Source organism: Pseudonocardia sp. UM4_GMWB1, from assembly GCF_017312155.1.
Taxonomy (GTDB): domain Bacteria; phylum Actinomycetota; class Actinomycetes; order Mycobacteriales; family Pseudonocardiaceae; genus Pseudonocardia; species Pseudonocardia alni.
Map to the genome: position 1 here is coordinate 1,469,600 of NZ_QJPN01000001.1, position 906,149 is coordinate 2,375,748.

A 906,149-nucleotide genomic window follows, 5' to 3' on the forward strand; every position below is an offset into this window, starting at 1 on the left:
CGCAGGCCGTCGGCATCGCGCAGGGCGCGCTCGACGTCGCGACGCAGTACATGAAGGAACGCAAGCAGTTCGGCAAGCACCTGGCCGAGTTCCAGGGCCTGCAGTTCATGCTCGCCGACATGGCGATGAAGGTCGAGGCCGCGCGGCAGCTCTGCTACGTCGCCGCCTCGCGGGCCGAGCGCAACGAGCCCGACCTGGGCTTCATCTCGTCGGCCGCCAAGTGCTTCGCCTCCGACACCGCGATGCAGGTGACCACCGACGCCGTCCAGCTGCTCGGCGGCGCGGGCTACACCCGCGACTTCCCGGCCGAGCGCATGATGCGCGACGCGAAGATCACGCAGATCTACGAGGGCACCAACCAGATCCAGCGCATGGTGATGGCGCGTTCCCTGCTCAAGTGACACCCTGACGCCCCATGGACGGGGCCGTCGTGGACCGCGCACTGCTCGACCGGCTGCTCGACACCGACCCGGCGTTGCGCTGGCAGGTCGAGCGCGACCTGGCGGGTGCGCCTCCCGAGGTGTGGGAGGCCACCCGCGCCCGCGTCGCGGCCGAGGGGATGGGCGCGCGGCTGCTCGCCCGCCAGCACTCCGACGGCACCTGGGCGAACGGGGCGTACTTCCCGGCCGCACCGTCCACGGTGGAGGGGCAGCCGTGGGCGGCGACCACCTGGTCGCTGAACGCGCTGCGCGAGTGGGGCCTGGACCCGGCGGCGCTGGCGGGCACGGCGGAGAAGCTCGAGTCGTGCCGCTGGGAGTACGACGACCTGCCCTACTGGGACGGTGAGGTCGACGTCTGCATCAACGCGTTCACCGTTGCCAACGGACTGTGGCTCGGCCGCGACATGGACGCCCTCGCCGCGTGGTTCGCCGAGCACCGGCTCGCCGACGGCGGCTGGAACTGCTTCTGGGTGGACGGCGCGCAGCGGTCGTCGTTCCACTCCACGCTGAACGCGCTGTACGGGCTGCTCGCCCACGAGCGGGCCACCGGTGGCACCGCCGCGACGCGGGCCGCCCGCCGGTCGGGTGAGGAGTACCTGCTCACCCGCGGTCTGCTGTACCGGCTCTCGACCGGCGAGCCGGTGGCGCTCGAACGGGACCCGGCCGAGCTCGCCTACCCGTTGCGCTGGCGGCACGACGTGTTGCGCGGCACGGAGTACTTCCGCCTCGCCGCCGCGCTCGACGGGGTCCCGCCCGACCCGCGGCTCGCTGACGCCGTCGTGGCGCTGCGCGCGTCGCGACGGCCGGACGGGCGCTGGGTCCAGGGCGTCCGCGACCCGGGTGAGATGTGGTTCGAGGTGGACGTGCCGCCGGGGGAGCCGTCGCCGTGGCTGACCCTGTACGCCACCCGGGTGCTCGCCTGGTGGGACGCGGCGGCCTGACGATCAGTGCATGAGCGCGGTACGGGGCCGCGCGGACCGCGCCCAGGTGCTGGTGATCATGGACGCGGCGGGGTGCGGATGACGAGCACAGCCGCGGCCGGTGCCCCGGCGAGGGCGGTGTAGGTGTGCTCGCCGTCGGCGGGCCAGCGGGTGGTCTCGCCGGTGCCGAGGTCGGCCTCGCGCCCGCTGCGTCCGGCCCGGACGGCACCGCGGGTGACGAGCAGGTGCTCCACCACCCCCGGACCGTGCCCGGGGGACACGTGCACCGCCTCCGGGACGAGGGCCAGGGCGTACACCTCGACGGTGCCGTGGTGGTCGGTGGCCGTCTCCAGCAGGCGCGCGGTGATACCGGGGCCGGCGACCTCGGCCCCGGGGTGGTCGGCGAGCAGCCGCGACAGCGGTACGCCCAGGGTGTCCGCGAGCGCATAGAGGGTGGAGAGGGTGGGGTTGCGGCTGCCGTTCTCGATCTCCGACAGCGAGCCCTTGCCGATCCCCGCCTGCTCCGCGAGCGCTCCGAGGGACAGACCGCGTGCGGTCCGGGCCGTCCGCAGCCGTGCGCCGACGGCCGTCCGCAGCGCCCCGTCGTCCACCGGGCGACTGTAGCCGGGGCCGGGTCGGCCGCAGGGCCCCGTGCCCGCGCCACCCGGGCCGAACCACTCGGCCGGGCCACCCGGGCCGGGCCACTCGGGCCGGGCCACTCGGGCCGGGCCACTCGGGCCGGGCCACTCGGGCCGGGCCACTCGGGCCGGGCCACTCGGGCCGGGCCACTCGGGCCGGGCCACTCGGGCCGGGCCACTCGGCCGCGCTACCCGGACGGGGTGCCCGGGCGACGTGGGGGACCGGGTGTCCCGGGGTCGCGCACCGCGGTCGCCGCGGAGAAGCGTGCCGGGAGCGCCGTGACCTGGTCCCGGAGATCGTCGAGGTCCCAGAGGTCACGGCCGTCCGGCTCCCGGAAGGCCGGTGTCACCAGGCCGGCCCTGGCCCAGCGGTGCAGTGCCCGCGGGCTCAGGGCCAGTCTGGTCGCGGCCTCGCCGGTGGTCACCAGTCGCACCGGGCGCCGCCGCCGGTCAGGCCGCGGCGGGTGCCGCGGTGCGGGCGGTCAGGCGGCCGACGACCAGGCTGCAGCCGTAGCCCAGCACGACCGAGCCGACCACGAACGACAGCAGCATCACCGTGAACGGGCCGGTGGGCAGCGAGAAGTCGGTGCCCGACGCCCCGCTGAGCAGGCCGAACGCCGCCGTGGTGGCGAACCCGACGACCGAGCCGGGCACGAACCCGAGCTGCGGCACGAGCGCACCGAGGATGAACACCGCGGTCATCCCGCCGATGATCAGGCCCAGCAGGGCGGGGTTCGTGGTGAGCCCGGCCAGGACCAGCATGACGGTGCCGGTGACGATCCCCCAGATGTTCGTGGCGAGGGCGGTGACCAGCGCGGGCCGGTCACCGCCCGCCGCGAAGAACGTCGCGGCACCCAGGAACGTCGCCGGTACGAACAGGCCGAGCCCGGAGAGCGGACCGAGGTAGAGGTAGGCGATCACCGCCCCGGCGACGCCGATCACCAGGGCCAGAGCGACGGGCAGCTTCATGAGACGGGCCTTCCGGTAGAGCCGCGCCCGACGGGTGCGGCGGCCCACGCAGGATGGGGCGCCGCCGGTGCCCGTTCCAAGATCGCCGGGCCGGACGTCACCGCCTGTTTTCCGGACGACACGGTTCGGTCATCTTTGGTCGGGTCGGCGGCGCCCCGTGTATCGGCTGCAGAACATCCTGCTTACCGCCCGGGGTGGGTTCTGTTTACAGAACGATGCGGTTAGGGTGAGGCCGTGGATCGTTCCTGGGCGCAACCGGTGTCGGTCGGTGTCGTCTCCGCGGTGATCGGGGTGACCAGCTCGTTCGCCGTCGTCCTCGCCGGGCTGACGGCGGCCGGTGCCGACCCGGCGCAGGCCGCGTCCGGGCTGGTGGTGCTCACCGCGCTGATGGGGGTGGCGACGATCTGGCTGTCCCGCCGGTTCCGCCGCCCGCTGACGGTCGCCTGGTCCACCCCCGGCGCGGCGTTGCTGGCCTCCACCGGAGCCGTCGCGGGTGGGTGGCCCGCCGTGGTCGGCGCGTTCGTCGTCGGCGGTCTCCTCATCGTCGCGACCGGGCTCGTGCGCCCGCTCGGGCGGCTCGTCGGCGCGATCCCGGCGCCGATCGCGCAGGCGATGCTGGCCGGTGTGCTCCTGCCGCTGTGCCTGGCGCCGGTCCGTGCGCTGGTCGAGCGGCCGCTGCTGGTGGCGCCGATCGTGGTCCTGTGGGTCGTCCTGTCGCGGTTCGCGCCGCGCTGGGCGTCCCCGGCCGCGTTCGGGCTGGCCCTGGTGATCGTCGTCGTTCTCGCCGACGGCTGGTCGTGGCTGCGCCCGCCGGAGATCACCCTCACCGTCCCGGCCTTCTCGGTCGCGGCCCTGGTGGGGGTCGCGCTGCCGCTCTGGGTGGTCACGATGGCCTCGCAGAACGTGCCCGGCGTCGCGGTGCTCGCCGCGGCGGGCTACCCCGTCCCCTGGCGCCACGCGATGGTGCTCACCGGCGCCGGGACGGTCCTCGGGGCCCCGGCCGGTGCGCACGCGATCAACCTGGCCGCGATCACCGCGGCGCTGCCCGCCTCGCCCGAGTCCCACCCGGACCCGGCGCGACGCTGGGTCGCCTGCCAGGCCAACGGCGTCGCCTGCCTGCTGCTGGCCCCGCTCGCGACGACGATGGCCGCCCTGGTCGCGGCCGCGCCGCCCGGGGTCGTGGAGTCCGTCGCGGGGCTCGCCCTGCTCGGGACGTTCGGTGCCGCGCTCGCCGGGGCCCTCGCCGTCGCCGACCCGACGCCGGATCCGGCCGTCGCGCGGGTGCCCGCGGCCGCCGCGTTCCTGGTCTCGGCGGCCGGGGTCACGATCGCCGGGATCGGCGGGGCGTTCTGGGGGCTGCTCGCCGGGGTGGCGCTGCACCTGGTGCTGCGGCGGCGCCCGGCCGCCGCGTGACGCCGCGCCGCGGCCGCCGCATCACCGCAGGACCCGGCGGCGTCAGCGGCGGAAGCCCTCCACCCGCACCTCGTCGGTCGGGGCGAACCGGCCCGCGGCCGCGTCGATGAGCGCGATCGTCCGCGCCGACTGCGCGCAGCCGAACCCGTACTTCGCCCGCACCCGCGCGTCGGCGATCTCCATGCAGGTGCGGCTGCGCGTGACGAACTCGGCCACCGGGTAGGTCGTGCCGGTGTCCAGGTGTTCGGTCACCACCAGCGACGGCGAGTAGTAGCTGACCTCGGTGCCGTCCGGCCAGCGGACGTCGAACATCATCTCGGGCACGGTCGTGCACGGTAGGCGGCCCGGATTGCCGCCGTGTTGCGCGCGGCGTCTACAGGATGAAGCCGAACAGCGGGCTGTCCGGCGGGATCGGCTCGATGTGCGGGGGAGCCTCCTGCATCCGCTTGAGCAGCGCGGGCAGGTCGTCCGGCGAACCCAGCTCGATGCCGACCAGGGCCGGGCCGGTCTCCCGGTTGGAGCGCTTGGTGTACTCGAACAGGGTGATGTCGTCATCCGGGCCGAGGACGTCGTCGAGGAACCGGCGCAGCGCGCCCGGCTCCTGCGGGAACTCGACGAGGAAGTAGTGCTTGCGGCCCTCGAAGACCAGGGCGCGCTCGACGATGTCGGCGTAGCGGGAGACATCGTTGTTGCCGCCCGAGAGCAGGCAGACCGTCGTGGCGTCGCGGGGGATGTCGAGCCGGTCCAGCGCCGCGGGGGACAGCGCGCCCGCCGGCTCGGCGATGATCCCGTCGGACTGGTAGAGCGCGAGCATCTCGACGCAGATCCGGCCCTCGGGCACCGCGAGCAACTCCACGCCCGCGTCGCGCACCACGTCGAAGGTGGCCGCGCCGACCTTGCGCACGGCGGCGCCGTCGACGAACGGGTCCAGCGATCCCAGGTCGACCGGCTCGCCCGCGGCGACCGCGGCCGCCATGCTCGCCGCCCCGGCGGGCTCGACGCCCACGATCCGGGTCGACGGCGCGTGCTCGCGCAGGTAGGTGATGGCCCCGGCGAGCAGTCCACCGCCACCGACCGGCACGACCAGCACATCCGGCGGGTCGGCCAGCTGGGAGACGATCTCGCGGGCGATCGTGCCCTGGCCCGCGACGGTGCGCGGGTCGTCGAAGGCGGGCACCTGGGTGGCACCGGTGGAATCGGCGTCGGCGCGGGCGGCCGCGGCGGCCTCGTCGTAGGTGTTGCCGACCACCCGCACCTCGACGGCGTCGCGGCCCAGCCGCGCGACCCGGTCCCGCTTCTGGCGCGGGGTCGTGCCGGGCAGGTACACCCGCCCGGTCACGCCGAGGCGCTGGCAGGCGAACGCGACGCCCTGGGCGTGGTTGCCGGCGCTGGCACAGACGACGCCGGCGAGACGGTCGGCCTCGGGCAGCTGCGCGATGAGGTTGTAGGCGCCGCGGATCTTGTACGAACGGACCGGCTGCAGGTCCTCGCGCTTGACCCAGACCTCGCCGCCGAGCGCGTCGGACAGGCGGGGGTTGAGCTGCAGCGGGGTCGGGCCGATGACGGCGCGGAGCCGGGCCGCCGCGTCGTCGACGTCCCGGGCGCTCACAGAGGGGGTCACGGTCGACCAGGGTGTCATGACCCCCGCACGGGGTCGCCGCTCACCCCAGGCGCAGGGTGACCCGCTCGGACTCCGCGCGGCGGTCGAGGGTCGCCGGGTCCTCGGCGGCGTTCACGGTCTGGACCAGCGAGGCCCCCGCCGCGAGGACGGCGAGCAGCCCGTCGCGCAGGCCGTCCGCGCTGTCCCACCCGGTGCTCGACAGCACCCGGGCGCCCGCGGTGATGCCGAGTGCGTCCGCACGCTCCCGGGCCGCGGCCAGGACCTGCTCTCCGCTCGCGCCGTCCCAGGCCGGGGCCGCGCCGTCCACCGGGTCCCACGGGACGAACTCGTCGCCGTGCACCCGCACCTCGGTCGCGAAGTCGACGGTGCCACCGGGGAGGTCGCCCAGGCCGCGGCCGAAGAAGTCCAGCGAGAACGCGACGACCGTGCCCGCCCCGGCCGCGAGCGCCACGTCGAGCCGCGCCGCGTCGGCGAGCACGACGTCCGCGCCCGCCGGGTCGCCGATCAGCTCCGCGCCGCAGGACCACACGGCCAGCAGCGCGGCGACGGTCTGCCAGTGCGCGGGCAGCAGCGCCGCGACCCGGGTGCCCGGCTCGACGTCGACCTCGTCGCGCAGCAGGTTCGCCGCCTTCGCTGTCCAGTTCGCGGTGGTCGTGCCGGACAGCTCGGTCCGCTCGCCGGTCGCGTCGTCGTAGTGGGTGACCAGCGGTCGCGGGGCGGCGGCGCCGAGCGCCGGGCCGAGCAGCGCGTCGGTGAGGAACAGGCCGGAGCCGAAGACGGTGTCCATCACGCCGGAACGCTACGTCAGTCGATGCAGGGGACCCCGCCCGCGGTGATCGGCGGGGTCGAGGGAGCCGGGGCGGCGGCGGGCGCGGCCGCCGCGGAGGTCGACCGGCCGCCGTTCGCGCGGTCGGTGCCGAGCAGCACCTGGACCCGGCCCTGGGCGACGGCGTCGGACTGCTCGACGCCGATGCCACCCAGCGCCTCGGCGACCCGGCGGGCGGCGGCGTCGCCGTCGGCCTGGCTGTAGCGGACCACCGAGGTGGTGCGGTCCGGGGCGTTGCCGACCTCGCCGGGGGTGAACCCGGTGCGGCCCAGGGTGTCGGCGACCTGCGCGGCCAGCCCGGTCACCCCGGACCCGTTCGCCACGTCGGCCACGACCGGCGCCGCCGCCTCCGTGGAGGTCGCGGGCGCCTCCTCGGGCTCGGGGTCGGTGTGGTGGGCGACGAAGTCGCGGACCTCGGCGGGGTCGACGAGCAGCACGTCCTTGCCGCGGGTGGTCTCCGGGCCGCCGGTGGGGATGGTCAGGAAGTCCATCCTCCCGGCCGCGATCGACGACGCCTCGCGGGCGAAGCCGAGCAGGTCCCAGCCGCTGTCGATGACGACCGACTGCTGGATCACCTCGATGAGCGCTCCGAGCTTGGTCGGGTCGGTGAGCGTGCCCGAGGACAGGACCTTGTTGGCGACCGCGGCGAGGAACACCTGCTGACGGTTGATACGCGACAGGTCCCCGCCGGCGAGCCCGTGCCGCTGCCGGACGAACGCGAGCGCGTCGGCACCGGAGATCGTCTGCGGGCCTGCGGGGAAGTCGGCGCCGGAGAACTCGTCCCTGGCCGGGGCCTTGAGACAGACGTCGACGCCGCCGACGGCGTTGGTGAGGTTGTAGAAGCCGAGCAGGTTGACCTCGGCGAAGTGGTCGATGGCCAGCCCGGTGAGGTCCTGCACGGTGTCGATCAGGGCCTGCCGACCGGCCTGCGACGAGTCCTGGTCGATCTGCCGGGGGTCGCGCACGCCCTCGGCGACCAACCGGGACGCGGTCTCCGCCTTCGTCTGCGGGTAGGCGGCGTTGATCTTGTTGCGGCCGATCCCGGGGATCGACACCTCGGAGTCGCGCGGGATGGAGAACGCGGTCGCGCTGCCGCCGTCGGCGGGCAGGTGCACGACGATGATCGTGTCGGAGTTGAGGACGCCGGACTCGGCGCCGCTGCGCAGCTGGGCCAGGACGTCGGCCGGCAGCGGGTTGCCCTGCGCGTCGGTACGGCTGTCCACGCCGACCAGCAGGATGTTCTGCTCGCCGCCCGCGGAGCCGCCGAACAGCAGGTTCGTCGTGGTGATGCCGCCGGTGACGTCGCGGTAGAAGGTCCACACGGCGCCGGTGAGCAGCACCGTCAGCGCCGACAGCACGGCGACGGCGACCCGCAGCCGGGCCAGCAGCCCGCGGGCCCGGGGCGGTCCTCCGCCGGTGCGCCCGCCCCGCGCCGGGTACGGGGGGTGCTCGTCGGGGCCGGTCGCGGTCCCGGCCCGGCTCCAGCCCGCGGAGCCCGCGGGGCGTCCGCGTGCGGCGCCGGTGTCCGGGCGGACCCGGGGCGAGCGGGACCGGTCGCCGGGGGCGGCGGGGCGGCCGGACCGTCGCGCCGCGGCGCGCTCGGCGGCCGACGGGCGGGAGCGGTCCCGGTAGCCCTCGCCCATGCTCGCTCCCCTCGGGGTCCGTCTCGTCCGCGCCGCTGCGTCTCACCCGGACGGGGGAGTCCGGTGAACCCGAGCACGGCTCGTGCGTCTCTGGGACCGGACACCCCGGTCGGGGACCAGGGTGCAGCATCCGGGCCCCCGCGGTGGGTCGTACAGGCCTGCGTGTCGGGTTGCTCGCCCGGTCGTCGTAGGGGGTCGGGACTTGAGGGTGACACACGGGTACGGCGTGTCGTCGCTGCTCGGGGACGGTCCGAACGTTGGAGTGAGGGTATCGCGATCATGGTCGCGGTGACGGAGTGTGATCTTCGCGGGCGCGAACGGGCGGTGCCGGACGGAGCCGCCGGGCGCGGGTGTGCCCGTGCTGACTAGGTTGCGGGACATGCGCGGGGTGGACGAAAAGGACGGGGAGGCCACGTGACCGACGACGCACGGTCCTACGGCGACGGGGTCGCCGTCGTCACGGTGACCTACTCGCCGGGCGCGCTGCTGGACACCTTCCTCGACTCGCTGCGGGGCGCGACGACCCGCACGGACGTGCCGGTCGTCCTGGCCGACAACGGATCCGTCGACGGCGCCCCCGAGCGCGCGGCCCGCGAGCGCGACCACGTGACGGTCCTGCCGATCGGGGAGAACGTCGGCTACGGTGCCGCCGCCAACCGCGGCGTGGCCTCGCTGCCCGACCGATACGGCTGGGTCGTCGTCGCCAACCCGGACCTGGAGTGGGGTGCCGGTTCGCTGGACATCCTGCTCGACGCCGGCCGTCGCCACCCCCGGGCCGGGTCGCTCGGCCCGCTGATCCGCGAGCCGTCCGGCGAGGTCTACCCCTCGGCGCGCGAGGTGCCGTCGCTGACGGCCGGGGCGGCGCACGCCGTGCTGGCCCCGGTCTGGCCGGGCAATCCCTGGACGGCGGCCTACCGGCGCAGCCGGGAGGACCTGACGGAACGCGCGGCCGGCTGGCTGTCCGGGTCGTGCCTGCTCCTGCGGCGCACCGCGTTCGACTCCGTCGACGGTTTCGACCCGCGCTACTTCATGTACTTCGAGGACGTCGACCTGGGGATGCGGCTCGGTCTCGCCGGATGGCGAAACGTGTACGTCCCCGGCGCCGATGTCGTACACGTGGGCGGAGCGTCCACGGGCAAGCCGGAGGTGTCGGCACGGATGCTCGCCGAGCACCACCGCAGCGCCTACCGCTACCTGGCCGACCGCCACCGCGGTCCGGTGCACGCGCCGCTGCGTGCGGCCCTGCGCGCCGGCCTGGCCGTGCGCTCGGGTCTGCTGCGGCGGACCGGCTGAGCGCGAACGAGAAGAAAGAACCTGAGGGGGAACCTGCGTTGCAGGACGTCGAGGCGGTCGTGCTGGTCGGGGGCAAGGGCACCCGGCTGCGGCCACTGACCCTGTCGGCGCCCAAGCCGATGCTGCCGACGGCGGGGGTGCCGTTCCTGGCGCATCTGCTGTCGCGGATCCGCGAGGCGGGCATCCGGCGGGCGGTGCTGGGGACGAGCTACCTGGCCGAGACCTTCGAGGAGCACTTCGGCGACGGCTCGTCGCTGGGGCTGGACCTCACCTACGTCACCGAGACCGAGCCGCTGGGCACCGGCGGGGGCATCCGCAACGTGGCCGGCAAGCTCTCCGCCGAGCACGTCATGATCTTCAACGGCGACGTGCTGGCGGGCACCGACCTGACCGCCGTCGCCGACACCCACCGCAGCACCGGTGCCGACGTCACGCTGCACCTGGTGCGGGTGCAGAACCCGCGGGCCTTCGGCTGCGTCCCCACCGATCCGACCGGCCGGGTGCTGGAGTTCCTCGAGAAGACCGAGGACCCGCCGACCGACCAGATCAACGCCGGGTGCTACGTCTTCCGCCGCGAGGTCATCGACACCATCCCCGAGGGCAGGCCGGTGTCGGTGGAGCGTGAGACGTTTCCCGACCTGCTCGCCTCCGGGGCGCACGTGCAGGGCCACGTCGACGTCGCCTACTGGCGCGACATGGGAACCCCCGGCGACCTGGTGCACGGCTCGGCGGACCTGGTCCGCGGGGTCGCGCCCTCGGCGGCGCTGCCCGGGCCGACCGGCGAGTCGATGGTGCTGGAGGGGGCCGAGGTGGCCTCCGACGCGTTCGTGTTCGGCGGGACGACCGTCGGCCGTGGCGCCCGGATCGGCTCCGGCGCCCGGGTCGAGGGCTCCATGCTGTTCGACGGCGCGATGGTGCAGGCGGGCGCGGTCGTGGAGAACTCGGTGATCGGGGCCGGTGCGGTCGTCGAGGAGGGCGCGAGCGTCCGCGACACCGTGGTCGGCGACCGGGCCGTGATCGGCGCGCACTGCGAGCTGCGGCACAACATGCGGGTGTGGCCGGACGTCACGCTGCCGCCCCACGGGGTCCGGTTCTCGCCCGACGTGTGACCATCGGGGGCGTGGACACGGCCGCCGTGGTGGTGGACCGGGAATGGCGGCCGCCGTTCCCGCTCGACCTGTACGGCGTCCTCGCCCCGCTGCGCCGCGGCCGCGGCGACCCCACCTGGCGCACCGCCGTCGACGGTGCCGTGATCTGGCGGGTCTCGACGACGCCGGCCGGCCCCGCCACCGTCGCGATCCGCCGCCGCGCCGACGGCGGTCCGCACGGCACCGTGCGCGCGACCGGCTGGGGGCCGGGCGCGGCCTGGGAGGTCGACCGGCTGCCGTCGCTGCTGGGGGCCGACGACGACCCGTCGGCCTTCGTGGCGCACCACCCGCTCGTCGCCGACGCGCACCGGCGCCGTCCCGGGCTGCGGCTGGGCTCCACCGGCCGGGTGTGGGACGCGCTGCTGCCCGCGGTGCTGGAGCAGAAGGTCACCGGCACCGAGGCGCACCGCTCGTTCCGCGAGCTCGCGTGGCGGTTCGGGTCGCCCGCACCGGGCCCGGCCGGGGTGGTGCCCGCCGGCATGCGGGTGCCGCCGACACCCGGGCAGATCCGCGCGGTGCCGGAGTGGGAGTGGCACCGGGCCGGCGTCGACCACGCCCGGCGGACGGCGATCCTGCACGCCGCCGTCGTCGCCCACCGGCTGGAACGGGCCGCCGAGCTGGGCGGGGAGCAGGGCCGGGTGCTGCTGCGCCGGGTCCGCGGCATCGGGGTGTGGACGGCCGCGGAGATCGCCCAGCGCGCCTGGGGCGACCCGGACGCGGTCAGCTTCGGCGACTTCCACGTGCCCAACACCGTCGGCTGGGCGCTGCTCGGGCACGACCTCGACGACGCGGGGATGCTCGAGGTGCTCGCTCCCTACGTGCCGCAGCGCCAGCGCGCGGTCCGCTACATCGAGGCGTCCGGGTTCCGCCGTCCCCGGTTCGGGCCCCGGTTCTCCCCGCGCGACTACCGCTCGTTCTGACCGACGTAGGGTCGCCGTGTGAAGGTCACCGTTCTGGTCGGCGGCGTCGGCGGAGCCCGCTTCCTGCAAGGCGTGAAGCACGCGCTCGGACTGCCCCCCGTGGGGTCGGGCGAGTCCGCGCACGAGGTCACCGCCGTGGTCAACGTCGGCGACGACATCTGGCTGCACGGGCTGCGGGTCTGTCCGGACCTCGACACCGTCATGTACACCCTCGGCGGCGGCATCGACGTCGAGAAGGGCTGGGGCCGCTCGGACGAGACGTGGTCGGTCAAGGCCGAGCTGGAGGCCTACGGCGCCGAGGCGACCTGGTTCGGGCTGGGCGACCGCGACGTCGCCACCCACCTCGTCCGCACCCGGATGCTGCGTGCCGGCTACCCGCTGTCCCAGGTCACCGAGGCGCTCTGCCACCGCTGGCAGCCCGGGGTGCGGGTGCTGCCCGCCTCCGACGACCGCGTCGAGACCCACGTCGTGATCGACAACCCGGACCCGGCCGCGGTCGAGGAGACCCCGCAGGTCGCGATCCACTTCCAGGAGTGGTGGATCCGGCACCGGGCCGCCCCGAAGGCGTACCGCTTCGCCTCGGTCGGCGCCGACCAGGCCGCGATCCTGCCCGACGCCCGGGCCGCGATCGCCGGGGCCGACGTCGTGCTCGTCGCCCCGTCCAACCCGGTGGTGTCGATCGGCACGATCGTCTCGGTCCCCGGGATGGCCCAGGCCCTCGCGGCGACGCCCGCGAAGGTCGTGGGGCTGTCCCCGATCGTCGGCGGGGCGCCGGTGCGGGGCATGGCCGACGCCTGCCTGACCGCGATCGGCGTCGAGACCAGCGCCGAGGGCGTGGGCCGGCACTACGGCGGCCGCGGCGAGGGCGGACTGCTCGACGGCTACCTGGTGCACACCGGCGACGCCGCGACCGTGCCCGGCGCGACCGTGCGCGAGGTGCCGCTGCTGATGACCGACCACGACGCGACCGCCGCCATGGCCCGCGCCGCGTTCGAGCTGGCGGGCGTCGGTGTCTGAGGGTTTCCCCGACCACGCGTCGCAGCGGCTGGAGATCATCGGAGTCCCGGGGCTTCCGGAGTTCCGCCCCGGCGACGACCTCACCGCCGCGCTGGCCGAGCGGATGACCTGGCTGCGCGACGGCGACGTCGTGGTGGTCACCAGCAAGGTGTTCTCCAAGGTCGAGGGCAGGCTGGTGCCTGCCCCCGCCGACGAGGAGGAGCGCGACGCGCTGCGCCGCAGGCTGGTCGACCAGGAGACCGAGCGGGTGGTGGCCCGCAAGGGCCGGACGCTGATCGTGGCCGGGAAGCTCGGCATCGTGCAGGCCGCCGCGGGCATCGACGGCTCCAACGTCCGCCGCGACGAGCTCGCCCTGCTGCCGGCCGACCCGGACGCCAGCGCGGCCGGGCTGCGCGCCGGGCTGCGGGAGCGGCTCGGGGTCGAGGTCGGCGTCGTCGTCACCGACACGCTGGGGCGCAGCTGGCGGGTCGGCCAGACCGACATCGCGATCGGCTCGGCCGGACTGCCGGTGCTGCACGGCTACTCCGGCGCCGTCGACGGCCAGGGCAACGACCTGGTCGTCACCGAGATCGCCGTCGCCGACGAGATCGCCGCGGCCGCGGACCTGGTGAAGGGCAAGCTCGGCGGGCTGCCGGTCGCGGTGCTGCGCGGCGCGGCCCTGCCCGACGACGGCTCGACCGCCCGTGACCTGATCCGGCCCATCGAGGAGGACCTGTTCTGGCTGGGCACCGAGGAGGCGATCGCCCGCGGGCGCAGCGAGGCGGTCCTGCTGCGTCGCAGCACCCGGGACTTCGCCGACGAGCCGGTCGACGACGACGCCGTGCGCCGCGCCGTGGGCGTCGCGCTGACCGCGCCCGCGCCGCACCACAGCACCCCGTTCCGGTTCGTGTGGCTGCGTGACGCGGCGCGGCGCACCGCGGTGCTCGACGCGCTGCGCGAGCGCTGGCGCGCCGACCTGGTCGCCGACGGGCGCCCGGCCGACGAGGTGGAGCGTCGCCTCGCCCGCGGGGACCTGCTGCGACGCGCCCCGGAGCTGGTGCTGGCGTTCCGGTCCACCGCGGGGATGCACGGCTACCCGGACCCGGCCCGGGACGCCGCCGAGCGGGACATGTTCACCGTCGCCGGCGGGGCGGCGGTGCAGTCCCTGCTGGTCGCGCTGGCCGCGGAGGGGCTGGCGTCCTGCTGGGTCGGCTCGACGATCTTCGCCGCGGACGTCGCCCGCCGGGTCCTGGACCTGCCCGACGACTGGGCGGCGCTCGGTGCGGTCGCCGTCGGCGTGCCGGCCGAGCCGATCGCCCCGCGCGCTCCCCGACCGGCCGGCGACGGCCTGCTGGAGCTGTGAGCCCGTGGTGGCCACGGCGACGGCCGCCCGCGAGCTGGGCGCCTGGACACCGCGCGACCCCGGCCAGCGGGCCCTGCAGCACGCGCTGCTGGCCTTCCTCGACGCGCGCCCCGACGACGCCTGCGACCGCTCCTGCGTGCCCGGGCACCTCACCGCGTCGGCGCTGCTGCTCGACGCGGGCGGGGACCACACGCTGCTGACCCTGCACCCGCGGGTGGGCCGCTGGATCCAGCTGGGCGGGCACTGCGAGCCGGGCGACGACTCGCTGCGCGCCGCGGCGCTGCGCGAGGCCACCGAGGAGTCCGGGATCGACGGCCTGGAGATCGACGAGCACCCGCTGCACGTCGACGTCCACCCCGTCACCTGCTCGCTCGGGGTCCCGACCCGCCACCTGGACGTGCGTTACCTGGTGCGCGCCCCCGCGGGCGCGACGCCGCGGATCAGCGACGAGTCGCTGGACCTGCGGTGGTGGCCGGTGGACGCGCTGCCCGCCGACGACGACACCGTCGCGACGATGGTCGCCGCCGCCCGCTGAGCCGGGCTCAGAGGTTGCGCCAGAAGAACATCGCGGAGTATCCGAGCCGGAACAGCTCCTGGTTCCCGCCGGCGGCGCCGAACAGCAGCTGGGTGGCGGCGAAGAACAGCGCGCTCACCCCGGGCACGAACAGCAGCAGGGCGAGCAGCACGAACGGTGCCCAGGGCCGGACCCGCTCGCCGAGGCGCCGAGCCGGCGCGGACAGGTACGGCTCCAGCGCCCCCCAGCCGTCGAGGCCGGGCACGGGCAGCATGTTCAGCACGAACGCGATGATCTGGAAGTACGCGAGCGCGGACAGCCCGGCCGCCACCGGCAGCGGCATCCCCGGGAACGCGGCCACCGTGATGATCAACACGATGCCGAGGGCCAGGTTCGCCGCGGGGCCCGCCAGCGAGACCGCGCTGCGCCGGGCCCGCGACCGCAGCGCCCACTGGTTGATCCACACCGCCCCGCCGGGCAGCGGTAGCCCGCCGATCAGCAGGATGATCAGCGGCAGCACCAGGGACAGGCCGGGGTCGGCGTAGCGCCGCACGTCGAGGGTCAGGTATCCCTTCGCCGCGACCGAGGTGTCCCCGCCGCGATAGGCGGTGATGGCGTGCCCGTACTCGTGCAGGCACAGCGACACCACCCAGCCGCCGAGCACCAGGACGAAGATCCCGGAGGTCGCCAGGACCCCCGATCGGGTGGGGACGGCGGCGGCGGCGAGAACGCCACCGAGAAGGGTGACGCCGAGGATCAGCAGGAACCAGGGGCTGATGCGGCGTGTCAGGGACGGCACGTACCCATACTCCATGTCGGAGGAAACGCCCGCGCGCGACCCTTCACTCAATCGGCAGAGCCGGCTTGCACAGAGCGAGTGTCAGCGCTGTACTTACAGCGGTGTCATTCGCCAGTGCGTTGCGGGGAGGTGGGCGAGTGGACGACGTCGAGGGGTTCATGCGGATGCTGCGGCCGGTGGAGGCCGAGCCGGTGGGCACGGTCGAACGGCCCGATCACGAGATGGCCGACTACGACCAGGTCGCCCAGATCCTGGACCTGAAGGGTCTGCTGGACGACGGTTCCTCCGAGGAGGTGCCGGACTGGCAGGAGCGTGCGCTCTGCGCGCAGACCGACCCGGAGGCGTTCTTCCCCGAGAAGGGCGGCTCCACCCGTGAGGCCAAGCGCATCTGCTCCGGCTGCGAGGTCCGGGCCGAGTGCCTGGAGTACGCGCTGGCCCAGGACGAGCGTTTCGGCATCTGGGGCGGGCTGAGCGAGCGGGAGCGCCGTCGCCTCCGCCGCGCCGCCGTGTGAGACTCCGCGGGGGGAACAGGAACACGAGGGCCGGTCGCCGTCACGGTGACCGGCCCGTCGTCGTCCTCGGGCCGTGTCGCCCCGCGGGGGCGCTCAGCCGCCGTCGACGGCGTCGGGCTCGATGTTGAGGTACTCCGCGACCTGCTCGACGAGCACCTCGTGCACGAGGTCGGCGAGGTCCTCGCCGTTGCGTGCCCTGGCCTCGAGCGGGCGGCGGTAGAGCACGATCCGCGCCCGGGTCGGCATCCCGGCGGAGTCGACCCCGGCCGGCACGAGGTGCGCCAGCGGGACGCCGACGTCGGCCAGCACCCCGGTGCCCCACACGATCTCGTCGGGCGACGTGCGGTCGACCGACGGCACGTCGTCGACGGCGAGGTCGAGGTCGACCAGCTCCGGGCCCCAGCGCGCCTCGATCGGTTCGAGCGCCTCCAGCACCTTCGCGTCGAAGCGTTCGGCGCGGGTGCGGAAGGCCGGCGTCGACACCGGGTACATCAGGCCGCGCAGGCCGCGTCCTCGCCGGTCCCGCCGGCGCGGGCTGCGCGGCGACCGGCGGTCGTTCTCGGGACGAGCGGTGGGCACCAGGGCATTCTAGGACCCCCGCGCCCCACCCGGGGGTGACCCGCGACCGCGGCGGGCGGACCGTCCGCCGAGCGGGGTGCGCGTCGCAGTGCGGCGGCGGGCCCGTGACGGGCTATCGTCGGCGACGTGTTGAGTGTGCGGAGATGTTCACGGACGGGCTGCACCGAGCTCGCCGTCGCCACGCTCACCTACGTCTACGCCGACTCGACCGCCGTCGTCGGCCCGCTGGCCACGCAGGCCGAGCCGCACTCCTACGACCTCTGCACCGGGCACGCGCACAACCTCACCGCCCCCCGCGGGTGGGAGGTCGTCCGGTTCGAGGGCGAGTTCGCCCAGCCCCAGCACAGCGGCGAGGACCTCACCGCCCTCGCCGATGCCGTCCGCGAGGCGGGTCGGGTGGACCGGCCGGTCGAGGTGGTCGCACGGCCCGGTGGCACGGGGCGGCGCGGGCACCTGCGGGTGCTCCCGAAGCCCGAGGACGGCTGAGCCGCCCCACGGGGTGAGGAGACCTGCGCGGACGGGTGACACGGCTGCGCTAGGGTCGTGCGTCGTGCCCGACCTCTCGGCGATCGTGAAGGCCTACGACATCCGCGGTGTCGTCGGCGACCAACTGGACGAGCCCACCGCGCGCGCACTGGGTGCGGCGACGGCGCGGCTCGTGGCGGGCGACGACCCGGCGCCGTCGGCGGTGGTCGTCGGGCGGGACATGCGGGACAGCTCGCCCGCGCTCGCGGCGGCGTTCGCCGACGGGGTGACCGGGCAGGGGCTCGACGTCGTCGACATCGGGCTCGCGAGCACCGACATGCTCTACTACGCCTCCGGCACGCTGGACCTGCCCGGCGCGATGTTCACCGCGAGCCACAACCCGGCCGCCTACAACGGCATCAAGCTGTGCCGCGCCGGCGCCGTCCCGGTCGGCCAGGACTCCGGCCTCGCGACGATCCGCGACGAGGCGGGCCGCTTCCTCGACTCCGGGGTCCCCGAGGTCCCGTCGCCCGGTGCCGTGCGCACCGAGGACATGCTCACCGGCTACGCGCGCTACCTGCGCGGCCTGGTCGACCTGACCTCGCTGGACGCCTCGCCGGAGCTGACCGTCGTCGTCGACGCCGGGAACGGGATGGGCGGGCACACCGTCCCGACCGTGTTCGACGGTCTGAACGTGCGCGTCGTGCCGCTGTACTTCGAGCTCGACGGGAACTTCCCGAACCACGAGGCGAATCCGCTGGACCCGGCGAACCTGGTCGACCTGCAGAAGCGGGTCGTCGCCGAGGGCGCGGACCTCGGCCTGGCCTTCGACGGCGACGCCGACCGCTGCTTCGCCGTCGACGAGCGGGGCGAGGCGGTGAGCCCCAGCGCCATCACCGGGCTGGTCGCGGCCCGTGAGCTCGTACGGGCGCACGCGGCGGGGGAGTCCGACGTCGCCGTCATCCACAACCTGATCACCTCGCGGGCGGTCCCCGAGCTGGTCGCCGAGCACGGCGGCCGCGCGGTCCGCACCCGGGTGGGCCACTCGTTCATCAAGCAGACGATGGCCGAGACCGGCGCGGTGTTCGGCGGCGAGCACTCCGCGCACTACTACTTCCGCGACTTCTGGAAGGCCGACTCCGGCATGCTCGCGGCGCTGCACCTGCTGGCCGCGCTCGGCGAGCACCGGGCGGCCGCCGCCGGTGCGACGGTGTCCGGGCTGATGGCGGGCTACGACCGCTACGCCGCCTCCGGGGAGATCAACTCGACGGTCGACGACCAGGCCGCGCGGGTCGCCGAGATCGAGGGCGTCTTCGGCCCGCGCGACGGCGTCGAGCTCGACCGGCTCGACGGCCTGACCGTCTCGCTTCCGGACGGATCGTGGTTCAACCTGCGGGCCTCGAACACCGAGCCGCTGCTGCGGCTCAACGTCGAGGCGGCCGACGACGCGGCCGTCCGTGCCCTGGTGGACGAGGTGCTGGCGGTCGTGCGCGCCTGATCGCGCGGCCCCGCACACCTGCGGTGATGGCGTCCGTACCCGGTCGGCTGCCGCGGAGTGTCGGTACCGGGTGGCAGCATCGAGAGCGCGACATGACGACGAGGAGAACCGTGGCCCTACAGCTCGACCCCCAGCTGCTGGAGATCCTGGCCTGCCCGTGCGACGCGCACGCGGTACTGACCCCGGGTGAGGACCGACTGACCTGCACGGCGTGCGGTCGCGCGTTCCCGGTGACCGACGGGATCCCGGTGCTGCTCCTCGACGAGGCGCTGCCCGGGACCGGGCCGGCGGGGGACGGACGGGACGACGGGTGAACGGGGTGCTCGACGACACGCTGCTGGCCGATCCCGAGGGGCTGGCGGCGCGGGACACCACGGGCGTCCTGCGGGCCGCCGCGACCGCGGGCGCCCAGGTCCGCTCCGCCCTCTACACCGCGGGCCAGGCCGGGCTGGACCGGCTGCGCGGGCACCGTCCGCGCGCGCTGGTGCTGCTGCGCCGGCCCGGTGTCTCCGGGGTGGTGGCCGACCTCGTCACGGCCCTGCTCACCGACCGCTGCCCGGTGCCGGTCGTGACCGCCGAGCGGCTGCCGGGCTGGATCGGGCCGCTGGACGTCGTCGTCGCGCACTCCGCGGACCCCACCGACCCGGAGCTGGCCGAGTCGGTCGCCGTCGCGGTGCACCGCGGCGCCGAGGTCGTGCTGTCCGCGCCGGACTCCGGGCCGGTCGCCCAGGCCGGCGCCGGGCGCGCCCGGCTGGTCGAGCCGCGCATCCCGCTGCCCGAGGGGCTCGGGTTCGCCCAGGCGCTGACCGTGGCGCTGGTCGCCGTCGCCGAGCTGGACCTGCTGCCCGGGATGCGCAGCGAGGAGGTCCCGGCCCGGCTCGAGGCGCTCGCCGACGCGCTGGACGCCGAGGCCGAGCGCTGCCAGCCCGCGCACGAGCCGTTCGTGAACCCGGCGAAGGCGCTCGCGTTGCGGCTGGCCGAGCGGACGCCGCTGCTGTGGGGCGTGGACCCCGCCGCCGCCGCGGTGGCCCGGCACGGCGCGCTGGCGCTGGCCACCCACGCCGGTGTCGTCGCGCACGCCGACGGGCTCGCGCAGGCGGGCACCCTGGCCGGTCTGCGCGTCGCCGTCGACCTGTCCGAGCGGGGCGGGGGCGACATCTTCCACGACCCGTTCGACGACCCGGCCCCCGGTGGCGACGCGCCACCGCCGCGGCTGGTGCTGCTCGGCACGGGGGAGGAGGACCCGCAGTCGGTGAGCCGCCGGGTGCTCGGCAGGGAGTGGCCGAACGCCGACCTGGCACACCCGGTCGACGAGATCCCGCGCGGCACCCGCGACGCGGCGCTGCTGCGGGCCGGTGTGCTCGCCCTGCGCGCCGACATCGCCGCCGTGTACCTCGGCCTGGCGACCGGCGCCACCCTGATCACCTGACCCCGCGCACCTGACACCGGGAGACCCGTGGAACTGCTGGAGAACCCGATCCGCACCTACGCGTGGGGCTCGCGGACGGTCATCGCCGAGCTGCTCGGCGAGCCCGTCCCGTCACCGCACCCGCAGGCGGAGCTGTGGCTGGGCGCGCACCCGGCCGCCCCGTCGACGGTCGGCGGGGGCACCCGCCCGCTGCACGAGCTCATCGCCGCCGACCCGGTCGCCGCGCTGGGCCCGGGCCGCGACCGCTGGGAGGGACGGCTGCCGTTCCTGTTGAAGGTGCTGGCCGCCGAGGAGCCGCTGAGCCTGCAGGCCCACCCGAGCCTGGAGCAGGCCCGTGAGGGCTGGGAGCGGGAGAACGCCGCGGGGATCGCGGTGGACGCGCCGGACCGCAGCTACCGCGACGCCCACCACAAGCCGGAGCTGATCTGCGCGCTGACCGAGTTCGTCGCGCTGGTCGGGTTCCGCGAGCCGGCCCGCACGGTGGAGCTGCTGCGCGCCCTGGACGTCCCCGAGCTCGCCGCCTACACCGAGCTGCTGGCCGGCCAGCCGTGCCCGGACGGGCTGCGCGCGCTGTTCACCACCTGGATCACGCTGCCCCAGTCGGTGCTCGACGGGCTCGTCCCGGCCCTGCAGGACGGTGCGGTCCGGCTGCTGGAGCGCGGCACCGCCCAGGAGTGGACCGGCGAGGCGAAGACCGCGCTCGACCTGTCCGAGCGCTACCCCGACGATGCGGGCGTGCTCGCCGCGCTGCTTCTCAACCGGATCACCCTGGCCCCCGGCGAGGCGCTGTTCCTGCCGGCCGGGAACCTGCATGCGTACCTGTCCGGGGCGGGCATCGAGGTGATGGCCAACTCCGACAACGTGCTGCGCGGCGGGCTGACGCCCAAGCACGTCGACGTGCCGGAGCTGCTGCGCGTCCTCGACTTCACCGCCCCGCCGCCGCCGGTCCGCGCCCCGGTCGCCGACCCCGGCGCCGACGGCTGGCACCGCTACGACGTGCCGGTCGAGGAGTTCCTGCTCCGCCGCGCGGTCACCGACGGCCGGGACAAGCTCGACGTCCCCGGCACCGGCGCCCGCATCCTGCTGTGCGTCGACGGTGACGCCGCGGTCGACGCCGGCGGCGTCACCGTCGAGCTGCCCCGCGGTCGCGCGGTGTTCCTCTCCGCGGCCGACAGCGGCGCCGTGCTGACCACCGGCGAGGACGGGGCCACCGTCTTCCTGTCCGGCGACGCGCTGTAGCCCACCTGCTCTGACCCGCTCCAGCCGCCGCCGTCCAGCGCTCCGGCCCGTCGGGCTGCACGCCGCCGGGTGGTGGCCCGCCGCGCTGCAGGCCACCGCGTTCCGGCTCACCCGGTCCGGCGGGCCGCGGCGGGGTCGGCCCCTCCGGCGTCGCTGTGCGCCCCGGTCGCGGCCATCGCCTCGGCGAACACCGCGACCGGGTCGGCGGCCGCCTCCGCCGAGAAGAAGCGCTCCAGCCCCTGCGCCGCGCCGGCGGCGTTGTGCTCCGCCCGCGGGAACATCGTCGCCTCGTAGCGGGCGACCGCGCCGGTGAGGTCGTGCGGGGTCGCCGCGACCTCGCGGGCCAGGTCGGCGGCGTCGAGCATGGCCGAGTTGGCGCCCTGCCCGGAGAACGGCGACATCAGGTGCGCCGCGTCGCCGATGAGCGTGACCCCCGGGACCGGGTCCCAGCGGTGCCCGACGGGCAGCATCTCCAGCGGCCGCTCGACGATCCGGTCGTCGGCCCGGACGATCAGCTCGCGCAGCTCGGGGGCGAACCCCGCGAACGCGGTGAGCAGCACGGCGCGGGCCGCGGCCGGGTCGTCGAGCACCCCGGCGGTGGTGGTGAGGCCGTGCACGGCGGCCCAGCCGGGCGGACGGCGGAACCCGGCGTAGACGCGGGCCGAGCCGTCGCCGAGCCGCTGGCAGAACAGGGCCCGCCCGGTGGTGCGGGTGGTCATCCCCCCACGTCCGACGAGCGCCTCCAGGCCCGGGAACGACGCGGGCGTGACCCGCAGCTCGACGAAGGTCACCCCGGTGTAGGACGGCGTCGCCGCCGACAGCAGGGGTCGCACCCGCGAGCGTGCCCCGTCCGCCCCGACGACGAGGTCGGCCGTGAGGTGCTCCCGCGTGCCGGGGCCGGTGCCGTCGGGTGGTCCGGCGAGCACGGCGTCGAGCCCGCCGTCGTCACGGTGCTCGACACGGTCCAGCCGCGTGCCCCAGCGCACGGTGCCGGGGGCCAGGGACCCGAGCAGCAGCGCACGCAGGTCACCGCGGTCGATCTCGGGGTTGAACAGCTCGCCGGGGGCGGCCCGCTCGTCGAGCAGGACCGAGCCGTCCGGGGCGAGCATCCGCATGTCCTGGCCCTCGGGCCGGGACACGCGCAGGAACTCCTCCAGCAGCCCGGCGGCAGTCAGCGCGACCTGGCCGCTGTCGCGCTGCATGTCCAGGGTGCCGCCCTGGTCGCGGGTGGTGATGTCGGCCTCGCGTTCGAGCACGGTGACGGCGATGCCGTGGCGCTGCAGGACGCGGGCGAGGGTCAGTCCGCCGGGTCCGGCTCCGGTGACGAGGACGCGCGGTGGGGTGGTCATGGTGGCCTCCGGGTGGGGAGTGCGAGTGGGTCGGCCACGACTGTAGGTGAAGTCGATTGAAAAGTGGAGTGACTACACTTTCAGAGTGACTGCGCTAATCTGTCGTCGTGACCACGCCCGGACGCCGCGAACGCAAGAAGGCCGCCACCCGCCAGGGCATCGCGGACGCCGCACTGCGCCTGTTCCTCGATCGGGGCTTCGACGAGGTGACCGTCGCCGAGATCGCCGAGGCCGCGGACGTCTCGGTCACCACGCTGTTCAAGCACTTCGGCAGCAAGGAGGCGTTGCTGTTCGACGAGGACACCGAGCAGGAGTCCGAGCTGGTGGCCGCGGTGCGCGACCGCGCGCCGGGCACCGATGTCGTCGACGGGCTGTACGCCTGGCTGCTCGCGCGGGTCGACGGCCCGCCCGCCGCGCGACGGCCGTCGGCGGCCGAGCTGGAGCGGTTCCGCGAGCTGACCGACGCGGCACCGAGCCTGCGCGACCACGCGCGCCGGATGTGGGCCCGGCACGAGGCGGCGCTGGCCGCGGCACTCGCGGCGGACGCCGGGCGCGCCGAGCCGGCACCGGCGGACCGGGTGCTGGCGCACGTCGTCGTCGGGATCCCGCCGCTGCTGCGCGAGCAGGCGGGCCGGGCCCGCGAGCACCTCGACGCGGCGTTCGCCCTGCTCCGCCACGGCTACGACGGGGCTCAGTAGGTGTCGGGTGCCCGGTGGTGCTCGAAGATCAGCGATGTCCGGGTGCCCGCGACCTCCGCCCAGGCGTTGAGCGTCCCGACCAGGTCACGCAGTGCCACGGTGTCGGCGGTCGCAACCCGGATCATGTAGTCGTCGTCGCCGGCGAGGAAGTAGACGTCGCGAACCTCGGGGCGGCGGGACACCCGGGTCACGAACTCGGCGAGCCGGTCGCGGGCGTCGGACTGCAGGCGGACCGAGATCATGGCCTGCAGGGGGTGGCCGGTCGCCGCCGGGTCGACGTCGGCGTGGTAGCCGCGGATCACCCCGTGCTCGCGCAGCGCCCGGATGCGGCCGAGGCACGTCGACGGCGCGATCCCCGCGCCCGCGGCGAGTGAGTTGTTCGGTGTGCGGGCGTCCCGTTCCAGCTGGCGCAGCAGGGCCCGGTCGACCCCGTCGAGCCGAACAGGGTTCGACGGTGACGGCCTGATCCGCCGCGGCTCCGAAGATTCATCGTTCACGAAGGCCCTCCGAGAATCTTGTTCAGTTCTGTTGGCACACTATCGATGTTTCTTCACCATTGACGCAGTTGGCGGGCCGAGTGGAGGAGAAGGACATGCGTGTCGCAGTGCCGAAGGAGACCAAGGACAACGAGTTCCGGGTGGCGCTCACGCCCGCCGGGGTGCACGAGCTCGTCGGGCGGGGGCACGAGGTCGTCGTCGAGCACGACGCCGGCGCCGGGTCCGCGATCTCCGACGCCGACTTCAAGGAGGCCGGGGCGCAGATCGTGTCCGACACCGCCGAGGTGTGGGGCTCGGCCGAGCTGCTGCTCAAGGTGAAGGAGCCGATCTCCTCGGAGTACGGCCACCTGCGCCCGGACCTGACGCTGTTCACCTACCTGCACCTGGCCGCGTCGCGCGCCTGCACCGACGCACTGCTGTCGGCGGGGACGACCTCCATCGCCTACGAGACCGTCACCGACTCCCGTGGCCGGCTGCCGCTGCTCGCCCCGATGAGCGAGGTCGCGGGCCGGCTCGCCCCGCAGGCCGGCGGTTACCACCTCATGCGCTCGGCGGGCGGGCGCGGCATGCTCCTGGGCGGCGTCCCGGGCGCGCCGGGCGCCGACGTCGTCGTGCTCGGTGCCGGGGTCGCGGGGGCGAACGCCATCGCCATCGCCGCCGGCATGCGCGCGACGCTGACCGTGCTCGACGTCGACGTGGACAAGCTCCGCGTGATCGACGAGCAGTACGCCGGTGCCGTGCGCACCCAGTACTCCACCGCGCTGTCCGTGCGCGAGGCGGTGACCGGTGCCGACCTGGTGATCGGCGCGGTGCTGCTGCCCGGGGCCAAGGCGCCCACCCTGGTGTCGAACGAGCTCGTCTCCCAGATGCGGCCCGGCGCCGTACTCGTCGACATCGCGATCGACCAGGGCGGATGCTTCGAGGACTCGCGGCCCACCACCCACGCCGACCCGACCTACCGGGTGCACGACACCGTCTTCTACTGCGTCGCGAACATGCCCGGTGCGGTACCGCACACCTCGACCCGCGCCCTCACCAACGCGACGCTGCCCCACGTGCTGCGCCTGGCCGACCAGGGCTGGCGGGCCGCGACCGAGGCCGACCCGCACCTCGCCGCGGGCCTGTCGACCCATCACGGCGTGCTCCTCTCCGAGGAGGTCGCGCAGGCCCACGGGCTGGAGCGCGGGACCCTCTGAGGCCGGACGTGTCCTTGCGCAACCGCATCGTGACCTCAAATCCGCGTTGCATGGCGTGACGCAGACCGCATCGCGGACGTAGTTTCACCGCTCATGACGGTCACGAGCCGTGGTGGCGGCATGTTCCGCACCAAGACGGTCGAGCAATCCATCCGGGACACCGACGAACCGGACACCCGGCTGAAGAAGGACCTGGGGACGATCGACCTGATCGTCTTCGGGGTCGCGGTGGTCATCGGCGCCGGCATCTTCACCCTCGCCGCCAGCACGGCCGGCAACATCGCGGGACCCGCGGTGTCGCTGTCGTTCGTCTTGGCCGCGGTGGCGTGCGGTCTGGCGGCCCTCTGCTACGCGGAGTTCGCCTCCACGGTGCCGGTCGCCGGCAGCGCCTACACCTTCTCCTACGCCACCCTGGGCGAGTTCATCGCCTGGATCATCGGCTGGGACCTGGTCCTGGAGTTCGCGGTCGGCTCGGCCTACGTGTCGAAGGGCTGGTCGGAGTACCTCGCCCAGACCCTCGGCCTGATCGGCATCGAGGTCTCGACCTCGTTCGAGCTGGGGAGCTTCTTCTCCTTCGACTGGGGTGCGCTGCTGCTCGTCGTCGTCCTGGCGTTCCTGCTCTACCGCGGCACGAAGCTGTCCAGCAGGGTCAGCCTGGTGATCACCACGATCAAGGTCGCGATCGTGCTGTTCGTGATCATCCTGGGCGCCTTCTTCATCAACGCGGCGAACTACACCCCGTTCGTCCCGGAGCCCACACCCGGCACCGTCGAGACGGGCACCGGCATCCAGCAGTCACTGCTGTCGTTCTTCGGGGGCGCCTCGTCGAGCGTCTTCGGCGTCTACGGCGTGTTCGCCGCCGCCGCGATCGTGTTCTTCGCCTTCATCGGCTTCGACGCCGTCGCCACGACCGCGGAGGAGACCAGGAACCCGTCGAAGGCGCTGCCCCGCGGCATCCTCGGCTCGCTCGCGATCGTCACCGTGCTCTACGTCGCCGTCGCGCTGGTGATCACCGGCATGGTGCCCTACACCGATCTGGCCACGAAGCCCGACGGCACCCGCGCCACGCTGGCCACGGCGTTCGCCTCGCTCGGCATCAACTGGGCGGCGACGATCATCGCCGTCGGCGCGCTGCTCGGCCTCACCACGGTCGTCATGGTGCTGATGCTCGGCCAGATCCGCGTCATCTTCGCGATGTCGCGCGACGGGCTGCTGCCGACCGCGCTGGCGAAGACCAACCGCTTCGGCACCCCGGGCCGGGCCACCTGGCTGATCGGTGTCGTGATCGCCCTGGTCGCGACGTTCTTCCCGGCCCAGGACCTCGAGCAGATGGTCAACATCGGCACGCTGTTCGCGTTCGTGCTGGTCTCGATCGGCGTGGTGGTCCTGCGCCGGACCCGGCCCGACCTGCCGCGCGGCTTCCGCACCCCGCTGGTGCCGCTCGTGCCGATCCTGGCCGTGCTCGCCTGTGTCTGGCTGATGCTGAACCTGTCGGTCGAGACCTGGCTGCGGTTCGTCATCTGGATGGTCATCGGCGTGATCGTGTACTTCGCGTACTCGCGGAAGAACTCGATCCTCGGCCGCCGCGAGCGCGGCGACCTCCCCGCCCAGGCGACCTCCTCGGACTGAGACGGCCCCCGACACGGATCGACCGGTACCTGACCGGTGTCACGGCGCGGCCGGGCAGCGCTCAGGTACCGGTGATCATGCGTTCGGCAGGGCGTACCCGGCGAACCGCTCGCGCAGGGTCTTCTTGGAGAACTTGCCGACGCTGGTCTTCGGCACCTCGTCGACCAGCTCCAGCGCGTCGGGGAGCCACCACTTCGCGACCCGGTCGGCCAGGAACTCCCGCAGCTCCTCGAGGGTGAGGGACTGCCCGTCCTCGACGACGACGCAGGCCAGCGGCCGCTCCACCCACCGCGGGTGCGCGACGCCGATCACCGCGGCCTCGGCCACCTTCGGGTGCGCCATGATCTCGTTCTCCAGCTCGACGGTGCCGATCCACTCGCCGCCGGACTTGATCAGGTCCTTGGTGCGGTCGACCAGCCGGAACGAGCCGTACGGGTCGACGGTGGCGACGTCGCCGGTGCGCAGCCTGCCGTCGTCGGTGAACTGGGCGCCGCCGCCCTCACCGCGGTAGTACTCCTTCGCGATCCACGGCCCCGACGCCTGCACCTCACCGGTGGCGTGGTCGTCCCAGGGCATCTCCTCACCGGTCTCGGGGTCGACGATCCGCATCTCCACCAGCGGCATCGGCCTGCCCTGGCGGACGCGGGCGGCGGCGAGCTCGTCGTCGGAGGCGCCGTCGAGGTGCGAGCCGAGCACGCCCATCGTGCCGATCGGGGAGGTCTCGGTCATGCCCCAGATGTGCAGCAGCGGCACCCCGAGCCGGACGCGGTACTCCTCGCACAGCGCCTTCGGGACCGCCGAGCCGCCGCAGAAGATCGTGCGCAGCGACGACAGGTCGTGGTCGCCGAGCAGCGGCAGGACGTTCATCCAGATCGTCGGGACCCCGCCGGTGACGGTGACCCGGTGCCGCTCGACGAGGTCGACGACGGCGGCGGGGGACAGGTCCGGGCCGGGGAAGACCAGGTCGGTGCCCGCGAGCAGACAGCCGTAGGGCAGGCCCCAGGCGTTCGCATGGAACATCGGCACCACCGGCATGACGACGTCGCGCTCGGCCAGCGCGGGACCGTCGGCGATCAGCGTGACGAGCGAGTGCAGCATCGTCGAGCGGTGGCTGTAGACCACGCCCTTCGGGTTCCCGGTGGTCCCGGACGTGTAGCACATCGCGGCGGCGGTGTGCTCGTCGTCGACGACGAACCGGCCCGCGTACGGCTCGGCCGCGGCCAGGAGCTCCTCGTAGGACCGGATCCGCGGGTCGTCGGGGACCGCGACGTCGGCGCCGTCGTCGAGCACCACCACGTGCGCGACGCCGGGCAGCCGGTCGACGTGCGGCCAGAACAGCGGCAGCAGGGACCGGTCGACGAAGACGACCTCGTCGCCGGCGTGCTCGGCGACGTAGACGAGCTGGTCGGGGTGCAGCCGGATGTTGAGCGTGTGCAGCACCCGGCCGGTGCACGGGGCGGCGAGGTAGAGCTCCAGGTGCCGGGAGGTGTTCCAGCAGAACGTGCCGACGCGGCCGTCCGCGGAGACGCCCAGGGTGTCCAGGACGGTCGCGAGCCGCCGTACCCGTTCGGCCCACTGGGCCACTGTGACGACGTCCTCGGTGCCGTCCGGCCGAGCGGTCACCATCCGTTTGCGCGCGAACAGCTGCTCCGCGCGGTGGAACACGTGCGGCAGGGTCAGCGGGCGGTCCTGCATCAGTCCGAGCACGTCGGTCAACCTACCGGCGGACGTGACCGCGATCACCCACCTCTCGGGCAGGTACGGGTCGCAACGGATCTTCCGCGGACACTCCCTGTGACCGCCCGACCGCAGTACGCTCGCCGTCCATGACCGACGCGTCGCCGGACGACCCGCACTCGCCCGCGGTCTGCCTCGACGTCGGCTCCTGCTGGACCAAGGCCGTGCTGGTGCTGCCCGACGGGACCCCGGCGGGGTTCGCCGAACACCCCACCACGCCCGACGTGCTCACCGGGGTCGACGCGGCCGTCGCCGCTGCGGCGGCCGCCGCGGGCCGGGGCAGGCGTGCGGCGCCGCGGGTGCTGGCCTGTTCCTCGGCGGGCGGGGCGCTGCGCCTGGCCGTGGTCGGGGCCGAGACGTTGATCGCCACCGAGGCCGGGCACCGGGTCTGCCGCTCCGCGGGGGCCCGGGTGGTCGGGGTGCACCCCGGGCCGCTGGAGACCGACGCGGTGCTGGAGCTGTCGAGCCGCCGCCCCGGGGCGGTGCTGCTGCTCGGCGGTGCCGACGGTGCCGACCCGGCGGTGCTGCTGCACAACGCGGGCAGGCTGGCCCGCACCCGCGGGCACTGGCCGGTGCTGCTCTCGGTCGACGACGACGACGCCCGCGCCGACGCGCTCGGCCTGCTGCTGGCCGGTGGGCGGGCCGTCGCGACCTGCCCCAACGTCACGCCGCAGCCGGGCCGGATCGTCGCCGGGCCCGCGCGGGACGCCGTCGCCGCGCTCTACGCCCGGCACGTCCTCGGGGCGGGCACCGGCCGGTTCGGCGCGCTGGTCCACTCCGCCACGCACGCCGCGGTCGGCGCCGGAGCCGGGGTACTGGCCCGGCTGACCGGGACCGGGGTGCTCGTCGTCGACGTCGGGTCGGCGACCACCGACGTGCACCGCGGCGGCCCCGGGCCCGGCCCGGCGGCCGCGACCGTGGAGGGCGATCTCGGGGTGCGCGACGGCGCCGTCGGCGTCCTGACGGAGGCCCAGACCGAGGGCATCGTCGACCCGGTGGAGGCCGACCTGCTCGGCCCGGCCGTCGCCGCGCTGCAGGAGTCGCGGGCCACCGTGCCCGCCGACCGGGGCGCGGCCGCCGAGGACCGCAGGCTGGCCGCGATCGCGGCGGTGGTCGCGCTGCGCAGGCACCTGCGCCACATCGGCGTCCTGGCCGACCCCGCGCACCCCGGGACCGGCCCGGACACCCCCGTCGACGCGGGTGAGATCGGTCTCGTCGTGCTCACCGGGGGCGTGTTCCGCCAGCGCGACGCGGCCGGGCTGGCCGCGGCGGCCCGCACGGTGCGCCATGACGCCGTCCTGGCGCCGCTGCTGGCCCGGGCGGAGGTGCGGGTCGACAGCGAGTCCGTGCTCGCCCCGGCCGGGCTGCTGGCCGCGCACGGCCGCGAGGTCGCGGCGGGCGGGCTGCTCGCCGAGCACCTGACAGGCTGATCACCCCTGAGTTGACACCCCCGCGGTGGCTCGGAACCATGGAGGTCGCGACATCGCCGGGCGCCGAGAGGCGCTGCAGCGGCCGTCACCGGCCGCCACGCTCGGGCCCGGCCGGCACGGACGAGAAAGGGCGCCTGTCTCCGACGAGGAGGGAGGACGCCGTGACCCGTGTACGCCGCTCCTCCTCCCGGTCGGACCGCACCCGTCGTGCCGACGAGTACGACTCTTACGCCTGAGGAGGCGCACCCACCCCATGACCGATCACCCGAAGCTGCAGCACGCCGGCGGCCTGGACTTCGCGATCGCCGACATCTCCGAGGCGGAGTACGGCCGCAAGGACATCCGGCTCGCCGAGAACGAGATGCCGGGCCTGATCGACCTGCGCCGTGAGTACGGGGAGTCCAAGCCGCTGACCGGCGCGCGGATCGCCGGCTCGCTGCACATGACCACCCAGACCGCGGTCCTCATCGAGACCCTCGTCGCGCTCGGCGCCGACGTCCGCTGGGTGTCCTGCAACATCTTCTCCACCCAGGACTACGCGGCCGCCGCGACCGTCGTCGGCCCGCACGGCACCGCGGAGGAGCCGCAGGGCGTCCCGGTCTTCGCCTGGAAGGGCGAGTCGCTGGAGGACTACTGGTGGTGCACCGAGCAGCTGTTCAAGTTCCGTGACGCCGACGGCAACGTCGTCGGCCCGAACATGATCCTCGACGACGGCGGCGACGCCACCCTGCTCGTGCACAAGGGCGTCGAGTTCGAGAAGACCGGCGTCGTGCCGAGCTTCGAGGACGACGACCTCTCCGTCTCCGACGAGGAGCGGGTCGTGTTCGACACCCTGCGCCGCAGCCTTGCCGAGGACCCGCAGCGCTGGACGACGATCAACTCCGACATTCGCGGCGTCACCGAGGAGACCACCACCGGCGTCAACCGGCTGTACCAGCTGGCCGAGCGCGGCGAGCTGCTCTTCCCGGCGATCAACGTCAACGACTCGGTCACCAAGTCGAAGTTCGACAACAAGTACGGCATCCGCCACTCGCTGATCGACGGCCTGAACCGGGCCACCGACGTGCTGCTCGGCGGCAAGGTGGCCGTCGTGGCCGCCTACGGCGACACCGGCAAGGGCTCGGTCGAGGCGCTGGCGGGCCAGGGTGCGCGCGTCATCGTCGCCGAGGTCGACCCGATCTGCGCGCTGCAGGCGCTGCTGGAGGGCCACCAGGTCGCGACCCTGGACTCGGTCATCGAGCAGGCCGACATCATCGTCACGGCGACCGGCAACAAGGACATCCTCACGGTCGACCTGCTCAAGCGGGCCAAGCACCAGGCGATCGTCGCCAACGTCGGTCACTTCGACAACGAGATCGACATGGCGGGCCTGTCCCGCGTCGAGGGCATCAAGAAGATCAACATCAAGCCCCAGGTCGACGAGTGGATCTTCCCGGACGGCCACTCGGTCATCGTGCTGTCCGAGGGCCGCCTGATGAACCTGGGCAACGCGACCGGCCACCCGTCGTTCGTGATGTCCAACAGCTTCTCGAACCAGGTGATCGCCCAGATCGAGCTGTTCACCAAGCACGAGGAGTACAACAAGGACGTCTACCGGCTGCCGAAGCACCTGGACGAGAAGGTCGCGCGGATCCACGTGCAGGCCCTCGGTGGCGAGCTGACCAAGCTCACCAAGGACCAGGCCGAGTACATCGGCGTGGACGTCGAGGGTCCGTACAAGCCGGAGCACTACCGCTACTGAGCGAGAAGCTCGCGGATCGCGCATCGGTACCGCGTTCTCCGTTCCGACGGCGCGGTGGCCCCTTCCCGGGGCGCCGCGCCGTCGGCGTACCAGGGGGTCACCGTCGGGATGACGATCGAGATCGGGTCGGGTGACGGCTGGGTGCACTGCGCCCGGGGGCACCGGCACTGGGGTCTGTTCGGCGCGGCCGGGCTGCTCGTGCGCCACCGCGACGACGCCGACCCGGCGGGCGTCGACCGGGTGCTGTTGCAGCACCGGGCGTCCTGGAGCCACCACGGCGGCACCTGGGGGATCCCCGGCGGTGCCCGGGACCGGGGGGAGTCCGCGGTGCGGGCGGCGCTGCGCGAGGCGGCCGAGGAGAGCACCCTCGCCGTCGCCGGGCTGGCGCCGGTGGAGGAGTTCGTCGACGACCACGGCGGCTGGAGCTACACCACGGTCGTCGTGCGGACGCCGGACGCGCCGCCGGTCCGGGTGCGCGGCGCGGAGAGCACCGAGCTGCGCTGGGTGCGCACCGACCGGCTCGGTGAGCTGGACCTGCACCCGGGCTTCGCGACGACCTGGCCCACCGTCTCGGAGTTGGGTGCCTGACCTAGGCTCGACCGCCGTGGGGGAACTGGTGGTTGTCGAGGGACTGGACGGTGCGGGCAAGCACACGTTCACCACGGAGCTCGTCGCCGGGCTGCGCGCACACGGCGCCTCGGTCACCACGACGGCCTTCCCCCGCTACGACGACGACGTGCACGCCGAGCTGGCCCGCGACGCGCTCTACGGCCGGATGGGCGACCTCGCCTCCTCGGTGCACGCGATGGCGGTGCTGTTCGCGCTCGACCGCCGGGCCGCCGCGGCCGGGCTGCGTGCGGCGCTCGCCGCGCACGACGTCGTGCTCGTGGACCGCTACGTCGCCTCCAACGCCGCCTACAGCGCCGCCCGGCTCGGCCAGGACGCCGGCGGCGAGGTCGTCGGCTGGGTCCGGGCGCTGGAGATCGACCGGTTCGGCATCCCGGTGCCCGGCCACCAGCTGCTGCTGGCACCGCCCCGGGAGGTCGCCGCGGAGCGGGCGAGGTCGCGCGCGGCCACCGAGCCCGGCCGCGCCCGCGACGCCTACGAGAGCGACGACGGCCTGCAGGCCCGCACCGACGCCGTCTACCGGGAGCTGGCGGCGCGGTCCTGGCTGAGCCGCTGGACGGTGCTCGACGACCCCGCCGCGGCACCGTCGGCCCTCGTGCCCGCCCTGCTGCACCGGTGCTGATCACGGGGCTGGGATAGTGATGTCCATGAAGTCGCGCGTACTGGTGGTCGACGACGACCCGGCCCTGGCCGAGATGCTCACCATCGTGCTGCGAGGCGAGGGCTTCGAGACAGCGGTCGTGTCCGACGGGACGCGGGCACTGCCCGCCGTCCGGGACACCCAGCCGGACGTGGTGCTGCTCGACCTGATGCTGCCCGGCATGAACGGCATCGACGTGTGCCGGGCCATCCGGGCGGAGTCCGGCGTCCCGATCGTCATGCTGACGGCCAAGAGCGACACCGTCGACGTCGTGCTCGGGCTGGAGTCCGGCGCCGACGACTACGTCGTGAAGCCGTTCAAGCCCAAGGAGCTCGTCGCGCGGATCCGGGCCCGGGTCCGCCGCAACGACGCCGAGCCCGCCGAGCAGCTGTCCATCGGCGAGATCGACATCGACGTGCCCGCGCACCAGGTCACCCGGGAGGGCCGGCCGATCGCGCTGACCCCGCTCGAGTTCGACCTGCTCGTCGCGCTGGCCCGCAAGCCGCGCCAGGTGTTCACCCGCGAGGTCCTGCTCGAGCAGGTGTGGGGCTACCGGCACGCCGCGGACACCCGCCTGGTGAACGTGCACGTGCAGCGTCTCCGGTCGAAGGTCGAGCGCGACCCGGAGCGCCCCGAGGTGGTCCTGACCGTCCGCGGGGTGGGGTACAAGGCCGGTCCTCCGTGACCGGCGCGCCGCGGGTGCACCGGCCGTGGTGACGCGTCGCCGCGGACTCCGCACCCGGCTGGCCCGGCTGCCCGGGGCCCGGCGGGTCGCCCGCGCGCTGGGCCCGCTGCGGGTGCAGGCGCACGAGCTGGGCATGCTCATCGCCGCGGCCTGGCGGCGGTCGCTGCAGCTGCGGGTGGTCACCTCGACGCTGGCGCTGTCGTCGGCGGTCGTGCTGGTGCTCGGCCTGGTGCTGCAGAGCGAGATCGCCGAACGGCTGCTGCAGAGCAAGCTCGACGCCGCGATCTCCCAGTCGGATGCGAACCGGCAGGTCCTGGAGGGGCAGCTGGCGAGCGTCGACCCGGACCGCGAGGGCGTGCAGGAGATCCTGGACACCGCCCTGGAACGGCTGACCGACACCACCGGCCCCGGCCGGGCCGGGACGGCCGGGGAGTTCAGCGCCGCGCTGACCACCGGGTCGGCGAACGGGCCCGAGGTGTCCGCCGGCGACGTCGGCCAGATCACCGCGCGCCAGCAGGACATCACCGCCCGCGGGTCGCTGGACAGCCTGAACCGCCAGTACACGACCGTCGACGGCGTCCCGAACCTCGTCATCGGGCAGAAGATCGCCACCGCGGGCCGGGAGCTGCAGTTCTACCTGCTGTTCCCGCTCAACGGTGAGCAGCTGACGCTCGGGCTGGTGCAGAGCACGCTGATCGTCGGCGGGCTGGTGCTGCTGGTGCTGCTGGCCGCGATCGCCAGCCTCGTCACCCGGCAGGTGGTCCGCCCGATCCGGCACGCCGCCGACGTGGCAGAACGCTTCGCCGGGGGACACCTCGACGAGCGGATGGCCGTGCGCGGCGAGGACGAGGTCGCCCGGCTCGCCGAGTCCTACAACGAGATGGCGGGCAGCCTCGCCGCGCAGATCGCCCAGCTCGAGGAGTTCGGGGCGCTGCAGCGGCGGTTCACCTCCGACGTCAGCCACGAGCTGCGCACGCCGCTGACCACCGTGCGGATGGCCGCCGACGTCCTCTACGCCTCCCGCGACGAGCTGCTCCCGGCGCTGCGCCGCAGCTCCGAGCTGCTGGTCACCGAGCTCGACCGGTTCGAGGAGCTGCTCGCCGACCTGCTGGAGATCTCCCGCCTCGACGCCGGCGTGGCCGAGCTGGGTGCCGAACGGGTCGACCTGTCCGCGGTGGTGCGGCGGGCGACCGACGCGGTGCGCGGCATCGCCGCCGACGCCGGCACCGACCTCGTCCTGGACCTGCCGGCGGGCGAGCTGATCGAGGCCGACCCGCGCCGGGTGGAGCGCATCGTGCGCAACCTCGTCGCGAACGCGATCGACCACGGCGAGGGCCGCGCGGTGGAGGTGACGGTGGCCGGCGACGACGCCGCGGTCGCCGTCGTCGTGCGCGACCACGGCGTCGGGCTGCGGCCCGGCGAGGCCGACCTGGTGTTCAACCGGTTCTGGCGGGCCGAGGAGTCGCGGGCCCGGCGCAGCGGCGGCACCGGGCTCGGGCTGTCGATCAGCATCGAGGACGCCCGGCTGCACGGCGGCTGGCTGCAGGCCTGGGGCGAGCCGGGCAACGGCTCGGCGTTCCGGCTGACCCTGCCGCGCGAGGTGGGCGGGCACATCGCCGCCTCGCCGCTGCCGCTCGGCCCGCCCGCCGCCGCGGCCGGGGACCGGCGCAACGGCAGCTCGGTGCCGACCCCGCCGCAGGGGATCGGCCGCGACCTGCGCGAGGAGGACCTGTGGCGGCTGCGCCCCGAGGAGCACGCGCCGATGCAGCCCGCCGAGCGGGCCATCATCGACCCGGGCGGCGACCGGTGACCGCCCGCCGTGCGCTGGCGGCGCTGGTCGTGACGGTCGCCGCCGCCGTCGTCGCCGGGTGCGCGACGGTGCCCCAGCAGTCCGACGTGCAGGTGCTGCGCCAGGGCGAGCAGGCTGCCGAGCAGAACCTGAGCGGCCCGATCGAGGACGACGAGCCGCTCGGCCTGGTCCGCGGGTTCGTCTACCGTTCCGGCTCGCCCGACGACCGGCACGCGCAGGCCCGCCGCTACCTGTCGGCGTCGGCGTCGGACTGGGACGACGCGGCGTCGCTGACCGTCCTGGACGAGCGGTTCGACACCGTCGTGTCCCCGGACAACGGCACACCGGGGCCGGACCGGATGACGGTGCGGGTGCGGGGCACCCGGCTGGGCACGGTCGGGCCGGGCGGGGCGTTCGAGTCCTCCCCCCAGCGGGTCGAGGTCGACGTCGGCGTCGTCCGGGAGGGCGAGCACTGGCGGATCGACCGGCCACCGCCCGGGGTGATGGTCCGGCTGTCGGACTTCCGCTCGCACTACCGCGAGCTGCAGGCCTGGTTCGTCGACCCGGTCCGCCGGATGCTGCTGCCCGACGGGCACTACATCCGCAGCGGGCGTCCCGGCGAGCTCGCGATGGACGCCGTCGACGTACTGTTGCGCGGGCCGTCCACCGGCCTGGCCGGGGCGGCGGTGACGATGTTCCCGGCGACCGCGCGGATCCGCTCGGCGACGACCGACCCCGCGGCGGGCACCGCGTCGATCGAGCTGACCGGGGTGTCGGGGCTGTCCCCGCAGGACCGGGAGCTGCTCGCCGCGCAGGTCGCGCAGACCCTCGGCGGGGTGGGCGTGCCGCGGGTGGAGCTGCTGGCCGACGGCGGACCGCTGGTCCCCGCCACGCCGACGGTGTCGGCCGCGGACCAGGCCGACCTCGTCGCCGGCCCCGGCCGGGCCCCCGCGTTCCCCTACGTCGTCGACGGCGGCCGGGTCCGTCAGCTCAGCGCGACCGGCGTGGCGGCACCGGTCGCCGGGCAGGCCGGGAACGGCTCGTTCGACATCACCGAGGCCGCCGCGTCCGCGCGCAGCGGGCGGATCGCCGTCGTGTCCCGGGAGTCGACGGGCACCCAGCGGCTGCTCACCGGCCCGCTGGGCGGGGAGCTCACCGCCACCCCGGTGTCCGGCGCCGACGTCCGCTCGCTGAGCTGGAACGGGGCGGGCGACGAGATCTGGGCGGTCGTGAACGGCAGGCTGCGCCGGGTCCTCGTCCCGCCGTCCGGGCCGCCGGTCGAGGGCGCGGTGGACGCGGGCCGGCTGACGCCGCTCGGCCGGATCGGGGACATCGCGCTGGCGCGTGAGGGCGGCCGGATCGCCGTCGTCGCCGACGGTGCGCTGCTCGTCGGCCCGATCGTCCCGCTCGACGACGGCGAGGTCGCCGTCGGGCCGCTGCGGCGCCTGCGCCCCGGGGAACTCGACGACGTGGTGTCGATCGACTGGCACTCCGCGGACCGGATCGTGGTCGCGTCGGACTCGGACCGCCCCATGTCCGAGGTGAGCGCCGACGGTCTGCGCCTGGACCAGATCCCCGGCACGAACCTGACCGCGCCGCTGGGGGCGCTGGCCGCCGCCGAGGGGCGCCCGCTGTACGTGACCGACCGGACCGGCCTGTGGAGCTACTCCGGTGGCGAGTTCGACGCCTGGCAGCAGGCGGGCGGGACGGGCGCGGCCGCACAGCCGTTCTACCCCGGCTGAGCGGGTCCCGGTGGCCGGATCCCCGGCCTGTGGACAACTCCGGTGGTTGTGGACAACCCGGCTCGGGCGGACTCCGGCGGGGCCGCGGCGACGGTGCCGGGGGCGAGTATCGGAGCCGTGACCCCGACCCGAGCCCCGTCCCCGGCCGCCGCCCTGCTGGACCTCCTCCTGCCCCGGACCTGCGGTGGCTGCGGTGCCGGGCCGCCCGGCAGCGGGGGCTGGTGCCCGGCCTGCGCGCAGGACACCGCAGGCCCGGTGCCGGTCCGCGTGCCCGGCGCCGGCCGGGTCGCGGCGGCCGGGCGCTACCGCGGGCCGCTGCGCCGGGCCGTGCTGGCCTACAAGGAGCGCGGCCGGCGGGATCTGGCGCCGGATCTGGCCGGGCTGCTGGTGGGCCCGGTGTCGGCGGTGCTCGCGCCGCGGGCCGACGGGACGCCGGACCCGGCCGCGGTACGCCTGGTGCCGGCCCCGTCCCGGCCGTCGGCGGCCCGGGTGCGCGGCGGCGACCACGTGCTGCGGCTGTGCCGGGCGCTGGCGCCGCTGCTGACCGCTGCCGGGCTGCCTGCCCGCACCGACGCGGCCCTGGCCCTGCACCGTCGCGCGCGGGACTCGGTGGGGCTCGACGGCGCGGGCCGGGCGGCGAACCTGGCCTCGGCGCTGCACCCGGCCCGCGGCCGCGAGCCGGTGCCTGCGGCCCGGGGGGAGGCGGTGCTGCTGGTCGACGACGTCGTGACCTCCGGGGCGACCCTGCGGGCCTGCGGGGCGGTGCTCGCCGCGTCCGGACTGCCCGCCGTGGGCGCGGTGGTGCTCGCCGACGCCTCGGCCCGCCGCCGCCGACCGGACGGTCGATTGTGACGGCGGTCACATAGACGGCGGTCTGCCGATCTCCGGTCCGCCATCCACAGTGGTCGCCGGAAGCGCGATCCGGAGGTGAGCGCGCCGCTCCGCGCGCGGCGGGTCACCCGGGTGCCACAGGGTCGTCGCACACCGCGTCCGAAGGCACCAGGGTGTCCACCCGACGGGTCGGCGAACGACCTGTCCCGGAGGCGGATTTCCCGATAACGTCCGCTGAACTCCGACCGCTACCACATCAGGAGGAACGACCGCGAGCCCACCCCCCGGGGCCGTCGTCGGGTCCCGGGTTCAGCACGACTGAAGCGAGGGATGTTCGAGTGGAGATCGTCGTCACCGGCCGGAACGTCGAGGTGCCGGAGCACTTCCGTGGCCTGGTTCAGGACAAGCTCAGCCGCCTGGAGCGCCACGACCACAAGATCGTCGGAATGGAGGTGGAGCTCTTCCACGAGCCGAACCGCCGTCAGCAGAAGTCCTGCCAGCGCGTCGAGATCACCGGGCGCGGCGGCTGCGGAGCCGTCGCCCGCGCCGAGGCCTCCGCCGCCGACTTCTACGCCGCGCTCGACATGGCCGTCGGCAAGCTCGCCGAACGGCTGCGCCGCTCCCACGACCGCCGCAAGCCCAGCCGCCGCGACCGCGTGGCCGCCTCCCGCGCCGCCGCCGACGCCTCGGCCGTCGCGCTGATGGAAGCGGCCCCTCCCGTCACCGACACCATCCCGGCACCGCGCAGCCACGACGAGTCCCTGACCGACGACGAGCTGCTCCGGCTGGAGGAGCAGTGGGAGGCCGAGTACCGGCCCGGTCGGATCGTGCGCGAGAAGACCCACCCGGCCACCCCGATGACCGTCGACGAGGCGCTCTCGCGCATGGAGCTCGTCGGTCACGACTTCTACCTATTCTCCTGCAGTGACACCGGTCGCGCCTCGGTCGTCTACCGCCGCCGCGGCTACGACTACGGCGTGATCCGGCTCGACGGCTGACGGCACACGACCGGCGGTGGCCGCGCCGCGACGGGGTGAGCTGTCCCCGCCGCGGCGCGGACCTGCCACGGCGTGCCCGTACCATGGTCGGCGGGGTCCGCCCGCCGCGCCGCGCCGGTGCCGCGCCGGTGCCGTTCACGGCGCCGACCGGGTGCCGGGCGTGCGCGGAGACCGTGGTGGGGCCCCGTGACCTGACCGCGACGTGAATGAGGTCGGCAGTGCCCTTCCTGAGTCGACTCCTCCGGGCCGGCGAGACCAAGCTGGTGAAGCGGCTCGCGAAGATCGCCGCGCACATCGACGGACTGGAGCCCGATTTCGAGGGCCTCACCGATACGCAGCTGCGCGCCAAGACCGACGAGTTCCGCCGTCGCCACGCCGACGGCGAGTCGCTCGACGAGCTGCTGCCCGAGGCCTTCGCCACCGTGCGCGAGGCCGCCCGGCGCACGCTGGGTCAGCGTCCGTTCACCGTGCAGCTGATGGGTGCCGGTGCGCTGCACATGGGCAACGTGTCGGAGATGGGCACCGGTGAGGGCAAGACCCTGACCTCGACGCTGGCCGTCTACCTCAACGCGCTGCCCGGCGACGGCGTGCACGTGGTCACCACGAACGACTACCTCGCCAAGCGCGACTCCGAGACCATGGGCCGCATCCACCGCTGGCTCGGTCTCACCGTCGGCGTGATCCTGTCGGAGATGACCCCGGCGCAGCGCCGCGAGCAGTACGCCTGCGACGTCACGTACGGCACGAACAACGAGTTCGGTTTCGACTACCTGCGCGACAACATGGCGTGGAACACCGCCGACATGGTCCAGCGCGGGCACAACTTCGCCATCGTCGACGAGGCGGACTCGATCCTCATCGACGAGGCCCGCACGCCGCTGATCATCTCCGGCCCGGCCGAGCAGAGCGCCCGCTGGTACCAGGAGTTCGCGCGGCTCGCGCCGATGCTGTCCAAGGACATCCACTACGAGGTCGACGAGCGCAAGCGCACCGTCGGCATCACCGAGGAGGGTGTCGCGCTGATCGAGGACCAGCTCGGCATCGACAACCTCTACGAGTCCGCGAACACCCCGCTGGTCGGCTACCTGAACAACGCGGTCAAGGCCAAGGAGCTGTTCAAGAAGGACAAGGACTACATCGTCAACGACGGTGAGGTCCTGATCGTCGACGAGTTCACCGGTCGTGTGCTCGCCGGCCGTCGCTACAACGAGGGCATGCACCAGGCGATCGAGGCCAAGGAAGGCGTCGAGATCAAGCCGGAGAACCAGACCCTGGCGACGATCACGCTGCAGAACTTCTTCCGGCTCTACGACAAGCTCGCCGGCATGACCGGTACGGCCCAGACCGAGGCCGCCGAGCTCCACGAGATCTACAAGATGTCGGTCGTCTCGATCCCGCCGAACCGGCCGCGGGTGCGCGCCGACCAGGCCGACCTGATCTACAAGACCGAGCCCGCGAAGTTCGAGGCGGTCGCCGACGACATCGCCGAGAAGCACGAGAAGGGCCAGCCGGTCCTGATCGGTACGACGAGCGTCGAGAAGTCCGAGTACCTGGCGACGCTGCTGTTGCGCCGCGGTGTGCCGCACGAGGTGCTCAACGCGAAGAACCATGCGCGTGAGGCGCAGATCATCGCCCAGGCCGGGCACGCGGGCGCCGTCACCGTCGCCACGAACATGGCCGGTCGCGGTACCGACATCATGCTCGGCGGCAACCCCGAGTTCCTCGCCGACCTGGAGCTGCGCAGCCAGGGCCTGGACCCGGTCGAGACCCGTGAGCAGTACGAGGCCGCGTGGGACGCGGTGCTCGACCGCATGCGCAAGCAGGTCAAGGCCGAGGCCGACGAGGTCCGCGCCGCGGGCGGGCTCTACGTGCTCGGCACCGAGCGCCACGAGTCCCGCCGCATCGACAACCAGTTGCGCGGCCGGTCCGGCCGTCAGGGCGACCCGGGCGAGTCCCGCTTCTACCTGTCCCTCGGCGACGAGCTGATGCGCCGGTTCAACGGCCAGGTCGTCGAGTCGATCATGAACCGGTTCAACCTGCCGGACGACGTGCCGATCGAGGCGGGGATGGTCACCCGCGCGATCCGCAGCGCGCAGACCCAGGTCGAGCAGCAGAACTTCGAGATCCGCAAGAACGTCCTCAAGTACGACGAGGTGCTCAACCAGCAGCGCAAGGTCATCTACGACGAGCGCCGCCGGGTCCTCGACGGCGAGGACGTGCAGCGCCAGACCCGCAACATGCTCGAGGACGTCATCCACGCCTACGTCGCCGGCGCCACCGCCGAGGGCTACTCCGAGGACTGGGACCTCGAGAAGCTCTGGACGGCGGTCAAGGGTCTGTACCCGATCCAGCTCGACTGGCGCACCGTCGCCGACGACATCGACGACCTGTCGGCCGAGGAGCTCGAGCGGGTCATCCTCGCCGACGCCGAGGCCGCGTACGCCCGGCGCGAGGCCGAGATCGACGCGTTGATCGGCGCCCAGGGCGGGATGCGCGAGCTCGAGCGCCAGGTCCTGATGCAGGTCATCGACCGCAAGTGGCGCGAGCACCTCTACGAGATGGACTACCTCAAGGAGGGCATCGGGCTCCGGGCCATGGCCCAGCGCGACCCGGTGATCGAGTACCAGCGCGAGGGCTTCGACATGTTCTCCGCGATGCTCGAGGGCATCAAGGAGGAGACGATCGGGCACCTGTTCAACGTCGTCGTCCAGGTGCAGCAGCCGGCCGCCCCCGTCCAGGAGGCCGAGCCGGAGACGACCGAGATCCCGGTCGTACGCCGGGTCCCGGCCGAGGACCCCGCCGAGTCCACCGTGGTCCTGCCGAACCTGTTCCGCACCAGCCCGCCGCAGAACCTGCAGTACAGCGGCCCGGGCGAGGACGGCGGGGTCGCGCGCCGCGGCGAGGGCGGTACGGCGGCTCCGGGCACCGGTCGTACCGGTCGCCACCAGGTCCCGGCCCGTGGCCGCGGCGCGTCCCCGAACGGCGACGACGGCGTCAACCGCGCCGAGCGGCGCCGCGCGGAGAAGGCCCGCCGGCGGCGCTGAGCTCCGGGCGCCGCCCGGCGGGGGGGGCTCCCGCCGGGCGGCGCCGGTTCCCGCGGTCGCGCCCCGCGGTCGCGCCCCGCGGTCGCGCCCCGTGGTCGCGACGCCCCGTGGTCGCGACGCCCCGCACGGGTCAGGGCACGCAGCAGGTCCGCCGCGACGGGGAACCGCACCCGGCCGGGGTCGGCCGCGCCGCGCCTCACACGAGCCGGACGGCGGTGGCGAGCCACCGGCCGTCCGGCGCCCGGTCCAGCCGCAGCGCCAGGGCACGCACCCGACCGGCGACGGTGACGGTCGCGCACACCTCGGCCACGTCCGGCCGGGGCAGACCGACGTGCACCCGCGGCGTCCGGCGCGCGGTCGAGCCGCCCGGGCTCCCGCAGCCGGGGGCACCGACCCGTCCTCCGGGGCCCGGCCGGCCACGGGACGGGCGCGCCGGGTGCACGATCCGGGCCGCGGTCAGGTAGCGGCGCACCGCCGGGGTGGTGACGGCGGTGACCCCGTCCGGCGGGCGGCGCCCGGCGAGCACCTCGGTCAGCAGCCGGACGATCCCGTGGGCCGGGGCCCGGACCCGCTCGGCGTCGGCCGGGGAGGCGTCCTCGGGCACCGTCGGCGCCGGGACGGGGCGGACCGCCTCGCGCGGTGCGGGCGCCGGTCCGGCGGACATCCGGAACCCACCCGGCAGGACGACGACGACCCCCGGTGCGAGCGGTTCCGGCACGTCGGCGGGGGTGCGGACCAGGAGCTCCCCGGGGCCGGGCGGCGGCGGAGCCTGCCCGTCCACGGCCCCGGCCTGCACGGACGTGACCGGGGAACCGGACGCGTCGACGGCACCGGTATCGGCGCCCGGTGCCGGGGCGACGGCGGGCGCCGCCGTCCCCATCTGCGAGGACGCGTGCCGCGCGTGACCGGCCGCAACCGGGGCGGGACGGGTCCGGTTCCCGGGAGGTGGTGGCGTGGGTGCGGCCTGCGTGCCGGGGGCGGTGTCGGTCCGTGGGCCGGAGGCACCCCCCGCCGGGGCGGTGCCGGTCGTCGTCGGGGTCACGGCGCCAGACTGCGACGGCCCCGGCGGCCGCGGCGGGGCCCGGCCCGGATCCGCCACCGGACCGTCCGGCTCCGCACGATGCGGTACCGCACGATCCGAGGGCGCAGATGAGGCCGGCGTGGTCCGGCGCACCGACGGAGCCACGGAGGCGAGCGGCGCCGGCGCCGCCGGTCGTGAGCCGCCCTCCGATGGGGCCGGTGTTCACGAACGCGACCGGCCCCGCCCGACCGCCCCCGCCGGGCCCCGCCGCGTCCTACCCTCCCGCGATGCCCGCACCCCACCCACCGGGACGCATCGACCTCACCCCGCCCCGCCTCGTGCCGGCTCCCGACCCGGTGGACGGCCCCGCGGAGTCGCTGGCCGACCTCGTCGTCCGAGCCGGGGCGGCGGTGCTCGCCGAACGCCGTCGGCGGACCGGGGGCCACGGCCTCGGTGTCACCGGGTTCGCGGTCCTCGACGTGCTGGAGCGGTGCGGCGGACTGGCCCAGCGCGAGCTCGCCGCCCGGGTCCGGGTCGCCCCGACCAGCCTGACCCCGGTCGTCGACGTGTTGGAGGCGGCGGGGCTGGTGGTCCGCCGCGGGGATCCGGCGGACCGGCGGGTCCGGCTCGTCGCGCTCACCGGCGCCGGGCGGGACCGGTGGCGCGACGCCCGCTCCGACGGGCGCGGACCGTGGCTGCGGGAGCCGTCGGACGGGCTCGACGACGCCGTCCGCGCTTACCTGCTCGCGGTGATCGCCGACCTGGAGCAGGATCGGCCCGACGTGACGTGATCGGCGGGGGAGTGCGATGGGACGGACCGCGGTCGAGGTGGTCGACCTGGTGAAGCGGTACCCGAAGGCGAAGGGCAACGCCGTCGACGGCCTGTCGTTCTCGGTGGCCGAGGGTGAGGTGTTCGGGCTGCTCGGGCCCAACGGCGCCGGGAAGACCACGACCGTCGGCGTGCTGACGACCCGCGTGGTGCCGACCTCGGGCACGGCCCGGGTCGCCGGGCTCGACGTGCGCGCCGACGCCGTCGCCGTCTGCGCGAAGCTGGCCGTCGTCCCGCAGCGCCAGAACCTGGACCGTTCCCTCGGTGTCCGCGACAACCTGGTCTTCCACGCCGCCTACCACGGCGTCGGGCGGGCGGAGCGCAATCGCCGCGCCGACGAACTGCTGGAGCGGATGGGGTTGACCGACAGGGCGAAGGCTGTCGCCGACGACCTGTCCGGCGGCCAGGCCCAGCGCGTCATGATCGCCCGCGGACTCATGCACTCCCCGGAGGTGCTGTTCCTCGACGAACCTTCGACCGGCCTGGACCCGCAGGCCCGGCTGTTCGTCCACGACCAGATCAGCGGGCTGCGCGACGAGGGCGTGACCGTCGTGCTCACCACCCACGACATGGACGAGGCGCACAAGCTGTCGGACCGGATCGGGATCGTCGACCACGGGCGGCTGCTCGCGCTGGACACCCCGGACGCGCTGGTCCGGTCGCTGCCGGGCAGCGCGACCGTGGAGATCGTCGCCGACCACGGGCCCGGTGCGGCGGAGACGCTGCGCGTGGCGCTGGCCGGGCTGGGCGGTGTCGCACGTGCCGAGACCCCGCCGGGCCGCGGCCCGGGGGAGAACGGCACCGCGTCGGCGTTCCGGCTGTCGGTCACCGCGGAGCCGGCGGCGCTGCTGGCACCGGCCGTCGACCTGCTCGGGCGGCACGGCGCCACGGTGCGCGACGTCAGCCTGGGGCAGGCGACGCTGGAGGACGTGTTCATCGACCTGACGGGCAGGGACCTGCGATGACCGGGCGTGCCTTCCTGGCGGTGCTGCGCCGCGATCTGTTCGTCACCGGCCGGGAGCTTCCGTCGTTCCTCGCGCAGACGCTGGTGCAGCCGTTCTTCTTCCTGCTGGTGTTCGTCGTGGTCCTCGGCCGCGGCGGCTTCGTGTCGCCCGAGTACGGGCAGATCATGCTGCCCGGCCTGATCGCGCTGAACGCGATGTTCGGCGCCCTGCAGGCGGTGACGCTGCCGCTGGTGTTCGAGCTGTCCTGGACGCGGGAGATCGACGACCGGCTGCTCGCGCCGATGCCCGTGTGGGCCGTCGCCGTCGAGAAGATCGCCTTCGCGGGGATGCGCGGCCTGCTCGCCAGTCTGCTGATGGTGCCCATCGGTTTCGCGATGATCGACATCCGGTGGCCGGCCGAGGGGCTGGCCCCCGCGCTGCTGATGGTGGTGCTCGGGAGCCTGCTCGGTGCGGCGATGGGGCTCACCATCGGCACCGCGGTGCCGCCGCGGCGGATCAACATCCTGTTCGCGGTGATCTTCACGCCGCTGCTGTTCACCGGCTCGGTGCAGTACCCGTGGCTCACCCTGGCCGACCTGCGCTGGTTCCAGGTGCTGTCGGCGGTGAATCCGCTGACCTACGTCAGCGAGGGGATCCGCGCGTCGCTGGTGCCGCAGGTCCCGCACATCCCGCTGTGGGTGTGCGTGCTCGTCCCGGTGGCGGCGATCGTGCTGTTCACCCTGCTGGGGATCCGCGGCTTCCTGCGCCGGGCCCTCGACTGAGCCGCGGCGGTCGAGCGGGCCGCAGCAGCACCGAGCCGCGGCGGTCGGTCGAGCGGCGACGCAGCAGCACCGAGCCGAGTGGTCGAGCGGCGAGCCTGCAGCACCGAGCCGCGGCGGAGCCCCGGTGCGCCCCGGGAGGCGGCGACACTCGGTACCGTCGGCCGGGTGGCGGACACCCGGACCCTGCGTGGCCTGATCGTCGACTACGGCGGGGTTCTCGACGACCCCGCCGACGGGGCCCTGCTGCTCGCCTACGCCCGTCGCGCCGCGGCCGCGGGGATCCGCACCGCGCTGTTCTCCGGCGCGCACGCGGTGCCCGACGAGGTCGCCGCGGCGTTCGGCACGGTGCTCCTCGGTGCGGTCCGCGGGGCCCGCAAGCCGAGCCCGGACTCCTTCGCCGCCGCCGCGGCCGAGCTGGGCCTGCCCGCGGGGGACTGCGTCGTCGTCGACGACATGGGGGCGTGCGTGCGCGGCGCCGCCGCGGCCGGGGCGGTCGGGGTGCGCCACACCGGCGCCGAGACCACCCTCGGCGAGCTGGAGGTCCTGCTCGGGGTGCCCGCCCGCGACTGAGCTCCGGGCGACCCGCGACGCAGCGGGGCACCCCGGACATGCGGAGGCGCCGCCCGCAGCGTGCGGACGGCGCCTCGTGGGCAGCCCGGCGGTGGCCGGGCCGGTCGTGCCCTGCTTACTGCTGCGGGGGCGGCGGCGGGGCCTGCCCCGGCGCGGGCGGCGGCGGGGCCTGGCCGTCCGGCCCCGGCTGACCGGGGGGCGGCGGCGCGGCGGTGTCACCGGTACCGGTCCGCTCGCGGGCGAACTTGGTCGCGGTGTCGATCTGACCGTCGTGACCGTACTTCTGCTTGGCCGCGTCGCCGACCTTGTTCAGGGCCTGGTCGACCTTGTCGTCGTGCTTGCCGAGCAGTTCCTTGGCCTTGTCCAGGAAACTCATGCGCCCCATGCTGGCCCCGTCAGCGCCGGGGCGCAGTGCCGGGCCGTCGCTCGTTCGGGTGGTGGTGGCCGCCGGTCGCCGAGCGGAGCCGGGCGTGCTCCGGGCGGAGGTCGTCCACCCGGGTCACGCCGAGCAGCTGCATCGTCCGCTCCACCTCGGCGCGCAGGATCTCCACCGCGCGGGACACCCCGGCCTCGCCACCGGCCATCAGCCCGTACAGGTAGGCGCGGCCCACCAGCGCCGCGCGGGCGCCGAGCGCGGCGGCGGCGACGACGTCGCCGCCGTGGGTGATCCCGGTGTCCACCAGGACCTCCGCGTCGTCGCCGAGCTCCTGCACCACCGGCTCGATCAGCTCGGCGGGCACCGGGGCCCGGTCCAGCTGCCGTCCGCCGTGGTTGGACAGCAGCACGCCGTCGGCGCCCGCGTCGGCGACGCGGCGGGCGTCGGTGACCGACTGGACGCCCTTGACCACCAGCTTCCCGGGCCAGGCCCCGCGCAGCCAGGTGACGTCGTCGAGGGTCAGCGCCGGATCGAACACCCGGTTGATCACCTCGTAGGGGCTGCCGCCGCCCGCGGCGAGCGACTCGAACGTCAGCGGCTCGGTGGTGAGCAGGTCGAACCACCAGCGGGGGTGGCGGGCGCCGTCGACGAAGGTCCGCAGCGACAGCGCGGGCGGGATGGACAGGCCGTTGCGGGCGTCGCGGCGCCGGTTGCCGCCGACCGGGGTGTCCACGGTGAGCAGCAGCGTGTCGTAGCCGGCCTCCTGCGCCCGGGAGACGAGCTCGTGGGCGACCGAGCGGTCGCGCCACAGGTAGAGCTGGAACCAGTGCCGCCCGCCGCGCCCGGCCTCGGCGACGCCCTCGATCGTCGTCGAGCCCATCGTCGAGAGCGCGTAGGGGATCCCGGCCCGCGCGGCGACGGCGGCGACCGCACGCTCGCCCTCGGTGTGCATCATCCGCGTGAAGCCGGTCGGGGCCAGCGCGAAGGGCAGCGACGAGCGCCCGCCCAGGATCTCCCGGCCGGTGTCCACCCGCGAGACGTCGGTGAGCACGGTCGGCGAGAACTCCACCGACGCCCACACCTCGCGGGCCCGGCGCAGGCTCACCTCGTCCTCGGCGGCCCCGTCGGTGTAGTCGAACACCGCCCGCGGCGCGCGCCGCCGCGCCAGCTCGCGCAGGTCACCGATGCTCGACGCGCGGGCGAGCCGGGCCGCCGTGCGGTCCAGGGTGAACGGGGCCGGCCGCAGCAGCGGCGCCAGCTCGGACGGGCGGGGAATGCGACGGCGCACCATCGCCCCGACATTAGGTGACCGGTCAGCGTCGGCGCAGCAGCTCGTAGGCGGCGACGGCTCCGGCGGAGGCGACGTTGAGCGACTCCACCCCGCCGTACATCGGCAGCGAGAGGATCCCGTCGAGCCGGGAACGGACGTCCTCGGTCAGCCCGTCGGTCTCGTTGCCCAGCACCAGCGCGACCCGGGACGGGAGCGACGCCTCCAGCAGCGAGTCGCCGCCGGCGTCGAGCCCGAACACCCCGAACCCGGCGGCGTGCATGAGGTCGACGCCCTCGGTGGCGGTGGCGCAGCGCAGCACCGGCGCGGCGAACGCCACCCCGGCCGACGCCTTGATCACCAGCGGGTCGATGGCGGGCACCCCGCGGCGGGGCAGCAGCACGCCGTCCAGACCGGCGGCCGTCGCGCTGCGCAGGATCATCCCGACGTTCGACGGGTTGGTGACGGCGTCGAGCACCAGCACCGACGCCGGCCGCCGGGTGCCCAGGTCGGACAGGAAGTGTTCCAGCGGCGACATCCGCGGGGCGACGACGTCGGCCAGCACGCCCTGGTCATGGCGGCCGTTGCCGGCCAGCACCTTCACCCGCTGCGCGGTCGCGCGCTGCACCGGCACCCCGCGACCGCGGGCGGCCGCGGTGATCTCGCGCTCGCCGCCACCGCGCACCGTGTCGGCCAGCACGACCTTGTCGACCTCCAGGTCGGGGTCGGCCAGCGCCTCCAGGACGGGCTTGCGGCCGTAGACCGTGATGAACCGGTCCTTCGGGGAGACCGCACCTGCATCGCTCACGAGGAGAAGCGTCGCACGTAGGATCGCGGCCATGCCGTCCCGGCTCTCCGCACTCGACGCGTCCTTCCTGTACCTGGAGGAGGCGACCACACCGATGCACGTCGGCGGGGTCGCCGTGTTCGACCGCCCCGACGACGGCTTCGACTACGACCGGCTGGTCGAGCTCATCGAGCAGCGCATCGCGCTGGTGCCGCGCTACCGGCAGAAGGTCCGCCACGTCCCGGGCAACCTCGCGCGCCCGGTGTGGGTCGACGACCCCGAGTTCGACATCGCCTACCACGTGCGCCGCTCGGCACTGCCCCGTCCGGGCAGCGAGGAGCAGCTGACCGAGCTGGTCGGGCGCCTGATGTCGCGCCCGCTGGACCACACCCGCCCGCTGTGGGAGATGTACCTCATCGAGGGCCTCGCCCCCGCCGGGGACGGCCGCGGCGGCGACGGCGGACGCGTCGCGATCCTCACCAAGACCCACCAGGCGATGGTCGACGGCATCTCCGCCATCGACATCGGCCAGGTCATCCTGGACGTCTCCGCCGAGCCGCGGGACACCCCGGACGAGCTGTGGATGCCGCGCCCGGAGCCGACCGACGGCCAGCTCGTGCTCGACGCGATCTCCGAGGCGGTCACCCGCCCCACCGAGATCGTGGACAACGTCCGGGTCGCCGCGGGCGACGCGCTGGCCACCGTCGGCAAGCTCGCCGGGGCCGCGGGCAAGGTCCTGAACATGGCCCGCACCGCGGGCCGCCGCGCGCCCGGGCTCCCGTTGAACGCCGAGATCTCCACCCAGCGCCGGTTCGCGATGGCCCGCACCGACCTGGAGGACTACCGCAAGGTCCGCGCCGCCTACGGCTGCGACGTCAACGACGTGGTGCTCGCCGTCATCGCCGGTGCCCTGCGCACCTGGCTGATGTCGCGCGGCGAGCCGGTCGCCGGGTCGTCGTCGGTGCGGGCGCTGGTGCCGCTGTCGGTGCGCGGGGAGGGCGACGTACCCAGTTCGGCGACCGGCGGGTCGCTCGGGAACCGGGTGGCGTCGTTCCTGGTGGACCTGCCCGTCGGCGAGCCGAGCCCGCTGGTGCGGCTGCACCAGGTCACCCACCAGATGCGCGAGCACACCGACACCGGCGACGCCGTCGGTGCGGACACGCTGGTGCGGATCGGCGGGTTCGCCCCGCCGACGCTGCACGCCGTCGGCGCCCGCGCCGCGAACGGCATGGCCCGGCACTTCTTCAACCTGGTCGTGACCAATGTGCCCGGCCCGCAGTTCCCGCTCTACGCGGCCGGGGCGCGGATGCTGGAGATGTTCCCGGTGGTGCCGCTGGCGAAGGGTCAGGCCGTCTCCATCGGCCTGACCAGCTACGACGGTGGTGTGTACTACGGACTGAACGGGGACAGGGGCGCCATGGGCGACCTGGACGTGCTCGCCGGGATGGTGGACGAGTCACTCGAGGAGCTCCTCGAGACACTGCGACAGACACCGATGACACCCGTCAGAGGAGACGACCGTTGAGGATCTACCTCCCCGCGACCTGGCCGATGCTGGCCCGCACGGTGAAGACCGGGAACTTCGAGCCGCTGGGCGGCACCGCGTTCGCACTCACCCCGAAGCTGCGCGAGTCCTACACCGCAGGCGACGACGAGGAGCTCGAGTACGCCGCGATGAACGAGGCGGCGCGGGCGTCGCTGCGGCTGCTCTCGGTCGAGTTCGGGCTGGGCGAGGACGACACCCCCGCCCGCCGGGTCGTGGTGTCCGCCGACACCGACGACGTCACCCTGCGCCCCGACCTCGACGACGGCGCGGTCCGGGTCACCGGCCCGGTGCCGGTGTCGAAGATCGCCGCCGTGCACGTGGACCTGCCGGAGGCCGAGCACGCCGTCCGGGAGGCGGCCGGCGCGGTCGACAAGGCCGACCTGGGCGACATGGACGCCGAGTTCCTCGTCGGTGAGGCCGAGGACCACGAGCTGGCCTGGTACGACGGCACCGAGCTGCCGTTCCTCGTCGAGCTGGGCTGAGCCCCGGCGGTCGGTCAGCCCGTCCCGGCCGGCGGCCCCGGTGCGGGATCGGCGAACACCGGGTCCCGCCCCTCCAGCCGCGCGGTCACCGCCTCGCGCTGGTTCGGGCTCGCGATCAGCGCACCGATCTCGGCCTGTTCGGCGGCGAGCTGCTCGGCGGGTGGGCGGGGCGCCGCGAGCAGCCGCTTCGCCGCACGCACGGCGTGCGGGTTGCGGGCGGCGATCTCGTGCGCGGTCGCCAGCGCGGCCGCCCGCGGGTCCTCGGCGGTGCGGGTCGCGAGCCCCAGCGCGACGGCCTCGGTGCCGGACACCGTGCGCCCGGTGAAGGTCAGGTCGCGGGCGACGTCGCGCCCGACCAGCTGCGGCAGCAGCAGCGTGCCGCCCATGTCCGGCACCAGGCCCCATATGATCTCCAGCACCGACAGCGTCGCGGTGGGGGCGACGATCCGCAGGTCCGCCCCCAGCGCGATCTGCAGCCCGCCGCCCAGCGCGTGCCCCTGTACGGCGGCAATCACCGGCACGTCCAGCTCGGCCCAGACATACGCTGCGCGCTGCCCGGTCGCGTGCGCCGGGGAGCCCTCGCGCGGCGGGGGCAGCTCGGCGGTGGCCGAGCGCCGTTCACCGGAACGCATCGCGCGGAACATGTCGCGGTCCAGCCCGGCGCAGAAGTCCGGCCCGTCCGCCGAGAGAACCACCGCGCGGACGTCCGTGCGGTCGCGCAGCGCCTCCGCGGCGTGCACGATCGCGGTGAACTGGGCGACGTCGAGGGCGTTGCGGCGCTCCGGGCGGGTGAGCCGCACCTCGGCGACGCCGTCGTCGACGGTGGTCCGGACACGCTCGCTCATGCACCGGACCGTAACCCGGATCGGAGGCCGGTATGGCGTTCGTCGCGCCGCAGCTGCACGAGGTGACCCGTGGGCTCGCGTTCCCGGAGGGCCCGGTGGCGCTGTCCGACGGGTCGGTGCTCGTCGTCGAGATCGCGGCCGGGCGGCTGACCCGGGTGCTGCCCGACGGCGGCCACGTCACCGTCGCCGAGACCGGGGGTGGACCGAACGGCGCCGCGATCGGCCCGGACGGCGCCGTCTACGTCTGCGACAACGGCGGCTTCACCTGGCACACCCGCCCCGACGGCACCGTGTACCCGGGCAACCAGCCCGAGGACTACCGCGGCGGCGCGATCCTGCGCGTCGACCCCGACACCGGCGGCTCCTCGGTGCTCCACGACGGCCTGCGCGGCCCCAACGACATCGTCTTCGCCGCCGACGGCACCTTCTGGTTCACCGACCTCGGCAAGCGCCGCCCCCGCGAGGTCGACCTCGGCGGGCTGTACCACGCCCGTACCGACGGCTCGGCGCTCACCGAGGTCGTGCACCCGCTCATGACCCCGAACGGCGTGGGTCTGTCCCCGGACGGTTCCCGGCTCTACGTCGCCGAGACCGCCACCGGCCGTGTCTGGTGCTGGGCGGTGACCGGACCCGGCACGCTCGCCGCGCCGCCGGAACTGCCCGGCCCGCCCGGCCCCGGTGACGCCCGCCTGCTGCACGGCTTCGCCGGGTTCCGCAACCTCGACTCGCTCGCCGTCGACGGCGACGGGAACGTCTGCGTCGCCACCCTGGTCTCCGGCGAGGTCAGCGTGCTGTCCCCGGCCGGGGAGCTGCTCGGCACCGTCGCGCCGCCCGAGCACGACCCGCACGTCACGAACATCTGCTTCGCCGGCGCCGGGTCGCGCGACGCCTGGGTCACCTCGTCGGGACGGGGTCGGCTCTACCGCTGCACCTGGCCGGTCGACGGTCTCGACCTGGCGTTCCGCCGCTGAGGGCCCCGGGTCAGCCGCGGACCGGCGGTTCGATGGTGATCGGGGCGCCCCAGCCGTCGTAGCGGACGAGGGCGTCGAGCGCCGCGCCGTCGGGGAGCTGCTGGCGGACCCGGCTGCGCAGCGGCCTGCGCTCGGCGTCGACCCAGATCTCCGCGCTCAGCCGGGTCAGTCCGGCCTGCTGCTGGGCCTGCAGCGCCGTGCGGCGCGCCGGGTCGGTCTCGGTCGCCGCGGCCCGGACCAGGTCGACGACCAGTGTGTAGTGCACGGTCGGGGTGCCGTCGACGGCGTCGTCGGCGGCGTCGGCGACGAGCACCGCGTCCGGGTAGCGCGCGACCGCCCCCAGCGGGTCGAGTCCGGCGGCGACGTTCGCGGCCAGCGTCGCGTGGGACATCTGCTCCGGGGGCAGCGAGACCCGGCCGGCCTCGCCCCAGCCGCCCTCGCCGGGGCGCAGCCAGGTCCGGCCGTCGATCCGGATGATCTCCGTGCTCTGCGCGACCGCGCCGGACGGGCCGGAGCGCAGCAGCAGCCGCACCGCGGGGGCGTCCCCGTCCTGGTCGACCCGCAGGGCGCCGTCGCCGGTGACCGGGACGGTCGTGCCGCCGTCGGTCAGGGTGCCCGCCACGGACAGCGTCGAGCCGCCGTCGAGCCGGGTGCGGGCCCGGACGTCGGTGATCAGCGGCGCCGGGTCGTAGTACTTCGGCAGGGCGGCGGGCGCGGCGGCGGGCGGTGCGGGGGTGGCACCGAAGGAGCCGGGCCAGGCGCAGCCGGTCAGCCCGGGCACCAGCACCGCCCCGCACAGCAGCAGCGTCATCGCGCGCCGTCCCGGCACTACCCGCTCCCCGGCCGTCGTCGTGATGGTCAGAACCTGTCGCTCGCCAGCGCCACCAGCACGCGGCGCAACGCCTCGAGTCTGCCTCCTCCGAGTGCGCCGGAGGCGACCAGGTCGTCCAGTGCGCACTCCGGGTCGGCGGGCGGCCCGAGGTGCCCGCAGCCGCGCGGGCAGTCCTCGATCGCGGTCGCCAGGTCGCCGAACGCGGCGACGACGTCGTCCGCGCCGACGTGCGCGAGCCCGAACGAGCGCACCCCGGGGGTGTCGACGACCCAGCCCTCGGCGTGCGGGAACGCCAGCGCCGCGGTGGTCGTGTGCCGGCCCTTCCCCACGCCCGACACCCGTCCGATGGCCTGGGTCGCGGCCGGGACGATCGCGTTGACCAGGGTGGACTTGCCGACCCCGGAGTGTCCGACCAGCGCGCACAGCCGCCCGGACAGCTCCTCCCGCAGCGCGTCCAGCCCGGACGGAGGCCCGGACTCCGAGCGCCCGGTCACCAGCACCGGCACGCCGAGCTCGCGGTACTGCGCCGCGAACGGCTCCGGGTCGGCGAGGTCGGACTTGGTCAGGCACAGCACCGGCTGCAGCCCACCGGCGAAGGCCGCGACCAGGCAGCGGTCGACGAACCCGCTGCGCGGCACCGGGTCGGCGACGGCGGTGACCACGATCAGCCGCTGCGCGTTCGCGACGACGATCCGCTCGTAGGGGTCGGTGTCGTCGGCGGTGCGGCGCAGCACGGTGTCACGCTCGGCGACCCGCACGATCCGGGCGAGGGTGTCCGGCTCACCGGACAGGTCCCCGACGAGGTCCACCCGGTCCCCGACGACGACCGGCGTCCGGCCCAGCTCGCGGGCCCGCATGGCGACGACCTGGGGCAGCCCCGGGTCGGCGTCGACCGCGCAGGTCCACCGTCCCCGGTCGACGGCGGTGACCATCGCGCGGGTCGCGTCGGCGTGCGCGGGCCTGCGCTTGCTGCGCGGCCTGCTCCCGCGCCGTCCGGGGCGGACACGGACGTCGGACTCGTCGAGCCTGCTGATGTCGCGGGGCATGTCAGTTCCCGACCAGCGCCGCCCACCGGCCGGGGAAGTCCGGGATGGTCTTGTCGGTGCTCGCCACGTCGTCGACCTCGACGCCCGGCACCACCAGCCCGATGATCGCGCCCGCGGTCGCCATCCGGTGGTCGGCGTAGGCGCCCCACGGCCGGTCGGACCTTCCGGTGAGCGGCTTCGGCTCGATGACCAGGCCGTCCTCGGTCTCGGTGACGGCACCGCCGAGCGCGGTGATCTCGGTGGCGAGGGCGGCGAGCCGGTCGGTCTCGTGGCCCCGCAGGTGCCCGATCCCGCGCAGCCGCGAGGTGCCCGACGCCAGCGCGGCGACCGCGGCGACGGTGGGGGCGAGCTCGCCCGCGTCGTGCAGGTCGACGTCGACGCCGGTGAGCCGGTCCGGCCCGGTCACGGTGAGGCCGTCGGCGGTGTGCGTGACCGTGGCGCCGAACTGCTCCAGCACCGGCAGGACGTCGACGCCGGGCTGGGTGGTCTCGGCCGGCCAGCCGCGCACGGTGACCCGCCCGCCGGTCACGACGGCCGCGGCGAGGAACACCGAGGCGTTCGACAGGTCGGGCTCGACCGACCAGTCCCGCGCCGCGACCGGGCCGGGCTCGACCCGCCAGGTGTTCGGCTCGGCGTCGTCGACGGCCACCCCGGCGGCGCGCAGCATCTCCACGGTCATCGCGATGTGCGGCTGCGACGGCAGCGGCGTCCCGTCGTGGACCACGGTCACGCCGCGCTCGAACAGCGACCCGGACAGGAGCAGCCCGGACACGAACTGCGACGAGGCCGACGCGTCGATCGTGACCTCGCCGCCCCGGACCGGGCCGCCGTCGAGCACGAACGGCAGCGCGTCGGCGGCGCCGTCGTAGGACACGGTGGCCCCGAGTGCGCGCAGCGCGTCCAGCACGGTGCCCATCGGGCGCTCCCGGGCGCGCGGGTCGCCGTCGAAGCGGACCGCACCGGACGCCGTCGCCGCGGCCGGGGGGACGAATCGCATGACCGTGCCGGCGAGCCCGCAGTCGACCCCGGCGGGCGCCTCGGGGGTCCCGCCGCGCAGCCCGGGGTGCGCGCCGATCTCCACCGTGTCCCCGAGCGTGGTGACCGGGACGCCGAGCGCGGCGAGCGCCCCGGTCATCAGCGCGGTGTCGCGGGTGGGCGGGGCGCCGTCGACCCGGACGTCGCCGCCGGACAGGCCGGCGAGCAGCAGCGCACGGTTGGTCACCGACTTCGACCCGGGGACGGTGACGGTGCCGGTCACCGGCGACCCGGGCGTGGGGGCGGTCCAGTTGCTCACGCCTCCATCCTTCCCCACGTGGGAGGATGGGGCGCATGTGCGGCCGTTACGCCTCCACGAAGGCCCCCGCGGACCTGGCCGACGAGTTCCACGCCGTCGACGCGACGCAGGAGACCTCGCAGCGTCCGGACTACAACGTGGCGCCGACCAAGGACATCACCGTGGTGGTCGAACGCCACCCCCGCGACGAGAGCGGCGAGCCCGACCGGGGCGCCACCGAGCGGTCGCTGCGCACCGTGCGCTGGGGGTTGGTGCCGTTCTGGGCGAAGGACCCGTCGGCGGGTGCGCGGATGGTGAACGCCCGATCGGAGACGATCACCGAGAAGCCCGCGTTCCGCCGCGCGGCCGCGTCGCGGCGCTGCCTGTTCCCGATGGACGGCTGGTACGAGTGGCAGCGCCACGACGCCGTCCCGAAGTCCCAGGGAGGGACCGGCAAGCCGACCAAGCAGCCGTACTTCACCCACTACGCCGACGGCGCCACGATGGCGATGGCGGGCATCTGGGAGTTCTGGCGCCCGCAGGGCGACGAGCTGACCGAGAAGTACCCGGACGGGCTGGTCACCGCCTGCGTGCTCACCACCGACGCGGTCGGCCCGCTGACCCAGGTGCACGACCGGATGCCGCTGCTGCTGCGCCCCGACGACTGGTCGGACTGGCTCGACCCGGACCGCGGCACCGGCGACGAGGGGGTGACCCGGCTTCTGGTCCCGCCGTCGCCGGAGCTGGTCTCGACCCTGGACATCCGGCCGGTCTCGCCGCAGGTCAACAACGTCCGCAACAACGCGCCCGAGCTGCTCGACCGGCTCCCCGACGACCAGGTGACCGAGCCGATCCAGCTCGACCTGCTCTCGTGACCGCGGCGCGCGAGGTCGACACCCCGCGCGGCCCGGCCCGGGTCACCCTGCACCGGGCGGGGTCCCCGCGCGGGCTGCTGCTGCTCGGGCACGGCGCGGGCGGCGGCGTCGACGCACCCGACCTGGTCACCGCGACCGCGGCGGCCACCGCGGCCGGGTTCGACGTCGGCCTGGTCGAGCAGCCCTACCGGGTCTCGGGCCGGCGGGCCCCCGCCCCGGCCGGGCACCTCGACGAGGCGTGGCTCGCCGTCGTCGCGGCGGTGCGGCCCGGCCACGACGGCCCGCTGGTCGTCGGCGGCCGCAGCTCCGGCGCGCGCGTCGCCTGCCGCACGGCGACGACGGCCGGTGCCGCCGCGGTGCTGTGCCTGGCCTTCCCGGTGCACCCACCGGGCCGCCCGGAGCGGACGCGGGCCCCGGAGCTCGAGGCGGCCGGGGTGCCGGTGCTCGTGGTGCAGGGCCGCAGCGACCGCTTCGGCGTCCCCGGGGACGGTCCGGACCGCCGGGTCGTCCTGCTCGACGGCGACCACGGCCTGACGAAGCAGCACGACCTGCTGGGGTCCGCCGTGGGGGAGTGGCTGGCGACACTCACCCGGAGTTCGTGAGGGTTGCCTACCCTCAATTCCGGCCTATGTTCAGTTCGTGATGATCAGACCGTTCGCCCGGTTCGTGGCGGTGCTGCTGGTATTCGGGGCGGCCGTCGGCTGCGGTGCGGGCTCCGGCCCCGGGCCCGAGGCGCCGGGTGGCTACACCGTGACCCACGCGATGGGTGAGACCCGCCTGCCCGCCCGGCCCGCCCGGGTCGTCGTCCTCGACTCCCCGCACCTCGACGCGCTGGTCGCGCTCGGGACCGTCCCGGTCGGCGCGAGCGTCTCCGCCGCCGGCGCGGGCTACCCGCCCTACCTCGCGGACCGGCTCACCGGCACCGAGTCCACCGGGCTGATCGCCGAGCCGGACCTGGAGGCGGTCGTCCGGCTGCGCCCCGACCTGATCATCGGGTCGGCGGTCCGGCACCGCCCGCTCTACGAGCAGCTGTCCCGGATCGCCCCGACGGTGTTCTCCGTCGGCAGCGGCACCGACTGGGAGGAGCAGGCCCGGGTGACGGCCGACGCCGTCGACGCCCGGCCCCGGATGGAGGAGTTGCTGTCGGGCTGGCGCGGGCGCGCGGTCACGGTCGGACGCGAGGTCGGCGCTCCCGGCCGGACGGCCTCGATCGTGCGGTTCCGCCCGGAGTCGTTCCGGCTCTACGGCCCCCGCAGCTTCTCCGGTTCGGTGCTCACCGCGATGGGCTACGACCTCGGCGACCGTCCGTGGAACGAGTACTCGATGATCGAGAGTGCCCCCGAGCTGGCCGGGAGCATCGACGGCGAGGTGGTGTTCTTCACCGACCGGGCGCAGGACCCGTCGTCGGGCTCCCGTGCCGCGGTCGCACGGCTGTGGGGCCCGCTGCCCGCGGTGCGCGCGGGCGCGGTCCACGAGGTCGACGACGAGACGTGGATGGTCGGGATCGGCGTGCTGGGCGCCGAGCGCGTCATCGACGAGGTCCGGGAGCGGGCCGCCGCGGGCTGAGTCCCGGGTCGCCGCCGGGCGCGGTGAGCCGGGCGGCGATCTCCGTGGCCGGGACCGGGGAGCCCAGGTGCCAGCCCTGCCCGATGTCGCAGCCCAGCTGGTGCAGCCGCCGGGCCTGGCCCTCGGTCTCCACCGACTCCGCGACGACGGTCAGCCCCAGGGTGTGGGCCAGCTCGATCATCGCCGAGAGGATCACCGGGCTGTCGACGTCGTGCGGGACGCCGTCGTCGCCCGGGCAGGGACCGCCCTGCCCGGTGACGAACGACCCGGCCAGCTTGAGCACGTCCACCGGCAGCCGGTGCAGGTAGACCAGGTTGGAGTAGCCGGTGCCGAAGTCGTCGATGGCGATCCGCACCTCGAGCTGCGAGAGCTCCTCCAGCGCCTGCACCGGGCGCCCGGCGGCGGACATGAGGTCGCTCTCGGTCAGCTCCAGCTGCAGCGACGACGCCGGCCACCCGGTCCGCTCCAGCACGTCGGCGATGCGGGCGACGGCGTCGGGCCTGCGCAGCTGCTGGCCCGCCACGTTCACGCTGAGCACGAGCCCCGCGTCGGCGCCCGCGTCCACCCAGCACCGGGCGTCGGTGCAGGCCCGCTCCAGCAGGTGCAGCCCCAGCGGCACGATCAGGCCGGTCTGCTCGGCCAGCGGGATGAACACGTCCGGGCCGAGCCGCTCGCCGTCGGCGGTGCGCCACCGGGCCAGCGCCTCCACCCCGACGACCGAGCCGTCGTGCAGCGACACCAGCGGCTGGTACTCCAGATGGAACTCACCGCGGTCCAACGCGCCCGGCATGCGCCCGGCCAGCTCGAACAGATGCACGTCGTTGGCGTGACGGGCCGGGTCGAACACCGCGATCCGGTCCCGGCCGTCGCGCTTGGCCCAGTACATCGTGGTGTCCGCGGCCTGCATCAGCTCGGCCGCCCCCTCGGCACCGGCGGTGCCGGAGTCCACCGCGAACGGACGGTCGACGATCCCGATGCTGGCCGAGACCACGACCTCCCGGCCGCGCACGTGCACCGGCCGTCGGACGACCGCCAGTGCCTGCTCGGCGACCGCGGTCAGCTGCTCGACGCCGGCGCAGCGCTCCACGAGCACGACGAACTCGTCGCCGCCCATCCGGGCGACGGTGTGCCCGGCCGGCCGGAGCTCGGCGTCGAGGCGGTGCGCGACGGTGCGCAGGAGCTGGTCGCCCGCGTCGTGGCCGAGGGTGTCGTTGACGGCCTTGAAACCGTCGAGGTCGAGGTAGCAGACCCCCACCGGGGCGGGGGAGCCGTACGGGCCGGCGAGCGCGGTCTCGAGCCGGGTGAAGAACAGCGAGCGGTTCGGCAGACCGGTGAGCGGGTCGTGCTCGGCCTGGTGGCGCAGCCGTGACTGCAGGCGGCGCCGCTCGGTGACGTCGGAGACCATCGCGACGAGGTAGCGGGGCTCGCCGTCGGGGGAGCGGACCAGCGAGACGGTCAGCTCGGTCCACACCTGGTCACCGTCGGCCCGGAAGTAGGACTTCTCCATCCGGGCGTGCCCGATCCGCCCGGCGAGCATGGCCTCGATCTGCGGCCACATCTCCGGGGTGTCCTCGGGGTGGATGAACTCGAACACCGAGCGGCCCACGAGATCGCCCGGCCGGTAGCCGAGCATGGCGGTCAGCGTGCGGTTGGCCTCCAGGATGCGACCCCCGGTGTCGGCGACGCTGATGCCGAGCACGGAGCTCTCGAACACGACCCCGTAGCGCGCCTCGGACTGCCATCGGGCGTCCTCGGCGGCGGCGCGCGCCGCGAACGCGGCGGAGCTGATCCGTTCCTGCTCCAACCGGGTGCGATCGCGCAGCGTCCGGGCGTACCCCGTCGACAGCGCCCCGACCGCCGCGGTCCAGCGGCGGAACCGTTCCGGGTCCGGGTTGAGCCCGGCGAAGTGCTGGGCCAGGACGTCGATCGAGCAGCGCAGCGCGGCCGGGTCGGTGAGGTGCGCGGCGACCAGCTCGGCCCCGACGTCCTCGGCGACCGCCTCCTCGGCCCGCCCCTCGACGACGGCGGTGAACCACCAGGCCGCGCCGGACAGCACCGCGTACAGGTCGGCGCGGGCGGCGGAGACGAAGCCTCGTGCCTCGATGGCGCGCACCCAGGCGTCGGCCAGCGCCGACGGCCCCGGCCCCTGCCCACCGGGCAGGAGGGGGACGGGCTTCGCCACGACGGCTCTCCCTCCGACGGTCAGATCCCGGGCTGCCCGGCGTGACGGGCGACGGCGGCGAGCCCGGGGTAACGCTGCGCCTCGGGGCCCACCGGGGACTCCGGACGCCAGAGCGGGATCCGCACGACGCCGGGCTCGACCAGCTCCAGATCACCGAACAGCGCCGCGACCTCCTCGGTGTCGCGCATCCGCATCCGGTTCGGGGACCTGTCCCTGTTGTAGAGGTTCTGGGCCCGGCTCGCACCGGAGAGGCCCCCCTCGTCACTCGCGTGGCTGACGACCACGTGGCTGCCGGGGGCTGCCGCGCCGGCGTAGGCGGCGATGATCCCGGCCGGGTCCGCCTCGTCCGGGACGAAGTGCAGCACCGAGACGAGCAGCACCGCCACCGGCCGGGACAGGTCGAGGTGGGTCCGGGTCACCGGGTCGTCGAGGACCCGGCGCGGGTCGGTCAGGTCGGCGGCGAGGACGGCCGTCGACGGGTCGCCGTCGAGCAGCGCACGGCTGTGCGCGACGGCGATCGGGTCGTGGTCGACGTAGAGGACCCGGGCGTCGTCGCAGGCGGTCGCCGCGACCTCGTGCACGTTGCCGACGGTCGGGATGCCGGATCCGAGGTCGAGGAACTGGCGGATCCCGTGGGCGCACAGGTGGTGCACGGTCCGGCGCAGGAACGCCCGGTTGGCCTGCGCGACGGCCGCCATCTCGGGCAGCGCGTCGAGCACCTTCTCGGCGAAGGCGCGGTCGGCCTCGAAGTTGTGCGACCCGCCCAGGTAGTAGTCGTAGACCCGGGCGACGCTCGGGCTGGTCATGTCCACTTCGTCGGGCGCCCATGCCGGTCGGTCCACGCGTGCTCCCCGTAGCTCGTCTCGATCGAAGGCGACGGCGTCCTGCTGCCGTCGGTGATCGACCCTACTGGCGCGGAGCCCGGATCGGACCCGTCCGGGTGACTCTCTGCGGTCAGCCGGTTGCGATCGGTGCGACGACGGCGCCGGTGAGCGCCACCAGGTCCGCCGGGGCGAGCTCGATCTCCAGGCCACGTCTGCCCCCGGAGCAGAACACCGTCGGGTGCTCCTGCGCCGAGGCGTCCAGGACGGTCGGCAGCCGCTTGCGCTGGCCCAGCGGGGAGATGCCGCCCGCGACGTAGCCGGTGGCCCGCTCGGCGTCGGCGACGTCGGCCATGACGGCCTTCTTGCCGCCCGCGGCGGCGGCCAGCGCTTTGAGGTCCAGCTGGGCCGACACCGGCACGATCCCGACCGTCATGGCCCCGTCGACGAGCGCGACGAGGGTCTTGAACACCCGGCGCGGGTCCTGCCCCAGGACGGCGGCGGCCTCCTCGCCGTAGCCGGCACCGTCGTGGTGGGTGTAGGTGTGCAGCTCGTGCGCCACGCCGCGCCTCGCCAGCAGCGCCGTCGCCGGGGTGCCCCTGCCCGCCATGGTCGTCCTCCCATACCCGTCCCCGGGGCCGTGCCCCGGGCGCCGACGGGAACCTACGGGAATGCCCTCCGGCGGCGCACCGTTGTTCCGTACGTGACGACATCAGTGATGGAGAGGCCCGGGGCCGCGCCGCCGGACGGCCGTGAGCGGCCGGGGCGCGTACCCTCCGACGCGTCCGCCGTGCCGGTGACCCGCACCGGTGCGCGACTCGTGTCACTGGAGAGGGAACCTTTGTCAGTACAGCCGGATCAGCCGGGTCAGCCGGAGACGGGCGCGGCAGGGACCGATCCCGCGGAGCTCGCCGCCCTGGTCGGCGTGGCCGACGCCGACGGCAACCGTGCGCCCGAGGACGAGAGCGTCTCCGACCGCACGGCCCGCTTCGAGCGCGACGCGATGCCGCTGCTCGACCAGCTCTACGGCGCCGCGCTGCGCATGACCCGGAACCCGGCCGACGCCGAGGACCTGGTGCAGGAGACCTTCCTCAAGGCGTACTCGGCGTTCGGGTCGTTCCGGCGAGGCACCAACCTCAAGGCGTGGCTGTACCGGATCCTGACCAACACCTACATCAACGGGTACCGCAAGCGGCAGCGTCAGCCCCTGCAGTCGCCGACCGACGAGATCACCGACTACCAGCTGGCCCAGGCCGGTGAGCACAGCTCGACCGGTCTGCGCTCGGCCGAGGTGGAGGCCCTCGACGCGCTGCCCGACAGCGACGTCAAGGAGGCCCTGCAGGGCCTGCCGGAGGACTTCCGCATGGCGGTCTACCTCGCCGACGTCGAGGGGTTCGCCTACAAGGAGATCGCCGAGATCATGGGCACGCCGATCGGCACCGTCATGTCGCGGCTGCACCGCGGCCGGCGTCAGCTGCGCGACATGCTGACCGACGTGGCCCGCGAGCGCGGATTCGTCCGCGACGGGGCCGCCGGCGCGACCGGGGACCGGGAGGTGACGGCATCGTGAGCGCCGCCGAGGGCTCGGGCGCACCGCTCGAGCGCAACCCCATGATCCAGGACCCGCCCGCGAACACCGGGTGCACCGAGGTGCTGGCCGAGGTGTGGCTGTTCCTCGACCACGAGTGCGACCAGGAGCGACGACGCCTGCTCCAGCAGCACCTCGACGAGTGCGCGCCCTGCCTTGCCGAGTACGGCATCGACGAGAAGCTGAAGGCGCTGCTGGCCCGCAAGTGCGGCGGCGAGGCGGCCCCGGCCGGGCTCAAGGACCGGCTGCGGTCGCAGATCCGCTCCGCGGTGCTCGAGCAGGCCCAGGTGACCGTGGAGAGCGGCCCGGACGGCACGAGCGTCTCGGTGTCGCACCAGCGCACCGAGTACCGCCGCTCCGGCGGCTGACCGGCACCGCCGCTCCGGCGGCACACGCGAGAGGGCGGGCACCCCACCGGGGTGCCCGCCCTCTCGCGTCGGTGTCGCCGAACTCAGCAGTTCGGCTTCTTGCCGTGGTTGGCGCCCTTCTTGGCGCGGTCACGGCGCTTGCGTGCACGCTTGGACATCTCGACCCTCCTTCCCGTCCGGGTCACGGTTCCGCGGCGTTGCCGCGGGAGCTTCGTACGCGCGATTCTCGCATGTGGTGGGATGGGCGATCGTGACCACGCTGAGCGAGCTGCTCGCCGAGCACACGACGATGGACGGCGAGACCGCCGATCACCTCCAGCGCGTGGTCGGTGAGTGGCAGTTGTTGGCCGACATGTCCTTCGCCGACTTCCTGCTGTGGGTGCCGCTGGACGACCTCCACGCGGGGACGGGCGGTGCCTCCCGGGCGGCGACCGCGCAGTTCCTGTGCGTCGCCCAGGCCCGGCCGACCACCGCACCGACCGCCCACCCGGACGACGTCGTCGGCCGCCGGGCGGTGCCGGTGGAGGTCGGCCAGCTGCGCCGGGCGGTGCTGGAGGGCCGGATCTGCCGCGACGACGACCCCCGCTGGCACCTGGAGGTGCCGGTGCGCCGGGAGACCATCCCGGTGCGCTTCAAGGGCCGCACGGTGGCGGTGCTGTCCCGGGACACCAACCTGTCCACCCCGCGCGTCCCGAGCCCGCTGGAGATCGCCTACCTCGGCAGCGCATCGGACCTGTGCCAGATGATCGTCGACGGGACGTTCCCGCCGCAGTCCGGTCCGCCCGGCTCGGCCGAGGGCAGCCCGCGCGCCGGGGACGGCCTGGTCCGCCTCGACGTGCACGGCAACGTGGCCTACGCCAGCCCGAACGCGCTGTCGGCGTACCACCGCATGGGCCACGCCAGCGACGTCGCCGGCGCCGACCTCGCGACCGTCACCAAGGCGCTCGTGCTGGACCCGTTCGACGCGAAGGACGTCGCCGGCCGGATCAACGAGGCCCTCGACGGCGCCCCGTCCACCCGGATGGAGGTCAAGGGCCGCCGGGCGACGATGCTCGTGCGCGCGCTGCCGCTGCGGCCCCGCGGTGACGCGGCGGGCGCGCTGGTGCTCGTCCGCGACGTGACCGACCTGCGTCGCCGGGACGCGGCGCTGATGAGCAAGGACGCCACCATCCGGGAGATCCACCACCGGGTGAAGAACAACCTGCAGACGGTCGCGGCGCTGCTGCGGATGCAGGCTCGGCGCAGCGAGAACCCGGAGGCGGGCCGGGCGCTGGAGGAGTCGGTCCGCCGGGTCACCTCGATCGCGCTGGTGCACGAGGCGCTGGCCTACTCCGTCGCCGAGGTTGTCGAGCTCGACGAGCTGCTGCCGAAGGTGCTGCCCGCCATCCGCGACGGCGCGACGACCGAGTCCCGCGCCCGGGTGCGCGTCGATTCCGGGTTCGGGGCGCTGCCCGCGGCGAAGGCCACCCCGCTGGTGCTGGTCCTGGCCGAGCTGACCCACAACGCGCTGGCGCACGCCTACGACCCCGGCACGGCGGGGGAGGTGGTCGTCAGCCCGGTGCGCTCGGCGAGCCGCCTGGAGGTGTCGGTGGCCGACGACGGCCACGGCATGCCGGTCGACTTCGACTTCGAGAGGTCCAAGGGGCTGGGTCTGCAGATCGTGCGGACACTGCTGACCTCCGAGCTGGAGGCGACGATCGAGGTGCGGGCCCGGGAGGGCGGCGGCACGGTGGCGGTGGTCCGGGTACCACTCGGCGGCTCCTGAACGCCCCACCGCCCTTCGGGCGTGCTCCCAGGGGAACTCTCGTGGCGTAGAGCGCCCCGAAAGTTCCCCTGGGGGCAGGCCGGCGGAGCCGCGCAGGACGGCTCGGAGAGGGCCCAGGGACGGCGCGGACGACGGCGGCCAGAGGCAACCGGGGACATGCTCGTCGTCCCCGGGCGGTCGCTGCGGTGCGGCGGGTGACCGATCCCGGTCACTCCCGGTGACCCGGGGCGTGGACGGGGGCCCGGAGGGCACCGGATACGCTCGTGCCGTGACCGTTGATCCCGGTGCCGTGGTCGCGCCGGCACCGTGGTCGACCCTCACACCGGGGTGGCAGATCACCCCGAACGCACCTCGGGCCCGTGGCCGGTGGCGTCCGGCTACGGGCCCGAGGTCGGGGAGCTACTTCTTCTACTGTTCGGAGCTGCTGTCCGGGACAGCTGTTCCTGCCGCATTCCGGGCGAGTACCCGGGCGGGGCTGCCTACGCGGTGCGAGCGCGCGGACGGGTGCTGCGCCGCTTCAGGGCGCGCCGCTCGTCCTCGCTCATGCCGCCCCAGACACCGGCGTCCTGGCCGGACTCGAGAGCCCACTGCAGGCACGACTCGGTGACCGGGCAACGCCGGCACACGCTCTTGGCCTCCGCGATCTGCATCAGGGCAGGGCCGCTGGTGCCGACCGGGAAGAACAGCTCCGGGTCCTCGTCGCGGCAGATCGCGTCGTGACGCCAGTCCATGATCACTTTCTCCTCTGATGCGCGATCGGGGTCGCGCCGATCGTCTGTGCGCTTGGTGTTACGTGCGTGTTTCGCAGCTTGTGAATACTTTCACGAGCCACCGCGGTCCTCAATGGGAAACTGCTCGCGGGATGCGTGAGCGCCCTCATAGGGAACGCACGCAGACAGACCAGTACCCGGGACTTCGAGCCGCCCTGGGCCGGTTCCACGATCCAGTGTCCCTGTCCCAGCCGGAATCGGCCACCCGAAAACGATGTCGACCCGGACACCCTCTGAGTGAGGGGTCCGGCCCGGTGGGACGGAACCTCCACGAGCGGCGTTGCTCGTGGCCTCGCTTGCGTAGGGACCACCTTGGATCACGGGTTTGGCCTGGTGTAAGCCCCAACGGGACCGACGGTCCGCTCACATCGGTGAATGGCGCGGTTGCTCACTCCGGCGTGTGAGAGCGCCCGCACGATGCGCGACGAACCGTCCGTCTCACACGACGACGCGTAACGCTCCGGGCACGCTGAGGAATTCCACGTCGGTGCGCATTCCGAGGTGGTCGCCGTCGAGCTGGAGAGCGAGAGGCTGTTCCGACGTGATCCGCACCCGGCCGACGGCGTCGTGCCGGACGATGTGCCGCCCGTGCGGGTCGCCGTCGGCGGCCAGGATCTGGCGCAGGGTCGAGGCGATCGTCCGCGGGCTCAGCCCGGTGAGCGCGAACAGCCCCAGCCCGCTGCCGAACGACGAGCGGGGGTTGGTCCGCACCGCGCGGCCGGACAGGAAGGTCCACGGGTCGGTGTTGGAGACGAACGCCAGCCGCACCCCGGTCAGCGGTGCCGCGTCGGGGAGCTCCACCGTCATCGACGGGGGACGGCGCAGCTGCGCGAGGTACTGGGCGATCGCGGTCAGCGCGTAGCGGCCGGGGCTGGCCTCGTGTCCCTGCGCGCGGGCGCGCTCGACCGCGGCCACCACCTCGGCGTCCCAGCCCATGCCGGCGTTGAAGGTGAACCAGCGGTCGTCGGCCCAGCCGAGACCGACCAGCCGTCGCCGCCGGTGGGCCAGCGCGGTGAGCACGTGCCCGGTCGCCTCGACCGGGTCGCGCGGCATGTCCAGGGCGCGGGCGAACACGTTCGCCGAGCCGCCGGGGACCACCGCGAGCATCGCGGTGGCGTCCGGGTCCGGCCGCGGGGCACCGCTGCCCGAGCCGGTCTGCGCGGCCAGCAGCCCGTTGACGACCTCGTTGACCGTCCCGTCGCCCCCGAGCGCGACGACGAGCTCGACGCCGTCCGCCACGGCCGCCGCGGTCGCCTCCGCCGCGTGGCCCCGGTAGCGGGTCTGCAGGACGTCGAGCTTCAGCTCGCTGGCCAGGGCCTTGGTCAGCACGTCCCGGCCGGCGGCGGTGGTGGACGTGGCCTGAGGGTTGACCACGAGCAGCGCGCGCACGGGGCGACTGTATCGACCGCGCACCGGCCGGTCCGTCGGCCGCCCGGCGGTGGCCGCCGCGGCGGGCGGCCTATCCTCGGTGGGTGGCCGATGACCGCGACGACCGCCCCGTGACGCGGGAGCGACCGCCGGAGAACGTGCGGGTGGCGGGGGTGCTCGTCGCGGCCGAAGGGCTCGTCGGCGCCGTCCTCGCGGTCGTGCTGGGCGTACGCGCGCTGGAGGCCGGTGGCGCCCGCCTCTACTACGGGCTCGCCGAGGCCGGGATCTTCGTGCTCCTGGCGGCCGCCGTGGCCGGTGTCGGCTACGGGTTGGTCCGCGGGGTGCACGGCTGCCGCACCCCGGCGATCGTCGTGCAGCTGCTGCTGTTCCCGGCCATCTACTACGCGCTGGGCCCCAGCCGTCAGCTGGTGTGGGGCATCGTCTGCGGACTGTTCGTGCTGTTCACGTTCCTGATGCTGATCAGCGAGCAGGCCCGGCGCTGGTCGATGGGCGACGAGTACCCCGAGGACTAGCGGGCCGCCGCCCCGCCGTTCCGCCCGGCCAGCGCGACGAGCGGGTCGCCGGTGAGCCGGTAGGTGGTCCACCCCTCGTTCGGCACCGCGCCGACGGAGCGGTAGAAGCCGATGGCCGGGGTGTTCCAGTCCAGCACGTTCCACTCCAGGCGCTTCCAGCCGCGGCGGGCCACCTCGGCGGCCAGCTCCGCGAGCAGGGCCGCGCCGTGCCCGCCGCCGCGGGCGCCGGGGGTGACGTAGAGGTCCTCCAGGTGGATCCCGGCGACGCCCTCCCAGGTGGAGAAGGTCCGGAACCAGATGGCCGTGCCGACGACCGCGCCGTCGTCGCCGGTGGCCACGAAGGCCCCGGCCGAGGGGTCCGGGCCGAACAGTGCGGCGTGCAGCTGGTCCTCGGTCAGCCCGCACTCGTGCGCGGCCTTCTCGTAGTCGGCCAGCTCGTGCACGAGCCGGACCACGACCGGCACGTCGTCGGGGGTGGCCGTACGGACGCTCACTGGTCCTCCGCGGGGGTGGGGCGCTGGTTGACGTGGTCGAGGCGGGGGACCCCGCGCTCGAACCCCAGCACGCTGACCCCGGCCGGGTCCATGCGGAAGTGCACACCGCCACTCGCGGGCAGCCCGATCCAGCGCGCCGTCAGCACCCGGGAGAAGTGGCCGTGTCCCACGAGCACGACGTCGCCGCCGCCGAGCAGGGCACGCGCGTCGGCGAGCACGGCGTCGGCGCGCGCGGCGACGTCGCCGGGGGTCTCGCCGCCGGGCCACGGCCCGTCCCAGATCGTCCAGCCCGGCTGGGACTCGCGGATCTGCGGCGTGGTCCAGCCCTCGTTGTCGCCGTAGTCCCATTCGACGAGCCGGTCGTCGACCGCGTCCACGCGCAGCCCGGCCAGCTCGGCGGTGTCCCTCGCGCGCGTGCGCGGGGAACAGAGCACCCGGGCGGGCGGGGCGTCGTGGCGGACCAGGGCCAGTGCGTCGCGCACCCGGCGGGCGGCGGCCCGGCCCTCGTCGGTCAGCGGGACGTCGGTGCGGCCGGTGTGCTTCCCGGTGCGCGACCACTCGGTCTCGCCGTGGCGCAGCAGGAGGATCCGTCCGTCCGGATCGGCGTCGGTGCTCACGGGCGGCGACGCTAGTCGCGGACGCTGCGGGACGCTCGTGGTGATCAGGTCACCCGGTCGGGTCGGATCCGGACCCGACCGGGCAGTCCGCCGGGCGCGCCGTACCCGCAGGGTGGCCGGATCGGATGGGATCCGTGGCGGACCACGAGCCGAGGAGCGTCATGTCGCCGCAGTTCTCCCGCCGCCCCGCGCGGCGGCGCATCGCCGGGATCGCCGCCGCGGCCGGCCTCGCGATCACCGCCGCGCTCACCGCGCCCGTCGCCGCGGGCACCGCGACGGCCGCCCCGGCGGTGCAGGCCGGGGCGATCGGCCCGGGCGTGCAGATCGCCACCCCGGTCACCGGCGGCGCCGAGCTGTGCACCGCCAACTTCCTCTACACCCCGGCCGCCGGGCAGGACGGGAACCGCGACGAGCCCGGCGGCCGCGGGGCCGAGCACCAGGCCGCCCCGGCCGGGGTGCTCTACCTGGGCGCGGCCGCGCACTGCATGGCGGGCGAGGACGCGATGTCCTCGGTCGACGGCTGCAGTGAGCCGGTCATGCCGGAGGGCATCGAGGTCGGCATCCGCGGCCGCGACGGGAAGAACTACACCGGACGGGTCGCCTACAACTCCTGGGCGGTCATGCAGGACCGCGGCGAGACCGACCCGCAGCTGTGCCTCTACAACGACCTCTCGCTGATCCAGCTGAGCCCGGCGGCCGTCGCCGTCGCCGACCCGACGGTCCCCGGCTTCGGCGGCCCGACCGGGCTCGACACGGACGGCACCGAGCAGGGGGAGAAGGTCTACAGCTTCCAGCCCAACCAGCTCGTGGCGACGCCGTACAAGCAGGGCCTGAGCCTCGGGCAGCCGGAGGGGCCGCGCACGCACGTCGTCTCCACCACGCCGCCGGGGGTGCCGGGCGACTCGGGCTCGGGCTACCTCGACGCGCGCGGCCGGGCGTTCGGGCTGCTGTCGAGCCTGATGCTGCCGACCAACACCAACGGGGTCACCGACATCGCCCGGGCACTGGCCTACGCCGAGCGCTACGGCGAGGTCGGCGCCCTGAAGGTCGTCCCCGGCCGGGTCCCGTTCACGCCGGGTGTGCTGCCGCTGACCGAGCTGCCCGGCGGCCCGTCGCTGCCCGCGCTCCCACTGCCCGACCTCACCCCGGCGCCGCTGCGCTGACCCGGGCCCACGGCTCCCGGGACGGGCGTGCGGCGATCCGTCCACCCGTCGGTGTGCGGGTGGCCACTCCGGACGCGCCGGGTGACCGGTTCCCGGCGTCCACCCGGTTAGACTCGCCGCCAGATCCGACAGCTCGTCCCGGCTCGGCGCCCCTATCCCGGCGCTGCGCGCGGGATGGCCGTCCGGCACCGCGAGCAGGTCGACGTCAACCCGCGACGCCCGGTGCAACGGCAGGCGCGTCCGTGCGCCGCTCTCGTACCGCACCACCCGTGGAGTCTTCCCATGACGCTCGCCCAGGACCCGACCACCCGTTCCGCCCCCGACCGGCACGAGGTGTTCGGCGCGCACGAGGGCGGCAAGCTCGCGACCGGTCTGACCGCGCCGCTGGCCGACGAGCGCGACCTGTCGATCGCCTACACCCCCGGTGTCGCCGACGTCTGCCGCGCCATCGCCGACGACGCCTCGCTCGCCGCCCGTTACACCTGGGCGCACCGGCTGGTCGCCGTCGTCAGCGACGGCACCGCGGTGCTCGGCCTCGGCGACATCGGGCCGCGCGCGTCGCTGCCGGTGATGGAGGGCAAGTCGGCGCTGTTCAAGTCCTTCGCCGGGCTCGACTCGATCCCGCTGGTCCTCGACACCACCGACGTCGACGAGATCGTGGAGACCCTGGTCCGGCTGCGCCCGACCTTCGGCGCGGTCAACCTCGAGGACGTCGCCGCGCCGCGCTGCTTCGAGCTGGAGCGCCGCCTGGTCGAGGCGCTCGACTGCCCGGTCATGCACGACGACCAGCACGGCACCGCCGTCGTGCTGCTCGCCGCCCTCGACGGCGCCTGCCGGGTGCAGGGCCGCTCGCTGTCGGACCTGCGCATCGTGATCTCCGGGGCCGGCGCGGCGGGTATCGCCTGCGCACGCATCCTGCTGACCGCGGGTGCCTCGGACGTCGTGCTGCTCGACTCGCGCGGGGTCGTCGACGCCGGCCGCGGTGGGGAGAAGGCGGCGCTGGCCGCCGTCACCAACCCGCGCGGGGTCACCGGCGGGATCGCCGAGGCCCTGGCCGGTGCGGACGTGTTCGTCGGGCTCTCCAGCGCCACGCTGCCCGAGGACCTGCTGGCCACGATGGCCCCGGAGTGCATGGTCTTCGCGCTGTCCAACCCCGACCCCGAGGTGCACCCGGACGTCGCGGCCCGGCACGCCGCGATCGTCGCGACCGGTCGCAGCGACTTCCCGAACCAGATCAACAACGTGCTGGCCTTCCCGGGGATCTTCCGCGGCGCACTGGACGCGCACGCCCGCCGCATCACCGACGACATGAAGGTCGCGGCGGCCCGCGCCATCGCCGACGTCGTCGCCGACGAGCTGTCCCCGCAGAAGATCGTGCCCGGCCCGTTCGACCCGCGGGTGGCACCGGCCGTCGCCGCGGCGGTGGCCCGCGCCGCGGGCGACGCCGGCGTGACCGCAGACTGACGACCGTCCATAACCCCGGTTACGAAACGTGTGCAATCGGGGTCTGCGCCGAACGGCACGGCGCGCTGTGAGCGGTCGGACACACACGGTCGGATCGGTTGTCACCGCTCGCCGAGCACGTCACACCCTTCACCCTCCGGCGACTACCTGTCACCACCCGTGAGTGACGGGCAGAGCAACGACGTTGGGCCGAACGGTCCCGTCACTCGCTGTGTCGGGTGGCTCGATCGGTCTACCCGCCCGGATCGCCCGGCACGGTGGCTCGTTGTTCCCCACGGAGCTGCCGAACGGAACGGAGGCGGGCGTGTCGGAGCAGGAATCGCGGGCGGGACACCGTCCGGGTGCATCGGTCGGGGACCCGGCCGGTGGACGCGCGGAGCAGGCACCGGGTGTCCGCCGCGACAGGGACCGGGACCCCGGTCTCGCCGGTGACCTCGCCCGGGCCTTCGCCGGTCCCGGCGGCACCCCGGCGGGCCGCGCCCGGCCCGGTCCCGACGACGAGCCGCTCCTCGACCGGGCGGAGGCCCTGAACCTCGCCGCCGCACCGGACGCCGAGATCTCCGGCGCGGGCTTCGGGGAGCCGCCGTTCGGCAGTGCCCGCCGCCTCCCCGGTGCGCCGCGTCCGGCCGGCCCGGTCCCGTCGGTCGCCGAGGCGGCCCCCGGCCCGGGGGCCCCCGGGACCGGGGCCGCGGGTGCCGACGGTGCCGACCACTCCGCGGTGCAGCTCCCGCCCTCGCCCGCGATGGTCTGCGACGCCGGGGGCGTCGTCGTCCACACCAACGCCGCACTCCGCCGCCTCGCCGGCTCCGCCGACCCGACCGGCATGCGGCTCCCGCAGCTGCTCGTCGGCCCGGACTCCGACGCCCGTCTGGTCCGTGCCGACCGCCGCCTGGCCCGGGTCAAGGTCGTCCGCTGGAACCAGCCGGGTGACCGCACCGTCGTGCTGCTCACCCCGTTCCCCGACGCCGCGCCCGCGCCGTCGGACGAGGCCCCCGCGCTCGACCTCGAGCGCGCCACCCGCTCCGGCACCTGGACCTTCGACCTGCAGGCCGGAACGCTGACCCGCAGCGAGGGGCTCGTCGAGCTCTACCGCGCGCTCGGCGTGCGCCCCGACGGCCCCGACGGGCCCATCGAGGGCGAGCAGGTCGAGCGGGTCTGCCGGATGCTGCGCCGCGGCCCGGACGCAGCGCCGGAGCCCACCACCGCGCACAGCTCCGAGATCCGCCCCCAGGGCGGCGCGGTGCTGTCGTGCCGCACCCGGATCGACCGCACCCCCGGTGGTGCCCCGCTGCGCCTGATCGGGACCGTGCAGGACGTGTCTGACCGGCGCCGGGCCGAGTCCCGCGCGCAGCGCTCCGGGCAGCGGTTCGCCGATCTCGTCGCCACCATCACCACCGGCGTCGCGATGCTCGACGGACGCGGACGGATCGTCGACGCCAACCCGGCGCTCTGCCAGCTGCTCGACGCCGACCTGGAGACCCTGCGCGGCGTCCCGGCACGCAGCCTGTCCGCCGAGCCCCAGTCCGACCTGCGCGGCGGACTGCCGGACTGGCTGCGTGACCCGTCGCACCCCGAGCCGACCTACCGGATCGAGTCGCTGCCGCTGCTGCGCGCCGACGGGACCCGGGTCGACTGCGAGGTCGTGGTCAACGCCGCGCCCTCCGACGACGGCCGCCCGTTCTGGCTGCTCGTCGTCACCGACGTGGGGGAGCGCCGCCGCGCCGCCGACGTGCTCCGCGAGGCCGACACCGTCGACCCGCTGACCCGGCTGCCCAACCGGGCCGGGCTGCTGGAGCTCGCCGACCGGCTGCTGGCCGGGCCGGACGCCGCCCGGGTCGCCGTGGTCTGCGGCGACGTCGACGACTTCGCCCGCGTCAACACCGGCCTCGGCCACGACGCCGGCGACACCCTGCTCGTCGAGCTGGCCGGGCGGCTGCAGCGCGAGCTGCCGTACCACTGCACGGCCGGGCGGCTGTCGGCCGACGAGTTCGCGGTGGTCTGCGCCGACGTCGACGAGGTCGGCGGACCGCAGGCGCTCGCCGCCGTCGTCGCCGGGTTGCTGCGCGGCGACGTCACCGTGGCCGGCAGGCCGATCACGCTGACCGCCTCGGTCGGCGTCGCCGGGCGGGACGCCGCCGTGGCCGGCCCGCAGGCCGACGCCCGCGGCCCCCGCGGCGACGACCTGCTGCGCTCGGCCGAGGTCGCGGTGCGCGAGGCCAAGCAGCGCGGACGCGGCACGGTCGCCGTCGCCGAGCGGGGCGCCGTCGCCCCGGCGCGCCGCCAGCTGGAGCTGGAGGCCGAGCTGCGCGCCGCGATCGAGGGCGACGCGCTGCGCCTGGAGTACCAGCCGGTCGTCGCGCCGGACGGCACCGTGCTGTCCGCCGAGGCACTGCTGCGCTGGTCGCACCCGGTGCACGGCGAGGTCTCGCCCGGCGAGTTCCTGCCCGTCGCCCAGCGCGGCGGCCTGCAGCGCGACCTGGACCTGTGGGTGCTGCGCACCGCGGCCACCGAGGCCGCGACCTGGCCCCGTGCCGGGCAGGCCGTCGGCGTCGCGGTGAACCTGGCCGGGCTGCTGCCGGCCGACCCGTCGTTCCTGGCCGACGTCACCGCCATCGTCGAGGGCGCCGGGCTGCCGTGGAACCAGCTGGTGCTCGAGCTCGTCGAGACCAGCCTGGTCGCGCTGCCGCGCCCCGCGCTGGACGCGATGAGCGAGCTCGTGCGCCGCGGCGTCCGCTTCGCCGTCGACGACTTCGGCACCGGCTACTCGTCGCTGGCCCGGCTCAAGGAGCTCCCGGCGCAGACGGTCAAGGTCGACCGCGCCTTCGTCACCGGCGTCGGCACCGACCCGGCCGACTTCGCGCTCGCCCGCGCCGTCGTCGAGGTCGCGCGCGCGATGGGCCGCAAGACCGTCGCCGAGGGCGTCGAGACCGCGGAGCAGTTCCACGTCCTGCGGGGCCTCGGGGTCGACGCGTTCCAGGGCTGGCTGTTCGCCCGCTCGCTGCGCCCCGACGACCTGCACCGTGTGCTGCGGGGCGGCGGCCTGCCCACCCCGGCGACGAGCGCGACCCCGGCCGACGGGACCCCGGGCGTCTGGTGAGCCGGTCGCGCCCGCCCACCGCGGGCGCGACCGCGGACGTCACCGCACGAACGCGCTCTGCCCGGTGATCGCCTTCCCGACGATCAGGGTGTTCATCTCCCGGGTGCCCTCGAAGGAGAACATCGCCTCGGCGTCGGCGAAGTACTTCGCGATCCGGTTCTCCAGCACCACCCCGTTGCCGCCGACGAGCTGACGCCCGAGCGCGACGGTCTCGCGCATCCGGGTCGCGCAGAACTCCTTCACCAGCGACGAGTGCGCGTCCGAGCCCCGGCCCTCGTCGAGCAGCTGGGCGTTGCGGACCGCCATCCCCAGCGAGGCGCTCACGTTGCCGAGCATCCGCACCAGCAGGTCCTGCATCAGCTGGAACCCGCCGATCGGGCGGCCGAACTGCTCCCGCTGGGCGGCGTAGGACAGCGCCAGCTCGTAGGCGGCCATCTGCACCCCGACCGCACCCCAGGCGGCGTTGGCCCGGGTGCGCTGCAGGACCAGGCCGGCGTCGCGGAAGGTGCCCGAGCCGCCGGAGAGCCGGTGCGACTCCGGCACCCGGACCCGGTCGAGCAGGATGTCGGCGTTCTGCACGATCCGCAGCGACTGCTTGCCCTCGATCTTCGTGATCGTCATGCCCTCCGACGGTGACGGCACGACGAACCCGCGGACCGCGCCGCCGGCGTCCGGGTCGGTGTCGCGGGCCCAGACGATGACCAGGTCGGCGAAGGTGGCGTTGCCGATCCAGCGCTTCTCGCCGTCGAGGACCCACTCGTCGCCGTCGCGGGTGGCGGTGGTCTCCATGCCACCGGCCACGTCGGACCCGCCGTGCGGCTCGGTCAGCCCGAACGCACCGATCGAGTCCATCCGGGACATCGCGGGCAGCCAGCGCTCGCGCTGCTCGGGCGTGCCGCCGGCGTGGATCGAGCCCATCGCGAGACCCGTGTGGACGCCGTAGAAGCTGTTGACCGACGGGTCCACCCGGGAGATCTCCGCGTGCAGGAACCCCAGGAACAGCCGCGACGCCGGCGGGTCGGCGTAGCCGGCCCCCGCGAGATCGAGGCCCGCGAAGCCCTTCACGAGCTGCATCGGGAACTCGGCCCGGTCCCAGGCCTCCAGCACGACGGGGGCGACCTCGGCGCGCAGGAACTCCCGCACCCGGCGCAGGTCGGCGCGCTCGGCGTCGGTGAGCAGGTCGGCGTAGTGGAACCAGTCCGCGACGTGCGGGTGGTCCGGGTCGAGGTCCAGCTCGGGCTTCGGCAGACGCGTGGGCTCCTTCGGCATGGCCCCACTGTTGCGCCGCGCCGCACCGTCCGCACGGCAGAACTCCTACCGCAGGGCGTGCAGCAACGCCGCGCCGGCCGTCGGGTCCCCGACCGGGCTGAGCACCACGTGGTCGGCGCCCGCGGCCCGGTGCTCGGCGCCGGCAGCCGCTCCGACGCGGGCAGCCCGGGTGCGGCGACGGCCGACGCCGGATACAAGCCGGTCGGCACGATCCCCGCGACGACGACGGCGACCCGCGTGCCGTCGAGCAGCGCGGTCAGCCGGTCGGGCCGGTCGATCGCGCCACCGGCGAGCCACAGGGTGCGGGCACCGGCGTCCTCCAGGGCCGCGGCGTCGGCGGGAGCGGGTCCGGTGGAGACACCGGGCGGGCCCAGAACAGTGGTCAGGGTCATGTGCGCAGCGTCGGTGCTGAACCGGACTGCAGGTCAAGCGCGACGGGGTGCCGGTGACCTGCGGTCGACCGCTCGCCCGTCGCGCACGACCGGGTTAGTGTGCTGCGACCAAGCGGGGAGCAGGGGTCCCGCGCGACGGCAGGGGGAACCGCCGATGATCGAGTTCCGGGGCGTCACGAAGCGCTTCCCGGACGGGACGGTCGCGGTCGACGAGCTCGACCTCGTCGCGGAGCAGGGGCGGATCACGGTCTTCGTGGGCCCGTCCGGCTGCGGCAAGACGACCTCCCTCCGCATGATCAACAGGATGATCGAGCCGACCGGCGGCGAGCTGCGCGTCGACGGGCGCGACGTGCTGTCCGCCGATCCGGCCGAGCTGCGCCGGGGCATCGGCTACGTCATCCAGCAGGCCGGGCTGTTCCCGCACCGCACGATCGTCGACAACATCGCGACCGTGCCGATGCTCGTCGGGAGCAGCAAGAAGGCCGCGCGGGACCGGGCGATGGAGCTCATGGAGATCGTCGGCCTCGACACCTCGATGGCCGGGCGCTACCCGGCGCAGCTGTCCGGCGGCCAGCAGCAGCGGGTCGGCGTGGCCCGCGCGCTCGCCGCTGACCCGCCCGTGCTGCTGATGGACGAGCCGTTCTCCGCGGTGGACCCGATCGTCCGGGAGAGCCTGCAGGAGGAGCTGCTGCGGCTGCAGTCCGAGCTCGGCAAGACCATCGTGTTCGTCACCCACGACATCGACGAGGCCATCAAGCTCGGCGACAAGGTCGCGGTGTTCCGGGTCGGCGGCAAGCTCGCCCAGTACGACGAGCCGGGCGTGCTGCTGTCCCGCCCGGTCGACGGTTTCGTCGACAACTTCGTCGGCCGCGACCGCGGCTACCGGGGCCTGGGCTTCCTGTCCTCGGACACCATCCCGATCGGGTCGCTGCCGGTGCTCTCGGTCGGCGACCCCCTCCCCGACGACGGCTGGTCGGTCGTCGTCGACGGCTCCGCCCGGCCGCTGGGCTGGGTCGAGGCCGGTGAGGGCCGGGTGACCGAGGAGGTCATCGTCCCGGGCGGTTCGCTCTACGCCGTCGAGTCGGGCTCGCTGCGCGGCGCGCTGGACGCGGCACTGTCCTCACCGTCCGGTCAGGGCGTCGCCGTCGACGCCGACGGCCGGGTCGCCGGCTCGGTCACCGCCGACTCGGTGCTCGAGGCGCTGCCCGCGGCCCGCGACTCGCACAACGCCGCCTGAGGCCGCCGTGACCTGGGTGTTCGACAACCTCGACTCCGTGCTCGACGCGCTCGCCGAGCACGTCGTGTACGCCCTGATCCCGGTGCTGCTCGGGCTGGTGTTCGCGATCCCGCTGGGCTGGGTCGCCAACCGCAACGCGACGCTGCGCACGATCATGACCAACGCCGCCGGGCTGCTCTATACGGTCCCGTCGCTGGCGCTGTTCGTGTTCATGCCGCCGCTGCTCGGCACCCAGATCCTCGATCCGGTCAACGTGATCGTCGCGCTGACGGTCTACACCGTCGCGTTGCTCGTGCGGACCGTGTCCGACGCGCTGTCCGCGGTGCCGGGCCACGTCGTCGACGCGGCGAACGCGATGGGCTACACCCCGGTCCGGCGCTTCGTCGGCGTGGAGCTGCCGCTCGCCGTGCCGGTGATCGTGGCCGGCCTGCGCGTCGCCGCGGTGTCCACGATCAGCCTGGTCACGGTGGGTGCGGTGATCGGCTTCGGCGGGCTCGGTCTGCTGTTCACCGAGGGCTTCAACCGCAGCAACGACGCGCAGATCGTCTCCGGCATCGTGCTGGTGCTGCTGCTCGCGCTCGTCGTCGACTCGGCCCTGCTGCTCGGCGGCAGGCTGCTCACCCCCTGGCAGCGGGCCCGTACCGGGAAGGCGGGGGCATGACCTACTTCGGCTGGCTGTTCGACGGCGGGAACTGGGAGGGATCGACCGGCATCCTCGCCCGGCTCGCCGAGCACCTCGGCTATACCGCCCTGACCCTGCTGGTCGCGGTGCTGATCGCGGTGCCCCTGGGCGCCTGGATCGGGCACACCGGCCGCGGCGGCTTCCTCGTCGTCGGCCTGGCGAACGGGCTGCGCGCCCTGCCCACCCTGGGCCTGCTGGTGCTGATCACCACACTGGTCGGGCTGTCGCTGGTCGGCCCGATCATCACCCTCATCGTGCTGGCGGTGCCCGCGGTGCTCGCCGGCACCTACGCCGGCATCCGCAACGTCGACCCGGCCGTCGTCGACGCCGCCACCGGGATGGGCATGCGCGGGCCCGAGGTGCTGTGGAAGGTCGAGCTCCCCAACGCGCTGCCGCTGATCATCGGCGGGCTGCGCAGCGCGACCCTGCAGGTCATCGCGACCGCGACCATCGCCGCCTACGTCTCGCTCGGCGGGCTCGGCCGGTTCATCATCGACGGCCTCGGCCAGCGCGACTTCGGCATGATGATCGGTGGCTCGATCCTGGTCGCGCTGCTCGCGATCGTCGCCGACCTGCTCCTGGGCGGGTTGCAGAAGCTGATCGTCTCGCCCGGCCTGCAGGCCACCGGCCGGACCGCGCCGCGCCGGCTGCGCGCGGTGCCCACCCGTCCCGAACCCGTCCGCGAAGCGGCCTGACCCACCCCGCACGTCCCCGAGAGGACACCCACCATGAGACGCACCCGTCTGCTGACCGCCGTCGCCGCGACGGTGACCGCCGCGTTCGCGCTGACCGCCTGCGGCGGGGGCTCCGACCCCCTCGCCGGGGGCGGCCAGTCCGGCAGCGACGACCAGAACACCGTCGTCGTCGGCGCCGCGAACTTCACCGAGAGCCAGATCCTGTCCTCGGTGTTCGCCCAGGCGCTGCAGGCCAAGGGCGTCACGGTCGAGACCCGGCCGCCGATCGGGTCCCGCGAGGCCTACGTGCCGGCGCTCAAGGACGGCTCGATCGACCTGATCCCGGACTACAGCGGCACGTTGCTGCAGTACCTGGACAAGAACGCCGCGCAGACCGAGCCGGACGAGGTCTACACCGCACTGCAGTCCACGCTGAACACCGCGGCCCCGACGCTGACCGTGCTGAACCGGGCCGAGGCCGAGGACAAGGACGCCGTCGTCGTCACGAGGGAGACCGCGCAGCGGCTGAACGCGACCTCGATCGCCGACATCGCGTCGCGCTGCGGTGAGCTCGTGTTCGGCGGCCCGCCGGAGTTCCAGACCCGTCCCGACGGCATCCCCGGCATCCAGAAGACCTACAACTGCTCGTTCAAGTCCTACCGCTCGCTCGACGCCGGCGGCCCGCTGACCGTCGCAGCGCTGAAGAACGGCGACGTGCAGGCCGCGGACCTGTTCACCACCGACGCGGCGATCCCGGAGAACGACTTCGTGGTCCTCACCGACCCGCAGAACAACTTCGCCGCGCAGAACGTCGTACCGCTGATCAACAAGGAGAAGGCGACCCCGCAGGTCACCGAGATCCTGAACGCGGTCTCGGCGAAGCTGACCACGCAGGAGCTGCTCGGCCTGAACGAGGCGGCCGCCGCGCCGGACAAGCCGTCGGTCGACACCGTGGCGAAGAACTGGCTGACCGCACAGGGCCTGCTCTGATGGCCGGCGAGGTCCTGTCCCTGCACCGCTACCCCGTGAAGTCGATGCTGGGGGAGGACCTCGCCGCCCTCGAGCTCGACACACACGGCGTCGTCGGCGACCGGGCGCTCGCCCTGACCGATCCGGACACCGGCCGGGTCGCGACGGCCAAGCAGCCCCGGCACTGGCGACGCCTGTTGACGTGCGCCTCCGCGGGCGTCGGCGACGACGTGCGGGTCACGCTGCCCGACGGCCGCACCGTCGACGCCGGGCAGGCCGCCGGGCCGCTCGCCGAGCTGCTCGGCCGGCCCGTGGTCGTCGCTCAGCAACGGGCCGACGGCGCCGTCGTCGAGCGGCCGGACCCCGAGGACGTGCTGGCCCACGGCCTGGACGCGGACGTCGACGCGCCGACCCTCGAGATCGCCCAGGGCGCTCCCGGTGGCCGGTTCGTCGACCACTCGCCGGTGCATCTGATCACCACCGCGACGCTGGACGCGCTCGGCGTCGAGGCGCTGCGCTACCGGCCCAACGTCGTCGTCGCGACGCCGCCGGGTACCGAGCCGTTCGTGGAGAACGGCTGGCTCGGGCGCCGGCTCACCCTCGGCGAGGTCGTACTGGTCCCGACCCTGCCGACCCCGCGCTGCTCCGTGCCGACGCTGGAGCACGGCGCCCTGCCCCGCGCACCGCACGCCCTGCGCGGTCCGGCCGACCGCAACCGCGTCGAGGTCGACGGCTTCGGGGTGCTGCCCTGCGCGGGCCTGTACGCCCGCGTCGAGCGCACCGGCACCCTGCGCGTCGGCGACCCGCTCGACGTGACCTGACCCCCGGGCGCACGAACGGGCCCCTCGTACGAACCTGTCGTACGAGGGGCCCGTTCGTGCGACGAGGACGAAAGCTGCGGGCGCCGCGGCGGGTCAGGTCAGGCGCGAGTACACGTCGGTGACCAGCAGGACCGCGAACAGCACCGACGAGGTCCCCAGGACCGCGTTGGACAGCCAGCGCGATCGCGCCTCGCGGGCCACCATCGAGGTGTTCAGCAGCAGGAGCAGCGTCACCGCCAGGAACGGCATGAAGAACGAGCCCAGCACCCCGTAGACCAGGGTCAGCGCGAACGGCCGCCCGATCAGCAGCAGGGCCATCGGCGGGAACGTCAGCCACAGCAGGTACCCGCGGAAGGGCAGCGAACGCTCGGCGCGTGCCGCCTCGTAGGCGCCCGGCCGCCCGGGCCCGTCGCCGCGCTCGTCCCCGGCAGCGGCCGTGCCCCCGACGGCCGTACTCCCGGCGCCCCCGGCGGCGGTGCGCTCCTCCCCGGCGACGACGGCGTTCTCGACGTCCGGCCCGATCGCGGCCTTCTTCCCGTGCGGCAGCCGGATCGCCCGCACCCAGTCGGTGAACAGCAGCGACACGCCGTTCCACACGCCCAGCAGCGAGGTGAAGGTGACCGACAGGAAGCCGACCAGGAACAGGATCCGCACCGGCTCGCCGTAGAGGGCGCCGAGCCGGTCGGCGAGAGTGAGCAGCCCGCTGTCGGACTCGGTGAGGTTCTCCCCGAACAGGATCGTGGACCCGACGACGAGCATCGAGACCACGAAGATGCCGGTCATGATGTAGCCGGTCGCGTTGTCCAGCCGCATCATCGACAGCCACTTCGGGCCCTTCCAGCCCTTCGCGAACAGCCAGTAGCCGTAGGCGGCCATGGTGATCGTCCCGCCGACGCCGCCGATGAGGCCGAGCACGTAGACCGTGGACCCCTCGGGCAGCCGGGGGACGAGGCCGTTCGCCAGCGCGGGCAGGTCCGGGCCGACGAGGATCGCGACGAACACGACCGTCGCGAACTTGATCAGCACGAGCACCGTCATGAACTTCTCGAATGCGTGATACCGCTGCACCCACACCAGCACCAGCCCGACGACGCCCGCGATCGCCGCCCACCCGCCGACCGGCAGCCCGCCGAACAGCGCGTTCAGCGGCAGTCCGACTGCCGACATCGCGGTGGCGCCGTAGACGAAGCCCCACACCACGATGTAGACGCCGAAGAAGCCGGTCGCCCAGTAGCCCAGCCGACGCCAGCCGTCGAGCATGGTCGCGCCGGAACCGAGGTGCCAGCGTCCGACGGCCTCGCCGAGCGCGAGCTTGACCAGGGTCCCGACGACGGCGGCCCACAGCAGCACCGTCCCGAACGACGCCCCCGCCACCATCGTCGCGACGAGGTCGCCCGCGCCGACGCCGGTCGCCGCGGCGAGCAGGCCCGGCCCGATCGAGCGGATCTTCCGCGCGCCGGTGGGGGGTTGGAGGAAGTCCGTCTGCGGACCGGGGGAGGCCATCGTCACAGTCTCCGATCACGGCGTCGTGGGAGGGATCGCGCGGGTTCGCCGAGCACGCTAGGCGAGCGGGGCGGCGCATTCCAGCGCGGAAGGGTCACGAACGGACGTATCGGACCCCCCGATCGCGGCGACGGGCTACGACGCACGGCGCACCCGCCGTTGCAGGCGGTGCACGCCCGGCGCACCATGAACGGGTACCGGGACCGGCCGATAGATTGGCCGCGGCGTCGGCCGGGTCACGGTCGCCGCACGCGCACGCACGGAGGGTGGGCATGGCGAACATCGACGAGATCCGGGCCGGGATCGGGCGGGCCAACCAGCAGGCCACCGAGAGCCTCGGCGCGCTGCGGCACGCCCGCCAGGCCATCGAGGAGGCCGGCGCCGCGTTCTCGCAGAACATCTACGGCACCGCCCAGAACGACGCCGACGACGCCCGCGCCCGCTTCGCCGCCGCGTCGGAGAAGATCGACGAGGTCGAGCAGGCCCTGCACATCGCCATGCAGTCCGCCGACGACGTCGCCTCGCGGCTCTGACCGCGCCCGCCCGCCCCTGATGGCACGTCGTCCGAACCGTCGCGAGCGGATCCGGTCCGCCTTCGACGGGTTCCACCGGGCGGCGTCGCGGGCCCTGGGCGCTGCGGAGGGCCGTCGCGACCGGGCCGCGGCCCGGCACGCCGAGGTCATGGCGGAGCTGTGGCTGCGCGAGACCGGGCACGACGCCGCGCGCCGCGATCCGGGGCTGGCCCGGGTGCTCGGCAACCCCCGGCTCGCGGGCGTCCTCGCCCGGGTCGCCGAGGACCGGGCGCACGTGTTCGACCGCTGGCAGGGCGACTCGCCGCAGACGCTGTCGGAGATCGTCGCCGACGCCACCCCCGGCGCGGCCGGGGACGACCCGGCCGACTGGAGGCCGGTCGCGGGCACCGTCGAGCCGACCGGCCCGGTCCCGGAGATGTGGGTGCTGGGCACCGGCTCGGTGGAGGGCGGTGCCCCGTTCCGGGTCGCGGTCCCGCTGCTCGACGGCGCGCACCTGCAGGTGGTGTCGACGCCGCGCTCCCGCGACCGGGCCGAGGCGATGGTCGAGCAGCTGGTCCTGCGCACCGTGCGGCACTTCCGGCCCGGCGCGGTGAACGTGCACGTCTGGGACGTCGGCCAGCTCGCAGGCGCCCTGCCCGGGCTGTACCCGCTGACCCGCACCGGGCTGCTGACCGTGCACGACCCGACCCGGCTGGGGCGGCTGCTGGACCAGCTCGCGGACCGGATCCGCCGGGTGCAGACCCGGGTGCTCGCCGACGGCGCGACCTCGCTGCGCGAGCTCGCCGACCGCACCGGGGAGCGGCCCGAGGCGTGGCTGGTGGCGGTGCTGGTCGGCAACGGCCGCGAGCTGCCCGAGGCCGAGCTGCGCCAGCTGCAGCGGGTGGCGCGCGGCGGCGTCGCGGCGGGGGTGCAGCTGGTGCTGCTCGACGTCCCGGCGGCCCTGCCGCGCCCGGTGGAGACCGTCGACTTCGGGGACCCGCCGGGCCTCGACCCGGCCGACGACCGGCTGCCGGTCCCGGTGCGGACCTCGGTGACCGGGCCGCACGTGCTCGTCGAACCGGACCCGCCGGTCCCGGCCGACGACGTCACCGCGGTGTGCGAGGCGATCGCCGCCGGGCACGAGCAGTGGCGCGGACGGCTGGGCGCGTTCAAGGACATGCTGCCCCGCCGGCGCGGCGAGGGCCGCTCGCACGACGGGCTCAAGGTCGTCGTCGGGCACGAGGACGGCATCCCCGCCGAGCTGAGCCTCGACGACCACTCCCCGCACGCGCTCGTCGGCGGGCCCAGCGGGTCGGGCAAGACGAACCTGCTGCTGGCCTGGATCGCCGGTCTCGCCGCGCACTACGGCCCGGACGAGGTCGAGCTGTACCTGCTCGACTTCAAGGAGGGGGTGTCGTTCACCCCGTTCGCCCCGGACCCGGAGGGCCACCGCGCCGACCGGCTCCCGCAGGCCCGGCTGATCGGCGTCAACATCAACACCGACCGGGAGTTCGGACTGGCACTGCTGCGCCACTTGTCCGAGGTCATGCGCAGCCGCGCCGAGGCCGCCCGCCGGCACGGCGCGACCAAGCTGGCCGAGCTCCGGGTGGAGCGTCCCGACCTGCGGCTGCCGCGGATCGTCGCGGTCATCGACGAGTTCCAGTTCCTGTTCACCGGTCGCGACGCCGTCAGCGCCGAGGCGACCGCGCTGCTGGAGGACGTCGCCCGGCGCGGCCGCTCGCAGGGCGTGCACCTGGTCCTGGCCAGCCAGGACGTCTCCGGCATCGACGCGCTGTGGGGCCGCTCGGCGATCTTCGAGCAGTTCGTGCTGCGGATCGCGCTGCCCCGCGCGCGGCGGATCCTCGCCCAGGACAACGAGGCCGCGCTGGCGCTCCCGCGCTGGCACGCGATCGTCAACCACGACTCGGGCGTCGCGCACGGCAACCACGTGGTCCGGCTGCCCGAGGCGGGCGGCCCGGTGGTCCGCGACGTCCAGGTCACCGCGTTCACCGACTTCCCCGACACCCCGGAGCCGGTCGTCTTCGACGGCGCCCGCGCCCCCTCCCACGACGCACTGGCCGCCCGGCTGCCCGCCGACGGCGTGCCCCGCGCGCTGGTCGGGCAGTTCGTCGACGTGCACGGCAGCCCCGCGGCAGCCGAGCTGTCCGACGGCCCCGGCCGCAACCTCGGGGTGATCGGGCCCGACGCCCGTGTCGCGGTCCCGCTGCTGTGCTCGGCCGTCCGCGCGGTGGCGGCGTCGCTGCCCGACCCGGCCGGCGCGCAGATCCTGCTCGTGCCGCTGGCCCCGGACGCGGCGGCGGCCGCAGGCGCGCTCGCCCCGGACCTGCCCGGCACGGTGGAGAAGGTGTCCGCCGACGGGTTCGCCGCCCGCGTCGCCGAGCTGGCGGCGACGGTCCGCGCCCGGGCCGCGTCGGGCGGCGGTGGGGGACACGCGTCGCTGCTGGTCATGGTGTTCGGCGCCGACGCGGCGGAGTCGATGCTGGACCGCACCGGCACCGAGGACCTGCGGGCGCTGCTGCGCCACGGGCCCGGGGTCGGGGTGCACGTGCTGGGCTGGTGGCAGGGCGCGCAGCGGCTGAAGACGCTGCTGGCCCCGCCGGGTGCGGCGATCGACGACCTGGGCGCCTGGGTGGCGACCGGCGTGCAGGGCACCGACCTGGTGCCGCTGCTGGGCGGACAGCCGCTGGACTGGACGCCGACGCCGGGGCGCGCGCTGTTCCTCGACCGCTCCCGGCACGGCCGCCCGCAGCTGGTCATCCTGACCGACGCGGGCGGCGGCGGCCCGGACACCGTCGCCGGAGGTGGGGTGTGAGTGCCGTGGAGCGCTACCGCGCGGTCGTGGCCGAGCTGGCCGGCGCCGTCGTCGACCTGCGGGAACGCGACGCCCGGCGGGCCGAGGAGCTGCGCCGCGAGCTGCGCGGCACCGAGCGGGAGCTGCGCGACGCCGCGGATCGGCTCACGCTGGCCCGCGGCATGTTCGAGCTGCGCTGGGAGGCGGCGTTGCAGCTGATGTGGTCGGCCGAGGAGCCGGGGCGGCCCCGGCCGCGCCCCGACCTGCGGGCCGACCCCGACGAGCACGCCGCGCTGGAGGAGGCCGCCGACGAGGCCCTGCGCGAGCTGCGCTCCTCGGGCGACCGGCGGCTGTTCCGCCTGCGCCGCGACGACGACTGACCCCGTCCCGCACGCCGCACCCGCCCGGCCAGGCCCGGCCGCACGGGCCGGACGCGCCGAGATGCAGTCCGGGGCCTGCCCCGCGGGTGGCGGGCCGCCCCGAGCTGCATCTCGACGGTCGTGCCGGGGGTCCGGGGCCGGTGGTCGCCGTCCGCCCCTCCCCGGCGTACCGCCTGTGCGGCACCGGATCGTGGGAGGGCGGTCAGCCCAGCGGGACGACGCCCAGCAGCAGCGCGACCCCGAGCATCACCAGCGAGCAGAGCGCGGCCCGCCAGATCACCCTGCGGTGGTGGTCGGCCAGGTCGACCTTCGCGAGCGAGACGAGCAGCAGCAGCGCCGGGACCAGCGGGCTGGTCATGTGCACCGGCTGGCCGATGATCGAGGCGCGGGCCATCTCCACCGGGTCGATGCCGTAGTGGCCCGCGGCCTCGGTCAGGATCGGCAGGATGCCGAAGTAGAACGCGTCGTTGGTGAGGAAGAACGTCAGCGGCATGCTCAGCACACCGGTGATCACCGCGAACCAGGAGCCGACCGACGGCGGTACGGCCGAGACGATCCCGTTCGCCATCGCCGTCACCATGCCGGTGCCCGACAGCACCCCGACCAGGACCGCGGCGGCGAACACCATGGACACGACGCCGACGATCGAGGAGGCGTGCGAGGTCACCGCCCGGAGCTGGTCCTCGGGCTTCGGGAAGTTCACGACCAGGGCGACCGCGGCGGCCGCGACGAACACCAGCGACAGCGGCAGGACGTCCATGCCCAGCAGCACCAGCAGCGCGACGGTGAGCCCGAGGTTGAACCAGATCAGCGTCGGCCGCAGCGTCGGACGGTTCGGGTCCAGCGTGCCCTCCAGCGCGCCCCCGGCGTCGGCTCCGTCGGCGGGGCCCCCGCCCGAACCGGTGGCCGGGCCGTCGGTGCCGGCGCCCCCGCCGATCAGGGCGGGCTCGCGCACCGCCACCATCTCGTCGGCGACGACCGACAGCGTGCGGCCCGAGGCGAGCAGCCGCTTGCGCTCGGAACGGCCCAGCTGCCAGGCCAGCAGCAGCACGGTGGCGATGCCGGCCACCATGCCCGGGACCATCGGGTTGAACAGCTCCGAGGGCGACACGTTCAGCACCGTCGCGGCGCGGATCGTGGGGCCGCCCCAGGGCAGGATGTTGAGCACGCCGTTCGCGAGGTTGGCGACGAGGGTCAGCACCACCGGGCTCAGTCCGAGCCGCAGGTAGATCGGCAGCAGCGCGGACACCGTGATGATGAAGGTGGTCGAGCCGTCGCCGTCGAGGGAGACGACACCGGCGAGCACCGCGGTCAGCACGACCAGGCGCACCGGGTCGTTGCCCACCGTGCGCAGCACGGAGCGGATCAGCGGGTCGAACAGCCCGACGTCGATCATCGTGCCGAAGAAGATGATCGCGAAGAACAGCAGTACGGCCGTCGGCGCGAAGTCGGAGAACGCCGACGAGATCGAGTCGACGACGCCGTCCTCACCCGGTTCGGACAGGCCGGTGCCGGTCGCCACCAGGGCGAAGGTCAGCGGGACGAGTACCAGCGCCAGCGTCGGCGCGAGCCGCTTCGCCAGGATCAGGTACATGAAGACCGCGATCATCGCGGACCCGAGAACGATGAGCATCGGTGCTCCTCCTCGACGGACGTGTCGAGGAGCAACGCTAGGTCCGGGCCCCGGCCCCGGTCCCGCTTGCGGACACAGCCCACGTAGTGGTCGCTGCGTGCCCTGTGGTCGTTGTGGTCACGCGGCTACTCGTCGTCGGCGTCGTCCCGGGCGAGGAAGCTCGACAGCCGCTCGACGGCGGTCTCGAACTGCGGGTTCGCGTCGACGAAGGCGCGGAGCCGGTCGGCCAGCCACTCGACGCTGACCTGCTCGTCGCCGCGCCGGTCGACGAGCTCCTCGATGCCGCGGTCGGTGAAGTACATGCCGGCGAGGATACGGCGGCCGCCGCTTGACCCGGCCGCGACGGCATCGTTTCCGATGGGTCTCCCACCGCTCGTGAGGAGATCCCATGCCCACCGCGCCGCCCGCCGCGACCGTCGCCCCGACCCCGGTGAGCGACCGTGCGCTCGCCCCCGACCTCGCCCGGGGCGCGATGCTGCTGCTGATCGCACTGGCCCATGCGCCCTGGTTCGCCTACACCTCGCAGCTGGGGGCCACGCTGCTCCACGCCGCGGACGGCGGGCCCGCCGACCGGATCGCCCAGGTCGTGACCATCACCGCCGTCGACGGCCGCGCCTGGACGTTGTTCGGGTTCCTGTTCGCCTACGGCATCGGGCAGCTGTACGCCCGCCGGATCGCCGGCGGCGGCACCGACGCGCAGGCGCGGCGGCTGCTGCGCACCCGGCACCGGTGGCTGCTCGTCCTCGGCCTGCTGCACGCGGCCCTGCTGTGGCAGGGCGACATCCTGGGCACCTACGGGGTCCTGGGCCTGGTGCTGGTGCCGCTGTTCCTGCACCGCAGCGACCGCACCCTGCGGATCGGGGCCGGGGTCCTGGTCGGTCTCGCCGTGGCCGTCCCCGCGGCGACGGGCGTGCTGGCGCAGTTCACGGGTGGCGCGACGCCGACGTCCGCCGCGCAGCAGCTCGCCCTCGCCACCCCGGACTGGTTCGCGACGCTGCCGCTGCGGCTCGCGCTGTGGGTGTCGGCGATCCCCGGGGCGTTCGTGACGCTGGTGATGCCCGCCGCGGTGCTGCTCGGGCTGCTCGCCGCGCGGCACCGCGTGCTGGAGGAGCCGGGCGCGCACCTGCCCCTGCTGCGCCGCACCGCCGCCGTCGGCATCGCCGTCGGCCTGTCGGCCGGGCTGGCCCAGGCCCTCGTGCACGTCGGCGTCATCGCGCTGCCGGACCCGGGTGCGTTCGCCGGCCTGCACATCGCCACCGGGATCTTCGCCGCGCTCGGCTATGCGGCGGTGTTCGGCCTCGTCGCGCACCGGCTCGGAACCCGTCCGACGGCACCGCTGCCGGTCCGGGCCCTGGTCGCGCTCGGCCGTCGCTCGCTGAGCGGCTACCTGGCGCAGTCGCTGCTGTTCGTGCCGCTGCTCACCGCCTGGGGCCTCGGGCTGGGCGCGCACCTGTCGGGCTGGTCGGCGTCGCTGGTCGCGGTCGGGGTGTGGCTGCTGACCGTCGTCGTCGCGTACCGGCTCGACCGGGCCGGCGTGCGGGGGCCCGCCGAGACGCTGCTGCGCCGCCTGACCTACGGGCCGTCGCCGCGGAGCGCTCGGTAGCGTCGACGGACCGCCGCGCCCGCGGCCCCCGCCGCCCCCGTTCCGGAGTTCTCATGGCACTCACCCCTCCCGTGGCCCGCACCCTGCACGACGTCGGCCTGGCCGCCTGGTTCGGCGGCTCGCTGATGGGCGTCACCGGCCTCAACGGCGCACTGGACGCGGTCCGCGACCCGGCCGAGCGCGAACGGCTCGCCGGCGCGGGCTGGGGCGGGTGGGGCCGGATCGGCACCGCCGCGACGGCGGCGCACCTGCTGGGCGGGGCGGGCCTGCTGGCGCGCGACGCGGTCCGCCGGCGCGAGCCGGGCGTCGCGGCCGCGGCGGCGACCCGGACCGCCCTGACCGGCGCCGCGCTCGCCGCGAGCGCCTGGGCCGGGGCGCTGGGCCGCCGCGCCGCGACACCGGAGGGCCCGGATGCCGCACTGCGCCGCCGGATCCGGGTGGCGGAGTGGGCCGTGCCGGTCGTGACCGGCGCCGCGGTCGTCGCCGGGGCCCCGCGCCGCTCCTGACCCGTGGGACACGGACGGCCCGGCCGGGGAGATCCCCGACCGGGCCGTCGTCGTGCGTGGTGTTACCCGGCGAACGCCTTGTCGATCAGCTCGGCCTGCTCGACCTCGTGCACCTTCGACGAGCCGGCGGCCGGGGCCGCCATCCGACGCCGGGACACCCGGGTGAAGCTGCCCTGCAGCTGGGGCAGCTTCTGCGGCAGCTCCAGGCCGTAGTACGGCCACGAGCCCTGGTTGGCCGGCTCCTCCTGGACCCAGCGGACGTCACCGGCGGCCTCGGGGTAGCGCTCGAGGACGGCGGCGATCTCCTCGGCCGGCATCGGGTAGAGCCGCTCGACGCGGACCAGCGCGGCCTCGTCCACCGTGGTGTCGCCGTTCTTGCGGCGCTTGTCGCGGGCCGCGGCCAGCTCCCAGTAGATCTTGCCGGAGCAGAACAGCACCCGCTTCACCCCGGAGACGGTGTCGCCCTTGCCGGCGTGCTCCGGGTCGTCGATGACCGGGCGGAACCTGCCCTCGGTGAAGTCGGACAGCGGACTGACGACCTGCTTGGCACGCAGCATCCACTTCGGCGTGAACACCACCAGCGGCCGGCGCACCCCGTCGAGGGTGTGCTGGCGCAGCAGGTGGAAGTAGTTCGCCGGGTCCGACGGCAGCGCGACGGTCATCGAGCCCTCGGCGCACAGCTGCAGGAAGCGCTCGATGCGCCCGGAGCTGTGGTCGGGGCCCTGGCCCTCCAGGCCGTGCGGCAGCAGCAGCGCGACGTCGGAGAGCTGGCCCCACTTGGCTTCACCGGAGGAGATGAACTCGTCGATGATCGACTGGGCGCCGTTGACGAAGTCGCCGAACTGGCCCTCCCACATGACGAGCGCGTCGGAGTTGGCGACGGAGTAGCCGTACTCGAAGCCGACCGCGGCGAACTCCGAGAGCGCCGAGTCGTACGGCAGGAACCGGCCCTGCCCCTCGGCCAGGTTGCGCAGCGGGAAGTACTCCGCACCGGTGTGCCGGTCGATCAGGACCGAGTGCCGCTGCACGAAGGTGCCGCGACGCGAGTCCTGACCGGACAGCCGGACCAGCCGGCCGTCCATCGCCAGGGAGCCGATGGCGAGCAGCTCGGCGAAGGCCCAGTCGACGTCGCCCTCGCGGGACATCTTCTCGCGCTTGCGCAGCACGGGCTCGACCCGCTTGTGCACGGCGAACCCCTCGGGGAGGTTGGCGTGCACGTCGCCGATCCGGTGGACGACCTCGAGCGGGACCGAGGTGTCGAGGTCGGACGGGACGAGCTGCTCGGACTCGATCGACGGCGAGATCACCGGCGGGGTCTTCTCGAGCTCGCGCACCTCGTTGAAGACGTGCTCGAGCTGGTTGGAGAAGTCCTTGAGCGCCTGCTCCGCCTCCTCCATGGTGATGTCACCACGGCCGATCAGCGACTCGGTGTAGATCTTCCGGACGCTGCGCTTGGCGTCGATGATGTCGTACATCGACGGCTGGGTCATCGAGGGGTCGTCGCCCTCGTTGTGGCCCCGGCGCCGGTAGCAGATCATGTCGATCACGACGTCGTTGTTCCAGCGCTGGCGGTACTCCACGGCCAGCTTGGCGACCCAGACGCAGGCCTCCGGGTCGTCGCCGTTCACGTGGAAGACCGGCGCGCCGATCATCTTCGCGACGTCGGTGCAGTACTGCGAGGACCGCGAGTGCTCCGGCGCGGTGGTGAACCCGACCTGGTTGTTGACGACGACGTGCACGGTCCCGCCGGTGCGGTACCCGCGCAGCAGCGCGAGGTTCAGCGTCTCGGCCACGACGCCCTGACCGGCGAAGGCCGCGTCGCCGTGCATCAGCACCGGCAGCACGGTGAAGCCGCCGTCGCCCTTGTCGAGCAGGTCCTGCTTCGCGCGGACGATGCCCTCCAGCACCGGGTCCACGGCCTCCAGGTGCGACGGGTTCGCGGTCAGCGAGACCGCGGTCTCGCCGTCGCCGAACATGCGGAAGTACTTGCCCTCGGCACCGAGGTGGTACTTCACGTCGCCGGAGCCGTGCGCCTGGCCCGGGTCGAGGTTGCCCTCGAACTCGCGGAAGATCTGGCTGATCGGCTTGCCGACGATGTTGGCCAGCACGTTGAGCCGGCCACGGTGCGGCATGCCGATGACGACCTCGTCGAGCTCGCGCTCGGCGGCCTTGTCCAGCACGGCGTCGAGCAGCGGGATGACGGTCTCGCCGCCCTCCAGCGAGAACCGCTTCTGCCCGACGTACTTGGTCTGCAGGAAGGTCTCGAAGGCCTCGGCCGCGTTCAGCCGGGACAGGATGTACTTCTGCTCCGAGGAGTCCGGCTTGACGTGCGCGACCTCGATGCGCTCCTCGAGCCACTTGCGCTGCTCGGGGTCGGCGATGTGCATGTACTCCGTGCCGATGGTGCGGCAGTAGGAGTTGCGCAGCAGGCCGAGCACGTCGCGCAGCTTCATGTGGCTCTGCCCGCCGAACCCGCCGACCGCGAAGTCGCGGTCGAGGTCCCACAGGGTCAGGCCGTGGCTGAGGACGTCGAGATCGGGGTGCCGGCGCTGGCGGTAGTTCAGCGGGTCCGTGTCGGCCATCAGATGGCCACGGGTCCGGTAGGACTCGATCAGCTCCAGCACGCGGGCGGTCTTGTCGACCTCGCCCTCGGGGAAGTCCTGCACCCAGCGGACCGGCTCGTACGGCACCCGCAGCGACGCGAAGATGTCGTCGTAGAAGCCGTCCTCGCCGAGGAGCAGCTGGTGGATCCGGCGCAGGAAGTCGCCGGACTCGGCGCCCTGGATGATCCGGTGGTCGTAGGTCGAGGTCAGTGTGATGATCTTGGAGATGCCGAGCTCGACGAGCCGCTCCTCCGACGCGCCCTGGAAGGCGGCCGGGTACTCCATCGCGCCGACGCCGACGATCGCGCCCTGGCCCACCGACAGCCGCGGCACCGAGTGGTTGGTGCCCAGCGTGCCGGGGTTGGTCAGGCTGATCGTGGTGCCCGCGAAGTCGTCGGCGGTCAGCTTGCCGTCACGGGCCTTGCGGACCATGCCCTCGTAGGCCTGCCAGAACTGCGCGAACGACATGTTCTCGCAGCCCTTGATCGACACGACGATCAGCGAGCGGCTGCCGTCCTTGCCCGGCATGTCCATCGCCAGGCCCAGGTTCACGTGCTCCGGCGTCGCGACCGAGGGCTTGCCGTCGGTCTCGGCGAAGTGCCGGTTCATGTTCGGGAAGTCGGTCAGCGCCCGGACCAGCGCGTAGCCGATCAGGTGCGTGAACGACAGCTTCCCGCCGCGCGTGCGCTTGAGGTGGTTGTTGATGACGATGCGGTTGTCGGCGAGCAGCTTGGCGGGCACCGCACGCACGCTCGTCGCCGTGGGCAGCTCGAGCGAGGCGGTCATGTTCTTGGCGATGGCGTTCGCGGCACCGCGCAGCGGGGTGGTGGTCGCGCCACCCCCGTCCTGCGTCGGCTTCGCGGCCTTGGAACCGCTGCCCGCGGCGGGCTTGGCCGGTGTCCCGTTCGACGACGACGCCGGGGCCGGTGCGCTCGCGGTGCGCAGGCGCTCCTCGGCGGGCGGCGGCTCGGCCTTCGGGGTGACCGGCGGCGGGACGTCGCGGGAGGTGGCGGTGCCCTTGCCGCCGGCCTTCCCGCCGTTCGTCACGGCCTTCTGGGCCGGGGCGTCGCCGGAGCCGGCCGCGCCGGTCTCCGTGCCGCTCCCGCTGCCCTGGTCGTCCTCGGTGGCCGCACCTCGGGTGACCCCACCCGAGGAGGCCGCCGGGGCGGACCCGTTGCCGGAGGAGGTGTCGGCCGGCTCCTCGGTCCCGACGGACGACGAGGAGGCCTTCTCACCGTCCTTGCCGTAGTCGGCGAAGAACTCGTGCCAGGCCGGGTCCACGGCCGACGGGTCCTCCTGGAAGCGCTGGTACATCTCCTCGACGAGCCACTCGTTCGGACCGAAGTCGCTCGCCTGATGGGAGGTACTGCTCGATGACACTCTGCGTCAACCGCCTTGATAGCTGCTCGATTTGTCGCGACCGGCTACCAGGTTAGTCCCCTCGACGCGAGACCGGGCAGTGTGCCGGGTCCCACTTCGTGATCGTTTCGTGATCGACCGCACGCGGACGGCGAGCGGCACGATTCAGAAGCCGGGCGGGGACCCGAGGACGCCGACCACCGCGGTCTGCGTCGCCGTCTCGGCGACGACCGTCCCGACCGGCGGGCCGACGCGGGCCGGGCGGCGGACGGTGTCGCGCTCGCCGGCGTACTGCCCGTCGACGGGGGAGATCAGCAGCTCGGTGCGGACCGGCCCGTCGTCGTGGACGAGGGTGGGGTGCCGCTCGCCGTCGAGGTTGTCGGTCTCGCCGAGGGAGACGGCCGGCATCCGGCGCAGCGCGGCGTAGAGCACCGCGCGCAGTTCAGCGGGGACCCGGCAGGTCCGCAGCGCGTCGACCGCGCTGGGGAACGGGCCGGTGTAGCCGCGGCCCGGCGGGCTGTCGGCGATCAGCCGGTCCAGCATCGCGGCCGGGTCGCGGGGCAGGCCCGCGAGGAACGCCTCGGTGGGGTTGGCCCACGAGCCGACCTTCGCGGCGGGCCGGTGGCCGTGGAGCGCGGCGTAGAAGTCGCCGTGCGGGGCGCGGAAGCGGCCGGTGGGCCACTGGTCGGCGATGTCGAAGCCGTCCTCGATCGCGGCCACGCCGTCGCCGGACAGCCAGTGCACGCGGCCGGTCAGCTCGCGGTCGAGCAGCCAGTCCTGGGCCGGGTCGAGCGGGGTCCACTGCTGGAGCAGGTGCTCGCTGTAGTGGACGCAGAGCTCGTCGCGGGCGAAGCAGGTCCCCATCCACCAGGCGTGCGTCGCCGTGTGCCGGTACTGACCGGGGGAGATCGGCTCGTCGGAGGTCCGGATGGCGAGCTCCAGCAAGTCGGGCTCCTCGTCATGTCGCGAGTCCTGTCGCGGGTGCCCCGGCAGGGGTTGCCCGGGGCGCCGTGAACCGTGGATGACGTCACACATTCTCTACGCCCTGCCTACGAGCCGTGACACGACCCCCCGGTACTGGGCCGAACGGCGCAATGCCGCAGGTCCCCTCGTCGGGGGGTGGCGTGGTGCTCACGCGGCCGGGCCGCGGCCGGACAGCCGGAACCCGCGGTAGCCGTCGGCGGCGACGTCGGCGCAGGTCGCGGCGTAGCGGGCGAACCCGCCGGCGTAGGGCATGAACACACTCGGCTTGCCCGGCACGTTCGCGCCCAGGTACCAGGACGACGCGGCCCGCGGCAGCAGTGTCGCGTCGGCGGCGGCCCGGTTGTGCTCGCCCCAGTCGCGCTCGGCGGCCGGGTCGGCCTCGATCCGGTCCCGGCCGGTCGCGCGCAGGTGCGCCAGGCAGCCGGCGATCCAGTCGACGTGCTGCTCGATCGAGGTCGGCATGTTCGTGAGCACCGACGGGCTGAACGGCCCGGTGACGGTGAACAGGTTCGGGAAGCCGGACACGGCCAGTCCCAGGTAGGTCCGGGGGCCCTCGCGCCAGGCGTCGCTCAGCGCGGTGCCGTCCGGGCCGACAGGGTCCAGCCGCAGCAGCGGACCGGTCAGCGCGTCGAAGCCGGTGGCGAACACCAGGTCGTCCAGCTCGTGCAGCGCGCCCGAACGCAGCCGCAGGCCACCCGGCTCGACGGCCTCGACCGGGTCGGCCCGGACGTCGACGAGCGTCACGTCGTCGCGGTTGTAGGTCTCGAAGTAGTGGGTGTCGATCGGCGGGCGCTTGGTGGCGAAGCCGTGGTCGTGCGGGAGCAGCGCCTCGGCGGTCGCCGGGTCCTCGACGACCTCCCGGATCCGGTCGCGGATGAACTCCGAGGCGGTGGCGTTGGCGGCCTCGTCGGCGAGCAGGTCCCGGTAGGCCGCGCGGAACCGCAGCCCGCCGCGCTCCCAGGCGGCCCGGTAGACGCGATCGCGCTCGTCGTCGGGGTCGTCGAGGGCGGAGCGGTCGTCGATCGTGAACGGGTGCCCGTTGGTGGATCCGGCCTGGATCCCGCGGATGCGGTCGTAGTCGGCCTTGTAGGCGCGCGACTCGTCCTCGGTCAGCGGGCCGTTGCGGGCCGGGATCGAGTAGTTCGGGGTGCGCTGGAAGACGGTCAGGTGCGCGGCCTGCTCGGCCAGCACCGGGATCGCCTGGATCCCGGTCGAGCCGGTGCCGACGACGCCGACCCGCCGCCCGGCGACGTCGACGCCCCCGTGCGGCCAGCTGCCGGTGTGGAACCAGCGCCCGGCGAAGTCGTCCAGGCCCGGCAGGTCCGGCACGTTCGCCGCGGACAGACAGCCGACCGCGGTGACCAGGAACCGGCAGCACAGGTCGGGGCCGTCCTCGACGGACACGGTCCAGCCCCGGCCGTCGGCGTCGGCGCGGGCCCCGGTGACGGTGGTCGAGAGCCGGATGTCACGGCGCAGGTCGAACCGGTCGGCGACGTGGTCGAGGTAGGCCCTGATCTCCGGCTGGCGCGGGTAGCGCTCGGTCCAGGTCCACTCCTGCTCCAGCGCGGAGTCGAAGGAGTAGCAGTAGTAGTAGCTCTCCGAGTCGCACCGCGCGCCCGGGTAGCGGTTCCAGTACCAGGTCCCGCCGACGCCGTCGGCGCGTTCCAGCACGACGGCGGACATCCCGAGCCCGCGCAGACGGTGCAGCATGTAGAGCCCGGCGAACCCGGCTCCGACCACGACCGCGTCGAACTCCTCGGGGGCGACGTCCTGACCAACAGCGCTGTCGACCATGTCACCCAGATGAGCACGCCCGCGCGGGCCCGGCAAGCCCGGACCTACGACATCCAGGTCTTGAGCTTCTCGAACGTGTGGTTCACGTCGTCGGTCATCGGGTTCACGTGCAGGTGGGTGATCCCGTTCTCCTGCAGCGCCGCGATCCGCTCGCGGACGTGGCCCTCGGAGCCGATCAGGGTGACCTTGTCGATGAAGTCGTCCGGGAGCGCGGCCATGGCCTCCTCCTTCTTCCCGTCCAGGTAGAGGTCCTGCACGGTCCTCGCCGCGTCGGCGTAGCCCTGCTTGGCGAAGACGGTGTTGTAGAAGTTCTTGCCGCGCGCGCCCATGCCGCCGATGTAGAGCGCGTAGAGGCCGCGGGCGGCCTGGCGGGCCGGCTCGAAGAACTCCTCCTCGAGCGCGACGATCCCGCCGCCGGTGATCTGCAGGGGGCCCAGCTCGGGGGCGCGCTTGGCGTAGCCGGCCTCGAGGGCGGGCCCGAAGACCTCCTGGATCTTCTCCGGCAGCACGACGTGCGGCAGCCAGCCGTTCGCGAGTTCGGCGGTCATCTGCAGGTTCTTCTCGCCCAGCGCGGCCACCCAGATCGGGATGTCGGCGCGCTTGGGGTGGTTGATGATCTTCAGCGGCTTGCCGAGGCCGGTTCCTCCGGGTAGCGGGATCGGGTAGAGCCCGTCGTTGGTGAGCTTCTCCTCCCGCTTCCAGACCTTGCGGCAGATCTCGATGATCTCCCGGGTGCGCCCGATCGGCTTGTCGTAGGCGACGCCGTGGAAGCCTTCGATGACCTGCGGGCCGGATGCGCCGAGGCCGAGGCTGAACCGGCCGTCGGACAGGGCGTCGAGGCCGGCCGCGGTCATCGCGGTCAGGGTCGGGGTGCGCGAGTAGATGGGCAGGATCGCCGAGCCGATCTCGAGCCGCTCGGTGCGTGCGGCGAGGTAGCCGAGCAGGGAGACGGCGTCGAAGGAGTAGGCCTCGGCGGCCCAGACGACGTCGAGGCCGGCGCGTTCCATGTCGGTGACGGCGTCCGCGTTGCGGATCGGGTCGTCGCCGTAGGGGAGGACGGTGGAGAGCTTCACTCCCCGTTCAGTACTCACAAGTTACTCGTCGGTCAAGTCCGGACCGGGGCGGAACCCGAATCCCAACAGGGGGGTTAACCGCACTGCCCGCGGGGTACGGGTTCCGCGACAGTGGGACGCATGACGCTCGAGGCCGCACCCCCCCGCAGCACGTCCGCGAAGCGGACGCCCGCGCCGATCGTCGACGGGCAGCGCCCGCCCGGCGCGATGTTCCTGGTCGGACTGTTCGTCGTCCTCCCGACGCTCGCGCTGTTCGCCGCCGTCCCGCTCACGTGGGGCTGGGGCCTCGGGTGGGTCGACGTCGCGCTGTTCGTCGTGTTCTATCTGGTCAGCGGCCTGGGCGTGACGGTCGGTTTCCACCGCTACTTCACCCACGGCTCGTTCAAGGCGAACCGGCCGCTGCGGATCGCGTTGGCGATCGCCGGCAGCATCTCGCTCCAGGGCAGCGTGCTCGACTGGGTCGGCGACCACCGCCGGCACCACGCGTTCTCCGACAAGGAGGGCGACCCGCACTCGCCGTGGCTCTACGGCACCGGCGCGAAGGCGCTGGTCAAGGGCTTCTGGCACTCGCACATGGGCTGGATCTTCAACCGCGACCTCACGAACATGAAGCGGTTCGCCCCGGACCTGCTCACCGACCGCGACATGATGCGCGTGGAGAAGGCGTTCCCGTTGATCGTCGTGTTCAGCCTGGCGGGCCCGGCGCTCGTCGGCGGCCTGGTCACCATGTCCTGGTGGGGCGCGTTCACCGCGTTCTTCTGGGCCGGCCTGGTCCGCGTCGCGGTGCTGCACCACGTCACCTGGTCGATCAACTCGATCTGCCACATCTGGGGCGAGCGCCCCTTCGCCTCCCGTGACAAGTCCGCCAACGTCTGGTGGCTGGCGGTCCTGTCCTTCGGCGAGTCCTGGCACAACCTGCACCACGCCGACCCGACCTGCGCCCGGCACGGTGTGAAGAAGGGCCAGATCGACATCTCGGCCGTCGTCATCCGGGGCTTCGAGAAGCTCGGCTGGGCGACCGCGGTCCGCTGGCCCACCACGCGCCGCCTCGAGAAGCTCTCGAAGAAGCCGGCCGCCACCGCGGCCTGACCCCTCCGCGTCATACGTCCGACGCCCCCGGTGCCCCGTGCACCGGGGGCGTCGTCGTGTCCGGGGTCCTGGGGCGTGTCTCCCCATCCGCCACCGTCGCTCCCGGCGCCCACGCCGCCGTCGGCGGCGTTGCCGGACCGCCCGAATACGCCCGGTACGAGGGCGGCCCGGCTGCCTTGCCGGCGGCGACGTGGATCACCGGGCCCGGCGGCGCCGGATGGGGAGACACGCCCTAGCGGCGACGCCGGGCCGGTCGCCGCTTCCCCGCCGTCGACGGGGTGCGCGGTGCCGGTGCCGCCGGGGCCTCGCTGCGGCGGGTCCGGGTGCTGTGCGCCGAGCGGCCGCGCACGATCCCGATGAACTCCTCCATCAGGTCGCTGTTCTCCGCGTCCGGCCAGGTCAGCGCGACGCCGGAGCCCGGGGCGTCGACCAGCGGCCGGTAGGTGAGGTCCCGGCGGTGGTGCAGCCGGGCCAGCGACTGCGGGACGACCAGCACCCCGACCCCCGCGGCGACGATCTCGACCGCCTCGGCCGTCGTCGGCGGGGCGTACTCCGCGGCCCGGCCGGGCGGCCCGCCGGGCCAGTCGAGCGTGTCGTCGCCGGTGCGCAGGACGATCTCGTCGGCCAGGTCGGCGACGGTCACCTCGTCGGCGGCGGTCACCACGTGCTCCTTCGGGACGACCACCACGGTGGTCTCGGTGTAGAGCGGGATCGCGTGCAGCCCGGTCCGGTCGATCGGCAGCCGGGCGACGGCGGCGTCCACCGTGCCCGCGCGGACCAGGTCCGCGGCCTCGGCGGCGGTCACCGTGTGCAGCTCCAGGGGGACCCCGGGGCGGCGCTCGGCCCACATCCGGGTCCACTTGCCGGGCGTGACGCCCGGGACGTATCCGAGGTGGAAGGACGTGGCGGTCACCGGTCGAGGCTAGCCGCATAGCCTGGTGACATGACGCGCCAGAGGTCCGCACAGACGATGAAGCCCGCGACCGCGGCGAAGAAGCTCGGCGTGCTCCTCGACGCCACCCCGGCGGACTTCCGCGAGGGGGTCGTCTCGCGCGACGAGCTCGACGCCCTGCAGGCCGACCCGCCGGAGTGGCTGCGTGAGCTGCGCACCACCGGGCCGCACCCGCGCCCGGTCGTCGCCGATCGGCTCGGGGTGTCGATCTCGGGGCTCGCCCGCGCCGGGATCACCGAGCCGCTGACCACCGAACAGATCGCCGCGATCAAGTCCGAGGAGCCGGAGTGGCTCGCGCGCGAGCGCGCCACCCGCGCCGAGAGCCAGCGCGAGGCTGCACGGTTGAAGGCGCAGCAGCAGAAGAAGTAGGACGAGGACCGGAACCGTCCTCATCCGCCGCCAGGCTCGCGGCATGACGAGCTACCTCCTGGTCCCCGGTTTCTGGATCGACGCGACGGTGTGGGACGCGGTCGCGGACGACCTGCGCGCCCGCGGGCACGACGTGGCCGCGCTCGACCTCGGCCACGATCCCGGTGCGACCGCGGAGACCCGCGTCGACGAGGTGGTCACCGCCCTCGGTGACGCGGGCGCCCCGGTCGTCCTGGTCGCCCACAGCGGCGCGGGCCCCGTCTGCGCCGCGGTGGCCGAGCGCGCCCGGGGCCGGCTCGCGCACCTCGTGTTCGTCGACACCGGCCCGCTGCCCGACGGCGTCGCGCAGATCGACGTCACCCCGCCCGACGCGCAGGCCGCGACCCGGGGGGCCCTCGCCGAGCACGGCGCACTGCCCATGCCGTCCCGTGCCGAGCTCGACGCCGCGGGCAGCAGCACCGCGGGAATCCCCGACGCCGTCTTCGACGACGTCCGCGCCCGCTCGGTGGCCGAGCCGCCCGGGGTGGTGCTCACCGGCGCGCGTCGCGGGACGCCCGACCCCTCGCTGCCCAAGACCGTCGTGGCCTGCAGCTTCGCTCCCGATGACGTCCGGGGGCTGATCGACGCGGGCGTGCCCGGGTTCGCGGAGATGGGCGGTCCGGAGTGGACGATCGTCGCGCTCCCGACGGGGCACTGGCCGATGCTGTCCGAGCCCACGGGGCTCGCGGGGGTGCTCGGCGGGCTGGGGTGACCCGCCGCCTCCGCGCGTGCCGCCGGCACTCCGCCAGGGGGCCGGGCCGCGGGTCGAACGCCGAGATGCAGCTCAGCGGGAATTGTGGATCTCCCCAGCCCGCTGAGCTGCATCTCGGCGTCCGGAAAGCGTCGATAGGCAACTCAGGGTCGTGCGGGGGCGCGCCGCAAGCCTTCAGCTGCGTCTCGACGGAGGTGTACGGCGAGGGCACAGACGCGACGACGCCCGGACCGGTGACCCGGCCCGGGCGTCGTGACGCGCTGCTACGCGACGATCAGACGTCGTAGCGGTCGGCCATCATGACCTTGTCCCACGCGGCGACGAAGTCGCGGACGAACTTCTCCTCCGCGTCGTCGGAGGCGTAGACCTCGGCGACGGCGCGGAGCTCGGAGTTCGAGCCGAAGACCAGGTCGGCGCGGGTGCCGGTCCACTTCACGTTCCCGGAGGCGTCGACGGCCTCGAAGGAGTCGTCGTCACCGGCGACCGAACGCCACTGGACATCGGAGCCCAGCAGGTTGGTGAAGAAGTCGTTGGTCAGCGTGCCGACCTTGTCGGTGAACACGCCGGCCGTCGACCCGCCGGTGTTGGCGCCCAGCACACGCAGGCCGCCGACCAGCACGGTCATCTCCGGGGCGGAGACGCCGAGCAGGTTCGCGCGGTCGACGAGCAGGAACTCGCCGGGCAGGGTGTGGCCCTTGCCGCGGTAGTTGCGGAAGCCGTCCGCGGTGGGCTCCAGGTAGGAGAACGACTCGACGTCGGTCTTCTCCTGGGTGGCGTCGGTGCGGCCCGGGACGAACGGCACGGTGATGTCGTGCCCGCCGTCCTTGGCGGCCTTCTCCAGCGCCGCGGCACCGGCCAGGACGACCAGGTCGGCGAAGGAGATCTTCTTGCCGCCGGTCAGCGAGGCGTTGACGTCGGACTGGAGCGACTCCAGCCCCGAGACGACCTGGCGCAGCGTGTCGGGGTCGTTGACCTCCCACTGCAGCTGCGGCTCCAGGCGGATGCGGCCGCCGTTGGCGCCACCGCGCTTGTCCGACTGGCGGAACGACGAGGCCGCGGCCCAGGCGGTCTTGACCAGGTCGGTGACCGACAGGCCGGACTCCAGGACCTTCGCCTTGATCGACGCGACGTCGTCGGCGTCCACCAGCGGGTGGTCGACGGCCGGGACCGGGTCCTGCCACAGGAGCTCCTCCTGCGGCACCCAGGCGCCGATGTAGCGCTCCTTCGGGCCCATGTCGCGGTGGGTCAGCTTGTACCAGGCGCGACGGTAGGTGTCCTCGAACTCGGACGGGTTGTCCAGCCAGCGGCGGGTGATCTCGCCGTAGGACGGGTCGACGCGCATCGCGACGTCGGTGACCAGCATCGTCGGCTTGCGGTTCGGGTAGCCGGGCTCCGGGTCGGGGATGATCTCCGGGGCGTCCTTGGCGATGAACTGCTTGGCACCCGCCGGGGACTCGGTCAGCTCCCACTCGTAGGCGTAGAGGTGCTTGAGGTAGTCGTGGCTCCACCGGTTCGGGGTCCGGGTCCAGATGACCTCGAGCCCGGAGGTGATGGCGTCACGGCCCTTGCCGGACCGGAAGTTCTGCTTCCAGCCCAGGCCCTGCTCGGTGATGTCGGCGGCCTCCGGCTCGGGGCCGACGTTGCCGTTCTCGTCCGGGTTGGCGGCGCCGTGGGTCTTGCCGAGGGTGTGGCCGCCGACGATCAGCGCGGCGGTCTCCTCGTCGTTCATCGCCATCCGGCCGAAGGTCTCGCGGATGTCGCGGGCCGCGGCGATCGGGTCACCGCTGGCGTCGGGGCCCTCCGGGTTGACGTAGATCAGACCCATGTGGGACGCGCCGAGCGGCTTCTCCAGCTCGCGGTGGGCGAAGTCCTTGCTGCCGCCGTAGCGCGCCTCGTTGCCCAGCCAGACGTTCTCCGAGCCCCAGTACACGTCCTCCTCGGGCTCCCACACGTCGGCGCGACCGCCGGCGAAGCCGAACATCGGGAAGCCGGAGATCTCGTGCGCGCGGTTGCCCGCGAAGACCATCAGGTCGGCCCAGGAGACCTTGCGGCCCCACTTCTGCTTGACCGGCCACAGCAGCCGGCGGGCCTTGTCCAGGTTGCCGTTGTCCGGCCAGCTGTTCAGCGGGGCGAAGCGCTGCATGCCGGCGCCGGCGCCGCCGCGGCCGTCGTAGGTCCGGTAGGTGCCGGCCGAGTGCCAGGCCATCCGGATGAAGAACCCGGCGTAGCTGCCGTGGTCGGCGGGCCACCAGTCCTGCGAGGTGGTGATGACGGCGTCGACGTCGCGGGCGAGCTCGTCCAGGTCGACGGTCGCGAACTCCTTCGCGTAGTCGAAGTCCGGCTCCATCGGGTCCGAGGCGGGGGCGTGCTTGCGCAGGATCTTCAGGTTGAGCTGGTTCGGCCACCAGCTCTGGTTGCCGCCACCCTCGGTGGGGTGCGCGATGCGGCCGGCGGCGACGGGGCAACCGCCGTCCTGCTCGCGGTTCATCTCGCTCTCGACGGTGGGGTGCTCGTCAGACACGGGACATCCTCTCGGGATCAGTGGATGAGCAGTCGGGGCACCGGCCCCAGTAGACGACCTCGGCCTCGTCGATCACGAAGCCGTTGTCGTCGGAGGCGGTGAGACAGGGTGCGGAGCCGACGGCGCAGTCGACGTCGGCGATGGCGCCACAGGACCGGCACACCACGTGGTGGTGGTTGTCACCGACCCGCGCCTCGTACCGCGCGACGGAACCGGTGGGCTGGATCCTGCGGACCAGCCCGGAGGAGTGCAGCGCACGCAGGACGTCGTAGACGGCCTGGTGCGACACCTCCCCGAGGTCCTCCCGCACGACACGGATGATCGACTCCGTGTCCGCGTGCTGGTGGGAGTGCACCGCCTGCAGCACGGCCAGGCGAGGACGCGTCACGCGCAGCGACGCTGCGCGCAGCATGCCCTCGTAGTCCGATGCGTTCGACACGGCGGCGAGCCTGCCCGCTTTTCTTGAGTCGGTCAAGTTTTGGCGTGTCTCAGTATGAGACCGGCGCCACGTCAGACGGTGCTGCGCTCCCGGCCCGCCCAGAACGGTGCCCGGAGATCCTTCTTGAGGATCTTGCCGGTCGGGTTGCGGGGGAGCTCCGGCAGGACGTCGACGGTCTTCGGACACTTGAACGACGCCAGGTGGGCGCGCGCGTGAACGAGCAGCTCCTCGGGGTCGACGGTCGCCCCCGGCGCGGCCACCACGCAGGCCTTCGGGACCTCGCCCCACCGGTCGTCGGGCACTCCGATGACGGCGACGTCGCCGACGGTCGGGTGCTCGGCGAGCACCCGCTCGATCTCGGCCGGGTACACGTTCTCCCCGCCCGAGACGATCATGTCCTTGATCCGGTCGGTGACGTAGACGTAGCCGTCGCCGTCGATGTGGCCGCCGTCGCCGGACCGCAGCCATCCGTCCGGGGTGATCGCCGCCGCCGTCGCCTCCGGCTTGTCCCAGTAGCCGCTCATCAGCTGGTCGGTCCGCACCCAGATCTCCCCGGGCTCGTCCGTGCCGAGCCGCTCGCCCGTCGCCGGGTCGCGCACCTCGATCGTGCAGCCGGTGATCGGCCTGCCCGCCGACACCAGCCGGTGCTCGACGGCCGGGTCCCCGTGGTCCTCCGGGCCCAGCGAGCTGACCACGCCGCAGGCCTCGGTCATCCCGTAGACCTGGTGCAGCTTCGGGCCGAACAGCGCCAGCGACGCCCGCATCACCGGCAGCGGCATCGGCGAGGCGCCGTAGGAGATCGCCCGCAGCGACGCGTAGTCCCGGTCGGCCGCGCCCGGCACCTGGGTCATCGCGCCCATCAGCGCGGGCACCCAGAACGTGTGCGTGATGCCCTCCGCGGCGACCATGTCCAGCAGCGCCGCCGGGTCGGGCATCCGGGCCATCACGATCCGCGCGCCCTGGGCGAGTGCGAGGAAGGCGTAGCTGGTCCCGCCGACGTGGAACAGCGGCATCGCGACCTGCACGACGTCGGTCGGCGTCAGCTCGAAGTCCGCAGCGACGTGCGCGGCGTGCGCCAGCATCGCGCCGTGGGTGAGCATCGCGCCCTTCGGGAACCCGGTGGTGCCCGAGGTGTAGAGCTGCACGAAGCAGTCGCCGGGGCCGGCGTCGTAGGGATCGGTGTCCGGCTCGTGCGCAGCGAGGAACGCCTCGTACTCGTCGGCCTCCCCGCCCACGTGGAGCACCCGCTCCACCGCGCCGAGCTTCTCCCGCAGCTGCCCGACCGCCCCGGCGAACTCCGGGCCGACCAGCAGCAGCCGCGTCCGCGCGTCGCCGATCACGTAGACGATCTCCGGCGGGGCGAGCCGGAAGTTCACGACCGCGTTCGCCGCCCCGATCCACGCGCACGCCAGCGACAGCTCCAGGCACGACGGATGGTTGAGGTCCAGCACCGCGACCCGGTCGCCCGGGCCGATGCCCTCCGCGCGCAGGGCCGCCGCGAGCCTGCGCACCCGGACGTCGAGCTCGGACCAGGTGCGGCGGACGTCGCCGAAGCGCAGGGCCTCGTCGTCCGGGCGCTCGGTGGCGTGGCTGCGCAGCAGGGAGGACACGGTGCTGGTCGGGTCGATCACGGGGCGGCTCCTCGGGGCTCGTCGCTGAGCGTGTGACGCACGCCATTCAAGTCCGTTTCGTCGGTCTCGCGCCAGTGCCGACCGGACCGGACACGCCCCCGGGAGACGTCGGTGGCGGGCGCGGAAGGCGGGGCGCGGGTCGAGGGGATCGATGTCGTCGCGGTACGCACGACGAGGTCGCCCTCGACGGTCGCCACCGCGACGGAGGAGATCGCGGCCGGGGGCCGTCGGCGACGTGGCCGGTCGACGACCATTCGGCGGTCAGGGTGTCGGCACCCTCGTGGATACGCAGGTCGGGCATGCCGCCGTCGAGGGTCAGGAGGTCGGGCACGGTGCGCATCCAGGCCCCGACGGCCTCCCGGCCCGGACGCGCGTCGGCATCCCGTCCGGGGCGAACGGGAACTCGTGGACGTCGACCCCGCGGTCGACCTCCTGATCGCTCCGCTGCAGTTCCGGGTGCCGGTCACCGGGGCGGCGTGCGACGACGCGTACCTGGACACGCTCACCGCGGCGGTCGAAGCGGCGGTGCGCGCCACCGCGTAGCGGTCGTGGTCCCGGCCGCCGCCGTCCGGCCGGTCCCGCGCCGGGGCCGCCTCCCGGTGGGATCCCGGGCTGGGCGAGGATGGCCGGCAGGCGATGCCCCGGTGCGAACCGGGGCGCGACGCGAGAACGGCGGGAGGCCGGAGTGCAGGAGACCGCGTCCACGGACCCGGTGACGGCGGCCGGGAGCGGACGGATCGTCGTCGAGGGTCTGGGCAAGAGGTTCGGCCCGGTCGAGGCCGTGCACGACCTGTCGTTCACCGTCGAGCCCGGCTCGGTGACCGGGTTCCTCGGACCCAACGGCTCGGGCAAGACGACGACGCTGCGGATGATCCTCGGCCTGGTCGTGCCCAGCACCGGGCGAGCGCTCGTCGACGGCGTCCCGTTCTCCGCGCTGACCTCGCCCGGCCGCGTCGTCGGCGCGGTCCTGGAGGTCCAGGGCGTGCACCCGCGGCGCACCGCGCGTGCGCACCTGCGCGCCGCGGCCGCCGCGATCGGCGTCCCCGACTCGCGGGTCGACGAGGTCCTCACGCTGGTCGGCCTGGCCGCCGCCGCGGACCGCTCGGCGGGCGGGTTCTCGCTCGGCATGAACCAGCGCCTGGCCCTGGCCGTCGCGCTGCTCGGCGACCCGCGCATCCTCGTGCTCGACGAGCCGGGCAACGGCCTCGACCCCGACGGCATCGCCTGGCTGCGCTCGTTCCTGCAGGCCTTCGCCGCGTCCGGGCGCAGTGTGCTCGTCTCCTCCCACCAGCTGGCCGAGATGGAGCTGACCGCGCAGCGCCTGGTCGTCATCGACCGTGGTGCCTGCCGTTTCGACGGCACGGTCGCCGAGCTGCGCGCCGGCCACGGCTCGCGGGTGCTCGTGCGCGCCGCGGACCCGGCCCGGCTGGCCGAGGCGCTCGCCACGGACGGGATCACCGAGATCGACCGCGTCGACGACGGCGTGCTGGCCGTCGGCGGGGCCGACGCGGTCCGCGTCGGGGACCTGGCGCTCGCCGCGGGCGTCGCCGTGTACGGCATGAGCGAGGAGCGGGCCGGGCTGGAACAGATGTTCCTGCGCCTGCTCGCCGGGGAGGAGCAGCGCTGATGGCGACCGTGAGCCTCGACCGCTTCCGCGCGGTCCTGACCGCCGAGGTCCGCAAGACCCTGTCCACCCGGGTGTGGTGGCTGCTGTTCCTGCCGGTGCTGCTGCTCGCGCTGGCCCAGAGCCTGCTCGGCAGCATCCTGCAGCTGCTCGTGCCGCAGGCCACCGACACCTCGTCGATCCTGATGCTCGCGGGGCTGGCGTCGGCGCTGACCATGACCGCGATCGTCGGCGGCGCCTTCGGGACGCTGCTGGGCACCGGCGACTTCCGGCACCGCACCGTCACGCTGGCCTACCTGACCGGGTCCCGCGGCCAGGTGCTCGCGGCCAAGGCGCTGATCGCCGCCGTCGTCGCCGGGCTGTACGCGCTGTTCCTCGTCGTGGTCGGTCCGCTGCTCGGCGGTGCGGCGCTCGGCGGCCAGCAGCTGCCCGACCTCGGGCAGCTCGCCGGGCTGGGCGCGATCGGCATCCTGGTGTGCGCGCTGTGGGGGGTGCTCGGCGTCGCCGTCGGGACCCTGGTGACCAACCAGGCCGGGGCGATCGCCCTCACCGTCGGCTACCTGCTCATCGGGGAGAACCTGATCGCCGGGGCGCTGCGCGCGGGCGACGGGTCCTCGATCGGCGACCCGTCGGTGTTCGCCCGGCTGACGCCGTTCCTGCCCGGCAACGCCGGTGACCTCGCGATCTGGGAGCCGGTCGTGAGCTCGGCCGGGCTGGGGGCGCAGTCGCAGTTCGTCCTGGAGTTCCTGGCCGGGGTCAGCGCCCCGCCGCCCGGCTGGGTCGGGCTGCTGGTCCTGGCCGTGTGGACGGCCGCGGGGATCGCACTGGCCGCCGTCGTCGGGGCGCGGCGGGACATCACCTGAGACGAGCAGCGCCGGACCCCGGGTCCGGCGCTGCTCGGTCCGACGTCGCCCGCTCCGGCGCCGCCGCGCGTACGGGACGCCGGTCCTGCGCCCGCCTCCCGCGGGGAGCGCCGCTGCGGGCATCGTCGATCAGTACCTGAGCGTCGTCCACCCATATCCTGGCAGCGCTCATGTACTGATCGACGGGTGGTGCGGCGGTGCCGAGGCGGTGGCCGGCAGCCCGGCCCACCTCGCACGGGTTCGCTCCACCTCGCAGCCTCTGCACGGTCTGCGACGTCGCCGGAACCCGTGCGAGGTGGGCGGTGCGGGGGCGGCCGCCGTCGACGGCGGGTGCCCGCCGGCTCCGTGCCGGGCGGCGTCGCCGGGCCGGTTGTCGGGGGGCGGGCATAGCCTGGCGACGTGCCCTCTCCCCACCCCTCCGCACGCCCCGGCTGGATCCGCAGACTGGCCACGGCCTGCATGCGGCACCGCCGCGTCACCGTCGGTGCGCTCGTCGCGTCGATGCTCGGCGTCGGGCTGGAGGCGATCGGTCCGCTGCTGATCCGCGAGGGCGTGAACGGCGCGATCGGCGGGGACACCGGCGTGCTCGCGCCGGTCGTCGGCGGGCTCCTGGTGCTGGGCGTGCTGAAGTTCGTCGGTGCGTTCGTGCGCCGCTACCTCGGCGGCAAGATGGCGCTGAACGTGCAGCACGACCTGCGGCGCGCGGTGTTCGGCGCGGTACAGCGTATGGACGGCGTCCGCCAGGACCGGCTGCGCACCGGCCAGGTCGCCTCGCGGGCCATCTCCGACCTGCAGCTGGTGCAGGGCTTCCTGTCGATGGTGCCGCTGTCGGCGGGCACCGTCGTGCTGGTGGTCGTCGCGATCATCGCGATGCTGTACCTGTCGCCGCTGCTCACCGTGGTCGCGCTGGTCATGCTGCCGCTGGCGTTCCTGGCCACCAACAGCATCCGGCGCAGGCTGTTCCCGGCCACCTGGTCCGCGCAGCAACGGGCCGCCGAGATCGCGCAGCAGGTCGAGGAGACCGTCACCGGCGTGCGCGTGGTGAAGGGATTCGGGCAGGAGGCCCGCGAGACCGCCACGCTGGAAGGACGGGCCCGCCGGCTCTACGGCGAGCGGCTGCGGGCCGCCGGGCTGACCGCGCGGCTCAACCCGATGCTGCTCGCGCTGCCCGGCCTGGGACAGGTCGCGGTGATCGGCGTCGGTGGCTGGATGGCCGCCCGCGGCACGATCGACCTCGGCACGTTCCTGGCGTTCACCACCTACGTCGGGATGCTCGTCGGGCCCGCCCGGCTGATCGGCGCGCTCGTGGTCACCGCGCAGCTGACCCGGGCCGGGGCGGAGCGTGTCTTCGAGATCGTCGACGCCGCACCGGGGATCGTCGACCCGGAGCGTCCGGCCGCGCTGCCCGAGGGCCCGCTGACCGTCGAGCTGGACGACGTCCGGTTCGGCTACGAGCCCGCGGGCTCCGGTCCGGACGGCGACGCCGCCCCCGACCCGGTCCTGGACGGGCTCTCCCTGCGCGTCGAACCCGGCGAGACCCTCGCCCTGGTCGGCCCACCCGGCTCGGGCAAGTCGACGGTGGCGCTGCTGCTGCCCCGCTTCTACGACCCGCAGGCCGGGCGTCTCGCGATCGGCGGGGTGGACCTGCGCGACCTGCGGCTGCACGACCTGCGCGCCGAGCTGGGGGTGGTGTTCGAGGAGGCGTTCCTGTTCTCCGACAGCATCCGCAACAACATCGCCTACGGCCGGCCCGACGCCGGCGAGGACGAGATCCGCGCCGCCGCCGAGGCCGCACAGGTGGCGTCGTTCGTCGAGGACCTGCCGGACGGCTACGACACCGAGGTCGGCGAGCGCGGCCTGACCCTGTCCGGCGGTCAGCGGCAGCGGATCGCGCTGGCCCGGGCGATGCTGACCCGGCCGCGGGTGCTCGTGCTCGACGACGCGACCTCCGCGGTCGACACCGCGACCGAGGCCGCGATCCACGAGACCCTGCACGAGCTGACCGCCGAGCGGACCACGCTGCTGGTCGCGCACCGCCGGTCCACCCTGGCGCTGGCCGACCGGATCGCGGTGCTGGACAAGGGCCGGGTCGTCGACACCGGTACCGAGGACGAGCTGCGCGGCCGGTGCGCGCTGTTCCGGGAGCTGCTCGCCACCGGCCCCACCGACGAGCTCGGCGGCGGTACCCGGGAGCCCACCGCCCACGAGGCGGCAGCCGGCAACGGCACCGGCAACGGCACCGGCAACGGCACCGGCAACGGCACCGGCACCGGCAACAGCACCCGCGTCCTCGACGATGTACCGGCGGGCCCGGCCGTCACCCCGGAGCTGTGGCCGCGGGTCAGCATCGAGGAGGACCCGGACCGGGCCCTGACCCGCGACGGCGGCGGCGGCGCGGCCGGCTGGGCCGGGGGGATCAGTGCGACCCCCGAGCTGCTCGAGTCCGTCGCGAAGCTGCCCCCGGCGAACGAGTCCCCCCGGCTGCGCGGCGACGACGACCCGACCGCTCCCGATCCCGCGTTCCGGCTGTCCTCGCTGCTGCGCCCCGTGCGCTGGCTGCTGGTGCTCGGCGTCGCGCTGATGACCGCGGACGCGCTGGCGACCCTGGCCCTGCCCAGCATCGCCCGGATCGCCGTCGACGACGGCATCGCCGACGGCGCCACCCGGGTCCTGCTGCTGGCGGCGCTGGCCGGGCTGCTGATCGTCGTGCTGGACGCGGTGGTCGTCGGGTTCCAGACGCTGGTCACCGCCCGGGCCGGGGAGAGCCTGCTCTACCTGCTGCGGCTGCGCAGCTACGCGCACCTGCAGCGGCTCGGCCTCGACTTCTACGAGCGCGAGCTGTCCGGCCGGATCATGACCCGGATGACCACCGACGTGGACGCACTGTCCACGTTCCTGCAGACCGGGCTGGCGCAGGCCGTCGTCAGCCTCCTGACGATCGGCGGGGTCGCGACCGCGCTGGTGCTCACCGACCCGCAGCTCGCGCTGTACGCGCTGGGCTGGTTGCTGCCGCTGCTCGCGGTCGGCACCGTGGTGTTCCGCCGGTTCTCCTCCCGCGCCTACGCCGAGGCCCGCGAGCGGGTCAGCGTGGTCAATGCCGACCTGCAGGAGAACGTGTCCGGGGTGCGCATCGCGCAGGCCTACGTCCGCGAGGAGCTGAGCTACGACCGCTTCGGCGAGCGCTCCGACGCCTACCGCCGGTCGCGGCTGCGCGCGCAGCGCTACATCGCCACCTACTTCCCGTTCGTGGCGTTCCTGTCCGACATCGCCACGGCGGTCGTGCTGTTCGTCGGCGGGACCCGCATCGTCGGCGGGGACATCACCCCGGGGGTGCTCACCGCGTTCCTGCTGTACCTGACCCTGTTCTTCGGCCCGGTGCAGCAGCTGTCGCAGGTGTTCGACGGCTACCAGCAGGCCCGGGTCGGCCTGAACCGGATCTCGGAGCTGCTGCGCACGCCCACCTCCGTCCCGGACGAGCCCGAGCGGCCGGCGCCCGTGCCGTCGCGGCTGCGCGGCGAGGTCGAGCTGGACCACGTGACGTTCCGCTACCCGGGGGTGGACGCCCCCGCCCTCGACGACGTGTCGCTGCGCGTCGGGGCGGGCGAGACCGTCGCGCTGGTGGGCGCCACCGGTGCCGGCAAGTCGACGCTGATCAAGCTGATCGCCCGGTTCTACGACACCGGCGACGGCCAGGTCCGCGTCGACGGCGTCGACGTGCGCCGCTTCCCGCTGGCCGGGTACCGCGCGCGGCTCGGGGTGGTCCCGCAGGAGGCGCACCTGTTCACCGGTGACGTCGCCTCGAACATCGCCTACGGCCGCCCGGACGCCCCGCCGGAGCGGATCGAGGCCGCTGCCCGCGCGGTCGGGGCGCTGGGCCTGGTGCGGTCGCTGCCACAGGGGTTCCGCACCCCGGTGGGTGAGCGGGGACAGGGCCTGTCGGCGGGGCAGCGGCAGCTCGTCGCGCTGGCGCGGGCCGAGCTGGTTGACCCGGACGTGCTGATCTTCGACGAGGCGACCGCGGCACTGGACCCGGCCACCGAGGCCACCGTGCTGGCGGCGGGGGAACGGGTGGCGTCGCGGCGGACCGCGTTCGTCGTCGCCCACCGGCTGCAGACCGCGCGGCGGGCGGACCGGATCGTGGTGCTGTCCGGCGGTCGGATCGCCGAGGAGGGCACGCACGACGAGCTGGTCCGCGCGGGCGGTCGCTACGCGGCACTCTGGCGCGCGGGAGAGCTGGAGCCCGAGCCGGACAGCCCGCTGGCCGCACAGACCTGAGCCCCGCCCGGCGGGGCGGGTCAGTCCCGCAGGTGCTCGGCCCGTGCGGCGACGGCGGCGCGGCGCGGGTCGTCCCGGTCCAGCAGGTCCAGCAGCAGCTCGTGCGCCTCCAGGTCGTCGGTCCCCAGCGGGTGCACGACGAAGCGGTGCAGGAGCGCGACGTCGTCCGAGGCGAGCACGGCGTGCCGCAGCCCGACCACGAGCTCGTCGCGCAGCTCGCGCACGGCGGGCGCGTCGGAGCGGGGCAGCAGCTCGCCGTGGCAGGAGTCGAGCGCGTCGGACACCCGGCCGTCGCGCAGCGCCGCGCGGACCCGCAGGAAGTCGGCCTGGGGCCCGGCCGCCAGCCGGTAGGGGCGGGTGAGCAGCAGCTCCGCGCCCAGCGACGACCGCAGCCGGTGGATCTCGCCGCGGACGGTGGTCGGGTTGCCGTCCTCGCCGTAGAGCATCAGGGTCAGCTGCTCGCCGGAGAGCCCGTCGGGGTGCAGCGCCAGCGCGGTGAGGATCTCCGCCGGGCGCAGGGTGGCGGCGAACTCCTCGCCGTCGAGGGTGACGCGCGGACCGCCCCCGCCGGTGAAGCGCAGCTCCAGCGGGCGGGGCGCACCGGTCGGCGCCGCCGGGACGACGCGCCCGCGCCGCCGCGACGGCGGCACCAGCAGGTAGCCCTCGGCCAGCCTCTCGACGGCCATCTCCCGGCCGTCGCCGAGCTGCACCCGGTCGACGCCGTCGTCGAGCCGGATCCGCTCGGGGAACAGACCGTAGGGCTCGCTGGCGATGACCCGGCCGCTCGCGGACAGCAGGGCGCCCTCGGAGCCGCGCAACGCCGCGAGGTGCGGCATGTTCTTGACCCGCAGCCGCTCGTCGGCGATCGCCAGCCGCACCCGCAGCTGGTTCTCCGCGAGGTGCGCGGTCGCCGTCACCAGCTGCACCAGCGCGGGGTGCACGGTGTGCAGCGGCCCGGAGATGTCGATCGCGCCGATGGTGTCGCCGGTGTCGGGGTCGTGCACGGGGGCCGCGACGCAGGTCCAGTCGTGGTAGGTGCGGACGAGATGCTCGGCGGAGTGGATCCGGACCGGCTCGTCGACGGCCAGCGCCGTCCCCATCGCGTTGGTGCCGATCGTCTCCTCGGCCCAGCGGGTGCCCTCGACGAGCCCGACGTCGTCGGCGGAGTGCAGCAGGCCGTGTGCGCCGTCGCGCCACAGGACGGTGCCGTCGGCGTCGGTCACGAGCATCACGTGCATCGCCTCGTCGGCGATGCTCACGAGGGTGGAACGGAGCAGCGGCATCACCGCGTGCAGCGGGTGGCCGGTCCGGACCTCCTTCAGCTCGTCGGCGAGATAGATGAGCGGGGGGAGTCGGCCCTCCGGGTCGACGTGCGCGGCCAGGCTGCGCTGCCACGAGTCCGAGACGACCGGGCGGGGGATGCCCGCCGAACCGCCGGCGCCGAGCCCGTCGTCGTAGATGCGCCGCAGGCGATGTGCGTCGGCGACCATCTCCTCGGCGGACGTCCCGCCCTCGGCTCCGCTCACGTCGCCTCCCGTCACGGCTGGGGGCACGTCGTGCCCTGCTCCCACGTGATGTCCCGCGCCGGCGCGGGTCCGTCCCGGAATCGGTGGTCGGTCCGGGGTCGTGAGCATACCCGCTGCTCGGGGGGCTCGACCCCTCGTGACCGGGCCGGGATGCGACGTCGCTCGATCGCGCGCAACGTGGGGGCAACGTGGCGCTCCTTACGGTTTGCCGCATCGGGACGCCGGGTGGCGTTCCTGCGATGACGCAACAGATCCACCGGAGGACAGCGATGACGCTCGAAGCCGTTCGTGAGGCCACCGATCTGCGTGCCGGCCGCGGGGCCGACGGCGCGGATGTGATCCGCCGCGCGGCCCGGGTACTCGTCGTCGACTCCGAGCCGGTCGTCCGGCACGGGCTGCGCGCCCTGCTGACCGCCGAGCCCGACCTGGCCCCGGCCGGTGAGGCCGCCTCCCCCCGCGACGCCCTGATGGCCGCCGAGCGCGCCCGCCCCGACGCGATCGTCGTCGACATCGAGTTCGCCCGTGACGAGCGGCCCGGCCTCGACCTGGTGCGCGCGCTGCTGGAGCGCTGCCGCGGGGTGAAGATCCTCGTGCTGACCGGCTGCCGTGACCGCGACTCGATGATGCGCACCGTCCGCCTGGGTGTCCACGGCTACCTGCGCAAGGGTGCCGACACCGCCGAGATCGTGCGGGCGCTGCGCACGGTCCTGCGCGGCGAGGGCGTCTTCGACCCGGGCACCGCGAGCGCCGGCCCGCTGCAGGTGCTGCGCGACACCGACCCGGCGCCGTCGCCCACGCCGGACCTCTGCAAGACCTCGCTGCTGACCGACCGCGAGAACCAGGTCCTGCGGCTGCTCGCCGTCGGCCTGTCCAACCGCGAGATCGGGACCCGGCTGCGGATCTCCGAGGCCACCGTGAAGTTCCACGTGCGGAACCTGCGCGACAAGCTCGAGGTCCGTCGTCGCACCGAGATCGTCTACACCGCCGCCCGCCAGGGCATCGTCTGATCCCGCCGGGCCGGGGCGAGGCAACCGCCCGCCCCGGTCCGTGCCCTCGTCCAGCACACGCGCGACCGGCGCGGTCACCCGTGGGGTGGCCGCGCCGGTCGCGTTGCGTGGTCGACACCACCCCTTCCGGGGACGCGTTCACCCGGCGGCCATTTTCTCCTCACCCCACGGGAGAACGGGGGTGTTGGGATGCGGAGGAAACGGACGGTTCCGAACGGACCGGACCGGACCGCGTCATCCCACCACGACCCCAGGAGGACGACCGTGGCCCACAGCTGCCCCGGCGACGCCCCCCAGGCCGGCCCCCGCCGTGCCCTCCCGCTCCTCGACCGCGTTCGGCACGGACGTCAGGGCCTCACCTGCCGCTACCGGTGCGGCGACGCCTGCTCCCGGCCCGAGCCCAACCCGTCGTCGAACGCCTACTTCGGTGACGTCATGCAGGCCGTGCTCGACCGGCGCGGGATGCTCCGCGCCGGTGCGGTGATCGGCCTGGGCGCCGGGGCCGGTGTGGCCCTGGCCGGCACCGCCTCGGCGGCCGAACCCACCCCGGCCGCGCCGGCCCACCCACTCGGTGCCGACGTGGCCGCGCCGGCGCAGGCCGGGCCCCCGCGCGGGCTGCAGTACGAGACGGTCGCACCGAACCTCGACGACGCGATCCGCGTGCCGGTCGACTACGCGAGCAACGTCGTGATCCGTTGGGGCGACCCGATGTTCCCGGACGCGCCGGAGTTCGACTTCGAGAACCAGACCGCCGCCGCGCAGGCCCGCCAGTTCGGCTACAACAACGACTTCTGCGGGATCCTGCCGATCGACGGCCCCGGCCGCCGCTACGTCATGTTCTCCAATCACGAGTACACGCTCGAGCCGCTGATGTTCCGCGGGTACGACGAGGACGCCCCCACCCCCGAGCAGATCCGGATCGGCATGGCGGCGCACGGCGGCGGCGTCGTCGAGGTGACCCGCGACCTGCGCTCCGGCGAGCTGCGCTACGACCGCGACGGGAAGCTCAACCGGCGCATCACCGCCGACACCGAGATGGTGCTCGACGGCCCGGCCGCCGGAGCCGAGGTGCTGCGCACGAAGGCCGACCCGACCGGGCGCAGCGTGAAGGGCATGATCGGCAACTGCGCCGGTGGCACCACCCCGTGGGGCACCTTCCTGTCCGGCGAGGAGAACTTCGACGGCTACTTCGCCTCCGGTCCGGTCACCGACGAGCGCGCGAAGCGCTACGGCTTCTCCGAGGGCGCCTCGGAGCGCCGGTGGGAGCGCGTCGACCCGCGCTGGGACCTCGCGCAGGAGCCGAACGAGGCCAACCGGTTCGGCTACATCGTCGAGATCGACCCGCACGACCCGCGCTCGAAGCCGGTCAAGCACACCGCGCTCGGCCGCTTCAAGCACGAGGGCGCCACCGTCGCGCTCACCCGTGACGGGCGCCCCGTCGTCTACATGGGCGACGACGAGCGCTTCGACTACGTCTACAAGTTCGTGTCGGACAAGCGGATGCGCCGTGGTCACAGCCGGGCCGCCCGCGAGCACAACGCCACCCTGCTGTCGTCGGGCACGCTCTACGTCGCGACGTTCACCGGGGACAGCCCGGCCGCGGAGATCACCGGCACCGGGGCGCTGCCGCGCGACGGCCGCTTCGACGGCTCCGGGCAGTGGAAGCCGCTGGCGTCGACCACGAAGTCCTACGTGGACGGCATGAGCGTCGCCGACGTCTTCGTGTTCACCCGGCTCGCCGCGGACAAGGTCGGCGCGACGAAGATGGACCGCCCGGAGGACGTGGAGCCCAACCCGCGCACCGGGAAGGTCTACATCGCCTGCACCAACAACTCCGACCGCGGCAAGGCGGGCGCCAAGGCCGGTCCGGACGAGGCGAACCCGCGCAACGCCAACCAGCACGGCCACGTCATCGAGCTCACCGAGACGCGCGACGACCCGGCGGCGACGACGTTCGCCTGGAACATCCTGCTGGTCTGCGGGAACCCCGACGACCCGTCGACCTACTTCGGCGGGTTCGACAAGTCCCAGGTCAGCCCGATCACCTCGCCGGACAACGTGGCGTTCGACCCCTACGGCAACCTGTGGGTCTCGACCGACTCCAGCCAGGCGCTGGAGATCAACGACGGCCTCTACGGCGTCGTGCTGGAGGGGCCGCAGCGCGGCTCGACCCGGCTGTTCGCCAGCGTCCCGGTCGGCTCGGAGTGCTGCGGGCCGGTCGTCACCGAGAACTTCGTGCTGGTCTCGGTGCAGCACCCGGGCGACGTCGACGACGCGTCACCGGAGCAGCCCGCGTCGCACTGGCCCGACGGCGGCGCCGCGCAGCCGCGTCCGGCCGTCGCCGCGATCCGGCACCTGAAGGACGGACGCCCGGCGAAGATCGGCGTCTGAGGCCACCGCCGCCCGGTCCGTGCTCCGCCGCGGACCGGGCGGCGGGTCAGGCGCAGCGGCCGAGGTCCGGCTCGCCGGACCCGGCGCGCTTGTCGAACGAGATGTGCACGTGGTCGTAGTGGTTCGCGGTGTCGCCGCCGCGGTCCTCCATCGTCGACCACCCGGAGCCGTCGTTCATCCGCTGCTCCCAGATCACGTACTTCACGCCCAGCTCGTCGGCGTTGGCCAGGGCGCAGTCGGCGATCCGGTCGCCCTTCTGCCCGCGCACCATGATGTCCAGTGCGTGCCCGGTGGGGTGGTCGGAGGCGTTCTCGCGCTGCGCGACGCCGATCAGGTCGGTCTCGCCGTAGGCGCAGCCGAGGAACTCCGCGGCGTCGGACACCCAGGTCTTGACCCGGCCCAGGTCGTCGAGGTCGAGCCCGCACGACGGATCGCCCAGCCCGCGGGCGGCGAGCTCGGCGGCGGCCCTGGCCTGCTCGGCGGCCTCCTGCGCCAGGTCCTGGGCCTTGCGGGCCGCGGCGAGGCTCGCGTCCGCGGCCGGGTCGAGCAGGCCCGCGTCGCGGACGATCTCGGCGCCGAGGACGGGTGTGTCCCGCAGTCCCTCGGCGGCGGCCGCGGCCTCGGCGAACGGCGCGCCGGGGGTGTCACCGTCCCGGCCGTCGGACACGTCCTGTGCGGCCAGGCGCAGGTCGGCCTCGGCCGGTCCGACGCCGAGCCCGGTCACGGGCGTGACGACGGCGAGCGTGCCGCTCGCGACGGCGGCCGCGGTGGCGACGTGACGCAGCCCGGGCCGCAGCCCGGCCTGCGCCCGATGTCGGTGTCGGGGCACGACGGTCTCTCCTCCGGCACGCGGACCGGCCGGGCTGCGGGGGAGCGTCGGGATCGGGGGATCCCGGCCCGTCGGGGGGTACCGGACCGCGTGTTCAGTGATCGGACGGTAGCGAATGTCCCGTGATGTCCGATCTTCGCGGGCCGTTCGTGGCGGCGACCGCACCCGGCCGTGCGACGAGTGGCACGGATCGGGCACCCCGCACGTCTTTACCCGACCGGACGTTCGGTGCAAAAGTGGCGCGGTCCGGGACACCGCCGCCCCGGGTCAGGGGAGGACGCATGACCGAGCAGCAGGCCGGGCCCGGCGCGGGCCCGACGAGCGCCGCCGACACGACCGGCTCCGCGCCCGCGCAGGTGCGCCGGGTCGCCGCGACGAGCGCGATCGGCACGACGATCGAGTGGTACGACTTCTTCATCTACGCCACGGCCGCGGCCCTGGTGTTCAATAGCCAGTTCTTCACCACGATGTCCGCGGCCTCGGGCACCCTGGCCGCGTTCGCGACCCTCGGGGTCGGGCTGGTGGCGCGTCCGCTCGGCGGCATTGTGTGGGGGCACTTCGGCGACCGCCTCGGCCGCAAGAAGATGCTGGTCCTCTCGCTGCTGCTGATGGGCGTGGCCACCGTCGGCGTCGGCCTGCTGCCCACCTACGGCCAGATCGGCGTCGCGGCCCCGGTGCTGCTCGTCGTGCTGCGCCTGCTGCAGGGTCTCTCGGCCGGCGGTGAGTGGGGCGGCGCAGCGCTGATGGCGGTCGAGCACGCCCCGCCCGGCAGGCGCGGACGCTACGGCTCGTTCCCGCAGATCGGGGTGCCCGCCGGGCTGATCCTGGCCCAGCTGGTGTTCCTCGTCGTGTCCAACCTGACCACCCCCGAGCAGTTCGCCGCGTGGGGCTGGCGGATCCCGTTCCTGCTGTCGATCCTGCTCGTCGTCGTCGGGCTCGTGATCCGGCTGCGGGTCGAGGAGAGCCCGGTGTTCGCGATGCTGCGGCAGAACCGCGGCCGCAGCCGCGCCCCGATCCTGGAGGTGTTCCGGCACCGTCCGCGCGAGCTGGTGCTGGCCTCGGTCAGCTTCGTCGCGAACAACGCGATCGGCTACATCTTCCTGGCCTACCTGCTCTCCTACGGCACCCAGGTGCTCGAGGTCCCGCGGAACACCATGATCGTCGTCGTGATCATCGGCTCGCTGAGCTGGCTGGTCAGCATCGTCGGCGGCGCGGTCTGGTCCGACCGGGTGGGCCGCAAGCGCGCCTATCTGGTGGGCTCGGTACTGCTCGTGGTGTGGCCGGTGCCGTTCTTCCTGCTGCTCGACACCACCGGGTTCGCCGCGATGGTCGTCGCGGTCGTCGTGCTCACGGTGGGGCTGGGCCTGTCCTACGGCCCGCAGTCCGCGTTGTTCGCGGAGATGTTCGAGGCCCGCTTCCGCTACAGCGGCGCCTCGTTCTCCTACGCCGTCGGCGCCGTGCTGGGCGGTGGGTTCGCACCGCTGATCGCTGCCGCCCTGCAGCAGGGCTACGGCACGTCGATGGCGGTCGCGGCCTACATGGTCGTCGTCGCCGTGATCTCGCTGGTCGCGGTGCTGCTCATCCGGGAGACGCACCGCCCGGCCGCGCCCGCCCGGCTCTCCTGACGACGGCGGTGCCCCGGACGTGGTGTCCGGGGCACCGGAGCGGCCTAGATCGAGCGGTGCCGGCCGTTGCCGAGCGGGGCCGAGAGGTCCCGGGCCCGGCGACGCCCGGCCACGGCGCCCTCGGCGGGCCGCTCGTCGACGGTGCCGGGGCCGTCGGAGGACATCGAGCGGGCCTGCTCGGCCAGCTCGCGGGTCACGCAGGGCCAGGTGGCGCTGACTCCCGTCGCGTCCCGGCACTCACGGCAGAAGCCCTGCGCGTCGGGGGTGTGTTCCGCCAGGGTCCGCTCCAGCAGATCCGGCATCTCGGACAGGATGTTCGCGAGCGCCACGACTCACCTCCAGGTCGAATGCAGGCGACAGTAGTGGTCGGGTTCACCCGCCCCCGGCGGGGCGGGGGGCCCGTCGGCCGGTGTCCGCCGGTCCACTCAGGACCCGGCGTTCCCGCTGCTGGCGAGGGGTGTGCGGGATCGAGCCGAGGAACTCCGGCGGTCCAGTCGCCCGGTGTGACGCCGCCCCGTCGGCACAGGGCTGCCCCGTCCGCTCGGTGAACCGTGTCACCGATCGGCGACCGGTTCCGGCGACACGACGACACGCACCACCGCTGCGCCGGACGTGCGATCGGGTCACTCCTCGGCACCGCCGGAGGGCTCAGTGGGTCACCCCCGTCCGGACCCGAGGCGCTGCGGCGTCCGCGTCGCGCCCCGCGGCCGGCCCGCCCTCAGCCTGCCGGGACCTCCCGTTCGATCTCGTCGAGCCAGATCGTCGCCGACAGGTCCGAGGGGGCCCGCCAGTCCCCGCGGGGTGACAGCGCGCCGCCCGCGGACACCTTCGGGCCGTTCGGCAGCGCGGAGCGCTTGAACTGCGCGAACTGGAAGAACCGCCGCGCGAAGACCTGCAGCCAGTGCCGGATCTCGGCGGGGGAGTAGGCGGGCCGCTCGTCGTCGGGGAACCCGGGCGGCCACTGGCCCGCGGCGGCGTCGGACCAGGCGTGCCCGGCCAGGAACGCGATCTTCGACGGCCGGAAGCCGTGCCGCAGCGTGTACCAGAGCGTGAAGTCCTGCAGCGCGTACGGACCGACGGTGGCCTGGCTGGACTGCACCTCGGTCGTCCCGTCCGAGGGCACCAGCTCCGGGGTGATCTCGGTGTCGAGCACCGAGCGCAGCACCGCCGACACCCCGGGCGGGAACTGCTCGGAGGAGACCACCCAGCGGATGAGGTGCTGCATCAGCGTCTTCGGGACGCCGCCGTTGACGTTGTAGTGCGACATCTGGTCGCCGACGCCGTAGGTGGACCAGCCGAGCGCGATCTCCGACAGGTCCCCGGTGCCGAGCACGATCCCGCCGCGCTGGTTCGCCAGCCGGAACAGGTAGTCGGTGCGCAGCCCGGCCTGGACGTTCTCGAAGGTGACGTCGTAGACGGGCTCGCCCCGGCCGAAGGGGTGGTCGATCTCCGACAGCATCGTCCGCGCGGTGCCGGTGATGTCGATCGTGGCGAAGGTGACGCCGAGGGCCTCGGACAGCGCGACGGCGTTGTTGCGGGTGTGGTCGGAGGTGGCGAAGCCGGGCATGGTGAAGGCGAGGATGTCGGTACGCGGGCGGCCGAGACGGTCCATCGCCCGCGCCGCGACGATCAGGGCGTGGGTGGAGTCGAGCCCGCCGGACACGCCGATCACGACCTTCGGCTGGCCGATCGCCCGCAGCCGCTGCTCCAGCCCGGCGACCTGGATCGAGTAGGCCTCGAAGCAGTCCTGCTCCAGGCGCGCCGGGTCGGCGGGCACGAACGGGAAACGCTCCACGGTGCGGCGCAGGCCGATGTCGTGGCCGGGCGGGTCGAGCCGGAACGCCACCGTGCGGAAGGCGTCGGTGCGGGCGGCGTGGGTGCGACGGTTGTCGTCGAAGGTGCCCTGGCGGCGGCGCTCGCCGGCGATCAGGTCCAGGTCGACGTCGGCGACCGCGTGCCGCGCGCCCTGCGGGAAGCGCCCGGACTCCGCGAGCAGCACACCGTTCTCGTAGATCATGGTCTGGCCGTCCCACGAGACGTCCGTGGTCGACTCGCCCTCACCCGCGGCGGCGTAGACGTAGGCGGCCAGGCAGCGCGCCGACGCCGAGCGCGACAGCAGGTGCCGGGTGTCGGCCCGGCCGACCGTGATCGGTGAGCCGGACAGGTTCGCCAGCACCGTCGCCCCGGCCAGCGCCGCCTCCGCCGACGGCGGGATCGGCACCCAGTAGTCCTCGCAGACCTCGGCGTGGAGCACGAAGCCGGGCAGGTCCTCGGCGGCGAAGAGCAGGTCCGTACCGAAGGGGACGTCGGTGGCGCCGAGCCGGATCGAGGCGCCGCGGACGTCGTCCCCGGGGGCGGTCTGGCGACGCTCGTAGAACTCGCGGTAGGTCGGCAGGTAGGACTTCGGGGCGACGCCCAGGATCCGGCCCCGGTGGATCACGATCGCGCAGTTGTAGAGGCGGTGGCGGTACCGCAGCGGTGCCCCGACCACGAGGACCGGCAGCAGGTCCGCGGTCGCCTCGACGAGGGAGAGCAGTCCGGTCTCGACGGTCTCCAGCAGCGTGTCCTGCATCAGGACGTCCTCGATGGAGTAGCCCGAGAGCGTCAGCTCGGGGAACACCACCAGCCCGACGCCGTCGTCGGCGCAGGTCCGGGCGGTCTCCAGCACGGCGGCGACGTTCGCGGCCGGGTCGGCCATCGTGGTGTGCAGGGTCGCCGCGGCGGTGCGCAGGAAGTGGTGGCGGTAGACGGAGCGGAAGTCCACGCCGTCATTCTGACCGGTGGGTGCTCAGCTCCGCCGACCCGCCAGCATCCGCGCCGCCGCGCAGGCGACCCCGGTGGCGACGAGCAGCCCGAGCAGCACCGCCCAGCCCGCCCCGACCGACCCGCCGGCCAGCACTACCCCGAGCGAGCCCAGCCACGCCAGCGGCACCAGCAGCCACAGCGCCAGGCCGTGCAGCACCTTCGGGATCTCCCCGACGCCGGCCGCGATCACGATCCACACCACCCCGGCGAGCAGCCCGCCGACGAGCAGCAGGGTGCCGACTCCCTCCCAGACCACGTGTGTCTCCTTCCTAGGGGTCGGGCACCGGCAGCACACGCTGCGGCACACCGGGCCCGTCGTCGATCGTGACACCCGCCGGCGTCGCGGGCGGGACCAGCGGCCCCAGCAGGTGCGCACCCAGCCAGTCCACCAGGTCCGGCAGCTGCGCGCGGACGGCGTTCTGGTTGTGTCCGCCACCCGGGTAGAGCCGGGTGTCGACGGTCACCGGTGGCGCGGCGGCCGCGCGGATCCGGTCCGCGGCGGCCCGCTCCTCGGGCTCGTCGGTGCCCGCGGTGACCAGCATCGCCAGGGGCGCGGGCCGCTCGCCCAGCAGCGCGACGACGTCGTTGGCCGCGGCCAGGTCGGGCCGCCCGGCGAACAGATCCCCGGTGACGACGTCGTCGGGGGTGCGGTCGTAGCCGCTCTGGCTGACCGCGAGCGCGTAGGTGCGCGGGTGGCGCAGCGCCAGGTTCATCGCGCAGTAGCCGCCCGAGGACCAGCCGGCCAGCGCCCAGGCGCCGCGGTCGGGCCGCACCCGCAGGTGCCGGGTCGTCCAGTCGACGAGGTCGGTGGTCAGGTAGGTGTCGTCGGCCGCGCCGTGCTGGGCGTCGACGCACTCCTGGTCGTGGCCGAACCGGGGTTCGCCGTTGATGTCGGGGACCACCAGCACGACCGGCGGGATGCGGTGCGCGGCGATCGCGGCGTCGAGCACGTCGGGCACCGTGAACAGCGCGGCCACCTCGCGGGGCTCACCGGGGAACCCGGGCAGCCACTCGACGACCGGGAAGCGGGCCCGCGGGTGCTCGGTGTAGCCGGGCGGGAGGTAGACGTCGGCGTCGCGGTCGATGCCGGACACGGCCCCGTGCAGGGTCATGTGCAGCGTGGAGCCCAGCCCCTGCGCCGAGCGGGCGGCGACCAGCGGCATCGCCGCGTCGAGGCCCGCACCGTCCGGGCCGATGTCGGCGACCGAGCCCTCGCCGGGGTCGGGGGAGGACCCGATCAGCGAGCCGACGGTGGGGAAGAAGCCGCCGAGCAGGTTCGCCCCGGCCGCGGCGGCCGCGAGCACGGCCACGGCCGAGACGACCACGAGCAGCGTCCGGGCCACCCGGCGCAGCCGGTGCCACACCCCACCGGTGAGGGCGAGCAGCAGCACCGCCGCCACCGTCGGCACGACCACCGCGGCGACGACGTCGAGGCGCAGCTCGGAGGCGTGGATCACGGCGCCGCCCCCGCGCGGACCCGGCTCACCGGCGCAGCAGCCGCAGCAGCGCCGGCGGGCGGCCGCCGAAGCCCTCGGCCTCGAGTACGACGAACAGCACCCGCGGCAGGTCGCGGACGGCGGGGAACAGCACGTAGCGCGGGTACCAGCTCGGGCGGAACTTCGCGTTGAACCGGTAGAGCGAGTCGATCTGCCACCAACGCGACGCGATCCGCAGTACCCGGGCCCAGCCGCGGGCGACCGGTCCGGCGCCGATCCGCTCGCCGCGCTCCAGGGCGGAGCGGAACATCGCGAAGTTCAGCGACACCCGCTTCACACCATGGTCCTTCGCGGCCGCCATCAGCTCGGCGATCATCAGCTCGTTGACGCCGTTGTCGGCGTCGGCGTCGCGGACCATGAGGTCCAGCGAGAGCCCGTCGCGGCCCCAGGGGACCAGCTGCAGCATCCCGGACGGCTCGCCGTCCCGGAGCGCGGTGACGATCACCGCGTCCGGGTCGGAGGGGTCCGCGACCCGCGAGGACGCCATCGAGAATCCGCGCTCGTCCTCGGCGCCGCGCCAGCGGTGCGCGCGCTCGGCGACCCGCATCCGTGCGGTCTCGTCGAGGTCCCGCAGCCGCGTCACCTCGACGGTGTGCCCGCTGCGCTGCATCCGGTTGACGGTCTGGCGGACCCCGCGCATGGGGCGTCCGTCCAGGCTGAACGACGCCGTCTCCAGTACCGCCTCGTCGCCGAGCTCGAGGGCGTCGAGACCGGCCTTGGACCAGGCGGTCGCGCCGCGCTCGGAACAGCCCAGCACCGCGGGCGACCAGCCGTAGCGGGTGCAGATGCCGAGGAAGGCCTCGATCGCGCCGGGCCAGGCGCCGACGTCGCCGACGGGGTCGCCCGAGGCCAGCGCGACCCCGGCGAGGACCCGGTAGGACACCGCGGACTTGCCGCCGTGGGCGAACACCGCGGCCTTGTCACGGCGCAGGGCGAAGTACCCCAGCGAGTCGCCGTCGCGCTGGTCGAGCAGGGCGCGCAGGCGCTGCTCGTCGTCGGGGTCGAGCGACGGGCGCGGCTCCGGCGAGCGCAGCAGGTGGTACCCGGCGACGACGAGCGCGACCACCCCGAAGGTCAGCCCGATCGCCGAGGTCAGGTCGTCGAGCCACACGGCGCGCTGCTCGAACTCGACCGGTCCGGTCACCCCGATCAGCGACAGCGCCGCGTGCGCGGCCTGCGCGGCGATCGACGGGTCGCCGACGAGCCGGCGCGGGTTGAGCGCGAGCAGCACCCAGACGATGAGGAAGCCGGACAGCCCGAACTGCAGCAGCGACCGGACCGACCGGCCGAGCCCTCCCGGGTCCTGCCGGGCGACGAAGTAGCGGCGCGTCGCGATCAGCGCCGCCAGCAGCGCGACGACCAGCACCGCGGGCCCGATGCCGCGCCGCTGGTCCAGCACGTGCAGCAGGTTGACCACGACGAGGAACGTCGTCGTCGCGGTCGCCACCCACCAGGCGCGCTTCTTGCGCCGGCGCAGCCCGGTGGCCAGCAGCAGCAGGCCGACCCCGGCGAGCGCGGTCACGACCAGCGACGCCAGGCCCAGACCCGCGGGCAGGCCCAGGGTGCTGCGCAGCTCGCTCCCGATGACCCGGCGGGGCGCGGGCAGCACCGCCGCGACGACGGTCAGCGCACCGACGATCCGGGCCGCCCAGACCACGGCGCGGACGACGGCGGCCTCGGACAACCGTCGTCTGCGGGCCTCCGGGTCCGGCGCCGGGGCCGCTCCGCGCGTGCGGACGTCCCCGTGCTCGTCCCGGTGCTCGTCCCCGGTGGTCCCGGGCGGGCCGGAGCCCTCAGAGCCCGTCACGCGTTCCTCCTGTCGATCCCGTCGCCGGTGGCGGACCACCGGCGACGCCCGAGCGGGCCACCGGACCCGGCAGCCGGGTGCCGAGCGCGTCCAGCTCCGCGGCGACGACGTCGGCCGCCGGTGTCCCGGGCGCCGCGGTCACCGACCCCGACGCTAGCGCCGGGCCCGGCGGTGGCGCGCCCGGCACCGGGTCATCCTGCGTCGCCGCGGTGCGCACGACGACCAGGTCCAACGGATCGGGCGAACCGGACGCGGGGGCGGGGCAGCCGTCGCCGCCGGGCGGCCCGGCCGCCGTCGCGACGTCGGCGCGCTCGGCGAGCGCCCGGCCCAGCGGGCACCCGGGGCCCTCGGGCGGACCGGCGAGGGCCCACGCGGCCCGGTCGGTCCGCAGCACCGGCGAGCCGGCCGCGACGGCGGCGACGCGCAGCCGGGACACCGGCACCCGGTCGGTCCACAGCACCACCACGGCCGGCATCCGGCCCGCGGTGACCGCGGCGTCGACGGCGGCGTCGACCGCGGCCGATCCGTCCCCGGACCCGGTCCACACCAGGACGGGGTGGGCGAGGTGCTCGTCGTAGCCGGGCGGCAGGTGCGCGGGCACGTCGACGCCGTCGACGGTCAGCACGGTGTCCCTGCCGGGGCCGGTGACCGGCGGGGCGGGTGGCGCGGGCAGCCCGCCGCGGTCCGGTCCGGCGGCCAGCGAGGCGGGCGTCGGGTAGAAGCCGAACCAGGCGTTCGTCCCCACCGCGAGGGCGAGCACGACGAGCGCGACCACGGCCGGCAGCGCGGCCGCCCGCACCGCGGGCCGCCGGCGGGCCCAGTGGCGCACGAGCAGTACGAGGGTGAGCGCGGCCGTGCCCGCGACGGCGGTGACGGTGACGGCCGACCCGAGCGGGAGCAGTGCGGTCCCGGCGAGCACGTCACCACGATTCCACGCCGGTCCCGGGGACCCGGTGGCGGGATGATCCGTCCCCGTCGTCGGGAACGTCCTAGATCAAGTCCAGAACAGACTGTCCCAAACATGCCGTCCGGGGTCGCCCGCGACGGGAACGCGCTACACCCAGCGTTGTCGCACAAGCGATCCCGTGGGGCCGGGTGGATGACGGCGGTCACACGGACGACGGGGAACGCGGCGTCCGCCGCATGCCGGGGCGGTTCCGGGTCGACCCCACCGGTGTTCGACAGCATTCGTACCGAGCCACGGACGACAGCAGCATGATCACGAAGGACATGACCCGGGAGCTCATCGGTCGTCAGGTCGTCGACAACCACGGCGAGAAGGTCGGCAAGATCGGCCAGATCTACCTGGACGAGCGCAGCGGTGACCCGACCTGGGCCACGGTCAACACCGGGCTGTTCGGTACCAAGGAGAGCTTCGTGCCGCTGCAGAACGCCGACGTGCACGACCGCGACGTCGCGCTGGGCGTGGAGAAGAAGGCAGTCAAGGACTGCCCGCACGTGGGCCGCTCCGACGAGCGCCTGACCGGGTCGGAGGAGGACGAGCTCTACCGCCACTACGGCATCGGGCACGGTAACGGCAACGGCCGCACCGACGCCCGCCACGCCACCGGTGAGCGCACCGACCGCGACCGCACCGACCGCACCGACAGCACCGACCGCACCGCCCGTACCGGCGACGACGCGATGGTCCGCCACGAGGAGAACCTGCGCGTCGGCACCGAGACCGAGGAGACCGGGCGCGTCGCGCTGCGCAAGTACGTCGTGACCGAGGACCAGACCGTCACCGTCCCGGTGTCGCACGAGGAGGTCCGCCTCGAGCGCGAGCCGGTCGACGGCACCGAGGCCGAGGCCCGCCCGGGCGCCATGGGCGAGGCCGAGCACGAGGTGACCCTGCACCGCGAGCGCCCGGTCGTCGACAAGACCACCGAGGCCGTGGAGAAGGTGCGCCTCGGCACCCGCACCGTCACCGAGGACGAGAAGGTCTCCGACACCGTGCGCAAGGAGCGCGTCGAGGTCGACGACCCGCAGCACGCCCTGCCCCGCGACGAGCGCCGCAGCTGAGCGACGCACCGCGCCACCGGCGCGTCACCGGAGCCCGCACCTCGGGCCCGGTGACGCGCCGGGCCCATGTCGGGGGGCCGGTCAGGTCGCGCCGAGCAGCGCGAACGCCGTCCGTAGCGCGCCGGCGGCCTCGGCGACGGCCTGCCTCGGGCGCACCCCGATCCCGAGCGAGGTCGCGAAGCCGTGCACGAGGTCGGGGTGACGGCGCAGCGTCGCCGGCACGCCCGCCTCCCGCATGCGGGTGACCAGGTGCTCGCCCTCGTCGCGCAGCGGGTCGAACCCGGCGGTCGCGACGTAGGCGGGCGGCATCCCGGACAGGTCGCCCTCGGCGATCCGCAGCCGCGGGTCGTCGCGCATCGTCTCGGGCACGTACCAGCCGGCCATCGCCTCGATCGCCTCGCCGGTGAGCAGGAAGCCGTCGCCGAACAGCTCGCGTGAGCGGGTGTGCCCGTCGAGCTCGGTGACCGGGAAGAACGCCAGGCAGAACACCGGACGCCCGGCCGGGGCGGCGCCGTCGCGGCTGGTCTCGCGGGCCACCGTCAGCGCCAGGCTCGCCCCGGCGGAGTCCCCGCCGACCGCGATCCGGCCCGGGGCCGCCCCGAACTCCTCCGGGTGCGCCGTGACGTGCGCGAACGCGGCCAGACAGTCGTCGACGGCGGCCGGGAACGGGTGCTCGGGCGCCAGCCGGTAGTCGACCGACAGCACCCGGGCGCCGGACTCGGCGGCCAGCGTCGCGCACAGTTCGTCGTGGGTGTCCAGGTCACCGGCGACGAAACCGCCGCCGTGCACGTAGACGAGCAGTGCGCCGTCGGCGACGTCGGGTCCCGGCGGCGGCACGTACAGCCGCGCCCGCAGGTCGGCGACTGCACCGGGGACCGTGCGGTCCTCGCGGCGCACCCCCGGCTCCTCGGGCCCGGCGACGACGCGGTCGACGAACGACTGGCCCGCCCGCATCTGCTCCGGCGGCGGGACGGGCTGCGGCCGGCGCGGGGTGAGCAGCCGGAGCAGGAGCTGGATGTCGAGGTCGAGCTGCTGGCCGTCGCGACGGACGGGCGGACCGGCGATCGCCCGCTTCACCGGCGTCGGCAGGGCCAGCACACCGCGCAGAGCTCCTCGTGCGACACGTACCCGATGATCCACGGTGACCTCCCGCGTATACCCGATCTCCTGTGTCGATAGTGGCACCGGGTGCCGTTCGCTGCCGCTGTACGCGGCACGGATCACCGGGCCGCGCGCCGTCGCGGCCGTTTCGCAACCTCGGTCCCCGTTCCCGGCGGGGTGGCCGCTCGTTCAGCTCGGTGGAGATCATCTGCGGAGGGGGACGGGCATGAGGACGAGGCTGCGTGCGACGGTCGTGGCGGGGGTGGTGGCGGTCGTCGCGGCGGTGGTCGCGGTGCCGCAGGCACTGGCCTCGCCGGACGGACCGGAGCCCGACGGGGCGCCGGGCGACGTCGTGTCCGCGGAGCGGGTCCTCACGCCGACGGTGCCCGCCGCGACCGCGACCCGGATCCTCTACCGCAGCCTCGACACCGACGACCGGCCGGTCACGGTGAGCGGGATCGTCCTCACCCCGCTCGTCCCGGCGCCGGGGCCCACCCGGGTCGTCGGCTTCGCCGCGGGGACCCAGGGCCTCGCCGACCGGTGCGCGCCGTCGCGCCAGCTGCAGGCGGGCACCGAGTACGAGGCACCGGCCCTCACCGCGCTGCTGGCCGCGGGCAACACCGTGGCCGTCACCGACTACGAGGGTCTGGGCACCCCCGGCGAGCACACCTACGTCAACCGGGCCGCGCAGGCGCACGCCCTGCTGGACGTCGTGCGCGCGGCCCAGCGGGCCGGCGTCGGCGTGCCGGAGGACGCCCCGACCGCGCTCTACGGCTACTCCCAGGGCGGCGGTGCCTCGGCCGCCGCGGTCGAGCTGGCCCCCGACTACGCCCCCGAGCTGGACATCGTCGGCGCCTACGCGGGCGCGCCGCCCGCGGACCTGGCCGCGACCGGCCGAGCCCTGGAGGGCGGCGCCGCCGTCGCGCTGCTCGGCTACGCCGTCTCCGGGTTCGACGCCGCCTACCCGGATCTGGGGGTGCCGGATCTGCTCAACGACCGCGGCCGTCAGGTGATCGCCGAGCTGCGCGAGCAGTGCACCCAGGACTCCGTGCTGCGCTACCCCGGCCTGCGCTCCGAGCAGCTGTCCGCCGACGGGCGGCCGATCTCCGCCTTCCTCGACGAGGAGCCCTTCGCGAGCAGGGTCGACGAGCAGCTGATCGGACGCCGCACCCCCGAGGCGCCGGTGCTGATCGTGCACAGCGTCGCCGACGACATCGTGCCGTTCGACCAGGGCAGGGAGCTCGCCGAGCGCTGGTGCGCCCGCGGTGCCGACGTCGAGTTCCGGCCGTCGCCCGTCCCCGGGCACGTCGGCGGGTACCCCGACGGTCAGGCCCGCGCGCTGGCGTTCCTGCAGGCCCGCTTCGCCGACCTGCCGGTCACGTCGACCTGCGACTGACGGGTCCGTACGGGACGGTGTGACCGTCCACCACGGACCGGACCCGGGCGCCCACCCGCCGGGATGTGAGGCGGGCGCGTCGCCCTCCCGCCATGGTCAACGTATAACGCAACGGGGGACTTGCGGCAAGACCCCGGGACCGCGTCAGACTCTGCGCCCGGCGCCGTGACCTGCGGCGTCGTGGTGACACGGGGGCGGGAGTGCACGACGTGCTGCTGCAGTTGGGCGAGGTCGGCCGGGACCGGCTCGCCGTCGTCGGGGGGAAGGCCGCGCACCTGGGGGAGCTGACCCGGACGGCGGGGGTCGCCGTCCCGGGCGGCTGGTGCGTGACGACGGAGGTCTACCGGGCCGCCGTCACCGGTGCGCCCGGGTTCGACGCGTTGCTGGACCGCCTGGCCGGTCTGCCCGCCGATGACGCCGACGGGAACGCAGTGGTCGCCGCCGAGATCCGCGGGCTGGTGGCGTCCCGGCCGGTCCCCGACGACGTCGCGGCGGCGGTCACCGCGGCGGTCGGCCGGGCCCCGGCCGGGACGGCGTGGGCGGTGCGCTCCAGCGCGACCGCCGAGGACCTGCCGACGGCGTCGTTCGCCGGGCAGCAGGACTCGTATCTGAACGTGGTGGGCGCCGACGCCGTGCTCGACCGGGTGCGGGACTGCTGGGCGTCGCTGTTCACCGACCGCGCCGTGGCCTACCGCCGGCGGCGCGGCCTCGACCACCGCGCCGTCGCGATGGCGGTGGTGATCCAGGAGATGGTCGTCCCGGATGTGTCCGGGGTGCTGTTCACCGCCGACCCGGTGACCTCCGACCGGACCGTGACCGTCGTCGAGGCGGTGCCCGGGCTGGGCGAGGCGCTGGTGTCCGGCCTGGTCGCCGCGGACGCGTGGACGGTCCGCGCCGACACCGTCGTCGACACGCGGATCGCACCGCGGACGGTCGCGGTGCAGCCGGCGCCGGGCGGCGGCACCCGCACCGAGCGGCTCGACCCGGACGGCCCGCCCCTGCTCACCGAGGACCGGGTACGGGAGCTGGTCCGGCTCGGCCGGACGGTCGAGGCCGGGCTGGGGAGCCCCCAGGACATCGAGTGGTGCCTGTCCGGCGGCCGGTTCCAGGTCGTCCAGAGCCGCCCGATCACCACGCTGTTCCCGGTCCCCGACACCGGCGACGACCGCCTCCACGTCTACCTGTCGGTCGGCTACCAGCAGATGATGACCGACGCGATGCGCCCGCTCGGGCTGTCGTTCTGGCAGATGACGACGCCGCGCCCGATGGCCGAGGCCGGCGGGCGGCTGTTCGTCGACGTCACCGCCGCGCTGGGCACCCCCTCCGGTCGCGACGGCCTGCTCGCGGTGATGGGCCGGTCGGACCCGCTGATGACCGACGCGTTGCGCACTGTGCTCGACCGCGGCGCGGTCCCGCTCGGCGAGGACCCGGCGACGCCCGCCCCGGTGCACGGCGCGCCGACCACCGAGCCGCTGGACCCGGACCCCGCGCTGGTCGCCGAGCTGGTCGCCGAGGGACGGGCGTCGGTGGCCGACGCGGCGCGCAGGATCCACGGCCGCGTCGGACCGGAGCTGTTCGTCGCGATCCGCGAGGACATCCCCGAGCTGCGGGCGCGGCTGAGCGACCCGCGCAGCACCCGGGTGTTCATGACGGCGATGGACGCGGCGTACTGGATCGACGAGCACGTCGGCGAGTGGCTGGGGGAGCGGCCGTCGGACGTGCTGACCCGGTCGGTGCCCGACAACGTGACCTCGCAGATGGGGCTCGCGCTGCTCGACGTCGCCGACGCTGTCCGCCCGCACCCGGCGGCGGTGGCGCTGCTGCGCGGGGCCGGGGACGACGTGCTCGACGCGCTGGGGTCGGTCGAGGGCGGCACGGTGGCCCGCGACGCGATCGTCGCCTGGCTCGACGCCTACGGGGCCCGCTGCGTCGGTGAGATCGACATCAGCAGGCCGCGGTGGCACGAGCGCCCGGCCGCGCTCGTGCCGCTGATCCTCGGCCACGTCGACGGTGAGGAGCCCGGCGCCGGGCGCCGCCGGTTCGCCCACGGCCGTCGGGAGGCCGAGGCGACCCGCGACGACCTGCTGGCCCGGCTGCGCGCCGGGGTCGACGGGGAGGCCCGCGCCGCGGAGACGGCGCTGATGATCGAGCGGTTGCGGACCTTCATCGGCTACCGCGAGTTCCCCAAGTTCGGCATGGTCTCGCGCTACGCGGTCTACCGGGCTGCGCTGCTCGCCGAGGCCGACCGGCTCGTCGCCGCACGCGTGCTCGACGACCGCACCGACGCCTACTACCTGCGGTTCGACGAGCTGGAGCAGGTCTCGCGCACCGGGCACGCCGACCTCGCGCTGGTGTGTGCCCGGCGGGCGGAGTTCGCCGCGTACGAGGCGCTGACCCCGCCGCGGGTGCTGACCTCGGACGGTGAGTGCCTGCAGGGCTCCTACCACCGCGACGACGTGCCGCCCGGAGCGCTCGCCGGGCTCGCGGTGTCGGCCGGGACGGTCGAGGGCCGCGCCCGCGTCGTCGCCGACCTGTCCGGCGCCGCACTCGAACCCGGGGACGTGCTGGTCACCGCCTACACCGACCCCAGCTGGACGCCGGCGTTCGTCACGATCGCGGGGCTGGTCACCGAGGTCGGTGGGCGGATGACCCACGGCGCCGTCGTCGCCCGCGAGTACGGCCTGCCCGCCGTGGTCGGGGTGGAGGGCGCGACCCGGCTGATCCGGGACGGCCAGCAGGTCCGGGTGGACGGCGGGAGCGGGCTGGTCGAGATCCTCGACCGGGACGTGTCGAGAACCGGGGACCGGCTCCGTCCCCGGGACACGCACACCACGGACGGGAGGACACCATGACGGTCCTGCGGATGGACAACGTCGGCGTCGTCGTCGACGACCTCGATGCGGCGGTCGCGTTCTTCGCGGCCCTCGGGCTGGCGGTGGAGGGCCGGGCGACGGTGTCCGGCCCGGACGTCGACCGGCTCGTCGGGCTCGACGGCGTGCGGTGCGACATGGCCGTCGTGCGGACGCCCGACGGCTACGGCCGGCTGGAGCTGATGCGGTTCGGGTCGCCGTCGTCGCCGGTGGGGGACCCGGGCGCCGCGGTGAACGTGCTCGGCATCCGGCGGGTCATGTTCGCCGTCACCGACCTGGCGGAGACCGTGGAGCGGCTGCGTGGCCACGGTGCCGAGCCGGTCGGCGACGTCGTGACGTTCGGCGCGCACACCCTGGCCTACCTGCGCGGGCCGGGCGGGATCCTCGTCGCGCTGGCCCAGGAGGGCGGCTGACCGCGGGCCTCCTCAGCCCCGGGGGTCCGGGCCCGGCGCACCGGGGCACCGCTCGACGGGGAGGGCCTCGCCACGGTCCGCGACGCCGCTGACCGGTGCCGATCGGCGCCATCACGGTGGTCGCCGAACCGGTCGCACCGACGGCGACCCCTCAGCCGTGGTGTCCGGCACCGGTCGCACCCCGGCCGAGGTGGGCGTGTTCCCCCTGCAGGCTGAACAGCGCGAGTGTCTCGGCGGGCCGGTGGTCGGCGCTGCCGATCCAGTGCGGTGTGCCGGTGTCGAACTCGACCACCTCGCCGGGGCCGAGGAGGTGCTCGGTGTCGTCGAGGACCAGCCGCACCCGGCCGTCGAGGACGTAGAACCACTCGTAGCCCTCGTGGGTCTGCAGGGCGGTCGTCGGCGACGCGGCGGCCGGCGGGTAGACCACCTTGAAGGCCTGGACCCCGCCGCCGCGACGGGTCAGCGGGACGAACACCAGCCCGCGGTGGCGCACCGGGCGCAGGTGGATGCGGGGGTCACCGGTCGGCGGTGCCTGCACGAGGTCGTCGAGCGGGACCCCGTGCGCCCGGGCCAGCGGCAGCAGCTGCTCCAGCGTCGGCCGCAGCTTCCCGGTCTCCAGCCGGGACAGGGTGCTCGCGGTCAGGGCGGTCTCCGCCGCGAGCTGGTCGAGGGTGGCGCCGCGGCGACGGCGCAGGTCCCGCAACCTCGGGCCCACCCCGGCGAGCACGTCGTGTCCGGTGTCGTCCACCCCGTCAGATTGCCGATCGGCAAGATTTCTTGCAACCTGGGACGGCGGGTGTCGATGCTACGGAGGTCCCGACGTCGGCGACGTCGATGACGCCCGCAGACCGACACCTCCCGGAGGAACCACCGATGGAGCCCATGCCGACCGCGTCCGACCCCGAGACGTTCTGGGACGAGCTGTACCGCCGCCGCGGTGGGGGAGAGGTCCGCGCCAACCCCCTGCTCGCCGAGGTCGCCGGCCCGCTGACACCGGGCACGGCCCTGGACCTCGGATGCGGTGCCGGGGGCGACACGATCTGGCTGGCCCGGCGGGGCTGGCACGTCACGGCCGTGGACATCTCCGCCGCCGCCGTGGACGGGCTCGCGCGTCGCGGCCGCGCCGAGGGGCTCGCGCCGCAGGTCCGCGCCGAGCGCCACGACCTCGCGACGACGTTCCCGGCCGGGGCGTTCGACCTGGTCTCCGCCCAGTACCTGCACACCCCGTTCACGCTGGACCGCGACGCGGTGCTGCGGACCGCCGCGCGCGCACTGCGACCGGGCGGGCTGCTCCTCGTCGTCGACCACGGGTCCGTCGCCCCGTGGTCGTGGAACCAGGACCCGGACGCCCGCCACCCCACCGCCGCCGAGATCGCCGCCGGGCTCGGCCTCGATCCCGACGGATGGGCCGTCGAGCGCGCCGACGAGCCCCGGCGCCTCGCGACCGGCCCCGACGGCCGCACCGCCACGGTCGTCGACACCGTCCTGGTCCTGCGCCGCGCCGGCGCCGCCGCCACCCACCGGAGCTGACGTGCCCCGCCGCGACACCGCCCTCCCGTCCGACGCCGCGGACGAGAAGAGCGTCCTGACCGGGTTCCTGGGCCACCTCCGCGGCGCGGTCGCGGCCAAGGCCCTCGGCGTCCCGGACGCCGCCGCCCGTGAGCCCGGCGTCCCCTCGGGGACCAGCCTGCTCGGCCTGGTCGCGCACCTGACGCACGTCGAGCGTCACTACTTCCTCGGTGAGGCCGTCCGGGACTGGCCCGCGACCTTCCGGCCGCGGGCGGAGGACACCGCCGAGGACGTCGTGGCGGCCTACCGGGAGGCCACCGTCCGGGCCGACGCCGTCGTCGACACCTGGTCCGACCTGGACCGGGCGGCGCCGGTGCCCGCGGGACGGAGGTCGGCCCCGTCGCGGCGCTGGCTGCTGGTGCACATGATCGAGGAGACCGGGCGCCACGCCGGGCACGCCGACATCCTCCGCGAACGCATTGACGGGCGCACCGGGCGCTGAGGCCCCGGACCCGCTGAGCGGCCCCCGCACGGAGATCTCGATCGGCCCACTACTTGCCGCACTGGCAAGCGATCTCTAGACTTGCCATTATGGCAAGTGCTGCCGGCTCGGGTTCGCCCGTCGAACGGGGAGTGTTCGACGAGGTCGTCCACTCACCGATCCGGTTGCAGGTCTGCGCCATTCTCGCCGCCGCTGACACGCTGAAGTTCGCAGAGGTGCAGGCGGAGTTGGGCATCACCGACTCGCATCTGTCGAAGAACGTGCGCGTGCTGGCTGATGCTGGATACATCGATCAGGTGAAGCATGCCGAACGGGTGGGCCACCGTCAGCGTTCGGTGACAGTGCTGACCCTGACGCAGCAGGGCCGAACCGCCTATCGACAACACGCTGCATGGCTCGACCATCTCACTCGCGGTCGCACGCCCTCATAGGCCGTCACCCCGCCAGGACAAGGAGGCACGATGCCCACCCTCGACGACGCACTGCATGCGACCCTCTCCGCGGAAGCCGTGGAGGCTTCGTTCGTCCATGCCGTCGCGGGCATCCGGACGACCGACAACGCCTACGTCAGCCCACGTGACGGTGTGACCCACTCGCGCACCCGTTTCGAGATGCCCGATCTCGACGGCGCCGACACCGGGAGCCGCGCGGAGACGATCGTCCGTCACGGTGCGCTTCACACCCGTGCCGCAGACAGCGACGAGTGGGTGACACTCGACATGCCTCGACCGGTCCTCGGGTCGTTGGCTTTCCTGACTCTCCTGTACGGGGCAGAGCCCGAACGGTTCACGTCCACCGAGAACGCGACGATCGAGGTGGAGATCTCCGCGTCCCGCGCAATCGAACGAGTACCGGATGAACTGCGTAGCACTCTCGAGGACATCCTTGCCGGTCCGATACGGGAAGAGTCCGGGCAGTTCCCTGAGGTGAGCACGGCCCGTCTGAGTATCTGCGACAACCCGCTCCATATCGCAGAGATGACGGTCACCACGCTCCGTGGCGGGATGACGGAGACGTTCGCGCTGGAGATCCACCCCGTTTCGAGGAGGGTCATCGACAGTGCCATCGCCGCTGACGACACGAGCCGGTGAGGGCTTGCGGCGTCGCCCGACGCTCTCGGCGCCCACGGACGTCGCGTGTGGTCGACCAGTGGGTGTCGTACAAGGGGCGTGGTCCCGCCGAGCCGCTCACACACCGGGGACGGTTCGTCCGCCGGTCGTGTGCTTCGTTCGGCGAGCAGCCGGCGCACTGGCGTCCGGGCTCGCCTGCGTGGTTCGACCCGGCGGGGACGGCTCTCTGCGGTAGCGTCGTCCGTGGGAACGAGGCCGAGCCCGGCGGCGGCTCCGGAACGTTCGCGAGGGCTGCTCTGCGCGACCCGGAACTCCGCACACGAACTCGGCTGGACCAGTCGCCGACGGCCACCCATGGCCGGTGACACCCGGAGAGAACGAGACAGGCCCCTCGCCCTGCGTCAGCAGGTGAGGGGCCGATCTTCGCTGTGGGTACTCGTGGTGCCCCCGGCAGGATTCGAACCTGCGCTCCCGCCTCCGGAGGGCGGTGCTCTATCCCCTGAGCTACGGGGGCCGTGCGATGGGAGAAAGATAGCGCATCGCACCCGGGCCACCCGCGCGGGGGTGCCGATCATGCCCGTCGCCGGGCCCCGTTCACGCCCACCGCGTCACGAAAGCCAGGGCCGCGGCGTCGACCTCCTCCGGGTTCGAGGCGCTCAGGAAGTGCTGCCCGCCCTGCACGATCTCGAGCTCGGCGTGCGGGGCACGGGTGAAGCGCCCGATGCCGTCCTCCGCGTTGGCGACGGAATAGACCGTGTCGTCGGTCCCGTGCAGCCACAGCACCGGGCAGCGGACCTCGTCGAGCCTGCCGTGCAGGCCGTCGCGGTCCCGCAGGTTGACCGTGCAGACGCGCAGGCGGTGGCGACCGTCGTCGCCGGTGTAGGTCTCGCGGTAGGTCCGCCGCCAGAACGCGCGGAACTCGTCGTCGATCCCCTCGCCGAGCCCCGCGCCCAGGACGGCGTCGACGAACTCCTCCGGTACCACCCAGTCGTCGTCGACCGGGGCGGCCAGCGCGTCGACCGACGGCGTGCAGAACTCGATGCCGTCCCAGCAGCCCCGCTCGCGACTGGCCGGGCTCTCGAAGTCCATCGAGGTGCCGAGCGGGAGGATGCCCTGGATCCGGTCCGGGGCGAGCAGCGCCATCCGGGCGGCGACCCAGCCGCCCTGCGAGGTGCCGAGCACGAAGGCCCGGTCGACGCCGAGCGCGTCCATGGCCTGCAGGTTCGCCAGGGCGCTGTCCCAATAGGTGAAGTGCGGGTAGGTCGACCTCGTCGCGCCGTGCCCGTAGGGCTCCAGGGCGAGCAGGTTCGCCGCGCCCGAGAGGGTCGTGTCCTCGAACTGGGGGCGGTAGAGGTCGACGGTCGTGGTGAAGGAGTTGACCATGACGACGGTCGGGAGCGACGGGTCGTGCGGCCTACCGGACCGGTACCCGATCCGGGATCCGCCCAGGTGGGGGACGTCGACGGTCGCGGTGCTGCTCACAGGGCCTCCTCGGCTGCGGATGGCCACGGGGTGGCGCCGGCGTCCGCGGCAGCCCTTATCAGAGCGCTCCGCGGTGCCGGTCGTCCAGCCCCGGCACCCGGGGCGGTCAGCCCAGGGGCAGCGGGGCCGCGCCCCGCTCGGCGAGCAGCCCGCGCATCAGGTCCGCCTCGGAGTTCTGCGAGAAGAGCATCTGTCCGGCGAGGTTGCGGACCTCGGCGGTGTCGGCGTGGTCGCGCCCGTACTCCAGCATCGACACGCCGCCCTGGTGGTGGCGCAGCATGAGCTGGAGGAACTCGACGTCCAGCGCGGTGCCGGGCGGGGTGGCCCGCAGCCGGGCGAGGTCGGCGGTGCTCGCCATGCCCGGCATCGTCGCGACGCCGCCGGAGGTCCCGGACATGCCGGACATGCCGGCGTGCGCGGGGTCGTCCATCCAGGCCATGTGGCCGCCGCCGGGCAGGCTCGGCGCGTCCCACAGGCCGAGCCAGCCCTGCATCCGGCCGACCTGCTGGTTCTGGGTGGTCTCGATGTCGAACGCCAGCTGCCGCACCCGCGGGTCGGTGGCGCGGTCGCGCTCCCAGGACGCCATCTCGACGGCCTGACGGTGGTGCACGGTCATGTCCTGGGCGAACCCGACGTCGACCGAGCCCGGCTCGGGCACGAACGGGCCGAACGCGCCGCGTACCGCGAACCCGGCGACGAGCACCGCGACCAGCGCGATCACGCCGAGCGTGATCGTGATCGGGTTCCGCCAGAGTGGGGTCTCCTCGGCCGGGGTCGTCATCGCGACGTCACTGCCCGGGGGCCGGTGCGGGCGCCGGGGCCTGCTGCCCGGGTGCGGACTGCCCGGGGACGGTGGGGTCGGGCGCCGGGGCGCCGCCGGGGGTGGCGCCCTGGTTCTCGGGGAGGATCGTCTGCCCGTCGACGGCGGACTGCTCCGGGATCGGCTGGAAGGCCGGCGGGTTGTCCTGGTCGAAGCCCTGCGCGCCGAGGGCGTCGCAGGAGGCGCCGACCTCGGGGTGGGTGAAGCGGTTGAGCCGCAGCGCGCGGATGAACTGGTCGATCCGCTCGTCGTCGGCGGTCTGGACCTTCAGCTGGTTGCCCCAGGACTGCAGCGAGATCGGGGCGTCGAGGCCCGGGTAGGGCGACATCACCGTGTACGGCTGCCCCTCGACCCGCTGGGACAGTGCGGCCTTGCCCGCCTCGTCGAGGGTGTCGGGGTTGTAGGCGATCCACACGGCGCCGTGCTCCAGGGAGTGCACGAGGTTCTCCGAGCGCACCGGGTTCGGGTAGACCACGCCGTTGCACGCGGCCCAGAAGCCGTCGTGCGCGCCGCCGAAGGGCGGGCTGTGGGTGTAGGCGACCCGCTGGAAGCCGAGCACGTGCTGCAGACCCGGGTAGTCCTGGCTGACGATGCCGGGGATCGCGAGCGCCGGGTTGCGGTTGTCGTCGGTGGGCTCCCAGGCCCGGTTCTGGTTGCGCTGCACCAGCGGGTAGACGATGAACGCCCCCGCGAGCAGCACCAGCACGGTGATCGCGGCGACCATGCCCCAGGGGAACTGGCGCCGGCCGACCGAGGTCGGCATCGACGGTCGCTTCTTGCCGGACTTGCCGCTGGCCATGGGGGAGTCCTGTTCGTGGTCGGCGGGCGGGTTCGCCCGAGTCTAGGAAGGCGCCGTCAGCGGCTCGCCCACCACCCGTAGGAGCGGTAGTCGGGGTAGGGCGCGAGCAGCGGTGCGACCGGACGGGTGGTCACCGTGACGCGGTCACCGGTCACCAGCTCTCCGGGCACCGTGAACGACGCCTGCGCCCACGGCTGCGCGTCCGGCAGCGTCCACTCCCCGGCGGGGCGGCCGTCGACGTCGACGGCGACCACCCGGGTCCGCTCGCCGGGCAGCGCGGGACCGGCGCCGATCCGCCCGGTCAGGGTGACCGGCCGGCCGGGGACGGTGCCGCCGAGGGTGAAGCTCTCGCCGCCGACGACGTGCCGGCCGCTGTCGGCGACGAGCCGTCCCGGCGCGACGACGGACCGGTCCAGCACCGAGTCCGGCTGCACGCCGAGCACCGGCGGGTCGGTCGTCCAGCCGTGCGCGGCCTCGTCGGCGGTGTCCCCGACGTTCAGGTGGTCCACGATCCGGCCGGGCACGGGTGCGTCCGGTGCCTGCGTGGAGTCCGCGGCGGACCAGTCCGCGCGCCAGATGCTCACCCGGTCGCAGCTGCGGTCGATCTGGCAGGTCTGCGGTGCGGACGCCGAGATCGGCCGGGCGGGCCCGGCGAGCCCGAAGGTGATGACCGGCTCGGTGCCGAGCAGTCCGGCGCGGCCGAGGTCGGCGACGGGGACCCCGCCCCACCGGTCGAACACCGCGAACCACTGCGGCCGCTCGTCCGGCGGCAGCGCGCGCAGCGCCTCGTAGAGCGTCCCGGGCCCGTTCAGTGCCGGCGCGGCCATCCCGTTCGTGGTCAGGCCGACCAGGTCGACGGTGCGGTGACCGCCGAACCATGCCGCGGCGCCGACGTCGTTGACGGCGACGACGTCGCCCGGCGGCACGTTCCCGGCGATCCACTGCGCGACGCTCACCGGCCCCTCGCGCATCGCCGAGGCCTGCTGGCCCAGCCGCAGCGCCCAGGCGGGCGTCGCGGCGACGGTGAACAGCAGCACCACTGCGAGCAGCCCGCCGCGCGCCGCCCGGTGCGGCACGAGACCGGCGCCCAGCACCACGAGTAGGAGCAGCAGCGGCAGGAACGGCTGCAGGTAGCGCAGGTCCTGCCACATCGCCGTCGTCAGGGTGGCGACGGCCGCCACCACCAGCACCAGCCCGCCGCCGAGCGCGACCGCGAGGGTCCGCTCCCGGCGCGCGGCGAGCGCGGCGACCCCCAGTACCGCGACGACGAGCGCGAGCGGCGCCAGCACGTCCTGCCCGGACAGCCCGGCCAGCGAGGCGAGCAGCGCCGCGACGTTGCGCTGCACGTGGTCGGCGATCTCCAGCGGCTGGTGCAGGAACCCGGTGTGCAGCCACGACTTCGCGAGCACCCCGTTGGCCTGGGAGCTCCCGGTGAGCACCCGGAACAGCAGCAGCTGCGCCGCGAACACCACCACCGGCGCCGCGACGAGCAGCCCCCGCGCCGCCGCGCGCCCCGAGGGGAACCCTCGTTGCCACCTAAGCCACGACAGTTCCCCTGGGGGCGTCCCGGGGCAGGACCGCAGCAGCGTCCACGCCATCGCGGCGGTGAACGCGGCGGCGACCAGGAAGCCCTCGGGACGGGTGAGGGCCAGCAGCGCCGCGACCACCGGCGTCCACCGGAAACGGGGACGTTCGCGCAGGTAGGACAGCAGGGTGCCGGTGACCAGGGCCGCGAGCAGGCCGACCTCCATGCCGCTGGCCCCGCCCCACAACAGCGGCCCGCACAGCGCGGTGAGCAGTCCCGCCCACCATCCCGCGGCACGCCCGCCCAGCCGGGTCGCGGCGGCCGAGGTGAACGCCGCGGCGAGGGCGACGCCGACGACCCCGCCCGCGACGGCGACGGCGAGCAGCCACCGGCCGTCGAACCCGACCGCGTGCGCGGCGCCGAGCAGGACCATCCAGAGCAGGCTCGACGCGCCCGTCGTGATCTCCGCACCCGGCTGGTAGCGCAGCGGCTCGCCGTCGCCGAGCTGCCGCGCGTACTGCAGGTGGATGTAGACGTCGTCGAGCGGCGGGACCAGGCTCCCGCGGTTGTAGGCCACCGACACCGCGACGAACCCCGCCCCGAGCAGCAGCGCCGCCGCCCCGGAGACGACGGGCGCGCGGGTACTCCGGTCGGTGGAGGGGGGCGTCACGCCCCGCATCGTCGCCGGTCGGGGTGCGGATACCTGCATGAGGGTGCCGGGGGTCCCTCCGTAGAATCCGGGTGGTGAATCCCGACGTGCTCGCCGACCTGGTCCGTGACGTCGCGCGGGACGTGCTGCTCCGACGCGACCTGGACGTCTCCGCCCTGCCGTCCGATGCGGGTGTCGAGCGTCCCCGCAACCCCGACCACGGCGACTACGCGACCAACGTCGCGCTGCGGACCGCCAAGAAGGCCGGCGTGAACCCGCGCGAGCTCGCGACCTGGCTGGCCGAGGAGCTGGCGACCCGCGACGGCGTCGCCAGCGCCGAGATCGCCGGGCCCGGGTTCATCAACCTGCGCCTGGCCGCCGACGCCCAGGGCGCGATCGTCGGGGAGGTCCTCGCCGCGGGCGCGGGCTACGGCACCGGTGACGAGCTGGCCGGGCGCAACGTGAACCTCGAGTTCGTCTCCGCCAACCCGACCGGCCCGCTGCACCTGGGCGGCACCCGGTGGGCCGCGGTCGGTGACGCGCTGGGCCGGGTGCTGTCCGCGCGCGGCGCGAAGGTCACCCGCGAGTACTACTTCAACGACGCCGGCGCCCAGATCGACCGGTTCGTCGGCTCCCTGGTCGCGGCCGCGCAGGGCGAGCCCGCCCCGGAGAACGGCTACGGCGGGGACTACATCGCCGAGATCGCCCAGCGGGTCGTCGCGGCCGAGCCCGGCATCCTCGACCTGCCCGACCAGCAGCGGGACGAGGCGTTCCGCCGGATCGGCGTCGGCTACATGTTCGCCGAGATCAAGCAGAAGCTGGGGGAGTTCCGCGTCGAGTTCGACGTGTGGTTCCACGAGCAGTCGCTGCACGACTCGGGTGCGGTGGAGACCGCCGTCGCCGCGCTCAAGGAGAAGGGCTCGCTCTACGAGGCCGACGGCGCCTGGTGGCTGCGCTCGACCGACCACGGCGACGACAAGGACCGCGTCGTCATCAAGTCCGACGGCCGCCCCGCCTACATCGCCGGCGACATCGCCTACCTGCGCGACAAGCGGGCCCGCGGGTTCGACCTGTGCATCTACATGCTCGGCGCCGACCACCACGGCTACGTCGCCCGGCTCAAGGCCGCCGCGGCCGCGTTCGGCGACGACCCGGCCGTGGTCGAGGTCCTGATCGGGCAGCTGGTCAACCTGGTCAAGGACGGCACCCCGGTCCGGATGAGCAAGCGCGCCGGCACCGTCGTGACGATGGACGACCTGGTCGGGGCCGTCGGCGTCGACGCCGCCCGGTACTCGCTCGTGCGGTCCTCGGTGGACTCGGGCCTGGACATCGACCTGGACCTGCTGGCCAGCCGGACCAGCGAGAACCCGGTGTTCTACGTCCAGTACGCGCACGCCCGGCTGTCCTCGCTGGCCCGCAACGCCGCCGACCTCGGCATCACCCCCGGCGAGGACTACGGCCTGCTGTCCCATGCCCGTGAGGGCGACCTGATCCGCACCCTCGGCGAGTTCGGCGACGTCGTGCGCACCGCCGCCGAGCTGCGCGAGCCGCACCGGGTCGCCCGCTACCTGGAGTCGCTCGCCGGCGCCTACCACAAGTTCTACGACTCCTGCCGCGTCCTGCCCCAGGGGGACGAGGAGGTGTCCGACCTGCACCGCGCGCGCCTCGCGCTCTGCGTCGCCGCCCGCACGGTGCTCGCCAACGGCCTGGCGCTGCTCGGCGTCGACGCCCCGGAACGGATGTGACATGAGGGCACACCCCGCAGGCCCGATGCACGCGGGCCTCACCCCCGCGCCCGAGTCGGCCGGGCCCCGCCCGGAGAGCGCCGCGGCGCTCGACGAGCTGGCGCCCGCGGTCTGGCCTCGACACGCCGCCCGCGGCGCCGACGGCGCGCTGCGCCTGGCCGGGGCCGACGTCCGCGACCTCGCCGCGGCCCACGGCACCCCGCTGTTCGTGCTCGACGAGGACGACTTCCGCGGCCGCTGCAGCGAGTTCGCCGCCGCGTTCGGGGCCGAGGCCGTGCACTACGCGGCGAAGGCGTTCCTGTGTACCGAGATCGCCCGCTGGGTCGCGCAGGAGGGCCTGTCGCTGGACGTGTGCTCCGGCGGCGAGCTGGCCGTGGCGCTGCGCGCGGAGTTCCCGCCCGAGCGGATCGCGCTGCACGGCAACAACAAGTCCCTCGCCGAGCTGGAGGCCGCGGTCGAGGCGGGGGTCGGCGGGATCGTCGTCGACTCCTTCGACGAGATCGCCCGGCTCGCCGACGTCGCCGCCGCACGGGACACCGTCGCGCCGGTGCTGATCCGGCTCACCGTCGGTGTCGAGGCCCACACTCACGAGTACATCGCCACCGCGCACGAGGACCAGAAGTTCGGGTTCTCCATCGCCGGGGCCGACACGAAGGACTCGGCGGCGCTGGAGGCCGCCCGCCGTGTGCTCGCCGCGAGTCATCTGAGCCTGGTCGGGCTGCACAGCCACATCGGCTCGCAGATCTTCGAGACCGAGGGCTTCGAGGCGGCCGCCCGGCGCGTGGTGAAGGTTCTCGCCGACCTGCACGCCGAGCACGGCGGCGAGAACCTGACCGCGCTGCGCACCCTGGACCTCGGCGGCGGCATCGGCATCGCCTACCGGCCGGGGGACACCCCGCTGTCGATGCCGGCGCTGGCCGAGGAGCTGCGCGCGATCGTCACGCGCGAGTGCGCCGCCTCCGGGCTGGACGTGCCGGCGATCGCCGTCGAGCCGGGCCGGGCCATCGCCGGGCCGGGCACAGTCACCGTCTACGAGGTCGGCACCGTCAAGGACGTCCCGCTCGGCGGGTACTCCCGGCGCTACGTCAGCGTCGACGGCGGGATGAGCGACAACATCCGCACGTCCCTCTACGACGCCGAGTACGACGTACGGCTGGTGTCCCGCGCCAGCGGGCACGACTCGGTCCCCGGCGGGGACGTCCCCGTGCTGTCCCGGGTGGTCGGCAAGCACTGCGAGTCGGGTGACATCGTGGTGCGCGACTGTTGGCTGCCGGCCGATCTCGCGCCGGGCGACCTGCTGGCCGTCGCGGCGACGGGGGCCTACTGCTACGCCATGGCGTCGGGGTACAACCGGCTGCCGCGACCTGCTGTCGTCGCGGTCCGTGACGGGGTCGACCGGACCCTGTTGCGTCGCGAGACACTGGAGGACCAGTTCCGATTCGAGGTGTGAGCGCACCCGGGTGAGAACCGCCACCCGGACCTGTCCGCACCCGTCCGACCAGGAATGATCGGCGCGCGCCCGAGGGGTGCGCGCACGCGAGGAGGACACGTGGCGAGCGAGACCGGCGCCGTCCGGGTGGCACTGCTGGGCTGCGGCACCGTCGGCACCGAGGTGGTCCGGCTCATCACCGAGCAGGCCGACGAGCTGGCCGCGCGGGTGGGAGCCCGCATCGAGCTGGCCGGGGTCGCCGTGCGGCGACCGCACCGGCACCCCTGGCTGACCGAGAACTTCCCGGACCTGGTGACCACCGATGCCGGCGAGCTCGTGACCCGCGACGACGTCGACGTCGTCGTCGAGGTCATCGGTGGGATCGAGCCGGTCCGCGGCTGGCTGCTGGAGGCGCTCAAGTCCGGCCGCTCGGTCGTGACGGCGAACAAGGCGCTGCTCGCCGAGGACGGCCCGACCCTGGCCGAGGCCGCCGACGCCTCCGGCGCCGACCTCTACTACGAGGCCGCCGTCGCCGGAGCGATCCCGCTGCTGCGCCCGCTGCGCGAGTCCCTGGCCGGGGACCGCATCACCCGGGTCGCCGGCATCGTCAACGGCACCTCGAACTTCATCCTCTCGGCCATGTCCTCGGGCGGGACGTCCTACGCCGACGCGCTGGAGGAGGCGACCCGGCTGGGCTACGCCGAGGCCGACCCGAGCGCCGACGTCGACGGCTACGACGCCGCCTCGAAGGCCGCGATCCTGGCCTCGCTGGCGTTCCACACCCGCTTCACCGCCTCCGACGTGCACCGCGAGGGCATGCGCGGGGTCAGCTCGGCCGACGTCGCCGCCGCCCGCAGGCTCGGCTGCACGATCAAGCTGCTCGCCATCTGCGAGCGTGTGGTGGCCACGGACGGGACCGAGTCGGTCTCGGCGCGCGTCTACCCGGCGATGGTCCCCGACTCGCACCCGCTGGCGGGCGTCGACGGCGCGTACAACGCGGTGTTCGTCGAGGCCGAGGCCGCCGGCCAGCTGATGTTCTACGGCCAGGGCGCAGGCGGCGCGCCGACCGCCTCCGCGGTGCTCGGCGACCTCGTCGCGGTGGCCCGCAACCGGGTCGGCGGCGGCCGCGGGCCGCGCGAGTCGGCCTACGCCAGCCTGCCGGTGCGCCCGATCGGCGAGGTGCCCACCCGGTACCACGTCGACCTCGAGGTGGCCGACCGCGAGGGCGTGCTCGCCACGATCGCGAGCGAGTTCGCGCGGAACGGCGTCTCCATCGCCGCGGTCCGCCAGACCGGCGGGGTGAACGGCTCGGTGGACCGGGCCGACGGCTCGGACCGCAGCCAGGCCCGGCTGACGGTCGTCACGCACTCGGCGCCGGAGGCCGCGCTGTCGGCCACGGTGTCGGCGCTGCTGGACCTCGACCACGTGCTCGGCGTCGCCGGGGTGCTGCGGGTCGAGGGGCTGGGCCGCGCGGTGAGCGCACTGGGTATGGGCGAATGACCACAGGTGGGGGATCAGGGAGTGGACCGGTTGTGACGGGCAGCGTGCGAGGAGTCCGGGGGCCGGCGTCCGGTCCCTTCGGTCCGGTGACCCAGGTCGCCGGTGCGGTCGCGCCGCCGCCACCCGGCCAGTGGCCGGGTGTCATCGAGGCCTACCGCGACCGGATGCCGGTGCAGCCGGACTGGACCGTGGTGACGCTGGGGGAGGGCGGCACGCCGCTGCTGCCGGCCCCCCGGTTGTCGGAGCTGACCGGCTGCCAGGTCTACCTGAAGGTCGACGGCGCCAACCCGACCGGCTCGTTCAAGGACCGCGGCATGACGATGGCGGTCACCGCCGCGCTCGCCGACGGCAAGTCCAGCGTGCTGTGCGCCTCCACCGGCAACACCTCGGCGTCGGCGGCCGCCTACGCCACCCGTGCCGGGATGACCTGTGCGGTGCTCGTGCCGACCGGGAAGATCGCGCTGGGCAAGCTCGCCCAGGCCGTCGCGCACGGCGCCCGGATCCTGCAGATCGACGGCAACTTCGACGACTGCCTGGAGCTGGCCCGCAAGACGACCGCCGACTACCCGGCGATCGCGCTGGTCAACTCGGTGAACCCGACCCGGATCGCCGGCCAGGCCTCGGCCGCCTACGAGATCTGCGACCAGCTGGACCGCGCCCCGGACGTGCACTGCCTGCCGGTCGGCAACGCCGGCAACATCACCGCGTACTGGCACGGCTACCGCGGCTACCACGCCGACGGCGTCATCTCCGCGCTGCCGCGGATGTTCGGGTTCCAGGCCGCCGGCGCCGCACCGCTGGTGCACGGCGCCCCGGTGAGCGACCCCGAGACGATCGCGACCGCCATCCGGATCGGTGCCCCCGCCTCGTGGAAGGGCGCGACCACCGCGCGCGACGAGTCGAACGGGAAGTTCGCCGCCGTCACCGACGACGAGATCCTCGCCGCCTACCGGATGCTGTCCGCGCAGGAGGGCGTGTTCGTCGAGCCCGCATCGGCGTCCAGCGTCGCCGGGCTGCTGCAGAGCCACGCCGACGGGTCGCTGCCCCCCGGCTCCCTCGTGGTGTGCACGGTGACCGGGCACGGCCTGAAGGACCCCGACACCGCTCTGCTCACCGCGCCGGACCCGGAGATCGTCCCGATCGACCCCGGTGCGGTCGCGGCGGCGCTCGAGCTGGCCTGATGGGTCGCCCGACGCGCGTACTGGTGCGGGTCCCGGGGTCGACGGCCAACCTCGGCCCCGGCTTCGACTCCCTCGGCATGGCCCTGGCGTTGTACGACGAGATCGAGGTCGAGACCTTCGAGACGCCGGGGGTGTTCGTCGACGTCGCGGGGCAGGGCTGCCGACACGTCCCCCGCGACGAGCGGCACCTGGTCCTGCGGGCGATGCGTCTGGCCTTCGAGACGTTCGGCGGGGCGCCCGCGGGGCTGCGGCTGCGCTGTCTCAACGCGGTGCCGCACTCACGCGGTCTCGGCAGCTCCGCGGCGGCCGCCGTCGCCGGGGTGACGGCCGCCGCCGTGCTGGCCGGGCGGGACCCGGAGCTGGAGCGCGATGCGCTGCTGCAGCTCTCCGCCGGCATGGAGGGCCACGCCGACAACGCCGCGGCCAGTCTGCTCGGCGGGTTCGTGGTGGCCTGGGAGGCGGCGGGGTCGGCCCGGCGCTTCCACGCCGAGAGGTTGGAGGTGCACCCCGACGTGCACCCGGTCGCCTGTGTGCCCGACGTCGAGTCCTCGACCAAGACCACCCGGGGGCTGCTGCCCGAGCAGGTCCCGCTGGCCGACGCCGCGTTCACCGGCAGCCGCTGCGCGCTGGCGGTGCTGGCGATGACCCGGCGGCCGGACCTGCTCATGGCGGCCACCGAGGACCGGCTGCACCAGCCCTACCGGCGGCCGGCGTACCCGTCGTCGCTGCGGCTGGTCGAGGCGCTGCGCGAGCACGGCGTACCCGCCGCGATCTCCGGCGCCGGGCCGACGGTGCTGGCCCTGACCCGCGACGGCGTGCTGCCCGACGGCGTCGACACCGACGGTTTCGCGGTGCAGCGGCTGCCGGTCGACGCCACCGGTGTGCAGGTCGAGGTCCGCTGAGCACCGGTGCCCGCCGGGAACGTGAGGTACGCGACCCCGTGTGTCGGCGCGTCGCCCGAGGGGGGTTGTTGCCGCCCCGGGGTGTACGGACTAGTGTCGCCCGTGCATGGCGATCCACGCGACATCGGCGTAGTCTTGCGGCCGGGCCCGCTCGCCCGATCTCCTTTCTGAACTGGACTCGGAATCCCGAACGGGCGGCCTGACTCCCGCGACGTCGTCGTGGGACTCCATCTGTGAATGCTGCCGATACGGGGTCTCCGTATCGGCCGAGCGTGTGACATCCCCTGACCTGGACAGGTAACCGGGTCGGTCAGGAAGGAACTCTGTGAGCGAGACCGATCTCGCCGGTACCGGGACCGCGTCGGCCGAGGCGGCGCCCCGCCGACGCGGCGGCCTGTCCGGCATGGTGCTGGCCGAGCTGCGCCAGCTGGCCACCGAGCTGAACGTCCCGGACATCTCCGGCATGCGGAAGGGCGACCTGATCGCGGCCATCAAGGAGCGTCAGGGCGGAGCGGCGGCGGCCCCCGCGAAGAAGCCGAAGGCGAAGGCGGACCCCGCCGCCACCACCGGCTCCGACGGTGCGGGCGCGCCGCAGCTCGCCCTCGGCGACACCGCCGCGGCCCCCGCCGGCAACGGCTCCGCCGCGCCGGCCGCCCCCCAGGCACCTGCCGAGCAGGCCGGTGACCAGGGCGGACAGGCCGCCGAGCAGGCCGAGGCCCCCGCGCCGCGCACCCGTCGTCGCCGTGCTGCGACCCGTCCGGCCGGCGCCCCCGACGCCACCGTGACCGACGCCGCCACCGGCGACCCCGGCACCTCCACCGGCAACGGTGCCGCCCCGGCCGCCGCCGGGAGCGCCCCGGCCGCCGCGCCCGAGCAGGCCGCCCCCGCCGCGAGCGCGCCGGAGAAGGCCGACAGCACCCCGGCCCCGGCCGAGGAGCGCCGTGAGGACGCCGACGGCGCCGGTCGTCGTGGCCGGACCCGCCGCCGCGGGCAGGGCGACGACAACGGCCAGAAGGACAACGGCCAGAAGGACAACGGCCCCCAGGGCGCCCCGAAGGACCCCGCCACGGACGCGGGCCAGCGGGACGCGGGCCAGAAGGACGCCCCTCGCGACGCCGACGGCGACGACCCCGGCACCGACGGCGACCGCCGTCGTGGCCGTGGCGCCGACCGCAACGCCGAGCGCGGTGGCGACCGCAACGGTGGCGACCGCACCGGTGAGGGCCGCGACGACAACGGCCGCGGCAACGGCGACAACGGCCGTGGCGGGCGCAACCGCGACGGTGACGACTCCGGCCGCGGCAACCGCGGGAACCGCAACAACGACCGGACCGGCGACCGCGGTGACAACCGTGGTGAGCGGAACAACGACCGCAACGGCGACCGGAACAACGACCGGAACAACGACCGCGGTACCGACCGGAACGACTTCCGCGACGACGACGGTGACGACGGTGACGGCCGCGGCCGCCGCGGCCGCCGCTTCCGCGACCGCCGTCGCGGCCGGGACCGCGAGCGCACCGGTGGCGGCGCCACCGGCGGTGGCGTGGACACCGAGATCCGCGACGACGACGTCCTGCTGCCGGTCGCCGGCATCGTGGACATCCTCGACAACTACGCGTTCGTCCGGACCACCGGCTACCTCTCCGGCCCCACCGACGTCTACGTGTCGATGTCGATGGTCCGCAAGAACGGCCTGCGCCGCGGCGACGCCATCACCGGCGCCGTCCGCCAGCCCCGCGAGGGCGAGCAGCAGCGGCAGAAGTTCAACCCGCTGGTGCGCGTCGACTCGATCAACGGGCGGGACCCGGAGGCCGCACGCAACCGGCCCGAGTTCACCAAGCTGACCCCGCTCTACCCCAACGAGCGGCTCCGCCTGGAGACCGACCCGACGCAGCTGACCACCCGCGTGATCGACCTGATCATGCCGGTCGGCAAGGGGCAGCGTGCGCTGATCGTCTCCCCGCCCAAGGCGGGCAAGACGACGATCATGCAGAACATCGCGAACGCGATCACCACGAACAACCCCGAGTGCCACCTCATGGTCGTCCTCGTCGACGAGCGGCCCGAGGAGGTCACCGACATGCAGCGGTCGGTGAAGGGCGAGGTCATCGCCTCGACCTTCGACCGCCCGCCGGCAGACCACACCGCCGTCGCCGAGCTGTCCATCGAGCGGGCCAAGCGCCTGGTCGAGATGGGGCACGACGTCGTCGTCCTGCTGGACAACATCACCCGCCTCGGCCGCGCCTACAACCTGGCGGCGCCCGCGTCGGGCCGGATCCTGTCCGGTGGTGTCGACTCCACGGCGCTGTACCCGCCGAAGCGCTTCCTCGGCGCCGCGCGCAACATCGAGGACGGTGGCTCGCTCACCATCTTCGCGACCGCGCTGGTCGAGACCGGGTCCACGATGGACACGGTGATCTTCGAGGAGTTCAAGGGCACCGGCAACGCCGAGCTCAAGCTGGACCGGAAGATCGCCGACAAGCGGATCTTCCCGGCCATCGACGTCGGCGACTCGAGCACCCGCAAGGAGGAGCTCCTGATGTCGCCCGACGAGCACGCGGTGATGGTGAAGCTCCGCCGCGTCCTCGCCGCGCTCGACGACCAGCAGGCGCTCGACCTGGTGCTCGGCCGGCTCAAGAAGACCAAGACCAACATCGAGTTCCTGATGCAGGTCGCCAAGAACGCCCCCGGCAACGACGAGGACTAGTCGTCGCCGTGCCGTCCGGGCCCCGGTGGGAATTCCGCCGGGGCCCGGATGGTTGAATGGACCGTCAGCTTCCCGGCACCGGTTCACCCTGGTCGTACCAGGGACCCGGCGGCCAACGATGAGGAGAGAGCCATGCGCGAGGGAATCCACCCTCAGTACGTCGACACCCAGGTCACCTGCGGTTGCGGCAACCAGTTCACCACCCGCAGCACCAAGAACAGCGGCGCCATCAGCGTCGAGGTCTGCTCCGCCTGCCACCCGTTCTACACCGGCAAGCAGAAGATCCTGGACTCCGGTGGCCGCGTGGCCCGCTTCGAGGCCCGCTACGGGAAGCGCGAGCGCGCCGCCAAGTAGCTCCCGACACGGCGCCCGTCGCCTCGCCGCACGCGAGGAGGCGGGCGCCGTTTCGCGTTCCCGCCCCAGCGCCTCGAAGGAATCTCCGATGAGCACGCAGTCGGTCGACGCCCTGCTCGACGAGCACGCCGAGCTGGAGCAGCGCCTCGCCGACGCGGGCGTCCTCTCCGACCAGGCGCAGGCCCGCAAGCTGGGCCGTCGCTACGCCGAGCTCGGCCCGGTCGTGCGCTGCGCCCGCGAGCTCGCCCAGGTCCGCGACGACCGCGACGCCGCCCGTGAGCTCGCCGCCGAGGACCGCGCCTTCGCCGCCGAGGCCGACGCCCTGGACACCCGCATCGTCGAGCTCGAGACCGAGCTGACCGAGCTGCTGCGCCCGCGTGACCCGCACGACGGCGACGACGTCCTGATGGAGGTCAAGTCCGGCGAGGGCGGCGAGGAGTCCGCGCTGTTCGCCGGCGACCTCGTGCGCATGTACAGCCGCTACGCCGAGAGCCGCGGCTGGAAGGTCGAGGTCCTCGGCGCCACCCCGTCCGATCTGGGCGGGTACAAGGACATCACGCTGTCCCTGCGCAGCAAGGACCCGGTCGACGGGGTGTGGGCCGCCTTGAAGTTCGAGGGCGGCGTGCACCGCGTCCAGCGCGTCCCGGTCACCGAGTCGCAGGGCCGCATCCACACCTCCGCGGCCGGTGTCCTGGTCTTCCCCGACGCCGACGACACACCCGACGTCGAGATCCACGACGCCGACATCCGGGTCGACGTCTACCGGGCCTCGGGCCACGGCGGGCAGAGCGTCAACACCACCGACTCCGCCGTGCGGATCACGCACCTGCCGACCGGCATCGTCGTGACCTGCCAGAACGAGCGCTCCCAGCTGCAGAACAAGGCCCGTGCGATGGACGTGCTGCGGGTCCGGCTGCAGGCGAAGGCCGAGGCCGAGGCGGCCGAGGCGGCGTCGGAACAGCGTCGCTCGCAGGTCCGCACGGTGGACCGCTCGGAGCGGATCCGTACCTACAACTACCCGGAGAACCGGATCTCCGACCACCGTGTCGGGTTCAAGGCCTACAACCTGTCCGCGGTGCTCGACGGCCACCTCGTCGACGTCCTCGCCGCTCTGACCGCGGCCGAGCGCGCCGAGGCCATGGCGGGGGAGCAGGAGCAGGAATGATCCCCCGCTCAGGTGATGCTCCGGTCACCTGCGGTGTCCCCGCGCCCCGCAGCCGGGACACTGGAGCCGTGACCGAGACGACGGCGAGCCCCACGACCGGCAGCCGGCTGCCGCTCCGGGTGGCGATCGCGGAGGCCGAGCGCACCCTGGCCGCCGCCGGTGTCGCGTCCCCGCGCGTCGACGCCGAGCTGCTCGCCGCGCACGTGCTCGGCTCTTCGCGGTCCACACTGCTGATGACCCCGCTGGTGGACCCACCGGTCGTCGAACGGCTGCAGGCCCTCGTGGCCCGCCGCGCGACCCGCGAACCGTTGCAGCACATCCTCGGCACCGCGGTACTCGGCCCGGTCGAGGTCGCCGTCGGACCAGGGGTGTTCACCCCGCGCCCGGAGACCGAGCTGCTGCTGGAGTGGGGCCTCGCCGCGATCCGCGACGTGAGCCGCCCCCGGGTGCTCGACCTCTGCACCGGCTCCGGCGCGCTCGCGCTGGCCTTCGCGGTGTCCCGGCCCGACGCCGAGGTGCACGCTCTCGAGGCCGACCCGTCGGCACTGTCCTGGACCCGGCGCAACCTCGACGCGCACGTCGCCGCGGGCGGGCGCCCGGTGACCCTGCACGTCGCCGACGTCCGGTGGACCGACCTGCTCATCGAGCTGGAGGGTGCGGTCGACCTGGTCGTCTGCAACCCGCCCTACGTCCCGGACGGGACGCCGGTGCCGCCCGAGGTGGAGCGGTGGGACCCGCCCGGCGCCGTGTTCGGCGGGCCCGACGGCACCCAGATCATCCAGGCCGTCGTACGCGGGGCCAGCGGATGGCTGCGGCACGGCGGGCACCTCGCGATCGAGCACGACGACACCCACGGCGAGACGGTCCCGGCACTGCTGCGTCGCCGGCGCACGCTGGGTGAGGTCACCGAGCACGACGACCTCACCGGCCGCCCGCGCTTCGTCACCGCCCGCCGCGTCCCCTGCCCCTGACGCCCGTCCCACCCAGCGGGGAGCGGTCGTCCGGACGTCCCGCCGGCGCCGCGGATGTGAGCCGCCCCGCACCCCCGCGCGGCACGGTCGTATCCTCGCGGATCGTGAGTGCACCGCAGACCCAGCCGCTGTTCGACTGCAGCGTCCCCGCCGAGCGCACACGCGGTCTGACCGCCGCCGCGCGCGCCGTCCGGGCGGGTGAGCTGGTCGTCCTGCCCACCGACACCGTCTACGGCATCGGCTGCGACGCGTTCAACGGCACCGCCGTGCGCGCGCTGCTCGCCGCCAAGCGGCGCGGCCCGGACATGCCGGTCGGCGTGCTCGTCGGTTCCTGGACCACCATCGACGGCCTCGTCTCAGGAGTACCGCAGTCCGCCCGGGCGCTGATCGAGGCGTTCTGGCCGGGCGAGGTGTCGCTGGTGCTGGAGCACGCGCCGTCGCTGGCCTGGGACCTGGGCAGCACCCGCGGGACGGTGATGCTGCGCATGCCGCTGCACCCGGTCGCGCTGGAGCTGCTGCGCGAGGTCGGGCCGATGGCGGTGTCGAGCGCGAACACCTCGGGCAACCCGCCGGCGTCGAACGTGACCGAGGCGATCACCCAGCTGGCCTCGAGCGCGCAGGTCTACCTCGACGGCGGCCCGTCCGGTGACCCGGTCGCCTCCACGATCGTCGACCTCACCGGCGCCCGGCCGCGCATGCTGCGCGAGGGCGGGGTGACCGCAGAACAGGTCGAGGAGGTCGTCGGCCAGGAGGTCGACCGGGTCTGAGGGGGCCACCCGCGGGTGTGATCACGCCTGCACGGCCGCGGCCTGCGGGGATGGCAGCGGGTAGCGTGTCCCGGCGTGAGCGAGCAGACCTTCTGGGGACCGGACTTCCACGCACTGCAGCAGCAGGACCCCGAGATCGCGGGCGTCGTGCTGGACGAGCTCGAGCGCCTGCGCGGCGGACTGCAGCTCATCGCGAGCGAGAACCTGACCAGCCCCGCGGTGCTGGCGGCGCTCGGGTCGACGCTGTCGAACAAGTACGCCGAGGGCTACCCCGGCCGCCGCTACTACGGGGGCTGCGGCGTCGTCGACGTCGCGGAGAACATCGGCAACGCGCGCACGAAGGAGCTCTTCGGCGCCGAGCACGCCAACCTCCAGCCGCACTCCGGCGCGAGCGCGAACCTCGCCGCCTACGCCGCGTTCGCCAAGCCCGGCGACACCGTGCTGGCCATGGACCTCAAGCAGGGCGGCCACCTCACGCACGGCAGCAAGGTCAACTTCTCCGGCCTGTGGTTCAACGCGGTGTCCTACACGGTCCGCGAGGACACCGAGGTCATCGACTACGACCAGGTCCGGGACCTGGCCAAGCAGCACCAGCCGAAGATCATCATCGCCGGTGCGACCGCGTACCCGCGCCTGATCGACTTCGCGGTGTTCCGCGAGATCGCCGACGAGGTCGGCGCCAAGCTCATGGTCGACGCCGCGCACTTCATCGGCCTGGTCGCCGGCAAGGCGATCCCGTCGCCGGTGCCCTACGCCGACGTCGTCACCGCCACCACGCACAAGGTCCTGCGCGGCCCGCGCGGCGGCATGGTGCTGTGCCGCGAGGAGCACGCCAAGGCCATCGACAAGGCCGTCTTCCCGTTCTCCCAGGGTGGCCCCCTGATGCACGCGGTCGCCGCGAAGGCCGTCGCGATGAAGGAGGCGGCGCAGCCGGAGTACCAGGCCTACACCCGCCAGGTCGTCGCGAACGCCCGGGCGCTGACGACGAGCCTGGAGTCCGAGGGCATGCGCGCCGTCTCCGGCGGCACCGACAACCACCTCGCGCTGCTGGACCTGCGTCCGATCGGCGTCACCGGGTCGGAGGCGGAGACCCGCTGCGACCGCGCCGGCATCACGCTGAACAAGAACGCGATCCCCTACGACCCGGCGCCGCCGATGAAGCCGTCCGGCATCCGGGTCGGCTCGCCCAGCGTCACCACGCAGGGGATGACCGAGGCCGACATGGCCGAGGTCGGCGCGCTGCTGGCCCGCGCGGTCAAGGCCGAGCACGACACCACGGCCGGCGACGCCGAACTCGCCGACGTCGCGAAGGCGGTCACCGCGCTCGTCTCGAAGGCACCGGCCTACCCTCGGGGATGACCTGAGACCCACGGCGGAGGCGGAGAGGCGCTCGCGACGTGCCCACTGACCAGTTCACGTACGGACTCCCCATCCGGGAGCTCCTGCTCGTCGGGCTGGTCGCCGCCGTCGTCACGCTGCTGCTGACCGGGCCGGTCCGGATGCTGGCACTGAAGGTCGGCGCGGTCGCCTGGCCGCGGGGACGGGACGTGCACGTCACCCCGACCCCGCGGTGGGGCGGCCTCGCGATGTTCGGCGGGGTGCTGGCCGGGCTGCTGCTGTCGCTGCAGCTCCCGGCCCTGCGGCTGGCCTACTTCGAGCAGAGCACCGAGGTCGTCGGGGTCGTCGTCGCGACCGGGTTGCTGGTCGGCGTCGGGATGCTCGACGACCGCTACGACCTCGACGCCCTCACCAAGTTCGCCGCGCAGGTCACCGCGGCCGGGCTGTTGGTCCTGTACGGGGTCCAGTGGCTCCAGATCTGGATCCCGATCGGCGGCGACTCGTTCCTCAGCGGGTCGGTGCTGGCGCTGGGGCAGAGTCAGTCGGTGCTGCTGACGGTGCTGGTCACCGTCGTCCTGGTGAACGCGATGAACTTCGTCGACGGGCTCGACGGGCTCGCCGCGGGGATCGGGCTGATCACCACGCTCGCGACCGCGGTGTTCTGCATCGGGTTGATCAGCGAGAACGGCAACGATCCGGCCACGTTCGTCCCCGCGCTGCTCGCGGTGGTGCTCGCCGGGTCCTGCCTGGGGTTCCTGCCGCACAACTTCCACCCCGCGCGGATCTTCATGGGGGACACCGGCTCGATGATGGTCGGGGTGATGCTGGCCGCCGCGATCACGAGCGCGTCCGGCCGCGTCCCGCAGTCGGACACCCCGTCGGCCGGGGATCTGCTGGCGCTGGTCTCCCCGGTGGTCGTGCTGGTCGGGATCGTCTTCATCCCGTCGCTGGACCTGCTCATGGCGGTCGTGCGCCGGACCCGGGCCGGGACCAGCCCCTTCAGCCCGGACAAGATGCACCTGCACCACCGCCTGCTCCAGGTCGGGCACAGCCACCGGCGCGCGGTGCTGCTGGTCTACCTGTGGGTCGCGGTGATCGCCTTCGGCGCGGTCGCGCTGGCCCTGGTCCCCCGCACCGGGCTGGTGCTCGCCGCGACCGGGATCGCGTTGGTCGTGGCGTTCGTGGCCTCGGCGGTGCCGCACCGGTCGCGGATGCGCAACGCCGCCTCCGCGGCGCCGGTCGCCGCGGGGGAGACGGCGATCGCCTCGACCGACGACCTCCCGGACGCCGGGCCCGGGCGCCGGGCGCCCCCGGCCCGGCCGTCCGCCGGTGGTCCGGTCGAGGACGGCCCCGGACCGCCGGGCCCCGCCGCGGCGGCACCGGTGCCGGGCCGGGTCGTGCCGAGCGGGGACACGTCCGGTCGGGAGCCGTCACGGCGGGACACATCGGGTCGGGACGCACCCGGGGGGCCTGCGCCGTGGACGCGGGGCGCGCACCGGCCGAGCGGCGGGCGTGGCCCGTCGCGGACCGGGACGCGACGCGCGCCCGCCGGCACCGGGGGACCGCTGGTCGCCGGTACTGCGGGACCTGCGCCCGCCGGACCCGGACCCACCCGGCTCGCGGGCACCCCGACCGGGGGGCCGGAACACGTCGGCCCGATGACGTCCGCCGATGCCGGGCCGCCCACACCACCGACCCCGCCCCGGCCCGTCGCCGCCCGTCCGCGGATGCCACGCGGCACGGCCGCCGGACCGCCGACGCCGGCCCCGACCGACCCCGGGCCGGTCCCACCCCGCCCGCAGCACCCGCGCGGCACCGGCCACCGCGCCCACCCCGCCGCGACACCGGGGCCGGACCAGCCGACCGTCCCCACCCCCGCGCACCACCCCGCCCGGGACCGCGACGCCTGACCGGCGCCGGTCCTGGCCCTGGGGAGAGGTGTCCGCGCTCACGGATCAGGCCCGCCCGCCCCGTACGTCGCCCGGTCCCGGGGCCGTCGAGCGCGTCGAGAAGCACCTGGGTGCCGCCCGACGGCGGTCCGACGACGCTCGGGAGCTTCTCGACGCGGGCCGGGCGGCACGGGACACCGCGGGGGACGGCGCCGGTCGGGGCGCCGGACCCGCCGGTTACCGTGTGCGCGGAGCCGTACCCGCTGGTGGGGCGGCCGGTGAGCCGGGAGGCGGACGCACCGTGTGGCGATGGGACCGCTGGGGGACCGTGGAGTACGACGGTCCCGCGCTCGGTCAGGCGCAGGTCGTGCGGCGGCTGTCGGGGTCGATGGCCCGCGGCGCCGCCCTGGTCGGCGTGGCCACCACGGTGGTCTGCGCCGTCGGCGGGATCGTCGCAGCCGGGGTCCCGGGCCTGTCCGCCGCGGCCCTCGGTGGTCTGCTGGCCATCGGCTCGGCCCTGCTCACGCCGGTGCTGATGCTGCGTACGACCCATCTCGAGCCGGGCGCTGTGATGCTGGCCGCATTCGGCGGCCTCGCGATGAAGGCCATCATTCTCCTGCTCGCCCTGTTCACCCTCGGGGGTGCGCCGGGTCTGCACCGCATGTCACTGGCCGTCACCATGCTCGTCGTCTTCATCACGACGACGGCGGCGGAGGCCTGGGCAGGGCAGAAGCTCCAGATCCTGATCGGCACCGATCCGGGGTCCACAGATGCCTGACCTGGGGTTCGACGACCGTTTCGTCCGTTCCTGCGGCGCCCTCGCGGGCGTCCGCGGGGGCTGTCGAGGGCGTCGGGCGGATGGCCGGGCGGCGACCGCCGGGGGAGTTAACGGTGAATCACCCGACGCGACCCACCGGACCCGATCAAGATCGTTTCGTCGGACGAACGCGCAGGTGAGGTGCGTACGAGCCCCCGACATCGTGTAGAAGTACGGCTGATAGCATCCGCCACGTAGGCGATGTGGGTGACTTCCGGTGTTTCGACCCGGCCGCCCGGAAACACATCGCGCCACGAGGCACCTTGCAGGCGATCCCCCGTTCCGCGTGGATGCGGAACGGGAGCACCGGAAGGACCCCCATTGGGCACGTTGGTACTGGCGGCCGAGGAGTTCACTCCGCCCGGCGCAGGTCTGTTCGAGTACCCGCCGATCTTCGGCGCCGTCACCAAGCCGATGGTGCTGGCGGTCCTGTCGCTGATCATCGTCGCGGCCGTCTTCACGCTGGGCACGCGCAAGCTGTCCATCGTGCCGAGCCGATTCCAGTTCGGACTGGAGTCCTTCTACAACATCCCGCGCAACACGATGGCGCGTGACCAGATCGGCTCCGAGGACTTCAAGCGGTACATCCCGCTGATCCTCGGCCTGTTCAGCTTCATCCTGGTCAACAACATCTTCGCGATCATCCCGGTGATCCAGTTCCCGACGCTGTCGCGGATCGGGTTCCCCATCGCGCTGGCGTTGTTCGTCTACGTCTTCTACCACTACGCCGGGTTCAAGAAGCACGGGTTCTTCGGCTACATCAAGCACGCCGCGCTGCCGCCGGGCGTCCCGGTCTTCATCGCGCCGCTGATCATCGTGATCGAGCTGCTGCAGAAGTTCCTGGTGCAGCCGCTCTCGCTGGCTCTGCGTGTGTTCGCCGCGATGTTCGCAGGCCACCTCATCCTCGCCCTGACCGCCGTGGGTGCGGCGTTCCTGGTGTCGGCGGGCTCCGCGCTCGTCATCGCGTCCCCGGTGGTGTTCGCCGCCGGGATCGCGTTCACGTTCCTGGAGGCGCTGGTCCAGGTCATCCAGGCCTACGTCTTCGCCCTGCTGGCAGCCGTGTTCATCGGCGCGGCGATCTCCGAGGACCACTGACAGCACCACCGAGACCTCGGTGCCGCCGGCACCGCGCTCGCACCACCTGCTTCATCCGCCGGCCCGTCCGGGCCGATACACCGAACGACCCGCATCCCGCGGACCCGACGGAAGGAAACCCGAAGTGAACGTCACCCAGGTTCTGGCCCAGGAAGCCGCCAACATCAACCCGGGCCTCGCGGCCATCGGGTTCGGCGCCTCGGCCATCGGCGCCGGTATCGGCGTCGGCCTGATCTGGTCGGCCGTCATCAGCGGCACCGCCCGCCAGCCGGAGGCCCGCGGCCAGCTGATGGGTATCGGCTGGACCACCTTCGTCCTCGCCGAGCTGGTCATGCTGATCGGCCTGGTGCTCTTCTTCATCGCGCAGTAAGAGCCGGCAGATCACTCTCATGCCGGTCCCGGTACCGGCGGCCATGTCAGGGAAGGACACACGGTGGAACTGATTCTCGCCGCCGAACAGCCGCTTCCGATTCTCCCGCACCTCGATGAGCTCGTGCTCGGTGTGGTCGCGTTCGCGATCCTGCTGTTCCTGCTCTGGAAGTTCGCGGTCCCGCGCTTCGAGACGCTCTACGAGGAGCGGACCGACGCGATCGAGGGCGGCCTCAAGCGTGCTCAGGAGACCCAGGAGCAGGCGGACCGGCTGAAGAAGGAGTACGAGGAGCAGCTCGCCGGCCTCCGGGCCGAGGCGGCGCGCATCCGCGACGACGCCCGGGCCGAGGGCCAGCAGATCAAGGCCGAGCTCCGCGAGGAGGCCGAGGCCGAGGCCGCGCGCATCAAGGCCCGTGGCGAGGAGCAGGTGGCCGCGTCACGCGACGCCGCCCAGCGTGCTCTGCGCAGCGAGGTCGGGGGCCTGTCGGTCCAGCTGGCCGAGCGCCTGCTGCGCGAGCAGCTGGCCGACGACTCGCGTCGCTCCGCGACGATCGACTCGTTCCTCGGTGAGCTCGACCAGCAGGGCGTGGCCCAGCGGAGCGGGGCGAACTGATGGCGGCTGTCCTGCAGCCCGCCAGCCGTGAGTCCCTCGCGGCGCTGACCGAGCGGTTGGACTCCTGGACCGACTCCGCGTCGGCCCGGGACCTGACCACGACCGCGGACGAGCTGTTCGCGGTGGCCCGGTTCCTGGACTCCGAGCGCTCCGTCCGGCGCCTGCTGGCCGACGCGTCCTCCCCCGAGGACGCCCGCGCGGACCTGGTCCGCCGGCTGTTCGGGTCCCAGCTCTCGCAGCCGACCGTGGACCTCGTCTCCGAGCTGGCGGGCAAGCGCTGGTCCACCCCCCGCGACATCGTCACCGGCGCGGAGGGCCTGGCCCGCCGCACGGCCATCGCGATCGCGGACCGCAACGGCTCCCTCGACGAGGTCGAGGACCAGCTGTTCCGGTTCGGCCGGGTCGTCGCCCGCGAACCGCAGCTGGCGAGCCTGCTCGGCGACGCCGCCCGGCCCGTCGAGGGTCGCGTCCAGCTCCTGGACTCGGTGCTCGGCGAGAAGGTCTACCCGGTGACGGCGACGCTGCTCCGCGAAGCGGTCCGGCTGCCCCGCAGCCGGCACCTCGACGTCGTCGCCGAGGAGCTCGCCGAGCTCGCGGCGGCCCGCCGGGACCGCTCGGTCGCCAAGGTGCGCACACCCGTCGAGCTCTCCTCCGAGCAGGAGACCACGCTCGCCGAGACACTGGGCCGTATGTACGGCCGCACGATCTCCCTGCAGGTCGAGCTCGACCGGAGCCTCCTCGGAGGCCTGGTCGTGCAGGTCGGCGGCGAGGTCATCGACGGCAGCGTGGCGGGTCGACTCGCCGCAGCTCGCCGATCCCTGCCCAGCTGACCTGCTTCGGACGCGATCGCCGGACCCCGGCGGAACGACCCGAAGACCCCGTTCGAGAGAAGGAACGACGCAGCCATGACAGAGCTGACGATCTCCTCCGAGGAGATCCGGAGTGCGATCTCCAGCTACGTCTCGTCGCTGGAGAGCGGCACGTCCCGCCGTGAGGTCGGGACCGTCGCCGACACCGGTGACGGCATCGCCCACGTCGAGGGTCTGCCCTCGGCCATGACCAACGAGCTGCTCGAGTTCGAGGGCGGCGTCCGCGGCGTCGCGCTGAACCTCGAGCAGAACGAGATCGGTGCGGTCGTCCTGGGCGACTACACCGGCCTCGAGGAGGGCCAGCAGGTCACCCGTACCGGCGAGGTCCTGTCCGTGCCGGTCGGCGAGGGCTACCTGGGCCGGGTCGTCGACCCGCTGGGCAACCCGATCGACGGCCTCGGCGACGTCGAGAGCGACGCCCGCCGCGTGCTCGAGCTCCAGGCGGCCGGCGTGATGGACCGCCAGTCCGTCGGCGAGCCGCTGCAGACCGGGATCAAGGCCATCGACGCCATGACCCCGATCGGCCGCGGCCAGCGCCAGCTGGTGATCGGCGACCGCAAGACCGGCAAGACCGCGGTCTGCGTCGACACGATCATCAACCAGAAGGAGAACTGGGAGTCGGGCGACCCGAAGAAGCAGGTCCGCTGCATCTACGTCGCCATCGGCCAGAAGGGCTCCACGATCGCCGGCGTCCGGCAGTCGCTCGCCGACGCCGGTGCGCTGGAGTACACGACGATCGTCGCGGCCCCCGCGTCCGACCCGGCCGGCTTCAAGTGGCTCGCGCCCTACACCGGCTCGGCCATCGGCCAGCACTGGATGTACCAGGGCAAGCACGTCCTGATCGTGTTCGACGACCTGTCGAAGCAGGCCGAGGCCTACCGCGCGATCTCGCTGCTGCTGCGCCGCCCGCCGGGCCGTGAGGCCTACCCGGGCGACGTCTTCTACCTGCACTCGCGTCTGCTGGAGCGCTGCGCGAAGCTCTCCGACGAGCTCGGCGCGGGGTCGATGACCGGTCTGCCGATCATCGAGACCAAGGCGAACGACGTGTCGGCCTACATCCCGACCAACGTCATCTCGATCACCGACGGCCAGGTCTTCCTCGAGTCCGACCTATTCAACCAGGGTGTCCGGCCGGCGATCAACGTCGGTATCTCGGTCTCCCGGGTCGGCGGCTCGGCGCAGATCAAGGCCATGAAGACGGTCTCGGGCTCGCTGCGTCTGGACCTGTCGCAGTTCCGTGAGCTGGAGGCGTTCGCCGCCTTCGGTTCCGACCTCGACGCCGCGTCGGCCGCAGCCCTGGGCCGTGGCGAGCGCCTGGTCGAGCTGCTCAAGCAGGCGCAGTACGCGCCGGTCGCGGTGCAGGACCAGGTCGTCTCGATCTGGCTGGGCACCTCCGGCAAGCTCGACTCGGTGCCCGTCGCCGACGTGCAGCGCTTCGAGTCGGAGTTCCGCGAGTACTCGCGTCGCCACGCCTCCGGCGCCCTGAACGAGATCACCGACACCGGGAAGCTCTCCGACGACGCCGTCGAGACGCTGACCAAGGCGGTCGACGAGTTCAAGCGCAACGAGTTCACCGCGTCCGACGGTTCCTCGGTCGTCCCCAAGGAGAAGGCCGAGAAGGCCCTCGACGAGGACGATGTCGAGCAGGAGACCGTCACGGTCAAGAAGAACTGAGGCTGATACCCGATGGCGGCACAGATCCGGGTGCTGCGCCGGCGTATCCGGTCGACGCAGTCCATCAAGAAGATCACCCGTTCCCAGGAGCTGATCGCGACCTCTCGGATCGCGAAGGCCCGGGCACGGGTGGACGAGGCACGTCCGTACGCCGAGCTGATGACGAGCACCCTGTCGGAGCTCGCGTCGAACTCGGCGCTGGACCACCCGTTGCTCGTCGAGCGGGAGCAGCCGAAGCGGGCCGCGGTCCTGGTCGTCACCAGTGACCGCGGTCAGTGCGGCGGCTACAACGCCAACGTCCTCAAGGAGGCCGAGAAGCTCCAGGCCCTGCTCCGTGAGCAGGGCAAGGAGCCTGTGCTCTACGTGATCGGCCGCAAGGGCGTCTCGTACTACCGGTTCCGCAACCGGGACGTCGAGCAGTCGTGGACCGGTTTCTCCGAGCAGCCCGGTTACGAGCACGCGGCCGAGGCGGCGAAGGCCCTGGTCGACGCGTTCATGGCCGGTGAGGACGACCACGACGGCAACACCGACGGTGTGACCGGCGTGGACGAGCTGCACCTCGTCTACACCAGCTTCAAGAACATGATCACCCAGGTGCCGCAGGCCCGGCGGATGGCTCCGCTCGAGGTCGAGTACGCGGCCGACAGCGCCTCCTCGAGGCCGGTCGGTGCCGGGTCGGAGCTGCCCTCGGTCGCCCGCGACGCCGACGCCGACACGGCCGAGAGCCAGCGGGACCACCCGGAGAGCAAGGGGCTCCAGCCGCTCTACGAGTTCGAGCCGGACCCGGACACGCTCTTCGACGCGCTGCTGCCGAAGTACATCGGGGCCCGCCTCTACGCGGCCCTGCTGGAGTCGGCGGCGTCGGAGTCGGCGAACCGGCAGCGGGCCATGAAGGCCGCGACGGACAACGCCAACGAACTGATCCGTAGCCTGACCCTGGAGGCCAACCAGGCTCGCCAGGCACAGATCACCCAGGAGATCAGCGAGATCGTCGGTGGGGTCGACGCTCTCGCCAGCGCAGGAAGTGAGAGCTGATGACCACGACCGCCGAAACTTCGGCCGGCCCGATCACCGGGCGCGTCGTCCAGGTGACCGGCCCGGTCGTCGACGTCGAGTTCCCGCGTGACCAGGTCCCGAACCTGCTCAACGCCCTCACGCTGGAGGTGGACCTCTCCGGCGACAAGCGCAAGCTGACGCTGGAGATCGCCACGCACCTGGGTGACAACCTGGTCCGGGCCATCTCCATGCAGCCGACCGACGGTGTCGTGCGCGGCCAGGAGGTCACCGACCTCGGCCGCCCGATCTCCGTGCCGGTGGGCGACCAGGTCAAGGGCCACGTGTTCAACGCCCTCGGCGACTGCCTGGACGACCCGTCCATCCAGTTCACCGGTGACCTCCGGTCGATCCACCAGAAGGCCCCGCGCTTCGACGAGCTCGAGGGCAAGACCGAGATGCTGGAGACCGGCATCAAGGTCCTGGACCTGATGACGCCCTACGTCGTCGGCGGCAAGATCGGTCTGTTCGGTGGTGCCGGCGTCGGCAAGACCGTGCTGATCCAGGAGATGATCCAGCGTGTCGCGCTGAACTTCGGTGGCACCTCGGTGTTCGCCGGCGTCGGTGAGCGCACCCGTGAGGGCAACGACCTCATCACGGAGATGACCGAGTCGGGCGTCATGAAGAACACCGCCCTGGTGTTCGGTCAGATGGACGAGCCGCCGGGCACCCGTATGCGCGTCGCGCTCTCCGCGCTGACCATGGCGGAGTACTTCCGCGACGTGCAGGAGCAGGACGTCCTGCTGTTCATCGACAACATCTTCCGGTTCACCCAGGCCGGCCAGGAGGTGTCGACCCTCCTCGGCCGCATGCCGTCCGCGGTGGGCTACCAGCCCACCCTGGCCGACGAGATGGGTGAGCTGCAGGAGCGGATCACCTCGACCCGCGGTCGTTCGATCACCTCGATGCAGGCGATCTACGTCCCCGCGGACGACTACACCGACCCGGCTCCGGCGACGACGTTCGCGCACCTCGACGCCACCACCGAGCTCTCCCGGCCGATCTCCCAGAAGGGGATCTACCCGGCGGTGGACCCGCTGACCTCGACCTCGCGGATCCTGGACCCGCAGTACGTCGGCGACGAGCACTTCCGCGTCGCCAACGAGGTCAAGCGGATCCTGCAGAAGTACAACGACCTGCAGGACATCATCGCCATCCTCGGCATCGACGAGCTGTCCGAGGAGGACAAGCAGCTGGTCGGCCGCGCACGGCGGATCGAGCGCTTCCTGTCCCAGAACCTGCTGGTGGCCGAGCAGTTCACCCAGCAGAAGGGGTCGACGGTCCCGCTCAAGGAGACCATCGAGGCGTTCGACAAGATCGCCAAGGGCGAGTTCGACGACGTCCCCGAGCAGGCGTTCTTCCTCTGCGGCGGTCTCGACGACCTGGAGAAGAACCGCAAGAAGCTCGAGGGCTGATCACCGATGCCTGCTGAGATGACCGTGGAGCTGGTCTCCGTGGAGCGCCGGCTGTGGTCGGGCGACGCACGCTTCGTGCTCGCCCGGACCACGGTCGGCGAGGTCGGCATCCTGCCCGGCCACCAGCCGATGCTGGCCCAGATGGAAGAGGCCGGGGTCGTCCGCATCGACTCCACCGACGGCTCGAAGCGCACCATCGCGGTGCACGGCGGGTTCCTGTCGGTGTCGGCGGAGCGGGTGTCCATCCTGGCCGAGTTCGCCGAGCAGGCGGACGAGATCGATGTCGAGCGGGCCCGGCGGGCGCGCGACGGCGCCGACTCGTCCACCGACGAGGGCAGATCGGCGATCGCCCGGGCCGAGGCCCGCCTTCGGGCGGCCGAGGCGAACTAGCACGGGGACCGGGCAGGCAGTGGAGCTCATCGCGGCGTTCGTCGGAGTTCTGCTGCTGTGCCTGGTCGTCCCCTTGGTCTGGCTCGCCGTACGGCGGGTACGACTCATGCGCAACGGCGGTGTGGACCTGTGTCTGCGCCGCCGTTTCGCTGTCACGGACTGGCACTTCGGCGTCGGGCGCTACGAGGGCGAGCGGTTCGCCTGGTACCGCCTGACCAGCTTCCGGATCGGTGCGACCGTCGTGATGGACCGGGCCGACCTGGAGATCGTGGACCGGCGGCCGCCGCACCGGTCGGAGGAGTTCGCGATCCCGATGGCGGTCGAGGTGCTGCGCTGCCGCGGCCGCGACGCCGCGGGCCGGGGCATCGACGTCGAGCTGGCGATGTCGGCGGGCGTCCGCACCGGCTTCATGGCCTGGCTGGAGTCCACCCCGCCGGGGCAGGGGCACGGCTACCGCGAGGCGTCCTGACCTCGCCGGATCGGTAGCTCTACGGACCTGTCGTCCGTTCTGTCCGTTCTATGCTGCCGCCGTGGATCTGGTCCTCCTGGCGTTCGCGGGCATTCTCGGCCGGCTGGCGTGGACGTCGTTCCGCGAGGCCCGCGACGGGCATGCCCGCTGGACGCGCGGCCTGGCCGCGACTCCGGTGACGGTCGCGGAGCTCGTCGCCATGGCCGGGTCCGTCCGCGACGAGCTCGACGCCCCGGCGTTCCGCCAGGTGGTGTCGCTGTCCGGCACCGTCGAGCCGCTCGACGACGAGGCCCGCCCGGCCCCGCTGACCGGGGTCGACTCGGTCTGGTTCCGGTTCGTCGAGGAGGCGCTCTCCCGCGGCCGGGACGACCGGGAGGAACGGCAGGTCGTCGCCGAGCAGCGGCGGGAGCGGCCGTTCCGGCTGACCGACGGTGGCGCGGAGGTCGTGGTCGACCCCCGTGACGCGCGCACCGAGATCCCGGTCGCCGAGCGCCGCCGGGTCACCGACGACGGCGGGGGCCGCGAGTTCGGCCTGTTCCGCCTCGTCGACCCGACGGTGGCCCGAGAGCGCACCGAGTGGCGGATCGAGCCGGGCTCCCGGCTCACCGTGGTGGGGGAGGCCCGGCTGTCCGGGGACCGGGTACGGCTGTCCGCCGCGGCCGGCCACCCGCTCACGCTCACCGTCGCCGAGCGCGGCGACCACCTGGAGCGCAGCCGGAGGCGCAGCGGCACCGCGATGCGGCGTGCCGTGGTGTTCGGCTGCGGCGCCGTCGTCGCGCTGCTGGTGGCGGTGCTGACCTGAGCGGGCCGTCCGGAGCGGGTCCGGTCAGGTGTCCGTGGTCGGTGCTCCGTGCGGGCCGCCCGGCTGCCACAGGACGTCGCCGTCGGGGTTCGCGACCCGGCCGAGGATGAACAGCAGGTCCGAGAGCCGGTTGAGGTACTGCGCGGTCAGCGGGTTGGTGTGCTCCCGGTCGACCTCCAGCAGGCCCCACACCGACCGCTCGGCACGCCGGGTGACGGTCCGGGCGACGTGCAGGTACGCCGCGCCCGGGGTGCCGCCGGGGAGGATGAAGGAGTTGAGCTTGGGCAGCTCGGGGTTGAACTCGTCGCACCAGCCCTCGAGCCGGGTCACATAGCCCTCGGTGACCCGCAGCGGCGGGTACTCGGGGTTCTCGACGATCGGGGTGCACAGGTCGGCACCGACGTCGAACAGGTCGTTCTGGATCTGTCGCAGCGGGTCGACGACCCGTTCCGGGAGTCCCCCGACGGTCACGGCGACCCCGATCGCGGCGTTCGCCTCGTCGGTGTCGGCGTAGGCCGCCAGCCGGGCATCGGTCTTCCGGACCCGGCTGAAGTCGCCCAGGGCCGTCGTACCGTCGTCGCCGGTCTTCGTGTAGATCCGCGTGAGATGCACCGCCACCCCGACAGGCTAGGGGCGCCGGTGCCTCGGCGACCAGATGCGGGGGTGCGTCGGACGGTCCGAAGGGTCAGGGCCGTCCGGGGCGGGCATCCGGCGTGGTGACGGTCCCGTTACCGTTCCGGTCGTGGTGGAGCATTTCGCGGTCAACGGCGGGGCCCGGCTGAGCGGGTCCGTCGACGTCGTCGGGGCGAAGAACAGCGTGCTCAAGCTCATGGCGGCGGCGCTGCTGGCCGAGGGACGGACGACGCTCGAGAACTGCCCGGAGATCCTGGACGTGCCGCTGATGGCCGACGTCCTGCGAAGCCTGGGCTGCACGGTCGCGATCGAGGGGTCGACCGTGCACATCGACGTGCCCGCCGACCCCGGGGCGGAGGCCGACTACCGTTCGGTCTCCAAGCTGCGCGCGTCGGTGTGCGTGCTCGGGCCGCTGGTCGCGCGCTGCCGGCGGGCGGTCGTCCCGCTCCCCGGGGGCGACGCGATCGGTTCGCGGCCGCTGGACATGCACCAGAACGGGCTGCGCAAGCTCGGCGCGACCACCGACATCGTGCACGGCAGCGTCACCGCGACGGCGGGCGACCTGCACGGCGCGCAGATCTGGCTGGACTTCCCGAGCGTCGGCGCGACCGAGAACATCCTGATGGCCGCGGTGCTCGCCGAGGGCACGACGGTGATCGACAACGCGGCCCGCGAGCCGGAGATCGTCGACCTCTGCGTGATGCTGCAACAGATGGGCGCGAAGCTCGAGGGCGTCGGGAGCTCCACGCTGACCGTGCACGGCGTCGCGGGGCTGCAGCCGACCACGCACCGCGTCATCGGGGATCGGATCGTCGGTGCGACCTGGGCGTTCGCGGCCGCCATGACCCGGGGCGAGGTCACCGTGCGCGGCGTCGACCCGCACCACATCGACCTGGTCCTCGACAAGCTCCGCAGCGCGGGCGCCGAGATCGCCACCGCCGAGCAGGAGTTCTCGGTCGCGATGCCCGGTCGCCCGGAGGCGGTCGACTTCGTGACACTGCCCTACCCGGGGTTCGCGACGGACCTGCAGCCGATGGCGATCGCGTTGTCGGCGATCGCCGAGGGCACCTCGATGATCACCGAGAACGTGTTCGAGGCCCGGTTCCGCTTCGTCGACGAGATGGTGCGCCTGGGCGCCGACGCCCGCACCGATGGGCACCACGCCGTCGTACGGGGGCGGCCGGAGCTGTCCAGCGCGCCGGTGTGGGCCAGCGACATCCGGGCCGGCGCCGGGCTGGTGCTGGCCGGGCTGTGCGCACGGGGCACGACCGAGGTCTGGGACGTCGCGCACATCGACCGCGGCTACCCGCGGTTCGTGGAGAACCTGTCCGCGCTCGGCGCCGACATCCGGCGGGTCGCGGGCGAGCCGGAGCGGTAGACGCTCGGCCCCGCAGGGGCGCCGACGGCGGCTCGCCGTGGCGGCGCCGGTACCCGGCGGCGAACCGGCCGGGGTGGGCGACACCCCTCGGCGCGACACGGCCCGGGTGCGGCCTCGCCGTTGCTCCGAACGGCCCACCAGCCCGGCGGACCGGTCCGCGCCGTGCCACCCTTCGCGTCGACTCGACGAGGAGGCCCGTCATGGTGAGCACCCCCGACGCCGCGGACGTCTCGCAGGCCGGCCGCAGAGCGGGCCGCGGGGCGCGGGACGCCGCGCACTCGACACCGGTGCGCGTCGCCGCCCGGGTCGGCATCGCCGCGAACGGGGTGCTGCACCTGCTGATCGGCTGGCTCGCCGTCCAGATCGCGCTCGGCTCGGGCGGGCAGGCCGACCAGAGCGGCGCCCTCGGGGCGATCGCCGCCGAGCCGGCGGGCCGGGTGTTCCTGTGGGTGCTGGTGGTCGGGTTCGCCGCGGTCGTCCTGTGGCGGACGGTCTCGGCGGTGTGGGGCTTCCACTACGTCGGCGACAGCACGAAGCGGACGGTGAAGCGGGTCGTCGCCGGCGGGCAGGCGGTCGTCTACGCCGTGCTGGCCGTCACCGCGGCGACCACCGCGGTCAGCGGGCGCGCCTCGAGCGGCGGTGGTGGGCGGGCGACCGCCGGACTGCTCGGCCTGCCGGGCGGGCAGGTCCTCACCGCGCTCGTCGGGCTGGGTGTGCTGGTCGGCGGCGGCGTGATGGCCTGGAACGGCTACCGGAAGAAGTTCACCGAGGACCAGGACCTCGGCGGCGCCGACAGCCGGCTGCGGCGGATCAACGCCCGTACCGGGCAGGCCGGGTACATCGCCAAGGGGATCGCGATCGGTGCGCTGGGCATCCTGCTGGGCGTCGCCGCGCTGACCTTCGACCCGCAGCGCGCGAACGGGCTGGACTCGGCGCTCAAGACGCTGCGCGAGCAGCCCTACGGGGTGTTCCTGCTGGTCGCGGTGGGCGTCGGGATCGCCTGCTACGGGGTGTTCTGCTTCCTCGACGCCCGCTACCACCGGGTGGACTGAGCGCTCAGTCCAGGGAGCGGCGGCTCAGCACCACGCGGGCGTCCTTCACGTCGCGGGGGAAGACGAGCAGCGCCCAGCCGCCGCCGTCGGCGCGCGAGGTCGTCGCGCGGATGCCCTCGGAGCGCAGCCGGTCGCGCAGCACGCGGGCGGCCTCCTGGCCCGGTACCCGGGAGACCTCGGTGAGCAGCCCGGTGGCCACCGGGTCGTCCGGGTCGTCGGTGGGCAGCGCGTGGTGCTTCTGGTGGCCGTAGGTCCAGCGCAGCAGCAGCCCGAGCACCAGCAGCACCACCGCCAGGCCGATGACGGCGCCGAGCCGCGGGACCAGGTCGAGCTCCATCCGCCGATGGTCGCACCCGGACGGGCGACGCGCCCTGTCCGAGGGGTCGGGTGGTGAACCGATCCAGCGCTCGGTTTCCCGCGCGCGTCGCGTACTTTGCCGAACACGCCGACTGTGACGAGGGACGACTCCGTGCCCGTCGCCGGCTACTGACGAGTAGTCTCTGTCCGCATCACAGGCAGTGCCGACTGTGCTCCCGCGACGACACGGAGGTTCCGGTGCCGTACCCCACCGATCGTGAGCGCGACCGTCCGTGGGTGATCCGCACCTACGCCGGTCACTCCTCGGCGGAGAAGACCAACGAGCTCTACCGCCGCAACCTGGCCAAGGGGCAGACGGGTCTGTCCGTGGCCTTCGACCTCCCGACCCAGACCGGCTACGACCCGGACGACGAGCTCGCCAAGGGCGAGGTCGGCAAGGTCGGCGTGCCGGTCAGCCACATCGGTGACATGCGCACGCTCTTCGAGGGGATCCCGGTCGCCGAGGCCAACACCTCGATGACGATCAACGCCCCGGCGATGTGGCTGCTCGCGCTGTACGTGGCCGTCGCCGAGGAGCAGGCGGAGCAGTCCGGCCTGGACTACGCCGAGGTCCGCGCGAAGCTGGCCGGGACGACCCAGAACGACATCGTCAAGGAGTACCTGTCGCGGGGCACCTACGTGTTCCCGCCCGGGCCCAGCCTGCGGCTGATCACCGACATGGTCGCCTGGTCGGTCGGCGAGATCCCCAAGTGGAACCCCATCAACATCTGCAGCTACCACCTGCAGGAGGCCGGGGCCACACCGACCCAGGAGCTGGCCTACGCGCTGTCCACGGCGATCGCCGTCCTCGACTCGGTGCGCGACTCCGGGCAGGTGCCGCCGGAGAAGTTCGGCGACGTGGTCGGGCGCATCTCGTTCTTCGTCAACGCGGGCATCCGGTTCGTCGAGGAGATGTGCAAGCTCCGGGCGCTGGGCAGGCTCTGGGACGAGATCACCCTCGAGCGCTACGGCGTGCAGAACCCCAAGCAGCGGCGCCTGCGCTACGGGGTGCAGGTCAACTCGCTCGGCCTGACCGAGGCACAGCCGGAGAACAACGTCCAGCGCATCGTGCTGGAGATGCTCGCCGTGACCCTGTCCAAGGACGCCCGGGCCCGTGCGGTCCAGCTGCCCGCCTGGAACGAGGCGCTGGGCCTGCCGCGGCCCTGGGACCAGCAGTGGGCGCTGCGGATGCAGCAGGTGCTGGCCTACGAGACCGACCTGCTGGAGTACGAGGACATCTTCGACGGGTCCCGCGTCGTCGAGGCGAAGGTGTCCGAGCTCGTCGAGGGAGCCCGCGCCGAGATCGACCGGGTGCAGGAGATGGGCGGGGCGGTCGCGGCCGTCGAGTCCGGCTACATGAAGGGCGAGCTGGTCAACTCCCTGGCCGCCCGCCGTCGCCGGCTGGAGTCCGGCGACGAGGTCGTGGTCGGGGTCAACAAGTTCGACACGACCGAGCCGAGCCCGCTGCAGGCCGAGGGCGCCGAGGCGATCTTCACCGTCGACCCGGCGACCGAGCGGTCCGCCGTCGAGGCGATCCGCGAGTGGCGCGCCGCGCGGGACCAGGACGCCGTCGACGAGGCGCTGCGGGCCCTGCGCGACGCGGCCAAGACCGAGCAGAACCTCATGCAGGTCTCGATCGACTGCGCCAAGGCGGGCGTGACCACCGGCGAGTGGTCGGGAGCGCTGCGCGAGGTGTTCGGCGAGTTCCGGGCCCCGACCGGGGTGGCCGGCGCCAGCATGTCCGGCGAGGGCGCCACCGAGATCTCCGAGGTCCGCGAGCGGGTCCGCGCCACCGGTGACGAGCTGGGCCAGCGGTTGCGCATGCTGGTCGGCAAGCCGGGCCTGGACGGCCACTCCAACGGCGCCGAGCAGGTCGCCGTCCGCGCCCGCGACGTCGGGTTCGAGGTCGTCTACCAGGGGATCCGGCTCACTCCGTCGCAGATCGTGGCGGCCGCGGTGCAGGAGGGTGTGCACGCCGTCGGGCTGTCGGTGCTGTCCGGGTCGCACCTGGAGGTCGTGCCCGCGGTCGTGCAGGGGCTGCGCGACGCCGGTGCCGGGGAGGTCCCGGTCGTCGTCGGCGGGATCATCCCGCCCGAGGACGAGAAGCGGCTGCGCGAGGGCGGGGTCGCGGCGGTGTTCACGCCCAAGAACTTCCGGCTGACCGGGATGATGGACGAGATCGTCACCCTGATCCGGCGGTCCCAGGGTCTGGACTGAGTCAGCCCAGCCGCGTGCGCGCGGTACCGGCGAGGCGGGCGGCCAGGTCGCACAGCTCGCCGGTACCGAGGCCGCCCTCGGCGGTCGTGACCCGCAGCACCTCCGACATGGGCCGCCCGTTGGTGCCGACGAAGTCCCGGACGGGCACCTCGGCGTTGCAGGCGGTGTCGCCGTCGGCGCGTGTCCAGGTGCCGGTGCCGGGACCCGGCCGGCGTCGGTGCCCCGCGGGTCGTCGTAGCGGTCGGAGGACAGGGTGATCTGCAGGGCGTCGTCGGCGTCGCCCGCGTTCCAGCCGCACCGCCGGCCCGCGACGTCGCGGAAGAACCCCGAGCGGATCGGCCCGGGCAGCACGGTCAGGTCCTCCGGACGCAGCAGGGTGCACCCGTCCGCAGCCCACAGCGCGCTCGGCGTGGGCGGTGTGCGGCGGGGTACACCGTGGGCCAGGGTGGCCGCCGCCGACGACGCGGCCGCTTCGGCGGGGGCGCGCGGTCCGGGGCCACCTGCGCCCCGATCCGGGCGGCGACGCCGGACGGCAGCGGTCCGGATCGGAGGAGCAACGCCGTGAGGCTCTCCGCGGGCACGTTCTCCATGATCAGCAGCGGGCCGCCGTCGAGTTCCAGGACGTCGAAGACGGTGACGATCCGGCCGTGGTGCAGCTGCGCGGCGACCGCGGCCTCCCGGCGCAGCCGCCGGGTCGCCGCCGGACCGGACCCGTCGGACCCGCTCGGGTCGCGGTCGTCGGGGAGCAGGACCTGCTCGAGCGCGACGTCGCGCGGCAGCACGGTGTCCCGGGCCCGGTGCACGACGCCCGTCCCGCCGGCGCCGAGCCGCGGGCCGACGGTGTAGCGCCCGGCGAGGACGGTGCTCACGGTGTCTCCCTGTTCAGTGCGTCGAGGTCGGCCGCGGTGATCGTGCGGCTGCGGACGAGCTCGGCGACGAGGTTCTCGTCCAGCGCGTCGCCGACCGGCGGCTCCACCTCCTCGGCGAGGAGCTCGGCGACACCCGCGGAGGAGCGCCGCTCGCGGACCGCACGCACGGTGTGCTCGGCCCGTCGGTGGGTCCAGCCCGCCTCCGGGGCCAGCGCCTGCATGCCCTCCCCGACCTGCCGCCAGCGCTGGGGCGTGGGGCGGGAGTCGCCCTGCAGATGGCGCCGGGCCGGCAGCACGACGACCCGGCGCTCGTCGGGTTCCAGCGGCCAGACCGGGGGCTCATAGGTGTGCGCGTCGGGTGGGAGGGCGCCGGTGCCACCCGGTTCCGGGCCGCTCACCCGAACCTCCAGGGCGTGCCCGCGCCCGGGGGAGCCGAGCACGGTCAGCAGCGTGTGGCCGGCCGCCGGCGGCACGGGTGGATCGCCCGGGCGCAGCTCCGTGCCCGCGGGCAGCCGGATCGCGGTCGGCCGCCGTCGTGCACCCACCACCGGCCGTCGTCGAAGCACAGGAGGCCGTGCTCACGGCTGATCCGCAGGTCGCCGAGCGCCAGGTGCACCAGCGGCCGCTTGCGGCCGAAGACGACCTCACGGCCCTGGCGCGGACCGAACGTCGCGTTGCTCTCGAGGGTCCGTGCGTACAACGTCTGCTCGCCGCAGATCCGGTCCACGCCCGGTCCTCCCGGTGGGTCAGCTCTCGTCCTTCTCACTGCCCCGGCGGCTCAGCAGCTTGAAGCCGGGAATCCCGATGATCGCCTGCCGGACCTCCTTGAGCACGTCCAGGAGCTCGTGCACGTCCGGTCCGACACGGTCGAGCGTCGTGAGGATCGGCATGATGTCCTCCTCCATGTGCTCGGTGAACTTCGGCAGCTGGTCCACCAGCCGGATCGCGGCGCGCACCTCCTCCTCGGAGAGCTCGTCGACGAAGCGCTGGGCCAGCGGAGCCGCCCGGCGGGCCAGCGGGCCGTAGAGGTCCAGCAGCTCACCGGCCTGCTCGCTGGCGCCCGCGGCCTGCCCGACGACCTCGCCCGCCCGGTCGGACACCGCCTTCGCCGCGGTGACGACACCGGTCGCGTCGGTGGTGACGGTCTCGACCTGCCCGATGAGGCCGCCGGCGCGCTCGCTGATCTCGCCGACGGTCCGGATGAGTCCGCCCGCCTCGCCGGTGACCGTGTCCACCCGCGCGAGCAGCCCGCTCGCGTTCCCGGTGACCACCGATACCTGCTCGACGATGCCCTCGGCGTTCTGCGAGACCGTGGTGACCCGCCGGACCAGGTCGCCCGCCTCCTCGGACACCGTGGTGACGCGCCGGACCAGGTCGCCCGCCTCGTCGGAGACGGTGGTGACCCGGCGGACCAGGCCGTCGGCCTGCTCGGACACGGTGGTGACCTTGCGGACCAGGGTGTCGGCCTCGTCGGCGACGCCGGTGACCCGCCCGACCAGCTCCTCGGCGTTCCCGGCGACGCCGGTGACCCGCCCGACCAGCTCCTCCGCGTTCCCGGCGACGCCGGTGACCCGGGCGACGAGCGCCTCGGCCTGGTCCGCGACCGGCCGGACCCGGGCCACGAGTTCGGTCGCCTCCCCGGCGACGGTGTCGACGGTCCCGATCAGCCCCTCGGCCCGGTCGACGACGCCGTCCACCCGGTCGAGCAGCTGCTCGGCGCGGGTCGCGATCGTGCCGATCCGGCCGACCAGCGAGCCGACCTCCTCCAGCAGCTCCCCGGCCCGGGCGGGCAGCCCGGCGACGGTCCCGGCGAGGTCGCCGGTCGCCTCGACCACGGAGGCCGCGCCGGAGAGCAGGTCGGACGGGCCGGGAACGTCGATACCCGCGATGCGCAGCGCCATGGCCCGGATCATTCCAGTCCGGCGGCGGCGCGGCTCAGGAGTCGGGGGTGCGGGCGCAGAGCTCGTCGACGGTGAGGTCGCGTGGCGGCAGGTTCGCCGCGGTGAACCCGAACGGCGCGGCGAGCTCCAGCCAGCGCCCGGAGTCCTGCAGCGCGGTGAGCCCGCGGTCGAACTCGTCGCGGAAGGCACCGTCGGCGGGGCGGAACGCGAACGCCCCTGCCCCGACGACCGGTCGCCCCGCCACCTCGGGGGCGAACGCGGCGGTCACCTCCAGACCGATGCCCGCGTTGCGGCGGACCTCGTCGAGCAGCGAGATGCGGGTGAGCGCCCCCACCTGCGCACCGCCGTTCGCGACCTCGCGCACCAGCGCGCCCTGCGAGTCGACGGTGACGATGTGCTCGGCCCGGATGCCGGCCGCGAGCGCGTACTCCTGCTCGGCGCTGCCGTCGAGCACCGCCAGCGTCGCCCCGGACCGGCGGACCCCGGCCAGTGTCGCGACGCCCAGCGGGTTCCCGGCCGGGACCACCAGGCCGGTACCCGCCACGTAGTCGGGGCGGGAGAACGCGACCTGCTGGCAGCGCAGCGCGGTGATCGTCAGTCCGACCGCGATGACGTCGAAGCGGCCGTCGAGCAGGCCGGGGACGAGCTGGTCGAACTTCGTCTGGACCGCGGCCAGGCCGCTGCCGCCGAGGTCGGTGACCACCGCGCGGGCCACCTCCGGGCTCTCCCCGGTGGCCCGGCCGGAGCCGTCGGTGTAGCCGAACGGGCGCTCCCCGGACAGCCCGACGACGACGTCGCCGCCGGCTCGGAGCCGGGACAGCGGGTCCGACGGCCCTCCGCAGCCGCCCAGCAGTGGCCCGGCCAGGGCTGTCCCGCCGAGGGCGGCGGCCGCCCCCAGCAGGCGCCGCCGGCTCAGCCGGGTGGTGGTGCGGATCTGCATGGTCCCGCGAGCCTAGGTGTCGATCAGTCGGTCCACTCGGGGGCCCGCTTCTCCAGGAACGACGCCATGCCCTCGCGGGCGCCCCCGGACTGCGACATCGACGCCATGACCTCGGCCGCGACACTGTAGGCGTCGGCCTCGGGACGGTCGAGCTGGGCGTAGAGGGTCTGCTTGCCGACGGCCTTGGACAGCCGGCTCCCGCGGGTCGCGCGGGCGAGCAGCTCGTCCACGCGGGCGTCGAGGTCGTGGTCGGGGACGGCGTAGTTGACCAGGCCCCAGTCGGCGGCGGTCGCCGCGTCGATCGGGTCCCCGGTCAGGGCCAGCTCCATCAGCCGCTTGCGGCCGATGTTCCGCGCGACCGGGACGGCCGGGGTGTGGCAGAACCAGCCGCCCTTGCCGCCGGGCAGCGCGAACGTCGCGGACTCCGCGGCGACGGCGAGGTCGCAGGACGCGACGAGCTGGCAGCCCGCGGCCCAGGCCGTCGCGTGGACCCGGGCGATCACGACCTGCGGCACCTCCTGCACGGTGCGCATGACCGTCGTGCACAGCCGCAGCAGGGAGCGGACCCCCGCGAGGTCGCGGGCGGCGACGTCGCCGAAGTCGTGGCCCGAGGAGAAGGCCTTGCCCTCCCCGGCGAGCACGATCCCGGTCGCGTCGCTGCGTCCGGCGCTCTCGAAGGCGTCCAGCAGCTCGCGCAGGTGGTCCTCGGTGAGGGAGTTGCGGCGCTGCGGGCGGTTCATCGTGATCCGGACCGTGTCGCCGTCCTGTTTCACCAGGAGGTGCTCGTAGTCGGTCATGGACCGACGGTAGCCCGGAATCCGCTCGTCGCCGAGGGGCGGACGCGCTACGGTGACCTGGTGACCGAATTCGTTGATCCGGTCACGCCGAGGAGCGGGGGAGCGGTGGCGGTACCGGACGTGGTCGCGGCGGAGGGCACCACGCGGATGGAGCGGGTGCTCGACGCGGCGGCCGAGCTGCTCGTGCGACGCGGCTACCGGGGTGTGACCGTCGAGGACGTCGCGCGCCGGGCGGGGGTCGGCAAGGGCACCGTCTACCTGCACGTCCGCACCAAGGAGGCGCTGTTCCTCACCGTGCTGCTGCGTTCGCAGCGGCGGCTGTTCGCCGACCTGGCCGACCGGATGCTCGTCGAGCCCGTCGTGGCGCTGCCCTGGGGCATGTCGCGCGAGCTGTACGAGCGGCTGCGCGCCGACGAGGTGGCGCGTGCGCTGTACCTGGGCGACGGTGAGGTCCTCGGCCGGCTCGCGCACGAGGCCGCCGGGACCCTCGGGGAGCTGGGCCGCCGCCGGGACGCCGTGGTGCGCGAGCACTTCCGGGTGCTGCGGTCGGCCGGCCTCGTCGACGACGCGCTGTCCCCGGACGAGCAGATCCACGCCTGGGGTGCGCTGACCTGGGGCTACCTGTTCACCGAGAGCGCGGCGAGCCCGTTCGTCCCCACCGATCCGCGGCGCACCGCGGAGCTGATCGAACACGGTGTGGCCCGCCTGCTGACCGGGCCCGCCCCGGTCGCCCCTGCCTCGGAGGTCGCCGCGGCCGTCGCCGGTCTGTACCGGCCGCTCGTCGAGCACATCGACGCGGAGTGGAGACGTCGCGTCCGCTGACCCGGGCGCGCGAGGAGAGGAGTCCCGAGATGGCCGCACCGAGTGCCGTGGACCTGATGGACCCGGCCGTCACCGCCGACCCGTACACCGCCTACGGGCGGATGCGCGAGCAGGCGCCCACCACCACCGTGACGATGCTGGGCAGCCCGCCCGCCGTGCTCGTCACCCGCTACGACGACGTCCGCACGGTCCTGACCGACCCGCGGTTCGTGACCGATCCGGCGCTCGCCGGCGGGCCGGACACCCGCGAGCAGATCATGGCGACGATGGGGGTTCCCGACGACGTCGCGGGCTACCTGGTGCGCAACATCCTCACCACCGACGGCGACGAGCACACCCGGCTGCGCAAGCTCGTGTCGCGCGCGTTCACGGTGAAGCGGGTAGCGGCGCTGCGCCCGCGGGTGGAGGAGATCACCGCCGCCCTGCTCGACGAGGTCGCCGCCGCCGGGGCCGGTGGCGCGCCGGTGGACCTGGTGGAGGCGCTGGCCTACCCGCTGCCGATCACCGTGATCTGCGAGCTCGTCGGGGTACCCGAGCCCGAGCGCCCGCAGTGGCACGAATGGGGAGCGGTGCTGACCACGATGGACCGCGAGCGGACCGGGCCCGCGCTGCGGGCGGCGATCGCCCACGTGCACGCCCTCGTCGACGCCCGCCGGGCCGAGCCCGCCGACGACCTGGTCAGCGCCCTGATCGCCGCCCAGGACGACGACGGCGACCGCCTCTCGGACCGCGAGATGGTCACGATGATCTTCGCGATCGTCATGGCCGGGCACGAGACGACGGCGCACCTGGTCACCAACGGCGTGCTGGCGCTGCTGGGCGCCCCGGACCAGCTCGCCGCGCTGCGGGCCGACCCGGCGGGCTGGCCGGGCGCGGTACACGAGCTGATGCGCGCCCGCGGCCCGGTGCAGTTCACCCAGTTCCGGTACCCGACCGTCGACGTCGAGCTGGGCGGCACCGTCGTGCCCGCCGGGACCCCGGTCATCGCCGGGCTGCTGCCGGCCAACCACGACCCGCGCGCCTACGACCGGCCCGACGAGCTCGACGTCGCCCGGGAGACCGGGCGGGGCGAGGGACACCTCGGGTTCGGACAGGGCGCGCACTACTGCCTGGGCGCGGCGCTGGCCCGGCAGGAGGGCGAGGTGGCCTTCCGGACGCTGTTCGAACGCTTCCCCGGCCTGCGGCTCGCCGTGCCGGCCGCGGAGGTCGCCTGGCTGCCCCGTCCCGGGTTCAGCCGGGTGGCGGCGCTGCCGGTGCTCACCGGGTGATCAGGTGCCCGCGTCGTACAGGGTGAGCAGTGTCCAGGCGGCGAGGGACTGGGCGTCGGTGAGCTCGCCTCGGCCCACCATCGCCGCCAGCTCGGCCGGTGTGAACCAGGCGGCGCGCATGTCCTGCTCGGAGTGCTCGCGGCGCGGCGGGCCCGCGGTCAGCCCGGTCGCGAGGTAGACGTGACCGCGCTGGCTGGACATGCCCGGCGCGCAGTCCAGCGTGCCGAGCAGGGTCATCCGCGCCGCGGCCAGCCCGGTCTCCTCGACGAGCTCGCGCACCGCCAGCTCGGCCGGGTCCACGTCGGCCCGGTCGGGCGCGGTGCCCGCCGGGAACTCCCAGCGGCGGCCGCCCACCGGGTAGCGGTACTGCTCGACCAGGTGCAGACGGCCGTCGTCGTCGCGGGGGATCACCAGTGCGTAGGTGGGCTTGTCGACGACGCCGTAGATCCCCCCGGTGCCGTCGGCACGCCGGATGCCGTCCTCCCGGACGGTCATCCAGTCGTTGGCGTACACCCGGCGGCTCGAGGTCTGCTCGATCACCCGCCCAGGATGATCCCTCCACCCGGCCTTACAGTGAGCAGGGTGCGTCTCGTCATCGCCCGCTGCCAGGTGGACTACGTCGGACGGCTGACCGCCCACCTGCCCATGGCCCCCCGGTTGCTGCTGGTCAAGCGGGACGGCTCGGTGAGCATCCACGCCGACGACCGCGCCTACAAGCCGCTCAACTGGATGTCGCCACCGTGCTGGCTCACCGAGGAGCCCGGCGTGTGGACGGTGAAGAACAAGGCCGACGAGTCGCTGGTCATCACCATCGACGAGGTGCTGCACGACTCCAGCCACGAACTCGGCGTCGACCCCGGCCTGGTCAAGGACGGCGTCGAGGCGCACCTGCAGGAGCTGCTCGCCGCGCACCCGGAGACCTTCGGGGAGGGCCACACGCTGGTCCGCCGCGAGTACATGACCGCCGTCGGCCCGGTCGACCTGCTGCTGCGCGACGGGAACGGCGCGCACGTCGCGGTGGAGGTGAAGCGCCGCGGCGAGATCGACGGCGTCGAGCAGCTCACCCGGTACCTGGAGCTGATGAACCGCGACCCGCTGCTCGCGCCGGTGCACGGGGTGTTCGCGGCCCAGCAGATCAAGCCGCAGGCCCGTACGCTGGCCGTCGACCGCGGTATCCGCTGCGTGACCGTCGACTACGACGCACTGCGCGGGATGGCGCGCGACGACCTGCTCCTGTTCTGAGGCGGCCCCGCCGGGCCAGCGCGGGCCCGGCCGGGCCCTGCCACGGCGTCTAGCCTGACCACGTGAGTGCCACCGCCGCTGACTCCGCCCCCACGACCGCCGCCGTGCCCGCCTCGGGGGACTTCGCGTCCCTCTCCCCGCGCACCGGGGAGGAGCTCGCCCGCTACCCCGTCCACGACGGTGAGCACGTGCGTGCCGCCGTCCGTGACGCCGGCGAGGCCGGGGTGTGGTGGGACGGGCTCGGGTTCGCCGAACGCCGTCGCCGGCTCGCGGCCTGGAAGAAGGTGCTGGTCGCGCAGCTCGACCGGGTCGCCGGTGTCGTCGCCGCCGAGACCGGCAAGCCGCTCGACGACGCCCGCCTCGAGGTCGTGCTCGCCATCGACCACCTGGACTGGGCCTCGGCCAACGCCGCGAAGGTGCTCGGGAAGCGTTCGGTGTCCCCGGGCCTGCTGATGGCGAACCAGGCGGCGTCGGTGGCGTACCGGCCGCTGGGCGTCGTCGGCGTCATCGGGCCGTGGAACTACCCGATCTTCACACCGATGGGCTCGATCGCCTACGCGCTGGCCGCCGGCAACACCGTGGTGTTCAAGCCCTCGGAGCTGACCCCGGGCGTCGGGCACGAGATCGCCCGCACGCTCGCCGAGGCCGTTCCCGAGGTGGGTCGGTACCCGCTGCTGACCGTCGTCACCGGGTTCGGGCCGACCGGCGCCGAGCTGTGCCGCGCCCCCGGGGTCGGCAAGATCGCGTTCACCGGGTCCGCCGCGACCGGCCGCCGGGTGATGGCCTCCTGCGCGGAGAACCTGGTGCCGGTGCTCATGGAGTGCGGCGGCAAGGACCCGCTGATCGTCGACGCCGACGCCGACCTCGACGCCGCCGCGGACGCCGCCGTCTGGGGCGGGATGTCCAACGCGGGCCAGACCTGCGTCGGGGTGGAACGGGTCTACGTCGTCGAGTCCGTCGCGGGCCGGTTCCTGGAGAAGGTGCGGGCCGCGGCGTCGAAGCTGCAGGTCGGCACGGCCACGAACGAGGGCGACCTCGGGCCGATGACGATGCCGTCGCAGACCGAGATCGTGCGCCGGCACGTCACCGACGCCCTGGAGCGCGGCGGCCGCGCGATCGTCGGCGGCGCCGACTCGGTGCCCGCCCAGGGCGGGTCGATCTCGCCGGTCGTCATCGCCGACGTGCCCGAGGACTCCGTCGCGGTCACCGAGGAGACCTTCGGCCCGCTGGTCGTGGTCAACCGGGTGCCCGACGTCGACGAGGCGGTCCGCCGCGCCAACGCCACCGGCTACGGCCTCGGCGCGACCGTGTTCTCCGCGAAGCACGGCGAGCGGATCGCCGAGCGGCTCCGCTGCGGGATGGTCTCGATCAACGGCGTGATCTCCTTCGCCGGGATCCCGTCGCTGCCCTTCGGCGGGGTGGGGGAGTCCGGCTTCGGACGCATCCACGGCGCCGACGGCCTGCGCGAGTTCACCCGCGCCCAGTCGATCGCCCGGCAGCGGTTCGGGATGCCGATCGTCGTCACCAGCTTCAAGCGGACCGCGCGCACGATGCAGACGCTGGTCGGGATCGTGAAGGCCCGCCACGGGCGCTGAGGGGCCCCTCACCCGACGACCAGGACCGTTCCCGCACGTCGGGGTGGTCCTGGTCGCATGTTACCCACTGGTAGCGCTTCCGGATGACAGGATGCGCGACGACGCGGAAGACAGGGTTGTCGAACCAGGAGGTTGCAGCGTGGCACGTGAGTTCCGGACCGTCGGAGTGGTCGGCCTCGGCACGATGGGGGCGGGCATCGTCGAGGTCTTCGCCCGCAACGGTCTCGACGTGGTCGCCGTCGAGGTGGACGAGGCGGCGGGGGAGCGTGGCCGGGCCCACCTGGCGGCCTCGACCGACCGCGCCATCGAGCGCGGCAAGCTCACCCGTGAGCAGGCCGACGAGCTCCTCGGTCGCATCACGGTGACCACCACCCTGGCCGACCTGGCGCCGGCGCAGCTGGTCGTCGAGGCCATCCCGGAGAGCCTGGACGCCAAGACCGCGCTGCTGGCCGAGGTCGACAAGGTCGTCGCCGAGGACACCATCCTCGCCTCGAACACCTCGTCGCTGTCGGTCACCGAGCTGGCCGTGCGCACCACGCGCCCCGGCAAGGTCGTCGGGATGCACTTCTTCAACCCGGCACCGGTGCAGAAGCTGGTCGAGGTCGTGCGGACCGTCGTCACCGAGCCCGACGTCATCTCCGACGTCCAGGCGTTCGCCGACTCCCTCGGCAAGGTCCCGGTCGTCATCGGCGACCGCGCCGGCTTCATCGCCAACGCGCTGCTGTTCGGCTACCTGAACCACGCGGCGAAGATGTACGCCGAGCGCTACGCCAGCCGCGAGGACCTCGACGCCGGCATGCGCTACGGCTGCGGCTACCCGATGGGCCCGCTGGCCCTGCTCGACCTCATCGGCCTCGACACCGCCTACGAGATCCTCGAGACGATGTACGGCGAGTCGCGCAACCTGATGCACGCGCCGAACCCGGTGTTCAAGCAGATGATCACCGCCGGGCTGCTCGGCCGGAAGACCGGGCGCGGCTTCTACACCTACTCCGCCCCGCACAGCTCCACCGTCGTCGCCGACGGTGAGACCCCGGCCTCGGCCGTGCCCGACGACGTGACCCTGCGCGACGTGGCGCGGGTCGGCGTGATCGGCACCGGCACCATGGCCTCGGGCATCGTCGAGGTGTTCGCCAAGGCCGGCTACGACGTCGTCGTCCGCGGGCGCAGCGACACCAAGGTCGAGGGCTCGGTCGCGCTGGTGCGCAAGTCCCTGGACAAGGCGGTCGCGCGCGGCAAGCTGGACGAGGCGGGCCGCGACGCCGTCCTCGCCCGGATCAGCGGCACCACCGCGCTGGAGGACATGGCCGAGGTCGACCTCGTCGTCGAGGCCGTCGCCGAGGAGCTCGACGTCAAGCGGGCGATGTTCGGCGCGCTCGACGAGATCTGCAAGCCCGGCGCGATCCTGGCGACGACGACGTCCTCGCTGCCCGTCGTCGAGTGCGCCGCGGTCACGAGCCGCCCCGGCGACGTGATCGGCATGCACTTCTTCAACCCCGCACCGGTGATGAAGCTGGTCGAGGTGGTGTCCACGATCGGCACCTCGCGCGATGTGGCCGCCACGGTCCTCGACGTGTGCCAGAAGCTGAAGAAGGTCCCGGTCAGCTGCGGTGACCGGGCCGGGTTCATCGTCAACGCGCTGCTGTTCCCGTACCTGAACGACGCGGTCAAGATGCTGGAGGCGCACTACGCGACCGCCGACGACATCGACGCGGCGATGAAGACCGGCTGTGCGCTGCCGATGGGCCCGTTCGAGCTGCTCGACGTCGTCGGTCTCGACGTGTCGCTGGCGATCCAGCGCTCGCTGCACGCGGAGTTCCACCAGGCCGGGTTCGCCCCCGCGCCGCTGCTGGAACACCTGGTCACCGCGGGCCGGCTCGGGCGCAAGACCGGTCACGGCTTCCGGGACTACACCAAGCGCTGAGGGATCCCGACACCCCTGGGACACTGGGGGACATGGCAGGACGGCGTGCGCGACGGCCCCGCCCCTCGGAACGGGGGCGGGGCCGTCCCGTCGCACCACCGCTGGGCAGCGGCATGACGACCGACCTGGAGAGCGGCCGCGACGGCGAGCACTACGTCCGCCGGGTGCCGGGCGGCACCACCGTGAAGCACTACCGGTGCCCCGGCTGCGACCAGCTGCTGCCCTCGGGGATGCCGCACGTGGTGACCTGGCCGGCCGAGGACGGCCGCGGGGTCGAGGAGCGGCGGCACTGGCACCTGCCGTGCTGGAACGCGCGCGACCGTCGGCGGGCGGGCTTCCGGCGGCACTGAGCGGCGCGGTGCCGCTTCCCGGCGGTACCGGGCGGCGCGGTGCGGCTCCCGGCGGTCCCGCGCCGCGCGGACGGGTCCCGCTCAGCGGGTGCGTGCGGTGCGCTTGCTGCCGCCGTAGCTGCTGCGGGCCCGCGGCGAGGGCCGGGGGCGGCCGGACCCGGAGCTCCCGCTGCCCGCCGGCCCGGCCGGGGGCTCCGGCTCGCTCTCCGCGGCGGCGGACCGGCGCTCCTTCGCCGTGACGGCCTCCTCGACCGTGCGGGGCGTGCTCGCGGGGGTGTCGGCCGCGCCCGGCGCGGCGGGAGCCACGGTGGTCCGCGGCTCGGTGATCCCGGCCGGGGGCTGCTCGACGGGGGCCTGCCCCGCGGGCGGCTCGTCGGCGGGCAGGTCGGTCAGGGCCGGGCCCGCATCGAGGTCGTCGACGCCGGACTCGATGAGCGACCGCGCGCCACGCAGCTGCTCGGCGACCCGGGCGCGCAGCCCGATGAGCTGCTCGACGCGGCGCTGGGCGGCGGAGGTGGTCTCCTCGGCGTCCCGGCGGGCGTCGGACCGGATCTTCTCGCCGTCGGCGCGGGCCTGGTCCAGGTCGCGGCGGATCCGCTCCGCGGCCTCGCGCTCACGGCGCGAGATGTCGGCCTCGAGCGCGTCGCGCTCGGCGAACAGCGAGGTCAGCGCCTCGGTACGGCGCTGGTCCATCGCGATCCGGAAGTCGTGCTCGACCTGCTCGCGGTTCTCCCGCGCCTCGGTGTCGGCGCGGGTGATCCGGGCGGTGACGGTGCGCTCGGCCTCGGTGAGCTCGCGCTCGGTGGAGCTGCGCTGCTCGGCGAGGTCGCGCTCGGTCGTCGTGCGCTGCTCGACCAGTTCGGCCTCGGTGACGCGTCGCCGTTCGGCGAGCTCGGCCTCGGTGCGCTCACGCAGCGCGGCCAGCTCCCGCTCGACGCGGGACTGCTTCTCCTCGACGGCGCGCTCCCGCTCGGCGGACCGGTGCGCGGCCTCCGCGGCCGTGGCCTCGGCCTGCGCGAGGGTCTGCTCGGCCCGGACGCGCGCGTCCTCGACGACGGTGCGGGCGTGCTCCTCGGCCCGGCGGCGCTTCTCGGCGATCTCGCGGTCCGCCGCGGCGTGCATCTCGGCGACCTCGTCCTCGGCGAGACGCAACATCGACCGGAGCCGCTCGCTCATGCCCTGCACGCTCTGCGGCGGGCCGGCGAGCCGGTTGACCTGCTGCTGCATGGCCTCGGCGCGGGTACGGGCGTCGTCGAGCTCGCGGCTCAGCCGGGTGTTCTGGGCGACCGCCGCGTCACGGTCGGCCGCCAGCATGCGCACCTCGGCGTCGAGCCGGCGCAGGTGGCTGTCGACCTGCGCCTGGTCGTAGCCGCGGCGCGCGATCGAGAAACCGGTCCGGGGTACGGGCACATCGTGGTCACCGGCCATGTCGTTCACCGTACCGTCGCCGACGTTCCACAGCCGTGAGTTCGCACCGAGGGTCACGGGGTTCACCCCGCTATGGACAGAGGCCCCGTCCGTGTGACACGGACGGGGCCTCCGGACGACCGATCGGGGGTCAGACGCCCCGGAACCGGTTGATGCCGGACAGGTGCTTCTCGCGCTTCTCCGGGTTCGTGACACCGAGGCCCTCCTCGGGAGCCAGCGCGAGCACGCCGACCTTGCCCTGGTGGAGGTTCTGCTTGACGTCGTTGGCGGCCTGGCCGGTCTCGGTCAGCGGGTACACCCGCGACAGCGTCGGGTGGATCATGCCCTTGGCGACGAGCCGGTTGGCCTCGTAGGCCTCGCGGTAGTTCGCGAAGTGCGAGCCGACGATCCGCTTGAGGTTCATCCACAGGTAGCGGTTGTCGAACTCGTGCATGTAGCCCGAGGTCGAGGCGCAGGTGACGATCTGGCCGCCCTTGCGGGTGACGTAGACCGAGGCGCCGAAGGTCTCGCGGCCCGGGTGCTCGAAGACGATGTCGGGGTCCTCGCCGCCGGTGAGCTCGCGGATCTTCGCGCCGAGCCGCTTCCACTCCTTCGGGTCCTGGGTGGTCTCGTCCTTCCAGAACTTGTAGCCCTCGGCGTTGCGGTCGATGACCAGCTCCGCGCCCATGTCGCGGCAGATCTGGGCCTTCTCCTCCGAGGAGACGACGCAGATCGGGGTGGCGCCGCCGTTGAGGGCGAACTGGGTGGCGTAGGAGCCGAGGCCGCCGGAGGCGCCCCAGATCAGCACGACGTCGCCCTGCTTCATGTCGGCGCCGTTCTTCGACACCAGCTGGCGGTAGGCGGTGGAGTTGACCAGGCCCGGGGACGCGGCCTCCTCCCAGGTGAGGTGGTCCGGCTTCGGCATCAGCTGGTTGGACTTGACCAGGGCCAGCTCGGCGAGGCCGCCGAAGTTGGTCTCGAAGCCCCAGATGCGCTGCTCCGGGTCCATCATCGTGTCGGAGTGCCCGTCCGGGCTCTCCAGCTCGACCGAGAGGCAGTGCGCGACGACCTGGTCGCCCGGCTTCCAGCTGTTCACGCCCGGCCCGGTCCGCACGACGACGCCGGCGAGGTCGGAGCCGACCACGTGGTAGGGCAGGTCGTGCCGCTTGGCCAGCGGCGAGAGCTTGCCGTAGCGCTTGAGGAAGCTGAACGTCGAGACCGGCTCGAAGATGGAGGTCCAGACGGTGTTGTAGTTGATCGCACTGGCCATGACGGCCACGAGCGCCTCACCGGGGCCGAGTTCGGGGACCGGGACGTCCTCGACGCGCAGGCTCTTGCGCGGGTCCTTCTCCTTGGTGGTCAGACCCTCGAACATGTCCGCGTCCTCGGCGCGGACGGTGACGCCCTGGTAGTGCTCGGGCACCTCCAGGCCTCCGACGTCGGTGAACTGTCCGGCGAGGATGGCGTCGCGGATGTCCTTCACTGCTGGCCTCCGATGGCGACGTTGTCAGGGGAGTCGGGTGGGCTCACCCGATGATGCTTGGGATACCGCAAGTTACTGCGTAGTATCTTAACCGTAGGTCGCCGGTGAGGGTGATACCCGAAGTGCGCTTCGTGATGCACCCCACCGGACGTGCGTACTGTCCTTCGGGACGGGGTCGTGCCTCGTCCGTCAGTGCGCGTCCGCGGCCGGCTCGACGAGCTCGACCAGCACTCCGCCGGCGTCCTTCGGGTGCACGAAGTTGACCTTCGAGTTCGAGGTGCCGCGGCGCGGGGCGTCGTAGAGCAGGCGCAGGCCCTTCGCCCGCAGCGCGTCCGCCGCGGCGGCGACGTCGGTGACCCGGTAGGCGACCTGCTGCAGCCCCGGGCCGTTGCGCCCGATGAACTTCGCGATCGTGGAGTCCTCGTTCAGCGGGGCGAGCAGCTGCACCTTCGTGGCGCCGGCCGCCTCGCCGGGCGCCCCGAGCATGGCCTCGCGCACGCCCTGCTCGGTGTTGGTCTCGGTGTGCACCGCGACCAGGCCCAGGTTCTCCGCGTACCAGCGGATGGCCTCGTCCAGGTCGGGCACCGCGATGCCCACGTGGTCCACGGCCACGACCAGCGGCGACAGGGCGTCCTCGGTTGTCGTCATGGGGGCACAAGCTACCGGTTCTACTCGTCGGTAGGTGCCTGTGCCACTGGTCACCCCCACCGTTCGGTGCGTCCGGACGGGTCGTGGCCGTGGGTATGGTGGCGGCCCACCTGACAACGAAGCCTGATGGAGGACCCCGTGTCCGGAACCGTGATCGTCGCCGGCGCCCGCACCCCGATGGGCCGTCTGCTCGGCTCCCTGAAGGGCTTCTCCGGGGCCCAGCTGGGCGGCGTGGCCATCAAGGCCGCGCTCGAGCGCGCCGGTGTGGCCCCCGACCAGGTCCAGTACACGATCATGGGTCAGGTCCTCACCGCCGGCGCGGGACAGATCCCGGCGCGTCAGGCCGCCGTCGAGGCCGGCATCCCGATGGACGTCCCGGCGCTGACCATCAACAAGGTCTGCCTGTCCGGCGTCGACGCCATCGCGCTGGCCGACCAGCTCATCCGCGCCGGCGAGTTCGACATCGTCGTCGCCGGTGGCCAGGAGTCGATGACCCAGGCCCCGCACCTGCTCACCAAGTCCCGCGAGGGCACCAAGTTCGGTGACGCCACCCTCACCGACCACATGGCCTACGACGGTCTGTTCTGCGCGTTCGACCAGGTCGCGATGGGTGCCTCCACCGAGAAGTACAACGAGCGCTACGGCCTGACCCGCGAGGAGCAGGACGCCTTCTCCGCCCGCTCGCACCAGCGCGCCGCCCGCGCCGCGCAGGACGGCACGTTCGACCAGGAGATCGCCCCGGTCGAGATCCCGCAGCGCAAGGGCGACCCGGTCGTCTTCTCGACCGACGAGGGCGTGCGCGGCGACACCACCGCCGAGAGCCTCGGCAAGCTCCGGCCCGCCTTCGCCGCCGACGGCACCATCACCGCGGGGTCGGCCTCCCAGATCTCCGACGGCGCGGCCGCCGTGGTCGTGATGAGCAAGGCCAAGGCCGAGGAGCTGGGCCTGGACTGGATCGCCGAGATCGGCGCCCACGGCGTCGTCGCCGGTCCGGACGCCTCGCTCCACGAGCAGCCCGCGAACGCGATCGCCAAGGCGTGCGAGAAGGAGGGCATCCAGCCCGCCGACCTCGACCTCGTCGAGATCAACGAGGCCTTCGCCGCGGTCGGCATCGTCTCCGCCCGCAAGCTCGGCATCGACGAGGAGAAGGTGAACGTCGACGGCGGCGCCATCGCCCTCGGCCACCCGATCGGCATGTCCGGCGCGCGGATCGCGCTGCACCTGGCGCTCGCGCTCAAGGCGCGCGGCGGCGGCGTCGGTGCGGCCGCGCTGTGCGGCGGCGGTGGTCAGGGCGATGCGCTGATCGTGCGCGTCCCCCAGGCCTGATCTCCGTGTGATGCACGTCGGCCCCCGCCTCGGCGGGGGCCGACGTGCATCCGCCCCCCCGACAAGGAGGCCGACCGTGCCCGGACCGCCGGACCCCCGCGACCTCGTGGAACGCGCTCGCCGCGGCGAACAGCTCGCCGTCGCCCGGCTCATCTCGATGGTGGAGAACGCCGGCCCGCAGCTGCGGGAGGTGTCGGCGGCGCTGTCGCCGCACACCGGGCGCGCGCACGTCGTCGGGCTGACCGGGTCCCCGGGGGTGGGCAAGTCGACGTCGACGTCGGCGCTGGTCACCGAGCTGCGGACGCGCGGACGCCGGGTCGGGGTGCTGGCGGTGGACCCGTCCTCACCGTTCAGCGGCGGGGCGCTGCTGGGCGACCGGGTGCGGATGGGCGACCACGCCGACGACGACGGCGTCTTCATCCGGTCGATGGCCACCCGCGGGCACCTGGGCGGGCTGTCCTGGGCGACGCCGCAGGCCCTGCGGGTACTCGACGCCGCGGGCTGCGACGTCGTGCTGATCGAGACCGTCGGTGTCGGGCAGTCCGAGGTGGAGATCGTCGGGCTCGCCGACAGCACCGTCGTGCTGCTCGCGCCCGGGATGGGCGACGGCATCCAGGCGGCCAAGGCCGGGATCCTGGAGATCGGCGACGTCTTCGTGGTCAACAAGGCCGACCGCGAGGGGGCCCGCCGCACGGTGCGGGAGCTGCGGAACATGCTCCACCTGCGCACCCCGGACGGCGCCGGGAGGAGCGCAGGCGGAACGAGCATCGGCACCGAGCCGTGGGAGCCGCCGGTGCTCTCGACGGTCGCGTCCCGCTCGGAGGGGATCGGGGCCGTCGCCGACGCCCTCGACGAGCACCTCGCCTGGGCCGAGAAGTCCGGTGAACGGGAGCGGCGGCGCCGCGAGCGGGCGCGCCGTGAGATCGAGGGCATCGGGATGGAACAGGTCCGGGCCCGGATGGAACGGGTGCGTGGCGGCGACGCGCTCGACACCCTCACCGAGCGGGTGCTGGGCGGCGAGCTGGACCCGTGGGCCGCCGCCGACGAGCTGCTGGAACAGTCGGGCTGAGCCGATGCCCCCCCGGTCAGGGGGGCGTGGCCCCGGGCAGCGTCGCGAGCCGGTCGAGGACGCGCTGCGACCCGCTGCGCAGGGCGAGTGCCCGGGCCCGGGCGTGGGCGGCCCGCGCGGCGGGGCCGTCGCCGTCGCGCAGGGCGGCGAGCACCTCGTCCAGGGCGAGGTCGGTGCGCTCGCGGACCGGGCTCTGCGGCGGGCCGTCGGCGACGGTGAGCCACGCGGGGGCGGTGTGGACGTCGATGGTCGGGCAGGGCCCGGGGCCGGCCCGTCCGGTCCCGCCGCTGTGTCCGGTCCCGCCGCTGTGTCCGGCCTCGCCCCCGGGGGCGGCCTCCCCGGGCCCGGCGGCGCCCGTCGAGGTGGTCGCGCGCCGTCCGGTGGCGCCGTGCGCTCCGACCGGATGCGGAGCACCGTCCTGCGCGTCGACGGCCGGCAGCTCGGCCAGCAGCCGCTCCCGCCGGTGCCGGGCCTCGTCCGCGGTGCCCGGGTCACCGGCTCGCAGGGCGGCGGACTCCGCCTCGACGTAGGCCGCCCACGCCCGGTCCGGGGCGGCACGGTCGCGTTCCTGGTCCCCGAGCCGCAGCGCGGCCGCGGCGAGCAGCCCGGTGAGCGCCCGCACCCGGCGCGGGTCCCGCGCGTGCGCGGCCGGCTCGCGCAGCTGGGCGACCACGGCGGCCACCGCGTCGTGGGCGGCGGCCGTGCCCAGCCGGTCGTCCAGCGCGGTGGTGGCGGCCCACTGGGCGCGCAGCAGGTCCAGCTCCTCCTCCCCGACGGCGGCGGCCCGCTCCAGCGCCGCACGCAGCCGCGCCGCCCCGTCGAGGGGGTCCGGTCCGGTCGCGTCGGCGAGGCCGAGCCCGGCGGGGGTGCTGTCGTACAGCTCGGCCAGGAGTGCGCGGTGCGCGGCGTCCGGGACCGCGTGGCCGTTCTCCCAGCGCGACAGCTGGGTCTTCAGGCTCGCGGCCCGCGCGGTGCCGCCGCTCCCGGCGACGAGCGCGGCCAGCGCGCGGGCCGCCTCGGACTGGGACCAGCCCCGCCGGTCGCGCGCCGCCCGCAGCGCCGCGCCGGTACCGGGCCGGGCGGGGGAGGGCCGGTCGGCAGAGGGCGGTGGAGCGTGCACGCGACCGATTCTGTCGGTGCCCCGTCGTAGGGTCAACACCGTTGACGCAACCCGCGTCACCACCACCCCCGAAACCTCCGGAGCGTGCCCGTGGACCTCATCGACTACCTGGCGTGCGTGGGTCTGTCCGGCCTCAGCGGAGCGCTGGCCGGGCGGGCCGCGGTGCGGCGGATGCTGTGGCCCCGGCCGCCCCGCGGATCGGTGATGCGCAGCTGGCGCGGCCCGGGACACGGCGGTCCGCCACCGGGCGGGCCGCGACGGCGGAGACGGGCCGGCTGAGGTGCGCGGATCAGGCGAAGTCGCCGGCGGCGCGGCGCACCGAGCGCAGCAGCGCGGTCAGCTGCTCCTCCTCGGCCGGGTCCAGCCCGGACAGGCCGAAGTCGATGCCGGTCACCGCGGCCGTGGCCTTCTCCAGCCGGGCACGCCCCTCGGTGGTCAGCTCGACCAGGGTGGCGCGGCGGTCGGTGGGGTGCGGCACCCGCCGGACGAGGTCGTCGCCCTGCAGCCGGTCGACGATGTTGGTCACGCTCGTCGGGTGCAGCTGCAGGCGCTCGCCCATCACCCGCATCGGGAGGCTGCCGCGGCGCGCGAAGTCCAGCAGCACCAGGGCCTCGTAGCGGGCGAAGGTCAGCCCGTGCGGCCGGAGCGCCGTGTCGACGGCGGAGAGCAGGATCTGCTGCACCCGCATCACGCTGGTGACCGTCGCCATCGTGCGCGCGGGGCCGACCCGCTCCTCCCAGAGCTCGGCCGCACGCTGGATCGGGTCGAAGGGGAGCGACCCGCGGGATGCCATGGCCCGACGCTAGCAAGTGCCGTGACCGGATCCGTTCCGCACGCCGGGCGTGGCACGGTGTCGGCATGCTCTTCGCCTTCAGCATCGCCCCGTCCGGATCGGACTCCGGGGACGGCAGCGTCGGTGCGGCCGTCGCCGAGGCCGTCCGGGTGGTCCGCGAGTCCGGTCTGCCGAACGAGACCACCTCGATGTTCACCACGATCGAGTCCGAGACCTGGGACGAGGGGATGGCGGTGGTCAAGCGCGCCGTCGAGGCCGTCACCGCCGTGTCGCCGCGGGTCAGCCTGGTCCTCAAGGCCGACATCCGGCCCGGGTACCAGGGGCAGCTGCAGGCCAAGGTGGAGCGGGTCGAGGAGCACCTGCGCGGGGGCGGCGCGTGAGCGCCCCGGCCGGACCGGGGGCCGGGGGACCCGGTCCGGCACGGGTCGTGCTGGTCCACGGCGCCTGGCACCGCGGGGTGTCGTGGGCGCCGGTGGCCGAGGCACTGGCGGCCCGGGGTGTGGCGGCGGTCGCGCCGGACCTCCCGTCCGACGAGCCGGGGGTCGGCCACGCCGAGCTCGTCGGCGCGGTCCTGTCCGGGGCCGGCGACGGGCCGGGCGGGCCCGGTCCCCGGGGCGACGGTCCGCCGGTCGTGCTGGTCGGCCACTCGCTCGGCGGCCTCGTGGCCACCGCGGCCGCCGACCGGATCGCCGACCGGGTCCGGGCGCTGGTCCTGGTCGCGGCGCTCGTCCCCGAGCCGGGTCGTCCCTACCGGGACCGGATGCGTGCCGAGCGCGACCTGATGGTCGCCGGCTACGACGCCGAGGTCCGTCGCGGCCCGGGGGTCAGCACGTACTGGCCGGACGCACGGGCGGTCGCCGACGGGCTCTACCGGGGCGTCGCCGACGAGCTCGACGCGGCGGGACGCGACGGGCGGGCCGTGGTCGCGGACGCGGCGGCGGAGCTGCGCCCGCAGGACTGGTCGCTGCTCGCCGAGCCGTGCCCGGTGTCGTCGTGGCCCGCGGTGCCGACGGTGTCTGTGGTGTGCGCGGAGGACCGGGTCGTCAGCCCCGTCGCGGGACGGCGGGAGGCGGACCGGGTCGGGGCGCGGCTCGTGGAGCTCGCGGGCGGGCACTTCCCGATGCTCACCCGGCCGGAGGAGACGGCGGAGCTGCTGGCCGGGCTCGCCGCGCCGGCCTGACGACGGGCCCCGCCGGCCGACGCGCACCGGGGCGGGGTCACCGGAGCGCCGGGGGCCGGGACGACGACGGCCGGTGACGGGAGACCCGTCACCGGCCGTCGGGCATCCGGACCGGGTCCGGAGGCCGTGTCGTCGTCGCGGCGTACCGCGAGGAGGGCCGTCGTCAGCCCGCCATGATCGTCGAGAAGTAGTACACGCCCGCGAGGATGCCGACGAAGCTGACGGTCATGCCGATCTGGGCGAGCTTGGCCATGCCCGGCTTGCGGTAGGCGAGGAAGCCGGCGACCAGGCCCGCGGCACCCAGGATCCAGGCGGCGATCGGGACGAGGAACGCGGCGATCGCGATGATGCCCAGCGCCAGCGACGCGTAGGCCAGGGTCGGCTTGTCGGTCGTCTGCATGTTGCTCATCGGGTTGGAGCCCTCCGTTGTGCGCCGGGGTGCCGGCGGTCGTTCTGTCGGGGAAGGGAACCGCGGGGTGGGGCAACCGGGGGAACGCCCCGCCGCGGTCACGCAGAGTCAGCATCGAGTCCCTGCAGGGTGTTCAACGAGTGACGACGCCCGGTGTTGCTCCGCCGGTCCGGTGATCGTGGGAGCACCGTCGTCCTCGCCCCCGGTCGTGCGGCCCCGTACCGCGGGCCGGGCCGGCGACCGAACGGCACAGGGGCGGCCGGCCGGGGAGCGTCGCCCGGGGGTGGGGAGGGAACGGGCCAAAAGCGGACAGGGCCCGAGTCGGCGAGGGGATGACGCCGACCGGCCGGGGCGCACGCGTCGCGCGGGGGCGCGTGTCACCGGGCGGGGCGTGTCACGCCGGACACACGGACGTGCCAGGATGGACGGCGTGTCTCGCCCAGATCCTCGTCAGGCGGCCCAGCGTGCGGCGATGTCCTCGGCCATGGCCGGGGCGGTCGACCTCTCCGGGCTGAAGGCCCGTGCCGATGCGGCGAATCGTCCCGCCCCGTCCGGCGGTGCCGCGGGTGGTCCACCCGCGACCGGCGGGGGCGAGGGCTCCTGGGTCGTCGACGCGACCGAGCAGGGCTTCCAGAACGAGGTCCTCGAGCCGTCGCTGCAGGTCCCGGTCGTCGTCGAGCTGTGGGCCAGCCGCTACCCGCGCGAGGAGCAGCTGTCGGCCGAGCTGGAGCGGCTCGCCTCGACCGGCGGCGGCGCCTGGCGCCTGGCCCGGGTCGACATCGACACCCAGCCCCGGGTCGCCCAGGCCTTCGGCGTGCAGCAGGTCCCGATGCTGGTCGTGCTCGTCGGCGGTCAGCCGGTCGACGCGGTCAACGGTGCGATCCCCGAGGACCGGGTGGCCGAATGGGTGACGTCCCTGCTCGACGCGCTGCGCGACCGGATGCCGGCCATCGCCGAGGGTGAGCGCCGGGCGGCCGCAGCCGGTTCGGACGAGCCCGTCGAGGAGCCCGAGGACCCGCGCTTCACCGCAGCCGAGGACGCCCTGGAACAGGGTGACTACGCCGCCGCCGAGGCCGCCTACACCGGGATCCTCGACTCCGAGCCCGCCAACGAGCAGGCGAAGGCGGCGCTGGCGCAGGTCCGCTTCCTCGCCCGTGCCGAGCAGGCCGACCCGTCGTCGATCGAGCGGGCCGACGCCGCGCCCGACGACGTCGACGCCCAGCTCGCCGCGGCCGACGCCGAGCTGGCCGCCGACCGGGTCGAGGCCGCCTTCACCCGGCTGGTCGGCACCGTCGCCCGGACCGGGGGCGAGGACCGTGACCGGGCCCGCGGGCACCTCGTCGGGCTCTTCGAGCTCTTCCCGGCCGACGACCCGCGGGTCGCCACGGCCCGGCGCGCGCTCGCCCGCGCCCTGTTCTGAGCCGGGTTCCTCCCCGATGACCCACCGGCCGCCGGTGGTCCGCCCGCGGACCCCGTGGCCGCCGGATCCGGCGCCCACGAGGACCGGGGCCGCATCGGCCGCGGCCGGCCGGCGGGCCACGCGGTGACCGCGGACCTCCGGTCGGGCCCCGCCGCGGCGGACCCCGTGCGGACGGGGTGGACCGGGCGGACGGCGCGGCGGGCGCACGCGGCGCGCGACGCCGTGCACCGCCTCGCCCGGGCGGGGGCGCCGATCGTCGCCGTCGCCGCGCTGGTGGCCGCTGCACTGCTGTTCCTGCTGGGCGGCCCGCCGTTGCTGCGCTGGATCCCGGCGACCGACATCGCGCGGATGCACGTCGACTTCGACACCTTCCGGGCCTCGGCGCACGCGCTGGTCCAGCACGGCCCGGGCAGCGCCGCGATCTACGACACCGGCGCCCGCCTGCACAACCTCAACCCGCCGCTGCTGTCGGTGCTGCTCGCGCCGCTGGCCCTGCTCGACCCGGTCACCGGCTACCGGCTGCTGACGGCCCTGTCGGTGCTGCTCGTCGCCGGGTCGGTGCTGCTGGTCTGCCGGGAGCTGCGGCTGGGCCGCCGCTGGACGACCGGCGCGCTCGTGGTGGTGCTGGCGTCGTCGCCGTTGCACGGGACGCTGCTGCTGGGCCAGATCTACCCGCTGCTGCTGGCCGGGCTGACCGCGGGCTGGGTCGCCGAACGGCGCGGGCACCCGGTGCTGGCCGCCGCCTGCTACGGCGTGACGGTCGCCCTCAAGCCCTCGCTCGCGCCGGTGCTGCTGCTCCCCGCCGTGCAGGCCCGGTGGCGGCCGTTCGCGGCCGGGATCGCCGCCGCGGCGGTCGCGACGCTCGTCGGCGTCGCCGTCGCCGGGTGGCCGACGGCGTTCCAGTGGCTGGCGATGGCGCTGGCCGAGCCGGTCGGCCCCACCCCGGACAACGCGTCGCTCCCGGGCCAGGCGTTGCGTTGGGGGATCCCGACCGTCGTCGGGGCCCTCGTGGGCGCGGCGGTCGCGGCCGGCACGCTCGTCCACCTCGGGCGGCGTACCCGCCGGCACGGAGCCGGCCCGGCCGTGGGCACCGACCCGGGCGGGACGGCGCTGTTCGCGGTGCTCGCCACCGGTCTGCTGGCCGCGCCGATCGCGTGGCACAACTACCTGCTGCTGCTCGTGCCCGGGCTGCTGGCGCTCGTCGCGTCCGGGGAGGCGGGGGACACCCGCCGCCGGGTCGTCGTCGCGATCGGGTGTCTCGCCGTCGTCCCGGTGAGCTGGTCGGACCTGTGGGCCGACGGCGGCTGGGCGACCCCGCTCGGGCGGGCGCTCTACACGGCGGTGCTCCTGGTGACATGGTGGTCACTGCTGCGTCCGGCGACCGGACCGGTCCCCGGCGGGTCCTTCCGCTCTGCGGAAGAGTCGGCCCGCGCACCGGCCTGACGGTCCAGACTCCGCGCCACCCGAGACGCAAGGAGGCTCCCGGATGGCGCAGACGTCACGGCCCGACCCCGCCCGCGGACCCACCACCGCCCCCGGCGCCGTCCGCCACGGGGGCTGGGTGGCCCCACTGTGCTGGGCGGCGGTGGCGCTCGAGGGCTTCGACCTGGTGGTGCTCGGCGTCGTGCTGCCGTCGCTGCTGGAGGAGCCCGCCTGGGGCCTGACCCCGGCGACGGCGTCGCTGGTGTCCACCGCCGGGCTGCTCGGTGTGATGGCCGGCGCCCTCTCCGCGGGCCCGCTCGCCGACCTCGTCGGACGGCGCCGGGCGATGCTGGCGACCGTCGTCGCGTTCTCCGTGCTGACGCTGCTGTGCGCGGTCGCGACCGGCCCGTGGACGTTCGGCGCACTGCGCTTCCTGGCCGGGCTCGGCCTGGGCGGGGTGCTGCCGGTGGCGCTGGCGATGGTGAACGAGCACAGCGGACCCGGGCGCGGCGGCAGCGCGACCACGACCCTGATGACCGGCTACCACGTCGGAGCCGTCGCGACCTCGCTGCTCGGGATCCTGGTCATCCCGGTCTGGGGCTGGCGGCCCATGTTCGTGCTCGGTGCGCTCCCGGCGATCGTGCTGGTCCCGCTGCTGGCCCGGTACCTGCCGGACACGCTGCCCGCCGAGGCCCGCGCGACGGCCGCACCGGCCGGGCCACGGTCGCGCAACCCGGTCGCCCAGCTCGTCCGCGACGGCTACCTGCGCTCATCGGTCGCGTTCTGGGTCGCCTCGTTCATGGGGCTGCTGCTGGTGTACGGCCTCAACACCTGGCTGCCGCAGATCATGCGGGTCGCCGGGTACGGGCTCGACGCGGCGCTGGCCCAGCTGCTCGTGCTGAACGTCGGCGCGATCGTCGGTCTGCTCGTCGCGGGCCGGGTCGCCGACCGGATCGGGCTGCGCACGGCGACGGTCGGCTGGTTCGTCGCGGGCGCGGTCTTCCTGGCGCTGCTCGCGGTGCCGCTGCCCGGCGGCGGGATCTACGTGAGCGTCCTGCTCGCGGGCGTGTTCGTGTTCAGCTCGCAGGTGCTGGTCTACGCGTTCGTCAGCCGGCACTACCCGGACCACGCGCGGGCCTCGGCGCTCGGGGCGGCCAGCGGGATCGGCCGGCTCGGCGCGATCTGCGGGCCCCTCCTCGGCGGTGTGCTGCTCACTGCGGGCCTCGCCTACCCGTGGGGCTTCTTCGCGTTCGGGGCGGTCGCCGCGCTGGGGGCCCTGGCGGTACTGGCCGTACCCGGCGACCGGCGCGTGACGGGGTGAGCCGATGGCGCGCGTCTGGATGGGCCCCGACGACGAGCCGTCGCGCAGGTCACCGGTCGACGGCGACCGTCCGCCTGCCCGCGACCGGCCCGGCGAGGGGCCGGACCGGTCGCACGGCGGAGATCAGTCGCCCGCGGTGGTCCCGGTGTCCGACGCGCCCGTCCCGGAGCTCCCGTTGACGAACGTCCCGGTGCGCACCGCCCGGACACCGACGGTGCCGGGTGCGGGCGCGACCGAGGTGGACACCTGACCGGCGTCCGGGACGTCACCGGAGTCGTCCGGCCCCGGGTCGACGAGGTCGGCCGGGTCCGCCGGGGCGGCGGAGACCCGCAGGTCGTCGTCCGGGGTCACCGGCGCCTCGACGTCGGTGTCCTCCGGCTCGTCGGGCAGCGCGGCGGCCGGCAGCGGCGGCGGGACCGTCGCGGCCGGGGCCGCCTCCTGCGTCGGGGCGGACAGCACCGGGCCGCCGGTCTCCTCCGGCACCAGCCACAGCACACCCGACGGCGGGAGCCGCAGCACCGCCGAGGCGGGCTGGCCGTGCCACATGACCTGCTCGCCCCTGACCCGCCCGAGGTTGCCCACCCCGGACCCGCCGTAGGCCGACGCGTCGGTGTTGACGACCTCGGTCCAGTTCCCGGCGAACGGCAGCCCCACCCGGTAGTCCTCGCGGGGGGAGCCGGAGAAGTTCGCGACGCAGGCCAGCACGGTGGCGCGGCCCTCGGCGTCGACGCCGTGGCGCAGGAACGAGAACACGTTGCCCTGCGCGTCGTTGGCGTCGATCCAGCCGAAGCCGTCCGGGGTGGTGTCGCGCGACCACAGTGCGGACTGCGCGCGGTAGGTCCGGTTCAGGTCCCCGACGAGGGTGGTGATCCCGCCGTGCAGCGGGTCGTCACTCTGCAGGTGCCAGTCCAGCGACCGCTGCTCGGACCACTCGCGCGGTTGCCCGAACTCGCCGCCCATGAACAGCAGCTGCTTGCCCGGGTGCGCCCACATGTAGGCCAGCAGTGCGCGGACCCCGGCGGCCTTGTTCCAGTCGTCGCCGGGCATCCGGGTCCACAGCGACCCCTTGCCGTGCACGACCTCGTCGTGGCTGATCGGCAGCACGTAGTTCTCGCTGAACGCGTACATCAGCGAGAAGGTCATCTGGTTGTGGTGGTAGCTGCGATGGATGGGGTCGCGCCCGGTGTAGTCGAGCGTGTCGTGCATCCAGCCCATGTTCCACTTGAGCCCGAACCCGAGACCGCCCATGTAGGTGGGCCGGGTGACGCCCGGCCAGGCGGTGGACTCCTCGGCGATCGTGACGACTCCCGGGTGCTCCCGGTAGACCGTCGCGTTCATCTCCTGCAGGAACGCCACCGCGTCGAGGTTCTCCCGGCCGCCGTGGACGTTGGGCAGCCACTGGCCGTCGGCACGGGAGTAGTCCAGGTAGAGCATCGAGGCGACCGCGTCGACGCGCAGGCCGTCGATGTGGAACGACTCGAGCCAGTACAGCGCGTTCGCGACGAGGAAGTTGCGCACCTCGTTGCGGCCGAAGTCGAACACGAGCGTGCCCCAGTCGGGCTGCTCGCCGCGGCGCGGGTCGGCGTGCTCGTAGCAGGCCGTGCCGTCGAAGCGGGCCAGCGCCCACTCGTCGCGCGGGAAGTGCGCGGGCACCCAGTCGACGATCACGCCGTAGCCCGCGCGGTGCAGCCGGTCGACGAAGTACCGGAAGTCGTCGGGCGTGCCGAACCGCGAGGTCGGGGCGAAGTACGAGGTCACCTGGTAGCCCCAGGACCCGCCGAACGGGTGCTCGGCCACCGGCAGCAGCTCGACGTGGGTGAACCCGGTGGTGTCCAGGTAGGCCACCAGCCGCTCGGCGATCTCGCGGTAGTCCAGCCCCGGCACCCAGGAACCGAGGTGCATCTCGTAGACGCTCATCGGTTCCGCGTGCGGTCGGCGCTGCGCGCGGTCGGCCATCCACGCGTCGTCGGTCCACTCGTGGACGTCGCGGGTCACGACCGACGCCGTCTGCGGCGGGATCTCGGTGGCGAAGGCCATCGGGTCGGCCTTGTCCCGCCACCGGCCGTCGGGGCCCAGGATGCGGAACTTGTAGCGGTCGCCGACGCCGACGCCGGGCAGGAACACCTCCCAGACCCCGGAGCTGCCCAGCGAGCGCATCGGCAGCGTCCAGCCGGCCCAGCCGTCGAAGTCACCGGTGACCCGCACACCGCGGGCGTTCGGCGCCCAGACGGCGAAGCTGGTCCCGGCGACCGGGCCGGAGGGGGTGTCGTAGTCCCGGACGTGTGCGCCGAGGACGTCCCACAGGCGTTCGTGCCGTCCCTCGCCGATGAGGTGCAGGTCCATGTCGCCGAGCGTCGGCAGCCAGCGGTACGGGTCGTCGACCGTCTGCTCGGTCGTGCCGCCGGCGCCGTCGCCGTAGGTCACGAGCAGCCGGTAGTCGCCGCCGGAGCCGGGGACGAGGCCGGAGAACAGTCCGGCGTCGTGCACCCTGGTCAGCTCGCAGGCCTGCGCGCGGTCACCGTTGGGCAGCACCGCCACCGAGACGGCGTGCGGCCGCAGGACACGGACCACGGTGCCGTCGACGTGCGGATGCGCGCCGAGCACCGAGTGGGGGTCGTGGTGGGCACCGCCCAGGAGCCGGTCGGTCGTCGCCTGGTCCGGTGCGTACGCATCGGTCTCGGAGCGGGTCGCTCGGGTCTCCTCGGAGGTCACTGCGGAACCGTACTGCGGGTGACGAACGCCCGCCGCGCGCGGTCGCACAGTGTTGCCGGATCGCAGTCGAGCGTGAGCGGGGGCGCGTCATCCCCGCCCGCGCCGGCGCCGGTGACGGGCCAGCGCCCGTTCCAGGACCGCCTGCAGCGCGCCGGCGGCGCCGTCCCAGGTCTGCTCGGCGGCCCGGGCGCGCACCGCGTCGGAGCGCTGCGTCCACGTCGTGTCCAGCGCGCGCACGGCGGCGGCGAACCCGGCGTCGTCGCCCGGCGCGACGAACACCCCGGCGTCGCCCGCGACCTCGCGGAAGGCCGGGATGTCGGTGACGACGACGGGGCAGCCCCGCGCCATGGCCTCCAGCACCGGGAGCCCGAACCCCTCGTCGCGGGAGGCGGAGACCAGCGCGGTGGCGCCGTCGAGCAGGGCGCGGTAGCCGTCGTCGTCGACGCCGTCGTGGAACACCGGCCGGGCCGGCGCGGCGAGCCGCTCCAGCTCCGTGCGCACCCCGGGCGGGACGGGGGAGACCAGGTGGAGCTCGTGGCCGGGCAGCCGGGCCGCGGCCCGGGCCAGGGTCGCGACGTCCTTGTAGGGCATGAACGACCCGGCGTAGACGATCCGGTTCCCCGGCGGCCGGGACCGCGTCGGCGTGCCGGGCGGCAGGTGGAAGTCGGTGGCGTCCGGGACGACGGCGACCTCGCGGCGGGACAGCCGGTGCGCCGCGATCAGGCCCGCGGTCGCGCCGGACACGCATGCGACGGCGTCGGCGCCGGCCAGCAGCAGTCGCTGCGGCCACCACGACAGGTGGTAGGCCCGCCACACCGCCCGCACCGGCGCGGGCAGCCACGGCGGCGGCGCCGGGTGCCGGTAGTAGATGAGGTCGTGCACGGTGAGCACCACCGCGTAGCGGCGTCCGAGCGTGCCCATCGTCTGCATCGGGCTGAAGACGACCGCATCGGGTGACCCGGCGACGATCCGGTTCACCCGCCGCGCGACCAGCGGCTCCCCGGCCCCGGTCGGGGCGGGCAGGGTGTGCGCGGGCCGGTCGGGCAGCCCGTCGCGCTGGCGCGGGTCGGACACCAGCAGCTCCACCGGGGCGATCCGGTCCAGCGCGCGGACCAGCCCGGTGGTGTAGCGGCCGATGCCGTCCGGGCGTCCGGGACGGATGTAGCGGCAGTCGACGAGCACCCTCACCGCGCCACGAAACCCCGGATCTCGCGGGCCGCCCACGCGGGGGCCTCGTAGTGCAGGAGGTGGCCGGTACGCGGCAGCAGGACCAGCCGGGCGTCGGCGAAGGCGGCGGCGAGCGCGTGCTGCCCGGCCGGTGGGGCGACCCGGTCGCGGGCCCCGGCCAGCAGCAGTGTCGGCACCGTGATCCGGGGCGCCCAGGGGCGCACCGAGCCGGAACCGGCGGCGCGGAGGCACTCCAGCAGCGACGCCGTCGTGGCGAAGGTGCCGAAGTGGGCGCGGTGCTCGTCGGAGATCCAGTGACGCAGCAGCGGGTCGCGGGTGGTGGTCATGGAGACGGTCGCGGCGTCCGCGAGCAGCCGGTGGCGCAGCAGGCCGTCGAGGCCGAGCCGGGCGGCACCGGAGTGCAGCAGCGCGGTGGCGGCCGTCCCGAGGCCGGTGACGCCGCCGGCGTCCGAGGCGGGCTCGGCGATCGGGTTGACCAGGACCAGCGCCCGCGGGGTGGTCGCGGCGGCGGCGCAGACGGCCGCGGCCACGATCGACCCGAACGAGTGCCCCAGCAGCACCGTGTCCGGGCCGAGGTCGGCGAGCAGCGCCGAGGCCCAGCGGGCGTAGCCGTCGACGTCGTGGGTGCGGTCGGTGAACGCCGGCGACGCCCCGAACCCGGGCAGGTCCGGCACGACGACGCGGTACCCGGCCAGTCGCGACGCCAGCGGCGCGAGCCCGTGGTGGCTGCCGCGCAGCCCGTGCAGCGCCAGCACCGGCGCCCCGTCCGGGTCCCCGAGGGTGTGCACGACGGTGGGCGCGCCGTCGACGACGTGCACGGGAGAGGCCACCGCGAGGGCGGGCGACGGCGTCGCGGTCACCGCCGGGTGTCCGCGTGCCGGCGGGCGCGGCGTGCCGAGCGGAACGCGCGCACCGGCACGACCGGGCGGGCCTTCGTCCGGTACAGCTCCTCGAAGGTGTCCACCGTGGTCGCCAGTGAGTGCTCGGAGGCGATCTGCAGGCTCGCTGCCCCCAGCTCGGCCGCGCCGTCGGGGTCGTCGAGCACCCGGGCCAGCCGGTCGGCGAGCGCGGCGACGTCGCCGTGGGGGTAGCGCCAGCCGTTCACCCCGGGGCGGGCCAGGTGCGGCAGCGCACCCGCGTCGACGGCGACGACCGGCTTCCCGGTCGCCATCGCCTCCAGCGTCACCAGGCTCTGCAGCTCGGCGGTGCCGGCGTTCACGAACACGTCCAGGGCCGGGTAGACGTCGGGGATCTCGTCGTCGGTGAGCCGGCCGGTGAACGTGACCGCGTGCTCCAGGTGCTCGGCGCGGACCAGGGCGCCCAGCCGGGCCCGCTCCTCGCCGTCGCCGACGACGACCAGCTGCGCGTCGGGCACGGCACCGGCACGCAGCAGCGCGGTGGCGCGGACCAGCTCGTCGACGTGCTTCTCCCGGTCCAGCCGCCCGACGAAGCCGACCAGCGGCACCCCCTCGGCGATGCCGTGCCGGGCGCGGAACGCGGGCCCGCGACCGGTGGTGTCGGGCCGGAAGCGGCCCAGGTCCAGGCCGTTGGACACGGGCAGCACCGGGCCGGGGACGCCGCCCTGCTCGGCCATCGACGCGGCCAGCGGGGTGGGTGCGGTGACCAGCCCGGCCCGGCTGAGCACGCGCACCGCGTCCCACCAGAACAGCTTCTTGAGCCCGGACTCCGGCAGGTGCAGGAAGCTGATCGCCGGGATGATGTTCTCCGGGATCATGTGCGTGGTCGCCATCGACGGGACGCCGAGGTCGGCGGCCGCGGTGAGCAGCATCCGCCCCAGCACCATGTGGCTCTGCACGTGCACGACGTCGGGCCGGACCCGGCGCAGGATCGCGCGGCAGGTCCGGCGCAGCCCGGGCGGCGGGCAGAGCCGGAAGTCCGGCGGCTTGGGGACGCGGCAGGAGCGGACCCGGTGTTCGGTCACCGGCCCGACCCGGCGCGGCGGGAGGCTGCGCAGGCCGCGCGACGGTGCGACCACGTGCACCTCGTGCCCGCGGGCGGCGAGCTCGGCCGCCAGCCGCTGTCCGGCGTAGCTGGCCCCGTTGACGTCCGGTGCCCAGGTGTCGGCCCCGATCAGGACGCGCACACGTTCTCCTTCCGCGAGGTCCTGGCACGCACCCACAGCGCGCGCCCGGCCACGAGCACCAGGCCCACGCCCAGCCCCACCGCCACGATGATCCACGGCCGGTCGGCCAGCTCCGCGGCGAACCGGCCCCCGACCACCCAGCCGATCCCGACCAGCAGTGCCGAACGCACCGCCGTCAGCGGGACCACCCAGGCCACGAATCGCCGGTACGACACCCCGGCCAGGCCGATGGCCAGGAACGCGGGGATCGCGCCGACGTCCACCAGTTTCGCGCCCAGCACCAACCGGCCCGGACGGCCCCCCACCTTCGCGCGCAGTGCGTCCCAGCGACGCTCGGTCAGACCCAGCCGGACCAGCAGCGGAGCGATGGCCGGGCGGCGCCCGCCGCGGCCGAGGACGTAGAAGGCGGTGTCGGCGACGACGTCGGCGGCGAACGCCACCAGCCACACCACCCACCAGTCGAGCAGCCCGGCGCCCGCGAGTGAGCCGGCGACGACGCTGACGACCGGCCCCTCCACCAGCACACCGAGGAAGAGCACGGCCAGCGTCACGCCGAGCGTGGGCCCGTCGGGGCGCTGGACGAGGCCCAGGACGCCGTCCAGACCGTCCGCACCGAGCAGACCGGCCGGGGTCACGAGAGGTCCTCGGGCCGGGTGGGGGGTGGTCGTCTCACGGTGGGTGTCCTCCTGGTCGGGGAGGATTCCACGATCCCGCGCCAGGCCGCCCGGGGAGTCGGGCGTCGCCCCGGCGTCGTCGGCGGGAAGGTCCGGTGACCACCGGGTGTCGCCGACGGCCCGGACGTGCTAAGCGGTGCCGCGCGCGATCGCGGTGAGCGGGATCGGCAGCCAGGTCGGACGGCTGCGGGTCTCGTAGAGCACCTGGTAGACGGCCTTGTCCAGCTCGTAGGCGCGCAGCAGCGCGGCGTGCACGCGCGGGTCCTCGCCGGCGCGGGCGGCGTAGCCGGCGCAGAACGCGTCACGGTTCGCGGCCGACCAGTCGTGAGCGAGGCGTGCCTCGGTGGTGTCCGAACCGAGACCTGCCCCGGGCGTGTCGGACCGGGTCAGCAGGTGGTGGAAGGCGGCGTAGTCGAAGGAGAACAGCATCCCGACGACGTCGCGCACCGCGGAGTCCGGCGCGCGCCGCTCCTCGGGGGAGGCGGCCGGCTCGCCCTCGAAGTCGATGACCAGCCAACGCCCGTCCGGGCGGCGCAGCGTCTGCCCGAGGTGCAGATCGCCGTGCACCCGCTGCACGACGACGGGCGCGCCCAGCGCGGCCACCTCGTCGTAGACGGCGCGGATCGCGGGCACGTGCGGGGCGAGCACCGGCACCTGGTCGGCGACGTCGGCGCACCGCCGGGTCCAGTACGCCGCCAGCTCGCGCGGGTCGGCCTCGGAGGTGCCGAGCTCGGCGCGCAGCGCGACGTGCACGTCGGCGAGCGCCTCACCGAGCGCGCGGGCGTCGCCGGTGAAGTCGGTCCGGTCGCGGACCGCCGCGGTGGCCCGCTCCCAGCCGTCGTGCGAGCCGGCCGCGAACTCCTGCAGGAGCGCGAAGGTGGCGGGCTCGCCGCCGAGGACACCCTCGATCCCGCCCTGCAGCGCCGCGACCGACGTCGACCCGGCCGCGCGCAGCGCCCGGTGCAGCTCCAGATCGGGGTTCAGACCGGGGGACAGGCGCCGGTAGACCTTGAGGATGGAGCGCTCGCCCCAGCGGACGGAGGTGTTGGACTGCTCGGCGTCGACGACGCGGCCGGTCTCGGTCAGCGGCAGGTCTGCGCCCGGCTCGGGCACGAACGACAGGTCATCGACGGTCGCGCCCTCGGCGATCAGCCGCAGCAGCAGCGCGGTGACGCGCCCGTCGTGCAGGCCGTCGTAGAGGACCTGCCCGTCGTGGTCGCCGATCGGGGCGGCCCCGGCCGGGGCGTGCGGGGCGCGGGCCAGGAGCAGCTGGTAGTGGCGGTCCGGACCGTCGGCGAAGGACACCGCGAGGATCAGCACCTCGAGCCCGGTGACACCCTCGGCGGCGGGCAGCGGGTGCCGTGACGCGACGGCGACGCCGGTCAGCGGACGCCCCTTCTCGGCGAACCAGCGACGCCCGGGCAGCCAGTCGCGCAACAGACCCGGGAGCGCCGTCAGGTCCTCGGAAGCTCCGGTCGGCCGCACGCGTCGTCCCCCTCCTGCCGGGCGTCCGCCCGGCCTGTGAACACCACCGCGGACCGGTCGCGGCCACCGCCCGCACCACGTCGGGGTACCGGTCGGCGCCACCCGGGCCCGCAGGCGAAAACCCTAACCGGGACAGGCCGACCCGGCCGGGTCAGGAGGTCGGGTGGGCGGTACTGTCCGTGTCGGATCGACCACCCGTTGGTCACGGGCGGTGATCACGCCTCTGTCCGGCATCCCCGTGCCGGGAAACCCATACTGGACGCGGTGCCCGCGGGTACCCCGCGACGGTGCGCACGCGCCCGCGTGCGGATCGCCGTCGCAGGGCGCACCGTGGGCCGGACATGCCCAGAACCTGCCCTGACCTGCCCCCCACAGCGACCGGAGGACCGGCGGCGTGACCGAGCGAGAGCCGAAGGCCGACATCCCCCCGACGATCCCGGAGACCCAGGCCCGGATCGCACCGGCCGATCCGCTCGCCGCCGTCGAACCGGTGCCCGCCGAGGCCGAGCACGTCCCGGAGCCACCGGACGTGAACTTCGCCGAGTACTACCACGAGGCGCGTCCGCGCACGCTGCGTCACCGCGCCCGGGTGCGGTCCACGGTGCGGCGCCGGTCGGTGTCGCAGGACGGCCCGGCGTCGGGGGAGAACCCGGTCTACGTGTCGTGGCTGCTGTCCCAGTCGATGCTCGGCCACGCCGACGAGCTGGCCCGCCAGTTCTCCGGGCAGGGCTCGATGTGGCAGAACCCCTACGCCAGCCCCGGCCCGCGGCACGCGGTCGAGACGGCGTCGGTGTGGTTCACCGCCTACCCGATCTCGCTGATCACCGCCTCCGGCGAGTCGTTCCTGGCGGCGCTGGGCAACGAGGAGCTGTGGCAGGCGTTCGAGACGATCGGCATCGAGGGCGTCCACACCGGGCCGGTGAAGAAGGCGGGCGGACTCTCGGGCTGGCAGCCCACCCCGAGCGTCGACGGCCACTTCGACCGCATCTCCAACGAGCTCGACCCGGCCTTCGGCACCGAGGACGAGTTCCGCGCGATGTGCGCGACCGCCACCTGGCACGGCGGCACGATCATCGACGACATCGTCCCCGGCCACACCGGCAAGGGCCCGGACTTCCGGCTCGCCGAGCTCGCCTACGGCGACTATCCGGGCATCTACCACATGGTGGAGATCGAGCAGTCCGACTGGGGGATGCTGCCGGACGTGCCGCCGGGGAAGGACTCGGCCAACCTCGACGCCGCGACCGAGGAGGCACTGGAGAAGGCCGGCTACATCGTCGGCCGGCTGCAGCGGGTCATCTTCTACCGCGAGGGCGTGAAGGAGACCAACTGGTCGGCGACCGGCGAGGTCACCGGCGTCGACGGCGTCGTGCGGCGCTGGGTGTACCTGCACTACTTCAAGGACGGCCAGCCGTCGGTCAACTGGCTGGACCCGACCTTCGCGGGCATGCGGATGGTCATCGGCGACGCCCTGCACTCGCTGGCCGACCTCGGCTCGGGTGCGCTGCGCCTGGACGCGAACGGCTTCCTCGGCGTGGAGAAGGCGGGCTCCGGGGACCCCGGCTGGTCCGAGGGGCACCCGCTGTCGGAGGCCGCGAACCACCTCATCGCGAGCATGGTGCGCAAGGTCGGCGGGTTCACCTTCCAGGAGCTGAACCTGACCGTCGACGACATCAAGGTCACCTCCGAGGCGGGCGCGGACCTGTCCTACGACTTCATCAACCGCCCCGCCTACCACCACGCGCTCGCGACCTCGGACACCGAGTTCCTGCGGCTGACCCTGCGCACCGCGCTGGATCTGGGCGTCGACCCGGCGTCGCTGGTGCACGCGCTGCAGAACCACGACGAGCTGACCTACGAGCTCGTGCACTGGACCGCGGGACACACCGACGAGCTCTTCCACTTCCGCGGCGAGGACATGCGCGGCGGGGATCTGGCCGACACGATCCGCCGCGACCTGTGCGACGTCCTCACCGGAGCGGACGCGCCCTACAACCTGATCTTCACGACGAACGGGATCGCCTGCACCACCGCGACCGTCATCGCCGCCTCGCTCGGCATCTCCGCGCTCGACGACATCGGCCCCGACGACGTCGAGCGCATCCGGCGGGTGCACCTGCTGCTGGTCATGTTCAACGCCTTCCAGCCCGGGGTGTTCGCGCTGTCGGGCTGGGACCTGCTCGGCATGCTGACGCTGCCGCCGGACTCGGTCTCGGACCTGCTGAACTCCGGGGACACCCGGTGGATCTCGCGGCCGGCGCACGATCTGATGGGGCACCGGCCGGACGCCGAGAGGTCCTCGTCGGGCATGCCCCGCGGGCGCAGCCTCTACGGGTCGCTGCCCGACCAGCTGACCGAGGAGACCAGCTTCGTCCGCCAGATGCAGGCGATCCTGGCCGTGCGCAAGCGCTCCGGGGTGGCGACGGCCCGCCAGGTCGACGTGCCGGACGTGTCGCACCGCGGCCTGCTGGTGATGGTGCACCTGCTCGACGACGACCGGACCAGCGTGACCGTCCTGAACTTCGCCGACGAGCAGGTGGACGCGTTCGTGCGGTCCGAGCACCTGGCGCCGGGAGCGACGGTCACCGACCTGTTCTCCGGCGAGACCGTCGGCACCGTCGACGACCTCAACGGGTTCCGGATCGGGATGGCCCCGTTCCGGGCGACCGCCGTGGTCCTGGAGCCCCCGGCGGACGACGCCGACGAGGACTGAGCGCCCACACCCGTCCGCCGCCGTCCACACCCGTCGCGACGGGTGTGGACGGCGGCGGACGGGGCGGGTCAGAGCAGCGGGGCCTGCGCGGGCAGCGTGATCACGTGCGCGACGTGGTCGGTCGGGACCAGCCGCACGAAGTTGTACTCGCCCCAGCGGTAGGTCTCGCCCGACACCTCGTCGTGCACCTCGACGACGTCGGTGTACCGCAGCCCCAGCGCCGGCATGTCCAGCTTGAGGGTGCCCTGCTGCGGCGCGTGCGAGTCCAGCGTGCACACCACGAGCACCTGGTCGCCGGTGGACGGGTCCACCTTGGAGAAGGCGATGATGTGCTCGTTGTCCACCTCGTGGAAGTGGATCTCGCGCAGCTGCTGCAGCGCCGGGTGCGCGCGGCGGATCTCGTTGAGCCGGGTCAGGTACGGCTCCAGCGAGCGCCCCTGGTTCAGGGCGGACTCGAAGTCCCGCGGCCGCAGCTCGTACTTCTCCGAGTCGAGGTACTCCTCGCTGCCCGGCTTGACCGGCGTGCCCTCGTAGAGCTCGAAGCCGGAGTAGACGCCCCAGGTCGGCGCCATCGTCGCGGCCAGGGTCGCCCGGATCGCGAACATCGCCGGGCCGCCGGTCTGCAGCGACTCGTGCAGGATGTCCGGGGTGTTGGTGAACAGGTTCGGACGGCACTCGTCGGCGTGCTCGGCGTGCATCGTCGCGAAGTCGGCGAGCTCCTCCTTCTCCGTCCGCCACGTGAAGTACGTGTAGGACTGGGTGAAGCCCAGCCGCGCGAGCCCGAACAGCCGGGCCGGGCGGGTGAACGCCTCGGCCAGGAACAGCACCTCCGGGTGGGTCCGCTTGACCTCCCAGATCAGCCAGTGCCAGAAGTTCGGCGGCTTGGTGTGCGGGTTGTCGACGCGGAAGATCGTCACCCCGTGCTCGACCCACTTCAGCACCACGCGCAGGCACTCGGCGTAGATGCCCGCCGGGTCGCGGTCGAAGTTCAGCGGGTAGATGTCCTGGTAGCGCTTCGGCGGGTTCTCCGCGTAGGCGATGGTGCCGTCCGGGCGGACGGTGAACCACTCCGGGTGCTCGGTGACCCACGGGTGGTCCGGGGCGCACTGCAGCGCCAGGTCGAGCGCGACCTCCATGCCCAGCTCGTTCGCCCGCGCGACGAACGCGTCGAAGTCGTCGAAGTCGCCCAGCTCGGGGTCGATCGCGTCGTGCCCGCCCGCGGCCGAGCCGATCGCCCACGGGGAACCGACGTCGCCCGGCTCGGCGTGGGTGGAGTTGTTGCGGCCCTTGCGGTGCACCGTGCCGACCGGGTGGATCGGCGGCAGGTAGACGACGTCGAAGCCCATCCGCGCGACGCGGTCGAGCTCCTTCGACGACGTCGCGAACGTGCCGTGCACCGGCCGGCCGGTCTCGTCCCGCCCGCCGGTGGAGCGCGGGAAGAACTCGTACCAGGAGCCGTAGAGCGCGCGGGGCCGGTCGACGAAGATCGTCCGCTCCGGGCCGCGGGTGATGAGCTCCCGGACCGGGCGCTCGGTCATGATCGCGACGACGGCGTCGAACAGGGCGGGGGCGACCCGCGCGCGCAGCGGCAGCGCGGTGTCCCGCAGCGTGTTCGCGGCACCGAGCAGCAGGTCGCGGCTGTCCTTCTCGGCCGGGCGACGCCCGACCCTGGCGAGCAGCCGGGCGCCGACCTCGAGGTCGTTGGCCAGCTCCTCGGCCGTCTGGCCCGCGGCGATCTTCTTCTCCACACCCGAGCGCCAGGTCGCCCACGGGTCGCTCCACGCGTCGACGCGGAAGGTCCAGCGACCCTCGGCGTCGGGGCGGACCCAGGCCACGAAGCGGTCGGTGCCCACCCCGTCGGGCTGCATCCGCACGTACTGCGCGTCGCCCGGCGTCCCGTCGGCCGACAGCGGGGTGAACACGACGTTCGCCGCGACGGCGTCGTGTCCCTCCCGCCACACGGTCGCCCGGATCGGGACGACCTCGCCGACCACGGCCTTGGCCGGGTCTCCGCTCTCCACGAACGGGGTCACGTCGTCGATTCCGAGCCGACCGGTCATCGGCTGCACCCCCAGGAAATTGTCACCGTCGGTAGAAGTCCCACCAGAGTCGAGACGGTCAGTCTGACGCCGCCACGTCACCTGTCGCCACACCCGCGGGACCATCGGCGTGAACGGATCGGAACGGATGTGGACGGAACCGATTCGACGTGCACGGACCCACTGATCCCGCGGCAGTGCGACCCTACCGGTGGGACCCCGTCCCGGCCGGGCGGGACACCGCGTGCGTGTCGGTGTTCCCGGCTACCCTCGCGGCCGTGAGAGCCCTCCGTCGTTTCACCGTCCGTGCCCAGCTCCCCGCTCCGCTCGCGCCGCTGCAGACACTGGCGACGAACCTGCGGTGGACCTGGCACGCGCCGACCCGGGACCTGTTCGCCTCCCTGGACCCCGACGCCTGGGACGCCAGCGGGCAGGACCCGGTCCGCCTGCTCGGCGAGATCCCCACCGGTCGGCTGGCCGAGCTCGCCGCGGACGACGCGGTCGCCGCCGAGGTCGCCGAGCGGGCCGCGGAGCTGGAGGCCTACCTGTCCGAGCCGCGCTGGTACGACGAGGCCGACGGCGCGGGCCGGCCGTCGGCCGTCGCGTACTTCTCGATGGAGTTCGGCGTCTCGGAGGTGCTGCCCAACTACTCCGGCGGTCTCGGCGTGCTCGCCGGCGACCACCTGAAGGCCGCCTCGGACCTGGGCGTTCCGCTCGTCGCGGTGGGGCTGCTGTACCGGTCGGGGTACTTCCGTCAGTCCCTGTCGCTCGACGGCTGGCAGCTCGAGCACTATCCGGCGATCGACCCACAGGGGTTGCCGCTGCAGCTGCTCACCGACGCCTCCGGCGCGCCGGAGCTCGTCGAGGTCGCGATGCCGGGGGACCGCACGCTGCACGCGCGGATCTGGCAGGCCGCGGTCGGGCGGGTCCCGCTGCTGCTGCTCGACACCGACATCGAGGAGAACGCCGGCTCCGACGGCGGGGCCGACCTGCGCGGGGTCACCGACCGGCTCTACGGCGGCGACCAGAACCACCGCATCCAGCAGGAGATCCTGATCGGTGTCGGCGGGGTCCGCGCGGTCCGCGCGTTCTGCCGGCTCACCGGGCACCCGACGCCGGAGGTCTTCCACACCAACGAGGGCCACGCCGGGTTCCTCGGCTGCGAGCGGATCCGCGAGCTGTGCACCGGCTCGGCGGTGTCGTCCAACGGCGCGGGACCGGCGACGGCGTCCGCGTCGTCCGGCGGGCTGGACTTCGACGAGGCGCTCGCCGCCGTCCGCGCGGGCACGGTGTTCACCACCCACACCCCGGTGCCCGCCGGCATCGACCGGTTCGGCCTGGACCTCGTGCGGCACTACCTCACCGACCGGCTGCTGCCGGGCCTGCCGACCGACCGGCTCCTCGCGCTCGGCGCCGAGGAGGATCCGGAGACGTTCAACATGGCGCACATGGGTCTGCGCCTGGCCCAGCGCGCCAACGGTGTCTCCCGGCTGCACGGGACGGTGTCGCGGGAGATGTTCGGCGGGCTGTGGGCCGGGTTCGACCGCGAGGAGGTGCCGATCGGCTCGGTCACCAACGGCGTGCACGGCCCCACCTGGGAGGCCCACCAGGTCACCGAGCTGCTCGGGGAGCCCGGCAGCAGCACCGCCGCGGTGTCCGACGCCGACGTGTGGGGCCTGCGCAACACGCTGCGGTCCCGGCTGGTCGACGAGGTCCGCCGCCGGGTGCGCGCCGCCTGGCTGGAGCGGGGTGCGTCCGAGCCGGAGCTGGGCTGGACCGACCACGTCTTCGACCGCGACGTGCTCACGGTCGGCTTCGCCCGCCGGGTCCCGACCTACAAGCGGCTCACGCTGATGCTGCGCGACGCCGACCGGCTCCGCAGCCTGCTGCTCGACCCGCACCGGCCGGTGCAGCTCGTCGTCGCGGGGAAGTCGCACCCCGCCGACGACGGCGGCAAGGCGCTCATCCAGCAGATCGTGCGCTTCGCCGACGACGCCGGCGTGCGCCACCGCATCGTCTTCCTGCCCGACTACGACATGTCGATGGCCCGCTACCTCTACTGGGGCTGCGACGTCTGGCTGAACAACCCGCTGCGCCCGCTGGAGGCCTGCGGCACCTCCGGCATGAAGTCCGCGCTCAACGGCGGGCTGAACCTGTCCATCCGCGACGGCTGGTGGGACGAGTTCTACGACGGCGCCAACGGCTGGGCCATCCCCACCGCCGACGGCGTCGAGGACCCGACCCGGCGCGACGACCTCGAGGCCAACGCCCTCTACGAGCTCATCGCCACCCAGGTCGGCCCGGCGTTCTACGACCGCGTCGACGGTGTCCCGCACCGCTGGGTCGAGATGGTCCGCCACACCCTCACCACCCTGCGGCCGAAGGTGCAGGCCACCCGGATGGTGCGGGAGTACGTGCAGGACTGGTACACCCCGGCGGCCCGCGCCGCCGCGGACGCGGCCGCGTCGGACTACGCCGTCGCCCGCGACATCGCGCAGTTCCGGGCCCGGCTGAACAAGGCGTGGAACCACGTCCGGATCACCGGTGTCGACGCGTCCGGGCTGCCCGACACCCCGGTCGTGGGGTCGCCCATGACCGTCCGGGCGGGGGTGGACCTGGCCGGGCTGGACCCGTCGGACGTGACGGTCGAGGCCGTCGTTGGGCGGGTCGACTCCTCCGACGAGCTGGCGGACCCGGTGACCGTCGCGATGGAGCACCGCGGCGACGGATCCTGGGAGGTCGCCGTGCCGCTGCCGCACGCGGGGCTGACCGGGTACACGGTGCGGGTGCTGCCGCACCACCCGCACCTGGCGTCGTCGGTCGAGCTGGGGCGGATCGTCCTGGCGGGCTAGCGCAGCGTGGTCCGGCTCGTGGTGCGCTCACCCCGCGGGGCGACGGTGGTCAGCGTGAGCTCCCGCGGTCCCGGGGGCAGCGCGCCGACCACGATGTCCTGGGTGGCGGCGTAGCCGCCGCAGGTGCCCGACCAGAGCACCCGGCCGGCCGTCGCGAGCGTGCACGGGCCGGACACGAAGGGGTCGACCGGCGCCTCGCGGGTGGCACGCACGTGCACGCGCCCGTCGGCGGCGCGGGCCGCGGTGATCGACATCGTGAGGGCGCACGGGGCCTGCTCGCCGTACGTGGTGAGGACGGCGGGCCCCGGCTCGGACCGGCTCTCGTCGACGTCGCGGCTCACCGCGCGCACCGACACCGTGAACGGCGCGACGCAGTAGTCGCCGTACACCGGGGCGCTGGTGGTGGTCTCGGTCGAGGCGGAGTGGAGGACGGCGCCCGCGTGGTCGCGGACCTCGACGTCGTAGTGGGTGCGCAGGGCGCCCTCGTTCCGGACGGGCGGGGACCAGGACACCTGCAGGCCGAGGCCGCGGGCGCCGCCGCCGGGTACGGGGGAGACCTGCAGGGCCTGCACCGGGCCGGGCGCCGTGAGCGCCTCGGCCGGCGGTGACGGCGGGGCGGGGATCGCCGCCGTCGTGAGCAGAGCGGTGGTGGCCACGGCGGCGACGGCGGTGGCGGCACGGAGAAGGCGGGGGAGCGCTCGGGGCACGTGGACTCCAGTCCCACGGGGACAGATGCTCTCGGCGTATCGGAGCAGTGTTGACGTACGTCACACGTTCGAGCGGAATACGCCCGTCCGGCCCAGTAATGGTGTGGCGGTCAGTCGCCGCAGACGGGCAGCGGGGTGTGGGCACCGGGGATCTCGCCGTGCTGGGGGAAGTACCAGGTCAGCGTGCGGTAGGCCGGACGCCCGGCGCAGGTGCCCGGGTCGGCCGCGACCACCGTCGCCCGTTCCCGGGTCGCGGCGGCGAGCGGCTGCCCGGGGGCGGCGTAGGCGGCCGTCCCGGTGCCGGTGGCGGTCGGGCCGCCCCAGCTCTGCCACGTCAGGTCCTCGACGATGCCGGTGGAGCTCGCCCTGCCGAGGCCGACCAGCGGCGGCCGCGCGGTCCCGAGACCGCGGGCCTGCGGCCGGTCCGGGCTGCCGAGCACGATCGTCACCGGCGGTCCGGTGCCGGTCGACGCGGAGTCCGACGGTGCGGCGTCGGCGGACGCGCTCGGGCCCGCCGCGGTCTCCGCGCCGCGGGTCGGGGCGAGCGGGGAGGAACCCGCACAGCCCGCGCCCAGGACACCGACCAGCAGGACGGCCGGGAGCACGAGCACGACGCGCCGGGCCGCCCGTGACCTCCCACCGCCCGCCGGACCTCCGCCCGCCGGACCGTGGTCCGAGGGGGCGGGACCCGTCGTCGGCACGGGTCAGCCGCCGCAGCACCCGCCGCCGCAGCAGCCCCCGCCGCCACCGGCCGGGGTCATCGCGGGCCGGGGTGCGGCACCGGACCGGCCGCCGAGCGCGATCGTCGAGAGCAGCTTGACGGTGTCCGCGTGCCCGTGCGGGCAGTCCGCCGGGTCCGACGACGCGGCCATCGGCCGTTCGACCTCGAACGTCGTGGCGCACTCGCGGCAGCGGAACTCGTAGCGCGGCATGCGCGGAGCCTACGCTGCCCGGCCCGTCGGACCCAGCTCCCCGAACCCGGCTGGCCGGGTCCGGTCAGCGGCTGCGCAGCAGGCGTACCGAGCGGGGCGGCAGGACGATCGTCGCCCCGGCGTCGAGCGGGGTGGTGTCGGCGGGGGTGCCGTCGGGCGCGGTCGAGTCCAGGACCGGGTCGAATCCGTGGTCGCTGGGCAGCACGCAGTCGGCGGGCTCGTCGCCGGCGTGCAGGACCAGCAGCCAGTAGTCGGCCAGCAGCAGCGCGAGGGTGCGGCGGCCGCCGTCGTGCCAGTCCCCGGGCTCCATCGGCCGCCCGGACGGGTCCCACCAGAGGACCTCGCCGTCGACGTAGAACTGGTCGCGGTGCAGCACCGGTGACTCGTGGCGCAGTGCGGCGACCTTGGCGGTGAACGCCTCCATCGCCGTGGTCTCGTCGGTGCGGGTCCAGTCCACCCAGGAGGTCTCGTCGTCGCGGCAGTAGGCGTTGTTGTTGCCGTCCTGGGTGCGCCAGCGCTCGTCGCCACCGGTGATCATCGGGGTGCCGATCGACAGCAGCAGCGTCGCCATCATCGCCCGGGCCGTGGCCTGCCGGGCGGCGCGGATGCCGGCGTCGTCGGTCGGGCCCTCGGCGCCGTGGTTCTGCGAGCGGTTGTCGTCGGTGCCGTCGCGGTTGTTCTCGCCGTTGCCCTCGTTGTGCTTGTGCTCGTAGGACACGAGGTCGCGCAGGGTGAAGCCGTCGTGGGCGGTGACGAAGTTGACCGAGGCCCACGGGCGACGCCCGGAGTGCTGGTAGATGTCGGAGCTGCCGGTCAGCCGCGACGCCAGCTCGGCGACGCCGCCGTGGCCGCGCCAGAAGTCGCGCACCGCGTCGCGGTAACGGCCGTTCCACTCCGACCACGCCACGCCGAACCCGCCGACGCGGTAGCCCTCGCCGGTCGCGTCCCACGGCTCGGCGATCAACTTGGTCGTCGACAGGGTCGGGTCCTGGGCGATCGCGGTGAGCAGTGCGGAGTCCGGGGAGAACGGACCCGACCGCGGGCGACCGAGCACCGAGGCGAGGTCGATCCGGAACCCGTCGACGCCGTAGGCGTGCACCCAGTGCCGCATGGCGTCGCAGACCAACCGGATCACCGTGGGGGAGCCGGCGTCGAGGGTGTTGCCGGTGCCGGTGATGTCGGCGTCGTGCCCGGACCCGCCGAGCGAGTAGTACGCCGGCGCGTCGAGGCCGCGGTAGGACAGGGTGGTGCCGCCGACCCCGCCCTCGCAGGTGTGGTTGGGGACGATGTCGAGGACGACCTCGATCCCGGCCGCGTGCAGGGTGTCGACGAGGTAGCGGAACTCCGCGACCTCGTTGCCGGGGTCCGAGGCGTAGCCGGCGTGCGGGGCGAGGAAGCCCAGCGTGGCGTAGCCCCAGTAGTTCGGCGCGCCCCGCTCCAGCAGCGGTGGCTCGGGGGCGTTGGCCTGCACCGGGAGCAGCTCGACGGCCGTCACCCCGGTCCGCTGCAGCTGCGCGATCACCGCCGGGTGGGCCAGCCCGAGGTAGGTGCCACGGTGCGCCTCGGGCACCTCGGGGTGGAGCTTCGTCCAGCCGCGCACGTGGATCTCCGAGATCACCGTCTCCGACCACGGCACGTCCGGGCGGGGTGGGCGCGGCGCGGCGTCGGTGGCGGTGACGACCGACAGCGGCACCGAGCCGAGCGAGTCGACGGTGCTGGGCCGCCCGGACATCGGGTCGCCGTCCCACCCGCGGGCGGCGACGACGTCGGTGACGGTGCCGGTGATCCGCGCGGCGTAGGGGTCGACGAGGATCTTGTGCGGGTTCGCGCGCAGCCCGTGGAACGGCCGGTACTCGCCGTGCACCCGGTAGCCGTAGCGCTGACCGGGCCGCACCCCGGGCACGTGGCCGTGCCACACGCCGAAGGTGTGTTCACGCAGCTCGACGCGCCGCTCGGTGAGACCACCGCCCTCACCGTCGGCGGCGCCGTCGATCAGGCACACCTCGACGGTCTCGGCGCTGGTGGTGGCGACCGCGAAGCGGGTCCCGTGGTCGTCGGGGTGGGCACCGAGGGGGAAGACAGGCACGATCGGCCAGGATAGGGGGGTGACTTCGCCCCGAACCCCGTCCGCGCCCGGTGTCACACCCGTTTCCACCCCGATCGACGACGAGGACGTGGTCGTCAGGATGGACGGCGTCACCGTCCGCCGCGGCGACACCATCCTGCTCGATGCCGTCGACTGGCGGGTGGAACTCGACGAGCGCTGGGTCGTCCTCGGCCCGAACGGCGCCGGCAAGACGACCCTGCTCCGGCTCGCCGGTGCGGAGCTGCACCCGACCGCCGGCACCGTCCATGTGCTCGGTGAGCGCATGGGCCGGGTCAACGTCTTCGAGCTCCGCACCCGGATCGGTCTCACCTCGGCGAACCTGGGCGTCCGGATCCCGGGCGACGAGATCGTCTCCGACGTCGTCGTCTCCGCGGGCTACGCGGTCCTCGGGCGCTGGCGCGAGGAGTACGAGCGCGACGACACCGGCCGCGCCGAGCAGCTGCTGGGCCAGCTCGGCATGGCGGGGTTCGCCGGGCGCGCGTACGGCACGCTCTCCGAGGGCGAGCGCAAGCGGACCCTGATCGCCCGCGCGCTGATGACCGACCCGGAACTGCTGCTGCTCGACGAGCCCGCCGCCGGGCTGGACCTCGGCGGCCGCGAGGACCTCGTCACCCGGCTCGCCGACCTCGCCGACGACCCGTACGCCCCGGCGTCGGTGCTGGTCACCCACCACGTCGAGGAGATCCCGCCGAACTACAGCCACGGGCTGCTGCTGCGTGAAGGGCGTGTGGTCGCCGCGGGGCTCCTGGACGAGGTCATGACCTCCGAGCCGCTGTCGGAGACGTTCGGGCTGCCGCTGACCGTCGAGCGCCGCGGCAACGGACGGTTCACCGCCCACCGGCGCGACTGATCCGCCGCCGGGCGCCGGTGCCCGCACCCGCGTGGGGCGACCGTCGCGCGGGTCGCCGCGAACCGGGACGGGACGCCACGCGGGCCGAGGCGGCCGGGTCGGATCACTGCGCGCTCCAGGGCGCCGGAGGCGACTAGGGTCCGCAGACGTGACCGAATTCGTGAGCCTGTCCGTGGACGAGGGCGTCGGGACGATCCGGATCGACCGCCCGCCGATGAACGCCCTGAACCGTCAGATCCAGGGTGAGCTGCTGGAGGTGGCCGACGAGGCCGCCACCCGCGCCGACGTGCGTGCGGTCGTCGTGTACGGCGGGGAGAAGACCTTCGCCGCGGGTGCGGACGTCAAGGAGATGGCGTCGATGTCCTACTCGGACATGGCGCCGCAGGCGCGGCGGCTGTCCGCCGGGCTGGGGGCCGTCTCGACGATCCCGAAGCCGACCGTCGCCGCGGTGACCGGTTACGCCCTCGGCGGCGGCCTGGAGGTCGTACTCGGGGCCGACCGGCGCATCGCGGGGGACAACGTCAAGCTCGGCTTCCCGGAGATCCTGCTCGGCATCTTCCCGGGTGGCGGCGGCACCCAGCGCGCCGCGCGACTGATCGGGCCGTCGCGCACCAAGGACCTGATCTACACCGGCCGCATGGTGAAGGCCGACGAGGCGCTGGCGATCGGGCTGGTGGACGAGGTCGTCCCGGCCGACGAGGTCTACACCCGCGCCGTCGCCTGGGCGCAGCAGTTCACCGCGGGCCCCGCCCTGGCCTACGCCGCCGCCAAGAAGGCGATCGACAACGGCCTCGACACCGACCTGCGTACCGGCCTGGACATTGAGTCCGAGCTGTTCGCGGGCGTGTTCGCCACCGACGACGCGAAGGCCGGCATGGCCAGCTTCGTCGAGAACGGCCCCGGCAAGGCCACCTTCACCGGCCGCTGAGCCGTCCGCCCCCGCCCGGACGCGCGACGCGCCCGGGCGGGGAGCAGGTCGGCGGCCGTGTTCTGCGAAACTCCTACTCATGAGTTCGGACCCGGCGCCCACCCCGCACGCCACCGCCGAGCAGGTCGAGGCGGCCTGGCACGACCCGAAGCTCGCCAACGTGCTCTACCACGACTGGGAGGCGGGCACCTACGACGAGAAGTGGTCGATCAGCTACGACGAGCGCTGCATCGACTACGCCGCGGGCCGATTCCGTGCCGCGGCCCCGTGGGACGGCCGCCCCTACCTGCGCGCCCTGGAACTGGGCAGCGGCACCGGGTTCTTCCTGCTGAACCTGATGCAGGCCGGTGTCGCCGAGCGCGGCGTCGTCACCGACCTGTCGCCGGGGATGGTCGACGCCGCCACCCGCAACGCCGAGCACCTCGGGCTGGAGGTGGAGGGTGCCGTCGTCGACGGTGAGCACATCCCGTTCCCCGACGACAGCTTCGACCTCGTCGTCGGGCACGCGGTGCTGCACCACATCCCCGACGTCGAGGCCGCGTTCCGTGAGGTCCTGCGGGTGCTGGAGCCGGGCGGGCGGTTCGTGTTCGCGGGCGAGCCCACCACCGTCGGCGACGCCTACGCCCGCACGCTCGGCCAGTGGACCTGGAAGGCAACGACCACCCTGACGAAGCTCCCGGCCCTGCGGGGCTGGCGGCGCCCGCAGCACGAGCTCGACGAGTCCTCCCGGGCCGCCGCGCTGGAGTCGGTCGTCGACATCCACACCTTCGACCCGGCCGACCTGGAGCGCACCGCGACCCGGGCCGGGGCAGAGGGAGTGCGGGCCTCCACCGAGGAGTTCGCCGCCGCCATGCTGGGCTGGCCGGTGCGGACCTTCGAGGCGGCCGTCCCGCCCGGAAAGCTCGGCTGGAACTGGGCGATGTTCGCCTACCACGGCTGGCAGCGGCTGTCCTGGCTCGACGAGCACGTCCTGAACCGGGTCGTGCCGCGCAGCTGGTTCTACAACGCCCTGATCACCGGTACCAAGCCGAGATGAGCGATCGGCCCCGGCGCGGCGCGCTGTCGGTCAGCATGGACGACGTGGAGCACCCGCTGGAGCCGTTCTGGCGCGGCGTCATCGCCTACCGCCTGCTCACGCTGCTGACGGTCGTCGGCGTGACGCTCTACCACCTGCCCACCGGCTACGAACGTCCGCCGGCCGCGGTCGGCGTGCTCGTCGTGATGGCGGTGTGGACGGCCGTGACGTCATGGGGCTACCTCGGCGGGCTGCCCGGCGCCCCGGACCGCCGCGGCCTGCTCGCCCTGGCCGACCTCGGCGTCTGCGTCGCGATCATGGCGACCACGCCGCTGGTCGTCCGGGTCGCCCACCTCGACGAGGGCGGCCCCGGCATGGGGTCGATCTGGACCTCCGGCGGGGTGCTGGCCTGCGCGGTCGCGTTCCGGATCACCGGCGGGGTGCTCGCCGCCGCCGTGATCTCGGTGGCGCTGGTGCTGTCCAAGCAGCGGTTCGGGGTGCTGGAGCTGGGCGACATGCAGCTGCTCCTGCTGGCCGGGCTGACCGTCGGGTTCGCCGCGCACGTGCTCGACCGCACCGCCGCCCGGCTGCGCCGCCTCGTCGCCGAACAGGCCGCCACCGCCGAACGCGAGCGGCTCACCCGGGCCGTGCACGACGGAGTCCTGCAGGTGCTGGCGCACGTCCAGCGCCGCGGCGCCGAGCTGGGCGGCGGGGCGACCGAGCTCGGCGTGCTCGCCGGAGAGCAGGAGACCGCGCTGCGTGCGCTGCTGTCCGGGCCGGGGACCACCGACGCGTCCGGGTGCCGCGACCTCGCCGCCGCGCTGCGGATCCTCGCCTCGGACCGGGTCACCGTCTCGGCCCCCGGACGTCCGGTCGAGCTGGGCCGGCCGGTCGTCGACGAGGTGGAGGGCGCGGTGCGGGCCGCGCTCGCGAACGTGGCGCTGCACGCCGGGGCGGACGCGCGCGCGTGGGTGCTGGTCGAGGAGCTGCCCGGGGCGGTCGAGGTCAGCGTCCGCGACGACGGCCCCGGCATCCCCGAGGGCCGCCTCGCCGAGGCCGAGGCGCAGGGCCGGATGGGGGTGTCCCGCTCCATCCGTGGCCGCGTCGGCGACGTCGGCGGGACACTGACGCTGGACACCGGACCGGACATCGGGACCGAATGGGTCATCCGGGTCCCCAGGGAGGACACATGAGCATCCGGGTGATGGTCGTCGACGACCACCCGATCTGGCGCGAGGGCGTGGCCCGCGACCTCGCCGAGCGCGGCCTCGACGTCGTCGCGACGGCCCCGGACGCGCCCGCGGCCGTCCGGATCGCGACGGCCGTGCGGCCGGACGTGATCCTCATGGACCTCAACCTGGGCGTGACCTCCGGCGTGGACGCGATCGCCGGGATCGGGCAGCAGAGCCCGGACAGCCGCGTACTGGTGCTGTCGGCCTCCGGTGAGCACGCCGACGTCCTGGAGGCGGTCAAGGCCGGTGCGCTCGGCTACCTGGTGAAGTCCGCCGGGGTCGACGAGCTGCTGGAGGCCATCCGGCGCACCGCCGACGGCGTCGCCGTGTTCACCCCGGGGCTGGCCGGGCTGGTGCTGGGGGAGTACCGGCGGCTCGCCGACGCCCCGCGTCCCGCCGACGGCGCGCCCGCCGTCCCGGCACTCACCGACCGCGAGACCGAGGTGCTGCGCCTGGTCGCGAAGGGCATGACGGCCAAGCAGATCGCGGCGAAGCTCGTCGTCTCGCACCGGACCGTCGAGAGCCACGTGCAGAACACCCTGCGCAAGCTGCAGCTGCACAACCGCAGCCAGCTCGTCCGGTACGCCATCGAGCAGGGCCTCGCGGACTGAGCAGGCGGGGCGGTGCGTTCCCTGCGGTGAGCGGAGTGAACCCGTAACGGGGGCCACCCCCATCACGAACAGGTCACGGGACCGGGCAGACTCGGCTCCGCCCCCGACGCTCGACCTCCGGAGAGCCCGTGACCGACCCGAGCGCCCTGATCGGGTACCTGCTCCAGAGCCCCTGGCTGGTGCCCCTGCTCGCCGTCGCCGTGATGTGCGACGGGCCGCTCCCGTTCCTGCCGAGCGAGCCGGTGCTGTTCAGCGCCACGGCCGCCGCACTGGCGGACGGCGACCGGTGGCGGATCGTGGCCCTGTTCGGTGCCGCGGTGGTCGGGTCGCTGCTCGGCGACGCGGTGCTCTACGGCGCGGGACGCAGCTCCCACTCGGTCGTCCGGGGCACCCGTCGCGGTGACGGGACCGGCGCCTGGGTCCGCCGCCACCTGCATCGCCGACCGGTCGCCGCGCTGGTCGCGACCCGGCTGCTGCCCGGCGGACGGCTGGCGAGCGTGTCCGCGGCCGGCCGGGTCCGGCTGCCGCTGCGCGCGTTCCTGCCCGCGACCGTCGCGAGCGCCCTGGTGTGGAGCACCTGGATGACCGGCATCGGCGTCCTGGTCGGGCCGATCACGCACGGCGACCCGCTGATGTCGGTGCTCGCCGGGTTCGTCCTCGCGGCGCTCGTCGCCTCCGCGGCGGCCGCGGCCAAGGCGCTGCTGCGGCTGCGCCGCCCCGTCGTCGCGGTCTGAGCCCGCCCGGCCCGTTCGCGCCGAACCGGCGGGTTCCGCGCCGTTCGGACGGCCTACTGTGCTGCGGCACATGGCAAGCTGGGCCGTCCGGACGAACGGGGCGGGGAGAACTGAGGACGTGCACGACGACGGCGACCGGGTCTCGGCGGTGGCGGTGGGGCGGCCGGTGGTGCCGCCGGGGGTCGAGGTCGTGGCCCACGTGCCGCCCGCGCCCGCCGAGGGGGCCGCGGCTGCGGTCGACCGCGCCCGGCCCGGTCTGGTCCTGGTCGACCTGACCGGCCCCGAGGGTGTGGCGCCCGCGGTGATCGCCGCCGTGCTCGCCCGCGTGCCGGACGCGGCGGTGCTCGCCGTCGCCGGTGCGGTCGCCGACCACGCCCGGGTCCTCGACGCGGTACGGGCCGGGGCGACCGGCGTCGCGACCGGTGCCGACCCCCGGGAGCTGGCCGCCGTCGCCGCCGCGGCCGCCGCCGGGCGTCCCGCGTTCTCCCCGGGGCTGGCCGACGTCGTCCTGGAGTCGGTCGCGGCCCCCACACACGCGGTGCCCGAGCTCAGCCCGCGCGAGTCCGAGGTGCTGCGGCTGGTGGTCGAGGGGCTCACCGCCAAGCAGATCGCGGCCCGGCTCGTGCTGTCCCCGCGCACGGTCGAGAACCACGTGCAGCGGCTGCTGCGCAAGTTCGAGGTGCCCGGCCGTGCGGCCCTCGTCCGGCACGCGATCGAGTACGGGCTCGCCTGAACGTCGTTTGTGCGTTTCCACGTACTTCCGTATTTTGAGGTGCGTGAGCGGCATCGAGGAGCGGCTGCGCGCCGTCGAACAGGCCGTCGTCGAGCTGCAGGAGGCCCTGCGGGCCGCCGACCGACCGGACGCCGTCGGGCCCGCGGACACCTCCGTCCCCGACGACGACGCGCTGTGGGCGCTGACCGGGCTGGAGGCCCGCAGCCCCGGCGCGGTGCTGATGGCCGGCAGCGTCGGGCTCCCCGGCGACGAGGGCACCGTCCGCTGGCAGTACGCCCGCCCGGGCGAGGTCCTGCTCGACGCCGACTGGCCCGAGCTGAGCGCGACCCTCGACGCGCTCGCCCACCCCGCGCGGCTCGCGATCCTGCAGCACGTGCTGGGTGGCGTGCACAGCACCGCCGAGCTGCTGGAACAGCCCTCGGTGGGCACGACCGGCCAGCTGCACCACCACCTGCGCCAGCTCGTCGCCGCCGGCTGGCTGGCCTCGACCCGGCGCGGCCACTACGAGGTCCCGGCCGCCCGGGTCGTCCCGCTGCTGGTCACCGTCCTGGCCGCGCACCGCTGAGAGGACCCGCCATGACCGCCACCACCTCCGCGCCCGCCGGGGTCGGACGCCGCATCGGGACCGTCGCCGCTGTCGCCGCCGTGTTGGCGGTGCTCGTCGGCGTGGTCGCCGGCCCCGAGCACCGACGGCTCGGGCCGCAGACCACCGGCGATCCGGCCCTGGCCGAGCGGGTCCGGGCCGCCGCGGGCGGGCACGGCGGCTACCGGTCGCTCGCCGTCGCCGAGGTCACGCCGACGACGGTCACCACCTCCGGGCTCGGCCCCGCGGACATCGGGGCCCCCTTCGAGATCGGGTCGGTCACCAAGACGTTCACGGCCGCGTTGTTCGCCGACGCGGTGACCCGCGGCGAGGTCCGCCCCGACGACCCGCTCGAGCGCGCACTGCCGGAGCTGACGGGCACCCCGGCGGGCGCGGTCACGCTCGCCTCGCTCGCCCAGCACCGCTCCGGGCTGCCGGCGCTGGGGGCGACCGCCGCCGCCCGGGCCCTGGCCACGACGGTGAACCTGAACCCGTACGCGTCGACGACCACCGCGCAGCTCCTCGACGACGCCCGCGCCGCCGCGGTCGACCCGCAGCAGCCGCCGACGTACTCCAACTTCGGCGTCGCGCTGCTCGGGACCGCGGTCGTCCGCGCCGCCGGCGCCGACGGGTACCCGCAGCTGGTCGCGGACCGGATCACGGGGCCCCTCGGCATGACCTCGACGAGCTTCGCCGCCACCGGCGCGCAGGTCCCGGACACCGCGGTCCCCGGGCACCGCGACAACGGCCGCCCCGCGCCCCGCTGGGCCGGCGAGGGCTACCTGCCTGCCGGGAGCTCCACGTTCTCGACCGTCGACGACCTCGCGCGCTGGGCCGCGGCCCAGCTCACCGGCGCCGCACCCGGCACCGGCGCGCTGGTCCCGACCGCGCAGGACGACCCCGGCACGTCGATCGGCTGGATCTGGGTCACCAGCGGGGCCACCGGCGCCGACGGCGCCCGGTACCCCTACGTCTGGCACAACGGAGGCACCGCCGGGTTCAGCAGCATGCTGGCCCTCGACCGCGAGGGCGGGCGGGCGGTCGTCGTGCTCGGCGACACCACCGCCGGGGTCGAACCGGTCGCCCGCACCCTGCTGTTCGGCACACCCCCGTCCGACGAAGGCGCGGACCTGCTCGCGTGGGCGCCGGCCGCGATCGCGGCGTTCTTCTCGCTGCTCGCGCTGCGCCGCGCGCTGCGGGAGGGTGCGCTGCTGCCGATCGCCGACGGCCTGCTGACCGCGGTGTTCGGGCTGGTGCTGCTGTGGAACCGGGGCCCGTGGGCCTCGGTCGGCGGCTGGGTGTGGGGGCTCGCGCTCGCACCGGCCGCCGCAGCGCTGGCGGTCGCGGTGCTGCGGGGCCGGGGGCTGCCGCTGCACCCGGCCGGGCGCACCGTCACGGCATGGGCCGGGCCCGGTGTCTCGGCACTGCTGGTCGCCGTGGTGGTGTGGGCCGGCTGAGCTGCGGGCGCGCGCTGCACGGAGGCGAGAGGCGCGCCGCGCAGTGCTGCCGCCGCACCGACCCGCGGGTGCCGGGTGCGGGGACACACCGCGTCGGGCCGTCGCCGCGCCGGCTACGGGCGCGCGGTGAGCCGGGCCAGCGCCGCGTCGAGGACGGCCGGCACGTCCGGCGCGGACAGCACGTCCACCGGGCGGGTGCCGGGTCCGGCGGGCACGGTCGCCCCGCGGGCGGGGCCGAACCCGGTGTCCACGGTCAGCGCCGTCGGCGTCGGCGTCAGCGACCCGGGTGCGACGCACTCCAGCAGCGCCGTCGCGTCGTGCAGGGCGACCGCGTCGCGGCCGTAGCGTTCCCGGTAGAACCGCATGTACGGGGCGATCATCGCGGCCAGCTCGGCGCCGACCGGGTCGGCGTCGCCCAGTGCGGCGACCCACTCCGGGCCCGCGGCACAGCCCAGCGTGGTCTCCAGGGGCACCAGCGCGACCGGCACGGAGCCCTCGCCGGGGTCCTGGGCCAGGACACGGTGGGCGGCCTCCGGGTCGGCGTGGACGTTGAACTCGGCGGCACCGGTGACGTTCCCGCCGCCGATCGCCCCGCCCATGACGACGACCCGCTCGATCCGCCCCACCAGATCCGGGCGGGCGGCCAGCAGGATCGCGGTGTCGGTGAGCGGGCCGATCGAGGCGATCGTGACCGGCTCGGTCGCCTCCTCGAGGACCCGCGCCATCAACGCGGCCCCGGACCCGGGCATCGGTGCGGCGGGGCCGGGCAGCGACGCAGCGCGCCCGCCGAGCCCGTCGGAGCCGTGCACGTGCCCGGCCCGCCGCTCGAGCCGGTGCACCAGCGGCCGCGCCGCGCCGACCCCCAGCGGGACGTCCGGGCGCCCGGCGAGGGCGAGCAGGCGACCCGCGTTGGGCAGGGTGGCGTCCAGTCCGACGTTGCCGAAGGTGGCGACGACGGCCCGGACGTCCACCTCGGGGCTGCGCAGGGCCAGCACGAGCGCGACGGCGTCGTCGACGCCGGGATCGGTCGAGATGATCAGGGGGCGGGGCACACCGGCGAGCCTACGACCGGCCCGCCGGGGTGATCACTCGCTGCGGGTGGGCTCGTCCTCGTTGTCCGCCTCGACCTCGCGGGCGGCCGCCCCGGTGGCCCCGGAGTCGTCGGTCGTCGCGTCGGGCCGCGGGTTGCCTGCCTTGTCCGTGTCGACGCGGGAGGTGCCGCCTCCTCCGGAGGTCAGCTCGTCGGTGCCGACGTCGGTGCCGTCGTCGGGCTGGCGGTGCTCGCTCACAAGCGGACCTCTCGGGTGGGGTACGGGTACTCGCCGGAGGTACCCGTCGCCGGTGGGGTGCACACGCCTAGTCTCTGCCGGGTGCGACGTCCGCCGATCCCCGACGCCGACCCGGAGCAGGCGAAGCTGTTCAGCCTCACCTCGCTGCGCTGGATCCTGCGCCACCGCGCGTACAGCCCCTGGTACCTGCGGCGGTACTGGCGGCTGGCGAAGCTGCGACTGCGGCACCCGCACGTCGTACTGCGCGGCATGGTGTTCCTGGGCCGGGACGTGACGATCGAGGCCCGACCCGGATTCGGGCGGCTCGAGATCGGCCGCTGGGTGCACATCGGCGACGGCACCGCCCTGCGCTGCCACGAGGGTTCGATGCGGATCGGCGACAAGGTCGTGTTCGGCCGGGACAACACCGTCAACTGCTACCTCGACGTCGAGATCGGCGCGACGACGCTCGTCGCCGACTGGGTCTACGTCACCGACTTCGACCACCGCACCTCCGACGTCCGGCGCCCGATCAAGGACCAGGGCATCGTGAAGTCGCCGGTCCGGATCGGCGAGGGCTGCTGGCTCGGGGTGAAGACCTCGGTGCTGCGCGGCACCCGGATCGGCCCGGGCAGCGTGCTCGGGGCGCACGCGGTCGCGCGGGGGGACATCCCCGCGGAGTCGATCGCCGTCGGGACCCCGGCCCGGGTGGTGCGCGACCGGCGGGCCGACTACGAGGCCGCCGCCGCCGAGCGCGCCGCGGTCGCGGACATGGCACGCAAGGCCGACCGGGCCCTGCAGGCCCGGCTCGACCGGGCCTGAGCCGCGCCGCGGGCTCAGGCGCTGAACAGGTTCCCGGTGGGGATCTTCGGACGGGGGAGCTCCCGCGGCCCGGCAGCGGTGGCGCCGGCGTAGATGCGGGCGGTGTGCCCGGCGATGACCGGCCAGGCGAAGTCGGTGCGCAGCCGGGCCCGGGCCGCGCGGGCCCGGCGGCGGGCGGCGGACGGGTCGGCCAGCGCCCGGTCGACGGCGTCGGCGATCCCGGGGACGTCGCCGGGGGCGAACCCGAGGCCGGTCTCGCCGTCGCGGACCAGCTCGCCGAGCCCGCCCGCGGTCGAGGCGACGAGAGTCGCTCCCACCGCGGCGGCCTCCAGCGCGACGATTCCGAACGGCTCGTAGCGGCTCGGCAGGACGACCGCGTCCGCGCCGCGCAGCAGGGCGGTCAGCTCGCCGTCGGGCAGGTGGCCGAGGAAGGTCACCGAGCGCGTCACCCGGTGCTGCGCCGCGCGCTCGGCCAGCATCTCCTGCTGCGTCCCGCTCCCGGCGACGAGCAGCCGGGTCCCGCGGTGCCGCCGCCGGATCCGGGGCAGTGCCGCGATCAGGTCCTGGACGCCCTTCTCGTACTCCAGACGTCCGAAGTAGACGATCCTCGGCCCGTCGCCGGCGTGCGCGGGAGCGGCGGCGCGGGACCGCCAGCGACGCGGGTCGATGCCGTTGTGCACCACATGGACGGCGGCCGGGTCGAGGTCGTGCAGTGCCGACACCTCGGTGCGCATCGCGCCGGAGCAGGTGATGACCTCGTCCGCGCGCTGCGCGAGCCACCACTCGGTGGAGTGCACCTGCCGGTTCAGCGGCCCCGGCAGCCAGCCGGAGTGCCGGCCCGCCTCGGTGGCGTGCACGGTCGCGACCAGCGGGACCCCGAGGACGTCGGCGAGCGCGATCGACGGGTGCGCGACGAGCCAGTCGTGGGCGTGCACGACGTCCGGCCGCCAGCTCGGCAGCAACGCGGTCAGTGCGTGGCGCAGCATCGCGTGCCCCATCGCGAGCGTCCACGCGACCAGGTCGGTGCCGAACTCCAGCTCCGGCGGGTCCTCGGCCACCCGCAGCACCCGCACCCCGTCGACGGTCTCGGTGCGGGTCGGGTGGGTCTCGGCGTCGGTGCCGGTGGGGGCCCGGGACAGCACGACGACCTCGTGCCCGGCCGCGACGAGCTCGCGGGACAGCGCGTGCACGTGCCGGCCCAGCCCGCCGACGACGACCGGCGGGAACTCCCAGCTGACCATCAGCACCCGCATCGCTAGATCCTGACAAACACCGGACCGGCGGTAACCCCCGGGGCGCCGTCCGCGCACCGGGTGAGCGAGTTCGTGGTCAGACCCGTCCCAGGTCCCGGGCGTCCACGTGCCCGAAGGTCGGCAGCGGCGTGTCCGCCCACGCCGCGACCCGGCGCTGTGCGGCCCGCCGTCGCCCGGCGCGCAGCAGCCCGGACAGCTCCGCCACCCGTCCGGCGTGCAGGTCGGCGCGGGAGCGGGCGTACCCGGCTGCGGAGTCCTTGCTGACCATGAACGCCCAGTCGCTGGACAGGGCGTGCAGCGCCTGGTCGGCGAGCAGGTCGGCCAGCGGGTCCCGGAGGGGGCCGGGCAGCGGGGCGGCGAGCAGGTCGGACTGGACCGCGGCGTTCCGCGCGACCAGGTCGGCGACCTGCGGCCCGGCCCAGACCCGCCAGTCCTTGCCCGAGCCCCAGGACGACTCCCGCAGGTCGACCGGGTCGCCGACCAGACCGTCGTCGACGGCGTCGCCGAGGGTGCGCACGGCGACCCCGGCCTCGGGCAACCTGCGGAGCACGGCGGCCAGCCAGGCAGGTCCCTCGTGCCACCAGTGCCCGAACAGCTCGGTGTCGAACGCGGCGACGGTCAGCGCCGGGCGGCCGTGCTCGGCGCGCAGCGCGGTCAGCCGTGCGACGACGGTGTCGACGAAGTCGTCGGCGTCGCGGGAGACGGCGCGGGCGGCGAGCGCGGGGGTGTAGGGCTTCTTCCGCTCGGTCGGTACCCGCCGTCCGGTGACCCGCGCCGGTTTGAGGCCGGACTCGTGGTCCCAGGTGTGGAAGTCGCGGTACTCGGCCGAACCGGGGTAGCCCTTGCGGGGCGACCACACCCGGTAGGTGATCTCCAGGTCGCGGCCGACGCACACGACGTCGGAGGTCCCGACCGGCCTGGCGAACGCGGTGTCGCCGCGCAGCGCGGGGCCGTCGACGAGGAAGCGGCGCACCCCGGCGGCGGCGTAGCCGTCCTCCATCCCGGGTGCGAAGCCGCACTCGGGCGCCCAGATCCCGGCCGGCCGGGCGCCCAGGCGCAGGGCGTGGTCGTCGAGCCCGGCGCGCAGCGAGAACGCCCGCACCCGCGGGTCGAGCAGCGGCTGGAACGGGTGCGCCGCCGGCCCGCCCAGCAGCTCGACGGCGCCGGAATCGCGCAGACCGCGCAGGGCGGGCGACCCGCCGTGGCGCCAGTGCCGCTCGAACTCGGCCGTCGCCGCCGTCGACACCCGGTGCTCGTGCGCGGCCAGGTCCGGCAGCCGGCCCGCCGCCGAGTGCGCGCGCAGCGTCCACCCGCCGAGCCAGTCGTGCACCCCGCGCAGGCAGTGCGGGTCGTCGAGCTGCGCGGCCAGCACCGGCGTCACCCCGAGGGTGGCCAGCCCGGTGCGGCCCTCCTCGGCCAGCTCCCGCAGCATCGCGACGACGGGCAGATAGGAGTGCGCCCAGGACTGGTAGAGCCACTCCTCGCCGACCGGCCACCGGCCGTGCCGGGCCAGCAGCGGCAGGTGCGAGTGCAGGACGAGGCAGAACGTCCCGACGGGCGCGCCGCTCACGGCCGGGTCGCCGTGACCAGCAGGTCGAGCGAGGCGTCGAGGTCGGTGTCGTCGCCGGTGCGCAGCACGAAGTGCGAGCACCGCACCCCGGCGACGTCGACGGCCAGCGCGTGCGGCCACGGCTCCCCGGACAACGCCAGCCGGGTCTGCGCCTCGATGAGACCACCGTGGCGGGCGTCGAGCTCGCGCAGCCGCGGACCGTGGTGCAGCCCCTGCACGACGACACGGCCGAACCCGGCGTCGTCGACCAGGCCGGCCAGTTCGCGCGGGTCGAGCTCGCGGGTGTGGAACGGGTTGAGCGGGGTGTCACGACCGGGGGAGAAGGTGATCCGGTTCGGCGTCGACACCATGAGCCGCCCGCCGGGACGCAGCACCCGCCTGCACTCGCGCAGGAACCGCTCCTGCTCCCACAGGTGTTCGATGACCTGCAACGACACGACGACGTCGACGCTCCCGTCGGGCACCGGCAGCGCCACGAGGTTGGCCCGGGCCACGCCCACCCGCGGGTAGCGGGCACGGACGTGGGCCACGGTCGTCGCGTCGTAGTCCAGCGCCAGCACCGAGCGGGCGGCCCCGGCGAGCAGGTCGGCGCCGTAGCCCTCGCCGCAGCCGGCCTCCAGCACGGCCACGCCCGAGCAGTCGGCGGCGATGGCCGCGTAGACCACCTCGTGGCGGCGGAACCAGTAGTTCTCGTGGCTGACGCCCGGGACGGTGCGCTCTCCGGTGAGGGGCAGGCTGCTGGTCACCCACCGACTTCACCACGCCCGTCGGAGGGAGTTCGCACCGGTCCCCTCGCGTGCGCTACCGCTCGTCGACGCGGAGCAACGCAGTGTCACCACGGACGTCTGATGACGTGGAGCCCGACCGACATCCCGCCAGGCACGACGGAGGGGGACACATGAACGACATCGCGACCGACGAGGACACGGTGACGCTGACCATCACCGGCCGTAGCGGATCCTGGCTGGTGTCGGGTGTGCTCGGCCGGGAACCGCTGCCGCTCAAGGGGCTGGACGACGGCGCACTCGCCGAGATGCTGTGGGCGATGCTGCCGGTGGCACCGTCGTCAGCGCACGGGCCCGCGTACCCGGCCCCCGCGCCCGGCCGCCGTCACGCGGGCTGAGCCGCAGTCCGGTCGCGCACGTCCGTTTCGCGGTCGGCGCACGGTTCGTGCCGGTCGGCGTGCGGTCGGCCCCCGGACGGGTATCACCTGCCCACCGACGGGTATCCGCCATACCCCGGGCCCGTGCGGGCCAGGGGTGACGCCGACGGCGTCGTGCCGAGAGGAGCCCAGGATGAACGACCCGGTGGACGAGAACGAGACGCTGTCGCTCACCATCACCGGGCGGTCCGGGTCCTGGGTGGTGTCGGGTGTGCTCGGCGACGAGCCGGTCGAGCCGCGCGCGATGGACGACGAGGCACTCGGCGAGGTGCTGTCGATGGTCGTGCCCGAGGAGGACCGCGTCCCCGCCGAGCCCCCGCCCGGCCGCCGCGTGAGCTGAGCAGAGGCGTCGGACTACAGCCGTCCCCGCAGCAGCGACGCCGCCAGCAGCGCCACCTCGACCTGCAGCCGGTCCTCCCCGACCGGGCGCCCGAGCAGTTCCTCGGCCTTGCGCACCCGGTAGTGCACCGTGTTCTTGTGCAGGTGCAGCCGGGCCGCGGCCTGGATGTAGCTCCCCCCGGCGGCCAGGAACACCCGCAGCGTCTCGCGCAGCTGGTCGGTGCCGGGCTCGTCGGCGGTCAGTCCGGACAGGGTCCGGGCGACCCAGCGGCGCAGGTCCTCGGACCGGTCGGTGAGCAGCGCGGCGACGGCGACGTCGTCGAACCGGACGACCGCGGGCCGGTCCTCGGCGGTCTCGGCCACCGCACGGGCCCGCTGCGCCTCGGCGAGCGAGCCGCGGAACCCGTCGATCCCGGCGGCCGACCCGCCGACGGCGATCCGCACCCCGGCCGGGAGCCGGTCGCGGAGCAGGCCGACGTCCAGCCGCACCTCGTCGGGCCCGGACAGCCACGCCCACAGTGTGCGGCTGTCCGCGAGCACCGTCAGCGGGGTCCGCCCGCACGCCTCGTAGAGCAGCCGGGCCCCGGCCTGCAGCGCGTGCCCGTCGGCGGGGCCGTCGCCGGACGCGGGGGCCCACACCAGCGCCGCGGTGTGCCGGCCGGTCACCGGGATCCCCAGCAGCTCCGAGGCGGCCGCGTCGGTCAGCGGGTCGGTGTCGAGCACCATCCGGACCCGGGTCGCGAGCCCTGCTCCGGACCGGGTGCTCCACCGCCGTCGCTCGGCTTCGTAGATGTCGATGAGTCCGGCGATGACCTCGTCGATGTAGCGGTTCGTGCGCTCGCTCAGCACCGACACCGCGTCGAGCACGTCCGGGTCCCCGTGGTGCGGCCCGGCCCGCAGCGCGTCCAGCGCCCACTGCGCGAACATCTGCTCGCCGAGCCGGTAGGCCCGCAGCAGCGCCTCCAGCGACAGGTCGTGCTGGGCGAAGCGGCGGGCGTACTCGGCGGCCGCGGGCGGCACCGTGATGCGGTCCATCGGGATCGAGTGGACGAGCATGTCCATGATCGCGACGAGGTTCGCCGAGGTGCTCGCGACCATCAGACTGCGCAGCGTCTCGTCGTGCCGGAACTCGGGGATGACCTCGACGAACCAGTCGGTCATCGCGGTCGTCAGCTCGGGCAGCCGGGCCTCGACGTCGCGGGCGACGGCCGCCACGACCTCGTCGACGTGGGCGGACACCCGCGCGACGCTAGCGGGTCGGCCGGGCCCCGGACCGGCGGGTACGTCCCGGTTGTGTCCCCGGCACAACGGGCCGCCCGCGATTCGTGATCGCCGTACATGGCGTCGGTCACACCCGGGGACCTACGTTTCCCCGACACCGATCCCGACGGCGGCCGGCGCGCCCGCGCACCGCCCGGCCCCCGTACCCGGGGCACCCACCGACCTCCCGCGGACCCGCACGGTCCGGCGGGGGAGCCGTCCTGCCCGGACACCGCCCGCGGACGGCCACCGAACCTTCCACCGGAGAGGACCGCACGATGGGGTTCAAGACGGGGGACTTCCCCCCGGTCGATCTCGACACCTTCCTCGACAGGCCGTTGTTCGAGCGGACCAAGGCGCTCGCCCTGCACTGGACGCAGTACGGCTTCGGGTCGCCGAAGATGATCCCGGCGACCTACGTCGTGAAGCTGCTCGTCCTCTACTGCGTCATCGGGACCGCGCTGATCACCTGGACCTCCGGCGTCGGCCCGTTCTGGGACGTGTCGGGCTGGTGGGACCAGCCGGTCGTCTACCAGAAGCTGGTGCTCTGGACGGTGCTGCTGGAGGTCGTCGGCGTCGCCGGGTCCTGGGGGCCGATCGCGGGCAAGTTCAGGCCGATGACCGGCGGCATCCTGTTCTGGGCCCGCCCCGGCACCATCCGGCTCCGCCCGTGGAAGGCCGTCCCCGGTACCGACGGCGACACCCGCACCCTGCTCGACGTCGTGCTCTACCTGGGCCTCGTCGCCTCGCTGCTGACCGCGGTGGTGCTGCCCGGCGTGCCGCGCGCGTCGCTGTCGGCGGTGCTGCCCGACAACACCTCCGGGCTGGTCGCGCCCTGGCTGATGATCGCGCCGATCGTGCTGCTGGTCCTGTGCGGCCTGCGCGACAAGACGATCTTCCTGGCCGCCCGCGGCGAGCAGTACCTGCCCGCGATGGTGTTCTTCGGGACGCTGCCCTTCGTCGACATGATCGTCGCGGCGAAGCTGCTGATCTGCATGGTGTGGATCGGTGCGGGCGTGTCGAAGTTCGGCAGGCACTTCACCAACGTCATCCCGCCGATGGTGTCCAACAGCCCCTGCATCCCCTCGAAGTGGATCAAGCGGGCGCACTACCGGGACGCCTCGGGCGACCTGCGGCCGTCGCGGCTCGCGACGTTCATGGCCCACGTCGGCGGCACGACGGTGGAGATCATCACCCCGCTGGTGCTGCTGTTCTCGACCGACCACCGGCTGACCCTGGCCGGTGTGGTGCTCATGGTGGTGTTCCACCTGTTCATCACCTCGACGTTCCCGCTCGCGGTGCCACTGGAGTGGAACATCCTGTTCTGCTACCTGGCGGTCTTCCTGTTCCTCGGCTTCCCCAACGGCGACGGCTTCGGCATCGGCGACATGTCCTCCCCGGTGCTGACCGTCGCGATCGTGGCCTGCCTGGCGTTCTTCCCGGTGCTGGGCAACCTGCGACCCGACCTGGTGTCGTTCCTGCCCTCGATGCGCCAGTACGCCGGCAACTGGGCGTCGGCGCTGTGGACCTTCACCCCCGGGGCGGAGGAGAAGCTGAACCGGCTGCCGCACCGGCCCACCACCAACCAGGTCGACCAGCTGCAGGCACTGGGCTACCCGCCGGCGGTCGCCGAGGTCACCATGCAGCAGACGATCGCCTGGCGGTCGATGCACTCCCAGGGCCGCGGCCTGTTCTCGGTCCTGGCCGCCCGGCTCGACGACCTGGACTCCCGCACCGTCCGCGAGGCCGAGTTCGGCTGCAACTCCGTCATCGGGTTCAACTTCGGCGACGGCCACCTGCACGACGCCCAGCTCATCGCCGCCCTGCAGAAGCGGATCGGGTTCGCGCCCGGCGAGTTCGTCGTCTGCTGGGTGGAGTCCCAGGCCATCCACTCGTCGGTGCAGCACTACCAGCTGATCGACGCCGCCTTCGGCGTGGTCGAGCGCGGGTACTGGAAGGTCGCCGACGCCGTCGCCGAGCAGCCGTGGCTGCCGAACGGGCCGATCCCGCTGACCGTCACCTGGCGCGCCCCGCAGCGGGCGACGGCCGGCGACGGCGTCGAGGCCCCGGCCCCCTGAGACCCGCGGGACGGGCGGAGACACCGCAGCCCGCCCGTCCCGCCGGACCGACACCGCACGACGAGAGGGACACGACATGGGAGACGCACTGGACGGCCGCGTCGCGCTCGTCACCGGCGCGGGCAAGGGCCTCGGCCGGGCGATCGCCCGGCGCTTCGCCGAGGAGGGGGCGACCGTCGTCGTCTCCGACATCGACGGCGACGCCGCACGGCGCACGGCGCAGGAGATCCCGGACGCCACGCACCTGTCCTGCGACGTCCGCGACGAGGAGCAGGTCCAGGAGCTCGTCGCGCACACCGTCGAACGGCACGGCGGGCTGCACGTCCTCGTCCCCAACGCCGGGGTCGGGCGCCCGCAGCCGCTGCTGGAGATGAGTCTCGCCGACTGGCGGGAGGTCACCTCGGTCAACCTCGACGGTGTCTTCCTGTCGATCCGCTACGCCGCGCCCGCGATCATCGCCTCCGGTGGCGGCACGATCGTCACGCTCGCCTCGGTCACGGCGACGGCGGGCTCCCCGCTGATCGGGCACTACGCCGCGGCCAAGGCCGGCGTGGTCAACCTGACCAGGACCGCGGCGACCGAGCTGCGGCCGTACGGTGTGCGGGTCAACGCGTTGCTGCCGGGTTTCGTCGACACCGACCTGGTGACGTCGGCCCGCCCCGGCTTCGAGGCCGCGCTCGGCCTGCCCGCCGGTGGCTTCGACGGGCTGATCGAGCAGAAGCAGGGCGGCTACGGCACCCCCGACGACGTCGCGGAGGCCGCGCTCTTCTTCGCGAGCGACCGGTCCCGCTTCTGCACCGGCAGCGGGCTCGTCCTCGACGGTGGCCTCGACGCGTCGCTGCTCTGACCCGGTACCCCAGGAGGACGCCATGACCACCGCGACCGTCGTCGGATCCGGGCCGAACGGGCTCGTGGCCGCGGCCCTGCTGGCCCGCGCCGGGGTGGCGGTGACCGTGCTGGAGGCCGCCGACGAGATCGGTGGCGGCACCCGCACGGTGGAGGCGATCGTCCCGGGGCTGCTGGTCGACCACTGCTCGGCGGTGCACCCGATGGCCGTCGGCTCGCCGGTGCTCGAGGAGCTGGGCCTGGACCGGTACGGGCTGCGGTGGCGGCTGCCGGAGGTCGACTGCGCCCACCCCCTCGACGGCGGCGACGCCGGCGTCCTGGTCCGCTCGGTCGCCGGCACCGCGGCCGGCCTCGGGGCCGACGGCGCGCTGTGGCGTGCGCTGTTCACCGGACCGGTGCGCGACTACGACACCTTCTCCCCGGACTTCCTCGGCCCGCTGGTGCGGATCCCGCGCCACCCGCTCCTGCTGGCCCGGTTCGGTGCCCCCACCGTGCTCCCGGCGGAGGTGCTGGCCAGGGCGTTCCGCACCGAGCGCGGGCGGGCGCTGTTCCTGGGGTCGGCGTCGCACGCGTTCCGGCCGCTGAACCGGCCGCTGTCCTCGGCGATCGGGCTCGGCCTGTTCACCGCCGGGCACCGGCACGGCTGGGGCGTCGCCGAGGGCGGGTCGCGGGCGATCTCCGACGCGCTCGCCGCGGTGCTCGCCGAGCACGGGGCGAAGGTCGAGACCGGGGTGCACGTGCGGACGGCGGACGAGCTGCCGCCGTCGGACGTCGTGGTGTGGGACGTCGGCCCGGATCGGCTGCCCGCCCTGCTGGGGGACCGGCTGCCGGCACGGGTCGCGCGGGCCTACCGGCGCTTCCGCCACGGCCCGGCCGCGTTCAAGGTCGACTACGCGGTGGCGGGCGGCGTGCCCTGGACGCACCCCGACGCGCGACGGGCCGGGACGCTGCACGTCGTCGGGTCGGCGGCGGAGAACGCACTCGTCGAGCGCGAGGTGCACGCGGGCCGGATGCCGGAGCGGCCGTTCGTCCTGGTCGGGCAGCAGTACCTGGCCGACCCGTCCCGGTCGGCGGGCGACGTCCACCCCGTGTGGGCCTACGCGCACGTCCCCCGCGGGTACACCGGCGACGCCACCGAGGCGGTCACCGAGCAGATCGAACGGTTCGCGCCCGGTTTCCGGGAGCGGGTCGTGGGCACGATGGTCACCGACCCGGCCGCGTTCGCGGGCAACCCGAACTTCGTCGGCGGGAACATCCTGACCGGGTCCAAGGACCTGCGGCAGCTGCTGCTCGGGCCGCGGACGACGCTGCAGCCCTACGACACGGGGGCGCCGGGCCACTTCCTCTGCTCGGCCGCGACGCCGCCCGGCCCGGGTGCGCACGGGATGTGCGGCGCGCACGCCGCGCGTCGCGCGCTCGCCCACCTGGGCCGCTGAGGGCGGCTCAGACGGGTTCGGGCTCCCCGCTGACGGCCACCACCCCGCCGATGTCCTGGCGCAGCCACGCCAGCAGCGTCGCGTCGTCCAGGGTCAGCGGGACCTCCGGCCCGCCCCACCCCAGACGTGTGGTCGGCCGGTGGACCAGCGCGTCCTCCAGCATCGCGGCCAGACCGTCGGTGGCCCGGACGGTGCGACCGCCGTGCTCGACGGTCCGGCTGCCCGGTACGTCCTCGTCGGCGTGCGGCCCCGTGCTGAGCACGTAACCGGTCCCCAGACGGTCGTCGAACCCCGTCACCTGCACGACGGCTCCCTCCTGCCGAGTGCGCGAGGTGCCGACGGTAGCGAAACCGGACCCCCGATCAGGGGTTGCGGCGTGTGACCTCGTGCGCGCACCAGGTGAGGAGTCCCGCGCGTGAGTACGGTCACGAGCTGCCCCGGTTTGCCGGGACGCTACTCGTTGGTAACAATGAACGTCACAGTGGCACGGCGTGCCGTTACGGCACGAGCAATGGCAGAGTCACCGGCTACGACGGGCGCGACGCCGCGGCCCACCCCCGCTCCGACCAGAGCGCGCGGCGCAGCACCGTCACGGTGACGCGAGACGACCCGGCCCCGGGACGACCGGGACGGGACGCGACGAAGGACGACGCGGTGTGCGCGTGGGCGCAGGCCGCCGCGGCAGGAGGTCGAAGAGGTCCTATGAAGATCGTGACCCTGGTGAAGCAGGTGGCCGACACCTACTCGGAGCGGAAGCTGTCCGACTCCGACCACACCCTCGACCGTGAGGGTGCCGAGGCGGTGATCGACGAGATCAACGAGCGCGCGGTGGAGCAGGCCCTGCTGCTGAAGGAGGCGAACGACGGCTCCGAGGTCGTCGTCGTGAGCATGGGCCCGGACCGGGCCACCGACGCGATCCGCAAGGCGCTGTCGATGGGCGCGGACTCCGCGGTGCACCTGTCCGACGAGGCCATCCACGGCTCGTGCGCGGTGCAGACCGCGAAGGCGCTGACGAAGCTGATCGGCACCGTCGACGGCTGGGACATGGTCATCGCGGGCAACTCGGCGTCCGACGGCCAGATCGGTGCGGTCCCGGCGATGATCGCCGAGCTGCTCGGTGTGCCGTCGCTGACCCACGCCAACGAGCTCTCGGTCGAGGGCACCACGGTGAAGGCCAAGCGGGAGACCGACGAGGGCGTCACCCACCTGACCGCGGAGCTGCCGGTCGTGGTGTCGATCGGGGAGAAGTCCAACGAGCCGCGCTACCCCTCGTTCAAGGGGATCATGGCGGCGAAGAAGAAGCCGGTGGAGACCCTCGACCTGGCCGGCGCCGGGATCGACGCCTCCGAGGTCGGTCTGGCGAACGCCCTGACCACGGTCGTCTCCGCGGCGCCGAAGCCGCCGAAGCAGGCCGGCGAGAAGGTCACCGACGAGGGCGACGGCGGCGCGAAGATCGCCGAGTTCCTGGTCGGCCAGAAGCTGATCTGACCCCGGTTCTTCCTGGCTTCCCTCTTCGTTTGGAGATAGAGAATCATGGCTGAGGTTCTGGTCCTCGTCGACCACGTCGACGGTGACATCAAGAAGACCACCTACGAGCTGCTGACCGCCGCCCGCGCGCTGGGCGAGCCGTCGGCGGTCGTCGTCGGTGCCGCGGGCACCGCGGACACGCTGGCCGACGGCCTGACCGAGCACGGCGCCGAGAAGATCTACGTCGCCGAGACCGACTCCACCGACTTCCTCTCCCCGGAGACGACGGTCCTGGAGTCGCTCATCGGGTCGGCGTCCCCGGCCGCGGTGCTGCTCGCGGCCACCGGCAACGGCAAGGAGGTCGCCGGTCGGCTCGCCGTCCGGACGAACTCCGGGCTGCTGTCCGACGTCGTCGGCGTCTCGGCCGAGGGTGTGTCGCACTCGATCTTCGGTGGTGCCTACACCGCCGAGGCCAAGTCGAACACCGGGCACCCGGTCATCACCGTGCGCCCGGGCTCGATCGAGATCGAGGCCGTCGCCGGTGCGGGTGCCCGCGAGACCGTCGAGGTCCCGGCCCCGTCCGGGCGTGCCGCGACCGTGACCGGCCGCGAGCCGATCCAGGGCGGGTCCCGTCCGGAGCTGACCGAGGCGACCGTGATCGTCTCCGGTGGGCGCGGCGTGGGCTCGGCCGACGACTTCACGGTCGTCGAGGGCCTGGCGGACTCCCTCGGTGCCGCCGTCGGTGCCTCGCGCGCCGCGGTCGACTCCGGCTACTACCCGCCGCAGTTCCAGGTCGGCCAGACCGGCAAGTCGGTCTCGCCGCAGCTCTACATCGCCCTCGGCATCTCCGGCGCGATCCAGCACCGCGCCGGCATGCAGACGTCGAAGACGATCGTCGCGGTGAACAAGGACGAGGAGGCGCCGATCTTCGAGATCGCCGACTTCGGCATCGTCGGCGACCTGTTCAAGGTCGCGCCGCAGCTGCAGGAGGAAGTGGCCAAGCGCAAGGGCTGAGCCCTTCCGGTCCTCCACCGCGTCGACGCCCGGGTGCCGCCTGCACCCGGGCGTCGTCGTGTGTGCGGGGCCTGTTCACCCGCTCCTGCCTGCGACGACACCTGTCCGGGTCCGTTCACCCCGATGCCACCGACGTGTCGGTCCGCAACCGCCCGGGTGTCGCACCCGGCCGGTACCAAGCCGGGTGTGAACCAGGTGATCGTCTCGACCCCCGAGACCGCGGCCCGGCGGTACTCCCTGCTCCTCACGACCGACGACGGCGACGTCGCCGCGGCGCAGGCGCTGCGGCACCGGGTGTTCGCGGGTGAGCTGGGCGCCCGGCTCGACAGCCCCGTCCCCGGCCGCGACGTCGACCGCTTCGACGCCCACTGCGACCACCTCGTGGTCCGCGAGGACGCCACGGGCGAGATCGTCGGCACCTACCGGATGCTCCCGCCGCAGCGGGCGCGCGCCGCGGGCGGCCTCTACGCCGACGGCGAGTTCGACCTCACCAACCTCGACCCGCTGCGCCCCGGCATCGTCGAGACCGGGCGCTCCTGCGTGGACCCCGACCACCGCGGCGGCGCCGTCGTCGGGCTGGTGTGGGCCGGGCTCGCCCGCTACATGCTGCTCACCGGGCACCGCTGGCTGATCGGCTGCGCCAGCGTCTCCCTCGCCGACGGCGGCACCCGGGCCGCCGCGGTCTGGGACCGGGTCCGCGCGAAGCACCTCGCGCCCGAGGAGTACCGCACCGTCCCGCACCGCCCCTGGGACCCGACCGGCGCCCCCGTGGGCCGGGGCGGCGGCATCCCGCCGCTGCTGCGCGGCTACCTGCGCCTGAACACCTGGGTGTGCGGGCCGCCCGCGCACGACCCGGACTTCGGTGTCGCGGACTTCCCGGTGCTGCTGGGGATGGACCACATCGACCAGCGCTACCTGCGCTTCTTCCTGGGCGAGGACGCCGCCGGGGTGACGGGCGCATGACCATCGCCGCCGGGCCGGAGGGCGACGCCGGCGCGCCCCTCCGCCCGCGCCGCCGGTTCCGGCCGCGCGGCCGTGCCTCCACCGTCCCCGTCCCGTCCGTCGGGCCCGCGGTGCTGTCGTCCGCTCCGCCAGGAGCCCCGGTCGCCCCGGTCGTCCCGCCGGCCCCGGCTGTCCCGGGGGATCCCCGTGGTGCCGTGCACCACCCGGCCCGCGCCGCCCTGCGGACCCCGGTGCACCCGCTCGTCGACCACCCCACGCACCCGCCGGCACCGCCCGCGTCGCGGCGTCCCGGCGGGCCGTGGGCGGCCTGGTCGCCGTGCACCCCGCGGGAGTGCCTGCCCCCGCGTGCGACGACAGGCACGCTGCGCCTGGCCCGCCGTACCGCGGTACTGCTGTCGGTGCTGGCGGTGGCCGTGACCGTCGTCCCGGTCGCCGCGCTGTTCGGCGCCCGCGTGCTGGACCCGGTCCTGCGGGCGCTGCACCGCGCGGTGCTCCGCGCCGCCGGGGTCCGGCTCGTCGTGCGCGGCGGGCCGCTCGCGCCCGCGGACGGGCGGGGCGCCCTGGTCGTGGCCGACCACACGTCGTGGATCGACATCCCGGCGCTCGGTGCGATCGGCCCGGTCACCATGCTCGCCAAGCGGGAGGTCCGGGACTGGCCGCTGATCGGCGCGCTCGCGGCCCGCATCGGGACCCTGTTCGTGCACCGCGAGGGCCTGTCCCGGCTCCCCGGCACCGTCGCGACCTGCGCCGACGCGCTGCGGGACGGCACGCTGGTCGGTGTCTTCCCCGAGGCGACGACGTGGTGCGGCGCGATCTCCGGGGACTACCGGCGGGCCCCGTTCCAGGCCGCGATCGACGCGGGTGCCCCGGTCCGGCCGGTCGCCGTCGCGATCACCACCCCGGACGGGCGGCCGACGACGGCCGCCGCGTTCGTCGGCGAGCAGACCCTCGGCGACACCGTCGGCCGGGTGCTGAGGCTGCCCGGCCTGGTCTGTGAGGTCACCGTGGGCGAGCTCGTCGAGCCGGGCCCGCACACCGACCGGCGCGCGCTGGCCGCCCGGGCCCGCGACCGGGTCCGTCACCCGCCACCGGTCACGACCGCCACGGCCGTGTGAGACGGACGGTCGTCCACGACGGGTTCGGCACGCACCGCTGTCACGACGGGGTCTACCCTGGAGGCCGATGACGTACCTGGACCACGCGGCGACCACACCGATGCTGCCCGCCGCCGTCGCCGCCATGAGCGACGCGCTCGGCCGCACCGGCAACGCGTCGTCGCTGCACTCGTCGGGCCGCCGCGCCCGGCGCGCGGTCGAGGAGGGGCGCGAGCGGATCGCCGAGGCGGTCGGCGCGCGCCCGTCCGAGGTCGTGTTCACGACCGGCGGCACCGAGAGCGACAACCTCGCGGTCAAGGGCCTGTTCTGGGCCCGCCGGGCCGCGGACCCGCGCCGCACCCGGGTGCTGGTCTCGGCCGTCGAGCACCACGCGGTCGTCGACGCGGCGGAGTGGCTGGCCACCCACGAGGGAGCCCGGCTGCGGATGCTCGAGGTCGACGCGACCGGCCGCGTCCACCCGGAGACGCTGCGCGCCGCGCTCGCCGAGGACCCGGACGGGAACGCCCTGGTCTCGGTCATGTGGGCCAACAACGAGGTCGGCACCGTCAACCCGGTGCGCGAGCTCGCCGCCGTGGCCCACGAGTTCGGGGTGCCGTTCCACACCGACGCCGTGCAGGCCGTCGGGATCCTCGACGTCGACTTCGCCGCGAGCGGCGCCGACGCCCTCACCCTCACCGGGCACAAGCTCGGCGGCCCCTACGGCGCGGGCGCGCTGCTGCTCGGCCGCGAGGTCACCTGCACCCCGCTGCTGCACGGCGGCGGCCAGGAGCGCGACGTCCGCTCCGGCACCCTGGACGTGCCGTCGCTGGCCGGGCTGGCGACGGCCGTCGTCGAGTCGGTGGCCGCCGCGCCGAGCCGCCGCGTGCACCTGGCCGGGCTGCGCGACGAGCTGGTCCGCGTCGTGCGCACCGAGGTGCCCGACGCGGTCCTGAACGGTGACACCACCGACTCCCGGGTCGACGGCGGTCCCGGCAGGCTGCCCGGCAACGCGCACCTGTCGTTCCCCGGCTGCGAGGGCGACAGCCTGCTCATGCTGCTCGACGCCCACGGCATCGACTGCTCGACCGGCTCGGCCTGCACCGCGGGCGTCGCCCAGCCCAGCCACGTGCTGCTGGCGATGGGCGCCGACGAGTGCACCGCCCGCGGGTCGCTGCGCTTCTCCCTGGGGCACACCAGCACCTCCGCCGACGTCGCCGCGGTCGCCGGGGCCATCGGGTCGGTCGTGGAGCGCGCCCGCAACGCGAGCCGTCGCACCCCCGCGTCGGTCACGGGCTGAGCCGTGCGGGTCCTCGCTGCGATGAGCGGCGGCGTCGACTCCGCGGTGGCCGCCGCGCGGGCGGTCGCCGCCGGACACGACGTCGTCGGGGTGCACCTCGCGCTGTCGCGCACCCGGGACGCCATGCGCTCCGGATCACGGGGCTGCTGTTCCAAGGAGGACGCGGGCGACGCCGCCCGCGCCGCCGACGTCCTCGGCATCCCGTACTACGTCTGGGACCTGTCCGAGGAGTTCACCCGCGACGTCGTGGACGACTTCGTCGCCGCCTACGCGGCCGGGGAGACGCCGAACCCCTGCCTGCGCTGCAACGAGAAGATCAAGTTCGCGGCCGTGCTGGACCGGGCGCTCGCCCTCGGCTTCGACGCCGTCTGCACCGGCCACTACGCGCAGCTCGACCCGGCCGGGCCGGTACTGCGCCGCTCGGCCGACGCGGGCAAGGACCAGTCCTACGTGCTGGCGGTGCTGCGCGCCGACCAGCTGCGGCACGCGATGTTCCCGGTCGGCGACACCCCGAAGCCGGAGATCCGGGCCGAGGCCGCCCGGCTCGGGCTGCGCGTCGCCGGGAAACCCGACAGTCACGACATCTGCTTCATCCCCACCGGCGACACCCGCGGTTTCCTGGCCGACCGCCTGGGCACCACTCCCGGCGCGCTGGTCGACGCCGCCTCCGGCGAGACCCTCGGCACCCACGACGGCGTGCACGGCTTCACCGTCGGGCAGCGCAAGGGCCTCGGGATCGACCGGCCGGCCGCCGACGGCCGCCCCCGCTACGTGCTCGGCATCGAGCCGGTCAGCGGCACCGTGCGGGTCGGACCGGAGGCCGCGCTCGACGTCACCGCGATCACCGCGCGTACCCCCGTGTGGACCTCGGGCGCGGCGCCGGACGCACCGTTCGGCTGCGTCGTGCAGGTCCGCGCGCACGGCGGCACCGCACCCGCCACCGTCACCCCGCTCGACTCCGCCGTGCAGGTGGAGCTGTCCGAACCGCTGCGCGGTGTCGCCCCGGGGCAGGCCGTCGCCTTCTACCGCCCCGACGACGACGGCGACGTCGTCCTGGGGTCGGCGACGATCACCGGGACGGCCTGACCGAGATCGCCGGCCGCGTCCGCCCGGCGGCACCGACCGACCCGGGCCCGCCCGGCGGCGCCTGACCGGCCCCGGAGCACGCCCCCCCGCCGGCGCCGCGAGTGGCCTGGTCCGGCATCGCCTCTCCGCCGAGATGCACCCCAGCGGGCTGCGCGGAGCCGTTCGAGCCCGCTGACCTGCAACTCGGTGCAACCTGCACGCCGCACCGACCCCGACGAGAGCACTGCTCTTGCTCTTGTGCGACGGATAGTGAACACTGCTCTCATGACGAACCAGCGCTCTCGGCTCCACTACATCGCCCCCGGCCGCATCACCCGCCGGGTGATGAACCCCCTGGTCGCCGGGCTGACCCGGCTCGGCCTCCCGCTCGCCGGCTCCGCGGTGCTCGGCGTCCGCGGCCGCCGCTCCGGCGAGGTCCGCACCACGCCGGTCAACCCGCTGCGCCACGACGGCGCCCGCTACCTCGTCGCCGCGCGCGGCGAGACCCAGTGGGTGCGCAACCTGCGCGTCGCGGGGGAGGCGGAGCTGACCGTCGGCCGTCGCACCGAGCGGGTGGCCGCGACCGAGCTGACCGAGCCGGCCGCCGTCGTCCCGGTGCTGCGGGAGTACCTGCGTCGCTGGGCCTGGGAGGTCGGGACGTTCTTCGACGGTGTCGACGCGTCCTCGTCCGACGCCGAGCTCGCCGCCGTCGCCCACTGCCACCCGATCTTCGTCCTGGCCGCGTGATCCTTCTCCGCGGAGCCGGGAGCGCCCCTCGGTCGCGTGGGCTCCGGGAGGAGGGATCACCGGAGCGACGGACGGCGTGATCGGTGAGAGGCTGTCGCGGTGAGCGACCGTGACTACCGAGCACCCGGCATGCTGGTGCGCCGCGTCCTCAACCCGCTGGTCGGGGCCCTGGCCCAGCGCGGCATCACCCCGGGTGACACCGCCGTGCTCGCCGTCCGCGGCCGGCGCAGCGGCAGGATCCGCACCGTCCCGCTGACCCCGGTCCTGCTCGACGGGACCCGCCACCTCATCTCGCCGCGCGGTGAGACCGACTGGGTCCTCAACCTGCGCGCGGCCGGCGGGAGCGCCGAACTGCGCGGTCGTGGGGGAGCGGAGCCGGTGTCGGCCGTCGAGCTCGACGCCGCGGCGGCCGTCCCCGTGCTGCGCGCCTACGTGCGCGGACTCGGCCGGGCCGCCGGGATGCTGTTCGACGACGTCGATCCCGCCTCCACCGATGCCGAGCTCGCCGCCGCCGCACCCCGCCACCCGGTGTTCGCCCTGCGGTGACCACCAGGAGCGGAGCACCGGGCGCAGCCCACCCGCCGCCGCACTCCACTCCCGGCGACCACGCCCGCCGACGCCGGACCGGGGCCGCACGCACCCGGACGGGACGGCGGAGGACACTGGGGGTGTGACCGTCCCGGATCCCACCGACCCGCTGGCCGCCGCGCTCGCCGCCGCCGGACTCGGCGACGTGCGTCCCGGTGAGACCCTCCCGCCCCCGCCGCGCATCGAGGTCGTCGACGACGCCCCCGCCGAGCCCGCCGCGCCCCGCGCCCTGTGGCCCGCGGGCGTCGGCACCGGCGTCGGCTCGCTGCCCGGCGTCGACGTCCGCGAGGCGTGTGCGCTGGTCACCGGCGAGACCCCGGAGTTCCCGGCGCTGCCCGAGCTGCCCGCCCGCGGTGTCGGCGCGGACATCGTCGGCCGCACGGCCGGGCTGCTCGTGGACCTGGCCGTCGAGGTCGTGCCGACCGGCTGGCGGGTCGCCGCCCACCCCGGGCGCGACCTGCGCCGGGCCCGCGACCTGATGTCCGGAGACCTGGACGCCTTCGACGACGCCTGCGACCGCATCCGCCCGTCCTGGGTGAAGGTCCAGGTCGCCGGCCCGTGGACGCTCGCCGCCTCGGTCGAGCTCGCCGCCGGGCACCGGGTGCTCACCGACCGCGGCGCCGTCCGCGAGTTCGCCGCCAGCCTGACCGAGGGGCTGCGCGCCCACGTCGCCGAGGTGGCGCAGCGGACCGGGGCGACGGTCGTCGTCCAGCTCGACGAGCCCGGCCTTCCCGCCGTGCTCGCCGGGTCGCTGCCGACCGCGTCCGGCTACGGCACCGTCCGCTCGATCGCCGCGCCGGACGCCCAGGACGTGCTCCGGGACCTGATCGCCGGCATCGACGCCCCGGTCGTCGTGCACTGCTGCGCGGACCGCCCGCCGATCCGACTGCTCGCCGGGACCGGTGCGGCCGCGGTCGGGATCGACGCGACCCGACCGGCGTTCGCCGGGGCCACCGCCGAGCCACGCGCTCTCGACGCGATCGGCGAGACCTGGGACAGCGGTGTCCCGCTGTTCCTCGGGCTGCTGCCCGGCACCGCGCCGGCCCGCGAACCGGCGGTCGGCGACCTCGCCCGGATCGGCTACGACCTCGCCGACCGGCTGGGCTTCGACCGGCCGCGGCTGGCCCGGCTCGCCGTCCCGACGCCCGCCTGCGGGCTCGCCGGGGCGACCCCGGCCTGGGCGCACCGCGCGCTCGCCCTGTCCCGGGAGCTGGGGAAGGCCTTCGCCGACCCCGACGAGGTCCCGCCCGCCGACGAGCGCTGACCCCCACGCGCTCTGCCCCCCGGCGATACAGCGACCTCCGTGAGCTGATCCACTCGTCGCGCGGTGATCCGCTCCACGCTCGTGTCCGGACGCGCGCGCCGGGTGGATCACCGCGCGCCGGAGGGAGCACAGCGCGGCGGGGACGGACCCGCGCCGGTCAGCGCTGCCCGTCCACCTGCTCCGGGCGCACCGCGGGCACCAGCAGCCCACCCGCGACGAGCAGCCCGCCGAACACGTACAGGCTGCTCGCGGATCGACCCGGTGGCGTCGGAGGGCAGCTCGGAGCCCCCGACGCACGCACCGCCGACCAGGTGGCGATGCGCGTCGACGGGCAGTTCGTCCCGGCCGCGGCGGGACCCGGCCGGGAAGTGACGACGACGCCGTCCAACGCGGGCGCGCCGGACATGGGAGACCGAGGGCCGGCCCGGTCGCCGCTCAGTTCAGCTTGCGGGTGCCCTCGGGCAGGCCACCACCGGCGTAGACGTCGGTGGCGAGGTCCTCCAGCGCGGTCAGCGCGACGTTCTGGCTCCACGGGCCGTAGGAGACGCGGGCGACGCCCAGCTCCTGCGCGCGCTTCAGCGGGATCGACCCGGGGATGCCGATCAGGTTGACCCGGCGCTCGCCGAGCACCTCGACCAGGCGTCCGACCTGGGTCTCGTCGAGCTTGCCCGGCACGAAGAAGTTCGACGCGCCGGCGTCGAGGTAGGCCTTCCCGCGCTCGATCGCGTCGGCCAGCACGGCCTCGGGGTCCTTGTCGCCCGCCTTGAGGAACGCGTCGGTGCGGGCGTTCAGCACGAAGTCCACGCCCGCGGACTCGGCCGCGGCGACGGCCGCCTCGACCGCCTTCACGGCGTCGGCGAGCGGCTTGACCTGGTCCTCCAGGTTCGCCCCGACGATGCCGACGTCGATCGCGCGGGCCACGGTGCCGCCGGGGTCGCCGTAGCCGGCCTCCAGGTCCGCGGTGACCGGCAGGTCGCCCGCGACCTTCGCGATCAACCCGACCTCGGCGATCATCAGGTCGCGCGGGATGTTCTCGCCGTCCTCGTAGCCGCGGGAGGCGGCGATGCCGTGGCTGGCGGTGGCGAGGGCCTTCGTGCCCGGCGTCTCGGCGACGACCTTCGCGGTGATCGCGTCCCAGACGTTGACGACGAGCAGCAGCTCGGACGCGGCGTGCAGCTCCTGGAGCTTCGTGGCCTTCTCGGCGGTAGAGGTCATGCGGTCACCGTAGGGCGGTTGCGGGACCGCCGCCGCGTACCCAGAACTGAGGATCTGTCGTGTCCCTGACAGCGGTGGGGCCGCCCGGCCCCGATTCTGGGGCCGTGCTCCGAGACCGGTCCGACACCCGACACCCGACCGCCCCGCGGGGTGGCCTCGGGTCGTCCGCGCTCGTCCTGGGAGCGCTGGGCTCGGTGTTCGTCGCCGTCGCCACCGCGCTGTCCGCGGTGTCGTCACCGACCGTCGCCGGTCTCGCCCTCGCCTCCGCCGGGGTGGTCCTGGCCATCGGCGGTCTGGTGCTCGGCACCCTGGGCGCGGTCCGCTCCTGCCCGGGCCGGTCCCGCACCCCGATCGCCGCCGCGGGACTGTCGGTGGCCGGGCTGGCCGGCGGGCTGATCTGGCTGGCCGCCTTCGTGATCCTCGCCGTCACCGGGCCGGGACCCGCCCCGCTCGACGGCACCGACACCACACCGGCCTGTGCGCCGGACGTCTGCCACATCCACTGACCTGCGGGCCGGCCGCCCGGCCCGCTCGCCGCGGGGCCTGCGCGGCATGGTCGGCACGGGGCGTCGCTCGGCGGAGATGATGGCCTCGACGCGCGAGCACGGCGCCGAGCTCGCCCTCACCCTCGCGCCGTCGTCGGCGGCCGGCGACGTCGTGACGGGTAGCTCGTGCCGGTGCCGGGGGATGGGCGACCTGATCACGGGGTAACCGGTGGTGTGCCACCGATTCCCTGCACCGACGCCGTCGCACGGCGGCAGCCCGACGTGCACGAGCCGGGCGCCTCCGGCGAGCTCGCGACCACTGCCACCGTCGCGACGCCGACGTTCCTGCCGCAGCACGCCCACGCGCCGCGGCGCCGGGTGCCCGCCGGCGACCCGATCGCGTTCCGGCCGTGGCACGGGCTCGCCGCGCACCGCCCGACGGGACCGGTGAACCGGCTCCGCCGGCGCCCCTGCCACGAGCTCGGCGCGCGGTGCGGCGGTAGGGACACCGTCGTGGTGACCGGGATGCGGTCCGCCTCGGAACTGCCCGACTGATGGCCGCCGTGTTCGTCGTCGGCGCGGGGCCGGGCATCGGCCGCTCGGTCGCCCGCCGCTTCGCCGCCGCCGGCCACCCCGTCGGGGTGCTCGCCCGCTCGTCGTCCACGGTCAACGGCCTGCTCGCCGACCTCCCCGGCGGGGCAGCCGGTGCCACCGCCGACGTCGCCGACGAGGCGGCGCTGCGCACCGCGCTCGGCGGCCTGGTCGAGCGGCTCGGGGTGCCCGAGGTCGTCGTCTACAACGCCGGGGTGATCCGTGCCGACACCGTCACCGGGCTCGACGCGGCGACGCTGCGCGACACCTGGGCGGTCAACGTCGGCGGCGCGGTGACCACTGCCGCGGCGCTGCTGCCGGTGATGGCCGACGGCGACGGCGGCAGCTACCTGATGACGGCCGGCATGCCGCACCCACTGCCGCAGCTGACGAGCCTGTCGCTGGGCAAGGCCGGGCTGCGCGCGCTGGCCGAGCTGCTCGACGCCGAGTTCGGGCCGCGAGGGGTGCGGTCGGCGACCGTGACCGTGTGCGGGCCGGTCGCGCCGGGAACCGCCTACGACCCGGACGACATCGCCGAGCACTACGCCCGGTTGCACCGGCTGCCCGCCGGGGCGTGGCCGGTGGACGTGCGCCACGGCGACCCGGCCGACGCGGCGGGCTGACCCCCTCCCTGCCCTGTGGCGTCCTGCTCGGTCGCGCCCCGCGCGCTGTACCCCGCCGCGTCGGGTGGCGGGCGCGCCGCGTCGGTTCGGTAGCTGGTGGGGCGCGGCCCGCAGAACGGTCGTGCACGATTGATCATCGGGTGGAACGGGAACCCAGGACATGCACGTCCCGCTATGCGATCCGGAGGTCGTCCCGTGCCCGAGTTCCCCGCCATCCACCACCTCGCCCTCTCGGTCACCGACCTGGAGGTCAGCGAGGCCTGGTACTCGAAGCTGATCGGCTCCGAGCCGGCGATGACGTTGTCCGACGGGCCGTTCCACCGCCGCGTGTTCGCGCTGCCCTCGGGCCAGCTGCTGGGCCTGACCCGGCACGACTCCGTCGACACCGGTGACGCGTTCGCCCCGGACCGGCCGGGCATGGACCACGTCGGGTTCGGCGTCGCGGACCGGGCGGAGATCGAGCTGTGGCGCGACCACCTGGACTCGGTCGGGATCGCCCACGACGGGATCGTCGAGGCCGACTACGGCCTGGCGCTGTCGTTCAAGGACCCCGACGGCAACGCGCTGGAGTTCTTCGTCCTGGCCTCCTGACCTGGCCGGCCGGACCGCAGCGCGGCCCGCGGCGGGGCCGGGTGTGCCCGGACCGGGCTTGACCCGGAGCGGGGTTCAGTTCCGACGATGGGTCCATGACCACCGAACCGGCCCGCTGGGCCTACCTGGTCGAGCACCCCGGCGCCGACCCCGACCGTGATTGCCTCGTGCTCGAGTCCGGTGGGCAGTGCTCGATGGTCGTCGCCGTCGCGTCGACCGCGGACGCGCCCGCCGTCGCCGCCGGCCTGGTCCGCGACGAGCGGGTCACCCTGGTCGAGCTGTGCGGCGGCTTCGGGAGCGGCGACGTCGCCGCCGTCGGGCACGTCGTGTTCGGCGCCGACCAGATCCCGGCCGCCGCCTACGCGACCGCCGCCGGTTCCGTCACGGGCCGGCCCCGATGAGTCGCAGCGCGGGGAGCGGGAGACCCTGCTCCCCTCGCGGTGCAGAAGCGTCGACGCCCGACGCCGTCGGGTGTCGCCCGGAGCGGGGGCCGTGTCCCACCGGCCGACGGTCGCGGTTCCTTCTCCCCGGCGCGGCGCGTCACCCGGATCCGGACCCGTCGGCGCCACCGGCGATGTCGCGCAACGCGCCGACGTGGACCTCGACCTGCCGTCGCCCGTCCGGGCTGAGCCGCAGCCACGTCCGGCGCGCGGGCCCGTGCGGCTCCCGCCGCGAGGTCACCACGCCGGCGTCGGACAGGGCCTTGACCTGCTTCGACAGCGCGGAGTCGCTCAGTCCGACCCTGTCGCGGACGAACGCGAACTCGACCTCGCCTGCGGCGAGGAGTGTCGCGACCACACGCAGGCGGGTCGGGTCCAGGAGCAGCGGGACCAGTCGGGTGTCGGGAGAGTCCTCAGACATCGCGACCGGCGCGTGGCAGGATCCGGGTGACGAGGACGCTCCCGAGCGGGCGTGACACGCCGAGGAGGATCCCGGCGGCGGTGTTCGGGCGGCGCAGCCGGCTGCGTCGTAGGAGGGCGACGGCCACCCGCTCGGCCGCGAACCAGCCGATGGAGGCTCCGAACAACGCCGCGGCCCTGCCCGGGGCGGGTCCGTCAGCGGCCGCATAGACGACGACCGGAGTGGAACGCACGTCGGCGAGTGAGACGCCGAGCACGCCGGCGAGGGCGACCGCGGTGACGACCCGCTGACCGCGTCGCGGCAGGTGGTCCTTCGCAGCGAAGTCGAGGACGGTGAGCGCGGCGGTGGCGATCAGGACCGCGGGCCGAGAGCGCCGGTCTGCGGCGTCCACGGCCCGTCGTGCCGCCTCGATCTCCTGAAGCGCCTCGGTCGCTCGTCGTGCGTCCGGAGTGTCCATCCGAGCCCCCATCGGTGTCGTCGGGGTCGAGCGTGCCAGCTAGTTGCCGCTCAGGCAAGTAGTTCCGATGCGAGATGGTTCGGGTCCTCCGGCGGTGTGGTGGGCGATGGCGCGGCGGGAGGCTGCGCGCAGGTGGCCCGGGTCGCGCACCCTGCCGTGCCTCGGAGGTGTGTCGCCGCGATCGCCGGTACGTGACCGACGGGTCGGTGGTGGCCAGGCGGATGTCCTCGGCTGCCCGGTCCATCACAGGCCCGGCGGTAGATCGTCTTCCGCCGGTCCGCGAGTCCGCGACGCGTGCTCGCCGGCCTCAGCCGCGCGCTCATGCTGTCCCCGGCCGCGACGACCCACCGGCTCGACCACGCGCAGCCTCGACCCGGAGAACCTCGGCAGCATCCTGGCCCGCCTCACCGACCCCGGCCGCGAGCTCGTCGACCGGGCCGTCGCCGACCACGTCGACGACGAGCGGCGGATCCTCGGCCCGCTCGGCCCGGACGACCGCACTCTCCTCGACGGGTTGCTACGACGCCTGCTCGCCGGTGTCGAGGACCCCTGACCGCTCCCCGGATCCCGCGCTCGCCCGCGCCAGCGCGACCGTCGCCACCACGAGCACGACCACCAGCACCGCGACGAGCAGCCACCCCGCCCCGCCGGTGGCCAGCCGCTCGTCGAGCACGGTCACCCCGACGACCGCCGCGACCACCGGTTCCCCGACGACCACCGCCGGCAGCGAGGCCCCGAGCGCGCCGGCCTGGAACGCGGTCTGCTGCAGCAGCGTGCCCCCGACGACGGCGACCGCGAGCGCCCAGGTCTCCCACGACGTCAGCAGCGCGACGAGCCCGTCGGACAGCGTGTCGACCACGCCGAGGGTGAGCGCGGCGACGACGCCGTAGGCGATCCCGGTCGCCGCGGCGAGCAACAGCGCCCGGGCGGTACCGGTCGCGCTCCGGGCCGCGACGAGGCACGCGACGAACAGCACGAGCAGCACCGACCCGGTCGGCGCCCAGGCCGCGAGGCCCGCCCGGTCGACCCCGGCGGTCGGCTCGCCGACGGTCACGAACAGCACCAGCGCCACCACCAGCACCGCGGCCCAGACCAGCTCCCGGCGCGACGGGCGCCGCCCGGCCCACCACGCGGCCAGCGGCAGCGCGAACACCAGCTGGGTCACGATGAGCGGCTGCACCAGCAGCAGCGACCCGAACCCGAGCGCAACGGCCTGCATCGCGAACGCCACCGTGTCACCCAGCGAGCCGGCGAGCCAACGTGGGTCGCGGACCAGCCGGGCGAGCATCGCCGTGCCGCGGTCGTGCGGGTCCGCCGCCGCCGAGGTCTGCTGGGCGACGGCGGCGAGCGCGAACAGCAGCGCCGCGAGCAGCGCGGCCCCGACCGCGGCGACGGTGCTCAGCGGATCAGGAGATCGACGACCCGGCGGGCATGGCCTCGAACCGCATGTCGGGGAACTTGCGCTGGATGATGTCCATCCGCCACTTGTTGGTGAACAGCGCGAGGTGCTCGCCGTCCGAGGCGCGTCGCAGGACCTCGCACTCGGACTGCCCGGCCAGCGCCTCGACCGCCTCGGGGTCGACCAGGCGCGCGATCTGGTACGGCAGCCGGTCGAGGGTGACCGGGGCGTTGAACTCGGTCTCCAGCCGCGTGGTGACGACGTCGAACTGCAGCGGCCCGACCGCGGCGAGCACCGGCGCCTGGTCGCCGCGCAGGTCCGAGCGCAGGATCTGGATGACCGCCTCGTTGCCGAGCTGCTCGATCCCCTTGCGGAACTGCTTGTACTTGCCTGCGTCCTTCGCACGGATCACCGCGAAGTGCTCCGGGGCGAACGCCGGGATCGACGGGAACTCGACCGGGTCGGCGGCGTAGAGGGTGTCGCCGGGGCGCAGGGCGGTGGCGTTGACCAGGCCGACGATGTCGCCGGGGAAGGCCTCCTCGACGGTCTTGCGCTCGGCGCCGAACACCGACTGCGCGTACTTGGTGGCGAACGGCTTGCCGGTCGCGGCGTGGGTGAGCACCATGCCGCGCTCGAACCGGCCCGAGCAGATCCGCAGGAACGCCATCCGGTCGCGGTGCGCCTTGTCCATGCCGGCCTGGACCTTGAAGATCAGTCCGGAGGTGGGCGCCTCGAGCGGGCGGTCGTCGCCCTTCACGTCCGGGCGGGGGGCGGGCGGCGGGGCCAGGTCGACCAGCGAGTCGAGCAGCCGGGCGACGCCGATATTCGACAGCGCCGACCCGAACAGCACCGGGGTGGCCTTGCCGGAGCGGAAGCCCTCCTCGTCGAACCCGGCGCCGATCTCGTCGAGCAGGCCCAGCTCGTCCTGCGCGTTCTGCCAGTACTCCGGCTCCTGCGCGGCGATCGTCTCGGCGTCGACGACGTGCGCGGTGGCCTTGGTCGCGCCGCCCGCGGCGCGGGTGAACGCGGTGTACTCGCCGGTGGTGCGCTCGATGAGCCCCTTGAACTGCCCTGCGATGCCCAGCGGCCAGGTCAGCGGCATCGGGCGCAGGCCGATGGTCTGCTCGACCTCGTCGAGCAGCTCCAGGGCCTCGCGGCCGGGCCGGTCCCACTTGTTGACGAAGGTGACGATCGGGACACCGCGCGAGCGGCAGACGTCGAAGAGCTTGAGGGTCTGCGGCTCGAGGCCCTTCGCGGCGTCGAGCAGCATCACCGCGGCGTCGACGGCGGCGAGCACCCGGTAGGTGTCCTCGGAGAAGTCGCCGTGGCCGGGGGTGTCGAGCAGGTTGATCACACAGTCGCGGTAGGCGAACTGCAGCACCGCCGAGGACACCGAGATGCCGCGGGCGCGCTCCATCTCCATCCAGTCCGAGGTGACGCCCTTGCGGCCGGACTTGCCGTGCACCGCACCCGCGGAGTCGATGACCTCGGCGTGCAGCGCCAGCGCCTCGGTCAGGGTCGACTTGCCCGCGTCGGGGTGGGAGATCACCGCGAACGTGCGCCGGCGGGCGGTCTCGCCGACGACGCGTGCGTCGGTGGCGGATCCGGGCTGCCGGGCGTCGCTCTCGGTGGTGCTCACACCCGCATTCTAGGCGCCGCCACCGACAGCCTCCGAGGACGGCGCCCGGCTCAGGTCGACCACGCAGAACACGTTGCCGTCGGGGTCGGCGAGGACGACGAAGTCGGGCTCGGCGGGGTAGCCGTCCCAGTCGGGCAGGGTCGCCCCCAGCGATCCGAGCCGCGCGACCTCGGCCTCCTGCTCGTCGGTGGTGTCGACCAGGAGGTCCAGGTGCAGGCGGGGCCTGGGCTCGGGTGGGGAGGCACTGTGCATCAGGCCGAGTACCCGGCCGCCGCCGGGGCCGGTCAGGGTGCGCCAGGAGGGGCTCGCCCACTCCTCGGAGACCTGCAGGTGCAGCGCGGCGGCCCAGAACGCGGCGGCCCGGTCGAGATCGGCGACGCCGACGACCGGGAACCCCAGCCGCAGCACGGCTCAGGCCCCCGCTTCCAGCAGCGCCCGCATGTCGGGCAGGTCGAAGTGCTCGACGGTCGCCCACGCCGACGGGCTGCCGTGGTGCGGGTCGGCGCCCGCGGCGAGCAGCGCGGTCACCGACGGCGCCGACCGGGCGAACAGCGCGGCGGCGAGCGCGGTCTGGCCGCGGTCGTTGGTGTGGTCCGGCGTCGCGCCGCGGGCCAGCAGGTCGGCGACGACCGCGTCGTGGCCGTAGTAGGCGGCGAGGATCAGCAGGGTGTCGCCCTTGGGGTCGGTCAGCCCGACCGGGACGCCTGCGTCGAGGTAGGCGGCCAGCTGCTCCGCCGCACCCTCGCGGGCCAGGTCGAACATCCGGTGCGCGAGTTCCACGGCGGCCTGGTCCACCCCGCCACGGTAGGGGTGCCGCGGCCACCCCGCCGGGCGGCGACCGCGGTACCGGACCCGGCCCGCCACCCGTCCGGGAACCCTCGGCGACGGGTGGCTGTCGGGGGTCGCCGCTAACCTGCGCGTCGTGAGCTCCCAGTCCGACGCCCCGCAGGCCCGCGAGCGCCACGCGCAGCTGGCGGCCGAGGTGGCCGACCACCAGTTCCGGTACTACGTGCTGGACGCGCCGGTCGTCTCCGACGGCCAGTTCGACGAACTGTGGCACGAGCTGCTCGCGCTGGAGGAGGCGCACCCCGAGCTGGTCACGCCGGACTCGCCGAGCCAGCGCGTCGGCGGCACGTTCTCCACCGACTTCACCGCCCACGACCATCTCGAGCGGATGCTGTCGCTGGACAACGCCTTCTCGCCCGACGACCTGCGCACCTGGCAGGAGCGGGTGACGAAGGAGGTCGGCGAGGACCTGCACTACCTGTGCGAGCTCAAGATCGACGGACTGGCGGTGAACCTGCTCTACACCGACGGGCGGCTCACCCGCGCGCTGACCCGCGGTGACGGGCGCACCGGCGAGGACATCACGCTCAACATGCGCACCCTCGCCGAGGTGCCCGAGCAGCTCACCGCCACCGACGAGTTCCCGGTGCCGGGACTCGTCGAGGTCCGGGGCGAGGTCTACTTCCGGCTGGAGGACTTTGAGCGGCTCAACGCCTCGCTGGTCGAGGCGGGCAAGGAGCCGTTCGCGAACCCCCGCAACACCGCGGCCGGCTCGCTGCGGCAGAAGGACCCCCGGGTCACCGGCTCGCGCAACCTGCGGCTGATCTGCCACGGCCTCGGCAAGCGGGAGGGGTTCACCCCCGACACCCAGTCCCACGCCTACGACGCGCTGGTCGCCTGGGGCCTGCCGATCTCTCCGCGCACGACCGTGCTGCGGGGCATCGAGAAGGTGATCGAGTACGTCGAGCACTGGGGCGAGCACCGGCACGACGTCGAGCACGAGATCGACGGCGTCGTGGTGAAGGTCGACGAGGTGGCGCTGCAGCGCAGACTCGGTGCGACCTCCCGGTTCCCGCGCTGGGCGATCGCCTACAAGTACCCACCGGAGCAGGCCACCACGCGGCTGCTCGACATCCGGGTCAACGTCGGGCGCACCGGCCGGGTCACCCCGTTCGCGGTGATGGAGCCGGTGAAGGTCGCCGGGTCCACGGTCGAGATGGCGACCCTGCACAACGCCGACGAGGTACGCCGCAAGGGCGTGCTGATCGGCGACCGGGTGGTCATCCGCAAGGCGGGCGACGTCATCCCCGAGGTGCTGGGCCCGGTCACCGACGTGCGCGACGGTTCCGAGCGCGAGTTCGTGATGCCGACGCACTGCCCCGAGTGCGGCACCGCGCTCGTGCAGCAGAAGGCGGGCGACGTCGACCGGCGCTGTCCGAACGCCCGCTCCTGCCCGGCACAGCTGCGGGAGCGGCTGTTCCACGTCGCGGGCCGCGGCGCGTTCGACATCGAGGGACTCGGCTACGAGGCCGCGGTGGCGCTGCTGACGTCGGGCGTGCTGACCGACGAGGGTGACGTGTTCGCCCTGACCGAGGACGACCTGCTGCGGACCGAGCTGTTCCGCAACCAGAAGGGCGAGCTGACGGTCAACGGCCGCAAGCTGCTCACGAACCTGGAGGCGGCGAAGGACCGGCCGCTGTGGCGGGTGCTGGTGGGACTGTCGATCCGCCACGTCGGGCCGACCGCCGCGCAGGCGCTGGGCCGTGAGTTCGGCTCGATGGAGGCCCTGGAACGCGCCGCGGCGCAGGCGAAGGCGGACACCGAGGCGGCCGGGGTCGCGATCGTCTCCGACGGGACGGCGGGGGAGGACGACGCCGCGGCCGAGGCCGCGGCGCCGACGGCCGAGGGTGCCGCCGCCGAGGCGGCCGGCGACGTCGAGACCGCGGAGGCGGAGGCCGCGGCCGGGGCGGCGGACTCCCCGCAGGCCGTGGACGGCGCCGAGGGTGTGGACGGCGCGGAGAACGCCGACGAGAACGCCGACGAGGCGGACGCCGCGGACGCCGAGGCCGCGAAGCAGGAGCGGGCGGCCGCGCGCGCCCGGGCGAAGGCCGTGGCCGAGGCGCTCGCCCCGATCGCCGGGGTCGACGGCGTGGGCCCGACCATCGCGGCGGCGGTGCGGGACTGGTTCTCCGTCGACTGGCACCGCGAGGTGGTGCAGAAGTGGCGGGCGGCGGGCGTCGCGATGGAGGACGAGGTCGACGACTCGGTGCCCCACTTCCTAGAGGGCCTCTCGATCGTGATCACCGGCTCGATGGAGAACTGGTCCCGCGACGAGGCCAAGGAGGCGATCATGGCCCGCGGCGGGCGCGCGGCCGGGTCGGTGTCGAAGAAGACGGCGTTCGTCGTGGCGGGGGAGGCACCCGGCTCGAAGTACGAGAAGGCCGTCGAGCTCGGGGTGCCGGTGCTGGACGAGGCCGGGTTCTCGGTCCTGCTCGACCGCGGTCCCGACGCGGCCCGCGAGCAGGCCGCCGACGCCTGACCGCCGGCCCGGGCACCCGGCCGGCCCGTCCCGTCCGGCGACACGGCGTGCGCCACGCCGACGGTGAGCGACTGCTCACCGGGCGTGTTCGACGTCCGGCGCGGCCCGGTAGCCGGACGTCGACGTCCCCCGCCCGCGCCCGCGCCCGGCCGCGGGCCGCGGTCGATCACCGCCTACTCTCGGTCGCACGGCGGGGTCCTCCCGGCCGGAGGACGACCACTCGGATCGGGGAACACACGGTGTTGCAGGCGGCGCTCAACGGCTCACGACCGGCGGACGCGCACCCGGCGCTGCCGACCCTGGCCCGCCACCTCGCTCGCGACGCCCGGGCCGTCGCCCGGCTCGGCGTCACCTCGGTGCACGTGCACCCGCGCGACGACAGCGGTGCCGAGTCGATCGAACCCGCCGTGGTCGGCGACGTCGTGTCGCTGATCCGCCAGGAGGCCCCGGGCATCGAGATCGGCGTCCCGACCGGGCGCTGGATCCAGCCCGACCCGAAGGACCGTGTCGAGACCGTCCTGTCCTGGGGCCGGCTCGGCTCCGGCAAGCCCGACGTGTGCGGCGTCAACGTGCACGAGCTCGGCTGGACCGAGGTCTGCCACGCCGCGTGGTCGGTCGGCATCGCCGTCGAGCTCGGCGTCTGGACCAGCGGCGACGCCGTCACCCTCCGCCAGAACGGGCTGCCCCCGGGGACCCGGCGGGTGATCGCGGAGTCGACGGTGATCGACCCCGAGACCGCCGTCGCCGAGGGCATCCGGATCCTGCGCGCCCTCGGTCAGCCCCCCGTCCCCGTGCTGCTGCACGGCGAGGAGGAGGGCGCCTGGCCGGTGCTGGAGTACGCGACCCGGGTCAACATCGACACCCGGATCGGCTTCGAGGACGTCCTGGTGCGTCCCGACGGCTGGCTCGCGACCGGCAACGACGACCTCGTCCGCACCGCCCTGTCGATCCGGGTCTGACCCGCCGCGCCGTCGCCCCGGCCGCTCGTCCACTCCCGGCGCTGCTCCCAGGGGAACTCTCGTGGCTTAGAGCGCTACGAAAGTTCCCCTGGGAGCAGGCCCCCGGGCCCGGGGCCTGCGGAGGGGTGCGGTGGCGCGGCGGGTCAGGCCTTCAGGACCGTCGCGACGATCCCGGCCAGGTGCGCCAGCCGCGCCAGCTCCGACGGCCGGAACACCGGCCCACCCGGCCGCCCGACCACCAGCGTCTTCGGTGGTACCCCGGTCCCGAACGGCGCGGCGGCCAGTTCGGTGTCCATCGCCCGCCAGGGCTCGGGCACCCAGTGGCTCTCGTCGAGGGCGATCGCCCGGTCCAGCGGCAGCCAGGGCAGGTCCCCGGACCGGGTCTCGGGCGCCGCGGAGCTCTCCGCGATCCGGTAGGAGCGGCCGTGCTCGCTGACCGCGACGAGCGCCCACCCTGCGCGGAACAGTCTCGGTACCTCGGCGGCGAGCAGGTCGAGCCCGTGCGCGTGGTCGCCGGCGATCTCGTCGAGCAGCTCCAGCTCGCGGTGGGTGTCCAGCTGCCCGGTGTGCGGGCGCACCGACTCCACCGACACCCCGGGCACCGACTCGGCAGCGGTGATGAGCACGTCCGGCGGCCGGTTGGTCGGCAGCTCGACGGCGATGTCGTCGACCGCCTGGCCGTCGCCACGCTCCACGACGTCCACGCTCAGGATGTCCGCCCCGGCCCCGCCGAGTGCGGACGCGACGGCGCCGAGATTGCCGGGCTTGTCCGGGAGGACGACCCGGAGCAGGAACGACACGGAGTGGATCCTCTCCCTCGACAGCGGGCGCCTCGTCGGCACGCGCATGCACCGCACCGGAGCGGCGGGGAGCGGTTCCGGGCGGGAACGATGATCCTGCCACCCACGGGGCCCTCGGTCACCCGCCACCCGCAGCGGGGTGTGCGCGCCCGGTCACCGGGGGGCGATCGGCCGGTGGACCGGCGGGAATAGACTCGGTGGGTAGACCGGCGCGCGCGGGAGCGACCGGGTCGTGTCGGCAGCCGGACCGGCGGTCGCACCGTCGTCGCCGCTGCCACGGCACCGCCACGACCGTCCACCCGCCGTCGTCATCATCGGACACCATCTCGAGGAGGGGCATGACCGCCGATTCCGCGGAGCGGACGGGTGGGGTCATCACCCGGGACGAGGTCGCACACCTCGCCCGGCTGGCCCGCCTGGCCGTCACCGACTCCGAGCTGGACACCTTCGCGTCCCAGCTCGACGTCATCATCGGGTCGGTGGCCCGGGTCGGGGAGGTCGCCGCCGACGACATCCCGCCGACCTCGCACGCCGTCCCGCTGGAGAACGTCTTCCGCCCGGACGAGCGCCGCCCCGGCCTGAGCCAGGAGCAGGCGCTCGCCGGCGCCCCGGCCGCCGAGGACGGGCGCTTCCGCGTCCCGCGGATCCTGGGGGAGGAGCAGTGAGCGACCTGATCCGGCTGACCGCCGCCGAGCTCGCCGAGAAGATCCACTCCCGTGAGGTCTCCGCCGTGGAGGCCGCGCAGGCCCACCTCGACCGGATCGCCGCCGTCGACGGCGAGGTGCACGCGTTCCTGCACGTCGGAGCCGAGTCCGCGCTGGCCGGCGCCGCGCTGGTCGACGAGCGGATCGCCGCGGGCGAGGCGCCGGAGTCCCCGCTGGCCGGGGTGCCGCTGGCGCTGAAGGACGTGTTCACCACCTCCGACATGCCCACCACCTGCGGCTCGCGGATCCTCGAGGGCTGGCAGCCGCCCTACGACGCGACGGTCACCGCGCGCCTGCGCGCCGCCGGGATCACGATCCTGGGCAAGACCAACATGGACGAGTTCGCGATGGGCTCGTCCACCGAGCACTCCGCGTACGGCGTCACCCGCAACCCGTGGGACACCTCCCGGGTGCCGGGCGGCTCCGGCGGCGGCTCGGCGGCCGCGCTGGCCGCGTTCGAGGCGCCGCTGGCGATCGGTACCGACACCGGTGGCTCGATCCGTCAGCCCGCCGCGTTCACCGGCACCGTCGGCGTCAAGCCCACCTACGGCCAGGTCTCCCGCTACGGGCTGGTCGCCTGCGCGTCGTCGCTGGACCAGGGCGGGCCGTGCGCGCGTACCGTGCTGGACGCGGCGCTGCTGCACGAGGTCATCGGCGGCCACGACCCGCGCGACTCGACCTCGATCGACCGGCCGGTCCCGGCCGTGGTCGAGGCCGCGCGCCAGGGTGCGACCGGTGACCTGTCGGGGCTGAAGGTCGGCGTCGTGCGCGAGCTGGGGGGCGAGGGCTACCAGCCCGGCGTCCGGTCGGCGTTCGACGCGTCGCTGCGCAGCCTGGAGAAGTTGGGCGCCGAGATCGTCGAGGTCGGGTGCCCGCACTTCGAGTACGGCATGGCCGCGTACTACCTGATCCTGCCGAGCGAGGTGTCGTCGAACCTCGCACGGTTCGACGCCATGCGCTACGGCCTGCGCGCGGCCGAGGGCCGCTCCGCGGAGGAGGTCATGGCCAACACCCGCGAGCAGGGCTTCGGGCCCGAGGTCAAGCGGCGGATCATGCTCGGCACCTACGCGCTGTCCAGCGGCTACTACGACGCCTACTACGGGCAGGCGCAGAAGGTCCGCACGCTGATCAGCCGGGACTTCGACGCGGCGTTCGCCCAGGCCGACGTGCTCGTGTCGCCGACCGCGCCGACCGTGCCGTTCCCGATCGGGGACAAGGTCGACGACCCGCTGGCCATGTACCTGAACGACCTGGCCACCATCCCGACCAACCTGGCCGGTGTGGCGGGCATGTCGGTGCCCAACGGGATCTCCGAGGGGCTCCCGACCGGTCTGCAGATCATGGCGCCCGCGCTCGGCGAGGCCGTCATGTACCGCGTCGGGGCGGCGTTCGAGGCCGCCCGCGACGCCGACGAGGGCGGTCCGCTGATCGCGCGTGTTCCGGAGGTGACCCGGTGACCACCACCGAACCCGAGCTCGTGGAGTTCGACGACGTCGTCGCCCGCTTCGACCCGGTCCTGGGCATCGAGGTGCACGTCGAGCTGTCGACGAACACCAAGATGTTCTGCGGCTGCCCGACGGAGTTCGGCGCCGAGCCGAACACCCAGGTCTGCCCGGTCTGCCTGGGCCTGCCCGGCGCGCTGCCGGTGGTCAACCGGGCCGCGGTGGAGTCGGCGATCCGGATCGGCCTGGCGCTGAACTGCTCGATCGCGCCGTGGGGCCGGTTCGCCCGGAAGAACTACTTCTACCCGGACATGCCGAAGAACTTCCAGACCTCCCAGTACGACGAGCCGATCGCCGTCGACGGGTTCCTGGACCTGACCCTCGACGACGGCGAGGTCGTCCGGATCGGCATCGAGCGCGCGCACATGGAGGAGGACACCGGCAAGTCGCTGCACGTGGGCGGTGCCGACGGCCGCATCCACGGCGCGGACCACTCGCTGCTCGACTACAACCGCGCCGGCGTCCCGCTGATCGAGATCGTCACGAAGATGATCCCGGACACCGGCGCCCGCGCCCCGGAGGTGGCGCGTGCCTACGTCACCGCGCTGCGCGACCTGATCCAGTCCCTGGGCGTCTCCGACGTCCGGATGGACCAGGGCTCGATGCGTGCCGACGTGAACCTGTCGCTCTCGCCGAAGGGCGGCGCGCTGGGCACCCGCACCGAGACGAAGAACGTCAACTCGCTGCGGTCGGTCGAGCGCGCGGTCCGGCACGAGATGAGCCGCCAGGCCGGCGTGCTGGACGCGGGCGGCGAGATCGTGCAGGAGACCCGGCACTTCGACGAGTCCACCGGCCACACCCGCGCCGGGCGGCGCAAGGAGACCTCGGAGGACTACCGGTACTTCCCGGAGCCCGACCTGGTCCCGATCGCGCCCTCGGCCGAGTGGGTCGAGGAGCTGCGCGGCACCCTGCCCGAGCTGCCTTGGGAGCGCCGCAAGCGCATCCAGACCGAGTGGGGCATCTCCGACGAGGAGATCCGCGACCTGGTCAACGGCGGCGCGCTGGAGCTGGTCGAGGCCACCGTCGCGGCGGGTGCACCGTCGCAGGAGGCCCGCTCCTGGTGGGTGTCCTACCTCGCCCAGCAGGCCAACACCCGCTCCGTCGAGCTCGTCGACCTCGCGATCACGCCGGAGCAGGTCGCCCGGGTGGTCGAGCTGGTCGCCACGGGGGAGCTGACCAACAAGCTCGCCCGCCAGGTCGTCGACGGCGTGCTCGACGGCGAGGGCGGCCCGGACGAGGTCGTCGCGGCCCGCGGGCTGAAGGTCGTCTCCGACGAGGGTGCGCTGATCGCCGCCGTCGACGCGGCGCTGGCCGAGCAGCCCGACGTCGCGGAGAAGATCCGCGGCGGCAAGGTCCAGGCCGCCGGGGCGATCGTCGGTGCGGTCATGAAGGCGACGAAGGGCCAGGCCGACGCCAAGCGGGTCCGGGAGCTGATCGTCGAGCGGGTCGGGGCCTGACCTGACCGGGGCCCGCCGGGGCGCGAACCTGCCCCGGATCGGCGACGTCAACCAGGCGGTCGTGCTGGACGCGCTGCGGCGCGCCCGGCACGACCTGTCCCGGGCGGGGCTGTCCACGGCCACCGGGCTGTCCGCACAGTCGATCACCGACATCGTCTGCAGGCCGGTCGAACGCGGCCTGGTCCACGAGCGGGAACCGGTCGGGTCGCAGGGGCCGGCCGGCCGCGTCGTGGACGCAGGATCGGTACCGGGTGGTGTCAGATGGCGCTGGCGCCGCCGCCGGTCGGCGGCTGGATGCGTACGACCCGGTCGTCGGTGGCGCCGGGGGCGCCGCCGTCGCGGTTGACCGTCCCCAGCCACAGCAGGCCGTCCGGGGCGAGGGTGACCGGGCCGATCCGGCCGTAGGTGCCCTCCAGGACCGGCTTCGGGTCGCCGGTGAAGGTGCCCTCGGCGCCCGGGTTGAGCACGAACAGCGCTGTGCCGGTGCTCTGCGCGACGACGACCGCGCCCGGCAGCACCGTGCACCCGGCGACGCCCGGGCGGTCCGGCCAGGTCCAGGCGGGCGCGCCGAGCGTGCCCGGCGTGACGCGGTGCAGGACGTCGCGGCCCGGGGTGCGGTCGGTGACCCAGGTGGTCCGTGCCGCGGGGTCGACGCACACCCCGCCCGGCGCGGTGAGCCCGCGGGCCAGGACCGGCGAGGCACGGTCGGGGTTGCCCGGGGCCGGACGGCCCAGGGTGTCGATCCGCAGCACCGCCCCGGCGAGCGGTCCCGCCCCGGCGGGCGTGGCGACGAGCAGCGAGGAGCCGTCGGCGTCGACGGCCAGCGCCCCGCCCGGCGGCAACCCCTCCAGCACCGGCTTCGGCGCCTCACCGGGTGCGATCCGCCAGACCCGTCCCTCGGAGAGGGCGTAGAGCAGGCGGTCCTCGGCGTAGCCGGGGGACAGGACCAGCCCGGTCAGCCCGCCGGCCGGGTCGACCGGCACGGTCGCGACCGGCTGCGGGGTGGCGTTGCGACGGACCTCGAGCACCCGCCCGGTCCGCCGCTCGGCGACGAGTGCGCGGTCGCCCTGCGGGAGCACCGCCACCGCCCCGACCGGCCCCAGACATGACGCGACGACCTGCGGGTCCGGGTCGACGCACGGCTGCGGCGCCGGCGCGGACCCCTGCTGCTGCGGCGACGGCGCCCCGCTCGGCGGCGGTGTCCGCTCCTCCGGCGCCATCTGCGGCGGCCCGCCGAGCTCGCCCTCTCCCTCGGCCTGCGGGCGCCAGTCGCGGGAGCCCGCGTCGGGGAAGGTGGCGCAGCCGCCCAGCAGCACGACGAGCGTCGCGACGATCAGCAGCAGCCGGGCGGTCACGAGGAACCAGGCTAGGCCCCGCGAGGTGAGTGCCCGGTGAGTACGGTCGGGCGTCATGAGCAGCCCCGTGACCGTCCTGGTGCCGCACACCGTCGGCGCCGAGATCCTGTCCGGTGTGGACGGACTGGACCCGGTTGTCTACGACCCGGAGAAGCCGCTGCCCGACGAGGCCGCCCACGCCCGCGTGCTGGTCGCGCCGTTCCTGGCGGGCTCCGACGCCGTCGGGATCGTCGAGCGGGTCCCGAACCTGGAGCTGGTGCAGCTGCTCACCGCGGGCGCCGAGACGTGGATCGGGCGGCTGCCGGAGGGCGTCGGCCTCTCCGACGGACGCGGCGCGCACGGCGGCGCCACCGCCGAGTGGGTGGTGTCGGTGCTTCTGGCCGTCTACCGGCACCTGGACCGCTTCGTGCGTGCCCAGGACCGCGGCGAGTGGGACTACCACCAGACCGAGGAGCTGGCCGGCAAGAAGATCCTCATCGTCGGCGCGGGCGATGTCGGGCAGAGGACCCGGGCCCGTCTGGAGCCCTTCGAGGTGGAGACCACGCTGGTCGGGCGCACCGCCCGCGACGGCGTCCACGGCTGGGACGAGCTGCCCGCGCTGCTGCCGCACCACGACGCGACCGTGCTGATCGTCCCGCTCACCGACGAGACCCGCGGCATGGTCGACGCCGGCTTCCTGGCCGCCATGCCCGACGGATCGCTGCTCGTCAACGGCGCCCGCGGGCCGGTCGTGGACACCGACGCGCTGGTCGCGGAGCTGACCTCGGGACGGATCCGGGCCGCCGTCGACGTCACCGACCCCGAGCCGCTCCCCGCGGGCCACCCGCTGTGGTCGGCGCCCGGGCTGCTGCTCACCCCGCACGTCGGCGGCAGCGTGCCACTGGCGATGCGTCGGGCCTACGGCGTCGCGGCCGAGCAGCTCGCGGCGTTCGCCGCCGGTGACGCGCCGCCGAACCTCGTGACCGGCGCCTACTAGGCGCGCGCCGGTACTGTCGCCGACCATGAGCGGGCCCACGCAGCAGTACGACTGGGGCAACATCTCCGGCGACGAACCGGCGGAGAAGACCCGCCCGGAGCGCATGCCGGTCCCCGCCCACCTCTCCTCCGACATCGGGCTGCTCGTGCTGCGGCTGGTCGTCGGGGCGTCCTTCGCCGCGGCGGGGGCACGCACGCTGTTCGGCGTCGCGGGCGGGATCGGCCTCGACGCCAGCGCGACCGCGCTCGCCGACGCCGGGTTCACGTCCTTCGCCGGCCCGCTGGCCTGGGTGCTCGCGGTCGGCCAGCTGGTCCTCGGCGTGCTGCTCGTGCTGGGGCTGCTGACGCCCTTCGCCGCGGCGGGTCTGCTCGCGTCGAAGGCCGTGGCCGTGGTGGTGGCGCTGGTGCCGGCCCTGTCGGTGCCGCTGTTCGCCTCGGACGGCGTGAACTCCTTGGAGCTGGACCTGCTGCTCGGTGCCGGGGCCGCGGCGCTGGTGTTCGCCGGGGCCGGGCGGATCGCCCTCGACGCCGGGCGTACCTACCAGCGACGCCCGCTGCCGTGGTCGGTGCTGTCGCTGCTGGTCGCGGTCGCGGTGGCGCTGCTGGTCCTGTTCGTGCTGCGCCGGTGACCCCTGCCGACGACGTCTGGCTGCGCCCGCTCGCCCGGCGCCGCCGTCGCGACCTCGCGGTGCGGGCACGCACGCCGCTGACCGGCGGGTACGCCTCCGGCGGGGCCGAGCGGATCGACCTCGACGACGGCACCGCGGTCGTCCTGAAGCGGACCGGGGCGGTGGAGACGGCCGCGCTGCGTGCGGTCGCGGTGGTGAACGGGCCCGTCCGGCTGCCCCGGATGCTCGGCTCCGGCGACGGCTGGGTGCTGCTCGACCACGAGCCCGGCGCGCCGCTGCCGGTCGGGGCCCCGGTACCCGACGACGTGTGGCGCACCCTCGCGCTGGTCCACGCGCACTGGCGGCGCAACCGGCCACGCGGCGTCCCGGTCGTCGACGACGCCTGGTGGGCGCGGCTGTGCGGGCACGCCGCGGAGCGGCTGACGGCGGCCGGGCACGACACCGCGGCCGCGTCCGTCGTGGCCTGGGCCGGGGACGACCGCGCCCGCACCGCGCTGCGCGCCCTGCCCCGCACCCTGTGCCACGGCGACGCCCACCGCGGCAACGTCGTCGCCGGTCCGGCTGGTGCGGTACTGCTGGACTGGGGCAACGCCCGCGTCGCGGTGGGGTCGCTCGACGTCGTGGTGCTGGCCGCGCCTCCGGCAGGGGGTCCGGCCGACGCGCCGTCGGCGCCGGTGCCCGCGGTCTACCGGGAGACCCTGCACAGCGCGCTCGGCGCGCCGGACCCGCCCGCCGTGGTCGCGGTGGAGACGGCGTGGGCGCGGGCGGCGGCGCACGTGCAGTACCTGCCGTTCGCCGCCGACCACCAGGACCCCGACCGGGTCACCTCGATGGTCCGGGTGGCCGCCGCGGCCCTCGACGAACTGGGCGCCCTGCTCGCCGAGGCCCGCCGCGGCTGATCCCGGCGAGGACCGGAGCGTCAGCCCCGGGGCTTCGCCGTGCGACGCAGCCGGGTGTTGACGAACTCGCCCATGCCCCAGCGGCCCAGCTCGCGACCGAAGCCGGAGCGCTTCACCCCGCCGAAGGGCAGCCCGGGCAGCGTCGTGCCGTGCTCGTTGACGTAGGCCATGCCCACCTCGAGCCGGTCGGCGATCTCCTGCGCGCGCTCGATGTCACCGCTCCACACCGACCCGCTGAGCCCGTAGCTCACGTCGTTGGCCAGTGTGACCGCCTCGTCGACCGAGTCGACGCCGTACACCACGGCCACCGGTCCGAAGATCTCCTCGGAGTAGGCGTCCATGTCCTTCGTGACGCCGGTCAGTACGGCCGGGCGGAGGAACGCGCCGTCGCCGTCGGGTACCTCGCCGCCGGTGTGCAGGGTGGCGCCCTGCTCGACGGCGCGGCGCACCTGCTCGGCGACGCCGTCGCGCGCCGCGACCGAGGACAGCGGGCCGAGCCGGGTGCCGGAGTCGGTCGGGTCGCCGTGCTCGGTGGCCTCGAACGTCGAGACCAGCACCGACACGAACTCCTCGACCTTGTCGGTCGGCACGATCATCCGCTTCGGGGAGTTGCAGGCCTGACCGCCGTTCATCAGGCGGGCCCGGGCGGCGACCTTCGCGGTGCGGGCGACGTCGGCGTCGTCGAGGACGATGAACGCGTCCGACCCGCCCAGCTCCAGGACGGCCTTCTTCAGGTTGCGCCCCGCCGTCTCGGCGACCGAGGCCCCGGCCCGCTCGCTGCCGGTCAGCGAGATCCCCTGGATCCGCGGGTCGGCGATCATGTCGGCGATCTGCTCGTTGGTCGCGTAGACGTTGACGTAGACGTCGTCGGGGACACCCGCGGTGTGGAAGATCTCGTCCATCACCTCGGCCGAGGCGGCACAGATCGGGGCGTGCTTGAGGACGATCGTGTTCCCGACGACCAGGTTCGGCGCAACGAACCGCGCCACCTGGTAGTACGGGAAGTTCCACGGCATGACCCCGACCAGCGGTCCGATCGGTTCGGTCTGCACCACCGACTCCTGCGCGCCCTGCGGGTCCAGGGTCTCCCGGGTCAGCAGGTCCGGGCCGTGCTCGGCGTACCAGCGGTAGATCGACGCGGCCAGTGCGACCTCGCCCGCGGCCTCCTTGACGGGCTTGCCCATCTCGGTCGCGATCAACGCGGCCAGCTCGTCGCTGCGGGCCTCGTAGGCCTCGGCCACCCGGACCAGGATCTGTGCCCGGTCGGCGGCCGGGGTCGCGCGCCACCCGGGGTAGGCGTCGGTGACGCGGCCCAGGACGTCGGAGACCGCCGCGTCGTCGAGCTCGGGGAACGTCCTCTCGGTCTTCCCGGTGGCGGGGTTCGTGGTCACGTAGGCAGTCATGGTGTCCTTCCGTCGCGGGGTGGCGCGGGTCGCGCTCCTGCCCGACGGATGTCCGTCGCAGGGGGTCCGGCAAACATCGGGTCCGCCTCGTCACTCCACGCCGGCCGCGGGGCACCGCCGCGCCGCGGCCACCGCCTCCGGCTGAGACGGCGGCCGGGAGCGCTGCTCAGCGGCCGACGTTGCGCTGCAGGTGCGCCGGGTAGCGCTCCCCGGCCACCGCGGACGCCGGTGCGGCCGCCTCGATCTCGGCCAGCTCGTCCGCTGACAGCTCCAGCGCGGCGGCCTCGACGTTCTGCTCCAGGTAGGTCCGCCGCTTGGTCCCCGGGATCGGTACGACGTGCTCCCCGCGGCTCTGCACCCAGGCCAGCGCGAGCTGCCCGGCGGTGACCCCGCGGCGCTGCGCGATGGCGGTCAGCGCCTCGACGATGGCCAGGTTCGCGGCCATGTTCTCGTCGGAGAAGCGGGGCAGGCCGCGGCGCATGTCGCCCTCGCCGAGCTGCCCGGTCGAGGTGATCGCGCCGGTCAGGAAGCCGCGCCCGAGCGGGGAGAACGGCACGACGCCGACGCCCAGCTCGGCGCACGTCGGAGCGACCGACTCCTCGATGTCGCGTGTCCACAGCGACCACTCCGACTGCACCGCGGCGGGCGGGTGCACGGCGTGGGCGCGGCGGACGGTGTCCGCGCCGCACTCGGAGAGCCCGTAGTGGCGGATCTTCCCCTCCTCGATCAGCCCGGCGAGCGCGCCGACGGTCTCCTCGATCGGCGTGTCCGGGTCGACGCGGTGCTGGTAGTAGAGGTCGATGTGGTCGACGCCCAGGCGCTGCAGCGACTCCTCGGCGCACCGCCGCACGTAGGCCGGGTCGCCCTGCGCGCCCTGGTTGCCCTGCGCGTCGCGCACGATGCCGAACTTCGTCGCCAGGACCACGCGGTCGCGGCGGTCGGCGATCGCGGCGCCCACGAGCTCCTCGTTGGCGCCGTCGCCGTAGACGTTCGCGGTGTCGAGCAGGGTGACGCCCAGGTCGAGGGCGCGGTGGATGGTCGCGATCGACTCGGCGCGGTCGGAGGTGTCGCCGTAGGCCTGGCTCATGCCCATACAGCCCAGGCCCTGGGCGGAGACGGTGAGATCGCCGAGTCGACGGGTTCCGAGGCCGGTTCCGGTAGCCATGACAACCAACCTAGACGCGAACGGCCCCGGTCCGCAGGAGAGCGGACCGGGGCCGTCGTGCGTGCCGGGGTCAGGGGATGCGGCGGACCGCCCCGGTGTCGGCGCTGGTCGCCAGGTGGGCGTAGGCGCGCAGCGCCTTCGACACGACGCGCTGCCGGTCGACCGGCTGCCACGGCCGCTCCGAGGACTCCATCTTGGCGCGCCGGTCGGCGAGCGTCTCGGCATCGACCAGCAGCTCCAGCGACCGGGCGCGGACGTCGAGCCGGATCCGGTCGCCGTTCTCCACCAGGCCGATCGTGCCGCCGGCGGCCGCCTCGGGGGAGATGTGGCCGACCGAGATGCCCGACGAGCCGCCGGAGAAGCGGCCGTCGGTGATCAGGGCGCAGACCTTGCCCAGCCCGGCGCCCTTGAGGAACGCCGTCGGGTGCAGCATCTCCTGCATGCCCGGCCCGCCCGAGGGGCCCTCATAGCGGATGACCAGCACGTCGCCGGGCTTGATCTCCTTCTTGAGGATCGCCGAGACGGCGTCCTCCTGGCTCTCCAGCACGACGGCCGGGCCCTCGAACTCCCAGATGTCCTCCGGGATGCCCGCGGTCTTGATCACGGCGCCGTCGATCGAGAGGTTGCCGCGCAGCACGGCCAGGCCGCCGTCGGCGGAGTAGGCGTGCTCCAGGTCGCGGATGCAGCCGCCCGCGGCGTCGGTGTCCAGGCTCGACCAGCGGTTCTCCGTCGAGAACGCCTGCGTGGTCCGGACCCCGCCCGGCGCGGCGTGGTAGAGCTCGACCGCGGTCTCCGACGGTGCCCCGGAGCGGATGTCCCACTCGGTGAGCCACTGCTCCAGCGACGGCGAGTGCACCGTGTGCACCCCGGTGTTGAGCAGCCCGGCCCGCCACAGCTCGCCCAGCAGCGCGGGGATGCCACCGGCTCGGTGGACGTCCTCCATGTGGTAGTCCGAGTTCGGCGCGACCTTGCTCAGGCACGGCACCCGCCGGGAGACCGCATCGATCGCGGCGAGGTCGAAGTCGATCTCGCCCTCCTGGGCCGCGGCCAGGATGTGCAGCACCGTGTTGGTGGAACCGCCCATCGCGACGTCGAGCGCCATCGCGTTCTCGAACGCCTCGCGGGTGGCGATGTTGCGGGGCAGCGCGGACGCGTCGTCGTCGCGGTACCAGCGGGTGGCCAGGTCCATCACGGTGCGCCCGGCGTTCAGGAACAGCTCGCGGCGCGCGGCGTGGGTGGCCAGGGTGGAGCCGTTGCCCGGCAGGGAGAGCCCGAGCGCCTCGGTGAGGCAGTTCATCGAGTTCGCGGTGAACATCCCGGAGCACGACCCGCAGGTCGGGCAGGCCGAACGCTCGACCTCGGCGAGCCCCGCGTCGTCCACCTCGGACGACGCCGACGCCGAGATCGCGGTGATCAGGTCGGTGGGTGCCTGCGCGACCCCGCCGACGACGACCGCCTTGCCTGCCTCCATCGGCCCGCCGGAGACGAACACGGTCGGGATGTTGAGCCGCATCGCGGCGTTCAGCATGCCCGGGGTGATCTTGTCGCAGTTGGAGATGCAGACCAGGGCGTCGGCTGCGTGGCCGTTGACCATGTACTCGACCGAGTCGGCGATGATCTCGCGGCTGGGCAGCGAGTAGAGCATCCCGCCGTGGCCCATCGCGATGCCGTCGTCGACGGCGATCGTGTTGAACTCCTTGGCGACCCCGCCCGCCTCCTTGATCGCGCCCGCGACGAGGTCACCCATGTCCTTGAGGTGCACGTGGCCGGGGACGAACTGGGTGTAGGAGTTGGCGATCGCGACGATCGGCTTGCCGAAGTCGTCGTCGCCCATGCCGGTCGCGCGCCAGAGCGAACGCGCTCCGGCGGCGTTGCGGCCGTGGGTGGTGACGCGGGAACGCAGGGCGGGCATCGGTCTTCTCCAGCCGGGTCTTCCGTGGTGGTTCCTGAGGGCCCCCGGTGGGCGCGTCGCGAAGCGTGGGCACGAGCCGCCCGGGGGGTGCGGCGCGACGGCGGCGGGGCGGGTCGCGTCCCGCCGGCCGGCGGGCCGATCGCCCGCAACCGTACGCCCCGCGACGGGCGTCAGTGACCCTCGGCCGGGTCCTCCGGGTCGGTCACCGCGGCCGGGTCGGCGAACCGGCCGCCGCTGGCGACCGAGAGCGCGGGCAGGTCGCGCGCGTGCACCGCGGGCAGGACGAGGTCGTCGTCCTCGCCCAGCACCGCGCTGACCCGCGAGCGCGAGCCGATCCGCAGACCGCGCACGTCGTCCCAGTCCACGGTGCGGGAGGAGAACGCGCCGCGGACGGTCAGCGTGTCCGGGTCCACGGTGGTGCGGACCCGCAGGATCCAGGCGATCGCCGCGACCGGGGCCACCAGCACGACCCAGAACCACGGCAGGCTGAACACCAGCGGCGTCGACCCGACGACCGCGACCAGGATGGCGAAGATGGTCAGCCGGCTGGGCTTGAACACCAGCGCGCGCGAGCCCACGCGGAGCTTGCGGCCCTCGTCGCGGACCCGGGGGGTCCACGCCAGCTCGCCGTCCACCTGCTGGGACGCCCCCGGGGCCGACTGCGGATCGGCAGAGGTGGGGTCGGCGGGGACGGCGCGGTCGTCGGTGCTGCTCACGACCCCAGTGTGACAAATCCGGACCGTGACCCCACGGCCCGGACGGGTGGGGTCGTTTGACTCCGTCCGTGGGACGCGTGCTAGCGTCGATGCATGTTCGCCGTTCGAATTCTCGTACTTCTTGGGCGCGTCGTCGCCTGAGTTCGACCTTCTCGAACGACGACGCGCTCACCCTCGCAGCGCCCGGAGTACCGGGCGGCGGGGGTTTTTTCATGTCCAGCTCCGAGCTCAGCCCATGTCCGGCATCTGATCGACACGATCTCCAGCGAGGCAGACCCAGATGACCACCGTCCCCGCCAAGCCCGGCTCGTCCGGCCCGAAGCCGGGCCCGCCGCCCGGCCGGTCCGCGGCCTCCGGCACGTCCCGCAGCGCGGCCCCGGCACCCGGTGAGACCACCGTGCCCGGTCCGCGCATCGTGGACGAGCCCATGACCGGCGCCCAGTCCCTGGTGCGTTCGCTCGAGGAGATCGGCTGCGAGGTCGTCTTCGGGCTGCCCGGCGGGACGATCCTGCCCGCCTACGACCCGCTCCTGGACTCGACGAAGGTGCGCCACATCCTCGTCCGCCACGAGCAGGGCGCCGGACACGCGGCGACCGGCTACGCGCAGGCCACCGGCAGGGTCGGGGTCTGCATGGCGACGTCCGGGCCGGGGGCCACGAACCTGGTCACCCCGATCGCGGACGCCCACATGGACTCGGTGCCGCTGGTGGCCATCACGGGTCAGCAGACCCGGCCGCTGATCGGCACCGACGCCTTCCAGGAGGCCGACATCACCGGCATCACCATGCCGGTGACCAAGCACAACATGCTGGTGACCGACGCGACGGAGATCCCGCGCGCGATCGCCGAGGCCTTCCACCTGGCGTCCACCGGCCGGCCCGGCCCGGTCCTGGTGGACATCCCGAAGGACGTGCTGCAGGAGCAGACCACGTTCTCCTGGCCCCCGGAGCTGCAGCTGCCCGGCTACCGGCCGACGACCCGGCCGCACGGCAAGCAGATCCGCGAGGCCGCCCGGCTCATCCGCGAGTCGGCCAAGCCGGTGCTCTACGTCGGCGGCGGTGTTCTCAAGGCCGAGGCCGCCGAGGAGCTCAGGGAGCTGGCCGAGCTGACCGGGGCGCCCGTCGTCACCACCCTGATGGCGCGCGGTGTGTTCCCCGACAGCCACCCGCTGCACCTGGGCATGCCCGGAATGCACGGCACCGTCGCCGCGGTCGCGGCGATGCAGCGGTCCGACCTGCTCGTCGCACTCGGCTCCCGGTTCGACGACCGGGTCACCGGCAAGCTGGAGAGCTTCGCCCCCGGGGCGAAGATCATCCACGCCGACATCGACCCGGCCGAGATCTCCAAGAACCGGCGCGCCGACGTGCCGATCGTCGGGGACTGCAAGGAGGTCCTGGCCGACCTGGTCGAGGCCGTCCGTGCGGACCGCGCCGAGCACGGTGAGCCGGACCTGTCGTCCTGGTGGAAGCAGGTCGGCGGCCTGCGCGACCGCTACCCGCTCGGCTACGACGAGCCGACCGACGGGGCGCTCTCGCCGCAGTACGTGATCGAGCGGATCGGCGCGATCGCAGGGCCGGACGCGATCTACACCGCGGGCGTCGGCCAGCACCAGATGTGGGCCGCGCAGTTCGTCAAGTACGAGAAGCCGCGGACCTGGCTGAACTCCGGCGGGCTCGGGACCATGGGCTACGCGGTCCCGGCCGCGATGGGCGCCAAGGTCGGCGAGCCGGATGCCGTCGTCTGGTGCATCGACGGCGACGGCTGCTTCCAGATGACCAACCAGGAACTCGCCACCTGCGCGATCGAGGGTATCCCGATCAAGGTCGCCGTCATCAACAACGGCAACCTCGGCATGGTCCGCCAGTGGCAGAACCTGTTCTACGGCGAGCGGTACTCCAACACCGACCTCAACACCCACAAGCTGCGCATCCCGGACTTCCCGATGCTCGCGCAGGCGATGGGCTGCGAGGGACTGCGGGTCGAGTCCAAGGAGGACGTCGACCGGGTCATCCACCAGGCCATGGAGATCAACGACCGGCCGGTCGTCGTGGAGTTCGTCGTCGGTGCCGACGCCCAGGTGTGGCCGATGGTCGCCGCGGGCACGAGCAACGACGAGATCAACGTCCGGCGCGACATCCGGCCGGAGTTCGAGCACGACGAGCTGGCCGCGTCGGTCGATGCGGTCGCCGACGTCACCGAGCAGGCCCTGGAGGTCGAGAAGTGAGCGAGCTCCACACCCTCTCGGTCCTGGTCGAGGACAAGCCGGGTGTCCTGGCCCGGGTCTCCGGGTTGTTCTCGCGGCGCGGGTTCAACATCAACTCGCTCGCGGTCGGCCCCACCGAGCACCCCGACGTCTCCCGGATGACGATCGTCGTCGAGGTGGACGAGCTCCCGATGGAGCAGGTCACCAAGCAGCTCAACAAGCTGGTGCACGTCATCAAGATCGTCGAGCTGGAGCCGGACGCCTCGGTGCAGCGCGAGCTGTTGCTGGTCAAGGTCCGGGCCGACGCCACGGTGCGCAGCCAGGTCGTCGAGACCGTGCAGCTGTTCCGCGCCAAGGTCGTCGACGTCTCCCCGGAGGCGGTCACGGTCGAGGCCACCGGGTCGTCCGACAAGCTCAACGCGCTCCTGCGCATGCTGGAGCCCTACGGGATCCGCGAGATGGTGAAGTCCGGGATGGTGGCCGTCGGCCGCGGCCCCCGGTCCATCACCGCCGCGGCCGTCCGCTAGACAGTCGTCGCTACACAACCTCCGAGAGGAACCGTCCCAGAGCCATGAGTGTCAACATCTACTACGACGCCGACGCCGACCTGTCGATCATCCAGGGCCGCAAGGTCGCCGTGATCGGCTACGGCTCCCAGGGGCACGCGCACTCGCTGTCCCTGCGTGACTCCGGGGTCGAGGTGAAGATCGGTCTGCCCGAGGGCTCCAAGTCCCGGCAGAAGGCCGCCGACGAGGGCCTCGAGGTCGGCACGCCGGCCGAGGTCTCCGCCTGGGCCGACGTGATCATGGTCCTGGCGCCCGACACCAAGCAGCGCTTCATCTACACCCAGGACATCGAGCCGAACCTCAAGGACGGCGACGCGCTGTTCTTCGGCCACGGCTTCAACATCCGCTACGAGCTGATCAAGCCCCCGGCGAACGTCGACGTGGCCATGGTCGCGCCGAAGGGCCCGGGCCACCTGGTCCGCCGCCAGTTCGTCGACGGGAAGGGCGTCCCCGCCCTGATCGCCGTCGAGCAGGACGCCTCGGGCAACGCCAAGGCGCTCGCGCTCTCCTACGCGGCCGGGATCGGCGGCGCCCGCGCGGGCGTCATCGAGACCACCTTCAAGGAGGAGACCGAGACCGACCTGTTCGGTGAGCAGGCCGTCCTCTGCGGCGGTGCCGCCGCGCTGGTCCAGACCGGCTTCGAGGTGCTGACCGAGGCGGGCTACGCCCCGGAGATCGCCTACTTCGAGTGCCTGCACGAGCTCAAGCTGATCGTCGACCTCATGTACGAGGGCGGCATCGCCAACGAGCGCTTCTCCATCTCCGACACCGCCGAGTACGGCGACCTCACCCGCGGCCCGCGCGTCATCACGCCCGCGGTCAAGGCCGAGATGCAGAAGATCCTGGGCGAGATCCAGGACGGCACCTTCGCCCGCGAGTGGGTGGCCGAGGACGAGGCCGGCCGCGGCAACTACACCAAGCTGCAGCAGCAGGGCGCCGAGCACCCGATCGAGCAGGTCGGCGAGAAGCTCCGCGGCCTGATGAGCTGGGTCGGCGAGAAGGCCAAGTGATCGACTGCCGGATGCGTCCGGCAGGATGAATCGCGCGGGCCCCAGACGGCCCGCGGATGCCCGGGCCCGGACGCACCCATCCGGACCAGGCGACGTGGAACCCCCGTACCGGCGACACCGGGCGGGGGTTTCGCGCGTCCGGTGGCTGTGCCGCGCAACGACCCGTCCGCCCGTCCGGGTCCACGAGGGCCCCCACGGTCCTAGGATGGTCGACGTTCGCGCACCGACCTCGGGGAGCACTCGCACACCGTGAGCACCGCAGCCACCGACCACCGTCCCGTCGTCCTGCTCGCGGAGACGCTCGCGCCCTCCGCCGTCGAGCTGCTCGGGGACGGCGTCGAGATCCGCCACGTCGACGGCACCGACCGCCCCGCCCTGCTGGCGGCGCTCGCCGACGCCGACGCGCTGCTGGTCCGGTCCGCCACCCGGGTCGACGCCGAGGCGCTGGCCGCGGCAGGCCGCCTCAAGGTCGTCGCACGCGCCGGGGTCGGCCTGGACAACGTCGACGTCCCCGCCGCCACCGCGCGCGGGGTGATGGTCGTCAACGCCCCGACCTCGAACATCGTCTCCGCCGCCGAGCACGCCATCGCGCTGCTGCTCGCGACCGCGCGCCACATCCCGCCGGCGGACGCCGCGCTGCGCTCCGGGGCGTGGAAGCGCTCGTCCTTCGGCGGCGTCGAGCTCAGCGGCAAGACCGTCGGCATCGTCGGGCTCGGCAAGATCGGGCAGCTCGTCGCGCAGCGCCTCGCCGCGTTCGGCATGACGCTGGTCGCCTATGACCCCTACATCGCGCCGTCGCGCGCCGCACAGCTCGGCATCGAGCTGATGGGCCTCGACGACCTGCTCCGCACCGCGGACATGATCACTGTGCACCTGCCGAAGACCCCGGAGACCCTCGGCCTGATCGGCAAGGACCAGCTCGCGCTGACCAAGCCGGGGGTGCTCGTCGTCAACGCCGCCCGCGGCGGCCTGATCGACGAGGACGCCCTGGCCGAGGCGGTCCGCTCCGGGCACGTCGGCGGCGCCGGGATCGACGTCTACGTCACCGAGCCGACCACGTCGAGCCCGCTGTTCGAGCTGGAGAACGTCGTCGTCACCCCGCACCTGGGCGCCTCCACCGCCGAGGCGCAGGACCGGGCCGGGACCGACGTGGCCCGCTCGGTGCAGCTGGCCCTGGCCGGGGAGTTCGTGCCGGACGCGGTCAACGTGCAGATCCACGGCGCCGTCGGCGAGGAGGTCCGGCCCTGGCTGCCGCTGGTGCAGAAGCTCGGCACCACCCTGCACGCCGTCGCCGGGCGCACCCCGACCTCGGTCACCGTCGACGTCGCGGGCGAGCTGGCCACCGAGGACGTCCAGGTCCTCGGCCTGGCTGCGCTGCGCGGGGTGTTCACCCACGTCGTCGAGGACCAGGTGACGTTCGTGAACGTGCCGCAGCTCGCCGAGGAGCGCGGCGTCGCCGTGGAGATCACCACCAGCCCGGAGAGCGCCAACCACCGCAGCGTAGTGCAGCTGCGCGGCGCCATGCCCGACGGGGAGAAGGTCACCGTGTCCGGCACCCTGACCGGCCGCGCCGAGGTCGAGAAGCTCGTCGAGATCAACGGACGGCACTTCGACCTGCGTGCCGAGGGCGACGTCGTCCTGCTGGAGTACGCCGACCGGCCCGGCGTGATGGGCCGGGTCGGGTCGCTGCTGGGGGAGGCCGCGGTCAACATCGAGGCCGCCCAGATCTCGCAGACCACCGACGGCACCGACGCCGTCATGCTGCTGCGGGTGGACCGCCAGATCGACCCGGCGGTGCTGGAGCCGATCGGTGCCTCGGTCGGCGCCCGGACGATCCGGCTCATCTCCTTCGACGACTGAGCGACCGGGCCCGGTCCCGCACTGCGGGAAACGGCTGCGCGGACCCGGTCGGTCGTGGGATCGTGTCTGCTCGCCACGAGCGGAGGGGGATCCGGTGAGCTGGCTGCGGGCACTGGTGCTGGCGGGCACGACGGTCGGCGTGGGGTGCCTGGTGCTGCTCGGCGTCGGCTTCGTCACCGGGCTGTCGCTGACCGTGCCCTACGTCGTGTCGGTGATGGCGATCGTGACCGGGCCGCCGTCGGCGACGATGACGATCGGCCCCGGCATGCTCGTGGTCCTCGCCGCGCTCGTCGCGATGATCGAGGCCCCGGGCCGGGTGCGGGCCCGCCGGGCGCTGCCCCGCGCCGGGCACTGAGCCCGGCGCGACGGTGCCGCGGCGGCCGGGTCAGCCGCGCGGCGCCCAGCCCAGCGCGGGTCCGAGCGCCCCGGCGATGTCGGTGACGATCTGGACGTAGTCGTCGTGCGGGAAGCCGAACGGCAACGCGAACACCGCCTCGTCGACCTCGCGGAACCCGGCGTCGGCCCACAGCCGTTCGGCGATCTCGGCGGAGCTGCCGACCAGGTCGCGGGCGAACAGCAGCCCGGCCGGGCCCTGCGGGACGCCGACCCGGGCGTCGCGCTCGCGGGCGTAGGCGGCGTAGCGCCGGCGTTGATCGGGCGTCGCCGAGTCGGTCGGCACGACGACCAACCCCTGCGACACGCGCCCGGCGGGGTTCGCCTCGCGGTAGGCCCGGATCTGCCGGGACTGGATCGCGGCGAAGTCGGTCTCCCCGCCGGAGCGCACCACGTTGCTCGTCAGCAGGTTCAGCCCCTGCCCTGCGGCCCAGACGGCGGAGGAGTCGCTGCCCGCGCCGTACCACATGCGCCCGGCCAGACCGGGGGAGTGCGGCTGCACCCGTTCGGAGAACGACTCGATCCCGACCGTCCCGGAGAAGGTGCTCGCCCGCTCCCCGCGCACCAGGCGCAGCAGCCGCGACACCCGCTCGCGGCCGAAGTCCTCGACGTCGGCGGTGTCCGGGTAGAGCGCGTCCCGCACGTGCTCCCACTGCATCGGCGGCCCGACCGAGACGCCCGGGTTCAGCCGGCCGCCGGAGAGCACGTCGACCGTCGCGAGGTCCTCGGCGAGGCGCAGCGGGTTCTCCCAGCCCAGCGGGACCACGGCCGTCCCGAGCTCGATCCGCGTGGTCCGCTGGGTCGCGGCGGCGAGCACCGCGACCGGCGAGGAGATGCCGAACTGCAGGTGACGGTGCCGGACGAAGGCCGAGTCGAAGCCCAGACGCTCGCCGAGGGCGATCATCTCCAGGGTCGTCTCGTGTCCGGGGCGGGGGTCGTCGCCGTCGAACGAACCGATGGTGAGGAAGCCGAGTCGACGCAGCGGGCGGTCGGGCGTGGGCACGCCCGGGGCAACGACGTCGTCGTCGCGCTTCTTCCCCACCACCACCCGGACGGGTGGCGGCCGCGGCGGCCGTCCCACCCCTCGGAACGGGCCGGAGTCCCCGGAACGGCCGCGTGTCGCGGGTACTCCGACCGCGTGCGGCGCACGCGTCACCCGGACGGGACCACCCCACCGGGTGGCCGAACGATGACCCTGCGTCGGCAGGCGGTAGCGTGCGGCCAGCAGTACGACGAGAGGACGAGGTCATGCGCCTTGCGGTCATCCCCGGTGACGGCATCGGCCCGGAAGTGATCAACGAGGCACTCAAGGTCCTGGGCGAGGTCGCCCGCGACGTGGAGACGACCGAGTACGACCTCGGTGCCGCCCGCTGGCACTCCACGGGCGAGCTGCTCCCGGAGACGGTGCTGACCGAGATCAAGCAGCACGACGCGATCCTGCTGGGCGCGGTCGGCGACCCGTCGGTGCCCAGCGGCATCCTCGAGCGCGGCCTGCTCCTGCGTCTGCGCTTCGAGCTGGACCACCACGTGAACCTGCGCCCCGCGCGGCTCTACCCGGGGGTGCGCGGCCCGCTGGCAGGCAACCCGGAGATCGACCTGGTGGTCGTGCGCGAGGGGACCGAGGGTCCGTACGTCGGCACCGGCGGCCTGCTCCGCAAGGACACCCCGCACGAGATCGCGACCGAGGTCAGCCAGAACACCGCCTTCGGCATCGACCGCGTCGTGCGCGACGCGTTCGCCCGCGCCCAGCGGCGGCCGAAGAAGCACCTGACGCTGGTCCACAAGACCAACGTCCTGGCCTTCGCCGGTGCGCTGTGGTCGCGGATCGTCGAGGAGGTGTCGCTGGAGTACCCCGAGGTCTCGGTGGCCTACCAGCACGTCGACTCGACCACGATCCACCTGGTCACCGACCCGGGCCGGTACGACGTGATCGTCACCGACAACCTGTTCGGCGACATCCTCACCGACCTCGCGGCGGCGGTCACCGGCGGCATCGGCCTGGCGGCCAGCGGCAACATCGACGCCAGCCGTACCAACCCCTCGATGTTCGAGCCGGTGCACGGCTCCGCCCCGGACATCGCGGGCCAGGGCATCGCCGACCCGACCGCCGCCGTGTTGTCGGTCGCGTTGCTGCTCGACCACATGGGCCATCGCGACTCGGCCCGGCGCATCGAGGCCGCGGTCGCGTTCGACCTGGCCACCCGGGACCACGCGGCGACGGGCAACACCTCGTCGATCGGGGACCGGCTCGCCGCGCTCGTGTCGAGCCGCGAGGTCGCCACCAACTGACCCACGCACACGCCGACGGGGTGGCACCGGATCTCCGGGGCCACCCCGTCGTCGTGTGCGGGCGGGTCAGACCTGGTTCGACGGACCGGTCAGCAGGGTCACCCCGGCGCCGGCGAAGTTGTCGAGGTCGGCGACGGCGGCCTGTCCCTCGGTGCCGCCCATCCCGGACTGGAACGCCGCCGCGTCGGGGAACTCCAGCACCGCCACGAGGTGGTACGGCGGCTGCGCCCCGTCCGGTCCCGGCGCGGGCCGGGAGACGGTGAACCGCTGCACGCCGGGGATCTTCTTCGCCAGCGGGGCGTGCACGGTGTCGTAGTGCCGGTCGAACGCGGCGGCGTCCTCGGGGTGGTTGTACAGAGCGGTCAGCTGGAACACGGGGTTCCTCCTCGCCTCGTCCCGCGACGCTCCGGTGCGTCGCGACTGCCGTCCACCATGGTCCATCCGGCGCCCGCGTGCACCACCCCTCCGTACGGGGTCGATACGCTGGACCGACCATGAGTACTCCAGCCCAGGTCCGGGTGCGGTTCTCCCCGTCGCCCACCGGTACCCCGCACGTCGGCCTCATCCGCACCGCCCTGTTCAACTGGGCCCACGCCCGCCACCACGGCGGGGCCCTGGTGTTCCGGATCGAGGACACCGACGCCTCCCGCGACTCCGACGAGTCCTACCGGGCCCTGCTCGACGCGCTGGAGTGGCTCGGCCTCGACTGGGACGAGGGCGTCGAGAAGGGCGGCCCGCACGGGCCGTACCGGCAGAGCGAACGCGGCGAGGTCTACGCCGACGCCCTGCGCCGGCTGATCGACGCCGGCGAGGTCTACGAGTCGTTCTCCAGCGCCGAGGAGATCGAGGCCCGGCACCGCGCCGCGGGCCGCGACCCCAAGCTCGGCTACGACAACGCCGACCGCGACCTCACCGAGGACCAGCGCGCCGCGTTCCGGGCCGAGGGTCGTGCCCCGGTCTACCGGCTGCGCATGCCCGACCACGACATCACCTTCACCGACCTCGTCCGCGGCGAGATCACGTTCCGGGCCGGGCAGGTGCCCGACTTCGTGCTGGCCCGCGGCGACGGCACCCCGCTCTACCCGCTGACCAACCCGGTCGACGACGCGCTGATGGAGATCACGCACGTCCTGCGCGGGGAGGACCTGCTGGCGTCCACACCGCGGCAGATCGCGCTGCTGGAGGCGCTGGCCCGGGTCGGCATCGGCCACGGCCCCTTCACCTACGCCCACCTCCCGCTGGTCACCGGTGAGGGCAACCGCAAGCTGTCCAAGCGGGACCCGCAGTCGAACCTGTTCCACTACCGTGAACGCGGATTCGTGCCGGAGGGACTGCTCAACTACCTCGCGCTGCTCGGCTGGTCGATCGCCGAGGACCGCGACGTGTTCTCCCTCGACGAGATGGTCGCCGCCTTCGACGTCTCCCGGGTGTCGAGCAACGCCGCCCGCTTCGACCTGAAGAAGGCCGAGGCGATCAACGCCGCACACCTGCGCCTGCTCGCCCCCGACGACTTCGCCGAGCGCGTCGTGCCCCATCTCGCCGCCGAGGGGATCACCGACCCCGACCGCTCGGTGCTCGCCGCCGCCGCGCCGCTGGTGCAGGAGCGCAGCCAGGTGTTGTCCGACGCGGCCCGGATGCTGGCCTTCCTCTTCCGCGACGAGGACACCTTCACCCCCGACGACGACGCCGCCGCGAAGAATTTGGGCGCCGACGCGGCCCCGGTGCTGGAGGCCGCCGTCGCCGGGCTCACGGACCTGCCGGAGTGGTCGGCCGCCGCGATCGAGGAGTCGCTCAAGACCTCGCTCGTGGACGGTCTGGAGCTCAAGCCGCGGAAGGCGTTCGCGCCCGTCCGCGTCGCCATCAGCGGCCGCACGGTGTCCCCGCCGCTCTACGAGAGCATGGAGCTACTGGGCCGCGAGCGGTCGCTCGCCCGCCTGGGGGCCGGTGTCAGACGCTCCCAGGGCATGGGTTAGAGTACCTACATCAACGGAGAGCGGGCCTCGCTCCGGAACGGGGCCCGCTTTTCGATGGGGTATGGTGTAATTGGCAGCACGACTGATTCTGGTTCAGTTAGTCTAGGTTCGAGTCCTGGTACCCCAGCGGAAATCACGACTTCCTCGGAATGATGATTTCTGACAATCGGCACGGTCTCGTCCAAGGTCCCGTCGTCTAGCGGCCTAGGACGCCGCCCTCTCAAGGCGGTAGCGCGGGTTCAAATCCCGTCGGGACTACCACGGACTCCCGCGCAGGGGGTCCGCAATCGAGATCGAGCCGAATGTCCTGGTCCCGTCGTCTAGCGGCCTAGGACGCCGCCCTCTCAAGGCGGTAGCGCGGGTTCAAATCCCGTCGGGACTACTCCACGAAGGCCCCGCTCCACGGAGCGGGGCCTTCGTCGTGTCCGGGGTCGTTCTCTGCACGGTGCACAACATCCCCGGTGCTCCCAGGGCCTCACTAGCTGGGCAGAGCGCTACCGGAATGCACCTCGGGCACCGGAGTCGGGCAGCGCTGCCGACGAGCGGAGGCCGATCGACTCCGGGCCCGGGATCCGAGGGCTCAGAGTGGGGCTGAGCATGGGCGGGGCGGGGCCGTCTCCCGGGAGACCGTCGGGCACGGAACGCGCCCACGGTCGGTTCAGGGGGCCGGTCGATTGTTCTCGTTCGAGGGCGTCGACGGAGCAGTCGATGGAGAAGACGGGCTGGTCGACGGCTCCGGGTCCGGCGGCGGTGTCGACGGATCCGGCGGCCGCGGCGTCGTGGTCACCACCGGTGGCGGAGCGGGGGCCGGGGCGTCGGTCGTCGTCGGGGCGACCTCGGTCGGCCGGTCCCGGGTCCGTTCCGGCTCGCGCACCGGCTCCTGCTCGACGGTCGTCGGGGGCGGGGCCTGGGTCGTCGTCGGGATCGCCGGCAGCTCGGGGGTCGCATTGCTGATCGTGCGGTCCTGCGGCCAGAAGAACACCGTGCCGAGCACGGCCAGCGCCGCGACGACCCCGCCGGCGCCGATGAGCAGCGCGGGGGAGCGGCGGACGGGTGCGGGCCCGGGGGCGACGGTGGTCTCCCCGTCGTCGTAGCCGCCGTACCCGCCGTAGCCGTGCACGGCGGTCTGGTCGTAGCCCATCGGCGGCACGACAGGGATGCGGTCGGTGGGCGGGTCGGCGCGGGCGCCCTCGAGGTAGGCGGTGCGGTCGCCGTCGAGCTGGGTCGTGCCGCCGGTCGGCATCCGATCGGTGACCGGGTCCGGGTTCTCCCAGGGCAGCGGGCCGGGGTCGGGGGCGAGCGCGGGACCGCCGCTCGCCGCCACCGCGCCGAACCCGCCCGAGCCGGTGCCGGGAACCGGGTCGGCCGGCCCGAGCGCGACGACGGCGCCCTTCGCGATGGTGTTCTTCGGGTCCGCGTCGACCTGTACGGGACGCCCGAGCCCGGTGGAGACGAGCTCGGCGACCAGCGGGACCCGCGAGGACCCGCCCACGAGCAGTACCACCGACGGCCCGGACGCGGCCAGCCCGGCCGAGGCGATCGCCCGCTGCAGCGCCTCGACCGACTCCTCCAGCCGGGGCCGGATGCGCTCCTCGAAGTCGCTGCGGTGCAGGCGCACCGTCGTGCGGACCTCGCCGAGCCACACCGGGATCGAGACCTCGGTGTCCGCTGACAGGCCCTCCTTGGCCTCGCGGCAGTCGCGGCGCAGCCGGGCCATCGCGGACAGGACGTTCGGGTCGGTGTCGTCGAGCCCCTCGAAGGCGGCCGGGACGGCGTCGCGCACGTGGTCGACGACGGCCTGGTCGAAGTCGGCGCCACCGAGCTGCTCGACGCCCTCGGGCCTGCCGAGCAGCGTGAACCCGCCGCCCGCGGCCTCCTTGCGCACGACGGCGGCGTCGAAGGTCCCGCCGCCCAGGTCGTAGACGGCGACGGTCGCGCCGGGCTCGACCCGCTCGCTCGTCGCGTAGTGCAGCGCGGCGGCCTGCGGCTCGGTGAGGAAGGTGACGGTCAGGCCGCGCTCGGCGAGGGCCGCGGCGAACAGGTCGCACTTGTGCGTGCCCCAGGACGCCGGGTGGGTCACCGCGATGCGCTCGGGCGCGCCGCCCTCGGTGCGCGCGACGACGTCGACGACGTGCTCGGCCAGCAGCGCGGACAGCTGCTCGGGGGCGAAGGACCGCTCGCCCAGCGGGATCGGCGTGGGGTCGCCGATGCGCCGCTTGAACTCGCGGGCGACGCGGTCCGGCTCGGTCAGCGCGCGGCGCTCGGCGGCCTCGCCGAACAGCAGACCGCCGTCGGGCGCCACGTAGACCACGGACGGGATGTCGACCGAGTGGTCACCGAGGGTGACCATCTCGACGGTGCCGGAGCCGATGACCGCAGCCGCGGTGCGGGTGGTGCCGACGTCGATGCCCAGCAGGTAACCCATCGTCTCCCCGGTGTGCCGACCATGTCCGAAGGGTCCGGCCCGGTGCCGGACCTCCACACGGTAGTGGAGCCCGGAACCGTCACCTCAGTCGCGTCGGTACGGCAGGCAGGAGCCGATCAGGTGAGCCGGTGCTGCAACGCGTCCGCCGCGGCGAGCAGGTCGGCGGCCCAGCGGACCCCGGGACGGCGCCCGATCCGGTCCACCGGTCCGGACACCGAGACGGCGGCGACGACCTGGCCCGCCGCGTCGCGCACCGGGGCCGACACCGACGCCACCCCGGCCTCACGTTCGGCGACGCTCTGTGCCCAGCCGCGGCGGCGGACGTCGACGAGCACGCGCTCGGAGAAGCTCGCGTCGGCGAGGACGAGGCGCTGCGTGGCCGGGTCGCACCAGGCGGCGAGCACCTTCGCCCCGGAGCCCGCGGTCATCGGCAGCCGGGACCCGACGGGCACGGTGTCCCGCAGGCCGGACGGCGGCTCGGCGTGCGCGATGCAGATCCGGTGGATCCCGTCGCGCCGGTAGAGCTGGACGCTCTCGCCGGTGATGTCACGCAGCCGGGGCAGGACGGCGGCCGCGGCGTCGAGCAGCGGGTCCGGCCGCCCGCCCGCGAGCTGGCCGAGGGTCGGGCCCGGATGCCAGCGCCCGTCCGGTGTGCGCAGCAGCATCCCGTGCGCCTCGAGCCCGACGGCGAGCCGGTGGGCCGTGGCCCGGGGCAGGCCGGTGCGCTCACAGAGCTCCGCCAGGCCGCACGGCCCCTCCGCCGTCGCCCGGAGAACCCCCACGGCCTTGTCGAGCACGCCGATCCCGCTAGACTGTCCCACGTTCCGATACTAACTTCCCACGATCTGGGAAGTCCACCGCGATCAGATCACAGAGGAGGCGGGCGTGACCACCGCAGAGAAGCCGCGCACGCTGGCCGAGAAGGTCTGGGACCGGCACCTCGTCCGCAAGGGCGAGGGCGACGAGCCCGACCTGCTCTACATCGACCTGCACCTGGTGCACGAGGTCACGAGCCCGCAGGCGTTCGACGGGCTCCGGCTCGCGGGCCGTCCGGTGCGCCGTCCGGACCTCACCATCGCCACCGAGGACCACAACGTCCCGACCCTCGACGTCCTCGCCCCGATCGCGGACGAGGTCTCGCGGACCCAGGTGGAGACCCTACGTCGCAACTGCGAGGAGTTCGGCGTCCGCCTGCACCCGATGAACGACCCCGAGCAGGGGATCGTGCACGTGGTCGGACCGCAGCTGGGGCTGACCCAGCCGGGCACCACGGTGGTCTGCGGGGACTCCCACACCTCCACCCACGGCGCGTTCGGCGCGATGGCGTTCGGCATCGGCACCTCCGAGGTCGAGCACGTGCTCGCCACCCAGACGCTGCCGCTCAAGCCGTTCCGGACGATGGCGATCGAGGTGACCAGCGCCGACGGCACGCTGCGCCCGGGCGTCACCTCCAAGGACGTCATCCTCGCCGTGATCGCGCGGATCGGGACCGGCGGCGGGCAGGGCCACGTGCTGGAGTACCGGGGCAACGTCATCGAGAACCTCTCGATGGAGGCCCGGATGACGATCTGCAACATGTCGATCGAGGCCGGTGCCCGTGCGGGCATGATCGCCCCGGACGAGACGACCTTCGCCTACCTCAAGGGCCGCGACCACGCCCCGGCCGGCGACGACTGGGACGCCGCCGTCGCCGACTGGCGGTCCCTGCGCACCGACGACGGCGCCGAGTTCGACCGGGTCGTGCGGATCGACGCCGACGAGCTCACCCCGTTCGTCACCTGGGGCACCAACCCCGGTCAGGGTCTGCCGCTGGGCGGGTCCGTGCCCGACCCGGCCGCCATCTCCGACGACGGCGAGCGCGCCGCCGTGGAGAAGGCGCTGTCCTACATGGGCCTCACCGGTGGGACCCCGCTGCGGGAGGTGCCCGTCGACGCGGTGTTCGTCGGCTCCTGCACCAACGGCCGGATCGAGGACCTGCGCTCGGTCGCGGAGGTGCTCGACGGGCGCTCGGTCGCGAAGGGCGTGCGGATGCTCGTCGTTCCGGGGTCGATGCGGGTGCGCTTCCAGGCCGAGGACGAGGGCCTGGACAAGGTCTTCACCTCCGCGGGCGCCGAGTGGCGCTCCGCGGGCTGTTCGATGTGCCTGGGGATGAACCCCGACCAGCTCGCGCCCGGTGAGCGCTGCGCGTCCACCTCGAACCGCAACTTCGAGGGGCGGCAGGGCAAGGGCGGCCGTACCCACCTGGTGTCGCCGCTGGTCGCCGCCGCGACCGCCGTGCGCGGCACGCTGAGCAGCCCGGAGGACCTGGACTGATGGAGAAGTTCGACACCCACACCGGGATCGGCGTGCCGCTGCGCTGGTCCAACGTGGACACCGACCAGATCATCCCGGCCGTCTACCTCAAGCGGGTCACCCGCACCGGCTTCGAGGACGGCCTGTTCTCCGCCTGGCGCGACGACCCGTCCTTCGTGCTCAACAACGAGCCCTTCGACCGGGGGTCGGTGCTCGTCGCGGGTCCGGACTTCGGCACCGGCTCCTCGCGTGAGCACGCGGTCTGGGCGTTGATGGACTACGGCTTCCGGGTCGTCATCTCGTCGCGGTTCGCCGACATCTTCCGTGGCAACTCGGCGAAGGCGGGGTTGGTGGCCGCCGAGGTCGCCCAGCCCGACGTCGAGCTGATCTGGAAGAAGCTCGAGACCGAGCCCGGCACGGAGATCACCGTGGACCTGGGTGAGAAGACCGTGCAGGCCGGCGACCTGACCGTGCCGTTCGAGATCGACGACTACGCCCGGTGGCGGCTGCGGGAGGGTCTCGACGACATCGGACTCACCCTGCGGCACGAGGCCGACATCACCGCGTTCGAGGGCACCCGGCCCGCCCGGATGCCACGCACTCTGGCCTGACCCGAACACGGGTGGTCACCATGCTCCGACAGATGTCGTGGTGATCACCCGTTCGGACCTGTACTGATGGACGGTATGCGACCTGGACTCGCGTCGGGATCTGGTGCGCGGCAGGGGCGCAGCCTTACCTTTCGTGACCATGAACAAGGCTCAGCTCGTCGATGCGCTGACCGCCCGGCTCGGAGACCGTCGTGCCGCCACGTCGGCCGTCGACGCGATGGTCGAGGTGATCGTGGACGCCGTCGGCCGCGGTGAGACCGTCACCCTGACCGGGTTCGGGGTGTTCGAGCCGCGACGACGCGCCCCGCGCACCGCCCGCAATCCGCGGACCGGGGAGACGGTGCCCGTCGGGGAGACCGTGGTGCCGTCGTTCCGGCCCGGCGCCGCCTTCAAGGAGCGGGTGGCCGCCAGCGAGGCCGCCGCCGCGAACGCGACCAGCGCCCCCCGCCGTACCGAGCGAGCCGCGACGGGCACCGGTCGCAGCACCGCGACCCGCACGACGATCCCGCCGGACACCGCGGCCGCTCCGGCCGCCGCGGCCGCTCCGGCGAAGAAGGCGGCTGCCCCGAAGAAGGGGGCCGCCTCGGCGAAGAAGCCGGCCCGACGGAAGGCCGCTGCGGAGAAGTAGCCGCGCCACCGCGCCGCCGTGGCCTGCCCTGCCCCGCGGTGCCGCGCCTCCCCGCGCCCGTGCCGCCCCGCGCCCCCTCTCCCTCCCTGCTACGCCGTCCTGTGCTCGCCGCCCATCGCCGTCCACGAGTGCGTCGATCAGTACATGACTGCTGTTCGAGCGGAGGTGGACAGCGCTCAGGTACTGATCGACGGTCCTCGTCCCGGTGTGCACCCTGGCTCGGTGCGGCCCGCCGAGCGCGGCGGGCGTAGGGCCGCGCCTCGCTGGACTGCCCGCTCTGGGCTGCCTCCCCAGGGGCGCGCCGCGCCGTCCGAGCCCCTCGCACGTCGATCAGTACGTGACTGCTGTCCGACCGGAACGCAGCGACGCTCACGTACTGATCGACGGGGGGACGTGGACGAGAGCGGGGGGCGGCGTCGAGTGGGGCCCGGGACGCCGCGCCGGTGCGGGTCAGGGCGAGGTGAGGTGGGTCCGTTGGGCGAGCAGGGCGCGGACCGTCCCGACGGTGCGGCGGGCGTTGCGGGTGAGGCCGTCGGCGGTGATCCGGAGGGTCTGCCATCCCAGCGCCGCGGTGCGGGTGTCGCGGATGCGGTCGAGCGGGTCGTCGTGGTGGGCGCCGTCGTACTCGATCGCGAGCAGGGCGTCGGGGTAGGCGAGGTCGAAACGCGCCCAGGGGTGGCCGCGGGCGTCGTACAACGGGAACTGGACCTGCGGGACCGGGAGCCCGGAGAGCACGAGCAACAGCCGTAGCCGGGTCTCGGGTGGGGACTCCGCCCGGGGGTCGGCGAGTGCGACGACCCGGTCCAGCCGGGCCGAGCCCCGCACGTGGGGGTACAGCGACCGCAGGACCAGGAGGTCGGCGGGGTCGAAGCCGGGGCACGGCGCCGTCATCCTGGACAGTCTCCGCTGCTCGGGTGCCGGTGTGCCCTGTACCGGTACGAACACCGGCCGATCCCGTCTCCGGGCGGCGAGTGCGTCGAGGGCGACGACGGCGTCGACGAGCTCGAGCCGCCGGCACAGCTCCCACGCCGTGGCGCGGGGTGAGGTGACCCGGACGCCGTCGCAGAGACCGGGTTCGAGCGGGACGCCCTGGTGGGCGAGCAGGTCCGGGCGGGGCCGGATCCGCCGTGGCGCGACGAGCTCGGCGGGCGCCGTCCACGGCCCGCAGGACGCGCGCAGGATCTCGGCCGCCGAGTAGGCCGATGCCGCGCCCCGGGGTCCGGCGTAGACCGATGCCGCCCGGGCCCGGAGCACCGGCGTCACGGGGGCCGCGGCGGACACGTACACGTCGGGGAACAGACGCACGAACCGTGGCCCGCGCAGCCGCGCCGGCGTGACGATCCCGCGCGCGACGGCCTCCGACCCCCGGAACGGCTCCTCCACCCGCGCACCCTGCACCCCGGTCCGTGCCTGGCGGGCCCGAACCGGTGCGTCCGTTCGCAGTCGCACACGCCGCCGCAGAGGAGGGCACACCGCCACGGCTCCGGTCGATCAGTGCACCAGTGCTGCCGACCCGGGGCCGAACAGCTCTCAGGTACTGATCGACGATCGGACCGGGGCCGGGGCCGGGGCCGGGGCCGGGGACGGCGGGTGCGGGGCGCGGGGAGTGGCTGCGCGCGAAAGCGACGAGTACACGGAACGACAGGCCCGCGGAGTGGTGTGCGGACGGCGTCCGAGGTGCGGCGCGGGCGGGTCGGTGGGCGCGGCAGGGAGCGGGGAAGGGAGGCGCTGAGCGGCGAGGCGGGTCAGGAGGGCGGGCGGCGGTAGTAGTCGGCCGACAGCAGGGCGCCGTCGTCGCCGAAGCCCAGGACCCAGGTGCTGGCCTTGTGCGAGGGCAGGTCGGGGTCGGGGGACCGGCCCGCGGCGGCGAGCAGGTGCCCGACGACGTCCGGGATGACCCCGCCCTGGCTGCACAGCAGCGTCACGCCGGGCTGCGCCGCGAGGGTGCGGAAGCGGGCCAGGCCGTCGACGGGGGAGACCCAGTAGCCGTGCTCGCCGAGCAGCGGCTCCACGTCTGGTTCGCCCGCGCCGGACGCGTGGGCGTACGGCTCGATCGTCTGGCCGCAGCGCAACGGCGGGGCGGTCGCGAGCCGGTCCGGGCCGAAGCGGTCGAGGAAGTCCGCGAGCCGGTCGGCCTGGGTGAACCCGGTACCGGACAGGGGGCGCAGATCGTCGTCGCCCTCCCAGGCGGTCCGGCTGCCTGCCTTGGCGTGCCGCACGAGCACCACCGTCGACGTCGGCGGCCCCACCCGGTCGAGCCGGTCCAGCAGGTCGGCGTCGGTCGGGCGGGTGAGGAGCGCGGCGGCCTCGTCGCGGGGCAGCCAGCGCAGGTCGTCGGTCTCGTCGGTGACGGAGAAGCCGTGGTCGCGGACGGCCTCGGCGGCCCAGTAGTGCACGACCTTGTGGCCCTTGCCGGGCACGGCGTACGCGGTGTGGCCGAGCCGGGCGCCGAGGCGGCACCCCAGGTGTGCCTCCTCGGCGGTCTCGCGCAGCGCGGTCAGGGTCAGCGCCTCGCCCGGGTCCTGGTGTCCCTTGGGCCAGGACCAGTCGTCGTAGCGGGGGCGGTGGACCAGGGCCACCTCGACGGTGCCGTCGTCCGCGCGGCGCCACGGCACCGTCCCGGCCGCGACGACGTCGGCGATCCCCGCCGGGTCGACCTCGGCGCCGTCGGTCCGGAGCTGTGCGGACAGCATCAGTCCTCGCTGCTGCCGCGGCGGGAGTTCATCATCTCGACCTGGTGGTCGCGGACCCGGATGTTCTCCGAGCCCGGCGCGGGCGACGGCGACCAGGTCCCGTCCGGCCCGAGCGTCCAGCAGCGCGTCGCCGGGTCCAGGCAGGAGTCGAACATCGCGCCGAGCTGGTCGGCCAGCTTCGGGTCGGCGACCCGCAGCATGACCTCGACCCGGCGGTCCAGGTTGCGGTGCATCATGTCCGCCGAGCCGATCCAGTACTCGTCGGCCGAGCCGAAGTGCAGCACCCGGGAGTGCTCCAGGAACGGCCCGAGGATCGACCGGACGGTGATGTTCTCGCTCAGCCCGGGGCGGCCGGGGACGATTGCGCAGATGCCGCGCACCACGATGTCGACCGGCACGCCCGCCTGCGACGCCCGGTAGCAGGCGTCGATGATGGCCTCGTCGACCAGTGAGTTCGCCTTGATCTGCACCCGCGCGCCGGACTCGCCGGACAGGTGCGCCTCGATCTCGTCGTCGATGCGGCGGACGATGCCGCGGCGGATCCCGTACGGCGCGACGAGCAGGCTCCGGTAGGAGGTCTGCCGCGAGTAGCCGGTGAGGGAGTTGAACAGGTCGGTGAGGTCCGCGCCGATGGTCGGGTCGGCGGTGAGCACGCCGACGTCCTCGTAGAGCCGCGCGGTCTTCGGGTTGTAGTTGCCGGTGCCGATGTGGCAGTAGCGGCGGATCTCCGACCCCTCCTGGCGGACGACCAGGCAGGTCTTGCAGTGCGTCTTGAGCCCCACCAGGCCGTAGACGACGTGCACGCCGGCCTTCTCCAGCTCGCGTGCCCAGCGGATGTTGGCCTGCTCGTCGAACCGGGCCTTGATCTCGACCAGGGCGACGACCTGCTTGCCCGCCTCGGCGGCGTCGATCAGGGCGTTGACGATCGGGGAGTCGCCGGAGGTGCGGTAGAGGGTCTGCTTGATCGCGAGCACGTTCGGGTCGGCCGCGGCCTGCTCGATGAAGCGCTGCACCGACGTCGAGAACGAGTCGTAGGGGTGGTGCACCAGCACGTCGCCCTCGCGCAGGGTCGCGAACACGCTGCGCGGGGTCTCCCGCTCCGCGAACGCGGGGTGCGTGGCGGGGCGGAACGGCTCGTCCTTCAGGTCGGGGCGGTTGACCCCGTGCACCTGCCACAGGCCGGTGAGGTCGAGCAGCCCGGGGACGGTGACGACGTCGTTCGGGTCGACGTCGAGCTCGCGCAGCAGCAGCTCCAGCACGTGCTCGGACATCGTGTCGAGCACCTCGAGGCGGACCGGCGGACCGAACCGGCGCCGGGCCAGCTCGCGCTCCAGGGCCTGCAGGAGGTCCTCGTCGCGGTCCTCCTCGACCTCGAGGTCGGCGTTGCGGGTGACGCGGAACGGGTGGACCTCGGTGACCTCCATGCCGTTGAACAGGTCCCCGAGGTGCGCGGAGATCAGGTCCTCGATCGGCAGGAACGTGCACTGCCGGTTCCCGGCGCGGGTGTCGGTGTCCGGCGGGTCGACCGACACCAGCCGCGGCACGTTGTTCGGTACCTTGACCCGGGCGAACCGCTCGGTCCGGCCCTCGGGGTCGCGGACGGTCACCGCGAGGTTGAGCGACAGCCCGGAGATGTAGGGGAACGGGTGCGCCGGGTCCACCGCGAGCGGGGTGAGCACCGGGAACACCGTCTCGGTGAAGTAGTCCGACAGCCGCAGGCGCTCGGCGTCGGTCAGGTCCTCCCAGCTGCGCAGGTGGACGCCGGCCGCGTCGAGCTCGGGGAGCAGCTCGTCCATGAACACCTCGGCGTGCGCCCGCGACAGCGCGCGGCTCCGCTCGGTGATCCGGGCCAGCTGCTGGCGGGGGGTCAGGCCGTCGGCGCTGCGCACGGACAGGCCGGTCTCGTCGCGGCGCTTCAGACCCGCGACCCGGACCATGTAGAACTCGTCGAGGTTGGAGGCGAAGATCGCGAGGAACTTCGCGCGCTCCAGCAGCGGCTGGCTGGAGTCCTCGGCCAGGGCCAGCACCCGGGCGTTGAAGTCGAGCCAGGACAGCTCACGGTTGAGGTAACGGTCCTCGGGGAGCAGCTCGGCCATCGTCGACGCCGGGGTGGTCGCCCCCGCGGGCGGCGCGATCGGGGCGGCTCCCTGCACCTGCGACGGCGCGGCGGCCGGCGGCGCGGGCGGTGCCGCGGGGCCCGGCGGCACGTGCTGCTGGGCCGGGATCTCCGCGGCCGGTGCGTGGTCGGCGACGCTGCGGCTCGCGGTGTGCAGCCGCCGCGATGCCGGACGCGGGGCGCGGCGCGACGCCGACCGGGGACGGCCCCCCGGGTGCGCGGAGGTGCCGTTCCGTCCGTCCGGGGTCGCCGAGTCGTCACTCACGTCGCGATTGTTTCGTACCGCTCCGCAACCGTCCACGTGGACACGGCCCCGTCCGGCGATGTCACGTACGTGGTGTGCCACACCGTCGGGCGACGGCGTCACCGGGCGGGGGACATCCGGGTGGGTGAGGTGTGGCGGGCGGCCCGTGCCGGGCGTCGACCACGGCCCGGGTCCACACCCCCACCCCGAGGGCGACGGCGTCGTCGAGGTCGGCGGCGGTGTCGACGTCGCGGCGCAGACCGGGACGGACACCGGGCAGCGGGCGTGCCCCGGAGGCGCTGTGCCGGGCGGCCGACCCGCGGCCGAAGTGCGGGTCGAGGTCGTGGCCCGGCGCGACGAGCAGCAGCGTGGTGCCCTCGCCGGGGGCGTCGGGCTGGAAGGCGCGGGTCGCACCGGCGGCGAACAGCACGGCGGCCGCGGCGACGGCGTCGTCGAGCTCGGCCGGGCGCAGCGCGGGCAGGTCGGCCTGCAGCGCCCCCAGCGCGGCGTGCGGGTCGCGCGATCGCAGCAGCGCGGCACCGTGGCGCAGCGCGCCGTTGAGCCGGCGGCCGGGGTCGGTGACGACCTCCGCGCCGAGCGCGCCGACCTCCATCGCCACCGCCGGGTCCGAGGAGATCACCAGCACGTGCCGGACCGCCGTCGCGGCGACGGCGGCGGCCACCGTGTCGCGGGCCAGGGCCAGCGCGAGCCGCTGGTGCGCGTCGAGATCACCCACCCCGCCGTCGGCGGCACCGCGCAGCCGGGTCTTGGCGCGGGGCAGCGGTTTCACCGGTACGACCAGGTCCACCCGCAGGGTCACGGCCCCAGTCTGGCACCCCGCGTGACACCGTGGGGCCTCTGTGGGGAGACTCCACGGACGAGATCCGGATCATCCCGATCCGCGACGACCCCACGACCCGCCACCGAGGCGGGCAGGAGGAGGCCGCCGGTGGCACGCGAGAAGGGCGGATTCTGGGTCGGTTTCGCCGTCCCGTTCTTCTACTCGATCGGCTGGCTCACCGGCCGGCCGCGCTACCAGGGCCGTGAGCACCTCCCGGCCCGGGGCGGCGCGCTGCTGGTCGGCAACCACATCTCGCACCTGGACCCGATCCACACCGGGACCTACGTGCACAGCGCGGGGCGGGTGCCCCGGTTCCTGGCCAAGAGCAGCCTGTGGCAGGTGCCGGTGCTCGGGCAGGTGCTGCGCGGCTCGGGGCAGATCCCGGTCTACCGCGACTCCGCCGACGCCCAGCAGAGCCTGGCCGCCGGGACGCAGGCCCTGGCCGACGGCAAGATCGTCATCATCTACCCGGAGGGCACCATCACCCGCGACCCCGACGGGTGGCCGATGCGCTCGCGCACCGGCGTCGCGCGGATGGCGCTGGCCTCGGACGTGCCGGTCATCCCGATGGTGCACTGGGGGACCCGCGAGGTCCTGAACGGCTACGAGAAGAAGTTCCGCCCGCTGCCGCGCACCGATGTCGTGCTGCGCGCGGGGGACCCGGTGGACCTGAGCGCCTACCGCGGGCGCCCGCTGGACGCCCACATCCTGCGCGAGGTCACCGACCTGATCATGGGACGGGTGCGGGAGCTGCTCGCCGAGGTCCGCGACGAGGACGCGCCGGAGGAGTTCTACCGCCGCCGCCCGGAGAGCGAGGCGGGCCGATGAGCGTCCCCCCGGCCCCGTCGTTCGGGGAGCGTCCGGTCAACGAACCCGTGCACTCGATCCACCGCGTCGCCGTGCTCGGCGCGGGCAGCTGGGGCACCGCGTTCGCGAAGGTCCTCGGCGACGCCGGTCGCGACGTGCGGCTGTGGGCCCGCCGGGCGGAGGTGGCCGAGGCGATCAACGCCGACCGGCGCAACCCCGACTACCTGTCCGACGTCGCGCTGCCGGACACGCTGCGGGCCACCCACGACGCGGCCGAGGCCCTCGACGGGGCCGACGCGGTGATCCTCGCGGTGCCGTCGCAGTCGCTGCGCGACAACCTGGAGCGCTGGCGGGACCTGGTCCCGGCCGGGGTCACCCTCACCAGCCTGGCCAAGGGCGTCGAGCTGGGGACGCTCAAGCGGATGACCGAGGTCATCGACGACGTCACCGGCGTCGGGGTGGACCGGCTCGCCGTGGTGTCCGGGCCGAACCTGGCCGCGGAGATCGCCCACGAGCAGCCGACGGCCACCGTCATCGCGTGCGAGGACCACGACCGTGCGGTGGCGCTGCAGACCGCCTGTGCGACCGGTTACTTCCGCGCCTACACCAACACCGACGTCGTCGGGGCGGAGCTGGGCGGGGCGGGCAAGAACGTCATCGCGCTGGCCGTCGGCGTCGCGTCCGGGATGGGGCTGGGCGACAACTCGCGGGCGTCGCTGATCACCCGCGGGCTGGCCGAGATGTCCCGGCTCGGGATGGCGCTCGGTGCCTCGCCGCTGACCTTCGCCGGCCTGGCCGGCATGGGCGACCTGGTGGCGACGTGCAGCTCCCCGCTGTCGCGCAACCGCACCTTCGGCGAGCAGCTCGGCCGCGGCGCGAGTCTCGCCGAGGCGGAGAAGGCCAACCACGGCCAGGTCGCCGAGGGCGTGAAGTCCTGCCTGTCGATCTGCGAGCTCGGTGAGCGCGCCGGGGTGGAGCTGCCCATCGCCGACGCGGTGCGCCGGGTCTGCCACGAGGGCATGACCGCCCACCAGATGGCCAAGGAACTGATCTCCCGGGCCCCGAAGCCGGAGTGAACCCCATGCTCGGAGACGGCACCCGCTGCGTGCGCGGCGGGGAGCACGACGCCCACGCCGTCGGCGATCCGGTGCACCGAGGGCCGGTGCTGACCAGCACCTACCACCTCGGCCGCCCGGAGGAGGCCGACCAGGGCGCGGACTTCTACGCCCGCGCGGACAACCCGACGTGGCGGATGTTCGAGGCCGCCGTCGGCGAGCTCGACGGCGGGCCGTGCACGGTGTTCCCGTCCGGGATGGCCGCGATCGCCGCGGTCCTGCGTGCGTTCACCGGCGCCGGGCGCGGCGTGCTGCTGCCCAGCGACGGCTACTACGTCGCGCGCCTGCTCGCCGACGAGGAGCTCGCCCCGCTCGGGGTGCCGGTCGCCTACTGCGCGACCGCGGGCGACTGGGCCTCGGCGATCGCCCGGCACCGGCCCGCACTGGTGATGCTGGAGACGCCGTCGAACCCCGGCCTGGAGGTCTGCGACGTCGCCGCGGTCGCCGCCGCCGCGCACGCGGCCGGGGCGGTCGTCGCCGTCGACAACACCACGTGCACCCCGCTCGGGCAGCAGCCGCTCGCGCTCGGCGCGGACCTCGTCGTCGCCAGCGACACCAAGGCGCTGTCCGGGCACGGGGACCTGCTGCTCGGGCACGTGTCCGCGGCCGACCCGGTGCACCACGAGCGGGTCCGCGCCTTCCGCACCCGCGGCGGCGCGATCGCCGGGCCGATGGAGACCTGGCTGGCGCTGCGCGGGCTCGGCACCCTGGACCTGCGGCTGGCCCGGCAGGCCGAGAACGCCCGCGCGCTCGCCGTCGCGCTGCGGGAGACCCCGGGCGTGCACGACGTGCGCTGGCCAGGGCTGGCCGACGACCCGTCGCACGTGCTCGCCCGGACCCAGATGCGGCGCTGGAACGGGATCCTGCGGTTCACCCTGGCCGACACCCACGCCGTCTCGGAGTTCCTGGCCCGCACGACGCTGGTCGACTCGGCGACGAGCTTCGGCGGGCTGCGCACCGCTGCGGACCGGCGGGCACGCTGGGGCGACGCGGTGCCGGACGGTCTGGTGCGGCTGTCCTGCGGTGTCGAGGACACCGACGACCTCCTCGCGGACGTGATCGGCGCACTCGGGGGCTGATCCGCGCCGCGGAACCGACGGGACACCCCGCGTCGGTCGCGCTATCACACTCGCGTAACCCGGGTTCCGTATGGTCGACTACATCCGGACCTCGAGCGTTCGCGGAGGTGGTCGCGTGCCGTACCGACAACCCGTCCCCCATGGTGCCGAGATGATCGTCCCTGGCGAACTGAGAGCGGTCGACCCGCTCCCCGACGATCCCGTCCCGGCACCGGGGGCCGAGCTGCCGACCACGGCTCGGATCCCATCGGGGTCCCGGGTCCTGCTCCTCAACGCCAGCTTCGAACCGCTGGCCGTGGTCACGTCCAAGCGCGCCATCTGCCTGCTGCTCGCCGGTAAGGCCGAGTGTCTCCAGGAGGCGCTCGAGGGCGCGGAGTTCCGTTCCGAGAGTCTCGCTCTCCCGGCACCGTCCGTCCTGCGGCTCTCCCGCTACGTCCGGGTGCCCTACCGCCGATCGGTGCCCATGACCCGGGCCGGTGTGCTCCGTCGTGACGCCCGACGCTGCGCGTACTGCAGCAGACGCGCCGACACCATCGACCACGTGATCCCCCGCAGCCGCGGAGGGGCGCACAGCTGGGAGAACTGCGTCGCGGCATGCAAGGCCTGCAACTCGAAGAAGGCGGACCGTCTCATCGAGGAACTGGGCTGGACCCTGCGGACGGCGCCGGCACCGCCCGCGAGGAACGGGGCGGGGGTGCTCGTCCTGGCGGTGGAACCACTGCCCGCCTGGGAGCCCTGGCTGGCCGCCGCGGCCTGACGACGGACACGCGAACGCCCCCGCCTCACGGGAGGAGGCGGGGGCGTTCGTGGAACGTCTCCCGGCGGACCGTCCGGGGACGGAGCGCAGGGGTCAGCTGCGCCGCAGCAGGGCCGAGGTGAGACGGGCGGCGCGACCGGCCGAGCGGCCGGCGGCGGTGCGGGCGTGGAAGACGCGGCAGGCGGTGCCGCAGACCCCGCAGTCGGTGCCGGCGCGGTAGTGGTCGTGGGCGTCGCGCTCATGCCCGCAGCGGCACAGGTCGACCGCGACCGGGGTGGCCGCGACGGGCGGCAGCGCGCCGTTCTCCGCGGCGCCGCGCGGCGCCGGGATGGCGACCGGAGCGGTGCCGGTGCCGACGGTGGCGGGGGTCTCGGGCGTGACGCTCATGGGTCCTCCTCGGTCCGCGACGGCCGTGCGGCCGTTCTGCCCCGTGAGTTCACCTGGTCCGTCCGGACCATTAGCGAGAGGGCCGTCGGTTCCCCACATCTGATGACACAGCACCCCTCTGTGACTGCGCTGTGTGCGCGCCGAGCCGCTGACCTGCGACGACCGGTGACGTTGCGCGGCACCGGGAGTGGGACCGTGCGGTGGCACGTAACGGCGGACGCCCGGTGGCGACGAACCGGACGACCGTCCACGGAGATCCAGGAGACCCGATGCGCATCGCCGTCCCCCCGCCCCGGCACGACGCCGTCGCGCCCGGCCTGCGCGACGGACGGCTCCGGCGTCGCGGGCGGCGGGTGCTCGCCGTCCTTCTGGCGCTCGTCCTCGTGCTGCTCCTCGCGATCGGGGGTGTGGTCGCCTACCTGACCTCGAGTATCGGCGGTGGCATCGCTCGCATCCCGGACGCGTTCCGCGGGATCGACGCCGGCAGCCGTCCGGCGACGTTCGGCGGCACCACGTTCCTGCTCGTCGGCACCGACTCCCGCGCCGAGGCCCCCACCACCGGCATCGACGCCGCCCCGGGCGTCGACGCGGGCTCCCAGCGCTCCGACGTGATCATGCTCGGCACCCTCGCCCCCGACGGCGAGCACGCGAGCGTCGTGTCGATCCCGCGCGACTCCTGGGTCGACATCCCCGGCCGCGGCATGAACAAGATCAACGCCGCCTACGCGTTCGGTGGCGCCCCGCTGCTCATCCGGACCGTGGAGAAGCTGACCGGGGTGCGGGTGGACCACTTCGGCGTCGTCGACTTCGCCGGGTTCACCTCGCTCGTCGACTCCGTCGGCGGCATCGACGTGAAGGTGGCGCAGGCGACGAGCAATGCCGGTGTGGACTTCCGGGCGGGGGAGAACCACCTGGACGGCGCCCAGGCGCTGGCCTACGTGCGCCAGCGCTACGGCCTCCCGAACGGCGACATCGACCGCGCCGCCCGCCAGCAGAACGCCATCAAGGCACTGCTCGCGACGGTCCAGGAGAAGGCCACGACCGACCTGACCGCGCTCTACGCGTTCGCGACCAGCGTCGGCGACGCGGTGAGCGTGGACGACTCGCTGTCCAACACCGGGCTGGTGCAGCTGGCCCTGGAGAACCGCAACCTGCGCGGCTCGGGTGTGGCGTTCGTGACCGCGCCGGTGGCCGGGCTGGGGCGCGAGGGGGAGCAGTCGGTCGTCTACCTCGACGAGCGGCGCAGCGCGCAGCTGTGGGGGGCGGTGCGCAACGGGTCGGTGGCGCAGTACGCGGACCTGAATCCGACGGAGGCGCTGAGCGCGACGCCGTCCTGAGTATATCGTTCTTCGGTGTACTGTTCTTCGACGTATCGAAGAACGATGCATCCGGGGGGATGTCATGACAGTGGATTCGTGGATGCTGAGCGCCGTCCGGCTGGTCGCGAGGCTCTACTTCGTGCTGCTGGCGGTCGCGCCGGCGTTCCTGGCCGCGGCCGCGGTCGGGAAGATCGGGCAGGCGCTGGCCGGGGAGCCGACGTCGTACGTGTTCGAGCTGGGATACGACCGCCCGCCGCTGGCGGACTCCGCACGGATGATCGAGGGATCGCCCCTGGTGATGGGACAGGACTCGCCGCGCCTCGGCTCGGTGCTCGCCGAGCTGCCGCAGCTCCTGCCCGCCCTCTGCGGGGCGGTGGTCATCGGCCTCGCGCTGCGGGCGCTGGACCTGGCGCGGGAGCGGGGCCTGTTCTGCGACGGTCTGCCGCGCCGGGTGGGTCTGCTGGGCTGGGCGCTGGTCGGGCAGCCGGTGTGGGCCCTGGTCGAGGTGTAGCGGTGCCCGCGGAACCGGAGTCGGCGATCGAGATCCATCTCGACACGCTGCTGGCCGAGCGGGGGATGACGCTCACCGAGCTCGCCCGCCGGGTCGGGGTCACGCACGCGAACCTGTCGGTGCTCAAGAACGGCCGGGCCCGCGCGATCCGGTTCTCGACGCTGTCGGCGATCTGCGAGGCGCTGGGCTGCCAGCCGGGGGACCTGATGAGCCACCGGGCCGGGGAGTCGTCGCTCCCCGATCCCCGGTGACGGCCGGTCAGGCCCAGATCTTCCAGGGCGCCTGGTCGCGCGCCCACAGGCTGTTGAGGTACTCGAAGTCCTTGAAGGTGTCCATCGCCGACCAGAAGTCCTCGTGGCGGTGCACGTTGAGCTGCCCGTCGCGGGCCAGGCGCTGCAGCGGCTCGTGCTCGAGCCACACGCCGTCGTCGTCGGGCTCGCCGAGGTAGGAGTCGAGGAACTCGCGGCGAAAGGCGAAGTACCCGCCGGAGACGAAGCCGGTCACCTGGGTGGGCTTCTCGTTGAACTCCACGACCCGCTCGCCCTCGACGTTCATCTCGCCGAACTTCGACGTCGGGTGCACCCCGGTGACGGTGCCGATCTTCCCGGACTGCTCGTGCTCCTTGGCCAGGGCGGTGATGTCGACGGTGCCGACGCCGTCGCCGTAGGTGAGGAAGAAGTTCTCGGTGTCGACGTACTGGGCGATCTTCCGGACGCGCGAGCCGGTGGCGGCCTCCAGGCCCGTCTCGGCGAAGGTGATCTCCCAGTCCTCGTCGACGCCGTTGTGGAAGTCGATCCGGTGCCGGTCGGACATGGACAGGGTGAAGTCCGCGGAGCGGGCCCGGTAGTCGAGGAAGTACTCCTTGATCGCCCAGCTCTTGTACCCCAGGCACAGGACGAAGCGCCGGAAGCCGTGCTCCCGGTAGGTCTTCATGATGTGCCAGACGATCGGCCGGTCACCGATCTCGACCATCGCCTTGGGCAGGCTCTCCGATGCCTCGCGGATGCGGGTGCCCTTGCCTCCGCAGAGGATGACGACGGGGGTCTGGGGGTCCATGGGGGCCTTCCGTTCCTTCGTGGGGAGCGTGGTGGGGCGACGGCGTCGTAGTGGTGCAACCGAACACCACTACCGCACTGTTATCGCCGTCGGGCTGTCTCCCGCCTCACATCGGGCGAAACCGGACAGCGCGGGTCGCCCCGCCACGACCTGTCCGCAGGTCATCCAGGGCTCCGGTGCGGACGGGATTGATCGGCCGGTCGTTTCCGTTTCGGAAACGACGGCCGCCCCGCCGGAGGTCAGGTGCGGGTGTCGACGAGGTCGAAGACCCGGATCCGGCCCGCCGGGCGGGCCGCACACGTCAGCGGCCGGTCCACCTCCACGAACCGTTCCCGCACCTCGATCACGCAGTCCGGGTGGTGGAACGTGACCCGCCAGGACGTGTGCCCGGGGGGCCGGCCGTCGGAGTCGACGTCCGCGACGCCCAGGTCGTCCACCCCGGTCGCGCCGGTGACGGCACGCGCGTGGTGCTGGGCGGCCTGCACGGCGGGCGGCAGCGCGGAGCGCCCCCGCAGCAGACCGGGGACGACGAGCCCGCGGCCGTACTCCCGCACGACGGCGGGCCCGTCGGCCGGGGTCACGCCGCCGTAGGTCAGGCCGTGGGGGAGCAGCACCAGGGCGGGGGCGAACCGGCAGCCGCCGATGTGGCTGCACTCCCAGGTGCCCTCGGGGTCGTCGGCGACGAGTGCGGCGGCGAGCGGCCGACCGCGGACGGCGCAGCAGGCGTCGTGCCGGCCGTGCGCGCAGACCAGCACCAGCGGGTCGGGGTGCGGGTCGCCGTCGGAGTGGACGGCGGCGGCCAGCTCGGCGGGGGAGGACCAGATGCCGGTGCGGACGTCCTCGTGCCCGGGCCGGGCGTCGACGCGGAACCAGCGCCGCCCCGGTGCGACGGCGTCGCGGTCCCGGCGCCCGGGCCGGCGCACGAGCACGACCCGCGCGCCCTCCTCCCCGGCCCAGGCCCCGAGCGCCGACGCGGCGGCGGGATCGAGCCCGGCCAGGGCCTGACGCGGCCACGGCCCGGGGTGCTCGACGAGGAACCAGTGCCGCGCGGGCGGCGCGGTGCCCTCCGCCGGGTCACCGGCCGTCCCGGCGAGTTCCGCGCAGTGCTGGTACTCCCGGGCCGCGGTCACGCCGTGGCCGGGACGAGCACGCCCTCGCGCAGCAGCCGCCGGACGAGGACGACCTGGTCGTCGGCGTCCAGCCCGGGCAGGTCCCCGACGGTGTGGGTGCCGCCGCCGAGCAGGGCCGCCAGCGCGGGTGCGACGACGGCGGGCAGGGTCAGCGTCTTCTCCGCCAGTTCCAGCACGACCCGATCATCGCCCGGGACGAGGCGGTGGTGCACCCCGAGGCGCCGGCGCACGGTGTCCCCGGGCGCGAGATCGCGGGCGAACGCGGCGGCGGCGACCGGCCGGACCGGCTCCGGGCGCCCGCCGGACCACATCCGGCCCCGGACCCGGCGCGACACGTCCTCGGCGGGGACGGCGGCGAGGGCACCGGTCAGCGCGGCGCGCACCGCGTCCAGGTGCGGGGCGAGCTGTTCCGGGTCGGCCAGGTCGACCCCCAGCGGCAGGCTCGCGCGCAGCCGCTCGTCGGAGGCGACCAGCGCCAGCAGCGACTCGACCAGCGCGTACCGGGTCACCACGTGGACGCCGACGGTCAGGTGCGCCGAGACGTCGCCGAGCGCGGTGGCGGAGTGCAGCCAGCCGCGGGGGAGGTAGAGCACGTCACCGGGTTCGAGGACCCGGTCGATCACGGGCTCGTCGTCGCGGGCGCGGGCGGCGACGGCGTCGCCGTGGTCGCTCCAGGGCTGGCTGCGCAGCGGGTCGGTGTGGACCGGTGCGTGGACGCGCCAGTGCTTCTGCCCGGCCAGCTGCAGCACGAACACGTCGTGCACGTCGTAGTGGGCGGAGAAGCCCTGGGACTGGGGCGGGGTGATGTAGGCGTTCGCCTGCACCGGGTGGCCGAGGTCCTCGGCGAGCGCGGTGCAGAAGTCGATGACGCCGGGCCAGACGCGGTGCAGCGCCTGCAGGACGACGGTGCTGCCGTCGCCGAACAGCGCGGCGACCTTGTCGTCGCGGACCTGGTCGCCGACCTCGGCGCCCACCCCGCCCGGGCCGGTGAAGTCACCCGAGCCGACGACGGACCCGTTGCGGGCCAGCCGCAGGAACGGGGTGCGCAGCCCGCGACGGGACAGCAGCTCGTCGACGCCGTCGAGGTCGAGCAGGTCGCGGAACGCGCCGGTGTCCGCGCCGGTGCGCAGCAGCGCGGTGGTGCCCCAGTTCCGGGCGCCGAACGTGTCGGTGTCCGAGCCGACCAGCCGCGCGAGGGCGCCGTTCCCGGACGCCGCACGTGCGCCGGCCGGTACCGGGGCGCCCGCGGGGGGCGATCCGGCACCGGCCGTCGGCTCGCTCAGCTCAGTTCGCACCGCTGTCGGCGCCACCGTCGGCGCCGCCGTCGTGCTGGCCCGGGGTGCCGTCGCCGGCACCGGAGTCCGCGGGGCCCTCGGCGCCGGAGTCCGCGCCGCCGTCGGCGCCGCCGTCGTGCTGGCCGGGGGTGCCCTGGCCGGCACCGGAGTCGGCCGGGCCCTCGGCGCCGGAGTCCGCGCCGCCGTCGGCGCCGCCGTCGTGCTGGCCGGGGGTGCCCTGGCCGGCGCCGGAGTCGGCGGGGCCCTCGGCGCCGGAGCCGCTCGAGGTGGTGATGTCGTCGTCGTTCAGAGCCATGGTGGTCTCCTGGTGTCGTCGGGACTGTCGCGAGCGGCTACCCCGGGCCGGGCCCGGCCATGCACGTTCCCCTCCGGAACGACGACGGCGGGGGCGGTCACCGGGTGGGTGTCCGCCCCGCCGTCGCGGAGGACCGGGACCGGGGTCAGTAGGCGCCCCCGCCGCGGGTGACCGCACCGGCGGTGCAGGCGAGGATCGACAGGTCGAGCATGGGGGACCAGCGCTCGAGGATGCAGCCGACGCGGGTCTGGCGGAAGAACACCCCTGACCGCGGGCCCGCCGTCTCGTCACATCTGATGAACCGCCGAACGGCCGATAACGGGCTGGTCCGTGCGGAGCGATCCAGCGGAGGAGAGGGCCGCGTCGACGGCCCGCCGGACCAGGGGAGACCGCACGATGACGTCGCACCGCCGCCCACGCCGTTCCGTGTCCCGCGCCCTGCTGGCCGGGCTGGTGCCGGCGACGACGGCGGCCGCGCTCTGCGTCGCGTCCGTCGCCTCCGCCGATCCGGTCGTCGCGATCGTGGCCCCGGCTCCCACGGGTCCCGGTGTGGTGGCGCGGGAGTTCCCGGCGCCGCTCGTGCCGGGGATCGTGCCGGCCGCGCCGCTCTCGTCGTTCGTCGAGGAGGAGCCGGAGCCGGTGCTCTACACCTGCGAGCCGACGGCGGACCCGGAGTTCGAGGACCCGGCCCACCCGCACTACATCACCAACAAGAACTGCCCCGACCTGATCGCGGCCAAGGAACAGGCGCAGCGGGAGTACCTGGAGCAGCTGCAGGCCGAGGAGCACGAGGTGAGCGGGGACGGGCTGGAGTCCGCCTGCTCGGACCCCGCCGGCAGCTACTACGGCACGGCGGCGTGCGGATCCGACCTCGACGGCGACGGTGTCATGGACGGTTTCACCGGCTGACCGCTCGCCGCTGCCCGGCGTCCGCCCAGCTCAAAAAGCTATAATCGAACGTATGGTCGAGTAGGGTCGGATGCGTGGACGATGTCTGGCAGGCCGGTGACGAGGAGCTCCTCCTCGCAGTGGCCGACGTCCAGGAGCGGATCAACCGCGAGTCCGCCTCGCTCGTCGCCCTGGTCGCCGAGATCGCCACCCGCGGGGTGGCAGGGGACAGGGGATTCCGCGACACCGCGGACCTGCTGCGCACCGTGCAGAACGTGGCGCTGTCCACCGCCCGCGCCCGGGTCGATGCCGCTCGGAGGCTGTCCCCGCTGTTCCTCATCACCGGCGAGCAGGTGGACCCGGAGCTGCCCGAGCTGGCGGCGGCGTTCGCCGCGGGCGCGGTCGGCCCCGAGCACGTGCGGGTGATCCTGCGCGTGCTGGCGATGCTGCCGCCGCACCTGCACGAGCACCGTCCGGTGCTGGAGGCCGACCTGGTCCACCACGCCCGCACACTGGATCCCGACGCCGTCGAGAAGCTCGGCCGGCGGGCGATCGCCCTGCTGGACCCCGACGGGCCGCGCCCGCGTGAGGCGAAGCCGTCGCGCAACCGGTTCGTGCTCCGCCCGCAGGGCGCCGGGTACGAGGCGCGGGGCTGGTTCGACACCGAGTCCGCGGCGATGCTGCGCACTGCACTGTCCCCGCTGACCGCGCCCGTCCCGGCGGACGGACCCACCGGGGCGCGGGACGAGCGATCCACCGCCGAGCGCTCCGGCGACGGTCTGGTGGAGCTCGCGCGGCGGATGCTCGGGACGGGGGACCTGGGCGTGGAGAACGGGCAGCCCGTCACGCTGACCGTCACCGTCCCGCTCGACACCCTCACCACCGGCACGGGTGCCGGACTGCTCGGCTTCGGGGCCGGTGGGCTGTCCGCCGCCGTCGCCGCCGGGGACGCGCTGCGCCTGGCCTGTGACGCGCGGATCGTCCCGGTCGTGCTCGGCACGGCCGGGGAGCCGCTGTTCGTCGGACGGGAGGCCCGGCTCGCGACCCGCGGGCAACGCCGCGCCCTCGCCCAACGCGACGGCGGATGCGCCCACCCCGGATGCGAGGCGCCGCCACAGTGGTGCGTCGCGCACCACGTGCGGCACTGGGCCGACGGCGGCGCCACCGACCTGGACAACCTGGTCCTGCTCTGCGGGCACCACCACCGGTTGGTCCACCACGGGGACTGGAGCATCACGATGGACGTCGGGTTCCCGGTCTTCCACCCGCCGCCCTGGGCGCCGGGCGGGTCTCGGCGCAACCCGCTGCACCGGCCCGACCTGATTGGCTGCGGACGGGGCGACCCACCGGTGCCGCTGGACGCGGTCGTCGACGCGACCGCGGGCCGGGTGCTGGTCCCGTGACGCGCCATATCCGCGGGATGCGGGGCGGGCGCCCGGTCGGCGCGCGGGCCGCGGTGCCGCGTGCGGCTGGGGGTGCCGCCGAACCGGAGCCGGATCCGGCGGGCCAGACCGTGCGCCGGGCGCTCCGCAGCCCGGAGGAACACCTCCGCCACCGCGCTGGCCGTCCAGGTCGGGCACACGGGCGGGTGTGGTGATCCCCCCCGAAGATCTCGGCTCCGCCGGGCGACCGTCACCGGATCCGGCGCGGGCACGGGGGCGACCCGGGTCACACCGTCTCATCAACCCTGGGGATGTCCGCCGCCCGCGGCCGTTCGGCGGAAATGGACAGGGGCTTCCGTGCGACTGAACGGACGACGGACCGTCGGGGGAGGGCCCATGACATCGCTGGACGAGCGTGCCGAGGCACACGAAGTGGTGCCCGTGCCACTCCGCGCGTTCCACACTGCGTCCATGGCTCGCCGGCCGCAGGCCCCCACGCAGCCCGGACCGGACGACCGGTTCCGGGTCCTCGTGGTGTGCACCGGCAACATCTGCCGCTCTCCGGCCGCCGAGCTGCTGATGCGTAACCTGCTCGTCGGGCGGCTCGGTGGGCGGGAGGCCGCACGGGTGGAGATCTCCAGCGCAGGCGTCGCCGCGGTCGTGAACGGCCCGATGCACCCGCTGTCCCGTGCCCAGCTCGCCCCCTGGGGACTCGACACCCGCGCCGAGGATTTCCGGTCCCGCCAACTCGACGACCGCGTCGTCGCCGGGGTCGACCTGGTGCTCGGCGCCAACGTCCGGCACCGCTCCACCGTGCTCGAGCGCTACCCGCACCTGCTCGACCGCACCTTCGCGCTGCGCGAGTTCGCCCGGCTGACCGCGGCCGTCGACGACACCATGCTGCCGCCCGACCTGGTCAAGCGCGGTCGTGTGCTCGTCGAGGCCGCACAGGCGCGGCGCGGAACGATCCCCCCGGCCGACGACACCGTCCCCGACCCGATGGGCGGACCGGAACAGGCGCACCGCGAGGCGGTCCGCCTGATCTGGCAGGCCGTGCACGGGATCGTCGACGCGCTCGCCCCGCGGGTGGGTGTCCGTCGTTAGCGGAAGGTCGGTGAGGTTCGGGGGCTAACGCCCGATCCTCGGGTTGCGAGTGTCGTCACGACGTCGCAATCGCCCTGTCAACGGCGGGTTAGAAGTGACCCCCTGGCGACGGTTTGGGATTGACCCCTGTGTGCCCGGTTCGTGCTAGTTGTCGCGGTCTTTGGCGAGGAGTTCGCGGCGGGCGCGTGTGCGGTAGGAGTCGCCGGAGAGGGTGAGGACCTCGGCGTGGTGGACGAGGCGGTCGATCATCGCGGCGGCGACGATCTCGTCGCCGAAGACCTCGCCCCAGCGTCCGAAGGGCAGGTTGCTGGTGACCATGACCGAGCCCTGTTCGTAGCGAGAGGCGATGAGCTGGAAGAACAGGTTCGCCGCGTCGTGGTCGAAGGGGATGTAGCCGACCTCGTCGATGATGATCAGCTTGTAGCGGCGGATCTTGCGTAGCTCGGCCTCCAGCTGCCCGGCCTGGTGCGCGGCAGCGAGGCGGGTGATCCAGTTGCCGGCGGTGTTGAAGAGCACCGAGTGCCCGGACTGGGTGGCTTTGACCCCGATCCCGATCGCGAGGTGGGTCTTCCCGATCCCGGGCGGTCCGAGCAGGATCACGTTCTCGGCCTTGGCCACGAACGTGCCGGTCGCCAGATGGGCGAGCAGGTCTCGGCGCAGAGAGGGCAGATGGTCGAGGTTGAACTCCTCCAGCGTTTTCACGGCCGGGAAGTGGGCGGTGCGGATGCGCATGGTGGTGCCGGCGGACTCACGGTCGGCGACCTGGCGCTCCAGGACCGCGGTCAGGTACTCCTCGTGCGACCAGTTCAGGTCGCGGGCCTGGGCGGCGAGGTCGTCCCAGACGCGGGCGATCGTGGGCGTCTTCAACACGCGAGTCAGGTAGGCCAGCTTCGAGCCGAGCTCGGTGCTCACGCCACCGGTCTTCGTGGCTTCCGTGGCTGCTGTCGTGCTGGTCGTCGCGGTCGTCTTCGGGGTGGTCATCTACTGCCCTTCAGCGGTGGCGGTCGGGTCGGGTGCGGGGTCGAAGTTCACGCCGTAGAGCGCGTCGTAATCCGGCAGCGCGCGCAGGGCCACGACGTGCCCATCGGTGTGGGAGCGCGTGTCATGGCGGGCGCGGTCACGGGCGGCGGTGAACGCAGTGCGCAGGGCGCGGGCGGTGGCCCGGTGCTCGGGATCGGTCACCGTGGCGCCGCTGGCCCAGACCCGCTCGTGGGTGGCCGCGATCTGCCCGGCGCAGGTGACCGCGACCAGGGCGGGAGTGGCGATCCAGTCGACGAACCGGCCGATCGCGGCCGGGTTGACCGAGTAGTCGTTGCCGTCGACGCGCACGTAGTAGTCACGCGCCAGCCGAACCCGCCCGGTCAGCCCGACCTGCGGCGCCACCGGCGGCAGGGCGACCATCGCGGCCCGGTCGATCGGCCACCGCGTGGCGGGGGTGGTCCCAATCGAGCGCAGGTGCCGGGCGCCCGCCACCTCGGTCAACCAAGTCTCGATCTGGGCGTTGAAGTCGAACGGCGAGACGAAGCTGCGTCCGGGCAGAAAGGAGGTCTCGAAGTAGCCGTTGCGCCGCTCCACCAGTCCCTTCGACTCCGGGTCCCGTGCCGGGGTGAGCTTGATCCGCACCCCGAGCGTCCCGGCGAACGCAGCTGCCTCGACGCCGGGTCGCCCGGTGCCGCCGATCGCGGCCTCGCGGTCCCAGACCAGCGTGCGGGGACAGCGGCCCCACCCTGCGATGATCTCCCACATCCCGGCCAGGATGTCGCCGGCCTTGCGGGACGGGATCATCACAGCGTCCGTCACCCGGGAGAAGCCGCAGGTCATCGCCAACACCGGCAGGACCCGCGCCCCGCTGGCACCGACCGGGATCGGGACCGGCGGGAACCACAGGTCGCACTGCGCGAGCTCACCGGGGGCGTACTCGATCCGGTCCGCCGGGTCGGGAGGGGCGAACAACGGCCGCAGCTCACGCACCCGGTCCTTGAGGATGGTCAACGAGTGTGTCCAGCCGATCCGCTCGGCGATCACCGTCGCCGGCATCCTCGGATACTCGGCCAGCAGGGCCCGGACCTGCGGCTCCACCTTGTCCACCAACGACCCGCGCGGTCCACGCTCCCGCGAGGGCGGCGCGTCGGCCCGCAACGCCGCCCGCACCGTATTTCGCGCCAGTCCCAGCCGGCGGACGATCTCCTTGATCGGCACGCCCTCGGCGCGGTGCAGACGACGGACCTCAGCCCACTCTTCCAACGTGATCACCCCTCCAGCCTCGATGGAGGGGTCAGTCCCAACCCGTCGCTAGAGGGTCAGTCTCAGCGCGTCGTCGACACGCCCGATTGCGGCGCCTGTGCCCACGCCCCGGGAGACCGGTGCGACGGAGGAGGCCGCAGGTGCGGATCTGCCAGCTGTCCAGCGTCGAGTCCGCCTTCGCCTTCCTGGTCCCGCTGTTCCACGCGCTGGACGCGGACGGCCACGAGGTGGTCGCGGCCAGCATCATGGACCGCGACGGCGACACCCTGCGGCACCACCTCGGCAGCTCCTACGCCCTGCACCGGATCCGGGTGAGCCGCCGCATCACGGGGCGGGCGTTCAGCACCGAGATCCTGGCGCTCGTCCGCTACCTGCGCCGGGAGCGGTTCGACGTCGTCCACCTGCACGGGCCGCTGGCCTCGATCCAGGGGCGCATCGCGGCCCGGATCGCCCGGGTCCCCTGCGTCGTCAACCACGTGCACGGCTTCTACTTCCACGACGGCATGGCGCGGCGGACGTGGCTGGTGCACACCACCGCGGAGCGCCTGCTGAACCGCTACTTCGCCGACTACGTCGTGACCGTCAACTCCGAGGATCTCGACTTCGCACGCCGGACCGGTTTCGCCCGGGACCCCGACCGGGTCGTCGGCACACCGGGCGTCGGGGTCGACACCGCCCGGTTCGCCCCCGACCCGGAGCGCCGGGCCGCCGTTCGTCGTGAGCTCGGTATCCCGGCCGACGAGTTCGTCGTCGTCTTCGTCGGCAGGCTGGTGACGGAGAAGGGCGTCCTGGAACTGCTGACCGCGTTCTCCGACCTGCTCGCCGATCGGCCGGCCTGGTTGCTGCTGGTCGGCGACGCCGCACCCAGCGAGCGCGACCAGTCGGTGCGCGCACGGCTCGAGCAGGAGCACCGGCGGGACCCGGCGGCGGCCGCGCGCACCCTGCGGCTCGGGCTCCGTACCGACGTGCCCGACCTCCTGACGGCCGCCGACCTCGCCGTCCAGCCGTCGTACCGGGAGGGGATGCCGGTCGCGGTGCTGGAGGCCATGTCGGCCGGCGTTCCACTGGTGGCGACCGACATCCGCGGGAGCCGCGAGGCCCTCGACGGGGGCCGCGCGGGAGTGCTCGTGCCCCCACGGGACGCACCGAAGCTCAGCGCCGCCGTCCGTGCGCTGGCCGCCGACGACCGGGAGCGGACCCGGCTCGCGGCGGCCGGTCGGGCGCGGGTCGAGGACCACTTCGCGATCCCGCACGCCCTCGCGCCGCTGATGTCGCTCTACCGTCGGATCGAGGCGTCGACCCCCCGGCACCGGTTCAGCCTGCGGGCCCGGCTGCGCCCTCTGGTACGACGCGTCGTGCCGACGGCGCTGCGGGGACCCGCGACCGGGACCCCGCGGTGGCGGCTCGCTGTCGAGCACACGGCGGACCCGTTGTCCCCGGTCGGCCCGGTGCGACGACCGGTGTTCTCCGACGACGAGCTCGCCCGCCTCGGCATCACGATGGTCGCCGACCCGTTCGCGATCCAGCGGGACGGCATCTGGCACCTGTTCTTCGAGCAGGTGCGCCACGGCCAGGGACGCGGCGAGATCGGGCTCGCCACCAGCGACGACCTCGTCGACTGGCGCTACCACGGTGTCGTGCTCAGGGAGGACTTCCACCTCTCCTACCCCCAGGTGCTCGCCGACGGCGACGAGATCCTGATGGTCCCGGAGAGCTGCGCGGACGGGAACGGGACGGTGCGGCTGTACCGGGCGGTGGACTTCCCCCACACCTGGGAGCTCGACCGTGTTCTGCTCCGGGGCCGTCCCTTCAAGGACAGCACCGTCCTTCGGCACGAGGGCCTGTACTACCTGTTCACCGAGATCAGCGAGCGCCACACGCACGACCGGCTCGACCTGTTCGTCGCGCCGTCGATCCGTGGGCCCTGGGAACCGCACCCCTCGAACCCCATCGTGCTGGACGACGCGTCGATCTCCCGACCGGCGGGCCGGGTCATCGAGGTGGGCGGACGCCTGGTCCGGCTGGCGCAGGCGTGCCACCGGTCCTACGGCGACGGGGTGTGGGGCCGGCCGATCCGCACGCTGACCTCCGAGGAGTACCGGGAGACGCCCGAGGAGGTCCGGCTGTACCCGTCGCGGGGGGTCGGCGGGACGGGCCATCACATCGACAGCCATCGGGTCCCCGGTGGCTGGGTGCGGTTCGTCGACACCCATGAGTGAACCCGGTCGGGCCGGTACCGGCGGCGAGGGAACGGCGCGCCGGGTGTGGACGCCCGAGCTGGTGCTGCTCGCCGCCTACCTGTTCACCATGCCGATCCAGGTCGAGGTCGGCGACTACCGGCAGATCGCGCCGGCCGACGCGTTCATCGCCTGTTACCTCGCGGTGCGGTCGACCCGGCTGCGGCACATGTCCGGGGCGTGGACGGTCTGGCACACGGCGCTGGTCCCGCTGCTCGGTCTCGGCTGCCTCGTCGCCGTCGTGCGGACCGGCGAGCTGACCTCCTACGCCCTGCTGCAGAAGTACGTCGGGCTGATCGCCCTGCTGGCGACGGGCGCCTGCTTCATCGACTACATGCGCGACGTCGAGCGGCTCCGCCGGATCCTGCGGCTGTTCGTCGGCGCGGTCCTCCTGCACGCCACGCTCGCGCTCGGCGCGCGGCTGCTGAACCTCGCCGGTGGCCCGGTCCTGCCCCTGATGAACGATCCCTGGCCGACCGACCGGATCTCCGGCCTCGTGCTCGATGCCAATGCTTTCGGAGGTCTCGTCGCACTCGCCCTGGTGCTGCACCACGTGACCGCCGGCACCCCCTCGGCGCTGCTGCCCGGGCGGTGGGCGGTCGCCGGCTACGCCGTGCTGCCGGCGACGCTCCTGCTGACCTTCTCCCGGTCGTCCTGGATCGGGCTGACCTGCGGCTTGGCGGCGCTGCTCCTCGTCCGACCGGCTCTCGGCGGCCGGACCCTCGTCCGCGGCGCGCTGCCGGTCGTCGTCCTCGTCCCGCTGGTGCTGCTGCAGGTCCCCGACGCCGCCGCGCTCGTGACACGGCCCAGCGAGATCTCCTCCCGTCTGGTGATCGGGTTCGAGGCGTTGCACGACTACGTGGAGAGCCCGGTGTTCGGGATCGGACTCGGCGTGTACGTCGCCGAGTACCGGATCGTCGTGCACAACACGGCGCTGTGGTTCCTGTCCGATCTCGGGTTGATCGGCCTGGCGGTGTTCCTGGCGCTGGTCGTGTCGGTGGCGGTACGACTGTTCTCCGCGCTGCCCGTCGCGTCCGGTGAGCTGCGGCCGATGGTGCTCGCACTGCTGTGCGGGCACGTCGTGATGGCCGGTGTGTCCCTCGGGATCGAGGCGTTCTACCAGCGGCACTGGTGGCTGGTCTTCGCCGCCGCGGGTGTGGCGACGGTGCTCGCCCTACGGTCGTCGGACGCCCGTGCCGCTCCGCGGTCCGCGACGGAGGTGCTCGTCCGGTGAACGGTCCGACCAACCTCCGCCAGGCCCACTGGGGGTTCCTGTCGCAGATCGTCAACACGGGGACGAACTTTCTGCTCACCCTGCTCGTCGCCCGGGTCACCGCGCCCGACGCGTTCGGTGCCTTCGCGGTGGTCATGGTCCTCTACACGATCGGGATCGGGGTCGTGCGTGCGACGTCCAACGACGTGCTCGCCGTGCGCCGCCGCCGCGACCGGGCGGACCCGGCGCGCGAGGAGAGCGAGGCACTCGCGCACACCGTCGCGTTCGGGATCCTGCTCGGACTCGCGGCCGCGGCCGTCGTCCTCGTCATCGGGCACGGGACCGGCCCGTTCCTGCTGATGGCGCTCGTGATGCCGATGCTCCTGCTCCAGGAGGGGCTACGGGGGATCGCGATGGTCCGGGCCGTCCCGAAGGAGGCCGCGCTCTCCGACGTCCTGTGGGCGGTGGCGCAGTTCGGCACGATCGGTGTCGCCGCCGTCCTGGACGGCAGGGTGTCCGAGATCGCCGCCGTGCTCGGATGGTGCGCCGGCGGCAGCCTCGGCGCCGTGACGGCTCTGGTCAGGCTGCACATCCGGCCCCGGTTCCGCGCCGCGCTGCGGTGGTTCGTGTTGCACCGCGCCCTCGCGGCTCCGTTGCTGGCCACCCACATGCTCACCGGGATCCCGGTCGACGCCTCGTTCCTGCTGATGCCGTTGGTCACGGATCTGTCCGAGGTCGGTGCGCTCCGGGCCGCGTTCCTGTTCTTCGGTCCGCTCGGCATCCTGATCCTCGGTACGCGGTCGATGCTTCTGCCCGACGCGACCCGGCTCGGCTCCCCCCGCGAGGTCCGCCGGCTCGTCGGCCGGGTCACGGCGGTGCAGGCGGTCCTCGCCGCGGCCTGGGGCGCCGGGGTCGTCCTGCTGCCCGACCGGGTCGGGCGGTGGCTGCTCGACACGAACTGGGACGGCACCCAGGGGCCGCGCACCTTCCTCGCCGTGATGCTGGTCGCCGAGGCGGTGCTGGTCGGGGCGATCGTCGTCGCCTCGGCACTCGGGCAGCTGCGCCGGGCACTGCTCGTCCAGGCGACGACGGTCCCGATCGTCCTCGTCCTGGTGCTCGTCGTGGCCTCCGGGCACGGGGCGACCGGCACCGCCGTCGTCCTCGCCGGCGGTTACGCGGTCAGCGCCGTGCTGGCCTGGCTGCTGTTCCTGGTCCGGAAGGACACGGATCAGAAGGACACGGACCGGCTGACCGGAGCCCCCACCGACCATCGCACAGAATCGGGGACCGCATGAACCAGACCGCATCGTCCGACGAGCTGGAGATCTCCTTCTGGCGCCGGGCCCTGCGCCGGCACCGGATGCTCGTCCTCATCGTGGTCGTGCTGTTCGTCGCCGTCACGGTCGCGGCCGTGCTGTTGCGCCCCGCGTCCCACTCGGCGACCACCGAGGTCTTCGTGTCCGGCGCCGACGTCGCTCCGGAGGTCCAGTTCGTCCGGAGCCGTTTCGTCTCCGAGGCCGCCGCGGCCGAGCTGGGCTCCCGGCCCGATGTCGACGTCGGGTCGGGCGACTCGACGTGGATCCTCACCGTCACCGCGTCGGCGGCGACTCCCGAGGAGGCCGCGAGGGTCGCGACGACCTACGCGACCACCTACGTGCGGTTGCGCGAGCAGGCCACCACGGACGCCCGCCGTGCGGGGGAGGCCGACCTCGAGCAGTCCATCGCCCGCGCCCGGGCCGAGCTGGACGCCCTGCCCCCGAACGCGCCACCGCAGGCCGGGGCACGGCTGGAGAACGAGATCACCGCGTTCCAGGACGCGCTGACCAGCACGACGTCGGCGACGATCCAGGCCGGGCCCCGGCCGGTCGTCCTGGACACCACGGTGGCGGACGGGCAGGCGAGCGGGACGGTGTGGCTCTACGCCGCGGCGGCCGCCGCGATCGGGTCCGTCGCGGGTGCCGGGCTGGCCGGGGCCGCCGGGGGGCTCGACCCGCACGTGCCGGGCCCTGCGTACGCCACCAGAGCCCTGCGGGTCCCGCTGTTCGGAACAGTCGCGCCGTCCGGCACCCGCGGTGGGTGGCGGTCGTCGCGGGCGCGGCGCCGGGCACGGATGCGCACCGCGCCGGGTGAGGTGATCGCGATGATCCGTGCCCTGGTGCTGCCCGCGGACCGCGACAAGCTCAGCGGCAGCGTGCTGGTCTGCGGCGCCGGCCGGGGCGACGGCGCCGAGACGGGCAGGATCGCGACCGAGCTCGCGACCGGCTTCGCCCGGGCCGGCGCGTCGACGGCGCTGGTCCGGGCCGATTTCACCGCCCCGGAGGCCGACCTCGGCGCTCCGGGCCTGTCCGCGGTCGTCGCCGGACGGGTGGCCCTGTCCGATGCGCTGACCGTCACCGACGACGCGCCGGGCCTGTCGGTCATCGCCGCGGGCGCCGCGCCCGACTCGACTGTCGACCTCCTCTCCGGCCGGGAGTTCGGCCGGATCGTGGAGGAGCTGGAGCGGACGGTCGACGTCGTCGTCGTCCACTGTGCCCCGCTCGGCGACGACCCGGGCGCCGCACTGGTCTCGCGGACGGCGGACGCCACGCTGCTCGTCGTGTCGGACCGGACCCGCCGTGACGAGCTGAGTCGCGTGGAGCAGACCCTGCACGCGACCGGCGGCCGCGTCGAGGGCATCGCCTACGTCGGCGAGCCGGGGGCATGACCGGACGGCACCGGGCACTCGCCACCGCGGTCGGCGTCATCGTCGTCGCGGCCGTCGTGCTGTTCGCCGGTCCGCTGAGACCGGGTCCCCCGGCCCCGTCCGGTCCTCCGACGGCGTGGGTGGAGGACGCACTCGTCCGGGTGTCGGCACACGACCCGCCCGGTCCCCGGACCACGGCGCAGATCACCGCGGCACGGGGTGAGACCGAGTCGTTCCAGATCGTCACGACCGGTGGTGGCCGGCCCTTGCGCGGCGTGGACCTGGAGGTGAGCAGACTCGGAGGGCCAGGCGGTGTCTTCCTCCCGGCGGGTGCGGTCTCGCTGTTCCGGGAACAGTTCGTGACGGTCCCGGCGACGCTGCCGGTCGCGGGCTCCGCCGGGCCGGGGGACTACGCCGACGGCCTGGTGCCCTTCACCGATCCTGCGACCGGTGCACCGCTGCACGGCGACATCCCCGCCCGCGGGGTATCCGTCGATCCGCACCGCGCCCAGCCGTACTGGGTGGACGTCGCGGTCCCCCGGGATGCGGTCCCCGGGGTGTACCGCGGCGGCTACACCCTGCGCACCGCCGGCGGCGACGTCAGCGGGCAGGTCGAGCTCACGGTCCTGGACCTGGTGCTGCCCGCCCGTCCGGCTCTGACCGGGGCCTTCCTGAACAGCGGCGGTCGACCCGCCGTCGACGCGGAGCTGCTCCGCAACGGCGCCATGCCCGGCAGCCCGGTGGGCGGACTGGACCCGGCGCTGCGCGCCTCGGGCCGGCTGAACGCGGTGAACACCGGCTTCTACAGCGGAGCCGACCGCGACACCTGCGCGATGCGGCCACCGCCCACACCGGGGGAGGTCGACGCCGCCGTGCGGGAGGCTCCCGCGGGCACGTCGCGCTACAACTACACCGCCGACGAGATCGCCGACTGCGATGACCACACGACCCTCTACCCGGCGCTGCGGGACTGGTCGCGAGCCCTGCACCGGGCCGGAGTGCGGCAGCTGGTGACGATGGCACCGGACCCGGTCCTCTTCGACGACGGCACCGGGGCACCGGTGGTCGACGTGTGGGCGTCGTTGCCGATGGACCACGACCCCGCGCTGGTGGACGCGGCGGTCGGGCGCGGGATGGAGGTCTGGTCCTACACCGCCCTCGCCCAGGACGACTACTCGCCGAAATGGCTCATCGGCGCTGACCCCGCCGGGCTGAGGGCGATGCCCGGATTCTTGAACCAGAGCCTCGGCTACACCGGGCTGCTCTACTGGCGGGTCGACGGATGGGGGACTGTCGACCCCTGGTCGACGGCGGTTCTCTACGACGACCGGTACGCCGGCGACGGGATGCTCGTCTACCCGGGCGACCGGGTCGGCCTCCCGGGTGGCGCCGCGCCGTCGCTGCGCCTCAAGTGGATCCGGGACGGCATCGACGACTACGCCTACGCCGAGCTGGCCCGTCGGGCGGCCGGTGACGCCGCGGTCGACCGGGTCGTGCGCACGGTGGCACCGGACTGGCGCGGCTGGAGCCGCGACCCGGCGGCGCTGGCCACGGCGCGCGCAGCGCTCGCGGAGCTTGCGGCGGGCGGCCGATGACACCGCCGCCTGCCGCGAGGCCGTTCAGCAGAGGTGCGCGACGACGTGGTTGCCGTACCGTGGGTCGCCGGGACGGACGTCGGTGAAGATCCCCGCCCGGACGGCGGAGACCAGGTCCCCCACGTAGTCCTGCACGCAGTGCCGGGACCGGTATCCCAGCACCGTGGCGATCTTGTCGAACGCGACCCGGTAGTTCCGCGGGTCGGTGTCGCCCTCGCGGTAGACGACCCGTGCCCCGTCGACGTGCTTGAGGGCCTCGTCGACGAGCATGCGCTTGGTGAACTGCTGGTCGGCGTCACCGACGTTGAACACCTCGCCGCGCACCAGCCCGGGGGGTGCGTCGAGCACCGTCAGGACCGCCGACGAGAGGTCCTGCACGTGGCAGTAGGGGCGCCAGGTGTCGGCGTCGTACACCACGAGCTCCTCGCCCGCGGCGAGGTCACGGGTGAACTGGGAGACCGTGAGATCGAACCGCGCCCGTGGCGAGAGGCCGTAGGCGGTGGCGACACGCAGGACGGTGCCGACGGTCGTCGTCCGCGACGCGCCGGCGAGCACGTGTTCCTCGACCGCGATCTTCGTCTCCGCGTAGAGCGACTGCGGGTTCAGCTCACTGGTCTCGTCCGCGAAGGACGACGGGTCGTGGATCCCGTAGTTGCTGCAGGTGGAGGTGAACACGAACCTCCGCACACCGAGTCCGGCCAGCATGTCGTGCAGCTGTACCGCCGCCTCGTGGTTCACCTGTTCGGCGAGCTCGGGGTAGCGCCTGCAGACCGGGTCCCCGACGAGCGCCGCGAGCAGCACGACATCGGTCGTGCCGGTCGCCGCCGCGGTCACCGACGCCCGGTTCCGGAGGTCGCCACGGGAGAAGCCGAAGCGAGGGTGGTCCAGCAGGTGATGCAGGGCGAAACCGTTGTCGTAGATCAGCTGGTCGAGCACGCGCACCCGAGCACCGGCGTCGAGGAGCCGTGCGCTCAGGACCGAGCCGACGTAGCCGGCGCCGCCCACGACGAGGACGGTGCGCTCGCTCAGATCCGGGGTCATCCCGCTGTCCTCTCCGTGATGGGCGCCGGAACCGTCGTGGTCGCGGTGTCGGGGGCCCCGGTCGTGGCCAGGGCGTCGGCGAGAGTCCTGACGACGCGGCCGACGTCGTCCGGGCCGAGCCGGGGATGGAGCGGAAGCGTCAGCTCCCGGTCGTGGAACTCCTCGGTACGGGCGAGCTCGACGTCGCCGAACCGCTCCCGGTAGTAGGTGAACCGATGGACGGGCGGGTAGTGCACGCTGGTCTGCACCCGGGCGGCCCGCATCTCCGTGGCCACGGCTGTCCGATCGGTGCCGACGGGCAACAGCACCGGCAGCAGGTGTGCGGCGGTGGGGTGCTCCGGCTGGAACGGGACCCGGCAGTGCGGCAGGACCTCGGCCAGGAGACTGCGGTAGCGCCCGCTCAGCATTCGTCGCCTGGCGTTCCACCCGAGGAGCCGGGGGAGTTGGACCAGCCCCAGCGCCGCACGCAGCTCGTCCATCCGGAAGTTGTAGCCGCGGTCGACCACGTCGTAGCCGACCCGCTGCCCCCGGTCTCGGTCCAGGGTGCTCGCGGTCATGGCGTGTGCGCGCAACAGGCGCGCCCGCTCCCGTGCGATCGGATCGGCGACGACCAGCATCCCCCCCTCCGCGGTGGTCATGTTCTTGTTGGAGAAGAAGCTGAACGCGGAAGCGTCGGCGACACCGGCGACGTGGCCCGGCAGCCCTGCGGCGTGCGCGGCGTCCTCGACCAGGGCCAGCCCGTGATCGTCGGCGAAGCGCCGCCAGGTCGCGCCGTCGACCGCGTACCCCGCGTAGGGCATGACGACCACGGCCGTCGTGCGCGGCGTGAGCCGTGCCCGCGCGTCCTCGACCGACAGGTGCGGCAGGTCCGGGGACTCGATGTCGACGAAGACCGGTGTGGCCCCGGCCTGCACCACGACGCTCGCCGTCGCCACGAACGTCAGCGACGGGACCAGCACCTCGTCACCGGGACCGACGCCGACCGCGTGCAGCGCGAGCTGGAGAGCCGACGTCGCGGAGTGGACGGCGATCGCGTCGGCGACACCGTGCAGCTCGGCGAAGGCCTGCTCGAAGCGGCGCACCCGGTCGCCCATGGTCAGCCAACCGTCGTCGATGACCTCGTGCAGCGCCTGCTTCTCGGCCTCGCCCAGCACCGGCGACCCGAGCTCGATCGTCGGGAGGTCGGCGAGGGGTGTCACGCGGGTGCTCGCATGGCCAGCTCGGCGTGCTCCTGGGCGCGGCGCAGGTCCTCGACCCTTCCGATGTCGATCCAGGAGCCGTGGTGCTCGTAGACGTTCACCGGGACACCCCGGGCCAGCATGGTCCGCATCAGCTCGTCGAAACCGAAGGGCCCCGACGGCGGGATGTGGTCGAAGATCGACGGCTCCATCAGGTAGATCCCGGTACTGACGGAGAACTGCTGGCTCGGCTTCTCCCTGAAGTCGGTCACCACGCCGCTGTGGTGCTCGAGCACCCCGTAGGCGATGTTCACGACCTGTCGTGTCACGACCACGGTCAGTGGTGCACCGTGTTCCCGGTGCTCGCTCAGGACCGAATCGAGATCCACATCGGCGAAGACGTCGGAGTTGGTGACGAAGAACGGGTCTCGGACGGTGTGCCGCAACGCATTCAGCGGCCCGATGGTCCCGAGCGGTTCCTCCTCGAATATGTATTCGATCTCCAGTCCCCATCGTTCCCCGTCGCCGCAGTAGCTGCGGATCAAGGGGCCGAAGGCGCTGACGGTGATCGACACCGTCTTCACTCCCGCCGCGGAGAACCGGGCGAGCAGATTGTCGATGACGCAACCTTCGCCCACCGGCATCAGTGCTTTGGGTAGAACGGTTGAATACGGAGCGAGACGGGTGCCGCGGCCGCCGGCCTGAACCACGGCGTGAAGATTCGGCATCTTTCCTCCTTGGGGCGCTCGGGGTGAACAATCACTCGAAAGTGTCTCGACGGTCGTTACGGGCCACGTGTGATTACCGAGAGCAGTGCAGGCGTTCCTTCTGGGGGAACCCAGACCTGGACGCTGTAACACGATCGTGTGAATATCGACCACTCACGCGTCGAGCAGATCGCAACGCCGCCGGTGAGGTGTCATGTCGAACGCACTCCTGAACCGATCGTTCGCCCACGTCCGTCCGGACCCGATCGGTCACCGTGGGTACATCGCGGCAGCGGTCGCCGGGGACGCATTCGGCTGGGTCGTGGCCCTCGTCGTGGCCGTCCTGCTCCGGTACGAGCTGGACCTGGCCGAGATCGACGTGTCGGGTCTGCTGTGGACGGCGGCGGCAGCCGCCGTCGCGCAGATGCTCGTCGGATGGCTCGGCCGCTCCTACACGAGCGGGAGGGCCGCCTCCGCGACCGACCCGGGCGGGCTCACCCTGTCGGTGTTCCTGGTCGGGCTGACGACGTTCGTCCTGGTGACCCTCCAGGACCCGCCTCCGGTGCCCCGCTCGACGCCGCTGCTCGCCATTCCCATCGCGGCGTTGTTGCTGGTTGGGGTCAGAGCGGGTCTGCGTGCCCGGATCGAGCGGCCCGATCCCACCGACCCGCGGCGCACCCGTCGTGCGGTCATGGTCGGGACCGGCGAGGACGCCGACCACCTGGTCCGCTCGATGCTGCGTGACCCGAGCTGGGGCATCCTGCCGGTCGCGACGGTCGGTTCGGACGGTGCGCGGCGTCGCATCGCCGGACTCGGGACCGCCCGGTCCGGGGAGCGGCCCGCCGCGCTCGCCGAACGGTTCGGCGCCGACCTGCTGGTCATCGCGACCTCGGACGGGGCCGCGGCGGGGACGGTGTCGGCGGAGGCGGCCGCGGCGGGCATCCCGACGCTCGTGGTGCCGCCGCTGGCGGAACTGGTCCGGTCACTGGCTCCGGCCGACCTGCCCGGCCCGACGCCGGCGGCTCCGTCGCGGGGCGGGACCCGTGGCCGGGCCCGGACCGCGGGCAAAAGGGCGTTGGACGTCGTGCTGTGCCTCGCGGGGTTGCCACTGGTGCTGCCGGTCCTGCTGACGGTAGGACTGGTCCTGCTGCTCAGCGGCGGGGAGGTGCTCTATCGGGCGCCGAGGGTCGGGCTGCACGGGCGCCGGTTCACGATGTTCAAATTCGCCACGATGCGTCCCGGGGACTCCGGCCCGCGGGTGACCCGGGAGGGCGACCCCCGGATCACCCCCATCGGCCGGGTGCTGAGGTCGACCAAGCTCAACGAGCTGCCCCAGATCGTCAACGTGCTGCGCGGTGACATGAGTGTCGTCGGCCCGCGTCCGGAGGACCCGCGCTACGCGCGTGCCTACACCCCGGAGCAGCGGGCGGTCTGGTCCGTCCGGCCCGGGATGACGAGCGTGGCCTACCTCGACTTCGGCGACGAGCAGGTCTACATCGAGCGGGCCCGACCGGACGACGTCGAGTCGTTCTACCTGGGCGAGCTGTTGCCGGCCAAACTCGAGATCGAGATCGGCTACGTCCGGAGCTGGACGGTCGGCAGTGACATGGTGATCATCGCGAGGACACTGGGCCGTCTCCTGGCGCGACGCTAGGTCCGACCCGACCGGGTGGTTCTCGCGCCTCGCGCGGCGTGATCGGGCAGACCGGGGAACGGTCTCCCCCATGAACCGTCACCGCACACCGTTCCTGATCGGACTGCTGTCGGTCGGACTGCTCGTCGCCGGGTGCGGCGGAGGTGCCGCCCCGTCCGAGGCCCCGGCCGCGCTGTCGACCGCGCCCACCACGGCCGCGCAGCAGCCGACGGGGGAGACGTCGTCGTCGGAGGCAGCCGAAGTCGCCCGCTGCACCAGCAGCACCGTGCAGGCGTCGGTCGGCACCACCCTCGGCGACAACCAGAAGGACACCACCATCGTCTGGCGCAACACCTCCGACGCGCCCTGCACCATGACCGGGTTCGGCGGCGTCGACCTGCGCGGCCCGGACGACCCGCAGTTCGGGCCGTCCTACTCGCTGCCCCGGGCGGGGGAGGAACCCACCGCGGTCGTCGTCAAGCCGGGCGGGACCGCGCACACCGTGATCACCTGGCTGCCCGGGGACAGTTGGACGCCGACCGACGTCGTCGTGACCGCGCCGGACGAGACGACGTCGACGACGCTGAAGTGGGACCAGGGCCCGGTCTCCCGTCAGGACGGCGCGACCCGCCCCGGCACCTACATCCACCCGGTGGCGCCCGGCTCCGTCTGACCCCGTCGCGGTCACCCCGTGCAGTGGGTGACACACACCCCGTCACGGCCGGAGTCGTGTGCGCCACCCCCGCGGGGGTACCCGATAACGGTCGATCAGCTCTGGCCGATGATGCCGGGCGTGGAGATTCACCAGACCCCGCTCCCCGGATCGGCTCTCATCGACCTGAAGCGACTCGAGGACGACCGCGGCTTCTTCGCCCGTGCCTTCTGCGAGCAGGAGTTCCGCGACGCCGGGCTGGACCCGACGATCACCCAGTGCAACCTCTCGTACAACCACGAGGCGGGCACCCTGCGCGGCTTCCACTACCAGCTGGAGCCCAACGCCGAGGTCAAGGTCATCCGCTGCGTCCGCGGCGCGATCTTCGACGTGATCGTCGACCTGCGCCCGGACTCCGACACCTACCTGCAGTGGTTCGGTGCCGAGCTGTCCCAGGACAACTACCGGGCGATGTACGTGCCGCGGAACTTCGCGCACGCCTACCTCACCCTCACCCCGGACGCGACGACGATCTACCAGGTCTCGACGCCCTACACCCCGGGCGCCGAGCGCGGCCTGCGCTGGAACGACCCGGCCCTGGATGTCGAGTGGCCGCACGCGGTCGACCACGTCTCGGACAAGGACGCGAACTGGCCGCTGCTCGCCGACAACGCCGACTTCCCGTCGGTCACCGGAGCCCGCTGATGCTGATCCTCGACACCGCCCTCGCGAAGCGCGCCGCCGAGAACCGCCCGATCCGGGTCGGCCTGGTCGGCGCCGGGTTCATGGGCCGCGGCCTGGTCAACCAGATCGTGAACTCCACCCCCGGGATGGACGTCGTCGCGATCGCGAACCGCACCGTCGCCACCGCCGTGCGCGCCTACACCGAGGCCGGGCTGGAGCCGGTCGAGGTGTCGACGACCGCGCAGGTCGAGGCGATGGTCGCGAAGGGCGTCCCGGCCGTGCTCGGCGACGCGTTCGCGCTGCTCGCCGCGGAGAACATCGACGTGCTCGTCGACGTCACCGGGGCCGTCGAGTTCGGCGCCCGGGTCACCGTCGCCGCGATCGAGCGCGGGCTGCCCGTCGTCACGATGAACGCCGAGCTCGACGGCACCGTCGGCCCGCTGCTCGCGCACCGCGCCCGCGCCGCCGGGGTCGTCCTGACCGGTGCCGACGGCGACCAGCCCGGCGTCCAGGCCAACCTGCTGCGCTTCGTGCGCGGCATCGGGGTCACCCCGCTCGTCGCCGGCAACATCAAGGGCCTGCAGGACGAGTACCGCACCCCCACCACCCAGCAGGCGTTCGCGGAGAAGTGGGGGCAGGACCCCTACATGGTCACCAGCTTCGCCGACGGCACCAAGGTGTCGTTCGAGCAGGCGATCGTGGCCAACGCGTTCGGCTTCACCGTCGGCCGGCGCGGCATGTACGGCCGCGACCACACCGGGCACGTCGACGAGCTGACCGCGGCCTACGACGTCGACGAGCTGCGCGAGCTGGGCGGCGTCGTCGACTACGTGGTCGGCGCCAAGCCGGGGCCGGGCATCTACGTGCTCGGCACCCACGACGACCCGAAGCAGCGCCACTACCTGAACCTGTACAAGCTCGGCGAGGGCCCGCTGTACAGCTTCTACACCCCGTACCACCTGTGCCATTTCGAGGTCCCGAACACCATCGTGCGGGCCGTCGACTTCGCCGACGCCGCACTGAGCCCGCCCGCGGGACAGCGGGTCGACGTCGTCGCCACCGCCAAGCAGGACCTGAGCGCCGGGCACACCGTCGACGGGCTGGGCGGCTACGACACCTACGGTGTCGCCGAGTCGAGCCCGGTGACCCGCGCCGAGCGGCTGCTGCCGATGGGCGTCGCCGAGGGGTGCACGCTGGTGCGCGACGTCGCGAAGGACGCGGTGCTCACCTACGACGACGTGACCCTGCCCCCGGGCCGGCTCGTCGACGCGCTCCGCGAGGAGCAGGACAAGCTGTTCGCCTGAGCGGCCCGCAGGCCGCGGCGCCGGGTCAGTGGGCGCCGCGGCTGCGGAGCACCGCGCCGACGGTCTTCCACAGGATCAGCAGGTCCAGTGCGGGGATCCAGTTCTCGACCTCGGCGTCGACGCACATCGACCGGCACTTCAGCATCCCGAGGTGCGCCCGTGCGTACCGACGCGCTCCTGGCGGAAGAACACCGGGCCGCCGTCGCCGAGCTTCACCGCGGCCGCCAGGACCAGGAACAGCGGCCCCACCAGAAGCATCAGCAGCGCGGCGACCGCGCGGTCCGCGACGTACCTCACGATCGTCGACGCGCCGGAGAACCGCGGCTCGGACAGCCGCAGCAGCGGCATGCCGTCGACCGGCGTGAAGTGCATGCGCGGGCCGGCGAGCTCCATCAGGCCGGGGTCGACGGCGAGCTCGGTCTCCGAGCCCTCCAGGTCCCGCTCCCTCACCCGCGCGCACGTTGCGCCGTTCGTCCTAATCCATGCGAGGGGTTGTCATCAGGAGTGACGATCGCGGCGTCTCATCAGAATTGAGTAACGCCGACGCCGCCGGATGCGACAGGTGATCGAACGATCATCCTGCGTGAGGAGGCAACGGGTGCCGTTGCGCCGCTTCGACCGGACGTCCTGGCCCGAGCACGGCCCGCACCGGGACCTGCTCGACCTGCTCGACGACGTCCACGTGCACCACGGCTGCCCGTCGGAGCGTGTGCTCGCGCGCCGGCTGCGGACCTCGACCGCGCGGGTCCGCGACGTCGTCCGCGGCCGTGCCCTGCCCGGCGACGCCGTCGGGATCAGGGACCTGGTCGCCGCACTCACCGCGCAGGGCCGCGCCGATCCGGCGACGGCGGACCGGGCCGAGGCCCTCACGGTCGCGGCCCGCCGCGAGCGCGACGGTGCCGGACCCTGGCCCGCAGGGCGCCGGACGGGCCGACCGCTCTGGTCACCTCCGGGCGTCGCTCCGGCGACAGGTCCCGCGACGACGGGCACCCGCCGGACCGCGGTCGCCGCGCTCCTGCTCGTGCTCACCGCGGCGGTCGCGACGGCCGTCGTGCTCTCGGGGCACCTGCCCTTCTGACTCCCCGGCCGGGCCCTCCGGTCAGCAGGACTGCCGAACCACGGCCGATCCGGGCGCGGCCCGACGAGGCTCATGTCCCCGCGCAGGGGGTTCCACAGCTGGGGCGGCTCGTCGAGCGAGATGCGGCGGATGAGCCTGCCGACCGGACCGACCTGGGCCAGCGCGGACACCACGACGCAGTCGTGCCCGATCGGCGCGACCACGACCGCGGCGGTCCCGACGGCGACGACGTCGGTCGGCACCGGCACCGTCCGGACGAGGCCGACCCGGGCTGCCTGCCTGTGACCGGCGCCGGGGAACGGCCGTCGCTACGACCTGAACTGATCCGCGACGGCCATGACGTATTCGCCGTAGCCCGAGCCCGCCTGCTGCGCCCCGAGGGCGTGGCAGGCGGCGGCGTCGATGAAGCCCATCCGCAGGGCGACCTCCTCGACGCAGGCGATGCGGATGCCCTGGCGGTTCTCCAGGACGCGGACGTACTGGCCGGCCTCCATCAGCGACTCGTGGGTGCCGGTGTCGAGCCAGGCGAAGCCGCGTCCGAGGTCCTGCAGACGGGCGCGGCCCTGTTCGAGGTAGGCGCGGTTGACGTCGGTGATCTCGAGCTCGCCGCGGGCCGAGGGGGTGATGCGCGTGGCGATGTCGACGACGCGGTCGTCGTAGAAGTAGAGGCCGGTGATGGCACGGTCCGAGCGGGGGTGCTCGGGCTTCTCCTCGATCGAGAGCAGGGTGCCGTCGGGGGCGGCCTCGCCGACGCCGTAGCGCCGCGGATCCCGCACCGGGTAGCCGAACAGCACGCAGCCCGCGTCGCCGGAGGCGACCTCGGCGGCGCGGCGACGCAGCAGGTCGCCGAACCCGGCGCCGTGGAAGATGTTGTCGCCCAGCACGAGCGCCGACGGCCCGCCGCGGACGTGGTCGGCGCCGATGACGAACGCCTCGGCCAGGCCGTTGGGGTGCTCCTGGGCGGCGTAGGTGATCTGCAGGCCGAGCCGGCCGCCGTCGCCGAGCAGGCGCTGGAACCCGGGCAGGTCGTGCGGGGTGGAGATGAGCAGGATCTCCCGGATCCCGGCCAGCATCAGCGTGGTCAGCGGGTGGTAGATCATCGGCTTGTCGTAGACCGGCAGCAGCTGCTTGGACACCGCCGCGGTCAGCGGGAACAGCCGGCTGCCGGTGCCACCGGCCAGGATGACGCCCTTCACCGGGCGGTCCCGAGGTGGGCGCCGAGCCCGTCGCGCCACGGCGGCATCGTCACCCCGGCGCGGGTCGCGCGGGACAGGTCGAGCACGGAGTTCGCCGGTCGGCGCGCCAGGTGCGGCCTGTCCGCGGCGTACTCGGCGGTCGACACCGGGCGGACGTCGCCGGGTTCGCGGCCGCAGCGGGCGAACACCTCCCGGGCCAGTCCGTGCCAGCTGACCGGCTCGCCGTCGCCGGTCACGTGGAAGGTGCCGTGCCGTCCGGACCCGGCCAGCACGAGCAGCGCCGCGGCCAGGTCGGGGGCGAACGTCGGCCGCCCCACCTGGTCGTCGACGACGGCGGGGGACACTCCGTCGCGGGCCAGCCGCGCCATGGTGGCGACGAAGTTGCCGCCGTCACCGACGACCCAGCTGGTCCGCACGATCACGTGCCGCTCCGGCAGCGCCGCCCGCACCGCCAGCTCCCCGGCTGCCTTCGACGCGCCGTACACCCCGAGCGGGGACGGCGGGGCGTCCTCGGGCACCGGACCGGGCGCGGTGCCGTCGAAGACGTACTCGGTGGAGACGTGGACCAGCAGGCAACCGTGCTCGCGGGCCGCCGCGGCCAGGTGCGCGGGGCCCGCCGCGTTCGCCCGCCACGCCGCGCCCGGTTCGGTCTCCGCCCGGTCGACGGCGGTGTAGGCGGCGGCGTTGACCAGCACGTCGACGCCGGTGAAGTCGTGCGCGGCGACGGCGTCGGCGTCGCCGATGTCCAGCGCCGCACGGTCGAGTGCCACCGCGCCGGGCAGTGCGGCGACCAGCGCCCGCCCGAGCTGCCCGTTCGCCCCCAGCACGCACGCGCGCACGCGCCCACCTCCCGATCGTCGGGGCCGACTCTGACACGCTGGCGGGGCCGGACAGTGAGCGGGGAGGGCACGTGCGCATCGTGGTGACCGGCGGGGCCGGGTTCATCGGGTCCTGTTTCGTCCGGGAGGTGCTCGGCGGGGAGCACCCCGAGCTGGCCGGGGCCGGGGTGACCGTGCTCGACGCGTTCACCTACGCCGGCCGGATCGAGAACCTCGCGCCCGTCGCCGACGACCCGCGGCTGACGGTCGAGCGCGGCGACATCCGTGACCCCCGGCGCGTCACCGAGGTGCTCGACGGCGGTGCCGACCTGCTCGTGCACTTCGCCGCCGAGACCCACGTGGACCGCTCCATCACCGGCGCCGCGGACTTCGTGACGACCAACGTCGTCGGCACCCAGGTCCTGCTGCAGGCCGCGCTGGACGCGGACGTCGGCCGGTTCGTGCACGTCTCCACCGACGAGGTGTACGGCTCGATCGCGTCGGGCTCGTGGCCCGAGACCCACCCGCTGGAGCCGAACTCGCCCTACAGCGCGGCGAAGGCGGGCAGCGACCTGCTGGCGCGCAGCTACCACCGCACCCACGACCTCGACGTGGTGGTCACGCGCTGCTCGAACAACTACGGGCCGTACCAGTTCCCGGAGAAGGTGGTCCCGCTGTTCACCACCCGGCTGCTCGACGGCGGCACCGTCCCGCTCTACGGCGACGGCCTCAACGTCCGTGACTGGCTGCACGTCTCCGACCACTGCCGCGGGATCGTCCTGGCCGCCACGGCGGGCCGGGCCGGGGAGGTCTACAACATCGGCGGCGGCACCGAGCTGACCAACCTGGACCTGACCCGCGCACTGCTCGCCGCCGTCGGCGTGGGGGAGGACCGCATCGAGCGGGTCGCCGACCGCAAGGGGCACGACCGCCGTTACGCCGTGGACTGGTCGAAGATCCGCGACGAGCTCGGCTACGCCCCCCGGGTGCCGTTCGACGAGGGCCTGGCCGCCACCGTGGCCTGGTATCGCGACCACCGGAGCTGGTGGGCGTGAAGGCGACCCCGCTGTCGATCGAGGGCGCCTGGCTGTTCGAGCCGACCACCTTCGCCGACCACCGCGGCTCGTTCACCGCGCCCTTCCAGGGCCCGGCGTTCCGCGACGCGCTCGGGTTCGACCTGACCGTCGCCCAGACCAACCAGTCGGTGTCGGCGCGCGGCGTCGTGCGCGGCGTGCACTACGCCGACGTGCCGCCCGGCCAGGCCAAGTACCTCTACGTGGCCGCCGGCGCCGTCCGCGACGTCGTGGTGGACCTGCGGGTCGGGTCGCCGACGTTCGGGCGGGTCGAGGCCGTCGACCTCGACGCCGCCTCGATGCGGGCGGTCTACCTGTCCGAGGGGCTCGGGCACGCCTTCCAGGCGCTCGCCGACACCACCGTCGTCGGGTACCTGTGCTCGACGTCGTACACCCCGGCGGCCGAGCACGGGATCAGCCCGCTGGACCCGGCCCTCGCGCTGCCCTGGGCCGAGGGGGTCGAGCCGGTGCTGTCCGACAAGGACCGTGCCGCGCCCACCCTGGACGAGGCCCTCGCCGCGGGCGCCCTGCCGGCCTGGGAGAGCTGCCGCGCCCGCCTGGCGGAGCTGCGCGGGTAGCGGCTCAGTTCCCGGCCCACCCGGACCGCACCGCGAAGTAGGCCCGGACGAACGGGTCGCGCGCCGCCCCTTCCGCGACGAGCGCCGCGCGGTGCTGCGCGACCCCGCGCGTCTCCGCGTCGATCTCCGGCGGCAGGACGTCACCGGCGAGGTCGGTGAGCCCCAGCAGCGCGAGCAGCAGGCCGTCGTGCCCGCCCGGCGCCGTCTCGGTGACCAGCAGCGACGCCAGCCGGGTGCGCAGCGCCCGGGCCGGCTCCGGGTCCTGCTCGGTGAGCAGCACCCGGCGGAACAGCCCGAACCGGCGGTACTCCTGCGCGGCGAGGACCCCGTCGGCGACCAGCTGCCCCACGGCGCCGCCCGCCGAGCCCGCCGGGGTCCGCGCGAGGTGTGCCGCGGTGGCGGCCACGGCGTGCGAGCCGGTGTCGGTGCCGTCCCGGGTCACCGCGGCCAGCGCCGCGGCCAGGGCGGGGTGGTCGGGCTCCCCGCCCGACGGCGTCACGGTGTCGCCGCCGTCGGGGCCGTCCCCGCCGTCGAGGTGCAGTGCGCCGGCGTCGACCAGGTCGCGCACCAGCGCGACGGGCAGGACCCGCCCGTCGAACCGGTCACCGATCCGGCCGGTCGAGCGGTCGAGCCCCAGCAGGAGCAGTTCCTCGGCCAGCAGCAGGGTCCGCACGGGCGAGGACGTTAGTGCCGGCGCGACACCTCGGCGTCACCGGGACGCACACTGCCCGACGTCTGCGACAGCCCGTCCGGGGCGGCAGCTAACCTCCGGCCATGTCGGAGAACACCACCCCGCTGAAGCTGTCGGTCATCGGGTGCGGCTACCTCGGAGCCGTGCACGCGGCCTCGATGGCGGAGCTGGGCCACGAGGTCGTCGGTATCGAGGTCGACGTCGCGAAGGCGGAGTCGCTGGCCGCGGGCCGGGTCCCGTTCTTCGAGCCGGGCTTCGAGGAGCTGCTGCGCCGGTCGCTGGACTCGGGGCGGCTGTCGTTCTCCTCGGACATGGCCGACGCCCGGGGCGCCGCGGTGCACTTCGTGTGTGTCGGCACCCCGCAGCGTCGTGGCGAGTACGCCGCGGACCTGACCTACGTCGAGGCGGCGACGGCGTCGCTGATCGAGGTGCTGGGGCCCGGCGAGCTGGTCGTCGGCAAGTCCACGGTGCCGGTGGGCACGGCCGCCCGGCTGGCCGAGCAGGTCGCCGCCCGCGTGCCGGGTGCCGCGCTGGCGTGGAACCCCGAGTTCCTGCGCGAGGGCTACGCGGTGCAGGACACCCTGCACCCGGACCGGCTCGTCTACGGCGTCCCGTCGCTGTCCGGCGCGGACACCGCGGTGGACGCGGAGAAGGTCCTGGACGCCGTCTACGCGCGGATCGTCGCCGACGGCACGCCGAAGGTCGTCACCGACTACGCCACCGCGGAGATGGTCAAGACCGCCGCGAACTCCTTCCTCGCCACCAAGATCTCCTTCATCAACGCGATGGCCGAGCTGTGCGAGGCCACCGGCGCCGACGTGAAGCAGCTCGCCGACGCGATCGGCCACGACGACCGGATCGGCCGCAAGTTCCTCAACGCCGGGCTCGGCTTCGGCGGCGGCTGCCTGCCCAAGGACATCCGGGCGTTCATGGCCCGCGCCGGCGAGCTGGGCGCCGACCAGGCGCTGACGTTCCTGCGCGAGGTCGACAACATCAACATGCGGCGCCGGATCCGGATGGTGGAGCTCGCCCGCCAGGTGTGCGACGACTCCCTGCTCGGCAAGCGGATCGCGGTGCTGGGCGCGGCGTTCAAGCCCGACTCCGACGACATCCGCGACTCCCCGGCGCTGAACGTGGCCGCGCAGCTGCAGCTGCAGGGCGCGAACGTCCGGGTGACCGACCCGCAGGCGCTGCCCAACGTGCGGCGGCACTGGTCGCAGCTGGACTGCGTCGACACCCCGGAGGAGGCCGCCGAGGGCGCCGACGCCGTCCTGCTGCTGACCGAGTGGAAGCAGTACCGCGAGCTCGACCCGGGCTCGTTCGGGAAGGTCGTGAAGACCCGCCGGGTGCTCGACGGCCGCAACGCCCTGGACCGCGAGGCGTGGGAGTCCGCGGGCTGGACCTACCGCGCGCTGGGCAGGCGCAACGTCTGAGCCCGGGCCCACCGCGCGGGCTCCGGGGCCCGCCGTGCGGTAGAACGCAGGCGTGACCTCGCACCCCGTCCTCGCCGGATCGGACCGCGCGGCGTTCGGCTCGCTGCAGCGCGCCTCCACGCCCCGCGCCGAGCGCTACCGCATCGGCAAGGGGCTGCGGAAGGTCGCGCCCCGGTCCGGGCTCGCCGAGTGGTCCGCGCAGCTGCGCCGGGCCGACCCGGTCGACGTCGTCGAGGCGCAGAACGCCGGGCGCGTGCACGAGCTCGTCCCGCTGCGGATCCAGCGGATGACCGCATCCCCGCACGCGTTCCTGCGCGGCGCCGCCGCCCTGCACGCCGCGGACTTCGCGGTGCTGCCCGAGACCGGCGTGCACCCCGTCATCTGCGGCGACGCCCATCTGGGCAACTTCGGCTTCTACGCCTCGCCCGAGCGCGACCTGGTCTTCGACCTCAACGACTTCGACGAGGCCCACCCCGGCGCCTGGGAGTGGGACCTGCGACGTCTGGTGTCCTCCACCTGGGTCGCCGGCCGGGACTCCGGCGCGACCGAGGAGCAGTGCGGCGAGGCCGCCACCCGCTGCGTGACCTCCTACGCCGAGCACCTGCGCCACCTCGCCGACGAGCCGCTGCTCGCCCGCTCGTTCGACATCATGGACATCGACACCCTGCGCTCGGACGCCGACCACAAGACCTCGCGCCGGGTCATCGACAAGGCCGCCGAACGGGCGCGCCGGCGCACCAGCGACCGTGCGCTGCCCCGGTTCGTGACCGAGGAGGGCGGTGCGCGGCGGATCGTCACCGAGCCACCGCTGATCACCCACCCCGACGGCGAGCACACCGCGCGCATCCTGGCCGCCCTCGACGGGTACCTCGCGACGCTGCCGCCGCACTGGAGCCGGATCCTCGGCGGCTACCACGCCGTCGACGTCGCCCACAAGGTCGTCGGGGTCGGCTCGGTCGGGCTGCGCGCCTACCTCGTGCTCTGCGAGGGCTCCAGCCCCGACGACGTGCTGTTCCTGCAGCTCAAGCAGGCACGCCGGTCGGTCGTCGCGCCGTGGGTGCACGGCGGCGAGGCCTGGCACGCCCACCAGGGCCAGCGGGTCGTGGAGTACCAACAGGCCCTGCAGACCGTCTCCGACCCGCTCCTGGGCTGGACGACGATCAACGGCCGCCAGTACTACGTCCGCCAGTTCCGTGACATGAAGGGCGCGATCGTCCCCGACACCCTCGACGCCCCCGCGCTGGCCGACTACGCCGACGTCTGCGGCAGGCTGCTCGCCAAGGGGCACGCTCGCACCTCGGGGGCGTCGATGATCGCCGGCTACCTGGGGAAGGGCGGCAAGGTGGCCGCGGCGCTCGCGACGTTCGCCAGGGCCTACGCCGACCAGACCGAAGCCGATCATGACGCGCTGGTCCGCGCGGTGCGGTCCGGGCGGCTGTCGGATCGGACACCTGAGCAGGTGCCGGGCACGGCGATCGGCTAGGTTCTGGCCCCGTGACCGTCGTCGAAACCCTGCTGGTCTTCGTGGTCGCGCCGGCTGTCCTGTACTTCGCGATCTGGGGCTGGATCGCGGTGCGGAACCGGAGCAACCGCCCCCGCTACAACGCGGGTGACCCCTGGCCGTACGAGCCGCTGTTCTGGATCGCCGAGCCGTCCGCCGCGGGGCACCACGCCGCGCATGCCGGACACGGCGACACCGCCCCGTCTGAGGGCGGCGACACCCGAGGAGGTACCGGTGGCAAGTGGTGACCTCGCCGTCTTCACCGGCAACGAGGAGGACCTGCCCGAGGGGTCGGTCGTCACGAACTCCGGTCGCCTGTCGGTGGCCGAGAACTTCGTCGAGCCGTCCGCGGCCGCGCACCCGTTCACCCCGGTGCAGCTGACCCGCCTGGACGAGGCCCTGTACCTGGCCAGCCGCGAGACCGGCCTGCGGTTCGCGCTGTACCTGGGCGACCTGGGTGCCGACGCGCGGGCCACCGCGGTCGACCTGCACGGGCGCGTCGACGACCACGAGGACGCGGTGCTCGTCGCCGTGAGCCCCGAGCAGCGCCTGCTGGAGATCGTGACCGGCGCCGAGGCGAAGGTCCGCCTCCCCGACCGCGGCGCCAAGCTCGCTCTCATGAGCATGGTCGCGTCCTTCAAGGAGGGCGATCTGTTCGGTGGAATCCTGTCCGGACTGAGGATGCTGGCGGACCAGGCCGGCAGTCGCCCCTGAGCTGGGGTTTCCCATCGGTGGACACCACGGGCGGACACCCCGTCGCGTCCGTGGACAGTGCGGTGCCCGCGTGTCCGTCACTCGCGGGCCACCACGATCGGCGCACCGGCTCTAAGGTGTCCCCCATGGTGCCCAGCGGGAGGACCGAGCGGTGAGCGGCCCCACCGGCAGCCCGATCCTGATCGTCGACGACCACGAGCTGGTCGGGTCCGCTCTCGCCCTCAACCTGCGCGCCGAGGGCGAGGACGCGACCTTCCAGCCGGTCCGCTCCGCCGCCGCGGTGCTGGAGCACGCCCGGCGCGTCACGCCCGGGCTCATCGTGCTCGACCTCGACCTGGGGCGTGACCCGGAGGGCAACCGCATCGACGGGGTCCGGCTCGTCGGCCCCCTCTGCGAGGCGGGCTGGCGGGTGGTGGTGCTGTCCGGCAGCTCCGACGCAGGCCGGGTCGGCGCCGCCCTGGACGCGGGCGGGTTCGTGTTCGTCCCCAAGAACGCGCCGTTCCCGGCGCTGCTCAGCGCCATCCGCGAGGCCCACGCCGGGCGCTCGATCATGCCGCCGGGCCGCCGCGAGCAGTTCATCCGGCTGCACCGCGACCGGGAGCACGAGCGTCGCGACCTGCACGAGAAGCTGGGCAGGCTCACCCAGCGCGAGCGCGAGGTCCTCGCCCTCCTAGCGGGTGGCAAGCGTGCGCAGTCGGTGGCCGACCATTTCGTCGTCTCGCTGGCGACGGTCCGGACGCAGATCCGCGCGGTGCTGACCAAGCTGGAGGTCGGCTCCCAGCTGGAGGCCGTCGCGCTCTACCGCAAGGCCGCCGGGATCTGACCCGTTCGGCCCACAACGCCGCCACCGAACGTCATCGAGAATGACGAGTCCTATCATCGCAATCTCATCAGTCCGGCGACATCTTCGGAGCGGAGGGGACGTGGCGTCCGGTTTCCTCGGCGCGCTCCTGGGCCCGCAGCGGCGGGCCCGGTTCCTGGCCGGACACCTGACCGATGTGCTCGTCGTCGCGGTCCTGGCCGTCCTCGTGGTGGCGGTGAGCCGCCCCGCGGTGGTCGACGGACGGATCGACCTGTCCGACGCGACAGCGGTGCTCACCCTCGTGGCGGCCGCGGTCGGCTCGGCGGCGGCGATCGTCGCGCTGGTGACGGGGCGGCTGTCCGGAGACCCCCGTCCGTCGTGGTTCGGGGCCGCCCTCCTGCTCTACGGCGTCGTGCTCCTCCCGCTGTCCGCACTGGTCCTGCCGCAGTACCCGGCGGGCACCCCGCGGCTGGCCGTGCTGACCATGTTCGTGATCAGCCTGTGCATCCTGGTCGCCGCGCTGCGGCCGCCACCGGCCCTCGGGGCCTGGGGCGGCTGGGCGCTGGCCGCGGTCGCCCTCGTCATCGGCGGGGTCGTCGCATCGCAGGCGGAGAGCCCGTTCACCCGGATGGTGGCGACCTCGCCCCTCTACTCGATCGTGGTGCAGAGCGGCTGGGCGCTGGTCGCGGTGCTGTTCCTGCTCGACGGCTACCGGCGTCCGAGCCGGATCCGGGCCCGGATGGGGCTCGGCCTGCTGATCGTCGCGGTGTCGCAGCTGTACCGGGCGATCGTGCCCGGCCGGGAACCGACGGACGGCCTGGTCTACCCGTCGCTGCGGGTGCTCGGGATGGGCGTGGTGCTCACCGCGCTGCTGACCATGGCGTTGCGTGCGGTGACCCAGATACAGGACGACTACGACCAGCTCCAGGAGACCCTCGGCGAGGCGTCGGCGCTGCTCGAACGGGCCACCGGCCAGACCGCCGAGCGCGACCACGAGCTGCGCAACGGCCTGGCGGGCCTGGCCGGCGCCGCGCAGCTGCTGACGACCCGCCCCGGTGACGACCCGCAGGTCGCCCGGATGCGGGAGGCGGTGCTCGCCGAGCTGAACCGGCTCCGCCAGATGCTGCAGACCCCGGTCACCGTCGAGGACTCGGTGGCCGGCCCGATGGTCGACGGGCGCGACGCCGCCCTGCTCGACTACGGCCCGGCCTACGCCCCGGTCACCCCGTCGCCGGGTGCGGGCCCCGGCGGCGAGCACGACGTCGGGGAGGCCCTGCGCACCCTGGTGGACCTGCGCGACGGCCGCTGCATCACCCTCGACACCCAGGACGACCTGCCCCCCGTCGCCGCGCCCGAGTCGCTCACCCGCCAGGTCGTGACGAACCTGCTGGCCAACTGCGACCGGCACGCGCCCCGGACCCCGGTGGTGGTGCGGGCCCGCCTCGCCGACGAGCCGGGTCTGGTCGCCGTCGAGGTCCGCGACCACGGCCCCGGCCTGCCCGACGGGCAGGAGCAGCTCGAGATCGTCCGCGGGCGGCACGACGAGGCCGCCGGCGGCTCCGGGCTCGGGCTGCACATCAGCGCCCAGCTCGCTCGGGAGCACGGCGGCACCCTGGTGCTCCGTACGGTGGACGCGCCCCGTGGCTGTCTTGCCGTGCTCACACTTCCGGTGGCCCGCTGATCGGGTGGCGAGGTATCCACGACCTGCCGTTCCGTCCACGGCAGGTCTTTTCGTCGCCGCGAGCCATTCCCAGGCGTCCCACCCGATCTCATACTGGTGACGCAACGGCACGGTGCGATGACGCGATGGTCGTCCGCGCTGCCGTTCGCCGGCACGAAGGAGGTCACCATGGCGCACGAGAACGACGGCACCGACCGCAGGACCCCCGCCACCCCCACGGCCGCGGTCCTGACACCGCCGACGGGCCTGGAGCCCGTCCCGGCGCTGCCCCGGCCGCGCACACCGTCCGAGCCGAAGACCCCGGCCGGTCCGCCCGCGCCCGTCGTCCCGCAGGTGGGACTGTGCACCTGCGGTCACCCGGAGGACCTGCACGACCACTACCGACCGGGCACCGACTGCGGCAGCTGCGGACCGCGTGTCTGCGCCGGCTTCCGCCCGGCCGACGAACCGGCGTCGACGAACCCGCTGCGGCGGTGGCTGCGCCGCCGCTGACCACACCCCGACACACGAACGGCGCCCCGGGAGCACGGACTCCCGGGGCGCCGTCGTGCGTGGGTCAGGGCTGCTGGACCGCGGTGGTCCGCTCCGGGGCAGGGGTGGCCTGACCGTCGAACTCACGGGCGGCCAGCGCGCGCACGATCCCGGCGCGCCCCTCGGACACGAGCCGGCGCAGCGACGCCGGCTTGGACTCGTCGGCGAGCCAGGCGTCCGCCGCCGCGACGGTCGGCTCCGCGACCGCCCAGGACGGGAACAGCCCGACGACGACGTTCTGCGCCAGCTCCGAGGTCCGGCGCGCCCACACGCCGTCGATCTCGTCGAAGTAGCGCTGGACGTAGCCGTCGAGCAGCCCGGGGCTCACCGCCGCCAGTGCGGGGTGGGAGAACCCGGAGATCGCCGACTCGTTGATCGCGTTCGGCAGGGAGTCGTCGTGCACGGCACGCTGCCACGCCCGCTCCTTGGCCTCCGCGGTCGGGATCAGCGCGCGGGCCCGCTCGGCCTGCCGCGCCCCGGTGGAGGTGGCGTCACGATCGGCCTCCTCGGCGATCTCGGTCTCCCCGGCCTTCCCGTGCGCGACGAGCGCGTGCAGCAGCCGCCAGCGCAGGTCGGCGTCGACGGTCAGCCCGTTCGGGACGTCGACGTCGAGCAGCCAGCCCTTCATCCGGTCCAGGGTGTTCTCCGGCAGCACCGAGGCGGTCAGCGCGTTGACCACGGCCAGCTGGACGTCCGATCCGGGCGGGGCGGTGTCCAGGCGGAACCGCAGCGCGTCGGTCAGCAGCGGCCAGCCGCGGCCCTGCGCCCACTCCGGGGTGCAGTACGACGCCGTCGCGGTCTGGGCCTGCAGCAGCAGCCGCGCCGCGACGCCGATCTCGGACTCGGTGTCGAACCCGCCGGCGACCAGGGTGACGAAGTCACGGGCCTTCAGCTCGGCCTCACGGGTCATCTCCCACGCCGAGGACCAGCACAGCGTGCGCGGCAGCGACTCGGCGATGTCGCCGATCCGGTCCACCAGGGTCGCGAGCGAGCCCGGATCCAGGCGCAGCGCGCAGTAGGTGAGGTCGTCGTCGTTGACCAGGACGAGCTTGCCGCGGGACAGCCCGACCAGCTCCGGGACGGCCGTGCGCTCGCCGGAGATGTCGAGCTCGACGCGGTGGGTGCGGACGAGCTTGCCGGTCTCCGGGTCGTCGTCGTAGACGCCGACGGCGATCCGGTGCGTGCGCAGCTCACCGGCACCCGGCCGGGCGCCGCCCTGCACGACGTCGAACGACGTGAACGTCCCGGCCTCGTCGACCTGGAACGACGGGCGCAGCAGGTTCAGGCCGGTGGTGCGCAGCCACTGCGCGCCCCAGTCCGACAGGTCCCGGCCGGACGCCTTCTCCAGCGAGCCCAGCAGGTCGTCGAAGGTGGCGTTGCCCCAGGCGTGGGCGGCGAAGTAGTCGCGCAGCCCGGCCAGGAACGGCTCCAGACCGACGTAGGCGACGAGCTGCTTGAGGACCGACGCGCCCTTGGCGTAGGTGATGCCGTCGAAGTTGACCTCGACGGCCTGCAGGTCCGGGATGTCCGCGGCGATCGGGTGCGTCGAGGGCAGCTGGTCCTGCCGGTAGGCCCAGGACTTCTCGAGGTTCGCGAACGTCGTCCAGGCGCCCGTGTACTCGGTCGCCTCGGCCTGGCACAGCACCGACGCCCAGGTCGCGAACGACTCGTTGAGCCACAGGTCGTCCCACCAGCGCATGGTCACGAGGTCGCCGAACCACATGTGCGCCATCTCGTGCAGGATCGTCTCGGCGCGCCGTTCGTAGAGCGTGCGGGTCACCCGCGACCGGAAGACGTAGTCCTCCAGGAACGTGATCGCGCCGGCGTTCTCCATCGCACCCGCGTTGAACTCGGGCACGAACAGCTGGTCGTACTTGCCGAACGGGTAGGTCACGCGGAAGTTGCGGTGGTAGAAGTCGAAGCCCTGCCGGGTCTCGGTGAAGATCCGCTCGTGGTCCATGTGCGGGGCCAGCGAGGCGCGGCAGAAGATTCCCAGCGGGATCTCGGCGTGCTCGTCGCGGTAGGTGTCGTGCCAGCTCGCGTACGGCCCGGCGATCAGCGCGACCAGGTAGGTGGAGAGGATCTCGGTCCGCTCGAAGCGGTGCACCCCGCCCTCGACCGTCGCCGGGGCGTTGGAGATGACCTTCCAGTCCTCCGGCGCGGTCACGGTGAGGGTGTAGCGGGCCTTCAGGTCGGGCTGGTCGAAGCAGGGGAACAGCCGCTTGCAGTCGGCCGTCTCGAACTGCGAGTACAGGTAGACGGCCTGGTCGACGGGGTCGACGAAGCGGTGCAGGCCCTCACCGGTGTTGGTGTAGAGACCGGTCGCGACGATCGTCAGCTCGTTGTCGGCGGCGAGACCGGGCAGCGCGAGGCCGTCCTCCTCGGTCCACGCGGCGGCATCGAGCTCGGTGCCGTTCAGCGTCGCCGAGGTGATGCCGTCGCCGACCCACTCGATCCACGTGCTCCCACCGGGCTCGGCGGCGGTGAAGCGCACCGTGGTCGTCACCGCGAACGTCCGCTCGGAGGGGGCTCCGGCGCCGTCGGTCAGGTCGATCGTGACGTCGTAGGTGGAGACGTCGAGCAGCGCCGCGCGCTCCTCGGCCTGGGCACGGGTGAGGTTGGGCGGGGTCACGTCGTTCGGGGTCCTCTCGGGGGAGTGGTGTCGTCGGCATCCAATCACGGTGCCCGGGGCGCGGCCCGTGGAATCCGCGGCCGGTGCCCGGTGTTGCGCCGGGTATGACGACTCCTGCTGCCGACGGCCGTGCCCGCATCGACATCTGGTTCGACCCGCTGTGCCCCTGGGCGTGGCTGACCTCCCGCTGGGTGCTGGAGGTGGAGAAGGTCCGCGACGTCGACGTCACCTGGCACGTCATGAGCCTGTCCGTACTGAACGAGGGCCGTGAGCTGCCCGAGCAGTACGTCGAGCTCATGTCGAAGGGCTGGGGCCCGGTGCGCGTGTGCATCGCCGCCGCCGAGCTGAAGGGCCCGGAGATCCTGGCGCCGCTCTACACCGCGCTCGGCGAGCGCATCCACAACCAGGGCAACAAGGACTTCGACGACGTCATCGCGGGCGCGCTGAAGGAGCTCGGCCTGCCGGAGTCGCTGGCCGAGGCCGCGCACTCCACCGAGTACGACGAGAAGCTGCGCGCCAGCCACCACGAGGGCATGGACCCGGTGGGTCTGGACGTCGGTACCCCGACCATCCACGTCGACGGCGTGGCGTTCTTCGGGCCGGTCATCTCCCGGGTCCCGAAGGGCGAGGACGCCGGCCGCCTGTTCGACGGCGCCCGGCTGCTGGCCGAGAACCCGCACTTCTTCGAGCTCAAGCGCACCCGCACCGAGGACCCGTCCTTCGACTACTGAGCCGGTGACGGCGTGATCGCCGCGATCGAGGGGTCCGGTGCCGGATGGGGCACCGGACCCCTCACCCGTGACGATCACCCGGCGGTGCCGCTCGCGATCGCGAACGGGATCGCCCGTTCGGCCGTGGCGGGCGCCGCGGGGGCGCACAGTGCCCGGCCGTGGACACCTGGTTCTCGCGGCGGACGACGTCGGTGCTCGGAGCGGTGGCGCTGGTCGCCGGGACGCTCGTGGGCGGGCAGCTCGCGGTCGGCGCAGTGCTGGACCGGGGCGCGCTCGCCGACGCGGTGCCCCGGACGTCGCTGAGCCCGTACTCCGACGGCGCGTTCACCGTGCGGGCCGCGGCGGTGGACAGCCGGGTCGACATCGCCGGGGCCGAGGACGGGTCCTACGTGCTCGGCCACACCCCGGCGGGCAGCGACGTGGTCCTCGACCTCGACCTGCTCTCCGGCGACACCGCGCGCCCGTGGTGGGTCCAGCCCGCGACCGGGACGACGCTGGAGCTGGCCCGGCTCGCGAGCTCGGGGATCGCCCGGTTCCCGGCCCCGCAGGGCCCGGACGGGAGCCGCGACTGGGTCCTGGTCGTCGACGACGTCGCCGCCGGGTACGGCGCGCCCGACGCCGACGCCGTCGCACGGGCGGTGGGGGAGCGGGTGCGGTCCGCGGCGGCGCGGGCGGGGTCCGGCCGGGGCGGCGGGGCGGACGGTTCCGGCTCGGACGGCTCGGCCGGAGCACCGGACCCGGCGGGGGCCTCCGGCGGGTCCGACGACGGCCATGGAGCCGGCGGGTCCGGCGACGGCCATGGCTCCGGCGGCGACGGCGGCACCGGTGGCGACGGGGGCGGGGGCGACGACGGCTCCGGCAGCGGCTCCCCGTCGGGCTCCGGCGGTTCCGGCCACCCCTCCGGCGGCAGCGCCGGCGACGGCCCGGCCTCGGGATCGGAGCCGGAGGACCGCGACTTCCGCGGTTCCGGCGGCGACGGAGCCCCTCCCGGCGGGAACGGTGGATCGTCCGATGGCGACGACTCCGCCGAGGACGGCAGCGGCGGCTCCGGTGGCGACCGGTCCGGCGGCGACGAGGGCCGCGGCGACAAGGGCGACAAGGGCGACGGGGGAGACGAGGACCGCGGGAACGGGAGCGGCGGGGGAGACGCCGACGCCCCGGCCCCCGCGGCCCCCGCCCCGAAGCCGGAGACGAAGAAGGAGCCGGCGCCGTCGTCGTCGGCGAAGGCGGCCGAGGGCACCTGGGACGAGCTGGCGCAGTGCGAGTCCTCCGGCGACTGGTCCATCTCGACCGGGAACGGCTACCACGGTGGTCTGCAGTTCGACAAGGGCACCTGGAGCGACTTCGGCGGCACGACGTACGCCCCCACCGCCGACGGAGCCACGAAGGAGCAGCAGATCGAGATCGCGACCAAGGTCCGCGACGCCCGCGGCGGTTACGGATCGTGGCCGGCATGTGCCAACAAGTTGGGCCTTCCGAGGTGATCGGTGGTCCTGTGGTGTGGCGTACGGTCGCTGGCTGCGCGACCGGTGGTCGCGTAGGGTCCGTGGTCCCTCTCCCGGTCGTTCGCAGCACCTGCCCTGCCGACGGCGGCCCGGCCTCGATTCCCTACCCTTGGACCTCATGAGTTCGCCCACCCCCGACGCCCACCGGATCGGGAACCGCTACCGGCTCGACGAGCGGATCGGTGCCGGTGCGATGGGTGCCGTGTGGCGGGGGACGGACGAGCTGCTGAACCGCACGGTGGCCGTCAAGGAACTGCTCGCGGCGGCCCTGCCGTCCGACGAGCAGCTGGAGGAGTCCCGCCAGCGGATCCTGCGCGAGGGCCGGATCGGCGCCCGCCTGCAGCACGCGCACGTGATCAGCATGTTCGACGTCGTCGTCCACGACGACCGTCCGTGGCTGGTCATGGAGTACCTGCCGTCGCGCTCGCTGGCCGCGGTGCTCGCCGAGAAGGGGCCGATCCCGCCGCGGGAGGCCGCCGCGATCGGCCGTCAGGTCGCCGACGGGCTGGCCGCCGCGCACACCGCGGGCGTCGTGCACCGGGACATCAAGCCGGGCAACGTCCTGATCGCCGAGGACGGCCGGGCCAAGATCACCGACTTCGGCGTGTCGCGCGCCGTCGACGACGTGCAGCTCACCCGTACCGGCGTCATCGCCGGCACCCCGGCCTTCCTGGCCCCGGAGGTCGCCCGAGGCCAGGAGCCGACGGCCGCCTCGGACGTCTTCGCGCTCGGCGCGATGCTCTACGCCTCGGTCGAGGGCGAGCCGCCGTTCGGCCTCGACGACAACGCCTACGCCCTGCTGCACAAGGTCGCCACCGGCGCGATCACCCCGCCGCAGGATGCGGGCCCGCTGACCGCGCTGCTGATGCGCCTGCTCGCCAACGACCCCGCCGAGCGGCCCAGCTCCGCCCAGGCCCGCGAGGCGCTCGCCCGGATCGCCGCGGGCCAGTCCGTCGCCGGTCTCGCGACGCCGTCGACGGCGACCGCGGTGATGGACACCGGCGACGGCGCGGGTGCGTCCGACGGGCGCGAGGCGCAGGGCGGCGGGACCGTCGTCGACGCGCCGGCCGTGCCCGCACCGCAGGTCATCCCCGGCCCCGGCGGCCGTGGTGGCCGACGGGGCGGTGCCACCCGCTCCCGGGACGGGCGGGGTCGTCGCACCCCGGTCGTGCTGGGCGCGGTGGCCGTGCTGCTCGTCGTCGGTGGCGGTGTCGCGTTCGGCGTCTACTCGACCAGCCGGCAGCAGGACGCCCCGCCGGTGATCGCCGCCCCGCCGACGAGCGGGTCGCCGACGCCGAGCGCGGCCCCGACGACCACGCCCGCGCCGACGACCACCGCGACGCCGACACCGACCACCGGCACCGGGCAGGTGCAGGACCCGGTGTCGTTCGTGCAGAACTACTACCGGATGCTGCCCGGCGACATCGACGGCGCGTTCGCGATGCTCAGCCCGCAGGCGCAGGCCCAGAGCCAGGGCATCCAGGGTTTCCGGACCTTCTACAGCACCGTGCGGAACGTCTACGCCGAGAACCTGCGCAACGCCGGCCCGAACACGGTCACCGCGACCGTCGTGTTCATGCGCAACGACGGCACGACGACCCGGGAGAACTACCGGTTCGTCGTCGGCACCGACAGCGAGGGCCAGGAGATCCTGCAGTCGTTCAGCACGGCCTGACCGTCCCGACCGGTCAGTCGGGGCGCAGCGACGTCACGACGTCCGTGGTCGCGGCGACGATCTGCCGCTGTGCGGTCGCCCGGTCCACGCCCGCCTCGCCGTCGCCGGTCTGCGGGCCGTAGTCGCCGAAGTAGGCGTGCACCCCTCCGTCGACGACGACGAAGCGGGTCCCCGCGGGCAGCTGCGCCCAGGAGTCCGCGATCGCGTCCGGTGTGGCCAGCGCGTCGCGGGAGCCGGACACCGACAGGGCCGCGACCGGCGCCCCCGACACGTCGGCGGCCGGGTAGGACGCCCACAGCACCAGCCCACGCACCCCGGGCACGTCCAGCGCCCGCGCGGCCGCCACGCCGCCGAGGGAGTGCCCGCCGACCGCCCAGGTACGGATCTCGGGCGCCGAGCCGACCGCCCGGCCGACGGCCCCCGGATCGGCCGGTGCGACGCCCAGCGGCGGCGCGGTCACGATCACGCGCACCCCCTGCTCGGCCAGCGGGCGCAGCAGCGCCAGGTAGGCCCGCGGGTCGACCAGCGCCCCGGGGACGAACACCAGGCCCCGGCCGGACGGCGCGGTCGGGCGCAGCTCCCACGTCGTCGCGGTGTGCACCACCGCGACCCGGTCCGACGGCGTGGTCGCGGCGAGCGCGGTCTCGTCGGCCGCGTAGGGACGCAGCCACAGCACGGCGGCGACCAGCGCGACCAGCAGCACCGCACCGGCGGCCCGCCCGGTCGTCCGCAGCCGTCCGGGCCGCGCCGGGCGCCCCGAGCGCACCACCAGGACCAGCCCCACCAGGGCGACGACGGCGAGCAGCACCGGGTAGGCCGGGTGCCCGGCCAGCAGCACCGGGCCCGCGACGACGACGATCCCCACCACGACGACCACGGCCACGATCCCGACCAGCGCCCGCACCGCGACCGCCCACCCGGGCCGGGGCGCCCGGTCAGCCACGGGCCACCGTCGCGGTCACGAACTCCACGATGCGGGCGTTCGCCGCGGCCCGGGTGTGCCGGTCGTGCACCTCGTGGCCCTCGTCGGGGATGCGCAGCAGCTCCACCGGCGCACCGCGCCCGGCCAGCGCCGCGTGGATCGCGAGTGCCTGCGCCAGCGGGACGTTCGTGTCGTGCTCGCCGTGCACGACCAGCAGCGGTGCGGCGATGCGGTCCGCCGCGCGCAGCGGGGACAGCTCCTCCAGCAGCGCGCGGTCCCGGTGCGGGTGTCCGTACTCGGTGGTCGCGGGCCCGCTGATCCACGGCTCGGAGTCGGCGTAGAAGGCGGTCATGTCGGACATGCCGCACACGTCGACGCCGGCCGCGAACAGCTCCGGGAACCGGGTCAGCGCGGCCAGGGTGAGGAACCCGCCGTAGGACCGGCCGCCGACGACGATCCGGCGCGGGTCGACGTCGGGCACCCCCGCCAGCAGCCGGGTCGCGGTCCGCACGTCGGCGATCGAGCCCGGCCGCAGCGGGCCGTCGTCGAGCCGGGCGAAGGCCCGCCCGCGACCGGACGACCCGCGCACGTTCGGCGTGAGCACGGTGACCCCGGCGGCGACCAGGCCGTGCAGCAGCGGCGCCCAGCCGGGCCGCTCCTCGGACTCGGGCCCGCCGTGCAGCCACACGAACCCCACCCCCGTCGGCGACGACGGCCGGTGCAGCCATCCGGCCAGCCGCAGCCCGTCCTCGGCCGGGAAGCCGACCGCCTCCGGGCGCGGGGGCCGCGGCGTCACCGGGGTGCCGCCGAGCAGCGGTGTGGCCGGGCGCGCGTCGAGCGGCATCCGCACCACGTACGGCGCCACCCCCGGCGCGTGCCCCGCCACCAGCAGTGACACGCCGTCGCGGGCGAAGGCCACCCCGGTGACGACGTCGCACGGTGCGGGCAGCCGCTCCGGCCTGCCGCCACGCAGGTCGGCGATCTCGACCTGGCTGCGCCCCCCGACGTTCCACACCAGCGCGGCCCGCGGACCACCCGGGTCCAGCGCCACGACCTCCAGGTCGGCGCCGGGCCGGACGGCGACCGGGCGGGCGGGGGACAGGCGGTGCTCGCCCGCGGGGCCGAGCGCGACGGCGAGCAGCGCGGTGTGCTCGCGGTCGGCGTCGGTGTGCACCCAGAGCGTGCCGGGGGCGCTGCCGAAGCGGGCGGCCGCGGTGAGCGCCCCGCCGGGCCCGCCGATCACCCGGTCCCGCGTGCCGCGGTGCAGGTCGACCAGCTCCAGGGCGCGCTCCCCGCGGCGGCCGGTGCGCAGCACGACCCGTCGTCCGTCGGCCGACACCGCCTGGACGACGGCCGACTGCCCGGACCCGAGCACGGTGGAGGAGCCGTCGCGCACGTCGACCAGGCAGGCGGTGCCGTCGCCCGGTTCGGCGCCGCGCGGGGTCGCGTCGGATAGCACGGTGACGCCCAGCGACCGCCCGCTCGGTGCCCACGCGCCCAGCACGACGGCGGTGGCGTGGGTCGCGATCCCGACGGCGGGCCCGCCGTCGGGGTCCAGCAGCGCCACCCGGGTGCGGTCGCCGCCGCACGGGGCGACCTGCACCGCGATCCGGCTGCCGTCGGGGGACCAGGACAGCGCGGTCACGTCGGCGTGCGGGCCGGGGGCCTCCAGTACCCGCGCCCCGTCCGGGTCGACCGGTCCGTCCGCCGGCAGCGCCGCGACGTGCACCCGCGGGCGCCCGGTGCGGTCGGAGATCCAGGCGATGCGGGTGCCGTCGGGGGACACCGCGGGCGAGTGGTGCCCGGGTTCGGCCCCGGCGGAGGACACGGACGCCGTGTCCGGGGCGGGTGTGCCCTCCCGCACGGACCTCACCCGTCACCACCCCCGTTCGTGCCGCTGCGGACCGCGGACGCGGGCACGGGACACCGGTGCACGCCCCCGGCGGGGTGGCGCCCCGGCCCCCGGTGCCCGGCCGGAACGAGAAGATACCGGCCGGGCGGCGTGGCCCCGGCGTCCGGGACCGGCCCCGCATCAGAGGTGTGGCCGTCGATCCGGATACCGCCCACGACGCCGCACATGGGACCACCTCACGTGGATCGTGGTCCCGCCGCAAGACCCGACACGTTTCCGGGGGGTGACAACCGTCGCGATCAGCAGGGGACGACCCGGACGTCGACGATCCGCCGGTCGGTGACCCGGACCTCGTGCACCGGGCCGACCAGCTCGACGGCGCCGTGCAGCACCGGGTCGGTGCAGGAGGTACCGACGAACAGCTGGACGGCGCCCGGCTCGACGACGTGGCACATCCTGCGGTCGTGCAGCGCGAGCCGGCGGGCCGGCACGTCGAACACGACGTCGGCGGCGGCGCCGGGCTCGAGCGGGACCCGTGCGTACCCGAGCAGCGCGCGCTGTGGCCGGGTGACCGAGGCGACGGTGTCGGTGCCGTAGAGCTGGACGACGTCGGCACCCGCGCGGTCACCGTCGTTGCGGACCCGGCAGGTCACGGTGAATGCTCCGTCGGTGGGTACCCGTGCCCGGTCGATCCGCAGGTCGGAGTGGCTGAACCGGGTGTAGCTCAGCCCGAACCCGAACGGCCGTACCGGTGCGGTGTCGATCGCGGTCACCGGGCTCGCCGCGCCGAGCCGGGGGTGCAGGTAGGAGTACGGCTGCGCCCCCGCTGACCGGGGCAGGCTCACCGGGAGCCGCCCGGACGGGTTGATCCGGCCCGACAGCACGCCGGCCACCGCGCCCGCGCCCTCCTGACCGGGGAAGAACGCCTGCACCACGGCCGCGCACCGGGCCAGCGCCCAGTCCAGCACGTAGGGACGGCCGGTCAGCAGCACGAGCACCACCGGTGTGCCGCCGTCCAGCACGGCCTCGACGAACTCCCGCTGCACCCCCGGCAGCTCCAGGGTGTCGGTGTCGCAGCCCTCGCCGGAGGTGCCACGGCCGAACAGCCCGGCGCGGTCACCGGCCACGACGACGGCCAGGTCGGAGCCCGCCGCGGCCCGCACCGCCGCGTCGAAGCCCGACCGGTCGGACGTGTCGACGTCGCACCCCCGCACGTGGACCAGCTCGGCGTCCGGCCGCTCACGGCGCAGGGCGTCGAGCACGGTCGGTACGTCCAGGCCGAGCTCCGTGCCCGGGTGCTGGGGCAGGACGTGGTTGGCGAAGCTGTAGCAGCCCATCAGCGCGGCCGGGTCGTCGGCGTTCGGGCCGAGGACGGCGATCCGGCGGGTGCCGGGCGCGAGCGGCAGGACGCCGTCGTCGTGCAGCAGCACGACCGACTGCTCCGCCAGCCGCGCGGCGATCGCCCGGTGCTCCGGCGGGTCGAGGTCGACCGGCGCCGCGGCGCGTGCGGTGGCCTGCTCCGCGGCGCGGGCCGCGGCGCCGTCGTCGAGCAGCCCGAGGTGGGCCTTCTGCTCCAGCACCCGCAGCACGGCCCGGTCGACGACGTGCTCGGGCAGCCCGCCCGAGCGGACCCGCTCGGCCAGCGGCTCCAGGTACGCGGTGCCGGTGGGCAGCTCCACGTCGATCCCCGCGACCAGCGCCTGCTCCGCGGCGGCGCCGAGGTCGCCCGCGGTCCCGTGCAGGGTGTGCAGGAACGCGATGGAGAAGTAGTCGGCGACCACGGTGCCCGTGAATCCCCACCGGTCACGCAGCACCCCGGTGAGCAGTCCGGCGTCGGCCGCCACGGGGAGCCCGTCGACCTCGGCGTAGGAGTTCATGACCGAGCCGGCACCGCCGTCGAGCACCGCCATCTCGAACGGCGGCAGCAGCACGTCGGCGAGTTCACGGGGCCCGGCGTGCACCGGGGCGAGGTTGCGCCCGGACTGCGAGGCGGAGTAGCCGACGAAGTGCTTCAGCGTCGCGACGACCCCGGCGGACTGCAGCCCGCGCACGTAGGCCGTGCCGATCGTGCCGACGAGGTAGGGGTCCTCCCCGATGCACTCCTCGACCCGGCCCCAGCGGGCGTCGCGGACGACGTCGAGCACCGGGGCGAGGCCCTGGTGCACCCCGAGATCGGCCATCGTCGTCCCGATCGCGGCCGCCATCTCCTCGACGAGGCCCGGGTCGAACGCCGCGCCCCAGCTCGGTGGCGCCGGGAACGTCGTCGCCCGCCAGGCGGCGAGCCCGGTCAGGCACTCCTCGTGCACCAGCGCCGGGATCCGCAGCCGGGTCGCGGCGCCCAGCCTGCGCTGCCGGTCGGCGAGGTGGGTCAGGCCGTCGGCGGGCTCCACCGGGGCGGTGCCGAACACCCGGGTGAGCTGGCCGAGGCCGTCGCGGGCGAAGGAGTCGAAGCCCGCGTGGCCGGACTGCATCGAGTCCTGCATCGGCGCGACGTCGCCGTCGGTGTCGGTGTCGGCGGCGTGGTCACGCCCCTCCCACAGCCCGACGAGCTGGGCGAGCTTCTCCTCCAGGGTCATCCTGGCGAGCAGGGCGGCGGGGCGCGGGTCGGAACCGGTGGTCGTGGACGGGGACAGATCCGTGCTCATGAGGGCCTTTCACAGGACGGGAGGGGGCTCAGCGGCCGGCGCCGGCGGTGAGGCCGGCGAGCAGGAAGCGGCGCCCGAGCAGGTAGACGACGAGCAACGGCAGCAGCGAGAGCAGCACCGCGGCGGTGATGAGCGGGACGTTCGTGCCGTACTGGCCCTGGAAGTCCCACAGCCCCAGCGTCAGCACGCGCACCGAGGCGTCCTGGGTCAGGACCAGCGGGAACAGGAACCCGTTCCACGCCTGCAACGCGGTGAAGATGCCGATCGTCGCGAGCCCGGGGCGGGCCAGCGGCAGCACGAGCGACACCAGCACCCGTCCGGGGCCCGCCCCGTCGAGCACCGCGGCCTCGAACAGCTCGCCCGGGATGTCGCGCAGGCTCGAGGACAGCACGACCACGGCGAGCGGCAGGGCGAACGCCGCCGTCGGCAGGATGATCGCGAGCAGGGTGTCGTAGAGCCGCAGCTGGGTGACCATCAGGTACAGCGGGACGATCACGGCCTGGGCGGGCACGGCGAGCCCGAGCAGCAGGACGGTGAAGCCGCGGGCGACCCAGCGGCTGCGGCTGCGGACGATCGCGTACGCCGCGGGCAGGGCCAGGACGAGCACGATCGCGACGCAGGCCGCCGCGACCAGGACGTTGTTGAGGAAGTAGCGCGGGAAGTTCGAGGACAGCACCTCGAGGTAGTTGTCGGTCGTCAGGCCCGACGGCACCGCGAGCGGTCCGTCGGAGAGGTAGTCCGACGACGCCCGGAAACTGGTGACGAGCAGGAAGTACAGCGGGACGGCGACCACGACGAACCAGACGCCCGCCCCGAGGCCCCCCACGAGGTTCGGACGGGCGCGGCGGACCCGGCCCGGCCGCGGCGGGCCCGCGGGCGCGGGGGGTACGTCCCGCCCGGGCGCGGGACCGGTGGTGGTGGCGGACATCGTGCTCACATCCCCTCCCGTTGGCTGGTCATCCGGCGATAGCCGGTCACCCGGGCGATCACCAGCGAGAGCGTGGTGCCCAGCACCAGCAGCACGACGGCCAGCGCGCTCGCATAACCCATGTCGAAGCTGCGGAACCCCTCCAGGTACATGTGCAGCGGGAGGATCCGGGAGGCGGTGCCGGGCCCGCCGCCGGTCAGGATCAGCACGACCTCGAACGTCGTCATCGAGCCGACCACGATCAGCACGCCGGAGGTGATGATCGTGTCCCGCAGCTGCGGGACGGTGATCGAGACGAAGGTCCGCCAGCGTCCGGCACCGTCGATCAGGGCCGCTTCGTAGAGCTGCGCCGGGATCGCCCGGGCCGCGGCCTGGTAGAGCAGGGTGTGGAACGGCATGTACTGCCAGGCGATCACCGCGATCACCGCGGCGAAGGCGTACCGGTTGCTGCCGATGATGTTGCCGTCGTCGATGCCGACCAGCGGACCGAGCACCGACGCCAGGCCGAAGTTGGGGTCGAACAGGGTGCCCCACAGCACCGCGATGGCGGCGCTGGACATCAGCAGCGGCACGAAGAACAGCGCCGCCAGCACGGCCCGCGACCGGCCGCGGCCGGCGAGCCAGACCCCCAGCGGCAGCGCGACGGCGGTCTGCGCCACCCAGGAGACCCCGGTCAGGACGAACGACAGCTGCAGCGACTCGGTGAACAGCGGGTCCGACCCGAGCCGGACCCAGTTGTCGAGCCCGGTCCACCGCGGCGCGGACAGGCCGTCGTAGGCGGTGAAGCTGAGGACGACGACGGCGAGCATCGGCAGCAGCGCGAAGAGCGCGAAGAAGGCCAGGGCGGGGGCGGCCCAGACGAACCCGGGCCGCCCCGACCCGGTCACCGACGTGGTGCTCATCGGCCTGCGCTGTCCATCGCCTCGGCGAACTGCTGCGGCGTCAGCTCCTTGGTGAAGACCTTGGAGAGGTTGGTCAGCATGGTCTGCGCCTCGGCGGCGGGCAGCGCCTGGTCCCAGGACTGGACGAACGTCGCGGCGTTCTTCGTCTGGTCGTAGGTGTAGGTGTTGAAGTCCGCGAACGGCCCGGCCGAGGCGACCTGCTGCTCGATCCCGGTCAGGGCGGGGACCTGCCCCTTCTCCAGCATGCCCTGCACGTACTGCGGGTCGGTCATCTGCGTGAGCAGGAAGTCGGTCGCCGCCGGGACGTCGGCCGACCGCGCGCTGACCGAGTAGTAGTTCGACGGGTTGCCGATCACGGTGCTGGGGTCGCCCGCGCCGCCCTCGACGGCCGGGAACGGCGCCCAGCCGAGCTTGCTCTGCTCCAGGAAGTCGGGGAAGTTGTCGTTGAGGCTGGTGACCTGCCAGGACCCCATCAGCTCCATCGCCGCGCGACCGCTCGTCAGCAGCGCCTGCGAGGCCTGGTTGTCGTAGTCGACGGCGGTGAAGTTGGTGCCGAACGCACCGCGGTCCACCAGGTCCTGGACCATCGTCATCGCCTGCACCACGGCCGGGTCACGCCAGGCGCCGGGCTTGCCGTCGGCGATGGCCTGGAACTTCTCCGAGCCGCCGACCCGGTCGAGCAGGTACTCCGGGTACATCATCTCGGTCCACGACTGGGCCCCGGCGAGCGCGATCGGCTGCACCCCGGCGGCCTTGAGCCGGTCGACGGTGTCGAGGAAGCCCTGCCAGGTGGTCGGGAACTCGGTGATGCCCGCCTGCGCGAACACGTCCTTGTTGTAGAAGAACGACAGCGGCTGCACGCCCTGCATGGGGATGCCGTAGACCTTGCCGTCGATCGTGCCGGTCTCCAGCACCTGCGGGAGGAAGGCCTGCTTCACCTCCGGCCGGGCGTCGAGCGCGGCGGTCAGGTCGGCGGCCTGCCCGGCGTCGGCGTAGCCCTTCAGGTTGCCCCCGCCCCAGTTGTAGAAGACGTCCGGTCCGTTCGGGGAACCGATGGCGGTCTGCAGGGCGGACTTGTAGGGGTCGTTGAGGTAGGTGGTCAGGTCGATCTGCGGGCCACCGGTGTCGTTGAAGCGGTCCACGGCGGCCTGCTGGACGGAGTTGATGCCCTCGTTCTGCAGGGTCCAGAGGGTGAGTTGGCCGGCCCCGCCGCCGGCCTGTGGACCGGCGGTACCCCCGCAGGCGGCGACGGCGGCGAGGCCGGTGGCGAGTGCCGCCGCGAGGACGGTCCGGCGGACGCGTGACCAGGTCGACATGGGCTCTCCCTTGAGCAGTCGATCGAAAGTTTCCGAGACTTGCGAACGCGATGAACGCAAGTTAGAGCGCTCGTACGGGGCCGTCAAGGTGCGATGTGTCGACGACGATCTTTGAAACTTTCGATAAGGTGCGGGCGTGAAACGCAGCCGTGTGACGATCGCCGAGGTCGCCGAACAGGCGGGTGTCTCGGTCCCGACCGTCTCGAAGGTCCTCAACGGGCGGGCCGACGTCGCCCGGTCCACCCGCGAGCTGGTGCAGCAGGTCGTCGCCGAGAGCGGCTACCGCCGTCGCGGCGGGGCGTCGCGACGCCGGACCGGGCTGGTCGACGTGGTCGTCGACCGCCTCGACTCGTTCTGGGCGATGGAGGTGCTGCGGGGCGCCGAGGCCGAGGCCCGGCGCACCGACCGGCAGGTCGTGCTCAACACCACCGGCTACGACGACCCCGGCTCGCGGGCCTGGCTCGACCGGATCGCCGGGCGGGGCAGCGACGGTGTCGTGGTGGTCGTCGGCGACCGTGACCCGGAGACCTCCGACCGGCTGGCCGCCCTCGAGGCGCCGGTGGTCCTGCTGGACCCGGTGGGTGACGCCCCGCCCTCGTTCCCCACGGTCGGGGCGACCAACTGGGCCGGCGGGCTGGCCGCGACCGAACACCTGGTGGCGCTGGGGCACCGGCGGATCGGCATCGTCTCCGGGCCGCCACGGCTGAGCTCCAGCCAGCAGCGGGTGGACGGCTACCGGGCGGCGCTGCGGCGCGCGGGCGTGGAGGCCCACGAGGAGCTCGTGCGCCACGGGGACTTCCTCGTCGGGGGCGGGCGGGCCGGGGCCGCGGCCCTGCTGGACCTGCGCGACCCGCCCACCGCCGTCTTCGCCGGGTCGGACATGCAGGCGGTCGGGGTGTACCAGGAGGCCGACCGTCGTGGCCTGCGGGTGCCGGAGGACCTGTCGGTGGTGGGGTTCGACGACATCACCGTCTGCGAGTACCTGAGCCCCCCGCTCACCACGGTGCGCCAGCCGCTGGCCCGGATGGCGGGGGAGTCCGTGCGGCTGGCACTGGACGAGCCGCGGGCCGACGTCACCGGAGCCGCGGCCCGCCTGGAGCTGGCCACCGAGCTCGTCGTCCGTGCCAGTACGGCCGTCCCCGGCGGCTGAGCCGCGCCGTCGCGTCACGGTGCCGGGTCGCCGGTGATCCAGGCCCACGGGTCGGCGATCACCGGGGCCAGCGCGGCCCGTCCGGCGCCGCGCAGGGCCGCGTCGGCGCCGAGCACGGACGGGACGACCCGGTCCGCCGGGATGCCGTGCCGGTGCAGCTCGGCTGTCACGGCGGCGACGAACGCCGGTCCGGCGGCGGCGAACCGGCCGCCCAGCACCACGCGGTCCGGGTCGCTGGGGGCGGTGAACCCGGCGAGGACGCGCCCGAGCAGCCTGCCCGATCGGCGCGGGTCGGACTGCACCTCGGGTCGGGTCTCGACGGCCAGACAGCCGCGCCGGCCGCACGGGCACGCGGTGCCGCCCGGGCGGGCGACGAGGTGCCCGAACCGGGTCGCGGCGCGGCCCTGGGACCGCCGGTCGCGCACCAGGGTCACGCCGATCTCGCTGCGCCCGCCGATGTGCACCGTCGTCGTGCCCGGCGGTCCGGTGTCCGGTTCGGCCTCCGCGGCCAGTGCGGCGCCGCAGCGGACCGCCAGTGCGATCCCGCCCGCTCCGAGCTGCTCGGCCTCGGCCGCGACCAGCGTGCCGATCGCGGCCGCGTCCCAGCCCAGCGCCGGAGAGGTCACCGCCGTGGTGGCGGCGGAGCCGGACACGACACCGGGCACCGCCAGCACGATCCCGGCAGCGGGCCGGTCCCCGCCGGCTGCGGCGAGCAGGAGCTCACGCAGGACCGGTGCCAGGGCGCCGGCGGCCCGCTGCGGCGGGGTCCCGGTGATCGCGGCCGGGTGCCATCGGCGGGCCCCGGCCCGGCCGGCCAGGTCGACCAGGCAACCGCCGACGCCGTCCTCCTCGATCTGCAGGGCGATGCCGACCGGTCCGGCCGGGTCGGGGACCAGACGGCGGCCGGGGCGTCCCGAGGTGCCGCCCGGGCCGGCGCCGATGTCGCGGACGAGGCCGCCGGCGAGCAGCTCCGCGATGAGCCCGGAGACCGTCGACCGGGTCAGTCCGGTCGCCGCGGCGATGCCGGCGCGGCTGATCGCGGACCCGTGGACGACCTCGCCCAGCACCAGGCCCAGGTGGTGTCGCCGCAGGTCACCGGCGGCGATCCGGCTGCTCGCGTCCATGCATGCTCCGGTGTTAGTTCGTATGGAAGACGAACAAACTCTAGGCATGTGGTTGTTCGTGGGCCAGGGTCGGAGGGGCCGGCAGCGGAGCCGGTTCCCAGCGAGAGGACGACGATCATGGCCGAGGTCGCCTACCGGGCCGCGTCCCGTGTCTATCCGGGGCCGCCCCCGGTGCGCGCGGTCGACCGGCTCGACCTGGACATCGCCGACGGGGAGTTCCTGGTGCTCGTCGGCCCGTCCGGGTCCGGCAAGTCGACGGCACTGCGGATGCTCGCCGGGCTGGAGGACGTCGACGAGGGCGGCATCGAGATCGGGGGCCGCGAGGTGTCCGGCGTCGCGCCCAAGGAACGCGACATCGCGATGGTGTTCCAGAACTACGCGCTCTACCCGCACATGACCGTCGCGGAGAACATGGGCTTCGCCCTGCGGCTGCAGAAGGTCGGGAAGAGCGAGCTCACCCGGCGGGTCCGTGCGGCCGCCGAGCTGCTCGACCTCACGCCCTACCTCGACCGCAGGCCGAAGGCGCTCTCCGGTGGCCAGCGCCAGCGTGTCGCGATGGGCCGCGCCATCGTCCGCGAGCCCGCGGTGTTCCTCATGGACGAACCGCTGTCCAACCTGGACGCCAAGCTGCGGGTGGAGACCCGTGCGCACATCGCCGCCCTGCAGCAGCGGCTCGGCACCACGACCGTCTACGTCACCCACGACCAGGTCGAGGCCATGACGATGGGGCACCGCGTCGCGGTGCTGCGCGACGGTCTGCTGGAGCAGTGCGCCGCGCCTCGCGAGCTCTACGAGCGGCCCGCGACCGCCTTCGTCGCCGGGTTCATCGGCTCGCCCGCGATGAACCTGCGCACCGCGGTGCTCACCCCCGGTGGTGCCGACCTGGCCGGGGCCGCCGTCGCGCTGCCGCGGGACGTGCTGGCCGACGCGGCGGGGGCCGGGCTGTCCGAGGTCCTGCTCGGGGTCCGTCCGGAGGGTCTGCGCCCGGCCGACGACGCCGAGCCCGCCCTCGAGCTCACCGTCGAGCTCGCCGAGGAGCTGGGGTCGGACACCTTCGTGCACGGGCGGGTCGGTGCCGACGCGCAGCGGTTCGTCGTCCGGCTCGACGGCGGGGCGGGACCGGCCGTCGGTTCCCGGCTCCGGGTCGCGGCCCGTGAGGGCCGCACGGTGCACGCGTTCGACCCGGCGAGCGGCCGGCGGCTCGGCGGATGACCACGTATCTGCCCGAGGGGCTCGTGCTCGGCGCCGCCACCGCCGCTTATCAGATCGAAGGGGCGGTCGCCGAGGGCGGACGCACCCCCAGCATCTGGGACACCTTCGCCCACACCCCCGGTCGGACCGCGGACGGCGAGACCGGCGATGTCGCGGCCGACCACTACCACCGGGTCCACGAGGACGTGGCGCTCATGCGCGAGCTGGGCCTGCAGTCCTACCGCTTCTCCGTCAGCTGGAACCGGGTGACCCCGCAGGTCGGACCGGACGGCCTCGGACCCGTGTCGGCCCAGGGGCTCGCCTTCTACTCGGAGCTGGTCGACGCGCTGCGGGCCGCGGGGATCGCCCCGGTGCTCACGCTCTACCACTGGGACCTGCCCCAGGCCCTGGAGGACGCCGGTGGCTGGGCGGCACGGGCGACGGCGTACCGGTTCGCCGAGTACGCGGCCGTCGTCGCCGCCGCGCTGGGTGACCGGGTGGAGCTGTTCACGACGCTCAACGAGCCGTGGTGCAGCGCCTTCCTCGGCTACGCGGCCGGGGTGCACGCACCCGGTCGTACCGAGCCCGCCGCGGCACTGGCCGTGGTGCACCACCTCAACCTCGCCCACGGGCTCGCCACCACGGCGATCCGGGAGCTGCTCCCCGGCGCCCGGATCGCCGTCAGCCTCAACCTGGCCTGGGTGCTGCCGCAGACCGGGTCCGACGCCGACCGCGACGCCGCCCGCCGGGTCGACGGTCTGCAGAACCGCCTGTTCACCGGGCCGATGCTCGACGGCGGCTACCCGGCCGACGTCCTCGCCGACACCGCCGGGGTCACCGACTGGTCGTTCGTCCTGCCCGGCGACGAGCGGCTGGTGCACGCCCCGCCGGACGTGCTGGGGGTCAACTACTACACGCCGACCGTCGTGCGGCACTGGACGCGCGAGCGGCCGAAGGAGACCGCCGACGGGCACGGCGACGGTGCCGCCACCCCGTGGGTCGCCTGCGAGGACGTCGAGTTCCCGCGGCCCGCCGGTCCGCTCACCGACATGGGCTGGGGGGTCGACGCCCGGGGCCTGGGCGCGTTGCTGCGCCGGCTCGCCGCCGAGCATCCCGGCCTGGACCTGGTGGTCACCGAGAACGGCGCCGCCTATCCCGACGTCCCCGCCGCCGACGGCGCGGTGCAGGACCACGACCGCGTCGCCTACCTGCACGACCACCTCGCCGAGACCGCCCGGGCCGCGGCCGACGGCCTACCGGTCCGCGGCTACTACGTCTGGTCACTGCTCGACAACTTCGAGTGGGCCCGCGGCTACGCGATGCGCTTCGGCATCGTCGCCGTGGACCCGGTGACCCACGCCCGCACCCCCAAGCTCAGCGCCCGGTTCTACGCCGGCGTCCTGTCCACCGGCTCGCTGCCGGACCGTCCCGCACCCCCGTCCCAGGAGTCCCAGCCCATGTCCGTTCCCGCCCCCACCCCCGCCGACCGGTTCTCCTTCGGACTGTGGACCGTCGGCTGGACCGCGGCCGACCCGTTCGGCTCGCCCACCCGCCCCGAGCTCGACGTCGTCGAGGCCGTCGAGGAGCTCGCCGCGCGCGGCGCCTGGGGTCTCACCTTCCACGACGACGACCTGTTCGGCTTCGCGCCGGACCCGGCCCACCGGGACCGGCAGATCGCACGGCTGCGGAAGGCGTGCGAGGCGACCGGCATGACCGTTCCGATGATCACCACGAACCTGTTCTCGCACCCGGTGTTCAAGGACGGCGGGTTCACCTCCAACGACCGGACCGTGCGGCGCCTCGCGCTGCGCAAGGTGCTGCACAACGTCGAGCTGGCCGCCGAGCTCGGTGCCCGCACCTTCGTGCTGTGGGGTGGACGGGAGGGTTCGGAGTTCGACTCCGCCAAGGACGTCCGCGCCGCCCTGGACCGTTACCGGGAGGCCATGGACCTGCTCTGCGGGCACGTCCTGGAGCAGGGGTACGACATCCGGTTCGCGATCGAGCCGAAGCCCAACGAGCCCCGCGGGGACATCCTGCTGCCCACCGTCGGGCACGCGCTGGCCTTCGTCGAGCGCCTCGCCCACCCCGAGCTCGTGGGCGTCAACCCCGAGGTCGGGCACGAGCAGATGGCCGGGCTCAACATGACCCACGGCGTCGCCCAGGCACTGTGGGCCGGGAAGCTGTTCCACATCGACCTGAACGGCCAGCGCGGCATCAAGTACGACCAGGACCTGGTGTTCGGCCACGGTGACCTGCTGAACGCGTTCTCGCTGGTCGACCTGCTCGAGACCGCGGGCTACGACGGGCCACGGCACTTCGACTACAAGCCGGCGCGCACCGAGGACCGGCGCGGGGTGTGGGACAGCGCCGCCGCGAACATGCGCACCTACCTGCTGCTGCGCGAGCGGGCGGCCGCGTTCCGGGCCGACCCCGAGGTCGTCGCCGCGCTCGCCGAGGCCGGGGTGCCCGCACTGTCCGAGCCGACGCTGGGGGCCGGGGAGACCGCGGCGGACCTGTTCGCCGACCCGGCGCTGGACACCGTCGACCCGGACGCGCTGGGCCGTCGCGGGTACGGCTTCGTCCGGCTCCACCAGCTGGCACTGGAACACCTCGCCGGAGCACGATGACCCCGTGCACGACCGACCGGCTCCCCGCCCGCAGGCCCCGCCCGCGCGCCCACCGGCGGTGCGCCGGCACAACCTCGGCCTGCTGCTGGGGGCGCTGCGGGCGGCGCCGTCGTCGCGGGCGACGCTCGCCGCGGCGACCGGGCTGACCCGCGGCACCGTCGCGGGGCTGCTGGACCCGCTGGTCGCCGCGGGCGTGCTCGCGGAGGGCGAGCCCGACCGCAGCCGGGTCGGCCGGCCCGGCACCCCCCTGGTGTTCGCCGGCAGCGGGCCGGTCGTGCTGGCCGTGTCGGTCGAGGTCGACGGCGTCGACGCGCTGGTCACCGGTCTGGACGGGCAGGTGGTGCACCGGTCGCGCCGGCGCCGCGACCACCGCGGCCTCGACCCGGATGCGGTGTTCGGGCGGGCCGCGCGGACCGCGGCGAACCTGGCCGCGCGCACCGGCCGAACGGTCGCCGGGGCCGGGATCGCCGTCCCCGGACCGGTGCGCGGCTCGGACGGCGCGGCGGTACTGCTGCGGGCCCCGAACCTGCCCCGGCTCGACGGCTGCCGCCCCGCCGAGCACGCCGGTGCGCTCGGTGAGGTGCCGCTGCTCGTCGGCAACGAGGCCTCGCTCGGGGCGCTCGCGCACCTGGGGCAGGCCGACGACTTCGTCTACGTCTCCGCCGACGTGGGGATCGGTGGCGGGATCGTCGTCGACGGGCGGGTGCTGCCCGGTGCCCGCGGCGTCGCCGGGGAGATCGGGCACGTCGTGATCGAGCGCGCCGGGCGGCTCTGCGGCTGCGGCGGCACCGGCTGCGTCGAGGTCTACGCGGGCCTGCCCGCCCTGCTCGGCGACGCGGGCGCCGCCGACGTCGCGGCGCTGCGGACCGCCGCCCGCGCGGGGGACCCGGCCGCGACGGGGGCGCTGGCCCGGGCCGGTGCCGCGCTGGGTACGGCGCTGACGTCGGTACTCCACGTCGTCGACGTCGGCACCGTCGTCCTCGGTGGCAGCTACGCCGAGCTGGGCACCTGGCTGGTCCCCGCGGTGCACGCGGAGCTGGTGCGCCGCGGGGTCGCGACCGGGCCGGACGTCGCCGTGCTCGTGTCCCCGCACGGCCGGGCGGCCACCGTCACCGGGACCGCCCGCGCCGTGGCCGACCGGGTGCTGGGCGAGCCGGACCTGCTGCTCGCCGGCTGAGCCCGGCTCAGGCCAGCACCCAGGTGTCCTTCGCCCCGCCGCCGCGCGAGGAGTTCACGATCATCCCGCCGGGCGGGGCGACCCGCGACAGCGCCGCGGGCAGCACGTCGACCTCGGGCACCCCGCCGGCGCCGGGGGACTGCACCGCGAAGACCCGCAGGTCGACGGCCTGGGGCCGGAGGGCGCCGTCGGTGAAGGTGGGATGGGTGGAGATCCCGACGAGGTCCTGGGCGACCCAGCCGGCCGGGGTGTCCCGGATCGCCGCGGCCATCCGGTCCAGCTCGGCGCGCCCGGCGTGCGGGCCGATCACGATCCCGGCGCCGCCGTAGCCGTCGACGGGCTTGAGTACCAGCCGGTCGAGCCGGTCCAGGACCTGCTCACGGGCGAGCGGGTCGACGCAGGGCAGCGTCGGCACCGAGGCCAGCACCGGCTTCTCGCCGAGGTAGTAGCGGATCATCTCCGGCACGTAGGCGTAGACGAGCTTGTCGTCGGCGACGCCGTTGCCGGGCGCGTTGCGCAGCGCCACCCGCCCGCGGGCCATCGCCGCCCACAGCGCGCGGCCGAGCGGGCGGTGGTCGGCGCCGCGGGCGATCGCGAGCTCGTTCTCGTCCATCCGACGGTAGAGGGTGGTGATCCGGCGCCGCCGCCCACCGCCGACGAGGAACAGCGCGCCGTCGGTGACCTGCAGCCGGGCCGGGGTCACCAGCGGGACGTCCATGGCCTCGGCGAGCAGCCGGTGCTCGAAGAACGCCGGGTCCACCTCGCCCGCGGTCAGCAGCGCGGCCTCCCCGTCGGGTCCGTCGGGGTCGCCGGCCGCGAGCGCCGCCCGCAGCCGGTCCGGCACGTCGTCGAGGTGGCGCACCTCCGAGGGCGACTCCAGGTCGGGCAGCACGCTGCGGATCAGGCGCCGGCTCATCATCGAGAACCCGATGCCCGACGGGACGCGCAGGTTGTCCTCCAGCACGACCCAGCCGTCGGCGTCGTCGCGGACCAGGTCGATGCCGCCGACGGCGATCCGCACCGCGTCCGGCGGCACCAGCGCGCCCGAGCGGGTGCGGCCGGGGGCCTGCTCGACCACCGAGGCCGGGACGACCCGGTCGCGCACGATCTCGCGCCGGCCGTAGACGTCGCGCACGAAGCACTCCAGCGCCCGGATCCGCTGCTCCAGCCCGGACGCGAGGTGCGCCCAGTCGTGGCGCTCGATGATCCGCGGCACCAGGTCCAGCGGGAACAGCCGCTCGCCGTCGTGGCCGGGCTCGACGCCGGGGACCGGGAAGGTCACCCCGCGGGCGCGCTGCTCGGTGCGCAGCGCGTTCTCCGCCGCGGCCAGCCCGCGCGGGCCGAGCCGCTCCAGCGAGCGGAACAGCCAGCCGTAGCCGGGCCGGACGGCGCCGGTCGCGTCGACGGCCTCGTCGTAGCGGGGTGGGACGTAGCCGTCCAGCAGCTCCGGCGCGGACGGCACGGTCTCCGCCGGTGCCGACGGCGGCCGCTCGCCGTGGGTGCGGGCCAGCAGCTCGTCGACCACGTCGGTCAGCGACCCGCGACGCCCGAACGCGCGCCGTTGCGCCGCCGCGCCCGATCCGCGGGCCAGGACGCCCTCGGCCAGCTCGGCGACCTGCTCGTGGTCGCCGACCTCCTCCAGCCACGGCCGCAGGTCCTCCACCAGCGCGCGCAGCTGCACCGACGGGGAGCTCAGTGTCGGGGGACCGGCAGGGGCCCGGCCGATCTCGACGAGGTCGCCCTCCAGCCCGGACCGCGCGGCCCGCCAACCGGCCGCACGCAGCAGCTCGTACCGGGCGCGGGGCAGCGGCCTGCCCGCCTCGGTGTCGGCGCGGGCCCGCCCGACCAGCGCGCGGAACAGACCCGCGACCAGCACGACGTCGTCGACGTCGGGACAGGCGTCGCACAGCCGCAGCTCGACGGTCGGCAGGTGTGCGCTGGGTCGGACGTCGAAGTAGAGCATCCCGGCGTCGCTGATCGTCCCGGACGCGATGAGCTCGTCGATCATCGTGTCGTACTCGGCGGCGGTGGTGACGTCGCCGGGCGGCCCGGCGGTGGGCCAGCGCTGCCAGATCATGCTGCGGTAGCTGGCGTAGCCGGTGTCGTGGCCGCGCCAGTACGGCGAGCTGGCGGTGATGGCGAGCAGGGTCGGCAGGGCGGGGGAGACCCGGCGCGAGACCTGCACGGCGGTGTCGCGGTCGGGGACGTCGACGTGCACCTGCACCCCGCAGATGTGCTGCTCGCGCACCAGCATCTGGTACTCGTGCTGCATCCGCTCGTACCGGGCTCCGGCGGAGATGTCGTCGCCGGACAGGTCGACCAGCGGCACCGTCCCGGCCGCGACCACACCCAGCCCCAGCGGTTCGGCCGCCTCGCGCAGCCGGGTACGCAGGCGTCGCACGTGGGTGCGCAGCTCGTCCAGCGACGGCGTCGCGGGCGAGTTGGTCTCGACCAGCGACCGTTGCAGCTCGGGGAAGAACTCCGCCCCGTCCAGGTGCTCCAGCAACCGTTCCGCGTCGGGCGCGGCCCGGCGGTCGGCCAGGCCGACCACGTGGAACTCCTCCTCGACCCCCACCAGCGGCACGTTCCCCACGGCCGGTGACGCTAGGTGTCCGCTGTTACGTCCGTGTGTCCCGCGGCGATCGCGCCCGACGCCACTCCGTCCGGTGGTCCGTACGGCGGTATCCGGACGTCTGTCCGGACCAGTTCCCACCGGCTGTTCTCTCCAGCGTCTCCGGATCCGCCGACCCCACGGAGCCGCCCATGTCCGCCGGCCGCCGCGCGCGGGCCCGCAGCTTCGTCGAACCTCGCCACGCCGATGGGCGCCCCACCGCGGTCCGGCACCGGCGCGGCCCCATCACGGCGGGCTCGACCGGACGGGTGACGTGTGCCGACCACTGCGGCCGATCACCGCTGCCGCGGGCAGAGGATCCGTGAACTCGCTTACCGGGTAAGCGGATTCGTAGAGCGAACCGTGCCCACCCCGATATCGGGGTACACCGGCTCACGGCTCGGCCTGCACGGCCGACACGCGGTGGTCGGCAGACGGTCGGCGCGTGGAATCGCCTACCGGTCGAGCGAGTTCTCCGGGAGAGCACCCGGGACCACGGCGGCGGAGGCCTCGGCCGCCCGGGCGATCCGCAGCAGGTCCGCGTGCTGTGCCGCTGCCTCGTCGGGCGACAGGGGATCGCCGTGCCCCGGGACGAACACCCGTGTCCCGGTGGCGGCGGGGGCTGCGGCGACGTCGAGCAGCAGCCCCACGGCGGCCGCCCAGTCGCGGCGGTAGGAGTCCGGCCCGAACGACGGCGGTGCCCCGTTCTCCAGCAGGTCCCCGGCGAAGAGCACGCCCGCGTCCGGGACGTGCACCGCCAGGTCGTGTCCGGTGTGCGCGGGGCCGGGGTGCACGAGCTGCACGACGCGTCCGCCCAGGTCGAGCGTGTGCACGGAGGCCGGGCGGGGGCAGACCGGGCGGTCGGGGAGGACCGGGACGGTGGCGGCGAGCGCGTCGGCCGTCGCGGCGGCGGAGCTGCCGGATCCCCCGGAGCTCCCGGCGCTCCCGGCGTCACGGTAGTGCCGGGACCAGTGGGCGCGCTGGGCGGCGGCCGTCGCCAGCAGTGCACCCGCGCAGCCGGCCTGGGCGTACACCGGGGCGCCCGGGAACGCGGCGGTGCCGAAGCAGTGGTCGAAGTGGGCGTGGGTGAGGGCCACGACGGCCGGCAGGGCGGTCACCGCGCGCACCGCGGTGGCGAGCTCGGCGCCCTGGGCGGTGTCGCCGCGGGTGTCGATGACCAGGGCGGCGGACGTGCCGAGCACGAGACCGGTGGTCAGGTCGAGCTCGTGGTGCCGGCGGGCGAGTACCCCGTCGGCGAGCTCGAGCCAGCGCCCGTCCGACCGCTGCCCGCCCGACCGCTGCCCGTCCATCCGGTGATCCTCGCGCTCAGACCGCGATCGCGGTGGACCGGCCCAGGGCGTCGGTTCCCGGGCCGAGCAGCTCCGCGGTCCCGTGGGCCACGCGTTCCGCGGTCCAGGCGCAGGCCAGCGCGTCGAGGACGTCGTCGAGCCGGGCGGCGGTGGGCAGGTCACCGAGCGACGCGGCGGAGGGGACCCACTCCGACAGCGCCGCGACCCGCTGGCCCGCCCCGCGCGCGGTCTTCTTCGCCGCGAACGCACGCGACGGTGCCATGGTGCGGAACGTCAGCTCCGGGTGCGCCTCGACCACCGACGACGGCAGCCGCACCTGCTGGAACTCGCGGATCTTCCCGACGATGTACCAGGTCTGCAGGCTGATCTTCTTCCCCGTGACGGCCTGGGCGGCGGCGCAGGCCTCGTCGTAGGAGCCTGCGTCGAGCACCGGGGCGGGCGGGGTCGGGAACAGGGAGGACCGCGCCCGGCCCAGCCGCGCCGACGCGAGGATCTCGGCCTCGCGGCGCTGCGCACCGGCCGGGACCGACAGCGGGATGTCGATCCCGACGGCGTCGCACCCGGCCGTCGCGGCGAGTACCGACGCCGCGTCGGGGACCACCGTCCACGTCACCTCACGTGTCCGTCCGCTGCCGGAGAGCACGCACACCACCCAGCCACCCGGGACCCCGTCCACGCCGCTGATCCGCATGGGGGAGGATCGTGCCCCGTGCGCGTCTACCTGGGCAGTGACCACGCCGGTTTCGAGGTCAAGGGCAAGCTCGTCGAGTACCTGACCGAGCAGGGGATCGAGGCGATCGACGTCGGGGCTCCGACCTACGACGCCCTCGACGACTACCCCGCCTGGTGCATCGAGACCGCGCGGCGCGTGGTCGAGGACCCGGAGTCCCTCGGCATCGTGCTGGGCGGGTCCGGCAACGGCGAGCAGATCGCCGCCAACAAGGTGCAGGGCATCCGCGCCGCGCTGGCGTGGAACGAGGCCACCGCGACGCTCGCCCGCGAGCACAACGACGCCCAGATCATCGGTGTCGGCGCGCGGCAGCACAGCTTCGACGAGGTCGTCGCGATCGTCGACGCCTTCCTGGCCACCCCGTTCTCCGGCGACGCGCGCCACCAGCGGCGCATCGACCAGGTCCTCGACTACGAGCGGACCGGCGAGATCGAGCTCCCCGCGTCCTGACCCGGAGCCGGGATGCCCGAGGGACACACGCTGCACCGGCTGGCGCGGCTGCACCGGAAGCTGTTCGTGCGCCGGCCGGTCGGCGTGTCCAGCCCGCAGGGCCGTTTCGGAGCCTCTGCGGCGCTGCTCGACGGTGAGGTGATGACCGGGGCCGAGGCCCACGGCAAGCACCTGTTCCACCGCTACGGCCGCGACCGCGTCGTGCACGTCCACCTCGGGCTGTACGGCACGTTCGTCGAACAGCCGCTGCCCGCGCCGGAACCGGTCGGGCAGCTGCGGATGCGCCTGGTCGGGCAGACCCACTACGCGGACCTGCGCGGCCCGACCGCCTGTGAGCTCCTCACCTCGGCCGAGGCCCGCGCCCTGAGGGCCCGGCTGGGTGCGGACCCGCTGCGTCCCGACGCCGACCCGGACACGGTCTGGGCCCGCATCTCGGCCTCGCGCAGCCCGCTCGCGACGCTGCTGATGGACCAGAAGGTGCTCGCCGGCGTCGGGAACGTCTACCGCGCCGAGGTGCTGTTCCGGCACGGCCTGGACCCGCAGCTCCCGGGCCGGTCGCTGGACCGGGAGACGTGGGACGCGATGTGGGCCGACCTCGTCGTGCTCATGCGCGACGGCGTGCGGACCGGCCGTATCGACACCGTGCGTCCCGAGCACGACCCGCGCCGGCGCGGGCAGGCCGGACGGAAGGACCGGCACGGCGGCGAGGTCTACGTCTACCGCCGCACCGGGATGGACTGCCTCGTCTGCGGCACGCCGGTACGGCACGCCGAGCACCAGAACCGCAACCTGTTCTGGTGCCCGGCCTGCCAACCGTCGCGGGTCTAGGGTCGGACCCGTGGAGCAGAAGCCGATCGAGTGCTGGATGACCGACATGGACGGCGTCCTCGTCCGCGAGGGCAGCATCGTCCCGGGTGCGGACACGCTGCTGTCGCGGCTGCGGGACAAGGGCGTGCCGTTCCTGGTCCTGACCAACAACAGCATCCACACCCCCCGCGACCTGCGCTACCGGTTGCAGGCCACCGGCCTCGACGTGCCGGAGGAGTCGATCTGGACCTCCGCGCTCGCCACCGCCGCGTTCCTCGGCGAGCAGCGCCCGCAGGGCAGCGCCTACGTGATCGGCGAGGCCGGGCTGACCACCGCGCTGCACGACATCGGCTACGTCATCACCGACCGCAACCCCGACTACGTCGTGCTCGGCGAGACCCGCACCTACAGCTTCTCCTCGATCGCGACCGCGATGCGCCTGGTCGAGCAGGGTTCCCGGTTCGTCGCCACCAACCCCGACGCGACCGGCCCGTCCCCGGAGGGCATCCTCCCCGCGACCGGCTCGGTCGCCGCGATGATCTCCAAGGCCACCGGGGTCGACCCGTACTTCGTCGGCAAGCCGAACCCGCTGATGATGCGGGCCGCGCTCAACCGGCTCGGCGCGCACTCGGAGTCCACGGTCATGATCGGCGACCGGATGGACACCGACATCCTGGCCGGACTGGAGGCCGGGATGCGCACGGTGCTGGTGCTCTCGGGCATCACCAGGGAGCACGAGATCGACCGGTTCCCGTTCCGCCCGACGCGGGTCGTCTCCTCGGTCGCGGACCTGATCGACGACGTCTGATCCGCCCCCGGACCTGCGGGGTTGCGAACTACACCGATGTGGTTCACCCTCGAACACATGTACGGAGAACTGGTGTCCTGGCAGCGGTGCGCCGGCTGCGGCGCGGAGGCCGAGCTCCCCGGTGACGAGACGGCGGGCGTCGCCGTCCCGTGCCCGGACTGCCCCGGCTCGATGACCGAGGAGTTCAGCTGGGACTCGGTCGCGGCCTGAGCGGCCCGCTCAGACCTTGAACCCCAGTGCGCTGGGCTCGCCCCGGCGCAGCGCCGCGACGTGCTCGACGACCGTGGTCAGCGAGTGCAGGTCGTGGCCGTTGCGCATGGCCGAGACCAGCGCGCGCTCGGCGGCCTCGATGCCCTCGGCGGCGTCGACGACCTCGGCGAGCCGGTCCGGCGCGGCGATCAGCAGGCCGTCGTCGTCGCCGCACACCAGGTCGCCCGGGCTCACGACGAGCCCGCCGAACGACACCATCTCGTCGACGGTGCCCGGGTCGCTCGTGCTGCCCGAGGCCGGGCAGGTCCCGCGGGCGAACACCGGCAGTCCGATCCCGCGCAGCCCGCGGACGTCGCGGACCAGCCCGTCGACGACGATCCCGGCCAGCCCGCGCCGCTTCGCCTCGGTCGCGAACAGCTCACCGGACACGGCGCGGTGACCACCCCCTCCGGCGACCACGAGCACCGAGCCGGGGCGGGCCGCGGACAGCGCAGCGAACATCGGCAGGTGGTCGTCCACACAGGACACCGTCACCGCGGGCCCGGCCATCGACACGTCCGGCACCAGGGCCCGGATCGCGGGGTCCACCACGGGGAGCGACTTGTCGGCGTCGCAGATGGCGGACACCTGCAGCTCGCGCAGACGGTCCAGGAGGTCGGTCATGGACGTCATCCTGTCGCACCGTCCGCCGTTGCGCGCCGTCGAGCGTCCGCGGCGCGCGCGGCGATCTCCGAGCGGCGCACCTTCCCGGCGTCGTCGCGCAGCGGGTGGTCGACGACGTCGATGCTCCGTGGCTGTTTCGCCCTGCTCAGACGCCCGTCGAGGAACTCGCGAAGATCGTTCTCGATGCCCGGTTCGGCCTGTACGACGGCGTGCACGACGTGCCCGTAGTCGGAATCCGGCAGCCCGACGACGACGGCGTCCCGTACCCCGGGATGCGCGGTCAGCGCCGCCTCGACCTCCGCCGGGTACACGTTCGCGCCGCCGACGAGGATCATGTCCGAGCGCCGGTCGGCCAGGTACAGGTAGCCGTCGGCGTCCAGTGAGCCCATGTCGCCGAGCGACTCCCAGCCGTCGCGCTCGTGGGCGGAGGCGCCCAGGTAGTGGTACGTCGGCGCCCCGCCCGACCGCATCCAGATCTCACCGGTGACACCGGGGCCGAGCTCACGGCCGTCGTCGTCGCGGACGGTGATCTCGCCGCGGGTGACCCGCCCGACCGACCCCGGGTGGGCCAGCCAGTCGTGGCCGTCGATCGCGGTGCCGGCCTGCGACTCGGTGCCGGAGTAGATCTCGAACACCGTCTCCGCGCCGACCCGGTCGATCCAGCCGCGCTTGACCTCCGGCGGGCAGGGCGCGCCGACGTGCAGCACGGTCCGCAGGCTCCCGGTGTCGCAGGCGGCCCAGTCGGCGTCGGGCAGGCGCAGCATCCGGCTCATCATGGTCGGCACCGCGTAGAGCCAGGTGACGCCGTACGCGGGGATCATCGCGAGTGCGCGGGCGGCGTCGAACCGGCCCATGAGCACGACGTGGTGGCCCTGGAGCAACGCCATCAGCGTGAACATGAAGGGCGCGTTGTGGTGCAGCGGCGCGGTGCAGCCGAAGACGCCGTCGCGGTCGATGCGCAGCCCGTCGGCGCGGGCCAGGACCTGTTCGACGCAGGCGGCCTGACCGGCGACGATCACCTTCGGGGTACCGGTCGACCCGCCCGAGGTGGGGGCCTTCCAGCTGGGCCCGACGACGTCGGGGAGCGGGCCGTCGTCGTAGGAGCCGGCGTCGACCGGGGTGTCGACGACGAGCGCCGGCGCGGCGACGGCGAGCACCGCGTCGCGCTCGGCGGCGGGCAGCCGGGCCGACAGCGGCTGCGGCACCGCGCCGACCTTCCACGCCGCGACCGAGCTCTCGAGGTGCGCGGCGCTGTTCGGCAGCGCGATCGACACCAGGTCCCCGCGCCGCACCCCGCGGTCGGCGAACGCCCTGGCCAGACGGTTGGTGCGGGCGTCGAACTCCGCGCGGGTGCGCACCACACCGGGGCCGTCCGCGGTGTCCTCGGTGACCAGCGGGCGGTCCGGGTCGGCGGCGACGAGCGCCCGCAGCCGGGCGGCGAGCGCGGTCGCGCCGGCGGGCACCTCGGGCTCGGGGAAGCGGGGCTCGCGGAGTCGTGCGGTCATGCGGTCCTCCCGGTGGTGCCGGTGACGGCGGCGTCGAGACGCTCGTCGTCGGGGACCGGTCCGCGGGCCAGCACGTACCGGGCCGCCAGCAGCGAGACGAGCACGATCACCAGCGAGTACCCCACGACGGGCACGATCGACCCGGTCGCGGCCAGCAGCGACTGCCCGACGAGCGGGGCGGTGCCGCCGAACAGCGTGCCCGCCAGCGCGTAGGACAGCGAGATCGCGGTGTAGCGCATCCGCGCGGGGAACGCCTCGGCCAGCATCCCGGCGAGGATCGCGTAGTACATCGTGTGCGGCAGCGTCGCGAGCGCCATGCCGAGCGCGGCCAGCCCGAAGCTGCCGGTGGAGATCAGCCAGAACATCACCGGGAACAGCGGCAGCTCGATCAGCAGCAGCGCGGTGACGACCTTCCGCGGGTTCCACCAGGTCGCCATGAACGCCCCGAGCGGCTGGGTGAAGAACTGCACGGTCGAGCTGATCAGCACGACGTTGAGGAACACCTGGCGGTCGAAGCCGAGGTCGTTGACCGCCCAGGACAGCGCGAACGTGTTCTTGAAGTACGCGGCCGCGGCCACCAGTGCGCACGCTCCCACCGAGACGACCACCAGCATCGTCCGCTCCCGCAGCAGCTCCGCGAGCGGGAACCGCGCCGTCGTGCCGCGCGACCGCATCGCGACCAGCGCCGGGCTCTCCTCGATCCGCAGCCGGATCACCAGCCCGACGACGACCAGCGCCGCCGACACGAGGAACGGCACGCGCCAGCCCCAGGACAGGAAGGCGTCCTCCGGCAGCATCGCGACGAGCGCGAACGAGCCGGTGGCGAGCATCTGCCCCGCCGGACTGCCCTGCTGGGCGAAGGCGCCGTAGAGGATCCGGCGGTTCTTCGACGCGTGCTCCGAGGCGATCAGCACCGCGCCGCCCCACTCCCCGCCGACGGCGAGCCCCTGTACGAGCCGGGCCACGACCAGCAGCACCGGGGCGAGGACGCCGATGTCGTCGTGGACGGGCAGCAGCCCGATCGCGAGCGTCGAGACGCCCATCAGCAGCAGCGTCGCGACCAGCGCGGTCTTGCGGCCGAGCCGGTCACCGAGGTGGCCGAAGACGATCCCGCCGATCGGCCGGGCGAGGAACCCGACCCAGAACGTGGCGAACGAGGCCAGCACACCGGCGGCGGGGGAGGCGTTCGGGAAGAACAGCGGCCCCAGCACCAGCGCGGCGGCGGTGCCGTAGATGTAGAAGTCGTACCACTCGATGGTGGTGCCGACGAACGAGGCGATCCCCGCCTTGCGGCGCATCGACGGTGTGCTCGTGCTCAACCCGGTGCCCCCTTGCACTCGTCGTGGAGCGACGGTCGCGACCACGCCGTCGTGACCACCGCCACGCAACGGTAGAACAGCATTGGGACTCCATCGGGACGCTCTTGCTTCCGTTCCTGTCGTCGGATCGACATGATCGGAGGGTGGAGCTACGGCAGCTGGAGTCGTTCGTCGTCGTCGCCGAGGAGCTGCACTTCGGTCGGGCCGCGGCCCGCCTGCAGGTCTCGGGCCCGCCGCTGTCCCAGCAGATCCGCAGGCTCGAACGCGAGGTCGGCGCCACGCTGTTCGACCGCCACACCCGCGCCGTCGCCCTCACCCCGGCGGGGGCGGCGTTCCTGCCCCGGGCCCGCCGTGCCCTCGCCGCCGCGGACGAGGCCGTCGAGGCGGCGCGCGAGGCCGCCGCGGGCGGCACCGGCTCGGTCCGCCTCGGGTTCGCCGGACCCAGCTCCAACGCCTGGCTGTACCGGACCGCCCGCCGCTTCCGCGCGCACCGGCCGCAGGCCCGGCTGGTGCTGGTCACCGGCCGGTTCTCCGGCGAGCTGGCCGAGGACCTGCGCACCGACCGGGTCGACGCCGCGCTGATCCGCACCCCGGTCGACGACGACGGCCTCGTCGTCCACGAGATCGACCGGCACCGACTCGTCGCCGCGCTGCCCGAGGAGCACCCGCTCGCCGGGCGGGACACGATCGACCTGGCGGAGCTGGCCCACGACCCGTTCGTCACCTACCCGGTCCGGCGGATGGCGGTCATGCGCACGTCGGTCGACGCGGCCTGCCTGCACGCCGGGTTCCTGCCGCGCATCGAGCAGGAGGCTCCCGAGACGCACACCCTGCTGTCCCTGGTCGGGGCCGGTGTCGGGGTGGGGCTGGCGCTGGACGCGACGGCGGAGCTGCGCACACCGGGGGTGGTGCTGGTGCCGCTGACCGACCCGCCGGAGGTGCCGCTGGCGCTGGCGTGGAAGGCCGGTGCGGTGAACCCGGTGCTGGCGGGGCTGCTGGAGGCGGCCGGTGTGGGTGGGGCGGTCGTGCGGGGGGTCGGGTCGGTCTGACCCCTGCCCTCCCGCCCCACCCGCTCAGCCGGTGGCCCCGGCCCGGTGCGGTGTCCGCACGGTCAGCCCGGTCACCCGGGCCGGCTCGCCCACCTTCACCGGAATCCCCTCCTGTCGGGCCGCCACGTCGTGGCGGCATGATGGACGGTGTCGTCTCACGTCGCGTCAGGTGCAAGCCCGGACGCCACGGTCCCGCCGCGACACGCCGGGGCCCGCGACACGCCGGTCACGGATTCACCCCCGCGGGTGGTCGGCCCCCGCCCACGGTCCGGTCGGTCGATCACCCTTCGCATCGGCCGCCCCGGACGTGGGGACGGAGGGTGTCCGGCGTCCTGGGAGAACCGGTTCCGTCCGTTTCACACCACACTTTTGGTACCCGTGGTGATCGGATCACTCGTTGGTGTCGCCGCCGTATCCCCGCCGGTGAGCGGCTGCCTACTGTCCGCTTGCCGTGACGCACAGGCGTCCCGGTGGTGCTCACGGGAATCGTGAGACACGTCCGTCCCACCGGACACGATCGGGGAGAAAGACATGCGCAGGAAGCTTGCGGTCACCGGCGTCGCCGTCATCGCCACCATGGTCGCCTTCAGCCCGCTGGCGTCGGCTGCGCCCGCGCCGAAGGACGACGACGGTGACTCCTTCGTCCAGGACGTCGGCAACACCCGGGGCGACCAGTTCGGCCTGGTGAACCTCGACGACGTCAACGTCCTCAACAACGCCAATGTCTGCCCGGGCGTCAACGCGGCTCTCGGCAACGTCCTCGGGATCCTCGGCGGCGGGGCGGCGCAGAACCGCGACAACCCGACGTCCTGCGACTGATTCCCGACGACGGCCTCCGCCCCCTGCCTCCCGCCGCCACGGGACGCAGGGGGCGGTTCCATCCTGCCCGACGCCGGCCGGGACTCAGTGGAAGACGTAGTCCGACGGCTCGACGCGCCGGGTGCGCTCGTCGTACTCGCGCATGTAGCCGGGCCAGTTGGTGACGATGCGCCCGGTGTCGTCGCGGTACCAGGAGTCGCAGCGGGTCCACGCGGTGCCGGGGAAGCGGGCCTGGACCTCCTCGTCGTAGGCCTGCTCGACCTCGGGTCGGACCTCCACGCCGGACGCGCCGCGGCGGGCGGCCTCCTGCAGGGCCTCGCGGACGTAGCGGACCTGGTGCTCCAGGTACCGGACGATCGAGCCGCCGGAGGTGTTGGTGTTCGGGCCGTAGAGCACGAACAGCGACGGGAACCCGGGGACGGTCATGCCGAGGTAGGCGTGCGCGCCGTCGGACCACTCGGTGCGCAGCGACCGTCCCCCCGGGCCGCTGATCTCCATCGGGAACATGAAGTCGGTCGCCGCGAACCCGGTGCCCCAGATGATCGTGTCGACCTCGTGCAGCGTGCCGTCCTCGGTGCGCACCCCGGTGGGCTCGACGGCCGCGATGCGCGACGTCTCGACCTCGACGTTGGGCCGCTGCAGCGCGGGCAGCCAGTGCGAGCTGAACAGGATGCGCTTGCAGCCGAAGGTGTAGTCCGGCCAGACCTTGCGGCGGACCTCGGGGTCGCGCAGCTGGGCCCGCATGAACAGCGTCGCGTAGAGCCGCCCCAGCCGGCCCCAGGTGGCGGGGTGGCGGATCATCAGCGTCAGTGCCTCGCAGTACTCGGTGATGAACCGGCGTCGCGCGGCCTGCAGGCCGGGCACCCGCGCGATCGCGGCCCGCCACCACGCCGGGAACCTCCGGTTCCGTCGCGGCAGGAACCAGTTCCCGGACCGCTGGAACACCGTCATGTGCCCCACCTCGGGGGCGATCGCCGGCACGAACTGCACGGCGCTGGCTCCGGTACCGATCACGGCGACGCGACGGCCGCGCAGGTCGTGGTCGTGGTCCCAGCGCGCGGAGTGGAACATCGTCCCGGCGAACGAGTCGACGCCGGGCAGGTCGGGGGACACCGGCCGGTTCAGCTGCCCGGTCGCGACGATCAGCACGTCGGGGGTCCAGGTGCGGCCGTCGTCGGCGGTGACCGTCCACGGTCCGTCGGCCTCGTCGCGCCTGGCGTCGACGATCCGCACACCGGTCTGCACCAGCTCGTCGACCCCGAACTCGGCGACGACGCCCCGCAGGTAGGCGAGGATCTCGGGCTGCGGTGAGCAGAGCCGCGACCAGTCGGTGCGCTGCGCGAACGAGTACGAGTACAGATGGCTCGGCACGTCGCAGGCGGCGCCCGGGTAGGTGTTGTGCAGCCAGGTACCGCCGATGCCGTCGGCGGCGTCGACGATCGTGACGTCGCGGATGCCGTGGGCCCGCAGCTCGATCGCGGCGGCGATGCCGCCGAACCCGGCGCCGACCACGAGAACGCTCGGTGCGTGCACGGGACCTCCCTGTCTCCGGAATGCAGCAGCGATCACCGTAGCGAGGCGGCCCGGGGCCCCGGGTGCCCGTCCCGGCCCGTGCGGGCCGTCTCCGACCTCACACGACGGGGCCGTGCGACCCTGCCCGCGACGGAGCACAGTGGAGGGCGAACGGCCGACACCGGGCCGGCCGGGAACGGAGCACAGTGATGAGCACCGTCGTCGTCGGCGTGGACGGATCGGACGCGGCCCTGGACGCCGTCGCGTGGGCGGCCCGCGAGGCCGCCGCCCGGCACGCCGACCTGCTGCTCGTGCAGGCCTTCGACGTGGCCGGGCTGTACGCGGACGCCGCCGTCGCACCCCTGCTCGACGACGTCGAGGAGTCGATCCGCGAGGAGTCCCGTGCGACCCTCGACGCGGCCCGGCACGCCGCCGCGCAGGCCGCACCCGAGGTCGCGGTCGACCTCGCGGAGGACCGGCGGGCGCCGTCGACGGCACTGGTCGAGCGGTCCGCCACGGCGGAGCTGCTGGTACTCGGGTCCGCCGGGCGCGGGGCGATGGGCACCGCGCTGGGGTCGGTGACCCTCGCCGTGGCCTCGCACGCGGGCTGTCCGGTCGTCGTCGTCCGCGGCACGTCGTCCGACGGGCCGGTCCTGGTCGGGATCGACGGTGGCCCGCTGTCCGACGTCGCGCTGGAGCACGCCTTCGCCGCGGCCGCCGAGCACGGCACCGGGCTGGTCGTCCTGCACGCCTGGCACGACGGCCGGTCCCCGGCCCTGCGTGCGACCGGTGCGTTCGACCGGCTGCGCGAGGCCGAGGAGCGGGCGCTGGCCGAGCGGCTCGCCGGCTGGTCGGAGCGCTATCCCGACGTCGCCGTCGAGCGGGTGATCGAGCGCGCCGAGCCGGGACGGGTGCTGGCCCAGCGCAGCGGGGCGGCGCGGCTGGTCGTCGTCGCCACCCGGGGGCGGGGCGGGTTCACCGGGCTGCTGCTCGGCTCGACCGGGCTCGCGCTGGTCCAGCGCGCGAACTGCCCGGTGATGCTGGTCGGGCCCGCCGCGACGGCCTGAGCGGCTACGACCGGAGCGCGGGGTCCAGCGCGGCGGTGAGCGCGGCGACCGTGACGTCGCCGCGGTACTGCTCGCCGTTGACGAACAGGGTCGGCGTGCCGCGCACGCCCGAGCGCACTGCCGCGTTGAACCCGGCCTCCACACGGTCCTCCGCCAGCCGCGTCGCCGGCCAGACGACCCGGTCCGGCCGCACCCCCGCGGCGACGGCGTGCTCCCGCAGGTCGTCCTGGCGCAGCCGCGGCGGACCGGGGGCGAACAGGGTGTCGTGCATCTCCCAGAACCGGCCGTCGAACCCGGCCATCTCCGCGGCGAGGGCGGCTGCGATGGCGTGCGGGTGCACCTCGTGCAGCGGGAAGTGCCGGAACGCGAACCGCAGCCGCCCCTCGAAGCGGTCACGGACCTCCTCCAGCACCGGTGCGGCGTCGCGGCAGTAGGGGCACTCGAAGTCGCCGTACTCCACCAGCGTCAGCTCGGCCTCGGGCGGGCCCAGGACGTGGTCGTACGGTCCGACGGGTGGGTCCAGACTGATGGCGGCCTCCTCGTCGTGACCCGCGCAGGGCAGGATCAGCACATGGCGGTGGTGACCCTAGCCGAGCGCGGCGATCTCTCCGATGCCGCGAGGCGCTTCCTCGGGACCGAGTCCGGATCGGCGGTCCTGCTGGTCGGGGCGGCCGTCGTCGCGCTGCTGTGGGCCAACCTCGGCGGCGGGTACGAGACGTTCTGGCACACCCCGCTGGCCGTGTCGTTCGGGGAGTCCGCGCTCGACCTGGACCTGCGGCACTGGGTCAACGACGGCCTCATGGTGCTGTTCTTCCTCTCCGTCGGGCTCGAGATCGCCCGCGAGACGACGCTGGGCGAGCTGCGCGGGGTCCGCGCCCTGGCCGCACCGGCCGCGGCCGCGCTCGGTGGACTCGTCGTGCCCGCGCTGTTCTTCCTCGCGCTCAACGCCGGTGGCGAGACGGCGGGTGCCTGGGGGATCGCGATCTCCACCGACACCGCGGTGATGCTGGGTGTGCTCGCGCTGCTCGGGCCGCGCTGCCCCGACCAGCTGCGGGTGTTCCTGCTGGCACTGGCCATCGTCGACGACATCGGCGCGGTGCTGGCCATCGCGCTGTTCTACACCGACGAGGTCGACCTGCTCGCGCTGCTCGTCGCCGTGGTGCTGCTCGCCGGGCTGCTCGCGCTGCGCTGGGTGCGGTTCTGGCGGACGCCGTTCTACGCCGTCGCCGGGATCCTGTGCTGGGTCGCGGTGCTGCGGTCGGGGGTGCACCCCAGCGTCGTCGGCGTGGCGCTCGGGCTGCTGGTCAACGCCTACGCGCCGCGTCGCACCGAGATGGTCGAGGCCGTCCGGATCGGGAAGAACTTCCTGCTCGACCCCACCCCGGAGCGGGCCCGCACCGCCCGCGCGGTCGCGGTCGCCGCCGTCTCCCCGAACGAACGGCTCCAGCAGGCCATCCAGCCGTGGAGCAGCTACGTCATCGTGCCGCTGTTCGTGCTCGCCAACGCCGGTGTGGTGCTGTCGTCGGAGACCCTGTCGGCCGCGGCGACGTCGATGCTCACCTGGGGCATCATGCTCGGCCTGGTCGTGGGCAAGCCGATCGGCGTCGCCGCCGCGACCTGGATCGCGCTGCGCACCGGGCTGGGCCGGGTGCCCGACACGCTGCGCTGGGGTCAGCTGATGGGCGGTGCCGCGCTGTCGGGCATCGGGTTCACCGTCGCCCTGTTCGTCACCGAGCTCGCGCTCACCGACGAGCTGCTCGTCGCCGAAGCCAAGATCGGGATCCTGGCCGGGTCGGTGCTGGCCGCGCTGTCGGGCTGGCTGGTGTTCCGGCTGGCCGGGGAGCGGGGCGGGCAGTGCGCGCCGAGCGGGCTGCCGACGCTGCCGCCGCGTCCGTGGCGGCCGGCCGACTGAACTCCGTGGTCCTACGGAGGTCCGCCGGGTCCGCGCGGGCCAGGGTGGCGGGGAACCGAGGAGAGGGGGCTCCCGTGTCCGGCGCACTGCGTGCCATCCCGGTGGGGCTGCTCGCCGGGACCTGCGCGGCCGTCGTCGCCTGGTTCCTGATCGGCGACGTCGGCCCCGCAGCCGACCTCGCCGACGGGATCCGGGCGTACGACCCGCCCGCGCTGCCGTGGCCCGTCGGGGTGCTCGCCGGGGTGGGGCTGGTCTGCTGCGTCGCCGCCGTCGTCCGCCGGTGGGCCGCGGCGTCACCGGTCGTGCTGTGCGTGGTGGCGGGTCTGCTGGTCGGGTGGGCCGGACGCGTCATGACGGCGGCGTCGATCGGCGCGAACATCGGTGGCGGCCTGATGCTGCTGATCGGGCTGCCGCTGTCCGGGATCCTGGTCCTCGCCGCGGTCGTGACCGCGCTCGTCCTCGCCCGGAGGTCTCAGAGGGACGCGAGGATGTCGAAACCCGACCCGTCGGCGACGGCCATGTAGATGCGCTGCTCGGCGCGGCCGTCGCGTACGGTCACGGGTCCGCGCGGGCCGACGTAGTGGCACCGTCCGGCGGCCTCGGACAGTCGGACCGCGTCGGTGGTGCCGACCCGGTTCGCCAGAGCGGCGAGGACCCCGACGCCCTCATAGCAGGACTCGCCGGGCGCGCACGGCAGCGGTGCGCCGGGGCCGAACCGGCGGGCGTAGCGGGCGCCGAAGGCCAGGCTCTCCGCGGTCGGGAGGGCCTCGAAGTAGCCGGCGGCGGTGAACACGTCCTGCGACGCCCCGGCCCCGGCGCAGGCCAGCATGCTCTCGTCCATCAACGGGGAGAACCGGGCGTACCGGCTCTCCAGCCCGCGCCGGGCGAACTCGCGGTGGAACGCGACGGCGTCGGAGCCGACGAGCAGCGTCAGGACCCCGTCGACGTCGAGGTCGGCCAGGTCGTCCAGCACCGCCCGGTGGTCCGAGGTGCCGAGCGGCACGAAACGGGTGTGGTCGAGCGTCGGCCCGCCGGACCCGTCGAGCGCGGCCCGGGTCCGCGCGATCGACCGGTGCGGCCAGCGGTAGTCGTTGCCGATCACCGCCCAGCGCCGGACGCCGATCTCCTGGGCCATCCACCGCAGCGCCGGGGTGAGCTGGATGTCCGGTGTCTCACCGATCGGGACGACACCCGGCGTGGTCTCACCGCCCTCGTAGAGCGCGGTGAACACGTACGGCACCAGTCCGCGCAGCGCCGACGCGAGCCGCACCCGCACCGGGGAGATGTGCCAGCCGACGACGGCGTCGATCGCCCCGGTCCGCGCCGCCTGCGCGACCGCCGTCGCCACCTGCTCCGGCGCCCCGGACCCGTCGAGGATCCGCAGGTGGACGGGGCGGTCGAGGACCCCGCCCACCGCGTTCAGTTCCTCGACGGCCAACCGGGCGCACAGGATGCACGACGGCCCGTAGATGCCGTCGGAGCCGGCCGAGGGCACGACGAGGCCGACGGTGAACGACGGTCTCGCAGTCGACGGCATCGGACGCACCCCCACGGACGCTTCGACGACCGGAACGCCGGCGCGGGGCGGGGTGTTCCCGCCGTCACACCGCGCGGGCCCACGGTCCTTCGGCCCTGAGCGGACCGGCGCCGCCCCACGAGGATCGACGGCGAGGAGGTGGCCGACGATGACGACCCGACGGACGGTCCCGGTGGTGCTGGCGGTCGCGGCGATGATGACGGTGCTCGCCGCACGGATGGCCCGCCGGACCGGGGCGTCCCCGGCCGAGGCGCGCGTGCCGCGGCCCGGCGACACCCTGCTGCCCCGTGCCGATCTGCAGTACGACCGCGCCCGTACCCTCGCCGCGCCGCCCGCCGAGGTGTGGCCGTGGATCGCGCAGCTCGGCCAGGACCGGGCCGGGTTCTACTCGTTCCAGGCCCTGGAGAACCTCGCCGGGTGCCGGATCACCGGCGCCGACCGCGTGCACCCGGAGTGGCAGCACGTCGAGCCGGGGGACCGGTTCCGGCTGCACCCCGACGTCGCGCTGCGGGTGGCCGCCGTCGAGCCCGGCGCCCACCTGGTGGTGACCTCCCGGGGCGGTGACGCACCCGGCCGCACAGACACCGCGATGACCTGGCTGTTCCACCTCGCGCCGGTCGCGCTGCCCGACGGCACGCCGGGCACCCGGCTGCACCTGCGTGAACGCTACGAGACCGGGGGTCTCGTGGAGCGGGCGGCGGCCCGGCTGACCGGCGTGGTCAGCGCGGTCATGACGTGGCGGATGCTCGGACGGCTCGCGGTGCTCGTGACCGGGGCGCCCGCGCACCCGTCCGGGTGGTCGGGGCCCGGCGTGCCGCTCGGCTCCCGCCTGCCGGCCTGATGCCTGGCAGGGTGGTCGGCCCAGAGGCGCTGAGCCGACCGGACCCGAAAGGACCTCGATGTCGCAGCCGTACACCTCCGACTCCAGCCGGATCGCGGCGATCCTCGCGCACCTCTCGGCGCCGATCGCCGCGATCCTCAGCGCCGGGCTGCTGAGCCTGGTCGGCCCGCTGCTGGTCTGGCTGGTGAAGAAGGACGACCCGTTCGCGCGGCGGGCCGCCGCCGGGGCGTTCAACTTCAACCTGTCGTTCTGGGTGCTGTTCATCCTCTGCTGGATCCTGATCTTCACCGTGGTCGGGATCGTGGTGGCGCTGCCGCTGATGCTCGTGCTGTTCGTGGTCTCCGCGTGGTGCCATATCAAGGGCGCGGTGCGGGCGTCGAACGACCGGCCCTACGACTACCCGTTCCAGCTGCGCGTGCTGTCCTGACGGGGTGGCCCTCAGGCGGCGTGGGCGGGAGTGAACGTCTCCCGGTGGATCAGGCGGGGGGCCATGCGGCGACGCTTGAACGCCCTGACCCCGGCCTCGACCATCCCCGGTGGCCCGCAGAGCCAGCCCGACCAGCCCCGGGCCGATCCGACGTCGTCCAGGAACAGGTCGGTCGGGAGTCCGGTGCGGTAGAACGTGCCGTCGGGCGGGCTCTCGTGGGAGAGCACGGGAACGACGTTGACGTTCGGGTGAGTCTCGGACAGACGGGTCAGGAGGTCCAGGTCGTAGAGATCGGCCGCACCGCGGACCCCGTGGTAGAGCAGGATCTCACGGCCCGGTCGACGGGCCAGTGCGGTCCTGACGACGCCCAGCAGGGGGGCCAGCCCCGTGCCGCCCCCGATCAGCACCATCGGCTCGCCGCCGTCGTCGTCCTCCGGGTCGAGGAAGAAGTCGCCCAGGGGCCCCGCGGCCCGGACCCGGTCGCCGACGGCGAGCCCGTCGAAGATCCAGCGTTCGGTGGCCGTCCCCCCGGGGACGAGGCGTACGTGCAGCTCGAGGACCTGGTCGTCGTCGGCGACGTTCGCCAGCGAGTACTGCCGACGAGCACCCGAGCCCGGGACCGTGAGCTCCACGTACTGTCCCGCGTGGAAGGCGAGCGGTTCGGTCAGATCCAGCCGCACCCGGCGGGTGTCCCGCGCCATGTCCTCGATGTCGACGACGACGGCGTCCAGATCACGCAGGGGGTGGGTCCGACGCCCCGCGCTCCCGCCGCCCGGCCCCGACGGTGCGACCTCCGCGTCGGAGCGGAGCCGGGCCTGGCAGGCGAGCGCCAGACCGGCGGCCCGCTCGTCCTCGGTCAACGTGCCGAGCGGCGAGTCCCGGTGGTCGACCTCGCCGCTCAGCACGCGTACCTTGCAGGTGCCGCAGGTGCCCTGGTTGCACGAGTTCGGCATCCACGCCCCGGCGCGGAGGAACGCGTCGAGGACCGACTGGTCCGGCCCGCACGCCACCCTCCGGCCGGAGACGGTCGCGGTGAACGCCATGCCCTCACACCTCCCACACGGTGTGCAGGGTGGTCGGACCACGGAATCCCCATCCCCAGAACTCGACGTCGGAGGACGTGTCGCGTTCCAGGTTCGGGATGGCCTCGAGCAGCTCCTCGAGCGCGATGCGCATGACGTGGTTGGCGTAGTAGATCCCGGCGCAGGCGTGGTTGCCCGCCCCGAAGGCCAGGTGCGGGAGCGGGGGCCGGTCGATGTCGAACCGGGTCGGCGCCGCGTACCGGTCGTCGTCGTGGTTGGCGGAACCGTAGGAGAGGATGACCGGGGTGCCGGCCGGGAGGTCCACGCCCGCGACCGTCACGGGCCGGGTCGAGATGCGTGCGGTGGCCGACCAGATCGGCGACGTCCAGCGCATCCCCTCCGAGACCGCTCGCGGGATCAACGCGGGGTCGTCGACGACCCGCTCCATCTGCTCGGGCTCGCCGAACAGCCCGACGAGGGTGGACGCGATCCCGTGTCCGGGCTCCTGCATCGCGCCGAGCAGGTACACGTAGACGGTCGGATAGATGTACTCGCGGTCGCGGGTGCGCCCGGGGGGCATGCCGTCGTGCAGCCAGTGGGAGATCGCGCTGTCGTCGGGGTGGGTGATCCAGTGGTCGATCAGCGGGTCGACCACGGCCTGGATCTCGGCCTTCGCCCGGTCACCCTCGACGAAGCCCTCGGGGTTGGCGAACTCGCCGCTCTCGGTCATGGCCGCGTTGGTGAACGAGCGGTTGAGCTTCGCGAACCAGTCGCGCAGGACGTCGGACTCCACGTCGTGGAGCCCGAGGAGGTCACCGAGGGACCGCACACTGACCGGTTCGCAGTACTGCGCGACCAGCTCGGCGCGGCCGTCGTTCTCGAAGCTCTCCAGGTAGCGGCGGGCGATGGGACGGACGAGGTCCTCGACGTAGCGGTCGACCTCGACCGGTTGCAACGCGGGCTCGACCATCCCGCGCAGGTCGGCGTGGACGTCCCCGTTGACCCCGATGATCGCCGGGTGGCCGAAGGTGCGCCCGCCCGCCGGGGTGATGACGGCCTCGAAGGCGGCGCTCGTGGCCACCTCGCGGCAGACCTCCTCGGTGGACGCCACGTAGGAGCCCAGTACCGGGACGTAGGCGAGTGGTGCCTCGGCACGCAGACGCTCGTAGGTCGCGTACGGGTTCCGCTCGAGGTCGGACATCGTCACGTCGTCCAGCCACGAGAGGTCCGGGGTGCGGGCGTCGTTCACCGCCGTCATGGGGGTGGCTCCTTCACTGCGTCGGTTCGGGACGGCGAGAAGGTAGGCGGGGTCGTCGGGGGCTGACGACACCGATCGCGCGGTTTCGGTACCGATCGCGCGAGGAGTTCGAGCGTGATCGGTGTCGGATACGATCGAGGGCATGGCCGCACACAGGGGTGCGCCACCTCGGGACTGGGACCAGGTGTCGCAGAGCGTCGCTGACGTGTACTTCCCGCACGAGCTGACGCCCATCGGTCCTGGGAGCAGGCCTCGCCTCACCCTGCAGACACTCGATCTCGGCCCGGTTCTCCTCGGCTACGTCGGCTGGGGCGCCGACATCGCCATCGACTGCGACTATCCCGGGGCGTACGAGGTCAACATCCCGTTGACCGGTCACTTCGTCAGCCAGACCCGTCGCGGATCCTTGACCTCCGTCTCCGGCCAGGCGGCGGTCTTCCGGGCCGACAGCGCGTGCCGGATCACGCACTGGGACGCGACGTGCACCGTGCTGGGGGTCAAGTTCGACCGCACCTGGCTCGACCTCGAGGCGGAACGTGTGCTGGGCAGCGACCCCGTCCGGGTCGCCGGTGTCCTGCCCGACCAGCTCGATCTCGACCGGGGTGGAGGTGAGGACTGGCGGAGGCTGGTGAACAGTCTCGCCAGCCACCTTCGTCGCCCGTCGCTGTTCGCCGGCTCTCCCGTGGTCTCCGAGCAGCTGGCCGGCGCGGTGGCCGCGGGGTTCCTGCTGACGAGCTGCCCCGACCTGGGCACCGGGTCGCCCGCGCGGCCGCGCACCGTGTCCCGGGTCGTGGACGCGGTTCGGGACGACCCGGCCCGGCCCTGGACCGTGGCGGACATGGCGGTCCTCGGGGGCACCACCGTGCGACGACTGCAGGAGGGCTTCCAGGAGTGGATCGGATGCTCCCCGATGGAGCACCTCACGACCGTCCGCCTGCAACGGGCGAAGGCGGACCTGGAGAGCCGGACGTCGCACTCGGTCAGCGATGTCGCGGCGAACTGGGGGTTCTCGAGTCCGAGCCGGTTCGCAGCCGCATTCCGCCGTCGCTACGGCCTGTCGCCCTCGGAGTTCCGTCGGTACCACCGCCACGGCGGCTCCCACTGAGCACGTCGCCGCTGCGGGGGACGGCCGGACCACGGCTCGGTGCGGGCGCCGGCCGGGACCACCGGCCGTTGCCGGACGCTGTCGGATGCCGCTGTCGACCGCTTCCGGACCGCCGCGCACGGTGACGTCTCCGCTGGTCGGGGTGGCGGGATTTGAACCCACGGCCCCTCGCTCCCAAAGCGAGTGCGCTACCAAGCTGCGCCACACCCCGTCGGCCGGAGTCTAGCCGGGGGCGTCACCCCACCGCGCAGCGCTCCACGCGAGGTGGTCGGGCCCGCACGATCGGGTGACACGTGAACGCGGCCACTGCGAGGTCCGTAGAGACGGGCAAGAACGACGAACCTCGTGAACCTCTCGGAAAGGACCCACCCCGATGCGTCGCACCCTGCCCCGTCTCGCCGCCGTCACCGCCGCGACCGCCCTCGGCTTCGCCGCGACCGCGGGCGTCGCCTTCGCCCAGCAGGCGGACGTGCCCGAGCCGGACTCGTTCACCAGCATGTACACCGTGATGGCCACCCCTGACACCATCATCAACAACGACGGCGCGTCGGTCCCCGGCCAGCCGGGTGCCACCGGAGAGTTCAACTTCCGGATCAACTCCGACGACGAGGTCATCTGCTACGACATCACGCTGCGCGGCGTCACCGGCGAGTACCAGAGCCCGGCCGCGACCGCGACGCACATCCACGAGGCGGCCGCCGGCCAGCCCGGCCCGCCGCGGATCTCGTTCCCGAACCCCCAGGGTGACGGCGACGTCCGCACCTCGTCCGGCTGCATGCAGGGCCCCTTCACCACCGGGCTCGAGGGTGACAACGGCCAGGACACCGGCACCGGCTTCTCGCTCAAGCAGATCGAGGCGAACCCGGCCGGGTTCACCGGCGACACGCACACCGCCGAGTTCGCCGCGGGCACCGTCCGTGGGCAGCTGCAAGAGGTCCCGATGGGTGGCGTCGAGACCGGCGCCGGTGGCGCGTCCGACTCCACCGCTCTCTACGCGATCGGCGCCGCCGGCGTCGCCGCGGCCGCCGGTGCGGGCATCGTGATGGTCCGCCGGGGTCGTGCGCAGAGCTGAGACCGCGCGTGACCGGCGCCCGGGAGCCCTGCTGCTCCCGGGCGTCGTCGCGTTGCTCCTCCTCCTCGCAGGCTGCGCCGCGCCGGCCGCACCCGCCGCGCCCGAGCGCCCGGCAGGCCCGGTCACGCAGGAGCCGGTCGTCGCCGAGCCGGGGGAGGCCGCGGTGCCGACCTCGGTGCGGATCCCGGCCATCGGGGTCGACGAGCCGGGTCTGGTGCGTCTCGGCGTCGCCGCGGACAACACCGCCGAGGTCCCGCAGGACTTCGACCGTGTCGGCTGGTTCGACCGCGGCGGCAACCCCGGACCGACTGTCCTGATGGGACACGTCGACTCGCGCAGCGGGCCCGCGGTCTTCTTCGACCTGCGCGACCTCGGACCGGGTGACGTCGTCGAGGTCGGTCGCAGCGACGGCACGACCCTGCGCTACGCGATCGAGCGGACCCAGCAGGTTCCGAAGGACGCGTTCCCGACCTTCGAGGTGTTCGGCGCGGCGTCCCCGGACCTGCTGCGCCTGGTGACCTGCGCGGGCGACTTCGACCGCGGCGAGCGCAGCTACGTCGACAATTTCGTCGTGCACGCCCGCATGCTCTGACCGTTGCCCGACGCGCCGTGCGGTCCGGTTCCGCCCGTTGTGCCCGGTCCGGCGCGACACTGATCGGGTGACGGTGCCGAGACAGCGCGACGCGCGTGCAACGGGCGGGACGCCGCGACGCCGTCCGGCGTCGCGGCTCGCCCGGCTGCGTTCCGTACCGCCGCTGCACCTCGTGCTCGGCGCGACGGGGGCCCTGCTGGCCGTCGGTGTGGTGATGGTGCTGTCGGCGTCGGCGGGCGGGCGGACCGTCGCCGACGGCATGGTGCTCACCGTCTTCGTCCGCCACCTGATCTTCCTGCTGCTCGGGATCGGCGCGTTCGCACTCGGGATGTGGGTGTCACCGGCCCGGCTGCGACGGTGGACGCCGTGGCTGCTGTTCGCCTGTCTCACCGCGCTGGTGCTGGTGCTGGTCCCCGGCATCGGCGAGGTCCGCGGCGGTGCCCGCCGGTGGATCTCGGTCGCCGGGTTCACCGTGCAGCCGGGCGAGGCGGCGAAGGTCGTGCTCCTGCTGTGGGGCGCGCACGTGCTCGCATTGCGCGGGCGCGCCGTGCGCCACGGCCGCTACGCCGTCCTCCCCCTGGTGCCGGTCGCCCTGCTGGCCGGGGCACTGCTCATGCTGCAACCCGCGCTCAGCACGACGGTGGCGCTCGGAGTCATCGTGCTCTCGCTGCTGTTCTTCGCCGGGGCGCCGCTGGTGCTGCTCGGCGGCCTGTCCGGCGGGGCGCTGCTCGGCGTCGCCGTCCTGGGGCTCACCGCGGACTACCGCCGCGACCGGATCAGTACCTTCCTCGGCGCCGGCGACGAGCTCGGCGCCGGCTACCAGTCCCGCCAGGCGCTGCTGTCCCTCGCCGACGGCGGCGTGCTCGGCACCGGCCTCGGGCAGGGCCGGGCGAAGTGGGACTACCTGCCCAACGCCGCGAACGACTTCATCTTCGCCGTCATCGGCGAGGAGCTCGGGCTGGTCGGCGGGCTCGCCGTGTTGGCGCTGTACCTGCTGCTCGCCTGGGTGGGGCTGCGCGTCGCCGCGCGCACCCGGGACCCGTTCCTGCGGCTGGTGACGGCGGCGACGGTGACCTGGGTCGTCGTGCAGGCCGCGATGAACGTCGGCTACGTCGTCGGCCTGCTGCCGGTGACCGGCCAGCAGCTCCCGCTGGTGTCCGCGGGCGGGACGGCGCTGGTCAGCACCCTGTTCCTGCTCGGGCTGGTCGCCAACGCCGCCCGCCGGGTCAGGTAGCCAGGCTGCCGCGCAGCACCGTGGACCCGGCGACGTCGACGACCCGGAACTCCTCCGCGTCGGCCCGCAGCACCGAGGAGTTGAGGTTGCAGACCATCGGCGCCGCGCCGGTCCCGATGAACTCGCCCGCGCTCACCTCACGCCCGTCCTCGGCCTCGACGACGACGCGGTAGGTCGCACCGGAGCGGAACCCGTCGCCGTCGAGCACGATCTCCACGCCCCAGGTGTGCGGGATCGCGACCGCCGTGGCCTGCACCGTGGGATCCATCGCCTGGACCGCGACCGGCTCGCGGGGAATCCCGTCGTGGTCGCCGACCAGATACCCGGCGACGCCGCCGACGAGCAGCGCGGCCGCGGCCGCCGCCGCGACCGGAGCCCACCGGTTCCGTGTCCGGGCCCCGGCCGATGCCGGGCGCTCGGCCCGCGCCGCCGCCACGATCCGGTCGCCCAGATCCGGCGGGGGAGCGGGAGTGTGGTCGAGCCGGCCGGGGTCGACACGGCCCAGCGCGGGCAGCACACTCGCGACCTCGGCCAGCTCCTCGCGGCACGCCGGGCAGCCCTGCAGATGGGCCTCGAGGGTCGCCAGCTCGTGGCCCTCCAACCGGCCCATCGCGTGGTCGCCCAACGACTCCCGCATCGCCCGGTGCTCGTCCGGAGTCACGGTTCCACCCCCATCTCGTCCATCGCCAGTCGCAACGCCTTCAGCCCGTAGAAGACCCGGCTGCGGATCGTCCCGACGGGCACCCCCGCCTCCGCGGCGATCTCGGCGTGTGGACGCCCCCGCAGGTATGCCTCGACGATCGCCTGCCGGTGCTCCGGACGGAGCCGCCGCAACGCCTCCTCGACCAGCCAACCGTCGACGAGGGCGTCGTCGGCAGGGCCGATGTAGTCGTTCCCGGTCTCGGGCTCGTCGGTGAGCCCGCGGCGCCAGGGCCGCGCCGCGACCCTACGGATCTCGTCGATGACCACGTTGCGGGCGATGGCGAACAGCCACACCCGCAGACTGGCAACCGACGGGTCGTACGAGTCGGCACGACGCCAGGCGCGCAGGAAGACCTCCTGCACGGACTCCTGGGCCGCACCCTCGTCGCCCAGCTGACGCAGGGCATAGCGGTAGAGCTCGGCTCCGTGCGCGGTGTACGCGGCGCGGAGCCCCGGCTCGGAGTCGAGCCCGGGTTCGGCGGGGCGCGCGTCGACGGAGCGCAACCTGCGGTGGGGCGCCTTCATCGGTGTCTGCGAACCTCCTGAACGTCCCTGTCCCAAGTGTGTACGCACCCGGGGGCGGGGGTGTTCACAGGGGCGGAGTGGGATACGCTGCGGGGGTCCTGATCGACGAGATCGGGGCATGCGGGCGTAGCTCAATGGTAGAGCCCCAGTCTTCCAAACTGGCTACGCGGGTTCGATTCCCGTCGCCCGCTCCACCACCTGACCAGCGTAAACACTGATCAGCTCTGATCTTGAGACAGATTTCGTGCATCAAACGTGGTGCGAGTCGGTCCTAGCGTTGACTGCATGGCAGGTCGACAGCCCGCGAGCACGGCTCGCGCCCGGGGCAGCATCACCACGCTTCCGCGTGGCACCATCCGCGTCCGGGTCTACGCCGGGATCGACCCGGTGCGCTTGAGCACCTCATTGGCCCGGTGCAGTTCGCGGACCTCTTGCTCGAGCTCGCGTACCCGGGCTGCCTCGTCGGTGGTCACACCGGGCTGGTGGCCGTCGTCGAGGTCGGCTTGGCGCAGCCACAACCGCACCGACTCTGCGCCGTAGCCGAGCTGATCGGCCACCCCCTTCACTACGCCGTGATCGTGTCCCAGCTCGGCGCGCAGGGTGCGGACCATCCGCACCGCCGCGGCCTTCTCCTCCCGCGAGTACCGCCGCGTCGTCGGCTTCCCCGCAGTTCGATCTGACGACATGACTCCATCCTCGTTTCCAAGGCCAAGAGTCTCTACAGCACCCAGGGCGGCTCACACCTAACTATAGGGCCGGGACCAGCTTCGTAGCCCCTCCGCTACCAGTCATCGCTCGGCGCGTTCCCCTAGCGTGACCGTACGTCGAGAAGCGTACGACGGACGGTGCCTCACAGACGATGCTGACGCACCTGGGCGCTCCTAGTTTCGGCTGAGAACCGGATATGTGGTTCTGGACGATGTGGAGGGTCCATGAGGAGCAGACCAACCCTAGCCGTGTCGTTGGTGTTCGTCTGGGTGGCGATCACAACCTTTAGCGGGGTGCTGATCGAGACACTGTTGATCTATCCGAACATCTTCGGAGACGTGCCAGCGTCACTCGTGCGCAGTACCGAGTTCTTCTCCGAGGTCGGGCCAGGTGACGTCTTCCCGGTGCTCGGCATGGCGACGCTGGTGACCGGGCTGCTGACGGTCGCGACGACCTGGCGTCTGAGGCCCGCGCGGTCCTGGGCGCTGATGGCGGTGGCCGCGGCGGTGGTCGGTGAGTTCGGTTTCTCGGCGTGGTTCTTCTGGCCGCGTAACACGCTAATGTTCGTCGAAGGCCCGGCATTTCATGCGACCGACGAGTTGGTCCGTGTCGCGTGGGAGTTCGAGACCGGGCACTGGCTACGGCTGGTTCTGTGCGGTGTGACGGCGGTGCTGGCGTTCGGAACGCTTCTCCGATTATTGACCCCGGCGCAGGTGAGCAGATCGATTGAGCAGGTCGTGTGATGTGGCGGCTCGGATTGTCCCCGACCGCGATTCTCTTGCTGGCCATGCTCGGGGTGCCGCGGGCGGTGGCGCACGACATGGGTCCTGTCGGTGCGGTGCTGAACGCTCTGCTGGTGTTCGTCCCGATCGGCGTCTGGCTGGGCGTGGTGGTGTGGCGAGAGCTGCCCCGGCCGTTCCTGACGTTGCTGGTGATCGGCCTCACCTACGGTGTGTTCGTCGGCCTGGCCCACCAGCTACTGTGGCCGTGGGCATTCGACAGCCCGCCCCGGCTCGGCGGGAACCTTGCCGGGACCCTGTCCTCGACGGCGGAGTCGACGGTGTTGCGCCTGTTCGCGTTCGGAAGCAGCGTGCTGACCGGTCTCGGTGTGGGCGCGCTCGTCGGTCTGGTCGGATGGGGTGCGCTCCGGCTCCGAGGATCGCGTCCCCGCGCCGCCGGGTGACCCGTGCGCGGGCAGCGATGACAGCAGCCGAGACCGGCCACGAGGCATGCCGCGCGCGGGGGCTCGACGTCGTGCTCTCCGGGGTGACGATCGTCCTCGTGGGGCTCGCAGCCTCCGCCGATCTCGGCGAGGGTGTCGGGCCGGGGCCCGTCGCGTACGGCTTCGCCGTCGGCCTGGGCGGATTGTTGCTGATCCGTCGCAGGTTCCCTGTGACGGTCCTGGTGGCTACCTCGGTCGGCCTGATCATCTACTACCGGCTCGGACAGCCGCCGGTAGGCCTCGCCGTCCCGATGGTGGCCGCGTTGTTCTCCGCTGCTGAGCAGGGGCGTACCCGGTGGGCGACCACCGTCGCGGCCGTACTCCTCGTGGTCTCTACATCGGTCCGCACCATGCAGGGTGACGACCCCGGGCTGGTCCTCGGCTACGAACTGCCCTCGTCGGCTGCCTTGATGGCGGCCTCGATCGCCTGCGGAATCGCCGTCCAGGCACGGCGGGAGTGGCACGCCGAGCGGCAGCGGCGGGAGATCACCGCGCGGTGGGAGCGCGAGCGGGAGGCCACGCAGCGGGTGGAGCAGGAGCGGCTGCGGATCGCTCGCGACCTGCACGACCTGCTGGCCCACACGACGTCGGTGATCGCGCTGCACGCCGATGTCGCCCGCGAGACGCTGCACGACGATCCGGCCGCAGCCGACCGCTCGCTCCGCACCGTGCGCGGTGCCTGCTCATCGATCACCCGGGAGCTGCGTGCGACGCTCGGAGCGCTACGTCATCCACCGGAGTCCGGTGGGATCGAGCCGGACACACTACGTGAGCGACTTGGGGTGCTCGTGGAGGAAGTCGCTGCCGCCGGTCTCACGGTTACCCTCGACGGAGGTCACCGGTTCGACACCCTCCCGGCCGTCACCGCGACCACAGCCTTCCACGTCGTCCGGGAGGCCCTGACCAACGTCCTGCGCCACTCCGGTGCATCGCAGGTGGAGGTCGTCGTGCATGTGAGAGCCGAGCAGGTCAGGGTCCGGGTGTCCGACAACGGCGAGGGCGAGCACGCCGCACACTCGCAGGCACCAGGGTGGGGGATCATCGGTATGCGGGAACGGGTCGAGCTGACCGGCGGCAGGCTGACCGCAGCGCCTGGATCCCGCGGCTTCGTCGTCGACGCGATCCTGCCGGTACCGACCGGCGGAGGTGAACCGTGACCAGCGTCCTCCTGGTCGACGACCAGGAACTCGTGCGGGCGGGGATGCGCGCGCTCCTGGAGCGAGCCGACGACATCGAGGTCGTCGGCGAGTCGGCCAGCGGATCCGGCGGAGTCGCGCTTGCCCGAGCCGTCCACCCGGACGTGGTTCTCATGGACATCCGCATGCCTGGCATCGACGGGATCACCGCCACCCGCACGATCGTCGAGGACCACTCGCTCGCGAGCAGCTCGGTCATCGTGCTCACCACCTTCGACACCGATCAGAACGTCCTGGACGCGATCCGTGCCGGCGCCGCCGGTTTCCTGCTGAAGGACACCGGGCCGGAAGCGTTGCGCGAGGCTGTTCGCATCGTCGCCGCCGGCGAAGCGCTCTTGTCCCCGGCAGTGACCCGGCGAGTGATGCAGGCTGCGGCGGCGTCCGCCCAGCCGTCGCCCGAACGCCTCGACGTGCTGACCGAGCGGGAACGGGAAGTCCTGGTCGAGGTAGGAGCGGCCCGCTCGAACACGGAGATCGCCGCACGTCTGCTCATCAGCCCGGCGACCGTGCGGACCCACGTCGGGCGGCTGCTCGGCAAACTCGACGCACGGGACCGGGCACAGCTCGTGGTGATCGCGTACGAGACCGGCGTGATCCGACCAGGGGCTGAGCCGGATCCTCGACGCTAGATATCTGTGGCGGGTGCGATTTCGTCATCCAGGTTTCCTCCTCGGGCTCTTGCTCCCTGAAGGAAAGCCTCGTTGCCATGTCCTTCGAAATCCGGACATCGTGCAGTGGAGATCCTGGCTCGCACATCAACGCGACATCCGGCTGAGCGCCTACTCAACACTGAAATGGGGGCGCCGCTCTACGGCGCTCCTGAACAACCGGTCCAGATGTGCGTCGATCGCGGTGAGAGCGTCCTGGGGTTCGATCACGTCGAGCTCGATGAGGGGGGTGAAACCGGTGAGGGCGAGGAGCAGGTTTGTCTCGGTTGCCGGGTCGCGGTCGGTGTCGATGTGCCCGTCGGCGATGGCCTGGCGGACCAGCTGCTCGACGAGGGTTCGCCCTTGGGCGAGGCCGTGGCGTGCCTGCTCGTGTACGGCGTCGTCGTGCAGTGCCTCCAGGACGTAGGCGGCGCTCATGCGGCTGGTCGCACGGGCATCGGCATGCAGGGGGAGCATTTCCGCGAGTGTCACCTGCAGCACGTCGCGGGGGTGCGGCCGTTCACCGAGTTTCTCCAGTCCTCGGCGTATGCGTGCGGAGGTCTGCTCGGATGCGAAGTCCATGGCGAAGGAGAGCATGGCGGTCCGGGAAGCGAAGTAGTGCTGCAGCTGCCCGAGCGACATGCCCGCCTCCTGTGCCACCACGCGCATCGTCAGCTGTGTGACGCCGCGTTGCTCCACCACCCGCCACAGCGCGCGGGCGATCGTCTCGCGGCGCCTGCGGTGGTCCACCTGCTTGGGCATGCCGGTTCCTCCCTCGTGCCCGGGGCTCGCCAATACGGTTGACATAATACACTTGACCTATAATCCTGGTTCTACCCGCGGGAAGCGGAGCTCGTGTCCGAGCGGACACGGGTACGGATCGCGGAGGGGCGTGCAGGAGCGCCGGGGGAGGGACCTGTGGTGGCCAGCGGCATTCATGACGACCGACTCCGCTCAGGACTCTCCGCTTCGTCGTGCCCGCCCCTTTGACCAGGTGGTCTGGGACGCGGTGATGCCGGGGCCAGGCGTGAGGTGTCCGTCGCGATAGGGGGATTGCAGTGGACGGGGTGGTGAGGACGAGGTCCGGCGCGGTGAGGGGTGTGCCGGATGTCGATGTGGTGGCGTATCTGGGGATCCCTTATGCCGCGCCGCTGCACGGGGCATTGCGGTTCCAGGCGCCGCGACCGGCACCGGGGTGGGCTGGTGTGCGGGAGGCACGCGAGTTCGGGGCGTGGGTTCCGCAGCAGGCGATCCCGTCCGCTGTCTCCGGGGCCACCACCGGTGAGCTCGCCGATGTGCGTGGTGCGTCCGGCGCGGAGTGTCTGACGCTCAACGTCTGGACACCGCGAGCACGAGACGGTGCCGGCGGTGACGGGTTGCCGGTGCTGGTGTGGGTGCACGGCGGAGGTTTTGTCGGCGGCTCGGCGAACTCTCCGGGCTTCGACGGCACACAGCTGGCGCGGGACGGGGTGGTCCTGGTGTCGGTGAACTACCGGGTCGGCTACGAAGGATTCGGCTGGGTGCGCGACGCCCCCTGGAACCGCGGGGTACTCGACCAGCTCGCCGCGTTGCAGTGGGTGCAGGACAACATCGTCGCGTTCGGCGGTGACCCGGGTCGGGTGACGGTGTTCGGACAGTCTGCAGGTGCGACCTCGATCGCCGCGGTCCTCGCCGGGGGCCGCGCGGACGGGGTGTTCCATCGCGGGATCGTCCAGAGCCCCGGCCACGTGTTCGTCCCGCCGGAGGAAGCGCGCGCCGTCTCCACGATGATCACCGAGGAGCTCGGTGTCGCCTCGACTGCCGAGGCCCTCGCCGCCGTCCCCGCTGAAGCGATCCACGACGTGCATTGGAACCCGGTGGCGCTGATGTCCGCTGATCCCGATGCATGGAGTCATCCGAACAGTCCCTACGGCGTGGTCCTGGACGGTGAGCTGCTCAGCGAGTTGCCGTGGGCGACGATGCGGCGGGGCGTCGGCCGCTGCATCGACCTGATCTGCGGATGCACCGCGGCTGAGGCGCGCATGTTCACGGCGAACCTGGACCCGGCCGCTGCCGATCCGGCCGGTGTGGCCCGTGGTGTCGGCCTGGATCCGGCCGCGGTGGACGCCTATCGCCACGCCCGACCCGGTATCGGCGACAGTGACCTGTCCACGTTGGTGCTCTCCGATGCGTTCTTCCGGCTGACCGCGCACCAGGTTGCCCGTGCCCACGCCGAGGCCGGCGGTCGCACGTTCTTCTATGAGTTCGGCTGGGTCGGGGATCCGGTGTTGGGCGCCTACCACGGTCTCGACCAGTCGTTCGTGTTCGGTCTCCCGACCGGCCCGCTCGGCTGGGACCTCGGTGCCCGACCCGGCGAGTTCGTCACGCTGTCCACCGCGATGCGGTCGGCCTGGACGCAGTTCGCCGCCAGCGGGGATCCGGGCTGGCCGCGGTACCGGCCCGACGAGTGGCTGACCCGGATCTGGGACCTCCCGCCGACCGTCGGCGCGGACCCGACCGCGGTCTCGGCCGAGATCTGGCAGCGACACCACCGCACCACGACATCGCAGTGAGGAGGTGCAGGTTCCACATGGCCGCAGTGAACGCGACCGTTCTGGCCGCGCCGGGGGCCGCCGAGCCACCCGCGGTGTTCGTGCACGGTGTGCTGTCCTGGGGCACCGACGACCGCTACGGGTTCGGCCACCAACGCCCACTGGCCGCACACCGCCGGCTGATCCTGATGGACCGCCGCGGTCACGGCGACAGCCCCGACCTCGAGGGCCCGTACCGGACCGACTACGCGGTCGACGCCGAGGACGTCATCGCGCTCCTCGGCGACGGCGCCCACCTCGTCGGACACTCCTACGGCGGGGTCGCCGCGATGCTCGCCGCCTCCGCCCGGCCCGATCTCGTCCGGTCGCTGTGTCTGATCCAACCCGGGGCGCTGCGTGTCGCCGAGGACGAACCGGTGGTGCGGGACATGCTCACCCGGGCCCGCTCCTCCACCGCGTCACTCCCTGCCGACCTCACCGCCGCGGACTACCTGCGCCTGTCCACCGAGCCGCTCGGGATGCCCACACCGCCCGCGACTCCGCAGCGGCTGCGTGTGGCCTGGACGTCCATGGGGGAGCGGCCCTGCTGGGACGCCGAGATCGAACTGGACCCGCTCGCCGCCGCATCGTGGCCGGCCTCGGTGATTGTCGGCGACTGGGCTGGGGCACCCGCAGAGTATCGACGCCTGGCCGGCGAACCGTTGACGGCGGCGGCCCGCGTCCTCGCCGAGCGCATCGGCGCCGAGTTGCTCACCGTGCCGGGTTTCTACCCGCAGACACAACAACCGGATGCGATCAACGACGCGCTGGCCACCCTGTGGGCCGTGGCGTCGTGACCACACTGCACTGTGGCACCCGCCGGGAGACGGCCGAGATGCGCCGCGTCGTCGCCGATGTCTCGGCCGATCCAGCGCTGCGTCGAGGCTCCGCGCAGCCGGCAGGTGTTCGAAACTCCCACCGTACGGCGCCCCGAACGGGCGCAACCGGGCCGACAGGCCTCGCCCGCCGAGCTCGGCCGCGCCACAGCGGCGCTCTCCGCGAATCCGGCCACCACTACCCGCCAGATGTTCGTCCACCACCGGAGATGGAGCAGATTTCATGACGCAGTACTTCCTGACCCTCCCGCACGACACCGCCGACGAGCCGACGATGGAGTCGATGCAGGACATGGACCCGGCCGAGCTGGAAGCGCTCATGACCGCCGTGGAGAAGTTCAACACCGACCTGAACGAGGCCGGCGCATTCGTCACTGCGGGCGGTCTGGAGCCGCCGTCGACCGCGGTCACGGTCGAGGTGACGAGCACCGGAACGACCCGGACCCCGGGGCCCTTCGTGAAGGCCGACCAGTACGTGGGCGGCTTCTGGATCATCGAGGCGGTCGATCAGGAGGCGGCACTGGTCTGGGCCGAGCAGGCCTCGGCCGCTCTGCAGTCCCGGGTCGAGGTTCGCGCTCTGCAGTCGGCACCGGAGTAGACCCCGCCCCGACACCAGAACGCGCCCGCCGGACCGCAGGACGGTCCGGCGGGCGCGTGTGCAGGACCGCGCCTAGCTCGCCGACCCGGTGCGTGCCCCCCTCGCCCCCCGCTGCCCTGGGTACACGCCGAGTCGTCGCCCCGAACGGGTCTCCGGGCTACTGAGACGGGTAGAGGAGCCGCCGGGAACGTCCGGGAGGTCGATCCGTGGGGGCTCCGTGCCCTGGTGTATCGCCGTACCTGGCGACCGATGCGGCGGTGAGGACGGTCCAGCGTCTCATGGTCCCTCTCGGTCCCGCGCGGTGGTGGCCGACGTGGCGGTGGTGGCCGACGTGACCGAGCGGTGCGCTCGCACGGGATCGTCCCCGTAGCCCAGGCAGAGCCGCTCGGCCATGTCCTGGAGCACGAAACGGACCTGAGCGGGCTCCGCGGTGTCGGCAAGCGCCAGCGTGGCCATCCCGTGCTGCATGGACCACAGCTGTGCGCTCCACACCCCGACGAGGGTCGAGTCGCCACGGAAGCGGCCCGCGTCGAGGCAGCGCCGGACGTGTCCGGTCAGTCGGGTGAAGACGGCCTCCCCGGGGTCGGGATCGGTGTCGTGCTCTTTCGGCGGTGGCCGGTCGATGGTCATCGTGCGGTAGAGGTGAGGCTCACCGACGGCGAAGTCGAGGTAGGTCAGCGCCGCGGCGACGAGGTCGGCCACCGGGTCGTCAGTGGCCGGTAGCGCCTCCAGCACAGCCCCGAGTCGGGCGAATCCGTCCGCCCGGACGGCGCGATGCACGTCGAGCAGACTGCCGAAGCGGGTGTAGACGGCCATGGTGGAAGTCCCCGCCGCCGCCGCAAGGCGCCGCGTGGTCAGGGCGGACGGACCCTCAGCTGCCAGCAGTCTGGCTGCTCCCGCCAGCATTGCTGCGCGCGCGTCGGGATCGGTGGACCGCGGACTCATCCCATCGACTCCTCGCGTTGTGTAACGTCATTATATAACAGCGGTACCCTCAGCTTCGGGAGGTCGGCATGAGGCGACGAGAGACGGGCGGGGAGCGCTACTTCGCACTGCGGACGTTCGGTGTCGGCGGTCGTGGTCGTGTGACTCCGGTCTGGCTCGCCGCGGGCAGCGACGGCCGGCATTACCTGCTCACGCCGGAGCGCTCCCACAAGATGAGACGGCTCCGGCGGGATCCTCGGGTGCAGGTCGCCCCGTCGGACTTCGACGGCACGGCCCGGGGAGAGTGGCGCCGTGGCCGCGCTCAGGAAGTGGACGGGGCGGAGCGCACGGAGGGCCTGTCGCTGCTCGCTGCGCGTTACGGACTGTCCTTCCGGTGGTTCCGGCTGCTGCTCGCGCTCGGGCGGCCGCGCAGCGCAGGTGGGCGCGCCGTCGTGGTACGCCTGGATCTGGACGCTGCCCCATGAGGCGCGGCCGGGTCGAGGAGCTCGCGGCCTCGGCGGTGCCCTCCGCAGTGTTCGTCGCGGTCACGGCCTGGTCCTGCCTGGTCGTCGGACTCCTGGCCGGAGTCTCCGCAACACTGCTGCTCACCCTTCTCGCCAGCCTTACCGGTCGGTCGGTCGTGCGCGTGGCCTCAGGACTGGTCGGGATCGGCGTCACCGCCGCGATCGCCTGGTCGACCGGGTCGGACGCGGGGATCTTCCTTCCCGACATCTGGTGGAGCCTCGCCGCGGGCGCGGTCCTGCTCGGATCCGTGATCATCGGGTTCCCGCTGGTCGGCGTGTTCTGGAGCGTCACTCGCCGCGAGCCGATGGTGTGGCGCGGCGACCGGCCGTCCCGCCGTGCACTGACGACGGCGACCCTGGTCTGCGCCGCGGTGTTCGGCGCGCGCTTCACGGCCCAGCGCGGACTCCTCGAAGCCCACGAAATCGGCAAGCTCGCCGCAGTGAAGATCGCGATGGGTCTGCCGTTGACTCTCGCCGCGCTCGGCGTGGTGGCGTGGGCGATCCGCACGGCGGAGCGCCGCCGCAGGTCGGCGTGGCGGTCGTGATCGTGCTGGCGATCGGCGACGGGATCGGCGGTCTGGCACTGGCACAGTGCCGTCGCTGGCCCGTTGCTGTGGGAGCGCGGAGGTTCGGCGGGTCGGGCCTGGATCTCCTTGACTCGCCGGACGAACCGTCGCGCAGTTCGAGTGTGCCGGCTTCGGAGCCGGGTTTGGTCGCGGTCATGGCGCTCGGCGTGGTGCGGCGATAGACGCCGGTTGACCGCCCTGGGGAGTGCCGGAAGCACGACGGGGACGGCACAGGTGTGGAGGGGCCCCGCGCGGTGTGGGGCGCGGTTCAGCGCTCGAGGTGGTGCCCACCGGACCTCGGCAGGCATGGTGCTTGCAGTATCGGGCTGTCCTCGACGGCTTGCGTGGGCGAGGGCTTTCTGCCCGGACGTCCGCCGTGGCGCTCAGTCGAACGCTGACGTGGTACCGCCGGAGGGACGCGAGATGGAGGGGTCATGCTCGATCCGAACTGGGTCTTTCTCAGCGCTGCGCTCGGGCTGGCCGGCAGCACCCGCTACGCCATCGCGACGCTCACCGGGACGGCCCGCCCCAACCTCGTGACGTGGGTTCTCTGGGCGGTCGCACCGCTGATCGGCTTCTTCGCACAGCTCTCGGCTGGAGTCGGCCTCGCCGCCGTGCTCACTCTGGCCGCAGGACTCGGTCCGCTCCTCGTCGTCGTCTCCGCCCTCGTGACCGGACACCCCCGTTCGACGATCGGCCCCTTCGACATCGTCTGTGCGGTGATCGCCGTCGCGGCACTCGTCGTCTGGATCGGCTTCGACGCGGCTGCCACCGCGGTGGTATTCGCCGTCGGAGCCGACGCGACAGCGGCGCTACCCACCATCCGGAAGGCCTGGAGCGACCCGGACTCGGAGAACCTGCTGTTCTACGTCCTTGTCGGCCTCGGAGCCACGATCACGCTCCTGACGCTGGACAGCTGGGCCCCGTCCGACTGGGCGTTCGCGGTATACATCCTGGCTCTGAGCCTGGTCCTTGTCGGGGTTGTCGTCACGACGCGGCGCGCCGCGTGTGTCCGTGCCAGTCGTCGGTCCTAGTTCGGCAACTTGCCTGTGCCGACTACATGTGAAGCTTAACGACCGAGCCGCCTGCACGAGTGCCTCACTACCTCACGGCCCAGCGGCGTCCGGGCGCATCGAGGAGATCGTCATCCTGCACGGATTGGACACGAGTCCACACCCGCGAGCGGGTCGGCTGAGATCTTGTGCGTTGCTAGTCCGTGGCCTGGTCGACCAGGGCGGCCTGGAGCTCGGGGTAGGGGAGCCCGGGCGGTGGTGTGCTGCCGTCGCGCACGGCTGCTGCGACGTCGAGGGCGGCGTGGAGGGCCGCTCGGTAGGGCAGTGACCCGGTGCTGACGCGCCGCACACCGAGGTCGGCGAGCTGGGCGAGGGTGAGGCTGGGACGACGAGGGTGTTGACCGGTAAGGATAGGGATCGGGCCTCGCGGACGACGGCGGGGTCGGTGAGTCCGGGCAGGGACGCGCCGTCGGCGCCGGCACGGACGTAGGCCTCGGCGCGGGTCAGTGTGTGCTCGGGTGTGGCGTCCTGGCCGAGCCAGTAGGTGTCCACTCTCGCGTTGAGGAACAGAGATCGGGGCAGTGTTGCTTGATCGCGGTGATTTTCGCGCTGTGGCGCGCGGGGTCGATGAGGATGTCGGCGGTGCTGTCCTCGATGTTGATGGCCGCAACTCCGGTGTGGGACAGGGTCGCGGCATAGTCCGCGACGGCGTCCGGGTCGTCGTCGTAGCCGTCTTCGATGTCCACGCTCAGCGGGATCGGGAGATGGCGCAGAGTTGTCGCGAGGGTCTGGTTGGCCTTGCGGGTGGTGCGGCCGCCGTCGGGCCGACCGGCGCTCGCGGCGACGCCGAAGCTGGTGGTGGCGATGGCCGGGTAGCCGGCGCGCACGAACGCGAGAGCGGAGGGTGAGGTCCCATGCGTTGGGAGCAGCAGCGGCGTTGGCCCGTCATGGAGGCGGGCGAACGTTGTCGTCACGGGCTCGCAGGTCGAGGGGGCGTTCCCGGTCATGGCGGGCCTCTCGTCGAGAGGTCTGGTCGTGGGCCTCTTCGCGGCGGCGCTCGTCGCACCGCTGCCCTGACACGCTCCCGCGTCGCCCTCGGACGCCGGCGCGGTCAGGATTCCTGCCGGCGACCATCCAGCTGACGCAACTCCTTGCGCCGATCCTCGTATGTTCAGACGATCCTGCGATGGCCGGGTGTCACGGCGTTGCACCTGGCTGGCGAGAGGCCGTCCGCCCTTGGCGCGGGGATTCTTCCTCCGCCGAGTCGATCGCGATCATCGCTGGCACCGACCGCATCGTGAGCGAGGGCCGCTCCCTCACAACGTCATCGGCGACGCCGTCGCGACGATGGTCATCGCAGGTTGGCGGGCCAACGCGGACGACGAACGCTTCTACGCGTCGGCGTCTGCGCGGTGAGCGGGCTGACGCTCAGGCGGCGCCGGGCGTCACCCGAATCGCGCCGGAAAGCTTCTTCCACGTCAGGTCGGCGGGATCCGCCGCCATCAGACCGGGGGAGCGGGCCACGAGGATCTCCCGGGCTATCGGCCCGAAGTCCCCGCGGAAGTGCACGGAGCTCTTCACCACGAGCACTCGCTGCTCCTCGGGTTCGATACCGACCATCCGGAAGAGGTTACGGTCGAACACCTGTGTCCGGCCGGTCGTCACGGCGATCAGCACGGAGCCGGAGCGCAGGCGTGCCGAGGCTCCGAGGTCCACCTCGGTGCCGTGTAGCATCGGTCCGTCAAACCGGCAGCGGCCATCGGACCGCGCCTCGACGACGAACCTGCCCCGCACCGGCTCGTCGCCGGGCACCGCCGCCTCGCCGCCGAGTGCCAGGTCCACGCTCGCCCCGACCCCGGCCGACAGGGCCGCCGCCACGGCGGCCGGGTCGGTGATCAGGCCGATGGCCTTCGGCTCGTCGCCGCGCGCGGCGAGCAGCGCCCGCAGCAGTCCGGTGGTGCGGGCGGAGCCGCCCACTCCCGGGTTGTCCTGGGTGTCCGCGATGACCACCGGTCCGGTACCGGGGGTGGTGAGCGCGCGGTCGACGGCCTCGACCGGGTCGAGCAGCGACACGGCCCACCGGGACTCGTCCCGGACGACCTCCGCGTAGAGCTCGTCGACGACCTCGGCGACCGCCGCGGCGCCGCCGGTCCCGTACGCCCATACCGACGGCCCGCAGTCCGCGATGTCCGCGGCGGGGAACCCGGCGGCGAAGGACGGGAAGGCCGTCGCCCCGCCGAGGGCGTCGAGCCCCGAGTAGACGGAGCGGGCGGGGTCCAGGTCGGTGCAGCCCGAGTTGACCGGGATGAGGAACGGGATCCGCCGCCAGGCGAGCTCGAGGCGCTCGCCCGCGGCGAGCCTCGCCAGCAGCCCCGCGGCGCGGGCCCCGGTCTCGGCCATGTCGACGTGCGGGTACGTGCGGTAGCAGACGAGGGCGTCGGCAACCGCGAACATCGCTTCGGACATGTTCGCGTGCAGGTCGAGGCTGGCCACGACCGGTACGTTCGGCCCGACGGCGGCGCGCACCCTGGTGAGCAGCTCGCCCTCGCCGTCGTCGTGGTGCTCGGCGACCATCGCCCCGTGCAGGTCCAGGTACACGGCGTCGGGCGCGGAGGACCGGGCTGCGTCGACGATCTCGCCGACGATGCGTTCGTAGGTCTCGGCCTCGACCGGGCCGGACGGACTGGCCGCCGCCCAGATCACCGGCAGGACGGCCCAGCCCCGCCGGCGCGCCTCGGCCAGGAACCCGCCGGCCGGCAGGTTGACCTGCTCGAGGTCGAAGAGCGCCGTGCCTCGGCGCAGAGCCGGGAAACCTTCCCCGTTCTCGAAGTTCGCGTAGGTGGCCGGGGCCGGTGCGAACGTGTTCGTCTCGTGCTGGAACCCGGCGACCAGGATCCTCATCGTGCCTCCTCCTCGGCTGCGACGGCGACCGTCGTACCGGTGGTAGCGGGCGTGGGGTCGGCCGTCCGGATCCTGGTCACGGCCAGCGAGATCGCGCCGACCACGAGCAGGCCGACCAGGGTCAGCAGGCCGATCTCGGCGCTGCCGGTGCCCTGCCTGACGAAGCCGATGAGCGTGGGGCTCACGAATCCGCCCAGCAGCCCGATGCTGTTGATGAAGGCGATGCCGCCCGCGGCGGCGTCACCCTGGAGGAAGGAGCCGGGGACCGACCAGAACACCGTGTACGCCGCCCACATGCTGGCGGTCGCCACGATCAGGGCGATCATCGACACCCCGAACGTCGACGCGGTGAAGGCCGCGACCGCGAGACCCGCGGCGCCGACGATCGTCGGGATCACGATGTGCCAGCGGCGTTCGCCGGTGGTGTCGGAGTGCCGGGCCAGACCCCACATGAGCACGAGCGCAGCGACATAGGGCACGGCCGACCACAGACCGATCTCCACCGTCGATCCCACGCCGGTGTCGGCCAGGATCGTCGGCAACCAGAAGCTGATCCCGTAGAGCCCGCTGATCAGGCAGAAGTAGCCGATCGCCAGCCCATAGACGCGCGGGTCCGTGAGCACCTTGCGAAATCGGTGCTCTCCCCGCTCGGTGGTGGCCGCCAGGTCCTGCGCCAACAGCGCGCGCTCGTCGGCGGACAGCCAGCGGGCGTCGTCGGGGCCGTCGGGGAGGCACCTCCACACGACGAACGCGAGCAGCACGCACGGCAGGCCCTCGACGAGGAACATCCACTGCCACCCCGCGAGGCCGAGCTGCCCGTCCAACCCGGTCATCAGGAAGGAGGAGACCGGGCCGCCGATCATCGACCCCAGCGGGCCCGGGATCATCAGCACCGACATCGCCGCGCCCATCCGGGCCTTCGGGAACCAGACGGTGAGGTAGAAGATGATGCCGGGCGCGAAGCCGGCCTCGAACACCCCGAGCAGGAAGCGCAGGACGTAGAAGCTCATGGCGTCGTGCACGAACAGCATCGCCGCCGACGTGACGCCCCAGAGCAGCATGATCCGGAAGATCGTCTTCCGAGTGCCGATGCGCCGCAGCAGTAGGTTGCTGGGCACCTCGAAGATCACATAGCCGAGGAAGAAGATCCCGGCCGCGAGCCCGTAGACAGACTCGCTGATCCCGATGTCCTCCGACATCTGCAGTTTCGCGAAGCCGATGTTCACGCGGTCGATGTAGGCGAACAGGTAGCAGATCACGAGCAGCGGCAGGATCCGCCAAGCGATCCTGCGGTAGAGCGCAGGGAGGGCTGCGGTCGGCGGTGCGGCGCTCTCGATGCTGGCCATGTCACGCTCCTCGGGGCCACGCTGGCCCGGCGTCGGTGTCCGTCGTTGCCGGTACGCTGCAGGAGGTCGTCGTATCCGCCTCGATATGGTGGAAAAATGACCCTGAGGCCCGCTCCAATGTTCGATACCGACAGCCTGAGGTCGGGGTCACCCCGCCGTTGACGTGCTGGACGAGACGGATCTGGCGCTCGTCGATGCGCTGCAGGTCAACCCGAGGATGAGCTGGTCGAGCCTCGCGCCCGTGCTGGACCTGGCGCCGATCACGCTGGCCCGCCGGTGGCAGCGACTCGTCGACGCCGGGTCGGCGTGGGTCACGGTCGCGCTGACCAACCGGCAGATGCGCGGCGCGGTGATCGAGCTGTCGTGCCGGCCGGGGGCAGCGCACCGGGTCGCGCTCGCCCTCGCCGAACAGCCGAACGTGAGCACCGTCGGGATCACCACCGGCCGGTTCCAGGTGTTCGCTCTCGTGCTGGCGCCCTCGCTGCCGTCCATCGCAGAGGTCCTCGTGCACTCCCTGCCGATCCCGGAGGAGGTGACCGCGCTGCACTCGTACCTCTACAGCGGTCTGTTCGGTGGCGTCGTGTGGCGCCTCGGGGTGATCAACCGCGTGCAGTCCGAGCAGGTGCGCGAGCCGGTGGCGTCGCCCCCGGCGCAGATCCGCCCGTTCGGGCAGGGGGACCGGGCGCTCTTCCTCGCTCTCGGACACGACGGGCGGCGCGCCTACAACGATCTCGCCGACGAGCTCGGGACATCCCCGCAGGCCGTCCGGCGGCGGCTGGACCGGCTCTGCCGGCACGGCGACATCACCTTCCGGTGCGACGTCGCCCGCCCGCTGACGGGCTGGGTCTCGATGGCCTTCCTGTGGTTGTCCGTGCCGGAGAACGACCTGGCCGCGGTCGGGCGGGCGCTCGGAGCATTGCCGGAGACGCGGCACTGCTCGGCCGTACCGGGGCCGGCCAACCTCGCGCTCGTCGTCAGTCTGCGCTCGCTCGAGCACCTCGACGAGACCCTCGGCCGGATCGTGCGGGAGCACCCGACCGTCGCAGTCGTGGACCGCCGGGTGGTGCTCCAGCAGGTGAAGGTGCACGGCCGGATCGTCGACGAGCAGGGTCGCAGCGTGCGGGTGATCCCCGTCGACCCGTGGGCCGCGGGGGCCGCCGGGGTTCTGCCGCCCGGCCCCGCCCGTCCGGCGCGGTAGCGAACCGTCCGGTGCGGACGGCGGTCGCTCGCGGTCAGGCCGCCGCCCGATCGACGACCCAGCTCGCCAGCGACACGAGGGTCGCCTCGACGCTGTCGATCGTGGCATCGCGCAGGGCGTCCAGGTCCCGGTAGGTGCCGCCGAGAACGGGGTCCGCGGCGAGGAGCCGCCAGGTCTGGGTCACGTGCGTTCCGGAACCGTAGGGGGTGAACGTCCAGCGCCACCGGACGATCGGGACGGGAACGGAGCCGAGCACGGTGTAGGTGAACTCGGAGCCGGGTTCGGCGACCTCCACCCGCGACCGGCTGTCCCACTCGTTGCCCGACCTGCGGTTGCGGCCGCTGAACCAGGCACCCGGCCGGAGGCCTGCCCCCTCGTCGTACCGGGCCCGGATCGCGTTCGGGCTCCAGCGGCTGATGTGGGACACCGTGCTGATCAGGTCGTACACCTCGCCCGGTCGGGCAGCCACCCAGGTCCGTCGGGTGAAGCCGTAGTCGGAGACGCCCAGGGTCGGTGGCGTGGTCTCGGTGGTCACGTGGATCCCTTCGTTGCGTGGCGGGGCCGGTGCGTGCCCGGTCAGGTGCGGGAGAACGGCGCCCAGGCGGCGACCCCGTAGCCGCCCGGCCTGCGCCGCAGCTCGAACGCGCCGTGCCCGGGAAGGTGAGCCGGGAGCACGAGCGCGCGGTGCTCGGCGGCATGGGCGAACATCCGTGCCCGGCTCGCGCGGGCGCCGTCCTCGTCCTCCTCGAAGCAGCTGTTGATGTGCGGCTCGTGGACCTGGATGGCGCCGTGCAGCAGGTCGCCCGCGAAGATCGCACGCTCGCCCGCCGACTCCAGGTGGATGATCGAGGCGCCCGGGGTGTGGCCCGGCGCGAGCTCCAGGCGGAGGTTGGCGTCGATGACGTGGGACTCGTCCCACGTCGTGACGAGTCCGGCCTCGATCACCGGGTCGATGCTGTCCTCGTAGACGTTCTGGTTGCCCCGGCCGAACTTGGTGTTGTGCAGGTTCTCCGGCTTCCAGTACTCAAAGTCGCGTTGCGGCATGAGGTAGGTGGCGTTGGGGAAGGTGGGCACCCAGTCCCGGCCCTCGAGACGGGTGTTCCAGCCGACGTGGTCGTCGTGCAGGTGGGTGTTGACGACGATGTCGACGTCCTCGGGGCCGACGCCGGCCGCCGCGAGGTTGCCCAGGTAGTCGGTGTCCATGTAGGACCAGATCGGCTGTAGCGGTCGGTACTTGCCGTTGCCGGCGCCGGTGTCGATCAGGATGGTCTTGCCCTCGCTGCGCAGCACCCAGGTCTGGGTCGCGGCGCGGGTCAGGTCGGTCTTCGCGTCCCAGTGGTGCGGGTCCAGGACGGCCGCATGGCGCTGCCACTCCTCCGGCTTGCTGTTGGGGAAGAACACGTCGGTGGTCATGGGCGTGGTGTCGGAGAACTCCATGACGCGGGTGACCTGGACGTCACCGAGCTCGATGGTCGTGACGCGCGGCGCGGCGGGGTCGGGTCGAGACGACCCGGATCCGGTGGGCATGGCTCTCCTTCGATCGGCTCCAGACTCCTCCAGCTTCGGCGCGCCGGGGTAGAAGCGGTATCGGACACATGACTGCAGTCGGCCGGTCGGCCCTGCGGCAGCTCGGCGGCGGTGCCGCGGGTATGGTGCAGGCGGTCCGTGATGCTGGAGAAGTGATGTCCGATCGCGCCCGGGGCGTGGGCACCGACAGCCCTCCGTGCGACCTCTCCGATGCGGATACCGCTCACCCCGCCGAGCTGCGTCGACTTCTCGAGGCGAGCACCGACCCCCACTCGCGAGCCGTCGTCCTGACGGGGCCGCCGGGGATCGGCAAGACCACGCTCCTGGACCAGGTCGCCCGGCGTGTGGGGACATCGGGTGGACGCGTGCTGCGCGCGGGTGGCAGCCCGGCGGAGGCCGACCTGCCCTTCGCCACCCTGCACCAGCTGCTGCGCCCGGTCGCCGGCGTGATCAGCGAGCTGCCCGCGCGCCAGCGCACGGCTCTCCAGGCGGCCTTCGGCTCCGGAACGCCCGGCGACCCGCCCGACCCGATGCTCATCGGGGTCGCCGTCCTCACGCTCCTGTCCGACCTGGCCACCGGGGCGCCGGTCCTGGTGTTGCTCGACGACGCCCAGTGGGCCGACCACGCGTCGCTGGACGTGCTCGCCTTCGTCGCCCGGCGGACCGGCGACGATCCCGTGTCGATGGCGATAGCCACCGGGGAGCCGGCCGCTCTCCCCGGCGTCGACGGGCACTGGACGACGCTCGAGCTCGCGCCACTCGAGCGCCCGGCCGCGGAACGGCTCCTGGACCGACTGCCTCGGCCGCCGGCCGGCGAGACCCGGACGCGCGTACTCGATCAGGGCGAAGGCAACCCGCTGGCTCTCGTCGAACTCGCCAGAACCGCCGGCTCTGACGCGGGACCGTGGACCAGCGGCAACCCGCTGCCCATCGCGGCCCGACTGGAGCGTCGGTGGATCGGGCGGCTGAACGGGCTGGAGCCGGCCGCTCGGCAGTGGCTGCTGGTACTGGCGCTCGCCGCCGACGACCCCGCCGAGACCGTCCTGACCCTGTTGCCCGGGCCGGTCGACCCGATGTGGACGGCCCTGGAGGGAGCCGGCCTCATCGACCGCACCGGCAGCCGTGTCTCCTTCCGGCATCCGCTGGTCCGCTCGGCGGTCTACCAGGCGGCATCGTTCGACGAGCGGCGTGCCGCCCACCACGCTCTGGCGTCCGCGCTGGCGGAGGACCCCGACAGGCGCGCCTGGCACCTGGCCGCCGCCACCACCGGAGCGGACCCCGAGGTGGCCGCCGCGCTGGAGGACAGCGCCGGGAGGGCACGGCGCCGCGGCGGGTACGCCGCGGCGGCGCGCGCGCTCGAGCGCGCCGCGGAGTTGAGCGCGGACCGGGCGGATCGCGTCCGGCTGATCGTCGCGGCGACGGACATGGCGGTGATGACAGGGCAGCTCGTCTGGGTCGAACGGCTCGCCGCGCGCACCCGCGCGTGGACCGACGAGCCGACGCCGCTGGCCGTGGCCGCGCTCCAGACCGGGCGGCTCATGGCCCTGACCAGTTCCCCGACAGCCGCGTTCCAGCAGCTGATGTCCGCAGCGCGGCAGTTGACGACCGCGCACCCGGAAGGTGCGCTGCAGGCGCTCGCCGCTGCGGCCGTGGTCCGCTTCTACTCGGGTGCGGAGTCGCAACGCGAGGAGATCGGAGCCGCGCTGTCCGACGTCCTGCGCGCGCAGTCCGCCACGTCGGTCCCGTTCCTGGGACGCTGGCTCACGGCGGTGGCCGATCCACGCGAGGGCGCCGGGCTGAGGGCGGAGCTGGCCCAGCTGATCACCGCCGCTCGGCAACACCCGGAACAGCTGCACCTGCTGGCGATCGCGGCGTGGATCCTGGACGAGACCGCCCTCGCCGTCCGAGCCTTCGAGGCGTCGTTCGCCCTCTGGTCGTCCGCGGGTCCCCTCCCCGACGGACTCGGTGGCGTTGCGGCACTGAGCCTTTGCCAACCTGATCATCCGTTGGCGATCATGAGGGTCTGAACTGCGGCGACGAGCTCGGCGGCCCGGGCCGGGCAGGATCTGATCTTGCGCAGAACCTTCCAGTTCTTCAGCTCGGCGTTGACCCGCTCACCCGGCCCGCGTCGGCGGGCGTGTGCGGCGTTGACCTCCCTCTGGTTGCGCGACAGGCGCCGGTAGCGCCCGGTGTCCGGGTCGATGCGCCGACGCCGCTGCGGCACGGCCACCATCGGACCGGCGCCTTGGTAGGCGGTGTCGGCGACCGCGGGGATCTCATGCGCGGTCAGCGCCTCGATGATCCCGTGGTCGCGGGCGGCTCCCATGTCGTGCCGCGCGCCAGGCAGCGGCGGGGAGATCCACACCAGCCTGCCGACCGGGTCGGCGATGACCTGCACGTTCAGCCCGTGGGCCTTGTGCTTGCCGCTGTAGTAGGGGCGGTCTCGGCCGGACGCCATGCCGACCCGGTCGATCCGCAGCAGGCTGCCGTCGACGATCACGAACGCCTTGCGTGAGGCGACCTCGATCGCCTGCTCCAGCGTCGGGGCCATCGCCGCGAGCAGGGCGAGCGCTTCGCGCACGTAGCGGTAGACCGTTGACGTGCCGATCTCGAACCCGCAGGCCAGGTCGGCATAGGTCTCGCCCTTGCGCAGATAGGCCACCACCAGCAGGGCCTGGCGGCCGGCGGAGAGCTTGCGCCAGCGTGTAGCCCGCTGGTTGCGGTGCGCGCGCAGCGCGTCGGCGAGCAGGCCGAGCGCGCGGCTGGACACGGTCATCCCGGACGGGTAAGACAACACTCTGAAGCTCCTGGTCAGGCGGATTGATCTAGGCAATCGCCCGCCTACCAGGAGCTTCACCCTTTCGAGGTCACGCCACGCCGCACGCCAGCTGACCTGCTCGTCCATCAGGTTGGCAAAGGCTCACTGGCCCACCTGGAGCACGGCCGGGTGGCGCGGGCGCAGGCCTTCTGCACGGAGCTCGCGGCGGTCGCCGACACCTACGGACTCGACCACGCGGCGGGGTGCGCAGCCGCCGTCGACGCACTGGCGACAGCGGTGCGCGGGGACACCGCGAACGCGCACGAACTGGCCGCGCGCGCGTTGTCGCTGATCGATCCTGCCGAGAGCCGGTCCGTCGCTGTCTACGCCTACCGGGCACTGGGGGTCTCCGCGGCCGTCACGGGGAACCACGAGGACGCCTACGCCTGCTTCCGTGCCGCCTTCGGGGCCGACGGCGGACCGGTGCACTACCACGCCTCCGTGGCCGCCCTGCCGGAGCTCACTGCGGCGGCGGTGCGCAGCGGACGTCACCACCAGGCAGCCGATGTCGTCGAGTGCACGGTCCGCTCCGGGGAGACCCACTCCGTACGCGCCCGGGTGCTCATCCACCACAGCCAGGCGCTGCTCGCCGACCCGGACCACGCGGAGACGCACTTCCGCGCCGCCTTGACGCTTTCCGGGCCCGCTGATCGGCCGTTCGAGCATGCGCGGATCCTGCTCGATCTCGCCGAATGGCTACGTCGCCGCCGCCGCATCGCGGAGGCCCGTCCACTCCTGCACGAGTGCCACAACGTCTTCCGTCGACTGGGAGCCCGACCGTGGGCGACCCGCGCCGAGGCCGAACTGCGGGCGAGCGGAGCGCAGATCGCCGCCGCGGAACCCGCGGCCTTCGGTGAACTCACCCCGCAACAGCAACAGGTCGTTCGCCTGGCCGCGCTCGGCCGGACCAACCGGGAGATCGGCGAGAGCCTGTTCCTCTCCCCCCGGACAGTCAGCTCGCACCTCTATCGCGCCTTTCCCAAGCTCGGGATCACGTCGCGCACTCAACTGCGGGACGTCCTCGACGCGGCGGTGATCAGCTGCACCTGATCGCGGATACCCGTCGTCCGGCCGCCGAACGTGCTCGCTGCGTCACTCCACGATAGAGGGCGCCGCGACCTTGACCACGGTCTTCCCCCGCGTCTCTCCGGACAATGCCTGGTTGAGAGTGGTGCGCGCGTTCTCCAAGCCGTCCACAACGGTTTCCTCGTATGACAGCGAGCCCTCTTGCAACGCCGCGGCGAGCTTTCCGATGATCTCACCGTAACGTTCGACGTGGTCAGTGACGATGAACCCTCGCAGAGTGGCGCGCTGCATCAGCAGCTGGTGCACGTTTCGCAACCCCAGTTGGTCGCTGCGGTCGTTGTAGTTGTCGTACTCGGAGATCAGACCGCACAGCGCAACGCGCGCTCCGACGTTGAGCCGGCCCAGGACGTGATCCATGATCGGGCCTCCCACATTCTCGAAGTCGACGTCGATGCCGTGGGGGGTCGCGTCGTCGAGCGCCTTACGCCAGTCCTTTGAATGCCGGTCCACGCAGGCGTCGAAGCCGAGCTCCGCCTCGAGGCGGCGGCACTTCTCGGCGCCGCCGGCTATGCCGACCACCCGAGCACCACGCTGCTTTGCCAGCTGGCCGGCGATCGAACCAACAGCCCCGGCGGCGGCTGAGACCACGAATGTCTCGCCCGGTCGAGGGTCGCCCAGTTCCACACCGATGAACGCTGAGATGCCGGTGTGTCCAAGCAATCCGAGGAACGCAGACAGCGGCGCCGGGAGAGGGTCGGGAAGGACGGTGAAAGGAGCCTCGAGAACGAAATCGTCGGCAACGCAGTATTCTTGCCAGCCGGTGAAGCCGAGCACGTACGCGCCGACAGGCAAATCCGCGCGCCGACTTTCGACGACCTGTCCTACGCCGAGCCCCCGCATGACCGCACCGAGCTCGACCGGCGCAATGTAGGACCGTACCCGACTCATCCAGACGCGATTCGTGGGATCAAGCGAAAGGTAGAGTGTGCGGACCAACGCCTGCCCATCGCCGATCTCTACAACGGGCTCCTCGCCCCACTCGAGATCCCCCTCGCCGACTCGGCCCCGAGGTCTGTTGCGCAAACGGAAGAGCCGGTTGATGGGTGAGTTCATGATCGATCCCCGTTGGTCGAGAGCAGTGACGTAGGTGGTCGGACACGCAGTGCGAGCGCCGCAGCACGGGGTCCGTAAACCTGTCGGCAGGCTAGACCCACCGTTGACGATAGTCAACACACTGTCGGAACACGCAATGACCTGGTCCCGCGCCTCGGGCGCCTTCGGACGAGGAGGATCGACGCGATGTAGTCGACAGGGCGTTGACTCTGGTCAACGCTTCGTGCACTATGTCATCCGACACCGGCTGAGCATCAGCCGACGAGAAAATGGAGGCGGTGTATGAGCGCACAGGCGGATAACCGTGCGACGGTCGAGCGCTTCTGGGGGGCTCTCGATGACGGCCCACCTCGCGGCCCAGCCTTGGAGGCTTGGAAGGAAACGTTCGCTGAGGACGGCGTGTGGGAGATGCCATTCGCGCCCGAGCCGCTAGCCAAGAGCGTGCCGGGCCGACACCTCATCGGACATTTTATCGACTGGTTCTTTGATTCGGTGCCGGACTTGCGCATCGACTCGTTGACGGTGCACGACACCACCGATCCGGAGCTCTTCGTCCTCGAGCTGCATGGCAGAGCGACGGTGTCGCAGACGGGAAAGATCTACGCGAATACCTACTGCACCCACATGCGGATCCGGGACGGCAAGATCGTCCTTTTCCGCGAGTACTTCAATCCCGACGTCGTCCTCGAGGCGTTCGGGCACGACGAGATTGCCAAGGGTATGTCTGCGGTACTCGCTGCTGCTGGAGTGGAGGTCAGTCAGTGAAGTTGGAACCGGAGTTCAGTTACACCGCAGAGCTCGCCGAGCCCCAGGTCGTCGGCCCGGGGCCCTACGGGCTGCGTCAGGTCCTCGCCGTCACGGGAGGCAAGGTCACGGGCAAGCGATTCAGTGGGACAGCAGCCCCCGGTGGCGGTGACTGGCTGCTGGCCGGGGACGACGGCTTCGGTCGACTCGATGTGCGCGCGCAGTTCTACACCGACGACGGCGCGGTCATCTACATGAGCTACCAGGGCCTGGTCCAGGTGACCGAAGCGGCCGCGGGCGCACTTGGAGGGGGCGCAACGGGCACCGACTACGGAGACCACTACTTCGTCACGACACCACGCCTGGAGTGCGGCGACCCCAGGTACTCCTGGGTCAACCAGACCGTCTTCGTGGGTCAGGGGCGCATCCAGCCCGGGCCGATCGTCGAGTTCCAGGTCTTCCGGGTCGACGCATGAGACCCGCCGGCCGCTTCGGCGGGTCCGTCCAGTTCCGGGGGTGACCGATCGCATGAGCGTGCTGCATGCGCAGGTCGAGCAGTTGTTGCGGTCCGTATCCGCGCGCCCGACTCCGCATCCGTGGGAGATGTCGGTCGCCGCCTACAGGCAGGCCGGCGAGAACATGACGGCGTTGTCGGGCTCCGTTGACGAACGCTGCACAGTGGAGAACCTCACGATCCCGAGTCGTGAGGGGGCGCTTGCCGCACGGTGTTACCGCCCTCCCGTCGCTGGACCCAGCCTGCGCTCCGGTGTTGTCTATCTACACGGCGGGGGGTTCGTACGCGGGAGTCTGGACAGCCACGATCGACTCTGCCGAGAACTCTGCGTGCAAGGCGACCTAATCGTGGTCTCCGTCGCGTACCGACTGGCACCTGAAAACCTTTATCCTGCTGCTCAGGACGACGCCGGAGACGCATTCTTATGGGTGAGCGAGCACGCCGATAAATTAGGCATCGACGTCGATTCCATTGCCGTCGCCGGTGACTCCTCCGGGGGCGCGCTGGCGGCGGGCGTCGCCCTTGCCTCGCGAGCGCAAGGCCCGCCGGTCAAGGCACAGGGCCTACTGTGTCCCGCTCTCGATGCCACCATGAGCAGCGACTCCGTGGAGCGGTACATGGACGGCCCCTTCCTTACCCGAGCCGCGCTCGAATGGTCATACGACCAGTACATCCCGGATCCAGCTGACCGTCGTTCAAGTTTCGCCTCACCATTGCTGATGCCAGATCTCGCAGGTGCGCCACCTGCCGTCATCATCAGCGCCGAGGTTGATCCCGTTGCTGACGATGCTCGCCGGTATGCGGCAATGCTCGCGGCGGCGGGGGTCGGCGTCTTAAATTATGAGTACAAGGGCATGCCGCACAGCTTCCCGCTGCTGGCGGGGGTGCTGGACGACGGCGGTCACGCCATCACCGTATTCGCGCGATGGCTCTCGGACTTGCTCCGGGGAGATTCTCCATACTCGCAATATGCGGGACAACGTTGACTATGAACCACAGCGGATTTAGCGTCAGCGCTTTCGCGGGTTTAATCCCGATGATGCCCAGAACATCACAACACAAAGGACGAACGAGGACCGACATGGCCAATGCAGCGGAAGTCGACCAGATCCAGCCTTCTGCCTCTCGCGATGGCGAGAGCTACGTCTCGCACCGCGACGAGATCCACTTCAAGATGACCGGCGATTTCATGACGGGCGTGGACTTCTGGATCCACGCGACGGGCGAGACCACCAACGGCCAGTTGATCATCATCGAGACCAACTGGGTCCGCGGTACCGAGCCGGTGTGGCATATCCACCACCGCGAAGAGGAGGGGTTCTTCGTGATGGACGGTGAAATCAAGATCCACACCGAGGCCGGTTCGTACAGCGCGAAGCAGGGCCAGTTCGTGTGGGGCCGCAAGGACCAGCGGCACACGTACGAGGTGGTCGGTGAAGAGGCCCGGATCCTCGTGGTGTTCGTGCCCGGACCCGACAGCAAGGGTTTCGAGCCCAACGGCGGTATCGACAAGTACTTCTACGAGGCCCGCGACCGGGAGCTCCGGACGCCCGAGCAGGTGGAGACGGAGGTCGAGAACCTGAAGGTCAACTACGGATTGGAGATGTTCCCGGACCTGCCGCACCCGCGTGACCGGGAGGGCGAGGCCTGACCTGTCCCTCGGATATCCGGCCATCGCTGAGTAACGGAGTTGCTGTGACCATCGACGTATCCCTCGACACCGTGACGCACTGGATCGCTGGCACTGCCGTCCCCCCGACGGACGGGCCGCGCGCAAACATCCTTGATCCCGCCACGGGGCGCGTGATCAGAACCGTCGTACTGGGCGGTGCTGATGCCGTCGAGGAAGCTGTGGCCGACGCCCGAACCGCAGCGGAGGCCTGGGCCGCCACCCCCGCCCCGGCGCGCGCATCGGTACTCCATCGGTTCCGCGCGCTGTTGCACGAGCACACAGACGAACTAGCTTCGCTCATCACAGCCGAACAGGGCAAGACGATCGCGGATGCCCGCGGAGAGATCGCCCGTTCCATCGAAGCTGTCGATGTGTCGCTCTCGGTGGTGCAGCAGCTCAAGGGCGAGTACGCCGATCAGGTGGCGAACGGCGTCGACACGTACTCCTTCCGGCAACCCCTCGGTGTGTGTGTGGGTATCACGCCGTTCAACTTTCCGGTCATGGTGGCGGTGTCGATGTTCACGGCCGCGATCGCCTGTGGGAACGCATTCGTCCTCAAGCCGAGTGAGCGGGTGCCGTCGGCGTCGGTTCGGCTGGCGCAACTAATGAGCGATGCCGGCCTCCCCGGCGGTGTGCTTAACGTCGTCCACGGTGACTCGGAAGCGGTCGAGGCACTCCTCGATCACCGCGATGTCGCCGCGGTGTCGTTCGTCGGGTCCACCCGCGTCGCCCGCATCATCTACCAGCGCTCGGCTGCGGCTGGCAAGAAGGTCCAGGCGCTCGGCGGCGCGAAGAACCACATGGTGGTGATGCCCGACGCAGACCTCGACGCCGCTGCCGATGCGCTGGTGTCCGCGGCCTACGGCGCCGCGGGTCAGCGGTGCATGGCCGTGACAGTAGCCGTCGCCGTCGGCGAGGCGGGAGAGGCTCTGGTCACGAAGACCGCCGAGCGCGCGAACGCGTTCAGGGTGGGCCCGGGGAATGCGGCGAGTGTCGACATGGGGCCGCTGATCTCCGAGGATGCTCTCGATCGGGTCCGTGGCGCACTGGAACTCTCCGTCGAGCAAGGAGGCCAACTGGTCGTCGACGGCCGCGAGCGGCCTCCTCCCGGAGCTGGCTACTTTATCGGTCCCAGTCTCGTCGACCACGTCAGCGTCGAGAGCGACCTCTACCGCGACGAGGTATTCGGCCCCGTACTGAGTGTGCTGCGCGCCAGAGATCTGGAGCACGCCTTGCAGATCGTAAACGACAATCCCTACGGAAACGGTGCCGCCATCTTCACCAGCAGCGGTGCGGCCGCACGTCGGTTCAGCCGGGGCGTGCTGGCCGGAAGCGTGGGGGTCAACATCCCTATCCCCGTACCGACCTCCTGGTTCGGTTTCGGCGGCTGGGGGGACTCGCGATTCGGTGACGACGGCCTCAACTACGACGCCTACCGCTTCTACACGAGGTCCAAGGTCGTCACCCAGCGCTGGACGGAGCCTACTCCGGGTCTTGCTCCGCATTTCGTCGCGGCGGCACGTCAGTAGCGCGGCGATCGAGGAGCTTCCATGCCTGAGAACAGTTCTACCGCGTCTGCCGCTTCCCGCGGCCCTCGACTCGATCACGTCGGAATACTTGTGCGCGATCTGGAGTCTGCCGTCGCGCACTGGTCCAATCGGTTCCGGGTCGAGGTCGCTCGAACGGTCGAGGCGCCGGCCATGAGCATCAGCGCGGCGTTCCTCGACGTGTCGGGGGCACCGGTCGAGTTGTACACCGTCCACGACGCCGATGCGCTCGATGCGGCCCTCGACGGCGCACCGGCAAAACTCGACCACGTAGCACTACGACTGCACCATGCCGACGGGTCTGAACTCGCCGGATGCGCTATCCGGGGGCCTGGTCGGCCGGACCCGATCGCCGCACCCATTCTGATGGGAGACGCGACACACGTGTGGATCGAGCCTCCCGGGATCGATGTTCTGCTCCAGCTGATCAGGCCCAGCGAATGATCCGAGACTCAAACGCTAACGAAACCACGCACAAGGAGGAGCGCAATGGGGCGCATGGAAGGTAAGGTCGCGCTGGTCACCGGCGCGGCCCGGGGCCAGGGTCGGGCACACGCGATCCGGCTGGCCCAAGAAGGTGCAGACATCCTGGCGTTCGACTGCCCGGCCGATGGGAGGGTGCCGTACCCCGTTGGCACGGCGAGTGATCTCGCGATTACGGTCAAAGAGGTAGAGGCACTCGGCCGCCGGATCATTGCGCACGAGGGCGACGTCCGCGAGCAAGCCGCGCTGGACGAGTTGGTGGCTTCGGGCATTCAGGTTTTCGGCGGGCTCGATGTCGCAGTGGCCAATGCTGGTATCTGGACCGTGCACCCTTTCGCCGATGTTCCCGAGGACGAGTTCCTGGACGTTCTCAACGTCAACATCATGGGGGTCTGGCGCACCCTGAAGGCGGTGACTCCCGCCCTGAAGTCGCGCGGCGGCGGGTCGGTAATCGTCGTCTCGTCCGGCAACGGCGTCGAAGGATCGCCGCATTACGTCCATTACGTCGCATCGAAGCACGGCGTACTCGGCCTGGCGAAGAGCGCGGCGCTCGAGTTCGGCCAGTTCGGTATCCGTGTCAACTCGTTACTCCCCGGACCTACCGACACCCCCGCCCTCGACTGGCAGGGTGGCTACGATCTCTGCTCAGGAAAGGGTCCGGGCCAGGGTGTCAAGGCGGATCTGCAGGGCGCGAAGTACTGGTCGGTCCTCCGGGATGTGGGTCTCCTGCCGACACAAGCCATGAGCGAGGCGGTGCTGTGGCTCGCGTCCGATGAATCACGGTGGACGACCGGACTCGAGATGCTGGTCGACGGCGGTCACATGCTCATGCCGGGGCTGAACATGGCGAAGATCGCGTTGGACAGCCAGTAGCGTCCGAGCAGGTGTTCACCGGTGCACCCACTCGCGACCATAGAGCGTCCGCAGTCAAATGGTCGTCATGGTCTTGACCGTGCCGGCGAACGAGAGGGCGTTTTCGCTGCGCAGGCTCGTGAACGAAGAGTACGTTCTTCCGCCATCTTCTCGCATCGACGCGGCAGCGAGTGACCTGGCGTGGCGATCCGGCGATCGCCACGCCAGTGACTCGTCTCGCGCGATGCCGGCGGCTGCAGCGTCGATGAACCTACCGATGATCGAGTCTCATTGCGTCGGCGCGGCCCGCTCCGGTCGCAGCGGACGTCGACTATTCCACGCAATATGTCCGTGTTTCCCGCACCTGGATGACCTCGTTGACGGCCTGCTCGATCGCCGCCTCCGGCGGCATGCCATGCGGACGCTAGTCATAGGCATCCTCGAAGCGCGGGCTGGCTCGCGCCTGCCGACCTTGAGGTTTCGTCGGCCCCCTCGTTTCCGCTGCCCTCCGGCTTAACGAAGGGTTGGTCGCGACAGGCGGCATGCTAGACCAGGTAAGCGACCTTGCGCGGCCACGACGTGGAGTTGGACACCCTGCGCATGCCGCGATCAGTCCTCGGCTGTCGTCCGAAGTCGCGCGGATTGCGCTTGCCGGGTCCGGTCCGGCAGCCACACCACGGTGGCCCCAGGCGTAGCTCAACGCGATGATTTTCGTGCGATTCGGCCAGTGCGTCAGCGTCGGTCTGGAAGTCCGCTCCGGCGGGCGCCTGATCAGTCCAGGCACGCCGCTGCTCGTGTTCGGCGAAGGTATGCAGGTTCGCGAGCAAATGCGGCTCGAGAAGATCATTCAAACAGGAGTAGCAGTGTCGAACCTCGCTGAGAATCTGGTCGCGGCCGCGGCCAATTATGGAGACCGCCCGGCCGTGAAGCTTGACGAGTACCTCCTGTCCTACCGCCAGCTGCATCGCCAGGCCGCGGCCGTGGCCGGTGACCTGCGGGCCCGTGGCGTGCAGCAGGGTGATCGCGTGGGCCTCATGTTGCCGAACGTCCCGGCATACGCAGTCCTCTTCTACGGCATTCTGTTGACGGGCGCGGTCGCGGTGCCGATGAACCCACTGCTTAAGTCGCGTGAGGTCGAGTACTACCTCAACGACTCAGGCATGACACTGGTGTACGGGTTGGACGGTAGCGATGCTGTTGCCCCAGCTGTGGCAACGAAGGTCGGGATCCAGTCGGTCTTGGTACCTCCTACTGGTCCGACCAACTTGTCCGGCGACCCGGTCCTTGAAGCCACCGATCGTGCCGATGACGACACTGCTGTGATCTTGTACACCTCCGGGACCACAGGACGTCCCAAGGGGGCAGAGCTCACTCACCGGAACATGTCGACCAATGTTGCGACGACAGTGGACACTCTGATCGAAGTTGGTCCGGACGATGTGATCCTCGGCTGCTTGCCGTTGTTCCACGTTTTCGGCCTCACCTGCGGGCTCAATGCAGCGGTGAGGGCGGCTTCGCTCCTCACTCTTGTTCCCCGCTTCGATGCGGCCAGGGTATTGCAGGTTATGGCGCGCGATCGAGTGACGGTTCTTGAGGGTGTGCCCACGATGTACGCTGCAATGTTGCACTCTCCGGATGCTGGCGACATGGACACGTCGTCGCTCCGCACCTGTATCGCTGGCGGCGCCGCCATGCCAGTCGAAATCCTCAGGGCGTTCGAGGAGAAGTTCGCGTGCGAGATCTATGAGGGTTACGGGCTCTCCGAGACGGCGCCGATCGCCTGTTTCAACCAGCCTGGGCGGGAGCGCCGACCCGGCACGATCGGAATACCTGTGCGCGGCTGCCGGATGCGGCTCGTCGACGACGACGGCGCGGACACGCCCTACGGTGAACCGGGCGAGATCGCTATTCAAGGCGAGAATCTCATGAAGGGATACTGGAAGCGACCGGAGGCCACTGCCAAGGCCATCCCCGACGGGTGGTTCCGCACCGGGGACATTGCCACCCGCGATCGCGATGGATACTACACCATCGTGGACCGAAAGAAGGACCTGATCATTCGCGGCGGATACAATATTTACCCCCGCGAGGTCGAGGAGGTTCTTTACGAGCATCCCGCTGTTGCCGAGGCGGCGGTGATTGGCATTAAGCACAAAGACCTCGGAGAGGAGATCGGCGCGGCCGTGGCCCTCAAGCACGGAGTACGTGCAGATGCCGAAGAATTGAAGGATTTCGTTCGCGGTCGACTTGCCGTCTACAAGTACCCGCGCGAAGTGTGGATCGTCGACTCCTTGCCGAAGGGGCCGACAGGAAAAATCCTCCGGCGAGAGGTCGAGCCACCGGATCCTTCCTCCGCCGCGGCGCAGTAGTGAGGCCTGGCAGCCAGCCGCCGCTACGACCGTCCAGACGGGTGTGTGAGCGCGCGGTGGGCAGGTCAACGCGACCCCTTTGGAGCTGAAGTGAACACGTTGCACGGCCGCACCATCGTCATGCCCGGAGGCTCGGGCTGGCGGTTCTCGTCGCGGCGGCGATGGCGGGCGCCCGGGCGGTTCTACCGTCCGCCGGTGACTGAGCAGCAGGCGTTGGCCTAAGACCACGGCCGTAGGCGTCCGCCACGTTGCCCGGCCTTCAGCACGTCGGCGCGGGTGCCCCTCCGGCACGCACCACCGCCAGATCCGCACCCGCGCACCTTTGCAGGACAGCGCTGCCGGCGGGTAGCCCGCCTGATCGATACCACCCATCGCGTGGCTGGGCGGGGAAACCCGCGCAGCCACGCGAGGTCATGGTAGCCGGACCACGGTGGGAGCGGAGCCCTACGAGGCCGGCTGGCTCTTCCGCATCGGGGGACCCCGCCTGGACCGACGATCCGCTCGACGCCGAATCCTGCCGAGGGCTCAACGAGGGCTGATGCGGATAGCGGCGGCACGGCCTTCCACGCTCAGGGGCGAGTCCGATGTGGGCCCGTACGTGATGAGGAAGGCCGCGCCGACCGCCCGGAGCACCGCCTTCCCGTCGGGATGCGCGATCCGCACCGCATGCCGTGCTCTCGGCCCCGAAGGCTCCTCGTAGGAAGTGTCGGTCGCCCGGCACCCTCCTCGACGACCACGCCGGCATCGCCCACGCCGAGATCCACGACAACGAAACCGCCGCCACCGCCACCGCCGTGCCGCGCCACGCGGTGGCCTGATCCGCCGCCCGCAGGGTCAGCACCCGCCGGGTCCTGTCGGACAACGGTTCTGCCTACCGCTCCCACACCTGGCGCGACACCTGCACCGAGCTCGGCATCACCCAAGGCACACCGGTCCCTACCGCCCGCAGACCAAGGGCAAGTCGAACGGTCCCACCGCACCCTCGCCGACGGCTGGCCCTTCGCACGCCTCTACACCCGGGGAGGCACAACCCCGCAAAGCGCTACCCGGATGGTTGCACCACGACAACCACCACAGGCCCTACACCACCATCGGCGGACCCCACCACTCAGCAGGTTGACCAACCTGTCCGGACTGTCCGATCTTCGGTGTAACTGGTCCGACACGCGAGACCTGCTCGGCGGGAAGAGCAGTCATGACCGACACGATCGAGCCAGCGCCGGATGGGATTGATCAGCAGCAACTCGCCCAGCAGCTTATCGACACTGCCCCGTGCTGCAGGGATAGAGCTCGTAGGCTCGGGTGGGTTGCTCTTGGGCCTGACCAAGACTGTTTTGGAGACCGCTCTGGAAGCCGAGATGAGCGACGACCTCGGCTATGAGCCGCCGCGATCCAACCGGTCGCCGCGGCGAGAACTCGCGCAGCGGCACCAAGACCAGGACGGTGCTGACCGAGATCGGCCCGGTCGAGATCCAGGTCCCCCGGGCTCGGGACGCGAGCTTCTCCCCGACGATTGTGCGCAAGCGCCAGTGCCGCCTGGACGGGATCGATGAGATCGCGCTGTCGCTGACGGCCCGTGGTCTGATCACCGACGTCGAGGTCGCCGAGTTCTGGCTCGCCGTGCTTACAGAGATCAAGAACCGAGGCACCGCGGACGTGTGCATCGCGGTCTGCGACGGCCTGGCCGGCCTCGGTGAGGCCATCACCGCGGTGTGGCCGGCCACGGTGGTGCAGACGTGTGTCCCGCACTTGACCCGCCACACCTTCCGCTACGCGTCGCGTCGCGACTGGGAGGCCATGGCGCGCGAGCTGCACCTGGTCTACACCGCACCACCGAGCAGGCCGCCGACGCCCGATACAGGGAGTTCGCCGAGCGGCGCTGAAGTGTCTCTATCTGGTGGCCCGGTCCCTGGACCCGACCGGGACGGGCAGGGCCCGGTGGCCGATGTGGGTGCGGTCAAGTGATTTGGCCCGCTTCGTAGTCTTCGTTTCTGGCCCCGCTTGCGTCATCGGGGTCCTGAGGGATTGCCTGAGGGGCGATGGTGAGTCGGCTCAGGCGGTCTGGGTCGGTGATGACGTCGAAGCTGTGGATGAATTTCTGGGCGATCATAAAGGTGATTGCTAGGACGGGGCGCCCGTCGCGCTCCACGAATGCGCCGAGGTCGCCGTCGATGAGGGCTGGGCTGGCTTCATGGGCGGGGCGGGAAAAGCTGCGTGCTTCCTTCGCAATAGCATGGGCGCCTCTGATCGTCGTGTTTTGCCCTGGCGCGAGCAGGGCCGGGTCGACGTAGCGGGTGGCGTCGGGGGCGAGGATGTCGAGCATCGCGTTCGTGTCGCCCTCACGGATCGCGTTGAGGAATCGGACAATGAGGGCGCGGCGGCCGGCCAGATCCGGAGGGGCGTTCTCGGCGCCGAGTCGAGCTCGGCGGCGGGCCCGGGCCGCTAGCTTCTTGGTCGCGTCGGTGGACCGCTCGAGGACCGGTGCGATCTCTTGGAAGGGGATCGCGAAGACGTCGTGGAGCACTAGGGCGACCCGTTCTGCGGGCGAGAGATTCTCGAGGACTACGACCAGAGCTCTGCCGACTGAGTCGGCAAGCGCCGCGTCGTCGGCGGGGTCGTCGGAGTTCGCGCGCAGCAGGTTGTCAGCGTCGAGGGGCGATTCGCGTCGTGCTTGGCGTGCCCGAAGGCGGTCCAGGCAGAGCCGTGAGGTGACTGTGGTCAGCCAGCCGCCGAGGTTGTCGATCGTACCGGCATCTGTGTGAGCGAGCCGTATCCAGGCGTCCTGAACGGTGTCCTCTGCGTCGACAGGCGAGCCGAGCAGGCGCGCGGCGAGCGCCTGCAGGCGTGGGCGGTGCTGGCCGAAGCGTGCAGCGATGGTGTCGATCTCGTCGTTTCCCGCACGGTGATCCATGTGTCCCCTCTCTGCTGCGTGCTTCGTCATAGGTGATGACGACTCGCGCAGCGGCTGCGGGACGCAGTACGCGACCTGATCGGGTCGAGCGCCACCCCTGGGGAAACGATATGACGGTGTTGATGGTCCAGTTCTCGGTCGAACCGGCCGATGTCGGTGAGATCGAGCCTGCTGCCGAGAAGGTGCGCGGCGCGCTCAAGCACGCCGAGGTGTCGGGAGTGGGGTTTGCGGCATGCAACCTGGTTGACGGGGTCTTCTTCGTCAGTATCCTCCAGCTCGAGGATCAGGCGCTCAACCCGCTGCCTGGCTTTGAGGCCGCTCGTGAGTTCCAGCAGCTCATGGCAGCTCGCGCGACCGGGCACCAGCCCCCGGTGGCTTCCCGAGCGACCGCGCTGGGCTCGCGCCACCTGTTCTGGTACTCATCTCCTCTTTCCTCGGACTGATCGCATCATGGTTCTTGCCTATGTCGGTGTGACGGTCGCCGCGATCGTCGCGAACGCCTTCATCGCCGTCGCGGACTTCACCCGCGCGAGATTTGTCCTGGAAAACTCCGCTTCGGTCGGGGTGCCAGAGTCCTGGCTGACTCCGTTGGCTCTTCTCAAGGCGGCGGGAGCGGTGGGGCTGCTACTCGGGTTGCTTGGGGTCCCGTTCGTCGGGCTCCTCGCCGCAACCGGACTCCTCCTGTTCTTCATCGGGGCGGTCATTACTCACGTGCGGGCCGGGGACTACTCGGTCTCGCTCGGGTTCCCTATCTTTTACTTGCTCCTTGCGGCTGCATCGCTCGTTCTCGGCATCGCGGTGGGTTGACAGCGTTGCGCGGGTCGGTCAACGACCGTGATGGATGTCGGAGCCCAGTGGCCTGGACGACACCGCCGGCGACGCGGAGCTTGACGACTCAGTCGGGACTACTTCCAGAGCTCTGGAAACGGACTCGCGAGATCTCAATCAACTAGTCTGCTGCGTCCGGGCGCAGGCGAGTCGGTAGGACTGGGTGCCGGTCTCGATGATGTTTCCGGTGAAGGTTCGGCGGTCGATGAATCGCCGCGCAGAGTCGTGGGTCGGTGAAGGTGCGGGTCCAGCCGGAGAGCGGCTGGTTCGACGCGATGGCGATCGCGTTGGTCTCCTCCCCCTCGGTCAACACCTGGAAGAGCAGTTCGGCGCCCAGGCGGTCGAGTTCCATGTAGCCAAGCTCATCGACGCAGAGCAGATCGCCCCGGCCGTAACGGGCGATGGTCTTCTCCATCTGACGCTCGTCGGCAGCCTCGAGCAGCTCGTTGAGGAGCTTCGTGGCCAGGGTGTAGCGGACCTGGATCCCCTGGTGAGTGGCTGCGGCGCCCAGCGCGATGAGCAGGTGGGACTTCCCAGTCTCGCTGTCGCCGATGAGGCAGAGCGGCTCACCGGACTTGATCCAGGCCCCTGTCGTGAGGGTATCGACGGTGGCCGGGTCCAGTGTCGGGTTGGCGTGACAACCGTCAAACACCACGCCAGCGGACTTGACCTGCGCCGCTGGCGGCAGCGGCGGCGGCTCTGGCGAGACCCGGGGGAAGGTTGACCCGTCCTGCAACGGCGATGGCGAGCTGGACCGGATGCTGGACGACCGCCACCCCATGATCCAGTCGGCCATCCTGCGGGGCGACATGCCGTCGGGCAACGGCTGATATCTCACCGACCCGTCGACCGCTGCCTGTTTTTGCCGAACCGGCAAGACAGTTTGCCGATGGGTCGAGGTGGGCGGTTAGTGTCGAATCATGGTCAAAGAACGGCTGGAAACGGACTACGAGGCGTGGCGGCGCGACCGCTGGGACGAGATTGCCGGACCTTCCGGGAAAGCCGGGGTCGTCCAGCTTGCGACGATCACCGGGTCGGCTCAGACGGTCGAGGGCGTGCCCGGAGGATGGGACGCGAGCGACCCGGACGGGCTGAAGTTCACCGCGGCTGGCGCGGACGGCGTGTCGCTGGACGGCCGTCCGGTGAATGGCACGGTCACGTTGACCGGGGGCAGCAGGCTGCGGTTGTCGGGTGAGCGCACCGTGGCCATCTCCGGGAGCGAGGGAGTCTACGGGCTGACCGTATGGGACCCCGCAGCCTCCTCCCTGGCGCGGCTGCGGGGGATCGCCGTGTTCCCGGTGGATCCGACATATGTGGTAGATGCCGAGTACCGGAGGACGCCGGGACGGGAAGTGGAAATCGAGCGACTGACCGATCCGCCCACCAAGCACATTCTCCCGGCGCCCGCCGATCTGGTATTCGAACTTGCTGGGCAGCAGTTCTCCCTGATGGTGATCGAAACGTTCCCCGGCAACCTGCTGGTGGTGTTCACCGATTCCACCACTGGCGCTGAGACGCCGGACATTGGGAGGTGGGTGGTGCTGCCACCGGTTGCGGGCGACGCCGTCCGGGTCGATTTCAACGAGGCCTTGCTTCCCCTGCATGTCTTCTCACGCGCTTTTCCGTGCCCGCTGGCACCGGAGGGTAACCATTTACCTGTGCCCGTACCGGCGGGTGAGCGCGCACCTGTCCACGGAGAATCGATAGGAGTACGTGAGGCAATGAGCACCGATCTCAAAGACACCGCTACCCGCTACCTGCGACGGCTTGAAGCGGGCGACTACGCAGGGATGCGTGCGCTATGCACGGACACCGCGACCGTCTGGCACAACGACGGCAAGGGGCAGCAAACCATCGACGAAAACCTCGCGATGCTCAAGGATGGTCCTGCGGCGGAGGCGTCCCTGCACTACGACATCATCCGCCAGTTAACCGAAGCGGACGAGATGCTCCAGCAGCACGTTCTGTGCATCATCAACGCCGACGGGCCGGTCGGCGAAGTGCAGGCGGCGATGTATTTCCGCTTCCGGGACGGACTCATCGACCGGATCGAGGAGTACGCCAACTTCATCCCGGCCGCTAACTGACGCTGAGATGAAGGTGGTGGTGATCGGTAGGTGGCGTGGCTGGCGGGATGTCAGCGGCCACCCGCCTGCGTCGACTCGACGAGAAGGCTGAGATCGTGGTGTCGAGAAAGGTGGGTATGTTTCGGTCGTCAATTGTGGCCTACCCCACCGCATCGGCGGCATGATCGGTGAACAGTCGGCGCTGCTGCCGCATAATCTGGACGTGTTGAGGGAGAGGTTCGCGCTCGACGTGCGAGTAGGTCAGGAGGTGCTGGCGCTCGACTGAACAGCCCACACGCTCACGGTGCCGGGGACACTGGTCCGGTGTGGACTACGCACAGCACTGGGATCACCTCGTCTTCAGCATGGGCGAGGAGGCGGTGGTGCCGTCCGCGCCTGAAGTGAAACGCGCGCATGTATCACGGATGTCGTCGATGCTGACGCCACCGTCCAGGCTGCCGAGCGCGCCCGTACCTCTGTGGTGATCGGCGCCGGGTTCATCGGACTGGAGATGGCCGAGAATTTCCACAGTAGGGGTCTGCCGGATGCGTTGGCTGAACCCCCCGGGGGGGGGCGAGGTGTCTCGTCCCCGGGTTTGATGGAGACAAGGGACGCCCCGAAGTCAGCGCAGTCGCTTGGGTGCAACTTCTAGGCCACGACGATCTTGTTGTGTGTCTCGGACTCTAGCGGTGACAGCCAGCCCGGGGCGCTGTACCGACGGCGCCGGTTGTGCCAGATCGCGAGGTACTCGAAGATCGGGTTGGCCAGCTCGGTCCGGATCTTCCACCGGTCGCCTGTCGAGCAGCTCGATCTGCATGCGCGACCAGAACGACTATGGGACTCGTACCCATGCCCTCACCGTCGTGGGCGCCGATCGAGGACGGATCGCGCAGCACCGCTCGGTCATGCACGGTGAGCCCGGGATCAGCGCCGCGCCAATGGCCGCATTGACGACGGCCGATGTACGGCGGACCAACCTTATCCGGGGGAGGCAGCCGCGAGCCCGGGTCACGACGCGCCCTCCCTCCGACGAGCACAGATCACGGCGTCCACCCCGCTCTTCGCGGCGGGCCGCCGACGGTCCTCGGCGACGGCGATGTCCCACTGCTCGGAGCCGAGGGCGGCGCGGGCCTCGTCGACGGAGACCTGCACTTGCCCGGCCGCGGGCGTCTCGGCGCCAGTGTCAGGATCGATCGGCCGGTGGCCGACCAGGAACAGCGTCCCACCGGGTATTACTCCGGAGGCCATGCGTTGAATTAGCTCGTGGACAGCACCTGCGCTGTGGACGTAGAGAAAGACGACGAGATCGAAGTACCCCGGCTCCGGTGCCCAAGTGGTCAGGTCCCCCTCGATGAAGTCGATTCGCCCGGCGATCTCGGCCCCGAGAGCCTCCTCGGCGGTCGCGCGGGCGTGCTCCAACACAGCAGGAGAAAAGTCGAGTGCGGTGACCGTCCAGCCGCGAGCGGCGAGCCACATCGTCTCCGCCCCGTGACCACAGCCCGCGTCCAGCGCTCGACCAGCCGGAAGGTCACCCACCTCGGCGGTGAGGTGTGCGTTCGGAGGCATCCTCGCGACCGTGTCACCGTGCTCGTCTAGCACCTCCGTCCACCGTCGTTCCCAAAACTCGCGATCCAACGTCATGGTCTCGACCACCTCCGCCGAGCATGATGCCGCGATCCCTACCGGGGCTGCGAAGAGGTCAGCGGCGACCGGTGCCGACCGGTCGAGTCCATTCACGCGGTCGACACGCTCGGCCGGCGGTCGGGGTGCAGGTACCATCGCCGGTGGCTGGTACTCGTCGGCAGCCGTGCCGACGAGTACCAGTGCGAGCACCGGCGTCGGCCTTGGTACGCCCGGTCGCCGGGGGCCAGGCCGGATCCGCCGCCCGGGCTGCCCACAACATGCCGAGGTGCTGGTGGTCAGGTCCGCGTCGCGCCTCGCCGACCAGCTCGCCCTGGCGGTCGCCCCGGACGGTGAGGCAGGTCGCGAAGGTCGCCATGGTGGGCGAATAGGTCGAACGCGCCCAGACGTCTTCGGCGGTGGGAGAGGTCAGCGCGGTGAAGCCGACTCTGCCGTTGCGAAGGGGCGACCAGCCCGTCGTCGATGACGGTGTCGGCGGGGAGTTGCGATGTTGCCGCCGGTGAGCATGCCCTACGCACCCGCTACTGGGTATGTTTTCGAGAGAGCGATATTCCCATAGACTGGTCACCATTGCAGGCACCAGATTCGGTCGTGAGCAGCTGCTAGCTACGGCACTACGAGCCATTGACCGACAGGTGATCCTCGGCGATGAACAACGCCGATGTCTCAGGGGTTCAGGCCGTCGGGCTTGCTGCTGCGCCCGCTCGGCAACAAGGACGGTGGGCGGACTGAGGTCACGACGCACCCGGCCGACCGCGTCGGTGACCGCGTTGACGTCCGTGACGTCGGCGGCGTGGCGATCCCTCCGCGAACTGGCGGTCGAGTCGCCGGTCGCCTCTGCGGCCGTCCCGTCGAGGTCCAACACGGCGACGTGCAGGCCGTCGTCGGCGAGTCGCCGGGCGGTCGCCGCGCCGATGCCCGGGCTCCGGTCACGATCGCGACGGCCGGGTGGGCCGTGGATGCCGCCCCGCCCGCGATCGGCGGCTCCACCGCGGCGGGACTCATGACCGCGCCACCGCCCGCCGCACGAGCCCGCCGCCGACGATCAGACGCTGGATCTCGCTGGTGCCCTCGTAGAGCCGCAACAACCGGACGTCGCGCTAGATGCGCTCGACCGGGATCTCGCGCATGTATCCGGTGCCGCCATGGACCTGGACGGGGCGCTCACCGCGGTCATCAGCCTGATCGCCGCGTTGACCCTCCGCAGTCCCTACCGCCCGGACGAGGTAACCGAATCACCCGCCTCGCCAGCCGAGCCTGTGGCGAACGCGTAGCGCGCTTGCAGCACTCTCAGCGGATGACTCCCCTGGGTTGCGTGGCCGGGGGCCCGGCAAAGCCGTGGTAGGCGGCCGCCGAAATGCGGTAGCACACGGCCGCGGACGAGAGAAGCGCAGTGACCTCGGTGACCTGCGGCGCGACGTCTCTGACTTGCGCGACGAAACACGGACCGGACTCACTAGAGGCGCGGAAAGCTTGATCTGTCGACCGCTGGGCAGGCGCAGATCGTAGAGCTACTAATTCGCTAATCGGTCGGAAAGGCCAAGTCGAGTAGTAGAATGCAGTCGCCGCGCCGTGGGTGCCCAAGCCGATTTCCCCCGAATCGCGGCACCGGATCGCCGATGCCGGGACGGCTACTGCTGCGGATCGCCAGGTGGGCCGCTTCGGTGATCAGAACGGCGGACGCGGCATCGGCGTGGGGCCTCGGGGACGGCAGGGCATCTCCTCGGTCCTGCGAACGTAATGATCAGTCGCACAGTTGCCTGTGATCACGCCGCCCGGGCGTACGACTCGTCGTCAACCAATGCGCGACAGAGTGATGCCCGGACCGTGCCCAGGAGCCTTCGTGGCGGTAGAGGGACTCGCCGGCTGGTCTGTCTCATCGAGATCGCGTGGAGATCGGTCACGACCCCCCGCGGCATACGGGTCCAGTGACGTGAACGGCATCCGCTGAGCGATATCCGGGGGTGAAGCCTGTGGAAGGGGGCGCCGCCTAAGTCTCGAACCTCGATGCGTCGCACGCGACTACGAACGCAGGCCCGCTTAACGTCGAGGCTATGGCCGCGGTGTCGGGACGATTCGATTGGTGTCGGCACTGTCGGGGGATTAGCAGTTTTCGAGCCTTACAATGGGGACTGAACGAGGAGATCGAGGCCAGCGACCGGAGACTTCGAGACTCGATCATAGGCTTTCGCTACGCGTTGTGAGGCCGCAAGGGAGCTCGAACGAGGCGCTGGGTTACCATGTAACTGTGGCGACTACTTCCTCATCCGGCCCTGCCCGGTCGGACGTTAAAGTCGGTAGGCGGCGGCCGACGAAGGGTGATCGGCGCGAGCAGGCGATCCTCGACGGTGCGTATGAGCTGCTGCGTGACACGCCACTCCGCACGTTGTCTATCGACGACCTTGCCAAGCGAGCTGGTCTGTCTCGGTCGTCGTTCTACTTCTACTTCGAGTCGAAGTGGCAGGTTCTGTTCGCGATGCTCGGACCCATCACCGAAGATGTGTTCACCGCTTCGCGGCTCATCTTCGAGCGTCCCGTGGACATGGACCCGCAAGAGGCGATCGAGCAGGCCTCGGCGGAGGTCGTGACTGTGTGGCATCGGCACGGTCACATCCTCCGGGAGGTCGGAGACGCTGTGGGCGCCGAGCCCGACCTGCGGTCGCAGTGGGATTCGATGCTGGGGCAGTTTATTGAAGCCGCGGCCGCTGCCATCGAGCGCGACCGGGCGGCCGGGGTAGCCCTCGACGGACCACCTCCGCGGGCGCTGGCAGCGGCGCTGATGTGGATGGGCGAGCGCAACCTAGGTCTGATGAGCATGCGCAGCGGGAATGCGATTCCTAGCGAGGACGCTGTTGACACGATTGCCACAGTGTGGCTGCGCACCATTTTCGGCGTCGGAACACGAGCTCAGCAGGACGGTGAAATTGCTACTTGACCCGGAGCTACCTGTCGGGTCGACTCATCGATTTCGGGTGGTTGCATGCACCGCTGAATAAGGCGATGTCCGCACGCCGATGCAGCGAAACCTGTGCCGTGCCCAGACCAGGCACTTCTAATATTGTTTTTGTAAGAGCAGAATTTGGTTGGGCCGCTAAGCTGTCACGGAACTTGCTTGAATTGTCGAGTTGAATGTGCCTAAGCCCGAGGGGGAGATGTGCGACGCGATCTCGGCCTTCGGCGTGAACGGATCGGGACGTGGTGGCCGAACTGCGCGGGACGCTCGACTCCCGGATATTTTTGCCGTTTCGATGAAGTCCACAGCGGTACGATTTGTGCTGCGGCCGCGGCGGAGAGGATCTGACCCAGCAATTGCTCGTCCCGGGAGGCGGTGACCCCAGAGCTCAAACCGTCGCGCTTCTAGTCGACCGCGCCGATAATGCCGCTGGCGATGCCCATGACGTCGGGATACCGGACGACCGTACTCGTACAGGACATTGTCTGTGCAGTCGTGGTCAAGCTGATTGTCCGCAGCACCGACGATCGCCTCGGCCCGCATGTCGCCCGCCAGTTGCGCGGTGAGGATTCCGACCACCGTGCACGGGCAAGGGCGTCGACAGCGGCCACTAGCTGTGGTGACCCAGGACGTTGTTGACGGTGCCAGGGGCGTGTCGGGTTGATCGAGGGGAGGACCTCCGGGCGAAGTGGGTGTGTCTGACGCACTCACCTCGAGACACCGGAGGTCCTCGGTGGCACACCGTAATGCCCGCACGACCCTCTACGCCCGCCGCCTGATCGTGCAGCGCCAGCAGGCTGGTTGGCCTGCGGCCCGGATCGCTGAGCAGCTCGGCATCTCCCGGGCGACGGTGCACAAGTGGATCAACCGGTTCCGGGTCGAGGGATGGGACGGACTGCACGACCGATCCTCACGCCCGCACCACAGCCCCACCCGAACCCGCAACGACACCGAGGGCCAGGTCCTGGCCCTGCGGGCGACAGCCCGACGGGGCCCGGTGTTCCTGGCCCATGAACTGGGCATGGCCGCCTCTACGGTCGGCCGGATCCTGCGTCGTCACCGGGTGATGCCGCTTCGTGCGCTCGACCCGATCACCGGAGGACCGGTCCGCCGACAGCAGTCCGCACGACGCTACGAGCATCCCCGGCCCGGTGATCTGGTCCACATCGATGTCAAGAAGCTCGGCCGAGTCCCCGACGGCGGTGGCTGGCGCCTGCACGGTCGCAGCGAAGAAGTCCGCGGCCGCAAGGTCCACGGCCGGGCGCTGGGCTACGACTTCCTCCACGTTGCCGTGGACGACCACTCCCGACTGGCCTACGCCGAGGCCCTACCCGACGAGCGTGCCCCGACCAGTGCCGGGTTCCTCCGCCGCGCCACCGCCTGGTTCGCCGATCACGGCGTGACCCTCGCGCGGGTCCTGACCGACAACGCCCGTGTCTACCGGGCCGGCCGCGGCTGGACCCAGGCCTGCATCGACCTCGGGATCAGCCGCCGGTTTACCCGCCCGCACTGCCCCTGGACGAACGGGAAAGCAGAACGGTTCAACCGGACCCTGCTCGACGAGTTCGCCTACGCCCGCCCCTGGCTGTCCAACACCGACCGGCTCGCCGCACTCGACGACTGGGTCCATGCCTACAACACTCAACGAGCCCACTCCGCCATCGGCGGTCACCCACCCATCACCCGACTCACCAACTAACCCAGCCGCCAACAACGTGATGGGTCACCACAACTAGCGCCTGGCCAGGCGTCCAGGCTGCCCAGCCCCCGGCGAGTGCATTGGGACCCGTCGATGTCGAAAACGACCATATGCCCGAGCCCGAGCCCGAGCCCGAGCCCGAGCACGGCGAGACGGCGACCGGACGGATTCCGGCCCGGCCCGATGTGCACACTGCGTAGATCGGGGCGGTGACACCGAGCGTGGTCAGACCGGGCGAGCCCCGCGCGCCCACCGAACGTGGTTCGCTGAACCGGCTCACGCGGTCCATTGTGGGATTGATTGAGTGCGCGTCAACGAAAGCGACGAGGAACACTTCCAGGCCTGTTCGAGCAGGTCGACGATGAAATCGACGTCATCTGCGGCCAGCGTGAACGGCAACCGGATCCACCGGTCGGCCGTACCGTCGACGGTGAAGCGCGGCCCGGGGAGATGCGGAGGCCGAGCTCGAGCGCCGGCGTCGCCAGGCGTGTTGCGCTCGGCCGAGGAAGCTCGATCCACAGGGCCATACCGGCTTTCGGCGAGGACCACCGCCAGTCCGGGAGCCGGGTACGCAAGGCGTGCTCGAGCACGGCGCGGGAGCGGCGTAGCTGCTCGCGCCGTTCGGCGAGGATGGCGGTCGCGTCGTCGAGGAGATGTACGGCGACCAGCTGGTCCAGCACGGGCCTGCTGAGGTCGAGGGACGCGCTCGCGGGCGAGGCGGGATCAGCGCGCACCCAGCCGACGCGCAGGCCTGTCCAGAACAATTTGTTCATCGATCCGAGCGTGACGACGTCGGGTCGCAGGACGGCCGCCGGCGGGGGAGCGGGCCCGTCCATGACCAGTTCGGCAAAGATCGCGTCAACGGCGACGACCACGTCCCGCAAGCCGTGAGGACCTGTCACCGAGCGGCTTCGTCGGCGACCAGCCCGGTGGGATTCTGACCGTCCGGGGTCAGGTGGGCCATGGTCGCGCCCGAGGGCGGCAGGTCCCAGCCTGCGGCAGTGACCGGGAGCGGGACCGGGCGCAAGTGGTGGGCGCGGAGGGTGTCGAGCACGGCAGGATAGGTGGGCTGCTTCACCAGAACCGGACGTCCGGGAGCGACGACGGCACGGAGAAGGAGATCCGGGCCTTGTAAAGCGCCGCTGGTCACGAGTATCTGCTCGGTGCCGGTCGCGATATGCCGCGCCCGGCGAGGTGCCGCGCCGCGCAGCGCGAGCACGCCGAAGGATGCAGGCCGTGGCCGGCCAGCAGCGACGGCAGCCCGGCCGACGCCGCGACGAACGCATCGACGAGCTGGCTGGGAGCGGCCAGGGCGTGTCTCCTAACGCGCGTAGCCAGGTCACGATGGTCTTCAGGACGACCCCGCCGGGGAGTGTCCGATCAACGGTGTAACCGGCGTTGAGAGGTCTCAGGTGGTGCCGGTGGAGACGATACGTCCCTCGAAGGTGATCGCGAACGCGTTCAGTGCCGGCTTCCAGCGCATCGCCCACCGGGCCCGTCCCTTCCCAGTCGGGTCCAGCGAGCGAGTGACCAGGTAGAGACACTTCAGGGCGGCCTGCTCGGTCGGGAAGTGCCCCCGGGCGCGCACCGCGCGCCGGTATCGGGCATTCAGGCTCTCGATCGCGTTCGTGGAACAGATGACCTTGCGGATCTCCACGTCGTAGTCGAGGAACGGCACGAACTCCGACCAGGCGCCTCGCCACAGGTTGGTGATCGCCGGGTACTGGGCGCCCCAGCGCTCGGTGAAATCGGCGAACCGTGCCTCGGCCGCCGCCTCGGTGGGCGCGGTGTAGACCGGTCGCAGGTCCTTGGCGATCTGGTCCCAGTACTTGCGGCTGGCGTAGCGGAAGCTGTTGCGGATCAGGTGCAGCGTCTGTACCACCGTCTGGGGCCAGACCGTGGTGATCGCCTCGCCCAGACCCGACAGGCCGTCGCAGACCGCGATGCACACGTCGGCGGTGCCCCGGTTCTTGATCTCGGGGAGTACGGCCAGCCAGTACTTCGCGCCCTCTCCGCCGTCTCCGGCCCAGATCCCGAGGATGTCCCGGCGCCCGTCGACGGTGACCCCGATAACGACGTAGAACGGCCGGTTGGTGACTTGGCCGTCGCGGACCTTGACGTGGATCGCGTCGACGAAGATCACCGGATACACGCGGTCAAGGGGCCGGTTCTGCCACTCGGCCATGTCCTCGAGCACCGTGTCGGTGATCCGCGAGATCGTGTCCTTCGAGACCGTCGCGCCGTAGACCTGCTCGAAGTGCGCGGCGACTTCCCCAGTCGTCAACCCGCGTGCGGTCAGCGACAGCACGATCTCGTCGATGCCGTCCAGGCGGCGCCGGCGCTTGGGCACGATAGTCGGGCTGAAGCTGGCATCCCGGTCGCGGGGCACCTCGATCTCGACCGGGCCGATCGGTGAGCACGGTCTTGGGGCGGGTGCCGTTGCGCGAGTTCCCGCCGTCGCGCCCGGCCACCTCGTGATGCTCGTAGCCCAAGTGCTCGCTCATCTCCGCGTTCAGTGCGGCCTCGAGCACCGACTTGGTCAACCCGTTCAACAACCCGTCCGGGCCGACGAGCTCGACCCTGTCTGCGCGGGCCGCCTCGACGAGCTGCTGAGCCATCTGTTGCTGATCGATCCGGTCTGGCATGGGCCCGATCGTGTCGTCCATGACTGCTCCTTCCACCGAGCCAAGCTCGGCGTGTCGGAGCAGTTACACCGAAGGTCGGACAGTCCCTCCTGGGTCTCGGCGCCGCCGTCGTCCTAGGACCGTGGCGTCATCGGGCGACCGAGGGCCCCGTACGTCAAGTCGACGAGGTAGTCATTGAGTCTCAGCGCGCTCGTGACCGCGGCCTGCTCATCGCTGTGCGCGACGGCCTGGTGCACGTCCCGGTGGAGGTCCGCCGCGGTGCGTAGCTCGCGGGCGACGTCAGGCAGGTTGGCGAACCAGAATCGGCGGGAGAGCGACTGCAGCGGGGCCATCGCAAGCTCGAGGAACTCGTTGTGGGCGGCCTCGACGATCAGCTCGTGAGAGCCCTTGAGTAGCACGGCGAACCGACGGACGTCGGTGCCGCTGAACTCCTCGAGGTCAGCGGAGAGCCGGAGCATCTGCTCTTTCTGGGCGGTCCGCGCACGGAACGTCGCGAACCGCACTGCCATCTCCTCGACGCCCCGGCGGAGCTCGAGGAGCCGAAAGTGCGCCTCGACCGAGACCGGTGCGACGAAGACCCCGCGGTTCGGGTGGATCTCGACCATCCGCTCGCGCGCCAGCCGCTGCAGCGCCTCACGTACCGGCGTGCGCCCGAACCCGGTGCGGGCCATGAGGTCGGCCTCCGACACGGCCTCGCCCGGCGCGAGGTCCTGGAACGTGATCATGTCTTCCAGCAGGGCGTATACCTGCTCGGCCTTGTTGATCTGGAACGCCATTGTGGCCCACCCCCGAGCACCATCATCACCTACCGCCAGGGCCTCCTGGACAGCAGGCCCATATGCAATGTACAACCAATATATGGGCGATCATAGCGGCGAGTTCCCCAGCTGGAGCCTCGACACCGGAACCGATGCTGCGGCCGGGCTACCAGTGCTGGCCGACGTCGACGTGCTGGTCGTCGGCGGTGGTGCCGCGGGCGTGGCAGCGGCCACGGTCTGCGCGGAGAGCGGGCTCTCCGTTGTGATCGTCGAGAAGTACGGTTTCTTCGGCGGGGCCGCGGTGGCCGGGATGTCCGGCACGATCTGTGGCCTGTACCTGGCGACTGAGTCCGGCGGTCCTGAACAGGTGGTGCACGGGTTCACCGAGCGGTTCCGGAGCGTCCTGGATGAGCACGGCGGAGTCACCGGTCCGCAGCAGTACGGAAAGACCTGGACGGTCGCGCACGACCCGCTGATCTGGCGGGAGGTCGCCGACCGCCTACTCGACGATGCCGGTGTGCGGATCCTGCTGCACACGACGGTGACCGGTGTCCTCGTCGAGAACGGCGTGCACACGGGTGTCGTGGTCGAGTCCAACGCCGGTCGCTCCGTGGTGTGGGCCGCGCGCACCATTGACGCGTCGGGCGACGCCGCCGTCGTCGCCCGGGCCGGACACGCCACTCGCTTCGGCGACGACGGCCGGATCCAGAACCCGACGATGTTCTTCCGAATTGGCAACGTCGACGTCGACGTCTTCCGGGAGGGGTACGGGGCGGACACGATCTGTCCGCCGTGGGTCGGGGATGCGATCAAGTCGGCCCGTGACACGGGGCTCGACCTGCCGCGCTCGCACGTGTGGCTGTTCGACACGACCCGGCCCGGCGAGCTGCTCGTCAATGCCACCCGCGTGGTCGGGCGGGATGGGCGGATGCTCAACGTGGTCGACCCGGAGGACTTCACCGAGGCGGAGATCGTCGGCAGGCGCCAGGTCCGCGACTACACAGCCTTCATCCGGCGGAACCTGCCGGGCTGCGCGGACGCGTTCGTCGTCGACACCGGGGTAGAGGTGGGGATCCGGCAGACCCGGAGCATCGAGGCGGTCACCACGCTGACCAACGACGACGTCCTCACCTGCCGCAAGCGCAGCGACGGGGTCGTCCGCTCACCCTGGCCGATCGAGATGCACTCGGGCGATCGGCCGAGGCTGCACTGGCTGCTCGATGACTACTACGAGGTGCCCTACCTCTCGCTGGTGCCGCGCACCGGGGAGAACATTGTCGTCGCGGGCCGGTGCCTCGGCGCGCAGCACGAGGCGCTCGCCTCGGCGCGGGTTACCGCGCAGTGCTTCGAGTACGGCAACGCCGCGGCCGTCGCCACCGTCATTTCGTTGCGCAAGGACTTCGCCTACCGCTTGGTGCCCGGGGCCGAGGTCCGCGTGGCCATGCGCGCCGCCGGCAGCAGCATCTGATCCTGAACCGACGTTCTCTCCCGGGAGCCCACCACCATGTCCGAACTACCCGACCTTCCTGACGGCGACCGCTTCCGCAGTGGCGTCCTCCGCAGCGAGTTCACCCCCGGGACGACCCGCTGGGCCGTCCGCCGCGCCCAATGGACAGCGATGGGGCTCGCCCCCGAGGACCAGGGCCGCCCCAAGATCGCCGTCGTCAATACTTCGTCACGGCTCGGGATCTGCTTCTCTCACCTCGACGGAATCGCCGAACTCGTCGCCGAGGCGATCTGGGAAGCGGGCGGACTGCCGTTCGAGATCCGGACGACGGCGCCGCTGGACTTCGTGACCAGCGCGGGCCGCAAGGCGCGCTACCTGATGCCCACCCGCGACCTGATCGTCAACGACATTGAGGCCGCGGTCGAGGGCGCGGTCCTCGACGGGATGGTGTGCCTGTCGTCCTGCGACAAGACCACGCCGGCGCACCTTATGGCGTCCGCCCGGCTCGACATCCCCTCGATCATCGTGCCAGGCGGTTACCAGCGGGGCGGCAAATACAGCGGCTGCTCAGTGGACATCGACACCGTTTACGAGTCAGTCGGTGCCGTGAATGCCGGATCGATGAGCGTCGACCAGCTCGGGCAGCTCGCCGACTCGGCGATCCAGGGCCCGGGGGTGTGCGCAGGGTTTGCGACGGCGAACACCATGCATGTCCTGGCCGAGGCGCTCGGGATGGCGCTGCCGGGCGCCGCACCCATCCGTGCCGACTCGAAACGGATGCGGGCGCTGGCTGTGGATGCCGGGACACGGATCGTCGGGATGATCCACGAGGGGCTCACCGCCCGGCGGGTCCTCACCGTCGAGGCGATCGAGAACGCTGCCCGGGTGGCGATGGCGCTCGGGGGATCGGTCAACTGCGTGCGGCACCTGGCCGCGGTCGCGAACGAGGCGGATCTCGGCATCGACGTCGTCGGGCTGTTCGAGAGCCTGGGCAAGGACACCACACAGCTCGCGGCCATCCGGCCCAATGGCACAGCTCAGGTGTGGGACCTCGAACGCGTCGGCGGGGTGCGTGCGGTGCTGCGCACCATGCTTCCGATGTTGCACGGTGAGGTGCTCACCGTGACCGGCCGGACGATCAGCGACCACGCGGTCGAGGGGCCCGAGGCCGACGGTGCGGTGCTGCGCGGCCTCGACGACCCGGTGCGGCCCGAACCCGGTCTGCTGATCGTGCGGGGTTCGCTAGCGCCGAACGGCGCGGTGGTCAAGGTGGCTGGCGCGGGCAACGCCCGCCGCCGGTTCACCGGCCCCGCTGAGGTGTTCGCCGGTGAGGACGCGGCCATCGCGGCCCTGAGTACCGGCGGCATCGCGGAGGGCAGCGTGATCGTGCTGCGCGGCATGGGGCCGCGTGGCGGCCCCGGGACCGTCTTCGCGGCCAGTTTCGTCGCGGCGCTCAACGGTGCCGGGCTCGGCGGGAAGGTGGCCGTCCTGACCGACGGCGAACTATCCGGGCTGAACCGTGGGCTCGTCGTCGGTCAAGTAATGCCCGAGGCGGCCGACGGCGGCCCGCTTGCCGGCGTGCGGACCGGCGACACGATCACCATCGATCTCGACACCCGGGTGGTGGATGCTGATCCGGTCCGGCACGGCGAGCCGGTCACCTCGGGCAGGCCGGAGCATGAGCGCGGCTGGCTCGGCCAGTACGCGGCCCTCGTCGGGCCGGTGGAGCAGGGCGCCGTGCTGCGCCGCCCGGCTCCAGCTGACTGACCCGGGGCCCGTGTCCCCACCCTGACCCGACCCCGGTGAAGAACCTCTGTCCACAGCCAATATATAAGCGATCGGGTATCGATATCCAAATGTTCCGTCAGAAGGAGCCACCGATGTCCACGCAGTCCGCCGCACCGGGAAGAGGGCAGTCACGCCGCGCCTCGCTCGCGGCATTCGTTGGGACCGTCTTGGAATGGTACGACTTCATCATCTACGGAATCGCCGCGGCGATCGTGTTGAACGACCACTTCTTCCCCTCCGACGACCCGCTGATCGGAACGCTCGCCGCGTTCGCGACCTACGCGGTCGGCTTTCTGGCGCGGCCGATCGGCGGCCTGGTCCTGGGGCGCCTCGGCGACCGAGCGGGCCGCCGGCGGGTCCTGGTACTTACCCTGCTCCTGATGGGGGTGTCGACAACGGCGATCGGGCTGCTGCCGACCTACCAGCAGGTGGGTGTGCTGGCCCCGATCCTGCTCGTGCTGCTCCGACTGGTGCAGGGCTTCGGTGCCGGTGGCGAGTACGCCGGCGCGGTGGTGCTGTCGGTCGAGCATGCGGACCCGGGGCATCGCGGGCTCGCCGGTTCCGCCGCACCGCTGGGCTTCGCCGCGGCGACGCTACTCGGCAACGGCGTGTTCGCGCTGTTCCTGCTACTGCCGTCCGAGCAATTCGCCTCCTGGGGCTGGCGGCTGCCATTCCTGCTCGGTGCGATCTGTCTGATCGCCGGGTATCTTATCCGGCGCCGGATCGAGGAGCCGGAAGCATTCGAGAAGGTCGCGGCAGAGGCCGATAAGTCCGGGAAGGCCGTCGGTGGCGTGTTCGCGGCGATCCGCCACCAGCCACGCAGCTTCTTCATCGTTGTCGGCACCCGGGTGGGCGAGAACGGATTCGCCTACCTGCTTCCGGTCTTCGGCGTCTCCTATGTGGCGACCACGCTGGGGATAGGGGACTCAGCCGGACTGTGGGCCGTGCTGATCGCCTCCGCGGTCCAGGCTGTGCTGATCCCGGTCTTCGGGATGGTTTCCGACCGGGTCGGCCGCAAGCCCATCTACACGGTGGGCGTCATTGGTTCGGCGGTGTGGATGGTCCCGTTCTTCCTGCTCACCGATACCAAGGGGATCGGCTGGGTGATCCTCGCGTTCGTCATCGGGCTGGGCGTGTTCTACCCGGCGATGCTCGCCCCGCAGGCCGCCTGGTACGCGGAGCTGTTCGACACCGAGTTCCGGATGTCGGGATTTGCGTTCTCCCGCGAGATCGGTTCGGTCCTCGCGGGTGGCCTCTCGCCCTTCATCGCCACCGCGTTGTACGCCTGGGCCGGACACTGGTGGCCGATCCTCGTCTACATGGGTGCTATGGCCGTCCTGACCCTTGTCGCCCTGGCCATCGCACCGGAGACCGTCCAGCGCTCGCTGAACCGGTTGGAGGCCGGGACGCCGGCCCGGGCGACGGGCACCGGCTGAGCGATGCCCGTCGTGGTACTGGTGCTACTGCTCGCGCCGGTACCGCCGGGCCCCGACGCCTGGTCGCCCGGCTTGAGCACGATCTGGCCCTCCGGGGCGTTTCAGTGTTGCCGACGTCGCGATCACGCTGGCCAGCAGCGCCGCTACCGGCCGCGGAGGCCGGCTTCGGCGGGCGGGCTGGCCCCGCGCCGGTGCCGGCCGGGCCATCATCTTCACCCTTTCGCTCACGTGTGCTGCATCCTCGACCTCCTCCGGGGCGGGATGAGCGTAGGGGAACCCGTGTCTCTGACCGGCTGCCCGCGCGATCGGGGTCCGCTCATCGATGAAGCTTGGCGAAGCTGGTCGTCCATGATGCTCTGCCGATCGCCGAGGCCGCGCAGCGGCCCGGCCGCCTTGCCCACGGCGAACGCTGGGCCGAGCGCTGCCGCCGTCACAGCACCGCGGGGATGACAGATCGACTCAGCAGCCCGCACCGCAGCCCGCGCACGACACCGCCGAAGCTAGTGGCGGCCGGATCGTGCGGGACCGGATGCGACTGGGTCTGGGCCCGGTTGACATCGGCGCCCGCCGGGGTGTGTTCATCCTGACCCGCTGCAGGCTGCACCGCCTGGCCCACGTCGACCGGGTCACCGGCGAGGCCGTACGCCGCTACCAACACCCGGACCCCGGGGATCTGCTCCACGTCGACGCCAAGAAGCTTGACAGCATCCCTGAGGGCGGCGGCTGGCCGTTCACCGTGCCGCCGATGTCGTTGACCACGACGCGTGCGCCGCGGGCGGCGAGGGCGAGGGCGTGGGCACGGAGGCCTCCGCCCGCGCTGGTGACGACGGCGACGCGTCCGGCGAAGTCGAGGGGCATGTGTTGTTCTCCGTGGTCGGGAGCACCGCGTGGTCGGCGCCCTGGGGTGGGGGATGAGGCCGGGGGTGGGCGAGCGTGTCGCTTGCCCACCCCCGACTCGTGCTACCCGGCGGTGACCGTCAGCCGTCCGAGGGTGGTGGCGGCGTCCGGGTGGTCAGGGGGAACCACCGCGGAGGACAACGCGGTCCAGCAGGATGGGCAGCTGTACTGACGGAAGACCACCGGCGCGTCGACGTAGTCGCCGGCGGTCGCGATGATCTGCGGGCCGGCGTCCGTGGGAGCGCCGTCGTAGACCGCGAGTGCCAGCGGGCCGTCGGCGGGGTCGCCCAGGACCTCGCCGCAGTGTCCGCACGCGACCACGGACCCCACCTCGACGAGGTTGTCGTCGATGCGCTTCCTCGCCCCGAGGTCCGTCTTCCCGCGGGACTCGCCGACGATCCGGGAGCGGTCGCGACGCGCGTTCCGCAGCCGCGACCGCTCGGATTCGGTGGCGGTGGTGTCCACCGAGTCGCCGCACAGGGCGACGCCGTAGACGGACTTCGCCGCGGGCCCGGTGATCTTCTCCTCGCGGACGTCCCGGGCGACCGCCTCGGGATCGCGGGTGAGAGGGTCACCGTATCCGCCGCCGCCCTGCCAGGTCATGGCGAAGACCTCGCCGGGGGCGAGGTAGCTCGACGCGTAGTTCTGGCCGGGCTCGAGGGCGTCGGACACTTCTTCCAGGGAGGACGGCATCCTTCCCGACGCCAGGATCTCGGTGATCCGGCTCTGGCGGGCCAGTACGTCGAGACCGGTGTTGCCGGGGTGCCCGCCCGACAGACCGGCGTTCTGCGCGACCGCCTTGCCGTTGGAGGCGAGAACCAGGCCCATGGGGATGCTCGTGCCGTGCGGGGTGAAGGCCAGCGAGGCGCCGAGTCCGCCGCGGTGGCGCCCGGGACCACCGGAGTCCGGCACCTCGCGCCGCCACAGGGTGAGTAGCGGGTACAGGAACTCGGTCATCTCGACGTCGGGCACCCGGCCCATCGGGATGCAGAACAGCCCGCCGGTGTCGATGCCGTCGGCGTGTGGGCGGGCGCCGTATCCGCCCGCCATCGGCTCCATCATGATCGACAGAAAGGGCGCCGGCTGCTCGCCGCGCTCGTCCAGCCCGGCGATGACGGCGGTGTCCCAGGTGCCACAGCAGGTGGCCTGGACGTTCTTGCCCAGCTCCAGATCGCGGTCGAGCATCTGGGACAGGCACTCTGCGATGAGGCTGCCGGTCAGCCAGGCGGGACCGATCGGCCCGCGTCCCACGGCGGCGGGGAAGGTCGCGTTGTTGAGCGTGCCCTCCTCGGTGACCAGGTCGAAGCAGCGCATGAGTCCGCCGGCCGACCAGGGGATGTCGTTGGCCAGGATCGGCAGCAGCGCCAGCATGACCCCGCCGCGCATGCCCGCGTAGGTGCAATTGACGACGCCTGCCTGCGGGTCGGTGCCGGTGAAGTCGAAGGTGAGGTGGTCGCCTGTCTTCGTCGTGGTGACGGTGATCTTGTGCAGGCCGCGGTCGCCCTCGTGGGACTGGTCCTGGTAGCCGGTGGCGCTCCAGCTCCCGTCGGGGATGCTCGAGAGCTTGCCGCGCAGGCGGGACTCGGCGTCGGACATCATCCGCTTCATCACGGCCTTGACCGTGTCCGCGCCGTACTGGTCGATGAGCGCGTGCAGGCGCTCGCCGCCGACGTTGTTGGCGCCGATCTTGGCGCGCAGGTCCAACCCGATGAGCATCGGGACCCGCGAGCGGCGCACCCACAGGTCGGCGACGTCGCGCTGCAGCGTCCCGCCGCGGACGACCTTCACCGGCGGGGTGGGCAGGGACTCGGAGAAGACGTCCTGCGCAGCGGGGGAGAACGAACCCAGCCCCACGCCCCCGAGATCCGGCTGGTGCGCGATGGCACTGGTCCAGGCGAACAGCTTCCCTTCGTGGAAGACGGGCTGATAGACCATGACGTCGTTCTGGTGCAGCCCGCCGCCGACCCACGGGTCGTTGGTGAGGAACATGTCCCCGGCCTCGATGCCAGGGTTCTCGGCCCGGTTGCGCAGCGTCCAGTAGATGGCCAGGTCGACGGCGCCGACGAGCATGGTGTTGTAGAGACCGACCTGCACCTCCTGGCCGAGCTCGTCAGAGATCGCGAAGTCGAAGTCGTTGGCGTCAGTGACGATCGGCGAGCCGGACATGCGCTTGAGCGCCTCGCCCATCTCGTCGGTGACCGACCAGAGCCGGTGTCGGATCACCTCGTAGGTGAGCGGGTCGAGTCCGTCGATCTGCTCCTGGGTGACGGTGTGGACCTCGAGGCTCGACGGCAGGCTGCGGGCCAGCTCGTCGGGGTCGACGGGGCGGCTGGAGAAGGCCTCCGAGCCGGGGATCGGCATGGTCATCAGGCGCTCCTGCGAATCGTGAGGTTACCCAGGTGGTCGACGGTGCCGGTGGTCCCGCCGGGGACGACGACCGTGGTGGTCGGCACCTCGACGATCGCCGGGCCGGCCAGCACGTGACCGGCGCGGAGTTCGCGGTAGTTGTAGACCAGGGTGTCGACGTAGCCGGTGGCCGCGTCCAGGCACACCGGGCGGGTGGTGAACGGGGTCGCGTCGCCGTGCGCCGCGGAGACCTCCGGGAGCTCAGGGCTGAACGGCAGCACGCCGACGGCCCGGACCCGGAAGGTGATGGCCTGGATGCCGGCCTCGCGGAATCCGGCGTCCTTGCCGTACAGCTCGGCGTAGCGCTTCTCGAAGGCGGCTGCGGCCTCCTCGACCTCCGGCATACCCAGCGGGCCGCTCGCGACGGGTGCGGTCACCTCGGCGAGCTGCATCGAGTACCGCATGTCGATCTCGCGGTGCAGCTCGACCTTCTCGAAGGTCACGCCCTGGCGCTCCAGCCCTGCGCGGACCCGCTGCTCCAGCTCCGCGAAGCTGCGCTCGGCCCGCTGCGGGTCGAACGGGACGACGGTCGGGTCCGAGAGCTCGGCGGCCAGCACGATGTCGCTCGACGCGAGCCCGAACGCGGAGAACGCGCTGGCCACGGGCCCCAGCGGGACCACGACGGTCTCGCATCCGACCTCCGCTGCGTACCCGGCGCAGTGCGCGGGCCCGGCGCCGCCGAAGGCGTAGAGCACGAAGTTGCGGGGATCGTGGCCGGACTCCACGACGGTCTTCCGCAGCAGGTCGCCGGTCTGGGCGTTCTGCACGGTGTAGATCGCAGCGGCGGCCTCCTCGACACCGAGTCCGAGCGGCTTGGCGATCTGTGTGTCGATGGCCTGGCGCGCCAGCTCCAGCGACAGCGGCTTGCGCCCGCCGAGCAGACCCTTCTCGGGCAGGATGCCCAGCACCAGGTTCGCGTCGGTGTTGGTCGGTTCCGTGCCCCCGTTGCCGTAACAGGCCGGGCCGGGCACGGCCTGGGCGCTGCGCGGGCCGATGCGGAGGTTGCCACCCGCGTCGAGCCAGGCGATGGCGCCACCGCCGGAGCCGATCGCGTCCACCCGCAGGGTCGGGACGTTGATCGGGTGGTGGTTGATCACCGTGGTGGTGTCGCGGACCGGCTCACCGTCCACGATCAGGCCCGCCAGGAACGTCGTGCCGCCGACGTCGGTCGAGATGATGTTGCGGTGGCCGAGCTGACGTCCCAGCGCCACACTCCCTACGACACCGCCGGTCAGCACGGACCCGACTGTGCTGATCGCGGCCGCGGGAGCCTCCTTCGCCGCCACGGCACCACCGTTGGACTGCATGACGAGCAGCGGCCCGGTGAGCCCGTTATCGCGCAGCGAACTCTCCAGCGTGCCCAGGTAGTCCCGCAGGCCCGGCCCGATCTGGGTGGACATGATTGTGGTGGCGTTCCTGGCGAACTCCCGGATCCGGGGGCTGACCTCGGACGACAGTGCCACGAACAGGTCGGGGGCCTCCTCGGCGATCAGCTCCCGCAGTCGGCGCTCGTGGACCGGGTTGCGGAAGGACCACAGGAGCGAGACGGCGATCGCGCTGACCCCGTCCGCGACGAGCGAGCGGATCGCGGCGCGGGCCTCCTCCTCGTCCAGCCCGACGACCACGGTGCCGTCCCGGTCGACCCGCTCGGTGACCTCGAGGGCGTGCCGCTTCGGCAGCAGTGCGTGATCCTTGGTCTGGCCGAGGACGTGCTGCAGCTCGTGCGGGGAACGGCCCAGATAGCGGCCCTCGACGTTCATGATGAAGATCGAGTCCCGGTGCCCCTTCGTGGTGAGGAACCCGACCGGGGGCACGTTGCCCATCACCAGGGCGTTGAGCGACGACGTGGTGCCGTGCGCGATGTGGTGAGTCTGCGCCAGCATCTCGGGCAGGCTCTCCCCGAGCTGCTCGGCCAGCAGTTCCAGGACGTCGAGCACCCCTCGCGAGTAGTCCGGCGGGGTGGACGGGGATTTCGCGGCGAGCACGGTTCCGGCGTCGTCGTCGAGCACGGCGTCCGTGAACGTGCCGCCCACGTCCACTCCGATGACATAGGCCATGGCTGGCGCTCCTTCGCGCAAGTGAGGTGGCTGACGGTTGCGTAGACTATTAAACGAGCTAGATAAGAGTCAACGTTGACTTCGGGTGCCTCGTTGTCGTCGAATAGTCGACGCAATAGTCAAGAAGCCATCGGAGGTTCGGTGATGCAGCCACGACGGGTCGCGGTGCTGGGCGGGGGGCCGGGTGGGCTCTACGTCGCGCGCCTGCTGAAACTCGCGTACCCCACCTGCGAGGTCCGCGTACACGAGCAGGGTGATCCCGGCACGACGTTCGGGTTCGGTGTCGGGCTCGCCGCGGGCACGCAGCGCAAGCTGGAGGCCGCCGACCCGGACACCCTGCGCGACATCGTCGCGGCAGGTCTGGCGCATGACATGACGATGCAGGTCGGATCGCACTCGACCCGGGTGCGCAACGACCGGCTGATCGGCGTCGCCCGCACCGATCTCCTCGACGTTCTCCGGCGCCACGCCGAGAAGGCTGGCGTGGAGCTCGAGTTCGGCGTTCGACGCACCGCCGAGGAGCTCGACGCAGACGTGGTGGTTGCCGCGGACGGCGTCAGCAGCGCCACCCGTGAGAACGGTGCGTTCGGCGGGCGAACCGAGATCGGCAAGGGCCTCTACCTGTGGGCCGCGACCGAGTTCGCGCTCGACGCCGCCGTGTTCGCGCCGATCGAAACCGATCACGGCACGTTCGTGACCCACGCCTACCCGTACACGAGTGGTCGCTCCACCTTCTTGATCGAGACCGACGAGCAGACGTGGCGGCGCGCGGGATTCGACGCCACGACCAGGTCGCTGGAGGCTCCTGGCGCGTCGTTCGCTGCCTCGGACGAGACCTCCCTGCGGTACCTGGAGCAGGTCTTCGCCGAGCAGCTGGGGGGGCGGCCACTGATCGGCAACCGCACCCGCTGGCTACGGTTCCGCACCGTCCGCTGCAACCGTTGGTCGGCGGGGAACACGGTGCTGCTCGGCGATGCCGCCCACACCGCGCACTTCTCCATCGGCTCCGGCACCAAGCTGGCGATGGAGGACGCGATCGCCCTGGTGGAAGCGCTGCGTGAGACGCCGGAGGCCGGCGCCGCGTTCGCCCGGTACGAAGAGGTCCGCCGGCCCGCCGTCGAGCGGCTGCAGGAGCTGGCCCGGCGCAGCCAGCTGTGGTGGGAGTCGTTCCCCGCGCGGACCGGGCTGCCCGTGGAGCGGCTGATGGTGGCGTACATGTCCCGGGCCGGGAACGTACCGCTGGACCGGTTCGGGCAGAGCAGTCCGGATGTCGTCGGCGAGGCCCTGCGTCAGTACGGCGGTGGGCACCCACCCGTGGACGACCTCTCCGGCTGGGTGCTGGACCGACCGCTCACCCACGGGGGTCGCGCGTTCCCGAACCGCACCACCCTCCCGGAGCTGGAGCGGCTGTGGGTCGACCTGCACGACCCCTGGTCCTCGGAGGGGGACACGCTGGTCGCGCGAGCCCAGGAGACCGACGGCGTACTGGTCACCGGTCCGGCGGCCCGTCCGTCCCTGCTCACCCGTCTCGACCTGGCCGAACGGGTCCGCCTGGAGACCGGCGTGCTGACCGCGGTGGAGGGGGCGGCCGCCTTGCGCGACGACCTCGCCGCCGGGCTGGTGAGCGGCCGCGCCGACCTGGCGGCGCTCACCGAGGAGACGCCATGACACTCGTCCCCTACCCCGAGGACGCGGTCAGCCGCTACCGCGGTACCGGCTTGTGGGGCGGCGACACGATCGCGACCGAGTTCCACCGGATCGCGCTCCGCCATCCGGGTCGCGACGCCGTCGTCGCGATGGAGGGGCGGCTCACCTTCGCCGAGCTCGACCGGAGCAGCGACCTTCTCGCCGCCGGGCTGGCCGGACTGGGGCTGCGGCCCGGTGACCCCGTGCTGTTCCAGGTCACGAACCGGCTCGATGCCGTGGTCGCCTGGTACGGGGTGCTCAAGGCCGGACTGGTTCCGGTCGCCACGCTCGCCGCGCACCGCGGGTACGAGATCGGTGAGATCAGCCGCCGCGTGGGCGCGGTCGCGCACCTGGTCGAGGCCGGCCTGCGCGGCTTCGACCTCGTGGGCTTCGCCGAGGAGCAACGACGCGACCACCCGACGCTGCGACACGTCCTCGTCCTGGGTGACGACCCGCGCGGAGTGTCGCTCACCGCGCTCGGCCGTGACCGGGAGACCTCGGCGGCCCGCTCCCTGGTCGAGCGGGTCCAGGCGGACATCGACCCCGACGCCGTCGCCGCCTTCCAGCTCTCCGGCGGCACCACCGGGGTGCCGAAGGTGATCCCCCGTCTGCATGCGGAGTACTGGTACAACGGCGCGGAGTACGCCCGGTCCTGGGGCTGGACGGCGCAGACGCGGGTCGCACACCTGATCCCGATCATCCACAACGCCGGCATCGTCTGCGCGGTCCACGGGCCGCACAGCGTGGGCGCCTGCCTCGTCCTCGGTACCCCCGACCTCGACGAGTCGCTCCCGCTGATGGCCCGCGAGAGTGCCACGCACGTCCTGCTGGGACACGGCCACTACCGTGCGGTCGCCCATCCCGAGTTCGACGCCGCGACCACGGCGGTGACCCAGGTCGTCCTGTCCGGCAGCAAGGTGCCGCCCGCGCTGTTCGAGGCACTCGAGGCCCGCGGACTCTGGTCCGGACAGCTGTTCGGGATGGGCGAGGGGCTGTTCCTGACGACCCGGCCCGGCGCACCGCGGGATGCACGCCTGACGACGGTCGGCACCCCGCTGTCCGCGCTCGACGAGGCACGGATCCTGGAGCCCGGTTCGGAGGTCGACGTCGCGGAGGGCGAGGTCGGCGAACTGTGCGCGCGCGGACCGTACACGCTTCCCGGCTACTTCGACGCCCCCGAGCACAACGCCCGCGCCTTCACCTCGGGCGGCTTCTATCGCACGGGTGACCTGGCCTCGTTCGTCAGGATCGACGGCGAACGCTACGTCTCCATCGAGGGCAGGCTGAAGGACCTGATCAACCGCGGCGGCGAGAAGATCAACGCCGAGGAGGTGGAGCTGCTCCTGCTCCGGCACCCGCGGATCACCGCGGTCGCGGTGGTGCCGATGCCGGATCTGCGGCTCGGCGAACGGACCTGCGCCTACGTGGTGGTGGACGGTCCCGAACTGACTCTGTCCGAGGTGCAGGAACACTTCGCCGCCCTCCAGGTCGCCAAGTTCAAGTGGCCCGAACGTCTCGAGCACCTCCCCGACATCCCCCGCACCCTCGTCGGCAAGACGGACAAGAAGCGCCTGGCCGCCGACATCGCCCGGAAAGTGAGTGCCGTCCCGTGACACACCGGATCGGACTGGTCGTCCCCAGCTCCAACGTGACCGTCGAGACCGAGGTCCCGGCCCTGCTCGCCCGCCATGCCGACGGCTTCTCCTTCCACTCCAGCCGGATGCGGATGCACCAGGTGTCGCCCGAGGAGCTCACGGCGATGAACGCCCAACGGGAGCGCTGCGTCGACGAGCTGGCCGACGCCCACGTCGACGCCCTGCTCTACGCCTGCCTGGTCGCGTTGATGGCGCAGGGTCCCGGCGAGCACCGACGTGTGGAGAAGGCCGTCCGCGACCAGCTGCAGGACACCCCGATCCTGTCCAGCGCCGGTGCCCTGGTCGACGGACTCGCCGCGCTCGGGGCCCGTCGGATCGGACTGGTCACGCCCTACATGCGGCCTCTCGCCGAGCAGGTCGTGGCGTACCTGGAGGCCGAGGGGTTCACCGTCGTCGACTGGGAGGCACTCGAGGTCGGGGACAACACCGCGGTCGGCTGCATCCCCGGGCACCGGGTGATGGAGGCGGCCCGAGGACTCGACCTCACCCGTGCGGATGCCCTGGTCATCTCCGCGTGCGTGCAGATGCCCTCGCTCGACCTCGTCGTCCCGGCCGAGGCGGAGTTCGGGCTTCCGGTGCTCTCCGCCGCCACCGCCGGCGCGTACGCGCTGCTCACGAGCCTCGGCCTCGACCCCGTGCTGCCCGGGGCCGGACGACTGCTTGCCGGGGCGGAATGAGACCGGCCCGTACCATCGGCGCATGAGCGGCAACGGGACCGGGCGCAAGCGCGGTGCGGCGAGCACCGCTCGCCGGGAGCTGGTGGAGAACGAGCTCTACGAGCACGCGACGCGGCTGTTCGCCGAGCGTGGATTCGCTGGTACGAGCCTGCAGGACATCGCCGACGCCTTGGGCATCACCAGGCCCGCGCTCTACTACTACGTCAAGAGCAAGGACGAGCTGCTGGCCAAGCTGGTCACCGAGGTGACCAGCGGGCCACTCGACGAGCTCACCGCGCTGGTCGCGCGGGACCTAGAGCCGCTCGTGACCCTGCGGGGCATCGTCGAGGTCCTCGTGCGGCGCAGGGTGACCCAACCCGAGCGGTTCCGGTTGCTGATCCGCTCCGAGGCCGAACTCCCCGGAGAGCTGACCGCGGCGTACGACGAGGGCCGCCGGGCGGTGCTGAAGACCGTCGCCGGCGTGATCGACAACGGGGTGCGCTCCGGCGTGCTCCGGCCGGTCGACGCCCGGGTCGCGGCGCTCGGCGTACTCGGCATGTGCAACTGGGTCGCCTGGTGGTTCCACCCAGGTGGCCGCGACACCGCCGAGAGCGTGATCGAACAGCTCGCCGACATGGCCGTCGCCGCCCTGCAGCGCCCTGAGCACCAGGTTCCCGGGGACGAGGGCCCTGCCGCGGCGATCAAGCTCCTGCGGCAGGACCTGGATCACCTGGAGCGCGTCCTCGATCTCTGAAGGCTCGCGACGACGGGCCCGGGTCCCCGTGCGTCCAGAGAATCGTCTGCTGCGTCAAACTATGGACTCATCCGTCAGTCGGACGTAGGGTCGTGGGTGAGCACCGCGCGACCGACATGGAGGTACTGATGAGCGAGCTGGACCACCTGGTGCGGGGGGTCGACCACGTCGCGTTCCCGACGTTCGACCCCGCGGCCACCGTGCGCTTCTACCGGGACGTCCTCGGTTTCCCGGTGGTGCACTCGATCTGCGCCGCGGGGTGGGGTCCGGAGGACCACCCGGACTTCATCCACTTCTTCTTCGACATCGGCAACGACGACCGGATCGCGTTCTTCTACTACTTCGGTGCAGACCCTTCGGTCGGCGGCGAGCTCCGGGAGAAGGGGGACGTCTACGGGCGGTTCGACGCCGACGTCCCCGAGTACTTCGTGCGCTCCCGGCACCTCGCGATCCACGTCGAGAACGAGGAGGACCTGCTGGAATACCGCCGTCGCCTCGACGCCAGCGACTGGCCGGTCGAGATGCAGATCCAGCACGAGACCATCGAGTCGATCTACACCCACGACCCGAACGGCTACTTCTTCGAGATCACCCGCGCCATGCGTCCGGTGACGCCGCAGGAGGACCTCGACGCGGAGCTCACCATCGACGCGCTGATCGACGTCGTGTCCCGGCCGGAGCCCACGTTCGGCAAGCTGCTCGCCCGCAAGGCGGAGCTGATCGTGGAGCGGGCCGCAGGCTGGGAGACGGTGGTCCGGTGAGCACGCTGTACGTGCTCGACGTCCCGGAGAACACCGCCGTCGCCACGGTCGCGGCGGAGGATCCCACGGTGGTCGTCGACAAGATCGGGCCGTACTTCGAGATCCGGGGGGACGGACCGGTCGTGATCGACCGCCGCGCCACCGGCTGCAGGCACGCCGTCTGGTACTCGTGCATCGCCGGTGTCGCGCCCGGCGACACGATCACCCAGCACGACAAGAACGCGCTGCGCGTGGAGCCGGTGTGACCGGGGGAGGCGGTACGGGGCTCGGTGCGGGGCGCTACCTCACCGCAGGAGAGCGGCCCGCAGAGACGGTCACCAGCGTTCACGAGCTGTCCACCTCGGACGGGGCCACCGTGCGTGGCGTGCTGGCCACCGTGCCCGGCGCGCGGACCGTGGTGTGCCTGATGCACCCGCGCCAGGACGTCACTCACCACGCGCTGGTTCCGCTGCTGCTACGGGCCGGGGCGGCCGTGTGGACCCAGCACCCCCGTTCGGTGAACAACGATCTGAACCTGCTCCACGAGCAGGCGCTGCTGGACGTCGCCGCGGGGCAGGTGTTCCTGCGCGAGCGTTTCGACGCCGTCGTGGTGCTCGGGCATTCCGGCGGCGGCACGCTGTTCGCGTTCTACCTGGAGCAGGCCGCGCTGGCGCCGTCGGAGCGGATCTCCCGGACCCCGGGCGGTCGGCCGGTCGACCTCGCGGGCGCGGACATGCCGGTCGCGGACGGTGCGGTCTTCCTCGCCCCGCATCCCGGCCAGGGCACGCTGCTGCTGGCCTGCATCGACCCCTCGGTCGCGGATGAGACGGACCCATTGTCGGTGATCCCCGAGTTGGATCCGTGGAACCCGACCAACGGGTTCGCCGAGCCGCCCACGAGCTCCTCGTACTCCGCGGAGTTCCTCGCACGCTACCGCGAGGCCCAGCGCGACCGGGTCGCCCGGCTCGACGCACTCGCCCGTGAGTCGTTGGCCCGTACCGCCGCGGCTCGTAGAGCACACAAGGAGTCCGGCGCGGCCGCCGACCGCCGCCGGGCGCTGGCCCCCACCATCATGACGATCTTCCGCACGGACGCCGATCCGCGGAACGTGGATCTCTCCCTGGATCCGAGCGAGCGGCCCTACGGTTCACTGTTCGGCAGACGCCCTGACCTGATCGACTACGGGCAGGTCGGCTTCGGACGGCTCACCACGCCCGAGGCCTGGCTCTCCACCTGGTCCGGACTGTCGAGCAAGGCCGACTTCGTGCGCTGCGCCCCGGGAGTCACCGTCCCCACGCTGTTCCTGGAGCTGACCGGCGACCAAGCGGCCTTCCCGGCGGACTCGGACCGCATGATCACCGCCCTGGGCGCGGCGGACCTGACCACTGCGAAGGTCCGCGGCCTGCATTTCGGCGCCGCCATCACCGAGGGGGAACCCACAGGCAACGAGCTGGCCGCCGACGAGATCCGCGGCTGGCTGGACAAGCGCTTCTCCCTCGCATCGCCTGCCTGACCACCCGTCACCCCGGGGTCCGCATCGTCCGTGGCACACGCTGTGGGCTCCGGGTCGACGATGCCCCGCTCCGAAGGCAGGCCCGGAGATGCGCCAGGGCACGACCGAAGCGGGGAACCCCTGGAGGACGGTGCCGATCACGAATCCGCCGGCTGGCTCGTTCGTCGCCGTCACCGCTGCGAGGAGCTTCCCGGGGTGCGGCCCCGCGCGGGCACCCCGACTACGTTCGTCGCCCGGGCATCGTGTGCCGCCGGTCGGTACGTATGTGCCGGAGGAAGAGGATGAGCGCTGCCGCTTCGGCACTGACGAGGCTGACGAGGAGCTCACCGTCGTAGGGCCCCGGCGGACCGATCCACAGCCGGAGCACGGCTGCGACGAGCGCGATCAGCAGGATCGCGGCGAGGAGAACGAGCAGTCCACCGTTGCGTGACCACCACGAGGGCCGGCGCATCAGCACGGGTCATCTCCGTTCCGGGCCGGGCCGGGCCGGGTCGGCCAAGGCGGTCGAGGCGGTGTCGGGGCGGAACCGGTGCCGTGTCAGGACCGCGGAGCGCGCCAGCAGTACGCCGCCGACGGCGGAGGTCACCAGCTGCAGGACGACGGCGAGCAGGACCGTGAGGCCGTCGACCACACCGGGGGAGACGAGGAACGCGCCGACCAGCACGAGGGTGATGCCGCTGCCGGTGGCGGTGGCGACGGCGGATGCCCGCATGAAGACGTCGCCGAAGCGCAGCAGCCCGACCGCGGCGAGCAGCAGGACCAGTGCGCCCGCCACGGTGAGGACCTGTCCGAACACGGTCATCGGGCACCTCCGGTGAGGGCACGGGCGAAGGAGACAGTGGCGAGGAACGCGACCATGGTGGCGACCAGGACGATGTCGAACGTCGACGTGCTGGCGGTCCGGACACCACCGAGGGCGATCATCGCGACGACGGCGACGGTGAGCAGTTCAGCGCCGACGACCCGGGATCCGCGGTCGGGCCCGCGCACGATGCGCATCACGGCGAGCAGTGCGACCAGACCGCACAGGACCAGGGCGATGTCGATGCCGATCACAAGTGCACCTCGCTGCGGCCCAGGGCATGCAGGAGCCGTGACTGCAGGTCGTGCAGTTCGGCGAGTGCCATGTTGTCGTCGGCGTGATGCATCGAATGCACGAGCAGGGCGTCCTGACCGTCGACGACGCCGAGGGTCAGGATGCCCGGTGTCATGGTGATCAGAGCTCCGAGGGTCGCGGCCGCGGTCCGGCTGCCGCCGGTCAACGGCAGCCGCACCAGACGTGGGGTGGCCGAGGAGCCGGGAGTGAGGACGTCGCCGAGGACGTCGCGCGCGGAGCGGGCGATCTGCCCGGCGAACCAGGTCAGGAACGCCACGACGCGCAGTGGGCGGGTGAGGACGTCGGTCATGAGGTGAGCACCGCCTCCACATAGGGGTTGGTGTCGAGCAGGCCGGCGGCCGCCGTGGCCGAGAGCCCGTAGAGCAGTTCGGCGCCGAGCCCCAGACCGAGGGTGACCGTGGCCAGTACGAGGGCGGGAAGGGTGAGCCGGATACCGACGCGGGGGACGGGCGGCGCCAGGACTCCGGTGCCGCCACCGCTCCCGTCCTGGTCGTCCTCGTCGGATCGCCGGACCAGCGCAGTCGCCGGACAGCCCGGACTCAGCCACGGCGAGAGGCCCGCCGACGATCTCGTCGGCCGGTATCGCGCCTGGATCGACGAGGTGCTGGCCGCGGTCGGGACCGAGCCGGCGACGATCGTCGGCGAGTCCCTCGGCGCCGCTGTCGCGCTCTGCGCCGGGCCCGGCCCGGCGGTCGCCGGGCTCGTCCTCGTCGCCCCGGCCGGTCTGGTCCCCGCCCGGGTCACCGCGAGTCTGCGCCCGGCCCTGCCGTGGCTGTGGCATCCCACCGAGGCCCGCACCGAGCGGGTGCTGTCCTTCCTCTCCGGCGGTGCACCGCTGCCCGACCGGCGCCACCTCGTCGAGTGGATGACGCTGGTCCCCGAGCACACCCGCAGCTCGCTCGCGCCGGCCCCCCTGCCCAACGCGGTCCTCACCGCCTGGCGCGACACCCCGTGCGTCGTCCTGGCCGGCCGTCGCGACCCGATCTTCCCGGCGGAGGAGCTGACCCGCCCCGCCCGGATGCTGCTCGGGGCCCGCGTCGAGTTCGTCGCCGACGCGGGGCACCTGCTCGCCCACTCCCACCCCGACGCCGTCCGTCGCGGGATCACCGCGCCGGCCGGCCCCGGGGCGGGGTGAGACGGCTCAGAACTGCAGGCCCAGCGCCCATCCGCCGAGCAGGAACGCGAACCCGGTGATCAGCACGACCCCGACCACGTTGAGCAGCAGACCCCCGCGGGCCATCTGACCGATGGTGACCACACCGGACCCGAAGACGATGGCGTTGGGCGGGGTGCCGACCGGCAGCATGAACGCGCACGTCGCGGCCAGCGCCGCCGGGATGAGCAGCGTCATCGAGTCGGCGCCGATGCCGATCGCGACCCCGCCGAGCACCGGGATGAACGTCGCCGCCGTCGCGGTGTTGCTGGTGACCTCGGTCAGGAACAGCACGATCGTCACCACCGCGGCCACCAGCAGCAGGACCGGAAGTACACCGAGGCCGGCGACGCTGGTGCCGATGAACTCGTCGAGCCCGCTGGAGGCGACCGCCCCGGCCAGGGCGAGCCCGCCCCCGAACAGCAGCAGCACGCCCCAGGGCAGTCCCGCCTGGGCGTCGGGCCAGGCCAGCAACATCCGGTACCCGCCGCGGCGGCCGGTCGCGGCCTCGTCGGGCGGGGTGGTCGCCGACGGCAGGAAGAACAGCGCGACACCCGCGGCGATCGCGATCGCGGTGTCGTTCAGCCCGCCCAGCCACGGCAGCGCGGCGTCCACGGCGTCGAACTCGGTGAGCAGGCCCGGCACGATCCACAGGAACGCCGCGGAGGCGAACACCGCGAGTACGCGCTTCTCGGCCGTACTGGCCGGGCCCATCTCCCGGAGCTGGTCGTCGATCATCTCCCGGCCGCCGGGGATCTCGGTCAGAGTGGTCCGGAACAGCACCCGGGTGATCAGCAGCCACGCGACGGTCACGAACACCACGACGATCGGGACCCCGAGCTGCATCCAGCCGACGAAGCTGATGTCGCGGTCGAGCTCGTCCTGTACGTAGCCGGCGACGATGGCGTTCGGCGGGCTGCCCAGCAGCGTTCCGAGTCCGCCGATCGACGAGGCCCACGCCACGGAGAGGATCAGCCCGATGCCGAACGAGCGCACAGCCGGGTCGCGGATGGTCTCACTGAGCGGGGCGCCGCGACGGACCTCGTCGCCGCCGCCCCCGGCACGCTCGGCGACCAGCGCCAGGACCGACAGTGCGATCGGCAGCATCATCAGGGTGGTCGCGGTGTTGGACACCCACATCGACAGGAACGCCGTCGCCACCATCATGCCGAGCACGATCCGGGTCGGTGTCGTGCCCACCGCCCGCAGCGTCAGCAGCGCGATCCGCCGGTGCAGGTGCCACTTCTGCATGGCGATCGCGATGAGGAACCCGCCCAGGAACAGGAAGACGATCGGGTCGCCGTAGCGGGCGGTCGTGTCCCCGACCGACACCACCCCGAACGCGGGGAACAACACCACCGGCAGCAGCGCGGTCGCCGACAGCGGGATGGCCTCGGTGACCCACCACGTCGCCATCAGGACACCGATCGCCGCGACCATCCGCGCCTCGGGGGGCAGTTCCTGCGCCGCTCCGAGCAGCAGCCACGTCAGCAGGGCGAGCGCCACGCCGAGCAGACGCAGCGACCACGTCGCCCGCGGGGTTCTGCCGTCGGCCGCGGTCGCCGCTCCCGGAGCCGGAGGATCCGCCGTGGCCGTGCCGGGCTCGGGACCGCTGTCATTCGTCGTCATCGTCGGAACCCCTGTGTCGTACGGCCGCTGTGCTGCGTCGCGGACCGTACCCGAATTATCCCCATTCGGGTCGTTTGTTCTCGTTCGAACGCATGACCGAGCGAACGGAGGAACGGCATGGGCTCGACGGCGTGGTACGTCGGGACGGCCACGACGCGGGTCACCCGGGCGGCGTCCATCGGGAATCCCTGCGATCGACGATGCCGTCACGGCACCTGCGCCCTGCGACCGTGGAACGGCGCCGCACGATGCCCCGGGCGGACCGCCTACGCGACGAGCAGTACCCAGGTCCGCCCCGGGTGCAGGGGCACCTCACGGCCGTCGGGTGCGGTCAGTCGGGTGGGGTCGCCCACAGCGGGACGGGACCACCGGGCGGGGAACGAACGGCCGTCACGCAGGACTTCGGCGTCGCCCGCGCCGACGGTGAGCGCGATCGGGGAGGCCGAGCCGGCGCTGTCCCGGACCGAGGACTCGACGACCCCGACCCGTTGCACGACCACCGTGTCCGCCCGCACCGGCCGCCGGTCCGGACCGGCGACGGCGATCTCCTCGCCGGTTGCGATCGTCCAGGCGTCGTCGGGTGCGCTCCAGGTGACGGTGACGGCGGTGGAACCCACCCGGACGGTGCGCTCCGGGGCGGGGGCACCCCCGTCCGGCGCGGGCCCGAAGCGCAGGCCGATGTCCTGGACCGGCCCCGCCTCCGGCACCCGGCCGCGGAGGTCCGCCAGGTCCACGTAGACGTTCACCGGCGCCGGCCGCCGGTCGTCACGCCGGAACGCCGCCGGGAACTCGCGGGGCACGGCCGGGACCAGCGGCGCGGCGACGAGCTCGTCCATGACCGGCGGTGCGGCGCCGGAGAAGACGAGGGCCGGGCGGCCGTAGGCGCCGAGCACGCCCATGTCGGTCTCCCGGGCACTGCGCACCGGCCCCACCGAGCCCGGTAGCTGCGAGGCGAACACGGCGAGCAGCCGGGTGAGGCCGCCCTCGACCGGCTCGACGTAGACGACGTCGGCGAACTCGACGCCGTCCCACGGGCGCGCCTCCGCGGTGTTGTCGATCTTCACGGCGAAGACTCTCGCTCCGGGCTCGGAGGGCAGCCCGGTCAGCGGGGACAGGAGCGGCGCCGGCGGCGCCGGAGCGGTCGCCGGTGGCGGTACCGGCACGGACGGAGCGCATCCGACGGCGCCCACCAGCACCAGTCCGACGAGGGCTCTCACCGCCGGGTTCCCACGCACCGGCGCACCGTACTCCGCCACGTCGCGCCACGGCCGGTCGCACGCCAGGGCGCGAACCACACGGACCCGCTGGACCGCGACCACGGCGGACCCGGCCATGGCATACGACCTGGTGGCGTCACCGGAGGGCCGGGCGGCGGCCGCCGACCTGGAGAGCTCCGCCGACGGCGGAGCCACTCTGTTCGTCGCGCACGACTGACCCGCGGTCAGTAGAACCCGTCGCGGGTGGCGCCGAACCGGGCGCCCGAGGGCCGTCCGAGGCTCCGGCTCAGGCGTTCGGCCGTGGCCAGTACGTGCGGCAGGACGGTCTCGACCAGCCTCTCCGGTGAGCACCGGCCGACGCTGGTCGCGGACGCCAGCGCCGCGACGACCGCTCCCGTGTGGTCCCGCACCGGGACCGCCACGGCCATGAGGTCCGGGTCGAGCTCGCCGACGGCCAACGCCCAGCCCCGGGTATGCACCTCCCGGAGGATCCCGCGCAACGCCTTCGGATCGGTGACGGTCCGCGGGGTGCAGGCCGGGGGGCCCGCGGCGAGCACCCGGGCGATGGTCGGTTCCTCGGCCCAGGCCAGCAGGACCCGCCCCATCGCGGTCGCCGTGGCCGGGACCCGGGTGCCGGGGGAGACGTCGACCTGCAGGATCCGGCGTACCGGCACCCGGGCGACGTAGACGGCGTCCGTGCCGTCCAGCACGGTCAGCGAGGCGGACTCGTCGGTCTGTTCGGCCAGCTGCGTCAGGTAGGGGCGGGCGGCGTCGACGATCGAGTGCGTCGCGGTGTACCGCTGTCCGACCGACAGCACGCGCGGCGTCAGCCGCCAGTGGCCGTGCGCCTGCTCGACGTAGCCGAGGTGCTCCAGGGTCAGCAGGATCCGCCGGACGGCGGGCCGGGACAGGCCGGTCGCCGCCGCCACGTCCGAGCTGGTCGGCCGGGGCCGGTCGGCGTCGAAGGCGAGCAGCACGGCGAAACCCCGCTCGATGCTCTGGATGCGGTCCCGAGCACCGGCACCGTCGGCCACGTCGGTCATTGGGACGGGATTCCTCTCAATTGATCGTGAGCCGGTCCGTGCGGGCGCCGCAGGGGCGTTGACCAGCGCGAACCCACTCGACACAGTGAGCGTGAACGCAAAGCGGTCAGTGTGTACGCAGAGCGTACAGAGAGGAGCGATCGATGGCGATCGACCCGCGAGAGCTGCGCCGGTGCCTCGGGCACTTCGCCACCGGCGTGACCGTCATCACCTGCCAGGGGGCCGACGGCACGCCGCACGGCGCGACGGTGAACGCCTTCACCGCGGTGTCGCTCGACCCGCCGCTGGTGCTGGTGTCGCTGGACCGGCGGTCGCGCCTGTGCGCCCTGGTCGAGCAGGAGCGGCGGCCGTTCACCGTGAACGTCCTCGCGGCGGGGCAGAAGGAGCTGGCGCTGCACTTCGCGGGCCGGCCGAACCAGGACGTCGCGTGGCTGCCCGACAGCGCGTGCGGTGCGCCGCGGCTCGACGGCGCCCTGGCGCACATCTCCTGCACCCCCTGGCAGGCCTACGACGGCGGTGACCACGTGCTCTACCTGGGCGAGGTCCAGGAGTTCCTGATCCACGACGGCGCCCCGTTGCTGTTCCACACCGGCCGCTTCCACCATCTGGGCGACGACCACGAGCCGGTCCTGTGGGGCGACTCGGCCGACGGCCCCGCGGGGCAGAGCTGGATCACCCCGGCCGCGGCCCGCTGACCACCCCCCGTACATGACGCCGTGCGCACGCACGGCTCGACCCCCGAGCCCGAACGACAAAGGAGTCGATGATGACCCTGCAGCAGGATTCGGTCGCCACCCCCACCGACGCCGACGGCCGCGTCACCCGGCCGATGACCGGCGACGAGTACATCGAAAGTCTCAAGGACGACCGTGAGGTCTACCTCTACGGCGAGAAGGTCGCCGACGTGACCACCCATCCGGCGTTCCGCAACGCGGTACGGATGACCGCGCGGCTCTACGACGCGCTGCACGACCCGACCCGCGCCGAGAAGCTCACCGTCCCCACCGACACCGGCAGCTCCGGCGTCACCCACCCGTTCTTCCGGACCCCGCACTCGGTCGAGGACCTGCGCAAGGACCGCGAGGCGATCGCCGAGTGGGCCCGGATGACCTACGGCTTCATGGGGCGCAGCCCCGACTACAAGGCCGCGTTCCTCGGCACCCTGGGCGCGAACTCCGAGTTCTACGACCCCTACGCCGCCAATGCCCGGCGCTGGTACGAGGAGTCGCAGGAGAAGGTCCTCTACTGGAACCACGCGATCATCAACCCGCCGGTCGACCGGCACCGCCCGCCGGACGAGGTCTCCGACGTGTTCATGCACGTCGAGGAGGAGAACGACAACGGTGTCGTCGTCTCCGGGGCCAAGGTCGTCGCCACCGGTTCGGCGATCACCCACTTCAACTTCCTCGCCCACTACGGCCTGCCGATCAAGAAGCGCGAGTACTCCCTGGTCTGCACCGTGCCGATGGGCGCGCCCGGGATGAAGCTGATCTGTCGCCCGTCCTACGCCCAGCAGGCCTCGATGATGGGCACCCCGTTCGACTATCCGCTCTCCTCGCGGATGGACGAGAACGACACGATCTTCATCCTCGACAAGGTGCTCATCCCCTGGGAGAACGTGTTCATCTACGGCGACGCGGAGAAGGCGTCGACGTTCTTCCCCGGGTCCGGCTTCCTGCACCGCTTCACCTTCCACGGCGTCACCCGGCTCGCGGTCAAGCTCGACTTCATCGCCGGCCTGCTGATGAAGGGCCTGGAGGTCACCGGCTCGAAGGACTTCCGCGGCGTGCAGACCCGGGTCGGCGAGGTCATCGCCTGGCGCAACATGTTCTGGGCGCTGTCGGATGCGATGTGCGCCAACCCCGACGAGTGGGTGGGCGGGGCGAAGCTGCCCAAGCTCGACTACGGCCTGGCCTATCGCTGGTTCATGACCCTGGGCTACCCGCGGGTCAAGGAGATCATCATGCAGGACCTGGGCGCCTCGCTGATCTACCTGCCCAGCCACTCCGCGGACTTCCTCTCCCCGGAGGTCCGGCCCTACCTGGACAAGTACGTCCGCGGCTCGAACGGCTACGAGGCCGTCGACCGGGTCAAGCTCATGAAGCTGATCTGGGACTCGATCGGCTCGGAGTTCGGCGGGCGCCACGAGCTCTACGAGCGCAACTACTCCGGCAACCACGAGGGCGTGCGCGCCGAGCTCCTGTTCGCCGCCGAGGCGTCGGGCACCGCGTCGGCGATGAAGGGCTTCGCCGAGCAGTGCCTCGACGAGTACGACCTCAACGGCTGGACCGTGCCCGACCTGATCAACAACGACGACGTGCGGCTGTTCGGCCGCAGGGTCGCGGAGGGGGACGGGTCATGACCACCACCGACCAGGGCACCGCACCGTCGAGCGCCGAGCTCGCCGGGGCCAACGCCACCGAGTCCGCGCGCCTCGGTCTGTCCAGCACGCGGGAGACGCCCGGGACCGGCGCCGACGCCGACCGCGTCGCCGCCGTCGTGGGCGCCGCGCTGGAGGGGATCCGGGCGGCGATCCGCGACCACAAGGTGACCTACTCCGAGTTCGACGCGTTCAAGCGCTGGCTCATCGAGGTCTCCGACACCGGCGAGTGGCCGCTGTTCCTCGACGTCTACCTCGAGTTCGAGGTCGAGCGGGTGGCCGCCGAGTCCCGGCAGGGCTCCACCGGCACCATCCTCGGCCCGTTCTGGCTCGACGGCCAGGTCCGGCTGCAGTCCCCGGCGACCCTGCCGATGCGCGAGGACGAGCCCGGCACCCCGCTGGTCCTCGCCGGCCGTGTGACCGGCACCGACGGCACGCCGCTGCCCGGGGCGACGGTCGACATCTGGCACACCGACGACGAGGGCTGGTACTCCGGCTTCGCGGAGAAGCCCCCGGCCGGGAACCTGCGCGGCGTGGTCGCCTGCGACGAGCAGGGCCGGTTCGAGATCCACACCCGCAGGCCCGCCCCGTACACGATCCCGCTGGACGGCCCGACCGGGAAGCTCACCGCGATCGCGGGATGGAGCCCGTGGAGACCGGCCCACCTGCACCTCCTGGTCTCCGCCCCCGGGCATCGCACAGTCACGACCCAGCTGTTCTTCACCGGTGACCCCTACCTGGACTCCGACGTCGCCTCGGCGACCAAGCCGGAGCTGGTACTCGACCCGCAGCCCACCGGCGACGGCGGCGGGGTCCGCTCGGACCACGACTTCGTCCTCGAACCCGAGTAGTCCGAACGGGTGGGCGGGCCCCGGTACGGGGTCCGCCCCCACCCGTCGGCGCAACCGTGACGTGGAGGTCCCGGTCATGACCGCCGCCGCCCAGGCACCCGAGCGCACCCCGAGCCGGCCCGTCGTCCCGCTGTGGTGGGGCGTCGACGCCGTCCCCGACTCCTTCGGCCCCTGCGTGGTGACCGTCGGTGTCTTCGACGGCGTCCACCGTGGTCACCGACGCCTCATCGACCACGCCCGAGCCGTCGGGCGGGCGCGGAGGCTCCCGGTCGTGCTGCTCACCTTCGACCCGCATCCGGCCCGCGTGCTCGGGATCGACCGCGACACCGCCGTGCTGACCACCGTGGACCGCCGCGCGGAGCTCGCGGCCGCCGCCGGCGTCGACGCGGTCTGCGTACTGCGCTTCACCGCCGGGCTGGCCGCCCGGACCCCGGACGAGTTCGCCCGCGACGTCCTGGCCCGCGGGCTGGGGGCCGCGGCGGTCGTCGTCGGCGCGAACTTCACCTTCGGCGCCCGCGCCGCCGGCGACGTCACCACGTTGGCGACCCTGGGGACGGGGTTCGGCTTCACCACCCACGTGGTGCCGCTGCTGCGCGTGGTCGACGCCCCGTGCTCGTCCACCCACGCCCGGCGGTGCATCCGGTCGGGCCGGCTCGACGCCGCGGCGCGGGCCCTCGGCCGCCCGCACCGGGTCGACGGCGCGCGCCGCGGTGACGTCGTCCGTCCCGAGCCCGGGACGGCGCTCCCACCGCCCGGCCGCTACCACGGCCTCGTCGACGGCAGGGCGGCCGACGTCGAGGTGCTGCCCGACGGGCAGGTGCGGATCGTCGCGGCCGCGGGGGACCGGCCGTCACCGGACGGCCCGGTCTCGGTCGTCTTCGCCGGGGACGGCGGCGCGCTCCGATGACCACCGCGGAGCAGCGCCTCGCCCGGCTGGAGGCCATCGAGGAGATCCGGGCCCTCGACGCGCGCTACTGCCGGGCCCTCGACGACGGCGACTGGGACACCCTGGTCTCGCTGTTCACCGACGACGGCGAGTTCGTCGGCCTCCGCCACGTACGGGGCCCGGTCGGTCTGCGCCGCTTCTTCGCCGGCCTGGCCCGTGAGGGGCTCACCTCGTTCTGGCACCACGTGTCCAACCTGGAGGTCGAACTGGACGACGCCGTCGACGGCGAGCCCGCGGCGGCGCGTGTCCACTCGCTGCTGTGGCAGCCCTGCGTCCGCGACGGGGTGCCGCACGTGGCCGCCGGTCGCTACGACGACCGCGTCGTGCGACTCGACGGTGAGTGGCGCTACCGGCGCAAACGCGTCTCGTTCGACTACTTCGCCCCACTCGCCGACGGCTGGGAGAAGGGCGTGTTCAGCGTCGACGACGCCGCCGCGACCTTCCGGACGGGCGCGCCCGAACCGGAGGTCGAGTTCGTCCACGCCCCGATCGACCTCGCGCACCGGATCGACGGCCGCGAGGGTGCCCCCGTCCTCGTGCTCGGACCGTCGCTGGGCACCGACCTGCACCTGTTCGACGAGCAGGTCGACACCCTGGCCGACGACTTCCGCATCGTGCGCTACGACCTGCCCGGGCACGGTGCGAGCCCGGCACCCGCCGGGCCGTACACGATGGCCGGCCTCGCGCGCGACGTCGTCGCGCTGCTCGACCGGCTCGCCATCGACCGCGCCCACTACGCGGGTCTCTCCATCGGCGGCGCCATCGGCCAGCAGATCGCCCTCGACCACCCGGGCCGTCTCGAGACCCTCACGGTGATCGCCTCGGCCGCACGTTTCGCCGAACCCTCCAGCTGGCCGGCGCGTGCGCAGGAGGTCCGCGCGAAAGGGACGGCCGCGATGATCACGAGCCGGGCCGGGGTCTGGTTCACCCACGACTTCGTGCGCACCCGCAACGAGGAGGCCGTCCGTCTGCTGCGGATGCTCGGAGCGACCGACCCGGAGGGCTACGCCGGATGCTGCGAGGCGATCGGCGCCTTCGACGTCCGGCGACGGCTGGCGGAGATCACCGTCCCGACACTCGTGATCGCCGGTGGCGCCGACCCGGCCACGCCGCCGGAGATGGCGAAGATCGTCGCCCACGGGGTGGCGGACGGGCGCTACGTCGTCATCGACGGGGCCGCGCACCTCACCAACGTGGAGGCGCCCGGTCGGGTCACCGCGCTGGTGCGGAGCTTCGCCTCCGGCCTGCGCGGCGGCACCGCCCCGATACCGGGCGGGGGAGAGATTCGAGGAGGTCGGCGTGCGAGCCACTCCTGATCGTGGCGGGTACCGTCGCCGCGTGCTGCCGCTGGCCGCGGCCCCTCCGCACGACCAGGACCCGGTCCGCGATGCTCGGTCCGGAGGGGCCCGCCGTCGTCACGCGCTGGACGGCGTCCCACCGGAACGGCCGGGTCGGTAGGCCGGGATCCGGGCGGTCAGGTCGCGGCGAGCCGGTCGGCCAGCTCTCGGCACACCTCGTCCAGGGTCGCCAGCCCGGCGGCCACCGTGGGCCGGTGCCGCGCACCGGCGCGGACCGCGGCGACCACCCGGCGGATCGGCACCGGCGGCGTGCCGATCCGGATGCGCCGGGTCTCGTGCCGGGCCGGGACGTCGGCCAGGCGGGGGACCAGCGCGACGCCGAACCCGCGGGAGACGAGCGCGGCGCCGGTGTCCCACTCGTCGGCGTGGTGGGCGATGTCGGGCGTGAACCCCGCGCCGGCGCAGGCCATCGTCACGAGCTGGTGGTAGGCGCGTCCCGGGTTGCTGCAGACCCACCGCCCCGCGGCCGTGTCGGCCAGCGCCACGTCCGCGCGTCCGACCAGCGGGTGGTCCGGGCCGACCAGCAGGTCCAGCGGCTCGTCGAACAGGGTCCGCTGGTCGAACGCCGGGTCGGTCACCGGCGGGAGGCTCGACGTCGCGACGACCACCACGATGTCGGTGTCACCCGCAGCGAGCAGGTCGAACGCCCGGGCCGGCTCGCACTCCCGCAGCTGCAGCTCCCACCCGGGGTGGGCGGTGCGCAGCCGTCCCAGCACCTCCGGCACGACGGCCGCCGCCGCGGTGGAGAACCCGCAGAACCGCAGCGCCCCGCCGGTGTCGCCGTCGCGGTGGGCCGCCAGGTCGGCCTGCGCCCGTTCCCACTGCGCCCGCAGCGTCTCGCCGTGCGCCAGCAGGGTCCGCGCCGCGGCGGTCAGGCGCACCCGTCGCCCGTCGGGTTCGAGCAGCGTCACCCCGAGCTCGCGGGCCAGCGCCTGCATCTGGTGCGAGGCGGACGACGGCGTCATCCGGCACACCTCGGCCGCCGCGGTCACCGTCCCGTGCCGGGCGATCGCGGCCAGCACCCCCAGCCTCCGGTCGATCATTCGCGGAACGTACAAGATTCCGGGTCCGATTCTGTGATGGACCTGAATGGTTTCCGGCGCCCACCCTGTCGTCGTCAGCACACCGCGGAACGGCAGGAGCACGACGGATGGGTGCGTACCGCGCGATCGTCATCGGCCTCGGGGGGCTCGGCTCGGCCACGCTGCACCGGCTCGCCACCGAGCTCGGGCCGGGGGTACTGGGCCTGGAGCAGTTCGCGCTCGGACACCACCGGGGCGCCTCCCAGGACCACTCGCGGATCATCCGGCTCGCCCAGCACCAGGACGCCTACGCCGCCCTGGCCGCACCCGCCTACCGGGCCTGGGCCGCCGTCGAGGAGGAGTCCGGTCAGCGGCTCGTCACCCGCACCGGCGGGCTGGTGATCGAGGACCGGGTCGCCCGCGCGGGCACCGCGACCGGCACCCGCAACATCGAGGGTTACACGGCGCTGTTCGACCGCCACGGCGTCGGCTACGAGCTGCTCGACGCCGACGCCCTCACCGGGCGCTGGCCCCAGTTCCGGACCTCCGGTGGTGAGCAGGCCCTCTACCAGGAGGAGTCCGGCATCGTCGACGCCGCGCGGGCGAACGCGGTGCACGTCGCGCTGGCCCGGGCGCACGGCGCCGAGGTCCGACCGCACACCCCGGTCCGGTCGATCCGGGCCGACGGCGGCGGGGTCGCGGTCGTCACCGACGGGGGCACCCTGCACGCCGACCGCGTCGTACTGGCCGCCGACGCCTGGACCAACCAGCTGCTCGCCGGGGTCGGACTGCGGCTGCCGCTGACCGTGCTGCGCGAGCAGGTCACCTACTACGCGACCCCGCATCTGGCCGAGTTCTCGCCCGGCCGGTTCCCGGTGTTCATGTGGCACGGCGAGCACAACTTCTACGGCTTCCCGGTGTACGGCGAGGTCGCGACCAAGCTCGGTCAGCACATGGGCGGCGAGGAGACCACCGCCGACGGCCGCTCGTTCGATCCCGACCCGGTCCGCCGCGAGCGCTACGACGCCTTCCTCGCCCGGCACCTGCCGCGGTTCCGCGGTCCGGAGCTGTACTCGAGGACCTGTCTCTACACCGTCCCGCCGGACCAGGACTTCGTCCTCGACACCCTGCCCGGCACCCCGCAGGTCGTCGTCGCCATCGGGGCGGGGCACGCGTACAAGTTCGCCGCGCTGATCGGTGCGCTGCTCACCGACCTCGCTCTCGGGAAGGAGCCGGCGCATCCGGTCGACGCCTTCTCCGTCACCCGGCCCGCACTGACCGACCCCGCCTTTCCGCGCAGCTTCCACACCTGAGCCCGTCCGTCCCGCGACGAGAGGAGACCCCCGTGAGCATCGACCTCCCGGTCACCCCGGGCCCGGCGCCCGCCCCCCACGACGCCCTGCCCGCCCGGCCGGTCGACCCCGCCACGTTCGGCGACGAGGCCACCTACCGGCACACCCGCCTCCCCGTGGACCAGGCGTCGACCCTGCTGCCCGACGCCTACACCTCACCGGAGTTCTTCGCCCTCGAACGGGAGCGGGTGTTCGCGACCGGCTGGGTCGCGGTCGGCCTCACCGCCGACGTCGACCGGCACGGCGCCTGCGTCGTCGTCGAGGTCGCCGGGCGGTCGGTGATCGTCACCCGCAACCGGCACGGCGAGCTGCGCGCCTTCCACAACGTCTGCCGCCACCGCGCCACCCGGCTGCTCGACGCCGGGGCCCGCGAGGTCGGCAGGCGCGGCCGCATCCGCTGCCCGTACCACAGCTGGACCTACGACACCGACGGCGCGTGCCTGGGCACCCCGCTGTTCGAGGGCTCCGACGTCCCGGCCGGGCAGGAGCCCGTGTTCGACACCTCGGTCGCCACCGGCTTCGACCGCGCCGACCAGGCGCTGCTCCCCGTCGCCGTCGACAGCTGGGGGTTCCTGCTGTTCGTCCACCTCGGCCGCGACCCGGGCCCGCTGCGCGAGCAGCTCGGTGACCTGCCCGCCCGGTTCGCCGGCCACCGGCTGGAGACCTGGTCGCCCCGCCGTCGCCGCCGCTACGACGTCGCGGCCAACTACAAGCTCGTCGGCGAGAACTTCATGGAGTACTACCACCTGCCCTGGGTGCACCCCGAGCTCAACCGGGTCTCGCGGTTCTCCGACCACTACCGCTGGCAGGGCCCCGGCATGTACACGGGCATGTGCACCACCCCGGTGTCGCGCAACACCGAGGCCGGCGGCTGGGACGGCCCGGCGCCGCTGAGCACGCTCGGCCCCGGCGACGCGGACAGCGGCCGCTTCGTCTGGCTGTTCCCGAGCTGCGCGCTGGTGGTCCTGCCCAACCACGCCTTCGTGCTGCTCAACCGCCCGGTGGCCGCCGACCGGACGGAGGAGACCGCGGTGCTGCTCACCCACCCCGAGTTCGTCGACGACGAGGAGGGCCGGGCGGGGCTCGACCAGCTCGAGGCGTTCTGGGACCTGGTCAACCGCCAGGACCTGGACATCGTCGAGCGGGTCCAGCAGGGCCTGGCGGACCCGGCCTTCCGCGGCGGCCGGATGTGCTTCCGCTTCGAGGAGCCCGTCCACCGCTTCCAGAACATGGTCGTCGACCGCATCGTCGGCCTCGACCGGGTCCCGGCCGGCGACGACGTCACCGCCGTGCGGATGTTCCCCGACCCGAACACTGTCGTCTGATACCTGTCGTGTGACAGCTATTGGATGTACCGTGACGGCGTGGACGACGACCAGGAGACCCGGCTGTTCGAGCTGGCCGACCGCATCCTCGCGGTCGGCAGGCTCATCCACGCGTCGAAGGAGCCCGCGTTCGCCGGGCAGAGCTGGACCCCGCTGGAGAGCGCGGTGATGCGCGTGGTCGACCGGGAGCCGGGCATCACCGCCGGTGCCGTCGCCCGGGCGACCCGGCTGATCTCCAGCAACACCAGCCGGGCGCTGCGCAACCTCGAGGCCAAGGGCCTGGTGCGGCGCGTGTCCGACCCCGACGACGCGCGCCGGGTCCGGCTGTACCCGACCGACCGCGCCGAGCAGAACCTGCGCGAGCTGCGTCGCATCTGGAGTGAGCTGCTCGCCGGGGTCGCGGACGAGCCCGCGGGGATCGACACGGCCGTCGTCCTGCTGCGCCGGATCGAGAACGGGCTCGCCGGCGACCCCCGCACCGACACCCAGGAGCAGACATGACCGACCGCACCGCACTCGTCGTCGGGGCCTCGCGCTCACTCGGGCTCGCCCTGGCGGGCGAACTCGCCGAGCGGGGGTTCGACGTCGTCGCCACCGTGCGTGGTGAGACCCCGGAGGCCCTCGCGGCACTCGCCGACCGGACCGGGCGGGTGACCGTCGAGCACCTCGACATCACCGACACCGGGCAGATCGACGCGCTGCGCGAGCGGCTCGGCGACCGCCGGATCGACCTGTTGTTCGTCAACGCCGGCATCACCGACGCCGACGTGCCGGCCGCTCAGGTGCCCACCGAGGTGTTCGTCGAGGTCATGGTGACCAACGCGCTGAGCCCGATGCGGGTCGTCGAGGGGCTCGCCCCGCTGGTCCCGCCCACCGGCACGATCGGGGTCATGTCGTCGCGGCAGGGCAGCATCGGGTTCAACACCCGGGGCGGGCACGAGGTCTACCGGGCGAGCAAGTCCGCGCTCAACCAGCTCATGCGCAGCTACGCCGCCCGGACGGCGCAGGACCCGCGCACCCTGCTGCTCCTGCACCCGGGGTGGGTGCAGACCGAGCTGGGCGGCCCCGGGGCCCGGCTGACCGTCGCGGAGAGCGCGCGCGGGGTGGCCGAGGTCCTGGTGGGCCACGCGCACGACGGCGGCCTGCAGTTCCTCGACCACACCGGAGCGGTCGTCCCCTGGTGAGCCCCGGCACGCCTCACGGTCAGGACAGGTGCGACACCTCCGGCCGGGACTTGTGGCCGTCGTCGTCGCCGACCGCTCCCTGGGCGCCCCGCGGGTCGCACTCCTCGCTCCCGGCCACGCCGAGCCGGACCACCACCGACTTCGACGCCGGCTGGTTGCTCTTCAGCGCGGTGGCGTCGAGCGGGACCAGCGGGTTCGTCTCCGGGTAGTACGCCGCCGCGGTACCCCGCGGGACGTCGTAGGCCACCAGGCGGAAGTCGGACGCGCAGCGCACGTGCTCGTCGCCCTCCCAGCGCGTGATCAGGTCCACGTGGTCGCCCTCGGAGTACCCGAGCGCCGCGATGTCCTCGCGGTGGCAGAACACGACCCGGCGCCCGCCCTCGATGCCGCGGTAGCGGTCCGACAGGCCGTAGATGGTGGTGTTGAACTGGTCGTGGCTGCGCAGGGTCTGGAGCAGCAGATGCCCGTCGGGCACCTCGAGCACCTCGATCGGCGACACCGCGAACTCGCCGCGCCCGGACCCGGTCTCGAAGGTCCGCGAGTCCCGCGGCGGGTGCGGCAGCACGAACCCACCGGGGCGACGGACGTTCACCTCGTAGCTCTCGCAGCCGGTCACGACGCGGGAGATGTGGTCGCGGATGCGGCGGTAGTCCCTGCGCATCGCCGCCCAGTCGATGCCGTACCGGTCGCCCAGGGTGGCCTCGGCGATCCCGGTGAGGATCGCGACCTCCGAGCGCAGGTGCGGGCTCGCCGGCGGCAGCGGGCCGCGGGACGAGTGCACGGAGCACGTGGAGTCCTCGACCGAGACGAACTGCGGTCCGGACTCCTGGACGTCGCGCTCGGTCCGGCCCAGGGTGGGCAGGATCAGCGCGGTCCGGCCGCCGTGCAGGTGCGACCGGTTGATCTTCGTCGAGATCTGCACGGTCAGCCGGGTGCCGGTCAGCGCCGCGGTCGTGACGTCGGTGTCCGGTGCGGCCTGCAGGAAGTTGCCGCCGAGGCCGACGAAGACCTTGACCTTCCGGTCACGCATGGCCCGGATGCTGTCGACGGTGTCCAGGCCGTGCTCACGGGGCGGGTCGAACGCGAACTCGGCCTGCAGGGCGTCGAGGAAGGAGTCCGGGACGCGCTCCCAGATGCCCATCGTCCGGTCGCCCTGGACGTTGGAGTGGCCGCGGACCGGGAAGAGCCCGGCGCCCGGACGGCCGATGTTGCCCTGGGCCAGGGCGACGTTGACGACCTCCTTGATCGTCGCGACGCCATTGCGGTGCTGGGTCAGACCCATCGCCCAGCAGAAGACCGTCTTGCGCGAGTCCCGCAGCAGGGCCGCGGCCCGGGTGATGTCGGCCCAGGACAGCCCGGTGGACCGGGTGACGGCGTCCCGGTCGATCGAGGCGACGTGGTCGCGCCAGGCGTCGAAGCCGCTGGTGTGCCGGTCGAGGAACTCGTGGTCCAGGGCGTCCCACTCGACGAGCAGTGAGCCGATGGCCTGGAACAGCGCGAGGTCGCCGTTGACCCGGACCGGCAGGTGGAGGTCGGAGATGTCGGTGCCGCGTCCGAGGACGCCCGTCGGGGTCTGCGGGTTCTTGAACCGCATCAGCCCGGCCTCGCGCAGCGGGTTGATCGTGAGGATCGTGGCGCCGTTGCGCTTGGCGTGCTCGAGCTGGGTCAGCATCCGCGGGTGGTTGGTGCCCGGGTTCTGCCCGGCGATGACGATCACGTCCGCCTCGAGCAGGTCGGGCAGCGTCACGCTGGCCTTGCCGATCCCGATCGACTCCTGCAGGGCGATCGAGGTCGACTCGTGGCACATGTTCGAGCAGTCCGGCAGGTTGTTGGTCCCGAACGCCCTGGCGAAGAGCTGGTAGACGAACGCGGCCTCGTTGGACGCCCGGCCGGAGGTGTAGAAGGTGGCCTCACCGGGGCCGTCCAGGGCGTTCAGCTCGTCGCCGATCAGCCGGAACGCCGCGTCCCAGCCGATCGGCTCGTAGTGGGTCCCGCCCGGTCGCCGGACCATGGGATGGGTGATCCGGCCCTGCTGGCCGAGCCAGTACTCCGACCGCTCGTCGAGTTCGGCGACGCTGTGGCGGGCGAAGAACTCCGGGGTCGCGCGCCGCGTCGTCGCCTCCTCGGCGATCGCCTTCGCGCCGTTCTCGCAGAACTCGGCCACCGAGCGGTGCCCGGGGTCGGGGTCCGGCCAGGCGCAGCTGGTGCAGTCGAAGCCCTCGGCCTGGTTCAGCTTGAGCAGCGTGCGCGCGGTGCGGGACGGTCCCATCCGCTCCAGCGACCGCTTCATCGACACCGCGACGGCCGTCGCCCCGACGGCGTGGTCCTCGGGCGTGCCGACCTCCAGGTCGGCCTCCGAGTAGTCGTCGCTGTGTCCATCCATGGGGCAACCTCCACCGTCGACTGCTGGTGCCGCCGTGCCGGCGCCACACCCGTTGTGGAGGCCCTACCCGGCCGGTGGGATCCCAATCGTCCGAGGGCCCGATCGTGACTGCGTCGACGAGGTCTGCCCGGGCCGCCCAGCCGCCACGGCGACCGGGTCGTCGTCCCCGACACCATGCGACGCGCGGGCGGCGTCCGGCCTCATGGGCACGCCGTGCGCGGCGCGGACGTGGGTCCCGACCTGCGGCGCGCGACCGGCGAGGTGCCGCTGAGCGGTGCGCTGCACGACGCCCGCCGTGAGTGCGTCCCGGGCTGCGGCGACGATCCCGCATGTCCGGGCGCTGCCGGAGGGCCCGCCCGCCGAGGTGCCCGACCGCCTGCTCGCGCACGCCGAGCACGAGCGGATCGACGCCGAGTCCGTGGATCAGCCGCAGGCGGCGAGCACACCGGCTGCTGCCAGCGGTGCGGTGGCCTCGCCGACCGTCGCGAAACCATCGCCGCGGGTGTCGCCGCGCAGGTGCCGGGCATGGATGCCCTCGGCGATGACGGCGACCTTGAGGTAGGCCAGGCCGCGGTGGAACGCCCAGTCCCGCGGCTCGCGCCCAGACGACGCGGCGTAGCGCTCCACGAGCTCGTCGGCACCCGGCATCCGGGGGCTGGTGGAGGCCGCGGCCCCGGCCAGGACCGGGGCGAACACGGGGTCGCCGTAGACGACGTGCAGGGCCAGGTCGGCCAGCGGGTCGCCGAGGGTGGCCATCTCCCAGTCGACCAGGGCGCGCACCACGGTGGGGTCGTCGCGGTCGAGGATGGCGTTGTCGATACGGAAGTCCCCGTGCACGACGGCGTGGTCGCTCTCGGCCGGGCAGCTCGCCTCGAGCAGGCCGTGCAGGGTGTCCACGTCGGGCAGCTCGCGGGTGGCGACGCGCTGCCACTGGCCGTACCAGCGCTCGACCTGGCGGCGCAGGTACCCGGCGGGGCGGCCCAGCTCGGACAACGGACCGGTGGCGACGTCGACGGCGTGCAGCGCGGCGAGGGTGTCGACCAGGGAGAACGCGGTCGCCCGCACGTCTGCGTCGTCGAGGGCGGCGAGGTCGTCCTCGCTGCGCACCACGATCCCGTCGACGAACCCGGTGAGCGCGAACGGCACCCCCAGCACCGACTCGTCGGCCAGCGCGACCGCCGGTGCGACCGGGACCCCGGACCCGGCGAGGGCGGCGACGACCCGGTACTCGCGGCCCATGTCGTGCGCGGACGGGGTCAGCGTGCCGAGCGGGGGGCGGCGCAGGATCCAGACGTGCTCGCCGTCGGTGACCCGGTAGGTGAGGTTGGACCGCCCGCCCGAGACGAGTTCGGCGGTGACCCCGCCGCGGTAGCCGTCGACGTGCCGGCGCAGGAACGCGTCCAGCGCGGTCAGGTCCAGGCCGTCGGGGCTCATCGGGTGGCCCGCGCGACGGCGCGGCGGGCGATCGACCAGCGGTGGGTCTCCGAGGGGCCGTCGTAGATGCGGAACGGGCGCACCTCGCGCAGGAACCGGCCCAGCAGCACGTCCCCGGAGACGCCGCGGCCGCCGTTGAGCTGCAGGGCCCGGTCGACGACCCGCCACACGGCCTCCGCGGTGAAGGTCTTGGCGATCGAGACCTCCATCCCGGCGGGGCGGCCCTGGTCGAGCTCCCAGCAGGCGTGCAGGATCAGCCCGCGCGCGGCGGCGATGTCGATCTCGTTGTCGGCGATCATCGCCTGCGCCATCCCGAGGTCGGCCAGCCGCGACCCGAACACCTGCCGCTCCGCCGCCCAGGCCACGGCGATGTCCTGGGCGCGGCGCGCGATGCCCAGCCAGCGCATGCAGTGGGTCAACCGGGCCGGGCCGAGACGGACCTGGGCGTAGCGGTAGCCCTCGTCGACCTCACCCAGCACGGCGTCGTCGGTGACGCGGCAGTCGGAGAACTCGACCTCCAGGTGCCCGCCGTAGAGCGACTCGTCCAGCGTCGGGATGTGGCGGCCGATCGTCATCCCGGGGTTGTCGGCGTCGACGAGGAACATCGTCGCACCACCACGGTCGCCGGGCACGCCGCTGGTGCGGGCCATGACGATGGCGAACGCGGCGCCGTCGGCGCCGGTGATGAACCACTTCCGGCCGTCGATCCGCCAGCCGCCGTCGACCCGGGTGGCCGTGGTGGACAGCGCGTCGGGGTCGGACCCGGCGCCGGGGGAGGGCTCGGTCATCGCGAAGCACGAGCGCACGTCCCCGGCGGCGAGCGGGGCGAGGTAGCGGACCTTCTGGTCCTCCGAGGCGATCCGCTCGAGCAGGTGGATGTTGCCCTCGTCGGGGGCGGCGATGTTCAGCGCGATCGGGCCGAGCAGCGAGTAGCCGGCCTCGGTGAACACCGCGGCGCGGCCGCACATGTCCAGGCCGTGCCCGCCGAACTCGGGGGCGGCGTGCGGGGCGAACACGCCCGCGGCGCGGGCGGCGTCCTGTAGCCGGACCCGCTCCCCGTCCGACGGCAGGACGCCGCCGTGGGCCTCCTCGACCGGGACCACCACCTCCCGGACGAAGCGTGCCGTCCGCTCCGCGAGGTCCTGCACGTGCGCGTCCTGGGCGAGGTCGACCGCCATGTCTCCTCCATCGGCTAATGATTGTTAGCCATCTTGTAGCAGCATCGCGGCAGCCGAGGACAGCGTCGGGAGCCACATCTCACATTGCGGCTATAGACTGCTAGCCGTGCGGAGCGATCAGATCCGGTCGGCGGCGCTGGCGGAGTTCGCCCGCCGCGGCTACGAGGCGACGACGATGGCCGACATCGGAGCCGCCGTCGGGATCCGCGGGCCGAGCCTCTACAAGCACGTCCGCTCCAAGCAGGAGCTGCTCGCCTCGGTCATCGACGCCACCATGGACGCGCTGATCCGCGATCACGACGCCGCGGTGGCCGGGATCGACGACCCGGTCGAACGGCTGCGCCGCGCCGTCGAGGCGCACGTGCGCTTCCACGCCCGGAACCGGGTGGAGGCCTTCGTCGGCAACCGGGAGCTGCGCAGCCTGACCGAACCGCACCGGTCGGAGATCCTCGCCAGACGCGCCGACTACGAGCAGCGCTTCCGGCGGCTGATCGCCGACGGTGCCGACGCCGGGGTGTTCTCGGTCGCGTCGCCGCAGCTCGCGTCGTACGCGATCCTCGACCAGGGGATGGGCGTCGCGGTGTGGTTCCGCGACGATGCGGGCCCGGGGGAGAACGAGGTCGCCTGGCAGCTCGCGGAGTTCGCGCTGCGCCTCGTCGGGGCCGGGCCCGCCGCGCTCAGGCCCCGGTGAACCGGGGCCGCCGGCGCTCGGCCAGCGCCCGCGCGCCCTCCAGGAGATCGCTGCCGCGTCCGGCCTCGACGACCGAGTCCTGCTCGTCGGCCAGGTGCGTGTGCAGGTCGGTGTCGCCGCTCCGGCGCAGCAGCCGCCGCACCGCGCCGAACGCCCGCGTCGGCCCCGCCGCGACCGACGCCGCGTGGTCGCGTGCCGCCGCGTCGACCTCACCGTCGGGGACGACCGTCGTCACCAGGCCCCAGTCCAGCGCCTCGGCCGCGGTGAGCCGGCGCCCGGTCAGGAACATCTCCTGCGCCCGGCGCAGGCCCACCAGCCGGGGCAGGAACCAGGACACCCCGGCGTCGGAGGTCAGCCCGATGCCGGCGTAGGCGGTGGTGAACACCGCCTCCTGTGCGGCGACGACGACGTCCGCGGCGCACACCAGGCCGAGCCCCACCCCGGCGGCGGCACCGTGCACCGCGGCGACGACCGGAGCGTCCATCGTGGACAGCCGCTCGACGGCGGGGTGGTAGAGGTCGGTGAGGTCGCGCAGCAGCGCGGGCAGCTCCTCGGGCGGGCAGCCGGTGAACAGCCCGACGTCGCCGCCGACGCTGAAGACCTTCTCCCCGCCGGTCAGCAGCACCGCGCGCACCGCCGTGTCCCGGGCGAGCGCGTCCACGGCCCGGGCGAGCTCGGCGCCCATCGTCCCGTCGACGGCGTTGTGTTTCTCAGGCCGGTCCAGCCGCACGGTCGCGACGCCGTCGGCGACCCGGACGTCGAGGGTGGTGTACGGCGGCGCCGCCGCGGCCCACCGCGCGGTGTCGGTGAGCTGTTCCAGCCGGGTGAGCCTGCCGTCGGCGACGGTGACGACGTGGGTGAACGCCGCGTCCAGCTCGCCGCCGCCGCGTCGCCCGCGCCCCCGGTAGCGCCCGCTCACCAGCATCCGGCCGTCGGCGGTGGGGGTGAACCGCTCCGGCTCGGCGCGAGCGGCGAAGTTCCGGGCGATGCCGCCCCAGCCGTCGCGGCGCATCGCCTCGGCACCGCGGTGCTCACCGCCGACGCCGCCGGGCATCCCGTCGGCGAGCACGCCGACGAAGCCGGGGTGCAGGATCGCGTCGAGGGTCTCCCGGTCGCCCTCGGCCAGCGCCGGGTAGAGGCGGCGGACCACGGTCTCGTCGTCGGTCGTGCCCATCGTGTCCTCCCGCGCGGTCATCGGCCGTCGAACTCCGGGGCGCGGCGCTCGGCGAACGCGGTGATGCCCTCCCGGACGTCGGCGCGGCCGGCGCCGGCTGTCATCAGCTCGTACTCGGCCATGAGCTGGTCCGCGTGTGTGCGGTCGCCACTGTCGCGCAGCAGCTGCTTGATCCCGCCGTAGGCCCAGGTCGGCCCGGCGGCGAACTCCCGGGCGAGCGCCCGGCCGGTGTCCTCGAGCTCGGCGCCGGACACCACCCGCGAGACCAGCCCGCACTCCAGGGCCTCGGCGGCGCCGACCGGTGTCGAGCGCAGCATGAGGTCCTGTGCGCGGCGCAGGCCGACCAGCCGCGGCAGGTACCAAGAGCTGCCGCCGTCCCCGGTCATGCCGAGCCGGGTGAAGCCGGTCGCCAGCTTGGCGTCGTCGGCGAGGACCACGACGTCGGCGCCCCACAGCAGGCCCAGCCCGCCGCCGCCGACCCCGCCGCGGGCGGCGGCGACGACGGGCACCGGCAGCGCGGACAGCCTGCGCAGGGCCGACCGGTGCCAGGTGCTGATCATCGAGTCCAGGTGCTCGGGCAGCGCGTCGAGGTGGCTGCGGAAGAACCGCAGGTCGCCGCCCACGCAGAAGGCCGGGCCGTCGGCGGTCAGCAGCACGCACCGCACGGTGTCGTCGGTCTCCGCGGTGCGGATCGCGGCGTCGAGCGCCTCGACCATGGCCGGATCGATCGCGTTCCCCGCGTCCGGGCGGGTCATCCTGATCTCGGCCACCCCCTCGCTGACCCGGTAGGTGGCTCGGTCTGCGTGCATCGCGTCCTCCCGAACGGCGTCCCCGGCGTTGACGTCGAATCTCGCATAAGTTTATTCTCGATTCAAATCTGGTCGACGAAAGGTGCTGCGATGCCGCCGCGTTCCGGTCCCCGTCTGGTGGTCGTCGGGGCGTCCCTCGCCGGTCTGCGGGCCGTCGAGGCCGCCCGCGACGCCGGCCACACCGGCCCGGTGACGCTGGTCGGCGCCGAGCCGCACCTGCCCTACGACCGGCCGCCGCTGTCGAAGGCCTTCCTCGAGGACGGGGAGGCTCCCGACGTCCGCTTCCGCGAGGAGGAGCACCTGCGCTCCGACCTCGGCGTCGACCTGGAGCTGGGTGCGCCCGCGACCGGGCTCGACGCCGACGCCCGCGAGGTCGTCGTCGGCGACCGCCGGATCGGCTACGACGCCCTGGTGGTCGCCACCGGTGCGCGGGCCCGCAGGCTGCCCGGCGACCTCGCCGGGCAGCACACCCTGCGCACCCTCGACGATGCCGCGGCCGTGCGTGCCGCGCTCGACGCGGGGGCCCGCACCGTCGTCGTCGGCGCGGGGTTCATCGGCTCCGAGGTCGCCTCCGGCGCCCGTGGGCGGGGACTGCCCGCCACCATCGTCGAGGCGCTGCCCACCCCGCTGGTGCGCGCGGTCGGCGAGCAGATGGGCGCGGCGCTGTCCCGGCTGCACGAGGCCCACGGGACCGACCTGCGCTGCGGCGTCGGCGTCGACGCCGTGGAGGGGACCGACCGGGTCACCGGTGTCCGGCTGAGCGACGGCACCGTGCTGCCCGCCGACCTCGTCGTCGCCGGGATCGGGGCCACCCCGGACACCGGCTGGCTGGAGGGCTCGGGCGTCGGGCTGCAGGACGGCGTCCTGGCCGACGAGACGCTCGCGACCGCGCTGCCCGGGGTGTACGCCGCGGGCGACGTCGTCCGCTGGCGCAACCCGCTGTTCGCCGACCTGCCGACCGGTGGCCTGATGCGCATCGAGCACTGGACCAGCGCCGCGGAGCAGGGAGCCCGCGCCGCGCGGAACGCACTCGCCCCGGCCGCGGCGACGCCCTACGAGACGGTGCCCTACTTCTGGTCGGACTGGTACTCCAGCCGCATCCAGTTCGTCGGGGTCGCCACCGCCGACGAGATCCGGGTCGTCTCCGGCTCGGTGGAGGAGGGCCGCTTCGTGGCCCTGTACCGCACCGGGGACCGGCTGACCGGCGCGCTGACGCTCGACCGTCGCGCCGACGTCATGAAGTACCGCGTCCGAATCGGACGCCGCACGAGCTGGGCGGACGCACTCGCGTTCGCCGGGGAGCGCAACGCCGCGGCCGTCGCGGCGGGCCACTGATCGACGCAGGAAGAGGAACCCATGGGCGAGGCCTACATCGTCGACGCCGTCCGGGCCCCGGTGGGCAGGCGCAAGGGCGGCCTGGCCGCGGTGCACCCCGCGGACCTCGGCGCGCACCCGATCCGGGCGCTGGTGGAGCGCACCGGCGTCGACCCGGCCGCGATCGACGACGTCGTCTACGGCTGCCTGGACGCCATCGGCGCCCAGGCGGGGGACATCGCGCGCACCGCGGCCCTGGTCGCCGGGCTGCCCGAGTCGGTGCCCGGCACCACCGTCGACCGGCAGTGCGGGTCCAGCCAGCAGGCGGTCTCGTTCGCCGCGCAGGCGGTCATGGCCGGCACCCAGGACCTCGTCGTCGCCGGTGGCGTGCAGGTCATGTCCCAGTACCCGATCCTGTCCTCGTTCGGCGCGGGCGAGCCGTTCGGGGCGACCGACCCGTGGACGGGCAGCGTCGGCTGGGAGGCCCGCTACGGCTCCCAGGAGATCAGCCAGTTCCGCAGCGCGGAGATGATCGCCGAGAAGTGGAACCTCTCCCGTGAGGACATGGAGGTCTTCGCGCTGGAGAGCCATCGCCGCGCGCTCACCGCGATCGAGGAGGGTCGCTTCGACCGTGAGATCGTGCCCTTCGGCGAGGTGTCCCGCGACGAGGGGCCGCGTCCGGACACCTCCCTGGAGAAGCTCGCCGCCCTGAAGACCCTGACCGAGGGCGGCCGGCTCACCGCGGGCGTCTCCAGCCAGGTCTCCGATGGCACCGCCGCACTGCTCATCGCCTCCGAGGCCGCGGTGCGCGACCACGGATTGACCCCGCGGGCGCGGATCCACCACGTGTCGGTCCGCGGCTCCGACCCGGTGTGGATGCTGACCGCGCCCATCCCGGCCACCGAGTACGCCCTGCAGAAGACCGGCCTGACGATCGGCGACATCGACACCGTCGAGATCAACGAGGCGTTCGCCTCGGTCGTGCAGGCCTGGCTGATCGAGACCGGCGCCGACCCGGCGACGGTCAACCCCAACGGCGGGGCCATCGCGCTCGGCCACCCGCTCGGCGCCACCGGCGCCCGGCTGATGACGACGATGCTGCACGAGCTGGAGCGCACCGGCGGCCGCTACGGCCTGCAGACCATGTGCGAGGGCGGCGGCCAGGCCAACGTCACGATCATCGAGCGGCTCTGATGGGTACCGCCGTCGTCGTCGAGGCGATCCGGACCCCGGTCGGCAGGGGCAAGGCCGGGGGAGGGCTGTCCGGGGTGCACCCGGCCGACCTGCTCGCCGGTCAGCTCGTCGCGCTGGTCGAGCGGGCCGGCATCGACCCGGCGCTGGTCGAGGACGTCATCGTCGGCTGCGCCCAGCAGGTGGGGGAGCAGGCCGGCAACATCGGCCGCAACGCGGTGCTCGGGGCCGGGTTCCCGGAGAGCGTGCCGAGCACCACTCTCAACCGGCAGTGCGGGTCCAGCCAGCAGGCCGCAGCGTTCGCCGCGCAGGCGGTCATGGCCGGCGTGCACGACGTCGTGATCGCGGCCGGGGTGGAGTCGATGAGCGCGGTGCCGATCGGCAGCGCGCGCGCCGGCGCCGGGGCCCGGCACGCGGCCCGCTACCCGGACGGGCTGGTCAACCAGGGCATCTCGGCCGAACTCGTGGCCCAGCGCTGGAAGCTCGACCGCGACGAGCTCGACGCCTACTCCGCCGAGTCGCACCGCCGGGCCGCGGCGACCTGGGCCGAGGGCGGCTTCGACGCCGAGGTCGTCGCGGTCCCGGAGGCACCGGACCTGGTCACCGACGAGACCGTCCGCGGTACGACGACCGCCGAGGGCCTGGCCGGGCTACGGCCGTCGTTCCGGACCGACGGGGCCCTCGCCCGTTTCCCGGACGTCGACTGGAAGATCACCCCGGGCAACTCCTCGCCGCTGACCGACGGCGCGTCCGCGGTGCTGGTCATGAGCGAGCGCCGCGCCGTGGAGCTGGGTCTGCGGCCGCGGGCCCGGTTCCACGCGTTCTCCGTGGTCGGCGACGACCCGCTGATGATGCTGACCGGGCCGATCCCGGCCACGCACGCGGTGCTGGCCCGCAGCGGCCTGGGCATCGGCGACATCGACGCCTACGAGGTCAACGAGGCGTTCGCGCCGGTCCCGCTGGCGTGGGCCCGCGAGTTCGGCGCGGACCCGGCCCGGCTCAACCCGCGCGGCGGGGCGATCGCGCTCGGCCACGCGCTGGGCTCGTCGGGGACCCGGCTGCTGGTGACGATGCTGCACCACCTGGAGGCCACCGGCGGCCGCTACGGCCTGCAGACGATGTGCGAGGCCGGTGGCATGGCCAACGCGACGATCATCGAGCGGCTCTGAGGGGACGGCGGGCCGCCCACGCGGGTCAGCACCCGCGGAAGACGGCCCGCCGCTTCTCGACGAACGCGGCCCGGCCCTCGGCGTAGTCGTGGGTCGTGGCGTGGCGCTGCTGGAGCGTCGCCTCCAGCTCCAGCTGGTCGGCGAGGCGGCGCTGCGCTGCGGCGCCGAGTGCCTGCTTGGTGCTCGCCAGCGCGACGGTCGGCGCCTGCGCCAGCCGTCGCGTGAGCGCCTCGGCCGCCGTGGCCAGCTCGTCGCGCGGGTGCACCGCGTTGACCAGGCCCCAGCGGTGCGCGGTCTCCGCCGGCAGCCGGTCACCGAGCATGCACAGCTCGGCGGCCCGGGTCAGCCCGATCCGCTCGGCCAGGAACGCGGTCGTCCCGCCGTCGGGCATCACCCCGATCCGGACGAAGGCGAGCAGCAGGTAGGCGTCGTCGGCGGCGAGCAGCAGGTCGCAGGACAGGGCGAGGGACACCCCGAGCCCGGCGCAGGCGCCCTGGACCGCGGCGACGAACGGCTTCGGCGCGGCCCGGATCTCCGTGACGATCGGGTTGTAGATCTCGCGCAGCCGGCTCGACAGGTCCGGGTCGCCGTCGGGGGTCAGGTCGCGGGCGTTCTTCACGTCGGCGCCCGCGCAGAACGCGCGGCCCGCACCGGTGACGAGCACCGCCCGCACCGTGTCGTCCGCCGACGCGCGGCGGACCGCGTCCAGCAGCTCGGAGCCCATCTGCGGGGTCCAGGCGTTCAGAGCGTCCGGCCGGTGCAGCTCGATCCGGGCGAGCCCGTCGCCGGTCGTGTACCGCAGGTCCTCGTAGCGCGGGGTCACCCCCGCAACCTACATTGAACTCAGATTCGAAAACAGAGGAGACCGTGTGACCGTGGAGCTCGCCGAGCAGACGCAGGACTGGACCGACCCGGGAGCGCACCCGGTGTTGCCGGGCGTGCACCGCATCCCGCTGCCGTTGCCCACCGACGGCCTGCGCGCGGTCAACGTGTACGTGATCGAGGGCGCCGACGGCCCGACGCTGGTCGACTCCGGCTGGGCCGGTGCCGACGGCGACGCCCTCACCCGTGGGCTGCGCGCGCTCGGGTACGCCCCGGCCGACGTCGCGCAGGTGGTGGTCACCCACGCCCACCACGACCACTACACCCAGGCGCTGACGCTGCGGGCGGAGCACGGGACCCGGGTCCTGCTGGGCCGCGGGGAGGAACCGACGGTCACCGCGCAGACCCACCCGCTCGACCACCCGGCACCGCAGCCCCCGCTGGTGGCCCGGGCCGGGGCAGCGGACCTCGCACGCGAGTACGCCGCGCTGGTGGCGGCGATCGAGCGGTCCGACACGACCCCGTGGGGTCCACCGGACGTCTGGCTCGACGACGGCGGGACCGTCCCGACCGGGCAGGGGGACCTGGAGGTGCGGGCCACCCCGGGGCACACCCGCGGACACGTCGTGCTGCGCGACACCGCACGAAGCGCGCTGTTCGCCGGCGACCACGTGCTCCCGCACATCACGCCCTCGATCGGCTACGAGCGCGCCCCCGAGCCCGCCCCGCTGCGCAGCTACCTGGACTCGCTGCGGCTGGTCCGGGACCTGCCCGACGCACTGCTGCTCCCCGCACACGGGCCGGTGACCCGCAGCGTGCACACCCGGGTCGACGAGCTGCTGGCGCACCACGAGCAGCGCCTGGCCGCCGCGGCAGACCGGGTCCGCGCCGGGGACGACACGGCCTGGGCGGTCGCGGCGGCGCTGCCGTGGACCCGGCGCGCGCAGCACGTGTCGCAGCTGGCGACCGAGCACGCGGCGCTGGCGGTGCTGGAGATCGCCGCCCACCTCGACGTGCTCGTCATGGCGGGGGAGCTCGTCGCGGCCGACGGTACCGACGGCGTCCGCCGCTACGCCACCGCCTGACCCTGCGCCGTCGGCGCCGGAACGACGACGCGCCGCCACCCGGGCAGGGGCGACGGCGCGTCGGCGGGGAGCGGAGGTCAGACGCTCGCGGTGAGCGGGAAGTCCGCGAGGATGCGCTCGGTGACGAGCTTGGCGGTCTCCGCGCAGGCCGTCGTGCCACCGTTGGCGTACTCCTTGACGCCGTCGCCGACGTTCCAGAGGTTCGCGATCGGGGTCTCCGAGGTCAGGTCGTACCCGGCGACGGCGCGCTGCGGCGGCCAGTCGTCGCGCATGACGGCCACGGACAGGATGCGGGCGCCGTCGAAGCCCGGGACCTGCTCCTGGAGGTCCTTCTTCAGCAGCGCCACCTCGGCGTCGGCGTCGAAGTCGCCGACCGAGGGCTCGGGCACCGACGCCGCGACGTAGAGGTTCCACCCGTCGGGGGCCATCTCGGGGCAGGTGTCGGTGAAGTTCGCGACGTAGCAGAGCCGCTCGGACTTCGAGAACAGCAGCATGCCCGGCACGTCCACCAGGCGCTCACGGCTCGCGAAGTTCACCGCCAGCATCGAGCACGGACGGTCCTTGATCCGGACCTGCTCGCGGTAGTCGGCCGGCAGGTTCTCCTCGCCGACCATGGCGACGGTGCCCGCGGGACCGGTGTCGCTGACCGCGACCCGGCAGGTGACCTCGACCCGCTCGCCGTCGCGGACGACGGTGGCGCCGGTGACCCGGCCGTCGGCGACGTGCAGCCGCTCGACCTCCGAGGACAGCCACACCTGTCCGCCGTTGCCGACGACGGAGTCCGCCAGCGACTGCCAGACGCCGATGGTCCCGGCGGGGCAGAACCCGAACCGCTTGAACGCGGACTTGCGTGTGAAGTAGGTGAGGAACACCCGTGCGGGCAGCTCCTCGGAGCCGACGGCGAACACCGAGGCGCACATGTTGCGGAACACGCCCTGGACGGCCTCGTTCCTCGAGTACTTGCCGACCCACTCCGCGGTGGACATCTCGCTGCCGGGCAGCGCGTCGTCGTCGGTGCGGGCGGCGCCGATGCCCGAGAGCAGCTTCGCGCCCTGCCGGGTGAGCTGGGAGAGCAGCATGCCCCAGCCGCCGCGGGTGACGTCGAGGTTCTTCCCGCCGACCCGGTACAGCACGGGGACCTGCGGGGTGCGGACGTCGAACTCGGCGCCGACCTCGGCGAAGGTCTCCTCGGTGATCCCGCCGACCTCGATCACGATGGCCCCGTCGTTGACGAGGAAGCCGTCGATGTCGGTGGTCGAGGCGCGACCGCCGACCTTGTCGAGCCGCTCCACGACGAGGGTGCGGTAGCCGGCGTGGGCCAGCCGGGCGGCGGCGAACAGGCCACCGGCCCCCGCTCCCACCACGAGCGCGTCGAACGCGGTGTCGGACTCGATGGGCGCCACGGGTCATCTCCTTCGGTTGCTTCTTTTAATCGACAGTAAATTAATGACGTGGCCGGGTCAACCGCCCGGTGCGAGACCCTCCCGCACGATCGTCTGGGCGGTGCGCACGATGTCGGCGAGGTCGCCGCGGTCGGGGCGCCACCACTCCGGCGCCCAGTTCAGCGCCCCCATCACCAGCATCCGCGCCGCGTGCGGGTCCAGCTCCGGGTCGAGCTGCCCGGCGGCCTGTGCGTCGTCGACCAGGCCGCGCCACAGGGCGCCGTAGCGGCGCTGGTCGCGCAGCTGGACGTCGCGGATGCCCTGCGGGAGCTGGGCGGCGTTGCGGATCGCCGCGGCGGCGTACTCCGAGTCGCGCAGCACGATCTCCAGGTGGGCGCGCACCGCGGTGGCGATCCGGTCCATCGGCGGCGTCCCGTCCGGGAGGGCGGCGAGCTCGTCATGGACGTGGGCCATCGTGCGCCGCAGCCCGACCTGCACGACCTCCTGGATCAGCTCGTCGCGGGAGGCGAAGTGGTAGTAGATCGCCGGGGCCTGGAGGCCGGCGAGCCCGGCGATGTCGAGCAGTCGGGTGCCGGCGTAGCCGCTGCGGTTCAGCACGACCGCCGCGGCGTCGAGGATCCGTTCGCGGGTCCGCGCCGAGCGCGGCGCGGACCCGGTGCCCCCGCGGCGCGGCCCCTGTCGCCGGTCCGGTCCGTCCGTCATCGCGTCAGGCTAATGTCTAACCGCAATAAGAAAAAAGATCAGGAGGCGTGGCATGGACGAGGTGGAGCGCGGTCGTGGACCGCTGGCCGGCCGGACGGTCGTCGAGCTGGCGGGCATCGGGCCGGGGCCGTTCGCCTGCATGGCGCTTGCCGACCTCGGCGCCGAGGTGATCCGGATCGACCGGCCCGCGGCCGGGCCGCTCTCGACGGCGCCGCCCGCGGCCGACGTGCTCAACCGCGGCAAGCGGTCGGTCGTGCTGGACCTCAGGCGTCCCGAGGTGGTGGAGGCCGTGCTGACCCTCGCCGGGCGCGCGGACGTGCTGGTCGAGGGGAACCGGCCGGGCGTCGCCGAGCGGCTGGGGGTGGGGCCGGACGCGGTGTGGGCGCGCAACCCCCGGCTGGTCTACGGCCGGATGACCGGCTGGGGTCAGGACGGCCCGCTCGCCCACACCGCGGGCCACGACATCGGCTACATCGCGCTGACCGGCGCCCTGCACGCGATGGGCGAGGCGGGCGGCCCGCCGCAGATCCCGCTCAACCTCGTCGGGGACTTCGGGGGCGGGTCCACCTACCTGGTGATCGGGGTGCTCGCGGCGCTGCTGGAGGCCGAGCGCACGGGGCGCGGCCAGGTCGTCGACGCCGCGATCGTCGACGGCGCGTCGTACCTGCTCGCCGCGATCCACGCCATGCTCGGCTCCGGCCGCTGGGAGGACCGGCGCGGGGTCAACATGCTCGACGGCGGCACCCCGTTCTACGCGGTCTACGCGACGGCCGACGGCGGGCACATGGCGGTCGGGGCGCTGGAGCCGAAGTTCTACGCCGAGCTGCTGCGGCTGCTGGAGATCCCGCGCGAGGTGGCGGCGCCGGAGAACCAGCAGGACCGGAGCCGGTGGCCCGCGCTGCGGGCCGCGCTCGCCGCGCGCTTCGCCACGCGCACCCGCGACGAGTGGACCGCCGTCTTCGACGGCACCGACGCCTGCGTCGCACCGGTGCTGGGGCTGCGCGAGGCCGCCGCCCACCCGCACGTCGCCGCTCGGGGGAGCGTGGCCGACACCGGCGGGGTGCTGCAGCCCGGCCCGGCGCCCCGGTTCTCCGGCCACCCCGTCGCCGCGCCCGCCGCGCCGCCGGCCCGCGGGCGCGACACCCGCGCGGTACTCGCCGGTGCAGGCCTCGACGTCGACGCCCTGCTCGCCTCCGGCGCGGCGCAGGAGGCCTAGGGGCGGGTGGGCCGTCCGGACGATTGTCCGCTCCGTCCGTTCTCTCTAATCTACGAGCGATTAAGCAACGAGGAGGAGGTCGACGATGCCCGCCCCGATCGCGCACCGCCGAGCGGCTCTGGAGGCGCGCCACCCGGCGTGGCAGCCCCGCACGCTCGACGGGTTCCTGGACGACTGCGCCCGCGAGTTCCCCGACCGGCCGCTCGTCGTCACCGACGACCGCACCCTCGACTACGCCGGCGCCGCCGAGTGGACGGCCCGGCTCGCCGGCGGGCTGGCCACGCTCGGTGTCCGCCCGGGTGACCGGGTCGGCCTGCTCATGGCCAACCACCTGGAGTTCGTCCCGCTGAAGTTCGCGGTCGCGCGGGCCGGCGCGGTCGCCATCCCGTTCAACTTCCTCTACCGCCGCGACGAGCTCTCCTACGTGCTGCGCCAGTCCCGCTGCACGGTGCTCGTCACGATGACCGGCTACGGCGACCTCGACCACCTCGCCCTGCTCGACGAGGTGGCCCCCGGCTGGGAGCACGGCCCCACCGCCGAGCTCCCGGACCTGCGCGCGGTCGTCCAGCTGCCGACGGTGCACCCGGCCCGGCCCGGCGTGACGACGGTGGAGGAGCTGGGTGCCCTCGGCGAGCCGGTCGCGGCCGGATCCACCGGGGCCGCCCCGGACGACCTGGGCGACATCCTCTACACCTCGGGTACCACGGGGTCGCCGAAGGGGGTGATGGTCACCCACGACGCCGTCCTGCGCACCGGCTACGCGTCCGCGCTGACCCGCGCCTTCGAGGACGGGCGCCGCATCCTGTTCTCACTGCCCTGCTACCACATGTTCGGCTACGTCGAGGGTCTGGTCGCGGCCATGTTCGTGGGCGGGGCGATCGTCCCGCGGCTGGCGTTCTCCGCGGCCGACTACTTCGACGGCATCGAGCGGCACCGCGCGACCGAGATCCTCTGTGTGCCCACCATGACCGTCGCCCTGCTGGAGCACCCCGACCGTTCCGCGCGCGACCTGTCCTCGGTGTTCGCCGTGCTCTCCGGCGCCGCGCCCGCGCCGGTGTGGCTGTGGGAGCGGGTGCGCGCCGAGCTGGGGATCTCCGAGATCACCACCGGCTACGGGATGACAGAGTGCGGCGGCGCGATGACGATGACGCTGCCCGAGGATCCCCTGGAGCGGCACTCGACGACCGTCGGGCGGGTCAAGCGCGCCGGGGTGGCCGGGCTGCCCGACCACGACGGCGACCTGTGCCACTACCGGACCTGCGACCCGATGACCGGCGAGGAGCTGCCGGCCGGGACGGAGGGGGAGCTGGTGTCGTCCGGGCCCACCCACATGCTCGGGTTCTGGGACAAGCCCGAGGAGACCGCCGCCGCCCTGCGCGGGGGCCGGGTGTTCTCCGGCGACCTGGGCCGGGTCCGCGACGACGGTTACCTGGAGATCACCGGCCGCAGCAAGGAGCTCTACAAGAGCGGCGGCGAGCTGGTGATGCCCAAGGAGATCGAGGAGCTGATCACCCGCCACCCCGGGGTCAGCCAGGCCTACGCCGTCGGCGTCGCGGACGACCGGTGGGGCGAGGTCGGGTGCCTGTGGATCGTCCCGGAACCCGGCGCGACCGTCGATCCGGACGCGGTGCTGGCGCTCTGCCGGAAGAAGCTCGCCCGGTTCAAGGTGCCCAGGCACGTGCTGGTGACCACCGCCGAGGACCTGCCGACCACCCCGACCGGCAAGGTCCAGAAGTTCCGGCTCGCCCGGCGCGCCGCCGAGGTGCTGGGCTGAGGAACGGGCCGGGCCCCGGGGCCACCCCGGTGCCCGGTCCCGACCTGTCGGTGCGCTCAGCCCTCGAGCCGGTCGCGCAGCACGAACTTCTGGACCTTCCCCGACGGCGTCATGGGCAGCTCGTCGACCAGGAACCAGCGCACCGGCACCTTGTACGGGGTGAGCCGCTCCAGGCAGTGCGCGGCCAGCTCGTCGGTGAACCCGGGCTCCTGCGGCTCGTGGGTCACCACCGCGGCGGCGACGATCTCGCCCCAGGTGGGGTCCGGCAGGCCGACCACGGCCGACGCGGCTACCGCCGGGTGCTCGGCCAGCGCGACCTCGATCTCGGCGGGGGCGATGTTCTCGCCGCCGCGGATGATGAGTTCCTTCAGCCGGCCGGTCAGGGTGATCATGCCGCGGTCGTCCATCGAGCCGAGGTCGCCGGTATGTACCCAGCCCTCGTCGTCGACGGTCGCGGCGGTGGCCCCGGGGTCGTCGTAGTAGCAGAGCATCTGGTTGTAGCCGCGGGCGCAGACCTCGCCGACGGTGCCGAGCGGCACGACCCCGCCGGTGGCGGGGTCGACGATCCGCGCCCCGGTGTGCGGCAGCGGGCGGCCGACGCTGCGGACGAGGTCGTCGGCGGTGTCGGAGCGCCGCGTCAGGCTCAGCACGGGGGAGAGCTCGGTCTGGCCGTAGAGGTTGTGCACGAAGGCGCCGAAGGTCTCCCGGACGGCGGTGATCATCGAGCCGGGCACGGTCGCGGCGCCGACCAGGACGGTGTCCAGCGCCGGGGCCTGGCCGTCGCGGCGGCGCGCCTCGTGCAGCACCGCGCCGAGCACCGTCGGCACGCTCATCAGGATCGTCGCGCGCTCGTCGCGCATCGCGTCGAGCACGGCGCCGGGCTCGAACCGCTCGATCAGCACCACCGTGCCGCCCAGCACCGCGGGGCCCAGCGTCGAGATGACACAGCCCGCGGTGTGGAAGGTCGGCAGCGGCGCGACGGCGACGGCGCCGTCGCGGGCCTCGGCGGTGTGCATGGTGAGCCGGGCGTTGTTCAGCAGCGAGCGGTGCGCCAGCAGCACGCCCTTGGGGTGCCCGGTGGTCCCCGACGTGAACTGCATCATCGCCGGGGAGCCCGGCGCGCTGCGCTCCGGCATGTCGGGCGAGCCGCCGTCCAGCGGCGTGCCGTGAAGCCGGGCGGTGTCGGACAGGCTGACCACGTGGGCGAGACCGGCCACCCGTGGCACGACGTCGGCGACGACGCCGGTCAGGTCGTGGTCGCGCACCCGGTCGGCGTGCAGCAGGACCGTCGAGCGGGACAGGGTGAGCGCGTACTCCAGCTCGCCCGGGCGCAGGGCCGGGTTGAGTGCCACCAGCACGACCCCCGCCAGGCCCGCCGCGTACTGGACGATCGTCCACTCCGCGACGTTCGGCGCCCAGAGCGCGACGTGCCCGCCGGGCCCGGCGAGCTCCAGCAGTGTCCCGGCGACCCGCCTCGCCTCGTCGAGCAACTCGGCGTAGGTCCAGCGGCCGGCGGTGCCGTCGTGCCGGGTCGCGACGAGCGCGACAGTGTCGGGGTGCGCGGCGGCCTGCTCGCGCAGGAGCCCGCCGACCGTGCCCTCGACGAGGCCGGGCCCGGGGCCCTCGAGCCACTCGGAGCGACCGGTCGCCGGGGTGGGGGAGGTGGAGCTGACGGCCTGCGTGCTCATGACGGGCCTCCGTGGGGCGGGAGAGGGCGTGGACCGATCGGGCGATTGAACGTAGATAAGATTCGGGCCGGGTCAACCGCCGGTCGGGGCCGACAGCCCGCGCCGGACGATCGTCCGGGCGGTCCGGACCAGGGACCTCAGCGAGCCGCGGCCGGGGCTCCACCACTCGCACGCCCAGTTGAGCGCGCCGAGCACCAGCATCCGGGCCGCCCGCGGGTCGAGCCCGTCCCGCAGCTCGCCCGCGTCCCGGGTGGCCTCGACGAGCTCGCGCCAGAAGTCGCTGTAGCGCTGCTGCTCCGCCAGCTGCCGGGTGCGGACCTCCGGGGGCAGCTGCTGGGTGTTGCGGATCGAGGCGACCGTGTAGTCGGAGATGCGGAGCACGACCTGCAGGTGGGCCTCGACCGCGCAGCAGATGCGGTCCATCGCCGTCGCCCCGGCCGGCAGCTCCTGCACCCGCGCCCGCACGTGCTCCAGGTTGCGGACCATGCCCGCCACCACGACCTGTTCGACCAGGTCCTCGCGGGAGTCGAAGTAGTAGTAGACGGCCGGCGGCCGGACCCCGGCCAGCCGCGCGACGTCGGCGAGCCGGGTCCCGGCGTACCCGCGCGTCGCGAGCAGCGACGCCGTCGCGTCCAGGATCCGGCGCCGGGTCCGCGCCGACTTCTCGCCGGGGCCCCGGACGCCCGCCGTCCGGACCGTGTGGGCGCGGGGCACGGCGTCAGTACGACGCGGGCAGGCCCAGGCTGCGCTGGGCGACGAAGTTCAGGACCATCTCCCGGCTGACCGGCGCGGTCTTGAGCATCCGGGCGACGAACCACAGGTCGGCCAGGCCGTACTCGAGCGACAGGCCGTTCCCGCCGTGGCTCTGGATCGCCTGGTCCAGGGTGCGCAGCGAGGAGTCGGCCGCGGCGAACTTCGCGATGTTCGACGCCTCGGCGGCGTCGGCGCCCGCGTCGAACAGCTCGGCGGCGCGGTAGGTCATCAGCCGCGAGAGCTGCGTGCCGATGTAGGCCTCGGCCAAGGGGTGCGCGACGCCCTGGTGTGCGCCGATCGGCACGCCCCACACCTGGCGTTCGCGGGCGTAGCCGGTGGCCTTGTCCAACGCGTAGCGGGCGATCCCGTTGGAGATGCAGGCCGCGGTGATCCGCTCCGGGTTGAGCCCGGCGAACACCTGGCGCAGGCCGTTTCCCTCGTCGCCGATCAGCGCCTCGGGACCGACCCGCACGTCGTCGAGGAACACGGTGAACTGGTGCTCGGGCTGCTGCAGCGCCGCCGGGATGGTCTGCCAGGTCAGCCCCTCGGCGTCGGTCGGCACGACGAACAGCGACAGCGGGTGGCGCCCGTTCGGGCCCGGCTCGGGGCCGCGGGTCACGACCAGGACGGCGTCGGCCTCGTCGATGCCCGAGGTCCAGTACTTCTGCCCGCGGATCCGCCAGCCGTCGCCGTCGGGGTGGGCGGTGGTGGTGATCTCGTGGCTGTTCGAGCCCGCGTCCGGCTCGGTGATCGCGAACGCCATCTTGAGCGAGCCGTCGGCGATCCCCGGTAGCCAGCGCTCCTTGAGCTCGTGCGAGCCGTGCGCGTCGATGATCGACCCGCAGATCGCGGGGGAGATGACCATCATCAGCAGCGGGACGCCCTGCGACGAGGCCTCCTCGACGACCACGGCGAGGTCGCTCATGGTGCCGCCGCCACCGCCGTAGGCCTCGGACAGGTGCACGCCCAGGAACCCGGCCGCGCCGAGCTCCTTCCACAGCTCGGTCGGCTCCTCGTGGGCCTTCGCCTTCTCCATGAAGTAGCTGTGGCCGTAGCGACCGACCAGGGTCGCCACCGCGTCGCGCAGCGCCGCGCGCTCCTCGGTGTCGGCGACGATCAGCGAGCTGGGCATCGGTGTCTCCTCGGGGCCCGGACATTTTTTCTAATTCAGAATAGGTAGCAGGGGAGGCCCCGTCAACGCGGCCGGAGCGGCTCAGGGCATCGACGAGCCGCCGCCGACGGCCACGACCTGGCCGGTGACCTGGTGCGCCGCGGTCTCCGAGGCCAGCCAGGCGACCGCGTTGCCGACGTCGGCCGGGGTGGTGCGCCGGCGCAGCGCCTGGGTGCGGACGATCGCGTCGACCTGGTCCGGCGCGAACAGCGCGTCCGCCCCGCCCGCCCAGACCGAGCTCGGGCCCACGTGGTCGTCCTCGGGGGGCAGGACCAGTCCGGGGGCGACGACGTTGCTGCGGATCCCGAACCGGCCGTTCTCCCGCGCCACCGTGCGGGCCAGCGAGATCAGCGCCGCCTTGGTGCTGCCGTAGATGCCCTGGCGGACGGCGCCGTAGGCGGCGTCGCTGGACAGGAACACGATCGCGCCCCGGCCGGCCTCGCGCATCGGGCCGAGCACGGCCTGCGTGCAGTCGATCGCGGCGAACAGGTTCACCCCGACCGTGCGCCGCCAGAGGTCCCGGTCGGTCTGCTCGGCGAACCAGCCGGGCCTGCTCCACCCGGCGTTGTTGACCAGCACGTCCACCCCGCCCCAGGCCGCCACCGCCTGCGCGGTCACCCGGGCGCCCGCGCCCTCGGCGGTCAGGTCGGTCGCGCACGCGGCTGCGTCCGGCGCGCCGAGGTCGCGCAGCTCGCCCGCGACCCGTTCGGCCTGCTCGCCGTCGATGTCGACGACCAGTACCCGTGCCCCCTCCGCCGCGAGGACCCGGGCGATGCCCCGCCCGATGTTGGCGCCCGCCCCGGTGACGACGACCCGTGCGTCGCGCAGTCCCAGATCCACTGTGCCTCCCGTTCTCCGGCCCGGTCTTTCGACGCGGGATTCAACACCGGTTCGACCGCGGCGTCGCCGTCTTGACACCGGGCGGACGGCCGTGATGTCCTCTTGCGCGAGATTAATCAATGTTAAAAACGAGACCGTCCTGGGGGAGCAATGGTGCAGTCCCGGCCCGACCACGACCCGGTATCGGTGGGGTCGCTCGAGTTCTGGTCGCTGACCCCCGAGGGACGCGAGGAGCGGCTACGGATCCTGCGTGACGAGCGTCCGGTCAGCTGGCAGCGCCCCGCCGAGGGGTCGATGCTGCCGCAGGAGGACGACGCCGGCTTCTGGGCGATCACCCGGCACGCCGACATCCAGGCCGTCAGCAAGGACCCGGCGACCTTCTGCTCCGGGCAGGGCGTGATGATCGAGGACGTCCCGAGCGACATCCTGGAGGCGGCCAGCTCGTTCCTCGCGACCGACGCACCACGGCACACCCAGCTGCGCCGGCTCGTCAGCGCCGCGTTCACCCCACGCCAGGTCAAGAAGATCGAGGACCAGATCGCCGACCAGGCCCGCCGGATCGTCGACGACCTGATCGCGACGGGGGACTGCGACTTCGTCGACCAGGTCTCCCGGCGGCTGCCGATGTGGACGATCTACGAGATGTGCGGCCTGTCCCCGGAGTGCCGCGACGCCGCCGCGCACGCCGCCGACGGCATGGTGTCCTGGTCGGACGCCGACGTCCGCGCCGGGCTGGAGCCCGCCGACCTGCTCAACCAGTCCCTGGTCAACCTCATCACGATCGGCCTGGAGCTCGCCGACGACCGGCGCGAGAACCCCCGCGACGACCTCATGACCAGCCTCGTGCAGGCCGAGGTCGACGGCGAGAGCCTCAGCGAGGAGGAGATCGCTGCGTTCTTCGTGCTGCTGTCGGTGGCGGGCAACGACACCACCCGCAACACGATCAGCCGCACGATGGAGGCGCTGACCCGGTTCCCGGACCAGCGCACGATCCTCCAGGCCGACTTCGACGGCACGATCGGCACCGCGACCGACGAGTTCGTCCGCTGGGCCAGCCCGGTCATGACCTTCCGCCGGGTCGCCACCCGCGACGTCGAGCTGCACGGGCAGCAGATCCGCGAGGGCGACTGGGTCGTCATGTTCTACGCCTCGGGCAACCGCGACGAGCGGGTGTTCACCGACCCGCACGTCTTCGACGTCACCCGCTCGCCGAACCCGCACGTGGGGTTCGGCGGCGGTGGGCCGCACTTCTGCATGGGCAACATGCTGGCGCGGACCCAGCTGCGCGCGCTGTTCGGCGAGCTGCTGCACCGGGTGCCCGACCTGCGGACCGGCGAGCCCGTGCAGCTCGTCGGCAACTTCGTGGACGGCGTGAAGTCCATGCCGTGCACGCTCAACCTGTGAGGAGGAACCACCGATGCGTGTGGTGGTCGACTACGACAAGTGCACCGGGCTGGGACTGTGCGAGTCGTTGGCCCCCGACTTCTTCGAGGTCGCCGACGACGGCTCGCTGAACCTGCTGCAGGCCGAGGCCGACGAGGCGCAGCGCTCGGAGCTGGAGGAGGCCTGCCGGGCCTGCCCCACCGAGGCGCTGCGGATCGAGGGATGAGTGCGATGGCCAGGGTGTTCGACTCCGTCGAGGAGCTGCTGACCGCCGAGGGCGAGTCCTTCGGGCCCACCGACTGGACCGAGATCGACCAGCGCCGGGTGGACCTGTTCGCCGAGGCCACCGGCGACCACCAGTGGATCCACACCGACCCGGAGCGGGCCGCGTCCGGCCCGTTCGGCCGGACCATCGCGCACGGCTTCCTGACCCTGTCGCTGCTGCCGCGGCTGCTGAACGAGCTCTACACCGTCGACAACGTCCGGATGGGCATCAACTACGGGCTCAACAAGGTCCGCTTCCCCGCCCCCGTCCCGGTCGGTTCGAAGGTCCGGCTCGCCGCCGAGATCGCGTCGGTGCGCCGTGGCGAGGGCTTCGTCGAGGTCACCGTGCGCTCGACGCTCGAGGTCGAGGACTCGGCCAAGCCCGCCTGCGTCATCGAGAGCGTCGGCCGGCTCTACCCCTGACCAGCTGTGAACGAGAGGAACCGACAGTGACCCCGACCGCCCCCGCCGGCGCGCCGCGTCCCCCCGCGGCTCCCTACGCGGAGCTGATCGAGCCCCGGCGGGTGCACGGTTCGCTCTACACCTCGTCGGAGATCTTCGCCGACGAGCTGGAGCGCATCTGGTACCGGACCTGGGTCTACGTCGGCCACGTCAGCGAGATCGCCGCCCCGAACGACTACGTCCGCAAGTCCATCGGCCCGCAGGACGTCATCATGACGCGCACGGCCGACGGCGAGGTGCACCTGCTGCTCAACCGCTGCGCGCACCGCGGCAACCTGGTCTGCGAGGCCTCGGCGGGCAACTCCAGCTCCTTCCGGTGCCCGTACCACGGCTGGACCTACCGCAACGACGGCCGGATGCTCGGCTACCCGTTCCCGCAGGGCTACGGCGGCCGCGGCAAGCTCGACCTCGGGCTCGGCCGCGTCGCCCGGGTCGGGGTCTACCAGGGCTTCGTGTTCGGCAGCTTCGCCCCCGACGGCCCCACGCTCGACGAGCACCTCGGCGAGGCGAAGGGCGAGATCGACCGGCTGGTCCGGCTCTCCCCGGACGGCGAGATCGAGCTGACCGCCGGCTTCCTGCAGCACCGCGCGCAGGCCAACTGGAAGCTCCTCGCGGAGAACGAGACCGACGGCTACCACCCGCAGTTCGTGCACGCGTCGATCTTCAGCGTCGCCGAGAGCGGGATCGGCGCCCTCTACGGCGAGAAGTCCACCGCCGTCACCCGCGACCTCGGGGGAGGCCACAGCGAGAACGACCTGCGCCCGGAGTTCCGCCGCCTCGGGACGCCGCTGGGCTGGTTCGGCACCACCGAGGAGAAGGTCCCCGACTACTCCGCCCGGATGCGCGAGACCTACGGCCCGGACGCCCACGACATCCTGGTCGAGGGCGGACCGCACGTGATGATCTTCCCGAACCTGTTCATCGCCGAGATCCAGCTGTTCACGATCCAGCCGCTGGCCGCGGACCTCACCGTCCAGCACGTCACCGCCGTGCAGCTCAAGGGTGCGCCGGGAATGAACCGGCGGATGCTCCAGCAGTGCATCGGCTCGGTCGGGCCCGCCGGGATGCTGCTCGCCGACGACACCGAGATGTACGAGCGCAACCAGGCCGGCGTCGCCGAGCTGCGCCCGGAGTGGCTCGACATCCGCCGCGGCGCCGACCGCGAGACCGTCGACGAGCGCGGCCTCACCGTCGGCGGCGCCACCGACGAGACCGGTATGCGCGGCTTCTGGCGGCACTACACCCGGCTGATGACGGAGGGCCGATGACGATGGCACCGACCACCACCGAGCTGGACCTGCGCACCGTCGAGCAGTTCCTCTACCGCGAGGCGCGCTACGCGGACGAGCACCGTTATGAGGACTGGGAGGCGCTCTGGACCCCGGACGCCCTCTACTGGGTGCCCGCCAACGACGACGACGCCGACCGCATGACGCAGATGTCGATCATCCACGACAACCGCAACCGGATCGCCACCCGCATCAGGCAGTACCGCACCGGGCGCCGGCACTCGCAGGTGCCCGCGTCCCGGCTGCGGCGCGTGGTGTCCAACGTGGAGATCCTCGGGACCGTCCCGGACACCGGGGACACCGAGGTCGGCGCCAACTTCGTCCTCGTCGAGTCCCGCGAGCGGGGCAACCGGCTGTGGGCCGGGCGCACCACCTACCGGCTCCGCGTCGTCGACGGCGAGCTCGCCCTGTCCTACAAGAAGGTCGCCCTGGTCGACAACGCCAGGGCGATCGCGACGCTGTCGTTCCTGATCTGATGGAGATCGCTCCCGACATCGTCGGCAACGAGTTCGCCGAGGTCGCCGTCCGGGTCGACGACGACGCCAACAGCCGTCGCCTGCGGATCGAGGACCTGCGCACCGGCCGCGTCCGCTTCCTCGACGCCCTGGAGCTCGAGACGCTGGTGTGGCTGCCCGCGGGGCACCTGCACAAGCTGCTCGACCCGTCCGCGGACCGCTGGCGGGAGGACACGTGAGCACCGTCCTGACCCGGTTCGACGACCGCGCCGACGGCCGCGTCGCGACCCTGACCCTCAACCGGCCGCAGGCCCGCAACGCGATCACCGTCGAGCTGGCCCGCGCCCTGCACGACGGGCTCGCGGCGGCCGCGGAGACCGCCGACGTCGTCGTGGTCCGCGGCGCGGGCGGCCACTTCTGCGCGGGCGGGGACTTCCACGAGGTCTCCCGGCTCCGCGAGCAGGGGCCCGAGGCGCTGCGGCCGCTGTTCGAGACCTTCGTCGGCGCCTGCGAGCTGATCGCGACGCTGCCGGTGCCGGTCGTCGCCGTCGTCGAGGGGTACGCGATGGCGGGCGGGTTCGAGCTGCTCCAGTCCGTCGACATCGCCCTCGTCCGCGACGACGCGGTGCTCGCCGACAACCACGCGAACTTCGGGATGATCCCGGGCGGCGGTGGGTCGCAGCGGCTGCCCCGCATCGTCGGGACGCCCCGCGCGCTCGGCCACATCCTGCTCGGCGAGCGGCTCTCCGGCCGCGACGCCGTCGACTGGGGGCTGGCGTGGGCCTGCGCGCCGGCCGCCGAGCTCGACGCGCTCGTCGAGCGCACCGTCGCGAACCTGCTCGGCAAGGACCGCGACGCGCTCGCCCGGATCAAGCACCTCGTCCGGGGCGGGCTGCACGGGACCCTGACCGACGGCCTCGCCGCCGAGCTGTCCTCGACCCTCGCCCACCTGGGCGGGGAACGGGCCGGCGCGGGCATCGACCGGTTCACCGGAAGGACACGGACGTGACGACCACCGACACGACCCACACCGACACGACCCGCACCGCACAGGTGCTCTTCGACCTCGCCGAGGACGGCGTCGGCCGGCTGCGGCTCAACCGGCCCGAGGCGTCCAACGGCATGAACGTGCCGTTCCTGCGGGCGCTGCACGAAGCCGTCATGACCGCCACCGGCCGCCCCGAGCTGCGGGTGCTCCTGCTGACCGGGGAGGGGAAGAACTTCTGCGCGGGCGGGGACGTCAAGACCTTCGCCGCCAAGGGCGAGGCGCTGCCCGACTACCTGCGCGAGGCCACCGCCTGGCTGCAGAACGTCGCCCAGGCGCTGCTCGCGCTGCCCGTCCCGGTCGTCGCGGCCGTGCACGGCTTCGCCGCGGGCGGCGGGGGACTGGGCCTGGTGTGCGCCAGCGACATCGTGCTCGCCGGGGAGTCGGCGAAGTTCATGTCCGGCGCCGCGCGGGTCGGGATGGCGCCCGACGCGGGCTCCTCGGTGACGCTGCCGCAGCTCGTGGGACTGCGCAAGGCGATGGAGATCCTGCTGCTCAACCCCACGCTGACCGCGGCCGAGGCCGCGGAGATCGGCCTGATCACCCGCGTCGTCGCCGACGACGCGCTGCACGACGAGGCACTCGCCGTCGCCCGGACCCTGGCGGCCGGGGCGCCGCGCGCGCTCGGCGCGGTCAAGCGCCTGGTCTGGTCCGGGCTCGGCAACCGGGTCGAGGCCCAGCTGCCGGAGGAGGCCCGCACGGTCTCCGAGCTGTCCGGCACCGCCGACGCCCGCGAGGGGCTGGCCGCCGTCCTGGAGCGGCGCAGCCCGCGCTTCACCGGCCGCTGACGCGGTCGCACCCATCCATCCACGACGAAGGAGCACGGCAGGCATGGCAGGAGTCGAGGGACGCGTCGTCGCGATCACCGGGGCGGGCAACGGCCTCGGTCGCGAGTACGCGCTGGTCCTGGCCCGGGCGGGCGCGAAGGTCGTCGTCAACGACCTGGGCGGGTCCCGCGACGGCACGGGCAGCGGGTCGACCGCGGCGGACGCCGTCGTCGCCGAGATCCGGGCCGAGGGCGGCGAGGCCACGGCGAACCACGACAGCGTCGCGACCCCCGAGGGCGGCGCGGCGGTCGTGGCCACCGCGCTGGACGCCTACGGCCGGATCGACGGTGTGGTGGCCAACGCCGGCATCCTGCGCGACCGGTCGTTCCACACCATGACCGACCAGGACTGGGACGCCGTGCAGCAGGTGCACCTCTACGGTGCGTTCCACGTCGTCCACGCGGCCTGGCCGCACTTCCGCGAGCAGGGTCACGGCCGCGTCGTCGTCGCCACCTCTACCTCGGGGATCTACGGCAACTTCGGCCAGGCCAACTACGGCGCCGCCAAGGGCGGGCTGATCGGTCTGATCAACACCCTGGCCATCGAGGGCCGCAAGCGCGGCATCACCGCCAACGCGATCGCGCCGATGGCGGCGACCCGGATGACGGAGGACATCGCGCCGCCGGAGATGCTGGCGAAGCTCTCCCCGGCGCACGTCGCGCCGGTCGTCGGCCACCTGCTGACCGACGAGTGCACCGAGACCGGCAGCGTCCTGGTCGCCGGCGGCGGCGAGGTGCACCGCGTCGCCCAGTTCCGCACCAAGGGCGTCACCTTCGCCGAGGTGCCCACGATCGACCAGGTCGGCGACCGGTTCGCCGAGATCGTCGACCTCGACGGCGCCGTCCCCGGCACCAACCCGGTCGGCTGATCCGCCGTGACCAGCACCGTGACCCACGTCGAGGGCGACGCCGCGGCCACCGTGGCCCGGCTGCACAGCACCTTCGCCTCCGGTCGGACCCGGCCCCTGGCGTGGCGGCTGCGCCAGCTGCGCGGTATCGAGCGTCTCGTGACCGAGCGGGAGCCGGACATCGCCGCGGCCCTCGCGCAGGACCTCGGCAGACCCGCCCCGTACGCCTGGCTCGGCGACATCGCGTCGACCGCGGCCGAGGCCGCCTTCGCGCGCACGCACCTGAAGCGGTGGATGCGCAGGCGGCGGACCTCGCTCCCGCTGTCGATGCTGCCCGGTCGCGGCTTCTACCAGTACGAGCCGCTCGGCACGGTGCTGGTCATCGGCCCCTGGAACTACCCCGTCTACCTGACCCTCGGCCCCCTGGTCGCGGCCGTCGCGGCCGGGAACACCGTCGTGGTCAAGCCGTCGGAGCACGCGCCCGCGACCTCGGCGCTGCTCGCCCGGCTGATCCCGGAGTACCTCGACCCGGACGCGGTCGCGGTGCTGGAGGGCGACGCCGCAGTGACCCAGGAGCTGCTCGCGCAGGGCCTGGACCTGGCGTTCTTCACCGGCGGGCCGGGGATCGGGAAGAAGGTGATGGAGGCGGCGTCGGCGCACCTCACCCCGGTGGTGCTGGAGCTGGGCGGCAAGAGCCCGGTGATCGTCACCGCGGACGCCGACATCGACGTCGCGGCCCGGCGGATCGCCTGGGTCAAGCTGCTCAACTCCGGGCAGACCTGCATCGCACCGGACTACGTGCTGGTCGAGGCCGGGGTGCGGGACCGTCTGGTCGCCGGCATCGTCGCGACGCTGCGGGAGTTCCGGGCCGGGGAACCGGCCGCGCAGCCGATCGTCGACGACCGGCAGTTCGGCCGCCTGGCCGCCCTGCTCGACGGCCACGGCGGCGAGGTGGCGGCCGGCGGCGGCACCGACGCGGCCACGCACTCCATCGAGCCGACCGTGGTCGTCGACCCCGACCCGGACTCCGCGGTGATGGCCGACGAGATCTTCGGCCCGATCCTGCCGGTGCTCACCGTCGGCTCCCTCGACGAGGCGATGCGCTTCGTCAACGCCCGGCCCAAGCCGCTGGGCCTGTACCTGTTCACCGGGTCGAGGGCCGCCCAGGAGAAGGTGCTCGCCGGCACCAGCTCGGGCGGCGTGGTGATCAACCACCTGGCCATGCACTGCCTGGTGCCGCAGCTGCCCTTCGGCGGCGTCGGCACCAGCGGGATGGGCGCCTACCACGGCGAATGGGGCTTCCACGCGTTCAGCCACCGCAAGGCGGTGCTGGCCAAGCCCGCGAAGCCGGACCCCGCGCTGATGTACCCGCCCTACACCGACCGGAAGATGGCGTTGCTGCGCCGCTTCTTCTGACCGGGGGACACCGTGATCGAGCCCGTCCACGGTGCGCAGCTCGTCCGCGTGCCGGGCGTCGGGCACGTGCCGATGGGCGACGCGCCCCGGCTGGTGTCGTCGCTGGTCCTGCGGTTCACCGCCCGGGCCGACCGTGCGGCCCGGGCGGTGGAGGTGCCGGGACCGGTCAGTGGCGCAAGCCGGCCTGCTTGAGCAGCGGCATGACGTTGTCGCCGAAGTACTTCAGCTCCTCGTTGTAGTCGACGAGGCCGAAGATCATGCCCTCCATGCCCGCCTCGTTGAGCCTGCCGAGCTCCTCGGTGACCTGCTCCGGGGTCCCGACGATCGGGTAGCCGCCCCACCCGGCGATGAAGCGCTCCTGCATCTTCTTCACCGCGTGGTCGAAGGACTGCGACGCACCGGAACCGGCGATCTTGATGACGTTGCCCGCCGCGCCCCAGTCGCCCTCGTCGACGACCTGCTGGAAGTCGCGCTTCGCCTCCGCCTCGGTGTCCCGGCAGACGACGAGGCCGTAGGTCATGGCGTGGATCGTGCGCTGGTACTCGGTGCGGGCCTTCTCCTTCAGCGCCGTCGTGTAGGCCTTGATGTTCTCCAGGGTGTCGAGCGAGGCGAAGTTGACGTCGACGTTGCGGGCGGAGAACTCGATGCCCGACGGGCTGTTGCCCGCGTTGATCAGCGCGGGCCGCGGCCCCTGGTGCGGCTTGGGATAGGCCTCGAGCAGCTCGGCGTCGAAGTACTTGGAGTGGATCGCGAAGGTGCCCTCCTCGGTCCAGAGCTTGCTCACGAAGTCCAGCCACTCCTGGCCGTAGGCGTAGCGCTCGTCGTGCTCGCGCTGCTCGGAGCCGAACATCTCCATCTCCGGCGGCACCCAGCCCATCACCATGTTCAGCGCGAACCGGCCGCCGGAGATGCGGTCGACGGTCGTCGCCTGCTTGGCCGCGACGATCGGGTGCATGGTCGGCAGGTGCGAGGTCGCGGCGACGGCGATCCGCTCGGTCGCCTCGGCGATCCCGGCGGCCCAGGTGTAGGTCTCGAAGCAGTTGCCGTTGAAGTTGGTGGACCCGCCGAAGCCCTTCCAGCGGGCGACGGGGACGAGCACGTCGAACCCGAGCCGGTCGGCGCGCTGGGCGATCTCCCTGGTGTGCTCCCAGGTGACCTCGTAGCTGGACGGGGCGTGGCTCATGATCAACCCGTACGAGCAGTTGCTGCCGAACAGGCCCAGCTTCATCTTCTGGTCGCCGAACAGCGGGTTCGTCGTCGTGCGGTCGGCCGCGGGCCGGGTCTCCGAGGCGGGGCGGGGATCGGTGGGGGCGAGCCCGAGGCGCTCGTTGGCGGTCACGGTCATGGTCGTCTCCTTCGACGTCGTGCGGGGGAGTCGTGGGCGAGCGTCAGCCGAGCTGGAACGGGTCGCGCGTCCCGCCGGTCAGCTCGACGAACACGGACTTGTTCTCGGTGTACTCGTTGACCGCGTCGACGCCGTTCTCCCGTCCGATGCCGGAGGCACCGAAGCCGCCGAAGGGCATGTTCGGGGCGATCACGCGGTAGGCGTTGACCCAGACGGTGCCCGCGCGCAGCTTCCTCGCGACGCGGTGGGCGCGGTGGACGTCCTTGGTCCACACGGCGCCGGCGAGCCCGTACGGGGTGTCGTTGGCGAGCTTCAGCGCCTCGTCCTCGTCGGTGAAGGTGTAGGCGGCGAGGACCGGCCCGAACACCTCCTCGCGGACGATCGTGTTCTCCGGGGACACGTTCGTGACGACCGTGGGCCGGACGAACAGCCCGCCGCGCTCGGCGTCGGGCTCGCCGCCGCAGGCGAAGGTCGCGCCCTCGGCGGCGGCGCCCTGCAGGTAACCGAGCACCTTCTCGTACTGCGGCCGGTTCGCGACCGGGCCCATCTCGGTGGCGGCCTCGGTGGGGTCGCCGAGCACGATGGCCTCGGCCCGCGCGACGACCTTCTCCACCAGTGCGTCGTGCACGTCGGCGTGCACGATCAGCCGGGAGCCGGCCATGCAGGTCTGCCCGGTGGCCGCGAACACGCCCGCCACCAGGCCGTTCGCCGCGGCGTCGAGGTCGGCGTCGGGGAAGACGATCTGCGGGGACTTGCCGCCCAGCTCCAGGGTGACCCGGTTGTAGTTGGCCACCGCCGCCTGCGCGACCTTCGCCCCGGTCGCCGACGAGCCGGTGAACGCGACCTTGTCCACTCCGGGGTGTGACGCCAGCGCCTCGCCGCAGGCGCGGTCCCAGCCGGTGACGACGTTGAGCACCCCGGCGGGCAGCCCGGCCTCGTGCAGGATCTCGGCGAACGCGACGGTGGAGGCCGGGGCGTGCTCGGACGGCTTGACGACCATCGTGCAGCCCGCGGCGAGCGCGGGGGCGAGCTTGAAGGTCAGCAGCAGCAGCGGGCTGTTCCACGGCGTGATCGCGGCGACGACGCCCACGGGCTCGCGGGTGGTGAAGCCGAAGTAGTTCGGGTTCACCGGCGGGACGGTGCGGCCCTCGATCTTGTCCGCCAGCCCGGAGAAGTAGTAGTACCACTGGGGCAGGGCGTTGAGCTGGCCGAGCATCTCGCGCAGCAGCTTGCCGGAGTCGCTGACCTCCAGCCGGGCCAGGCGCTCGGCGTTCGCGGCGATCGCGTCGCCGCACCGGCGCAGGATCGCGGCGCGCTGGAAGCCGGTCATGGCGCCCCACTCGCCCTCGAACGCGGCGCGCGCCGAGGCGACGGCCTCGTCGACGTCGTCCGCGCCGCCGTCGGCCAGCCGCGCCCACGGTTCCCCGGTGTAGGGGTTCAGCGACGCGAACGTCGCACCGGACCGGGCGTCCACCGCCCTCCCGTGGATGAACTGCCGGAACTCCTGCAGCGGCGATGTCATCGTCGACCTCCTGGCGCGTGCCCCGTCCTGACGGGTGGCGACGCTACGAGCGGCCCGGGGCCGTCGACTATCCGCGCGTGGCACACGTGGAGCCGTTCCGCGCGAGCTTCCGGGAACGGCTGACCGGCCGCGGTGATCGGCTGGGCAGGGCGCCCACCAGGCTCTATCGTCAGGGGACTCTTCGACCGCTCGCCACCGACGACGGGACGGCATCAGGAGGAGCCGATGGACGCCCTCGACGCACGCGCGGCCGCTCACCATCTCGGCCGCTACCCGGTCCTCGACACGCGCAACCTCGAGCAGGCGCGCGAGGCGGTGTCCCGGGTCTATCTCGACCACGACCTGACGGCACCGACCGACCAGCTCGAGATGACGCTGAACGCCACCTCGGACCGGATGTTCACCGTCGGCTTCCTGACCTACAAGTCCGCGGCCAAGCTCGTGATGCCGCCGACCGAGGACGCCTACCACATCAACCTCACGGTGGCCGGGAACACGATCGCCCAGCGCAGCGACGGGTCGCGGGCCGCCACGGCCGCCGGGGCGTCCGGGCTCACGCTCCTACCGGACCGGACGACGACGGTGCGCTGGTCACCCGACGCCGAGCAGTACATCCTCAAGATCCCGCGGCGCAGCCTGGAGACCCACCTGAGCGAGCAGCTGAACCAGCCGGTGCACGACGTGGTGGAGTTCGACTTCGGTCTCGCCTTCTCCTCGCCCGCAGGGCGGACCCTGCTGTCCTCGGTGCAGTTCCTGGCCCGGGAGCTGAACCGGCCGGGAGGTCTGGCCGAGATGCCCATCGCCCGTGAGCAGCTCGAGGCGTTCGTGATGAGCCAGCTCCTGTACGCGGGCCGCCACCAGTACTCCGACGCCCTCGCCGCGCCGGACAACCCGGTCCGCCGGGGGCGGCTCGGCCCGGTGCTCGACTACATGGAGCAGCACGCGGACGAGCCCCTGACCCCGCAGGAGCTCGCGCGGGTCGGCTGCATGAGTGTCCGCACGCTGCACGCGTCCTTCGCCCAGGAGCTCGGCGAGTCCCCGATGGCCTACCTGCGCCGGGTGCGGCTCGACCACGTCCGCGGGGAGCTGCTGCGCAGCGATCCCACCGTCACGGGGGTGAAGGAGATCGCGCTGCGCTGGGGCTTCTTCCACCCGAGCCGGTTCGCCCAGCAGTACCGGGAACGGTTCGGGGAGCTCCCGCGCGACACGCTACGGGGCTAGGGCGCCGTAGCCGCCGCGGTGGAACAGCAGCGGCGCGCGGACGGGGTCGGCGCCCAGGTCGTGCACCCGGGCGACGACGACCGTGTGGTCCCCGCCCGGGTACTGCGCCTCCAGGGTGCAGTCGATCCACGCGGCCACGCCGGCGAGTACCGGTGCGCCCGACGGCGCCGGGTCCCAGGTGACGCCGGCGAACTTGTCGGTGCCCGAGCGGGCGAAGGCGGAGCTCAGCTCGCGGTGGCCGTCGGCCAGCACGTTCACGCAGAACGCACCCACCTCGCGGATCCGCGGCCAGGTGGTCGAGGTCAGGGCGGGACAGAAGCTGACCAGTGGTGGCTCCAGCGACAGCGAGCTGAAGGACTGGCAGGTGAACCCGACCGGCCCGTCCGCGGTGAGCGCGGTGACCACCACGATCCCCGACGCGAAATGACCCAGCACCGAGCGCATGCGGCCGGGATCGATCGGGGGCACCTCGGTGTGCGGGGTCTCGTCCATGGACCGAACGGTAGGGCCGCGGCGCGGCCGCCCGATATCCGCGCGTGGCCGCGGTAGAGCCGCCGACCGCAGGCCGCGCGCAGCGGCTGTGCGCCGTCCGCCTGCGGATATCGGTCCGTCGCCGTCGCGTCCTACGGTCGCCCGGCCCGATGACGTGCCCGATGTGAGGAGCCGGACGTGAACCCGAACCCGATGTCCCTGCCAGGTGCCGCCGCCGTCCGGCGTGCCGTGGCGGCGCTCGCGGCAGGCGGCATGGTGATCGTCACCGACGACGCCGACCGGGAGGACGAGGGCGACCTCGTGCTGCCCGCGGCGACCGCGACGGCCGAGCAGATCGCGTTCGTCGTCCGGCACACGACCGGCATCGTGTGCGCACCGATGCCCGCGGAGCGCGCGGACGCGCTGGGGCTGCCCCCGATGGTCGAGGACAACGCCGACGCCCACGGCACCGCGTTCACGGTGTCGGTCGACCACGACGGGGCCGGGACCGGGGTCTCGGCCGCCGACCGTGCGGCGACGCTGCGGGCGCTGGCGGACCCGGCGACCCGGCCCGCTGCCCTGCGCAGGCCGGGGCACGTGTTCCCGCTGCGCGCCCGCGCGGGCGGGGTGCTGGTCCGGGCCGGTCACACCGAGGCGACGGTCGACCTGCTGCGGCTCGCGGGGCGGGAGCCGGTCGGGGTGATCGGTGAGATCGTCGCCCCGGACGGGTCGATGGCCCGGGGCGGGGTGCTGCGGGCGTTCGCGGCCGAGCACGACCTGCCGGTGCTCGCGATCGCCGATCTCGTGCGGCACCGGCGGGCGACCGAGCGGCTGGTCGAGCAGGTCGCCTCGGCCGCCATGCCGACCGTGTTCGGCGAGTTCCGCGCGGTCGTCCATCGCTCCGTGACCGACGGCACCGAGCACCTCGCGCTGGTCCACGGTGACGTCGCCGAGGCGTCCCGACGTCCGGGCGGCGCGCTCGTGCGGGTGCACAGCGAGTGCCTCACCGGCGACATCATCGGGTCACTGCGCTGCGACTGCGGTCAGCAGCTGGAACGGGCGCTGCGCGCGATCGCCGACGAGGGCGCGGGAGCCGTGGTCTACCTGCGTGGACACGAGGGGCGGGGGATCGGCCTGGCCCACAAGATCCGGGCCTACGCCCTGCAGGAGACGGGCCTCGACACCCTCGACGCCAACACCGTCCAGGGCCTGCCCGTCGATGCGCGCTCCTACGGCATCGGTGCGCAGATCCTCGCCGATCTGGGGATCACCCGGCTCCGGCTGATCACCAACAACCCGGCCAAGTACGGCGGGCTCGACGGGCACGGCCTGGAGATCGTCGGCCGTGTGGAGCTGCCGTCCGAGCCCACCGCACAGAACCTGCGCTACCTGCGCACCAAGCAGCAGCGGATGGGCCATGCCCTGGGGCTGGGCGAGTACACGGGCTAGATCTCCGGGGCGGGCACCAGCCCGGCCGCGACCGCACCGGTGATGCCGCCGTCGGCGGTGACGGTCGACCCGTTCAGCCAGCGCGAGTCGCGCGACGCGAGGAAGACCACGGCGGGCGCGATGTCGTCGACCGTCGCGTGCCGGCCCAGGAACTCCCGCACCCCGTCGAGGGTGTCCTTGCCCATGCTCTCCTCGAAGTCGGCGAGGATCGGCGTCTCCACCGGGCCGGGCAGCAGCGCGTTGATGCGCAGCTCGTTCATCTCGCGCACCGCCCCGCCCATGGCCAGGGTGTAGACGGTCGCCGCCTCCTTGGAGAAGTTGTAGGCGTTGCCCTGCTGTGGGTGCGCCGCGAACCAGGCCGCGCCCTCGTCGAAGGTGTCGGTGGCCATCACCTCGCGGATCGTCTCCAGCCGGGCCGGCCAGCCGAAACCGGCGGTCGAGGACACCACGACGATCGACCCGCCGGTGTTCATCCGGTCGAACATCGACTCGGTCAGGTGCCGCATCCCGAGGAAGTTCACCTTGAACACCACGTCGCCGGGGGCGGTACCGGGGACGCCCGCGATGTTGGCGAGGACGTCGAAGGTGCCCTCGATCCGCTCCAGCGCCGAGTCGATGCTCGCGGGGTCGGCCAGGTCGACCTCGACGTGCTGGTCCACCTCGGCGGAGGGCTTGTTGCGGTCGAGGCTGACGACGGTCGCGCCGCCCTCGACGAGCCGTCGGGTGACGGCGTCGCCGATCCCCGACGCGGTGCCCGTCACCAGGCAGCGCAGTCCCTGTACGTCCATGTGATCCCTCCGATGTCGCCGGTGACGCCCGTTGTTTTTAAACTAGATTAATCACCGAGGAGGGTCAACGACCCTCGACCACGACCCACCGAGGGAGACGTCGATGCGGACGCGATTCACCGAGCTCGTCGGGGTGGAACACCCTGTGGTCCAGGGCGGCATGCAGTGGGTCGGCCGGGCGCCGCTGGTCGCGGCGGTCGCCGAGGCGGGCGGGCTGGGCTTCCTGACCGCCCTCACCCAGCCCACCCCGGAGGACCTGCGGGCCGAGATCCTCCGCTGCCGGGAGCTGACCGCGAAGCCGTTCGGCGTGAACCTGACCATCCTGCCGACCATCGACTCCCCGCCCTACGACGAGTACCGCCAAGTGATCATCGACGAGGGTGTCCCGGTGGTGGAGACGGCGGGCGCCAACCCGGTCGCCCACCTGGGGCCGCTGCACGACGCGGGAATCGTCGTCGTGCACAAGTGCACCTCGGTCCGGCACGCGCAGAAGGCCCAGGACCTCGGCGTCGACGCGCTGTCGATCGACGGCTTCGAGTGCGCCGGGCACCCCGGCGAGGACGACGTCCCCGGACTGGTGCTGCTGCCCGCCGCGGCCGACGTCCTCGACGTCCCGTTCCTCGCCTCCGGCGGCATCGCCGACGCCCGCGGCCTGGTCGCGGCGCTCGCGCTCGGCGCGGACGGGGTCACCATGGGCACCCGCTTCCTGTGCACGCGGGAGTCCGGTGTGCACGACGCGGTCAAGGCCCGCATCGTCGAGGCGGGCGAGCGCGACACGGCGCTGATCTTCCGGCAGCTGCGTAACACCGCCCGGGTGGCGGCCAACGCGGTGTCCGCCGAGGTCGTGGAGAAGCTGGCGGCGGGGGCCCGGTTCGACGACATCCGGCACCTGGTCGCGGGCAGCCGCGGCGCGACCGTCTACGAGACCGGCGACCTCGACGCGGGGATCTGGTCGGTCGGGATGGTGCAGGGGATCATCCGCGACGTGCCGACCTGCGCCGAGCTGATCGGCCGGATGGTCGCCGAGGCGGAGGAGATCATCGCCGGTCGGCTGGCCGGGATGGCCGGGGCCCGATGAGCGGGCCCCGCCCGGCTCAGCGCAGCACGTCGAAGGTCTCCATGTCGGCGACGAAGCGGGCGATCCGCTCGATCGCCCACATCATGTGGCCCTGCGGCTGGAGCTTGTTCTCGAACCGGGTCCCGCCGATCGAGAACAGCGCCAGGGTCAGTGCGTGCAGGGGCTGCCGCCGGTAGGCGAGCATCGCCTCGTCGAACGACGGCGGCTCGGCCACCCCGTGCGCGCGCAGCCGGTCGAGGTAGTGCCGCAGCAGGTCGGCCTCCCAGGCGCGGCGGTCCTCGATCGGCAGCGCGACGCTCAGCGCGTAGGACACGTCGAGGGCCCAGTTCCCGCGCGCGACGCACTGCCAGTCGTAGAGACCCATCGCGCCGTCCGGGTCCCGCAGCCAGTTGCCCAGGTGCACGTCCTGGTGCAGCAGCGTCTGCGGCGCCAGGTCGTGCAGGTGCAGCGCCCGCATGAACGCGTCGTGCATCCCGCCGCGCCGGGCGTACACCTCGTCGGGCACCACGTGCCGGGCGCGTTCGAGGCCGACCAGGGTGCGCTTGCGGTAGGAGATCGGGTTCAGCTTCTCCTGCCACGCCGTCGCCCCGCGCAGCCCGGCGAGGTCCCCGCCGGCGCGCAGCCGGGGGCTGTCCCACAGCCCGCCGTGGTAGGTCGCGAGCTGCTCCACCATCGTCTCGGCGTCGCGGCGGGTGACGGTGGTGGTCATCGGCGCCGGGAACGTCCAGCCCTGCGGGCCGAGGTCCTCCAGCAGCAGCAGCGAGCGGTAGGTGTGCGGGTCGTAGCCGGCGTAGAAGGCGCGGGGGCTGCGTAGGTCCAGGGTCGGCCGGGCACGGTTGTAGAAGATCGCCTCGCCCTCGACGATCTCGGTGACGCCCATCAGCAGCCGTGAGGTGAACGTCGACGTGGCCTTGGTGAACAGGCTGGTCGGCAGGCCGGTGGTCTGGCCGACGGAGTTGTACACGACCCGCAGCGGCAGCCGGGCGCTGGTCCCGTTGTGGCCCTCGCCGGCCTCGACGTCGATCACCATCGCGCCCGGGACGTCCCGGCAGAGCACGCCGGTCAGCCACTGCGGGGTGACCGCCCGCGCCGACGGAGGCACGACGGCGGGGTCGGCGGTCCGGCGGTCCGCGCCGAGCCGTTCGCGGGTGATGTGGACGACGACGCGGCCGATCGAGCCGGCGATGTCGGTCAGGGGGCTGGTCATCGGGGGTCCTCCGGAGGCGGTTCGGGGTCGTCGGGGCGGGGGGGCGTGGGCACCACCTCGCGGATGACCGGCCCGAGCTCGGGGCCGGTGTCCCACGGGACGGAGCCGAGGCGCCGGGCGGCGCCGAGCACGGCGGTGACGAGGGCGGGCCTGCGGGCGGCGAGCCGGTCGTCGGCGACGCAGACGCTGACGGCCGCGACGACGCGCCCGGAGCCGTCACGCACCGGGGCGGCCACGCAGCCGACGCCCAGGAAGGTCTCCTGCGCGTCCACGCCGACGCCGTCGCGGACGATCCGGTCCAGTTCGGTGTGCAGGGCGTCCAGCCGGTGGATCGTGTGCGGGGTGAACACCGAGAAGCCCTGGTGGGCGCGTTCGACCGCCTCGCCGCGCGGGCGGTGGGCCAGGATCGTCTTGCCCAGCGCGGTGGAGTGCGCGGGCAGCCTGCCGCCGTTGCCGACACCCGGTAGCCGGACCCCGCCGTCGGGGTGCACCGCCGACACCGGGACGACGTAGCGGCCGTCCCAGACGCCGAGGCGGCTCGTCGCACCCGTCGCCGCGGCCAGCTCGCGCAGCACCGCACCGGCGCCGCCGTCGAAGCCCGCGCCGTGTACGAGGGTGCGCGACAGCGCCAGCAGCCGCCAGCCCAGCCGGTAGCGGCCGGCGGCGGTGCGCTCCAGCAGCCCGATCCCGGCGAGGCTCGCGAGCAGCTCCTGCGCGGTGGAGCGCGGCAGCTCCAGCCGCGCGGCGACCTCGCGGGGACCCCACTCCGGACGGTCGTGGGTGAACAGCCCCAGCACCGATCCGGCTCTGGCGATCGTGCTCAGCACGGGTCCTCCCTGGCGGTACGGCTCCGCGTCGAGCCGGCGCTGCGGAGCGTGGCGGAACCGGACCGGCGACGACGAGCGCCGTCCGGGATAACCGGACGATGGTGCGTCGCCGGTGCTCCGGGCCGCTAGACCTCGACCATGACCCCGACGCCCGACCCGGCCACGCAGGACCTGCTCGACCGCATCGACCGCTTCGCCGCCGACGAGCTGGCCCCGCTCGAACTCGAGCACCCGCAGTTCTTCGACCACCGCCGCGAGTTCGCCCGCACCGACCTCGACCACGGCGGGGTCCCGGCGCGGGAGTGGGAGGAGCTGCTGACCGAGATGACCCGCCGCGCGGACCGGGCCGGGCTGTACCGGTTCGCGCTGCCCGCCGCACTCGGCGGCGCCGACGGGTCCGACCTCGCGATGGCGCAGGTCCGTGAGCACCTCGCGGCCAGGCCCGTCGGGTTGCACAGCGACCTGCAGTCCGAGACCAGCTGCGTCGGGAACTTCCCGCTGGTGGAGCTGCTGTGGCGGGCGGGCACCGCCGAGCAGCGCGAGTGGATCGAGCCGCTGGTCCGGCGCGAGGTGAGCGGCGGGTTCGGGCTGACCGAGCCCGGCCACGGCAGCGCCGCGACCTGGATGGGCACCCGCGCGGTGCGCCGCGACGGCGACTGGGTGATCGACGGGGCGAAGCGGTTCAACACCGGCATGCACCGCCCGGGGATCGACGTCGTCTTCGCCCGCACCGGCGGCGAGCCCGGCGACGCCCGCGGCATCACCGCGTTCGTCGTCCCGACCGACACACCCGGGTTCCGGGTCGAGCGGCACGCCTGGACGATGGCCATGCCGACCGACCACTCCGACGTGACCCTCGACGGCGTCCGCGTCCCGGACTCCGCGGTGCTCGGCGAGCCGGGCGCCGGGCTCGACCTCGCGTTGCTGTTCGTGCACGAGAACCGCATCCGGCAGGCCGCGTCCAGCCTCGGCGCGGCCCGGTTCTGCATCGACGCGGCGGTGACCTACGCCCGCGAGCGGGAGGTCTTCGGGCGCGCGCTGGCGTCGAACCAGGCGGTCCAGTGGCCCCTGGTCGAGCTGCACACCGAGGCCACCCTGGTGCGCGCGCTGGTCCGGGCGACCGCGGCGGCGATGGACACCGACGGCAAGGTCGCGCTGTCGGAGCTGGTGTCGATGTGCAACCTGCGGGCCAACCGGCTCGCCTGCGAGGCCGCCGACCGGGCGATGCAGGTGCACGGCGGGCTCGGCTACACCCGCGACGTGCCGTTCGAGCACATCTACCGCCACCACCGCCGGTACCGCATCACCGAGGGCACCGAGGAGATCCAGGTCCGCACGATCGCCCGCGAGCTGTTCGGCTTCGGCCGGCGGGCGGGCACGTCGTGAGCGGCCCGGATCCCGACGCGCTCGCGCGGTGGCTGGGCGACCGGGTCGAGGTCACCGGGCCGCTGCGGGTCGACCGGGTCGGCGACGGCCAGTCCAACGTCACCAGCCTGGTCACCGACGCGGCCGGTCGCGCGTGGATCCTGCGCCACCGCCCGGCCGGGGCGGCCGCCGACGACGCGCTGCGGGAGGCCGGGGTCCTGCGCGGGCTGGCCGGCGGACCGGTCCCGGTCCCGGCCGTCGTCGCCTCGGGATCCGGTGTCGACGGCGTGCCGGGGGAGTTCGTCGTGATGGAGCGGTCGCCGGGCACGGTCCTGGCCCGGGAGGCCGACGCCGACGCACTGCCCGTGCCCCGGCGACGGGCGCTGGCCGGTGACGTGGTCGCGGTGCTGGCCCGGCTGCACGCCGTCGATCCGGAGCGGATCGGGCCGGTCCGCGGCCACGCCGACGACCTGTTCGCGCGCCGGGTCCGGCGCGCCGCACGCAACTGGGAGGCCTGGGCGGGGTCGGCGCCCCGGAGCGTCGACGCGGCCTGGCGCGAGGCCCACCGGCGGATCGCCGCCGCGCCGCCGCGGGCCCAGCGGCTCGCCGTCGTCCACGGGGACTACCGGCTCGCGAACCTGCTCGTCGCCGGCGGCCGGGTCACCGCCGTCCTGGACTGGGAGCTGTGCACCCACGGCGACCCGCTGGTCGACCTCGCCTGGCTTCTCGACGACTGGCGTGGCCCCGGCGAGCCCGCCGTCGCGATCCCGAGCCCGACCCGGGCCGGCGGCTTCGGCGACCGCGCGGAGCTCGCGGCCGACTACGCCGCCCGCACCGGTCTCGACCTGTCCGGGCTGGACCGCTACCGGGCGCTGACCCACTGGACGGCGGCGACGCTGCTGCAGGGGGTGCTGGTCCGGCGGCGGTCCGGGGCGCTCGGGGGGCACGGGGTGCTCGACCCGGCCGCGGTGGAGCGGTCGGTCCGCGACCTGGTCGAGGGCGCCCTCAGCCTGCTGCCGGGGACCGGGTCGGGGACCCGATCCGTGCCCCGACCTGGTGCAGCACGCTCGCCAGGTCCCAGTAGTCGTCGTGCGAGGTGAGCAGGCCGTCGTCGCCGTAGGTGCCGACGGCGACGCCCGGTACGGAGAACCGCGCGCCCGCCACGTCGACGAGCTCCCCGGACCGCAGCCGCAGCGGTCCGCGGACCGTGCCCGACCACTCCCACCGCGAGGTGAGCCGTCCGTCGCCGGCCCAGGTCTCGCCGAAATCGATGTGCGAGTCCGGGGCGAAGACGAGCATGAACCGGTGGAACCGGGCGATCCCGTCGCGGCCGCGGTAGGTGCCGTCGAGCGCGATGTCGCGGTACACGCCGTCCGGCGCGAAGAAGGACAGCAGCGCGTCCGGGTCGGCGGTCCACGCGGCGCCGTAGGCCGAGGCGAAGGCCGGGTCGGCGGGGTGCGGGGTGCTCACGGCCGGGCCAGCCGCTCGGTGGCCTTGCTGGTGCCCGAGCGCAGCCGGTCCAGACCCTCGGCGATCCGCCGGGTGAACAGCCCGCGCTGGAGCAGGTCGTGGGTGACCCGCAGCTCGTAGGCGGTGGCGGCGACATGGTCCATGTGCGACGCGCGCAGCGCGACCTCTTTGAGCACCGTGGTCAGCTCGCTGCCGTGCTCGGCGATCTGCGTCGCCAGCGTCAGGGCCGACTCACGCAGCGTCCCCACCGGCACGACCTCGTCGACGAGCCCGCAGCGCAGCGCCTCCCGGGCGTCGATCGGGTCGCCGGTGAAGAACATCCGGCGGGCCCGCTGCGTGTTCGTCTTGCGCAGGATCGCGTGGTAGAAGCCGTTCATCGCGTACTTGACCTGCGTCGACCCGAACGCGGCGTTCTCCGAGGCGATCGTGATGTCGCACATGTTGGCCAGGTCCATGCCGTAGCCGGGAGCGACGCCGGCGACCGCCGCCACGGTGGGCTTGCGGTAGTCGTAGATCGCGACCATCAGCTTGTGGGCCAGGTCGGTGAACCGGGTCCGGTCGTCGCCGGTGGTGTCCTGCAGGACGTCGAGCGCCCAACCGGCGCAGAAGAAGTCCTCGTTGCCGATGAGCAGGACGCAGGCGACGTCGTCGTCCTCGGCCCAGGCCGCGAGCGCGTCGACGATCTCCTCGTGCAGCTCCCAGCCCAGCGCGTTGCGCTTCTCCGGGTGGTCGAGCTGCAGGATGCCGACCCCGTTCTCGACGGAGGTCCTCAGGTAGCGGTACTCGGTCACGCGTGTCCTTCCATGTCGCCCGCCGCGCTCAGCAGCAGGCCTCGGTCCCGGGTCGGGTGGCGCCGGCCCCGCGGGCCGCGTCGCAGGCGGCGGCGAGGGAGTCGGCAGTGGCGGTGGGGTGGTCGGGCGGGTGACCGGCGAAGTCGGTCACCCCGGCCCAGTGCGCGGCGACGTCGGCCGGTCCGGGCGGCCGGCCGTCGGAGCCGGTGAGGCGGACGCCGTGCGAGCGCTCCCAGCGCAGCACCGAGGCCCAGCCGCCGCCGGTCTCGACGACCTCGCCGGTCAGCGGGCACGACGGCAGCGCCAGTGCGACGACGACCGGGGCGACGTCGGCGGCCCGCAGCGCCTGCGCGGGACGGTCGCGGAAGACCTCCTCGGTCATCGAGGTCAGCGCCATCGGGGCGACGGCGTTGACCCGGATCCCATACCGGTCGCCCTCGGCGGCCAGCGTCCGGCCCAGCCCGAGGACCCCGGCCTTCGCCGCGGCGTAGGCGGCCTGGCCGGGGTTGCCGTGCAGCCCGGCGCCCGAGGTGGTCAGCACGATCGCCCCGCCCCGGAGCCGCAGGTGCGGCCAGGCCGCCGAGCAGGCCGTCCAGCTGCCGCGCAGGTGCACGTCGACGACGGAGTCCCAGTCGTCGTCGGTGAGCCGGGAGACCGCGCGGTCGCGGGTCGCCCCGGCGTTGACGACGAGCACGTCGAGCCGGCCGAGCGCGCCGACGGTGTCGGCGACCAGCGCGCGTCCGTCACGGGCGTCGCCGGTCACCGGGTGCGCACGGCCGCCGCCGGAGCGGATCCGCGCGACGACGGCGCCCGCCGCGTCGGCGGTGCGGGCGTGCACGGCGACCGTGGCACCGGCCGCGGCCAGCGCGGTCGCGTACTCCGCGCCCAGCCCCCGGCCGGCGCCGGTGACCAGCGCGACCGTGCCCTCGGCGAACCGGGCGGTGTCCGTCGTGCTCACGCGGGCGCCGTGCGGTGGGCGGACCAGAGGTCGAGCTCGGGCAGACCCGCCAGGGTGTGCTTGCGGATCTTGCCGGTCGCGGTGACCGGGATGTCGGCGACGACGTGCCACTCGACGGGGGTCTTCGCCCGTGCGAGCCGCTGCCCCGCGACGTGGTCGAGCAGCGGGTCGACACCGGCCGCGCGGGCGTCGTCGTCGAGGACCACCCAGGCGCCGACGGCCTCCCCGAGACGCTCGTCGGGCACGGCGGTGACCGCGACCCGCCGGACCCCGGGGGCCGAGGCGATCGCCAGCTCGATGTCCATCGTGGAGAACTTCTCGCCGCCCCGGTTCACGATGTCCTTGGTGCGCCCGACGATCTGGACCCAGCCCTCGTCGTCGACCCGGCCGACGTCGCCGGGGGAGAACCACCCGTCGTCGTCGAGCTGCTCGGCGGTGACGACCGGGTCGGTGTAGCACTCCAGCAGTTGGGGGCCGCGGATCAGCAGCCTGCCGACGGTGCCGGGTGGGACGAGCGCCCCGTCCTCGTCGACGACGGTCATCTCCATCCCGCGCAGCAGCCGACCGTCCCAGGCCCGCCTGCGCTCCAGCGGGTCGTCCGCGGCGGCGATCGCGAGGACGCCCGCGGTCTCGGTCATCCCGTAGGCCCGCACCACCCGCACACCCGCCTCGGACGCCCGGTCGACGACCTCCGGGGCGATCGCGGCGCCCGCGCAGGCGTAGGTGTCGAGCCGGTGGCCCTCGGGCCGGGTCCGGTAGCGCTCGACGAGGTCGGCGACGAACACGGTCGCGCCCATCATCAGCGTGACCCGCTCGGCCTCGATCAGCTCGACGGCGTCGTCGGGCCGCCAGCCGGACATCACCACCGAGCGGCCGCCCAGGAAGACCGGGAACACCACTGCCGCGACGAAGCCGCCCAGGTGCGACAGCGGCGTCGCGGCGAGGGTGACGGTGTGCTCCCCGGCACCGAGCGCGTCGCGGAAGTTGACCAGGTGCGCGACGACGGCGCGGTGCGACAGCAGCGCCCCCTTCGGCGCCGCGGTGGTCCCGGAGGTGTAGAGCAGCAGCGCCGGGTCGGCGGGCCCGCGGGTGACCGTGAGCGGCTCGTCGACGGCCGTCGCCGCGTCGGGGACCGCGACCCAGCCGGGGCGCCCGCCGCCGACGAGGTAGCGCACCACCGGGTCGAGGCCCGCCTCGTCGAGCAGCCCGTCGAGCTCGGCGGCCGGGTCGCGCGGGCCGAGGGCGTCGACGGTGCACACCACCGCGGGGCGGCAGTCGGCGACGATCTGGCGCATCTCGTGCTCGCGGTAGATCGGGATGACGGGCACGTCCACCGCGCCCGCCCGGAACGCCGCGACCTGCACCGCGAGCGCCTCGAGCCGGTTGGGCAGCTGGACCAGGACCCGGTCGCCCGGGGCCACGCCGCGCCGGACGAGGTCCTGGGCGATCGCGCGGGTCCAGCGCTCGAACTCGCCGTAGCTCACGCGGCGGCCCTCGAAGCAGAACAGCTCCCGCTCGGGGTGGCGGGCGGCCGCCCGGGGGACCAGGTCGGCCAGTGTGGTCGCGGTCCACAGACCCGACGCGCGGTAGCCGGCGTACCGGTAGGCGGTGATGGCGGAGGGGGTGGCAGTCGTCATCGACGTGCTCCTACGGCTCGAACCGACGTGATCCGTCACCTAGTGACGGATCACTTGGTCAGGGTCCGAACGGCCGATCAGCGGCGGCGGAGGCGACCGAACGCCTCGCCGATCCGCTCCAGCACCTCGGGGTGGCGGATGACCTCGCGGTAGGCCGAGGTCTCGAACGACAGCGCGCTGATCGGGTCCATCGTGGGCGAGCGCAGCGCCAGCTCCTTGTTGATCATCGCCGAGCGCGTGGTGGTGGCCGCGATCGACCGGGCCAGCTCCGTCGCGGCGCCGACCACGCCACCGGTGGGCACCAGGCGGTCGACCAGCCCGATCCGCAGCGCCTCCGCGGCGTCGATCCGGTCCCCGGAGAAGGTGAGCAGCTTGGCCTGGCTGAGCCCCACGATCTTCCACAGCGGGGAGAAGTACGGCGTCAGCCCGAACTTGATCTGCGGGAACCCGAACACGGCGTTCTCCGCGCCGATCCGGATGTCGCAGAACACGGCGATGTCGCAGCCGCCGCCCAGGGTCGGGCCCGCGCAGGCGGCGATGGTGGGCTTGGCGTAGTCGAGCAGTGCGCCGTAGACCCGCAGGCACATGGCGGAGTACTCGTCGCGGGAGTCCTCGGTGAACGCCGACTGCAGGTCGAGGTCGAGGCCCGCGGAGAACGCCTCCTCGCCCCCGGTGACCACGACCGCGGCGACGTCGTCGTCGGCCCGCCACGCGTCGAGCTGGTCGCCCAGCGCGGCGAACAGCTCCAGGCTGAGCGCGTTGCGCCGGTGCATGCGGTTGAAGGTGATGGTGCCGACGCCGTCGGCGACGGTGGTGCGGACGGCCTCGTCGTCGGCCATGGGGGTACTCCTCGGGTGCGGGGAACGGTGGGGGAGGGGCCGGGTCAGCGGGTGGCCGCGGGGCTGCGGCCCAGCAGCGACAGCAGGTAGGCGCCGCCGATGCGGTCCTCGCGGGGCGGGAGCGCGCCGAGCTGGCGCATCATCTCGGTGATCTCGTACTGGGCGAGGTAGGACGACAGCAGCCCGTCGGTGAACTCCAGGAAGATGTCGCAGCCGTAGGTGCTGAAGGTCGCGCCGGGGGCGAGTTTCGCCGGGCCGTGGCCGTACTGGCGGAACAGGCACAGGGCCCGGCCGTCCTCCGGTGATGTGAAGGTCTGGACCTCGTCGAAGGCGACGTCGGGCATGACCTGCCAGATCCGGTCGACGTAGGCGCGCATGCCGTCACGCCCGTCGATCACCTCCGGCCAGAAGACGGTGTCCTCCCAGCGGATGCCGGGGTGCAGGATCTCGAGCACGCGCTCGGTGTCGTGGGAGTTCCACGCCGCCAGCCAGCGGCGAGAGAAGTCACGCAGGAAGGCCTCGGTCTGGGGTGCCGGCACGGCGGCTCCTCGTCGGTTCGGAGGCCCGCGCCGATGCGGGCCGCGTGACATCACCCTAGCCGTGATTAACTTGCGGCGGAAGTGCGGACCAGCTCGACGAACCGGGCGAGCAGCCGGTCCAGCGCGTCGACGTCGACCGGGCGGTGCAGCAGCTGGGCGCCGACGATCATCGACAGGCACAGTTCGGCCAGCTCGTCGGCGTCCGCGCCCGCCCCGGCCTCGACGACGGCGGCCCGGACGACCTCCCGGCGGCGGCGGTCGACCTCCCGCTGTGCCGTCGCGACGGCCGGGTCGCCGGTGCTCCAGACCCGGATCGCGGCCTCCGCGTCGTGCGGGACCGTCCGGGCGAGCCGGCGCAGGAGCTCCAGGCGCTCCAGCGGCGCGAGCGGTGCCGCGGCCTCGCGGGCGATCTCCTCGGTCCGCGCGGCCCAGTGCTCCAGGAACTGCGTGACGAAGTCCGGCCAGTTGCGGAACCAGTTGTAGAACGACCCGCTCGACACCCCGAGGTGGCGGTGCAGGGCGGTCATCGACAGGTCGCGGGAGCCGGATCCGGACAGGATCTCGACGGCTGCCGCGTAGTAGTCCTCGCGGCCGACGTACTGCGGCACGGGCGGCTCCTCGGGTGCGGGTCGGGCCGGGTCAGCATCGCAGCCGCGCGCGGATCCTTCCGACATAGAGGCCTCTATGTTAACTTCCGCTAGGTCACAGCCGCAGAGATGTCGAGGGAGACGTCATGGGTGGGTTCCGGTCGCCGGACGAGGTGCACGAGTTCCTGGGTGGGATCTTCGAGGAGGCGATGGCCGACGGGACCATCGGACCGAAGCTGGCCGCGACCGGCATGAGCCTGCGGATGGACTACACCGATCCCGAGACGACGGTCCGTGTCGACTTCGCGACGAAGGAGATCACCACCGGCCCGGCGGCCGCGGTCGACTCCGACGCGACGCTGGCGATGAGCGCCGACACCGCCAACCAGTACTGGCAGGGAAAGGTCAGCCTCCCGCTGGCGATGGCCCGCGGGAAGATCACCGTCGGCGGCTCGGCGGCGCAGCTGCTGAAGCTCTCGCCGATCGCGAAGAGCCTCTACCCCCGCTACACGGCGATGCTCACCGACCGTGGACGCGCCGACCTGGTCGTGAGCTGACGTGGCCGGGCCCGCCGCGCCCACGACCGGGCGCACCCACCACGACGTCGACATCTCGTCCGACGCGTTCTGGCGGCTGGCGCCGGAGGACCGCGAGCCCGCGTTCGCCCGCCTGCGGGCCGAGGCCCCGGTGTCCTGGCAGCGGCCGGTGCACAGCCCGCTGATGGACGGCGACGACGGCCCGCCCGGCTACTGGGCGGTCGTGCGGGCGGCGGACATCGCGACGGTGAGCCGCCGGGCCGACGTCTTCTCCTCGGCCACCGGCGGGGTGCTCGTCGAGGAGTTCCCCGAGGAGGTCCTGGAGATGGCCTCGTCGATCCTCACCATGGACGACCCCCGGCACCGCAAGGTCCGTAGGTTGGTCGCGTCGGTGTTCACCCCGCGACGGGTGCAGCGGATCGAGGAGCAGATCGCCCGCCAGGCCCGCGAGATCGTCACGGCGGTGCAGGGCCGCGGCGAGATCGAGCTGGTGTCGGACGTGTCCGCCCGGCTGCCGCTGTGGACGGTGTCGGAGATGATCGGCATCCCGCCCGACCGCCGCGACGAGGTGGCCACGGCCGCCGAGTCGATGGTGGCCTGGGGTGACGAGGAGGGCACCGCCGGCTCGGACGCGGCGACGGTGATGCTGAACGGGATCGTCACACTGCACGGCGCCTGCCAGGACGTCATCGACGCCCGCCGGGAGGCTCCGCAGGACGACCTGATCAGCGCGCTGGTGGCCGCCGAGGTCGACGGCGAGCACCTCACCGACGACGACATCCGGTCGTTCTTCGTGCTGCTGTGCGTGGCCGGCAACGACACCACCAAGCAGACCACCACGCACACGGTCCGCGCCCTGACCGAGCACCCGGAGCAGCGGGAGTGGCTGTTCGCCGACTACGACGCCCGCATCGGGACGGCGGTCGAGGAGTTCGTGCGCTGGGCGAGCCCGGTGATGACGTTCCGGCGGACCGCGCTGGAGCGCGTCGAGCTGGGCGGGCAGGTGATCGAGCCCGGGGACAGGGTCACGCTGTTCTACGGATCGGGCAACCGCGACGAGCAGGTGTTCGAGCGGCCGCTGGAGTTCGACCTGTCCCGCACGCCGAACCCGCACCTGGCCTTCGGCGGCGGCGGGCCGCACTTCTGTCTCGGCTCGCACCTGGCGAAGGCCCAGCTGCGCTGGATCGTCCGCGAGCTCTACGACCGGCTGCCCGACCTGCGCACCGACGGCGAGCCGGACCGGCTGGTCAGCACGTTCATCAACGGGATCCGACGGCAGCGGTGCGTGTTCACACCGCGATGAAACCCGCGGCGGGCCGGGCGGGGTCAGTCGCCGTCGCGCAGCACGGCCAGCGCGACCGCGGTGACCTCCGCGCGGACCGCCGGTCTGCCTTGTGCCGACGAGGTGAGCCGGGTCAGGTCGCTGACCGCCGACACCGCCGCCCGGACCCGCAGACGCGCGGTCGGTTCGTCGAGGTCGAGGAAGTAGGCCAGCAGCGATCGGGTCCAGTCGCGCAGCTCGGTCCGGACCGCGGCGGCGGTCCGTTCCCGGGCGTCGGAGGGCAGGTGGTGGAACTCCGAGACGTAGACGCCGAGCAGCGCGCGGTTGGCCAGGCAGAACCCCACGTAGCGGTCGACCAGCCCGGCGAGGTCGACCGAGCCGGGGTGGGCGCGCCGGGTGCGCTGCTCGGCCCGCAGCCGTTCCGAGCCCAGGTCGTACGCGGCGCCCAGGATGTCGGCCTTCGTCGCGAAGTGGTGCAACAGGCTCGGGCCCGCCATCCCGACCGCGGCGCCGATGTCGTCCAGGCTCACCCCGGCGTAGCCGCGGGTGTGGAACAGCTCGACGGCATGGTCGACGATCTCCTGCGGCCGCGAGACGGCATCACCGTCCGGCGCGACGGTGCCCTCGTCGACCGGCGCGCCGCCCGGCGGACTCCCGGCGGGCGGGGTGGAGCGCAGGCAGGCCAGCGCGGCCGACACCAGCACGGCGCGCACCTGGTCGCCGTCGAGGCTGGTGCCGGTCGACGACGGGGTGGCCAGCACGCCCAGCGCCCCCGTCACGAGCACCCCCGCGGCACGTTCGGTGAGCTCCGGACGGTCGCGTCGCAGGCGGTGCGACAGCAGCTCGAGCCGGCTGCGCAGCCGTTCCCGCACCGTCTCGCGGGTCTCCGGGCCCAGGAACCGGACCTCGCGCTGCAGCAGCGTCCACAGATCGGGCCGGTCCAGTGCGACCCGGGTCAACGCATCGACCAGGTCTTCGAGCGGACTCTCGAGGTGCAGTTCGACGGCCGCGGCGACCTCGTCGATCCCGCCGTCGAGGGCTGCGGCGAGCAGCGCCTCCTTGTTGTGGAAGTGCCGGTAGACCGCCGGGCCGGTGAGCCCCACGTCGGCGGCCACGTCACCGAGGGACACCTGGTGATAGCCGACCAGATGGAACCGGGCGGCAGCGGTGCGGGCGAGCTGGGCGCGGCGCTCGGCAGCCTGCATCCGGCGTCGCGGTGCTGCATGCGGTGCGGCCACGTCCCACCCCCTCCGGCCGGGACGACTCTAGAAGACCCGGCACCGCCGGACCGTTGCCGGTGCGGCCCGTCCACACTATTTTATCCGAGTTAGAAACTGTCGTCGTCGACGGCGACCACACCGACGTGGAGGATCCGTGACCCACCCCGGCGCCCATGCCGCACAGAACCCGGACAAGATCGCCGCGATCCTCGCCGAGACGGGTGAGCGGGTGACCTACGCGGAGCTGGAGGAGCGCTCGGTCCGGCTCGCGAACGTCCTGCGGGAGGCCGGCCTGCGTCCCGGCGACGTCGTCGCCCTGCTGAGCGAGAACAACCTGCGGGTCTTCGAGGTCTACTGGGCCGCGATGCGCTCGGGGCTCTACGTCACCGCGATCAACCACAACCTCGTCGCCGAGGAGGCGGGTTACATCGTCGCCGACTCCGGGGCGGCCGCGCTCGTCGTCTCGGCGGGCAAGGCCGACGTCGCGAAGGCGGTGCTGGCCACCGGCGTCCGGCCCGGGCTTCTCCTGTCCTACGACGGCCCGGTCGACGGCTTCGGCTCCTACGAGGAGGCGCTGGCCGCGGCGTCGGACGTCGCGCCGGCCGAGCAGCCGCACGGCGCCCCGATGCTTTACTCGTCGGGCACGACCGGGCGCCCGAAGGGCGTGCGCCCGCCGTTGCCGCCGGTGCCCTTCACCGAGATCGGGGACCCGCTGGTCGGCCTGATCGGCCAGGCGTTCGGCGTCGGCCCGGACACCGTCTACCTCACCCCGGCCCCGATCTACCACGCTGCGCCGCTGCGCTGGTGCGGCGCCGTGCACGCGCACGGCGGGACCGTGGTGATGCTGCGCCGCTTCGACGCGGCCGCCGCTCTGGACGCCATCTCCCGGCACCGTGTCACCCACGCCCAGTTCGTGCCGACGATGTTCGTGCGCATGCTGCACCTGCCGCAGGAGCAGCGGGACGCGGCCGACGTCTCCTCGCTACGGGTGGCCGTGCACGCGGCGGCGCCGTGCCCGGTCGACGTCAAGCAGGCGATGATCGACTGGTGGGGCCCGATCCTGGTCGAGTACTACGCCGGGACCGAGGGCAACGGCCTCACCATGATCGACAGTGCGACCTGGCTGACGAAGCCGGGCACCGTCGGCAGGCCGCTGCTGGGTGTCCTGCACATCTGCGACGACGACGGTCGCGAGCTGTCCACCGGCGAGATCGGCACGGTCTACGTCGAGCGCGAGACCATGCCCTTCGAGTACCACAACGACCCGGAGAAGACGAAGGCCGCGCAGCACCCCGAGCACGAGACCTGGACGACGCTCGGCGACATCGGCTACGTCGACGGGGACGGCTTCCTGTTCCTCACCGACCGCAAGTCGTTCATGATCATCTCTGGCGGGGTGAACATCTACCCGCAGGAGACCGAGAACGCCCTCGCCCTGCACCCGGCCGTGCACGACGTCGCCGTGATCGGGCTGCCGGACCCGGAGATGGGGGAGCGGGTCACCGCGTTCGTGCAGCCACGGGCCGGCGTCGCGACCGGCCCGGAGCTGGAGCAGGAGATCATCGCGTTCGTGAAGTCGCGGATCGCCGGGTACAAGGCCCCGCGCAGCGTCCGGTTCGTCGACGACCTGCCGCGCACCGAGACCGGCAAGCTCGTCAAGGGCGAGCTGCGCGCCCGCTACGCGACCACCTGAGCGGGTCCGCTCCACCGCAGAGGTGGGATCAGGGGCGCAGCGAGTAGAGGATCATCGACTGGGCGACGGCGATGGTCCGGTCGATCTCGCCGCGCTCCGGGTCCCACCACTCCACGGTCCAGTTCAGCGAGCCCAGGATCAGCATCCGGCCGATGACCGGGTCGACGTCCGGGCGCAGCTGCCCCGCGGCGCGCAGGTCCTCGATCAGTCCACGCCAGATCTCCTGGTACTCCGCCATCTGCACCATCGCCCGTGCGGACAGGTGCTCGGGGAGCTGGTTGGCGTTGCGGACGACGGCCCGCGCGTAGTCCGAGAGCTGCAGCTCGTGGCGGAGCTGGGCCTCGACCGCGGCGGCGAGCCGGTCCGCCGGAGGCGTGCCGGCGGGCAGCGCCTCCAGGACGGCGATCAGGTGCTCGCGCATCGACGCGGCCCCGGTCGCCACCACGTCCTCGATCAGGTCCTCACGGGACGGGTAGTAGTAGTAGATGGCCGGTGCCTGGATCTTCGCGACCTGCGCGATGTCCGACAGCCGGGTCCCCGCGAAGCCCTTCTGGCTCAGCACCTGTGCCGCGGCGTCCAGTAGTCGTGCCCGGGTGCGAGCGGACTTGCTGTCGCCGCTGTCGGTGCTGTCGGTGCCGTCCGGCTCGGCCGGTGCGACCGCGTTCGTCTTCCGTGCCACCGGTGAAGAATAGTCCGAGCCGTTCCCGCCGGCCGGGATCGGCGCACCCGGCCGGTGCCGCCGACGGCCGGTGGCCCGGCCGCCGGTGACCCGCTCAGCCGCGGTAGCGGGCGGCGATGTCCCGCCCGACGATCTCCTTCATGATCTCGGTCGTGCCGCCGTAGATCGTCTGGATGCGGCCGTCGGCGAAGGCACGGGCCACCGGGTACTCGAGCATGAAGCCGTAGCCGCCGTGCAGCTGCACGCACCGGTCGGTGATCCGCTTCTGCAGCTCGGTCAGGTACCACTTGCCCTTCGCGGCCTCGACCGGCGTCAGCTCGCCCCGGTTGAAGGCCAGCACCGCGCGGTCGGTCCACGACTCGGCGACCTCGAGCTCGGTCTCCATCTCGGCCAGTACGAAGCGCGAGTTCTGGAAGTCGCCGATGGCCTGCCCGAACGCCCGGCGCTCGAAGCAGTAGCGGGCGGTGTGCTCGTAGACCGCCCGCGCCGCGGTCACAGCGGAGGCGATCAGGCCGAGCCGCTCCTGCGGGAGGTGGCTCATCAGGTGCATCAGGCCGTGGCCCTCGATGCCGATCAGGTTCTCGGCGGGCAGCCGCACGGAGTCGAAGAACAGCTCGCCGGTGTCCTGGGCGTGCAGACCGACCTTCTCCAGGCGGCGCCCGCGCCGGAAGCCGCCCATGTCCCGCTCGACGACGAACAGGCTGAACCCGCGCGAGCCCGCCTCCGGGTCGGTGCGCGCGGCGACGATCACGAAGTCGGCCGACAGGGCGCTGGAGATGAACGTCTTGGAGCCGTCGAGCACCCAGCCGTCGCCGTCGCGGCGGGCCGAGGTGCGGATGCCCTGCAGGTCACTGCCGGTGCCGGGCTCGGTCATCGCGAGCGCGCCGAGCATCTCGCCGCGGGCGAACGGGACCAGCCAGCGCTTCTTCTGCTCGTCGGTGGTGAGGTCGAGCAGGTAGGCGAGCACCAGGTCGTCCTGCAGGCCCAGGGTCATCCCGAAGGAGGTCGCACCGACCCGCGCGACCTCCTCGTTCACCACCATCCGGTACCGGTAGTCGGTCTCGCCGACACCGCCGAACTCCTCCGGCACGGAGAGCGCGTAGACGCCCTGCTCGGCGGCGGTGCGGAACACCGCCGGGTCGATGGCGTGCGCGCGCTCCCAGTCCAGGTAGTGCGGCTCGACCTCGCGGGCCAGGAACTCGCGCACGGTGGCGCGGTACTGCTCGTGGTCGTCGGTGTAGAGCTCTCGGCGCATGGCGTCTCCTCGGTCGGCGGGCGGGGCCCGGTGGTGTCGCGGGCCGGGCCGGGGCACCGGCACCCGATCCGGCGAACCGGAGCACCACTATTCTAATGTAGGTTAACAAAAGGGTCGATCATCGGCGACGGTGCCGGGGCCCGTCCGGAGCGGGGAGGCGTGACCGCCATGACCGACGTGCGACGCGTGCAGCTGCTGTGCGCCTGGGGCGGCCCGGCGACGCTGGTCGTCGCGCTGGGTGGCTGGGTGCTGGCCGGGATCCTCCCGCTGCCACCCGGGCCCACCGACGGCCTCGCCGAGATCGTGGCCTTCTACGGTTCGCCGACGACCCGGGCCGGTCTGGTCGTGACCTCGGTCGGGATGTGCCTGCCCGCGCCGTTGCTGGCGGCGATCTCGGTGCAGATGCTGCGGATGGAGGGGCGGGTGCCGATCCTGTCGTTCCTGCAGCTCCTCCTGGGCGCGGTCACGGTCGTGCTGCTGCTCGTGCCGATGCTGCTGCTGGGTGTCGCCGGGCTGCGCGCCGACCGCTCGCCGGAGCTGGTGCAGCTCCTGCACGACACGGCCTGGCTGCTGTTCCTCACCCCGGTCGCGCCGTTCGCCCTGCAGAACATCACGATCGGTCTCGCCGTCCTCGGTGACCGCCCGGGAGTGCAGGTCTTCCCACGGTGGAGCGCGTACGCGAACTTCTGGGCGGCGTTCCTGTTCTGCCCCGCCGTGCTCGCCTACTTCTTCCTCCGCGGCCCGTTCGCCTGGAACGGCGTCTTCGTCTTCTGGCTCGGCACCGTCGTCTACGCGGCCTGGCTGTTCGGCATGTTCCTGCTCGTCCGCCGGGCCGTGCTCGTCGACCCGACCGGCGTCGTGGCGCCCGCCCCGGCCGCGACGGCGCCCGCGTCGTGACCGCGGACCTCCCCGACTTCCTCCTCCCGGCCGGAACCCCACCGGCCCGGGCCGCCGCCGCGGCGACGGCGCCCGCCGAGGCGCCGCGGGCGGACGGACACGTGCCCGGTGAGGCCGGGCTCTGGGTGTTCCTGCTCGGCGACATGACGCTGTTCGGTGCGTTCTTCGTGGCCTTCGTCGTGCAGGGCCGCGCCGACCCGTCCGGGTACGCCGACGGCGCGGCCGCGCTGGGCACGACGACCGGTGGCGTCAACACGCTGGTCCTGCTGACGAGCTCGCTGCTCGTCGCCTACGCGGTGCGCGCGGTCCGGGAGGGACGGTCCGGCGTCGCCCGCGTCCTGCTGGCGGGCACCGTCGCCTGCGGTGTGGGCTTCGCCGTCCTCAAGACCGGCGAGTACGCCGCCGAGGTCGCCGCGGGCAACACGCCGAGCACGTCGCTGCTGTTCACCTACTGGTTCGTGCTGACCGGGATCCACCTGTTCCACGTGGCGGTCGGGCTGGTGCTGCTCGGCGTCGTGTGGTGGCGGTTGCGCGCCGGGACCGCAGGCCGGGTGCGCACGACCGAGGGCGCCGCGGCCTACTGGCACATGGTCGACCTGCTGTGGCTCGTGCTGTTCGCCCTGCTCTACCTGGGCTTCCCGCGATGAGCGCCGCACGACCGGCACTCGTGTGGGCCGGGCTCGTCGTGGTGACCCTGCTGTCCTGGTGGGCGGGGGCGCACCACCCGGCCGGCGGCGACGACGCCCGTGCGGTGTTCGCCCTCGTCCTGGCGGTGGCGTTCGGCAAGGCATGGGTCGTCGGACGGGAGTTCATGGAGCTGCGGCACGCACCGGTGGCGCTGCGCCGCGCCTTCGACGCCTGGGTGCTGGTGTTCGGCGTCGCGCTCGGTCTGCTCGTCCTGCTCTGACCCGTCGTCGGTTAATCAGCACTAGGTAGTCGTCGGGAGGGTGTCGCGTCCGCGCGGGGTGACATCGGCGCCGGCGCGATCCCCGGCCGGGTTCCCCGCCGTGCCGTCCGCCGTCGTGGGCCGCCGTCCCGGCTTTCGTTCCGCGCAGAGGCTCCGAGCTGCGGGAACGTACACATCTCCAGTGTGGGGCCCGGGATGTCCGAGTCCGCTCGCCGGACCGGCGACCCGTCGCGCGACACCGTCGGGTGAACACGCGGCCGCACGGAAAAACCTCCGCGACCCCCGTAACCACCGAATCTAATCCTCGTTTAAGAAGTCAGGACTAGGCCGGGCCGATGACGGAGGTCACTCGATGACGAGGACGCGTACCGCCCCCACGGGGACTCCCCGCGGGGCGACGACGGGAGGTCGCCGGTGAGTGGCACCCGGGCGCCGTCGCTGCGGGGGATCGTGCAGACGACCGGCAGCTTCACCGCGTTCGTCCTCGACACCGCTCGCACGGTGACCAAGCGGCCGTTCCCGCTGGGGGAGTTCCTGTCCCAGACGCGGTTCATCGCCTCGGTGTCCCTCGCGCCGGCGATCATGGTGACTATCCCGTTCGTCGGCGTCGTCATCCTGCTGATCAACCAGCTGCTCGCCGAGATCGGCGCGCTGGACGTGGCGGGCGCGGTGACCGGCCTCGCGGTGCTCCGGCAGATCGGACCCGTCGCCGCGGTGCTCGTCACCGCCGGCGCCGGCGCCACCGCGATCGCGGCGGACCTGGGCGCCCGGAAGATCCGCGACGAGATCGACGCCATGAACGTGATGGGCATCGACCCGCTGCACCGGCTCGTGATGCCCCGCGTGCTGGCCTCGGCGGTGGTCGCCCTCTGCCTCAACGCGGTGATCACCGTGGTCGGCGAGATCGTGGCCTACGTGGTGTCGGTCGGGCTGCAGGGCGCCTCGGCCGGGCAGTTCGTCGCGACGCTGACCCTGCTCACCGACGAGGGCGACTTCCTGGTCAGCTCGTTCAAGGCGCTCCTGTTCGGGACCCTGGCCGGTCTCGTCGCCTCCTACCGCGGGCTCAAGACCGAGGGCGGCCCGAAGGGCGTCGGCCAGGCCGTCACCGAGACCGTCGTCATCTCCTTCGTCCTGCTGTTCATCATCAACGCCCTGCTGACCGCGGTCGACATCCAGCTGAAGCTGGAAAGGATCTGAGGACCCGCTCGTGAACACATCCGAAGGCTCCGCCCTGCGGCGCGCCGTGGACCGCCCCCGGGCCGGCCTGCGCGTCGTCGGCGAGCAGGTCGAGTTCTACCTGAAGGCCTACGCCGGCATCCCGGTCGTGGTCCGCCGCTACCTCGGCGAGGTGCTGCGCCAGCTCACCGCCATCAGCTTCGGCACCGGCGCGCTGGTCCTGATCGGCGGCAGCGTCGTCGTCGTGTCGATCCTGACCGCGAGCGCCGGCGCGATCGTCGGCCTCCAGGGCTACGAGGCCCTGAACGCCGTCGGCACCGACGCCCTGACCGGCTTCCTCGCCAGCTACATCAACATCCGGCTGGCCGCCCCGCTGATCGGCGGGGTCGCCCTGGTCTCCACGATCGGTGCCGCGTTCACCGCCGAGATCGGCGCCCAGCGGATCAGCGAGGAGATCGACGCGATCGAGGTCATGGCGGTCCCCGCCGTGCCCTACCTGGTCACGACCCGGATCCTGGCCGGCACGATCGCGATCGTCCCGCTCTACGCGCTGGCCCTGATCGCCTGCTTCGCCACCACCCAGCTGATCGTGGTGCTCGGCTACGGCCAGTCGGTCGGCACCTACGACCACTACTTCTCCACCTTCCTGGTCCCGACCGACGTGCTCACCTCGGTCCTGCAGGTCACCCTGATCGCCTTCGTGGTGATGTCGATCCACGCCTTCTACGGCTTCACGGCCTCCGGCGGCCCCGCCGGCGTGGGCGCCGCGGTCGGGCGCGCGGTCCGGCTGTCGCTGATCGCGGTCATGGTGACGGCGCTGGTGACCGCGGTCCTGCTCTACGCGGACCCCGAGACCCTCCACCTGTCCCGATGAGCGGGGCGGAGACACGGCACGAGGTCCGCGGCCTCGCCGCAATCGGGGTGCTGCTGCTGTGCGCCGCGCTCGTGGTGGCGTCCTACCTGGACGTCTTCACCCCGGGTGTACCCGCCACCGTCCGCACCGACCGGGCCGGTCTGCTGATGCAGCCCGACGCCGACGTCGCGCTGCGCGACGTGCGGGTCGGGCGCGTCTCGGCCGTCGAGCCGGACGGGAACGGCGGCGCGGTGGTCAGCCTCGCGATCGACCCGTCCCAGCTGGACCTCATCCCGGGCGACGTGACCGCGCAGATCATCTCGCCGACGGTGTTCGGTCCCAAGTACGTCGACCTCGTCCCGCCGGCCTCGCCGTCGACGACGACCCTGGCCGCCGGTGCCGTCGTCCCGGCCGCCGCGGTGCAGACCGAGGCCAACCTCGTCTTCGACAACCTGAACCGGCTGCTCACCACGATCGACCCGGCGAAGGTCAACACCGCGCTGGGCGCCCTGTCGACCTCGCTCAACGGCCGCGGCGACAAGCTCGGCGCCACGCTGGTGTCGTTCAACCGGTACCTGGAGCGGATCAACCCGTCGCTGCCCGCACTGCAGCGCGACCTGCAGGCCGCGGCCCCGGTGCTCGACACCTACGCCGACGTCGGCCCGCAGCTGCTCGACGTGGTCCGCAACGTCACGACCACCGGCGGCACCATCGTCGAGAAGCAGGCGGGGATCGACGCCACGCTCGCGTCGCTGTCGATGTTCGCGACCGATGTCTCCGGGGTGCTGGAGGCCAACACCGACGGCCTCGACCGGACCCTGGAGACGCTCCGCCCGACCACCGAGGTGCTCGGCCGCTACGCGCCGACCTTCCCCTGCACCTTCGACAGCCTCAACTACCTGCAGAAACTGCTGCTGCCCACCTTCGGCGGCGCCCAGCCGGGCCTGCGCTCGCTCACCACGTTCCAGCCGGGCGAGCAGGGCTACACCCCCGAGAACGCGCCGTCCCTCGGCATCGACCGGCCCAACTGCGGCAGCGGGATCCCCGCACCGGGCACGTTCCCGCGGCACGCCTCCTACCCCGACGGCTCTCCGCGTCTGGACACCCGCGACGCGCCGGTGCAGGTCCGCGACACCCCGATCGCGGTCCTGGTCGGCGGGGACGAGCTCGGCCCGACCATCCAGGAGCGACTCGGAGGGGCCCCGGCCGCGGCCGGGGCGCTCACCGCCCCCGCCGACCCGACCGCGGAAGGAGGAGGCCGATGAGCGGCATCCGGGGCAACCTCGTCCGGGTCGTGGTCTTCGCCGTGGTCGCGGCCCTGTGCGCGGCGTTCGTCGTCGTCGCCTACGGCTCGGTCCGGTTCGGCGAGACGGCCCGCTACACCGCCGAGTTCGTCGACGCCTCCGGCCTGAAGGCCAAGGACGACGTCCGGGTGGCCGGCGTGACCGTCGGCCGTGTCGAGTCCGTCGACGTCGGTGCCGACAACCTCGCGCGGGTCGAGTTCTCGCTGCGCTCCGACGTCCCCGTCGAGCAGGCGTCGGAGGGCGCGGTCCGCTACAAGAACCTGCTCGGGCAGCGCTACCTGGAACTGCTGCGGGGCGCACAGCCGACCCCGCAGCTGGCCGATGGCGGCGTGATCCCGGCGTCCCGGACCCGGCCCGCGATCGACCTCGACGAGCTCTACAACGGCTTCACCCCGCTGTTCGAGGGCCTCCAGCCGGCGCAGGTCAACCAGCTCGCCGAGTCGCTGATCTCGGTGCTGCAGGGGCAGGGCGGCTCCGTCCGCACGCTGCTCGGCCAGATCGGCACGCTGACCGGCACCCTGGCCGACCGCGACCGCGTCATCGGCGAGGTCGTCACCAACCTCAACGGTGTGCTCGGCACGCTCGACGCGCGCAAGGACAACGTGCACGAGCTGGTCACCCAGCTGCAGACGCTGGTCAGCGGGCTCGCCGCCGACCGCGGCTCGATCGGGCGGTCGCTGGAGCGCGCCGACCACCTGGCCGGCACCGTCGAGAGCCTGGTCCGCGAGGCCCGGCCCGACGTCGCCGGCACCGTGCACGAGCTCGACCGCCTGACCCGGCTGGTCAACGACGACTCCGACCGGCTCAACGTCTACTTCCAGCAGCTGCCCGGCTACTACCAGCTGCTCGGCCGCGCCGGGATCTACCAGCAGGGCTTCCAGTTCTACCTCTGCGGCGTGCAGGTCCGCCTCGACCCCGGGGTCGGCCCGCCGATCATGACCGACACCATCGCGAGCCAGGAGGCGAGATGCCAGTTCTGACCCGCCGCCGCGTCGAGGAGATGAACCTCTTCAGGATCGGGGCCGTCGCGCTGGTGATCGCGGTGGTCGCGACCGCCATCGCGCTGAACTCCGGCTACCTCTACCGCCAGCTCACCTCCGGCACCTACTCCGCGCTGTTCTCCGAGGCCGCGGGCCTCAAGACCGGCGACGAGGTCCGGCTGGCCGGCGTCGTCGTCGGCAAGGTCGACTCCGTCGAGCTCGCCGGCAAGACCGTCGACGTCGGGTTCACCGTCTTCGACGGCAGCACCCTCGGCGAGTCCACCGGCGCGTCGATCAAGACGGCGACGGTGCTCGGCGCGAAGTTCCTCGAGGTCCGCCCGTCGGGGCCGGGACGGCTGGACGACGGGGCGCAGATCCCGCTCGACCGGACGTCCGCGCCCTACGACGTCCAGGAGCTGCTGGACACCCTCACCCGCAAGACCGAGGACCTCGACGTCCCCCGCGTCGCGGAGTCCCTGAACACCGTGGCCGACACCTTCGCCGACACCCCGCCGGAGCTGCGCTCGGCGCTGGAGGGGCTGGGCAGGCTGTCCCAGACGATCTCCTCGCGGGACGCGGAGCTGCGGGAGCTGCTCTCGCACACCGCGAGCGTCTCCGGCGTCCTCGCCGAGCGGAGCAGCTCCGTCACCACGCTCGTCTCGGACGGGAACCTGCTGCTCGAGGAGCTGCGGGCCCGTCGCGAGGTGATCCGATCGCTGCTGCTGAACGTCACGGGCGCCGTCCAGGAGATCGAGGGGCTCGCCCGCGACAACCAGCAGCAGCTGCGCCCGATGCTCGACGAGCTGGAGAAGACCCTCGACCTGCTGCGGGCCAACGACCGCAACCTCGCCGCCGCGATCACCGGCCTGGACACCTACGCCGGCAGCCTCGGCGAGGCGATCTCCAGCGGACCGTGGTTCTTCGCCCTCGTGCCGAACCTGGTGCCGACGAACCTGGCCCAGCAGAACCTGCCCTCGGTGCTCGACCAGCTGACCCCGGTCTCCCCGGCCGTCGGCCCGGCACCGGGTACCCCGCAGGGAGGCGGGAACTGATGGCCCTCGTGACCCGCAACCGCGTGCTGCTGCTCGTGGTGGTCCTCGTCGTCGCGGCCGGTGCGGCCGTCTGGGCCCTGGCGAGCCCCGGTACCCGCACCGTCACCGCGTACTTCGACCAGACCGTGAACCTCTACCCGCACGACGAGGTCCGCGTCCTCGGCGTGCAGGTCGGCACCATCGACTCGGTGGAGCCGCGGCCGGACGCGGTGAAGGTCGTCATGAGCTACGACGCCGACCTCCCGCTCCCGGCCGACGCGACCGCGGCGATCATCTCCCCGACACTGGTGGGAGTCCGGTACGTGCAGCTCGGACCGCCCTACGACGGCGGCCCGCAGCTCGCCGACGACGCCGAGATCCCCCGCGAGCGCACGGTCGCCCCGGTCGAGTTCGACCGGATCAAGACCGAGGTCGCCGGGCTGGCGAAGGCGCTCGCGCCGCAGTCCGCCGAGACCGAGGGTGCGCTGAACCGGCTCCTCGACACGACCTCGGCGAACCTGCAGGGTCAGGGCCCGCTGATCCGCGACACCATCCGGAGGCTCTCCGACGCGGCGTCGACGCTGGCGAACGGACGCGAGGACATCTTCGCCACCGTCCGGAACCTGCAGACCTTCGTCACCGCGCTCAAGGACGCCGACGCCCAGGTCCAGCGCTTCCAGAGCCAGCTCGCGGACGTGTCGGGGATCCTCGCCGACAACCGCGACGCGCTGGCCAGGGTGCTGGAGAGTCTCGACCGGGCCGCGCCCGTCGTGCAGCGCTTCGTCGCCGACAACCGCGACCAGCTCACCGAGGACCTGCGCAAGGCCGACGACGTCGTCCGCACCGTGTCGCAGAACCGGCAGGCGCTGGGCGACCTCCTGCAGAAGGCGCCGTTCCTGGTGTCGAACTTCGCCAATTTCATCGACGAGAAGACCGGCGCGGTCACCGCGAACGTCGCCGTGACCAACCTGCGCAGCCCGGCCGCGTTCGTCTGCGACGCGGCGGCCGCCGTCGCGCCGTCCCGCGAGGCCGACCCGGCCGCGGCCTACGCCTGCCGGGCGGGCCTGGGCCCGCTGCTCGACCTCGCCCGGGTCGACTCGCCGCCGGTGGCGGTCAACCCGCTGCAGTACGGCGACCCGTCGGCCCCGGCGCTCCCGTCCGTCCCGTCGCTGGGAGGCAACTGATGACGCGCCGAGCCGCGCGCACCGCCCGGGTGGTGGCGGCCCTGGCCACCGTCGCCGTCGCGACGAGTGCCTGCGGGTTCTCCAGCCTGGGCGAGCTGCCCCTCCCGCTGCGTGCCGGGACGGGGCCGGACGCCTACCAGGTCACCGTGGAGATGGAGCAGGTCGCGAACCTCGTCCCGAACGCGGAGGTCATGGTCGCCGACGTGCCCGTCGGGTCGGTCGTGCGCACCGAGGTGAAGGACTGGAAGGCGGTCCTCACCGTCAGCCTGGACAAGGCCGCCGTGCTGCCGGCCAACGCCGTCGCCCGGGTCGCGCAGAAGAGCCTGCTCGGCGCCGAGTACCTGGAGCTGGCCCCGCCGGACGGGGCCGCCCCCGAGGGCCGCCTCACCGACGGCGCCGTGATCGGGCTCGACCGGTCCGGGCGCTACCCCGAGACCGAGGAGCTCCTCGGCGCGCTGTCGGTCGTGCTCAACGGCAGCGGGCTGCAGCAGGTCCGCACGATCACCACCGAGCTCAACCGGGTGTTCGACGGTCGCCAGGACGACCTGCGCTCCCTCGTGGGGAACCTGGAGCGGTTCGTCGGCGGGCTCGACGCCCAGCGCGACGACATCGTCCGCGCCCTCGACGCGGTGAACCGGCTCGGCGGCACGCTGAACGCCGACAACGCCACCCTCGCCCGCGGCATCGACACGATCCCCGGGGCACTGAAGGTGCTCAACGAGGACCGGGAGAACCTGGTCCGCACCCTGGAGCAGGTGCAGCGGCTCGACTCCGCGGTCGGGACGCTGTCCGACCGGTCCAAGGAGGACCTGCTGGCGAACCTGCGGCAGATCCGGCCCGCCGTCGCCCGGCTGGCCGACGCGGGCACCGACCTCACCCAGGGCATCGAGCTGCTGCTCACCTTCCCGTTCCCGGCGTCGACCGCGTTCCCGGGGATGTTCAAGGGCGACTACGGCAACCTGTTCCTGACCCTGGACCTCACCCCGGAGGTCCTGCGGCGCAACCTGCTCGACGGCTTCCAGCTGCCCGGCCCCGACGGGCCCGGCGTGCTGGCCGTCCCGCCGCTGGGCGCGCCGCCGGCCCTGACGGCGCCACTGGCCCCGTTCCAGGACCTGACGAAGCCGCTCGACGGCGTGCTGCCGCTACCGGGCGCCGACCGGCCCGCGGACCCGCCGGACGGGTCCGGGTCCGACGGCATCCTCGGCGGACTCCTGGGAGGTGGCCGATGAGGGCCTCGTCGGTGCGGATCACCCGCACGACCGCACGCAAGCTGGTCGCCTTCCTGGTGATCGCCGCGATCGCCGTCGGCTGGGGCGCGGTCACCTACCTCAACGTCCCGCGGATGCTGGGCATCGGGCGGAACGCGGTCACCGTCCAGCTCCCCGCCGGCGCGGGCCTCTACGTCAACGGCGTGGTGAGCCTGCGCGGGGTGACCGTCGGCCAGGTCGACGCGGTGCGGCTGACCCGCGACGGTGTCGAGGCCGACATCCAGGTGCTCGACGACCACCCGATCCCGGTGGACTCCGCGGTCGAGGTCCGCAGCATCTCCGCGGTCGGCGAGCAGTACATCAACTTCGAGCCGCGCACGACGGGTGGCCCGTTCCTGACCGACGGCGCGGTCGTCCCGGTGCAGCAGGTCTCCCTCCCGACGACGACGGGGGAGCTGCTCTCGCAGGCCAACGCGCTCGCCGCGTCGGTGCCGGGGCAGAAGCTGAACACCACGGTCGGTGAGCTCGGTGAGGCGTTCGCCGGTGGCGGCGAGGACCTCGGCCGCCTGATCGACTCCTTCGACCTGCTGACCCGGGAGGCGACCGCCAACCTCGACCCGACGGTGCGGCTGATCGACGACCTCGACCCGGTCCTCGCCACCCAGAACGCGACCTCCGGCGACATCCGCACCTACGTCGCGAACCTGGCGTCGTTCACCGGGCGGCTGACCGAGGCCGAACCCGCGCTGCGCGGCACCCTCGACCGCTTCCCGCCGGCGCTCGACGAGGTGGCCGGGTTCGTGAAGCAGATCGGGGACCCGCTCCCGGACCTGCTGAACAACCTGACCTCGGTCGGCGAGGTCGCCCGCGTCTACGTCCCGCACCTGGAGCAGACGCTGACCCTGCTGCCGTCGACCTTCGACGCCTCGATCGGCGCGGTCAGCGGCTCGCCCGTCCCGGGCACGATCATGATCAACCTGCAGACGCAGGTGAACGACCCGGCGCCCTGTGTCAACGGGTTCATCGTCGACCGGCGGCCGCCGACCGACGTGACACCGGCCCGCCCGGGCACCGGGGTGCGCTGCACCGACCCGGACCCGCTCAAGGCGGCCCGCGGCGGGAAGGCCTACCTCTGCCCGCCGGGCTCGCCGATCCCCGACGGCCGCGGCCCCGACGCCGCGTCGTGCGGGTTCCGGTTCCAGAGCCCGGAGGAGGCGGCCGCCGCCCGCGAGGCCGCGGTCGCGACCATGCTGGACGTGGCGGGCACCCAGTCCGACCGCGTCGCGGACAACCCGTTGCGGCCCGGGAACCTGCCGACCACCGGTGACGGGAACACGAACCCGGAGGAGAACCAGCCGTTCGCGCCGGGGGAGGAGGGCTACACCCCCTCCGACGCCGCGTCGCTGGACGGCGTCTTCCTCGCCCCCGGCAGCAACACCCCGATCGTCGACGGGAACAGGGTCCGGTCGTCGAACCGCGGGTGGCAGGCCATCGTGCTCGACCCGCTGGGGGTGGAGGGATGAGCCGCCCCCGGTTCCGGCTGCCGCCGCGGTCGCTCGCCCTGCCGATCGGGCTGGGCGTGGTCGCGCTCCTGCTCGCCGCGCTGGTCACGGTGCTGGCCGTCCGTCTCGCCGGCGGGACCGGCGACGACGAACCGGCACTGGTCGCGGCCAGGCAGACCGCGACCGACCTGCTCACCATCGCCCCGGACACCGCGGACGCGACGCTGCGCCGGCTGGAGGACGGGACGACGGGGGAGTTCCACGAGCAGCTGGGCAGCCGGTCCGGGACCTTCGCCGGGACCATCCGCGACGCGAAGGTGAGCTCGACCGGTGAGGTGTCCGCGGCCGGCGTCGCCGAACGCGGACCGGGCCGCGCGGTCGTGCTGGTGTCCGCCGACTCCACGGTGCACAACGCGCAGGTCCCCGACGGCGAGCCCCGCCAGTACCGGATGCGGATGACGGTCGAGCAGGAGGACGGACGATGGCTGGTGTCGAGGCTGGAGTTCGTCCCGTGACCGGCGCGGACACGACGGGCACGGACACCGCGGGCGCGCCGGACACCGACGCCGCGGACACCCCGGGCCCGGGGGCGCGGCCGCGCTCGCGACGGGGCCTCGTGGTGGCGCTGCTCGTGGTGATCGCGCTGCTCGCCGTCGCCGCCGGGGTGTGCGCGTGGCTGCTCGTCGCGCGGTCGGACGACCAGCGCACCCGCGACGACGTCCTGGCCGCGGCCACGGCCGGCGCCCAGACCCTGCTGTCCTACGACGGACGAAAGCTCGACGCGGCGTCCACCGTCGTCGACGACACCACGACCGGGAACTTCCACGACGACTACCGGCGTCTGTTCGACGAGAAGGTCCGGCCCAACGCGGAACGGCTCGGTGCGCGGACGATCGCCCGGGTCGTCGGCGCCGGCTGGGTCGGCTGGTCCGGGTCCGACGCCCAGGTGCTGGTGTTCCTGAACCAGAGCACGACGACGAACGCCGGCGAGCGCGTGGACACCGTCCAGGCGACGCTCACGATGCGGGAGGTGGACGGCCGATGGCTGATCGCCGGACTGGACCAGGTGTGACCGACACGGCGACCGACCCCGACACAGCGGACCCCGACACGGCGGACCCCGACACGGCGAACCCCGACACGGCGGACCCCGACACGGCGGACCCCGACACGGCGGACCCCGACACGGCGGACCCCGACACGGCGGACCCCGACACGGCGGACCCCGACACGGCGGACCCCGACACGGCGGACACCGCGCCCGCTGGCACCGGCCCGGCCGGTGCGGAGCCGGACGGGTCCGCACCCGCGGACGGCCCGCGACGGCGCGGTCGGCTCGCCCTGGTGGCCGTCGCGCTCCTGCTGGTCGTCGCAGTCGCCGCGGCGGTCCTGTCGGTGCTGGCGTGGCGGGGCACCGCCGGCACCGTCGCCGACCGGGACGAGGCGACCGCCGTCGCGTCGCAGGTCGTGCGGGACTTCATCGGCATCGACGCCGACAACGCCAAGGGCAACGTCGACAACATGCTCGCCGTCGCGACCGACCCGTTCCGGACCGAACTGGGCCGCTTCTCGGAGGTGTTCGGGGCCATCCTGGCGCAGGGGAAGGTCAGGGCCGAGGGAGGGATCGACGCGGTGGGCATCGAGCACATCGACGCCGACACGGCGACCGTGCTGGTCAGCGCCAGCACCACGGTCCGCAACACCGAGGTCCCCGACGGCGCCCCGCGCGACTTCCGGCTGCTCCTCGGGCTGCGGCACGAGGACGGGGCGTGGAAGGTGTCGACCGTGGAGGTGGCCCCGTGACGCACGACGACGAGACCGGCACGGACCGCGCCGGTGCGGTCGCGGTGACCGACCCCGGGCCCGCCACGCCCCCCGCCACGCCCCCCGCCGCGGACGCCGGTGGGGACACCACCGGGACCGGGCCCGGCCGCGGTGCCCGCCTGCGCGCCGCGCTCGGCAGCGTCCGGCGCGGCCTGACCCGGCGTCGCCGGACGCTGCTGTGGACGACGACGGTGGTCTCCGTGCTGCTGCTCGTGGCCGCGGCGGTGCTGTACGCCGCCGTCGTCCGGCCGGCGCAGCAGACCGAACAGGCCCGGGTGGACGGACTGGCGGCGGCCCGCACCGGTGTCGAGCAGGTCCTCAGCTACCAGCCGGCGTCGAAGGACACCGACGTCGCACGCGCCCGCGGCCTGGTCACCGGCGACTTCGGACGCCAGTTCGACTCGGTGCTCGACTCCGTCGTCCGACCGGCCCTGGACCGCGGGGTGGGGACACGGACCGTCGTCACCCGGGCCGGCGTGGTGTCCGCCGACGCCGACCGGGTCACCGCCCTGCTCTACTTCACGCAGGAGGCCGCCCGCACCGGCGAGCCGCCGCGCACCACCGCGGGCCGCGCCGAGGTGACGGTCCAGCGGGTCGACGGCCGGTGGCTCGTGTCCGACCTGCGCAACTTCTAGGCGAGAAGGAGACGTGACCCCATGACGGGTGTCGAGGTGAAGGTCGAGGGGCTGACGAAGTCCTTCGGTCGGGCCAACATCTGGTCGGACGTGACCCTGACGCTGCCCGCGGGCGAGGTGTCGGTGCTGCTCGGACCGTCGGGTACCGGTAAGTCGGTGTTCCTGAAGTCCCTGATCGGGCTGCTCAAGCCGGAGCGGGGGTCGATCGTGATCGAGGGCGTCGACCTGTGCAAGTGCTCGGAGTCCGAGCTGTACGAGATCCGGAAGCTGTTCGGGGTGTTGTTCCAGGACGGTGCGTTGTTCGGGTCGATGAACCTGTTCGACAACATCGCGTTCCCGTTGCGGGAGCACACGCGTAAGTCGGAGTCGGCGATCCGCGACATCGTCATGGAGAAGATCGACATGGTCGGTCTGGTCGGTGCCGAGGGCAAGCTGCCGGGTGAGATCTCGGGCGGTATGCGTAAGCGGGCGGGGCTGGCGCGGGCGTTGGTGCTGGATCCGAAGATCATTCTGTTCGACGAGCCGGACTCGGGTCTGGACCCGGTGCGTACGGCGTACCTGAACCAGCTGATCATCGATCTGAACGCGATGACGGACTCGACGTTCCTGATCGTCACCCACGACATCAACTCGGCGCAGACGGTCCCGGACAACATCGGGCTGCTGTACCGCAAGCACCTGTCGATGTTCGGTCCGCGGGAGGTGCTGCTGACCTCCGACGAGCCGGTCGTGGCGCAGTTCCTGAACGGGCGTCGCGAGGGGCCGATCGGGATGTCCGAGGAGAAGGACGCCGCCCAGGCCGCCCGGGAGATGGAGGAGGCCGGCGGTGAGCTGGAAGGGCGTCCCGAGATGAAGCCGCAGCTCGTGGCCTCGACCGGGATGCCGGACCGGCAGGCGGTGCACCGCCGCCGTGAGCGGGTCCAGGCGATGCTGCACGAGCTGCCGGAGTCGGCGCAGGAGGCGATCCGGGAGCAGTACGCCGACGCCGACGCCGCGTCCACCGGCCCGGCGCGGGACGGGACGACCCGGCAGGAGGCGCGCGGGGCGTCGGACGACAATTGGCCCACCGACGTCCACCCGCGGGTCAGCGGCTGACCGCAGGCGGACAGGAGTGATGTTCCGGACATCCGGGAACGGTGGCGCCCGCACCACACCGTGACATATGAACAGTTCGTCAACTTTCGGCTGTCGCCGACCGACGAGGAGCTGCGATGTCCGTCCCCCGCCGGGTCCTGCCGGTCGCCGTCCTGTCCGCCGCGGTGCTCGCCCTGTCCGCCTGCGGCGGGCCGCCCGCCCCGGCGGCCGCGCCGGACGCGGCCGGCGCCGTCACCGAGGTCAACTGCGGGATCGAGGTGACGGTCCCGGCGCCGCCCGAGCGCATCTACGCGCTCTACCAGCCCGCGATCGAGACCGTCCACGCCCTGGGACTGGCCGACCGGCTGGTGGGCACCGCGTTCCTCGACGCGCAGGTCGTCGAGCCGTACGCCGCGGCACAGCAGGGAAAGCCCTACACCCAGGGCCTGCCCCAGCGCGAGGCACTGCTCGCGGCGGAGCCGGACTTCGTGCTCGCCGGCTACAACAACGTGTTCGCTACCACCGGGGACGAGTCGATCAGCACCCGGGCCGACCTGGCGGCGCTGGGCGTCCGGACCTGGGTCAACGCACCGCTGTGCCCGTCGGCGGACGGGCTGTCCGACGAGGCCATCGACCCGGGACAGGTGTCGATGGAGACGGTCTACGCCGACCTGCGCTCGCTCGGCCGGGTCCTCGGCGCCGGGGAACGGTCCGAGGAGCTGGTCGGCGAGCTGCAGGCCAAGGTCACCGCGGTGCAGGAGCGGGTGGCGGGGGCGCCGCGGCCCCGCGTCGCGATCCTGCTCGACGACGACGACGGCAGCTACCGGGTCGCCTCGGGCATCGACTTCGGCACCCGGGTCCTCGAGATGGCCGGTGCCGAGAACGCCTTCGGCGACCTCACCGAGCGCCGGCACGTCGCGGTGTCCAAGGAGGAGCTGATCGCCCGGGACCCGGACGTCATCCTGACCTCGACCTGCTGCGACGCCACCACCACCGTCGCCGACGGCGAGGCCGACGTGGCGCAGATCCGGGCCGACCCCGCGCTCGCCGGGAGCACGGCGGTCCGCGAGGGACGCGTGTACCCGTTCCTGTTCGCCGACCGTGCCGCCGGCATCCGGGGGCCCTACGCGGCGGAGCGGGTCGCCGACCTCGTCCATCCGGAGTGAGCCCGGCGTCCGCGGTCCGGGCCCGGTCCGCCGCGCCCTGGGCGCTGCCCGGCGCGGTGGCCGTCGTCCTCGTGGCCACGGTGCTGTCGATGAAGGTCGGGGCCCGGCCACTGACCTGGTCCGAGCTGTCGACCGGCCTGCTGCACTTCACCGGGAGCCGGACCGACTTCGTCGTCCGGCACGTCCGGCTGCCCCGCACCCTGTGCGGTCTGCTCGCGGGAGCCTGCCTCGGGCTCGCCGGCGCGGTGGCCCAGGGCATCACCCGCAACCCGCTCGCCGGCCCGGACACGCTCGGGATCAACGCCGGCGCGGCGGCGGCGATGATCGCGACGATGACCGCCGGGGTCGGGTCGCTCACCGGGTACGTGTGGTTCGGCTTCCTCGGCGGGGCGTGCGCCGCGGTGGCCGTGTACGCGATCGGCGGGTCGGGCCGCGACGGCGTGACACCGGTCAAGCTCGCGCTGGCCGGTGCCGCGGTCTCCGCGCTGCTCACGGCCATCACCTCGGCGTTCGTGCTGCTCGACCGGGACCTGTTCGCCCGCTACCGGTACTGGGTGATCGGGTCGCTGGCCCGGGCGGACCTGCCCACCGTCGGCCAGGCGCTGCCGTTCGCCCTGGTGGGGGTCGTGCTGGCGGTCGCACTGGTCCGGCGCCTCGACGCCGTGGCGCTGGGGGAGGACGCCGCGCGCGGCCTCGGCGCCCGTCCCGGCCCGACGCGGGTGGCCGGTCTCGTCGCCGTCGTCGTCCTGGCGGGGACGGCGACCGCGCTGGCCGGGCCGGTCGTGTTCCTCGGGCTCGTCGCCCCGCACGCGGCGCGGGCGCTGGTCGGCGCCGCCCACCGGTGGGTGCTGCCGCTGTCGGCGCTGCTCGCGGCCGGCGTCGCGCTGCTCGCCGACGTCGTCGGCCGGGTCGTCATCGCCCCCGAGGAGGTCCACCTCGGGGTGACCGCGGCCCTGCTCGGCGGGCCCGCGTTCCTGTACCTGGTCCGGACCCGGAGGGTGGCGGCCCTGTGAGCGCGACCCTGGTCCTGCGCCGCGGGCCGGTGTCGGCCCGGATCGGCGTCCGTGGCCTGGTCCTGGGCCTCGCGACGTGGACGGCGGGGGTGGCCGTCGGGCTGGTCGCGGTCACGGTCGGGGAGTACCCGCTCCCGCTCGGGACCGTGCTCGACACCCTCGCCGGGAACGGCACCCTGATCTCCTACGACCTCGTCGTCACCCACCGGCTCCCGCGGGCGCTGACCGGGGTCCTGGTCGGCGCGGCCTTCGGCGTCGCCGGGGCCGTGCTGCAGCGGCTCGCCCACAACCCGCTGGTCAGCCCGGACGTCATCGGGATCAACGCGGGGGCGTCCGCGGGCGCCGTCGTGATGATCGTCGTGTGGGGGGCCTCGGCGGCGTGGGTGACCGGCGGTGCGCTCACCGGTGCGCTGCTCGCCGCGCTCACCGTGTACGCGGTCGCCTGGCGGGGCGGGTTCTCCGGCTACCGGCTCGTGCTGGTCGGGATCGGCGTCGCGGCGATGCTGGGCTCGGCCGCGACGTTCCTGCTGAGCCGCGCCGACGTCAACGTGGCCTACTCGGCGGCGGTCTGGCTGGTCGGCAGCCTGTCCGGCCGCTCGTGGCCGGACGTGGCGCCGGTCGCCGCGGGGCTGTGCCTGCTGCTGCCCGTCGTGCTCGCCGCGGCCCGCCGGCTCCAGGTCCTGGAGCTGGGGGACGACCTGGCGAGGTCGCTGTCCCCCCGCGCGGGGCGGGCCCGCGCCGTGATGCTGGCCGCGGCGGTGGGGCTGTCCGCGCTGGCGACGGCGTCGGCCGGGCCGGTCGGGTTCGTCGCGCTGGTCGCACCGCAGATCGTGCGCAGGGTGCTCCGGGAGCGCAGCCCCGGCCTGCTCACCTCGGCCGGGACGGGCGCGCTCGTGGTCGTCGTCGCCGATCTCGCGGCCCGGACCGTGTTCGCGCCGCGGGAGCTGCCGGTCGGGGTCGTCACCGCCGTCGTCGGGGCACCCGTACTCATCGCGCTGCTGGTGCGCGCCAACCGGATCGGAGCGAGCGGATGACCCTGTCCGGTGAACGGCTGACCCTCGGCCACCACCCGGGGCAGGTCGTGATCGACGACCAGTCCGTGACCGTCCCGGCGTCGCGGATCACCGTGATCGTCGGGCCCAACGCCTCGGGCAAGTCCACCCTGCTGCGGGGGCTCGCCGGTCTGCTGCGTCCCGCCGCGGGACGTGTCCTGCTCGACGGCGCCGAGATCGCGCGGCTCCCGGCGACCGACCTGGCCCGCCGGCTCGGGGTGCTCCCGCAGCAGCCGACGACCCCGGACGGCATCAGCGTCGCCGACCTCGTCGGACGCGGGCGCCATCCCCACCAGCGCTGGTTCCGGCAGTGGTCGGCCGAGGACGAGGCCGCTGTCTCCGGGGCGCTCGCGGCGACCGGCCTGACCGGGCTGGCCGACCGGCCGGTCGCCGAGCTCTCCGGCGGGCAGCGGCAGCGGGCCTGGATCGCGCTGGTCCTGGCCCAGGGGCCCGGGACGATGCTGCTCGACGAGCCGACCACCTTCCTCGACCTCGCCCACCAGCTCGATGTGCTCGACCTGCTGCGCGCGGTCAACGCCGAGCAGGGCCGCACCGTCGTGATGGTGCTGCACGACCTGGAGCTCGCCGCCCGCTACGCCGACCATCTGATCGCCGTGCGCGACGGGCGGATCGTCGCGGAGGGGGTGCCGTCCGCCGTCGTGACCGAGGAGCTCGTCTCCTCGGTGTTCGGGGTGGACGCGCTGGTGATGCCGGACCCGCTCACCGGGACCCCGCTGGTCCTTCCCCGCCCGGGAGGCCGCCGCTCCTGAGCGGGGTGCGGGAGCCCCGACCGCAGGGCCTGGGCCGCCTCAGCCGACGTAGTTCGCGACGGTCCTCCGCAGGACGTCGGCGTGGCCGTAGATGTCCTGCGGGGACCCGATGGGCAGTCGCGTCTCGTTCTTGTTCTCGTCGAAGACCCCGAGGTACTTCTGGTTGCGGTTGAACCAGAGCCGGGCGATGGGCTTGCGGTTGTTGTCGTCGAGCAGCACGCCGAAGTAGGTCTGGGTGTCGCGGGCGGCGACCCGGTCGGCATCGACGTCGCTGCACACGATCGCCCGCACGATCTGGAAGCCCTCGATCTCGTCGTCGGTCGTGACGACCAGCTTCGTCGACCTCGACTCCTCGACGTCACCGGCGGGCGCGCCGTCGGCGACCGCGACCGCAGTGGTCCGGGCGGGCACGGCGGGCACGCTCGCGGTGTCGTCGCCGAGCGCGGTCTTCAGTCGCGCGTTGACCTGCTCGTTCAGGAACTGCGTGGCGGCCTTCGGCACGAGCGTCTCGAACTGCTCGCGCACCTTCGAGGTCACGTTCTTCTCGTAGACGCGTGAGGCGAAGAACTTGACCCAGTCGGTGCTCGGGTCGCGGAACTCGGCCGCGAGCGCGCGCTTGATCTGGCCGATGTACTTCAGCTCCCCGGCCGCGTTGATGACCGAGTCGAGGTCGAAGGACTCCCGCGTCAGCTTCCCCAGCTCGGGCAGCAGGGTGGCGTCGACGGAAGCGAGATCGAGGACCAGGAACGGCTTCTCGTCCATCTTGTTCGGGGCGTCGAGATCCGTGTAGAACTCGTACACCTCGCCGTTGGTCAGCACGGCGACGCGGGCATTGGTGACCGAGAAGTACCGGAACAACTGGGACGAGTGCTCGAGCCGGAGCGGTGCCCCGACCTTCTTGGCCTCGACCAGGATCTGTACCTGGCCGCCGTGGACCAGGGCGTAGTCGATCTTCTCGCCCTTCTTGACCCCCACGTCGGCGGTGAACTCGGGGATGACCTCCGAGGGGTTGAAGACGTCGTAGCCCAGGACGGCGCCGATGAACGGCATCACGAACGCGTTCTTGGTCGCCTCTTCGGTCTCGATGGCGGCCTTCTGCTGACGGACCTTGTTCGCCAGTTCGTAGACGCGTTCGCTGATGCTCACCGAGTGGCCTCCGCCTCGTCGCGGCTCCCCGGGCGAGAGCCTGTCGCAGAAGGAATCGGTGCCACGTCCCGTGTCCGTTACGTCGCTCTCCGCGCATCATCAGGATTGACGAGCCGGTGCGTCGGCCGTCGCCGTTCGCGTTGTCCCACAGACCATCGCAGCGACGATGTGCGGGCCCCCGACTTCGCACCCTTCGCAGATCGGCCCGGCTACCCGGTTCGGATTCACCACGTACACGTCCTGGCCTCCCACCTCCCCGCTGCGCGAGTGTCGGTCCCACGGCCGACCGGCCGTTCACGAGGAGGAGCCCGCATGACCGTCGACCACAAGGTCCGGGTGCACCGCAGCGAGGAGAACCTCGCCCGCACCGACCAGCTCGCCTGGAAGATCGCGGAGGTGGCCGCCGACCCGGTCGCGCCGCCCGCCGAGGTCGCCGACATGGTCGTGAACCGGCTCGTCGACAACGCCGGTGTGGCGACGGCGTCGCTGGACCGTAGCCCGGTCGTCGCCGCCCGTGCGCAGGCGCTGCGGCACGCGGCGGCCGGTGACCGTGCGGGCTCGGTCGTGTTCGGCACCCGGGAGCGGGTCTCACCGGAGTGGGCGGCGTGGGCGAACGGCGTCGCGGTGCGGGAGCTGGACTTCCACGACACGTTCCTGGCGGCCGACTACTCCCACCCCGGGGACAACATCCCGCCGCTGCTGGCCGTCGCCCAGCACACCGGTGCCGACGGCGCCGCGCTCACCCGGGCGATCGCGGTCGCCTACGAGGTGCAGGTCGCGCTCGTCACCGGGATCTGCCTGCACCAGCACAAGATCGACCACGTCGCCCACCTCGGCCCGTCGGTCGCCGCGGGGATCGGCGCGCTGCTCGACCTGCCGACCGAGGTCACCTACCAGGCCGTGCAGCAGGCCCTGCACACGACGACCGCCACCCGGCAGTCGCGCAAGGGCGAGATCTCGTCGTGGAAGGCGTTCGCCCCCGCCTTCGCGGGCAAGGTCGCCATCGAGGCCGTCGACCGGGCGATGCTCGGGGAGGGCGCGCCGTCGCCGATCTACGAGGGTGAGGACGGCGTGATCGCCTGGCTGCTCGACGGCCCGGACGCCGGCTACACCGTGCCGCTCCCGGCGCCGGGCGAGGCGCCGCAGGCGATCCTGGCGACCTACACCAAGGAGCACTCCGCCGAGTACCAGAGCCAGGCGCTCATCGACCTGGCCCGCCGGCTCGGCCCGCGGCTGCGCGAGGCCGGTGGCCCGGACGCGGTGCGCAGCATCGTCATCCACACCAGCCACCACACCCACTACGTGATCGGCTCCGGCTCCGGGGACCCGCAGAAGTACGACCCGCAGGCGTCCCGGGAGACCCTGGACCACTCGATCCCCTACATCGTCGCGGTCGCCCTGCTCGACGGCGGCTTCCACCACGAGCGCTCCTACCCGCCGCACCGTGCCGCCGACGGCGAGCTGGTCCGCCTGTGGCACGCGATCTCGACCGTCGAGGATCCTGAGTGGACCCGCCGCTACCACTCCCACGACCCCGCGGAGAAGGCGTTCGGCGGCCGGGTGGAGATCACCCTCACCGACGGGTCGACCCTGGTCGACGAGATCGCCGTCGCCGACGCGCACCCGCTCGGCGCCCGCCCGTTCGGCCGCGAGCAGTACGTCGGCAAGTTCCGCGACCTGGCCCGCGACACCGTCGACCGCGTCGAGCAGGACCGTTTCCTCGACCACGCCCTGCGGCTGCCGGAGCTGGACGCGGGCGAGCTGGGGGAGCTGACCGTCGTCCCGGCGTCGCTCGCGGCCGCCCCGGGCCGCGGGGTGTTCTGATGCTCGGCACGACCACCACCGCCCACGGGCGCCGGGTGGCGTTCCGCGAGGCGCTGGCGAGCGGGCGGCTGCTGCAGTTCCCCGGGGCGTTCGATGCGCTGTCGGCGATGCTCGTCGCCGAGCAGGGCTTCGACGGCGTCTACGTCTCCGGTGCGGTGCTGTCGGCGGAGCTGGGGCTGCCCGACGTCGGGCTGACGACGGCCACCGAGGTCGCCGCCCGGGCCGCGACGATCGTCCGGCAGACCGACCTGCCGACCCTCGTCGACGCCGACACCGGCTGGGGCGGCCCGGCGTGCGTCGCGCGCACCGTGCAGTCCTTCGAGGACGCCGGCGTCTCCGGCCTGCACCTGGAGGACCAGGTCGACCCGAAGCGCTGCGGCCACCTCGCGGGCAAGGAGCTCGTGTCCACCGAGGACATGTGCATCCGGATCCGGGCCGCCGTGCGGGGCCGCCGCGACGACGCCCTCGTGCTCTGCGCACGCACCGACGCCCGCGCCGTCGAGGGGCTCGACGCCGCCGTCGCCCGTGCCCGGTCCTACGTGGACGCCGGCGCGGACATGGTGTTCGTCGAGGCGCTGACCTCGGAGGGCGAGTACGCGGCGTTCCGCGACGCGCTCGACGTCCCGCTGCTGGCGAACATGACCGAGTTCGGCAGGAGCCCGCTGCTCACGGCGGACACCCTGGCCCGGCTCGGGATGAACGTCGTCATCTACCCGGTGACCCTGCTGAGGCTGGCCATGGGCGCCGCCGAGGCCGGGCTCGCCGAGATCCGGCGCACCGGCACCCAGTCCGGCGTCGTCGACCGGATGCAGACCCGCGCACGCCTCTACGAGCTGCTCGGCTACGACGAGTACGCGGCCTTCGACGCCCGCCTCGCCGGATACCAGGAGGAGGACCCCGCATGACCGTGATCGACACCCCGCCCGAGGTCCGCAAGGGACTGGCCGGCGTCGTCGCCGACACCACGGCGATCTCGAAGGTCGACGCCGACACGAACTCGCTGCTCTACCGCGGCTACCCGGTGCAGGACCTCTGCGCGCATCGCGGCTTCCTCGACGTCGCCCACCTGCTGTGGCACGGCGAGCTGCCCGACCCGGCGGCGCTGGCCCGGCTGGAGGCGCAGGAGCGGGCACTGCGCCCGATCGACCGCAGCCTGCAGGCACTGCTGCTGTCGACGCCCACCACCTGCCACCCGATGGACACCCTGCGCACCGCGGTGAGCTGGCTCGGCTCGGAGGACACCCAGGAGGACGACCCGACCGCCGACGCGCAGAAGTCGCTGCGGCTGCTGGCCGCGCTGCCGACCGTCGTCGCGCTCGACCAGCGGCGCCGGCGCGGCTTGGACCCGATCGCGCCCGACCCGGACCTGGGCTACGCGGCGAACTTCTTCCGGATGACCTTCGGGGAGGTCCCGGAGCCGGAGGTCGTCCGGGCGTTCGAGGTCTCGATGATCCTCTACGCCGAGCACAGCTTCAACGCCTCCACGTTCACCGCGCGCGTGGTGACCTCGACGCTGTCGGACCTCTACAGCGCCGTCGTCGCCGGGATCGGTGCGCTCAAGGGGCCGTTGCACGGCGGCGCGAACGAGGCCGTGATGCACATGCTCGCCGGGATCGACGGCCCGGACGCCGCGCAGGAGTGGCTGGCCGACGCGCTCGCGCACCAGAAGAAGATCATGGGTTTCGGGCACCGTGTCTACAAGCGCGGCGACTCGCGGGTGCCGACCCTGCAGGCGGCGCTGGAGGAGGTCGTCGAGCTCCGCGGCGCCGGCACGCTGCTGGCCACCCACTCGGCGCTGGCCGCGGCGATGCTGCGGGAGAAGGGCCTGCACCCCAACCTCGACTACCCGGCGGGCCCGCTGTACCACCTGATGGGGTTCGACATCCCGATGTTCACGCCGCTGTTCGTGATGTCGCGGATCACCGGGTGGACCGCCCACATCTCCGAGCAGCTGGCCGCGAACTCGCTGATCCGCCCGCTCGCGGCGTACGAGGGCGCCGCCCGCCGCGAGGTGCCCGGCCCGGCCTGACCCGGAGCCGTCAAGCCACCGGCCGACCGCCGGTTCCCCTCACCCCGGCCCGCCCGTCGATCACGGGCGGGCCGGGGTGCCGTCGCCCGGAAGGTGCCCATGAGCCTCCACCCGACCGCCCCGACCGAGTACCCGGTGGACCCACCGGGGGTACGACTGACCCGTGACGGCCCGCACGTCGCCGTCCTCACCCTGGACCATCCGCCCGCCAACGCGCTCTCCGCCCCGGTACGGGCGGCGGTCGGGCGCGCGCTCGACGCGGTGGAGGCCGACACCGCGGTCCGGGCGCTCGTTCTCACCGGTGTCGGCCACTTCAGCGCGGGCGGGCACCTCGGCGAGGAACGACGGGCCCGCGACGACGGCACCTCCGCGGACTTCCTGGACGGGGTCCTGCGGCTCACCGACCGGATCGAGGACCTGCGGGTCCCGGTGGTCGCCGCCGTCACCGGGGGAGCGGTCGGCGGTGGGCTCGAGCTCGCGCTGGCCTGCGACATCCGCGTCGCGGCCGACGACGCGTTCTTCGTCGCGGCGGGCGTGAACGTCGGGCTGATCATGAGCGTCTGGCGGCTGCCGCGGCTCATCGGTCTCGGACCGGCCCGGGAGATGCTGCTGACCGGGGAGCGCTGCGACGCGGCGACCGCGCTGCGGACCGGGCTGGTCGGCACGGTCGTCCCGGCGCGCGACCTGCTGCGGACCGCGTGCGGGCGCGCGCACCGGATCGCCACCCGGGCACCGCTGGCGGTCGAGGCGACCAAGGCCGCGGTCGGCCGTGCGCCCGACCTCGACGCCGATGGCGCCCGCGCGCTGCAGGCCTCGCACTTCACCCGGCTGGCCGGGACCCGCGACCACCGCGACGCGGTGCGTGGTGTGCTGGACCGCAGGCCCGCGGTGTTCACCCGGCGCTGACCGGCCGGCCGGGCGCGCTCAGGGGGAGAGCACGACCAGCGGGCAGTCCGCCGACGGATGGTCCAGCACCGTCGCGGTGACGCCGTACACCGCGGAGATCCGCTCGGGTGTCAGCACCTGGGCGGGGGACCCCGTCGCCACGGCCCGGCCGGCGTCGAGCAGGCACAGCCGGTCGCAGTAGCGCGCGGCCAGGTTCAGGTCGTGCAGCGCCACCAGGGTGGGCAGGCCCAGCTCGCGGACGAGCTCCAGCAGCGCCAGCTGGTGGCGGACGTCGAGGTGGTTGGTCGGCTCGTCCATGACCAGCAACGCGGGCCGTCCGACCAGCGCCCGCGCGACCAGGGTGCGTTGCCGCTCGCCGCCGGACAGGGTGGCGAACCGGCGCCCGGCCAGGGTGGTGAGGTCGAGCAGCTCCAGGGCGGAGCCGACCAGGGCGTGGTCGACGGGGTCGTCGGCGGCCAACGGCCGCTTGTGCGGCGAGCGCCCCATCGCGACGACCTCGCGCACGGTGAGCGGGAAGTCCGACGGCATGTCCTGCAGGACCACCCCGACCCGCTGCGCCACCCACCGGGCCGGGCGGCTCCGGACGTCGGAGCCGTCGACCAGCACCGAGCCGGACGCCGGGACCCCGACCCGGTAGACGGTGCGCAGCAGCGAGGACTTGCCGCTGCCGTTCGGGCCGAGCAACCCGACGACCTCGCCGGCCCCGACCGACAGCGAGACCCCGTCGACGAGGGTCGCCTGCCCGGCGACGACGTGCACGTCGCGGATCTCCAGCGGGGTCACCGGGCGTCCTGCCTGCGGCCGTCGCGGCGCAGCAGCCACACGAAGAACGGTCCGCCGACCAGCGCGGTCACGATGCCGACCGGCAGCTCCTCGGGGATGACGACGGTCCGGGCGACGAGGTCGGCGAGCACGGTGAACAGCGCGCCGACCAGCACCGCGACCGGCAGGCCCCGCCGGTGCCCGGAACCGACCAGGAACCGCACGACGTGCGGCAGCATGAGGCCGACGAACCCGATCACCCCGCTGACCGCGACGGTCACCCCCACCAGGACCGCGACGACGACGAACATCGCCTGCCGGAACCGGTGCACGTCGAGCCCCAGCGCACCGGCGCTCTCGTCGCCGGCCAGCAGCAGGTCCAGGTCGCGGGAGCGGGAGACCAGCACCGTCACCCCGGCTGCGAGCACGACGGCCGGGACGACCAGCACCTCCCAGCGGGCGGCGCCGAACCCGCCGAGGGTCCAGAACAGGACCTGGGAGGCCAGCGTCGGGCTCGGCGCGGTGAGCACCAGCAGGCTGGTCAGTGCGGACAGCACCGACCCGACCGCGACCCCGCCGAGGATCAGCCGCAGCACGGTGATCCGCCCGGCCGAGCGGGCGACCGCCAGCACGACGGCGAGCGTGAGCAGCGCCCCGGCGAAGGCGGCCACGTTGAGGGTGAGCGCCCCCGCACCGAGCAGCCCGAACCGCATGACGACGACGGCGCCGGTCGCCGCGCCCGACGACACCCCGATCACGCCCGGGCCGGCCAGCGGGTTGCGGACCACGGCCTGCAGCACCATCCCGGCCACGGTCAGCGCCGCGCCGACCAGCCCGGCGAGCAGCACCCGGGGCAGCCGGGTGTCGGCGATGATCAGGTCCTCGGCCCGGGACCAGTCCGGGTCGGGCACCAGGGCGGTGCCACCGAGCCGATGGGCCAGGATCCGCCAGGTCTGCGACCACGGCACCGACACCGATCCCGTCGTCAGGGCCAGGCCTGCGGCGAGGACCAGCAGCACTCCGAGGACGGCCACCGCCGCCGTCGTCGACACACGGCCGTGCCCGGCGGTGCCGCGTGCTGCGGGCCCGGCCGCGGGGAGTGGACCGTCCGGGCGCAGCGCCGCGACCAGCTGCTCCCGCCGGGTCACCGGAACCGGTCGGGGTGCAGCTCGCGGGCCAGCCGCTCGACGGCGTCGACCGACCGCGGGCCGGGCTGGGCCTCCGACAGCGGGACGGTGGGGAAGGGGCGCGTCAGCGCGGGCAGTCCGGCGACCGCGGGGGTCGCCCGCAGCGTGGCGATCTTCGACTCGACGCTCGGGTCCAGGTAGTCGTAGATCAGGACGACGTCGGGGGCGCGCCGCGCGACCTGCTCCCACGACACCTCGCCCCAGCGCTGGTCGAGGTCGGCGAACACGTTGCGGCCGCCGGCGCGCTCGATCATGTCGGTGAGCAGGGCCCGCCCGCCCGCGGTGCGCGGGGCGTCGGTGCCGCTGTTGTAGACGAACACGTCGACCGGCTCGACCGTCCCCAGCCGCTCGGCGACGGCGTCGAGCCGCGTGCGCAGGGCGTCGACGCTGCGTCCGGCCCGCTCCGGCACCCCGAAGATCGCCCCGATGCGGGTCATCTCCCCGAACAGGTCCTCGAACCCGGAGCGTCCCTCGCGGCAGGACTCGGGGTTGAGGTGGGTGTCGATCCCCAGCTCCGCGAGCCGGGCGCGGGTGTGTCCGTTCGACTCGGAGAAGCCGTCCGGGTAGCCGGAGTAGACGAAGTCGGGCTCGGCCGCGAGCAGCTGCTCCAGCGACGGTTGACCCGGCGCGAGCACCGGGACGGTGGCGTACGCCTGCGCGTAGCGCTCGCCGATCGGCCGGTTCTTCAGGTACGCGGTGCCGACCATCGACCGCTCCACGCCCAGCTCGAGCAGCAGCTCGGTGGCGTTCGAGGTCAGGGTGACCGCGCGGGTGGGCGGCGCCTGGTAGGTCGTGGTAACGCCGCAGTTGTCGTCGACGACGGGGAACCCGGCGGCCGGGGCGCCCGCGGTGGGGACATCGGTGACCGCGGCGCCGCAGCCGGTCAGCAGGAGGGCGGTGAGCGCGGCGGTCGCGGCGCGGAGTCGGGGGCGGGACACTGGTCCAATGTATGAAAGTCTGCTCAGATGTCCACAGTGTCTGGTGTGAGATGGGGCGTACTCACCCACGGCGCGGGCCCCCGCGACGCCGCGTCCGAGCTGGACGACACCGTCCGGCTCGCGGTGCTCGCCGAGGAGCTCGGGTTCTCCTCGTTCTGGGTCGCCCAGCACCACCTCGGCGCCCAGCAGGGCCACGTGTCCTCGCCGCTGGTCGTCCTCGCCGCGGTCGCGGCGCGTACCGCGCGCATCCGGTTGGGTACGGCCGTCGTCGTCGCGCCGCTGGAGCACCCGCTACGGCTCGCCGAGGACGCGGCCACGGTGGACGTGCTCAGCGGTGGCCGGCTGGAGCTCGGGCTGGGTGCCGGGTCGGACCCGGGGGTGTGGGAGGCCTTCGGGGTCGACCCGGCGCAGCGGTACGTCCGGCTCGACGAGGCCCTCGACGCGCTGACCGGTGCCGTCACACCGGCGGCACCGGGGCTGCGGGACCGGATGTGGCTGGCGACGTCGTCGGCGGGTGGGGTCGACACGGCGCTCCGGCACGGCCTGGGGCTGCTGTCCGGTCGCCGTTCCGGGCCCGCGGGCCCCGACGACCACCGCTCGGCCCGGCTGCTCGGGCGGTTCCGCGCGGCCGGGGGAGCCCGGGTGGGGCTGTCGCGGCCGGTGCTGCCCGGCGCGTCCCGTGCGGCCGTCCACGCCCTGCTCGCCCCGCACGTCGCCCGGCGCGGGCACGACCCGTCGGCCTGGTTCGCCGCCGGGAACGTCCACGCCGGGACCGGCCCCGAGGTCCTCGCCGCGCTGGCCGCCGACCCGTGCCTGCCCCACGTCACCGAGCTGCTCTGCCACGTGCAGCCCGCCCGGCTGACCCTCGACGAGCTGCGCCCCGTCCTGCGGGGGCTGGCGGCGGTGGCGGCCCGGGCCGCTCAGCGGCCGGCCGACACCGGATAGGGCACGAAGGTGCTGCGGTCCTCCAGGATCTGGGTCGCGTGGTCGAGGCGCGGGAAGGCCCGCTGCGGGCAGCGGGTCCGGCTGCAGACCCGGCACCCCGCGCCGATCGGGGTGGCCGCCGCGGGGTTGTCGAGGTCGAGCCCGTCGGAGTAGACGAGCCGGTGGGCATGGCGCAGCTCGCAGCCCAGCGCGATCGCGAACGTCTTGCCCGGCCGCCCCCAGCGGCGCTGCGAACCGGTGACGGTGCGCGCGACCCAGAGGTAGCGGGCGTCGTCGGGCATCGCCGCGACCTGCACGTCGATCTCACCGGGGGAGGCGAAGGCGCGGTAGACGTTCCACAGCGGACACGTCCCGCCGCCGCGGGAGAAGTGGAAGCCGGTCGCGGACTGGCGCTTGGACATGTTCCCCGCCCGGTCCACCCGCACGAACGAGAACGGGACCCCGGGCTCCGACGGGCGCTGCAGCGTCGACAGCCGGTGCGCGATCGTCTCGAAGCCCTGTCCGAAGTGGTCGGACAGGCGCTCGATGTCGTAGCGGAAGGTCTCCGCCGTCGTGCGGAACTCGCCGTAGGGCAGGGTCAGGGCGGCGGCGAAGTACCGGGCCAGGCCGATCCGGGTCAGCGTGTGGGTGTCGGCGTCGACGGGCTCCCGCGCGGCGAGGGCCTCGATCGTGTCGTCGTGCTCCAGCAGGGCGAGCTGGGTCGCCATCCGGAACGCCTGCTGTCCGGCGCGCAGTGTGGGCGAGAGCCGCAGCACCCGGTCGACGGGGTCGTAGCGGTGCAGCTCGCCGGCGCCGCCGCGGTCGTCCTCCAGTCCGGCGATGCCGACGCCGTGCACGCTGCGCAGCCGCTCCGCCAGCGCACGCCGCACCTCGCCGCGCCGGACCCCGATCGCGGTGGCCAGGGACTCGGCGGCGTCGTCGAGCTCGGCGACGTGGTTGCGGCGCCGGTAGAAGTAGTCGCGCACCTGCTCGTGCGGGGACGCCGACCGGACCCGGTCGCTGCCGTCGCGCGGGCCGTCGGCCGCCGCGGCCAGGTGCTCGTCGGCGCGCCGCCAGCGCCGGTACAGCTCCAGCACCGCGTCGGCGGCCGAGGGCAGCTCCGCGGCCAGCCGTTCGATCTGGCCCACCGGGACCGACCCGGCGGCCGAGGTGGTCTCGGCGAACACCTCGTGCAGCTCGGCGACGAGACGCTCGGGCCGCCGGGCCGCGAAGAACGCCGCGTCGACGCCGAACACCTCGGTGATCCGTAGCAGGACCGGCACCGTCAGCGGGCGTGAGCCGTGCTCGATCTGGTTGAGGTAGCTGGGCGAGATCTCCAGGGTGCGGGCCAGCTGGGCCTGGCTCATCGAGCGGGTCTCGCGCAGCGCGCGCAACCGGGTCCCCGGGATGCCTGACGTCGCCATGCCGCGGACTGTAGCCGAGGACACCCTTCGCAACCTTCGCAGAATCCGGTCGGAAGATGTGCAGGAGTTGGCAGGTCGCCACCGTCGCCGGACCCTGGTCCCGGCTCCGATGCTGGTCGCACCCCGTTCGGGAGATCGCCACACCCTCCGGTCACCACCGGCCGGGCCGTGAGCGCAGACACGGACGAGACCTTCGCAGAGGAGCACGACATGACCGGGACCCACCGCCAGGAGCGGATCGACGAGCTGGAGCGGCAGTGGGCGCAGGACCCGCGCTGGGCCGGGACCACCCGCGGGCACTCCGCACAGGACGTGGTGGCGCTGGCCGGCAGCGTCCGCGAGGAGCACACCCTGGCCCGTCTGGGCTCCGAGCGGCTGTGGCGGCTGCTGCACGAGCGCGACTACGTGCACGCACTCGGCGCGCTGACCGGTAACCAGGCGGTGCAGAGCGTGCGCGCCGGGCTGGAGGCGATCTACCTGTCCGGCTGGCAGGTGGCCGCCGACGCCAACCTGGCCGGGCAGACCTACCCCGACCAGAGCCTCTACCCGGCGAACTCGGTGCCGTCGGTGGTGCGCCGGATCAACAACGCGCTGCTGCGGGCCGACCAGATCAGCACCCTGGAGGGCCGTGCGGCCGCCGACGGCGGGGACGACCCGCACTGGCTGGTGCCGATCGTCGCCGACGCCGAGGCGGGCTTCGGCGGTCCGCTCAACGCCTTCGAGCTGATGCGGGCCATGATCGCCGCCGGGGCGGCGGGCGTGCACTGGGAGGACCAGCTCGCGTCGGAGAAGAAGTGCGGGCACCTGGGCGGGAAGGTGCTGGTCCCGACCTCGCAGCACGTCCGCACGCTGAACGCGGCGCGGCTCGCGGCCGACATCGCCGACGTGCCGTCGGTGATCGTCGCCCGGACCGACGCCCAGGCCGCCAACCTGATCACCTCCGACGTCGACGAGCGGGACCGGCCCTACCTCACCGGCGAGCGCACCGCGGAGGGCTTCCACCGGGTCACCGGCGGCATCGAGCCCTGCATCACCCGCGGTCTGGCCTACGCGCCGTACTCCGACCTGCTGTGGATGGAGACCTCGGTGCCGGACCTGGAGCTGGCGCGCAAGTACGCCGAGGCGATCAAGGGCGAGTTCCCGGACCAGCTGCTCGCCTACAACTGCTCGCCGTCGTTCAACTGGCGCAAGCACCTCGACGACGACACGATCGCCCGCTTCCAGCGGGAGCTGGGCGCGATGGGCTACGCGTTCCAGTTCATCACCCTCGCCGGTTTCCACGCGCTCAACCACTCGATGTTCGACCTGGCCAAGGGCTACGCCGCGAACGGCATGACCTCCTACGTGGCGCTGCAGGAGCGCGAGTTCGCCGCCGAGGCCGACGGCTACACCGCGATCAAGCACCAGCGCGAGGTCGGCACCGGCTGGTTCGACGCGGTCTCCACCGCGGTCAACCCGGAGTCGTCGACGACGGCGCTGGCCGGGTCCACCGAGTCCGAGCAGTTCCACGGCTGAACGGGTGCGCTGATGCTGCAGACCGACGTCCCCCCGGTCCGCAGGCGGACCGGGCTGCGCGCGGCACTCGGCCGTGCCCGGCCGGGGGCGCGACCACTGCGCTTCCAGACCGTCACCACCACCGCGGCCGCCCGCCAGGTCGCCGCGCTCGGCCTCGACGGCGTCCACGTGACGGCGGCGACCGCGGGCCTGGAGGAGCCGGTCGCGCTGACCGCGCGGATCGTGCGGGCCACCCCGCTGCCGGTCCTCGTGGACCTGGGCGGTGCCGGCGACGCCGACGACGTCGCCCGGTTCGAGGCCGCCGGCGCGTCCGGTGTGCACCTCGACGACACCGATCCCACCGACCACGCGGCCGACGACGTCGCGGCCCGGGTCCGCGCCGCCGTGCGGGCCCGCCGCGACCCGGACCTCCTCATCGGGGTCCGTACCACCGTCGGCGCCGCCGGCGGCCTGATCGAGACCATCGACCGTGCCCGCGCCTGTGTCGGCGCCGGTGCGGACGTGATCGTCGTCGAGGCGCCCGTGTCGCGGACCGCGTACACGGTCCTGCGCGAGGCCCTCGCCGTCCCGCTGCTCGTGACCGCGACCACGGTCACCGGCGGCGACCCGACCCCCGTCCTGCTGCCCACCGTCACGCAGCTCGCCGCCCTCGGCATGGACGTCGTGATCCACCCCGTCACCGGCCCGTGGGCCCCGACCGCCACCGACCGTGGCCGCCGGGACCCGCGCGACGCAGGAACACCACGAGGTCCCGCCGGCGCGCTCCCGCCCGGAGCCCACGGCGGCGACCGCACCCGGGACCGCGCCGCGGCTCCCGCCGGAGGAGGACACCGATGACCGAGAACCCGAGGGACACCCACGTCCGGCGCGGCCTGGTGGGGGTCGTCGCCGACACGACGTCGATCTCCGACGTCGACCCCTGCCGCAACGTGCTGCTCTACCGCGGCTACCCGGCGCCCGGACTGACCGAGCGCCACACCTTCCTCGACGTGGCGCACCTGCTGTGGACCGGCGAGCTGCCGGACGCGGCGGAGCTCGCCGCGCTGGAGCGTCGTGAACGGTCGCTGCGGGCGCTGGACCCCGCGTGCGAGGCGATGCTGCTGTCGCTGCCGACCGACTGTCACCCGATGGACGTGCTGCGCACCGCCGTGAGCCGGATCGGTGCCGCCGACCCCGCGACGGCGGACCGCTCCACCGACGCGAGTGCGGACAAGGCCGTGGAGCTGCTCGCGGTGCTGCCGACGGTCGTCGCGCTGGACCAGCGGCGTCGCCGCGGCCTGGACCCCATCCCGCCGGACCCCGGCCTCGGCCACGCCGAGAACGTGTTCCACATGACCTTCGGGGAGGTCCCCGAACCGGAGGTCGTGCGGGCGTTCGAGATCGCGATGATCCTCTACGCCGACCACGGCTTCAGCGCCTCCACCTTCGCCGCCCGGACCGTCACCTCCACCCGGTCGGACCTCTACAGCGCGGTCGTCGCCGCGCTCGGAGCGCTCAAGGGCGAGCTGCACGGCGGGGCGAACGAGGCCGTGATGACCCAGTTCGCCGAGATCGGCGACCCCGACCACGTCGACGACTGGCTGGCGGCCCGGCTCGAGGCCGGCGAGCGAATGATGGGCTTCGGGCACCGGGTCTACAAGCGCGGCGACTCGCGGGTGCCCGCGCTGCACGCGCAGATGCGGCGGGTCGCGGAGCTGCGCGGCGGCCGGGACCTGATGGCGCACTACGAGGTTCTCGCCGGCGCGATGCTCCGCGAGAAGGGGCTGCGCCCCAACCTCGACTACGCCGCGGGTCCGCTGTTCCACCTCATGGGGTTCGACACCCCGCTGTTCACCGCGCTGTTCGCGATGTCGCGGATCAGCGGCTGGACCGCGCACGTGATCGAACAGGCCGCACACAACGTCCTGATCCGTCCCGTCGCGCAGTACGACGGGAAGTCCCGGCGGGAGGTGGACGTCATTCGATGACACCCTGAATACGCGTCAGAGAACCGGACGGGTCCGATGCCCTGTCCGGTTCTCGGCGTGCCCGGAATTCGACGAAGAATGGTGTTTCGGAACACATCATCCCAGGTGGTGGACATAGATGGACGTCCGACTTTATGGTCGTGGGGCCAAGGCGGACGCTGTCGCGGACGCCGTTCCGGCTTCTCTCCCATCTCGTCGAACGGGGCACGCCCATGTCCGAAGTCATCGACCATTTCGTTTCCGGAAAACCGTGGACGGGTGCGTCCGTGCGATTCTCCGACGTCTTCGACCCCAACCACGGAACCGTCCGCAGCCGGGTCCGGCTCGCCGGTGCGGGCGACGTCGACGACGTCGTGCGCACCGCGGTGGCCGCGCAGCGGGAGTGGGCGGCGTGGAACCCCCAGCGCCGGGCGCGGGTCCTGCTCCGCTTCCTGGCGCTGGCGAACGCCCACGCCGACGAGCTGGCCGCGCTCCTGTCCTCCGAGCACGGCAAGACGCTCCCCGACGCCCGCGGCGACCTGCAGCGCGGGCTCGAGGTCGTCGAGTTCGCCGCCGGGGCCCCGCACCTGCTCAAGGGCGAGTACTCCACCGACGCCGGGCCGGGCATCGACGTCTACTCGATGCGCCAGCCGCTCGGCGTGGTCGCGGCGATCACGCCGTTCAACTTCCCCGCCATGATCCCGCTGTGGAAGGCGGCACCCGCACTGGCCTGCGGCAACGCGGTGATCCTCAAGCCTTCCGAGCGCGACCCGTCGGTGCCGGTCCGGATCGCCGAGCTCTTCGCCGAGGCCGGGCTGCCCCCGGGCGTGCTCAACGTCGTGCACGGCGACCGCGAGGCCGTCGACGCACTGCTGGTGCACCCCGACGTCGCCGCCGTCGGGTTCGTCGGATCCACCCCGATCGCCCGGCACGTGTACGCGACCGCCACCGCGCACGGCAAACGCGCGCAGTGCTTCGGCGGGGCGAAGAACCACCTCGTCGTGCTGCCCGACGCCGACCTCGACCAGGCCGCCGACGCCCTGTCCGGCGCCGCGTTCGGCTCGGCCGGACAGCGCTGCATGGCGATCTCGGTGGCGGTCCCGGTGGGGGAGGAGACCGCCGACCGGCTCGTCGCCAAGCTCGCCGAACGCGCCCGTGGCCTGGTCCTGGGCCGCTCGGACTCCGAGACCGCGGACCTCGGGCCGCTGGTCGGGGCCGACGCCGTCGATCGGGTCACCGGCGCGATCGACGCGGGCGTCCGCGAGGGCGCCGAGCTCGTCGTCGACGGGCGCGGGGTGCCCGCGCCCGAGGGCGCCGAGGGCGGCTGGTTCGTCGGCGGGACGCTGTTCGACCGGGTCACCACCGACATGGGCCTCTACCGCGACGAGATCTTCGGCCCCGTGCTGTCGGTGGTCCGGGCCGCCGACTACGCCGACGCGCTGCGGATCGCGAACTCCCACGAGTACGGCAACGGCGTCGCGATCTTCACCCGCGACGGCGACGCCGCCCGCGACTTCGCGGCGAAGGTCGAGACCGGCATGGTCGGCGTCAACGTGCCGATCCCGGTCCCGATCGCCTACCACACCTTCGGCGGCTGGAAGGCCTCCGGATTCGGCGACCTCAACCAGCACGGCCCGGACGCGTTCCGCTTCTACACCCGCACCAAGACCGTCACTTCGCGCTGGCCCTCCGGGATCAAGGACGGCGCCTCCTTCGTGATCCCGACGATGTCGTGACCGCCCGGTACGCCGAGACCGCCGAGCTGACCGACCTCCAGCGGGACCTCGTCGCCACGGCCGAGACCTTCGCCGCCGAGCGACTCGCACCGCACGCGGTGGCGTGGGACCGCGACAAGCACTTCCCGGTCGACGTGCTCCGCGAGGCCGCGAAGCTGGGCATGGCCGCGCTGTACGTCGCCGACGACCACGGCGGGACGGGGCTGTCCCGGCTGGATGCCGCGCTGGTGTTCGAGGCGCTGGCCACCGGCTGCCCGTCACTGGCCGGGTACCTGTCGATCCACAACATGGTCACCGGCATGGTCGACCGGCACGGCACCGCCGCCCAGCGCGAGCGGTACCTGCCCGCGCTGTGTGCGATGGACGAGCTCGCCTCCTACTGCCTCACCGAACCCGACGCCGGCTCCGACGCCGCGGCCCTGCGCACCACCGCCGTCCGCGACGGCGACGACTGGGTCCTCGACGGCGTCAAGCAGTTCATCTCCGGTGCGGGCACCTCCGACCGCTACCTGGTGTTCGCCCGCACCGGCGGGCCCGGCGCCGCCGGCATCAGCGCGTTCCTCGTCGCCCGCGACCTGCTCGCGTTCGGCCCGGACGAGCCCAAGATGGGGTGGAACGCCCAGCCCACCCGGCAGGTCGTGCTGCGCGGGGTGCGGGTGTCCGACGACGACCGGCTCGGTGCCGAGGGCGAGGGCTTCCGGATCGCGATGGGCGGGCTCGACGGCGGCCGGCTCAACATCGGCGCCTGCTCGCTCGGCGGGGCCCGTGCCGCGCTGGACCGGGCCGTCGCCCACCTCACCGACCGCACCGCGTTCGGGGCGCCGCTCGCGCGGCGCCAGGGGCTGCGGTTCCGGGTCGCCGACGCCCACACCGAGCTCACCGCGGCCCGGCTGCTGCTGCACCGCGCTGCCCGGGCCCTCGACGCGGACGAACCCGGGGCGACCCGGCTCTGCGCCATGGCCAAGCGGCTGGCCACCGACACCGGCCACGACGTCGCCGACACCGCCCTGCAGCTGCACGGCGGCTACGGCTACCTCGCCGAGTACGGCATCGAGAAGATCGTGCGGGACCTGCGCGTGCACCGGATCCTCGAAGGCACCAACGAGGTGATGCGCGTGATCGTCTCCCGCGGACTGATGGGAGCGGACCAGTGACCACCTTCGGCGACGTGCGCCTCACACGCACCGGCCGGATCGGGCACATCGAGCTCGACCGGCCCCGGGCGATCAACGCCCTGACCCACGACATGGTCCGCGCGATCGCCGCGGCCCTCGACGACTGGGAGCACGACGACGGGATCGGCGCGGTGCTGCTGACCGGCGCGGGCGAGCGCGGCCTGTGCGCGGGCGGCGACATCCGCGCCATCCACGACGACGCGCGGGCCGGCGGCACCGCGACCCGGGACTTCTGGCGCGACGAGTACCGGCTGAACGCCCGGATCGCCCGCTACCCGCGGCCGTTCGTGGCGGTCATGGACGGGCTCGTCATGGGCGGCGGGGTCGGGGTCTCGGCCCACGCGAGCCACCGGATCGTCACCGAACGCACGCAGATCTCCATGCCCGAGACCGGGATCGGGTTCGTCCCGGACGTCGGGGGCACCTGGCTGCTCGGCCGTGCCTCCGGTGAGCTCGGCACGCACGCCGCGCTGACGGGGTGCCGGCTCGGCCCGGGCGACGCCCTGGCCATGGGCCTGGCCGACTGGTACCTGCCGACCGACACCGTCCCGGCGCTGCTCGCCGCGCTCGGCGACGTCCGGGTGACCGGCGCCGCGTTCGACGAGCACCTCGGGCACCTGCTCCAGCACCTCGCCGCCCCCGAGCCCGAGGCCGGGCTCGGCGCGTCGCGGTGGTGGATCGACCGCTGCTACGCCGACGGCACCGCCGAGCAGATCGTCGCCCGGCTCTCGGCGTCCGGCGTGCCCGACGCCGAGGACACCGCCAAGACGATCGGGCAGCGCTCGCCGTCGTGCGTGAAGGTTGCGCTGGAGTCGGTGCGCCGGGCGCGCCGGCTCCCGTCGCTGGAGCACGCGCTCGACCAGGAGTTCCGGGTGTCGCTGCGCTGCCTCACCGAACCGGACATGGTCGAGGGGATCCGCGCGCAGGTCGTCGACAAGGACCGCAACCCGCGCTGGAACCCACCGGTGCTCGAACAGGTCGACGACACCCTGGTGGACGGCTATTTCGCGCCGCTCACCGACACCGACGAGCTGGGGCTGGGGGAGGACCGATGAGCCGGATCGCCGTCGTCGGACTGGGGAACATGGGCGGCCCGATGGCCGCCAACCTGGTCGCCGCCGGGCACGAGGTCACCGGGTACGACCCGGCCCCGGCGGCCCGCGACACCGCGGCCGCCGCCGGGGTGACGGTGCACCCCACCGGCCCCGACGCCGTCCGCGACGCCGAGGTGGTGATCACCATGCTGCCCACCGGCGGGCACGTGCTGGCCGTCCACGACGAGCTGCTCCCGGCCGCTCCGGACGGTGCGCTGTTCGTGGACTGCTCGACCATCGACGTCGCCTCCGCCCGGGCGGCCCACACGCGGGCCGCCGCGACCGGGCACCCGTCGGTCGACGCCCCCGTCTCCGGCGGCGTCGTGGGTGCGGCGGCCGGGACGCTCACCTTCATGGTGGGCGGTGAGCAGGCCGCCGTCGACGCCGCGGGGCCGGTCCTCGCCGTGCTCGGGAAGCGCACGGTCCACTGCGGAGGGCCGAGCGCGGGCCAGGTCGCGAAGATGTGCAACAACATGGTGCTCGGCGCGTCGATGGTCGTGGTCGCCGAGGCCTTCGTGCTGGCCGAGCGTCTCGGGCTGGAACCGCAGGCCCTCTACGACGTGCTGTCCACCTCGTCCGGCCGGTGCTGGGCGGTCGACACCAACTGCCCCGTGCCCGGGCCGGTGCCCACCAGCCCGGCCAACCGGGACTTCACCGGCGGGTTCGCCGCCCAGCTCATGCTCAAGGACCTGCGGCTCGCCGACGCCGCGGCCGCCGAGGCCGGCGTCGACACCGCGGTCGGCAGGCGCGCCACCGAGCGCTACGCCGAGTTCACCGCGCGCGACCCGCGCACCCAGGACTTCTCGGCGATCATCACCGACATCCGGAGGGAACAGTCGTGACCGGGTACACCACGATCGTCGTCAGCACCCCGGCCGAGGGGGTCGGGCTGGTCCGGCTGGACCGGCCGAAGGCGCTCAACGCGCTGAATCAGGAGCTCATGCACGAGGTGGTCACCGCCGTGCGGGCCTTCGACGCCGACCCGGCCGTCGGGGCGGTGGTGATCACCGGTTCGGACCGGGCGTTCGCCGCCGGGGCCGACATCGCCGAGATGGCCGGGCTGTCGCACGCCGAGGTCGTCGCGACCGACCTGTTCGCCGGCTGGGACGGCCTGACCGGGCTGCGCACCCCGCTCGTCGCGGCCGTCGCCGGGCACGCGCTCGGGGGCGGCTGCGAGCTCGCGATGCTGTGCGACGTGCTGGTCGCCGCCGACACCGCCCGGTTCGGGCAGCCCGAGATCCGGCTCGGGGTCATCCCCGGGATCGGCGGCTCGCAACGGCTCACCCGCGCGGTGGGCCGGGCGAAGGCGATGGACCTGTGCCTCACCGGGCGCACCATGGACGCCGCGGAGGCCGAGCGGTCCGGCCTGGTCAGCCGGGTGGTCCCGGCGGACACCCTGCTCGACGAGGCCCTCGCCGTCGCGTCCACGATCGCGGGGATGTCGCGCACGGCCACCGCCGCGGCGAAGGAGGCCGTGGCCGTCGCGCTGGAGACCTCGCTGGCCGAGGGGCTGCGGTTCGAGCGCCGGACCTTCCACGCCCTGTTCGCCACGCCGGATCGGACGGAGGGGATGGCGGCCTTCCTGGAGAAGCGGCCCGCCGTGTTCAGCCGTCCGGACCACCCGGGGGCAGCGCCGGATCGGCCTTGAGGGCGACCCCGGACAGCTTCAGCCGCCGCGCCTCGCTCATCAGCAGGGCGAGCGTGGTCGCGGCGGCGGCGTAGCCGGTGCCGTGCGGCGGGCGGACGTTGGAGATGCAGTTGCGCTCCGAGTCGCGGCGGCCGCGGTGGGCGTCGTAGGTGAAGTACAGCCCGAGCGAGTCGACCGAGCTCATCCCCGGCCGCTCCCCGACGAGCACGACGACGTGCCGCGCCCCGACCGCGGTCGCGATCTCGTCGCCGAGCGCGACACGGGCCTGGGTGGCGACGACGACCGGCGCCACCCGCCACCCGTCGAGCCGGTCGAGGATCTCGGCCAGCATCCCCGGGGCGTGCTCGGCGACCGCGCGGGGCGAGAGCCCGTCGGCGACGACGAGCACCACGTCGTGCTCCCCGCGCGGCAGGTCGGCGCCGCCGGCGAGACGACGGCCCAGGTCGGGCCGGGTCAGGTACTCGGTGCGGTCGACCGGGGCCCCGGCGGCGCGCAGCGTGTCCACCCCGAGCGCGGCGATCCGGTCGATGAGCGCGTCGACGTCGAGCGGGGTGTGCACGGCGTCGCGCGCCGCGGCGTGCGCGGCGCGCAGCTCCAGCAGCCGCGCGGTCGGCAGTGCGTCCCCGGCCCGGCCGAGCGCCACCCGCGCCCGGGTGGAGGCCCGCAGCAGCTCCAGCGGGTCCGCCGCGCTCACCCCACACCCGCCGTCAGCGCACGGACCGCCGCGGGGGCCAGCTCCTTGAGCCGTCCGTCCGGTGCCAGCATGTCCATGGTGGACAGCCACCCCTCGAACTCGGGGGCGGGACGCAGGCCCAGCACCTGACGGGCGTAGAGCGCGTCGTGGAAGGACAGCGACTGGTAGTGGAGCATCACGTCGTCGCCGCCGGGCACGCAGATCACGAACGAGCAACCGGCCGCGCCGAGCAGGGTGAGCAGGGCGTCGGTGTCGTCGGCGTCGGCCTCGGCGTGGTTGGTGTAGCAGACGTCGACGCCCATCGGGACACCCAGCAGCTTCCCGCACAGGTGGTCCTCCAGACCGGCGCGGGTGATCTGCTTGCCGTCGTAGAGGTACTCCGGCCCGATGAACCCGACGACGGTGTTGACCAGCAACGGGTCGAACGCGCGGGCGACGGCGTAGGCCCGCGCTTCCAGCGTCTGCTGGTCGACGCCGTGATGGGCGTCGGCGGACAGCGCGGAGCCCTGCCCGGTCTCGAAGTACATGCAGTTCGTGCCGACGGTGCCCCGGCCCAGCGACAGCGCCGCGTCGTGCGCCTCGCGCAGCATCGCCAGGGTCACCCCGAACCCGGTGTTCGCCGCCTCGGTCCCGGCGACGGACTGGAACACCAGGTCCACCGGGGCGCCGCGCTCCATGATCTCGATGGAGGTCGTGACGTGGGCGAGCACGCAGGACTGGGTGGGGATGTCGTAGCGGGTGCGCACCTCGTCGATCAGGTGCAGCAGGTCGGTGGTGCGCTGCGGCGAGTCGGTCGCCGGGTTGATGCCGATGACGGCGTCGCCGCAGCCGAGCAGCAGCCCGTCGACGATGGACGCGGTCACCCCGGACGGGTCGTCGGTGGGGTGGTTGGGCTGCAGCCGGGTCGCCATCGTGCCGGGCAGCCCGACCGTGGAGCGGAACGCGGTGACGACCGGGGTGCGCCGCGCGACGGCGATCAGGTCCTGCAGCCGCATCAGCTTGGCCGTCGCCGCGACCATCTCCGGGGTCAGGCCGGGCGCGAGCGCGGTGGTGTCGGTGGACGGGTCGAGCAGGTGCTCACGGAACCCGCCGACGGTCATCGACGCGACCGGGGCGAACGCCGCGCGGTCGTGCGAGTCGACGATCAACCGGGTCACCTCGTCGTCCTCGTAGGGGACGACCTGCTCGGTCAGGAACGTCGCGAGCGGCAGGTCGGCGAGCACCGTCTGGGCGGCCACGCGCTCGGACTCCGAGCGGGCGGCGACACCGGCCAGCACGTCCCCGGAGCGTTCCGGGGTGGCGGCGGCCAGCAGCGCCCGCAGGTCCGCGAATTCGTGGGTGTGCCCCCCGACGGAGGCCCTGCGGGTCGTCACGTGAGCTCGGCCTCCGCCTGTGCCAGCGCCGCGAACTCCTCGTCGGGGGCCGCGGCGACCAGGTGGTGTCGGGAGTAGAGCGCGAAGTACAGCATGAACAGGGCGAAGGCGCCGAGGGTCGCGCCCGCCGCGACCGGGTCGACGAGGAACGTCGCGATGACGGCGAGCACGGCGACGACCAGCGCGAACCCGGTCGTGACGACGCCGCCGGGGGTCCGGTAGGGCCGCGGCATCTCCGGCGCGGTCCGGCGCAGCACGATGTGGCTGACCATCATCAGCACGTACGACAGCGCGGCCCCGAACACCGCCATGTTCAGCAGCACGTCCCCCTGCCCGGTCAGCGAGAGCAGGAACCCGATCGCGCCGGGGACGATCAGGGCGAGGGTGGGCGCCTTGCGGCTGTTGGTCACCGACAGCACCCGCGGCAGGTACCCGGCACGCGACAGCGCGAAGGTCTGGCGGGAGTAGGCGTAGATGATCGAGAAGAAGCTCGCGACGAGCCCGGCCAGACCGACGTAGTTGACGACGACCCCGGCGGTCGACCCGCCGAGCGCCTCGACGAGCGGGTTGCCCGACTCCGACAGCGTCTGCGCGCCGAGCGCGCCGGTCGCGAGGACCAGCACCAGCGCCCCGGTGACGAGCAGGACCAGCATCGCGGCGACGATCCCGCGGGGCACGTTGCGCTCGGGGTCGCGTGCCTCCTCCGCGGCCAGCGGGACGCCCTCCAGCGCGAGGAAGAACCAGATCGCGAACGGCACCGCCGACCAGATCCCCAGGTAGCCGAACGGCAGGAACGGTGACGCCCCGGCGGCCGCGGTCGGCGCGATGTCGACGAGGTTCGCGGCGTCGAACAGTGGCACGGCGGCGACGGCGAAGATCAGCAGCCCGAGCACGGCGATCGCGGTGATCACGAACATGACCTTGAGGGCCTCGCCGACCCCGGCGATGTGGATACCGATGAACACCAGGTAGGCGGCGAGGTAGACCCACCAGCCGTCGGTGATCCCGAACAGGCCGAGTGACTCGACGTAGGCGCCGATGAAGGTGGCGATCGCCGCGGGGGCGATGGCGTACTCGATGAGGATCGCGGTGCCGGTCGCGAACCCGCCCCACGGGCCCAGCGCGCGGCGGGCGAAGGTGTAGCCGCCGCCCGCGGCGGGCAGCGCCGAGGACAGCTCGGCCATGCCCAGCACCATCGCGAAGTACATGCCCGCGATGACGACACCGGCGATCAGCAGCCCGCCGAACCCGCCCTGGGCGAGGCCGAAGTTCCAGCCGGAGTAGTCGCCGGAGATGACGTAGCTGACGCCGAGCCCGGCGAGCAGGACCCAGCCCGCCGCCCCGGTCCGCAGCTGTCGTCGTTCCAGGTACTCCGACGGATCGTGGGCCATGGCGTCCTCCCGGGGCACGTCCTCGCCGACGGAACCGTCGGTGTGGGGACAAGCTAGGGAGTGCGGGCCGGACCGGGGTAGGGCCGCGCGGGGTAACCGTGTGAAGAGTGTGTGTCCGCCCCGCACCGGGGTGCTCAGTCCGCGAGCTTGCTGATCGCCTGCGCCCAGAGGAAGAACTTGTTGGTGCCCAGGTCACGGACGGTCGTGATGTTGAACGCCTCCTTGAGGAGCTTCGCGTCGCCCTCGGAGACGCCCTTCAGCGAGTCGACGGGGGCGTCGGCCAGCTCCTCGACGCCCTTGCCCTCGTACGCCTTGTCGAACTTACCGGCGATGTCGCCCACGACTGCTCCTTCCCGATGCGGCCCGGGGCCGCGTCCTACGGATGTGCGTGGGCCAGCCTGGCAGTGATCGTTGCGGGACCGAACGACCGACACCCGTGACTCGGTGAACGGGCGAGCGAGCCGCCGAGCGTGACCCCGCGGCGGTCAGTTCCCGCCCTGGCCACCCCCGCCGGGCCCGCCGCCAGGACGGCCCGGCGTCGCCTCGACGGTGGCCTGCGGCAGCAGGACCTGCTGGCCGTCGTCGAGGCCGGACCGCACCTCGGTGAACTGGTCGCCCACCAGGCCGGGACCGAACTGCCGGGTCACCGCGGCGCCGTCGTCGCCGGGCACGTCGACGACCGAGCGGCCGCCCTCCTGCCGGACGGCGGTGTTCGGCACCCGCAGCACCCCGTTGCGGGCCTCGGTACGCACGTCGGCCTGCGCGGTCTGGCCGTCGCGCAGCTGCGGGTCGGTGCGGTTCAGCACGACGGTCGCGTAGTAGCTCACGACGCCCGACAGCTGCGTCGCGGTCGGCGCGACGGCGACCACGGTCGCCGGCAGGCTCACCCCGGGCAGCGCGTCGACGGTGACGTCGACGGTCTGGTTCGGCGCTACCCGGGCGGCGTCGCTCTCCTCGAACGGGACGACCAGCTGGTAGGTCTGCAGGTCGTTGAGGGTGAGGAACGGCGCCCCGCCCGCTGCGGACGCGCCGCCACCGGTGGCCCCCGCGCCGCCCGAGGCCGCCGACGCCGACCCGACGGCCTGCGGGATCCGGGCGTCGGTGCCGGGGGCGAGCGCGGTCGCGGCGCTCGCGGCGGGCACGACGTCACCGACCGCGCCGTTGATCGCGGACACGGTGCCGGCGACCGGGGCGCGCAGCAGGGTGTCGTCGAGCGCGCGCTGGGCGTCGGCGAGGGTGTTGCGGGCGTCGGCGACCACGGCGTCCTGCACCGCGACGTCGGCAGGTGCGTCGTTGTTCGCCCCGGTGAGCTGCGAGCGGGCGTCGGACACCGCACTCTCGGCGTTCGCGATCGAGACCCGGCCGGAGGCGGCGCCGGTGTCCCGGGTGCCCTCGGCCTGCGCCAGCGCCGTCTGCGAGGTGATGACCTGGCCCTTCGCCGTCGTCACGGCCTGCTCGTCGGTGGCGACGGCGGTGCAGGCCGGGTCGGTCGTCGCCGCGCCGAGGCCGGACCCGCCCGAGGTGCCGGACCCGCCGGACAGACCGCCGAGCAGCCCGCCGCCGGACGGGTCGGCGGTGGGCTCCGGGGTCGCGGACGCGGTGCTGCCGCCGGAGCGCTTGCAGGCCCGCCGGTCGGTCTCCAGCTTCTCCTGGGCCGCGGCGAGCTGCTTGCGGTCGAAGGCGAGCTGGACCCTCGCCCGCTCGACGGCGGTGTCGTTCGCCGCGTTCTGCGCCCCGACCTGGTCGCGGGTCGCGGCCAGTACCGACTCGGCCGAGGCCAGCGACGCCTGCGCGGCCTCGACGGTGTTCGCGCCGGTCAGCTTGCCCAGCGACGCCTGCTGCTGGTCCAGCCCCGCCTGCGCGGCGGCGACCTGGGACAGGGCCTCGGCGTCGTCGAGCCGGGCGAGCGGCTGCCCGGCGGCCACGGTCTCGCCGACCTCCACGAGCAGCTCGGTGACCCGGCCGCCGTCGGTGAACCCGAGGTTCTGCTGGGTGATCGACACCAGCGACCCCGACGCCGACACCCCGGTGGAGACCACACCCCGGTCGACGACGGCCGTCGGCGGCGGCTGGTCCCCTCCGGTGCAGGCCGTGAGGCCGACGAGTCCGGCGAGCAGCAGGCTGCCCGCGAGCCGCAGTCGGGTCATGAAGTGCTCCTCGGTGCTGTCGCGGGCGCTGTCACTGGTGCCGCAGGGCGTCGATGGGCCGCATCCGCGCGGCCCGGTTGGCGGGGAAACCGCCCGCGAGCAGCCCGATCAGCAGGCTCACCCCGAAGGCGAGCACCACCGATCCGGCCGACACCGTCGGGGCGGGGAAGTCGGGTACGAGGCGGGGCAGGACGATCCCGGCCAGCACGGACACACCGACGCCGACCAGGATCCCGATGACCCCCCCGATGCCGGTGAGGACCATCGCCTCGATGAGGAACTGCTGCAGGATCGCGCGGCGGCGCGCGCCGATGGCCTTGCGGATGCCGATCTCGCGGGTCCGCTCGGTCACCGTGACCAGCATGATGTTGGCGACGCCGATGCTCCCGACCAGCAGCGAGATGCCCGCGACCGCCGCGACGAAGATCGTCACGAAGCTCAGGACCTGCGAGGACTGGTCGAGCAGGCTCTGCAGCGCGGTGACGGTGTAGTCGCGGTCCTGCGGGTCGTCGATGCGGTGCCGGTCGTCGAGGACCGTCGTGACCTGCTCGACCGCCTGCGGCACCGCGTCGGTGGACACCGCGCGCACGGTGATCTGGTCGACGACGTCGCCGCCACCGGTCAGGTAGGCGCGTGCGGCGCCCAGCGGCATGACGGCGATGTCGTCCTGCTGGCCGTTGGCGGCGAGCACGCCGATCACCCGGAATGAGGTGCGGCCGATCCGCACCTCCGAGCCGAGCGCCTCGCCGGCGCGGCCGCCGAACAGCGTCGCCACCGGGTTGGGGCCGAGCACGACGACCTTCGCCCGGGTCGTGGCCTGGCGGTCGTCGAAGAACGACCCGACGACGAGCTCCCGGTTGGTGATGTCGAGGTAGTCGGCGTCGGCGCCGGTCACGCCGCTGCGGACGCTCCCGCCACCGGCCAGCTGCAGCTGCGCCGAGCCGGTCACCGTCGGGCTGACCGAGGCGACCGCGGGTGCGGAGGCCCGGTCCCGCAGGGCGCGGACGTCGGCGTCGGTGAGGTCGCGCGGCGTGCCGCTGCCGCTGATGCCACCGCGGTCCGGGGTGATCTGGATCTGGTTGGCGAGCGGGCCGAACGCGTCGGCGACGAAGCGCTGCAGACCGTTGCCGAAGGCGACCAGCACGATCACCGCGGCGACCCCGATGATGATCCCGAGCATCGTCAGCAGCGACCGCAGCGGCCCGGCCCGCAGGCCCCGTACCGCGATCCGCGCGGACTCCCAGATCGTCATCGGCGCTCGTCACCCACGATCCGGCCGTCGCGCAGGGTCACCACGCGCTTGGCGAACTCCGCGACCTCGGGCTCGTGGGTGATCAGCACGACGGTGCGGCCGCTCTCGTTCAGCTCCACGAACAGGTTCATGACGTCGGTGGTCGAGGCGGTGTCGAGGTTCCCCGTCGGCTCGTCGGCCAGGATCATCGAGGGGTCGGTGACCAGGGCACGGGCCACCGCGACGCGCTGCTGCTGGCCGCCGGAGAGCTCGTTGGGCCGGTGGTCGCCGCGGTCGCCGAGCCCGACCCGTTCCAGCGCGCGCCGCGCCCGGCCCCGGCGGTCGCGCCCGCCGGCGTAGACCAGCGGCAGCTCCACGTTGGCCAGCGCCGAGGTGCGCGGCAGCAGGTTGAACGACTGGAAGACGAAACCGATCTTCTGCAGCCGGACGTCGGCGAGCCTGTTGTCCGACATCCGGCCGACGTCGATGCCGTCGAGCCGGTAGGCGCCGGAGCTCGGCACGTCGAGGCAGCCGAGGATGTTCATCATCGTGGACTTGCCCGAGCCGGAGGGGCCCATGATCGCGACGAGGTCGCCGTCGTCGACGTGCAGGTCCACGGCGTCGAGTGCGCGCAGCTCGAGGGCTCCGGTCCGGTAGACCTTGGAGACCCCCTCCAGCTCGATCACGATTCCGGAGATTACGCACGGGGCGGTTCCGGGAAATCGTCGGGTCGCCGTCGGGAATGGTGCGCAGAAATATGGCGTCACCCGATCGGGTGGAAGGTTGCGCAGGGCCGTCACCTGCGGGTCGTCGATCAGTTGATGCGGATTCATTCCCATTCGACGGTCGAGAGCGGGGAGGTGTCCCCGAAACGGCGTCGCGAATTCGTGACCACCTCGTGACCGGTCCTGCCGCGGCTGCGGCCGGGCCCGTCCGGCTACGGTGCCGTGGACCGACGCCGGGAGGCCGCATGGGCGAGCGACGACACCTGCTGGAGGGGCTGGCCGGCCCGACCCTCGCGCTGGAGGCGGTGAACCGGGCGACCCACGAGTTCACCGGCAGGCAGGCCCGGCGGGCGGGGCTGCACCCGACCGACCTGTGGGCGTTGCGGCTGCTCGACGTGCACGACTCGCTCGGGCCGACCGAGCTGGCCCGGCGGCTGGACCTGCGGCCGGCCTCGACCACCGCGCTGATCGACCGGCTCGAGGCGGCCGGCCACCTCGAGCGTGTCCCCGACCCGCACGACCGCCGCCGGGTCACCGTGCGCTCGCGGGAGGAGTCCTTCCGCGCGCGGCTCGCGCAGTGGGAGCCGGCCGTCCGGGCCCTCGACGACGTCGCCCGCCGCCTCTCCGCCGACGAGGGCGAGGTCGTCGAGCGCTACCTGCGCGCGGTCGTCGCCACGCTCGACGAGCTCGGCGCCGGGTAGTCCGGGAGCCGGAACGCGTCGACCGCGCCGGTCGGGGTGGCCCCGAGCAGCCCGGTCACCCGCTTCCCGACCGGGCTCGCGACGGCCCGGAACGCGGTGCGCAGCGTCCGGATCCCGGCCCGGGTCCGCGGGTTGGCCAGCGTCAGCGGCGGCAGCTTCTGCGCCTGCTCGGTCGCGGGCCTCAGCAGCTCCTCGTAACGGTGTAGCGCACCCGCGGTGTCGCCGGGGCGGGAGGCCAGCTCCCCGGCCAGTACGTAGGCACCGATCAGGGCCAGGCTCGTGCCCCCGCCGCCCAGCGGCGACGGGCAGTACGCGGCGTCGCCGAGCAGTACCACCCGTCCCGAGCTCCAGCGCGGGGCCGTGACCTGCCCGACGGCGTCGAAGTACATCGGGGCCCCGCCCGGCCCGTCGCCGAGCTCCCGCATGATCCGCGGGGCGACCCAGCCCGCGTCGGCGAAGGTCCGCCGCAGGACGGTGCGGACGTCGGCGTCGCCGAGGGTCTCCAGGCCGCGCACCCCGGACAGGAAGGTCAGCATGGCGCGGGTGGTGCCCAGGTTGTCCGGGCGCAGGTGCACCCCGCGCGAGCCGGTCTCGTGGAACCAGTTCCACCAGGCGTCGTCGTCGGCGGTGCGGGGGATCGTCAGGTAGGCGCCGTACAGGCCGGTCTCGCGGACGGTGACGTCGTCGAACACCAGGTCGCGGGTGCGCGACCGCAGCCCCTCGGCGACCACGACGAGGTCGGCGGTGACCGTGGTGCCGTCGTCGAGGGCGACCCGGGCCGGGCCGTCGCCGGCGCCCCGGTCCTCGACGCCGGTGATCCGGGTGCCGAACCGGAACGCCGTGGACCCCGGCGCGGCCCCGATCAGCACCCGGGTCAGCTCGCCGCGCAGGATCTCCAGCTCGGCGGTCGGACCGTCGGCCGACCCGGTCGGGTCCATCGGGATCTCGGCGACCGGGCGCCCGTCGTCGCCGATCACGCGGAAGCCGACCTCGCGGGTGCCGGCGGCCCGCACGGCGTCCTCCAGGCCCATCCGGCGCAGGACCTCACGAGCGGTGCCACGGACGTCGATGTTGTGCCCCTCGTCGCGCTGCCGCGGCGCGCGCTCCAGGACGGTCGTCCGCCAGCCGTACGCGGCCAGGCGCAGGGCGAGCGCGGAGCCGGCGATGCCGGCGCCGGAGATGAGGGCGTGCCGGGAGGAGGCCATGGTAGTTAGATGACCGAACTATCCGGTCGGCTAAACCTGCGCGACGATCTCGTCGGCCACCCAGCGGGCGGCACCCTGCGGGAACGGGGCGGGCAGCCCCAGGACCACGTGCCCGAAGCCCGCGCCGACGGCGGCGGACACCCGCTCGCGGGCGTCCGCCGGGTCGTCGTAGGAGACGCCCAGGTGGATCGACCGGGTGATCTCCGCCGGGTCCCGGTCGATGTCGGCGCACAGCTCGTCGAGCAGCGCGCTGCGGGCGACGGCGTCGTCGAGGTCGCCGCCGGGGATGTTCCAGACGTCGGCGTGCCGGGCCGCGATCCGCAGCGTCGCCCTGGCCCGTCCGCCGATCACGATCGGCGGGTGGGCCTGCACCGGCTTCGGGCTGCCGAACGCGCCGGTGAGCCGCACCTGCTCGCCGTCGACGTCGAACGGCTCGGTCTCGGTCCACAGCCGCCGGATCACCGTGCAGGCCTCGTCGAGCGCGGTGACGGCGTCGGCGGTGGCGGCGAAGGGCAGGCCGTGCGCCTCGTACTCGCGGCGGGCGAGCGGGTGGTCCGGGCGGGACCCGACGCCGATGCCCAGGTCGAGCCGTCCGCCGGAGACGACGTCGACCGTCGTCGCGATCTTGGTCAGCACCGCGGGCGGGCGGAACCGGTTGCTGGTGACCAGCAGACCCAGACGCAGCCGTCGGGTCCGAGCGGCCAGCGCGGACAGGGTGGTCCAGCCGTCGAGGGCCGGCCCCAGCGGGTCGCCGCCGATCGGCATGAGGTGGTCGAACAGCCAGGCGTGCTCGATGCCGGGCAGCTCGTCGGCCTCCAGCCAGACGCGCAGCAGGTCGTCGTAGGTGGTCTGCATCTGGGCGGTCATGATGCCGATGGACGCTCGGGACACGGGAACTCCTGTGCGGGACGACGGCGGACGATGAAACGGAACAATGTTCCGAGTACGATACGGAACAGTGTTCCGGTCAGCAAGGGAGTGTGCGGTGGGTGTGCAGCGGGAACCGGTCCGGTCCGACGCCCGGCGGAGTCGTGCCGCCCTGCTCGAGGCCGCCGCGGCCGAGTTCGTGACCGCGGGCGTCGACGCGCCGGTCCGGGCGATCGCCGCCCGCGCAGGGGTCGGCGTGGGGACGGTCTACCGGCACTTCCCCACCCGGCCCGACCTGGTCGTCGCCGTCTACCGGCACCAGGTCGAGGGGTGTGCGGCGGCCGCACGGACCTGCCTGGACGCCGGTCCGACGCCGTTCGACGCCCTCGTGGCCTGGGTCGGGGAGTTCGTCGACCTGCTCGTCACCAAGCACGGGCTGGTCGCGATGCTCGTCCACGACGACGGCCGCTCCGCCGCGCTGCACGAACTGTTCCTGGAGCGGCTCCTGCCGGCGGGGGAGGGGATCGTCCGGGCGGCGCAGGAGGCCGGGCAGCTGCCGTCCGACGTCACCGCCTACGAGGTGCTGCGGGGGATCGGCAACCTCTGCTTCGGCGCCGAGGCCGACTCCGCCTACGACGCCCGCCGCGCCGTCGGCTTCTTCCTCGCGGGCCTCCGGGTTGCGTAACCGGAACAGCGTTCCTATATTTCCGGAGGAGGCTCCGTTTCGAGCTCTCCACTCCGTCTCCCGAAGGAGCGCACCATCGTGGACTCCACGATCTCCCTCACCGTCGACGGCCGTCGCCACGAGCTGACGGTCGACACCCGGACCACCGTCCTCGACGCGCTGCGTGACCGGCTCGGCGTGACCAGCGCCAAAAAGGGCTGCGACCACGGCCAGTGCGGTGCGTGCACCGTCCTGCTGGCCGCACCCGGTGAACAGGGGCCGGGCCGCCGCGTGCTGTCCTGCCTCTCGCTCGCCGTCGCCCACGACGACGCCGCGGTCACCACCGCCGACGGCCTCGGCACCGGTGCGGACCTGCACCCGCTCGCCGAGGCCTTCGTCGCGCACGACGCCTACCAGTGCGGCTACTGCACCCCCGGCCAGATCTGCTCGGCCGTCGGGATGCTGGACGAGGCCCACGCCGGGCACCCCAGCGCGGTCACCGCCGACCTGTCCGGCGACGGACCGGCCGTGCTGGACCGCGCCGAGATCGCCGAGCGCCTGTCCGGGAACCTGTGCCGCTGCGCCGCCTACTCCGGCATCGTCGACGCCGTCGGTGCCGTGGGCACCGGGACGGGGGCGTCGCGGTGAAGCCGTTCGCCTACACCCGTCCCGGCGACGCCGCGGCAGCGGTCGCGGTCGTCTCCGCCGACCCGTCCGCCGCCTACCTGGCCGGCGGGACCAACCTCGTCGACCACCTCAAGCTGGGCCTGGTCGAGCCGGGCACGCTCGTCGACGTCACCGGCCTGCTGCCCACCGGGATCACCCCGACCCCCGACGGCGGCCTGTCCATCGGCGCGGGCGCCCGCAACACCGACGTCGCCGTGGACCCGCGGGTCCGGCGCGACTACCCGGCACTGTCCGCGGCGCTGCTCGCCGGGGCCTCGGGGCAGCTGCGCAACATGGCGACGACCGGCGGGAACCTGCTGCAGCGCACCCGCTGCTCCTACTTCGCCGACCTCACCGCGCCCTGCACCAAGCGCGACCCCGGGCAGGGCTGCTCCGCGCAGCACGGCTGGGCCCGCCACCACGCGATCCTCGGCGCACCCGAGGGCGGCTGCATCGCGACCCACCCGTCGGACATGGCGGTCGCGCTGGCCGCGTTCGACGCCCGCGTGCACGTCCTCGGCCCGGACGGGGAGCGCACCGTCGCCGCCACCGAGCTGCACCGGCTGCCCGGCGACGACCCGGGCCGCGACACCGTGCTGGAGCACGGGGAGCTGATCACCTCGGTCGAGCTGCCCGCGCTGCCGGTCGCCGCGCACTCCACCTACCGCAAGGTCCGCGACCGCGCCTCGTACGCGTTCGCGCTGGTGTCGGTCGCCGCGGCCCTCGACGTCGCCGACGACGGCACCGTCCGCGACGTGCGGATCGCCCTCGGCGGGGTCGCGCACCGGCCGTGGCGGGCGCGCCGCGCCGAGCAGGCGCTGCTCGGCGGGCCCGCCACCGACGAGGCGTTCCGCGCAGCCGCGACGGCCGAGACCGCCGACGCCCGCGCCGTCGACACCGCCGTCGGCGGCAACGCCTTCAAGATCCCGCTGGTGGCCGGCACGGTCACCGCCACCCTGCGCGGCCTCGCCGCGCACCGGACGGAGGCCGCATGACCAGCACCGTCACCCCCGGCACCCGGACCGACGGCGCCGCAGGCACGTCGCACACCCGGATCGAGGGCCCCGCCAAGGTCACCGGCAACGCCGTCTACGCCTATGAGCAGGACGCGGTCGACCCGCTGCACCTGCGCGGCGTCGGCGCGACGGTCGCCCGCGGCCGGGTCCGCGCCGTCGACACCACCGCCGCGGCCGCGGTCCCCGGGGTGGTCGCGGTGCTCACCCCGGACACCGCGCCCCGGATCGACGGCAGCGCCACCACCGAGCAGTCGGTGCTGCAGTCCGGCGAGGTGCACCACCGCGGCCAGTACGTCGCCGCGGTGCTCGCTGAGACCGCCGAGGCGGCCCGGGAGGCGGCCGACCTCGTCGTCGTCGGCTACGACGCCGAGCCCGCCACCACCGCGTTCGACCCGGGATCGGCCGAGGCCTACACCCCCGAGGTCGTCGTCGCGTTCCCGCCGGACACGCGCACCGGCGACCCGGAGACGGCGTTCGACGAGGCTCCCGTGCAGGTCGACGCCACCTACACGACGCCGATCGAGTACCACCACCCGATGGAGCCGCACAGCACCGTCGCCCGCTGGGACGGCGACCACCTCACGCTGTTCGAGGCCTCCCAGGCGGTGTGGTCGGCCCGGCGCGAGCTCGCGCAGATGTTCGGTATCGGCGACGACGACGTCACCGTCGTCTCACCGCACGTCGGCGGCGGGTTCGGTACCAAGGGCACGCTGCACGGCGGGTCGGTGCTGGCCGTCGTCGCCGCCCGGGCGGTCCCCGGACGGTCGGTCAAGCTGGCGCTGACCCGCCGCGAGATGACCGACCTGACCGGCTACCGCCCGGCGACCGTGCAGCGGGTCCGGCTCGGTGCCGGGACCGACGGGCGGCTGCACTCCCTCGGCCACGACGTCGTCGAGTCCGGGGCGCGGATGGCCGAGTTCGGCGAGCCGACCGCAGTGATCAGCAGGCACCTCTACGCGTCGCCGCACCGGCGGACCTCGCACCGGGTCGTGCCGCTGGACCTGTCCACGCCGACGTACATGCGCGCACCCGGCGAGGCGCCCGGCAGTTTCGGCGCGGAGTCCGCGCTGGACGAGCTCGCCGTCGCGCTCGGGATCGACCCGGTCGAGCTGCGGATCCGCAACGAGCCCGACGTCGACCCCGACACCGGCAGGCCGTTCTCCAGTCGCAACCTCGTGGCCTGCCTGCAGCGCGGCGCCGAGCGGTTCGGCTGGGCCGACCGGGACCCGCGCCCGCGCACCCGGCTCGTCGACGGCTGGTGGCACGGCACCGGCGTGGCCGCCGCGTTCTTCCCGAGCTTCGCGATGCCCGGCTCCGCCGCCGCGATCCGGTACGCCGACGGCGGTGCCGGTGCGCCGGGCCGCTACCGGGTGGACATCGCCGCGGCCGACATCGGGCAGGGCGCCCGCACGGTGCTCACCCAGATCGCCGCCGAGGCGCTCGGGGTGCCGCCCGCGCAGGTCGACCTGAACCTCGGCGACACCGGGCTGCCGCACGCGACCATGGCCGGTGGGTCGGCGGGTACCGCGTCCTGGGCGACGGCGATCGTCGAGGCCGCCGACCGGTTCCGCGACAAGTGGGGCACCGACCCCGAGGACGCGGCGGAGGCCGACGGCGTCGCCGGGCACAACCCGGCGATGGCCGAGTACGCGATGGGTGCGCACGGGGCGCACTTCGTCGAGGTCGCGGTGCACGCCGACACCGGCGAGATCCGGGTGCCGCGGATGCTGGGGGTGTTCGCCGCGGGCCGCATCCTCAACCCGCTGACCGCGCGCTCGCAGTTCCTCGGCGGGATGGTGTGGGGGCTGTCGATGGCGCTGCACGAGGAGGGCGTCGTCGACCCGGCCCGCGGGCACGTCGTCAACCACGACCTCGCCGGCTACCACGTGGCGGCGAACGCCGACGTCGGCGACATCGACGCCGAGTGGGTCGACGAGGACGACCCGCACGTCAACCCGGTGGGCGCCAAGGGGATCGGGGAGATCGGGATCGTCGGGGTGGCCGCGGCCGTCGCGAACGCCGCCCACCACGCCACCGGCGTGCGGGTCCGGTCGCTGCCGATCACCCTGGAGCACTTCCTGGGGGCCTGAGCGCGAGCGCCAGGACCCGCTCGGCCCGCTCGGCGAGCCGCTGCGGGTCCTGGGCCGCCGTCGCCGCCCGCAGGGCCCGCGCGTCGAGGCCGTCGGGCACACCGAGGGTGTACCAGCGCTCCAGCAGGTCCACGGTCATCTCGGGGTGGAACTGCACGCCCACGCTGCGACCGGCCACGAACGCCTCGTGTCCGGCCCCGCCGGCGGCGAGCAGTTCCGCCCCGGTCGGTGCGACGAGCTGCTCGGCGTTCCAGCAGAACCACGGCCCGGCCGGGAGGCGGCCATCGGCCGGGTCGACCGGGTGCCATCCGATCCGGGCGGCCGGCAGCGTCGTCCGGGAGCCGCCGAGCGCCTCGGCGAGGAGCTGGGCGCCGAAGCAGATCGCCAGCACCGGCACACCGGCGTCGTGCGCCCGGCGCAGGAACGCGACCTCACGGACCGCCCACCCCGCGATCCGCTCCCTCGGCCACGGCGCGCCGAGGGTGACCACCAGGCCGGCCCCCGTCGGGTCGGGGAACCCGGCGTCGACGTCCGGGGTGTCGTACCGGTCCGCGGGCACCACCGTCGTCCACTCCGGACGGATCCCGCGTCGTTCCAGGGCCGGTCCCAGCGCCCCGAGGCCGGCGACGTGGTCGTGGCCGATCACGATGGCGCGCACCGGCACATCCTGCCACCGCCCGGGTTTGCGCCGCGCGGTCGTGGGTAGTCCTCCGGCGGCCCGCGCCCATGTGCGCACGGCGCCACCCCGGACTCCACCGCGTTCCCCGCGGCCGTCGGGTGGCCAGGGCTCCTCCGCGGTCGAACAGCCGGCCCCGCTTCCCGCAACATCTGCACGACCGACGGAGCCGTCGTTGATCCCGCACCACCCGAACTCCCCGGCCTCCCCGTTCACCGAGGGGCTGCGCCACCGCATGCGACTGGCGTGGCGGGCCGGCGCCGCAGCCGGCGCGGCCTGGTACCTCGCCACCCTCGTCCCCGGTGTGCTCGGCCAGTACCCCTACTACGCACCGCTCGGTGCCCTGCTCGTCTGCTATCCGACCGTCTTCGACTCGCTGCGCCAGAGCCTGCACGCCGTGCTCGCCACCGGGCTCGGTGTCGGTCTCGGCGCCGCCGCCCTGCACCTGGGCGGCGCGCAGTGGTGGGCGGTCGCCGCGGCCGTGCTGGCCGGGATCGCGGCGGGTGCCGCCCCCGTGCTGGCCACCGCCCGGGACCTGATCCCGACCGCGGCGTTGTTCACCATCCTCATCGGCGCCACCGACCCGTCCGGGTTCATGGCCGGCTACCTGGGGCAGACCCTGCTGGGGGTGCTCGTGGGGGTCGCGGTCACCCTGGTCCTGCCGCCCCCGCCGCAGAACGCCCGCGCGCACCGCGTGGTGGCGCGGCTGCGTGACGGCATCGCCGACCACCTGCAGGAGATGGCCGAGGTCCTGGCCGAGCAGTGGCCGCCGGAGCGCGAGGAGTGGACACGCCACCGCCACCACTTCGAGCCCCTGATCGATGCGACCCGGGAGGCGGTCCGTTCCGCCGACGCCGGCCGGCGGGCCAACCTGCGGGCACGTGCCTACCGGGCCCGCGGCCAGCAGCTCTACGAGGCCGCGCAGACCCTGGAACAGCTCGCGGTGCTCGTCCGCGACATCAGCACGGTCCTGGCCCAGACGGCGTGGGCCGAGCGCACCGTGCTCGTCCTCGACCCCGCGCTGCGCACCCCGGTCGCGGAGGCGATGGGCGACCTGGCCACCGCGATCCGGTCGGCGGAGCTCGCGCACCTGACCCGCGGCCCCGCACCCGCCGGGCTCGACGGGCACCGCCGCCACCTGGCCGCCGCCCGGGACGCGCTGGACCGGGTCACCGACCGGCTCGACTCCCAGCGCGCGGGCTGGGAGGACAGCCTCGCCGCGTCGGGGATCGTGCTGCACCTGCGGCGTTGCCTGGACCACGTGCACGCCGGACCGGCCGACCGCAGCCCGGATCTGCATCCGGCGGAGCGGTGACGTGTGGCCGGCCGCCGACGGGGTACGTCAGGTCCACGTCGGCGCTCGTACCCGGGGCGTACGCCGGCTCAGGTCCTGTCGGTTGAGATCCTGCAGCCGGCGGGGCCGCCCCCAACACCACTCCGATCACCGCGCACGCACGACGAGCGCCGACGACCTGTCGGAGGGCGTCGTCGGAGTTCCGCACCGACGACGCCGAGCAGGGGTCAGTCCGCCAGCGGGCGGAACCGGCGCAGCCGCAGGCTGTTGAGCACCACGCACACCGAGCTGAACGCCATCGCCGCTCCCGCGATCATCGGGTTGAGCAACCCGAACGCGGCCAGCGGGATCGCGGCCGTGTTGTAGGCGAACGCCCAGAACAGGTTGCCCCGGATCGTGCCCAGGGTGCGCCGGGAGAGCCGGACGGCGTCGGCCGCGGCCCGCAGGTCACCCCGGACCAGGGTGATGTCCGACGCCTCGATCGCCACGTCGGTGCCGGTGCCCATGGCCAGGCCCAGGTCGGCCCGGGCGAGCGCGGCCGCGTCGTTCACCCCGTCGCCGACCATCGCGACGACCCGGCCCTGCTCCTGGAGCCGCTCCACCACGGCGAGCTTGTCCGCAGGCAGCACGTCGGCGATGACGGTGTCCGGGCCGGGCTCGATGCCGACCTCACGGGCCACGGTCTCGGCGACGGCCCGGTTGTCCCCGGTGAGCAGCACCGGGCGCAGCCCGAGCCTGCGGAACTCCGCGATCGCCTCGGCCGACGTCGGCTTCACGGTGTCGGCGACGACGAACACGGCACGGGCGGCCCCGTCCCACGCGACGGCGACCGTCGTACGGCCCCGCGCGGCCTCGTCCGCGGCGACCGCGGCGAGGTCGTCGGGCAGCGGGACCGACCACTGCTCCAGCAGCCGCGGACGGCCGACGAGCACGGCGTGGCCGTCGACGACGCCCTGCACACCGAGGCCCTCGTGGTTGGTGAAGTCCGTGACGGCGGGCAGGTCACCGACCCGCTCGGTCGCCGCACCGGCGATCGCGGCGGCCACCGGGTGCTCCGAGGCGCTCTCGAGGGCCCCGGCGAGGCGCAGCACGGTCGCCTCGTCGGTGCCGTCGGCGGTGTGCACGCCGGTCAGCGCCATGGTCCCGGTGGTGACGGTGCCGGTCTTGTCGAGCACGACGGTGTCGACCCGCCGGGTGGACTCCAGGATCTCCGGGCCCTTGATCAGGATGCCGGTCTGGGCGCCGCGCCCGGTGCCGACCAGCAGCGCGGTCGGCGTGGCCAGCCCGAGCGCGCAGGGGCAGGCGATGATCAGTACGGCGACGGCGGCGGTGAACGCCGTCGAGGCGAGTGCGCCGGTGAGGATCCAGACCAGCAGTGTCGCGGCGGCGATCACGGCGACGACGGGCACGAACACCGCGGAGATCCGATCGGCCAGGCGTTGCACCTCGGCCTTGCCGTTCTGCGCCTCCTCGACCAGTCGCGCCATCTGCGCGAGCGCGGTGTCCGAGCCGACCCGGGTGGCCCGCACGACGAGCCGCCCGCCGGAGTTCACACACCCGCCGACGACGGCGTCGCCTGCCCGGACCTCGACCGGCACCGACTCACCGGTCAGCATCGAGACGTCGACCGCCGAGCGGCCGTCGACGACCTCGCCGTCGGTGGCGACCTTCTCCCCGGGACGCACGACGAACTCCTCGCCCACGGCGAGCTCCTCGACGGCGACGCGCACCTCGGCGCCGTCACGGAGCACGGTCACGTCCTTCGCACCCATCTGCAGCAGCGCGCGCAGCGCGGCACCGGCCCGGCGCCGGGAGCGGAGCTCGACGTAGCGCCCGGCCAGCACGAACGTGACGACCGCGGCGACGACCTCCAGGTAGATGTTCCCGCTGCCGTCGGTGCGCGAGATCGTCAGCTCGAAGGGGTGCACCATGCCGGGCATCCCGGCGGTGCCGAGGAACAGCGCGTAGAGCGACCAGGCGAGCGCGGCCGTCGTCCCCATCGAGACGAGGGTGTCCATCGTGGCGGCGCCGTGGCGCAGGTTCGTCCAGGCGGCGCGGTGGAACGGCGCGCCCGCCCAGCCCCAGACCGGCAGTGTCAGCAGCAGCGACACCCACTGCCAGCCGACGAACTGCCATGCGGGCGTCATCGCGAGGACGACGACCGGCACCGACAGCACGGCGGCCCCGATGAGCCGGTTCCGCAGGTCGCGCAGGTCGCGCTCGGGGTCCTCGTCGGCCCCGGCGCTCGGCGGGGTGGCGGTGTAGCCGGCGGCCTCGACGGTCCCGAGCAGGGTCTCGAGCCCGACGCCGCCCGGGGCGCTGATCCGCGCCTTCTCGGTGGCGTAGTTGACGGTCGCGCTGACGCCGTCGAGCTTGTTGAGCTTGCGCTCGATCCGGTTGGCGCAGGACGCACAGGTCATGCCGCCGACGGCGAGCTCGATCTCGGTGACGGTGCTGTCGGCATCGCTCTCGGCGACGGTCCCGGTCGCGGCTGCGCGGGGCAGCGCGGTGACGGGTCCGTGGGCCGGGGACGTGTCGCTCATGGTCGGTCCTCCGGGGGTGACCCGGCGCGGGTGGCGGTGGCGACCCGCGCCGGGTGGGCGGTCAGGGGGGTGCTCAGGCGAGCTGGTAGCCCGCCTCGTGCACGGCGTCACGGACGGCGTCGGGGGAGACCTCGCCGTCGCTGATGACGGTGACGGCGCCGGTCGGCAGGTCGACGGCCACGTCCGTGACGCCGGAGATCTCGCCGATCTCCTCGGTGACCGAGGCGACGCAGTGCTGGCAGGTCATGCCGGTGACGGTGTAGCTGGCGGTGCTCATCGTGCTCTCTCCTGGGTGCGGGGTCTCAAGAACGTCGGGTGTCAGGAACGGACCAGCCGGGCGATCGCCGCGCTGGCCTCCCGGATCTTCTCCTCGGCGACGGGGCCACCCTCGGTGGCGGCGTCGGCGACGCAGTGCTTCAGGTGTTCGTCGAGCAGGCCCAGCGCGACGGCCTCGAGGGCCTTGTTGACCGCGGCGACCTGGGTCAGCACGTCGATGCAGTACTTGTCGGACTCGATCATCTTCGTGATGCCGCGGACCTGGCCCTCGATCCGGCGCATCCGCTTGACGTGCGCGTCCTTGGTGTCGGCGTAGCCGGGCATCGCGTCCTCCTCGGGGTCCACCGTCACCATACCCCTAGGGGGTAATGGTATCTACCGTGCCTGTAGCGTGCGGGGTGTGACGGACCGGACCCGGCTGCTCGTGCTCGTGCTGCCGGTGCTGCTCGGGCTGCTGGGGATGCACGCGCTCGCGGCGCCGCCCGTGTCCTCCGGTGTACACCACGCTCCCGCCGCCGCACCCGTCGTCACGCACGGGGGCACGCTCCACGACGCCCCGGGGCCGGCGCATCCCGGCCCGCACGGGGTCGCGCCCGCCGGGGCTCAGGGGGCCGCGCATCCCGACCCGCGCGGCGTGCCCCACGACGGGGCGTCGCACCTGCTGCACCTGTGCCTGGCCGTGCTCGCGGCCGGGGTCGTCCTGGCTGCGGCGGTGCTGCTGGCCGGGTTCGCGCCGCTGCCGTCGTCGCGGGGGCCGGCCGGCCCGGGGAGTCCGCGGACCGCACCGGTGGCCCGTCCGCCCCCGGTCCCGCGACGGCTCGCGCTGCTCTGCGTGTCGCGGACGTGACCGGCCTCCGGCGCGGGAGAGCGCCGGAGCCGCCGAGCACCCACGACACGGGAGTACCGACACATGACACGCACGAACGTGGCGCTCGCCGCCACGGCACTGGCCGCTGCCCTCGTCCTGACCGGCTGTGCCGGCGGGGGAGCGTCCGCCCCGCCCGCGGCCTCGTCGAGCAGCGCCGACGTCGCCTTCGCCCAGGGCATGATCCCGCACCACGAGCAGGCGGTCGCGATGGCGCGGCTCGCCGACGACCGCGCCGGAGCCCGGGTGCGCGACCTCGCCGCCCGGATCGAGGCGGCCCAGGGCCCGGAGATCGGCCGGCTCCGGGGGTTCCTGGCCGACTGGGGCGCCGCACCCGCCGCGGACCACCACGGCGGTCACGGCGACATGGCCGGGATGGCCGGGATGATGTCCGACGAGCAGATGGCCGCTCTGGGGCGCGCGTCCGGCGCCGCGTTCGACCGGTCGTTCCTCCAGATGATGATCGCCCACCACGAGGGGGCGGTGACCATGGCCCGCGCCGAGCTCGACGCCGGGGCGGACCCGCGGGCGCGGGAGCTGGCGCAGCAGATCGTCGACGCCCAGCAGGCGGAGATCGCGGAGATGCGGACGCTGCTGGGCTGAGCGGAGATCGTCACGGCTGAGGGGTCCGGTGCCGGGAACGGCACCGGACCCCTCGGACGCGGCGATCGTCGTCGAGACGTCAGGTGAACGAGATGTGCACGTGGTCCATGTGGTTCGCCGTCGCCCCGCCCCGGTCCTCCTGGGCCTTCCAGCCGCTGCCGGTGTCGATGCGCTGCTGCCAGATGATGTAGGAGATCCCGAGCTCGTCCCGGTTCTGCCGGGCGTAGGCGGCGAGCCGGTCGCCCGTCGCCTTGTCGACCATGAAGTCCAGAGCCTTGCCGCTGGGGTGGTCGGAGGCGTTGCCGCGGCTGCCGATGCCCAGCACGGAGTCGACGCCGAACAGGCAGCGCAGCTTCTCCCCGGCCGTCGCCACGTTCGCGGCGACGCCCTCCATGCCCGCGGTGCCCAGGGCACACGTGGTGGACCCGGTCGGGCCGTCATCCGAGGGGGCGCCGGAGGTCCCGGCCGAGGACCGCGCGGAGTCGGCGGCGCGGGCGGCCGCATCCCGTGCCTCGCGCGCGGCGGCACGGGCGCGCTCGCGCGCCTCGTCGCGGGCCTTCACCGCGGAGCCGACCGCACCGTCCGCGGCGCCGACGATCGCGTCGACGTCGACCGGGGGCGGCGGCTCGGCCAGCGACCGGGCCGCGCCGGCGTGCGCCGTCGGTGTGGCCGGGACCGCGTCGGCGAGCGAGGCGTCCGCGGCCGGGGTGCTGAACGCCTGCAACGCGAGGTCGTCGACCCGGGGGAGCCCACCGCCGGTCGCGGCGTGCGCGGCGACGAGGCCGCCACCGGCGAGCGCGGAGGTGAGTGCCTGCAGGGTGCGGGCCCGCCCCGCGCGGCGGTGCCTCCCGCCCCGCTCCGGGCCGACGTCACGGGTGACGACGGTCGTCGACGGCAGGGGTCGGCTCGGGTCGGTCCGGCTCGGGGAGCGCCGGGCCGCCACGGAGCCGGGGATGTTCCTCGGCACGCAGGGCGTCCTTCCTCGTCGGAGTCGGCTGCGCCCGGGTGCCTGGGGAGCGGGGCGCGCGGGTCCTGCTGGGGATCAGGACCGTGACCGTTCCGTGATCGACCGTACGGATCGGGTTGTCCGCGTGGGGCCGGTCCGCGACCACCGGCCGTCGCGGTGCTGCGAGTGGCGGGCCGCTCGGCCGGAAGGATCAACCGTGATCCACCTGTTGCCGAGGTCGGGTCAGACGTCCTGGACGTCCCAGGTGCCCGCGGCGTAGTCGAGGGTGACCCGCAGGGCGCCACCGTCGCCGTGGCTGACGTAGACGAGCCGGTCGTCGGTGGCCTCGGCCACCTCGGTCCGCGCGTCGTACAGCCAGGGGTGACGCCTGCGCAGGCCGATCAGCTCCTGGTGCACGGCCAGGACGTGCGGGTCGGCGCCGGAGGGGAGGGACCCGTCGGCGGGGAACTCGGGGCGTACCGCGTCGTCGCCGCCGGCCCGCTCCTCCTTGACCCCGGTCAGGCCGAGCTCGTCGCCGGCGTAGACCGAGGGGGTGCCGCCGACGGTGCACAACACGGCGACGGCCAGCTCGATGTGGCGGCGGTCGTGCAGCTGCGACGCGAGCCGGGTGACGTCGTGGTTGCCGACGAAGGTGTTCGGCACCGCGGCGGCGACGAACCGGTCGTGGCGCTGCAGCGCCCACGCCAGCTCGTGCGGGTTGCCGTCGTTGAGGCTCGACCAGATCGCCTTCCACAGCTCGTACTGGGTGAGCGCGTCGATCGTGGTGGCGGCGGTGACCGCGTCGTGCTCGCCGTGGATGACCTCGCCGAGGAACCAGGCATCCGGGTGGCGCTCGCGGACGCGGGGGAGCACGTCGGCCCAGAAGTCGTCGGGGACGGTGTAGGCGGCGTCGAGCCGCCACCCGTCGGCGCCGCGGTCGAGCCAGTGGCAGAGCACGTCGGCGACGTGGTCGCGGACGGCGGGGTTGTCGTGGTCGAGGGTGTGCAGGCCGGGGTGGCCCTCGAAGACGGCGATCTCCCCGTCGTCGGTGTGCCGGAACCAGGCGTCGTCCGGCCCGCCGGGGTCGGCGCGGGCGGCGAGCAGCCGCGGGTGCTCGGGGCCGACGTGGTTGAACACGCCGTCGAGGAGGATCCGCAGGCCGCGTCCCTTCGCCTCGGCGACGAGCGCGTCGAAGTCGGCGTCCGAGCCCAGGCGCGGATCGATCCGCAGGTGGTCGGTGGTGTCGTAGCCGTGGGTGGCCGAGGCGAACACCGGGCCGAGCAGCAGCCCGTTCGCCCCCAGCGCGACGGCGTGGTCGAGCCAGCCGACGATCCGTCGCAGCGAGTGGTCCGCGCCGTCGCCGCGGTCGGGGTGGGCCCCGGTGAACCCCAGCGGGTACACGTGCCACCAGATCGCGTGCCGTACCCAGTCCATCCGCGCGACCCTAGTCGTCGAACGGGTCCCCGGCGCGCGCCCCGCCGAGCGCCCGGAGCAGCGAGGCGAACCCGCCCGCCACGTGCTCCTCGGTCGCGGCGGCGGCCCGGTCGGCGTCGCCTTCGGTCACCGCGTCGAGGATCGCCCGGTGCTCGGCGGCCGAGGCGGCGGCGCGGTCGTCGTCGTGCAGGGTCAGGTCCCACGGGAACGCCTGCCACAGCGCGGCGATCCGTTCCGGCAGTGCGGGCACGCCGCACCGGTCGTAGAGCAGGAAGTGGAACTCGCGGTTCCGCTCGCGGGCGGCGGCCGGGTCGTCGGCGGGGCGGTCGAGGACGGCGCGGGCCCGGGCGAGGTCGTGCCGCGAGACCCGCGGCGTCGCGCGGCGGACCGCGTGGGCCTCGGTGAGCCGGCGCACCACGTAGGTCGCGGTCACCCGGTCCACATCGACGCCGGCGACCCGCACCCCGCGGTGGTGCTCGGCGACGACCAGCCCCTCCGCGGACAGCAGGCTCAGCGCCTCGCGGACCGGGGTGATGGACGCGCCGAACCGGCGGGCCAGCTCGTCCTGGCGCAGCGGCGTCCCGCGGGCGAGGCCGCCGCCGAGGATGTCGCGGCGCAGCTCGTCGACGATCCGGTCGCGTTTCGTGCTCACCGCTCGTCGAGCCAGGCGAGGACGGCGTCGGTGTGCTCGCCGACGGCCGGGACCGGGTCCATCCGCGCGGTCCGTCCGGCGACGGTGATCGGCGGCCGCAGCGCGCGCAGCGGCCCGACCGGGCTGCCGACCTCGGTCCACCGGTCGCGCGCGGCGAGCTGCGGGTGCTCCAGCACCTCACCGACCTCGCGCTGCCGGGCGTGCGCGATCCGCGCCTCCACCAGCCGCGCGACGAGCTCGTCGCCGGTCAGGCCCGTGAACACGGTGTCGATCTCGGCGTGCAGGTCGGGCCGGTTCTCCACCCGGGCCCGGCCGCTCGCGAACCGCGGGTCGGTCGCGACCTCCGGGCGTCCCAGCACGACCTCGCAGAACGTCGCCCACTCCCGTTCGTTCTGGATCGACAGGACGACGTCGGTGCCGTCCCCGGCGGAGAAGGTGCCGTACGGGGCGATCGCGGCGTGGCTGGTGCCGGTCCGCTTCGGGGCGGTGCCGCCGTAGCCGGCGTAGTAGAGCGGGTAGCCCATCCACTCCACCAGCGAGTCGAACAGGCTGACCTCCAGGTCGGTGCCCTGCCCGGTGCGTTCCCGCTCGTAGAGCGCGGACAGGATGCCGGAGAAGGCGTACATGCCGGCGCCGATGTCGGCGGCCGGGATGCCGCTCTTCGCGGGCGCGTCCTCGGTGCCGGTGATCGAGACCAGGCCGGCCTCGGACTGGATGAGCAGGTCGTAGGCCTTGGCGTCGCGGTACGGGCCGGACGAGCCGTAGCCGGAGATCGAGCAGGTCACCAGCCGCGGGTACCGCTCGCGCAGCGCCGCGGCACCGAGCCCGAGCCGCTCGGCGGCGCCCGGGGCGAAGTTCTGCACGAACACGTCGGCCCGGTCCAGCAGCCGCAGCATCGTGGCGCGGCCGTCGTCGGACTTGAGGTCGAGGGTGACCGACTCCTTGGACCGGTTCAGCCACACGAAGTGGCTGGACATGCCGTGGACGGTCTCGTCGTAGTCGCGGGCGAAGTCGCCCGAGCCCTCGCGTTCGATCTTGATGACGCGGGCGCCGAGGTCGGCGAGGTGCCGGGTCGCCAGCGGTGCGGCGACGGCCTGCTCGCAGGACACGACGAGCAGCCCGTCCAGGGGGAGCGCCATCAGATGCTCCGCCTGTCGTCCCGGCCGATGCCGGACGCACCCCCGGTGACGATCGCGACCTTGCCCTGCAGTGCGCCCGCGGCCATGACGGCTCCTCGACGTCGAGACGGTGCCTGATCGCCGGAATAATGCACGATCCGGCGAGGTCATGCATCTCTCGAGGGCTGCCGCTGCACACGCCCCACCCCGCCACGCCGTCAAGCCACGTCGATCAGCACGTTGCGGCCCCCGGTGGGGCGGAAACGTGCTGATCGGATCGGCCGCGCGGTCCTCAGCCCACGGCGCGGGCGGCGGCGACGAAGTCGCGGATGCGGGCGTGGTCCTTCACACCGCGGGACGACTCGACGCCGCTGGAGACGTCGACGCCCCAGGGCCGGACGCGGCGCACCGCGGTGGCGACGGTGTCCGGGTCCAGCCCGCCCGCGAGCAGCCACCTCCCGGCCGGTCGCGGGTCGAGTGCCTCGGCGTCCCAGCGCTCGCCGGACCCGGCGACGGGGGAGTCGAGCAGCAGCACGTCCTCGCCGTACAGGCCCACGGTGAGGTCGGGGTCGTGGGCCAGCGAGGTCGCCCGCCACAGGGTGATCGGCGCGCGGGCGGCCGCGGTGAAGTCGTCGCGGGTGTAGCGGCCGTGCAGTTGCAGCACGTCGGCGCCGGCGTCGGCGGTCACCGCCGCGGCCCGGTCGGCGGGCAGGTCGGCGACGACGACGACCGACCGCACGCCGTCCGGCACCCGGGCGACGAGCGCACCGAGGTCGGCCGGGTCGACGTGGCGGGGGCTCGGCGGATACACGACGAACCCGACCGCGTCGGCGCCGGCGGCCACGGCCGCGTCGACGTCACCGGGGGTCCGCAGCCCGCACACCTTGACGAACACGCGCCCGACCCTACGGGGCGCCCGGCCTCAGAGCTCGAGCACCAGCCGCGGCGACCGGGAGCGCGACACGCACAGCATCATCACCTCGTTCGACGCCTGCTCCTCCTCGGTGAGGAGCGAGTCCCGGTGGTCCGGCTCGCCGGCGAGGACCCCGGTCTCGCAGGTCCCGCAGGTCCCCTCCCGGCACGAGGACAGCGTCGCGATCCCGGCGCCCTCCAGGGCGTCGAGGATCGAGCAGCCCGCCGGGACAGCGACGACCGTCCCCGACCCCGACAGCTCCACCTCGAACGCCTCGTCCGGGCCGTCGAGCGCGCCGGGCCGGGCGGAGAACCGCTCGACGTGCACCGGCACGCCGAGACGCTCCCCCTCGGCCTCGACGGCGGCGAGCAGCCCCTCCGGCCCGCAGCAGTACACGGGTCGCCCGGCGGCCGCGGCCAGGATCCCGGCGACGTCGAGCAGCCCGGCCTCGTCCTGCGGCACCAGGGCCACCCGGTCGGGGTGACGCCCGGCGAGCTCGGTGAACGCCATCGACGCCCGGCTGCGCCCGCCGTGGACGAGCTGCCAGTCCGCGCCCGCGGCGTGCGCCGCCGCGATCATCGGGACCAGCGGGGTGATGCCGATCCCGCCGGCGACGAACACGTAGCCCGGGGCGTCGACGAGTGCGAACCGGTTGCGCGGCCCGCGGACGAGCACCGTGTCGCCCTCGGCGACGACGTCGTGCACGTGCGCCGAGCCGCCCCGCCCGGCGGGTTCGCGCAGCACCGCGACCCGGTAGACCGAGCGCTCGCCGGGGTCCCCGCACAGCGAGTACTGCCGGACGAGGTCCGCGGTCAGGACGAGGTCGAGGTGCGCACCGGGCGTCCACTCCGGGAGCTCGGCGCCGGACGGGTCGCGCAGGGTCAGCAGCACGACGTCGTCGGCGAGGAGCTCCTTCTTCTCCACCTCGAGGCGCAGCTCGGGTTCGGTCACGACGTACTCCAGGTCTCGTGGTCCACGGGGCAGCCCAGCAGCCAGTCCCACAGCGGCACCGGGTCGTCGAAGACGCGTTCGGCGCCGCAGTGACACACCGCGCGCAGCAGGTCGGTGCCCAGCACCCAGTGGATGCGCTGGACACGGTGCCCGTGCAGGACGGGCGGGGCCTCGGGGATCGCGCTCACCGGGCGGGCGCCGGGGACGGGACCGCCGGTGCCGCGCCGGCCATCCGGGCGAGCATCCGGCGCGCGGCGAGCCCGCCGGTGTCGATGTTGACCGACAGCTCCTGGTAGCCCGCCGGCTCGGTGGCGATCACCTTCTCCAGCACGTCGAGTGCCTCGACGTCCTGCAGCACGACGGTGCGGTTCTGCTCGGCGAGGAACGCCGAGACCTCGACGTCGGCCAGGGCGAAGTCGCGCGCGACCATCCAGAAGTCGTGTGTGGAGTGCTCGGTCTCCGGGGTGATGGCGTAGACGACCTCGACGTGGAAGGCGTCCGGGTCGGAGCCGTCGGCGTGCGGGACGGAGTCGACCGGCGCGATCCGGGAGTGCAGCTTGTACAGGCACGGCGGGGTGTACTCGATGTCCTGCCAGCGCGAGATCCGCCCGGACAGGCCGGTGGAGCGCTCGTAGAACGGCGGGCACTCGGCGTCGGCCATGTGCCGGGAGACGTAGACGACGCCGGCGTCCTCGTCGACCTCGGTGGAGATCGGGGTGGCGGCGACCTCGGGGGTGCCGATGTAGCCGCCGTGCAGGTAGGTCTCGTGGGACAGGTCGAGCAGGTTGTCCACCAGCAGCGAGAACCGTGCGGCCAGCGGCTCCATCCCGCGCACCGTGGTCCACGCGGCGTCGTCGAGGTAGGTCGCGCGGGGGATGCGCAGGGGGTCGGCGCGCTCCGGGTCCCCGATCCAGACCCAGATCAGCGAGTCCTGCTCGACGACGGGGTAGGCCGCCAGCCGGGCCGTGCGCGGCACCCGGTTCTGCCCCGGCACCGCCACGCACTTCCCGTCCGCGCCGTAGGTGAAGCCGTGGTAGCCGCAGACGACGGTGTCGCCGACGAGCCGGCTCGGGGCCTGGGACAGCGGGAACCGGCGGTGCACGCAGCGGTCGGCGTGCGCGGTGACCTGGCCGGCCTCGGTGCGCCAGAACAGGATCGGCTCGTCGCAGATCGTGCGGCCGAACAGCTCGCGGCCGATCTCGGCGGAGTAGGCGGCGACGTACCACTGGTCGCGGGGGATCGAGCTCATGCGGGGACTCCCTGGGTGGTGGGGGTGTCGGATCGGCGGAGCAGCAGGACGAGGGCGGCCGCGCCGACGAACACGGCCGCGAAGAGCAGGTAGAGCGACTGCGGGGTCGCTCCACCGTCGAGCAGCGACCCGGCCAGGGTCGGCGCGAGGATCGCCCCGGACCGGCCGACCGCGAGCGCGGTGCCGACGCCGGTGGTGCGCACGTCGGCGCCGTAGGAGGTCGGTGCCATCGCGTACAGCCCGGCGACGCAGCCGTTGACGAACAGCCCGACCAGCGCGGCGACGACGAACGCCACCGCGAGCGAGGAGGTACTGGCGATGAACACGGCCAGCAGCACCGCGGTGGCCAGCAGGTATCCGGCGAGCACGTGCCGCAGCGCGAACCGGGCGGCGAGCAGGCCGAGCCCGGCGGCACCGAAGATGCCGCCGACGTTGAGCAGGGTGCCGCCGGCGATGCCCGCGTCCGGGGAGAGCCCGGCCTCGACCAGCAGGGTCGGCGTCCAGCTGGTGACGAAGTAGAACCCGGCCATCACGCAGAAGAAGCTGATCCAGAGCAGCACCGTGGTGCGGCGCAGCGCCGGGCGCAGCAGCGCCCCGTACCCCGCGGCGACGCCGGTCCGCACCGGAGCGCCGTCGGGGAGGGCGGGCAGCGCCGCGTGCCCCATCCGCGCCAGCAGCGCGTTGACCCGCTCCAGCGCCCCGGCCGGGCGGCGCACGAGCAGGAAGTCCAGGGACTCCGGCAGCCGCCACCAGACCAGCGGGACCGCGGCCAGGGTCGCCAGGCCCCCGGCGAGGAACACCGACCGCCAGCCGAACTGCCCGATCAGCGTGGCCGCGAGCACGCCGCCGAGGACGGCCCCGATCGCGTAGCCGGTGGAGTTCAGGCTGACCGCGAGCCCCCGCCAGCGGGCCGAGGCGTACTCCGCGGCGACGACGTTGCTGGTGGCGAGGATGCCGCCGACGCCGAGCCCGGTGATCAGTCGCAGCGCGCCGAGCTGGCCGGGGGACTGCGCCGCGGCCGAGCCCAGCATGGCGAGGCCCGCCACGACCAGGCAGCCCAGCACGATCGGCCGCCGCCCGACGCGGTCGGCCCACGGTCCGATGAGGACCGAACCGGCGGCCATGCCGACCAGGCCCGCGGACAGGAGCAGCCCGAGCTGGCTGCCGGACAGGTCCCACTCGGTGGCGACCGAGCGGCCCGTGAAGGCCATGACCAGCACGTCGAAGCCGTCGAGGACGTTGAGCAGGACGCACGCCGCGACCGCGCCCCACTGGTACCGGGACATCGGTGCGTCGTCGAGCAGGCGGCGGACGGTGTCCGCCGCGGGGGATGGGCGCATGGTGGGACTCCGTCGTCTCCGCGCGGTCGTGGTGGTGCAGCGAGGATGCGGGGCGACGGGGGCCGCGCCGTACGTTCCTTCCGGATAATGGAAGGGTTTCAGCGCGTGGAGGTGCTGAGCGCGCGGCTGATCCCGGCGGCGGTGGTGCGCACCAGCGGGGCGAGCGCGCGGGCGGACACGCTGCCGTGCCGCACGACGAGCGAGACGGCCGCGACGACCTGACCACGGGCGTCGGAGACGGGGGCGCCGACCGACAGCGCGTCGTCGGTGACCTGCCGGTCGCTGACCGAGTGGCCGTCGCGGCGGACGTCGGCGAGCATGCGGCGCATCCGCTGCGGGTCGGTCACCGTGAACGGGGTGTAGCGCTCGATCCTTGCGCCCAGTACCTCGTCCTGCAGCTCCGGCGGCGAGTGCGCGAGCAGTACCAGCCCGACCCCGGTCGCGGTGAGCGCGAAACGCCCCCCGACCCGGGTCTGCACCGGGACCGCGCCGGAGCCGGCGAGCCGCTCGACGAACACCACCTCGGCGCCCTCGCGCACCGCGAGCTGCACGTTCTCCCGGGTGACCCGGGACAGGTCCTCCAGGAACGGCAGCGCCGTCTCGCGCAGCGCCTGCCCGCGCGGGGCGAGCGCGCCGAGCTCCCAGACGCGCAGCCCGATCCGGTAGCGGCCCTCGTCGTCACGTTCCAGCGCGCCCCACGCCGCCAGGTCGGCGACGAGCCGGTGCGCGGTCGACAGGGGGACGCCACCGTGCCGGGCGAGGTCGCTGAGCGACAGCGCGGGCCGGTCGGGGCCGAACGCGTCGAGCAGGCCGAGCGCGCGCACCACGACCGACCCGGTCGGTCCGACCGGGTGGCCGCGCCGCGACGTGGTCATGCCCGCCAGTATCAGGCGTCGTAGTCGACCGTGGCGGTGTCGGTCACCGGGCGGGACTGGCAGGTGAGGACGAACCCGGCGGCGACCTCGTCGTCCTCCAGCGCGTAGTTGCGCCGCATGGTCACCTCGCCGCCGGTCACCTTCGCCCGGCACGTCCCGCACACCCCGCCCTTGCAGGCGAACGGCAGGTCGCCACGGACCTTCTGGGCGGCGTCGAGGACGTACTCGCCCGCCGGGACGGCCAGCGTCGTCGACCGTCCGTCGAGGACGACCGTGACCTGCGCGCCGTCGCCGTCCCGCTCGGGCTCGTGGCGGTCGACCTCCGGCGGCGGCTCGTCGACGTAGAACAGCTCGCGGTGCACCCGGCGCCGCTCGACGCCCCGCTCACCGAGCACCGCGACCGCGGCCTCGGTCATGCCGAGCGGGCCGCACAGCCACCAGTCGTCGACGTCGCCGGTGTCGACCAGCGCGGTGAACAGCAGCCGCAGCCGGTCGGCGTCCAGCCTGCCGTTGACGATCTCGGCCTCGGTGGGTTCGCGCGAGAGCACGTGCAGCAGATGCAGCCGCGGGCCGTAGCGGTTCTTCAGGTCGGCGATCTCCTCGGTGAACATCACCGTGTCGGTCCGCCGGTTGCCGTAGACGAGGGTGACGCGGGTGTCGTCGTGCGCGGCCAGCAGCGACGCCGCGATCGACAGCACCGGGGTGATCCCGGACCCGGCGGCGACGAGTCCGTGGTGCGTGCCCGCGGTCAGCTCGGGGGTGAACGACCCGGCCGGCGGGCCGACCTCGACGACGTCGCCCGGGCTCACCTCGTCGACCAGCCAGGCGGAGAACAGGCCGCCGTCGACCCGGCGCACCCCCACCCGCGGTGCGGTCCCGGCGGCGGAGCAGATCGAGTACGACCGGCGCTCCTCGCCGTCGGCGGTGTCCTTCCGGAGGGTCAGATACTGGCCGGGCCGGAAGTCGTAGTGCCCGCGCAGATCCTCGGGGACGTCGAAGGTGACGGCCACGGCGTCGTCGCACAGCCGGTCGACCTCGGTCACCACGAGCCGGTGGAAGCCGGCGGGCAGCGCGTCGTCCTCGGCCAGCAGGGCCTCGATCTCGTCGTCCAGGGCGAGCGTCGTCCGGCCGTACGCCTGGTTGGCCCGGGCCTGCCACGCCGCCGCGCGCCGCTCGCTCATCGGATCTCCTCGCCGGTCCGGTCGATCACCGGGCACGCTCCGCTCCTCGCTCGCCAGGGCTCGCTGCGATGCTCACGCACCCTCAGATCTCCTTCATGTGCTCGAACGGCTCACGGCAGGTGGTGCACCGCCGCAGCGCGGTGCACGCGGTCGGGCCGAAGCGCGACAGCTCCTCGGTCGCCCGGGACCCGCACTGCGGACAGGGCACGACCGTCGACGGCGCGTCCAGCGTCAGCGGGATCGGTCCGCCCGTCCGCGGGGCGCTCCCGGGTGGCGCGACGCCGGCCTCGGCGAGCTTGCGCCGCCCGGCCTCGCTGATCCAGTCCGTGCTCCAGGCGGGGGAGAACACCGTCCGCACCTCGACGCCGGTGTACCCGGCCGCGGCGAGCGCGCCGCGGATGTCCGCGCGCATCTCCTCGATCGCCGGGCAGCCGGAGTAGGTCGGGGTGATCGTGACCGTCACCGTGTCGTCCTGTTCGGACACCGAGCGGATCACGCCGAGGTCGTCGAGGGTGAGCATCGGCATCTCGGGGTCGACGACCTGCGCGACGACCGTGCCCGCCCCGCTCACCAGGACGCCCCGGGGTGCCGGCGCGCGAGGCTCTGCAGCACGACGAGCGCGGGCTCCAGCTTCTCGGTGTGCACGCCCTGGCGGCCGCCGCGGCCCCCGATCGTGCCGGTCGGCGGCACCTGCGGCACGGTCAGCGTGGCCCGTCCGATCACCTGCGCGAGCACGGCGTCGACCTCCTCGCGGGTGTCCGCCGGGTCGACGGCGACACCGGCGGCGACCAGGCGTCGCTCGGTGTCGGTGGTGCGGAACAGCTCGCCGAGGTGCGGCCACACCCACTCCAGCGCGTCCTGCATGCGCCGGTGCGACTCCGGCGTGCCGTCGCCGAGGCGCAGCGTCCACCGCGCGGCGTGGTCACGGTGGTAGGTGACCTCCTTGACCCCCTTCGCGGCGACGGCGGCGACCACCGGGTCGGCGGAGTCCGTGAGCCGGTGCAGCAGCGCGAGCCGCCAGCTGGAGAACACCAGCAGCCGGGCGATGGCGCGGGCGAAGTCCAGGTCGTCGGACGGCTCGACGAGCCCGACGCAGCGGAACTCCGACACCTCGCGCCAGTAGGCCAGCGCGTCCTCGTCGCGGCCGGTCAGGTGCCCGGCGCGGGACAGCAGCACCCGGGCCTGGCCGAGCAGGTCGAGCGCGGTGTTGGCGAGCGCGACCTCCTCCTCCAGCTCCGGGGCGTTCGAGACCCACTCGGTCAGGCGGTGGGACAGGATCAGCGCGTCGTCGCCGAGCATCAGGCAGTACTCCGCGAGGTCCGCCGGATCGGTGCCCGCGGGAACCGGCGCGACGATGTCCGCCTCGCTGTCCTCGAACCCCGAGCCGAACGCCCAGCGCGGGTCGTCGCCCTCCTCGGTGAGGCCGTCGTAGACGGAGCCGCTCACAGGTGCGGCACCTCCTCCGGGATCGCGTAGAACGTCGGATGCCGGTAGATCTTGTCCCCGCTCGGGCCGAAGAACGGGTCCTTCTCGTCCGGGCTGGACGCGGTGATCGCGTCGGCGCGGACCACCCAGATGCTCACACCCTCGTTGCGGCGGGTGTAGACGTCGCGGGCGTTGTGCAGGGCCATCTCGTCGTCCGCGGCGTGCAGCGACCCGACGTGGACGTGGTTGAGCCCGCGCTTGCCGCGGACGAAGACCTCGTAGAGCGGCCAGGCGCGACGGCTCGGCTTCGCACCCCGCCCGGTCTCGACACCCGTCGTCGGGACGGCGCCGTGGCCGCCCTCGGCGTTCATGCTCGTTCCGCCTGCGCTGCTCTCGGTGTTCATGCTCGTTCCGCCTGCGCTGCGCTCGGTGCTCATGTCCTGCTCGCTCATGCCCGTGCCCCCTGCTTCTCCGCGTAGGCCTGCGCCGCCTCGCGCACCCACGCCCCGTTCTCGTGCGCGCGACGCCGGTGGTCCAGCCGCTGCCGGTTCGCCGGCCCCGCCCCGGAGACCACGGCGGTGAACTCCGACCAGTCCGGTTCGCCGAAGTCGTGCGCCTGCCGCTCGTCGTTCCAGCGCAGGTCCGGGTCGGGCAGCGTGACGCCCAGCACCGCCGCCTGCGGGACGGTCATGTCGACGAAGCGCTGGCGCAGCTCGTCGTTGGTGTGGCGCTTGATGCCCCACGCCATCGACTGGTGCGTGTTGGGGGAGTCGCCGTCGGCCGGGCCGAACATCATCAGCGACGGCCACCACCAGCGGTCCACCGACTCCTGCACCATGCGCTTCTGCGCCTCGGTCCCCGCGGTCAGCGCGAGCAGCGACTCGTAGCCCTGACGCTGGTGGAACGACTCCTCCTTGCAGATGCGGATCATCGCCCGGGCGTAGGGCCCGTAGGAGCAGCGGCACAGCGGGACCTGGTTCGCGATCGCCGCGCCGTCGACCAGCCACCCGATGACGCCGATGTCCGCCCAGGACAGCGTCGGGTAGTTGAAGATCGAGCTGTACTTCTGCTTGGAGTCGATCAGCTTCTCGGTGAGCTCCTCGCGGTCGACGCCGAGGGTCTCCGCGGCCGCGTAGAGGTACATGCCGTGGCCGGCCTCGTCCTGCACCTTGGCCAGCAGGATCGCCCTGCGCCGCAGCGACGGCGCACGCAGCAGCCAGTTGCCCTCCGGCTGCATCCCGATGATCTCCGAGTGCGCGTGCTGGGCGATCTGCCGGATAAGGCTTCTGCGGTAGGCCTCGGGCATCCAGTCCCGCGGCTCGATCCGCTGGTCCGCCGCGATCGTCGCGTCGAACCGCTCCTCCAGCTCCGCCGGGGATGGCGCGGTGCTCGTCACTGGACACCTCCGTACCGAATGTTCGTTCGGCTACGAGTGTGGCGGATGAGCGGGGGATCCCGCAACCCCGGCACCGGGTGTCGCGTTCCGGTGGTCGCGACCACGCGGACGCGACGCTCGGCGATGAGGGGAACCGCTGAGCCGCCGGTGTCGTCCAAGGCGCATGGATCTTTCGCGGCCCTTCTGCGGTGCGACGGCGGTCCGTGCCGGGCTGGTCACCCCGAACCAGCTGCGCGGCCCACGCTTCCGGCGTCTGGTGCGCGGCGTGCACGTCCGCGCCGAGGTGCCGGTGACCTACCTGTTGCGGTGCGAGGCCGCGGCCCTGGCGGTCGGAGCGCTCGCCGTCACGGGGGCCCCCGTGCCCGGCGGCGGTTCCGTCGCGCTCGCGGGCTGGGCGGCGGCGGAGGTGCACGACGCCCGGTGCGCTCCGAAGGATGTCCCGGTCGAGATCGTGGCGCCGGGTGGCAGCCGGCGGATCCGCGGCGGCGTGCTCGTCCACCGCGGCCTGCTCGCGCCGGACGAGCTGGTGCCGGGGGTACGGATCCCGGTCCCCGGAGGCCGCCGACCGAGGTTCGTACCCGGCCGGACGGTCACCGCCACCACGCCGCTGCGCACCGCCTTCGACCTGGCCCGCCGGGTGCCGCGGGTGGAGGCCGTGATCGCTCTCGACGCCCTGGCCCGGGTCGGTGGCTTCACTCCGACCTCGGTGCTCGACCTCGCCGGGCGGCGTCCGGGCGCGCGCGGGATCCGGCGGCTCCCCGGCCTCGTCGCGCTGTCGGATCCGCTCGCCGGGTCACCGATGGAGACCCGCGTCCGGCTGGCGCTGCACGACGGCGGGCTGCCGCCACCGGTGCTGCAGCACCCCGTCGGCCCCTACCGGATCGACCTCTCCTACCCGCACGTACGACTCGGGATCGAGTACGACGGCGAGCACCACCGCGATCCGGCGCAGGCCCGCAAGGACCTGGAGCGTCAGCAGTACCTGTCCCGCGCGGGCTGGACGATCCTGCGCCCCTCCGCCGTCGACGTCCTCCTGTACCCGGAGTCCCTCGCCCTCTCCGTCCGGGCCCACCTCGAGCGTCGCGAAGCCGTGGTGCCGGGCACCGGTTCGTCACGCTCGGCGTGACTCAGCGGTGCAGGCGGAGCAGGCCGGCGTCGGTGGGTGGGAGGGCGCAGGAGCGGTAGAAGGGGATCAGGTGGGGGGCGAAGTCCACGTGCAGCCAGGTGCAGCCCGCCGCGGTGGCCTGCTCCACGGCCCCGGCGACCAGCGCCCGGCCGATCCCGCGGCGGCGGTACCCGTCGGCGACGACGAGGTCGAGCAGGAACGCGTGCCGGTCGCCGTCCCAGGCGAGGTTGACGAACCCGGCGAGCGCCTCGCCGTCGCGGGCGTCGAGCCAGCTCAGGCTGTGTGCGGCGAGCTGGGTGGACCAGCGTCGCAGGCGTGGGGTCTCGCCGAACCCGGCGGCGTGCAGCGCGGAGAGCGCGACGTCGTCGACCTCGGGGCGGACGCGGACCCGGACGTCGGTCACGGGGCCGGGACGATGCCGGAGAAGGCGGCGCGGACGACGTCCTCGGGCAGGGTGGCGGTCCCGGGGCGGCCGGGGCGGTACCACTCGACGATCGAGTTGATCGTGCCGGACAGCAGCCGTGCGGCCAGGGCGGGGTCGACGTCGGAGCGGACCTCGCCGGCGTCGACGGCGTCGCGGACCAGGGCGCGCACGGCCGCGTCGAACGCACGGCGGCGTTCCAGTGCCCAGCGCTCGGTCTCGGTGTTGCCGCGCACCCGGAGCAGCAGGGTGACGTACGGCAGCTCGGCCATCAGCACCCCGACCTGCGCGGCGACGATCACCCGCAGCCGGTCGGCGGGGGAGCCGGTGCGGGCCTCGGGGAGGTCGAGCACGCCGAACAGCCCGTCGACGGCGCGTTCCAGCGCCGCGCGCAGCAGCGCCTCCTTGCCCGCGAAGTGGTGGTAGAACGACGACTTCGTGATCCCGGCGGCCCGCGAGAGGTCCTCCATCGACGTCGCGTCGTAGCCGCGGTCGATGAACTCCCCGACCGCGGTCTCGAGCAGCGCGTCGCGGCCGCCGCTGGGCCGCCGGGCCCGCTTGACCGGCGAGCTCATCGGCCCTCGAAGACGGGCTTCTTCTTCGCGAGGAAGTCGCTCACGGCCTGCTGGTGGTCGCGCGTGGTCGACAGCCGGACCTGGGCGTCGGCCTCGTACTCCAGGACGGCGGGGAGCTCGTTGACCGCGCCGAAGCGCAGCGCGCCCTTCACCTCGGCGTAGGCGCGGGTGGGTCCGGCGGCCAGCCGGCGCGCGAGCTCCAGTGCGGTGCCGAGGACCTCATCGGCCGGGACGACGTCGCGCACCAGGCCCCAGTTGCGGGCGTCCTCGGCGGTGAACTGCTCGTTCAGCAGCACCAGTTCGGTCGCCCGGGAGACGCCGACGGCGTGCGCGAGCGACGCCGCGAGGCCGCTGTCGGTGGACAGTCCGATGCCGGTGAACGCGGTGGAGAACTTCAGGCCCTCCGCAGCGATCCTCAGGTCGGCGGCCAGCGCGATGCCGAGCCCGGCGCCCACGCACGGTCCGTTGATCGCGGCGATCACCGGCTTGGGCGCTTCGTTGAGCGCGCGGATCAACGGGTTGTAGTGCCGGCGGACGGTTCCCAGGGCGTCGACGGGGTCGACCTCGAGCGCCGCGGCGTGCTCGCCCAGGTCCTGGCCGACGCAGAACGCCTTCCCGGCCCCGGTCAGCACGACGGCACGCACCGTCTCGTCCGCGGCGACCTCCACGGCCGCCGCGAGCAGCGCCTCCTTGAGCTCGACGGTGAGCGCGTTGTACTTCGCGGGGCGGTTCAGCGTGACCACTGCGACCGACGGGTCGGTCTCGTCGCGGGTCACGAGGACGGCGGGATCGGTGCCGGTGGCGGGGGAGGACATCCGGTGAGCCTAGCGGCCGACCGAACGATCGGTCTCCCCTTCCTGCCGGCGTCCGGACGGACCCTGGTGCGGTTCCGTGGACCGGTGCTAGGTTCGCCCGAACGAACGGTCGGTTCAATTGCTGACCCGCGACGACGAAGCGCGACGGAGGCTCGCCGATGACCCTGCTCCGCAGTCACCTCTCCGGTACCTGGCAGACCGGGAGCGGCGAGGGCCGCCCGCTGTACAACGCGGTGACCGGCGAGGAGGTCGCCCGTGTCTCCGCCGAGGGCCTGGACCTCGGCGCGGCCCTGGCCCACGGTCGCCGCACCGGTGGCCCGGCCCTGCGCGAGCTGACCTTCCACCAGCGCGCCGCACTGCTGAAGGCACTCGGCGGGCACCTGCGCGAGCACCGTGAGGAGCTCTACGCCGTCTCCGCGCGCACGGGGGCGACCCTCGACGACTCGACGTTCGACATCGACGGCGGCATCGGGGTTCTGCTCGCCTACGCCTCGAAGGCCAAGCGTGAGCTGCCCAACGACACCGTGTTCGTCGAGGGCGCGGTCGAGCCGCTGAGCCGCGGCGGCAGCTTCCTCGGCCAGCACGTGCTGACCCCGCGTCACGGAGTCGCGGTGCAGGTCAACGCGTTCAACTTCCCGGTCTGGGGGCCGCTGGAGAAGCTCGCCCCGGCGTTCCTCGCCGGTGTCCCCACGCTGATCAAGCCGGCGTCGCCGACCGCGTTCCTGACCGCGAGGCTGGTCGAGCTGATCGTGGACTCGGGTCTGCTGCCCGACGGCGCGGTCCAGTTCGTCGCCGGGTCGTTGGGGGACTGCTTCGACCACCTCACCGGACAGGACCTGGTGAGCTTCACCGGCTCGGCGTCGACCGCTCAGACCCTGCGCAGCCACCCCGGGGTCGTCCGGAACTCCGTGCGGTTCTCCGCCGAGGCCGACTCGCTGAACCTGGCCGCGCTCGGCCCGGACGCGACGCCCGGCACCGAGGAGTTCGACCTCTTCGTGAAGGCCCTGACCACCGAGATGACGGTCAAGGCCGGGCAGAAGTGCACCGCGATCCGGCGCGCGTTCGTGCCGCGCGCACACGTCGACGCCGTCGTCGAGGCCGTCACCGCGCGGCTCGCGAGGGTCGTGGTCGGCGCCCCCGGCGCCGAGGGCGTCCGGATGGGGGCGCTCGCGAGCCTCGACCAGCGCGAGGAGGTGCGCCGCAGCGTGAAGGCCCTGCGCGATGCCGGCCGGATCGTGTTCGGCGACCCCGACCACGTCGAGGTGACCGGCGCCGACGCCGACCGTGGCGCGTTCGTCTCCCCGCTGCTGCTGGTCGGTGACCCGGACCGCGCCGAGCCGCACGAGGTCGAGGCGTTCGGCCCGGTGTCGACCGTGCTGCCCTACGACACTCCTGCGCAGCTGATCGACTACGCCGCCCGCGGTCAGGGGTCGCTCGCCGGGTCCGTCGTCTCCGCCGACCCCGGGTTCGTCCGCGAGGTCGTGCTCGGTGTCGCGCCGTTCCACGGCCGCGTGCACGTGCTCAACGCCCGCGACGCGGGCGAGTCCACCGGGCACGGGTCGCCGCTGCCGCAGCTCGTCCACGGCGGCCCGGGCCGCGCCGGCGGCGGTGAGGAGATGGGCGGCGTGCGCGGGGTGTTCCACCACATGCAGCGCACCGCGGTCCAGGCCGACCCCGACTCGCTCGCCGCGATCACCGGCCGCTGGGTCACCGGTGCGCAGCGCCACACCACCGACGTGCACCCGTTCCGCAGGCATCTCGAGGAGCTGCGCCCCGGCGACTGCCTGGTCGCCGGTCCGCGCCGGGTGACCCGGGAGGACGTGGAGCACTTCGCCGAGTTCACCGGCGACACGTTCTACGCGCACATGGACGAGGCCGCCGCCGCGGCGAACCCGCTGTTCGGGCAGCGCGTCGCGCACGGCTACCTGGTCGTCTCGCTGGCCGCCGGCCTGTTCGTCGACCCGGACCCGGGCCCGGTGCTCGCGAACTTCGGCGTCGACGGGCTGCGGTTCCTCACCCCGGTCCGCTTCGACGACGAGCTGACCGTGACCCTGACCTGCAAGCAGCTCACCCCGCGCGAGTCCGCCGGCTACGGCGAGGTCCGCTGGGACGCCGACGTCACGCGGCAGGACGGCGAGTCCGTCGCCCGCTACGACGTACTCACCCTCGTCGCGAAGAAGGACGCGTGATGACGGCGGCGACGAGGCGCCTCGGCGACGCGCCCCCGGCCGAGCTGCTGGACCCCGCCGAGCGGATGTCGGTCGACGAGCTGCGTGCGCTGCAGCTGGAGCGTCTGCAGTGGTCGCTGCGGCACGCCTACGACAACGTGCCGCACTACCGCGCGAGGTTCGACGAGCACGGCGTGCGCCCCGCCGACTGCCGCGAGCTCGCCGACATCGCGAAGTTCCCGACGACGACCAAGGCCGACCTGCGGGAGACCTACCCGTTCGGCATGTTCGCGGTGCCGCGTGAGCGGATCGCGCGGATCCACGCGTCGTCGGGCACGACGGGGCGCCCGACCGTCGTCGGCTACACCGCGGGTGACCTCGACCGGTGGGCCGGGCTCGTCGCCCGGTCGATCCGGGCCGCGGGCGGGCGCCCCGGCCACCGCGTCCACGTCGCCTACGGGTACGGCCTGTTCACCGGCGGGCTCGGCGCGCACTACGGCGCGGAGAAGCTGGGCGCGACCGTCATCCCCGTCTCCGGCGGGATGACCCCGCGCCAGGTGCAGCTCATCGGCGACTTCGAGCCCGAGGTCATCATGCTGACCCCGAGCTACATGCTCACCCTGCTCGACGAGTTCGAGCGCCAGGGTGTCGACCCCCGGTCGACGAGCCTGCAGGTCGGGATCTTCGGTGCCGAGCCCTGGACCGAGCAGATGCGCGCCGAGATCGAGGAGCGGGCCGGCATCCACGCCGTCGACATCTACGGGCTGTCCGAGGTCATGGGACCCGGCGTGTCACAGGAGTGCGTGGAGACCAAGGACGGTCTGCACATCTGGGAGGACCACTTCCTGCCCGAGGTCGTCGACCCGCTCGACGGCACCCCGCTGCCCGACGGCTCCGAGGGAGAGTTGCTGTTCACCAGCCTCACCAAGGAGGGGCTGCCGATCATCCGCTACCGCACCCGCGACCTCACGACATTGCTCCCGGGTACCGCGCGGCCGCAGATGCGGCGGATGGCCAAGATCACCGGCCGGTCCGACGACATGATCATCCTGCGCGGGGTGAACGTCTTCCCGACCCAGATCGAGGAGATCGTGCTCCGCACGCCCGGGCTCGCGCCGCACTTCCAGCTGGAGCTGACCACCCAGGGCAGGCTCGACGCGATGACCGTGCGCGTGGAGGCCCGCGGCGACACGCCCGCCGACCGTCGCGACCCGGCCGCCGCGGAGCTCGTGCGCGCGGTGAAGGAGACCGTCGGTATCTCCGTGACCTGCGACGTCGTGGACCCCGACACCCTGGAGCGCTCGGTCGGGAAGCTGCAGCGGCTCAAGGACCACCGGGAGCCGAGGAGCTGACCTCCTCGGCGGGGAATGCCGTGGGTCGCGCGCGGGTTGCGACCGGTCGTGAAGCTCGAGATCTGGTCCGACGTCGTCTGCCCGTGGTGCGCGATCGGGCGGGCGCGTCTGCAGGCGGCGTTGTCCGGTTTCGCACACCGCGACGCGGTGACGCTGCGGTGGCGCAGCTTCGAGCTCGATCCGGCCGCGCCGCGCAAGCAGCCCGGTGACCGGGCCGAGCACCTGGCGGCCAAGTACGGCGTGAGCGTCGCGGCGGCCCGCCGGATGGAGGGCCAGGTCACCGCCACCGCGGCCGCGGACGGGTTGGAGTTCCGCTTCGACCGGGCCCGCCACGGCAACACCGCCGACGCCCACCGGCTGCTGCACCACGCCTGGGAGACCGGCGGCGCCACGGTGCAGGACGAGCTGAAGGGCCGGCTGCTGCGGGCCTCGTTCACCGACGGCGAGCCGATCGGTGACCCGGAGGCGCTGGTCCGGATCGCCGTCGGCGCCGGGCTCGACGAGGACGGCGTCCGCGCGGTGCTCGGCTCCGACCGCCACCTCGACGACGTCCGCGCCGACGAGGACCTGGCCCGCCGCCTGGGCATCACCTCGGTGCCGTTCCTGGTGATCGACGACCGCTACGGCGTCGCGGGCGCCCAGCCGATCGAGGCGCTGCGCGAGGTGCTGGACACCGCCTGGGCCGAGGGCACACCCGCCCGCGGCTAGCTGTACTGCCCGGACAGGTTGGTCAACCTGCTGATCGGTGGGAGACCACCGATGGCGGTGTGGGGCCTGTGGTGGTTGTACTCGTGCAGCCACCCGGGTAGCGCCTTTCGGCGTTGCGACTCGCCGGTGTAGAGCCGGGCGAAGGCCCAGCCGTCGGCGAGAGTGCGGTGGAACCGTTCGATCTTTCCGTTGGTCTGTGGGCGGTAGGGACGGGTGCGTTTCGGGGTGATCCGCAGCGCGTGGCAGGTGTCGCGCCAGGCGTGGGAGCGGTAGGCCGAGCCGTTGTCGGACAGGACTCGGCGGGTGGTGACCCCGCGGGCGGAGAACCAGGCCACCGCGCGGCGCAGCACAGCGATCGCGGTGGCGGCGGTCTCGTCGTCGTGGATCTCGGCGTAGGCCAGGCGGGAGTGGTCGTCGAGCACGGTGTGCACGAACGCCGTGCCCATCTTCGCCTGGTGGTGGGCGTTGCGAAGTTTCCCAGGGGTCGCGGCCCGGTTGCGGTCTCCCTGGGCGCGCCCGACATAGCGCCAGCCGCCGCCGTCGGGGATGTTGCCCAGCTTCTTCACATCCACGTGCAGCAGATCCCCGGGGGCGGGGTGTTCGTAGCGACGCACCGGTTCTCCGGTGGCGCGGTCGACATGGGCGAGGCGGTTGATCCGACACCGCACCAGCACCCGGTGCACGGTCGAGGCAGCGACACCGACCCGGTCGGCGATCTGGACCGGGCCCAGGCGCTTCTTCCAGCGCAGGTGCACGATCCGGCGCACCACCGGTGCCGGCGTCGCCCGCGGCGAGTGGTGCGGCCGGCTGGAGCGATCGGCCATGCCGGCCGGGCCGTCGAGGCGGTAGCGGTCGGCCCAGCGTTTCGCGGTCGGCCAGGCCACCTGGAACCGGGCAGCGGCCGCAGCGATCGGCACGTCGCCCTCGACGATCAGACGCGCCAGGCGCAGTCGGCCGCGTTCGGACAGTGGAGCGTTAGCGTGGACCACGAGGACCTCCTGTGGTTGTGGGTGCGGGTGCCTTCGACAGCTCCACACCCTCCGCAGGAGGTCCTCACCCTTCAAGATCAGCTAGATCGTGTCGTCACACGAGTTCGACCAACGTCTCCGGTCAGTACAGCTAGCGGGACTCGTCCTCGAAGATCAGGATCGTCCGGGTCGACACCACGGCCGGCAGCGCCTGCAGGCGTTCGAGCACGACGCTGCGCAGCGCGTCGTTGCCGGTGGTGCGCACCAGCAGCAGTACGTCGAAGTCCCCGCCGACCAGCGCCATGTGCCGGACCTCGGGGATCGCGCGCAGCTGTTCGCGCAGCTCGCGCCAGCTGTTCTGGCGCACTGTCAGCGTCACGTACGCCGAGGTGTGCAGCCCCACCTTGTCCTGGTCGACGAGCGCGGTGAACCCGGTGACCACGCGATCGTCGACGAGCCGGGCGAGGCGGGCGTAGGCGTTCGCCCGCGAGATCGTCAGGCGCTCGGCCAGCGCGCGCCCGGTCAGCCTGCCGTCGCGCTGCAGCTCCCCGACCATCCGCCGGTCGATGTCGTCGAGCACCGGCCCCTCCGTTCGTCTCGCCGCGCCCCGCCGGACACCGGTGACCCGGACCACTCGTCCGGAGCGGTGCCGCGCTGCGGGCCGATCGTCTCGGCATCTCCGCTTTCCGAGTCGATCGTACGGATCATGCGCCATTCTCGAGGCACTGTGTCCGCACGGAGGGGAGTCATCGTGGACGACCGGCGCGAGACCGTCCGCCTGCTGGAACCGGACGGCACCACGGTGCCCGGCGCTCAGCTCCCGCCGCCGGACCGGCTGCTCGACGGCTACCGCGGCCTGGTGCACGCCCGGCGGCTCAACGAGCAGGCCGGCGCGCTGGTCCGGCAGGGGCGTCTGGCCGTGTACCCGTCCTCGCGCGGCCAGGAGGCCTGCCAGGTGGCCGCGGCGATGGTGCTGGGCGACGACGACTGGCTCTTCCCGACCTACCGCGACACCGCAGCGATCGTCGCGCGCGGTGTCGACCCGGTGGAGGTGCTCACGATGCTGCGGGGGGACCGGCACTGCGGCTACGACGTCGCCGGCCACCGCGTCGCCCCGCAGGCGACCCCGCTCGCCACACAGCTGCTGCACGCCGTCGGCGTCGCCCACGCCGCGCGGCTCAAGGGCGAGCCCGACGCCGTCCTGGCGCTCTGCGGCGATGGCGCGACCAGCGAGGGCGACTTCCACGAGGCGCTGAACTTCGCCGCGGTGTTCCGGGCGCCGGTGGTGTTCCTCGTGCAGAACAACAAGTACGCGATCTCGGTGCCGCTGCATCGGCAGAGCGCAGCCGCCGACCTCGCGGACAAGGCGGTCGGCTACGGCATGCCCGGTGTGCGGGTCGACGGCAACGACCTCCCCGCGCTGCTCACCGTGCTCGACGGCGCCGTCTCCCTGGCCCGCTCCGGTGGCGGCCCGACGCTGGTGGAGGCCGACACCTACCGCATGGAGGCCCACACCAACGCCGACGACGCGGGCCGCTACCGCGACGAGAGCGAGGTCGCCTCCTGGGCAGGCCGCGACCCGCTGGTGCGTCTGCGCGCTCGGCTGCGCGCCGACGGCCTGCTCGACGACGACGCCGAGCGCGCGCTCACCGACGACGCCGAGCGGATGGCCGCCGCCCTGCGCGCCGGCATCGCGGCCGAGTCCCCGGTGGACCCCGAGGACCTGTTCGCCCACGTCTACGCCCACCCCACCCCGCAGCTGCGCGAGCAGCGCGCCCAGCTGCGCGCCGAGCTGGAGGTCACGCCGTGAAGACCGGTCCCGTGAAGCTCACCATGGCGCAGTCGATCAACACGGCGCTGCGCGAGGCGATGGCCGCCGACCCGACCGTCGTCGTGTTCGGGGAGGACGTCGGTCCGCTCGGCGGGGTCTTCCGGGTCACCGACGGGCTCACGGCCGAGTTCGGCGAGCACCGCTGCTTCGACACCCCGCTCGCCGAGTCCGGCATCGTCGGCACGGCGGTGGGGATGGCGATGAACGGGCTGCGGCCCGTCGTCGAGATGCAGTTCGACGCGTTCGCCTATCCGGCGTTCGAGCAGATCGCCAGCCACGTCGCGAAGTTCGGCAACCGCACCTCGGGCCGGATGCGGCTGCCGATGGTCATCCGGGTGCCCTACGCCGGCGGGATCGGCGGCGTCGAGCACCACTGCGACTCCTCCGAGGCGTACTACGCCCACACCGCCGGGCTGACCGTGCTCGCCCCGGCCACGAACGCCGACGCCCACGGCCTGCTCCGCGCGGCGATCGAGTACCCGGATCCGGTGGTCTTCCTGGAGCCGAAGAAGCACTACTTCATGAAGGAGGAGGTGGACACGACCGTCCCGGTGCCGCCGATCGGACGTGCCGTCGTCCGCCGCCCCGGGGTCGACGCGACGCTCATCGCCTACGGCCCGACGGTCCCGGTCGTGCTCGCCGCCGCCGAGGAGGCCGCCCGCGAGGGCCGTGACCTGGGCGTGGTCGACCTGCGGTCGATCGTGCCGTTCGACGACGAGACCGTCTGCGCGCAGGTCCGCCGGACCGGGCGGGCGGTCGTCGTCGCGGAGGCCCCGGGGTTCGCCTCGGTCGCCTCGGAGATCGCCGCCAGGATCTCCGAGCGGTGCTTCCACCACCTCGAGGCGCCGGTGCGCCGGGTGACCGGATTCGACGTGCCCTACCCGCCGCCGAAGCTGGAGCAGCACCACCTGCCCGGGGTGGACCGGGTGCTCGACGCCGTCGACTCGCTCGGCTGGGAGGACGCGGCGTGAGTGCGCAGGTGTTCACCCTGCCCGACCTGGGGGAGGGGCTGACCGAGGCCGAGCTGGTCCGCTGGCTGGTGGCCGACGGGGACACCGTCGGCGTCGACCAGCCCGTGGCCGAGGTGGAGACGGCGAAGGCCGTGGTCGAGGTGCCGTCGCCGTACGCGGGCACGGTGCTGACCCGGCACGGTGCGGAGGGCGAGACGCTGCGGGTCGGGGAGCCGCTGGTGTCGGTCGGGGACGCCGGGGACACCGGATCGGGGAACGTCCTGATCGGGTACGGCACGTCCGGCGGGCACGAGGGGGCCCGCCGGCGTCGCCGGGCCGCGAAGCGCGCCGACCCACCCGCGCCCGCCCCTTCGCCCGTGCCCGCCGACTCACCCGCGCCCGCCGGCCCGGCCGCGCCCGCGGTCCCGGCGGCGACGTCCGCCGCCGACCGCGCGCGGGGGGAGCGTCGGCCGGTGCAGTCGCCGGTGGTGCGGCGGCTGGCCCGCGACCACGGCATCGACCTCGCGACGGTCGAGGGGACCGGGCCCGGCGGGATGGTGCTGCGTCACGACGTGGCGCTCGCTGCCGCCCGCTCCGCGCCGCCGGCCGCCGCCGAGCCCGCTGCCGCGCCGCACGCCACTGCACCGCCTGCCGCTGCACCGCCCGCTGCCGCGCCGCCCGCCGTTGCACGGCCTGCCGCCGCACCGTCCGCTGCGACGACCGCCGTCGCGCCGGAGCATGACCCCCGCACCGGGCTCGCGGTGCGGGCGATCGTGCCGCTGCGCGGGGTCCGCCGCGCCGTCGCCGAGACCCTGACCCGCAGCCGCGCCGAGATCCCCGAGGCCACGACCTGGGTCGACGTCGACGCCACCGACCTGCTCGCCCTGCGCCCGCAGCTCACCGGCACCGACGGCCGCCCGGTCGGGCTGCTCGCGATCCTGGCCCGGTTCGTCGTCGCCGGTCTCGCTCGGTTCCCCGAGCTCAACGCCCGGGTCGACCCGCAGGCGGGGGAGATCGTGCACCTCGACGGGGTGCACCTCGGCATCGCCGCGCAGACCGACCGTGGTCTGGTCGTCCCCTCGGTCGCCGACGCCCACCGCCTCGGGATGCGCGGCCTCGACACCGAGATCCGCCGGCTCACCGCGGCGGCCCGGGACGGCTCGGTCACCGCCACCGAGCTGACCCGCGGGTCGTTCACCCTGAACAACTACGGGGTGCTCGGCGTCGACGGCAGCGCCGCGATCATCAACCATCCCGAGGTCGCGATGCTGGGCGTCGGGCGGGTGCTGCCGCGGCCGTGGGTCGTCGACGGCGCGGTCGTCCCGCGGTCGATCACCCAGCTGTCGCTGGTGTTCGACCACCGCGTCTGCGACGGCGGCACCGCGGGCGGGTTCCTGCGGTTCGTCGCCGACGCCGTCGAGTCGCCGCTGTCCGCGCTGGCCGACCTGTGACGCCCGGCGCCGCCCCGCGGCTCAGCGCGCCGGGACGACCGTCCAGGCCGGGGCCTTCGCCGGGCGGCCGTCCCCGGAGGACCGGCCCCGCAGGCGTCGTCCGACCCAGGGCAGGACGTGGGCGCGGTAGTAGGCGAGCCCCGCGGCCGGCCCGGTCGGCGAGGTCGTGGCGACGGTCGTCGCGGGCGTCGCGCCGCGCACCCCGAGTGCCTCCAGCACCAGCCCGGCGGCGCGCAGGTGCCCGGGCGTGCCCAGGTGCAGGCGGTCGTCCGACCAGTAGCCGGGCCTGCGGATCTCGGCGTCGCCGAACACGTCGACGAAGGTGAGCCCGTGTGCGGCGGCGAGCGTGCGCACCGTCGCCGACAGCTCGGCGCCGCGGCGGTGGACGACCCGTCCCAGCGGGAGCCGGTCCGACGGGTCGGCGCCGCTGAGCAGCACCAGCCGGACCCCCGCCGCCGCGCAGCGGTCGACGGCGCGGGCGGTCAGCGCGGCGAGCCCGGCGACGTCGGTGCGGGGGCGCAGCATGTCGTTCCCGCCGCCGTTGAGCGTGATCAGCGTCGGTGCGGGGTCCAGCGCCAGCGCGGCGTCGAGCTGCGGCCCGACGACGTCGGCCAGCAGCCGGCCCCGTACGGCCAGGTTCGCGTAGTGCACCGGTTCGCCGGAGGCGCCGGCCAGCCCGGCGGCGACCCGGTCGGCCCAGCCGCGCGGGATGCCGGCGGCGTCCTCGTCGCCCACGCCCTCGGTGAAGCTGTCCCCGATCGCCACGTACCGCACGGGGTCAGCATCCGCGTCGCGATCGCCGCGGCTCGGCCCGGGGGTGGTGACGGCTGTTACCCTCGTCCCGTGCGCGGTCGGACCATTACACGGCGCGCCGGCTGAAGCCAGGGAGCCGGCGCGTGGCACGTCGTGCCCGCCGGACCTGGCCGGATCCTGACGTTCGCCCTCGAACACCGGAGATCCGATGAACGCCCCCACCACCGAGCGCACCCGTACCGGAAGCGATCCCGCCGAGCACGGTCACGTCGTCTCGCTGCTGCTGACCGACGCCGACGACGGCCTGTACAAGGTCCTCACCACGCTGCGGTCGCGCCGCTGGAAGGTCCGCTCGCTGCGGGTCGACATGTCCGGCGAGATCGGCCGGGTCGACCTCGTCGTCACCCGCGACGGCCGGGCCGCCGACCTGCTCCTCGAGCAGCTGCGCCGGGTCGTGCCGGTGGTGCGCGCCGACCTGGGCTGATCCAGGGCTACCCCCGAGGCGTCAACCGCGCGTTCGGCAGCTCCGGCGCCGGCAACGTCGACTCCCAGGCGTCCGGGAACACCCCGAAGCGCCCACCGTCCCACCCTCCGGCGGCACGCTCGTCCTGCCACTGCTCCCGGAAGGCCGCGATCTCGTCGTGGGTGGAACCGACGAAGTTCCACCACATCACGATCTGCTCGCCCAACGGCTCCCCGCCGAGCAGCACCAGGCGGGCGCCGTCGTCGCCGGCGTGCAGGTCCAGGGTCGTACGGCCCGGCGGGAGGTACACGAGCTCGGCGGACGCGGCCGCCGTCCCGCACACCCGCGCCGCGCCGGTGTCGACCAGCACGCCGTGCTCGAACCCGGCGTCGACGTCGAGCGTCACCGCCGCGCCGGCGGGCAGCACGACCTCGGCGCCCAGCAGCGGGGTGAACGTCTCCACCGGCGACGACGACCCGGCCAGCGACCCGAGGAACACCCGCAGCGCGGCGTCCCCGGCCCGCACCCGGGGCGGTGCGTAGTGCTCGAAGCGGGGCGCGGTGTCCCGGTGCGCGGCGGGCAGCGCCAGCCACAGCTGCACCCCGTGCAGCACCTCGGTACCGGGCGTGGAGAACTCCGAGTGTGCGATGCCGGACCCCGCGGTCATCAGGTTCAGCTCGCCCGGGCGCACGACCGCGTGCGCGCCGGTGGTGTCGCGGTGCTCGACCTCCCCGGTGAACAGCCACGACACCGTCGCCAGCCCGGTGTGCGGATGCCCCGGCACGGCCATCCCGCCGGTGTCGGCGACCCGGTCCGGGCCGTAGTGGTCGAGGAAGCACCAGGCCCCGATCAGCGACCGGGTGCGGCGCGGCAGCGTGCGGCGCACCGTCATCGCGCGCGGCCCACCCAACGGCACGTCGCGCGGGGTCACCAGCTCCGCGGCGGCGGTGTCGCCCCCGCAGACGACCTCCTCCGGCACGGTCTCGACGTTGCTCACCGCGCCCTCCGCCGGACGGTGGCGACGGCGTCGGGCGTCACCGGGTCGAGGATGTCGGCGTAGCCCTGGTGGGTCGACACCCAGCGCCGCACGTACGGGCAGACCGGCACGATCCGCTTCCCGGCGGCGCGGGTGTCGTCCAGCGCGAAGCGGACCAGGGTGCTCGCGAGCCCGCGCCCGGACAGCTCCGGGTCGACCTCGGTGTGGTGGAAGATCCGCTGCTCGTGGTCGTCGACGTACTCGGCCCGGCCGACCACGGTGCCGTCGATCAGGATCTCGTAGCGGTGGTGGCCGGTGTCGTGGGTGACCACGGTGTCGTCGGTGTCGCCGGGCATGTGGTCAGCCTCTCAGGACGCCCGGCGCCGCACCACGCGGCCGTCGGCGTCGCGCTCGGGGACGGGGTGCGCCGACAGGATCGAGACCCGGTTGAACGCGTTGATGGTGATCGCCGCCCAGACCAGCACCGACACCTCGTCGTCGGTGAGGGCACCGCGGACGGCGGCGTAGGCGTCGTCGTCGAGGTGGGTCCCGGCGGTCCGGGTGACGGCCTCGGCGAGACCGAGTGCGGCGCGCTCGCGGTCGTCGTAGAGGGCGCTGTCGCGCCAGGCCGGGAGCAGCGCCATCCGCTGCGGGGTCAGTCCGGCCGCCAGCCCCGACCGCCAGTGCGTGTCCAGGCAGGTCTCGCAGCCGTTGATCTGCGAGACCCGCAGGTTCACCAGCTCCAGCAGGTCCCGGTCCACCCCGGCCGCGGCGGCGCGCTCGCGCACGACCGCGACGACGTCGGTCATCGCCCGGAACACCTCGGGGGTCTGCTTGTCGATCCACACCCGGCCCATGTCACCTCCGAACCCGTCACGCGGCGACGGTGTTCCGGGCGGGTGCCGTCTCGACGGTCACGACCACCGCCACCATCACCACCGCGGCGACGACCGGAGCGAACGCCGACAGTCCCAGCAGCCCCGCCAGCACGACGACGGCGGCGCTGCGCCCGGCGGTGAGCGTGGGGCGCAGCGCGAGCGCCCACACCCCGAGGACGAACAGCGCGACTGGCACGGTCAGCGTCGCCCCGGCCGCGGCGGCGGACAGCCCGGTCGCGGTGGTGTCGACGTCGACGGCCACCTCGATGCCCGCCGAGAACGCCCCGGCCGCGGCGAAGACGAGGTAGTGGCCGTAGCCGTGCACCAGCGCCCGTGGCATGGCCCGCAGGTGCTCGTGCTGGTCGCGGGCGAAGTAGACCCACCACATGCCCGCCGCCAGCACGAGCCCGCACGCCGAGAGCAGCAGCAGCGGGCCCAGGTGCTCGGCGGAGGACAGCGCGTCGACCACCGCCGTCGTCGACGCCAGGACCGACTCGCCCAGCAGGATCAGGGTGAACAGGCTGTAGCGCTCGGCGATGTGGTGCGGGTGCCACGGTGTCGTCCGCGCCCGCTCGGCGACCACCGGGACCGCCAGCTCGGCCAGCGCCAGCACGACGAACCCCACCGGGTGCGGGTCCACGAGCACCCAGGTGATCCACAGCAGCTGGACGACGACGATGCCGCCCGCGTAGCGCAGCGCCGTGACCCGCAGCTCCCGGTGCGAGCGGGCCGCCCGCAGCCACTGCGTGACCATCGCCAGGCGCATCACCACGTAGCCCGCGACGAGCACGCCGTAGCCCTCACCGGCCATCGCCGACGGGGTCCCCGCGGCCAGGACCAGCGCCCCCGCCATCTGCACCAGGGTGGTGACGCGGTAGAGCCAGTCGTCGACGTCGAAGGCCGAGGCGAACCAGGTGAAGTTCATCCAGGCCCACCAGATGCCGAAGAACACCAGCAGGTACGACCCGACCCCGGCACCGATGTGCCCGCCGGACTCCGAGTGGTGCAGCGCGGCCGACGACAGCGACACCGCCACCACGAACACCAGGTCGAAGAACAGCTCCAGCGGACTGGCCGCCCGGTGGGGCTCGTCCGGGTCGCGGGGGCGCATCGCGCGCAGACCGAGGTTCACACCGGCCATCGTTGCGCGCCGCACTACCCTTCGGCTGCGCCGACACGGGGAAGGACCCACCGATGACCACACCGGACACCACACCGGACACCCGGCCACGGGTGCTGCGCCGGGCGGGCGACTCCGAGGTCGCCCCGATCGAGCTGTTCTTCGACCTCGTCTACGTGTTCGCGATCGTCCAGGTCTCGCACACGCTGCTGTACCACCTGACCCCGGTCGGGGCGCTGGAGACGGCGGTCCTGTTCGCCGCGGTCTGGTGGCTGTGGAACTACTCGGCCTGGGCGATGAACTACCTGGACCCGGCCCGGCCGTCGGTCCGGATGCTCAACGCCGGGCTGATGCTCGCGGCACTCGGGATGGCCCTGGCGCTGCCGGGCGCGTTCGGCGACTCGGGCCTGCTGTTCGCGCTGTGCTTCGCCGCCGCCCAGATCGGCCGCCCGCTGTTCCTCGTCGTGACCATGCGCGGGCACGTCATGGCCCGCAACTACCGCAACCTGCTGGTGTGGAGCACGGCCGCGTCGGTGCTGATGGTCCTCGGCGCGTTCCTCCCGCCGGTGGCGCGGCTCGTGGTCTGGGCCGTCGCCGTCGCCGTCGACATGGCGGGCCCGCGGTTCGAGTTCCGGGTGCCGGGGCTCGGCCGCACCCCGATGGAGGAGTGGCCGACCGACGTGGAGCACCTCGCCGAGCGCAATCGGCTGGTGTTCATCATCGCGCTCGGCGAGTCGATCCTGATCATGGGTTTCACGCTGTCGGAGATGGAGGTCGTGACCCCCTACGCGGTGGTGATCACCCTGCTCGGGTTCGCCGGCCTGGTCGCGCTGTGGTGGTCCTACTTCGCGCTCGCCGGACACGGCACCCGGGCGGCCTCCGGCGACGGGTCGACCCGCGCGGCGCGGGCCGCGTTCGCCTACGCACACGGCCTGATGGTGGCCGGCGCGGTGCTGTTCGCGGTCGCGATCGACCTGCACCTCACGCACCCGGAGAACACCCCGGCCCTGGTGCTGACCTCGGTCGGCGGTCCGCTGCTCTACCTCGTGGGCAACAAGCTCTACCTGCAGGGCCGCACCGGGACGGTCGGGTGGTCGCGCTACGCCGCCGCGGCCGTGCTGGCCGCGGCCGCGGCGGTCGCGCTCGTCGCCGGGCACGCGCTGCCCGCCATCGTGATCGGGCTGGTCGTGCTCGCCGTGGTGGTCGGGCTGGCCGTGGTCACCGAGCTGGCCGAGCGGCGCGCCTAGTTGTACTGCCCGGACAGGTTGGTCAACCTGCTGATCGGTGGGAGACCACCGATGGCGGTGTGGGGCCTGTGGTGGTTGTACTCGTGCAGCCACCCGGGTAGCGCCTTTCGGCGTTGCGACTCGCCGGTGTAGAGCCGGGCGAAGGCCCAGCCGTCGGCGAGAGTGCGGTGGAACCGTTCGATCTTTCCGTTGGTCTGTGGGCGGTAGGGACGGGTGCGTTTCGGGGTGATCCGCAGCGCGTGGCAGGTGTCGCGCCAGGCGTGGGAGCGGTAGGCCGAGCCGTTGTCGGACAGGACTCGGCGGGTGGTGACCCCGCGGGCGGAGAACCAGGCCACCGCGCGGCGCAGCACAGCGATCGCGGTGGCGGCGGTCTCGTCGTCGTGGATCTCGGCGTAGGCCAGGCGGGAGTGGTCGTCGAGCACGGTGTGCACGAACGCCGTGCCCATCTTCGCCTGGTGGTGGGCGTTGCGAAGTTTCCCAGGGGTCGCGGCCCGGTTGCGGTCTCCCTGGGCGCGCCCGACATAGCGCCAGCCGCCGCCGTCGGGGATGTTGCCCAGCTTCTTCACATCCACGTGCAGCAGATCCCCGGGGGCGGGGTGTTCGTAGCGACGCACCGGTTCTCCGGTGGCGCGGTCGACATGGGCGAGGCGGTTGATCCGACACCGCACCAGCACCCGGTGCACGGTCGAGGCAGCGACACCGACCCGGTCGGCGATCTGGACCGGGCCCAGGCGCTTCTTCCAGCGCAGGTGCACGATCCGGCGCACCACCGGTGCCGGCGTCGCCCGCGGCGAGTGGTGCGGCCGGCTGGAGCGATCGGCCATGCCGGCCGGGCCGTCGAGGCGGTAGCGGTCGGCCCAGCGTTTCGCGGTCGGCCAGGCCACCTGGAACCGGGCAGCGGCCGCAGCGATCGGCACGTCGCCCTCGACGATCAGACGCGCCAGGCGCAGTCGGCCGCGTTCGGACAGTGGAGCGTTAGCGTGGACCACGAGGACCTCCTGTGGTTGTGGGTGCGGGTGCCTTCGACAGCTCCACACCCTCCGCAGGAGGTCCTCACCCTTCAAGATCAGCTAGATCGTGTCGTCACACGAGTTCGACCAACGTCTCCGGTCAGTACACCTAGTCCTCCTCGACGGCGCCGCGCAGCGCGTTCTCCAGCACCTCGGTCAGGGCGGGGTGGATCCAGTACTGGACGTCGGCGAGCCGCTCCGCGGTCACGCCCAGCGCCATCGCCTGCACCAGCTGCTGGACCATCGTCGACGCCTGCGGGCCGAGCAGGTGCGCCCCCAGCAGCGTGCCGTCGGGGGCGACGAGGACCTTGCAGAACCCGCGCTGCTCCTCCAGCGCCCAGCCGAAGGCGACATCGGCGTACTCGTGGAGCCCGACCCGGAACTCCAGGTCCTCCTCGCGGCACTGCTGCTCGGTGCGCCCCACGGAGCCGATCTGCGGGGTGGTGAACACCGCGGCCGGCACGAACCGGTGGTCGACCTCGCGCAGGTCGTCGGGGTGGGCGAGGTTGTGCCCGACGACCTCGGCCTCGTGGTTCGCGACGTGCTTGAGCGGGTGCGGGGTCGAGATGTCGCCCAGCGCCCACACCCCGTCGGCGGTGGTGCGGCCGTGGGCGTCGACGACGACGCGGCCGGCGTCGTCGGTGTCGACCCCGGCGTGGTCCAGGCCGAGCCGGTCGGAGTTCGGACGGCGCCCGGCCGCGACGAGCAGCCGGTCGGCCCGGACCTCCGTGCCGTCGTCGAGGTGCAGCCGCACGTCGCCCTCGCCGCCGGTGACCTTCTCCACCGTCCGGCCGGTGTGGACGGTGAAGCGCTCGCGGGCGGCGTCGGTGAACCGCTCCACGACGGTCTCGTCCATCCCGCCGAGCAGTGTGTCGGCGCTCTCGATGATCGTGACCGCGCAGCCCAGCCCGCCGAACACGTGCGCGAACTCGGCCGCGATGTAGCCGCCTCCGATGATCGCCAGGTGCTCGGGCAGCTCGTCGATCCGCATGATCGTGTCGGAGGTGTGGAACGGGACGCCCGAGTCCGCGACCGGTGGCGGGACCACCGGCCGTCCCCCGACGGCGAGCACGATCCGGTCCGCGGTGAACTCCGCGGTGCCGCCGTCGCCCAGGTCCACGGTCATCGCGCGCGGCCCGGTGAAGCGGGCCACGCCGTCGTAGACGGTGCCGTCGTGTCGGCGGTGGTCGCGGCCCTCGTCGCCGATCGGGTCGAGCCGGGCGAAGACCCGGTCGCGGATGTCGCTCCAGCGGATCCGGTCGATCCGGGCGTCCACGCCGTAGGACGACGCCGCCCGCACGGTCTCGGCGACCTCGGCGGTGTAGGCGAGCATCTTGGTCGGGATGCAGCCGACGTTGAGGCAGGTCCCGCCGAACCGGGTCGCCTCGACGTGGGCGACATCGAGACCGTCGAAGCGGTCGTCGACGATCATGTTCCCGGATCCGGTGCCGACGATTGCGAGATCGTGATGGGCCACCCGCCGAGCGTAGGAAGACCGGCGGCGTGCCGCGCGTCGACGGGGCGACGACGCCGCCGTCATCGGGCGATCGGTGTGCGGTACTGGCACTCTGGCCCCGGCGGTGGCGCGGCGCCCCGCGGGAGGCGGCCGGTGATGACCGATCCGACGGACGGCCCGGGAGGAGTGCCCGGCCTGTCCGCCGCGACCGCGGAGGGCGGCGGTCTGGCCCTGGAGGCGGTGCCGCACCCGTCGGGGCCGGTGGCGCTGCACGCCGTCGGCGACGTCGACGTCGCGACCGCGCCGTTCCTGGCCGAGCAGGTGGGCGCCTGGTTCTCCGCGGCCCCGCGGGTCGTGCTGGACCTGTCCGCGGTCGGCTTCCTCGGCTCGGCCGGGATCGCGGCGCTGCTGGACTGCCACCGCGACGCCGCCGCGGCCGGGGTGGTGCTGGAGCTGTACTGCGGCGCGGCGCGCCAGGTCCGCCGGGTCCTGCAGGTGACCGGGACGTGCGAGCACCTGCGGGTGCTCGACCCGCACCCGCCGCCGGAGGGCCCCGGGGGCCACGCCCCGCTGTTCCCGGTGCCCGACTGACCCCGGCCCTCAGCCGAGCAGCTCCCGGCCGGTCCGGTGCCGGTGCAGCACCTGGACGTCGGTCATGCCCTCCCGCAGCGACGCCGAGGTGTCGGACATGTGCTCCAGCAGCGTGTCCGCGAAGGCGATGACGGCCGGGGTGGGGGCGATGTCGGACCGCCGCGCCAGCGCCACCGTGCGGTGGATCGCCGGGTTGAGCACCGTGCGCCGCAGCCGCGGCCGCCCGATGAACGTCAGGTCCGGCACCACCGCCACCCCGGTGCCGGCCTCGACCATGCGCAGCACCGCGTCCATCTGACCGCCCTCGACGGCGATCCGCGGCGTGACCCCGGCGACGGCGTAGGCCCGCAGGGTCACCTCCCGCAGGTCGTAGCCCTGGCGCACCATCACCAGATCGTGCCGGGCGAGCTCGGTCACCGTCATCGACCCGCGCGGGGTCAGCGGCCTGCGCGCCCGCGGCGAGGCGACCGAGAGCCGTTCGCGCAGCAGGGGAGCGGTGTGCAGGGTCGGGTCCACCCCGTCGGGGGGCACGATCACCAGCGCGACGTCCAGCTCCCCCTGCACCAGCGCCGCCTCCAGCGGCTGCGAGCCGTCCTCGGCGAGCTCGACGGCGATCTCGGGGTGCCGGGCGTGGAAGACCCGCAGCACGTCGGACAGCACGCCGATGCACAGCGACGGCGTCGCCCCGACCCGCACCCGGCCGCTGCGCAGGCCGACCATCTCGGCCACCGTCGTGCGGACCATGTCGGAATCGGCGAGCATCCTGCGTGCCAGTGGCAGCACCGCCTCACCGGCCGGGGTCAGCGTGACGGCCGACCCGCGGTTGATCAGCGGGGAGCCCAGCTCGTCCTCCAGCGCCCGCAGCGCGCGGCTCAGGGTCGGCTGGGCGACCCCCACCTGGTCGGCCGCCCGAGTGAAGCTGCGCACGTTCGCCACGGCGACGAAGTACATGAGCTGCTGAAGTGTCACGTGCATAGCTTACGGCTATGAGCGGAGACCGTTTCATGCATTGGACTGCCTTACCCGTTGGTATGTCCACTGGAGGACGTGGTCACGATGTCCGAGAAGTCCCGGGCCGGCGGCGGAGCCGAGCCCGCCGCACCCCGGCGCCCGCGCACGCCCAGTGCGCTGCTGAAGTTCGTGATGGCGGTGAGCGGCGTCGTGCTGCTCGGCTACGTCACGCTGCACATGATCGGGAACCTGAAGATCTTCTTCGGCCCCGAGGCGATCGATCACTACGCGGCCTGGCTGCGCACCATCCTGGAACCGGCGCTGCCCTACTCGGGCATGCTCTGGATCGTCCGCGTGGTGCTGGTCGTCGCGGTGGTCGCCCACATCTGGTCGGCGACGATGCTCGCCCTGCGTGCGCGCAGGGCCCGCCCGATCAAGTACGCGGGCGGCTCCTACCAGGTCAAGGGCAGCTACGCGGCCCGCACCATGCGCTGGGGTGGCGTGATCATCGCGCTGTTCGTGGTCTACCACCTGCTCGACCTCACCGCGGGCACGCTGAACCCGAACGGCGTGCACCTCGCGGTGGCCGACAACCTCGCGGCCGACTTCACCCTCGCCCGCTGGTACGTCACCCTGTTCTACGTCCTCGCGGTGGTCGCGCTGGGCTTCCACGTCCAGCACGGCATCTTCTCGGGCATCCAGACGCTCGGGTGGTCGTCGAACAGCCGTGAGCGCACCATCAAGGTGGTGTCGACGGTCTTCGCCGCCGTGCTGACCCTCGGCTTCATCTCGGTGCCCCTCGCCGTCACGTTCGGAGTGGTCTGATCCCATGACTGACAGCACTGACGCCTCGTCCCACCACGTTTCCTACGCCGACTACGCGACCGGTGAGCCGGTCGTCGACAAGGCGGTCCCCTCGGGTGCCATCGAGACCCGCTGGGAGCGCCGCCGGTTCGGCGTCAAGCTGGTCAACCCGGCGAACAAGCGCTCGAAGAAGATCATCGTCGTGGGTTCCGGCCTGGCCGGCGGCTCCGCGAGCGCGACGCTCGGCGAAGCCGGCTACCACGTCAAGACGTTCTGCTACCAGGACAGCCCGCGGCGCGCGCACTCGATCGCCGCGCAGGGCGGCATCAACGCGGCGAAGAACTACCGCAACGACGGCGACAGCGTGTACCGGCTGTTCTACGACACCGTGAAGGGCGGCGACTTCCGTGCGCGGGAGTCCAACGTCCACCGGCTCGCCGAGATCTCCCGCCAGATCATCGACCAGTGCGTCGCCCAGGGTGTCCCGTTCGCCCGCGACTACGCCGGTCTGCTCGACAACCGCTCGTTCGGCGGCGTGCAGGTCTCCCGCACCTTCTACGCCCGCGGCCAGACCGGCCAGCAGCTGCTGATCGGCGCCTACCAGGCGCTGGAGCGCCAGGTGAAGGCCGGCACCGTCGAGATGTACGCCCGGCACGAGATGCTCGAGCTGATCGTGGTCGAGGGGCGCGCCCGCGGCATCGTCGCGCGCGACATGGTCTCCGGCGAGATCGAGGTGCACACCGCCGACGCGGTCGTGCTCGCCTCCGGCGGCTACGGCAACGTCTTCTACCTGTCGACGAACGCCAAGGGCTGCAACGTGACCGCCGGGTGGCGGGCGCACCGCAAGGGCGCGCTGTTCGCGAACCCCTGCTTCACCCAGATCCACCCGACCTGCATCCCGGTCTCCGGCGACCATCAGTCGAAGCTGACCCTGATGTCGGAGTCGCTGCGCAACGACGGCCGCGTCTGGGTCCCGAAGAAGCTCGGCGACGACCGCGGGCCGAACGAGATCCCGCACGACGAGCGCGACTACTTCCTTGAGCGCAAGTACCCGGCGTTCGGCAACCTGGTGCCCCGCGACATCGCGTCCCGGGCCGCCAAGGAGGTCTGCGACGAGAAGCGCGGCGTCGGACCGTCGGGCCTGGGCGTGTACCTGGACTTCGACGACGCCATCCAGCGGCTCGGCCGCAAGGCCGTCGAGAACAAGTACGGCAACCTGTTCGAGATGTACGAGCGGATCACGGGTGAGAACCCGTACGAGGTCCCGATGCGGATCTTCCCCGCCGTGCACTACACGATGGGTGGCCTCTGGGTCGACTACGACCTGCAGTCGACCGTCCCGGGTCTCTACGTGGCGGGCGAGGCCAACTTCTCCGACCACGGCGCGAACCGGCTCGGCGCCTCCGCGCTGATGCAGGGCCTGGCCGACGGCTACTTCGTCCTCCCGGTCACGATCGGCGACTACCTGGCCAAGAACGAGCTCGACGCCGTCCCGGACGACGCGCCCGAGGTCGTCGAGGCCGTGCAGTCGGTCACCGACCGGATCGACCAGTTCCTGTCGATCAACGGCACCCGCACGGTGGACTCGTTCCACCGCGAGCTGGGCCAGATCATGTGGGACTACTGCGGGATGGAGCGCACCGAGGAGGGTCTGCGCAAGGCGCTGGACCGCATCCCCGAGCTCCGTCGCGAGTTCTGGAACAACGTCAAGGTGCCGGGTACCGGCGCGGAGCTCAACCAGAGCCTGGAGAAGGCCGGCCGGGTGGCCGACTTCCTCGAGCTCGGCGAGCTCATGTGTCTCGACGCGCTCGTGCGTCGCGAGTCCTGCGGCGGTCACTTCCGCGGGGAGAGCCAGACCGAGGACGGCGAGGCGCAGCGCGACGACGAGAACTTCTCCTTCACCTCGGCCTGGGAGTACACCGGCCGCGGGCAGGCTCCGGTCCTGCACAAGGAGGAGCTCACGTTCGAGTACGTGCACCCGACCCAGCGCAGCTACAAGTAAGGCGAGGACCCCGTGAAGCTCAATCTGAAGGTCTGGCGCCAGCGCGACGCGGTCGACAAGGGTCGCCTGGTGAACTACACCGTCGACGCCGACGAGGACATGTCGTTCCTCGAGATGCTCGACGTGCTCAACGAGAAGCTGATCCTCTCCGGCGACGAGCCGGTCGCGTTCGACCACGACTGCCGCGAGGGCATCTGCGGCTCGTGCAGCATGGTCATCGACGGCCGGCCGCACGGCCCGCAGCGGGCGACCACCACCTGCCAGCTGCACATGCGGCACTACTCCGACGGCGACACCATCGTCATCGAGCCGTTCCGTTCGGGCTCCTTCCCGGTCATCAAGGACCTCGTCGTCGACCGCGCCGCGTTCGACAAGATGATCCAGGCCGGCGGCTACGTCTCGGTGAACACCGGGTCGGCGCCGGAGGCCAACTCCAACGCCGTGCCGAAGGTCGCCGCGGACCGCTCGTTCGCCGCGGCGAACTGCATCGGCTGCGGTGCCTGCGTCGCGGCCTGCCCGAACGGGTCGGCGTCGCTGTTCCTGGGCGCGAAGCTGACCCACCTGGGTGAGCTGCCGCAGGGCCAGCCGGAGCGCTACGAGCGCGTCGTCAGCATGGTGGAGGAGCACGAGGCCGCCGGGTTCGGCGGCTGCACCAACACCGGCGCCTGCGCCACCGCCTGCCCGAAGGAGATCCCGCTCGACGTGATCTCCCAGCTGAACCGCGACTACCTCGCGGCCACGGTGGGCGGCCGCAAGAAGTAGCGGACCCGCGACGACGGCCGGGGCCCGGTCACCACCGCAGTGGTGACCGGGCCCCGTTGTCGTCGGCGAGCCGGTCGCTCAGACCAGGCCGAGCGCCAGCATCGCGTCGGCGACCCGGGCGTAGCCCGCGATGTTCGCCCCGGCGACGTAGTCGCCCGGTCGTCCGTACTCCTCGGCGGTGGCGTGGCAGCGGTCGTGGATGTCGGTCATGATCTCGCTCAGCCGGTTCTCCGAGTACTCGAAGCTCCACGAGTCGCGCGAGGCGTTCTGCTGCATCTCCAGCGCCGACGCCGCGACACCGCCGGCGTTCGCGGCCTTGCCCGGGGCGAAGATCGCGCCCCCCTCGCGCAGCACCTCCACCGCGTCCGGGGTCGTCGGCATGTTCGCGCCCTCACCGACGAACAGGCATCCCGAGCGCAGCAGGGCGCGGGCGCCGTCGGCGTCGAGCTCGTTCTGGGTCGCCGAGGGCAGCGCGACCTGGCAGGGCACGTCCCAGATGGAGCGGTCGGTGGAGAACTCGGCGCGCCCGATCTTGTCGGTGTAGACGTGCAGCCGCTCGCGCCGGACCTCCTTGATGTCCTTGAGCAGTTCCAGGTCCACCCCCTGGGGGTCGTGCACGACGCCGTCGGAGTCCGACACCGCGACGACCCGGCCGCCGAGCTGGTGGACCTTCTCCACGGTGTAGAGCGCGACGTTGCCCGAGCCGGACACCACGACGTCCTTGCCCTCCAGCGAGTCCCCGCGGACCTCCAGGGCGCGACGGGCGAAGAACGCGCTGCCGTAGCCGGTGGCCTCGCGCCGGACCTGCGCACCGCCGAAGGCCAGCGCCTTCCCGGTCAGCACACCGGACTCGTAGCGGTTGGTGATGCGCTTGTACTGGCCGAACAGGTAGCCGAGCTCGCGGCCGCCGACACCCATGTCCCCGGCGGGGACATCGGTGTACTCACCGAGGTGGCGGTAGAGCTCGGTCATGAAGCTCTGGCAGAAGCGCATGATCTCGCGATCGGAGCGCCCCCGCGGGTCGAAGTCCGATCCGCCCTTGCCGCCGCCGATCGGCAGCCCGGTCAGGGCGTTCTTGAAGATCTGTTCGAAGCCGAGGAACTTGACCGTCCCGAGCAGCACGGTCGGGTGGAACCGCAGACCGCCCTTGAACGGGCCCAGCGCGCTGTTGAACTCCACCCGGAAGCCCCGGTTGATGTGGATGTCCCCGTCGTCGTCCTCCCACGGCACCCGGAAGATGATCTGCCGCTCGGGCTCGCAGATCCGCTCGACGATCCGCGCCTCGGCGTACTCCGGGTGCTTGTCCACAGCCGGGCCGATGCTCTCCAGCACCTCGTGGACGGCCTGGTGGAACTCGGTCTCGCCCGGGTTGCGGTCCAGGACGCGCTGGTGGATGGGTTCGAGGGTGGGGTGCATCGGTGCTGCTCGTTCTCCTCTCGGCGACCGGCAGGGCGCCGGCGGCCGGTCACGGACCGGGGATGCCCGGGATCGGCCGGGTCGACTGTTCATGAGACCACCGCGGCCGTTCCGCGGAGGCATCGATCGGATCACAGACGGTGTGACCCCGGCCGCTGTGAGCCACATCTCCATCCGGGACCGAATCGGGCACCGACGTAGATCACATGTGATCCGCGTCGTATTCTCTGGCGGTCCCGCGCCCCCGCGTGGTGACGAGTTGGACACGGCGCTGTGTCCGGGCCCGCACCGGGTCATGGTGCCGGTGAGACGACAGGAGCTCCCGCGCGTGTCATCCACCACTGACACCGGCGGCCGGGCCGGCTCGGGCCGGGCAACCATCGCTGCACGCACGCTGCGCACCGACCGATGGTGGCTCCCACCGCTCGCGACCTTCGTCGCGTTCGTCGCCTGGGTCGCCTACGCCACGGTGCGGGCCTTCATGCAGGACCACTACTTCGTCGCCGAGTACGGCTATCTGACGCCGTTCTACTCGCCCTGCGTCTCGATGGGCTGCGTGGAGGAGGCCTCGCACTTCGGCCGGTTCCTGCCCGACGTGTGGTGGCTGCCCTACGCGGCGGTCTCCCTGCCGTTCCTGCTGCTGTTCCGGCTGACCTGCTACTACTACCGCAAGGCCTACTACCGGGCGTTCTGGCTCTCCCCGCCGGCCTGCGCGGTCGCCGAGCCGCACCGCCGCTACACCGGTGAGACGCGCTTCCCGCTGATCCTGCAGAACGCGCACCGCTACTTCTTCTACATCGCCGGGATCATCACGCTGATCAACGCCTACGACGCGGTGCTGGCCTTCGCCAAACCCGGCGGCGGGTTCGGCCTGGGGCTGGGCAACATCATCCTGGTCGTGAACGTGGTGCTGCTGTTCGGCTACACGCTCTCGTGCCACTCGTGCCGCAGCGCCGTCGGCGGGCGGCTCAACCACTTCTCGAAGCACCCGGTCCGCTACAAGCTGTGGACCCAGGTCTCGAAGCTGAACACGCGGCACAACCAGTTCGCGTGGGCGACGCTGGTGAGCCTCGCCGTCACCGACTTCTACGTCATGGCCGTCTCCGCCGGCTGGATCAGCGACCTGCGGATCGTGGGGTGAGCACCGAGATGGACGAACAGATCGAGCGGCACGACTACGACGTCGTCGTCATCGGGGCCGGCGGTGCCGGTCTGCGGGCGGCGATCGAGGCGCGGCTGCAGGGCAAGCGGACGGCGATCATCTCCAAGTCGCTGTTCGGCAAGGCGCACACCGTGATGGCCGAGGGCGGCTGCGCGGCGTCGATGGGCAACGCCAACCCGAACGACAACTGGCAGGTCCACTACCGCGACACCATGCGCGGCGGGAAGTTCCTCAACAACTGGCGGATGGCCGAGCTGCACGCCAAGGAGGCCCCGGACCGGGTCTGGGAGCTGGAGACCTACGGGGCGCTGTTCGACCGCACGAAGGACGGAAAGATCAGCCAGCGCAACTTCGGCGGGCACACCTACCCGCGGCTGGCGCACGTCGGCGACCGGACCGGCCTGGAGCTGATCCGCACCCTGCAGCAGAAGGTGGTCTCGCTGCAGCAGGAGGACCTCGCCGAGACCGGTGACGCCGAGTCCCGCATCCGGGTCTTCCACGAGTGCACGATCACCGAGCTGTTCACCACCGACGGCGCGATCTCGGGCTGCTTCGGCTACTTCCGCGGCGACGGCCGGTTCGTGCGCTTCGACGCGCCCGCGATCGTGCTCGCCACCGGCGGGGTCGGGAAGAGCTACTCGGTCACGTCGAACTCCTGGGAGTACACCGGCGACGGCCACGCGCTGGCCCTGCGCGCCGGCGCGACGCTGATCAACATGGAGTTCCTGCAGTTCCACCCAACGGGCATGGTGTGGCCGCCGTCGGTGCGCGGGCTGCTGGTCACCGAGTCGGTCCGCGGCGACGGCGGCGTGCTGCGCAACACCGACGGCAAGCGGTTCATGTTCGAGTACGTGCCGGACGTGTTCAAGGAGCAGTACGCCACCTCCGAGGAGGAGGGCGACCGCTGGTACACCGACCCGGACAACAACCGGCGCCCGCCGGAGCTGCTGCCCCGCGACGAGGTGGCCCGGGCGATCAACTCCGAGGTCAAGGCCGGGCGCGGGACCGAGCACGGCGGGGTGTTCCTCGACGTGTCGACCCGGCTGAAGCCCGAGGAGATCCTCAAGCGGCTGCCGTCGATGCACCACCAGTTCAAGGAGCTGGCCGACGTCGACATCACCAAGGAGCCGATGGAGGTCGGCCCGACCTGTCACTACGTGATGGGCGGGGTGGAGGTCGAGCCGGACACCGCGATGTCGAAGGTCCCCGGCCTGTTCGCTGCGGGCGAGGTCGCGGGCGGCATGCACGGCTCCAACCGGCTCGGCGGCAACTCGCTGTCGGACCTGCTGGTGTTCGGGCGTCGCGCCGGGCTGCACGCCGCGCAGCACGCCGACACCGGCCGGCCCGCCGTGGCCGAGTCCGACGTCGCCGCCGCGTTGGAGCGGGCGATGCTGCCGTTCTCCAGCGCGACCGCGGGCGGGGAGAACCCGTTCGTCGTGCAGCAGGAGTTGCAGAAGACGATGCACGAGCTCGTCGGGATCATCCGCAAGGGCGACGAGATGGAGCTCGCGCTGAAGAAGCTCGAGGACATCGCCACCCGCACCCGGACGGTCTCGGTGGAGGGGCACCGCCGGTTCAACCCGGGCTGGCACCTGGCCCTGGACCTGCGCAACATGCTGCTCGTCGCGCTCTGCACCGGGAAGGCGGCGCTGGAGCGCCAGGAGTCCCGGGGCGGGCACACCCGCGACGACTTCCCGGTCATGGACTCGGACTGGCGGCACCTGCTGCTGGTGTGCCGGGCGATCGGCGAGGACGACGTCGAGCTGACCCGTCAGGAGCAGCTCCCGATGCGGTCGGACCTGTTCGACCTGTTCGAGTCCGACGAGCTGAAGAAGTACTACACCGGAGACGAGCTGGGCGGTCACCGTGCCGACTCCGCGGAGGGGAACCAGTGAGCAGTCACCTGCACCACTTCCGCGTCTGGCGCGGCGACGACACCAAGGGCGAGCTGGTCGACTACCCGGTGGAGGTGAACGAGGGCGAGGTCGTCCTCGACGTCATCCACCGGCTGCAGGCCACCGAGGCCGGCGACCTGGCCGTGCGGTGGAACTGCAAGGCGGGCAAGTGCGGCTCGTGCTCGGCGGAGATCAACGGCCGGCCGCGGCTGATGTGCATGACGCGGATGAACACCTTCGACGACGAGGAGATCGTCACCGTCACGCCGCTGCGCAGCTTCCCGGTCATCCGCGACCTCGTGACCGACGTGTCGTTCAACTACACCAAGGCCCGCGAGATCCCCAGCTTCACCCCGCCCGAGGGCGTGGCTCCGGGCGAGTACCGGATGGCGCAGGTCGACGTCGAGCGGAGCCAGGAGTTCCGCAAGTGCATCGAGTGCTACCTGTGCCAGAACACCTGCCACGTGGTCCGCGACCACGAGGAGAACAAGGAGGCGTTCGCCGGGCCGCGCTACCTGATGCGGATGGCGGAGCTGGACATGCACCCGCTCGACGCGCACGGCAACCGCGCCGTCGAGGCCCAGGAGGAGCACGGGCTGGGGTTCTGCAACATCACCAAGTGCTGCACCGAGGTGTGCCCCGAGCACATCAAGATCACCGGCAACGCGCTCATCCCGCTCAAGGAGCGCGCGGTGGACCGCAAGTACGACCCGCTGGTGTGGCTGGGGGACAAGATCTTCCGGCGCTCCGGGAGCTGAGCGTGCCGGCGCGCCCCGGCGGCGGGCGGCGCACCCGCCGCACGGGGTGCGGGGACCGTGCCGGGGGTGCGACGGGTCGCTCAGCGCTCGATCGACCGGCGGATCTCGGCGAGCCGGTCGGCGGCCTTGCGCTCGCGCTCGGCGAACGCGTCCTCCGCCTCCGCGGCGCGCGCGTCGCCGCCCGCGAGCTCCTGGGCGGCCGCCGCGGTGGCGGCGCGGCCCTCGATGCGGTCGCGCACGTAGGAGAACGTGGGGACGCCGTCGTCGGTGTAGTCGGTGACGGGCTCGACCGGCTCGGGGACGGCAGGGTCGGGCAGGGCCGGTTCCGGGTCGGGGACGGCGGGCAGGTGGGTCGGGTCGGTCATCGGGCCTCCTCGGTTCCGCCCTCGACGGTAGGCGATGAGAACGCCCCCGGTGGGCGGTCCTCACCGGTATGACGACCTTCGCGCTCGTCCCCGGGGCGGGGACCGACACCTGGTACTGGCGTCCGCTGGAACGGGAGCTGACCCGGCGCGGCCACCGCGCGGTGCCGGTCGAGCTGCCCTGCGACGACGACGCCGCCGGGCTAGAGACCTATGCCGACGCCGTCGTGGCCGCGGTCGGCGGTGCCGACGACCTCGTGGTCGTCGCGCACTCCTTCGGCGGGTTCAGCGCACCGCTGGTGTGCGACCGGGTCGCGGTGCGTGGGCTCGTCCTGGTGACGGCGATGGTGCCGCTGCCGGGCGAGTCCGCGGCGCAGTGGGGCGACGCGACCGGCGCCGGGGCGGCGCTCGCGGAGCAGGACGCCCGCGACGGGCGCGACCCCGACGACGTCGTCGGGCTCTTCTACCACGACGTCGACGAGTCGGTGGCGAACGAGGCACTGCGTCACGAGCGCGACCAGTCCACGACGCCGTGGACCCAGCCGTGGCCGCGTGCGGCCTGGCCGGACGTGCCGACCCGGTATCTGCTGTGCCGCGAGGACAAGCTGTTCCCGGCCGCGTTCGTCCGGACGATGCTCGCCCGGCGGCTGCGCGGCGTCGTGCCCGAGATGGTCCCCGGCGGGCACCACCCGATGCTGTCGCACCCCGGCGCGCTGGCCGCGGCGGTGCTCGGTCGCTGACGGCAGGCGATGATGGCGCCGTGGCGCGCACGCGGATCCGGGAGCTGGTGGTGGTGCACGACGCGGCCTGCGCGCCGTGCTCGCGGATCGCACGGGAGCTGCCGGGCTGCGTGACCGTCCGGGTCCGTGCGCGGTCCTGCCACGAGCCGCGGCTGGCAGAGATCTACCCGAACCTGCCGGCCGCCGTCGCCGGGTGCCGGGCGCCGGCGGTCGGTGTGCTCCGCACCGACGGGCAGGTCCGCTGGTGGACCGGGATGCGCGGGATCGTCGGGCTGGCGCCGGTCCTGCGGCCCGGGGCGCTGCCGGTCGCGGTCCGGCTGCTGCGGGAGGCGGCCGCGGTGCGGCGCTGAGGTCCGGCCCCGGTGAGCCGGTCACGGCCGCACCGGAGATCCTGGTCGGGTCAGACGCGCCGACCGACCGGAGGGCCCACCCGTGGACACCGCCGCCAGCCCGCTCGACCACGGGCCCGCCCTGCTGTTCTGCCCCGGCAACCGGCCCGATCGGTTCGCCAAGGCGCTCGCCGCCGCCGACGCCGTCATCCTCGACCTGGAGGACGCCGTCGGCCCGGACGACAAGGACGGCGCCCGGGACTCCGTCGTCGCCGCGCTGGCGGAGCTGGACCGCACCCGGGTGGTCGTGCGGGTCAACGCGCCCGGCGCCCCCGCCCACGACGGCGACGTCGCCGCGCTGGCCGCCTACCCCGACCTCACGCTGATGCTGCCGATGGCGACGAGCGCCGCCGCGGTGGAGGCGCTGGCCCCGCACCCGGTGATCGCGCTGTGCGAGACCGCGCACGGAGTGCTGGAGGCGCCGTCGATCGCCCGGGCGTCGAACTGCGCAGGCCTGATGTGGGGCAGCGAGGACCTGCTCGCCGACCTGGGCGGGCGCACCGGGCGCGCGGCCGGCGGCGGTTACGGCCCGGCCCTCACCGAGGCCCGCACCCGGATCCTCTACGCAGCCCGCGCCGCGGGCCCGGCCCCGGTCGACACCGTGCTCACCGACATCGCCGACACCGACACCCTGCTCACCGACACCGCCGACGCGGCGGACGCGGGGTTCGCGGCGAAGGTGTGCATCCACCCGTCGCAGGTGGAGGTCGTGCGCCGCGGGTTCCGGCCCGGCGACGCCGAGACCGAGCACGCCCGCGCCCTGCTCGCCGAGGCGGAGCGGCACCCCGGCGTCTTCCGGTTCGGCGGGGAGATGGTCGACGCACCGGTGCTCGCCCGGGCCCGGGCGACGCTACGGCTGGCCGAGGCATAGACGGCGCCGATCGCAGCGCTCGGATGCATCGACCTACGGGCACGGCGGCCCGGCGATGACTACCGTGGGCGCCGTGACGATCTCCGGGTACGGGTCGTGGCCGACACCGGTCACGTCCGAAGTGGTGGTGACGGCCGCGGTGCGGCTCGGGGAGGTCCGCCCCGACGGTGCGCCCGGCACCGAGGACACCGGCGTGGTCTGGGCCGAGGGCCGCGCCGCGGAGGGCGGCCGGACCCAGCTGGTGCGCCGTACCGGCGGCGACGCCGCGGGCTCGCGCACCGATCTGCTGCCCGAGGGCGCGAACGCCCGCTCGGCGGTCCACGAGTACGGCGGCGGCGCGTGGTGGCTGCACGCCGGCAGCCCCGGCGTCGTCTGGTACGTCGAGTGGGCCGACCAGCGCCTGTACCGGCTCGACCGCGGCGCCGCCCCGGTCGCGCTCACCCCGGAGCCCGCGGTGCCCCGCGGCGACCGCCACGCCGACGGCGACGTCGCCCCCGACGGCACCTGGATGGTCGTGGTCCGCGAGCGCCACCACGCCGCGCACACCCCGGCCGCCGAGGTCGTCAACGAGATCGTGCGGCTCGACGCCCGCGCCCCGTCGGAGCCGGAGGTGCTGGTCGGCGGCCCGGACTTCGTCGCCGCGCCGCGGATCTCCCCGGACGGCGGCACGCTGGCCTGGCTGTCCTGGAACCACCCGTCGATGCCGTGGGACGACGTCGAGCTCACCGTCCGCGACCTGGCGTCCGGGGTGGACACCGTCGTCGCGGGCGGGCCGGGGGAGTCGGTCACCGAGCCGCAGTGGCAGTCCGACGGGTCGCTGACGTTCATCAGCGACCGGACCGGCTGGTGGAACCTCTACCGCTGGCTGCCCGGCCACGACATCGAGACCCTGGTGCGGATCGACGCCGAGATCGGTGTCCCCGGCTGGTCGCTCGGCGGCTCGCGCTACGCCGTCCTCGACGACGGCCGCGTCGTGTTCGCCCGCTCCTCGCGCGGCTTCGACGCGCTGGTCGTGCGTGAGCTCGACGGCCGGATCATCGAGCTGGACACCCCGTTCACCGCGATCGGCTCGGTGCGCGCCGACGGGCCCTACGCCGTGGTCTGCGTCGCCGGGTCGCCCACGGCCGAGCCGGGCGTGCACCGCGTCGTGCCCGCCCCGGACGGTGCGGGGGAGCCCGGCGCGGCCGGGGTGCAGACCCTGCGCGCCCCGCGCGACCTCGGCCTGCACCCGGAGACCGTGTCGGTTCCCGAGCCGATCACGTTCCTGTCCTCGGACGCCGCGGGCAGCCCGCGCACCGGCTACGCGCTGTTCTACCCGCCGCCGGCCGGTCACGACGCCCCCGAGGGCGAGCTGCCGCCGCTGCTCGTCGTCATCCACGGCGGGCCGACCGGCTCCGCGACCCCGGTCCTCTCGGTCGCCGTGCAGTACTGGACCAGCCGCGGGTTCGGCGTCGTCGACGTCGACTACGGCGGCTCCACCGGCTACGGCCGCGCCTACCGCGAGCAGCTGAAGGGTGCCTGGGGGGTCGTCGACGTCGCCGACTGCCTCGCCGCGGCCCGCACGCTCGCCGACACCGGCCGCGTCGACCCGGCCCGGATGGCGATCCGCGGCGGCTCGGCGGGCGGGTTCACCACCCTGGCCGCCCTCGCCCGTGACGACACCCCGTTCTCCGCCGGGGCCGACCACTTCGGCGTCGCCGACCTGGCCGCGCTCGCCCGCGACACCCACAAGTTCGAGTCTCGCTACCTCGACGGCCTGGTCGGGCCGTGGCCCGCGGCGGAGGCGGTGTACACCGAGCGCTCCCCGCTCACCCACGTGGAGCGCTTCCGCACCCCGCTGATCGTGCTCCAGGGCGACGAGGACGCGATCGTCCCGCCCAACCAGTCGGAGATGATCGTCGACGCGCTGCGCGGGCGCGGGGTGCCGGTCGCCTACCTGCTGTTCGCCGGGGAGCAGCACGGCTTCCGGCAGGCCGCGAACATCCGCCGGGCCCTCGACGCCGAGCTCGCGTTCTACTCCCGGGTGTTCGGGTTCGCGCTGCCCCCGGAGGAGGGCATCGAGCCGGTGGACATCGAGAACCTGTGAGCGCCGGGCACTTCGTCGCCCGTGTGACCCTCGACCCCGACGCGCCCGCCGACGGCTACCCGTTCGACCTCGGCGTCGTGCGGTGGCTGCGCGCGCACGGCGGCCTCGCGCTCTACCCGGGCGTCACGTTCCTGGTCGGGGAGAACGGGTCCGGTAAGTCCACCCTGCTGGAGGCGCTCGCCGTCGCGCTCGGGCTCAACGCGGAGGGCGGCTCGGCGTCGTTCCGGTTCGCGACCCGGGCCAGCGAGTCCGACCTCGGGACGCACCTGCGGACGGTGCGCCGGCCGGGGCGGGAACGGACCAGCTTCTTCCTGCGCGCGGAGTCCTACTACAACGTGGCGACCGAGGTCGAACGCCTCGACCGGGAGGGCGGCGGCCCGCCGCTGTCGCCGGCGTTCGGGGGCTCGCCGCACGAGCGCAGCCACGGCGAGTCGTTCGTTGCGCTGCTGAGGAACCGGTTCTCCCCGCGCGGGCTGTACCTGCTCGACGAGCCGGAGGCCGCCCTGTCGGTCACCGGGGCCCTGGCCGTGCTCGCCCGGATGACCGACCTGACCGAGCGGGGCAGCCAGTTCGTCGTCGCCACCCACTCGCCGGTGCTGCTCGCGCTGCCCGGGGCGACGATCCTGGAGATCGGCGACGACGGCGCGGTCCGCCGCGTCGGGTACGACGAGGCGCTCCCGGTCGTGCTGACGCGGGGGTTCCTCGCCGACCCGGACGCATTCCTGCGGCACTTGTAGACGACCTCGGCCCCGGGAGGACAGGACGTCCTCCCGGGGCCGTGTCCACGAATGTCAGGCCGCGCCGCCCCCGTACCCGGCGCCGGACGGCACCTGCGGCGCGGTCAGCTCCGGGTCGGCGGGCTTCGCCCCGCCGCTGCGCGGCCCCTGCGACAGCCGCCGCTCCACCAGCCGCGAGATCCCGGTCAGGATCAGGCACAGCCCGATGTAGATCACCGCGATGACCAGCGCGACCGGCAGGATCGGCGAGCCCAGCTGGTTCTGGCTGCCCAGGAAACGCGCCTGGTAGAGCAGCTCGGGGTAGAGGATGATGAAACCGAGCGCGGTGTCCTTCAGGACCACGACGAGCTGCGACAGGATCGTCGGCAGCATCGAGCGCAGCGCCTGCGGGAGCAGCACGTTCGTCATCACCGGGGTCTTGCGCATCCCGAGCGCGTAGGCGGCCTCGCGCTGACCGCGCGGCACCGCGTTGACACCGGCGCGGAACACCTCGGCGAGCACCGAGCCGTTGTAGAGCATCAGGCCGAGCACGACCGCCCAGAAGGCGTCGATCTCGATGCCGAGCCCGCGGGAGAGGCCGAAGTACAGGATGAAGATCAGCACCAGCAGCGGGACGGCGCGGAAGAACTCGACGACCGTCGTCGCCGGGACGCTGACCCAGCGGTGGTCCGAGAGCCGTCCCGCGGCGAAGAACGCACCGAAGGCCAGCGACAGCACCGCGGCCACCGCGAAGGCGCTGATCGTCGCCCAGAGCGCGCCGAGCAGCAGGTACTGGATGCGGACGTAGGTGATCCACTCCCACAGCCGCGGGGAGAACTGCCCGGCTTCGTAGAACCGCCAGACCACGAACCCGACCAGTGCCAGGACGACCAGCGTGCCGACCACGCCGAGGGTCCGGTTGCGCCGGATCGCGGCCGGTCCGGGCACGTCGTAGAGGACCGAGCTCATCGGGCGACACCCCACTTCGCGTCGAGCCGCCGCTGCAGCAGCGTCAGCGGGACCACCAGGACCACGAAGATCGCCGCGATCCAGAGCAGGCCGATCATGACGTTGTAGCCGCGCTCGGAGAGCACGCTGTAGACGCTGCCCAGCTGGAACACCGCGAACCCGGAGGCGATCGTGGTGTTCTTCAGCAGCGCGATCTGGATGTTCGTCATCGGTGGGACGACGGCCCGCACAGCCTGCGGGAGCACGATCTGCCCCAGTGTCTGGGTGAAGGTGAAACCGAGCGCCCGGGCCGCCTCGGCCTGGCCGACCGGCACGGTGTTGATGCCCGACCGGACGATCTCGCAGACGAACGCCGCGGTGTAGAGGGCCAGGCCGATGCAGGCCAGGGTGAAGAACGAGAACTCCACCAGCTCCAGGCGCGGGTAGGCGAAGGCGAAGAAGAACAGCACCAGGGTGAGCGGCGTGTTCCGCAGCAGCGTCACGTAGAGGCTGCCGAAGCTGCGCAGCACCGGCACCGGGCTGACCCGCAGACCGGCGATCAGGGTGCCGAGGATCAGCGAGCCGATCGCCGAGACGACGAACAGCCCGACGGTGCCGAGGATCGCGCGCCAGTACACGTCGGCGTTGTCCAGCAGGACGTTCACCGCGATGCCCTCCTTCCGTGCTCATGGACGCGGCCGGTCCCCGGGACCACCCGGGGACCGGCCGCGTCACGGAATCAGTAGCGGTCGATCGCCGGCGGCTGGGCCTGGGTGCCGGACTTGCCCAGGGTGCCGTCGTAGATCGTCTTCCAGGTGCCGTCGTCGATCGCGGCCTGCAGCAGGTCGTTGACCTTGGTGCGCAGCGCGGTGTCGTTCTTGGGCAGGCCGATGCCGTAGGGCTCGGAGGAGAACTTCTCGCCGACGACCTTCAGCTGCTCCGGGTTCTGCGAGGCGTAGCCGAGCAGGATCGCGTCGTCCGTGGTGACGGCGTCGACCTGGCTGTTGATCAGCTGGTCGACGCACTGGGTGTAGGTCTGGAACTCGACGATGTTCGACGCCTCGGTGAGGTTCTGGTCCCGGACCCGCTGGATCGGGGTCGAGCCGGTGACCGAGCAGACCTTCTTGCCCTGCAGCGTCTGCGGGCCGGTGATCGCGTTGTCGTCGGCGCGCACGAGCAGGCCCTGGCCCGCGGTGTAGTACGGCCCGGCGAACCCGACGCGCTGCTTGCGCTTGTCGTTGATCGTGTAGGTGCCGACGTAGTAGTCGACCTCGCCGCGCTCGATGACGTCCTCACGTGCCGCGGACGGGACGACCTTGTAGTCGATCTGGTCCGGGGAGAAGCCGAGACCGCCGGCGACCATCCTGGCGATGTCGATGTCGAAGCCGGTGAACTGGCCCGTGGTGGCGTCGCGGAAACCGAGGCCCGGCTGGTCGTCCTTGACGCCGACGATCACGCGGCCGCGCTGCTTCATCGCCGCGAACGTCGGCGAACCGGCGACCTCGACGTTCTGTGCGACGGTGGGCTCGTAGCCCGAGCCCTCGGCGCCCGGTGCGCCCTCCTGGCCGCAGCCGGCCAGGGCCAGGGTGGCGGCCAGGGCGGCCGCCACCAGGATGCGGGTTCTCTTCACGTTCGCTCCGCTCGTCGGGGTGGGGTGGGTCAGTGGGAGAGGATCTTGCCGAGGAAGTCCTTGGCCCGGTCGCTGCGCGGCGCGGTGAAGAAGTCGTCGGGCGTGGAGTCCTCGACGATCTCGCCGTCGCTCATGAACACGACGCGGTGCGCGGCCCGGCGGGCGAAGCCCATCTCGTGGGTCACGACGACCATCGTCATGCCCTCCTTGGCCAGCGAGGTCATGGTGTCGAGCACCTCGTTGACCATCTCCGGGTCCAGCGCCGAGGTCGGCTCGTCGAAGAGCATCACCTTCGGCTTCATCGCCAGCGCGCGGGCGATCGCCGCGCGCTGCTGCTGGCCGCCGGACAGCTGCGCCGGGTACTTGTCGCGCTGGTTCGCGATGCCGACGCGCTCCAGCAGCGCCAGCCCGGTCTTCTCGGCCTCGGCCTTGGAGGCGCCGCGGACCTTGAGCGGGGCCAGCGTGACGTTCTCCAGGATCGTCTTGTGCGCGAACAGGTTGAACGACTGGAAGACCATGCCGACGTCGGCGCGCAGGGCGGCCAGCGCCTTGCCCTCCGCAGCCAGCGCGGTGCCGTCGATCTCGATCGTGCCGGTGTCGATCGGCTCGAGACGGTTGATCGTGCGGCAGAGTGTGGACTTGCCGGAACCGGAGGGGCCGAGGACGACGACGACCTCACCACGGGCGACGTCGAGATCGATGTCGCGCAGCACGTGGAGGTCGCCGAAGTGCTTCTGCACCCCGGCCATCCGCACCATGGGAGTGCTGGACGCGGGCGGGCTGGTCATGCTGCCTCCGGACATGGCGAGAGCCTGGACGGAACGGACATGCGAGTCCACCACCTTGAGGAACCTTTAGGGTCTCGGCCACGTAACGGAAAGGGCGGGCAGCGGTGCACATCCTGCTGATCGAGGACGACGACCGGGTCGCCGCCGCGCTGCGCCCGGCGCTGCACCGGCACGGGATGACCACGACCCGCCTCGACCACGGCCGCGGCGCCGTCGACCACCTCGACGGCGTCGACGTCGTGCTGCTCGACCTGGGCCTCCCCGACGCCGACGGGCTCGACGTCTGCCGTGCGATCCGCGCCGTCTCCGAGGTCCCGGTGCTGATGGTGACCGCCCGCGGCGAGGTCACCGACCGCATCGCCGGTCTGCACACCGGCGCCGACGACTACCTGGTCAAGCCCTACGACATCGGCGAGCTCGTGGCCCGGGTGCACGCGGTGCAGCGCCGCCGCAAGGTCGGTGACGACGGCACGGTCGCCCCGGCCGGGTCGGCCCCGGTGACCGTCGGCGACGTCCGCGTCGACCCCGAACGGCACGAGGTCACCGTCGCCGGGGAGCAGGTGGTGCTCACCCGCAAGGAGTTCCAGGTGCTGTCGCTGCTCGCGCGCGCCGACGGCGCCGTCTGCACCCGCGCCCAGATCGTCGCCGAGGTGTGGGGGCGCGGCTGGGCGGGCGCGAACCGGACCCTCGACGTGCACGTGGCGACGCTGCGGACCAAGCTCGGCCGCCCCGAGCTGGTGCGCACCGTGCGCGGCGTCGGGTACCGCTTCGCCGCCACCGAGGACTGACCCGTGCGCAGCCGGCTGCTGCTGGTCGTGCTCGTGCTCGTCGGGCTGCTCGCCGCCGGGCTGGGCGTCCCGCTGGCGTGGACCGCCGCCCAGCGCGCCCAGGAGGAGGTCTTCACCGACCGGCTCACCGACACGATCTCCTTCGCCTCCACCGCGCAGCGCCCGCTCATCGAGGCCCCCGCGGGCAGCTCCGCGCTCACCACCTTCACCGACGAGATCACCCGCTACGACGACGTCTACGGCGTCGCGGTGCTCGTGGTCGACCGGACCGGTCGGACACTGACCGCGTCCCGCCCGGCCGACCGGCTGCCCGAGCTGGGGGACTACGCCACCGAGCGGACCGCGGTCGCGCTGGCCGGGCGCCGTTCGTCGACCTACCCGCTGCTGATGCCGTGGGACGCCCGGCCGCTGGTGCTGGCCGAGCCGGTGCTCGTCGACGGCGAGGTCGTCGGCGCGGTGGCGACGGTGTCACCGACCGACGCACTGCGGGCCGAGGCGGTGCGCACCTGGTCGCTGATCGCCGGGGCCGCGGTGTTCGCGCTGCTCGCCGGCACCCTGGTCGCGCTGCCGCTCACCGCCTGGGTGCTGCGCCCGGTCCGCCGGCTCGACGAGGCGATGGGCCGGGTCGGGACGGCCGTCGTCGCCGGGGGGCCGCCCGGTCCGCCGTCGCGGCGCAGCGGCCCGCCGGAGCTGCGCTCGCTGGCCGGGTCGTTCGACCGGATGACCGAGACGGTGCGCGAGGCGCTCGCCGCGCAGCGCGCGTTCGTCGCCGACGCCTCCCATCAGCTGCGGAACCCCCTCACGGCGCTGCGCCTGCGGCTGTCCAACCTCGACGGGCACGTCGACCCGGCCGCCGCCGACGACCACCTCGCGGCGATGGAGGAGGCCGAGCGGCTGTCCCGGGTGCTCGACGGGCTGCTGGCGCTGGCCCGCGCCGAGCGCGCGGTGGAGGATCCGGGTGACGCCGAGGACACCGACCTCGACCTCGTCATCGCCGAACGCGTGGACAACTGGCGGCCGCTGGCCGAGCACTCCGGGATCGAGCTGCGCCGCAGCGGCCCGCACGGTCTGCACGCCCTGATCGGCGAGCCCGCGCTGGAGTCGGTGCTCGACGCGCTGCTCGACAACGCGCTCAAGTACACCCCGGCCGGGCGACGGGTGCGGGTCGCGACGCTGCGCACCGCGGACCGGATCGGCGTCAGCGTCGTCGACGGCGGGCCCGGCCTGGCGCCGGAGGACCGGGCGCGGGCCACCGACCGGTTCTGGCGGGCGCCCGGTCAGACCAACGTCGAGGGCAGCGGGCTGGGTCTGGCCATCGCGGTGCGGGCCGCCGCCGCGGCCGGCGGGAGCCTGCAGCTGGGCGCCGCCCCGGGCGGCGGGCTGCGGGTCACACTGTGGCTGCGCCCGGGTGCGGCTCAGTAGCCCTTGGTGGCCCGGTAGAACGCGACGGCGCCGTCGTGCAGCGGGATCGGCTGGGTGCCGATCGCCGAGCGGGAGTCGACGGTCACCGCGGCCGGGCTGGCCTGGGCCAGCCGCGGCTGCTCGTCGAAGGCGGCGCGGATGAGCGCGCCGGCCAGGTCGGCGTCCATCCCCTCGGTGACCAGCAGCGCGTTGCGCACCGACAGGCACGACACCGGGCCGGGCAGGCCGTAGGTGTTCGCGGGGACCGTCGCCACCGAGTAGACGGGGTACCGGTCGCGCATCCGGTCGAGCACGCCGCCGAGCTCCAGCAGCCGGATCGGGACCTGCGCGGCCAGCTCCCGCACGCCGTCGGTGGGGACCCCGCCGGACCAGAAGAACGCGTCGAGAGTGCCCTCGCGCAGCGCCGCCGTCGCGTCCGTGAGGCCCAGCTCCGCGCGGGTGCCCAGACCCGCGAGGCCGATCCCGGCCACGTCGAGCAGCCGGACCGCGATCGGCTGGTATCCGCTGCCACCCGGGCCGATCGACACCCGCCGCCCCCGCAGGTCCGCGATGCTGCGCAGGCCGGAGTCGGCGCGCACGACGATGTGGGTGACGTCGTCGTAGAGCCGGGCCAGTGCGCGCGGCTCGGCCGGGCCGGTGGTGCGGGCGGCGACGTCGGCGGCCACGTCGACCTGGCTGATCGTCACCGCGGCCGTACCGGTGGTCAGCAGCTCCATGTTCTGCGCGCTGCCCGCGGTCCCCAGCACCTGCGGGGCCGCGGCGAGCCCGAGCCGTTCCCGCCAGATCTCCGACAGCGTGCGCGCGAGGTTGATGTACACCCCCGGCTGCACCCCGCCGGCGATCACCAGCGGGGCGGCGGGCCGCGGCCCGGTGCAGGCGGCCAGCCCTGCCCCCAGACCCAGCACCGCCCCCGCGCGCAGCACGGTGCGCCTCGTCAGCGGGGGCCCGGGCCGGTGCACCGGCCCATCATCCCCGACGGCCCCGTCCCGGCGTCGTCGCACCGGGCGCCTACCCTCGGGTGTGTGAGCCGCAGCTACACCGTGCGCACCTACGGGTGCCAGATGAACGTGCACGACTCGGAGCGGATGGCCGGTCTGCTGGAGGACGCCGGGTACGCCCGGGCCGAGGACCCCGACACCGCCGACGTCGTCGTGTTCAACACCTGCGCGGTGCGGGAGAACGCGGACAACAAGCTCTACGGCAACCTCGGGCACCTGCGCCCCCGCAAGGTCGCGAACCCGGACATGCAGATCGCCGTGGGCGGCTGCCTGGCCCAGAAGGACCGCGACACGATCACGCGGCGGGCCCCGTGGGTCGACGTCGTGTTCGGCACGCACAACGTGCACGCCCTGCCGACGCTGCTGGAGCGGGCCCGGCACAACGAACAGGCCCAGGTCGAGATCGCCGAGGCGCTCGAGGTGTTCCCCTCGACGCTGCCCGCGCGCCGCGACTCCGCCTACGCCGGCTGGGTGTCGATCTCGGTGGGCTGCAACAACACCTGCACGTTCTGCATCGTGCCGTCGCTGCGCGGCAAGGAGCGCGACCGGCGCCCCGGCGACGTGCTCGCCGAGGTGCAGACCCTCGCCGCGGACGGCGTGCTCGAGGTGACCCTGTTGGGCCAGAACGTGAACGCCTACGGCTCGGACATGGGTGACAAGCAGGCGTTCTCCAAGCTCCTGCGGGCCTGCGGCGAGGTCGAGGGGCTGGAGCGGGTGCGGTTCACCAGCCCGCACCCGCGCGACTTCACCTCCGACGTGATCGCCGCGATGGCGCAGACCCCGAACGTCTGCCCGCAGCTGCACATGCCGCTGCAGTCCGGCTCCGACGGCGTCCTGCGCCGGATGCGCCGCAGCTACCGCTCGGAGCGGTTCCTGTCGATCCTGGCCGAGGTCCGGGAGTCGATCCCGCACGCGGCGATCACCACCGACATCATCGTCGGTTTCCCCGGCGAGACCGAGCAGGACTTCCAGGACACCCTCGACGTCGTCGAGCGGGCCCGGTTCGCCGCGGCGTTCACCTTCCAGTACTCGAAGCGCCCCGGTACGCCCGCCGCGGACCTGCCCGACCAGCTGCCCAAGGCCGTCGTGCAGGAGCGCTACGAGCGCCTCGTCGCGCTGCAGGAGCGGATCTCCTGGGAGGAGAACCGCAGGCAGGAGGGCACCGAGGTCGAGCTGCTGGTGTCCACCGGCGAGGGCCGCAAGGACGCGGCGACCGCCCGGCTCACCGGCCGCGCCCGCGACGGGCGGCTCGTGCACTTCGCGCCCGGGGACGCGACCGGCATCCGGCCGGGCGACATCGTCACCGTCCGGATCGACCGCGGTGCCCCGCACCACCTCGTCGCCGACGGCGGCGTGCTCACCCACCGCCGCACCCGCGCCGGCGACGCCGCCGAGGCCGGCGAGCGCCCGTCCGGGGCACCGACCACTCTGGGTCTGCCCGCGTTCGGGGCCCCGGCGCCCGAGCCGGCACCCGCCACGCCGTCCTGCGGCGTCCCCGCCACCACCGGAGGTGCCCGATGAGCGACGTGTCCCCGGAGACCCGCGCCGAGATCGACCGGGCCGGGCGCGGTGTCGCCCGCCGGATCGACCCGGGTACGCGCGCCATGCTGATCGCGGTGGCGATCGTCGCCGCCGTCGCCGCGCTGCTGCTGCCGTGGGTGGCGGGCACCCCGGGCTGGCAGGTGCTGGCCTCCGGCACCTCCGGGCCGCTGCCGACGCTGTTCTCGTTCACCATGACCGGGTTCGCCGTCGTGGTGTCCGCGGCCGCGCTGCTGACCCGGCTGTGGGCGCTCGCGTGGCTCGCGGCCTTCGGCTGCGGGATCTCCTCGGTGAACGGGCTGTGGGCGATCTGGTCGCAGCAGACCGGCGCCGGGGCCGGCCCCGGGTTCGGGATGGTCCTCGGCGTGATCGCGGTCGTGCTGCTGACCTTCGTGTGGGCGGGCGCCGCGCTGCAGCGCGACTGACCCCTACCGCTCGTCGACCGCCTGTTCGGCGGCGGTCAGCCACTCCCGCCACTGCGCCGCCTGCGCACGGGCCTGCTCGGCGCGCCTGCCGTCACCGGCCGCCTCGGCCTTCTCCGCCTGCGCCTCGAACTGCTCGACCCGCACCCGGAACTGCTCCACGCGGGCCTGGGCCTCGGGGTCGGTGCGGCGCCACTGCGCGTCCGCGGCGGCGGCGACCTTGTCCTCGATCCCGCGCAGCCGCCCCTCCAGGGTGCGGATCTCCTCGCGCGGGACCTTGCCGATGGCCTCCCAGCGCTCCTGGACCTCGCGCAGCCGGGCCCGTGCGCCGTCCGGGTCGGACAGGTCGATCGTCTCGGCCTCGGCGAGCAGGGCCCGCTTCGCCTCGGCGTTCTCGGCGAACTCGGTGTCGCGGGCGGAGAAGTACTCCCCGCGGCGGGCGAAGAAGCGGTCCTGCGCGCCGCGGAAGCGGGCCCACAGCGCGTCGTCGGCCTCGCGGTGGGCGCGGCCCGCGGCCTTCCACTCGGTCATCAGGTCGCGATAGGCGGCCGCGGTCGCGTTCCACTCGTCGGAGTCGGCCAGGGCCTCGGCCCGGTCGACGAGCTCCTCCTTGCGGGCCTTCGCGGTGACCCGCTGGCGGTCGAGGTCGGCGAAGTGCGAGCCGCGCCGCCGGTTGAACGCCTCCCGGGCCTTCGAGAAGCGCTTCCACAGCTGCTCGTCGGTCTTCTTGTCGACGCCGCGGACGCTGCGCCACTCGTCGAGGATCGCCTTGAACCGGTCCCCGGCCTGCTTCCACTGGGTGGAGTCCGCGGCCATCTTCTCGGCCTCGACGGCGAGCGCCTCCTTGCGGGCGACGGCGTCGTGCCGGGCGCGCTCGCGCTCCTCCTTCGCCGCGCTGACGCCCTGCTCGGCCCGGCCGACCAGCTCGTCGAGCCGTTCGCGCAGGGCGGGCACGTCCCCGACCACGTGCGCCTCGCCGAGGCCCTCGCGCAGCGCGGTGAGCGCGGTCAGCGACGCCTTCGCGTCCCCGCCGCCGGCGATCCGCGCGGCGAGCACCTCGGTCTCGGTGACCAGCGCGTCGAACCGCTTCGCGTAGTGCTCCAGGCCCTCCGCGGGCGGTCCGGCCTGGTAGGAGCCGACGACCCGCTCGCCGTCGGCGGTGACCAGGGTGATGGTCCCGTCGTCGTCGGCGCGGCCCCAGCGGCCCGGGTCACCGGCCGCCGAGGGCACCGGCGACGGCAGCGCGGCGGGCGGCGCGGGCGGTGCGACCGCGGCCGGGGTGGGCGCGGGGCGCGCGGCGGGCGGCGGTCCGGGCCGGGGCGGCCCCGGCTTCGGCGGGGTGGGCCGGGTGGGCTCGGCACCCTGTCCTGCAGCGTCGGTCGCGTGGGTCTCGGACACCGGTAGGTCCTCCTCGTTCGGCCCGCCGCGGGGGCGGGCGCCCCGGTGCGGATGTCCGTCCGGGGCCGTGCGCGCACCGGGCCCCTCGCGCGGTGCGGAGGCCGGAACGGCGATTCAAGCAGGTCCACCGCCCTCGGGGGAACCGCGTGCCCTCCGGCCGGGTACGGGCGTCGCGGCGGGGGAGCGCTGATTACCCTCGGATCCCGTGCCCGCCGCGATCGCCGTCCTGCCCCAGCCCCCGCTCCTCGTCCCCGCCCTGGGCGGCGACGCGGCGGTCGAGACCGAGGGGCTGCGCGAGGCCGTCGCCACCGCCGTGGCGGGTCTGGCCGCGGCCGCGGACCGCTGGGTCGTCGTCGGCGCCGACCCCGGCGGGCGGCGCACCGTCGCCCCGGGTACCCGCGGCACCTTCGCCGGCTACGGCCGCGACGTCCCCGTCGCGCTGCCCGGCCCGGCCGGCCCCGACGAGGGCGCGGAGCTCCCGCTCCCGCTGCTGGTCGCGGCCTGGGCCGCGGCGCCGGCCGGGGTCGGGTCGGTGCGCGGCGAGCTCGTCGCGCCGGACACCCCGGTCGCCGACTGCCTGGCGCTGGGCGTGGAGCTCGCCGGCGAGGGGGTCGGGCTGGTCGTCGTCGGTGACGGCGCGGCCAAGCACACCGCGAAGGCCCCCGGCGGGTTCGACGGCCGCGCCGAGGCGTTCGACGCCGTCGTCGCCGCCGCGTTCGACGCCGGTGACCCCGAGGCGCTCGCCCGGCTCGACCCGGACGGCGCCGCCGCGCTCTGGGCGTCCGGCCGCGCGCCCTGGCAGGTCCTCGCGGGTGCCGCGCGCGGGCGGGCCTGGACGGCGGCGCACCGGCACACCTCGATGCCCTACGGCGTCGCCTACCACGTGGCGCTGTGGGAACCGGCGTGAGCGCCCCTCCGTCGACGGCACCGCCGCTCGTGGTCGTGGTCGGGCCGACCGCGACCGGCAAGTCGGACCTCGGGCTGGAGCTGGCACTGGTGCTGGGCGGGGAGGTCGTCAACGCCGACGCGATGCAGCTCTACCGCGGCATGGACGTCGGCACCGCGAAGCTCACCCCGCACGAGCGGCGCGGCGTCGTCCACCACCAGCTCGACGTCCTCGACGTCACCGAGACCGCCTCGGTCGCGGCCTACCAGCGCGAGGCCCGCGCCGTCGTCGAGGAGCTGCGCGCCGCCGGACGTACGCCGGTGCTCGTCGGCGGCTCGGGTCTCTACGTGCAGGCCGTGCTGGACGAGCTGGAGTTCCCCGGCACCGACCCGGAGCTGCGCGCCGCGCTGGAGGCCGAGCTGGACCGCGACGGGTCCGGCGCGCTGCACGCCCGCCTCGCCGCGGTCGACCCGGTCGCCGCGGAGCAGGTGCTGCCCTCGAACGGGCGGCGGATCGTCCGCGCGCTCGAGGTGATCGCGCTGACCGGCAGGCCGTTCCGGGCGACGCTGCCCGGCGCGGGCACCCCCCGCTACGACGCCGTGCTGCTCGGCGTGGACCGCGACGTCGCCGAGCTCGACGAGCGCGTCGCGCTGCGGGTGGACCGGATGCTCGACGGCGGTCTGGTCGACGAGACCCGCGCCCTGCTCCGCCACGGGCTGGCGCAGGGCCGCACCGCGTCCCGCGCGCTGGGCTACCGGCAGGTGATCGAGGCCCTCGACCGCGACCCGGCCCACCCCGACCTCGCCGGTGTCCGGGAGGAGACGGTCCGGGCGACCCGGCGGTTCGTGCGCCGCCAGCGCTCCTGGTTCCGCCGCGACCGCCGCATCCACTGGCTCGACGGCGCCGACCCGGACCTGGTGGCCTCGGCGCGCGCGGTGCTCGCTCGTAGGCTGGTGGCATGACCGGCGGTATCGCGTTCAGCAAGGGGCACGGCACGCAGAACGACTTCGTGGTGCTGCCCGACCCGGACGCCGCGCTCGACCTCACCCCGGCCCGCGTCGCCGCGCTGTGCGACCGCCGCCGCGGCCTCGGCGCGGACGGTGTGCTGCGGGTCGTGCGCTGGACGGAGCTCGCCGGGGAGCCCGGCGTCGGTGAGCCGGCCGACGGCGTCGAGTGGTTCATGGACTACCGCAACGCCGACGGCTCGCTCGCCGAGATGTGCGGCAACGGCCTGCGCGTGTTCGCCCGCTACCTGCACGAGTGCGGCTGGGCCACCGGCGGGCCGGTCGGCACCCGGAACGGGGTGCTCGACACCGCGGTCGGGCCGGACGGGGTCTCGGTCGGGCTCGGCACGGTCGGCGTCGGCCCCGCGTCGGTCGCCACCAGCGGCGACGCGCGTTTCGACGGCATCGCCCTCGACGTCGGCAACCCGCACCTGGCCTGCGTCACCGCGGCCGACCCGGACACCCTCGACCTGACCCGTGCGCCCTCGTTCGACCCGGCGCTGTTCCCGAACGGGGTGAACGTCGAGTTCCTGACCCCGCTGGACGGTCCCGCCGACGGCGGCCACATCCGGATGCGGGTGCACGAGCGCGGCGTGGGGGAGACCCGCTCCTGCGGCACCGGGACCGTCGCCGCCGCCGTCGCCGCGCTGCGGCACGCCGGGCACTCCGCCGGCGACGTGCAGGTCACCGTCCCGGGCGGGCTGCTGCGGGTGACGGTGGAGGCGGGTACCGACGAACGGACCGGGCCCACGACGCTGCACGGCCCGGCCGTACTGCTCGCGTCCGGGGAGCTGGACCGGGCGTGGTGGGACGCGCCCGCCTGAGCGTCGCGAATCCGGGCGGACACGGGCCCCGCGACGTGGGAGGATGGGGTCAAGATGACTGATGCCCACACGCACCCCTCCGTGACCCCCTCCGCGTCGAACCCGGTTCCGACGGGTGGCGAGCTCGACCTGGAGGAGCGCACGTCGCTGCGCCGGATCCACGGGCTGTCCACCGAGCTCACCGACATCACCGAGGTCGAGTACCGCAAGCTCCAGCTGGAGCGGGTCGTGCTCGTCGGCGTCTGGACCGAGGGCACGGCCGAGCAGGCCGAGAACTCGATGACCGAGCTGGCCCGCCTCGCCGAGACCGCCGGTTCCGAGGTGATGGACGGCCTCGTCCAGCGCCGCTCCAGCCCGGACCCGGCCACGTTCATCGGCTCCGGCAAGGTCGAGGAGCTGCTCGGAACCGTCCGCGCCACCGGCGCCGACACCGTGATCTGCGACGGCGAGCTGTCACCCGGTCAGCTCCGCCAGCTGGAGGAGCGGCTCAAGGTCAAGGTCATCGACCGGACCGCGCTGATCCTCGACATCTTCGCCCAGCACGCCCGTTCGCGGGACGGCAAGGCCCAGGTCGAGCTCGCGCAGCTGTCCTACCTGCTGCCGCGGCTGCGCGGCTGGGGTGAGGCGCTGTCCCGGCAGGTCGGTGGCCGCGCCGCGGGCGGTGTCGGTATCGGTGGCCGTGGCCCCGGTGAGACGAAGATCGAGCTGGACCGGCGCCGGATCCGCGCGCGCATGTCGAAGCTGCGCCGCGAGATCGGTGCGATGCGCCAGGTCCGCGAGACCCAGCGCGGCAGCCGTCGCCGCAACGAGATCCCGTCGGTCGCGATCGTCGGCTACACCAACGCGGGCAAGTCGAGCCTGCTCAACCAGCTCACCGACGCCGGCGTGCTGGTGCAGGACGCGCTGTTCGCGACGCTGGACCCGACCACCCGCAAGGCGCAGACGCCCGACGGGCACGAGTACACCCTCACCGACACCGTCGGGTTCGTGCGGCACCTGCCGCACCAGCTCGTCGAGGCGTTCCGCTCCACGCTGGAGGAGGCCGCCCGGGCCGACCTGCTGGTGCACGTCGTCGACGGGTCCGACCCGCTGCCCGACGACCAGATCGCCGCGGTCCGCCAGGTGCTCGTCGAGGTCGGTGAGGCTGCGGGCGACACGATGCCGCCCGAGCTGCTCGTGATCAACAAGACCGATGCGGCCGGTGACCTCGCGCTGGCCCGGCTGCGGCACGCCCAGCCGGACGCGGTGTTCGTCTCCGCGCACAGCGGTGACGGGATCCGCCGGCTCCGGGAGCGCATCGCCGAGCGACTGCCGCGCCCGGAGTACGAGGTCGACCTCCTGCTGCCCTACACCGAGGGTGCGCTGGTCGCGCGGCTGCACGACGACGGCGAGATCCTCGCCGAGGAACACACCGCCGACGGCACCCGGATCCGGGCGCGGGTGAAGCCCGAACTGGGCACCGCGGTGCTGCCGTTCGCGGTGGCGGGCTCGGCCCTGCCGACGGGGGCCGGCACCGACCTGCCGGCGACGGCGGCGGGCCACTGAGCGTCCCACCGGCCGGGCGGCCGGGCCCCGGGATCGTGGCCCGCCGCCTGGCCACGGTCCTCTGCCTGACCGGTGCGCTCACGGGTGCGGCCGCGTCGCCGCCCGGGGCGATCCCGGCCTGCTCGATCGGCGACCCGCGGCTGGCGGAGCTGTCCGGGCTGGTCGCCGAGGGCCCGCCCGGCGCCGCCCCGCAGCGTTACCACACCATCGTCGACGGCGGCGGGACCGCGCGGGCGTTCACCCTGGACCCCGTCGGCTGTGCGGTCACCGGGACCCGGCAGGCCGACGTCCCGGTCACCGACGTCGAGGACCTCGGCCTCGGACCGGGCGGGGAGCTGTGGCTCGCCGACACCGGCGACAACGGGGCGCGGCGCGGCTCGGTCCGGCTCGTCGTGCTGCCCCCGGCCGGGCCGCCACGGGTGCACGACCTCGTCTACCCCGACGGTCCGCGCGACGTCGAGGCACTGCTGGTCGGCGACGACGGCGTGCCCTTGCTGGTCGACAAGACCACCGGGGCCGCCGGGGTCTACCGGGCCGCCGCGCCGCTGCACGACGGCGGGGACCCGGTGGAGCTGCGCCGGGTGGCACAGGTCGTGCTGCCCTGGTCCGGCACCGGCGGCGGGCCGCTCGGGGCCGCCGGGGCGCGCACGGTCACCGGCGGCGGGGTCTCGCCGGCCGGGGCCGACGGCGGGCGCGCCGCCGTGCTGCGGACCTACACCGACGCCTGGGTGTTCCCGCTGCCCGCCGGCGGACCGGCGACGGCCGACGCGCTGGTCGCGGCCCTGGACGGGGCACCGCTTCCGGTGCCGTTGCCGGGAGAGGCCCAGGGCGAGGCGGTCGCCCCGGACGGCCGGGGCGCGCTGCACTCCGGGAGCGAGGCGCGGAGCCTGACCGCGGCGGCGATCACGGTCGTCCCGGGCGCGGTGACCGCGGCGACCGTTCCGCAGGCACCGGTCGTCCCTCAGCCCGCCGAGGTGCCGGAGTACCGCACGTACCCGTCGTGGCTGCCTGCCGCGGGCGGGGCCGCGGCGCTCGGGGCGCTGCTGATCGCCGGCGCCGTCGCGATGTCCCTGCACGGACGGCGCCGCCGGTCCCGCTGATCGCGGGGCCCGGGGCGCCGTCCGAGGCGGTCAGAGGCGGCGCAGGACCGCCACGACGCGGCCCAGGATCGACGCGTCGTCACCCGGGATCGGGTCGTAGGCGTCGTTCGCGGGCATCAGCCAGATGTGCCCGTCCTTGCGGCGGAACGTCTTCACGGTCGCCTCACCGTCGATCATCGCGGCCACGACCTCGCCCTGCTCGGCCACCGGCTGCTGGCGCACGACGACCCAGTCGCCGTCGGTGATCGCGGCGTCGACCATCGAGTCGCCCTTGACGTTGAGCAGGAACAGCGTGCCCTCGCCGACGATCTCGCGCGGCAGCGGGAACACGTCCTGCACGGCCTGCTCGGCCAGGATCGGGCCACCGGCGGCGATGTCGCCGATGAGCGGCACGAACGCCGGCGCCGGCCGCGCGGAACGCAGATCGGCGGTGTCGGTGTCGGAGTCCGCCCCGTCGGTACCGGCGATCTGCTCCGGGCTGCGGACGTCGACCGCGCGGGTGCGGTTCGGGTCGCGCCGGAGGAAGCCCTTGCGCTCCAGGGTGCGGAGCTGGTGGTGCACCGACGAGGTGGACGTGAGGCCCACCGCGTCACCGATCTCGCGGACGCTGGGCGGGTAGCCGTACCGGTCCACCCAGTCCCGGATGACGGCCAGGACCTTCTTCTGCCGCGGGGTCAGGCCGCGGGTGTCGGCCGCGGGGTCGGGGAACTCCCGGACCTTCGCGGATCCCCGGTCCGCGGCGGTGCCGGTCACGCCGGGACCACCGTGTCCGGTGTCGTCCGCTGCCATCGCATTCGCCTCCTCGGGGTACTTACGGCGACGACCCTAGCCGCCACGATCCCGTTCGCCAAACATGCGTTCGAAGTCGCCCGGGGCGTGTCGTGGATTCCGTCGGGCCGCGGTGGTACAACATCGCACAGGCGTTCGATCGAACGCGGGTTCGATCGGACGCGGTCCGCGTCGCCGTCCGGCCGCGCGGGGGCGACCGGCAGCGGGAACGGCAGCGGGGGTGGCGATCGTGGGTTCGGCGGTCATCGGGGACGTGACGGTCATCGGGCGGGTCGCGGTGCGCACCACGACCGACGGAGTGCGGCCCGGCCGGGCGCCGGGCGTCGTGCGCCGTGCGGTGGGCGCATCGGGTGTCCTGCTCGCCTCGGCGGCCGCGGTCGTCGCGCTCGGGGTGCTCGCCGACGTCGCGGTCGCCACCCACGGCCCGGCCGGGCCGCCCGCGGCCGCCGCACCACGCTGAGAACGTCCCCGGCACGGGGGAGGGCCTGCGGGAACGCGGTCGTTGTCGGTGTCGGGTGCTACACCGCTCGTACGCCCGTTCGACCGGGCTCGGGGAAGGGCCGGTCGGGAGCGGGGGAGACGAGACCCGCCCGGGGGACGGGCGGTCCGACGGCAGGAGGAACCATGCGAGAGCTCGACGAGCGGATCCGCGACCACGGCGCGGTCGGCTGCCTGACCGGCGCCCCGGCGCCCGGCACCCCCACCTCGCGCGCCCGGCGCGCCGCCCGGGAGCGGGTGCGGGCCGCCGACGGTCTCGCCGGTGTGGCCGGTGCCGGCCCGTCGGCCGCCGCGCGCGCGGCCCACCGGTGGGCGGCCCACGGGGCGCACGAGCGCGCACTGGCCGAGTCGGTGGCCCGTCATCCCGCCGCCCGTTCCCGGCGCGCTCCGGCGTCCGGTGCCCGAGGGGCCGGTGTCCCGGTGTCCGGTCCCGCCGGCGGTCCGAATCTCGCGGTCCGGACGCCCCGCTGCACCACCGCGGACCCGGCCCCGAGTGCGACGGCGACCCTGACGCGGCCCGCATCGACCCTGACGCGGCCCGCGCCGGCCGTGGCGCCGCCCCGTCCCCGGTCGGTGGCCGTGCCGGCACCGCGTACCGTCCGTCCGCCGTCCCGGCGCTGCCTGGTCCCGGCGCGGCCGCGCCCGGCCCGCAGCCGCGCCGGCGGGCGCCTGGAGCGGTTCCTCGCCGGGGTCGCGGCCCTGCTGTGCGCGACGACCGCGGTGGTGGCGCTCGGGCTGCTGGGCGACGCGGCGGCGGGCTGGAACGCCCCCGCGGCGGCCGTGCCGTCGATCGGCGCCGTGCGCTGACGTCGGCCGGCGCCGCGCAGCGCGACGCCGCACCCCGTGGTGCGCACGGTTGTGCGCTGCGGGCGGCCCGAGGTGGTGACGGTGCGGAGCGCCGGACGCGGTGTCGGCGGCGCATCGGGTGACGGCGTGCACGGGGGTGGTGCGCGGGTGTCGGACGTGGTCGCCGGGATGTCGCCGGGGGAGTCGGCGACGTGCCGCCGGGCGCGTCCGCAGGGCGTGTCCCCGCATCGGGTGGCCGCCGGTCGCGGTCCCTCCGGCGCGACGGGCGGCGCTGCCCGCGACGTTTCTCCGCGCCACCAGCGCCGATGCCCCGCTGCATGATCGTCGGCGACGGACCGGTCGCGGAACGTGGTGTGCGAGGCTCGGATCCCGATCGGGCGAAGCTCGGCGTGGCACCGGGCCCGGGATGGCGTACCCCTAGATGTAGGGGTTACATTGGTGTCGTTCCGCCACAGCTTGGGGGGACAGATTGCTGCGGAGAGTTTCCGGAACGTCACGGAAGAGGGGTGTGAGCGTCCATGCGCTGCCCGTTCTGCCGACACCCGGACTCCCGCGTGATCGACTCCCGGACCGCCGACGACGGGACCTGTACCCGCCGGCGCCGGTCCTGCACCTCGTGCGGACGACGGTTCACCACGGTCGAGGAGGCCGTGCTCGCCGTCGTCAAGCGCAGCGGGGTGACCGAGCCCTTCAGCCGGCAGAAGGTCGTCGGCGGGGTTCGGCGGGCGTGCCAGGGCCGGCCGGTCGACGAGGACGACCTGCAACAGCTCGCTCACCGGGTCGAGGAGACGGTGCGGGCGCGCGGGGCGGCGGAGCTTCCCAGCCACGAGGTCGGGCTGGCGATCCTCGGGCCGCTGCGTGAGCTCGACGAGGTCGCGTACCTGCGGTTCGCGAGTGTCTATCGGTCCTTCTCCTCCATCGAGGACTTCGAGAAGGAGATCGCCGACCTGCGTTCGGCGGCTGCCGGGGAAGCAGCCGACGACGAGGCCGGTCACCACCCGGGCGGCTGAGCGGCGCGTCGTCGTCGCCGGTCGTACCGGGAAGAGAGCCGTCCGCGCACCCCAGCGTGCGGGCGGAGAAGCGTCGGATGTGCGGAGGCAGTTCATGACCGAGACCGTCGGGGGCCCGACGACAGACACCGGTGACAGCGCGGCGGCCAAGCCGTCGCGTGGCCGCGGGAAGACCGGTGCCAAGCGCGCGCCCGGCCTGACCGTGCAGCGTGTCTTCACCACCGAAGGGGTCCACCCCTACGAGGAGGTGGAGTGGGAGCGCCGCGACGTCGTCATGACGAACTGGCGCGACGGCACCGTCAACTTCGAGCAGCGCGGCGTCGAGTTCCCGCGCAGCTGGTCGGTCAACGCCACCAACATCGTCACCAGCAAGTACTTCCGCGGCGCGGTGGGCTCGGACACCCGCGAGTCCAGCCTCAAGCAGCTCGTCGAGCGGGTCGTCGGCACCTACAAGCGGGCCGGTCTCGAGCACGGCTACTTCGCCACCGACGGCGACGCCGAGATCTTCGACCACGAGCTGACCTGGATGCTGATCCACCAGGTGTTCAGTTTCAACTCACCGGTGTGGTTCAACGTCGGGACCGCCAGCCCGCAGCAGGTCAGCGCCTGCTTCATCCTCTCGGTCGACGACACCATGGAGTCGATCCTGAACTGGTACCGCGAGGAGGGCCTGATCTTCAAGGGCGGCTCCGGTGCCGGCCTGAACCTCTCGCGCATCCGCTCGTCGAAGGAGTTGCTGTCCTCCGGCGGCACCGCCTCGGGCCCGGTCTCGTTCATGCGCGGTGCCGACGCCTCCGCGGGCACCATCAAGTCCGGCGGCGCCACGCGGCGCGCGGCGAAGATGGTCGTCCTCGACGTCGACCACCCCGACATCGAGGAGTTCGTCGAGACCAAGGCCAAGGAGGAGGCCAAGGTCCGCGTCCTGCGCGACGCCGGCTTCGACATGGACCTGGGCGGCTCCGACATCACCTCGGTGCAGTACCAGAACGCCAACAACTCCGTCCGCGTCACCGACGAGTTCATGCGCGCCGTCGAGGGGGGCACCGACTTCGGGCTGCGTGCCCGCATGACCGGTGAGGTCATCGAGCGCGTCGACGCCCGCAAGTTGTTCCGCGGCATCGCCGAGGCGGCCTGGAACTGCGCCGACCCCGGCATCCAGTACGACGGCACGATCAACGACTGGCACACCACTCCGGAGTCGGGGCGCATCAGCGCGTCGAACCCGTGCTCGGAGTACATGCACCTGGACAACTCCAGCTGCAACCTGGCGTCGCTGAACCTGCTGAAGTTCCTCGACTCCGACGACCGGTTCGACGCCCGGACCTTCGCCAAGGCCGTCGAGCTGATCATCACCGCGATGGACATCTCGATCTGCTTCGCGGACTTCCCGACCGAGCCGATCGCCGACACCACGCGCAGGTTCCGCCAGCTGGGCATCGGCTACGCCAACCTCGGCGCGCTGCTCATGGCGACCGGCCACGCCTACGACTCCGAGGGCGGCCGGGCGCTCGCCGGGTCCATCACCTCGCTGATGACCGGTGCCGCGTACAAGCGCTCCGCCGAGCTCGCCGGTGTCGTCGGCCCGTACGAGGGCTACGCCCGCAACGCCGAGTCCCACCAGCGCGTCATCCGCAAGCACGCCGCGGAGAACGACCGCATCCGCACCTTCGCCTCCAGCACCCCGGTGCAGAAGCTCGCCACCGAGGTCTGGAAGCAGTGCCAGGACATCGGGCAGGTCAACGGCTGGCGCAACGCGCAGGCGTCCGTGCTGGCCCCGACCGGCACGATCGGCCTGATGATGGACTGCGACACGACCGGCATCGAGCCGGACCTGGCGCTGGTCAAGTTCAAGAAGCTGGTCGGCGGCGGCTCCATGCAGATCGTCAACCAGTCGGTGCGCCGCGCCTTGGACAACCTCGGCTACCAGGCGGAGCAGGCCGAGGCGATCGTCGAGTACGTCGCCGAGCACGGCCACGTGGTCGACGCCCCGGGCATGAAGCCCGAGCACTACGAGGTGTTCGACTGCGCCATGGGCGACCGGACGATCGCCCCGATGGGCCACGTCCGCATGATGGCCGCCGCGCAGCCGTTCCTGTCCGGTGCCATCTCCAAGACGGTCAACATGCCCGAGCGGGCGAGCGTCGAGGACGTCGAGCGGATCTACCTCGAGGGGTGGCGCCTCGGCCTCAAGGCCCTGGCGATCTACCGCGACAACTGCAAGGTCGGCCAGCCGCTGTCCGCGGGCAAGGGCGGCGACACGAAGGCCGACGCCGAACCGGAGAAGCACGTCGTCGTCGAGCAGCGACCGGTTCGCAAGCGTCTGCCGAAGAAGCGGCCCAGCGAGACCGTGTCGTTCACCGTCGGTGGCGCCGAGGGCTACCTCACCGCCGGCAGCTACCCCGACGACGGCCTCGGCGAGATCTTCGTCAAGCTCGGCAAGCAGGGCTCGACCCTGGCCGGCGTGATGGACGCCTTCTCGATGTCGATCTCGGTGGGTCTGCAGTACGGCATCCCGCTGGAGTTCTACGTCTCGAAGTTCTCCAACCTGCGCTTCGAGCCTGCCGGGATGACCGACGACCCGGACGTGCGGATCGCGACCTCGGTGCTGGACTACCTGTTCCGCCGTCTGGCGCTGGACCACCTGCCGTACGAGAAGCGCGCCCAGCTGGGCATCTTCTCCTCCGACGAGCGGTCCGCCCAGGTCGAGAACGACTACGGCACCGGCGAGAAGCTCGACATGGAGGAGTTCCGCTCCTCCGTGCCGACGACCGAGGAGCGCAAGGAGACCGGTGTCGATCCGGCGCCGGTCGAGGTCGGCAGCTCCACCGAGCTGCTCGAGCTGCGTCTGGGCAAGGCCGCCGACGCTCCGCTGTGCATGACCTGCGGGACGAAGATGCGCCCCGCCGGGTCCTGCTACCTCTGCGAGGGCTGCGGCTCCACCAGCGGCTGCAGCTGAGCGACACCGCACCACACCGGGGCGGCTCCGACACCGGAGCCGCCCCGGCGCGTGTGGTGGAGGCAGGGATCGGGGACCACGTGACCGAGGACCGCACCGCGGAGGTGGCCGGGCGCCTCCGCGTCGACCCGCGGGTGCTCGCCGTACTCGTCGCCGCCCCGTGGCGCGCCGCGGACGGCCACGACACCGGGCCCGTCGCGGAGCCGGCGGGGGAGCGCGGGACCGTCTATGTCGGCGTCCCGTCCCCGGCGGAGCTGCGCGAGCTCGACCTGCCCGCAGACGGGCTGCGGCACTTCGGGCTGACCCCGGCCGACCTGCGTCGCGGCGGCTGGACCGACGCCGACCTGCGCTCGGCGAGGCTCCTCCCGCCCGGCGCGACGCCGGAACCGGTGGCCTGGTTCGTCGCCGGGGAGCCGCCGCAGCTGATGCTCGGGTTCGCCCCGGCGGGTCCGGTGCTGCTGGCCCGCCCGGAACCACGATGGGACGGCCACCTCCCGGTGCTGGACCCGGCGGACGCGGTGGAGGTGCCCGTCCTGCCCGGCTGCGACGACCCGGACGGCGACGCCGGGCTCGCCGTCCGCCAGGTGCGCGACGGTCTGCTGCGCCGGGCCCGGCGCCGGCTGACCCACTGCGTGATCTGCCTGCGGCCGGTGCACCGCGCCGCGACGACGCACGGCGCCTGCCACGGCTGTGCCGGCACCTGGCTGGGGTTCGTCTTCTGACCCCGGGCCCGGGTCAGGTCGCCGACACCGGTCCCGGCCGCGCCCCGGCGACGCCGGCGGGCGGGGGAGCGGGGCAGCGCAGCAGCTGACGCCACTGCTCCGGGCTCCACCGCGCCGGGTCGGTGGACCCCAGGAACTCCTCCAGCACCCCGACGAACCGGGCCGGGTCGCTGTGGTGCGGGAAGTGCCCGGCGTCGTCGAAGACCTCCAGCCTGCTGCCCGGCATCGCGGCGTGCGCGGTGCGGGCGTGCGCCAGCGGCACGACGTCCCGGGCGCCCCACACCAGCATGGTCGGCATCCCGCGGGTCAGGTAGCAGCGATCGAGCATGGTCACCACCTGCCCGCGCCAGTCGACGACGGCGCGCAGCGTCCGGATGAACGCCGTCCGCGACGTCGCGTCGGGCAGCGCGTCGACCAGCCGGAGCAGGTCGGCGGCGTCGCGGCCGAGGTCGGCCCCGACCAGACGCAGTGCGTCCAGGGCCCACCCGAGCTGCCACCGCAGCAGCGGCAGCTGCGAGGCCGCCAGCACCGCGTGCGCGCCGGGCAGGCTCACCGCGCGCAGCAGCGGCGTGACCTCCGGCCCCGCCCCGCCGGTGCCGACCAGCACGAGACGCTCGGTGCGTTCGGGGTACTGGTAGGCGAACTGCATGGCGACGCCGCCGCCGAGCGAGTGCCCCACCAGCGTCGCGCGGGGCACCCCGAGGACTCCGAGCAGGTCGCGGACCCCGTTGGCGTAGGCGGCGACGGAGTAGTCGGCGCGCGGCTTGTCCGAGTGCCCGTGTCCGAGCAGGTCCGGGGCGATCACCAGATGCCGCCGGGCCAGTGCGGGGAACACCGCCTCCCACGTCGCCGAGCTGTCGCCGATGCCGTGCACGAGCACGACCGCAGGCCCGGAGCCGGCCACCCGGAACGCCCGCCGGTAGCCGTGCACGGTGCGGAACCGCAGCTCCGAGTCCCGGGGCGGCACGACGCCGAGCCGGTCGCCGACCGGTGCCGGGCGCGAGGTGGGGGCCGCCATCCGCCGACGGTAGGACCGACGGGTTACCCCGGTGTTGCCGTCGGCGAACGGCGGCGTGGGCGCCGGGAGCGACGGTGGCGGATGGGGAGACGCGCCCTAGGGTCGACGGCGTGAGCGAGCGCTACCGGGTCGTCCCGGCGTCCTACGTCCTGCTGCTGCGCGGCACCGGTGAACGCACCGAGGTGCTGCTCCAGCTGCGTGCGGGCACCGGGTTCATGGACGGCCACTGGGCCGCCGCCGCGGCCGGGCACGTCGAGGCGGGCGAGGACGCGGCGGCCGCCGCGGTGCGCGAGGCCCACGAGGAGCTCGGCGTCACCGTCGATCCCGCCGACCTCGTCCCGCTGACCGCGGTGCACCGCACCCAGCGCAACGGGAACCCGGTCGACGAACGCGTCGACTTCTTCTTCACCTGCCGACGCTGGGCCGGCGAGCCACGTCGCGCCGAGGACGGGAAGACCGCGGGCCTGGACTGGTTCGCCCTCGCCGACCTGCCCGCCGACACGGTCCCGCACGAACGCGCGGTGCTCGAGGACCTGCGCGACGGCGGCGTCGCCGCGGTCCGCAGCCACGGCTTCCGGTAGCGGACTACTCCGGGTCGACGAGCTGGATCTCGATGGTGACGTCCGGGCTGTCGGTGTCGTCGGGGTCGACCGCCCAGTGCAGCACCCAGTCGACCTCGTAATCGTCGCGCCGCCGGCCGGGCGGGGCGAAGTTGACCCACTCGCCGGCCCGGGGCAGCGTCTGGAACAGGCGGACGAAGTCGGGCTGCTGCCCGATCCTCACCCGCGCGGTGATCGGTGTCTGTGACGACGGGGAGCCCACGGCCGCGATGCTGCCCGACCGGCTCCCCGCGCGCCACGCCCGCCGGCTCAGGGCCGGACGGCACCCAGGAACCAGCGGTCCACCGAGAACGGCTCGTCGCCGCAGGACGCGACGCCCGACGCCCACGCGTCGACGTCGGCCCGGGTGAGCCCGCACCGGCCCGGCGCGGCGTCGGCGACCATCTCCCGCAGCGCGGCGCCGTAGCCGGTGGAGGCCGGCCCGCGCATCGGCATCCGGCGCGTCCACTCCCCGTCGAACCCGGCGCGCTGCAGCAGCGGGCCCAGCTCGTAGGGCAGCCGCGACCGCGGCACCGTGGTGCACCATGCGTCGCGGATGCGGCGGTGCCGGTCCTGCCCGGGCCCGGGCCAGTGGAGCGAGGTCCAGTCCGTGTCCAGGACCAGCAGCCGCCCGCCCGGGCGCAGGACCCGGTACAGCTCGGCGACGGCCGCCGGCAGGTCCTCGAGGAACTCGAGCACCTGCAGACAGGCCACCGCGTCGTACGGCCCGCCGGGCAGCGAGCCCGGACCGGCCAGCGCGCGCTGCGTGACGACGGCCCGGGTGCCGCACCGGCGTCGCGCCAGCGTCACCATCACCGGGTCCGGGTCGACACCCGTGGCGCCCGGACCGACTGCCCGCGCGACCTCGTCAAGCAGCTGTCCCGGCCCGGCCCCGACGACCAGGATCTGCTCACCGGCCCGCGGATCCAGCAGCTCCAGGGTCCGCTCCCGTTCGGTGCACGCCTCGGCGGTGTCGTAGGTGTCCGCGACCCGCCGCGCGCTCGCGGCGTTGACCGGCAGCATTCCGGTTCCGTATCTCACCCGCCGGTGTAGCGCGCCGACTCGATCAACGCCTCCACCGACTCGGGTGGTACGCGGAACGAGCGTCCGAAGCGCACCGCGGGCAGCTCCCCGGAGTGCACCAGCCGGTACACCGTCATCCGGGAGACCCGCATCCGGTCCGCCACCTCCGCCACAGTGAGGAACGGCGCGTCCTGCCCGGACCGTTGCTCCGGGATCCCTGCCGCCATGCTGCGCCCCTCCTTCGCCGACCCGCCCCCAGGTCGACCTCTGATCACCGAACGCAGGGACGGTAGCGCGGATCGGACCACCCTCCCGGTGCGAACGTGTCCCACCCTCGGGTGGACTGTCCGAAAACTGTCGGCTCTCGGTGGCCGTCCGGATACGCGGAGTGATGATGTGACCCCGTGGAGGGTGCCGCGGGCCCGGACGCGCGTGCACGGTCATCTATCGTCGGGAGGTGACCGCCGCTCCCACCGTGACCGATGACGACCCGGACGGCGACTGGACCGCGCCGGGCGTGTTCCGCAGTGCCCCCGGCGTCTACCGGATCCCGTTGCCGCTGCCCCAGGACGGGCTGCGTGCCGTGAACGTGTACGCGCTCGCCGACGACACCGGCTGGACCCTGATCGACTCCGGCTGGGCGATCGACGAGGCCCGCGACCTGCTCGGCAAGGCGATGGCCGCGCTGGGCTCCGGTTTCGGCGACGTCCGTCGCTTCCTGGTCACCCACGCCCACCGGGACCACTACACCCTGGCCGCAGTGCTGCGCCGCGAGTACGGCACCCGCGTGCTGCTCGGCGCGGGGGAGCGGCCCAACCTGGAGGTCATCACCGATCCCGACCGCCCGCAGGGCGAGCCCGATCGGACCCGGCTGCTGCGTGCCGGTGCCGCCGGCCTGGTCGACGAGCTCGGCCGGGCCGGGCCGTGGCCGCGTCCGCTCCCCGAGGAGTGGGAGGCCCCGGACGAGTGGATCGCCGACCGTGCCGCCATCGCCGTCGCCGACCCGGCGGGTACCCGCACGCTGACCGCCGTGGAGACTCCGGGGCACACCCGCGGGCACCTCGTGTTCGCCGACGAGGCCCACGAGCTGCTGTTCGCCGGCGACCACGTGCTGCCCCGGATCACCCCGTCGATCGGCCTGCAGCCGTCGCCGGTGGCGAGCCCGCTCGGGCAGTTCCTCGACTCGCTGCGCCTGGTCCGGTCCCGGCCGGACGCGACCCTGCTGCCCGCACACGGCCCGGTGGGTGGCAGCGCGCACGTCCGCACCGACGAGCTGCTGGCCCACCACGACGTCCGACTCGCCCAGTGCCGCGACGCCGTCGCCGCGGGCCACCCGACGGCCGACGCCGTCGCCCGGGTCCTGCGCTGGACCCGGCGGGAACACCGGCTGGAGGACATGGACCTGTTCAACCGGACCCTCGCGGTCCTGGAGACCGGGGCGCACCTCGACGTGCTCGCCGACCTCGGCGAGCTGCGCCGGACCGAGGTTCCCGACGCCGCCACCGGGGTCGCCGTCGCCATCTACACCGCCTGACCCGCGCGCCGGGCCGCGACACGCCGGGCGCCGTTCACCCGGTCGTCGTGTCGGGGTGGCTCCCCGGAGCGGAATCGGGCAGAGTGAGGCCACTGAAGGCCACTCACGCCACGGAGGTCACCACACCCACATCCAGCACATCAGTACCGCGGGTCCGAGCACCGGCCGCGCTGCGCCGAGGACGTAGGGGAAGACGATCCTCGTCGACGACAGCGGAGGTTGGCAGTGAGCACACGCGGAGTGGTGTTCGTCCACTCGTCGCCGACTGCGGTCTGTCCGCACGTCGAGTGGGCGCTCTCGGGCGTTCTCGGAACGCGGGTCTCCCTCGAGTGGTCCGCGCAGCCGGTGGCGTCCGGTCAGATGCGGGCCGAGTGCACCTGGAGCGGTCCCGCCGGTAGCGGCGGAGCTCTCGCGGGGGCGCTGAGGGCCTGGTCGATGCTGCGGTTCGAGGTGACCGAGGAACCGAGCCCCGGCGTGGACGGGGAGCGGTTCATGCACGTCCCCGGCCTCGGCATGTGGCGCGGGCGCACCAGCGCCAACGGTGACGTCGTGTTGCCCGAGGACCAGCTGCGCACGGTCATGGCCGAGCACGGTGGCGCCGGGCTGTCCCGGCGTCTCGACCAGCTGCTGGGCACGGCCTGGGACGACGAGCTGGAGTCCTTCCGCTTCGCCGGCGACGGCGCGGCGGTGACACTGCTGACCCACCGGGTCGGCTGAGCCGAGCCGGGCCGGGCACACTGTCGTCCCATGGGGGGCGAGGAATGAACGGCCGGGCCGCGATCACGGTCGGCGTCCTGCTGGTGGCGCTCGTGGCCGTCGGCGGTGTCGCGTGGACGGTGTCCGGGACGACCCGTTCCGGCGTCGCCCCCGCCTCCGCGCCGCAGACCGTGCCCGACAGCGGCGCGGGCAGCAGCGAGGTGACCATCAGCGCGGGCGCGGCCGAGCATCCGGCCGCCCAGCTGGTGATGCAGCAGGTGCAGCTCTACTTCAACGCCGTCAACGGCCGCGACCATGCGACCTGGGCCCGCGTGGTGAACCCCGAGACCGCCGACCGGCAGCCCCGCGAGACGTGGCTGGAGGGGATCGGCTCCACCACCGACGGCACCATCCGCATCGACCGGATCGACTCCGCGACCGGCGGCGCTGTACTCGCCCTGGTGCGCTTCATCAGCGTCCAGGACCCGAACGACGGCCCGCCCGGCCTGCACGTCGGCCGGATCTGCTGGCAGATCGCCTTCCCGATGGCGGGCTCGCCGCCGCGGATGGACGTCGGCAACCCCGACGGGATCCTGCGCGCCCCCTGCTGAGCGGGCGTGCGGGTCCCCGGCCGGGGACCCGCACGGAACCGTCAGGCCTTGGTGAACACCAGCGAGGCGTTGTGCCCGCCGAAGCCGAACGAGTTGTTGACGGCGGCGTCCACGGTCATCTTCCGCGGCTCACCGGCGACGACGTCCAGCTCGACCTTCGGGTCCTTGTCGGTCAGGTTGAGCGTCGCGGGGACGATGTCGTCGCGCACGCTGAGCAGCGCGATGATCCCCTCGACGGCCCCGGCCCCGCCCACGAGGTGCCCGAGCGCCGACTTCGGTGCGGTGAGCACCGGGTGGTCGCCGAACGCCCGTTTCACGGCGGTCGCCTCGCCCACGTCGCCGACCACCGTGGAGGTGGCGTGGCAGTTGACGTGGACGATGTCGGAGGCGGTCAGACCGGCCCCGGCCACGGCCTTCTGCATCGCCCGGATCTGGCCCTCGCCCTCGGGGTCGGGCCCGGTGATGTGGTACGCGTCGGACGTCAGACCGATCCCGGCGAGGCGGCCGTGCACGGTGGCGCCGCGGGCCTTGGCGAACTCCTCGCGCTCGAGCACGAGCACGCCCGAGCCCTCACCGAGGACGAAGCCGTCCCGCCCGGTGTCGAACGGCCGGGAAGCCCGCTCCGGGTCGTCGTTGCGGGTGGACAGCGTCCGCGACTGCACGAACCCGGCCACGGTGATCGGCACGATGCAGGACTCGGCGCCGCCCGCGAGGACGACGTCGACCTCCCCGTCGCGCAGCAGCTTGTAGGCCCAGGCCAGTGCCTCGGCGCCGGTGGCGCACGCCGAGGCGGGGGAGTGCACCCCGCCCTTGGCCTTGTACTCCAGGCTCACCAGCGCGGCCGGACCGTTGGGCATGAGCATCGGCACGGTCAGCGGCGAGACCTTGCGCAGCCCGTGCTCCTCGAGCAGGTCGTCCTGCGCGAGCAGCGTCGGCGCGCCGCCGATGCCGGCGCCGATGACGACGGCGAGCCGCTCCGCCTCGACCGCGGCCCCGTCCTCGCCGGGGATCGCGCCGAGCCCGGCGTGCGCCCAGGCCTCCTTGGCGGCCACCATCGCGACCTGCTCGCACCGGTCCATCCGGCGGGCCTGCACGCGGGGCAGGACCTCGGTGGGCTCCACGGCGAGCTGGGCCGAGATGGACACCGGCAGGTCGAACCGCTCGGTCCAGTCGGCCCGGGTGGTTCCCACCCCGGACTTCCCGGCGAGCAGCGCCTCCCAGGTGGAGGCGGCGTCCCCGCCGAGCGGGGTGGTGGCCCCGAAACCGGTGACGACCACTCCGTCGGTCATGACGTCTCCTTCTCCCCGGCGGACAGCGCTACCGGTGCGTGCCCGCCGGTACGGGTCACTGGTGCTTGGCGATGAAGTCGACGGCGTCGCCGACGGTCTTCAGCTCGGCGAGCTGGTCGTCCGGGATCTTGGCGCCGAACTTGTCCTCGGCCTGCACGGCGATCTCCACCATCGACAGCGAGTCGATGTCCAGGTCGTCCACGAAGGACTTCTCGGGTGTCACCTCGGCGGTGTCGATGCCGGCGACCTCCTCGACGATCTCGGCCAGCCCGGTGAGGATCTCGGCGTTGTCAGCCACGATGGTTCTCCTTGCGCGGTGGATGGGTGCGGGTGCCAGGTCTCCGGTGCCCCGTCAGGGGCAGACGACGACCTGTCCGGCGTAGGACAGTCCTGCGCCGAAGCCTACGAGGAGCAGCACGTCGCCGGACCGTACCCGGCCGGCCGTGCGCATGTGGTCCAGCGCCATCGGGATGGACGCGGACGAGGTGTTGCCGGAGTGCACGATGTCGTCGGCGACGACCATGTCCTCCCGGGCGCCGTGGCGGCGCAGCTTCTTCGCGATCGCCTCGACGATGCGCAGGTTCGCCTGGTGCGGGATGAGCACGTCGATGTCGGCGGGGGTGAGCCCGGCCCGCTCGACGGCGTCCAGCGCGACGGGGGAGATCGCCGTCGTCGCCCACCGGAAGACCGCCTGGCCCTCCTGGTGCAGCTTGTTCGTGGTCTCACCGAGGATCCGGATGGTCGACGCGTGGTCGCCCGCGCTGCCCCAGCTGACCGGGCCGACGCCCACCTCGTCCTCGCCGTCCGCCGGTCCCAGCAGGGCGGCGCCCGCGCCGTCGGCGAAGATGATGCAGGTCGAGCGGTCGTCCCAGTCGACCCAGTCCGAGAGCTTCTCGGCGCCGATGACCAGCACGTGCCGGGCCGAACCGGCCCGGATCATGTCCGAGGCGACGGCCGTGGCGTAGCTGAAGCCGGCGCAGGCCGCGTTGAGGTCGAACGCGGCGACGCCGTTCGCGCCCAGGCCGGTCGCCACCTGGGCGGCGGCGTTCGGGATCGGGTTGGGCATCGTGCAGGTCGCAACGATCACGGCGTCGAGCGCGGCCGGGTCGAAGCCGGCGTCGGTCAGCGCCGCTGCCCCGGCCGCCGTCGCCATGGACGTCAGCGACGTGTCGGCGTCGGCGATCCGGCGCTCGGCGATCCCGACGCGGCTGCGGATCCACGCGTCGTCGGTCTCGACCCGCTTCTCCAGGTCGGCGTTGGTGACCACGTGCTCGGACTGCCAGCTGCCGAGGCCCAGGAAACGGGCCCCCGCGACGGTCGGGGTCGCTCGCATGGGGCTCACTTCCCGTGCTCGGAGATCAGGTCGACGGCGGCGTCGAGCTGCTCGGGGGTCTTGAGCGCCAGCGTCGGGGTGCCCTTGACGGCGCGCTTGACCAGCCCGGTCAGCGTCGCGCCCGGGGGCAGCTCGAGGGTCGCACCGGTCCCGCGGTCCGCGAGGGTCTGCATGCAGGCGTCCCAGCGGACCGGCCGGGTGACCTGCGCGACGAGCCGGCGCAGCGCCTCGGCGCCGGTGTCGACGGTCGCGCCGTCGGCGTTGGACAGCAGCGTGAGCGTCGGGTCCGACACCGGCACCGACGACGCGTGGCTCTCCAGCGCGGCACGCGCGGGCTCCATGTGCGCGGTGTGGAACGCCCCGGCGACCGGGAGCTCCTTGACCCGTGCCTTCTCCGGAGGCGACGCGACCAGCTCGGTGATCGCCTCCTTCGCCCCGGCGGCGACGATCTGGCCGGCCCCGTTGCGGTTGGCCGGGTCGAGACCCAGCTCGGCGAGGCGGGCCAGCACGACCTCCTCCTCGCCGCCGAGCACGGCGGCCATCGACGTCGGCGCGACGGCGCAGGCGGCGGCCATCTCACGGCCGCGGACCCCGGCGAGGGCGACGGCGGCGTCCTCGGTCAGCACGCCCGCGATCGCGCAGGCGGTGATCTCGCCGATCGAGTGCCCGGCGACGACGGTCCCGGACGGCAGCTCGACCCGCTCTCGCAGGCGGTGCGCGGCCAGCAGGCCCAGGGTGACGATCAACGGCTGGGTGACCGCGGTGTCGGTGATCTCCTCGGCGTCGGCGGTGGTGCCGAGACGCACCAGGTCGAGCCCGACGGCGTCGGACCAGCCGGCCACGGCCTCCGCCGCGGCCGGGTCCTCCAGCCACGGAGCGAGCATGCCGGGGGTCTGGGCCCCCTGGCCGGGTGCGAGCAGGGCGATCACGGGGATATCACACACCTCTCGGGGGCGGCGCCGGGATACCGGTTACGACGAAGTCGGACCACCGAAGTTGTAGGAAACCTACGAACCACAGGTGTGACCGGGGCCTCGTTACCGATCCGTAGGGGCCGGTGTTTGTAGGGTTCACGACAACGCCCCGCCCACCGGGACACGGACGCCGTCGACCTCCTGATCATGCTCCCCGGTCGGGTCCAGAGGAGTCAGCGGGGTGTGCGCGGCGACGGCCGGGCCGTCGGACGCGCGGGCGGTGCGGTCGGCGACGAGCGCGGCGCGCAGCACGAACGCCTCCCGCGGGTCGGTGGGGGAGCGCCCGACGAGCTCGCCGATACGGCGCAGGCGGTAGCGCACCGTGTTGGGGTGCACGTAGAGCGCGCGGGCGCAGCCCTCCAGGCTCGCCCCGCCCTCCAGGTACGCGGCCAGGGTGCGCAGCAGCTCGCCACCGGTGTCGTGGAGCGGGGCGAGGACGTCCTCGGCGAGCCGGCGCCGCGCGGCCGGGTCGCCGTGCAGCGCGCGCTCGGGCAGCAGGTCGGCGGCGTCGACCGGGCGCGGGGCGTCGGGGTGGCCGGGGGCGGCGGCCAGCCCGGCCAGTGCCTCGGCGACAGCGGCACCCGCGGTGGCCAGGTCGGTGCTGGGCGGGCCGGAGACGACCGGTCCGGGCCCGAAGCGCGCCGCAACCTCGGCGAGCACCCGCGCGGTGACCGCGCTCGTCCCCGGGGCCGGCCCGGGCCCGGTCGGCGCCGCACGTGCCGAGGTGGTCTCGGCGAGCCGGTCGGCGACCCGGCGCGCGGGCCGCCCGGTCAGATGCAGCAGGACCACCAGCCGTCGCCCCTGGACGCCGACGAGCACGTCGTGGCCGAGCCGCGCGGCGACCCGGCGCAGCTCCACGATCAGCTGCGGGGACTCGGGGCCGGAGCCGGGGGCGGAGCCGACCAGGCAGTGCACCGGGGCGGCGGGGTCCCAGCCGAGCGCGGCGGCCCGGGACACGAGCGCGCCGTCGGTGTCACCGCGCAGCACGGCGTCGACGACGAGCGCCTCCAGCCGGGCGTCCCAGGCGCCGCGGGACTCCGCGGCGCCGGCGTACACGGTGGCGGCGGCGAAGGCGATCTCCCGGCCGAAGCGCAGCACGGCCTCGGTGAGCTCGTGGCGCTCGGTGCCGTCGTCGGCGAGCGGGGGCAGGTGCTCCTCGAACACGTCCGCGGCGATACGCACCAGCTCGACGGTCTGGCGCAGGCTGATCCTCCGCGCCAGGTCGCGCGGCGCGATCCGGAACGCCTCGGCGGTGAGCGGGGTGGTGCGGGCGGGCTCGCGCAGCCAGGACACGAAGTTCGCGACGCCGGTCTGGGTCACCAGCGCCACGCCCGCGCGCTGGTCGGCGGGCAGCCCCGCGAACCACGGGCAGCGCCGCTCCATCTCCGCCAGGCATGCCGCGGCCAGCCGGGACGAGGCGAGCTCGAGGCGGCGCAACGTCGCGTCCGCGACCGGGTGGCGGTGCACGTCGGGCAGCATGACACGACGATGGACGCACCCACAGGACACGTCACGCTGTACCGCTCCGGCTCGCGGGCGCGCACGGAGACCGGCTGGCTCGACTCGCGGCACAGCTTCTCCGCCGGGGCGCACTACGACCCGGCCAACACCCACTTCGGGTTGCTGCTGCTGCACAACGAGGACCGGCTCGTCCCGGGGCGCGGCTACGACGAGCACCCGCACCGCGACACCGAGATCCTCACCTGGGTCCTCGACGGCGAGCTGGAACACCGCGACAGCACCACCGGGCGGACCGCACGGGTCGGGCCGGGCGGGGTGCAGTACCTGGGCGCAGGGTCGGGGGTGCGGCACTCCGAGCACGCGACGCCGGACGGGGGCGTGCGGTTCGTGCAGATGTGGGTGGTGCCCGAGGAACCGGGCGGAGACCCGCGCCACCTCGTGCGTGCGGCGGACGCGGGGGAGCGCAGGGACACGGTCGTCCTGGCCTCGGGCCTGGAACGGCACCGTGAGGCGACCCTGCTGCCGCTGCGTCAGCGCGCGGCGGCCCTGTCGGTGGCACGGCTCGCGCCGGGGGCGGCGACGGAGCTGCCGACCGCCCCGTTCGTGCACGCCTTCGTGGCACGTGGGGGCGCGACGCTGGAGGACGTGCCCGGTGACGAGCTCGGTACGGGCGACGCGGCCAGGATCGTCGACGACGGCGGCCGGCGGATCACCGCCGGACCGGACGGGGCCGAGATCCTGGTGTGGGAGATGCACGCGGCGCTGGGGTGGTGACACCCGGGCGCCGCGGAACCGGCCGGGGCACGCGGGGCCTCGGCCGTGACGGTCTGCTGCCGGTCACCACGACGGACGGGTGACCGGACGGCTCAGAGCGGTGTGACCCCGCTGGCCTGCGGCCCCTTCTGCCCCTGCTCGATGTCGAACGACACGCGCTGCCCCTCGTCGAGGCTCTTGTAGCCGTTCGTCTGGATTGCCGAGTAGTGCACGAACACGTCCGCACCACCACCGTCGGGGGCGAGGAAGCCGTAGCCCTTCTCGCTGTTGAACCACTTGACGGTGCCTTCTGCCATTCCTGCTCCCTGGAGATCATCGGCCCGGAGCACCTCGCCCCGGGACCGCTGGCCAGCGACGCACACGGTCGACGCCCTGGTCAGGACGGCGAGTCGCGAGGACGAGTGATCACCGCCACCGCCGTCGCGCGGAGCCTATCGTGATCTGCGTCGCCCTGGGAGGGGCGAAAATCGGCGACGGCCCGCCGCCCCGTGCGGGGCGGCGGGCCGTCGTGTGCCGGTGGGGTCAGGCGGCCCCGCCGTCGCCGATCTGCGGGCCGGCGGCCTGCGGGTCGTCGATCTTGTAGCCGGCCGCGGCCTCGGCCGCGGTCTCGGTCTTCACCAGGCCCTGCTTGGCCAGCACCGAGAGCGCGCCGACGACGATCGACTCGGCGTCGACCGCGAAGTGGCGGCGCACGGCCGGACGGGTGTCGGACAGGCCGAACCCGTCGGTGCCCAGCGACAGGAACGGCGCCGGGGACCACTGGCGGATCTGGTCGGGGACCGCACGCATCCAGTCCGAGACCGCCACGACCGGGGCGTCGCCGTGCTCGCCGTCGCCCAGCTTCTGGGTCACGTACGGCACGACCGGCTCGTCACCGGGCTTGAGCAGGTTGGCGTGCTCGGCCTCGACGCCGTCGCGGCGCAGCTCACCCCAGGACGTCACCGACCAGACCTCGGCACGGACGTCCCACTCGTCGGCCAGCATCTTCTGCGCGGTCAGCGCCCACGGCAGCGAGACCCCGGAGGCGAGCAGCCGCACCACGGGGCCGTTGCCCTCGGGCGCGGCGGCGAAGCGGTGCATCCCGCGCAGGATGCCCTCGCGGTCCACGTCCTCCGGCTCGGCCGGCTGGCGGTAGGGCTCGTTGTAGACCGTCAGGTAGTAGATGACGTTCTCGGGCTTCTCACCGACCATCCGGCGCAGCCCGTCCTGGACGATGTGCGCGACCTCGAAGGAGAACGCCGGGTCGTAGGCGACGACCGCCGGGTTGGTCGCCGCCAGCAGCAGCGAGTGCCCGTCGTTGTGCTGCAGCCCCTCACCGGTCAGCGTCGTGCGGCCCGCGGTGGCGCCGACGAGGAAGCCGCGGGCCATCTGGTCCGAGGCGGCCCAGATCGAGTCGCCGGTCCGCTGGAAGCCGAACATCGAGTAGAAGATGTAGACCGGGATCATCGGCTCGTCGTGCGTGGCGTACGACGTGCCCGCCGCGGTGAACGACCCGACCGAACCGGCCTCGTTGATGCCCTCGTGCAGGATCTGGCCCTGCTCGGACTCCTTGTAGGCGAGCATCAGGTCCGCGTCGACCGAGGTGTAGTTCTGGCCGTTCGGGTTGTAGATCTTCTGGCTCGGGAACATCGAGTCCATACCGAAGGTACGGGCCTCGTCCGGGATGATCGGCACGAAGCGCGGGCCGATCTCCTTGTCCTTGATGAGCTCGCGCAGCAGCCGGACGAACGCCATCGTCGTGGCGACCTCCTGCTTGCCGGAGCCCTTCTTGACGAAGTCGTAGACCTTGTCGCCGGGGAGCACCAGCGGCTTGCCGGTGGTCCGGCGCGACGGCAGCGGCCCGCCCAGCTGGCGACGGCGCTCCCGCAGGTACTGGATCGCCTCGTCCTTCTCGCCGGGGTGGTAGTACGGCGGCAGGTACGGGTCGGCCTCGAGCTGCTTGTCCGAGATCGGGATGCGCTGCTCGTCGCGGAACTGCTTGAGGTCGTCGAGCGTGAGCTTCTTCATCTGGTGGGTGGCGTTGCGGCCCGCGAAGTGCGTGCCCAGGCCGTAGCCCTTGATGGTCTTGGCCAGGATGACGGTCGGCTGGCCGTGGTGCGCGGTCGCGGCGGCGTAGGCCGCGTGCACCTTGCGGTAGTCGTGCCCGCCGCGCTTGAGCTTCCAGATCTCGGCGTCGCTCATCGGGTCGACGAGCGCCTTGGTCCGCGGGTCCCGGCCGAAGAAGTGGTCGCGGACGTAGGCGCCGTCGTTGGCCTTGTAGGTCTGGAAGTCGCCGTCCGGCGTGGTGTTCATCAGGTTGATCAGCGCGCCGTCACGGTCGCCGTGCAGCAGCGAGTCCCACTCGCGGCCCCAGATGACCTTGATGACGTTCCAGCCGGCGCCCCGGAAGAACGCCTCCAGCTCCTGGATGATCTTGCCGTTGCCCCGGACCGGACCGTCGAGGCGCTGCAGGTTGCAGTTGACGACGAAGTTCAGGTTGTCCAGGCCCTCGTTGGCCGCGACGTGGATCAGGCCGCGCGACTCGGGCTCGTCCATCTCGCCGTCGCCGAGGAAGGCCCACACCTGCTGCTGCGAGGTGTCCTTGAACCCGCGGTCGCCCAGGTAGCGGTTGAACCGCGCCTGCATGATCGCGTTCATCGGCCCGATGCCCATCGAGACCGTGGGGAACTCCCAGAAGTCCGGCATCAGGCGCGGGTGCGGGTACGACGGCAGGCCGCCGCCCGGGCCGGCGTGGCTGAGCTCCTGGCGGAAGCCGTCGAGCCGGTCCTCCGACAGCCGCCCCTCGAGGAAGGCGCGGGCGTAGATGCCGGGGGAGGCGTGGCCCTGGATGTAGATCTGGTCGCCGCCGCCGGGGTGCTCCTTGCCACGGAAGAAGTGGTTGAAACCGACCTCGTAGAGCGTCGCCGAGGAGGCGTAGGACGAGATGTGCCCACCGACACCGATGCCCGGGCGCTGCGCGCGGTGCACGGTCATCGCGGCGTTCCAGCGCAGCCAGCGCCGGTAGGTGCGCTCGACGTCCTCGTCGCCGGGGAACCACGGCTCGCGGTCGGTCGGGATGGTGTTGACGTAGTCCGTCGCGGTCAGCGACGGGACGCCCACGTGCTTCTCACGGGCGCGCTGCAGCATCGTCAGCATGAGGTAGCGGGCGCGCTGCTGCCCGGCGTTGTCCAGGACCGCGTCCAGGGAGTCCAGCCACTCGGCCGTCTCCTCGGGGTCGATGTCCGGCAGGTGGGCGGCCAGCCCGTCCCGGATGACGTTGACGCGGCGCTTGTCGTCGCCGGGCGTGCTGCTCTGCGCGGTCAAGGGTTCTCCCTGCCTGATTCCGTCGGTGGCCGGGATCGCCCGGCCCTGTCTTTCCGCCGCCGGCTGTGGGGCGACGTCGCCGGCCGGACTCGACGGTCGTGGCCGTGGCTCGGTCCATCGTGCCTGTTCCGGCGCGGTCCCGAAACTCGTCGTTCACGAAGTCGGGCTCTGGCCGCGAGGATAGGTACTACTCGTACGTAACTGAACGGAGGGCGGGGTGACCTGCGCGTCACCGCGCCGCGCACCACGAGCCGGTTGCATCCGGTCGTGCCCCCGTGATCGGATGCCCCATCCGATTTCGCGCGAAGGGTGGCGCCCGCACGCGGAACCGAAGACGATGGACTGCGTGAGCAGCGTGAAAGGGGAACGAGTGGTGACCGCGGCAGATGCCGGTGCGTCCGACATCGCGGCAAAGCTCGGCATCGAGCCGGGCATGATCGTCCAGGAACTCGGGTACGACTCCGACATCGACGACCAGGTCAGAGAGGCCGTCGAGGACACGACAGGTGAGGAGCTCCTCGACGAGGACGCCCAGGAGGTCATCGACGTCGTCCTCCTGTGGTTCCGCGACGGGGACGGCGACCTGATCGACACCCTGGTCGACGCCCGAACGCCCCTCTCGGACGAGGGCTTCGTGTGGGTCCTGACACCCAAGACCGGCCGTGACGGCCACATCCAGCCCTCCGAGATCGCCGAGGCGGCTCCGACCGCCGGACTGTCGCAGACGTCCAACGCGACGCTCGGGGACGACTGGGTGGGGTCGAAGCTCGTGCCGCCGAAGCAGGGGAAGGGCAAGCGCTGAGCCCAGTAGTCGAGGGTGCGGCCGCCCCGGACTTCGAGCTCCCCGACCAGAACCGACAGCCGGTCTCGCTGGCGTCGGTCCTCGGGTCGGGGCGCTCGGCGCTGCTGGTCTTCTACCCGTTCGCGTTCTCCGGGATCTGTGGCGGGGAGCTGTCGGCGGTGCAGGCGTCGCTCCCGGAGTTCCAGAACGACGCCACCCAGGTGCTGGCGATCTCCTGTGACCCGACGTTCTCGCTCGGGGCCTGGGCCGCGTCCGCGGGGTTCAGGTTCCCGCTGCTGTCCGACTTCTGGCCGCACGGGGCCGTGGCGTCGGCCTACGGGGTGTTCGACACCGCGAAGGGGAGGGCGCTGCGGGGGACGTTCCTGATCCGCCCGGACGGCACCGTCTCGTTCGCCGAAGTGAACCAGCCGGGGGAACCGCGGGACCAGGACGGGTGGCGTCGGGCCCTGGGGGCCGTGTGAAGATGTCCGTCCCGGGCGCGTAGCTCAGCGGGAGAGCACTCGGTTTACACCCGAGCGGTCGCAGGTTCGAACCCTGCCGCGCCCACATATCTGACCAGGGCCTTCTCTGGCCCCATGATCGCGTAGCTCCGCTCGTGGAGCCTTTCGTGGTGCGAAGCCCTCGTATCCTGCTCCACGTGACGGCAGCCGGGAGGCCGCGCGGACGACCGCGCGGGACGATCGAGGAGCTGCCCAGCGGCGCGCTCCGGGTCTCCGTCTACGTCGGGAAGGACCCGATCTCCGGTCGGCGGCACTACCTGCGCGAGACCGTCCCGGCCGGGGCGGGCGCGAAGAACGAACGTCGATCGGCATTCGGGGACGTTGACGATCCGCCGGGCGATCGCCCAGGACGGGCGGGCGTTGCAGGAGGACACCAAGACCACCAGCAGCATTGAGATCACGGACTCGACCACCGCCGCGCTCTGGCTGCTGTCCGACGAGGCCCGCTTCCTTACCGGACTCGAGCTGCTCGTCGACGCGGGCGGGAGCACGAAGTAGCGCCGTTGCGCACGTGCGGGCCCGTTGGTTCGTCGTCCACCCACGACCCGATCCTCAGCCTCACGTCGACTGTGGATCCGAGCTCGATCAGACGTAGTTCGCGGCGGAGCGGATCTCCCTGTCCGCGTCCGGGCGGATGGCGCCGACACCCGCCAGCGCGCGGATCTCGCCGGGGACGAAGCCGAGCTCGGCGAGCACGTTCTCGGTGTCCTGGCCGAGGGCGGGGACCCCTCGCCCGGTCTGTGCGCGACTCCGCGACATGCGCACGGGATGGCGGGGCAGCTGCGCGGCCGGCTGGCCCGCCACGTCCACGTCGACCAGGAGTGGGCCGGCCCCGACACTCGACCCGTCGAGGAGCGTCCGGAGCCCGAGCCCGGGAGCACAGGCCAGTCCTGCGGTCTCGAAGACCTCGAGAGCCTGCAGGTTCGTCAGCTCGGCGACGGCTGGCGCGAGAAGAGCTGTTGCCGCCTCCCCGTTACGCGCCTGGAGGTACGGCGTCGAGAACTCTGCCCGCTCGGTGAGGTCGTCGACGCCGAGTTCCCGGCACAGCGGGCCGAGTGCGTCCGCGTCGACGACACCGACCACGGTCACGGTTCCGTCGCGGGTCGTGAACGTGGCCCAGTACCCCAGGTCGTCCCATCCGGGGCTCCGCCCGTACATCGACAACGATGCGACCTCCGATCCCTGCATGGCGAGTGCGGTGTCGAACAGGCTCACCGTCACCTCCTGTCCGCGGCCCGATCGGCCTCGCTCGAGGAGCGCTCCGAGGATCCCCTGAACCAGCAGCGCCGAGGCCGCGTAGATGACCGGCGTGCCGGGAAGGGATCGCGGGAGGTGACCACCCCGGCCGCAGCCGGTGTGGGTGAGCCCGCTCGTGGCCTGCGCGAGTAGCTCGTGTCCCGCCGGGGCGGCTGTGGAACCGATGGAACCGGCGCTGCTGATCGAGGCGTGGATCAGGCGTGGGTGGCCTCCGGCGAGATCGGCGTGGCCCAGCGCCAGCCGCTCGATGCACGGCGCCCCGTGGTCGTGGAGCAGGACGTCGGCGCGCTCGACCAGACGGCGCACGACGTCCTCGCCACCGGGCGTGGCGAGGTCGACGCAGATGCTGCGCTTGTTGCGGTTCGCGGCGGCGAAAGCCGGTGCCATGAGGTCGTTGTCGACCGCCTGCCGGTCGACCGGGCGAAGGGCGCCCCCCCGGGCGCCGTGCTCCACCTTGACGACCTCGGCTCCGAGGTCGCCGAGCGTCTGCCCCGGCTGTGGGCTGAGCGCACCGCTGCCGAGCTCGACGACGCGGATCCCGTCCAACACCGGGCTCACGGGCGCTGGACCCTCGGTGAAGTGAGACGCCTACCGCTCACGCCAGCGGCTCCGGGGTGAGCACGCCGTCGACACGGCGGGGGATGCCCAGCGGGTTGGCGTCCGCCAACGCTGCCGGGAGCAAAGCGTCCGGAATCGACTGGTAGGCGATCGGGCGCAGGAAACGGCGCATGGCCGTGGCGCCCACTGATGTGTGGATCGATGTCGTCGACGGGTGGGGGCCGCCGTGGTGCTGTGCCCAGGTGACCGCGACACCCGTCGGCCAACTGTTCCACAGGACGCGGCCGGCGAGCGGAGCGAGGAGAGGAAGCAGCGCTGCCGCGTCGCCGTCGTCGGGCCCCGCGGCATGTACCCCTGCGGTCAGCGACCCCTCCAGCAGGGCGACGGCGGACCGCAGCTCGTCGGCGTCGCGGTAGGTCACCACGAGGGAGAAGGGTCCGAAGCGCTCCGCCAGCAGTTCGTCCCGGAACCCGGCGAGCTCGACGATCGTCGTCCTGGCCAACACGGGGCGGACGGTCCGGCCGTCGCCTTCCGGGGCACCGGCAAGGATCCGCACCGCGGGATGCGTCGCCAGGGTCCGCGTCCCGTCCACGTAGGCGTCGCCGATCCCGTCGTGCAGCAGCGTGACCGGTGCGGTGTCCGCCTCGGCGGCGACGATCTCGGCCATCCCGCTGTCCTCGGGCACGAGCAGCAGGCCCGGCTTGGTGCAGAACTGGCCGGCGCCGAGCCCGACCGAGGCCAGGTAGTCGCGGACGATCCCCTCGCCCCGCGCGGCCGCGGCCGCCGGCGTGACGAACACCGGGTTGAGGCTGCCCAGCTCACCGTAGAAGGGAACGGGGGAGGGGCGACCGGCGGCCAGGTCCGCGAGCGCCCTCCCCCCGGAGGTGGAGCCGGTGAAGCCGACCGCGGTGATCCGCGGGTCCATGACGAGGGCACGGCCCGACTCGAGTCCCGACACGACCCCGAAGGTGCCCTCGGGAGCACCGGCTGCGGCCAGCGACTTCGCGACGACCTCGGCGTAGGGGCCGGAGAGCCGCGGTTGGGCGGGGTGCACCTTGGCGACGACCGGGCAGCCCGCGGCCAGGGCCGACGCGGTGTCCCCGCCGGCGAGCCCGAACGCGAACGGGAAGTTGCTCGCCCCGAACACGGCGACCGGCCCCAGAGGCACGAGCATGCGGCGCAGGTCGGGCTGCGGGCCGAGCGGGCCCTCGGGGTTCGCCCGATCGATCACGGCCTCGAGCCAGGAACCCTCTTCGACCGCTTCGGCGAACATCTCGAACTGCACCGCGGTGCGCTCGACCTCGCCGACCAGCCGCGCCTCGCCCAGGGCGCTGTCCGCATCCGCGAGCGGGACCAGCTCGTCGCGCCGGGCCCGCAGGCCGGCCGCGACCGCGCGCAACAACCTGGCTCGCTCCCCGGGCGACATCGCGCCCAGTGCGGGCGCCGCCGCGGCCGCGGATTCCAGGACCTGCTCGAACTCCGCCGGGCTGGTGCTCGGCTGCTCGACGCCGGACATCGCCGTCTCCCTCGGTCGGGGTGGCCCGTTGCCACGCTCGGCGGACACCGTCGCGCCGTCGTCGGGAAACCGGCACCTCCTGGTGGAGGTACCGAGGCGGATGAGGGCGGCACAGGATCTCGAAGCAACGCGAGGCGACCACAACGAGGAGGAGCGTCCTGCTGTGCCATCCCTGACGTCCACATCGGAAAGTTCCGGTCCGCTGACCGGCATCCGCGTGCTCGACATGACCCGCCTGGCTCCGGGCCCTTACGGAAGCATGCTGCTGGCCGACCTGGGGGCCGAGGTCATCTCCGTCGGTGGCGGCAGGTCCGGGCTCCCCGTCCCCGCCCTGGCGCGCGGGAAGCAGTTCGTGACCCTCGATCTCAAGACAGCGGACGGCCGTGCGGCCCTGCACCGGCTGGTCGAGGTCTCCGACGTGCTGATGGAGGGCTTTCGGCCCGGCGTGGCCGACCGGATCGGGGCGGGTTACGAGGAGCTGCGCCGGATCAACCCGCGGCTGGTCTACTGCAGTGTCACCGGATACGGGCAAACCGGTCCGCTCGCGCAGGCCGCCGGACACGACATCAACTATGCCGCCGTCGGCGGCGCCCTGGGGACGTTCGGGCCCGCCGACGGGCCACCGGTGCCGCCGCTCAACCTGCTGGCCGACTTCGCCGGTGGCGGCCTGCTGGCGGCGTTCGGCATCGTGTCCGCGCTCTACGAGCGGGAGCGTTCCGGGGCCGGCCAGTACCTCGACGCGGCGATGGTCGACGGCGTCCTGTCCATGATGGGCATGAACTTCGCCGACTGGGGCCACCGCTCCCTACCGGCCCGGGGGGAGGGCGTCCTCACCGGCAGCATGCCGGCGTACCGGTGCTATCCCTGTGCGGACGGTCGCCACGTCGCGGTCGGCGCGCTGGAGAACGCGTTCTTCGCCAACCTCTGGGCTGCGCTGGAACTCGGTGAGGTCCCGGACCACCTCGACCCCGAGAACTGGACCGAGATCGGCGAGCGCCTGACCGCGGCGTTCGCCACCCGCGACCGCGACGCCTGGGCGGAGCGCTTCGCCGGCGTCGACGCCTGCGTCACGCCGGTCCTCGAGCCCCACGAACTCGCCGGCTTCGGGCAGATCAAGGAGCGCTACGACGGATTCGACCCCGGCTCCGTCCCGCCCGTCCCGGTGTTCTCCCGCACCGCGGCCCGGGCCGGGCACACCGACACCGCAGACGCCACGGAGGCGGTGCTGACCCGGCTGGGCGTCTCCGCGGACGCCGCCCGCCGTGTCACGGCGGGCGGCGGGGGTCCCGCCGTCACCGGCCTCAGCTGGCCACCGCTGTGAACCACCTGCACGATCGTCGAAGGGAAGACGACATGGACACCCAGTACGACGACTTCCGGGACATGGTCCGGAGGCTCGCCGCCGATCGCATCGCCCCGCATGCCGGCGATGTCGACGACAAGGAGCGCTTCCCCGAGGAGGGCTGGGCGGCGCTGCGCGAGGCCGAGGTCGCGGGCCTGCCCTACGCCGGGGCGCTCGGTGGCGGCGACGGAGACCTGTTGTCGCAGGTCATCGCAGTCGAAGAGGTTGCCGCCGCCTGCGGGAGCACCGCGCTCGTGCTGCTGGTCAACTGGGCCGGTACCTCGACAGTGGTCAGCCACGGCTCGGACGAGCTCAAGGCCGAGATCGTGCCGCGCGTCGCGGCCGGTGATGCGGGGGCCGCCTGGTGCATGACCGAGCCGACCGTCGGCTCCGATCTCTCCGCGATCGCCACCACAGCGCGTCCCGACGGCACGGACTGGATGCTCACCGGCCAGAAGCGCTTCATCAGCAACGCGCCGTGGGCCGACTGGTACGCCGTACTCGCCCGGTCCGGGGGAACGCAGGACTTCGGCGTGTTCATGGTCCACCGGGACGACCCGGGCGTGTCCTTCGGCCCGCACGAGAAGAAGATGGGCATGCGGGGCAGCCCGACCGCCGACGTCAACTTCGACGGTGTGCGGTTGCCGGCGAGCCGCGTCGTGGCCGACCCGGTGCAGGGCTACCGCTACATCAACGGTGAGCTCAACACCAGCCGCGCGCTCATCGCCGCGCAGGCCCTCGGCGTGGCGCAGGGCGCCTTCGACGCGGCGGTGGCCTACACCTGCGAGCGGCACCAGTTCGGTCAGCCGCTGTCACGCTTCCAGATGCTGCGCGGGATGGTCGCCGATATGGCGGTCAAGATCGAGTCCGCCCGCGCACTGCTGTACGACGCCGTTCGTCTGATCATGGACGGGAACCCGCGGGCTCGCGGCAGGATCTCGATGGCGAAGCTGCTCTGCAGCGACAACGCCATGTCCGTCACCACGGACGCGGTGCAGCTCCACGGCGGGTACGGCTACGTCCGCGACTACCCGGTGGAACGCATGATGCGCGATGCCAAGATCACCCAGATCTACGAGGGCACCAACCAGATCCAGCGGCTGCTCGTGGCGAAGTCCGTCTACGAGGGTCGGTGATCGGCGTGTCACAGCCGCTGAGCGGGATGACCGTGCTCGACCTCGGCGAAGTGGTGCAGGGCCCCGTCGCCGCGCAGGTGCTCGGCGACCACGGCGCCGACGTGATCAAGGTCGAGCGCGGTGTCCGGGGCGACATGCTGCGCTCGCTGGACCGCCCGGCGGTCGAGGCAGGGGAGCCGTCGTCGTACTACGCCGGCGTCAACCGCAACAAGCGCAGCATCGCCCTCAATCTGAAGACCCGGGAGGGCATGAGCGCGCTGCACCGGCTACTGGCCAGGGCCGACGTTCTCGTGCACAGCTACCGGCCGGCGGCCGTGGAACGCCTGGGTCTGGCGTACGAGCTGCTCGCCGAGCGCTACCCGCGGCTGGTGTACGCCTCGGCGTCCGGCTTCGGCGAGAGCGGCCCCTACGCGCACAAGGCCGGGCAGGACATGCTCGCCCAGTCGCTGAGCGGGATGGCCCGGACCGTCGGGGACCGGACGCTGTCCGCGCACCTCAATCCGGTCCCCGCGGTGGACTACGCGTCCGGGATGTTGCTGGCGCAGGGGATCCTGGTCGCGCTCTTCGAGCGCGAGCGCTCCGGCCGGGGGCAGAAGGTGAGCGTCAACCTGCTCGACACGGCACTCGCTCTGCAGACGCTGGAGAGCGCTTCGTTGCTGATGTACGACCACGAGACCAACTGGGTCACCGACTGGTACCACGGGGTCTTCCCCACCGCGGACGGCATGGTCACGGTCCTGGGCCTGTTCCGCGACAACGCCCTCGGCATGCTGTGCAAGGCGCTGGAGGTCGAGGACCTCAGCCGCAGGCCGGAGTTCGCCACCGCCGACCTGCAGGCCCGCAACGCCGCCGCCGCCAACGAGTTGCTGCGCGACGCGGTCGCCGCACTCACCACGCGAGATGCCACCGAGCGGTTCGACGCCGTCGACCTGCTGTCGGCCCCGCTGCTCACGTTGCGCGAGGCGCTGGAGGATCCGCAGGTTCTGGAGAACGGCACCGTCACCACCGTCGACGTCGAAGGCCGGCGCACGACCAGGATCCTCGGCAACCCCGTCCGACTGTCGCGTACTCCCGCGAGCGTCGGCCGCGGGGTGTCCGGGGTGGGCGCGGACACCGAGGCGGTGTTGCGCGAGGCGGGCTTCGACGACGACGAGCTCCGTGCCCTCCGCGAGAGCGGAGCGGTGCGATGAAGGAGGACACCATGGGCGATCGCGTCGCCGTCGAGCTGACCGCATTCGGCGAGGACCTGCAGGTGGGTCACCGTCCCGCGAGCGCACCGCAGCCGGGCGCCGTGACGGTCGACGTCACCCACGCCGGGGTCTGCGGCACCGACATGCACCTGCAGCAGGGCCGGATGGAGATTCCGCTGCCGATGATCCTCGGGCACGAGGCGGTGGGCCGGATCAGCGCGCTCGGGAACGAGGTGACCACCGATGTGCTCGGCGCCCCGTTGCAGCCGGGCGACGCGGTGTCCTGGGCGTCGAACATCCCGTGCCACGAGTGCTTCCACTGCACGAGCGACGAGCCGTCGCTCTGCGAGACGCGCAAGGTGTACGGCATCAACCAGAGCAGCGGGGTCTGGCCGCACCTGTCGGGCGGCTGGGCCGAGCAGATCTATCTGCAGCCGGGCTCGACGATCGTCAAGATCCCGGAGGGCGTCGGCCCGGAGCAGGTGATCGCCCTGGGCTGCGCGGGCCCGACCGCCGTGCACGCCGTGGGCATCGGAGGCCCCCGACCCGGTGACGTCGTGATCGTGCAGGGGAGTGGGCCGGTCGGGCTGGCCTGCGCCATGCTGGCGACGCTCGCGGGCGCCGTCAAGGTGATCATCGTGGGAGGGCCTGCGGGACGGCTGGACGCCGCACGCGCCGCCGGCATCGGTGACGTGCACGTCGACATCTTCACCGAGTCCGACTCCGTCGACCGCGCCGCGAAGATCCGGGCCGAGACGCCCGACGGGCGTGGTGCGGACCTCGTGATCGAGGCGACGGGCGTTCCGGCAGCGGTCGCCGAGGGCATCGACCTCACCCGCCGCGGCGGTACGTACCTGGTGGTCGGCCAGTACACCGACCACGGCACGACCCCGATCAATCCGCACCACATCACCAAGAAGCAGCTGAGGGTGCTCGGCAGCTGGGCATTCTCGCCGCGCAACCATCTCGACTATGTACTGAGCGTGCCCGAGCTGGCGAGGCGGTTCGACCTGGAGAAGCTCGTCACCACGTACCCGCTCACCGATGCCGGGCGCGCGCTGGCGGACATGCGACGCGGAACCGTCCTGAAGCCCGTGCTGCTGCCCGGCCAGGTGAGCTCGTCATGAGGACCTACGACCACGACGAGGCCGTCCGACTGCTCGTCGAGCGGACCGACGCCACCTTGGCGTCGGATCAGCCGGGCTACCCGCACTACGCGGACCCCGCTGACGGCACCTGGCGTCGGACCCCCGATGGATTCTGGACCGGCGGCTTCTGGGGCAGCCTGCTGGCGTTGGCGGCGGTGGCAACCGGCGAAGAGCGTTACGCCGCGGCGGCCGACCAGGTCGCGATCGGGCTGACCGGACGTGCCGAGTCCGACACCGCCTTCCGCGGGTTCCTCTTCCATTACGGCGCGCTGCTGCCCCATCTGCTGACCGGCAGCGGTGCGGCTGCCGAGTCGGCGCTGGCCGGGGCGCGTGGTCTGGCGAGCGCGTTCAACGGCGACGCCGGGTTGATTCCGCTGGGCAGCCAGGCGGAGGAGGCGGGCGACGTCGGCGCGGGCGCGGCCAACATCGATGCCGTTCCGGGCACGGTCGCGTTGCTGTGCTGGGCCGCCGAGAGGACGGGCGAAACCGGTCTGGCGGAGATCGCGCGCCGGCATGCGGCACGGCACGTGGAGTACTGCGTCCGGGACGACGGGTCCGTCGCCCAGTCCGCGGCCTTCGACGAGCGCACGGGTGAGCTGAAGTGCCGTTACACGCACAAGGGACTGTCCGACGGCAGCACCTGGGCCCGGGCCCAGGCCTGGGCCATGCTCGGCTTCGCGCAGGCTGCGCACTGGTCGGGCCCGGAGTTCCTCGACCCGGCTCTGCGCGTCGCGGATCGATGGATCGAGTGGCTGCCCGATTGTCGGGTCGCCCCCTGGGACTTCGCGGCCGGCGTCGACGCCCCGCGGGACACCTCGGCCAGCGCCATCGCCGCTGTAGCGCTTCTGAGGCTGGCCGACCAGTCGACCGATCGTCCGCACTACCGCGACCATGCCACGGCCACGGTGCGGAGGCTCGTCGTGGACCACCTCACCCCCGTGACGGAGGACGACCCCCGCCCTGCGGGGATCCTCACGGCCGGATGCTTCGACCAGCGACGGGGAGAAGCGACCGCGCACGAGCTGATCTGGGGCGATCACTTCCTGCTGGAGTCGTTGCTGCGGCTTCGGGGTGACGTCGCCACCTCCATCCCCTGACCTTCGACGAACGGGGGAACGATGCCCCGGCGGATACGCTTCGAGGACCTCGACGAGGAGAGCGCCCATGCGTCGCAGTACCGAGCCGAACCGAGTCGTGCCCGGCGACGCGGTGCTGGACCAGCTTGCGCTGCGACACAGCGAGCTCCTGGTCCTGCTCGACGAGTCCGCGGCGATGAACGCCGTGGCCCGGAGAATCCGCGAGGTCGGTGGGTTCGACATGTCGCTCGTCGGACGGGTCGAGTACGACGGCGCGATGGTGCACCGCAGTTGGCTCGGGACGCAGAGCACCGCGCTGCATCGGCTCCTGGTCCCTGAGGGACACGGTCTCGGGGGCAAGAGCCTGCTGCAGCGGCGCCCGGTCTGGGTGCGGGACTACCTCGCGTCGAGCGCGATCACCCACGAGTTCGACGAGCTCGTCGCCCGCGAGGACCTGCGGGCGATGCTGGCGGTACCGATGATCTACGACGGCGAGGTGCTCGGCGCCGTCTACGTCGGCGTGCGGGGCAAAGTCAGCTTCGGGGAGCAGGTCGTGTCGCTGGTCGAGGAGGCGGCATGTGCCGCGTCGGCGACACTGGTCAGTGCACGCCGTGCCCAGATCCAGACCCGAGTCGCAGTCCAGGCCGACCGGCGGCGCAAGGCCGCCGAGCTGCACGACTCGGTGAGCCCGGTGCTCTTCCGGATCGGCGCAGAGCTACGGAGCCTGCGTGCCGTGACCGGGGCCGAGTGCGTCCGTGCACGGGTCGAGGAGCTCGAACGCCAGGTCCAGGACGTCACGTCGATGTTGCGCTCCACGCTCGCCGAGCTCAACGAGCAGCCGCCGGACCGACATCTGGCCGTGAGTATCCAGGAGGACTGTGAGGCGTTCGAGGAGCGGACCGGGACCCCGGCGCGGTACGTGCCGCTGGCGGTGATTCCGGACCTGGGGCCGGGCCGCAACGAGGCGCTGCTCGGGGTGGTGCGTGAGGCTCTCGTCAACGTCGAGAAGCATGCGCACGCCTCGGCGGTGGTGGTCACCGTTTCCGTCGTCGGCGACACGCTGAGTGTCGCGGTCGCCGACGACGGATGCGGGTGGTCCGAAGACAGGGCCGACCCGGCTCCTGGTCATCTCGGCCTCTCGCTGGCGGCGCAGCGGATGCAGCGGCTCGGGGGCGGCGTCGTCATGAGCGCGAACGACGACGGCGGCAGCACGGTGCGGGCGTGGGTGCCGTGCTGCGCGGGGGACCGCAATGGGTGAGCTCCGTCCGGTGCGGGTCTTCGTCATCGACGACCATCCGGTCGTACGCGGCGGGGTGGAGCTGCTGGCCGCAGAGGACCCCTACATCACAGTCACCGGCGGTGCGAGCACCGCTCGTGAGGCGATCGACGCCCTGCGTCGCATCGAGAGCGACTTGGTCCTGGTGGACCTGCGGCTCCCGGACATGCCGGCGCCGGAGCTGGTGGGGCAGCTCCGGCGCACCCAGCCGCGAACCCGGATCATGCTCTTCACCGGCTACGCCGATCACGGCGCGATCGACCTGCTGCTCGGGGCCGGCGCGGACGGGTGTCTCGTGAAGGACGTCACGGGAAGCGATTTCTCCACCGCCGTGCACCGCGTGATGAGGGGCGTGCGGGTCGTCGACCCGCGGCTGGCCGGTACGCGATGCTCGGCCGGCCCCGAACTGCTGAGCCGGGTGGGACTCACCCGGCGCGAGTACGAGGTGCTGCGATTCGCGGCGATGGGGCACAACAATCCCGAGATCGCCGAGCAGCTGGAGCTGGCCCGCAACACCGTCAAGGCTTATCTGAAGACCGCCATGCAGAAGCTCAACGCCCGGAACCGGGTGGAAGCGATCGCGAGGGCGCACGAGCTGCGCCTGCTCTGAGCTGGGCCGGCCCAGAGCGGAGCCGAACCCGAACAGACCACAGAGGACACCTGGCCCGTCGTGCGCCGGGTGGTCCCGGACGGCCTCGGCCGGCCCGCACGTTCCGTCGCATCTTCACGAAGGAGTGGACATGTCAACGACCTCCCGGACCCGCAAGGCGGGTCTGGCCAGTGCTGTCGGGACCACGTTCGAGTGGTACGACTTCTTCATCTACGGCACCGCGGCCGGTCTCGTCTTCAACAAACTTTTCTTCCCGCAGTTCGATCCGCTGATCGGGACGCTCCTCTCCTTTGCTACGTTCTCAGCCGCGTTCGTGGCGCGCCCGATCGGTGGCGTTCTGTTCGGGCATTTCGGAGACCGGGTCGGTCGCAAATCCGTGCTCGTCCTCACATTCAGCATCATGGGTGTCACGACGTTCCTGATCGGATTGCTGCCGAGCTACGCCACGATCGGGGTGGCCGCGCCGATCATTCTGGTGACCTTGCGATTCATCCAGGGACTCTCCCTCGGCGGTGAGTACGGCGGCGCCGTGCTGATGGCGGTCGAGCACGCGCCGCCGAGACGTCGCGGCTACATCGGCAGCTGGGTCCAGATGGGCGTGCCCGCCGGCCTGATCCTGGGCAACGGCGTGTTCCTGCTCCTCGGTGGAATGGCTGAGGACGCGTTCATCGAATGGGGATGGCGGATACCGTTCTTGATCAGCGGCCTGTTCGTCATCTTCGGACTGGTCGTCCGTCTGCGGCTGGCGGAGAGCCCGGACTTCGCCGAGCGCAAGGAGCACGGCGGGGTTGTCAAGCTGCCCATCGCCGTCATCATGCGGCAGTACCCGAAGGAGGTGGTGCTCACCGCGGGTGCCTACCTCGCCATCGGCGTCACCTTCTACATCACGACGGTGTTCGGTCTCAGCTACGGGGCACAACAGCTCGGGTTCAGCCGCAACGCCATGCTCGTCCTGGTGCTACTGTCCATGGTCCTCGCTCTCGCCGCCCTGCCCTACTTCGGACGGATGTCCGACCGATTCGGGCGCCGACCGGTGTTCCTCGGCGGCGTCATCGCCATGGGTGTCCTGGTATTTCCGTGGTTCTGGTTGCTCAACGCGGGATCCTTCGTGCTCGCCCTCATCGGGTATCTCGCGATCACCTGTGGCTTCGCCGCTTCGTTCGGACCGCTCGCGGCTTTTTTCGCAGAGAGCTTCGAGACGAGGGTTCGCTACTCGGGAATCTCCTTCGGCTACACCCTGGGGACCCTTGCGAGCAGCGCTGTCGCACCGATCATCGCGGCGTGGCTGCTGGAATGGACCGGACACTATTCGGCCGTCGGTTGGTACATGATCGCGATGATCGTGCTGTCGGCGGCCTGCACCCTGCTGCTCCCGGAAACCTACGACCAGGACCGACTCGAGGAGACCCGGTGCGCCGCCGATCCGGAGCGAACCAACACCGAGGCGCGATAGCGTATTCTTGCCAGCGTGTTCTTGTCAGGATTGCTCGATGCGGGGACACGAACGACCCGGGATGCCTCGACCTCCCGTACGGCGCACATCTGGACGTCTCCTGGCTGGTGGTGCTTCTCATGAACGACGTTGTACAACACACATCTCTGGAGGCAACCGGAGGAAGAAGCAACGCCTGGCCGACGCGCTGCTGTGACGACGGGCCCACACTGATCTCCCGGCGTCCGGGGTGGTTCGCGGCAGTGGTCGCAACAAATGATCAAGAATAAGTGTTTGTGTTGCCGTCCCGTCGTGTCCGCAAGGGTCGTCCTGGCAACCGTGCGCAGTCGGAGAAGCGTCAGTGGTTCCTGTGGCTGATCACCGAGGGCTGGTCGGTGTACGCCGCGCGGCGCGAGGTCGGTGTGTCCCGCACGACCGGCGCGAACTGGATTCGCGGCTACAAGATCCACAGAGATGGCCGGGGCGTGGGGCATGTGCCTGCGCTCGATCCGCTGATGTTTGCCTCGCTCAGCACTCGCTTCCTGTCGCTGTCGCAGGACGGGAGTGTGGAGATCGCCGATCTGCGTCAGGCCGGCCCGACGTTCGGCCAGATAGCCGCCGAGATGGGGCGGTCGCCGTCGACGATCAGCCGGGAAATGCGTCGTGATTCCCGCACTGATGGCCAGTACCGACCCTTCGACGCGCACCGCGCACCGCGCACCGCGCACCGCGCACCGCGCAGCGGCGACGACGTCTGGCCAAAGTAGCGGCGAGCCCTGAGCTGCTGGCGTTCGTGGCCGATCGGCTACGCCAGCGCTGGCGCCCGCAGCAGATCAGCCGGGAGCCGCGGCCGCAGTTCCCCTCCCGCACCGAGTGGGCAGCTGTGCGCGGAGTCGATCTACCAGGCGGTCTACCGTTCCGACAGCCCACTGCTGCGCGCGCCCGTGGTCACAGAGCCCGACCGCTCGCCACTGCGCATTGGCCGAGAATACCGTCGTGCTCAGATCCCGGTCCGGCGACGGATCCGGTTAATCGGGGCCACGCTCAGCATCCACGACCGGCCGTTCCCACCCGAGGACCGCTCGAAATCCCGGCCATCGGGAAGTCAATCTACTCGTCGGGCCGCTGCACCGTTCGGGGATCATCGGTGAACGATTGGCCAGTTGATTTTGTGGACTGGATTGGTGTCGCCGTCAGGATGTTCGTCGTCCGTAGGCTGGGAGTAGTGCGACCCGCTCGGTGTACGGTCGAGGCCGTCATCTGCGGCGCGTTAGCAGAACCGGTTTTGAGTGGACCTGCCCTCCGAACTTCCAGTGTTGCGTCAAAAGAGCGTTGCTTGCGAGATGGAGCTCGCGGATATCAACTGACGAAGTTCCTTCCGGCGGAGACTCTTGTGAAACTTCACAGCCGGCAGAAATGTGCTTGGGTTTACGTGGCTGTCGATTGCCGGTTCGAGGTTGCTGAGTGAGTTGACGAGTGCGCGTCCGCGAGGTTCGCGATGATATCCCGCTCGACATCGCGAATATGTTTCACAGCTGCGGTGCGCGCCTCGCGGACCCGCTTTCCGACCACCGCGTCGACGATCGCGCGGTGCCCGATGTCCGCGGTCTCCCGACGCCCCGGCAATCCGATGACCTGGCGGGAGTAGTCCACGAAAAGAGGTTCGATCGACGAGTGGAGAGTTAACAGGATCGGGTTTCTCGTGATCTTTGTGATCGTCCGATGCAGGTCGGCGTCGAGCGCAACGAAGTCGTCGTCGCTCAGCTCGGGATCCGCCATCGCCGTGATGATGTCATGCAGCACGGTCGCATCGTCCGGGGTGGCGCGTTGAGCGGCGAAGCCCGCTGCGTCGCGTTCGAGGGTGATGCGGGCCTCGAAGAGTTCCGGCACCGTGTACTCGCCAAGTATCAGCAGTTGTGACAGGTCGGGCGTCCGCCGCGTCTTGCTGACCACGAAGACGCCGATTCCGTGGTCCGTCCGGAGCATCCCGTTCGCCTCGACGATCCGGATCGCTTCCCTCATGGAACTGCGGCCGATGCCGAATTGCTCCGCGAGTACACGCTCCGGCGGCAATTTGTCCCCCGGTGCTAGATCTCCGCGGCCGATCATCGATTCGAGTTGCTCGGCAACGGAGTCGGCGACCTTCAGGCGGCGGACGGGTTCGATCTTGCCGTGGCTCATGCCGACCGTTCGGCCCCTTCTTGACAATAGCGCTTGTGGTCAGTGGTCTGAAGAGTAGTGGTCTGGTCTCCTGGTCCGCCAGCGCGGCCTTAGACGGCGTCCGGAGGGGCCTTCGCCTGCTCACGCCGTGGGATGACCCCGTCGGGCAGGATCGCTCCCGATCCACCGACGACCTGAGCGGCGAGCAGATGGGCTGACTCGGCTGCCCGCGGCCGCGCTTCGCCTCGCAGGCGCGCGGCAATATACCCGGCGTTGAAGGAATCGCCTGCTGCGGTCGTGTCGACGACGGGGACATCGTGTCGTGCGGGTACGGACACGACGCCGCCGTCGGCCAGCACCAGGCACCCACGTTCCCCATCCTTGATGACGCATTCCGGGAGTCCGAGGCCCGCGATGCGCTGTGCGCACGCGGGGCCGTCGCGGTCGCCGAAGACGATCTGTTCGTCTGCCAGGGTGGGAAGGTAGAGGTCGGTCAGTTCGACCGTGCGCTCGATGGCCGTACGCGCATCGCCGACCGTCGGCCACCCCCGCCGCCTGAAGTTGCTGTCGAACGCGATCTTCGTGTCTCGGGCGCGGGCGGTCGAAAGGATCGACCAGAGTCGCTCTCGCGCCGACGCGGAGAGGATCTGAAGTGTGATCGCGGACAGGTAGATCAGGTCACTCGCGCCGATGGCGCGGTCGATCCGTTCCGGCCAGCCGTTGTCGAACAGGTGTCGTGCCGCGGACTCGGACCGGTGGTAGGTGAAAGTGCGTTCTCCCCGGTCGTCGGTTCGAACGAGATAGAGGCCCGGGGAATGGCCGGGTATGCGTTCGATCAGTTCCGTACCGATACCCTCGGTCTCGATCGCTGAGACGAGTTCGTCGCTGTACCAGTCGTCGCCCACGGCGGTGACGTAGTCGATGCACACATCTCGGGCCGGCGTGCCGCGTGCCAGATAGACCGCGGTGTTGAAGGTGTCGCCGGCGAAGTCGAGTGCGAGCGTGCGGTCGCTGTGGTGGGTGAGCTCGACCATGCATTCGCCGATGACGGTCACTCGGGTCGCCGGGGTGTTCACGGAGGTGGGTCTGATGAGGTCGGTCATGAGCGTCCCGGGCCGACGAGTTCCCGCAGCTCCGACATCTTCGCCTCCAGATCGTCGGCCGCGTACAGGTCGCTACCGACTCCTACGGCGAACGCGCCCGCGTCAAGCCAGGTGGGGACCTCGCTCACGGTGATGCCGCCGGTGGGGATGATCCGGGCCCCGGGCAGGATCGAGAGCAGGGACTTCAGGTAGGGCGGTCCGCCGAGGTGGGCGGGGAATACCTTGGCGACACCACGGTCGGTGGCTTCGCCGATCTCGGCCGGCGTGGTTCCGCCCTCGACGAACAGCACGTCCTGTGCGTGAGCGGGTGCTCGGGCTGCAGCGACCGGATGCGGACTGACCAGGAAGTCGGCGCCTCGCGCCAGCGCGCGCTCGGCGTCGGCCTCCGTGCGGACGGTGCCCAGGCCCACCAGTGCGTTCGGTGCCTCGGCCTTCACTGCGGCGAGGAGGTCGTGCCAGCCGGGGATGGTCGCGGTCACCTCGAGAACGTCCAGGCCGGCCGCGACCAGCCGTAGGGCGACGGCGTGACCGGTCTCGGCATCGGAGGTTCGCAGGACCGGAACGATCCGGGCTCTGCGTATCCGCTCGGCGCTGCGTTCCATCGCCGGGGAGAGGGGCATGAGGTCCTCTTTTCAGAACGCCCGGATTCCGGGAACCCGGGTCCGGAATCGATGGAGCGTGGTGCTGGCACAGATATAGAGGGTGCGCATGTCGTCGTCGCCCCAGGTGAAGTTGGCCGTCACCTCGGGAACGCGGATGACCCCGAGCGCACTGCCCGCGGGGTCGAAGACGTGGATGCCACCCGGCCCGCAGCTGAACAGGTTCCCGGCGCTGTCGATCTTCAGGCCGTCGGGTTCACCGGTGCCGGGGCCCGTCAGCCGCGCCCAGACCGCACTGCCGGCGACGCCGCTCTCGGTCAGCGCGAACCGGCGGATGTGCATCCGCTCGGTGTCGGCCACGAAGAGATGTCGCTCGTCGAGTGACAGGCACAGCCCGTTGGGCCCTTCGACGTCATCGGTCAGCAGCTCGAGGCCATGGGCGCCGAGCCGATAGACCCCGCAGAAGGGCAGCTCCCGCGACCGCGGCACGCCGTAGGGCACGGCGCGGCCGTAGGCGGGATCGGTGAAGTAGATCGTCCCGTCACCAGCCACGACCACGTCGTTGGGGCTGTTCAGCTCTCTGCCACGGAAGCGGTCGGCCAGGGTGACCAGCGAGCCGTCGGGCTCCTGTCGGACCAGCCTGCTCGTGGCGTGCTCGCAGGTGAGCAGCCGGCCCTGCCGGTCGTAGGCATTCCCGTTCGCCATGCGGCTGGGGTCCCGCAAGACCGACAGCGCGCCGCCTGCGGACAGCCGCGACATCCGAGCGGCGGGGATGTCGCTGAACACGAGCGACCGCTCGACCGGATGCCACACCGGGCCCTCGAGGAACCGGAACCCCGTGGCCACCCGGCGCAACGGATCGTCGGCCACCACCTCGTGCAGCCGGGGGTCCCGGACCTCGAGTGCGGGCACGCCAGGGCTCACTGCGCGCCGGCAGCCGGCGTCCCGGAGGCCGACGGTCGGGCGGTGTCCGGCGAGAGGGCGAACCGCTCGTCGGCGTCCGGGGCGAGCTCGACGCCCAGCCCGGGCGCGTCCAGCGCGGACAGGTACCCGTCCTTCACCACCAACGGGTCGATCAGCATCCCGTCCCAGCCCGGCCCGCCGTAGGCGTCGACCTCGATCAACGGGGTGTTCTCGCAGGCCAGGATCATGTGCAGACCGGCGGCCAGCGCGATCCCGGTGCCGGAGGAGCAGGCGATGTGCGGGATGCAGCTGAGGTTCCAGGTGCTGGCCATGTCGGCCACCCGCTTGGCCTCGGAGATCCCGCCGACGCTCGTGGCGTCGGGCTGCAGGATGTCGAAGGTCCGCCGGGTGAGCAGATCGATGAACTCGAAGCGGGTCAACAGCGATTCGCCGCCCGAGAGCTGCAGCGACACCCGGTCGGCCAGCCACGTGTGGTCGTCGGCGTACTGGGTCAGGCTGCGCGCGAGGATCGGCTCCTCGAGCCACGCCACCTGCAATCCCTCGAGTTCTCGGGCGAGCTGCAGCGCCCCGCGCCGGTCGTAGGACATGTTGGCGTCCACACCGAGGTCGATGCCGGCGCCGACGGCGTCGCGCACCGAGCCGACCAGCTCGACGGCGTCGCCGATGTCCCCGAGGACCCGCAGCTTCATCGCGGTGTAGCCGTCGGCCACCGCACGTCGAGCCTCCTCGACGATCTGGTCCACCGGCTTGACCGAGGGCGCGAAATAGGCGCGCACCGTATGCTTGGAGGATCCCAACAAGCGGTGCACCGGCTGGTCGGAGATCTTGCCCAGCAAGTCCCACAGCGCGATGTCGATGCCGCTGAGCGCGTAGGTCTCGATACCGCGGCGGCCCCACATGTGGGTTGCGTCGAGCATCTGCTGCCAGAGGGCCCCGATGTCGCGTGGGTCCTGGCCGACGAGCATCGGTGCCAGTTGCTGGTTGATGATCGGGCCGACGGTCGGGAAGTACTCCGAGGAGAATCCCGCTTCTCCGATCCCGACCAGACCCTCGTCGGTGGTGACCCGTACGACGATGCCGCCCTTCGAGGTGACCACCATGGCGCCCCACCGAAGTGGTTCGTCCAGCGGTGTCCCGAGTGGCCTCGCCTCGACACTGGTGATTCGCATCAGCCGACCTTTCCGAGATGCGGGACGAGCTCGTTCCAGTCGTAGTCACCGACATGGAAGAACTCCGTCGTGCTGTAGGTGCCGTCCATCGTGTCCTTCAGTGTCGTGGGGCCGGGAAAGCCGATGACGTCCCAGCCGACTCGGTTGCGGTTGCCGCCGTAGACGGGGTCGCAGTAGAAGCCCTGCCGGGTGTGCAGGCACAGCGCCTCGAAGAAGGGCAGCCCCTGGTCGAACACGCCCTGCAGGAAGGTCCGGACCGCCTCGCTCGTGCCCAGCGTGACCGGCCCGGGCTTGGCAGAACCGGACAGCGCTTCCAGCACGGTGTCCTGCTCGGACTCCGTGAGCGCGACGAACCGCCGGTCGAAGTGTTCTTCGGCGAGCGCGTCGAGTGTCCGGATGCCCTCGCGGTAGGTCCGCTGCATGTCCGACATCCGGGCCCGCCACGCGTCGGCGAACTTGCCGGTCAGCTTGAGGAACCCGCTGCCGTCGGCGGCGGCGAAGATGTAGTCGATACCCGAGAGGTAACGGTCGAGGAACACGACCACCCGCGCCTCGCGGGCACCCGGGTCGTGGTCCGTGGGGATGATGCGGGCGGTGGCCGCCTCGATCGTGTCCCACTCGTGGTCGGTGAAGAACAGCCGCTCGTCGGAATCGGGATCGATCGGGGAACCGACGACCTCCCAGTCGGCCTTCAGCGTCATGACGTCCTCCTTTCCGTGGGTGGAGCTTCGGGAGTGGTGGATTTCAGTCGAGCGTGATGTGCTCGTCGCGGCCTTTGGACCAGATGTCGCTGATGTATTCCGACACGCGCCAGGCGTTGGCCATCATCGTCAGCGTGGGGTTGACCCCGGTGGAGCTCGGGAAGCAGGACCCGTCGACGACGAAGAGGTTGTCCACGTCATGGGACTGGCACCACTCGTTCAGCACGGTCGTGGACGGGTCGGTTCCCATCCGGGCCGTGCCGTGCTGGTGGCAGGTGTTGCCGGTCATCCGGTCCAGGTAGACCGGCACCGTCTTGCTCGCGCCGGCGACCTGCAGGATCTCCGCGTTCTTGTCGACCTGCCACTTGCTCATGGCCACGTCGTTGGCGTGGGGCTTGTGCGTGATCCTGGCGACCGGCAGGCCCCAGGCGTCCTTGACCGTCGGGTCGAGGTCGACACGATTCGACTCGACCGGCATGTCGTGCAGGATCGCCCCGATCTTCATCGCGAAGTTGAAGTAGCTTCGGTCGGCGTCCTTGAGCGACTGACCCCACGTCGGCCGGCCGGGAAAGACCCAGTTGATCGGATGACAGGTCTGCGAGGCAGAGATGAGGCAGCCGCCGATGTGGCCGCGATTCTCGTCGGTCTCGTAGAACTCGAAGGTGCCTCCCGAGATGTAGTTGCCGGCCCAACCGTGCAGCGGGTCGTCGATCTCCTGGTCGAACAGGCCCACCGCGAAGACGTACTCGTGGAAGGTCGCGTTCTTGCCGACCATGCCGCTGGAGTTGCCCAGGCCGTCGGGGAACTGCGGGGACGTCGACATCAGCATCAGCCGGGCGGACTCGATCGCGCCGAGACCGAGCACGACCACCTTCGCCTCCTGCGCGGTCTCGACGCCGTCCGGGTCCACGTAGACGACACCGGTGGCCCGGCCGTCCTTGCCGACGGTGATCTCGCGGACGAAGGACTCCGAGCGGAGCTCGAAGTTCCCGGTGGCCACGGCCTCCGGGATGAACGTGGTCAGCGTGTTCGAGCGCGCGGTACTCGGGTCGCCGTACTGATTCCAGAAGCTGGTGGTGTTGAACGGGTCCCGGCCCTTGTGGTCGTGGGTGACCATCGCGTGCGGGATCGGGAAGCCGTTGACGCCCATCTCGTTGCAGGCGTCGTAGAAGCGCTTGCCGAACTTCGTCGGGCGCAGCGGCACACTCGGGTAGCCCTTGCTCCGGAAGGGCTCGTACTTGTCCGCCCCGGCGATGCCGGAGATCCCGAACTCCCACTCCACCTTGGTCAGGTAGGGCTCGAGGTGCTCGTACCGAATCGGCCAGTCCGCCAGGCTCGCACCGTCGAGGTCCCCGTGCAGGCTGCGCTGCAGGAAGTCCGACTCGCGCGGCCGCGGCACCCAGCCCGCCCAGTGGTTCGTGCCGCCGCCGACGAGCTGCGGGGTGGGCGAGAACGGGAAGCGCTCGGCCTCCGAGGTCTCGTCGTGGCGCAGGGTGCGGGGAAACAGGTTCGGGTCCGGCCACAGGTAGTTGCGGTTGACGAACTTGAGCTCGTCGCCGGAGTAGTGGTCCTTCGCGGACAACCACGGGCCGCGGTCGAAGCCGACGACCTTGAGGCCGGCCTCGCTGAGCACCTTCGCGGCCGTGGCACCGGTGGCCCCGAGCCCGACGACGATCGCGTCGACCGGCTCGGGTTTCTTGGCGTGATGCACGTGCCTTCCTCTCCACGCCGGCAGCGGTGCCGGCGCATGATGGCGTGCGCCGGCCCGAGGGAGATCGCCCTCGGGCGCGGGAAACGGGTGGGGCGGACAGCGGCGCTACAGCGCGGGCGCGTCCGCGTTGCTCGGGGTGATCGTCTGCGACGCGATGTCCCGGTGGCGGCGCGTGATGTACTCCGCGGCGCGGACCGCGACGGCCTGCAGCGTGCTGGTGGGGTTGACCGCGGCACCCGTGGTGAGCGAGCTGGCATCGGTGATGAACAGGTTGGGCACGTCCCAGGTCTGGTTCCACTTGTTCGTGACCGAGTCCTCGGGAGTGTTGCCCATCCGGCAGGTACCCATGATGTGCCAACCGGGCGGTGGCGCGTCGATCCCGCCGATGCCGCTCGTGGTGGTGTCGATGACGCCACCGGCGGCGTCCGCGGCCTCGCGGGCGCGCTGCTGGCCCCACTCGACGAGCCTGCGGTCGTTCTCGTGCAGCTCGTAGTGGACGTGCGGCGCGGGCAGCCCGCTGGAGTCCCGCACGTCGGGATCGAGGGTGACCCGGTTGGTGCGCACCGGCAGGTCCTCGCCCTGCACGTAGATCAGCGCGTGCCGGCCGAAGTGCTCGTCGAAGAAGCTGCGGTGCCCGGCGCCCCAGGGCGCGAGGTTGCCGGTGTTCGTCCCGAGCGCGCTGGTCGCGGCGCCCAGAGAGGTACCGACCTGGAGCGAGAAGCCGTTGACGAAGCCCCGGGACGGGTCGCTGTCGTAGAACTCCTGGCTGTAGAGCACGGCGGGCTCCGGGCCCTTGAAGCCCTCGAGCGGCTCGTCGAACCAGAAGTCCACGAAGGACCAGCTGTGGTACATCAAGTGCGTGCCGACCAGGCCGTTGGAGTTGGCCAGCCCGTCCGGGTGGCCCTGCTGCGCGGACATCAGCAGCAGCCGGGGGGTGCCGATGGAGTTCGCGGCGACCACCACGATCCCGGCCCGCACCTCGTGCCGCTGCCCGGTCACCCGGTCGATGTAGGTGGCGCCGGTGGCCCGGCCGTTCTTCGCGTTGATCTGCTCGACCCGGGCGTTCACGCGAAGGTCGACGCCGTTGCGCAGGGCCGCCGGCCAGTACGACACGTCGGTCGAGGCGATCGAGTGCCGGGGGCAGCCCGCGAGGCAGAAGCCGCAGTCGTTGCACGCGAGCCGGTTGTCCTTGGCGCGGGTGAGGATCGCGTTGTCGGCGGGCCACCAGTGCCAGCCGAGTTTGTCGAAGCCCGAGCCCATCTTGTGCCCGACCTTGCCGCCGCGGCTGGCCGGGCCCCACCCCTCGGGGCGTGCCGGGTTGCCGGGGTCGCCGGTCCGGCGGGCCACGCCGATTTCGGCGTCGTTGATCGCGTAGAACGGCTCGAGCTCCTCGTAGGAGATCGGCCAGTCGATGGTGCCCTCGACGCCGTGCTCGGTGCCCTTGCGGAAGTCGACCGGCTTGAACCGGGGCCAGGCCGCCGCATAGTGCAGCGTCGAGCCGCCCACCCCGGTGAAGGTGTACGGGGTCGTGTTGCCGGTGACCGGGTAGTCCTCGGGGAACTTCCGGACGTTGGGCTCGAACGACCAGCTTCGCTTGCGCTCGAGCTCCCAGCCGTCGTACATATGCGGGTGGTCCATCGCGTGGACCCAGTCGCCCTGTTCGAGGCAGACGACCTTGATGCCGGCGTCGCTGAGCCGCTTGCTCACCGCTCCACCGCCGGCGCCGGCCCCGATCACCAGGACGTCGGTCTCCGTGTACGCCGCCATCAGTTCTCTCCTGCTTCCCGGGCCTGCCGTGCCGAACACATCGGGAGGTCGGCGGGGATCGCGACCCGTCGCACCTCCTCGGTCCGGATGTAGGTGCCGCGCACCCGGCTCAGCAGCTCGTCGTCCCAGTCGTCCATGACGTCGGAGTAGCCGTAGGGCTGGGGGCTGTTGCGGTAGTCCCGGCCCGCGGGCAGGCGGTTGACGGCCCGGATGACCTCGGGCCGGGAGTAGTACGCGTGGTAGACGACGTCCCGCAGACGCGTGAAGAACTCCTGCTCGTCGCGCTCCAGCCCTTCCAGGACCGTCACGCGCTGCGCCGAGGTGGCGTCGGCGAACTCCTGCCCGAGCCCGTCGAGCCGGGCCCGGAAGTCGTCCTCGCCGAGGAACGGGAACCACCTGGGTTCCAGCCCCGACGGCGTCACGTACCGGCCGATGAACGAGATCACGTCGACCTCGCTGGGCGGCGGGAAGCCGTCGCCACCCGGGATGAGCTCGTCCGCCGCGGCGTTCAGCACCGCGGCCTGCGTCTCGGTCAGCCGGACCCCGGGCAGCCAGCCGCCCAGGGGCGGCTTGGCGTCGCGCGCGGTCACGCTCAGATCCGTCACGTTCCCTCTCCTTTGCGGGACGTCGTCGACCCCCTCGGGTCAGGCGCGCTCGAGATAGCTGACGATCGCCCGGCCGAAGTCGGGCAGGTCGACCGGCGTGCGGGAGGTGATGACGTTGCCGTCCTCGACCACCGGCGCGTCGACCCAAGTGCCTCCGGCGTTCTCGACGTCGGTCTTGATCGGCAGGTAGCCGGTGATCTTGCGGCCCTTGGTGGCGCCCGCGGAGGCGAGCATCCAACCGCCGTGACAGATCGCGGCGACCAGCTTGCCGGACTCGTAGGCGTCCTTCACCAGGTCGATCATCTCCGGGTGCAGGCGCATGTTGTCCGGCGCGAATCCGCCGGGGATGACCACCGCGTCGAAGTCGGCGGCCGAGACCTCGGAGGCAGCAGCGTCCGCCTCCATCGGGTAGTGCTCCTTGCTCTCGTAGCTGCCCTTGGTGCCGCTACCGATCACCTTCACATCGGCACCGGCCTCCTGGAGACGCAGGTGGGGATACCAGCCCTCGAGAATCTGGTACTCGTCCTCGATCAGCAGGGCGACCTTCTTACCGGAAATCGACATGTCACGTCCTCGCGTTCGTCGTTCGTCGGGGGAGTACGAAGTCTCGTGTCCCGCTCAAGCGTCGATCATCTTCAGGAACTCGATGCTGGTGCGCACGTCGCCGTGGTTGGCCTGGATCTGGCGCAGCGCCTCCCAGTGCTGACCGAAGCCCATCGGGTCGTCCTTGCCGGACGGAATGGCTGCCGTGGTGTCGGCCAGTACGACGATCTTGAAATCCTGGTTGGCCCCGTCGATCGCGGTAGCGATCTGACAGTTGCCGGTGGACAGGCCCGCGACCACGAGGGTGTCGCAGCCGGCCTTGCGCATGTATTCGGTCAGCGCTGTCCCGTAGAACGAGCTGAAACGGTGCTTGCGGAACACCGGCTCGTCCGGGAGCGGCTTGAGCTCGTCGACCAGCTCATCGCCCCCGTTACCCCAGGCGCCCGGGAACTGCGCCAGCGCGCCCTGCAGGCCCCACTTCACGTCGGCGAAACCGGCGTCCTTGCCGTCAGGGCGCAGCCCCCACAACGACCACACCACGGGAATGCCCTTGGAACGGCAAGCTTCCAGGACGTTGACGACCGGCTGCACGACGTCCTTGCCCTCGGGGGCCCCGCCGGTGCTGGGGATGTACATGGCACCACCGGGCTGCGCACAAGCCTTCTGCATGTCCAGGACCAGAAGCATCGTCTTCGTCGGATCGATCACCGGCGCTACCCAGGCCGAGCGGTCGATGTGCGTGTCGATGTGGGTGTAGGTGTAGTCGAGCGAGGACATCGTTGCTCCTTTGCATTGACTCGGAACGTCGAGAGGACGAGGACGGCAACCGAGCCGAGCCTGCCTCGCGCACTGGATCGAGTAGTTTCAGGTGACCAGGTGGTCTGACCACACATAACCGGATCAGCACCAGCGATGTCAACAGTCAAGCCATCCAGTCAGTCCGAGCGGTGGGGTCACCCGGGCGAACTTCCTGGCCACGGCAACGGCGATGAAGTAGAGGCGCAGCCAGCCGCCCGACGGAGCCGGCCCTCGACCAGCAACTCGATCTAGGTGTGCCGACCGGAGACGTTGGTCGAACTCGTGTGATGACACGACCTGATCGGTCTTGAACGGGGAGGACCTCCCGTGGTTGGTGTGGAGCTGTCTGACGGCATCCACCCCTGACTACCGGAGGTCCTCGTGGTTCACGCTAACGCCCCGCTGTCCGAACGCGGCCGATTACGCCTGGCCCGTCTGATCGTCGAGGGCGACGTTCCGATCGCTCAGGCCGCCGCCCGGTTCCAAGTGGCCTGGCCGACCGCGGAACGCTGGGTCGACCGTTACGCGTCGACGGTCCTGTCGGCATGGCCGATCGTTCGCGCCGCCCGCACCACTCGCTGCGGGCGACGCCGGCGCCGGTGGTGCGCCGGATCGTGCACCTGCGCTGGAAGAAGCGCTTGGGCCCGGTCCAGATCGCCGACCGGGTCGGGGTCGCACCCTCGACTGAGCCGCTCTGGGTCTGATGGAGACTCGCGCTATGGGATTCCGACCGGCTGTTGGTCGTCCCAGTGGGCAGCGTAGAACGTGCGCTCGTACTCGGCCGGTGGGCGGTCGCCGAGGTAGCCGTGCAGGCGCTGCTGGTTGTGCCAGTGCACCCAGCCCAGCGTCGCGAGCTCGACGTCCTCCACGGTCTTCCACGGACCGTCTCGGGTGGGACCGCGGATCAGCTCGGCCTTGTAGTAGCCGTTCACGGTCTCGGCCAGGGCATTGTCGAACGAGTCCCCGACACTGCCGATCGACGGAACCGCACCGATCTCGGCGAGCCGCTCGCCGTACCGAACTGATGTGAATTGAGCTCCGGCATCGCTGTGACACCGCAGATCCGGCAGCCGCGTGCCGCGCGACCAGCGGGCCATCTCCAGCGCGTCGAGCACCATCGACGTGCGCATGTGCCCTGCGACTCGCCAGCCCACGATCATCCGCGAGAAGGCGTCGACGATGAAACACACGTAAGCGACCCCGGCCCAGGTCGGCACGTAGGTCAGGTCGGTGACCCACAGCTGGTTCGGCGCGTCAGCCCGGAACCGGCGCTTCACCAGGTCCGGATGGCGGGCCGCGACTGGATCCGCCCGGGTGGTGCGAACCCGTTTCGTCCGTTGCGCGCCCTCGATCCCCGCCGCCCGCATCAAGCGGGCGACCTGATCGCGGCCGACGTCCAGGCCGGCACGGCGGGCGGCCTTCTAGAGCTTGCGGACTCCGTAGACGCGGTAGTTGTCCACCCACAACCCGACCAGCGCAGGAACGAGATCACCGTCGCGCCGGGCCCGCGCCGAGGGCAGACGAGTCTTGGCGGCGTAGTAGCTGCTCGGGGCCACCTGCATCACGCGGCAGATGAGCTCGACCCCGAGCCGGCGCCCCTCCACCACGTCCTCGCGGTGGGCGTCGATGAACTGCACTATCTGCGGTACTGGCGGTCGAGCTCCGCCCCGAAGAAACTCGCAGCCCGCTTGAGTACCTCGTTCGCCCGGCGCAGCTCCCGGACCTCCTGCTCGAGTTCACGCACCCGGGACGCCTCGTCGGTGGACACGCCGGGCTGGTGGCCGTCGTCGATATCGGCTTGGCGAACCCACAACCGCACCGACTCTGCGCCGTAGCCGAGCTGATCGGCCACCCGCTTCACCACGCCATGGTCGTGGCCCAGCTCGGTGCGCAGGGTGCGGACCATCCGCACCGCCGCGGCCTTCTCCTCCTGCGAGTACCGCCGCGTCGTGGGCTTGCCCGCAGTTCGTTCTGACGGCATGACTCCATCCTCGTTTCCAAGACCAGGAGTCTCCACCGGACCCAGAGCGGCTCACCCGGTCGTCGTCGCCGCACACGGGCTGGCCGTGACCGGACCGCTCACCCTCGGGCTGGCGGTGTCGGGGCTGCTCGCGCTGCTGCGCGACCCGCAGTGGCGGCCGCTGCGCTACCTGGCAGTGGCCTACCTGCTGTTGTTCATCGCGGTCCTGGTCTCCGCGGGCCGGCACTACTACCTGACACCGATCTACCCGGTCCTCGGTGCCGTCGGTGCCGTCGCGCTCCAGCGCCGCCGGGAACGCCGCGGGCCACGCCGCGCCTGGCCGGTGGTCACCGCCGGCGCAGTGCTGGCCACGGCCGGTGCCGCGTCGTCGGTGCTGCTCGCGTCCCCGGCCTTCGCCGCCCCGCTGGCCACCAGCACCGCAGCCACCTGGTCGGCGTTACCCGACGAGGACCGCGCGCGCACCGCACTCGTGGCGGTTCCCTACGTCCACGCTGCGCTTCTCGACGCCGCCCCACCCGACCTCGGCCTGCCGGCGGTCCACGGAACCAACAGGGCGTACGGCTGGTTCCCGCCCCCGCCGGACACATCCGACGCGATGCTGCTCGTCGGCAGTCCCGACCTCTTTCGCCCCTACTTCACCTCCGCCCGCCCACTGCGGACAGTGACGGCGTCGACCCCGCTGGGGACCTACGGGGGCCTGGTGGAGGAGAACACGACCATCTGGCTGCTCGAGGACCGGACCGTCACCTGGCAACAGATGTGGTCCGAGCTCAGAGACCTCTCAGCCATCGGCCGGTGACACCCGGTCCCCACTGGGCCGGTGCCGACCCGGAGCCCGAGCACGTCTCGCGCGCCGTCGCAGTTGATGTCGATCACGACGTAGATCGGGTGGTCGGCCACCTGGCCCTCGCGGATCTGGACGTACAGCGCGTATATGAGCACCACGGGTCGGCCCGATCGAGGGGGCGGCTCCGTCGGGCGGTGATTCCGTCGACGACCTTGTCGGTGACCTCCGAGGCCAACCCCTGCGGCACGGTGGCGCCAAAGACCTCGCCGAGTTCCGCGGGACCTTCACCTCGACGGGCCCGATCTCGATGCGCACCGTCTTCGCGAACTCCCATTGCGGTGGTTGTCGCCGCGCAGGTTCTGCTGATCAACGGTCGTCTCCGCTGGCGGTGGTCGCTGGGGACGAGCACGGCACGGGTGCGGTCGCCCTGGAGGCGACGCAGGGTTGGTGATGCGAGGTCGGCGGCGTAGTGGCAGAGCCGGTGTGCCGAGAGGGCCGCGACGGTGGTCCGGTGGGCGAGGGTGATCTCAAAGCGTGGGGGTCGCGGTGGCGCCGGGGTGTAGTGCCGTGCCGGGCCGGTTCTGCCGGGTCGTGCCGGTCAACGCTCGTCGGTGATCGTGATCGCGAGCGGCGACGGATGGAGGCGGTCGGTGACCAGCAGGGCCCGCTCGGCGGGGCTGCCCCGCCCGATGATCAGTTGCAGGGCGGTGCCACGGCTCGCGGCGTGGGTGTGCGTGGCGGTGAGCATGGTGATGGCGCGGACGGAGAGGAAGATGACCTCGCGCAGGTCGAGCACGACCCGGTCGGTGGTTCCGCTGTAGTCGCGTAAGCGGCGTTCCAGTGCCGGGCTCGTCGCGGCGTCGATCTCGCCGTGGATCGTGAGCAGTACGGCTCCGGTGGGGTGCTCCCGCTTCTCGACGAGCATGACGTGGGTATGTGGCCGGGGCCGGGTCACGGGCTCACCACTCGCGGCGGGACGGTGCAGCTGGTCCGGGGCCGGTGGTGTCCGGGCTGGAACCATCGGGCTGTTCCGGTCACCGGCGGGTTCGGCGGCCGATGACCAAGCGGTAGATCACGAGCAGGACGATTGAGCCGATCAGCGCGATGATCCAGGTGCGGAGGTCGAAGAAGGCGCCGGTGCTGATCCCGAAGAGCCGGGAGCTGACGAATCCGCCGAGCAGCCCGCCCAGGATGCCGAGAATGACCGTGACGAGGATGCCGCCGGGGTCCTTGCCCGGCATGACCTATGTGGCCAGGGCGCCGGCGACGAGGCCGACGACGACCCATCCGAGGATTCCCATGATGTGTCCGTATCTGTGAGCGCACCACGCTGATGGCGCTTCGTGCGGAGTGCTGCGTTCAGGGCTGTGTGTCGGTGACCGGCCGCGGCTGCGGCTGCTGGGGGGTTCGGTCCGGCGCCGGTGCGTGGGTTCCGTGTGTCCGGTCGCCGGTACCGGGGGGCGTGGTGCCGGTGGCGAGCGGACCGCGGGCTCGGCGGGCGAGCAGGCGCTGTGCCCAGGTCAGGACGTGGGTCAGCGCGGAGGGGCCGTGGCGGCGTTCGATGGCGCGTCCGAGTGCGCCCAGGACGCGGCTGAGCAGCGGGACGGCGATCGCGAAGATCGCCCAGGTGCGTAGGTGGCGGGACAGCAGGACCCACATGCTGCAGCTCCTCGGGTGTCGGTCGTGGTCGGTGGTCATGGGCTCGGACATCGCGCGGGACCGGTCCTCACGCCGCTCACCGATGACGTGGGTCACGATGACCGGGTCAGTCGAGGACGTCGTCGATGATCACGATGATCTGGGTGGGATCGAGGTCGGTGAGCTGTCGTACGCGGTCGGTCACGGCGCGGCGGACGTCCGCGGCCAGCTGGTGCAGTGAGCGGCCGTAGTCGGCGGCCAGAGTGATCTCGATGACGGTGCTGGTGCCGGCGACTCCGACGTGGACCTCGGAGTCGGTGTCCTGGTGGGAGCCGGTGAGGTCCCTGCTCAGCGCGACGCGGACGCCGGGTACCTCCTGGGCGCTGTGACGGGCGGCGACGACCACGACCCGGGCCGCGACGCGGGTGGTGCCCTGCGGGCCGCGCAGGGTGGCGTAGTCGGTGACCTCGACCGCTCCGCGGATCCGCGCGAGTGCGGCGTCGATCCCGGCCTCGGGGGTGTCGACCTGTTCCGCGGCGAGCTCGCGCATCGGTGACCACAGCCGGTCGAACTCGGCCAGGGCCGCCTGGCAGTGGACACAGTGGTTCTGGTGGGGGTCGAGGGTGGCGGCGTCGCCGCGGGCGACCTGGTCGAGCAGATCGTCGCGGGACCGGGCGCAGGGCAGCAGGTCCGGTCGCAGAGGGATGTGTCCGCCGCCGGAGGCCTGGTCCCCTGTGCGGTCGTGCTCGTGGCTGGTCATGTCCACTCCCGCATGGTCTCGGCGAGCTGTCGGCGCCCACGGGACAGGCGTCCCCGGACGGTCGGTTCGGAGACGCCGAGGATGCTCGCCGCCTCGTCGTAGCTGAGCTGCTCGATGTCGATCAGCACGATCGGGGCGCGCTGGTCGGCCGGGAGCCCGGCGAGCGCGGCGAGCGCCGCGCGCAGGCGGTCGCGTGCCTCGGCCTGGGCGTCGGCGCCGGGGGACCTGACGAGGTCGGGATCCTCGAGGGGGGTGTCATGGCGGCGGCGCTTGAGGTGGGTGATGCAGCGGTTGACCACGATCCGGTAGAGCCAGGTGGTGAACATGCTGTCACCGGCGAAGCCCGCCAGCGCGGTCCAGACCTGGATGACCACGTCCTGGGTGATGTCCTCGGCGTCGTCGCGGTTGCCCAGCATGCGCAGCGCGATGCGGTGGATGCGGTCGCGGTGGCGCCGGATGAGGACCTCGTAGGCCTCGATGGAGCCGAGCTGGGCCTTGCCGACGAGCCAGGCGTCGGCCTGGTGGTCGATCTGGTCGGCGTTGCGGCCGGGGCCTGCGCCGGCAGGGGACCGGCCGGGGCGTGCTGGTCGATCGGTCTCGGCGACGGCGCGGTCGGTGCGCCGGTGGTCGGGGTGTGGTCGGGAGGCGCCGGTCATCGCGGCGGGCCGTTCGGACGGCGGCGGTGGCTATGCGCACGCTGGCGCCGTGGGTCCGGGTCCGGGTCCGGGTCAGACATGACACCTCTCCTGGATGATGGCCGAGTGGTCCTCCGCCTTCTGCCGCATCCGGAGCCCTGCAGGTGACGGGCGTGCGGGCCGGGTCCCTGGGTCCGCGGTCGTCGGTCGGCAGGCCGGTGCGGAGAGCGGCGGGCCGTTGCGGCGCGCCGGTCGCGGTGGCGGAGGGCTGCACCCGGCGGGGTGTGGGCGGTGCCCGTGCGAGGCCGGCGGCGAGACCTGGTGTTCGGGCGCGACGGGCGAAGGCGGTGGCGGGGCCCGTGGTCCCTGGAGAGCACGGGCCCCGTACCGCGAGAGGAATGCCGCAGGCCGAGCTTCGGTCCCGGGTGGCTCCGTCGGAGCGAAGGGGATGTGCGCTGCTCGGAGGTGTCGCGGTCAGTCCTTGGTGAAGGTGTCCTTGACGTTCTTGGCGGTGTCCTTGGCCTTCTCGCCGGCCTGCTTGGCAGCGGCCTCGGCCTGGTCGGCCTGCCCGTCGCGCTTGAGGTCGTCGTTGTTGGCGACGTCGCCGACCTTCTCCTTGGCCTTGCCGACCGCGTCCTGGGCCTTGTTCTTCGCCTTGTCGGTGAAGCTCATCGTCGTTCTCCTGTCGTCTGACGGATGTGTCGCCGGTCCCCGGACCGATCGAGCCGGGTGACGGTCGTGCCACGGCAGACAGCGCAGGCGTCCGCGGCGGTGGACGACGGTGCGGGCGCTCGGGCCGGCGTCGTGTGCGATGCCGGCCATCTCGTCCGCAACGGCCATCCGACAGTTCTGACGACTCCCGGCCCCCGATCCTCACGCGCCGAGATGGTGACTCGTGTCACGTACCGGTGAGGGTGAGTGCAGAAGCCGCCGGGCTCACCGACGTGCCGTCGATCGGGATGGCGACCGGATGAGCCACGCTCAACACGACACCGATCGCGATCCCCGTTCTCGCCCAGCCGCGGAGGGGCCGAACGCGAGAGCGACACCGAGGTCTCCCACGGTGTCCCCGGCGATCACGGCGGTGCCGACTCCTCCGATGACGAGCAGGGCGGTTCCCAGCGCCTCCGCGGCGCTGCTGCGCAGCAGGGTGGGCGGGTGCGGATCGGTTCCGACCGACTTCTTGTCCTGGGGATCCGAGGTGGCTCCGGAGGTGGACGCCCCGGCAGAGGATCCGATGTCCGATGCGGTCGCACTCTGCGGCGAGACGATCTTCGGCACGCTCACCCGCCTCTGCAGCGTTCTCGGCGCCTCGGGCCGGTGACCTCGGCGTCGTTGTCGAGTGACGGTGTCGGCCGCGCGGCGCGCGGTGGCGGCGACCTCGCCGCGGACCTGGCGTCCGGTCCGCGCCAGCGAGGCGGCGGTTCGGGCCGTGGTCTCCCGGACGGTGTCGATGGCGGAGTCGAGCGCTTCGGCCGGGGCGTCCGTCGCTGCCGCCCTGACCGGACTCCTCCTGTTCGCGACCGCGGTCCACTCCGGAACCCCACTCGACGCCGACGCCACCGTCGTCGACCTCATGGTGAACCTGCGTGCAGACCGCGACATCCGACAGAATCCGTCGTGACCGTCGGTCACGACACTGTCCTCCACATCCGGTCGACTCTGCGCCGGGCCGCGCGCGTGATCGATGAGCACGACTCCGGACTGCCGTGGCGTGCGGCGGGACGAGGAGCCGGGAGCGCGACCGGGCAGGCGAGGTCGCTGATGACGGTGGTCATTCCGGCCGGCTCAGCGGATGCTCGTCGCGGGGATCGGCAGCCGCGGCTCTCCGCCGCCGGAGATGCTCGGCGAGACGTGCCAGCAGGTACACCTGTGTCACGATCGCGACCGAACCGACGAGTGCGGCGGTCGGTGACGCGGGCATCATGAACGCGGTGTGCGACACGAGGATGCCGCCGATGAGCCGGATCCGGTGCCGGTCACTCCACCCGGGCGATGCCTGCCAACGCAGGAGCAGCCAGCCGAACGGGACGGCGGTCATCAGTCCGACGACCAGCCGCTGGGCGGGGGACATCAGGTCGCCGAGCAGCATCGTGGGGCCGAGGCCGAGCGGGAGCAGCGTGGTGAGGAACGCCATGGTCAGGTACCCGGACACGACTCCGACCAGGGTCGGGTGGGGCGTCTTCCGGGCCCCGCGAACGCGGGCGGTGACGCCGCGGCGGGGGAGGACCAGCAGCGCGACCACGCCGAGCGTCGCGATGAGTGCGAGGAACAGGAGCGTGAAGCCCCAGGGGGTCCGGTAGCCGGGGTCCTCGGTCGCCGAGATCAGGTGGCGGAGCCCGAGCACGCCCAGGACCGCGAGGGAGCCCGCGCCGGCCAGGCCCCGGTTGCCGAGGTAGGGCCGGTCCCGTTGTGCCGGGAAGAGGAGGTCGGTGAGGGTGATCGGAACGAGGACGCTGAGCACGACGTGCACGCCGACCTGGGATTCCCAGTAGGTCCAGTTCACGCCGAGCGCCCGGAATCCCCAGTCGGCGGCGCCGTACATCCGGGGGCTGGTCAGGGCCTGCAGGCCCAGGCCGTCCTCCGCGACCTGGTAGGCCACGCCCAGCAGTACGAGGCTCGGCCAGGTGCCACCGGCCCGCACGGTCGCCTCACGGAGCACGAGGACACCGGCGCCGTACATCACCATCAGCAGCGGCACCAGCAGCCAGGTGAACGGCACCGCGACCGCGGTGAAGGTGAGCTCCGCGCACACCGTGGTCAGCAGTGCGAGCGTCCAGGGCGCCCGGTTCCACCGCCGGTTCCCTGACCGGTTCATCCAGTGGCCGCCTCTCTGTGTGTCGGGTGGTGCGGTCCCGGTGGGGTCAGCGACCGTCGTGTGTGCAGGAGCTCGTCGAGCTTCGCGTTCTGGGCCTTCGCCATGGCCGTGGCCGCCTGTTCGACGACCGCGCGTTCGGCCGGGTCGTCCGGCATCGGCGGGGCGAGATCCGGATGCAGACGGGAGGCGCGCAGCCAGGCGTCGATGTCCGGGTTCGCTGCCCAGCGCAGCTGTTCCGCGTTCGCCGAGAGGGCGAACCGGAGCCAGTCCACGTCGCTGCTCGGGTAGGGGGTGACGGGGCAGAGTTCGTTGCGCACGGTGTCGTCGGGACCGGTCACCTCCACGTGTGCGACGAGTGCGGCGCTGAACACCGGCTGGCACGCGCGGACCGGCTGCAGGGTGATCAGTCCGTCCTGGAAGATCGGTACGACGGGCAGCTGCTTCACGGCGTCGGCGGTGCAGTCCACGTGCAGCACCTGGGGGCCGGTCGGGAGCGTGCCGCCGTCGAGTTCGATGGCCGTCGGGTCGATGCGTGTGACCCGGCCGAGGCGGACGACGTCGGTGATCCTGCGCAGCTGTTCCAGCTCGGCCCGGGAGACGGTGGCGCAGCGGAACGCCGTCGGCCGCTCGTCCGGGGAGATCCTCAGCAGCGCTCCCGCCGCGTCGAGCCGGTCGAAGAGGTCGCCTACCGACTCGGCGCCCATGATCGCGGAGTGCTTCGCGGCGTGGTCCGCCGCGATGTCCGCGGGGCGGCGCAGCGGCATCGGCTGCACCGTCGCACGGTCGATGAGCCACGGCGCTCGGGGCATGATCCAGGTCAGGTCGGCGGGGTCGACGCCCTGCTCCAGCAGCCAGAGGCAGGCGTCGATCCCGGTCTTGCCCGCTCCGACGACGACGTATCGGTCGGAGGACTCGCGAACGGCGGGCAACTCGTTCGGCGGCACGACTCGGATCCCGTCGGCGACCGGGAACGCCGGCGGCCGCATCGCGGGCACCGTGACGCCCTGGTAGGTGGTGTCCACGATCCTGCGCCGCACGGTCACCCGGTACCGGGTGACCGAGGTCGTCACGTGGAACCGTCCGCCACCCCGGTACTCGGCCATCGGGAAGTAGGAGACCCGCCCGGACGGCAGGAACGTCCGGCGCATCACCTGGTCGAAGTAGTCGCAGATCTCGGCGGCGCCCGCCAGCTCGTACATCCCGGCGTTCCAGCCCGTCCGGTCGACCCGGTCCTCGCCGAGCGGGCGGGAGTTCACGCCGTACATCGCCGACGGTTGGTGCAGCCGTACGAAGGGGTAGGCGATGGTCCAGTGCCCGCCGGGTCGGTCGTAGCGGTCGACCATGGTGACGGTCGCCCGCGACTCGGTCAGCACCGTGTCGACGAACGCCATCGCGGTCGCACCTGCGCCGATCACGAGGTAGTCGGTGTCGATGTCGGTCACCATCGTGTCGCTCCTGTCTGTCTGTCTGTCTGTCCGGCCGGTCGGCTCAGCCCGAGGCGGCCATCGCAGCGACGGCGCCCTTCGTCCGGGCGATCGCCGTGCGCACTGCGGGACCGACGGCCTGCCCCGTGGCGATGTCGCCCATCCGGGTGCGGACCTGCCTCCGGTGACCGGTGGGCAGCGCGCGGCGCCACAGCCTCGCGGCGTGCAGCACGCCGATCAGGGCAGCGGTGCGCTCGTCGGGCTCGTGCCCGTCGAGGACGGCGTCGGCGAGCCTGCTGCGGATCTCGGATCCGGCCGAGGAGTCCTGTGTGGGGTAGCGATGCGCCGGGACGAGACCGAGCAGCCGGCCGCGTCGGCGCCGGAGCACACCGCGTTCGACGAGCGCGGCGATGGCGCGCCCCGGCGCCCCGGCGCGCGTCCGTCGCAACAGCGTCGAGACCTTCACCCGGCCCGCGACCTCGGCGAGGACGGTGTCGAGGTGCCCGGCCCCTGTCGGAGCCGGGTCCACGACCGTGACGACGTCGTCGTCCCCCACGGCGATGCGCTCGGCGAGGGCCAGCTCGACGACGACCGCACCGGCCACGGCCCAGTCCAGGCCGAGGCGGGTCCCGCCCCTGCCGGTGTCCTCGTCGAGGGCGATGAGGACGACTTCCTCGGCGACGGTGAGCATGGGGATGTCCTTTCCGGTCCGGCGGGTGGTGCGGGGCGGACCGCCGGGTGGCGAAGCCCCGGTCGCTGACTGCGTACGCTGTAGCGAACTACGCGTACACTGTCTCCACGAGGATGTGAGACGGTCAACAAATCGTGCTCAAACGCCTCTGCGAAGTGAACTAGTGCGGCGGAAGTGAACTAGTGCACTTCCGCCGCTGTCGACGACGACGCTCAGGAGGTCCGCATGTCGGAGGACGCTCAGCCGGAGCCGCTCTACCGGCGGATCGCCGGGGAGTTCGCCGCCCGGATCCGATCCGGTGATCTGAGGCCAGGGGACCGGATCCCGTCCATCCGGCAGATCGCCGACCGGTGGAACGTCGCGATCGCGACCGCGACGAAGGTTCTTGCTGTCCTGCGCGACGAGGGCCTGGTCGAGGCGAAGGTGGGCTCCGGCACCGTCGTCAGCGCCCCCACGAACGGGCCGCGCCGGCCGGGCCGGGCGCAGCCGTCCGCTTCCCGGCCGTTCCGGCCGCGTCCGGCCGGCGGAGCGAGGCAGGCGCTCAGTCGCGAGCACGTGCTGCGGACCGCTGTCGCGATCGCCGACGTCGAGGGTGCGGGCGCGGTGTCCATGCGGCGGGTCGCCGCCGAGCTCGGCGTGGGGGCGATGTCCCTCTATCGCCACATCGCGAACAAGGACGACCTGATGACCGAGATGGCCGACCTGGTCTTCGGGGAGCTGGGACTCCCCGACCCGGGACCCGACGGCTGGCGAGCCAGACTGGAGCTGATCGCGCGGTGGCAGTGGGGGCTGTGCCGGCGACACCTGTGGCTGCCCCGAGCGGTGTCGTTCACCCGGCCCTCGATGGCGCCGAACATGATGGCGCACACCGAGTGGACCCTGCGGGCGCTCGAGGGTCTCGGCCTGTCACTGCGCACGCGGATGCAGGAGGCGCTCGCGCTGCATTCGTTGGTGATCAACGCTGCACTGTCCACAGCGGACGAGGTGGAGGCCGAGCAGGAGACAGGTGTGTCGCTGGGCCGGTGGCGGCAAGCGCAACGTGCACGGAGCGACGCGCTGTTCGCCGGCGGGCGCTTCCCCTTGCTGGCGCAGGTCCATGAGCAGGTCGTCCCCGACGTCGACGAGCTGTTCGACTACAGCCTGGCCCGGCACCTGGACGGGTTCGCGGTCCTGGTGGGGGAGCCACCGTCGAGCAACTCGCGGTCGGCCCCGTGACCGCCGGCTCCGTGCCGGGACTCCTCGACGGGTCAGTCCGTGACGGGTTCGAGCAGCACCACCGGCACCTCCCGGTCACCGGTCAGGACGGCGCGCTCGCGCAGGTCGGCGAAGAACGGGTACAGCCCGTCGGCGTAGGCGAGCCAGTCCGCGCGTTCGGTGCCCTCGGCGACGCGCGCGGTCATCAGCGCCCGGCGGGCCCCGTCCTGCAGCTGCACCGTCGGGTGGGCGGTCAGGTTGTGGAACCAGCTCGGGTGCCGGGCCTGCCCACCGGCCGACGCTCCGAGGGCGTAGACGCCGCCGCGCTCGATCCGCATCAGGGGGGTCTTACGCAGCGTGCCCGACCGTGCCCCGCGGGTGGTCAGGACGACGACGGGGCCGCCCAGCATGGTCGCACCCTCCCGGCCGTCGGTGCGTTCGTAGAGCTCGACCTGGTCGCGGGTGGTGGGATCGGAGCTGGGGACGTACTCGCCGTCCAGCAGGTTCGGTGTCATGCCGGGTCGTTCCTTCCGTCGGTGGGTCCCGGACCCTGCGGGCCGGGGTCAGAGAGTGATCACGGTCTTGCCGACGCTCCGGCCGCTCTCGACGAGCGTGTGTGCGGCCCGCATGGCTTCGGGGGTCAGTCCCTGCAGCGTCGTCGTCCCGATCGGACGCAGGCGGCCCGCCACGACGTCGCCCGCCGCGCGGGCGAGGATCCGGCCCTGACGGGCGGCGTCGCCGCCGGTGACGATCGTGCTGAACACCATCTCGCCGTGCAGCGACAGCGACCTGACGGCGACCGCCTCCAGGTCCCAGCGCCCCGGCGCGTCGACGAAGGAGAGGTGTCCGAACGGGCGCAGCAGCTCGACGTACGAGGTGAGCCGGCTGCCGGTGTCCGAGGTGGACAGCACGAGGTCGACGGGGCCGACCCCGGCGTCGCGCAGCTGGGCGGCGAGGTCGCGGTGGTGGTCGACGACGAGGTCGGCCCCCAAGGCGGTGGTCCACTCCCGTGACTCGGGCCGCGACGCCGTGCCGATCACGAATGCCTGCGTCCACGTCGCCAGCAGCTGCGTGGCCATCGAGCCCACACCGCCCGCGGCGCCGACGACCAGGACGTTCCCGACGCCGGCGGGCAGTGCGTCGCCATCGCGGACGAGCGCCTCCCACGCGGTGAGCACGCCGATCGGCAGGGATGCTGCGTCGGCGAACGTGAGCTCGTCGGCGATCGGGGCGACGACCCGGTGGTCGACCGCGACGCGTTCGGCCCAGCTCCCGTCGCGGGTGATGTCGCCGGTGCCCATCACCCGGTCCCCGACCGCGAACCCGGTGGCCGCGGGCCCGGTCGCGACGACGACGCCCGCGAACTCCCAACCGAGGACGACGCGACCGCCCGGCGGCGCACTGCGGGTCCGCCGGATCGCGGCCTCGCCGGGGTTGATACCGATCGCCCGCACCTCGACCAGCAGGTCACCGGCCCGCAGCCGCGGTTCGGCGACGTCGACCAGATCGATGGCGAACGCGTCGAGCAGGTGCGCCCGCTCGTAGGCGAGTGCCTTCACCGCGCCTCTCCGTCCGGGTCCTGGCGCAGGGCGTGCAGGGCCGAGAGGGCGCCGCCGACCTGCATCAGCCGTCCGCCGTCGCGCAGCGGTCCGGCGTCGACCGGGGCGAACCCGATGCGGTCGGCGAGCTCGTGGAACGTGGCCTTGGCCGCGGTGTCGTCGCCGGCGTGGAACAGCAGCTGCCGCCCTGCCGGGTGCCGGGGGTCGGCGGCGATGTAGCGGGCGTAGAGCGTGTTGAACGCCTTGACCACGCGTGCGCCGGGGGCCAGCGCCGCCACGAGCTCGCTCGGCGTCGCCGCACCGGGATCGACGTCCGCAGACTCCGGCATCCGGTTGGTCGTGTCCACCAGGATGCGGCCGTCCCAGGGTGGGAGCCCGGCCAGTGCGTCGCCGACCCGCGGCCACGGCACGGTCAGGAACACCATGTCGGCCCGCGCGGCGTCCTCGACCGGCGCCGCCCGCACCGACGCCCCCAGCCGCGCCACGACATCGCGCAGCGAGTCGGGGCCGCGGCTGTTGCTCAGGGTGACGGTGTGCCCCGCCCTCACCAGCTGACCGGCCACGGCCTGCGCGACCGTCCCGGCGCCGATGGTTCCGAACCGCACGAGAACCCCTCCTTTGATGATGAACGACATCAATAACTACACGACCGGAGGTGGGTGCCGTCAACCCGGACGGCCAGTTTTGATGTTGGCCATCATCGAAAGTCGGCTAGACTCGGCCGGGTCCTGGCCTGGGAGGTGGTCGACATGCCCCGCGTCACACGGGAGCAGAAGCAGCGCAACCGCGAGCGGATCCTGGCCGCGGCGGGCGAGGGGTTCCGGCTGCGCGGCATCGACGGGACGGGCATCGACGGACTGATGAAGTCGGCGGGCATGACCCACGGCGGCTTCTACAACCACTTCGCGTCCAAGGGCGATCTCGCCGTCGAGGTCCTGCACCAGGGCTTCATCGACTCGCTGGCGGTGCTCGACGGCCTCCGTGCGGCACACCCCGGCTCGGCGCGCGCCGCCCTGGACGGCATGATCGACCAGTACGTCGACGCCGAGCACCGGGACCACCCCGAAGCCGGATGTCCCTCGGCCGCACTCGTCTCCGACGCGGGACGGCACGGCGCCGGCGCGCAGGCCGAGTACCGCCGCGGTCTGGACGGCTACTTCGACGCCATCGCGGAGATGGTGATCGAGTGCGGCCGCGAGATCGGTACCGAGATCACCCCGGCCGAGGCCAGGGAGCAGGCGGTGGCACTGTTCAGCCAGATGGTCGGCGCGCTCCTGCTCGCCCGGGCGGTGGCCGACGTCGCCCCGGACCTGTCGGACGAGGTCCTCGCGGCCAACCGGAACCGGCTCAAGGACCGGTGAGCGCGCGGCGCAGCGGGCTCACGGGCCGATGATGCGCCGCTCGCCCGCGTGGTGATCGTCGGCGGCTCAGGTCCCCGAGCGCTCCACCGGCGCCTCCCGCCGAGGTGGGTAGGCATCACGGATGCGGTGCAGGGTGTCCGTGACGACGGCGCGGACGTCGGCCTCCTGTAGCGGGGCCGGGCTCAGTGCCGAACCGAGCGAGAAGCCCTCGACCAGGGTGAGCAGCAGGAGCGCTTCGCGGTGCAGTGCCTCCTCGTCGATCACGCGGTCGGCGAGTGCCGCGCGCAGGAGCGACCGGATCGCCTCCGCGGCCGCGAGCGAGGTCGCGGCGACCTCGGCTGCGAACCCCGGGTCCGTGCGCGCCATCACCCTGTACTCGACGAGTGCGATGTTCTCCTTGCGTTCCTGCTCGCTGGTGGGTGCGACGAGGACGACCAGCTCGGCGACCCGGCTCGCCGGATCCCCGGAGAGCCCTGGGTTGCGGTGCTCCGCGCGCTGGAGCAGGACGCCCAACGTGAACGACATGACCTCCCGCAGGTTGTCGCCGAAGTAGTGCCGGATGCTCCCGATGGCCAGGCCGGAGCGTGCGGAGATCCGGGCGAGGGTCACCGAGCGGAGTCCGTGCGCGGCGATCTCGTCGATCACGGCGTCGGCGACCTGCGCTCGCCGGGCATCCGGGTCCACGCGTCTGGGCATGGCCCCACTCTATCGCCCGATGTGGCATGAGCATGCTACGTTTCTAGCACGTGCATGCTAGAAACCGCGTCGGTCCGGGCGTAGCACCCACCCGGCCGCGCCGCCGTCGAGCCCACAGCGGTCCGCGTCCGGCGCATCCCGGTCACGGTCGGCAGGTCCTTCCGCACCTGCAGGCCGTCGACCCGGCCGGACGCACATCGCCGCCGCACCCGGACCCGCCCCAGGAGAGACATGTCCTCGTATCGCCGACGCCCGCACCGATCGCGACGGACCGTGCCGCGTCTCGCCGTGGCCCTCACCGTCATCCCCCTCGTCCTGTCGGCGGCCTGCACGTCGGCGACCCCGCCGGAGCCCGCTGGGCAGGCGGACATGGCCGCCTACCTGACGCAGGAACCGGACTGGGGCAGCTGTACGGACACCGCGACCAACGCCGCGGACGCCGAGCTGTTCGCGAACCCCGCACTGGAGTGCGCGTCGGTCGAGGTCCCACTCGACTACGACGCCCCGGCGGGGGAGAGGGCGCGGATCGCCCTCACCCGTCTTCCCGCCCGGGGAGAGGCCGAGGGGTCACTGCTGATCAACCCCGGCGGCCCCGGCGGATCCGGCACGAGCTTCGTGGCGTCCTTCCTGCCCCAGTGGCAGAACGGTCCCGTCGCCGAGCGCTTCGACATCGTCGGCTTCGACCCGCGCGGGATCGGGGCGTCGACCCCGGCCCTCGACTGCTACACCGACGAGGAATACGACGCAGGGGACGTGCCCCGGTTCGGCGCCGTGTACGACATCACCAGCGCCGAGCAGGCGGTGGACCACGCGCAGCGCTGCATCGACGGCTCCGGAGGCGTCGAGAACCTCGTCAACGCCGGATCGGCGAACGTCGTGCGGGACATGGACATCATGCGGGAGGTCCTCGGCGACGAGCGGCTGACCTTCCTCGGCTACAGCTACGGCTCCGAGATCGGCGCCATGTATCTCGCCGCGCACCCCGACAAGGTCCGTGCCGTCGTGCTCGACAGCGCCGTCGGGCCCGACTGGACACCGAGCGAGCTCCGCCTCGCCCAGTTCACCGCCTCCCAGGCCCGGTTCGACGAGGTCGCCGCGCTCTGCGCCCAGTCACCCGACTGTGTCCTCGGGCCAGATCCCGCGGCGGCGAACGAGCGTCTGCACGAGATCGTCGCGCCGCTGGTCGGGACGCCGGTGCCCACCGCCGACGGCAGGGACGTGAGCGTCTGGGACGTCTACCTCGGGATCACGGCGGGCCTGGCGGCGGAGGCCCACTGGCCCACGCTGATCTCCGCTCTGACCGCGCTCGACGCGGGGCGGGCCGAGGAGATCCTCGCCCTGCGCGACGGCTTCTACAGCCGTACCGCCGACGGCGTCTACACCACGGACATCGATACGAACATCGCCGTGCGCTGCATGGACTGGCCCCGCCTGACACCGGAGGGGCAGACCGCGCACGCGCGCGAGGTCGCGAACGTCGCGCCGATGTTCGATGTCGACCTGCTGACGGGCGGGACCTTCCACGGTGAGTGCGAGGGCTGGCCGGCGCCACCGACCCGCGACGACCCGTGGCTGCCCGCCGAGGTCGAGGGCCTTCCCGAGACGCTCGTCGTGGGGGTCACCGGTGACCCGGCGACGCCGTACGAGGGCAGCGTCTCCATGGCACGAACCCTCGGCGCGAGCCTGCTCACCGTCGACGGCAAGCAGCACGGCGCCTACCTCCTCGGTGGCAGCGCGTGCGTCGACGATGCGGTCAACGCCTATCTCCTCGACCTCGAGACCCCTCCGGCCGATGCCCGATGCAGCCTCTGACCCGCTCGGGACCCCGTTCCCGCAGACAGGAGAAGGTGACGATGGCCCTCCGACCCGTTCGGCTCCACCAGGCACTGAGCCGCACCGTTCACACGATCACGCTGCCGGACCCCGACGGCCCAGCCGTCTGGGCCGTCGAGACCCGCACCACCGAGGACCACCGCGCCCGGCTCTACCGGGACGGGCAGCGCACCAGCACGGCCGAGATGCCCGCCACCTTCACCGTCCCCGGAGGGAGGATCGAGGTCGACGCCGGGTTGTACGGCGTCACCCGGGTCCATCTCGTCACCCCCGACGGACGGGAACGCAGACTGGCCCCGGCCCCGGGGACCCTGGAGCACCGGCGCGCAGCCCTGACCCGGGACCGCCCGCGTACGAGCCGGGCGATCGCCGTCACCGCCGTAGTGATCCTGCTGGTCAATCTCGTCCTCGCCACACCCGTATGGCTCGAGATGGTCACCTCGATCCCGGAGGTGGCGGACCGGGTCGGGACGTTCACCTCACCGGTGCTCCTGCCCGGCTGGCTGCTCGGGACCCTCACGGTCGCCGGTGTCGCCGCCGCCGTGGAACGAGCAGTCACCTGGCGGCACCACCGCATCGTCGACGCCGAGACCATCTGGACCTCGCTCTAGCTCGCACCTCCACCTCGTGACACCCCACCGACCGGGGAGACGACCGGCGTCTGGTCCGGCATCCTGTCGGCCCCGGACAGGAGCCGCACCGACGTCCTGGTGATCGGCGCCGGCCGTCCCTGCCGCAGTGGCTCGCACACGTGCACGTGTGCGGGCCACCACGCCCCATCCGACTCGTCGAAGTTCGCGACCCGGTTCCCCGAGTCCGCGGTCACGACCTACCGCGAGGGGAACGCCGCCGTCCTCCGCTGACGATCCGGTCCCCGACGAGGGAGGGGGACGTCTACGCGGTACCCGGTCAGCGGCGACCGGTCATCGCCGGTCCTGGACCTGGGAGGGGCCCAGCGGTCCTGATGCTTGTGCGTGATTCTGCTCGATCCATGCCGGCCATGGTCCGGATGTCGCTCGGGAGGGTTCCCGAGAACGAGGCGTGGGCAGGCGCCCGTCAGCTCGCTGCCGGGGTCGCGAGCCGACACGCCAGGCGGGTCGCCTCCGGACGCGACAGCTTTCCCACCCGGTTCTGGGGCAGGGCGTCCACGACGAGCACGTGTTCGGGCCACTTGCCCTTCGCCAGCCCCTCGGCGTCCAGATGCGCCCGGACGGCCTCGAGGTCGATGCCGGGCCGTGACGTCACGAGCAGGGCTGCCACACGTTCGCCGAGGACGTCGTCCGGGACGGGCACCACGCACACCTGCTCGACCGACGGGTGCCGGGCGAGCGCGCTCTCCACCTCGTGGATGTCGATGTTGCGCCCGCCGCGGATGATGATGTCCTTCTCCCGGCCCCGCACCGACACCCGGCCGTCGGCGTCGACGGACATCAGGTCGCCGGTCGTGAGGTAGCCGTCCGCGGTCAGGTCGGGGGGTGCGAGCCTGCCCGCCCCGGCGTACCCGGCGAACAACGACGGGCCTCGGACCTGGGCGCGCCCGACCGTGCCCGCCGGGACCCCGGCTCCGTCGGCGTCGACCACGCGCAGGTGGGTCCCCGGGAACGGCACACCGTCGGTCCCGAGCCGCACCTCCTCGGGGTCCGACGGCGAGGACGTCGTGTGGCCCAGGCACTCGGACATGCCGAACACCCGCAGGAACCGGGTGCCCAGCCGCTGCTCCGCACGGGCGAGAGCACCGCGGTCCATCGGGCCGCCGCCGACGGTCATGGCCGTCATCGCCGACAACATCCCGGCCTCGGGGGCCTGCATGCCCATCTGCAACGCCATCGTGGGCACGCACATCGTCCACCGGGCCCCGTGCGCGGCCAGGAGCTCCACGGCCTCCGGCGGGCTCCAGCGCCCGGCGAGCAGGATCGGTCCGCCGAGCATGAGCGGCAGGTAGAGCCCGAAGCAGACGGCTGCGGCCGAGGACAGAGGGACGAGGGCGCCGACCGGATCGCCCGCCCGCAGGCCGACCGCCTCGACGGTGGCACGCCCGGCATAGCGCAACGCCGCCTCGGTCTGGACCACCCCCTTCGCACGGCCGGTCGACCCGGAGGTCAGGCCGATCACCACTCCGTCGCCCCACCGGCCCGGCCGGGTCTCCACCCGGCCGGTCAGGGTCCACCCGTCCAGCACCGTGACCCGGGCAGGCCCCACCGAGCCGGTGTCCCAGGTCGAGGCACTCTGGGGTGAGGCGATCGCGACGTCCGGGTCCAGATCCTCCTGCGCCGCGGCGAACTCCGGCGCGGTCGCATGGCCGCTCAGCAGGGCGAGCGTGCCGTCCACCCGTCCGACGGCGAGGGCACAGACCACGGTCCGCCAGGTGTTCTCGGCCTGGAGCAGGACGGTCGGGCGCGGGCCGGTGCAGCCCGCCAGCACCTCGGCGAGCTCCCCGGCCGCCGCGAGGGTGGTCGCGAGGTCGTGCGGGCCGGCGCCGTCGATCGCGACGACCTGGCCGGGGTCGGCCCCGGCCCGGCGGTCCAGTTCGGTGACCAGCGCGCGCATCTCAGCCCTGCACCATCTCGCGCTCGTCGCCGAGCAGGGCGATCCGCCTGCCCCGCATGGACCCGACGTGTGCCACGGCGGCCTTCCACTCGTCGCTGGCGAGGGCCGCCCGGGCCGACTCCTCGTCGTCGAAGCTCAGGACCGACAACCCGTCCCAACCCTCGGAGCGTTCCTCCAGTGCGCTGCTCACGGCCGTGTGGCGCCACGCGCGCAGGCCGGGCAGCGGGTAGGTCATCTCCGCGTGCTCGCCGCGCCACCAGGTGATGAACTCGTCGTGGGTCCACTCCGGTGGACGAGCGGCGAGCAGGACGAGATTGAACATGACGCCTCCTTGCGCAATGGCCGGCGGTGCCGCCGGCTCAGATCGACTCGATGTCCAGCTGCGGCGAGCGACCGATCATCAGGGCCGCGACCCGGTCGTCGGCGTCGAGCCGGGCCGAGGCGACGAAGGTCGACTCGAAGGCGCCGGCGCGCCGGGCCTGGCCGAGGACCAGCTCGTCCCGGCCGACGACGGCCTCGGACAGGACGTGGTGGGTCAGTACGCCCTTCTCGCGCTGGTCGAGGTAGCCCTCCAGCTCGGCGCGCCCACCGTGGAAGTCGGTGGCGGCCCCGCCGCCGGTGCCGAACACGATCGAGAACCGGAACCCCGGTGCGATCAGGTCGAGGATCCGCTCCGGGGTGTCGGAGTCGATGGTGCCGAACCAGCGGGACAGCACGCTCCGAGTCGCTGCGCTCACGCCGCCACCTCCGGCTGCGGATACAGGGAGAAGCTCGGGTGGAAGAAGACCTGGTAGCGGGAGATCAACCCGCCCGGTGAGACGAGCGCGACCCCGGAGAACGCCCCGGTCCGGCGACCGTCCTGTTCGGTCACGACGCCGTACACCATCTCGAGGTCGCCGTCGACCGAACTCCGGAGCACCCCGTGACGGCGTCCGACGGGTGGACGACCGGAGATGTAGGCGGCGAGGTCGGCACGCCCGGACCCCGTCACCTCCCCACCCGGGAGCGCGATCAGGAACTCGATGTCCGGCTCGACCAGGTCGAGCCCGCTGAGCGGCTCGGCCCCGTCCAACCGGGAGTAGTAGTCGACGATGACCATGCGACCGTCCTCTCCGACGGGGGGATGTGATGCAGCGAAGCAACGACTTGAATTCAGTTCAGTACGACCATACGGCTCGGTCCCGGGCGGGACAAGACCGTCGGCCGGCGCTCGGCCTCAGGACCCGGAGGGCCCCTCGTCGACCATGCGGACGCAACAGCCCCCGATGAACCCGGCGATCGCCGGCAGCTCCAGCGAGCCGTCCGGGCGGTACCACCGCCAGACGCTCACGACCAGGCCGAGCAGGCTGCGCGCCATCATCAGCGGGTCGTGCCGGGCGAACTCGCCCCGGTCGATGCCGTGCTGCACGAGGTCGGCCCAGTTGCGTTCGATGCGCGCCACGAGCTTGCGGCACGCCTGGCGCTCGGACTCCTCCCGCTCCGAGGAGCGGCGACCGGCCAGCAGCGCGATGTTCGCCTGCAGGATCCGGTTCTGCTGCACCTCCTGCGGTGACACCTCGAAGGCCGCCCGCACCGCCGCACGCAACCCGTCGTGCGCCGTCGACGACTCGGCGACCGCGGCCCGGAACGCCTCGTCGGAGTTGCGCAGCCCCAGTCGCATGATCGTCAGCAGGCAGTGCGTCTTGGACTCGAAGTAGTGGTAGAGCGCCGGCTGGCCGATACCCACCCGGGTGGCGACCTCGGACCACCGGGTGGCCTCGAAACCGACCTCCCCGAAGCACTCGACGGCGGCGGCGAGGATGGCCGGCCGCTTCGAGCGGGGACCGTCGTCGGGCTCGGTGAGCGCGGCGATGCTCATCGTCGGGCCCCTTTCGCGTGGCGGTCGCGCCAGCGTAGCCGTTCGCCCGAACCGGCTTCGGGTCACGTCCGCGCGGCACCGAGCACCTCGTCGAGCAGGGCCGCGGCGCCGGCGGGCTCGCCGTCCGGCAGCACCCGGCTGGTCGCGGCCCGCCGGACGTGCAGGTGGGCCGGATGCTCCCAGCTGAACCCGATGCCACCGTGCACCTGGACGTTCTCGGCCGCCACCCACGTGTACGCCCGGCCGCAGACCAGCGCGGCGGTGCGGGCGGCGATCGGGAGGGCGGCCTCGTCGTCCGCCGCGCAGGCCGCCGCCCAGAGCGACGCCGACCGGGCCGCCTCGAGCTGGACCAGCATGTCCGAGCACCGGTGCTTCACCGCCTGGAAGGTCCCGATCGGCCGGCCGAACTGCACGCGGTCGCACGCGTGCCGCACGGCCATGTCCAGGGCCGCACCGGTCCCGCCGGTCTGCTCGCAGGCCAGCGCGGCGAGGGTGCGGTGACGGGCCCCGGACAGGACCGCGGCGGCGGTGTCGGGGCCCGCGACGAGCCGGGCCGGGCTCTCGTCCAGACCGACCTCGGCGAGCGGCCGGGTCGGATCGAGCGCGCGGACCCCGGCGGCCGTCGTCCCTGGGGACCCGGCGTCGACCGCGAGCACGACCGGCCCGTCCGGCGAGGACGCGGCGACCAGCAGGACGTCGGCCTCGGCCCCGTCGACGACCAGGTCCTTGCGACCGGTCACCCGCCAGCCGTCCGGGGTCCGGACGGCCCGCGCCGGGGCGTCGGCCGACGCGTCGTGCACCGCGACGGCCGCCGTCGTCGCGCCCGACACCAGCCGGCCGATCAGCTCGTCCTCGCCGGTCCCGGCCAGCACACCCAGCGCCGTCACCGACGTCGACAACCAGGGGAGGCGGGCCAGCGAGCGGCCCATCTCCTCGGCGACGACGGCGACCTCGCGGAACCCCGCGCCGGAACCGCCGAGGCGTTCCGGGACGTCGAGGCCCGCGGCGCCGAGCTCCCCGGCGAACCGCCGCCAGACCGTCCGCCGGTCCTCGGGGCCGGCCGGGCGGCCGTGCAGGACCCCGTCGGCGTCGCCGTGGCGGGCGAGGAAGTCGCGGACGACCTCCCGCAGCGCCTCGGCGTCGCCGTCGGGGGTCAGGGTCGGGATCGGAGCCCGGGCCGGGGCCGGAGTCGGCGCCGCGGTCATCGGACGGGCTCCGCGTCGTCGACGACCTCGGCGATCACGTCGGCGAAGCGCTCGCGGGCCCGGGCCCGCAGCGTCGGCCGGATGTAGGGCGGGAAGAGGCCGTCGTCGGGCTCGGTCCCGCGCAGCAGCGCCTGCGCGAGGTTGATCTTGTGGACCTCGGTGGCGCCGTCGGCCAGTCCCATGTGGAACGACTCCATGACCCACTTGCCGAACGGGAGCTCCTGGGAGATCCCCAGCGACCCGTGGATCTGGATGGCCCGCCCGGCGATGTCGGCGAGGACCTTCGGCATCGCGGCCTTGACCGCCGAGATGTCGGCCCGGACCCGCTTGTAGTCGTCGTAGCGGTCGATCCGCCACGCGGTGCGCAGCACGAGCAGCCGGAACTGCTCGAGCTGGATCCACGAGTCGGCGATCATCTCCTGGACCAGCTGCTTGTCCGCCAGGCGCGTGCCCTTGCTGCTGCGCGACACCGCACGGCGCTTCATCATCTCGAAGGCCGACTGCACCAGACCGACGGTGCGCATCGCGTGGTGGATGCGGCCGCCGCCGAGCCGGGTCTGGGCGACGGCGAACCCCTCGCCCCGCCCGCCGAGCAGGTTCTCGGCCGGTACCCGCACGTCGGTGTAGCGCAGGTACTGGTGGGTGCCGACCGGCTCGTCGTGGCCCCACACCGACACGTCGCGCACCCGTTCCAGGCCCGGCGCGTCGGCCGGGACCACGAACATCGACATCGACCGGTGCGGCGGAGCGTCCGGCTCGGTCACCGCCATCACGATGAGGAACTCGGCGAACAGGGCGTGGCTGGAGAACCACTTCTCGCCGTTGATCACCCACTCGTCGCCGTCGAGCCGGGCGGTGGTCCGGAACCCGGTCGGGTCGGACCCGCCGTGCGGCTCGGTCATCGAGAAGCAGGACACGATGTCGCCCTCGACCAGCGGGTCGAGGTAGGTCCGCTTCAGGTGGTCGGTGCCGTAGTGCGCGAGGATCTCGGCGTTGCCCGAGTCCGGGGCCTGGCAGCCGAACACGACGGGTCCGGAGTGGGTCCGGCCCAGCTTCTCGTTCAGCAGGGCGAGACGCAGCTGCCCGTAGCCCTCGCCGCCGAGCTCCGGACCGAGGTGGCAGGCCCACAGCTTGCGCTCCCGGACCTGCTGCTGCAGCGGTCTGATCAGCGCGTTGCGGACCGGGTCACGCGGGTTCCACGCGTGCTCGACCACCTGGTCGACGGGCTCGACCTGCTCCCGCACGAACGTCTCGACCCAGTCGAGCTCGGCCTGCCATGCCTCGTCGGACTCGAAACCCCACGACATACCTGGTCCTCCTCAGCGTGTGAGCACCGTGCAGGCGGAGATGCCCGGTGCCCCGTAGACGTGTGTGAACCCGACCCGCGGCCCGCCCGGGACCTGTCGGAGGCCGGCCTCGCCGCGCAGCTGCAGCACGTTCTCGTGCACCTGCCGCAGGCCCGACGCCCCGATCGGCTCCCCGTTGGCCAGGCAGCCGCCGTCGGTGTTGACCGGCAGCCGGCCGTCGATCGCGGTCGCCCCGGACCGGATGAGCTCGTCCTGCTCGCCGTCGGCGCACAGTCCGGTCTCGGCCATGTGCATCAGCTCGGCCCCGGACTCGGTGTCCTGGACCTGCGCGAGGTCCACCTCGGACGGCGCGACGCCGGCCTGCTCGAACACGGCACGGGCGGCCTCGACGGTGGGGGAGTCGGCGCGGTCGGTCGCCAGCCACGGGGAGAAGACCTCGAACGAGCCGTAGCGCCGGCTGCGGAACGCCGCGCCGCGCAGGAACACCGGGCGGTCGGTGTGCTCGCGGGCCCGGTCGGCCCGGCACAGCACCAGCGCGACCGCTCCCTCGCCCGGCGAGCAGTACATGTACTGGGTCAGCGGGTCGGAGATCATCGTCGAGGCGGCGATCTCGGCCGCGCCGAGCTCCTTCCGGCGCCAGGCCATCGGGTTGGCGGCCCCGTTGCGGAACGCCTTCTCCGCGACCATGGCGAGCAGGTCCGGGTCCATGTCGTGCTCGTGCAGGTAGCGCTGGATCTTCATCCCGAAGAACTGGGTGGTCACCATGAGCCCGGTCTCGCCGTACCAGGAGCCGATGCCGTGGTCGGCCGGGTCGGTGTCGAACGCGCCCCGGGGGTGCTTGTCGAAGCCGATGACGATGCCGAGGTCGTGCGCCCCGGAGGCGATCGCGGCCTGGGCGGCGATCAGCGCCGAACCGCCGGTCGCGCAGCCGTTGTGGACGTTGATGAACGGCAGGCCGGTGAGCCCGAGCTCGGACACGAGGGTGTCGGCGTCGCCGGCCGAGTGCGAGCCCCCGAAGCCGAAACCCATGTCGGAGAACCGGAGGCCGGCGTCGGCGAGCGCCGCGCGCGCGGCGTGCACGGCCTGCGCCCGCCCCGGGACGCCCTCGGTGCGGCCGAACCGGTGCATCCCGGCCCCGATGATCGCGACTCCGGTCATGAGAGGTCTCCCGCGGGGGCGAAGGCGAAGGTGTGCGTCGGTCCGTCGTCGGCCTGCCGGAACGGGACGATCGCGAGCTCCATCGGCATGCCGATCCGCAGCCGGGCCGGGTCGGACTCGGTGAGGCGGGCCTCGACCAGCAGCTGCCCGTCGAGCTCGACGTAGCCGACGCCGTAGGGCTCGTGGCCCGCGGTCCCGGTGTAGGGCGGCTTGGGCCGGAACCCCTGCACGGTCCAGGTCCACAGGGTCCCCGTGCGGTGCAGCGGCACGTCGGCCATCCGGGCGCCGGAGCAGCGCGGGCAGCCGGTCTGGCGGGGGAAGGTGTGGGCCCCGCAGTCGGTGCACCGGCTGCCCAGCAGCGCCGGGCCGTCGGGGGTGTCGGTCAGCAGCCCGTCGTCCACGAACGTCACGGCGCGGCCAGCCGTCCGCCGTCGACGGCCAGCAGGCTGCCCGTCGTGTAGCTCGCCGTGGGCCCGCACAGGTAGAGCGCGGCGCCCACGATCTCGGACGGTTCGCCGACCCGCCGCGACGGCCAGCTCCGGGCCATCTCGTCGACGGCCGCCATGTCCCAGGAGGCGCTGATGTCGGTGCGGAACGGCCCGGCCACGATGGTGTTGACCCGGACCGTCGGGCCGTACTCCTGGGCGAACCCCGCGGTGAGCGTGTTGAGCGCCGCCTTGGCCGCGGCGTAGGGGAGGTCGCCGGCGGTGGGGCGGCCCGAGGCCATGGAGGAGATGTTCAGCATCGCGCCGCCGCCCCGTGCGGCCATCCGCCTGCCGGCGACGGCCATCATCCGGAACGGGCCCTTGAGGTTGACCGAGACGATCTTGTCGAACAGCTCCTCGGTGACGCCGTGCAGGCTCGGGTACACCGGCGCGATCCCGGCGTTGTTGACCAGGACGTCGACCGGCCCGAGGCCGTCCTCGACCTCGTCGAGCAGACCGTCCAGCCGGTCCCACTCGCCGACGTGCGCGCCGTGCCCGGTCACCCGCCGCCCGGTGGCCTCGGCCAGCTCGGCGGCCAGCCCGGTGCAGGCGTCCTTCTTCCGGGAGACGATCGCGACGTCCGCACCCGCGGCGGCGAACGCGATCGCGATCTCCCGGCCCAGGCCGCGTGAGCCGCCGGTGACCAGCGCCCTCCGCCCGGTCAGCGGGGCGCCTGCGGCGCGCGCCCGAGCGACGGCCTCGGTGACGGTGCTACCCGTCGCGGTGGTGCTCATCGGGGGACGTCCTTCCATGCCACACCGCGGTCGGCGCGGGGTTCCGGCGGGAGGCCGAGCAGCCGCTCGGCGATGATCGTGCGTTGCACCTCGTCGGAGCCCCCGGCGATCCGGTAGCCCGGTGCGCCGAGCACGTGCTCCACCCAGCGGTGGGTGCCGTCCCCGGCGTCGGCGACCAGCCTCGGGCCGAGGACCTGCGCGGCCGCGTCGGACACGAGCGCCAGCCGCTGGGCCCAGACGAGCTTGCGCAGCGAGCCGACGGCTCCGACGTCGGTGCCGGCCAGCCGGGCCTCGCGGTCGCGCTGGGCGGAGAGCTCGGCGATCCGCTCGGCGACCCAGACCTCGCCGAGGATCCGGCGGACATCGGGATCGTCGGTCCGGCCCAGCGCCCGCGCGTCGCCGAGCAGGTCGGCGAACCCGCCGCCGAGGTCGGCGTTCGCGCCCGAGTGGCCGCGTTCGAAACCCAGGGTGGCCAGGGTGACGCCCCACCCGCCGCCGACCTCGCCGAGGCGCAGCGTGTCGGGGATGCGGACGTCGTCGAGGAACACCTCGCAGAACGACGTCCCGCCCGACATCTGGCGGAGCGGCCGGACCTCGACGCCGGGGGTGTCCATCGGGAGCAGGAACGCGGTGAGGCCGCGGTGCTTGACGGCGTCGGGGTCGGTGCGGCAGATCAGCTCGCCCCAGCCGGCGAACTGCGCCCCCGAGCTCCAGACCTTCTGCCCGTTGACGACCCAGCCGTCGCCCTCGCGGACGGCCCGGGTGCCGAGCCCGGCGAGGTCGGAGCCCGCCGAGGGCTCGGAGAACAGCTGGCAGGCCAGCTCGTCGCCGCGCAGCAGCGGGGTGACCAGCAGCTCGCGCTGGGCCGGCGTGCCGAACAGGCGCACGGTCGGGGCGACGAGTGCGGTGCTGACCGAGGTGAGCTCGTGCTGGCCCGGGGTCTCGAACTCGCGCTCGACCTCGGCGAACACCTCCTCGTGCAGGTCGCTGAGCCCGGCGCCGCCGTCCTCGACCGCCCAGGTCAGGGCGCCGTACCCGGCGTCGTACCGGGTCCGCGTCCAGCCCTGGACGCGTGCGATCAGGGCCCGTTCCTGCTCGTGCGGCAGATCGTGGAACACGGCCACCGAGCGGTCGTGGCGCTCGCGGCGCGGGGGCAGGTGCCCGGCGACCCAGGCGCGGGCGGTACGACGGAACTCCTCGAGCTCCGCGCGGCTCGGCGGGGCGGTCGGCGTCATCGGGCGGTCCACCCCCCGTCGACGGTCAGGACCTGACCGGTCAGGTAGGAGCTCGCCGGCGTCGCCAGGAACAGCAGGGCGGTGTCGAGCTCGTGCAGACGTCCTGGACGTCGCAGCATCGTGTTCCTCCCGATCCAGCGGACGGACCGCTCGTCGGCGAACAGGTCGGTGTTCATCTCGGTCGCGAACCAGCCCGGGGCCAGCGCGTTGACCCGGACCCGGTCGCGGCCCCAGTGGCCGGCGAGCTCGCGGGTGAGCCCGAGGAGCCCGGCCTTGGAGGCGGCGTAGCTCGCACCGCCGAGCGGCGCGGCCGACACGAGCCCGAGCACCGAGCCGATGTTCACGATGGACAGGCCGTCCGACCCCGGGTGCCGGGCGGCGAGCTGGGACAGGTGGAAGGGGGCGACGAGGTTGGTGTCCAGCACCCCGGCGAAACCGGCGGCGGTCTCCTCGGCCGGCGGGCCGGAGCCCTCGACGCCGGCGTTGTTGACCAGGACGTCGACCGTCCCCGAGCCGAGCGCCCGCGCCGCCTCGATCAGGTTCTCCCGGTCGGCCCCGTCGGCGACGTCGGCGACCACCGGGTGCAGGCGGTCGTCGCCGTCGGCGACCTCGGCCAGGCGCCCGGCCCGCCGCGCGGCGACGACGACGGTCGCGCCCGCCGCGGAGAGCACGCGCGCGAACCGTGCGCCCAGCCCGGAGGACGCCCCGGTGACGACGGCGGTCCGGCCGGTCAGGTCGAACAGCTCCGCCGGGGCGGGGGCCCGGCCCTCGGCGGTCACGACGGGCTCCGGTCGAGCAGGGCGGCGGCCGAGCCGATGAGCGCACGGATCGTGGGCGGCAGCTGCTCCTGGACCGGGTCGTGGTGGCGGCCCTCGCGGTGCCGGCGCAGGTTGTGCCCCATGATCGCGGCCATCTTCAGCCGCCCGAGCGCGCGGAACCAGGTCGTGCCGGCGGCGGTGCCGCCGTCGTCGCCGCGGGCGGCCCGGTAGGCGTCGTCGAGCTCGTCCTCGTCCGGGAGGCCCGAGACGACACCGCCGACGCCCGGGAACAGCGCGCCGTCGGTGAACACCCCGAACCAGCCGAGGTCGACGCGCGGGTCGCCCAGCCCCCAGATCTCCCAGTCCACCAGCGCGGTGGGCGTGGTGCCGGTGCACAGGAGGTTGCCGAGCCGGAAGTCGCCGTGCACGAGCACCGGGGGAGCGGGCTCGGGCACGGTCGCGGCGAGCCGTTCGAGGAGCTCCGCCGCTCCCGGGCGGATCCCGGCCGGGACCGCGTGCATCGTCCGCGTCCAGCGGGCGAGCTCGTCGGCCGGCCCGGCGACCTCGGGCCGGACGCCGCCGGCCCGGACGACCCCCGCGACGAGCCGGTCGACCGGGACGGCGTGCAGCGCCCCGAGGACACGCGCGGCCGCGAGCATCCGCAGCCGGCCGAGCACGTGATCGGTGTCGGACGGCTCGAGGACGGGCTCGGACGCCGTACCCTGCGCGAACTCCATCGCGAACCAGGCCGGTGCCTCGTCGCCGCGGGCGACGACGGCCGGCACCGGTACCCCGCTGCCGGCCAGCGCCGAGAGCACGTGGGACTGGCGCAGGACGTCGTGGCGCCCGACCGGTTCGCGGCCGGGCGGCACCGCCTTGACCACCAGCGGCATCCCGCCGGCGTCGATGCGGTAGGTCAGGCCCGAGCGGCCGCCCTCGAGCGCCGTCAGGGGGCCTGCGGCGCCCGCGCCGAGCTCGGCGCGCACCCGGGCGGCGAGCTGCGGATCGGCGTCCGCCGGGGTGTGGGTCCGGGGCATCGCTGTCCTCCTCCTCGAGGTCGGTCCACCGGGACACGGGCGCCGACGACCAGCGCGGTGCGCCGGACCGCCGACACCACTCGCGTGCGGGTCAGCGGCCCGTCCACTTGGGCTCGCGCTTCTCCAGGAACGCGGCGACGCCCTCGGCGGCGTCGTCGGAGTTCAGGGTGACGCCGACCGCGAGGTGCTCGAGCACCATGAGGGACGCGATGTCGGCGTCGAGGCCGCGGTCGACCGCCATCTTGGTCAGCTTCATCTGGAACGGGCTCTTGTCCGTCAGGTGGCTGATGAACTCCTCCACGGTCGCGTCGAGCTCGTCCGCGGGAGCGCTGGCGTTCACCAGGTCGAAGTCGGCGGCCTCGGTGCCGCTGAGCAGCTTGCCGGTGAGCATCAGCTCCTTGGTCTTGCGGATGCCGAGCATCCGCGGGAGCCGGTAGATCGGGCCGGCGCCGCCGAACAGGGCGCGGCGGATGTGGAAGTCACCGATCTGCGCGGTGTCCTCGGCGATCGCGAAGTCGCAGGAGATCATGACCTCGAACCCGCCCGCGGTGACGTAGCCCTCCAGGACCGCCACCGACGGCGTGGACATGTTGTAGAGCCGGTCGCAGACCTTCGCCGAGACGACGGCGACGTCCATCGCGGTGCTCGTCCCGATGAAGTCCGCCTGCAGGCTGTCGAGGTCGAAGCCGGAGGAGAAGGTGTTGCCGCGCCCGCGCACGACGGCCACCCGCAGCTCCGGGTCCGCCTCGATCTCGGTGATGATCTCGTCGAGCCGGTGCAGCATCGGGACCGTGATGCAGTTGCGCTTGTGGGGGCGGTTGAGCCAGATCCGCGCCACGTGACCGTCACGCTCGAACTGGATGTCGTCCTCGACCGTCATGCCGTCCTCCGTAGTTGAATTGAACTCAGTTAAGGTTGCGTGACCGATCCGGTCGTGTCAAGGGGTCGGGCCCGGCCGGTCGGGGTCCAGCAGTCCCCGGACCGGTTCCGGACCTGGTCGGCCCGTGTTCCAGCCGTCCCAGTGCACGACCTCGTCGGGTCCGGGGCGGGCGGCCGGCCGGAAGTCGGTTCCGACGGTGAACGCCAGCGGCGTGAGGCAGACCTGCTGCACCCGGTCGAAGGGGATGTCCAGGATCTCGGCGACGTCCCGTTCGCGCGCCAGGTGCATCGTCGTCCAGCAGGTGCCGAGGCCGCGGGCGCGGGCGGCCAGCATGAAGCTCCACATCGCCGGGAGCACCCCGCCGAGCAGCGAGCTGCTCGTCATCGCCGCCGCGCCGTCCAGTCGTGCCCCTTCCAGGCAGCCGATCACGATCGTCCCGACCTCGTGCAGGGCGCGTTCGAGGGCGTCGGCCGAGCGTGCGGTCCGCTCCTGCATGCGCTGCTCGGTCGGGTCGGTGCGGGGCACCCGGCCGATGTAGCCCGCCGACTCGCGGTAGCTGTCGCGGTAGACCTCGGAGTAGATGCGGGCCACCGCTCGCCGCCGTTCCGGGTCCCGGACCACCACGAACCGGGTCCGGGCCACCGCCGACCCGGCAGGAGCCTGCATCGCCAGCCCGACGCACTCCCGGATGAGCGCGACCGGTACGTCGCGCGTGGTGTCCAGCCTCCGGCGCACGGCTCGGGTGGTGGACAGTGCCTCGTCGATGAGCATACCTTGAACCAATATCAGTTCAAGTTGTGTGTCAAGTGTGCGGAGGAACGGATGACCGAGCGTCGGTTCGAGGGCTCGACGGTGCTGCTGACCGGGGCGACCGGTGGTCTCGGCGCGGCCGTCGCCGAGCGGCTGGTCGGCGAGGGGGCGGAGGTCGTGCTGACCGACGTCGACGAGGCCGGCTGCGTCGCGCTCGCCGGGCGTCTGGGTGGGCGTACCCGGACGGCGGCGCTCGACGTCTCCTCCGAGAGCGACTGGGAGCGCGTCGTGGCCGGCGCGGGGCCGCTCACCGGGCTGGTGAACAACGCCGGGATCGGCAGCCTGGGCACCGTGGTCGGCGAGTCCCGGACCCGGTGGGACGAGGTGGTGGCCGTCGACCAGCTCGGCACGTGGCTGGGAATGCGGCACTGCGGGCCGGTCATCGAGCGGTCCGGCGGGGGCTCGATCGTCAACGTGGGGTCGATCCTGGGCACCACCGGCGGCCTCGGCAACAGCTTCGCCTACGCCGCGGCCAAGGGAGCGGTCCGGTCGATGACCCGCAACGCCGCCCTGCACTGGGCGGGGGCCGGGGTACGGGTCAACGCGGTCGTCCCCGGCTTCGTCGGCACCGACCAGCTCCTCGGTCGCTTCGCCGGCACCGACCGGCACCGGGCGATGCTGGCGAACACCCCGATGGGCCGGCTGGGGCGGCCGGAGGAGGTCGCCGCCGCGGTCGCGTTCCTGCTGAGCCGCGAGTCCGGCTACACGACCGGGTCGGAGCTGGTGGTCGACGGCGGGTGGTCGGCCCGCTGACCGGTGGCGGGGTCCGACCCGGGCCGGTCGGGCACGAGCACGGCCCGCCCGAGCACCCGCCCGGCGCGCAGGTCGTCCAGCGCGCGGGTCACGTCGGAGAGCGGGTAGGTGGTCGTCCGGGAGCGGATCCGACCCTCCCGGGCCAGGCCGACGGTCGCGACCAGCTCGTCGCGCGACCCCCAGAACGGCAGGCGCAGCCGGGCCCCGGACGGCAGCGGACCCGGCTTGCTCACCGGCAGCACGCCCCCCGCCCCGCCGACGACCACCAGCTCGCCCGCGGTGCGCAGCAGCGGCCCGGCCCCGTCCAGGGTCGCCTGGGCGCCGACGAAGTCCAGCACGACGTCCGCGCCGCGTCCGTCGGAGACGACGTCCACCACGGACACCACCTCGGCCGGCCCGCAGACCGCGTGTGCGCCGCACTCGCGGGCGAGGTCGAGCGCCGCGGCGCGGGTGTCCACCGCCACGACCCGGGCGCCGGTCAGGGCGCGCAGCACGCCGACGGCCAGGTGCCCGAGCCCGCCGACCCCGATCACGACCGCGACCGCCCCGGGATCGCCCAGGAGGTCCACCGAGCCGGCCACCGCCCGGTACGACGTCAGGCCGGCGTCGGTGAGCGCCGCCGCCTCGGCGGGGTCGAGCCCGTCGGCGTCGACCAGCCGGGCTGCGTCGACGGCGATCTCGTCGGCCATCCCGCCGTCGACGCCGAGCCCGAGCCCCGCCGGTAGCTCCCGGCGGCGGTCGCAGTCGTTCGTGGCCCCCGAGGCGCACCGGCGGCAGCGCCCGCAGCCGTACGGGGCGTGCACGACCACCTGTCGGCCGAGCAGTCCCGGGTCGGTCCCGGCGCCGAGATCGGTGACCGTCCCGCAGATCTCGTGCCCGAGGGTGAACGGGGGCTCCCACATCGCGGCCGGCGCGTCGAGGACGTGCAGGTCGCTGTGGCAGACGCCCGCGGCGAGGACCCGCAGCCGGACCTGGTCGGGACCGATCGGCGGGGGCGGCAGCTCGACGAGCCGGGCCGTCCCCGTCGCCGTCATCCGGTAGGCACGCACGGTGGCTCCTGAGGTGATCGGTGGTGGTCGGTCATACCGCGGTGTACCCGCCGTCGACCGGGACGGCCGCCCCGGTGACGAAAGCGGCGGCGTCGCTCAGGAGGAACACCACCACGTCGGCGACCTCCCGTGGGTCGGCCGTACGAGCCTGTGGCGGCGACACCCGGCCCGGCACGCCGGTACGGGAGTCCGGGGCGAGCCCCAGGTGCCGGGTGCTGTTGCGGGCGAGCCCGGTCCCGACCGGGCCGGGGCAGACGCAGTTGGCCCGCACACCCCGGTCGGCGTACTCCGTGGCGATCGACCGGGTGAGGGCCAGGACGCCCCCTTTCGACGCGTCGTAGGCCGCCGACCGGCCCGCCGCCACCAGCGACGCGACCGAGCCGACGGTGACGACGGAGCCCCCGCCCGCCCGGACGAGGTGACCTGCTGCGGCGCGCACGGCGAGGAACGTGCCGGTCAGGTTGACGCCGACGACCGTCTCCCAGGTGGCGAGCGTGGTCTCGCCGGTCGGCGTCCCGTCGGTGACGCCGGCACAGGTGACCAGGCCGTCGATCCCGCCCAGCTCGCGCGCCGCCCGGTCGAACGCCTGCGCCACCGCGTCCTCGTCGCGGACGTCGCACCCGATGTGCCGGCGGCCGCCGACCGCCGGGGCGTCGCCGTCGATGTCCAGGCCGGCCACGGAGGCACCTGCGGCACAGAGCCGGTCGCAGACGGAGCGCCCGATACCGCTCCCGGCGCCGGTGACGACAACCCGGCGACCCGCCATCGGCAGGGTCACGCCGGCTCCGCGGCCCGGCCGGTCACGTCCTCGGCGAGCGTGCCCCCCGAGGTCTCCCGCAGGACCGCGATCACGCCGATCCCGACGAGCGCAGCGAACACCAGGTAGAACGCCGGGGCCAGGGTGTTGCCGCTCAGCGACACAAGCGAGGTCGCGATGACCGACACCAGCCCGGACCCGATGACCCCGCCGATGTTGAACCCGATCGAGACACCCGTGTAGCGGACCCGGGTGGGGAACAGCTCGGAGTAGAGCGTGTAGATCACGCCCTGGCAGATCCCGAACGGCACGTTCAGCACGAGGGCGGCCACCACGGCGAGCCCGATCGACCCCTGCTGCATCACCCAGTAGCAGGGCACCGCGAGTACGGCGAAACCGACGAGTCCGGCGGTCAGGACGGTCCGCCGGCCGAAGCGGTCGCTCAGCGCGCCCGCCCACGGGATGAGCCCGATCGGGAGCAGCACGATGAGCACGATCAGCCACAGCGCCCCGGTGAGCGAGTACCCGAGCACGGCCGAGAGGTGGACGAGCAGGTAGACCGAACTGAGCCCGCCTGCCGTCATCGTCGCGTAGGCGACGCCGATCACACCGAACACCGACCGCCGGTGGTCGCGGACGACCTCGGTGATGGGGGCCTTGGGCGGCTCGGAGGTGTCGATCATCTGTTGGAACAGCGGCGAGTCCTCGACCCGCATCCGGTACAGGACCGCGCCGACCAGCAGCGGCCCGGCGATGAGGAACGGGATGCGCCATCCCCAGGCCGCCAGCTGTTCGGGCGTGGTCAGCGCGGTCACGGTGCCCACGACGGCCGCCGCACCGGCGAGACCGAGCGCGATGCCGACCGAGGTGGCCGATCCGAACAGGCCCCGTCGTCTCGACGGGGCGGATTCGGTGGCCAGCGAGGCCGCCCCTCCGATCTCACCACCGGCGGAGAAGCCCTGCCCGATCCGCAGCACCGTGAGGAGGATCGGGGCGAGTACCCCCACCTGTGCGTAGGTGGGCAGGAGCCCGGTGAGCACGGTGGCGACGCCCATCACGGCGACGGTGACCATCAGCACCGTGCGGCGACCGCGGCGGTCACCCAGGCGGCCGAAGAACAGCCCACCGATGGGCCGGGCCAGAAAGCCGCTGGCCACGACCGTCAGCGTCGCCAGGACCCCGATGAGCCCGTCCTGGGAGGGGAAGAACAGCGGGGCGAGCACCACCGCGAGGTAGCCGTAGATGGCGAAGTCGTAGTACTCGATGGCCGTGCCGACGGCCGCGGCCGTACTGGCCCGGCGACCGATCCGGGCGGCGTCCTGGGAGGTCGTGCTCGACATGGCGCTCCTTTGCGCGCTGGAGGGATCCGGGGGTGATGGTGCGGTCAGTGCGGGGCGGTGCCCGGTGGGAGGTGGGCCCGCTCGCGGGCGGCGTCCGCGGCGGCGAGCCCGAGGACGACGGCCGGTGCGAGGCCGCCCGCATAGGCGTTGCGGTAGAGGCCGCCCACGTCCGCGCCCGCGGCGTACAGCCCGTCGATCACACCGCCGCCGGAGGACCGGACCCGCCCGTGTCCGTCGGTGTCGATCCCGGCGAACGGGAAGGTGATCGCCGCGGTCGCCTCGACGACGTAGTACGGCGGTTCGTCCAGCAGGCGGGGGAGGACCGACCGCGGCGGGTGGGGGCGCCCGCCGGAGGCGAGCCGGGCGATCTCCGCCGCGATCCGTGGGCCGTCGTAGCCCCACTCCGGCGGCACGTGGGCGAAGTCCTCCGCCGATCCGGCCACCACGCAGCGGGCGCCGCGCCGCCGGGCCAACTCGAACTTGTCGTTCGCCGGGCCGCCTGCGACGTAGGGCGCCCGGACGCGGTCGCGGTGGCCGCGGGCGTCGGTCACCAGCAGGCCCCGGCACTCCGGCTGCTCCACCAGGGCGATCGTGGTCAGGTGGTCCCCGAGGCTCTCGTCGACGAACCGTTCGCCCGCGAGGTTGAACAGCAGGGCGTGCTCGCTGTAGTAGAGCGCCGCCTCGACGTACAGCTCGGGCGTGAGGTGGACGCCGGCCGGTACGAGGTGGCCGTAGAAGCCGCCGCCGGAGTTCGTGATCCGGGCGCCGGCGGCCGTCGCGAGGCGCAGGCCGTCCCCGGTGCTCCACGGGTTGGACCGTGCGGCGATGTCGCGGGCCTGCGGGTGCACGTGCTCGGCCCGCAGGTCCGGGTCGGCGGGGAACCCGCCGGTGGCGAGCAGCGTCGTCGTCGCGATGATGTCCTGCCGGGTGCCGTCCGCGGTCACGATCCGTGCGCCGGCGACGCGGCCGGTGGAGTGTGTCAGCAGCCGCTCGGCGCGGACGCCCAGGAGGATCTCACCGGCGCCCGCGACGCGTCGGCGGCAGGCGGCGACGAACGCGCCCGTGTCGACCCGGTGGCCGATGCCGTAGCGCAGCACGGGCACCGCGGACCCGAGGTCGACCCCGAGATCACGGACGAAGTCGAGAGCTGCGGGGAACCCCGCGACGACGGTGTCCCGCAGCTCGGGGGAGCCGCCGGGGTTGACCTCCGCCATGACCTCGGGGGTGGCGGCCGTCCACAGGTAGCCGGCGTACCGCGCGGACCCGCCCAGGTCCGGGGCGCAGTCGACCAGGACCGCCCGCAGGCCGTGTCCGGCGGCACGCGCCGCCGCCGACAGGCCCGCCATGCCGCCGCCGAGGACCAGGAGATCGGCCCGGGATGCGGTCCGCGGCTCGTCCATGGTCCCCCCGTCGGCACGTCGTACCGGAAGTGCAGTACCGGAAGTGAAGGTGAATTGACTTCAGTTAGGCTAGAAGCCCCGCGAGTGGGCGTCAAGCGATCGGGCTCGACCGCCGTCGGCGGGACGCCCACGTCGTGTGGACACGAGACCGAGCGCAACGCGAGCGGACGGCCTGCGGCGGCATCGCCTCGCGAGGTTTAGCCGCGCCCACGAGGGGTCACCCCGCCGGGTGGAGTTGACGCGACCAGAGCCGATGGGGACGCCGGACGAGTCGGAGCGCAGCACCGACGGCGCGTGCCCCGCCCCGTACGCCGCCACGGTCGACGCCGACGCTGACGTCGTCGGGCAATTCCGACGTCTCGCACCGGCGCTCCTGGACTGTGCGACGGTCGCCGAGGTGCTGGACCGGGTGCTCGATGCCGTAACACGCGTCGTGCCCGTGGCGGCGATGGCGAGCGTGACGATGCGCGACGACGCAGGCCACTACTACACACCGGTGTCCACCGGCGGGCCGGCCGAGGAGATCGACGTCGTGCAGTACCGCAGCGGTCGCGGCCCCTGCGTCGACGCCGCCCGCGAGGACGGCCCCGCGTCCGCGGTGTCGGACGACCTGCGGCACGAGGAGCGGTGGCCCGAGCTGGCCGGTACCGCGGTGGGTCACGGGTTCCTCTCGGTGGCCGCGGTCGAGCTGCTCCCCGACGCCCGGCCGCCCCGGCTGCCGGGCGCGCTCAACGTGTACGCCTCCGGACCGCGGGCCTTCGGCCGCGCCGACCTCGACCGCCTGACCATCCTGGCCGGCTACGCCTCGCTCGCGCTGGCGACCACCGACGCGGTCTCGGCCGCGGAGCTCAAGCAGGCACATCTGCAGACGGCGATCGAGACCCGTGATGTCATCGGCCAGGCCAAGGGCATCCTGATGGCCCGCCGCGGGCTGGACGCCGACCAGGCCTTCGACCTGCTGCGGCGGACCTCGCAGGACATCAACGTGAAGCTGGCGCGCCTGGCCCGCACGGTCGCCGAGCGTCCCCAGGACATCGACTCCCTCTAGTGTCGGCGGTCCGGCGTTTGGGCATCGGCGCAGCGGGCAGACGCGCCGCATCCCGAGCGTCGACCCGGGGCGATGCGAGGGTCAGGCCGGGGCGGTTGAGTTCGTACAGCCGTCCCGGCCGACAGCACGTACTCCTACGACGGCAGCCCTGACCGCACCCGTAGTCGGTAGGGGGTCTCCGTGAGGGCCGGCGTCGGGCTGATCCGGTGAGACCGTTGCCGAGCCGAGATGACTCCTGGTCACACCCACCGCGCATGGTCCGGCAACGATCTCCGCAGCCCCCGACAGGTGGACATCAAGGGCTTTATCGGACATCTTTGCGCGACTGCGTCGTCGCCGTCCGCCCTGCCTCCGACGACCCGAGGCGAACACCACCACTGGGCGGACCGGTCGGCGGCCGGAGGAGGAGCGCGACGTGCAGGAACTCGCGCGCAGGCTCGGCCTGCGCACCCACCCGCAGATCTTCTTCTGGTCTGCAGGTCTGATCATCGCCTTCCTCGTGGTGCTGCTGCTCGCGCCCGGCCCCATCGGCGCGGCGTTCGACGCGGGTCGTGGGTGGATCACGACGAACCTCGGCTGGTACTTCGTCGTGGGCGTGACGACCTGGCTCGTGTTCCTGATCTGGGTGGCCCTGAGCCGCTACGGCACCCTGCGCCTGGGCGGTGACGACGCGCGTCCCGCCTACTCGAACGTGTCCTGGTTCACCATGCTGTTCGCCGGGGGGATCGGGACCATCCTGATGTTCTGGGGGGTCGCGGAGCCGATCTCGCACTTCACGGCGCCCCCGGTCGACGGTGTCGAGCCCTACAGCGCCCAAGCCGCGCAGGACGCGATGTCCTTCGCGCTGTACCACCTGAGCCTGCACACCTGGGCCATCTTCACGCTGCCGGGGCTGGCCTTCGGCTACTTCATCTACCGCTACGACCTGCCGATGCGGGTCTCGTCGGTGTTCTATCCGTTCCTCAAGGAGCGGATCCACGGCCCGATCGGGCGGGCGATCGACATCTTCGCGGTGCTCGGCACGGTGTTCGGCGTCGCGGTGTCGCTGGGCCTCGGCACCTCGCAGATCAGTGCCGGGCTGAGTGCGCTGCTGGGGGTGCCGGACTCCGTCGGTGTGCGGGTGGCGGTCATCACCGTCCTCACCCTCGTGGCGACGGGGTCGATCGCGGTCGGGCTGGACAAGGGCATCCGTCGGCTGTCGAACCTCAACATCGGACTCGCGGTGGGTCTGATGTTGTTCGTACTCATGGCCGGTGAGACCGTCTTCCTCCTCCGACAGATGATCGAGACGACCGGGCTCTACCTGTCGAGCCTGCCGAGGCTGTCCTTCTGGAACGACTCCCTGGCCCCCTACACCGACGAGGACGGCTGGGGCTGGCAGGCCGGGTGGACCGTCTTCTACTGGGCGTGGACGGTGACCTGGGCCCCGTTCATGGGGGTCTTCCTCGCCCGCATCTCGAAGGGGCGCACCATCCGCCAGTTCGTCGGCGGGGTGCTCGTGGCCCCGGCGACCTTCACGGTCGTCTGGTTCGTGATCTTCGGCTGGTCGGCGATGGCGATCGACGGCATCGGCGGGACCGGGGGGCCGATCTCGGCCGCCGTCGCCGACAGCGTGCCGCTCGCGATGTTCGCCTTCTTCGAGAACTTCCCGGCGGCGACACTCGTCTCCGGTATCGCGGTCGTCGTGGTCGCGTTGTTCTTCGCGACGTCCGCGGACTCGGCCGCCCTCGTCGTCGACATGCTCTGCACCGGTGACGACCGGCCCAGCCCGATCCGGCAGCGGGTGTTCTGGGGGCTCACCATCGGTGCACTGGCCGCCTCGCTCATCGTCCTGGGCGGTGATGCCGCGCTGGATGCGCTGGAGCAGGTGATCACCGTGGTGGGGCTGCCGATCTTCACCATGGTCTTCGCGATGGTCTTCGCGCTCGTCGCCGGGCTCCGTTCCGAGGTCCCGCCCCGGATGGTGACGGTGCGGGGGCATCTCTCCGAGCAGCCGGTGGACGGGACCGGGACGGATGGCACGGCCGCCACGCGTGACGTCGCCGGACGGCCTGCGTCATCGACCGACTGACGTGCGACATCCGGCCGGACCCGGACTCCGTGTCCGGTCGGACGTCGTCCGGGACTCACCAGGGCCCCGGTCGACGCGGCGGTGGACCAGGTGGTCACGGACCCATGGATCGGAGCGAGCGAACGACCCCCGACAGGGCCGGTGCTCAGTCGCGCGGGTCGCGCTCGGCCCGCTCGCGACGGAGCCGGTCGAGTTCGTCGTTCGCCAGCGCGCTCCAGAACCGCAGGGCGGCGTGCTCCATCTCCAGGCCCAGCTCGATCGTGATCATGCGCGGCTCGGCCCACTCCTCGCGGCCGTGCCGGGCGACCATGTCCTCGTAGTCGGCGATCCGGCTCTCGTGCTGGCGGATCTGCTCGCGGGCGAGCTTCTCGACGTCGTCGGAGGATCCCGCCTCGTTGAAGAACAGCTTGAGCTCGGCGATGTCGCGCATCTGGAAGTGCTCGGCGGTGGGTGCCGCCAGCCACTCGCGCAGGGCCGCCCGGCCCTCGTCGGTCAGGGAGTAGGTCTTGCGCCGCCGTCCGTGCTCCTCGGTGTCGAGGGCGAGCAGGCCTGCGTCGGCGAGCCGGTCCGGCTCGGAGTACAGCTGCGCGTGCGGGAAGTGCCAGAAGTAGCCGACGGAGCGGCTGACCGCCCGCTTCAGGTCGTACGGCGTCGAGGGCCCGCGCAACGCGATCATGCCCAGGACCAGATACGACGTCGTGGACAGTCGCATCCGCGCTCCTCTCATGCCGGCCGGTGCTCCGCGGACTCTAGACGAGGCGGGTCGTCGATCCGCGGATGCGGCTCGACCCTCGCACGTGCGTCCCGTCACCGATGACCGCCCCTCCTCCCGGCGGATGCCACCGGACGGGGTCGCTCCCGAGGCCGGTGGAATCCGGGGCTTCCCCTCTGACAGTATGAACCGTATGGTCTGAAACAGACTAACGACGAGGGGGTCGGATGGACCTGGTGACGACGCTGCGATGGGCGGTCGAGCGCAACCCCGACCGGCCGGCGGTACGAGGAACCGGCAGGTGGCTCTCCTACCGGGAGTGGGACGCGCGGACCGACCGGCTGGCCGGGGCCCTGCGGAGCCTCGGCGTGGAGCGGGGGGCCCGGGTGGGCCTGGTGATGCACGGCGGCGAGCAGCTCGCGAGCCTGCACCTGGCCGTGCAGAAGCTCGGCGCGGTCTCGGTGCCGCTCTCGACCCGGTTCGGGGTCGAGGAGCTCGGCTACTGCCTGGGCGACGCCGACGTCCGCCTGGTGGTCGCCGACGCCGCGCACGCCGAGCGGGTCGCCGCCGCCGGCCTCGGGGACCTGCTGCGGGACGTGGCAGCCGTCGACGAGCTCGCCGAGCGTCTCGACAGCCCCGTCTGCGTCGCCCCGGACGAATCGGACCTCAGCGTCATGCTCTACACGTCGGGGACCACCGGGAAGCCGAAGGGCGTCCCGCGTACCCACCGGGCGGAGCACCTGGCAGCGGTCGCGCACGTGATGCAGACCCGGCAGCGGCAGGGGGTCGCGACCCTCGGGGTCATGCCGCTGTTCCACACGATGGGCCTGCGCACGCTGCTGGCCTCCGTCGTCGTCGGCGGCACCTGGGTGGGTCAGCCCGCCTTCGACGCCGACGAGTCGATGCAGCTGATCCTCGAGGAGAACATCGGGTCCCTGTACCTGGTGCCGACGATCTACTGGTCGTTGCTGCGCACCGGACGGCTCGGTGACGCCCGTGCGCTCGACAACCTCGCCTACGCCGGTGCCGCCATGACCCCGTCCCTCGCCGAGAAGCTGGTCGACCAGGTCGCGCCCACCTCGTTCGTCAATCACTTCGGCTCGACCGAGATCTACACGTTCACCATCGGGCCCGACGTCGCCGCCAAGCCCGGCTGCGCCGGCCGGGCGGGGCTGTTCTCCCGGGTCCGGCTGATCGCGCCCGACGCGGGCGCCCCCGTCGACGAGGAGGTCCCGCGCGGGACGCAGGGTCAGGTGATCGTCTCGATGGCCTCGCCCGAGGCCTTCGGCGGCTACCGGAACCGGCCGGACGCGAACGCCAAGGCCATCCGGGACGGGTGGTACCACACCGGTGACCTCGCCGTCGCCGACTCCGACGGCGACCTCTGGGTCTCCGGCCGCACCGACGACATGATCAACTCCGGTGGCGAGAACATCTACCCGGACGAGATCGAGTCGGTCCTGACCCGCTGTCCCGCCATCGACGACGTCTGCGTGGTCGGACTGCCCGACGAGCGCTGGGGACACGCGGTGACCGCGTTCGTGGTCCCCGCCCGCGGGACCGACCCGCTGGCCGCGGCCGAGCAGGCCCTGGCCTGGGCCCGGGAGCAACTGCCGTCGCTGAAGCGGCCGAAGCGGGTGATCGCCGTCGACTCGATCCCGCGGTCCGGGGTCGGCAAGACGCTGCGCCGCACGCTCGTCGCGGGCGAGTACGACCTGAGGGGAGAAGCACGTGTCTGATGTGTCCGAAGTGTCTGTGGCCGCCCGCACCTGGGTCCCCAGCCGGGACGAGGACGCCGCGCTGGTCACCGGCCGGGGCGCGTTCCTCGACGACCTGGACCCGCTGCCCGGCACGCTGGTCGCCACCGTCGTGCGCTCCACCCGTCCGCACGCCCGGTTGCGTTCGGTCGACCTGAGCCGGGCCCGTGCCCATCCGGGGGTGGCGGTGGTGATCGGCCCCGACGAGGTGCGCGCCGCGCTGCGGCCCTTCCCCCTGTCGACCGGCGCGGTGATGCCCTACCTGCCCACCGGTGTGGACAAGGTGCGCTTCGTCGGCGAGCCGATCGCCGTCGTCGTCGCCTCGGACCGCTACGTCGCCGAGGACGCCGCCGAGCTCGTCGCCGTCGAGTACGACGACCTGGGTGCGGTCACCGCGGCCCGCGCCGCGCTGGAGCCGGATGCGCCGCTGCTGCACGAGGACGCCGGGTCCAACGTCGCCACCGACCGAACCTTCTCCTTCGGTCCGGTGGAGGAGCGGTTCCGCGACGCCGCGCACGTGGTGACCGGCCGCTACGACTTCCCGCGCTACTCCTCGGTGCCGATGGAGTGCTACTCGGTCATCGCGCAGTGGAACGAGGGCGACGCCGGCCCCTCGGTCGAGGCCTGGGCGAACTTCCACGGACCGTTCTCGATGGTCCCGGTCATGGCCGGCGCGCTCGGGATCCCGACGTCGCGGGTGCGGCTGCACGTCCCCGCCGACATCGGCGGCAGCTTCGGGATCAAGGCCGGCATCTACCCCTACGTGGTGCTGATGGCGCTGGCCTCCAAGCACTCCGGCACGCCGGTGCGGTGGGCCGAGGACCGCGTCGAGCACCTGATGGCGAGCTCCACCGGTGCGGACCGGGCGATGACCTTCTCCGCCGCGGTCGACGCCGACGGCACCGTGACGGCCCTGCGCACCGACCTGATCGACAACGTCGGCGCCTACCTGCGCCCGCCGGAGCCCTCCACGCTCTACCGCTGCTACGGCAACATCACCGGGCCCTACCGCATCGACGCCGTCGAGATCCGGGCCCGCGCCGTGGTCACGAACACCATGCCGACCGGGCTGAACCGGGGCTTCGGCGGCCAGCAGCTCTACTTCGGGCTGGAACGGCTGATGGACGCGGTCGCCGCGGCGACCGGGCGCGACGTCGTCGAGGTGCGGCGGCGCAACCTGGTGTCGACGTTCCCGCACGAGACGGCAACCGGGGGCGTCTACGACTCCGGCGACTACGCCGCGGCGCTGGATCTGGCCGTGAAGAACGCCGACCTCGCCGAGCTGGAGCGCCGGCGCGAGGCGGCCCGGGCCGAGGGCGCCTTCTACGGCATCGGCACCGCACTGGTCGTCGACCCGTCCGGCACCAACATCGGCTACGTCGGCCTGGCCACCCCCGCCGAGGACCGCAAGCCGGGCCGGGACAAGTCCGGCTCCACCGAGCACGTCCGGATGTCGGTGGACCTGCAGGGGATCGTCACCGTGCTGCTCGGGTCGGTCCCGCAGGGCCAGGGCCACGCCACCGTGGCGCGGAAGGTCGCGGCGCAGCGGCTCGGGCTGCCGATCGCGCAGGTACGGGCGGTCGTCGACATGGACACCGCGACGACCCCGTGGACGGTCACGTCCGGGTCGTACTCGTCGCGGTTCGCGCCGCTCGTCACGAGCGCGGTCGTCGCCGCCGCGGACACCATCGCCGCCACGGTGAAGGCGGCCGGGGCCACGCTGCTGGAGGGGGCCGACCCGGGCGAGCTCACCCTCGCCGACGGGAAGGTCGTCCACCCGGACGGTCGTTCGGTCGCCTTCCGGCACGCCGCCGGTGTCGTGCACTGGGACCCGGCGTCGCTGCCCGACGGCGTCCCCGCCCGGCTCTACGCCGAGGCCGAGTTCTCCCCGCGGGAGACCCGCGCGGCCACGGCGGACGACCGGATCAACTCCTCGCTCTGCTACGGCTTCGTCGCCGAGATCGTCGCGGTGCGGATCGACCCGGACACCCTGGAGATCGAGGTCGACCGGGTGTCCTCGGTGCACGACGCCGGGACCGTCCTCGACCAGACCCTGCTCGACGGCCAGGTCTACGGCGCGCTCGTGCACGGCCTCGGCGGTGCCGCCTACGAGGAGTTCACCCACGCCGACTCCGGGCAGCCGACGGCGGCGACGTTCCTCGACTACCTGTGCCCGACCAGCGCCGAGGCCGGGTTCGACCTGCGAACCGACCACGTGGTGACCCCGTCACCGCTGACCCCGCTCGGCGCCAAGGGCTGCGGCGAGGGGTCGTCCATGAGCTTCCCGGTGGCCTACGCCAACGCCGTCGCCGACGCGCTGGCCCCCCACGGGATCGAGATCACCCGCCTGCCGCTGCACGGCGAGGTACTGCACCGACTGCTCACCGAGAAGGAGAACTCCTGACATGGCACTCACCGGCGGCGACGTCGTCCTGGAGCGCGCACACGACGGGCGGGTCGCGTACCTGACCCTGTCCCACGGCAAGTACACGGTCGTCACGATGGAGATGCGCCGGCTGGTCGCCGAGCGCTTCGCCGAGATCGACCGGGACCCGCAGGTCCGCGTCGTGGTGATCCGCTCCGACGGCCAGCACTTCACCTCCGGCGGCGACATCGCCGGGTTCATGGAGGTCGACCCGATCGACCTCACCGACCTCGGCCAGGACGTCACCGCCCCGGCCCGCAGCACCAAGCCGGTCATCGCCGCGATCGACGGCTACTGCTTCGGCGTCGGGCTGGAGATGGCGCTGTCCTGCGACATCCGGCTCGGCACCGGCCGCACCCAGCTCGCGCTGCCCGAGATGAACCTCGGCATGATCCCCGGCTCCGGCGGCACCCAGCGCCTGGCCCGGCTGATCGGCCTGTCCCGGGCGAAGTTCCACATCATGACCGCGACCCGGATCCAGGCCCAGCAGGCGCTCGACTGGGGCATCCTGGCCGGCCTGTACGACGACCGCGACGCGCTCTACGCCGAGGTCGACGCGCTGGCGCTGAAGATGGCCGGGTTCTCCCCGGCCGCGCTGCGCACCGCCAAGGAGGTCCTCGACCGCGGCGTCGACGGCCCGCTCTACACCGGCATCGAGCTGGAGCGGAAGGCCTACTCGATGCTGCGGGCGACCGAGGACTTCGCCGAGGGCGTGAAGGCCTTCGGGGAGAAGCGCACCCCGAACTTCACGGGCCGCTGATGAAGGCCGCACCGTTCGCCTACGTCCGCCCCGGCCGGCTCGACGACGTGCTCGGCGAGCTCGCCGGCGGCGACGGCAAGGTGCTGGCCGGCGGCCAGTCCCTGGTGCCGGTCCTCGCGATGCGCCTGGGCCGCCCCGGCACCCTGGTCGACATCACCGCCGTGCCCGAGCTGACGGCAGCGGGACCGGAGCAGGACGGGTACCGGATCGGCGCGGCGGTGCGGCAGCGCACGGTCGAGCACGACCGGGCGGCCCACGCGGTCCCGCTGATCGGGATGGCCATGCCCTTCGTCGGGCACCGGGAACTGCGCAGCCGGGGCACCGTCTGCGGCAGCCTCGCCCACGCCGACCCGGCCGCCGAGCTGCCCGCCGTCGCCTGCTGCGCGCAGGCGACGGTCGAGCTGGCCGGCCCGGCCGGGCGGCGGAGCATGCCCGCCGAGGAGTTCGTGACCGGCGCGATGACCACCGCGGCCGGGCCGGAGGACGTCGTCGTCGCGGTGACGTTCCCGCACGCCCGGCCGGGGGAGGGCTTCGGGTTCGCCGAGATCGCCCGCCGGCACGGCGACTTCGCGCTCGCCGGGGTGGTCACCCGGGTGCGGGTCGGCGACGACGGCGCGGTGACCGAGGCCCGGCTGACCGGGTTCGGGATCTCCGACCGCGCCGTGACCCGCGACGTGACACCGCTGCTCACCGAGCACGAGGACGACCTGCGCCCGGCCACCGCCGCACTGGCCGATGAGGTCGTCGACACCGGCGGTGACACCCACGGATCCACCGGCTACCGGCGCCGGTTGTTCGGGGTGCTCGCCGCCCGCGAGCTGTCCCGTGCGCTGCACCGCGCCCGGGACCGGAAGGAGCATTCATGACCACGGTGGAGCCGAGGCGAACAGGTACTGCGGAGCCGCGGGACCGCGTCGCCGCCGACGAGACCGTCGGGATCACGATGACGGTGAACGGCACCGAGACGACCGTCACCGTGCCGCCCCGCGCCCACCTCGGTGACGTGCTGCGCGAGCAGCTCGGCCTCACCGGCACCCACCTGGGCTGCGAGCACGGCGTCTGCGGCATGTGCACCGTGCTCGTCGACGGCGAGGCCGCCCGCGCCTGCCTGCTGTTCGCGGTGCAGTGCGAGGGCGCCGAGATCGTGACCGTGGAGGGCCTGGGCACCCCCGAGGACCAGCACCCGCTGCAGCAGGCGTTCTCCGCCCACCACGCGCTGCAGTGCGGGTTCTGCACCCCCGGGATGCTCATGAGCAGCTACGACCTGCTCAGCAACACCCCGGAGGTGGAGAGCGAGGAGCTGCCCGAGCAGATGTCCGGCGTGCTCTGCCGGTGCACCGGCTACCGCGGGATCCTCGCGGCCGTCGACGACGTGCGGCAGAGCCACCCGGACGGCGTCCCCGGGCCCCGGGCGTGCGGCGCGCGGACCCTGGTCGGGCGGGGGACCGGTGGCGGCAGCGGCGCCGGCGCCCCCGCCGAGGACGTGCCGGCGGCGGCGCTCGCGCAGGAGGTGCGGCTGCCCTCCGGTCCGCCGTCTGCGGTCGTCGAGGTCACCAGCGCGCTCCGGCAGCCGGTCGAGCGGGTCTGGGCGGTGCTCGACGACTTCGACCTGCTCGCCCGCTGCCTGCCCGGCGCCCGGCTGACCGAGGTGCTCGACGGCGACCGCTACCGGGGCCGGGCCGTCGTCGCGCTCGGCCCGGTGAAGCTGTCCTTCGACGGTCTGGCCCAGGTCGTCGAGCGGGACCCAGCCGCGCACCGGCTGCGGTTCCACGCCCAGGGCGCCGACGCCGGCGGCAGCGCCACCCAGGCCGACGTCGTGCTGGCCGCCGAGGCCGGACCGGACGGCGGCACGGTCCTGACCGCGCACGCCGACGTCCACCTCACCGGCCGCGTCGCCCAGTTCGGCCGGGCGTTGGCCGGGGACGTCTCGCGGCGGCTGTTCGAGCAGTTCGCGACGAGCGTCGACGAGGCCGCCGAGACCGGGTCGGTCACCGAGCCCGGCCGCGGTGCGCAGCTCCGCCTGGTGCTGGGGACCGTCCGGGACACCGTCGGCGCGCTCGTCCGCCGGGGCCTCACCCGCGTCCGCACACTGCGGCGCCGGTAGCCGCCCGCTCCCTGCCCGGTGAGTGATCGCAAGGAGGCGACACCATGACCGCATCGACCGACGAGCCCGCCGAGGGCCCGGCCGCCGCACCGCCCACCCCGCCGGCCGAGCCGCGGCCGACCCGCCGTATCGAACCCGGCCCGGGGATCCGGTCCGGGCTGCGCGGCCTGCCCCGGCGGCTGAACCCCGCAACGGTCGGCGCCGGGGTGGTCGCGGCCGTGTTCGGCTGCACCGGGCCGGCGCTGATCGTGATCGACGGTGCCGCCGCGAACGGCCTGGACAGCCGGATGATCGCGTCGTGGATCTTCGGGATCTACGTCTTCGGCGGCCTGATCTCGCTGTTCCTCGCCCTGCGCTACCGGATGCCGGTCGTCGGCGCCTTCTCCATCCCGGGGGCCGTCCTGGTGGTGGGGGCGCTGGGGACGTTCCCGTTCTCCGCCGTCGTCGGCGCGTTCCTCGTCGCGGGACTGCTCGTGCTCGTGCTCGGGCTGTCCGGCCTGATCGGCACCGTGTCCCGGTGGCTGCCGCAGCAGATCGTGATGGCGATGATCGCCGGGGCGCTGATCCGGTTCGGCACCGGGGTGGTGACCGCGGCCGAGTCCGCGCCGTGGATCGTCGCGGCCGCGGTGGCCGGGTTCCTGCTGCTGTCCCGGTTCGTCCCGGCGGTGCCCGGCGCGCTCGGTGCGCTGGTCGCCGGGCTGGCCGCGGCCGCGGCCACGGGCGGCTTCACCACGCAGGCCACCGCCGTCGAGGGCTGGACGGCGCCGGTGCTCGTGGCGCCGACGTTCGACCTCGCCGCGATCCTGGCCGTCGGGATCCCGCTGGCGGTCCTGGTGATCGCCGCGGAGAACGCACAGGCCTACGGCGTGCTGCTCAGCCAGGGCTACCGGCCCCCGATCAACGCGATGACGGTCGCGAGCGGCGTGGGCGGGCTGCTGGCCCCGCTGACCGGCGGCCACAACGCCAACGTCGCGGGCCCCATGACCGCGATCTGCTCGGGTCCGCAGGCCGGGCCGGACCCCGACGCCCGCTACGCCGCGAGCGTGGTCAACGGCGTGCTGTTCATCGCGTTCGGCGCCCTCGCCGGGATCGCGGTCACCGCGGTCACGGCGCTGCCGACCGAGCTGGTGGCGGTGGTCGCGGGGCTCGCCATGATCGGGGTGCTGGTGTCGTCGTTCCGCGGCGCGTTCGGCGACGGCCGGTTCCGGACCGGTGCGCTGACGGCCCTGGTGGTCGCGATGAGCGGGGTCGCACCGCTGGGGATCTCCAGCCCGTTCTGGGCGCTCGTCGCGGGGGTCGCGATCTCCGCGGTGGTCGAGCCGGGTGACTTCAGGGTGCGGTCCGAGGCCGGATGAACGCGTGCACGCCGGCACGGTGACACGGTATGGAACAGATGGTCCGGGGTGATCTGTGGAGCTTCATCAACTTCGGTACTTCGTGACGATCGCGCACGAGGGGAGTTTCACCTCCGCGGCCGCCCGTCTGTATCTGTCCCAGCCGTCGTTGTCGGTGCAGATCCGCAAGCTGGAGCAGGACGTCGGTGCTCGGCTGTTCGAGCGGACCGGCCGGCACATCGTGCTGACCGCGGCCGGATCCGCGCTGCTCGAGCACACGGAGATCGCGCTCGCCGAACTCGAACGCGGCCGGGAACGGGTGGCCGAGGTCAGCGGTCTGCGCGAAGGTGAGGTCCGGGTGGGCGTGTTGCCCAGCATCGGCGCGCGGATGCTGCCCGAGGTGCTGGCCCGGTTCCGGCGCGCGCACCCGCTGGTCGGGGTGCGGATCGTCGAGCACGACATCTCCCGGGAGTTCGAGCAGCTCGTGCGCTCCGGGGAACTGGACCTGGCGATGACCCGGATGCCGCTGACCCTGAGCGGGCTGTGCGTCGACGTGCTGGTCCGCGAGCCGGTGCTCGTGCTGGTTCCCGCCGCGCACCGGCTGGCCTGCCGTGCGGAGGTCGCGCTCGCCGAGCTGGCCGGCGAGGATCTCGTCGGGATGCGTACCGGGTACGGGCTGCGCGACCTCGCCGATCAGTTGCTGGCCGAGGCCGGCGTCCGTCCGCGGGTGGTGCTGGAGACCGGACAGTTGGCGATCGTGCACGGGATGGTGGCCGCCGGCATGGGGGTCGCGCTGCTGCCGAGGATGGCCGCGGGCGAAGGCCCCACGGTCCCGATCGCCGACTCCTGTGCGTTCCGTGAGCTGGGCGTGGTGTCGCGGGCCAGCGCGCACGTGTCCCCGCCGGTACAGGCGTTCCGACGGTTGCTGCTGCGCACGGCGCGCGAATGAGCGCGGAGCTCGGCCGCACGTCTACGACCGGTGCACGACAGCTCGTCCGTCCCGCTCGCCGGTCCAGCGGGCGACCGCGTCGGTGTCGACGTCCAGGAGGTCGAGCGCCCGACCGGTGGTGTGCTCGACGATGTCGGCGACGCTGTGCGGGTGTGCGTAGAAGGCGGGCACCGGCGGCATCACGATCGCGCCGGAGGCGGTGACCTCGGACATCAGCCGTAGGTGGCCTGCGTGCAACGGGGTCTCCCGCAACAGGAGCACCAGGCGCCTGCGCTCCTTGAGCACCACGTCCGCGGCCCGCACCACGAGCGACTCGTCGTAGCTGGCGGCGATCCCGGACAGCGTCTTCACGCTGCAGGGCGCCACCAGCATCCCGGCCGTGCGGAACGAGCCGGAGGAGATCGGCGCGCCCAGGTCGCCGTCGGAGTGCACGACGTCGGCGAGTGCGCGCACGTCGGCGACGCTGTGGTCCGTCTCGTAGCCGATGGTCGCCCGCGCCGCCTTCGTCAGCACCAGGTGCGTCTCGACGTCGGGCACCTCGCGCAGCAGCTCCAGCGCCCTGATCCCGTACACCGCCCCGGACGCCCCGGTGAGCGCGACGATGATGCGTCTCATCGGAGGTCCCCCAGCTCCGCGAGATGGCGCTCGAGAGCCGACGGGTCGGCCGGGGCCACCGTCATCTGCCGGTAGCGGTCCCGGTCGGCGGCCGGGACGGTGGCGTCGAGGCCCAGCTTCGCGGTGAGCCCCTGCTCGGCCGAGGGATCCAGGCTGCTGCCCTTCGCGTTCGGCACCACCAGCAGGTCCCGGTCGGGTTGGGTCCGGGTGGCCACCGCCCAGGCCACCTGCTCGTCGTCGGTGATGTCCACGTCGTCGTCGACGACGGTGACCTGCTTGATCGTGGACGCGGTGAGGAACAGCGTCATCATCGCGGTGGTCGGCGCTCCCGGCGTGGGCCCGCGGAGCGCCACGACGGCGGTGAGCCGGCACGAGCCGGACTCGGGTAGCCGCAGCGCCGCCACGTCCAGCCCGGCCCGGCGCAGGGCCCGCAGGCAGGCCGCCTCGCGCGGTACGCCGCCGGCGTAGAAGTGCTCGCGGCCGCCGGAGAGGATCGTCTGGAACACCGCGTCGTCACGGTGCCAGCCGTCCACCAGCTCGATCACCGGGGCGGGGCCGCCGGGACCGTAGGTGCGCGGATACTCCCCGAACGGCCCCTCGGCCTCGCGGCGTCCGGCCCGGAATCGGCCTTCCAGCACGAACTCCGCCCGGGCCGGCACCAGCGCGTCCACGGTCGGGGCGGCGACCAACTCGACCGGAGGGGCCAGCGCGTTGGCCACGGCGTAGTCGTCGAGCTCGCGGTCGGCGGGGGACTGGCTGGCGAGAACGAGCGCCGGGTGCACCCCGACCACCAGGGCGACGTCGAGGTCGCGCCCCGCCGCCTCGGCCTCGGTGAAGATCCTCCGCAGCCGCCCGGGCAGCAGCAGCGCACGCAGCTCCCGCTCGCCCGCGGCCAGCAGCCGGTTGATCGAGAGGTTCATCCGACCACTGACCGGGTCGCGGACCGCCAGCAGCGCCGAGGTCAGGTACCTGCCGCCGTCCTCGGAGTGCTGACGGGTCAGCGGCAGCACCGAGAGCATCCGGTCGCCGTGCATGCGGTTCGCCAGCACCGGGGCCCCGGACGCCTCCACCTCCGGGCAGCGCTCCGGGGCGTCCAGGGCGGCGGCGAAGCGGTCGGCCACCCCGGCCGGTTCGCAGCCCAGTACCAGGCCGAGGTGCGTCCGGCTCGGCACGGTGTTCCCCACCAGCGGGAACCCCGCGCCGATCACGTCGCCGAACCGCACGGCGCGCCGCCCGTCGGCACGAGTCAGCACCGCGGCGACGTCCTGGTCCGGGTCGATCGGGGACCTCAGCCGGGCGAGCTCGCCGCGGCCGTCGAGCACGTCGAGCCAGGAACGCAGGTCGGAGCTCACGTGAACACCCCACCGCCGTCGACGACGACGGTCTGGCCGGTGACGAACCCGGACGACGGCGAGGCCAGCCACATGACGGCGCCGACGAGGTCGCCCGGGGTCATCTCGCGGCCCAGCGCCCGCCCCTTCGCCGCCGCGGCGATGTAGTCGCCGGTGTTGAGTGTCCGGCTGGCGGCGTCGCTGACGAGGCCGGGCGCGACGCCGTTGACGGTGATCGCGTCGGATCCGAGCTCACGTGCGGCGGCCCGTGTGAGCCCGTCCACGGCCGCCTTGGAGGCCACGTAGTGCGCGAACCCGGGCGCACCCATCCGCGCCACGGTGGAGGAGATGTTGACGATCCGTCCGCCGCCGCGGGCGCGCATGGCCGGGGTCACCGCTTTGATCGCCTGCCAGGTGCCGCGCACGTTGACCGTCAGCACCCGGTCCCAGGCCTCGGTGGTGAGCTCGGTCAGGTGCGACTTGGTGCCCAGGCCCTGATAGATCGCGGCGTTGTTGACCAGCGCGTCGATCCCGCCGAACTCGGCGCCCGCGGTGGCGACGACGGTCTCCCAGTCGGCGTCGGAGGTGACGTCGGCCGTCACGAACACGACCTTCCCCGCGCCGGCGGAGCTCACCTCGTCGGCCAGGGCGAGCCCCGCGTCGGCGGCCCCGGCGACGTCGGTGGCCACGACGTTCGCGCCCGCCGCCGCGAACGCGGCGACGTAGTCGCCGCCGATCCCGCCGCCGGCGCCGGTGACGAGGACGGTGCGGCCCAGGTGCTCGCCGCTGCTCTGCTCGTTCGTGCTCATTGTGATCCTCCCGGGAGGGGCTCCGGCCGGTCGGCCGTGGCGGTGGGTGACGGACTGGGAACGGCGTCGCGCGGGTCCTCGCGGTCGAGCGCGCCGCGCGTCTCGGGGACGAACGCCGCCCCGAGCAGGAACAGCGCGACGACCACGGCCAGGAACAGCGCCAGCCGGCTGGGGATGTCCGGCACGGTCGGGCTGGCCAGGCTGACGAACGTGGTGGTCAGCCCGCCGATGGCGAACCCGCCGTTCCAGATCAGGGCGGTCGCGGTCGCACGCAACCGGGTCGGGAACAGCTCGTTCAGGAAGATCGGCACCGCGGCGATGGGGGCGTTGGCCAGCATCGTGATCATCAGGCCGTAGCCGAGCAGCGCCCCGGTGTCCTCCGGCCCCAGCCCACCCATGGCCAGCGCGAGCAGCGGCAGTGCCACCAGGTTCACGATGCCGGTGGCCAGGAACACCGGGCGACGGCCGAACCGTTCTGAGGCGTGCCCGGCCAGCAACGCGATCGGCAGGATGGCCAGGCTCGTCCAGACCAGCAGCAGCCCACGCGCGCCCGCCGGAAGCTGGTTGATCTCGTCCAGGAACGTGGGCAGGTAGCCCGAGGTGAGGTAGTACTGCGCGCCCGCGCCGGTCACCAGCGCGGCGGCCGCGACCAGCGTCCGCGGCCTTACCGCGGTCGGCAGGTCCCGGGCCCTGGCCGGCGGCTCCGGCACCGCACCGGCGGCCCGCGCCCGCGCGGCGGACCACACCGGGGACTCCTCGAGCAGCCGGAAGAACGCGAGGCTCGCCAGCGAGGCCACCAGGCCGGTGAAGAACATGACCCGCCAGCCCCACGCGTCGAACGCGGGTCCGGGGAACGCCGAGGACACGGCCAGGAACACCACCGACGCGATCACGGCGCCGAGCCCGGGCCCGCCGCCGGCGACCAGTCCGGAGACCAGGCCGCGCCAGCGCTGGGGCACCGTCTCGGTGCCGAGGGTGTGGGTCGAGGCGACGACGCCGCCGACGAGCAGGCCCTGCACCAGGCGGAGCGCGACGAACACCAGCGGTGCGGCGACACCGATCGCGGCGTAGGTCGGCAGCGTTCCCATCAGGGCGGTGGCCAGACCGACGCCGCCCACGGTGACCAGCATGGTCTGCTTGCGGCCGTGCCGGTCGGCGTAGCGGCCGAACACCGCGCCGCCCAGCGGGCGCATCACCAGGCTCACCCCGAACGAGGCGAACGTGGCCGCGAGCGTGAGTGTGGGGCTGTCGGTGGGGAAGAACAGGGGGCCCACCGTGGAGGCCACGTAGAGCAGGATGAACAGGTCGAACAGATCGAACGCGAAACCGACCGTGGACGCGGTGCCCGCGGTGACCATCTGACGGGTCGTCGGCGCGGGGGCCGGGGCCGGGCCGGGCACGGCGGCGCTCACCAGGTCACCGGCAGCCGCCGGACGCCGAGGTGACGCCCTCCGCCCTCGAGCGGGTCGGTCCGCTCGACGTCGCCGTCCACCCGGAACCCGGGGATGCGCTCCAGCACGACCTGGACCGCCGTGCGGATCTCGAGCTTGGCCAGGGCCATCCCGGGGCAGGTGTGGATCCCGGCGCCGAACGCGAGGTGCCGGTTCGGCCGCCGGTCGATGACGATCTCGTCGGCGCGGTCGAAGACCTCGGGATCGCGGTTGGCCGAGGCGAACAGCAGCAGCACCCGTTCACCCGCCTTCATCTGCTGACCGTGCAGGCAGGTGTCGGCCGTGAGCTGTCGCGGGAACCAGTGCAGCGGGGTCTCGTGGCGCAGGATCTCGTCGATCATGGAAGGGATCAGCTTCGGCTCGTCGAGCAGCCGCTGCTGCACATCCGGATGCTCGGCCAGGTACAACAGCGTGTTGCCCAGACCGAGCGCCGTGGAGTCGTGCCCGGCGTAGGTCAGGATGAACATCATGTTGGCGAGCTCGTCGTCGGTCGCCCCGAGTTCGCGGTTGGCCTCGACGAGTCCGGTGAGGAAGTCCTCGCGTGGGTTCTCGCGCCGGTCGGCGAACAGGCCGACCCAGTACCGGCACACCCGGTCGATGATCTCTGGGCCGCGGGAGCCGGAGGCGTGGGTCAGGAACTCCTCGGAGTAGCCGCGGATCTCCTCCGTGTCCTCTGGACCCAGGTCATAGAGCCGGGTGATGACCTCCAGCGGTAGCGGAGTGGCGAGCTCGGCGGCGAGCTCGGCGCGGCCCCGTCCGGTGAACCCGTCGACGAGGCGTTCGGCGATGGCGCGGACCGCCGGTTCCATCGTCTTCGCCGCGGCGCCGCTCGTCAGCGGCGCGATGAGCTCGCGGAACCCGGCGTGTTCGGGCGGGTCGTGGTCGATCGGGGGGAATCGGCTCCCGGACACCGGGGGCAGGTAGACCCCGCCGGTCGAGGAATAGGTCGTGTGGTCGGTAGCGGCGTCGCGGACGTCGGCGTACCGCGAGATCGACCAGTAGCCGCCGTGGCGCTCGCCGTGCGAGACCGGGCAATGTCGGCGCAGCTGCGCGTAGGTCGCGTAGGCGCGCTCGGGGGACAGACCGGGATCGTGCGGATCGAAGTGCGGGAGGACCTCGCGCGGACTGTTGTCGGGCACCGTTGCCTCTTCTCTACCCTCGGCTCTCCACCCGCTGGTGCGGTGTGCCCCGAGTCTGCGCGGCAGCCCGCCGCCCGACGATGCGCAGCTGGCTATGCCAGCGATAGTCGTCCGGCCAGGTCCCGACCACCGGGTGCGGGTGCAGCCCCGGCGTCCCGGCGGGACCGCCGTGCGGGATCCACCGGGCGAGCAGGTCCCGGCCGGACGATTCGTCGGTGACCGGCAGGAGGCCGGCCTCGGTGGGTCAGGGCGTGGCGGCCGGAGCCGGCCAGAGGAGGCGGTCGTCCTCGGCGTAGTCCTCGCACCGGACCTGCAGCGCCGCGGTGACCTGGTCGGGGGCGTCCGCCCCGACCAGGAGCCGGAACGGGCCGTCGGGTGCGTGGACGTGCCGGCGCAGGGCGTCGACCGCCTCCGCGACGGGCGCGCCGAGCGGCCCCTCGGCCCGCCACGGCACCTCGGCCGTCCGGAAGAGCTCGCGGCCGCAGGTCGTCGTAGACGGCGGACGGGGTCGCGAAGTGCATCCCCGCGCCGGCCCAGTCCGTGTCGAACCCGCCGAGCTGGGCCACGGAGACGCGGACACCGAACCGGGCCACCTCACCGGCGAGCGCCTGCGAGAAGCCCTCCAGCCCCCACTTGCCCGCGTTGTAGAGGCCGAGGGTCGGCATGGCACCCACCGCGCCGGTCGTGGAGATCTGGATGATGTGTCCCGCTCCGCGGGCGCGGAGATGGGGCAGCACCGCCTGGGCGACCGGTGGCAGCTGCGGACCGGGGCGCTCGACCACGCCTACGCCGACGCCGTCGTCCGGCGCGCATGCCGCGCTCTCGCGCCCGTGGCTACGACGGGAAGCGGGGGTGCGGCGTCGGCGCGCTCCGGTCGTACTCCGCGAGCCACTCCCGTCCCGCGGGGGTGAGCCGCACCCGTCGCAGGTCGCGGTCCGGCCCGCCGGCGGGCTCGACGTGGCTGCTCCCGCACGGTCGCGGCGAACTGCAGCGCGATCGGCTCCTGCACCTCGGAGGCCTCGCCCGCCCCGACGACGACGGCGGCCGGAGCGGCGTCGTCGCCGCTCGCCTCCACCCGGCGCAGGAACTCGGCGAGCCGGGAGTCGGACTCGGCGCTCAGGGGTCGACGAAAGCCGCCGGCACCTCACCGCGCGACGACGACGATCCCGTCCTCGTCGGAGTAGAGGATCCCGCCCGGGGTGAAGTCGACCCCGCCGAACGTCACGGTGCCGTCGACCTCCCCGGCCCCGGTCCTGCTGCTCCTGCGGGGATTCGTGCCCAGCGCCTTGAGGCCGAGGGGGAGCGCGGCGAGTGCCACGCTGTCGCGGACGACCCCGTAGACGACGATCCCGGCCCAGCCGTTCGCCACCGCCAGGCCGGCGATGACATCGCCGATGAGCGCGCAGTGGGTCGAACCGCCGCCGTCGACGACCAGGACCGCCCCGTCACCGGGGCCGTCGAGCGTGGCGCGGAGCAGGGCGTGGTCGTTCTCGCACCGCACGGTGCGCACGGGACCGCCGAAGCGGGAGTGTGCGCCGAAGGAGCGGAACCGGACGTCGCAGGAGCGGACGGCGTCGCCGAGGTCGTCGGCGAGGTCGGCGGTGGTACGGCGGCCCAGGAGGAACTGCGGGTCGATCGACATGGTGCCCACTCTCGTCCGGACCGGGCCCGGTGCCAGCGGGGGGTCCGGCGCGTCCGAACGGGGCGGCGGAAGGGCCGAACGGGACCCCCGCTCTGTGACCGTGACGCGCTCCGTAACCGGCGCGCGTCCGAATCGTTGAATCGGCACGGCTACCAAAGGGGGGCGTCGTGCCAGGACCGAGATGGGACCCGGACTCGGGTCGCTGGGTGCTCGGGGACGAGTCGTCCCCGGTGCCCCGACGTGGACGTCGCCGATCGGTCGAGGTGATGGACCGGTCGGACGACGTCGTCGAGGCGTCGGCCCGGGACCTCTCGCCCGAGGACCTCGTCGCCGGGATCGTCTTCCCGTCCACCCGGGAGCCCGAGCCCCGCCCGGCCGCGCCCCGTGGCCGTCCCCGGTCGATCACGGAGCGTGACGATCTGGCCCAGTCAGGAGCGGACCGGGCCGACCACGGCTCCCGGCGCGGGCGTCGCCGCGTTCCGGAGACCGCCGGACCGGACGCGCTCTCGACCGCTCGGCACCCCGGGGACCCGTATGCCGGGGAGCCGCGCCCGAGCGCGACGACTCCGCCCCGGCCGCTCCCGGTGCGCCGGCCGCCGGCGGTCGCGTCGCCGCCCGGGTACGACCACGGCGGTCGTCCCCGGCACGGCGGACGGCGTCGGGCCGAGGACCGCGACGCCGGGCCGTACGGCGTGGACGGGTTCGCGGTCGCCGGTCCCGGCGACACCACCGCCCCGTGGGACGGCCCGGAGGCCGGACCGGGCCCCGACCCCCGCGACGGCCGGGCCCGGCCGGTGGACCCGCACGACCTCGGGTACGACCCGCGCGACCTCGACCTCGATCCCGACGGGGACGGAGCGGAACCCGACCCGGCCCCCGGTCCCGACGACGTCGTCGAGGACCCGCCGCGCCGTGGGCGCCGCCGCGCCGTGCAGGAGGACCCCCGTCGACGCCGATGGCCGTGGGTCGTCGGCGTCGCCGCGGCGGCTGCCGCGGCCGTGCCGATCGGGCTCGCCGTGTTCGGTGGCACCGGGGACGAGACCCCGGCGGCGTGGCGCGAGGGCTCGGTCGCGTTCGGTGCGTCGACCGGTGGCGGCCAGCCCGGCGTCGTCCCGGCCACCGAGGTGTCCACGGCACCCACGGCACCCACGGCGCCCGCGGCGGCCCAGATCACCTACGAGGTCACCGGGTCCGGCTCGGGGGTCACGATCACGTTCGGCCGCGGCACCTCGGTCGCCCAGGTCTCCGGCACGGATCTGCCGTGGGAGCGCACCGCCCCGGCCGCCGGCGAGCCCACCGACTACTCGGTCACCGCCGCAGGCGGGTCCGGTGAGCTCTCCTGCCGGATCCTCGTCGACGGCGCCGTGATCTCCGAGGAGTCGGCCGACGGCGACTACTCCGCGGTCTCCTGCAACGGACGCCGCTGACGGCGGGCGGTCACCGGGGCCGCCCGCCCCGGAGTGCTCAGTGCGGCGTCTCCCGGAACCGCTTCCGCGACGCCTCCAGCTCCGCCTCGGCCGCCGCCCGGTTCGCCCAGTCGGCGCCCTCGACGCTCTTGCCCGGCTCCAGGTCCTTGTAGATCTCGAAGAAGTGCTGGATCTCCCGGCGGTGGAACTCGGGCAGGTGGTGGATGTCGCGCAGGTTCTCCAGACGGGGGTCGTGGGCCGGGACGCAGAGCAGCTTGTCGTCGCCGCCCGCCTCGTCGGTCATCCGGAACATGCCGATGGTGCGCACGAGCACGAGGACGCCGGGGAACAGCGGCTCGCCGGTGGTGACGAGCAGGGCGTCGAGCGGGTCGCCGTCCTCCCCGAGGGTGTCCTCGACGAAGCCGTAGTCGCCCGGGTACTGGGTGGCGGTGAACAGCGTGCGGTCGAGCCGGATGCGCCCGGACTCGTGGTCCACCTCGTACTTGTTGCGGCTGCCCTTCGGCACCTCGACCAGCATGTCGAACTCCACGGGGTCCTCCTCGACGCGGCAGCGGAACGGCAGGTCCAGTCAGTACACGGTCGGCCGCCCCGATGCACGTCCCGGCGCGCCGGACGGCCGGGTCAGGGGCGATTCGGCTCCCACGACTCCCATGCGGAGAAGTCGCCGAGCCCGGCCCGGGTCAACCGTCGGGCGAAGGCGAACAGCGCCGGGCAGTCGTCCGGGTACACGTCCAGGGACTCGCGCAGCTGCGGCCCCAGGCACGGCAGGTCGGTGAACAGTCGTCGCGTCCACACGGTGCGCACGGCGTCGTCGGCACCGGTCAGGGGGCCGAGATCACGGACTCCGGTGAGCAGCGCGACGAGGGCGTCGTGGACGGCGACGGTGCGGGCCGCGGCGGCGACCTCGCCGAACCCGGCCCAGGCCAGTTCCTCCAGACGGTCTGCCGGGCCGTCCCGGTGGGCCCGGAACGGCGCGGCGAACCGGGCCACCGCGGTGTCCCGGTTCGCCCGTCCGCCGATGAGGTCGGCCACCACGTCCCGGAACAGGACCGCGTCCTCCGCCATGGGACGAAGCCTAGGCGCCGTGGTGCGCCCCCCGGATGTGCGCTGCCAGCCGGGCCCGGACGTCCGCCACGACGCCCGGAGGGCCACCGCGCAGGTCGTAGGCGTGGTCGGCGCCGGGGACGTCGATGTGTTCGACCAGCGCACCGGCCGCCCGGAGACGGTTCGCGTACCGGACGGCCTCGTCGCGCAGTGTGTCCAGCTCGGCGGTGACGACGACGGCCGGCGTGATTCCGGTGAGGTCGGCGTCGTCGCCCGGAGCGGCCGGGGAGGCCAGCGGGTTGCGGGCGGCCTCCGGCGCCGGGAGGTAGGCGGCGTTGAACAGCCGGGAGATCCGCGGTCCGATGAGGGGCTTCGCGGTCCGCGCCCGCTTCGTCCCGGGCTCGCTGGCGAGGTCGAGGGGCGGGTAGTGCAGCACCTGCAGTGCGATCCGGGGTCCGCGGCCCGTGGCGAGGACGTGGCGTGCGGCCGCGGCGGCCAGACCGCCGCCCGCGCTCTGTCCGCCGACCGTCAGGCGGCCTCCGTCGCCGCCGTGCGCCGTCTCCGGGGCTGCGGCCCAGGCCAGGACGTCGAGCGTCTGCTCGACCGCAGCCGGGAACGGATGCTCGGGAGCGAGGACGTACTCGACGTCGAGCACGGTCACTCCGGTCGCGGCGAGTGTCCGGCACCATTCCTGGTCCTGGTGACGGCCGGGCAGGACGTAGCCGCCGCCGTGCAGGTTGACGTGCACCAGGCTCCCGTCCCCGCCGGGGTACACCGTCACCGGAGCCGCACCGTGCCGGGTGGGCGCGCTCAGCGTGCGGGTCCCGGCGGGCGCGACCCGCGACCGTGGTCCACCGGGCGCGTGGCGGAGCAGTCCGATCGCGGCCCGCACCAGCAGCGGATTCACGCGTGCACCCGGTCGGATCCGGGATCGGTGCGCGCGGCGAAGCCGGGGGGCAGCTCGTCGGGGCCGACGGCGATCACGGTCTCGTCGTCGACGCCGACGAACTCGAACAGGGTGATCTCGGCGAACTCGGGGATCGTCTCGATCGGGTGGGTCGGCCCCGCGTCGCGCAGCTCCCGCATGCGGTCGAGGTGGTCGTTCTGGAAGCAGACGGTCTCCGTGCCGTCGTCGGCGACCCAGCGCGGGAAGAAGATGGTGCCGTGCAGACGCCGCCGGGCCGGCATCACGCAGACCACGACCGAGGTGCCGGTCGGCTCGTTCCAGGACAGCTTGTAGACGCCCTCGTCGAGCCGGACCAGGTCCACCTCCTGGTCGCGCACCCAACGCCCGCCGACGTGACCGCTGTGGATCCGGTAGTCGATGGTGTGGTCGTTCTTGACGTACATCTCGTACTGCCAGCCGGTGTCGTAGGTGTAGATGAACCGGTGCCCGACGACGGCGGTCAGATCCTCTTCGTCCATGGCGATAGTATTGCAACAAAACTATTTTGTGGGCAATGCGTCGTGCGATACTGCCCCGGTGACGACGACCGCCGCGCTGATCGGCCGCGAGCTCGGCCCGCTGCGCCGGACCCTGCTGCGCCGCACCCGTATCGCCGCCGATCTGCCGGACCTGTCCGAGGCCCAGATCGAGCTGCTCCGCACGCTGGCGGCGGAAGGGCCGCTCGCGCCGAGCGAACTGGCGGCGGCGCTGCGTCTGGCACGGTCCACGGTGAGCAACCTGCTGCGCACGCTGACCGCCGCCGGATTCGTCGAGCGGCGGGCGGGGGCGAACCAGCGGACGGTGGTCGTCGCCGTCTCCGCGCGCGCGGCCGGGGCGCTGGAACGCTACGACGCGGCGGCCGAGGCCCTGCTCGGTGCGGCGCTCGACCGCCTCGCCCCCGCCGAGCGCGCCGCCCTGGCCGCCGCCGCTCCTGTACTGGCCCGGCTGACCGGCGCGCTCGACGCCGGCTGACCCCGCCTCCTCCCTGCGGTGGAGACACGGATCGTCCTCCGGACCGATTCGCCGGGCCGCGCCGACGGGCAGGCTCGCAGGTGTCCGTCCCCGAGCCACCGGCGAAAGGCCCCACGATGACCACCGAGAGCCCGGCCATGGTCCGCCTGCGCGACGCCGTCGGCCGCACCGTCGCGGCCGGCACCGCCCGTGCCATCCTGCTGATGGACATGTCCGGGACCCGCGCCGTGGGCGAGGCGCTCCCGCGGCGGCGGCGCCCGCTCCCGGCCCTGGCGCGGGCCGTCCTGCGCCGGGTGCCGCGGGAGGTCGTCACCAGCGGAGTCCTCGACCTCACCCGGCGCCGCGCCATGGTGGGCCACGACCACATCGCGTTCGTGCAGATCGAGGACCGGGTCTGGAGCGGGCGGCCCGGCCGCAGGCTCGACCGGCTGGGCCTCACCGATCCCGGCCGGATCGTCACCCCGCTGGCGGCCTTCGACCGGCTCGCCGACGTCACCGAGGCCCACGACCACGGCGTCGTCGCCGACCGCGGCGAGCGGTGGCGACGGCTGACCGTCACCACCGGCGACGGTGAGCCGGGCGAGGTGTGGCTCGACGGCGCCCACGTGCGCCGGATCCGGCTGCCCGAGCAGCGCCAGGACTCGACGACGGTGACGCTCGACGCGTTCGGCACCGACGTCGACGACCGCGACTGGACCCGGCTGCCCGGCTGAGAGCCCGGGTCAGCCGGCGGCCGCGGTCATCCGCTCGTTGTCCCGGCGCACCGTGCGGGCGGCGAGGAACAGCCCGGCCGACGCGATCGCCATCGACAGCGGCACGATCACGGCGAGGGCCTGCCGCAGCCCGTTCGCCGCGGCGTCGGCCGGGCTCGCGCCCGCGGCGAGGGCGTCCGCGGCGAACGCGTCCGACAGGGCACCGGCGATCACCGGCCCGACCGCGCCACCCAGCAGGTAGAACGCGGCGAAGAACACCGCCGTCGCCGTCGACCGCAGCCGCGGCCCGACGACGTCGGCGACGGCCGGGTAGGCCGAGGTGTAGTAGAGGTACTGCAGCAGCCAACCGGCGCCGAACAGCACGACGAACGTGCCCGTCGCCTCCGGTCCCACGGACAGCGCGAACCAGGTCAGGGGGACCGACACGAGCGTCGCCACCGCACCGACCAGCACCCGCGCACCCGTCGAGCGACGGGCGGCCCGGTCCGACACCCAGCCGCCGACGAGCAACCCGGCCAGCCCCGTCACGCCGACGACGACGCCGGTCAGCACCGCCGCCCCGGTCAGGGACGCGCCGAAGTAGCGCTGGAACAGCGGCACGGTGAACGTGTTGACCGAGTAGGCGGCGAGGTTCGCGCCGATCCCGGCGACGATCAGGAACCACATCGTCGGGACGGCCAGGATCCGCCGGAACGGCCGGTCGACCGGAGCCGGCGTCGCCTCGACCGTGGTCGTCGACGCCGGTTCGGACGCCCCGCGGCGGGGCTCGCGCACCAGGAAGAACCCGGCCGCGATGAGCAGCCCGGGGATCGCGGCCAGCACGAACGGGGCCCGCCACGTCCCGAACGCCTCGGCGATCGCACCGACCGAGAAGTAGGCGAGCACGAGCCCGACCGGCAGCCCGAGCTGGAACAGCCCGAACGCCCGCGCCCGCTTCCCCGCCGGGTAGAGGTCGGCGATCGTGGAGTTCGCGGCGGGCGCGTAGCTGGCCTCACCGATACCGACGCCGACCCGCATCAGCAGCAGCGAGACGTAGTTCCAGGCCGCGCCGCTCGCGGCCGTCAGCAGGCTCCACGCGACGATGCCCCACCCCATGATCCGGGCCCGCGAGCGGTGATCGGCGAGGCGCCCGAGGGGGAGCCCGCACAGGGCGTAGACGACGGTGAACGCGGCGGCCAGGACGCCGATCTGCAGGTCGGAGAGCCCGAACTCGAGTTTGACGGGCTCGGCGACGATCGCCGGGACGGCCCGGTCGTAGAAGTTGAACGTGTTGGCGGCGAACAGCAGCGCCAGCACCCGGCCGGCGTTGGGGGCCTGTTCGCCCTGCTCGGTGGGCAGGAAGCGTTCCCGTTCGGTCGTCATGTGACCCCCCGGTCTCGGCGTGGCCGCACCGTTGCGGCCACGCCGGTCAGACTGCCCGACGGGGACGAATCCGTCACCGTCCACGGCTCACGCCCCGGTCGGGGCCACCACCATCGACCGGGTCCGGTCCGCGGGTGGTCGCCCGGGTGCAGCCCGACGGGCGACCGGGAGCGCGCCGTGGCCACGGCGAGCGCCGTCGCGGCCGCGACCAGGGCCACCGGCACCGCGACCACTCCGACCGGGAGGACCCGGTGCAGCGAGCCCGTCGCCGCGACGGCGAGCACGAAGACCGCGATGCGGGCGCCGGCGCCGGGGTTCCAGCTGCGCCCGGCCGGGTCGACCATGCCCGACACCCAGTTCGTGACGACGCCGGTGAAGTAGTTGGTGGGGGTGCCGGCCGGACCGATCCGGCGCAGCGCCGCCCCCTGCAGTCCCATCGCCAGAGTCGCCGTCCCGATCATCGGCTCCACGGGGAAGGCGTGTCCCTGCCCGCCGAGCAGCCACGCGAGGCCGAACGCGGACAGGACCGCGAGCTCCAGGCCGAGCGTGACACCCACGGCGCCCCGGGCCGGCAGCCTCCGCTCGGCCAGACCCGCCGTCACGGTGCCGGCGACCAGGCCCAGCACGTAGCCGCCCAGCGCCCAGACCGCGGGGGCGAGCGCCCCGACCGACCCCAGCCCCCGGCCGAGCGCGACGAAGCTGCCGGTCATGGCGCTGACGACCACGTCGTGGAACGCCGTGAACGAGGCCCCGTCCAGGGCGCCCGCCGCCGCGGCCAGCAGTAGCGGCACCGCCGCGAAGATCCGGGCCGTCTGCTTGTCATGATCTGTGGCGAGCACGGCGGCAGCATTCGGCCGTTCGGCCTAAGGCGACGCTAAGCGGTGGGCAATGATCAGCTCGCCCCCCCGGCCGAGTCCCCGCCCACCCGGCCTGCGCGGTGTGCCGAGGACTCGGATGGTTCGATCACCCCATGCTGCGTGCCGAGCGGACGAGCGTATGGCGCCGCGACTACGAGTTCACACTGGACGGCGCGCCGGTCAGCACCTTCAGCTCGCACTGGTGGCGCTCCGGCGGGCAGATCCAGGTCGAGGGCCGCGAGTACCAGATCGGATCGACCGTCTGGGGCAGGACCTACACGATGACCGACTCCGCAGGGACCGTCGTCGCCACGGCGGAGCGGGCTGGTCGCAAGCACTGGACCGTCACCGCCGACGGCCGGTCCTACCGCTTCCGCCGGGCCTCGGTGTGGAGCTCCGAGCAGCACCTCGTCGAGGGCGACCGGACCGCCGGGACGATCCGGAAGTCGAGCTGGTGGCGCGGCGGGGCCGAAGCGGCCTTGCCGGGTCTGAGCCTGCCGGCGCAGCTGTTCGTCGTCGCGGTCGTGCTCTCGGTGTGGGAGCAGCAGAACGCGGCCGCCGCGTCGAGTGGGGGAGGCTGAACCGGTGGGCGAGTCCCCGGACGGATCTGTCCCCGGCCGGCGGTGCCGCCTCCGGCACGATGCCCGCTCCGGGTCAGGACGCCACGACGCTCGCCGCCCGGAACGTCTCACCCGGCATGGGGCGGCGCAGCTTCCAGGTGATCGCGATCGGCTTGCGGCCCTCGTGGGACACGTAGGTGCAGGCGCCCAGGCACAGGAACGGTGCGCCGGGGCCGACGTCGTCGCCGGGGGAGTCCCGGACGAACAGCACCACGTGGCTGCCCTGTTCGGCGTGGGTGAGGTAGCGGCGCCCCATCCCCGTCTCCGGAGTGGCCGCGTTCTGCGACTCCCAGTGGAAGAGGTCCGGCTGCAGCGCGAAGTCGCGGTACATCGTGGTGGGTGAGAAGTCGCGTTCGGTCTTGTGCAGGTTGACCAGCAGCGCGTCGACCCGGGTCTGCTCGGCCCACACCACCCCGGTGGCGTGCCCCGATGCCTTGCGCGTCATCGACGCCCAGTCCAGCGCGGCGAGGATCTCCTCCCGCCGGTAGTGGGCGTGGCTGTGCAGCGGCACGTGCTGCAGTCCCTCGCCGAGCGAGCGCGGCAGGTGCCGGGCCTGATCGAGGGTGAACGCGGTCAGCTCGCCGATCTCGGCGCACACCGCCGGGTGGCGGCGGAGGTGGTCGATCCCGGCCTGGTAGTTGTCGAAGCCCCCTCGATCGGGCCAGAGCTGGAAGAACAGCATCCGCGCCAGCCACCGGTCGCGGTCGGTCAGCTCGGCGTAGGCAGGGCCCGCCGGGTCCGCGACCCGCGCGTAGACCGCGGCCCGCTCCGGGTCGTCGACATGGGTGAGTGCGGCGAGCCGGCGCAGCAGCACGGTCTCGTCCGGGCCGGGGCCGGCGACGGTGAGTCCGGCATCGCGACGCAGCATCGTCCAGGAACCCTTGCCGCGGTAGACGTCGGCCAGCTCGCCGCCGGACTCGTGCAGGTAGCGGGCCAGGGCCGACTCGCCGTGCGAACGGACGTCGGCGATGAGGTCCCTGCGGGACAGGCGGAGCCGGCTGCGCACGTTGTCCAGCACGATGTCGCGGGCGACCGGGTCCAGCACCATCGCCGAGCCGGACGGCAGGAACGGGAAGCCCTCCTCGACGTCGCGGACGACCCCGGCCCGGCTGCTGCCGGTCAGTGCCCGGAAGCGCAGGTCGAAGCGGAACTCGCGGCGGTGCTGGCCGATGAAGTCCAGGACGGTGAGCACCGCCTTGTCCGGAGCGCGTCGCAGCCCGCGGCCGAGCTGCTGGAGGAACACGGTCGCGCTCTGGGTGGGGCGCAGCAGCAGGACGGTGTCGACCTGCGGCACGTCGAGCCCCTCGTTGAACACGTCGACGGCGAACAGACAGTTCACCCGACGGTCCCGCAGCCGCCGCAGGGCGCCGTCACGGTCGTCGCGGGCGGTCTGCCCGGTGACCGCCTCACTGGGGATGCCGGCCGCGGTGAACACCCGCGCCATGTACTCGGCGTGCGGGACCGAGACGCAGAACCCGAGCGCCCGCATCGCGGTCACGTCGGTGACCTTGGCGCGGGTCTCGCGGACGACCTTGGCGGCGCGGGCGTCGTTACCGGTGTAGAGGCCGTCGAGGGAGGTGATGTCGTAGCTGCCGCGCTTCCACTCGATCCCGGTGAGGTCGACGTCGTCGGCGACCCCGAAGTAGTGGAAGGGCACCAGCAGGTCCGCCGACAACGCATCCCACAGGCGCAGTTCGGCGGCGGTACGCCCCTCGAAGAACAGGTCACGGACGTCGACGCCGTCGGAGCGTTCGGGGGTCGCCGTCAGACCCAGGAACTCGGCGGGCCGCAGGTGGTCGAGCAACGCGCGGTAGGTGGGCGAGGCCGCGTGGTGGAACTCGTCGATCACAACGACGTCGAAGTGGTTGGACGGGATGTTCTCCACCCCGTAGGACGCCAGTGACTGCACCGAGGCGAACACGTGGTTCCAGCGCTGCGGACGGTCCCCACCGACGTAGGTCTCGCCGAAGGCGCCGTCGGCGAGCACGTTGCGGTAGGTGCGCCGGGACTGGTCGAGGATCTCCTTGCGGTGCGCGACGAACAGCAGCCTCGAGTGCGCGTGGCGCAGCCGCGCGTAGTCCAGCGCCGCGACGACGGTCTTGCCGGTCCCGGTCGCGGCGATGACGAGGTTGCGGTGCCGGTCGTGCACCTCGCGCTCGGTCGCGAGGGCTTCGAGGATCTGCTCCTGGTGCGGGAACGGGCGGACCTCCAGCCCGGACAACGGGGTGGTGTCGTCCTGGTGACGGCCCAGGGCGTCGGCGAGACGCTGGGAGTCGGCGGGCAGGTCCGGGTCGTAGGAGACGAAGTCGGGCGCAGCCCAGTAGGAGTCGAACGTCGAGGTGAACTTGCGGATCAGCTCCGGCGTGGCCACCGAGGACAGCCGGACGTTCCACTCCAGACCGTCGACCAGGGCGGACCGCGACAGGTTCGAGCTCCCGACGAACGCGGTGTCGAAGCCGGAGTCCCGGCGGAACAGCCACGCCTTCGCGTGCAGCCGGGTGGTCGCGCTCGCGTAGCTGACCCTCATCTCGGCGCCGTGCCGCCGGACGAGTTCGTCGACCGCCCGCTGCTCGGTGGCGCCCATGTAGGTGGTGGTGATGACCCGGAACGGGACGCCACGCTCGTGCAGGACGTCGAGCTGGGTCTCCAGGAGCCGGATGCCGTGCCAGCGGATGAACGCGCAGAGCAGGTCGACCCGGTCGGCGCTGGACAGCTCGGACTGCAGCGCGGTGTGCAGCTTCGGTTCGCCGGCGGCGTTGGTGAACAGCGCCGCGTCCGACAGCGGGGTCAGGGGACGCCGGACCTCGTGCACCCCGGGTGCGATCTCCCGGGTGAGCGCGATGAGCTGCTGCAGGTCGGCGGAGAGCAGTTCCTCGCGCTCGACCTGGGCGAGCAGCCGGTTGACCAGCGCGACCCGCTGCTCCGGATCCCGGTCGGCCAGCGCCTGCTCGACGACCTCGGCCACGTGCCGGGACAGCACCCGCGGCTGGGTCGCCTCCTCCACCTCGTCCCAGCGCGGGGTCAGGTCGCCGACGGCGGCGAGGGCGGTGTCGAGCCGGGCGGTGCGCAGACGTTCGTGCGCCCCGGCGCGCAGGGGTTCGCTCACGCCGTCAGCGTGCCGGGTGACCCCGGCGGACACGCGGCCGTCGCGCATCGTCGCCGGCCAGCCGGCGTGTCATCCTGCCGTCCCCTCCCCGGCCCGCGCGCCGGCCCCGCCGCCCACCCGCGGGGGCCAGGAGGCACGCCGCGTCCGCACCCGCACCCCGTCGGTGACCCGGCCGCCCGACAGATCCCCCGCGCGCAGGCAGAAGTGGGTCCACATGTGCAGCTGGACCTCCTTCCCGACCCGCAGCACGTCGAACACCAGCGCCGAGGGCCGGTCCCCGGGCCGCGACCACGTCTCGATCCGGAACGCGACGCCCCGACCGGTGTCGTGGGCGGAGAACTCGATCTGCCCGGCCTCCAGGTGCCCGGCCAGTGTCGCGAACCGGAACGACGTCGCGTCGCGGTGCACCACCCGTACCGGCCCGTTCCACGGCGCCGGCATGTGCACGACGTACTCGTCACCGACCGCGACCTCGCCGAGCCGCCCGCGCTTCTTGCGGAAGGTCACCACCTCCGACGGGGCGGCACGGTCGAGATCGGCGCACACCCGGTCCATCAGCGCGGCGGCGTCGAGGCCGCTGTCCCGGACGTCGACGGTGAAGATGCGGTGCAGCAGGGGACCCGAGCCCTCGCCGACGGTCTTGAGGTGCGCGTCGACGAACTCCTCCGGCAGCGGCGGCGGGAGATCGGAGGCGTCACCGGTGTCCTCGGCGCGGTCGACGTGCGGGAGGCGTCGCAGGTAGCGGGTGGCGGTGAGTGCGAGGCCCGCGGGGTAGCGGAGTACGGCCCCGGCGCGGGCCACCGGGCCCGGCTGGGGGGTCGGCTCCGAGCGCCGCGCGGTGGTGAGCCGGGTCTGCGTGGCGTAGTGCTCCACCGCAGCGACCAGCCGCTCCGGCTCGGCGACGGTCACGGTGACCCCGGGGTGGCGCAGCGCACCGAGGGGGTCGAGCGCCGGGACGGGGCGGTGGAACCGGATGCACGCCCCACGCTCGGTGGTGCTGCCGAAGGTCACGCCCCGGTCGGCGAGCGACAGCCGCGCACCGAGGGCCTTCGCCGCCCGGAACGGGCCGGTGACCTGGGCGCCCGCGAGGTTGCGGACCGGCGTGACCAGCGAGAAGTGGCCGAAGCGGACCCGCAGGCCGTCGTCGTCGAGGTCGACGTGGGCGTCGGTGGGATCGCACACCCCGAACGGCAGCAGCACCGCGCCGAAGCGCGGGTCGAGGTCGAACGGGTGGCGTCGTGGCGACGCGGCGAAGTCGGGCACGCCCGCGGGTACCCGGTGCGCGCGGATCGACGCGGGCCGCCGAGGTCACCCCCGCGCCCGCTTGAGGATCACCCCGATCTCGATGGTCTGGCCCGCGCCGACCGCGGGCACGATCGTGCCGACCGTCTCCCACCCCTGCGCGCCGAGCTCGTTGAGCTCCTTCTCCATCCCCGGGTAGTCGAAGCCCTTCCAGCCGAGCTTGTACTGCAGCACCTTGTGTTCGAACATCGGTCGTTCCTCTCCGTGAACGGGTGGTCAGTGGGGGGCCCGCAGCAGCGCTGCGAGGCGGACGAGGACGTCCACCTGGGCCGGGTTGTAGAGCTCCCGCATCGCCGCGCTCGTCGTCTCCGCGAGGACCTGTGCTCCGCGCGGGGCGTCGTCGTCCGGGCCGACCAGGCCCGGATGGGCCTCCCGTATCCGGCGCACGTGCGGCGCCATCCGCTCGGCGAGGCCGGCGCGGACCTCCTCACCGGAGTCGGCGGGCAGGCGGTCGAACTCGCCGTCGGTCGGGTCGGCCGGCAGGTCACGCAGCAGCTCGCCGTAGGCGGTCAGCTTGCGCGGCCCCATGAACCGGCTCATGAGCAGCATCACCGACCGGTCGGACTCGGTCAGCGCGGCCGCCTGCGCCGGCGCCATGGCCACCGGCAGGTCCGCCGGAGCACGTCGGTCGATGATCGTGGCGAGCTCGAGGCGGGCCCGCTGCAGCCGTTCGATCGTGGCGGCGAGCTCGGCGTCGAGCGTGCGCAGCGCCTGCTCGGGGTGGTTGCGGTCGTCGAGGGTGTCGGCGATCTGCGGCAGCGAGAACCCGAGGTCGGCCAGCCGCTTGATCCGCAGCAGCCGCACGAGGTGCTCGACCCCGTACTGCTTGTACCCGTTCGCCCGTCGTGCGGGCTCGGCCAGCAGCCCCACCTCGTGGTAGTGCCGCACCGCCCGCAGGCTGGTGCCGGCCAGCTCGGCGATCTCCCGGGTGCTCCACGTCATGGGGCGAGCCCACACCGTGCCGTCGCGGCACGGTCAAGCCGACAGTGACCTGGACCACACGACGGGCCCTCGGGCTTGAGTGTGCCGTGGCGGCACGGCCTTCCCTCGTTGCAGCACATCACGACGAGGGAGGACGGCATGACCATGACCGAGCCGCAGCACGACCGGACCCGCGACCGCGCCACCCCGAGCCTGCTCGACCAGATAGGCGGGACCGCGGGGTTCGTCTACTCGACGATCCCGGTGATCGTGTTCGTGACGGCGAACGCCTTCCTGTCCCTGCCGCTGACCATCGGCATCGCCGTCGCGACCGGCCTGGCCCTGTTCGGGTACCGGCTGCTGCAGCGGGAGAGGTTCAGCTCGGCGGTCGGCAGCCTGCTCGGCGTCGCGCTGGCGGCCGGGATCGTCGCGTGGACCGGGTCGGCGCGCGACTTCTTCGTGATCGGCATCTGGGCCTCCTTGGCCGGGTTCGTCGTCACGGCCGGGTCGCTGCTGGCCCGCCGACCGATCACCGGCGTGATCTGGAACGCCGTCCACGGGGGCACGCACCCCTGGCGTTCGACGCCCGCGGTCCTGCGCGCCCACGACCTCGCCACCGGTGCCGCGGCGCTGGTGCTCGGCGCGCGGTTCGGGATCCAGCAGTGGCTCTACGTCGCCGAGGCGACCGGCGGGCTGGGCATCGCCCGGGTCGCCATGGGCACCCCGCTGACCGTGCTTGCCGCGCTGGTGGTCGTCTGGGCGTTCCGGCGCAGCACCAAGGCCCTGGTCCGGTGAGCACGCTGCGACGCAGCCCGGCGCTGTGGCTCGCCGCCTACGGGCTGACCCTGCTCGGCGGCGGGATCATGGCGGCGGTCCTGCCGCTGCTGGTCCTGCAGCGCACCGGGGACGTGCTGGCCGCGGGCGTGCTGGCGACGGTGACGACCACGGCGTCCGCGCTGACCGGGCTGGTCTCGGGGCTGGTCGTCGACCGCATCGACCGCAGGCTGGTGACCGTCGTCGCCGGGGTCCTGGGGGCCGCGGTGGTCGCGGCGCTGCCGGTCGTCGACGCGCTGTGGGGGCTGGGCATGACCGCCTTCCTGGTGCTCGGCGTGCTGGGCGCGGTCGTGCGGGTGCCCGCGATGACCGCGCAGGAGGTCCTGCTCCCGGCGCTTATCCGGCTCGACCCGCGGCCGGGCCGCCTCGACCGGCTGATCGCGCTGCGGGAGAACCTGTCCAACGTGCTGCTGCTGGCCGGCCCGGCGATCGGCGGGCTGCTGGTCGCGCTGGCCGGCCCGGCGTCGACGGTGCTGGTGGTGACCGCGTCGACGAGCCTGCTCGCGGCGCTGACCGCGGCGCTGCTGGACCCGCGGGCCGGACGGGTCGAGGGGGTTCTGCGCACCGCTCCGGGGGGTGTGGTGCGCAGGGCCGTGCGGGATCTCGCGGTGTCGTGGGTGTTCCTCGCCGGGCAGCGGCTGGTGCTCGGGGCGACGCTGGTGTCGGCGGTGCTGGTCGCCGTCATCGCGGCCCTGCAGACGACGTTGATGCCCGCCTACTTCACGGCGCTGGACCTTCCCGCGCTCGCCGGGCTGACGCTGAGCGCGCTCGCCGCGGGCGGGCTGGCCGGCTCCGTGCTGTACGCGGCGCTGGTGAACCGGGTGCGGCGCCGGACCTGGTTCGTGGTCGGGATGCTCGGCTTCGGCGCCGGCTTCGCGCTGGTCGGGAGCCTGGCCTCGCCGTGGGTGGTGCTCGGCGCCGCCGCGCTCGTGGGGTTCACCAACGCCCCGGTCGGCGCGGTGCTCGGTGTGCTGACCATCGAGGCCACCCCGGACGCCCTGCGCGGCCGCGTCCTCGGGGCGCAGAACACCCTGCTGCTCGCCGCGCCCGCACTGACCGCGGCGCCGGTCGCGGCGCTGGCCTCCGCGGTCGGCCTCGGCGCCGCCGGGATCGCGCTCGCCGCGGTCGCGGTCGGCACCGCACTCGTCGCGCTGGTGGCGCCCGCGTTCCGTGACCTCGGCGAACCGGGTACGGCCGACGCCGCCGCGCCGGCCCCGGCGACGGCGGGTGCCCGGTGAGCCGGCGGCTGCGGCCGCTGCGCCGCCACCAGATCCTGACCCGCTCGCTGTACGCGGCCCCTCTCCCCGAGCCCGGCGGGCCCGGCGCGATGTGGACCGTCGAGGTCGACCAGGCACGGGACTGGGACGCACGCCTGTACCGCGACGGCGAGCAGGTCGCGCGGGCGGAGATGCCGGCGTCGCTGCCGGTGCCGGGCGGCCGGATCGAGGTCGACGCCGGCCTCTACGGCATCACCCGGATGCACCTGGTCACCGACGACGGCGGAGAGCGCAGGCTGCCCCCGGTGCCCGGCACGCTGGAGTACCGCCGCGCGCGGCTGGCCCGCCGCTCACCGGCGGTGAGCCGCACGATCGCGACGGTCGCCGTCGTCGTGCTGCTCGTCAACCTCGTCCTGGCCGTCCCGGTGGCGCTGGAGCTGCTCACCGGCATCGACGCCGTCGCCGCCCGGTTCGGGACGTTCACCTCACCGGTCGCCCTGCCCGGCTGGCTGAACACGGGCCTGCTGGTCGCGGGCGTGATCGCCGCGGCCGAACGCGCCCTCACCTGGCGCCGCCACCGCGTCGTCGACGCCGAGACGATCTGGACCGCGTTGTGACCGCCACCCCTACCGCCGCCCCGACCCCGGAGTCCACCATGGCCCTGCCCGACCCGATCCCCGCCCGCGACCTGCTGCGGATGCCCGACCGCACCGCCGCCACGATCTCCCCGGACGGCACCCGCATCGCCTTCCTGGCCCCGTGGAAGGGGCGCCTGAACGTGTGGGTGTCCGACGTGGACGGCGGTGGCGAGCGATGCGTCACCGCCGACGAGACCCGCACCGTGCTCCGCTACCACTGGACCGACGACCCCCGCTACCTGCTCTACCTGCAGGACACCGGCGGCGACGAGAACTGGCACGTGTTCCGCGTCGACCTGACCGCGCCGGAGGCACCCGCGGTCGACCTCACCCCGTTCGAGGGGGCGACGACGTTCGGCGTCGAGCAGCGCCCGGAACGCCCCGGGAAGCTGCTGCTGCAGAGCAACGCCCGCAACCCCGTCGAGTTCGACCTGTGCGAGCTGGACGTCGCGACCGGGGAGATGACGGTGCTCGCGCAGAGCCCCGGCGGTGGCGACGGCTGGACCCTCGTCGGCGACGAGCTGCTGCGCGAGACCCTCACCGCGGACGGCGTCGCGCAGGTGTGGCGCGGCGAGGAGCTGGTTGCGACCTTCGACGGTGATGCCCACCCGATCGGCGTGTACCCCTACGAGCCGACCCCGGACGGCACCGGCATCTGGATCGGCACCTACGGCGACGGCGACCGGCTGCACCTCGGCCGGCTCGACACCACCACCGGCGAGGTCACCGAGGTCGACCGCCACCCCGAGCACGACATCGACATCCGGGCCCAGATCTTCCCCAGCCTCCCGTCGGCGCTGATCCGCCACCGCGGCACCGGCGAGCTGCTCGGCGTCCGCTACCTCGGTGCGCGCCAGGAGATCCGGGCCGTCGACCCGGACTTCGCCGAGGTGCTCGTCGCGCTGCGCGGCCTGTGCGACGGGGACCTGTCCGGGGTCTCCGGCGACGTCGACGGGCGCCGCTGGGTGGCGACGTTCGCCCACGACCGCGACCCGCAGACCTGGTTCCACGACCGCGCCACGGGGGAGTCGCGGCTGCTGTTCCGCCCGCGCGCCGACCTCGACCCGGCCGCGATGGCGCCGATGGAGGCGGTCACGGTCACCGCCCGCGACGGCCGGGACATGCTCGCCTACCTGACGCTGCCCGTCGGCGTCGCACCCGAGGGCCTGCCGCTGGTGCTGATGCCGCACGGCGGGCCGTGGTCGCGGGACTGGTGGGGCTTCGACGCGAGCGTGCAGCTGTGGGCGAACCGCGGCTATGCGGTGCTGCAGCCGCAGTTCCGGGGGTCCTACGGGTTCGGTCGCGCCCACATGGAGGCCGCGGTCGGGGAGTTCGCCGGCGCCATGCACGACGACCTGATCGACGCCGTCGACTGGGCCGTCGCCCGCGGGTACGCCGACCCGGACCGGGTCGCGATGTTCGGCGGCTCCTACGGCGGTTACGCCACCCTGGTCGGGGTCGCGTTCACCCCGGGCCGGTTCGCCGCGGCGGTGGAGTACGTCGGCATCTCGAACCTGGCGGACTTTCTGCGCACCGTGCCGGAGTTCACCCGGCCCGGGCTGGTCAACAACTGGTTCCGCTACGTCGGCGACCCGGCCGACCCGGCGCAGGAGGCGGACATGCTGGCCCGCTCGCCGCTCACCCGGGTCGACGACATCCGCACCCCGCTGATGGTGGTGCAGGGCGCCAACGACGTCCGGGTGGTGCGCGCCGAGTCCGACAACCTCGTCGCGGCGCTGCGCGGACGCGGGGTCGACGTCGACTACCTGGTGTTCGACGACGAGGGGCACGCCATCGTCAACCCGGAGAACCTGGCCACCATGTTCGAGGCCGCCGACCGCTTCCTCGCCACCCACCTCGCGCCCCGCGCGGACCGATGAGTCCGCACACCCGGCGCGGTCCACCCCGGTGGACCACCCACCCCGCCGGAAGGACCCGTCCATGACCACCCCCGAGCTCCTCGAGGTCACCGCCTGCCCCACCGCCGTCGTCCGCGGCACGGTCCCGGTCACCGACCTGCCCGCGTTCTTCGACCGCGCCTACTCCGTCCTCCCCGGGACCGTCTCGGGGCAGGGGGTGACGGTGACCGGACCGGCGTTCGCGCTGTACCGGGGGCCGCTGACGACGACCGCCGACCTCGAGACGGGGTTCCCCACCGACCGGGAGGTCACCCCGGACGGCGACGTCGTCGCCGGCTCGCTCCCCGCCTGCCGGGTGGCCCGCGTCGTCCACGCCGGGTCGTTCGACGGGCTCGGCGCCGCCTGGCAGCGGCTGGGGGAGTGGGTCGCCGCGCAGGGCCTGCGCGGCGGCGACGTGTTCTGGGAGGTCTACCTGACCGAGCCGTCGCCGGACATGGACCCCGCCGACCTGCGCACCGAGCTGAACATGCCGGTGATCTGACCGGAGCGGCACCGGTGGGCAGGAGTAAGACCGCGGATCGCGGGTAGGCGTAGTGCGACCCTGTCGCCGCCGCAAGAGGACGTGTTCGTGACCGATACCGCCGCCGTGGTCGCCCAGCTCCGTGTGCTGGAGCAGCTGACCCGCACCGAGAACCGGATCGCGCGCCTGCGCACCGTGCAGGCCCGCACCGACGAGACCCGCCGCGAGCTCACCGACAACGCCCGCCGCGCCGAGGACCGGCTCGGCCGCATCCAGGACGCCCTGCGCGAGCTCGACGCCGTACCCGACCTGGTCGGCGCCGTCGGCGGCCGGATCCTCGCGTTCGTGAAGAGCCAGGTCGAGCAGGCCCAGCGCTTCGACGAGGCGCTGCTCGGGGACCTCGCGCTGGAGCGGCAGCTGCAGGACCGCGCCCGCTACCTGCAGGCGCTGACCGCGTCCGGGCCGGAACGGGTGCACCGCCTCGCCGGTGAGCTCGTCGAGGCCCACAGCGAGACCGTCGAGTGGCTGACCACGGTGCTCGCCGAGGAGGCCGTCGGCGGTCCCGCGCCGCTGCGGGCCACCCCGCTGCAGATCGCGCGCGGCGCCGTCACCGACGCCGTCCGGCTCCCGGCCCGCCTCGGCGCCGTCGGCCTGAACCGGGCCGGGCACGAGCTGACCCGGGCCGGGGAACGGGTGCGGCGCACCGCGTCGGCACTCGGCGACGGCGCCGACCGCGCCGGGCGCGACGCCGCCGACGTCCTCGGCTCCGGGCTGGACGCCGCCCTGGAGCGCGCCGAGGACATCGCCCGCCGCGAGCGGGCCGGCGACGCCGCCCGCGCCCTGCACGACACCCGTCGGTCCCGCGGCGCGCTCGGCGCCGGCGAACTCCCGGTCGACGGCTACGACGACCTGTCCGTCCCCGACGCGGCCCGCGCCGTCCGCGAGCTCGACACGCCCGAGGACGTGCAGGCCGTGCTGCGCTACGAGGAGCAGCACAAGAACCGGGCGGGCGTGCTCACCGCGGCCCGCACCCGGCACGCCGAGGTGGCCCGCGAGACGGTCGCGCACTGACGTGGCGCCCATGCTCCTGACCCCGCCCGGGGTCTACCGGCCCCAGTCGGACTCGCAGATGCTGGCCCGCGCCGTCGCCGTCTCCGGGCGGGCCCGCGGGGCCGTGCTCGACCTGGGCACCGGCACCGGGACCGTGGCGCTCGCCGCGGCCCGCTGCGGTGCCGGCGCGGTCACGGCGGTCGACCTGTCACGGCGCGCCGTGCTCGCGGCACGGGTCAACGCCCGGCTGCACCGCACCGCGCTGACCGTGCACCGCGGTGACCTGTTCGGCCCCGTCGACGGCCGGCGGTTCGACCTGGTCACCGCCAACCCGCCGTACGTGCCGTCGCACACCGACCGGCTCGTCCGGCACCGCCGGGCCCGCAGCTGGGACGGCGGCCGCGACGGCCGCGCCGTGATCGACCGCATCTGCGACGGCGTCGCCGCCCACCTCGGACCGGGCGGTGCGCTGCTCATGGTGCACAGTGCCGTCTCCGGGGTACAGGCCTCGCTGGACCGGCTCACCGCGGCCGGGCTCACCGTGCGGGTCGCCGACCGGTCCCGGATCCCGCTCGGCCCGGTGATGCGGGCCCGCACCGCGCTGCACGAGGCCCGCGGCCTGGTCGAACCCGGCGCCGCCGACGAGGAGCTCGTGGTGATCGAGGCCGTCCGTGGGTCGTGAGACCGGCGCCGGGCCCGCCCGGGTGCGGCTCACCGACGACGGCCCGGTCCTGGTGACCGGCCCGGTGGAGGTCGAGCTGCCCGACGGCACCCGGGTGACCTCGCGGCGCCCGGTCACCGCGCTGTGCACCTGCCGGCGCACCCGCCGCCCGCCGTTCTGCGACACCAGCCACCGCACCCGCGTGCGACAGGAGGACCCGACGTGACCGCACCCCCGCACCCGGGCACCGGGACCGCGCCGCTGCCGGCGGCGCGCGGCCCGCTGTCCGGCGCCGTCCTGGCCCGGCTCGGCGGCGATCCCGCCGCGCTGCCCGCCGCGGGCGACGCCGACCCGTGGGGCGAGGACCTGCACCTGGCCCTGCACTGCTGCTACGAGCTGCACTACCGCGGCTTCGCCGGGGTCGGCGACGAGCACGAGTGGGACGTGGCCCTGCTCGGCCTGCGCGTGGCCTTGGAGGACCGGTTCCTGGCCGCCCTGCGCGCTGCGGTCCCGCCCGGCGACGACGTCGACGCGACCGTCGCCGAGCTGCTCGTCGAGCCGGTCGGGCCGGGCGCGGAGACCGGCGTGACCCACCACCTGCTGCGCCGCGGCGAACTGTGGCAGCTGCGCGAGTACGTCGTGCACCGCTCGATCTACCACCTGAAGGAGGCCGACCCGCAGGCCTGGGTGATCCCGCGGCTGCCCCCGGCCGCCAAGGCGGGCCTGGTCACCGTCGAGCACGACGAGTACGGCGCGGGCGACGCCGCGGGCATGCACGCCGTGCTGTTCGCCGACATGATGCGCGACCTCGGACTGTCCGACGCCTACGGCGCGCACGTCGACACCGTCGGCGCCGAGACCCTCGCCGAGGTCAACTTCATGTCGCTGTGCGGGCTGCGGCGCAGCCTGCGCGGCGCGCTGGTCGGGCAGTTCGCGCTGGTCGAGCTGACCTCCTCGCCCGGATCGGAGCGCCTGGTCCGCGCGATGCGCCGGCTCGGCTGCGGCCCCGCCGCGATCCGCTTCTACGACGAGCACGTGGAGGCCGACGCCGTGCACGAGCAGGTCGTGCGTCGCGACGTCCTCGCCCCGCTGCTGCGTACCGAGCCCGGCCTGGCCGCCGACGTCGTGTTCGGGATCCGGGCCGCCGGGCTGCTCGGCGACCGGCTCGGCGGGCACGTGCTGGCCCGCTGGGCGGCGGGGGAGTCGAGCCTGCGCCGCCCGCTCGATGACGGGCCGGGCCGGTGACCGCCGCCCCGGTCGAGCTGGAACAGGGCTCCTTCTGGGACGACACCGACGAGCTGCGCGCCCGCCTCGCCGAGCCGCTGCCGCGGATCCCGCCCTGGTTCGGCTACAACGCGCTCGGCTCGGAGCTGTTCGAACAGATCACCGAGCTGCCGACCTACTACCTGACCCGGTGCGAGCGGGCGCTCCTGGAGCGGTACGGCACCGACATCGCGGCCCGGTTGGGCTGCCCACGCGTCGCCGAGCTCGGGTCCGGGAGCGCGAAGAAGACGCGGCTGCTGCTCGAACACTGCTCGGCGGCCCGGCCGACGACCTACCTGCCGATCGACGTGAGCCGCGAGATGCTCGTGCTGAGCGCCGAACGCATGGCGGACCTGCCGGGGCTGACCGTCACCGGGCTGTGGGGGCGGTACGAGGCCGGCCTCGACCGGCTGCGCGACGACGGCGGCGCCCCGGTGGCGGTGCTGTTCCTCGGCGCCAACATCGGCAACACCACCACCGGTGAGCGCGCCGCGCTGCTGGCACGGATCGGCGCGACCCTGCGCCCCGGTGACGCCCTGCTGCTCTCGGCCGACCTGGTCAAGCCCGCCGCGGTGTTCGAGTCCTGCTACAACGACCCGCCCGGGTACGACGCCTTCGCCCGGTTCCGGCTCAACCACCTCGACCACCTGGCACGCCGGTTCGGCGGGAGCGTCGCCCTCGACGCGGTGCACCCGGCGGCGCACTACGACGCCGCCGCCGACGTCGTCGACGGGCGGCTGTGGGCGCGCCGGGACCAGACCGTGGTGCTGCCCGGCCTGGACCGGACGCTGGAGCTGCGTCGCGGCGACAGCGTCAACGTCGGGTTCTCGGCGAAGTTCGAGCCCGACCGGCTGCGCACCGACGTGGCCCGGCACGGGTTGCGGGCCGAGGCCGAGTGGGTCGACGACGAGCACCGCTACGGGCTGTTCCTGTTCCGTCGGGACTAGAGCACCAGGACGACCTTGCCGGTCACGTGACCCTGTTCGACCAGGGCGAGCGCCGCCCCGGCCTCGGCCAGCGGCCGGACCTCGCGCACCAGCGGGTCGAGTTCCCCGGCCGCGACGAGTGCGGCGAGCGCGTCGAGCACCGCGGTGCTGCGGTCGCGGGTGACGTCGCGGCCGCCCAGCTGCGCGACCAGCGCCTTGTCCGCGATCGAGTACAGCGCCGCGGCCGGGACGAGCCCGGCCACCGCGCGCAGCGCGTCCCCGCCGACCAGGTCCAGGGCGCCGTCGACACCGCCGGGCGCGGCCGCGCGGATCCGGTCGGCGACGCCGTCGCCGTAGGCCACCGGGACGGCGCCGAACCCGGCGAGCAGGGCGTGCTTGCCGGGGCTCGCCGTGCCGACGACCGCCAGCCCGCGGCGGCGGGCCAGCTGCACCAGCGGCACGCCGACCCCGCCGCCCGCCCCGTTGACCAGCAGCGTCGCCCCGGCGGGCAGGTCGAGGTTCGTGAGGGTGTCCCAGGCGGTGCCCGCGGCGACCGGCAGCGCCGCCGCCTGCTCGGGCGAGACCCCCGGCGGGCGGTGCGCGGCGAACCCGGCGGTGACCCGCGCCCGCGGCGCCCAGCCGCCCTGCATGTCCGGGCAGCCGCCGAACACCTCGTCGCCGGGGGCGAACCCGGTGACGCCGTCGCCGACCTCCAGCACGGTCCCGGCGACCTCGCGGCCGAGGACCGCGGGCCCGGCGACGCCGTAGTCGCCGTCGCGCATCCGCCGGTCGCCCGGGTTGACCCCGGCCGCCCGGACCCGCACGAGCAGCTCACCCGGCCCGGGCCGCGGCTCCTCGACCTCGACGAACGCCTGCTGCTCCGGGCCACCCGCCGCCACGAACCCGTACCCGCGCACCCGCCACCTCCGTGATCGGTCCCGGTCTCCCACGCTACGTCCGGCGGGCCCGGGATGCGCGAAGATCACGATCCGGTATATCGTTAGCATATGCAACGGACTGTGCCGACCGCGTCCGACCGCCTCCTCCGGGCCCGTGACCGGTTCGTCGCCTCCGACCCCGGCCTCGTCCGGCTCGTCTCGGCGGTCCGCGCCGTGCTGGCGATCGCCACCGCGCTGGGCGTGGAATACCTCGTCGCGACGGTGACGGGCACCCCGCCGCTGGTGCCGATGATGCTCGGGGCGGTGGTGGCGATGCTGGCCTCGTTCGGGGTCGTCGACGCCACCCGCGCCGGGCAGGCGGTCACGCTGTGCTTCCTGGCCCTGTCGATGCTCGCCGGGATGGGCGTGGCGCTGCTCGTCGACCGGAACCGGCTCGCGTCGCTGACCGCGTTCGTCGTCGTGGTCTTCGTCGCGGTCTGGGTGCGCCGCTTCGGGCTGCGGTACTTCGTCTGCGGCATGGGCGGGTTCATGGGCTACTTCTTCGCCCTGTTCCTGAACCTGCGCCCGGAGATGCTGCCCGGGGTGGCCTTCGTCGTCGCGGTCGCGATCGTCTGGGTGATGCTGCTGACGCTGGTGCTGCTCCCGATCCGCAACGACCGGGTGCTCCGCCGGATGCTGCGCTCGTTCGAGGCGCGGCTCGCCGGTCTCGCCGGGACCGTGCTCGCCCTCGACGGGCACGCCCCCGGCACCGCGGAGCGGGAGCGCGCCGAGGCCCGGCTGGCGAGCCGTCTGGTCCGGGTGAACGAGGCCGCGCTGGTCATCGACGGGCAGCTGGGGACCCCGGCCGCCGTCGCCGACGACGACGCCGCCCGGATCGTCCGCCGGGCGGTGTTCGACGCCGAGCTGGCCGTGACCGCGCTGACCCGGGTCGGCCCCGGAACCCTGGACTGCGACGACGCCCGCGCGGTCCTCACCGCGCTGCACGGCGGCCGCTGGGACGCGGTGCGCGAGCGGGCCGGACGGGTCGCCGACCGGGTGGCGGCCCCGGGGCCGCGCCGGCTCGCCGTCGACGCCACGGTGCTCGCCGACGCCCGCGCCGACTGGACCGCCGCCCTCGCCACGGTGCGGGAGGGCGACTCCGGCACGGTGCCGGAGGACACCGCCGCCCCGACCGTCGGGGAGACGGCCGCGTTCGCCCCCGCGGTCCAGCTGTTCGGGGGCAACCTGCCCGGCTCGGCGGGCACGGTGACCCGGCTGCACCGCCCGCCGGACCCCGGCCGTCCCGCCTCGCGGCTGTCGCTGACCACCCGCCAGGCCGTGCAGGTCGCGGTGGCCACCGCGGTCGCGATCGCGGTGGGCGACGCACTGTCCGAGCAGCGCTACTACTGGGCGGTGCTGGCCGCGTTCATCGCCTTCACCGGCACCGCGACCGTCGCCGAGACGGTGCGCAAGGCCGCGCACCGCATCGTCGGCACCATGATCGGCCTGGTCGGCGCGATCGCGCTGGTGCCGGTGCTGGGACCCGACGTCGCCGTGGTGCTGCCGGTGATCCTGCTCAGCATCTTCGGCGCGCTCTACCTGTTCCGGCTCTCCTACGCGCTGATGATCTTCTTCATCACGCTGATGCTCGGCGAGCTCTACGCGCTGCTCGGCACCTTCACGGTGGACCTGATGGTGCTGCGCCTGGAGGAGACCGTGGTCGGTGGTCTGATCGGCTGCGCGGTCTCGGTGCTCGTGCTGCCCACCCGCACCCGGTCCGCCGCCGAGGAGGCCCGCCGCGGGCTGCTCGACGCGCTGGCCGAGCTGCTGGGCACGGTCGACCGGGCGCTGCGCCGGCCCGGCCCGTGCGAGGACCTGCGTGCCGGGTCGCGCGCACTCGACGCCGCACTGCACCAGACGCTGCTGCTGGGGCGTCCGCTGACCCGGACCTGGCTGGGCTCCACCCACCGCGACGTCGTGCACGGGCTGACCGCCTGCACCGCCGTCGCCGAACACGCGCGGCGCCTGGCCCGCTCCGCCGAAGGGGTGTCCGGGACCCCGGCGCTGACCGCGGGCTGTGCGCGCCTCGCGCAGCTCACCGCGGACGCCGTCGCCGGGCGGCCGGTGCCCACCGGTAGCTGCGCGGCCGTGCTCGACCTGCTGATCGGTCCGGCCGGCGGGACCGGGCGCGGCGCCGCGCTCGCCCGCGAGGCCGGGCTGCTGGCCGCCGAGCTCCCGGCGCTGCTGGAGACCGGCGACGACGGGCCCGTCCCGGCCACGGTCGGGCGGGTCCGCGGACCCGACGGCGTACCCGCTGCGGCGACGGTCACCGTCGTCGACGGGGCGGGCCGTCAGCTGGACCGCGTCACCACCGGCGACGACGGCGGATTCGCCGTCCGCGTGCCGGCCGGGACGCACCTGCTCGTCGCCGCACCGGCCGTCGCCGGGCCCGCGCCCTTCGGCGAGCACGTGCACCTCGGGCCGGGGACGGTGCTGCCGGACGTGGTGCTGGCCGCGCCGGCGTCGCGCCCGGTGCCGGTCACGGCGCAGGGGCCCGCACGTGGCCCGGCGCGGGTCGTCGGGCGGCGCGGCTGCCTCACCCACGGCTGACCCGCGACCCGCGGCCGGCCCGGTCAGCCCTGCGACTCGCAGCCGATCCCGTCGGAGTCCGCGTCCAGGCGGTGCCGGTCGGTCCCCACGACCCGGAACGGCCCGCCGGACAGGTCCCCGCAGTCGAGGTCGGTCGCCGAGAGCGGCACGCAGGGGGTGTAGTTCGGGTCGCAGCCCCCGCCCGCCGGAGCGGCCGCCGGGGCGACCGGGGCCGGGGCGGGCGCGGCGGCGGGACGACGCCGCTCGGCGGCGGCGTCGCGGGCCGCCTGCTCGGCGGCGGCCTCGGCGCGGGCGGCCTCCTCCCGGGCGACGCGGTCGCGCTCGGCCTGCTCGGCGGCCAGGCGCTGGGACTCCCGTGCCGTCGACGCCTGCTCGGAGAAGCGGACCTGCAGTGTCCGCGCGTCGTCGGAGGCGGTGTCGAGGACCCCGGTCAGACGGGCGCGGTCGAGTTCGGACAGCACCGCCCAGGCCACACCCGCCCGGTGTGCCCGGAAGTCGGCGTCCAGCCCCGCCAGCACGGTCAGCGCGTCGACGGCCTCCCGGCCGGCGGCGTCGAGCTGCGCCGGGTCCGACGACGGCGACGACGCCCGCTGTGCCAGCCCCGCGACGGTGCCGCGGGCCCGCTCCACCTGCGCGGGGACGGTGCAGGACACCGTCGTCGCGTACAGCCCGCGGCCCGCTGCGCGCGCCTCCTCCTGGGCCTCGGTGACCTCGTCGAGGTAGCGGTCGTTGCCGCCGACCACCATCGCGGTGCCGAGTCCCTCCCGGGCGAGCTCGGCGTTGACCAGCCGGCCCCCGGTGTCGTGCACCCCGGCCAGGGTGCGGCCCCAGCCGTCGACGCGCTCGTCGTCGTAGGACAGGTCGACGGTGCTGCCGACCGGGATGAGCGCGGCGAGCCGGGCGGCCGCCTCCGGGCCGAGGCACTGGATGGTGGAGTCGGGATCGACGGTCTCCGGGGTGTCGATGTTGAGCAGCCGGACCGTGGTGGGGCGGCCGTCCAGGGTCGCCTCGAACGTGTCGCCGTCGACGATGCGGGTCACGACGGCCTGGTCCGACCCGCCGCTCGCCACGAGCCCCACACCCGCGACGGTCGCGGTGACCGCGACCACCGCGGCGATCATCTTCCCGAGCACGACCCACCCCTGTTCCCGTGCGCGCCTGCGCGCATCGGACCGATCCGACGGTGCACACGGCGCATCGCGGAACGGACGGGGGCGTTATCGGTCGGCCGGGCCGATCCCCACTACTGATGATCGCCGGCGGTGGGCCCGGTTCAGCCGTCCCCACGCTCCGCGGCGAGAGCCTTCCCGGCGCGCACGAGCACGTCGAGCTGGGCGCGGTTGTACAGCTCCCGCATCGCCCGGCCCAGGGTCTGCTCCGCCCGCTGCTCACCGACGGGTGCGTCGGTGTTCGGCGCGACCAGGCCGGGATGGGTCTCGTAGAGCGCGCGCATGTAGGGCACCATCCGGTCGGCGAGCTCCTGGCGGGTGGCCTCGTCGGCGTCGGCCGGGAGCGTGTCGAACCGGTTCTGCGTCGGGTCCGGGCGGGCGTCGGCCAGCATGTCCGCGACGGCCTGCAGCCGCTCCGAGCCCAGCACCCGCGGCAGGACGAGGGTGAGCGACCGGTCGGCCTCGGACATCGGCTGGTCGGCGGCCGCGGCGAACTCGGTGGGCAGGTCGGTGGGCGCGGCACCGTCCAGGATCAGGGCCAGCTCGGTGCGGGCCTGCTGCAGCCGCTCGATGGTGGCGGCCAGCTCGGCGTCGAGCGCGCGGGCGGCCTCCTCCGGGTGGGCGTCGGCGTCGTTCATCTCGGAGATCTGGGCCAACGAGAATCCGAGGTCGACGAGCCGCTTGATCCGCAGCAGCCGCACCAGGTGCGCGACCCCGTACTGCTTGTAGCCGTTCGCGCGCCGATCGGGCTCGGTCAGCAGCCCGATCTCGTGGTAGTGCCGCACCGCCCGCAGGCTGGTCCCCGCCAGCTCGGCGACCTCACGGGTGCTCCAGGTCACGACGTCCCCCTCGTCCGATTCCTGCTCCGTCCTCCACCCTGCCGTATCCGGCGGGTCAGCGTCCGGAGTGGGCCACGGCGTCGTGGTCGAAGTACAGCGAATCGCGGCAGCGTCGGCGGGCTGACCGGACGGTCCCCGGGATGCCAGACTGCGCCGGAGGAGGTCGGCATGGCGGTGGTGGTGATCGTCGGCTGCGGCGCGATGGGCTCGGTGTACGCCGGGCTGATGGTCGACGCCGGGCACGAGGTGCACGCCGTCTGCCGGCGCGCCGGGCACACCGCGGCGGTGCGGGAACGCGGCCTGCGGGTGACCGGGCACAGCGGTGACCGCACGGTCGCACCCGCCTCGGCGGTCCTCGACGCCGCCGACGTCGCCCTCGACCGGCCCGCGGACCTGGTGGTCGTCGCGACCAAGGCCTACGACGTCGCGGTCGCCGCGCGGTCGTGCGCGCACCTGGTCGGCCCGGGCACGGTCGTGCAGACCATCCAGAACGGGCTCGGTTCCCCGGAGGTCGCGGCCGCCGAGCTGGACCCGGGGCGGATCGCGGTCGGCGTCGTCGGCGGGTTCGGGGCGTCGCTGCCCGAGCCGGGCGTCGCGCACCACAACGGCATGGAGATGGTCCGGTTCGGCCCCTACGACGGGCTGCCCGCGGCACAGCTGGAGGCCTCGGCGGAGATCTGGCGCTCGTCGGGCTTCGCGGTCGCGCTCGACACCGACCTGGGCCGGATGGTGTGGGAGAAGCTGGTCATGAACGCGGCGTTCTCCGGCTCGACCTGCCTGACCGGGCTCACCATCGGCGGGGTGCTCGACGACCCCGACGCCTGGGCCGTCGCCCGCGCCTGCGCGGCCGAGGCCGTCGCGGTGGCGGCGGCGTCCGGGGTGACCCTGCAGGTCGGCGACCCGATCGAACACGTCCGCCGGCTCGGCGGAGCCATCCCACACGCCCGCCCGTCGATGCTGCTCGACGCGCTCGCCCGGCACCGCTGCGAGATCGACGCCATCAACGGGGCGGTGGCCCGCGAGGGCGCCCGGCTCGGCATGCCGACCCCGGTCAACGACACCGTCGCCCGGACCATCCGGGCCCGCGAGAGGACCTGGCTGTGACCGAGCACCTCATCCGCTATTCCGGCCGCGGCGGCTTCACCCCCGGCGTGATCGCCCGGGCCCAAGGGAGCGCCGTCACCACCGAGGACGGCCGTGAGCTGCTCGACTTCACCTCCGGGCAGATGAGCGCGATCCTCGGGCACTCGCACCCGGAGATCGTCGCGACCGTCCGCGACCAGGTCGGACGGCTCGACCACCTCTACAGCGGGATGCTGTCGCGGCCGGTGCTGGAGCTGTGTGAGCGGCTGTGCGCCTCGGTCGGCGGCGGCCTGGAGCGGGCGATGCTGCTGACCACCGGCGCGGAGTCCAACGAGGCCGCGATCCGGATGGCCAAGCTCGTCACCGGCCGGCACGAGATAGTCTCCTTCGCCCGGTCCTGGCACGGCATGACCCAGGCCGCGGCGAACGCGACCTACGTCGCCGGCCGTGCCGGGTACGGTCCCGCCGCCCCCGGCAACTTCGCGCTGCCGGTGCCCGACCGCTACCGCCCCGACCTCGTCGACGACGCCGGGGAGCTCGACTGGCGCCGCCAGCTCGACCTCGGGTTCGCCCTGATCGACGCCCAGTCCGTCGGCAGCCTCGCCGCCTGCATCGTCGAGCCGGTCCTGTCCTCCGGCGGGGTCGTCGACCTGCCGCCGGGCTACCTGGCGGCGCTGCGTGACAAGTGCCACGAGCGCGGCATGCTGCTGATCCTCGACGAGGCCCAGACAGGTCTGTGCCGCACCGGCGACTGGTACGCCCACCAGCGCGACGGCGTGGTCCCCGACATCCTCACGCTGTCGAAGACGCTCGGGGCGGGCCTGCCGCTCGCCGCCGTCCTCACCACGGCCGCGATCGAGCAGGTCGCGCACGAGCGCGGCTTCCTGTTCTTCACCACCCACGTCAACGACCCCCTCCCGGCGGCGGTCGGGCTCACCGTGCTCGACGTGCTCACCCGCGACCGGCTCGACCTGCGCGCCCGCGAGCTGGGCACGCTGCTGCAGGACGGCCTGCGGGACCTGGCCCGCACGACCGGGATGATCGGCGACGTCCGCGGCCGCGGCCTGCTGGTGGGCCTGGAGCTGGCGGGCTCCGACACCGACGCGCTCGGGGCGGCCGTCACCGCGCGGTGCGCCGAGCTGGGGCTGCACATGAACATCGTGCAGCTGCCCGGCATGGGCGGGACGTTCCGGATCGCGCCGCCGCTGACCGCGACCGAGGCCGAGATCCGCCGCGGCGTGGACATCCTCGGCACGGCCCTGGGGGAGGTGGCTCAGCCCTCGACGGCGGCCGTGCGCCGGTCCGGCGTCGCAGCGACGTGACGGCTCGCGCTCGGCGACCTCGCGGTCACGGGGTCCGGACACCCGTCAGCGCGGCGTGACGATCGTCAGCTTCCCGTCTGGCCGGACCCGTACCGCCGCCCCGGCCGGGTCGCCGGCGAGCAGCTCCGGCAGCTCGTCGTCGCGACCGCACCCGATGAACCGCGCACCGCCGTCGTCGAGCCGGCCGACGACGACCGCGTGCCGGCTGCCGTCGCGGTCGTGGCGCACCGTCCAGGTCTCGACGGTCGCCGCGCCGTCGGCGGCGGTCGTCGTCGGGACGGTGGGAACGGCGTCGAGCCGGGCCTGGAGCGCGGCGCTGTCGTCGTCGCGCCAGGGGGCGGGGCGGGTGGAGTAGACCCCGGCGGAGTACTTGGACAGGAACCCGCCGTTCGCGCCGACCAGGCCGTACGTACCCGGGTCGGCCCGCAGGCGTCGCACGACCTCGGCGACCGCGTGCATCGAGTAGTCGTTCCCCGGCCCGCCGAAGAACGGCAGCCCACCGGTGACGGTGAGCCCGCGCGGGTCGTCGGCGGCCAGCCCGAGGGGGTCGGCGACCGAGGACACCGCGATCGGGAAGCAGGAGTACAGGTCGATCGCGGCGAGGTCGTCCACGCCGGTCCCGGCGCGGTCCAGGGCGTGCCGGACGGCGGCCTCGGCGGCCGGGTAGGCGCCCAGGTCGGGGCGGTCGAGCACGGCGTGCTCGGTGAGGTCGGCGTGGCCGTGCAGGAACACCCACCGCTGCGGGTCGATCCCCAGGTCGTGTGCGGTGCCGACCGAGGTGAGGACGACCGCGGCGCCCTGGTTGACCTGGTCGCGCGAGACGAGGAACCGCGGGTAGGGGTCGGTGATCATCCGGTTGCGGTCGTCGGTCGTGACGAGCTCGTCGGGCTCTCGGACCCGCGGTGCGGCGGCGTGCGGGTGCCCGGCGGCGACCCGGGTGAACGGCGCGAACAGCTCGCCCATCCCGTGGGCGTAGGCGTCCCGTGCGAGGCCGAGCCGGGCGCGGCGGGCGTTCTCGCACAGCGCGTAGTAGGCGGCGGGGGAGAGCACACCGTGCGCCTCGGCGGCCGGGCTGCGCAGCTCCGAGCCGTACCCGCGGTCCTCCAGCGTGCCGCCGACGTGCTCGCCGTGGTCGGGTCGCTCGGCCTCGGGGCGCGACATCAGGTCCCGCACGGTCGACATCGCCTCGGCCCCGACGAGCAGCACCGCCCCGGCCTCCCCGCGGGCGATCGCGCCGGCGAACTCGCTGACGAGCCGTTGCGGGGACTGCCCGCCGACGACGTCGAGCACCGCCCGCCGCGGGTCGGCGCCGACGCGGCGGGCGACCGCGCGCGGGTAGTTGTCCGCCCGGCCCAGCGGCGCGACCGCCCCGGGCACCGACATCTCGAACTGCCGCACCCCCGCGACGACGGTCAGCGCCGCCGCCACCGCGGCCGGGTCCGCACCGGTGTCGGCGAGCGCCGCGGCCGCCGCGGCGGCACCGAGCCCGACCGGTGACAGCGCGGCGTAACCGGGCTCGCCGATCCGCTCGGAGGCCTCCCCGACCCCGACGACGACGGGTGTCCGCGGGTCGAGGCTCATCGGACCAGCCCCGCGAGCGCGGCGATGCGGTGCTCGCAGTCGCGCGCCATCTCCCGGGTGATCTCGCCCGCGCCGCGCAGCTCGGTGAACGCGCCGACGACCTGCCCGACGAAGAACGACTGCAGCTCCTGGGCGCCGGGGTTCCCGGCGTCGGCTGCGGCGTCGATGCTCGACCAGGCCTGCAGGGTCAGCAGCGGCTGCAGCGGCATCGGCAGCGGCGCCGGCGCGCCGGGTGCGGACCACGCGTCGTGGTAGGCGCTGCGCAGCTGCCGGGCGGGCTTGCCGGTCCGGGCGGGGGAGCGGACGGTGTCGCCGCTGCCCGCGGCGAGGAACTTGCGCTTCACCGACTCCGGCGCCACGTCCTCGACACTGCACAGCCACACCGAGCCGCACCACACCCCGGCCGCGCCGAGCGCGAGCGCGGCGGCCATCTGGTCGCCCGAGGCGATGCCGCCCGCGGCCAGCACCGGACGGTCCCCGGCGACATCGACGATCTCCGGGGTGAGCACCGTCGTCGCGATCGTGCCGGTGTGCCCACCGGCCTCGGTGCCCTGCGCGACGAGCACGTCGACCCCGGCCGCGAGCTGCCGCTCGGCGTGCCGGCGGGTCCCGACCAGCGCGGCGACGGCCATCCCGGCGTCGTGCGCGCGCTCCACGAGGTGCGGCGGCGCGGTGCCGAGCGCGTTCGCGACGAGCGCGGGCCGGTGGGCGAACACCGCGTCGAGCTGGGCCTCGGCGCCGCGCCGGCTCATCCCCGCCGCGATCGCGTCGCGCCCGGGGTCGACCGGCACCCGCGGGATGCCGTAGCGGTCGAGCAGGTCGTCGACGAAGGCGAGGTGCTCGGCCGGGAGCTGCGCACGCAACGCGGCGACGAGGTCCTCCCGGTCGGCCCCGGTGTCGGCGGTCTTCTCCGGGACGAGCAGGTCGACCCCGTAGGGCCGCCCGTCGAGCTGCTCCTCGATCCAGGTCAGCTGCGCATCGAGCTCCTCGGCGGTGTAGGAGACCGCGGCGAGTACCCCGAACCCGCCGGCGCGGCTCACCTCGGTCACCACCGCGGGGGACCGGTTGAACCCGACGATCGGGTGCTCGACGCCCAGCAGATCGGTCAGCGCTGTCCTGATCACACCGGTGAGCGTATTACGGACGGACACCGTCCAGAAGTGGGTCGGTGGTCACAGCACCGTCTGGCAGGATCGCCGCCGTGCCCCCGCCGTCGCGCCGCAGCGGACGTCCGCGCGACCCGGACGTCGACCGTCGCGCCCTCGCCGCCGCCCGCGAGGTCTACGGCGAGCGAGGCTGGTCCGGGCTGTCGCTCGAGGAGGTAGCCCGCCGGTCGTCGATCGGGAAGGGGTCGCTGTACCTGCGCTGGCCGACCCGGGCGGCGCTGCTGGTGGCGGCGGTGCGCGACCGGGCCCGCTTCGTCGCCGACATCGACACCGGCTCGCTGCGCGAGGACCTGGTGACCTTCGCCGAGCTGTGGACGGCGTTCGCCACGAGCGACGACGGCCGGCTGGTCGAACGGCTGCTCGTCGACTCCCACCGGGTCCCGGAGATCGCGGGCGCGCTCGCCGACGACGCCTACCCCGAGCACGTCCGCGGGGCGCGCACGATGGTGCGCCGCGGCATCGAGCGCGGTGAACTGCCCGCCGGGACGTCGGTGGCGCTGGTCGCGGACCTGGTCGCGGGGGCGGTGCGCAACCACGTCGCGACCACCCCCGCGCACCTCGCCGCCCGCGACGACGCCCGGGGTTACGCGGCGGCGGTCGTCGACACCGTCCTGGCCGGGGTACGGGCGCGGGCTCAGCCCTCGCCGTAGGCGGCGGCGATCTCCTGCGGCCCGGCCCACCGGCTGTAGGTGGGGCCCTGCGGCCAGCCCTCCGGCGAGTCCTGCCAGACCTCCTGGCGGCCGTAGGGCAGCACGTCGACCAGCGGGAACAGGTAGGACAGCTGCTCGGTGCCGCGGCCGTCGGTGTGCCAGGTGCGGAAGACGCGGTCGCCGTCGCGCAGGAACACGTTGACCGCGAAGCCGCCCCCGGGCGGGGCGCCGACGTCGGTGCCGAAGCTGCTGTCGGCCGTCGAGTACCAGGCCATGGTGTTGCCGACGCGACGCCGGTAGGCCAGCGCCTCGTCGATCGGGCCCTGGGTGACGACCACGAAGCGGGCGTCGAACTTCTCCAGGCCGGCGAGCCGGGTGAACTGCGAGGTGAACCCCGTGCACCCGCCGCACTGCCAGACGGCGCCGTCGTGCCACATGTGGCTGTAGACGATCAGCTGCGGGTGGCCGTCGAAGATCTCGGCGAGGCGGACGGGGCCGTTCTCGCCGCGCAGGACGTAGTCGGGCATCTCGACCATCGGCAGCCGGCGACGGGCGGCGGCGATGGCGTCCAGCTCGCGGGTGGCGGCCTTCTCCCGGACGCGCAGCGCGGCGAGCTCGCGCTCCCAGGTGGCGGTGTCGACGACGGGTGGCAGGGCGGCGGTGATCGGCTCGGTCATGTGAGGCGTGACCGGCGTCGCGCCCGGAACTCATCGCTCACAGACCGCGCACAGCGACCGGACAGCATCGCGACAGTGCCGGCGTCGACGGTGGGGTCCTACCGCCACGACCCCTGAGGAGATCATCCGTGAGCACTGCGACCCCGGTCCGGCCGGGACGGGACCGCGCCGGCGCGCCGCCCGTCCCGGCGCAGACCGCCGCCCCGCCCGCCGTCCCGCCGGGGCGGGTGGCCCGCCTGCTGCGTGGCCCGGCCGGTGACCCGGGCTGGGCGCGGCCGGGGCTGCTCGTCCTGCTCGCCGGGACGGCGTTGCTGTACCTGTGGGACCTGTCGGCCTCGGGCTATGCCAACGACTTCTACGCCGCCGCGGTGCAGGCCGGGACGCAGTCGTGGAAGGCATGGCTGTTCGGGTCGCTGGATTCCGGGAACGCGATCACCGTCGACAAGCCGCCCGCGGCGCTGTGGGTGATGACGGCGTCGGCGCGGCTGTTCGGGTTCTCCTCGTGGAGCCTGCTCGTGCCGCAGGCGCTGATGGGTGTGGGCGCGGTGGCCCTGCTGCACGCGACGGTGCGGCGGTGGGCCGGGCCCGCCGCGGGGCTGCTCGCGGGTGCGGTGCTGGCGCTGACCCCGGCGGCGGTGCTGATGTTCCGGTTCGACAACCCGGACGCGCTGCTGACGCTGCTGCTGGTCGTCGCGGCCTCGGCCGGCTCGCGCGCCGTCGACGCCGCCTCGGTGCGGGCGTCCACCTGGTGGCTGGTCGCGGCCGGGTCGGCGGTCGGGTTCGCGTTCCTCACGAAGATGGGGCAGGCGCTGCTGGTCGTCCCGGCGCTCGGGCTGGTGTACCTGGTCGCCGGCTCGCCGCGGCTGCGGACCCGGATCGTGCAGATGGGCGCCGCGGTGGCGGCGATGGTCGTCTCTGCGGGGTGGTTCATCGCGCTGGTGGAGCTGTGGCCCGCGTCCGACCGCCCCTACATCGGCGGGTCGACGACGAACTCGCTGCTCGAGCTCGCGCTGGGCTACAACGGCCTCGGCCGGCTGCTCGGCGGCACCGGCAACGGTGGCGGTCCCGGCGGGGGAAGCGGTGGTGGCAACACCGGCTTCGGTGGCTCGGCCGGTCCGTTGCGGCTGTTCACCGGTGAGCTCGCCTACGAGATCTCCTGGCTGCTGCCGGCCGCGCTGATCCTCCTCGTCGCCGGGCTGTGGGTCACCAGGCGGGCGCCGCGGACCGACCGGACCCGCGCGGCGCTGCTGCTGTGGGGTGGCTGGACGCTCGTCACGGCGGCCGTGTTCTCGATGATGAGCGGCACGATGCACCCGTACTACACGGTGGCGCTGGCCCCGGGGCTCGACGGAGTGGTGGCCGTCGGCGGGGCGGCGCTGTGGCGGGATCGGGGTGCCCGGTGGGCGCGGATCGTCGCCGCGACGACGGTGCTCGTCACCGGTGGCTGGGCGGTCGCGCTGCTGGTGGTGAGCCCGGAGTCCTTCTCCTGGCTGTCCCGGCCGGTCGGGGCGGTCACGGTGGTCGCGGCGGGGCTGATGCTCGGGCCCGGCCGGGGGCGAGCGGTGGTGCGGTCCGGTCTGGTCGCGGTGCTGGTGGCGGGGATGCTCGGGACCGGGGTGTACGCGGTGGCGACGGCGTCGACCGGGCACACCGGCAGCATTCCCTCGGTCGGGACGGTGTCGAGCTCGTTCGGCACGTCGTCCGGTTCGTCCGGTTCGTCCGGCGGCCTCGGTCGCGGCCCCGGCGCGGGCGGTCCGGATGCGCCCCCGGCCTCGGACACCGCCGCCCCGGGCAACGACGGTGGGCCGGGCGCGGCCGACGAAGTGGGTGGGTCCGGTGGTGTCGACGGAATCTCGGGCACCGTGCCGGACGGTGGGGGTTCCGGTGGTCCGGGTTCCGGTAGCGCGACCTCGGCGGAGCTGACCTCACTGCTCGCCGCGACGCGGTCCTTGCCGGGGACGACCTGGTCGGCCGCGGTCGCCACCTCCCAGACCGCCGCCTCCCTGGAGCTGTCCAGCGGCACCGCGGTCATGTCGACCGGCGGGTGGAGCGGCAGCGACTCCGCCGTCACCCTCGCCGAGTTCCGGTCCGACGTGGAGCAGGGCCGGATCGCCTACTACGTAGCGGGCGGCCAGGGCGGTGGGCCCGGCGGCCCCGGTGGGCAGAGCGACTCGACGAGCAGCCGGATCGCGACCTGGGTCGCCGAGCACTACACGGCGACGACCGTCGGTGGTCAGACCGTCTACGACCTGTCCGCCCCGACCTCCTGACACGCTCGTCACCACCGCGCGCACCCCACCGGATCGGTGGGGTGCGCGCGGCGTTCCGCCGCGGAACTGCCCGGGCGAGGGGCTGTAGCACGCCCGGGCAGTTCCCGGCCGAGCCCGGCCCGATGCAGCCCGGCCCGACGCAGCCCGGCCCGCCGCAGCCCGGCGTGCACGTCGGTGCTGCGACGGGCCGGTGGTCGGCGTCGAGTCAGGTCGGTGCGCGCGGTGGTGGTGCGGTCGGCAGCGGTGGTTCCGGACCGCAGTACCTGTGTCCGGTCGGTGTCACGGTGACCACGATGCCGTCCGGAGCGCGGAAGATCCGCCAGCCGGGTTGTTCGCGGACGTGGTTGTGGAACTCGCACACCCCACGCCCGTTCCCCAGCTCCGTTCTCCCACCGTCGGTATCCCGATGGATGTGGTCGAGGTGGCGGACGGGTGCGTCGCAGTAGGGCTCGGTGCACCGGTTCTGCGCCCGGGCTCTGACGAGGGTGGCGAGCAGCCCGGTGAAGGTGCGTCTGCGGGAGTCGCCGCCGATCACGATGCCCTGGTCGGTGAGCAGGCGTCGCAGGGACTTCCTGCCCTCGCTGGTGGCGAGCAGGTCGGCGGGGACGGGGCCGAGGCCGGGGATCTCGGCGGGGAGCGGGGAGGTGGGGTCGAGCAGGGCCTGGACCGGGACGGTGCCCTGGACTTCCAGGTTGACGGCGGTCGCGGTGGCCTGGCCGGTGACCCGCTCGACGAGGGTGTCGGCCAGGACCTGCCCGCGGGTGCGGGTCAGCGGCTGCGGGTGGACCTGGATCTCGACGAACGCCTTCTGCAGCGCGGCCAGGCAGGCGGCGCCCTGCTCGACCGGGACGTAGGCGGTGAGGTAGCTCATCGCGTCCGGCGCGGGTCGCAGGGTGACCCGGCGTTCGGCCTTGGCGGCGTGGACGCGGGCGCGGAAGCGCTCCTGGGCGATCTCGGCGACGAGCCGGCGGGTCATGGCGCGGAGCCGTCCGATGCCGTACCGGGTCAGGTCGTGCACGGCGAGGCGGGCATCGACCTGCCTGCGCCGGCGCGCATCGAGGTCACGGCATTCGACTGCGATCGCGGAGACCTTCGCGGCGCTGAGCTCACCGGCGATGTGCAGGTCCCGGACACGCCCGAACCCGGCGTACAGGTCCCGGGCGTTCGCCACCCGGGTGCGGGCCTCGGCCGTGGAGACGCGGCAGGCGAGCTGGACCTGCGCGACCACACTGCGATGGAGCCCGTCGGCGTCGGCGCGGTCGTCGGTGAGCCTGTTCTCGACGTGTGCCTGGGCGAACGCCCGGATGCGCGTCGCCTGGAGCGCGGCGAGGGACGACTGCAGGGACTCGATCTGCCGGATCTGGTCGATCAGGTCGGCCTCGGAGAGCACGGTGGTGTCGTCGCCGACGACCTGGTCGACCAGGAGGCGGAGCAGGGCCAGGTCACCCGACGTGAACCCGCCGCCCGGCACGCCGGTGGCGTGGACGGGTGGTTCCTGGGTCGCGGTCACACCATCGAAGATACTCGAACAGGTGTTCGATGTCTAGTTTCCGTTCGCGATCGCGAATTCGTGGCCTGCGGCGATGCGGACCGTTCGCGACGGTGCCTCGTGGTGTGGTGGCTGCGCGCCGAAGGGGACAATGGGATGGCGACCGGCTGCATCGCGAGGTGGCTCGAGAGGGACGGCCGCACCATGTGCCCGTCGTGACGGCGTGGCTGCCACCGGCAGGAGGTGGCGAGGACGGATCGCGGACGGTCCCCGGGGGCGTCGTCACCGAGGACCGGTCATCGGGTGGCGTGCCATCGGCTGCTACCCGGTCGACGCGACCCGGGACCGCGGCGCCCGACAGGGACCTCAGCCCCACTTCTCCCGCACCGAGGTGAACACCTTCTGCCCGTACGAGAACTCCACGACGTTCCCGTCCGGATCGGTCAGCGCGCAGATGTACCCCACCGGCCCCGGCATCTGCCGCGGCTCCCAGTGCAGGCACCCCGCGTCCCGGGCGCGGTCGGCGGCGGCGTCGACGTCGTCGCGGGTCGGCACCTCGATCCCCAGGTGGGCGAAGGGGCGCAGCAGCCCCAGCTCGCCACCCTGCTCGGCGTCGAACGACACCAGGACCAGCACCATCGGTGTCTCCACCTGACCGGCGTTGGACAGCCAGGCGCTCCGCCCGGCGTCGTCGGAGAAGCGTTCGACGACGGTGAGGGGTGTCATCGTCGTGTAGAAGTCGATGGCGGCGTCGAGGTCGCCGGTGGGCAGCGCGACGTGGGTCCACCGCGCCTCGGTCAGCTGTGCGTCGGTCACGGGGATTCTCTACCCGACGACGCCGCGGTCGTGCAGCCCGCCGATGGTGCGCTCGTCGAGACCGAGGACGTCGGCGAGTACCTCGTCGGTCTCCCGGCCCAGCTCGGGGGCGGCACCGGGGTCACCGTGGTCGGCGTCCCACCGGATCGGCGAGCGCGCGGTGATACCGGTGGCGCCACCGGGCAGCGCCAGATCGGCGAGCAGCGGGTGCCCTCCGGCGCGGTGCTCGGCGACGACGTGGGTCATCCCCTGGTAGCGGCCCCACAGCACGCGGGCCCGGTTCAGCTCGGACTCCACGGTCGCCGAGTCGCGCGCGGCGAACCACGGCCGCAGCACCGCCGCGATCGTCTCGCGCAGCCGGTAGCGCTCGGTCTCCGAGGTCAGATCGGCGTCGAGGGCGGGCTCCAGTGCGGCGAACACGTCACCGGTCCCGGTGACCGACACCAGCGCGTTCCACTGCGCCGGGGTCAGCGCGACGACCATCACCCGGTTCCCGTCGGAGCAGGCGAAGTCGACGCCGAAGCTGCCGTAGACGTGGTTGCCGTGCCGGGGCCGCTCGTGCCCGCGCTCGTCGGCCTCGGAGAGCCAGCCCAGGTTGGCGACGCCGGCCAGCGCCACGTCGGACAGCGCGATCTCGGAGTACACCCCGGCGCCGGTACGGGAGCGCTGGTACACCCCGGCGAGCACGGCAGTCGCGACCGACATGCCGGTGACCAGGTCCCACGCGGGCAGTACGTGGTTGACCGGGGCCGCGCCCTCCTCGCTACCGGTGATCTGCGGGATCCCGACCTCGGCGTTGACGGTGTAGTCGACGGCGGGCCGGCCGTCCGGGTAGCCCTGCACGCGCACGTGCACCAGGTCCGGTCGACGCGCGACGAGCGCGTCGTTGGCCATCCAGCGGCGGCCCACGACGTTGTCGACGAGGACACCGCGGTCCGGGCCCGGCGCCGTCGCCAGGCCCAGGACGAGCTCGCGGCCCTCGTCGGAGCGCAGGTCGATGCTGATCGAGCGCTTGCCCTTGTTCAGCGAGGCCCAGTAGTAGGAGTCGCCGGTACCGTGCCCGGCGGCGGGCCAGCGACCGTGATCGGGGCCGCCCCCGAGCGGGTCGATGCGGATGACCGAGGCCCCGAGCTGCGCGAGCGTCATGCCACCGGTGGGACCGGCGACGAAACTCGCGCACTCGACGACGTGCAGACCGGACAGCGGACGCGACATGGCGACCATCCTGCCCGGCGATGCGGTCGGACGGATCAGAGGTGTTCGATCAGCCGCTGACGGGCCAGGCGCTCGACCATCTCGGGGAGCGCTGCGGCGGAGACGACGTCGAGGTCGCGGCGGGAGCCGCGCACGACGTGGTCGACGAGGTCGGGGGAGAAACGGCCGGCGAACTCGGCGGTGAGCCGGTCGACGGCGCCCCGGACGGTGGGGTCGGTGACGGGTGGGTGGACGGAGGCCTGCACAGGAATGGTCGTTTCGGTCGAGGTGGTGTCCGGTACGCGGCGGGGTGCCGCGCCGCGCGGGATCGCGCGGTGCCGGTACGGGGTCGGTGGCACCGGCCGTGGCCGGGGCGCCGGGTGGGCGCCTCCCGGGGACGGTCCGGGCAGTTCGTCGCGGCCGGCGTGTCACCGGGCGCGATCGACTGGCATCACCGTATCGGACATACGGGCTGCGCGTCGACCGATTACGCGGGTCCCGGCTGATCGCGGTCGAGGTGGACCTCGCGGTCCGGCTCGACCGCGGCGACCCCGGTGACCACCCGCAGGGCGTCCGGGTCGTCGCACGTCCCGACGACCACCCCGACCCCCGTGAGCACCTTCTCCACCTGCAGCCCGGCGGCCGCGCAGGCCCGCGCGACGTCGTCGGCGACGTGCCCGTCGGCCACCGACACCAGCAGCCTCCCGGTCGTGCTCATCGGCCCGGGGCCCGGACGAGGCCCGCGCCGACGTCGCCCGAGGGCAGCGGCAGCCGCTGGGCGGCCTGCGTGAGCTGGGTCCACAGGTCGCGCCCGCGGGCGCCGGTGCGCTGCGACCACAGCGCCGCGATCCCGGAGACGTGCGGGGTGGCCATCGAGGTGCCCGAGATCGTGTTGGTGCGCTGGGGCATCGGCCACGACGAGTAGACGTCCACGCCGGGACCGGCGATGTCGATCTGCCCGCCCTCGACCGCGGAGCTCGCCGCGGAGAAGTCGGCGATGGCCAGCGCGGCGTCCACCGCGGCGACCGCCATGATCGACGGGCTGTTCGCCGGGACGCCGACGAAGCCGACGTTCCCGGTCGAGCGCTCGGCGTTGTTGCCGGCCGCAGCGACGATCAGGGTGCCCGCGTCGAGCGCGCGCCGCCCGGCGTTCTCGTAGGCGGCGGAGACCTCGTCGAGGTCCGCGCCCAGCGACATCGAGACGACCTGCGCGCCGGAGGAGATCGCCCACTCGATGCCCTCGAGGATGCCGGCGTCGGTGCCGGAGCCGTCGTCACCGAGCACCTTGCCGACCAGGATCCTCGCCTCGTGGGCGATGCCGTAGCGGCGTCCCGAACCGGGGGCGAGCGGCCCGCACGAGGTGCCGATGCAGTGCGTGCCGTGCCCCTGCACGTCGGCGACCTCCTGGCCGTCGACGAACGAGCGCGACTCGATCCGCCGCCCGGCGAAGTCGGGGTGGCCGAGGTCGAGGCCGGTGTCGAGGACGGCGACGGTGATCCCGGCGCCGGTCTCGGCGGCGACGTCCGCGCCGGTGGCCTGCAGTCCCCAGGTGACCTGGTCGTTGTCGGCGAACCGGGCCGCGACGGGCGCGTCGGCGGTCTCCGAGGCGGCGGCGCGCTCGGCCAGGAAGCCCGCCGCGTCGGCGAACCCGCGCAGGTAGTCGGCGCTCAGCCCGGGCCGGGACAGGGCGCGCAGCACGCGTTCGGGCTCCACCGACAGCACCCGGCGGTCGGCCCGCACGGTGCGCAGCCGGGCCGGGTCCAGCTCGGCGACGGCGACGCCGAGCCGGGCGAACAGCGTCGGGTGGACCCCCGGGGTGTCGTCGCGGCTGCTGGTCACCTCGGACAGGCCGGTCAGCTCCGCCACCGCCGAGCGTGCCGTGTCGTGGTCGGCCAGCAGCTCGTCGCTGAGCACCAGCAGGTACCGGCCGGTCAGCGTGCCTGCGGTCCGGCCCGGGACGGCCGCGTGCGGGTCCACCATGTCGCCTCCGTCGATCGACTCGTGACCACCCATCGTGCCCCAGTGATCGCGCTCCGGCACGGTCTGCGGGCGAACGGGTGATGACGGCTCAGTGCCGCTGCCCGACCGTGTCCGCCAGCAGCGCCTCGGCGACCACGTGCAGCTTCCGGTTCGTCTCGTGCGGGAGCCGGCGCAGCAGGGTGAACGCCTCGTCGGCGGAGCAGCCGCGCTGGGCCATGAGGGCCCCCTTCGCCTGCTCGATGCTGACGTGCCGGGCGAAGCGGGCCCGCAGGTGACTGTTCTCGGTGTCCAGGGCGCGGGCCAGCGCCGCGGCGGCGAGGTCGCTGCCCTCGGCGCCGGGGCTGATCAACCCGGTGACGTCCTCGATGTGGTGCAACACCCCGATGACCCGCCCGTCCGGGGCGACCAGCGGGGAGTTCACCGTGACCCACACCCGTTCGACGAAGCCGGGCGTGCCCGTCGCCGCGGGCACGTCGTGACGCTGCACCGGCAGGTGGTCGCGCAGCCCGAGGCACAGCACCCGCGACAGCGACGCCGTCAGCCTCGCGACGCCGTCGGCGCCGGGCCGGTGCGGGTTGTCCGGCAGCGCGGCCGTCAGTGGCCTGCCGACCGGCTCGCCGGGCGCGTGCAGGGTCGCCGCACAGAAGGCCGCGTTCGCCCCCACGACCGTGAGCTCCCGGTCGACGACCAGGTACGGGGAGCGCGTGACACGGAACGCGGGATCGTCGCAGCAGGCGCGCAGGATCTGCGCGTCCGAGGACCCGGAGAACATCTCGACCTCCGCCGCGCCGGAACGCGACGGTTCGGCGGGTGCCGCGGCGAGCGGCACCGGAGACCTGGCCCGGCGCGTCCGGCAGATGATGTCCGCGGAAACGGTTCCCGGGGCGGACCCCGCGATGCCGGGCCGGTTGCTTGACCCTGCGTGCTCGTGTCCGGAACCTGACGGTTCGCGGACGTCGGGAAGAACGTCAGGACAGTGCGTCACGCCTGCTGACAGCGGGTGTCCGATTACTCCGGACGCCGCGTTCGCGACCCCCGGATGCAGTGACCGGATAGTCCAATCCATATCCGGAGTTACGGTAGGGTCGCGTCGACCCCACCCCGGAAGCCCCCAGGAGCAACGATGCTCGGTCTGATGCAGGACCGTCCCCTGACGCTGCCGCACGTCTTCCACCGTGCCGAGCAGTACTTCGGACACAAGGAGATCGTCACCGCCACCCCGGCGGGGACGGTCCGCACCACCACGGTCGCCGAGTGGGCCGTACGCACCCGCCGGCTGGCCTCCGTGCTCGACACCCTCGGCGTCTCCGCCGACGGCCGGGTCGGGACGTTCTGCTGGAACACCGACCGGCACCTGGAGCTGTACCTGGCGGTGCCGTGCACCGGCCGGGTCCTGCACACGCTCAACCTGCGGTTGTTCCCCGACCAGCTCGTCTACGTGGCCGACCACGCCGAGGACGAGGTCGTGTTCGTCGAGCGCTCCCTGCTCGGCCTGTTCTGGCCGCACGTGGACCGGATGACCACGGTGCGCCACGTCGTCGTCATCGACGACGGCGCGCCGACCGAGATCCCCGACGACCCGCGCATCCGGCTCTACGAGGAGCTCCTGGCCGCGGCCGAGCCGTTCGCGGGCCGGTTCGTCGTCTCCGACGAGAACACCGCCGCCGCCATGTGCTACACCTCCGGCACCACCGGCAACCCCAAGGGCGTCGTCTACTCGCACCGCTCGACGCTGCTGCACTCGCTCGCGACCCTGTTCGCCGACGGCGTCGGGCTCTGCGAGCGCGACGTGGTCCTGCCGGTCGTCCCGATGTTCCACGCCAACGCCTGGGGCCTGCCCTACGGCTGCCTGCTCGCCGGCACCTCGCTGGTGCTGCCCGGGCCCGGCATGACCCCGGACGCGGTCCTGACGCTGATCCAGGACCACCGGGTCACCGTCGCCGCGGGCGTCCCGACGATCTGGATGGGCCTGCTGCCCAAGCTCGGCGAGTACGACTGCTCGTCGCTGCGGATCCTGCTCTGCGGCGGCTCGGCGGTGCCGAAGTCGATGTCGGAGGGCTTCCGCACCGCGATCGGCCTGCCGGTCCTGCAGGGATGGGGGATGACCGAGACCTCGCCGGTGGCGACCCTGGGCGTGCTGCGCTCCCAGCACGACGACCTGTCCGACGACGACAAGGCCACCGTGCGCGCCCTGCAGGGCCCCCCGGTCCCGCTCGTCGACCTGCGCATCGCCGACCCCGAGACCGGTGCCGAGCAGCCCTGGGACGGCACCACCAGCGGTGAGGTACAGGTGGCGGGCCCGTGGATCGCCTCGGAGTACTACCGCGGCGAGGGCGGCGGCACGCAGTTCACCTCCGACGGCTGGCTGCGCACCGGCGACGTCGCCGTCGTCGACGGCTCGGGCTACGTCAAGCTCGTCGACCGCACCAAGGACCTGGTCAAGTCCGGTGGTGAGTGGATCAGCTCGGTGGAGCTGGAGAACGAGGTCATGGCGCACCCGAAGGTCGCCGAGGCCGCGGTCATCGCGATCCCGCACGAGCGCTGGGTGGAGCGCCCGATGGCCTGCGTCGTGGTGAAGGACGGCGAGACCCTCACCGCCGACGAGCTCCTCGCCTTCCTGACCGACCGGGTCGCCAAGTGGTGGCTCCCCGATGCCGTCGAGTTCATCGACGAGGTGCCCAAGACGAGCGTCGGCAAGTTCTCCAAGAAGACCCTGCGGGAGAAGTTCGAGGGCTACTCGCTGAGCTGAGCGGCCGCCTCGCGGTCCGTGGTCCCGGTGCGTGGCGCCGGGACCACCGCCGCGCCGCCCTGCTCGGGGATGACACCGTCCGGGACGGCCGCGGCGGCCCCGGCGAGCAGGTCGAGGCAGTGCACCTCGCCGCACCCGTCGCCGACGACCACCGTCCCGCCCCCCACCGCGACCGCGGTCAGCGGCGCGTCCAGCGGCACCCGGCCGAGCGCCGTCGCCGAGGTCAGGTCCCACAGCACCGCCGTGCCGTCCGAGCCCGCGGTCACCGCGCGGCACCGGCCCGCACCGGCGGCCGCGGTCAGGTGCGCCGCGTCGGCGCGCACCGTCGTCACCGCGGCCGACCCGGCCCGCCAGACGTGCACCCGGCCGTCGGCGTCGCAGACCACGCCGTGGCAGCCGTCGTCGTCGACGGCGACGGCGGTGACCAGCCCGGCCGGCAGCGCCACCGTGACCACCTCCGCCGCGGCGGGCCGCCAGCAGGCCAGCAGGCCGTCCGCGGCGAGCAGCACCGTCGCCCCGCCGGGGGTCGGCGCGGCCACCCGCGGTGCCGACGGCAGCCGGGTGGTGCGGAAGGCCCGCCCGCTGCGCGCGTCGCGCACGGCGACCGTGCCGTCCGTCTCACCGGTCACCACCAGCGCGCCCCGCCCGGCCAGCACACGACCGGGCAGCGACACCGCACCGGCCCGCACCCCGGTCGTCGCGTAGCGCTCCTCGACGGCCGCGGTCCCGGTGACGGCGAACAGCCTCGTCCCGGACGGGTCGAACCACAGCGGGCCCGCACCGGCCGGGACGCCCCAGCGACGCGCGCCGGTGGCCGGGTCGTGCGCGAGCAGCCCGTCGGAGCGGCGACCGGCCGAGACGACCAGGCCGGTGCTCGCGGCGACCGCACCGACCGCGGGGGAGACCCCGGTGTGCCCGCCGGCACCCGGCCGGGCCCGTGCCGGGTCCCAGACCAGGACGCGGCCGTGGTCGTCCCCGGTCGCGACGACGGTGCCCGCGGCGTCGGCGGTGACCGCCCGCACCGCGGCGCCGTGCCCGGCGAGCTCGGCGACCGGGCCGGGGCCGGTGGTCGGGACGAGCTGCACGGTCCCGTCCACCCGCCCGACGACGACCCGGCCCTCACCGGCGCACGCGGCCGCGGTGACTGCGACCCCGTCGCCGGGGACGTCGAGCCGCACCGCGTCCTGCGGCACCCCGTCGACCAGCGCGAACACGTGCAGCGCACCGTCGGCGGTGGCCGCGAGCAGCTGCCCCGCCGCCGGCACCACCACGGCGACCACGGCGGGCCCGCCCTCCAGCAGTCCCAGCGGGGCCCCGGTCGCCGGGTCCCAGGACCGCAGCGTGCCGTCCACCCCGCCGGACACGACGGTGCCCTGGCCGGTCGCGGTCAGCGCGGTCACCGGGCCGGCGTGGCCGCGGGCGACCGAGACGGCCGCGCCGCTGGTCACGTCCCACACCCGCACCGCGCCGTCGGCGCCGCCCGCGACCACCCGGGTCGGGGCGGTCCCGGTCACCGCGAGCGCGGTCACCGGGCCGGGCCGCCCGGCCAGGGTCGTCACCTCGGCGCCGCGGGCCGGGCCGTCGGTGGCCAGCACCCGCACCACGGGGTCGTCACCGGCGAGGGCGACCAGGCCGCCGTCGGGGGACAGGGCGACCGTCCGGGCGTGGACCGCGGAGGCCGGGGGCCGCGGACCGCCGGGCCCGGCGAGCGGGTCCGGGACCGCGTGTCCGGTCCCGGCGTCCCAGGCACCGCTCTCACCGGAGGCGTCGAGCGACAGCAGCAGGCCGTCCGGTCCGGCGAGCAGCGCGACGACCGCGTCGCCGTGACCCTCCAGGACCCGGCTCAGCGCCGCCGACGGTGGCCGGGTGCGCCAGCGGGTGGTCAGCGCGGGGACGCCCTGGGCGGTGAGCCGGGCCCGGGCTGCCCCGGCCAGCGCGGCCTCCCCGGCCAGGACGGCCCCGGCGAGCAGGTGTTGGGCGACCGGCGCGGTGCCGGAGCGGCGCAGGTGGTGCGCCTCGAGGTCCAGGACGCGGCGCAGCGCCTCGGGCGTCACCCCGTCCGGCGCGACGCCCGGGTGCTCCCCGTGTGGCGGTTCGCCGGCGGCGATGCGCCGTTCCAGCCCGTCCCAGAACGTCTCGACGGCCATGCGTGTGAGCCCTCCCCGGGGTCGCGTTCGGTTACGTGTCGTGGGGTCCGCGCCCCATCGTTAACGTGGGAGGGGGTGTCGCCACCCGAAGCGGCGGTGACCGGCGGCGAGCCCTCGGTGACCGGCGCGCGGCCCGTGGGTGTCGGGGGCAGGGGCTACCGTCCGTCCCGTGCCCGCCACCACTCGTGCCGTCCTCTCGCTCGCCGAGATCGCGGTGTTCGCGCCGCTGGTCATCGCGCGTCGCACCGCCCGGATGCTCACCTCGGGCTTCCCGCCCCCGGCGCGTGAGGTCCGCGAGTTCCACCGGATGTGGGCCGAGAAGGTCGACGGGTTCTCCCGGGCCGCGGTCGTCCTGGTCACCTCGAAGCCGGGGCCGGAGACCCTCGGGCGGGCGCTGGAGCCGATCCGCACCCGGGTGCGGGCCAACGCCCGCCGTCTAGGCTGACCGCCCGGCGAGCACTCGGGGGTGCGGTGTGACGGAGGGGACGGCGGTCCGGCGCGGACGGCGGCCGATGAGCGACCGTCGCCGCACCCTGCAGCGCCTGGAGATCTCCCGGGCCGCGATCCGGCTGTTCCGCGAGCACGGCGTCGCCGCGACCGGCGGGGAGCAGATCGCCGAGGCGGTCGGGCTGTCGGCGCGCACGTTCTGGCGCTGGTTCCGCACGAAGGAGAGCTGCGTCGAGCCGGTGCTGAGCCTGGCCACCGACGCGTTCACCGCGAGCCTGACCCGCTGGCCCGCGGGCGTCGGGCTGACCGAGCATCTCGCCGGGGACTACGCCGAGCACCCCGACGCGGGCCCGGACGACTTCGACCTCGTGCTCGCGGTGATCCGGATGAGCCGCGACGAGCCCGCGCTGCGCGCGATCTGGCTCGTCGTGCAGGAGCGGGCGGAACCGGTGCTCGCCGGGATCCTCGCCGGCCGGTTCGGCCGCGCCGCGGGCGACGTCGCCGTGCGGGTGCAGGCCGCGGCGCTCAACGGGGCGCTGCGGGTCGCGACCGAGGACATCGCCGCCGCCACCGCCGGCGGGCGCCGCCCGCCGGCCACGCAGCTGCGCGAGCGCCTCTCGGCGGCCGTCGACGCCGCGACCCACGGCGTCGACGGCGAGCGGGCGGCCGGTCAGGGACCGACCCGCAGCACGTAGCCCGCGCCGTTGACCGCGACGAGCACGGAGCCGTCGTCGGCCGCGGCGACCCCGGCGAACGGGGCGGGCCGGGCGGCCGCGCCGCTGCGGCGGTCCGCGGGAACGTGCGGCGGCCGCACGTCGAAGGGCAGCCCCGACGCCGCGACGGTGACCGTCCGGCCGGCCGGGTCGATGCGCAGCAGCCGTCCCGCGGCGGCCTCCGCGCACCACAGCACGTCCCCGGCCACGGCGACCCCCTCCGGCCGGTGCAGACCCGCGGCGAGCACGGTGGCGTCGCCGTCGCGGGTGAGCCGCACGACCTGCCCGCCGCCGGTCAGCGTGGCGTAGGCGGCCCCGGTGCCGTCGACGGCCACGTCCACCGGCCCGTCGAGACCCGTGACGAGCACGGTGGCGGTGCCGTCGTCGGCGAGGTGCAGGACCCGCCCGGCGCCGGTCTCGGCGACCAGCAGCCCGTCCCGGCAGGAGGCGACGCCGGTCGCCCCGGCCAGCCCGTCGGCCAGCGGGGTCCAGGAGCCGGGATGCCCGCGCCACACCCCGGTCCCGGTGGTCACGACCGTGTCACCGCGGTGCCGGGCGAGTCCGCGGACCCCGCCGCGGACCTCGGTGACGACGTCGCCGAGCACGGTGACGGCTCCGTCGGCCACCCGGGCCAGGGAGAAGTGGTCGGCGACGAGCGCGCCCGCACCGTCGGCGGCCACGCCCCAGGGGCCGCACAGGCCCGCCGGCAGCGCCGTGGTCACCGTGCCGTCGACGCCGGCCCGGACCAGCCCGCCGTGGAAGGCGCCGGTCACCCAGGCCGCGCCGTCGGCGGTGAACACGACGTTGTCCGCACCGCCGACGCCGGTGTCGAGGGTGGTGGTGACCCGCCCGCCGTCGGCGGTCCACAGGGCGCCGCGGTCGCCGTTGGACAGGATGCGCAGCCGTCCCGCGGGGTCGAAGCGCACGGCCACCGGCCGGTCCAGCCCGGTGAGCAGCCGTTCGGGGGTGCCGCCGTCGGTGTCGACCCGCCACACCTCGCCGGAGAGCAGGTGCGGGTAGTACAGGAGCCCGTCCGGGCCGACCTCCATCGCGTTGCCGAGCGCGAGCCCGGTCGCGAGCACCCGCGGCGGCCCGCCGGCCGGGTCGATCTCCAGCAGCCGGCCGTCCGGGCACAGCTCGTTGACGAACAGCCGCCCGCGGTGCCAGGCGATCCCGTCCGGGGCGGTGATCCCGTCGGCGACGACGGCCGTCGCCCCGTCGGACGCCCGGCGCCACACCAGCCCGGCGGGCAGGTCGACCACGAACAGCTCGCCGTCGGCGCCGAACACGAGGTCGTCAGGTGCGGTGAGCGGCCCGTCCGGCCCGAGCACCGTCTCGAGCCCGCCGGTCGCCGGGTCGAACGCGGACACGGTCCCGCCGAGGAACTGCGCGATCCACAGCCGGCCGTCCGGACCGGCCACGATCCCGTTGGACGCCCACAGCGGGTTCGGCGGGCAGAGCGGCTCGGCGCGCAGCCCGGGTGCGGTCCGCACGGGGCCCCGGTCCGGCCCCGCGACCGGGCGCACGGTCACGCGTCCCCGCCGGAGAGCACGTCGTCCATCCCACCGGCGCGCCAGTCGCGCAGGATCTCGTGGAACTCGACGGGGCCGCCGCCGAACTGCTCGCTGCGCGTCCGCGGGCGGCCCTCGAAGTTGTAGTAGCCGGGCGTGCACCCGGCGAGGAAGGCGTGCTGGTCACGGGCCCGCTCGCGGATCGTCGCGACCCAGGCCGCCTCCGCCGCAGCTGTCGGCTCCACGACCCGCACCCCGCGCCGCGCGGCCTCGGCGCAGACCGCCGCGATGTGCCCGGCCTGCTCGTCGAGCACGTGCGCGAAGTTCACCGACGCCGAGTTCTGCCCGGCGCCCACGTGGAACAGGTTGGGGAAGCCGCGGCTGACCCAGCCGTGCAGGGTGGACAGCCCGTCCGCCCAGTGCTCGGCGAGGGTGACGCCGTCGCGGCCGCGGATGTCGGCCCCGGCCCGGGTGGCGGGGTCCGCGCCGAGCTCGAACCCGGTGGCGAACACGATCGCGTCCACCGGGTACTCGACGCCGTCGACCACCAGGCCGTCGCGGGTGATCCGCTCGACGCCCTGCCCGGCCGTGTCGAGCAGGGTCACGTTCGGCCGGTTGAAGGTCTGCAGGTAGGTGTCGCTGAAGGTGGGCCGCTTGCACATCTGGCGGTACCAGGGCTTGAGCGCCGCGGCCGTCGCCGGGTCGGCGACGATCTCGTCGACCCGGGCCCGGATCTCGTCCATCTTCTCGGCGTCGGCGATCTCCAGCGCCTCGGCCGGATCCTCGGTGCCCCGGGTCCGGGCCAGCCGCTGCGCGCCCCGGATCGGGGCGGTGTCGGTCCACCTGTCCGCGACGCCGTCGGGGCCGGACGAGCCGTGCGGTGCCGGTCGCATGTCCATCAGGTGCAGGAAGTCCTCGCGGCGGCGGCGCTGCCAGCCCGGGGTCAGTGCTCGCCACCAGGCCTCGTCGTAGGGGGCGTCGTCGCGGGTGTCGACCGACGACGGCGTCCGCTGCACGACGTAGAGGTGCCGCGCGGCCCCGGCAAGGTGCGGGACGCACTGGATCGCCGTCGCCCCGGTGCCGATCACGGCAATCGTGCGGTCGCCGATCCGGTCGAGCGGGCCGCCCCGCCCGTCGCCGCCGGTCCAGCCGTAGTCCCACCGGCTGGTGTGGAAGGTGTGCCCGGCGAAGTCGGCGATGCCGGGGATGCCGGGCAGCTTGGGCCGGTTGAACGGCCCGGAGGAGATCACGACGAACCGGGCGGTGACCGCGTCGCCGCGGTCGGTGCCGGCCTGCCAGGCCCGCGCGTCGTCGTTCCAGACCAGGGTGGTGACCTCGGTGTGGAACAGGGCGTCGCGGTAGAGATCGAAGCGCTCGCCGATGGCGCGGGCGTGCGCCCGGATCTCCTCGCCCGGCGGGTAGCGACGGCTGGGCATCCCGCCCAGCTCCTCCAGCAGCGGCAGGTAGATCGAACTCTCGATGTCGCAGGCGATGCCGGGGTAGCGGTTCCAGTACCAGGTCCCGCCGAGGTCCCCGGCCACGTCGACGATCCGGATCCGCTCGTGGCCGGCCTGCCGCAGCCGGGCCGCGGCGACCAGCCCGCCGAAGCCGCCGCCGACGACCAGCACGTCCACCTCGTCGCGGACCGGGTCGCGGTCGGCGGGCTCGGACCACGGGTCGTCGGCGTAGAAGCCGAACTCCCCGGTCGACGCCCGGTACTGGGCGGTGCCGTCGGGGCGCAGCCTGCGGTCGCGCTCGGCGTGGTAGCGCTCCCGCAGCCGGTCCAGGTCGGCCGCGGTGGGGTCGGTGGTCCCGGTCGTCGTCACGCTCGTGGCTCCCTCGACGTTGCATGATCACGTGCTCGACAAGCGTGGCACGAACTGCCAAATAGGCACTGTGAGACGAGTGTCTCGTGGTCGGTACCGGCCGATCTCATTACTGTCAGGCAGTGACATGAAGACACTCGACGACACCAGACGCGGGCGTGCGCCGATGAGCGACCGCCGGCGCGAGCTGCAGCGCCTCGAGATCTCCCGTGCGGCTGTGGCGCTGTTCCGGGAGCACGGCGTGCACGCCACCAGCGGCGAGCGGATCGCGGAGGAGGTCGGGCTGTCCGGCCGGACGCTGTGGCGCTGGTTCCGCACCAAGGAGAGCTGCGTGGAGCCGCTCCTCGCACGCAGCATCGACGCCGTCGTCGCGACGTTGCGGCGCTGGCCGGCGGGGGTGGGCCTCGACGAGCACCTGCTCGCCGAGTACCGCCCGCCCCAGGACCCGGTCGACGCCGCCGACGCCGACGCCGCGATGGCCGTCATCGCGCTGTCGCGCACCGAGCCCGGTCTGCGGGCGGTGTGGCTGGCGGTGCACGAGCGGGCCGAGCCGGTGCTCGCCGAGGTGATCGCGGCCCGCGCCGGCCGCGAGCCCGGCGACCTGGACGTCCGGGTGCACGCCGCCGCCGTCGCCGCCGCCCTGCGGATCAGCGGCGAGGACCTCGCCGTCGAGCTCGCCGCGGGCGTCCGGTGCACCGACCCCGTCGACCGACTCGGCCGCGCCCTGCGCGCGGCCACCACGACCCTTCCCCGGGCAGGAGATCCCGCGTGACCACCACCCCGTCCCGTACCGAACCGGTAGCGGCCGACCGGACCGGAGCGTTGATCGCCGTCCTCGTCGGCGCCGCGTTCGTGATGATCCTCAACGAGACCGTGCTGAGCGTCGCGCTGCGTGACCTGAGCGTCGACCTCGGTGTTCCCGCCACCACCACCCAGTGGCTGACCAGCGGCTTCCTGCTGACGATGGCCGTGGTCATCCCCACCACCGGCTACCTGCTCGACCGCTTCACCCCGCGGCAGGTCTTCCTCACCTCGCTCGGGTTGTTCACCGCGGGGACCGCGATCGCCGGGTTCGCGCCCGGGTTCGCGGTGCTGCTCGTCGGCCGCATCGTGCAGGCCGGCGGCACGGCGATGATGATCCCGCTGCTGATGACCACGATCCTGCGCTTGGTGCCGGCCGAGCGGCGTGGCGCGACGATGGGCACGATCACGATCGTCATCGCGGTCGCGCCCGCGGTCGGCCCGACGATCGGCGGCGCGATCCTGTCCGGTCTGGGCTGGCGCTGGATGTTCTGGCTGGTCCTGCCGCTGGCCGCGCTCGCCATGGCGGCCGGCGCCCGGTGGCTGCGCATCGACGGCGGCGGCCGCCCGGTCCCGCTCGACGTGGTGTCGGTGCTGCTGTCCGCCGTCGGGTTCGGCGGCCTGGTCTACGGGTTGTCCTCGCTGGGCGGCCACGGCGGCGGGGGGCTCCCGCCGTGGGTGTCGGTCGTCGTCGGGCTGGTCGCGCTGGCGGTGTTCGTGCTGCGCCAGCTGCGGCTGATGCGCTCCGACCGCGCGTTGCTGGACCTGCGCCCGTTCCGGCGCCGACAGTTCGTCGTGGCGCTGGTGCTCACCGCGCTGGTGCTGCTGTCGCTGATCGGCGTCGCCGCGGTGCTGCTGCCGCTCTACCTGCAGACCGTGCTCGGGACGAGCACGCTGGTCTCCGGGCTCGTGGTGCTGCCCGGCGGGCTGCTGCTCGGACTGCTCGGCCGCCCGGTCGGCGCGCTGTTCGACCGCGTCGGCGCCCGCCCGCTGGTGATCCCCGGCGCGGTGCTGATGGCGACCGGTCTGCTGCTGTTCTCCACCCTCGGCCCGGGCACCCCGCTCGGCGTGGTCGTCGGCTTCCACCTGGTCCTGATGGGCGGGCTCGCGCTGATGATGACGCCGCTGATGACCGAGGCGCTCGGCTCGCTGCCCGACGAGCTGTACTCCCACGGCAGCGCGATCCTGTCCACGCTGCAGCAGGTCGCGGGCGCGCTGGGGACGGCGCTGTTCGTCACCGTCGCCGCGCTGGGCTCGTCGAGCGCCGCCGGGGCCTCTCCGGACGCCGACGGGCTGCACGCCGCGTTCGCCGTCGCCGGCGGGGTCGGGGTGCTGGCCGTCCTGCTGTCGCTGCTCGTCCGCCGCCGCACCGTGGCGGAGGCCCCGGTCAGCTGAGGGCGGCGCGGTGCTCGCGCTCGGTGGCGGCGCTGAGCACCTGCACCGTGTCCCCGACCCGGAGCCCGGCGAAGAACTCCTCCGCCGGCTCCGGGTCGAGCTTCACACACCCCGCCGACGCCCGGTCCCGGTCGCCGCCGTGGAACGCGACCCCGCCGTCGGCGAAGAACACCGACCACGGCATCGGGGCGGGCTCCCCGTCGGGTGTCTCGAACTCGCCGCTGCGGTGGTCGGCGGCCTTGCGGTACACCCGGAACGAGTGCCCGACCGGCGTCTCCTGGCCCGCCCCGCCGGAGGCGACCGGGACCGGGCCGTAGGACACGGCGCCGTCGGTGACCAGCCAGGCACGCTGTGAGTCCAGGTCGACACACGCCCGCGCCGACACCGAGCACGGCGTGCCCGGCACCTGCGCCTCGGCGTGCGCCTGCCGCGCGACCTGGCTGTTCTCACCCTCGGTGGCACCCGAGGAGGTCTCCGAGGCGGCGGTCGCGCCGGCGACCCCGGCGCCCGCGACCCCGGCCAGGACGACCAGTCCCGCCACCATGCCCGCCGCCCGCCGGCTGATCGGATCCGTCACCGGCGCTCCCCGCTCGTCGAAGTCCGTCACCTCTCCAACGCACGGACGGGGATCCCGTGACGGTCGGCAGGCATTCTGCGTCACCGACGGGTGACCGTCGGTGACCGGACGGGTCACGTCCCGGCGGGCATGTGCACCGGGTCGCCGACGGCGATCGCGCCGGAGGTCAGCACCCGGCAGACCGCGCCGCCGCGGTCGTGCAGCGCGCGGCGCGCCCCCGGCCCGACGGCGGTCTCCATGACCCGGCACGGTGCGGCCCTCCGCACCACCTCCAGCTCGACGTCGCCGAGCCGCAGCAGGGTGCCGGGCGTCGTCGGGACGGTGCCGTGGTCGACGGTGACGGTGCGCCGGGTGCCGCCCGAGGGCACCGGGGCGCCGAGCGCGTCGGCGGCGGCGTCGAGCTCGTCGCGGCTCTGCACCGAGACGTGCCGGTGCCGGGTGCCGAAGTACCGGTCGCCGACGACACCGCTGCCCGCGACCACCTCGACCCGCTCGACGTCGTGCATCGGCGCACCCCGCTCCGCGGCCACGTGCAGCCCGAGGACCCTCACTCCACCGTCACCGACTTCGCGAGGTTCCGCGGCCGGTCCACGTCGCGTCCGAGCGCGACGGCGGCGTGCCGGGCCAGCAGCTGCAGGGGGATCCCGAGCAGGATCGGCGCCAGCTCCGGCTCGGTGCGCGGCACCCGCAGCACGGCGTCGGCGAGCCCGGCGGGCAGCTCGGCGTCGGTCACCGCGATCACCGGCCCGCCCCGGGCCCGGATCTGCTCGATCGTGCCGACGTTCTTCGCGAGCAGCTCGTCGTCGGGCACCACGACGACGCTGGGCATGTCCGGGGTGACCAGTGCCAGCGGGCCGTGCTTGAGCTCGGAGGCGGGGTAGGCCTCGGCGTGGCAGTAGGAGATCTCCTTGAGCTTCTGCGCGCCCTCCCGCGCGACCGGGCTGCACCGGGTGCGCCCGACGAAGAACATCGACGACGCGTGCGCCCAGCGCTGCGCGACCGCGGCGACCGTGCCGTGGGCGGCGTCCTCGGCGAGCACGGCCTCGACGTGGCGGGGCAGCGCCGCCAGGCCGTCGAGGAGCCGCCTGCCGTCGGCCACCGAGAGGTCGCGCACCCGGCCCAGCAGCACCGCGAGCATCGCGAACGACACGCTCATCGTGGTGACGGCCTTGGTCGAGGCGACCGACACCTCCGGCCCGGAGTGCAGGAACACCCCCGCGCCGCACTCGCGGGAGATCGCCGAGCCGATCACGTTCACCGCGCCGATCACCCGGCCGCCCTTGCGGCGCAGCTCCTGCACCGCGGCGAGGGTGTCGGCGGTCTCGCCGGACTGGCTGACCGCGACGTAGAGGCAGTCCGGGTCGACGACCGGGTTGCGGTGGCGGAACTCGCCGGCCGGTTCGGCCGCCGCCGGGATCCGGGCCAGCTGCTCGACCAGCCCGGCGCCGATCTCCCCCGCGTAGTACGCCGACCCGCAGCCCAGGAACAGCACCCGGCGCACCCCGCGCAGCTCGCGCGGGTCCATCCCGAGCCCGCCCAGGCGGGCGGTGGCGAACCGGGTGTCGAGCCGCCCGGCCAGAGCGCGACGCAGCGCGTCGGGCTGCTCGGCGATCTCCTTGGCCAGGAAGTCGGGGTGCCCGCCGAGCGCGTAGTCCTCGGAGCCGGTGTCGACGGTGGTCGGGCTGATCCGGGTGGAGCCCTCGACGCCGTCGGCGCGCACGGTGACGATCTCGCCGTCGTCGAGGAAGACGACCTTCTGGGTGTGCCGCACCACCGCGGCCAGGTCCGAGGCGACGACCATCTCGCCGTCGCCGATGCCGAGCACGATCGGGCTGCCGTTGCGCGCGACGACGATCTCGTCGGGGGTGCGGGCGTCGAGCACCGCGAGGCCGTAGGTGCCCTCGACGCCGGCGAGCGCCGTGCGGACCGCGTCGGCGAGGGTCGCGGCCCCGCCGTCGAGGGCCTCGGCGACCAGGTGCGCGAGCGCCTCGGAGTCGGTGTCGCTGCGCAGCACGACCCCGCGGGCGGTGAGCGCGGCACGCAGCGCCTCGGCGTTCTCGACGATGCCGTTGTGCACGATCGCGACCCGTCCGGACGCGTCGGTGTGCGGGTGCGCGTTGGCCTCGCTCGGCTCGCCGTGGGTGGCCCACCGGGTGTGTGCGACGCCCGACCGGCCCGGTGGAGGGGCGTCACCCAGCAGCGTGCGCAGGTCCTCCACCCGCCCGGCGGTGCGCCGCACCGTCACCTTCCGGCGGTGCGCCACGGCCAGGCCCGCCGAGTCGTAGCCCCGGTACTCCAGCCGGGACAGCCCGTCGAGCAGCACGCCCGCCGCCTCCCGCGGCCCCACATAACCCACGATCCCGCACATGCACGTTCCCCCGTCGTCCGCTCAGCCGTAGACGATCCGGCGCAGCCGCCGCTGGGAGACGTCACCGGGGCCGACCACCCGCGCGGCGAGCTCGGCCGCGATCCGCGGCCAGATCTCGTCGTTGCGCCGGTCGCGGGCCTGCAGCTCGCGGTGCCGACGGCGGACGAACTCCTCGGTGGTCTCGCCGAAGTAGGCGACGACGTCGGCGACCACGCGGGCCGCCACCGGCTCGGCGAGCCCGGTGGTGGCGGCCACGTGCCGCACGAGATCCGGATCCACGCCGCCGATCCTGACCCGCCGCGGGGCGAAAGACCAGGAATCTGCCCGGAATCGGGCAGGAATCAGCGGTCGCGGGCGATCCGGAAGGTGAATTCCAGCAGCCGCCACTGCCCGTCGGGCTCGACGCCGTCGGGCATCGGGCCGCTGCGCGGGGCGAAGTCCACGACCAGGTCCTCCTTCACACCGAACACCGTGTCCGAGTCGAGGTGCTCCCCACCGGCGACGAACAGCTGCGTGATCAGCTGCCGGTGCCCCGGCGCCTGGATGAGGAAGTGCAGGTGCGGCGCCCGGAAGGGGTGCCGTCCGGTGGCGTGCAGCATCTCCCCGACCGGTCCGTCGGCCGGGATCGGGTAGGCGGCGGGCAGGATCGAGCGGAACCGCAGCCGGCCGGCGTCGTCGGTACGGAACCGGCCGCGCAGGACGGGGCCCTCGGTCTCGGGCAGCTGCAGGTCGTAGAAGCCGTCCTCGTCGGACTGCCAGATGTCGACGACCGCCCCGGCGACCGGCTCGTCACCGGTGTCGGTGACGACCACGTCCACCCACAGCGGGGTGCCCTTCTTCCCCGCGGAGACGTCGGTCCCCTGGTCCAGCTCCGGCGGGCCGTCGGTGTAGAACGGCCCGAGCACGGCCGAGGACGTGGTGTCCGGGGTGCGGGAGTTGGTCAGCACGTCCACCACGCTGGACAGCCCGAGGGTGTCCGAGAGCAGCACGAACTCCTGGCGCCGCTCGTCGGTGAGGTGCCCGGTGCGGGTGAGGAAGTCGATCGCGGCCTGCCACTCGTCCTGGGTCAGGTCGTGCTCTCGCGCGTAGCCGTGCAGGGTGGCCGCGAGCGCGGCCAGCAGGGTGCGGAGCCGCTCGTCGGGCCCGCCGAACGACGCGGTGACCTGCGCGGTCAGCGCGTCCAGGGTGGCGCGCACCGGGTCGCCCGGCCGCTCCCCGGCCCAGGCCCGCCCGAGCAGGGCGCGCACACCGTCGCGGGTGACCGGCACCGGGTTCGGGTACGGCCGGGCGACGGCCTGCTCGGCGAGCCGGTCCAGGTCGGCCTCGTCGACACCCAGCCCGGCCAGCGACGTCGGCCCGCCCGCGGCGACGAGCAGGTCGAACACCGTCCCGGCCGGGTCCGGTCCGAGCGCCTCGGCGATCCGCGGTGCGGCGGCGGCGTTGTGGGCGATCACGTGCGGCAGCAGTACCGCGTGGGTCGGGGCGTGCGGCAGGTCCAGGGAGCCGCCGACGGTGTGGGCGAGCTTGTGCTGCAGCGCCATCCCCGCCCGGTCCAGGCAGGTCCCGGCCAGCCACGCCCCGCGGAGCAGCGCGTCGGTGTCGCCGTCGCGCAGCCCCGCGGTGAGCAGCCGCACCGACTCCAGCGCGGCGGCGTCGGTCAGCGGGTCGCGGTCGACGCTCCACAACGCCTCGACGGCGTGTGCCAGCGCGTTCACCGCGCTCGGCACCCCCACCTGCGACGGCAGGTCGGCGACGAGCGTCGTGTCGTAGACGACGGTCTCCGGCCGGATCGCCGGGTCGGTCCGGGTGGTCTTCACCCCCGGCGTGTCCACCCCCAGCTCCCCGAGCACCGCGGTGCACTCCGAGCCCGAGTACGTCGTGGGGACGACGACCTGGTCCGCACCGGTCCGCACCGCGAGCGCCTTGGACAGCCCGATCTGCGAGCCGCCCCCGATCGCGACGACGCAGTCCGCCCCGGCCGCGGTGAACGCCGCCAGCGCCTCGTCGGTCACCGTCACCGGGGTGTGCACGGCGGCCCGGTCGAACCGCCCGGCGAGCAACGACCCGAGCGCGGCCCGCGCCCGGTCCGCCGCGCCCGCGGGGTGGCGGCCGCCGACGAGGAACACCCGCGACCGGCCGAGCCGCGTCACCTCCGCGGCGAGGTCGTCGAGCGTGCCGGGGCCGAACACCACCCGCGCGAGGGAGGGTTCGTGGACGAAGCCGGTCATGCGGTCACCTCCGGGGTCCGGTCCAGGATGCGCCCCAGCACCCCGCGCAGCGCGGCCGCCGGGTCGGCGACGAGCGCGTCGCTGCGCCAGGCGACGTGGGCGTCCGGGCGGACGAGTACGCAGCCGTCCTCGCCGACCTCGCGCAGCCGGGCCCAGTCGTCGTAGAGGTCGGTGTGCTCGCGGCCCGGGCCGACCACGTGCGCGGCCAGGTCGATCCCCAGCTCGGCGGCGACGGTGTCCGCGGCCGTGGCCCAGGCCCCGCCCGCGATGCCGGTGAGCAGGGCGAACCGGCCCTTGCCGGTGATGTCGTGGGTGGAGACCCGGTGCCCGTCGCGACCCAGCCAGCAGTGCGGCAGCCGGTGCCCGGGCCGGGTGGTCGGCCGGTAGAACAGCTCCGGGTCGCGCCCGGGCGGCGGCTCGGGCGTGCCGTCGGCGACGACGCCGGGGCCGGTGTAGGCCTGGCCCATCTCGACGCCGTGCGCGTTGAACTCGTAGTCCTTGGCCTCCAGCGCCGCCTGCAGCGCGGCGCGCCGCCGGGCCCCGGTGGGGGAGTCGTCGGCGCGGGCCGCCATCGAGGCGCGCATGGCCTCGGGATCGGCGCCCGGGGTGAGCCCGAGCGCGGTGAAGATCGGGCCGAACTCCTCCACCGAGCGGTTGGCGCGACGCACGATCTGCTCGCCGACGGGGGCGCGCTCGGCGTCGTAGGAGTCCAGCAGCCCCGGCCCGGCGGTGCCGCGCAGCACCATCGCGAGCTTCCAGCACAGGTTGTAGGAGTCCTGGATCGAGGTGTTGGAGCCCAGCCCGTTCGACGGCGGGTGACGGTGCACGGCGTCACCGGCGCAGAACACCCGGCCCGACCGGTAGCGGGTGGCCCACTGCTCGTTGACCGTCCACACCGAGGTCGAGCGGATCGTCACCGGCACGGAGTCGTCACCGATCAGGTCGTGGACGATCGCCGTCGCCGCGGCGTCGTCGAGCTCCGGCGGAGGGCCGGCGAGGTCGTAGCCCCAGATCGCCATCCACCGGGTCCACGGCCGCACCATGCGCAGCACGCCCATCCCGATGCCGCCGACGTCGGCACCGGGCTGCAGCACCCAGTACAGGACACTCGGCCGGTGCTCGACCAGCGCGGTCAGGTCGGCGTCGAAGACGATGTTCATGCTGCCCGCGAGCTCGCCGCGGCCGTCGAAGGGCAGGCCCGCGTCCCGGGCGACGGCGCTGCGCCCACCGTCGGCGCCGATCACGTAGCGGGCCCGGATCGTCAGCTCCGCCCCGGTGAGCCGGTCGCGCGCGGTGACGGTGACGCCGTCGTCGTCCTGGACGTGGTGGCTGTACTCGGTGTCGAAGCGGACCCGGCTGCCGCGCTCGGCGGCCCGGCCCACCAGGATCGGCTCGAGGATGTTCTGTGGCAGGTCGCAGTGCGACGACGGGCTGGCCAGGGTGTAGTCGGCGCGCCGCGCGGGGTGGGTGCCCCAGGTCCGGACCCGGCCGAGTTCGTCGCCGGCGAGCGCGGTGCAGAACACCGTCTCGCCCATGAGGTGCGACGGCGTCCCCTCGGCGACGACGTCGGCCTCCACCCCCTGGTCGCGCAGGATCTCGACGGTGCGCTGGTTGGTGATGTGCGCCCGCGGGGTGTCGGCGGTCCACCGGTACTTGGTGATCACGAGGTGGTCCACGCCGAGACCGGCGAGGAACAGGGCGGCCGAGGAGCCCGCGGGCCCGCTGCCGATCACGAGGACGTCCGTCGTCACGGTGCTCACCGGCGCATCATCGTTGAAGAGTCAACGATCGTCCAGGTCCGTCGTCCGGATCCCCATCGCGCGTCCGGCCTCGGGGGAGATGTCGTCGGAGATCCGGGTGATGAAGGCGTCCATCGCGTCCTGCATGCGCGAGCGGAACGACGACAGCAGCGCCAGCGTCGCGACCGGCTGCAGCTGCTCGACGGTCTGCTGGATCCGGGGCGCGTCGCCGGCGGGCAGCCCGGCCTCGACGTGGTCGTCCCACACCTGCCGGGCGAACAGCTCGACGAACATCTCGGCGACGGCGCCGGTGTGGTCGTCGAGGCGCCGGCGCAGCCCCACCAGCGCGGCGGGCGGGATGCCCAGCCGTACGGCCTCCGCGGCGGCCCGGGCGAGGTCGGGCCGCAGGATGCGCAGCCGTCCGTGCGCCGCGGTCTCGACGACACCCGTCGCGCACAGGTGCCGGACCAGCTCGTCGGCCGACACCGCGTCCGGGTCGAGCCCGAGGTGGGTGGGCAGCTCCGTCCCGTCGACCTCGACGGGCTCCTCCGGCTGCCACGGGGCGAGCATCCCGCGGTAGAGCCGCAGCGCCTCCTCGGCGGTCCGTTCGGGGTCCTGGGTGACGAGCACCTCGATCGCCCCGAGGGAGAAGCCGCGCCGGCGCAGCCCGTTGACCAGGTCCAGCCGGGCGAGGTGGGTGTCGGTGTAGCGGGCGGCCCGGCCGGCCCGCTCGCCCGGCGGGAGCAACCCGCGCGTGATGTAGGACCGCACCGTCCGCACGGTCATCCCCGCCCGGCGGGCCAGCTCCTCGATCGGGAAGTCCGCCACCCGGACGATCCTAGACAGTCGATCTCGACATCGTTGATGGAGAAACCGATGTAACGTTCCCGCAGGTCGGAGGCCGACGACGTCGTCACTGGTGACGGGGGTGTCGCCGTCCCAACTTGCCGTCGCCACCGAGATCGGGTCCGATGGTCCCCGACCGCGACGACGAGGTGGGTCATGACCGACGCCGTACTGCCGAGGGGGCTGCGCCGCGTACGCAAGGCGGCCGCCCGTTTCACCACGCCACTACTGCCCGACGACTACCTGCTGCTGCTCAACCCGCTGTGGTCGGTGCGGGAGCTGCGCGGGCGGGTGGTGAAGGTCGTGCCCGAGACGGCCGACGCCGCGACACTGGTCATCCGGCCCGGCCTGGGGTGGTCGTTCGACCACCGCCCCGGCCAGTACGTCGGGATCGGCGTCGAGGTGGAGGGCCGTTTCCACTGGCGCTCCTACTCGCTGACCTCCGAGCCGCGCCGCGACCGCAGGCACATCTCGATCACCGTGAAGGCGATGCCGGAGGGCTTCCTGTCCCGCCATCTCGTCGACGGCGTCGGGCCCGGAACGGTGGTGCGCCTGGCGCTGCCGCAGGGCGAGTTCGTGCTGCCCGACCCGCCACCGGAGCGGCTGCTGTTCCTCACCGCGGGCAGCGGCATCACCCCGATCATGGCGATGCTGCGGACCCTGGACCGTCGCGACACCGTCACCGACGTGGTGCTCGTGCACTCGGCCCCGCGCGACGGCGACGTCATCTTCGCCGACGAGCTCGACGCCCTGTCCGCGCGGCACCCGTCGCTGCGGGTGCAGCTGCACCTCACCGGTGAGCACGGCCGGCTCACCCCCGACGGGCTGGCGGAGTACTGCCCGGACTGGCGCGAGCGCAGCACCTGGGCGTGCGGCCCGGAGGCGATGCTCGACGAGGCCGAGGACCTGTGGGAGTCCGCGGGCCGCGGCGCGGCGCTGCACGTCGAGCGCTTCTCCGCGTCGTTGCGCGGGGGAGAGGCGGAGGGCGGCACGGTCACCTTCGTCCGCCGCGGCTCCGCCGCCACCTCCTCGGGCGACGGCGACACCACCGTCGACATCGACGGTGCCACCACCCTGCTCGACGCCGGGGAGCAGGCCGGCCTCGACCTGCCCTACGGCTGCCGGATGGGCATCTGTCACACCTGCACCGTCGGCCTGCGGTCGGGCTCGGTGCGCGACCTGCGCGACGGCACCGAACGCCGCGGCGACCCCGACACCCCCGCCGAGAGGATCCAGACCTGCATCACCGCCGCCGCCGGTGACTGCGTCCTGGAGATCTGACACCGAGACCCGACACCGCTCACACCCAGGAGGAACGTCGTGGCCATCTCCGACGTCAAGGAGTTCGCCCACCTCACCGAGGCCGACGTGGAGGCGATCGGGCACGAGCTCGACGCGATCCGCGCCGACGTCGAGGAGCGTCGCGGCCAGTACGACGCCGACTACATCCGCACGATGATCACCTGGCAGCGGCGGCTGAACGTCGCCGCGCGGGTCACGCTGTTCGGCAGCCGGATCCCGCCGCTCTGGCTCGCCGGCACCGCCATGCTCTCGGTCGCGAAGATCCTGGAGAACATGGAGATCGGGCACAACGTCATGCACGGCCAGTGGGACTGGATGAACGACCCGGAGATCCACTCGTCGACGTGGGAGTGGGACAACGTGTGCCCCGCCGAGCAGTGGCGGCACTCGCACAACTACCTGCACCACACGTACACGAACGTGATCGGCAAGGACAAGGACGTCGGCTACGAGATCCTCCGGGTCCGCGCCGACCAGCCCTGGCACCCCGCCTACCTGGGGCAGCCGTTCTGGAACGTCCTGCTGATGCTGCTGTTCGAGCACGGTGTGTCGCTGCACGACCTCGACGTCGACGGCCTGCTGAAGATGCAGCTGGAGGACCCCGAGGAGTTCCGCCGCAAGCTGCTCGACGTCGGCCGCAAGCACGCCCGGCAGATGCGCAAGGACTTCCTGCTGTTCCCGCTGCTCACCGGCCCCGCCGCGGTCTCGACGCTGACCGCGAACGCCACCGCGAACGTCGTCCGCAACATCTGGTCCTACGCGATCATCTTCTGCGGGCACTTCCCCGACGGCGCCGAGGTCTTCACCGAGGAGGAGCTGGAGGGGGAGACGCGCGGCGAGTGGTACCTGCGTCAGCTGCTCGGCTCGGCCAACTTCACCGGCAACCGCCTGATGCACGTCATGTCCGGCAGCCTCGGCTACCAGATCGAGCACCACCTGTTCCCCGACCTGCCGTCGAACCGGTACCCGGAGATCGCGGTGAAGGTCCGGGCGCTGTGCGAGAAGTACGACCTGCCCTACACCACGGGCCCGTTCCCGCGGCAGTTCTGGCAGGCCACGCGGTCGATCTGGCGGCTGTCGCTGCCCGCGCGCGGGATCCGCGAGTCCGAGCACCGCCGGGAGCGCCGCGGGCTGCGGCGCCGCCCGGCGGCGGCCCGGGCGGCCTGACTCAGCGCGCTCGCGGCCGCCGTCCGGCGGCCGCGAGCGACACCGCCAGTACCGCGACGAGCACGAGCATCCCGGCCGGTGCCAGCACGGCCCAGGGGGCGCGCTCGACGTAGGGCATGCCGTCGGCCAGCAGCCGTCCCCACTCCGGGCTCGGCGGCTGCGGGCCGAGGCCGAGGAACCCGAGCGAGGCCAGCGCGAGCGCGGTGCCCGGCAGCCGCAGCACCGCGTGCCGCACCAGCGGGCCGGCCGCGGCGGGCAGCACGTGCGCCTCGAGTGCGCGGGCGGGCCCGACCCCCAGCACGGGCAGCACCCGCACGTGCGGCTGCGCCCGGATCTCGGCCACCAGCGACGCCGCGTGCGCGGCCAGCGGCGCCCAGCTCACCAGGGCGACGCCGACCGCGGCCCCGACGGCCGACGGGCCGAGCACCGCGGCGACGACCAGTCCGGCGAGCACCGGCGGCGCCGCGTTCGCGACCTCGGCGAACCCGGTCGCGATCCGTGGTGCCAGCCCGATCAGCACGCCGACGACCAGCGCCACCAGCACGACCAGCAGCGCGGTCCCGGTGGTGAGCAGCGCCCCGTGGGCGACCCGGGCGAGCAGGTCGCGCCCGACGGCGTCGCTGCCGAGCGGCAGGGCCGCCGAGGGCGACGCCAGCCGCGGGTGGGCGGAGGTGAACGGGTCGCGCGGCAGCCCGGCGAGCACGACGAGCGCGAGCACCCCGCCCGCGACCCCGGGCACGACCCAGCGGGACCGGCGCACCGCCGTCACCGCGGTGGGGACGGGCACGTCGCCGGTGCGGGCGGCCCGGCCGAGCACCGCACGGCGAGCGGCCCCCGCCCCCGCGCCGGCGAGCACGGCGACGGCGAGCAGGGCCAGCACCCCGCCCTGCAGCAGCGGCAGGTCCAGGCCGGCCGCGGCGCCGAGGGTCGTGCGCCCGAGCCCGGGCACGGCGAAGACCTGCTCGACGGCGACGGCCCCGCCGGTGAGCCCGACCAGCACCAGCCCGATCTGGGGCAGCACCGGCGCGGTCGCGCGGCGCAGCACCGCTGCGGCGGTCCGCCGGCGCGGCAGCCCGGCGGTCTGCCAGGTGCCGACCCACGGTTCGGTCGCCGCGGACGCGACGGATTCGGCGAGCAGGCGTCCGACCAGGCCGCCGGCGGGCAGTCCCAGTGCCAGCGCGGGCAGGACCGCGTACCGCGGGCCCGCCCAGCCGTAGGGCGGCAGCCAGCCGAGCCAGACCGCGACGACGACCAGCAGGAACGTCGCGAGCAGGAACTCCGGCAGCGCGGTCAGCGTGGCGCCGGCCGCGCCCGAGCCCCCCGCGGTCCCGGCCCGCGCGCCGCGCACACCGCGGTGCAGGGCCGGGACGATCAGCACCGCCGCCACCAGCGCGGCGACGACGAGCGCGAAGCCCACCAGGGTCAGCGACACCCCGAGCCCGGACAGCACCGACCCGAGCACCGGCGCACCGGAGGCCCACGAGGTGCCCAGGTCCCCGGTCGCGACACCGGACAGCCAGCGTCCGACGACCACCCACGGCCCGGCGTCGAGCCCGAGCTCCGCGCGGATCGAGGCCAGCGCCGCCGGCGTCGCCTCCTGCTCGGCGGAGCGGGCCCGCAGCACGGCGAGCTCGGGGGAGCGCTGCGACAGCCAGGGCAGCACGCCGACGCCGGCGACCACCGCGGCCCCGGCCAGCACCCGCGACAGCGCGACGACGGCGCCGTCGCGCGGCCCGGACCGCCGCGGCCGGACCGGCGCCGGGACGGCCACCGCGGTCACGGCGCCCCCAGCACCGTGTCCGTGGTGACCAGATCGCGTTCGCGGGGGTCGCGGGCGACCCCGCCGACGCGCGCGGACTCGCCCTGGATCACCCGCTCGTGCAGCAGCGGGACGGCGGCGTCGGCGGCGAGGACGGCGGCCTCGGCGCGGGCGGTCGCGGCGCGGCGCTCCGGTCCGGCCTCGGTGCCCGCGGCGCGCTCCAGCGCGGCCTGCACACCCGGGTCGCAGAACTGGGAGATGTTGAACCCGCCGCCGCAGCCGAAGTCGCTGGCCAGGTAGGCGACGGGGTCGCCGGAGTCGAGCACGGTCGCGCGGGACAGCACGAACGCGTCGAACGCGCCGTCGAGCGCGTCGGCCTCGATCGCCGCGTACTCGCGCACGTCCTGGGTGACGACGAACCCGGCCGCCTCCAGCTGCTGCTCCAGCAGCACCGCGACCTCGGGCAGCTCGCTGCGGTCGGTGAAGGTGCCCAGCGTGATCGGCACGCCGCGCACCGCCGCGGGCGCGGGGCGGGCGGCGAGCGCCTGCGCGTAGGAGGGGTCGTCGCGCAGCGGCGCGGCCCACGGCAGCGCGGGCCCGAGCAGGCCCTGCGCGACGTCGGCGCGCCCCTCGTAGGCGCTCGCGACCAGTGCGGCGCGGTCGACGGCGGCACGGGCGGCGGCGCGCACGGCGGGGTCGGCGAACGGGCCGCGGGCGGTGTTCAGGTAGAGCGTGTTGGTACGCGGCATGGGGACCTCGTGCACCAGCGCGGGGTCGAGCAGCGGGTACTGGCCGGGCGGGACGGCCTCGACGACGTCGGCGGTGCCGGTGCGCAGCGCCGCCGCGCGGGCGGTGCCGTCCGGGACGAACGTGACGTCGATGCCGGCGACGCGGGCGGGCTCGCCCCAGTAGCCGTCGTGGCGGTCGAGGGTGGCCGAGGTGGTGCCCTGCACCGCGGTGAGCCGGAACGGGCCGGAGCCGTGCCCGACCGGGTCCACGCGGTCCCCGGTGTAGGCGGCGGGGGCGAGCACGGACAGCTGCGGGCTGGACAGGCGCTGCGGGACCAGCGGGTCGGCCACGCCGGTGGTGACCAGCACCGCGTCGTCGCCGTCGGCGCGGGCGGCCAGGTCGACGCCGTCGAGGATCCGCGGGGGCGGCGAGGCCCGGGTCGCACGGGTGAGCACGTCGGCGACGTGCGCGGCGGTCAGCGCGGTGCCGTCGTGGAAGACGACGTCGTCGCGCAGCGTGAACCGCCAGGTCGTGGGGTCGGCGCGGGACCAGGAGGTGGCGAGCATCGGCACGGCGTCGCCGGCGGCGTCGAGCTGCACCAGGGTCTCGGCGGTGCGCCAGCGGGACAGCTTGAACGCGTCGTCGCTGAAGGGGGTCAGGCCGGAGCGGGGCGGCTGCAGCATCGCGACGGCGACGCGGTCGCCGACGGCGCCCGTCCCGGCGGTCTGCGGTGGGGCGGCGAAGCATCCGGTGAGCAGCAGCGCGGACGCTCCGAGCGCGAGGGCTGCCGCGATGCGGCGGGGTCGGGACACAGGTGTCCTCCGGGTTCGTGGGTGGCGGGACGGTTCAGACGGACAGGGGGGCCGTGGCGCCGACGAGCGCGGCGACGGCGGGGTGCTGCGGCGCGGCGAGCAGCTCGGCGGTCGGCCGGTCCTCGACGACCAGGCCGTCGTGCAGGACGACGGTGCGCGGGCAGAGCGCCGCCGCGACCGCCAGGTCGTGCGACACCAGGAGCAGCCCGGTGCCGCGAGCGGCGCAGGTGTCGGCGAGCAGGTCGACGACCTGGTCGCGCAGCGCCGGGTCGAGCCCGCTCACCGGCTCGTCGGCGAGCAGCAGGCGCGGCCCGACGACGAGCGCGCGCGCCAGCGCGACCCGCTGGGCCTGGCCCCCGGACAGCTCGCCCGGACGCCGGTCGGCCAGCGCCGCGGGCAGGCCGACGTCGTCGAGCGCGGCCGAGGCCGCGCGGGCCCGCCCGGCCGCGGACCGGGCGGCCGGGCCCCCGAGGCGGCGCAGCGGTTCGGCGACGAGGTCGCGCGCGGTCATCCGCGGGTCGAGCGACCCGGCGGGGTCCTGCGGGACGTACTGCACGGTGCGGCGGAAGGCACGCAGCCGCCGCACGGGTCCGGGACGGACGTCCGCGCCGTCGGCGGTGACCGACCCCGCGTCGGCGGGCTCGAGGGCGAGCAGGATCCGGAGCAGCGTGGACTTCCCCGCCCCCGACGTCCCGGCCAGGGCGACGCGCTCGCCCGCGTGCACGGTGAGGTCGACCCCGCGCAGCGCGGCCACCGGCGCCGGGCGACGCCGTCCGGGCCCGGGGTGGACGCGGTGCAGGCCACGGGCGACGAGCAGCGGACGACCGGGACCGGCGGACGCCGCGGGAGCGGGCCGGGGAGTGCGCGCCGGGAGGGGGGCGGGATCGACGACGCGCCCCTCGCGCAGGTGCACGGCGCGGTCGCAGAGCTCGTGCGCGGCGGCGGTGTCGTGGCTGATGAACAGCAGAGCGGTCCCGGTGCCGGCCAGGCCGGATGCCAGCAGGTCGAGCACGCGCCGCCGGTTGACCGGGTCCAGGGCCGTGGTCGGCTCGTCCGCGACCAGCAGGTGCGGGCGGCAGGCCAGGGCGAGCGCCAGCTGCACGCGCTGGCGCTGCCCGCCGGACAGCTCGCCGGGGTGCCCGCCCAGGACGCGGCCGGGGTCCTCGATGCCGGTCGCCGCGAGGGCCTCCCGCAGGGCCCCGGGCCGCTCGTCACCCCCGTTCGCCCGCACCGCGGCACGCAGCTGGGTCCCCACCGCCACCAGGGGGTTGAGCGCGGTGCGGGTGTCCTGCCCGACGGCCGCCAGTCGGACCGCGCGGTCCCGCCGCGCGGCCGGGACCGCGCCGACGTCGGTACCGCCCAGCAGGACGCGGCCCCGCAGCGACGCGACGGCGGGGAGGCGCCCGAGCACCGCGGCCGCGGTCAGCGACTTGCCGGACCCCGACGGGCCGAGGAGCGCGACCCGCTCACCCGGTCCGACCCGCAGGCCCACCCCGTCGACGACGTCGCGACCGCCGACGGTCACCGTCAGCGCCTCGATCGCGAGCAGGGGGGTGGCGGAGCCGGGTCCGTCCGGGTGAGTCGACATCACCAGAACGATAACCACGACGGTTATCGTTTGTCCCCGACGTCCCGGTCACACGCGCCGGCCTGGTCCCGGACGGAGTGCGACGACGCCGCGCCTACGGCCCGGCGGCCCAGCGTGCCGCGGGTACGGCGCCACGAGCCCGCTGACCTGCGACGATACGGAAAACCGACCCCCCTGTGAACGGCGTCCGACGGACCGTGTATCTTTCTCCCCGTCAGCGAGTGAGCCGGACAGAACGGGCCCTGAGAGGCCCGGTCAACAGGCCCCGCGGACAGCGACCCCCGGTGGTTCGCCGAGTTTCTCGGTGTGGTTGTCTTGGTGGGTCAAGGCGATCCGTCTTCAGGATCCCGCCTCTTTTTCAGGGGGTTGGGTGAGTGCGGTGCGGGTGTCTTTTGAGAACTCAACAGTGTGTCGAGCTATTTTGATTCGGTTTGGCGTTTTGTGCCAAATTGTTTGTTTGGTTGCAGCATTCGATCCCGTCGGGTGTTGTGGCCAGTTGTTTGTTGCAAGTCAGGGTTTTGTTGGAGAGTTTGATCCTGGCTCAGGACGAACGCTGGCGGCGTGCTTAACACATGCAAGTCGAGCGGTAAGGCCCTTTCGGGGGTACACGAGCGGCGAACGGGTGAGTAACACGTGGGTGACCTGCCCTCCACTCTGGGATAAGCCCGGGAAACTGGGTCTAATACCGGATAGGACCACTGATCGCATGGTTGGTGGTGGAAAGTTTTTTCGGTGGGGGATGGGCCCGCGGCCTATCAGCTTGTTGGTGGGGTGATGGCCTACCAAGGCGGTGACGGGTAGCCGGCCTGAGAGGGCGACCGGCCACACTGGGACTGAGACACGGCCCAGACTCCTACGGGAGGCAGCAGTGGGGAATATTGCGCAATGGGCGGAAGCCTGACGCAGCGACGCCGCGTGGGGGATGACGGCCTTCGGGTTGTAAACCTCTTTCGCCAGGGACGAAGAGCAATTGACGGTACCTGGAGAAGAAGCACCGGCCAACTACGTGCCAGCAGCCGCGGTAACACGTAGGGTGCGAGCGTTGTCCGGAATTATTGGGCGTAAAGAGCTCGTAGGCGGTGTGTCGCGTCGGCCGTGAAAACTTGGGGCTTAACTCTGAGCGTGCGGTCGATACGGGCATCACTTGAGTTCGGCAGGGGAGACTGGAATTCCTGGTGTAGCGGTGAAATGCGCAGATATCAGGAGGAACACCGGTGGCGAAGGCGGGTCTCTGGGCCGATACTGACGCTGAGGAGCGAAAGCGTGGGGAGCGAACAGGATTAGATACCCTGGTAGTCCACGCCGTAAACGTTGGGCGCTAGGTGTGGGGACCATTCCACGGTTTCTGTGCCGCAGCTAACGCATTAAGCGCCCCGCCTGGGGAGTACGGCCGCAAGGCTAAAACTCAAAGGAATTGACGGGGGCCCGCACAAGCGGCGGAGCATGTGGATTAATTCGATGCAACGCGAAGAACCTTACCTGGGTTTGACATGCACCAGACATCCCTAGAGATAGGGCTTCCCTTGTGGTTGGTGTGCAGGTGGTGCATGGCTGTCGTCAGCTCGTGTCGTGAGATGTTGGGTTAAGTCCCGCAACGAGCGCAACCCTTGTTCCATGTTGCCAGCACGTAATGGTGGGGACTCATGGGAGACTGCCGGGGTCAACTCGGAGGAAGGTGGGGATGACGTCAAGTCATCATGCCCCTTATGTCCAGGGCTTCACACATGCTACAATGGCTCATACAGAGGGCTGCGAGACCGTGAGGTGGAGCGAATCCCTTAAAGTGAGTCTCAGTTCGGATCGGGGTCTGCAACTCGACCCCGTGAAGTTGGAGTCGCTAGTAATCGCAGATCAGCAACGCTGCGGTGAATACGTTCCCGGGCCTTGTACACACCGCCCGTCACGTCACGAAAGTTGGTAACACCCGAAGCCGGCGGCCCAACCCTTGTGGAGGGAGCTGTCGAAGGTGGGACTGGCGATTGGGACGAAGTCGTAACAAGGTAGCCGTACCGGAAGGTGCGGCTGGATCACCTCCTTTCTAAGGAGTCCCATCATGTGATGGGGCACCACACGCTCTTTATTGGGTGTCTGTGGTTCCTTCATTGAATCGCATTTGCGGCCCCGTTCGTGGGTCGGGTGCGTTGGGTGGAACGCAGCACGTCGGACCGTCTGGCTTGGCACACTGTTGGGTCCTGAGAGGACATCCTGGGTTCTTCGGAACTGTGGGTTGTTTTCTTTGGCCGCTCTGGTCGAGGGCTTCCTAACGCTTCCTTGTGTGGGTGGTGGTGGTTGTTTCTTGGTCGGGTGTGGTTGTGGGTTGAGTGTTGCATAGTGGATGCGAGCATCTTGTTGTGGTCAAGTTGTTAAGAGCACATGGTGGATGCCTGGGCATCAGGAGCCGATGAAGGACGTGGGAGGCCGCGATAGGCCTCGGGGAGCTGTCAACCGAGCTGTGATCCGAGGGTGTCCGAATGGGGAAACCCAGCGCCCGTCATGGGGCGTTACCCGTACCTGAATTCATAGGGTGCGTGGAGGGAACGTGGGGAAGTGAAACATCTCAGTACCCACAGGAAGAGAAAACAATAGTGATTCCGTGAGTAGTGGCGAGCGAAAGCGGAAGAGGCTAAACCGTGTCCGTGTCAAGCCGGCAGGCGTTGCGGGTGCGGGGTTGTGAGACGTGTCGTTCATCTTCTGCCGAGGGTGGGACAGCAAGTGCCTGTGTTAGCGGAACGACTCTGGGATGGTCGGCCGTAGTGGGTGATAGCCCCGTACGCGAAAACACTGGGTTCTGTTGTGGGCGTGTTCTCGAGTAGCAGCGAGCCCGTGAAATTCGCTGTGAATCTGGCGGGACCACCCGTCAAGCCTAAATACTACCTGATGACCGATAGCGGACAAGTACCGTGAGGGAAAGGTGAAAAGTACCCCGGGAGGGGAGTGAAATAGTACCTGAAACCGTGTGCTTACAAGCCGTCAGAGCCTTTCGGGGTGATGGCGTGCCTTTTGAAGAATGAGCCTGCGAGTTATGCTTCGTGGCGAGGTTAACCTGTGTGGGGTAGCCGTAGCGAAAGCGAGTCCGAATAGGGCGTGTGAGTCGCGGGGTGTAGACCCGAAGCGGAGTGATCTACCCATGGCCAGGGTGAAGCGTCGGTAAGACGTCGTGGAGGCCCGAACCCACCAGGGTTGAAAACCTGGGGGATGAGCTGTGGGTAGGGGTGAAAGGCCAATCAAACTTCGTGATAGCTGGTTCTCCCCGAAATGCATTTAGGTGCAGCGTCGTGTGTTTCTCACCGGAGGTAGAGCACTGGATGGCCTAGGGGGCCGACAAGCTTACCGAAGTCAGCCAAACTCCGAATGCCGGTGAGTGAGAGCGCGGCAGTGAGACTGCGGGGGATAAGCTTCGTGGTCGAGAGGGAAACAGCCCAGATCACCGGCTAAGGCCCCTAAGCGTGCGCTAAGTGGGAAAGGATGTGGGATCGCCCGGACAACCAGGAGGTTGGCTTAGAAGCAGCCACCCTTGAAAGAGTGCGTAATAGCTCACTGGTCAAGTGGTCCTGCGCCGACAATGTAGCGGGGCTCAAGCGCACCGCCGAAGCCGTGGCAATGACACTTAGGTGTTGTTGGGTAGGGGAGCGTCCTGCATCTGGTGAAGCCCGGGAGTGATTTACGGGTGGAGGGTGTGGGAGTGAGAATGCAGGCATGAGTAGCGAATGCAGAGTGAGAATCTCTGCCGCCGGATGACCAAGGGTTCCTGGGCCAGGTTGTTCCGCCCAGGGTGAGCCGGGACCTAAGGCGAGGCCGTCAGGCGTAGTCGATGGACAACGGGTTGATATTCCCGTGCTCGTGATAGTGCGTCCATGCCGAGGCTGGTGATGCTAACCATCCGAACCCACCTTCGCTCCTTCGGGAGTGTTGTTTGTGGGGGAGCGTGGGATCCGATCTGGTAGTAGGCAAGTGATGGGGTGACGCAGGAGGGTAGCTCCGCCACGCGGTGGTTGTCGTGGTGTAAGCCTGTAGCCCGAGTCCTAGGTAAATCCGGGGCTCATCGAAGGGTGAGAGGTGATGCGTAGCCGATTGAGGCGAAGAGAGTGATCCCATGCTGTCGAGAAAAGCCTCTAGCGAGTGCTGTTGCGGCCCGTACCCCAAACCGACACAGGTGGTCAGGTAGAGAATACCGAGGCGATCGAGCGAACTGTGGTTAAGGAATTCGGCAAAATACCTCCGTAACTTCGGGAGAAGGAGGGCCGGTTGTCTTGAGGCTCCTTGCGGGCTAGGGACGGCCGGTCGCAGAGACCAGGCCCAAGCGACTGTTTACTAAAAACACAGGTCCGTGCGAAGTCGCAAGACGATGTATACGGACTGACGCCTGCCCGGTGCTGGAACGTTAAGAGGACCTGTTAGCTCTTCGGGGCGAAGCGGAGAATTTAAGCGCCAGTAAACGGCGGTGGTAACTATAACCATCCTAAGGTAGCGAAATTCCTTGTCGGGTAAGTTCCGACCTGCACGAATGGCGTAACGACTTGGGCGCTGTCTCGACCACAGACTCGGCGAAATTGCACTACGAGTAAAGATGCTCGTTACGCGCGGCAGGACGGAAAGACCCCGGGACCTTTACTATAGCTTGGTATTGATGCTTGGTTCGGCTTGTGTAGGATAGGTGGGAGACTGTGAAGCTATCACGCCAGTGGTGGTGGAGTCGTTGTTGAAATACCACTCTGGTCGAATTGGGTGTCTTAACCTCGGGCCATGATCTGGTTCAGGGACAGTGCCTGGTGGGTAGTTTAACTGGGGCGGTTGCCTCCCAAAGAGTAACGGAGGCGCCCAAAGGTTCCCTCAGCCTGGTTGGCAATCAGGTGTTGAGTGTAAGTGCACAAGGGAGCTTGACTGTGAGACTGACGGGTCGAGCAGGGACGAAAGTCGGGACTAGTGATCCGGCACCACCTTGTGGAAGGGGTGTCGCTCAACGGATAAAAGGTACCCCGGGGATAACAGGCTGATCTTGCCCAAGAGTCCATATCGACGGCATGGTTTGGCACCTCGATGTCGGCTCGTCGCATCCTGGGGCTGGAGTAGGTCCCAAGGGTTGGGCTGTTCGCCCATTAAAGCGGTACGCGAGCTGGGTTTAGAACGTCGTGAGACAGTTCGGTCCCTATCCGCCGCGCGCGTTGGAGACTTGAGGAAGGCTGTCCCTAGTACGAGAGGACCGGGACGGACGAACCTCTGGTGTGCCAGTTGTCCCGCCAGGGGCACGGCTGGTTGGCTATGTTCGGGAGGGATAACCGCTGAAGGCATCTAAGCGGGAAGCCTGTTCCAAGATGAGGTCTCCCACCACCTTCGAGTGGGTAAGGCTCCCAGTAGATGACTGGGTTGATAGGCCGGAGATGGAAGCCCTGTGAGGGGTGGAGTTGACCGGTACTAATAGGCCGAGGGCTTGCCACAACGAGTTGTTCGCATCCACTGTGTGACCCTGAGTCCACAACCATCCACATTTCCCCGGTGATCCGGGGGATTTGTGGGTCGGTGTGTGTGCTCGACCCCTGTCCCGGGTTCGGGGTGGGGTGATAGTTGGATAGTGTTGTCGGTGGTCATTGCGGTAGGGAAACGCCCGGTCCCATTCCGAACCCGGTAGCTAAGCCTTCCAGCGCCGATGGTACTGCACTCGCCAGGGTGTGGGAGAGTAGGTCGTCGCCGACATTCAACTTCATGGGATGTGCCCCGGACTGTCGAGTCCGGGGCATTTCTCATTTCCGGATTGTTTTCGGTCCGATGCGTGATGCCGGCCCGGCCGGGCATGAGTGTGTCCGTTCGTGGTCCCTGGCGCGGGTCCCTCGGGGCTGGTGGTCGGGGCGTGGAGCTCTCTGGGGGGAGTCGCATCCGGTCCTGTCGTGCCGGTGGGGTCGGCGCACCTCGCATGCCTTCCTGTGACCTCGCACCCTCTGCAGGGGCTGCGAGGTCGCAGAAAGGTGTGCGACGTGGGGTGCGAGGAGGGGGGCCGGCGGGAACACCGGCCGCCGCAGGCGTCAGAGGTCGGCGCCCACGGCGTCGTCGACGCATGAGAAGCCGTCGGCGCGCAGCAGCGCCGCGAGCTCGCGGCGGCTGCGCAACGTCCTCACCGCGCATGTCGTCGGTGTCGGGACGCGCGGGCGGAACACAGACGGGGGTCGGGTGGAACCGGACGGGCCTCGTGTACGACAGTGACGGTATGGACTGTCAGGGCTACCGCGAGGTGCTGTCCGCCCGTCTCGACGGTGAGGCGGGCGACGACGAGCGCGCGGCGGCCGAGGACCACCTCGCCGGGTGCGCGTCCTGCCGCGCCTTCGCCGACGGCGCCGACCGGCTCGGACGGCTCGCGCGGGTCGGTCCGGCGGACCCGCTCCCCGATCTCACCGACCGGGTACTCGCCGCGCTCGGCGTCTCCGCCCCGGCACCGGCACCACCGCTCCCGGCCGTCCCGCGGCTGAGCTGTCTCGACGGCGGCTGCTGCAGCGGGGCGGCGGGACGTGCCCCGGTGGGTGTGGTGCCCTCGGCCTGCGGGTGCGCGAGTACCTGCGGCTGCGGTTGCCAGCAGGGCGCACCCTGCCGCTGCGCCGTGCGCGCCGCCTAGGGGAGCGGTGCCGACCGGGGCAGCCGGTCCGGTGCGGCCGGAACCGCCGGGCGGTGCGCGCGGCGGGCTCGCCGACCGGCCCCCGGTGCCACCCCGTCGGTGCCACCCCGTCGGTGGCGCCGCGGCCGGCGCCGTCGTGGTGCAATGGCCGTCCCGACATCCCGGCACCAGTGACGACGAGGGAGCCGCATGAGCGCACCGCGTACGCCCGGCCCGGTCCCGCTGTCCCCGCAGGCGTCACCCGAGCTCGCCGACGAGCTCACTCGCATCGCATGGCGGGTCGACCGCTGGATCGACCCCGGTCCCGCCTCGGTCGTCGCCGGGGCGGGGGTCGCCGCCGTCGTCGCCGCCCTGCTCATGCCCTGGTCCACCCGCGGCGCCGGGTGGGAGGTCCTCGTCGGCCGGGCCGCGATGGGGCCGCTGCCGTGGCTGTTCACCGTGGTCGCGGTCGTCGCGGTGGGGGCGTCGGTGCTCGCCCTCCTGACCCGGCTCTGGCCGCTGGCCTGGACCGCGGCCACCGTCACCGGCGTCGGCGCGGTCACCGGGCTCTGGGCGGTGTGGTCGCGGCAGACCGCGGTCGCCGGCACCGACGACATCGGGCCGGGCCTGATCGTCACCGTGCTCGGGGTGCTCGTGCTGTTCGGCACCTGGGCGCGCACCGTCGTCGCCTGCGGGCCGCGCGTCCCGCACGGCCCGCCCGCCTGACCCGGCAGGTCAGGCCACGAGCGCGGGGACCCGACGCGCGGCCAGGTCCTCCAGGACGCCGACGGCGTCCTCCACCGGCGGCAGCGCCAGCATCGCGCGCTGGGCCGAGCGCATCCGCGCGCGGACGTCGTCGTCGCCCAGGAGCCGGGTGCACGTCGCGGCGATCTCGGCGGCGTCGGGCGTGCAGTGCGCGCCCAGCCCGAGCTCGGCGATCCGGCGGGCGTTGTGCTCCTGGTCCCCGAACTGCGGCAGCACCGCCAGCGGGACGCCGTGCCGCACGGCCTCGCGGACGCCGTTGTAGCCGCCGTGGGTCAGGAACAGGTCCGCGACCTGCAGGAGCAGCGGCTGCGGCACCCACGGCGCGGGATGCACGTGTGCAGGCAGCGCCAGGTCGTCGACCGGGAGGCCACCGGTGGACAGCACCACCTCGGCGTCGAGCCGGGACGCCGCCTCGGCCACCGTGCGCAGCGCGGCGTGCGGGTCGACGGGGGCGCGGCGCTCGGCACGCCCGGCCATCGCCGGCATCGCCGTCCCCAGCCCCGCGACGACCAGCGGCCGGCTCCCGGGCAGCGCGCCGACCCAGCCGGGCAGCGTCTCGCCGCGGGAGACCTGGTCGTCCTGGCGGAACGCCCGCGCCGGCGCGATCTGCGGGCCCGCCAGCGAGAACTGCGGCGGCATGCAGTCCAGCCGCCCCCACCGGTGCAGCGCGGCCGGGTCGTCCGGGGCGGCGAAGCCGAGCTCGTCGCGACGCTCCGCCAGCGCGTCGGCCACGACGTCCGGCGAGAGGACGTTGCCCGCACCCGACGGCGCCGCCACGCACGGCACCCCCAGGTGCTCGGCCCCCAGGAACCCCGCGGTCTCGCCGCCGTCGCGCAGCACCAGGTCCGGCGTCCCGTGCGACTCCACCAGCCCGAGCAGCGCCCGGGCCGAGCCCGTCACCTGCGGACCGGCGAACAGGGTGGGCAGGAGCGCCGTCGTCACCTCGGTCGCGGTCAGCGTCGCCAGCGCGGCGGGACCACCGAGCCGGGCGACGGCCGGGCCGAGGTGCTCGGCGGAATCGGCCATCGTCGCGAACACCGGCTCGACGACGACCGGCGCACCGTCGAACACCCCCGCGACGTCGGGCGGGCACGCCACCACGACCCGGTGGCCCGCGTCGCCCAGCGCGCGGGCGAAGGGGAGCACGGCCCGGCCGTGCGAGGGGGAACCGGTGACACTGCAGAGGACGAGCACCCGATCATGATCGACCCGATCGTTGCGGTAAGCAAATGATCAGGTGCGGGTCCAGCGGCCCAGCACCATCAGCGTCCGGGTCCCGGTGACCGTGCCGTTGCGCCGCAGCCGGTCGATCACCTCCTGCAGGTGCGCGAGATCGCGGACCCGGACCTGCACCAGGGCGTCGAGGTCACCGGCCAGGGTGTAGACCGCCTGCACCTCCGGCTGGCGCGACGCCGAGTCGACGATCTCCGAGACGCTCGCGGTGCCGGCATAGCGGATCTCGCTGAACGCCTCGACCGGCCAGCCCAGTCTGGCGTGGTCGACCTGCACGGTGAACCCGGTGATCACCCCGGACTCACGCATCCGGTCGACCCGGCGCTTGGTCGCGGCGGTGGACAGCCCGACCCGCTCGGCCATGTCGGCGTAGGTGCGGCGTGCGTCCTCGTGCAGCAACCGCAGGATCGCGTGGTCCAGGTCGTCGACCTCGGGCTCGGGCACGGCACCTCCAGCGCAACGGATCCACGTTCTCGTGGATCGTCGACGGTATCTGTTGCGTATCCGCGGCGATCACCACCGCAGGCATTGTGTCGGGGCCGTCGTCGCGCTGTCCTGGTGCGGACGCGCCGCCCGACTCGCCGAGGAGCCGAGAATGACCGTGCTGGACGACAAGTACCTCGCCGCCCACGGTCGGGCCCCGATGAGCGGGATCCAGGCGCTGGTCCGCCTCGTGCTCGAGCAGGCCCGCCTCGACACCGCCCGCGGGTTCGACACCGCCTCGTTCGTCTCCGGCTACCAGGGCTCCCCGCTCGGCACCTTCGACGCCGAGCTCGGGCGCGCCCGTGCCCACCTCGACGCCGAGCGCGTGGTGTTTCGGCCCGGGCTCAACGAGGAGCTCGCCGCCACCGCCGTCGCGGGCACCCAGCTGCTCGACGCCGTCCCCGGCCGCCGCCACGAGGGCGTCGTCGGCTGGTGGTACGGCAAGAACCCCGGCCTCGACCGGGCCGCCGACGCGATCCGGCACGGCAGCCTGGCCGGCACCGCCCGGCTCGGCGGCGCCGTCGCCATCATCGGGGACGACCCGTCCTGCAAGTCCTCCACCGTGCCCAGCTCCTGCGAGCCGATGGCGCAGTCACTGGCGATGCCGCTGCTCGCGCCCGGCTCGGTGTCCGAGGTGATCGAGTTCGGGCTGCACGCCGTGGCGCTGTCCCGGGCCACCGGCCTCTGGACCGGCCTGAAGATCATCGCCGACGTCGCCGACGCGTCCTGCACCGTCGACCTCGGCGCGCTGCGCCCGGAACTGGTCGGCGTCCCCGCCCCGCCCGCCACCGACCGCGCGCAGTCCGGCCCGCTCGTCGGGCCCGCCGCCGTCGAGGCCGAGCACGACCAGCTGACCCGCAGGCTCGACCTGGCCCGCCAGTACGCCCGCGAGACCGGGCTCAACCGCGTCACCTTCACCTCCCGCGACCCGCACCTCGCCGTGCTCGCCTCGGGGACCGGCTACGCCACCGTGCTGCGGGCGTGCGAGGACCTGGGCCTGGGCGAGGCCGAGCTCGACGCGCTCGGCGTACGCCTGATCCGCCTCGCCATGCCGTTCCCGGTCGACGCCGACGCGCTCGCCGGGCTCGTCGCGGGCTGCGCGGAGGTGCTCGTCGTCGAGGACAAGGTGCCGTTCCTGGAGGGCCACCTGCGCGACGCGCTCTACGGGCGCGACCACCGGCCCACGGTCACCGGCCGTCGCGACGAGCGCGGCCGTCCGCTGCTGTCCGCCCGCGGCCAGCTCGGCGCCGAGGACGTCGCCCGTGCCCTCGCCGCCCGGCTCACCGCCGCCGGGCGGATCCTCCCCGCCGCGGCGACCGCGCACCTGGAGCGCCTCGCACCGCCCAGGCCGTCGCGGATCGGGCTGGACCTGCTCGGGAACCGGACGCCGTACTTCTGCTCCGGGTGCCCGCACAACACCTCCACCCGCACCGGCGACGACACGCTCGTCGGGGCCGGGATCGGCTGCCACGCGATGATCGCCCTCGACGGCGAGCACCGCGGCCACCAGATCGGGCTGACCCAGATGGGCGGCGAAGGGGCCCAGTGGATCGGCCTGGCCCCGTTCACCGACGACCGCACCCTCGTCCAGAACCTCGGCGACGGCACCTTCCACCACTCCGGCTCGCTCGCGATCCGCGCCGCCGTCGCCGCCGGGGTCACCATGACCTACAAGCTGCTCTACAACGACGCCGTCGCCATGACCGGCGGGCAGCGCGCCGAGGGCCGGATGAACGTCCCCGACATCACGCGCTCGCTCGCACTGGAGGGCGTGCGCCGGATCGTCGTCACCACCGACAGCCCGCGGGACTACCGCGGCATCGCCCTCGACCCGATCGCGAGCGTGCGTCACCGCGACGAGCTCTCCGCGGTCGAGGAGGAGCTGAAGGCCCTCGACGGCGTCACCGTCCTGATCCACGACGACCGCTGTGCCGCCGAGGAGCGCCGCCTGCGCAAGCGCGGGAAGCTGCCGGCCCCGGCCGAGAAAGTGCTGATCAACGAGCGGGTCTGCGAGGGCTGCGGTGACTGCGGCGAGGCGTCCACCTGCCTGTCGGTACTGCCGGTGGAGACCGAGTTCGGTCGCAGGACCGCCATCCACCAGGCGTCCTGCAACACCGACTACTCCTGCCTCAAGGGCGACTGCCCGTCGTTCCTCACCGTGGTGCCCGGCACCCGGCCCCGCCGGGAGATCCCGGCGCTGCCGGTCACGCTCGTCGCCCCCGAGCCGCGGGTCGACCCGGACGCGACCCTGATCCGGATGCCCGGCATCGGCGGCACCGGCGTCGTCACCGCCTCGGCGATCCTGCAGATGGCCGCCCACCTCGACGGGCTCTTCGCCGCCGGGCTGGAGCAGGTCGGGCTCGCGCAGAAGGGCGGCCCGGTCGTCTCCGACGTCCGGATCTCCAAGCAGCCACACCACGGGATCCTGCGCGCCTCCCGCGGCACCGCGGACGTGCTGATCGGGATGGACCTCGTCGGCACCGCCTCCGACGCGACACTCGCGGTCGCCCGGCCCGGGCACACCGTCGCCGTCGTCAACACCTCGCTCGTGCCGACCGCGGCCATGGTCACCGGCCGGGTCGTGCTGCCCGGCTCCACCGACGACGCCGTCGAGCGGATCGGCGCGGTCACCCGGGACCTGCTCGCCGTCGACGCCCAGACACTGTCCGAGGCGCTGTTCGACGACCACCTCCCGACCAACATGCTGCTGCTCGGTGCCGCCTACCAGCACGGGGTGCTCCCGGTGTCGGCCGACGCGCTGGAGGAGGCGATCCGGGTCAACGGCGCGGCCGTGGAGATCACGCTGACGGCGTTCCGCTGGGGCCGGGCCGCCGCGATCGACGCCGCCGCCGTGCGCAGCGCGCTCGTCACGCCGCAGGCGGCCCCGGTCGCCGTCGACGAGGCGTCCGCGGCGCTGGCCCGCTCGGTCGCCGCGGGCACCGGGTTCGCCGACCTGCTCGCCACCCGGATCGCCGACCTCACGGGCTACCAGGACGCCGCCTACGCCCACCGCTACGCCGAGGAGGTCCGCCGGGTCGCGGCCATCGCCGCCGCGCGGGCCGGGGACGCGGCCGGGGAGCGCGTCGGCGCCGCCTACGCCCGTGGCCTGCACCGGCTCATGGCCTACAAGGACGAGTACGAGGTCGCCCGGCTGCACCTGGACCCGGTGGAGACCGCCCGCCGCGACGCCGCGTTCGGGCCCGACGCCCGGGTGTCGGTGATGCTGCACCCGCCGGTGCTGCGCGCGCTGGGGATGAACCGCAAGATCGCCCTCGACGGACGGCTGGCCGCACCCGCGTTCCGGGCACTGCGCGCGGCCCGGAGGCTGCGTGGCACCCCGCTGGACGTGTTCGGCCGGGCCGGAGTCCGCCGCGTGGAGCGTGAGCTGGTGGGGGAGTACCAGACGCTGGTCCGCGCGGCGCTCGACCACCTGGTCCCCGACACCGTCGAGGCGGTGGTCGAGGTCGCCGGGACCGCGGAGCTGGTGCGCGGTTACGAGGACGTCAAGCTGGGCAACGTCGAGCGGTTCCGCGAGCAGGCCCGGGCCGCGCTCGATGCCCTGACCGGCTGACTCTCAGCGACTCGCGCGGGCGGGTCTCAGGCGCCCCTCAGCGTTGCGACGCACAATCGTCGCCGTGGGGGAACGCGCGACGGCACGGCAGTGGTTCGACCGGATCCCGGGGGCGGCCCGCCTCCGGCGTCACGCCCGGGGTGGGCACGGGAGTACCTGGGAGCGGGGCCGTCGCCGGGGCGGGGCGTCCGCGGCCGCGGGACGGCCGTGGCGCGCCCGGGGCGACGGCCGGACCGCGCGGCGGCTCGGCGCGGCGGTGCTGGTCGGGGGACTGGTGCTCGCCGGTTGCGCCGCACCGGCCGCGGCCGGCCTCGCCGCGGTCGCGTCCACCGTCCCGGACGGCGCCACCGGGGACCTCCCCGACGCCGCGACACTGCCGGCCGCGACCGTCCTCACCGACCGCGACGGCACCCCGATCGCCTACCTCGACGAGCAGTACCGGATCCCCGTGTCCTACGACCGGATCGCCCCGTCGATGACCGCCGCGATCGTCGACGTCGAGGACCGCCGGTTCTTCGACGAGTCCGGTGTGGACCCCGTCGGCACCCTGCGCGCGCTGGTCACCGACGCCGCGGGCGGCGCCGTGCAGGGTGGCTCCACCATCACCCAGCAGTACGTGAAGAACTGGCTGGTCGACGTCGTCGACCGCGACGACCCCGCCGCCCAGCGGGCCGACCACGCCGACACCCCGACCCGCAAGATCCGCGAGGCGGTGCTCGCCCAGCGCCTGGCGCACGGCACGTCCAAGCAGGACGTGCTCGCCGGGTACCTCAACACCGTCGAGTTCACCGGCAACGTCTACGGCGTCGAGGCCGCCGCGCGCGCCTGGTTCGGCACCGACGCCGCACACCTCACGGTCCCGCAGGCCGCGCTGCTCGCGGGCGCGGTCAACAACCCCACCCTGTTCGACCCGTTCCGCCACCCGCAGGCCGCGACCGACCGGCGCAACACCGTGATCGCGGCCATGCGCGACGCCGGGTCGCTCACCCCCGCCCAGGCCGCCGAGGCCACCGCCGCGCCGCTCGGGGTGCGCGCCGGCGGGCCACAGGTCCCCGGGCACAACTGCTACGGCGCCACCGACGGCGCCGGGTTCCTCTGCGAGTACGCGGTGTCCGAGCTGGAGCGGGCCGGGTTCACCGAGCAGCAGCTCGACACCGGCGGGTACACGATCCGCACCACCCTCGACCCGGCCGCGACGGCGTCGGCGCAGCAGGCGGTCGACACGAACGTGCCGCGCACCCAGGACGGCGTCGCCGATACCCTGGCGCTGATCCGGCCCGGCCACGGCGACGCCGCCACCGGCGACCACCAGATCCTCGCCATGGTCGCCAACCGGCGGCCCGGCACCGACGCCGCGGCCGGCGACACCACCCGCGACCTCGTCGCCGCGCCGTCGAACGTCTTCGGCGCCGGGTCCACCTTCAAGATCTTCACCACCGCCGCGGCGCTGGAGGCGGGCACCGTCGGCTACGACAGCACGCTGCCCGACCCGGCCTCGGCGTGCTTCCCCGGCGCCGGGAGCAGCTGCTACCCCGTCAGCAACGACACGCCGGACTACCCGGACCCGATCCCGCTGCCCGTCGCGCTCGCGACCTCGCCGAACACCGCGTTCGTCGACCTGGAGGAGCGCACCGGCATCGCGAACGTCGTCGACATGGCGCGCCGGCTCGGACTGCGCGACACCCTGGCGTCGAACGCGGCGGGCGGGACGCCGGACCCGTCGTCGCCGGACGCGCGGATCTCCCAGCCGCAGTCGACCTCGTTCGCCGACCTGCCGTCGTTCACCCTCGGGGTCAGCCCGGTGTCCCCCCTGGAGATGGCGAACGTGGCCGCGACCGTCCAGAGCGACGGCGTGTGGTGCGCCCCGGACGCCGTGCTGTCGGTGACCGACCGGAACGGCGCCGCGATGCCGGTGAACCGGCCCACCTGCGAGCAGGCCGTCGCCCCCGGGATCGCGCACACCCTGTCCGCCGGGCTGGGAGGGGACACCGTGTCCGGTACCTCGGCGGCCGCGGCGCGGGCCGCGGGCTGGACGCGGCCGACGATCGGCAAGACGGGTACGACCAACTCCTCGGAGTCGGTCGCGTTCGTCGGGGGCACCGGGGGCATCGACGGCGTCGCCGGGTCCTCGATGGTGTTCGCCGACGGCCCGGACCCGTCCGAGATCTGCCCCGGGGACCCCGTGCACCTGGGCGACTGCGGACACGGCGCGTTCGGCGGGACCGTCGCGGCGCCGCCGTTCTTCGCCGCCGTCGAGCCGCTGATCGCCGGGCGGGCCGATGTGCCCCTGCCCGACCCCGACCCGGCCCACCTGCAGTCCCGCGACGGGTGACCGGGCCTACTTCAGCAGCTTCTGGACCTCGCGGAAGCGCGGGTGCGTGGCGTCGCGCAGCCACTCGAACAGCACCATCTCCGAGGTGACGATCTCGGCCCCGGCCGCGCGGGCACGCTGCAGCGCCAGCTGCTCGTCCTCGACGAACCGTGAGCCGACCGCGTCGGCGACGAGCGCCACCCGGCGGTCGTCGGCGAGCAGCTCCAGCACGGTCTGCAGCACGCAGACGTGTGCCTCCACCCCGGCGACGACGATCTCGCCGCGGCCGGGCGGGAACAGCACGTCGTCGTCGGCGGCGAAGCGGGTCTTGGGCATCACCAGGTGCGGCAGCCCGGCGAGCCGCTCGACGGTCGGGCCCAGCTTCTCCGGGACCTGTTCGGTGGCCAGCACGGGGACCTCGAGCAGGGTCGCGGCCTCGGCGAGCCGGGCGGCCCGGGCGACGACCCGCTCGCCGTCGTGCATCGCGGGGACCAGGCGCTCCTGCAGATCGACCAGGAGCAGGACGGCGTTGCCTGCGTTCATCAACACCCCCCGACCGTACGGGCACCGCCGTCGCGGTCAGCTCCGCGACGCGTCGATCACCCGGTCCAGCACCGCCCGCAGCTCCTCCAGCTCGGCCAGCGGCATCCCGAGCCGCTCCACGACGGCCGGCGGGATCGCCTCGGCCCGCGCGCGCAGCGCCCGGCCCGCGACGGTGAGGGAGACCGCCATCGTCCGTTCGTCGCCGGGGACCCGGCGGCGGTCGACCAGTCCGGCCGCCTCCAGTCGTTTGAGCAGCGGCGACAGCGTGCCCGGGTCGAGGGCGAGCGCGCGGGCCAGCTCACCCAGCGAGCGGGGGGAGCGCTCCCACAGCGCGAGCATCACCAGGTACTGCGGGTGGGTCAGGCCCATCGGCTCGAGCAGCGGCCGGTAGAGCGCGATGACGTTGCGGGCCGCGACGGCGAGGGCGAAGCAGACCTGACGGTCGAGCCGCAGCAGGTCCCCGCCCGGGGCGCCGTCGGTCGTGTCACCGTCACGCGTGTCACCCTCGTCCGGGGATGCGCTCGCCATGACGGACATCGTACATTGTTGGTGCACCAAGAATTGGGGGACCAACTGTGAACGAGCGGCCGAACCCGTTGCGGTGGCTGGCCTACGTCTACGGTGCCGGGCTGCCCGCCCGGCACCGCGGCTGGGTGCTGCACGACGTCACGACCCGGACCTGGCAGCTGCGTCACCTCGTCCGCACCACCGTCCAGCTGCTGCCGGTCGGGGTGCTGCTGTTCCTGCTCATCCCCGGCCCCGTGTACGTCCGGGCGCTGTCGGTGCTGGCCGGGGCGATCCTCGGCTACTTCTACTCGGTGGCCTACATGTACGAGTCCGCCGAGCACCGCGTCGCGAAGGCCGGGTACCCGGTCGGGCACGCGGCCGCCGTGCGGGAGCAGGCCGACGCGGGGAATCGGGACGCGGCCCGCGAGCGCTACGAGCGGCGCTGGCGCGGCTGAGGCCGGCTCACCCGCCCATCGTCTCGGGCAGCCACAGCACCACACCGGGCAGCGCGGCGAGCACGGCGACGAGCACGAGCAGCGCCGCCACGTAGGGCAGGACCCCGACGAAGATCTCCTCGGCCGGGCGTCCGGTCGCCTTCGACACGATGAAGACGTTCATCCCCAGCGGCGGGGTGACCAGGCCGATCTCGGCCAACAGGATGATCATCACACCGAACCAGATCGGGTCGTAGCCCAGCTGCTCGACCACCGGCAGTACGACCGGGACGGTGAGCGCGAGGATCGCGAGCTGGTCGAGGAACGCCCCGAGCACGAGGTAGACCAGCGCGATCAGGGCGAAGATCGCCAGCGGCGGCGCGGCGACGCCGGCGATCGCGTCGACAAGGGTTCCGGTGATCCGGGTCAGCGTCATGAAGTAGCCGAACAGGTACGCCGAGGCGATGATCAGCAGGATCATCGCGGTCGAGGTGAGGGTCTCGACGAGCGCGTCGCGGATCCGGGCGAGGTCGAGCCGCCGCCGGGCCAGCCCGATGACCAGCGCACCGGCGACACCGAGGCCCGCCGACTCGGTCGGCGTCGTCAGCCCGAGGTAGATCGAGCCGACGACCAGCAGGAACAGCAACGCGACGGGGCCGAGGACGGGGACTGTCCGCAGTTTCTCGGCCAGGGTGTAGCGGCGACCGGCCGGCGCGAGCGCGGGTTTGCGGTGCACCAGGACCAGGGTCGTGATGATGATCGTCACCGTGACGAGCAGCCCGGGAACCAGGCCCGCGACGAGCATCTGGCCCACGCTGACCTCGGCCAGGATCGCGTAGAACACCAGGATGATGCTGGGCGGCACCATGGCTGCGAGCGTGCCGACGACGGCGACCAGACCGTTCGCGAGCCGGCCGTCGTAGTGTTCGCGCTCCATCTCCGGGATGGTCGTCGAGGCCAGTGCGGCCGCGGCCGCGGTGCTCGACCCGGAGACCGCGGCGAAGGTGGCGCCGGTCGTCGTCGTGGCGACCCCCAGACCCGCCGGGACCCGCCCGACCCACACCCGGGCCGCGGCGAACAGCTCGGTCGTGACCCCGCTCTTGAGCACCAGCTGGGCCATGAGGATGAACAGCGGGATCGCCGCGAGGGTGTAGGTCGAGACCGCCGCGTACGGGGTGGTCTCCAGGAAGCCGACGGCGGCGGACGGCCCGCCGTGGGCGAGCAACCCGACGACGGCGCTCACCCCGATCGCGACGCCGACCGGTACCCGGGCCAGCAGCAGGACGAACAGCAGGACGAGGACTCCGGCGAGCACCATCAGGCGATCTCCTCCGCGGCCGGGGTGAGGGGGGTGGCGGGGGCGGCGGGCTCGGGGCCGCGCAGGTCGTGGACCAGCGTGTGCAGGCTCCGGAGCACCGCGAGCCCCGCGCCGATCGGTACCAGCACCGCCGAGGTCCACACCGGCCACGACAGCTCCGAGGCCCCGGCCAGCGGGACGTCGCCGTGGCGGAGCGCGCCCGCGGTCAGGAGCAGCCCGCCGTAGCCGACCAGCGCCAGGAACACGGTGGTCAGGCCCGACCCGGTGACCGCGAGCATGCGTCGTCCGGCCGGTCCCAGGCGCTTGTGGACGAGGTCGATCCGGACGTGGGCACCCTCGCGGACCGTGTAGGACAGCCCGAGGAAGAACAGTCCCACCAGCGCGTAGTCGCCGACGAAGCCCACCGACCAGGACAGCGGCGCCCCCACCAGGTAGCGCAGGGCCACGTCGATCACGATCAGCGCGACCGTGACGACGACGCCGGTGAGGCCGACGGCGGCCGCCGCGTTCTCGACCGTGCGCAGAACACGGTCCACCGGGCCCGGCCGGGTCGTGCCCGCGTTCGTCGTGCCCGCGTTCATCGTGCGGCCTCCGGGGTCTCGTCGCGGGCCCGGTCGAGCGCCGCCTCCATCGCGTCCAGCGCGGCGCGGCCGGGTCGCCCGCGGGCCTCCATGTCCGCGGCCCAGTCGGCGCGCACCGAGGCGACCGCGTCCTGCCAGCGCTGCTGCTGGGCGGCGGTCAGCGCGGTGAAGGTCATGCCCCCGTCCTCGAGGGTCGACCGGGCCTGCGTCGTCTGCTCGTCCATCACCGCGCAGAGGTGCCGGGAGGTCTCCTCGCCCGCCCGGGTCATGGCGTCGCGGTGGGCCTCGGGCAGCTCCCGCCACAGCGCCTCGGAGATGGCGAAGGTGAGGGTGAAGCCGCCGAGCGGGGCGCCCTCGGTGGCGTGCGAGGCGACCTCGTCGAGTCGGAAGGGGACCGCGCTCATCGGCGGGAGGGTCATCGCGTCGACGGTGCCGCGCGACATCGCCTCGTAGACCTCGGGTCCGGCGATGGAGACCGGGGTGGCGCCCAGGGTGCGCAGCGTCTGGTCGACGACACCGCCGGGGGAGCGGGTGAGCAGGCCGGGGAGCTGCGCCGGGTCGGTCACCGGGCCGTTGGTGAACAGCTCGTACTGCGGGACGACGCCGACGAACAGCGTCCGCAGCCCGCGGGGCGCGAACTCCTCGCGGTGCAGCAACCCGCCCTCCCGGGTGAGCTCGCCGACCGCGCGGGCGGTGGTGCACGAATCCGTGCTGAGGCCCGGCAGGTCGCCGACGTTGGACAGGGGGAGCTTGTCGGACAGGTAGGGCGGCGACACGACCCCGATGTCCACGGCGCGGCTCGCGACGAGCTTGACGTAGTCGGTGGACTTGCCCAGCTGCTCGGACGGGTAGTACTCGACGTCCAGGGCGCCGCCGGTGAGCTCGCGGACCCGGTCGGTGAAGTGGACGATCCCGTCCCGGGACGCGGGGTGGGACACCGGGTAGGAATCGGCGACCACGAGGGTCCGGACCCCGTCGGGCGGTGCCTCCCGTGCGGGTGTGCAGGCGGTCAGCAGCGCGACCGCGGCGACGAGGCAGGTCGTCAGCCCGGCTCCCTTGCCCAGCGTCCTCATCGGTTCCTCTCGGCGTCGTCCCGGGCGGGCCTCGCGGGAACGGCGCCGCGCCGCGCACGCGGGGCGGGCGCGGCCACGACACCGGCCGGGCGTCGGCGACCGGTCGGGGTGGCACGGCCCGGGGCGGACCGTGTGGGGCGTCACAGGGAGCGTCGCACGGCGCCGGCTGTCGTTTCAAGCAATCATCAGATGTTTTCTCTGCGATACCCCGGAGAGCGCGAAGCACAGGTTCAAACGTTGACAGCTAAACATCAGACATTAACGATGGACCGATGCTCGCCATCGATGCCGCGACCACCTTCCTCTTCGTCCCCGGCTCCCGCCCGGACCGCTACGACAAGGCGGTCGCCAGCGGTGCCGACGTCGTGATCGTCGATCTCGAGGACGCCGTCGCGCCCGAGGGCAAGACCGCCGCGCGGGAGCAGGTCCGGGAGTGGCTGGCCGCCGGCGGCCGGGCCGCGGTGCGGGTGAACGGCACCGGCACGCCCTGGTTCGACGACGACGTCGCCGTGGTCGCCGCACTCGGCTGTCCGGTGGTGCTGCCCAAGGCCGAGACCGGCGCGGAGCTCGCCGCGCTGGCGGACCGGCTGCCGCCGGGCACCCCGGTCGTGCCCGTCGTCGAGACCGCGCTCGGGGTCCGCCGGGCCGAGGAGATCTGCGCCGCCCCCGGCGTCGTGCGTCCCGCCTTCGGCAGCGTCGACCTCGCGGTGGACATCGGCGTCGACCACCTCGACGACGTCGCACTGCGCCACACCCGCTGCGAGCTCGTACTGGCCGCCCGCGCCGCCGGGGTCACAGCACCGGTCGACGGGGTCACGACCGCCGTCCGCGACGACGCCCGGCTGGCCGCCGACAGCGCCGCGGCACTCGCCCTCGGCCTCACCGCGAAGCTGTGCATCCATCCCGCCCAGGTCCCCGGTGTCGCCGCCGCCTTCCGCCCCTCGGCGGAGGAGCTGGCGTGGGCGGACCGGGTCGTCGCGGCCGCGGAGACCGGCGCCGTCGCCGTGCTGGACGGGGCGCTGGTCGACAAGCCGGTCGTCGATCGCGCGGTCGCGCTGCTGCACCGGGCCGGGCGGCCCGTCCCGGTGCGCTGACCCGGCGGACCTGCTCGGGCGCCGTGTCCTCGTGGCGGCACGAGGACCTCACCGGCGGCGTTCGCCCGCTCCGGGACGTCGACTCCGACCCGTTTCACGGGCCGGTCCCCTCGGGCCGGGGGTGCGCTCGGGAGGTCGTGGCGGGGGCGGCACGCAGCACCGGTGCCACCTCGCGGGCGAGCAGGTCCAGGGAGGCGCGGGCGTCCTCGACCGGCATGCCCGCCCAGTCGGTCCGGAGCACGAAGTGGTCGACGCCGACCTCGTCGCGCCAGGGCAGCAGCGCGGCCAGGCAGTCCTCCGGGGTCCCGACGACGAACCGGTCGAGGGCCAGCGCGTCGTAGCCGGTGCGGAAGGTCTCGGCGCCGGGCAGCACCCGGTCCTGGCCCCAGTCCGCGTACACCTCGTACTTCCCGGCGAGGTACGGCCGGGCCAGCTCGACGGCCCGCTCCCGGGTGGGCGCGCAGTAGACCTCGCGCATCAGCGGCAGCTCGGGCAGCGGACCGCGCCCGGCGGCGGCCCGCTCGGCGTGGAACAGGTCCAGCTGACGGCGCACGGTCGCCGCGGTCGCGTGCGGGTTGATCATCCAGGTGTCGGCGAGCCGGGCGGCGCGACGGACCGCGCCGTCGGAGTTCGCGGCCATCCAGACCGGCGGCACGGCCGCCGGGAGCGTGGTGGCGCGGACCCCGTCGAGGCGGCACCAGTCCACGTCGGCGTGCACCGGCTCCCCGGTCCACAGCGCGCGGACGATCCGCAGGTTCTCGGTGAACCGGCGGACCTTGTCCCCGGGCGGGATCCCGAACGCGGCGTACTCGACCTCGCGGTAGCCCAGCCCCACCCCGAACACCGAGCGCCCGCCGGTCACGACGTCGAGGCCGGCGAAGCTCTCGGCGGTGTCGACCGGGTTGTGCAGGGCCAGCAGGTGGATGCCGGTGCCGATCCGCATGTCCCCGGCCTCGGCGGCCAGCCGGGCCAGCCAGGGCAGCGGCTGGATGTGCGAGAACGACTCCGGCAGGTGGTGCTGACCGGCGAACACCGAGTCCAGGCCGCCGTCGCGGGCGGTGCGGACCAGCGACAGCTGCTCGGCCAGCGCGAGCAGCGGGTCCCGCCCGGCGGGTTGCTGGTGGGTCAGGAACACCCCCACCCGCACCGGGCGGTCAGCCACGGCAGGCCTCGGCGAACTCCACGGCCGGGGTGTCGTCGCCGAGCCCCAGCACCGCGCGCTGCACCCGGTCGGCGACGGCCGCCGGGGCGACCGTGCCGATCGTCTCCCGGAACTTGGCGACGACGTCGTCGTTGGTGAGCGGGCGCTCGTCATGGCCGCGGTTGACCTGCTCGCGGTGGCGCAGGACCCGGCCGTCGGCCAGCTCGATCTCGATCGCGCCGGAGTAGGCGGCAGGGAAGGCGCTGTCCGGGTCGTCGGTGACCCGCACCTTCTGGGCGAGGTCGAGCGCGGCGCGGTCGGCGAGTGCCGCGTCGGACAGCTCGGTCAGCCCGAAGCGGCCGCGCAGCAGCGTGGTCGCGACGACGAAGGGGAGGCTGAACTTGGCGTCGTACTCGTCGCGCGGGGTCCACTTGGCCTCCGCCGGCTCGCACACGACCTTGCCGGGCACCGGGTGGATCGCGCAGCGGATCCCGGTGATCGCGGTGTCGCCGATCTCGGGGCGCAGCAGCAGCGCGGCGTCGGCGAAGGCGTGGATGAAGTGGCAGATCGGGTACGGCTTGACCGCGGTCCGCATCAGCTCCCAGGTTCCGCCCAGACCCTCGCCGACCGCGCCGGGCCGGGTCTCGCGCCCGGCCAGGTGGGAGTTGTAGAGGCCGAACCGGCCCTCGTAGACCGCGCCCGGCCCGCTCCAGCCCGCCTCGGCGAACCCGGCCGCGGTGAGCCCGGACATCGCGGCCCAGCCCGGGTGCAGCCGCTTGGTCCAGGCCCCGTCGGCCAGGAACTCCAGCAGCCCGGAGCTCATCGAGCCGACGACGCCCTGCGCCGTCGCGAGACCGTCGGCGTCCAGGCCCGCCACCTTCCCGGCGGCGACGGCGGACCCGAACGCCCCGGCCACCGCGGTGGGGTGGAACCCGACGTCGTGGAACCCGCCCGCGCCGCCGATACCGACCCGGGCCGAGACCTCGACACCGAGCACGTAGGCCAGGAGCAGCGTCCGGGTGTCCGCCCCGCGGGCGACGGCCGCGGCGAGCGCAGCGGGCAGCGCCGCGGCGGAGACGTGGGTGACGGCCGGGATGTGGGTGTCGTCGAAGTCCATGCCGTGGATCAGCACGCCGTTGAGCATCGCGGCGTCACGGGCCGGGAGCCGGTCGGGCAGGCCGAGCACGGGCTGGTCGCCCGCGCCCCCGAAGGACGCCAGGGCCGCCACGGCGACCCCCGGGAAGCCGTACGCGGTCGAGGCGAACGCCAGCCCGACGGCGTCGAGGATCAGGTGGCGGGCCCGCTCCTGCACCTCGGCGGGGACGTCGTCGAGGGTCGCGCGGGCCGCGAACGCGCCGACGGTGGCGGACAGCGAGGTGGTCGTGGACGGGGCCGGGATGGTGGTCATCGGTGACCTCCGGGTCGGAGTGGGACGGTCAGGTGATCCGGTCGGCGACCGGTGGGGTGCGCCGGTGGTGGTCGGTGCGCTCCTGGAACAGGGCGGCGACCCGCAGCGCGGTGATCTCGTCGTGCGGACGGGCGATGAGCAGCGCCGAGACCGGGCAGCCGTCGGGGGCGAGGCCGGTCGGCAGGGCCAGCCCGGGCGCCCCGGTGAGGTTGCCGAGCATCGTGGCGCGCGACTGCGCCGCGTAGAGCGGGTACCGCTCCCCGTCGACGACGACCGTGCAGTCCGGCAGCCGCGGCGCGGTCGCGGGCGTGGTGGGGACGACGACCAGGTCGGCCCCGGCGAACACGGCGTCCAGCTCGGCCTGCAGCTGCACCCGGAATTGCAGGGCCCGCAGGAGGTCGGCGGCCGGTGTGGTGATGCCCTGGCTGATCCGGCGCACCGTCACCGGGTCGTAGTCGCCCCAGCGGTCGGCGTCGACCCGGTGCACCGCGGCGGCCTCGGTGAACACGACCTGGTAGCCGATGGGCAGCGCCTGCTCGGCCGACGGGATCTCGCCCGGCACGACGGTGGCCCCGGCGTCGGTGAGGACGTCGACGAGGTGGTCCACGCCCGCCCGGACGGCCGCGTCGCACAGCGCGGTGAGGTAGCCGCCGGGACGGGCGACCCGCAGGCCGCGCAGGTCGGCCGGGACCGTCGTCGGTGGCAGCGGCGGCAGCTGCGGCACCCGGGGGTCGACGCCGTCCGGGCCGCGGAGCAGGCCGAACAGCAGACCGACGGTGCGGGCGTCGCGGGCCAGCGGGCCGACCGTCTCGGTGGTCCAGGACAGCGGCATCACCCCGGTGCGCGGCACCGCCCCGGCCGTGGGCTTCAGCCCGGTCAGGCCGCACCAGGCCGCGGGCAGCCGGACCGAGCCGCCGACGTCGGTCCCGAGCCCGAACGGGACGACGCCGGCCGCGACCGCGGCCGCGGTCCCGGTCGAGGAACCGCCCGCCCACCGTCCGGGGTCCCACGGGTTGCGGCACGGCCCGGTCAGCGGCGGGTGCGGCCCGCCGACGGCGAACTCGGTCGTCGCGTCCTTGGACACCGGTACCGCGCCCACCGCCTCCAGCCGGGCGACGACCGTCGCCGAGGCCGCCGCCGGGGCGGCGTCCGCGCGGGTGCGCGAGGCCCCGGTCGTCGGCACCCCGGCGACGTCGATGACGTCCTTGACCGCGAACGGCACGCCCTCCAGCGGCCGGGGCGGCCCCTCGGGCGCGCGGTGGTCACGGGCCCGCTCGTGCAGCACCCGGATCGTGCAGTTCAGCTCGGCGTGCAGGCGCTCCAGCCGCTGCACGGCCCCGGCCGCGCGCCCGGACCACTCCGCACGCAGCTCCGCGGCGCGGGGGTCCGGCCCGGTGGGGGCGCTCCCGGCGACGGCGGGCGGGGCGAGCCACGCCTCGCCCCGCGCCGGGTCGGCGGCCGCCGCCGGGACGGGTGCCGCCCGCAGCGCCGCCACCGCGGGCTCGGCGCCCGCGACCGCGTCGTGCATCGCCGTCACCTGGCCGGGGTCGAGGGTGTACCCGAGCCGCGCGGCGAGGGCGCCCAGCTCGTCGGCCGTGCTCACCGGACGGTGGCCTTGCCGCTGAGCAGCGCCTTCGCCACCACGCCGCGCAGCACGTCGTTGGTGCCCTCGCCGATCGACATGAGCGGGGCGTCGCGGTAGAGCCGCTCCACCTCGAACTCGGTGGAGTAGCCGTAGCCGCCGTGGATGCGCATCGCGTCGAGTGCGCACTCCAGGGCCTGCTCGGACGCGAAGATCTTCGCCATCCCGGACTCGGTGTCCATCCGCACGCCGTCGTCCATCCGCGACGCCGCCCAGTAGGTCATCAGCCGGGCCGCCTGCAGCCGCACCGCGGTCTGGGCGAGCCGCTGCTGGACGGCCTGGAAGTCGCCGATCGGCCTGCCGAAGGCCTCGCGCTCGCGGGCGTAGGACAGGGCCTCGTCGTAGGCGCGCTGGGCGATCCCGACGCTGCGGGCGGCGATGTTGATCCGCCCGGTCTCCAGCGAGGAGAGTGCCTGCTGCAGGCCGCGTCCCTCGACCCCGCCGAGCAGCTGCGACGACGGGACGCGCACGCCGTCGAGCACGACCTCGCAGGACTCGGTGCCCTTGTAGCCGAGCTTGCCGATGTCGGCGGTGACCTCGAAGCCGGGGGTGCCCGCCTCGACGAGCAGGATGCTCATGCCCGTGTGCGCGGGCGAGGCCGACGGGTCGGTCTTGACCAGCACCGGGAGCGGGTCGGCGTGCCGGGCGTTGGTGATCCACATCTTGGTGCCGTCGATGACGTAGTCGTCGCCGTCGCGGCGGGCGGTGGTGCGGATGCCCTGCAGGTCGGTGCCGGCGCCGGGCTCGGTCAGCGCGATCCCGGTGCGCCGCGCGCCCGTCGCGAGCTCCGGGAGGTAGCGCTGCTTCTGCTCCTCGGTGCCGTGGTTCGCGAGCAGGAAGCAGGACACCGAGTGGCTGCCGAGAATGCCGGCGATGCCCATCCAGCCCCGCGAGATCTCCTCGAAGGTCAGCGCGAACGAGACGGTGTCGGCGGCCAGGCCGCCGTAGGACTCGGGGACGGCCAGGCCGAAGAGTCCGAGCTTCTTCATCCCCTCGACGATCTCGGTGGGGTAGCGGCCCGACTGCTCCCACTCCCGCGCGACGGGGACGATCTCCTTGTCGACGAAGGCGCGCAACGTGTCCCGGTAGAGGCGCTGCTCGTCGGTGAACCGGAAGTCCATGTCAGTCCTTCCCCAGCGCGCCGGAGCTCCGGAGCGCGGTGATCCTGGTGTCGTCGTAGCCCAGCTCGCGCAGGACGCGGTCGGTGTCCGCACCCATCACGGGTGCGGCGCGGGTCGGGGCCCGGTCGGCGCCGGGCGGGCCCACCCGGACCGCGCTGCGCAGGGTGCGGACCGGGCCGAAGTCGGGGTGCGGGGTCTCGGCGACGAGGTCGCGCTCGACGGTGTGCGGGTCGGTCAGCGCGCCCGCGACGTCGCGGACCGGGGCGCACGGGACCGAGGCCGCGTAGAGCGGGGCGAGCCACTCCGCGACCGTGCGGGTCCGGAACAGCGCCTCGAGCTCGGGCAGCAGCGCGTCGCGGTGCAGGTTGCGGTCGGCGAAGGTCGCGAAGCGGGGGTCCTCGGCCAGGTCCGGGCGGCCCAGCACGACGGTGAGCCGCTGCCAGAACTTCTCCTTCGCACACCCGACGACCAGCCAGCCGTCGGAGGCCTCGAAGGCCTGGAAGGGCACCAGCGAGGGGTGGGCCGACTGCCGGGTGCGCACCGGTTCGAAGCCCGCGGTCAGGTGCCAGGTCCCGGGGTAGGCGAGCAGGCTCACCGCGGTGTCGTAGAGCGAGACGTCGCAGTCGGTGCCGACGCCGTCGCGCCGCGCCCCGTGGATCGCGCCCAGCAGCGAGATCGCGGCGACGTAGCCGCCGCAGTAGTCGACCAGGCTCGGCCCGGTCTTCTGCGGGGCGCCGCCGGGCTCACCGGTCAGCGACATCCAGCCCGCCAGCGCCTGCAGGACGTAGTCGTAGCCCGGCTCCGCCGAGCGCGGGCCGGTCATCCCGAACCCGGTCAGCGAGCAGCAGACGATCTGCGGGTTGACCTCCTTGAGGTCGTCGTAGCGGATCCCCAGCGTCGCCGGGACGTCGGCGCGCAGGTTGGAGAACACGGCGTCGGCGGTGCGGACCAGGTCGTGGAACACCTCGCGGCCCTCGGGGGTGCGCACGTCGAGGGTGACCGAGGACTTGTCCCGGTTGAAGGACTGGAAGAACAGCGAGTCTCCCGGCGCGGTGTAGGGCGGGATCGCGCGGCCGACGTCACCGCCGACCGACGGGTCCTCGATCTTGATGATCTCCGCGCCCAGCTCGGCGAGGTGCATCGACCCGAACGGGCCGGCGCCGTACTGCTCCAGCGAGACGATCCGGATGTCCTCCAGCGGCCGCCGGGTCACGCGCCCTCCACCGTCAGCGGCTCCGCGGCCTGCGGGAACAGCGACGACGCCCCGCCCACCTCCCGCTTGTGCACGTAGAAGGTCCGCCGGAAGCTCAGCACCTCGACCGCGTCCTGGTTCAGGGTGCGGGTCCGCACGGTGACGATCCCGGCGGTCGGGCGGGACGAGGACTCGCGCTTGTCCAGCACGATCGACTCCGACCAGATGGTGTCCCCGGCGAACACCGGCGCGGTGAGCTTCAGGTCGTCGAGCCCCAGGTTGGCGAACGCGTTCTGGGTGGTGTCGGTGACCGACTGGCCCATCGCGATGGAGATCGTCAGCGGGGAGACGACGAGCATCCGGCCGAACTCCGAGGACTCGCCGACCTGGCGGTTGAAGTGCGCCTGGTTGGTGTTCATGGTCAGCAACGTGAACCAGGTGTTGTCGGTCTCGGTGATCGTCCGGCCCAGCGGGTGCTGGTAGACGTCGCCGGTCTCGAAGTCCTCGTAGAAGCGTCCCTGCCAGCCCTGCTTGATCGTCACGTGCGTGTCGTCCTTCCGGTGGGGGGTGGTCATCCGCGCTCGATGTCCTCGAGGCGGCGGTTCGTGGTGCGTTCGCCGAACAGGGCCATGACCAGGCCGAGCAGCAGTGCCGCCGCGGCGAGGTAGACGTAGACGGCGGTGAGGCCGAGGCCGGCGAAGGTCGCGGCGACGAGGAGGCCGCCGGCGACCCCGGCGAGCCGGCCGGAGCCGTTCGCGATGCCGGAGCCCAGACCGCGCAGGTGCAGCGGGAAGACCTCGGCGATGTAGGTGTAGAGGACCGGCACCGTCGCCTGCATGAACATCGCGGCGAGGAATCCGGTCACCGCGATCGCGACCGGGTGCGTGACCAGGCCGAACGCGAGCACCAGGCCCGCGGAGAGGGTCTGCAGCACCAGGACGACCGCGCGCCGGTCGAAGCGGTCCACCACCGGCGCCACGAGCAGCGCTCCTGGCACGGCGGCGATCGCGAGGACCGAGGCGAAGGTCAGGCTCTCGGCCGTGGTGTACCCGCGCTCCACGAGCAGCGTCGGCACCCAGGAGCTGAAACCGTAGAACGACAGGATCAGGAACACGCAGGCCGTCGAGGCGACCACGGTCCGGCGCAGCGTCGCGCCGCGCAGCAGGTCCGACAGCCGTCCCTCGGGCTTCGGGGGGTCGGGGACCGGTTCGGGCAGGTCGGTGCCGAGCTGCGCGCGGGCCTCGTGCTCCATCCGGGCCACGAGCCGTTCGTCGCGGGGGTCGGGGGACCGGCCCTGTGCCGAGCGCCAGCGGACCGACTCGGGGACCGTCCGCCAGGCGACGAGGGCGACGACCGCGCCGAGCGCGCCCACGACGAAGACCCAGCGCCAGGAGCCCGGTCCGAGCGGGACGACGATCCGGGCCAGCCACGCGGCGATCGGGATGCCGGCGAGGCCGACGGCGAGCAGCAGCGCCTGGTACCGGCCCCGCAGCGAGCGCGGGAACATCTCGCTCACCCAGACCAGCAGGACCCCGGTCGTGGCCTGCAGCCCGAACCCGGTCAGCACCCGCAGCACGCCCAGCGACCAGGCGTCCCAGCTCAGCGCGCTCAGCAGCGAGCAGACGGAGAAGAACAGGACGGCCCCGAGCAGGACGGGGCGGCGGCCGTAGCGGTCGGAGAGGCGGCCGCCGACGATCGCCCCGGCGAACATCCCGACGAACGCGGCCGAGGTGACCGCGCCGACCTCCCCGATGGACAGCCCCCACTCGGCCCGCAGCGCGGGGGCGGCGTAGGCGAAGGAGTTGAGGTCCACCAGGTCGAAGACGAACAGCGCACCGAGCACCCCCACCCAGCGGCGGTGTGTCGGGGTGGCGACCGGGATGCGGTCGAGCCGGGCGGCCAGGTCCGTGACGGGGGCCGGAGCGGGCGGCACACCGGCCGCCTGCCGGTCACCGGGTGGGTCGACGGTCATCGCGTACTCCCCTCGGCGGGCGCCGTCGCCCGCCTTCCGGTCCGCGGGGGCCGACCGGACCCCGCCTCCGCACGGTAAACATCAGACACTTTCAGAGGCAAGACCCTCCAACGGTCACGAGCTGCTGGAAGTGCTCGACAGATTTGTCAGACCTATACCGCCGGGTGATGGTCCCGGGCAACGCCCGACCGGTACCCTGGAACGGGTCGCGGGACGCGCGGCACGATGGACGACAGGGCGGCGGCGTGAAGATGGGTGCGACCCGGGATCCGCGTGACGGCGTCACCGTGCCGACCGACGCACCGGCGGGGGAGCGGCCTCGCGACGGTCACCGGCCGCCGACGGCGCGGCTGCGGGTCCAGCGGGTCCGTCCCGCCTACCGGCAGGTGGCCGACGAGCTGCGCGCGCAGATCATGCGCGGTGCCCTGCCCGCCGGCACGCGGCTGCCCGCGGAGTCCGAGCTGACCGGCATGTTCGGGGTGAGCCGCTCCACGGTCCGCGAGGCGCTGCGGGTCCTGGCCAGCCAGCACCTGATCGACACCCGGCGCGGGGTGCAGGGCGGCTCGTTCGTCGCCGCGCCCGACCCCGCCCGCCTGGTCGAGGACGTCGGCGGTGCGCTCGGGGTGCTGGTCGCGACGCCGCAGCTCGGCATGGCGGACCTGCTGGAGGCCCGGCTGCTGCTCGAGCCCGCGGCGGCCCGGCTGGCCGCCCAGCGCGCCGCCCCGGAGACGATCGAGGCGCTGCGCGCCGCGGCGGCGGCACCGCGGGACCCGCGCGACCCCAGCGGGTTCGTCGAGCACATGGACTTCCACACCACGGTACTCATGGCCACCGGCAACCTGATGATCACCATGATGGGCCAGCCGGTGGGCGACGTGCTCCGCACCCGGCTGAACCGGCACGTCGTCGCGGCCGAGCACTGGGCGGAGGTCGACGCCTGCCACACCACGATCACCGAGCACATCGCCCGGGGCGAGGCGGCGCAGGCCGAGGAGGCCATGCGCAGCCACCTGCTCGACCTGCGCGACATCTACGGCCGCCCGGGGGCGTGGAAGTCCGACTGAGCGCCGCGCACGGCAGGATGGACGCGTGCGCACCGTCCTCGACCTGCTCCGGCTGCTGGCCGACCGGGCCGACGGCGATGCCCGCGACGGCGAGCTGGACCGCGTCGTCGCGGAGCTGGCGGCCTCCGAGCCGGAGGCCGGCGCGCTGACCCTGCGGGTGCGGGCGGCGATGGACGCCGGGCGCCGCCGTGAGTCCGAGCTCGCCGCGCTGGTCGGCATCGCCCGCGACCTCGCCTCGGAGTCCGACCCCGGCTCGGTGCTGCAGGCGATCGTGCGCCGGGCCCGCGGGCTGCTCGGTACCGACGTCGCCTACCTGACCCTGCACGACCCCGAGCGCGGGGACACGTTCATGCGGGTCACCTCCGGGTCGGTCTCGCACCGCTTCCAGTCGCTGCGGCTCCCGCTCGGGGCCGGGCTCGGCGGCCTCGTCGCGGCCAGCCGCACCCCGCACTGGACCGGCCGCTACGCCGGCGACGGCCGCTACCGGCACACCGAGGAGATCGACACCGCGGTCGCCGAGGAGGGCATCGTCGGCATCTGCGGCACCCCGCTGCTGGTCGACGACGAGTTCGTCGGCGTCCTGTTCGCCGCCAACCGGTCCGCCCGCCCCTTCACCGCCGAGGACGTCGCCCTGCTCGGCTCGCTGGCCGCGCTCGCCGCGGTGTCGCTGGTGCAGACCCGCCGCCTCGCCGACACCGCCACCACGCTGCGCGAGCTGCGCGGCGCGCACGCCGCGATCGCCGAGGCCGCCGACGCCCACGACCGGTTCGCCGGGGTCGTCCTGGAGGGCGGCGACGTCGGCGACATCGCCGAGGCGCTCGGCAGGCTGCTCGGCGGGTGGGTCGCGGTGCTCGACGGCGACGGCGCCACCGCTGCGGCCCACGGCCCGGTCCCGCCCGGCCTGGACGCCCGCGCCGCGGCCCGCCGCGCCGGGGAGCGCGACGGCGGCGGTCGCCCGGTGCCGGTGCCGTGCGCCGGCGGCGTCTGGGTGACCGCGGTGATCGCCGGTGGTCAGCGCCTCGGGACGCTGTTGCTCGGCGGGCTCGGCGCCGGGGACGCCCTGACCCCCGGCCAGGTCCGCACCGTGGAGCGGGCCGCGATGGTCACGGCGCTGGTGCAGCTGTTCGCCCAGCGCGCCGACGAGGCCGACCGGCTCGACCGCGCCGACGCCCTCACCGAGCTCCTCGCCGCGTCCGGGGCCCCGCGACCGACGACGCTGACCCGGCTCGCCGCGCTCGGGGTGTCGCCCCGGCGGCCGCACGTGCTGCTGGTCTGCCGCTGCCACCCCGCCCGGCGACGGGCGCTGGCCCGGGAGGCGGCCGCTCTCGGCGGCCGTTCCGGACTGGTCGGGGAACGGGACGGCGCGGTGGTCGTGCTGCTGCCGGGCACCGACCCGGCCGCGGCCGGTGCCCGGCTTGCGCGTCCGGCGTCGGAGCAGGACCCCGACGGGGCGGTGACGGTCGGCGGCGCCGGCCCGCTGCAGCCGGCCGACGGTGCGGACGCGGCGCTGGCCGAGGCCCGTCGCTCGGCGGAGGCGCTGGTCGCGCTGGACCGGGAGGGGGAGTGCGCGTCGGCGTCGGATCTCGGGTTCGCCGGGCTGCTGCTCGGCGAGCGCCCGGACGTCGCCGGGTACGTGCGCGGCATCCTCGGGCCCGTCGCCGAGCACGACGCGCGCCGCGGCAGCGAGCTGCTGCGCACCCTGGAGGCCTACTACGCCGCGGGCGCCAGCCCGACCCGGGCCGCGGCGGCGCTGCACGTGCACGTGAACACCGTGGCCCAGCGGCTCGACCGGGTCGCGTCGCTGCTGGGGCCGCGCTGGCAGGACCCGGACCACGGGCTGGAGCTGCAGCTCGCGTTGCGGCTGCACCGTCTGGGCACACCGCGACCGGAGGGGACACCGTGACCGACCGCAGCACCGACCCGACCACCGACCTCGGCACCGACCTCGCGGCCGTCGCGGCGGGGCTCGACGCCGAGGACCCGCTCGCCGGGTACCGCGACCGGTTCCTGCCCGTCGACGGCGTCGTCGCCTACCTCGACGGGAACTCCCTCGGCCGCCCGCTGCAGGCGACGGCCGAGCGGATGGAGCGGTTCGTGCGCGCGGACTGGGGCACCCGGCTGATCCGCGGCTGGGACGAGGGCTGGGTCGACCGGCCGCGCAGCCTGGGGGACCGGATCGGGGCGGCCGCGCTCGGTGCCGCGCCGGGGCAGGTCGTCGTCGCCGACTCCACGACCGTGCTGCTCTACAAGCTGGCCCGGGCCGCCGTCGACCACCAGGCGGCGGCGGGGCGCCGCGAGATCGTCGTCGACACCGACAACTTCCCGACCGACCGCTACGTGCTCGAGGGCATCGCCGCCGAGCGCGGCGCGGTCCTGCGGTGGATCACCTCCGACCCGGCCTCGGGCGTGACGCCCGAGCAGGTCGCGGCCGCCGTCGGGCCGGACACGGCGCTGGTGCTGCTGTCCCACGTCGCCTACCGCTCCGGGTTCCTCGCCGACGCGCCCGCGATCACCCGGACCGCCCACGACGCCGGCGCCCTGGTGCTCTGGGACCTGTCGCACTCGGTCGGGTCGGTCCCGGTCCGGCTCGACGCGTGGGGCGCCGATCTCGCCGTCGGCTGCGGCTACAAGTACCTGAACGGCGGCCCGGGCGCCCCGGCGTTCGGCTACCTCGCCGCCCGGCACACCACGACGCTGCGCCAGCCGATCACGGGCTGGTTCGGCCACCGCGCGCCGTTCGCGATGGGACCCGGCCACGAGCCGGCGCCCGACGTGCGCGCCCTGCTGTCCGGCACCCCGCCGGTGCTGGCGTCGGTGCCGCTGGAGTGCGGGGTGGAGCTGCTGGAGCAGGCCGGGATCGACGCCGTCCGCGCGAAGTCGGTGCGGCTCACCGGGTTCGCCCTCGACCTCGCCGACACCCTGCTCGCCCCGCACGGCGTCACCGTGGCCTCACCGCGCGACCCGGACCGCCGCGGCGGGCACGTCACGCTGCGCCGCGAGGACCTCGCCCAGGTCAACGCCCGGCTGTGGGAGCGGGGGGTCATCCCGGACTTCCGGGCCCCGGACGGCATCCGGATCGGGCTCGCGCCGCTGTCGACCTCGTTCGCCGAGGTCCTGGCCGGGATGACCGCGTTCGCCGAGGAGGTCGCCCGATGAGCGACGGCCGCACGAACACCCGGCCGCCGAACCTCACCTACTTCCCCGAACTCTGTGCCGTGCGGCCGACGATGTAGCGGGCCCTCACGGACCTGCGCGCGCCGCCGCGCCGACAGCCCCGACCGGTACTGCCGCGGGATCGCGTGTCCCCGGAAGTCCTGCCGGGACCCTCCGCGGGGTACGGGGGCGGCGGCCCCGGCGGGGGTGCCGGCTCAGTCGGTCGGGGCGTCGACCCCGGTCCCGGCGTCGTCCGGCTCCCCGGCGCCCTCGACCGGTTCCGGCTCGGCCGCGCCCTCCGACGTGGTGTCCGCGGACTCCTCGCGACCGGCCTCGGTGTCCCCGGCGTCGATCCGCCGGCCGAGCACCCGTTCCTCGAGCTCGTCGAGTGCGCGTTCCGGGTCGATCGGGGGGCTCTCGCGTCCGGTGTCGTTCTGGTCGTCGCTCACCCGACGGGGATACCCGGACGCCGCGAGGCCCATACCGGGTGCGGAGGCCTCAGAGCCCGACGGTCGGCTGGTCCAGGCGGACCCGGGCCAGGCGCTCCACGAGCTCGGGCAGCGCGCCCACCGGGCTGCCCCGCAGGTCGTCGCAGGCCTGGGCGACGGCGGCGACCACGGCGTCCCGGCTGATGGCCGGGCCGAGTTCGTCGACCAGCCGGCTGACGGCGTCGGTGGCCCGGGCGAGCTCCGGCGTCACCGCAGGCCACCGGCGGACCGGCGGCAGGTGTGCGTCCGACGACGACACGAACGGAGTCCGGAACGGATACCCATCTGCGTGTCGGTCATGACGATCCTTCCGTCGATCTTCACCCGGCCGAGGGGTAGGTACCCCGGGAGTGGCGCCTCAATCGCGTCGGGACGGGTGAACCCACGACCACGGAGCGCGATCGTGACACCCTGTCCCGTTCTGGGGTGGGCCGCACGAGGCACTGTCCGGCATGGTCGGCGGCCCGCGGAGACCGCCCGGACTGCTCGCCGAGATCGGCGCGACCCTGCCCTGCGGTGCGACGTCGGAGCTGCTCGGGACGGCGTGGCGCGGGGTCCCGCCGGACACCGGCGCCGTCGTCGGGCTGGTCGTCGCGGTGCTGGTCGGTGTGCTGGTCGGGGTGGTGGGCGCGGTCCGGTTGTTCCGCTGGGACCGCTGACCGGCTGCGCGTTCGGTCCGCGGGACCGAACGGGGCGCCGATCTTCGGTCCCGACGACCGAGGAATCGTGCGCCGATCTCCCTACCGTCTGCTCCATCGTTCCGTCAGAGCCGACGCGAGGAGGAAATCCGATGCGGACCTATGCACTGTCCGAACCGGTGAACGGTCACCACACCTGGCACGACGGCAAGCGCTACGCCTGGCTGCTGGGCCTGCTGGTCCCGGTCCTGCCGTTCCTCGCGATCGGTCTGCACCTGGCCACCGGCTGGTCGGTGGCGTTGTGGCTGGGTCCGATCGTCGTGCTCGGCATCGTTCCGACGATCGACCTGTTCGCGGGCAAGGACCCGACGAATCCGCCGGACGAGGTGATGGAGGAACTGGAGGAGGACCGCTACTACCGCTGGGTCACCTACGCCTACCTCCCGCTGCAGTACGCAGGCCTGTTCGCCGGGATGTTCTACATCGCCACCGCCGGGGCGCCGGTCGTCGGCAACATCGGTCTCGCGGTCACGCTCGGCACCGTCGCCGGCGTCGCCATCAACACCGCCCACGAGCTGGGCCACAAGCGCGAGGACGTGGAGCGCTGGGCCGCCAAGATCGCGCTCGCCCCGGCGTTCTACGGCCACTTCTACGTCGAGCACAACCGCGGCCACCACGTGCGCGTCTCCACCCCGGACGACCCGGCCTCGGCCCGGATGGGCGAGAGCTTCTACCGGTTCTGGCCGCGCACCGTGTTCGGCTCGCTGACCAGCGCCTGGCGCCTGGAGCGCAAGCGCTACGCCCGCCGCGACCGGCACCCGTTCCGGATCGGCAACGACGTCCTCAACGCCTGGCTGATGTCGGTGGTGCTGTGGGGCGCGATCGTCGCGTCGTTCGGCTGGGGCGTGCTGCCCTACCTGCTGATCCAGGCCGTCTTCGGGTTCACCCTGCTCGAGCTGGTGAACTACATGGAGCACTACGGGATGCTGCGCCAGAAGGTCGGCCCGCCGGACCGCCGCCGCTACGAGCGCGTGCTGCCCGAGCACTCCTGGAACTCCAACAACATCGCCACCAACGTGCTGCTCTACCACCTGCAGCGACACTCCGACCACCATGCGAACCCGGTCCGCCGGTTCCAGACGCTGCGCGACTTCCCGGAGGCCCCGGTCCTGCCGACCGGCTACACCGGGATGATGCTGGCCGCGACCGTCCCGCCGGTGTTCCGCCGGCTGATGGACCCGCTGGTGGTGGCGCACTACGACGGCGACCTGCGCTACGCCAACCTGCAGCCCGGCAAGCGTGACACGCTGCTCGCCGCCTACCCGCCGCCCGCCGACCCGGCCCCGGCCGCCGACACCGCCGTCGACGTCACCCGCCGCGCGCAGAGCGACGCCGTCACCGCGGCCCGCTGCCCCGGCTGCGGGTACACCTACGAGGTCGCCGCGGGCAACGAGGCCGAGGGCTTCCCGGCGGGAACCCCGTGGTCGCAGGTCCCCGACGACTGGTGCTGCCCGGACTGCGGGGTCCGCGAGAAGGTCGACTTCGTCGCGCTGACCACCGAGGAGGTCTGATGCGCATCGTCGCCGACCTCGACGCCTGCCAGGGCATCGGGATGTGCGAGGCCATGGCCGACGGCTGGTTCGAGGTGGGGGAGGACGACGTGGTCGTCGTCCGCGACGAGCACCCGCCCGAGTCCGAGCGGGCCCACGTCGACGCCGCCGTCCGCGCCTGCCCCGCCCGCGCACTGGCCCTGGAGAACTGAGCGCCGGGTCGCGACGCCCGCCCGGCACCGGATCCCCGGAGCCGGGCGGGCGTCGCGCTACGGTCGGTCCCGTGTCGACGGTGACCGCCCTGCTCGCCCGCCTCGCCACCGAGGTCCACGGCGACGTCGAGGCGCTCGGTGCGCGGGTGCTCGTCGAGATCGACGCCGGGCTGCCCGAGCTCGGCCGCGACCCCCGCGTGCGCGAGCTGCTGGTCGCCACCGTGCAGGGCTCGCTGGAAGGGGCGCTGGTCGTGCTGACCGGCCGGGCCCAGGACGACGTGCCGCTCCCCCCGGTCGCCGGGGAGCTCGCCCGCCGACTCGCCCAGCAGGGGGTCCCGGTCACGGTCGTCCTGCGGGCCTACCGGCTGGGCCAGTCGGTGTTCCAGCAGGAGCTCATCGGCCGCATCGCCGGGTCCGGGCTGGGGACGACCGAGGTCGGGGACGCCGTCCGTGCGCTCACCGCGGTCGCCTTCGGCTACGTCGACCGGGTCTCGGAGGAGATGGTCGCGGTCCACCAGGCCGAACGCGACGGCTGGGTCCGCCGCCGCGACGCGGCCCGGCTCGCGATGGTCGACGCGGTGCTCGCCGGGCGCGGCGGCACCGTCACCGAGGTCGAGGCGGCGCTCGGGCACCCGGTCGCGGGGGAGCACCTGGCCGCGGTGCTCTGGGTCGACCAGGACGCCCCCGATCCCGGCCGGGCCCTGGAACGTGCCGTCGGCGACGTCGGCGCCGCCCTCGGCTGCACCCGCGCCCCGCTCGTCGTCGCCCCGGACGCGGTCACCTCCTGGGCCTGGTACCCGGGCACGGGCGGGCCGGTGACCCTGCCGCCCGGACCGGTGTCGGTCGCGCTCGGCGGGCCCGGCCGCGGCCTCGACGGGTTCCGCGGCGCGCACCGCCGGGCCCGCCGGGTGCAGGAGGTGGTCACCGCCGCCGCTCCCGCCGCCCGGCTCCCGGTCACCACCGCCGACGACCTCGGCCCGCTGCTGCTGCTCGACGCGGGCACCGACCTGCTCGCCGCCCGGGTCGCCGAGATCCTCGGCGACCTGGCGATCGACGACGAGCAGCACGCCCGGCTCCGCGACACCCTCGCCGCCTACCTGCGCGGCGGCGGCAGTCTCGTCGCGGCGGCGGGCGAGCTGCACCTGCACAAGAACACCGTGCAGTACCGCCTGCGCCGCGCCGAGGAGGTGCGGGGCTGGCCCCTCGGCGACGATCGGCTCGACGTCGAGGTGGCGCTCCTGGCCTGCCGGATCCTCGGGGCGACCGTGCTGCGCCCGGCCGACTGACCGGCTCCGCGCACCGACCCGTCGGCTGCCCCGGTGATCCGCCGGCTTCGGTGATCCGCCGGTCCCACGTCGGCCAGACGGCTGCGTGCCGGCCCGTCGCCCTGGCGGCAATCCCTCCCGCCGCGTGCCGATCCGCTGTCCGCGTGCTGATCCACTCGCCGCGCGGTGATCCGTTTCGCGCGCGCGTCCGGACACGCGCGGGCAACGGATCACCACGCGGGGTACGGATCATGCTGTCCGCGGGAGCCGCTGCGCGACGGCGGCGAAGTCGTCGAGCTCCTCCCAGGTCCAGCGCACGACCGTCCGCACACCGGGCCGGGCCCGCAGGGCGTCCTCACGCCGCTTCTCCCGGACGACGGCGTCGGCCGCGCTCTCTCCCGGGCGTCGCGACCGCCCGTACTTGCCGAGGCCGTCAAACTCCCCGACCACCCCGTGGTCGGGCCACCAGAAGTCGACGACCCCGATCCGGTGGCCCCGCTCGTCGAGCAACGAATGCTGCAGCACCGGCCTCGCCACGTGCAGGCGGGCCATCCGGACCCGGCTGCGTGACTCACCGGGCCCGTCCGCGCGGGCGTCGGCGAAGGCGACGACCGCCCGGGCCCGGCCGACGCCGTGGCGCCCGCAGGCGGCGAGTACCGCATCCCGCAGTCGGTCCGGCGTGACGAGGTGGCGGTGCAGGGCCGCGTCGGCGACGGCCACGGCGGTCTCGAACGGAGCCGTGCGGGCCACGTCGACGACGGTGCGGGCCACCGACGTCGTCGCGATGCCGCGGACGTCGACGACCTCGTCGGCGGACAACGGGGAGGCGTGCACGCGCAGCCGCGGCCCGCCGCGCCCGCCGGACGCGCCGTCCCGGGTGACGTGCACCGTGGTCAGAGGCACGCCCCAGACCGGCAGGCCGTGTCGAACGGCGGCGGACGGACCGCTGACCACGGCCCCGGGGGCGAGCGAGGGGACCGTCGCCTCCACCAGGGTCGCGTGCCGCGTCGAGGCAAACCGCAGACGCTCGTCGCCGGTCTCCAGGTACACACCGGGGCCGATCCCCGTCCATCGCCCGCTGCGCAGGGCGGCGCGGATCTCGGCCTCGGTCGTCCCGAGCCTCAGGAGGTCGCGGCGCAGCAGCGGTTCGTCCACGGTCCCGACCCTGCCCGCGCCCGGCGCCCGCGCCGGAGCGGATCCGCCACCTGTGGAGCATTCCCGCGATTGTGGACGGGCACCCGATGATCGCCCTTTCGCGCGCTGATCCGCTCGGCGCGCGCGTCCGGACACGCGCGCCGAGCGGATCACTGCGCGGGGTGCGGATCACCGCGCGCGCAGCGGATCAGGGCTCGGGCGGGGGACCGGCGCGCGGGCGACGGGTCAGCGTGTGGGCGGCGGAGCACTGCGGCAGCGGCGGAGCGGTGCGGCAGCGGCGGAGCGGTGCGGCAGCGGCGGAGCGGTGCGGCAGCGGCGGACCGGCGTGGGCGCGGAGGGGCCGGGCGGGCGGTGGGTCAGAGCTCGCCCGCGAGCACCTCGTGGTCGCGCAGCCGGGGCAGCCGCAGCACGACGGCGTCGCGGTCGTCGCGGGTGGGGCGGGTGCAGTGCGGGCAGCGGACCCCGGCGGCGTCGCCGTGGCGGGCGGCGCGGCACAGGGGCACGACGGTGGCCGGAGCGGGTGCCTCGTGAGCAGGCATCGGCGTACCCCCCGGGACGTCGTCGTCGTGTGGTCACCCCAGGCTAGCGCAGTCGGTGTGGTCCCCGTCACCCCGTCGTCGTCACGCGCGGTCGGCGAGGTGGATGCGGTAGAGGTCGGCGTGCCGGTCCGCGGCCGCCGTCCAGGTGTGGTCGGCGGCCAGCGCGCGACCGGCGGCCGCCCGCCGCGGGTCGGGGGCGGCCAGCGCGTCGGCGAGCGCGGCGGCGAACCCGGCCGGGTCGCGGGCGAACCGTGCCGCGTCGCCGAACACCTCGCGCAGCACCGGCAGGTCCCGGGTCACCAGCGGGACCCCGGCGGCCAGCGCCTCCATCGCGGCCAGGCCGAAGCCCTCCTTGGCCGACGGGAACGCGAACGCCGCCGCACCCGCCATCAGGCCGGGCAGCGCGTCGTCGTCGACGGGGCCGAGGATGTCCGGGACGACGCCCAGCTCGTCGGCCCGGGCGAGCACCCGGGCGCGGTAGTCGCGGTAGTCGAACAGCGTCTCGCCGCCGCCGATCACCAGGCGTGCACCGGGCCGGAGCAGCGCCATCGCCTCGACCAGGTCGGCGGTGCCCTTGCGCGGCTCGATCCCGCCGACCGAGAGCACGTAGCGGCCGAACCGGGCCCGCCACGGCGCGCCGGCGCCGGCGTCGGCGGCCCGGGCGAACCGGGCGGCGTCGACGCCGTTGCCGATCACCGTCGCCTCCCGGCCCCAGCCGGCGCGCACCTCCGCGGCGACGGCGCGGGAGACGCACACCAGCGCGGCCGGGTGCACCAGCGCGCGTTCGTGGCAGGCGGCCAGCTCGGGGGTGCTGAACTCGTCGAGGTGGTGCACGGTGCGCAGCAGCGAGCCGTAGCCGTGCGCGCGGCCCTCGGCGTTGGCGGACAGACAGTCCTGGGCGTGCCGCACGTCGACCGCGGGGGCGTCGGCCAGCCCGGCGGCCAGCAGATCGATCGAGCGGAGGATGCGGGCACCGACCGTCTCGCCGTCGATCTCCGGAACCGGGACCAGATGCACCGCGACGCGGGGGTCGACGGCCCGGAAGAAGCCGGTGTCCCCGCCCCGGGCCAGGGAGAACACCGCGACCTCGTGCCCGGCGGCGGCGAGTGCCTCGGCCAGCGCGAGGGTGTGCACGACCCCGCCGCGCGGCTTGGTGGAGTAGGTGGACAGCCGTATCCGCACCGCTCAGCCCCGGTACAGGTCGGGTCGGCGTTCCTTGAGGTGGTGCAGCACCGCGCGGGCGGAGGCGATCATCTCGTCGGGCTCGACGTCGGTGACGGCGAGCCCGCCCTTGGACCACGTGCGGGCCAGGATGTCCCCGCCCGGCCCGACGACCTTGGCCCGGCCCAGGAAGTGCAGGGAGCCGTTGCGCCCGCTCTGGTTCGCCGAGATCAGCAGCACCTGGTTCTCGGCGGCGCGGGACTGGTCGTAGAGGTCGAACAGCCGGGCCTGGCGGTCCTGCGCCATCCGGGGCGCCCGGTTGGTCAGCGAGGTCGGCCACGCGGACAGGCAGGCCAGCAGCTGTGCGCCGTCGAGCGCGAGCGAGCGGGCCGACTCGGGGAAGGTCTTGTCGTGGTCGATGAGCATCCCCATCCGCCCGGCGGGGGTGTCGAACGCGGTGAACCCGTCCCCGGCGGCGAACAGCCCGGCGACACCCGCGGGCTGGTGCACCTTGCGGTGCCTGCCGAGCACACCGTCCCCGGTCAGGCAGACCGCGGAGTTCCACCGCACGCCCGGCTCGGGGCCGGCCTCGCAGAACCCGACGCACACCACCATCTCCCGGGCGAGCGCGGCGACCGCGCGCACCTCGGGGCCGTCCGGGTCGAGCTCGGGCGGCAGCACCGCGCCGTCGTCCGGGTCGGCGGGATCGGGGCTGCGCAGGTCGTGCACGTAGCCGCCGAGCGCGCCGTCGGGCAGCACCAGCACGCGCACGCCCTGCTCCCGGGCGTGCGCGACGATCACACCGATCCGCTCCAGGTCGAACGCGACGTCCCGGGTGAAGTTCGCGGCCGCCGCGGCGACGCGCACCTCACACCCCCGCGTGGACCGGGCCCGGCCCGTAGGCCGCCGGACGGCGGTCACGCAGGTGCCCCATCACGCGGCGGGCCGCGTCCACCTCCGCGTCCACGTCGACGGTCGCGACGGCGAGTCCGGCCTCGCTGCCGGTCGTCGCCAGCACCTCGCCCCCCGGGTCGACGATCTTGGCGCTCGCCACCAGCTGCATGTCGCCGAACGTACCGGCCTGGTTGGCCGAGACCCAGACGAACTGGTTCTCCAGTGCCCGGGAACGGTCGTGCAGGTCGAAGCGACGGGCCCACCGGTCCTCGGCGAGGACCGGGGCACGGTTGGTCCGCGACGCCGGCCACGCGGACAGGCACAGCACGGTCCGGGCGCCGTCGTCGGCCAGTGCACGGGCCGCCTCGGGGAACGCCTTGTCGTAGCAGATCATCATGCCGGTGCGGCCGTACGGCGTGTCGAACGCGGCGAACCGGTCACCCGCGGCGTAGCTGGAGTTCTCGTTGATCGGCTGGTGCACCTTGCGGTGGTGGCCGAGGATCCCGTCCCCGGTGACGGCGACACAGGAGTTGTAGGGCCGCCCGCCGGACGCGTCGTCCCCGGTCTCGCAGTACCCGGCCGCGACGACCATGTCCCCGGCCAGCGCGACCAGCCGCCGGATCTCCGGCCCGTCCGGGTCCAGCTGCGGCGGGCGGTCGGCGGGGGTGCCGGGCACGTCGTGCAGCGACGACAGGTACCCGCCCATCGCCGCCTCGGGCAGCGCGAGCACCTGCACCCCGGCCGCGCGGGCCCGGTCGATCGTGGCGGCGATCCGGACGAAGTCCTCGTCGAGGTCGCGGACGAAGCCCTGCGCGGCGGCGCCGAACGTCGTGGGCGTCATCGAATCTCCTCGGGGTGGTGGGCGGGGGCGCCGGCGCGGCCCATGCCGGTGACACCCGCGGTGACGGCCTCGGTCTGCTCGCCGTCGGGCCAGCGCAGCCGGACCCCGGCACCGGGGACGAGCTCGCCGCACTCGGCGGAGACCGCGGGGCCCGCGTCGGGGGCGGGTGCGCCGGGGTCGTCCGCGGTGAGCAGGCCGAACCCGGGGAAGCAGGTGAACCAGTCGCCCGCGGTGGCGCCGTCCGGCCGGGGGACGGCGGCGACGTCGAGGACGGCGCCGACGCCGGAGGCCTCGGCGAGCATGCCGAGGGTGCCGGCGAGCCCGGCCATCGACACGTCCTTCGCCGCGGCGGGGCGGTGCGGTGCGTCCGGACCGATGGCGCCGACGGTCGCGGTCAGCTCGGCGCGGGTGCGCGAGGTCGTCGAGTCCCACTGACGTCCGGTGTAGCCGGGACGCCAGCCGCCGCCGAGATCGGTGGTGAGCCGGACCCGGTGCCCGGCGCGGCCGCCACCGGCAGGGACGGGACGGTCGGTGCGTCCGAGCGCGGTCAGCGACAGCGCCGCGGGCACGTCGAGCTGGGTGTGCCCGCCGAGCAGCGGGACACCGTAGGCGTCGGCCGCAGCGCGTACCCCGCTCAGCACGCGGTGGGCGAACGAGGCGTCCCGGGCGCCGACGGCGTCGAGCAGCCCGACCGGGGCGGCACCCATCGCCGCGAGGTCGTTGACGTTGACCAGCACCCCGGCCCAGCCCGCCCACTCCGGGTCGCGCTCGACCATCGCCGGCACGATCGCGTCGCAGCAGGCCACGACGTCGGTGCCCGGGACGGGGGCGCCGTCGTCGCCGACGAACCCGGCCGGGCCGAGGCCACCGACCAGCGCACCCAGCGGTGCCTTGGTGGCGACGACGAGGTCCTGGACGCGGGTCACCGGCCACCGCATCGTGACGTGCGGGGCCCCGGCGACCTCGCAGTCGCGGACCCGGGTCCAGCCGAGCCGGTCGAACAGGACCGCGCCCGCGGCCTGGACGTCGGCGTCGAAGCGCAGGACGCCGGCGGCCTCGGCGCGCGCGCAGGCGGCGCGGACCAGTGCCGCCCCGACGCGGACCCCGGTGCGGCGCCGCGCGGTGGGGGCGACGACCAGCCTGCTGCCGGTCCACCACCCGATGTCGGGGTGGGCCGCCCGGGCCGGGCCGAGGCGCACCCCGCCGAGCAGGGTCCCGTCGGCGTCGTGGGCGAGCAGGACGACGACGCGCGGGTCGGCGTCGTGGTCGTCGAGGTCGGCGGTGGGCCGGTCGGGGAACAGCCCCTGTTCGACGCAGAACACCGCGCGGCGCAGCGCACGGTACCCGGCGACGCCGGAGTCGCCCGCGTCGTCGGCGCGGGCCTCGCGGATCGTCACCGGCGGGGTGTCGGTGCCGGCGGCCGGGCGGCCGCCGAGCAGCTCGTCGGCGATCCAGCGGGGGGCGGGGGTGAGGTGACGGGGTGCCCCGCTCACGAAGCGGGGGCGGGGGTCGGTGGTGCTCACGGCTCAGCCCCCCGCCGCCGACAGCGCACTGCACGCCCCGCAGGCGGCGCAGCCCGCGGCCTGGTCGGCGCCGCGCATCCCGGCCTCCCGCAGCACCGCGGCGACCCGGGAGGTGACGTCGGCGAGCAGGTCCGGGTCGGGCGCGGGGACACCGTCGGCGAAGGCGAGGGTGCCGGGCAGCGGCCGGTAGGGGACGACGAAGGGGTACACCCCGGCCGCGACCAGCTCGGCGGCGCCGGCGACGAGTTCGTCGGGGTCCTCCCCGAGCCCCACGATGAGGTAGGTCGACACCGCGTTCGGGCCGAACACCCGCACCGCCTCGTCCCAGGCCGCCCGGTACTGGGACAGCCCGACGGTGGCCTTGCCGGGCATCCAGCGCCGGCGGACGTCGTCGTCGAGGGACTCGACGTGGATGCCGATCGCGTCGGCGCCCGCGGCGGCCAGCTCGGCGAGCACGCCGAGGTCGTCGGGGGCGGGCGGCTCGCACTGGACCTGGATCGGCAGCCCGGGTACCCGTTCGCGGATCGCGCGCACGCAGCGCAGCAGGTGCCGGGCACCGCGGTCACGTCCGTTGGAGGTGCCGGTGGTCAGCACCATCTGGCGCACCCCGTCCAGGCGGGCCGCGGCCTCGGCGACCTCCGCGAGCTGGTCGGGTGTCTTGACCGCCGTGGTGGCGCCGGACTCCAGGGACTGCTCGATGGCGCAGAACCGGCAGCGGTCGGCCTCGCCGTAGCGCACGCAGGTCTGCACCACGGTGGAGGCGAGCACGTCGTCGCCGTGCAGGCGGGCGATCTTCTCGTAGGAGATGCCGTCGGCGGTGGTGAGGTCGTAGAAGGCCGGCCGGGCGACGGTGTCGACGGCGACACCCATGTCGGTCACGCCGCCGCCGGGCTCGCGGCGCAGCAGCCGCCCGTCCCGGAGCCGGTAGGGGGAGTCGGCGACGATCGGGACGGTGGTGGCCAGCCCGTCGACGAGCACGTGGCCGTCGGCGGACGGCCCGGCCCCGCCGGGGCGGCGCAGCGGGATGACCGACCCGAGGTCGGTCACGCCGGAGGGGCGCTCGGGCCCGGCGCCGGATGCGGTCTCGGGCCCGGTGTCGGGGTCGAGCCCCACGCCGCGGACGGCCAGCTCGGCTCGGGCCCGCAGACCGGGCTCGGTACGGGACGGTGCGGACATGCGGACGGACCTCCGGGGATGCGACGGGCCGGGTACGGCGGGGTGCGACCGGTGCACCCGGCCGCACCGAGATGCAGCCCACGGCTGCCGCGACGGACGCCGGGGCGCCCTGAGCTGCATCTCGGTGCGGATCCGGGACGCGGTGGCGTCCCGCCGTCTCCTCAGAGCTGGTAGGTCGAGTTGATGATCGCGCCCTTGCGGGCGTAGTGGATGAGCGCGTCCTGGACGTCGAGCGGGTGCGTCGGGATGACGCCCTCGATCAGGTCCTCCTCGCGGGCACCGTGCAGCGACAGCCCGAAGCGGCAGCAGTAGACCTTGCCGCCCTCGCCGATGAAGGTCTTGAGCTGGTCGTTGATGTTGTGCTCGCCGGGGAACGCGGACGTGCCGGTCGTCGGGAAACCGCGGGTGGCCAGGCAGTTCAGCGAGCCCGGGCCGTAGAAGTACATGGCCGACTCGAAGCCCTTGCGCAGCGCACGGGTCGCCTGCAGCACGGCCACGAAGCTGACCGAGGACTCGTGGGCGATGCCGTGCACGAGGGTGAAGTAGGTCTCGCCGTTCTCGGCCTGCAGGTCCGGGAAGACCTTGGTGCCGCCGTAGATGCTCGAACCCTCGGGCAGCGAGGGGTGCGGGATCTCCTCGAGGCTCTTCTTCTCGACGTCGGACAGCTCGGCGCTGGTCATGGGGATGCTCCTCGTGGTGTGACGGATCCACGCCGGGATTAGGGGTGCGTGGGAGCGCCGGGGGAGGGACACTGCGAAGGAATCGGGCCCCACCGTTTCCGGCAGTCCCCACAACACCAGTGATCTGTTTCCGGAACGTTGAGAGCGGACTACGACGGCAATTCTTGATCAGCGCTTTGTGACCGTCGTGTTGCGTAACACGGGGCAATACTCCCGTCGTCCGAACGACACGATTCGGTAATACGACGGGTCGACCGTGGTGGCGTTCCCCGATCCCTCACGAGGAGGCCCCCATGACTGCGGTGATCCGGCGCGAGGACCGGCGCACCCCGCCGACCGAGCTCGACGGCGAGCACCGGACGGTGGTCGTCGTCGGCGGTGGACAGGCGGGGCTGTCGATGAGCCGCTGCCTGGACGTGCGCGGCATCGACCACCTGGTGCTCGAGCGCGACGTCGTCGCGTCGTCCTGGAAGCGGCACCGATGGGACACCTTCAGCCTGGTCACGCCGAACTGGCAGTGCGACCTGCCGGACTTCCCCTACGCCGGGCCGGACCCGCACGGGTTCATGGTCCGCGGCGAGATCGTCGACTACCTGGAGGCCTACCGGGCGTTCGTCGACCCGCCGCTGCTCGAGGGCGTCGCGGTGACCCGGCTGCACCGCGACGACCGGGGGACCTTCGTCGTGGAGACCTCCGCCGGGACGTGCACCGCCGACCAGGTCGTCGTCGCCACCGGCGGGTACCACACGCCGCTCACCCCGCCGCTGTCCGAGCCGCTGCCGGCCGGCATCACGCAGATCGGGTCCCAGGACTACCGCAACCCCGGCCAGCTACCGCCGGGGGAGGTGCTGGTGGTCGGGTCCGGGCAGTCCGGGGCCCAGATCGCCGAGGACCTGCACCTGGAGGGGCGCGGGGTGCACCTCGTCGTCGGGCACGCGCCGCGGGTGGCCCGCTTCTACCGGGGCCGTGACGTCACCGACTGGCTCGACGAGATGGGCTACTACCGGATGCCGGTGACCCGGCACCCGCGCCGCGAGGCCGTGCGCGCCCAGGCCAACCACTACGTCACCGGGCGCGACGGCGGTCGCGACATCGACCTGCGTCGCTTCGCCGCCGAGGGCATGCACCTCTACGGTGCGCTGACCGACCACGCGGGGGGCCGGCTCACCTTCGCCCCCGACCTGGAGTCCTCACTGGACCACGCCGACGAGGTAAGCGAGTCCATCAAGGACACCATCGACGGCTGGATCGCCGAGCAGGGTGTCGACGCGCCGGTCGAGGAGCGCTACACCCCGGTGTGGCGTCCGGAGCGCGAGGTCACCGAGCTGGCGCTCGACGGTTCCGGGATCACCTCCGTGGTGTGGTGCATTGGGTTCCGGCAGAACTTCTCCTGGATCGACCTGGGGGTGTTCACCGGCCGTGGCTCGCCGGTGCACAGCCGGGGCACGACGGCCGTCCCCGGGCTGTTCTTCCTGGGCCTGCCCTGGCAGTGGACCTGGGGGTCCGGGCGGTTCTCCGGGGTGGGCGCCGACGCGGCGTTCCTCGCCGAGCGGATCCGCTCGCAGCGCGGCCTGACCTCGACCGGCGGCCGCGGCGACGTCTGCAACGTCCTCGCCCTGGGGTCCTGAGTGTACGATCCCGTCGACCCGTCCGACCTCGGCGGCGCCTCCGGCTGGGGGCGGGTCACGGCGCCGACCGACGTCGAGCCGGAACCGCCCTTCGGTGAGCCGTGGCAGGGCCGGGCCTTCGCGCTCACCGCGCTGACCATGGGTCGCATCTCCGGGCGCAACCTGGACGCGTTCCGGCACGCACTGTCCCGGTTGGACCGCACCCGCTACCTTGACGACGGCTACTACGGTCGCTGGCTGCACGCCGCCGAGCTGATGCTCGTCGACTCGGGCGTCCTGGCGCGCGGCGCGGTGGAGGCACGGGCCCGGCGCGGTCGCGGCGAGGACGTGCCCGAGCCGGTCGACCCACCGGTCGCGAAGCCCGACTACGCGCCCACCGCGCCCGGGTCGCTGCGGACCGTCGACGCCGCGCCGCGCTTCGCCCCCGGCGACCCGGTCCGCGCCCGCCGCGAGCCCCCGGACGTCGCTCCGCCCGCACCGTCGGCGGGCCCGGTCGGCCGCGGGCCGTGCAAGCTGCCCCGCTACCTGCGCGGGACACCCGGCGCCGTGACCGCGGTGCGGCCCGCACACGTGCTGCCCGACACCCACGCGGTGTTCGCCGGTGAGCACCCCGAGCACGTGTACACCGTCGCGTTCGCCGCGCCGGACGTGTGGGGCCCCGGCGCGGACCCGCACGTCACCGTGCACGCCGACCTGTTCGAGTCCTACCTGGAGCCACGATGACCGACGACGATCCCGGTCCGGCGCTGCGCACCGCGGCACTGGAGGAGCTGCTGGTCGAACGGGGGCTGGTGGACCCGGCCGTCGTCGACGGGTTCGTGCGCACCTACGAACGCGACGTCGGCCCGCTGAACGGCGCGACGGTCGTCGCCCGCGCCTGGACCGACCCGCAGTTCCGGGAGTGGCTGCTGCGCGACGGCACCGCGGCCATCGCCTCGCTCGGGTTCACCGGACCGCAGGGCGAGCACATGGTGGTGCTGGAGCAGACCGAGCAGGTGCACCACGTCGTGGTCTGCACGCTGTGCTCCTGCTACCCGTGGCCGGTCCTCGGGCTGCCCCCGAGCTGGTACAAGGACCCCGCCTACCGGGCCCGGGTCGTGCGGGAGCCGCGGACCGTGCTCGCCGAGATGGGCCTCGACGTGCCCCCGGAGCGTCGGATCGAGGTGTGGGACTCCTCGGCCGAGGTCCGCTACCTGGTGCTGCCGCGCCGCCCCGCGGGCACCGACGGGCTCACCGCCGAGCAGCTCGCCGGGCTGGTCGGGCGGGACGCGATGGTCGGGGTCGCCGAGGCGGTGGAGCCGTCGTGAGCGCTCCGCTGCTCGACGTCGCGGGCCCCGCCGCCCCACCGCGCGCCAACGGGGAGCTGGTGTTCGCCGCGCCCTGGGAGGGACGCGCATTCGGGCTGGCCGTCGCGCTCGCCGAGGCGGGGGTGTTCACCTGGGACGGCTTCCGCGACCGGCTGGTCGCGCGGATCGAGGCCGACCCCGCCGCCCCCTACTACGGCTGCTGGCTCGCCGCCTGCGAGGACGCGCTCGTCGCCGCGGGTCGGCTGGGCGGGGCCGACGTGTCCACCCGCGCCGCGGGTCTCGCCGCCCGCCCGGCCGGCCACGACCACGACCACGACGGCCATGGTCACGTTCGGTAGAAACACATTCACCGGTGGTGACCGAATGGGAGGTGACCGTACTCCCGCGCCCTACCCCATACGAATGCGGAACGGAACTGCGCCGACCCGATCGGGGCCGTGCGCGACCCGGCCGGTGTCACCGCTCGATAACCGATCATGTTTCCGCAGGGCCGATACCCCGGTGCGCGGATAGATTGGTGCCATGAGCGGATCCGGGTCGGTGGTCCTGCGGACCGTCGCCTGGTGTGCCGGGGTCCTGCTGGTGGGTGCCGGTGTGCTGGCCGCCGTCGTCGTCGGGTTCGGCGCGCTCGTCGCACCGGGGGAGGCGCGCGCGTCCCGCGAGATCGACCCGGCCACCGAGTTCGCCCGGCTCGCCGTCGACGACCCGCCCGCCGCGCTGCGTTCGTGCACCCCCGCCCGCGGGACCCTCGTCGACGCGCTGTCCGGGGCGCTCCCGGTCGGTGCGGTGCCCGGCGCCGACCGGTTCACCGCGACCGACGGGGACCTCACGTTCGTCTCGGCGCCGATCACCGGCACGCTGCGCGGCGCCGGGGACCGCGCGGTCTGGGTGTGGGGGCGGCAGGGCTTCGCCGCCGTCACCGACGACGCGCGCGCCCTCACTCCCGGGCTCCCCGGGCCGTCGCTCTACGCCACCGGCCCGGACGCGGCCGGCGCGGTCCGTTCCGCGACCTGCGTGGAGGCCGCGCAGCGCACCGACCGCTCCGGCAGCGCGCCGACCCAGGGCCCGGTCGCGCCGCGCTGAGACGGCTCAGTCGCCGGGCAGGATCAGGCAGCTCGACGTGGCCTCGCCCAGCAGCCGGCCCCCGGCGTCGGTCAGCTCGGCCCGGGCCAGCGCGGTGCGGCGCCCGGCCTGCACGACGTGGCCGGTGCACGTCACGGTGCCGGTGTCGACGGTGATCCGGCGCAGGAAGCGCACCGACAGGTCCAGGCTGGTGTAGCCGGTCCCGGCAGGGAGCGTGGAGTGCACCGCGCACCCGCAGGCGGAGTCGAGCAGCGTGGCGTACACCCCGCCGTGCACCGAGCCGATCGGGTTGTACTGGTGCTCGCCGGGTTCGAAGGCGAAGGCGACGCGCCCGTGCTCGGCGGAGACGGCACGGAACCCGACGAGGCTCGCGACGGGCGCCCCGGGGAGGCGGCCGTCGACGATCCGGCGCAGGTACTCCAGTCCGTCCAGACCGGACGCGGCGGCGGCGAGCACCATCGGGTCGGTCCACTCGTGCTCGCGGCGGCGCGTGGCGGTGGCCGGACCGGCCGTGGGCTCTGCTGCGGAGGTCATCGTGGCTCCTGCTCGGGGACGGGGGCTCCGGGGCCCGGTTCGAGGTGGACGTCGTCGCCGCGACCCAGGCGGTGTCCGGCGGTGCACACGCTCACCAGGCGCACCGGGGCACCACAGCCGGTGTGCACGCGGACCACGGGCGGGCCGGCGTCGCCGGCGAGGTGCCGGTCGCCGAAGTCCATGAGCGCGGCCAGGACCACGCCCAGGTCGCGGCCGCGGCGGGTCAGGCGGTACTCGGCGCGGGTCCGGGCGCCGGGCTCGCGGTAGTCCACCCGTTCGACGACGCCGTCGCCGACCAGCTCGGACAGCCGCCGACTCAGGACGGTGCGTGCGACGCCCAGGACGCGGGCCAGCTCGTCGAAGCGGGCGACCCCGCGGCCGAGGTCGCGCACGAGCAGCACCGTCCACGGGTCGGCCAGCAGCGCCGCGGTGCGGGCCACCGAGCACACCTGGGACGCCGCCGCCGTCCGTGCGTCCATCTCCGCCTCCTGGGTATCGCCGCGCTACTCAGGAGGCAGGGTAGCCCGGCGCGGTGGACGGCGACAGTGCCCGGTCCCGTCGTGCGCGATTGATCGTGCGCACAGCGGGAAGCCGGGAGGGGACAACGCACGAGCACGAGACCGAGGAGGAACCCACGGTGGCGAACGAACTGCAGGGCCGGACCGTCGCGATCCTGGCCGCGGACGGCGTGGAGAAGGTCGAGCTGGTCCAGCCCCGCGAGGAGCTGCAGAAGGCCGGCGCCCGGGTCGAGGTGGTCTCGCTGTCCACGGACCCGATCCAGTCGATGTCGGCCGACATCAACCCGGACGAGAAGCTCGACGTCGACCGGGCCGTCGCGGACGTGTCCGCCGACGACTACGACGCGCTGGTGCTGCCCGGCGGCACCGTGAACCCGGACAACCTGCGCGCCGACGCCACCGCGGTGGCGTTCGTGAAGGCCTTCTTCACGGCGGGCAAGCCGGTCGGCGCGATCTGCCACGGCCCGTGGACGCTGGTCGAGGCCGACGTGGTGAAGGGTCGCACCCTCACGTCGTTCCCGAGCATCCGGACCGACCTGCGCAACGCGGGCGCGACCGTCGTCGACGAGCAGGTCGTGAACGACAAGGGCCTGGTCACCAGCCGCAACCCCGACGACCTCGACGCGTTCTGCGCGAAGCTGATCGAGGAGTTCGCCGAGGGGAAGCACCCGGTGCACCCGGAGGGTGCGACCGCCTGACCCACCCGCACGACGTCGACGGGCCCGGCATCCCGAGCGGGTGCCGGGCCCGTCCGCGTACCGGGTCAGCCCTCGACGGGGCCGGCCATCTGCGCGGCGTCCTCGGGGTGGTCGCGGCACCGGTCGGTGTCGGGGCGCGCCTCCAGCCGCTCGTCGTCGATCTGCTCGCCGCACACGTCGCAGCGTCCGTACTCACCCTTGTCCAGACGGGTCAGCGCTGCCCGGACCCGCGCGGTGCGGGCCCGGCGGGTGTTCTCGTCGAGGTCGTGGGCCATGGTCTCGTAGGCCCGCGCGCCCTCGTCGCCGAAGTCGAGACCCTCGCCGACGCGGTCGTCACCCGGCCCCGGCCGCTCGGTCACCGCCGAGCTGCCCTCCAGCTGGTCCAGTTCGTCGGTCAGCAGGGTGCGTGCCCGCTCCGCGTCCATCGGGTCTCCTCTCGTGCCGCGCGACCGGACGGCCGCACGGGGACCGGACTACCCCACCGGCGGGCGCGCACACGCAGCCGTTTCGCCCCGGGCGACGCGGGTAGGCGCGGCGTGGCCGACGGGTGCGGCCGTGGTCCCCTTCGGCCGCACCCGCCGGCGCACCGTCCCGGCCCGTCGGCGGGCTCGTCCCGTCGCCGGTCACGGACCGATCGAGAGGGAGCCCCGTGTCCGACAGCCCGCCCGCCCAGCAGCAGACCCCGCCCGGCGACACCGGCGCGATGGACCCCGGTCCCCGCGACGAGATGCGCGGTTACCAGGGCCGCGACCTGCTCGCCGGCACCGTCGCCCTGGTCACCGGTGGTGACTCCGGCATCGGGCGCGCGGTGTGCGTCGCGTTCGCCAAGGAGGGCGCCGACGTCGCCCTGGCCTACCTGGAGGAGCACGACGACGCCGAGCACACCGCCGGGCTCGTCCGCGCCGAGGGGAGGCGCTGCCTGACCCTTCCCGGTGACCTCGGGGACGCCGCGCACTGCGCCGACATCGTGCGGCGCACCGTCGAGGAGCTGGGCGCGCTCGACACCGTCGTGAACAACATCGCCACCCAGGAACCGGTCGACGCGCTCACCGACATCGAGGACGACGCCTGGCTGCGGACCTTCGAGGTCAACATCCACAGCTACTTCCGGGTCACGAAGGCGGCCCTGGAGCACCTGCCCGACGGCGGCGCGATCGTGAACACCGGATCGATCAACGGCCTGCGCGGGAACAAGAGCCTCATCGACTACTCGGCCACCAAGGGCGCGGTCCAGTCGCTGACCTACTCGCTCGCGCAGTCGCTGACCCCCCGCGGCATCCGGGTCAACTGCGTCGCCCCGGGTCCGGTGTGGACGCCGTTGATCCCGGCGACGATGCCGCCCGACAAGGTCGACGGGTTCGGCGAGCAGACCCCGATGGGGCGTCCCGCGTCCGCGGACGAGATCGCGCCGTCCTTCGTGTTCTTCGCGGCGCCGCGGCTGTCGTCGTACTACACCGGCGAGGTGCTCGCACCGGTCGGCGGGGAGACCCTGCCGGGCTGAGCGTCCGGGCCCCGCCGCGCCGGCGGCACGGCGGGGCTCCTCAGTCGTCGGCCAGCCGCTCGCGCAGCCGCGCCAGGGTCCGTGACAGCAGCCGCGAGACGTGCATCTGCGAGATGCCCAGCTCGGTGGCGATCTGGGACTGGGTCCGGTCGCCGTAGAAGCGCAGGACCAGCATCCGACGCTCCCGTTCGGGCAGCTCGTTGAGTGCCGCACGCATCCCGGGGCCGTGCGCCGCGAGGTCCAGCGCCGGGTCCTCGGAGCCCATCCGCTCGGCGAGCGACAGGCCCTCGCCGGAACCGTCGTCGCCGACCGGCGCGTCCAGGGACTTGGCGTGGTGCGACTCCAGCGCGCCGAGCGCATCGACGACCTCGCCGATCGGTACGCCGACCTCGGTCGCGATCTCCGAGGGGCGGGGCGGACGGCCGAGCCGCTGCCCCAACTCGTCGGCGACCCGGCCGACGGTGACGGCGAGCTCCTTCAGGTCGCGCGGGACCCGCACCGCCCAGGAGTAGTCCCGCAGGTGGCGCTTCATCTCGCCGCGGATGCTCGGAACCAGGTAGCCGAGGGGGCCGCCGGTCGCCGACGACGGATCGTAGCGGTCGACCGCCTTGACCAGACCGAGCATGCCGGCCTGCTCGATGTCCTCGACGCCCCGGCCGGGGGCGGCGAAGCGCCGGGACAGGTTGCGCACGAGTGGACGGAACTCGCGGATCACGTACTCGCGCAACGCATCACGGCCCGGCGTGCCCGGTTCGGTCCCGGCCAGCTGGTCGAGATCGGGAATGAGGTCGTCGTAGCCCCGTCGGCCGTCGCGGGTGGTCGTCGTGGGCCGGGTGGAGAGAGTGGGACTCTGCATGGTCCCTCGCAATCGCCGATGGCAGGTGCGGGGTCCGCTGCACGGTTGAACGGATCTCGTGTGGACCGGTGGGCGGCGGACCCGCGTCGGCGGTGTCCTGCGTGCCCGGTACCGGGAGCTCGACCGTAACCACGGCCCGGACGGACCACAACCCGGGGCGGGGGACCGCGGTGCGGTTCAGACCCGGGCGTGCGGCGGCGTCACGAACACCGCGGTGTCGTAGTAGGTGCGCAGGGCGGTCACCGTGCCCGAACCGTCGTCGTCGGTGGCGTCGGTGAGATCGAGGACGGTGACACCGCGCACGGTCACCGGGCCGCCCCCGGCGAGCACGGCGTCGCTGTGCCATTCCAGCGCGACGGAGTCCCCGGTCTGCACGGCGTGGCGGAAGGTCGTCGCGACGTGGTCGAACGGGGAGAGGTACTCCTGCCAGAACGCTCCGAGATCGGTGCGGGCCCCGCGGCCGTCGAGGCGCTCGGCCGTGGCGCCGTCGCGGAAGCGGGCGAGCAGGTCCTCCGTCCCGCCGTCCCGCTCGAACGCCTGCAGTGCGTCGGCGAAGGCGCGGACCCGCCGGTCGGTGAGTGCCGTGTCGTCGGGGCCGGGGTGGTCCCCGCGCGGTGTGTCGCCGGGCGCGGCGCCGGCGGGTGCGGAGTCGTCCGGTGCGATGTGTCGCTGCATGGTGTGCGACTACCCGCCGGAGGCGTTCCGACCCGTCTCGGACCGGACGCGTCCGGCGGGCTGCCGGTGGGGCCGCGACACCGGCCCCGGCAGGTCCGCTCAGGCGTCGGTCTCGACGACGGTGGCGCCCTCGGCGGCGCGCTGGACCGCCTCGCAGCCCTTGTGGGCGGCCGACGTGCTCTCGTAGGCCTCGCCGACGGCGACGACCTGCCCGTTGCTCGCCTGCAGCCGGAACCGGAACTTCCCGCCCCGGTCCTCGTACACCTCGAACTTGCCTGCCACAGGGCCTCCCCGGCTCGATCGACCACCGCTGGTCGGTGCGGATGGGCGCGCACGTCAGCCCCGATGACGTTGTGACGGGCAACGGAGTGTGCCGCTCGACGGGGCGGGCCGGAGAACCCTCCCGGCGTGTGAGGGTAGAGTCCGGTCCTTCGACGGTCCGGCCGGTGCACTTCCCGGGCCGTCCCGGCGGTGAGAGGAGGGTGCCGTGGGTCAGGACGACCGGCCCGCCGACCCCGATCGGGTACCGGTCACCCGGGTCGAGGTGCTGGACTTCGTGGGCGAGCTCTTCGGCCACGGCCCGGTACCGCGTGCGGCGCTGCTGGCCGCGGCCCGCGCCGAGGACGCCAGGGCCCGCCTGTACGAGGTGCTCGACGCCGCCCTGCCGGACCGCCCGCTGACCGGGCTGGACGACCTGTGGCGCCACGTCGACGTGCCCGAGGACCTCGGCGCGGTGCGCGGACTGCCGTCGCCGCGCTAGTCGTCCGCGTCGCCGGTCCGCGGCTCGGACAGCGCCCGCAGCTCGCGGGAGAGCAGCTCCAGCCCGTGGATCCGGGCGTGCAGCGCCTCGATCTGCGACTCGGCGGCGGTGCGGTAGAGCGCCAGCCGGTCCCGGGCGTCGTCGCCGACCGGACGGCCCGCGTCGAGGTCGGCTCGGGCACCGTCGATCACCGCCATCAGCGCGCGGATCTGGTCCAGGCCGAGGTCGAGCGGCTTGAGCGTCTTGACGAACCGCAGGCGCTCGACGTCGTCCTCGGTGTAGAGACGGAAACCGCCGGTGCTGCGGGCCGACGGCGTGACCAGCCCCAGCTCGTCCCAGTGCCGGATGGTGCGCAGCGACAGCCCCACACGCGTGGCCACCTCACCGATCTGCTGCACGACACCACCTCCCCTCGACCGTGCGGCCCCGACCGTACCGCCGGGCCCGGGCCGGTCTCAGCGGGCTCTCAGCGGGGCGGGCCTTCTCAGGGGCGCCACAGCGAACCGTCCCTACCGTCGTCGACATGCCGACTGCACTGGTCACCGGAGCGAGCCGCGGGCTCGGCGCCGTCTACGCCCACGAGCTCGCCGAGCGCGGATGGTCCGTCGTCCTCGTGGCGCGCGACGCCGCCCGCCTCGCCGACGTCGCCGAGCGGATCGGCCGCGCCACCGGCGCCATCGTCGAGGTCCTGCCCGCCGACCTCACCGAGCCGGCCGGGCTGGCCGCCGTCGAGCGCCGGATCACCGACCGGGACCTGCCGATCGAGCTACTGGTCAACAACGCGGGCGTCGAGACCGACGCCGTCTTCGCCGAGGCGCCGGTCGAGGCGCTGACCGGCGAGATCGACCTCAACGTGACGGCCCTGATGCGCCTCACCCGCGCCGCGGTCCCGGCGATGACCGCCCGCGGCCGCGGCGGCGTGCTCAACATCGCGAGCTTCGCCGGGTACCTGGCCTCGGGCGGCAACGCCTACGGCGCGTCGAAGTCCTGGGTGCTGGCGTTCAGCGACACCGTCGCAGCGTCGCTGCACGGCACCGGCGTCACCGTCACCGCCGTCGCCGCGGGCCGGATCCGGACCGACGACGACCCGCAGGGACCGCTGTGGCTCGACCCCCGCGATGTCGTGCGCCGCTCGCTCGACGACCTCGCCCGCGGCCGCACGCTGTCTGCGCCGGGCTGGGTGTACCGGGCGCTGGTCGGCTACCTGGAGGCGCCGCGCACCGCGCTGCGGCTGGCCGCACGGGTCGCGGGCCGGGGCCGGGAGCGCTGCGAGCGCCTGGAGCGGGGGAGCGGGCACACCCGGCCGTCGCCGGTCCCGACGCCGTTCCGTGACGCGCCCGCCCCGGCCCGGCAGCCGGCTGTCACGGTGCACGAGGTGGGCCCGGCGACGCCGGTGCCGCCGGTCCTGCCCGAGGAGCCGGCGCGGCCCGCGCACGTCGCCGCCGCGATCTTCCCGGCGCCGCGCGTGTCGGGTACCGGCCCGCTGCCCGTCGTGACCCGTCCGGCCGGGACCGGGACCGGGGCCGCCCCGGTCCGCCCGGCCGCCGCGCGGGCGGCCGCCTCCGCGACGGCCCGCGCCGCCGTCCGCAGGTTGCCCGCCGCCCCGCGTCCGGTGCAGCCGGCCCGCGACGCCGCGACCGTCCGGCTCGCCGCGGGTTGAGGACCGCGCCACGCTCGCCGGTCCCGCGGCCACCCTGCGGGCCCACGACGACGGCGCCGCCCGCCCGGGAGGTCATCGGCGGAAACGGACAGATGTGACGAGGCTCGCGTACCCCCCACTGTCGGAACCCTGGGCCATGCCCTAGCGTTCTGCACAGTCGAAGGGGAGTACTCCCGAACACGGCGTCGCCGTCATCACGGCACCGGCCCGAGCCGGTCCCGGTTGCGCCGGTCCACCGCGGTCACCGCGGCGGGCGGAGGAGACCTTCAGCGCCCCTACCTGCGCTGGAGGACCCCGCCGTGAACGTTCCCCTCTGGGCGTGGCTGGCCACGCTCGCCGTCGTCGTCGGCATGCTCGTGTTCGACTTCGTCGGGCACGCCCGTGACCCGCACGAGCCCACGCTGCGCGAGTCGGCGATCTGGTCGGCCGGCTACATCGCGATCGCCCTGCTGTTCGGCGTCGGTGTCGGCGTCTTCTCGGGCTGGCAGTACGGCGGCGAGTACATGGCCGGCTGGCTGACCGAGAAGGCCCTGTCGGTCGACAACCTGTTCGTCTTCCTGCTGATCATGACCAGCTTCGCGGTGCCGAAGGTGCACCAGCAGAAGGTGCTGCTGATCGGCATCGCGATCGCGATCGTCATGCGCGGTGCGTTCATCGCGGTCGGCGCGGTGATCATCGAGCAGTTCGTCGCGGTCTTCTATCTGTTCGCGGTCATCCTGTTCTGGCTCGCCTGGTCCCAGATCCGCGAGGCGATGTCCTCCGACGACCACGAGCAGGCCGACGCCGGTGACTCGAAGCTGATCCGCCTGGTCCGCAAGGTGCTGCCCACCTCCACCGAGTACGACGGCGCGAAGCTCGTCACCCGCGTCGACGGCAAGCGGCTCCTCACCCCGATGGCGCTGGTCATCGTCGCCATCGGGCTGACCGACCTGCTGTTCGCGTTCGACTCGATCCCGGCGATCTTCGGCCTCACCCAGGAGCCGTTCCTGGTGTTCACCGCGAACGCCTTCGCCCTGCTCGGCCTGCGCCAGCTGTACTTCCTCATCGGTGGGCTGCTGGAGCGCCTGATCTACCTGGCGCACGGCCTCGCGGTGATCCTGGCGTTCATCGGCGTGAAGCTCACCCTGCACGCGCTGCACGAGAACAACGTGCCGTTCATCAACGACGGGCAGCCGGTGCCGGTGCCCGAGGTGCCGATCTGGCTGTCGCTGCTGGTCATCACCGGGACGATCGCCGTCGCCGCCGTCGCGAGCCTGGTCGTCTCCCGGCGCCGCGCCGCGGCCGCCCCGGCAGCCCCGGAGGTCGCCGGACCCGACACCGACGGTGCGGACGACGCGACCGTGGACGCGGATCAGATCCCCAGCACCACCCGGGCGACCGAGAAGTAGATCAGCAGCCCGGTCGCGTCGACGAGCGTCGTGACCAGGGGAGCGGACACCACCGCCGGGTCGATCCCGACCCGGCGGGCCAGCAACGGCATCGTCGCGCCCACCGTCGCCGCCCAGCCGCAGATCGCCACCAGCGTCACCGCCACCACGACGGCGACCTGGACCCCGACCAGCAGCGACGCGACGGCCAGCCCCAGCGCACCGAGCAGGGTGCCCAGCAGCAGCCCGACCCGCAGCTCCCGCCACACCACGGCGGGCAGGTCGGCCAGGCGCACCTCCCCGACGGCGATCGCCCGGACCGCCGCCGACGCGGACTGGGCACCGGCGTTGCCGCCGGTGCCCACGAGCAGCGGGATGAACAGCGCCAGCGCGGTGACCTGCTCGAGTGCGTCCTCGAAGATCTGCAGCACGTTGACCGTCAGCACCGCGGCGAGCAGCAGCACCGCCAGCCACACCGCGCGGGTGCGCGCCAGCTTCGTGACCCGCACGTACATGTAGTGGCCCGACCACGGCGCCGCGCCGGACTGGCGGGCGACGTCCTCGGTGTCGGCGCGCTCCAGGATCTCGACGGCGTCGTCGATCGTCAGCAGGCCCAGCAGCCGATCCTCCGAGTCGACGACCAGCAGGTCGAGCAGGTTCGCCTCGCCCATCAGGCGTGCGGCGTCCTCGGCGGCGTCGGTGGCCCGCACCCGCGGCGCCCCGTCGTCGACGAGGTCGGCGACGGCGACGTCCGGCCGGGCCAGCACCAGGTCGCGCAGCGAGACGGTGCCGATCACCCGGCGCCCGGCGTCGGTGACGGCGAGGGTGTACACGGTCTCGGCCTGCGCACCCTTGCGCCGCACGACGGCCAGCGCCTCGGTGACGCTGCTGTGCAGCGGCACGGCGACGGTCTCCGGCGTCATCACCCGCCCGACCGAGCCGTCGGGGTAGCCGAGCAGCGCCGCGGTCATCGACCGTTCCCCGGCCGACAGCCCGGCCAGCACCCGGTTCGCGACCTTGGCCGGCGCCTCGCCGAGCATCCGGGCGCGGTCGTCGGGGTCCATGTCCTCGACCAGGGCGGTCACCGCGTCGTCGCGCAGCCCCGCCAGCAGCTCCTGTTGGTCGACCGGGTCGAGCTCCTCGAACACGTCGAGCGCGCGGTCCTTGCCGAGCAGCCGGAACACCCAGCCCGCGTCGACCGGTTCCATCCGGGCCAGCGCGTCGGCGATCTCGTGGGCGGGCCGTCCGTCGAGCCGGTCGAGGACTCCGGCGGGGTCGTGGCGTTCGACGAGATCGGTCCAGCGTTCCATGCGGACGATCCTGCCGCCGGGTCCTGCAGCGTGCAGCGGCGGGACTATGTCCGTTTCGGTAGGATCGGTGACGTCTACCGCACATCCCGGATGACCGCCCCCGGGAGCGGGAACCCGGTCGGTGGCACCGAGGAGGTCACGATGTCCGTCACACCCCCGCCCCTGCCGCCCCCGTCGCCCGGCGGCGGGACCGGCGACCCCGACCCACGCCCGGTGGCGCGCCCCCTGGACCGCGACGAGGAGCTCCGGCTCTCCGGCCTGGAACAGGAGCTGCGCCGCTCCGACCCGGAGCTGGACACCGAGCTGACCGCACCGCACCGGCCCACGCGCGCCGCGGGCGGCCGCGCGGACCGGATCCTGCAGGCCGTCGCGATCACCGTGATCGTGCTGGTGATCGTGCCGGGTGACTGGGTCGCCGGGCTGCTGTCGTTCGGGCTGCTGCTCGGGATCCCGGCCGCGATGGCCTGGATCGCCGTGCGTGCACACCGGGAGAACGCCGCCCGGGAGCAGGCCGAGGGCCGCGACGACGAGCGCGCCTGACCTGCGCCCGGTGCGGCGGCGCCGGTCGCGGGTCAGGCGCGGTCAGGTCGTGGACGGGGCCGCCGTCGCGGCCTCGGTCGGGTCGGTCGTCGAGCGCACGGTGGGCAGCCCGAGGTGCTCGCGCAGTGTGCTGCCGGTGTAGTCGGTGCGGAACGAACCGCGCTCCTGCAGCAACGGCACCACCCGGTCGGCGAACTCGTCGAGCCCGCCCGGGGTGACGTGCGGGACCAGCACATACCCGTCCGCGGCGTCGGACTGGACCGCGTCGTCGATCGCGTCGGCGACCGTGCGCGGGCTCCCGACGAAGGTGTGCCGCCCGGTCACCTCGATCACCGTCTCGCGCAGCGACAGGCCCTTCTCCGCGGCCAGGGCGCGCCACTGGTCGGCGACCGCCTTCGGGTCCCGGTACTGGCGCACGCTGGCGCGGCCCTTCGACACCAGCTCACCCTCGACCGGGTCGAACTCGGGCAGCGGGCCGTCCGGGTCGCGGTCGGACAGGTCGGTGTTCCACAGCTGCTCGGCGAACACGATCGCGGTCTGCGGGCTGACCTGCTGGGCGCGGATCACCTCGGCGTGCTCGGCGGCCTCGGCGTCGGTGTCGCCCAGCACGTACGTCGCGGCGGGCAGGATCTTCAGGTCGTCCCAGGCGCGGCCGTAGCGGGCCAGGCGGCCCTTCACGTCGGCGAGGAACGCGCGCCCGGCCTCGGGCTCGGCGTGCCGGGAGAAGATGGCGTCGGCCGACGCGGCGGCGAACTCGCGGCCCTCCTCGGAGTCACCCGCCTGCAGGATGACCGGGCGGCCCTGCGGGCTGCGCGGCAGGGAGAAGCGGCCGTGCACGTCGAACTGGTCGGAGGAGTAGGCGAACCCGCAGCGGTCGTCCGGGCCGGTGCGGGAGTCCCAGATCGCGGCGGTCGCGGCGAGCTGCTCCTTGGCCCGCGAGTAGCGCTTCTCCTTCGGCAGGAACCCGCCGCGGCGGAAGTTCTCGCCGGTGAACGCGTCCCAGGAGGTGACCACGTTCCACGCGGCACGCCCCCCGGACAGGTGGTCGAGGGAGGCGAACTGGCGGGCGACGTCGTAGGGCTCGGTGAACGTCGAGTTGATCGTGCCGGCCAGGCCGAGCCGGTCGGTGACCGCCGCGAGGGCGTTCAGGATCGTGAAGGTGTCCGGGCGGCCCATCACGTCGAGGTCGTAGATCTCGCCGCGGTGCTCGCGCAGGCGCAGTCCCTCGGCGAGGAACAGGAAGTCGAACCTCGCCCGCTCGGCCGTGCGCGCGAAGTGCGCGAACGACTCGAACTCGATGTGGCTGCCGGACGCCGGGTCGCTCCACACCGTGGTGTTGTTGACGCCCGGGAAGTGGGCGGCGAGGTGGATCTGCTTGCGTGGCATGCGTGTCCTCCCGACGTGGCTCCTACCGGTGCAACACCCTCCGGGCCAGGGTGTTCCCGAGCAGCTGCGCGCACTGCACGACGACCACGATGATCGCCACCGTCAGCAGGGTCACCGGCCAGTCGAACTGCTGGTAGCCGTAGGTGATGGCGAAGTCGCCCAGACCGCCGCCGCCGACGTAGCCGGCCATCGCGGACATGTCGACGACCGCGACGAACACGAACGTGTAGCCGAGCACCAGCGGTGCCAGCGCCTCGGGCACCAGCACGCTCCACACGATCCGGAACCGGCTCGCGCCCATCGCCCGTGCCGCCTCGACGACCGCCGGGTCCACCGACACCAGGTTCTGCTCGACGATGCGGCCGATGAAGAACGTCGCCATCGCGACCATCGGGAACAGCACCGAGCGGGTGCCGATCGTCGTGCCCATCACGACCAGCGTCAGCGGGCCCACGGCGGTGATGAAGATGATGAACGGGATCGGGCGCACGATGTTGACCAGCACGTTCAGCACGCCGAACACGGCGCGGTGGGCGTAGAGGCCGTTCGGGCGGGTGGTGTGCAGGGCGACCCCGAGCAGCAGCCCGAGCACCCCGGCCAGCAGCATCGTCCAGGAAACCATGTAGGCGGTCTGCAGCACCGACAGCCACAGCACCGGGCTCAGGGTCTCCCAGTCGGCCTTCATGCGGACTCCTCGTCCCGGGTGGTGGCGGCGCCGTCCGGGGTGACCCGGGTGGTCCGCGACAGCTCGTCGATGCAGGCGCGCACCGCGTCGTCGTCGCCGGTCAGGGCCAGGGTGAGGCTGCCGACGGGGCGCCCGGACAGCTCCCGGATGCCACCGTGCACCACGGTCGCGCGGACCCCGTGCGCGGCCGGGACGCGTGCGATCGCGTCCTGGGCGTCCGCGGCGGCCGAGCCGGGCCCGCCGACGCCGACGGTCACCAGCCGGCCGGGGTGGCGCTCGCGCAGCCGGGAGAGCGTCCCGGGCGACGGCACGTCCTGCAGGACGCCGTGCACGAAGCGGCGCGTCGCCGGGTGCGACGGCGCGGCGAACACGTCGTACACCTCGCCGTCCTCGATGACCCTGCCCTGCTCCATGACCACGACCCGGTCGCACACGTCGGCGACGACCTCCATCTCGTGGGTGATCACGACGACGGTGGTGCCCAGCTCGCGGTTGACCCGGCGCAGCAGGGCCAGCACCTCCCGGGTCGTCTCCGGGTCCAGCGCGCTGGTCGCCTCGTCGGCGAGCAGGATCGACGGCGACGTGGCGAGCGCCCTGGCGATCCCGACCCGCTGCTTCTGCCCGCCGGACAGCCGCGCCGGGTAGCGCCCGGCCAGGTCGGCCAGCCCGACGAACTCCAGCAGCTCCGCGACGCGGGCGCGGCGCTCCTCCCGGGAGCGGCCGGCGACGGCGAGCGGGTAGCCGACGTTGCCGGCGACGGTGCGCGAGTTCATCAGAGCGAACTGCTGGAAGATCATCCCGACGTCGCCGCGCAGCTCGCGCAGCCCCCGTTCGGGCAGCTCGGAGGTGACCCGCCCGCGCACCGTGACGGTCCCCGCCGTCGGCAGCTCGAGGGCGTTGATCATCCGGACGAGCGTGGACTTGCCCGCCCCGGACCAGCCGATCACGCCGGTGATCCCGCCCTCGGCGATGTCGAGGTCGACGTCGTCGACGGCGGTGACCCCCGGGCCGCGGCGGGCCGGGAACGTGCGGGTCGCGCCCGAGAACGAGATCACCGGCGCCGTCATCAGCCCGCCCGCAGCCGCTGCTCGATGCCGGTCAGGGTCCGGCGCAGGTCCTCCGCGGAGTTGTCGCGGAACACGCCGCCGTCGCCGAGGTCGCGGCGGGCGGCGTCGAGGACCTGCGGGTCGTGGTAGATCCGGACCAGCGTCGCGTAGACCGGGTCGTCGGCCTGGTCGGCCCGGGCGACGAACAGGTTGATGTAGGGCTTGGCCTTCTCCGAGTCCGGGTCCTCCTGGTAGAGGACCTGGTCCTGGGTCAGGTTCGCCGACTGCGCGTAGTTGTTGTTGACGATCGCGGCGTCGGCGCTGGCCAGGTTCGCCGCGGTCTGGGCCGCGTCGACCGGGGTGACGGTGACCTTCGAGGCGGCGCGGTCGATGTCGGCCGGGGTGGAGGTCGTCGTGCCCCCGTCGGTGAGCCTGAGCAGCCCGGCGGACTGCAGGACGGTCAGCGCCCGGGCCTGGTTCACCGCGTCGTTCGGGATGACGACCTGCCCGCCCTGCGGGATCTGCGCCAGGTCGGTGTGCTTCGTGGAGTACAGCGGCAGCGGGTACACCGCGGTCGCGCCGACCGGGACCAGGGTGTCGTCGTTCTGGACGTTGTAGTTCGCCAGGTACTGCAGGTGCTGGAACTGGTTGAGGTCCAACTGGCCCTGGGCGAGCGCCGGGTTCGGCTGGTTGTAGTCGGTGAAGTTGGTCAGCTCGACGGTGATGCCCTGCGCGGCGGCCTTCTCGGTGAAGACCTTCCAGTAGGGCTCGGCGCCGTCGGAGACGCCGATCCGGACGGTCCGCGACCCGCTCTCGCCACCACCGGACGAGGACTCACCGGGGGCGGAGCAGCCGGCCGCCAGCACGGCGAGCACGGCGGCGGGGACCAGCAGGGACAGCGCGCGTGGCAGGCGCATCGGGGTTCCTCTCGGCTCCGGCCGTGGACGGGTCGCGTCCGACGAGCCGGCGCTGCGGTGCGACGGTGGTGCGTGCCGGGCGCCGGATGGGCGCCCTGGTGGGTCCGGACGCCGGGCGGGAGCAGGAGCTCCGGGGACGTCGCCGGGGGAGACCGGGCCGCCGGGCGGGGCCGCGCCGGGTGGGCGCGGCCGGCCGCGACGGGGCGGTCGGCACGATCCGGGAACCTACATCGGGCGAACCGCCCGTAGCTCATCGCCGCGACGAAGCTCACCGTGACCGGCACGCCGCCGTCCGGCGGTTGCGGTGCGGCGGCCGGTGCGGCCACGATCAGGGCACCGTCCGCGCGCCGCCGGCCCGGGTGGCCGTCCCCGCGCGGGCCGGCCGTCACCGCCGTGACGCGCGACCCGCCACCGGCCCCGGAGCCCCTCCGCCGCCGGGTGCCTCTCGCGGAGACCTGCGCGATGCCCCCCACGGACGTCCTTCCCGCCCCCGGCGCCACCGTCTGGCTCACCGGCCTGCCCAGCGCCGGGAAGTCGACCATCGCCCACGCCTGCGAACCGGTCCTGCGGGCCCGCGGCCTGCGGGTCGAGGTCCTCGACGGCGACGCCGTCCGCCCGCACCTGGCCGCCGCCCGCGGCTACAGCCGGGAGGACCGGGCGATCAACATCCGGCGGATCGGCTGGGTCGCCGAACTGCTCGCCCGCAACGGCGTGCTCGTGCTGGTCTCGGCGATCGCCCCGTATGCCGACGTGCGCGACGACGTGCGGCGCGCCCACGCCGACAACGGCACCACCTACCTGGAGGTGCACGTCAGTACCCCGGTGGAGGTCGCGGCCACGCGCGACGTGAAGGGCCTCTACGCCATGCAGCGGGCCGGGGAGATCACCGGCCTGACCGGCGTCGACGACCCGTACGAGGTGCCGCCGTCGCCGGACCTGGTGCTGCCCGCCCACACCCAGCCGGTCGCCGGGTCGGTGACGCTGCTGGTCGACCACCTCATCGACCGTGGTCTGGCCGGACCGCGCGACGTCACGACCCGGGAGACCGCATGAGCACCCCGCTGCCCCTGCCACGTCTGGACGGCGCCGCCGTCGCCGTCGCACCGCCCGGGGACGGCGCCGGGCACTGGGCGGGCGCCCCGTCGGCGGTCCCCGACGGCGACGGGGGCTACGTACTCGCCTACCGGCTGCGGGCCCCACTCACCGAGGGCCGCGGCCTCGCCGTCGTCCTGGCGCGGTCGGCCGACGGCGTCGCCGTCGCCCCGGTCGCCGAGGTCACCAAGGACCGCTTCGGCGCCGAGTCGCTCGAACGGCCCGCGCTGGTGCGCACCGAGCAGGGCCGGTGGCGGCTCTACGTCTCCTGCGCCACACCGGACTCCAAGCACTGGTGGATCGACGTGCTGGAGGCCGCCACCGTCGAGGAGCTGCCCACCGCGCCCCGGCGCACCGTGCTGCCCGGCGACGACCGGCACGCGGTGAAGGACCCGGTGGTCGTGCGCGAGGGCGGCCTCTGGCACCTGTGGGCCTCGGTGCACCCGCTCGAGCTGCCCGGCCACGAGGACCGGATGACCACCGAGCACTACACCTCGCCCGACGGGCTGGCCTGGAGCCACGCGGGCACCGCGCTGCGCCCGCGCCCGGACCGCTGGGACGCGCGCGGCGTCCGGGTGTCCGCGGTCTTCCGGGTCGACGGCCGCTGGGCCGCGACCTACGACGGGCGCGCCACCGCGGCGGAGAACTGGGAGGAGCGCACCGGGCTCGCCCGCGGCGGTACCGGCGCGCCGGGGGAGTTCACCGCGGACGGCGACGGTCCGGTCGCCGCCTCCCCGCACGGGGCGGGCGGACTGCGCTACCTGTCGGTGGTGGCCGCCCCCGGTGGCGGGTGGCGGTTGTTCTACGAGGTCACACGCGCCGACGGGGCGCACGAGCTGCGCACCGAGCTGCTCGTCGCGCCGGTGCCCGTCGCCGGGACGGTCTGAGTGGGACGGCTGCCCGACTTCCTGCTGCTCGGCGCCGCCAAGTGCGGCACCTCGGCGTTGCACCGTGCCCTCTCCGGGCACCCGGAGCTGTTCCTGTCCGAGCCGAAGGAACCGAAGTTCTTCCTCACCGACGGTCCGCCGCCCACCTCCGGCGGCGGCCCCGGCGACGTCCCGACGTGGGGTGAGCACGTGTGGCGGCGCACCGACTACGAGGCGCTGTTCGACGCCGCCCCGCCCGGTGCACGGTGCGGCGAGTCGACGGTGTTCCACCTCTACGACACCGCCGCGCAGAACCGGATCGCCCGGCTGCTGCCCCGGGCCCGGCTGGTCGCGGTGCTGCGCGACCCGGTGGAGCGGGCCCACTCGAACTGGGCGCACCTGCGCGGTGCCGGGCTGGAGCCGGAGGCCGACTTCCGGACCGCGCTGCGCGACGAGCAGCGCCGCATCGACGCCGGCTGGGCGCACTTCTGGCACTACGCCGCCCAGGGCCGCTACGGGGAGCAGCTCGCACACCTGGACACGCTGTTCCCCCGCGAGCAGGTGCTGCTGCTGCGCTACCGGGAGCTGCGCGACGACCCGGCCGGCACGGCGGACCGGGTGTGCGCCTTCCTCGGCGTCGCGACGGGGGTGGTCACCGGGGTGCCCCGCCACCATGTGCGCCCGGACGTGCAGGGCCGCACCGGCGGCCCCACCGCAGCGGAGCGCGCCGCCGTACTGCCCCTGTTCGCCGACGACGTGCCGCGGGTCGCGGAGCACACCGGCTGGGACCTGGCCGACTGGCTCCGCTGACCCGGGGCCCGGGCGCTAGCGGGGCGGCTCGGCGAGCAGGCCACGCCGACGCAGCTCGGGCAGCACGCCCTCGCCGACCCGGTAGGCCTCCTCCAGGTGCGGGTAGCCCGACAGCACGAACTCGTCGACCCCCAGCTCGTGGTACTCGGCGATCCGGTCGGCCACCTCGGTGTGCGACCCGACCAGCGCGGTCCCCGCACCGCCCCGGACCAGGCCCACCCCTGCCCACAGGTTCGGCGCGATCGTCAGTGCGTCGGCCGAGCCGCCGTGCAGCGCGAGCATTCGCTGCTGCCCGACCGACTGGCTGGCCCGCAGGGTCGCCTGGGCGCGCTCGATCTCGGCCGGGTCGAGTGCGTCGAGCAGCCGGGCGGCCTCGGCCCACGCCTCGTCGGCGGAGTCGCGGGTGATCACGTGCAGCCGGATGCCGAAGCGTGGGCTGCGGCCCAGGTCGTCGGCGAGCTTGCGGACCCGCCCGATCTTCTCGGCGACGGCCGCGGGTGGCTCGCCCCAGGTCAGGTAGACGTCGGCGTGCCGGGCGGCGACCGGCAGCGCGGCGTCGGACGAGCCTCCGAAGTAGACCGGAGGCAGCGGGTCCGGCGGCGCGAGGGTGGTGGCGCCGTCGACGTCGTAGTGGGCGCCGGTGAAGTCGAACGGCTCGGGCGACCAGGCGCCGCGCAGCACCGTGAGGAACTCGTCGGTGCGGGCGTAGCGCTCGTCGTGGGAGGCGTGATCGCCGAAGCGGCGCTGCTCGACGGCGTCGCCGCCGGTGACGATGTTGAGCATCAGCCGGCCGCCGGAGACCCGCTGGTAGGTGGCGGCCATCTGGGCGGCGAGGGTCGGGGAGAGCACGCCCGGCCGGAACGCGACCAGGTAGCGCAGCGTGCGGGTCTCGCGCAGCAGCGCGGCCGTGGTCAGCCAGGCGTCCTCGCAGAACGTGCCGGTCGGCGTGAGGACGCCGTGGAAGCCCTGGGCCTCCGCGGCCCGGGCGATCTGGGCGAGGTAGCCGATGTCCGCCTCGCGGGCCGTCGACCCGGCCTCGCCGCGGTCGGCGTGCCGGCGGGCGACTATGGTGCGGCCGTCGCCGGAGGTGGGCAGGAACCAGTGCGGGACGATGCTCATCGTGCTCCCGTCCGTCGGTCGGTGGGGGTGCCCGGGATGCCGTCCCGGGCGGCGGCCAGGGTCGTCGCCTCGAAGCGGCGGTCGACGAACGCGCCGATGTCGGCCCGGCCCGGGATGACCCCGGCCTCGGAGAACGCGTCGGCGAGCGCCTGCTGGGAGGCGACGACGGTGTCGTCGAGCGGGACCGGCAGGTCCGTGCCGCGCGCGACGGCGCGTCGGGTGATCGGCAGCGGGATCGTCGTCTCCTCGCTCCAGACCCGGGCGCGCTGTTCGCGGTGGGTGTCGGAGTAGACCTGCGCGGCCGCGAGCCGGGCCAGGAAGTCGGCCAGCGCGGCGCTGCGCGCCGGGTCGGCCAGGGTGGCGTTGGACGCGACCTGGAAGCCGTAGCCGTTCGCGGTGCCGGTGCCGTCGGCGACGATCCTGGCGCCGTCGTCGAGCTCGGCCTGGGAGGTGTAGGGGTCCCAGACGGCCCAGGCGTCGACGTCGCCCTGGCGGAACGCTCCGTAGGCATCGGCGGGGGCGAGGAAGGTGAGGTCGACGTCGTCGAGGGTCATCCCGGCGGCCCGCAGGGTGGACAGCAGCTGCCCGTGCGCCGAGGTGCCCTTCCCGACGGCGATCCGCGTCCCGCGCAGGTCGGCCACCGAGCGGATCGGCGAGTCGCGGCGGACGAGGATCGCGTCGCTGGTGACGTTGCCTCGGTTGGCCGACACGACCTGCACGCGGGCGCGTGCCGCGGCCGCGAAGATCGCCGGGGTGTTGCCCGTGCCGCCGACGTCGATCGCGCCGGCCCGGGCCGCCTCGATCAGCGGGGGACCGGCGGTGAAGGTGCGCAACTCGATGCGGTAGGGGACGTCGTCGAGGAGCTCGGCGGCGCGCAGCAGCGACCGGGACCCGCCCTTCTGGTCCCCGACGACGAGGGTCACCCCGGCGGGGCTGGCGGCCGGCTGCACCGGCGGCCGGTCCACCGGCACCGACGAGCACCCGCTGAGCACGATCGCCAGCGCCACCAGCAGCACCGTGACCGCCCGGGACCCCCGGTGACCACCCGTCGTGGAGCGGAGCGACCACTCGGCGGACCGGATGCTCCACGACCGGTGATCATGAACGGCGGTCGGGGCGCGGCCGCGTCGTCGTGGCCCGCCGTGCGGCGCCGTGGGGTGCATCCGGTGGGGTCGCATGCTCGCCGCGGGGGTGGACCTGCCGGCGTCAGGCCGCATCGTCGGCCACCCCGAGCTCGTCGAGAACGGTGCGGCGCAGCGCGGCGAGCCGCTCCGGGTCGCGGGGGCGGCCGCCGGGGCGGTGCTCGTCGCCGATCCGGCCGTCGGCCAGCACCAGCACCCGGTCGGCGAGCAGCAGAGCCTCGTCGACGTCGTGGGTCACGAGCAGCACGCCGGGGCGATGCCGGCGCCACAGGTCGAGGACGAGCCGGTGCATGGTGATGCGGGTCAGCGCGTCCAGCGCGCCGAACGGCTCGTCGAGCAGCAGCAGGTCCGGCTCGCGGACCAGGGCCCGGGCCAGCGACGCCCGCTGGGCCTCGCCGCCGGACAGGGTCAGCGGCCAGGCGTCGGCGCGCGCGGACAGCCCGACCTCGGCGAGCGCGGCGTCGGCGACCCCGGCGGGGGTGTCGCCGCCCAGATCGCGGTGCAGGCCGAGCGCGACGTTGTCGCGGACCGTGCGCCACGGCAACAGCCGCGGCTCCTGGAACGCGACCGCGACCGAGCCGGGGACTTCGACCGTACCCGAGACCCCGGTGTCGGAGGCGTCGTCGAGCCCGGCGAGCAGCCGCAGCAGCGTCGACTTGCCGGACCCGGAGCGGCCGAGCAGGGCGACGAACTCGCCGTCGCCGATGGTGAGGTCGAGCCGGTCGAGGACCCGGCGGCCGTCGAACTCGCGGACCAGGTCGTGCACGCGGGCGCTCACCGGTCGGCCCCCGCCGGGCCGGCCGGGCGCCAGCCCAGGACGCGGCGTTCCAGCCGGCGCACCAGGGCGTCGGTGCCGAGGCCGAGCAGCGCGTACACCGCCAGGCCGACGACGATGACGTCGGTGCGGAGGAACTCCCGGGCGTTCATGATCATGTAGCCGAGGCCGGCGTCGGCCGAGGTCGTCTCCGCGACGATGATCGACAGCCAGGCGATCCCCAGCGCCAGCCGCAGGCCGGTGAGGGTGGAGGGCATCGCACCGGGCAGCACCACGTGGCGCAGCCGCTCGGCGCGGGTGAACCCGGACACCGACGTCGCCTCGAGCAGCTTCGGGTCCACCCCGCGGACCCCGGAGTGGACGTTGAGGTACATCGGGAACAGCACGCCGAGCGCGACGAGCAGCACCTTCGGCAGCTCCCCGATGCCGAACCACAGGATGAACAGCGGCACCAGGCCCAGGTGCGGCAGTGTGCGCAGCATCTGCACCGGCGGGTCCACGAGCAGCCCGCCCCAGCGCGAGAGCCCCGAGACCACGCCGAGCCCGACCCCGACGACCAGTCCGAGGACCAGCCCGGTCGCGACCCGGGCGAGCGAGACCAGCAGCCCCTCCGGAAGCTCCCCGCTGCGGGTGAGGTCGACGGCGGCGGTCACCACGCGCAGGGGCGAGGCGAGCTCGTCCTCGGCGAGCAGGCCGGTCGAGGAGGCGAGCTGCCACAGCAGGATCAGGGCGACGGGGGAGATCCAGCGGCGCAGGTCCGGCCGGCGACGGAGCCTGCGGGCGGTGCCCGCGGGCCCGGGTGGTGACGGGGTGGTGGGTGGCGCGACGGCGTCGGCCGGTGCGGAGGTCCAGGTCGTGGACACGGGGGCTCCCGGGACTCGTGGTCGTGACAGGGGTGGGCGCACGTCGGGGCGGCCCCGGTCGGGCGGCCCGCGGCACGGGCGGGGGCGGCGCGGCGGCCGCGGTCAGCGACAGGTGCAGCCAGCGAGGCGGAGCAGATCCACGTGGCGGCGGGGGGTGAGGTCGCGGCCCGGACCGACGGCGACCGTGCGTGACGGGCTGCGCCGACCGGTGCTCATGCGTCCAGATGACCACGGCGTCCGTACCGTGACAAAACGGCGTCCGTCCCGCGGGACGGGTGACCGGGGATGTGCGGACCGGCTCCCGCGGGGTGGGAGCTCAGCCGCGGCGGGCCCACTCGTCGGCCAGCAGCTCCTGGGACGCGATCCGGTCGGCGTGCCGGTGGGTGATGGTGGTCAGGAGCAGCTCGTCGGCGCCGGTGACGGCGCGCAGCCGCTCCAGGCCGTCGGCGACGGTGGCCGGGCCGCCGACGAAGCGGGTCGCGACCCGGTCGGTCACCAGCGCCGGGTCGGCCGGGAGCGCACCGGCGTCCTCGGGGCGCGGGTAGGGGATGGCGCCCGCCCCGGTGCGGATGCTGTGCACCCACGGGCCGAAGCCCGCCGCGATCCTGGCGGCGTGCGCGTCGTCCGGGCCCACGACGACGTCGGCCGACACCATCACGTGCGGGCGGTCCAGCCGCTCCGACGGCCGGAACGCGTGCCGGTAGGCGGCCACGGCGTCGAGCACGGTCGCCGGGCTGACGTGGTAGTTCGCCGCGAACGGCAGCCCGCGGCGCCCGGCGAGGACGGCGCTCTCCCCGCCGCTGGACCCGAGCACCCAGGTCTGCAGGGCGGCACCCTCGCCGGGGACGGCGCGGACCTCCACCCCGCCCGGCGTCCAGGTGCCGGTGAGCAGCCCGTCGACGGCGTCGAGGAACTCCTCGTACGGGGGCACCTGGGCCCCGGGCTGGCGCAGCGCCGCCGCCTGGGCGCGGAACCGGGGGGAGGACGCGATCCCGGCGAGCGACACCGGGGCGGGGATCAGCACACCGTCGACGAGCCGGTCACCGCGCCCGTCCGGTTCGCGGGACGGGAGCCGGGACCCGCCGGAGCGGCCCAGGCCGAGGTCGATGCGGCCCGGGTGCAGACCCTCGAGGGTTCCGAAGTCCTCCACCACCGACAGCGGGGTCCGGTGCCCGGTCTGCACCGCGCCCGAGCCGACCCGGATCGTCGCCGATCAGGACGGCCGGCGAGGCCCCCGCGACGCCCGGGTTGAGGTGGTGCTCGGCGAGCCAGAACGGGCGTAGCCGGCCCGTTCGGCGGAGCGGGCGAGATCGAGGGTGTCGCGCAGGGCGTCGGGACGGTCGAGCCGGCCGGTACCGGGGAGAGGTCGAGGACGGACAGGGGAACGGGCACGGCGGCACACCTCCGGACCCGGGGCGGTCGCGACGACCGGGCCGGGCGACGGTGTCCGCCCCGGCGGGCCCGGCGCGGGACGCAGGCGGACCGGGGTGCGGGCTCGGGCGGTGCGCCGCGGGCAGGTCCGGCCCGGGCGACGCCGGTCGCCCTCCGATCGTCGCCCTGCCCTCGACGGCGGCGCAACCCCGGCGCGGCTTGCTACCGTCGACGTCGTGCCGGCCGCCCCGCCGCGCCGCCCGTCCGCGGGCCCGCGCGGCGGCCCGGTCCGGCCGCGACGCCCCCGGCGCACCCGCGTCCCGCCGGCGCCCGGCCCCACCCGGCACGTCCGGTGACGACGCGTGCGGCGCGCCCGCGCGCGAGGCGGTGCTTCCCATGAGGTTCCAGGTTCTCGACATCGTTCCGCACGCCCCGCACCCGGTGACCGGCGAGATCGTCGACACCCACGAGCGGCTGCGCCGGGTGGTGGACACCGCGGTGCTCGCCGAGCGGCTGGGGTTCGACTCCTACGCCGTCGGCGAGCGGCACGCCGGCGAGTTCGTCTCGTCCTCGCCGACCGTGCTGCTGGGCGCGATCGCCCAGGCGACGTCCCGGATCCTGCTCTCGACCGGCGTGACGGTGCTGTCGCTGCTCGACCCGGTCCGCGTCGCCGAGGACTACGCGACGGTCGACCAGCTCTCCGGTGGCCGGCTGGAGATCGTGATCGGCAAGGGCAACGAGGACCGGCACTTCCCGATGTTCGGGCTCGAGCTCGGCCGCCAGTACGAGTACCTCACCGAGAACCACGAGCTGCTGCGACGTCTGCTCCGCGAGTCCGGTGTGGACTGGGCAGGTACCCATCACGCCGACCTGTCCGGGGTCACCACGTTCCCGCGGCCGTTCGCGGGCCCGTTCCGGGTCTGGCACGGCTCGGCGACCTCGACCGCCGCCGTCGACCTCGCCGCCCGCTGGGGCGACCCGATCTTCTCCGCGAACGCGCTGCAGCCCCGGGAGAACTACAAGGTCCTCATCGACCGCTACCGCGACAAGCTCGCCGAGCACGGCCACGACCCGGCGCGGGGCTACGTCGGCTCCGGCTCGGACGGGCTGTTCCTCGCCGACACCGACGCCGAGGCGATCGACGAGTACCGCCCCGTCTACGAGGGGTTCGCGGCGAAGATGCGGGCCGCGCACGCCGGCGACGACCGCCCCGGCAAGGCCACCTCGTTCGCGACCGTCGAGGAGGCGGTGGCGCACGGCCCCGCGCTGGTCGGGAGCCCGGAGCGGGTCGCGGCGAAGATCCTGGACTACCACGCCGCCTACGGCCACGACGTCCAGTCGGTGTCGGTCAACCCGGTCCTGCCCTACGCGCGCCAGCACGAGGTGCTGACCCGTTTCGCGACCGAGGTGATCCCGCTGGTGCGCCGTGAGGTGTCGACGACGCTGTGGGGCCCGTCCGACGCCGGCCGCGCGGCCGGGTTCACCGCCGCGGCCTGACCCGACCCTCCCTCCGGCCGCTTCCCGGTGCGGCGGGCGGGCCGGTCGCACGGTTCCCGTGCGCGACCGGTCCGCCCTTGCAGTGCGGGGAGCGGCACGCCGGTGCCGGATCAGCCGGCGTCGGGCAGCGCCACGGGGGTCCAGTCGTTGGTGAACTCCAGGCCGCTGCGCTCGAACAGCTGGGTGACCGGGCACCGCCGCGCGGTCTCCGACACCAGGCGCTCGAACTGCTCGGGCGTCGCGTCGGTCTCCACGGTGGCCCGTACCTGCACCCGGTCGAAGTTGGCGTTGCCGTCGGCGCCACCGACGAGCACGGCGGTGTCGAGGTCACCGCGCACCTCGAAGGTCCAGCGGCCCAGGCGGATCTCCAGATCCTTCGCGACCAGGCTCGCCGTGACCTGGTTGCACGAGGTCAGGGCGCCGAGTGCGAAGAACAGCGGGCTGGGTGCGGAGTCGGCGCCGCCGAAGGCCGGGTAGGCGTCGGCGGTGAAGACGTGCCCGGCGTCCCCCTCGGGACGCAGGGTCTGGAAGACCCCGGTGCCCTCGGAGTGCACGACGAACGGAACGACGGTCTGCTTCGGACGGACTGCGGTCATGGGTGTCCTCCCGGACGAGGTCGGTGCAGCGGGAACGGGCGCGCGCGGCCGGCCCCGGCACCGCCGTCGGGCGGTGCGCGGTGGGGCTGGGGGCCGAGGATGTGACCTGGTCAGCGACAGAGCGCGGACCGGGTACGACCCAGGTCCACGTGCAGGCGCGCGACGAGGCGCGCGGTCGCGGTCACGGGACCGATCGTGTCCGACCGGTGCCGACGACGGCAAGGGACGCCCGCCTCGTCGTCCAGCTGGTGGGCCGACGGCGGCCATGGTCCGGGCAGCGGGCGGCCCCGTCCCACGGATCGGGAGGTCGTGCCCGGATGCCCGGTGTTACGGAGTCGGCGGGTGGTGTTCATGACAGTGGGCCCGTCCTTGTCCGGGCACCGCTCGTCCGGTACCTCTTGCACCGTGCAGCAGGGACCCGCAGGGCGGACGACGTCCGGCCGGTGTCCCCTGTGCACGGTCGGCCGCCGCTGACCGTGCCCGCCCCGTCCGGCCGTGCCGGACGCCCGGCCCCCGCTCCCGCGGGCCCCGGGCGGGGGCGACCCGCATCCGACCCGTGACCGGCGAGCCCTCCGACGACGGAGCCCTCGTCCACGCACCCGTGCCCGACCGCCGGACCCGTTGAGGTGCAGCCGTCGCGGGTGGTCGGTCATCGCTTGCCTGCGCTCCAGGCGTAGGGCAGGTCGGTGCCGTTGAGCACGTGGTCCCCGACGGACTGCAGCTTGTAGATCAGCGGGTTGTGCACCGAGATCACCCGGGCGTTGCGCCAGTGCCGGTCCAGCCGGAGCTTCTCCGAGGTGATCGACGCACCGCCGACCTCGAACAGCTGGGTGGTCGCGTCGAGCACGGCCGGGATCACCGCGGCCTGGGCGTGGGCGACGTCGAGCTCCACCCGGTCGAGCAGCTCCGCGTCCTCCCCGCCGGCTGCGAGCAACACGTCGAGCTGCTCGGCGATGGTCAGCACGAGGGCGCGTGAGGACCACGCGGCGGCCGAGAGCCGACCGATGACCTGCTGCACCAGCGGGTCGTGGCGGGGCAGGTCGGCCGGGGCGTGGGTGAAGGTGCGGGTGCGCTCGCGGACCCAGGCGGTGACGTCGTCGGTGGCGCGCCGGGCGATCCCGGCGAGCACGGCGAGCTGCACGAGCTGCAGGTAGGAGGTGCCCCAGCCGCGGCCCTCGGTGCCGTACCCGGGTCCGAGGACCCGCTCCCGGGGGACGGCGACGCCGTGGAACTCGGTGGTGCCGCTGGCGGTGAGGCGCTGGCCGAAGCCGTCCCAGTCGTCGTGCTGCACGACGCCCTCGGCGTCGCCGTCGACGAGCACGGACACCCGCTGCCCGTCGAGGTCGGCGGCGACCAGGATCTGGTCGGCGTAGAGGCTGCCGGTCGAGTAGTACTTGGTGCCGTCGAGGCGGTAGCCGTCGCCGTCGGGGGTCAGGGTGGTGCGGTAGCGGTCGATCGCGCCGACGCCGGGCTCGGTGATGGCGTTGCCGACGAGCCGCCCCTCGGCGACGGCCGCCAGCCGGGCGTCGCGGTCCGGGCCCGGGGTGGCGAGCAGCAGGTCGTCGACGTACCACCAGTGCACGCGCAGCGCCTGCGGCAGGTTCGACTCGGCGGCGGCGAGGTCGACGAGCAGCCGGAACTGCTGGCGCACCGTGGCGCCGTAACCGCCGAGCTCCACGGGCAGCCGCAGCGCGCCGAAGCGCTCCGCGCGCAGCGCGGCGACCTCGTCGTGGGCGAGGGCTCGGCCCTGCTCACGGGCCACCGCGCCCTCGGCGATCCGCGCGAACACCGGCGCGAAGACGGCGTCGAGCTGCTCGTCGGTCCAGGCGGCGCGGCCGACGGTGCCGGTGGGGGCGGGGGAGGTGGTGGTCACGGGAGGTCCTTCCGGTGGGGCGGCGGCGCGCCGTGGCGCGACGACGGCGGGGTGGGATACGGGTGGGTGCCGTGGTGCGGGGCCGACGATCCGCGGGGACGTCGGGGGCCGCTGGGGCCGGGTCCGCGGGTTCCGGTGGCCGTGACGGCGGTGGTGGTCCCGGTGGTGGTCCCGGTGGCCGTCGCGCGGGGCGGACCCGGTGGGCCGGGGGGCGTGTCCTCAGCGGCGACGGGCCGAGCGACGACACAGCGCCGACGCCACGCGCGCGAGGTCGACATGGCCTCGCGTGGTCAGCAGCACCGATCCGGTCACGGACGCCACGGTAGTCGTGACCGGCGCAGTCACCCAAGGCCGCGGCGACCCGTATCACGGGCATCCTGCCTGGTGGGAGCCGTGATCCTGGTAGTCCGGACAGGTGTCCCGCCGGCTGGAAGGTCCGCTGTGGAACGACGTGTGACGGCTGTCCCGGCCGACTTGCGCCGGCAGGTGCGGCACTGTTCCGTCTCCCGGATGGGAGTCACCCTGCACTGGTTCCTGCCCACCATGGGCGACGGTCGTCACCTCGTCGGGGGAGGCCACGGCAACGCGACCGGGTCCGCCGGCGCCCTCCGTCCCGCCTCCATCGAGTACCTCACCACGGTCGCCCGGGCCGCGGAACAGGCCGGGTTCGACGGCGCGCTCACCCCGACCGGTGCCTGGTGCGAGGACGCGTGGCTCACCACCGCGATGCTCGTCGCGCACACCGAGCGCCTGAAGTTCCTCGTCGCGTTCCGGCCCGGCTCGATCTCACCGACCCTGGCCGCCCAGCAGGCCGCGACCTTCCAGCGCCACTCCGGAGGCCGGCTGCTGCTCAACGTCGTCACCGGCGGCGAGTCCCGCGAGCAGCGCGCCTACGGCGACTTCCTCGACAAGGACGCCCGCTACGCCCGGACGGGCGAGTTCCTCTCGGTCGTGACCCGGCTGTGGCGCGGCGGGACCGTCGAACTCGACGGCGAGCACGTCCGGGTCGAGGCCGCGTCGCTCTCGCGGCTGCCCGACCCGGTCCCGCCGGTCTACTTCGGTGGGTCCTCCTCGGCCGCGGGTGACGTCGCCGCCGAGCACGCCGACGTGTACCTCACCTGGGGTGAGCCGGTCGGGGCCGTCCGGGAGAAGATCGGCTGGATCCGGAAGCTCGCCGCCGACCGCGGACGCACCGTGCGTTTCGGGATCCGGCTGCACGTGATCACTCGGGACACCGCCGCCGAGGCGTGGGCGCAGACGCAGAAGCTCCTCGACGCGCTCGACCCCGCGACGATCGCGGGGGTGCAGGCGGGGCTCGCGGCGTCGGAGTCGGAGGGGCAGCGCCGGATGCGTGCCCTGCACAACGGGGTCAAGACTCCCGTCGAGGACCTGACGATCGCGCCGAACCTGTGGGCCGGGGTCGGCCTGGTCCGCGGCGGGGCGGGCACGGCGCTCGTCGGGAGCCACACCGAGGTCGCCGACCGGATCGCGGAGTACCACGAGGCCGGCATCGACGAGTTCGTCCTCTCCGGGTACCCGCACCTGGAGGAGGCGTGGTGGATGGCGAGGGCGTGATGCCGCTGCTGCGCGAGCGCGGTCTCTGGAGCCCGCCCGACGGCACCGCGGCCGACCCCTGCTCGGCCCGGTCCGTACCGTTCGCCGCCGACTACCGGACCTGAGGGACGACCCGCCCGCCGGTGCGGGTCCGGCGGGCGGGTCGAGGAGTAGGAGGTCAGGAGCCTGCGGGGGCGCGCAGGTCCTCGACCGCGGAGGCCACGTCGACCGGGCTGCGCAGCACGCCGTAGTCGGAGTAGCGGTCGGCCACCCCCTGCAGCTCGGCGACGAGTTCGGGGGACAGCGGCTGCGTGTCACGCAACGCCCGCCGGGCCATCAGGTCGGCGACGGCCGCGGGCCGCTTGGTCAGCTCCGCGTAGATGGCGGCGTTCTGCTGCTGGTGTTCCCGGGCCCACTGCAGGGCACGGCCGTAGCGCTCGGTGAAGTCGGTCAGCGCGGCGCGGGTGCCCGCGTCCTCCAGCGCCGCCGTGTTGGCGTCGAGGAAGGTCAGCCCGGTGCCGAGGCCCTTCGCGTCGCGCAGGATCCGCGCGCCGGACTCCTGCTGGGCGACCGCGGTGTAGGGGTCCCAGGTCGACCAGGCGTCGATCGCGCCGGAGTTCATCGCGGCGGCGGCGTCGACCGGCTGCAGGAACGAGATGGTGACCTCGTCGGGCCGAACCCCGGCCTCCTCCAGCGCGCGCAGCAGCAGGTAGTGCCCGATGCTGCCCTGGGTGGTCGGCGAGATCGTCTTCCCGCGCAGGTCGGCGACCGACCGGATCGGCGAGTCCTTCGGCACGAGCAGCGCCAGCCCGCCCTGGCTCGGGGAGCGGGTCGCTTCGACGATCTTGATGCGGTCGGTGGAGGACAGCGCGGTCAGGGTGGGCGCGTCGCCGGCGACGCCGACGTCGATCGCCTCGCTGCGCAGCGCCTCCAGCAGCGGGGCGGCGGCCGGGAACTGCGCCCACTCGACCCGGTAGGGCGCGCCGTCGAGGGCGCCGGAGGCGTTCACCAGCGCCTGCTGGATTCCGGCCTGGTCGCCGACTCGCAGCGTGACCTGCGAGAGGTCGACCGGGCCGTCGTCGGCCGCGCCGGAGCAGCCGGTGAGCAGCAGCGCGAGCGCGGCGAGCAGGGCAGGCAGGGCGAGCAGCGGTCGGCGGGTCACGGGGTGGTCTCCGGGTCGGTGAGCGGGGTGAGCGAGGGCAGGTTCACGACGATCCCCTCCTGCGTGCTGCGGGAGATGACCACGACGGCCGGCACCTCGGGGTCGGGGTTCTCCTCGCGGTGCGGGACCCACGGCGGCACGAACACGTAGTCGCCGGGCTCGGTCTGCAGGACGACCTCGCCGGTGCCGTCGTGGAACACGAACCGCGGCCGGCCGGAGACGACGTAGATGGAGGTCTCGGCCTCGCCGTGGTGGTGGTCGCCGGAGTTCGTGGCGGGGGCGACGTGGGTCTCGCCGGTCCAGAGCTTCGAGGAGCCGACGGTCCGCCCGCTCACGGCCTCGCGGCGGGACATGCCGCTGGTCTGGGCGGTGTCGCCGGACAGGCCGGCACCGCGGACGAGGTGCACCCGGGCGTGGTCCGGCGGGGCGGGGGCGAGGTCGGGGTGGAACGGGTCGGTCGCGTGCGCGTGCGTGGTCACCGGGTATCGCCCTCCAGGGCGGTCAGGGTGCGGGTGGTCAGGAAGTCCGCGACGGTGCGTTCCAGGTCCGCCCACAGCGGGGCGGCCGGGCCGGCCCCGCGGACCGAGGCGATCGAGCCCTCGGTGGCGCGCACGACGTCGGCGACGGTGATCTCCGCGGCCGGGCGGGCCAGCCGGTAGCCGCCCTCGCAGCCACGACGGCTGGTCACCAGACCGGCCCGGCGCAGCGCGAGCATCACGTTGACCAGGGAGTTGAGCGGGACCCCGCGGGCGCGGGCCATCGCGTCGCAGGTGACGGTCGCACCGTCGGCGGCGACGAGCTCGGCGAGTGCCCGCATCGCGTGGTCGAGCCGCGCGGAGACGTTCAGCGGCGCGGCGCGGCGCGACCGGGCGGGCCCCGCCGTGGCGGGCGGCGCCTCGTCGGCGAAGCGGGCGCCCTTGGCGAGGCGTTCGAGGAACTGCACGAGCCGCGCGGCGACGATCCGGTGGAACTGGTCGTTGAGCACGTCGTGCACCCCATCGACGACGACGGCCACGTCGTCGCCCTGGCGGGCCAGCGACCGGATCCCGGCGACCGGGGCGACCGGGTCGGCGTCGCCGTGCAGCCACAGCACCGCCGCGTCGGGCAGCGGGTCGGTCGGCGGCGGGGGCGGCGCCTGCGCGAGTGCCCCCCAGGCGAAGTCGGGGTCGGACTCGAGGAGCCCTCGGTGCACCGGGCAGGCGGTCCGGGCGTCGAGCTCCCCGGCCCGGTCCGCGGGCGCCGGGCCCGGGTCACCCACGGGCAACCCGGCCAGCACGAGCCCGTCCGGGCGGACGGCCCCGGCAAGCTCCCAGGCCCGCAGCGCCCCGGTGTCGGATCCGAGCAGAACCCGCGCCCCGGTCGCGCCGGCCAGCGCGGCGGTGACCTCGCCGGCCCCGGCGCCGGGGCCGGGCACGGCGAGGGTCCACCCGTCGGCGGCGAGCCGCCTGCCGAGGCGGGCGTAGAGGCCGGGGTGCTCGCCGCGGCCGGTCAGGACGGCGACGGTGCCCCGAGAGGTCCCCTCGGGCGTCCACACCGTGCCGGTGGTGGCGGGTGCGCTCACGCGGGGACCCCCACCCCGGCGGCCGCGCCGCGGCGGGCGAGCTCGGCGCGCACGGCGGGCAGCAGCTCGCGGCCGTAGCGGCGGGCGTCGTCGATCGGGTCGTAGCCGCGGATGAGCAGCGTGGTGACACCGATGTCGACGTAGTCGGCGAGCGCGGCGGCGACGGTGTCCGGGGTGCCGACCAGGGCGGTGGAGTTGCCGGCCGCTCCGGAGGCCGCCGCGGTGGCGGTCCACAGGCAGCGGTCGTGGAGCTCTCCGGCCTCGGCGGCGGCGAGCAGGCGCTGGGACCCGACGTTGGCCGGGGCCCCCGGGTCGCGCATCCGGGTTCCGGTGAACGAGCCGTGACCGCCGCGGGCGGCGACGATCCGGTCCCGTACGTCGTGCGCGCGGGCCCAGGCCTGCTCCTCGGTGTCGCCGAGGATCGGGCGGAACGACACGCTGATCCGGGGCGGGTCGGTCCGGCCCGCTGCGCGGGCGGCCTCGTGCACCCGGGCGATCTGCTCGGCGGTCCCGGCGAGCGGCTCGCCCCACAGCGCGAAGACGTCGGCGTGCCGCCCGCCCACCCGGTACGCGGCCTCGGAGGACCCGCCGAAGTACACCGGGATCGGACCGAGCGGGCGGATCTCCTGGGCCACACCCGCGACCCGGTAGTGCTCGCCGGTGTGGTCGAAGGGCTCGGGGTCGGTCCAGGCCCGGCGGACGACGGAGAGGTACTCGTCGGTGCGGGCGTAGCGCTCGTCCTTGTCCAGCCAGTCGCCGTCGCGGCGCTGGTCGGTGTCGCTGCCCCCGGAGATGACGTGCATCGCGACCCGGCCGCCGCCGCTGAAGTGGTCCAGCGTCGCGTACTGGCGGGCGGCCAGGGTGGGGGCGGTGAAGCCGGGCCGGTGCGCGACGAGGAAACCGAGCCGGTCGGTGTGCGCGGCCGCGTACGCGGCGACCTGCAGCCCGTCCGGGGTGGACGACGAGTGGCCGATGAGGACCTTGTCGAAGCCGGCCTCCTCGTGGGCGGTGGCGAACCGGCGGACGAGGGCCGGATCGAGGACCGGTCCGGTGGCGGGCAGGATCTCCGACACCTCCTGGGTCCCGATCATGCCGATGAACTCGATGCTCATGTGCGCTCCTGGGGGCGGTGCACGCCGAGGCGGCCGAGCAGGTCGGCGCGTTGGCGCTGGAAGGCGGGGTCGGTGACGTCGCGGGGGCGGGGGAGGTCGACCGGTGCGTCGTGGGCGATCCGGCCGCCCTCCATCACCAGGACGCGGTCGGCGAGCACGAGTGCCTCCTCGACGTCGTGGGTCACGAGCAGCACCGCGCACCGGTGGCGCTGCCAGAGCTCGTCGACGAGCCCGCGGGCGGTGATCCGGGTGAGCGCGTCGAGTGCGGAGAACGGCTCGTCGAGTAGCAGCAGGTCCGGGTCGCGGACCAGGGCGCGGGCCAGCGCCGCGCGCTGGGCCTCGCCGCCGGAGAGGACCTTGGGCCACACGTCGGTGCGGTGGTCGAGGCCGACCTCGGCCAGGGCGGCCTCGGCGCGGGCGCGGTCGGGGCGCCCGGGCAGGCCGAGCACGACGTTGCGCCAGACCTTCTTCCACGGCAGCAGGCGTGGTGCCTGGAACCCGACGGCCCGCCTGCGGGCGACGGTGACCTCGCCGGTGACGTCGTTGTCGAGGTCGGCCAGGATCCGCAGCAGGGTGGACTTGCCGCAGCCCGAGGCGCCGAGCAGCGCCACGAACTGTCCGGGCTCGATGTCGAGGTCGAGGTCGGTCAGGACGGCCCGGTCACCGAAGTGCCGGCCCAGGCCGCGGACGGACACGGGTCGCGCGGTGGTGCTCACCGTCCGCTGAACGCCGGTCGCCATGACAGCAGCCCCCTCTCCAGGGTGCGCACCACGAGGTCGCCGACCAGCCCGAGCACCGCGTAGAGCGCGAGGCAGACGACGATCACGTCGGTCTGGAAGAACTCCCGAGCGGTGTTCATCTCGTAGCCGATCCCGGAGGTGGCGTTGATGGTCTCGCCGAAGACCAGGGCGAGCCACGCGGTGCCCAGCGCGTAGCGCAGCCCGACCAGGAACTGGGGCATCGCCGACGGCAGGATGACGTGGCGGACCTGGCCGAACCAGCCGAGTCCCAGCGTGCGGGCGGCCTCGACGAGGGTCGCGTCGACGTTGCGGATCCCGCCGAAGAGGTTCATGTAGAGCGGGAAGGTCACGGCGAGCGCGATGAGCGCGATCTTGGGCTCCTCGCCGATGCCGAACCAGATGATCAGCAGCGGGATGAGCCCGATGACGGGCACCGTGCGCAGCATCTGCACGGGCGCGTCGATCACGTCCTCGCCGCGGCGGAACAGCCCGGACAGGGTGGCGAGCAGGACGGCGGCGACGAGGCCGATCGCGATGCCGGACAGCACCCGCACGCTCGACACCGCCACCGCGCTCTGCAGCGCGCCGTCGGCCCACATCTCGGCGGCCGTGACCGCGACGGTGGCGGGCGAGGCGAGGACGTCGCGCGGGAGGACGCCGGTGCTCGACAGCACCTGCCACAGCCCGATGAGCACGACCGGGGAGGCGGTCTTGACCACCCATCGGGGGACCCGGTCCGGGCCGCGGGTGTGCCGGGTGCGGAGGGTCTCGACCTCGGGTGGGGAGCTGGTGCGCTCCCGTTCGGAGACGGTCGTCATGGGGACTCCTGGGGCTCGGAGGGCACGCCCGGCCGGCCCGGCGGCCGGTGCGGCCCGGGCGGTGCGGACACCGGGTGCGGATGCCGGCGCGGTGCGGGTGCCGGGCGGAAGTGACGATGCGGGTGGGCCGTCGCGGGGACGGGCCGGGTACGGGTGGGGGACGCCGGAGGTACCGGCACGCCGGTACCGGACCGGACGTGCGGGGTGGGCACGGTGGTGGGGCCGGTCTGCCCCACGGGGCCGGTGGAACGGGTGTCGTCAGGTGGCCGGCTACGTCGGCGGGGTGCGGAGCCGCGGTGGTCCGCCGCCCAGGGGTGGCGCGCACACCGGCCGGGGTCACCCCCCCCGGGCGGCCGGGGCGCCGGACCGGCACCGCGGGCGCGGTCCGCCGGGGTGGTGCGGTCGGGGCGCGCGGGCGCCGCGGACGCGACCGGGCGGCGCGGTGCGCCGGACCCGTGTCAGGACCGACAGAGCGCCGACGCGACGCGCGCGAGGTCGATGTGCGCGCGCGTGGTCAGCGGAACCGGAACGGTCATACGGTGACGGTAACCGTCCCGAGCCCGAAACCCAACCCTTGGAGTTGGGATTGGCGTCACGACGTTTCGGCTGGTGGGACCGGGTGCGGGAACCCGTCCGGACACCTGGGGCCACACACGCGAGCGGGCCGTCCGCACGGGGGTCCGTACGGACGGCCCGCTCGTGGGACCGGGAGGTCGACGGCCGGTCAGACGGTGAGCGCCAGCCCCCGGGCGCGCAGGACCCGTCGCTCCAGCGGGCGGAAGACCAGCAACTCGACCCCGATGCCGACGATGAGGATCAGCAGGATCGCGGCGAACACCTGGACGATGTCGTTCACGTCGGCGCCGTTCTTCAGGTAGGCGCCCAGCCCGACCCCGAGGGCGGGTCCGGCCGCGATGATCTCCGCTGCCATGAGCGAGCGCCAGGAGAACGCCCAGCCCTGCTTGCACCCGGCGAGGTAGCCGGGCAGCGCCGCGGGGAGCAGGACGTAGCGGGCCATCTGGTAGCCCGTCGCGCCCAGGACCTGGCCGGCCCGGGGCAGGATCGGCGGCACCTGGTCGATGCCCGCGACCAGGCCGTTCGCGATCGAGGGGACCGAGCCGAGCAGCACCACGAAGAAGATCGTGGCGTTGGTCAGCCCGAACCACAGCACCGCGGCCGGCACCCAGGCCACCGACGGCAGCGACTGCAGGCCGGTGAGCAGCGGGCCGATCGCCGCACGCACCACCGGCACCTTCGCGACCACCACACCGAGCGGGGTGGCGATCACCAGTGCGAGCAGGAAACCGAGGGCGGCCCGGCTGACCGAGGTCCACAGGATCGACCAGATCTCGCCGCTGGCGACGGTCTCGCCGAACGCGGCGGCCACGTCGGCCGGGGCGGGCAGCTTGTACTCGGGCGTGACCGCCGAGGCCCACACGAGCTGCCAGACCACCACGATCACGACGAGCGCCACCAGCGGCGGCAGCCAGGTCCGCAGGAACCGCTGCCACCACGGTGTCGTCCGCTCGACCGGGGTGTCGAGCGCGTCGAGCCCGGCGACCGCGGCGGCGGAGTCCCGGTCGTTCTCGACGACCGTCATCGAGGAGTCCTCACGCGGCATGGCTGGTGATCACCTGCCGCAGCCGTCCGGTGATGTCGTCGTGCAGCTCGGCCTGGGCCTCGGCGTCGTGGCCGTCGGCGGGCACCGTCCACTCCCGCACCACGGTGCCGGGCCGCGAGGACAGCAGCACCACCCGCTCGGCGAGCCGGACCGCCTCGCGGACGTCGTGGGTGACGAACACGATCGTGGTGCCGGTGGCCCGCCAGACGCGCAGGAGCTCGCCCTGCAGGACGTCGCGGGTGATCGCGTCGAGGGCCGCGAACGGCTCGTCCATCAGCAGGAGCCCGCCGGTGCCCTGGTCCTCGCCGAGACCGGTCGCGGCGGCGAGTGCCCGGGCCAGCGACACGCGCTGGCGCATGCCGCCGGACAGCTCGTGCGGACGCTTGCCGCCCATGCCCTCCAGGCGCACCAGCGACAGCAGCTCCTCGGCGCGCTCCTGCCGGGCCGACCGGCCGTGCCCGGCGAGCTTGAGCGGCAGCTCGACGTTGCGCAGCGCGGTCAGCCACGGCATGAGCGCGGCCTCCTGGAACATGAACGACGGCCGGGCGGACCCCACCGTGACCTCGCCCGCGGTCGGGGCGTCGAGCCCGGCGAGCAGGTTCAGCAGCGTCGACTTGCCGCAGCCGGACGCGCCGAGCACACAGACGAACTCGCCGGCGCCGACCCGCAGGTCGATCCCGTTGAGCGCGGTCACCGCCCCCGGCCCGGTGCCGAAGGTCTTGGCGACCCCGGACAGCACCACCGCGGTGTCGCGGGTCGGGGGACGTCGGGTGGTGAGGTCGACGGTCATCGGTGGGTTCCCCTCGTGGGTGGTGGTGTCAGTTCCGGGAGGCGAGGCCTGCCGGGTCCACGGCGGCCTCCCCGGAGCTCGTCCGGACCGCGTCGACCGCGGTCGGGTCGAGGAAGCCGGTCAGGTCCGCCTCGCTCTTCGCGATGCCCGCCGTGACCGAGTCCTTCGCCAGCTGCGGGAAGGTCGAGGCGAGCGGGTCGGAGTCGAAGGACAGCTCGGTGAACGCGCGGTCGAGGATGTCGGCCGCCAGCGGCTTGCCGGTGATCTCGCCGATCGCCTCGTTGGAGACGGTCTTCGCCTGCGCCGGGTCGTCACGGATCAGGGCGATGGCCTTCTGCTCGCCGCGCAGGATCGCCTCGACGGTCTCGGGGTGCTGCTGCAGGAACTCGGTCCGGACGATGACGACGGTCGTCGGGAACTTCCCGCCGGGCCACAGGGACTTCTCGTCGACCAGGACCTTCGCCCCGGCGTCGACCAGGCGCGAGCTCCACGGCTCGGGCAGCCAGCCGCCGGCCACCTTGCCCTGCTTGAACAGATCGAGGGTCTGCGGGTTCTCGATGTTCTGCACGGTCACCGCGTCCGGGCCCTGCCCGATCGGGAGCTTGTTCTCCGACAGCCAGGTCTTCAGCGCGATGTCCTGGGTGTTGCCCAGCTGGGGCGTCGCGATGATCGTGCCCTTGAGCTGCTCGGGCGAGGTGATGTCGGGCCGGGTGACCAGCTGGGCGCCGGCCGAGGTGGAGCCCGCGACGAGGCGCACGGCCTCGCCGCCCGACTTGGTGAACGCGTTGATCGCCGGGCCGGAGCCGATGAACGCGACGTCGATCGAGCCGCCGAGCAGGGCGTTGACCTGGTCCGGACCCGCGTTGAACGTCTGGGTGGTGAGCGTCGTGCTCCCCAGCTCGGCGGCGAACAGGCCCTGCTTCACACCGACCAGGGCGGGGGCATGGGTGATGTTCGGGAAGTAGCCGAGGCGGACCTCGGTCGCGGGGGAGGTGGCGCCCGCGGCGGTGGTGCTCTCGTCGGCGCGGGAGCAGCCGGCCAGCAGCCCGAGCGCGGTGAGGAGCGCGAGCAGGACGGCGGTGCGCGCCCGGGATCCGGGGCGCAGGACGTGCGGGGACATCGCGGAACGGGGTCCTTCCGTGGGGGCGGGCGGTCGGGGACGACCGCTGCGCGCCGGGGCCGGCCGGCCCTGGGAGGGCGTGCCGGGGTTCGGGACGGGTGGCGGGCCGGAGTGGTGTCCGGCGGGCGGTTCCCGGTCCGGCGGGTGCGTCGCACGCCGGGGGCGTGGCGTTACGGCCTGCGGGACGGGGACCGGTCAGCGACAGAGTTCGCTGTAGGCGGGGGCGCGCCGGCTCGGCCAGAACGGCTCGAGGCCGGTCGGGCGCAGGGGCACCGCGTGCCACGCGGTGCGCGTCTGCCGCTGGGGGACGGGGGCCGTCGCGTCCCCCACGAGCCGTGCGGTGCGCGAGGGCCGCCGCTGGCTCGTCGTCACCCGTCCAGGGTGCGCGGTGGTCACCTCTCCGGACAACCCGGAGTCCACCAACCAGGAACGGCCGCGGGCTGTCCGGACACCTTCCGCGGCATTCGGGTGGTGATTCCGCAGGTCGGGAGACCTGCTGCGGTGCGGGTCACTCGCTTGCGATGCGGGTTGACACCCTCGGGCACCGGATACCTACAGTCGGGACGCACACCATCCGGAGCGGCCGAGAGACCCGGCTCGACGACGCCGCAGCAACCCCCCGCAGCACGCGGGTGCGGGTGCTCCAGCCGGGTCCGATGGAGGATCCCATGCGCACGGTCGCCGAGCAGGTGCGCGCCGCGCACCATCCCCGGTACC

861 protein-coding genes, 7 tRNA genes, 3 rRNA genes and 13 pseudogenes (2 of these 884 running past the window's edge) are annotated in these 906,149 nt (G+C 73.6%); 464 read left to right on the forward strand and 420 right to left on the reverse strand.

Annotation, left to right across the window (positions count from 1 at the left end):
* Both DMP15_RS07195 and DMP15_RS07200 read left to right on the forward strand, forming a co-directional pair.
* Nucleotides 1-401, forward strand: partial view of an acyl-CoA dehydrogenase gene (locus tag DMP15_RS07195; protein WP_073576837.1) — the 3' end only. Its footprint begins 754 nt before the window's first position; 401 of the gene's 1,155 nt are visible here — the last part of the coding sequence; its start codon lies beyond the left edge, outside the window; the stop codon is at nt 399-401.
* A gap of 14 nt (nt 402-415) precedes the next feature.
* Nucleotides 416-1,381 (forward strand): squalene cyclase, encoded by a 966-nt coding sequence (locus DMP15_RS07200; protein WP_337825564.1) that lies wholly within the window; start codon nt 416-418, stop codon nt 1,379-1,381.
* Nucleotides 1,382-1,437: 56 nt separating this feature from the next.
* Here the strand turns inward: DMP15_RS07200 and DMP15_RS07205 are convergent, their stop codons facing one another.
* The 3 genes from DMP15_RS07205 to DMP15_RS07215 form a co-directional block, all read right to left on the reverse strand.
* Nucleotides 1,438-1,971, reverse strand: a complete 534-nt coding sequence (locus DMP15_RS07205) for a helix-turn-helix domain-containing protein (RefSeq protein WP_337825565.1) — start codon at nt 1,969-1,971, stop codon at nt 1,438-1,440.
* A 215-nt stretch (nt 1,972-2,186) separates the two neighbouring features.
* Complete coding sequence (locus tag DMP15_RS07210) at nt 2,187-2,423, reverse strand: MerR family DNA-binding transcriptional regulator (protein WP_073576356.1); 237 nt, start codon at nt 2,421-2,423, stop codon at nt 2,187-2,189.
* A gap of 25 nt (nt 2,424-2,448) precedes the next feature.
* A complete protein-coding gene (locus DMP15_RS07215) occupies nt 2,449-2,967 on the reverse strand; it encodes a DUF1097 domain-containing protein (RefSeq protein ID WP_337825566.1) in 519 nt (172 codons plus the stop codon).
* Between the two features lie 234 nt (nt 2,968-3,201).
* On the opposite strand from DMP15_RS07215, the gene DMP15_RS07220 reads away from it, so the two are divergent.
* The gene (locus DMP15_RS07220; RefSeq protein WP_100878675.1) at nt 3,202-4,380 is read left to right on the forward strand and encodes a benzoate/H(+) symporter BenE family transporter; all 1,179 of its coding nucleotides are present in this window, start codon (nt 3,202-3,204) and stop codon (nt 4,378-4,380) included.
* 42 nt (nt 4,381-4,422) lie between these two features.
* Here the strand turns inward: DMP15_RS07220 and DMP15_RS07225 are convergent, their stop codons facing one another.
* Genes DMP15_RS07225 through DMP15_RS07240 form a run of 4 tightly spaced genes read right to left on the reverse strand, consistent with a single transcriptional unit; the run spans nt 4,423 to nt 8,470 of the window.
* Nucleotides 4,423-4,695, reverse strand: coding sequence for an MSMEG_0570 family nitrogen starvation response protein (locus tag DMP15_RS07225; RefSeq protein WP_202416400.1), 273 nt, complete (start codon nt 4,693-4,695; stop codon nt 4,423-4,425).
* Nucleotides 4,696-4,753: 58 nt separating this feature from the next.
* Nucleotides 4,754-6,019, reverse strand: coding sequence for a threonine ammonia-lyase IlvA (ilvA, locus tag DMP15_RS07230; protein ID WP_073576353.1), 1,266 nt, complete (start codon nt 6,017-6,019; stop codon nt 4,754-4,756).
* Between the two features lie 22 nt (nt 6,020-6,041).
* Nucleotides 6,042-6,788 carry a TIGR03089 family protein gene (locus DMP15_RS07235; protein ID WP_083658765.1) on the reverse strand — a complete coding sequence of 249 codons (747 nt, stop codon included), beginning with the start codon at nt 6,786-6,788 and terminating at the stop codon, nt 6,042-6,044.
* A gap of 17 nt (nt 6,789-6,805) precedes the next feature.
* Entirely contained in the window at nt 6,806-8,470 is a 1,665-nt protein-coding gene (locus DMP15_RS07240) for an LCP family protein (protein WP_083658764.1), read from the reverse strand.
* A gap of 414 nt (nt 8,471-8,884) precedes the next feature.
* Between DMP15_RS07240 and DMP15_RS07245 the strand changes: the two genes are divergently transcribed.
* From DMP15_RS07245 to DMP15_RS07270, 6 genes are read left to right on the forward strand one after another with little or no spacing between them, the layout of a single operon-like run.
* On the forward strand, nt 8,885-9,763 hold the full coding sequence (locus tag DMP15_RS07245) for a glycosyltransferase family 2 protein (protein WP_073576352.1): 879 nt from the start codon (nt 8,885-8,887) through the stop codon (nt 9,761-9,763).
* Between the two features lie 38 nt (nt 9,764-9,801).
* Nucleotides 9,802-10,872: a sugar phosphate nucleotidyltransferase gene (locus tag DMP15_RS07250; RefSeq protein ID WP_073576351.1), complete on the forward strand. Its 1,071-nt coding sequence runs from the start codon at nt 9,802-9,804 to the stop codon at nt 10,870-10,872.
* Nucleotides 10,873-10,883: 11 nt separating this feature from the next.
* Nucleotides 10,884-11,831, forward strand: coding sequence for a DNA-3-methyladenine glycosylase family protein (locus tag DMP15_RS07255; RefSeq protein WP_301548999.1), 948 nt, complete (start codon nt 10,884-10,886; stop codon nt 11,829-11,831).
* Between the two features lie 18 nt (nt 11,832-11,849).
* Complete coding sequence (gene cofD / locus DMP15_RS07260; protein WP_073576350.1) at nt 11,850-12,848, forward strand: 2-phospho-L-lactate transferase; 999 nt, start codon at nt 11,850-11,852, stop codon at nt 12,846-12,848.
* A complete protein-coding gene (locus DMP15_RS07265) occupies nt 12,841-14,190 on the forward strand; it encodes a coenzyme F420-0:L-glutamate ligase (RefSeq protein ID WP_073576349.1) in 1,350 nt (449 codons plus the stop codon). Before cofD ends, DMP15_RS07265 begins: the two co-directional genes overlap by 8 nt.
* 4 nt (nt 14,191-14,194) lie before the next feature.
* Entirely contained in the window at nt 14,195-14,725 is a 531-nt protein-coding gene (locus DMP15_RS07270) for an NUDIX hydrolase (protein WP_073576348.1), read from the forward strand.
* Nucleotides 14,726-14,732: 7 nt separating this feature from the next.
* On the opposite strand, the gene DMP15_RS07275 is transcribed toward DMP15_RS07270, so the two are convergent.
* The gene (locus DMP15_RS07275) at nt 14,733-15,503 is read right to left on the reverse strand and encodes a site-2 protease family protein (RefSeq protein WP_253068865.1); all 771 of its coding nucleotides are present in this window, start codon (nt 15,501-15,503) and stop codon (nt 14,733-14,735) included.
* A 221-nt stretch (nt 15,504-15,724) separates the two neighbouring features.
* On the opposite strand from DMP15_RS07275, the gene DMP15_RS07280 reads away from it, so the two are divergent.
* Nucleotides 15,725-16,015, forward strand: coding sequence for a WhiB family transcriptional regulator (locus DMP15_RS07280; RefSeq protein ID WP_083658828.1), 291 nt, complete (start codon nt 15,725-15,727; stop codon nt 16,013-16,015).
* Between the two features lie 93 nt (nt 16,016-16,108).
* Here the strand turns inward: DMP15_RS07280 and DMP15_RS07285 are convergent, their stop codons facing one another.
* Nucleotides 16,109-16,594 carry a metallopeptidase family protein gene (locus tag DMP15_RS07285; RefSeq protein WP_208622973.1) on the reverse strand — a complete coding sequence of 162 codons (486 nt, stop codon included), beginning with the start codon at nt 16,592-16,594 and terminating at the stop codon, nt 16,109-16,111.
* A gap of 135 nt (nt 16,595-16,729) precedes the next feature.
* Here DMP15_RS07285 and DMP15_RS07290 point away from each other — a divergent pair, with 135 nt between their 5' ends.
* The 5 genes from DMP15_RS07290 to manA all read left to right on the forward strand — a co-directional run bounded on the left by DMP15_RS07290 (nt 16,730) and on the right by manA (nt 21,225).
* Nucleotides 16,730-17,080, forward strand: coding sequence for a DUF3499 domain-containing protein (locus DMP15_RS07290; protein ID WP_020627719.1), 351 nt, complete (start codon nt 16,730-16,732; stop codon nt 17,078-17,080).
* Between the two features lie 64 nt (nt 17,081-17,144).
* Nucleotides 17,145-18,557: a phosphomannomutase/phosphoglucomutase gene (locus DMP15_RS07295; RefSeq protein WP_253068864.1), complete on the forward strand. Its 1,413-nt coding sequence runs from the start codon at nt 17,145-17,147 to the stop codon at nt 18,555-18,557.
* 110 nt (nt 18,558-18,667) lie between these two features.
* On the forward strand, nt 18,668-18,871 hold the full coding sequence (locus DMP15_RS07300) for a Trm112 family protein (protein ID WP_020627721.1): 204 nt from the start codon (nt 18,668-18,670) through the stop codon (nt 18,869-18,871).
* The gene (locus DMP15_RS07305) at nt 18,868-19,986 is read left to right on the forward strand and encodes an SIS domain-containing protein (RefSeq protein WP_179761883.1); all 1,119 of its coding nucleotides are present in this window, start codon (nt 18,868-18,870) and stop codon (nt 19,984-19,986) included. Before DMP15_RS07300 ends, DMP15_RS07305 begins: the two co-directional genes overlap by 4 nt.
* Nucleotides 19,987-20,013: 27 nt before the next feature.
* A complete protein-coding gene (gene manA / locus DMP15_RS07310; protein ID WP_337825567.1) occupies nt 20,014-21,225 on the forward strand; it encodes a mannose-6-phosphate isomerase, class I in 1,212 nt (403 codons plus the stop codon).
* A gap of 107 nt (nt 21,226-21,332) precedes the next feature.
* Here manA and DMP15_RS07315 read toward each other — a convergent pair whose 3' ends face one another.
* A complete protein-coding gene (locus tag DMP15_RS07315; RefSeq protein ID WP_337825568.1) occupies nt 21,333-22,574 on the reverse strand; it encodes an FAD-dependent oxidoreductase in 1,242 nt (413 codons plus the stop codon).
* Between the two features lie 107 nt (nt 22,575-22,681).
* On the opposite strand from DMP15_RS07315, the gene DMP15_RS07320 reads away from it, so the two are divergent.
* Entirely contained in the window at nt 22,682-23,272 is a 591-nt protein-coding gene (locus tag DMP15_RS07320; protein ID WP_253068343.1) for a TetR/AcrR family transcriptional regulator, read from the forward strand.
* On the opposite strand, the gene DMP15_RS07325 is transcribed toward DMP15_RS07320, so the two are convergent.
* Nucleotides 23,266-23,769, reverse strand: a complete 504-nt coding sequence (locus tag DMP15_RS07325) for an Lrp/AsnC family transcriptional regulator (protein ID WP_100878662.1) — start codon at nt 23,767-23,769, stop codon at nt 23,266-23,268. The genes DMP15_RS07320 and DMP15_RS07325 overlap by 7 nt on opposite strands.
* Nucleotides 23,770-23,864: 95 nt before the next feature.
* On the opposite strand from DMP15_RS07325, the gene ald reads away from it, so the two are divergent.
* Together ald and DMP15_RS07335 are read left to right on the forward strand one after the other, a co-directional pair.
* A complete protein-coding gene (gene ald / locus DMP15_RS07330; protein ID WP_100880663.1) occupies nt 23,865-24,965 on the forward strand; it encodes an alanine dehydrogenase in 1,101 nt (366 codons plus the stop codon).
* A 93-nt stretch (nt 24,966-25,058) separates the two neighbouring features.
* Nucleotides 25,059-26,594, forward strand: coding sequence for an amino acid permease (locus DMP15_RS07335; protein WP_337825569.1), 1,536 nt, complete (start codon nt 25,059-25,061; stop codon nt 26,592-26,594).
* Nucleotides 26,595-26,669: 75 nt separating this feature from the next.
* On the opposite strand, the gene DMP15_RS07340 is transcribed toward DMP15_RS07335, so the two are convergent.
* Nucleotides 26,670-28,301: a long-chain fatty acid--CoA ligase gene (locus tag DMP15_RS07340; protein ID WP_337825570.1), complete on the reverse strand. Its 1,632-nt coding sequence runs from the start codon at nt 28,299-28,301 to the stop codon at nt 26,670-26,672.
* A gap of 119 nt (nt 28,302-28,420) precedes the next feature.
* Between DMP15_RS07340 and DMP15_RS07345 the strand changes: the two genes are divergently transcribed.
* The 10 genes from DMP15_RS07345 (at nt 28,421) to secA (ending at nt 41,858) form a co-directional block, all read left to right on the forward strand.
* Complete coding sequence (locus DMP15_RS07345) at nt 28,421-29,761, forward strand: glutamate mutase L (RefSeq protein WP_337825571.1); 1,341 nt, start codon at nt 28,421-28,423, stop codon at nt 29,759-29,761.
* Nucleotides 29,762-30,014: 253 nt separating this feature from the next.
* Entirely contained in the window at nt 30,015-31,502 is a 1,488-nt protein-coding gene (ahcY, locus tag DMP15_RS07350) for an adenosylhomocysteinase (RefSeq protein WP_179761888.1), read from the forward strand.
* A 108-nt stretch (nt 31,503-31,610) separates the two neighbouring features.
* Nucleotides 31,611-32,090 carry an NUDIX hydrolase gene (locus DMP15_RS07355; RefSeq protein ID WP_073576339.1) on the forward strand — a complete coding sequence of 160 codons (480 nt, stop codon included), beginning with the start codon at nt 31,611-31,613 and terminating at the stop codon, nt 32,088-32,090.
* Between the two features lie 16 nt (nt 32,091-32,106).
* Complete coding sequence (locus DMP15_RS07360) at nt 32,107-32,751, forward strand: dTMP kinase (protein WP_073576338.1); 645 nt, start codon at nt 32,107-32,109, stop codon at nt 32,749-32,751.
* 25 nt (nt 32,752-32,776) lie between these two features.
* Complete coding sequence (mtrA, locus tag DMP15_RS07365) at nt 32,777-33,454, forward strand: MtrAB system response regulator MtrA (protein WP_020622190.1); 678 nt, start codon at nt 32,777-32,779, stop codon at nt 33,452-33,454.
* Between the two features lie 133 nt (nt 33,455-33,587).
* The gene (gene mtrB, locus DMP15_RS07370) at nt 33,588-35,264 is read left to right on the forward strand and encodes an MtrAB system histidine kinase MtrB (RefSeq protein ID WP_139282900.1); all 1,677 of its coding nucleotides are present in this window, start codon (nt 33,588-33,590) and stop codon (nt 35,262-35,264) included.
* On the forward strand, nt 35,261-36,985 hold the full coding sequence (locus DMP15_RS07375; RefSeq protein ID WP_337825572.1) for an LpqB family beta-propeller domain-containing protein: 1,725 nt from the start codon (nt 35,261-35,263) through the stop codon (nt 36,983-36,985). Before mtrB ends, DMP15_RS07375 begins: the two co-directional genes overlap by 4 nt.
* 117 nt (nt 36,986-37,102) lie before the next feature.
* On the forward strand, nt 37,103-37,837 hold the full coding sequence (locus DMP15_RS07380; protein WP_167379082.1) for a phosphoribosyltransferase family protein: 735 nt from the start codon (nt 37,103-37,105) through the stop codon (nt 37,835-37,837).
* 317 nt (nt 37,838-38,154) lie between these two features.
* Nucleotides 38,155-38,814 (forward strand): ribosome hibernation-promoting factor, HPF/YfiA family, encoded by a 660-nt coding sequence (hpf, locus tag DMP15_RS07385; protein ID WP_073576336.1) that lies wholly within the window; start codon nt 38,155-38,157, stop codon nt 38,812-38,814.
* Between the two features lie 218 nt (nt 38,815-39,032).
* Nucleotides 39,033-41,858, forward strand: a complete 2,826-nt coding sequence (gene secA, locus DMP15_RS07390) for a preprotein translocase subunit SecA (protein WP_337825573.1) — start codon at nt 39,033-39,035, stop codon at nt 41,856-41,858.
* Nucleotides 41,859-42,054: 196 nt separating this feature from the next.
* Here secA and DMP15_RS07395 read toward each other — a convergent pair whose 3' ends face one another.
* Nucleotides 42,055-42,900, reverse strand: coding sequence for an Rv3235 family protein (locus DMP15_RS07395; RefSeq protein WP_217266910.1), 846 nt, complete (start codon nt 42,898-42,900; stop codon nt 42,055-42,057).
* Nucleotides 42,901-43,166: 266 nt separating this feature from the next.
* Between DMP15_RS07395 and DMP15_RS07400 the strand changes: the two genes are divergently transcribed.
* From DMP15_RS07400 to DMP15_RS07415, 4 genes are all read left to right on the forward strand, one after another.
* Nucleotides 43,167-43,670 carry a MarR family winged helix-turn-helix transcriptional regulator gene (locus tag DMP15_RS07400; RefSeq protein ID WP_167379081.1) on the forward strand — a complete coding sequence of 168 codons (504 nt, stop codon included), beginning with the start codon at nt 43,167-43,169 and terminating at the stop codon, nt 43,668-43,670.
* 16 nt (nt 43,671-43,686) lie between these two features.
* Nucleotides 43,687-44,673, forward strand: coding sequence for an ABC transporter ATP-binding protein (locus DMP15_RS07405; RefSeq protein ID WP_161152521.1), 987 nt, complete (start codon nt 43,687-43,689; stop codon nt 44,671-44,673).
* Nucleotides 44,670-45,434 carry an ABC transporter permease gene (locus DMP15_RS07410; protein WP_161152520.1) on the forward strand — a complete coding sequence of 255 codons (765 nt, stop codon included), beginning with the start codon at nt 44,670-44,672 and terminating at the stop codon, nt 45,432-45,434. Before DMP15_RS07405 ends, DMP15_RS07410 begins: the two co-directional genes overlap by 4 nt.
* 165 nt (nt 45,435-45,599) lie before the next feature.
* Nucleotides 45,600-46,004: an HAD-IA family hydrolase gene (locus DMP15_RS07415; RefSeq protein WP_062397524.1), complete on the forward strand. Its 405-nt coding sequence runs from the start codon at nt 45,600-45,602 to the stop codon at nt 46,002-46,004.
* 115 nt (nt 46,005-46,119) lie between these two features.
* Here the strand turns inward: DMP15_RS07415 and DMP15_RS07420 are convergent, their stop codons facing one another.
* From DMP15_RS07420 to DMP15_RS07430, 3 genes are read right to left on the reverse strand one after another with little or no spacing between them, the layout of a single operon-like run.
* A complete protein-coding gene (locus DMP15_RS07420; RefSeq protein ID WP_073576330.1) occupies nt 46,120-46,380 on the reverse strand; it encodes an antitoxin in 261 nt (86 codons plus the stop codon).
* A gap of 19 nt (nt 46,381-46,399) precedes the next feature.
* Nucleotides 46,400-47,671 (reverse strand): alpha-hydroxy acid oxidase, encoded by a 1,272-nt coding sequence (locus DMP15_RS07425; protein ID WP_161152193.1) that lies wholly within the window; start codon nt 47,669-47,671, stop codon nt 46,400-46,402.
* Between the two features lie 22 nt (nt 47,672-47,693).
* Nucleotides 47,694-48,488, reverse strand: coding sequence for a TrmH family RNA methyltransferase (locus DMP15_RS07430; protein WP_073576328.1), 795 nt, complete (start codon nt 48,486-48,488; stop codon nt 47,694-47,696).
* Here DMP15_RS07430 and DMP15_RS07435 point away from each other — a divergent pair.
* Together DMP15_RS07435 and DMP15_RS07440 are read left to right on the forward strand one after the other, a co-directional pair.
* A complete protein-coding gene (locus DMP15_RS07435) occupies nt 48,487-49,959 on the forward strand; it encodes a WS/DGAT/MGAT family O-acyltransferase (RefSeq protein WP_073576327.1) in 1,473 nt (490 codons plus the stop codon). The genes DMP15_RS07430 and DMP15_RS07435 overlap by 2 nt on opposite strands.
* Entirely contained in the window at nt 49,956-50,462 is a 507-nt protein-coding gene (locus DMP15_RS07440; RefSeq protein WP_073576326.1) for a DUF6912 family protein, read from the forward strand. Before DMP15_RS07435 ends, DMP15_RS07440 begins: the two co-directional genes overlap by 4 nt.
* 14 nt (nt 50,463-50,476) lie before the next feature.
* Here DMP15_RS07440 and DMP15_RS07445 read toward each other — a convergent pair whose 3' ends face one another.
* Nucleotides 50,477-51,307, reverse strand: coding sequence for a crotonase/enoyl-CoA hydratase family protein (locus DMP15_RS07445; protein WP_161152192.1), 831 nt, complete (start codon nt 51,305-51,307; stop codon nt 50,477-50,479).
* Between the two features lie 32 nt (nt 51,308-51,339).
* Here DMP15_RS07445 and DMP15_RS07450 point away from each other — a divergent pair, with 32 nt between their 5' ends.
* The gene (locus DMP15_RS07450; RefSeq protein ID WP_202417258.1) at nt 51,340-52,278 is read left to right on the forward strand and encodes an SMP-30/gluconolactonase/LRE family protein; all 939 of its coding nucleotides are present in this window, start codon (nt 51,340-51,342) and stop codon (nt 52,276-52,278) included.
* 10 nt (nt 52,279-52,288) lie between these two features.
* On the opposite strand, the gene DMP15_RS07455 is transcribed toward DMP15_RS07450, so the two are convergent.
* The 3 genes from DMP15_RS07455 to aroA are packed head-to-tail and all read right to left on the reverse strand — an operon-like array spanning nt 52,289 to nt 55,450.
* Nucleotides 52,289-53,089 carry a hypothetical protein gene (locus DMP15_RS07455; protein WP_161152191.1) on the reverse strand — a complete coding sequence of 267 codons (801 nt, stop codon included), beginning with the start codon at nt 53,087-53,089 and terminating at the stop codon, nt 52,289-52,291.
* 47 nt (nt 53,090-53,136) lie between these two features.
* Nucleotides 53,137-54,156 (reverse strand): ribosome small subunit-dependent GTPase A, encoded by a 1,020-nt coding sequence (rsgA, locus tag DMP15_RS07460; RefSeq protein WP_073576323.1) that lies wholly within the window; start codon nt 54,154-54,156, stop codon nt 53,137-53,139.
* A gap of 1 nt (nt 54,157) precedes the next feature.
* Nucleotides 54,158-55,450, reverse strand: a complete 1,293-nt coding sequence (gene aroA, locus DMP15_RS07465) for a 3-phosphoshikimate 1-carboxyvinyltransferase (protein ID WP_179761899.1) — start codon at nt 55,448-55,450, stop codon at nt 54,158-54,160.
* A 35-nt stretch (nt 55,451-55,485) separates the two neighbouring features.
* Between aroA and DMP15_RS07470 the strand changes: the two genes are divergently transcribed.
* The 3 genes from DMP15_RS07470 to DMP15_RS07480 are packed head-to-tail and all read left to right on the forward strand — an operon-like array spanning nt 55,486 to nt 57,870.
* Nucleotides 55,486-56,304: an SOS response-associated peptidase gene (locus tag DMP15_RS07470; protein WP_161152189.1), complete on the forward strand. Its 819-nt coding sequence runs from the start codon at nt 55,486-55,488 to the stop codon at nt 56,302-56,304.
* Nucleotides 56,301-56,906 carry an alpha/beta hydrolase family protein gene (locus DMP15_RS07475; RefSeq protein WP_337825574.1) on the forward strand — a complete coding sequence of 202 codons (606 nt, stop codon included), beginning with the start codon at nt 56,301-56,303 and terminating at the stop codon, nt 56,904-56,906. Before DMP15_RS07470 ends, DMP15_RS07475 begins: the two co-directional genes overlap by 4 nt.
* A 40-nt stretch (nt 56,907-56,946) precedes the next feature.
* Nucleotides 56,947-57,870 (forward strand): ABC transporter substrate-binding protein, encoded by a 924-nt coding sequence (locus DMP15_RS07480; RefSeq protein ID WP_337826678.1) that lies wholly within the window; start codon nt 56,947-56,949, stop codon nt 57,868-57,870.
* Here DMP15_RS07480 and DMP15_RS07485 read toward each other — a convergent pair.
* From DMP15_RS07485 to ybaK, 3 genes are all read right to left on the reverse strand, one after another.
* The gene (locus tag DMP15_RS07485; protein ID WP_100878644.1) at nt 57,833-60,052 is read right to left on the reverse strand and encodes a putative bifunctional diguanylate cyclase/phosphodiesterase; all 2,220 of its coding nucleotides are present in this window, start codon (nt 60,050-60,052) and stop codon (nt 57,833-57,835) included. The two genes, DMP15_RS07480 and DMP15_RS07485, sit on opposite strands and share 38 nt — an antisense overlap.
* A 20-nt stretch (nt 60,053-60,072) precedes the next feature.
* On the reverse strand, nt 60,073-60,894 hold the full coding sequence (locus tag DMP15_RS07490; protein ID WP_100878643.1) for an SAM-dependent methyltransferase: 822 nt from the start codon (nt 60,892-60,894) through the stop codon (nt 60,073-60,075).
* Nucleotides 60,895-61,006: 112 nt separating this feature from the next.
* Nucleotides 61,007-61,483, reverse strand: coding sequence for a Cys-tRNA(Pro) deacylase (gene ybaK / locus DMP15_RS07495; protein ID WP_073576317.1), 477 nt, complete (start codon nt 61,481-61,483; stop codon nt 61,007-61,009).
* Between the two features lie 315 nt (nt 61,484-61,798).
* On the opposite strand from ybaK, the gene DMP15_RS07500 reads away from it, so the two are divergent.
* Together DMP15_RS07500 and rsrA are read left to right on the forward strand one after the other, a co-directional pair.
* Nucleotides 61,799-62,443 (forward strand): sigma-70 family RNA polymerase sigma factor, encoded by a 645-nt coding sequence (locus DMP15_RS07500; protein WP_062403710.1) that lies wholly within the window; start codon nt 61,799-61,801, stop codon nt 62,441-62,443.
* 41 nt (nt 62,444-62,484) lie between these two features.
* Nucleotides 62,485-62,829 carry a mycothiol system anti-sigma-R factor gene (gene rsrA, locus DMP15_RS07505; RefSeq protein ID WP_062403708.1) on the forward strand — a complete coding sequence of 115 codons (345 nt, stop codon included), beginning with the start codon at nt 62,485-62,487 and terminating at the stop codon, nt 62,827-62,829.
* An 83-nt stretch (nt 62,830-62,912) separates the two neighbouring features.
* Here the strand turns inward: rsrA and DMP15_RS30295 are convergent, their stop codons facing one another.
* Nucleotides 62,913-62,987, reverse strand: coding sequence for a 50S ribosomal protein bL37 (locus DMP15_RS30295; RefSeq protein ID WP_369804880.1), 75 nt, complete (start codon nt 62,985-62,987; stop codon nt 62,913-62,915).
* 92 nt (nt 62,988-63,079) lie between these two features.
* On the opposite strand from DMP15_RS30295, the gene DMP15_RS07510 reads away from it, so the two are divergent.
* On the forward strand, nt 63,080-64,594 hold the full coding sequence (locus DMP15_RS07510) for a sensor histidine kinase (protein ID WP_073576822.1): 1,515 nt from the start codon (nt 63,080-63,082) through the stop codon (nt 64,592-64,594).
* A gap of 479 nt (nt 64,595-65,073) precedes the next feature.
* On the opposite strand, the gene DMP15_RS07515 is transcribed toward DMP15_RS07510, so the two are convergent.
* Together DMP15_RS07515 and DMP15_RS07520 are read right to left on the reverse strand one after the other, a co-directional pair.
* Nucleotides 65,074-65,325 (reverse strand): WhiB family transcriptional regulator, encoded by a 252-nt coding sequence (locus DMP15_RS07515; protein WP_043277332.1) that lies wholly within the window; start codon nt 65,323-65,325, stop codon nt 65,074-65,076.
* Nucleotides 65,326-65,802: 477 nt separating this feature from the next.
* Nucleotides 65,803-66,753, reverse strand: coding sequence for a diacylglycerol/lipid kinase family protein (locus DMP15_RS07520; RefSeq protein WP_062397493.1), 951 nt, complete (start codon nt 66,751-66,753; stop codon nt 65,803-65,805).
* Nucleotides 66,754-66,836: 83 nt separating this feature from the next.
* On the opposite strand from DMP15_RS07520, the gene DMP15_RS07525 reads away from it, so the two are divergent.
* Nucleotides 66,837-67,265 (forward strand): hypothetical protein, encoded by a 429-nt coding sequence (locus DMP15_RS07525; protein ID WP_083658762.1) that lies wholly within the window; start codon nt 66,837-66,839, stop codon nt 67,263-67,265.
* Here the strand turns inward: DMP15_RS07525 and DMP15_RS07530 are convergent.
* Both DMP15_RS07530 and DMP15_RS07535 read right to left on the reverse strand, forming a co-directional pair.
* Nucleotides 67,262-67,759 carry a GNAT family N-acetyltransferase gene (locus DMP15_RS07530; protein ID WP_337825575.1) on the reverse strand — a complete coding sequence of 166 codons (498 nt, stop codon included), beginning with the start codon at nt 67,757-67,759 and terminating at the stop codon, nt 67,262-67,264. The genes DMP15_RS07525 and DMP15_RS07530 overlap by 4 nt on opposite strands.
* Nucleotides 67,756-68,376 (reverse strand): histidine phosphatase family protein, encoded by a 621-nt coding sequence (locus tag DMP15_RS07535; RefSeq protein WP_073578566.1) that lies wholly within the window; start codon nt 68,374-68,376, stop codon nt 67,756-67,758. Before DMP15_RS07535 ends, DMP15_RS07530 begins: the two co-directional genes overlap by 4 nt.
* Before the next feature lie 161 nt (nt 68,377-68,537).
* On the opposite strand from DMP15_RS07535, the gene DMP15_RS07540 reads away from it, so the two are divergent.
* The 3 genes from DMP15_RS07540 to DMP15_RS07550 all read left to right on the forward strand — a co-directional run bounded on the left by DMP15_RS07540 (nt 68,538) and on the right by DMP15_RS07550 (nt 74,100).
* Complete coding sequence (locus DMP15_RS07540; RefSeq protein ID WP_337825576.1) at nt 68,538-69,539, forward strand: serine protease; 1,002 nt, start codon at nt 68,538-68,540, stop codon at nt 69,537-69,539.
* A 282-nt stretch (nt 69,540-69,821) separates the two neighbouring features.
* On the forward strand, nt 69,822-71,003 hold the full coding sequence (locus DMP15_RS07545) for an NAD(P)-dependent malic enzyme (RefSeq protein ID WP_073578564.1): 1,182 nt from the start codon (nt 69,822-69,824) through the stop codon (nt 71,001-71,003).
* 304 nt (nt 71,004-71,307) lie between these two features.
* The gene (locus tag DMP15_RS07550; protein WP_337825577.1) at nt 71,308-74,100 is read left to right on the forward strand and encodes a putative bifunctional diguanylate cyclase/phosphodiesterase; all 2,793 of its coding nucleotides are present in this window, start codon (nt 71,308-71,310) and stop codon (nt 74,098-74,100) included.
* Nucleotides 74,101-74,139: 39 nt separating this feature from the next.
* On the opposite strand, the gene DMP15_RS07555 is transcribed toward DMP15_RS07550, so the two are convergent.
* Nucleotides 74,140-75,369 (reverse strand): acyl-CoA dehydrogenase family protein, encoded by a 1,230-nt coding sequence (locus tag DMP15_RS07555; RefSeq protein WP_073578563.1) that lies wholly within the window; start codon nt 75,367-75,369, stop codon nt 74,140-74,142.
* A 546-nt stretch (nt 75,370-75,915) separates the two neighbouring features.
* On the opposite strand from DMP15_RS07555, the gene DMP15_RS07560 reads away from it, so the two are divergent.
* From DMP15_RS07560 to DMP15_RS07580, 5 genes are read left to right on the forward strand one after another with little or no spacing between them, the layout of a single operon-like run.
* Nucleotides 75,916-76,998, forward strand: coding sequence for an ABC transporter ATP-binding protein (locus DMP15_RS07560; protein WP_073578562.1), 1,083 nt, complete (start codon nt 75,916-75,918; stop codon nt 76,996-76,998).
* 7 nt (nt 76,999-77,005) lie between these two features.
* On the forward strand, nt 77,006-77,659 hold the full coding sequence (locus tag DMP15_RS07565; RefSeq protein ID WP_073578561.1) for an ABC transporter permease: 654 nt from the start codon (nt 77,006-77,008) through the stop codon (nt 77,657-77,659).
* Nucleotides 77,656-78,375, forward strand: a complete 720-nt coding sequence (locus tag DMP15_RS07570) for an ABC transporter permease (protein ID WP_100878637.1) — start codon at nt 77,656-77,658, stop codon at nt 78,373-78,375. The genes DMP15_RS07565 and DMP15_RS07570 overlap by 4 nt, the downstream gene beginning before the upstream one ends.
* A 33-nt stretch (nt 78,376-78,408) precedes the next feature.
* Nucleotides 78,409-79,344 (forward strand): ABC transporter substrate-binding protein, encoded by a 936-nt coding sequence (locus DMP15_RS07575; protein WP_073578559.1) that lies wholly within the window; start codon nt 78,409-78,411, stop codon nt 79,342-79,344.
* The gene (locus tag DMP15_RS07580; RefSeq protein ID WP_100878636.1) at nt 79,344-80,144 is read left to right on the forward strand and encodes an MOSC domain-containing protein; all 801 of its coding nucleotides are present in this window, start codon (nt 79,344-79,346) and stop codon (nt 80,142-80,144) included. The genes DMP15_RS07575 and DMP15_RS07580 overlap by 1 nt, the downstream gene beginning before the upstream one ends.
* Nucleotides 80,145-80,237: 93 nt before the next feature.
* On the opposite strand, the gene DMP15_RS07585 is transcribed toward DMP15_RS07580, so the two are convergent.
* Nucleotides 80,238-81,647, reverse strand: a complete 1,410-nt coding sequence (locus DMP15_RS07585; RefSeq protein WP_301548997.1) for an Nramp family divalent metal transporter — start codon at nt 81,645-81,647, stop codon at nt 80,238-80,240.
* A gap of 272 nt (nt 81,648-81,919) precedes the next feature.
* Here DMP15_RS07585 and DMP15_RS07590 point away from each other — a divergent pair, with 272 nt between their 5' ends.
* From DMP15_RS07590 to DMP15_RS07600, 3 genes are read left to right on the forward strand one after another with little or no spacing between them, the layout of a single operon-like run.
* Nucleotides 81,920-82,180 carry a hypothetical protein gene (locus DMP15_RS07590; protein WP_020623160.1) on the forward strand — a complete coding sequence of 87 codons (261 nt, stop codon included), beginning with the start codon at nt 81,920-81,922 and terminating at the stop codon, nt 82,178-82,180.
* 19 nt (nt 82,181-82,199) lie between these two features.
* Nucleotides 82,200-84,992, forward strand: coding sequence for an FtsK/SpoIIIE domain-containing protein (locus DMP15_RS07595; protein ID WP_100878634.1), 2,793 nt, complete (start codon nt 82,200-82,202; stop codon nt 84,990-84,992).
* Complete coding sequence (locus DMP15_RS07600; protein ID WP_139283056.1) at nt 84,989-85,351, forward strand: hypothetical protein; 363 nt, start codon at nt 84,989-84,991, stop codon at nt 85,349-85,351. Before DMP15_RS07595 ends, DMP15_RS07600 begins: the two co-directional genes overlap by 4 nt.
* Before the next feature lie 202 nt (nt 85,352-85,553).
* On the opposite strand, the gene DMP15_RS07605 is transcribed toward DMP15_RS07600, so the two are convergent.
* Together DMP15_RS07605 and DMP15_RS07610 are read right to left on the reverse strand one after the other, a co-directional pair.
* Nucleotides 85,554-86,984, reverse strand: coding sequence for a CitMHS family transporter (locus DMP15_RS07605; protein WP_100878633.1), 1,431 nt, complete (start codon nt 86,982-86,984; stop codon nt 85,554-85,556).
* A gap of 125 nt (nt 86,985-87,109) precedes the next feature.
* Nucleotides 87,110-87,286, reverse strand: coding sequence for a DUF6104 family protein (locus tag DMP15_RS07610; RefSeq protein ID WP_020623156.1), 177 nt, complete (start codon nt 87,284-87,286; stop codon nt 87,110-87,112).
* An 86-nt stretch (nt 87,287-87,372) separates the two neighbouring features.
* Here DMP15_RS07610 and DMP15_RS07615 point away from each other — a divergent pair, with 86 nt between their 5' ends.
* Nucleotides 87,373-88,587: a DUF418 domain-containing protein gene (locus DMP15_RS07615; RefSeq protein ID WP_100878632.1), complete on the forward strand. Its 1,215-nt coding sequence runs from the start codon at nt 87,373-87,375 to the stop codon at nt 88,585-88,587.
* 53 nt (nt 88,588-88,640) lie between these two features.
* Nucleotides 88,641-89,093, forward strand: coding sequence for a hypothetical protein (locus DMP15_RS07620; RefSeq protein WP_157818327.1), 453 nt, complete (start codon nt 88,641-88,643; stop codon nt 89,091-89,093).
* Nucleotides 89,094-89,155: 62 nt separating this feature from the next.
* Here the strand turns inward: DMP15_RS07620 and DMP15_RS07625 are convergent, their stop codons facing one another.
* The 4 genes from DMP15_RS07625 to DMP15_RS07640 all read right to left on the reverse strand — a co-directional run bounded on the left by DMP15_RS07625 (nt 89,156) and on the right by DMP15_RS07640 (nt 96,906).
* Nucleotides 89,156-93,076, reverse strand: a complete 3,921-nt coding sequence (locus DMP15_RS07625) for a multifunctional oxoglutarate decarboxylase/oxoglutarate dehydrogenase thiamine pyrophosphate-binding subunit/dihydrolipoyllysine-residue succinyltransferase subunit (RefSeq protein WP_337825578.1) — start codon at nt 93,074-93,076, stop codon at nt 89,156-89,158.
* Nucleotides 93,077-93,220: 144 nt separating this feature from the next.
* Nucleotides 93,221-94,000 (reverse strand): hypothetical protein, encoded by a 780-nt coding sequence (locus tag DMP15_RS07630; RefSeq protein WP_337825579.1) that lies wholly within the window; start codon nt 93,998-94,000, stop codon nt 93,221-93,223.
* Between the two features lie 186 nt (nt 94,001-94,186).
* Complete coding sequence (locus DMP15_RS07635; protein WP_073578551.1) at nt 94,187-95,833, reverse strand: flavin-containing monooxygenase; 1,647 nt, start codon at nt 95,831-95,833, stop codon at nt 94,187-94,189.
* A gap of 44 nt (nt 95,834-95,877) precedes the next feature.
* Nucleotides 95,878-96,906 (reverse strand): LLM class F420-dependent oxidoreductase, encoded by a 1,029-nt coding sequence (locus DMP15_RS07640; protein ID WP_337825580.1) that lies wholly within the window; start codon nt 96,904-96,906, stop codon nt 95,878-95,880.
* Between the two features lie 120 nt (nt 96,907-97,026).
* Between DMP15_RS07640 and DMP15_RS07645 the strand changes: the two genes are divergently transcribed.
* On the forward strand, nt 97,027-97,995 hold the full coding sequence (locus DMP15_RS07645; protein ID WP_337825581.1) for an acyl-CoA desaturase: 969 nt from the start codon (nt 97,027-97,029) through the stop codon (nt 97,993-97,995).
* A gap of 232 nt (nt 97,996-98,227) precedes the next feature.
* On the opposite strand, the gene DMP15_RS07650 is transcribed toward DMP15_RS07645, so the two are convergent.
* On the reverse strand, nt 98,228-98,845 hold the full coding sequence (locus DMP15_RS07650; RefSeq protein ID WP_337826679.1) for a LysR substrate-binding domain-containing protein: 618 nt from the start codon (nt 98,843-98,845) through the stop codon (nt 98,228-98,230).
* Nucleotides 98,846-98,938: 93 nt separating this feature from the next.
* Between DMP15_RS07650 and DMP15_RS07655 the strand changes: the two genes are divergently transcribed.
* Both DMP15_RS07655 and DMP15_RS07660 read left to right on the forward strand, forming a co-directional pair.
* Entirely contained in the window at nt 98,939-99,316 is a 378-nt protein-coding gene (locus DMP15_RS07655) for a DUF5997 family protein (RefSeq protein WP_062397456.1), read from the forward strand.
* Nucleotides 99,317-99,359: 43 nt separating this feature from the next.
* Nucleotides 99,360-100,067 carry an esterase/lipase family protein gene (locus DMP15_RS07660; RefSeq protein ID WP_073578547.1) on the forward strand — a complete coding sequence of 236 codons (708 nt, stop codon included), beginning with the start codon at nt 99,360-99,362 and terminating at the stop codon, nt 100,065-100,067.
* Nucleotides 100,068-100,341: 274 nt separating this feature from the next.
* On the opposite strand, the gene katG is transcribed toward DMP15_RS07660, so the two are convergent.
* The 3 genes from katG to DMP15_RS07675 form a co-directional block, all read right to left on the reverse strand.
* Nucleotides 100,342-102,588, reverse strand: coding sequence for a catalase/peroxidase HPI (gene katG / locus DMP15_RS07665; RefSeq protein ID WP_073578546.1), 2,247 nt, complete (start codon nt 102,586-102,588; stop codon nt 100,342-100,344).
* A complete protein-coding gene (locus DMP15_RS07670) occupies nt 102,581-103,000 on the reverse strand; it encodes a Fur family transcriptional regulator (RefSeq protein ID WP_073578604.1) in 420 nt (139 codons plus the stop codon). The genes katG and DMP15_RS07670 overlap by 8 nt, the downstream gene beginning before the upstream one ends.
* Nucleotides 103,001-103,098: 98 nt before the next feature.
* Nucleotides 103,099-104,658: a long-chain-fatty-acid--CoA ligase gene (locus DMP15_RS07675; protein ID WP_337825582.1), complete on the reverse strand. Its 1,560-nt coding sequence runs from the start codon at nt 104,656-104,658 to the stop codon at nt 103,099-103,101.
* A gap of 405 nt (nt 104,659-105,063) precedes the next feature.
* On the opposite strand from DMP15_RS07675, the gene DMP15_RS07680 reads away from it, so the two are divergent.
* From DMP15_RS07680 to DMP15_RS07695, 4 genes are all read left to right on the forward strand, one after another.
* Entirely contained in the window at nt 105,064-105,201 is a 138-nt protein-coding gene (locus tag DMP15_RS07680; RefSeq protein ID WP_174565926.1) for a hypothetical protein, read from the forward strand.
* A 142-nt stretch (nt 105,202-105,343) separates the two neighbouring features.
* The gene (locus DMP15_RS07685; protein WP_253067535.1) at nt 105,344-106,285 is read left to right on the forward strand and encodes an ATP-binding cassette domain-containing protein; all 942 of its coding nucleotides are present in this window, start codon (nt 105,344-105,346) and stop codon (nt 106,283-106,285) included.
* Complete coding sequence (locus DMP15_RS07690) at nt 106,285-107,145, forward strand: ABC transporter permease (protein ID WP_161152391.1); 861 nt, start codon at nt 106,285-106,287, stop codon at nt 107,143-107,145. The genes DMP15_RS07685 and DMP15_RS07690 overlap by 1 nt, the downstream gene beginning before the upstream one ends.
* A 459-nt stretch (nt 107,146-107,604) precedes the next feature.
* A complete protein-coding gene (locus DMP15_RS07695) occupies nt 107,605-111,420 on the forward strand; it encodes an ABC transporter ATP-binding protein (protein WP_337826680.1) in 3,816 nt (1,271 codons plus the stop codon).
* 20 nt (nt 111,421-111,440) lie between these two features.
* On the opposite strand, the gene DMP15_RS07700 is transcribed toward DMP15_RS07695, so the two are convergent.
* Nucleotides 111,441-112,910 (reverse strand): GAF domain-containing protein, encoded by a 1,470-nt coding sequence (locus DMP15_RS07700; protein ID WP_073578603.1) that lies wholly within the window; start codon nt 112,908-112,910, stop codon nt 111,441-111,443.
* Between the two features lie 305 nt (nt 112,911-113,215).
* Between DMP15_RS07700 and DMP15_RS07705 the strand changes: the two genes are divergently transcribed.
* Entirely contained in the window at nt 113,216-113,953 is a 738-nt protein-coding gene (locus DMP15_RS07705) for a LuxR C-terminal-related transcriptional regulator (protein ID WP_083659175.1), read from the forward strand.
* Between the two features lie 264 nt (nt 113,954-114,217).
* A complete protein-coding gene (locus DMP15_RS07710; RefSeq protein WP_073578541.1) occupies nt 114,218-116,344 on the forward strand; it encodes a PhoX family protein in 2,127 nt (708 codons plus the stop codon).
* A gap of 46 nt (nt 116,345-116,390) precedes the next feature.
* Here the strand turns inward: DMP15_RS07710 and DMP15_RS07715 are convergent, their stop codons facing one another.
* Complete coding sequence (locus DMP15_RS07715; protein WP_208622971.1) at nt 116,391-117,173, reverse strand: hypothetical protein; 783 nt, start codon at nt 117,171-117,173, stop codon at nt 116,391-116,393.
* 281 nt (nt 117,174-117,454) lie between these two features.
* Between DMP15_RS07715 and DMP15_RS07720 the strand changes: the two genes are divergently transcribed.
* Complete coding sequence (locus DMP15_RS07720; protein ID WP_073578540.1) at nt 117,455-118,798, forward strand: MFS transporter; 1,344 nt, start codon at nt 117,455-117,457, stop codon at nt 118,796-118,798.
* A gap of 44 nt (nt 118,799-118,842) precedes the next feature.
* Here DMP15_RS07720 and DMP15_RS07725 read toward each other — a convergent pair whose 3' ends face one another.
* From DMP15_RS07725 to DMP15_RS07750, 6 genes are all read right to left on the reverse strand, one after another.
* The gene (locus tag DMP15_RS07725; RefSeq protein ID WP_073578539.1) at nt 118,843-119,127 is read right to left on the reverse strand and encodes a hypothetical protein; all 285 of its coding nucleotides are present in this window, start codon (nt 119,125-119,127) and stop codon (nt 118,843-118,845) included.
* Between the two features lie 389 nt (nt 119,128-119,516).
* The gene (locus DMP15_RS07730) at nt 119,517-121,562 is read right to left on the reverse strand and encodes an NAD(+) synthase (protein ID WP_073578538.1); all 2,046 of its coding nucleotides are present in this window, start codon (nt 121,560-121,562) and stop codon (nt 119,517-119,519) included.
* 24 nt (nt 121,563-121,586) lie between these two features.
* The gene (locus tag DMP15_RS07735) at nt 121,587-121,859 is read right to left on the reverse strand and encodes a hypothetical protein (protein WP_073578537.1); all 273 of its coding nucleotides are present in this window, start codon (nt 121,857-121,859) and stop codon (nt 121,587-121,589) included.
* Nucleotides 121,860-121,872: 13 nt separating this feature from the next.
* Complete coding sequence (locus DMP15_RS07740) at nt 121,873-123,060, reverse strand: alpha/beta hydrolase (RefSeq protein WP_083659173.1); 1,188 nt, start codon at nt 123,058-123,060, stop codon at nt 121,873-121,875.
* 25 nt (nt 123,061-123,085) lie between these two features.
* Nucleotides 123,086-124,783, reverse strand: a complete 1,698-nt coding sequence (locus DMP15_RS07745; RefSeq protein WP_073578599.1) for a GNAT family N-acetyltransferase — start codon at nt 124,781-124,783, stop codon at nt 123,086-123,088.
* 109 nt (nt 124,784-124,892) lie between these two features.
* Nucleotides 124,893-125,825: a hypothetical protein gene (locus tag DMP15_RS07750; protein ID WP_100878624.1), complete on the reverse strand. Its 933-nt coding sequence runs from the start codon at nt 125,823-125,825 to the stop codon at nt 124,893-124,895.
* Nucleotides 125,826-126,121: 296 nt separating this feature from the next.
* On the opposite strand from DMP15_RS07750, the gene DMP15_RS07755 reads away from it, so the two are divergent.
* Complete coding sequence (locus tag DMP15_RS07755; protein WP_073578535.1) at nt 126,122-126,928, forward strand: DUF2382 domain-containing protein; 807 nt, start codon at nt 126,122-126,124, stop codon at nt 126,926-126,928.
* A gap of 81 nt (nt 126,929-127,009) precedes the next feature.
* Here DMP15_RS07755 and DMP15_RS07760 read toward each other — a convergent pair whose 3' ends face one another.
* A complete protein-coding gene (locus tag DMP15_RS07760) occupies nt 127,010-128,026 on the reverse strand; it encodes an alpha/beta hydrolase (protein WP_304580233.1) in 1,017 nt (338 codons plus the stop codon).
* A gap of 229 nt (nt 128,027-128,255) precedes the next feature.
* On the opposite strand from DMP15_RS07760, the gene DMP15_RS07765 reads away from it, so the two are divergent.
* The 3 genes from DMP15_RS07765 (at nt 128,256) to DMP15_RS07775 (ending at nt 132,708) form a co-directional block, all read left to right on the forward strand.
* Nucleotides 128,256-129,425 carry a lipase family protein gene (locus DMP15_RS07765; RefSeq protein WP_161152487.1) on the forward strand — a complete coding sequence of 390 codons (1,170 nt, stop codon included), beginning with the start codon at nt 128,256-128,258 and terminating at the stop codon, nt 129,423-129,425.
* Between the two features lie 209 nt (nt 129,426-129,634).
* A complete protein-coding gene (gene rph, locus DMP15_RS07770) occupies nt 129,635-132,277 on the forward strand; it encodes a rifamycin-inactivating phosphotransferase (protein WP_337825583.1) in 2,643 nt (880 codons plus the stop codon).
* Nucleotides 132,274-132,708, forward strand: a complete 435-nt coding sequence (locus DMP15_RS07775) for a VOC family protein (protein ID WP_161152489.1) — start codon at nt 132,274-132,276, stop codon at nt 132,706-132,708. The genes rph and DMP15_RS07775 overlap by 4 nt, the downstream gene beginning before the upstream one ends.
* 151 nt (nt 132,709-132,859) lie before the next feature.
* On the opposite strand, the gene DMP15_RS07780 is transcribed toward DMP15_RS07775, so the two are convergent.
* A complete protein-coding gene (locus tag DMP15_RS07780; protein ID WP_073578531.1) occupies nt 132,860-133,456 on the reverse strand; it encodes a helix-turn-helix domain-containing protein in 597 nt (198 codons plus the stop codon).
* Nucleotides 133,457-133,581: 125 nt separating this feature from the next.
* Between DMP15_RS07780 and DMP15_RS07785 the strand changes: the two genes are divergently transcribed.
* The 4 genes from DMP15_RS07785 (at nt 133,582) to DMP15_RS07800 (ending at nt 135,810) form a co-directional block, all read left to right on the forward strand.
* Nucleotides 133,582-134,238, forward strand: coding sequence for an SAM-dependent methyltransferase (locus tag DMP15_RS07785; protein WP_434094312.1), 657 nt, complete (start codon nt 133,582-133,584; stop codon nt 134,236-134,238).
* 1 nt (nt 134,239) lies between these two features.
* The gene (locus DMP15_RS07790) at nt 134,240-134,719 is read left to right on the forward strand and encodes a DinB family protein (protein ID WP_073578530.1); all 480 of its coding nucleotides are present in this window, start codon (nt 134,240-134,242) and stop codon (nt 134,717-134,719) included.
* Nucleotides 134,720-134,808: 89 nt separating this feature from the next.
* Nucleotides 134,809-135,150 carry a transcriptional regulator gene (locus tag DMP15_RS07795; protein WP_073578529.1) on the forward strand — a complete coding sequence of 114 codons (342 nt, stop codon included), beginning with the start codon at nt 134,809-134,811 and terminating at the stop codon, nt 135,148-135,150.
* Between the two features lie 30 nt (nt 135,151-135,180).
* Nucleotides 135,181-135,810 (forward strand): hypothetical protein, encoded by a 630-nt coding sequence (locus tag DMP15_RS07800; protein ID WP_073578528.1) that lies wholly within the window; start codon nt 135,181-135,183, stop codon nt 135,808-135,810.
* A 418-nt stretch (nt 135,811-136,228) separates the two neighbouring features.
* On the opposite strand, the gene DMP15_RS07805 is transcribed toward DMP15_RS07800, so the two are convergent.
* The 5 genes from DMP15_RS07805 to DMP15_RS07825 all read right to left on the reverse strand — a co-directional run bounded on the left by DMP15_RS07805 (nt 136,229) and on the right by DMP15_RS07825 (nt 141,085).
* Nucleotides 136,229-136,303: transfer RNA gene (locus tag DMP15_RS07805), tRNA-Arg, on the reverse strand.
* An 80-nt stretch (nt 136,304-136,383) separates the two neighbouring features.
* Entirely contained in the window at nt 136,384-137,271 is an 888-nt protein-coding gene (locus DMP15_RS07810; RefSeq protein ID WP_073578527.1) for an alpha/beta fold hydrolase, read from the reverse strand.
* A gap of 106 nt (nt 137,272-137,377) precedes the next feature.
* Complete coding sequence (locus DMP15_RS07815; RefSeq protein ID WP_073578526.1) at nt 137,378-138,052, reverse strand: DUF305 domain-containing protein; 675 nt, start codon at nt 138,050-138,052, stop codon at nt 137,378-137,380.
* Nucleotides 138,053-138,059: 7 nt separating this feature from the next.
* The gene (locus DMP15_RS07820) at nt 138,060-138,890 is read right to left on the reverse strand and encodes a DUF3105 domain-containing protein (protein WP_073578525.1); all 831 of its coding nucleotides are present in this window, start codon (nt 138,888-138,890) and stop codon (nt 138,060-138,062) included.
* 56 nt (nt 138,891-138,946) lie between these two features.
* A complete protein-coding gene (locus DMP15_RS07825; RefSeq protein WP_161152491.1) occupies nt 138,947-141,085 on the reverse strand; it encodes a hypothetical protein in 2,139 nt (712 codons plus the stop codon).
* Nucleotides 141,086-141,159: 74 nt separating this feature from the next.
* Between DMP15_RS07825 and argS the strand changes: the two genes are divergently transcribed.
* The 23 genes from argS to DMP15_RS07940 all read left to right on the forward strand — a co-directional run bounded on the left by argS (nt 141,160) and on the right by DMP15_RS07940 (nt 166,581).
* Nucleotides 141,160-142,809, forward strand: coding sequence for an arginine--tRNA ligase (argS, locus tag DMP15_RS07830; protein ID WP_161152492.1), 1,650 nt, complete (start codon nt 141,160-141,162; stop codon nt 142,807-142,809).
* A 1-nt stretch (nt 142,810) separates the two neighbouring features.
* The gene (gene lysA, locus DMP15_RS07835) at nt 142,811-144,259 is read left to right on the forward strand and encodes a diaminopimelate decarboxylase (protein ID WP_161152493.1); all 1,449 of its coding nucleotides are present in this window, start codon (nt 142,811-142,813) and stop codon (nt 144,257-144,259) included.
* A gap of 99 nt (nt 144,260-144,358) precedes the next feature.
* Nucleotides 144,359-145,738, forward strand: coding sequence for a homoserine dehydrogenase (locus DMP15_RS07840; protein WP_073578522.1), 1,380 nt, complete (start codon nt 144,359-144,361; stop codon nt 145,736-145,738).
* A gap of 164 nt (nt 145,739-145,902) precedes the next feature.
* The gene (thrC, locus tag DMP15_RS07845) at nt 145,903-146,919 is read left to right on the forward strand and encodes a threonine synthase (protein ID WP_237454079.1); all 1,017 of its coding nucleotides are present in this window, start codon (nt 145,903-145,905) and stop codon (nt 146,917-146,919) included.
* Entirely contained in the window at nt 146,919-147,821 is a 903-nt protein-coding gene (thrB, locus tag DMP15_RS07850) for a homoserine kinase (RefSeq protein WP_100878604.1), read from the forward strand. The genes thrC and thrB overlap by 1 nt, the downstream gene beginning before the upstream one ends.
* A gap of 325 nt (nt 147,822-148,146) precedes the next feature.
* Complete coding sequence (gene rho, locus DMP15_RS07855; RefSeq protein WP_337825584.1) at nt 148,147-150,531, forward strand: transcription termination factor Rho; 2,385 nt, start codon at nt 148,147-148,149, stop codon at nt 150,529-150,531.
* A 132-nt stretch (nt 150,532-150,663) separates the two neighbouring features.
* On the forward strand, nt 150,664-150,885 hold the full coding sequence (gene rpmE / locus DMP15_RS07860) for a 50S ribosomal protein L31 (protein WP_062397374.1): 222 nt from the start codon (nt 150,664-150,666) through the stop codon (nt 150,883-150,885).
* Between the two features lie 88 nt (nt 150,886-150,973).
* Nucleotides 150,974-152,050 (forward strand): peptide chain release factor 1, encoded by a 1,077-nt coding sequence (prfA, locus tag DMP15_RS07865; RefSeq protein ID WP_073578518.1) that lies wholly within the window; start codon nt 150,974-150,976, stop codon nt 152,048-152,050.
* Nucleotides 152,051-152,118: 68 nt separating this feature from the next.
* Nucleotides 152,119-153,021, forward strand: coding sequence for a peptide chain release factor N(5)-glutamine methyltransferase (prmC, locus tag DMP15_RS07870; RefSeq protein ID WP_073578517.1), 903 nt, complete (start codon nt 152,119-152,121; stop codon nt 153,019-153,021).
* Nucleotides 153,022-153,125: 104 nt separating this feature from the next.
* Nucleotides 153,126-153,788 (forward strand): L-threonylcarbamoyladenylate synthase, encoded by a 663-nt coding sequence (locus DMP15_RS07875; RefSeq protein ID WP_174565925.1) that lies wholly within the window; start codon nt 153,126-153,128, stop codon nt 153,786-153,788.
* A gap of 75 nt (nt 153,789-153,863) precedes the next feature.
* The gene (gene glyA, locus DMP15_RS07880; protein WP_073578516.1) at nt 153,864-155,147 is read left to right on the forward strand and encodes a serine hydroxymethyltransferase; all 1,284 of its coding nucleotides are present in this window, start codon (nt 153,864-153,866) and stop codon (nt 155,145-155,147) included.
* 38 nt (nt 155,148-155,185) lie between these two features.
* The gene (locus tag DMP15_RS07885) at nt 155,186-157,036 is read left to right on the forward strand and encodes a glycosyltransferase family 4 protein (RefSeq protein WP_337825585.1); all 1,851 of its coding nucleotides are present in this window, start codon (nt 155,186-155,188) and stop codon (nt 157,034-157,036) included.
* 280 nt (nt 157,037-157,316) lie between these two features.
* A complete protein-coding gene (locus tag DMP15_RS07890; protein WP_139283054.1) occupies nt 157,317-157,793 on the forward strand; it encodes a hypothetical protein in 477 nt (158 codons plus the stop codon).
* 360 nt (nt 157,794-158,153) lie between these two features.
* Nucleotides 158,154-158,927 carry a F0F1 ATP synthase subunit A gene (atpB, locus tag DMP15_RS07895; RefSeq protein ID WP_062397367.1) on the forward strand — a complete coding sequence of 258 codons (774 nt, stop codon included), beginning with the start codon at nt 158,154-158,156 and terminating at the stop codon, nt 158,925-158,927.
* Nucleotides 158,928-159,051: 124 nt separating this feature from the next.
* Nucleotides 159,052-159,297, forward strand: a complete 246-nt coding sequence (locus DMP15_RS07900) for a F0F1 ATP synthase subunit C (RefSeq protein WP_020621511.1) — start codon at nt 159,052-159,054, stop codon at nt 159,295-159,297.
* A 63-nt stretch (nt 159,298-159,360) separates the two neighbouring features.
* The gene (locus DMP15_RS07905) at nt 159,361-159,909 is read left to right on the forward strand and encodes a F0F1 ATP synthase subunit B (RefSeq protein ID WP_179761945.1); all 549 of its coding nucleotides are present in this window, start codon (nt 159,361-159,363) and stop codon (nt 159,907-159,909) included.
* Nucleotides 159,909-160,739: a F0F1 ATP synthase subunit delta gene (locus tag DMP15_RS07910; RefSeq protein WP_073578514.1), complete on the forward strand. Its 831-nt coding sequence runs from the start codon at nt 159,909-159,911 to the stop codon at nt 160,737-160,739. Before DMP15_RS07905 ends, DMP15_RS07910 begins: the two co-directional genes overlap by 1 nt.
* A 75-nt stretch (nt 160,740-160,814) precedes the next feature.
* Entirely contained in the window at nt 160,815-162,452 is a 1,638-nt protein-coding gene (gene atpA, locus DMP15_RS07915) for a F0F1 ATP synthase subunit alpha (protein WP_337825586.1), read from the forward strand.
* 12 nt (nt 162,453-162,464) lie between these two features.
* Nucleotides 162,465-163,487 carry a F0F1 ATP synthase subunit gamma gene (locus tag DMP15_RS07920; RefSeq protein WP_073578512.1) on the forward strand — a complete coding sequence of 341 codons (1,023 nt, stop codon included), beginning with the start codon at nt 162,465-162,467 and terminating at the stop codon, nt 163,485-163,487.
* The gene (gene atpD, locus DMP15_RS07925; RefSeq protein ID WP_073578511.1) at nt 163,487-164,920 is read left to right on the forward strand and encodes a F0F1 ATP synthase subunit beta; all 1,434 of its coding nucleotides are present in this window, start codon (nt 163,487-163,489) and stop codon (nt 164,918-164,920) included. The genes DMP15_RS07920 and atpD overlap by 1 nt, the downstream gene beginning before the upstream one ends.
* Nucleotides 164,921-164,938: 18 nt before the next feature.
* Nucleotides 164,939-165,310, forward strand: coding sequence for a F0F1 ATP synthase subunit epsilon (locus DMP15_RS07930; protein ID WP_100878596.1), 372 nt, complete (start codon nt 164,939-164,941; stop codon nt 165,308-165,310).
* 19 nt (nt 165,311-165,329) lie between these two features.
* Complete coding sequence (locus DMP15_RS07935) at nt 165,330-165,779, forward strand: DUF2550 domain-containing protein (protein WP_062397354.1); 450 nt, start codon at nt 165,330-165,332, stop codon at nt 165,777-165,779.
* A gap of 61 nt (nt 165,780-165,840) precedes the next feature.
* Nucleotides 165,841-166,581: a GIDE domain-containing protein gene (locus DMP15_RS07940; protein WP_337825587.1), complete on the forward strand. Its 741-nt coding sequence runs from the start codon at nt 165,841-165,843 to the stop codon at nt 166,579-166,581.
* 24 nt (nt 166,582-166,605) lie between these two features.
* On the opposite strand, the gene DMP15_RS07945 is transcribed toward DMP15_RS07940, so the two are convergent.
* Nucleotides 166,606-167,199 carry a cob(I)yrinic acid a,c-diamide adenosyltransferase gene (locus tag DMP15_RS07945; RefSeq protein WP_100878593.1) on the reverse strand — a complete coding sequence of 198 codons (594 nt, stop codon included), beginning with the start codon at nt 167,197-167,199 and terminating at the stop codon, nt 166,606-166,608.
* 124 nt (nt 167,200-167,323) lie between these two features.
* Here DMP15_RS07945 and murA point away from each other — a divergent pair, with 124 nt between their 5' ends.
* Both murA and DMP15_RS07955 read left to right on the forward strand, forming a co-directional pair.
* Nucleotides 167,324-168,592 carry a UDP-N-acetylglucosamine 1-carboxyvinyltransferase gene (gene murA, locus DMP15_RS07950; protein ID WP_073578508.1) on the forward strand — a complete coding sequence of 423 codons (1,269 nt, stop codon included), beginning with the start codon at nt 167,324-167,326 and terminating at the stop codon, nt 168,590-168,592.
* Between the two features lie 200 nt (nt 168,593-168,792).
* On the forward strand, nt 168,793-169,644 hold the full coding sequence (locus DMP15_RS07955) for a DUF1206 domain-containing protein (protein ID WP_073578507.1): 852 nt from the start codon (nt 168,793-168,795) through the stop codon (nt 169,642-169,644).
* 4 nt (nt 169,645-169,648) lie between these two features.
* Here DMP15_RS07955 and DMP15_RS07960 read toward each other — a convergent pair whose 3' ends face one another.
* Nucleotides 169,649-169,981: a hypothetical protein gene (locus tag DMP15_RS07960; protein WP_062397345.1), complete on the reverse strand. Its 333-nt coding sequence runs from the start codon at nt 169,979-169,981 to the stop codon at nt 169,649-169,651.
* Between the two features lie 218 nt (nt 169,982-170,199).
* Here DMP15_RS07960 and DMP15_RS07965 point away from each other — a divergent pair, with 218 nt between their 5' ends.
* Nucleotides 170,200-172,218, forward strand: a complete 2,019-nt coding sequence (locus tag DMP15_RS07965) for a protein meaA (RefSeq protein WP_073578506.1) — start codon at nt 170,200-170,202, stop codon at nt 172,216-172,218.
* Nucleotide 172,219: 1 nt separating this feature from the next.
* Here the strand turns inward: DMP15_RS07965 and DMP15_RS07970 are convergent, their stop codons facing one another.
* The 7 genes from DMP15_RS07970 to DMP15_RS08000 form a co-directional block, all read right to left on the reverse strand.
* Complete coding sequence (locus DMP15_RS07970) at nt 172,220-172,366, reverse strand: hypothetical protein (protein ID WP_157818323.1); 147 nt, start codon at nt 172,364-172,366, stop codon at nt 172,220-172,222.
* A 205-nt stretch (nt 172,367-172,571) separates the two neighbouring features.
* Nucleotides 172,572-173,087, reverse strand: a complete 516-nt coding sequence (locus DMP15_RS07975; protein WP_073578505.1) for a protein kinase domain-containing protein — start codon at nt 173,085-173,087, stop codon at nt 172,572-172,574.
* Nucleotides 173,084-173,527 carry a hypothetical protein gene (locus tag DMP15_RS07980; RefSeq protein WP_139283052.1) on the reverse strand — a complete coding sequence of 148 codons (444 nt, stop codon included), beginning with the start codon at nt 173,525-173,527 and terminating at the stop codon, nt 173,084-173,086. Before DMP15_RS07980 ends, DMP15_RS07975 begins: the two co-directional genes overlap by 4 nt.
* 2 nt (nt 173,528-173,529) lie before the next feature.
* Nucleotides 173,530-173,814 (reverse strand): FHA domain-containing protein, encoded by a 285-nt coding sequence (locus DMP15_RS07985; RefSeq protein ID WP_073578503.1) that lies wholly within the window; start codon nt 173,812-173,814, stop codon nt 173,530-173,532.
* A 19-nt stretch (nt 173,815-173,833) separates the two neighbouring features.
* Complete coding sequence (locus tag DMP15_RS07990; protein WP_337825588.1) at nt 173,834-174,988, reverse strand: methyl-accepting chemotaxis protein; 1,155 nt, start codon at nt 174,986-174,988, stop codon at nt 173,834-173,836.
* Nucleotides 174,989-175,022: 34 nt separating this feature from the next.
* Nucleotides 175,023-175,928, reverse strand: a complete 906-nt coding sequence (locus DMP15_RS07995) for a transporter substrate-binding domain-containing protein (protein WP_073578501.1) — start codon at nt 175,926-175,928, stop codon at nt 175,023-175,025.
* Nucleotides 175,929-175,951: 23 nt separating this feature from the next.
* A complete protein-coding gene (locus DMP15_RS08000; RefSeq protein WP_073578500.1) occupies nt 175,952-176,725 on the reverse strand; it encodes an enoyl-CoA hydratase-related protein in 774 nt (257 codons plus the stop codon).
* Nucleotides 176,726-176,830: 105 nt separating this feature from the next.
* On the opposite strand from DMP15_RS08000, the gene DMP15_RS08005 reads away from it, so the two are divergent.
* Both DMP15_RS08005 and DMP15_RS08010 read left to right on the forward strand, forming a co-directional pair.
* A complete protein-coding gene (locus DMP15_RS08005) occupies nt 176,831-177,547 on the forward strand; it encodes a TetR/AcrR family transcriptional regulator (protein WP_073578499.1) in 717 nt (238 codons plus the stop codon).
* A gap of 29 nt (nt 177,548-177,576) precedes the next feature.
* Complete coding sequence (locus tag DMP15_RS08010; RefSeq protein WP_073578498.1) at nt 177,577-178,815, forward strand: cytochrome P450 family protein; 1,239 nt, start codon at nt 177,577-177,579, stop codon at nt 178,813-178,815.
* Here the strand turns inward: DMP15_RS08010 and DMP15_RS08015 are convergent, their stop codons facing one another.
* Nucleotides 178,816-179,352 (reverse strand): NUDIX domain-containing protein, encoded by a 537-nt coding sequence (locus DMP15_RS08015; protein WP_073578593.1) that lies wholly within the window; start codon nt 179,350-179,352, stop codon nt 178,816-178,818.
* 45 nt (nt 179,353-179,397) lie between these two features.
* On the opposite strand from DMP15_RS08015, the gene nucS reads away from it, so the two are divergent.
* The 4 genes from nucS (at nt 179,398) to DMP15_RS08035 (ending at nt 183,926) form a co-directional block, all read left to right on the forward strand.
* Entirely contained in the window at nt 179,398-180,057 is a 660-nt protein-coding gene (gene nucS, locus DMP15_RS08020) for an endonuclease NucS (RefSeq protein ID WP_073578497.1), read from the forward strand.
* A gap of 62 nt (nt 180,058-180,119) precedes the next feature.
* Entirely contained in the window at nt 180,120-181,652 is a 1,533-nt protein-coding gene (locus DMP15_RS08025) for an aldehyde dehydrogenase family protein (RefSeq protein ID WP_073578496.1), read from the forward strand.
* A gap of 139 nt (nt 181,653-181,791) precedes the next feature.
* Nucleotides 181,792-183,576: a 3-hydroxyacyl-CoA dehydrogenase family protein gene (locus tag DMP15_RS08030; protein WP_337825589.1), complete on the forward strand. Its 1,785-nt coding sequence runs from the start codon at nt 181,792-181,794 to the stop codon at nt 183,574-183,576.
* 113 nt (nt 183,577-183,689) lie between these two features.
* Nucleotides 183,690-183,926 carry a hypothetical protein gene (locus tag DMP15_RS08035; RefSeq protein ID WP_083474308.1) on the forward strand — a complete coding sequence of 79 codons (237 nt, stop codon included), beginning with the start codon at nt 183,690-183,692 and terminating at the stop codon, nt 183,924-183,926.
* A gap of 81 nt (nt 183,927-184,007) precedes the next feature.
* On the opposite strand, the gene DMP15_RS08040 is transcribed toward DMP15_RS08035, so the two are convergent.
* From DMP15_RS08040 to mce, 3 genes are all read right to left on the reverse strand, one after another.
* Nucleotides 184,008-185,354, reverse strand: a complete 1,347-nt coding sequence (locus DMP15_RS08040; RefSeq protein ID WP_139283049.1) for a hypothetical protein — start codon at nt 185,352-185,354, stop codon at nt 184,008-184,010.
* A gap of 130 nt (nt 185,355-185,484) precedes the next feature.
* The gene (gene ccrA, locus DMP15_RS08045; protein WP_073578493.1) at nt 185,485-186,816 is read right to left on the reverse strand and encodes a crotonyl-CoA carboxylase/reductase; all 1,332 of its coding nucleotides are present in this window, start codon (nt 186,814-186,816) and stop codon (nt 185,485-185,487) included.
* Nucleotides 186,817-187,005: 189 nt separating this feature from the next.
* On the reverse strand, nt 187,006-187,464 hold the full coding sequence (gene mce / locus DMP15_RS08050; RefSeq protein ID WP_062397320.1) for a methylmalonyl-CoA epimerase: 459 nt from the start codon (nt 187,462-187,464) through the stop codon (nt 187,006-187,008).
* 138 nt (nt 187,465-187,602) lie between these two features.
* Here mce and DMP15_RS08055 point away from each other — a divergent pair, with 138 nt between their 5' ends.
* The gene (locus DMP15_RS08055) at nt 187,603-188,790 is read left to right on the forward strand and encodes an acetyl-CoA C-acetyltransferase (protein WP_073578592.1); all 1,188 of its coding nucleotides are present in this window, start codon (nt 187,603-187,605) and stop codon (nt 188,788-188,790) included.
* Between the two features lie 76 nt (nt 188,791-188,866).
* Nucleotides 188,867-189,859, forward strand: coding sequence for a methylmalonyl Co-A mutase-associated GTPase MeaB (gene meaB / locus DMP15_RS08060; RefSeq protein ID WP_062397318.1), 993 nt, complete (start codon nt 188,867-188,869; stop codon nt 189,857-189,859).
* A gap of 16 nt (nt 189,860-189,875) precedes the next feature.
* On the opposite strand, the gene DMP15_RS08065 is transcribed toward meaB, so the two are convergent.
* Together DMP15_RS08065 and DMP15_RS08070 are read right to left on the reverse strand one after the other, a co-directional pair.
* On the reverse strand, nt 189,876-190,979 hold the full coding sequence (locus DMP15_RS08065; RefSeq protein WP_073578492.1) for a hypothetical protein: 1,104 nt from the start codon (nt 190,977-190,979) through the stop codon (nt 189,876-189,878).
* A 289-nt stretch (nt 190,980-191,268) separates the two neighbouring features.
* Nucleotides 191,269-191,772 (reverse strand): MarR family winged helix-turn-helix transcriptional regulator, encoded by a 504-nt coding sequence (locus DMP15_RS08070; RefSeq protein WP_073578491.1) that lies wholly within the window; start codon nt 191,770-191,772, stop codon nt 191,269-191,271.
* Between the two features lie 65 nt (nt 191,773-191,837).
* Here DMP15_RS08070 and DMP15_RS08075 point away from each other — a divergent pair, with 65 nt between their 5' ends.
* Together DMP15_RS08075 and DMP15_RS08080 are read left to right on the forward strand one after the other, a co-directional pair.
* Complete coding sequence (locus DMP15_RS08075) at nt 191,838-192,152, forward strand: thiamine-binding protein (RefSeq protein ID WP_073578490.1); 315 nt, start codon at nt 191,838-191,840, stop codon at nt 192,150-192,152.
* Nucleotides 192,149-192,952: an alpha/beta fold hydrolase gene (locus DMP15_RS08080; protein ID WP_073578489.1), complete on the forward strand. Its 804-nt coding sequence runs from the start codon at nt 192,149-192,151 to the stop codon at nt 192,950-192,952. Before DMP15_RS08075 ends, DMP15_RS08080 begins: the two co-directional genes overlap by 4 nt.
* A gap of 163 nt (nt 192,953-193,115) precedes the next feature.
* Here DMP15_RS08080 and DMP15_RS08085 read toward each other — a convergent pair whose 3' ends face one another.
* Complete coding sequence (locus DMP15_RS08085; protein ID WP_073578488.1) at nt 193,116-193,361, reverse strand: hypothetical protein; 246 nt, start codon at nt 193,359-193,361, stop codon at nt 193,116-193,118.
* Between the two features lie 472 nt (nt 193,362-193,833).
* Between DMP15_RS08085 and DMP15_RS08090 the strand changes: the two genes are divergently transcribed.
* Genes DMP15_RS08090 through DMP15_RS08100 form a run of 3 tightly spaced genes read left to right on the forward strand, consistent with a single transcriptional unit; the run spans nt 193,834 to nt 197,524 of the window.
* On the forward strand, nt 193,834-194,781 hold the full coding sequence (locus DMP15_RS08090) for a tetratricopeptide repeat protein (protein ID WP_237453880.1): 948 nt from the start codon (nt 193,834-193,836) through the stop codon (nt 194,779-194,781).
* 54 nt (nt 194,782-194,835) lie between these two features.
* Nucleotides 194,836-196,224, forward strand: coding sequence for a glycosyltransferase family 87 protein (locus DMP15_RS08095; RefSeq protein ID WP_073578486.1), 1,389 nt, complete (start codon nt 194,836-194,838; stop codon nt 196,222-196,224).
* Between the two features lie 43 nt (nt 196,225-196,267).
* Nucleotides 196,268-197,524, forward strand: a complete 1,257-nt coding sequence (locus DMP15_RS08100; RefSeq protein WP_083659168.1) for an MFS transporter — start codon at nt 196,268-196,270, stop codon at nt 197,522-197,524.
* Between the two features lie 123 nt (nt 197,525-197,647).
* Here the strand turns inward: DMP15_RS08100 and glgB are convergent, their stop codons facing one another.
* From glgB to DMP15_RS08130, 6 genes are all read right to left on the reverse strand, one after another.
* Nucleotides 197,648-200,158: a 1,4-alpha-glucan branching protein GlgB gene (gene glgB / locus DMP15_RS08105; RefSeq protein WP_237453761.1), complete on the reverse strand. Its 2,511-nt coding sequence runs from the start codon at nt 200,156-200,158 to the stop codon at nt 197,648-197,650.
* Nucleotides 200,159-200,323: 165 nt separating this feature from the next.
* Nucleotides 200,324-201,424, reverse strand: coding sequence for a glycosyltransferase family 4 protein (locus DMP15_RS08110; RefSeq protein WP_073578484.1), 1,101 nt, complete (start codon nt 201,422-201,424; stop codon nt 200,324-200,326).
* Complete coding sequence (locus DMP15_RS08115) at nt 201,421-202,284, reverse strand: alpha/beta fold hydrolase (protein ID WP_073578483.1); 864 nt, start codon at nt 202,282-202,284, stop codon at nt 201,421-201,423. Before DMP15_RS08115 ends, DMP15_RS08110 begins: the two co-directional genes overlap by 4 nt.
* The gene (locus DMP15_RS08120; protein WP_161151909.1) at nt 202,281-203,528 is read right to left on the reverse strand and encodes a glycosyltransferase; all 1,248 of its coding nucleotides are present in this window, start codon (nt 203,526-203,528) and stop codon (nt 202,281-202,283) included. The genes DMP15_RS08115 and DMP15_RS08120 overlap by 4 nt, the downstream gene beginning before the upstream one ends.
* On the reverse strand, nt 203,516-204,163 hold the full coding sequence (locus DMP15_RS08125) for a DedA family protein (protein WP_073578481.1): 648 nt from the start codon (nt 204,161-204,163) through the stop codon (nt 203,516-203,518). The genes DMP15_RS08120 and DMP15_RS08125 overlap by 13 nt, the downstream gene beginning before the upstream one ends.
* A gap of 168 nt (nt 204,164-204,331) precedes the next feature.
* Nucleotides 204,332-205,687: a maltokinase N-terminal cap-like domain-containing protein gene (locus DMP15_RS08130; protein ID WP_253067477.1), complete on the reverse strand. Its 1,356-nt coding sequence runs from the start codon at nt 205,685-205,687 to the stop codon at nt 204,332-204,334.
* A gap of 394 nt (nt 205,688-206,081) precedes the next feature.
* On the opposite strand from DMP15_RS08130, the gene treS reads away from it, so the two are divergent.
* Nucleotides 206,082-208,400, forward strand: a complete 2,319-nt coding sequence (treS, locus tag DMP15_RS08135; protein WP_312888814.1) for a maltose alpha-D-glucosyltransferase — start codon at nt 206,082-206,084, stop codon at nt 208,398-208,400.
* A 68-nt stretch (nt 208,401-208,468) separates the two neighbouring features.
* Here treS and DMP15_RS08140 read toward each other — a convergent pair whose 3' ends face one another.
* Complete coding sequence (locus DMP15_RS08140; protein ID WP_073578589.1) at nt 208,469-210,460, reverse strand: alpha-1,4-glucan--maltose-1-phosphate maltosyltransferase; 1,992 nt, start codon at nt 210,458-210,460, stop codon at nt 208,469-208,471.
* Between the two features lie 257 nt (nt 210,461-210,717).
* Here DMP15_RS08140 and glgP point away from each other — a divergent pair, with 257 nt between their 5' ends.
* Nucleotides 210,718-213,291, forward strand: coding sequence for an alpha-glucan family phosphorylase (gene glgP / locus DMP15_RS08145; protein WP_073578588.1), 2,574 nt, complete (start codon nt 210,718-210,720; stop codon nt 213,289-213,291).
* On the opposite strand, the gene DMP15_RS08150 is transcribed toward glgP, so the two are convergent.
* The 4 genes from DMP15_RS08150 to glgX all read right to left on the reverse strand — a co-directional run bounded on the left by DMP15_RS08150 (nt 213,288) and on the right by glgX (nt 217,016).
* The gene (locus DMP15_RS08150) at nt 213,288-213,947 is read right to left on the reverse strand and encodes a hypothetical protein (RefSeq protein WP_073578480.1); all 660 of its coding nucleotides are present in this window, start codon (nt 213,945-213,947) and stop codon (nt 213,288-213,290) included. The genes glgP and DMP15_RS08150 overlap by 4 nt on opposite strands.
* 161 nt (nt 213,948-214,108) lie before the next feature.
* Nucleotides 214,109-214,609, reverse strand: coding sequence for a hypothetical protein (locus DMP15_RS08155; protein ID WP_073578479.1), 501 nt, complete (start codon nt 214,607-214,609; stop codon nt 214,109-214,111).
* Between the two features lie 93 nt (nt 214,610-214,702).
* Nucleotides 214,703-214,930 carry an FmdB family zinc ribbon protein gene (locus DMP15_RS08160; protein WP_073578478.1) on the reverse strand — a complete coding sequence of 76 codons (228 nt, stop codon included), beginning with the start codon at nt 214,928-214,930 and terminating at the stop codon, nt 214,703-214,705.
* A 64-nt stretch (nt 214,931-214,994) separates the two neighbouring features.
* Entirely contained in the window at nt 214,995-217,016 is a 2,022-nt protein-coding gene (gene glgX, locus DMP15_RS08165) for a glycogen debranching protein GlgX (protein ID WP_073578477.1), read from the reverse strand.
* A 100-nt stretch (nt 217,017-217,116) separates the two neighbouring features.
* Here glgX and DMP15_RS08170 point away from each other — a divergent pair, with 100 nt between their 5' ends.
* From DMP15_RS08170 to DMP15_RS08210, 9 genes are all read left to right on the forward strand, one after another.
* A complete protein-coding gene (locus tag DMP15_RS08170) occupies nt 217,117-217,887 on the forward strand; it encodes an ABC transporter ATP-binding protein (RefSeq protein ID WP_337826681.1) in 771 nt (256 codons plus the stop codon).
* Nucleotides 217,888-218,035: 148 nt separating this feature from the next.
* Nucleotides 218,036-218,815, forward strand: coding sequence for an enoyl-CoA hydratase/isomerase family protein (locus tag DMP15_RS08175; RefSeq protein WP_073578476.1), 780 nt, complete (start codon nt 218,036-218,038; stop codon nt 218,813-218,815).
* A 79-nt stretch (nt 218,816-218,894) separates the two neighbouring features.
* Nucleotides 218,895-219,851 carry a class I SAM-dependent methyltransferase gene (locus DMP15_RS08180; protein ID WP_073578475.1) on the forward strand — a complete coding sequence of 319 codons (957 nt, stop codon included), beginning with the start codon at nt 218,895-218,897 and terminating at the stop codon, nt 219,849-219,851.
* Nucleotides 219,848-221,023, forward strand: coding sequence for a MacS family sensor histidine kinase (macS, locus tag DMP15_RS08185; RefSeq protein WP_083659166.1), 1,176 nt, complete (start codon nt 219,848-219,850; stop codon nt 221,021-221,023). The genes DMP15_RS08180 and macS overlap by 4 nt, the downstream gene beginning before the upstream one ends.
* Complete coding sequence (locus DMP15_RS08190; protein WP_073578474.1) at nt 221,020-221,673, forward strand: response regulator; 654 nt, start codon at nt 221,020-221,022, stop codon at nt 221,671-221,673. Before macS ends, DMP15_RS08190 begins: the two co-directional genes overlap by 4 nt.
* Nucleotides 221,674-221,801: 128 nt before the next feature.
* Nucleotides 221,802-222,407 (forward strand): DedA family protein, encoded by a 606-nt coding sequence (locus DMP15_RS08195; protein ID WP_073578473.1) that lies wholly within the window; start codon nt 221,802-221,804, stop codon nt 222,405-222,407.
* 70 nt (nt 222,408-222,477) lie between these two features.
* The gene (locus DMP15_RS08200) at nt 222,478-223,140 is read left to right on the forward strand and encodes a helix-turn-helix transcriptional regulator (protein WP_083659183.1); all 663 of its coding nucleotides are present in this window, start codon (nt 222,478-222,480) and stop codon (nt 223,138-223,140) included.
* A 43-nt stretch (nt 223,141-223,183) separates the two neighbouring features.
* Nucleotides 223,184-223,705: an ArsR/SmtB family transcription factor gene (locus tag DMP15_RS08205; RefSeq protein WP_301548990.1), complete on the forward strand. Its 522-nt coding sequence runs from the start codon at nt 223,184-223,186 to the stop codon at nt 223,703-223,705.
* A gap of 11 nt (nt 223,706-223,716) precedes the next feature.
* Nucleotides 223,717-225,180, forward strand: coding sequence for a serine hydrolase domain-containing protein (locus DMP15_RS08210; RefSeq protein WP_073578471.1), 1,464 nt, complete (start codon nt 223,717-223,719; stop codon nt 225,178-225,180).
* 113 nt (nt 225,181-225,293) lie between these two features.
* Here the strand turns inward: DMP15_RS08210 and DMP15_RS08215 are convergent, their stop codons facing one another.
* Complete coding sequence (locus DMP15_RS08215; protein WP_073578470.1) at nt 225,294-226,232, reverse strand: nucleoside hydrolase; 939 nt, start codon at nt 226,230-226,232, stop codon at nt 225,294-225,296.
* A 33-nt stretch (nt 226,233-226,265) separates the two neighbouring features.
* Nucleotides 226,266-226,469 carry a hypothetical protein gene (locus tag DMP15_RS08220; RefSeq protein ID WP_073578469.1) on the reverse strand — a complete coding sequence of 68 codons (204 nt, stop codon included), beginning with the start codon at nt 226,467-226,469 and terminating at the stop codon, nt 226,266-226,268.
* Nucleotides 226,470-226,550: 81 nt separating this feature from the next.
* On the opposite strand from DMP15_RS08220, the gene DMP15_RS08225 reads away from it, so the two are divergent.
* Entirely contained in the window at nt 226,551-227,270 is a 720-nt protein-coding gene (locus DMP15_RS08225) for an acyltransferase (RefSeq protein WP_301548989.1), read from the forward strand.
* A gap of 14 nt (nt 227,271-227,284) precedes the next feature.
* On the opposite strand, the gene DMP15_RS08230 is transcribed toward DMP15_RS08225, so the two are convergent.
* The 3 genes from DMP15_RS08230 to DMP15_RS08240 form a co-directional block, all read right to left on the reverse strand.
* Nucleotides 227,285-228,523, reverse strand: a complete 1,239-nt coding sequence (locus DMP15_RS08230) for a glycosyltransferase family 4 protein (RefSeq protein WP_073578468.1) — start codon at nt 228,521-228,523, stop codon at nt 227,285-227,287.
* A gap of 76 nt (nt 228,524-228,599) precedes the next feature.
* Nucleotides 228,600-230,093: a 1,4-alpha-glucan branching protein domain-containing protein gene (locus DMP15_RS08235; RefSeq protein ID WP_073578467.1), complete on the reverse strand. Its 1,494-nt coding sequence runs from the start codon at nt 230,091-230,093 to the stop codon at nt 228,600-228,602.
* Nucleotides 230,090-230,839, reverse strand: a complete 750-nt coding sequence (locus tag DMP15_RS08240; RefSeq protein WP_073578466.1) for a class I SAM-dependent methyltransferase — start codon at nt 230,837-230,839, stop codon at nt 230,090-230,092. The genes DMP15_RS08235 and DMP15_RS08240 overlap by 4 nt, the downstream gene beginning before the upstream one ends.
* Nucleotides 230,840-230,991: 152 nt before the next feature.
* Here DMP15_RS08240 and DMP15_RS08245 point away from each other — a divergent pair, with 152 nt between their 5' ends.
* Both DMP15_RS08245 and DMP15_RS08250 read left to right on the forward strand, forming a co-directional pair.
* Complete coding sequence (locus tag DMP15_RS08245) at nt 230,992-231,216, forward strand: hypothetical protein (RefSeq protein ID WP_337825590.1); 225 nt, start codon at nt 230,992-230,994, stop codon at nt 231,214-231,216.
* 172 nt (nt 231,217-231,388) lie between these two features.
* Nucleotides 231,389-231,595 carry a hypothetical protein gene (locus DMP15_RS08250; protein WP_073578464.1) on the forward strand — a complete coding sequence of 69 codons (207 nt, stop codon included), beginning with the start codon at nt 231,389-231,391 and terminating at the stop codon, nt 231,593-231,595.
* A 14-nt stretch (nt 231,596-231,609) separates the two neighbouring features.
* On the opposite strand, the gene DMP15_RS08255 is transcribed toward DMP15_RS08250, so the two are convergent.
* On the reverse strand, nt 231,610-232,833 hold the full coding sequence (locus DMP15_RS08255) for a PucR family transcriptional regulator (protein WP_253068573.1): 1,224 nt from the start codon (nt 232,831-232,833) through the stop codon (nt 231,610-231,612).
* 299 nt (nt 232,834-233,132) lie between these two features.
* Between DMP15_RS08255 and DMP15_RS08260 the strand changes: the two genes are divergently transcribed.
* The 3 genes from DMP15_RS08260 (at nt 233,133) to DMP15_RS08270 (ending at nt 237,214) form a co-directional block, all read left to right on the forward strand.
* Nucleotides 233,133-234,932 (forward strand): DUF3556 domain-containing protein, encoded by a 1,800-nt coding sequence (locus DMP15_RS08260; RefSeq protein WP_073578462.1) that lies wholly within the window; start codon nt 233,133-233,135, stop codon nt 234,930-234,932.
* A 76-nt stretch (nt 234,933-235,008) separates the two neighbouring features.
* On the forward strand, nt 235,009-235,779 hold the full coding sequence (locus DMP15_RS08265) for an SDR family NAD(P)-dependent oxidoreductase (RefSeq protein WP_073578461.1): 771 nt from the start codon (nt 235,009-235,011) through the stop codon (nt 235,777-235,779).
* A gap of 22 nt (nt 235,780-235,801) precedes the next feature.
* Nucleotides 235,802-237,214 carry a phytoene desaturase family protein gene (locus DMP15_RS08270; protein ID WP_100878558.1) on the forward strand — a complete coding sequence of 471 codons (1,413 nt, stop codon included), beginning with the start codon at nt 235,802-235,804 and terminating at the stop codon, nt 237,212-237,214.
* Between the two features lie 7 nt (nt 237,215-237,221).
* Here the strand turns inward: DMP15_RS08270 and DMP15_RS08275 are convergent, their stop codons facing one another.
* Complete coding sequence (locus tag DMP15_RS08275) at nt 237,222-237,518, reverse strand: hypothetical protein (RefSeq protein WP_161152870.1); 297 nt, start codon at nt 237,516-237,518, stop codon at nt 237,222-237,224.
* 398 nt (nt 237,519-237,916) lie between these two features.
* Between DMP15_RS08275 and DMP15_RS08280 the strand changes: the two genes are divergently transcribed.
* The 9 genes from DMP15_RS08280 to DMP15_RS08320 all read left to right on the forward strand — a co-directional run bounded on the left by DMP15_RS08280 (nt 237,917) and on the right by DMP15_RS08320 (nt 246,713).
* The gene (locus DMP15_RS08280) at nt 237,917-238,702 is read left to right on the forward strand and encodes an electron transfer flavoprotein subunit beta/FixA family protein (RefSeq protein WP_161152869.1); all 786 of its coding nucleotides are present in this window, start codon (nt 237,917-237,919) and stop codon (nt 238,700-238,702) included.
* 45 nt (nt 238,703-238,747) lie between these two features.
* The gene (locus tag DMP15_RS08285) at nt 238,748-239,695 is read left to right on the forward strand and encodes an electron transfer flavoprotein subunit alpha/FixB family protein (RefSeq protein WP_161152868.1); all 948 of its coding nucleotides are present in this window, start codon (nt 238,748-238,750) and stop codon (nt 239,693-239,695) included.
* A 195-nt stretch (nt 239,696-239,890) separates the two neighbouring features.
* Nucleotides 239,891-240,658: a GNAT family N-acetyltransferase gene (locus DMP15_RS08290; protein WP_337826682.1), complete on the forward strand. Its 768-nt coding sequence runs from the start codon at nt 239,891-239,893 to the stop codon at nt 240,656-240,658.
* A complete protein-coding gene (locus tag DMP15_RS08295) occupies nt 240,655-241,773 on the forward strand; it encodes a lysophospholipid acyltransferase family protein (protein WP_083659164.1) in 1,119 nt (372 codons plus the stop codon). Before DMP15_RS08290 ends, DMP15_RS08295 begins: the two co-directional genes overlap by 4 nt.
* A 67-nt stretch (nt 241,774-241,840) precedes the next feature.
* Complete coding sequence (locus tag DMP15_RS08300; protein WP_073578457.1) at nt 241,841-243,049, forward strand: cysteine desulfurase family protein; 1,209 nt, start codon at nt 241,841-241,843, stop codon at nt 243,047-243,049.
* A gap of 3 nt (nt 243,050-243,052) precedes the next feature.
* Nucleotides 243,053-244,135 (forward strand): tRNA 2-thiouridine(34) synthase MnmA, encoded by a 1,083-nt coding sequence (gene mnmA / locus DMP15_RS08305; protein ID WP_073578456.1) that lies wholly within the window; start codon nt 243,053-243,055, stop codon nt 244,133-244,135.
* Nucleotides 244,136-244,399: 264 nt separating this feature from the next.
* Nucleotides 244,400-244,861 carry a nitroreductase family deazaflavin-dependent oxidoreductase gene (locus tag DMP15_RS08310; protein ID WP_073578455.1) on the forward strand — a complete coding sequence of 154 codons (462 nt, stop codon included), beginning with the start codon at nt 244,400-244,402 and terminating at the stop codon, nt 244,859-244,861.
* 99 nt (nt 244,862-244,960) lie between these two features.
* Entirely contained in the window at nt 244,961-245,407 is a 447-nt protein-coding gene (locus DMP15_RS08315) for a nitroreductase/quinone reductase family protein (RefSeq protein ID WP_253067394.1), read from the forward strand.
* A gap of 271 nt (nt 245,408-245,678) precedes the next feature.
* Nucleotides 245,679-246,713: a methionine synthase gene (locus tag DMP15_RS08320; RefSeq protein WP_073578580.1), complete on the forward strand. Its 1,035-nt coding sequence runs from the start codon at nt 245,679-245,681 to the stop codon at nt 246,711-246,713.
* A 157-nt stretch (nt 246,714-246,870) separates the two neighbouring features.
* Here the strand turns inward: DMP15_RS08320 and DMP15_RS08325 are convergent, their stop codons facing one another.
* Nucleotides 246,871-247,119, reverse strand: a complete 249-nt coding sequence (locus tag DMP15_RS08325) for a hypothetical protein (protein WP_073578454.1) — start codon at nt 247,117-247,119, stop codon at nt 246,871-246,873.
* Between the two features lie 29 nt (nt 247,120-247,148).
* On the reverse strand, nt 247,149-247,928 hold the full coding sequence (locus DMP15_RS08330) for an isocitrate lyase/PEP mutase family protein (protein WP_073578453.1): 780 nt from the start codon (nt 247,926-247,928) through the stop codon (nt 247,149-247,151).
* A 104-nt stretch (nt 247,929-248,032) separates the two neighbouring features.
* Here DMP15_RS08330 and DMP15_RS08335 point away from each other — a divergent pair, with 104 nt between their 5' ends.
* The 5 genes from DMP15_RS08335 (at nt 248,033) to DMP15_RS08355 (ending at nt 250,619) form a co-directional block, all read left to right on the forward strand.
* Entirely contained in the window at nt 248,033-248,434 is a 402-nt protein-coding gene (locus DMP15_RS08335; protein ID WP_337825591.1) for a hypothetical protein, read from the forward strand.
* 213 nt (nt 248,435-248,647) lie between these two features.
* Entirely contained in the window at nt 248,648-248,968 is a 321-nt protein-coding gene (locus DMP15_RS08340; protein ID WP_073578450.1) for a hypothetical protein, read from the forward strand.
* On the forward strand, nt 248,968-249,627 hold the full coding sequence (locus tag DMP15_RS08345) for an SDR family oxidoreductase (protein WP_073578449.1): 660 nt from the start codon (nt 248,968-248,970) through the stop codon (nt 249,625-249,627). Before DMP15_RS08340 ends, DMP15_RS08345 begins: the two co-directional genes overlap by 1 nt.
* Before the next feature lie 195 nt (nt 249,628-249,822).
* Entirely contained in the window at nt 249,823-250,218 is a 396-nt protein-coding gene (locus tag DMP15_RS08350; RefSeq protein ID WP_083659162.1) for a VOC family protein, read from the forward strand.
* A gap of 95 nt (nt 250,219-250,313) precedes the next feature.
* Complete coding sequence (locus DMP15_RS08355) at nt 250,314-250,619, forward strand: DUF6506 family protein (RefSeq protein ID WP_073578447.1); 306 nt, start codon at nt 250,314-250,316, stop codon at nt 250,617-250,619.
* 139 nt (nt 250,620-250,758) lie between these two features.
* Here the strand turns inward: DMP15_RS08355 and DMP15_RS08360 are convergent, their stop codons facing one another.
* The 6 genes from DMP15_RS08360 to DMP15_RS08385 all read right to left on the reverse strand — a co-directional run bounded on the left by DMP15_RS08360 (nt 250,759) and on the right by DMP15_RS08385 (nt 255,369).
* Entirely contained in the window at nt 250,759-251,079 is a 321-nt protein-coding gene (locus DMP15_RS08360; protein WP_073578446.1) for a transcriptional regulator, read from the reverse strand.
* A complete protein-coding gene (locus DMP15_RS08365; RefSeq protein WP_073578445.1) occupies nt 251,072-251,470 on the reverse strand; it encodes a hypothetical protein in 399 nt (132 codons plus the stop codon). Before DMP15_RS08365 ends, DMP15_RS08360 begins: the two co-directional genes overlap by 8 nt.
* Nucleotides 251,471-252,053: 583 nt before the next feature.
* A complete protein-coding gene (locus DMP15_RS08370) occupies nt 252,054-252,938 on the reverse strand; it encodes a DMT family transporter (protein ID WP_073578579.1) in 885 nt (294 codons plus the stop codon).
* A gap of 4 nt (nt 252,939-252,942) precedes the next feature.
* Nucleotides 252,943-254,574, reverse strand: a complete 1,632-nt coding sequence (locus tag DMP15_RS08375) for a peptide chain release factor 3 (RefSeq protein ID WP_073578444.1) — start codon at nt 254,572-254,574, stop codon at nt 252,943-252,945.
* Nucleotides 254,575-254,583: 9 nt separating this feature from the next.
* Nucleotides 254,584-254,982, reverse strand: coding sequence for a VOC family protein (locus tag DMP15_RS08380; RefSeq protein WP_073578443.1), 399 nt, complete (start codon nt 254,980-254,982; stop codon nt 254,584-254,586).
* Nucleotides 254,983-254,985: 3 nt separating this feature from the next.
* A complete protein-coding gene (locus DMP15_RS08385; RefSeq protein WP_253067387.1) occupies nt 254,986-255,369 on the reverse strand; it encodes an ankyrin repeat domain-containing protein in 384 nt (127 codons plus the stop codon).
* Between the two features lie 118 nt (nt 255,370-255,487).
* Here DMP15_RS08385 and ligA point away from each other — a divergent pair, with 118 nt between their 5' ends.
* Nucleotides 255,488-257,899 (forward strand): NAD-dependent DNA ligase LigA, encoded by a 2,412-nt coding sequence (ligA, locus tag DMP15_RS08390; protein WP_167379132.1) that lies wholly within the window; start codon nt 255,488-255,490, stop codon nt 257,897-257,899.
* Between the two features lie 239 nt (nt 257,900-258,138).
* Nucleotides 258,139-258,858 (forward strand): 3-keto-5-aminohexanoate cleavage protein, encoded by a 720-nt coding sequence (locus DMP15_RS08395; protein WP_062397181.1) that lies wholly within the window; start codon nt 258,139-258,141, stop codon nt 258,856-258,858.
* A 143-nt stretch (nt 258,859-259,001) separates the two neighbouring features.
* Here DMP15_RS08395 and DMP15_RS08400 read toward each other — a convergent pair whose 3' ends face one another.
* Complete coding sequence (locus DMP15_RS08400) at nt 259,002-259,658, reverse strand: amino acid-binding protein (RefSeq protein WP_073578441.1); 657 nt, start codon at nt 259,656-259,658, stop codon at nt 259,002-259,004.
* 338 nt (nt 259,659-259,996) lie between these two features.
* Here DMP15_RS08400 and gatC point away from each other — a divergent pair, with 338 nt between their 5' ends.
* The 3 genes from gatC to gatB are packed head-to-tail and all read left to right on the forward strand — an operon-like array spanning nt 259,997 to nt 263,321.
* On the forward strand, nt 259,997-260,323 hold the full coding sequence (gene gatC, locus DMP15_RS08405; RefSeq protein WP_020622204.1) for an Asp-tRNA(Asn)/Glu-tRNA(Gln) amidotransferase subunit GatC: 327 nt from the start codon (nt 259,997-259,999) through the stop codon (nt 260,321-260,323).
* On the forward strand, nt 260,320-261,819 hold the full coding sequence (gene gatA / locus DMP15_RS08410) for an Asp-tRNA(Asn)/Glu-tRNA(Gln) amidotransferase subunit GatA (RefSeq protein WP_073578440.1): 1,500 nt from the start codon (nt 260,320-260,322) through the stop codon (nt 261,817-261,819). The genes gatC and gatA overlap by 4 nt, the downstream gene beginning before the upstream one ends.
* The gene (gene gatB, locus DMP15_RS08415) at nt 261,816-263,321 is read left to right on the forward strand and encodes an Asp-tRNA(Asn)/Glu-tRNA(Gln) amidotransferase subunit GatB (protein WP_073578439.1); all 1,506 of its coding nucleotides are present in this window, start codon (nt 261,816-261,818) and stop codon (nt 263,319-263,321) included. The genes gatA and gatB overlap by 4 nt, the downstream gene beginning before the upstream one ends.
* 257 nt (nt 263,322-263,578) lie before the next feature.
* Here gatB and DMP15_RS08420 read toward each other — a convergent pair whose 3' ends face one another.
* A complete protein-coding gene (locus DMP15_RS08420) occupies nt 263,579-264,676 on the reverse strand; it encodes a glucose dehydrogenase (RefSeq protein ID WP_304580229.1) in 1,098 nt (365 codons plus the stop codon).
* A gap of 55 nt (nt 264,677-264,731) precedes the next feature.
* On the opposite strand from DMP15_RS08420, the gene DMP15_RS08425 reads away from it, so the two are divergent.
* From DMP15_RS08425 to DMP15_RS08435, 3 genes are read left to right on the forward strand one after another with little or no spacing between them, the layout of a single operon-like run.
* Nucleotides 264,732-265,652 carry a 2-hydroxyacid dehydrogenase gene (locus tag DMP15_RS08425; protein ID WP_073578438.1) on the forward strand — a complete coding sequence of 307 codons (921 nt, stop codon included), beginning with the start codon at nt 264,732-264,734 and terminating at the stop codon, nt 265,650-265,652.
* A gap of 25 nt (nt 265,653-265,677) precedes the next feature.
* Complete coding sequence (locus DMP15_RS08430; protein ID WP_073578437.1) at nt 265,678-266,280, forward strand: DoxX family membrane protein; 603 nt, start codon at nt 265,678-265,680, stop codon at nt 266,278-266,280.
* On the forward strand, nt 266,277-267,179 hold the full coding sequence (locus tag DMP15_RS08435; RefSeq protein ID WP_337825592.1) for a phosphotransferase: 903 nt from the start codon (nt 266,277-266,279) through the stop codon (nt 267,177-267,179). Before DMP15_RS08430 ends, DMP15_RS08435 begins: the two co-directional genes overlap by 4 nt.
* 20 nt (nt 267,180-267,199) lie before the next feature.
* Here the strand turns inward: DMP15_RS08435 and DMP15_RS08440 are convergent, their stop codons facing one another.
* The 4 genes from DMP15_RS08440 to DMP15_RS08455 all read right to left on the reverse strand — a co-directional run bounded on the left by DMP15_RS08440 (nt 267,200) and on the right by DMP15_RS08455 (nt 272,375).
* On the reverse strand, nt 267,200-268,582 hold the full coding sequence (locus DMP15_RS08440; RefSeq protein WP_073578435.1) for an NAD-dependent succinate-semialdehyde dehydrogenase: 1,383 nt from the start codon (nt 268,580-268,582) through the stop codon (nt 267,200-267,202).
* Between the two features lie 166 nt (nt 268,583-268,748).
* Entirely contained in the window at nt 268,749-269,747 is a 999-nt protein-coding gene (locus tag DMP15_RS08445; protein ID WP_073578434.1) for an aldo/keto reductase, read from the reverse strand.
* A gap of 70 nt (nt 269,748-269,817) precedes the next feature.
* Nucleotides 269,818-271,659 (reverse strand): dihydroxy-acid dehydratase, encoded by a 1,842-nt coding sequence (ilvD, locus tag DMP15_RS08450; RefSeq protein ID WP_073578433.1) that lies wholly within the window; start codon nt 271,657-271,659, stop codon nt 269,818-269,820.
* Between the two features lie 170 nt (nt 271,660-271,829).
* Entirely contained in the window at nt 271,830-272,375 is a 546-nt protein-coding gene (locus tag DMP15_RS08455) for a PH domain-containing protein (RefSeq protein ID WP_073578432.1), read from the reverse strand.
* A gap of 280 nt (nt 272,376-272,655) precedes the next feature.
* Here DMP15_RS08455 and DMP15_RS08460 point away from each other — a divergent pair, with 280 nt between their 5' ends.
* The 5 genes from DMP15_RS08460 (at nt 272,656) to DMP15_RS08480 (ending at nt 278,369) form a co-directional block, all read left to right on the forward strand.
* On the forward strand, nt 272,656-274,599 hold the full coding sequence (locus tag DMP15_RS08460) for an acetolactate synthase large subunit (protein WP_073578431.1): 1,944 nt from the start codon (nt 272,656-272,658) through the stop codon (nt 274,597-274,599).
* Nucleotides 274,596-275,105 (forward strand): acetolactate synthase small subunit, encoded by a 510-nt coding sequence (ilvN, locus tag DMP15_RS08465; protein ID WP_073578430.1) that lies wholly within the window; start codon nt 274,596-274,598, stop codon nt 275,103-275,105. The genes DMP15_RS08460 and ilvN overlap by 4 nt, the downstream gene beginning before the upstream one ends.
* Before the next feature lie 44 nt (nt 275,106-275,149).
* The gene (gene ilvC, locus DMP15_RS08470) at nt 275,150-276,154 is read left to right on the forward strand and encodes a ketol-acid reductoisomerase (RefSeq protein ID WP_062397153.1); all 1,005 of its coding nucleotides are present in this window, start codon (nt 275,150-275,152) and stop codon (nt 276,152-276,154) included.
* 249 nt (nt 276,155-276,403) lie between these two features.
* Entirely contained in the window at nt 276,404-278,014 is a 1,611-nt protein-coding gene (gene serA, locus DMP15_RS08475) for a phosphoglycerate dehydrogenase (protein ID WP_179761993.1), read from the forward strand.
* 94 nt (nt 278,015-278,108) lie between these two features.
* Nucleotides 278,109-278,369, forward strand: coding sequence for a hypothetical protein (locus DMP15_RS08480; RefSeq protein WP_062397151.1), 261 nt, complete (start codon nt 278,109-278,111; stop codon nt 278,367-278,369).
* A gap of 30 nt (nt 278,370-278,399) precedes the next feature.
* Here the strand turns inward: DMP15_RS08480 and DMP15_RS08485 are convergent, their stop codons facing one another.
* Nucleotides 278,400-279,410, reverse strand: a complete 1,011-nt coding sequence (locus DMP15_RS08485) for an LLM class flavin-dependent oxidoreductase (protein WP_161152838.1) — start codon at nt 279,408-279,410, stop codon at nt 278,400-278,402.
* Nucleotides 279,411-279,655: 245 nt separating this feature from the next.
* Between DMP15_RS08485 and DMP15_RS08490 the strand changes: the two genes are divergently transcribed.
* Nucleotides 279,656-280,696 (forward strand): 3-isopropylmalate dehydrogenase, encoded by a 1,041-nt coding sequence (locus tag DMP15_RS08490; protein ID WP_073578427.1) that lies wholly within the window; start codon nt 279,656-279,658, stop codon nt 280,694-280,696.
* A 66-nt stretch (nt 280,697-280,762) separates the two neighbouring features.
* Here DMP15_RS08490 and DMP15_RS08495 read toward each other — a convergent pair whose 3' ends face one another.
* The gene (locus DMP15_RS08495; RefSeq protein WP_073578426.1) at nt 280,763-281,071 is read right to left on the reverse strand and encodes an EthD family reductase; all 309 of its coding nucleotides are present in this window, start codon (nt 281,069-281,071) and stop codon (nt 280,763-280,765) included.
* Between the two features lie 119 nt (nt 281,072-281,190).
* Between DMP15_RS08495 and gltX the strand changes: the two genes are divergently transcribed.
* The 4 genes from gltX to DMP15_RS08515 all read left to right on the forward strand — a co-directional run bounded on the left by gltX (nt 281,191) and on the right by DMP15_RS08515 (nt 283,051).
* Entirely contained in the window at nt 281,191-282,669 is a 1,479-nt protein-coding gene (gene gltX, locus DMP15_RS08500) for a glutamate--tRNA ligase (RefSeq protein ID WP_073578425.1), read from the forward strand.
* A gap of 55 nt (nt 282,670-282,724) precedes the next feature.
* A tRNA-Gln gene (locus DMP15_RS08505) sits at nt 282,725-282,796 on the forward strand.
* Between the two features lie 58 nt (nt 282,797-282,854).
* Nucleotides 282,855-282,930, forward strand: a tRNA-Glu gene (locus DMP15_RS08510).
* 48 nt (nt 282,931-282,978) lie between these two features.
* Nucleotides 282,979-283,051 (forward strand) — tRNA-Glu (locus DMP15_RS08515).
* Nucleotides 283,052-283,327: 276 nt separating this feature from the next.
* Here the strand turns inward: DMP15_RS08515 and DMP15_RS08520 are convergent.
* Together DMP15_RS08520 and DMP15_RS08525 are read right to left on the reverse strand one after the other, a co-directional pair.
* Nucleotides 283,328-285,094 (reverse strand): Hsp70 family protein, encoded by a 1,767-nt coding sequence (locus DMP15_RS08520; RefSeq protein WP_073578575.1) that lies wholly within the window; start codon nt 285,092-285,094, stop codon nt 283,328-283,330.
* Between the two features lie 116 nt (nt 285,095-285,210).
* Nucleotides 285,211-285,915: an IclR family transcriptional regulator gene (locus DMP15_RS08525; protein ID WP_062397135.1), complete on the reverse strand. Its 705-nt coding sequence runs from the start codon at nt 285,913-285,915 to the stop codon at nt 285,211-285,213.
* 64 nt (nt 285,916-285,979) lie between these two features.
* On the opposite strand from DMP15_RS08525, the gene leuC reads away from it, so the two are divergent.
* The 3 genes from leuC (at nt 285,980) to DMP15_RS08540 (ending at nt 288,625) form a co-directional block, all read left to right on the forward strand.
* Entirely contained in the window at nt 285,980-287,407 is a 1,428-nt protein-coding gene (gene leuC, locus DMP15_RS08530; RefSeq protein ID WP_161152840.1) for a 3-isopropylmalate dehydratase large subunit, read from the forward strand.
* Nucleotides 287,407-287,997, forward strand: coding sequence for a 3-isopropylmalate dehydratase small subunit (gene leuD / locus DMP15_RS08535; protein WP_100878533.1), 591 nt, complete (start codon nt 287,407-287,409; stop codon nt 287,995-287,997). The genes leuC and leuD overlap by 1 nt, the downstream gene beginning before the upstream one ends.
* Before the next feature lie 139 nt (nt 287,998-288,136).
* Nucleotides 288,137-288,625, forward strand: coding sequence for an HU family DNA-binding protein (locus DMP15_RS08540; RefSeq protein ID WP_073578422.1), 489 nt, complete (start codon nt 288,137-288,139; stop codon nt 288,623-288,625).
* A 450-nt stretch (nt 288,626-289,075) separates the two neighbouring features.
* Here the strand turns inward: DMP15_RS08540 and DMP15_RS08545 are convergent, their stop codons facing one another.
* The 4 genes from DMP15_RS08545 to cofC form a co-directional block, all read right to left on the reverse strand.
* Nucleotides 289,076-290,008 carry a hypothetical protein gene (locus DMP15_RS08545; RefSeq protein WP_161152841.1) on the reverse strand — a complete coding sequence of 311 codons (933 nt, stop codon included), beginning with the start codon at nt 290,006-290,008 and terminating at the stop codon, nt 289,076-289,078.
* A 362-nt stretch (nt 290,009-290,370) separates the two neighbouring features.
* Nucleotides 290,371-291,318 carry an NUDIX hydrolase gene (locus tag DMP15_RS08550; protein ID WP_337825593.1) on the reverse strand — a complete coding sequence of 316 codons (948 nt, stop codon included), beginning with the start codon at nt 291,316-291,318 and terminating at the stop codon, nt 290,371-290,373.
* Nucleotides 291,318-293,699 (reverse strand): RNA degradosome polyphosphate kinase, encoded by a 2,382-nt coding sequence (locus tag DMP15_RS08555; RefSeq protein ID WP_167379131.1) that lies wholly within the window; start codon nt 293,697-293,699, stop codon nt 291,318-291,320. Before DMP15_RS08555 ends, DMP15_RS08550 begins: the two co-directional genes overlap by 1 nt.
* 61 nt (nt 293,700-293,760) lie before the next feature.
* Complete coding sequence (cofC, locus tag DMP15_RS08560) at nt 293,761-294,492, reverse strand: 2-phospho-L-lactate guanylyltransferase (protein ID WP_208819804.1); 732 nt, start codon at nt 294,490-294,492, stop codon at nt 293,761-293,763.
* Between the two features lie 135 nt (nt 294,493-294,627).
* Here cofC and DMP15_RS08565 point away from each other — a divergent pair, with 135 nt between their 5' ends.
* The 4 genes from DMP15_RS08565 (at nt 294,628) to DMP15_RS08580 (ending at nt 298,277) form a co-directional block, all read left to right on the forward strand.
* On the forward strand, nt 294,628-295,347 hold the full coding sequence (locus DMP15_RS08565) for a lysophospholipid acyltransferase family protein (RefSeq protein WP_073578418.1): 720 nt from the start codon (nt 294,628-294,630) through the stop codon (nt 295,345-295,347).
* Nucleotides 295,344-296,402 (forward strand): NAD(P)H-dependent glycerol-3-phosphate dehydrogenase, encoded by a 1,059-nt coding sequence (locus DMP15_RS08570; RefSeq protein WP_073578417.1) that lies wholly within the window; start codon nt 295,344-295,346, stop codon nt 296,400-296,402. Before DMP15_RS08565 ends, DMP15_RS08570 begins: the two co-directional genes overlap by 4 nt.
* A gap of 5 nt (nt 296,403-296,407) precedes the next feature.
* Nucleotides 296,408-297,520, forward strand: a complete 1,113-nt coding sequence (locus tag DMP15_RS08575; RefSeq protein WP_161152094.1) for a cystathionine gamma-lyase — start codon at nt 296,408-296,410, stop codon at nt 297,518-297,520.
* Between the two features lie 151 nt (nt 297,521-297,671).
* On the forward strand, nt 297,672-298,277 hold the full coding sequence (locus tag DMP15_RS08580) for an HNH endonuclease (RefSeq protein ID WP_161152095.1): 606 nt from the start codon (nt 297,672-297,674) through the stop codon (nt 298,275-298,277).
* Between the two features lie 93 nt (nt 298,278-298,370).
* Here DMP15_RS08580 and DMP15_RS08585 read toward each other — a convergent pair whose 3' ends face one another.
* Nucleotides 298,371-298,664 (reverse strand): hypothetical protein, encoded by a 294-nt coding sequence (locus DMP15_RS08585; RefSeq protein WP_073578416.1) that lies wholly within the window; start codon nt 298,662-298,664, stop codon nt 298,371-298,373.
* 269 nt (nt 298,665-298,933) lie between these two features.
* On the opposite strand from DMP15_RS08585, the gene DMP15_RS08590 reads away from it, so the two are divergent.
* From DMP15_RS08590 to DMP15_RS08600, 3 genes are all read left to right on the forward strand, one after another.
* Nucleotides 298,934-300,001, forward strand: coding sequence for an LCP family protein (locus DMP15_RS08590; protein WP_161152096.1), 1,068 nt, complete (start codon nt 298,934-298,936; stop codon nt 299,999-300,001).
* 82 nt (nt 300,002-300,083) lie between these two features.
* Nucleotides 300,084-300,494 carry a hypothetical protein gene (locus DMP15_RS08595; protein WP_161152097.1) on the forward strand — a complete coding sequence of 137 codons (411 nt, stop codon included), beginning with the start codon at nt 300,084-300,086 and terminating at the stop codon, nt 300,492-300,494.
* Between the two features lie 65 nt (nt 300,495-300,559).
* The gene (locus tag DMP15_RS08600) at nt 300,560-300,745 is read left to right on the forward strand and encodes a helix-turn-helix domain-containing protein (protein ID WP_218913579.1); all 186 of its coding nucleotides are present in this window, start codon (nt 300,560-300,562) and stop codon (nt 300,743-300,745) included.
* Nucleotides 300,746-300,752: 7 nt separating this feature from the next.
* Here the strand turns inward: DMP15_RS08600 and DMP15_RS08605 are convergent, their stop codons facing one another.
* The 4 genes from DMP15_RS08605 to DMP15_RS08620 form a co-directional block, all read right to left on the reverse strand.
* The gene (locus DMP15_RS08605) at nt 300,753-301,550 is read right to left on the reverse strand and encodes a glucose-1-phosphate cytidylyltransferase (RefSeq protein WP_161152098.1); all 798 of its coding nucleotides are present in this window, start codon (nt 301,548-301,550) and stop codon (nt 300,753-300,755) included.
* A 239-nt stretch (nt 301,551-301,789) separates the two neighbouring features.
* Nucleotides 301,790-302,680, reverse strand: a complete 891-nt coding sequence (locus DMP15_RS08610; RefSeq protein WP_337825594.1) for a sucrase ferredoxin — start codon at nt 302,678-302,680, stop codon at nt 301,790-301,792.
* On the reverse strand, nt 302,677-303,975 hold the full coding sequence (locus DMP15_RS08615) for a cupin domain-containing protein (protein ID WP_304580228.1): 1,299 nt from the start codon (nt 303,973-303,975) through the stop codon (nt 302,677-302,679). Before DMP15_RS08615 ends, DMP15_RS08610 begins: the two co-directional genes overlap by 4 nt.
* Nucleotides 303,965-304,270: a hypothetical protein gene (locus DMP15_RS08620; protein WP_073578411.1), complete on the reverse strand. Its 306-nt coding sequence runs from the start codon at nt 304,268-304,270 to the stop codon at nt 303,965-303,967. The genes DMP15_RS08615 and DMP15_RS08620 overlap by 11 nt, the downstream gene beginning before the upstream one ends.
* A 396-nt stretch (nt 304,271-304,666) precedes the next feature.
* Between DMP15_RS08620 and DMP15_RS08625 the strand changes: the two genes are divergently transcribed.
* From DMP15_RS08625 to DMP15_RS08635, 3 genes are all read left to right on the forward strand, one after another.
* Nucleotides 304,667-305,179, forward strand: coding sequence for a hypothetical protein (locus DMP15_RS08625; protein ID WP_139283044.1), 513 nt, complete (start codon nt 304,667-304,669; stop codon nt 305,177-305,179).
* A gap of 74 nt (nt 305,180-305,253) precedes the next feature.
* Nucleotides 305,254-306,561: an HNH endonuclease signature motif containing protein gene (locus DMP15_RS08630; RefSeq protein ID WP_073578409.1), complete on the forward strand. Its 1,308-nt coding sequence runs from the start codon at nt 305,254-305,256 to the stop codon at nt 306,559-306,561.
* 450 nt (nt 306,562-307,011) lie between these two features.
* Nucleotides 307,012-307,644 (forward strand): arsenate reductase/protein-tyrosine-phosphatase family protein, encoded by a 633-nt coding sequence (locus DMP15_RS08635; protein WP_073578408.1) that lies wholly within the window; start codon nt 307,012-307,014, stop codon nt 307,642-307,644.
* A gap of 144 nt (nt 307,645-307,788) precedes the next feature.
* Here the strand turns inward: DMP15_RS08635 and istB are convergent, their stop codons facing one another.
* Nucleotides 307,789-308,625, reverse strand: a complete 837-nt coding sequence (istB, locus tag DMP15_RS08640) for an IS21-like element helper ATPase IstB (protein WP_245350810.1) — start codon at nt 308,623-308,625, stop codon at nt 307,789-307,791.
* Nucleotides 308,626-309,897: an IS21 family transposase gene (istA, locus tag DMP15_RS08645; RefSeq protein ID WP_210026967.1), complete on the reverse strand. Its 1,272-nt coding sequence runs from the start codon at nt 309,895-309,897 to the stop codon at nt 308,626-308,628.
* Between the two features lie 131 nt (nt 309,898-310,028).
* On the opposite strand from istA, the gene DMP15_RS08650 reads away from it, so the two are divergent.
* From DMP15_RS08650 to DMP15_RS08670, 5 genes are read left to right on the forward strand one after another with little or no spacing between them, the layout of a single operon-like run.
* Nucleotides 310,029-312,107 carry a glycosyltransferase family 4 protein gene (locus tag DMP15_RS08650; protein ID WP_073578407.1) on the forward strand — a complete coding sequence of 693 codons (2,079 nt, stop codon included), beginning with the start codon at nt 310,029-310,031 and terminating at the stop codon, nt 312,105-312,107.
* On the forward strand, nt 312,100-313,359 hold the full coding sequence (locus DMP15_RS08655; RefSeq protein ID WP_139283043.1) for an O-antigen ligase family protein: 1,260 nt from the start codon (nt 312,100-312,102) through the stop codon (nt 313,357-313,359). Before DMP15_RS08650 ends, DMP15_RS08655 begins: the two co-directional genes overlap by 8 nt.
* Entirely contained in the window at nt 313,356-314,633 is a 1,278-nt protein-coding gene (locus tag DMP15_RS08660) for a hypothetical protein (RefSeq protein WP_073578405.1), read from the forward strand. Before DMP15_RS08655 ends, DMP15_RS08660 begins: the two co-directional genes overlap by 4 nt.
* Nucleotides 314,630-316,042: a hypothetical protein gene (locus tag DMP15_RS08665; protein WP_073578404.1), complete on the forward strand. Its 1,413-nt coding sequence runs from the start codon at nt 314,630-314,632 to the stop codon at nt 316,040-316,042. The genes DMP15_RS08660 and DMP15_RS08665 overlap by 4 nt, the downstream gene beginning before the upstream one ends.
* Nucleotides 316,039-317,616, forward strand: coding sequence for a DUF4091 domain-containing protein (locus DMP15_RS08670; RefSeq protein WP_073578403.1), 1,578 nt, complete (start codon nt 316,039-316,041; stop codon nt 317,614-317,616). The genes DMP15_RS08665 and DMP15_RS08670 overlap by 4 nt, the downstream gene beginning before the upstream one ends.
* A 24-nt stretch (nt 317,617-317,640) precedes the next feature.
* Here the strand turns inward: DMP15_RS08670 and DMP15_RS08675 are convergent, their stop codons facing one another.
* Genes DMP15_RS08675 through DMP15_RS08685 form a run of 3 tightly spaced genes read right to left on the reverse strand, consistent with a single transcriptional unit; the run spans nt 317,641 to nt 320,563 of the window.
* Complete coding sequence (locus DMP15_RS08675) at nt 317,641-318,657, reverse strand: NAD-dependent epimerase/dehydratase family protein (RefSeq protein ID WP_073578402.1); 1,017 nt, start codon at nt 318,655-318,657, stop codon at nt 317,641-317,643.
* Nucleotides 318,654-319,856, reverse strand: coding sequence for a DegT/DnrJ/EryC1/StrS family aminotransferase (locus tag DMP15_RS08680; protein WP_083659154.1), 1,203 nt, complete (start codon nt 319,854-319,856; stop codon nt 318,654-318,656). The genes DMP15_RS08675 and DMP15_RS08680 overlap by 4 nt, the downstream gene beginning before the upstream one ends.
* On the reverse strand, nt 319,853-320,563 hold the full coding sequence (locus tag DMP15_RS08685; RefSeq protein WP_337825595.1) for a sugar phosphate nucleotidyltransferase: 711 nt from the start codon (nt 320,561-320,563) through the stop codon (nt 319,853-319,855). The genes DMP15_RS08680 and DMP15_RS08685 overlap by 4 nt, the downstream gene beginning before the upstream one ends.
* A gap of 193 nt (nt 320,564-320,756) precedes the next feature.
* On the opposite strand from DMP15_RS08685, the gene DMP15_RS08690 reads away from it, so the two are divergent.
* From DMP15_RS08690 to DMP15_RS08705, 4 genes are all read left to right on the forward strand, one after another.
* Nucleotides 320,757-322,196 (forward strand): sugar transferase, encoded by a 1,440-nt coding sequence (locus DMP15_RS08690; RefSeq protein WP_337825596.1) that lies wholly within the window; start codon nt 320,757-320,759, stop codon nt 322,194-322,196.
* Nucleotides 322,197-322,266: 70 nt separating this feature from the next.
* The gene (locus DMP15_RS08695) at nt 322,267-322,848 is read left to right on the forward strand and encodes a DUF4232 domain-containing protein (RefSeq protein ID WP_337825597.1); all 582 of its coding nucleotides are present in this window, start codon (nt 322,267-322,269) and stop codon (nt 322,846-322,848) included.
* 120 nt (nt 322,849-322,968) lie between these two features.
* Nucleotides 322,969-323,532: a dTDP-4-dehydrorhamnose 3,5-epimerase gene (gene rfbC, locus DMP15_RS08700; RefSeq protein ID WP_345644287.1), complete on the forward strand. Its 564-nt coding sequence runs from the start codon at nt 322,969-322,971 to the stop codon at nt 323,530-323,532.
* Entirely contained in the window at nt 323,532-324,815 is a 1,284-nt protein-coding gene (locus tag DMP15_RS08705; protein ID WP_337825598.1) for an NAD(P)H-dependent oxidoreductase, read from the forward strand. The genes rfbC and DMP15_RS08705 overlap by 1 nt, the downstream gene beginning before the upstream one ends.
* Before the next feature lie 138 nt (nt 324,816-324,953).
* On the opposite strand, the gene DMP15_RS08710 is transcribed toward DMP15_RS08705, so the two are convergent.
* Together DMP15_RS08710 and DMP15_RS30300 are read right to left on the reverse strand one after the other, a co-directional pair.
* Nucleotides 324,954-325,265 (reverse strand): sugar transferase, encoded by a 312-nt coding sequence (locus DMP15_RS08710; RefSeq protein ID WP_073575548.1) that lies wholly within the window; start codon nt 325,263-325,265, stop codon nt 324,954-324,956.
* 48 nt (nt 325,266-325,313) lie between these two features.
* Nucleotides 325,314-326,066, reverse strand: coding sequence for a sugar transferase (locus tag DMP15_RS30300; RefSeq protein ID WP_443217694.1), 753 nt, complete (start codon nt 326,064-326,066; stop codon nt 325,314-325,316).
* Between DMP15_RS30300 and DMP15_RS30305 the strand changes: the two genes are divergently transcribed.
* The gene (locus DMP15_RS30305; RefSeq protein WP_443217706.1) at nt 325,966-326,178 is read left to right on the forward strand and encodes a hypothetical protein; all 213 of its coding nucleotides are present in this window, start codon (nt 325,966-325,968) and stop codon (nt 326,176-326,178) included. The genes DMP15_RS30300 and DMP15_RS30305 overlap by 101 nt on opposite strands.
* A 23-nt stretch (nt 326,179-326,201) precedes the next feature.
* Here the strand turns inward: DMP15_RS30305 and rfbA are convergent, their stop codons facing one another.
* Nucleotides 326,202-327,089 carry a glucose-1-phosphate thymidylyltransferase RfbA gene (rfbA, locus tag DMP15_RS08725; protein WP_073575549.1) on the reverse strand — a complete coding sequence of 296 codons (888 nt, stop codon included), beginning with the start codon at nt 327,087-327,089 and terminating at the stop codon, nt 326,202-326,204.
* Complete coding sequence (gene rfbD / locus DMP15_RS08730; protein ID WP_337825599.1) at nt 327,086-327,928, reverse strand: dTDP-4-dehydrorhamnose reductase; 843 nt, start codon at nt 327,926-327,928, stop codon at nt 327,086-327,088. The genes rfbA and rfbD overlap by 4 nt, the downstream gene beginning before the upstream one ends.
* A gap of 71 nt (nt 327,929-327,999) precedes the next feature.
* On the opposite strand from rfbD, the gene rfbB reads away from it, so the two are divergent.
* Both rfbB and DMP15_RS08740 read left to right on the forward strand, forming a co-directional pair.
* Nucleotides 328,000-328,962 carry a dTDP-glucose 4,6-dehydratase gene (gene rfbB / locus DMP15_RS08735; protein ID WP_161152021.1) on the forward strand — a complete coding sequence of 321 codons (963 nt, stop codon included), beginning with the start codon at nt 328,000-328,002 and terminating at the stop codon, nt 328,960-328,962.
* On the forward strand, nt 328,959-329,558 hold the full coding sequence (locus DMP15_RS08740) for a dTDP-4-dehydrorhamnose 3,5-epimerase family protein (RefSeq protein ID WP_161152020.1): 600 nt from the start codon (nt 328,959-328,961) through the stop codon (nt 329,556-329,558). Before rfbB ends, DMP15_RS08740 begins: the two co-directional genes overlap by 4 nt.
* Nucleotides 329,559-329,562: 4 nt before the next feature.
* Here DMP15_RS08740 and DMP15_RS08745 read toward each other — a convergent pair whose 3' ends face one another.
* Nucleotides 329,563-330,231, reverse strand: coding sequence for a GPP34 family phosphoprotein (locus DMP15_RS08745; RefSeq protein ID WP_073575552.1), 669 nt, complete (start codon nt 330,229-330,231; stop codon nt 329,563-329,565).
* A 101-nt stretch (nt 330,232-330,332) separates the two neighbouring features.
* Between DMP15_RS08745 and DMP15_RS08750 the strand changes: the two genes are divergently transcribed.
* The 7 genes from DMP15_RS08750 (at nt 330,333) to DMP15_RS08780 (ending at nt 336,872) form a co-directional block, all read left to right on the forward strand.
* A complete protein-coding gene (locus DMP15_RS08750; protein WP_202417155.1) occupies nt 330,333-331,682 on the forward strand; it encodes a UDP-glucose dehydrogenase family protein in 1,350 nt (449 codons plus the stop codon).
* 52 nt (nt 331,683-331,734) lie between these two features.
* Complete coding sequence (locus DMP15_RS08755) at nt 331,735-333,165, forward strand: DUF2252 domain-containing protein (RefSeq protein WP_073575553.1); 1,431 nt, start codon at nt 331,735-331,737, stop codon at nt 333,163-333,165.
* A gap of 11 nt (nt 333,166-333,176) precedes the next feature.
* Complete coding sequence (gene ctaJ / locus DMP15_RS08760) at nt 333,177-333,431, forward strand: aa3-type cytochrome oxidase subunit CtaJ (protein WP_062397046.1); 255 nt, start codon at nt 333,177-333,179, stop codon at nt 333,429-333,431.
* Nucleotides 333,418-333,897, forward strand: a complete 480-nt coding sequence (locus tag DMP15_RS08765; protein WP_073575554.1) for a DUF5130 family protein — start codon at nt 333,418-333,420, stop codon at nt 333,895-333,897. Before ctaJ ends, DMP15_RS08765 begins: the two co-directional genes overlap by 14 nt.
* 151 nt (nt 333,898-334,048) lie before the next feature.
* Nucleotides 334,049-334,720 carry a response regulator transcription factor gene (locus DMP15_RS08770; protein ID WP_100878505.1) on the forward strand — a complete coding sequence of 224 codons (672 nt, stop codon included), beginning with the start codon at nt 334,049-334,051 and terminating at the stop codon, nt 334,718-334,720.
* A 100-nt stretch (nt 334,721-334,820) separates the two neighbouring features.
* Nucleotides 334,821-336,380 carry an ATP-binding protein gene (locus DMP15_RS08775; RefSeq protein ID WP_161152019.1) on the forward strand — a complete coding sequence of 520 codons (1,560 nt, stop codon included), beginning with the start codon at nt 334,821-334,823 and terminating at the stop codon, nt 336,378-336,380.
* Between the two features lie 117 nt (nt 336,381-336,497).
* Nucleotides 336,498-336,872: a hypothetical protein gene (locus DMP15_RS08780; RefSeq protein ID WP_161152018.1), complete on the forward strand. Its 375-nt coding sequence runs from the start codon at nt 336,498-336,500 to the stop codon at nt 336,870-336,872.
* Nucleotides 336,873-336,936: 64 nt separating this feature from the next.
* Here DMP15_RS08780 and pepN read toward each other — a convergent pair whose 3' ends face one another.
* Nucleotides 336,937-339,543: an aminopeptidase N gene (pepN, locus tag DMP15_RS08785; RefSeq protein ID WP_161152017.1), complete on the reverse strand. Its 2,607-nt coding sequence runs from the start codon at nt 339,541-339,543 to the stop codon at nt 336,937-336,939.
* A 104-nt stretch (nt 339,544-339,647) separates the two neighbouring features.
* Here pepN and DMP15_RS08790 point away from each other — a divergent pair, with 104 nt between their 5' ends.
* The 3 genes from DMP15_RS08790 to DMP15_RS08800 all read left to right on the forward strand — a co-directional run bounded on the left by DMP15_RS08790 (nt 339,648) and on the right by DMP15_RS08800 (nt 343,454).
* Complete coding sequence (locus DMP15_RS08790; protein ID WP_073575559.1) at nt 339,648-340,274, forward strand: mycothiol-dependent nitroreductase Rv2466c family protein; 627 nt, start codon at nt 339,648-339,650, stop codon at nt 340,272-340,274.
* A gap of 158 nt (nt 340,275-340,432) precedes the next feature.
* Nucleotides 340,433-341,758: a transglycosylase family protein gene (locus DMP15_RS08795; protein ID WP_337825600.1), complete on the forward strand. Its 1,326-nt coding sequence runs from the start codon at nt 340,433-340,435 to the stop codon at nt 341,756-341,758.
* A 139-nt stretch (nt 341,759-341,897) separates the two neighbouring features.
* Entirely contained in the window at nt 341,898-343,454 is a 1,557-nt protein-coding gene (locus DMP15_RS08800; protein WP_100878500.1) for a serine/threonine-protein kinase, read from the forward strand.
* A gap of 13 nt (nt 343,455-343,467) precedes the next feature.
* Here DMP15_RS08800 and DMP15_RS08805 read toward each other — a convergent pair whose 3' ends face one another.
* The 6 genes from DMP15_RS08805 to DMP15_RS08830 form a co-directional block, all read right to left on the reverse strand.
* Entirely contained in the window at nt 343,468-344,397 is a 930-nt protein-coding gene (locus DMP15_RS08805; RefSeq protein WP_100878499.1) for an alpha/beta hydrolase, read from the reverse strand.
* A complete protein-coding gene (locus DMP15_RS08810; RefSeq protein ID WP_337825601.1) occupies nt 344,390-346,249 on the reverse strand; it encodes a S9 family peptidase in 1,860 nt (619 codons plus the stop codon). The genes DMP15_RS08805 and DMP15_RS08810 overlap by 8 nt, the downstream gene beginning before the upstream one ends.
* 278 nt (nt 346,250-346,527) lie before the next feature.
* Complete coding sequence (locus DMP15_RS08815; protein WP_337825602.1) at nt 346,528-348,873, reverse strand: glycoside hydrolase family 3 N-terminal domain-containing protein; 2,346 nt, start codon at nt 348,871-348,873, stop codon at nt 346,528-346,530.
* 28 nt (nt 348,874-348,901) lie between these two features.
* On the reverse strand, nt 348,902-349,801 hold the full coding sequence (locus DMP15_RS08820) for a carbohydrate ABC transporter permease (RefSeq protein WP_161151540.1): 900 nt from the start codon (nt 349,799-349,801) through the stop codon (nt 348,902-348,904).
* Between the two features lie 5 nt (nt 349,802-349,806).
* Nucleotides 349,807-350,703, reverse strand: a complete 897-nt coding sequence (locus DMP15_RS08825; protein WP_337825603.1) for a carbohydrate ABC transporter permease — start codon at nt 350,701-350,703, stop codon at nt 349,807-349,809.
* A complete protein-coding gene (locus DMP15_RS08830) occupies nt 350,700-352,019 on the reverse strand; it encodes an extracellular solute-binding protein (RefSeq protein ID WP_337825604.1) in 1,320 nt (439 codons plus the stop codon). Before DMP15_RS08830 ends, DMP15_RS08825 begins: the two co-directional genes overlap by 4 nt.
* Nucleotides 352,020-352,155: 136 nt before the next feature.
* On the opposite strand from DMP15_RS08830, the gene DMP15_RS08835 reads away from it, so the two are divergent.
* The gene (locus DMP15_RS08835) at nt 352,156-353,169 is read left to right on the forward strand and encodes a LacI family DNA-binding transcriptional regulator (protein ID WP_337825605.1); all 1,014 of its coding nucleotides are present in this window, start codon (nt 352,156-352,158) and stop codon (nt 353,167-353,169) included.
* A 14-nt stretch (nt 353,170-353,183) separates the two neighbouring features.
* Here the strand turns inward: DMP15_RS08835 and DMP15_RS08840 are convergent, their stop codons facing one another.
* Nucleotides 353,184-354,293: an ROK family transcriptional regulator gene (locus DMP15_RS08840; RefSeq protein ID WP_337825606.1), complete on the reverse strand. Its 1,110-nt coding sequence runs from the start codon at nt 354,291-354,293 to the stop codon at nt 353,184-353,186.
* 117 nt (nt 354,294-354,410) lie between these two features.
* Here DMP15_RS08840 and DMP15_RS08845 point away from each other — a divergent pair, with 117 nt between their 5' ends.
* The 4 genes and pseudogenes from DMP15_RS08845 to DMP15_RS08860 all read left to right on the forward strand — a co-directional run bounded on the left by DMP15_RS08845 (nt 354,411) and on the right by DMP15_RS08860 (nt 359,288).
* Complete coding sequence (locus DMP15_RS08845; RefSeq protein WP_161152673.1) at nt 354,411-355,505, forward strand: ABC transporter ATP-binding protein; 1,095 nt, start codon at nt 354,411-354,413, stop codon at nt 355,503-355,505.
* A pseudogene (locus DMP15_RS08850) lies at nt 355,502-356,830 on the forward strand (GH1 family beta-glucosidase); the annotation flags it as partial. The gene DMP15_RS08845 and the pseudogene DMP15_RS08850, both read left to right, overlap by 4 nt.
* 111 nt (nt 356,831-356,941) lie before the next feature.
* Nucleotides 356,942-358,111 carry a xylose isomerase gene (xylA, locus tag DMP15_RS08855; RefSeq protein ID WP_073575597.1) on the forward strand — a complete coding sequence of 390 codons (1,170 nt, stop codon included), beginning with the start codon at nt 356,942-356,944 and terminating at the stop codon, nt 358,109-358,111.
* Between the two features lie 4 nt (nt 358,112-358,115).
* Nucleotides 358,116-359,288: an ROK family protein gene (locus DMP15_RS08860; protein WP_179762038.1), complete on the forward strand. Its 1,173-nt coding sequence runs from the start codon at nt 358,116-358,118 to the stop codon at nt 359,286-359,288.
* Nucleotides 359,289-359,295: 7 nt separating this feature from the next.
* On the opposite strand, the gene DMP15_RS08865 is transcribed toward DMP15_RS08860, so the two are convergent.
* From DMP15_RS08865 to DMP15_RS08875, 3 genes are all read right to left on the reverse strand, one after another.
* Nucleotides 359,296-361,881, reverse strand: a complete 2,586-nt coding sequence (locus DMP15_RS08865; RefSeq protein WP_100878490.1) for a carboxylate--amine ligase/circularly permuted type 2 ATP-grasp protein — start codon at nt 361,879-361,881, stop codon at nt 359,296-359,298.
* Between the two features lie 473 nt (nt 361,882-362,354).
* Entirely contained in the window at nt 362,355-363,209 is an 855-nt protein-coding gene (locus DMP15_RS08870; RefSeq protein WP_073575571.1) for an MBL fold metallo-hydrolase, read from the reverse strand.
* A 16-nt stretch (nt 363,210-363,225) separates the two neighbouring features.
* The gene (locus tag DMP15_RS08875) at nt 363,226-363,900 is read right to left on the reverse strand and encodes a DUF429 domain-containing protein (RefSeq protein WP_073575572.1); all 675 of its coding nucleotides are present in this window, start codon (nt 363,898-363,900) and stop codon (nt 363,226-363,228) included.
* An 18-nt stretch (nt 363,901-363,918) separates the two neighbouring features.
* Here DMP15_RS08875 and DMP15_RS08880 point away from each other — a divergent pair, with 18 nt between their 5' ends.
* The 4 genes from DMP15_RS08880 to DMP15_RS08895 are packed head-to-tail and all read left to right on the forward strand — an operon-like array spanning nt 363,919 to nt 366,214.
* Nucleotides 363,919-364,389 carry a ribose-5-phosphate isomerase gene (locus DMP15_RS08880; protein ID WP_073575573.1) on the forward strand — a complete coding sequence of 157 codons (471 nt, stop codon included), beginning with the start codon at nt 363,919-363,921 and terminating at the stop codon, nt 364,387-364,389.
* 12 nt (nt 364,390-364,401) lie between these two features.
* Nucleotides 364,402-365,217, forward strand: a complete 816-nt coding sequence (locus DMP15_RS08885) for an Fpg/Nei family DNA glycosylase (RefSeq protein WP_100878489.1) — start codon at nt 364,402-364,404, stop codon at nt 365,215-365,217.
* A gap of 46 nt (nt 365,218-365,263) precedes the next feature.
* Nucleotides 365,264-366,004: an HAD-IIA family hydrolase gene (locus DMP15_RS08890; RefSeq protein ID WP_208623135.1), complete on the forward strand. Its 741-nt coding sequence runs from the start codon at nt 365,264-365,266 to the stop codon at nt 366,002-366,004.
* Between the two features lie 57 nt (nt 366,005-366,061).
* Nucleotides 366,062-366,214: a hypothetical protein gene (locus DMP15_RS08895; protein WP_157818307.1), complete on the forward strand. Its 153-nt coding sequence runs from the start codon at nt 366,062-366,064 to the stop codon at nt 366,212-366,214.
* Between the two features lie 9 nt (nt 366,215-366,223).
* Here the strand turns inward: DMP15_RS08895 and DMP15_RS08900 are convergent, their stop codons facing one another.
* Genes DMP15_RS08900 through DMP15_RS08910 form a run of 3 tightly spaced genes read right to left on the reverse strand, consistent with a single transcriptional unit; the run spans nt 366,224 to nt 369,701 of the window.
* Nucleotides 366,224-366,877 (reverse strand): RraA family protein, encoded by a 654-nt coding sequence (locus DMP15_RS08900; protein ID WP_237453574.1) that lies wholly within the window; start codon nt 366,875-366,877, stop codon nt 366,224-366,226.
* Nucleotides 366,878-366,882: 5 nt separating this feature from the next.
* Nucleotides 366,883-368,382: an AMP-binding protein gene (locus DMP15_RS08905; RefSeq protein ID WP_337825607.1), complete on the reverse strand. Its 1,500-nt coding sequence runs from the start codon at nt 368,380-368,382 to the stop codon at nt 366,883-366,885.
* Nucleotides 368,379-369,701, reverse strand: coding sequence for an MFS transporter (locus DMP15_RS08910; protein ID WP_237454191.1), 1,323 nt, complete (start codon nt 369,699-369,701; stop codon nt 368,379-368,381). The genes DMP15_RS08905 and DMP15_RS08910 overlap by 4 nt, the downstream gene beginning before the upstream one ends.
* 143 nt (nt 369,702-369,844) lie before the next feature.
* On the opposite strand from DMP15_RS08910, the gene DMP15_RS08915 reads away from it, so the two are divergent.
* Nucleotides 369,845-370,750, forward strand: coding sequence for a LysR family transcriptional regulator (locus DMP15_RS08915; RefSeq protein ID WP_073575577.1), 906 nt, complete (start codon nt 369,845-369,847; stop codon nt 370,748-370,750).
* Nucleotides 370,751-371,281: 531 nt separating this feature from the next.
* Nucleotides 371,282-371,569 (forward strand): hypothetical protein, encoded by a 288-nt coding sequence (locus DMP15_RS08920; protein ID WP_073575578.1) that lies wholly within the window; start codon nt 371,282-371,284, stop codon nt 371,567-371,569.
* An 84-nt stretch (nt 371,570-371,653) separates the two neighbouring features.
* On the opposite strand, the gene DMP15_RS08925 is transcribed toward DMP15_RS08920, so the two are convergent.
* Nucleotides 371,654-373,102 (reverse strand): flavin-containing monooxygenase, encoded by a 1,449-nt coding sequence (locus tag DMP15_RS08925; protein ID WP_073575579.1) that lies wholly within the window; start codon nt 373,100-373,102, stop codon nt 371,654-371,656.
* A gap of 188 nt (nt 373,103-373,290) precedes the next feature.
* Between DMP15_RS08925 and DMP15_RS08930 the strand changes: the two genes are divergently transcribed.
* Complete coding sequence (locus DMP15_RS08930) at nt 373,291-374,148, forward strand: universal stress protein (protein WP_073575580.1); 858 nt, start codon at nt 373,291-373,293, stop codon at nt 374,146-374,148.
* A gap of 4 nt (nt 374,149-374,152) precedes the next feature.
* Here the strand turns inward: DMP15_RS08930 and DMP15_RS08935 are convergent, their stop codons facing one another.
* Complete coding sequence (locus DMP15_RS08935; RefSeq protein ID WP_253068450.1) at nt 374,153-374,719, reverse strand: DsbA family protein; 567 nt, start codon at nt 374,717-374,719, stop codon at nt 374,153-374,155.
* Between DMP15_RS08935 and nhaA the strand changes: the two genes are divergently transcribed.
* Both nhaA and DMP15_RS08945 read left to right on the forward strand, forming a co-directional pair.
* Nucleotides 374,720-376,060, forward strand: a complete 1,341-nt coding sequence (gene nhaA / locus DMP15_RS08940) for a Na+/H+ antiporter NhaA (RefSeq protein WP_073575581.1) — start codon at nt 374,720-374,722, stop codon at nt 376,058-376,060.
* A gap of 74 nt (nt 376,061-376,134) precedes the next feature.
* Nucleotides 376,135-376,584 (forward strand): hypothetical protein, encoded by a 450-nt coding sequence (locus tag DMP15_RS08945; RefSeq protein WP_073575582.1) that lies wholly within the window; start codon nt 376,135-376,137, stop codon nt 376,582-376,584.
* Here DMP15_RS08945 and DMP15_RS08950 read toward each other — a convergent pair.
* On the reverse strand, nt 376,533-377,597 hold the full coding sequence (locus tag DMP15_RS08950; RefSeq protein ID WP_073575600.1) for a substrate-binding domain-containing protein: 1,065 nt from the start codon (nt 377,595-377,597) through the stop codon (nt 376,533-376,535). The two genes, DMP15_RS08945 and DMP15_RS08950, sit on opposite strands and share 52 nt — an antisense overlap.
* 148 nt (nt 377,598-377,745) lie before the next feature.
* Between DMP15_RS08950 and DMP15_RS08955 the strand changes: the two genes are divergently transcribed.
* Entirely contained in the window at nt 377,746-378,438 is a 693-nt protein-coding gene (locus DMP15_RS08955; protein WP_174565870.1) for a hypothetical protein, read from the forward strand.
* Nucleotides 378,439-378,496: 58 nt separating this feature from the next.
* Nucleotides 378,497-378,865: a DUF4870 domain-containing protein gene (locus DMP15_RS08960; protein WP_073575584.1), complete on the forward strand. Its 369-nt coding sequence runs from the start codon at nt 378,497-378,499 to the stop codon at nt 378,863-378,865.
* Between the two features lie 11 nt (nt 378,866-378,876).
* On the opposite strand, the gene DMP15_RS08965 is transcribed toward DMP15_RS08960, so the two are convergent.
* Both DMP15_RS08965 and DMP15_RS08970 read right to left on the reverse strand, forming a co-directional pair.
* On the reverse strand, nt 378,877-379,908 hold the full coding sequence (locus DMP15_RS08965; RefSeq protein WP_073575585.1) for a 2Fe-2S iron-sulfur cluster-binding protein: 1,032 nt from the start codon (nt 379,906-379,908) through the stop codon (nt 378,877-378,879).
* 4 nt (nt 379,909-379,912) lie between these two features.
* Nucleotides 379,913-381,145, reverse strand: a complete 1,233-nt coding sequence (locus tag DMP15_RS08970; protein WP_073575586.1) for a cytochrome P450 — start codon at nt 381,143-381,145, stop codon at nt 379,913-379,915.
* 142 nt (nt 381,146-381,287) lie between these two features.
* On the opposite strand from DMP15_RS08970, the gene DMP15_RS08975 reads away from it, so the two are divergent.
* On the forward strand, nt 381,288-382,250 hold the full coding sequence (locus DMP15_RS08975) for an AraC family transcriptional regulator (RefSeq protein WP_073575601.1): 963 nt from the start codon (nt 381,288-381,290) through the stop codon (nt 382,248-382,250).
* A gap of 134 nt (nt 382,251-382,384) precedes the next feature.
* On the opposite strand, the gene DMP15_RS08980 is transcribed toward DMP15_RS08975, so the two are convergent.
* Nucleotides 382,385-382,461, reverse strand: a tRNA-Pro gene (locus tag DMP15_RS08980).
* 162 nt (nt 382,462-382,623) lie between these two features.
* Here DMP15_RS08980 and DMP15_RS08985 point away from each other — a divergent pair.
* The 3 genes from DMP15_RS08985 (at nt 382,624) to DMP15_RS08995 (ending at nt 385,148) form a co-directional block, all read left to right on the forward strand.
* On the forward strand, nt 382,624-383,322 hold the full coding sequence (locus DMP15_RS08985; protein ID WP_073575587.1) for a CHRD domain-containing protein: 699 nt from the start codon (nt 382,624-382,626) through the stop codon (nt 383,320-383,322).
* Nucleotides 383,309-383,914 (forward strand): class F sortase, encoded by a 606-nt coding sequence (locus DMP15_RS08990; RefSeq protein ID WP_100878484.1) that lies wholly within the window; start codon nt 383,309-383,311, stop codon nt 383,912-383,914. Before DMP15_RS08985 ends, DMP15_RS08990 begins: the two co-directional genes overlap by 14 nt.
* A gap of 67 nt (nt 383,915-383,981) precedes the next feature.
* Entirely contained in the window at nt 383,982-385,148 is a 1,167-nt protein-coding gene (locus DMP15_RS08995; RefSeq protein ID WP_073575589.1) for an FtsW/RodA/SpoVE family cell cycle protein, read from the forward strand.
* On the opposite strand, the gene DMP15_RS09000 is transcribed toward DMP15_RS08995, so the two are convergent.
* Together DMP15_RS09000 and DMP15_RS09005 are read right to left on the reverse strand one after the other, a co-directional pair.
* Entirely contained in the window at nt 385,141-385,809 is a 669-nt protein-coding gene (locus DMP15_RS09000; RefSeq protein WP_301548979.1) for an anti-sigma factor, read from the reverse strand. The two genes, DMP15_RS08995 and DMP15_RS09000, sit on opposite strands and share 8 nt — an antisense overlap.
* Nucleotides 385,806-386,375, reverse strand: a complete 570-nt coding sequence (locus DMP15_RS09005; RefSeq protein WP_073575590.1) for a sigma-70 family RNA polymerase sigma factor — start codon at nt 386,373-386,375, stop codon at nt 385,806-385,808. Before DMP15_RS09005 ends, DMP15_RS09000 begins: the two co-directional genes overlap by 4 nt.
* Nucleotides 386,376-386,495: 120 nt before the next feature.
* Here DMP15_RS09005 and DMP15_RS09010 point away from each other — a divergent pair.
* Nucleotides 386,496-386,569 (forward strand) — tRNA-Gly (locus tag DMP15_RS09010).
* Nucleotides 386,570-386,755: 186 nt separating this feature from the next.
* On the opposite strand, the pseudogene DMP15_RS09015 reads toward DMP15_RS09010, so the two are convergent.
* A pseudogene (locus DMP15_RS09015) lies at nt 386,756-387,061 on the reverse strand (transposase); the annotation flags it as partial.
* 270 nt (nt 387,062-387,331) lie between these two features.
* Here DMP15_RS09015 and DMP15_RS09020 point away from each other — a divergent pair.
* The 4 genes from DMP15_RS09020 to DMP15_RS09035 are packed head-to-tail and all read left to right on the forward strand — an operon-like array spanning nt 387,332 to nt 390,130.
* On the forward strand, nt 387,332-387,826 hold the full coding sequence (locus tag DMP15_RS09020) for a DUF1772 domain-containing protein (RefSeq protein ID WP_337825608.1): 495 nt from the start codon (nt 387,332-387,334) through the stop codon (nt 387,824-387,826).
* Nucleotides 387,827-387,870: 44 nt separating this feature from the next.
* Complete coding sequence (locus DMP15_RS09025) at nt 387,871-388,266, forward strand: hypothetical protein (RefSeq protein ID WP_246352712.1); 396 nt, start codon at nt 387,871-387,873, stop codon at nt 388,264-388,266.
* 17 nt (nt 388,267-388,283) lie between these two features.
* Nucleotides 388,284-389,462: a sensor histidine kinase gene (locus tag DMP15_RS09030; protein ID WP_179762070.1), complete on the forward strand. Its 1,179-nt coding sequence runs from the start codon at nt 388,284-388,286 to the stop codon at nt 389,460-389,462.
* Nucleotides 389,459-390,130, forward strand: coding sequence for a response regulator (locus tag DMP15_RS09035; RefSeq protein ID WP_179762071.1), 672 nt, complete (start codon nt 389,459-389,461; stop codon nt 390,128-390,130). Before DMP15_RS09030 ends, DMP15_RS09035 begins: the two co-directional genes overlap by 4 nt.
* A gap of 150 nt (nt 390,131-390,280) precedes the next feature.
* Here DMP15_RS09035 and DMP15_RS09040 read toward each other — a convergent pair whose 3' ends face one another.
* A complete protein-coding gene (locus DMP15_RS09040) occupies nt 390,281-390,910 on the reverse strand; it encodes a TetR/AcrR family transcriptional regulator (protein WP_337825609.1) in 630 nt (209 codons plus the stop codon).
* 308 nt (nt 390,911-391,218) lie between these two features.
* Between DMP15_RS09040 and DMP15_RS09045 the strand changes: the two genes are divergently transcribed.
* From DMP15_RS09045 to DMP15_RS09055, 3 genes are all read left to right on the forward strand, one after another.
* Nucleotides 391,219-392,700, forward strand: a complete 1,482-nt coding sequence (locus DMP15_RS09045; protein ID WP_337825610.1) for a carboxylesterase/lipase family protein — start codon at nt 391,219-391,221, stop codon at nt 392,698-392,700.
* Between the two features lie 17 nt (nt 392,701-392,717).
* The gene (locus DMP15_RS09050; RefSeq protein ID WP_337825611.1) at nt 392,718-393,515 is read left to right on the forward strand and encodes an alpha/beta fold hydrolase; all 798 of its coding nucleotides are present in this window, start codon (nt 392,718-392,720) and stop codon (nt 393,513-393,515) included.
* 262 nt (nt 393,516-393,777) lie between these two features.
* Nucleotides 393,778-394,152: a YciI family protein gene (locus tag DMP15_RS09055; RefSeq protein ID WP_337825612.1), complete on the forward strand. Its 375-nt coding sequence runs from the start codon at nt 393,778-393,780 to the stop codon at nt 394,150-394,152.
* Between the two features lie 276 nt (nt 394,153-394,428).
* Here the strand turns inward: DMP15_RS09055 and DMP15_RS09060 are convergent, their stop codons facing one another.
* Nucleotides 394,429-395,097, reverse strand: a complete 669-nt coding sequence (locus DMP15_RS09060) for a TetR/AcrR family transcriptional regulator (protein ID WP_337825613.1) — start codon at nt 395,095-395,097, stop codon at nt 394,429-394,431.
* Between the two features lie 68 nt (nt 395,098-395,165).
* Between DMP15_RS09060 and DMP15_RS09065 the strand changes: the two genes are divergently transcribed.
* From DMP15_RS09065 to DMP15_RS09075, 3 genes are all read left to right on the forward strand, one after another.
* A complete protein-coding gene (locus DMP15_RS09065; protein WP_179762077.1) occupies nt 395,166-395,561 on the forward strand; it encodes a pyridoxamine 5'-phosphate oxidase family protein in 396 nt (131 codons plus the stop codon).
* Nucleotides 395,558-396,145, forward strand: a complete 588-nt coding sequence (locus DMP15_RS09070) for a DUF3159 domain-containing protein (protein WP_179762078.1) — start codon at nt 395,558-395,560, stop codon at nt 396,143-396,145. Before DMP15_RS09065 ends, DMP15_RS09070 begins: the two co-directional genes overlap by 4 nt.
* Before the next feature lie 455 nt (nt 396,146-396,600).
* Nucleotides 396,601-397,200 carry a hypothetical protein gene (locus DMP15_RS09075; RefSeq protein ID WP_337825614.1) on the forward strand — a complete coding sequence of 200 codons (600 nt, stop codon included), beginning with the start codon at nt 396,601-396,603 and terminating at the stop codon, nt 397,198-397,200.
* A gap of 175 nt (nt 397,201-397,375) precedes the next feature.
* Here the strand turns inward: DMP15_RS09075 and DMP15_RS09080 are convergent, their stop codons facing one another.
* The 4 genes and pseudogenes from DMP15_RS09080 to DMP15_RS09095 all read right to left on the reverse strand — a co-directional run bounded on the left by DMP15_RS09080 (nt 397,376) and on the right by DMP15_RS09095 (nt 401,426).
* The gene (locus tag DMP15_RS09080; protein WP_246352713.1) at nt 397,376-397,528 is read right to left on the reverse strand and encodes a hypothetical protein; all 153 of its coding nucleotides are present in this window, start codon (nt 397,526-397,528) and stop codon (nt 397,376-397,378) included.
* An 80-nt stretch (nt 397,529-397,608) separates the two neighbouring features.
* Nucleotides 397,609-398,186: pseudogene (locus DMP15_RS09085) on the reverse strand (isocitrate lyase/PEP mutase family protein); the annotation flags it as partial.
* A gap of 421 nt (nt 398,187-398,607) precedes the next feature.
* Complete coding sequence (locus DMP15_RS09090) at nt 398,608-400,080, reverse strand: M81 family metallopeptidase (protein ID WP_179762080.1); 1,473 nt, start codon at nt 400,078-400,080, stop codon at nt 398,608-398,610.
* Nucleotides 400,077-401,426 (reverse strand): MFS transporter, encoded by a 1,350-nt coding sequence (locus DMP15_RS09095; protein ID WP_337825615.1) that lies wholly within the window; start codon nt 401,424-401,426, stop codon nt 400,077-400,079. The genes DMP15_RS09090 and DMP15_RS09095 overlap by 4 nt, the downstream gene beginning before the upstream one ends.
* Before the next feature lie 163 nt (nt 401,427-401,589).
* Between DMP15_RS09095 and DMP15_RS09100 the strand changes: the two genes are divergently transcribed.
* Nucleotides 401,590-402,624, forward strand: a complete 1,035-nt coding sequence (locus DMP15_RS09100) for an Lrp/AsnC family transcriptional regulator (RefSeq protein ID WP_337825616.1) — start codon at nt 401,590-401,592, stop codon at nt 402,622-402,624.
* Nucleotides 402,625-402,658: 34 nt separating this feature from the next.
* On the opposite strand, the gene DMP15_RS09105 is transcribed toward DMP15_RS09100, so the two are convergent.
* A complete protein-coding gene (locus tag DMP15_RS09105) occupies nt 402,659-403,159 on the reverse strand; it encodes an SRPBCC family protein (RefSeq protein ID WP_337825617.1) in 501 nt (166 codons plus the stop codon).
* 41 nt (nt 403,160-403,200) lie between these two features.
* Nucleotides 403,201-404,151, reverse strand: a complete 951-nt coding sequence (locus DMP15_RS09110; RefSeq protein WP_337825618.1) for an MBL fold metallo-hydrolase — start codon at nt 404,149-404,151, stop codon at nt 403,201-403,203.
* A 122-nt stretch (nt 404,152-404,273) separates the two neighbouring features.
* Between DMP15_RS09110 and DMP15_RS09115 the strand changes: the two genes are divergently transcribed.
* Nucleotides 404,274-406,178 carry an AAA family ATPase gene (locus DMP15_RS09115; protein WP_337825619.1) on the forward strand — a complete coding sequence of 635 codons (1,905 nt, stop codon included), beginning with the start codon at nt 404,274-404,276 and terminating at the stop codon, nt 406,176-406,178.
* On the opposite strand, the gene DMP15_RS09120 is transcribed toward DMP15_RS09115, so the two are convergent.
* A complete protein-coding gene (locus tag DMP15_RS09120; protein WP_073574106.1) occupies nt 406,151-406,948 on the reverse strand; it encodes an IS5/IS1182 family transposase in 798 nt (265 codons plus the stop codon). The genes DMP15_RS09115 and DMP15_RS09120 overlap by 28 nt on opposite strands.
* Nucleotides 406,949-407,206: 258 nt before the next feature.
* Here DMP15_RS09120 and DMP15_RS09125 point away from each other — a divergent pair, with 258 nt between their 5' ends.
* Entirely contained in the window at nt 407,207-408,019 is an 813-nt protein-coding gene (locus DMP15_RS09125; RefSeq protein ID WP_337825620.1) for a helix-turn-helix transcriptional regulator, read from the forward strand.
* Between the two features lie 42 nt (nt 408,020-408,061).
* Here DMP15_RS09125 and DMP15_RS09130 read toward each other — a convergent pair whose 3' ends face one another.
* Entirely contained in the window at nt 408,062-409,108 is a 1,047-nt protein-coding gene (locus DMP15_RS09130) for an NADP-dependent oxidoreductase (protein ID WP_179762085.1), read from the reverse strand.
* 282 nt (nt 409,109-409,390) lie between these two features.
* Between DMP15_RS09130 and DMP15_RS09135 the strand changes: the two genes are divergently transcribed.
* From DMP15_RS09135 to DMP15_RS09180, 10 genes and pseudogenes are all read left to right on the forward strand, one after another.
* Nucleotides 409,391-409,873 (forward strand): nuclear transport factor 2 family protein, encoded by a 483-nt coding sequence (locus DMP15_RS09135; RefSeq protein WP_179762086.1) that lies wholly within the window; start codon nt 409,391-409,393, stop codon nt 409,871-409,873.
* A complete protein-coding gene (locus tag DMP15_RS09140) occupies nt 409,870-410,328 on the forward strand; it encodes a DUF3237 domain-containing protein (protein ID WP_179762087.1) in 459 nt (152 codons plus the stop codon). Before DMP15_RS09135 ends, DMP15_RS09140 begins: the two co-directional genes overlap by 4 nt.
* A 52-nt stretch (nt 410,329-410,380) precedes the next feature.
* Complete coding sequence (locus DMP15_RS09145) at nt 410,381-411,352, forward strand: alpha/beta hydrolase (protein ID WP_337825621.1); 972 nt, start codon at nt 410,381-410,383, stop codon at nt 411,350-411,352.
* A gap of 95 nt (nt 411,353-411,447) precedes the next feature.
* Complete coding sequence (locus DMP15_RS09150; protein WP_179762088.1) at nt 411,448-412,017, forward strand: cupin domain-containing protein; 570 nt, start codon at nt 411,448-411,450, stop codon at nt 412,015-412,017.
* Nucleotides 412,018-412,061: 44 nt separating this feature from the next.
* Nucleotides 412,062-413,567 (forward strand): CoA-acylating methylmalonate-semialdehyde dehydrogenase, encoded by a 1,506-nt coding sequence (locus tag DMP15_RS09155; protein WP_337825622.1) that lies wholly within the window; start codon nt 412,062-412,064, stop codon nt 413,565-413,567.
* A gap of 21 nt (nt 413,568-413,588) precedes the next feature.
* The gene (locus DMP15_RS09160) at nt 413,589-414,029 is read left to right on the forward strand and encodes a VOC family protein (protein WP_337825623.1); all 441 of its coding nucleotides are present in this window, start codon (nt 413,589-413,591) and stop codon (nt 414,027-414,029) included.
* Between the two features lie 45 nt (nt 414,030-414,074).
* Nucleotides 414,075-414,941: a mycofactocin-coupled SDR family oxidoreductase gene (locus tag DMP15_RS09165; protein ID WP_337825624.1), complete on the forward strand. Its 867-nt coding sequence runs from the start codon at nt 414,075-414,077 to the stop codon at nt 414,939-414,941.
* Nucleotides 414,942-415,624: 683 nt separating this feature from the next.
* A complete protein-coding gene (locus DMP15_RS09170; RefSeq protein WP_337825625.1) occupies nt 415,625-417,289 on the forward strand; it encodes a long-chain-fatty-acid--CoA ligase in 1,665 nt (554 codons plus the stop codon).
* Between the two features lie 683 nt (nt 417,290-417,972).
* Nucleotides 417,973-418,423: pseudogene (locus DMP15_RS09175) on the forward strand (integrase core domain-containing protein); the annotation flags it as partial.
* Between the two features lie 61 nt (nt 418,424-418,484).
* Nucleotides 418,485-419,237: pseudogene (locus tag DMP15_RS09180) on the forward strand (transposase); the annotation flags it as partial.
* A gap of 9 nt (nt 419,238-419,246) precedes the next feature.
* Here DMP15_RS09180 and DMP15_RS09185 read toward each other — a convergent pair.
* Complete coding sequence (locus DMP15_RS09185; RefSeq protein WP_337825627.1) at nt 419,247-420,200, reverse strand: sigma-70 family RNA polymerase sigma factor; 954 nt, start codon at nt 420,198-420,200, stop codon at nt 419,247-419,249.
* Nucleotides 420,201-420,316: 116 nt separating this feature from the next.
* Here DMP15_RS09185 and DMP15_RS09190 point away from each other — a divergent pair, with 116 nt between their 5' ends.
* A complete protein-coding gene (locus DMP15_RS09190) occupies nt 420,317-420,643 on the forward strand; it encodes a hypothetical protein (RefSeq protein WP_337825628.1) in 327 nt (108 codons plus the stop codon).
* Nucleotides 420,644-420,650: 7 nt separating this feature from the next.
* Nucleotides 420,651-421,007, forward strand: coding sequence for a DoxX family protein (locus tag DMP15_RS09195; RefSeq protein ID WP_179762092.1), 357 nt, complete (start codon nt 420,651-420,653; stop codon nt 421,005-421,007).
* Nucleotides 421,008-421,149: 142 nt separating this feature from the next.
* Here the strand turns inward: DMP15_RS09195 and DMP15_RS09200 are convergent, their stop codons facing one another.
* Entirely contained in the window at nt 421,150-421,824 is a 675-nt protein-coding gene (locus DMP15_RS09200; protein ID WP_337825629.1) for an ATP-binding protein, read from the reverse strand.
* A 124-nt stretch (nt 421,825-421,948) separates the two neighbouring features.
* Between DMP15_RS09200 and DMP15_RS09205 the strand changes: the two genes are divergently transcribed.
* Both DMP15_RS09205 and DMP15_RS30310 read left to right on the forward strand, forming a co-directional pair.
* A complete protein-coding gene (locus DMP15_RS09205) occupies nt 421,949-423,115 on the forward strand; it encodes a DUF1684 domain-containing protein (protein WP_337825630.1) in 1,167 nt (388 codons plus the stop codon).
* A gap of 460 nt (nt 423,116-423,575) precedes the next feature.
* Entirely contained in the window at nt 423,576-423,746 is a 171-nt protein-coding gene (locus tag DMP15_RS30310) for a hypothetical protein (RefSeq protein ID WP_443217695.1), read from the forward strand.
* On the opposite strand, the pseudogene DMP15_RS30315 reads toward DMP15_RS30310, so the two are convergent.
* From DMP15_RS30315 to DMP15_RS09220, 4 genes and pseudogenes are all read right to left on the reverse strand, one after another.
* Nucleotides 423,743-423,926, reverse strand: a pseudogene (locus tag DMP15_RS30315) (IS3 family transposase); the annotation flags it as partial. The gene DMP15_RS30310 and the pseudogene DMP15_RS30315 overlap by 4 nt on opposite strands.
* A gap of 176 nt (nt 423,927-424,102) precedes the next feature.
* Nucleotides 424,103-424,927 (reverse strand): class I SAM-dependent methyltransferase, encoded by an 825-nt coding sequence (locus DMP15_RS09210; protein WP_337825631.1) that lies wholly within the window; start codon nt 424,925-424,927, stop codon nt 424,103-424,105.
* A gap of 523 nt (nt 424,928-425,450) precedes the next feature.
* A pseudogene (locus tag DMP15_RS30320) lies at nt 425,451-425,696 on the reverse strand (SDR family oxidoreductase); the annotation flags it as partial.
* A 40-nt stretch (nt 425,697-425,736) separates the two neighbouring features.
* Nucleotides 425,737-425,895, reverse strand: a pseudogene (locus DMP15_RS09220) (acyl-CoA dehydrogenase family protein); the annotation flags it as partial.
* A 1,088-nt stretch (nt 425,896-426,983) separates the two neighbouring features.
* Between DMP15_RS09220 and DMP15_RS09225 the strand changes: the two are divergent.
* Complete coding sequence (locus DMP15_RS09225) at nt 426,984-427,670, forward strand: TetR/AcrR family transcriptional regulator (RefSeq protein ID WP_337825632.1); 687 nt, start codon at nt 426,984-426,986, stop codon at nt 427,668-427,670.
* Between the two features lie 751 nt (nt 427,671-428,421).
* Nucleotides 428,422-429,387: an IS481 family transposase gene (locus DMP15_RS09230; protein WP_337825633.1), complete on the forward strand. Its 966-nt coding sequence runs from the start codon at nt 428,422-428,424 to the stop codon at nt 429,385-429,387.
* Between the two features lie 311 nt (nt 429,388-429,698).
* On the opposite strand, the gene DMP15_RS09235 is transcribed toward DMP15_RS09230, so the two are convergent.
* The 4 genes and pseudogenes from DMP15_RS09235 to DMP15_RS09250 form a co-directional block, all read right to left on the reverse strand.
* Nucleotides 429,699-430,262, reverse strand: a complete 564-nt coding sequence (locus DMP15_RS09235; protein ID WP_337825634.1) for an aminotransferase class I/II-fold pyridoxal phosphate-dependent enzyme — start codon at nt 430,260-430,262, stop codon at nt 429,699-429,701.
* 23 nt (nt 430,263-430,285) lie between these two features.
* Nucleotides 430,286-430,606, reverse strand: coding sequence for an aminotransferase class I/II-fold pyridoxal phosphate-dependent enzyme (locus DMP15_RS09240; RefSeq protein ID WP_337825635.1), 321 nt, complete (start codon nt 430,604-430,606; stop codon nt 430,286-430,288).
* A gap of 189 nt (nt 430,607-430,795) precedes the next feature.
* Nucleotides 430,796-432,053, reverse strand: a pseudogene (locus tag DMP15_RS09245) (IS256 family transposase).
* A 92-nt stretch (nt 432,054-432,145) separates the two neighbouring features.
* A complete protein-coding gene (locus DMP15_RS09250) occupies nt 432,146-432,808 on the reverse strand; it encodes a GntR family transcriptional regulator (protein ID WP_337825636.1) in 663 nt (220 codons plus the stop codon).
* An 82-nt stretch (nt 432,809-432,890) separates the two neighbouring features.
* Between DMP15_RS09250 and DMP15_RS09255 the strand changes: the two genes are divergently transcribed.
* From DMP15_RS09255 to DMP15_RS30325, 4 genes are all read left to right on the forward strand, one after another.
* On the forward strand, nt 432,891-434,258 hold the full coding sequence (locus DMP15_RS09255) for an FAD-dependent oxidoreductase (RefSeq protein WP_337825637.1): 1,368 nt from the start codon (nt 432,891-432,893) through the stop codon (nt 434,256-434,258).
* Nucleotides 434,259-434,294: 36 nt separating this feature from the next.
* Nucleotides 434,295-436,004 (forward strand): dihydroxy-acid dehydratase domain-containing protein, encoded by a 1,710-nt coding sequence (locus tag DMP15_RS09260; protein WP_179762099.1) that lies wholly within the window; start codon nt 434,295-434,297, stop codon nt 436,002-436,004.
* Between the two features lie 113 nt (nt 436,005-436,117).
* Complete coding sequence (locus DMP15_RS09265; protein WP_337825638.1) at nt 436,118-437,461, forward strand: MFS transporter; 1,344 nt, start codon at nt 436,118-436,120, stop codon at nt 437,459-437,461.
* A gap of 329 nt (nt 437,462-437,790) precedes the next feature.
* Complete coding sequence (locus tag DMP15_RS30325) at nt 437,791-438,048, forward strand: leucine zipper domain-containing protein (protein WP_443217624.1); 258 nt, start codon at nt 437,791-437,793, stop codon at nt 438,046-438,048.
* A gap of 373 nt (nt 438,049-438,421) precedes the next feature.
* Here the strand turns inward: DMP15_RS30325 and DMP15_RS09280 are convergent, their stop codons facing one another.
* On the reverse strand, nt 438,422-440,725 hold the full coding sequence (locus DMP15_RS09280) for a hydantoinase B/oxoprolinase family protein (protein WP_337825639.1): 2,304 nt from the start codon (nt 440,723-440,725) through the stop codon (nt 438,422-438,424).
* Nucleotides 440,725-442,821, reverse strand: coding sequence for a hydantoinase/oxoprolinase family protein (locus tag DMP15_RS09285; protein WP_337825640.1), 2,097 nt, complete (start codon nt 442,819-442,821; stop codon nt 440,725-440,727). Before DMP15_RS09285 ends, DMP15_RS09280 begins: the two co-directional genes overlap by 1 nt.
* Nucleotides 442,822-442,965: 144 nt before the next feature.
* On the opposite strand from DMP15_RS09285, the gene DMP15_RS09290 reads away from it, so the two are divergent.
* The 7 genes from DMP15_RS09290 (at nt 442,966) to DMP15_RS09320 (ending at nt 449,825) form a co-directional block, all read left to right on the forward strand.
* The gene (locus tag DMP15_RS09290) at nt 442,966-444,489 is read left to right on the forward strand and encodes an FAD-dependent monooxygenase (protein WP_337825641.1); all 1,524 of its coding nucleotides are present in this window, start codon (nt 442,966-442,968) and stop codon (nt 444,487-444,489) included.
* On the forward strand, nt 444,486-446,120 hold the full coding sequence (locus DMP15_RS09295) for a (2,3-dihydroxybenzoyl)adenylate synthase (RefSeq protein WP_337825642.1): 1,635 nt from the start codon (nt 444,486-444,488) through the stop codon (nt 446,118-446,120). Before DMP15_RS09290 ends, DMP15_RS09295 begins: the two co-directional genes overlap by 4 nt.
* Nucleotides 446,117-446,839, forward strand: a complete 723-nt coding sequence (locus tag DMP15_RS09300) for a maleate cis-trans isomerase family protein (protein ID WP_337825643.1) — start codon at nt 446,117-446,119, stop codon at nt 446,837-446,839. Before DMP15_RS09295 ends, DMP15_RS09300 begins: the two co-directional genes overlap by 4 nt.
* A 22-nt stretch (nt 446,840-446,861) precedes the next feature.
* On the forward strand, nt 446,862-447,572 hold the full coding sequence (locus DMP15_RS09305; RefSeq protein WP_337825644.1) for a TetR/AcrR family transcriptional regulator: 711 nt from the start codon (nt 446,862-446,864) through the stop codon (nt 447,570-447,572).
* A 128-nt stretch (nt 447,573-447,700) separates the two neighbouring features.
* On the forward strand, nt 447,701-448,333 hold the full coding sequence (locus DMP15_RS09310) for a VOC family protein (protein WP_337825645.1): 633 nt from the start codon (nt 447,701-447,703) through the stop codon (nt 448,331-448,333).
* Nucleotides 448,330-448,578, forward strand: coding sequence for a hypothetical protein (locus DMP15_RS09315; protein WP_337825646.1), 249 nt, complete (start codon nt 448,330-448,332; stop codon nt 448,576-448,578). Before DMP15_RS09310 ends, DMP15_RS09315 begins: the two co-directional genes overlap by 4 nt.
* On the forward strand, nt 448,575-449,825 hold the full coding sequence (locus DMP15_RS09320) for an alpha/beta hydrolase (protein WP_337825647.1): 1,251 nt from the start codon (nt 448,575-448,577) through the stop codon (nt 449,823-449,825). The genes DMP15_RS09315 and DMP15_RS09320 overlap by 4 nt, the downstream gene beginning before the upstream one ends.
* Nucleotides 449,826-450,045: 220 nt before the next feature.
* Here the strand turns inward: DMP15_RS09320 and DMP15_RS09325 are convergent, their stop codons facing one another.
* Genes DMP15_RS09325 through DMP15_RS09340 form a run of 4 tightly spaced genes read right to left on the reverse strand, consistent with a single transcriptional unit; the run spans nt 450,046 to nt 451,231 of the window.
* The gene (locus tag DMP15_RS09325; protein ID WP_100878462.1) at nt 450,046-450,282 is read right to left on the reverse strand and encodes a hypothetical protein; all 237 of its coding nucleotides are present in this window, start codon (nt 450,280-450,282) and stop codon (nt 450,046-450,048) included.
* A gap of 3 nt (nt 450,283-450,285) precedes the next feature.
* Nucleotides 450,286-450,627: a monovalent cation/H(+) antiporter subunit G gene (locus tag DMP15_RS09330; RefSeq protein ID WP_337825648.1), complete on the reverse strand. Its 342-nt coding sequence runs from the start codon at nt 450,625-450,627 to the stop codon at nt 450,286-450,288.
* Nucleotides 450,624-450,881: a monovalent cation/H+ antiporter complex subunit F gene (locus DMP15_RS09335; RefSeq protein WP_100878460.1), complete on the reverse strand. Its 258-nt coding sequence runs from the start codon at nt 450,879-450,881 to the stop codon at nt 450,624-450,626. Before DMP15_RS09335 ends, DMP15_RS09330 begins: the two co-directional genes overlap by 4 nt.
* The gene (locus DMP15_RS09340; protein WP_337825649.1) at nt 450,878-451,231 is read right to left on the reverse strand and encodes a Na+/H+ antiporter subunit E; all 354 of its coding nucleotides are present in this window, start codon (nt 451,229-451,231) and stop codon (nt 450,878-450,880) included. The genes DMP15_RS09335 and DMP15_RS09340 overlap by 4 nt, the downstream gene beginning before the upstream one ends.
* 177 nt (nt 451,232-451,408) lie before the next feature.
* Between DMP15_RS09340 and DMP15_RS09345 the strand changes: the two genes are divergently transcribed.
* Complete coding sequence (locus DMP15_RS09345) at nt 451,409-452,077, forward strand: alpha/beta fold hydrolase (protein ID WP_337825650.1); 669 nt, start codon at nt 451,409-451,411, stop codon at nt 452,075-452,077.
* Nucleotides 452,078-452,083: 6 nt separating this feature from the next.
* Here the strand turns inward: DMP15_RS09345 and DMP15_RS09350 are convergent, their stop codons facing one another.
* The 3 genes from DMP15_RS09350 to DMP15_RS09360 form a co-directional block, all read right to left on the reverse strand.
* Nucleotides 452,084-453,724 carry an SLC13 family permease gene (locus tag DMP15_RS09350; RefSeq protein WP_337825651.1) on the reverse strand — a complete coding sequence of 547 codons (1,641 nt, stop codon included), beginning with the start codon at nt 453,722-453,724 and terminating at the stop codon, nt 452,084-452,086.
* A gap of 266 nt (nt 453,725-453,990) precedes the next feature.
* Nucleotides 453,991-455,058 carry a DUF3048 domain-containing protein gene (locus DMP15_RS09355; protein ID WP_337825652.1) on the reverse strand — a complete coding sequence of 356 codons (1,068 nt, stop codon included), beginning with the start codon at nt 455,056-455,058 and terminating at the stop codon, nt 453,991-453,993.
* 107 nt (nt 455,059-455,165) lie between these two features.
* The gene (locus tag DMP15_RS09360) at nt 455,166-455,984 is read right to left on the reverse strand and encodes an IclR family transcriptional regulator domain-containing protein (protein WP_337825653.1); all 819 of its coding nucleotides are present in this window, start codon (nt 455,982-455,984) and stop codon (nt 455,166-455,168) included.
* Nucleotides 455,985-456,127: 143 nt separating this feature from the next.
* On the opposite strand from DMP15_RS09360, the gene DMP15_RS09365 reads away from it, so the two are divergent.
* The 5 genes from DMP15_RS09365 to pcaD all read left to right on the forward strand — a co-directional run bounded on the left by DMP15_RS09365 (nt 456,128) and on the right by pcaD (nt 461,477).
* Nucleotides 456,128-456,679, forward strand: a complete 552-nt coding sequence (locus DMP15_RS09365) for a flavin reductase family protein (RefSeq protein ID WP_337825654.1) — start codon at nt 456,128-456,130, stop codon at nt 456,677-456,679.
* Nucleotides 456,680-456,750: 71 nt separating this feature from the next.
* Entirely contained in the window at nt 456,751-458,346 is a 1,596-nt protein-coding gene (locus DMP15_RS09370) for a 4-hydroxyphenylacetate 3-hydroxylase family protein (protein ID WP_100880615.1), read from the forward strand.
* The gene (locus tag DMP15_RS09375) at nt 458,343-459,215 is read left to right on the forward strand and encodes a dioxygenase family protein (RefSeq protein WP_337825655.1); all 873 of its coding nucleotides are present in this window, start codon (nt 458,343-458,345) and stop codon (nt 459,213-459,215) included. Before DMP15_RS09370 ends, DMP15_RS09375 begins: the two co-directional genes overlap by 4 nt.
* Nucleotides 459,216-459,291: 76 nt before the next feature.
* Nucleotides 459,292-460,122, forward strand: coding sequence for a cytidyltransferase (locus DMP15_RS09380; protein ID WP_337825656.1), 831 nt, complete (start codon nt 459,292-459,294; stop codon nt 460,120-460,122).
* Nucleotides 460,119-461,477: a 3-oxoadipate enol-lactonase gene (gene pcaD / locus DMP15_RS09385; protein ID WP_337825657.1), complete on the forward strand. Its 1,359-nt coding sequence runs from the start codon at nt 460,119-460,121 to the stop codon at nt 461,475-461,477. The genes DMP15_RS09380 and pcaD overlap by 4 nt, the downstream gene beginning before the upstream one ends.
* A 158-nt stretch (nt 461,478-461,635) precedes the next feature.
* Here pcaD and DMP15_RS09390 read toward each other — a convergent pair whose 3' ends face one another.
* On the reverse strand, nt 461,636-462,562 hold the full coding sequence (locus tag DMP15_RS09390; protein ID WP_337825658.1) for a LysR substrate-binding domain-containing protein: 927 nt from the start codon (nt 462,560-462,562) through the stop codon (nt 461,636-461,638).
* A gap of 107 nt (nt 462,563-462,669) precedes the next feature.
* Between DMP15_RS09390 and solA the strand changes: the two genes are divergently transcribed.
* The 4 genes from solA to DMP15_RS09410 are packed head-to-tail and all read left to right on the forward strand — an operon-like array spanning nt 462,670 to nt 466,402.
* A complete protein-coding gene (gene solA, locus DMP15_RS09395; protein WP_073577357.1) occupies nt 462,670-463,854 on the forward strand; it encodes an N-methyl-L-tryptophan oxidase in 1,185 nt (394 codons plus the stop codon).
* A gap of 32 nt (nt 463,855-463,886) precedes the next feature.
* Nucleotides 463,887-465,218: an aromatic ring-hydroxylating oxygenase subunit alpha gene (locus DMP15_RS09400; protein ID WP_337825659.1), complete on the forward strand. Its 1,332-nt coding sequence runs from the start codon at nt 463,887-463,889 to the stop codon at nt 465,216-465,218.
* A 39-nt stretch (nt 465,219-465,257) separates the two neighbouring features.
* The gene (locus tag DMP15_RS09405) at nt 465,258-465,719 is read left to right on the forward strand and encodes a MarR family transcriptional regulator (protein ID WP_073577469.1); all 462 of its coding nucleotides are present in this window, start codon (nt 465,258-465,260) and stop codon (nt 465,717-465,719) included.
* Nucleotides 465,716-466,402, forward strand: a complete 687-nt coding sequence (locus DMP15_RS09410) for an SDR family oxidoreductase (RefSeq protein ID WP_073577358.1) — start codon at nt 465,716-465,718, stop codon at nt 466,400-466,402. Before DMP15_RS09405 ends, DMP15_RS09410 begins: the two co-directional genes overlap by 4 nt.
* Nucleotides 466,403-466,421: 19 nt before the next feature.
* Here DMP15_RS09410 and DMP15_RS09415 read toward each other — a convergent pair whose 3' ends face one another.
* The 3 genes from DMP15_RS09415 to DMP15_RS09425 form a co-directional block, all read right to left on the reverse strand.
* On the reverse strand, nt 466,422-468,785 hold the full coding sequence (locus DMP15_RS09415; protein ID WP_337825660.1) for an FdhF/YdeP family oxidoreductase: 2,364 nt from the start codon (nt 468,783-468,785) through the stop codon (nt 466,422-466,424).
* A gap of 423 nt (nt 468,786-469,208) precedes the next feature.
* Nucleotides 469,209-470,219, reverse strand: coding sequence for a phosphotransferase family protein (locus DMP15_RS09420; protein ID WP_337825661.1), 1,011 nt, complete (start codon nt 470,217-470,219; stop codon nt 469,209-469,211).
* On the reverse strand, nt 470,216-471,397 hold the full coding sequence (locus DMP15_RS09425) for an acyl-CoA dehydrogenase family protein (protein WP_100878443.1): 1,182 nt from the start codon (nt 471,395-471,397) through the stop codon (nt 470,216-470,218). The genes DMP15_RS09420 and DMP15_RS09425 overlap by 4 nt, the downstream gene beginning before the upstream one ends.
* Before the next feature lie 106 nt (nt 471,398-471,503).
* On the opposite strand from DMP15_RS09425, the gene DMP15_RS09430 reads away from it, so the two are divergent.
* Nucleotides 471,504-472,088 carry a TetR/AcrR family transcriptional regulator gene (locus tag DMP15_RS09430; protein WP_337825662.1) on the forward strand — a complete coding sequence of 195 codons (585 nt, stop codon included), beginning with the start codon at nt 471,504-471,506 and terminating at the stop codon, nt 472,086-472,088.
* On the opposite strand, the gene DMP15_RS09435 is transcribed toward DMP15_RS09430, so the two are convergent.
* Both DMP15_RS09435 and DMP15_RS09440 read right to left on the reverse strand, forming a co-directional pair.
* Nucleotides 472,075-473,283, reverse strand: a complete 1,209-nt coding sequence (locus tag DMP15_RS09435; RefSeq protein WP_337825663.1) for an enoyl-CoA hydratase-related protein — start codon at nt 473,281-473,283, stop codon at nt 472,075-472,077. The two genes, DMP15_RS09430 and DMP15_RS09435, sit on opposite strands and share 14 nt — an antisense overlap.
* Entirely contained in the window at nt 473,280-474,071 is a 792-nt protein-coding gene (locus DMP15_RS09440; protein ID WP_337825664.1) for an enoyl-CoA hydratase/isomerase family protein, read from the reverse strand. The genes DMP15_RS09435 and DMP15_RS09440 overlap by 4 nt, the downstream gene beginning before the upstream one ends.
* A 90-nt stretch (nt 474,072-474,161) precedes the next feature.
* On the opposite strand from DMP15_RS09440, the gene DMP15_RS09445 reads away from it, so the two are divergent.
* From DMP15_RS09445 to DMP15_RS09455, 3 genes are read left to right on the forward strand one after another with little or no spacing between them, the layout of a single operon-like run.
* On the forward strand, nt 474,162-475,406 hold the full coding sequence (locus DMP15_RS09445; RefSeq protein WP_337825665.1) for an NAD(P)/FAD-dependent oxidoreductase: 1,245 nt from the start codon (nt 474,162-474,164) through the stop codon (nt 475,404-475,406).
* Nucleotides 475,407-475,427: 21 nt separating this feature from the next.
* Complete coding sequence (locus DMP15_RS09450; RefSeq protein ID WP_337825666.1) at nt 475,428-476,579, forward strand: acetyl-CoA C-acetyltransferase; 1,152 nt, start codon at nt 475,428-475,430, stop codon at nt 476,577-476,579.
* Entirely contained in the window at nt 476,579-477,745 is a 1,167-nt protein-coding gene (locus DMP15_RS09455) for a thiolase family protein (RefSeq protein WP_062396913.1), read from the forward strand. Before DMP15_RS09450 ends, DMP15_RS09455 begins: the two co-directional genes overlap by 1 nt.
* Nucleotides 477,746-477,770: 25 nt before the next feature.
* Here the strand turns inward: DMP15_RS09455 and DMP15_RS09460 are convergent, their stop codons facing one another.
* Nucleotides 477,771-478,568: an enoyl-CoA hydratase/isomerase family protein gene (locus DMP15_RS09460; RefSeq protein WP_337825667.1), complete on the reverse strand. Its 798-nt coding sequence runs from the start codon at nt 478,566-478,568 to the stop codon at nt 477,771-477,773.
* 46 nt (nt 478,569-478,614) lie between these two features.
* Here DMP15_RS09460 and DMP15_RS09465 point away from each other — a divergent pair, with 46 nt between their 5' ends.
* Nucleotides 478,615-479,652 carry an MBL fold metallo-hydrolase gene (locus DMP15_RS09465; protein ID WP_337825668.1) on the forward strand — a complete coding sequence of 346 codons (1,038 nt, stop codon included), beginning with the start codon at nt 478,615-478,617 and terminating at the stop codon, nt 479,650-479,652.
* Nucleotides 479,653-479,729: 77 nt separating this feature from the next.
* Here DMP15_RS09465 and DMP15_RS09470 read toward each other — a convergent pair whose 3' ends face one another.
* Nucleotides 479,730-481,055 (reverse strand): phytoene desaturase family protein, encoded by a 1,326-nt coding sequence (locus DMP15_RS09470; protein WP_337825669.1) that lies wholly within the window; start codon nt 481,053-481,055, stop codon nt 479,730-479,732.
* Between the two features lie 57 nt (nt 481,056-481,112).
* A complete protein-coding gene (locus tag DMP15_RS09475; RefSeq protein ID WP_337825670.1) occupies nt 481,113-481,757 on the reverse strand; it encodes a TetR/AcrR family transcriptional regulator in 645 nt (214 codons plus the stop codon).
* 52 nt (nt 481,758-481,809) lie between these two features.
* Here DMP15_RS09475 and DMP15_RS09480 point away from each other — a divergent pair, with 52 nt between their 5' ends.
* Together DMP15_RS09480 and DMP15_RS09485 are read left to right on the forward strand one after the other, a co-directional pair.
* Entirely contained in the window at nt 481,810-482,973 is a 1,164-nt protein-coding gene (locus DMP15_RS09480; RefSeq protein WP_337825671.1) for a CaiB/BaiF CoA transferase family protein, read from the forward strand.
* Between the two features lie 85 nt (nt 482,974-483,058).
* On the forward strand, nt 483,059-484,747 hold the full coding sequence (locus DMP15_RS09485; RefSeq protein WP_337825672.1) for a class I adenylate-forming enzyme family protein: 1,689 nt from the start codon (nt 483,059-483,061) through the stop codon (nt 484,745-484,747).
* A 56-nt stretch (nt 484,748-484,803) separates the two neighbouring features.
* On the opposite strand, the gene DMP15_RS09490 is transcribed toward DMP15_RS09485, so the two are convergent.
* The 4 genes from DMP15_RS09490 to DMP15_RS09505 all read right to left on the reverse strand — a co-directional run bounded on the left by DMP15_RS09490 (nt 484,804) and on the right by DMP15_RS09505 (nt 489,199).
* A complete protein-coding gene (locus DMP15_RS09490; protein WP_337825673.1) occupies nt 484,804-486,435 on the reverse strand; it encodes a class I adenylate-forming enzyme family protein in 1,632 nt (543 codons plus the stop codon).
* A gap of 72 nt (nt 486,436-486,507) precedes the next feature.
* Nucleotides 486,508-487,149 (reverse strand): TetR/AcrR family transcriptional regulator, encoded by a 642-nt coding sequence (locus tag DMP15_RS09495; protein ID WP_337825674.1) that lies wholly within the window; start codon nt 487,147-487,149, stop codon nt 486,508-486,510.
* 4 nt (nt 487,150-487,153) lie between these two features.
* The gene (locus DMP15_RS09500; RefSeq protein ID WP_337825675.1) at nt 487,154-488,320 is read right to left on the reverse strand and encodes an acyl-CoA dehydrogenase family protein; all 1,167 of its coding nucleotides are present in this window, start codon (nt 488,318-488,320) and stop codon (nt 487,154-487,156) included.
* A gap of 81 nt (nt 488,321-488,401) precedes the next feature.
* Nucleotides 488,402-489,199, reverse strand: coding sequence for an SDR family NAD(P)-dependent oxidoreductase (locus DMP15_RS09505; RefSeq protein ID WP_337825676.1), 798 nt, complete (start codon nt 489,197-489,199; stop codon nt 488,402-488,404).
* A 150-nt stretch (nt 489,200-489,349) separates the two neighbouring features.
* Between DMP15_RS09505 and DMP15_RS09510 the strand changes: the two genes are divergently transcribed.
* From DMP15_RS09510 to DMP15_RS09560, 11 genes are read left to right on the forward strand one after another with little or no spacing between them, the layout of a single operon-like run.
* Nucleotides 489,350-490,603, forward strand: a complete 1,254-nt coding sequence (locus tag DMP15_RS09510) for a cytochrome P450 (protein ID WP_337825677.1) — start codon at nt 489,350-489,352, stop codon at nt 490,601-490,603.
* 13 nt (nt 490,604-490,616) lie between these two features.
* Nucleotides 490,617-490,808 (forward strand): ferredoxin, encoded by a 192-nt coding sequence (locus tag DMP15_RS09515; RefSeq protein ID WP_178376531.1) that lies wholly within the window; start codon nt 490,617-490,619, stop codon nt 490,806-490,808.
* A 5-nt stretch (nt 490,809-490,813) separates the two neighbouring features.
* Nucleotides 490,814-491,269: a MaoC family dehydratase gene (locus DMP15_RS09520; protein WP_337825678.1), complete on the forward strand. Its 456-nt coding sequence runs from the start codon at nt 490,814-490,816 to the stop codon at nt 491,267-491,269.
* A gap of 26 nt (nt 491,270-491,295) precedes the next feature.
* A complete protein-coding gene (locus DMP15_RS09525; RefSeq protein WP_337825679.1) occupies nt 491,296-492,576 on the forward strand; it encodes an aromatic ring-hydroxylating oxygenase subunit alpha in 1,281 nt (426 codons plus the stop codon).
* Nucleotides 492,573-493,073 (forward strand): aromatic-ring-hydroxylating dioxygenase subunit beta, encoded by a 501-nt coding sequence (locus DMP15_RS09530; protein ID WP_337825680.1) that lies wholly within the window; start codon nt 492,573-492,575, stop codon nt 493,071-493,073. Before DMP15_RS09525 ends, DMP15_RS09530 begins: the two co-directional genes overlap by 4 nt.
* Nucleotides 493,073-493,291 carry a hypothetical protein gene (locus DMP15_RS09535; RefSeq protein ID WP_337825681.1) on the forward strand — a complete coding sequence of 73 codons (219 nt, stop codon included), beginning with the start codon at nt 493,073-493,075 and terminating at the stop codon, nt 493,289-493,291. Before DMP15_RS09530 ends, DMP15_RS09535 begins: the two co-directional genes overlap by 1 nt.
* Nucleotides 493,288-494,061 carry an enoyl-CoA hydratase/isomerase family protein gene (locus DMP15_RS09540; RefSeq protein ID WP_337825682.1) on the forward strand — a complete coding sequence of 258 codons (774 nt, stop codon included), beginning with the start codon at nt 493,288-493,290 and terminating at the stop codon, nt 494,059-494,061. The genes DMP15_RS09535 and DMP15_RS09540 overlap by 4 nt, the downstream gene beginning before the upstream one ends.
* Entirely contained in the window at nt 494,058-494,885 is an 828-nt protein-coding gene (locus DMP15_RS09545) for an enoyl-CoA hydratase/isomerase family protein (protein ID WP_337825683.1), read from the forward strand. Before DMP15_RS09540 ends, DMP15_RS09545 begins: the two co-directional genes overlap by 4 nt.
* 43 nt (nt 494,886-494,928) lie before the next feature.
* Nucleotides 494,929-495,792, forward strand: coding sequence for an SDR family oxidoreductase (locus tag DMP15_RS09550; RefSeq protein WP_308816556.1), 864 nt, complete (start codon nt 494,929-494,931; stop codon nt 495,790-495,792).
* A 6-nt stretch (nt 495,793-495,798) separates the two neighbouring features.
* Nucleotides 495,799-497,187: an aldehyde dehydrogenase family protein gene (locus DMP15_RS09555; protein ID WP_337825684.1), complete on the forward strand. Its 1,389-nt coding sequence runs from the start codon at nt 495,799-495,801 to the stop codon at nt 497,185-497,187.
* Between the two features lie 12 nt (nt 497,188-497,199).
* Nucleotides 497,200-497,379 (forward strand): hypothetical protein, encoded by a 180-nt coding sequence (locus DMP15_RS09560; RefSeq protein WP_337825685.1) that lies wholly within the window; start codon nt 497,200-497,202, stop codon nt 497,377-497,379.
* Here the strand turns inward: DMP15_RS09560 and DMP15_RS09565 are convergent.
* Both DMP15_RS09565 and DMP15_RS09570 read right to left on the reverse strand, forming a co-directional pair.
* On the reverse strand, nt 497,354-498,532 hold the full coding sequence (locus DMP15_RS09565; protein WP_337825686.1) for an LLM class flavin-dependent oxidoreductase: 1,179 nt from the start codon (nt 498,530-498,532) through the stop codon (nt 497,354-497,356). The two genes, DMP15_RS09560 and DMP15_RS09565, sit on opposite strands and share 26 nt — an antisense overlap.
* Before the next feature lie 43 nt (nt 498,533-498,575).
* Nucleotides 498,576-500,054 carry an aldehyde dehydrogenase gene (locus tag DMP15_RS09570; RefSeq protein WP_337825687.1) on the reverse strand — a complete coding sequence of 493 codons (1,479 nt, stop codon included), beginning with the start codon at nt 500,052-500,054 and terminating at the stop codon, nt 498,576-498,578.
* Between the two features lie 225 nt (nt 500,055-500,279).
* On the opposite strand from DMP15_RS09570, the gene DMP15_RS09575 reads away from it, so the two are divergent.
* Nucleotides 500,280-501,275 carry a helix-turn-helix domain-containing protein gene (locus DMP15_RS09575; RefSeq protein WP_337825688.1) on the forward strand — a complete coding sequence of 332 codons (996 nt, stop codon included), beginning with the start codon at nt 500,280-500,282 and terminating at the stop codon, nt 501,273-501,275.
* On the opposite strand, the gene DMP15_RS09580 is transcribed toward DMP15_RS09575, so the two are convergent.
* Entirely contained in the window at nt 501,264-501,767 is a 504-nt protein-coding gene (locus DMP15_RS09580; RefSeq protein ID WP_337825689.1) for a flavin reductase family protein, read from the reverse strand. The genes DMP15_RS09575 and DMP15_RS09580 overlap by 12 nt on opposite strands.
* Before the next feature lie 177 nt (nt 501,768-501,944).
* Here DMP15_RS09580 and DMP15_RS09585 point away from each other — a divergent pair, with 177 nt between their 5' ends.
* Entirely contained in the window at nt 501,945-503,195 is a 1,251-nt protein-coding gene (locus DMP15_RS09585; RefSeq protein ID WP_337825690.1) for a bifunctional 3,4-dihydroxy-2-butanone-4-phosphate synthase/GTP cyclohydrolase II, read from the forward strand.
* On the opposite strand, the gene DMP15_RS09590 is transcribed toward DMP15_RS09585, so the two are convergent.
* Nucleotides 503,192-503,983, reverse strand: a complete 792-nt coding sequence (locus tag DMP15_RS09590) for a coniferyl-alcohol dehydrogenase (protein WP_226366557.1) — start codon at nt 503,981-503,983, stop codon at nt 503,192-503,194. The two genes, DMP15_RS09585 and DMP15_RS09590, sit on opposite strands and share 4 nt — an antisense overlap.
* Before the next feature lie 103 nt (nt 503,984-504,086).
* Between DMP15_RS09590 and DMP15_RS09595 the strand changes: the two genes are divergently transcribed.
* Nucleotides 504,087-505,061, forward strand: coding sequence for an NAD(P)H-dependent flavin oxidoreductase (locus DMP15_RS09595; RefSeq protein WP_337825691.1), 975 nt, complete (start codon nt 504,087-504,089; stop codon nt 505,059-505,061).
* Nucleotides 505,062-505,077: 16 nt separating this feature from the next.
* Here the strand turns inward: DMP15_RS09595 and DMP15_RS09600 are convergent, their stop codons facing one another.
* Nucleotides 505,078-506,268 carry an aminoglycoside phosphotransferase family protein gene (locus DMP15_RS09600; RefSeq protein ID WP_337825692.1) on the reverse strand — a complete coding sequence of 397 codons (1,191 nt, stop codon included), beginning with the start codon at nt 506,266-506,268 and terminating at the stop codon, nt 505,078-505,080.
* Complete coding sequence (locus DMP15_RS09605) at nt 506,265-507,095, reverse strand: IclR family transcriptional regulator (RefSeq protein WP_337825693.1); 831 nt, start codon at nt 507,093-507,095, stop codon at nt 506,265-506,267. Before DMP15_RS09605 ends, DMP15_RS09600 begins: the two co-directional genes overlap by 4 nt.
* Nucleotides 507,096-507,233: 138 nt before the next feature.
* Between DMP15_RS09605 and DMP15_RS09610 the strand changes: the two genes are divergently transcribed.
* Together DMP15_RS09610 and DMP15_RS09615 are read left to right on the forward strand one after the other, a co-directional pair.
* Nucleotides 507,234-508,481, forward strand: coding sequence for an acyl-CoA dehydrogenase family protein (locus DMP15_RS09610; RefSeq protein WP_337825694.1), 1,248 nt, complete (start codon nt 507,234-507,236; stop codon nt 508,479-508,481).
* Nucleotides 508,478-509,560, forward strand: coding sequence for a phosphotransferase family protein (locus DMP15_RS09615; protein ID WP_337825695.1), 1,083 nt, complete (start codon nt 508,478-508,480; stop codon nt 509,558-509,560). The genes DMP15_RS09610 and DMP15_RS09615 overlap by 4 nt, the downstream gene beginning before the upstream one ends.
* Here the strand turns inward: DMP15_RS09615 and DMP15_RS09620 are convergent.
* The 7 genes from DMP15_RS09620 to DMP15_RS09650 all read right to left on the reverse strand — a co-directional run bounded on the left by DMP15_RS09620 (nt 509,466) and on the right by DMP15_RS09650 (nt 515,302).
* The gene (locus DMP15_RS09620; RefSeq protein ID WP_337825696.1) at nt 509,466-509,930 is read right to left on the reverse strand and encodes a nuclear transport factor 2 family protein; all 465 of its coding nucleotides are present in this window, start codon (nt 509,928-509,930) and stop codon (nt 509,466-509,468) included. The genes DMP15_RS09615 and DMP15_RS09620 overlap by 95 nt on opposite strands.
* Nucleotides 509,927-510,721: an enoyl-CoA hydratase/isomerase family protein gene (locus DMP15_RS09625; RefSeq protein WP_337825697.1), complete on the reverse strand. Its 795-nt coding sequence runs from the start codon at nt 510,719-510,721 to the stop codon at nt 509,927-509,929. The genes DMP15_RS09620 and DMP15_RS09625 overlap by 4 nt, the downstream gene beginning before the upstream one ends.
* Before the next feature lie 28 nt (nt 510,722-510,749).
* The gene (locus DMP15_RS09630; RefSeq protein WP_337825698.1) at nt 510,750-511,679 is read right to left on the reverse strand and encodes an SDR family NAD(P)-dependent oxidoreductase; all 930 of its coding nucleotides are present in this window, start codon (nt 511,677-511,679) and stop codon (nt 510,750-510,752) included.
* On the reverse strand, nt 511,676-513,316 hold the full coding sequence (locus DMP15_RS09635; RefSeq protein WP_337825699.1) for a class I adenylate-forming enzyme family protein: 1,641 nt from the start codon (nt 513,314-513,316) through the stop codon (nt 511,676-511,678). The genes DMP15_RS09630 and DMP15_RS09635 overlap by 4 nt, the downstream gene beginning before the upstream one ends.
* A 77-nt stretch (nt 513,317-513,393) precedes the next feature.
* Nucleotides 513,394-514,155, reverse strand: coding sequence for an enoyl-CoA hydratase/isomerase family protein (locus DMP15_RS09640; RefSeq protein ID WP_337825700.1), 762 nt, complete (start codon nt 514,153-514,155; stop codon nt 513,394-513,396).
* A gap of 44 nt (nt 514,156-514,199) precedes the next feature.
* On the reverse strand, nt 514,200-514,694 hold the full coding sequence (locus tag DMP15_RS09645; RefSeq protein ID WP_337825701.1) for a nuclear transport factor 2 family protein: 495 nt from the start codon (nt 514,692-514,694) through the stop codon (nt 514,200-514,202).
* 65 nt (nt 514,695-514,759) lie between these two features.
* The gene (locus DMP15_RS09650; protein WP_337825702.1) at nt 514,760-515,302 is read right to left on the reverse strand and encodes a TetR/AcrR family transcriptional regulator; all 543 of its coding nucleotides are present in this window, start codon (nt 515,300-515,302) and stop codon (nt 514,760-514,762) included.
* A gap of 125 nt (nt 515,303-515,427) precedes the next feature.
* Between DMP15_RS09650 and DMP15_RS09655 the strand changes: the two genes are divergently transcribed.
* Entirely contained in the window at nt 515,428-515,838 is a 411-nt protein-coding gene (locus DMP15_RS09655) for an SCP2 sterol-binding domain-containing protein (protein WP_337825703.1), read from the forward strand.
* Between the two features lies 1 nt (nt 515,839).
* Complete coding sequence (locus DMP15_RS09660; RefSeq protein ID WP_337825704.1) at nt 515,840-517,120, forward strand: cytochrome P450; 1,281 nt, start codon at nt 515,840-515,842, stop codon at nt 517,118-517,120.
* Between the two features lie 23 nt (nt 517,121-517,143).
* Here the strand turns inward: DMP15_RS09660 and DMP15_RS09665 are convergent, their stop codons facing one another.
* Nucleotides 517,144-518,304, reverse strand: a complete 1,161-nt coding sequence (locus tag DMP15_RS09665) for a TetR/AcrR family transcriptional regulator (protein WP_337825705.1) — start codon at nt 518,302-518,304, stop codon at nt 517,144-517,146.
* Between the two features lie 169 nt (nt 518,305-518,473).
* Here DMP15_RS09665 and DMP15_RS09670 point away from each other — a divergent pair, with 169 nt between their 5' ends.
* Nucleotides 518,474-520,012, forward strand: coding sequence for an acyl-CoA synthetase (locus DMP15_RS09670; protein WP_337825706.1), 1,539 nt, complete (start codon nt 518,474-518,476; stop codon nt 520,010-520,012).
* 28 nt (nt 520,013-520,040) lie between these two features.
* On the opposite strand, the gene DMP15_RS09675 is transcribed toward DMP15_RS09670, so the two are convergent.
* Both DMP15_RS09675 and DMP15_RS09680 read right to left on the reverse strand, forming a co-directional pair.
* Nucleotides 520,041-520,691: a TetR/AcrR family transcriptional regulator gene (locus tag DMP15_RS09675; protein ID WP_337825707.1), complete on the reverse strand. Its 651-nt coding sequence runs from the start codon at nt 520,689-520,691 to the stop codon at nt 520,041-520,043.
* Between the two features lie 94 nt (nt 520,692-520,785).
* Nucleotides 520,786-521,946: an acyl-CoA dehydrogenase family protein gene (locus DMP15_RS09680; RefSeq protein WP_337825708.1), complete on the reverse strand. Its 1,161-nt coding sequence runs from the start codon at nt 521,944-521,946 to the stop codon at nt 520,786-520,788.
* A gap of 168 nt (nt 521,947-522,114) precedes the next feature.
* On the opposite strand from DMP15_RS09680, the gene DMP15_RS09685 reads away from it, so the two are divergent.
* The 20 genes from DMP15_RS09685 (at nt 522,115) to DMP15_RS09780 (ending at nt 540,522) form a co-directional block, all read left to right on the forward strand.
* The gene (locus DMP15_RS09685; RefSeq protein WP_337825709.1) at nt 522,115-522,843 is read left to right on the forward strand and encodes a hypothetical protein; all 729 of its coding nucleotides are present in this window, start codon (nt 522,115-522,117) and stop codon (nt 522,841-522,843) included.
* The gene (locus tag DMP15_RS09690; RefSeq protein WP_337825710.1) at nt 522,840-523,490 is read left to right on the forward strand and encodes a cytochrome c oxidase subunit 3; all 651 of its coding nucleotides are present in this window, start codon (nt 522,840-522,842) and stop codon (nt 523,488-523,490) included. Before DMP15_RS09685 ends, DMP15_RS09690 begins: the two co-directional genes overlap by 4 nt.
* Entirely contained in the window at nt 523,487-523,750 is a 264-nt protein-coding gene (locus DMP15_RS09695; protein ID WP_178373044.1) for a cytochrome C oxidase subunit IV family protein, read from the forward strand. Before DMP15_RS09690 ends, DMP15_RS09695 begins: the two co-directional genes overlap by 4 nt.
* 414 nt (nt 523,751-524,164) lie before the next feature.
* Nucleotides 524,165-524,947 (forward strand): MlaE family ABC transporter permease, encoded by a 783-nt coding sequence (locus DMP15_RS09700; protein ID WP_202968228.1) that lies wholly within the window; start codon nt 524,165-524,167, stop codon nt 524,945-524,947.
* A gap of 10 nt (nt 524,948-524,957) precedes the next feature.
* Nucleotides 524,958-525,800 (forward strand): ABC transporter permease, encoded by an 843-nt coding sequence (locus tag DMP15_RS09705; protein WP_208823342.1) that lies wholly within the window; start codon nt 524,958-524,960, stop codon nt 525,798-525,800.
* The gene (locus tag DMP15_RS09710; protein WP_337825711.1) at nt 525,797-527,044 is read left to right on the forward strand and encodes an MCE family protein; all 1,248 of its coding nucleotides are present in this window, start codon (nt 525,797-525,799) and stop codon (nt 527,042-527,044) included. The genes DMP15_RS09705 and DMP15_RS09710 overlap by 4 nt, the downstream gene beginning before the upstream one ends.
* Nucleotides 527,041-528,063: an MCE family protein gene (locus DMP15_RS09715; protein WP_062396827.1), complete on the forward strand. Its 1,023-nt coding sequence runs from the start codon at nt 527,041-527,043 to the stop codon at nt 528,061-528,063. Before DMP15_RS09710 ends, DMP15_RS09715 begins: the two co-directional genes overlap by 4 nt.
* Nucleotides 528,051-529,115: an MCE family protein gene (locus DMP15_RS09720; RefSeq protein WP_337825712.1), complete on the forward strand. Its 1,065-nt coding sequence runs from the start codon at nt 528,051-528,053 to the stop codon at nt 529,113-529,115. The genes DMP15_RS09715 and DMP15_RS09720 overlap by 13 nt, the downstream gene beginning before the upstream one ends.
* Nucleotides 529,115-530,278, forward strand: coding sequence for an MCE family protein (locus tag DMP15_RS09725; RefSeq protein WP_337825713.1), 1,164 nt, complete (start codon nt 529,115-529,117; stop codon nt 530,276-530,278). Before DMP15_RS09720 ends, DMP15_RS09725 begins: the two co-directional genes overlap by 1 nt.
* Nucleotides 530,278-531,507 (forward strand): MCE family protein, encoded by a 1,230-nt coding sequence (locus DMP15_RS09730; protein ID WP_226350405.1) that lies wholly within the window; start codon nt 530,278-530,280, stop codon nt 531,505-531,507. Before DMP15_RS09725 ends, DMP15_RS09730 begins: the two co-directional genes overlap by 1 nt.
* Entirely contained in the window at nt 531,504-533,009 is a 1,506-nt protein-coding gene (locus DMP15_RS09735) for an MCE family protein (RefSeq protein ID WP_337825714.1), read from the forward strand. The genes DMP15_RS09730 and DMP15_RS09735 overlap by 4 nt, the downstream gene beginning before the upstream one ends.
* Complete coding sequence (locus DMP15_RS09740; protein ID WP_337825715.1) at nt 533,006-533,503, forward strand: hypothetical protein; 498 nt, start codon at nt 533,006-533,008, stop codon at nt 533,501-533,503. Before DMP15_RS09735 ends, DMP15_RS09740 begins: the two co-directional genes overlap by 4 nt.
* Nucleotides 533,500-534,060 (forward strand): hypothetical protein, encoded by a 561-nt coding sequence (locus DMP15_RS09745; protein WP_226366541.1) that lies wholly within the window; start codon nt 533,500-533,502, stop codon nt 534,058-534,060. The genes DMP15_RS09740 and DMP15_RS09745 overlap by 4 nt, the downstream gene beginning before the upstream one ends.
* Complete coding sequence (locus tag DMP15_RS09750; RefSeq protein WP_337825716.1) at nt 534,057-534,791, forward strand: hypothetical protein; 735 nt, start codon at nt 534,057-534,059, stop codon at nt 534,789-534,791. Before DMP15_RS09745 ends, DMP15_RS09750 begins: the two co-directional genes overlap by 4 nt.
* A complete protein-coding gene (locus DMP15_RS09755) occupies nt 534,788-535,447 on the forward strand; it encodes a hypothetical protein (protein ID WP_337825717.1) in 660 nt (219 codons plus the stop codon). Before DMP15_RS09750 ends, DMP15_RS09755 begins: the two co-directional genes overlap by 4 nt.
* A gap of 21 nt (nt 535,448-535,468) precedes the next feature.
* Nucleotides 535,469-536,542, forward strand: a complete 1,074-nt coding sequence (locus tag DMP15_RS09760; protein ID WP_337825718.1) for an ABC transporter ATP-binding protein — start codon at nt 535,469-535,471, stop codon at nt 536,540-536,542.
* Between the two features lie 116 nt (nt 536,543-536,658).
* Nucleotides 536,659-537,687: an ABC transporter substrate-binding protein gene (locus DMP15_RS09765; RefSeq protein ID WP_337825719.1), complete on the forward strand. Its 1,029-nt coding sequence runs from the start codon at nt 536,659-536,661 to the stop codon at nt 537,685-537,687.
* Nucleotides 537,684-538,700: a FecCD family ABC transporter permease gene (locus tag DMP15_RS09770; RefSeq protein WP_337825720.1), complete on the forward strand. Its 1,017-nt coding sequence runs from the start codon at nt 537,684-537,686 to the stop codon at nt 538,698-538,700. The genes DMP15_RS09765 and DMP15_RS09770 overlap by 4 nt, the downstream gene beginning before the upstream one ends.
* On the forward strand, nt 538,697-539,734 hold the full coding sequence (locus tag DMP15_RS09775; protein WP_337825721.1) for a FecCD family ABC transporter permease: 1,038 nt from the start codon (nt 538,697-538,699) through the stop codon (nt 539,732-539,734). The genes DMP15_RS09770 and DMP15_RS09775 overlap by 4 nt, the downstream gene beginning before the upstream one ends.
* Nucleotides 539,731-540,522 (forward strand): ABC transporter ATP-binding protein, encoded by a 792-nt coding sequence (locus tag DMP15_RS09780; RefSeq protein WP_337825722.1) that lies wholly within the window; start codon nt 539,731-539,733, stop codon nt 540,520-540,522. Before DMP15_RS09775 ends, DMP15_RS09780 begins: the two co-directional genes overlap by 4 nt.
* A 39-nt stretch (nt 540,523-540,561) precedes the next feature.
* On the opposite strand, the gene DMP15_RS09785 is transcribed toward DMP15_RS09780, so the two are convergent.
* Nucleotides 540,562-541,668 carry a type I restriction endonuclease gene (locus DMP15_RS09785; protein ID WP_337825723.1) on the reverse strand — a complete coding sequence of 369 codons (1,107 nt, stop codon included), beginning with the start codon at nt 541,666-541,668 and terminating at the stop codon, nt 540,562-540,564.
* 312 nt (nt 541,669-541,980) lie between these two features.
* On the opposite strand from DMP15_RS09785, the gene DMP15_RS09790 reads away from it, so the two are divergent.
* The 4 genes from DMP15_RS09790 (at nt 541,981) to DMP15_RS09805 (ending at nt 546,427) form a co-directional block, all read left to right on the forward strand.
* The gene (locus DMP15_RS09790; RefSeq protein WP_337825724.1) at nt 541,981-543,492 is read left to right on the forward strand and encodes an MmgE/PrpD family protein; all 1,512 of its coding nucleotides are present in this window, start codon (nt 541,981-541,983) and stop codon (nt 543,490-543,492) included.
* A complete protein-coding gene (gene prpB, locus DMP15_RS09795) occupies nt 543,492-544,397 on the forward strand; it encodes a methylisocitrate lyase (RefSeq protein WP_337825725.1) in 906 nt (301 codons plus the stop codon). Before DMP15_RS09790 ends, prpB begins: the two co-directional genes overlap by 1 nt.
* Nucleotides 544,394-545,521: a bifunctional 2-methylcitrate synthase/citrate synthase gene (locus DMP15_RS09800; RefSeq protein ID WP_337825726.1), complete on the forward strand. Its 1,128-nt coding sequence runs from the start codon at nt 544,394-544,396 to the stop codon at nt 545,519-545,521. The genes prpB and DMP15_RS09800 overlap by 4 nt, the downstream gene beginning before the upstream one ends.
* 99 nt (nt 545,522-545,620) lie before the next feature.
* Entirely contained in the window at nt 545,621-546,427 is an 807-nt protein-coding gene (locus DMP15_RS09805; protein ID WP_337825727.1) for an enoyl-CoA hydratase/isomerase family protein, read from the forward strand.
* An 18-nt stretch (nt 546,428-546,445) separates the two neighbouring features.
* Here DMP15_RS09805 and DMP15_RS09810 read toward each other — a convergent pair whose 3' ends face one another.
* From DMP15_RS09810 to DMP15_RS09820, 3 genes are read right to left on the reverse strand one after another with little or no spacing between them, the layout of a single operon-like run.
* Entirely contained in the window at nt 546,446-547,210 is a 765-nt protein-coding gene (locus tag DMP15_RS09810) for an ABC transporter ATP-binding protein (protein ID WP_337825728.1), read from the reverse strand.
* Nucleotides 547,207-548,337: a FecCD family ABC transporter permease gene (locus tag DMP15_RS09815; RefSeq protein ID WP_337825729.1), complete on the reverse strand. Its 1,131-nt coding sequence runs from the start codon at nt 548,335-548,337 to the stop codon at nt 547,207-547,209. The genes DMP15_RS09810 and DMP15_RS09815 overlap by 4 nt, the downstream gene beginning before the upstream one ends.
* Entirely contained in the window at nt 548,334-549,314 is a 981-nt protein-coding gene (locus tag DMP15_RS09820) for an ABC transporter substrate-binding protein (RefSeq protein ID WP_337825730.1), read from the reverse strand. The genes DMP15_RS09815 and DMP15_RS09820 overlap by 4 nt, the downstream gene beginning before the upstream one ends.
* A gap of 45 nt (nt 549,315-549,359) precedes the next feature.
* Here DMP15_RS09820 and DMP15_RS09825 point away from each other — a divergent pair, with 45 nt between their 5' ends.
* Nucleotides 549,360-550,259 carry an LLM class flavin-dependent oxidoreductase gene (locus DMP15_RS09825; RefSeq protein WP_337825731.1) on the forward strand — a complete coding sequence of 300 codons (900 nt, stop codon included), beginning with the start codon at nt 549,360-549,362 and terminating at the stop codon, nt 550,257-550,259.
* Here DMP15_RS09825 and DMP15_RS09830 read toward each other — a convergent pair.
* Complete coding sequence (locus DMP15_RS09830; RefSeq protein WP_337825732.1) at nt 550,235-551,662, reverse strand: short-chain fatty acyl-CoA regulator family protein; 1,428 nt, start codon at nt 551,660-551,662, stop codon at nt 550,235-550,237. The genes DMP15_RS09825 and DMP15_RS09830 overlap by 25 nt on opposite strands.
* A gap of 210 nt (nt 551,663-551,872) precedes the next feature.
* Here DMP15_RS09830 and aceA point away from each other — a divergent pair, with 210 nt between their 5' ends.
* The 8 genes from aceA to DMP15_RS09870 all read left to right on the forward strand — a co-directional run bounded on the left by aceA (nt 551,873) and on the right by DMP15_RS09870 (nt 560,776).
* Nucleotides 551,873-553,177: an isocitrate lyase gene (gene aceA, locus DMP15_RS09835; protein ID WP_337826684.1), complete on the forward strand. Its 1,305-nt coding sequence runs from the start codon at nt 551,873-551,875 to the stop codon at nt 553,175-553,177.
* 12 nt (nt 553,178-553,189) lie between these two features.
* Nucleotides 553,190-554,014, forward strand: coding sequence for an isocitrate lyase/phosphoenolpyruvate mutase family protein (locus DMP15_RS09840; RefSeq protein ID WP_337825733.1), 825 nt, complete (start codon nt 553,190-553,192; stop codon nt 554,012-554,014).
* Complete coding sequence (locus DMP15_RS09845) at nt 554,011-555,144, forward strand: bifunctional 2-methylcitrate synthase/citrate synthase (protein WP_337825734.1); 1,134 nt, start codon at nt 554,011-554,013, stop codon at nt 555,142-555,144. Before DMP15_RS09840 ends, DMP15_RS09845 begins: the two co-directional genes overlap by 4 nt.
* Nucleotides 555,145-555,356: 212 nt before the next feature.
* Entirely contained in the window at nt 555,357-556,859 is a 1,503-nt protein-coding gene (locus tag DMP15_RS09850; RefSeq protein ID WP_337825735.1) for a CoA-acylating methylmalonate-semialdehyde dehydrogenase, read from the forward strand.
* Nucleotides 556,856-558,013 carry an acyl-CoA dehydrogenase family protein gene (locus tag DMP15_RS09855; protein ID WP_337825736.1) on the forward strand — a complete coding sequence of 386 codons (1,158 nt, stop codon included), beginning with the start codon at nt 556,856-556,858 and terminating at the stop codon, nt 558,011-558,013. The genes DMP15_RS09850 and DMP15_RS09855 overlap by 4 nt, the downstream gene beginning before the upstream one ends.
* 14 nt (nt 558,014-558,027) lie before the next feature.
* Nucleotides 558,028-559,089, forward strand: a complete 1,062-nt coding sequence (locus tag DMP15_RS09860; RefSeq protein ID WP_337825737.1) for an enoyl-CoA hydratase/isomerase family protein — start codon at nt 558,028-558,030, stop codon at nt 559,087-559,089.
* A complete protein-coding gene (gene mmsB / locus DMP15_RS09865; RefSeq protein ID WP_337825738.1) occupies nt 559,086-559,970 on the forward strand; it encodes a 3-hydroxyisobutyrate dehydrogenase in 885 nt (294 codons plus the stop codon). Before DMP15_RS09860 ends, mmsB begins: the two co-directional genes overlap by 4 nt.
* A complete protein-coding gene (locus DMP15_RS09870) occupies nt 559,967-560,776 on the forward strand; it encodes an enoyl-CoA hydratase (protein ID WP_337825739.1) in 810 nt (269 codons plus the stop codon). The genes mmsB and DMP15_RS09870 overlap by 4 nt, the downstream gene beginning before the upstream one ends.
* Here DMP15_RS09870 and eutC read toward each other — a convergent pair.
* From eutC to DMP15_RS09905, 7 genes are all read right to left on the reverse strand, one after another.
* Nucleotides 560,733-561,470: an ethanolamine ammonia-lyase subunit EutC gene (eutC, locus tag DMP15_RS09875; protein WP_337825740.1), complete on the reverse strand. Its 738-nt coding sequence runs from the start codon at nt 561,468-561,470 to the stop codon at nt 560,733-560,735. The genes DMP15_RS09870 and eutC overlap by 44 nt on opposite strands.
* On the reverse strand, nt 561,467-562,843 hold the full coding sequence (locus DMP15_RS09880; protein ID WP_337825741.1) for an ethanolamine ammonia-lyase subunit EutB: 1,377 nt from the start codon (nt 562,841-562,843) through the stop codon (nt 561,467-561,469). Before DMP15_RS09880 ends, eutC begins: the two co-directional genes overlap by 4 nt.
* Nucleotides 562,840-564,234: an ethanolamine permease gene (gene eat, locus DMP15_RS09885; protein WP_179762123.1), complete on the reverse strand. Its 1,395-nt coding sequence runs from the start codon at nt 564,232-564,234 to the stop codon at nt 562,840-562,842. The genes DMP15_RS09880 and eat overlap by 4 nt, the downstream gene beginning before the upstream one ends.
* Before the next feature lie 134 nt (nt 564,235-564,368).
* Nucleotides 564,369-564,575 carry a hypothetical protein gene (locus tag DMP15_RS09890; RefSeq protein WP_337825742.1) on the reverse strand — a complete coding sequence of 69 codons (207 nt, stop codon included), beginning with the start codon at nt 564,573-564,575 and terminating at the stop codon, nt 564,369-564,371.
* A gap of 144 nt (nt 564,576-564,719) precedes the next feature.
* On the reverse strand, nt 564,720-566,381 hold the full coding sequence (locus tag DMP15_RS09895) for an HlyD family efflux transporter periplasmic adaptor subunit (protein WP_337825743.1): 1,662 nt from the start codon (nt 566,379-566,381) through the stop codon (nt 564,720-564,722).
* Nucleotides 566,382-566,412: 31 nt separating this feature from the next.
* Nucleotides 566,413-567,633, reverse strand: a complete 1,221-nt coding sequence (locus DMP15_RS09900) for an ABC transporter permease (protein WP_073577369.1) — start codon at nt 567,631-567,633, stop codon at nt 566,413-566,415.
* On the reverse strand, nt 567,630-568,298 hold the full coding sequence (locus DMP15_RS09905) for an ABC transporter ATP-binding protein (RefSeq protein WP_073577370.1): 669 nt from the start codon (nt 568,296-568,298) through the stop codon (nt 567,630-567,632). The genes DMP15_RS09900 and DMP15_RS09905 overlap by 4 nt, the downstream gene beginning before the upstream one ends.
* A gap of 284 nt (nt 568,299-568,582) precedes the next feature.
* Here DMP15_RS09905 and DMP15_RS09910 point away from each other — a divergent pair, with 284 nt between their 5' ends.
* On the forward strand, nt 568,583-569,038 hold the full coding sequence (locus tag DMP15_RS09910; RefSeq protein ID WP_161151479.1) for a MarR family winged helix-turn-helix transcriptional regulator: 456 nt from the start codon (nt 568,583-568,585) through the stop codon (nt 569,036-569,038).
* Here the strand turns inward: DMP15_RS09910 and DMP15_RS09915 are convergent.
* Together DMP15_RS09915 and DMP15_RS09920 are read right to left on the reverse strand one after the other, a co-directional pair.
* Nucleotides 568,990-570,243 (reverse strand): FAD-dependent monooxygenase, encoded by a 1,254-nt coding sequence (locus DMP15_RS09915; RefSeq protein ID WP_337825744.1) that lies wholly within the window; start codon nt 570,241-570,243, stop codon nt 568,990-568,992. The two genes, DMP15_RS09910 and DMP15_RS09915, sit on opposite strands and share 49 nt — an antisense overlap.
* A gap of 30 nt (nt 570,244-570,273) precedes the next feature.
* On the reverse strand, nt 570,274-571,098 hold the full coding sequence (locus DMP15_RS09920) for an LLM class flavin-dependent oxidoreductase (RefSeq protein WP_443217696.1): 825 nt from the start codon (nt 571,096-571,098) through the stop codon (nt 570,274-570,276).
* Nucleotides 571,099-571,228: 130 nt separating this feature from the next.
* Here DMP15_RS09920 and DMP15_RS09925 point away from each other — a divergent pair, with 130 nt between their 5' ends.
* The 4 genes from DMP15_RS09925 (at nt 571,229) to DMP15_RS09940 (ending at nt 575,546) form a co-directional block, all read left to right on the forward strand.
* Nucleotides 571,229-571,795 carry a TetR/AcrR family transcriptional regulator gene (locus DMP15_RS09925; RefSeq protein ID WP_312888862.1) on the forward strand — a complete coding sequence of 189 codons (567 nt, stop codon included), beginning with the start codon at nt 571,229-571,231 and terminating at the stop codon, nt 571,793-571,795.
* 78 nt (nt 571,796-571,873) lie between these two features.
* Nucleotides 571,874-572,422: a 2Fe-2S iron-sulfur cluster-binding protein gene (locus tag DMP15_RS09930; RefSeq protein WP_337825745.1), complete on the forward strand. Its 549-nt coding sequence runs from the start codon at nt 571,874-571,876 to the stop codon at nt 572,420-572,422.
* Entirely contained in the window at nt 572,419-573,435 is a 1,017-nt protein-coding gene (locus DMP15_RS09935; RefSeq protein ID WP_179762127.1) for an FAD binding domain-containing protein, read from the forward strand. The genes DMP15_RS09930 and DMP15_RS09935 overlap by 4 nt, the downstream gene beginning before the upstream one ends.
* Nucleotides 573,432-575,546 carry a xanthine dehydrogenase family protein molybdopterin-binding subunit gene (locus DMP15_RS09940; protein WP_337825746.1) on the forward strand — a complete coding sequence of 705 codons (2,115 nt, stop codon included), beginning with the start codon at nt 573,432-573,434 and terminating at the stop codon, nt 575,544-575,546. The genes DMP15_RS09935 and DMP15_RS09940 overlap by 4 nt, the downstream gene beginning before the upstream one ends.
* Here DMP15_RS09940 and DMP15_RS09945 read toward each other — a convergent pair.
* Nucleotides 575,518-576,204 (reverse strand): type 1 glutamine amidotransferase, encoded by a 687-nt coding sequence (locus DMP15_RS09945; RefSeq protein ID WP_337825747.1) that lies wholly within the window; start codon nt 576,202-576,204, stop codon nt 575,518-575,520. The two genes, DMP15_RS09940 and DMP15_RS09945, sit on opposite strands and share 29 nt — an antisense overlap.
* A 193-nt stretch (nt 576,205-576,397) precedes the next feature.
* Here DMP15_RS09945 and DMP15_RS09950 point away from each other — a divergent pair, with 193 nt between their 5' ends.
* On the forward strand, nt 576,398-577,537 hold the full coding sequence (locus tag DMP15_RS09950) for an FUSC family protein (protein WP_073577378.1): 1,140 nt from the start codon (nt 576,398-576,400) through the stop codon (nt 577,535-577,537).
* Nucleotides 577,538-577,743: 206 nt separating this feature from the next.
* Here the strand turns inward: DMP15_RS09950 and DMP15_RS09955 are convergent, their stop codons facing one another.
* From DMP15_RS09955 to DMP15_RS09965, 3 genes are all read right to left on the reverse strand, one after another.
* The gene (locus DMP15_RS09955) at nt 577,744-579,936 is read right to left on the reverse strand and encodes a heavy metal translocating P-type ATPase (protein WP_337826686.1); all 2,193 of its coding nucleotides are present in this window, start codon (nt 579,934-579,936) and stop codon (nt 577,744-577,746) included.
* 196 nt (nt 579,937-580,132) lie between these two features.
* Nucleotides 580,133-580,336: a heavy-metal-associated domain-containing protein gene (locus DMP15_RS09960; RefSeq protein ID WP_337825748.1), complete on the reverse strand. Its 204-nt coding sequence runs from the start codon at nt 580,334-580,336 to the stop codon at nt 580,133-580,135.
* Between the two features lie 41 nt (nt 580,337-580,377).
* Entirely contained in the window at nt 580,378-580,659 is a 282-nt protein-coding gene (locus DMP15_RS09965) for a metal-sensitive transcriptional regulator (RefSeq protein ID WP_073577472.1), read from the reverse strand.
* 76 nt (nt 580,660-580,735) lie between these two features.
* Between DMP15_RS09965 and DMP15_RS09970 the strand changes: the two genes are divergently transcribed.
* Both DMP15_RS09970 and DMP15_RS09975 read left to right on the forward strand, forming a co-directional pair.
* Nucleotides 580,736-581,182 carry a DUF6153 family protein gene (locus tag DMP15_RS09970; RefSeq protein ID WP_179762132.1) on the forward strand — a complete coding sequence of 149 codons (447 nt, stop codon included), beginning with the start codon at nt 580,736-580,738 and terminating at the stop codon, nt 581,180-581,182.
* 63 nt (nt 581,183-581,245) lie between these two features.
* On the forward strand, nt 581,246-581,803 hold the full coding sequence (locus DMP15_RS09975; protein WP_337825749.1) for a DUF305 domain-containing protein: 558 nt from the start codon (nt 581,246-581,248) through the stop codon (nt 581,801-581,803).
* Nucleotides 581,804-581,882: 79 nt separating this feature from the next.
* Here DMP15_RS09975 and DMP15_RS09980 read toward each other — a convergent pair whose 3' ends face one another.
* From DMP15_RS09980 to paaA, 15 genes are all read right to left on the reverse strand, one after another.
* A complete protein-coding gene (locus tag DMP15_RS09980; protein ID WP_312888863.1) occupies nt 581,883-582,770 on the reverse strand; it encodes a hypothetical protein in 888 nt (295 codons plus the stop codon).
* Nucleotides 582,771-582,992: 222 nt separating this feature from the next.
* Nucleotides 582,993-584,183, reverse strand: a complete 1,191-nt coding sequence (locus DMP15_RS09985; RefSeq protein ID WP_073577382.1) for an alpha-amylase family glycosyl hydrolase — start codon at nt 584,181-584,183, stop codon at nt 582,993-582,995.
* Between the two features lie 10 nt (nt 584,184-584,193).
* Complete coding sequence (locus tag DMP15_RS09990; RefSeq protein ID WP_073577383.1) at nt 584,194-584,835, reverse strand: GntR family transcriptional regulator; 642 nt, start codon at nt 584,833-584,835, stop codon at nt 584,194-584,196.
* On the reverse strand, nt 584,832-585,974 hold the full coding sequence (locus DMP15_RS09995; protein ID WP_073577384.1) for a CaiB/BaiF CoA transferase family protein: 1,143 nt from the start codon (nt 585,972-585,974) through the stop codon (nt 584,832-584,834). The genes DMP15_RS09990 and DMP15_RS09995 overlap by 4 nt, the downstream gene beginning before the upstream one ends.
* A gap of 271 nt (nt 585,975-586,245) precedes the next feature.
* Entirely contained in the window at nt 586,246-586,848 is a 603-nt protein-coding gene (locus DMP15_RS10000; RefSeq protein ID WP_073577385.1) for a phosphoribosylanthranilate isomerase, read from the reverse strand.
* A gap of 27 nt (nt 586,849-586,875) precedes the next feature.
* The gene (locus tag DMP15_RS10005) at nt 586,876-587,817 is read right to left on the reverse strand and encodes a PDR/VanB family oxidoreductase (protein WP_167409936.1); all 942 of its coding nucleotides are present in this window, start codon (nt 587,815-587,817) and stop codon (nt 586,876-586,878) included.
* Nucleotides 587,814-588,005 (reverse strand): hypothetical protein, encoded by a 192-nt coding sequence (locus DMP15_RS10010; RefSeq protein WP_073577386.1) that lies wholly within the window; start codon nt 588,003-588,005, stop codon nt 587,814-587,816. Before DMP15_RS10010 ends, DMP15_RS10005 begins: the two co-directional genes overlap by 4 nt.
* Nucleotides 588,002-589,066, reverse strand: coding sequence for an aromatic ring-hydroxylating dioxygenase subunit alpha (locus tag DMP15_RS10015; RefSeq protein ID WP_337825750.1), 1,065 nt, complete (start codon nt 589,064-589,066; stop codon nt 588,002-588,004). Before DMP15_RS10015 ends, DMP15_RS10010 begins: the two co-directional genes overlap by 4 nt.
* Complete coding sequence (locus DMP15_RS10020; protein WP_073577388.1) at nt 589,063-590,406, reverse strand: MFS transporter; 1,344 nt, start codon at nt 590,404-590,406, stop codon at nt 589,063-589,065. The genes DMP15_RS10015 and DMP15_RS10020 overlap by 4 nt, the downstream gene beginning before the upstream one ends.
* A gap of 98 nt (nt 590,407-590,504) precedes the next feature.
* Nucleotides 590,505-591,281 (reverse strand): IclR family transcriptional regulator, encoded by a 777-nt coding sequence (locus tag DMP15_RS10025; protein ID WP_073577389.1) that lies wholly within the window; start codon nt 591,279-591,281, stop codon nt 590,505-590,507.
* Between the two features lie 11 nt (nt 591,282-591,292).
* On the reverse strand, nt 591,293-592,462 hold the full coding sequence (gene paaE, locus DMP15_RS10030; RefSeq protein ID WP_083658962.1) for a 1,2-phenylacetyl-CoA epoxidase subunit PaaE: 1,170 nt from the start codon (nt 592,460-592,462) through the stop codon (nt 591,293-591,295).
* Nucleotides 592,463-592,544: 82 nt separating this feature from the next.
* A complete protein-coding gene (gene paaD / locus DMP15_RS10035; RefSeq protein ID WP_304580188.1) occupies nt 592,545-593,033 on the reverse strand; it encodes a 1,2-phenylacetyl-CoA epoxidase subunit PaaD in 489 nt (162 codons plus the stop codon).
* Nucleotides 593,030-593,908: a 1,2-phenylacetyl-CoA epoxidase subunit PaaC gene (gene paaC, locus DMP15_RS10040; protein ID WP_073577390.1), complete on the reverse strand. Its 879-nt coding sequence runs from the start codon at nt 593,906-593,908 to the stop codon at nt 593,030-593,032. Before paaC ends, paaD begins: the two co-directional genes overlap by 4 nt.
* Nucleotides 593,905-594,291, reverse strand: a complete 387-nt coding sequence (paaB, locus tag DMP15_RS10045; RefSeq protein WP_139282956.1) for a 1,2-phenylacetyl-CoA epoxidase subunit PaaB — start codon at nt 594,289-594,291, stop codon at nt 593,905-593,907. The genes paaC and paaB overlap by 4 nt, the downstream gene beginning before the upstream one ends.
* 44 nt (nt 594,292-594,335) lie before the next feature.
* On the reverse strand, nt 594,336-595,283 hold the full coding sequence (gene paaA, locus DMP15_RS10050; protein WP_073577392.1) for a 1,2-phenylacetyl-CoA epoxidase subunit PaaA: 948 nt from the start codon (nt 595,281-595,283) through the stop codon (nt 594,336-594,338).
* A 163-nt stretch (nt 595,284-595,446) separates the two neighbouring features.
* Between paaA and DMP15_RS10055 the strand changes: the two genes are divergently transcribed.
* Nucleotides 595,447-596,409: a DUF559 domain-containing protein gene (locus DMP15_RS10055; protein ID WP_073577393.1), complete on the forward strand. Its 963-nt coding sequence runs from the start codon at nt 595,447-595,449 to the stop codon at nt 596,407-596,409.
* A gap of 1 nt (nt 596,410) precedes the next feature.
* On the opposite strand, the gene DMP15_RS10060 is transcribed toward DMP15_RS10055, so the two are convergent.
* From DMP15_RS10060 to DMP15_RS10070, 3 genes are read right to left on the reverse strand one after another with little or no spacing between them, the layout of a single operon-like run.
* The gene (locus tag DMP15_RS10060; protein WP_337825751.1) at nt 596,411-596,812 is read right to left on the reverse strand and encodes a GNAT family N-acetyltransferase; all 402 of its coding nucleotides are present in this window, start codon (nt 596,810-596,812) and stop codon (nt 596,411-596,413) included.
* On the reverse strand, nt 596,809-597,405 hold the full coding sequence (locus DMP15_RS10065) for a TetR/AcrR family transcriptional regulator (protein ID WP_073577395.1): 597 nt from the start codon (nt 597,403-597,405) through the stop codon (nt 596,809-596,811). The genes DMP15_RS10060 and DMP15_RS10065 overlap by 4 nt, the downstream gene beginning before the upstream one ends.
* Nucleotides 597,402-598,220, reverse strand: coding sequence for an enoyl-CoA hydratase/isomerase family protein (locus DMP15_RS10070; RefSeq protein WP_073577396.1), 819 nt, complete (start codon nt 598,218-598,220; stop codon nt 597,402-597,404). The genes DMP15_RS10065 and DMP15_RS10070 overlap by 4 nt, the downstream gene beginning before the upstream one ends.
* Before the next feature lie 158 nt (nt 598,221-598,378).
* Between DMP15_RS10070 and paaZ the strand changes: the two genes are divergently transcribed.
* From paaZ to DMP15_RS10085, 3 genes are read left to right on the forward strand one after another with little or no spacing between them, the layout of a single operon-like run.
* Entirely contained in the window at nt 598,379-600,409 is a 2,031-nt protein-coding gene (gene paaZ, locus DMP15_RS10075; RefSeq protein ID WP_073577397.1) for a phenylacetic acid degradation bifunctional protein PaaZ, read from the forward strand.
* Nucleotides 600,409-601,740: a phenylacetate--CoA ligase PaaK gene (paaK, locus tag DMP15_RS10080; RefSeq protein WP_100878394.1), complete on the forward strand. Its 1,332-nt coding sequence runs from the start codon at nt 600,409-600,411 to the stop codon at nt 601,738-601,740. Before paaZ ends, paaK begins: the two co-directional genes overlap by 1 nt.
* Nucleotides 601,741-601,788: 48 nt before the next feature.
* A complete protein-coding gene (locus DMP15_RS10085) occupies nt 601,789-602,448 on the forward strand; it encodes a DsbA family protein (RefSeq protein WP_202417673.1) in 660 nt (219 codons plus the stop codon).
* Here DMP15_RS10085 and DMP15_RS10090 read toward each other — a convergent pair.
* The gene (locus DMP15_RS10090) at nt 602,445-603,437 is read right to left on the reverse strand and encodes an IS481 family transposase (protein ID WP_337825752.1); all 993 of its coding nucleotides are present in this window, start codon (nt 603,435-603,437) and stop codon (nt 602,445-602,447) included. The genes DMP15_RS10085 and DMP15_RS10090 overlap by 4 nt on opposite strands.
* 130 nt (nt 603,438-603,567) lie before the next feature.
* Nucleotides 603,568-603,972, reverse strand: a complete 405-nt coding sequence (locus DMP15_RS10095; RefSeq protein WP_237454181.1) for an Lrp/AsnC family transcriptional regulator — start codon at nt 603,970-603,972, stop codon at nt 603,568-603,570.
* 195 nt (nt 603,973-604,167) lie between these two features.
* Between DMP15_RS10095 and pdhA the strand changes: the two genes are divergently transcribed.
* Genes pdhA through DMP15_RS10110 form a run of 3 tightly spaced genes read left to right on the forward strand, consistent with a single transcriptional unit; the run spans nt 604,168 to nt 607,648 of the window.
* Nucleotides 604,168-605,226 (forward strand): pyruvate dehydrogenase (acetyl-transferring) E1 component subunit alpha, encoded by a 1,059-nt coding sequence (gene pdhA / locus DMP15_RS10100; protein WP_374210243.1) that lies wholly within the window; start codon nt 604,168-604,170, stop codon nt 605,224-605,226.
* Between the two features lie 23 nt (nt 605,227-605,249).
* A complete protein-coding gene (locus tag DMP15_RS10105) occupies nt 605,250-606,218 on the forward strand; it encodes an alpha-ketoacid dehydrogenase subunit beta (protein WP_083658972.1) in 969 nt (322 codons plus the stop codon).
* Nucleotides 606,215-607,648, forward strand: coding sequence for a dihydrolipoamide acetyltransferase family protein (locus DMP15_RS10110; RefSeq protein ID WP_073577403.1), 1,434 nt, complete (start codon nt 606,215-606,217; stop codon nt 607,646-607,648). Before DMP15_RS10105 ends, DMP15_RS10110 begins: the two co-directional genes overlap by 4 nt.
* 21 nt (nt 607,649-607,669) lie before the next feature.
* On the opposite strand, the gene DMP15_RS10115 is transcribed toward DMP15_RS10110, so the two are convergent.
* On the reverse strand, nt 607,670-608,422 hold the full coding sequence (locus DMP15_RS10115) for an SGNH/GDSL hydrolase family protein (protein ID WP_073577404.1): 753 nt from the start codon (nt 608,420-608,422) through the stop codon (nt 607,670-607,672).
* 187 nt (nt 608,423-608,609) lie between these two features.
* Between DMP15_RS10115 and DMP15_RS10120 the strand changes: the two genes are divergently transcribed.
* Nucleotides 608,610-608,885: an ACT domain-containing protein gene (locus DMP15_RS10120; protein WP_073577405.1), complete on the forward strand. Its 276-nt coding sequence runs from the start codon at nt 608,610-608,612 to the stop codon at nt 608,883-608,885.
* 7 nt (nt 608,886-608,892) lie between these two features.
* Here the strand turns inward: DMP15_RS10120 and DMP15_RS10125 are convergent, their stop codons facing one another.
* Genes DMP15_RS10125 through DMP15_RS10140 form a run of 4 tightly spaced genes read right to left on the reverse strand, consistent with a single transcriptional unit; the run spans nt 608,893 to nt 611,859 of the window.
* Nucleotides 608,893-609,861, reverse strand: a complete 969-nt coding sequence (locus tag DMP15_RS10125) for a pirin family protein (protein ID WP_073577406.1) — start codon at nt 609,859-609,861, stop codon at nt 608,893-608,895.
* Nucleotides 609,858-610,196: a GNAT family N-acetyltransferase gene (locus DMP15_RS10130; protein WP_073577407.1), complete on the reverse strand. Its 339-nt coding sequence runs from the start codon at nt 610,194-610,196 to the stop codon at nt 609,858-609,860. Before DMP15_RS10130 ends, DMP15_RS10125 begins: the two co-directional genes overlap by 4 nt.
* 12 nt (nt 610,197-610,208) lie before the next feature.
* Nucleotides 610,209-610,697: a carboxymuconolactone decarboxylase family protein gene (locus DMP15_RS10135; protein ID WP_073577408.1), complete on the reverse strand. Its 489-nt coding sequence runs from the start codon at nt 610,695-610,697 to the stop codon at nt 610,209-610,211.
* Nucleotides 610,698-610,713: 16 nt separating this feature from the next.
* Entirely contained in the window at nt 610,714-611,859 is a 1,146-nt protein-coding gene (locus tag DMP15_RS10140) for a low temperature requirement protein A (RefSeq protein ID WP_337825753.1), read from the reverse strand.
* Between the two features lie 53 nt (nt 611,860-611,912).
* Here DMP15_RS10140 and DMP15_RS10145 point away from each other — a divergent pair, with 53 nt between their 5' ends.
* Nucleotides 611,913-613,085 carry a low temperature requirement protein A gene (locus tag DMP15_RS10145; RefSeq protein ID WP_337825754.1) on the forward strand — a complete coding sequence of 391 codons (1,173 nt, stop codon included), beginning with the start codon at nt 611,913-611,915 and terminating at the stop codon, nt 613,083-613,085.
* Here DMP15_RS10145 and DMP15_RS10150 read toward each other — a convergent pair.
* On the reverse strand, nt 613,082-614,074 hold the full coding sequence (locus DMP15_RS10150) for an IS481 family transposase (protein WP_337825755.1): 993 nt from the start codon (nt 614,072-614,074) through the stop codon (nt 613,082-613,084). The two genes, DMP15_RS10145 and DMP15_RS10150, sit on opposite strands and share 4 nt — an antisense overlap.
* Before the next feature lie 130 nt (nt 614,075-614,204).
* Nucleotides 614,205-615,572: a mycothione reductase gene (locus DMP15_RS10155; protein WP_073577410.1), complete on the reverse strand. Its 1,368-nt coding sequence runs from the start codon at nt 615,570-615,572 to the stop codon at nt 614,205-614,207.
* Nucleotides 615,573-615,707: 135 nt separating this feature from the next.
* Between DMP15_RS10155 and DMP15_RS10160 the strand changes: the two genes are divergently transcribed.
* Nucleotides 615,708-616,142 carry an STAS domain-containing protein gene (locus DMP15_RS10160; protein ID WP_337825756.1) on the forward strand — a complete coding sequence of 145 codons (435 nt, stop codon included), beginning with the start codon at nt 615,708-615,710 and terminating at the stop codon, nt 616,140-616,142.
* A 9-nt stretch (nt 616,143-616,151) separates the two neighbouring features.
* Here DMP15_RS10160 and DMP15_RS10165 read toward each other — a convergent pair whose 3' ends face one another.
* Nucleotides 616,152-617,111: a LysR family transcriptional regulator gene (locus tag DMP15_RS10165; RefSeq protein WP_337825757.1), complete on the reverse strand. Its 960-nt coding sequence runs from the start codon at nt 617,109-617,111 to the stop codon at nt 616,152-616,154.
* 87 nt (nt 617,112-617,198) lie between these two features.
* Here DMP15_RS10165 and DMP15_RS10170 point away from each other — a divergent pair, with 87 nt between their 5' ends.
* Genes DMP15_RS10170 through DMP15_RS10180 form a run of 3 tightly spaced genes read left to right on the forward strand, consistent with a single transcriptional unit; the run spans nt 617,199 to nt 620,661 of the window.
* Complete coding sequence (locus DMP15_RS10170; protein WP_083658973.1) at nt 617,199-617,918, forward strand: succinate dehydrogenase cytochrome b subunit; 720 nt, start codon at nt 617,199-617,201, stop codon at nt 617,916-617,918.
* Nucleotides 617,919-617,922: 4 nt separating this feature from the next.
* The gene (locus tag DMP15_RS10175) at nt 617,923-619,899 is read left to right on the forward strand and encodes a fumarate reductase/succinate dehydrogenase flavoprotein subunit (protein ID WP_139282949.1); all 1,977 of its coding nucleotides are present in this window, start codon (nt 617,923-617,925) and stop codon (nt 619,897-619,899) included.
* Between the two features lie 12 nt (nt 619,900-619,911).
* Entirely contained in the window at nt 619,912-620,661 is a 750-nt protein-coding gene (locus DMP15_RS10180; RefSeq protein ID WP_062396708.1) for a succinate dehydrogenase/fumarate reductase iron-sulfur subunit, read from the forward strand.
* A 78-nt stretch (nt 620,662-620,739) separates the two neighbouring features.
* On the opposite strand, the gene gdhA is transcribed toward DMP15_RS10180, so the two are convergent.
* Nucleotides 620,740-622,077 carry an NADP-specific glutamate dehydrogenase gene (gene gdhA, locus DMP15_RS10185; protein ID WP_161152219.1) on the reverse strand — a complete coding sequence of 446 codons (1,338 nt, stop codon included), beginning with the start codon at nt 622,075-622,077 and terminating at the stop codon, nt 620,740-620,742.
* A gap of 328 nt (nt 622,078-622,405) precedes the next feature.
* Between gdhA and DMP15_RS10190 the strand changes: the two genes are divergently transcribed.
* From DMP15_RS10190 to DMP15_RS10200, 3 genes are read left to right on the forward strand one after another with little or no spacing between them, the layout of a single operon-like run.
* Nucleotides 622,406-623,218: a hypothetical protein gene (locus tag DMP15_RS10190; RefSeq protein ID WP_161152220.1), complete on the forward strand. Its 813-nt coding sequence runs from the start codon at nt 622,406-622,408 to the stop codon at nt 623,216-623,218.
* Nucleotides 623,219-623,226: 8 nt separating this feature from the next.
* Nucleotides 623,227-625,134, forward strand: coding sequence for a fumarate reductase/succinate dehydrogenase flavoprotein subunit (locus DMP15_RS10195; RefSeq protein ID WP_073577480.1), 1,908 nt, complete (start codon nt 623,227-623,229; stop codon nt 625,132-625,134).
* A complete protein-coding gene (locus tag DMP15_RS10200) occupies nt 625,131-625,892 on the forward strand; it encodes a succinate dehydrogenase/fumarate reductase iron-sulfur subunit (RefSeq protein ID WP_337825758.1) in 762 nt (253 codons plus the stop codon). The genes DMP15_RS10195 and DMP15_RS10200 overlap by 4 nt, the downstream gene beginning before the upstream one ends.
* Before the next feature lie 80 nt (nt 625,893-625,972).
* On the opposite strand, the gene DMP15_RS10205 is transcribed toward DMP15_RS10200, so the two are convergent.
* Nucleotides 625,973-626,257 carry a hypothetical protein gene (locus tag DMP15_RS10205; protein WP_337825759.1) on the reverse strand — a complete coding sequence of 95 codons (285 nt, stop codon included), beginning with the start codon at nt 626,255-626,257 and terminating at the stop codon, nt 625,973-625,975.
* Between the two features lie 68 nt (nt 626,258-626,325).
* On the opposite strand from DMP15_RS10205, the gene DMP15_RS10210 reads away from it, so the two are divergent.
* The 5 genes from DMP15_RS10210 to DMP15_RS10230 all read left to right on the forward strand — a co-directional run bounded on the left by DMP15_RS10210 (nt 626,326) and on the right by DMP15_RS10230 (nt 631,077).
* Nucleotides 626,326-626,994 (forward strand): alpha/beta fold hydrolase, encoded by a 669-nt coding sequence (locus DMP15_RS10210; RefSeq protein WP_161151590.1) that lies wholly within the window; start codon nt 626,326-626,328, stop codon nt 626,992-626,994.
* A gap of 20 nt (nt 626,995-627,014) precedes the next feature.
* Nucleotides 627,015-627,344, forward strand: coding sequence for a hypothetical protein (locus tag DMP15_RS10215; RefSeq protein ID WP_073577418.1), 330 nt, complete (start codon nt 627,015-627,017; stop codon nt 627,342-627,344).
* 82 nt (nt 627,345-627,426) lie between these two features.
* The gene (locus DMP15_RS10220) at nt 627,427-628,254 is read left to right on the forward strand and encodes an aldolase/citrate lyase family protein (protein ID WP_161151589.1); all 828 of its coding nucleotides are present in this window, start codon (nt 627,427-627,429) and stop codon (nt 628,252-628,254) included.
* Nucleotides 628,255-628,327: 73 nt separating this feature from the next.
* Entirely contained in the window at nt 628,328-630,340 is a 2,013-nt protein-coding gene (locus DMP15_RS10225) for a dipeptidyl-peptidase 5 (RefSeq protein ID WP_337825760.1), read from the forward strand.
* A complete protein-coding gene (locus tag DMP15_RS10230) occupies nt 630,337-631,077 on the forward strand; it encodes an AAA family ATPase (RefSeq protein ID WP_337825761.1) in 741 nt (246 codons plus the stop codon). Before DMP15_RS10225 ends, DMP15_RS10230 begins: the two co-directional genes overlap by 4 nt.
* A gap of 54 nt (nt 631,078-631,131) precedes the next feature.
* Here DMP15_RS10230 and DMP15_RS10235 read toward each other — a convergent pair whose 3' ends face one another.
* From DMP15_RS10235 to DMP15_RS10250, 4 genes are all read right to left on the reverse strand, one after another.
* Nucleotides 631,132-632,025: an amino acid ABC transporter permease gene (locus tag DMP15_RS10235; protein ID WP_073577422.1), complete on the reverse strand. Its 894-nt coding sequence runs from the start codon at nt 632,023-632,025 to the stop codon at nt 631,132-631,134.
* Nucleotides 632,022-632,669 carry an amino acid ABC transporter permease gene (locus tag DMP15_RS10240; protein ID WP_337825762.1) on the reverse strand — a complete coding sequence of 216 codons (648 nt, stop codon included), beginning with the start codon at nt 632,667-632,669 and terminating at the stop codon, nt 632,022-632,024. The genes DMP15_RS10235 and DMP15_RS10240 overlap by 4 nt, the downstream gene beginning before the upstream one ends.
* Nucleotides 632,670-632,743: 74 nt before the next feature.
* Complete coding sequence (locus DMP15_RS10245; RefSeq protein WP_161151775.1) at nt 632,744-633,634, reverse strand: glutamate ABC transporter substrate-binding protein; 891 nt, start codon at nt 633,632-633,634, stop codon at nt 632,744-632,746.
* 29 nt (nt 633,635-633,663) lie between these two features.
* On the reverse strand, nt 633,664-634,392 hold the full coding sequence (locus DMP15_RS10250) for an amino acid ABC transporter ATP-binding protein (protein WP_062396680.1): 729 nt from the start codon (nt 634,390-634,392) through the stop codon (nt 633,664-633,666).
* Nucleotides 634,393-634,526: 134 nt separating this feature from the next.
* Between DMP15_RS10250 and DMP15_RS10255 the strand changes: the two genes are divergently transcribed.
* Complete coding sequence (locus tag DMP15_RS10255; RefSeq protein ID WP_062396678.1) at nt 634,527-635,210, forward strand: response regulator transcription factor; 684 nt, start codon at nt 634,527-634,529, stop codon at nt 635,208-635,210.
* A 3-nt stretch (nt 635,211-635,213) separates the two neighbouring features.
* On the forward strand, nt 635,214-636,632 hold the full coding sequence (locus DMP15_RS10260) for an ATP-binding protein (protein WP_161151774.1): 1,419 nt from the start codon (nt 635,214-635,216) through the stop codon (nt 636,630-636,632).
* Here the strand turns inward: DMP15_RS10260 and DMP15_RS10265 are convergent.
* Entirely contained in the window at nt 636,626-637,591 is a 966-nt protein-coding gene (locus tag DMP15_RS10265; protein ID WP_161151773.1) for a TAXI family TRAP transporter solute-binding subunit, read from the reverse strand. The two genes, DMP15_RS10260 and DMP15_RS10265, sit on opposite strands and share 7 nt — an antisense overlap.
* A 63-nt stretch (nt 637,592-637,654) precedes the next feature.
* Between DMP15_RS10265 and miaB the strand changes: the two genes are divergently transcribed.
* Both miaB and DMP15_RS10275 read left to right on the forward strand, forming a co-directional pair.
* Complete coding sequence (gene miaB / locus DMP15_RS10270; RefSeq protein WP_073577427.1) at nt 637,655-639,151, forward strand: tRNA (N6-isopentenyl adenosine(37)-C2)-methylthiotransferase MiaB; 1,497 nt, start codon at nt 637,655-637,657, stop codon at nt 639,149-639,151.
* Nucleotides 639,148-639,594 carry an Rv2732c family membrane protein gene (locus DMP15_RS10275; RefSeq protein WP_179762165.1) on the forward strand — a complete coding sequence of 149 codons (447 nt, stop codon included), beginning with the start codon at nt 639,148-639,150 and terminating at the stop codon, nt 639,592-639,594. Before miaB ends, DMP15_RS10275 begins: the two co-directional genes overlap by 4 nt.
* A gap of 3 nt (nt 639,595-639,597) precedes the next feature.
* Here DMP15_RS10275 and DMP15_RS10280 read toward each other — a convergent pair whose 3' ends face one another.
* Nucleotides 639,598-640,833, reverse strand: a complete 1,236-nt coding sequence (locus DMP15_RS10280; protein ID WP_217266932.1) for a DUF349 domain-containing protein — start codon at nt 640,831-640,833, stop codon at nt 639,598-639,600.
* A gap of 361 nt (nt 640,834-641,194) precedes the next feature.
* Here DMP15_RS10280 and DMP15_RS10285 point away from each other — a divergent pair, with 361 nt between their 5' ends.
* From DMP15_RS10285 to DMP15_RS10305, 5 genes are read left to right on the forward strand one after another with little or no spacing between them, the layout of a single operon-like run.
* The gene (locus tag DMP15_RS10285; RefSeq protein WP_337825764.1) at nt 641,195-641,896 is read left to right on the forward strand and encodes a hypothetical protein; all 702 of its coding nucleotides are present in this window, start codon (nt 641,195-641,197) and stop codon (nt 641,894-641,896) included.
* On the forward strand, nt 641,893-642,837 hold the full coding sequence (miaA, locus tag DMP15_RS10290) for a tRNA (adenosine(37)-N6)-dimethylallyltransferase MiaA (RefSeq protein WP_161152001.1): 945 nt from the start codon (nt 641,893-641,895) through the stop codon (nt 642,835-642,837). The genes DMP15_RS10285 and miaA overlap by 4 nt, the downstream gene beginning before the upstream one ends.
* A complete protein-coding gene (gene dapF / locus DMP15_RS10295; protein WP_202417143.1) occupies nt 642,834-643,703 on the forward strand; it encodes a diaminopimelate epimerase in 870 nt (289 codons plus the stop codon). Before miaA ends, dapF begins: the two co-directional genes overlap by 4 nt.
* A 54-nt stretch (nt 643,704-643,757) precedes the next feature.
* Entirely contained in the window at nt 643,758-645,248 is a 1,491-nt protein-coding gene (gene hflX, locus DMP15_RS10300) for a GTPase HflX (RefSeq protein WP_100878370.1), read from the forward strand.
* Between the two features lie 35 nt (nt 645,249-645,283).
* On the forward strand, nt 645,284-646,348 hold the full coding sequence (locus DMP15_RS10305; protein ID WP_337825765.1) for a hypothetical protein: 1,065 nt from the start codon (nt 645,284-645,286) through the stop codon (nt 646,346-646,348).
* 30 nt (nt 646,349-646,378) lie between these two features.
* Here the strand turns inward: DMP15_RS10305 and lexA are convergent, their stop codons facing one another.
* On the reverse strand, nt 646,379-647,137 hold the full coding sequence (gene lexA, locus DMP15_RS10310; RefSeq protein WP_073577431.1) for a transcriptional repressor LexA: 759 nt from the start codon (nt 647,135-647,137) through the stop codon (nt 646,379-646,381).
* 229 nt (nt 647,138-647,366) lie between these two features.
* Between lexA and DMP15_RS10315 the strand changes: the two genes are divergently transcribed.
* The 5 genes from DMP15_RS10315 to DMP15_RS10335 all read left to right on the forward strand — a co-directional run bounded on the left by DMP15_RS10315 (nt 647,367) and on the right by DMP15_RS10335 (nt 653,130).
* A complete protein-coding gene (locus DMP15_RS10315) occupies nt 647,367-647,597 on the forward strand; it encodes a hypothetical protein (RefSeq protein ID WP_337825766.1) in 231 nt (76 codons plus the stop codon).
* Between the two features lie 164 nt (nt 647,598-647,761).
* Nucleotides 647,762-648,442 (forward strand): hypothetical protein, encoded by a 681-nt coding sequence (locus DMP15_RS10320; RefSeq protein ID WP_337825767.1) that lies wholly within the window; start codon nt 647,762-647,764, stop codon nt 648,440-648,442.
* 518 nt (nt 648,443-648,960) lie between these two features.
* The gene (gene nrdR, locus DMP15_RS10325; protein ID WP_073577434.1) at nt 648,961-649,452 is read left to right on the forward strand and encodes a transcriptional regulator NrdR; all 492 of its coding nucleotides are present in this window, start codon (nt 648,961-648,963) and stop codon (nt 649,450-649,452) included.
* Between the two features lie 94 nt (nt 649,453-649,546).
* The gene (locus DMP15_RS10330; RefSeq protein WP_073577435.1) at nt 649,547-652,408 is read left to right on the forward strand and encodes a vitamin B12-dependent ribonucleotide reductase; all 2,862 of its coding nucleotides are present in this window, start codon (nt 649,547-649,549) and stop codon (nt 652,406-652,408) included.
* A gap of 80 nt (nt 652,409-652,488) precedes the next feature.
* Nucleotides 652,489-653,130 carry a hypothetical protein gene (locus DMP15_RS10335; RefSeq protein WP_337825768.1) on the forward strand — a complete coding sequence of 214 codons (642 nt, stop codon included), beginning with the start codon at nt 652,489-652,491 and terminating at the stop codon, nt 653,128-653,130.
* 13 nt (nt 653,131-653,143) lie between these two features.
* Here DMP15_RS10335 and DMP15_RS10340 read toward each other — a convergent pair whose 3' ends face one another.
* Nucleotides 653,144-654,148: an alpha/beta fold hydrolase gene (locus DMP15_RS10340; protein ID WP_337825769.1), complete on the reverse strand. Its 1,005-nt coding sequence runs from the start codon at nt 654,146-654,148 to the stop codon at nt 653,144-653,146.
* 110 nt (nt 654,149-654,258) lie between these two features.
* On the opposite strand from DMP15_RS10340, the gene DMP15_RS10345 reads away from it, so the two are divergent.
* Entirely contained in the window at nt 654,259-654,729 is a 471-nt protein-coding gene (locus DMP15_RS10345) for an NUDIX domain-containing protein (protein ID WP_083658970.1), read from the forward strand.
* Nucleotides 654,730-654,733: 4 nt separating this feature from the next.
* On the opposite strand, the gene DMP15_RS10350 is transcribed toward DMP15_RS10345, so the two are convergent.
* The 3 genes from DMP15_RS10350 to DMP15_RS10360 all read right to left on the reverse strand — a co-directional run bounded on the left by DMP15_RS10350 (nt 654,734) and on the right by DMP15_RS10360 (nt 655,997).
* Complete coding sequence (locus DMP15_RS10350) at nt 654,734-654,931, reverse strand: hypothetical protein (protein ID WP_161151404.1); 198 nt, start codon at nt 654,929-654,931, stop codon at nt 654,734-654,736.
* An 86-nt stretch (nt 654,932-655,017) separates the two neighbouring features.
* Nucleotides 655,018-655,770: a methyltransferase domain-containing protein gene (locus DMP15_RS10355; RefSeq protein WP_337825770.1), complete on the reverse strand. Its 753-nt coding sequence runs from the start codon at nt 655,768-655,770 to the stop codon at nt 655,018-655,020.
* A 14-nt stretch (nt 655,771-655,784) separates the two neighbouring features.
* Entirely contained in the window at nt 655,785-655,997 is a 213-nt protein-coding gene (locus tag DMP15_RS10360; protein ID WP_020623051.1) for a helix-turn-helix domain-containing protein, read from the reverse strand.
* Nucleotides 655,998-656,227: 230 nt separating this feature from the next.
* Between DMP15_RS10360 and DMP15_RS10365 the strand changes: the two genes are divergently transcribed.
* The 3 genes from DMP15_RS10365 to DMP15_RS10375 all read left to right on the forward strand — a co-directional run bounded on the left by DMP15_RS10365 (nt 656,228) and on the right by DMP15_RS10375 (nt 658,611).
* On the forward strand, nt 656,228-657,304 hold the full coding sequence (locus DMP15_RS10365; protein ID WP_073577441.1) for an MBL fold metallo-hydrolase: 1,077 nt from the start codon (nt 656,228-656,230) through the stop codon (nt 657,302-657,304).
* A gap of 225 nt (nt 657,305-657,529) precedes the next feature.
* A complete protein-coding gene (locus tag DMP15_RS10370) occupies nt 657,530-658,021 on the forward strand; it encodes a DUF3145 domain-containing protein (RefSeq protein ID WP_073577442.1) in 492 nt (163 codons plus the stop codon).
* Between the two features lie 44 nt (nt 658,022-658,065).
* Nucleotides 658,066-658,611 (forward strand): hypothetical protein, encoded by a 546-nt coding sequence (locus DMP15_RS10375; protein WP_073577443.1) that lies wholly within the window; start codon nt 658,066-658,068, stop codon nt 658,609-658,611.
* Nucleotides 658,612-658,652: 41 nt separating this feature from the next.
* Here DMP15_RS10375 and DMP15_RS10380 read toward each other — a convergent pair whose 3' ends face one another.
* From DMP15_RS10380 to DMP15_RS10400, 5 genes are all read right to left on the reverse strand, one after another.
* Entirely contained in the window at nt 658,653-659,900 is a 1,248-nt protein-coding gene (locus DMP15_RS10380; RefSeq protein ID WP_062396635.1) for a beta-ketoacyl-[acyl-carrier-protein] synthase family protein, read from the reverse strand.
* A 55-nt stretch (nt 659,901-659,955) separates the two neighbouring features.
* The gene (locus DMP15_RS10385) at nt 659,956-660,198 is read right to left on the reverse strand and encodes an acyl carrier protein (protein ID WP_020623056.1); all 243 of its coding nucleotides are present in this window, start codon (nt 660,196-660,198) and stop codon (nt 659,956-659,958) included.
* 54 nt (nt 660,199-660,252) lie between these two features.
* The gene (locus DMP15_RS10390) at nt 660,253-661,242 is read right to left on the reverse strand and encodes a beta-ketoacyl-ACP synthase III (RefSeq protein WP_443217625.1); all 990 of its coding nucleotides are present in this window, start codon (nt 661,240-661,242) and stop codon (nt 660,253-660,255) included.
* A complete protein-coding gene (locus DMP15_RS10395; protein WP_073577445.1) occupies nt 661,239-662,162 on the reverse strand; it encodes an ACP S-malonyltransferase in 924 nt (307 codons plus the stop codon). The genes DMP15_RS10390 and DMP15_RS10395 overlap by 4 nt, the downstream gene beginning before the upstream one ends.
* Before the next feature lie 141 nt (nt 662,163-662,303).
* Complete coding sequence (locus DMP15_RS10400) at nt 662,304-663,686, reverse strand: PucR family transcriptional regulator (protein ID WP_073577446.1); 1,383 nt, start codon at nt 663,684-663,686, stop codon at nt 662,304-662,306.
* Nucleotides 663,687-663,695: 9 nt separating this feature from the next.
* Here DMP15_RS10400 and DMP15_RS10405 point away from each other — a divergent pair, with 9 nt between their 5' ends.
* A complete protein-coding gene (locus tag DMP15_RS10405) occupies nt 663,696-664,442 on the forward strand; it encodes a pirin family protein (protein WP_073577447.1) in 747 nt (248 codons plus the stop codon).
* A gap of 92 nt (nt 664,443-664,534) precedes the next feature.
* Here DMP15_RS10405 and DMP15_RS10410 read toward each other — a convergent pair whose 3' ends face one another.
* Both DMP15_RS10410 and aceE read right to left on the reverse strand, forming a co-directional pair.
* Nucleotides 664,535-664,738, reverse strand: a complete 204-nt coding sequence (locus tag DMP15_RS10410) for a cold-shock protein (protein WP_073577448.1) — start codon at nt 664,736-664,738, stop codon at nt 664,535-664,537.
* A 226-nt stretch (nt 664,739-664,964) separates the two neighbouring features.
* Nucleotides 664,965-667,745: a pyruvate dehydrogenase (acetyl-transferring), homodimeric type gene (aceE, locus tag DMP15_RS10415; protein ID WP_100878356.1), complete on the reverse strand. Its 2,781-nt coding sequence runs from the start codon at nt 667,743-667,745 to the stop codon at nt 664,965-664,967.
* A 370-nt stretch (nt 667,746-668,115) separates the two neighbouring features.
* Here aceE and DMP15_RS10420 point away from each other — a divergent pair, with 370 nt between their 5' ends.
* The 4 genes from DMP15_RS10420 (at nt 668,116) to DMP15_RS10435 (ending at nt 669,545) form a co-directional block, all read left to right on the forward strand.
* A complete protein-coding gene (locus DMP15_RS10420) occupies nt 668,116-668,547 on the forward strand; it encodes a DUF3052 domain-containing protein (RefSeq protein ID WP_073577450.1) in 432 nt (143 codons plus the stop codon).
* Nucleotides 668,544-669,008 (forward strand): peroxiredoxin, encoded by a 465-nt coding sequence (locus DMP15_RS10425; protein WP_337826687.1) that lies wholly within the window; start codon nt 668,544-668,546, stop codon nt 669,006-669,008. Before DMP15_RS10420 ends, DMP15_RS10425 begins: the two co-directional genes overlap by 4 nt.
* A gap of 13 nt (nt 669,009-669,021) precedes the next feature.
* Nucleotides 669,022-669,093 (forward strand) — tRNA-Val (locus tag DMP15_RS10430).
* 275 nt (nt 669,094-669,368) lie between these two features.
* Nucleotides 669,369-669,545 (forward strand): hypothetical protein, encoded by a 177-nt coding sequence (locus tag DMP15_RS10435; RefSeq protein ID WP_337825772.1) that lies wholly within the window; start codon nt 669,369-669,371, stop codon nt 669,543-669,545.
* A gap of 87 nt (nt 669,546-669,632) precedes the next feature.
* Here DMP15_RS10435 and DMP15_RS10440 read toward each other — a convergent pair whose 3' ends face one another.
* Together DMP15_RS10440 and DMP15_RS10445 are read right to left on the reverse strand one after the other, a co-directional pair.
* On the reverse strand, nt 669,633-670,862 hold the full coding sequence (locus DMP15_RS10440; RefSeq protein WP_337825773.1) for a CaiB/BaiF CoA transferase family protein: 1,230 nt from the start codon (nt 670,860-670,862) through the stop codon (nt 669,633-669,635).
* Between the two features lie 37 nt (nt 670,863-670,899).
* Nucleotides 670,900-672,378: an aldehyde dehydrogenase (NADP(+)) gene (locus DMP15_RS10445; RefSeq protein ID WP_337825774.1), complete on the reverse strand. Its 1,479-nt coding sequence runs from the start codon at nt 672,376-672,378 to the stop codon at nt 670,900-670,902.
* A gap of 163 nt (nt 672,379-672,541) precedes the next feature.
* Between DMP15_RS10445 and DMP15_RS10450 the strand changes: the two genes are divergently transcribed.
* The 9 genes from DMP15_RS10450 to DMP15_RS10490 all read left to right on the forward strand — a co-directional run bounded on the left by DMP15_RS10450 (nt 672,542) and on the right by DMP15_RS10490 (nt 682,355).
* Complete coding sequence (locus DMP15_RS10450) at nt 672,542-673,699, forward strand: CaiB/BaiF CoA transferase family protein (RefSeq protein WP_392567362.1); 1,158 nt, start codon at nt 672,542-672,544, stop codon at nt 673,697-673,699.
* 32 nt (nt 673,700-673,731) lie between these two features.
* Complete coding sequence (locus tag DMP15_RS10455; RefSeq protein ID WP_100878332.1) at nt 673,732-674,856, forward strand: acyl-CoA dehydrogenase family protein; 1,125 nt, start codon at nt 673,732-673,734, stop codon at nt 674,854-674,856.
* Between the two features lie 5 nt (nt 674,857-674,861).
* A complete protein-coding gene (locus tag DMP15_RS10460; RefSeq protein ID WP_073577485.1) occupies nt 674,862-676,046 on the forward strand; it encodes a CoA transferase in 1,185 nt (394 codons plus the stop codon).
* 11 nt (nt 676,047-676,057) lie between these two features.
* Nucleotides 676,058-677,173 carry a zinc-binding dehydrogenase gene (locus DMP15_RS10465; RefSeq protein ID WP_337825775.1) on the forward strand — a complete coding sequence of 372 codons (1,116 nt, stop codon included), beginning with the start codon at nt 676,058-676,060 and terminating at the stop codon, nt 677,171-677,173.
* Nucleotides 677,170-678,291 (forward strand): glucuronyl hydrolase, encoded by a 1,122-nt coding sequence (locus tag DMP15_RS10470; RefSeq protein WP_337825776.1) that lies wholly within the window; start codon nt 677,170-677,172, stop codon nt 678,289-678,291. The genes DMP15_RS10465 and DMP15_RS10470 overlap by 4 nt, the downstream gene beginning before the upstream one ends.
* A gap of 67 nt (nt 678,292-678,358) precedes the next feature.
* Nucleotides 678,359-679,528, forward strand: coding sequence for a GAF domain-containing sensor histidine kinase (locus DMP15_RS10475; protein WP_073577459.1), 1,170 nt, complete (start codon nt 678,359-678,361; stop codon nt 679,526-679,528).
* Entirely contained in the window at nt 679,521-680,156 is a 636-nt protein-coding gene (locus tag DMP15_RS10480) for a response regulator (protein WP_073577460.1), read from the forward strand. The genes DMP15_RS10475 and DMP15_RS10480 overlap by 8 nt, the downstream gene beginning before the upstream one ends.
* 130 nt (nt 680,157-680,286) lie before the next feature.
* Nucleotides 680,287-681,609 carry an MFS transporter gene (locus DMP15_RS10485; RefSeq protein WP_337825777.1) on the forward strand — a complete coding sequence of 441 codons (1,323 nt, stop codon included), beginning with the start codon at nt 680,287-680,289 and terminating at the stop codon, nt 681,607-681,609.
* A gap of 275 nt (nt 681,610-681,884) precedes the next feature.
* On the forward strand, nt 681,885-682,355 hold the full coding sequence (locus DMP15_RS10490) for a helix-turn-helix domain-containing protein (RefSeq protein WP_337825778.1): 471 nt from the start codon (nt 681,885-681,887) through the stop codon (nt 682,353-682,355).
* 661 nt (nt 682,356-683,016) lie between these two features.
* Here the strand turns inward: DMP15_RS10490 and DMP15_RS10495 are convergent.
* The 11 genes from DMP15_RS10495 to DMP15_RS10545 form a co-directional block, all read right to left on the reverse strand.
* Complete coding sequence (locus tag DMP15_RS10495) at nt 683,017-683,769, reverse strand: FadR/GntR family transcriptional regulator (protein ID WP_073577955.1); 753 nt, start codon at nt 683,767-683,769, stop codon at nt 683,017-683,019.
* Between the two features lie 89 nt (nt 683,770-683,858).
* The gene (locus DMP15_RS10500) at nt 683,859-684,851 is read right to left on the reverse strand and encodes a sugar kinase (protein ID WP_161152023.1); all 993 of its coding nucleotides are present in this window, start codon (nt 684,849-684,851) and stop codon (nt 683,859-683,861) included.
* Nucleotides 684,848-685,471 carry a bifunctional 4-hydroxy-2-oxoglutarate aldolase/2-dehydro-3-deoxy-phosphogluconate aldolase gene (locus DMP15_RS10505; RefSeq protein ID WP_073577957.1) on the reverse strand — a complete coding sequence of 208 codons (624 nt, stop codon included), beginning with the start codon at nt 685,469-685,471 and terminating at the stop codon, nt 684,848-684,850. The genes DMP15_RS10500 and DMP15_RS10505 overlap by 4 nt, the downstream gene beginning before the upstream one ends.
* Nucleotides 685,472-685,483: 12 nt before the next feature.
* Nucleotides 685,484-686,320 carry an SMP-30/gluconolactonase/LRE family protein gene (locus DMP15_RS10510; RefSeq protein ID WP_202417162.1) on the reverse strand — a complete coding sequence of 279 codons (837 nt, stop codon included), beginning with the start codon at nt 686,318-686,320 and terminating at the stop codon, nt 685,484-685,486.
* 50 nt (nt 686,321-686,370) lie between these two features.
* Nucleotides 686,371-687,543 (reverse strand): mandelate racemase/muconate lactonizing enzyme family protein, encoded by a 1,173-nt coding sequence (locus tag DMP15_RS10515; RefSeq protein ID WP_073577958.1) that lies wholly within the window; start codon nt 687,541-687,543, stop codon nt 686,371-686,373.
* Nucleotides 687,543-688,244, reverse strand: coding sequence for a gluconate 2-dehydrogenase subunit 3 family protein (locus tag DMP15_RS10520; protein WP_073577959.1), 702 nt, complete (start codon nt 688,242-688,244; stop codon nt 687,543-687,545). The genes DMP15_RS10515 and DMP15_RS10520 overlap by 1 nt, the downstream gene beginning before the upstream one ends.
* Nucleotides 688,245-688,287: 43 nt before the next feature.
* On the reverse strand, nt 688,288-689,955 hold the full coding sequence (locus tag DMP15_RS10525; RefSeq protein ID WP_161152025.1) for a GMC oxidoreductase: 1,668 nt from the start codon (nt 689,953-689,955) through the stop codon (nt 688,288-688,290).
* Nucleotides 689,956-690,060: 105 nt separating this feature from the next.
* Nucleotides 690,061-691,722, reverse strand: coding sequence for a GMC family oxidoreductase (locus DMP15_RS10530; RefSeq protein WP_161152026.1), 1,662 nt, complete (start codon nt 691,720-691,722; stop codon nt 690,061-690,063).
* Nucleotides 691,722-692,327 carry a gluconate 2-dehydrogenase subunit 3 family protein gene (locus DMP15_RS10535; RefSeq protein WP_161152027.1) on the reverse strand — a complete coding sequence of 202 codons (606 nt, stop codon included), beginning with the start codon at nt 692,325-692,327 and terminating at the stop codon, nt 691,722-691,724. The genes DMP15_RS10530 and DMP15_RS10535 overlap by 1 nt, the downstream gene beginning before the upstream one ends.
* A gap of 39 nt (nt 692,328-692,366) precedes the next feature.
* The gene (locus DMP15_RS10540; RefSeq protein WP_073577963.1) at nt 692,367-692,891 is read right to left on the reverse strand and encodes a type 1 glutamine amidotransferase domain-containing protein; all 525 of its coding nucleotides are present in this window, start codon (nt 692,889-692,891) and stop codon (nt 692,367-692,369) included.
* Between the two features lie 54 nt (nt 692,892-692,945).
* Entirely contained in the window at nt 692,946-693,647 is a 702-nt protein-coding gene (locus tag DMP15_RS10545) for a cysteine hydrolase family protein (protein ID WP_073577964.1), read from the reverse strand.
* 402 nt (nt 693,648-694,049) lie between these two features.
* Between DMP15_RS10545 and DMP15_RS30330 the strand changes: the two are divergent.
* Nucleotides 694,050-694,181 (forward strand): annotated as a pseudogene (locus DMP15_RS30330) (IS481 family transposase); the annotation flags it as partial.
* A gap of 32 nt (nt 694,182-694,213) precedes the next feature.
* Entirely contained in the window at nt 694,214-694,372 is a 159-nt protein-coding gene (locus tag DMP15_RS10550; protein ID WP_237453830.1) for a hypothetical protein, read from the forward strand.
* A 12-nt stretch (nt 694,373-694,384) separates the two neighbouring features.
* On the opposite strand, the pseudogene DMP15_RS10555 reads toward DMP15_RS10550, so the two are convergent.
* Nucleotides 694,385-695,649, reverse strand: a pseudogene (locus DMP15_RS10555) (IS3 family transposase).
* An 85-nt stretch (nt 695,650-695,734) separates the two neighbouring features.
* Between DMP15_RS10555 and DMP15_RS10560 the strand changes: the two are divergent.
* On the forward strand, nt 695,735-696,448 hold the full coding sequence (locus tag DMP15_RS10560) for a hypothetical protein (RefSeq protein WP_161152029.1): 714 nt from the start codon (nt 695,735-695,737) through the stop codon (nt 696,446-696,448).
* On the opposite strand, the gene DMP15_RS30335 is transcribed toward DMP15_RS10560, so the two are convergent.
* The 8 genes from DMP15_RS30335 to DMP15_RS10595 all read right to left on the reverse strand — a co-directional run bounded on the left by DMP15_RS30335 (nt 696,337) and on the right by DMP15_RS10595 (nt 700,756).
* Entirely contained in the window at nt 696,337-696,594 is a 258-nt protein-coding gene (locus tag DMP15_RS30335) for a transposase (protein WP_161152030.1), read from the reverse strand. The genes DMP15_RS10560 and DMP15_RS30335 overlap by 112 nt on opposite strands.
* A 440-nt stretch (nt 696,595-697,034) precedes the next feature.
* Complete coding sequence (locus DMP15_RS10565; protein WP_161152031.1) at nt 697,035-697,361, reverse strand: STAS domain-containing protein; 327 nt, start codon at nt 697,359-697,361, stop codon at nt 697,035-697,037.
* A gap of 109 nt (nt 697,362-697,470) precedes the next feature.
* A complete protein-coding gene (locus tag DMP15_RS10570; RefSeq protein WP_337825779.1) occupies nt 697,471-697,677 on the reverse strand; it encodes a GlsB/YeaQ/YmgE family stress response membrane protein in 207 nt (68 codons plus the stop codon).
* A 118-nt stretch (nt 697,678-697,795) separates the two neighbouring features.
* Entirely contained in the window at nt 697,796-698,095 is a 300-nt protein-coding gene (locus tag DMP15_RS10575) for a hypothetical protein (protein WP_161152033.1), read from the reverse strand.
* A gap of 106 nt (nt 698,096-698,201) precedes the next feature.
* Entirely contained in the window at nt 698,202-698,834 is a 633-nt protein-coding gene (locus tag DMP15_RS10580; protein WP_337825780.1) for an Asp23/Gls24 family envelope stress response protein, read from the reverse strand.
* Nucleotides 698,831-699,490 (reverse strand): RNA polymerase sigma factor, encoded by a 660-nt coding sequence (locus DMP15_RS10585; RefSeq protein ID WP_337825781.1) that lies wholly within the window; start codon nt 699,488-699,490, stop codon nt 698,831-698,833. Before DMP15_RS10585 ends, DMP15_RS10580 begins: the two co-directional genes overlap by 4 nt.
* A gap of 453 nt (nt 699,491-699,943) precedes the next feature.
* Nucleotides 699,944-700,141 (reverse strand): CsbD family protein, encoded by a 198-nt coding sequence (locus DMP15_RS10590; RefSeq protein ID WP_337825782.1) that lies wholly within the window; start codon nt 700,139-700,141, stop codon nt 699,944-699,946.
* A gap of 309 nt (nt 700,142-700,450) precedes the next feature.
* Complete coding sequence (locus DMP15_RS10595) at nt 700,451-700,756, reverse strand: hypothetical protein (protein WP_202417163.1); 306 nt, start codon at nt 700,754-700,756, stop codon at nt 700,451-700,453.
* Nucleotides 700,757-700,901: 145 nt separating this feature from the next.
* Between DMP15_RS10595 and DMP15_RS10600 the strand changes: the two genes are divergently transcribed.
* The gene (locus DMP15_RS10600; RefSeq protein ID WP_161152037.1) at nt 700,902-701,093 is read left to right on the forward strand and encodes a hypothetical protein; all 192 of its coding nucleotides are present in this window, start codon (nt 700,902-700,904) and stop codon (nt 701,091-701,093) included.
* 150 nt (nt 701,094-701,243) lie between these two features.
* Here the strand turns inward: DMP15_RS10600 and DMP15_RS10605 are convergent, their stop codons facing one another.
* Genes DMP15_RS10605 through DMP15_RS10615 form a run of 3 tightly spaced genes read right to left on the reverse strand, consistent with a single transcriptional unit; the run spans nt 701,244 to nt 704,402 of the window.
* Nucleotides 701,244-702,287, reverse strand: a complete 1,044-nt coding sequence (locus tag DMP15_RS10605) for a hypothetical protein (RefSeq protein ID WP_337825783.1) — start codon at nt 702,285-702,287, stop codon at nt 701,244-701,246.
* Entirely contained in the window at nt 702,284-703,732 is a 1,449-nt protein-coding gene (locus DMP15_RS10610) for an NAD(P)/FAD-dependent oxidoreductase (RefSeq protein ID WP_337825784.1), read from the reverse strand. The genes DMP15_RS10605 and DMP15_RS10610 overlap by 4 nt, the downstream gene beginning before the upstream one ends.
* Nucleotides 703,733-703,775: 43 nt before the next feature.
* Nucleotides 703,776-704,402, reverse strand: a complete 627-nt coding sequence (locus tag DMP15_RS10615; protein WP_337825785.1) for a GOLPH3/VPS74 family protein — start codon at nt 704,400-704,402, stop codon at nt 703,776-703,778.
* Nucleotides 704,403-704,627: 225 nt separating this feature from the next.
* On the opposite strand from DMP15_RS10615, the gene DMP15_RS10620 reads away from it, so the two are divergent.
* Complete coding sequence (locus tag DMP15_RS10620) at nt 704,628-705,617, forward strand: TetR/AcrR family transcriptional regulator (protein ID WP_337825786.1); 990 nt, start codon at nt 704,628-704,630, stop codon at nt 705,615-705,617.
* Between the two features lie 32 nt (nt 705,618-705,649).
* Here the strand turns inward: DMP15_RS10620 and DMP15_RS10625 are convergent, their stop codons facing one another.
* Genes DMP15_RS10625 through DMP15_RS10635 form a run of 3 tightly spaced genes read right to left on the reverse strand, consistent with a single transcriptional unit; the run spans nt 705,650 to nt 707,760 of the window.
* Nucleotides 705,650-706,111, reverse strand: coding sequence for a nitroreductase family deazaflavin-dependent oxidoreductase (locus DMP15_RS10625; RefSeq protein ID WP_337825787.1), 462 nt, complete (start codon nt 706,109-706,111; stop codon nt 705,650-705,652).
* A gap of 48 nt (nt 706,112-706,159) precedes the next feature.
* Complete coding sequence (locus tag DMP15_RS10630) at nt 706,160-707,155, reverse strand: alcohol dehydrogenase catalytic domain-containing protein (protein ID WP_337825788.1); 996 nt, start codon at nt 707,153-707,155, stop codon at nt 706,160-706,162.
* Entirely contained in the window at nt 707,152-707,760 is a 609-nt protein-coding gene (locus DMP15_RS10635) for an NADPH-dependent F420 reductase (protein ID WP_337825789.1), read from the reverse strand. The genes DMP15_RS10630 and DMP15_RS10635 overlap by 4 nt, the downstream gene beginning before the upstream one ends.
* A 144-nt stretch (nt 707,761-707,904) precedes the next feature.
* Between DMP15_RS10635 and DMP15_RS10640 the strand changes: the two genes are divergently transcribed.
* The gene (locus tag DMP15_RS10640; RefSeq protein ID WP_337825790.1) at nt 707,905-708,516 is read left to right on the forward strand and encodes a TetR/AcrR family transcriptional regulator; all 612 of its coding nucleotides are present in this window, start codon (nt 707,905-707,907) and stop codon (nt 708,514-708,516) included.
* Nucleotides 708,517-708,582: 66 nt separating this feature from the next.
* Here DMP15_RS10640 and DMP15_RS10645 read toward each other — a convergent pair whose 3' ends face one another.
* Entirely contained in the window at nt 708,583-709,212 is a 630-nt protein-coding gene (locus DMP15_RS10645; RefSeq protein WP_337825791.1) for a TetR/AcrR family transcriptional regulator, read from the reverse strand.
* Between the two features lie 288 nt (nt 709,213-709,500).
* Here DMP15_RS10645 and DMP15_RS10650 point away from each other — a divergent pair, with 288 nt between their 5' ends.
* Together DMP15_RS10650 and DMP15_RS10655 are read left to right on the forward strand one after the other, a co-directional pair.
* On the forward strand, nt 709,501-711,024 hold the full coding sequence (locus DMP15_RS10650) for an alpha/beta hydrolase (RefSeq protein ID WP_337825792.1): 1,524 nt from the start codon (nt 709,501-709,503) through the stop codon (nt 711,022-711,024).
* Nucleotides 711,025-711,065: 41 nt separating this feature from the next.
* The gene (locus tag DMP15_RS10655) at nt 711,066-711,656 is read left to right on the forward strand and encodes a hypothetical protein (RefSeq protein ID WP_253067334.1); all 591 of its coding nucleotides are present in this window, start codon (nt 711,066-711,068) and stop codon (nt 711,654-711,656) included.
* Between the two features lie 445 nt (nt 711,657-712,101).
* On the opposite strand, the gene DMP15_RS10660 is transcribed toward DMP15_RS10655, so the two are convergent.
* From DMP15_RS10660 to DMP15_RS10730, 15 genes are all read right to left on the reverse strand, one after another.
* A complete protein-coding gene (locus DMP15_RS10660; protein WP_073577294.1) occupies nt 712,102-713,592 on the reverse strand; it encodes a class I adenylate-forming enzyme family protein in 1,491 nt (496 codons plus the stop codon).
* A gap of 1 nt (nt 713,593) precedes the next feature.
* Nucleotides 713,594-713,914 carry an EthD domain-containing protein gene (locus tag DMP15_RS10665; RefSeq protein ID WP_073577293.1) on the reverse strand — a complete coding sequence of 107 codons (321 nt, stop codon included), beginning with the start codon at nt 713,912-713,914 and terminating at the stop codon, nt 713,594-713,596.
* Nucleotides 713,915-713,951: 37 nt separating this feature from the next.
* Complete coding sequence (locus tag DMP15_RS10670) at nt 713,952-714,329, reverse strand: hypothetical protein (protein ID WP_073577292.1); 378 nt, start codon at nt 714,327-714,329, stop codon at nt 713,952-713,954.
* A complete protein-coding gene (locus tag DMP15_RS10675; RefSeq protein ID WP_073577291.1) occupies nt 714,326-714,691 on the reverse strand; it encodes a nuclear transport factor 2 family protein in 366 nt (121 codons plus the stop codon). The genes DMP15_RS10670 and DMP15_RS10675 overlap by 4 nt, the downstream gene beginning before the upstream one ends.
* A 117-nt stretch (nt 714,692-714,808) precedes the next feature.
* Nucleotides 714,809-715,450, reverse strand: a complete 642-nt coding sequence (locus DMP15_RS10680) for a TetR/AcrR family transcriptional regulator (RefSeq protein ID WP_337825793.1) — start codon at nt 715,448-715,450, stop codon at nt 714,809-714,811.
* Between the two features lie 62 nt (nt 715,451-715,512).
* Nucleotides 715,513-716,655 (reverse strand): acyl-CoA dehydrogenase family protein, encoded by a 1,143-nt coding sequence (locus tag DMP15_RS10685; RefSeq protein ID WP_337825794.1) that lies wholly within the window; start codon nt 716,653-716,655, stop codon nt 715,513-715,515.
* Nucleotides 716,652-717,962, reverse strand: coding sequence for an acyl-CoA dehydrogenase family protein (locus DMP15_RS10690; protein WP_337825795.1), 1,311 nt, complete (start codon nt 717,960-717,962; stop codon nt 716,652-716,654). Before DMP15_RS10690 ends, DMP15_RS10685 begins: the two co-directional genes overlap by 4 nt.
* 12 nt (nt 717,963-717,974) lie before the next feature.
* The gene (locus DMP15_RS10695; RefSeq protein WP_337825796.1) at nt 717,975-719,120 is read right to left on the reverse strand and encodes a thiolase family protein; all 1,146 of its coding nucleotides are present in this window, start codon (nt 719,118-719,120) and stop codon (nt 717,975-717,977) included.
* Nucleotides 719,117-719,530: a Zn-ribbon domain-containing OB-fold protein gene (locus tag DMP15_RS10700; protein WP_073577286.1), complete on the reverse strand. Its 414-nt coding sequence runs from the start codon at nt 719,528-719,530 to the stop codon at nt 719,117-719,119. Before DMP15_RS10700 ends, DMP15_RS10695 begins: the two co-directional genes overlap by 4 nt.
* Nucleotides 719,527-720,339, reverse strand: a complete 813-nt coding sequence (locus tag DMP15_RS10705) for an SDR family NAD(P)-dependent oxidoreductase (RefSeq protein WP_073577285.1) — start codon at nt 720,337-720,339, stop codon at nt 719,527-719,529. Before DMP15_RS10705 ends, DMP15_RS10700 begins: the two co-directional genes overlap by 4 nt.
* Nucleotides 720,336-721,574: an acyl-CoA dehydrogenase family protein gene (locus DMP15_RS10710; RefSeq protein WP_337825797.1), complete on the reverse strand. Its 1,239-nt coding sequence runs from the start codon at nt 721,572-721,574 to the stop codon at nt 720,336-720,338. Before DMP15_RS10710 ends, DMP15_RS10705 begins: the two co-directional genes overlap by 4 nt.
* Nucleotides 721,571-722,353: an SDR family NAD(P)-dependent oxidoreductase gene (locus DMP15_RS10715; protein WP_253067339.1), complete on the reverse strand. Its 783-nt coding sequence runs from the start codon at nt 722,351-722,353 to the stop codon at nt 721,571-721,573. The genes DMP15_RS10710 and DMP15_RS10715 overlap by 4 nt, the downstream gene beginning before the upstream one ends.
* Nucleotides 722,350-723,369, reverse strand: a complete 1,020-nt coding sequence (locus DMP15_RS10720) for a phosphotransferase family protein (protein ID WP_253067340.1) — start codon at nt 723,367-723,369, stop codon at nt 722,350-722,352. Before DMP15_RS10720 ends, DMP15_RS10715 begins: the two co-directional genes overlap by 4 nt.
* Nucleotides 723,370-723,460: 91 nt before the next feature.
* Nucleotides 723,461-724,249, reverse strand: coding sequence for an enoyl-CoA hydratase/isomerase family protein (locus DMP15_RS10725; RefSeq protein WP_073577283.1), 789 nt, complete (start codon nt 724,247-724,249; stop codon nt 723,461-723,463).
* Nucleotides 724,250-724,306: 57 nt separating this feature from the next.
* Nucleotides 724,307-725,020 (reverse strand): nitroreductase family protein, encoded by a 714-nt coding sequence (locus DMP15_RS10730; RefSeq protein ID WP_073577282.1) that lies wholly within the window; start codon nt 725,018-725,020, stop codon nt 724,307-724,309.
* A 51-nt stretch (nt 725,021-725,071) separates the two neighbouring features.
* On the opposite strand from DMP15_RS10730, the gene DMP15_RS10735 reads away from it, so the two are divergent.
* On the forward strand, nt 725,072-725,812 hold the full coding sequence (locus DMP15_RS10735; protein ID WP_073577281.1) for an SDR family NAD(P)-dependent oxidoreductase: 741 nt from the start codon (nt 725,072-725,074) through the stop codon (nt 725,810-725,812).
* Here DMP15_RS10735 and DMP15_RS10740 read toward each other — a convergent pair.
* From DMP15_RS10740 to DMP15_RS10755, 4 genes are read right to left on the reverse strand one after another with little or no spacing between them, the layout of a single operon-like run.
* Nucleotides 725,761-726,861, reverse strand: a complete 1,101-nt coding sequence (locus DMP15_RS10740) for an alcohol dehydrogenase catalytic domain-containing protein (RefSeq protein ID WP_337825798.1) — start codon at nt 726,859-726,861, stop codon at nt 725,761-725,763. The two genes, DMP15_RS10735 and DMP15_RS10740, sit on opposite strands and share 52 nt — an antisense overlap.
* A gap of 31 nt (nt 726,862-726,892) precedes the next feature.
* The gene (locus DMP15_RS10745; protein WP_073577327.1) at nt 726,893-727,627 is read right to left on the reverse strand and encodes an SDR family NAD(P)-dependent oxidoreductase; all 735 of its coding nucleotides are present in this window, start codon (nt 727,625-727,627) and stop codon (nt 726,893-726,895) included.
* An 8-nt stretch (nt 727,628-727,635) separates the two neighbouring features.
* Nucleotides 727,636-728,958 carry an MFS transporter gene (locus DMP15_RS10750; RefSeq protein WP_073577279.1) on the reverse strand — a complete coding sequence of 441 codons (1,323 nt, stop codon included), beginning with the start codon at nt 728,956-728,958 and terminating at the stop codon, nt 727,636-727,638.
* Between the two features lie 44 nt (nt 728,959-729,002).
* Complete coding sequence (locus tag DMP15_RS10755; RefSeq protein ID WP_073577278.1) at nt 729,003-730,358, reverse strand: FAD-binding protein; 1,356 nt, start codon at nt 730,356-730,358, stop codon at nt 729,003-729,005.
* 253 nt (nt 730,359-730,611) lie between these two features.
* Here DMP15_RS10755 and DMP15_RS10760 point away from each other — a divergent pair, with 253 nt between their 5' ends.
* Both DMP15_RS10760 and DMP15_RS10765 read left to right on the forward strand, forming a co-directional pair.
* On the forward strand, nt 730,612-731,406 hold the full coding sequence (locus DMP15_RS10760) for a GAF and ANTAR domain-containing protein (protein WP_337825799.1): 795 nt from the start codon (nt 730,612-730,614) through the stop codon (nt 731,404-731,406).
* 415 nt (nt 731,407-731,821) lie between these two features.
* On the forward strand, nt 731,822-733,477 hold the full coding sequence (locus DMP15_RS10765; protein WP_083658940.1) for a BCCT family transporter: 1,656 nt from the start codon (nt 731,822-731,824) through the stop codon (nt 733,475-733,477).
* Nucleotides 733,478-733,622: 145 nt separating this feature from the next.
* On the opposite strand, the gene DMP15_RS10770 is transcribed toward DMP15_RS10765, so the two are convergent.
* Complete coding sequence (locus DMP15_RS10770) at nt 733,623-734,189, reverse strand: PadR family transcriptional regulator (RefSeq protein ID WP_337825800.1); 567 nt, start codon at nt 734,187-734,189, stop codon at nt 733,623-733,625.
* A 227-nt stretch (nt 734,190-734,416) separates the two neighbouring features.
* Here DMP15_RS10770 and DMP15_RS10775 point away from each other — a divergent pair, with 227 nt between their 5' ends.
* Genes DMP15_RS10775 through DMP15_RS10805 form a run of 7 tightly spaced genes read left to right on the forward strand, consistent with a single transcriptional unit; the run spans nt 734,417 to nt 743,518 of the window.
* On the forward strand, nt 734,417-735,928 hold the full coding sequence (locus DMP15_RS10775) for a class I adenylate-forming enzyme family protein (protein ID WP_073577275.1): 1,512 nt from the start codon (nt 734,417-734,419) through the stop codon (nt 735,926-735,928).
* The gene (locus DMP15_RS10780) at nt 735,921-738,350 is read left to right on the forward strand and encodes a xanthine dehydrogenase family protein molybdopterin-binding subunit (RefSeq protein ID WP_337825801.1); all 2,430 of its coding nucleotides are present in this window, start codon (nt 735,921-735,923) and stop codon (nt 738,348-738,350) included. The genes DMP15_RS10775 and DMP15_RS10780 overlap by 8 nt, the downstream gene beginning before the upstream one ends.
* 1 nt (nt 738,351) lies before the next feature.
* Nucleotides 738,352-739,131 (forward strand): enoyl-CoA hydratase/isomerase family protein, encoded by a 780-nt coding sequence (locus tag DMP15_RS10785; protein ID WP_073577274.1) that lies wholly within the window; start codon nt 738,352-738,354, stop codon nt 739,129-739,131.
* A complete protein-coding gene (locus DMP15_RS10790) occupies nt 739,131-739,997 on the forward strand; it encodes an FAD binding domain-containing protein (RefSeq protein WP_073577273.1) in 867 nt (288 codons plus the stop codon). The genes DMP15_RS10785 and DMP15_RS10790 overlap by 1 nt, the downstream gene beginning before the upstream one ends.
* Nucleotides 739,994-741,235 (forward strand): 2Fe-2S iron-sulfur cluster-binding protein, encoded by a 1,242-nt coding sequence (locus DMP15_RS10795; protein ID WP_337825802.1) that lies wholly within the window; start codon nt 739,994-739,996, stop codon nt 741,233-741,235. Before DMP15_RS10790 ends, DMP15_RS10795 begins: the two co-directional genes overlap by 4 nt.
* Nucleotides 741,236-741,279: 44 nt before the next feature.
* Nucleotides 741,280-742,590 carry a benzoate/H(+) symporter BenE family transporter gene (locus DMP15_RS10800; RefSeq protein ID WP_083658939.1) on the forward strand — a complete coding sequence of 437 codons (1,311 nt, stop codon included), beginning with the start codon at nt 741,280-741,282 and terminating at the stop codon, nt 742,588-742,590.
* A 55-nt stretch (nt 742,591-742,645) separates the two neighbouring features.
* Nucleotides 742,646-743,518 (forward strand): LysR substrate-binding domain-containing protein, encoded by an 873-nt coding sequence (locus DMP15_RS10805; protein WP_073577271.1) that lies wholly within the window; start codon nt 742,646-742,648, stop codon nt 743,516-743,518.
* A gap of 21 nt (nt 743,519-743,539) precedes the next feature.
* Here DMP15_RS10805 and DMP15_RS10810 read toward each other — a convergent pair whose 3' ends face one another.
* The 8 genes and pseudogenes from DMP15_RS10810 to rraA form a co-directional block, all read right to left on the reverse strand.
* Nucleotides 743,540-744,133 (reverse strand): UbiX family flavin prenyltransferase, encoded by a 594-nt coding sequence (locus tag DMP15_RS10810; protein ID WP_073577270.1) that lies wholly within the window; start codon nt 744,131-744,133, stop codon nt 743,540-743,542.
* Nucleotides 744,130-745,485 carry a UbiD family decarboxylase gene (locus DMP15_RS10815; protein ID WP_073577269.1) on the reverse strand — a complete coding sequence of 452 codons (1,356 nt, stop codon included), beginning with the start codon at nt 745,483-745,485 and terminating at the stop codon, nt 744,130-744,132. Before DMP15_RS10815 ends, DMP15_RS10810 begins: the two co-directional genes overlap by 4 nt.
* A complete protein-coding gene (locus tag DMP15_RS10820; protein ID WP_073577268.1) occupies nt 745,482-746,273 on the reverse strand; it encodes an SDR family NAD(P)-dependent oxidoreductase in 792 nt (263 codons plus the stop codon). Before DMP15_RS10820 ends, DMP15_RS10815 begins: the two co-directional genes overlap by 4 nt.
* A complete protein-coding gene (locus DMP15_RS10825; RefSeq protein WP_073577267.1) occupies nt 746,270-747,685 on the reverse strand; it encodes an MFS transporter in 1,416 nt (471 codons plus the stop codon). Before DMP15_RS10825 ends, DMP15_RS10820 begins: the two co-directional genes overlap by 4 nt.
* A complete protein-coding gene (locus DMP15_RS10830; RefSeq protein ID WP_304580183.1) occupies nt 747,682-748,863 on the reverse strand; it encodes a cytochrome P450 in 1,182 nt (393 codons plus the stop codon). Before DMP15_RS10830 ends, DMP15_RS10825 begins: the two co-directional genes overlap by 4 nt.
* A 244-nt stretch (nt 748,864-749,107) precedes the next feature.
* Complete coding sequence (locus DMP15_RS10835) at nt 749,108-749,317, reverse strand: hypothetical protein (RefSeq protein WP_337825803.1); 210 nt, start codon at nt 749,315-749,317, stop codon at nt 749,108-749,110.
* 88 nt (nt 749,318-749,405) lie between these two features.
* A pseudogene (locus tag DMP15_RS30340) lies at nt 749,406-750,011 on the reverse strand (SDR family NAD(P)-dependent oxidoreductase); the annotation flags it as partial.
* Nucleotides 750,008-750,505 carry a ribonuclease E activity regulator RraA gene (gene rraA / locus DMP15_RS10840; RefSeq protein ID WP_337825804.1) on the reverse strand — a complete coding sequence of 166 codons (498 nt, stop codon included), beginning with the start codon at nt 750,503-750,505 and terminating at the stop codon, nt 750,008-750,010. The pseudogene DMP15_RS30340 and the gene rraA, both read right to left, overlap by 4 nt.
* A 266-nt stretch (nt 750,506-750,771) precedes the next feature.
* On the opposite strand from rraA, the gene DMP15_RS10845 reads away from it, so the two are divergent.
* Nucleotides 750,772-751,932: an MmpS family transport accessory protein gene (locus DMP15_RS10845; protein ID WP_337825805.1), complete on the forward strand. Its 1,161-nt coding sequence runs from the start codon at nt 750,772-750,774 to the stop codon at nt 751,930-751,932.
* Between the two features lie 37 nt (nt 751,933-751,969).
* On the opposite strand, the gene DMP15_RS10850 is transcribed toward DMP15_RS10845, so the two are convergent.
* The 4 genes from DMP15_RS10850 to DMP15_RS10865 form a co-directional block, all read right to left on the reverse strand.
* On the reverse strand, nt 751,970-752,461 hold the full coding sequence (locus tag DMP15_RS10850; RefSeq protein ID WP_062396543.1) for an inorganic diphosphatase: 492 nt from the start codon (nt 752,459-752,461) through the stop codon (nt 751,970-751,972).
* A gap of 92 nt (nt 752,462-752,553) precedes the next feature.
* On the reverse strand, nt 752,554-752,997 hold the full coding sequence (locus DMP15_RS10855) for a hypothetical protein (protein WP_179762230.1): 444 nt from the start codon (nt 752,995-752,997) through the stop codon (nt 752,554-752,556).
* A gap of 10 nt (nt 752,998-753,007) precedes the next feature.
* The gene (locus tag DMP15_RS10860; RefSeq protein ID WP_337825806.1) at nt 753,008-753,883 is read right to left on the reverse strand and encodes an alpha/beta hydrolase fold domain-containing protein; all 876 of its coding nucleotides are present in this window, start codon (nt 753,881-753,883) and stop codon (nt 753,008-753,010) included.
* A complete protein-coding gene (locus DMP15_RS10865; protein WP_073577262.1) occupies nt 753,880-754,401 on the reverse strand; it encodes a phenolic acid decarboxylase in 522 nt (173 codons plus the stop codon). The genes DMP15_RS10860 and DMP15_RS10865 overlap by 4 nt, the downstream gene beginning before the upstream one ends.
* A 58-nt stretch (nt 754,402-754,459) precedes the next feature.
* Between DMP15_RS10865 and DMP15_RS10870 the strand changes: the two genes are divergently transcribed.
* Complete coding sequence (locus DMP15_RS10870) at nt 754,460-754,894, forward strand: MarR family transcriptional regulator (protein ID WP_073577261.1); 435 nt, start codon at nt 754,460-754,462, stop codon at nt 754,892-754,894.
* A gap of 116 nt (nt 754,895-755,010) precedes the next feature.
* The gene (locus DMP15_RS10875; protein ID WP_337825807.1) at nt 755,011-755,607 is read left to right on the forward strand and encodes a hypothetical protein; all 597 of its coding nucleotides are present in this window, start codon (nt 755,011-755,013) and stop codon (nt 755,605-755,607) included.
* 9 nt (nt 755,608-755,616) lie between these two features.
* Here the strand turns inward: DMP15_RS10875 and DMP15_RS10880 are convergent, their stop codons facing one another.
* Nucleotides 755,617-756,969 carry a spinster family MFS transporter gene (locus DMP15_RS10880; protein ID WP_062396528.1) on the reverse strand — a complete coding sequence of 451 codons (1,353 nt, stop codon included), beginning with the start codon at nt 756,967-756,969 and terminating at the stop codon, nt 755,617-755,619.
* Nucleotides 756,966-757,808, reverse strand: a complete 843-nt coding sequence (locus tag DMP15_RS10885; protein WP_337825808.1) for a YoaK family protein — start codon at nt 757,806-757,808, stop codon at nt 756,966-756,968. The genes DMP15_RS10880 and DMP15_RS10885 overlap by 4 nt, the downstream gene beginning before the upstream one ends.
* Before the next feature lie 131 nt (nt 757,809-757,939).
* On the opposite strand from DMP15_RS10885, the gene DMP15_RS10890 reads away from it, so the two are divergent.
* Nucleotides 757,940-758,407, forward strand: coding sequence for a hypothetical protein (locus DMP15_RS10890; protein WP_100878276.1), 468 nt, complete (start codon nt 757,940-757,942; stop codon nt 758,405-758,407).
* Nucleotides 758,408-758,480: 73 nt separating this feature from the next.
* Here DMP15_RS10890 and DMP15_RS10895 read toward each other — a convergent pair whose 3' ends face one another.
* The 4 genes from DMP15_RS10895 to DMP15_RS10910 form a co-directional block, all read right to left on the reverse strand.
* Nucleotides 758,481-761,552 (reverse strand): DUF3427 domain-containing protein, encoded by a 3,072-nt coding sequence (locus DMP15_RS10895; protein ID WP_337825809.1) that lies wholly within the window; start codon nt 761,550-761,552, stop codon nt 758,481-758,483.
* Between the two features lie 69 nt (nt 761,553-761,621).
* Entirely contained in the window at nt 761,622-762,815 is a 1,194-nt protein-coding gene (locus tag DMP15_RS10900) for a DUF1990 family protein (protein WP_337825810.1), read from the reverse strand.
* 45 nt (nt 762,816-762,860) lie between these two features.
* Nucleotides 762,861-763,043 (reverse strand): DUF4177 domain-containing protein, encoded by a 183-nt coding sequence (locus DMP15_RS10905; RefSeq protein WP_073577255.1) that lies wholly within the window; start codon nt 763,041-763,043, stop codon nt 762,861-762,863.
* A gap of 27 nt (nt 763,044-763,070) precedes the next feature.
* Nucleotides 763,071-763,796, reverse strand: coding sequence for a MerR family transcriptional regulator (locus tag DMP15_RS10910; protein WP_100878274.1), 726 nt, complete (start codon nt 763,794-763,796; stop codon nt 763,071-763,073).
* Between the two features lie 138 nt (nt 763,797-763,934).
* On the opposite strand from DMP15_RS10910, the gene DMP15_RS10915 reads away from it, so the two are divergent.
* The 10 genes from DMP15_RS10915 (at nt 763,935) to DMP15_RS10960 (ending at nt 772,764) form a co-directional block, all read left to right on the forward strand.
* The gene (locus DMP15_RS10915) at nt 763,935-764,570 is read left to right on the forward strand and encodes a DUF3159 domain-containing protein (RefSeq protein ID WP_337825811.1); all 636 of its coding nucleotides are present in this window, start codon (nt 763,935-763,937) and stop codon (nt 764,568-764,570) included.
* Nucleotides 764,567-765,847: an MFS transporter gene (locus tag DMP15_RS10920; RefSeq protein ID WP_337825812.1), complete on the forward strand. Its 1,281-nt coding sequence runs from the start codon at nt 764,567-764,569 to the stop codon at nt 765,845-765,847. The genes DMP15_RS10915 and DMP15_RS10920 overlap by 4 nt, the downstream gene beginning before the upstream one ends.
* Nucleotides 765,844-766,443: a hypothetical protein gene (locus DMP15_RS10925; protein WP_073577253.1), complete on the forward strand. Its 600-nt coding sequence runs from the start codon at nt 765,844-765,846 to the stop codon at nt 766,441-766,443. Before DMP15_RS10920 ends, DMP15_RS10925 begins: the two co-directional genes overlap by 4 nt.
* Nucleotides 766,440-768,344, forward strand: coding sequence for a S9 family peptidase (locus DMP15_RS10930; RefSeq protein WP_304580180.1), 1,905 nt, complete (start codon nt 766,440-766,442; stop codon nt 768,342-768,344). The genes DMP15_RS10925 and DMP15_RS10930 overlap by 4 nt, the downstream gene beginning before the upstream one ends.
* A 61-nt stretch (nt 768,345-768,405) precedes the next feature.
* Nucleotides 768,406-768,864 (forward strand): GyrI-like domain-containing protein, encoded by a 459-nt coding sequence (locus tag DMP15_RS10935; RefSeq protein ID WP_073577252.1) that lies wholly within the window; start codon nt 768,406-768,408, stop codon nt 768,862-768,864.
* Between the two features lie 87 nt (nt 768,865-768,951).
* A complete protein-coding gene (locus tag DMP15_RS10940; protein ID WP_337825813.1) occupies nt 768,952-769,914 on the forward strand; it encodes a ferritin-like domain-containing protein in 963 nt (320 codons plus the stop codon).
* Nucleotides 769,915-769,924: 10 nt separating this feature from the next.
* Entirely contained in the window at nt 769,925-770,575 is a 651-nt protein-coding gene (locus DMP15_RS10945; RefSeq protein WP_174565903.1) for a HemK2/MTQ2 family protein methyltransferase, read from the forward strand.
* On the forward strand, nt 770,565-770,780 hold the full coding sequence (locus DMP15_RS10950; RefSeq protein WP_073577251.1) for a CDGSH iron-sulfur domain-containing protein: 216 nt from the start codon (nt 770,565-770,567) through the stop codon (nt 770,778-770,780). The genes DMP15_RS10945 and DMP15_RS10950 overlap by 11 nt, the downstream gene beginning before the upstream one ends.
* Nucleotides 770,777-771,799: an iron-containing redox enzyme family protein gene (locus tag DMP15_RS10955; protein WP_174565902.1), complete on the forward strand. Its 1,023-nt coding sequence runs from the start codon at nt 770,777-770,779 to the stop codon at nt 771,797-771,799. The genes DMP15_RS10950 and DMP15_RS10955 overlap by 4 nt, the downstream gene beginning before the upstream one ends.
* Entirely contained in the window at nt 771,796-772,764 is a 969-nt protein-coding gene (locus DMP15_RS10960) for an L-histidine N(alpha)-methyltransferase (protein WP_337825814.1), read from the forward strand. Before DMP15_RS10955 ends, DMP15_RS10960 begins: the two co-directional genes overlap by 4 nt.
* On the opposite strand, the gene DMP15_RS10965 is transcribed toward DMP15_RS10960, so the two are convergent.
* Nucleotides 772,761-773,660, reverse strand: a complete 900-nt coding sequence (locus tag DMP15_RS10965) for an NADP-dependent oxidoreductase (RefSeq protein ID WP_337825815.1) — start codon at nt 773,658-773,660, stop codon at nt 772,761-772,763. The two genes, DMP15_RS10960 and DMP15_RS10965, sit on opposite strands and share 4 nt — an antisense overlap.
* Nucleotides 773,661-773,750: 90 nt before the next feature.
* On the opposite strand from DMP15_RS10965, the gene DMP15_RS10970 reads away from it, so the two are divergent.
* The gene (locus tag DMP15_RS10970) at nt 773,751-776,231 is read left to right on the forward strand and encodes an FUSC family protein (protein WP_337825816.1); all 2,481 of its coding nucleotides are present in this window, start codon (nt 773,751-773,753) and stop codon (nt 776,229-776,231) included.
* A 23-nt stretch (nt 776,232-776,254) separates the two neighbouring features.
* Here DMP15_RS10970 and DMP15_RS10975 read toward each other — a convergent pair whose 3' ends face one another.
* Nucleotides 776,255-777,364, reverse strand: a complete 1,110-nt coding sequence (locus tag DMP15_RS10975; RefSeq protein ID WP_337825817.1) for a thermonuclease family protein — start codon at nt 777,362-777,364, stop codon at nt 776,255-776,257.
* Nucleotides 777,365-777,504: 140 nt separating this feature from the next.
* Nucleotides 777,505-778,239, reverse strand: a complete 735-nt coding sequence (locus DMP15_RS10980; protein WP_337825818.1) for a helix-turn-helix domain-containing protein — start codon at nt 778,237-778,239, stop codon at nt 777,505-777,507.
* Between the two features lie 168 nt (nt 778,240-778,407).
* On the opposite strand from DMP15_RS10980, the gene DMP15_RS10985 reads away from it, so the two are divergent.
* Both DMP15_RS10985 and DMP15_RS10990 read left to right on the forward strand, forming a co-directional pair.
* The gene (locus DMP15_RS10985) at nt 778,408-779,343 is read left to right on the forward strand and encodes a ketopantoate reductase family protein (RefSeq protein WP_337825819.1); all 936 of its coding nucleotides are present in this window, start codon (nt 778,408-778,410) and stop codon (nt 779,341-779,343) included.
* The gene (locus DMP15_RS10990) at nt 779,340-780,644 is read left to right on the forward strand and encodes an aspartate aminotransferase family protein (protein ID WP_443217626.1); all 1,305 of its coding nucleotides are present in this window, start codon (nt 779,340-779,342) and stop codon (nt 780,642-780,644) included. Before DMP15_RS10985 ends, DMP15_RS10990 begins: the two co-directional genes overlap by 4 nt.
* A 45-nt stretch (nt 780,645-780,689) precedes the next feature.
* Here the strand turns inward: DMP15_RS10990 and DMP15_RS10995 are convergent, their stop codons facing one another.
* Both DMP15_RS10995 and DMP15_RS11000 read right to left on the reverse strand, forming a co-directional pair.
* The gene (locus tag DMP15_RS10995; protein WP_337825820.1) at nt 780,690-782,225 is read right to left on the reverse strand and encodes an acetyl-CoA acetyltransferase; all 1,536 of its coding nucleotides are present in this window, start codon (nt 782,223-782,225) and stop codon (nt 780,690-780,692) included.
* Nucleotides 782,222-783,349: an NAD(P)H-dependent flavin oxidoreductase gene (locus tag DMP15_RS11000; protein WP_253068022.1), complete on the reverse strand. Its 1,128-nt coding sequence runs from the start codon at nt 783,347-783,349 to the stop codon at nt 782,222-782,224. Before DMP15_RS11000 ends, DMP15_RS10995 begins: the two co-directional genes overlap by 4 nt.
* Before the next feature lie 77 nt (nt 783,350-783,426).
* Between DMP15_RS11000 and DMP15_RS11005 the strand changes: the two genes are divergently transcribed.
* Nucleotides 783,427-784,041, forward strand: a complete 615-nt coding sequence (locus tag DMP15_RS11005) for a TetR/AcrR family transcriptional regulator (RefSeq protein WP_179762259.1) — start codon at nt 783,427-783,429, stop codon at nt 784,039-784,041.
* On the opposite strand, the gene DMP15_RS11010 is transcribed toward DMP15_RS11005, so the two are convergent.
* Nucleotides 784,026-784,718 carry a DUF899 family protein gene (locus DMP15_RS11010; RefSeq protein ID WP_100878256.1) on the reverse strand — a complete coding sequence of 231 codons (693 nt, stop codon included), beginning with the start codon at nt 784,716-784,718 and terminating at the stop codon, nt 784,026-784,028. The two genes, DMP15_RS11005 and DMP15_RS11010, sit on opposite strands and share 16 nt — an antisense overlap.
* Nucleotides 784,719-784,846: 128 nt before the next feature.
* Between DMP15_RS11010 and DMP15_RS11015 the strand changes: the two genes are divergently transcribed.
* Nucleotides 784,847-786,988: a glycosyltransferase family 39 protein gene (locus tag DMP15_RS11015; protein ID WP_337825821.1), complete on the forward strand. Its 2,142-nt coding sequence runs from the start codon at nt 784,847-784,849 to the stop codon at nt 786,986-786,988.
* Between the two features lie 205 nt (nt 786,989-787,193).
* Here the strand turns inward: DMP15_RS11015 and DMP15_RS11020 are convergent, their stop codons facing one another.
* The 7 genes from DMP15_RS11020 to DMP15_RS11050 form a co-directional block, all read right to left on the reverse strand.
* A complete protein-coding gene (locus DMP15_RS11020) occupies nt 787,194-788,498 on the reverse strand; it encodes an HNH endonuclease (RefSeq protein ID WP_337825822.1) in 1,305 nt (434 codons plus the stop codon).
* Between the two features lie 345 nt (nt 788,499-788,843).
* A complete protein-coding gene (locus DMP15_RS11025; protein ID WP_060711293.1) occupies nt 788,844-789,293 on the reverse strand; it encodes a VOC family protein in 450 nt (149 codons plus the stop codon).
* A 9-nt stretch (nt 789,294-789,302) separates the two neighbouring features.
* Nucleotides 789,303-790,508: a CoA transferase gene (locus DMP15_RS11030; protein WP_073577239.1), complete on the reverse strand. Its 1,206-nt coding sequence runs from the start codon at nt 790,506-790,508 to the stop codon at nt 789,303-789,305.
* Between the two features lie 35 nt (nt 790,509-790,543).
* Nucleotides 790,544-790,753 carry a hypothetical protein gene (locus DMP15_RS11035; RefSeq protein WP_062396439.1) on the reverse strand — a complete coding sequence of 70 codons (210 nt, stop codon included), beginning with the start codon at nt 790,751-790,753 and terminating at the stop codon, nt 790,544-790,546.
* A gap of 221 nt (nt 790,754-790,974) precedes the next feature.
* Complete coding sequence (locus tag DMP15_RS11040) at nt 790,975-791,205, reverse strand: hypothetical protein (RefSeq protein ID WP_337825823.1); 231 nt, start codon at nt 791,203-791,205, stop codon at nt 790,975-790,977.
* Nucleotides 791,202-792,467 (reverse strand): S8 family serine peptidase, encoded by a 1,266-nt coding sequence (locus tag DMP15_RS11045; RefSeq protein WP_337825824.1) that lies wholly within the window; start codon nt 792,465-792,467, stop codon nt 791,202-791,204. Before DMP15_RS11045 ends, DMP15_RS11040 begins: the two co-directional genes overlap by 4 nt.
* Before the next feature lie 88 nt (nt 792,468-792,555).
* The gene (locus DMP15_RS11050; RefSeq protein WP_337825825.1) at nt 792,556-793,296 is read right to left on the reverse strand and encodes an ANTAR domain-containing protein; all 741 of its coding nucleotides are present in this window, start codon (nt 793,294-793,296) and stop codon (nt 792,556-792,558) included.
* Nucleotides 793,297-793,590: 294 nt separating this feature from the next.
* On the opposite strand from DMP15_RS11050, the gene DMP15_RS11055 reads away from it, so the two are divergent.
* Nucleotides 793,591-795,216 (forward strand): long-chain fatty acid--CoA ligase, encoded by a 1,626-nt coding sequence (locus DMP15_RS11055; RefSeq protein ID WP_337825826.1) that lies wholly within the window; start codon nt 793,591-793,593, stop codon nt 795,214-795,216.
* Here DMP15_RS11055 and DMP15_RS11060 read toward each other — a convergent pair.
* Nucleotides 795,201-797,363, reverse strand: coding sequence for a WD40 repeat domain-containing protein (locus DMP15_RS11060; protein ID WP_337825827.1), 2,163 nt, complete (start codon nt 797,361-797,363; stop codon nt 795,201-795,203). The two genes, DMP15_RS11055 and DMP15_RS11060, sit on opposite strands and share 16 nt — an antisense overlap.
* A gap of 169 nt (nt 797,364-797,532) precedes the next feature.
* On the opposite strand from DMP15_RS11060, the gene DMP15_RS11065 reads away from it, so the two are divergent.
* Together DMP15_RS11065 and DMP15_RS11070 are read left to right on the forward strand one after the other, a co-directional pair.
* The gene (locus DMP15_RS11065) at nt 797,533-797,808 is read left to right on the forward strand and encodes a hypothetical protein (protein WP_062396425.1); all 276 of its coding nucleotides are present in this window, start codon (nt 797,533-797,535) and stop codon (nt 797,806-797,808) included.
* A gap of 67 nt (nt 797,809-797,875) precedes the next feature.
* Complete coding sequence (locus DMP15_RS11070; protein ID WP_073577234.1) at nt 797,876-798,505, forward strand: TetR/AcrR family transcriptional regulator; 630 nt, start codon at nt 797,876-797,878, stop codon at nt 798,503-798,505.
* On the opposite strand, the gene DMP15_RS11075 is transcribed toward DMP15_RS11070, so the two are convergent.
* Entirely contained in the window at nt 798,481-800,016 is a 1,536-nt protein-coding gene (locus DMP15_RS11075) for a Vgb family protein (RefSeq protein ID WP_337825828.1), read from the reverse strand. The genes DMP15_RS11070 and DMP15_RS11075 overlap by 25 nt on opposite strands.
* A gap of 35 nt (nt 800,017-800,051) precedes the next feature.
* Complete coding sequence (locus DMP15_RS11080) at nt 800,052-801,860, reverse strand: flavin-containing monooxygenase (RefSeq protein ID WP_337825829.1); 1,809 nt, start codon at nt 801,858-801,860, stop codon at nt 800,052-800,054.
* A 166-nt stretch (nt 801,861-802,026) separates the two neighbouring features.
* Between DMP15_RS11080 and DMP15_RS11085 the strand changes: the two genes are divergently transcribed.
* Together DMP15_RS11085 and DMP15_RS11090 are read left to right on the forward strand one after the other, a co-directional pair.
* Nucleotides 802,027-802,632, forward strand: a complete 606-nt coding sequence (locus DMP15_RS11085; RefSeq protein WP_073577231.1) for a TetR/AcrR family transcriptional regulator — start codon at nt 802,027-802,029, stop codon at nt 802,630-802,632.
* The gene (locus DMP15_RS11090) at nt 802,629-804,056 is read left to right on the forward strand and encodes a DHA2 family efflux MFS transporter permease subunit (RefSeq protein WP_337825830.1); all 1,428 of its coding nucleotides are present in this window, start codon (nt 802,629-802,631) and stop codon (nt 804,054-804,056) included. The genes DMP15_RS11085 and DMP15_RS11090 overlap by 4 nt, the downstream gene beginning before the upstream one ends.
* On the opposite strand, the gene DMP15_RS11095 is transcribed toward DMP15_RS11090, so the two are convergent.
* From DMP15_RS11095 to DMP15_RS11125, 7 genes are all read right to left on the reverse strand, one after another.
* Nucleotides 804,049-804,633, reverse strand: coding sequence for a L,D-transpeptidase (locus tag DMP15_RS11095; RefSeq protein WP_337825831.1), 585 nt, complete (start codon nt 804,631-804,633; stop codon nt 804,049-804,051). The genes DMP15_RS11090 and DMP15_RS11095 overlap by 8 nt on opposite strands.
* Before the next feature lie 113 nt (nt 804,634-804,746).
* A complete protein-coding gene (locus DMP15_RS11100; protein WP_202417693.1) occupies nt 804,747-805,139 on the reverse strand; it encodes an MOSC domain-containing protein in 393 nt (130 codons plus the stop codon).
* A gap of 41 nt (nt 805,140-805,180) precedes the next feature.
* Complete coding sequence (gene glmS, locus DMP15_RS11105) at nt 805,181-807,001, reverse strand: glutamine--fructose-6-phosphate transaminase (isomerizing) (RefSeq protein WP_073577228.1); 1,821 nt, start codon at nt 806,999-807,001, stop codon at nt 805,181-805,183.
* Between the two features lie 21 nt (nt 807,002-807,022).
* On the reverse strand, nt 807,023-807,280 hold the full coding sequence (locus DMP15_RS11110; RefSeq protein WP_083658930.1) for a hypothetical protein: 258 nt from the start codon (nt 807,278-807,280) through the stop codon (nt 807,023-807,025).
* A 62-nt stretch (nt 807,281-807,342) separates the two neighbouring features.
* Nucleotides 807,343-809,229: a maleylacetate reductase and hydroxyquinol 1,2-dioxygenase domain-containing protein gene (locus DMP15_RS11115; protein ID WP_337825832.1), complete on the reverse strand. Its 1,887-nt coding sequence runs from the start codon at nt 809,227-809,229 to the stop codon at nt 807,343-807,345.
* Nucleotides 809,226-810,989: an FAD-dependent oxidoreductase gene (locus tag DMP15_RS11120; protein ID WP_337825833.1), complete on the reverse strand. Its 1,764-nt coding sequence runs from the start codon at nt 810,987-810,989 to the stop codon at nt 809,226-809,228. Before DMP15_RS11120 ends, DMP15_RS11115 begins: the two co-directional genes overlap by 4 nt.
* A 21-nt stretch (nt 810,990-811,010) precedes the next feature.
* Nucleotides 811,011-811,796 carry a MerR family transcriptional regulator gene (locus DMP15_RS11125; protein ID WP_073577225.1) on the reverse strand — a complete coding sequence of 262 codons (786 nt, stop codon included), beginning with the start codon at nt 811,794-811,796 and terminating at the stop codon, nt 811,011-811,013.
* A gap of 174 nt (nt 811,797-811,970) precedes the next feature.
* Between DMP15_RS11125 and DMP15_RS11130 the strand changes: the two genes are divergently transcribed.
* A complete protein-coding gene (locus tag DMP15_RS11130) occupies nt 811,971-813,095 on the forward strand; it encodes a ferredoxin reductase (RefSeq protein ID WP_100878249.1) in 1,125 nt (374 codons plus the stop codon).
* A gap of 39 nt (nt 813,096-813,134) precedes the next feature.
* Complete coding sequence (locus DMP15_RS11135; RefSeq protein WP_073577223.1) at nt 813,135-814,283, forward strand: fatty acid desaturase family protein; 1,149 nt, start codon at nt 813,135-813,137, stop codon at nt 814,281-814,283.
* 1 nt (nt 814,284) lies between these two features.
* Here the strand turns inward: DMP15_RS11135 and DMP15_RS11140 are convergent, their stop codons facing one another.
* Genes DMP15_RS11140 through DMP15_RS11150 form a run of 3 tightly spaced genes read right to left on the reverse strand, consistent with a single transcriptional unit; the run spans nt 814,285 to nt 819,171 of the window.
* The gene (locus tag DMP15_RS11140) at nt 814,285-816,063 is read right to left on the reverse strand and encodes an ABC transporter permease subunit (protein ID WP_337825834.1); all 1,779 of its coding nucleotides are present in this window, start codon (nt 816,061-816,063) and stop codon (nt 814,285-814,287) included.
* Nucleotides 816,060-817,583, reverse strand: a complete 1,524-nt coding sequence (locus tag DMP15_RS11145) for an ABC transporter substrate-binding protein (protein WP_073577222.1) — start codon at nt 817,581-817,583, stop codon at nt 816,060-816,062. Before DMP15_RS11145 ends, DMP15_RS11140 begins: the two co-directional genes overlap by 4 nt.
* Nucleotides 817,584-817,617: 34 nt before the next feature.
* Nucleotides 817,618-819,171 carry an ABC transporter ATP-binding protein gene (locus DMP15_RS11150; protein WP_073577221.1) on the reverse strand — a complete coding sequence of 518 codons (1,554 nt, stop codon included), beginning with the start codon at nt 819,169-819,171 and terminating at the stop codon, nt 817,618-817,620.
* 518 nt (nt 819,172-819,689) lie between these two features.
* Here DMP15_RS11150 and DMP15_RS11155 point away from each other — a divergent pair.
* From DMP15_RS11155 to DMP15_RS11175, 5 genes are all read left to right on the forward strand, one after another.
* Nucleotides 819,690-821,209: ribosomal RNA gene (locus DMP15_RS11155) — 16S ribosomal RNA — on the forward strand.
* A 315-nt stretch (nt 821,210-821,524) separates the two neighbouring features.
* A 23S ribosomal RNA gene (locus DMP15_RS11160) occupies nt 821,525-824,607 on the forward strand.
* A 138-nt stretch (nt 824,608-824,745) separates the two neighbouring features.
* A 5S ribosomal RNA gene (gene rrf, locus DMP15_RS11165) occupies nt 824,746-824,862 on the forward strand.
* The 16S, 23S and 5S rRNA genes sit together here, the layout of an rRNA operon.
* 508 nt (nt 824,863-825,370) lie before the next feature.
* The gene (locus DMP15_RS11170) at nt 825,371-825,772 is read left to right on the forward strand and encodes a zf-HC2 domain-containing protein (RefSeq protein WP_073576945.1); all 402 of its coding nucleotides are present in this window, start codon (nt 825,371-825,373) and stop codon (nt 825,770-825,772) included.
* Between the two features lie 189 nt (nt 825,773-825,961).
* A complete protein-coding gene (locus DMP15_RS11175; protein ID WP_073576944.1) occupies nt 825,962-826,477 on the forward strand; it encodes an Rv2732c family membrane protein in 516 nt (171 codons plus the stop codon).
* A 9-nt stretch (nt 826,478-826,486) separates the two neighbouring features.
* On the opposite strand, the gene DMP15_RS11180 is transcribed toward DMP15_RS11175, so the two are convergent.
* Nucleotides 826,487-827,710: a glycosyltransferase gene (locus DMP15_RS11180; RefSeq protein ID WP_337825835.1), complete on the reverse strand. Its 1,224-nt coding sequence runs from the start codon at nt 827,708-827,710 to the stop codon at nt 826,487-826,489.
* A 39-nt stretch (nt 827,711-827,749) separates the two neighbouring features.
* Nucleotides 827,750-828,193 carry an Lrp/AsnC family transcriptional regulator gene (locus DMP15_RS11185; protein ID WP_073576942.1) on the reverse strand — a complete coding sequence of 148 codons (444 nt, stop codon included), beginning with the start codon at nt 828,191-828,193 and terminating at the stop codon, nt 827,750-827,752.
* A gap of 151 nt (nt 828,194-828,344) precedes the next feature.
* Here DMP15_RS11185 and DMP15_RS11190 point away from each other — a divergent pair, with 151 nt between their 5' ends.
* Together DMP15_RS11190 and DMP15_RS11195 are read left to right on the forward strand one after the other, a co-directional pair.
* The gene (locus tag DMP15_RS11190; protein ID WP_337825836.1) at nt 828,345-831,803 is read left to right on the forward strand and encodes an indolepyruvate ferredoxin oxidoreductase family protein; all 3,459 of its coding nucleotides are present in this window, start codon (nt 828,345-828,347) and stop codon (nt 831,801-831,803) included.
* Nucleotides 831,804-831,867: 64 nt separating this feature from the next.
* Nucleotides 831,868-834,135, forward strand: a complete 2,268-nt coding sequence (locus tag DMP15_RS11195; protein ID WP_337825837.1) for a transglycosylase domain-containing protein — start codon at nt 831,868-831,870, stop codon at nt 834,133-834,135.
* Between the two features lie 6 nt (nt 834,136-834,141).
* Here the strand turns inward: DMP15_RS11195 and DMP15_RS11200 are convergent, their stop codons facing one another.
* The gene (locus DMP15_RS11200; protein WP_337826689.1) at nt 834,142-834,657 is read right to left on the reverse strand and encodes an isochorismatase family protein; all 516 of its coding nucleotides are present in this window, start codon (nt 834,655-834,657) and stop codon (nt 834,142-834,144) included.
* A gap of 36 nt (nt 834,658-834,693) precedes the next feature.
* Nucleotides 834,694-835,185, reverse strand: coding sequence for a MarR family winged helix-turn-helix transcriptional regulator (locus DMP15_RS11205; protein ID WP_100878242.1), 492 nt, complete (start codon nt 835,183-835,185; stop codon nt 834,694-834,696).
* 47 nt (nt 835,186-835,232) lie between these two features.
* Between DMP15_RS11205 and DMP15_RS11210 the strand changes: the two genes are divergently transcribed.
* Nucleotides 835,233-835,619 carry a DUF5313 family protein gene (locus tag DMP15_RS11210; RefSeq protein ID WP_073576939.1) on the forward strand — a complete coding sequence of 129 codons (387 nt, stop codon included), beginning with the start codon at nt 835,233-835,235 and terminating at the stop codon, nt 835,617-835,619.
* A gap of 7 nt (nt 835,620-835,626) precedes the next feature.
* Here the strand turns inward: DMP15_RS11210 and DMP15_RS11215 are convergent, their stop codons facing one another.
* The 3 genes from DMP15_RS11215 to DMP15_RS11225 are packed head-to-tail and all read right to left on the reverse strand — an operon-like array spanning nt 835,627 to nt 838,570.
* Complete coding sequence (locus DMP15_RS11215; protein WP_337825838.1) at nt 835,627-836,916, reverse strand: TRAP transporter large permease; 1,290 nt, start codon at nt 836,914-836,916, stop codon at nt 835,627-835,629.
* Nucleotides 836,916-837,497, reverse strand: coding sequence for a TRAP transporter small permease (locus tag DMP15_RS11220; RefSeq protein WP_337825839.1), 582 nt, complete (start codon nt 837,495-837,497; stop codon nt 836,916-836,918). Before DMP15_RS11220 ends, DMP15_RS11215 begins: the two co-directional genes overlap by 1 nt.
* A complete protein-coding gene (locus tag DMP15_RS11225) occupies nt 837,494-838,570 on the reverse strand; it encodes a TRAP transporter substrate-binding protein (protein WP_083658093.1) in 1,077 nt (358 codons plus the stop codon). Before DMP15_RS11225 ends, DMP15_RS11220 begins: the two co-directional genes overlap by 4 nt.
* 272 nt (nt 838,571-838,842) lie before the next feature.
* On the opposite strand from DMP15_RS11225, the gene DMP15_RS11230 reads away from it, so the two are divergent.
* The gene (locus tag DMP15_RS11230) at nt 838,843-839,664 is read left to right on the forward strand and encodes an HpcH/HpaI aldolase/citrate lyase family protein (RefSeq protein WP_100878239.1); all 822 of its coding nucleotides are present in this window, start codon (nt 838,843-838,845) and stop codon (nt 839,662-839,664) included.
* Nucleotides 839,665-839,758: 94 nt separating this feature from the next.
* On the opposite strand, the gene DMP15_RS11235 is transcribed toward DMP15_RS11230, so the two are convergent.
* The 7 genes from DMP15_RS11235 to DMP15_RS11265 are packed head-to-tail and all read right to left on the reverse strand — an operon-like array spanning nt 839,759 to nt 848,140.
* Complete coding sequence (locus tag DMP15_RS11235; protein WP_337825840.1) at nt 839,759-840,826, reverse strand: LLM class flavin-dependent oxidoreductase; 1,068 nt, start codon at nt 840,824-840,826, stop codon at nt 839,759-839,761.
* Nucleotides 840,819-842,213 carry an MmgE/PrpD family protein gene (locus DMP15_RS11240; RefSeq protein WP_073574390.1) on the reverse strand — a complete coding sequence of 465 codons (1,395 nt, stop codon included), beginning with the start codon at nt 842,211-842,213 and terminating at the stop codon, nt 840,819-840,821. Before DMP15_RS11240 ends, DMP15_RS11235 begins: the two co-directional genes overlap by 8 nt.
* Before the next feature lie 28 nt (nt 842,214-842,241).
* Nucleotides 842,242-843,816: an amidase gene (locus DMP15_RS11245; RefSeq protein ID WP_304580046.1), complete on the reverse strand. Its 1,575-nt coding sequence runs from the start codon at nt 843,814-843,816 to the stop codon at nt 842,242-842,244.
* On the reverse strand, nt 843,813-844,976 hold the full coding sequence (locus DMP15_RS11250) for an acyl-CoA dehydrogenase family protein (protein ID WP_073574389.1): 1,164 nt from the start codon (nt 844,974-844,976) through the stop codon (nt 843,813-843,815). Before DMP15_RS11250 ends, DMP15_RS11245 begins: the two co-directional genes overlap by 4 nt.
* A 1-nt stretch (nt 844,977) precedes the next feature.
* Entirely contained in the window at nt 844,978-846,189 is a 1,212-nt protein-coding gene (locus tag DMP15_RS11255) for a CaiB/BaiF CoA transferase family protein (protein WP_073574388.1), read from the reverse strand.
* Complete coding sequence (locus tag DMP15_RS11260; protein WP_073574387.1) at nt 846,186-846,743, reverse strand: MaoC family dehydratase; 558 nt, start codon at nt 846,741-846,743, stop codon at nt 846,186-846,188. Before DMP15_RS11260 ends, DMP15_RS11255 begins: the two co-directional genes overlap by 4 nt.
* A complete protein-coding gene (locus tag DMP15_RS11265) occupies nt 846,740-848,140 on the reverse strand; it encodes an MFS transporter (RefSeq protein ID WP_083658092.1) in 1,401 nt (466 codons plus the stop codon). The genes DMP15_RS11260 and DMP15_RS11265 overlap by 4 nt, the downstream gene beginning before the upstream one ends.
* A 251-nt stretch (nt 848,141-848,391) precedes the next feature.
* Here DMP15_RS11265 and DMP15_RS11270 point away from each other — a divergent pair, with 251 nt between their 5' ends.
* Genes DMP15_RS11270 through DMP15_RS11280 form a run of 3 tightly spaced genes read left to right on the forward strand, consistent with a single transcriptional unit; the run spans nt 848,392 to nt 852,360 of the window.
* Nucleotides 848,392-849,204: a FadR/GntR family transcriptional regulator gene (locus tag DMP15_RS11270; protein WP_246352728.1), complete on the forward strand. Its 813-nt coding sequence runs from the start codon at nt 848,392-848,394 to the stop codon at nt 849,202-849,204.
* 25 nt (nt 849,205-849,229) lie between these two features.
* Nucleotides 849,230-851,107: a helix-turn-helix domain-containing protein gene (locus DMP15_RS11275; RefSeq protein WP_073574386.1), complete on the forward strand. Its 1,878-nt coding sequence runs from the start codon at nt 849,230-849,232 to the stop codon at nt 851,105-851,107.
* On the forward strand, nt 851,104-852,360 hold the full coding sequence (locus DMP15_RS11280; RefSeq protein ID WP_073574385.1) for a kynureninase: 1,257 nt from the start codon (nt 851,104-851,106) through the stop codon (nt 852,358-852,360). Before DMP15_RS11275 ends, DMP15_RS11280 begins: the two co-directional genes overlap by 4 nt.
* A gap of 212 nt (nt 852,361-852,572) precedes the next feature.
* Here the strand turns inward: DMP15_RS11280 and DMP15_RS11285 are convergent, their stop codons facing one another.
* Nucleotides 852,573-852,806 carry a hypothetical protein gene (locus tag DMP15_RS11285; protein WP_083658091.1) on the reverse strand — a complete coding sequence of 78 codons (234 nt, stop codon included), beginning with the start codon at nt 852,804-852,806 and terminating at the stop codon, nt 852,573-852,575.
* A 49-nt stretch (nt 852,807-852,855) separates the two neighbouring features.
* Nucleotides 852,856-853,056, reverse strand: coding sequence for a three-helix bundle dimerization domain-containing protein (locus tag DMP15_RS11290; RefSeq protein WP_139282704.1), 201 nt, complete (start codon nt 853,054-853,056; stop codon nt 852,856-852,858).
* A gap of 241 nt (nt 853,057-853,297) precedes the next feature.
* Here DMP15_RS11290 and DMP15_RS11295 point away from each other — a divergent pair, with 241 nt between their 5' ends.
* The 4 genes from DMP15_RS11295 (at nt 853,298) to DMP15_RS11310 (ending at nt 856,531) form a co-directional block, all read left to right on the forward strand.
* Nucleotides 853,298-853,504: a hypothetical protein gene (locus DMP15_RS11295; protein ID WP_073574382.1), complete on the forward strand. Its 207-nt coding sequence runs from the start codon at nt 853,298-853,300 to the stop codon at nt 853,502-853,504.
* A 131-nt stretch (nt 853,505-853,635) separates the two neighbouring features.
* A complete protein-coding gene (locus DMP15_RS11300) occupies nt 853,636-855,054 on the forward strand; it encodes a fatty acid desaturase (RefSeq protein ID WP_337825841.1) in 1,419 nt (472 codons plus the stop codon).
* Nucleotides 855,054-855,245, forward strand: a complete 192-nt coding sequence (locus tag DMP15_RS11305; protein ID WP_062396337.1) for a ferredoxin — start codon at nt 855,054-855,056, stop codon at nt 855,243-855,245. Before DMP15_RS11300 ends, DMP15_RS11305 begins: the two co-directional genes overlap by 1 nt.
* A gap of 71 nt (nt 855,246-855,316) precedes the next feature.
* On the forward strand, nt 855,317-856,531 hold the full coding sequence (locus DMP15_RS11310; RefSeq protein ID WP_073574380.1) for a PucR family transcriptional regulator: 1,215 nt from the start codon (nt 855,317-855,319) through the stop codon (nt 856,529-856,531).
* 228 nt (nt 856,532-856,759) lie between these two features.
* On the opposite strand, the gene DMP15_RS11315 is transcribed toward DMP15_RS11310, so the two are convergent.
* From DMP15_RS11315 to DMP15_RS11350, 8 genes are all read right to left on the reverse strand, one after another.
* Nucleotides 856,760-857,665, reverse strand: coding sequence for a hypothetical protein (locus tag DMP15_RS11315; RefSeq protein WP_073574379.1), 906 nt, complete (start codon nt 857,663-857,665; stop codon nt 856,760-856,762).
* A gap of 356 nt (nt 857,666-858,021) precedes the next feature.
* Nucleotides 858,022-858,204: a hypothetical protein gene (locus DMP15_RS11320; RefSeq protein WP_139282703.1), complete on the reverse strand. Its 183-nt coding sequence runs from the start codon at nt 858,202-858,204 to the stop codon at nt 858,022-858,024.
* Between the two features lie 81 nt (nt 858,205-858,285).
* Complete coding sequence (locus DMP15_RS11325) at nt 858,286-859,386, reverse strand: MSMEG_0565 family glycosyltransferase (RefSeq protein ID WP_337825842.1); 1,101 nt, start codon at nt 859,384-859,386, stop codon at nt 858,286-858,288.
* A gap of 3 nt (nt 859,387-859,389) precedes the next feature.
* Nucleotides 859,390-860,232: a carbon-nitrogen hydrolase family protein gene (locus DMP15_RS11330; RefSeq protein WP_073574377.1), complete on the reverse strand. Its 843-nt coding sequence runs from the start codon at nt 860,230-860,232 to the stop codon at nt 859,390-859,392.
* 1 nt (nt 860,233) lies between these two features.
* The gene (locus DMP15_RS11335) at nt 860,234-861,100 is read right to left on the reverse strand and encodes a carbon-nitrogen hydrolase family protein (RefSeq protein WP_179762288.1); all 867 of its coding nucleotides are present in this window, start codon (nt 861,098-861,100) and stop codon (nt 860,234-860,236) included.
* A complete protein-coding gene (locus DMP15_RS11340) occupies nt 861,097-862,623 on the reverse strand; it encodes an MSMEG_0567/sll0787 family protein (protein ID WP_304580045.1) in 1,527 nt (508 codons plus the stop codon). Before DMP15_RS11340 ends, DMP15_RS11335 begins: the two co-directional genes overlap by 4 nt.
* A gap of 3 nt (nt 862,624-862,626) precedes the next feature.
* Complete coding sequence (locus DMP15_RS11345) at nt 862,627-863,799, reverse strand: MSMEG_0568 family radical SAM protein (protein WP_337825843.1); 1,173 nt, start codon at nt 863,797-863,799, stop codon at nt 862,627-862,629.
* A 161-nt stretch (nt 863,800-863,960) separates the two neighbouring features.
* Nucleotides 863,961-864,479 carry an MSMEG_0572/Sll0783 family nitrogen starvation response protein gene (locus DMP15_RS11350; protein WP_062396325.1) on the reverse strand — a complete coding sequence of 173 codons (519 nt, stop codon included), beginning with the start codon at nt 864,477-864,479 and terminating at the stop codon, nt 863,961-863,963.
* Nucleotides 864,480-864,772: 293 nt separating this feature from the next.
* Here DMP15_RS11350 and DMP15_RS11355 point away from each other — a divergent pair, with 293 nt between their 5' ends.
* The 5 genes from DMP15_RS11355 (at nt 864,773) to DMP15_RS11375 (ending at nt 868,497) form a co-directional block, all read left to right on the forward strand.
* Complete coding sequence (locus tag DMP15_RS11355) at nt 864,773-866,107, forward strand: MSMEG_0569 family flavin-dependent oxidoreductase (RefSeq protein WP_337825844.1); 1,335 nt, start codon at nt 864,773-864,775, stop codon at nt 866,105-866,107.
* Nucleotides 866,108-866,830, forward strand: a complete 723-nt coding sequence (locus tag DMP15_RS11360) for an SH3-like domain-containing protein (RefSeq protein WP_337825845.1) — start codon at nt 866,108-866,110, stop codon at nt 866,828-866,830.
* Nucleotides 866,827-867,414: a nitrile hydratase subunit alpha gene (nthA, locus tag DMP15_RS11365; protein ID WP_337825846.1), complete on the forward strand. Its 588-nt coding sequence runs from the start codon at nt 866,827-866,829 to the stop codon at nt 867,412-867,414. The genes DMP15_RS11360 and nthA overlap by 4 nt, the downstream gene beginning before the upstream one ends.
* Nucleotides 867,411-867,752: a nitrile hydratase accessory protein gene (locus tag DMP15_RS11370; RefSeq protein WP_337825847.1), complete on the forward strand. Its 342-nt coding sequence runs from the start codon at nt 867,411-867,413 to the stop codon at nt 867,750-867,752. The genes nthA and DMP15_RS11370 overlap by 4 nt, the downstream gene beginning before the upstream one ends.
* Before the next feature lie 184 nt (nt 867,753-867,936).
* Nucleotides 867,937-868,497 (forward strand): hypothetical protein, encoded by a 561-nt coding sequence (locus tag DMP15_RS11375; protein WP_157818270.1) that lies wholly within the window; start codon nt 867,937-867,939, stop codon nt 868,495-868,497.
* A gap of 6 nt (nt 868,498-868,503) precedes the next feature.
* Here the strand turns inward: DMP15_RS11375 and DMP15_RS11380 are convergent, their stop codons facing one another.
* Together DMP15_RS11380 and DMP15_RS11385 are read right to left on the reverse strand one after the other, a co-directional pair.
* Complete coding sequence (locus DMP15_RS11380) at nt 868,504-869,031, reverse strand: PaaI family thioesterase (RefSeq protein WP_083658088.1); 528 nt, start codon at nt 869,029-869,031, stop codon at nt 868,504-868,506.
* Nucleotides 869,028-869,510, reverse strand: coding sequence for a winged helix-turn-helix transcriptional regulator (locus DMP15_RS11385; protein ID WP_161152327.1), 483 nt, complete (start codon nt 869,508-869,510; stop codon nt 869,028-869,030). Before DMP15_RS11385 ends, DMP15_RS11380 begins: the two co-directional genes overlap by 4 nt.
* A 158-nt stretch (nt 869,511-869,668) precedes the next feature.
* Between DMP15_RS11385 and DMP15_RS11390 the strand changes: the two genes are divergently transcribed.
* A complete protein-coding gene (locus DMP15_RS11390) occupies nt 869,669-870,247 on the forward strand; it encodes a type 1 glutamine amidotransferase domain-containing protein (RefSeq protein WP_161152328.1) in 579 nt (192 codons plus the stop codon).
* 65 nt (nt 870,248-870,312) lie between these two features.
* Here DMP15_RS11390 and DMP15_RS11395 read toward each other — a convergent pair whose 3' ends face one another.
* Complete coding sequence (locus tag DMP15_RS11395) at nt 870,313-870,672, reverse strand: TraR/DksA family transcriptional regulator (protein WP_202417406.1); 360 nt, start codon at nt 870,670-870,672, stop codon at nt 870,313-870,315.
* Nucleotides 870,673-870,950: 278 nt separating this feature from the next.
* Here DMP15_RS11395 and DMP15_RS11400 point away from each other — a divergent pair, with 278 nt between their 5' ends.
* On the forward strand, nt 870,951-871,748 hold the full coding sequence (locus DMP15_RS11400) for an SDR family oxidoreductase (RefSeq protein WP_073574461.1): 798 nt from the start codon (nt 870,951-870,953) through the stop codon (nt 871,746-871,748).
* Between the two features lie 40 nt (nt 871,749-871,788).
* Here the strand turns inward: DMP15_RS11400 and DMP15_RS11405 are convergent, their stop codons facing one another.
* The 3 genes from DMP15_RS11405 to DMP15_RS11415 all read right to left on the reverse strand — a co-directional run bounded on the left by DMP15_RS11405 (nt 871,789) and on the right by DMP15_RS11415 (nt 873,561).
* Nucleotides 871,789-872,604, reverse strand: a complete 816-nt coding sequence (locus DMP15_RS11405) for a SigB/SigF/SigG family RNA polymerase sigma factor (protein ID WP_073574367.1) — start codon at nt 872,602-872,604, stop codon at nt 871,789-871,791.
* Between the two features lie 177 nt (nt 872,605-872,781).
* Complete coding sequence (locus DMP15_RS11410) at nt 872,782-873,279, reverse strand: nuclear transport factor 2 family protein (RefSeq protein ID WP_161152329.1); 498 nt, start codon at nt 873,277-873,279, stop codon at nt 872,782-872,784.
* A 99-nt stretch (nt 873,280-873,378) separates the two neighbouring features.
* The gene (locus DMP15_RS11415) at nt 873,379-873,561 is read right to left on the reverse strand and encodes a YegP family protein (protein WP_161152330.1); all 183 of its coding nucleotides are present in this window, start codon (nt 873,559-873,561) and stop codon (nt 873,379-873,381) included.
* A gap of 205 nt (nt 873,562-873,766) precedes the next feature.
* Here DMP15_RS11415 and DMP15_RS11420 point away from each other — a divergent pair, with 205 nt between their 5' ends.
* Entirely contained in the window at nt 873,767-874,039 is a 273-nt protein-coding gene (locus DMP15_RS11420) for a hypothetical protein (RefSeq protein WP_073574364.1), read from the forward strand.
* On the opposite strand, the gene DMP15_RS11425 is transcribed toward DMP15_RS11420, so the two are convergent.
* Nucleotides 874,036-874,437, reverse strand: a complete 402-nt coding sequence (locus DMP15_RS11425; RefSeq protein WP_100878213.1) for a MerR family transcriptional regulator — start codon at nt 874,435-874,437, stop codon at nt 874,036-874,038. The genes DMP15_RS11420 and DMP15_RS11425 overlap by 4 nt on opposite strands.
* A 125-nt stretch (nt 874,438-874,562) precedes the next feature.
* On the opposite strand from DMP15_RS11425, the gene DMP15_RS11430 reads away from it, so the two are divergent.
* Nucleotides 874,563-875,699 (forward strand): SDR family NAD(P)-dependent oxidoreductase, encoded by a 1,137-nt coding sequence (locus DMP15_RS11430; protein ID WP_337825848.1) that lies wholly within the window; start codon nt 874,563-874,565, stop codon nt 875,697-875,699.
* A 299-nt stretch (nt 875,700-875,998) separates the two neighbouring features.
* On the forward strand, nt 875,999-877,087 hold the full coding sequence (locus DMP15_RS11435) for a TerC family protein (protein ID WP_100878211.1): 1,089 nt from the start codon (nt 875,999-876,001) through the stop codon (nt 877,085-877,087).
* Here the strand turns inward: DMP15_RS11435 and mgtE are convergent.
* The gene (gene mgtE / locus DMP15_RS11440) at nt 877,051-878,376 is read right to left on the reverse strand and encodes a magnesium transporter (RefSeq protein ID WP_073574360.1); all 1,326 of its coding nucleotides are present in this window, start codon (nt 878,374-878,376) and stop codon (nt 877,051-877,053) included. The two genes, DMP15_RS11435 and mgtE, sit on opposite strands and share 37 nt — an antisense overlap.
* Nucleotides 878,377-878,517: 141 nt before the next feature.
* Here mgtE and DMP15_RS11445 point away from each other — a divergent pair, with 141 nt between their 5' ends.
* Nucleotides 878,518-878,916 (forward strand): DUF3040 domain-containing protein, encoded by a 399-nt coding sequence (locus tag DMP15_RS11445; RefSeq protein ID WP_226357956.1) that lies wholly within the window; start codon nt 878,518-878,520, stop codon nt 878,914-878,916.
* A 42-nt stretch (nt 878,917-878,958) separates the two neighbouring features.
* Here DMP15_RS11445 and DMP15_RS11450 read toward each other — a convergent pair whose 3' ends face one another.
* The 4 genes from DMP15_RS11450 to DMP15_RS11465 are packed head-to-tail and all read right to left on the reverse strand — an operon-like array spanning nt 878,959 to nt 882,950.
* Nucleotides 878,959-880,302: an NtaA/DmoA family FMN-dependent monooxygenase gene (locus DMP15_RS11450; protein WP_337825849.1), complete on the reverse strand. Its 1,344-nt coding sequence runs from the start codon at nt 880,300-880,302 to the stop codon at nt 878,959-878,961.
* A gap of 22 nt (nt 880,303-880,324) precedes the next feature.
* Nucleotides 880,325-880,987, reverse strand: coding sequence for a methionine ABC transporter permease (locus tag DMP15_RS11455; protein WP_337825850.1), 663 nt, complete (start codon nt 880,985-880,987; stop codon nt 880,325-880,327).
* Nucleotides 880,984-882,054: a methionine ABC transporter ATP-binding protein gene (locus DMP15_RS11460; protein WP_443217627.1), complete on the reverse strand. Its 1,071-nt coding sequence runs from the start codon at nt 882,052-882,054 to the stop codon at nt 880,984-880,986. The genes DMP15_RS11455 and DMP15_RS11460 overlap by 4 nt, the downstream gene beginning before the upstream one ends.
* Entirely contained in the window at nt 882,054-882,950 is an 897-nt protein-coding gene (locus DMP15_RS11465; protein WP_337825852.1) for a MetQ/NlpA family ABC transporter substrate-binding protein, read from the reverse strand. Before DMP15_RS11465 ends, DMP15_RS11460 begins: the two co-directional genes overlap by 1 nt.
* Nucleotides 882,951-883,412: 462 nt before the next feature.
* Here DMP15_RS11465 and cysC point away from each other — a divergent pair, with 462 nt between their 5' ends.
* Genes cysC through DMP15_RS11480 form a run of 3 tightly spaced genes read left to right on the forward strand, consistent with a single transcriptional unit; the run spans nt 883,413 to nt 885,718 of the window.
* Nucleotides 883,413-884,003, forward strand: coding sequence for an adenylyl-sulfate kinase (gene cysC / locus DMP15_RS11470; RefSeq protein ID WP_337825853.1), 591 nt, complete (start codon nt 883,413-883,415; stop codon nt 884,001-884,003).
* On the forward strand, nt 884,000-884,929 hold the full coding sequence (locus DMP15_RS11475) for a hypothetical protein (protein WP_337825854.1): 930 nt from the start codon (nt 884,000-884,002) through the stop codon (nt 884,927-884,929). Before cysC ends, DMP15_RS11475 begins: the two co-directional genes overlap by 4 nt.
* On the forward strand, nt 884,930-885,718 hold the full coding sequence (locus DMP15_RS11480; RefSeq protein ID WP_337825855.1) for a sulfotransferase family protein: 789 nt from the start codon (nt 884,930-884,932) through the stop codon (nt 885,716-885,718).
* Nucleotides 885,719-885,733: 15 nt separating this feature from the next.
* Here the strand turns inward: DMP15_RS11480 and DMP15_RS11485 are convergent, their stop codons facing one another.
* The 6 genes from DMP15_RS11485 to DMP15_RS11505 form a co-directional block, all read right to left on the reverse strand.
* Complete coding sequence (locus DMP15_RS11485; RefSeq protein WP_337825856.1) at nt 885,734-886,837, reverse strand: LLM class flavin-dependent oxidoreductase; 1,104 nt, start codon at nt 886,835-886,837, stop codon at nt 885,734-885,736.
* Nucleotides 886,834-887,844 (reverse strand): ABC transporter substrate-binding protein, encoded by a 1,011-nt coding sequence (locus tag DMP15_RS11490; RefSeq protein ID WP_337825857.1) that lies wholly within the window; start codon nt 887,842-887,844, stop codon nt 886,834-886,836. Before DMP15_RS11490 ends, DMP15_RS11485 begins: the two co-directional genes overlap by 4 nt.
* A gap of 199 nt (nt 887,845-888,043) precedes the next feature.
* Nucleotides 888,044-888,757 carry an ABC transporter ATP-binding protein gene (locus tag DMP15_RS11495; protein WP_337825858.1) on the reverse strand — a complete coding sequence of 238 codons (714 nt, stop codon included), beginning with the start codon at nt 888,755-888,757 and terminating at the stop codon, nt 888,044-888,046.
* Nucleotides 888,754-889,617: an ABC transporter permease gene (locus DMP15_RS11500; protein WP_443217628.1), complete on the reverse strand. Its 864-nt coding sequence runs from the start codon at nt 889,615-889,617 to the stop codon at nt 888,754-888,756. Before DMP15_RS11500 ends, DMP15_RS11495 begins: the two co-directional genes overlap by 4 nt.
* A 102-nt stretch (nt 889,618-889,719) precedes the next feature.
* Nucleotides 889,720-889,833 carry a putative leader peptide gene (locus DMP15_RS30345; RefSeq protein ID WP_443217629.1) on the reverse strand — a complete coding sequence of 38 codons (114 nt, stop codon included), beginning with the start codon at nt 889,831-889,833 and terminating at the stop codon, nt 889,720-889,722.
* Nucleotides 889,834-889,933: 100 nt separating this feature from the next.
* Nucleotides 889,934-890,800: an LLM class flavin-dependent oxidoreductase gene (locus DMP15_RS11505; RefSeq protein WP_337825859.1), complete on the reverse strand. Its 867-nt coding sequence runs from the start codon at nt 890,798-890,800 to the stop codon at nt 889,934-889,936.
* 584 nt (nt 890,801-891,384) lie between these two features.
* On the opposite strand from DMP15_RS11505, the gene DMP15_RS11510 reads away from it, so the two are divergent.
* Nucleotides 891,385-892,485, forward strand: coding sequence for an LLM class flavin-dependent oxidoreductase (locus tag DMP15_RS11510; RefSeq protein ID WP_337825860.1), 1,101 nt, complete (start codon nt 891,385-891,387; stop codon nt 892,483-892,485).
* Nucleotides 892,486-892,595: 110 nt separating this feature from the next.
* Here the strand turns inward: DMP15_RS11510 and DMP15_RS11515 are convergent, their stop codons facing one another.
* The 3 genes from DMP15_RS11515 to DMP15_RS11525 form a co-directional block, all read right to left on the reverse strand.
* Nucleotides 892,596-893,081, reverse strand: coding sequence for an OsmC family protein (locus tag DMP15_RS11515; protein ID WP_062396272.1), 486 nt, complete (start codon nt 893,079-893,081; stop codon nt 892,596-892,598).
* A 649-nt stretch (nt 893,082-893,730) separates the two neighbouring features.
* A complete protein-coding gene (locus tag DMP15_RS11520) occupies nt 893,731-894,954 on the reverse strand; it encodes an acyl-CoA dehydrogenase family protein (protein ID WP_337825861.1) in 1,224 nt (407 codons plus the stop codon).
* Between the two features lie 219 nt (nt 894,955-895,173).
* On the reverse strand, nt 895,174-895,266 hold the full coding sequence (locus DMP15_RS11525; protein WP_337825862.1) for a putative leader peptide: 93 nt from the start codon (nt 895,264-895,266) through the stop codon (nt 895,174-895,176).
* Between the two features lie 198 nt (nt 895,267-895,464).
* On the opposite strand from DMP15_RS11525, the pseudogene DMP15_RS11530 reads away from it, so the two are divergent.
* Nucleotides 895,465-896,633, forward strand: a pseudogene (locus DMP15_RS11530) (LLM class flavin-dependent oxidoreductase).
* A 53-nt stretch (nt 896,634-896,686) separates the two neighbouring features.
* On the opposite strand, the gene DMP15_RS11535 reads toward DMP15_RS11530, so the two are convergent.
* From DMP15_RS11535 to DMP15_RS11575, 9 genes are all read right to left on the reverse strand, one after another.
* Entirely contained in the window at nt 896,687-897,670 is a 984-nt protein-coding gene (locus DMP15_RS11535) for an ABC transporter substrate-binding protein (RefSeq protein WP_337825863.1), read from the reverse strand.
* Nucleotides 897,667-898,077 carry a cupin domain-containing protein gene (locus tag DMP15_RS11540; protein ID WP_337826691.1) on the reverse strand — a complete coding sequence of 137 codons (411 nt, stop codon included), beginning with the start codon at nt 898,075-898,077 and terminating at the stop codon, nt 897,667-897,669. The genes DMP15_RS11535 and DMP15_RS11540 overlap by 4 nt, the downstream gene beginning before the upstream one ends.
* Before the next feature lie 68 nt (nt 898,078-898,145).
* Complete coding sequence (locus DMP15_RS11545; protein WP_337825864.1) at nt 898,146-899,231, reverse strand: Rrf2 family transcriptional regulator; 1,086 nt, start codon at nt 899,229-899,231, stop codon at nt 898,146-898,148.
* Nucleotides 899,228-900,343 carry an LLM class flavin-dependent oxidoreductase gene (locus DMP15_RS11550; protein ID WP_337825865.1) on the reverse strand — a complete coding sequence of 372 codons (1,116 nt, stop codon included), beginning with the start codon at nt 900,341-900,343 and terminating at the stop codon, nt 899,228-899,230. The genes DMP15_RS11545 and DMP15_RS11550 overlap by 4 nt, the downstream gene beginning before the upstream one ends.
* Entirely contained in the window at nt 900,340-901,083 is a 744-nt protein-coding gene (locus DMP15_RS11555; RefSeq protein WP_337825866.1) for an ABC transporter ATP-binding protein, read from the reverse strand. Before DMP15_RS11555 ends, DMP15_RS11550 begins: the two co-directional genes overlap by 4 nt.
* The gene (locus DMP15_RS11560) at nt 901,056-901,901 is read right to left on the reverse strand and encodes an ABC transporter permease (RefSeq protein WP_337825867.1); all 846 of its coding nucleotides are present in this window, start codon (nt 901,899-901,901) and stop codon (nt 901,056-901,058) included. Before DMP15_RS11560 ends, DMP15_RS11555 begins: the two co-directional genes overlap by 28 nt.
* 724 nt (nt 901,902-902,625) lie before the next feature.
* Nucleotides 902,626-903,522: an ABC transporter permease gene (locus tag DMP15_RS11565; protein WP_100878206.1), complete on the reverse strand. Its 897-nt coding sequence runs from the start codon at nt 903,520-903,522 to the stop codon at nt 902,626-902,628.
* Entirely contained in the window at nt 903,512-904,312 is an 801-nt protein-coding gene (locus DMP15_RS11570; RefSeq protein WP_337825868.1) for an ABC transporter ATP-binding protein, read from the reverse strand. The genes DMP15_RS11565 and DMP15_RS11570 overlap by 11 nt, the downstream gene beginning before the upstream one ends.
* 28 nt (nt 904,313-904,340) lie before the next feature.
* Entirely contained in the window at nt 904,341-905,432 is a 1,092-nt protein-coding gene (locus DMP15_RS11575) for an ABC transporter substrate-binding protein (protein WP_073574349.1), read from the reverse strand.
* A 668-nt stretch (nt 905,433-906,100) separates the two neighbouring features.
* Between DMP15_RS11575 and DMP15_RS11580 the strand changes: the two genes are divergently transcribed.
* A protein-coding gene (locus DMP15_RS11580; RefSeq protein ID WP_337825869.1) for a putative leader peptide crosses the window boundary here: on the forward strand, nt 906,101-906,149 show its 5' end (the start). Its footprint extends 50 nt past the window's final position; only the first 49 of its 99 coding nucleotides appear in the window; it begins with the start codon at nt 906,101-906,103; its stop codon lies beyond the right edge, outside the window.

What these genes read in the sequence shown, in the direction of transcription:
- DMP15_RS08430 (WP_073578437.1), top strand. Translation starts at nt 265,678, where the DNA reads ATGAGCGGGCCCACGCAGCAGTACGACTGGGGCAACATCTCCGGCGAC.
- DMP15_RS07995 (WP_073578501.1), bottom strand. Translation starts at nt 175,928, where the DNA reads ATGCAGATCCGCACCACCACCCGGCTGAGCCGGCGGCGCCTGCTGGGG.
- DMP15_RS10745 (WP_073577327.1), bottom strand. Translation starts at nt 727,627, where the DNA reads ATGGCGGGTCGCCGGGTTGTCGTCACCGGCGCCGGGAGCGGTATCGGG.
- DMP15_RS10735 (WP_073577281.1), top strand. Translation starts at nt 725,072, where the DNA reads ATGACCGAGCGTCGGTTCGAGGGCTCGACGGTGCTGCTGACCGGGGCG.
- DMP15_RS07215 (WP_337825566.1), bottom strand. Translation starts at nt 2,967, where the DNA reads ATGAAGCTGCCCGTCGCTCTGGCCCTGGTGATCGGCGTCGCCGGGGCG.
- DMP15_RS09485 (WP_337825672.1), top strand. Translation starts at nt 483,059, where the DNA reads ATGCCCGCCCCGATCGCGCACCGCCGAGCGGCTCTGGAGGCGCGCCAC.
- DMP15_RS10130 (WP_073577407.1), bottom strand. Translation starts at nt 610,196, where the DNA reads ATGCCCGGCGACACCGACGACACCGTGGTCACCCACGACACCGGCCAC.
- DMP15_RS08200 (WP_083659183.1), top strand. Translation starts at nt 222,478, where the DNA reads ATGGCAAGCTGGGCCGTCCGGACGAACGGGGCGGGGAGAACTGAGGAC.
- DMP15_RS09375 (WP_337825655.1), top strand. Translation starts at nt 458,343, where the DNA reads ATGACCACCACCGACCAGGGCACCGCACCGTCGAGCGCCGAGCTCGCC.
- DMP15_RS08570 (WP_073578417.1), top strand. Translation starts at nt 295,344, where the DNA reads ATGAGCGTCCCCCCGGCCCCGTCGTTCGGGGAGCGTCCGGTCAACGAA.
- DMP15_RS08265 (WP_073578461.1), top strand. Translation starts at nt 235,009, where the DNA reads ATGGGAGACGCACTGGACGGCCGCGTCGCGCTCGTCACCGGCGCGGGC.
- DMP15_RS10505 (WP_073577957.1), bottom strand. Translation starts at nt 685,471, where the DNA reads ATGCCCCTCTCCCCGGCGATGGAACGCAGCGCCGAGCGGATACGCAGA.
- cysC (WP_337825853.1), top strand. Translation starts at nt 883,413, where the DNA reads ATGCCCCCCACGGACGTCCTTCCCGCCCCCGGCGCCACCGTCTGGCTC.
- DMP15_RS07545 (WP_073578564.1), top strand. Translation starts at nt 69,822, where the DNA reads ATGACGCTCGCCCAGGACCCGACCACCCGTTCCGCCCCCGACCGGCAC.
- DMP15_RS10400 (WP_073577446.1), bottom strand. Translation starts at nt 663,686, where the DNA reads ATGCTGCCCGACGTGCACCGCCACCCGGTCGCGGACGCGACGTTGCGC.
- DMP15_RS07405 (WP_161152521.1), top strand. Translation starts at nt 43,687, where the DNA reads ATGGGACGGACCGCGGTCGAGGTGGTCGACCTGGTGAAGCGGTACCCG.
- DMP15_RS10690 (WP_337825795.1), bottom strand. Translation starts at nt 717,962, where the DNA reads ATGTCGTGGGGTTTCGAGTCCGACGAGGCATGGCAGGCCGAGCTCGAC.
- pcaD (WP_337825657.1), top strand. Translation starts at nt 460,119, where the DNA reads ATGACCACCGCGGAGCAGCGCCTCGCCCGGCTGGAGGCCATCGAGGAG.
- DMP15_RS11410 (WP_161152329.1), bottom strand. Translation starts at nt 873,279, where the DNA reads ATGCAGCGACACATCGCACCGGACGACTCCGCACCCGCCGGCGCCGCG.
- DMP15_RS07355 (WP_073576339.1), top strand. Translation starts at nt 31,611, where the DNA reads ATGACGATCGAGATCGGGTCGGGTGACGGCTGGGTGCACTGCGCCCGG.
- nrdR (WP_073577434.1), top strand. Translation starts at nt 648,961, where the DNA reads ATGCGCTGCCCGTTCTGCCGACACCCGGACTCCCGCGTGATCGACTCC.
- DMP15_RS09960 (WP_337825748.1), bottom strand. Translation starts at nt 580,336, where the DNA reads ATGAGCACCGCCAGCTACACCGTCACCGGCATGACCTGCCAGCACTGC.
- DMP15_RS10495 (WP_073577955.1), bottom strand. Translation starts at nt 683,769, where the DNA reads ATGAGCCACGGCAAGATCGAACCCGTCCGCCGCCTGAAGGTCGCCGAC.
- DMP15_RS11055 (WP_337825826.1), top strand. Translation starts at nt 793,591, where the DNA reads ATGCTCGGTCTGATGCAGGACCGTCCCCTGACGCTGCCGCACGTCTTC.
- DMP15_RS10615 (WP_337825785.1), bottom strand. Translation starts at nt 704,402, where the DNA reads ATGCTCACCGTCGCCGAGGAAGTCGTCCTCATCGCCCTCGACGAGGAC.
- DMP15_RS09575 (WP_337825688.1), top strand. Translation starts at nt 500,280, where the DNA reads ATGGACGCCCTCGACGCACGCGCGGCCGCTCACCATCTCGGCCGCTAC.
- hflX (WP_100878370.1), top strand. Translation starts at nt 643,758, where the DNA reads ATGACTGATGCCCACACGCACCCCTCCGTGACCCCCTCCGCGTCGAAC.
- DMP15_RS10660 (WP_073577294.1), bottom strand. Translation starts at nt 713,592, where the DNA reads ATGCGCGCGCTGGTCACCGAACTGGACCGCCGGGCCGGGGCCGACCCC.
- DMP15_RS08970 (WP_073575586.1), bottom strand. Translation starts at nt 381,145, where the DNA reads ATGACGGCGGTGAACGACGCCCGCACCCCGGACCTCTCGTGGCTGGAC.
- DMP15_RS09780 (WP_337825722.1), top strand. Translation starts at nt 539,731, where the DNA reads ATGACCCTGTCCGGTGAACGGCTGACCCTCGGCCACCACCCGGGGCAG.
- DMP15_RS08690 (WP_337825596.1), top strand. Translation starts at nt 320,757, where the DNA reads ATGTCGAACGCACTCCTGAACCGATCGTTCGCCCACGTCCGTCCGGAC.
- DMP15_RS11345 (WP_337825843.1), bottom strand. Translation starts at nt 863,799, where the DNA reads ATGTCCGCACCGTCCCGTACCGAGCCCGGTCTGCGGGCCCGAGCCGAG.
- DMP15_RS11570 (WP_337825868.1), bottom strand. Translation starts at nt 904,312, where the DNA reads ATGACCGTCGACCTCACCACCCGACGTCCCCCGACCCGCGACACCGCG.
- DMP15_RS08260 (WP_073578462.1), top strand. Translation starts at nt 233,133, where the DNA reads ATGGGGTTCAAGACGGGGGACTTCCCCCCGGTCGATCTCGACACCTTC.
- mtrA (WP_020622190.1), top strand. Translation starts at nt 32,777, where the DNA reads ATGAAGTCGCGCGTACTGGTGGTCGACGACGACCCGGCCCTGGCCGAG.
- DMP15_RS11205 (WP_100878242.1), bottom strand. Translation starts at nt 835,185, where the DNA reads ATGGCGAGCGCATCCCCGGACGAGGGTGACACGCGTGACGGTGACACG.
- DMP15_RS09805 (WP_337825727.1), top strand. Translation starts at nt 545,621, where the DNA reads ATGAGCCTCCACCCGACCGCCCCGACCGAGTACCCGGTGGACCCACCG.
- DMP15_RS09365 (WP_337825654.1), top strand. Translation starts at nt 456,128, where the DNA reads ATGGCGATCGACCCGCGAGAGCTGCGCCGGTGCCTCGGGCACTTCGCC.
- DMP15_RS11115 (WP_337825832.1), bottom strand. Translation starts at nt 809,229, where the DNA reads ATGACCGGCTTCGTCCACGAACCCTCCCTCGCGCGGGTGGTGTTCGGC.
- lexA (WP_073577431.1), bottom strand. Translation starts at nt 647,137, where the DNA reads ATGGCAGCGGACGACACCGGACACGGTGGTCCCGGCGTGACCGGCACC.
- DMP15_RS10170 (WP_083658973.1), top strand. Translation starts at nt 617,199, where the DNA reads ATGTCCGAGAAGTCCCGGGCCGGCGGCGGAGCCGAGCCCGCCGCACCC.
- ybaK (WP_073576317.1), bottom strand. Translation starts at nt 61,483, where the DNA reads ATGGCGGGCAGGGGCACCCCGGCGACGGCGCTGCTGGCGAGGCGCGGC.
- DMP15_RS09790 (WP_337825724.1), top strand. Translation starts at nt 541,981, where the DNA reads ATGACCGTCGACCACAAGGTCCGGGTGCACCGCAGCGAGGAGAACCTC.
- aceA (WP_337826684.1), top strand. Translation starts at nt 551,873, where the DNA reads ATGACCGGGACCCACCGCCAGGAGCGGATCGACGAGCTGGAGCGGCAG.
- DMP15_RS08780 (WP_161152018.1), top strand. Translation starts at nt 336,498, where the DNA reads ATGACGCGATGGTCGTCCGCGCTGCCGTTCGCCGGCACGAAGGAGGTC.
- DMP15_RS10455 (WP_100878332.1), top strand. Translation starts at nt 673,732, where the DNA reads ATGGACACCCAGTACGACGACTTCCGGGACATGGTCCGGAGGCTCGCC.
- DMP15_RS09610 (WP_337825694.1), top strand. Translation starts at nt 507,234, where the DNA reads ATGACCCCGACGCCCGACCCGGCCACGCAGGACCTGCTCGACCGCATC.
- DMP15_RS11190 (WP_337825836.1), top strand. Translation starts at nt 828,345, where the DNA reads ATGACCGTGCTGGACGACAAGTACCTCGCCGCCCACGGTCGGGCCCCG.
- DMP15_RS10480 (WP_073577460.1), top strand. Translation starts at nt 679,521, where the DNA reads ATGGGTGAGCTCCGTCCGGTGCGGGTCTTCGTCATCGACGACCATCCG.
- DMP15_RS10710 (WP_337825797.1), bottom strand. Translation starts at nt 721,574, where the DNA reads ATGACGCCGACCGCCCCGCCGAGCCGCGCGGAGCTCGAGGAGTTCCGT.
- DMP15_RS08960 (WP_073575584.1), top strand. Translation starts at nt 378,497, where the DNA reads ATGTCGCAGCCGTACACCTCCGACTCCAGCCGGATCGCGGCGATCCTC.
- DMP15_RS09685 (WP_337825709.1), top strand. Translation starts at nt 522,115, where the DNA reads ATGACCGACGTGCGACGCGTGCAGCTGCTGTGCGCCTGGGGCGGCCCG.
- DMP15_RS09975 (WP_337825749.1), top strand. Translation starts at nt 581,246, where the DNA reads ATGACACGCACGAACGTGGCGCTCGCCGCCACGGCACTGGCCGCTGCC.
- DMP15_RS11170 (WP_073576945.1), top strand. Translation starts at nt 825,371, where the DNA reads ATGGACTGTCAGGGCTACCGCGAGGTGCTGTCCGCCCGTCTCGACGGT.
- DMP15_RS07345 (WP_337825571.1), top strand. Translation starts at nt 28,421, where the DNA reads ATGACCGACGCGTCGCCGGACGACCCGCACTCGCCCGCGGTCTGCCTC.
- DMP15_RS08965 (WP_073575585.1), bottom strand. Translation starts at nt 379,908, where the DNA reads ATGGCGTTCACCGCGACCGTCTCCGGCCGGAGGGTGGCGTGCGGGCCG.
- DMP15_RS08840 (WP_337825606.1), bottom strand. Translation starts at nt 354,293, where the DNA reads ATGGACGCGAGCAGCCGGATCGCCGCCGGTGACCTGCGGCGACACCAC.
- DMP15_RS07785 (WP_434094312.1), top strand. Translation starts at nt 133,582, where the DNA reads ATGGAGCCCATGCCGACCGCGTCCGACCCCGAGACGTTCTGGGACGAG.
- DMP15_RS10095 (WP_237454181.1), bottom strand. Translation starts at nt 603,972, where the DNA reads ATGGTCGGGGAGCTGCAGCGCGACGGCAGGCTGACCGGGCGCGCGCTG.
- DMP15_RS10890 (WP_100878276.1), top strand. Translation starts at nt 757,940, where the DNA reads ATGCTGCGTGCCGAGCGGACGAGCGTATGGCGCCGCGACTACGAGTTC.
- DMP15_RS09170 (WP_337825625.1), top strand. Translation starts at nt 415,625, where the DNA reads ATGATTTTCGTGCGATTCGGCCAGTGCGTCAGCGTCGGTCTGGAAGTC.
- DMP15_RS10910 (WP_100878274.1), bottom strand. Translation starts at nt 763,796, where the DNA reads ATGACGTGGAGCACCCGGGAGATCGCCGAGCTGGCCGGCACCAGCCTG.
- DMP15_RS09570 (WP_337825687.1), bottom strand. Translation starts at nt 500,054, where the DNA reads ATGACATCGCCGCTGCAGGAGTTCCGGCAGTTCATCCACGGGAGGGCG.
- DMP15_RS09310 (WP_337825645.1), top strand. Translation starts at nt 447,701, where the DNA reads ATGAGCGAGCTGGACCACCTGGTGCGGGGGGTCGACCACGTCGCGTTC.
- DMP15_RS07590 (WP_020623160.1), top strand. Translation starts at nt 81,920, where the DNA reads ATGGCGAACATCGACGAGATCCGGGCCGGGATCGGGCGGGCCAACCAG.
- DMP15_RS09200 (WP_337825629.1), bottom strand. Translation starts at nt 421,824, where the DNA reads ATGGCCGACTGGATCATGGGGTGGCGGTCGTCCAGCATCCGGTCCAGC.
- DMP15_RS07610 (WP_020623156.1), bottom strand. Translation starts at nt 87,286, where the DNA reads ATGTACTTCACCGACCGCGGCATCGAGGAGCTCGTCGACCGGCGCGGC.
- DMP15_RS11085 (WP_073577231.1), top strand. Translation starts at nt 802,027, where the DNA reads ATGAGCGACCGCCGGCGCGAGCTGCAGCGCCTCGAGATCTCCCGTGCG.
- DMP15_RS10695 (WP_337825796.1), bottom strand. Translation starts at nt 719,120, where the DNA reads ATGACCGGAGTCGCGATCATCGGGGCCGGGATGCACCGGTTCGGCCGC.
- DMP15_RS08355 (WP_073578447.1), top strand. Translation starts at nt 250,314, where the DNA reads ATGACCACCGAACCGGCCCGCTGGGCCTACCTGGTCGAGCACCCCGGC.
- eat (WP_179762123.1), bottom strand. Translation starts at nt 564,234, where the DNA reads ATGGCCCACGATCCGTCGGAGTACCTGGAACGACGACAGCTGCGGACC.
- solA (WP_073577357.1), top strand. Translation starts at nt 462,670, where the DNA reads ATGGGTGCGTACCGCGCGATCGTCATCGGCCTCGGGGGGCTCGGCTCG.
- DMP15_RS09380 (WP_337825656.1), top strand. Translation starts at nt 459,292, where the DNA reads ATGACCGCCGCCGCCCAGGCACCCGAGCGCACCCCGAGCCGGCCCGTC.
- DMP15_RS08815 (WP_337825602.1), bottom strand. Translation starts at nt 348,873, where the DNA reads ATGAGCACGGATCTGTCCCCGTCCACGACCACCGGTTCCGACCCGCGC.
- DMP15_RS10235 (WP_073577422.1), bottom strand. Translation starts at nt 632,025, where the DNA reads ATGAGCTCGGTCCTCTACGACGTGCCCGGACCGGCCGCGATCCGGCGC.
- ilvA (WP_073576353.1), bottom strand. Translation starts at nt 6,019, where the DNA reads ATGACACCCTGGTCGACCGTGACCCCCTCTGTGAGCGCCCGGGACGTC.
- DMP15_RS08445 (WP_073578434.1), bottom strand. Translation starts at nt 269,747, where the DNA reads ATGGCTACCGGAACCGGCCTCGGAACCCGTCGACTCGGCGATCTCACC.
- DMP15_RS11070 (WP_073577234.1), top strand. Translation starts at nt 797,876, where the DNA reads ATGAGCGACCGTCGCCGCACCCTGCAGCGCCTGGAGATCTCCCGGGCC.
- DMP15_RS09070 (WP_179762078.1), top strand. Translation starts at nt 395,558, where the DNA reads ATGAGGCGCGGCCGGGTCGAGGAGCTCGCGGCCTCGGCGGTGCCCTCC.
- DMP15_RS08975 (WP_073575601.1), top strand. Translation starts at nt 381,288, where the DNA reads ATGGCCGCACACAGGGGTGCGCCACCTCGGGACTGGGACCAGGTGTCG.
- DMP15_RS07695 (WP_337826680.1), top strand. Translation starts at nt 107,605, where the DNA reads ATGCGGCACCGCCGCGTCACCGTCGGTGCGCTCGTCGCGTCGATGCTC.
- DMP15_RS10375 (WP_073577443.1), top strand. Translation starts at nt 658,066, where the DNA reads ATGAACGGCCGGGCCGCGATCACGGTCGGCGTCCTGCTGGTGGCGCTC.
- DMP15_RS10995 (WP_337825820.1), bottom strand. Translation starts at nt 782,225, where the DNA reads ATGAGCCTCGACCCGCGGACACCCGTCGTCGTCGGGGTCGGGGAGGCC.
- DMP15_RS11240 (WP_073574390.1), bottom strand. Translation starts at nt 842,213, where the DNA reads ATGACCACCATCCCGGCCCCGTCCACGACCACCTCGCTGTCCGCCACC.
- DMP15_RS11030 (WP_073577239.1), bottom strand. Translation starts at nt 790,508, where the DNA reads ATGTCGCGTCCGCTGTCCGGTCTGCACGTCGTCGAGTGCGCGAGTTTC.
- DMP15_RS08540 (WP_073578422.1), top strand. Translation starts at nt 288,137, where the DNA reads ATGAACAAGGCTCAGCTCGTCGATGCGCTGACCGCCCGGCTCGGAGAC.
- DMP15_RS11295 (WP_073574382.1), top strand. Translation starts at nt 853,298, where the DNA reads ATGGTCGGCGGCCCGCGGAGACCGCCCGGACTGCTCGCCGAGATCGGC.
- DMP15_RS07555 (WP_073578563.1), bottom strand. Translation starts at nt 75,369, where the DNA reads ATGCCGAAGGAGCCCACGCGTCTGCCGAAGCCCGAGCTGGACCTCGAC.
- DMP15_RS08705 (WP_337825598.1), top strand. Translation starts at nt 323,532, where the DNA reads ATGCTGATCCTCGACACCGCCCTCGCGAAGCGCGCCGCCGAGAACCGC.
- DMP15_RS07240 (WP_083658764.1), bottom strand. Translation starts at nt 8,470, where the DNA reads ATGGGCGAGGGCTACCGGGACCGCTCCCGCCCGTCGGCCGCCGAGCGC.
- macS (WP_083659166.1), top strand. Translation starts at nt 219,848, where the DNA reads ATGAGCGATCGGCCCCGGCGCGGCGCGCTGTCGGTCAGCATGGACGAC.
- DMP15_RS09845 (WP_337825734.1), top strand. Translation starts at nt 554,011, where the DNA reads ATGACCGAGAACCCGAGGGACACCCACGTCCGGCGCGGCCTGGTGGGG.
- DMP15_RS07335 (WP_337825569.1), top strand. Translation starts at nt 25,059, where the DNA reads ATGACGGTCACGAGCCGTGGTGGCGGCATGTTCCGCACCAAGACGGTC.
- DMP15_RS07315 (WP_337825568.1), bottom strand. Translation starts at nt 22,574, where the DNA reads ATGACCACCCCACCGCGCGTCCTCGTCACCGGAGCCGGACCCGGCGGA.
- DMP15_RS09580 (WP_337825689.1), bottom strand. Translation starts at nt 501,767, where the DNA reads ATGGACGAGACCCCGCACACCGAGGTGCCCCCGATCGATCCCGGCCGC.
- paaE (WP_083658962.1), bottom strand. Translation starts at nt 592,462, where the DNA reads ATGAGCGAGCGGCGCGCGGCGGCGTGGCAGGCCCGGGCCAACCAGGCG.
- DMP15_RS09765 (WP_337825719.1), top strand. Translation starts at nt 536,659, where the DNA reads ATGTCCGTCCCCCGCCGGGTCCTGCCGGTCGCCGTCCTGTCCGCCGCG.
- DMP15_RS10275 (WP_179762165.1), top strand. Translation starts at nt 639,148, where the DNA reads ATGAGCGACGTGTCCCCGGAGACCCGCGCCGAGATCGACCGGGCCGGG.
- DMP15_RS11300 (WP_337825841.1), top strand. Translation starts at nt 853,636, where the DNA reads ATGCGGACCTATGCACTGTCCGAACCGGTGAACGGTCACCACACCTGG.
- DMP15_RS09060 (WP_337825613.1), bottom strand. Translation starts at nt 395,097, where the DNA reads ATGAGTCCGCGGTCCACCGATCCCGACGCGCGCGCAGCAATGCTGGCG.
- DMP15_RS08490 (WP_073578427.1), top strand. Translation starts at nt 279,656, where the DNA reads ATGCGCCTTGCGGTCATCCCCGGTGACGGCATCGGCCCGGAAGTGATC.
- ahcY (WP_179761888.1), top strand. Translation starts at nt 30,015, where the DNA reads ATGACCGATCACCCGAAGCTGCAGCACGCCGGCGGCCTGGACTTCGCG.
- DMP15_RS08670 (WP_073578403.1), top strand. Translation starts at nt 316,039, where the DNA reads ATGACCGGACGGCACCGGGCACTCGCCACCGCGGTCGGCGTCATCGTC.
- DMP15_RS11355 (WP_337825844.1), top strand. Translation starts at nt 864,773, where the DNA reads ATGACTGCGGTGATCCGGCGCGAGGACCGGCGCACCCCGCCGACCGAG.
- DMP15_RS11395 (WP_202417406.1), bottom strand. Translation starts at nt 870,672, where the DNA reads ATGGACGCGGAGCGGGCACGCACCCTGCTGACCGACGAACTGGACCAG.
- atpA (WP_337825586.1), top strand. Translation starts at nt 160,815, where the DNA reads ATGACAGAGCTGACGATCTCCTCCGAGGAGATCCGGAGTGCGATCTCC.
- DMP15_RS09760 (WP_337825718.1), top strand. Translation starts at nt 535,469, where the DNA reads ATGACGGGTGTCGAGGTGAAGGTCGAGGGGCTGACGAAGTCCTTCGGT.
- DMP15_RS09055 (WP_337825612.1), top strand. Translation starts at nt 393,778, where the DNA reads ATGACGCAGTACTTCCTGACCCTCCCGCACGACACCGCCGACGAGCCG.
- DMP15_RS07540 (WP_337825576.1), top strand. Translation starts at nt 68,538, where the DNA reads ATGTCGCCGCAGTTCTCCCGCCGCCCCGCGCGGCGGCGCATCGCCGGG.
- DMP15_RS11270 (WP_246352728.1), top strand. Translation starts at nt 848,392, where the DNA reads ATGGGTGCGACCCGGGATCCGCGTGACGGCGTCACCGTGCCGACCGAC.
- DMP15_RS08520 (WP_073578575.1), bottom strand. Translation starts at nt 285,094, where the DNA reads ATGGGTTACCTGCTGGGCATCGACGTCGGCACCACCCGCACCGCGGCT.
- DMP15_RS10620 (WP_337825786.1), top strand. Translation starts at nt 704,628, where the DNA reads ATGTCGGAGGACGCTCAGCCGGAGCCGCTCTACCGGCGGATCGCCGGG.
- DMP15_RS09150 (WP_179762088.1), top strand. Translation starts at nt 411,448, where the DNA reads ATGGCCAATGCAGCGGAAGTCGACCAGATCCAGCCTTCTGCCTCTCGC.
- DMP15_RS08590 (WP_161152096.1), top strand. Translation starts at nt 298,934, where the DNA reads ATGCGCATCGCCGTCCCCCCGCCCCGGCACGACGCCGTCGCGCCCGGC.
- DMP15_RS07775 (WP_161152489.1), top strand. Translation starts at nt 132,274, where the DNA reads ATGACGGTCCTGCGGATGGACAACGTCGGCGTCGTCGTCGACGACCTC.
- DMP15_RS09005 (WP_073575590.1), bottom strand. Translation starts at nt 386,375, where the DNA reads ATGAAGGCGCCCCACCGCAGGTTGCGCTCCGTCGACGCGCGCCCCGCC.
- DMP15_RS08210 (WP_073578471.1), top strand. Translation starts at nt 223,717, where the DNA reads ATGACCGCCACCACCTCCGCGCCCGCCGGGGTCGGACGCCGCATCGGG.
- DMP15_RS08100 (WP_083659168.1), top strand. Translation starts at nt 196,268, where the DNA reads ATGGCGCAGACGTCACGGCCCGACCCCGCCCGCGGACCCACCACCGCC.
- mmsB (WP_337825738.1), top strand. Translation starts at nt 559,086, where the DNA reads ATGAGCCGGATCGCCGTCGTCGGACTGGGGAACATGGGCGGCCCGATG.
- DMP15_RS11430 (WP_337825848.1), top strand. Translation starts at nt 874,563, where the DNA reads ATGCCGACTGCACTGGTCACCGGAGCGAGCCGCGGGCTCGGCGCCGTC.
- DMP15_RS10515 (WP_073577958.1), bottom strand. Translation starts at nt 687,543, where the DNA reads ATGCGAATCACCAGTGTCGAGGCGAGGCCACTCGGGACACCGCTGGAC.
- DMP15_RS07585 (WP_301548997.1), bottom strand. Translation starts at nt 81,647, where the DNA reads ATGGCCTCCCCCGGTCCGCAGACGGACTTCCTCCAACCCCCCACCGGC.
- DMP15_RS08695 (WP_337825597.1), top strand. Translation starts at nt 322,267, where the DNA reads ATGAACCGTCACCGCACACCGTTCCTGATCGGACTGCTGTCGGTCGGA.
- DMP15_RS11040 (WP_337825823.1), bottom strand. Translation starts at nt 791,205, where the DNA reads ATGAGCACGACCGGGAGGCTGCTGGTGTCGGTGGCCGACGGGCACGTC.
- DMP15_RS09065 (WP_179762077.1), top strand. Translation starts at nt 395,166, where the DNA reads ATGAGGCGACGAGAGACGGGCGGGGAGCGCTACTTCGCACTGCGGACG.
- DMP15_RS11060 (WP_337825827.1), bottom strand. Translation starts at nt 797,363, where the DNA reads ATGGCCGTCGAGACGTTCTGGGACGGGCTGGAACGGCGCATCGCCGCC.
- istB (WP_245350810.1), bottom strand. Translation starts at nt 308,625, where the DNA reads ATGACCACCCCGAAGACGACCGCGACGACCAGCACGACAGCAGCCACG.
- DMP15_RS11510 (WP_337825860.1), top strand. Translation starts at nt 891,385, where the DNA reads ATGAGGTTCCAGGTTCTCGACATCGTTCCGCACGCCCCGCACCCGGTG.
- DMP15_RS10590 (WP_337825782.1), bottom strand. Translation starts at nt 700,141, where the DNA reads ATGAGCTTCACCGACAAGGCGAAGAACAAGGCCCAGGACGCGGTCGGC.
- DMP15_RS10540 (WP_073577963.1), bottom strand. Translation starts at nt 692,891, where the DNA reads ATGTCGATTTCCGGTAAGAAGGTCGCCCTGCTGATCGAGGACGAGTAC.
- DMP15_RS08010 (WP_073578498.1), top strand. Translation starts at nt 177,577, where the DNA reads ATGGCCGCACCGAGTGCCGTGGACCTGATGGACCCGGCCGTCACCGCC.
- DMP15_RS09095 (WP_337825615.1), bottom strand. Translation starts at nt 401,426, where the DNA reads ATGGCCAGCATCGAGAGCGCCGCACCGCCGACCGCAGCCCTCCCTGCG.
- rsrA (WP_062403708.1), top strand. Translation starts at nt 62,485, where the DNA reads ATGATCCAGGACCCGCCCGCGAACACCGGGTGCACCGAGGTGCTGGCC.
- DMP15_RS10785 (WP_073577274.1), top strand. Translation starts at nt 738,352, where the DNA reads ATGGCACTCACCGGCGGCGACGTCGTCCTGGAGCGCGCACACGACGGG.
- DMP15_RS08955 (WP_174565870.1), top strand. Translation starts at nt 377,746, where the DNA reads ATGACGACCCGACGGACGGTCCCGGTGGTGCTGGCGGTCGCGGCGATG.
- DMP15_RS07720 (WP_073578540.1), top strand. Translation starts at nt 117,455, where the DNA reads ATGACCGAGCAGCAGGCCGGGCCCGGCGCGGGCCCGACGAGCGCCGCC.
- DMP15_RS10770 (WP_337825800.1), bottom strand. Translation starts at nt 734,189, where the DNA reads ATGCGACTGTCCACGACGTCGTATCTGGTCCTGGGCATGATCGCGTTG.
- DMP15_RS11260 (WP_073574387.1), bottom strand. Translation starts at nt 846,743, where the DNA reads ATGACCACCCCCCACCGGAAGGACGACACGCACGTGACGATCAAGCAG.
- DMP15_RS10640 (WP_337825790.1), top strand. Translation starts at nt 707,905, where the DNA reads ATGCCCCGCGTCACACGGGAGCAGAAGCAGCGCAACCGCGAGCGGATC.
- DMP15_RS11465 (WP_337825852.1), bottom strand. Translation starts at nt 882,950, where the DNA reads ATGCGCCTGCCACGCGCGCTGTCCCTGCTGGTCCCCGCCGCCGTGCTC.
- DMP15_RS09530 (WP_337825680.1), top strand. Translation starts at nt 492,573, where the DNA reads ATGACGATGGCACCGACCACCACCGAGCTGGACCTGCGCACCGTCGAG.
- DMP15_RS08280 (WP_161152869.1), top strand. Translation starts at nt 237,917, where the DNA reads ATGAAGATCGTGACCCTGGTGAAGCAGGTGGCCGACACCTACTCGGAG.
- DMP15_RS07410 (WP_161152520.1), top strand. Translation starts at nt 44,670, where the DNA reads ATGACCGGGCGTGCCTTCCTGGCGGTGCTGCGCCGCGATCTGTTCGTC.
- DMP15_RS08665 (WP_073578404.1), top strand. Translation starts at nt 314,630, where the DNA reads ATGAACCAGACCGCATCGTCCGACGAGCTGGAGATCTCCTTCTGGCGC.
- DMP15_RS09995 (WP_073577384.1), bottom strand. Translation starts at nt 585,974, where the DNA reads ATGGCGCTCCCCCTGGACGGGCTGCTCGTCGTGTCCTGCGAGCAGGCC.
- DMP15_RS08985 (WP_073575587.1), top strand. Translation starts at nt 382,624, where the DNA reads ATGCGTCGCACCCTGCCCCGTCTCGCCGCCGTCACCGCCGCGACCGCC.
- DMP15_RS09355 (WP_337825652.1), bottom strand. Translation starts at nt 455,058, where the DNA reads ATGGCCGGGTCCGCCGTGGTCGCGGTCCAGCGGGTCCGTGTGGTTCGC.
- DMP15_RS11560 (WP_337825867.1), bottom strand. Translation starts at nt 901,901, where the DNA reads ATGACGACCGTCTCCGAACGGGAGCGCACCAGCTCCCCACCCGAGGTC.
- DMP15_RS09600 (WP_337825692.1), bottom strand. Translation starts at nt 506,268, where the DNA reads ATGACCAGCCCCCTGACCGACATCGCCGGCTCGATCGGCCGCGTCGTC.
- DMP15_RS10915 (WP_337825811.1), top strand. Translation starts at nt 763,935, where the DNA reads ATGACCATGACCGAGCCGCAGCACGACCGGACCCGCGACCGCGCCACC.
- DMP15_RS09435 (WP_337825663.1), bottom strand. Translation starts at nt 473,283, where the DNA reads ATGACCGCGCGGGAGGACACGATGGGCACGACCGACGACGAGACCGTG.
- DMP15_RS10570 (WP_337825779.1), bottom strand. Translation starts at nt 697,677, where the DNA reads ATGCCGGGCAAGGACCCCGGCGGCATCCTCGTCACGGTCATTCTCGGC.
- DMP15_RS07815 (WP_073578526.1), bottom strand. Translation starts at nt 138,052, where the DNA reads ATGACGACCCCGGCCGAGGAGACCCCACTCTGGCGGAACCCGATCACG.
- DMP15_RS11100 (WP_202417693.1), bottom strand. Translation starts at nt 805,139, where the DNA reads ATGCACGACGTCGAGCGGGTCGAGGTGGTCGCGGGCAGCGGTGTCGTC.
- DMP15_RS08790 (WP_073575559.1), top strand. Translation starts at nt 339,648, where the DNA reads ATGACGACTCCTGCTGCCGACGGCCGTGCCCGCATCGACATCTGGTTC.
- DMP15_RS10970 (WP_337825816.1), top strand. Translation starts at nt 773,751, where the DNA reads ATGCAACGGACTGTGCCGACCGCGTCCGACCGCCTCCTCCGGGCCCGT.
- DMP15_RS10340 (WP_337825769.1), bottom strand. Translation starts at nt 654,148, where the DNA reads ATGGCGGCCCCCACCTCGCGCCCGGCACCGGTCGGCGACCGGCTCGGC.
- DMP15_RS09455 (WP_062396913.1), top strand. Translation starts at nt 476,579, where the DNA reads ATGGGTACCGCCGTCGTCGTCGAGGCGATCCGGACCCCGGTCGGCAGG.
- DMP15_RS10330 (WP_073577435.1), top strand. Translation starts at nt 649,547, where the DNA reads ATGACCGAGACCGTCGGGGGCCCGACGACAGACACCGGTGACAGCGCG.
- DMP15_RS09330 (WP_337825648.1), bottom strand. Translation starts at nt 450,627, where the DNA reads ATGACCGTGTTCGGACAGGTCCTCACCGTGGCGGGCGCACTGGTCCTG.
- DMP15_RS07930 (WP_100878596.1), top strand. Translation starts at nt 164,939, where the DNA reads ATGACCGTGGAGCTGGTCTCCGTGGAGCGCCGGCTGTGGTCGGGCGAC.
- DMP15_RS11460 (WP_443217627.1), bottom strand. Translation starts at nt 882,054, where the DNA reads ATGACGGCGCCGGTGATCTCGTTCTCGGGCGCGACCCGCACGTTCCCG.
- xylA (WP_073575597.1), top strand. Translation starts at nt 356,942, where the DNA reads ATGTCCGTTCCCGCCCCCACCCCCGCCGACCGGTTCTCCTTCGGACTG.
- DMP15_RS08040 (WP_139283049.1), bottom strand. Translation starts at nt 185,354, where the DNA reads ATGGCCGGTGACCACGATGTGCCCGTACCCCGGACCGGTTTCTCGATC.
- DMP15_RS08830 (WP_337825604.1), bottom strand. Translation starts at nt 352,019, where the DNA reads ATGTCGACCTGGTCACGCGTCCGCCGGACCGTCCTCGCGGCGGCACTC.
- DMP15_RS08090 (WP_237453880.1), top strand. Translation starts at nt 193,834, where the DNA reads ATGTCCTCGGCCATGGCCGGGGCGGTCGACCTCTCCGGGCTGAAGGCC.
- DMP15_RS09370 (WP_100880615.1), top strand. Translation starts at nt 456,751, where the DNA reads ATGACCCTGCAGCAGGATTCGGTCGCCACCCCCACCGACGCCGACGGC.
- DMP15_RS10105 (WP_083658972.1), top strand. Translation starts at nt 605,250, where the DNA reads ATGGCGCAGTCGATCAACACGGCGCTGCGCGAGGCGATGGCCGCCGAC.
- DMP15_RS08600 (WP_218913579.1), top strand. Translation starts at nt 300,560, where the DNA reads ATGACGCTCACCGAGCTCGCCCGCCGGGTCGGGGTCACGCACGCGAAC.
- DMP15_RS08440 (WP_073578435.1), bottom strand. Translation starts at nt 268,582, where the DNA reads ATGACTGCCTACGTGACCACGAACCCCGCCACCGGGAAGACCGAGAGG.
- DMP15_RS10905 (WP_073577255.1), bottom strand. Translation starts at nt 763,043, where the DNA reads ATGTTCGAACACAAGGTGCTGCAGTACAAGCTCGGCTGGAAGGGCTTC.
- DMP15_RS09255 (WP_337825637.1), top strand. Translation starts at nt 432,891, where the DNA reads ATGGGCGATCATAGCGGCGAGTTCCCCAGCTGGAGCCTCGACACCGGA.
- DMP15_RS09260 (WP_179762099.1), top strand. Translation starts at nt 434,295, where the DNA reads ATGTCCGAACTACCCGACCTTCCTGACGGCGACCGCTTCCGCAGTGGC.
- DMP15_RS10880 (WP_062396528.1), bottom strand. Translation starts at nt 756,969, where the DNA reads ATGACGACCGAACGGGAACGCTTCCTGCCCACCGAGCAGGGCGAACAG.
- rpmE (WP_062397374.1), top strand. Translation starts at nt 150,664, where the DNA reads ATGCGCGAGGGAATCCACCCTCAGTACGTCGACACCCAGGTCACCTGC.
- DMP15_RS08895 (WP_157818307.1), top strand. Translation starts at nt 366,062, where the DNA reads ATGTACGGAGAACTGGTGTCCTGGCAGCGGTGCGCCGGCTGCGGCGCG.
- rsgA (WP_073576323.1), bottom strand. Translation starts at nt 54,156, where the DNA reads ATGCCCCGCGACATCAGCAGGCTCGACGAGTCCGACGTCCGTGTCCGC.
- DMP15_RS08620 (WP_073578411.1), bottom strand. Translation starts at nt 304,270, where the DNA reads ATGGCTCTGAACGACGACGACATCACCACCTCGAGCGGCTCCGGCGCC.
- DMP15_RS07645 (WP_337825581.1), top strand. Translation starts at nt 97,027, where the DNA reads ATGACGCTCGAGGCCGCACCCCCCCGCAGCACGTCCGCGAAGCGGACG.
- DMP15_RS07660 (WP_073578547.1), top strand. Translation starts at nt 99,360, where the DNA reads ATGACGAGCTACCTCCTGGTCCCCGGTTTCTGGATCGACGCGACGGTG.
- DMP15_RS10160 (WP_337825756.1), top strand. Translation starts at nt 615,708, where the DNA reads ATGACCGATCCGACGGACGGCCCGGGAGGAGTGCCCGGCCTGTCCGCC.
- DMP15_RS09720 (WP_337825712.1), top strand. Translation starts at nt 528,051, where the DNA reads ATGCCAGTTCTGACCCGCCGCCGCGTCGAGGAGATGAACCTCTTCAGG.
- DMP15_RS11450 (WP_337825849.1), bottom strand. Translation starts at nt 880,302, where the DNA reads ATGCCACGCAAGCAGATCCACCTCGCCGCCCACTTCCCGGGCGTCAAC.
- DMP15_RS30305 (WP_443217706.1), top strand. Translation starts at nt 325,966, where the DNA reads ATGTCCCCGCGCAGGGGGTTCCACAGCTGGGGCGGCTCGTCGAGCGAG.
- DMP15_RS07960 (WP_062397345.1), bottom strand. Translation starts at nt 169,981, where the DNA reads ATGGAGCTCGACCTGGTCCCGCGGCTCGGCGCCGTCATCGGCCTGGCG.
- DMP15_RS10580 (WP_337825780.1), bottom strand. Translation starts at nt 698,834, where the DNA reads ATGACCAGCCACGAGCACGACCGCACAGGGGACCAGGCCTCCGGCGGC.
- DMP15_RS08885 (WP_100878489.1), top strand. Translation starts at nt 364,402, where the DNA reads ATGCCCGAGGGACACACGCTGCACCGGCTGGCGCGGCTGCACCGGAAG.
- ilvC (WP_062397153.1), top strand. Translation starts at nt 275,150, where the DNA reads ATGAGTGTCAACATCTACTACGACGCCGACGCCGACCTGTCGATCATC.
- DMP15_RS07445 (WP_161152192.1), bottom strand. Translation starts at nt 51,307, where the DNA reads ATGAGCGAGCGTGTCCGGACCACCGTCGACGACGGCGTCGCCGAGGTG.
- DMP15_RS09735 (WP_337825714.1), top strand. Translation starts at nt 531,504, where the DNA reads ATGAGGGCCTCGTCGGTGCGGATCACCCGCACGACCGCACGCAAGCTG.
- DMP15_RS09115 (WP_337825619.1), top strand. Translation starts at nt 404,274, where the DNA reads ATGGTGCAGGCGGTCCGTGATGCTGGAGAAGTGATGTCCGATCGCGCC.
- DMP15_RS10585 (WP_337825781.1), bottom strand. Translation starts at nt 699,490, where the DNA reads ATGACCGGCGCCTCCCGACCACACCCCGACCACCGGCGCACCGACCGC.
- DMP15_RS09110 (WP_337825618.1), bottom strand. Translation starts at nt 404,151, where the DNA reads ATGCCCACCGGATCCGGGTCGTCTCGACCCGACCCCGCCGCGCCGCGC.
- DMP15_RS07430 (WP_073576328.1), bottom strand. Translation starts at nt 48,488, where the DNA reads ATGGCCGCGATCCTACGTGCGACGCTTCTCCTCGTGAGCGATGCAGGT.
- DMP15_RS11515 (WP_062396272.1), bottom strand. Translation starts at nt 893,081, where the DNA reads ATGACCGCAGTCCGTCCGAAGCAGACCGTCGTTCCGTTCGTCGTGCAC.
- DMP15_RS10320 (WP_337825767.1), top strand. Translation starts at nt 647,762, where the DNA reads ATGCGAGAGCTCGACGAGCGGATCCGCGACCACGGCGCGGTCGGCTGC.
- DMP15_RS11335 (WP_179762288.1), bottom strand. Translation starts at nt 861,100, where the DNA reads ATGACGCCCACGACGTTCGGCGCCGCCGCGCAGGGCTTCGTCCGCGAC.
- DMP15_RS07280 (WP_083658828.1), top strand. Translation starts at nt 15,725, where the DNA reads ATGGCCGACTACGACCAGGTCGCCCAGATCCTGGACCTGAAGGGTCTG.
- DMP15_RS07705 (WP_083659175.1), top strand. Translation starts at nt 113,216, where the DNA reads ATGACGCTCGAAGCCGTTCGTGAGGCCACCGATCTGCGTGCCGGCCGC.
- DMP15_RS07820 (WP_073578525.1), bottom strand. Translation starts at nt 138,890, where the DNA reads ATGGCCAGCGGCAAGTCCGGCAAGAAGCGACCGTCGATGCCGACCTCG.
- DMP15_RS09565 (WP_337825686.1), bottom strand. Translation starts at nt 498,532, where the DNA reads ATGACCGTGACCGCCAACGAGCGCCTCGGGCTCGCCCCCACCGATCCC.
- DMP15_RS07920 (WP_073578512.1), top strand. Translation starts at nt 162,465, where the DNA reads ATGGCGGCACAGATCCGGGTGCTGCGCCGGCGTATCCGGTCGACGCAG.
- DMP15_RS10175 (WP_139282949.1), top strand. Translation starts at nt 617,923, where the DNA reads ATGACTGACAGCACTGACGCCTCGTCCCACCACGTTTCCTACGCCGAC.
- DMP15_RS07700 (WP_073578603.1), bottom strand. Translation starts at nt 112,910, where the DNA reads ATGGTCGCCGACGCACATCGCCTGCGGCGCATCTACGACGACGGGCTC.
- DMP15_RS09160 (WP_337825623.1), top strand. Translation starts at nt 413,589, where the DNA reads ATGCCTGAGAACAGTTCTACCGCGTCTGCCGCTTCCCGCGGCCCTCGA.
- DMP15_RS11130 (WP_100878249.1), top strand. Translation starts at nt 811,971, where the DNA reads ATGACCGACGCCGTACTGCCGAGGGGGCTGCGCCGCGTACGCAAGGCG.
- DMP15_RS08230 (WP_073578468.1), bottom strand. Translation starts at nt 228,523, where the DNA reads ATGCGGGTGCTGATGGTCAGCTGGGAGTTCCCGCCGGTCGTCGTCGGC.
- DMP15_RS11150 (WP_073577221.1), bottom strand. Translation starts at nt 819,171, where the DNA reads ATGTCGACTCACCCGGACGGACCCGGCTCCGCCACCCCCCTGCTCGCG.
- DMP15_RS10410 (WP_073577448.1), bottom strand. Translation starts at nt 664,738, where the DNA reads ATGGCAGAAGGCACCGTCAAGTGGTTCAACAGCGAGAAGGGCTACGGC.
- DMP15_RS09830 (WP_337825732.1), bottom strand. Translation starts at nt 551,662, where the DNA reads ATGGCGACGTCAGGCATCCCGGGGACCCGGTTGCGCGCGCTGCGCGAG.
- DMP15_RS08685 (WP_337825595.1), bottom strand. Translation starts at nt 320,563, where the DNA reads ATGCCGAATCTTCACGCCGTGGTTCAGGCCGGCGGCCGCGGCACCCGT.
- DMP15_RS11550 (WP_337825865.1), bottom strand. Translation starts at nt 900,343, where the DNA reads ATGAGCATCGAGTTCATCGGCATGATCGGGACCCAGGAGGTGTCGGAG.
- DMP15_RS10380 (WP_062396635.1), bottom strand. Translation starts at nt 659,900, where the DNA reads ATGACCGACGGAGTGGTCGTCACCGGTTTCGGGGCCACCACCCCGCTC.
- mtrB (WP_139282900.1), top strand. Translation starts at nt 33,588, where the DNA reads ATGCTCATCGCCGCGGCCTGGCGGCGGTCGCTGCAGCTGCGGGTGGTC.
- DMP15_RS09250 (WP_337825636.1), bottom strand. Translation starts at nt 432,808, where the DNA reads ATGGCGTTCCAGATCAACAAGGCCGAGCAGGTATACGCCCTGCTGGAA.
- DMP15_RS10520 (WP_073577959.1), bottom strand. Translation starts at nt 688,244, where the DNA reads ATGACGCTGAAGGCCGACTGGGAGGTCGTCGGTTCCCCGATCGATCCC.
- DMP15_RS09915 (WP_337825744.1), bottom strand. Translation starts at nt 570,243, where the DNA reads ATGGCCTCCTCCCGGCACGCCCTCATCTCCGGCGCCGGCATCGCCGGC.
- DMP15_RS11175 (WP_073576944.1), top strand. Translation starts at nt 825,962, where the DNA reads ATGAGCGCACCGCGTACGCCCGGCCCGGTCCCGCTGTCCCCGCAGGCG.
- DMP15_RS07420 (WP_073576330.1), bottom strand. Translation starts at nt 46,380, where the DNA reads ATGAGTTTCCTGGACAAGGCCAAGGAACTGCTCGGCAAGCACGACGAC.
- DMP15_RS08625 (WP_139283044.1), top strand. Translation starts at nt 304,667, where the DNA reads ATGACGTCGCACCGCCGCCCACGCCGTTCCGTGTCCCGCGCCCTGCTG.
- DMP15_RS09025 (WP_246352712.1), top strand. Translation starts at nt 387,871, where the DNA reads ATGCTCGGGGTGCCGCGGGCGGTGGCGCACGACATGGGTCCTGTCGGT.
- DMP15_RS08360 (WP_073578446.1), bottom strand. Translation starts at nt 251,079, where the DNA reads ATGTCTGAGGACTCTCCCGACACCCGACTGGTCCCGCTGCTCCTGGAC.
- DMP15_RS11455 (WP_337825850.1), bottom strand. Translation starts at nt 880,987, where the DNA reads ATGAAGGCCGACTGGGAGACCCTGAGCCCGGTGCTGTGGCTGTCGGTG.
- DMP15_RS08635 (WP_073578408.1), top strand. Translation starts at nt 307,012, where the DNA reads ATGGCTCGCCGGCCGCAGGCCCCCACGCAGCCCGGACCGGACGACCGG.
- DMP15_RS08295 (WP_083659164.1), top strand. Translation starts at nt 240,655, where the DNA reads ATGACCATCGCCGCCGGGCCGGAGGGCGACGCCGGCGCGCCCCTCCGC.
- paaB (WP_139282956.1), bottom strand. Translation starts at nt 594,291, where the DNA reads ATGAACACCGAGAGCAGCGCAGGCGGAACGAGCATGAACGCCGAGGGC.
- gltX (WP_073578425.1), top strand. Translation starts at nt 281,191, where the DNA reads ATGAGTACTCCAGCCCAGGTCCGGGTGCGGTTCTCCCCGTCGCCCACC.
- DMP15_RS07575 (WP_073578559.1), top strand. Translation starts at nt 78,409, where the DNA reads ATGAGACGCACCCGTCTGCTGACCGCCGTCGCCGCGACGGTGACCGCC.
- DMP15_RS09040 (WP_337825609.1), bottom strand. Translation starts at nt 390,910, where the DNA reads ATGCCCAAGCAGGTGGACCACCGCAGGCGCCGCGAGACGATCGCCCGC.
- DMP15_RS09910 (WP_161151479.1), top strand. Translation starts at nt 568,583, where the DNA reads ATGGGCGAGCGACGACACCTGCTGGAGGGGCTGGCCGGCCCGACCCTC.
- DMP15_RS08190 (WP_073578474.1), top strand. Translation starts at nt 221,020, where the DNA reads ATGAGCATCCGGGTGATGGTCGTCGACGACCACCCGATCTGGCGCGAG.
- ilvD (WP_073578433.1), bottom strand. Translation starts at nt 271,659, where the DNA reads ATGCCCGCCCTGCGTTCCCGCGTCACCACCCACGGCCGCAACGCCGCC.
- DMP15_RS08800 (WP_100878500.1), top strand. Translation starts at nt 341,898, where the DNA reads ATGAGTTCGCCCACCCCCGACGCCCACCGGATCGGGAACCGCTACCGG.
- DMP15_RS11405 (WP_073574367.1), bottom strand. Translation starts at nt 872,604, where the DNA reads ATGCAGAGTCCCACTCTCTCCACCCGGCCCACGACGACCACCCGCGAC.
- DMP15_RS09985 (WP_073577382.1), bottom strand. Translation starts at nt 584,183, where the DNA reads ATGGACTGGGTACGGCACGCGATCTGGTGGCACGTGTACCCGCTGGGG.
- mce (WP_062397320.1), bottom strand. Translation starts at nt 187,464, where the DNA reads ATGACGACAACCGAGGACGCCCTGTCGCCGCTGGTCGTGGCCGTGGAC.
- DMP15_RS10565 (WP_161152031.1), bottom strand. Translation starts at nt 697,361, where the DNA reads ATGCTCGTCGAGAAGCGGGAGCACCCCACCGGAGCCGTACTGCTCACG.
- DMP15_RS09840 (WP_337825733.1), top strand. Translation starts at nt 553,190, where the DNA reads ATGCTGCAGACCGACGTCCCCCCGGTCCGCAGGCGGACCGGGCTGCGC.
- DMP15_RS08075 (WP_073578490.1), top strand. Translation starts at nt 191,838, where the DNA reads ATGCTCTTCGCCTTCAGCATCGCCCCGTCCGGATCGGACTCCGGGGAC.
- DMP15_RS08820 (WP_161151540.1), bottom strand. Translation starts at nt 349,801, where the DNA reads ATGTCCGCCACCACCACCGGTCCCGCGCCCGGGCGGGACGTACCCCCC.
- DMP15_RS09535 (WP_337825681.1), top strand. Translation starts at nt 493,073, where the DNA reads ATGGAGATCGCTCCCGACATCGTCGGCAACGAGTTCGCCGAGGTCGCC.
- gdhA (WP_161152219.1), bottom strand. Translation starts at nt 622,077, where the DNA reads ATGCACCCCACCCTCGAACCCATCCACCAGCGCGTCCTGGACCGCAAC.
- DMP15_RS09410 (WP_073577358.1), top strand. Translation starts at nt 465,716, where the DNA reads ATGACCGACCGCACCGCACTCGTCGTCGGGGCCTCGCGCTCACTCGGG.
- DMP15_RS09965 (WP_073577472.1), bottom strand. Translation starts at nt 580,659, where the DNA reads ATGCCCGGCTACGCCGACACCAAGGACGCGCACGTCAAGCGGATGCGC.
- DMP15_RS10935 (WP_073577252.1), top strand. Translation starts at nt 768,406, where the DNA reads ATGACCACCCCCGAGCTCCTCGAGGTCACCGCCTGCCCCACCGCCGTC.
- DMP15_RS09340 (WP_337825649.1), bottom strand. Translation starts at nt 451,231, where the DNA reads ATGACCGACGTCCTCACCCGCCCACTGCGCGTCGTGGCGTTCCTGACC.
- DMP15_RS08825 (WP_337825603.1), bottom strand. Translation starts at nt 350,703, where the DNA reads ATGAGCACCACGTCGGTGACCGGGTCGGGGCGGCCCGGGTTCGTCTGG.
- DMP15_RS08180 (WP_073578475.1), top strand. Translation starts at nt 218,895, where the DNA reads ATGAGTTCGGACCCGGCGCCCACCCCGCACGCCACCGCCGAGCAGGTC.
- DMP15_RS10730 (WP_073577282.1), bottom strand. Translation starts at nt 725,020, where the DNA reads ATGCTCATCGACGAGGCACTGTCCACCACCCGAGCCGTGCGCCGGAGG.
- DMP15_RS08845 (WP_161152673.1), top strand. Translation starts at nt 354,411, where the DNA reads ATGGCCGAGGTCGCCTACCGGGCCGCGTCCCGTGTCTATCCGGGGCCG.
- DMP15_RS07955 (WP_073578507.1), top strand. Translation starts at nt 168,793, where the DNA reads ATGGTGAGCACCCCCGACGCCGCGGACGTCTCGCAGGCCGGCCGCAGA.
- DMP15_RS07605 (WP_100878633.1), bottom strand. Translation starts at nt 86,984, where the DNA reads ATGCTCATCGTTCTCGGGTCCGCGATGATCGCGGTCTTCATGTACCTG.
- DMP15_RS08550 (WP_337825593.1), bottom strand. Translation starts at nt 291,318, where the DNA reads ATGCTGTCCGCACAGCTCCGGACCGACGGCGCCGAGGTCGACCCGGCG.
- DMP15_RS10355 (WP_337825770.1), bottom strand. Translation starts at nt 655,770, where the DNA reads ATGCTGCCGGTCAACGCCGCGAGCGCGCGGCGGGTCGCGGACACCTAC.
- DMP15_RS11010 (WP_100878256.1), bottom strand. Translation starts at nt 784,718, where the DNA reads ATGACCGAGCCGATCACCGCCGCCCTGCCACCCGTCGTCGACACCGCC.
- DMP15_RS10120 (WP_073577405.1), top strand. Translation starts at nt 608,610, where the DNA reads ATGAACGCCCCCACCACCGAGCGCACCCGTACCGGAAGCGATCCCGCC.
- DMP15_RS10140 (WP_337825753.1), bottom strand. Translation starts at nt 611,859, where the DNA reads ATGGCCGGTGTGAACCTCGGTCTGCGCGCGATGCGCCCCCGCGACCCG.
- DMP15_RS11215 (WP_337825838.1), bottom strand. Translation starts at nt 836,916, where the DNA reads ATGGTGCTCGCCGGAGTCCTCGTCCTGCTGTTCGTCCTGCTGCTGGCC.
- DMP15_RS10810 (WP_073577270.1), bottom strand. Translation starts at nt 744,133, where the DNA reads ATGAGACGCATCATCGTCGCGCTCACCGGGGCGTCCGGGGCGGTGTAC.
- DMP15_RS07800 (WP_073578528.1), top strand. Translation starts at nt 135,181, where the DNA reads ATGCCCACCCTCGACGACGCACTGCATGCGACCCTCTCCGCGGAAGCC.
- DMP15_RS09640 (WP_337825700.1), bottom strand. Translation starts at nt 514,155, where the DNA reads ATGGCCGACGACGAGGCCGTCCGCACCACCGTCGCCGACGGCGTCGGC.
- DMP15_RS10795 (WP_337825802.1), top strand. Translation starts at nt 739,994, where the DNA reads ATGACCACGGTGGAGCCGAGGCGAACAGGTACTGCGGAGCCGCGGGAC.
- DMP15_RS09205 (WP_337825630.1), top strand. Translation starts at nt 421,949, where the DNA reads ATGGTCAAAGAACGGCTGGAAACGGACTACGAGGCGTGGCGGCGCGAC.
- DMP15_RS09075 (WP_337825614.1), top strand. Translation starts at nt 396,601, where the DNA reads ATGCTCGATCCGAACTGGGTCTTTCTCAGCGCTGCGCTCGGGCTGGCC.
- DMP15_RS07480 (WP_337826678.1), top strand. Translation starts at nt 56,947, where the DNA reads ATGATCAGACCGTTCGCCCGGTTCGTGGCGGTGCTGCTGGTATTCGGG.
- DMP15_RS07620 (WP_157818327.1), top strand. Translation starts at nt 88,641, where the DNA reads ATGGCACTCACCCCTCCCGTGGCCCGCACCCTGCACGACGTCGGCCTG.
- DMP15_RS09415 (WP_337825660.1), bottom strand. Translation starts at nt 468,785, where the DNA reads ATGGATGGACACAGCGACGACTACTCGGAGGCCGACCTGGAGGTCGGC.
- DMP15_RS08035 (WP_083474308.1), top strand. Translation starts at nt 183,690, where the DNA reads ATGACGACCGACCTGGAGAGCGGCCGCGACGGCGAGCACTACGTCCGC.
- DMP15_RS09280 (WP_337825639.1), bottom strand. Translation starts at nt 440,725, where the DNA reads ATGACCATGCCGATCCCCGGCTCGGAGGCCTTCTCCAGCCGCCCCGTC.
- DMP15_RS07560 (WP_073578562.1), top strand. Translation starts at nt 75,916, where the DNA reads ATGATCGAGTTCCGGGGCGTCACGAAGCGCTTCCCGGACGGGACGGTC.
- DMP15_RS11200 (WP_337826689.1), bottom strand. Translation starts at nt 834,657, where the DNA reads ATGAACGCAGGCAACGCCGTCCTGCTCCTGGTCGATCTGCAGGAGCGC.
- DMP15_RS11305 (WP_062396337.1), top strand. Translation starts at nt 855,054, where the DNA reads ATGCGCATCGTCGCCGACCTCGACGCCTGCCAGGGCATCGGGATGTGC.
- DMP15_RS08170 (WP_337826681.1), top strand. Translation starts at nt 217,117, where the DNA reads ATGGACGGCGTCACCGTCCGCCGCGGCGACACCATCCTGCTCGATGCC.
- DMP15_RS10665 (WP_073577293.1), bottom strand. Translation starts at nt 713,914, where the DNA reads ATGTTCAATCTCGTCCTGCTCGCCGCTCGTCCACCGGAGTGGACCCAC.
- DMP15_RS10020 (WP_073577388.1), bottom strand. Translation starts at nt 590,406, where the DNA reads ATGCGCCCATCCCCCGCGGCGGACACCGTCCGCCGCCTGCTCGACGAC.
- DMP15_RS10945 (WP_174565903.1), top strand. Translation starts at nt 769,925, where the DNA reads ATGCTCCTGACCCCGCCCGGGGTCTACCGGCCCCAGTCGGACTCGCAG.
- DMP15_RS07455 (WP_161152191.1), bottom strand. Translation starts at nt 53,089, where the DNA reads ATGACGCTGCTGCTGTGCGGGGCGGTGCTGGTGCCCGGGCTGACCGGC.
- DMP15_RS09145 (WP_337825621.1), top strand. Translation starts at nt 410,381, where the DNA reads ATGAGCGTGCTGCATGCGCAGGTCGAGCAGTTGTTGCGGTCCGTATCC.
- DMP15_RS09420 (WP_337825661.1), bottom strand. Translation starts at nt 470,219, where the DNA reads ATGAGCCCCGACGGCCTGGACCTGACCGCGCTGGACGCGTTCCTGCGC.
- DMP15_RS11265 (WP_083658092.1), bottom strand. Translation starts at nt 848,140, where the DNA reads ATGACCGTCGACCCACCCGGTGACCGGCAGGCGGCCGGTGTGCCGCCC.
- DMP15_RS08950 (WP_073575600.1), bottom strand. Translation starts at nt 377,597, where the DNA reads ATGCCGTCGACTGCGAGACCGTCGTTCACCGTCGGCCTCGTCGTGCCC.
- DMP15_RS11250 (WP_073574389.1), bottom strand. Translation starts at nt 844,976, where the DNA reads ATGGACTTCCGGTTCACCGACGAGCAGCGCCTCTACCGGGACACGTTG.
- DMP15_RS10470 (WP_337825776.1), top strand. Translation starts at nt 677,170, where the DNA reads ATGAGGACCTACGACCACGACGAGGCCGTCCGACTGCTCGTCGAGCGG.
- DMP15_RS11045 (WP_337825824.1), bottom strand. Translation starts at nt 792,467, where the DNA reads ATGGTGGACCCGCACGCGGCCGTCCCGGGCCGGACCGCAGGCACGCTG.
- DMP15_RS07470 (WP_161152189.1), top strand. Translation starts at nt 55,486, where the DNA reads ATGTGCGGCCGTTACGCCTCCACGAAGGCCCCCGCGGACCTGGCCGAC.
- DMP15_RS11230 (WP_100878239.1), top strand. Translation starts at nt 838,843, where the DNA reads ATGCTCGCCATCGATGCCGCGACCACCTTCCTCTTCGTCCCCGGCTCC.
- DMP15_RS09710 (WP_337825711.1), top strand. Translation starts at nt 525,797, where the DNA reads ATGAGCGGGGCGGAGACACGGCACGAGGTCCGCGGCCTCGCCGCAATC.
- DMP15_RS09050 (WP_337825611.1), top strand. Translation starts at nt 392,718, where the DNA reads ATGGCCGCAGTGAACGCGACCGTTCTGGCCGCGCCGGGGGCCGCCGAG.
- DMP15_RS10800 (WP_083658939.1), top strand. Translation starts at nt 741,280, where the DNA reads ATGACCGCATCGACCGACGAGCCCGCCGAGGGCCCGGCCGCCGCACCG.
- dapF (WP_202417143.1), top strand. Translation starts at nt 642,834, where the DNA reads ATGACCGGCGGTATCGCGTTCAGCAAGGGGCACGGCACGCAGAACGAC.
- DMP15_RS10725 (WP_073577283.1), bottom strand. Translation starts at nt 724,249, where the DNA reads ATGACGGTCGAGGACGACATCCAGTTCGAGCGTGACGGTCACGTGGCG.
- DMP15_RS09185 (WP_337825627.1), bottom strand. Translation starts at nt 420,200, where the DNA reads ATGGATCACCGTGCGGGAAACGACGAGATCGACACCATCGCTGCACGC.
- DMP15_RS07650 (WP_337826679.1), bottom strand. Translation starts at nt 98,845, where the DNA reads ATGTGGGCCGAGCGCCGCCCCGGGGTCCCCCTGGAGCTGCACACGGTG.
- DMP15_RS07570 (WP_100878637.1), top strand. Translation starts at nt 77,656, where the DNA reads ATGACCTACTTCGGCTGGCTGTTCGACGGCGGGAACTGGGAGGGATCG.
- DMP15_RS10820 (WP_073577268.1), bottom strand. Translation starts at nt 746,273, where the DNA reads ATGAGCACGAACGAGCAGAGCAGCGGCGAGCACCTGGGCCGCACCGTC.
- DMP15_RS11400 (WP_073574461.1), top strand. Translation starts at nt 870,951, where the DNA reads ATGGACCCCGGTCCCCGCGACGAGATGCGCGGTTACCAGGGCCGCGAC.
- DMP15_RS11445 (WP_226357956.1), top strand. Translation starts at nt 878,518, where the DNA reads ATGTCCGTCACACCCCCGCCCCTGCCGCCCCCGTCGCCCGGCGGCGGG.
- DMP15_RS08140 (WP_073578589.1), bottom strand. Translation starts at nt 210,460, where the DNA reads ATGACCGGTCGGCTCGGAATCGACGACGTGACCCCGTTCGTGGAGAGC.
- DMP15_RS10720 (WP_253067340.1), bottom strand. Translation starts at nt 723,369, where the DNA reads ATGCCCCGGACCCACACCCCGGCGGACGCCGATCCGCAGCTCGCCGCC.
- DMP15_RS08160 (WP_073578478.1), bottom strand. Translation starts at nt 214,930, where the DNA reads ATGCCGCGCTACGAGTTCCGCTGCCGCGAGTGCGCCACGACGTTCGAG.
- DMP15_RS08890 (WP_208623135.1), top strand. Translation starts at nt 365,264, where the DNA reads ATGGACGGCGTCCTCGTCCGCGAGGGCAGCATCGTCCCGGGTGCGGAC.
- DMP15_RS10475 (WP_073577459.1), top strand. Translation starts at nt 678,359, where the DNA reads ATGCGTCGCAGTACCGAGCCGAACCGAGTCGTGCCCGGCGACGCGGTG.
- DMP15_RS07765 (WP_161152487.1), top strand. Translation starts at nt 128,256, where the DNA reads ATGAGGACGAGGCTGCGTGCGACGGTCGTGGCGGGGGTGGTGGCGGTC.
- DMP15_RS07400 (WP_167379081.1), top strand. Translation starts at nt 43,167, where the DNA reads ATGCCCGCACCCCACCCACCGGGACGCATCGACCTCACCCCGCCCCGC.
- DMP15_RS08930 (WP_073575580.1), top strand. Translation starts at nt 373,291, where the DNA reads ATGAGCACCGTCGTCGTCGGCGTGGACGGATCGGACGCGGCCCTGGAC.
- leuD (WP_100878533.1), top strand. Translation starts at nt 287,407, where the DNA reads ATGGAGAAGTTCGACACCCACACCGGGATCGGCGTGCCGCTGCGCTGG.
- DMP15_RS08575 (WP_161152094.1), top strand. Translation starts at nt 296,408, where the DNA reads ATGCTCGGAGACGGCACCCGCTGCGTGCGCGGCGGGGAGCACGACGCC.
- DMP15_RS10645 (WP_337825791.1), bottom strand. Translation starts at nt 709,212, where the DNA reads ATGCCCAGACGCGTGGACCCGGATGCCCGGCGAGCGCAGGTCGCCGAC.
- DMP15_RS09740 (WP_337825715.1), top strand. Translation starts at nt 533,006, where the DNA reads ATGAGCCGCCCCCGGTTCCGGCTGCCGCCGCGGTCGCTCGCCCTGCCG.
- DMP15_RS07910 (WP_073578514.1), top strand. Translation starts at nt 159,909, where the DNA reads ATGGCGGCTGTCCTGCAGCCCGCCAGCCGTGAGTCCCTCGCGGCGCTG.
- DMP15_RS09165 (WP_337825624.1), top strand. Translation starts at nt 414,075, where the DNA reads ATGGGGCGCATGGAAGGTAAGGTCGCGCTGGTCACCGGCGCGGCCCGG.
- DMP15_RS10135 (WP_073577408.1), bottom strand. Translation starts at nt 610,697, where the DNA reads ATGGGCCGGGTGTGGATCGACAAGCAGACCCCCGAGGTGTTCCGGGCG.
- DMP15_RS09130 (WP_179762085.1), bottom strand. Translation starts at nt 409,108, where the DNA reads ATGAACTCACCCATCAACCGGCTCTTCCGTTTGCGCAACAGACCTCGG.
- DMP15_RS07690 (WP_161152391.1), top strand. Translation starts at nt 106,285, where the DNA reads ATGGCGACCGTGAGCCTCGACCGCTTCCGCGCGGTCCTGACCGCCGAG.
- DMP15_RS10465 (WP_337825775.1), top strand. Translation starts at nt 676,058, where the DNA reads ATGGGCGATCGCGTCGCCGTCGAGCTGACCGCATTCGGCGAGGACCTG.
- DMP15_RS11380 (WP_083658088.1), bottom strand. Translation starts at nt 869,031, where the DNA reads ATGACCTCCGCAGCAGAGCCCACGGCCGGTCCGGCCACCGCCACGCGC.
- DMP15_RS10855 (WP_179762230.1), bottom strand. Translation starts at nt 752,997, where the DNA reads ATGGCGGAGGACGCGGTCCTGTTCCGGGACGTGGTGGCCGACCTCATC.
- DMP15_RS10015 (WP_337825750.1), bottom strand. Translation starts at nt 589,066, where the DNA reads ATGAGCTCGATCCCCCGCGACCAGTGGTACGTCGCCGCCTACTCCGCC.
- DMP15_RS10605 (WP_337825783.1), bottom strand. Translation starts at nt 702,287, where the DNA reads ATGAACCGGTCAGGGAACCGGCGGTGGAACCGGGCGCCCTGGACGCTC.
- DMP15_RS10575 (WP_161152033.1), bottom strand. Translation starts at nt 698,095, where the DNA reads ATGTGGGTCCTGCTGTCCCGCCACCTACGCACCTGGGCGATCTTCGCG.
- DMP15_RS11565 (WP_100878206.1), bottom strand. Translation starts at nt 903,522, where the DNA reads ATGCCGCGTGAGGACTCCTCGATGACGGTCGTCGAGAACGACCGGGAC.
- DMP15_RS09665 (WP_337825705.1), bottom strand. Translation starts at nt 518,304, where the DNA reads ATGCAGGCTGCCGAGCGCCGCGCCCAGCTCGCCCGCACCGCTGCCGCC.
- DMP15_RS09195 (WP_179762092.1), top strand. Translation starts at nt 420,651, where the DNA reads ATGGTTCTTGCCTATGTCGGTGTGACGGTCGCCGCGATCGTCGCGAAC.
- DMP15_RS08085 (WP_073578488.1), bottom strand. Translation starts at nt 193,361, where the DNA reads ATGAGCAACATGCAGACGACCGACAAGCCGACCCTGGCCTACGCGTCG.
- DMP15_RS09955 (WP_337826686.1), bottom strand. Translation starts at nt 579,936, where the DNA reads ATGACCTGTGCGTCCTGCGCCAACCGGATCGAGCGCAAGCTCAACAAG.
- DMP15_RS09350 (WP_337825651.1), bottom strand. Translation starts at nt 453,724, where the DNA reads ATGACGACGAATGACAGCGGTCCCGAGCCCGGCACGGCCACGGCGGAT.
- DMP15_RS10610 (WP_337825784.1), bottom strand. Translation starts at nt 703,732, where the DNA reads ATGGTGACCGACATCGACACCGACTACCTCGTGATCGGCGCAGGTGCG.
- DMP15_RS09285 (WP_337825640.1), bottom strand. Translation starts at nt 442,821, where the DNA reads ATGGCCTATGTCATCGGAGTGGACGTGGGCGGCACGTTCACGGACGCC.
- DMP15_RS10675 (WP_073577291.1), bottom strand. Translation starts at nt 714,691, where the DNA reads ATGGTCATCGTCGACTACTACTCCCGGTTGGACGGGGCCGAGCCGCTC.
- DMP15_RS07670 (WP_073578604.1), bottom strand. Translation starts at nt 103,000, where the DNA reads ATGCTGCGCGCAGCGTCGCTGCGCGTGACGCGTCCTCGCCTGGCCGTG.
- DMP15_RS10775 (WP_073577275.1), top strand. Translation starts at nt 734,417, where the DNA reads ATGGACCTGGTGACGACGCTGCGATGGGCGGTCGAGCGCAACCCCGAC.
- DMP15_RS07755 (WP_073578535.1), top strand. Translation starts at nt 126,122, where the DNA reads ATGATCACGAAGGACATGACCCGGGAGCTCATCGGTCGTCAGGTCGTC.
- DMP15_RS11575 (WP_073574349.1), bottom strand. Translation starts at nt 905,432, where the DNA reads ATGTCCCCGCACGTCCTGCGCCCCGGATCCCGGGCGCGCACCGCCGTC.
- thrB (WP_100878604.1), top strand. Translation starts at nt 146,919, where the DNA reads ATGGGTCGCCCGACGCGCGTACTGGTGCGGGTCCCGGGGTCGACGGCC.
- DMP15_RS07795 (WP_073578529.1), top strand. Translation starts at nt 134,809, where the DNA reads ATGGCAAGTGCTGCCGGCTCGGGTTCGCCCGTCGAACGGGGAGTGTTC.
- DMP15_RS09900 (WP_073577369.1), bottom strand. Translation starts at nt 567,633, where the DNA reads ATGACGATCTGGGAGTCCGCGCGGATCGCGGTACGGGGCCTGCGGGCC.
- DMP15_RS08250 (WP_073578464.1), top strand. Translation starts at nt 231,389, where the DNA reads ATGAACGACCCGGTGGACGAGAACGAGACGCTGTCGCTCACCATCACC.
- DMP15_RS08655 (WP_139283043.1), top strand. Translation starts at nt 312,100, where the DNA reads ATGAGTGAACCCGGTCGGGCCGGTACCGGCGGCGAGGGAACGGCGCGC.
- DMP15_RS08425 (WP_073578438.1), top strand. Translation starts at nt 264,732, where the DNA reads ATGAGCAGCCCCGTGACCGTCCTGGTGCCGCACACCGTCGGCGCCGAG.
- DMP15_RS10025 (WP_073577389.1), bottom strand. Translation starts at nt 591,281, where the DNA reads ATGACCACGTCGCGGCGCGGCCACCCGGTCGGACCGACCGGGTCGGTC.
- DMP15_RS11220 (WP_337825839.1), bottom strand. Translation starts at nt 837,497, where the DNA reads ATGAACGCGGGCACGACGAACGCGGGCACGACCCGGCCGGGCCCGGTG.
- DMP15_RS10985 (WP_337825819.1), top strand. Translation starts at nt 778,408, where the DNA reads ATGGCGGTGGTGGTGATCGTCGGCTGCGGCGCGATGGGCTCGGTGTAC.
- DMP15_RS08300 (WP_073578457.1), top strand. Translation starts at nt 241,841, where the DNA reads ATGACGTACCTGGACCACGCGGCGACCACACCGATGCTGCCCGCCGCC.
- DMP15_RS09715 (WP_062396827.1), top strand. Translation starts at nt 527,041, where the DNA reads ATGAGCGGCATCCGGGGCAACCTCGTCCGGGTCGTGGTCTTCGCCGTG.
- thrC (WP_237454079.1), top strand. Translation starts at nt 145,903, where the DNA reads ATGCCGGTGCAGCCGGACTGGACCGTGGTGACGCTGGGGGAGGGCGGC.
- DMP15_RS07200 (WP_337825564.1), top strand. Translation starts at nt 416, where the DNA reads ATGGACGGGGCCGTCGTGGACCGCGCACTGCTCGACCGGCTGCTCGAC.
- DMP15_RS09510 (WP_337825677.1), top strand. Translation starts at nt 489,350, where the DNA reads ATGGTGCAGTCCCGGCCCGACCACGACCCGGTATCGGTGGGGTCGCTC.
- DMP15_RS08310 (WP_073578455.1), top strand. Translation starts at nt 244,400, where the DNA reads ATGACGAACCAGCGCTCTCGGCTCCACTACATCGCCCCCGGCCGCATC.
- DMP15_RS11375 (WP_157818270.1), top strand. Translation starts at nt 867,937, where the DNA reads ATGAGCGGATCCGGGTCGGTGGTCCTGCGGACCGTCGCCTGGTGTGCC.
- DMP15_RS10685 (WP_337825794.1), bottom strand. Translation starts at nt 716,655, where the DNA reads ATGACCGCGGCGCCGACTCCGGCCCCGGCCCGGGCTCCGATCCCGACC.
- DMP15_RS09520 (WP_337825678.1), top strand. Translation starts at nt 490,814, where the DNA reads ATGGCCAGGGTGTTCGACTCCGTCGAGGAGCTGCTGACCGCCGAGGGC.
- DMP15_RS10845 (WP_337825805.1), top strand. Translation starts at nt 750,772, where the DNA reads ATGGACCGGTCGGACGACGTCGTCGAGGCGTCGGCCCGGGACCTCTCG.
- DMP15_RS09290 (WP_337825641.1), top strand. Translation starts at nt 442,966, where the DNA reads ATGCAGCCACGACGGGTCGCGGTGCTGGGCGGGGGGCCGGGTGGGCTC.
- DMP15_RS08920 (WP_073575578.1), top strand. Translation starts at nt 371,282, where the DNA reads ATGCGCAGGAAGCTTGCGGTCACCGGCGTCGCCGTCATCGCCACCATG.
- DMP15_RS09440 (WP_337825664.1), bottom strand. Translation starts at nt 474,071, where the DNA reads ATGCACGCAGACCGAGCCACCTACCGGGTCAGCGAGGGGGTGGCCGAG.
- DMP15_RS11350 (WP_062396325.1), bottom strand. Translation starts at nt 864,479, where the DNA reads ATGACCAGCGCCGAGCTGTCCGACGTCGAGAAGAAGAGCCTCGAGGAG.
- DMP15_RS09090 (WP_179762080.1), bottom strand. Translation starts at nt 400,080, where the DNA reads ATGAGGATCCTGGTCGCCGGGTTCCAGCACGAGACGAACACGTTCGCA.
- DMP15_RS10655 (WP_253067334.1), top strand. Translation starts at nt 711,066, where the DNA reads ATGGCCCTCCGACCCGTTCGGCTCCACCAGGCACTGAGCCGCACCGTT.
- DMP15_RS09305 (WP_337825644.1), top strand. Translation starts at nt 446,862, where the DNA reads ATGAGCGGCAACGGGACCGGGCGCAAGCGCGGTGCGGCGAGCACCGCT.
- DMP15_RS07435 (WP_073576327.1), top strand. Translation starts at nt 48,487, where the DNA reads ATGCCGTCCCGGCTCTCCGCACTCGACGCGTCCTTCCTGTACCTGGAG.
- DMP15_RS09450 (WP_337825666.1), top strand. Translation starts at nt 475,428, where the DNA reads ATGGGCGAGGCCTACATCGTCGACGCCGTCCGGGCCCCGGTGGGCAGG.
- DMP15_RS09295 (WP_337825642.1), top strand. Translation starts at nt 444,486, where the DNA reads ATGACACTCGTCCCCTACCCCGAGGACGCGGTCAGCCGCTACCGCGGT.
- DMP15_RS09895 (WP_337825743.1), bottom strand. Translation starts at nt 566,381, where the DNA reads ATGACCCGACTGCGGCTCGCGGGCAGCCTGCTGCTCGCCGGACTCGTC.
- DMP15_RS09940 (WP_337825746.1), top strand. Translation starts at nt 573,432, where the DNA reads ATGACCAGCACCGTCACCCCCGGCACCCGGACCGACGGCGCCGCAGGC.
- DMP15_RS09550 (WP_308816556.1), top strand. Translation starts at nt 494,929, where the DNA reads ATGGCAGGAGTCGAGGGACGCGTCGTCGCGATCACCGGGGCGGGCAAC.
- DMP15_RS09425 (WP_100878443.1), bottom strand. Translation starts at nt 471,397, where the DNA reads ATGGCGGTCGACCTCGCCCAGGACGCGCACGTGCAGGACCTCGCGGAG.
- rraA (WP_337825804.1), bottom strand. Translation starts at nt 750,505, where the DNA reads ATGTCGATCGACCCGCAGTTCCTCCTGGGCCGCCGTACCACCGCCGAC.
- DMP15_RS09390 (WP_337825658.1), bottom strand. Translation starts at nt 462,562, where the DNA reads ATGATCGACCGGAGGCTGGGGGTGCTGGCCGCGATCGCCCGGCACGGG.
- DMP15_RS11555 (WP_337825866.1), bottom strand. Translation starts at nt 901,083, where the DNA reads ATGGCGACCGGCGTTCAGCGGACGGTGAGCACCACCGCGCGACCCGTG.
- DMP15_RS10755 (WP_073577278.1), bottom strand. Translation starts at nt 730,358, where the DNA reads ATGGACGAGCCGCGGACCGCATCCCGGGCCGATCTCCTGGTCCTCGGC.
- glmS (WP_073577228.1), bottom strand. Translation starts at nt 807,001, where the DNA reads ATGTGCGGGATCGTGGGTTATGTGGGGCCGCGGGAGGCGGCGGGCGTG.
- DMP15_RS07990 (WP_337825588.1), bottom strand. Translation starts at nt 174,988, where the DNA reads ATGGCGCTGCGCATCGCGGGTATCGACGTTCCCGGCCCGTCCGACCTG.
- DMP15_RS07580 (WP_100878636.1), top strand. Translation starts at nt 79,344, where the DNA reads ATGGCCGGCGAGGTCCTGTCCCTGCACCGCTACCCCGTGAAGTCGATG.
- DMP15_RS08905 (WP_337825607.1), bottom strand. Translation starts at nt 368,382, where the DNA reads ATGACCGCACGACTCCGCGAGCCCCGCTTCCCCGAGCCCGAGGTGCCC.
- DMP15_RS09695 (WP_178373044.1), top strand. Translation starts at nt 523,487, where the DNA reads ATGAGCGCCGCACGACCGGCACTCGTGTGGGCCGGGCTCGTCGTGGTG.
- DMP15_RS09850 (WP_337825735.1), top strand. Translation starts at nt 555,357, where the DNA reads ATGTCCGAAGTCATCGACCATTTCGTTTCCGGAAAACCGTGGACGGGT.
- DMP15_RS08270 (WP_100878558.1), top strand. Translation starts at nt 235,802, where the DNA reads ATGACCACCGCGACCGTCGTCGGATCCGGGCCGAACGGGCTCGTGGCC.
- DMP15_RS07450 (WP_202417258.1), top strand. Translation starts at nt 51,340, where the DNA reads ATGGCGTTCGTCGCGCCGCAGCTGCACGAGGTGACCCGTGGGCTCGCG.
- ald (WP_100880663.1), top strand. Translation starts at nt 23,865, where the DNA reads ATGCGTGTCGCAGTGCCGAAGGAGACCAAGGACAACGAGTTCCGGGTG.
- DMP15_RS10250 (WP_062396680.1), bottom strand. Translation starts at nt 634,392, where the DNA reads ATGGTGCGGATGGCCGGGGTGCAGAAGCACTTCGGCGACCTCCACGTG.
- nthA (WP_337825846.1), top strand. Translation starts at nt 866,827, where the DNA reads ATGACCGACGACGATCCCGGTCCGGCGCTGCGCACCGCGGCACTGGAG.
- atpD (WP_073578511.1), top strand. Translation starts at nt 163,487, where the DNA reads ATGACCACGACCGCCGAAACTTCGGCCGGCCCGATCACCGGGCGCGTC.
- DMP15_RS07425 (WP_161152193.1), bottom strand. Translation starts at nt 47,671, where the DNA reads ATGGTGCGCCGTCGCATTCCCCGCCCGTCCGAGCTGGCGCCGCTGCTG.
- DMP15_RS09490 (WP_337825673.1), bottom strand. Translation starts at nt 486,435, where the DNA reads ATGAGCACGCAGGCCGTCAGCTCCACCTCCCCCACCCCGGCGACCGGT.
- DMP15_RS09595 (WP_337825691.1), top strand. Translation starts at nt 504,087, where the DNA reads ATGCGGACGCGATTCACCGAGCTCGTCGGGGTGGAACACCCTGTGGTC.
- DMP15_RS08245 (WP_337825590.1), top strand. Translation starts at nt 230,992, where the DNA reads ATGAACGACATCGCGACCGACGAGGACACGGTGACGCTGACCATCACC.
- DMP15_RS09920 (WP_443217696.1), bottom strand. Translation starts at nt 571,098, where the DNA reads ATGCAGACCACCTACGACGACCTGCTGCGCGTCTGGCTGGAGGCCGAC.
- DMP15_RS09730 (WP_226350405.1), top strand. Translation starts at nt 530,278, where the DNA reads ATGACGCGCCGAGCCGCGCGCACCGCCCGGGTGGTGGCGGCCCTGGCC.
- DMP15_RS09635 (WP_337825699.1), bottom strand. Translation starts at nt 513,316, where the DNA reads ATGACGACTGCCACCCCCTCCGCCATCACCGCCTACCGGTACGCCGGC.
- DMP15_RS10760 (WP_337825799.1), top strand. Translation starts at nt 730,612, where the DNA reads ATGGGGACGCCGGACGAGTCGGAGCGCAGCACCGACGGCGCGTGCCCC.
- DMP15_RS08345 (WP_073578449.1), top strand. Translation starts at nt 248,968, where the DNA reads ATGGCCGCCGTGTTCGTCGTCGGCGCGGGGCCGGGCATCGGCCGCTCG.
- paaZ (WP_073577397.1), top strand. Translation starts at nt 598,379, where the DNA reads ATGACCCTGCTCCGCAGTCACCTCTCCGGTACCTGGCAGACCGGGAGC.
- DMP15_RS10210 (WP_161151590.1), top strand. Translation starts at nt 626,326, where the DNA reads ATGACGACCTTCGCGCTCGTCCCCGGGGCGGGGACCGACACCTGGTAC.
- DMP15_RS09265 (WP_337825638.1), top strand. Translation starts at nt 436,118, where the DNA reads ATGTCCACGCAGTCCGCCGCACCGGGAAGAGGGCAGTCACGCCGCGCC.
- DMP15_RS10485 (WP_337825777.1), top strand. Translation starts at nt 680,287, where the DNA reads ATGTCAACGACCTCCCGGACCCGCAAGGCGGGTCTGGCCAGTGCTGTC.
- DMP15_RS10360 (WP_020623051.1), bottom strand. Translation starts at nt 655,997, where the DNA reads ATGGCGGCAGGGATCCCGGAGCAACGGTCCGGGCAGGACGCGCCGTTC.
- DMP15_RS10530 (WP_161152026.1), bottom strand. Translation starts at nt 691,722, where the DNA reads ATGGCGGCGTACACGGAGACCGACGTCCTGGTGATCGGGGCCGGCGCC.
- lysA (WP_161152493.1), top strand. Translation starts at nt 142,811, where the DNA reads ATGAGGGCACACCCCGCAGGCCCGATGCACGCGGGCCTCACCCCCGCG.
- DMP15_RS08330 (WP_073578453.1), bottom strand. Translation starts at nt 247,928, where the DNA reads ATGACCTCTACCGCCGAGAAGGCCACGAAGCTCCAGGAGCTGCACGCC.
- DMP15_RS09475 (WP_337825670.1), bottom strand. Translation starts at nt 481,757, where the DNA reads ATGACGGACGGACCGGACCGGCGACAGGGGCCGCGCCGCGGGGGCACC.
- DMP15_RS07635 (WP_073578551.1), bottom strand. Translation starts at nt 95,833, where the DNA reads ATGGTCGACAGCGCTGTTGGTCAGGACGTCGCCCCCGAGGAGTTCGAC.
- DMP15_RS09725 (WP_337825713.1), top strand. Translation starts at nt 529,115, where the DNA reads ATGGCCCTCGTGACCCGCAACCGCGTGCTGCTGCTCGTGGTGGTCCTC.
- gatC (WP_020622204.1), top strand. Translation starts at nt 259,997, where the DNA reads ATGACCGCCGATTCCGCGGAGCGGACGGGTGGGGTCATCACCCGGGAC.
- DMP15_RS09135 (WP_179762086.1), top strand. Translation starts at nt 409,391, where the DNA reads ATGAGCGCACAGGCGGATAACCGTGCGACGGTCGAGCGCTTCTGGGGG.
- DMP15_RS10405 (WP_073577447.1), top strand. Translation starts at nt 663,696, where the DNA reads ATGGACGCACCCACAGGACACGTCACGCTGTACCGCTCCGGCTCGCGG.
- DMP15_RS07225 (WP_202416400.1), bottom strand. Translation starts at nt 4,695, where the DNA reads ATGATGTTCGACGTCCGCTGGCCGGACGGCACCGAGGTCAGCTACTAC.
- DMP15_RS09680 (WP_337825708.1), bottom strand. Translation starts at nt 521,946, where the DNA reads ATGCGCCGAGAGCTCTACACCGACGACCACGAGCAGTACCGCGCCACC.
- DMP15_RS08580 (WP_161152095.1), top strand. Translation starts at nt 297,672, where the DNA reads ATGATCGTCCCTGGCGAACTGAGAGCGGTCGACCCGCTCCCCGACGAT.
- DMP15_RS10865 (WP_073577262.1), bottom strand. Translation starts at nt 754,401, where the DNA reads ATGGACGAAGAGGATCTGACCGCCGTCGTCGGGCACCGGTTCATCTAC.
- DMP15_RS09800 (WP_337825726.1), top strand. Translation starts at nt 544,394, where the DNA reads ATGACCGTGATCGACACCCCGCCCGAGGTCCGCAAGGGACTGGCCGGC.
- DMP15_RS08605 (WP_161152098.1), bottom strand. Translation starts at nt 301,550, where the DNA reads ATGGACCCCCAGACCCCCGTCGTCATCCTCTGCGGAGGCAAGGGCACC.
- DMP15_RS08325 (WP_073578454.1), bottom strand. Translation starts at nt 247,119, where the DNA reads ATGTCCGGCGCGCCCGCGTTGGACGGCGTCGTCGTCACTTCCCGGCCG.
- DMP15_RS11485 (WP_337825856.1), bottom strand. Translation starts at nt 886,837, where the DNA reads ATGAGCATCGTCCCGCACTGGTTCCTGCCCACCTCCGGCGACGGCCGC.
- DMP15_RS11320 (WP_139282703.1), bottom strand. Translation starts at nt 858,204, where the DNA reads ATGCCTGCTCACGAGGCACCCGCTCCGGCCACCGTCGTGCCCCTGTGC.
- DMP15_RS09360 (WP_337825653.1), bottom strand. Translation starts at nt 455,984, where the DNA reads ATGACCGACGTGGCCGACGGTGCCGGTGCTCGGGACCGCATCCAGAGC.
- paaK (WP_100878394.1), top strand. Translation starts at nt 600,409, where the DNA reads ATGACGGCGGCGACGAGGCGCCTCGGCGACGCGCCCCCGGCCGAGCTG.
- DMP15_RS10875 (WP_337825807.1), top strand. Translation starts at nt 755,011, where the DNA reads ATGACCACCGAGAGCCCGGCCATGGTCCGCCTGCGCGACGCCGTCGGC.
- DMP15_RS07595 (WP_100878634.1), top strand. Translation starts at nt 82,200, where the DNA reads ATGGCACGTCGTCCGAACCGTCGCGAGCGGATCCGGTCCGCCTTCGAC.
- DMP15_RS08070 (WP_073578491.1), bottom strand. Translation starts at nt 191,772, where the DNA reads ATGGCATCCCGCGGGTCGCTCCCCTTCGACCCGATCCAGCGTGCGGCC.
- DMP15_RS09445 (WP_337825665.1), top strand. Translation starts at nt 474,162, where the DNA reads ATGCCGCCGCGTTCCGGTCCCCGTCTGGTGGTCGTCGGGGCGTCCCTC.
- DMP15_RS09500 (WP_337825675.1), bottom strand. Translation starts at nt 488,320, where the DNA reads ATGCCCAGCTCGCTGATCGTCGCCGACACCGAGGAGCGCGCGGCGCTG.
- DMP15_RS09480 (WP_337825671.1), top strand. Translation starts at nt 481,810, where the DNA reads ATGGACGAGGTGGAGCGCGGTCGTGGACCGCTGGCCGGCCGGACGGTC.
- prfA (WP_073578518.1), top strand. Translation starts at nt 150,974, where the DNA reads ATGAGCACGCAGTCGGTCGACGCCCTGCTCGACGAGCACGCCGAGCTG.
- DMP15_RS10055 (WP_073577393.1), top strand. Translation starts at nt 595,447, where the DNA reads ATGGATCTTTCGCGGCCCTTCTGCGGTGCGACGGCGGTCCGTGCCGGG.
- DMP15_RS10065 (WP_073577395.1), bottom strand. Translation starts at nt 597,405, where the DNA reads ATGAGCTCGCCGGTCAAGCGGGCCCGGCGGCCCAGCGGCGGCCGCGAC.
- DMP15_RS10680 (WP_337825793.1), bottom strand. Translation starts at nt 715,450, where the DNA reads ATGAGCATCGCCGCGCTCACCGAGCCCGACGACGGTCCCCGCTCGAAG.
- DMP15_RS11385 (WP_161152327.1), bottom strand. Translation starts at nt 869,510, where the DNA reads ATGGACGCACGGACGGCGGCGGCGTCCCAGGTGTGCTCGGTGGCCCGC.
- DMP15_RS10790 (WP_073577273.1), top strand. Translation starts at nt 739,131, where the DNA reads ATGAAGGCCGCACCGTTCGCCTACGTCCGCCCCGGCCGGCTCGACGAC.
- DMP15_RS07515 (WP_043277332.1), bottom strand. Translation starts at nt 65,325, where the DNA reads ATGGACTGGCGTCACGACGCGATCTGCCGCGACGAGGACCCGGAGCTG.
- DMP15_RS07655 (WP_062397456.1), top strand. Translation starts at nt 98,939, where the DNA reads ATGACGCGCCAGAGGTCCGCACAGACGATGAAGCCCGCGACCGCGGCG.
- DMP15_RS07235 (WP_083658765.1), bottom strand. Translation starts at nt 6,788, where the DNA reads ATGGACACCGTCTTCGGCTCCGGCCTGTTCCTCACCGACGCGCTGCTC.
- DMP15_RS08750 (WP_202417155.1), top strand. Translation starts at nt 330,333, where the DNA reads ATGTCGGAGAACACCACCCCGCTGAAGCTGTCGGTCATCGGGTGCGGC.
- DMP15_RS11475 (WP_337825854.1), top strand. Translation starts at nt 884,000, where the DNA reads ATGAGCACCCCGCTGCCCCTGCCACGTCTGGACGGCGCCGCCGTCGCC.
- DMP15_RS08675 (WP_073578402.1), bottom strand. Translation starts at nt 318,657, where the DNA reads ATGACCCCGGATCTGAGCGAGCGCACCGTCCTCGTCGTGGGCGGCGCC.
- DMP15_RS10705 (WP_073577285.1), bottom strand. Translation starts at nt 720,339, where the DNA reads ATGAGCACCACCGCGACGGGTAGCACCGTCACCGAGGCCGTCGCTCGG.
- DMP15_RS10750 (WP_073577279.1), bottom strand. Translation starts at nt 728,958, where the DNA reads ATGTCGAGCACGACCTCCCAGGACGCCGCCCGGATCGGTCGCCGGGCC.
- DMP15_RS08285 (WP_161152868.1), top strand. Translation starts at nt 238,748, where the DNA reads ATGGCTGAGGTTCTGGTCCTCGTCGACCACGTCGACGGTGACATCAAG.
- DMP15_RS11225 (WP_083658093.1), bottom strand. Translation starts at nt 838,570, where the DNA reads ATGAGGACGCTGGGCAAGGGAGCCGGGCTGACGACCTGCCTCGTCGCC.
- DMP15_RS09655 (WP_337825703.1), top strand. Translation starts at nt 515,428, where the DNA reads ATGGGTGGGTTCCGGTCGCCGGACGAGGTGCACGAGTTCCTGGGTGGG.
- DMP15_RS07615 (WP_100878632.1), top strand. Translation starts at nt 87,373, where the DNA reads ATGCCCACCGCGCCGCCCGCCGCGACCGTCGCCCCGACCCCGGTGAGC.
- DMP15_RS08585 (WP_073578416.1), bottom strand. Translation starts at nt 298,664, where the DNA reads ATGAGCGTCACGCCCGAGACCCCCGCCACCGTCGGCACCGGCACCGCT.
- DMP15_RS08000 (WP_073578500.1), bottom strand. Translation starts at nt 176,725, where the DNA reads ATGACCGACTACGAGCACCTCCTGGTGAAACAGGACGGCGACACGGTC.
- prpB (WP_337825725.1), top strand. Translation starts at nt 543,492, where the DNA reads ATGCTCGGCACGACCACCACCGCCCACGGGCGCCGGGTGGCGTTCCGC.
- DMP15_RS10625 (WP_337825787.1), bottom strand. Translation starts at nt 706,111, where the DNA reads ATGACACCGAACCTGCTGGACGGCGAGTACGTCCCCAGCTCCGATCCC.
- DMP15_RS09515 (WP_178376531.1), top strand. Translation starts at nt 490,617, where the DNA reads ATGCGTGTGGTGGTCGACTACGACAAGTGCACCGGGCTGGGACTGTGC.
- DMP15_RS10195 (WP_073577480.1), top strand. Translation starts at nt 623,227, where the DNA reads ATGGACGAACAGATCGAGCGGCACGACTACGACGTCGTCGTCATCGGG.
- DMP15_RS08900 (WP_237453574.1), bottom strand. Translation starts at nt 366,877, where the DNA reads ATGACCGACCTCCTGGACCGTCTGCGCGAGCTGCAGGTGTCCGCCATC.
- DMP15_RS10545 (WP_073577964.1), bottom strand. Translation starts at nt 693,647, where the DNA reads ATGTCCTCGCTCGACTACACCTACACCCACATCGACACGCACATCGAC.
- DMP15_RS08460 (WP_073578431.1), top strand. Translation starts at nt 272,656, where the DNA reads ATGACCACCGTCCCCGCCAAGCCCGGCTCGTCCGGCCCGAAGCCGGGC.
- DMP15_RS08870 (WP_073575571.1), bottom strand. Translation starts at nt 363,209, where the DNA reads ATGGACGGGCAGCGGTCGGGCGGGCAGCGGTCGGACGGGCGCTGGCTC.
- mgtE (WP_073574360.1), bottom strand. Translation starts at nt 878,376, where the DNA reads ATGGAACGCTGGACCGATCTCGTCGAACGCCACGACCCCGCCGGAGTC.
- DMP15_RS10145 (WP_337825754.1), top strand. Translation starts at nt 611,913, where the DNA reads ATGACCACACCGGACACCACACCGGACACCCGGCCACGGGTGCTGCGC.
- DMP15_RS08875 (WP_073575572.1), bottom strand. Translation starts at nt 363,900, where the DNA reads ATGCGGATCAGCGGCGTGGACGGGGTCCCGGGTGGCTGGGTGGTGTGC.
- DMP15_RS10205 (WP_337825759.1), bottom strand. Translation starts at nt 626,257, where the DNA reads ATGACCGACCCGACCCACCTGCCCGCCGTCCCCGACCCGGAACCGGCC.
- DMP15_RS10550 (WP_237453830.1), top strand. Translation starts at nt 694,214, where the DNA reads ATGGCCGATCGTTCGCGCCGCCCGCACCACTCGCTGCGGGCGACGCCG.
- DMP15_RS08595 (WP_161152097.1), top strand. Translation starts at nt 300,084, where the DNA reads ATGCTGAGCGCCGTCCGGCTGGTCGCGAGGCTCTACTTCGTGCTGCTG.
- DMP15_RS30345 (WP_443217629.1), bottom strand. Translation starts at nt 889,833, where the DNA reads ATGAGCACCGGTCGGCGCAGCCCGTCACGCACGGTCGCCGTCGGTCCG.
- DMP15_RS10500 (WP_161152023.1), bottom strand. Translation starts at nt 684,851, where the DNA reads ATGACCGACCTCATCAGACCCACCTCCGTGAACACCCCGGCGACCCGA.
- DMP15_RS10445 (WP_337825774.1), bottom strand. Translation starts at nt 672,378, where the DNA reads ATGTCCGGCGTCGAGCAGCCGAGCACCAGCCCGGCGGAGTTCGAGCAG.
- DMP15_RS10070 (WP_073577396.1), bottom strand. Translation starts at nt 598,220, where the DNA reads ATGTCCTCCCCCGCCACCGGCACCGATCCCGCCGTCCTCGTGACCCGC.
- nhaA (WP_073575581.1), top strand. Translation starts at nt 374,720, where the DNA reads ATGGCGGTGGTGACCCTAGCCGAGCGCGGCGATCTCTCCGATGCCGCG.
- DMP15_RS09030 (WP_179762070.1), top strand. Translation starts at nt 388,284, where the DNA reads ATGACAGCAGCCGAGACCGGCCACGAGGCATGCCGCGCGCGGGGGCTC.
- DMP15_RS09590 (WP_226366557.1), bottom strand. Translation starts at nt 503,983, where the DNA reads ATGGACGTACAGGGACTGCGCTGCCTGGTGACGGGCACCGCGTCGGGG.